Source organism: Cyclobacterium xiamenense (assembly GCF_042140265.1).
GTDB classification, from domain to species: Bacteria; Bacteroidota; Bacteroidia; order Cytophagales; family Cyclobacteriaceae; genus Cyclobacterium; species Cyclobacterium xiamenense_A.
The window spans coordinates 4,997,501-5,806,256 of record NZ_CP159481.1 but is presented as its reverse complement, the minus strand read 5'-3'; the positions used below and the strand labels follow the sequence as shown (position 1 = coordinate 5,806,256).

The 808,756-nt window shown below is 47.9% G+C and carries 678 protein-coding genes, 9 tRNA genes, 1 other RNA gene and 5 pseudogenes (1 of these 693 only partly in view); 356 read left to right on the top strand and 337 right to left on the bottom strand.

The annotated features are described in order from the left end of the window. Positions 1 to 42: 42 nt before the first annotated feature. The 4 genes from ABWH99_RS23815 to ABWH99_RS23800 are packed head-to-tail and all read right to left on the bottom strand — an operon-like array spanning position 43 to position 4,904. The gene (locus tag ABWH99_RS23815; protein WP_375584263.1) at positions 43 to 2,004 is read right to left on the bottom strand and encodes a DUF1565 domain-containing protein; all 1,962 of its coding nucleotides are present in this window, start codon (positions 2,002 to 2,004) and stop codon (positions 43 to 45) included. Positions 2,005 to 2,006: 2 nt separating this feature from the next. After that, on the bottom strand, positions 2,007 to 3,884 hold the full coding sequence (locus ABWH99_RS23810) for a hypothetical protein (RefSeq protein ID WP_375584262.1): 1,878 nt from the start codon (positions 3,882 to 3,884) through the stop codon (positions 2,007 to 2,009). A gap of 2 nt (positions 3,885 to 3,886) precedes the next feature. Beyond that, the gene (locus ABWH99_RS23805) at positions 3,887 to 4,321 is read right to left on the bottom strand and encodes a hypothetical protein (RefSeq protein WP_375584261.1); all 435 of its coding nucleotides are present in this window, start codon (positions 4,319 to 4,321) and stop codon (positions 3,887 to 3,889) included. A 55-nt stretch (positions 4,322 to 4,376) separates the two neighbouring features. Next, positions 4,377 to 4,904, bottom strand: coding sequence for a hypothetical protein (locus ABWH99_RS23800; protein WP_375584260.1), 528 nt, complete (start codon positions 4,902 to 4,904; stop codon positions 4,377 to 4,379). A 950-nt stretch (positions 4,905 to 5,854) separates the two neighbouring features. On the opposite strand from ABWH99_RS23800, the gene ABWH99_RS23795 reads away from it, so the two are divergent. Both ABWH99_RS23795 and ABWH99_RS23790 read left to right on the top strand, forming a co-directional pair. Further along, on the top strand, positions 5,855 to 7,306 hold the full coding sequence (locus ABWH99_RS23795) for an ATP-dependent endonuclease (RefSeq protein WP_375584259.1): 1,452 nt from the start codon (positions 5,855 to 5,857) through the stop codon (positions 7,304 to 7,306). Between the two features lie 17 nt (positions 7,307 to 7,323). Further along, positions 7,324 to 12,204 (top strand): DEAD/DEAH box helicase, encoded by a 4,881-nt coding sequence (locus ABWH99_RS23790; protein WP_375584258.1) that lies wholly within the window; start codon positions 7,324 to 7,326, stop codon positions 12,202 to 12,204. Between the two features lie 14 nt (positions 12,205 to 12,218). Here ABWH99_RS23790 and ABWH99_RS23785 read toward each other — a convergent pair whose 3' ends face one another. The 14 genes from ABWH99_RS23785 to ABWH99_RS23720 all read right to left on the bottom strand — a co-directional run bounded on the left by ABWH99_RS23785 (position 12,219) and on the right by ABWH99_RS23720 (position 18,932). Continuing rightward, positions 12,219 to 12,452, bottom strand: coding sequence for a hypothetical protein (locus tag ABWH99_RS23785; RefSeq protein ID WP_375584257.1), 234 nt, complete (start codon positions 12,450 to 12,452; stop codon positions 12,219 to 12,221). After that, the gene (locus tag ABWH99_RS23780) at positions 12,449 to 12,685 is read right to left on the bottom strand and encodes a hypothetical protein (protein ID WP_375584256.1); all 237 of its coding nucleotides are present in this window, start codon (positions 12,683 to 12,685) and stop codon (positions 12,449 to 12,451) included. The genes ABWH99_RS23785 and ABWH99_RS23780 overlap by 4 nt, the downstream gene beginning before the upstream one ends. Positions 12,686 to 12,687: 2 nt before the next feature. Further along, the gene (locus tag ABWH99_RS23775) at positions 12,688 to 13,080 is read right to left on the bottom strand and encodes a hypothetical protein (RefSeq protein ID WP_375584255.1); all 393 of its coding nucleotides are present in this window, start codon (positions 13,078 to 13,080) and stop codon (positions 12,688 to 12,690) included. Between the two features lie 24 nt (positions 13,081 to 13,104). Beyond that, positions 13,105 to 13,302 carry a hypothetical protein gene (locus tag ABWH99_RS23770; RefSeq protein ID WP_375584254.1) on the bottom strand — a complete coding sequence of 66 codons (198 nt, stop codon included), beginning with the start codon at positions 13,300 to 13,302 and terminating at the stop codon, positions 13,105 to 13,107. Next, complete coding sequence (locus tag ABWH99_RS23765; RefSeq protein ID WP_375584253.1) at positions 13,295 to 13,594, bottom strand: hypothetical protein; 300 nt, start codon at positions 13,592 to 13,594, stop codon at positions 13,295 to 13,297. The genes ABWH99_RS23770 and ABWH99_RS23765 overlap by 8 nt, the downstream gene beginning before the upstream one ends. Next, positions 13,587 to 13,814 (bottom strand): hypothetical protein, encoded by a 228-nt coding sequence (locus ABWH99_RS23760; protein ID WP_375584252.1) that lies wholly within the window; start codon positions 13,812 to 13,814, stop codon positions 13,587 to 13,589. The genes ABWH99_RS23765 and ABWH99_RS23760 overlap by 8 nt, the downstream gene beginning before the upstream one ends. A gap of 62 nt (positions 13,815 to 13,876) precedes the next feature. Next, on the bottom strand, positions 13,877 to 14,095 hold the full coding sequence (locus tag ABWH99_RS23755; RefSeq protein WP_375584251.1) for a hypothetical protein: 219 nt from the start codon (positions 14,093 to 14,095) through the stop codon (positions 13,877 to 13,879). Continuing rightward, a complete protein-coding gene (locus ABWH99_RS23750; protein WP_375584250.1) occupies positions 14,092 to 14,319 on the bottom strand; it encodes a hypothetical protein in 228 nt (75 codons plus the stop codon). Before ABWH99_RS23750 ends, ABWH99_RS23755 begins: the two co-directional genes overlap by 4 nt. 5 nt (positions 14,320 to 14,324) lie before the next feature. Next, on the bottom strand, positions 14,325 to 17,210 hold the full coding sequence (locus ABWH99_RS23745; protein ID WP_375584249.1) for a hypothetical protein: 2,886 nt from the start codon (positions 17,208 to 17,210) through the stop codon (positions 14,325 to 14,327). Beyond that, a complete protein-coding gene (locus tag ABWH99_RS23740; protein WP_375584248.1) occupies positions 17,210 to 17,557 on the bottom strand; it encodes a hypothetical protein in 348 nt (115 codons plus the stop codon). Before ABWH99_RS23740 ends, ABWH99_RS23745 begins: the two co-directional genes overlap by 1 nt. A gap of 8 nt (positions 17,558 to 17,565) precedes the next feature. Further along, the gene (locus ABWH99_RS23735; protein WP_375584247.1) at positions 17,566 to 17,796 is read right to left on the bottom strand and encodes a hypothetical protein; all 231 of its coding nucleotides are present in this window, start codon (positions 17,794 to 17,796) and stop codon (positions 17,566 to 17,568) included. After that, the gene (locus tag ABWH99_RS23730; protein ID WP_375584246.1) at positions 17,774 to 18,010 is read right to left on the bottom strand and encodes a hypothetical protein; all 237 of its coding nucleotides are present in this window, start codon (positions 18,008 to 18,010) and stop codon (positions 17,774 to 17,776) included. The genes ABWH99_RS23735 and ABWH99_RS23730 overlap by 23 nt, the downstream gene beginning before the upstream one ends. An 84-nt stretch (positions 18,011 to 18,094) precedes the next feature. Next, entirely contained in the window at positions 18,095 to 18,688 is a 594-nt protein-coding gene (locus ABWH99_RS23725; protein ID WP_375584245.1) for a response regulator transcription factor, read from the bottom strand. Next, the gene (locus ABWH99_RS23720; RefSeq protein WP_375584244.1) at positions 18,678 to 18,932 is read right to left on the bottom strand and encodes a hypothetical protein; all 255 of its coding nucleotides are present in this window, start codon (positions 18,930 to 18,932) and stop codon (positions 18,678 to 18,680) included. Before ABWH99_RS23720 ends, ABWH99_RS23725 begins: the two co-directional genes overlap by 11 nt. Positions 18,933 to 19,039: 107 nt before the next feature. Between ABWH99_RS23720 and ABWH99_RS23715 the strand changes: the two genes are divergently transcribed. Together ABWH99_RS23715 and ABWH99_RS23710 are read left to right on the top strand one after the other, a co-directional pair. Further along, a complete protein-coding gene (locus tag ABWH99_RS23715) occupies positions 19,040 to 19,411 on the top strand; it encodes a hypothetical protein (protein ID WP_375584243.1) in 372 nt (123 codons plus the stop codon). A 666-nt stretch (positions 19,412 to 20,077) separates the two neighbouring features. Beyond that, the gene (locus ABWH99_RS23710; RefSeq protein WP_375584242.1) at positions 20,078 to 20,917 is read left to right on the top strand and encodes an ion transporter; all 840 of its coding nucleotides are present in this window, start codon (positions 20,078 to 20,080) and stop codon (positions 20,915 to 20,917) included. Between the two features lie 295 nt (positions 20,918 to 21,212). On the opposite strand, the gene ABWH99_RS23705 is transcribed toward ABWH99_RS23710, so the two are convergent. The 4 genes from ABWH99_RS23705 to ABWH99_RS23690 all read right to left on the bottom strand — a co-directional run bounded on the left by ABWH99_RS23705 (position 21,213) and on the right by ABWH99_RS23690 (position 28,009). After that, positions 21,213 to 25,454: a malectin domain-containing carbohydrate-binding protein gene (locus tag ABWH99_RS23705; protein ID WP_375584241.1), complete on the bottom strand. Its 4,242-nt coding sequence runs from the start codon at positions 25,452 to 25,454 to the stop codon at positions 21,213 to 21,215. A gap of 390 nt (positions 25,455 to 25,844) precedes the next feature. Beyond that, positions 25,845 to 26,630, bottom strand: a complete 786-nt coding sequence (locus ABWH99_RS23700) for a hypothetical protein (protein ID WP_375584240.1) — start codon at positions 26,628 to 26,630, stop codon at positions 25,845 to 25,847. A gap of 988 nt (positions 26,631 to 27,618) precedes the next feature. Continuing rightward, on the bottom strand, positions 27,619 to 27,876 hold the full coding sequence (locus ABWH99_RS23695; protein ID WP_375586617.1) for a GIY-YIG nuclease family protein: 258 nt from the start codon (positions 27,874 to 27,876) through the stop codon (positions 27,619 to 27,621). Positions 27,877 to 27,935: 59 nt separating this feature from the next. Further along, positions 27,936 to 28,009: transfer RNA gene (locus ABWH99_RS23690), tRNA-Pro, on the bottom strand. 920 nt (positions 28,010 to 28,929) lie between these two features. Between ABWH99_RS23690 and ABWH99_RS23685 the strand changes: the two genes are divergently transcribed. The 9 genes from ABWH99_RS23685 to ABWH99_RS23645 all read left to right on the top strand — a co-directional run bounded on the left by ABWH99_RS23685 (position 28,930) and on the right by ABWH99_RS23645 (position 41,267). Beyond that, positions 28,930 to 29,003: transfer RNA gene (locus ABWH99_RS23685), tRNA-Asn, on the top strand. 425 nt (positions 29,004 to 29,428) lie between these two features. After that, complete coding sequence (locus ABWH99_RS23680; RefSeq protein WP_375584239.1) at positions 29,429 to 30,073, top strand: hypothetical protein; 645 nt, start codon at positions 29,429 to 29,431, stop codon at positions 30,071 to 30,073. 305 nt (positions 30,074 to 30,378) lie between these two features. Then, on the top strand, positions 30,379 to 30,903 hold the full coding sequence (locus ABWH99_RS23675) for a hypothetical protein (RefSeq protein WP_375584238.1): 525 nt from the start codon (positions 30,379 to 30,381) through the stop codon (positions 30,901 to 30,903). A gap of 269 nt (positions 30,904 to 31,172) precedes the next feature. Next, a complete protein-coding gene (locus ABWH99_RS23670) occupies positions 31,173 to 31,979 on the top strand; it encodes a hypothetical protein (RefSeq protein WP_375584237.1) in 807 nt (268 codons plus the stop codon). A 441-nt stretch (positions 31,980 to 32,420) separates the two neighbouring features. Next, positions 32,421 to 33,989, top strand: a complete 1,569-nt coding sequence (locus ABWH99_RS23665; protein WP_375584236.1) for an N-6 DNA methylase — start codon at positions 32,421 to 32,423, stop codon at positions 33,987 to 33,989. Further along, positions 33,973 to 35,271 (top strand): restriction endonuclease subunit S, encoded by a 1,299-nt coding sequence (locus tag ABWH99_RS23660; RefSeq protein ID WP_375584235.1) that lies wholly within the window; start codon positions 33,973 to 33,975, stop codon positions 35,269 to 35,271. Before ABWH99_RS23665 ends, ABWH99_RS23660 begins: the two co-directional genes overlap by 17 nt. Continuing rightward, a complete protein-coding gene (locus ABWH99_RS23655; protein ID WP_375584234.1) occupies positions 35,268 to 36,686 on the top strand; it encodes an AAA family ATPase in 1,419 nt (472 codons plus the stop codon). Before ABWH99_RS23660 ends, ABWH99_RS23655 begins: the two co-directional genes overlap by 4 nt. A gap of 10 nt (positions 36,687 to 36,696) precedes the next feature. Beyond that, positions 36,697 to 38,055: a Fic family protein gene (locus tag ABWH99_RS23650; RefSeq protein WP_375584233.1), complete on the top strand. Its 1,359-nt coding sequence runs from the start codon at positions 36,697 to 36,699 to the stop codon at positions 38,053 to 38,055. Continuing rightward, complete coding sequence (locus ABWH99_RS23645; RefSeq protein ID WP_375584232.1) at positions 38,052 to 41,267, top strand: type I restriction endonuclease subunit R; 3,216 nt, start codon at positions 38,052 to 38,054, stop codon at positions 41,265 to 41,267. The genes ABWH99_RS23650 and ABWH99_RS23645 overlap by 4 nt, the downstream gene beginning before the upstream one ends. Positions 41,268 to 41,620: 353 nt before the next feature. Here the strand turns inward: ABWH99_RS23645 and ABWH99_RS23640 are convergent, their stop codons facing one another. The 9 genes from ABWH99_RS23640 to ABWH99_RS23600 form a co-directional block, all read right to left on the bottom strand. After that, positions 41,621 to 43,204 carry an IS66 family transposase gene (locus ABWH99_RS23640; protein ID WP_375582540.1) on the bottom strand — a complete coding sequence of 528 codons (1,584 nt, stop codon included), beginning with the start codon at positions 43,202 to 43,204 and terminating at the stop codon, positions 41,621 to 41,623. Between the two features lie 74 nt (positions 43,205 to 43,278). Further along, positions 43,279 to 43,626 carry an IS66 family insertion sequence element accessory protein TnpB gene (tnpB, locus tag ABWH99_RS23635; protein ID WP_375582539.1) on the bottom strand — a complete coding sequence of 116 codons (348 nt, stop codon included), beginning with the start codon at positions 43,624 to 43,626 and terminating at the stop codon, positions 43,279 to 43,281. A gap of 2 nt (positions 43,627 to 43,628) precedes the next feature. After that, on the bottom strand, positions 43,629 to 43,925 hold the full coding sequence (locus ABWH99_RS23630; RefSeq protein WP_375582538.1) for a hypothetical protein: 297 nt from the start codon (positions 43,923 to 43,925) through the stop codon (positions 43,629 to 43,631). Positions 43,926 to 43,980: 55 nt separating this feature from the next. Continuing rightward, on the bottom strand, positions 43,981 to 44,604 hold the full coding sequence (locus ABWH99_RS23625; protein ID WP_375584231.1) for a tetratricopeptide repeat protein: 624 nt from the start codon (positions 44,602 to 44,604) through the stop codon (positions 43,981 to 43,983). Continuing rightward, positions 44,592 to 45,935, bottom strand: a complete 1,344-nt coding sequence (locus tag ABWH99_RS23620; RefSeq protein WP_375584230.1) for a tetratricopeptide repeat protein — start codon at positions 45,933 to 45,935, stop codon at positions 44,592 to 44,594. The genes ABWH99_RS23625 and ABWH99_RS23620 overlap by 13 nt, the downstream gene beginning before the upstream one ends. Beyond that, complete coding sequence (locus ABWH99_RS23615) at positions 45,920 to 48,118, bottom strand: urea transporter (RefSeq protein ID WP_375584229.1); 2,199 nt, start codon at positions 48,116 to 48,118, stop codon at positions 45,920 to 45,922. The genes ABWH99_RS23620 and ABWH99_RS23615 overlap by 16 nt, the downstream gene beginning before the upstream one ends. Positions 48,119 to 48,128: 10 nt before the next feature. Then, positions 48,129 to 49,487: an alanine racemase gene (locus ABWH99_RS23610; RefSeq protein WP_375584228.1), complete on the bottom strand. Its 1,359-nt coding sequence runs from the start codon at positions 49,485 to 49,487 to the stop codon at positions 48,129 to 48,131. A gap of 19 nt (positions 49,488 to 49,506) precedes the next feature. Beyond that, positions 49,507 to 50,553 (bottom strand): ATP-grasp domain-containing protein, encoded by a 1,047-nt coding sequence (locus ABWH99_RS23605; RefSeq protein ID WP_375584227.1) that lies wholly within the window; start codon positions 50,551 to 50,553, stop codon positions 49,507 to 49,509. Next, positions 50,540 to 50,797 (bottom strand): HPr-rel-A system PqqD family peptide chaperone, encoded by a 258-nt coding sequence (locus ABWH99_RS23600; RefSeq protein ID WP_375584226.1) that lies wholly within the window; start codon positions 50,795 to 50,797, stop codon positions 50,540 to 50,542. Before ABWH99_RS23600 ends, ABWH99_RS23605 begins: the two co-directional genes overlap by 14 nt. A gap of 1,390 nt (positions 50,798 to 52,187) precedes the next feature. On the opposite strand from ABWH99_RS23600, the gene atpD reads away from it, so the two are divergent. The 11 genes from atpD to ABWH99_RS23545 all read left to right on the top strand — a co-directional run bounded on the left by atpD (position 52,188) and on the right by ABWH99_RS23545 (position 63,522). Next, positions 52,188 to 53,651, top strand: coding sequence for a F0F1 ATP synthase subunit beta (gene atpD, locus ABWH99_RS23595; protein WP_375584225.1), 1,464 nt, complete (start codon positions 52,188 to 52,190; stop codon positions 53,649 to 53,651). Positions 53,652 to 53,653: 2 nt separating this feature from the next. Further along, positions 53,654 to 54,046 (top strand): F0F1 ATP synthase subunit epsilon, encoded by a 393-nt coding sequence (locus ABWH99_RS23590; RefSeq protein WP_375584224.1) that lies wholly within the window; start codon positions 53,654 to 53,656, stop codon positions 54,044 to 54,046. Further along, complete coding sequence (locus tag ABWH99_RS23585; RefSeq protein ID WP_375584223.1) at positions 54,039 to 54,356, top strand: AtpZ/AtpI family protein; 318 nt, start codon at positions 54,039 to 54,041, stop codon at positions 54,354 to 54,356. The genes ABWH99_RS23590 and ABWH99_RS23585 overlap by 8 nt, the downstream gene beginning before the upstream one ends. Further along, positions 54,349 to 54,675 (top strand): ATP synthase subunit I, encoded by a 327-nt coding sequence (locus tag ABWH99_RS23580; RefSeq protein WP_375584222.1) that lies wholly within the window; start codon positions 54,349 to 54,351, stop codon positions 54,673 to 54,675. Before ABWH99_RS23585 ends, ABWH99_RS23580 begins: the two co-directional genes overlap by 8 nt. Continuing rightward, complete coding sequence (locus tag ABWH99_RS23575; protein WP_375584221.1) at positions 54,665 to 55,381, top strand: F0F1 ATP synthase subunit A; 717 nt, start codon at positions 54,665 to 54,667, stop codon at positions 55,379 to 55,381. The genes ABWH99_RS23580 and ABWH99_RS23575 overlap by 11 nt, the downstream gene beginning before the upstream one ends. Further along, a complete protein-coding gene (locus ABWH99_RS23570; RefSeq protein WP_375584220.1) occupies positions 55,374 to 55,643 on the top strand; it encodes a F0F1 ATP synthase subunit C in 270 nt (89 codons plus the stop codon). Before ABWH99_RS23575 ends, ABWH99_RS23570 begins: the two co-directional genes overlap by 8 nt. A gap of 4 nt (positions 55,644 to 55,647) precedes the next feature. Continuing rightward, on the top strand, positions 55,648 to 56,391 hold the full coding sequence (locus ABWH99_RS23565) for a F0F1 ATP synthase subunit B (RefSeq protein ID WP_375584219.1): 744 nt from the start codon (positions 55,648 to 55,650) through the stop codon (positions 56,389 to 56,391). Positions 56,392 to 56,417: 26 nt separating this feature from the next. Next, a complete protein-coding gene (locus ABWH99_RS23560) occupies positions 56,418 to 58,034 on the top strand; it encodes an alternate F1F0 ATPase, F1 subunit alpha (protein ID WP_375584218.1) in 1,617 nt (538 codons plus the stop codon). 14 nt (positions 58,035 to 58,048) lie between these two features. After that, entirely contained in the window at positions 58,049 to 60,601 is a 2,553-nt protein-coding gene (locus ABWH99_RS23555) for a cation-translocating P-type ATPase (protein WP_375584217.1), read from the top strand. Next, positions 60,598 to 61,488 carry a F0F1 ATP synthase subunit gamma gene (locus tag ABWH99_RS23550; protein ID WP_375584216.1) on the top strand — a complete coding sequence of 297 codons (891 nt, stop codon included), beginning with the start codon at positions 60,598 to 60,600 and terminating at the stop codon, positions 61,486 to 61,488. Before ABWH99_RS23555 ends, ABWH99_RS23550 begins: the two co-directional genes overlap by 4 nt. A 450-nt stretch (positions 61,489 to 61,938) precedes the next feature. After that, complete coding sequence (locus ABWH99_RS23545; RefSeq protein WP_375584215.1) at positions 61,939 to 63,522, top strand: fibronectin type III domain-containing protein; 1,584 nt, start codon at positions 61,939 to 61,941, stop codon at positions 63,520 to 63,522. 414 nt (positions 63,523 to 63,936) lie between these two features. Here the strand turns inward: ABWH99_RS23545 and ABWH99_RS23540 are convergent, their stop codons facing one another. From ABWH99_RS23540 to ABWH99_RS23510, 7 genes are all read right to left on the bottom strand, one after another. Continuing rightward, positions 63,937 to 64,650, bottom strand: a complete 714-nt coding sequence (locus ABWH99_RS23540; protein ID WP_375584214.1) for a LytR/AlgR family response regulator transcription factor — start codon at positions 64,648 to 64,650, stop codon at positions 63,937 to 63,939. Further along, positions 64,647 to 65,687: a sensor histidine kinase gene (locus ABWH99_RS23535; protein WP_375584213.1), complete on the bottom strand. Its 1,041-nt coding sequence runs from the start codon at positions 65,685 to 65,687 to the stop codon at positions 64,647 to 64,649. The genes ABWH99_RS23540 and ABWH99_RS23535 overlap by 4 nt, the downstream gene beginning before the upstream one ends. Before the next feature lie 151 nt (positions 65,688 to 65,838). Next, entirely contained in the window at positions 65,839 to 66,426 is a 588-nt protein-coding gene (locus ABWH99_RS23530; protein ID WP_375584212.1) for a hypothetical protein, read from the bottom strand. Positions 66,427 to 66,686: 260 nt separating this feature from the next. Next, complete coding sequence (locus tag ABWH99_RS23525; RefSeq protein WP_375584211.1) at positions 66,687 to 68,675, bottom strand: FG-GAP repeat domain-containing protein; 1,989 nt, start codon at positions 68,673 to 68,675, stop codon at positions 66,687 to 66,689. A gap of 58 nt (positions 68,676 to 68,733) precedes the next feature. Further along, positions 68,734 to 69,486, bottom strand: coding sequence for an SDR family oxidoreductase (locus ABWH99_RS23520; RefSeq protein ID WP_375584210.1), 753 nt, complete (start codon positions 69,484 to 69,486; stop codon positions 68,734 to 68,736). Then, positions 69,483 to 70,448 (bottom strand): D-erythronate dehydrogenase, encoded by a 966-nt coding sequence (gene denD / locus ABWH99_RS23515; protein ID WP_375584209.1) that lies wholly within the window; start codon positions 70,446 to 70,448, stop codon positions 69,483 to 69,485. The genes ABWH99_RS23520 and denD overlap by 4 nt, the downstream gene beginning before the upstream one ends. A 19-nt stretch (positions 70,449 to 70,467) precedes the next feature. After that, positions 70,468 to 71,829: a GntP family permease gene (locus tag ABWH99_RS23510; protein WP_375584208.1), complete on the bottom strand. Its 1,362-nt coding sequence runs from the start codon at positions 71,827 to 71,829 to the stop codon at positions 70,468 to 70,470. Positions 71,830 to 72,082: 253 nt separating this feature from the next. Here ABWH99_RS23510 and ABWH99_RS23505 point away from each other — a divergent pair, with 253 nt between their 5' ends. From ABWH99_RS23505 to ABWH99_RS23480, 6 genes are all read left to right on the top strand, one after another. Then, entirely contained in the window at positions 72,083 to 73,174 is a 1,092-nt protein-coding gene (locus ABWH99_RS23505) for a lytic transglycosylase domain-containing protein (RefSeq protein ID WP_375584207.1), read from the top strand. A 47-nt stretch (positions 73,175 to 73,221) separates the two neighbouring features. After that, positions 73,222 to 74,880 (top strand): hypothetical protein, encoded by a 1,659-nt coding sequence (locus ABWH99_RS23500; RefSeq protein WP_375584206.1) that lies wholly within the window; start codon positions 73,222 to 73,224, stop codon positions 74,878 to 74,880. A 120-nt stretch (positions 74,881 to 75,000) separates the two neighbouring features. After that, positions 75,001 to 77,850 carry an excinuclease ABC subunit UvrA gene (gene uvrA, locus ABWH99_RS23495; RefSeq protein ID WP_375584205.1) on the top strand — a complete coding sequence of 950 codons (2,850 nt, stop codon included), beginning with the start codon at positions 75,001 to 75,003 and terminating at the stop codon, positions 77,848 to 77,850. 150 nt (positions 77,851 to 78,000) lie between these two features. Beyond that, positions 78,001 to 79,539 carry a hypothetical protein gene (locus ABWH99_RS23490; protein ID WP_375584204.1) on the top strand — a complete coding sequence of 513 codons (1,539 nt, stop codon included), beginning with the start codon at positions 78,001 to 78,003 and terminating at the stop codon, positions 79,537 to 79,539. Between the two features lie 95 nt (positions 79,540 to 79,634). After that, positions 79,635 to 82,511: a TonB-dependent receptor domain-containing protein gene (locus ABWH99_RS23485; RefSeq protein ID WP_375584203.1), complete on the top strand. Its 2,877-nt coding sequence runs from the start codon at positions 79,635 to 79,637 to the stop codon at positions 82,509 to 82,511. Between the two features lie 110 nt (positions 82,512 to 82,621). After that, the gene (locus ABWH99_RS23480) at positions 82,622 to 83,380 is read left to right on the top strand and encodes a hypothetical protein (protein WP_375584202.1); all 759 of its coding nucleotides are present in this window, start codon (positions 82,622 to 82,624) and stop codon (positions 83,378 to 83,380) included. Positions 83,381 to 83,724: 344 nt separating this feature from the next. Here the strand turns inward: ABWH99_RS23480 and ABWH99_RS23475 are convergent, their stop codons facing one another. From ABWH99_RS23475 to ABWH99_RS23450, 6 genes are all read right to left on the bottom strand, one after another. Beyond that, entirely contained in the window at positions 83,725 to 85,167 is a 1,443-nt protein-coding gene (locus ABWH99_RS23475) for a peptidylprolyl isomerase (RefSeq protein WP_375584201.1), read from the bottom strand. Beyond that, complete coding sequence (locus tag ABWH99_RS23470; RefSeq protein ID WP_375584200.1) at positions 85,145 to 86,041, bottom strand: peptidyl-prolyl cis-trans isomerase; 897 nt, start codon at positions 86,039 to 86,041, stop codon at positions 85,145 to 85,147. The genes ABWH99_RS23475 and ABWH99_RS23470 overlap by 23 nt, the downstream gene beginning before the upstream one ends. After that, positions 86,004 to 88,007 (bottom strand): peptidylprolyl isomerase, encoded by a 2,004-nt coding sequence (locus ABWH99_RS23465; protein ID WP_375584199.1) that lies wholly within the window; start codon positions 88,005 to 88,007, stop codon positions 86,004 to 86,006. Before ABWH99_RS23465 ends, ABWH99_RS23470 begins: the two co-directional genes overlap by 38 nt. 89 nt (positions 88,008 to 88,096) lie before the next feature. Beyond that, positions 88,097 to 88,513 carry an ATP-binding protein gene (locus ABWH99_RS23460; protein ID WP_375584198.1) on the bottom strand — a complete coding sequence of 139 codons (417 nt, stop codon included), beginning with the start codon at positions 88,511 to 88,513 and terminating at the stop codon, positions 88,097 to 88,099. Then, complete coding sequence (locus ABWH99_RS23455; protein WP_375584197.1) at positions 88,503 to 88,847, bottom strand: STAS domain-containing protein; 345 nt, start codon at positions 88,845 to 88,847, stop codon at positions 88,503 to 88,505. The genes ABWH99_RS23460 and ABWH99_RS23455 overlap by 11 nt, the downstream gene beginning before the upstream one ends. Before the next feature lie 31 nt (positions 88,848 to 88,878). Next, positions 88,879 to 90,951: a GAF domain-containing SpoIIE family protein phosphatase gene (locus ABWH99_RS23450; protein ID WP_375584196.1), complete on the bottom strand. Its 2,073-nt coding sequence runs from the start codon at positions 90,949 to 90,951 to the stop codon at positions 88,879 to 88,881. A 168-nt stretch (positions 90,952 to 91,119) separates the two neighbouring features. Between ABWH99_RS23450 and ABWH99_RS23445 the strand changes: the two genes are divergently transcribed. Continuing rightward, on the top strand, positions 91,120 to 92,943 hold the full coding sequence (locus ABWH99_RS23445) for a glycoside hydrolase family 9 protein (RefSeq protein WP_375584195.1): 1,824 nt from the start codon (positions 91,120 to 91,122) through the stop codon (positions 92,941 to 92,943). 20 nt (positions 92,944 to 92,963) lie between these two features. On the opposite strand, the gene ABWH99_RS23440 is transcribed toward ABWH99_RS23445, so the two are convergent. Then, positions 92,964 to 93,710 carry a hypothetical protein gene (locus ABWH99_RS23440; protein WP_375584194.1) on the bottom strand — a complete coding sequence of 249 codons (747 nt, stop codon included), beginning with the start codon at positions 93,708 to 93,710 and terminating at the stop codon, positions 92,964 to 92,966. Between the two features lie 130 nt (positions 93,711 to 93,840). Here ABWH99_RS23440 and ABWH99_RS23435 point away from each other — a divergent pair, with 130 nt between their 5' ends. Then, on the top strand, positions 93,841 to 94,509 hold the full coding sequence (locus tag ABWH99_RS23435) for a YdcF family protein (RefSeq protein WP_375584193.1): 669 nt from the start codon (positions 93,841 to 93,843) through the stop codon (positions 94,507 to 94,509). 3 nt (positions 94,510 to 94,512) lie between these two features. Here ABWH99_RS23435 and ABWH99_RS23430 read toward each other — a convergent pair whose 3' ends face one another. Both ABWH99_RS23430 and ABWH99_RS23425 read right to left on the bottom strand, forming a co-directional pair. Further along, on the bottom strand, positions 94,513 to 95,814 hold the full coding sequence (locus tag ABWH99_RS23430) for a cryptochrome/photolyase family protein (protein WP_375584192.1): 1,302 nt from the start codon (positions 95,812 to 95,814) through the stop codon (positions 94,513 to 94,515). Positions 95,815 to 95,845: 31 nt separating this feature from the next. Next, complete coding sequence (locus tag ABWH99_RS23425; protein WP_375584191.1) at positions 95,846 to 100,453, bottom strand: translocation/assembly module TamB domain-containing protein; 4,608 nt, start codon at positions 100,451 to 100,453, stop codon at positions 95,846 to 95,848. Between the two features lie 10 nt (positions 100,454 to 100,463). Between ABWH99_RS23425 and tsaD the strand changes: the two genes are divergently transcribed. The 5 genes and pseudogenes from tsaD to rpsA all read left to right on the top strand — a co-directional run bounded on the left by tsaD (position 100,464) and on the right by rpsA (position 105,198). Then, a complete protein-coding gene (tsaD, locus tag ABWH99_RS23420) occupies positions 100,464 to 101,480 on the top strand; it encodes a tRNA (adenosine(37)-N6)-threonylcarbamoyltransferase complex transferase subunit TsaD (RefSeq protein WP_375584190.1) in 1,017 nt (338 codons plus the stop codon). Continuing rightward, complete coding sequence (gene smpB / locus ABWH99_RS23415) at positions 101,473 to 101,937, top strand: SsrA-binding protein SmpB (protein ID WP_375584189.1); 465 nt, start codon at positions 101,473 to 101,475, stop codon at positions 101,935 to 101,937. Before tsaD ends, smpB begins: the two co-directional genes overlap by 8 nt. Next, positions 101,903 to 102,718 (top strand): NlpC/P60 family protein, encoded by an 816-nt coding sequence (locus ABWH99_RS23410; protein WP_375584188.1) that lies wholly within the window; start codon positions 101,903 to 101,905, stop codon positions 102,716 to 102,718. The genes smpB and ABWH99_RS23410 overlap by 35 nt, the downstream gene beginning before the upstream one ends. An 8-nt stretch (positions 102,719 to 102,726) precedes the next feature. Continuing rightward, a complete protein-coding gene (locus ABWH99_RS23405; RefSeq protein WP_375584187.1) occupies positions 102,727 to 103,236 on the top strand; it encodes an HNH endonuclease in 510 nt (169 codons plus the stop codon). A gap of 179 nt (positions 103,237 to 103,415) precedes the next feature. After that, positions 103,416 to 105,198 (top strand): annotated as a pseudogene (rpsA, locus tag ABWH99_RS23400) (30S ribosomal protein S1). A gap of 192 nt (positions 105,199 to 105,390) precedes the next feature. On the opposite strand, the gene ABWH99_RS23395 reads toward rpsA, so the two are convergent. Then, positions 105,391 to 105,461, bottom strand: a tRNA-Cys gene (locus ABWH99_RS23395). A 370-nt stretch (positions 105,462 to 105,831) separates the two neighbouring features. Between ABWH99_RS23395 and ABWH99_RS23390 the strand changes: the two genes are divergently transcribed. The 23 genes from ABWH99_RS23390 to ABWH99_RS23280 all read left to right on the top strand — a co-directional run bounded on the left by ABWH99_RS23390 (position 105,832) and on the right by ABWH99_RS23280 (position 134,017). After that, on the top strand, positions 105,832 to 107,100 hold the full coding sequence (locus ABWH99_RS23390; protein WP_375584186.1) for a c-type cytochrome: 1,269 nt from the start codon (positions 105,832 to 105,834) through the stop codon (positions 107,098 to 107,100). Positions 107,101 to 107,132: 32 nt separating this feature from the next. Next, entirely contained in the window at positions 107,133 to 110,231 is a 3,099-nt protein-coding gene (locus ABWH99_RS23385; protein WP_375584185.1) for a TAT-variant-translocated molybdopterin oxidoreductase, read from the top strand. A gap of 17 nt (positions 110,232 to 110,248) precedes the next feature. Beyond that, positions 110,249 to 111,613: an NrfD/PsrC family molybdoenzyme membrane anchor subunit gene (gene nrfD, locus ABWH99_RS23380; RefSeq protein ID WP_375584184.1), complete on the top strand. Its 1,365-nt coding sequence runs from the start codon at positions 110,249 to 110,251 to the stop codon at positions 111,611 to 111,613. A gap of 2 nt (positions 111,614 to 111,615) precedes the next feature. After that, positions 111,616 to 112,146 (top strand): DUF3341 domain-containing protein, encoded by a 531-nt coding sequence (locus tag ABWH99_RS23375; protein WP_375584183.1) that lies wholly within the window; start codon positions 111,616 to 111,618, stop codon positions 112,144 to 112,146. A 14-nt stretch (positions 112,147 to 112,160) separates the two neighbouring features. Beyond that, complete coding sequence (locus ABWH99_RS23370) at positions 112,161 to 112,787, top strand: c-type cytochrome (RefSeq protein WP_375584182.1); 627 nt, start codon at positions 112,161 to 112,163, stop codon at positions 112,785 to 112,787. After that, complete coding sequence (locus tag ABWH99_RS23365) at positions 112,787 to 114,073, top strand: quinol:cytochrome C oxidoreductase (RefSeq protein WP_375584181.1); 1,287 nt, start codon at positions 112,787 to 112,789, stop codon at positions 114,071 to 114,073. The genes ABWH99_RS23370 and ABWH99_RS23365 overlap by 1 nt, the downstream gene beginning before the upstream one ends. A 25-nt stretch (positions 114,074 to 114,098) precedes the next feature. Then, positions 114,099 to 115,130 (top strand): cytochrome c oxidase subunit II, encoded by a 1,032-nt coding sequence (locus ABWH99_RS23360; RefSeq protein WP_375584180.1) that lies wholly within the window; start codon positions 114,099 to 114,101, stop codon positions 115,128 to 115,130. A 25-nt stretch (positions 115,131 to 115,155) separates the two neighbouring features. After that, a complete protein-coding gene (locus ABWH99_RS23355; protein ID WP_375584179.1) occupies positions 115,156 to 117,045 on the top strand; it encodes a cbb3-type cytochrome c oxidase subunit I in 1,890 nt (629 codons plus the stop codon). Further along, positions 117,026 to 118,126 carry a heme A synthase gene (locus tag ABWH99_RS23350; protein WP_375584178.1) on the top strand — a complete coding sequence of 367 codons (1,101 nt, stop codon included), beginning with the start codon at positions 117,026 to 117,028 and terminating at the stop codon, positions 118,124 to 118,126. Before ABWH99_RS23355 ends, ABWH99_RS23350 begins: the two co-directional genes overlap by 20 nt. Next, complete coding sequence (gene cyoE / locus ABWH99_RS23345) at positions 118,123 to 119,025, top strand: heme o synthase (protein ID WP_375584177.1); 903 nt, start codon at positions 118,123 to 118,125, stop codon at positions 119,023 to 119,025. Before ABWH99_RS23350 ends, cyoE begins: the two co-directional genes overlap by 4 nt. Positions 119,026 to 119,030: 5 nt before the next feature. Then, positions 119,031 to 119,612 (top strand): heme-copper oxidase subunit III, encoded by a 582-nt coding sequence (locus ABWH99_RS23340; protein ID WP_375584176.1) that lies wholly within the window; start codon positions 119,031 to 119,033, stop codon positions 119,610 to 119,612. Positions 119,613 to 119,634: 22 nt separating this feature from the next. After that, entirely contained in the window at positions 119,635 to 120,405 is a 771-nt protein-coding gene (locus tag ABWH99_RS23335; protein WP_375584175.1) for a cytochrome c oxidase subunit 3, read from the top strand. Between the two features lie 23 nt (positions 120,406 to 120,428). Then, entirely contained in the window at positions 120,429 to 120,755 is a 327-nt protein-coding gene (locus tag ABWH99_RS23330; protein ID WP_092172201.1) for a cytochrome C oxidase subunit IV family protein, read from the top strand. A 74-nt stretch (positions 120,756 to 120,829) separates the two neighbouring features. Continuing rightward, positions 120,830 to 121,501, top strand: a complete 672-nt coding sequence (locus tag ABWH99_RS23325) for an SCO family protein (RefSeq protein ID WP_375584174.1) — start codon at positions 120,830 to 120,832, stop codon at positions 121,499 to 121,501. Next, a complete protein-coding gene (locus tag ABWH99_RS23320; protein WP_375584173.1) occupies positions 121,491 to 122,042 on the top strand; it encodes a DUF420 domain-containing protein in 552 nt (183 codons plus the stop codon). The genes ABWH99_RS23325 and ABWH99_RS23320 overlap by 11 nt, the downstream gene beginning before the upstream one ends. Positions 122,043 to 122,097: 55 nt before the next feature. Beyond that, entirely contained in the window at positions 122,098 to 122,358 is a 261-nt protein-coding gene (locus ABWH99_RS23315) for a hypothetical protein (RefSeq protein ID WP_375584172.1), read from the top strand. Between the two features lie 110 nt (positions 122,359 to 122,468). Beyond that, on the top strand, positions 122,469 to 126,179 hold the full coding sequence (locus ABWH99_RS23310) for a PAS domain-containing sensor histidine kinase (RefSeq protein WP_375584171.1): 3,711 nt from the start codon (positions 122,469 to 122,471) through the stop codon (positions 126,177 to 126,179). A gap of 164 nt (positions 126,180 to 126,343) precedes the next feature. After that, complete coding sequence (locus ABWH99_RS23305) at positions 126,344 to 129,712, top strand: hypothetical protein (protein WP_375584170.1); 3,369 nt, start codon at positions 126,344 to 126,346, stop codon at positions 129,710 to 129,712. A gap of 76 nt (positions 129,713 to 129,788) precedes the next feature. Next, the gene (locus ABWH99_RS23300; protein WP_375584169.1) at positions 129,789 to 130,493 is read left to right on the top strand and encodes an SDR family oxidoreductase; all 705 of its coding nucleotides are present in this window, start codon (positions 129,789 to 129,791) and stop codon (positions 130,491 to 130,493) included. Between the two features lie 2 nt (positions 130,494 to 130,495). Next, complete coding sequence (gene ispG / locus ABWH99_RS23295) at positions 130,496 to 132,490, top strand: (E)-4-hydroxy-3-methylbut-2-enyl-diphosphate synthase (protein WP_375584168.1); 1,995 nt, start codon at positions 130,496 to 130,498, stop codon at positions 132,488 to 132,490. Between the two features lie 20 nt (positions 132,491 to 132,510). Next, the gene (locus tag ABWH99_RS23290) at positions 132,511 to 132,699 is read left to right on the top strand and encodes a DUF6728 family protein (protein WP_092172224.1); all 189 of its coding nucleotides are present in this window, start codon (positions 132,511 to 132,513) and stop codon (positions 132,697 to 132,699) included. A gap of 2 nt (positions 132,700 to 132,701) precedes the next feature. After that, complete coding sequence (locus ABWH99_RS23285) at positions 132,702 to 133,049, top strand: MmcQ/YjbR family DNA-binding protein (RefSeq protein WP_375584167.1); 348 nt, start codon at positions 132,702 to 132,704, stop codon at positions 133,047 to 133,049. Continuing rightward, entirely contained in the window at positions 133,049 to 134,017 is a 969-nt protein-coding gene (locus ABWH99_RS23280; protein WP_375584166.1) for an ABC transporter ATP-binding protein, read from the top strand. Before ABWH99_RS23285 ends, ABWH99_RS23280 begins: the two co-directional genes overlap by 1 nt. Positions 134,018 to 134,024: 7 nt before the next feature. Here the strand turns inward: ABWH99_RS23280 and ABWH99_RS23275 are convergent, their stop codons facing one another. Further along, complete coding sequence (locus ABWH99_RS23275) at positions 134,025 to 134,522, bottom strand: peptidylprolyl isomerase (RefSeq protein WP_375584165.1); 498 nt, start codon at positions 134,520 to 134,522, stop codon at positions 134,025 to 134,027. A 156-nt stretch (positions 134,523 to 134,678) separates the two neighbouring features. Between ABWH99_RS23275 and rhaM the strand changes: the two genes are divergently transcribed. From rhaM to ABWH99_RS23220, 11 genes are all read left to right on the top strand, one after another. Next, positions 134,679 to 134,993, top strand: a complete 315-nt coding sequence (gene rhaM, locus ABWH99_RS23270) for an L-rhamnose mutarotase (RefSeq protein ID WP_375584164.1) — start codon at positions 134,679 to 134,681, stop codon at positions 134,991 to 134,993. 15 nt (positions 134,994 to 135,008) lie between these two features. Continuing rightward, on the top strand, positions 135,009 to 137,819 hold the full coding sequence (locus ABWH99_RS23265) for a glycosyl hydrolase (RefSeq protein ID WP_375584163.1): 2,811 nt from the start codon (positions 135,009 to 135,011) through the stop codon (positions 137,817 to 137,819). Between the two features lie 140 nt (positions 137,820 to 137,959). Then, positions 137,960 to 139,009 carry a GntR family transcriptional regulator gene (locus ABWH99_RS23260; RefSeq protein ID WP_375584162.1) on the top strand — a complete coding sequence of 350 codons (1,050 nt, stop codon included), beginning with the start codon at positions 137,960 to 137,962 and terminating at the stop codon, positions 139,007 to 139,009. A 156-nt stretch (positions 139,010 to 139,165) separates the two neighbouring features. Next, a complete protein-coding gene (locus ABWH99_RS23255) occupies positions 139,166 to 140,554 on the top strand; it encodes a purine-cytosine permease family protein (RefSeq protein ID WP_375584161.1) in 1,389 nt (462 codons plus the stop codon). Beyond that, positions 140,551 to 140,742, top strand: a complete 192-nt coding sequence (locus ABWH99_RS23250; protein ID WP_375584160.1) for a hypothetical protein — start codon at positions 140,551 to 140,553, stop codon at positions 140,740 to 140,742. Before ABWH99_RS23255 ends, ABWH99_RS23250 begins: the two co-directional genes overlap by 4 nt. Positions 140,743 to 140,894: 152 nt before the next feature. Continuing rightward, complete coding sequence (locus tag ABWH99_RS23245; protein WP_375584159.1) at positions 140,895 to 144,836, top strand: hypothetical protein; 3,942 nt, start codon at positions 140,895 to 140,897, stop codon at positions 144,834 to 144,836. Positions 144,837 to 145,093: 257 nt separating this feature from the next. Then, a complete protein-coding gene (locus ABWH99_RS23240) occupies positions 145,094 to 145,696 on the top strand; it encodes an RNA polymerase sigma factor (protein WP_375584158.1) in 603 nt (200 codons plus the stop codon). Beyond that, positions 145,671 to 145,904 carry a hypothetical protein gene (locus ABWH99_RS23235; RefSeq protein WP_375584157.1) on the top strand — a complete coding sequence of 78 codons (234 nt, stop codon included), beginning with the start codon at positions 145,671 to 145,673 and terminating at the stop codon, positions 145,902 to 145,904. Before ABWH99_RS23240 ends, ABWH99_RS23235 begins: the two co-directional genes overlap by 26 nt. A 125-nt stretch (positions 145,905 to 146,029) precedes the next feature. Beyond that, the gene (nth, locus tag ABWH99_RS23230; protein ID WP_375584156.1) at positions 146,030 to 146,719 is read left to right on the top strand and encodes an endonuclease III; all 690 of its coding nucleotides are present in this window, start codon (positions 146,030 to 146,032) and stop codon (positions 146,717 to 146,719) included. A gap of 1 nt (position 146,720) precedes the next feature. Further along, positions 146,721 to 148,523, top strand: a complete 1,803-nt coding sequence (gene asnB / locus ABWH99_RS23225; RefSeq protein ID WP_375584155.1) for an asparagine synthase (glutamine-hydrolyzing) — start codon at positions 146,721 to 146,723, stop codon at positions 148,521 to 148,523. Then, positions 148,520 to 149,764, top strand: coding sequence for a glycosyltransferase family 4 protein (locus ABWH99_RS23220; RefSeq protein ID WP_375584154.1), 1,245 nt, complete (start codon positions 148,520 to 148,522; stop codon positions 149,762 to 149,764). The genes asnB and ABWH99_RS23220 overlap by 4 nt, the downstream gene beginning before the upstream one ends. Here ABWH99_RS23220 and ABWH99_RS23215 read toward each other — a convergent pair. Continuing rightward, entirely contained in the window at positions 149,713 to 150,582 is an 870-nt protein-coding gene (locus ABWH99_RS23215; RefSeq protein WP_375584153.1) for a gliding motility lipoprotein GldB, read from the bottom strand. The two genes, ABWH99_RS23220 and ABWH99_RS23215, sit on opposite strands and share 52 nt — an antisense overlap. 386 nt (positions 150,583 to 150,968) lie before the next feature. Here ABWH99_RS23215 and ABWH99_RS23210 point away from each other — a divergent pair, with 386 nt between their 5' ends. From ABWH99_RS23210 to ABWH99_RS23155, 12 genes are all read left to right on the top strand, one after another. Continuing rightward, positions 150,969 to 152,327: a fasciclin domain-containing protein gene (locus ABWH99_RS23210; protein WP_375584152.1), complete on the top strand. Its 1,359-nt coding sequence runs from the start codon at positions 150,969 to 150,971 to the stop codon at positions 152,325 to 152,327. A 344-nt stretch (positions 152,328 to 152,671) separates the two neighbouring features. Continuing rightward, positions 152,672 to 155,236 (top strand): SLBB domain-containing protein, encoded by a 2,565-nt coding sequence (locus ABWH99_RS23205; protein ID WP_375584151.1) that lies wholly within the window; start codon positions 152,672 to 152,674, stop codon positions 155,234 to 155,236. Further along, positions 155,236 to 156,315, top strand: coding sequence for an exopolysaccharide biosynthesis protein (locus ABWH99_RS23200; protein WP_375584150.1), 1,080 nt, complete (start codon positions 155,236 to 155,238; stop codon positions 156,313 to 156,315). The genes ABWH99_RS23205 and ABWH99_RS23200 overlap by 1 nt, the downstream gene beginning before the upstream one ends. Before the next feature lie 15 nt (positions 156,316 to 156,330). Next, positions 156,331 to 157,647 (top strand): oligosaccharide flippase family protein, encoded by a 1,317-nt coding sequence (locus ABWH99_RS23195; RefSeq protein ID WP_375584149.1) that lies wholly within the window; start codon positions 156,331 to 156,333, stop codon positions 157,645 to 157,647. Beyond that, positions 157,616 to 158,521, top strand: a complete 906-nt coding sequence (locus tag ABWH99_RS23190) for a glycosyltransferase family 2 protein (protein ID WP_375584148.1) — start codon at positions 157,616 to 157,618, stop codon at positions 158,519 to 158,521. Before ABWH99_RS23195 ends, ABWH99_RS23190 begins: the two co-directional genes overlap by 32 nt. Next, positions 158,518 to 159,363 (top strand): hypothetical protein, encoded by an 846-nt coding sequence (locus ABWH99_RS23185; protein ID WP_375584147.1) that lies wholly within the window; start codon positions 158,518 to 158,520, stop codon positions 159,361 to 159,363. Before ABWH99_RS23190 ends, ABWH99_RS23185 begins: the two co-directional genes overlap by 4 nt. Then, positions 159,348 to 159,932: a hypothetical protein gene (locus tag ABWH99_RS23180; RefSeq protein WP_375584146.1), complete on the top strand. Its 585-nt coding sequence runs from the start codon at positions 159,348 to 159,350 to the stop codon at positions 159,930 to 159,932. The genes ABWH99_RS23185 and ABWH99_RS23180 overlap by 16 nt, the downstream gene beginning before the upstream one ends. Next, positions 159,932 to 161,068, top strand: a complete 1,137-nt coding sequence (locus ABWH99_RS23175) for a glycosyltransferase family 4 protein (protein ID WP_375584145.1) — start codon at positions 159,932 to 159,934, stop codon at positions 161,066 to 161,068. The genes ABWH99_RS23180 and ABWH99_RS23175 overlap by 1 nt, the downstream gene beginning before the upstream one ends. Next, positions 161,058 to 161,768, top strand: a complete 711-nt coding sequence (locus tag ABWH99_RS23170; RefSeq protein WP_375584144.1) for an acyltransferase — start codon at positions 161,058 to 161,060, stop codon at positions 161,766 to 161,768. The genes ABWH99_RS23175 and ABWH99_RS23170 overlap by 11 nt, the downstream gene beginning before the upstream one ends. Further along, positions 161,765 to 162,529, top strand: coding sequence for a class I SAM-dependent methyltransferase (locus ABWH99_RS23165; protein ID WP_375584143.1), 765 nt, complete (start codon positions 161,765 to 161,767; stop codon positions 162,527 to 162,529). The genes ABWH99_RS23170 and ABWH99_RS23165 overlap by 4 nt, the downstream gene beginning before the upstream one ends. 198 nt (positions 162,530 to 162,727) lie before the next feature. Continuing rightward, a complete protein-coding gene (locus ABWH99_RS23160; RefSeq protein WP_375584142.1) occupies positions 162,728 to 163,684 on the top strand; it encodes a glycosyltransferase family 4 protein in 957 nt (318 codons plus the stop codon). A 20-nt stretch (positions 163,685 to 163,704) separates the two neighbouring features. Beyond that, positions 163,705 to 164,862 carry a DUF1972 domain-containing protein gene (locus tag ABWH99_RS23155; RefSeq protein WP_375584141.1) on the top strand — a complete coding sequence of 386 codons (1,158 nt, stop codon included), beginning with the start codon at positions 163,705 to 163,707 and terminating at the stop codon, positions 164,860 to 164,862. A gap of 12 nt (positions 164,863 to 164,874) precedes the next feature. Here the strand turns inward: ABWH99_RS23155 and ABWH99_RS23150 are convergent, their stop codons facing one another. Continuing rightward, positions 164,875 to 165,567 carry a methyltransferase domain-containing protein gene (locus ABWH99_RS23150; protein WP_375584140.1) on the bottom strand — a complete coding sequence of 231 codons (693 nt, stop codon included), beginning with the start codon at positions 165,565 to 165,567 and terminating at the stop codon, positions 164,875 to 164,877. Positions 165,568 to 166,003: 436 nt separating this feature from the next. On the opposite strand from ABWH99_RS23150, the gene ABWH99_RS23145 reads away from it, so the two are divergent. Both ABWH99_RS23145 and ABWH99_RS23140 read left to right on the top strand, forming a co-directional pair. After that, on the top strand, positions 166,004 to 167,203 hold the full coding sequence (locus ABWH99_RS23145) for an exopolysaccharide biosynthesis polyprenyl glycosylphosphotransferase (protein ID WP_375584139.1): 1,200 nt from the start codon (positions 166,004 to 166,006) through the stop codon (positions 167,201 to 167,203). Beyond that, a complete protein-coding gene (locus ABWH99_RS23140; RefSeq protein ID WP_375584138.1) occupies positions 167,203 to 168,126 on the top strand; it encodes a class I SAM-dependent methyltransferase in 924 nt (307 codons plus the stop codon). The genes ABWH99_RS23145 and ABWH99_RS23140 overlap by 1 nt, the downstream gene beginning before the upstream one ends. 12 nt (positions 168,127 to 168,138) lie before the next feature. Here ABWH99_RS23140 and ABWH99_RS23135 read toward each other — a convergent pair whose 3' ends face one another. After that, positions 168,139 to 169,050 (bottom strand): universal stress protein, encoded by a 912-nt coding sequence (locus ABWH99_RS23135; RefSeq protein WP_375584137.1) that lies wholly within the window; start codon positions 169,048 to 169,050, stop codon positions 168,139 to 168,141. Positions 169,051 to 169,214: 164 nt separating this feature from the next. On the opposite strand from ABWH99_RS23135, the gene ABWH99_RS23130 reads away from it, so the two are divergent. Next, positions 169,215 to 169,766 carry a 2'-5' RNA ligase family protein gene (locus ABWH99_RS23130; RefSeq protein ID WP_375584136.1) on the top strand — a complete coding sequence of 184 codons (552 nt, stop codon included), beginning with the start codon at positions 169,215 to 169,217 and terminating at the stop codon, positions 169,764 to 169,766. 105 nt (positions 169,767 to 169,871) lie between these two features. Here ABWH99_RS23130 and ABWH99_RS23125 read toward each other — a convergent pair whose 3' ends face one another. Beyond that, positions 169,872 to 170,366, bottom strand: a complete 495-nt coding sequence (locus ABWH99_RS23125; RefSeq protein WP_375584135.1) for a DUF6702 family protein — start codon at positions 170,364 to 170,366, stop codon at positions 169,872 to 169,874. Positions 170,367 to 170,454: 88 nt separating this feature from the next. Here ABWH99_RS23125 and ABWH99_RS23120 point away from each other — a divergent pair, with 88 nt between their 5' ends. Next, positions 170,455 to 171,036, top strand: coding sequence for a HupE/UreJ family protein (locus ABWH99_RS23120; RefSeq protein WP_375584134.1), 582 nt, complete (start codon positions 170,455 to 170,457; stop codon positions 171,034 to 171,036). 114 nt (positions 171,037 to 171,150) lie between these two features. Continuing rightward, a pseudogene (locus ABWH99_RS23115) lies at positions 171,151 to 173,471 on the top strand (M1 family metallopeptidase). 422 nt (positions 173,472 to 173,893) lie between these two features. On the opposite strand, the gene ABWH99_RS23110 reads toward ABWH99_RS23115, so the two are convergent. After that, positions 173,894 to 175,126 carry an ammonium transporter gene (locus ABWH99_RS23110; protein WP_375584133.1) on the bottom strand — a complete coding sequence of 411 codons (1,233 nt, stop codon included), beginning with the start codon at positions 175,124 to 175,126 and terminating at the stop codon, positions 173,894 to 173,896. Between the two features lie 57 nt (positions 175,127 to 175,183). Then, positions 175,184 to 175,522, bottom strand: a complete 339-nt coding sequence (locus tag ABWH99_RS23105; RefSeq protein ID WP_375584132.1) for a P-II family nitrogen regulator — start codon at positions 175,520 to 175,522, stop codon at positions 175,184 to 175,186. Positions 175,523 to 175,902: 380 nt separating this feature from the next. On the opposite strand from ABWH99_RS23105, the gene ABWH99_RS23100 reads away from it, so the two are divergent. Both ABWH99_RS23100 and ABWH99_RS23095 read left to right on the top strand, forming a co-directional pair. Further along, a complete protein-coding gene (locus ABWH99_RS23100) occupies positions 175,903 to 176,802 on the top strand; it encodes an NDP-sugar synthase (protein ID WP_375584131.1) in 900 nt (299 codons plus the stop codon). 154 nt (positions 176,803 to 176,956) lie between these two features. After that, entirely contained in the window at positions 176,957 to 177,373 is a 417-nt protein-coding gene (locus tag ABWH99_RS23095; protein ID WP_375584130.1) for a DoxX family protein, read from the top strand. Here ABWH99_RS23095 and recF read toward each other — a convergent pair. Further along, complete coding sequence (gene recF, locus ABWH99_RS23090; protein ID WP_375584129.1) at positions 177,370 to 178,482, bottom strand: DNA replication/repair protein RecF; 1,113 nt, start codon at positions 178,480 to 178,482, stop codon at positions 177,370 to 177,372. The genes ABWH99_RS23095 and recF overlap by 4 nt on opposite strands. 104 nt (positions 178,483 to 178,586) lie before the next feature. Here recF and pdhA point away from each other — a divergent pair, with 104 nt between their 5' ends. After that, entirely contained in the window at positions 178,587 to 179,609 is a 1,023-nt protein-coding gene (gene pdhA / locus ABWH99_RS23085) for a pyruvate dehydrogenase (acetyl-transferring) E1 component subunit alpha (RefSeq protein ID WP_375584128.1), read from the top strand. A 23-nt stretch (positions 179,610 to 179,632) separates the two neighbouring features. After that, positions 179,633 to 180,136, top strand: coding sequence for a cyanoglobin (locus tag ABWH99_RS23080; RefSeq protein WP_375584127.1), 504 nt, complete (start codon positions 179,633 to 179,635; stop codon positions 180,134 to 180,136). A 21-nt stretch (positions 180,137 to 180,157) separates the two neighbouring features. Here the strand turns inward: ABWH99_RS23080 and ABWH99_RS23075 are convergent, their stop codons facing one another. Next, a complete protein-coding gene (locus ABWH99_RS23075) occupies positions 180,158 to 182,509 on the bottom strand; it encodes an alpha-L-fucosidase (protein ID WP_375584126.1) in 2,352 nt (783 codons plus the stop codon). 203 nt (positions 182,510 to 182,712) lie between these two features. On the opposite strand from ABWH99_RS23075, the gene ABWH99_RS23070 reads away from it, so the two are divergent. From ABWH99_RS23070 to ABWH99_RS23045, 6 genes are all read left to right on the top strand, one after another. Beyond that, on the top strand, positions 182,713 to 184,338 hold the full coding sequence (locus ABWH99_RS23070; protein ID WP_375584125.1) for a tetratricopeptide repeat protein: 1,626 nt from the start codon (positions 182,713 to 182,715) through the stop codon (positions 184,336 to 184,338). A gap of 192 nt (positions 184,339 to 184,530) precedes the next feature. After that, positions 184,531 to 185,619: a phytase gene (locus ABWH99_RS23065; RefSeq protein ID WP_375584124.1), complete on the top strand. Its 1,089-nt coding sequence runs from the start codon at positions 184,531 to 184,533 to the stop codon at positions 185,617 to 185,619. Between the two features lie 6 nt (positions 185,620 to 185,625). Then, positions 185,626 to 188,394 (top strand): TonB-dependent receptor, encoded by a 2,769-nt coding sequence (locus tag ABWH99_RS23060; protein WP_375584123.1) that lies wholly within the window; start codon positions 185,626 to 185,628, stop codon positions 188,392 to 188,394. Between the two features lie 169 nt (positions 188,395 to 188,563). Beyond that, a complete protein-coding gene (locus ABWH99_RS23055; RefSeq protein ID WP_375584122.1) occupies positions 188,564 to 190,321 on the top strand; it encodes a metallophosphoesterase in 1,758 nt (585 codons plus the stop codon). A 494-nt stretch (positions 190,322 to 190,815) separates the two neighbouring features. Continuing rightward, complete coding sequence (locus ABWH99_RS23050) at positions 190,816 to 193,896, top strand: SusC/RagA family TonB-linked outer membrane protein (protein WP_375584121.1); 3,081 nt, start codon at positions 190,816 to 190,818, stop codon at positions 193,894 to 193,896. Between the two features lie 40 nt (positions 193,897 to 193,936). Beyond that, positions 193,937 to 195,682 (top strand): RagB/SusD family nutrient uptake outer membrane protein, encoded by a 1,746-nt coding sequence (locus ABWH99_RS23045; protein ID WP_375584120.1) that lies wholly within the window; start codon positions 193,937 to 193,939, stop codon positions 195,680 to 195,682. Positions 195,683 to 195,990: 308 nt separating this feature from the next. Here ABWH99_RS23045 and ABWH99_RS23040 read toward each other — a convergent pair whose 3' ends face one another. From ABWH99_RS23040 to ABWH99_RS23015, 6 genes are all read right to left on the bottom strand, one after another. Further along, on the bottom strand, positions 195,991 to 196,542 hold the full coding sequence (locus ABWH99_RS23040; protein WP_375584119.1) for a hypothetical protein: 552 nt from the start codon (positions 196,540 to 196,542) through the stop codon (positions 195,991 to 195,993). A gap of 3 nt (positions 196,543 to 196,545) precedes the next feature. After that, positions 196,546 to 196,791: a hypothetical protein gene (locus tag ABWH99_RS23035; protein WP_375584118.1), complete on the bottom strand. Its 246-nt coding sequence runs from the start codon at positions 196,789 to 196,791 to the stop codon at positions 196,546 to 196,548. 121 nt (positions 196,792 to 196,912) lie between these two features. Next, positions 196,913 to 197,161, bottom strand: coding sequence for a hypothetical protein (locus ABWH99_RS23030; protein WP_375584117.1), 249 nt, complete (start codon positions 197,159 to 197,161; stop codon positions 196,913 to 196,915). A 214-nt stretch (positions 197,162 to 197,375) separates the two neighbouring features. Then, the gene (locus tag ABWH99_RS23025) at positions 197,376 to 198,680 is read right to left on the bottom strand and encodes a DUF3526 domain-containing protein (protein ID WP_375584116.1); all 1,305 of its coding nucleotides are present in this window, start codon (positions 198,678 to 198,680) and stop codon (positions 197,376 to 197,378) included. Continuing rightward, positions 198,677 to 200,080, bottom strand: coding sequence for a DUF3526 domain-containing protein (locus ABWH99_RS23020; protein WP_375584115.1), 1,404 nt, complete (start codon positions 200,078 to 200,080; stop codon positions 198,677 to 198,679). Before ABWH99_RS23020 ends, ABWH99_RS23025 begins: the two co-directional genes overlap by 4 nt. A gap of 93 nt (positions 200,081 to 200,173) precedes the next feature. Then, complete coding sequence (locus ABWH99_RS23015) at positions 200,174 to 200,872, bottom strand: ABC transporter ATP-binding protein (RefSeq protein ID WP_375584114.1); 699 nt, start codon at positions 200,870 to 200,872, stop codon at positions 200,174 to 200,176. Between the two features lie 687 nt (positions 200,873 to 201,559). On the opposite strand from ABWH99_RS23015, the gene ABWH99_RS23010 reads away from it, so the two are divergent. Continuing rightward, positions 201,560 to 202,768 (top strand): YncE family protein, encoded by a 1,209-nt coding sequence (locus ABWH99_RS23010; protein ID WP_375584113.1) that lies wholly within the window; start codon positions 201,560 to 201,562, stop codon positions 202,766 to 202,768. Between the two features lie 331 nt (positions 202,769 to 203,099). On the opposite strand, the gene ABWH99_RS23005 is transcribed toward ABWH99_RS23010, so the two are convergent. Next, a complete protein-coding gene (locus tag ABWH99_RS23005) occupies positions 203,100 to 203,570 on the bottom strand; it encodes a DUF4625 domain-containing protein (protein ID WP_375584112.1) in 471 nt (156 codons plus the stop codon). An 18-nt stretch (positions 203,571 to 203,588) separates the two neighbouring features. Continuing rightward, positions 203,589 to 205,832, bottom strand: a complete 2,244-nt coding sequence (locus ABWH99_RS23000) for a TonB-dependent receptor (RefSeq protein WP_375584111.1) — start codon at positions 205,830 to 205,832, stop codon at positions 203,589 to 203,591. A gap of 217 nt (positions 205,833 to 206,049) precedes the next feature. Between ABWH99_RS23000 and ABWH99_RS22995 the strand changes: the two genes are divergently transcribed. After that, positions 206,050 to 206,433, top strand: a complete 384-nt coding sequence (locus ABWH99_RS22995) for a Fur family transcriptional regulator (protein WP_375584110.1) — start codon at positions 206,050 to 206,052, stop codon at positions 206,431 to 206,433. Between the two features lie 58 nt (positions 206,434 to 206,491). Next, positions 206,492 to 207,232 (top strand): DUF4625 domain-containing protein, encoded by a 741-nt coding sequence (locus ABWH99_RS22990; protein ID WP_375584109.1) that lies wholly within the window; start codon positions 206,492 to 206,494, stop codon positions 207,230 to 207,232. Positions 207,233 to 207,668: 436 nt separating this feature from the next. On the opposite strand, the gene ABWH99_RS22985 is transcribed toward ABWH99_RS22990, so the two are convergent. From ABWH99_RS22985 to ABWH99_RS22970, 4 genes are all read right to left on the bottom strand, one after another. Further along, positions 207,669 to 208,103 carry a DUF3299 domain-containing protein gene (locus ABWH99_RS22985; RefSeq protein ID WP_375584108.1) on the bottom strand — a complete coding sequence of 145 codons (435 nt, stop codon included), beginning with the start codon at positions 208,101 to 208,103 and terminating at the stop codon, positions 207,669 to 207,671. Next, positions 208,096 to 209,298, bottom strand: coding sequence for an ABC transporter permease (locus ABWH99_RS22980; protein WP_375584107.1), 1,203 nt, complete (start codon positions 209,296 to 209,298; stop codon positions 208,096 to 208,098). Before ABWH99_RS22980 ends, ABWH99_RS22985 begins: the two co-directional genes overlap by 8 nt. Positions 209,299 to 209,471: 173 nt before the next feature. Next, the gene (locus ABWH99_RS22975; RefSeq protein ID WP_375584106.1) at positions 209,472 to 209,924 is read right to left on the bottom strand and encodes an ATP-binding cassette domain-containing protein; all 453 of its coding nucleotides are present in this window, start codon (positions 209,922 to 209,924) and stop codon (positions 209,472 to 209,474) included. A 19-nt stretch (positions 209,925 to 209,943) separates the two neighbouring features. After that, positions 209,944 to 210,126 (bottom strand): ATP-binding cassette domain-containing protein, encoded by a 183-nt coding sequence (locus ABWH99_RS22970; RefSeq protein ID WP_375584105.1) that lies wholly within the window; start codon positions 210,124 to 210,126, stop codon positions 209,944 to 209,946. A gap of 114 nt (positions 210,127 to 210,240) precedes the next feature. Here ABWH99_RS22970 and ABWH99_RS22965 point away from each other — a divergent pair, with 114 nt between their 5' ends. The 10 genes from ABWH99_RS22965 to ABWH99_RS22920 all read left to right on the top strand — a co-directional run bounded on the left by ABWH99_RS22965 (position 210,241) and on the right by ABWH99_RS22920 (position 220,516). Continuing rightward, positions 210,241 to 210,732 carry a MerC domain-containing protein gene (locus ABWH99_RS22965; RefSeq protein ID WP_375584104.1) on the top strand — a complete coding sequence of 164 codons (492 nt, stop codon included), beginning with the start codon at positions 210,241 to 210,243 and terminating at the stop codon, positions 210,730 to 210,732. Next, the gene (locus tag ABWH99_RS22960; protein WP_375584103.1) at positions 210,722 to 211,915 is read left to right on the top strand and encodes a GTP-binding protein; all 1,194 of its coding nucleotides are present in this window, start codon (positions 210,722 to 210,724) and stop codon (positions 211,913 to 211,915) included. The genes ABWH99_RS22965 and ABWH99_RS22960 overlap by 11 nt, the downstream gene beginning before the upstream one ends. 72 nt (positions 211,916 to 211,987) lie before the next feature. Next, complete coding sequence (locus ABWH99_RS22955) at positions 211,988 to 212,953, top strand: CobW family GTP-binding protein (RefSeq protein ID WP_375584102.1); 966 nt, start codon at positions 211,988 to 211,990, stop codon at positions 212,951 to 212,953. Positions 212,954 to 213,426: 473 nt separating this feature from the next. Continuing rightward, positions 213,427 to 215,208, top strand: coding sequence for a tetratricopeptide repeat protein (locus tag ABWH99_RS22950; RefSeq protein WP_375584101.1), 1,782 nt, complete (start codon positions 213,427 to 213,429; stop codon positions 215,206 to 215,208). Positions 215,209 to 215,214: 6 nt separating this feature from the next. After that, positions 215,215 to 216,441, top strand: a complete 1,227-nt coding sequence (locus ABWH99_RS22945) for an MFS transporter (protein ID WP_375584100.1) — start codon at positions 215,215 to 215,217, stop codon at positions 216,439 to 216,441. Between the two features lie 100 nt (positions 216,442 to 216,541). After that, positions 216,542 to 217,162, top strand: a complete 621-nt coding sequence (locus ABWH99_RS22940; protein ID WP_375584099.1) for a CatB-related O-acetyltransferase — start codon at positions 216,542 to 216,544, stop codon at positions 217,160 to 217,162. Between the two features lie 225 nt (positions 217,163 to 217,387). Next, the gene (locus tag ABWH99_RS22935; RefSeq protein ID WP_375584098.1) at positions 217,388 to 217,603 is read left to right on the top strand and encodes a hypothetical protein; all 216 of its coding nucleotides are present in this window, start codon (positions 217,388 to 217,390) and stop codon (positions 217,601 to 217,603) included. A gap of 140 nt (positions 217,604 to 217,743) precedes the next feature. Beyond that, entirely contained in the window at positions 217,744 to 218,304 is a 561-nt protein-coding gene (locus ABWH99_RS22930) for a hypothetical protein (RefSeq protein ID WP_375584097.1), read from the top strand. A gap of 103 nt (positions 218,305 to 218,407) precedes the next feature. Beyond that, complete coding sequence (locus ABWH99_RS22925) at positions 218,408 to 219,562, top strand: serine hydrolase domain-containing protein (RefSeq protein ID WP_375584096.1); 1,155 nt, start codon at positions 218,408 to 218,410, stop codon at positions 219,560 to 219,562. A gap of 87 nt (positions 219,563 to 219,649) precedes the next feature. Beyond that, complete coding sequence (locus ABWH99_RS22920; RefSeq protein ID WP_375584095.1) at positions 219,650 to 220,516, top strand: SDR family oxidoreductase; 867 nt, start codon at positions 219,650 to 219,652, stop codon at positions 220,514 to 220,516. 101 nt (positions 220,517 to 220,617) lie between these two features. Here the strand turns inward: ABWH99_RS22920 and ABWH99_RS22915 are convergent, their stop codons facing one another. Continuing rightward, positions 220,618 to 222,483, bottom strand: coding sequence for a metallophosphoesterase (locus ABWH99_RS22915; RefSeq protein ID WP_375584094.1), 1,866 nt, complete (start codon positions 222,481 to 222,483; stop codon positions 220,618 to 220,620). A 12-nt stretch (positions 222,484 to 222,495) separates the two neighbouring features. After that, on the bottom strand, positions 222,496 to 223,578 hold the full coding sequence (locus tag ABWH99_RS22910) for a phosphatidylinositol-specific phospholipase C1-like protein (protein ID WP_375584093.1): 1,083 nt from the start codon (positions 223,576 to 223,578) through the stop codon (positions 222,496 to 222,498). A 597-nt stretch (positions 223,579 to 224,175) separates the two neighbouring features. Between ABWH99_RS22910 and ABWH99_RS22905 the strand changes: the two genes are divergently transcribed. Further along, complete coding sequence (locus ABWH99_RS22905; RefSeq protein WP_375584092.1) at positions 224,176 to 224,652, top strand: c-type cytochrome; 477 nt, start codon at positions 224,176 to 224,178, stop codon at positions 224,650 to 224,652. A gap of 690 nt (positions 224,653 to 225,342) precedes the next feature. Here the strand turns inward: ABWH99_RS22905 and ABWH99_RS22900 are convergent. From ABWH99_RS22900 to ABWH99_RS22890, 3 genes are all read right to left on the bottom strand, one after another. Then, complete coding sequence (locus ABWH99_RS22900; RefSeq protein ID WP_375584091.1) at positions 225,343 to 227,217, bottom strand: serine hydrolase domain-containing protein; 1,875 nt, start codon at positions 227,215 to 227,217, stop codon at positions 225,343 to 225,345. Between the two features lie 594 nt (positions 227,218 to 227,811). Continuing rightward, on the bottom strand, positions 227,812 to 228,072 hold the full coding sequence (locus ABWH99_RS22895; protein WP_375584090.1) for a GIY-YIG nuclease family protein: 261 nt from the start codon (positions 228,070 to 228,072) through the stop codon (positions 227,812 to 227,814). Positions 228,073 to 228,113: 41 nt separating this feature from the next. Beyond that, positions 228,114 to 228,186 (bottom strand) — tRNA-Met (locus ABWH99_RS22890). A 759-nt stretch (positions 228,187 to 228,945) separates the two neighbouring features. Between ABWH99_RS22890 and era the strand changes: the two genes are divergently transcribed. Genes era through ABWH99_RS22875 form a run of 3 tightly spaced genes read left to right on the top strand, consistent with a single transcriptional unit; the run spans position 228,946 to position 231,698 of the window. After that, a complete protein-coding gene (gene era, locus ABWH99_RS22885) occupies positions 228,946 to 229,836 on the top strand; it encodes a GTPase Era (protein WP_375584089.1) in 891 nt (296 codons plus the stop codon). Positions 229,837 to 229,847: 11 nt separating this feature from the next. Next, a complete protein-coding gene (gene der, locus ABWH99_RS22880) occupies positions 229,848 to 231,161 on the top strand; it encodes a ribosome biogenesis GTPase Der (RefSeq protein ID WP_375584088.1) in 1,314 nt (437 codons plus the stop codon). Positions 231,162 to 231,164: 3 nt separating this feature from the next. Next, on the top strand, positions 231,165 to 231,698 hold the full coding sequence (locus ABWH99_RS22875) for a hypothetical protein (protein WP_375584087.1): 534 nt from the start codon (positions 231,165 to 231,167) through the stop codon (positions 231,696 to 231,698). A 76-nt stretch (positions 231,699 to 231,774) separates the two neighbouring features. Here ABWH99_RS22875 and rsmG read toward each other — a convergent pair whose 3' ends face one another. Genes rsmG through ABWH99_RS22860 form a run of 3 tightly spaced genes read right to left on the bottom strand, consistent with a single transcriptional unit; the run spans position 231,775 to position 234,155 of the window. After that, positions 231,775 to 232,422, bottom strand: a complete 648-nt coding sequence (rsmG, locus tag ABWH99_RS22870; RefSeq protein WP_375584086.1) for a 16S rRNA (guanine(527)-N(7))-methyltransferase RsmG — start codon at positions 232,420 to 232,422, stop codon at positions 231,775 to 231,777. A gap of 3 nt (positions 232,423 to 232,425) precedes the next feature. Continuing rightward, positions 232,426 to 233,037 (bottom strand): RNA polymerase sigma factor, encoded by a 612-nt coding sequence (locus ABWH99_RS22865; RefSeq protein WP_375584085.1) that lies wholly within the window; start codon positions 233,035 to 233,037, stop codon positions 232,426 to 232,428. Next, a complete protein-coding gene (locus ABWH99_RS22860; RefSeq protein WP_375584084.1) occupies positions 233,028 to 234,155 on the bottom strand; it encodes a glycosyltransferase in 1,128 nt (375 codons plus the stop codon). Before ABWH99_RS22860 ends, ABWH99_RS22865 begins: the two co-directional genes overlap by 10 nt. A 122-nt stretch (positions 234,156 to 234,277) precedes the next feature. Between ABWH99_RS22860 and tgt the strand changes: the two genes are divergently transcribed. From tgt to ABWH99_RS22845, 3 genes are read left to right on the top strand one after another with little or no spacing between them, the layout of a single operon-like run. Continuing rightward, positions 234,278 to 235,408, top strand: coding sequence for a tRNA guanosine(34) transglycosylase Tgt (gene tgt / locus ABWH99_RS22855; protein ID WP_375584083.1), 1,131 nt, complete (start codon positions 234,278 to 234,280; stop codon positions 235,406 to 235,408). A gap of 53 nt (positions 235,409 to 235,461) precedes the next feature. Beyond that, positions 235,462 to 236,535: an LptF/LptG family permease gene (locus tag ABWH99_RS22850; protein WP_375584082.1), complete on the top strand. Its 1,074-nt coding sequence runs from the start codon at positions 235,462 to 235,464 to the stop codon at positions 236,533 to 236,535. Between the two features lies 1 nt (position 236,536). Beyond that, positions 236,537 to 237,454 (top strand): DMT family transporter, encoded by a 918-nt coding sequence (locus tag ABWH99_RS22845; RefSeq protein ID WP_375584081.1) that lies wholly within the window; start codon positions 236,537 to 236,539, stop codon positions 237,452 to 237,454. A 1-nt stretch (position 237,455) separates the two neighbouring features. Here the strand turns inward: ABWH99_RS22845 and ispE are convergent, their stop codons facing one another. Next, entirely contained in the window at positions 237,456 to 238,265 is an 810-nt protein-coding gene (gene ispE, locus ABWH99_RS22840) for a 4-(cytidine 5'-diphospho)-2-C-methyl-D-erythritol kinase (protein ID WP_375584080.1), read from the bottom strand. Positions 238,266 to 238,813: 548 nt separating this feature from the next. Between ispE and ilvD the strand changes: the two are divergent. From ilvD to leuB, 9 genes and pseudogenes are all read left to right on the top strand, one after another. After that, positions 238,814 to 240,495: pseudogene (ilvD, locus tag ABWH99_RS22835) on the top strand (dihydroxy-acid dehydratase). Between the two features lie 5 nt (positions 240,496 to 240,500). Beyond that, positions 240,501 to 242,195: a biosynthetic-type acetolactate synthase large subunit gene (gene ilvB / locus ABWH99_RS22830; RefSeq protein ID WP_375584079.1), complete on the top strand. Its 1,695-nt coding sequence runs from the start codon at positions 240,501 to 240,503 to the stop codon at positions 242,193 to 242,195. 5 nt (positions 242,196 to 242,200) lie between these two features. Then, positions 242,201 to 242,701, top strand: a complete 501-nt coding sequence (ilvN, locus tag ABWH99_RS22825; protein ID WP_375584078.1) for an acetolactate synthase small subunit — start codon at positions 242,201 to 242,203, stop codon at positions 242,699 to 242,701. Between the two features lie 30 nt (positions 242,702 to 242,731). After that, positions 242,732 to 243,775 carry a ketol-acid reductoisomerase gene (gene ilvC / locus ABWH99_RS22820; RefSeq protein WP_375584077.1) on the top strand — a complete coding sequence of 348 codons (1,044 nt, stop codon included), beginning with the start codon at positions 242,732 to 242,734 and terminating at the stop codon, positions 243,773 to 243,775. An 8-nt stretch (positions 243,776 to 243,783) separates the two neighbouring features. Further along, positions 243,784 to 245,283, top strand: a complete 1,500-nt coding sequence (locus tag ABWH99_RS22815; RefSeq protein WP_375584076.1) for a 2-isopropylmalate synthase — start codon at positions 243,784 to 243,786, stop codon at positions 245,281 to 245,283. A gap of 22 nt (positions 245,284 to 245,305) precedes the next feature. Next, a complete protein-coding gene (leuC, locus tag ABWH99_RS22810; protein ID WP_375584075.1) occupies positions 245,306 to 246,727 on the top strand; it encodes a 3-isopropylmalate dehydratase large subunit in 1,422 nt (473 codons plus the stop codon). A gap of 3 nt (positions 246,728 to 246,730) precedes the next feature. Continuing rightward, on the top strand, positions 246,731 to 247,321 hold the full coding sequence (gene leuD, locus ABWH99_RS22805; protein ID WP_375584074.1) for a 3-isopropylmalate dehydratase small subunit: 591 nt from the start codon (positions 246,731 to 246,733) through the stop codon (positions 247,319 to 247,321). 51 nt (positions 247,322 to 247,372) lie between these two features. Further along, positions 247,373 to 248,962 carry an alpha-isopropylmalate synthase regulatory domain-containing protein gene (locus tag ABWH99_RS22800; RefSeq protein WP_375584073.1) on the top strand — a complete coding sequence of 530 codons (1,590 nt, stop codon included), beginning with the start codon at positions 247,373 to 247,375 and terminating at the stop codon, positions 248,960 to 248,962. Beyond that, positions 248,931 to 250,001 (top strand): 3-isopropylmalate dehydrogenase, encoded by a 1,071-nt coding sequence (leuB, locus tag ABWH99_RS22795; RefSeq protein ID WP_375584072.1) that lies wholly within the window; start codon positions 248,931 to 248,933, stop codon positions 249,999 to 250,001. The genes ABWH99_RS22800 and leuB overlap by 32 nt, the downstream gene beginning before the upstream one ends. Positions 250,002 to 250,066: 65 nt before the next feature. On the opposite strand, the gene ABWH99_RS22790 is transcribed toward leuB, so the two are convergent. The 8 genes from ABWH99_RS22790 to ABWH99_RS22755 form a co-directional block, all read right to left on the bottom strand. Continuing rightward, positions 250,067 to 250,885, bottom strand: coding sequence for an enoyl-ACP reductase (locus ABWH99_RS22790; RefSeq protein WP_375584071.1), 819 nt, complete (start codon positions 250,883 to 250,885; stop codon positions 250,067 to 250,069). A gap of 101 nt (positions 250,886 to 250,986) precedes the next feature. After that, the gene (gene recN, locus ABWH99_RS22785) at positions 250,987 to 252,639 is read right to left on the bottom strand and encodes a DNA repair protein RecN (RefSeq protein ID WP_375584070.1); all 1,653 of its coding nucleotides are present in this window, start codon (positions 252,637 to 252,639) and stop codon (positions 250,987 to 250,989) included. Between the two features lie 47 nt (positions 252,640 to 252,686). After that, positions 252,687 to 253,598 carry a DUF4835 family protein gene (locus ABWH99_RS22780; RefSeq protein WP_375584069.1) on the bottom strand — a complete coding sequence of 304 codons (912 nt, stop codon included), beginning with the start codon at positions 253,596 to 253,598 and terminating at the stop codon, positions 252,687 to 252,689. 28 nt (positions 253,599 to 253,626) lie between these two features. Then, a complete protein-coding gene (gene coaBC, locus ABWH99_RS22775) occupies positions 253,627 to 254,859 on the bottom strand; it encodes a bifunctional phosphopantothenoylcysteine decarboxylase/phosphopantothenate--cysteine ligase CoaBC (RefSeq protein ID WP_375584068.1) in 1,233 nt (410 codons plus the stop codon). 1 nt (position 254,860) lies between these two features. Then, the gene (locus ABWH99_RS22770; protein ID WP_375584067.1) at positions 254,861 to 255,175 is read right to left on the bottom strand and encodes a DNA-directed RNA polymerase subunit omega; all 315 of its coding nucleotides are present in this window, start codon (positions 255,173 to 255,175) and stop codon (positions 254,861 to 254,863) included. 12 nt (positions 255,176 to 255,187) lie between these two features. Further along, on the bottom strand, positions 255,188 to 256,114 hold the full coding sequence (locus ABWH99_RS22765; protein ID WP_375584066.1) for an outer membrane protein assembly factor BamD: 927 nt from the start codon (positions 256,112 to 256,114) through the stop codon (positions 255,188 to 255,190). Positions 256,115 to 256,179: 65 nt separating this feature from the next. After that, a complete protein-coding gene (locus tag ABWH99_RS22760; RefSeq protein WP_375584065.1) occupies positions 256,180 to 256,893 on the bottom strand; it encodes a T9SS type A sorting domain-containing protein in 714 nt (237 codons plus the stop codon). Positions 256,894 to 257,090: 197 nt separating this feature from the next. After that, positions 257,091 to 258,704: an OstA-like protein gene (locus ABWH99_RS22755; RefSeq protein WP_375584064.1), complete on the bottom strand. Its 1,614-nt coding sequence runs from the start codon at positions 258,702 to 258,704 to the stop codon at positions 257,091 to 257,093. 49 nt (positions 258,705 to 258,753) lie between these two features. On the opposite strand from ABWH99_RS22755, the gene tilS reads away from it, so the two are divergent. From tilS to ABWH99_RS22730, 5 genes are all read left to right on the top strand, one after another. After that, the gene (tilS, locus tag ABWH99_RS22750; protein ID WP_375584063.1) at positions 258,754 to 260,076 is read left to right on the top strand and encodes a tRNA lysidine(34) synthetase TilS; all 1,323 of its coding nucleotides are present in this window, start codon (positions 258,754 to 258,756) and stop codon (positions 260,074 to 260,076) included. Continuing rightward, positions 260,076 to 260,591 carry a Crp/Fnr family transcriptional regulator gene (locus tag ABWH99_RS22745; RefSeq protein WP_375586616.1) on the top strand — a complete coding sequence of 172 codons (516 nt, stop codon included), beginning with the start codon at positions 260,076 to 260,078 and terminating at the stop codon, positions 260,589 to 260,591. The genes tilS and ABWH99_RS22745 overlap by 1 nt, the downstream gene beginning before the upstream one ends. A gap of 85 nt (positions 260,592 to 260,676) precedes the next feature. Beyond that, positions 260,677 to 261,615, top strand: a complete 939-nt coding sequence (gene mdh / locus ABWH99_RS22740; protein ID WP_375584062.1) for a malate dehydrogenase — start codon at positions 260,677 to 260,679, stop codon at positions 261,613 to 261,615. A gap of 87 nt (positions 261,616 to 261,702) precedes the next feature. After that, positions 261,703 to 264,432, top strand: a complete 2,730-nt coding sequence (locus ABWH99_RS22735) for a hypothetical protein (RefSeq protein WP_375584061.1) — start codon at positions 261,703 to 261,705, stop codon at positions 264,430 to 264,432. A 10-nt stretch (positions 264,433 to 264,442) separates the two neighbouring features. Then, positions 264,443 to 266,146 carry a mechanosensitive ion channel family protein gene (locus ABWH99_RS22730; RefSeq protein WP_375584060.1) on the top strand — a complete coding sequence of 568 codons (1,704 nt, stop codon included), beginning with the start codon at positions 264,443 to 264,445 and terminating at the stop codon, positions 266,144 to 266,146. Here the strand turns inward: ABWH99_RS22730 and ABWH99_RS22725 are convergent. Further along, a complete protein-coding gene (locus ABWH99_RS22725; RefSeq protein ID WP_375584059.1) occupies positions 266,143 to 266,904 on the bottom strand; it encodes a DeoR/GlpR family DNA-binding transcription regulator in 762 nt (253 codons plus the stop codon). The two genes, ABWH99_RS22730 and ABWH99_RS22725, sit on opposite strands and share 4 nt — an antisense overlap. A 94-nt stretch (positions 266,905 to 266,998) precedes the next feature. On the opposite strand from ABWH99_RS22725, the gene ABWH99_RS22720 reads away from it, so the two are divergent. Genes ABWH99_RS22720 through ABWH99_RS22710 form a run of 3 tightly spaced genes read left to right on the top strand, consistent with a single transcriptional unit; the run spans position 266,999 to position 270,831 of the window. After that, positions 266,999 to 268,573 (top strand): FAD-dependent oxidoreductase, encoded by a 1,575-nt coding sequence (locus tag ABWH99_RS22720; protein WP_375584058.1) that lies wholly within the window; start codon positions 266,999 to 267,001, stop codon positions 268,571 to 268,573. 4 nt (positions 268,574 to 268,577) lie between these two features. Beyond that, entirely contained in the window at positions 268,578 to 270,080 is a 1,503-nt protein-coding gene (gene glpK, locus ABWH99_RS22715) for a glycerol kinase GlpK (protein WP_375584057.1), read from the top strand. 4 nt (positions 270,081 to 270,084) lie between these two features. Further along, the gene (locus ABWH99_RS22710; protein ID WP_375584056.1) at positions 270,085 to 270,831 is read left to right on the top strand and encodes an MIP/aquaporin family protein; all 747 of its coding nucleotides are present in this window, start codon (positions 270,085 to 270,087) and stop codon (positions 270,829 to 270,831) included. A gap of 8 nt (positions 270,832 to 270,839) precedes the next feature. Here ABWH99_RS22710 and rodA read toward each other — a convergent pair whose 3' ends face one another. From rodA to ABWH99_RS22635, 15 genes are all read right to left on the bottom strand, one after another. Further along, positions 270,840 to 272,114 carry a rod shape-determining protein RodA gene (gene rodA, locus ABWH99_RS22705; RefSeq protein WP_375584055.1) on the bottom strand — a complete coding sequence of 425 codons (1,275 nt, stop codon included), beginning with the start codon at positions 272,112 to 272,114 and terminating at the stop codon, positions 270,840 to 270,842. Further along, the gene (locus ABWH99_RS22700) at positions 272,115 to 273,917 is read right to left on the bottom strand and encodes a penicillin-binding transpeptidase domain-containing protein (RefSeq protein WP_375584054.1); all 1,803 of its coding nucleotides are present in this window, start codon (positions 273,915 to 273,917) and stop codon (positions 272,115 to 272,117) included. Then, entirely contained in the window at positions 273,918 to 274,439 is a 522-nt protein-coding gene (gene mreD / locus ABWH99_RS22695) for a rod shape-determining protein MreD (protein ID WP_375584053.1), read from the bottom strand. Beyond that, the gene (mreC, locus tag ABWH99_RS22690) at positions 274,436 to 275,269 is read right to left on the bottom strand and encodes a rod shape-determining protein MreC (RefSeq protein WP_375584052.1); all 834 of its coding nucleotides are present in this window, start codon (positions 275,267 to 275,269) and stop codon (positions 274,436 to 274,438) included. Before mreC ends, mreD begins: the two co-directional genes overlap by 4 nt. A gap of 7 nt (positions 275,270 to 275,276) precedes the next feature. Then, a complete protein-coding gene (locus ABWH99_RS22685; protein ID WP_092172517.1) occupies positions 275,277 to 276,305 on the bottom strand; it encodes a rod shape-determining protein in 1,029 nt (342 codons plus the stop codon). A 231-nt stretch (positions 276,306 to 276,536) separates the two neighbouring features. Continuing rightward, positions 276,537 to 278,063, bottom strand: coding sequence for a bifunctional phosphoribosylaminoimidazolecarboxamide formyltransferase/IMP cyclohydrolase (gene purH / locus ABWH99_RS22680; protein ID WP_375584051.1), 1,527 nt, complete (start codon positions 278,061 to 278,063; stop codon positions 276,537 to 276,539). 132 nt (positions 278,064 to 278,195) lie between these two features. Continuing rightward, the gene (gene purN, locus ABWH99_RS22675; RefSeq protein WP_375584050.1) at positions 278,196 to 278,753 is read right to left on the bottom strand and encodes a phosphoribosylglycinamide formyltransferase; all 558 of its coding nucleotides are present in this window, start codon (positions 278,751 to 278,753) and stop codon (positions 278,196 to 278,198) included. Between the two features lie 81 nt (positions 278,754 to 278,834). After that, the gene (locus ABWH99_RS22670) at positions 278,835 to 279,776 is read right to left on the bottom strand and encodes a glycosylase (protein WP_375584049.1); all 942 of its coding nucleotides are present in this window, start codon (positions 279,774 to 279,776) and stop codon (positions 278,835 to 278,837) included. 29 nt (positions 279,777 to 279,805) lie between these two features. Then, positions 279,806 to 280,678 carry a geranylgeranylglycerol-phosphate geranylgeranyltransferase gene (locus tag ABWH99_RS22665; RefSeq protein ID WP_375584048.1) on the bottom strand — a complete coding sequence of 291 codons (873 nt, stop codon included), beginning with the start codon at positions 280,676 to 280,678 and terminating at the stop codon, positions 279,806 to 279,808. 99 nt (positions 280,679 to 280,777) lie between these two features. Beyond that, positions 280,778 to 281,554: a Rossmann-like and DUF2520 domain-containing protein gene (locus ABWH99_RS22660; RefSeq protein ID WP_375584047.1), complete on the bottom strand. Its 777-nt coding sequence runs from the start codon at positions 281,552 to 281,554 to the stop codon at positions 280,778 to 280,780. A gap of 267 nt (positions 281,555 to 281,821) precedes the next feature. Continuing rightward, positions 281,822 to 284,350, bottom strand: coding sequence for a cytochrome c biogenesis protein CcsA (ccsA, locus tag ABWH99_RS22655; RefSeq protein ID WP_375584046.1), 2,529 nt, complete (start codon positions 284,348 to 284,350; stop codon positions 281,822 to 281,824). 40 nt (positions 284,351 to 284,390) lie between these two features. After that, entirely contained in the window at positions 284,391 to 284,807 is a 417-nt protein-coding gene (locus ABWH99_RS22650; RefSeq protein WP_375584045.1) for a cytochrome c maturation protein CcmE, read from the bottom strand. Between the two features lie 3 nt (positions 284,808 to 284,810). After that, positions 284,811 to 285,053 carry a CcmD family protein gene (locus ABWH99_RS22645; protein ID WP_375584044.1) on the bottom strand — a complete coding sequence of 81 codons (243 nt, stop codon included), beginning with the start codon at positions 285,051 to 285,053 and terminating at the stop codon, positions 284,811 to 284,813. A gap of 1 nt (position 285,054) precedes the next feature. Beyond that, positions 285,055 to 285,729 (bottom strand): cytochrome c biogenesis protein CcsA, encoded by a 675-nt coding sequence (gene ccsA, locus ABWH99_RS22640; protein WP_375584043.1) that lies wholly within the window; start codon positions 285,727 to 285,729, stop codon positions 285,055 to 285,057. A 238-nt stretch (positions 285,730 to 285,967) separates the two neighbouring features. Continuing rightward, a complete protein-coding gene (locus ABWH99_RS22635) occupies positions 285,968 to 286,633 on the bottom strand; it encodes a heme exporter protein CcmB (protein WP_375584042.1) in 666 nt (221 codons plus the stop codon). A gap of 182 nt (positions 286,634 to 286,815) precedes the next feature. On the opposite strand from ABWH99_RS22635, the gene ABWH99_RS22630 reads away from it, so the two are divergent. Beyond that, on the top strand, positions 286,816 to 287,859 hold the full coding sequence (locus tag ABWH99_RS22630) for a dihydrodipicolinate synthase family protein (protein WP_375584041.1): 1,044 nt from the start codon (positions 286,816 to 286,818) through the stop codon (positions 287,857 to 287,859). Between the two features lie 31 nt (positions 287,860 to 287,890). Here the strand turns inward: ABWH99_RS22630 and serS are convergent, their stop codons facing one another. Continuing rightward, positions 287,891 to 289,168: a serine--tRNA ligase gene (serS, locus tag ABWH99_RS22625; RefSeq protein WP_375584040.1), complete on the bottom strand. Its 1,278-nt coding sequence runs from the start codon at positions 289,166 to 289,168 to the stop codon at positions 287,891 to 287,893. A 160-nt stretch (positions 289,169 to 289,328) separates the two neighbouring features. On the opposite strand from serS, the gene ABWH99_RS22620 reads away from it, so the two are divergent. The 13 genes from ABWH99_RS22620 to ABWH99_RS22560 all read left to right on the top strand — a co-directional run bounded on the left by ABWH99_RS22620 (position 289,329) and on the right by ABWH99_RS22560 (position 304,591). Beyond that, positions 289,329 to 290,204, top strand: coding sequence for a PIG-L deacetylase family protein (locus tag ABWH99_RS22620; protein ID WP_375584039.1), 876 nt, complete (start codon positions 289,329 to 289,331; stop codon positions 290,202 to 290,204). Positions 290,205 to 290,244: 40 nt separating this feature from the next. After that, positions 290,245 to 291,003 (top strand): SDR family NAD(P)-dependent oxidoreductase, encoded by a 759-nt coding sequence (locus ABWH99_RS22615; RefSeq protein WP_375584038.1) that lies wholly within the window; start codon positions 290,245 to 290,247, stop codon positions 291,001 to 291,003. 26 nt (positions 291,004 to 291,029) lie between these two features. Further along, entirely contained in the window at positions 291,030 to 291,884 is an 855-nt protein-coding gene (locus tag ABWH99_RS22610) for a fumarylacetoacetate hydrolase family protein (RefSeq protein WP_375584037.1), read from the top strand. A 414-nt stretch (positions 291,885 to 292,298) separates the two neighbouring features. Continuing rightward, positions 292,299 to 293,459: a sialidase family protein gene (locus tag ABWH99_RS22605; RefSeq protein ID WP_375584036.1), complete on the top strand. Its 1,161-nt coding sequence runs from the start codon at positions 292,299 to 292,301 to the stop codon at positions 293,457 to 293,459. A 140-nt stretch (positions 293,460 to 293,599) separates the two neighbouring features. Further along, entirely contained in the window at positions 293,600 to 294,517 is a 918-nt protein-coding gene (locus ABWH99_RS22600; RefSeq protein ID WP_375584035.1) for a succinylglutamate desuccinylase/aspartoacylase family protein, read from the top strand. Next, positions 294,504 to 295,328 (top strand): SDR family NAD(P)-dependent oxidoreductase, encoded by an 825-nt coding sequence (locus ABWH99_RS22595; protein WP_375584034.1) that lies wholly within the window; start codon positions 294,504 to 294,506, stop codon positions 295,326 to 295,328. Before ABWH99_RS22600 ends, ABWH99_RS22595 begins: the two co-directional genes overlap by 14 nt. Beyond that, a complete protein-coding gene (locus ABWH99_RS22590; protein ID WP_375584033.1) occupies positions 295,325 to 296,431 on the top strand; it encodes a pyridoxal-phosphate dependent enzyme in 1,107 nt (368 codons plus the stop codon). The genes ABWH99_RS22595 and ABWH99_RS22590 overlap by 4 nt, the downstream gene beginning before the upstream one ends. Positions 296,432 to 296,440: 9 nt before the next feature. Continuing rightward, a complete protein-coding gene (locus tag ABWH99_RS22585; RefSeq protein WP_375584032.1) occupies positions 296,441 to 297,367 on the top strand; it encodes a dihydrodipicolinate synthase family protein in 927 nt (308 codons plus the stop codon). Further along, positions 297,364 to 298,023, top strand: a complete 660-nt coding sequence (locus ABWH99_RS22580; protein ID WP_375584031.1) for an RraA family protein — start codon at positions 297,364 to 297,366, stop codon at positions 298,021 to 298,023. Before ABWH99_RS22585 ends, ABWH99_RS22580 begins: the two co-directional genes overlap by 4 nt. Before the next feature lie 253 nt (positions 298,024 to 298,276). Then, positions 298,277 to 298,654, top strand: a complete 378-nt coding sequence (locus ABWH99_RS22575; protein ID WP_375584030.1) for a RidA family protein — start codon at positions 298,277 to 298,279, stop codon at positions 298,652 to 298,654. Continuing rightward, positions 298,644 to 300,998: a M81 family metallopeptidase gene (locus ABWH99_RS22570; RefSeq protein ID WP_375584029.1), complete on the top strand. Its 2,355-nt coding sequence runs from the start codon at positions 298,644 to 298,646 to the stop codon at positions 300,996 to 300,998. Before ABWH99_RS22575 ends, ABWH99_RS22570 begins: the two co-directional genes overlap by 11 nt. Then, positions 300,999 to 302,036 carry a Gfo/Idh/MocA family protein gene (locus tag ABWH99_RS22565; RefSeq protein WP_375584028.1) on the top strand — a complete coding sequence of 346 codons (1,038 nt, stop codon included), beginning with the start codon at positions 300,999 to 301,001 and terminating at the stop codon, positions 302,034 to 302,036. Further along, a complete protein-coding gene (locus ABWH99_RS22560) occupies positions 302,033 to 304,591 on the top strand; it encodes a sodium/solute symporter (RefSeq protein ID WP_375584027.1) in 2,559 nt (852 codons plus the stop codon). Before ABWH99_RS22565 ends, ABWH99_RS22560 begins: the two co-directional genes overlap by 4 nt. A 3-nt stretch (positions 304,592 to 304,594) precedes the next feature. Here ABWH99_RS22560 and ABWH99_RS22555 read toward each other — a convergent pair whose 3' ends face one another. After that, entirely contained in the window at positions 304,595 to 307,120 is a 2,526-nt protein-coding gene (locus ABWH99_RS22555) for a mechanosensitive ion channel family protein (RefSeq protein WP_375584026.1), read from the bottom strand. Positions 307,121 to 307,386: 266 nt separating this feature from the next. On the opposite strand from ABWH99_RS22555, the gene ABWH99_RS22550 reads away from it, so the two are divergent. The 3 genes from ABWH99_RS22550 (at position 307,387) to ABWH99_RS22540 (ending at position 312,523) form a co-directional block, all read left to right on the top strand. Next, positions 307,387 to 308,868: a Do family serine endopeptidase gene (locus ABWH99_RS22550; protein WP_375584025.1), complete on the top strand. Its 1,482-nt coding sequence runs from the start codon at positions 307,387 to 307,389 to the stop codon at positions 308,866 to 308,868. A 1,111-nt stretch (positions 308,869 to 309,979) separates the two neighbouring features. After that, complete coding sequence (locus ABWH99_RS22545) at positions 309,980 to 310,303, top strand: hypothetical protein (RefSeq protein WP_375584024.1); 324 nt, start codon at positions 309,980 to 309,982, stop codon at positions 310,301 to 310,303. A gap of 120 nt (positions 310,304 to 310,423) precedes the next feature. Beyond that, positions 310,424 to 312,523: an FG-GAP repeat domain-containing protein gene (locus ABWH99_RS22540; protein WP_375584023.1), complete on the top strand. Its 2,100-nt coding sequence runs from the start codon at positions 310,424 to 310,426 to the stop codon at positions 312,521 to 312,523. On the opposite strand, the gene ABWH99_RS22535 is transcribed toward ABWH99_RS22540, so the two are convergent. From ABWH99_RS22535 to ABWH99_RS22525, 3 genes are all read right to left on the bottom strand, one after another. Then, positions 312,520 to 312,708 (bottom strand): GIY-YIG nuclease family protein, encoded by a 189-nt coding sequence (locus ABWH99_RS22535; RefSeq protein WP_375584022.1) that lies wholly within the window; start codon positions 312,706 to 312,708, stop codon positions 312,520 to 312,522. The genes ABWH99_RS22540 and ABWH99_RS22535 overlap by 4 nt on opposite strands. A gap of 32 nt (positions 312,709 to 312,740) precedes the next feature. Continuing rightward, positions 312,741 to 312,815: transfer RNA gene (locus ABWH99_RS22530), tRNA-Val, on the bottom strand. 546 nt (positions 312,816 to 313,361) lie between these two features. Next, positions 313,362 to 315,194 carry a TonB-dependent receptor plug domain-containing protein gene (locus ABWH99_RS22525; protein WP_375584021.1) on the bottom strand — a complete coding sequence of 611 codons (1,833 nt, stop codon included), beginning with the start codon at positions 315,192 to 315,194 and terminating at the stop codon, positions 313,362 to 313,364. 253 nt (positions 315,195 to 315,447) lie between these two features. Here ABWH99_RS22525 and ABWH99_RS22520 point away from each other — a divergent pair, with 253 nt between their 5' ends. Continuing rightward, the gene (locus ABWH99_RS22520) at positions 315,448 to 317,400 is read left to right on the top strand and encodes a M1 family metallopeptidase (protein ID WP_375584020.1); all 1,953 of its coding nucleotides are present in this window, start codon (positions 315,448 to 315,450) and stop codon (positions 317,398 to 317,400) included. Between the two features lie 55 nt (positions 317,401 to 317,455). On the opposite strand, the gene ABWH99_RS22515 is transcribed toward ABWH99_RS22520, so the two are convergent. Both ABWH99_RS22515 and ABWH99_RS22510 read right to left on the bottom strand, forming a co-directional pair. Continuing rightward, positions 317,456 to 317,911 (bottom strand): VOC family protein, encoded by a 456-nt coding sequence (locus ABWH99_RS22515; protein WP_375584019.1) that lies wholly within the window; start codon positions 317,909 to 317,911, stop codon positions 317,456 to 317,458. 88 nt (positions 317,912 to 317,999) lie between these two features. Continuing rightward, positions 318,000 to 319,631: a S41 family peptidase gene (locus ABWH99_RS22510; RefSeq protein WP_375584018.1), complete on the bottom strand. Its 1,632-nt coding sequence runs from the start codon at positions 319,629 to 319,631 to the stop codon at positions 318,000 to 318,002. A gap of 177 nt (positions 319,632 to 319,808) precedes the next feature. Here ABWH99_RS22510 and ABWH99_RS22505 point away from each other — a divergent pair, with 177 nt between their 5' ends. Genes ABWH99_RS22505 through ABWH99_RS22490 form a run of 4 tightly spaced genes read left to right on the top strand, consistent with a single transcriptional unit; the run spans position 319,809 to position 322,349 of the window. Then, the gene (locus tag ABWH99_RS22505; RefSeq protein ID WP_375584017.1) at positions 319,809 to 320,567 is read left to right on the top strand and encodes a hemerythrin domain-containing protein; all 759 of its coding nucleotides are present in this window, start codon (positions 319,809 to 319,811) and stop codon (positions 320,565 to 320,567) included. After that, on the top strand, positions 320,567 to 320,980 hold the full coding sequence (gene ruvX / locus ABWH99_RS22500; RefSeq protein WP_375584016.1) for a Holliday junction resolvase RuvX: 414 nt from the start codon (positions 320,567 to 320,569) through the stop codon (positions 320,978 to 320,980). Before ABWH99_RS22505 ends, ruvX begins: the two co-directional genes overlap by 1 nt. Next, complete coding sequence (def, locus tag ABWH99_RS22495) at positions 320,977 to 321,528, top strand: peptide deformylase (protein WP_375584015.1); 552 nt, start codon at positions 320,977 to 320,979, stop codon at positions 321,526 to 321,528. Before ruvX ends, def begins: the two co-directional genes overlap by 4 nt. A gap of 29 nt (positions 321,529 to 321,557) precedes the next feature. Beyond that, positions 321,558 to 322,349: an amidohydrolase gene (locus ABWH99_RS22490; RefSeq protein WP_375584014.1), complete on the top strand. Its 792-nt coding sequence runs from the start codon at positions 321,558 to 321,560 to the stop codon at positions 322,347 to 322,349. Here the strand turns inward: ABWH99_RS22490 and ABWH99_RS22485 are convergent. Both ABWH99_RS22485 and ABWH99_RS22480 read right to left on the bottom strand, forming a co-directional pair. Beyond that, on the bottom strand, positions 322,346 to 322,813 hold the full coding sequence (locus ABWH99_RS22485; RefSeq protein ID WP_375584013.1) for a T9SS type A sorting domain-containing protein: 468 nt from the start codon (positions 322,811 to 322,813) through the stop codon (positions 322,346 to 322,348). The genes ABWH99_RS22490 and ABWH99_RS22485 overlap by 4 nt on opposite strands. Then, positions 322,734 to 324,482: an FG-GAP repeat domain-containing protein gene (locus ABWH99_RS22480; protein WP_375584012.1), complete on the bottom strand. Its 1,749-nt coding sequence runs from the start codon at positions 324,480 to 324,482 to the stop codon at positions 322,734 to 322,736. The genes ABWH99_RS22485 and ABWH99_RS22480 overlap by 80 nt, the downstream gene beginning before the upstream one ends. A gap of 183 nt (positions 324,483 to 324,665) precedes the next feature. Between ABWH99_RS22480 and murF the strand changes: the two genes are divergently transcribed. Beyond that, positions 324,666 to 325,958 (top strand): UDP-N-acetylmuramoyl-tripeptide--D-alanyl-D-alanine ligase, encoded by a 1,293-nt coding sequence (gene murF / locus ABWH99_RS22475; RefSeq protein ID WP_375584011.1) that lies wholly within the window; start codon positions 324,666 to 324,668, stop codon positions 325,956 to 325,958. A gap of 267 nt (positions 325,959 to 326,225) precedes the next feature. Here murF and lpdA read toward each other — a convergent pair whose 3' ends face one another. From lpdA to ABWH99_RS22440, 7 genes are all read right to left on the bottom strand, one after another. Next, positions 326,226 to 327,623, bottom strand: a complete 1,398-nt coding sequence (lpdA, locus tag ABWH99_RS22470; RefSeq protein WP_375584010.1) for a dihydrolipoyl dehydrogenase — start codon at positions 327,621 to 327,623, stop codon at positions 326,226 to 326,228. Positions 327,624 to 327,691: 68 nt separating this feature from the next. Continuing rightward, positions 327,692 to 329,242 (bottom strand): 2-oxoglutarate dehydrogenase complex dihydrolipoyllysine-residue succinyltransferase, encoded by a 1,551-nt coding sequence (gene odhB / locus ABWH99_RS22465; RefSeq protein WP_375584009.1) that lies wholly within the window; start codon positions 329,240 to 329,242, stop codon positions 327,692 to 327,694. 88 nt (positions 329,243 to 329,330) lie between these two features. Beyond that, complete coding sequence (locus tag ABWH99_RS22460; RefSeq protein ID WP_375584008.1) at positions 329,331 to 332,123, bottom strand: 2-oxoglutarate dehydrogenase E1 component; 2,793 nt, start codon at positions 332,121 to 332,123, stop codon at positions 329,331 to 329,333. 291 nt (positions 332,124 to 332,414) lie between these two features. Continuing rightward, positions 332,415 to 333,230: an epimerase gene (locus tag ABWH99_RS22455; protein ID WP_375584007.1), complete on the bottom strand. Its 816-nt coding sequence runs from the start codon at positions 333,228 to 333,230 to the stop codon at positions 332,415 to 332,417. A gap of 127 nt (positions 333,231 to 333,357) precedes the next feature. Beyond that, positions 333,358 to 333,981 carry a sterol desaturase family protein gene (locus ABWH99_RS22450; protein ID WP_375584006.1) on the bottom strand — a complete coding sequence of 208 codons (624 nt, stop codon included), beginning with the start codon at positions 333,979 to 333,981 and terminating at the stop codon, positions 333,358 to 333,360. A 152-nt stretch (positions 333,982 to 334,133) separates the two neighbouring features. After that, positions 334,134 to 335,273 carry an N-acetyl-alpha-D-glucosaminyl L-malate synthase BshA gene (gene bshA / locus ABWH99_RS22445; protein ID WP_375584005.1) on the bottom strand — a complete coding sequence of 380 codons (1,140 nt, stop codon included), beginning with the start codon at positions 335,271 to 335,273 and terminating at the stop codon, positions 334,134 to 334,136. 64 nt (positions 335,274 to 335,337) lie between these two features. Beyond that, a complete protein-coding gene (locus ABWH99_RS22440) occupies positions 335,338 to 338,304 on the bottom strand; it encodes a glycoside hydrolase family 3 N-terminal domain-containing protein (RefSeq protein ID WP_375584004.1) in 2,967 nt (988 codons plus the stop codon). A gap of 251 nt (positions 338,305 to 338,555) precedes the next feature. Here ABWH99_RS22440 and ABWH99_RS22435 point away from each other — a divergent pair, with 251 nt between their 5' ends. The 4 genes and pseudogenes from ABWH99_RS22435 to ABWH99_RS22420 all read left to right on the top strand — a co-directional run bounded on the left by ABWH99_RS22435 (position 338,556) and on the right by ABWH99_RS22420 (position 342,566). Next, positions 338,556 to 338,972 (top strand): hypothetical protein, encoded by a 417-nt coding sequence (locus ABWH99_RS22435; protein ID WP_375584003.1) that lies wholly within the window; start codon positions 338,556 to 338,558, stop codon positions 338,970 to 338,972. Next, positions 338,969 to 340,815: pseudogene (gene mutL / locus ABWH99_RS22430) on the top strand (DNA mismatch repair endonuclease MutL). Before ABWH99_RS22435 ends, mutL begins: the two are co-directional and overlap by 4 nt. A 19-nt stretch (positions 340,816 to 340,834) precedes the next feature. Beyond that, entirely contained in the window at positions 340,835 to 341,626 is a 792-nt protein-coding gene (locus tag ABWH99_RS22425) for a rhomboid family intramembrane serine protease (protein ID WP_375584002.1), read from the top strand. A gap of 7 nt (positions 341,627 to 341,633) precedes the next feature. Then, positions 341,634 to 342,566 carry a rhomboid family intramembrane serine protease gene (locus ABWH99_RS22420; protein WP_375584001.1) on the top strand — a complete coding sequence of 311 codons (933 nt, stop codon included), beginning with the start codon at positions 341,634 to 341,636 and terminating at the stop codon, positions 342,564 to 342,566. Positions 342,567 to 342,577: 11 nt separating this feature from the next. Here ABWH99_RS22420 and ABWH99_RS22415 read toward each other — a convergent pair whose 3' ends face one another. The 3 genes from ABWH99_RS22415 to ABWH99_RS22405 all read right to left on the bottom strand — a co-directional run bounded on the left by ABWH99_RS22415 (position 342,578) and on the right by ABWH99_RS22405 (position 345,842). Further along, a complete protein-coding gene (locus ABWH99_RS22415; protein WP_375584000.1) occupies positions 342,578 to 343,195 on the bottom strand; it encodes a TetR/AcrR family transcriptional regulator in 618 nt (205 codons plus the stop codon). Positions 343,196 to 343,264: 69 nt separating this feature from the next. Then, the gene (rlmN, locus tag ABWH99_RS22410; RefSeq protein WP_375583999.1) at positions 343,265 to 344,314 is read right to left on the bottom strand and encodes a 23S rRNA (adenine(2503)-C(2))-methyltransferase RlmN; all 1,050 of its coding nucleotides are present in this window, start codon (positions 344,312 to 344,314) and stop codon (positions 343,265 to 343,267) included. Positions 344,315 to 344,390: 76 nt separating this feature from the next. After that, positions 344,391 to 345,842 (bottom strand): sulfatase, encoded by a 1,452-nt coding sequence (locus tag ABWH99_RS22405; RefSeq protein ID WP_375583998.1) that lies wholly within the window; start codon positions 345,840 to 345,842, stop codon positions 344,391 to 344,393. 238 nt (positions 345,843 to 346,080) lie between these two features. Between ABWH99_RS22405 and clpB the strand changes: the two genes are divergently transcribed. Then, the gene (gene clpB, locus ABWH99_RS22400; protein ID WP_375583997.1) at positions 346,081 to 348,696 is read left to right on the top strand and encodes an ATP-dependent chaperone ClpB; all 2,616 of its coding nucleotides are present in this window, start codon (positions 346,081 to 346,083) and stop codon (positions 348,694 to 348,696) included. A 148-nt stretch (positions 348,697 to 348,844) separates the two neighbouring features. Then, entirely contained in the window at positions 348,845 to 349,759 is a 915-nt protein-coding gene (locus ABWH99_RS22395; protein ID WP_375583996.1) for a glutaminase, read from the top strand. Here ABWH99_RS22395 and ABWH99_RS22390 read toward each other — a convergent pair. The 12 genes from ABWH99_RS22390 to ABWH99_RS22335 form a co-directional block, all read right to left on the bottom strand. Further along, on the bottom strand, positions 349,756 to 350,703 hold the full coding sequence (locus tag ABWH99_RS22390) for a sugar phosphate isomerase/epimerase family protein (protein WP_375583995.1): 948 nt from the start codon (positions 350,701 to 350,703) through the stop codon (positions 349,756 to 349,758). The two genes, ABWH99_RS22395 and ABWH99_RS22390, sit on opposite strands and share 4 nt — an antisense overlap. 27 nt (positions 350,704 to 350,730) lie before the next feature. Continuing rightward, positions 350,731 to 352,227: a DUF1501 domain-containing protein gene (locus ABWH99_RS22385; protein ID WP_375583994.1), complete on the bottom strand. Its 1,497-nt coding sequence runs from the start codon at positions 352,225 to 352,227 to the stop codon at positions 350,731 to 350,733. Position 352,228: 1 nt separating this feature from the next. Next, on the bottom strand, positions 352,229 to 354,964 hold the full coding sequence (locus ABWH99_RS22380; RefSeq protein WP_375583993.1) for a PSD1 and planctomycete cytochrome C domain-containing protein: 2,736 nt from the start codon (positions 354,962 to 354,964) through the stop codon (positions 352,229 to 352,231). Positions 354,965 to 355,881: 917 nt separating this feature from the next. After that, positions 355,882 to 356,415 carry a DUF1003 domain-containing protein gene (locus ABWH99_RS22375; protein WP_375583992.1) on the bottom strand — a complete coding sequence of 178 codons (534 nt, stop codon included), beginning with the start codon at positions 356,413 to 356,415 and terminating at the stop codon, positions 355,882 to 355,884. Positions 356,416 to 356,653: 238 nt separating this feature from the next. Continuing rightward, positions 356,654 to 358,981 carry a carbohydrate-binding protein gene (locus tag ABWH99_RS22370; RefSeq protein ID WP_375583991.1) on the bottom strand — a complete coding sequence of 776 codons (2,328 nt, stop codon included), beginning with the start codon at positions 358,979 to 358,981 and terminating at the stop codon, positions 356,654 to 356,656. 804 nt (positions 358,982 to 359,785) lie between these two features. Continuing rightward, positions 359,786 to 360,214 (bottom strand): DUF1801 domain-containing protein, encoded by a 429-nt coding sequence (locus ABWH99_RS22365; RefSeq protein ID WP_375583990.1) that lies wholly within the window; start codon positions 360,212 to 360,214, stop codon positions 359,786 to 359,788. A gap of 204 nt (positions 360,215 to 360,418) precedes the next feature. Then, complete coding sequence (locus ABWH99_RS22360; protein WP_375583989.1) at positions 360,419 to 361,075, bottom strand: periplasmic heavy metal sensor; 657 nt, start codon at positions 361,073 to 361,075, stop codon at positions 360,419 to 360,421. Positions 361,076 to 361,092: 17 nt separating this feature from the next. Beyond that, the gene (locus tag ABWH99_RS22355) at positions 361,093 to 361,422 is read right to left on the bottom strand and encodes a hypothetical protein (protein WP_375583988.1); all 330 of its coding nucleotides are present in this window, start codon (positions 361,420 to 361,422) and stop codon (positions 361,093 to 361,095) included. Next, complete coding sequence (locus ABWH99_RS22350; protein WP_375583987.1) at positions 361,406 to 361,900, bottom strand: RNA polymerase sigma factor; 495 nt, start codon at positions 361,898 to 361,900, stop codon at positions 361,406 to 361,408. The genes ABWH99_RS22355 and ABWH99_RS22350 overlap by 17 nt, the downstream gene beginning before the upstream one ends. 122 nt (positions 361,901 to 362,022) lie before the next feature. Continuing rightward, positions 362,023 to 362,175, bottom strand: a complete 153-nt coding sequence (locus ABWH99_RS22345) for a hypothetical protein (RefSeq protein ID WP_375583986.1) — start codon at positions 362,173 to 362,175, stop codon at positions 362,023 to 362,025. Positions 362,176 to 362,314: 139 nt separating this feature from the next. Then, entirely contained in the window at positions 362,315 to 362,443 is a 129-nt protein-coding gene (locus tag ABWH99_RS22340; RefSeq protein WP_375583985.1) for a hypothetical protein, read from the bottom strand. Between the two features lie 77 nt (positions 362,444 to 362,520). Further along, positions 362,521 to 363,009, bottom strand: a complete 489-nt coding sequence (locus tag ABWH99_RS22335) for an alcohol dehydrogenase catalytic domain-containing protein (protein ID WP_375583984.1) — start codon at positions 363,007 to 363,009, stop codon at positions 362,521 to 362,523. A 244-nt stretch (positions 363,010 to 363,253) separates the two neighbouring features. Between ABWH99_RS22335 and ABWH99_RS22330 the strand changes: the two genes are divergently transcribed. The 11 genes from ABWH99_RS22330 (at position 363,254) to ABWH99_RS22280 (ending at position 372,768) form a co-directional block, all read left to right on the top strand. Further along, positions 363,254 to 363,922 (top strand): DUF3784 domain-containing protein, encoded by a 669-nt coding sequence (locus ABWH99_RS22330; RefSeq protein ID WP_375583983.1) that lies wholly within the window; start codon positions 363,254 to 363,256, stop codon positions 363,920 to 363,922. 569 nt (positions 363,923 to 364,491) lie between these two features. Beyond that, positions 364,492 to 365,025, top strand: coding sequence for a Crp/Fnr family transcriptional regulator (locus ABWH99_RS22325; protein WP_375583982.1), 534 nt, complete (start codon positions 364,492 to 364,494; stop codon positions 365,023 to 365,025). An 88-nt stretch (positions 365,026 to 365,113) separates the two neighbouring features. Continuing rightward, positions 365,114 to 365,749: a hypothetical protein gene (locus ABWH99_RS22320; RefSeq protein WP_375583981.1), complete on the top strand. Its 636-nt coding sequence runs from the start codon at positions 365,114 to 365,116 to the stop codon at positions 365,747 to 365,749. A gap of 6 nt (positions 365,750 to 365,755) precedes the next feature. After that, entirely contained in the window at positions 365,756 to 366,181 is a 426-nt protein-coding gene (locus tag ABWH99_RS22315; RefSeq protein ID WP_375583980.1) for a hypothetical protein, read from the top strand. 123 nt (positions 366,182 to 366,304) lie between these two features. Then, positions 366,305 to 367,336 carry an alpha/beta fold hydrolase gene (locus ABWH99_RS22310; protein WP_375583979.1) on the top strand — a complete coding sequence of 344 codons (1,032 nt, stop codon included), beginning with the start codon at positions 366,305 to 366,307 and terminating at the stop codon, positions 367,334 to 367,336. A 299-nt stretch (positions 367,337 to 367,635) separates the two neighbouring features. Next, complete coding sequence (locus ABWH99_RS22305) at positions 367,636 to 367,971, top strand: hypothetical protein (protein WP_375583978.1); 336 nt, start codon at positions 367,636 to 367,638, stop codon at positions 367,969 to 367,971. Positions 367,972 to 368,200: 229 nt separating this feature from the next. After that, positions 368,201 to 368,782 (top strand): Crp/Fnr family transcriptional regulator, encoded by a 582-nt coding sequence (locus ABWH99_RS22300; RefSeq protein ID WP_375583977.1) that lies wholly within the window; start codon positions 368,201 to 368,203, stop codon positions 368,780 to 368,782. 84 nt (positions 368,783 to 368,866) lie between these two features. Beyond that, positions 368,867 to 369,481 carry a hypothetical protein gene (locus ABWH99_RS22295; protein ID WP_375583976.1) on the top strand — a complete coding sequence of 205 codons (615 nt, stop codon included), beginning with the start codon at positions 368,867 to 368,869 and terminating at the stop codon, positions 369,479 to 369,481. Positions 369,482 to 369,498: 17 nt separating this feature from the next. After that, a complete protein-coding gene (locus tag ABWH99_RS22290) occupies positions 369,499 to 369,639 on the top strand; it encodes a hypothetical protein (RefSeq protein ID WP_375583975.1) in 141 nt (46 codons plus the stop codon). Between the two features lie 953 nt (positions 369,640 to 370,592). Beyond that, positions 370,593 to 370,982 (top strand): hypothetical protein, encoded by a 390-nt coding sequence (locus ABWH99_RS22285; protein WP_375583974.1) that lies wholly within the window; start codon positions 370,593 to 370,595, stop codon positions 370,980 to 370,982. Positions 370,983 to 371,199: 217 nt separating this feature from the next. Next, the gene (locus tag ABWH99_RS22280; RefSeq protein WP_375583973.1) at positions 371,200 to 372,768 is read left to right on the top strand and encodes an alpha-L-arabinofuranosidase C-terminal domain-containing protein; all 1,569 of its coding nucleotides are present in this window, start codon (positions 371,200 to 371,202) and stop codon (positions 372,766 to 372,768) included. Between the two features lie 217 nt (positions 372,769 to 372,985). On the opposite strand, the gene ABWH99_RS22275 is transcribed toward ABWH99_RS22280, so the two are convergent. The 12 genes from ABWH99_RS22275 to ABWH99_RS22220 form a co-directional block, all read right to left on the bottom strand. Then, positions 372,986 to 375,121, bottom strand: coding sequence for a PQQ-binding-like beta-propeller repeat protein (locus tag ABWH99_RS22275; protein WP_375583972.1), 2,136 nt, complete (start codon positions 375,119 to 375,121; stop codon positions 372,986 to 372,988). A gap of 291 nt (positions 375,122 to 375,412) precedes the next feature. Then, positions 375,413 to 378,649 (bottom strand): PAS domain S-box protein, encoded by a 3,237-nt coding sequence (locus ABWH99_RS22270; RefSeq protein ID WP_375583971.1) that lies wholly within the window; start codon positions 378,647 to 378,649, stop codon positions 375,413 to 375,415. Beyond that, complete coding sequence (locus tag ABWH99_RS22265; protein WP_375583970.1) at positions 378,574 to 379,044, bottom strand: hypothetical protein; 471 nt, start codon at positions 379,042 to 379,044, stop codon at positions 378,574 to 378,576. Before ABWH99_RS22265 ends, ABWH99_RS22270 begins: the two co-directional genes overlap by 76 nt. Then, the gene (locus ABWH99_RS22260; RefSeq protein WP_375583969.1) at positions 379,026 to 380,120 is read right to left on the bottom strand and encodes an FIST signal transduction protein; all 1,095 of its coding nucleotides are present in this window, start codon (positions 380,118 to 380,120) and stop codon (positions 379,026 to 379,028) included. The genes ABWH99_RS22265 and ABWH99_RS22260 overlap by 19 nt, the downstream gene beginning before the upstream one ends. Positions 380,121 to 381,045: 925 nt before the next feature. Further along, entirely contained in the window at positions 381,046 to 381,699 is a 654-nt protein-coding gene (locus ABWH99_RS22255) for a DUF2490 domain-containing protein (protein WP_375583968.1), read from the bottom strand. Positions 381,700 to 381,918: 219 nt separating this feature from the next. Next, positions 381,919 to 383,547 (bottom strand): potassium channel family protein, encoded by a 1,629-nt coding sequence (locus ABWH99_RS22250; RefSeq protein ID WP_375583967.1) that lies wholly within the window; start codon positions 383,545 to 383,547, stop codon positions 381,919 to 381,921. A 150-nt stretch (positions 383,548 to 383,697) separates the two neighbouring features. Further along, positions 383,698 to 384,270 carry a gluconate 2-dehydrogenase subunit 3 family protein gene (locus ABWH99_RS22245; RefSeq protein ID WP_375583966.1) on the bottom strand — a complete coding sequence of 191 codons (573 nt, stop codon included), beginning with the start codon at positions 384,268 to 384,270 and terminating at the stop codon, positions 383,698 to 383,700. A gap of 10 nt (positions 384,271 to 384,280) precedes the next feature. After that, positions 384,281 to 385,969 (bottom strand): GMC oxidoreductase, encoded by a 1,689-nt coding sequence (locus ABWH99_RS22240; RefSeq protein WP_375583965.1) that lies wholly within the window; start codon positions 385,967 to 385,969, stop codon positions 384,281 to 384,283. Positions 385,970 to 386,138: 169 nt separating this feature from the next. After that, positions 386,139 to 387,227, bottom strand: a complete 1,089-nt coding sequence (locus ABWH99_RS22235) for a PepSY-associated TM helix domain-containing protein (RefSeq protein ID WP_375583964.1) — start codon at positions 387,225 to 387,227, stop codon at positions 386,139 to 386,141. 84 nt (positions 387,228 to 387,311) lie between these two features. Then, positions 387,312 to 388,313 carry a DUF1080 domain-containing protein gene (locus ABWH99_RS22230; protein WP_375583963.1) on the bottom strand — a complete coding sequence of 334 codons (1,002 nt, stop codon included), beginning with the start codon at positions 388,311 to 388,313 and terminating at the stop codon, positions 387,312 to 387,314. 144 nt (positions 388,314 to 388,457) lie between these two features. Further along, positions 388,458 to 388,943 (bottom strand): nuclear transport factor 2 family protein, encoded by a 486-nt coding sequence (locus tag ABWH99_RS22225; RefSeq protein WP_375583962.1) that lies wholly within the window; start codon positions 388,941 to 388,943, stop codon positions 388,458 to 388,460. A 91-nt stretch (positions 388,944 to 389,034) separates the two neighbouring features. Next, complete coding sequence (locus ABWH99_RS22220) at positions 389,035 to 389,676, bottom strand: helix-turn-helix domain-containing protein (protein WP_375583961.1); 642 nt, start codon at positions 389,674 to 389,676, stop codon at positions 389,035 to 389,037. A 320-nt stretch (positions 389,677 to 389,996) separates the two neighbouring features. On the opposite strand from ABWH99_RS22220, the gene ABWH99_RS22215 reads away from it, so the two are divergent. Next, positions 389,997 to 390,608 (top strand): DUF2911 domain-containing protein, encoded by a 612-nt coding sequence (locus ABWH99_RS22215; RefSeq protein WP_375583960.1) that lies wholly within the window; start codon positions 389,997 to 389,999, stop codon positions 390,606 to 390,608. A gap of 323 nt (positions 390,609 to 390,931) precedes the next feature. Here ABWH99_RS22215 and ABWH99_RS22210 read toward each other — a convergent pair whose 3' ends face one another. From ABWH99_RS22210 to ABWH99_RS22155, 12 genes are all read right to left on the bottom strand, one after another. Then, positions 390,932 to 391,687, bottom strand: coding sequence for a DUF5995 family protein (locus tag ABWH99_RS22210; RefSeq protein ID WP_375583959.1), 756 nt, complete (start codon positions 391,685 to 391,687; stop codon positions 390,932 to 390,934). Between the two features lie 230 nt (positions 391,688 to 391,917). After that, entirely contained in the window at positions 391,918 to 393,117 is a 1,200-nt protein-coding gene (locus ABWH99_RS22205) for a Gfo/Idh/MocA family protein (RefSeq protein WP_375583958.1), read from the bottom strand. A gap of 83 nt (positions 393,118 to 393,200) precedes the next feature. Beyond that, positions 393,201 to 393,485 (bottom strand): hypothetical protein, encoded by a 285-nt coding sequence (locus ABWH99_RS22200; RefSeq protein ID WP_375583957.1) that lies wholly within the window; start codon positions 393,483 to 393,485, stop codon positions 393,201 to 393,203. A gap of 19 nt (positions 393,486 to 393,504) precedes the next feature. Beyond that, positions 393,505 to 394,941: a pectate lyase gene (locus ABWH99_RS22195; protein WP_375583956.1), complete on the bottom strand. Its 1,437-nt coding sequence runs from the start codon at positions 394,939 to 394,941 to the stop codon at positions 393,505 to 393,507. 369 nt (positions 394,942 to 395,310) lie between these two features. Beyond that, a complete protein-coding gene (locus tag ABWH99_RS22190) occupies positions 395,311 to 396,099 on the bottom strand; it encodes a sulfatase-like hydrolase/transferase (protein ID WP_375583955.1) in 789 nt (262 codons plus the stop codon). After that, positions 396,062 to 396,877, bottom strand: coding sequence for a sulfatase-like hydrolase/transferase (locus ABWH99_RS22185; protein ID WP_375583954.1), 816 nt, complete (start codon positions 396,875 to 396,877; stop codon positions 396,062 to 396,064). Before ABWH99_RS22185 ends, ABWH99_RS22190 begins: the two co-directional genes overlap by 38 nt. 194 nt (positions 396,878 to 397,071) lie before the next feature. Continuing rightward, entirely contained in the window at positions 397,072 to 398,343 is a 1,272-nt protein-coding gene (locus tag ABWH99_RS22180; protein WP_375583953.1) for a hypothetical protein, read from the bottom strand. 302 nt (positions 398,344 to 398,645) lie between these two features. Further along, complete coding sequence (locus tag ABWH99_RS22175) at positions 398,646 to 399,218, bottom strand: cupin domain-containing protein (protein ID WP_375583952.1); 573 nt, start codon at positions 399,216 to 399,218, stop codon at positions 398,646 to 398,648. 145 nt (positions 399,219 to 399,363) lie between these two features. Further along, positions 399,364 to 401,823: a PAS domain S-box protein gene (locus ABWH99_RS22170; protein ID WP_375583951.1), complete on the bottom strand. Its 2,460-nt coding sequence runs from the start codon at positions 401,821 to 401,823 to the stop codon at positions 399,364 to 399,366. 452 nt (positions 401,824 to 402,275) lie between these two features. Beyond that, positions 402,276 to 403,748 (bottom strand): sodium-dependent transporter, encoded by a 1,473-nt coding sequence (locus tag ABWH99_RS22165; RefSeq protein ID WP_375583950.1) that lies wholly within the window; start codon positions 403,746 to 403,748, stop codon positions 402,276 to 402,278. A 378-nt stretch (positions 403,749 to 404,126) separates the two neighbouring features. After that, a complete protein-coding gene (locus tag ABWH99_RS22160) occupies positions 404,127 to 404,705 on the bottom strand; it encodes a hypothetical protein (protein ID WP_375583949.1) in 579 nt (192 codons plus the stop codon). A 93-nt stretch (positions 404,706 to 404,798) separates the two neighbouring features. Next, positions 404,799 to 405,362, bottom strand: coding sequence for a Crp/Fnr family transcriptional regulator (locus ABWH99_RS22155; protein ID WP_375583948.1), 564 nt, complete (start codon positions 405,360 to 405,362; stop codon positions 404,799 to 404,801). Positions 405,363 to 406,868: 1,506 nt separating this feature from the next. Between ABWH99_RS22155 and ABWH99_RS22150 the strand changes: the two genes are divergently transcribed. After that, positions 406,869 to 407,960 carry a glycosyl hydrolase gene (locus ABWH99_RS22150; protein WP_375583947.1) on the top strand — a complete coding sequence of 364 codons (1,092 nt, stop codon included), beginning with the start codon at positions 406,869 to 406,871 and terminating at the stop codon, positions 407,958 to 407,960. A gap of 140 nt (positions 407,961 to 408,100) precedes the next feature. Here the strand turns inward: ABWH99_RS22150 and ABWH99_RS22145 are convergent, their stop codons facing one another. The 18 genes from ABWH99_RS22145 to ABWH99_RS22060 all read right to left on the bottom strand — a co-directional run bounded on the left by ABWH99_RS22145 (position 408,101) and on the right by ABWH99_RS22060 (position 429,269). Beyond that, positions 408,101 to 408,637 (bottom strand): HD domain-containing protein, encoded by a 537-nt coding sequence (locus tag ABWH99_RS22145; protein ID WP_375583946.1) that lies wholly within the window; start codon positions 408,635 to 408,637, stop codon positions 408,101 to 408,103. A 202-nt stretch (positions 408,638 to 408,839) separates the two neighbouring features. Further along, positions 408,840 to 409,271: a DUF1761 domain-containing protein gene (locus tag ABWH99_RS22140; RefSeq protein WP_375583945.1), complete on the bottom strand. Its 432-nt coding sequence runs from the start codon at positions 409,269 to 409,271 to the stop codon at positions 408,840 to 408,842. 489 nt (positions 409,272 to 409,760) lie between these two features. Further along, positions 409,761 to 410,882, bottom strand: a complete 1,122-nt coding sequence (locus tag ABWH99_RS22135; RefSeq protein WP_375583944.1) for an ABC transporter transmembrane domain-containing protein — start codon at positions 410,880 to 410,882, stop codon at positions 409,761 to 409,763. 7 nt (positions 410,883 to 410,889) lie between these two features. After that, entirely contained in the window at positions 410,890 to 411,960 is a 1,071-nt protein-coding gene (locus ABWH99_RS22130; RefSeq protein WP_375583943.1) for a hypothetical protein, read from the bottom strand. A gap of 13 nt (positions 411,961 to 411,973) precedes the next feature. Continuing rightward, the gene (locus ABWH99_RS22125) at positions 411,974 to 412,777 is read right to left on the bottom strand and encodes a DUF2490 domain-containing protein (RefSeq protein ID WP_375583942.1); all 804 of its coding nucleotides are present in this window, start codon (positions 412,775 to 412,777) and stop codon (positions 411,974 to 411,976) included. A gap of 1,056 nt (positions 412,778 to 413,833) precedes the next feature. Further along, positions 413,834 to 414,415: an aspartyl/asparaginyl beta-hydroxylase domain-containing protein gene (locus tag ABWH99_RS22120; RefSeq protein WP_375583941.1), complete on the bottom strand. Its 582-nt coding sequence runs from the start codon at positions 414,413 to 414,415 to the stop codon at positions 413,834 to 413,836. Positions 414,416 to 414,674: 259 nt separating this feature from the next. Beyond that, positions 414,675 to 414,962 (bottom strand): anthrone oxygenase family protein, encoded by a 288-nt coding sequence (locus ABWH99_RS22115; RefSeq protein WP_375583940.1) that lies wholly within the window; start codon positions 414,960 to 414,962, stop codon positions 414,675 to 414,677. A 103-nt stretch (positions 414,963 to 415,065) separates the two neighbouring features. Continuing rightward, positions 415,066 to 418,074 (bottom strand): DEAD/DEAH box helicase, encoded by a 3,009-nt coding sequence (locus tag ABWH99_RS22110; RefSeq protein ID WP_375583939.1) that lies wholly within the window; start codon positions 418,072 to 418,074, stop codon positions 415,066 to 415,068. Between the two features lie 639 nt (positions 418,075 to 418,713). Next, positions 418,714 to 419,139, bottom strand: a complete 426-nt coding sequence (locus ABWH99_RS22105; protein WP_375583938.1) for a hypothetical protein — start codon at positions 419,137 to 419,139, stop codon at positions 418,714 to 418,716. A gap of 59 nt (positions 419,140 to 419,198) precedes the next feature. Continuing rightward, positions 419,199 to 419,741, bottom strand: coding sequence for an NAD-dependent epimerase/dehydratase family protein (locus ABWH99_RS22100; protein ID WP_375583937.1), 543 nt, complete (start codon positions 419,739 to 419,741; stop codon positions 419,199 to 419,201). A gap of 361 nt (positions 419,742 to 420,102) precedes the next feature. Then, on the bottom strand, positions 420,103 to 420,513 hold the full coding sequence (locus tag ABWH99_RS22095) for a hypothetical protein (protein WP_375583936.1): 411 nt from the start codon (positions 420,511 to 420,513) through the stop codon (positions 420,103 to 420,105). After that, positions 420,476 to 421,411 (bottom strand): hypothetical protein, encoded by a 936-nt coding sequence (locus ABWH99_RS22090; RefSeq protein WP_375583935.1) that lies wholly within the window; start codon positions 421,409 to 421,411, stop codon positions 420,476 to 420,478. Before ABWH99_RS22090 ends, ABWH99_RS22095 begins: the two co-directional genes overlap by 38 nt. Before the next feature lie 93 nt (positions 421,412 to 421,504). Further along, positions 421,505 to 422,302 carry a polysaccharide deacetylase family protein gene (locus ABWH99_RS22085; RefSeq protein ID WP_375583934.1) on the bottom strand — a complete coding sequence of 266 codons (798 nt, stop codon included), beginning with the start codon at positions 422,300 to 422,302 and terminating at the stop codon, positions 421,505 to 421,507. A gap of 18 nt (positions 422,303 to 422,320) precedes the next feature. Continuing rightward, the gene (locus tag ABWH99_RS22080) at positions 422,321 to 422,893 is read right to left on the bottom strand and encodes a gluconate 2-dehydrogenase subunit 3 family protein (RefSeq protein WP_375583933.1); all 573 of its coding nucleotides are present in this window, start codon (positions 422,891 to 422,893) and stop codon (positions 422,321 to 422,323) included. Positions 422,894 to 422,905: 12 nt separating this feature from the next. Continuing rightward, on the bottom strand, positions 422,906 to 424,594 hold the full coding sequence (locus tag ABWH99_RS22075; protein WP_375583932.1) for a GMC oxidoreductase: 1,689 nt from the start codon (positions 424,592 to 424,594) through the stop codon (positions 422,906 to 422,908). Positions 424,595 to 424,604: 10 nt separating this feature from the next. Next, positions 424,605 to 426,839: an alpha/beta fold hydrolase gene (locus ABWH99_RS22070; protein ID WP_375583931.1), complete on the bottom strand. Its 2,235-nt coding sequence runs from the start codon at positions 426,837 to 426,839 to the stop codon at positions 424,605 to 424,607. 323 nt (positions 426,840 to 427,162) lie between these two features. Further along, positions 427,163 to 428,167 carry an alpha/beta fold hydrolase gene (locus tag ABWH99_RS22065; protein ID WP_375583930.1) on the bottom strand — a complete coding sequence of 335 codons (1,005 nt, stop codon included), beginning with the start codon at positions 428,165 to 428,167 and terminating at the stop codon, positions 427,163 to 427,165. 166 nt (positions 428,168 to 428,333) lie between these two features. Beyond that, positions 428,334 to 429,269 (bottom strand): alpha/beta hydrolase, encoded by a 936-nt coding sequence (locus tag ABWH99_RS22060; RefSeq protein ID WP_375583929.1) that lies wholly within the window; start codon positions 429,267 to 429,269, stop codon positions 428,334 to 428,336. A gap of 719 nt (positions 429,270 to 429,988) precedes the next feature. Here ABWH99_RS22060 and tnpB (ABWH99_RS22055) point away from each other — a divergent pair. Both tnpB (ABWH99_RS22055) and ABWH99_RS22050 read left to right on the top strand, forming a co-directional pair. Next, complete coding sequence (gene tnpB, locus ABWH99_RS22055; RefSeq protein ID WP_375582539.1) at positions 429,989 to 430,336, top strand: IS66 family insertion sequence element accessory protein TnpB; 348 nt, start codon at positions 429,989 to 429,991, stop codon at positions 430,334 to 430,336. A gap of 74 nt (positions 430,337 to 430,410) precedes the next feature. Next, entirely contained in the window at positions 430,411 to 432,000 is a 1,590-nt protein-coding gene (locus ABWH99_RS22050) for an IS66 family transposase (RefSeq protein WP_375583928.1), read from the top strand. A 210-nt stretch (positions 432,001 to 432,210) separates the two neighbouring features. Here ABWH99_RS22050 and ABWH99_RS22045 read toward each other — a convergent pair whose 3' ends face one another. The 14 genes from ABWH99_RS22045 to ABWH99_RS21980 form a co-directional block, all read right to left on the bottom strand. Continuing rightward, complete coding sequence (locus tag ABWH99_RS22045) at positions 432,211 to 432,639, bottom strand: VOC family protein (protein ID WP_375583927.1); 429 nt, start codon at positions 432,637 to 432,639, stop codon at positions 432,211 to 432,213. 191 nt (positions 432,640 to 432,830) lie between these two features. Beyond that, entirely contained in the window at positions 432,831 to 434,072 is a 1,242-nt protein-coding gene (locus ABWH99_RS22040) for a pentapeptide repeat-containing protein (protein WP_375583926.1), read from the bottom strand. Positions 434,073 to 434,271: 199 nt separating this feature from the next. After that, positions 434,272 to 435,054 carry a hypothetical protein gene (locus ABWH99_RS22035; protein WP_375583925.1) on the bottom strand — a complete coding sequence of 261 codons (783 nt, stop codon included), beginning with the start codon at positions 435,052 to 435,054 and terminating at the stop codon, positions 434,272 to 434,274. After that, positions 435,051 to 435,437, bottom strand: a complete 387-nt coding sequence (locus ABWH99_RS22030; RefSeq protein ID WP_375583924.1) for a hypothetical protein — start codon at positions 435,435 to 435,437, stop codon at positions 435,051 to 435,053. The genes ABWH99_RS22035 and ABWH99_RS22030 overlap by 4 nt, the downstream gene beginning before the upstream one ends. Before the next feature lie 114 nt (positions 435,438 to 435,551). Further along, positions 435,552 to 437,150, bottom strand: a complete 1,599-nt coding sequence (locus tag ABWH99_RS22025) for a DUF2326 domain-containing protein (protein ID WP_375583923.1) — start codon at positions 437,148 to 437,150, stop codon at positions 435,552 to 435,554. Continuing rightward, positions 437,134 to 437,367 carry an ABC-three component system middle component 7 gene (locus tag ABWH99_RS22020; protein WP_375583922.1) on the bottom strand — a complete coding sequence of 78 codons (234 nt, stop codon included), beginning with the start codon at positions 437,365 to 437,367 and terminating at the stop codon, positions 437,134 to 437,136. The genes ABWH99_RS22025 and ABWH99_RS22020 overlap by 17 nt, the downstream gene beginning before the upstream one ends. Beyond that, positions 437,364 to 438,128, bottom strand: coding sequence for an ABC-three component system protein (locus ABWH99_RS22015; RefSeq protein ID WP_375583921.1), 765 nt, complete (start codon positions 438,126 to 438,128; stop codon positions 437,364 to 437,366). The genes ABWH99_RS22020 and ABWH99_RS22015 overlap by 4 nt, the downstream gene beginning before the upstream one ends. 91 nt (positions 438,129 to 438,219) lie before the next feature. Continuing rightward, a complete protein-coding gene (locus ABWH99_RS22010; protein WP_375583224.1) occupies positions 438,220 to 439,359 on the bottom strand; it encodes an FAD-dependent monooxygenase in 1,140 nt (379 codons plus the stop codon). Positions 439,360 to 440,067: 708 nt separating this feature from the next. Then, positions 440,068 to 441,396, bottom strand: coding sequence for a hypothetical protein (locus tag ABWH99_RS22005; protein ID WP_375583920.1), 1,329 nt, complete (start codon positions 441,394 to 441,396; stop codon positions 440,068 to 440,070). A gap of 190 nt (positions 441,397 to 441,586) precedes the next feature. Further along, the gene (locus ABWH99_RS22000) at positions 441,587 to 441,874 is read right to left on the bottom strand and encodes a hypothetical protein (RefSeq protein WP_375583919.1); all 288 of its coding nucleotides are present in this window, start codon (positions 441,872 to 441,874) and stop codon (positions 441,587 to 441,589) included. Positions 441,875 to 442,171: 297 nt separating this feature from the next. Then, entirely contained in the window at positions 442,172 to 442,762 is a 591-nt protein-coding gene (locus ABWH99_RS21995; protein WP_375583918.1) for a hypothetical protein, read from the bottom strand. A 133-nt stretch (positions 442,763 to 442,895) separates the two neighbouring features. Next, positions 442,896 to 443,750 carry a tyrosine-type recombinase/integrase gene (locus ABWH99_RS21990; protein WP_375583917.1) on the bottom strand — a complete coding sequence of 285 codons (855 nt, stop codon included), beginning with the start codon at positions 443,748 to 443,750 and terminating at the stop codon, positions 442,896 to 442,898. Between the two features lie 51 nt (positions 443,751 to 443,801). Then, on the bottom strand, positions 443,802 to 444,002 hold the full coding sequence (locus ABWH99_RS21985) for a hypothetical protein (protein ID WP_375583916.1): 201 nt from the start codon (positions 444,000 to 444,002) through the stop codon (positions 443,802 to 443,804). A gap of 177 nt (positions 444,003 to 444,179) precedes the next feature. After that, positions 444,180 to 444,311 carry a hypothetical protein gene (locus ABWH99_RS21980; RefSeq protein ID WP_375583915.1) on the bottom strand — a complete coding sequence of 44 codons (132 nt, stop codon included), beginning with the start codon at positions 444,309 to 444,311 and terminating at the stop codon, positions 444,180 to 444,182. 140 nt (positions 444,312 to 444,451) lie between these two features. On the opposite strand from ABWH99_RS21980, the gene ABWH99_RS21975 reads away from it, so the two are divergent. Then, entirely contained in the window at positions 444,452 to 445,711 is a 1,260-nt protein-coding gene (locus ABWH99_RS21975) for an agmatine/peptidylarginine deiminase (RefSeq protein WP_375583914.1), read from the top strand. Positions 445,712 to 446,602: 891 nt separating this feature from the next. Here ABWH99_RS21975 and ABWH99_RS21970 read toward each other — a convergent pair. Genes ABWH99_RS21970 through ABWH99_RS21960 form a run of 3 tightly spaced genes read right to left on the bottom strand, consistent with a single transcriptional unit; the run spans position 446,603 to position 448,060 of the window. Then, complete coding sequence (locus tag ABWH99_RS21970; RefSeq protein WP_375583913.1) at positions 446,603 to 446,971, bottom strand: copper resistance protein NlpE N-terminal domain-containing protein; 369 nt, start codon at positions 446,969 to 446,971, stop codon at positions 446,603 to 446,605. Further along, the gene (locus tag ABWH99_RS21965) at positions 446,964 to 447,095 is read right to left on the bottom strand and encodes a hypothetical protein (protein WP_375583912.1); all 132 of its coding nucleotides are present in this window, start codon (positions 447,093 to 447,095) and stop codon (positions 446,964 to 446,966) included. The genes ABWH99_RS21970 and ABWH99_RS21965 overlap by 8 nt, the downstream gene beginning before the upstream one ends. Next, the gene (locus tag ABWH99_RS21960; RefSeq protein ID WP_375583911.1) at positions 447,092 to 448,060 is read right to left on the bottom strand and encodes an NAD-dependent epimerase/dehydratase family protein; all 969 of its coding nucleotides are present in this window, start codon (positions 448,058 to 448,060) and stop codon (positions 447,092 to 447,094) included. Before ABWH99_RS21960 ends, ABWH99_RS21965 begins: the two co-directional genes overlap by 4 nt. 121 nt (positions 448,061 to 448,181) lie before the next feature. On the opposite strand from ABWH99_RS21960, the gene kbl reads away from it, so the two are divergent. Continuing rightward, positions 448,182 to 449,378 (top strand): glycine C-acetyltransferase, encoded by a 1,197-nt coding sequence (kbl, locus tag ABWH99_RS21955; protein WP_375583910.1) that lies wholly within the window; start codon positions 448,182 to 448,184, stop codon positions 449,376 to 449,378. Positions 449,379 to 449,479: 101 nt separating this feature from the next. Here the strand turns inward: kbl and ABWH99_RS21950 are convergent, their stop codons facing one another. The 3 genes from ABWH99_RS21950 to folP form a co-directional block, all read right to left on the bottom strand. Next, the gene (locus ABWH99_RS21950) at positions 449,480 to 450,451 is read right to left on the bottom strand and encodes a metallophosphoesterase family protein (protein ID WP_375583909.1); all 972 of its coding nucleotides are present in this window, start codon (positions 450,449 to 450,451) and stop codon (positions 449,480 to 449,482) included. Between the two features lie 121 nt (positions 450,452 to 450,572). Next, positions 450,573 to 451,439: a diadenylate cyclase CdaA gene (cdaA, locus tag ABWH99_RS21945; protein ID WP_375583908.1), complete on the bottom strand. Its 867-nt coding sequence runs from the start codon at positions 451,437 to 451,439 to the stop codon at positions 450,573 to 450,575. Beyond that, on the bottom strand, positions 451,436 to 452,320 hold the full coding sequence (folP, locus tag ABWH99_RS21940) for a dihydropteroate synthase (RefSeq protein ID WP_375583907.1): 885 nt from the start codon (positions 452,318 to 452,320) through the stop codon (positions 451,436 to 451,438). Before folP ends, cdaA begins: the two co-directional genes overlap by 4 nt. Positions 452,321 to 452,335: 15 nt before the next feature. On the opposite strand from folP, the gene ABWH99_RS21935 reads away from it, so the two are divergent. From ABWH99_RS21935 to ABWH99_RS21925, 3 genes are read left to right on the top strand one after another with little or no spacing between them, the layout of a single operon-like run. Continuing rightward, a complete protein-coding gene (locus ABWH99_RS21935; RefSeq protein ID WP_375583906.1) occupies positions 452,336 to 452,884 on the top strand; it encodes a DUF1599 domain-containing protein in 549 nt (182 codons plus the stop codon). Further along, a complete protein-coding gene (locus tag ABWH99_RS21930; protein ID WP_375583905.1) occupies positions 452,874 to 453,980 on the top strand; it encodes a BT_3928 family protein in 1,107 nt (368 codons plus the stop codon). The genes ABWH99_RS21935 and ABWH99_RS21930 overlap by 11 nt, the downstream gene beginning before the upstream one ends. After that, positions 453,977 to 454,513, top strand: a complete 537-nt coding sequence (locus ABWH99_RS21925) for a shikimate kinase (RefSeq protein ID WP_375583904.1) — start codon at positions 453,977 to 453,979, stop codon at positions 454,511 to 454,513. The genes ABWH99_RS21930 and ABWH99_RS21925 overlap by 4 nt, the downstream gene beginning before the upstream one ends. Here ABWH99_RS21925 and ABWH99_RS21920 read toward each other — a convergent pair. Further along, complete coding sequence (locus ABWH99_RS21920) at positions 454,496 to 455,971, bottom strand: OmpP1/FadL family transporter (RefSeq protein ID WP_375583903.1); 1,476 nt, start codon at positions 455,969 to 455,971, stop codon at positions 454,496 to 454,498. The genes ABWH99_RS21925 and ABWH99_RS21920 overlap by 18 nt on opposite strands. A 252-nt stretch (positions 455,972 to 456,223) precedes the next feature. Beyond that, positions 456,224 to 457,603 (bottom strand): hypothetical protein, encoded by a 1,380-nt coding sequence (locus ABWH99_RS21915; protein WP_375583902.1) that lies wholly within the window; start codon positions 457,601 to 457,603, stop codon positions 456,224 to 456,226. Positions 457,604 to 457,734: 131 nt separating this feature from the next. Here ABWH99_RS21915 and proS point away from each other — a divergent pair, with 131 nt between their 5' ends. The 3 genes from proS to floA all read left to right on the top strand — a co-directional run bounded on the left by proS (position 457,735) and on the right by floA (position 460,814). Further along, positions 457,735 to 459,213: a proline--tRNA ligase gene (gene proS, locus ABWH99_RS21910; protein WP_375583901.1), complete on the top strand. Its 1,479-nt coding sequence runs from the start codon at positions 457,735 to 457,737 to the stop codon at positions 459,211 to 459,213. Between the two features lie 128 nt (positions 459,214 to 459,341). Next, a complete protein-coding gene (locus tag ABWH99_RS21905) occupies positions 459,342 to 459,803 on the top strand; it encodes an NfeD family protein (RefSeq protein WP_375583900.1) in 462 nt (153 codons plus the stop codon). A 3-nt stretch (positions 459,804 to 459,806) separates the two neighbouring features. Continuing rightward, the gene (floA, locus tag ABWH99_RS21900; protein ID WP_375583899.1) at positions 459,807 to 460,814 is read left to right on the top strand and encodes a flotillin-like protein FloA; all 1,008 of its coding nucleotides are present in this window, start codon (positions 459,807 to 459,809) and stop codon (positions 460,812 to 460,814) included. Between the two features lie 18 nt (positions 460,815 to 460,832). Here the strand turns inward: floA and ABWH99_RS21895 are convergent, their stop codons facing one another. Both ABWH99_RS21895 and hemA read right to left on the bottom strand, forming a co-directional pair. Beyond that, positions 460,833 to 462,416: a WG repeat-containing protein gene (locus ABWH99_RS21895; protein ID WP_375583898.1), complete on the bottom strand. Its 1,584-nt coding sequence runs from the start codon at positions 462,414 to 462,416 to the stop codon at positions 460,833 to 460,835. 115 nt (positions 462,417 to 462,531) lie between these two features. Further along, positions 462,532 to 463,806, bottom strand: a complete 1,275-nt coding sequence (hemA, locus tag ABWH99_RS21890) for a glutamyl-tRNA reductase (RefSeq protein ID WP_375583897.1) — start codon at positions 463,804 to 463,806, stop codon at positions 462,532 to 462,534. A 183-nt stretch (positions 463,807 to 463,989) separates the two neighbouring features. On the opposite strand from hemA, the gene ABWH99_RS21885 reads away from it, so the two are divergent. From ABWH99_RS21885 to ABWH99_RS21875, 3 genes are all read left to right on the top strand, one after another. After that, entirely contained in the window at positions 463,990 to 464,703 is a 714-nt protein-coding gene (locus ABWH99_RS21885; protein WP_375583896.1) for a ComEA family DNA-binding protein, read from the top strand. Between the two features lie 55 nt (positions 464,704 to 464,758). Continuing rightward, a complete protein-coding gene (locus tag ABWH99_RS21880; protein ID WP_375583895.1) occupies positions 464,759 to 465,235 on the top strand; it encodes a type I restriction enzyme HsdR N-terminal domain-containing protein in 477 nt (158 codons plus the stop codon). A 101-nt stretch (positions 465,236 to 465,336) separates the two neighbouring features. Further along, positions 465,337 to 466,050, top strand: coding sequence for a Crp/Fnr family transcriptional regulator (locus ABWH99_RS21875; protein WP_375583894.1), 714 nt, complete (start codon positions 465,337 to 465,339; stop codon positions 466,048 to 466,050). An 11-nt stretch (positions 466,051 to 466,061) separates the two neighbouring features. On the opposite strand, the gene ABWH99_RS21870 is transcribed toward ABWH99_RS21875, so the two are convergent. The 4 genes from ABWH99_RS21870 to ABWH99_RS21855 form a co-directional block, all read right to left on the bottom strand. Beyond that, the gene (locus ABWH99_RS21870; RefSeq protein WP_375583893.1) at positions 466,062 to 466,751 is read right to left on the bottom strand and encodes a DUF1080 domain-containing protein; all 690 of its coding nucleotides are present in this window, start codon (positions 466,749 to 466,751) and stop codon (positions 466,062 to 466,064) included. Positions 466,752 to 466,848: 97 nt separating this feature from the next. Continuing rightward, a complete protein-coding gene (locus tag ABWH99_RS21865; protein ID WP_375583892.1) occupies positions 466,849 to 467,565 on the bottom strand; it encodes a gluconate 2-dehydrogenase subunit 3 family protein in 717 nt (238 codons plus the stop codon). 3 nt (positions 467,566 to 467,568) lie between these two features. Next, positions 467,569 to 469,308 (bottom strand): GMC oxidoreductase, encoded by a 1,740-nt coding sequence (locus tag ABWH99_RS21860; protein WP_375583891.1) that lies wholly within the window; start codon positions 469,306 to 469,308, stop codon positions 467,569 to 467,571. Positions 469,309 to 469,430: 122 nt separating this feature from the next. Next, entirely contained in the window at positions 469,431 to 470,105 is a 675-nt protein-coding gene (locus ABWH99_RS21855) for an arylesterase (protein WP_375583890.1), read from the bottom strand. Positions 470,106 to 470,209: 104 nt separating this feature from the next. Here ABWH99_RS21855 and ABWH99_RS21850 point away from each other — a divergent pair, with 104 nt between their 5' ends. From ABWH99_RS21850 to ABWH99_RS21810, 9 genes are all read left to right on the top strand, one after another. After that, the gene (locus ABWH99_RS21850; protein WP_375583889.1) at positions 470,210 to 470,887 is read left to right on the top strand and encodes an ABC transporter ATP-binding protein; all 678 of its coding nucleotides are present in this window, start codon (positions 470,210 to 470,212) and stop codon (positions 470,885 to 470,887) included. After that, the gene (locus tag ABWH99_RS21845) at positions 470,880 to 472,997 is read left to right on the top strand and encodes an ABC transporter permease (protein ID WP_375583888.1); all 2,118 of its coding nucleotides are present in this window, start codon (positions 470,880 to 470,882) and stop codon (positions 472,995 to 472,997) included. Before ABWH99_RS21850 ends, ABWH99_RS21845 begins: the two co-directional genes overlap by 8 nt. Beyond that, positions 472,966 to 473,397 (top strand): FtsX-like permease family protein, encoded by a 432-nt coding sequence (locus tag ABWH99_RS21840; protein WP_375583887.1) that lies wholly within the window; start codon positions 472,966 to 472,968, stop codon positions 473,395 to 473,397. The genes ABWH99_RS21845 and ABWH99_RS21840 overlap by 32 nt, the downstream gene beginning before the upstream one ends. A gap of 117 nt (positions 473,398 to 473,514) precedes the next feature. Beyond that, positions 473,515 to 473,964: a MarR family winged helix-turn-helix transcriptional regulator gene (locus ABWH99_RS21835; protein WP_375583886.1), complete on the top strand. Its 450-nt coding sequence runs from the start codon at positions 473,515 to 473,517 to the stop codon at positions 473,962 to 473,964. Positions 473,965 to 474,047: 83 nt separating this feature from the next. After that, positions 474,048 to 474,575, top strand: coding sequence for a YceI family protein (locus ABWH99_RS21830; RefSeq protein ID WP_375583885.1), 528 nt, complete (start codon positions 474,048 to 474,050; stop codon positions 474,573 to 474,575). Between the two features lie 50 nt (positions 474,576 to 474,625). Next, positions 474,626 to 475,585 (top strand): ring-cleaving dioxygenase, encoded by a 960-nt coding sequence (locus ABWH99_RS21825; RefSeq protein WP_375583884.1) that lies wholly within the window; start codon positions 474,626 to 474,628, stop codon positions 475,583 to 475,585. Then, complete coding sequence (locus ABWH99_RS21820) at positions 475,573 to 476,184, top strand: alpha/beta hydrolase (protein ID WP_375583883.1); 612 nt, start codon at positions 475,573 to 475,575, stop codon at positions 476,182 to 476,184. The genes ABWH99_RS21825 and ABWH99_RS21820 overlap by 13 nt, the downstream gene beginning before the upstream one ends. A 90-nt stretch (positions 476,185 to 476,274) precedes the next feature. Continuing rightward, a complete protein-coding gene (locus ABWH99_RS21815; RefSeq protein ID WP_375583882.1) occupies positions 476,275 to 476,991 on the top strand; it encodes an SIMPL domain-containing protein in 717 nt (238 codons plus the stop codon). Positions 476,992 to 477,159: 168 nt separating this feature from the next. Continuing rightward, complete coding sequence (locus ABWH99_RS21810; protein WP_375583881.1) at positions 477,160 to 477,843, top strand: DUF2461 domain-containing protein; 684 nt, start codon at positions 477,160 to 477,162, stop codon at positions 477,841 to 477,843. Here the strand turns inward: ABWH99_RS21810 and ABWH99_RS21805 are convergent. From ABWH99_RS21805 to ald, 3 genes are all read right to left on the bottom strand, one after another. Further along, positions 477,840 to 478,655 carry a Cof-type HAD-IIB family hydrolase gene (locus tag ABWH99_RS21805; protein WP_375583880.1) on the bottom strand — a complete coding sequence of 272 codons (816 nt, stop codon included), beginning with the start codon at positions 478,653 to 478,655 and terminating at the stop codon, positions 477,840 to 477,842. The genes ABWH99_RS21810 and ABWH99_RS21805 overlap by 4 nt on opposite strands. A gap of 36 nt (positions 478,656 to 478,691) precedes the next feature. Then, positions 478,692 to 480,041 carry an oxygen-independent coproporphyrinogen III oxidase gene (gene hemN, locus ABWH99_RS21800; protein WP_375583879.1) on the bottom strand — a complete coding sequence of 450 codons (1,350 nt, stop codon included), beginning with the start codon at positions 480,039 to 480,041 and terminating at the stop codon, positions 478,692 to 478,694. A 117-nt stretch (positions 480,042 to 480,158) separates the two neighbouring features. Next, positions 480,159 to 481,280: an alanine dehydrogenase gene (gene ald, locus ABWH99_RS21795; protein ID WP_375583878.1), complete on the bottom strand. Its 1,122-nt coding sequence runs from the start codon at positions 481,278 to 481,280 to the stop codon at positions 480,159 to 480,161. A gap of 367 nt (positions 481,281 to 481,647) precedes the next feature. On the opposite strand from ald, the gene ABWH99_RS21790 reads away from it, so the two are divergent. After that, the gene (locus tag ABWH99_RS21790) at positions 481,648 to 484,062 is read left to right on the top strand and encodes a thiamine pyrophosphate-dependent enzyme (protein ID WP_375586615.1); all 2,415 of its coding nucleotides are present in this window, start codon (positions 481,648 to 481,650) and stop codon (positions 484,060 to 484,062) included. Between the two features lie 39 nt (positions 484,063 to 484,101). On the opposite strand, the gene ABWH99_RS21785 is transcribed toward ABWH99_RS21790, so the two are convergent. Next, positions 484,102 to 484,773, bottom strand: coding sequence for a hypothetical protein (locus ABWH99_RS21785; RefSeq protein WP_375583877.1), 672 nt, complete (start codon positions 484,771 to 484,773; stop codon positions 484,102 to 484,104). A gap of 76 nt (positions 484,774 to 484,849) precedes the next feature. Between ABWH99_RS21785 and ABWH99_RS21780 the strand changes: the two genes are divergently transcribed. Then, on the top strand, positions 484,850 to 485,842 hold the full coding sequence (locus tag ABWH99_RS21780; protein ID WP_375583876.1) for an acyl transferase: 993 nt from the start codon (positions 484,850 to 484,852) through the stop codon (positions 485,840 to 485,842). Positions 485,843 to 486,027: 185 nt separating this feature from the next. On the opposite strand, the gene ABWH99_RS21775 is transcribed toward ABWH99_RS21780, so the two are convergent. Both ABWH99_RS21775 and rnpB read right to left on the bottom strand, forming a co-directional pair. Beyond that, complete coding sequence (locus tag ABWH99_RS21775) at positions 486,028 to 487,185, bottom strand: sigma-54-dependent transcriptional regulator (RefSeq protein WP_375583875.1); 1,158 nt, start codon at positions 487,183 to 487,185, stop codon at positions 486,028 to 486,030. A 22-nt stretch (positions 487,186 to 487,207) separates the two neighbouring features. Beyond that, positions 487,208 to 487,611: RNase P RNA component class A (gene rnpB / locus ABWH99_RS21770), an RNA gene on the bottom strand. A 494-nt stretch (positions 487,612 to 488,105) separates the two neighbouring features. On the opposite strand from rnpB, the gene ABWH99_RS21765 reads away from it, so the two are divergent. The 3 genes from ABWH99_RS21765 to ABWH99_RS21755 all read left to right on the top strand — a co-directional run bounded on the left by ABWH99_RS21765 (position 488,106) and on the right by ABWH99_RS21755 (position 499,911). After that, entirely contained in the window at positions 488,106 to 488,678 is a 573-nt protein-coding gene (locus tag ABWH99_RS21765; RefSeq protein WP_375583874.1) for a DUF3109 family protein, read from the top strand. 396 nt (positions 488,679 to 489,074) lie between these two features. Beyond that, positions 489,075 to 498,764 carry a gliding motility-associated C-terminal domain-containing protein gene (locus tag ABWH99_RS21760; protein WP_375583873.1) on the top strand — a complete coding sequence of 3,230 codons (9,690 nt, stop codon included), beginning with the start codon at positions 489,075 to 489,077 and terminating at the stop codon, positions 498,762 to 498,764. Positions 498,765 to 498,819: 55 nt separating this feature from the next. Beyond that, complete coding sequence (locus ABWH99_RS21755) at positions 498,820 to 499,911, top strand: type IX secretion system membrane protein PorP/SprF (RefSeq protein WP_375583872.1); 1,092 nt, start codon at positions 498,820 to 498,822, stop codon at positions 499,909 to 499,911. Here the strand turns inward: ABWH99_RS21755 and murA are convergent. The 4 genes from murA to ABWH99_RS21735 all read right to left on the bottom strand — a co-directional run bounded on the left by murA (position 499,851) and on the right by ABWH99_RS21735 (position 505,100). After that, a complete protein-coding gene (gene murA / locus ABWH99_RS21750) occupies positions 499,851 to 501,158 on the bottom strand; it encodes a UDP-N-acetylglucosamine 1-carboxyvinyltransferase (RefSeq protein ID WP_375583871.1) in 1,308 nt (435 codons plus the stop codon). The genes ABWH99_RS21755 and murA overlap by 61 nt on opposite strands. Continuing rightward, the gene (locus ABWH99_RS21745; protein WP_375583870.1) at positions 501,158 to 501,835 is read right to left on the bottom strand and encodes a DUF4290 domain-containing protein; all 678 of its coding nucleotides are present in this window, start codon (positions 501,833 to 501,835) and stop codon (positions 501,158 to 501,160) included. Before ABWH99_RS21745 ends, murA begins: the two co-directional genes overlap by 1 nt. A gap of 94 nt (positions 501,836 to 501,929) precedes the next feature. Next, positions 501,930 to 504,173, bottom strand: coding sequence for an ATP-dependent helicase (locus tag ABWH99_RS21740; protein WP_375583869.1), 2,244 nt, complete (start codon positions 504,171 to 504,173; stop codon positions 501,930 to 501,932). Positions 504,174 to 504,245: 72 nt separating this feature from the next. Next, on the bottom strand, positions 504,246 to 505,100 hold the full coding sequence (locus tag ABWH99_RS21735) for a lysophospholipid acyltransferase family protein (RefSeq protein ID WP_375583868.1): 855 nt from the start codon (positions 505,098 to 505,100) through the stop codon (positions 504,246 to 504,248). Positions 505,101 to 505,213: 113 nt separating this feature from the next. On the opposite strand from ABWH99_RS21735, the gene ABWH99_RS21730 reads away from it, so the two are divergent. From ABWH99_RS21730 to nadD, 4 genes are read left to right on the top strand one after another with little or no spacing between them, the layout of a single operon-like run. Continuing rightward, a complete protein-coding gene (locus ABWH99_RS21730; protein ID WP_375583867.1) occupies positions 505,214 to 505,804 on the top strand; it encodes a sigma-70 family RNA polymerase sigma factor in 591 nt (196 codons plus the stop codon). Positions 505,805 to 505,821: 17 nt separating this feature from the next. Then, positions 505,822 to 506,103 carry an anti-sigma factor gene (locus tag ABWH99_RS21725; protein ID WP_375583866.1) on the top strand — a complete coding sequence of 94 codons (282 nt, stop codon included), beginning with the start codon at positions 505,822 to 505,824 and terminating at the stop codon, positions 506,101 to 506,103. Positions 506,104 to 506,108: 5 nt separating this feature from the next. Continuing rightward, positions 506,109 to 506,681: a guanylate kinase gene (gene gmk / locus ABWH99_RS21720; protein ID WP_375583865.1), complete on the top strand. Its 573-nt coding sequence runs from the start codon at positions 506,109 to 506,111 to the stop codon at positions 506,679 to 506,681. Positions 506,682 to 506,686: 5 nt separating this feature from the next. Further along, positions 506,687 to 507,253, top strand: a complete 567-nt coding sequence (nadD, locus tag ABWH99_RS21715; RefSeq protein ID WP_375583864.1) for a nicotinate (nicotinamide) nucleotide adenylyltransferase — start codon at positions 506,687 to 506,689, stop codon at positions 507,251 to 507,253. A gap of 3 nt (positions 507,254 to 507,256) precedes the next feature. Here the strand turns inward: nadD and ABWH99_RS21710 are convergent, their stop codons facing one another. The 7 genes and pseudogenes from ABWH99_RS21710 to pyrH form a co-directional block, all read right to left on the bottom strand. Continuing rightward, on the bottom strand, positions 507,257 to 508,645 hold the full coding sequence (locus ABWH99_RS21710; protein WP_375583863.1) for a vanadium-dependent haloperoxidase: 1,389 nt from the start codon (positions 508,643 to 508,645) through the stop codon (positions 507,257 to 507,259). Between the two features lie 33 nt (positions 508,646 to 508,678). Then, positions 508,679 to 510,052 carry a vanadium-dependent haloperoxidase gene (locus tag ABWH99_RS21705; protein WP_375583862.1) on the bottom strand — a complete coding sequence of 458 codons (1,374 nt, stop codon included), beginning with the start codon at positions 510,050 to 510,052 and terminating at the stop codon, positions 508,679 to 508,681. A 3-nt stretch (positions 510,053 to 510,055) separates the two neighbouring features. Beyond that, positions 510,056 to 513,394, bottom strand: a complete 3,339-nt coding sequence (locus ABWH99_RS21700; RefSeq protein ID WP_375583861.1) for a VCBS repeat-containing protein — start codon at positions 513,392 to 513,394, stop codon at positions 510,056 to 510,058. Between the two features lie 165 nt (positions 513,395 to 513,559). Continuing rightward, positions 513,560 to 515,419 (bottom strand): RagB/SusD family nutrient uptake outer membrane protein, encoded by a 1,860-nt coding sequence (locus ABWH99_RS21695; RefSeq protein ID WP_375586614.1) that lies wholly within the window; start codon positions 515,417 to 515,419, stop codon positions 513,560 to 513,562. Between the two features lie 20 nt (positions 515,420 to 515,439). Continuing rightward, positions 515,440 to 518,617: pseudogene (locus ABWH99_RS21690) on the bottom strand (SusC/RagA family TonB-linked outer membrane protein). Positions 518,618 to 519,188: 571 nt separating this feature from the next. Next, the gene (gene frr / locus ABWH99_RS21685) at positions 519,189 to 519,749 is read right to left on the bottom strand and encodes a ribosome recycling factor (RefSeq protein WP_375583860.1); all 561 of its coding nucleotides are present in this window, start codon (positions 519,747 to 519,749) and stop codon (positions 519,189 to 519,191) included. Positions 519,750 to 519,755: 6 nt separating this feature from the next. Continuing rightward, entirely contained in the window at positions 519,756 to 520,469 is a 714-nt protein-coding gene (gene pyrH, locus ABWH99_RS21680; RefSeq protein ID WP_092174253.1) for a UMP kinase, read from the bottom strand. Positions 520,470 to 520,973: 504 nt separating this feature from the next. Here pyrH and ABWH99_RS21675 point away from each other — a divergent pair. The 58 genes from ABWH99_RS21675 (at position 520,974) to ABWH99_RS21390 (ending at position 564,924) form a co-directional block, all read left to right on the top strand. Then, positions 520,974 to 523,397 carry a M1 family aminopeptidase gene (locus ABWH99_RS21675; RefSeq protein ID WP_375583859.1) on the top strand — a complete coding sequence of 808 codons (2,424 nt, stop codon included), beginning with the start codon at positions 520,974 to 520,976 and terminating at the stop codon, positions 523,395 to 523,397. Beyond that, on the top strand, positions 523,309 to 523,587 hold the full coding sequence (locus tag ABWH99_RS21670; RefSeq protein ID WP_375583858.1) for a hypothetical protein: 279 nt from the start codon (positions 523,309 to 523,311) through the stop codon (positions 523,585 to 523,587). Before ABWH99_RS21675 ends, ABWH99_RS21670 begins: the two co-directional genes overlap by 89 nt. 158 nt (positions 523,588 to 523,745) lie before the next feature. Further along, positions 523,746 to 523,829, top strand: a tRNA-Tyr gene (locus ABWH99_RS21665). Positions 523,830 to 524,000: 171 nt separating this feature from the next. Continuing rightward, positions 524,001 to 524,073 (top strand) — tRNA-Gly (locus ABWH99_RS21660). A gap of 37 nt (positions 524,074 to 524,110) precedes the next feature. Further along, positions 524,111 to 524,182, top strand: a tRNA-Thr gene (locus tag ABWH99_RS21655). Between the two features lie 59 nt (positions 524,183 to 524,241). Continuing rightward, on the top strand, positions 524,242 to 525,429 hold the full coding sequence (gene tuf, locus ABWH99_RS21650) for an elongation factor Tu (protein WP_375583857.1): 1,188 nt from the start codon (positions 524,242 to 524,244) through the stop codon (positions 525,427 to 525,429). Between the two features lie 113 nt (positions 525,430 to 525,542). Further along, a tRNA-Trp gene (locus ABWH99_RS21645) sits at positions 525,543 to 525,613 on the top strand. 129 nt (positions 525,614 to 525,742) lie between these two features. Continuing rightward, complete coding sequence (gene secE / locus ABWH99_RS21640) at positions 525,743 to 525,931, top strand: preprotein translocase subunit SecE (protein WP_092174262.1); 189 nt, start codon at positions 525,743 to 525,745, stop codon at positions 525,929 to 525,931. A gap of 18 nt (positions 525,932 to 525,949) precedes the next feature. After that, positions 525,950 to 526,507, top strand: coding sequence for a transcription termination/antitermination protein NusG (gene nusG / locus ABWH99_RS21635; protein ID WP_092174265.1), 558 nt, complete (start codon positions 525,950 to 525,952; stop codon positions 526,505 to 526,507). A 3-nt stretch (positions 526,508 to 526,510) separates the two neighbouring features. Then, positions 526,511 to 526,954: a 50S ribosomal protein L11 gene (gene rplK / locus ABWH99_RS21630; protein WP_375583856.1), complete on the top strand. Its 444-nt coding sequence runs from the start codon at positions 526,511 to 526,513 to the stop codon at positions 526,952 to 526,954. Positions 526,955 to 526,964: 10 nt separating this feature from the next. Next, positions 526,965 to 527,663: a 50S ribosomal protein L1 gene (rplA, locus tag ABWH99_RS21625; RefSeq protein ID WP_375583855.1), complete on the top strand. Its 699-nt coding sequence runs from the start codon at positions 526,965 to 526,967 to the stop codon at positions 527,661 to 527,663. 2 nt (positions 527,664 to 527,665) lie between these two features. After that, on the top strand, positions 527,666 to 528,205 hold the full coding sequence (rplJ, locus tag ABWH99_RS21620) for a 50S ribosomal protein L10 (RefSeq protein WP_375583854.1): 540 nt from the start codon (positions 527,666 to 527,668) through the stop codon (positions 528,203 to 528,205). A gap of 48 nt (positions 528,206 to 528,253) precedes the next feature. Continuing rightward, positions 528,254 to 528,634 carry a 50S ribosomal protein L7/L12 gene (gene rplL / locus ABWH99_RS21615; RefSeq protein ID WP_092174277.1) on the top strand — a complete coding sequence of 127 codons (381 nt, stop codon included), beginning with the start codon at positions 528,254 to 528,256 and terminating at the stop codon, positions 528,632 to 528,634. A gap of 157 nt (positions 528,635 to 528,791) precedes the next feature. After that, positions 528,792 to 532,667: a DNA-directed RNA polymerase subunit beta gene (gene rpoB, locus ABWH99_RS21610; protein ID WP_375583853.1), complete on the top strand. Its 3,876-nt coding sequence runs from the start codon at positions 528,792 to 528,794 to the stop codon at positions 532,665 to 532,667. 48 nt (positions 532,668 to 532,715) lie between these two features. After that, positions 532,716 to 537,026 (top strand): DNA-directed RNA polymerase subunit beta', encoded by a 4,311-nt coding sequence (gene rpoC, locus ABWH99_RS21605; RefSeq protein ID WP_375583852.1) that lies wholly within the window; start codon positions 532,716 to 532,718, stop codon positions 537,024 to 537,026. A 75-nt stretch (positions 537,027 to 537,101) separates the two neighbouring features. Continuing rightward, positions 537,102 to 537,431, top strand: coding sequence for a DUF3467 domain-containing protein (locus ABWH99_RS21600; protein ID WP_375583851.1), 330 nt, complete (start codon positions 537,102 to 537,104; stop codon positions 537,429 to 537,431). A gap of 160 nt (positions 537,432 to 537,591) precedes the next feature. Next, positions 537,592 to 537,975 carry a 30S ribosomal protein S12 gene (rpsL, locus tag ABWH99_RS21595; protein WP_375583850.1) on the top strand — a complete coding sequence of 128 codons (384 nt, stop codon included), beginning with the start codon at positions 537,592 to 537,594 and terminating at the stop codon, positions 537,973 to 537,975. 20 nt (positions 537,976 to 537,995) lie between these two features. Further along, on the top strand, positions 537,996 to 538,463 hold the full coding sequence (gene rpsG / locus ABWH99_RS21590; RefSeq protein WP_092174287.1) for a 30S ribosomal protein S7: 468 nt from the start codon (positions 537,996 to 537,998) through the stop codon (positions 538,461 to 538,463). A 48-nt stretch (positions 538,464 to 538,511) separates the two neighbouring features. Next, a complete protein-coding gene (gene fusA / locus ABWH99_RS21585; protein WP_375583849.1) occupies positions 538,512 to 540,617 on the top strand; it encodes an elongation factor G in 2,106 nt (701 codons plus the stop codon). An 11-nt stretch (positions 540,618 to 540,628) separates the two neighbouring features. Further along, complete coding sequence (gene rpsJ, locus ABWH99_RS21580) at positions 540,629 to 540,934, top strand: 30S ribosomal protein S10 (protein ID WP_014020620.1); 306 nt, start codon at positions 540,629 to 540,631, stop codon at positions 540,932 to 540,934. Between the two features lie 245 nt (positions 540,935 to 541,179). After that, a complete protein-coding gene (gene rplC / locus ABWH99_RS21575) occupies positions 541,180 to 541,812 on the top strand; it encodes a 50S ribosomal protein L3 (RefSeq protein ID WP_375583848.1) in 633 nt (210 codons plus the stop codon). 4 nt (positions 541,813 to 541,816) lie between these two features. Beyond that, the gene (rplD, locus tag ABWH99_RS21570; RefSeq protein ID WP_375583847.1) at positions 541,817 to 542,446 is read left to right on the top strand and encodes a 50S ribosomal protein L4; all 630 of its coding nucleotides are present in this window, start codon (positions 541,817 to 541,819) and stop codon (positions 542,444 to 542,446) included. Positions 542,447 to 542,450: 4 nt separating this feature from the next. Continuing rightward, positions 542,451 to 542,738 (top strand): 50S ribosomal protein L23, encoded by a 288-nt coding sequence (rplW, locus tag ABWH99_RS21565; RefSeq protein WP_375583846.1) that lies wholly within the window; start codon positions 542,451 to 542,453, stop codon positions 542,736 to 542,738. Between the two features lie 13 nt (positions 542,739 to 542,751). Further along, the gene (gene rplB / locus ABWH99_RS21560) at positions 542,752 to 543,576 is read left to right on the top strand and encodes a 50S ribosomal protein L2 (RefSeq protein WP_375583845.1); all 825 of its coding nucleotides are present in this window, start codon (positions 542,752 to 542,754) and stop codon (positions 543,574 to 543,576) included. 1 nt (position 543,577) lies between these two features. After that, on the top strand, positions 543,578 to 543,856 hold the full coding sequence (rpsS, locus tag ABWH99_RS21555; protein WP_009034213.1) for a 30S ribosomal protein S19: 279 nt from the start codon (positions 543,578 to 543,580) through the stop codon (positions 543,854 to 543,856). A gap of 2 nt (positions 543,857 to 543,858) precedes the next feature. After that, positions 543,859 to 544,248, top strand: a complete 390-nt coding sequence (rplV, locus tag ABWH99_RS21550; protein ID WP_375583844.1) for a 50S ribosomal protein L22 — start codon at positions 543,859 to 543,861, stop codon at positions 544,246 to 544,248. Between the two features lie 3 nt (positions 544,249 to 544,251). Then, positions 544,252 to 544,992 (top strand): 30S ribosomal protein S3, encoded by a 741-nt coding sequence (gene rpsC / locus ABWH99_RS21545; protein WP_375583843.1) that lies wholly within the window; start codon positions 544,252 to 544,254, stop codon positions 544,990 to 544,992. Positions 544,993 to 545,012: 20 nt separating this feature from the next. Next, positions 545,013 to 545,435, top strand: a complete 423-nt coding sequence (rplP, locus tag ABWH99_RS21540) for a 50S ribosomal protein L16 (RefSeq protein ID WP_092174308.1) — start codon at positions 545,013 to 545,015, stop codon at positions 545,433 to 545,435. Positions 545,436 to 545,439: 4 nt separating this feature from the next. Further along, complete coding sequence (gene rpmC, locus ABWH99_RS21535) at positions 545,440 to 545,634, top strand: 50S ribosomal protein L29 (protein ID WP_092174894.1); 195 nt, start codon at positions 545,440 to 545,442, stop codon at positions 545,632 to 545,634. Between the two features lie 8 nt (positions 545,635 to 545,642). Next, a complete protein-coding gene (gene rpsQ / locus ABWH99_RS21530; RefSeq protein ID WP_375583842.1) occupies positions 545,643 to 545,906 on the top strand; it encodes a 30S ribosomal protein S17 in 264 nt (87 codons plus the stop codon). A gap of 3 nt (positions 545,907 to 545,909) precedes the next feature. After that, positions 545,910 to 546,278 (top strand): 50S ribosomal protein L14, encoded by a 369-nt coding sequence (rplN, locus tag ABWH99_RS21525; protein ID WP_092174314.1) that lies wholly within the window; start codon positions 545,910 to 545,912, stop codon positions 546,276 to 546,278. Positions 546,279 to 546,280: 2 nt separating this feature from the next. Then, the gene (rplX, locus tag ABWH99_RS21520) at positions 546,281 to 546,625 is read left to right on the top strand and encodes a 50S ribosomal protein L24 (protein WP_154855863.1); all 345 of its coding nucleotides are present in this window, start codon (positions 546,281 to 546,283) and stop codon (positions 546,623 to 546,625) included. Next, entirely contained in the window at positions 546,618 to 547,178 is a 561-nt protein-coding gene (gene rplE / locus ABWH99_RS21515) for a 50S ribosomal protein L5 (RefSeq protein ID WP_375583841.1), read from the top strand. The genes rplX and rplE overlap by 8 nt, the downstream gene beginning before the upstream one ends. 2 nt (positions 547,179 to 547,180) lie before the next feature. Further along, positions 547,181 to 547,450 (top strand): 30S ribosomal protein S14, encoded by a 270-nt coding sequence (gene rpsN, locus ABWH99_RS21510; RefSeq protein WP_375583840.1) that lies wholly within the window; start codon positions 547,181 to 547,183, stop codon positions 547,448 to 547,450. 83 nt (positions 547,451 to 547,533) lie between these two features. Further along, entirely contained in the window at positions 547,534 to 547,929 is a 396-nt protein-coding gene (gene rpsH / locus ABWH99_RS21505; protein WP_375583839.1) for a 30S ribosomal protein S8, read from the top strand. Between the two features lie 10 nt (positions 547,930 to 547,939). Further along, the gene (gene rplF, locus ABWH99_RS21500) at positions 547,940 to 548,497 is read left to right on the top strand and encodes a 50S ribosomal protein L6 (protein WP_092174323.1); all 558 of its coding nucleotides are present in this window, start codon (positions 547,940 to 547,942) and stop codon (positions 548,495 to 548,497) included. A 7-nt stretch (positions 548,498 to 548,504) separates the two neighbouring features. After that, a complete protein-coding gene (gene rplR / locus ABWH99_RS21495) occupies positions 548,505 to 548,855 on the top strand; it encodes a 50S ribosomal protein L18 (RefSeq protein WP_375583838.1) in 351 nt (116 codons plus the stop codon). A 5-nt stretch (positions 548,856 to 548,860) separates the two neighbouring features. Next, on the top strand, positions 548,861 to 549,379 hold the full coding sequence (gene rpsE, locus ABWH99_RS21490; protein ID WP_375583837.1) for a 30S ribosomal protein S5: 519 nt from the start codon (positions 548,861 to 548,863) through the stop codon (positions 549,377 to 549,379). A gap of 4 nt (positions 549,380 to 549,383) precedes the next feature. Next, complete coding sequence (rpmD, locus tag ABWH99_RS21485; protein ID WP_375583836.1) at positions 549,384 to 549,563, top strand: 50S ribosomal protein L30; 180 nt, start codon at positions 549,384 to 549,386, stop codon at positions 549,561 to 549,563. 53 nt (positions 549,564 to 549,616) lie between these two features. Next, positions 549,617 to 550,063 (top strand): 50S ribosomal protein L15, encoded by a 447-nt coding sequence (gene rplO / locus ABWH99_RS21480; RefSeq protein WP_375583835.1) that lies wholly within the window; start codon positions 549,617 to 549,619, stop codon positions 550,061 to 550,063. A gap of 3 nt (positions 550,064 to 550,066) precedes the next feature. Then, the gene (gene secY / locus ABWH99_RS21475) at positions 550,067 to 551,386 is read left to right on the top strand and encodes a preprotein translocase subunit SecY (protein WP_375583834.1); all 1,320 of its coding nucleotides are present in this window, start codon (positions 550,067 to 550,069) and stop codon (positions 551,384 to 551,386) included. A gap of 2 nt (positions 551,387 to 551,388) precedes the next feature. After that, complete coding sequence (gene map / locus ABWH99_RS21470) at positions 551,389 to 552,162, top strand: type I methionyl aminopeptidase (protein WP_375583833.1); 774 nt, start codon at positions 551,389 to 551,391, stop codon at positions 552,160 to 552,162. 2 nt (positions 552,163 to 552,164) lie between these two features. Further along, entirely contained in the window at positions 552,165 to 552,383 is a 219-nt protein-coding gene (gene infA, locus ABWH99_RS21465; protein WP_073095415.1) for a translation initiation factor IF-1, read from the top strand. 56 nt (positions 552,384 to 552,439) lie between these two features. Beyond that, positions 552,440 to 552,556 (top strand): 50S ribosomal protein L36, encoded by a 117-nt coding sequence (gene rpmJ / locus ABWH99_RS21460; RefSeq protein WP_092174341.1) that lies wholly within the window; start codon positions 552,440 to 552,442, stop codon positions 552,554 to 552,556. Positions 552,557 to 552,561: 5 nt separating this feature from the next. Further along, positions 552,562 to 552,939: a 30S ribosomal protein S13 gene (gene rpsM / locus ABWH99_RS21455; RefSeq protein WP_375583832.1), complete on the top strand. Its 378-nt coding sequence runs from the start codon at positions 552,562 to 552,564 to the stop codon at positions 552,937 to 552,939. 15 nt (positions 552,940 to 552,954) lie between these two features. Further along, positions 552,955 to 553,353: a 30S ribosomal protein S11 gene (gene rpsK / locus ABWH99_RS21450; protein ID WP_375583831.1), complete on the top strand. Its 399-nt coding sequence runs from the start codon at positions 552,955 to 552,957 to the stop codon at positions 553,351 to 553,353. A 17-nt stretch (positions 553,354 to 553,370) separates the two neighbouring features. After that, positions 553,371 to 553,976 (top strand): 30S ribosomal protein S4, encoded by a 606-nt coding sequence (rpsD, locus tag ABWH99_RS21445; protein ID WP_375583830.1) that lies wholly within the window; start codon positions 553,371 to 553,373, stop codon positions 553,974 to 553,976. 32 nt (positions 553,977 to 554,008) lie between these two features. Next, on the top strand, positions 554,009 to 554,998 hold the full coding sequence (locus tag ABWH99_RS21440; protein WP_375583829.1) for a DNA-directed RNA polymerase subunit alpha: 990 nt from the start codon (positions 554,009 to 554,011) through the stop codon (positions 554,996 to 554,998). A gap of 6 nt (positions 554,999 to 555,004) precedes the next feature. Continuing rightward, on the top strand, positions 555,005 to 555,637 hold the full coding sequence (gene rplQ, locus ABWH99_RS21435; RefSeq protein ID WP_375583828.1) for a 50S ribosomal protein L17: 633 nt from the start codon (positions 555,005 to 555,007) through the stop codon (positions 555,635 to 555,637). A gap of 126 nt (positions 555,638 to 555,763) precedes the next feature. After that, positions 555,764 to 556,855: a glutamine-hydrolyzing carbamoyl-phosphate synthase small subunit gene (carA, locus tag ABWH99_RS21430; RefSeq protein WP_375583827.1), complete on the top strand. Its 1,092-nt coding sequence runs from the start codon at positions 555,764 to 555,766 to the stop codon at positions 556,853 to 556,855. Between the two features lie 20 nt (positions 556,856 to 556,875). Next, positions 556,876 to 558,153 carry a phosphopyruvate hydratase gene (gene eno, locus ABWH99_RS21425; RefSeq protein ID WP_375583826.1) on the top strand — a complete coding sequence of 426 codons (1,278 nt, stop codon included), beginning with the start codon at positions 556,876 to 556,878 and terminating at the stop codon, positions 558,151 to 558,153. A gap of 202 nt (positions 558,154 to 558,355) precedes the next feature. Beyond that, positions 558,356 to 559,585: a carboxypeptidase-like regulatory domain-containing protein gene (locus ABWH99_RS21420; RefSeq protein WP_375583825.1), complete on the top strand. Its 1,230-nt coding sequence runs from the start codon at positions 558,356 to 558,358 to the stop codon at positions 559,583 to 559,585. A gap of 66 nt (positions 559,586 to 559,651) precedes the next feature. Further along, positions 559,652 to 559,939, top strand: a complete 288-nt coding sequence (locus ABWH99_RS21415; RefSeq protein ID WP_375583824.1) for a septum formation initiator family protein — start codon at positions 559,652 to 559,654, stop codon at positions 559,937 to 559,939. Then, positions 559,920 to 560,498, top strand: coding sequence for a hypothetical protein (locus ABWH99_RS21410; RefSeq protein ID WP_375583823.1), 579 nt, complete (start codon positions 559,920 to 559,922; stop codon positions 560,496 to 560,498). The genes ABWH99_RS21415 and ABWH99_RS21410 overlap by 20 nt, the downstream gene beginning before the upstream one ends. Positions 560,499 to 560,511: 13 nt before the next feature. Continuing rightward, positions 560,512 to 561,348: a serine O-acetyltransferase gene (locus ABWH99_RS21405; protein WP_375583822.1), complete on the top strand. Its 837-nt coding sequence runs from the start codon at positions 560,512 to 560,514 to the stop codon at positions 561,346 to 561,348. Between the two features lie 11 nt (positions 561,349 to 561,359). Next, on the top strand, positions 561,360 to 562,238 hold the full coding sequence (gene cysM, locus ABWH99_RS21400) for a cysteine synthase CysM (RefSeq protein ID WP_375583821.1): 879 nt from the start codon (positions 561,360 to 561,362) through the stop codon (positions 562,236 to 562,238). A gap of 251 nt (positions 562,239 to 562,489) precedes the next feature. Continuing rightward, the gene (locus ABWH99_RS21395) at positions 562,490 to 563,704 is read left to right on the top strand and encodes a hypothetical protein (RefSeq protein WP_375583820.1); all 1,215 of its coding nucleotides are present in this window, start codon (positions 562,490 to 562,492) and stop codon (positions 563,702 to 563,704) included. A 191-nt stretch (positions 563,705 to 563,895) separates the two neighbouring features. Next, positions 563,896 to 564,924 (top strand): sugar phosphate isomerase/epimerase family protein, encoded by a 1,029-nt coding sequence (locus ABWH99_RS21390; RefSeq protein ID WP_375583819.1) that lies wholly within the window; start codon positions 563,896 to 563,898, stop codon positions 564,922 to 564,924. A gap of 61 nt (positions 564,925 to 564,985) precedes the next feature. On the opposite strand, the gene ABWH99_RS21385 is transcribed toward ABWH99_RS21390, so the two are convergent. From ABWH99_RS21385 to ABWH99_RS21370, 4 genes are all read right to left on the bottom strand, one after another. Beyond that, positions 564,986 to 565,714 carry a ThuA domain-containing protein gene (locus ABWH99_RS21385; RefSeq protein WP_375583818.1) on the bottom strand — a complete coding sequence of 243 codons (729 nt, stop codon included), beginning with the start codon at positions 565,712 to 565,714 and terminating at the stop codon, positions 564,986 to 564,988. A 261-nt stretch (positions 565,715 to 565,975) separates the two neighbouring features. After that, entirely contained in the window at positions 565,976 to 567,700 is a 1,725-nt protein-coding gene (lysS, locus tag ABWH99_RS21380; protein WP_375583817.1) for a lysine--tRNA ligase, read from the bottom strand. A gap of 14 nt (positions 567,701 to 567,714) precedes the next feature. Further along, the gene (locus tag ABWH99_RS21375) at positions 567,715 to 567,882 is read right to left on the bottom strand and encodes a proline dehydrogenase family protein (RefSeq protein WP_375583816.1); all 168 of its coding nucleotides are present in this window, start codon (positions 567,880 to 567,882) and stop codon (positions 567,715 to 567,717) included. Beyond that, positions 567,815 to 568,918, bottom strand: a complete 1,104-nt coding sequence (locus tag ABWH99_RS21370; protein WP_375583815.1) for a proline dehydrogenase family protein — start codon at positions 568,916 to 568,918, stop codon at positions 567,815 to 567,817. Before ABWH99_RS21370 ends, ABWH99_RS21375 begins: the two co-directional genes overlap by 68 nt. 136 nt (positions 568,919 to 569,054) lie before the next feature. On the opposite strand from ABWH99_RS21370, the gene ABWH99_RS21365 reads away from it, so the two are divergent. The 9 genes from ABWH99_RS21365 (at position 569,055) to ABWH99_RS21325 (ending at position 579,247) form a co-directional block, all read left to right on the top strand. Continuing rightward, positions 569,055 to 569,498 (top strand): hypothetical protein, encoded by a 444-nt coding sequence (locus ABWH99_RS21365; RefSeq protein WP_375583814.1) that lies wholly within the window; start codon positions 569,055 to 569,057, stop codon positions 569,496 to 569,498. Continuing rightward, the gene (locus ABWH99_RS21360) at positions 569,495 to 570,910 is read left to right on the top strand and encodes a hypothetical protein (protein ID WP_375583813.1); all 1,416 of its coding nucleotides are present in this window, start codon (positions 569,495 to 569,497) and stop codon (positions 570,908 to 570,910) included. Before ABWH99_RS21365 ends, ABWH99_RS21360 begins: the two co-directional genes overlap by 4 nt. Positions 570,911 to 571,481: 571 nt before the next feature. Next, positions 571,482 to 572,588 carry a chorismate mutase gene (locus ABWH99_RS21355; protein WP_375583812.1) on the top strand — a complete coding sequence of 369 codons (1,107 nt, stop codon included), beginning with the start codon at positions 571,482 to 571,484 and terminating at the stop codon, positions 572,586 to 572,588. A 159-nt stretch (positions 572,589 to 572,747) separates the two neighbouring features. Continuing rightward, positions 572,748 to 573,785, top strand: a complete 1,038-nt coding sequence (gene aroB, locus ABWH99_RS21350) for a 3-dehydroquinate synthase (protein WP_375583811.1) — start codon at positions 572,748 to 572,750, stop codon at positions 573,783 to 573,785. 43 nt (positions 573,786 to 573,828) lie between these two features. Next, the gene (locus tag ABWH99_RS21345; RefSeq protein WP_375583810.1) at positions 573,829 to 575,055 is read left to right on the top strand and encodes a 3-phosphoshikimate 1-carboxyvinyltransferase; all 1,227 of its coding nucleotides are present in this window, start codon (positions 573,829 to 573,831) and stop codon (positions 575,053 to 575,055) included. A gap of 82 nt (positions 575,056 to 575,137) precedes the next feature. Beyond that, entirely contained in the window at positions 575,138 to 575,971 is an 834-nt protein-coding gene (locus ABWH99_RS21340; RefSeq protein WP_375583809.1) for a prephenate dehydratase, read from the top strand. Next, a complete protein-coding gene (locus ABWH99_RS21335; RefSeq protein ID WP_375583808.1) occupies positions 575,968 to 577,122 on the top strand; it encodes a pyridoxal phosphate-dependent aminotransferase in 1,155 nt (384 codons plus the stop codon). The genes ABWH99_RS21340 and ABWH99_RS21335 overlap by 4 nt, the downstream gene beginning before the upstream one ends. Before the next feature lies 1 nt (position 577,123). Beyond that, positions 577,124 to 577,972: a prephenate dehydrogenase gene (locus ABWH99_RS21330; protein WP_375583807.1), complete on the top strand. Its 849-nt coding sequence runs from the start codon at positions 577,124 to 577,126 to the stop codon at positions 577,970 to 577,972. Between the two features lie 60 nt (positions 577,973 to 578,032). Beyond that, positions 578,033 to 579,247, top strand: a complete 1,215-nt coding sequence (locus ABWH99_RS21325; RefSeq protein WP_375583806.1) for an arginine deiminase family protein — start codon at positions 578,033 to 578,035, stop codon at positions 579,245 to 579,247. 503 nt (positions 579,248 to 579,750) lie between these two features. On the opposite strand, the gene ABWH99_RS21320 is transcribed toward ABWH99_RS21325, so the two are convergent. Beyond that, the gene (locus ABWH99_RS21320; RefSeq protein WP_375583805.1) at positions 579,751 to 582,516 is read right to left on the bottom strand and encodes a putative LPS assembly protein LptD; all 2,766 of its coding nucleotides are present in this window, start codon (positions 582,514 to 582,516) and stop codon (positions 579,751 to 579,753) included. Positions 582,517 to 582,579: 63 nt separating this feature from the next. Between ABWH99_RS21320 and ABWH99_RS21315 the strand changes: the two genes are divergently transcribed. Together ABWH99_RS21315 and ABWH99_RS21310 are read left to right on the top strand one after the other, a co-directional pair. Then, positions 582,580 to 583,380: an N-acetylmuramoyl-L-alanine amidase gene (locus ABWH99_RS21315; RefSeq protein ID WP_375583804.1), complete on the top strand. Its 801-nt coding sequence runs from the start codon at positions 582,580 to 582,582 to the stop codon at positions 583,378 to 583,380. A gap of 115 nt (positions 583,381 to 583,495) precedes the next feature. Beyond that, positions 583,496 to 584,344, top strand: a complete 849-nt coding sequence (locus ABWH99_RS21310; protein WP_375583803.1) for a transglutaminase-like domain-containing protein — start codon at positions 583,496 to 583,498, stop codon at positions 584,342 to 584,344. Here ABWH99_RS21310 and ABWH99_RS21305 read toward each other — a convergent pair. Both ABWH99_RS21305 and ABWH99_RS21300 read right to left on the bottom strand, forming a co-directional pair. Next, on the bottom strand, positions 584,341 to 584,898 hold the full coding sequence (locus tag ABWH99_RS21305) for a redoxin family protein (protein ID WP_375583802.1): 558 nt from the start codon (positions 584,896 to 584,898) through the stop codon (positions 584,341 to 584,343). The two genes, ABWH99_RS21310 and ABWH99_RS21305, sit on opposite strands and share 4 nt — an antisense overlap. Positions 584,899 to 584,958: 60 nt before the next feature. Further along, the gene (locus tag ABWH99_RS21300; RefSeq protein ID WP_375583801.1) at positions 584,959 to 585,588 is read right to left on the bottom strand and encodes a 4'-phosphopantetheinyl transferase family protein; all 630 of its coding nucleotides are present in this window, start codon (positions 585,586 to 585,588) and stop codon (positions 584,959 to 584,961) included. 43 nt (positions 585,589 to 585,631) lie between these two features. On the opposite strand from ABWH99_RS21300, the gene ABWH99_RS21295 reads away from it, so the two are divergent. From ABWH99_RS21295 to ABWH99_RS21280, 4 genes are read left to right on the top strand one after another with little or no spacing between them, the layout of a single operon-like run. Further along, positions 585,632 to 586,546: a WD40 repeat domain-containing protein gene (locus tag ABWH99_RS21295; protein ID WP_375583800.1), complete on the top strand. Its 915-nt coding sequence runs from the start codon at positions 585,632 to 585,634 to the stop codon at positions 586,544 to 586,546. 38 nt (positions 586,547 to 586,584) lie between these two features. Next, positions 586,585 to 587,424: a DivIVA domain-containing protein gene (locus ABWH99_RS21290; protein WP_375583799.1), complete on the top strand. Its 840-nt coding sequence runs from the start codon at positions 586,585 to 586,587 to the stop codon at positions 587,422 to 587,424. Further along, positions 587,424 to 587,789 carry a dihydroneopterin aldolase gene (gene folB, locus ABWH99_RS21285; RefSeq protein ID WP_375583798.1) on the top strand — a complete coding sequence of 122 codons (366 nt, stop codon included), beginning with the start codon at positions 587,424 to 587,426 and terminating at the stop codon, positions 587,787 to 587,789. Before ABWH99_RS21290 ends, folB begins: the two co-directional genes overlap by 1 nt. A gap of 11 nt (positions 587,790 to 587,800) precedes the next feature. Beyond that, on the top strand, positions 587,801 to 588,262 hold the full coding sequence (locus tag ABWH99_RS21280; RefSeq protein ID WP_375583797.1) for a DUF4268 domain-containing protein: 462 nt from the start codon (positions 587,801 to 587,803) through the stop codon (positions 588,260 to 588,262). A gap of 31 nt (positions 588,263 to 588,293) precedes the next feature. Here ABWH99_RS21280 and ABWH99_RS21275 read toward each other — a convergent pair whose 3' ends face one another. Next, on the bottom strand, positions 588,294 to 588,608 hold the full coding sequence (locus ABWH99_RS21275) for a HesB/IscA family protein (RefSeq protein WP_375586613.1): 315 nt from the start codon (positions 588,606 to 588,608) through the stop codon (positions 588,294 to 588,296). A 110-nt stretch (positions 588,609 to 588,718) separates the two neighbouring features. Here ABWH99_RS21275 and ABWH99_RS21270 point away from each other — a divergent pair, with 110 nt between their 5' ends. The 6 genes from ABWH99_RS21270 to ABWH99_RS21245 all read left to right on the top strand — a co-directional run bounded on the left by ABWH99_RS21270 (position 588,719) and on the right by ABWH99_RS21245 (position 592,784). Then, positions 588,719 to 589,240, top strand: a complete 522-nt coding sequence (locus tag ABWH99_RS21270; RefSeq protein WP_375583796.1) for a hypothetical protein — start codon at positions 588,719 to 588,721, stop codon at positions 589,238 to 589,240. Positions 589,241 to 589,266: 26 nt separating this feature from the next. Then, positions 589,267 to 589,683, top strand: a complete 417-nt coding sequence (locus tag ABWH99_RS21265) for a YkvA family protein (protein ID WP_375583795.1) — start codon at positions 589,267 to 589,269, stop codon at positions 589,681 to 589,683. Then, a complete protein-coding gene (locus tag ABWH99_RS21260) occupies positions 589,680 to 590,402 on the top strand; it encodes an oxidoreductase (protein ID WP_375583794.1) in 723 nt (240 codons plus the stop codon). Before ABWH99_RS21265 ends, ABWH99_RS21260 begins: the two co-directional genes overlap by 4 nt. Continuing rightward, positions 590,399 to 590,851: a D-aminoacyl-tRNA deacylase gene (gene dtd, locus ABWH99_RS21255; protein WP_375583793.1), complete on the top strand. Its 453-nt coding sequence runs from the start codon at positions 590,399 to 590,401 to the stop codon at positions 590,849 to 590,851. The genes ABWH99_RS21260 and dtd overlap by 4 nt, the downstream gene beginning before the upstream one ends. A 62-nt stretch (positions 590,852 to 590,913) precedes the next feature. Further along, positions 590,914 to 592,449 carry an ATP-binding cassette domain-containing protein gene (locus tag ABWH99_RS21250; RefSeq protein WP_375583792.1) on the top strand — a complete coding sequence of 512 codons (1,536 nt, stop codon included), beginning with the start codon at positions 590,914 to 590,916 and terminating at the stop codon, positions 592,447 to 592,449. Between the two features lie 5 nt (positions 592,450 to 592,454). Then, positions 592,455 to 592,784 carry a nucleotide pyrophosphohydrolase gene (locus ABWH99_RS21245; protein WP_375583791.1) on the top strand — a complete coding sequence of 110 codons (330 nt, stop codon included), beginning with the start codon at positions 592,455 to 592,457 and terminating at the stop codon, positions 592,782 to 592,784. Positions 592,785 to 592,857: 73 nt separating this feature from the next. Here the strand turns inward: ABWH99_RS21245 and ABWH99_RS21240 are convergent, their stop codons facing one another. Together ABWH99_RS21240 and ABWH99_RS21235 are read right to left on the bottom strand one after the other, a co-directional pair. After that, the gene (locus ABWH99_RS21240) at positions 592,858 to 597,426 is read right to left on the bottom strand and encodes a malectin domain-containing carbohydrate-binding protein (RefSeq protein WP_375583790.1); all 4,569 of its coding nucleotides are present in this window, start codon (positions 597,424 to 597,426) and stop codon (positions 592,858 to 592,860) included. Positions 597,427 to 597,934: 508 nt separating this feature from the next. Next, entirely contained in the window at positions 597,935 to 598,735 is an 801-nt protein-coding gene (locus ABWH99_RS21235; RefSeq protein WP_375583789.1) for an MOSC domain-containing protein, read from the bottom strand. 195 nt (positions 598,736 to 598,930) lie between these two features. Here ABWH99_RS21235 and dnaK point away from each other — a divergent pair, with 195 nt between their 5' ends. Both dnaK and ABWH99_RS21225 read left to right on the top strand, forming a co-directional pair. Beyond that, entirely contained in the window at positions 598,931 to 600,862 is a 1,932-nt protein-coding gene (gene dnaK / locus ABWH99_RS21230) for a molecular chaperone DnaK (protein ID WP_375583788.1), read from the top strand. Between the two features lie 111 nt (positions 600,863 to 600,973). After that, positions 600,974 to 601,348: a co-chaperone GroES gene (locus tag ABWH99_RS21225; RefSeq protein ID WP_375583787.1), complete on the top strand. Its 375-nt coding sequence runs from the start codon at positions 600,974 to 600,976 to the stop codon at positions 601,346 to 601,348. A 102-nt stretch (positions 601,349 to 601,450) separates the two neighbouring features. Here ABWH99_RS21225 and ABWH99_RS21220 read toward each other — a convergent pair whose 3' ends face one another. The 3 genes from ABWH99_RS21220 to ABWH99_RS21210 all read right to left on the bottom strand — a co-directional run bounded on the left by ABWH99_RS21220 (position 601,451) and on the right by ABWH99_RS21210 (position 604,660). After that, complete coding sequence (locus tag ABWH99_RS21220; RefSeq protein ID WP_375583786.1) at positions 601,451 to 601,750, bottom strand: hypothetical protein; 300 nt, start codon at positions 601,748 to 601,750, stop codon at positions 601,451 to 601,453. A gap of 307 nt (positions 601,751 to 602,057) precedes the next feature. Beyond that, on the bottom strand, positions 602,058 to 603,224 hold the full coding sequence (locus ABWH99_RS21215; RefSeq protein ID WP_375583785.1) for a porin: 1,167 nt from the start codon (positions 603,222 to 603,224) through the stop codon (positions 602,058 to 602,060). 125 nt (positions 603,225 to 603,349) lie between these two features. Next, entirely contained in the window at positions 603,350 to 604,660 is a 1,311-nt protein-coding gene (locus ABWH99_RS21210) for an ammonium transporter (RefSeq protein WP_375583784.1), read from the bottom strand. A 1,128-nt stretch (positions 604,661 to 605,788) separates the two neighbouring features. On the opposite strand from ABWH99_RS21210, the gene ABWH99_RS21205 reads away from it, so the two are divergent. Further along, positions 605,789 to 606,550, top strand: coding sequence for a DUF6733 family protein (locus tag ABWH99_RS21205; RefSeq protein WP_375583783.1), 762 nt, complete (start codon positions 605,789 to 605,791; stop codon positions 606,548 to 606,550). 146 nt (positions 606,551 to 606,696) lie between these two features. Here ABWH99_RS21205 and hemB read toward each other — a convergent pair whose 3' ends face one another. The 3 genes from hemB to rocD form a co-directional block, all read right to left on the bottom strand. Next, positions 606,697 to 607,665 carry a porphobilinogen synthase gene (gene hemB, locus ABWH99_RS21200; RefSeq protein WP_375583782.1) on the bottom strand — a complete coding sequence of 323 codons (969 nt, stop codon included), beginning with the start codon at positions 607,663 to 607,665 and terminating at the stop codon, positions 606,697 to 606,699. A 65-nt stretch (positions 607,666 to 607,730) separates the two neighbouring features. Continuing rightward, positions 607,731 to 608,387, bottom strand: a complete 657-nt coding sequence (locus ABWH99_RS21195; RefSeq protein ID WP_375583781.1) for an HAD family hydrolase — start codon at positions 608,385 to 608,387, stop codon at positions 607,731 to 607,733. Then, positions 608,387 to 609,673: an ornithine--oxo-acid transaminase gene (gene rocD, locus ABWH99_RS21190; RefSeq protein ID WP_375583780.1), complete on the bottom strand. Its 1,287-nt coding sequence runs from the start codon at positions 609,671 to 609,673 to the stop codon at positions 608,387 to 608,389. The genes ABWH99_RS21195 and rocD overlap by 1 nt, the downstream gene beginning before the upstream one ends. A gap of 209 nt (positions 609,674 to 609,882) precedes the next feature. On the opposite strand from rocD, the gene rpmB reads away from it, so the two are divergent. The 4 genes from rpmB (at position 609,883) to ftsY (ending at position 611,579) form a co-directional block, all read left to right on the top strand. Next, the gene (gene rpmB / locus ABWH99_RS21185) at positions 609,883 to 610,125 is read left to right on the top strand and encodes a 50S ribosomal protein L28 (RefSeq protein ID WP_375583779.1); all 243 of its coding nucleotides are present in this window, start codon (positions 609,883 to 609,885) and stop codon (positions 610,123 to 610,125) included. Between the two features lie 37 nt (positions 610,126 to 610,162). After that, positions 610,163 to 610,345 (top strand): 50S ribosomal protein L33, encoded by a 183-nt coding sequence (gene rpmG, locus ABWH99_RS21180; RefSeq protein ID WP_092174477.1) that lies wholly within the window; start codon positions 610,163 to 610,165, stop codon positions 610,343 to 610,345. 34 nt (positions 610,346 to 610,379) lie between these two features. Further along, positions 610,380 to 610,532, top strand: a complete 153-nt coding sequence (locus tag ABWH99_RS21175; RefSeq protein ID WP_073095466.1) for a DUF4295 domain-containing protein — start codon at positions 610,380 to 610,382, stop codon at positions 610,530 to 610,532. Positions 610,533 to 610,622: 90 nt separating this feature from the next. Next, positions 610,623 to 611,579 (top strand): signal recognition particle-docking protein FtsY, encoded by a 957-nt coding sequence (ftsY, locus tag ABWH99_RS21170; RefSeq protein WP_375586612.1) that lies wholly within the window; start codon positions 610,623 to 610,625, stop codon positions 611,577 to 611,579. 275 nt (positions 611,580 to 611,854) lie between these two features. Here ftsY and ABWH99_RS21165 read toward each other — a convergent pair whose 3' ends face one another. The 3 genes from ABWH99_RS21165 to ABWH99_RS21155 all read right to left on the bottom strand — a co-directional run bounded on the left by ABWH99_RS21165 (position 611,855) and on the right by ABWH99_RS21155 (position 615,966). Further along, the gene (locus ABWH99_RS21165; protein ID WP_375583778.1) at positions 611,855 to 613,420 is read right to left on the bottom strand and encodes a SulP family inorganic anion transporter; all 1,566 of its coding nucleotides are present in this window, start codon (positions 613,418 to 613,420) and stop codon (positions 611,855 to 611,857) included. Positions 613,421 to 613,755: 335 nt separating this feature from the next. Further along, a complete protein-coding gene (gene purB / locus ABWH99_RS21160) occupies positions 613,756 to 615,099 on the bottom strand; it encodes an adenylosuccinate lyase (protein WP_375583777.1) in 1,344 nt (447 codons plus the stop codon). A 132-nt stretch (positions 615,100 to 615,231) separates the two neighbouring features. Continuing rightward, positions 615,232 to 615,966 carry a DUF4397 domain-containing protein gene (locus ABWH99_RS21155; protein WP_375583776.1) on the bottom strand — a complete coding sequence of 245 codons (735 nt, stop codon included), beginning with the start codon at positions 615,964 to 615,966 and terminating at the stop codon, positions 615,232 to 615,234. Between the two features lie 203 nt (positions 615,967 to 616,169). On the opposite strand from ABWH99_RS21155, the gene ABWH99_RS21150 reads away from it, so the two are divergent. Continuing rightward, positions 616,170 to 617,270, top strand: coding sequence for a 2Fe-2S iron-sulfur cluster-binding protein (locus ABWH99_RS21150; protein ID WP_375586611.1), 1,101 nt, complete (start codon positions 616,170 to 616,172; stop codon positions 617,268 to 617,270). Next, positions 617,270 to 617,776 (top strand): hypothetical protein, encoded by a 507-nt coding sequence (locus ABWH99_RS21145; RefSeq protein WP_375583775.1) that lies wholly within the window; start codon positions 617,270 to 617,272, stop codon positions 617,774 to 617,776. The genes ABWH99_RS21150 and ABWH99_RS21145 overlap by 1 nt, the downstream gene beginning before the upstream one ends. Before the next feature lie 25 nt (positions 617,777 to 617,801). Here ABWH99_RS21145 and ABWH99_RS21140 read toward each other — a convergent pair whose 3' ends face one another. The 9 genes from ABWH99_RS21140 to ABWH99_RS21100 form a co-directional block, all read right to left on the bottom strand. Next, positions 617,802 to 618,719 carry a DUF4097 family beta strand repeat-containing protein gene (locus ABWH99_RS21140; protein ID WP_375583774.1) on the bottom strand — a complete coding sequence of 306 codons (918 nt, stop codon included), beginning with the start codon at positions 618,717 to 618,719 and terminating at the stop codon, positions 617,802 to 617,804. An 18-nt stretch (positions 618,720 to 618,737) separates the two neighbouring features. Then, a complete protein-coding gene (locus ABWH99_RS21135) occupies positions 618,738 to 619,763 on the bottom strand; it encodes a hypothetical protein (protein WP_375583773.1) in 1,026 nt (341 codons plus the stop codon). A gap of 12 nt (positions 619,764 to 619,775) precedes the next feature. Next, positions 619,776 to 620,537, bottom strand: coding sequence for a hypothetical protein (locus ABWH99_RS21130; RefSeq protein ID WP_375583772.1), 762 nt, complete (start codon positions 620,535 to 620,537; stop codon positions 619,776 to 619,778). Continuing rightward, positions 620,527 to 621,093: an RNA polymerase sigma factor gene (locus ABWH99_RS21125; RefSeq protein WP_375583771.1), complete on the bottom strand. Its 567-nt coding sequence runs from the start codon at positions 621,091 to 621,093 to the stop codon at positions 620,527 to 620,529. The genes ABWH99_RS21130 and ABWH99_RS21125 overlap by 11 nt, the downstream gene beginning before the upstream one ends. Before the next feature lie 127 nt (positions 621,094 to 621,220). Beyond that, positions 621,221 to 621,421 (bottom strand): hypothetical protein, encoded by a 201-nt coding sequence (locus tag ABWH99_RS21120; protein ID WP_375583770.1) that lies wholly within the window; start codon positions 621,419 to 621,421, stop codon positions 621,221 to 621,223. Then, a complete protein-coding gene (locus ABWH99_RS21115; RefSeq protein WP_375583769.1) occupies positions 621,411 to 621,767 on the bottom strand; it encodes a hypothetical protein in 357 nt (118 codons plus the stop codon). The genes ABWH99_RS21120 and ABWH99_RS21115 overlap by 11 nt, the downstream gene beginning before the upstream one ends. Further along, positions 621,764 to 623,224, bottom strand: coding sequence for an MBL fold metallo-hydrolase RNA specificity domain-containing protein (locus ABWH99_RS21110; protein ID WP_375583768.1), 1,461 nt, complete (start codon positions 623,222 to 623,224; stop codon positions 621,764 to 621,766). The genes ABWH99_RS21115 and ABWH99_RS21110 overlap by 4 nt, the downstream gene beginning before the upstream one ends. Before the next feature lie 56 nt (positions 623,225 to 623,280). Beyond that, the gene (locus tag ABWH99_RS21105) at positions 623,281 to 625,176 is read right to left on the bottom strand and encodes a PspC domain-containing protein (RefSeq protein ID WP_375583767.1); all 1,896 of its coding nucleotides are present in this window, start codon (positions 625,174 to 625,176) and stop codon (positions 623,281 to 623,283) included. 49 nt (positions 625,177 to 625,225) lie between these two features. Next, positions 625,226 to 625,564, bottom strand: a complete 339-nt coding sequence (locus tag ABWH99_RS21100; protein WP_375583766.1) for a PadR family transcriptional regulator — start codon at positions 625,562 to 625,564, stop codon at positions 625,226 to 625,228. Positions 625,565 to 625,962: 398 nt separating this feature from the next. On the opposite strand from ABWH99_RS21100, the gene ABWH99_RS21095 reads away from it, so the two are divergent. Both ABWH99_RS21095 and ABWH99_RS21090 read left to right on the top strand, forming a co-directional pair. Then, positions 625,963 to 627,078: a PorV/PorQ family protein gene (locus ABWH99_RS21095; protein WP_375583765.1), complete on the top strand. Its 1,116-nt coding sequence runs from the start codon at positions 625,963 to 625,965 to the stop codon at positions 627,076 to 627,078. Continuing rightward, complete coding sequence (locus ABWH99_RS21090) at positions 627,041 to 632,113, top strand: C25 family cysteine peptidase (RefSeq protein WP_375583764.1); 5,073 nt, start codon at positions 627,041 to 627,043, stop codon at positions 632,111 to 632,113. The genes ABWH99_RS21095 and ABWH99_RS21090 overlap by 38 nt, the downstream gene beginning before the upstream one ends. Here the strand turns inward: ABWH99_RS21090 and ABWH99_RS21085 are convergent. Next, complete coding sequence (locus ABWH99_RS21085) at positions 632,102 to 633,649, bottom strand: hypothetical protein (protein ID WP_375583763.1); 1,548 nt, start codon at positions 633,647 to 633,649, stop codon at positions 632,102 to 632,104. The genes ABWH99_RS21090 and ABWH99_RS21085 overlap by 12 nt on opposite strands. Before the next feature lie 210 nt (positions 633,650 to 633,859). On the opposite strand from ABWH99_RS21085, the gene ABWH99_RS21080 reads away from it, so the two are divergent. Together ABWH99_RS21080 and ABWH99_RS21075 are read left to right on the top strand one after the other, a co-directional pair. Next, the gene (locus ABWH99_RS21080) at positions 633,860 to 635,533 is read left to right on the top strand and encodes an Ig-like domain-containing protein (RefSeq protein ID WP_375583762.1); all 1,674 of its coding nucleotides are present in this window, start codon (positions 633,860 to 633,862) and stop codon (positions 635,531 to 635,533) included. A 108-nt stretch (positions 635,534 to 635,641) separates the two neighbouring features. Then, positions 635,642 to 636,565 (top strand): sugar phosphate isomerase/epimerase family protein, encoded by a 924-nt coding sequence (locus ABWH99_RS21075; protein ID WP_375583761.1) that lies wholly within the window; start codon positions 635,642 to 635,644, stop codon positions 636,563 to 636,565. A 64-nt stretch (positions 636,566 to 636,629) separates the two neighbouring features. Here ABWH99_RS21075 and ABWH99_RS21070 read toward each other — a convergent pair whose 3' ends face one another. The 5 genes from ABWH99_RS21070 to ABWH99_RS21050 form a co-directional block, all read right to left on the bottom strand. Continuing rightward, positions 636,630 to 638,102 (bottom strand): DUF6600 domain-containing protein, encoded by a 1,473-nt coding sequence (locus ABWH99_RS21070; protein ID WP_375583760.1) that lies wholly within the window; start codon positions 638,100 to 638,102, stop codon positions 636,630 to 636,632. A 165-nt stretch (positions 638,103 to 638,267) separates the two neighbouring features. Then, entirely contained in the window at positions 638,268 to 638,435 is a 168-nt protein-coding gene (locus tag ABWH99_RS21065; protein WP_375583759.1) for a Lacal_2735 family protein, read from the bottom strand. Positions 638,436 to 638,482: 47 nt separating this feature from the next. Continuing rightward, positions 638,483 to 640,066, bottom strand: a complete 1,584-nt coding sequence (locus tag ABWH99_RS21060) for a toxin-antitoxin system YwqK family antitoxin (protein WP_375583758.1) — start codon at positions 640,064 to 640,066, stop codon at positions 638,483 to 638,485. Between the two features lie 167 nt (positions 640,067 to 640,233). Then, complete coding sequence (locus ABWH99_RS21055; RefSeq protein WP_375583757.1) at positions 640,234 to 640,797, bottom strand: hypothetical protein; 564 nt, start codon at positions 640,795 to 640,797, stop codon at positions 640,234 to 640,236. A gap of 13 nt (positions 640,798 to 640,810) precedes the next feature. Then, positions 640,811 to 641,809 carry a 3-oxoacyl-ACP synthase III family protein gene (locus ABWH99_RS21050; protein WP_375583756.1) on the bottom strand — a complete coding sequence of 333 codons (999 nt, stop codon included), beginning with the start codon at positions 641,807 to 641,809 and terminating at the stop codon, positions 640,811 to 640,813. A 453-nt stretch (positions 641,810 to 642,262) separates the two neighbouring features. On the opposite strand from ABWH99_RS21050, the gene ABWH99_RS21045 reads away from it, so the two are divergent. Continuing rightward, entirely contained in the window at positions 642,263 to 644,845 is a 2,583-nt protein-coding gene (locus ABWH99_RS21045) for a malectin domain-containing carbohydrate-binding protein (protein WP_375583755.1), read from the top strand. A 208-nt stretch (positions 644,846 to 645,053) separates the two neighbouring features. On the opposite strand, the gene ABWH99_RS21040 is transcribed toward ABWH99_RS21045, so the two are convergent. The 13 genes from ABWH99_RS21040 to ABWH99_RS20980 form a co-directional block, all read right to left on the bottom strand. After that, positions 645,054 to 645,899 (bottom strand): polysaccharide deacetylase family protein, encoded by an 846-nt coding sequence (locus ABWH99_RS21040; RefSeq protein WP_375583754.1) that lies wholly within the window; start codon positions 645,897 to 645,899, stop codon positions 645,054 to 645,056. Positions 645,900 to 646,301: 402 nt separating this feature from the next. Further along, positions 646,302 to 646,736 (bottom strand): glycosyltransferase, encoded by a 435-nt coding sequence (locus tag ABWH99_RS21035; protein WP_375583753.1) that lies wholly within the window; start codon positions 646,734 to 646,736, stop codon positions 646,302 to 646,304. 39 nt (positions 646,737 to 646,775) lie between these two features. Continuing rightward, entirely contained in the window at positions 646,776 to 647,264 is a 489-nt protein-coding gene (pssD, locus tag ABWH99_RS21030) for a PssD/Cps14F family polysaccharide biosynthesis glycosyltransferase (protein WP_375583752.1), read from the bottom strand. Positions 647,265 to 647,320: 56 nt separating this feature from the next. Continuing rightward, positions 647,321 to 648,337, bottom strand: a complete 1,017-nt coding sequence (locus ABWH99_RS21025) for a glycosyltransferase family 4 protein (protein ID WP_375583751.1) — start codon at positions 648,335 to 648,337, stop codon at positions 647,321 to 647,323. A 12-nt stretch (positions 648,338 to 648,349) separates the two neighbouring features. Next, positions 648,350 to 649,447 carry a glycosyltransferase gene (locus ABWH99_RS21020; protein WP_375583750.1) on the bottom strand — a complete coding sequence of 366 codons (1,098 nt, stop codon included), beginning with the start codon at positions 649,445 to 649,447 and terminating at the stop codon, positions 648,350 to 648,352. 32 nt (positions 649,448 to 649,479) lie between these two features. Next, entirely contained in the window at positions 649,480 to 650,505 is a 1,026-nt protein-coding gene (locus ABWH99_RS21015) for a glycosyltransferase family 2 protein (protein WP_375583749.1), read from the bottom strand. Further along, entirely contained in the window at positions 650,502 to 651,785 is a 1,284-nt protein-coding gene (locus ABWH99_RS21010; RefSeq protein WP_375583748.1) for a hypothetical protein, read from the bottom strand. The genes ABWH99_RS21015 and ABWH99_RS21010 overlap by 4 nt, the downstream gene beginning before the upstream one ends. Next, positions 651,782 to 653,185: an oligosaccharide flippase family protein gene (locus tag ABWH99_RS21005; RefSeq protein WP_375583747.1), complete on the bottom strand. Its 1,404-nt coding sequence runs from the start codon at positions 653,183 to 653,185 to the stop codon at positions 651,782 to 651,784. Before ABWH99_RS21005 ends, ABWH99_RS21010 begins: the two co-directional genes overlap by 4 nt. Beyond that, positions 653,182 to 654,087 carry a beta-1,6-N-acetylglucosaminyltransferase gene (locus ABWH99_RS21000; RefSeq protein ID WP_375583746.1) on the bottom strand — a complete coding sequence of 302 codons (906 nt, stop codon included), beginning with the start codon at positions 654,085 to 654,087 and terminating at the stop codon, positions 653,182 to 653,184. The genes ABWH99_RS21005 and ABWH99_RS21000 overlap by 4 nt, the downstream gene beginning before the upstream one ends. 33 nt (positions 654,088 to 654,120) lie before the next feature. Then, on the bottom strand, positions 654,121 to 656,619 hold the full coding sequence (locus ABWH99_RS20995) for a GumC family protein (protein ID WP_375583745.1): 2,499 nt from the start codon (positions 656,617 to 656,619) through the stop codon (positions 654,121 to 654,123). Between the two features lie 491 nt (positions 656,620 to 657,110). Further along, positions 657,111 to 658,013 (bottom strand): MBL fold metallo-hydrolase, encoded by a 903-nt coding sequence (locus tag ABWH99_RS20990; RefSeq protein ID WP_375583744.1) that lies wholly within the window; start codon positions 658,011 to 658,013, stop codon positions 657,111 to 657,113. Beyond that, positions 658,013 to 658,711 (bottom strand): SOS response-associated peptidase, encoded by a 699-nt coding sequence (locus ABWH99_RS20985; RefSeq protein WP_375583743.1) that lies wholly within the window; start codon positions 658,709 to 658,711, stop codon positions 658,013 to 658,015. Before ABWH99_RS20985 ends, ABWH99_RS20990 begins: the two co-directional genes overlap by 1 nt. 35 nt (positions 658,712 to 658,746) lie before the next feature. Further along, positions 658,747 to 659,715 (bottom strand): YheT family hydrolase, encoded by a 969-nt coding sequence (locus tag ABWH99_RS20980; protein ID WP_375583742.1) that lies wholly within the window; start codon positions 659,713 to 659,715, stop codon positions 658,747 to 658,749. Between the two features lie 122 nt (positions 659,716 to 659,837). Here ABWH99_RS20980 and ABWH99_RS20975 point away from each other — a divergent pair, with 122 nt between their 5' ends. Next, a complete protein-coding gene (locus ABWH99_RS20975; protein ID WP_375583741.1) occupies positions 659,838 to 661,493 on the top strand; it encodes a pyruvate dehydrogenase complex dihydrolipoamide acetyltransferase in 1,656 nt (551 codons plus the stop codon). A 90-nt stretch (positions 661,494 to 661,583) separates the two neighbouring features. Further along, positions 661,584 to 662,126 carry an ATP-dependent protease subunit HslV gene (gene hslV, locus ABWH99_RS20970; protein WP_375583740.1) on the top strand — a complete coding sequence of 181 codons (543 nt, stop codon included), beginning with the start codon at positions 661,584 to 661,586 and terminating at the stop codon, positions 662,124 to 662,126. A gap of 40 nt (positions 662,127 to 662,166) precedes the next feature. On the opposite strand, the gene ABWH99_RS20965 is transcribed toward hslV, so the two are convergent. Beyond that, positions 662,167 to 662,463 carry a Dabb family protein gene (locus tag ABWH99_RS20965; RefSeq protein WP_375583739.1) on the bottom strand — a complete coding sequence of 99 codons (297 nt, stop codon included), beginning with the start codon at positions 662,461 to 662,463 and terminating at the stop codon, positions 662,167 to 662,169. A 161-nt stretch (positions 662,464 to 662,624) separates the two neighbouring features. On the opposite strand from ABWH99_RS20965, the gene ABWH99_RS20960 reads away from it, so the two are divergent. After that, the gene (locus tag ABWH99_RS20960) at positions 662,625 to 663,605 is read left to right on the top strand and encodes an aldo/keto reductase (protein WP_375583738.1); all 981 of its coding nucleotides are present in this window, start codon (positions 662,625 to 662,627) and stop codon (positions 663,603 to 663,605) included. 161 nt (positions 663,606 to 663,766) lie between these two features. On the opposite strand, the gene ABWH99_RS20955 is transcribed toward ABWH99_RS20960, so the two are convergent. Then, entirely contained in the window at positions 663,767 to 664,111 is a 345-nt protein-coding gene (locus ABWH99_RS20955) for a single-stranded DNA-binding protein (RefSeq protein WP_375583737.1), read from the bottom strand. Positions 664,112 to 664,356: 245 nt separating this feature from the next. Here ABWH99_RS20955 and ABWH99_RS20950 point away from each other — a divergent pair, with 245 nt between their 5' ends. Then, a complete protein-coding gene (locus tag ABWH99_RS20950; RefSeq protein WP_375583736.1) occupies positions 664,357 to 664,713 on the top strand; it encodes a hypothetical protein in 357 nt (118 codons plus the stop codon). Here the strand turns inward: ABWH99_RS20950 and ABWH99_RS20945 are convergent. Beyond that, positions 664,703 to 666,490: a glycoside hydrolase family 15 protein gene (locus ABWH99_RS20945; RefSeq protein WP_375583735.1), complete on the bottom strand. Its 1,788-nt coding sequence runs from the start codon at positions 666,488 to 666,490 to the stop codon at positions 664,703 to 664,705. The two genes, ABWH99_RS20950 and ABWH99_RS20945, sit on opposite strands and share 11 nt — an antisense overlap. 121 nt (positions 666,491 to 666,611) lie before the next feature. Then, positions 666,612 to 667,118 carry a UpxY family transcription antiterminator gene (locus tag ABWH99_RS20940; protein WP_375583734.1) on the bottom strand — a complete coding sequence of 169 codons (507 nt, stop codon included), beginning with the start codon at positions 667,116 to 667,118 and terminating at the stop codon, positions 666,612 to 666,614. Between the two features lie 381 nt (positions 667,119 to 667,499). Here ABWH99_RS20940 and ABWH99_RS20935 point away from each other — a divergent pair, with 381 nt between their 5' ends. The 17 genes from ABWH99_RS20935 to ABWH99_RS20855 all read left to right on the top strand — a co-directional run bounded on the left by ABWH99_RS20935 (position 667,500) and on the right by ABWH99_RS20855 (position 685,292). Next, positions 667,500 to 667,628 carry a sugar phosphate nucleotidyltransferase gene (locus tag ABWH99_RS20935; protein WP_375583733.1) on the top strand — a complete coding sequence of 43 codons (129 nt, stop codon included), beginning with the start codon at positions 667,500 to 667,502 and terminating at the stop codon, positions 667,626 to 667,628. Further along, complete coding sequence (locus ABWH99_RS20930; protein ID WP_375583732.1) at positions 667,622 to 668,494, top strand: mannose-1-phosphate guanylyltransferase; 873 nt, start codon at positions 667,622 to 667,624, stop codon at positions 668,492 to 668,494. Before ABWH99_RS20935 ends, ABWH99_RS20930 begins: the two co-directional genes overlap by 7 nt. Positions 668,495 to 668,501: 7 nt before the next feature. Next, positions 668,502 to 669,452: a GDP-L-fucose synthase family protein gene (locus ABWH99_RS20925; RefSeq protein WP_375583731.1), complete on the top strand. Its 951-nt coding sequence runs from the start codon at positions 668,502 to 668,504 to the stop codon at positions 669,450 to 669,452. Between the two features lie 445 nt (positions 669,453 to 669,897). Beyond that, entirely contained in the window at positions 669,898 to 671,037 is a 1,140-nt protein-coding gene (gene gmd, locus ABWH99_RS20920; RefSeq protein ID WP_375583730.1) for a GDP-mannose 4,6-dehydratase, read from the top strand. 434 nt (positions 671,038 to 671,471) lie between these two features. Further along, positions 671,472 to 674,081 (top strand): SLBB domain-containing protein, encoded by a 2,610-nt coding sequence (locus ABWH99_RS20915; protein WP_375583729.1) that lies wholly within the window; start codon positions 671,472 to 671,474, stop codon positions 674,079 to 674,081. A 20-nt stretch (positions 674,082 to 674,101) separates the two neighbouring features. After that, the gene (locus tag ABWH99_RS20910) at positions 674,102 to 675,214 is read left to right on the top strand and encodes a GNVR domain-containing protein (RefSeq protein WP_375583728.1); all 1,113 of its coding nucleotides are present in this window, start codon (positions 674,102 to 674,104) and stop codon (positions 675,212 to 675,214) included. Positions 675,215 to 675,538: 324 nt separating this feature from the next. Then, positions 675,539 to 676,804, top strand: coding sequence for a UDP-N-acetylglucosamine 1-carboxyvinyltransferase (locus tag ABWH99_RS20905; protein WP_375583727.1), 1,266 nt, complete (start codon positions 675,539 to 675,541; stop codon positions 676,802 to 676,804). Positions 676,805 to 676,926: 122 nt separating this feature from the next. Continuing rightward, positions 676,927 to 677,337, top strand: coding sequence for a serine O-acetyltransferase (locus tag ABWH99_RS20900; protein ID WP_375583726.1), 411 nt, complete (start codon positions 676,927 to 676,929; stop codon positions 677,335 to 677,337). Next, on the top strand, positions 677,334 to 677,921 hold the full coding sequence (locus ABWH99_RS20895; RefSeq protein WP_375583725.1) for an oligosaccharide flippase family protein: 588 nt from the start codon (positions 677,334 to 677,336) through the stop codon (positions 677,919 to 677,921). The genes ABWH99_RS20900 and ABWH99_RS20895 overlap by 4 nt, the downstream gene beginning before the upstream one ends. Then, positions 677,875 to 678,621, top strand: a complete 747-nt coding sequence (locus tag ABWH99_RS20890) for a polysaccharide biosynthesis C-terminal domain-containing protein (protein WP_375583724.1) — start codon at positions 677,875 to 677,877, stop codon at positions 678,619 to 678,621. The genes ABWH99_RS20895 and ABWH99_RS20890 overlap by 47 nt, the downstream gene beginning before the upstream one ends. Next, a complete protein-coding gene (murB, locus tag ABWH99_RS20885; RefSeq protein ID WP_375583723.1) occupies positions 678,622 to 679,479 on the top strand; it encodes a UDP-N-acetylmuramate dehydrogenase in 858 nt (285 codons plus the stop codon). Positions 679,480 to 679,484: 5 nt separating this feature from the next. Further along, positions 679,485 to 680,444, top strand: coding sequence for a glycosyltransferase family 2 protein (locus ABWH99_RS20880; protein ID WP_375583722.1), 960 nt, complete (start codon positions 679,485 to 679,487; stop codon positions 680,442 to 680,444). Next, positions 680,441 to 681,742, top strand: a complete 1,302-nt coding sequence (locus tag ABWH99_RS20875) for a hypothetical protein (protein ID WP_375583721.1) — start codon at positions 680,441 to 680,443, stop codon at positions 681,740 to 681,742. The genes ABWH99_RS20880 and ABWH99_RS20875 overlap by 4 nt, the downstream gene beginning before the upstream one ends. Beyond that, on the top strand, positions 681,693 to 682,526 hold the full coding sequence (locus ABWH99_RS20870; protein ID WP_375583720.1) for a glycosyltransferase family 2 protein: 834 nt from the start codon (positions 681,693 to 681,695) through the stop codon (positions 682,524 to 682,526). Before ABWH99_RS20875 ends, ABWH99_RS20870 begins: the two co-directional genes overlap by 50 nt. Further along, entirely contained in the window at positions 682,516 to 683,724 is a 1,209-nt protein-coding gene (locus ABWH99_RS20865) for a hypothetical protein (protein ID WP_375583719.1), read from the top strand. The genes ABWH99_RS20870 and ABWH99_RS20865 overlap by 11 nt, the downstream gene beginning before the upstream one ends. After that, on the top strand, positions 683,721 to 684,563 hold the full coding sequence (locus ABWH99_RS20860) for a glycosyltransferase family 2 protein (protein ID WP_375583718.1): 843 nt from the start codon (positions 683,721 to 683,723) through the stop codon (positions 684,561 to 684,563). The genes ABWH99_RS20865 and ABWH99_RS20860 overlap by 4 nt, the downstream gene beginning before the upstream one ends. A 6-nt stretch (positions 684,564 to 684,569) precedes the next feature. After that, positions 684,570 to 685,292: a WecB/TagA/CpsF family glycosyltransferase gene (locus ABWH99_RS20855; RefSeq protein WP_375583717.1), complete on the top strand. Its 723-nt coding sequence runs from the start codon at positions 684,570 to 684,572 to the stop codon at positions 685,290 to 685,292. Positions 685,293 to 685,370: 78 nt separating this feature from the next. On the opposite strand, the gene ABWH99_RS20850 is transcribed toward ABWH99_RS20855, so the two are convergent. The 6 genes from ABWH99_RS20850 to ABWH99_RS20825 all read right to left on the bottom strand — a co-directional run bounded on the left by ABWH99_RS20850 (position 685,371) and on the right by ABWH99_RS20825 (position 693,038). Beyond that, positions 685,371 to 686,633, bottom strand: a complete 1,263-nt coding sequence (locus ABWH99_RS20850; protein WP_375583716.1) for a metallophosphoesterase — start codon at positions 686,631 to 686,633, stop codon at positions 685,371 to 685,373. 82 nt (positions 686,634 to 686,715) lie between these two features. Beyond that, entirely contained in the window at positions 686,716 to 687,582 is an 867-nt protein-coding gene (locus ABWH99_RS20845; protein WP_375583715.1) for a transglutaminase N-terminal domain-containing protein, read from the bottom strand. Positions 687,583 to 687,643: 61 nt separating this feature from the next. Next, positions 687,644 to 688,384 (bottom strand): peptidase, encoded by a 741-nt coding sequence (locus ABWH99_RS20840; RefSeq protein ID WP_375583714.1) that lies wholly within the window; start codon positions 688,382 to 688,384, stop codon positions 687,644 to 687,646. Beyond that, positions 688,381 to 689,361 (bottom strand): alpha-E domain-containing protein, encoded by a 981-nt coding sequence (locus tag ABWH99_RS20835; RefSeq protein ID WP_375583713.1) that lies wholly within the window; start codon positions 689,359 to 689,361, stop codon positions 688,381 to 688,383. The genes ABWH99_RS20840 and ABWH99_RS20835 overlap by 4 nt, the downstream gene beginning before the upstream one ends. 15 nt (positions 689,362 to 689,376) lie before the next feature. Beyond that, entirely contained in the window at positions 689,377 to 690,804 is a 1,428-nt protein-coding gene (locus tag ABWH99_RS20830) for a circularly permuted type 2 ATP-grasp protein (protein ID WP_375583712.1), read from the bottom strand. Positions 690,805 to 690,971: 167 nt separating this feature from the next. After that, positions 690,972 to 693,038 (bottom strand): S9 family peptidase, encoded by a 2,067-nt coding sequence (locus ABWH99_RS20825; RefSeq protein WP_375583711.1) that lies wholly within the window; start codon positions 693,036 to 693,038, stop codon positions 690,972 to 690,974. A 126-nt stretch (positions 693,039 to 693,164) separates the two neighbouring features. Between ABWH99_RS20825 and mscL the strand changes: the two genes are divergently transcribed. Beyond that, complete coding sequence (mscL, locus tag ABWH99_RS20820) at positions 693,165 to 693,581, top strand: large-conductance mechanosensitive channel protein MscL (RefSeq protein ID WP_375583710.1); 417 nt, start codon at positions 693,165 to 693,167, stop codon at positions 693,579 to 693,581. A gap of 46 nt (positions 693,582 to 693,627) precedes the next feature. Here mscL and ABWH99_RS20815 read toward each other — a convergent pair whose 3' ends face one another. The 3 genes from ABWH99_RS20815 to ABWH99_RS20805 all read right to left on the bottom strand — a co-directional run bounded on the left by ABWH99_RS20815 (position 693,628) and on the right by ABWH99_RS20805 (position 698,102). Then, positions 693,628 to 695,733 carry a ComEA family DNA-binding protein gene (locus tag ABWH99_RS20815; RefSeq protein ID WP_375583709.1) on the bottom strand — a complete coding sequence of 702 codons (2,106 nt, stop codon included), beginning with the start codon at positions 695,731 to 695,733 and terminating at the stop codon, positions 693,628 to 693,630. Beyond that, positions 695,730 to 696,563, bottom strand: coding sequence for a hypothetical protein (locus ABWH99_RS20810; protein ID WP_375583708.1), 834 nt, complete (start codon positions 696,561 to 696,563; stop codon positions 695,730 to 695,732). Before ABWH99_RS20810 ends, ABWH99_RS20815 begins: the two co-directional genes overlap by 4 nt. 81 nt (positions 696,564 to 696,644) lie before the next feature. Beyond that, positions 696,645 to 698,102, bottom strand: a complete 1,458-nt coding sequence (locus tag ABWH99_RS20805; protein WP_375583707.1) for a BamA/TamA family outer membrane protein — start codon at positions 698,100 to 698,102, stop codon at positions 696,645 to 696,647. A gap of 76 nt (positions 698,103 to 698,178) precedes the next feature. Between ABWH99_RS20805 and yidD the strand changes: the two genes are divergently transcribed. Further along, a complete protein-coding gene (gene yidD, locus ABWH99_RS20800) occupies positions 698,179 to 698,400 on the top strand; it encodes a membrane protein insertion efficiency factor YidD (protein WP_375583706.1) in 222 nt (73 codons plus the stop codon). Positions 698,401 to 698,408: 8 nt separating this feature from the next. On the opposite strand, the gene ABWH99_RS20795 is transcribed toward yidD, so the two are convergent. The 5 genes from ABWH99_RS20795 to ABWH99_RS20775 are packed head-to-tail and all read right to left on the bottom strand — an operon-like array spanning position 698,409 to position 703,687. Continuing rightward, on the bottom strand, positions 698,409 to 699,509 hold the full coding sequence (locus ABWH99_RS20795) for a prolipoprotein diacylglyceryl transferase (RefSeq protein ID WP_375583705.1): 1,101 nt from the start codon (positions 699,507 to 699,509) through the stop codon (positions 698,409 to 698,411). Positions 699,510 to 699,538: 29 nt separating this feature from the next. Then, positions 699,539 to 701,395 (bottom strand): NAD(+) synthase, encoded by a 1,857-nt coding sequence (gene nadE / locus ABWH99_RS20790; RefSeq protein ID WP_375583704.1) that lies wholly within the window; start codon positions 701,393 to 701,395, stop codon positions 699,539 to 699,541. Between the two features lie 36 nt (positions 701,396 to 701,431). Then, on the bottom strand, positions 701,432 to 702,175 hold the full coding sequence (gene rnc / locus ABWH99_RS20785; RefSeq protein ID WP_375583703.1) for a ribonuclease III: 744 nt from the start codon (positions 702,173 to 702,175) through the stop codon (positions 701,432 to 701,434). A 2-nt stretch (positions 702,176 to 702,177) separates the two neighbouring features. Next, positions 702,178 to 703,431 (bottom strand): beta-ketoacyl-ACP synthase II, encoded by a 1,254-nt coding sequence (gene fabF / locus ABWH99_RS20780; protein ID WP_375583702.1) that lies wholly within the window; start codon positions 703,429 to 703,431, stop codon positions 702,178 to 702,180. A gap of 19 nt (positions 703,432 to 703,450) precedes the next feature. Then, positions 703,451 to 703,687 (bottom strand): acyl carrier protein, encoded by a 237-nt coding sequence (locus tag ABWH99_RS20775; protein ID WP_010855324.1) that lies wholly within the window; start codon positions 703,685 to 703,687, stop codon positions 703,451 to 703,453. Between the two features lie 148 nt (positions 703,688 to 703,835). Between ABWH99_RS20775 and ABWH99_RS20770 the strand changes: the two genes are divergently transcribed. Then, on the top strand, positions 703,836 to 704,264 hold the full coding sequence (locus ABWH99_RS20770) for an IPExxxVDY family protein (RefSeq protein ID WP_375583701.1): 429 nt from the start codon (positions 703,836 to 703,838) through the stop codon (positions 704,262 to 704,264). Between the two features lie 12 nt (positions 704,265 to 704,276). Further along, the gene (pyk, locus tag ABWH99_RS20765) at positions 704,277 to 705,707 is read left to right on the top strand and encodes a pyruvate kinase (protein ID WP_375583700.1); all 1,431 of its coding nucleotides are present in this window, start codon (positions 704,277 to 704,279) and stop codon (positions 705,705 to 705,707) included. Between the two features lie 98 nt (positions 705,708 to 705,805). Here the strand turns inward: pyk and ABWH99_RS20760 are convergent, their stop codons facing one another. Genes ABWH99_RS20760 through ABWH99_RS20740 form a run of 5 tightly spaced genes read right to left on the bottom strand, consistent with a single transcriptional unit; the run spans position 705,806 to position 709,542 of the window. Then, positions 705,806 to 707,371, bottom strand: a complete 1,566-nt coding sequence (locus tag ABWH99_RS20760) for an NFACT RNA binding domain-containing protein (RefSeq protein ID WP_375583699.1) — start codon at positions 707,369 to 707,371, stop codon at positions 705,806 to 705,808. A gap of 1 nt (position 707,372) precedes the next feature. Beyond that, the gene (locus ABWH99_RS20755; protein WP_375583698.1) at positions 707,373 to 708,134 is read right to left on the bottom strand and encodes an MBL fold metallo-hydrolase; all 762 of its coding nucleotides are present in this window, start codon (positions 708,132 to 708,134) and stop codon (positions 707,373 to 707,375) included. After that, positions 708,131 to 708,409: a hypothetical protein gene (locus tag ABWH99_RS20750; RefSeq protein WP_375583697.1), complete on the bottom strand. Its 279-nt coding sequence runs from the start codon at positions 708,407 to 708,409 to the stop codon at positions 708,131 to 708,133. Before ABWH99_RS20750 ends, ABWH99_RS20755 begins: the two co-directional genes overlap by 4 nt. A gap of 1 nt (position 708,410) precedes the next feature. Further along, positions 708,411 to 708,791: a response regulator gene (locus ABWH99_RS20745; protein WP_375583696.1), complete on the bottom strand. Its 381-nt coding sequence runs from the start codon at positions 708,789 to 708,791 to the stop codon at positions 708,411 to 708,413. Next, positions 708,784 to 709,542 (bottom strand): response regulator, encoded by a 759-nt coding sequence (locus ABWH99_RS20740; protein WP_375583695.1) that lies wholly within the window; start codon positions 709,540 to 709,542, stop codon positions 708,784 to 708,786. Before ABWH99_RS20740 ends, ABWH99_RS20745 begins: the two co-directional genes overlap by 8 nt. Positions 709,543 to 709,589: 47 nt before the next feature. On the opposite strand from ABWH99_RS20740, the gene miaA reads away from it, so the two are divergent. Beyond that, positions 709,590 to 710,522, top strand: a complete 933-nt coding sequence (gene miaA, locus ABWH99_RS20735; RefSeq protein ID WP_375583694.1) for a tRNA (adenosine(37)-N6)-dimethylallyltransferase MiaA — start codon at positions 709,590 to 709,592, stop codon at positions 710,520 to 710,522. On the opposite strand, the gene ABWH99_RS20730 is transcribed toward miaA, so the two are convergent. The 5 genes from ABWH99_RS20730 to ABWH99_RS20710 form a co-directional block, all read right to left on the bottom strand. Continuing rightward, positions 710,494 to 710,844 carry a hypothetical protein gene (locus ABWH99_RS20730; RefSeq protein ID WP_375583693.1) on the bottom strand — a complete coding sequence of 117 codons (351 nt, stop codon included), beginning with the start codon at positions 710,842 to 710,844 and terminating at the stop codon, positions 710,494 to 710,496. The two genes, miaA and ABWH99_RS20730, sit on opposite strands and share 29 nt — an antisense overlap. 1 nt (position 710,845) lies before the next feature. Next, positions 710,846 to 711,820, bottom strand: coding sequence for a 6-phosphofructokinase (gene pfkA, locus ABWH99_RS20725; RefSeq protein WP_375583692.1), 975 nt, complete (start codon positions 711,818 to 711,820; stop codon positions 710,846 to 710,848). A gap of 161 nt (positions 711,821 to 711,981) precedes the next feature. Next, positions 711,982 to 713,790 carry a translational GTPase TypA gene (typA, locus tag ABWH99_RS20720; protein WP_375583691.1) on the bottom strand — a complete coding sequence of 603 codons (1,809 nt, stop codon included), beginning with the start codon at positions 713,788 to 713,790 and terminating at the stop codon, positions 711,982 to 711,984. Positions 713,791 to 713,908: 118 nt separating this feature from the next. Beyond that, complete coding sequence (locus tag ABWH99_RS20715; protein WP_375583690.1) at positions 713,909 to 714,355, bottom strand: hypothetical protein; 447 nt, start codon at positions 714,353 to 714,355, stop codon at positions 713,909 to 713,911. A 112-nt stretch (positions 714,356 to 714,467) separates the two neighbouring features. Next, complete coding sequence (locus tag ABWH99_RS20710; protein WP_375583689.1) at positions 714,468 to 716,621, bottom strand: TIM-barrel domain-containing protein; 2,154 nt, start codon at positions 716,619 to 716,621, stop codon at positions 714,468 to 714,470. A 117-nt stretch (positions 716,622 to 716,738) separates the two neighbouring features. On the opposite strand from ABWH99_RS20710, the gene ABWH99_RS20705 reads away from it, so the two are divergent. Then, a complete protein-coding gene (locus ABWH99_RS20705; protein WP_375583688.1) occupies positions 716,739 to 718,121 on the top strand; it encodes a DUF3748 domain-containing protein in 1,383 nt (460 codons plus the stop codon). Between the two features lies 1 nt (position 718,122). Here ABWH99_RS20705 and ABWH99_RS20700 read toward each other — a convergent pair whose 3' ends face one another. From ABWH99_RS20700 to ABWH99_RS20685, 4 genes are all read right to left on the bottom strand, one after another. After that, entirely contained in the window at positions 718,123 to 718,578 is a 456-nt protein-coding gene (locus ABWH99_RS20700; protein ID WP_375583687.1) for a hypothetical protein, read from the bottom strand. A gap of 3 nt (positions 718,579 to 718,581) precedes the next feature. Continuing rightward, positions 718,582 to 719,811 carry a sulfite oxidase gene (locus ABWH99_RS20695; RefSeq protein WP_375583686.1) on the bottom strand — a complete coding sequence of 410 codons (1,230 nt, stop codon included), beginning with the start codon at positions 719,809 to 719,811 and terminating at the stop codon, positions 718,582 to 718,584. Positions 719,812 to 719,886: 75 nt separating this feature from the next. Then, positions 719,887 to 720,588: an ABC transporter ATP-binding protein gene (locus tag ABWH99_RS20690; RefSeq protein ID WP_375583685.1), complete on the bottom strand. Its 702-nt coding sequence runs from the start codon at positions 720,586 to 720,588 to the stop codon at positions 719,887 to 719,889. Continuing rightward, positions 720,585 to 722,072 (bottom strand): DUF5687 family protein, encoded by a 1,488-nt coding sequence (locus ABWH99_RS20685; protein ID WP_375583684.1) that lies wholly within the window; start codon positions 722,070 to 722,072, stop codon positions 720,585 to 720,587. The genes ABWH99_RS20690 and ABWH99_RS20685 overlap by 4 nt, the downstream gene beginning before the upstream one ends. A gap of 135 nt (positions 722,073 to 722,207) precedes the next feature. Here ABWH99_RS20685 and ABWH99_RS20680 point away from each other — a divergent pair, with 135 nt between their 5' ends. The 3 genes from ABWH99_RS20680 to ABWH99_RS20670 all read left to right on the top strand — a co-directional run bounded on the left by ABWH99_RS20680 (position 722,208) and on the right by ABWH99_RS20670 (position 724,940). Further along, a complete protein-coding gene (locus ABWH99_RS20680; RefSeq protein ID WP_375583683.1) occupies positions 722,208 to 723,068 on the top strand; it encodes a GNAT family N-acetyltransferase in 861 nt (286 codons plus the stop codon). Positions 723,069 to 723,216: 148 nt separating this feature from the next. Next, the gene (locus ABWH99_RS20675) at positions 723,217 to 724,362 is read left to right on the top strand and encodes a DNA polymerase III subunit gamma/tau (protein ID WP_375583682.1); all 1,146 of its coding nucleotides are present in this window, start codon (positions 723,217 to 723,219) and stop codon (positions 724,360 to 724,362) included. A gap of 113 nt (positions 724,363 to 724,475) precedes the next feature. Continuing rightward, positions 724,476 to 724,940, top strand: coding sequence for a hypothetical protein (locus tag ABWH99_RS20670; RefSeq protein WP_375583681.1), 465 nt, complete (start codon positions 724,476 to 724,478; stop codon positions 724,938 to 724,940). Here the strand turns inward: ABWH99_RS20670 and ABWH99_RS20665 are convergent. From ABWH99_RS20665 to ABWH99_RS20650, 4 genes are read right to left on the bottom strand one after another with little or no spacing between them, the layout of a single operon-like run. Next, complete coding sequence (locus tag ABWH99_RS20665) at positions 724,937 to 725,920, bottom strand: DUF3078 domain-containing protein (protein ID WP_375583680.1); 984 nt, start codon at positions 725,918 to 725,920, stop codon at positions 724,937 to 724,939. The genes ABWH99_RS20670 and ABWH99_RS20665 overlap by 4 nt on opposite strands. A gap of 45 nt (positions 725,921 to 725,965) precedes the next feature. Next, on the bottom strand, positions 725,966 to 727,534 hold the full coding sequence (locus ABWH99_RS20660; protein WP_375583679.1) for a LysM peptidoglycan-binding domain-containing protein: 1,569 nt from the start codon (positions 727,532 to 727,534) through the stop codon (positions 725,966 to 725,968). A 7-nt stretch (positions 727,535 to 727,541) separates the two neighbouring features. Continuing rightward, a complete protein-coding gene (locus ABWH99_RS20655) occupies positions 727,542 to 728,180 on the bottom strand; it encodes an O-methyltransferase (protein ID WP_375583678.1) in 639 nt (212 codons plus the stop codon). Continuing rightward, positions 728,177 to 729,412, bottom strand: coding sequence for a M16 family metallopeptidase (locus tag ABWH99_RS20650; RefSeq protein WP_375583677.1), 1,236 nt, complete (start codon positions 729,410 to 729,412; stop codon positions 728,177 to 728,179). The genes ABWH99_RS20655 and ABWH99_RS20650 overlap by 4 nt, the downstream gene beginning before the upstream one ends. 593 nt (positions 729,413 to 730,005) lie before the next feature. Here ABWH99_RS20650 and ABWH99_RS20645 point away from each other — a divergent pair. Further along, positions 730,006 to 730,218: a hypothetical protein gene (locus ABWH99_RS20645; protein WP_375583676.1), complete on the top strand. Its 213-nt coding sequence runs from the start codon at positions 730,006 to 730,008 to the stop codon at positions 730,216 to 730,218. 314 nt (positions 730,219 to 730,532) lie between these two features. Here the strand turns inward: ABWH99_RS20645 and ABWH99_RS20640 are convergent, their stop codons facing one another. After that, entirely contained in the window at positions 730,533 to 731,177 is a 645-nt protein-coding gene (locus ABWH99_RS20640; RefSeq protein ID WP_375583675.1) for an ureidoglycolate lyase, read from the bottom strand. Between the two features lie 435 nt (positions 731,178 to 731,612). On the opposite strand from ABWH99_RS20640, the gene ABWH99_RS20635 reads away from it, so the two are divergent. Next, positions 731,613 to 732,332 (top strand): phosphatase PAP2 family protein, encoded by a 720-nt coding sequence (locus ABWH99_RS20635; RefSeq protein ID WP_375583674.1) that lies wholly within the window; start codon positions 731,613 to 731,615, stop codon positions 732,330 to 732,332. On the opposite strand, the gene ABWH99_RS20630 is transcribed toward ABWH99_RS20635, so the two are convergent. After that, positions 732,329 to 733,903 (bottom strand): ArnT family glycosyltransferase, encoded by a 1,575-nt coding sequence (locus ABWH99_RS20630; RefSeq protein WP_375583673.1) that lies wholly within the window; start codon positions 733,901 to 733,903, stop codon positions 732,329 to 732,331. The two genes, ABWH99_RS20635 and ABWH99_RS20630, sit on opposite strands and share 4 nt — an antisense overlap. 247 nt (positions 733,904 to 734,150) lie before the next feature. Here ABWH99_RS20630 and ABWH99_RS20625 point away from each other — a divergent pair, with 247 nt between their 5' ends. Next, positions 734,151 to 734,753, top strand: a complete 603-nt coding sequence (locus ABWH99_RS20625; RefSeq protein WP_375583672.1) for a superoxide dismutase family protein — start codon at positions 734,151 to 734,153, stop codon at positions 734,751 to 734,753. Between the two features lie 349 nt (positions 734,754 to 735,102). Here ABWH99_RS20625 and ABWH99_RS20620 read toward each other — a convergent pair whose 3' ends face one another. The 4 genes from ABWH99_RS20620 to ABWH99_RS20605 all read right to left on the bottom strand — a co-directional run bounded on the left by ABWH99_RS20620 (position 735,103) and on the right by ABWH99_RS20605 (position 741,173). Further along, the gene (locus ABWH99_RS20620) at positions 735,103 to 736,842 is read right to left on the bottom strand and encodes a SulP family inorganic anion transporter (protein ID WP_375583671.1); all 1,740 of its coding nucleotides are present in this window, start codon (positions 736,840 to 736,842) and stop codon (positions 735,103 to 735,105) included. Between the two features lie 126 nt (positions 736,843 to 736,968). Further along, complete coding sequence (locus ABWH99_RS20615) at positions 736,969 to 738,501, bottom strand: Ppx/GppA phosphatase family protein (RefSeq protein ID WP_375583670.1); 1,533 nt, start codon at positions 738,499 to 738,501, stop codon at positions 736,969 to 736,971. Between the two features lie 9 nt (positions 738,502 to 738,510). Next, positions 738,511 to 739,239, bottom strand: coding sequence for a succinate dehydrogenase/fumarate reductase iron-sulfur subunit (locus ABWH99_RS20610; RefSeq protein ID WP_154859493.1), 729 nt, complete (start codon positions 739,237 to 739,239; stop codon positions 738,511 to 738,513). Further along, complete coding sequence (locus ABWH99_RS20605; protein ID WP_375583669.1) at positions 739,239 to 741,173, bottom strand: fumarate reductase/succinate dehydrogenase flavoprotein subunit; 1,935 nt, start codon at positions 741,171 to 741,173, stop codon at positions 739,239 to 739,241. The genes ABWH99_RS20610 and ABWH99_RS20605 overlap by 1 nt, the downstream gene beginning before the upstream one ends. Positions 741,174 to 741,512: 339 nt before the next feature. On the opposite strand from ABWH99_RS20605, the gene ABWH99_RS20600 reads away from it, so the two are divergent. Next, positions 741,513 to 742,388, top strand: coding sequence for a sterol desaturase family protein (locus tag ABWH99_RS20600; RefSeq protein WP_375586610.1), 876 nt, complete (start codon positions 741,513 to 741,515; stop codon positions 742,386 to 742,388). Positions 742,389 to 742,822: 434 nt separating this feature from the next. Here ABWH99_RS20600 and ABWH99_RS20595 read toward each other — a convergent pair whose 3' ends face one another. From ABWH99_RS20595 to ABWH99_RS20585, 3 genes are all read right to left on the bottom strand, one after another. Then, a complete protein-coding gene (locus ABWH99_RS20595) occupies positions 742,823 to 743,875 on the bottom strand; it encodes a DUF3500 domain-containing protein (RefSeq protein ID WP_375583668.1) in 1,053 nt (350 codons plus the stop codon). 44 nt (positions 743,876 to 743,919) lie between these two features. Next, a complete protein-coding gene (locus tag ABWH99_RS20590; RefSeq protein WP_375583667.1) occupies positions 743,920 to 745,095 on the bottom strand; it encodes an FG-GAP repeat domain-containing protein in 1,176 nt (391 codons plus the stop codon). Between the two features lie 79 nt (positions 745,096 to 745,174). Beyond that, on the bottom strand, positions 745,175 to 745,840 hold the full coding sequence (locus ABWH99_RS20585; protein ID WP_375583666.1) for an SDR family oxidoreductase: 666 nt from the start codon (positions 745,838 to 745,840) through the stop codon (positions 745,175 to 745,177). A gap of 871 nt (positions 745,841 to 746,711) precedes the next feature. On the opposite strand from ABWH99_RS20585, the gene ABWH99_RS20580 reads away from it, so the two are divergent. From ABWH99_RS20580 to ABWH99_RS20570, 3 genes are all read left to right on the top strand, one after another. Beyond that, entirely contained in the window at positions 746,712 to 747,626 is a 915-nt protein-coding gene (locus ABWH99_RS20580) for a helix-turn-helix domain-containing protein (RefSeq protein WP_375583665.1), read from the top strand. Positions 747,627 to 748,181: 555 nt separating this feature from the next. Then, complete coding sequence (locus ABWH99_RS20575; RefSeq protein WP_375583664.1) at positions 748,182 to 756,854, top strand: MBG domain-containing protein; 8,673 nt, start codon at positions 748,182 to 748,184, stop codon at positions 756,852 to 756,854. Between the two features lie 253 nt (positions 756,855 to 757,107). Continuing rightward, positions 757,108 to 758,055: a type IX secretion system membrane protein PorP/SprF gene (locus ABWH99_RS20570; RefSeq protein ID WP_154859499.1), complete on the top strand. Its 948-nt coding sequence runs from the start codon at positions 757,108 to 757,110 to the stop codon at positions 758,053 to 758,055. A gap of 329 nt (positions 758,056 to 758,384) precedes the next feature. Here the strand turns inward: ABWH99_RS20570 and ABWH99_RS20565 are convergent, their stop codons facing one another. After that, positions 758,385 to 758,537, bottom strand: coding sequence for a hypothetical protein (locus ABWH99_RS20565; RefSeq protein ID WP_375583663.1), 153 nt, complete (start codon positions 758,535 to 758,537; stop codon positions 758,385 to 758,387). Positions 758,538 to 758,810: 273 nt separating this feature from the next. On the opposite strand from ABWH99_RS20565, the gene ABWH99_RS20560 reads away from it, so the two are divergent. The 3 genes from ABWH99_RS20560 to ABWH99_RS20550 all read left to right on the top strand — a co-directional run bounded on the left by ABWH99_RS20560 (position 758,811) and on the right by ABWH99_RS20550 (position 760,813). Next, positions 758,811 to 759,053, top strand: coding sequence for a type II toxin-antitoxin system HicA family toxin (locus ABWH99_RS20560; protein ID WP_154858846.1), 243 nt, complete (start codon positions 758,811 to 758,813; stop codon positions 759,051 to 759,053). A gap of 132 nt (positions 759,054 to 759,185) precedes the next feature. After that, complete coding sequence (locus tag ABWH99_RS20555) at positions 759,186 to 759,527, top strand: type II toxin-antitoxin system HicB family antitoxin (protein WP_154858843.1); 342 nt, start codon at positions 759,186 to 759,188, stop codon at positions 759,525 to 759,527. Positions 759,528 to 759,976: 449 nt separating this feature from the next. Further along, positions 759,977 to 760,813, top strand: coding sequence for an RHS repeat domain-containing protein (locus tag ABWH99_RS20550; protein ID WP_375583662.1), 837 nt, complete (start codon positions 759,977 to 759,979; stop codon positions 760,811 to 760,813). Positions 760,814 to 760,966: 153 nt separating this feature from the next. On the opposite strand, the gene ABWH99_RS20545 is transcribed toward ABWH99_RS20550, so the two are convergent. Continuing rightward, entirely contained in the window at positions 760,967 to 761,167 is a 201-nt protein-coding gene (locus ABWH99_RS20545; RefSeq protein ID WP_375586621.1) for a hypothetical protein, read from the bottom strand. Between the two features lie 199 nt (positions 761,168 to 761,366). On the opposite strand from ABWH99_RS20545, the gene ABWH99_RS20540 reads away from it, so the two are divergent. Next, positions 761,367 to 761,588 carry an addiction module protein gene (locus ABWH99_RS20540; protein WP_154858835.1) on the top strand — a complete coding sequence of 74 codons (222 nt, stop codon included), beginning with the start codon at positions 761,367 to 761,369 and terminating at the stop codon, positions 761,586 to 761,588. After that, positions 761,585 to 761,887, top strand: coding sequence for a type II toxin-antitoxin system RelE/ParE family toxin (locus ABWH99_RS20535; RefSeq protein WP_375583661.1), 303 nt, complete (start codon positions 761,585 to 761,587; stop codon positions 761,885 to 761,887). The genes ABWH99_RS20540 and ABWH99_RS20535 overlap by 4 nt, the downstream gene beginning before the upstream one ends. A 229-nt stretch (positions 761,888 to 762,116) precedes the next feature. On the opposite strand, the gene ABWH99_RS20530 is transcribed toward ABWH99_RS20535, so the two are convergent. Both ABWH99_RS20530 and ABWH99_RS20525 read right to left on the bottom strand, forming a co-directional pair. Beyond that, complete coding sequence (locus ABWH99_RS20530) at positions 762,117 to 762,296, bottom strand: type II toxin-antitoxin system RelE/ParE family toxin (RefSeq protein WP_375586609.1); 180 nt, start codon at positions 762,294 to 762,296, stop codon at positions 762,117 to 762,119. A 347-nt stretch (positions 762,297 to 762,643) separates the two neighbouring features. Continuing rightward, positions 762,644 to 763,489: a purine-nucleoside phosphorylase gene (locus ABWH99_RS20525; protein WP_375583660.1), complete on the bottom strand. Its 846-nt coding sequence runs from the start codon at positions 763,487 to 763,489 to the stop codon at positions 762,644 to 762,646. Positions 763,490 to 763,607: 118 nt separating this feature from the next. On the opposite strand from ABWH99_RS20525, the gene ABWH99_RS20520 reads away from it, so the two are divergent. Continuing rightward, the gene (locus tag ABWH99_RS20520) at positions 763,608 to 764,132 is read left to right on the top strand and encodes an NADPH-dependent FMN reductase (RefSeq protein ID WP_154858830.1); all 525 of its coding nucleotides are present in this window, start codon (positions 763,608 to 763,610) and stop codon (positions 764,130 to 764,132) included. A gap of 2 nt (positions 764,133 to 764,134) precedes the next feature. Here ABWH99_RS20520 and ftsZ read toward each other — a convergent pair whose 3' ends face one another. From ftsZ to ABWH99_RS20450, 14 genes are all read right to left on the bottom strand, one after another. Beyond that, the gene (gene ftsZ / locus ABWH99_RS20515) at positions 764,135 to 765,745 is read right to left on the bottom strand and encodes a cell division protein FtsZ (RefSeq protein ID WP_375583659.1); all 1,611 of its coding nucleotides are present in this window, start codon (positions 765,743 to 765,745) and stop codon (positions 764,135 to 764,137) included. Positions 765,746 to 765,791: 46 nt separating this feature from the next. Next, positions 765,792 to 767,108, bottom strand: a complete 1,317-nt coding sequence (ftsA, locus tag ABWH99_RS20510; RefSeq protein WP_375583658.1) for a cell division protein FtsA — start codon at positions 767,106 to 767,108, stop codon at positions 765,792 to 765,794. An 11-nt stretch (positions 767,109 to 767,119) separates the two neighbouring features. Next, positions 767,120 to 767,872 (bottom strand): cell division protein FtsQ/DivIB, encoded by a 753-nt coding sequence (locus ABWH99_RS20505; RefSeq protein WP_375583657.1) that lies wholly within the window; start codon positions 767,870 to 767,872, stop codon positions 767,120 to 767,122. A gap of 1 nt (position 767,873) precedes the next feature. Continuing rightward, the gene (gene murC / locus ABWH99_RS20500) at positions 767,874 to 769,277 is read right to left on the bottom strand and encodes a UDP-N-acetylmuramate--L-alanine ligase (RefSeq protein ID WP_154858822.1); all 1,404 of its coding nucleotides are present in this window, start codon (positions 769,275 to 769,277) and stop codon (positions 767,874 to 767,876) included. Further along, positions 769,274 to 770,386 (bottom strand): undecaprenyldiphospho-muramoylpentapeptide beta-N-acetylglucosaminyltransferase, encoded by a 1,113-nt coding sequence (gene murG / locus ABWH99_RS20495; RefSeq protein ID WP_375583656.1) that lies wholly within the window; start codon positions 770,384 to 770,386, stop codon positions 769,274 to 769,276. Before murG ends, murC begins: the two co-directional genes overlap by 4 nt. Before the next feature lie 4 nt (positions 770,387 to 770,390). Then, positions 770,391 to 771,560 carry an FtsW/RodA/SpoVE family cell cycle protein gene (locus tag ABWH99_RS20490; protein WP_154858820.1) on the bottom strand — a complete coding sequence of 390 codons (1,170 nt, stop codon included), beginning with the start codon at positions 771,558 to 771,560 and terminating at the stop codon, positions 770,391 to 770,393. After that, positions 771,547 to 772,908, bottom strand: coding sequence for a UDP-N-acetylmuramoyl-L-alanine--D-glutamate ligase (gene murD, locus ABWH99_RS20485; RefSeq protein ID WP_375583655.1), 1,362 nt, complete (start codon positions 772,906 to 772,908; stop codon positions 771,547 to 771,549). The genes ABWH99_RS20490 and murD overlap by 14 nt, the downstream gene beginning before the upstream one ends. Further along, positions 772,909 to 774,120 (bottom strand): phospho-N-acetylmuramoyl-pentapeptide-transferase, encoded by a 1,212-nt coding sequence (gene mraY, locus ABWH99_RS20480; protein WP_154858816.1) that lies wholly within the window; start codon positions 774,118 to 774,120, stop codon positions 772,909 to 772,911. Between the two features lie 4 nt (positions 774,121 to 774,124). Next, the gene (locus ABWH99_RS20475) at positions 774,125 to 775,591 is read right to left on the bottom strand and encodes a UDP-N-acetylmuramoyl-L-alanyl-D-glutamate--2,6-diaminopimelate ligase (RefSeq protein ID WP_375583654.1); all 1,467 of its coding nucleotides are present in this window, start codon (positions 775,589 to 775,591) and stop codon (positions 774,125 to 774,127) included. Then, positions 775,588 to 777,696, bottom strand: a complete 2,109-nt coding sequence (locus tag ABWH99_RS20470) for a penicillin-binding protein (RefSeq protein WP_375583653.1) — start codon at positions 777,694 to 777,696, stop codon at positions 775,588 to 775,590. Before ABWH99_RS20470 ends, ABWH99_RS20475 begins: the two co-directional genes overlap by 4 nt. Beyond that, positions 777,693 to 778,073 carry an FtsL-like putative cell division protein gene (locus ABWH99_RS20465; protein ID WP_154858809.1) on the bottom strand — a complete coding sequence of 127 codons (381 nt, stop codon included), beginning with the start codon at positions 778,071 to 778,073 and terminating at the stop codon, positions 777,693 to 777,695. Before ABWH99_RS20465 ends, ABWH99_RS20470 begins: the two co-directional genes overlap by 4 nt. After that, on the bottom strand, positions 778,070 to 778,981 hold the full coding sequence (gene rsmH / locus ABWH99_RS20460; RefSeq protein ID WP_375583652.1) for a 16S rRNA (cytosine(1402)-N(4))-methyltransferase RsmH: 912 nt from the start codon (positions 778,979 to 778,981) through the stop codon (positions 778,070 to 778,072). The genes ABWH99_RS20465 and rsmH overlap by 4 nt, the downstream gene beginning before the upstream one ends. Then, positions 778,974 to 779,423: a division/cell wall cluster transcriptional repressor MraZ gene (gene mraZ / locus ABWH99_RS20455; protein ID WP_154858805.1), complete on the bottom strand. Its 450-nt coding sequence runs from the start codon at positions 779,421 to 779,423 to the stop codon at positions 778,974 to 778,976. Before mraZ ends, rsmH begins: the two co-directional genes overlap by 8 nt. A gap of 319 nt (positions 779,424 to 779,742) precedes the next feature. Beyond that, positions 779,743 to 780,717, bottom strand: a complete 975-nt coding sequence (locus ABWH99_RS20450) for a polyprenyl synthetase family protein (protein WP_154858803.1) — start codon at positions 780,715 to 780,717, stop codon at positions 779,743 to 779,745. Between the two features lie 119 nt (positions 780,718 to 780,836). Between ABWH99_RS20450 and ABWH99_RS20445 the strand changes: the two genes are divergently transcribed. Further along, a complete protein-coding gene (locus tag ABWH99_RS20445) occupies positions 780,837 to 782,531 on the top strand; it encodes a 1-acyl-sn-glycerol-3-phosphate acyltransferase (protein WP_375583651.1) in 1,695 nt (564 codons plus the stop codon). Then, positions 782,503 to 783,567: an NAD(P)H-dependent glycerol-3-phosphate dehydrogenase gene (locus ABWH99_RS20440; RefSeq protein ID WP_375583650.1), complete on the top strand. Its 1,065-nt coding sequence runs from the start codon at positions 782,503 to 782,505 to the stop codon at positions 783,565 to 783,567. The genes ABWH99_RS20445 and ABWH99_RS20440 overlap by 29 nt, the downstream gene beginning before the upstream one ends. On the opposite strand, the gene ABWH99_RS20435 is transcribed toward ABWH99_RS20440, so the two are convergent. From ABWH99_RS20435 to ABWH99_RS20425, 3 genes are all read right to left on the bottom strand, one after another. Continuing rightward, a complete protein-coding gene (locus tag ABWH99_RS20435; protein WP_375583649.1) occupies positions 783,562 to 784,353 on the bottom strand; it encodes a phytanoyl-CoA dioxygenase family protein in 792 nt (263 codons plus the stop codon). The genes ABWH99_RS20440 and ABWH99_RS20435 overlap by 6 nt on opposite strands. A gap of 159 nt (positions 784,354 to 784,512) precedes the next feature. Next, positions 784,513 to 785,742: a M48 family metallopeptidase gene (locus ABWH99_RS20430; protein WP_375583648.1), complete on the bottom strand. Its 1,230-nt coding sequence runs from the start codon at positions 785,740 to 785,742 to the stop codon at positions 784,513 to 784,515. Between the two features lie 12 nt (positions 785,743 to 785,754). Further along, on the bottom strand, positions 785,755 to 786,789 hold the full coding sequence (locus ABWH99_RS20425) for a type IX secretion system membrane protein PorP/SprF (RefSeq protein ID WP_375586608.1): 1,035 nt from the start codon (positions 786,787 to 786,789) through the stop codon (positions 785,755 to 785,757). Positions 786,790 to 786,884: 95 nt separating this feature from the next. On the opposite strand from ABWH99_RS20425, the gene ABWH99_RS20420 reads away from it, so the two are divergent. From ABWH99_RS20420 to ABWH99_RS20410, 3 genes are all read left to right on the top strand, one after another. After that, on the top strand, positions 786,885 to 792,062 hold the full coding sequence (locus tag ABWH99_RS20420) for a gliding motility-associated C-terminal domain-containing protein (protein WP_375583647.1): 5,178 nt from the start codon (positions 786,885 to 786,887) through the stop codon (positions 792,060 to 792,062). 3 nt (positions 792,063 to 792,065) lie between these two features. Next, entirely contained in the window at positions 792,066 to 792,818 is a 753-nt protein-coding gene (gene yaaA / locus ABWH99_RS20415) for a peroxide stress protein YaaA (protein ID WP_375583646.1), read from the top strand. A gap of 192 nt (positions 792,819 to 793,010) precedes the next feature. Further along, positions 793,011 to 795,593 carry a hypothetical protein gene (locus tag ABWH99_RS20410; protein WP_375583645.1) on the top strand — a complete coding sequence of 861 codons (2,583 nt, stop codon included), beginning with the start codon at positions 793,011 to 793,013 and terminating at the stop codon, positions 795,591 to 795,593. Here ABWH99_RS20410 and ABWH99_RS20405 read toward each other — a convergent pair. Beyond that, positions 795,580 to 796,113 carry a DinB family protein gene (locus ABWH99_RS20405; protein ID WP_375583644.1) on the bottom strand — a complete coding sequence of 178 codons (534 nt, stop codon included), beginning with the start codon at positions 796,111 to 796,113 and terminating at the stop codon, positions 795,580 to 795,582. The two genes, ABWH99_RS20410 and ABWH99_RS20405, sit on opposite strands and share 14 nt — an antisense overlap. A gap of 96 nt (positions 796,114 to 796,209) precedes the next feature. Here ABWH99_RS20405 and ABWH99_RS20400 point away from each other — a divergent pair, with 96 nt between their 5' ends. The 3 genes from ABWH99_RS20400 to wecB all read left to right on the top strand — a co-directional run bounded on the left by ABWH99_RS20400 (position 796,210) and on the right by wecB (position 799,635). Next, on the top strand, positions 796,210 to 796,827 hold the full coding sequence (locus ABWH99_RS20400) for a class I SAM-dependent methyltransferase (RefSeq protein ID WP_375583643.1): 618 nt from the start codon (positions 796,210 to 796,212) through the stop codon (positions 796,825 to 796,827). 13 nt (positions 796,828 to 796,840) lie between these two features. Then, positions 796,841 to 798,427, top strand: a complete 1,587-nt coding sequence (locus ABWH99_RS20395; RefSeq protein ID WP_375583642.1) for an amidase — start codon at positions 796,841 to 796,843, stop codon at positions 798,425 to 798,427. A gap of 101 nt (positions 798,428 to 798,528) precedes the next feature. Beyond that, the gene (gene wecB / locus ABWH99_RS20390; RefSeq protein ID WP_375583641.1) at positions 798,529 to 799,635 is read left to right on the top strand and encodes a non-hydrolyzing UDP-N-acetylglucosamine 2-epimerase; all 1,107 of its coding nucleotides are present in this window, start codon (positions 798,529 to 798,531) and stop codon (positions 799,633 to 799,635) included. A gap of 42 nt (positions 799,636 to 799,677) precedes the next feature. On the opposite strand, the gene ABWH99_RS20385 is transcribed toward wecB, so the two are convergent. After that, positions 799,678 to 800,439, bottom strand: coding sequence for a class I SAM-dependent methyltransferase (locus ABWH99_RS20385; protein WP_375583640.1), 762 nt, complete (start codon positions 800,437 to 800,439; stop codon positions 799,678 to 799,680). 216 nt (positions 800,440 to 800,655) lie between these two features. Here ABWH99_RS20385 and ABWH99_RS20380 point away from each other — a divergent pair, with 216 nt between their 5' ends. Genes ABWH99_RS20380 through ABWH99_RS20370 form a run of 3 tightly spaced genes read left to right on the top strand, consistent with a single transcriptional unit; the run spans position 800,656 to position 804,827 of the window. Further along, entirely contained in the window at positions 800,656 to 801,990 is a 1,335-nt protein-coding gene (locus ABWH99_RS20380) for an efflux RND transporter periplasmic adaptor subunit (protein ID WP_375583639.1), read from the top strand. Positions 801,991 to 802,033: 43 nt separating this feature from the next. Then, entirely contained in the window at positions 802,034 to 803,344 is a 1,311-nt protein-coding gene (locus tag ABWH99_RS20375; RefSeq protein ID WP_375583638.1) for an ABC transporter permease, read from the top strand. Continuing rightward, the gene (locus tag ABWH99_RS20370; protein WP_375583637.1) at positions 803,337 to 804,827 is read left to right on the top strand and encodes a TolC family protein; all 1,491 of its coding nucleotides are present in this window, start codon (positions 803,337 to 803,339) and stop codon (positions 804,825 to 804,827) included. The genes ABWH99_RS20375 and ABWH99_RS20370 overlap by 8 nt, the downstream gene beginning before the upstream one ends. A gap of 4 nt (positions 804,828 to 804,831) precedes the next feature. On the opposite strand, the gene ABWH99_RS20365 is transcribed toward ABWH99_RS20370, so the two are convergent. Both ABWH99_RS20365 and asnS read right to left on the bottom strand, forming a co-directional pair. Beyond that, complete coding sequence (locus tag ABWH99_RS20365) at positions 804,832 to 805,284, bottom strand: hypothetical protein (protein ID WP_375583636.1); 453 nt, start codon at positions 805,282 to 805,284, stop codon at positions 804,832 to 804,834. A gap of 362 nt (positions 805,285 to 805,646) precedes the next feature. Next, positions 805,647 to 807,209 carry an asparagine--tRNA ligase gene (gene asnS, locus ABWH99_RS20360; protein ID WP_375583635.1) on the bottom strand — a complete coding sequence of 521 codons (1,563 nt, stop codon included), beginning with the start codon at positions 807,207 to 807,209 and terminating at the stop codon, positions 805,647 to 805,649. Between the two features lie 128 nt (positions 807,210 to 807,337). Here asnS and rpoN point away from each other — a divergent pair, with 128 nt between their 5' ends. Beyond that, positions 807,338 to 808,756, top strand: partial view of an RNA polymerase factor sigma-54 gene (rpoN, locus tag ABWH99_RS20355; RefSeq protein ID WP_375583634.1) — the 5' portion only. 36 nt of this gene lie beyond the right edge of the window; 1,419 of the gene's 1,455 nt are visible here — the first part of the coding sequence; its start codon is at positions 807,338 to 807,340; its stop codon lies beyond the right edge, outside the window.

Below are 808,756 nucleotides of genomic sequence, written 5' to 3'. Positions count from 1 at the left end.
CTAGCCGAAATAAATGAGAATTATTGAATAGCCCCGACCCTGCTACGGAGCGGTTTCCACAAAGCGAAAGCCCCGTACGTAATTCACCGGATAGCCCGGCCCCGGGAAGTCGCCCACGCGGAAGAGCAGCACCGATTCGCTGGGATCCAGGATGACCTCCCCGGTGGCGTTCTCCACCTGGTCCCAGTCTTCGTACACCCCATCCAGTGAGAAGGCCTTGGGAACAGCGGTATCGTTCACAAAGAACACCGTGTCCGAGGGATCGTAGGGATCGGTCGTGCTGTTTGGATCAAAGCCGTAGTCTGTACGCCAGGCGGCCAGGTTGATCATATTGTCAAAGTTATTGGTCAGGTGTGCATTGATGGGGTTCGCATCGGCAGCGTCGATTTGGTTATTGTCGATCGTGCCGAAGTCAAAGGGTGCATCTCCGGCAAACACGCCGAGCACCCGCGCCTCGTACACGAGCTGCCCCGGAAGTGCTTTCAGGGTATTGAACTGCACGTCTATATTCCGAATCCGCCGGGTGGTGCTGACGCCCTGGGTGGTATCGTCTGCAAAACGGAATAGCACGTCGCAATCCTCGGCAATATTGTACCGGTACACCACCCCGTCATTGTTGTGGATGTAGTAGCCATACCCGCACTTCCTGGCGATGTTGTACCGGGTAATGTGCCAACGGCAGTTGTCATCGGTGTAGAATCCGCAGGTATCGTACCTGGGCGTACCGCCGATGCCGTCGATATTGCCCCGGCAGTCGTAGGCGATGTTGAATTCACAAATGACGTTGGTATCCGGGTTGGCAAAATTCCCAAAGGAGTAAAAGGCCGCTGCATCGCTGACCGTCCAGCCACATTTCTCCGCATAGTTGCGGGCTACGTAGCAGTTATTGCCCCGATAGGATACCCCGTTATTGCCGACCTGGAAAAAGAAATTGCCATCGATCAGGGCGTTGTGTTCGGTATTGTTGATATGCACGCCGTTTTGCTGCCCGGATCCGCTCTGTCCCAATCCTGGGATGGACGCAATACGAACAAAACTGCTACCGGTCACCGTCAGTCCCTCGCTGGCATCGCGGTTATTTACGCCGTGGTTGTTCGTATCGTACATGTAGCCATCGATCCAGCTGACATTTTCGGAGACGAAGGTTTTGAGTCCATCGATCCCCGCCAGGCGGGAAACGCAACCGGTAAAGCTGGCATGATGCGAAAACTCGAGAAAGATATTGTGCCTCGAACCTCCCTCAAAGATCAGGTTGTGAAAGGCATGGTACTCCGAACTCTCCAGGTGCAGCGCATGCTCATCCAGGCTGATGGCGATGTCCAGGGAATTTGGATCCGTGGTACTGTAGAAGTACACCGTATCCGTACCGGCTTCGTAGCACCAGTCGCCCTGGGCCGTCAGGCAGTTGATGTGGTTTTGCACAAAATAGCCGTTGCCCACTACGTAGTTGCTATCAAATCCGGCCACCGATAGAGTGGAGCTGGTCTGCCCCGTGATGGTGGCGCGGTCGATGGTCCACTTGCGTTTCTTACTGACCAGCTCGCCTCCCACAAAATTCGGGGCGGCTGCCAGGTTTGTATTGTCCGTAATGGAGGCATTTCCCGAAGCGGCATCGATGGGATAGTATTCGGCTACTTCCGATTTGGGCCAGCGAGCCAGGGGCTGATTGGTCCGGGCTACGGCTAAGACATTTACCTGGTCAAACAAGCCGTTTTGATACGACCAGATATTGCCTCCCTCGTCCGTCCAGGAGCCGGCCGGATCTACAAAGGCCGAGATGATCGGATCCGTTCCGATGCCGTAAGCCGCCCAGGTATAAGGGCTGCCCGCGCTACCGTCTTTGCCGCTGATGTGCAGGGCACTGTAGGTATAGCCTCGCGCCAGGTAGATGGTATCCCCCGGACTGGCTTCCAGGATGGCCTTTGCTATCGTAGCAAAGGGCTGCGCCTTGGAGCCTGTAAAGGTATCGTTACCGGAAGAAGGATTGACGTAGTATTCGTCCATGGTTACGCGTTCGTGCTCAGGATTCGGTTATTGGTGCCGTTTTCGCAGGCAGCCATGATCACAGCTTTGCCGTCTATGTACGTCCAGCCCATGGCCACGATGGTATTGGCCGTGGGTGCGGGGATCAGATCCTTGGTGCTTAGGTCTTTGGTACGGATGATGTATCCGGAGGCGCCAAACAGGTACAGCCAGTCGCCGATCACCGCCATTCCCTTCAGGTCGTTGCCAGAGGCATCCGCATCCAGCCGCCCTTCCCAGGTATCTCCCTGGTCACCGGAAACCACGATATGCGGCTTCAATCCGGTACCGGATCGCATCAAGACCAGGTGATTGTTAAAAAAACAACATCGGGTGAAAAATTCATTCGGGCTAACCGGTTTCGCCGTGAACGTTTCTGCCCCGTCTGTGCTTAGTTGGAATCGGTTGGTGCCGTTATTTGACACCATAAACACCAGTCCATTCGCGGCGGCGATGTCTTCCATGGCATTCGTCCCGTCCGTGGTAGCCATGGTCCAGCTCGCCCCATCGTCTTCCGACCAGGCGGCGACGTTGCCCGAGCCATCACCGGTACGCGCGCACAAGGCCCAGCGGCCCGCTGCTATGTAGACGATCCCCGTGATCTCGATGCTGGCTGGCAGCGTGATCGTATCGAAGCTGCCGCCCCCGTTGGTGGAGCGCCGGACATTATCCGGACCCCCGCCGCGGCCGCCTAGAATGATCGTTCCATGCGGTGCCACGTCCAGGGCATAATAGCTCAGAGAGCTGGTATCGCCACCCAAGAAAAATACCCGACCGTCCAGGCTGACGTGCAGTCGGTCATTACCCACATTGGAATTGCAGGCATAGAATACCCCGTTTCGCCCGACGATCCGGCGGATACTTCCATTAAAGGTATCCGCCGTCGCTGCCAAGGTGGTAAGAAAGCCCGGAGTCAGTGCTCCGCCCCTGGGATTGGCCTGCTCGTAGGCAAAGTGATCCCCGCTGCTGATGAACTTGGCCGAGTTCTCCGTGGGTTCCTCGTCCGTCTTGACGTACAAGGCCCCGGTCTGGGCATTTACGCCCAGTTGATTGCCATTAATGCCCGATCCCTGGATAGCCGTGTTGGGGAGTTTCTCCGCTTCCTCCGTGATGGAGCTAAGCTTGGTGACGATCTCCGCCGGGGTGTCCGGAGATCCTTGAAGGCTATCAATGAAATCTTGTTCCGATCCAGAATTTCCTTCATTGAGCCAGACCTGGTAAGCAGATAGTCCCTCATCGCCGGCATTGCCCTGATCACCTTTGTCTCCTTTTATGTCCAGAAGAAAGTCGGATTCCGATCCGGTGTTTCCCGCATTAAGCCAAACCTGATATGCAGATAGTCCGTCATCACCTGCATCTCCCTTTTCCCCTTTGTCTCCTTTAATATCCAGGAGAAAGTCCGATTCCGATCCAGTGTTTCCCGCATTAAGCCAAACCTGATAGGCAGATAATCCGTCATCACCAGCATCTCCCTGATCCCCATTGTCTCCTTTAATATCCAGGAGAAAGTCCGCCTCCGATCCAGAATTTCCTTCATTAAGCCATACCTGATAAGCGGATAGGCCGTCATCCCCGGCATCTCCCTGATCCCCTTTGTCTCCTTTCAGGCTATTGATAAAGTCCTGTTCGGTACCGCTATTGCCCAGGTCCAGCCAGGCCTGGTAGGCGGATGGGCCGGGATCGCCCGTATCCCCTTTGTCGCCTTTATCCCCTTTGGGCAGCGGGGAGTCTTTGTTCCATTTATTGAGGATGATGTCGTTAAACATGGCCGCGATCAGCTGTGGATCGATGCTGTTTTCCTCCGTTTTGCTGCCGATCGCATTGGCTTTGGCTACTAATTGACTATCACTAAACGCTGTCATGGCTAGGTAAATGGTGGTGTAAACTGCGGTGAAAAGATGCCCGTGCCTGTCCAATCCACGATCCGAAAGGGATAGGCCCAGAACCGGTGCGTAAACTGTATGTTCTTTTGCGTCAGGCTGTGGTCTTCTATAAAGCGGACCGGATGGTCCACCGAGCCGATAAGGATGGGCGGCTGTCCGTCGTTAAAGTCCAGGCGCACGATCACCGGATCCTGCACCAGGCGCCGCTCCTGAATCCAGGCGCGAAAGGTAGCCGTAAAGCTGCGCCCGGCTTTGCTGTACTCCTCGGCAATGGTCAGGCTGGGCGGCTTGCTGATCGGCAGCTCCTGCCAGGCCGCCGTCACTGCCAGGCCCCCGCTGGGGCTGTAGACCAGGCGCGTAACTTCCGAAAGGGAGGCGTAGCGTACGCGGCAGATATGGTTGATGGAGCGGATCATTGGCGGTTCGTGGTTTTTTCCCTGATTTCCCCGATTTTACGAAATAGTTTTTGGGTCAATTTACCAGGATGTTTTGCATGCCCGATTCGATTTTCTCGTGCCGATAATAGGCCTTTTTGCACAGGCTGCGGCAACGTACCTGCAGCAGGCGCAGCCCTTCCCGGTATTCCCTTTTCTTCAGGGTCTCGTTATCCTGTAGTAAGTTGGTCAGCTTTCGACTCACAATGAAGGACTCGATGATATCCTTCTGCATCATGCCCAGCTTGCGGCCCTTCAGGTAGAAGCGGTCAAAGTCGATATGAAAGAATACTTCTAACAGATCATTGATCCGGAGCCCGTCTTCCCGGGAAAAATACAGGTAGTAGTTGGGGGCATTTTTGAGGCCGTCCGATTTGGGCAGCAGCAGGCGCAGCGCCTGGGGATCCGCTTCCGGCTTGGTATGCGTATAGCGCACAAAGCTGCAGATGGCTTTGCCCAGGTCCGAGCTACGGTCGATACGATAGCGGCCCCTGGCATCCAGGGGGAAGAGGTACCGGAAATATTCCCGGAGCAGGTCTTTGGTGACGATCAACTGAATATCCATGTTGTTTTTTTCTTCAATTTAATGAATTCGCACATTCATCGCAACTATATCGCATAGTGAGAATGTATACTCGGACACTTTTCCCCTCAAAAAGTTTTGTAACTCTTTTTCCATGATTCCCAAGAATCGTGTAACTCTGTAACTTTGTATTTTTCATCCGGTAATCCCGTAAAAATCAACTTATTAAAAAGTTACTTTTCGGATATTCGGAACTGTGCCGGAGGCTTCCGGATTTTGTAACCCCAGCAGGGCAGGGGAGTGGTTACAAAACTGTTTGTAACCGAGCTGCTTTCGCTACGAAAAAAAATAGGGATTCGTAACTTACGTAACCGGCTGATTTATATACATTTTGAGGCGTATTATCGTAGAATTTCTTTCTTCGTTACAGAGTTACAAAAATTTCGTGTAACTTATGATTTAATGGATGCAGGAAAGAAGGCGTAAAGAGCCGGCCCGGAATGGCCAGGGGCGGAAGAAAAGGCAGCGGCGTCCCTCCCGGCCCGGATCAGCAGCGGTATTGTGGCAGTGTAGCTGCTGAATAGTAGCAGCAGTCAAGCAGGAGCTGAGCGGGCACTGGCCGGGAGAGACAGGGTTTAGGAGTACGATTGGATGGGGAACAAAAGAGTAGGTAAACAAGCATGTAACCAGCAACAAGATAAAGTGATTCTATCACGTGGAAACAAACAGGAGGAAGGGAATCTAGTAACAGCTTGATAAGAAATCTCTTCTTTTATTCTCTTAATAAATACTTATTTATTGCAGAATAAGGCACAATTCATTTGGTAAATGTAAGATTATTTCGATTTTTAGATTAAAGTCGAAAATAATAATATTTGGGATTTTGTTGATTAGACTTTAAAAATCAATATTGCTTAGGTCGATATCTATGATAACCCACCATTTTATGGTATAGAAAAACAGTTCCCTCGGGGTAATATTAGAAAAAAAATATGGCTGACATAAGAAAGACTCTCATTTCAAAATTTAAACCACAGAATGCCTACGGTAATTTTGGAGCATTTATCAAAAAAATTAGTATAAACGGCTTTAGGGGAATGGATAAACTCGATTTTGAAATTGAATTTCCTATTACCGCAATAAGCGGTACAAATGGTTCGGGGAAAAGTACTATAGGACAAATTGCGGCATGTGGATATCGAAAGCCCGCAACTGATAGAATTTATAAACGCCATTATGTTAAAGACTTCTTTCCAAAATCTGTTCATCTAGACCCAACTCCATTCACAGATAGTGCTAATATCATTTTCAACTATGCAACGAATACGCAACAAAGCCAAACCCTAACAATAGCGAGAAAAAATGTTGAATGGTCAGGCTATAAAAGACAACCTGAGAGACATTCCTTTTATGTAGGCTTTGCTGCATACATCCCAAAAATTGAGAGGAGAGGAATCAGTATCTATAATTCAAAGCATTTAGTCCTAACCAAAATCAGAGAAGTAGATGATTCCATTAAACAAAAAGTTGCCCGTATTTTAAACTCGTATTACGATAAAATTTACTTTCAAGGTATTTCTGCCAAAGAAAAATCTAATGAAATTGGGGTAGTTTCTAGATATGGATACTCATATTCTGAAAATAACATGGGCTTTGGCGAGGGCCGACTCCTATACGTCGTTGATTTATTAGAAAATGAGCCTGATAATAGTCTTTTTATCCTTGAGGAACCTGAAACGTCTTTGCATGGAGATGCCCAATATCAATTTGTCAAGTATCTAATGGACGTGGTTAGTAGGAAGGGTCATCAAATTATTTTTTCTACCCATAGTTCAACAATGCTTGAAGCTCTTCCTCCTGAGGGCAGAAAATTTTTAATTCGAGACAAAAATGGAGTTAAAATCTTGAACCGGATAAGTGCATACCGTGCACGTTCGATACTAGCTAATGGATTTGAGAAGGCTATATCAATTTGTGTCGAGGATGTTTTTGCAAAATCTCTGCTTTCTGAAATAATCCGTACGAACTCCGATTTAGAATTGAAGTCGATTCAAATTGCACCAATTGGAGATAAGTTAGCTGTAGCTACAATGGTGAAGCAAATGAATGCTATGGGTATCCGCACTATAGGAATAAGGGACGCAGATGTGGGAAAAGACGATTCGAAGATGTTATACTCTTTTCCGGGATCACTTCCTCCGGAAAAAGAAGTTTTTTTAGACAAACAAGTTATAGTTGATTTAAATAATAAATATAGTTTTGATGTAGAAGAGATATTTAAGCTGACACCAGATTTAAACCATCATGATTATTCGAAAGAGCTAGCCAAAGAAGCATCTACTACAAAAGAAATTATTGAGATAGATGGAATTAGATCCTATTTAGAAAGCAGATCAAATGGTTATTTTGATGACCTAATTAAATCTATTAAAGATAATTTATAATAAAGTATCTCGGAAAAATGACCTTCCAAAAAATACTAGATAAATACAGAAAAATTGCTTTTTCGGAAAGAGACAAGGGCGAACGATTTGAGCGGTTGATGCAGGCCTATTTAAAAACAGATCCGAAATATGCCTTCAAGTTCAAAAATGTGTGGATGTGGAATGAGTTTCCAGGAAAGATCGAACTCGGTGGCGGGGATACAGGGATTGACCTGGTTGCTCTGACCCATGAAGGTGATTATTGGGCGATTCAGTGTAAATGTTTTCAGGAAAGCGCAATCATCGACAAACCTGCAGTTGACAGCTTTTTGTCCACATCCAGCCGGGAATTTAAAAATGAACAGCTCCAGACCACCCGGTTTGCTCAACGGCTTTGGATTTCCACCACGAATAGGTGGGGAAGTAACGCCGAACAGGCCATTCGAAACCAAAATCCTCCCGTGGCCAGAATCAATTTATTTGATTTGGTTGAATCACCCGTCGATTGGGAAAAACTCGAAAGCGGAGTACACGGGGAAGCTGCCCGGACACCCAAAAAAACACTTCGCCCGCATCAAAAGGAAGCGCTGGAAAAGGCACACGAGCATTTTAAAACGCATGACCGGGGTAAACTCATCATGGCCTGTGGTACAGGTAAGACCTTCAACGCGCTTCGAATTGCCGAAAAAGAAACAGACGGAAGAGGTTTAATTCTCTTTCTTGTTCCCTCTATCGCCCTACTCGGACAAACGCTGCGTGAGTGGAGTGCTGACGCGAATGAACCGATTAATCCTATCGCTATATGCTCAGACCCTGACATCACCCGGCAACGAACCAGAAAGGACGATTCGGATTCGTTCAGTGTTGTGGACCTGGCATTTCCTGCCTCTACCGACTCCAGCTATATCCTAAACCAATTTGAGCAAATACGACAATCGGGGAAACCGGGTATGACCGTTGTTTTCTCTACCTACCAATCCATTGAAGTGATTGCACGAGCCCAGAAAGTATTGCTTAAAAACGGGTTCCCTGAATTTGATCTTATCATTTGCGATGAGGCACACCGGACTACCGGGGTATCCCTGGCAGGGGAAGATGAATCGGCATTTACGAGGGTACATGATGCCGATTTTATCAAGGCAAAGAGACGCTTGTATATGACCGCCACCCCTCGGCTTTACGACGACAATACCAAAAGCAAAGCCGCCCAGGCAGAAGCCATTTTATGCTCCATGGATGATTCGGCCTTGTATGGGGAAGAAATATATCGGATTGGGTTTGGTGAAGCCGTAGAAAGGGGCTTGCTGACTGATTATAAGGTACTGATCCTTACACTGAATGATAAGGATGTCCCGCCTGCTGTTCAGCGCATGATTGCCGACAAGGAAACGGAAATCACCACGGATGACGCATCCAAACTGATCGGTTGCATCAATGCGCTCAGCAAACAATTTTTGGGTGATGATGGCAGTACCCGGGAAGCGGATCCGGAACCTATGAAACGTGCAGTTGCTTTCTGTGCCAATATTGCCACTTCTAAAAAAATCACGGCTACCTACAATACCGCCACAGATGCCTACTTAGGTTCGTTACCTGCCGATAAAAAGGAAAAAATGGTAAGCGTAGCCTCCAAACACATGGATGGTACCATGGCCGCCCCGGAGCGGGACCAAATGCTCGCCTGGCTTAAAGAAGACACCGAAGCTAATGAATGCCGCATCATTACCAATGTACGGGTGCTCAGTGAAGGGGTGGATGTACCCGGATTGGATTCTGTATTGTTTCTTTCTGCAAGAAACTCCCAGGTGGATGTCGTACAATCGGTTGGACGCGTGATGCGCAGGGCTCCCGGGAAAAAATACGGGTACATTGTCATTCCTGTAGTAGTTCCTGCAGATGTGGAAGCCGACAAAGCACTGGATGACAACGAACGGTACAAGGTGGTTTGGACCGTGCTGAATGCACTTCGCGCGCATGATGATCGATTCAATGCGACGGTAAACAAGCTTGAACTTAACAAGAAGAAACCCAACAATATCCTGGTCGGACGGCCTGAATATTCCTTTGATGAAGAGGGAAATCCGTTTGCGTGGAATGAAGACGAAGAATCCATAGCGTCCTCGAAAGACATCAACCGGCAAATGGCCTTGCAATTTGAGCAATTGCAATCGGTGGTCTTTGCCCGCATGGTCCAGAAAGTGGGGGACCGCAGGTATTGGGAGCAGTGGGCTAAAGATGTGGCGATTATTGCCGACCGCCAAATCGAGCGTATCAAATACCTGATTGAAACAAAGACCGACCAACGCAAAGCCTTTGATAATTTCCTGGCCGGATTGCAGAAAAATATCAATCCGAGTATTTCAGAACCACAGGCCATTGATATGCTTGCCCAGCATATCATTACCAAACCGATTTTTGAAGCCTTGTTTGAGGGCTATTCCTTTGTAAAAAGCAATGCCGTTTCCACTGCCATGCAAAGAATGTTGGATTCCTTAGAAGGGAAATCCGTAGCTGAAGAATCTGAAACCCTGCAAAAGTTCTACGAATCGGTACGCAAACGGGCAGAGGGCATCGATAATGCCGAAGGCAAACAGCGCATCATCATTGAACTGTACGATAAGTTTTTTAAAACCGCTTTCCCGAAAATGGTGGAGCAATTGGGCATAGTTTATACGCCTGTGGAAGTGGTGGATTTCATTATCCACTCGGTAAATGATGTTTTGAAGAAGGAATTTGATAGAAGTATTTCCGATGAAAACATTCATGTACTCGACCCTTTTACCGGAACGGGAACCTTTATTACCCGATTGCTGCAAAGCGGATTGATAAATCAAAAAGACCTAGCCCGCAAATACCAACAGGAATTGCACGCGAATGAAATTGTACTACTGGCGTATTATATAGCCGCTGTAAATATTGAAAATGCCTATCATGACCAATTGGCCGAAGAATCGGAATACGAACCTTTTGAAGGTATCGTTTTGACAGACACGTTCCAATTGGGTGAAACAGACGAAAGCCAAAAGCTTTTCTCCGAGATGTTTCCAAAAAACTCGGCACGGGTAGAACGCCAAAAGAAAGCTCCGTTGCGCGTGATTATGGGCAATCCCCCTTATTCCATTGGACAAAAGTCTGCCAACGACAATGCGCAAAACCAGAAGTATGAAAATTTGGATGCACGAATTGCTGAAAGCTATGCCAAGCTATCTTCTGCCGGATTGAATAAATCGTTGTATGATGCTTACATAAAAGCATTTCGTTGGAGCACCGACCGTTTAGACCCCAAAAACGGTGGCGTTATTGCATTTGTAAGCAACGGAGCTTGGCTAGATGGAAACAGCACAGACGGCTTCCGAAAAGCCTTAGAAAACGAATTTTCCAGCATTTGGGTGTTTAATACGCGTGGGAACGCTCGAACACAAGGTGAATTAAGACGGAAAGAATCAGGAAACGTTTTTGGCAGTGGTTCTCGAACCCCCATTTCCATTACACTGTTGGTAAAAAACCCGCTTGCCCTGAGCGGAGTCGAAAGGAAAGCAACTATTCATTACCATGACATTGGAGACTACCTGAGCCGGGAAGAAAAATTGGCAATTGTGAACAAATTCAAATCGGTAGCCAATGGGACAATGAAATGGAAAACGCTCAAACCGAACGAACATGGTGATTGGCTCAATCAACGAAATGATGTGTTTGATACCTTCATTCCAATGGCTCCGGAAAAGAAGTTTGATTTAAAGGGGCAGTCGTTCTTCGTTGTGCAAGGTCCAGGAATATTGACAAGTAGAGATATTTGGGTCTATGGCTTTTCAAGAAATCAATTGGTTCAAAATGTGAGCGATCTAATCAGTTTCTATAATTCTCAGCGTAATGAGTTTGAAGCACAGCGAATCGTTAAGCCAGATTTAAAAATCGGTGATTTTATTAATTCTGACCCGACTAAAATAAGTTGGACAAGGGCATTGAAGAAGGACCTTGAAAAAAACAAGACACATATTTTTAACGAAACCGCAATAACGAAAGGTTATTACCGTCCTTTTTGTAAGCAGCAATTATACTATGAAAAGAGTTTGATTGAAAGCCCAGGGTTAAATAGAATATATTTCCCAAAGCCAAATACTGAAAACGTAATCATTTCTATACCAGGCGTTGGTAGTACGAAAGACTTTACCACCATTATTTCAAATTCTCCAACGGATTATCAGGTGCAATTCAATAATCAATGCTTCCCACTTTACTATTATGAAGAACGGGAAAAGAAAAGTCCCAGCTTATTTGATGCCACAGGAGAAAGTGAATATATCCGCAGGGATGGTGTTTCGGATTTTATTTTGGAGCGAGCAAAAAAGATCTATGGAAAAAACGTAGACAAGGAAGATATTTTCTACTATGTCTATGGCATATTGCACAGCCCGGATTACCGCAATGCCTTTGCCAATGATTTAAAGAAGATGCTGCCCCGTATTCCCCTTGTGGAAGATGTTCGGGATTTCTGGAAATTCAGTAAAGCCGGCCGGGCATTGGCCGACTTGCATATCAATTATGAAAATGTACCGCCTTATGACGGTGTAGAAGTTTCGGGAGATGGCTCAGGCTTTTTCAGGGTGGAAAAAATGCGGTTTCCCAAAAAAGGCCAAAAGGATACCATCCTTTACAATAGCAAGATTATCGTTTCCAACATCCCGGAGAAAGCTTATGACTATGTGGTCAATGGGAAATCTGCTATTGAGTGGATCATGGAACGCTACCAGGTAAAAATCGACAAAGCCAGCGGCATCAAAAACGATCCCAACGATTGGTCAGACGAAGTCGGCAATCCACGCTATATCCTGGATCTGCTTCTCAGCATTATTAATGTGAGCATGCAGACCGTGGAGATTGTGGAAGGGCTGCCGAAATTAGCATTTGAGAGCAATTAACCAAAGGTACAAGGTTACAGATTTTTTTTGTCGATTTTGCAGTTGGAAGCGAAGAAGCCCAACCAAAAGATATCGCTGGGTGTGATCAGGTGCTCTTTGGGCTCGATTTTGACCAGGGAGAATCCCTCGTGGTGTTGGATATCGCCGAGCCGATAGGTGCGCTGGCTGTGCTTCTCGTCAAATTCGCATTGCTTTCGGATCTGTTCCGCGGTCTCCCGGTTGGTGCAGATAGTGAAGTAGTTTTTCATGGTTTTTTTTGCGGTGGTGGTGGATTGCGCATTCTGGGAATATTGCCTTCTACCCGATCCGGTGGGAATTGGGGCCGATCGGGTCCGGGATCTGCTTCGGTTTCTTTCATCCGGTGTTGGAAGCGGGGAGAAAGGATCAGCAGTTCGATTTCCTTTAGCTCCAGGGGAGAGCAGGCGTTGAGAAACTGCTCAACGCCTACCTCCAGGGTGTAGACTTTATTGATTTTCGGCATAGCTATTTCTGGTTAAGGGATTTGGTCAGAATCGCATATGCGTAGCCCTTGCGCTCTCCGTGGCTGAATAGTTCGCCTTTGGTCGCAAGGAGTACCGAGATCGACTTTCCCTCTTCGGAAAACTGTTCGAGGAAAGCATGCGTCCAGGAACTGGCATTCAGACAGAAACCTTTGTCTTTTACTCTAAAGGGAATACCAAAATGACGACTGCTGTACTTGATCAGGTACCAGTCTTCCGGACGCTCCGGATCACGGGCCAGGTCCACGCGGGTATCTTTGGTAAGGCCCAGCTCTTCTGCAGCGGTTTTGGATAGGTTGATCAGCCCTGTTTTGGAAAACAGGATGGTGGGCTTGCCACGCTTTGCTTGTTTTAGGGGAATAAATTCTAAGTTCATGATTCGATGGGTTTTGGTGAATAGTTACTTGGTGCGGCGGCGGATCTGATGCCAGAGCCAGCCTTCGCGGATTTCGGGGGCGATGCCTTCCGGTGGATCGTTGCGAGCGATCTCCCGTACCAGGTACAGGATGGTGGAGAGTAGCACGCAGGTGGCCAGCAGGCAAAACAGCCAGAGGTACACGTAGAAAAAGGAGGGGGTATAGGCTACCTGCTCAGTCATGGCTCCTCCTTTTTCTGATAATCAGCTCGGCCTCGAGGGAGCGGAAGTCTACCGGTCCCAGGCCGGGAAAATGGAACCATTCGTAGGCGCGACCCGGAGCCCCGGCCGCATCCTCAAACTGGATCAGCAGCCGGTCGCCGTCCCGGCTGATCACCTCTGCAGCTGGCACCAGAGCCCTGATCCGGGCCGATGTGCAGGAGCTGGTGCAGGTGCCCAGCAGCAGCAGGATGCAAAAGAGTGAAAAGAAGGCATTGACCAGGCAGCCGTTGTAGGTGTTTCCGTACTTAGTCATTGCGCACCTCCTTTACCGGGATCATGACCAGTCGGCCCAGTTCGTATACTTCTACCTTCAGCATTCCTGCTTCGGGCATGTAGGTTTTGGTAAGGACATTCACCGGCTTGCAGCGGGGGAAGGTGCTTTCCCGAATGGATTTGATCTCTTCGATTAGCTCCTTTTGCAGCTTCCTGGGATTGCGGGTAAGGCTCCGGTCCAGGCTTTCGAAATCGTGCATCGATCCACTCGTGGTACTTGTTCTTAGGTGATACCTTGTAGGAATACTGGATAAAATACAGGTCAGTCACGGTGCCCCTCCTTTCCGTTTAGGTACTGTTCCAGGCGGATGTCCACCAGGGCTTCCATTTGCCGGGAGCTGTCCAGGCAGCTTTTTCGCAGGGACCAGAGCTTGGGCAGCTTTTTGGCTTTCGCTTCTTTCGTGAGCTCGAAGAAGCGGCGTTGTTCCTCGCGCATGTCTTTGACAGCGATCAGGAAACTGAGATCTACGGTTACGTTCATGATGTTTCAGCAATGTTTTCGTGTTCTTGAATAAATAATTTCCCTTTCTTGATCATCCGCAGCAGCCAGACTTTGTCGGTGCGCTCGGATACCACCCGGGTGATCAGCCCGGAGCTTCCCTCCAGGACCTGGAAATAGACCAGGCCCATTTTGCGGGATTTCTTTTGCTTGTCCATGAAGTCTTCCAGGGACATAGCGGGTCGGAGTTTGAGTAGAATTTCCATATCCATCAGAAGTTTGAAAAGGCGTCGGTTTGCCCACCGGGTACCAGCTTCTCGTTGCCGGGTGTGGTGGGAATCTTTTCTTCGCTTGCAGGCGGAGCAGGGGCCTGCGTAGTACGGATGTAGATCATCTCTACGGAGGTCGGATGGCCGTCCTCCTGGATCTTGCGGATGATGCGGCCGGAGCTGTTTTTGAATTCCTCCGGATCGAGCTCGTAGCCGTAGTACCGTGCCCAGGCGCGCAGGGCTTTGGTGAATTTCTGGGAGGTCCACTTGGTATTGGTACTGCGGATAAAGTCCTCCATGGCGTATTTTTTGACCACGTCGGCATTCATCCGGTCGCTGAAGTAGGTATCCGCCCATTCGTGGAAGGCCGTGCCCATTTCGCTGAGTAAATTGCGCTTCTCGACGTTTTCCATGGGTGGATCGATCTTGCCGTGGTTCAGGTAAAACCGGCAGCACTGGATCATGAAGTTGTAGAAGTCGTTCCAGTCGTCCTCGGTATAGTCCGGCCCCAGGATGTTCTTGCCGAACTCCTCCCGGGGATTGCGGCTCTCCCGGAAGTAGCCGTCTTTGTTTTCGTGGTAGTAGTCCGAAAAGACACAGTACAGCACCCGCCGCAGCACGGAACTGTCGATATTGCGCAGGGGGAAATTGGAGCTGAAGGCAAACTTGGGCGACTCCTCGTAGGGGATTTCGTAGGACTTGTTGTTTTTGGGATTCACGATCATATTGCCCGTGATATCGGAGAAAAACACGTCGAACTTCAGGTACTGATTGGCATCGTCCACCAGGATGTAGTCCGTGTGGATGGTCACCCGGTCGTACATGTGCGGGTTTTCGGTCATCTTGGGATCCCTTCCCCGGAGCGTGACCGACTTCATAAACCGGCTGACCGCGCCCATGGCGATGGACTTGCCCGATCCCCCGTGGCTTTCGCCCTCGTCACTGATCCGGTGGTCCATGGTCCAGATGGCCCAGGGCCGGGAAGGGTCCTTGTACCGGTGCAGCAGGTAGCCCAGGACGTAGATCTTATTGACCAGCTGGTGCATCTGCTCCCGGATCTCCTCTGCAGAGAGGTTGGCCCCGGCGATATCGAACAGGTGCTTTTTCTTGTAGGCCGCCTGCTCCTCCGGGCTGAGGGCGTCCAGGTTGTCCTCGAGCTCCGTGCGCCAGTGGGTGCGGCTGGTATTGATGAGGAAGTTCAGGAAGATATTGTCCTTTTTCAGGATATCGATGTGCCAGTCGCCATCCTCGTTTTTGCTGATCTGGAAATGAGGCTCCTGCTCCTGGTACCGGTGCTTGATCACCTCGTCCTCCCAGACATAGCGCTTGATCTCCCCCAGCTTGTGCACCCGAATGCCGGACTTGCTGACTTCCACGGTTTTGTTTTCGAAAAAGAAAAACTGCCGGTCCCGGTCGAAGTCCGAAAAGTCCACCTCCGTCATGGGCAGGTTGGACATGGAGGCTTCCTTGAGCTGGGTGCTGCGAAAGAATACATCCCGCAGGTCTTCGTCCACGTATTGCTCTTCCAGGAAGCGGTGCACGTGGGTTTTGACCTCGTTTACCTCAATCTCCCGGACGATGTTGTCTTTGATCTGGATGTAGATAAAACCCTGCTTTTCGTTTTTGTTCTGCAGGCGGTAGAAGCCGTTTTTGGTGAGGAAATTGTAAAGGCGGGTGTTCTTTACTTCAAACTTCGATCGCCAGTTGCCGGCCTTGTCTTCGTAGTAAATCTCATCCCAAAAGCGGTACGGCAGGGCCGTTTTGACCAGCTGCTTGAAATCGTAGTAGGTATGGTACTTCAGGTAGTCGCGTACGTCCTTGGAGGGATTGCCCCGTTTGTCCGGACGCTCCCGCAGCTCGGCCGGTAGTACGATGTTGTACAGGTCCAGGTGCTCCATGGCCAGGCGATGCGCTTCCCTCAGGCCGGTATGATCGATGTCCGGCATGTTCATCACCTTGTCTGCCAGCTTTGCCAGAGTCTTGAATTGCCTGTCGGAGAGCTTGGCCGTTTCGCTATTGGGCCAAACTACCTGGTAACCGATCATGGCCAGGTTCATGCCGTCCGACCCGCCGCTGCAGTAGACGATCTCAGGCAGTTTCTTTTTCTTTTTGGAGCGGACCTCGCCGGTCTCCTCATCGATGTCCTCCCCTTCCTGCAGGGATTCGAAAGCCAGGTGGCACTCCGCCAGGCCGTGCAAAAAATCCTTGTCACGCTTGCCGTAGTACATAAAGCGCCGGCCTTTATCCGGACTGAGGGGCTGGTAGATCTTCTTGAAAGAGCCTTCGTCCCACATAAAAATCGGGTACCGGTCGGTGGCCGCGATGGTGATTACCTTCCGGTTTTTCACAATCGAATAGCTCAGCAGGGAATGAAAGCGGTAGCGCGTGAAGATCCGCTCGATTTTCTCCCAATCGATTTGTTTTTGCCCCTGTTCGTCCTTTTTGTAGGGGATGGCCTTTTCCGCGAGGACGGTGGTCACATCCAGTTCCGTGAATCCCTCCCGTACCTCAAAGTACCATTCCCCCTCGTTCTCTTCGGGCCGGGCCTCCCGGGTGCTGATCTCCGGCTTCAGGATCTCCGGTGGCTCTTGTCCCTGGATGCCGTATCGGGAGGCCAGCAGCTCCAGGGCTTCCTTGAAGTCCAGTCCCTCCTCCTCCATGGCTACCAGGATGCCATTCTTTGGCTTCTGATCCCCGCCAAAGTCGGTCACCACCCAGTTGCCATCCGTGAGCTGCTTCAGCGTGGCAGAGGCGGTCTTTTCGCTGGCGCGCAGCTTGAACTTGGCGCCCTTGCGCTGCAGGGCTTTCTCTGCCTGGGGGTAGTAGTGCAGGATGATCTTGAGACCGCCATCGGTCCCGTCGAGTATCTTTTGCTGTTCGATGTACATTAAAAAAGCGTGAGTTCTTGCTGAAAACCGAGTTTAAGGAGTTGCCGGACGTAGTACCGGTCCGGCGGGGGGATCTCGTTCACCGAGCTGTAGGGCGTATGGATGCATCGCCTTTCCGTCTCGATGCGGTAGCCCATGCCGCGCAGCCTGCGGATAAGGTAGTACCGGCGTTGGTACATTCTATGCCGCCTACTGGCTGCGGTCATACTGGCGGGGAAAGAGTCCCCATTCCTCCCCGGCAGCGTCACGTACGCGGATGTACGCTCCTTTGCCCCGGTAGACGATCGGAAGGGCTTTGCCCTGGAGGTACTTTTCGAAATGGTCTGAGGTACAGGGGATGTTTTCATGGCGGACTTTAGGACTGATTTTCACTTTCTCGTAGGGCATGTTGCAGGACTTTGATTTTGACTTGATAGCGGTCCACTGCTTTGTGCAGCAGGTCGATTTCGTTTTCCAATTGTTCCAGCCTGGCGGGCTCTGCTCCCTGCTGGCGCAGGTGCACGAGTTGCTGCTGGCTTTCGCGAAGTTCCTGCCGGGCAAAGTCCAGCAGTTCCTCGTAGTCTCTAAGCGCGATTCGTGGGCTCATAGTCAAGGGCTTTATAGAGTTCGTCGGTTGGGATCTTTTGATCCATCACTTCGTACAGGTTGGTGCGGATGGCGATTTCCCTCCGGATCCAGTTGTGGGCATGCAGCCGGTTGGCCGGCTCGAAGATGCCCTTCAGTCCCTGGGCCTGTTCGGTCCAGTACTTCTTTTTGATCCGGGCGATGTTGTGGTCGAGTAGGAGTTTGAATGGGTTCATGGGGTAGTGTTTAAATTCCGGAACCGGTACCGGGCCGGTTCCGGAGGGTTGTCGCACAAACGAGGAATGAACTTTCCGGTAATGTCATATCAGGTTCTTTTCGAAAGCGAAGCGAACCAGTTCGGCTTTATTTTTATAGCCAGTTTTTTCTCTGAGGTTTTTCATGTAGACACCGACGGTGAGCACGGATATGCCCAGGGTGTCTGCGATCTCTTTGTCCAGCATTCCCTCGGGAATGAGTTTGAGCACGTCGATCTCCCGGCGGGTAAGAATGCCGTGGGGGGCGGCCAGCAATTCGCAGAGCCGCCCTTCGTACGGGCAGGATCCGCGCAGACTGCAGTCCACGTATTCGGTATCCTGCAGCCGTCCTTCGATCATATCGGGTTGATTGTCCAGCGCCGAGTACCGGCACTTGATGTACTGGACCATCATTTCCTCTTCGGTCACAAAATCAGCGTCCACCAGGGCCTGTACTGCCGCGGGGTGCTTTTGCATGTCATCGAGAATCGATTCTTTGAGCCAGGAAGGCCATTCAGCCGGAGGGAGCATTTGGGATTGCACGATTGCGAAAACGTTTTCGCCTTTTGCGAAGAATTCGACGTTTTGATCGACGATTCCAGCGGGTAATTTTCCCGAGACACAGGTCTTCATTTTTGAGATGAAAGCTTTATTTCTCATTTAGAATTGAATTTTGTCGCGTTTTTATCTCGTTAAGCGATTGCTGATAGTTTTCAATCACATCCAGCGCAGCCTGATGCACTTCCAGGTTATAGCGGTGTTCTTTTTCAGAAAAGAAGTAGGTAATGGTCCTTTTTGATACGTTTACCCGCTTTTCTATCTGGGAGAAGTAGCCGTAGGGCATCTTCTTTTTTAGCTTTTTCAACTCCTTTTTGGATAGCATACTGGTTTTTTGGTATTGCATGTTTTCTTAAAGTGCTATAACTATGCGGTAAATATGCGACATAATAGATAGTAATGCAATATTTTTCATCTCAAAATGAGAAAAAAATAATCCCCAACTTTGTTTATATGCAAAATCACAGGGGAGAAATACTCAGAAAAAAGCTAGACGAGTATGCCAAGGAGCATGCGGTCAGCATACTGGCGATTGCGAAGAAGGCTTCCTATCACCCATCCAGTGCCTACAGGCATTTTGAAAAGGATGACCTGAGCTTTGACATTATCCACAAATACGGCCGTGCAATAGGCCACGATTTTTCGAAGGAGTTTCCGGAGATGTTGACCGAATACGGGTTTTCACTAGAGGAGAAGGAAATCTATAGCAGTAGTGACCTGGCGAAATGCATCAAAGAGAAGGAGTTGTGGCAGAAGAAATACATTGAGTTATTGGAAGAGCACAACAAGCTTTTGCTGGGGAAACTCGATCAAAAAAACGGGTAATGTTCTACGAACGATATTTATCAATCTGAAAAACAGATAGTTACATGAAAAAATGTAGTACCGCTCCTGGTACAATTTTTGGCAAAATCGGCCAATACGTCGCGCAAACGGGGATTTTTGTTTCACAAAAATTCCAAACGCTATGCCTATACAGGTTATTAAGGCTACTTTTGGAAGTAGCGTTTCTCCTTTTTTTACCCTGGAATAGGAGGTCCTTCGCGCGCCGTAGCATGAGTATTGACGGAGTCAATGCTGAAAGACATGCTCCTGCTTACCCTCAGGTAATTATCAACTCAAAAAAGGCTACGATTTCTCCGAAGATTTTCTGGTCGGTAGAATTCTCTTTTTTCCAACACAAGCAAGTGACCTGGCATTGACCGGTACAGGGAGTTTCAGGGATTACATTGATTTGCTACTCCGTTTGTGTCGGATCCGACTTGCGGATTAAACGGATCCGTGCAGCGCTAGTTTCTCTTTGGGAGCAGATGACCGGACCAGACCTTCGCTTCTTTTGTTCCCGCCGAAAAACCGGTTTCTTGAAGCGAATCGGATGGATTTTTTCAATCAAAGCGCGGTGAGGGTTATATCGGATCGTTGATTTTGTAGAAAGTTGTCGCAAAATGCTTACTTTTCCCTTTGTTCAACGAATGTAAAAAAGGAAAAGCTATGAAAAGGCGTGTATACAAACTGTTGTCAGTTTCGAAGACTACCGGTGACCTAAGTTGGTACGTTGACGCATTCCTTGTTACGCTTATTCTACTAAATGTGGCAGCGGTAATTTTAGTCTCCATGGAGCCTATCCGGGTAAAGTTCAGAATGTATTTTTTGCTATTTGAATATTTCTCGATAGTCGTATTTACGATCGAGTACCTGCTCCGTATTTGGACGGCAAACCTGAATCCCCGCTACCAAAGGCCGATTATAGGGAATATCAACTATGCGCTTACCCCGCTTGCGATCTTTGATCTTCTGGCTGTTCTTCCATTTTTTCTTCCATTCTTTGGAATGGATTTACGTTTGTTACGATTTCTCAGAGTCTTTCGGATTTTTCGATTACTTAAAATTACACGGTACTTAGCAGCACTTGATCTGATCAATCGAGTCATAGTCAAGAAAAAGGAAGAATTTGTCGTTTCTTTTATTCTCACGGGTTTTCTTTTGATCGTTGCCTCTACCTTTATGTATTATGTGGAGAACAATGCGCAGCCGGACAAATTCTCCAGTATCCCGGAAACCATGTGGTGGGGTGTCATCACGTTGACTTCCGTAGGGTACGGAGATGTGTACCCAATTACTCCGTTGGGGCGGTTATTAGGTGGCATCATCGCCATCATCGGAATCGGTCTTTTTGCGTTGCCGGCAGGGATCTTTGCTGCGGGGTTTTCCAATGAAATAGCGCAAGTGAAGCAAAATAGCAGGACCTGCCCCAGCTGTGGACAAGCCATCGAAAAAAATTCGGATCAGGGATCAAAGCCGGGAATCGGTCGCGGCACAAACTACGAATAACGGATGTTGGATGGGCATTCAATGTCTTCGAATAAAGTTGCTGATCGGTCCGTTACAGCAATTATCTGCCTGATCAAAAAAAGGAACTCCCCGTAAATGGGAACGATTTTTCCCAGGATACCTGGAAGGAAAACCGGAGGCAATTGCCCGGAAACCTGCCCCCCGGAGCTACATTAGCGTAGGACTGTGTTTTTGCACGGTCGATTTCAAATTCGAATCGAGCCAGTTGCATACTTGCACAAAGGGAGGGGGCTTTCACCCCCTGCCTTATCCATGGAGTTTCATTTTCGCGTACTTAGTGAATGATTACGCGCACCACTCTGGATGCTTCCTTTTCACTCTCCATTCTTAAGTAGTAGGTGCCTGCACCTAAGCGGTATCCTGAAAGGTCAAACTTCAGGTGGTACCTGCCCTGTTCCAGATTTAGTCTGTCCAGGTGAGTAGAAACTCCCAGAGAATTGACCAGCGAAAATTGCCAAACCCCGGGCACTGTTGGTTCAAATTCCAGATTGAGCTCCCCTCTGGCTGGGTTTGGATACAGCTTACTGTCATTTATCGCGTCGTTGCTTTTTGGCGCTTTGAATACCTGCGGTTGGGCCCATTGGGATTCCGTAGCCATCCTGGCCGCCGAAGCAAGGGTGCCCTGCCGGTAGACCACGATGCCCGAGAGTTTGGCCCGGTCTTTTACCGAAATCATCTCAAGACTAAGGTATCCGTCCACTACTTGCACATCGGAAAGTCGTTGTTGATAGGCTCGGTTAGCCCCTCCGGAGATTTTGTACAGGTCAATGATGTCGCTTAGGGGTTCGTTTTCCAATTGGTACCGGAAGAGCCGGGCATTTTCCCGGTTCCAATGAATTTCTGCAAAATGAAGTTCCACTGTATACAATCCCTTTGCAGGCACCTTGATTTCGTAGGAAAAGTCTCCGTTTCGTTCAGACTGATACACCGTGTCCCGTTCGGTATTTGAAATGGGGGAAGTAGTAGAATAAATGCTACCCGTTGGATGGATCCGGTTAGCGTGCCACTGTTCCGCACCCAATTGTAAGGAATGCCCACCGGCGTTGATCCGGGATACCACGGTCAGCGGATGGACCGTAATGCTGAAGTCGGTATAGCCGGCCAACCCTTCCTGATCGGTCACTTTGAGGGCTACCCTGTAACTACCGGGCGATGGAAAGACTCCATTGATTTCACCGGTATCTTGATCCAGGCTTACGGATTCGGGGAGCCCTTCTGCATAATACTGGAGGATCGTTCCATCCGTCGGAGCATGTGCGTCCACCTGATAGCTCCATTTTTCCCCTTCAAACAGGGTCAGGTCTTCCGGTTGTGTAATTACCGGGGCCTTGGTATCCGGCGGAACCATTGCCAGGCGTAATCCGGCGAGTTTCGCCTCATTCACTTTGGGGACAAACTCCAAATCCAATGCCCCGTCTAAGATTTCAAAGGTCCCTCCTTGCTGCATGTAGGCACGATTTGGTTCTCCGATAAGCTTGATCAAATCGATATTTTCCAGTTTTTCCTGCCCGTTTTCCATCCGTACGTCAAATACCCTTTCTCCTTCTTTTTCCCAAAAGATTTCTGAAAAGTGAAGCTCCAGAAAATACCGTCCGGCTTTTGGAACCGGGATGCGGTAGCTGAATTCTCCATACCGCTCGGAATGGTGCAACTCGTCCCTTTCGGTGGCGCTTATGGGCTTGGATGCATCTGTATACGTTTTCCCGCCCTGGTAATACCGATCGGAGAGCCATTCCTCGCCCAGGTAGTAAAGCGCATCGCCTCCCGCATTGATCCGAATTTCTCGGGGAGTTTCCGTTTGAGCTTGTTTGAAAAGGGCAATACCCGAAATTTTAGCCCGGTCCTTCCGGCTAATCAGTTCCAGACTCAGGTGACCGTCGTTTACCTGAAGGTTTTCGATCCGTATCAGGCTGGCCTTTTTTAAACCGGTATCTTTGACCAAATCGATATTCGTTCGAAATGGGTTGTTTTCTACGTTGAGGTCAAACAAGCGTGCCCCGGATCGCTCCCAGTAAATTTCCGCAAAATGCAGTTCGAGCGTATAGGGTCCCGGTCCCGGGACTGGAATTTCATAGCTGAAAATACCGTTTCGTTCGCTTTGGTACACCGCATCGTTGTTAGTATTGGAAATGGGAACCCGGTTGCGGTAGGTGTTTCCGCCAGAAAAATGGGTATCGGCCAGCCATATGTCTTGTCCATACCGAATCGTGGGCCCTCCGGCATTGATCCGGAAGATAGTTTCCGGGGGCGTGGGCTCGTTTGATATGTCCGGAATTTGTGCAAGTCGGTAGACGTTTTCATCTTGGAATGCCGTGAAAGAACCTCCTGCCAGCAGATTTCCTCTCGAATAGATCGTCATCGTCTGAATTTCACCAGAAAATCGGTAGGCCATTTTGAAGGTAGGGTCCACACTTCCGTCTGGCATTAAACGGGTCAGTATGTTCGGTGGAGCGTATTTTCCCAGGGCCAGTAGAACCTTTCCGTCCGGTTGCAGCGTGAGGGGACCTAAGCGTTGACTGGCAGGTACTCCGGACTTAAACCCCGGGTCAAGCGAGCCGTCCGCGTTTAGGCGGACCAGAATGGATTCGGTGCCGGTGGTCCCGTCTAAGCCTGCCAGCAAGATTCTGCCGTCGTTTCGCACCAGGAGCCTTTCGGGACGAATGTGCAGCTGTTCGCTGGCCCTAAAGGAGGCATCCAGGCTGCCATCCGGATTCAGACGAGCGAGCCCATTGACCGGACTTCCGTTGACCGAAGTGAACGTTCCGGCCAGCACAACTTTGTTTCCGGGTGCCATTGCCATCGCAACAATTGCTCCATTAAATCCAGTCCCAATAGCTAAAGAGGGGTCTTTAGAGCCATCGTTGTTTAGCCGGATCAAACCAGGGACCGGTTCGCCGTTAAAAAACCGGGCAGCGACAAGCACCTTTCCGTCCTTTTGCCTAACCGCAGGGAGGCTGGCTCCGGCGCTGAATCCGGTTCCTGTATGAAATCCACTATCCGGCCTGCCGTCAGCAAGCAAGCGAATAATTCCTCCGGCGGCCGATTGATCGTAAGCGATGAAATTTCCTACGAGGAGGATTTTGCCATCTTCCTGGGGAAGGAGCGTGAGGCTTGGTTGGTAAAACGAAAAGTCCAGGCCCTCCCCCGCATCAAAGGTGTTATCCAATCGGCCATCGGGATGTATGCGGGCAAGGCCATTGGCCGTGCTGCCGTTATACTGACTGAATTCTCCGGCAACCAGGAGCTTTCCATCCGGCTGAAAGGTCAGGGAATGAACCTCCCGGTTAAATTCCGGCAGGGGATTATAGCTTCGGTCCAAGGATCCGTCTTTCAAAAAACGAAAAATAACGGTTTGTTCGTTCCTGATTCCGCTTACCAGTAACCGGCCATCCGTCTGAACCGCCAGCAGGGTCCCCAAAGATTGCAATTCTTCCGCAGGAATATCTTTCGGATAGGTAAAACTCCCGTCTTGCCTGCCATCCGGTAATAGGCGTTGTAGTTGCCGCACCATGCTGCCATAAGGGCTTCTTGACGTATAGACCAAGTCGTCTTCATCTTCACCTTTCACAAAATAATGCGGGCGCAGGTCGCTAAAGCCGATTTCTTCGTCCGGGGAATAAAAGGATTCGTCTACCGCGCCACTTGGAAGCAAGCGCAATTGCGACACCATTCCTCGTAGGCTTTTCTGCATCAACCCGCTCAGCCAGATTTTTCCATTTTCTTCCAAAAGAATGGAGTATACGTCGAATTTATGCTGTATCGTTCCGTAGTCAGGATCTGAGTATTCTTGTCCAAAGGGCGCTGGTAGTTGAAAACTTGTATCCAGGGATCCATCCGGAAGCAGACGAAAAAAATCATTCCCGGAATTTACCAGGATCTTTCCGTCTTCTTGCAGGGCAAAAAAGCGGGTCCCGTTTTCCGAAATACCCTGCGCGTCAAACGAAGTATCCCGGGATCCATCCGTGTGCAGGCGAATCAGGGAAGGAACCGGCTCATCCTGGTAGGTGGTAAACCGACCGCATACCAGTAGTTTACCATCGGATTGCAGCAGAATCATTACTACCTCCCGATCAAACCCCGAACCGGTAGAAAAGGATAGGTCCCTGCTGCCATCCGGATTCAAGCGGATCAGGCCACGGGCTTCGCTGTTATTGTAGGTATCAAACCTCCCGCCAACCAGCAATTTGCTATCTGCCTGGACCTGTATGGATCTGACGTCAAAATCCTCTCCTCCCGTCGTTTGAAAGCCCGATCCTGTTTGGAAGGTTGGGTCTGCCAGCCCATCGGGCAGCAAGCGGATTAGTCCACGGGCAGGCTTTCCGTTGTAGGAAGCAAAATTACCAGCTACCAGGTGTTTGCCATCCTCCACCGGCTGAATATCGGTCAGGGAGCCACTAAAGCCCGTTCCGGCTGCTCTTTCCATGTAGTGAAAGGAAGGGTCAATTGGTAGGTCCTGGGCAAGCAGGGGAAAACCGGCGAAAAACAGGACAAGAAACAAATGCAGGGTAGTTTTCATGGTGCTTAGGGGTCAACGAAAATGAACTTCGGGAGCGGTTTTTCTGCAAAGGGAGGAAGGATCCGATTTTTTCGGGTTCCCCTTTGCAATGCGTGTTCCGTAGACGGGGAACGTTCCAACGACCCTCAGCCTGGAGCGGCAAGCAATGGTTCCTGGTCATACTTGGGTTTTCTGACGAATTGCCGCTCAAACCTATACCTGTACCGTTTAAAACTAAACAATAAAATCGAGTTAAAAAAAATGATTTTTGTCACGGCAAAAGAGCGTTTTACCACTCGAATAAGCAAAAAGAGAGGGGTCAAAAATGGATGTAGCTGGGGCCAAGGCATTCCCGGGAAAGTAGGGCTGTTTCCATGGATCTTTTTTATCCGGAGAAAAGGGCCCGATTCGCTATTGAAGCAATCGGATAAAGTGGTACAATCCGTGCAGGTGGTCGATGTGGTCGGGGGCGGTATTTCCGGCAAAGGCCAGAATTTTGAGTTTTCCTTCCGCTGATTCGCTTACTTGCTGCATGCCTAGCGGACCTTCTTTCAGAACAGGCTTGCGCGAGATACCCGAAGCCGCCAATAGATAATCTGCGCTTTCGGTAGTGCTTACGAAGGTACCGGGAAAAATACTGCTATGGGTGAATACAAAGGCTTTTTTTCCGGATACCGCATCGGTCGCCAGTTTTTCAAAGGCGGCCAGATCTTCCTCTTGGATGCGACCGCCCATGGAAAGCGGTGTGCGGGCCGGAATGTAACCGGCATGAAGACCGTCCAATAGGAGAACGCCATCGATGATGTCGTAGTTGCTTGTTTTTAGAATGGCCCGAATGGCACCGTACCCAGCACTAAAGCCGGAAAGGTACAGTTTGCGAATGCCTGGCGATAGGTGCTGCCGGACTGCCTGAAGCAGGGAGTCAAAACGTCCCGCTTCGATCAGCGGTGTTCCGTAGGCACTTGAACCGTTTCCCAGGTTTACCGCCACGGCTGCCCAACCTTCGTTTTCTGCCAGCGCATGGGCTACGACGTTTTCGCTTCCATGAAAATGAATGAGCAGATTGACCGAATCCAGGGCAGGATCTTTCTGTGTCAAAAGCAGGGGGTCTTTGTCGAAAATACCCGTCAGGGGGACTCTATTCCCATCAAAGCCCGAACCATCCACCCGCTCGTGTGGGCGGATGTGTTCTTCCATCGGGGAAGGGTTTTGGGAAAGCAAACCGGTTGGTTTGTTGGTTTTACAGGCCAAACAGAGGGTTAGCCCGAGAAGCAAGAGGGATCGATGCATGGTCGTTGTTGCTGTACATGTCCCGGCAAAATAGCGAATAAACCCACCCGCTTTGCAAAGCAGGTGGGTTTTATTCAAGGGATTTGCAGGGTTCTATTTTATTTTGCCCCTGTAGTCTTTCTGATATTTCTTTAACAGTAGTCGGGTTAATACCGATACCATGCTGGCCTGTAGGATGCACAAATAAAATTCAAGTTGTGAATAATCAAACGTGCCGAATGGCATCAGCCACATAAACAACAGCGACATCCAAACAATATCAAAAGGAAGGCTGAATAGTATTTTCGTTATCGCGCTCATTGTTCATTTAGTTTACCTAAAACAATCTCCCAAAAGTTCGGCCTGCCCACAATGAACGGGTGCCGAGATAGGAACTTTACTTTGTCTAATCCATGTAGTCCTTTTGGTATCTTTTTAGAAAGAACTTGATGCTAAATTCCAGACAAACTGCAAGTACAATGCTACCATAGAATCCAAATTGAGTGATTCTGAACGTACCAAAAGGCATGAGCCACATGAACAAAATGCTCATTGAAACTATTCCAACCCAATGTTTTGACAAAAACTTCAACATTTTTTTCAAGTTGTTTAAGTTAGCGGAAACAGGAATGTTAGCTCAATTCTGTCTGGCTCTCCTTTGAAAGCTAGACCACTTGCCGGTAGCACGTTCCAGACACAAAACAGTTGAAAGCTGTTTCAAAAATTTGTTACCAGCCTTGATTTCGGGTAATTTTTTCCCCAATACCGCCCGGAAGCAACTACGAAAGTATCAAAACTCACCAAATCGCTCTATGATACAATCGAATTCAGTTTTAGGATAGCGCGACGGATCTATTATTTGGTGGGTTGCCCTGACTTGGGTCAGGTTCCGCTCTATTTAAACCGACGACGCGGGTCAGGATACGCTACCGGAATCGTCTGGCCTGTCGGACGTGTCAATTCGTTGTAAATCCCGCCTGCTGCCCATGTTTTTTATCTGTTTTTCTTTGGCTACTGCCGCTAGCCGATCGGCAACTTTTTCCAAATGGATCAGTACCCAAGGTATACCTGCTTTGGTGGACTTGTTCCGGCCGGAGTTATGACGCTGAAGGCGCGATTCAAGGTCCTGGGTCTGGCCTACGGCTAAGCGGTTTAGGCAAGGGGAATATAGTATTTATACAAAGAAATTCAAAAAAAAAGCCAGGCTGGAATCCCAGCCTGGCCTAACTCTCGTCGGGGTGGCGGGATTTGAACCCACGACCCCTTGCACCCCATGCAAGTACGCTACCGGACTGCGCTACACCCCGAGATTTATTAATTACTAATCACTATTTCAATTTAGTCAGGGTTTTGAACCCACGACCCTCCCGACCTCAGTCGGGATACGCTACCGGACTGCGCTACACCCCAAGATCTATTAATTACTATTCATTATTTCAAACTAGTCAGGGATTTGAACCCAGGACCCTCCCGACCTCAATCGGGATACGCTACCGGACTGCGCTACACCCCGAGATCTATTAATTACTAGTCATTATTTCAAACTAGTCAGGGATTTGAATCCACGACCCTCCCGACCTCAGTCGGGATACGCTACCGGACTGCGCTACACCCCGAGATTTATTAATTATTATTCATTATTTCAATCTAGTCAGGGATTTGTAACCACGACCCTCCCGACCTCAGTCGGGATACGCTACCGGACTGCGCTACACCCCGAGATTTATTAATTACTATTCATTATTTCAAACTAGTCAGGGATTCGAACCCAAGACCCTCCCGACCTCAGTCGGGATACGCTACCGGACTGCGCTACACCCCGAGATCTATTAATTACTAATCACTTTCACTCGTCAGGATTAGCAGCCCGGAACCTCCTGGAATTCGGAACGGGCTACTTATCCGCACAATACCCCCGACAGCCGAACGGAAACGTTTCCGAACAGCCGTCACCATTCGTTCTCCTAATGGAAGGGCAAATTTATACTTTTTTCATGTAAAAAAAAGGGCATGCTTAAAAAATCCTGCGAAAGACACTTGGGGTGCAAAGCCGAACAAAAAACAGAAACGAAACGCTCCCCTTTTGTAAATTAACTCGCTGATACTGAAAGCTAAGTTTGGGTTGGCGGAAAATTCACGAAAAATCCGTGCACCCATATTTGGAAAAAAATAAGTAAGCTGTTATGTTTGCGTCTCGTTTATGGAAAAGCCCTAAAACGACAACTATTCCTCCTTAGCTCAGTTGGTTAGAGCATCTGACTGTTAATCAGAGGGTCCTTGGTTCGAGCCCAAGAGGAGGAGCAGAAGCAACTGATAGTCAATAAGTTAGGTAAAATGTTGGCCAAAATGTTGTACGGGTAAATGATTGATTTTTTTATTACCTGCCTTCATTTTAAAAGCTAAAGAGAGCTACAGATTAAATTCTGTGGCTTTTTTTTTGCCTTGCCCCGCATTCAATCAAGCCATGAAAGTCCTAGGAGTTAAGAACGGGATAATATACTCTGGAATAGTATTGCCACCCATTTACTTGAAGCCGGAATAGATTTGATGAACATTCAAGTGGTGAACGGGAATTCTCCCGCCTAAGCCAAGGAAAAAATGCATAAGTGCCAACATATTCTTTCAAAAGCATAAAAAACCTGGTAGATTGGAGTACAGTTGAATGGCAAATAATGCGTTCTGGGCGCTTCTGGAACTCACTAAATATGAAAAGGTAGATAATAGATATGCTGAACATTCCTTTATACCGTGGAGATAGTGACAAATATTCAACTCGTAATTTAAGAACTACTGCCCCTCATGGGTATTTAATGACAAATCTCAACAAAGGCGGAGAAGGCCGAATAATTGACGAAAAACCACTTATTGATTTAATTAATCGTCATGTTGATGAAGGCTGGAATACTACTCACTTCTTATCATTTTCAGAAGATGAAAATACAGCATTTAGATTTGGCATGCATACCCAGCTAAATCAAGTGATCGAGAAACGGCAGAATTATGTGGAGGTATCTTGGGATAATGGCTGGGAATTTGTGATAACTAGAATTAACACCATCAATTTGGAAGCGAAGGAATTATCACCTGGTGTTTATGAAGGGAAATATAAAACAACCAACCCTCTCTACGCGAAAGTATTACCAATCAGCAGGTTAATAATTATCGATGTAGCTAAATTCCTTCTTGGCTTAACTGGATTTGATAAATCAAAGCTAAACTCATCAACCGACAAAGAATGGCTTATTCTTCCAGCGAATCCTATAAAATTCGTAAATCGAATAGAATATTCTTCTATATTGGATGGGGGATGTATTGATGAAATAAGGTTTTATGCCAGTATCGAGAACGTCCTAAACACTAGCTATGAATGAATTGGGTTTTATCAGTCAGAAAATTAAGGTGATACTTGGAAACTCAACCACTATTTGTAAATTTATTAGTTGTAGTGGCTGTGTGCAGATGTCTAGCATAGTGCTTTCTAAGTTCCACTCATCACAGCCTCTGCGTTGGGACACATAAATTACCACCATGCCAGAGTTTAAACCGTATGAAAGATCCATAGAAGCAAATTGGCTAATAGCTCAAATTAACCTTTTAATTCGTTCAGCCAAGAAATTTTCAGATTCAAGCTTAGTTATTTATGCAGCCCTTGAAACTCGAAACCTATTTGAACGACTTGAGTTCGAAACTTTTAGCAATTGCAGCTATTGGAACAGATACAGAGAAATTCTTGAATGGAATTAAAGGCAAAGCTGGAATCCAGCAGATGAACAAGAAATATAAAATACTGAAATATCGTTATCAATCATTCTCAAGTGCCGCTACTAAAGCGATTTTTGATGGCGGAACTCTCAACAAGTTTGACTATAAGAAATCGGAACAATACTGCACTGAGCTTTCGAATTATATTCATACGTATTCGCGAATGCCTGAAGACATGATATTCGGTAGTGACTTCATTAATTCGGGAATTGAACTTGTAGAAGACTGTGTAAAATACCTAATGACGGAGTTTTTTGAAACTATAGATGGCGGTTTAACATATGGAGTATTCGACTTTAACTCCCTTACGCCATCAGTGAGGCAAGAATTTGAAAACTGGCTGAACGGGGTTGATGATAATGAAGAAGGATTATTGAATCGGCTGATGGAGATTAATAACAGAGAAAACGGAGGTGTAAAAACCAGAATATCCTTTTAACGAAAAGTAAACGCCCCCTAGCATTGTGTATGGGCGCATGTGCGGACTGGGGAATTTACCAGCTTCGGTGGAACTCGGGGGTGATCCTACATATGAGATTCTTTTGTGACTTCTGGCAGGCTCAGTTCACAGGAGTTTTTATCTTTTGAATGCAGTGCTACTTGGATACCTTGGAAGTACCTGTAGATTTGACTATTATGCGCCTTTTAGCCAGTGGCGGGCACACGGCACCATACACGGACGTAGGAAAAAAATTTAAAAAAAACTAAATGACCCTGATAATTTCATGGATCGGAGTTGATAGAAAAAAAGATTATAAGGAGATCTCATCTATCTACATCGCCTCCGACAGCAGATATTCCTGGGGGAGCGCAAAAAAGTTTGACCAAGGAATAAAAGTTTTCGGTTCATCCAAATTTCCAGAAATTTTTGGGTTTTGTGGAGATGTATTGTTCCCCTCAATTATTCTCGGACAAATCATTCCACAAATTGATAATGGAATTTTATTTGGACCAAATGATGGGGCTGGAACAAAAAATCAAAGGGTATTTAACTATATCAGGTCTTCTTTGGATACATACCCAAAAGAATATTTGGTCAATGATGGTTTTACAATCCTTCATGCAACACGTGTAAATAAAGAATTCAATCTCTTTAAGACTACTTTTGGAAAAGAAAAAATTTTGAAAAATAAAGAGATTCAATTGCCAAAAATATCAACAACGATCTTCACTGGAGGATCAGGGGAGAAAGAATTCAATAGTCACTGGGAAGAGTGGAATAACCCCATGCACAACAATTACGGAACGAGTAGAGCAGTTTACCATTGTTTGTCTAAAACTCTTAAAGAAATTAAAGACCCTAGAACAGGTGGATTGCCCCAAATAGTTGGGCTGTATAAAGTAGGAAATATGAGGCTATTCGGAGTTGTTGAATATGAGAAAAAGTATGTTTATGGGAAAGAGCTTACCGAGAACATTTATTCAAAGAGTATCGAATGGAGAAACGGAAATTTTGAGAGAACGAGTCCAGAAAATTTAAAAAGATTAAAAGGTGCGCAGCAACAACCTATATAAAAAATCAAACTCTAGGTTGTCTCTAAAGTGTTTATTTTCAATTATTGGGAGATGACGATGATGGGTAATTTAATGATTATCTGCTGAATACTCAAGAGTTCATTGTGGTGTAATTCAGATAGCACATCCACAACTAAGTGGAAGGTCCCGGGGCAGATCCGGGCTTTTTTTAAGAAAAGTGCAACAAAATTTTAAAAATACGGGGCGGACCGTAAAATCGGAAATATTCCTTCTTTGTGGCCATATTTATTAGGGGGCTGTAGAGTAAAAACTACGAAAAGCCTCCCAGTTAATACCCCAGAGCGAATTACAACAGGCGAACAGTCCATTTGCTTGCCTTACCGCAAATAGTTGATTTTTCGCTAGCAAAAAAGCTTTTTTTTGTCCACACTTTACTAAAATGTTGGTAGTTTAGAAACGAATTAATGGAAACGACAATAAATGGCTAAAAACGCAAACAATAAAAAGACGAAATCAATAGAAGAAACACTTTGGGATTCAGCTAATAAACTAAGAGGGTCCGTAGAATCTTCGGAATACAAACATGTAGTCCTCGGGCTGATCTTCCTAAAGTTTGCCAGCGACAAGTTTGAAGAACGCAGAAAAGAACTCATCGATGAAGGGAAAGAAAAGTACCTAGAGATTAAAGAGTTCTACAATATGAAAAACGTCTTCTTTCTGCCGGAAGAATCCCGTTGGTCGTTTATTATTAAAAATGCCAAGCAAAGCGATATAGCCCTGAAAATTGATACGGCACTGCATACGGTGGAGAAGAATAATCCTGCCTTGAAAGGTGCTTTGCCGGACAATTACTTTTCCCGGCTTAATCTCGATTCCAGTAAACTGGCAGCCCTACTCGATACCATTAATAATATCGATACCATCAAAGATAAACAAACCGATATTGTAGGTAGAGTGTATGAATACTTCCTCAGCAAGTTCGCCCTGGCGGAAGGCAAAGGCAAAGGTGAATTCTATACCCCCAAAAGCATTGTGAACCTGATTGCCGAAATGATAGAACCCTACAAGGGGGTGATCTATGATCCGGCCTGTGGTTCCGGGGGTATGTTTGTGCAATCTGTTAAATTCATAGAAAGCCACCACGGCAACAAAAAAGAAGTTTCTATTTACGGCCAGGAATATACGGCTACCACCTACAAGCTGGCAAAGATGAACCTGGCTATCCGCGGTATTTCCGCCAATCTCGGTGATATCCCCGCCAATACCTTTTCCCGGGACCAGCATCCGGATTTAAAAGCTGATTTTATTATGGCCAACCCCCCTTTTAACCAGAAGGACTGGCGGGCAGCCGATGAGCTGACGGATGATCCCCGCTGGAATGGCTATGAGGTACCACCCAAGAGCAACGCCAATTACGCCTGGATACTCAACATGGTGTCAAAACTTTCTGAAAATGGTGTCGCCGGGTTTATCCTGGCCAATGGGGCATTATCAGGGGGCGGCGAAGAATACAAAATTCGGAAAAAACTGATTGAAAATGACATGGTAGAGGCAATAGTGATTTTGCCGCAGAATATGTTCTATACCACCAATATCAGCGTAACCTTATGGATCCTGAACAAGAACAAAAAGCAGCGCACACTGAAATTGCCCGACACCACCAGAAAATATCGTGACCGACAGCAGGAGATTTTATTTCTCGATTTACGGGAAATCGGAGTGCCCTTTGAGAAAAAATTTACGGCCTTTAGTGAACACCAGATCAAAGACATCGCCACAACCTACCACAGTTGGCAGCAGGAGGAGAGCGGATATGAAAACCAACCAGAATACTGTTATTCAGCCACATTAGAGGAGGTAAGGGCAAAGGATTATTCCCTGGTACCAAGCAAATACATTGAATTTGTAAACCGGGACGAGTACCTGGATTTTGATAAAAAAATGGCAGCTCTTCAAGGAGAGTTCTCCGAGTTATTGAAACAAGAAGAACAATCCAAAAAAGAATTGTTGAAAGTATTTAAAGAGCTGGGCTATGCAATCGAATTATAGAAGAATTGGCGATTACATAGACCTGGTCGATGAACGCAACAAAGATCTCTCCATTGATTTGTTACTTGGGTTGAGCATTTCAAAGGAGTTTATTCCGTCTGTTGCAAACATAGTTGGTACCAATATGGCCAACTATAAAATTATCCGGAAAGGCCAATTCGCCTGCAGTATCATGCAGGTACGAAGAGATAAGAAAATTCCGGTTGCGCTATTGGAAGACCATGAAATCGGTATTATTTCCCAAGCCTATCCTATTTTTAAAATTAAAGATGAATCCGAACTTCTTCCACAATATCTTATGATGTGGTTTTCCCGACCAGAGTTTGATAGGGAGGCGTGTTTTTATGCGGTGGGTGGAGTACGTGGTAGTTTGGAATGGGAAGATTTTTGCAATATGAAACTCCCTGTCCCGTCGATTGAAAAGCAGCGCGAAATGGTTGCCGAGTACAACACGGTAGTGAACCGTATCAAACTTAGCGAACAGCTTAACCAAAAACTGGAAGAAACGGCACAGGCGATTTATCGACGTTGGTTTGTTGAGTTCGAGTTTCCCATCTCCAAGGAACAGGCCGCAGAAATGGGTAAGCTGGAACTGGAAGGCAAACCCTATAAGTCTTCCGGTGGGAAGATGGCTTGGAATGAAGAGTTGGGGATGGAAGTTCCGGAGGGGTGGATAGTTTACAATCTTGGTGACAAATGTTCAAAAATTGGAAGTGGTTCAACTCCTAGAGGAGGTAGGGAAAGTTATAGGGAATCAGGTATTTCACTAATTAGAAGCATGAATATTCATGATTATAATTTTGAAGCTAAAGAATTGGCTTTTATTAGCTCTAAACAAGCTGCAAAACTTAAAAATGTTGAAGTGCTAGAAAATGATATCCTTTTCAATATTACCGGCGCGTCAGTGGCAAGATGTACAAAAGTGCCAACAAATGTTTTACCTGCAAGAGTGAATCAACATGTTGCAATAATCCGAACAAGAGATTTATGTTATTCAAATTATTTGATGAGTACTCTTTGTTCTGAAGAAAATAAGAGACGGCTTATTGGAATTAGTGATTCTGGATCAACGAGAGAAGCAATCACAAAAGATGACCTAGAGAAATTCAAAATTCCATTTCCTGATAAGACTGTCTGTATAGATTTTGATAATATTTTTAATAGCTTGTTTAAGCACAGAGAATCATTAACTAATGAATCTCAAGCATTAAGTATTTTTAATATGCTGCTTCTTTCAAAGATGACAAAAGCAGAGCTGGAAAAAGAAAGGGAGGTGATATGATAAAGTCAATTAATATATCAAACTACAAGTTGTTCCCACCCAACGAAATCTTTACGATTGATACCTTCAATATTCCTGATGGAAGGACAAATGGCTCTGGGCTCAGTATTTTTGTAGGTGAAAACGGTTGTGGAAAATCTACTTTGCTGGATGCGTTAACTTTGCCATATGTTTCTTTTAAGGCAGATTCATTTTCAATTAATGACATGAATGACCCAAAGAATGATTGTGAAATTGAGATTTTAACAAGTAAAGAATTCAATTATAAGTCCACTATCAAAGGTGAGTATAAAGGAAAAGGATTTTCCTTCAAAGGGGGGGTAAGAAAACAAGGGTCGAAGCAATTTCTTTCGTCTACAGCAGTTACGGATCAAAAGTTTATTAAAGCTGATGGTGAAACGAAACCTAAAGATAATTCTCCAGATTTAAGGCTGTCTGTTAGTAATCCGTGGGCCGGTCCAAGATTTAACGAAATTGAGTATTTAATACTAGATAGAAACAGGGTGTTCCAAACCAAAAAAGGAACATTTAATGAGACTAGATTCGATAAAATCATGGAGAACTTTAATTTTCAGTATCTCCAGAAAGATGACAATCCTTTTGACTGTAATGAAGGCATCAAAAATGTGAAAGAATTTACGAGCAAGGGGGTAGCTGAAGGTCTGACTGAGGCGGTAAATAAATTCTCGGAAATAAGTGACAATCAACTTAAATTGAAATTAATTGATAATTGGAAGCCGTTTACGAATGCATTTTTTGGAGCTGAAAGGGATAATTTGCAGACCATCCCATTGAATCAGCTTGGTTCCGGATACGAAATGATCTTTTCACTTTTATATTCCTATTACTTAACTAAGAAAGAGAATAAGAAATTAATTGTCTTAATTGATGAGCCAGAATTGCATCTACATCCAAAGCTTCAATCCGACTTTATTGATTTGTTACTTGAATTTTCAAGGGATGCCCAAATTGTTCTGACTACTCACTCGCCATTATTTGTTAAACAGGCGATGGTAAATGAGCAGGTTCTTGTTAAAGTTCTAACCAAGAATGATGTTTCAGTTCAGGTTGCTGCTCCTGAAACATCAGTTCTTGAATATACTTCTGCCAATGAAGTGAACTATGTAGCCTTTGGCCTTCCTACAGAAGAATACCATAATGAACTGTATGAGCATCTTTTTAAGAAATATGCAAGTTCTAACAAAATTAAACCATTTGATATAGAGTACTTTCAAAATAAGAAGGGGGAGACCAAAGAGCATCCTTGGTTAGGTTATCCAAATGAAGTTTCTATTCATACTTTTTTACGCAACCAAATACACCATAGAGCTGAGAATGGTCCTCCTGAAATCGGGAAATTGGAGCTATCGATTAAAAAAATGAGAGAGTTTATCCTTGAAGAGACTTTGAACTAAGTAATTTAGCATGCCCGAAACTAATCGCATAGAATTTAAAACCGAACTTACCAAAGACCTGGATCTGGAAAAAGAAGTGGTGGCCTTTCTGAATTACCGGGAAGGAGGTTTGATCTATATTGGCATCGATAAAACGGGAAAGGTATTGGGTATTTCGGATACCGATGGGGATGCCCTGAAAATCAAAGACCGCATCAAGAATAATATTGCTCCATCTGCCATGGGTTTATTTGACGTGGTGGCAGAAGAAAGTGAAGACAAGGAGATCCTCAAAGTCATAGTCGCCAGCGGTAGTGAAAAACCCTATTTCAAAAAGAAATACGGTATGACCGAAAAAGGCTGCTATATCAGGATTGGTACAGCAGCAGAGCCCATGCCCCAGGCCATGATCGATAAACTCTTTGCTTCACGCACCCGCAACTCTATCGGTAAGATTAAAGCCCACCGGCAAGATCTAAGCTTTGAGCAGTTGCGCATCTACTATGAGGAGAGAAAAAAGCCGCTCAACAAGCAGTTTAAAAAGAACCTGGAACTGCTCACCGAAGATGGCTCGATCAACTATGCCGGTTATTTACTGGCAGATGAAAACAATTTATCCATCAAGATAGCCAAATACAGCGGTGAAAACCGGGTGGACCTGATAGAAAACAACGAATATGGCTACTGTTCGCTGATCAAGGCCACTAAAAGTGTACTCGACAAAATTGAGCTGGAAAACCGTACCGCTGCCACCATCACGGCTAAAGAACGAAAAGAACAGCGGCTATGGAATGCCATTGCTTTACGAGAAGCCATCATCAATGCCTTTGTCCACAACGATTACACCCGGGAAATTCCACCAAAATTTGAGATTTTTGCGGACCGGATTGAAATCACCTCTGCAGGCTCGCTACCGGAAGGTTTGAGCCGGGAAGAGTTCTTTGAAGGGTATTCTATCCCCCGCAATAAAGAGCTGATGCGCATTTATAAAGATTTGGAAATGGTGGAGCAATTGGGTTCAGGCATTCCACGGATTTTGGAGACATACGGAAAAGAGTGTTTTCACTTTTCTGAAAACTTTTTGCGAATGGTTTTCCCATGCCGGTCCGGGATGCGGGTTCCTGCGGGAAAGCCCCCCCAAGACACCCTCCAAGATACCCCCCAGGTCACCCCCCAGGTCGAAGGATTACTGGCAGTAATGGATAAAGACCTATCAAGGGTTGAAATTCAGGAAAAACTGGGATTATCTGATAAAAAGAACTTTAAAGAAAACTATTTGTCTCCGGCACTTGAAGATGAACTAATCGAAATGACTATACCGGAAAAGCCCAGCAGCAGACATCAAAAATACCGGTTAACCCAAAAAGGAAAAGCACTATTGAGCCAATGAAATTTACGGAGGAAAAACTAGAACAGGTATTTATTGAACTGCTAAGCCAGCAGGATATTCCCCATGTGCACGGATCAACAGTTAAACGTAGTCCAGATGAAGTGCTCATTGAAGAGGATCTAAAAACCTTTCTGTTTTCAAAGTATGAAAAAGAAAAACTCACCGAAAATGAAGCCGATCAAATTGTCCGCCAGCTAAAAAGCTATCCGGCTTCCGATTTGTACGAGAGCAACAAAGTGATCATGAAGTTACTTTCGGACGGATTTATCCTAAAGCGTGAAGACCGTTCTCAAAAAGACCTCTATATCCAGCTCATCGATTATAGCGGATTGGCGGCTTTCAGAAATCCTGATGCTGAGCAACTACCCTATATAATAGGGGCAGATCCTGAACCGTATAGTAATGCACACAACATTTACAAGTTCGTCAATCAATTTGAAATCGTTGGATTTGAAAAACGCATACCGGACGGTATTCTGTATATCAATGGACTGCCGCTTGTGGTTTTTGAATTCAAAACGGCTATTCGTGAGAATTGTACCATTTATGATGCCTATATTCAGCTTACAACCCGATACAAAAGAGATATTCCTGAACTATTTAAATACAATGCTTTTTGCGTCATCAGTGATGGCGTAAACAGCAAAGCAGGCTCGTTTTTCGCTCCTTACGAATTTTTCTATGCCTGGCGTAAAATTGAAGGCATGGCAAAGGAAGTGGATGGAATTGATTCCATGTATACCTTGGTTCAGGGTATGTTTGACAAAAATCGCCTGAGAGACATCATTCGAAATTTTATCTATCTGCCCGATTCATCCAAAAAGGATGAAAAGATACTTTGCAGGTATCCGCAATACTATGGAGCAAACAAGCTCTTTCAAAGCATCATTGAACACCAAAAACCGGAAGGTGACGGAAAAGGAGGAACTTATTTTGGGGCTACCGGTTGCGGAAAGAGTTTTACCATGCTCTTTTTGACCCGTCTTTTGATGCGCAGCAAATTATTTTCCAGCCCTACCATCGTTTTAATTACAGACCGGACCGATTTAGACGATCAACTGGCAGGACAATTCACCAACGCTAAAGAGTACATTGGGGATAACAATGTCATCAGTGTAGAAAGCAGAGCGGAATTGCGTGAAAGATTACAGGGCATACAAAGTGGTGGTGTTTACCTTACAACCATTCACAAATTCACTGAAGATACGGAACTACTTACCGATCGATCTAATGTCATTTGCATATCGGATGAAGCCCACAGAAGCCAAACCAACCTTGACCAGAAAGTAAAAACCACGTCAAAAGGGGTTTCAAAGACCTATGGTTTTGCCAAATACCTTCACGATTCTTTGCCTAATGCTACTTATGTTGGTTTTACCGGAACTCCGGTTGACGCAACGCTGGATGTGTTCGGGGAAATTGTTGATGCCTATACCATGACCGAATCTGTAAAAGATGAAATTACGGTTCGCATCGTCTATGAAGGCAGAGCGGCTAAAGTAATATTGAATAACAGTGAACTGCAAAGAATTGAGGAGTATTACAACCAATGCGCCGAAGCAGGAACCAATGACTACCAGATAGAAGAAAGTAAAAAAGCCGTCACCAACATGAATGTGATATTGGGCGATCCGGACAGGTTAAAAGCATTGGCAGAAGATTTTGTAAAGCACTATGAAACCAGGGTAAATGAAGGCGCAACCGTAAAAGGCAAAGCCATGTTTGTTTGCAGTAGCCGCCCGATTGCATATGGATTTTATAAAAATGTTATCGCTTTGCGTCCTGAATGGGCAGAAATAATGGCAGCAGAACCGGGGTCTGAACTTACCGAAAAGGAAAAACGCGAAATCAAGCCGATGGAGCGCATTAAGATGGTAATGACCCGAGGCAAGGATGACTTGGAAGCCATGTATAATTTACTCGGCACAAAAGAATACCGCAAGGAACTGGACCGCCAATTCAAGAACGCCAAATCAAATTTCAAAATAGCCATTGTGGTGGATATGTGGCTTACTGGCTTTGACGTTCCCTTCCTGGACACCATATACATAGATAAGCCCATTCAACGGCATAACCTGATACAGACGATTTCGCGAGTAAACCGAAAGTTTGAAGGGAAAGAAAAAGGTCTGGTCGTAGATTACATCGGCATCAAAAAGCAAATGAACATGGCCCTTGCCCACTACAACAAAGCTGATAGCCAAAATTTTGAAGATATTGAACAGTCAGTAGTGGTTGTAAAAGACCATTTAGACCTTTTAGCCAAAATTTTTCACAAGTTTGAAAGTAGCAAGTATTTTAAAGGAAGTCCGGTAGAGCAATTAAATACGCTGAACATGGCTGCTGAATTTGTTCAGGTGACACAAGATTTGGAAAAACGATTTATGTTTCTTGTAAAGCGGATGAAAGCAGCATATGACATCTGCGCTGGTAGCGACAAATTGAATCAGGCGGAAAGAGATTGGATCCATTTTTACCTGGCCGTTCGCTCCATCGTTTTCAAACTAACAAAAGGTACAGCACCCGATACCGCTCAAATGAACGCTAAAGTGCGAGAAATGATCAAAGAAGCATTAAGCAGTGATGGGGTGGAGGAAATTTTCAAACTGAATGATGATAAAAATGCTGAAACTAATATTTTTGATGATGATTATTTAGCTAAGATTGAAAAAATCAAACTACCTAACACCAAAATCAAACTTCTCCAACAGCTACTTGCGAAAGCCATTGAAGACTTTAAAAAGGTGAACCGCATTCAGGGCATTGACTTCTCCAAGAAAATGCAAAGTCTTGTGGAGAAGTACAACGAACGAAAAGAAGGTGACGTGCTGAGAAGTGAAGTACTCGAAGACTTCACAGATGAAATCATTGATCTTTACCATGCCTTAAAAAAGGAAAAAGAATCCTTCAACGACCTCGGAATTGATTTTGAAGAAAAGGCGTTTTACGATATCCTTAAGGCCTTAACTGTCAAGTATGACTTCATCTACCCTAACGACAAATTGATCCATTTGGCTCAGCATGTAAAGGAGGTTGTTGATGACAAAGCCAAGTACACCGACTGGAGTAAAAGAAGTGATATTAAAGCGGAGTTGAAAGCTGACTTAATCATTTTATTGGCTGAAAATGACTACCCCCCAATAGATAGGGATGAGGTTTATAAGGAAATTTTTGAACAAGCAGAGAACTTTAAAAAATACCAACAGTCGTAAAAACCAAACACGGTTCCGCACCATTCAATACCTAACATCGCAAAGCTTGGGAGATCACCTTTACCTTGGATTGGTTCGAGCCCAAGAGGAGGAGCTTTATACAGCCTCATTTCGTAAGAAATGAGGCTTTTTGTTTTTGATGCCCGTTATTTTTCTGATTGTACCTTTGATAAGCCAAAGGAATTCCAAAATAGGCTACAGCTGTTGGCAGCATTCCCAAAACCCCATTCATTTTTACGCGGTTTAGAAAAAGAAGCCGGGTACCTTACCTCCGAGCTAACACAGCTATTTGAGCAAGGCTAAGCCTTCCTTTGCGGAAGAATCGTAAGCAAACGGCCAACCCCCTATTAAAATTAGCTGGGATTCCCTTGATGATTTTTCCACCTGTGGGGCAGCAGGTCGGAGAACTTGCCGTCATAGGTGGGGTTGTTGAGTTTTCGCAGCACGTCGAGCAGCCAGTCATGGGGATTTACCTCGTGCTTTTTGCAAGTCGCGAACAGGGAGTAGATCATTGCGGCGTTCTGAGCAGTGGCGTGGGTACCAGCGAACAGGTAGTTTTTCCGTCCCAGGGCAATCGGTCTGATGGCGTTTTCAATAAGGTTGTTGTCAATCTGAAGTTGTCCGTGGAGGGTGTATAGCTTCATGCTGTCCATGAGCGGAAGTGCATAGGCGATTGCCCTTCCTATCGGTGAGGAAGGGAGTACCTTGGGATACTCGGCGAGCATCCAGTCGTGGATTTCCCGCAGTATGGGTTGGGATTCCTCCACCCGTTTTTTGACGATGAGGTTTTCGGGAAGGGGCGGTTCGGCTTCCCTGATCTGTTTTTCTACTGCATACAGTTTGGCAATCGTCCCCACCGCCCAAGAAGCCCTATCTCTGTCATAAACTGCTGCCTCGTCGAACTTGCGGCGGATATGAGCCATACAATAATAGTGCTTTATGCCTTTGTTGCGGGCAAAAAGACTATGGTAAACCTCATAGGCATCTGTCTGGACCACGCCCTTGTAATTGGCCAATATCTCCTCTGGGCCGGATTTGTTCCTGGCGGTCCGGTAGTCAAAGAATACCAACCCGTCCACGGGGGCATGATAGGCCCACACGAAACCCCTATGGGAGGAACCCTTCACGCCTCCGTTTTCGAGTACCTGCATCCGGGTTTCGTCTGCCTGTAGATAGAGATTGGCCAGGGTTTCGCGCTTGAGTGCGTTGTAGATTGGGGTGATTGCTTTACAGGCTGCATTGGTGTTGTCGATGAGCGTGGAGGCGGGGATTTCGAGCCCTATTCGCCTGAACATCTGCTGCTGCCTGTACAGGGGAAGGTGATCCACGAATTTGGAGGTAAGCAGGTGGGCCAGAACCGATTCATCGAAGAGTCCCCTGTTTACGGTCCTGGAAGGGATTGGGGCGATCAGCACTCCCTTTTTGCCGGTTTGCGAAGGGTCAATGAGGGCCCATTTCCTGCGAACGGTCCTGCGCACTTTAAAACTGGCGGGTACCATCACCAACACCTCGCTGGTTTCTTCTCCGATGATTTTGTATCCTTCCAGGTTTTGGTTGGGGTCTATGATATCGATTTCCCGCTCCAGGCTTTCGGGAAACACCATGCGGGGACCTCGGGCTGCGGCTTTCCTACGCTTGCGTGCCTGTATGTCCTGCTCCAGGTTCGCCTTTTCCACCTCGGCGGCAGTAAGCTCCTCGGAGGCTTGAACATCGGCTTCCCCGGCACCCAAGGGGAAGAGGCCCAGCTGCCCGTTGCCCGAACCGCTCACCCGGTTGTCGGATTTTGAGGAGGAGAAGTGCCTGCGCCGCAGTTCGGCTGCGTCCAGTAGGGCTAACTTAAGTTTGAGTTCCGTTTCCAGTAGCATGCGCCTGCTTTCGGCCAACTGTTTTTGGCTTTCCAGGTAGAGCGCTTTATAGTCCGGTACGGCTGTATTCATAGTATAAAAATAAATATAAAAAGTGACTTTAAATCATTTAAAGGCCACTTTTTTACAATATTTTTCACTTTTTTTTAAGTGAAAATATTCCTTTCGTACCGCTTTCTGAGTTGTACGGAAGCAAGCTTCACGCCCTGCAAAACCAGGGTCAGCTCCCTGGCGGAAACCAGTGTTTTGCTGTTTTTAGGACGCTCGAACGTACCCGACTCCAGACGCTTGATGTACATGGCGTAGCCGTCTCCGTCCCACTGGAGCAAACGCATTTGGTTGCCGCGTTTGCCTATAAAAATAAACACGTCACCCGAAAGGGGATCAAGTCCCAGATTGTTTTGGACAAGGCCGGCAAGGGAGTAAATTCCGCAGCGCATGTCGGCAGGCTTGTGGTATAGAAAATAGCGTACCGAAGAGGAAAGGGAAAGCATGCTTACGATATCAGCGCTCTGAGCCAGGCGGTATCCGGAAGGCGCTGAAAGGAAAGCCTGGTCCCGTTGGGAAAGTTCAATACCGCAACAGGCTCAGGTTCGGGATCGCTAACACGCAACTCGGTAAAACCTGTGTCCACATTCTTTTCCTGCCCAAACTTCTTGGACCAGTACCGGAAAGTGGCGTACTTGACTGAGGATTGCTTGCAGAACAGACCGACGGAAATACCACTGGCCTTCCACTCTTCATAAAGGGAATGATAATAATCCCTGGGGGAAATAGTTTGTAAATCTTTCATGCAGGCAAAGGTCTCGAACCCCTGCCAGAAAAAATAGATGGGGGTGGGCGTTCGCTTACGAAGAATCTCCTGGATTATAAAGTAAAACTTTTTGGAAAAGGACGATCGCTTCCCGGCTTTTTTGCAATTGGAGTTTGTTCCATGCCAGCAACAAAAGCCCATCGTAATCAAAGGGATAAAGATTGACCACCTTTTCAAGATACGGATCGGCCTTATCAAAATTTCCCCGATTGTAATAAATCAAACCAAGGCGGTAATTTACCAAGGAGTTTTGTGGATCAATTTGCAGGATCTTTTGGTAGGTTTCTTCTACTTCGGTCCACAAACCTTGGACTGAAAGGGGAAGAACCAATCCCAGTTTGGGCTCCACCGCATAGGGTTTTAAACTTACTGCCTTTCGATAAAATTCGATCGATTCATTTAAGCGGGATGCTTGATAGTGCAGCCAGCCCAGCCGAAGATTTATTTCGTAGGAATCTGCCCGGTAATTGTCTTGAAGAACCTGAATAGCTCCCATAAAATCCCCTGAATTCTCCAAGGAATAGCTTTTTTGGAACGCCTGTTCCAGATTTTCCTGGGCTGAAAGGACTCCAAGAAATCCCACAAAGAAGATTCCGACTAGAAATATCCTTCGGAAAGTGGAAAAAGCAATCGGTGATTGTATTGTTAAAACTTCCATGACAATATAGCAGTTAGGGATTGTTGTTGATAGGTTTGTTGGTTTTGTTCTTCAGAGATAGAAAAAGACCGGAAACGGCTGCTAGTGGAAAAATGCGTGAAATCTAGCGTCAGTTTCCAGTTGGATTGGGGAAGTAACATCAGCCTCCCTCCCCAACGTTGATCGATTTGATCCAATCGGTTAAATACGACTACACCTTGCTTGGTTACGTAATTTTCGAGCGAACCAATTGTCCCATATCCTTCGACCCAAAGAAAATCGGTCAATTTCGTTCCTATTTCCTGATTGAAAATCAAGCGATTCGTAGACGGATTTTCTCCAAATCTCTGGCTTTGAAAACTAAGTGCCGAGTAGGTATACAAATTCAAATTCCCCATCGGAAAAAGGGTGAGTTGAAGGTCCGACTGCACCTGCCTGCCTCCGTTGATTTCGCCCAAATAAAGTGTAGCCCCGACATCTAAAAGCTGAAGATTTTTTGAAATCCCTACAAAAGCCATCCAGTCAAATTCTTGTAGCCTTTCGATCTGAATTTGAGTTTGGGGTCCATTCCCAATCGATTGAATACGGGGTGAATCATAGGAAATAAACAGCCATTGCCCTCCAAAAGAAAGATGGAATCCTTTTCCTAAATAATAATTTGCAGAAGCCACATATTGCCAACTGGAGGATTTATTATCCGGTAACTGAAAAGAAAGCCCCTCCTCTTGATAGTGATAAAACTGGGTGGCCTGTAAAAAGCTTAGGCCTTGATATAAACTCCATCGCGGAGTTGCCTGAAAATCCAATCCCCAAAAGCCATAATGGTGGAATCGGGGTACGAACTGGTAGCCACCGGCCCCTTGGTCTAGCGGCTCGTTAAAGTCCTCGATCACCTTGTCATCCGGCAAAGCGGTGTAATTGTAAGCCAAATCCAATCCTTGGAGACCGGTTAGTCTTTCGGTTTGCGTACTTTTTTTTAATTCAGCAGAAAACCCTTGAGCCAACAAACGGGCCTGGGCTTTCCTGCCGGACCAGAGATAGGCATAATAGAGATATTCCTCCACATATTCCTCTTCCCGGCTTACCTCTCTTGCTTTTTCGAAATGGAAGGCTGCCTCTTGATAATTCTGACGTTCAAAAAAAGCGATACCCAAGCGAACCCGGAGATAATAGAAGTCCATCCCTTGATTAAGCGCATCTTTCCCCACCCGAATTACCCCCTCCCAGTCATTGGCTAGATAAAGGGAATAGGTTTCCGAATCAACCCAGGTAAGGCTTCGCTTTTCCTGGGCATGAATTCCCCCAAGAAATCCGAGAAAAATCACTATCACTATCGTCACTCGCTTTCGCATACCGCCTTTATTTTTTGGGTACCTCTTTCAAACACAAAGGAATGCAGTCCCCCTCCATTGATGACAAATTCGAATCCGGAACTTTCCACCGTGTTTCCAAAAGAAGATTTCCGGATACTGCCTTTTAGGGAAAGGGGCTTATTGGAAAATCCGCGGTTATGTTCCGGGTAATGCAATTCGTATTCGGCACGTAAATACTCATGGAACGGTGCCAAAAAGTCTTGAAGAAAGATTCTTCTCGGATTGAAGATTTGATTGATAGGAAAGGTGTCGCGCAATATCAAGCCAGGAGTAAACCCAAAGCTGATTTTATAGGCCGATAGGTAAAATAGGTACAAGAGGGATTTTCTCTTGCCTTCAAAATGTGTGAAGTGGAGCATCAAATCGTCTACCTTGAAGTAGGCCTTCGAATCCGTTTTTTCACAATAGAGGTACTTATTCAGGAAATAATCCCGTCTGACTTCCCAGACTTCCATATTTTCAATGGTTTTAAGCCGAATCGTCTCTCCAACTACAAATGAAAAAGCCTTTTTCATTTCAGGCTGAGGAGTCAGAGAAGATACGAAAGCATCTTTTGGCGGATTGGAAATTGATTGAAGCGATTCCTTTCCTTTATACCGAATCAATACATCAGAAATGGGGTAATCCAAGGTGTTCGAACCGATGTACGGGCTTGCTTGAAGCTGAAAATGCAAATGCGGATAGGGTGAATTGCCGGAATTTCCACATTTTCCCAGCACCTGTCCTTTTTCCACCGGGTCTCCAGGCTTGACTGGGATGGAATTTTTTTTCAGGTGGGAAAGCTTGGAATACAAAAACTCCCCATGTTTGATAATAACCGTATTTCCCCAATTGTCCTCCAGGTTTCGGGTACCAATGACATTGTCTTCCACCTCATTGACCACTTTTTCAACCACTCCTTTGGCAGGGGCTAAAATGTTTTTATCGAAACAAAAATAGTCCAATGGATAATCTCCTTCATTTCGATAGGTCCGGCCTTTTTCGTCCTTTAGTTCGAAATCCCAGGCATGCCGCCAATCGTCTTTATGGGTATACGCTCCATTGTGGCCCTGGGTCACGGTCCACTCTCCAAAAAACGGGAGATAGATCGGAATGGTACTGCTTTGTCCAAACCTTCTCATGAAATTGGTAAAGCTGTACAGGTTTTTCTCCGGAGTATTTTGCTGCCAAAAAATGGTACTCAATCCAGCGCGATTATCTACCCTAAATTTCAATGCGTACAGGGTAATGAGCGTTACTACATTGAATGGGAAAGCATGCACGGGCAAGTAAAAGGAGTCCAAAATCTGCTGAAGCGAAACCGTCATCAGGACAGCTAACGGTATCAGCAGGAAAAGTTGTAAGTAACTGTTTCGACTTGGAATAATAAAGAACCCACCCAAAGCAATGGCCGTCAATACATAGTTGAATCCAAAATAGCTGAAGCTGATTTCAGAAAAGGGAATCCCCAAAACCAAATAAAACAGGTAGGCGATATAAAATCCGAGCAAAGAAAGGGTGAAGGCAATTCTTGAATAAATCAAAAGGCCAACAGCAGCCACCATGCCAGCGAGCAAGGTTTGCTGGAAAAAAATCGCTCCCAACGAAAGAAAATAGGAGCGCATCGAATCTGGGATCGCTAAATATTGCACCCACTCATAAAAGGCAATCAGGGGCTTCCCTCCAAGCGTATAGAGTTCATTCAAAATATAAACGCCTCTTTCGCTGAGGCCCAGGTCTGCAAACTGCCTGGCCGACAAACGAAACATCCAAAAAATAAGGATAAAGGGAAGGCTTAGAAAAGGAAGACCATATTTCCCCAATACTCCTTCCAGCGTCACCGAAAGCAAGACAGATAGTATTCCGGAGAGAAAAATCAAAAAGAAAAGGATGCCACTGGGTTCAAAATAAATCCCGAAGCCGACGCCCACCAGCAAGGCATTGAAACCATAAAATCCCTTGCGGATCAAACTGTCCTCAAAACCTAAGATTTTTGCCGTTATGAGGGCCGAGCAAACGGCTACTAAACCTGAAAGGCCAACAAATACATCGATGAAAGTAACCAGTAATAAAGCAATGCCAAACCCCTTATTATCAGAGAAAAAGACCTGCGCGTAGCTGTTGGACAAAGCTATTCCAAGCCACTCGAGCTGCTTGATACCCTGTTTGACTTTCCAAGCCATATCGAATTAATTACAAATCAAATTCTTGTAAATGATTTGGAATGAGCTCTTGGGAATTGAGCGTTTCCAAATTTTCTCTTTTTCGAATTACATGAGGCTTCCCCTCCCCATCCAATAGAATAACCGTTGGTCGGAAAGTGATAAACTGCATCCACTGGGTCATATTATAGGCTCCAACTCGTCGGACCACAAATCGATCTCCTTTATTTAGCAATGGAAACATCATATTGGAGCGGATTACATCAATATTCATACATAGCGGACCAAAAATGGTTGTATCCTCCGATTGGTCAGACACCGGGGCCACTGGTCGGATATCGTGATCATACCAAAAGGAAGTAAAGAGCAGATTGACCCCTGCATCGAGAATTGTGGCACGCCTTCCATCCGATAACCTCTTCGTTGCCAATACTGTCCCCGCCAAATATCCTGCATCGTCAATCAACGCCCTGCCCGTTTCCAAAATCAGCATGGGCAAATGATCCGGTTGGATATCGGAAGTCATCAACGCCGAAGTGATAGCCTCTGCAAAATCATCAAAGGAAGGAGCCGTATCCGTTCCGGGATAATAGGCTCCTTTCAGGGTGTTTTTGGAAGCAAACCCTCCTCCCATGTCGATGTACTGGAGCACATGGCCGTATTTTCGCTCAAGTTTCACCGCCAAGCTGGCTAATTTGGTTGCAGCGATGCGATAGGCATCTGTGCTAAGCATGTACGTACCGATATGTGTATGAAGGCCCACTAAATCCAGGCTTTGGCTGGTCATGATTCTATTGAGTGCGTCCCATGCCTCTCCATTTTCAAAATTAAATCCAAATCGATCCCAAAGCGGGTAGATTCCGGTATCTAAATTTACCCGTATGGCAACCTTGGGTCTTTCTTCCATTTCCTTACTGAGATGAATCAACGCATACAATTCATCAAAATGGTCGATGTGAATCAGGGATTGATGTTGAGTGGCTATTTTAAGGTCATCGGTGGATTTATCCGGCCCATTGAATAAAATCAATTCACCGGGTACACCGTTGGCAAGGGCCTTTTGATACTCAAAACCAGATACTACTTCCGCCCAAGCACCTTCCTGATGGAAAATATTGCAGATCGCATTCAGGTAATTGGTTTTATAAGACCAGGAAAACTGAACCTTCGGATAGCGGGAGCTAAATGCACGGTGGGCTTCCCGATACGTTTTCCGGATCGTTTGTTCTGAAAGAATAAATAAAGGTGACCCAAATTTCTTCAACAGGGATTCAATGGAAACTCCATCGATATGACTCAAGGGTTCCAGCCGCCTTGGCATGCCATATTTACTCGGAAGCCCTGCATTTATCCGTTGGATAATGGGCCGTTCAAAAGTTAGCTTGTTCATTGTCTTCGGGTAAAATAGTTTAGAGTTCTCCGACAGTGGAGAACTTTTCAAATGCCTTCAAATCGCAAATCATATCGTAGGAATAGCGGATAAATAGCCTTCCTACCGCATATTCGTCAAACGGCTTTACTTCCTGCCCTAAGGCCAAAAGGACCAAAGCCTCCGGTAAATTTTGACCTGATGCCACCGCCAGGTATACCCAAGCCGGTAATCGCGGATTAATTTCAATGAGGTAAAGTTCCTGCTTAGCTGTCCGGATCAATTCCAGCTCCATTCCTCCTCTCCATTGCGTTTGGGAAATCACCCGGTTCGTTAATTCCAACATGGCCGAATCCTGCAGGGTAATGCCACCCCATGCTTTTCCTTTGTCAGTGATGTAGGTCTTTCGCATCGGTACGGCCCCAATGGTATTTCCTTTCCCATCTCCCATGGCCACGACATTGACTTCCGTACCTCTGATGAATTCTTGTATTACAATGGGGAGCCCCCATTTAGAAGCGATTTTGTTGAAATAAATGGCTACCTGCTCCCGGTCGTACGCCATATGTGCGTCATAAAATTTCCCTTTGACTACTACCGGGTAGGTAAACTTTTCTTCAATCTCTCTCCAATCCTGGAGACTTAAAATAGGCTCACTGTAAGGGACTTTTACCCCATATTTTTTTCCAAATTCCGGCAAATTCGATTTATGTCTTTCTTCAAATTGCTGGAGAGTCGGTAAAAAAGTACGAATCCCCATTTCCATAAGCGTTCGCTCGGATTTCATGACGGTAAATAACTCCGAGTCAAAATTGGGGATTAAAACTCCGATATTTTCTCGCTCATGAATATACCTGATCCGGTCCAAAAAAGGCTCTGCACCATCGGAAGGGTAAGGAACCTTATAGGTTTTATCTAACAAATCATGCATGTAAATCCCGGGCTCCAAATTTTCATACGCAAGGCCTACAATGCGGACATCGAGTGAATTAGAATCCTTTAATCCCCGAATGACGGGAATCCCCGGACCCGGACTGTCGATATTATTCAATCCAGAGAGTGCTACGGTGACTTTAATCTTCTCCATCCTGTTCGATTAGATTCATTTGTTTGAGAGTCGCCACAAAATCATAGTAGTAGCGTTCAAAACTCTCCGGATCAACCTCATATTTTTCGGTAAGGCGCTGAAATATCGCCGGAAAATCTTTTCCCGCTTGGATCAATTGAACAATCTCCAGCCCCGTAGCATTGAGTGAAAAGGAGTCTCCTGTCCCGGCATCAAAGACAAATCCGGACTCACTAATAGCAATATTGTGTTTGAGTTTGGCCATGATTTCTTGGGTTTATCTCATTGAAAGTCCCAGGAAAATAAAGGAATTAAACCAGAAATTACTATGATAAATATCACACAGACGCTTCAAACCCCAGTCTGAATGCCCTTGGTTTTGAATGTATTGGTTTGGTGGAGCCTAAGCCCAGAAAATTAATTCTTTGGAACGGATATATCCCTGAATTGATTGGTCCCTTTGCCTCGGTTTATTTTAAATCAGGTTACATTTTTCTTTGGTTTCCCTACAACCAATAGACTTTGAAAACCTTAAAACGCTTTATGTGCCTTGCTTGGGTTGCAACTCTTGTTTATCCGTAGCTGAACTATATTTTTATCAGTAAGAAATACAATGGGTTGAAAAAATTTCGTACAACCAACGAAAAAATTCTTGCCTTGAATCTGCTACGTTCGATTGGGCAACAAGTTAAGCCCTGTTAAGTTAGCGCCAATGAAAAAAGGAAAATGTAGATCCGTTGGCAAAGTCTATAAATCCAGGAGCGATAACAGATATTCCGGTTCGTGAAGGACCATCGACATGAATATGCTGTCGGGAAGATGTGTGAGATCTTTGAAGTACAAAGGAGAGACTATTAATAGTTTAAACAGATAGCCCTCGCAAAGAGAACTGGAAAAGAGGTACTTGAAAACAACCATTCTTGAGCTGCGCGGGGGATTCCAGTTCCACCCGAGCAGTCCCACGTTGAAATAGGAACTCAAAGACCGTGGAAACAGTATGCCTGTCAGGAATTCACAAATCTGCTACGATACCACAAAGTCCTTCAACGCATGAGCTGAAAGGGAAACTGCTGGGATAATGTGGTGGCAGAAACCTTCTTCAAGATTCCCAAATCACAATTAATTTACCAGCTCCCTGAACTTCAGTTTTATCAAGCCAGATTCGAAATCCTTGGGTTCATTGAGATCTGGTTCACCAAGAAAAGAAAACATCCCTATTTGAATTACCTTATCCCTGAACGATTCGAAAAATCAAATCAATCAAAAGCACCTTAATCCATTGTCCAGTTTTTTGTAGCAAGTTTAACGCAAATTCACTAACTTCCTTGAGAGTTTTGTCGGCAATATTGAAAAAATACACTAATACTACCAAAATCTGATCGTAGTTATCAGGTTGCTAAAGGCCGACACATTTGGCTTGAATAGTTATATCCCTTCGGCGCTTAATGTAGGGGAACCTCTTAACGGTTATCATTTTCCATCTCAACACGAAAGATTTACGAGTGTTAGCTGGATTAAAAGAGGGTTTGCAATGCGCTTGTCCTGAATCAATCGTGAAGCGATTTCATCAGGCAGTAGAAAAGCGATTGCCAATTTAGAGGTTAGAATGTGCAAATAAATCCACATTGAATACCAGTAAAGAATAAAGCGCTAAAATGATCAATTCTTTTAAATCAACTACCGGAAAAATAGCAAGCATTCGCGGAAGCGTAGTTGATATTTGGTTTAAATCCCAATTACCGGCCATCAATACCCTACTGATAACCGGAAAAGACAAGCAAATTAAAATGGAGGTTTATACGCAGCTGGACGCGCATCATGTTCGAGCTATTGCAATGACCCCTACACAAGGATTAGCCCGGGGTATGGAAGTGATCTCGGAAGGCGATCAACTTTCCGTTCCTATAGGGGAACATATTCTTGGACGCATGTTTGATGTATTCGGCAATACCATCGATCAGGGAGCGCCCTTAAAAAACCAGAAACGGAAGTCTATTCATCAATCGCCTCCTTCGCTGTCCAAAAGATCCACGAAATCTGACATCTTCATTACCGGAATTAAAGCCATAGATGTACTGATACCCCTGGAGCGTGGAGGAAAAGCGGGTTTATTTGGTGGAGCCGGTGTTGGTAAAACAATATTGCTCACAGAGATGATTCACAATATGGTAGGCCATGACAAGGGGGTCAGTATGTTCTGTGGGATTGGAGAACGTTGCCGGGAAGGGCAGGAACTCTATCACGAGATGAAAGATGCGGGGGTATTGGACCATATGGTTTTGATGTTTGGGCAGATGAATGAACCTCCTGGCGCACGCTTTCGGGTAGGACATGCAGCATTGACGATGGCAGAATATTTTAGAGACGAAGAACACAGGGATGTCCTTTTACTTATTGACAATATTTTTCGCTTTATTCAAGCCGGCATGGAGGTTTCCGGATTAATGGGCCAAATGCCCTCCCGTTTGGGCTATCAGCCCACCCTGGAGACGGAGTTATCAAAGCTTGAAGAGCGTATTGCCAACACGGATGTTGGGGCCATTACTTCCATTCAGGCAGTATATGTTCCTGCGGATGATTTAACTGACCCGGCAGCAGTTCATACCTTTTCTCACCTGTCGGCATCGATTGTACTTTCGAGAAAGAAAGCCAGTGAAGGGCTCTATCCTGCCATTGATCTGCTACAGTCGAATTCAAAAATGGCTACGCCGGGAATAATCGGCAAAAGGCATTACGAATTGGCACAGGAAATACGGCAGACGTTGGCTCAATATGAGGAATTGAAAGACATTATTGCGATGCTGGGCCTTGAGCAATTATCAACTCAGGATCATCGCATCGTAAATCGCGCCAGACGTTTGGAACGGTTTCTTACACAACCTTTTTACGCCACTGAACAATTCAGTGGGATTAAAGGGAAAGAAGTAAGTTTAAATGATGCACTCGACGGTTGCGAACGTATTCTTTCTGATGAGTTGAAAGAAATCCCAGAACGCGCTTTTTACATGATTGGAACCATTGATGAGGCTTTAAAAAAGATTCCTTCCAAAGAAAAAAAGGGTATTGAGGATGAAAAAAAGAGCACTTCCGAAAACGAAGAAGTAGATACCACCACATGACCATGCATCTTAAAATATTGCTCCCTTTTCGTGTGCTTGTTGACATTCAGCATGTCAGGCGAATCGTCATGGAAACAAGTGAAGGTTCATTCGGGCTTTTGCCTCAGAGACTAGATTGTGTAGCTGCCTTGGTTCCGGGAATTTTTACCTATGAAACAGATCGTGAACATTATATTGCCATTGATGAAGGAGTGATGATAAAAGCAGGAGAAGAGGTATTGGTGTCCGTGCGTAATGCCATTCGTGGATCAAGTCTGGAGGACCTGAATCAATCCGTAGAAAAGGAGTTTAAACGCCTCGATGAGAATGAAAAAGAAATCCGAAGTTCAATGGTAAAGATGGAGAGTGGCTTCATTATGAGCCTTGATAAACTAAGAGAAGATCATCATGGTTGACACAGATAAGGGCAGGATAAATGATTTAAGCCGTCGGGTTGGAGACAAAGCCCGGAGAAAAATAAAAGCAAAACGAGAAGGACACCGTAGTGTATTGTCCGGCCTTGGAATGTTTGGACTAATTGGCTGGTCAATTGTTGTCCCAACACTTGCAGGTGCAGCAATGGGTCTATGGCTAGACCGGCGATACCCCCAAACCTTCTCCTGGACCCTAAGCTTGTTGATTGCGGGTTTGCTTATTGGTTGCCTGCTTGCCTGGCAATGGGTAGAAAATGAACATAACGATATAAACGAAGAAGAAAATGAATGAAACCCTTTTTATGAGCGTATCGCTACTTACCGGAGTCGTTATAGGTAGTATTTTCTTTGGAGGACTTTGGCTCACTGTAAAAAAAGGAATGTCATCAAAAGCACCCGCTCTGTGGTTTTTAGGAAGCTTTATCTTACGAATGGGAACCGCAATTGGGGGCTTTTACCTGATTTTACAAGGAGGGGATTGGCTTAGTGGTCTTATTTGTTTGGCCGGATTTATTGCTACCAGATTTATAGTAATTCGCCTTTCCCGGGCTTATGATGAAAAAGTAAAATTGGTGAATAAAGAAGTAAAGGAAACGGTTCATGAAGCTTAGCCCTGATCAAACTATTTTTTGGGAATATGGCTTTCTTTCCCTTAACCTGACCATTGTTACTACATGGGGGATAATGTTGCTATTGGTCATTTCGTCCATACTTATCACCAGAAAGTTAAAAACGGAAATACGAATTTCGCGCTGGCAATGCTTTCTGGAAATATTAGTTACCGGCATCAATCAACAAATTAAAGAAGTAGGATTAAAGCAGCCGGAACTTTATATTGGATTCATTGGTACCCTTTTCTTATTTGTAGCCATGGCCAATCTATTGATCATTTTCCCCTGGTACGAGCCGCCTACGGGATCTCTTTCTACCACCGCAGCGCTAGCCATCTCGGTGCTTTTTGCTGTGCCTTTTTTTGGAATCGAGGAGAATGGTTTTTTGGGATATTTAAAGTCATACATTAAGCCAACTTTTATCATGTTGCCGTTTAACATTATTGGCGAAATTTCCCGAACGCTCGCCCTGACGATCCGCCTTTTTGGTAATATCATGAGTGGGGGATTGATTGTAGCTGTTTTACTAAGTATTGCTCCCTTTATATTTCCTGTAGTGATGACTGTTTTGGGACTTTTAACGGGAATGGTACAAGCCTATATTTTCAGTATTTTGGCCACCGTTTATATCGCTGCTGCTATGAAAGAGAGTCAACGAAAATCAAAAAAAACAATAAATCCACAAAAGGAGGTAAAAAATGGATAGTATAACGACAATTGCAATAACTTCAATAATAATGGCCGGATTTACCACAGGAATTGGATGTTTGCTTCCTGCTTTAAGCGAAGGGAAGGCTGTGGCTGCCGCTTTAGGGTCAATCGCACAGCAACCTGATGCATCTCCAACAATTACCAGAACCTTATTTGTAGGTTTAGCCATGATCGAATCCACGGCCATTTATTGTTTCGTGGTATCGATGATTCTCATTTTTGCCAATCCATTTTGGAATTACATTACAGCAATATAATCGCATGGAAGTCAATTGGTTTACGGTTGTTGCGCAGATCATTAATTTTTTCATTCTAGTATGGCTACTCAAAAGGTTTCTTTATAGGCCTATTTTGAATGCCATCGATGAAAGAGAAGGTAAAATCGCAGCGCAATTGAAGGATGCGGAAATGAAAAAAACCGAGGCAAAAAAGGAGCAGGAAGATTTTCAGCAAAAGAATGTCACGTTCGATCTGGAAAAGAGAGAACGAACAGATAAGATGATTTTAGAGACGAAAGAGGAACGCCAAAAACTGTTGGATCAGGCACGTAAGGATGCTAAGGCTTTGGCTAAACAGCTGGAAAAATCCGCAAGAGAAAAACAACTTGACCAACAATTGGAGCTCAATAAAAAAATCAGGGAAGAGGTTTTTGCCGTTTCTCGTAAAGCACTTTCGGATCTTGCATCAGTGAGCTTTGAAGAACAGTTGATACAGGTCTTTATCAAACGGCTGAAAGCACTGAAGGAAAAAGAATTGAAACAATTAAAGGCAGCTTTTAAAGATACGTCTGATGCAATGTTCGTAAGGAGCGCCGTGGCTTTGCCTAAAAAGCAACAATATGAGCTCAAAAAAGCAATTGATACGATATTAGATGCAGATACTGCTTTGATATTTGAGGAATCCCCTGCATTGATTGGTGGGATTGAATTGAGCACGAAAGAATACAAACTGGCTTGGAGCATTTCGGAATACCTCAGTGCCTTCGAAAATGAGGTTGCTAAATAACGCTCTAAATAGGAAGAAAATCGCCAATGGAGGTAAATAAAATTAATCATACTGCCCCTGATGTTTTTACTCAATTACTTAAGGCCCGGGAAAAGTATACTTTCCCATTTGAGCCTCGGGAAGTAGGTTATATAACAAGCGTTTCTGCCGGTATTGTGAAAGTTTCTGGTCTACCATCTGTAGGCTTTGAAGAACTGTTAAAGTTTTCGGGAGACCTGTATGGCATTGCCTATAACATTGATGAAGACGAAATAGGGGTGATCTTACTTGGAGATGACTCCATGCTCAATGTCGGAGATGAAGTAGAGCGAACGGAGCGTGTGATGGATATTCCGGTAGGCCAAACATTGATTGGCAGAATCCTCAATCCACTAGGTCAGGCAGTGGATGGGGAAGGTGCCATTCCGCACGAGCATAGGTTGCCTATAGAGCGTACAGCAGCAGCCATTATGGACCGTTCTCAAGTGTCTGTACCCCTACAAACGGGGCTTAAAGTTATAGATGCCTTGATTCCCATAGGTCGGGGACAGCGGGAATTGATTCTGGGAGACAGACAAACAGGCAAAACGGCTATTGCCATAGATACCATCATCAATCAGGCCGACAAAAATGTGATTTGCGTGTATTGCGCAATTGGTCAGCGGGCTTCCACTATAGCCAAGCTTATTGCCAATCTCAAAGAAAAAGGAGCCATGGCATATACTGTGGTGGTGGTTACGGAAGGAAATGACCCTCCGGGATTGAAATACATTGCGCCCTACGCTGCAACCAGTATCGCAGAATATTTCATGGAGCAGGGTAGTGATGTGCTCATTGTTTATGATGATCTCACCCACCATGCAAGAGCTTACCGGGAACTGTCCTTGTTATTGAGAAGACCACCGGGACGGGAAGCCTTCCCGGGAGATATTTTTTATATCCATTCCAGGTTGCTGGAACGGTCTACACATCTAAGTGAGGAACTGGGTGGAGGGTCTTTGACTGCATTGCCGATCATTGAAACTGAAGCGCAAAACATCTCTGCTTATATTCCTACGAATCTGATTTCTATCACCGATGGTCAGATTTACCTGTCACCTAAACTTTTTGAACTAGGTATTCTACCCGCAGTGGATGTTGGTAAATCCGTTTCTCGTGTTGGCGGCAAAGCACAGTTGCCGGGTTATCGTTCTGTAACAGGGAACCTGAAGCTTGCCTATGCCCAGTTTGAAGAGTTAGAAAACTATTCCCGCTTTGGTACCCGATTGGATGAAGAGACCAAAAAAACCATAGCACATGGAAAAAGAATCCGCAATTGGCTGGTACAGGAAAGGCTGCAACCCCTGTCTGTCGTAGAACAAATAGTGGTACTGTTGGCATTGACCAAAGGGTATTTTGATACCATCCCACTTGAAAAGACGCGTGATGCTGAAGCTGCATTGCAGAAGGCCAGTGATGAGCTTGACGCTGACATTATCCAACGCTTGTTTTCAAAAGGCAAACTGTCTGATGAAGACCAGGAGACCATTTTAGGCCTGGCAAAAATAGCGCTTAGTCCATTTGGAGCCGATAAAGAAGAAAGTAAAACGGGAGAAAAGGCAACCTCAAATCCTGTTAATGGCGAAAATCATAATCCTCCGGAGAATCCTGCTTCGGTGGACTAAACTACTTATTGACGATGCGCATAGACAATTTCAATATTCAAGGTTTAACAAGTGCGCAGGTCAATACCGCAAGAGAGAAATTTGGACAGAACACACTAAACTATAAAAAAGAAAACAGCGTTTTAGATGCCCTAATAAAATTGGCAAAAGAGCCAATGATTATCTTATTATTGGTGGCCTCTCTTATCTATTTTGTAAGTGGTAAAACAGGGGATGGAACCTTTCTTGTGTCTGCCATTATAATTGTTTCTATCATTTCCCTATTCCAGGATTCAAGAAGCCGAAACGCTTTACAAAAATTAAAAACGTTAACACAACCCAATTGTAAAGTAATTCGGGACGGAAATCTCGAAGAAATAAAAAGCGAAAGCTTAGTAGTTGGAGATAGTTTGGTGGTGGAAGAAGGAACTTCAATTGCAGCCGATGGACGCATTGTTCATTCCAATGATTTCTCTGTCAATGAATCCATTCTTACCGGAGAATCTTTATCGGTATTAAAAGACAAAGAAAAAGAAGATAACCTGGTCTTTAAAGGTACTACTGTTGAAAGTGGTTTGGCTATTGTGACCATTACTAATATTGGCAACGATACCAAACTAGGGAAAATAGGCAAAAGTCTTGAAAGCATTAAAGAAGAAAAGACGCCCTTAGAGCTTCAAATTAACAGTTTTGTAAAAAAACTGGTGATAGCTGGCGCCCTGGTGTTCCTTGTGGTTTGGGCCATCAATTATTTTCATTCATACGATTTACTGGACAGTTTGCTCAAGGCACTCACCCTAGCCATGAGCATTTTGCCGGAAGAAGTGCCTATGGCGTTTAGCGCTTTTATGGCCATTGGCGCCTGGCGTTTAATGAAAATGGGGATTGTGGTAAAGCAGATGAAAACCGTGGAAACTTTAGGTAGCGCCACCGTACTATGTACCGATAAAACAGGAACCATTACCGAAAATAAAATGAGTCTGGCCAGACTTTTTGTGCCCTCAGGCCAGAAGATTTCCAACCCTGAAGACGATTTGACAGCCGGGGAAAGACAGCTCATAACCGTAGCCATGTGGGCAAGTGAGCCTATTCCTTTTGATCCAATGGAAGTGGCCTTACACGATACGTATATCAAATTAAATAAAGAAGATGCACGCCAGGATTTCAAAATGGCTCACGAGTACCCCCTGGATGGAGAGCCGCCTATGATGACCCATATTTTTGAAAATGGCAAGGGTAAAAGAATTGTTGCTGCTAAAGGAGCCCCTGAAGCATTGATGAATGTTTGCCATCTCACAAAAGAGGAAAGGCAACAAATTGAGCAAGCCATACAAACCATTACCAGTGAAGGGTATAGGGTTTTAGGTGTAGGCGAAAGTGATTTTGAGGGAAGCTCCTTTCCCGAAACACAGCAAGAGATTCCTTTTACATTCAAAGGGATAGTGGCCTTTTACGACCCACCAAAGAAGAACATCAATAAAGTATTAGAAGACTTTTACGAAGCAGGTATAGCTGTAAAAATTATTACTGGTGACAATGCTTCAACAACCACTGCTATTGCCCGGCAAATCGCTTTTAAAGGGTATGAGCAAAGTGTGTCGGGAGATGAATTGATGAAACTTTCAGATGATGAATTGAAAGAAAAAGTAGTCCAAACGAACATTTTTACAAGAATGTTTCCGGAAGCTAAATTGAGGATAATAACCGCATTAAAGGCAAAAGGCCAAATAGTGGCCATGACAGGCGATGGCGTAAATGATGGGCCTGCTTTGAAAGCTGCCCATATCGGTATTGCTATGGGTAAAAAGGGAACAGAAATAGCCAAACAAGCCGCTTCACTCATTTTGGTAGAAGATGATCTATCCAAAATGGTAGACGCCGTGGCCATGGGCAGGAAAATATATGCCAATCTCAAAAAAGCCATTCAATATATTATATCCATTCATATACCGATTATTCTTACCGTTTTTATTCCATTGGCCTTAGGCTGGGTTTATCCAAATATTTTTTCACCCGTTCACATTATTTTTTTAGAACTAGTCATGGGACCGACCTGCTCTATCATTTTTGAAAATGAGCCAATGGAGAAAAACACCATGACGCAAAAGCCAAGACCATTTTCGACAACTTTTTTCAAGGGGAAAGAATTAACGACAAGTGCCATACAGGGGTTAATCATTACTGCAGGGACTTTATCAATCTACCAATATTCTATTTATCAGTCATATGATGAGGCCCTTACGCGAACAATGGTGTTTATTGTTTTAATAGCTGCCAATATATTTCTAACCCTTGTAAACCGTTCTTTTTATTATTCTATACTCACTACCATGAAGTACAAAAACAATTTGATTTTACTCATCATCGGCATAACAATTACCATTACAGCACTCTTGTTATTTGTTCCGCTATTAACTGCATTTTTTGGATTCGCCCAGGTTAATGCAACACAGTTGTTTACGGGTATAGGGGTAGGTTTCGTATCCGTTATTTGGTTTGAATTGGTAAAAATCAGAACCAGGAGAATAGGGAATAGCAACAGGCCTGTTTTTGGCAAGAGTGTGGCTGTAATGGATGAATTGCGATGAAAACACTAGCCTATTTACAGCAAAAGCTCCGAAGTGCAGAGGATTTGAAAGCTGTGGTGCGAACCATGAAGGCAATGGCTGCTTCCAATATTGGACAATATGAATTGGCAGTCAGTTCCCTTGGCGAATACAATAGAACGGTCGGTTTAGGTATTCTTGCCTATTTCAGAGAAAAACCGCCAATTGTTTTAAGGAACAAGGCGATTGTAGGAAGTAAAAAGGAGCCAAGGTATTGTGCAATAGTTTTTGGATCCGATCAGGGGCTGGTTGGACAGTTTAATGACGCCATTGCAGGTTTTATGGCAGCTTATTTTTCGGATTTACCAGGTAAAAAGGAGGTATGGGCTGTAGGTGAGCGTTTGGGGTCGAAATTGCTTGACCTGGGATATCCTCCGACCAAGCGCTTTGTCCTGCCGGCTGCCGTGGAGGCGATCACTCCCCTTGTAAGTCAAATCCTAGTGAAAAGTGAGGAAAATATCGATAATGGACGATTCAATGGGGTCTACGTTTTTCATAACCAGCCAAAAATTGGCGTAGGGTACAGCCAGATAGCAGAAAAATTATTGCCCCTGGATGAACAGTGGAAACAGCGTTTTTTAAGCCTGGAATGGCCAACAAGTTATCTCCCTCAGGTAGCCGGAGGGATGAAAGATACGCTTTTAGCACTCATTCACGAATACCTTTTTTCTTCCCTGTTCAAAGCCTGCGCAGCATCTCTGGCCAGTGAGAATGCCAGTAGGTTGATAGCCATGCAACGTGCAGAAAAAAATATTGAAGAGCTTTTGGAAAACCTGCACCATGACTACCACCAGCTGAGGCAGGGTTTAATCGATGAAGAATTGTTTGATGTTATTTCCGGTTTCGAAGCACTAAAAAAAGGGCGGTAGCTTGTATTTCATACAGAAAAAGAAATAGCTGAAAATTGGGGAATTTGCTCATTTTTTTGGGGCCTCGGAGGTTCGACGAATCCGAATTCGGACCCAAGTCGGTGTTCCCTGTCCGAGTTAAGGAAAATTATCCGGTTTTTTTAGCTTTCTGTTCGATAACAGAGGCTGGGCTCGCTTAGCGATCGAGCATTCGTATACGCCGTGGCCCTGCTTTCTTTCGCTATGGCGAATCCTTTTCGGGCGGCCCAAAGAATACAAGAAATAGATCCGATCCGCCTAACAATCGCCCCCCGGGTAGGCCGAACCCGGAAGAATTGGCTTTTTTTAAGCCCTGTTTACTTGCTTTTCTCACGAAAATAGTACCTTGGGATGCGCATGGCAATTCCCGGCTGGGAATAGTGTCAGCGCGTTGTCGTTGTTCCAAACCAAAACGTAATTCGTACATTGAAAATGGCGTTCAAATCAGTTTTATTCGCTTTGTTTGCAAGTGCTTGCTTTCCCTCCCTGGCCCAGACCCTGGAGATCAAACCCTACCTGCAAGATGTAGAGCCAAATTCTGCCATCGTCATGTGGCAGACCTCCGACGGGGAGGAAAGTACGGTAGAATGGGGCACCAGTCCCGAATTGGGTGAAAGCGCTACGGGTACTTCTGAAGCGATCAATTTTGACGATACGCGGGTTCATACCGTCAAGATCACAGGTTTGGAACGGTTTACCGAATATTATTACCGGGTTCGTACCGGGAATGCTCGTTCGGATATTTTTCAATTTAAAACACCTCCTTTTTCCAGCGACGCCAAGGATTTTAAGCTCGTTGCCATGAGCGATATGCAGTACGACCACAACCAACCCGATAAATTTAGCGAAGTGGTGAACGAAGGGGTGATCGCCTATCTTGAAAAAGAGTTTGGCGGATCCCTTCCGGATAACCTGGCAATGGTGTTGATTCCGGGAGATTTGGTGGAAAATGGTGCGAAGTTTTATCAGTGGAAAGACCACTTTTTTAATCCGGCAGCACAATTATTCGCGCAGGTGCCGGTATATCCCGTTCCCGGCAACCACGAGCGTAATTCTGTTTACTACTTTAAATATTTTAGTTTGCCTGAGAATGGTACGCCTGCCTATTCCGAACATTGGTGGTACAAGGATTACGGCAATACCCGGGTGATCGGTTTGGACTCAAACGATGGGTACAGGGATTTGCGGGAACAACTGGATTGGTTGAAAGAGCTGTTGGCCGACACGGAAAAGGACGATAAAATCGACTTTGTTTTTGCGCAGTTGCATCACCCGTTTAAGTCCGAACTTTGGATTCCAGGCGAAGAGGACTTTACCGGGCGAATCGTCAAGGAATTGGAACAATTTTCTACGAAAACAGGAAAGCCCAGCATTCACTTTTTTGGACACACGCACGGATATTCCCGGGGACAATCCAGGGATCACAAACACCTCTGGATCAATGTGGCCTCCGCAGGAGGGGCCATCGACAACTGGGGCGAATTTGAAGGGAGGGATTACGATGAGTTTACCGTTACGCAAGACGAGTACGGATTTGTCATGGTGTCCATAGACGGCGATAGAAGCGATCCAAAATTCACCATCCAACGAATCAGCCGCGGCAATACCCTGGAGCATCGGGAAAATGAATTGAGAGATAGCATTACGGTATGGAGAAAGGAACGAAAACCGAATACCCCCGAAGCGATTTCCCCCGCCGGATCAGCGGTTTCGATCCGAGGAGCTGTTCTGAAAGCCGGTCCATTCACCAGCAAGTATACGGGCACCTTTCACGCCGCTTCCCATTGGCAGCTGTCAAGATCACCGGGATTTGAAAAATTGGACTATGAGAGCTGGCAGCAATACCAAAACTGGTACTACAAAGAAAACCGACAAAAGGACGACGACTTAACGGATGAAAAAACGGAGCGCCTGGCTCCCGATACAAAATACTATTGGCGGGTTCGTTACCGCGACCAAAACCTGAATTGGAGCGATTGGTCAGCCGTTAGTACCTTTCAAACCGGGGATAAATGACCCATACTCCGGCTATCCCCATGAAATGACTGCCTTGCAGGCGATTTTTGAAGAATGCGTCCTACAGGGCTGCCGTGCTTAGCGGTGTGCAACGATGCCGAAAAGGATAACCTCAGGTGCATGGATGCAGCGAAAGAATCGCCTTATTCTCGCGGTGCCTGAGATTTCAAAGGTGTGGAAAGGACCGGGATAAGCTTGTATCCTGGCAAAAATGGTATAAAAAGGAGGCCGGGAGGACCATTTTTACGAGCAGACCGAACGAAGGGGCTGAATTGACCGTCTATTTACACTGCCGATTCATACCTTCTGTGCCCTAGCCTACCCCTAACGGTGCTTTTTGCATGCATTCCCGGTTTGTGGTTGCCTGGTTTCGGATAATTTTTTATGTGTCCAGCCAAGGGGTATCTCCATTTTTCAATTCCCGCTACGCATCCATTTTTCCACTTCTTCCCGGTAGGACTCCCCGATCGAAAACTCCTGATCCCCCAGAAAAAGGCTGTTTTTACGGACGGCGGTAATTTCTGACAGCGCCACGGAATAGGATTTATGGATGCGTATAAATTTGCCGGGAGGTAAGATCCTTTCGAGTTCCTTGAAACTCATCCGTACCACCAACGGTTGTTCCTGGCTTTTGAGATGAAACTTGATGTAATCCCCATATCCTTTCATCCAGACAATATCGTCAAACCGGATTTTCAGCTGGCTGTAATCCACCTGGGCAAAGAAATGGTCGGGGGACTTTCCGGGACTATCGGCCGGTTTTGAAGTTTTCAGCTCGTGGCGTTCTTTCGCCCGATTACAGGCCTTGATAAACCGCTCCAGGGGCACAGGTTTTACCAGGTAATCCACCACATCCAGGTCAAAACTATCCACAGCGTACTGGCTATAGGCGGTAATGAAAATAACCATCGGTTTCTTTTGCAAGCTGGAGATAAACTGAAACCCCGTGAGCCCGGGCATTTGAATATCGGTAAATATCAGGTCGACGGGCTGTTTGCGTAGCGCTTCCATGGCCTCAAAGGCATTGCTGCAGGTAGCCAGCAAATGTAGGAAGGGAACCTTGCTGATATTGTCCTTTAACAGCTCAAGGCCCAGGGGTTCGTCATCTATGGCAATGCAGGTGATCATGGTGTAAAGGTTAATTGTAAGTGGACGGTAAACCATCCATCGCTTTTATCAATAGTAAGGCGATGTTTGCTACCATAGAGCAGCTCCAACCGTCGGCTTACATTGGATAGGTCTATCCCTGAAATGGTATCCATGGTCTCATTTTCTTTGCTGTATTTGTTTTTTACCCTGAATTGAAGTTGCCCCTCTTTGGCGCTAAGGGAAATGTAAATGGTTGGGTCGGGAATCATTCCGGTGCCATGCTTCAGGGCATTTTCCACAAAAGGAATGAGGAGCATGGGTTCGATGCGATGCCAGTTTTCCGCGGCTTGTACCTCTGTCACCAGTTGTAACCGGCTTCCGATCCGTTGTTTTTGAAGGTCAATATAGCTACTCAAATATTCTAACTCCTTTGTTAACGGTACTTTTTCCTCATCCGTCTCGAAAAACATGTAGCGCATCAGCGATGAAAGTTTTATCAACGAGGGTTCCAGCGCATCGCTTTTCATGCGTGCCAATGCCACCATCGTATTCAGGATATTCAGTATAAAATGCGGACTGATTTGAGAGCGGAGAAAGGCCAGTTCGGTCTTCAGGTTTTCTTGCTGTCTTTCACTGTCCAGGCGATCCGAGCGAATCTTGTCGGATACGGATTTAAAGGCGATGCCTGCCATCAGAATGAATACAAAGGGAACCGCATTGAAAAGCGCGGACCGGTAAAAGGAAAAATGCAGGTCGGGCAGAAGGATCTCAAAGAGCAGGCGGTGGAAGAACAGGATGCCAGCAAATAGCAGCAGTTGGACCCCAAGGTAGCCCGTAAATTTCCGTTGGTACAGAAGGCGGGGAATCAGGAGCCGGGTGTTTGCATAAAAGAGCAGGACCCAAAAGATATTGGTAAGGCTGTTTAGGTACAAAAAGTTTTCAGCCCGTGCGGATTGTGGTCCCCTGCCTCCGTAACCTTGCTCCACGAGAAAAGGCAACAAGAAAAAAATGGACCAGGTCAGTACGTGCAGAAAGGGAGCCTGGTATTTTTGAAACGAAGTCGAAAGGTTAGGCATATGGAACATATAGTAGAGGTACCAATATACAAAATGGTAGACGAACACGGTTTTGCAACCGCTGTCGAAGTGATCACAAAAAAAAGAAACCGGTTGGTATCCGGTTTCCAATGCTGCGTAAGAAATTCGCCAGTGAAGGGGAAGGGAGCCATTAGCTCACTTCGATGTATTGGGAATAGGTCGTTTTCCCGTCCGCTACGCGAATCGTATAACTGTCTTTCACCGCCTTTTCAAAGTTGAAGACTTTGTCAATGCTGCCGTCTACGTTTTCCGATGTGCGGAATACCTCGGCATTTTGGCTATTGGTGATCGTAATGTCCACCTTTTTCAGGTCTTCTGAAGAAAGGGCAAAGAACACGGTGGCGCCATCCACCCGAAAAACCGAGGGAGAGGATTTTTCTTCTTTCCGGAGGATTTCTATCCGGTCCTCAACCAATTTCAAGGTGTACACCTGGCTTGCCTTGGGGTTGTCCACCCGAAAGAAATACGTACCATCGGCTAATTGTTCCAGGTTAAACTTTTTTGCGTAGCTTCCTTCGTAGGCATCTGTGAAAAACAAGGTGTTCGCAGATTGATCGGTGATGGAAATGGTGGTCCCCTGTAGCTGGGAATGTAATTGAACGAAGAGATTTTTTCCCTCCTCCGAAATCACCAGGTCTGGACGGGGTGCAGGGGTCATGCTCGTAAGGGATACGAGGAACAAAACGGCTATTGCGGCACTTTTCATTAGATTTTTCATGATTTTTCGTTTTTTTGCCCGTCAGATGACGGGCGGTTCTTGAATTATTTTCATGACAAACCTAAGGAAAAGGAATGGCCTTCATCCCGGAAGGAGATCAACCCGAAAAAGTTTGCGATGAACCCGGAAAATCTTGCGGTGAAAGTTTTTGTGAATGTGTAGCGAATAGCAATCCGTAGTTTTTTCACCAGGCAAAACCGCATCCTTTCAACCGAATTTGTCCGCAATCAGGCCGGAAAATAAAAAAGATCCCTACCTCTTTACCGCGGCAGATGGTAAAAATGTCCGTCTTCGCCGCCTGCCAACACCTCCCAAACGCCGTCACCGTTCCAATCCACAAAGGTGGGGCTGGTGGTGTGTCCGGCCAGCATTTGGTCCGTAAACGGGGCATGGTATCGAAAGACCACCCTGTCCGGGCGTTGGCCGATATTTTCAAACAGGGACACGTTCAGGCTGTTAACCAGTAGGTCCATATCGCCGTCCTTGTCCCAGTCCACAAAGCTGATTTTGCGCCGACCGCTCCTGCCGGCCACTCCGGTATTTAGTCGAAGCGGCCCGGTTGCGGCCTCTTCCACTTCGTTTTTGCTGGTTAATGCGCTGGCATTTTCTCCAAAAAAGATACGTTTTCCAGGAAGTAAAACGGTTTCATCGTCTTTGCGGGTGCCCCGATACCAGGCCAGGTAGCCTTCATGATCCAGCATCACCAGATCCATGATGCCGTCTTCGTCCCAGTCGATGGCATAAGGAGTGGTTCGCCATTGGCTGACCAATTCCCCGGCCGCTGGCTTCCACCAGTTCCAGCTTGGGTAGGGTGGCGCCTGATTTCCCCAAGCTACCCGCACCGGTTGGGGGCCTTGTAGTTCCGTACCGGTATTCCGGATCCATTCCACCTTTCCCCAAATGGAATTGAATACGATATCCTGATGTCCGTCTCCGTCCCAATCCGCCACGGAGAGGGTGGTATAGCCCCATTTGGCTTCGGCGGGCCCCTGTATGGAACCCTTGTCCCCTGCTTGTATGCGAATCGGGTCGCCGTCGATTTCCAATAATTCCGGTTCGGCCCAGCTGGGCGTGGGGCCGCCGCTCAGATTTTCTATGAAGGCAATGTACCCGGCCGAATTGCCAGCAATGAGGTCATCGTCTCCATCGGAGTCCCAGTCTACGCTTACCGGCGTTACCAGTGCGCCAAATTTTAAGTGATCCGCTTGCTGCCGGAAATACCTGGGGGCTGTAAATTGGGGCATGCCGTCCCGCATTTTCCCGGTATGCTGCACCCAGGCGACGCGTCCGTCTTCATCGCCTACAATCAGGTCCACCTGTCCGTCCCGATCCCAATCAACGGCCACCGGGATGATCATTTCCAGATCCATTTTGATTAGACCTGCCTCATTTTCCAAAAATTGGCCTTCCCTGAATACGGGCTGTTCCCGGCTGCCCACGTTTTCGAAATAAGTCATCCGGTCCAGGAATTCCCCGCAGATCAAATCCAGGTCTCCATCGCCGTCAAAATCGGCCATATTTGGGGACGGGGCCCCGTATACGTCGATTTCCTTTCCATCGGCCTGCAGCCGGCCGCGGTTACGGTATTCCCCGTTCGTATGTTCCAGTAGGTACACGTATCCGTGCAGGGGGCCATTCACCCAGGTGCCGGTACTATCGTAGGCATTGTCCCAGCCATAATCCGACCAGTCGTCCATGCCCACCAGGATATCCAAATCGCCGTCTCCCTCGTAATCGACCATTTTCCATTGATTAAATCGAGGATTTTTTCCCAGATCTTTGGTGAGCTCTTCGATTGGAAATAAGGCTTCGGGTTTAGAGTCCAGGCTTTTCCGGAAATCCTTCAGTTCGGCGCCGGGGACGGTCACCTTGGGTTCACCCGGCCCGAAGTGGGAAACCTGAACCTTGGGGATAGCGTCTCCCAGGCGTACGGGAGGTTCAAACCGGGGAAAGGCTTCTCCACTGCTGTTTTCGAAAAAGTAAAGGCCATTAAAGGGCTTGTCCGGACAGGAAACCAGTAAATCCATATCTCCGTCCCCATCGTAGTCCATGGGCAGCGGCCAGGCCCATAGCCCCACTCCCAGGTAGGAACTGGCCTCGGGCCGATTGTAATTGACACGGGTAAATTCGGGTTCGTTTTTGGCCGTTTCGGCAGCTTTTTTCTGGCAACTTGTTCCAAGCAGCAGGCCGGAAACAAGGAGCAACGAAGCAGTTTTCAGGTAATTTGGCATGTCAGAGAAGTTTTTCATAAACGGGTTGGGAGGTACGGGTTCCTGGTGAATTACCCGGCATTGGCAAAAAAGGCCATCAGCCCCTACCCATATAGGGCATGCCGTTAGCCATGAGGGTGATCCAGGGTATGTTGGTGTCCAGCGGCAATCCGGCCATGTACACGACCGCGCGTCCCACCTCGTCCAGGTCCATGGTGGGTTCCGCCTTGTGCGAGCCGTCTGCCTGCAAAATACCTTCTTCGATTTTTTTGGTCATGGCACTTTTGGCATTTCCAATATCGATTTGGCCGCAGACAATGCCGTGGGCCCGTCCATCCAGGTTGCTGGAACGGGTAAGGCCGGTTACTGCATGTTTGCTTGCCGTGTAGGCTGCAGACAGCGGCCGGGGTACATGGGCCGAGATGGAGCCGTTGTTGATGATCCGCCCTCCTTTTGGTTGCTGTTTTTTCATCAGTCGAAAAGCTTCCTGGGTGCAAAGAAAGGCCCCGGTAAGGTTGGTGTCGATCACGCGTTTCCAATCGGCAAAGGCCAGGTCTTCCAGGGGCACGGCGGGGGCATTTACACCAGCGTTGTTAAACAAAAGGTCCAGGCGACCAAATTTTTTCTCCACCTGGATAAAAAGCTGCCGGATTGCGGCAGGGTCGGTAATATCCGCAGGAGCCACCAGGTGTGCGTTGCCGTTGCAAGCAGCTGCTGTTTCCTCCAGCTTTTCCTGGTTTCTGCCGGTGAGGATCAGCGTCCAGTTTGCGTTGGCAAGCGCCCGGGCCACGGAGCGGCCGATTCCCGAACCGGCACCGGTGATCAATGCGGTTTTGATAGTGTGATTCATGCTACGGTAAGTTGGATATTCTCTTCCCGAATGTAGTTTCGGATAATTTCTTCTACGTCCCGGTCTGCGGTAAAGCCAAGGTCAGTTGCTTTTCGGGTGTTAAAGTGGGGAGGCCAGGTCAACACGATGCTTTGAAGGAAGGCATCCGGCCGATAGCTGATGCGTTGGGTCACCCTGGGGCCGGCCACCCTTTCCAGGCAGTCGATCATGTGTTGTACCGATACGGTTAGTCCGGGCAGGTTAATGGTCCGATCCTCTCCGATTAGTTCGGGAGACAGGTTGGCTGCATGGAGAAAGTTCTTAACGACTTGTTTGGGAGATAGAATCCAGAATTCCGAGCTTGGGTCCACGGGATAGCTGGCCGGCTGTCCATTCAAGGGTTCGCGGATGATGCCACTCAAAAACGAGGAAGTAGCAGCATTGGGCTTACCGGGCCGCACGGTGATGGTGGGCAACCGGAGGCATCGGGCGTCCACAAATCCCCTGCGGCTGTAATCGTTCATTAGGAGGTCCACTATGGCTTTTTGGGTACCATAGGAGCTTCTGGGTTTTGGGGCGGTGTCCTCAGTGATTACTTGCTGCATGTCACCTCCAAAGATGCCACAGGAGCTGGCAAAGACGATGCGGGGGCGGTGGCCCAGTGCCCGGCATTTTTCCAACAGGTGCAGTGAACCGTTCAGGTTGACCTGCATGCCCAGGTCAAAATTTTTCTCTGCCTCTCCGCTTACCACGGCAGCGAGGTGAAAGATCAGGTCGGGCTTTTTATCGAGCAATGCATCTACCTGGGAGGGATCGCCAAAATCGCCCTGTATACAGTCAAATTGGGGGTTATTTGTCAGTTTTTCGGGGAAATGGCGGTCAAACAAGGTCAGGCTACTACCTGGATCAGGATGTTGTTGGCGGTATTCTATCGCCAGGCGGCTTCCGATAAAGCCGCCTCCGCCGATAATCAGTACATGCATGCGTTGATGGTTTTTTTGATTAAATTAAAGGTACTATCCAAGACAGTAGCCACACCTGCAGCATCCCTGCCAGGGAAATCATGGCCAGCAAAAAGGTCCAGGTTTTAAGGGCTTCTTTTTCTGTCAGTCCGCTCATACGGGCTACCACCCAAAAGGCACTGTCGTTCATCCAAGATACGAAAAGGGAGCCAAACCCCATAGCCATGAGCAGATAAACCGGGTGGTAGGGCAATTCAGAGCCGTTGCCGATCAAGGCCGAGACAATGGCCGCACTGGAAATCATCGCCACCGTGCCCGATCCCTGGGCTGTTTTTAACACCGCGGCAATCAGCCAGGCCAGAGGGATGTAATGGAGCTGCAGTTTTTCCGAGCTCAGACGAATGGCTTCACCGATCCCCGTATGCCCAATCATGGCCCCATACGCCCCACCGGCGCTCGTAATCAAAATAATCAGGCCGCCAATTTCGAGCGGTTTACCGATTTTCTCCCAAAGTGCTCTTGAATTCAACTCCCGGGTGATGGCCCACAGGTACAGGGCGGTGCCTGTTCCCGCTGCCATGGCCAGGTTTTTATTTCCAAGGAAGCTCAGCCATTCCGGTACCGAGCCGGTCAGGGCCTGGACCAGCGAAGCGGCGCCGATCAGCGTGATGGGCAACAAAATCGGAAGCAGGGACAGTCCCAGGGACAATTCCCTACCGCCAGGCAGGACGGGCGCTGGCGCAATCCGCAGCGGAATGCGATAGGAGCGGTTCAGTTTTTTTCCCACGATTAGCACCACAAAGGCAGGGAGGACCCCCAGCAGCAGACCGGCACTGATAACCAAGCCCAGATCCAGGCCCATCGTTTCTGCCATGATCAATGGTCCGGGGGTAGGGGGTACGATGCTGTGGGTGATTGCTGCTCCTCCCCCGATAGCGGTGACATACAACACGTAATCTTTGCCGGTTTTTGCGGCAAGGGTGATTCCCAATGGTATCAATAGAAAAAATACCGTGTCCAGGAAGACCGGGATAGATAAAATGAACCCAGCCAGCATCAGGGCAAGCGCGGCCTGTTTTTCTCCAAGCCTTTTTAGGAGTTGGCTCACAATCTGGGAAGCGGCTCCACTTTCCATCATGGCTGTTCCGATGACCGCGGCGAGGGCAATGACCCAGGCAATTTTCCCTGCCATGGCGCCCAATTCGGTCATGGGTAGTTCGATGGCGGCAATCAATCCTTGATCCCGGACCAGATTCGGACTGATTAATCCCACAAAAACGGCCGCGATGACCAGGGCAATGAAGGGATGAAAGCGCCATCGGGAAATGAGCTGCGCTACCAGAAGGACGCTAAGCACTAGCACCAGAAACGACCAGTAGGGGGATGAAATCAAGGTGTCCATTCTTTAAATAAGGGAAAAAAAATGAAATAATCCGGCGTTTTTCTCAAAAGTCGAAATTTTTCTATTAATTAAAAAAAATTCCATCGATCCGCGCTTGCTTTCGTTGGAACCATTACTTTCCTTTACGGAGAAGAAAAAAAGGCGAGCCATTTTTTTCAAAACGTTAACAGACGGCGTAATTGAAAGAGGAAGAGACGAAAACTCCCGCTTTTCAGAGGAGGGTAAGCGAGACAGCACATCGGTCAACTAAAAAATGGGGACCGCATCCCTTGGATGGCTGGGACCTGAGGCGGCCCATCGCTCCTGGCCTGAGAAAGCAGCGGGCGGTCGGATTCCTTCGGCGAACGCCTGGGCAGCACGAATTCTTTTTACCGCAACCGATTGGCACCTTCAAATTACCAGACCAGTGAACACCAAACACATTTCGTATTTGTACCTGCTTCTGCTAGTGCAGTTTGTATTGATTGGCTATTTGTGGTTTAGAGGAAGGGATAGCGGAGCCACTTCCAACCCAACCGATACTACGGCCCGCGTTCAGGAGGCACATTCGGCCGGGTTGCAACGAGTTCGGATTTTTGAACTGCCCGAATCTCCCGAATTTGCCGGTGAAAGCGTACCCATGGAGGATCCGGAAGTTTACGAACGCTACGAGCGGGAGATCTATGTCAACGCCTATTGGGAATCCAATACCTTACTAATGATGAAGAGGGCGGGGAAATTTTTCCCTTTCATCGAGCAGACGCTTAAAGAAAACGGTATCCCGGACGATTTCAAGTTTGTAGCATTGATCGAATCGGGCCTGATGAACGTAACTTCGCCTGCCGGAGCTAAAGGTTTCTGGCAATTCATGAAAGGCACAGCCGGGGATTTCGGACTGGAAGTCAGCCGGGATGTGGACGAACGGTACCATTTTGAAAAATCCACGCTAGCCGCCTGTAAATACCTGCGTGCCTCCTACGGGAAGTTTGGGAACTGGACCAGTGTAGCAGCGAGCTATAATATGGGGATTGCCGGCATCACGCGCCGAAAGAACCAGCAATTGAGTCCGGATTACTACGATTTGTACCTGAACGAAGAGACGAGCCGCTACCTTTTTCGGGCATTGGCGTTGAAAGAGATCTTCGAAAACCCTGGCAAGTACGGATTTGAACTTCAGCGTGACGATCTTTACGAGATACCACCCTTACGGGAGATTGAGGTGACGGAGAGCATTTCCAACCTGGCCGAGTGGGCGAAAGAACACAAAAGTACCTACAAGGAAGTGAAGACCTACAACCCCTGGCTGATCAGTCGGCAATTGAATGTGCGGAGGGGCAGGAGCTATGTAATTAAACTCCCGGTTTAAGAATTGGATCCATTTTTATCAGTATCTTGAGCAACAAATAATTTCTCATGAAAAAGACGCTGATACCGATCCTTGTACTGGTGAGCAGTATGATCGCCCTCCTTATTGCCTTACCTTTTTTTATCAATCAGTACCTGAATCGGCATGCGGAGCGCATCGTCTCCAACATGATTACCCGGACCAACGATTTTGCCGGACACGAGGTGGCTTTTGGAGACATTCATTTGGATTATGATTACCGAGGAACCTACCTGAAAATGGATTCCGTGGACATCCGTCCCGGTCAGGACCTGGATGCGGAGAACAAAATCAGGTTTCATCTGCGCTTTGACGAGGCCAGTTTTACAGGTTTTCGCTGGATAGATTTTTTGTTTTACAACAGCATCCAACTGGACTCTGCGTATATCGAAAATGCTGTTTTGGAGACGCGGACCCCGGACCTGGAGGAAATGCAAGCCAGTCAGAAGCCCTCGGCCACCGGAAAAGGAAAGGACTACCGGGTTATCGGGCTAAACCACCTTCGTGTAAATAAAGTCTCCTTTGAGAACCGCGATGGAAAAACGGATTCGGTACGCCTGTCCCTAACCGATTTGTTTGTTTTTGCCGATGGTTTTCGCTTTAGCAAAGAGGACAAGGAAAATCCCGATGCGCTTTTTTTGGTAGAGAGCATCGAAGGATACATGGCCGGTGCGCAGGTACACATCAATGATTACCTGAATGTCGTCGAAGCCCGCGATCTGTCCTTCAATACCCGGGATCAGCGACTAATTGTCGAGGAAATCTCGTTTCGAAATAAGCTAAGGAAATACGCCTATGTCAACCGTTTTGAAAAGGAAACCAATTGGATGGAGCTTACCAACGCCCGCATGCAACTGGATGGAATGGATTTTCACGCCTATTTCCGAGAGGGAAGGATTGCTGCCGATACCCTGCTCCTGGAGGGGCCGGAGCTAGACATCTTTCGGGACAAGCGAAAAGTGGAGGACACCAGCAAACGACCCAAAATGATCCATGAAATCCTGGAAGAACTCCCGCGAGAGCTACATTTGCCAACCATTGCGTTTTCAGACATTCGGATTACCTACGAAGAACGGCCAGAAACCAACGCCACCACTTCCGGAAAAATCTTTTTTGATCGGGTGGAAGGAGAAATCAGCGGGTTTAGTTCGATGGGCGCCACGTCTGCCCAAACCGACACACTTCGGGTAAGCGCAAGGGGCAGGCTAATGGGACAGGGCCAGATAGACCTGCGCGCGGATCACCTGATCAACGACGGTAAGGGTACTTTTTTCTTGAAGGGAAGCATAGGTACAATGAATCTGCCGGTGCTCAATGACATGATCATGCCGGCCACACGCATTGCCTTGAAAAGCGGTAGGTTAAATGACCTCGCTTTTGATATCCGGGCAAACGATCTGGAGGGAACCGGACAGGTTATCGCCAAATACGAGGATTTGGAAATTGAGATTTTGGATAAGAATTACAAACGAAATCAAAATATTTTTCGTAGAATTGGCGCTTTTCTTGCGAATAAGCTGGTCATTCCCACGCAAAATCCCAAAAAATCAGGCGAGCTCAGCAAGGGAGAGGTGTATTTTGAGCGGGAAAAGCACAAGTTTATATTTCACTACTGGTGGAATCTGGTACTAAGCGGGCTTAAATCCACCGTTACGGGACAAACGGAACAGGAAATGCGGGAAAAGTAAGTCGCCCGGGCGGGCGAAACCTTCCGGTGATTTTTTGGGTTAATCAGAGTAAATGAAGGCCTTTCTCATTCGATTCCTTAATTTTGTACATTCATTCAAATTATCGCGCAAGTCGTTCGTATGTCAGCAGAAAAAACACCGTCGCAGGATTACATTGAGATTTTTGGCGCCCGGGAACACAACCTGAAAAATCTGGACCTGACCATTCCAAGAAACAAATTAGTGGTGATTACCGGGTTGAGTGGAAGTGGAAAAAGCTCCCTGGCGTTCGATACCATCTATGCGGAAGGACAGCGCCGGTACATGGAAAGTTTTTCGGCCTACGCACGCTCCTTCCTGGGTGGGATGGAGCGCCCCGATGTGGATAAAATCAACGGCTTATCTCCTGTCATATCGATTGAACAAAAAACCACCTCGAAAAATCCCCGCTCTACTGTTGGCACCGTTACCGAGATTTACGATTTTATGCGTTTGTTGTACGCCAGATCAGCGGAAGCTTTTTCCTACCTGTCAGGTGATAAAATGGTGCGGCAAACCGAGGATCAAATCATCGAACAGATCTTTCAGTCATTTTCAGAAAAGCGGCTGTCCATACTGGCACCGGTGGTGAAAGGTAGAAAAGGGCATTACCGGGAATTGTTTGAGCAGATTCGTAAAATGGGCTATTCCCGCGTACGTATCGACGGGGAGGTTCAAGAGCTGCAGCCAAAGATGCAGGTCGACCGGTACAAGATCCACGATATAGAAATTGTGGTGGACCGGGTAGTGGCGGCAGAGAGCGACCGGTACCGCATCACCCAATCGCTGAAAACGGCATTGCAACACGGGAAAGGGATCGTCATGCTGCTGGACGAGTCAAATAAAATTCACCATTTCTCCAAGTACCTGATGGACCCGCAAACCGGCCTCAGCTACGATGAACCGGCACCCAACTCCTTTTCTTTTAACAGTCCCTATGGAGCCTGTCCCACTTGCAACGGTCTGGGCACAATCGAGGAAATCACCCGGGACAACGTCATCCCCGATCCCTCATTGAGTATCAGCCGGGGCGGTATTGCCCCGCTTGGGGAATACCGGGATATTTGGATCTTCAAAAAAATCGAGGCCATTCTTAAGCGGTACAAGGGAAGTCTCGCCACACCCATTGCCAAACTGGAGGACAAGGTGGTGGAGATCCTGCTTTATGGAGATAAGCAGGAAGTTGCGGTGGATTCCGTAAAATACCCGGGCACCAAGTGGACCACTACCTTTGAAGGCATTCTCAACTTTTTGCAGAAGCAGCAGGAAGGTGGTACCGACAAGATGCAGAAATGGATCAGTGATTTCACCAGTTCCCGTACCTGCCCCGATTGCGAGGGCTACCGGCTGAAGAAAGAGGCACTGCATTTTAAAATCGCCGGCAAGCACATTGGTGAATTGGCCCAGATGGACATCCGGACGCTTGGCGATTGGTTTGCTACCATTGAGGACCGGATGACCGAGCGACAGAAGGTGATCGGGGCGGAAGTTTTGAAAGAAATCCGAAAGCGTATTGGCTTTCTACTGGATATAGGGCTGGATTACCTGTCCTTAAACCGGCCCTTACGCACCCTTTCTGGTGGAGAGGCCCAGCGGATCCGCCTTGCCACGCAGATTGGTACGCAGTTGGTAGGCGTACTTTACATTCTGGACGAACCCAGCATAGGCTTGCACCAACGAGACAATGTGAAACTAACCCGCGCCTTGAAGGATTTGCGGGATTTGGGAAATTCGGTAATCGTGGTAGAGCATGACCGTGACATGATGTTGGAAGCCGATTATGTGCTGGACATTGGTCCCGGTGCCGGTCGGCACGGTGGGCATATCGTGGCCAGTGGCAGCCCGGAACAACTTCTTCGGGCAGACAGCCTGACTGCCAGGTATCTGAATGGAGAACTGCGTATAGCGGTGCCCGACAAACGTCGGAGCGGATCCGGAAAGAAGTTGACGCTCACCGGAGCCAGCGGGAATAATTTGAAGGAAGTCAAGCTGGAGATCCCCCTGGGTACCATGGTTTGTGTGACAGGCGTTTCCGGATCCGGAAAAAGTTCGCTGATCCACGAAACGCTGTATCCTTTACTGAATCGGCAATTTTACAACTCCCGAAAGGAGCCACTTCCCTACAAGCAAATCAAAGGGCTGGAACATTTGGACAAAGTGATCGAGGTGGACCAGTCACCGATCGGCAGGACCCCCCGCTCCAACCCGGCTACCTATACCGGTGTTTTCACCGATATCCGGGCCCTCTTCACGGAATTGCCGGAGGCAAAAATCAGGGGCTACAAACCGGGTCGGTTTTCGTTTAATGTCAAAGGCGGTCGCTGTGAAGATTGCGAGGGCGGAGGCATGAAGCTGATCGAAATGGATTTTCTTCCCGACGTGCACATTCCCTGTGAAACCTGTAAGGGCAAACGGTACAACCGGGAAACGCTTGAGGTTCGCTTCAAGGGTAAATCCATTGCCGATGTCCTGGACATGACCGTGGAACAAGCGGTAGCCTTTTTTCAGAACCAGCCGAGGATTCTACGCAAGATCAAAACCCTGCACGAGGTGGGACTGGACTACATTACGCTGGGGCAACATGCCACCACCCTGTCTGGAGGAGAGGCACAGCGGGTGAAATTGGCCACCGAACTATCCAAAAAAGATACGGGAAAGACCTTTTACATTCTCGATGAGCCGACCACAGGCTTGCATTTTCAAGACATCGGACATTTGCTCGAAGTACTTCAAAAATTGGTAGACAAGGGTAATACGGTCCTGGTCATCGAACACAACATGGACGTGATCAAAGTAGCGGACCACATCGTGGACTTGGGTCCGGAAGGGGGACAGAAAGGAGGAGAAATTCTGTTCAGCGGTACACCCGAAAAGATGTGCACCATCAGAGGAAGCTATACCGCTCGGTTTTTAAAAGAAGAATTGTCTCGAAAAGTGGATTTAGAGGTATGACGAGCACTTTTTAGAATTAATATTAATTTAAAATTAAATTTCGAAATTTAATTTTAAAATTTCATAATTCCATTTTTTTATCGGCTACGATTTATTCAGTCAAATTTGCAGGAGTAAACAACCTGACTTACTAAATCAAACGCCTAAATTATGAAATCTATTCGTAAAGGGATGATCTCACTTCTACTCGCAGCCGGCTTGTTAGTGTCTTGCGGAGAAGAAGAGACCCCCAACAATTTCGTTACTATTTCTGGAATTCCTGCCACGGCAGTGATTCAAGCCGGTGAAACGGTAGGCCCCGTGACGGCTTCCGTAAGTGCACCGGACGGCCTGGCTTCTCTTCTCATTCGCAGGGACGGCAGTACCATCGAGACCGCTAACTTCAACGGCGAAACATCGGCCAGCCACCAGTTTTCCTACACCTCTACGGAAGCCGATGCCAACAGCAATATCGTATTTGAATTCGTGGCTACGGATAGCAACGGGGACAGCCAAACGGTCACCCACGTACTGACCGTGGGTGAGGTGCCTACCGTGATCCGAGTGCCGGATAACATCACCGCGGACCAGATCTGGGAAACGGGAAAAACCTATGTGCTGGGTGGGCGAATTACCGTTACCAGTGGAACCGAGCTGACCATTCAGCCCGGAGTAATAGTAAAAGGTGAAGCCGGATCGGGTGCCAATGCTACGGCCCTGGTTATTGCTCGGGGAGCAACCATCAACGCAGTTGGAACACCTACGCAGCCAATCATTTTTACTTCCGTTGCCGATGAAATCGAGCCGGGAATGGTTGCCAGTCCAAACCTGGATCCCAATATTAATGGCCTTTGGGGTGGCTTGTTGATTTTAGGGAATGCCCCCGCATCACTCGCCGGTAATGTTGGCGAAGTACAGATTGAAGGGATACCGCCATCCGATACCAACGGACGATACGGAGGCAACGACATGGATGACAATTCCGGTATGCTCAAGTGGGTTTCCATTCGGCATGGCGGTTCAAATATTGGTGAGGGCAATGAAATCAACGGTTTGACGCTGGGTGGTGTGGGATCCCTCACTGAAATCGAAAACATCGAAGTAGTTGGTAACGAGGACGACGGGATCGAATGGTTCGGCGGTTCGGTAAATGTAAAAAACGCAATTATCTGGAGTGGTGGAGACGATGCGTTGGATACCGATCAGGCCTGGTCCGGAACCTTGGACAATTTTATTGTGGTTTGCGGTCCCAATACCGATCACGCATTGGAGATTGATGGTCCGGAAGGTTCATTAACTGGTGCGCATACCTTCAGGAATGGAACGATCGTCGGTAGTGATGCTGCTGAAATGGGCGATTTCCGAGACGGTGCCCGAGGGACTTTCGAAAATATTTACTTCAGGGGCTTCCCTGATCCTGCGAATGAAGATACGGAAGGAAGGGGCGATTTGTCGCTAAGTGGCGAGGTGGATTCCGATGGAAATCCAATAGGGAATAAATCATTGGAAAATTTTACTAATGGAATCTTAGTATTTTCAAACCTGGAAGCCACCTTACCTGAAGGCGTGGCGCTTGAAACAGTATTCCGCAGTGGAACTCATGTGCATGCCACCGAAGTGGCTCATGGAGCAAACACGGTAGGGGCGGACAAGACCGCATTCGAGGGTTGGTCCTGGGCAGCTGCTTCCGGCGCATTGGATGACTTATAATACCTCCACTTTGTGATTTTTTTGAAAGGGATGGATCTACCATCCCTTTCCCTACTTTTTTAGCTAAACTCGCTGTATTCAAAACATATAAATCAATGAAAATAGTACGAACAAGCTGGTTTTTTCTGGGACTGGCACTCATGTCAACCCTGGCCCTGGCGCAAAACGGCACGGTGCGGGGAACCATTTACGACGAAGGAACCGGTGAACCTTTATTTGGTGTGGCGGTTGCCGTGGTTGGAACACAAATTGGCGCCGTTACGGATTTTGATGGCGATTTTGAACTTCAGTTGAGCCCGGGGACCTATACCCTGCAGGCTTCGTTCATATCGTACAATACCCTTAGCATGGAAGGAATTGTTGTCAGGGCCGACGCCGTGACCGTCTTGGATAACCTGAAATTGACCGAATACACCTCCGACCTGGAGACCGTGACCATTTCTGCGGAAGCCATTCGCACCACCGAGGCAGCCTTGATGACCGTGAAACGCAACGCGCCCCAGCTCGTGGATGGAATTTCCTCCGCTGCCTTTCGTCAGATAGGTGATGGAGACGCTGCCTCCGCGATCAAGCGCGTGACCGGTGTATCCATCGAAGGAGGAAAGTACGTGTACATCCGCGGATTGGGAGACCGCTATACCAAGACGGTACTAAATGGCGTAGATATTCCCGGATTGGATCCGGACCGAAACACCATTCAGATGGACATCTTTCCGACCACTATCATTGATAACATCATTGTGTCCAAGTCCTTCACCAGTAACCTTCCGGCAGATTTTACCGGGGGAGTGGTGGATATTGAGACCAAGGATTTTCCGGAAGAAAAGACCATTCGGGTATCCTTAACTGGCGGGTACAATCCCTCGATGCATTTTAACCGGGATTTCCTACGGGCGGGCACGAGCGGTACCGATTTTCTGGGGTTCGACAACGGATACCGGGACATCCCGACCAAGGGACTCACCGATATCCCACAATTCGCTGAGGTGGTCGGCAATCCTTCTGGAGAGAGAGGACAACTGTACCAGCGCATCCTACGGGATTTTAACCCTGAATTTGGCGGAAGAAGGGATCCAAATGCCATGAATATGGGGCTGGGCTTTTCGATTGGCAATCAGCTGTCGGTTGCTGGCAATACCCTGGGCTATAATCTGGCGCTTACCTACAAAAACAGCTCGGAGTTCTTTCAAGATGCCGAGTACAACCTGTTTGGCAAGCCCAGGGAGTCCAGCGAGACAGAGCTAGAGGCGCTGGAGCGGTCAAGAGGTAGTTTCGGGGTCAACAACGTGCTGCTGGGCGGACTCTTCGGACTGGCTTACAAGACCGATTTTTCCAAGTACAAACTGAATTTGATTCGCTTGCAAAACGGGGAATCCAAGGTGGGGGTTTTTGATTTTGAAAATTCAAACCTGGGGGCCCTATTCGAGGCAGATCAATACAACATTGAATACAGCGAGCGATCGCTGACGAACCTGATGCTTTCCGGGGCGCACTTTTTGAAAAACGGCGCCTGGGAGGTCAATTGGAAGGTTTCACCCACTCTGTCTACCATTGACGATCCGGACGTTCGGATACTGCGTTTTCGACGCCCCAATCAGACCATCTCTTCGGAAGTAGGGCTGCCCCAACGTATTTGGCGCTCGTTGGACGAACAAAATCTGGTCGGAAAGCTGGATTTGACCAATAACCACCAACTATTCGGAAAAACTGCAAAATTCAAGTTTGGGTCTTCCTATGTCTACAAGGAACGTGATTTTTTAATCGAAGATTTTCAGTTTTCCACCGGTACCAGCACTTTTAGCGGAGATCCCAACGAAGTCCTGAGGGAGGAAAATCTATTTTCTGAATCCAATCGAAATGGTGTTCGTTACAGCCCCCTGTTTATTCCCAATAACCCCAATAGTTTTCAGGCAAATATGCGTAACCTCGGTGTATATATGCACAGCGAATTTACGGTAGTCGATCAGCTAAGGGCCATAGTCGGACTTCGTGCCGAAAAATACGAGCAGTTTTACACGGGATCCAATCAGACCCAAACGATCGTGTTTGATAACGAGCGGGTGCTGGATGACATGGATTTATTTCCGACCATCAACCTGATCAACGGGATCAGGGAAAACCAAAATATCCGTTTTTCTTTTTCCCGTACCATCGCCAGACCTTCGTTCAAGGAAATGTCCTTTGCGGAAATTCTGGATCCCATTACGGGACGGACCTTCGTTGGAGGCCTGTTTGAAGAAACCACCAATGGAGGTGCCGAAGTACTCTGGGACGGGCAATTGCAAGCCACCCGAATCAATAATTTTGATTTGCGATGGGAAAAATTCCTTCCGGCAGGACAGCTGCTTTCCCTAAGTGCTTTTTATAAAACCTTTAACAAGCCCATTGAGATGGTACAATTTTTGTCGGACCCCGGAGCCTTTCAGCCGAGAAACGTAGGAAACGGTACCGTGGCCGGTGTGGAGCTGGAACTGAGAAAATCCCTTTCGTTTCTTGCTCCCAAACTGGAAAACCTGTTTTTCACCTTTAACGGCACCCTTACCGAATCCTCTATTCAGATGTCTGCCTCTGAGTTACGATCCCGACAGCTGACCGCACGGGAAGGAGAGGAGATCGGTACAAGGCGTGATATGGCGGGGCAGGCACCCTATATCATCAATTCGGGCATTGCGTACAACGATTTTGTTTCCGGTCTGGAAGCAGGGGTATTTTACAACGTGCAGGGTTCTACCTTGAATTACATCGGGTTTGGAAACCGCACCGATACCTATACCGTACCATTCCATGCCGTCAATCTGAGCATCAACAAGACCCTGGGCCAGCAGGAACGAATAAGGGCCGGTTTAGTGGTTCAAAACCTATTGAACCAAACCCGACAGGAAGTGTTCCGCTCTTACCAGGCAGAAGATCAGATTTTCACCCGTCTGAATCCGGGGACCTTGATTAATTTTAGTTTTTCCTATTCGCTCTGATAGGGAAGTCTTCCGACAAAAAGATATCCTTTCCAAACAGAAAGGATATTTTTTTTGTTTCTATGTTAAGATAATGTTAACTTTTGGTAACATTGATTTAATCTGGAAGCATGCGTGGGATCTTTATTTGGGTTGGGTTGTTTTGTATCCCCTGGCTGGTAGCCACAGGGAAAGGAGAGTGCGCTACGCCTGGGAGTACCGAACCACCTGCGAAGAGGCAATCACTCGTTCAGGCCTGGTTAGCCGAAAGCGATCCCTTTGCTACGCTGTATGTGAAATTAGAGAAGGACTTTGAGCGCTTCGGTCAATCGGAGCGAATGGTGCGGTCGATCTTTTACCGGTCGCATCAGCACCTGTTTCATACGTACAGGCAATACACCCTCGACTGGGACGTATTGACCGAGGGTGCTTACGATTGTGTCAGCGGTTCCCTTATTTTGGCAGGCCTGCTTGACCATTTTTCCTTTAGTTACGAAATCATCGAAACTTCTTACCACGTGTTTTTGCAGGTAGCAATAGGCGATAAGCAACTTTTGTTGGAAGTAACCGACCCTCGCAGCGGATACATGGGCGATTCGGTCCGACGGAAAGCCTACCTGAATGATTATCTTGGGGAAAACGGATCGAAGAGCTTATGGCGAGAAATAAATGGTGAGGGTCCCTCCGCAGGCCCGGATATTTACCAGAAAATCAGCTTACACAACTTACTCGGTTTGCAGTATTTTAATCAGGCGATTCGGTATTTTAACGAGGGAAATCCCCTGGCGGCCTATCAATTTGCTGAGACGGCCCTGAAGTACCACCGTTCGGGCCGGATTAGGGAGTTTAGCCATTTTTTAAAGCAGAAGCTACTGCTCGCTTCCAAATAGGCGATAGGGTTTGCCGTTTGCGGGCCTGATCAATTTAAAGCCGGGTCCCCTGGATTGGGTCCCCCGGTAGAAAAGTGCATGCCGTGTGCGAACGTGCACGGCTGCTTTGTTACAGGTTTCTTATTTTTCCGCCGTTTTTTACCCGCATTTTGGCTTGCGCATGCGCAAGCAATCGCAGCTCCGGCTGGGTTGCCCGGGTGCTTGTCGGGAAAGGAAAGCAGGCAAGTCTCGTGCAGCGAGTAGGGAAGGTGCCTTTTGGCAGTCTTTTTTTCGCCTCGCGGGAACGGCGGCCCGTCGCCGCAGGCCCTTTTGGCATTCGGATCGGATTTCGAGTACTCAGCGCACTAGTCTTTCAATACTTCACAGCGATCGTATTGCGGGTCGATGTCAATAAAAACCTCTTCTTTGGCCAGAACAAACCAATTGGAAAGGATTTCTTCTTCTTTTTTTCTTTTGGCGGCCGCTTTTAATTTTTCGTAATCGTCTGAAAGGTTGGCCCGGTGTGCTGGGAATCGCTCCTTGTAATACAGTAGCCGTACTCCCGGCTCGGATCTCCTGGTACGTGGATCTACGTCGTCGTAACGAATAGGTTGGGTAATGGTACCGACCTCCATGCTATCCAATGTAAAATACAGTACCGGATCCTCCAGGGTTCGCAGTGTCAGGCGGTTGGATCCATTGCCAGGATCCGTAAAAAAACCGCCGTTATCCGACGTTTCCCTATCGTCCGAATTTTCCTTAGCCGCTTTTGCAAAGGATATTTTTTCATCTACGATTTGCTGACGAAGGCTGTCCAGAAAGCGTTCTGCCTGTTGAATATCGCTTTCGGAAGGTGTGGGAATACGCAAGATGTGGCGGGTGTTAAAGGTATTTCCCCTTCTTTCCAGCAATTGTATCATGTGAAATCCAAACATGGTTTCCACGGGATCACTGATTTCTCCGGGTTTTAACGCATAGGCCGTTGCCTCGTATTCTGGTGCAAGTTCCCCACGCTTGAAGAAACCCAGATCCCCCCCTTGTGCGGCAGACATGGGGTCTTCGGAATATTGGCCGGCCATGCTGGCAAAATCGGCATCTCCATCCAATATTCGTTTTTTTATCGATAGAAGCTGCTCGACCACTTTTTCCTTTTCCGATTGGCTAACTTCCGGTTTTTTTACGATCTGTCCTACCGAGACTTCCGCGGAGAAAAAAGGGAGGGAATCGCTTGGGATGGATCCGAAAAAGGTACGAACATCGTTCGGAGAAACCTCCAGACCCTCGGTAATGACGCCCCGCATTTTGCCTACCACCAGTTGCTCCTTGACGGCATCTTGAATTTCACTTTTCAGTTGGTCTCCGGTTTTCCCATAAGCTTCGATTAACGTCTCTTCATCTCCGCCAAATTGCTGCAGTACCATGTTGAATCGTTGGTCGGTTTGGATGATCACTTCCGCCTCAGATACTACGACCGAGTCAATTTCTGATTTGGCCATCATTAGTTTGTTGATCAACAGCGACTCAAAAACCTGACATCGGGAGGGGGCTTCCATACCTTGTTGGTATTGGGAAACGGCTTCCAGATAGGCTTTCTGTAGGTCAGACTCCAAGATGATGTAATTGTCCACTTTGGCAATGATTTTATCCAAAACCTGTCCGCTGGGCTTCTCTTTTTCTTCTGTGGGTGCTTCGTTGCTCGCAAGGGTATTCTCGGCATCCTGTGCCCAGCTGAATTGGTTGAAAACGAGTCCGGCTAGCACCAATACGGGCAATTTTTTGGACCAGTTATTCATAAATGGTAAATTCATTATTTTCAAGTGCATGGTTGTAAATATCTCTTTTTAATTTTTCGGCTAACTCCACCCTTCGTTTGTTAACGATTATCTTTGATATTTCGTCTTTGACAAATTCAAGGGGGGGTACCTGGTCTTGCAGGCGGTACTCCAGTATTTTAAAATAATAGGAGTAGGTTTCGTCCTCCACATGGATCAATTGCTCGTTTTGAAGCAATTGTACTTGATTGCTGTTTTGAGTAAGGGGAGTATTGATAATAATGTCATCAAAGCCAATCCAGGTTGAATCCTCCATGAAGTAATTGTTTGCATAACGAATAGCAAAGTCTTTTAGTTCTTCTTTCTGGTCTTCCTGTTCGCTGTTGAGCAGGCGCTCCAGTTGTCTTTTTTGCGGCAGGGATTTTTCAAGTTTAATGAAGTTCGTCCGGACGATGATTTCCTTTAAGGCGAAGTTTTGTTTGTTTGCCTCGTAGTAGGTTTCGATTTCCTCCGGGCGCACCACCCGGTCCAGACCAGCTTCCACTACGTTTTTTTCGTATTCGTAAGCAATCAGCGCATACCGGTAATCCAGTAATTTTCGATTGATCTCTGCTTCATTAAAGGAGAGATTCTTTCGTGCCTCTCGGATGATCAGTTGTTTTTTAACCCAGCTTTGCACGTATCGGTTTACCAATTCGGCCGAATCAAGATCCGAGGCCATTTCCTTGCTGATATGGTCGATGTCTTCCAGGTACAAATTGGCGGTACCCACACTGGCCACTACGGGGTTTTCCGGATCTTCTTCCTCGGTTTTGATACGGAAAAAGTCACAGGAAGAAAACAGAAGCAGGCTGATAAGTGCCAGCACTAGTTTACTGCGCCAGTGACTGGTATAATTCCTCTTTTTCATCCTCATTGATTTGGATGGTATACGTTTCTTTTAGCGAAGCGAGAAGTTTTTTTTCCAGAAATTGCTGGTAATCCTGAATAAGCCTTCCCCTTGTTTCATCGAATGTTTTTGGTTGGGCAGGGATTTTTTCACCGGTGACCAGCAGTACCGTTCGCCCGTTCTCTGTAATCGCATGGAACGATTGCTTTGGGGAAAGGTTCCGTAGAACCGATTTTCTGGAGGGTTCAAACAGGCCTTGCTCGTGACTGAACTTCAGCGGATCTTCCAGAAGAAACCGGTTCTTTACTTCTTCTTCCAAGCCGTCCCGATACGTTTGCATGGAAAGCCAGCTTTTAACTGCCGACAAATCCGTACCGGCATCGGCTGTCAAAATTAGTGCCGGGATGCGTTCTTCCCAGAGATAGTTTTCCTGGTTTTGCCGAAAATATTCACGTTGTCCCGTGCTATCCTTCAGCGCTTTTTCCCATACTTCTTCATTCATCAATTCAAACAGCAGCATTCCATTCCGGTATTCCTCAAGAAGATGCCGGTAGTCGGCATTGGTGGCATACACCTGAGCTTCTTCCCAGGTAGCCAGTTGGTTTTCCAGAAAGGCGCGGTACCAGTTGTCAAAAGAACCCGTATCCACACTTGCTTCTGTGGAGAAATGCGATTCCAAAAAGCGGGAATACGTTTGCGTGGTCGCCTGCTTTCCGTCCGATTCAAGCAGCCATGCCTGCTTCCATGGTGCCGCGTTCAGAGAGCGGACTAACTCCCGCAGGGTTTTTCCCTGATGTTCGCTAAATGCGTCGGAAATTTTCTGCAACAAGGCTTCGTTTTCACGCACACGCAGAAGGGACTTTTGCCGGGCGATTACCTGGCTTGAAATCATATTGGAATGGCTGTTCCGTAAAATTCTGGACTTTATCGTGGGCATCATTTCCTCGAAAGGAGGCACTCCCCGGCGACCCTCCAGGCGCAAGAGGTGGTACCCGTAGGTTGTTTTTACAGGTGGAGAAAAGTCTCCCTTTTCCTCCAGCCCAAAGGCGGCCTGCTCAAACTCCGGTACCAGCGAGCCTACACCAAACCACGGCACCAAACCCTTATTGGATTTACTGCCTGCGTCCTCGGAGTAGGTACGAATTAGTTCGGGCCATACTTCCGGATTTTCCTGGACTTTTTGATAAAGTTCCGCGATTTTTCGTCGACTAAGGGATTCGCTATCCGGATGATCGCCTGCATTTCGGATCAACAGGTGGGAGACTTGCACCTGACCGGGATTGGGTCTGCGCGCATCCAGACGGATAATGTGGCAGCCAAAATCGGAAAGGACGGGTTCCGAAATCTCTCCAACGGAAAGCGAAAAGGCAGCTTCTTCAAAAGGAAGAACCATCTGAAGTGCCGTAAAATACCCTAAATTTCCTTCATTACTCTTTACAGAGGGATCCTCAGAGTGCTGCAGGGCCAGACGGGCAAAGTCTGCCCCACTTTCTGCTTCTGCCTTGATCTTTTCGGCCATCCGAATGACCGCAATCGAATCTTCTGCGCTCGCGTTAGGGGGAAATTGAAGAAGAATGTGGCTGGCTTTTACAATTTCATGCATGCGGTCGTACACTTTTCGGATTTCCCCTTCCTGCAGGTCGTTTGCCACCAAATAGGGTTTGACCAGCTCTTCCTTAAAGGAACGAAACTCGGTTTGAAACTCGGAGAGGGTATCCAGTCCGAGATTCAGCGCGTGCGCAACTTTTAATTTGTAATCAATGAACAGGTCTAAATTTTCCTCAAATTCCACCCGATTGATAGGGGCATCCTGCCCTTGCCGGCTTTTTTTTAAAACGTACAGGAATTCTTCCCGATCCGAGTCCCTTCCATCAATCTTTACCAGGTAGTCGGATGACTGCTGATTTGCACGGTAGGTGTCAGGAAGCTGGACCGCATTGACAGAAAACATTCCCCAAAAAAGGAAGCATGCATGCGTTACATTCATAGAATAACCGGTACTTTCCAGGCTGCAATGTTACGAATTTTACCCCAAAACTTCGGTGGAATTCAGGGATAAGTGAGGGGATTTAACATTTATTTGGATTTCAGCTTTTTGATTAGCCGACAGGTATTGAAGGATGGGTCCGTTTCAAACTCGATTTTATCCATGATTTTTCGGACAAGCAGCAATCCCAACCCTCCTTTTCGTTTTTCTTTCACCACGGCATTGATTTCGGGAGATTTGTATTCGATAATGTTGAACGCTTTTCCCGAATCCTTGATTTCAAAAATAATCCGGTCGCTATGGACGTGAATGGTAAGCAGGATGTAATTTTTGGGATTGCACTGGTGAGAATGGATAATGAGGTTCGCACAGACCTCTTCTACTGCCAAAATCAATTGATTCTCGCTGATGGCATTGAGTTGGGCCGGCACCAGGACTTCTGAGATAAATGCCCGAAGCTCAGCGAGGCGACTCTTTTCGCAGTATAGCTTTAATTCATGCCTCATAAAGTGCTTGTTCGGCTTCCTTCTGTGTGTGCCTGATTCGGATGAGTTGGTCCAGACCTAAAATATGGAAGACATTCAGTACCTTCTCGTTCAATCCAAAAATAACGAAGGTCACGTTCTTTTCTTGAAAATCCTCCAGGTAGGACATGAACACCCCCAGTCCCGCAGAGGAGATGTAGTCCAATTCTCTGCCATCGACCAGAATTTTTTTAACGTTTTCGGAAATGGCTTGCTGGATTACTTCGTCCAGTTCTACCGAATTACTGGCATCCACTTCCCCGTTCAATCCGATGACCAAATGGTCTCGATCCGCCGCCTTGTTGATTGATAACATACCTCGTTATACGCGTTACAATGGATTAAGTTTATGCATGAAACTTGATAGCCAACAACGAATAATCGTCGTCGGGCAGGGTTTCTTTCCCCACAAAGGAGTAGACCGCAGCAATGATTTCGGTGCGGATTTCGCGGGCCGACAATGCATGACAGCGGTCCAATAGCTGGCGCAGGTTGTCGTAACCGAACTCCTGCCCTTTTTCGTTTTTGGCTTCTACGATCCCATCGGTATAGAGTACCATGACGTCTCCGGGACGATAGGATAGTTTTCCTTCTTCTATGTATTGTTCAAAACTCAGGTTCCGAACGATTCCCAATCCCATTCCCTTGATTGCTAGAAAGTGGGATTTTCCGGTTTCTTTTGAATAAAACAACGTGGGACAATGTCCCGCACGTGCAAAGTGAATTTCTTTTTCCCGGGTGTTGACCGTGTAATACGTAGTGGTGATGAAATTGTTTTTTTCCAGGCAGCGGCTCAATGCACTATTCGCTTTGGTAAGGAAGTCTTTGGGTCCCAGGTTGAGCTGTACCAGGCTGTGAAATACTCCTTTCATTTGGGACATATTGAAAGCAGCAGAAGTTCCTTTTCCAGACACATCGCCGATAATCAGGGCGAAATTATCCGGGTCAAAGCGATACGTTTCGTAATAGTCGCCTCCGACTTCATCTGCAGCCGCAGAAAAGCCGTCAATCTCAAAACAGGCATTGTGGTGCAATTCCGATGGCAGCAGGCTTTGTTGCACACGCTGGGCAATTTTCAGTTCTTCGCGGTACCGTTCGTTTTTAATGGCTTCGTTGAGCAGACGGTAATTTTCGATGGAAATGGACGTTTGCCCCACAAAGGTGGAGATGATATTAATCATTTCCTTGTTGAAACCGTCTTTCACTTCTTTCAGTAAAAAGAGGTCCCCTAGCACGTTCTTATTGGCCCGGATGGGAATAATCAGCACCGATTGATAGACTTCGTGCGGAATCCTCCCGTGTATGTACTCGATTTTGGTGTTCGTTTGCCCCTTCAGATAGCCGGAAAATGGCTCTGTTTTTCTCAGCAGGTCCATGAGCTCCTGCCGCTCGCCGTTGCTGATGAATTTCTGGTGCAGCACCCGCGCTGGCAGCCCTTCCACTTGCTGCGCGTGCATTTCCAGCCAGGCGGCATCCACATAGGCTGCGCTCATGCTGCTGTCCATCAGGATGTCCAGTACCTGTTCTTCGTTTTCGCCGGGCTGTATGGATTGGCTTAGCCGTTGAAAGCTGATGGCCTCCGTTAGTTTTTGCTCAAATACGGAGGAGGTGGGAAGATTAAACAGCGTTACGAGAAAGCTGAAAACCGCATATATCAGGACGAAGGCAAATATCCCTAATAAAAATAGATTTTCGCTAAGATTGATAAAATGGATGTTCTTCTGATTGTAGGAAACCATCTGCACCAAAAGGTAGGCGGTACAGGTGATGATGACGAATAGAAAAAGCAGGGACTTCCATTTTTCACGAAATGTCAGGTAGGGAATCCACTTTAAGTTTACGGAAAGAATGACCCCATAGATGATGAGGAAAATCAAACCAAACATAAAGCCATAGTTAAAACTCTCCTGATTGATCAATACGAAAAACATGCTGATCAGCAGAATCACTTCGTACGCCTGCCACTGCTGCACCACCGCTTTGCTCTTCTGGTACAGGATGAGGTGTTTCCAGAGCAGCGCAGTGGAGATCAGAAAAACCGAGGTCAGCGCAAAGTTCACGTGGTAGAAAAAGTTTCGCAGCAAGGGGTCTTCGGACAGGCGACTACCGGCAAGAAGGTAGTAGAAGTAGACGATCAGAAACGAAACAGCCGTCGCAATCAATCCGGTAGAGGCAGCCCGCCAAATCAGGTTCAGGAAATTGCTGTGCTCCTTTTTATTGATGGTATCGTTGAAATAAATGTATAGGAGGATAAAAAAAATGATTTCCAGAATCCAGGTGATTTCCTGGGAAATATCCCCCTCCATTTGGTTGATTTCACCAAAAAGCCGAACCAGGTCTACAAATAGCAAGGCCAGCCATGACAGGATGGCCAGCATGATATAGATTTTTCCCCGTTGTATGTTGGGTAGTTTTACCATAGAAAATCATACAATAATAAAAATAGAATATCAAAATTCATTGATCCCTTCAAAAAAGTATCGGGGAAGTAAGATTTAAACGTACCCCGGGGTGAGCCATATTTTTTTTTTGAGTGCCTTGACCGGCCTTTCGCGTGAGATTCGGGAGAGAATTTCTAAATTCGAATCATGAAAAATCAATTTGTGAAAAAGCTGCCTGGAATATCGTTTTATTGGCTAATCGTTCTGCTTCTCGCATGGGGGAGGCCATGCAATGCACAAAAGTCCGTGCATATACGAGTAAACCAACTCGGATACCTTGCATCCGATGTAAAGGAGGCCCTGGTGTTCAGCCCGGGACCCCTGCGGGAAAAGCTGCAACTACGACGTGCGCAGGACTCCAGTTTGGTCCTGGAAGAAAGGCCCTTGCGCATTAAAGCGGATACCTGGGGTACTTTTGATTACTATTACAGCTTTGATTTTTCTTCCGTGAAGCAACCCGGAAGCTATTTCCTGCAAACCAAAAGCACCGGTGTCAAAACTCCTGCATTCCTTATCGGACCGCAAGCCTATGCCGGACAGCAGGAAACGTTGCTGGAGTTCATGCGCCAGCAGCGCTGCGGCTACAACCCGACCTTGGACATGGTATGTCACGAGAAGGACGGTCGGAGTTTTTACGGCCCCATGCCAGACAGCACCTATGTGGATCTGAGCGGGGGATGGCACGATGCCGGGGATCAGCTCAAGTACCTGATTACCGGAAGTTACGCTACGGCACACCTGCTGATGGCCTTCGAACTGTATCCGGACCGGTTTGCTGACGCCTACAATGCGCTAGGCCAACCCGGTGGCAACGGCATTCCCGATGTATTGGATGAGGCCAAATGGGGACTGGATTGGATCCATAAAATGCATCCTGCTCCCGATGTCTTGTTTCATCAGGTAGCAGACGACCGGGACCACCGGGGGTTTAAAATCCCGAACCAGGATAATTCGGACTACGGCTGGGGAGCCAATAGCTATCGTGCGGCCTATGCGGCTACCGGAACATCCCAGGGGTTGGGCAAGTACAAAAGTAAAGCGACAGGATTGGCCAACCTGGCGGGACGAAGTGCGGCCGCCATGGCCCTCGCCGCGCGAATCTGGGAGGAGCACCTGCAAGACAGTATTTATGCCGCGAAATGCAGAAAGGCGGCCCTTTCCCTCTATGCGCTTGGTAGAAAAAAGGAAGGTTACCAGCAGGGAAATTCGTTCGGTGCACCCTACCGATACAACGAGGAGACCTGGGCGGACGACATGGAGTGGGCGGCAGCCGAACTCTATGCCATGACCAAAGTTCCCGACTACCTGAACCAGGCCAGGGAATACGCTTTGAAGAGCAGCAACCGGGATGCCTGGACGGTTCGGGATACGGCCGCCCATTACCAGTTGTATCCGTTTATCAATATGGGGCATTATGCGCTACACAGGCACGTGGATAAAGAATTTAAAGCGACGTTGGAAGGCTATTACCGGGAGGGAATTGTTTACACACTGAACCGGGCCATGCAAAATCCGTTTCACATCGGGGTGCCGTTCATCTGGTGTTCGAATAATCTGTTGAGCAGCCTGATTGCGCAGATAATCCTTTACGAAAAGATGAGTGGAGACGACCAATTCAGGCCCTTTCTGGCGGCCCAACGGGACTGGCTGTTTGGAAGAAACCCCTGGGGTACCTCCATGTTTACAGGAATGCCTGCCTCCGGTGAATACCCCGAGGACGTGCACACCAGCGTGTACGTGATGCTGGGGCTACAAGTCCCCGGAGGCCTGGTGGATGGACCGATTTACCGAAGTATCCACGACAGTCTCCTGGGGCTTACCCTAACTAATCCGGATGAATTTGCAGCTCTCCAAAACCGGCACATAGTTTATCAGGACGATGTGGGTGACTATAGCACCAACGAACCCACCATGGACGGTACCGCCGGTGCCGTTTTGATGATGGCACATTTTGGGCTGCCGGTCAAATGAGTCGGCAAGGAGGCAGCGACTTACCGAATCGCTTTTCGCATAAAGCGTAGCTGCACGTCGATTTCCTCCCAGGAAAAAGGTAGCCTGGGTTGCGAGTGGGCCAGAGCATCCCGTAGCTTGCCAATATTCCGAACCATGGCATCGTACTGTTCCCGGCTGGCCCCGGGCATTAATTTTTTGTAGCGCTTGTCTTTTGAAAAAATACTGCCCAGATCCGCCAGTTGCAGGCACTGAATCAGGTCGATTTCTTCATTTCGACTTTTCTTGAGTTGATACAAGGCTTCGGCGGAAGCCAGTCGTTCGGCGGATAGACTCTGTTGCCATCCCGGCACCTCGGATTTTACCCGATCCCTAAGAAAGGTTTCCCACACGCTGATATAGCCAATGACTACCAGCCGCATAGGGATTTTATCCAAATCGCTTCGGGTAACGATATGGGAAATTTTTCCCGCTGTTTCGATAAAAAAACGCCTACGGTCCAGCAGCCTTTCAAATGCACGGATAAGGGGGGTATGCTCGTGCAGTAGGTCTTCTGCGCCTATAGGACTGGGGGAGGAGTCGCCGCTGTCAAATTTTCGAAGTCCCCCGGGCATTTGAACCAGGACCGTTTGAAAATTTCGCCTGGCCATTTCTTCCCGGAAGCTAGTTGCGGGAAAGGGATGAGTTTTTTCAGCAATGCAGAGCACCGGTACGTACCGGTCAAAGAGATCAAACAAGGGCAGATGATTTGCGGGGGATACCTCTTTTTTGGGCGCTTCGTTTGGCATGTTTGGGATAATTTCTTTCCTGACGGTTGAATTTAACCATTCCCGCCGGTATATTGAGCATCGATCGTTTTCGCGCAGGGAAGATGCTACGAAAACTGGAAAGCAGGGTACGAAAATTTTCTCAAAAAGTATGATTACAGGAAAGCAACCCCCGGTTACGGAAGAAGTCAGGGAATTGGCGAGGAGCTTATGGAATTACCACCGACTTGGTCACTCCGTACAGAAAAGCGATGCAATTCTGGTGCTCGGTAGCCACGACCCACGTGTAGCCGAACGGGGTGCAGCACTTTGGTTGGATCGCAAGGCACCCTTGCTGATTTTTTCCGGAGGACTCGGTAATTTTACGGCCGGGGTCTGGGAAGAACCGGAAGCAGTCCTATTCGGACGGATTGCCCGAAGGATGGGCGTGCCCGAAGATGCCATGCTGCTTGAGAGTCGGTCTACCAATTCGGGGGAAAATATCCGGTTCACCCGGGACTTGCTGAGAGACAAAGGGTTGGATCCGGAATCATTTACCATTGTCCAGAAACCGTACATGGAGCGAAGGGCTTATGCGACCTTTAAAAAAAATTGGCCCGAGAAGGCTGTGCAGGTGACCAGTCCGCAAATCTCCTTTGAGCAGTATCCCACGGAATCCATTTCCATGGAAGTAATCATCCAATCCATGGTGGGCGACTTGCAACGCATCCGTGAGTATCCGAAAAAGGGATTTCAGATACATCAGGACATTCCGAAGCCCGTGTGGGTAGCTTTTGAGCGTTTGGTGGCCTTGGGCTTCGACCAGCACCTGATCCGCTGAGGCTTATTTATCCAATGCTTCTTTAAACACGGCAAGTGCGCGCTCTCTGGCCATCTTGTGGTCCACAATGGGTTTGGGATAACGATCGGTTCCGTATTCCGGCACCCAATGTTTCACGTATCGGAGGTCCTTATCGAACTTTTCCAGTTGGGAAGCAGGGTTGAATATCCGGAAATAGGGTTGCGCATCGGTACCGGTACCTGCCGCCCATTGCCAGCCGCCGTTGTTGGAGGATAACTCGTAGTCGAGTAATTTCTTTGCAAAATAGGCTTCTCCCCAGCGCCAATCAATGAGCAAGTGCTTGGTCAAAAAACTGGCCGTGACCATGCGTACCCGGTTATGCATGTAGCCGGTGGCATTTAGCTCCCTCATGCCTGCATCCACCAGTGGATAACCCGTTTTCCCCTCGCACCAGCTGGAAAAATCTTTCTCGTTGTTTCTCCAACGGATGCGGTCGTAGGCCGGTTTAAAGGCCTGGTCCACCACCTGTGGGTTGTGGTAAAGGATCATCATGTAAAACTCCCGCCAAATCAGTTCTGTAAGGAAGGTATCGTTCAATGAGGCTGCTTCCTGCGCTAGCTTACGGATGCTAATGGTACCGAACCGCAGGTGGATGCCCAGCCGGCTGGTACCTGACTTCGCCGGAAAATTGCGGGTTTGGTCGTAGTTTCGGATCAGCTTGTGGTCTACTTCAGGTCGGGGTAAGCTGATTTCCGAAGCTTCAAAGCCAATATCGCTTAATTTGGGTAGGGGTAATGGTTTGGTTTCGAAAAGCGATTTTTTTCTTCCATCGAGCTTTACAGAGGTAATTTTTGCTTCTTCGAATTTTTGCAACCAGCGTTTGCTGTAAGGAGTAAAGACCTTGTAAAAATCACCTTTGTCCGTGGTGATTTCATCCTTTTCAAAAATGACCTGGTCTTTGAAATCGTAGAAGTCAATGCCTTCCTTCTGTAAATAGTCTGCTACTTCTGCGTCCCTCTTTTTGGCGTAGGGTTCGTAATCCCGGTTGGTATACACGTTCTGAATGCGGTATTCCTTCGTCAATGAGCGAAAAACATCCAGCGGCTTGCCATGCCGGACCAGCAGGGAACTGTGATAGGCGGCCAGTTCCTCCCGCAATCGGGAAACCTGTTGGTGGATGAAGGTTACCCGCGCATCCCGCCTGTCGTCCAGCCGGTCCAGGATCTCCGTATCGAATATAAATAGGGGCAACACTTGTTTTTCTTGTTGGTGGGCATAGTACAGCCCCATGTTATCGTCCAGTCTCAGGTCTCTTCGAAACCAAAAAAGCGTGATTTTTTCCATAAAAGAATAAGTCGGGAGGGTGGGAAAATGTTTAGGGCCTTTCGGGCAGATCCGTATCCAGGATGCGGATACCGGAAGGATCTACCTCTGGGTCGGGGCGGAACAATTCGGGAGCCACTTCGTCAAGATCGATGGTAAAATCCCCTCTGAGGTATTCGTCAGAATCGCTAATCGGAAGATCCCTGCGACGGCTGAAGTTCTGAAAGAGCTCCTTTAACGAGCTAAAGAGAAGGTTTTGGGAGACCGATACTCCGTAGGTGTTGGGCGCCCGGTTATTGATATTGAGGGCCGTTAGCGTGTTGAAATTGTTTCTGTTATACACCCGCACGCGATACCGCCCGTCTTCGGTGAGCAGGTATTCCGCTTGCCAATCTCCGGCGATGGTATTCAAATCGGCATTTCCCTGCAGATCGGTAAAGCCACCATCCCGGGTCACCCGAAGGCGTCCATCAAAGAATGTGTATGCCACTCGCAGCTGAAACGTTTCGAGCGCCGTTTCGTCCAGACCGATCAGATCAAAATCGATTTCCAGGTTTTCATCCACCTGAGCAATGAGGTTGTTCAGTTGGGAAGAGATCAATTGGCTGAGGTTGGAGAAGCCTATCCCGGCTCCGCTGAATTGGCCTTCGGGAGAAAAGCGACGCAACATGATGAGGGAAAAAACCTGTCGGTTTTTTTCCTGTTCGTCGTTTGCTATCCTATTTCGGAATGCCGAAATGGTCGTTTGCAATTCACTGTCTTCCGGAAATTCAGAAAAGTCAAAATCAAAGCCAATATCGGGGGAAAGCAGCGGTCCTTCCAGATCCATGATTACCTGTACCGGAAAGCGCCGTTTCAACTGGTTGCTTTCAAACTGGGTTTGGCTGGTATTGGTTTGCAGGGAGGCCAGTGAGACATTTTCCTCGTAGATTGCTGAAATGTCCATTACACCTTCGTAAGGGTCTCCGTACCAGTTGATCATGCCCCCGGGTTCTATCAGAAATTTTTTATTGATCACGTTGTACAGGGAAAAGTTATACACCGCGTCTACTATTTCAAAGTTACCTGCCATGTTGAAGTTTCCCTGTGTATCGATGGTTAAGTTGAGGATCCCCCGGCCCCGGCCCTGTATGTTTTCTTCCGTTTTTGGGTCGATCTGAATCTCTACGTAGGCATCGGGCGTAATATCCAGATTCAGATTCATGCGCAGGTTATTCAGGGTCAATTTGTCTACGCTTTCTTCAAAGCTCACCGACCGTGCGGTATCTCGGACGTTGATGATGTTGATGAAATCTTCCTGGCTTTCTCCGTCGGATCCTCCGATGGGAATGTATACCCGTGTATTGGGTTGGGAGGTGGCATTCGCAGTTAGCTCCAGGTTATTGGCGGCCCCAAACACGTTGATGTCCCCGGAGGCATAGGCCATGCCGAAGAAAAGGTCGTTATCGGCCGCACTGGTATTCATTACCTGAAAATTGGTAAAGGCGGCGTTGAGGTCCAGGATAAAATTATCAAAATTATCGTGGGTAATGCCCCCCCGGAGCCGTGCGGTATTGTTGTTGACATCCCGGAGCTCCAGCCCCCGAAAGCTAATGTCGTTTGGCTCAAAAATCACGTTTCCATCTACCCGGTACGTCGTATTGAGGTAATTGAACCGGAAGGTGGCTCCCTCCAGTTTCCCCAGGCCCTCAACGATTGGCCGGGTGAGGCTGCCGCCTACCTGCAGGTTGCCGGTCAGGTCGCCGTCGATCTGGCTGAGAAAGTCGGAAATAAAGGGTTCGATGACTGAAAGGTTGGCTTGCTCAAAACGGGCGTCCAGTGCCATGTCCTTCGTTTCAGAAGCAAGGTTTCCGTTCAGTTCGATCACTTTTTTCCCTGCCCGGTAGTTTTGGAGAGAAAGGTTGATGGCTTCGTCAGCGAAAAAGGCAGTGGCTTCTATTTCCCCTACCAGAAAATCATTTATTCGGATACCTGCTATTTCCAGGTTTCCCTGCATGCCTTTCTTGTTCCAACCCTCAGCCAGCTCAATCCGTCCGTTCGCAGTGCCCGCATATTCCCGCAGCCCGAAGGAATTCAGAAAGTCGAGGCTCAGTTCATGAATGGCGATTTCCAGTGGATCTCCCGGATCTGAATTGATTTTTCCCTCTCCGGAAATGTATTGATTTTCATGAAAAATCTTGAGATTTTCAACCTGCGTTTCTCCGCTGCCGATGGTGATGCGATTTCCCGGTTCGAATTGCCAATAATCCTCCAATAACTTAATTTCAGAAGGCGCAAATTCGATCTGGGTCTGATTCCTGGATAGGTTGATAGCCGCCGAAATATCTGCATAACTATTTGTGAGCAGCTGATCCATGTAGAAGGTCAGGTTAAGCCGTGACTGATCCCATATGGTTTCCAGTGAAAGGTTGTGAAAATTAAACCCGGAGTTTAACTGGATTTCTTTGGACATCAGGTAAAAAGAAGCGAGCACTTCTTCACTGTCTTTGTACTTGGAGGTATTGAGATCGATGTCGGTGTTGAGAAAGTAATGGCTGTTGTAATAGATGGTATCTATGCCGGTGTAGAAATTAAACACGGTATTGCGTTCGGTTTGGTAAAATGCGCCCTCCACCTGGGTATTGCTCGAAATAAACAGGCGCGGATCGATCAGGTTAAGGATGGGGTTTGGATCCCGAAGGTCCAGCGTCAGATCGATGTGGTAGGGGTCTCCGGTTTGCATCTGGGATGGGCGGGGTGCTGTGTAGTCGTTCGTAAGAATGGCGTAGTAGTCCTCCCACAAGCGCTGCAGGTCCTGGCCCAATTGCTGCACTTTAAAATTCCCGCTGATTCCGGCCACCAATAGATCCGAATTCAGGGAGATGACCCGGGAATCCTCTGTAAATAAAGATTGGAATAAAAAGTAATCCAGGAAGAGATCCCGGCCATCGTAGCTTATCAGCACATCCCGGAATCGGGTTACTCCTTCGATGGTATCCCAGTGAATCCCTTTCGTATCCAATTCGAAATTACCACTCAAAAAAATATCATTCTCGGTGAGTTGTATGGGGCCGAGAAAGGCCGTATCCAGCCGCAGCCTGAGGTTGGCGGAATCTTTGTTGTTACGCAAATCAAGGGTTCCGTCTACGTCCATCACCAGATTGGGGTCGTTCACACGAAGGCTTCCTTGAAACAGGTCTTTCCCGTAGGTAGCTTTGGTTTCGATCTGGGTGTATTCGTAGCGATTGATGCCGATTTTGCTGATGCGGGCATCCAGTTCGATAAGTGCGGTGTTTACGGTTAGTCCCGTTCCCTTCAGGTCTCCTTTAAAACTAACTTTTTGAAAATTCTCGGGTTCCTCGGTCAGGATCCCCAAATCCACTTCCCGGGCTTCCAATTGCCCCTCGTAGGTAGGTACACCGGCTTCGTCACGGTAATTGAGTTGCCCTCTCAGCACACCGATTTCTGTCCGGAAATCTCCTTTGGCCACAAAGTCAGTCAGGTAGCCATCGAAATCCGAATCAAACCGGATCGTTCCGAATTTATCCAGTTCCCTGCGGGCATCTGTACTGATGTAGGGGTAAAGGTCTTCCGGGAGTAAAACGGAATTTGAAAGGGATAGGTCAAAAAAAGTCTCCGCAACTTGCGGGAGCCCTTCAATGTTGAATTTGCCAAAGAGTGCGCTACGTTCGCCGAAACGAAGCAGGAGTTGTTCCGAGAAAATGGAGCTTACCTTTCCGATAATTTCTCCGCTAAGGTACACCCGATCGTCAACGGGGGGGATATTGTCCGAAAAATAGCCCAGGTCGCGTATGTCCAGAACTGTTTCATCCAACTGGGCAAGTAAGTCTACTTTTCGGTTAAAGTCTCTTAGATCGGCCACGGTTTCGTAATCCATGCGCAGGTAATTTTTGATCACCGTCTCGTTGGATTTCAAGTAGAGGTATTTAAACTCCATCCCGGTACTGGAATAGGTGAAATCGGTTCGCAGCTGCTGAAAGACCATGCCAGAGTTCGCTTCCACGCCCTTCATGTAGCGCAGGTCAAATCCCAGGGTGTCGCGGCGCACGTAAAAATCTTCTGCCTTGGCTACGAGGTCCCGAAACGCTAAATTCGCATAATCAAAGCGGATATCCATTTCTGGCTGGGTATAATCAATGATGTCCAGCGAGGTCTGATCGAAGGAAATGGAGGACACAAGAAAGGTAGACCCCTGGGGTTTTTGCTCTTTTGATTTTGTAAAAAAAGACGTTCGAAGGCGCTCGAGAAACACTGAAATATTCAATCCTTCTCCATCCGGGTGGGTAAGGAGCCGGACATTTCCGTTTCTCAGGTTTATTTCGTCCAGCCCGGGCTGTTCCTTGTCCAGCAGTCCCCGAAGCGAAAAATCAATATAAACTTCGTCCAGATTGGCCATTAGGCTGTCCTGAAGGTCATAGATCCGTACATCTCGAAGGCTGACGGCATCCCACCAGCGAATATTCACCCGGCCAATATCGGTCTGGTACCCCGTATTTTCCGAGACCCGCTGGGTAACCAACCCTACGAGGTAGGTTTGGATGACCGGAATTTGAAGGAGAAGTGTGAGGAAAAGCAAGGAGAACAGCAGGTAGCGCAGGCCCAGCGAGACTCTCCTGAGGGCTTTCAGTAAAATTTCCTTAACTTTCGGTTTATTTTCCAACAGACGCAAAATGAGTTGTACTATATTGGCAATCGAATCCTCCTGTGATGAAACGTCGGCAGCGGTGATTTCTGATGGCAAAATACTTAATAATATTGTGGCCACGCAATCGGTGCATGAGAAATATGGGGGGGTGGTGCCCGAATTGGCCTCCCGGGCTCATCAGCAGCACCTGATACCGGTGGTCACGGAGGCGCTTTCTTCAGCAGGACGGTCTAAAAAAGACCTGAACGCCGTGGCCTTTACCCGAGGCCCGGGTCTGATGGGAGCACTGTTGGTTGGAGGATCTTTTGCGAAGGCATTTGCGTATGCACTGAACGTCCCGCTGATCGATGTAAACCACATGGAAGCCCATGTCTTGGCGCACTTTATAGAATCCCCCTCACCCGTGTTTCCTTTCCTGTGTCTGACGGTTAGTGGAGGCCATACGCAGCTGGTGCTTGTCAAGAGCCACCTGAACATGGAAATACTCGGTGAAACGTTGGACGATGCAGTAGGAGAAGCCTTCGATAAGATTGCCAAAATACTGGGATTGCCTTATCCGGGCGGGCCCCAGCTGGACCGGCTGGCCGAAAAAGGGGACCCGGGAGCTTTTACTTTTCCCCTTTCCGATATGAAGGGCCTGGCTTTTTCCTTCAGTGGGATCAAGACTGCCGTTTTGTATTTTCTGAAAGAAAACCTTCGAAAAGAGCCGGACTTCATCCGCAATCACCTGGAAGACCTCTGCGCCTCTGTGCAGCATACCCTCATCAAAATGTTGATGCAGAAGTTGGTTAAGGCCAGTCAGGAACTGGGGATACGGGAAGTGGCCATTGCCGGCGGGGTGTCGGCAAACTCCGGCCTGCGCCGTGCGTTAAAGGAAGCAGCGCTCGAAAACAACTGGCAGGTTTATCTTCCAAAACTGGAATACTGCACCGACAATGCTGCCATGGTGGCCATGGCGGCACATTACAAGTACCTGGAAGGAAGGTTTTGTGCGCTGGATATCAGTCCGCTGGCAAAAATGAAAATTGGATACCATGGCTAAGAAACATACGTTCGACAAGATCATCAATATTAAAAATAAGAAAGCAAGCTACGAGTTTGAGTTTCTGGATACGTACAAGGCCGGCCTGGTACTGCGGGGTTCGGAAATCAAATCGATCCGCGAGGGAAAGGTTTCCCTGACGGAGGCCTATTGTTATTTCAAGGGGGAGGAGCTGTATATCAAGCAAATGCACATCGCTCCCTATACCCTTGCCACGCATTATACCCACGATCCGGTACGTGAGCGCAAACTTCTCTTGCAGAAGCAGGAGCTTCGGAAGCTCCAGAATAAGTTTTCTGAAAAGGGCCTTTCTATCGTACCGGTACGGATCTATATCAATGATCGGGGCCTTGCCAAAATGGAGATCGCCCTGGCAAAAGGAAAGAAATTACACGATAAGCGGCAATCTATTAAAGAAAAAGATGCAAAAAGGGACCTCCAACGAATGGCTTTCTGAAGCGGGTTTTGGAATTTGCCGAATGCCCGCACTTCCGCTGTACCGGGAGCCGGTACCCGGTTCCGGGATGAGTTCCCAGCTGCTTTTTGGGGAACGCTACCGTATTGTCCGCCGAACCATCGAGGGGGATTGGCTATTTTCGATCGGGGAAAACCAGGCAGGCTCCGGGTGGATGCTGGCCTCCCAGCACCATGGATTGGAAGAATCGGAGTACGAGCAGTTGGGGCAGATGGCCCTGCACGTTACCTCTAGTCCTGTTAGCCAGGTTATTTGGGAAAAGATGCCGTTGTACTTGCTCCCTGGGAGCCAGCTCCATGCGGACCGCAACGAGCTTTTCGACTGGGCTGCCTCTTTTTCGTTTACTGGGGAAAGCAGGCCTTTTTCGGAAAATGTTACCCGAAAGCAACTTGTCACCATTGCCACCACCTTTTTACATGCGCCTTATCTTTCGGGAGGGAGGAGTCTTTTTGGTCTGTTTGACGGCAGTTGGTTGCAGTTGGTTTTTAAGATCGGTGGGTATCGGGTACCGAATTACCTGTCCGAATGGTTGACCGCCGGGGAGGAGGTGGGCTTGTCCGGCATACAGGCAGGGGATGTGGTGATTTTTGGCAACGAACAGGGGATTCCTGTCCAAGCGGGTCTCTACGCAGGGCAGGGGCAATTGCTCCGGATCGACGGAAAAGTCCGTCTCCTGGATTTTGACCCAGAGAATTGGCGGAAAGCCAAAAACAAATCTCGTTATGCTCAGGTTCTTCATGTTAAAAATCTCATGAAAAAATGAAGGAGCGAATGGAAAAAAAGGTACTGGTGCTGAATCTGGATCATACGCCCGTTGGCATTGTCAACGTGCAAAAAGCACTGGTACTGACGTTTCTGGAAAAAGCGACTTCATTGGTGCATTTTGACTATCTGGAAATTCGAACCGTGGACCGCGTTTTTCCCTACCCTGCGGTCATTCGTCTGTACGAATACAAAAATATCCCGTACAAAGGAGTGATGTTGAATCGAAACAACCTTTTTAAGCGGGACAAGCATACCTGTCAGTATTGTGGGGCGGATAAGCGTCTGACCTTGGATCACGTGGTTCCCCGCTCGAAGGGAGGAAAGAGCAGTTGGAAAAACCTGGTGACGGCCTGCCACCGCTGTAATACGCTGAAGGGCGACAAAACACCCGAGCAGGCAGGCATGATGTTACGTACCCTGCCTTTCCGTCCCACGCTTTCCTATTTTTTGGCAGAATATGCCGAAAGGCATGCGGCCGAGTGGTTGCCGTTTTTGGAGGTAAAGCCGGTGGGCTAATTTTGGGGTTCATGTAGAAAGAACTTGATTTTTTGTAGGTTAGCCGTTTCTATTGGTAAAATAATTCGTAAATTTGCAATCCGTTCGAGTGAACGGTTCTCCTTTTGAGGGGAAATCCGAAATAAAACCTCAGCCAGATGACCCTAAGGCTGTTGAAAATCAGGGTTGTATTTATTAATATGTCAAATCAAGAAGAGTTTAATTGGGAAAAATTCGAAACCAAAGGTTTTGGAGAAGGCTATACCAAGGCGGAGAGAGCCGAGATGGAAAAGCTGTACGACAAGACCCTTACTGAGATCACCGAAAAGGAAGTCATTACCGGGACGGTAGTGGGGATCAATGATAAGGACGTGATCATCAATATTGGTTTTAAATCAGACGGGCTGGTGCCTTTGAATGAATTCCGTGACCTTGAAGACCTTAAAATCGGAGACGAGGTGGAGTTGTTTATCGAGGAGCAGGAGAATTCGCTGGGGCAGTTGGTCCTATCCCGCAAGAAGGCAAAAATGGTCAAAGCCTGGCAGACCATCGAAGAGGCATTGGAAGAAGACAATGTGATCGAAGGTTTGGTGAAGCGCCGAACCAAAGGTGGACTGATTGTGGATATCTATGGGGTGGAGGCTTTCCTTCCGGGATCGCAAATTGATGTGAAACCTATCCGCGATTTTGATATCTACGTGGGTAAGAAGATGGAAGTAAAAGTGGTGAAAATCAACCATGCCAACGATAACGTGGTGGTTTCTCACAAAGTGTTGATTGAAAAAGACCTGGAAAAGCAGAAAGCCGAAATTCTGAACAACCTGGAAAAAGGACAGGTACTCGAAGGCGTAATCAAAAACATGACCAATTTCGGTGTATTTATCGATTTGGGAGGTGTAGACGGGTTGCTCCACATTACCGATATTTCCTGGGGCCGCATCAATCATCCCGAAGAAGTGCTTAACCTGGATGATAAGGTGCAGATCGTGGTACTGGACTTTGACGACGATAAGAAGCGAATTTCCCTGGGCATGAAGCAATTGACGCCACATCCATGGGATTCCCTTTCTGCCAGTCTGGAAGTTGGATCCAAGGTGAAAGGCAAAATCGTTAACGTGGCCGATTATGGAGCGTTCCTTGAGTTGGCTCCTGGTGTGGAAGGCCTGATTCACGTATCCGAAATGTCCTGGTCGCAACACCTGAGAAATCCTGCCGACTTTGTGAAAGTAGGGGACGAGATCGATGCCGTGGTATTGACCATGGATAAGGAGGAGCGCAAGATGTCTTTGGGCATCAAGCAGCTGACCGAAGATCCGTGGACCAAAAGCAGAAATGGGCGAGAAATACGCCATCGGTACCAAGCACAAAGGGATCGTACGAAACCTTACCAATTTCGGTCTTTTCCTCGAACTGGAAGAGGGAATCGATGGTCTGGTGCACGTATCGGATCTATCCTGGACCAAGAAAATCAAGCACCCCTCCGAATTCGTGAAGGTGGGCGATGAATTGGACGTGATCGTATTGGAGTTGGACCTGGACAGCCGCAGACTGGCTCTTGGCCACAAGCAGTTGGAGGAAAACCCCTGGGATACGTTTGAGAGTGTGTTTCCAATCGGATCAACCCATAAGTGCTCCATCATCTCTAAAAACGATAAGGGCGCTGTTCTGGAGTTGCCCTACGGGCTCGAAGGATTTGCGACCGCCAAAAATCTCGAGAAAGAAGATGGTACGCAGGCGGAAGCGGGTGAAAGCCTGGATTTCCGGGTTACCGAGTTTTCCAAAGACGACAAGCGGATCGTACTTTCTCACACGGCTACCTTCAAAGAGGAGGCAATGCCAAAAGCTTCGCCGAAAAAGGCCACTACGGGAGCCAAGAAAAAGACGGGCGGATCCGACAGCGGTGCCGGAGCAGAAAAATCCACATTGGGGGATTTGGATGCCCTGTCTGCATTGAAGGAAAAGATGGATCAGTCCAAAAAGTAATTTGGCAAACGATCGCTATAAAAAAGCGCTTTCCGGTAACGGTTAGCGTTTTTTTTTGCTACAACGCTTCGGGTGGAAGGGGAATGGTACCGCCCTTCCTGGCAAGCTTTCGCCCCTGCCAGCCTGTAGGAGGGGTCAACAAATCCCGTGAAAGGGAAACAAAAAAAGCATCCCGTTTGGGGATGCTTGGGGAGGTCGAGAGCGGATTCGAACCGCTGTACAAGGTTTTGCAGACCTCTGCCTAGCCACTCGGCCACTCGACCCGGTTTTTTTATCGAAGCGCAAATTTAGGGATTAATTACTCCCCATTCAAATGCACCAGGCAAAAAATATTATTTTCAATGAAAGCCTCTTTTTTTTACGAATATTTTGATCGAGAACACCTCTTTGACTCCGGGGGTAATTATATTTTGCAAATTACGTGCAAATACCCTTATTTATATTAATTCTAAATTAAATGCTTGGCGAAAACCTATTTTATAATACGTTGAAATACAAAGTATTACAATCATTTTACAATTTTAAACCAATCAGATATCCCGCTTCACGGCAAGTTTGAAAAATAGAAGTTGGGTAGTACATTTGTGGGGAATTTGAATTGCAGTGAGATAATCTGAAAAAGTATACATAACTATGTCGATCAAACGCTCATTATTAGGGGTTTCCTTTCGCGTACTCCACCTGATGGTCCTTCTCTTCCTCTTTACGGGGCTGAGGGGGTATGCGGTGAACCCTGAAGTACCGGATAGCGAGGATGCTATTTCCGCGGGTCAGTCTATATTCAACGCCAATTGTAAGACCTGTCACCGGCTGGATCAGAAATTAATCGGTCCCGCCTTGCGAGGCGTTACCGAACGAAGGGAATTGGACTGGGTCAAACGGTTTATACTTAATTCCCAGGCAGTGATCCAAAGCGGGGACGCCACGGCGGTTGCACTCTACAAAGAATACAACAATGCAGTGATGCCTGCGCATAACTTTTTGAGCGATGAGGATTTGATGAATCTTCTGGCCTATATCGAATACGGTGATAAACCCGATCCCGCAGCGGCCGCTGGCGCCGCAGCCGGAGGGGCCGTGGCGGGTGGCGGTTCCGGAGGGGGCATTCCCAGCGAATACCTGACCATCATTCTCGTCGTACTGGTGATCGTCCTGATTCTGGTGCTGGTGGTGCTTGGCCTGATCGTGTCGGTACTTACCAAATACATGAACAACAGCGACAAGCTGGACGCAGACGACAAAGAGTTTATCAACCAAAAAACCGATTATCTTTCCATATTAAAGAGTGATGGGTTTATCGTGATTGTGACCACCATCGTATTGGCTTTTGTGGTTAAAACGGCGGTGGATGGATTGTATACGATTGGCGTACAGCAGGGATACGCTCCTTCCCAACCCATAGCCTATTCACACGAACTCCATGCGGGTCAGTACGAAATTCCCTGCCAATATTGTCACACAGGCGTGGAAATCGGCAAGTCTGCCAACATTCCCTCCGCCAATATTTGTATGAACTGCCACATGCACATTCAGAATGTGGGTGGAAAAGAAGGTATTTCTCCGGAAATTGCCAAGATTTACGCGGCAGTAGATAACGATCAGCCCATTGAGTGGGTGCGGGTGCACAACCTGCCCGATTTGGCTTATTTTAATCACTCCCAACACGTGGCAGTTGGTGGGGTGGAATGTCAAACCTGCCACGGTCCCATTGAGGAAATGGAGGTGGTGTACCAACACAGTGCCCTCACCATGGGCTGGTGCATCGATTGTCACCGCAATACGGAGATAACGACGCAAGGCAACGAATATTACGATAAACTCGTGCAGTTGCATTCCGAATCAAAAGATGCCTTGAAGGTCAAGGACATTGGTGGCCTGGAATGCGCAAAGTGTCACTATTAAATCTTTACGAACATTCTTTTCTTTAATCTACAATGAAAGAAAATAAAAAGACCTATTGGAAAGGCTTAGAACAGTTGACAAACGACCCCGAGTTTGTAAAACATGCCGATCAGGAATTTCCGGGTTTTACTTCCAAAAGCGGACAAGCTGAGGACAGCGGGTCTTCCCGAAGGGATTTTTTGAAAATGATGGGATTCAGCGTGGCGGCAGCCTCCCTGGCAGCTTGCGAAGCACCGGTGAGAAAAGCCATTCCCTACGTGAACAAGCCGGTCGATGTTAACCCTTCCGTTCCCAATTACTATGCTTCTACCTTTGCCAATGGTGGTGATTATGCGTCCATTGTAGTAAAAACCAGAGAAGGGCGTCCCATAAAAATTGATGGCAATACGTTGTCTCCCATTACGGGAGGAGGTACAAATGCCATCGTGGAGGCCTCGGTTCTTTCCTTGTACGACAAGGCCAGACTGACCGGTCCGCAAATAAGCGGGCAAGCGGTCGAATGGAGTGCATTGGATGCCGAATTGGGTGGCAAGCTGGCGGCAGCCGGATCCATCAAAATTGTAGCCAATACGATCCTCTCTCCAAGCACAGAGCGGGCGATTGATCGGTTCGCAGAACGCTATGGCAACGTGGAAGTGATCACCTACGATCCGATTTCCAATTACGGTATAACGAGAGCCAGTGAAACCTATTACGGCTCGAAAATTTTGCCTTCCTACCACTTTGATCGGGCGAAGGTCATCGTAAGTTTCGGTGCGGACTTTTTGGGTAGCTGGATTTCTCCCATCGAATTTGCCCGGCAATACAGCAAAGGCAGAAAAATATCGAAAGATAAACCGGAAATGTCGCGGCATTTTCAATTTGAATCCAATTTATCCCTTACCGGAGCAAATGCCGATTACCGCACACCGATTAGCCCCTCCCAAAGCGGTTTAGCCGTATTGGCCCTGTACAATTTACTTGCCAAAAAGGCCGGGTCCGCAAGTGCAGGAAGTGCATCGCTAGAGTTGCCCTACCTGGCGAAAGCGGCCGATGAACTTTGGGCCAATCGGGGCAACACCCTGGTTGTTTCCGGATCCAACGATCCGAACGTGCAGGTGATTATCCATGCCATCAACGAATTATTGGGTAATACCGGTACAACCGTTGATTTTCAACATCCGGTTTATTTCCGAAAAGGGGACGATCAGCGCATGAATCAACTCATTACCGAGTTGAATGCCGGTCGCGTTGGTGCGGTTATTTTTTACAATTGCAATCCCGTATACGATTTCGGTGGCGGACAAGCGCTGGCCGAGGGAATTGCCAAGGCGAAGGTGTCCGTTTCCACGGCTGAAGTGAAAAACGAAACAGCGGCATTGGTGCAGTATCTGGCACCCGATCACCACTACCTGGAATCCTGGAACGATTACCTTCCAAAGAAAGGCATGTATAGCCTGGCTCAGCCAACCATCTCTCCCTTGTTTGCTACCCGGCAAGCCCCCGAAAGCTTTTTGAAATGGGCAGGGGATTCGACCCCTTATTACGATTTCATCCGCGAGGCATGGCAAGCAGTGCACGAAGGGTTGGAAGACGGTTCTGATTTTCAGACATTCTGGGACAAATGCCTGCACGATGGTGTGTATCAGGCCCCGGAGCAGGAAGGCAGTGAAGAAGCGGCGATAGTTGCTGTAGGGGACATTGCGGCAGCAGCGGCGGCCATAAGCAAGAGCTATCAGGCGCAAGGTTCCGGATCCGAATTGGCGGTATACGTTAAAACCGGCATTGGTTCCGGTGCATTTGCCAATAACCCCTGGTTGCAGGAAATGCCGGATCCGATTTCCAAAGCAACATGGGACAATTACCTGACTGTTTCCCAAAAGTGGGCCAATGAAAATGGCTTACAGATGAAAGAGGGAGCTACGCAGTTGGCGCAAGTTTCGGCCAACGGTATTTCATTTACGGTACCGGTATTGGTGCAACCCGGACAGGCGGATGGAACATTCGGACTGGCACTCGGCTACGGACGAACCGCTGCAGGAAGAGTGGCCGACGGACTGGGTGTAAATGCCTACGCGCTGCTAAACAGCAGCAAGGGGTATGTGGATTACGATCTAACGGAGGGTGTGAGTGTGAGTCTTAGCGGAGAAGCTTACCGAATCGCTCAGACACAGACGCATCAGACCTATATGGGTCGGGATTTTGTGATACAAGAAGCGACCTTGGGAGAATACAAAGAGGATGCAAGCGCCGGAAGGTACCATCCGGAAATCTACAAGGACGGGGAGTTTCTGAAGCCGAGCAAGATCTCACTTTGGTCCGGACATAAATACAGCCAACACCACTGGGGACTTGCTATTGACATGAATTCCTGTATCGGATGTGCCGCTTGTACGGTGGCTTGTCAGGTAGAAAACAACGTAGCAGTCGTTGGGAAGCAGGAAGTGCTCAATCGACGGGAAATGGCTTGGATCCGTATTGATCGGTATTACAGCTCGCCCGAAGCGGCCAGTTCAAACAAGGAACTGGAACAAGCCGCCGACAATCCGGAAGTAACCTTCCAGCCCATGATGTGTCAGCATTGCAACAACGCGCCTTGCGAGACGGTATGTCCGGTTGTGGCGACGACGCACAGCTCTGAGGGCTTGAATCAAATGACCTATAATCGTTGCATTGGTACACGCTATTGCGCGAATAACTGTCCCTATAAAGTGAGAAGGTTCAACTGGTTCAAGTACCACGACAACAAGGATTTTGCAGGTGTGAATACGGCCCAAAACGATGATCTGGGAAAAATGGTTTTGAATCCGGACGTTACGGTGAGAGCCAGAGGAGTGATGGAAAAGTGCTCCATGTGTGTGCAACGAATCCAGGCTGGTAAATTGACTGCCAAACGTGAAAACCGGAAGATCAAGGACGGAGATATCAATGTGGCTTGTGCGGTGGCTTGTCCTACAGAAGCATTGGTTTTTGGTGACATGAACGATCCGGAATCAAAGGTATCCCGCATGCTGAAGATTGAGGAGAATTCAACGGAGGCCATCAAAGAGGTCAATGAAGAGCGGGCCTACCACGTATTGGAAGAAATCAATGTGAGCCCGAACGTGTGGTATTTTACCAAGATCAGAAACAAGGACAAAAACGAAGCTTAAAAATAAAACGATAAACTATGCAGGTTACTTCACCCGTACGCGATCCGCTGGTCACCGGCGGTAAGACATACAAGGACGTTACCAATGATATTGCCAGGCAGGTCGAAGGAAAGCCCACCGTAGGTTGGTTGCTTGGATTGGCGGTGTCTTTAGGTGCGCTTTTAATAGGCAGCTTGGCCCTGGTAGCTACCCTTTGGGAAGGCATTGGCATGTGGGGGCTTAACAAGACCGTTGGCTGGGCCTGGGACATCACCAACTTTGTTTGGTGGGTGGGTATCGGCCACGCAGGGACCCTTATTTCTGCGGTTTTGCTCTTGTTCAGACAGAAATGGAGGACATCAATCAATAGGGCGGCAGAAGCCATGACCATTTTTGCGGTTATCTGTGCGGCGCTGTTTCCACTGATCCACATGGGGAGGCCCTGGATAGGCGCCATTTGGGCCTTGCCACTTCCCAATACCTATGGATCCTTATGGGTAAACTTCAATTCTCCCCTGCTTTGGGACGTGTTTGCGATTTCTACCTATTTTTCTGTTTCACTGGTTTTCTGGTACATCGGGTTGATTCCGGATTTTGCCACGATCAGGGACCGGGCTACGGGCCTGCGTAAGACGATCTATGGAGCCTTGAGTTTTGGATGGGACGGGGCGGCCAGTACCTGGATGCGGTACGAAAGTGTCTCTCTGATCCTGGCCGGTTTGGCAACCCCTCTGGTGCTTTCGGTACATACGATTGTATCCTTTGACTTTGCCACCTCGGTCATTCCCGGATGGCACACGACCATTTTCCCTCCGTATTTTGTGGCGGGAGCGATTTTTTCAGGATTTGCCATGGTACTCACCCTGATGATTGTTACCCGTAAAGTATTCAAATTGGAGGATTACATTACCATTGGCCACATCGAATTGATGAATATTGTCATCATCATTACCGGGTCCATTGTGGGTATTGCCTACATCACGGAATTCTTTATCGCCTGGTATTCTGGCGTGGCTGCCGAACAGTATGCGTTTGTAAACAGGATGTTTGGCCCTTATTGGTGGGCGTACTGGTCCATGATGACCTGTAATGTGATTTCTCCGCAGCTTTTCTGGTTCAAAAAGATCCGGACTTCCATTGTGGCCACATTTATCCTTTCCCTGGTTGTGAATATTGGGATGTGGTTTGAGCGTTTTGTGATCATCGTCACCTCGCTGCACCGCGATTTCCTTCCTTCATCCTGGGTCATGTTTTATCCAACGATTACCGACGTAGGGGTTTACCTGTTTACGTTCGGGTTCTTTTTTACTGCGTTTTTATTGTTTGCCAAGTTTTTCCCGGTGATCAACATGGCGGAGGTAAAGTCAGTCTTGAAATCTTCATCTGAAAAAAAACTTAACTAATCATGGAAAGAGACAAGCATTTTATTCTAGGGGTCTTTGATGATGAAGACATTCTGCTGAATGCCGTAAAAGAGGTGCGTGCAACCGGAATCCGGATTCACGAAGTTTTTTCTCCCTATCCGGTACATGGACTGGATGAAGAGTTGGGGTACCGAAGAAGCCGGCTTCCCATAGCCGCTTTCTTGTTTGGGCTATTGGGTACAACGCTGGCGCTTACCATGCAGTTTTACATGATGAAATTTGATTGGCCCATGATCATCGGTGGGAAGGATCACGCGGCCTTTCCTGATTTTATTCCTGTTACCTTTGAGCTAACCGTATTGCTTGCAGCGTTTGGAATGGTGGGGGTATTCATGATCAGCAGTAACCTTAAGCCCTGGGGTCAGCCACGTATCTTTGACCTGAGAAGTACCGATGATAAGCATATCATGGCCATCGATATCGCCACCAATGCTTCCGTAGATTTGGAAAAAATCAAGGATGCCCTGAAGAATTTCGGGGCTACGGAGGTGAATAGTAAAAGTTTTGACTAAGTAATCGCTATCAAATGAAACGAGTAACATCCATATATAGCCTGGCAGTGCTTGGTATCGCACTTGGAATGGTTTCCTGTAGTGCGGAAGGAGACTATCCGGGTACAGAATACGCTCCTCAAATGTACCATTCCGTTCCTTACGAGCCGTTGAGTCAGATTCGGAATGAAGAAGAGGGCATGTGGCTTTCTAACCGAGAGGACGAAAAGGGTGAGTTTTACAACAGTAACCCGAATAATCCTCATGCCATGAATATGCGTAAGCCGGTCCCAAATACCGTACCGAGGAATCCGCAGGGAATGCTTCCCTATCGATTACGGGTGGCCGATCTGGAAGGCGCTGCGTTGGTAGAAAATCCCATTGAATTTAACGATCAGGTGCTAGCCGAAGGAAAAGAATTGTACGTGCAGTATTGTTCTGCCTGCCATGGCACCGGAGGAGAAGGTGACGGAAAAGTTGGAGAAGTGATCGGAGGTGTTGCCAATTTGAAAGGAGGAGCCTATATCAATCTACCGGAAGGGCATATTTTTCACGTGATTACACACGGCAAAGGTAGGATGGGTGCACATGGTTCGCAGATTACTGCTGACAGAAGGTGGAAGATCGTACACTATGTTAAACAAGAAATTCAGAAGCAATAATGGCACAGGCAAACAACTATAATTTGGATCAGAAATTTGATTTTACCGATTCGGTAAAGAAAGTAATTTTCATTCTGGGTGGCATTGGTGCCGTGCTACTGGCGATCGGGATTCTTTCCGCAGCCCTCGGAGGTGGCCACGGAGGGGGCGAAGGGGAAGGACATGCGTTTCACTGGACGCAGCGTCTCTTTGCCAATCTATGGATCAATAATGTGTATTTTACAGGAATAGCCATTATTGGCGTTTTTTTCTTTGCCATTCAATATGCGGCACAAGCAGGCTGGTCGGCAGCCCTCCTTCGTATAATGATTTCTTTCGGGTATTGGTTGCCGATCGCGGCTGTTCTAATGTTAGCCACCTTTTTTATAGCCAACCACGACCTGTTCCATTGGACGCACAGCTATGTTTTTGACAAGGCCGACCCGGCATACGACCGCATTATTGATGGAAAAGGAAGTTTCTTTTACTGGCCGATGGCAAAAGGTAGCTTTCCCATCTTTTACATTGTGCGCATGGTGCTGTTTTTTGGTTTCTGGGTGTTTTTCTTTAATAAATTGAGGTCCTTGTCTTACGAGGAAGACCTGCAGGGCGGTACTTCGTATTGGTATACCATTCGAAAATGGTCCGCCATCTTCTTGGTTTTCTTTGCAGTTTCTTCCTCCATCAGCGCCTGGGATTGGGTCATGTCGATTGACACCCACTGGTTCTCTACCTTGTTTGGTTGGTATGTTTTTGCCTCTTGGTTCGTTGCAGGCTTGTCCGCCATAACACTGGTCACTATCTTCCTGAAGGACCAGGGATACTTGGAAATGGTCAACCAAAACCACATTCATGACCTGGGTAAATTCGTCTTCGCATTTTCAATCTTCTGGACCTATATCTGGTTTTCTCAGTTTCTATTGATTTACTACGCGAATATACCGGAGGAGTCCGTGTACTTTATTGAAAGGCTTTCCAGCGACGTGTATGGACCGTATATATTTGTAAACATTGTGTTAAACTTTGCTTTACCCTTTCTTGTTCTTATGACAAGAGATGCTAAACGGCACAACATCTTCTTGAAACTGGTGTGTACGCTTATCCTACTTGGACATTGGATTGATTTCTTTCTGATGGTTCAGCCGGGAACACTCGGACATAACGGCGGTCTTGGGCTGATGGAGTTGGGAATGTTGCTGGTGTATGGTTCTGCCTTCGCTTTCGTGGCGCTGACGAATCTTTCCAAGCACAACCTGATCGCCAAAAACCATCCCATGCTGGAAGAAAGTTATCATCATCACATTTAATTACATTCCGAAACAGTTATAAATTATGTACGGACTTCTTATTTCAATCGGTGTATTACTTCTGATCCTGGTCATCTGGATGGTCTACAGGATTCAGACCCTGATTTCGGTAGCCAAGGGTTCCGATAAGAAAATAGCGACTACTAGCAATAAGGTGAATGCAGCGCTCTTTATGGTTTTTCTCATTGGAGCGGGGGGGCTGATGTTTTGGTATTCTATCAAGGAATTTGAAAACTACCAATTGCCTATTGGCTCCGAACACGGTATTGTAACGGATCGGTTGTTTTGGATCACCATGGCCGTTACCGGCTTCATCTTTATTCTTACCCATATTCTGCTGTTTTGGTTTAGTTATCACTACCAATACAAAGAAAATAAGCGGGCCTCCTATTATCCGGATAATAACAAATTGGAGATTATCTGGACCTTGGTGCCGGCAGTGGTGTTGGCCATCCTGGTTATTTCCGGTTGGAAAGCTTGGTCAGATATCACCGGTCCCGCACCGGAAGATGCTCACGTAGTGGAGATCATGGGGTATCAGTTTGCCTGGGATATTCGTTACCCCGGGGCTGACAACCAGCTGGGGGACTATGATTATCGGTTGACTACGGCGATGAATTCCAGGGGTATTGATTTTACCGATAAGAATTCCTTCGACGACTTTCCTGCGCAAAATGTGGTAATCCCTAAAGGCGAGCCTGTTTTGTTCAAGATACGGGCGCGAGATGTGTTACATTCGGTTTTTGCACCTCATATGCGGTTAAAAATGGACGCCGTTCCCGGGATGCCGACGCGTTTTTGGTTCGTTCCGAATAAAACAACCGCCGAAATGCGGGCAGAGTTAGGTGACGAAGAGTTTGAGTACGAGATCGCTTGTACGGAGGTTTGCGGCAGTGGTCATTTTTCGATGAGGAAAACAATCACCGTCGTCGAGCCGGACGAATACCGCAAGTGGATGGCCGAGCAGAAGCCATTTATAAAAAGCAACCCAGAGCTGGTTGCAGATCTCCCAGCTGATTTGAAGGAGTTGGCGGATATTTACATTAACGAAGAATAATACACATTGATAAACTACGTATAACATGGCAGTAGCAAACGTTTCAGCGCATGATGTCTCACATCATGACCATCATGACCATGAGCACAAAGATAACTTCATCACGAAGTACATATTTTCCACTGACCATAAAATGATTGCCAAGCAATACCTGATTTCAGGGATGTTTTGGGCGTTCATTGGAGGGTTTTTGTCGGTGCTATTCAGGTTGCAATTAGGTTTCCCTGAGATGGACCTTTCCTTTTTACGCCCGCTTTTGGGCGGATGGATTGATGCCAGTGGAAAATTAGACCCAAACTTTTACCTGGCATTGGTCACCATGCACGGTACAATCATGGTGTTCTTCGTGTTAACGGCCGGTTTGAGCGGTACGTTTTCCAACTTCCTTATTCCTTTGCAAATAGGAGCGAGGGATATGGCGTCAGGGTTCATGAATATGCTTTCCTACTGGTTTTTCTTTATTTCGGGGGTAATCATGTTTGCATCCCTTTTCCTTGAGAAAGGGCCTGCTGCAGGAGGTTGGGTGGTTTATCCGCCTTTGTCTGCACTGGAGCAGGCAATCCCGGGATCGGGTTTGGGAATGACACTTTGGCTGATCGCGATGACGTTCTTTATTGCTTCTTCCTTGCTAGGGGGGATCAATTATATCACTACGGTAATTAATTTACGAACAAAGGGAATGTCTTTCTCTCGATTGCCGCTTACCATTTGGGCGTTTTTCCTTACTGCGGTGATCGGCCTGCTTTCGTTTCCGGTACTTTTCTCCGCTGCATTGCTATTGGTATTCGACCGAAGTTTTGGGACGAGTTTTTACTTGTCTGACATCTACATTGGTGGTGAAGCTTTGCCCAACACGGGTGGTAGTGCCGTTTTGTACCAGCACTTGTTTTGGTTCCTAGGGCATCCTGAAGTGTATATCGTGCTTTTGCCGGCTTTGGGAATTACCTCAGAGATTATTGCTACCAATTCCAGAAAGCCGATATTTGGTTACAAGGCCATGATTATCTCCATGCTGGGAATCACGATCCTTTCGTTTGTCGTTTGGGCGCACCACATGTTCGTTTCGGGACTGAACCCATTTTTGGGTTCCATCTTCATGTTCCTTACCTTAATTATTGCCGTCCCATCGGCAGTAAAGGTATTTAATTACCTGACCACATTATGGAGAGGAAATCTCCGGTTTACACCGGGTATGTTGTTTTCCATCGGACTGGTTTCCTTCTTTATATCGGGTGGTCTTACGGGTATTTTCCTAGGGAACTCGGCTATTGATATCCAGTTACACGATACGTACTTTGTGGTGGCGCACTTTCACCTCGTGATGGGGTCCGCATCCTTCTTTGGGATGATGGCGGGTATCTACCATTGGTTCCCTAAAATGTTTGGGCGGATGATGGACGAAAAACTAGGCCACGTGCATTTTTGGTTGACTTTCGTGGGGGTTTACATGGTATTCTTCCCCATGCACTACATTGGTATCGCTGGTTTTCCAAGGAGGTACTATAGCTGGACAAACTACTCGTTTTCGGACATGTATACGGACTTGAATATGTTTGTGTCGATTGCTGCGATTGTGACCTTCGGTGCGCAGATGATATTTGTTTTCAACTTCTTCTACAGCATGTATAGAGGTAGAAAGGCAAGCGCCAACCCTTGGCAATCGAATACCTTGGAATGGACCACACCGATCCATCCAGGTCATGGAAACTGGCCCGGGGAAATCCCGGCGGTTTACAGATGGCCGTATGATTATAGCAAGCCGGGGGCCAAGGATGATTTCATTCCACAAACCGTTCCTCTCTCTGCTACTCCTGAGTCAAACCTTCCCCACGAAAACAAGCTGGTGCAGTTAGAGAAGGAGATTATGGCCGAGGAGGGTGACGTTTTGGTAGCCGATGAATCAAAAGAATCGTAAACGAATACGCAGCTTCCGTCGCATCAGTTTGACAACGACGGTTGCTGTTTTCTTTCTTATTTTGGTCGGAGGTATTGTGCGGAGTACCGGGGCTGGAATGGGTTGTCCTGATTGGCCGACTTGTTTTGGTCGTTGGGTGCCCCCCACTTCCGAGGACCAGTTGCCTGAAGATTATGCCTCAATTTATGTTGATCAACGGGTAGCTAAGAACGAGCGGTTTGTGGCCTTGTTGTCAGGGCTGGGCTTTACCACCCTTGCCAGGCAAATTGATGAAGACGAGTCCATCCTCACTTATGAACCGTTTAATGCCACTAAGACCTGGATCGAGTACATCAATCGGGTAATCGGCGTGGTTATCGGCTTCTTGATCGTCCTTACCTTTCTTCATTCCCTTCGGCTACGAAAAATTGATTTTACACTAACGCTCCTTTCTTTTCTGTCCCTGGTCCTGGTTGTCTTTCAAGGGTGGCTGGGATCCATTGTGGTTTCAACAAACCTGTTGCAATGGATGATCAGTGTACATATGATCGTAGCGCTGTTATTGGTATGCTTGCTTTTGTACATTTACCATCGATCAGGGAGCTTGGTCGCGGATGGTGATTTTAGCAATGAAAGTTCGGTGGATCCGGGTGAACGTGTCCGGGTGCGCATTTGGCTTGGCGTAGGAATTCTGTTGATGTTTGTCCAGGTGGTTTTGGGAACGCAAGTGCGGGAACAAATCGATCTAATTGCCTCGCAGTTGGAATACCAAAATCGTTCTCTGTGGATTTCGCAGTTAGGCCTCAGCTTTTATGTGCACCGATCTTTCTCGCTGGTATTGATTGGCATGCACGCCTATCTGCTCTTTCGAATGGTTCGTTTGGGCACTTGGGATAGAGGGCTGGTAGGCCGGTTTAAGTGGCTGGTGGGTTTGATGTTCACGGTGGTGGTTTCAGGGGTGGTAATGGCCTACTTGGGCATTCCCGCGTTTGTTCAACCCCTGCATCTATTGCTGGGGTCTCTGATTATAGGATTTCAATATTACCTTTGGCTGGAAATGGGTGTGGTATCCACCCAACCTAAAAAGAATGTTTTGGTATGAGTACATTAGATGTATCGGAAAAATTGGTAATTGATGCCTGGAGGGTTCGCTTTCGGGCCTATATGGATCTGCTAAAGGTACGGCTGTCAGCACTCGTGACTTTTTCTGCAGTGTTCGGGTTTATATTGGGTCATTCCGGGCAGGTATTTTCCTGGACTACTTTTGTTGGGCTGATCGCCGGTGGGTTTTTGATAAGCGGCGCATCTGGTGCTGCCAATGAGATCATGGAGCGGGAATACGATAAATTGATGAAGCGAACGCAGAATCGTCCGCTTCCGCTTCAGCTAATTTCTGTTAGGGAAGCATATTGGTTCACTATACTCGCGGCGGTGGTAGGAATACTGTTGTTGGCTTATTTTACCAATTGGCTCACGACAGGTCTGGGTGTTTTGAGCATGATATTGTATGTATTTGTCTACACTCCCTTAAAGAGGGTAGGACCTATTGCGGTGCTGGTAGGCGCAGTGCCTGGAGCCATGCCACCTCTATTGGGCTGGACTGCGGCCACGGGCGGTATTTCTTACGAAGCGCTTATCATATTTGGAATACAGTTTATCTGGCAATTTCCACATTTTTGGGCCATTGCCTGGGTGAGCGATGAGGATTACAAAAAAGCAGGCTTTAAATTGCTGCCTTCGGGTGGACAAAAGGACCTGAATACGGCCATTCAGATCATGGTATATACCTTGTTTTTGCTTCCACTGGGGTTGTTGCCTACCTATTTTGGTTTTACTGGCTTAAACTCCGGGATTGTTGCGACGATCTGTGGGGTGTTGTTTTTGGCCCAAACGTTTTCCCTAATGAGGGATTGTTCGCGAAAATCTGCATTGAAGATCATGTTTGGTTCCTTTCTGTATTTACCAATCGTACAAATCGCTTATTTATTGGATAAAATTTAGTAAAGATGGAAGAGAAATTAGCGTTTGTAGAAGGTGCGGAGCAGCCATTATCCATGCATCCCAAGAAATTTGCCTTGTGGCTTTTTATTGTAAGTGTGGTAATGGTATTTGCAGGAATGACTAGTGCTTACATTGTGCGTCAGTCGGAGGGCAATTGGCTGGAGTTTGATCTACCGGATGTGTTTTGGTACAATTCAGGAATCATTGTGCTTAGTAGCTTGAGCATTCATTGGTCCTATCTGGCGGCGAAGAGGGACGATTTCAACTCGCTAAAACTTGGATTAATCGTTACCACCTTGCTGGGACTTTCGTTTTTAGTAGGGCAATGGTACAGTTGGATCGCGCTAGTGGAGCAGGATGTTTATTTTGTAGGGAATCCGGCGGGCTCGTTCATGTATGTTTTTACAGGTTTGCATGGATTACATTTGGTCAGTGGTGTGATTTTTCTAATTATTGTATTAATTTCGTCACTAGGAAATAAGATCCATTCCCAAAACATGCCCCAGATGGAAATGTGCGTGACGTATTGGCACTTTCTGGGAGGGTTGTGGTTGTATCTGTTTATGTTTTTGCTTCTAAATCATTAAAATTTAAGTTAATTTATAGATTATGTCTTCGACTGCTATTGAAATCCAATCCAAAAGAGGCGTATGGGGTGGAGGAAACGAGCCGCTGAAAGCAAGCTATGGCAAGCTGATGATGTGGTTTTTCCTTTTGTCCGATATTTTTACCTTCACTGCGTTTCTGATTACCTACGGGGCAATTCGGGTGAGTTATCCTGCCTATGAGGGCGAGGTCGCCGATTTTGTGAGTTCCAACGAATACTGGCCCATACCGGAGATGATATTCGATGCGATCCCCTTCGTACATGGGGGGCATTTTCCGCTGGTTTTCGTCGGTTTGATGACTTTCATCTTGATCCTTAGCTCGGTTACGATGGTGTTGGCGGTAGAAGCCGGTCATCGGAACGATAAAAAGGATGTGGTGAAATGGATGCTTTGGACCTTGCTCGGTGGAATGACATTTCTTAGCTGTCAGGCCTGGGAATGGACGCACTTTATTCACGGGACCGACGAGGGAGCCATGCTTACGTACGTAACCTCACTTGGCAATGTAGTCAACGAGACGGTGTATGGGGCGAACCTGCTGGTCAATGAGTACGGACCTGCACCGTTCGCACAGTTGTTTTTCTTTATCACCGGGTTTCATGGTTTTCACGTAACGATCGGCGTATTTCTTTTGTTTCTTGCTTTTTATCAGGCAGCGGTTGGCGTGTACGAAGAGCGTGGGCATTATGAAATGATTGAAAAAATCGGTCTGTACTGGCATTTTGTGGACCTTGTCTGGGTGTTTGTATTTACCTTTTTCTACTTGATTTAGAACATTAATCGTATCGTTGAATTATGGCACAAGAAAGTAAAAACGGGTTGGAAGTCATCCCAAGAGACTCGGCAAAGATTAAGAAAATATGGATGACGGCGCTTATCCTTTTGGTAGTGACTGCCGTGGAATTTTTGCTGGCATTTACCATGGAACGCGGAATGTTGTTATACATCATTTTCATCGTGTTGACCATCGTGAAGGCCAAATACATCATGATGGAGTTCATGCACTTGGGTGAGGAGGCTAAACCGCTATTTTATTCCATCATTGTTCCGCTTATCTTTTTGATTTGGTTGATAATTGCCCTTTTCAAGGAAGGTTCGGACATCTTTTTGATGCGTTGGTAAGTACCGGATAAAAAATGTAAATCAATGAATGGTTGAAGTGGAATCTTCAACCATTTTTTTTGTTATGAAACTATATGAAAATGTTACGCTTTCTTCAGGTTTTGGTGCTGATCTGTGTGTTGATGATCCCTGTGCTTATAATTCTTTTTTTCAGGGGATTTACTTCCAATGAATATACCATACCTATCTTGTACGAGCAAGGTGTAGAAGACCCGTACCAGCAATGCGATTACGGGGGAAGTACCGAGCAGCACTATATCCCGGATTTTTTGTTGGTGGATCAATATAACCGGGAAATAGGACGGGAGGAAATGAAGGGAAAAGTTACCATCGTTGATTTTTTCTTTACAAGTTGCCCCAGTATCTGTCCTGTAATGTCTTCGGAGATGGAGCGGGTGCAAGACGCCTTTCGAGGCGAAAAGCAGGTGCAGTTGTTTTCCGTGAGCATTGACCCTACCTACGACACGCCCCAAATCCTCGCTGAGTATGCGGAAAGGCACCGTGCGGAAAAGGACAAATGGTTTTTCCTTACCGGGGACAAAGACCGTATTTACGAGTTGGCCAGGTGCGGTTTTGTACTTCCCACCATCGATGGAGCGTCGGTACCGGAGGATTTTATCCATAGCGATAAATTTGTTTTGGTAGACGAGCTGGGCAGAATTAGGGGGTATTACAGCGGTACGGAAAGAGAAAGTGTGGATCAATTGATACTTGAAACCAAAATCTTGTTATACAATGGAGAATAAAATTGAAATAGAGCGCAATGAAAAATCCATGCTGGGCTGGATTACCCTGATCTCCGTGCTGGTACCGCTCGTGGTGGCTGTGCTGCTTTTTATGCCTTCCAAGATGGATACGGGTCTGGCCTGGGTCTACTTTTTACCACATTTGAATGCCGTGATAAATTCCGCAGCTACCGTGGCATTGGTGCTTGGCGTAGTGTTTATCAAGCAAGGCAGGATTGCCTGGCACAAGGCCTCCATGACAACGGCTTTTGTGCTGGGAGCACTGTTTTTGGTTAGTTATGTGCTCTACCATGCGTCAGCGGAGAGTACATCGTTTGGCGGAGAGGGTTGGATCCGAGGCCTGTATTATTTTCTCCTGATCACGCATATCATTTTGGCAGCGGTGGCGCTTTTTCCAATCCTGTGGGCCTATTATTACGGATATACCGGGCAATATACCCGACACCGGAAGGTGGTGAAATATGCGTTTCCGATTTGGCTGTACGTAACGGTGACCGGGGTCATCGTTTACTGGATGATTAGCCCCTATTACCTGCATTGAGGTGTTTGATGTAGAGGCGAGAACTTTGTTAGGCTAGATACTGTTTGTTACATAGATGAAAAATTCTGTAAAATACCTGATAGCAGGGCTGGTACTTGTGGTGCTAAGTTTCCAGCAACTTGCAGCGCAGTGTGCCATGTGCCGTGCGACCATCGAAAATAACGTAAGCAACGGCGATACCACCGTGGGCGCCGGATTAAATGTGGGGATCCTGTATCTGTTCCTGGCGCCCTACCTACTGCTGTCCATTATTGGGTATTTTTGGTATAAAAAAGCAAAGCGCAAGAAAAGCCTATCCTTTCGTTCCTACCGGTAGATTTTTAGTAGGTATCTCGCCCCGGTTTTCTTGTTCCACGTTCCATTTTTAGCAAAGTTAGAACGGATTTTGCTTGGTAGCTTCTAGCTTGATAGATTGCCCCTACGACAATGCTAAAGAAAAGAAGACTCATACTCATCGTATCCATTCTCATGCTAGGGATGGTGTTATCGGTAAACTTTTTTATTGGAAACGACCGTGGGCAAGCAGTAGAAGCATATCTCAGCCATCTGGAGCATAAAATGGCCGAAGTGGATGCGGATTTCGACGAGGATTTTATTGAAATCCTGATGATCAACCGCCCCGATCAGACGCCTTCGTTTCGCTCCCTGAATATTGCCAGCCGACACCCTTTCTATCTTTTTTCCAGCGAAGGAGCATTGCAGTATTGGTCGGATGTGGAGATGGTGCCAGGTCTCGAAAGTCTTTCCCTATCCAGGAGGTACCAATTATTGGAAAACGATCGAGGGGTTTATTTCACAAAACTGAGAAGGTTGGACCGGAACGATTCTGAGTTTTGGTTGCTTCAGGTCTATCCGCTTGTGAGCAAGATAGGTATAGAAAACGACTACCTCATCAACGGGTTTAACGAAGATGTTTTTGGAAACGACCGATTTGTCTTATCCAATGCACCCAAAGAAGGTTTCGAGGATGTCAGCTTGGGGACGGAATACCTTTTTTCCGTTTTTTACCGGGTAGGATATGCTCCGGTGGGGCAATCCTTTAACCATACCTTGCTGGTTTTCTTCTTTTCGCTACTCGGACTGGTCCTGATCTTAGGGGGGGATTTTGTACATACCCTTTGGAACAGAGGGAGACGATTCCAGGCGACCGTGTATACATTTTTGATAGTTTCTTGTATCCGGTTATTGATGCTTTTGTTTGGTTTTCCCAATGATTTTTTTCAGGTTGGGATCTTCGACCCGAGCCTTTATGCCTCCTCCCAGATCAATCCCAGCCTGGGCGATTTGTTGCTTAACGTTTTGTGTTACCTGGTGGTGTCGAGCATGGTCATTGCGATTTTTGGAAGCAAGCGACTGCTGATTCGCTTTATTCAATTTAGAAAAAGCTACGGATACGGAATCCAATTGGCCGCTGCTTTTCTGCTGTCGACGGTTTTGATGTTTTTGTTTTACTTTCTTTACCTAAACATTGTCGAAAATGCGCAATGGAACCTGAACATTGCCTCGATTCCAACCTTCGATTACCTGAAAGCAATCAGTCTGCTGGTTGTGTTTTTGGGTGGGGCAGCCTATTTGTTGTTTTCGATTATTGGCTTGAACATGGTGCTTTACAAGCGAACGGATCAGGTTGTTTACCCGCTTAAAGTACTGTTGTTGATCTCACTACCCCTGGTCCTACTACTGTTTTTTGTCGACTTTGTATGGATGCTGGTGTTTTTGTCACACCTGGTATTGCTGGTCGGGATTGTCACTTTTAAATTATATAACAAGCTATTTAAACTGGAATTCAATACCTTTTTGACTTTCTTTTTTGCCTGCCTGGTAGGCGCGGTTATCACTGGCGCAGCTTCTTATCAACACAATCGTAGCGAAGTAATCCGCTCCAAAGAGAAATTTGCCAATCGGATCATGCTGGATAGGGACGTAATGGGGGAGTTTTTGTTGGAGGAGATCATTGATCGCATTCAAGGAGACCTATTCATTATCAATCGATTGGCAGACCCGCTCTTGTCTAAAGAACCCATTGAAAGAAAACTACGAAAAATTTACCTTTCCGGGTATTTTGATCAGTACAGCCAGGACATTTCAATATATAACCCATCGGGCAAATTGATCCTGGGCGGTAAAGACAGGCAGAGCCTGGACGAATACAAGCGAAAGTACATGAATAGCGATTATGCCACTCAGGTGTACAACCTTTATCATGTCAAAACCACCGAAACAAATACAGGAAACAGACTGGTGGCATTCATTAAGCTCCAAAAAGAACAGAATCTCCTGGCTACCATCGTGATTGAACTGAATCAGCAGCGTCTGGAGTCTGGAAAAGCGTTTCCAAAACTTTTGGTGGACAATCAATATGCGTCAAATTACATACAGGCTGATTTTGATTTTGCGATTTTTGAGTCGGGTGATTTGGAATACAGCTCAGGCGTTTACAGTTACCGTAGCCCGGCGATACAGGAAATTCTAAGCGATCCGGTATTGATGACCACGGGCGTTATTCAGGACGGCCATCATCATCTTGGATTTCCTTTCGGCGAAAAGCTGATCGTTGTAACGTCTCCGCAATACCCGGAGAATTATGTTTTGGGGGATATCGCGTTTTTCTTTGTCAGCTACCTGGTTTTTACCTTGTTTTCCATCTTGGTCTTTTTGGCGCTGACGGGGGTGAATCGCCTGCGGTTCAATTATGCCACCAAACTGCAACTGTACCTGAATTTCGCCTTTTTCTTTCCCATGTTGATCATCAGCATCATAGCCGTGGGCTTTTTGAGCCATTCCTACATGATGGACCTGCACCGTCAGTATTTTCAAAAAGCCGATATCATTCGCGAAAATCTTAACCGCAATTTAGGGGGAAATCAATTCAGTGGGATGAATACCGATGACATCAACAACGAACTCTATGCGCTTTCCAATGCTACGGACGCGGACATCAATGTATACCTACCCGACGGACTGCTGCTGGCCACCAATCAGCCGGCGATTTTCGACAAGAAAATCCTGACAAACTACCTGCATCCCCGGGCCTATGCCTCGATCATCGAATCCCGGGAAAATCGCCTTTTGCAGCCCGAGCGGGTCGGAAACATGGAATTTAAAACGGTTTATCTCGCCTTGAAGAACGGTGAAAGCCAACAGCTACAGGCGATCATCGCTATTCCCTTTTTTGAAGCAGAGGAAGAATTGAATGCAATGATAACGGAGGTGTTCAGCAACATTCTCGTGATATTTGTGGTGATGTTCCTGATATTTTTGGTCATTTCCTATTTTGTCTCTACCCACCTGACCCATCCCTTTAAGTTGCTAACACAAAAGCTGAAAAACACCAATCTGGAGAACAACGAATACATGGTATGGCCCTCCAGGGACGAGATAGGCATGCTTGTCAACGAGTACAACAACATGTTGTTCAAACTAGAGGCCAGCAAAAAAGTACTGGCCTCCAACGAAAAGGAGTCTGCCTGGCGGGAAATGGCCAAGCAGGTGGCACACGAAATTAAGAATCCGCTTACCCCAATGAAACTGACCTTGCAGCACCTGCTGCGGCTGAAAGCAGAAAATAAGCTGGATCAGGCCGACGCGCTGGAAAGGCCCATTTTGTCCATCATTCATCAGGTGGATACGCTCAGCGACATTGCCAGCTCTTTTTCCACCTTTGCGAAAATGCCGCTCCCCAAAAATCAGGAACTTGATTTTCGTGCAGTGGTCAACGAATGCGTTTCCCTCTTTTCCAACCGGGAAGATGTAGAACTGAATTTTGAAGATGCCACAGCGGAAGGCAGTTCCGCCAGGATCATGGGTGATGAGAAGCTTTATGGGCGGGTCATCTCCAACCTCATCATTAACGGTATCCAAGCCGTTCCCGAAGGGACAAAACCACGCATTTCGATTCGGCTCAGTTGCCAAGAGGAAGGCACGATACAATTGGCGATTCGGGACAATGGCAAGGGAATCGACGAAGAGTTGAAAGCGAAAGTTTTCTTGCCTAACTTCAGTACCAAAACAGAGGGTTCTGGATTGGGCCTGGCGATTGCAAAGCGTGGTGTAGAGACAGCTGGAGGGAAAATATGGTTTCGTACCACAAAGGGTTCAGGGACTGTGTTTTACCTTGTTTTCCCGCTTATTGGATAGCTTCGTTATTTATACCGGGGAATTTCTTACTTTAGTGGCCGGTAATAGTCAGCGTTATGTGGTTGGTGAAGTATTTTTTAACCGTTTTGACAGCTTTTTCGGGCTTGGCAGCTTTGGCTCAATCCCAGCCTGCCAGCTGCCGATGGGAAAAAATACCAGATGATTTGCTGGAATTGTTGCTGGACTCCCTGAGTATCCGGCCGTCTACCCTTCAGGTTTTTGATCCCTCGGGCGAAGCCATCCCTTTTACTTACACGCTAACTACCGGTAAAATTTCCTTTCAAGAGCCGAGCGATGGCTTGCCTGACTCGGTACGCATTTGCTACGAAGCCTGGCCATTTTCGTTCCACCAGGCCTACAGAAATCGTTCCCTGGAAAGAGATTACGATTCCCTGGCTTTCTTCCGGGATAAGCCTGAGAAAAAAAAGCCCATCATGGATTTTAGGGAGGAGGTGTTTACCTCCAGCAAACTCAATCAGTCCGGCAACCTGACCCGGGGAATTTCTTTTGGAAATACTCAGAATGTCTTTGTTAATTCAGCCCTAAATCTCCAGATGGACGGAGAACTGGCGGATAATTTGCAGATTCGCGCCAGTATCACGGATCAGAACGTACCGTTTCAGCCGGAAGGAAACACCCAACAGATCCAGGATTTTGATAACGTGCTGATCACGCTTTATAACGAACAGTTCAAACTGTCCGGAGGAGATGTGGTGCTACAGCAGCGAAAATCTGAATTTTTGCGCTATTACAAAAATGTTCAGGGGCTGCAGTTTTCCAGGGAATACGCGCTCAATGAAAATTGGAACGCATCCACGCGGATAGGGGCGGCCATCGCAAAAGGAAAATTTGCATCCCAGATGTTGGAGGTCTTGGAGGGGGTCAGTGGTCCCTACCGCATTCAGGGACCGGAAGGCGAGCGCTTCGTCATCATCATGGCCAACTCCGAAAAAGTTTTTCTGGATGGCAAGCAACTCCGGCGCGGTTTTAACAATGACTATACCATTGATTACAACCAGGGAGAAATCACCTTTACTCCCGATGTGCTGATCACCCAGTATTCCCGGGTGCGGGTGGATTTCGAATATGCCGAAAGAAATTTTTCCAGATCCATTCTTACGGGCAGTCATCAGCAGGAAAATGAAAACGTCCTGATTTATCTCAATTATTATCGGGAACAGGACGACCCCAATCGCCCGCTTTTTACGGAACTGTCAGACGCAGACAAGAACCTGTTGGCCGCTGTGGGCGACGATATCGCCGCAGCTTCTTCTCCCGGAATTGATAGCATTGCTTTCGACCCAAACCGAATTTTGTACAAAAAGGTAGTGGAGGTCTCGGAAGTAGGAGAAGAGGTGGCGTATTATGCCTACAGTACCGATCCGGAGGAGGCATTTTATGCAATTAACTTTACCGAGACCGGGCCGGGAGGCGGCCACTACCGAAGGCAGCAACAACTGGCCAATGGTGTGGTGTACGTGTTTGTACCTCCGGTCAATGGCCAGCCTCAGGGCAATTATTCCATTCGCACGCCGCTGCCCGCCCCGAACAAGCGACAAATGATCACCGGAGGCACTGCGATTCGCATAGGAGCCCATGAAACGGTTTTTTCTGAACTGGCCCTTTCAAACCGGGATGAAAACCGCTTTTCCCAGCTGGACAACGAGGACAACACGGGTTTTGCGATAAAAGCGGGGATCCTTTCTGAAGGCCGGATCCTTTCTGCCCTCAATGGGTACCGATTTGATGGACAGACTACCGTGGAGTACAACTCCACCCATTTTTCTTTCATCGATCGGCTCCGGTACATTGAATTTGACCGGGACTGGGGGCTGCCCATGGGAGAAACGCTTTCGGATGCATCCGAAAAACTCTTTCAGGCAAAAGTAGCCCTGACCAAGGACCCACAAAACCAGGTAAGTTACACCCTGGATCTCAGGGAGCGTGCCGGACAACTCTCCGGAGTACAACAGAATGCCCAGGTTAACCAGCATTTCGGGAAACGCTGGCTGCTATCCAACGAGCTTTTTCATTTGCGCAGTCAGGTCCAATCGTTTCATTCGGACTGGTTGCGGTACCAGGGAGAACTAAAATACCGGTCCCGCTACCTGGTGCCGGCATACCGGTTCAGCGTGGACCGAAATAAGGTCACGAACCCGCAAAATGAACAGGTGATCCGAACCGCAATGAATTTTGAGGAACACCAGGTATCCCTGCATACCAACGATAGCCTGGCCTATCAAGCCTTTGCCAATATCAGTTTCCGGGAGGATCAGGCCGTGGCAAATGGAACCCTGGTTCCGGATACCAAGGCCTTTGTAAGTACCTATGGGCTGCGGGGAACCTTTGGTCCGCATTCAATCAAGGCCTCTTTTACGTACCGGGAGTTGCATTTTTTGCGTCAGCGCGAAATGGAGGAGACCACGGTCATGGGCAAATTGGACTACCGGAGTTCCGTTTTGGAAAACAATCTGACCAATGAGTTTACCTATGCCCTCGGCAATGGCCGGGAATTGCGTCGGGAGTTTGTCTTTCTCCCGGTCCCCACCGGTGAGGGGACGCATACCTGGCGAGACGATAATGAAGATGACGTACAACAATTAAACGAGTTTTACCTGGCCATCAATCCGGAGGAAAAAAATTACATCAAAGTATTCGTACCCACCGATGAATACGTTCAAGCTTATTCCACGCTTTTTAACTACCGCTTGCATGCAAAATTCCCTGTGGACTGGAAGGAAGGCGGGGGGCTGAAGAAATGGCTTTCCCGGTTTTCCAATCAGACCAATTGGAATGTGGAAAAAAAAATCACCTCTTCCGATTTCTTCCAACGGATCAGCCCCTTGCTGAGCAATGCCAACGATACCTCCCTGCTTTCCATCCGGCAATCCTTTCGCTCTTCGCTTTTTTTTAACCGAGCGTCTTCGGTTTATGGGCTGGATATTTCGTTTTTCAACACCCACCAAAAGCAGCTACTAACCGGCGGCTTCGAAGACTTTTCCCGGGACGATTGGCGCCTTAATGCCCGGTATTCGCTGAATTCCCGGTGGAACATGTTGTTTTACTGGAACCGGGGATGGAGAAATTCAGCCTCGGATTTTCTCGAAAATCGCGATTTCACTATCCGGGAGCATACTTTTGGACCCGAATTCACCCTGCAGCCATCTCCTACCTTACGGGCAACCCTGAAATACCGAATGACAGGAAAGCAAAATCTCGCCAATCTTGAATTTCACGAACGGGCGCAGCTCCAGGAAGCGACCTTTAGTCTGCGTATGGCCAAAGCCAGCCAAACCACGCTAAATGCACAGATAGCATATACGTATATTGATTACAACGGAAAGGTAAATAGTCCGGTGGGCTACGAAATGTTGCAAGCCCTCACACCTGGTAACAATACCTCCTGGACGGTAAATTGGCTCCAAAAAATTGGCGAAGGCCTACAACTGAACCTGATTTACGAAGGTCGGAATTCCCAAGGCCTGGATCGCTTGGTACATACGGGGCGCATGCAAGTTTCAGCATTGTTCTGATTAGGCATAGCCCGGGAAAAAATGTAACTTTGTGCCGATTATTTGGTTGTTGTACTAATAATTAAAACACAAAGGAATGGCAAAGAGCATTTTGGTTACGGGAGGTACCAAAGGAATTGGGAAAGCGATCCTTCTCCGATTTGCCCGGGAAGGGTTTGATGTGTTCAGCTGTAGCAGAAACGACAATGAATTGAAATTGCTGCAGGAGGAAATTGAGGGGCGATACCCGGAGGTCAAGGTAGGGGTCATGCAGGCCGATTTATCCCGAAAAGAGGAGGTCAAGACCTTTGCGGCCTTTGTAAAAAAAACGACCATTCCCGATGTTTTGGTCAATAATACGGGTATTTTTATTCCAGGGAGTCTACACGAGGAACCAGAGGGGAATTTCGAAAAAACGATGCACACGAATCTTTTCAGTACGTACTACCTCACTCGTGCATTTACGGATGGTTTTATCGAACGAAAAAGCGGACATATTTTTTCCATCGGGAGCATTGCAGGCCTTACCGCATACGCCAATGGGGGAAGTTATGCAGTGTCCAAATGGGCGATGCTCGGATTTACCAAATGTCTGCGTCAGGAATTAATGCCGCATGGAATACGGGTGACCTCCGTGCTGCCCGGAGCGACCTATACCGCAAGTTGGGAAGGGGTGGATTTGCCCGAGGAGCGCTTTATGAAAGCGACCGATGTGGCAGAAACCGTTTGGGCTGCCTATAACCTTTCACCCCATTCTGTTGTTGAAGAAATAGTAATCCGGCCACAATTAGGTGATATATAACTATGGAACCAAAAACCATCGAAGAAAAGATCCGCTATTGCAATAGCCTTACCGATTATTCAAGACGAAAGACCCTCCCGGTACGGGTGGGTGATTTGATCATTGGAGGCGATAATCCCATTGTCGTGCAATCAATGACCACCGTAGATACCATGGATACGCAAGGATCCATCGACCAGGCCATCCGAATGATCGAAAGTGGCTGTCAACTGGTTCGGATCACTGCGCCCAGTATCAAGGAGGCTGAAAATCTACGCGCAATCAAAGAGGGATTGCGAGCGAGGGGATACCGTACGCCCCTCGTAGCAGACATTCACTTCACACCAAATGCGGCCGAAGTCGCAGCCCAAATTGTGGAAAAGGTTCGGGTAAACCCGGGGAATTACGCTGACAAAAAGAAATTTGAAGTTCTGGAGTATACCGATGCCTCCTACCTGGCGGAGTTGGAGCGAATCCGGGAGCGATTTCTACCCTTGGTAAAAATCTGTAAAGCGAACGGTACCGCCATGCGAATCGGAACCAACCACGGATCCCTATCCGACCGCATAATGAGTCGCTATGGAGACACTCCCCTTGGGATGGTGGAGTCAGCGCTTGAATTCCTGCGTATTTGTGAAGACGAGAATTTTCACGATATCGTCATTTCCATGAAGTCTTCCAACACACAGGTGATGGTCCAGGCCTATCGGCTGCTTGTGAAAAAGCTAGACGAAGGTGGATTCAAGCCCTACCCCTTGCATTTGGGAGTCACGGAAGCAGGAGATGGAGAGGACGGACGAGTGAAGTCCGCCGTTGGCATCGGAGCCCTGCTGGAAGACGGATTGGGAGATACCGTCCGTGTGTCCCTGACTGAAGATCCTGAATTCGAGTCTCCGGTCGTTAAAACACTTATTGACCGGTACCTGGAGCGCCCGGAAAAATCAGGAATTCCAGCTATGGATGCCTACCCGCTGGACCCTTTTAGCTATACCAAAAGAAAAACCATAGAGGTGGGTAATTTTGGTGGAGGAAACGTGCCACGAGTGCTGACAGATATCTCCCGGCTGGAGCAGCTGGAGCCAAAAGAACTGAAGGGCACAGGTCACTTTTATTTGCCTGAACCGGATAAATGGAAAATGAACGACCAGGGATGCGATTATTTGTATTCAGGCCGTACCCCCGTCCCTTTTATGCTTCCCAATGGGGTGAAGGAGATTGTCGATCACGAGGTATGGATGCGGCATCCGGACAAAAAAAATACCTATCCGGCGATTTCGCTGAAGGTCCTGATTGAAAACAGGGAGCTGCATTCGGAGGTAAATTTTCTTTTTCTTGCTTGCGAAGAAGTAGCGGAAGCGGTGCCACTGCTCACCAATGCCCTTCCGGTCGTGATCGTATTGAGCACCGATAAGGTCCACCAAATGCAAGCGTTGAGGCGGGCCTTTGTAACGCTCATCCAGGCAGGCATTGATCTTCCAGCGGTGCCGAAAGTCACCTATTCGGAAAAAGATACCGATAAAACCATGCTGTTTGCCTCCACAGATGTGGGTGGTTTGTTAATCGATGGTTTGGGCGATGGTATATTGATCGGTCTGGATCGACTGAAGCTGGATCAACGGAAGGAACTGCTGGACCAGGTTAAATTGCATAATTCGGTCAGTTTTGGTGTGCTTCAGGCTGCCCGAACGCGGATGTCAAAAACCGAGTACATTTCCTGCCCTTCCTGCGGGCGCACCTTATTTGACCTACAAGAAACGACAGCCATGATCCGAAAGCGTACGGATCACCTGAAGGGGGTGAAAATTGGCATCATGGGCTGCATAGTCAACGGTCCTGGCGAAATGGCAGATGCCGATTATGGCTATGTGGGATCGGGCAAGGGTAAAATTACCTTGTACAAAGGGAAAGAGGTTGTCAAACGTTCCGTGCCCTCGGAAAGGGCCGTGGATGAATTGATAGAAATCATCCGACAGGACGGGCAATGGATAGAGCCTGAGGTCAACGAATACCATCATTAACGACGTAAATCAAGAACAGCATGTCCAATAAATTAAAGGAGTTCTTTCAGGTAGGAGAAGTTGGAAATTATTTTATTCGGGTTTTCCAAAAACCAGATCCGACCAAAAAAAGTAATTTCAACTTGCGTATGATGCACGGCATCAACAAGATTTCCATTCTTGTGTTCCTGGCCGCCCTTATCTTCTGGATCATCAAACGTATCGTTTAGCAGTGAAAATTGACCTCTTTAGGGACTACTGTTTGAATAAAAAAGGCGCGTCGGAATCCACGCCTTTTGGTGAAGATACGCTTTGTTTTCTGGTGGCCGGGAAAATTTTTGCAATCATCGATATCGAGCGCTTTGAAAGCGTAAACCTAAAATGCAATCCGGAAAGAGCGGTGCTATTGCGCGAGCAACACCCCGGCATCCAGCCTGGCTACCACATGAACAAGAAGCATTGGAACACCGTTTCTTTCGACGGGTCCATAAGCGATTCCTTGATTTTGGAATTGGTAGATCACTCCTACGACCTGGTTTGTGCCGGCCTACCAAAAAAGGTAAAAGAGCAGTTACGTTGATGGGATTTTTGAGTATCAGGGGATTGGAGAAAGTGTACCCGGGGGATATGGTTGCCCTGAACGGTCTATCTCTGGAGATTCAAAAAAGCGAGCGATGGGCGGTCATCGGCTCCAGTGGAAGCGGCAAAAGTACCTTGCTCCGACTCATCGCTGGACTGGAAACTCAGGACGCGGGAGAGGTTCTGTTAAAGGGCGAAAAAATAAAAAACGCCAGTGAAAAACTCGTGGCCGGATACGATGCGATCCAACTGGTTCGGCAAGACAATGGCCTTTACCCTCACTCTACCGTTGCCGAGAACATCCGCCGTCCGCTCTTGCAATACGACAAAGACTATGCTGCCGAGCGATTGGAAAGTCTACTTTCCCTCTTTGGGCTGGATCATAAGCGAGATGCCTATCCCCGGCAACTATCGGGAGGAGAACAACAGAAGGTAGCCATCGCCCGGGCGCTAAGTCTGGAGCCGGAAGTACTTTTGCTGGACGAACCGTTTAATTCGTTGGACAGTTTGCAGAAACGGGGTTTACTGGACGAACTTGATCTGATTTTCCGTGAATTGGAGCTCACGCTGCTCATGGTTACACACGATATTCAGGAGGCCATGTTGCTTACGGATCGCCTTTGTGTCGTCTCCCCCGGGGGCAAACTCGTCGCTCAGGGAAAGATCCCGGAAATTCATCAACATACGCAGTCCGCCTACGTTGCGGGCTTCTTTGGGCCATTGAATGCGGTACCCGGTAGGGAAGGGTACTACCTCCGGCCTATGGACATCAAGGTACAGGAGGAAGCCGGCAAGGTTACCGGGAAAGTGCTGATCAACCGGTATTTTCCGGAGCACGATCTGCTCACCGTTGCGGTGGCGAAAACAGCCCAGCCCTGGCAGGTAGTGAGCCCACGGCGGGGACTTTCCCGGGGCGAAACCATTCAGTTGACCTGGGAAGATGCTTGCATGCTGCATTTGCCCCAGTAAGATACACTCAGGGCATGAACCCCTCTTCTTTTTCCTTATCCGTAGCTTCCCTGACCTCGAATACCTCACCATCAAAGTGAAGGTTCATTCCTGTGAGGGGGTGGTTAAAGTCCAATAACAACTCCTCCCCGAGATCCTTTACTATTTTTGCCTGCATGGGATACCCTTCTTCGTCTACCAGTGGAAGAAAATTGCCTTCCTGCAGCATTTCTTCCTGAAATCCCCTTTCCTGATTGAATTGCGCTTTGGGTACGGACACGACGAGTTCGTCATCGGCTTCTCCGTATGCTTCGGCTACTTCCAAAACAAATTGAAAGCGATCGCCTTTGGTTTTTTCCCTGAGTTTTTTCTCAAAAGCCTCCGGCAGGCCGCTGTTACCGTAAAGGAAGTAAAAGGGATCTGACTCGTCACGTACTTCTACACTAAAGGGCAGATCCTCAGAAGCTTCGTTTGTGACTTTTAGTTCGTAGGTAAGGCCTACGACCATGTTTTCGTTGATTTTCATAGGTTTTGTTTATGCGGGCAAAGGTAGGGCATAACCATTGAAATTAAAATCTCCTCCCAGGCTCAACCGGAAGGCACAGGTAAGTTTTTCCAAAAGTTTTCCTTATTTTCACACGTAACTCTGGCATTAGGCCAGGAAACCGAATGAAATTAGCACATGAAACAGGTTGCGTTCACGATGAAGCTTCTGCCCGGAAACGAAGCAGAATACGAAAAAAGGCACCGGGAGATCTGGCCGGAATTGGCAGCGCTCCTTCGGGAAGCCGGGATCGCCGAGTACCACATTTTTTTGGATGAATCCAGCGGAACCCTATTTGCTTTTCAAAACCTACAGGACGATAGCACCGGAACCGACCATCTTCCGGAGACAGCTATCATGAAAAAGTGGTGGGCATACATGGCAGACCTTATGGAGACCCATGCGGATCACTCTCCAAAAGTGGTGCCGCTTCGCAACGTTTTTTCCCTATAATACGAAAGACTGCCTATGAACAATCGATACCTTCCGTATTCATCCATACTACTTCTCTTCATTTTCCTCCTGGGCCCGGTTGCTTGCAAGCAGGAGGGATCCACCCTGCAAACGAAGGTAAGGGCCGGGGAGTGGCCCGAAGAGACCCGAACGTCCAAACCCTGGACGCGCTGGTGGTGGATGGGGAGTGCCGTGGACAAGCAAAACCTGAGTCGATTGCTGAAAGCCTATGAGGAGGCAGGGCTCGGTGGGCTGGAGATAGCGCCCATTTACGGTGCGAAAGGCTTTGAGGACCGGTTTTTATCCTATCTTTCTCCGGAATGGCTGGAGATGTTGCGGTATACGGTGGCAACGGCCGACAGTCTGGATTTGGGCATTGACCTGACACAAGGCACCGGCTGGCCTTTTGGTGGCCCCATGGTGGGTCCGGAAATGGCCGCCCAGCGGATGGTAATGCAAGTCCACAGCTATTCCGAAGGCATGGGCTTGGATCGTCCGATTGTGTTGGAAGATACCCGTGCGGCACGCTTTGCCTACGAGCTGCACACCGTAATGGCCTACCAAAACAACCAATCCCCCATAAATCTGACCGATCAAATCGACGACTCCGGGCAACTTTCCTGGGATGCCCCGGGGACCTGGACAGTGATAGCGGTATTCCAGGCGCAAACGGGGCAAATGGTGAAACGCGCGGCGCCGGGTGGGCAGGGCTTTACCCTGGACCACTATTCCCAGGAGTCCGTAGGAAACTACCTTTCCTATTTTGAATCGGCATTTGGTGAGGATTTTCCCGGCATCCGGGCATTCTACAACGATAGCTTTGAGGTGTATGGGGCGGATTTTACACGGGATTTCTTTCGGTATTTTCTGGAGAAGCGCGGGTATGACCTGAGGGATTACCTGCCCGAATTGCTGGCAGAAGAACCGGGTGAGCATAGCAAACGCATAAAATCCGATTACCGGGAGACCATCGGTGACATGCTCTTGGAAAACTTTACCGGTCAATGGACCGATTGGGCCAATCAACGGGGAAAAATAACGAAAAACCAGGCGCATGGTTCGCCGGGGAATCTACTGGATCTTTACGCTCGCGTAGACATTCCGGAAGGAGAAACCTTTGGTTCCAGTTATTTCCCTATTCCGGGTATCCGCAGGGACAGTGCGGATATCCGAAACGTGGACCCCGATCCCATCATGCTGAAGTTTGCCTCCTCGGCGGCACACCTAAAAGGAAAAAACCTAGTTTCTACCGAAACTTTTACCTGGCTGGGAGAGCATTTTAAGTCCGCTTTTTCCCAGGCAAAACCCGAATTGGAACAGGCCTTTCTGGCAGGAATCAACCACATGTTTTACCATGGAGTCACCTATTCCCCACAAGAAGTAGAATTTCCCGGATGGCTGTTTTACGCTTCGCTGAACCTGACTACCCATAACAGTCTCTGGCCGCATTTTAGGGGCTTCAATGCTTATATTCAGCGGGTACAGTCGGTATTGCAATCCGGCATACCGGATAACGACCTGCTTGTGTACTGGCCGGTGTACGACATATGGGCAGATCCGGAGGGGATATCCAAAATGCTCACCGTTCACGGTATCGATGAGTGGCTGCATCCCACGCCCTTTTACAAGGGCTCCTCCCTGTTGATGGAACAAGGATTTAGTTTGGATTTTGTTTCAGACGCCTTGATCCAGGAGTTGCAGGTTTCGGAGGGCCAGCTGTCCGCTGCGAATGGGGCCTATACGGCAAAGGTATTGGTTGTGCCGCGACTCAGTTACCTGCCGCTTGCTACCATGGAACGACTCCTTTCGCTTGCAAAGGCGGGCGCCACGGTAGTTTTTCAGGAGCAGCCGTCGGATGTGCCGGGATTTAAGAACCATGCCGAAAGAAGGGACGCGCTGGAGCGGATCTGGGACGGTCTTTCCTTCGAACCCGCTGCCTCCGCCCAGGTCGCGGCTGTGGGAGAAGGTCAGGTCATTCTTTCCGGAGACTTGCTTCAGGGCATGAAAATCGCGGGGTTAGCGCGTGAAACCCTGGTGGATCAGGGGCTTCGGTTTATCCGAAGAAATGTGGCCGGTGAGCGGTATTATTACCTGGTCAATCACACAGCAGAAACCATCGCTACCCCTATTCCCCTCAACCAGGAAGGGGAGGCAGCCGTATTGATGGCGCCCGAGCAGGGCATGGTGGGATTGGCGGAAAGTACGAGAGAAGGAGGAAAATTGGCCGTTAGGGTTCACATGGAGCCAGGCGAATCGCTGATTGTTCACGTGCTGCGGAACAAGGGTTCCGGCATTCCAGCCTGGCATTACCGCGTTTCCGACCCCGAAATAAGAACCTTGCAAGGGCCCTGGAGACTTACCTTCCAGCAAGGAGGTCCGAGCCTTCCCCAGGCCAGGGAATTGGAGAAAGCCATCCCCTGGACGGATCTGCCGGATGCATCCAGCCAGCATTTTTCCGGGCAGGCACGGTACGAAACCACGCTGGACCTCCGCCTGGAGCCGGGGGCTCGGTACGAGCTCTCTCTGGGTAAGGTATTGGAAAGTGCCCGGGTATTGGTCAACGGGCAGGAAGCGGGGATTGCGTTTGGCATCCCATTTCGGTTGGATATAGGAGACTTCTTAAAAGACGGAACGAATGAAATCACCGTGGAGGTTGCAAATTTAATGGCCAATCACATTCGTTACCTGGATAAACAAGGCGTAGCCTGGCGAAATTACCACGAAATCAATTTTGTGAACATTGATTACAGGCCCTTTGACGCCTCCTCCTGGGAGGTGATGCCTTCCGGACTAGCGGGTCCGGTTACCCTACGGATCCACCATTGATAAAATTATTTACGGATTGCTTCGCCAAATTTAATTAATTGGAACGAGTTGCATGTTTTGTGGAATATTTAACTAAATTTAAAGAGCACTTCGATGGAAAAGTGCGTTGGACAGTAGCTGCTTAAAATAACCTGAATCCCATGATTGAAGTAAAGACCCTCATCCGCCTTGATGAAAATTCGCGAATCCCCAAATACCAGCAGATTGTCAATTCAATAATTGAAGACATCGAAAGTAGTCAATTGGTGGTGGGGGATAAAATCCCTTCCATCAATGAAATCAGCGAAGAACATTACCTCTCCCGGGATACCGTGGAAAAGGCGTACAATCAGCTTAAAGAAAAAAAGATTATCCTCTCGGTTAAAGGAAAGGGGTATTACGTAGCTAAAAATATTTCCACGTCAAAGGTGCGTGTGCTGTTTTTACTGAATAAACTCAGCAATTACAAGCTAAAGACCTACAATTCCTTTGTCGACGGCATGGGGGCCGATGCCCAGATCGATCTGACGATCTACCATTGCGATCCCAAACTACTGATCAATATCCTCAATGAAAATATGGGGGCATACGATTATTACGTACTCATGCCTCATTTCAAGGACGATCAACACAGCCACTACAATCTCGATCAGGAGGTGATGACCTGCCTGAAAAAATTTCCCTCAGATAAGTTGTTGATCATGGATAATCAGGTGCCTCAATTGGGTGAGCAGGTAGCCGCTATTTATCAGGATTTTAAGAACGACATATACAACGCGTTGTGTGAAGGCATCTTTCAGTTGCAGCATTACGAAAAGCTCATGCTCGTCTATCCGCACGACACGGTGTATCCCTATCCAAGAGAGATTCTCAAGGGTTTTAAGAAATTCTGTCAGGATTTTGATTTTGATTTTGAAATTCTGGAAACAGTATACCCCGAAATGGAATTACGCGCCAAAGATGCCTACATTGTTATCGAGGAAAACGACCTGGTGAATCTGGTGAAGCAGGTTCGGGAACAAAGTTATGAACTCGGCAAGGAGATCGGAATCATTTCTTACAACGATACTCCTCTAAAAGAACTTTTGGGCATTACGGTGATATCTACGGATTTTAAGCTCATGGGGGAAACTGCCGCCTACATGATACGAAAAAACAAAAAAGAATCTGTCAAAAACGTCTTCAAATTTATCAATCGTGGCTCGGTATAAGACGGGCTCGGTTTTTTGGGTCGGGTCAGTCCCCTCCCTTAGGCCTGCCTGCTAACAGCGTAGGGAATCAGCGTTTTTTAATAGGTTATATCTATCAACGTCTAATCACCATTGCAGGGAGTAGGTTGCTCCCAACTGCCTGAGGAATCGATCACTATGGAAAGAAATAAAAGTCTGGTAGCCCGCTTAAACTCAGTAAATGAATACGAGCAGCAGGCGATTCCTGCAAATAAATTGAAGGGCTGGAAGAGTTTTTTGGGAACCTACGCTGGCGAACACACGGCAGGGACCGAGTTTGTGATTGGCCCCTTGTTCGTTGCCCACGGAGCAAGCGCCATCGACCTGGTCACTGGCCTGATTTTTGGAAACATCCTGGCAGTACTTAGTTGGGCCTTTTTGACGGCAAAAATAGCAGTAAAGACCCGCGTCACCTTGTATTATTTATTGGAACAGATCGCCGGGAAACGATTTACCCTCATTTATAACCTGATAAATGCCGGACTTTTCTGTTTTTTGGCCGGGTCCATGATTGCTGTGGCGGCGACCGCGGTGGGCATTCCCTTTGATATGGCCATGCCACAACTCACGGACATTTACCCTAACAACCTGGGCTGGGTGCTTACCGTGTTTACGGTTGGCACGATTACCACCATCATCGCCATGTTTGGTTTCGAGCAGGTATCCAAATTTGCCATGGTTGCTGCCCCCTGGATGATCATGGTATTTATCGCTGCTGCGTTGGCCGTTTTGCCACGTTTGGGAGTGACAGACCTGGGTTCGTTTTGGTCGGTGGCGGAAAGTACCATTTGGACCGGCGTACCGCTGGAAGGACAGAGTAAGTTTGGCTTCTGGCATATCTTGTTTTTTGCCTGGTTTTGTAACATGGCCATGCATATAGGGATGGCGGATCTTTCGTTATTGCGTTATGCAAAAAAATGGCAGTACGGGTTTTCGTCGGCCACGGGGGTATTTCTGGGCCATTTTATTGCCTGGATAGCTTCTGGCATTTTGTATTCACTGTTTTTGATTGAATCGGAAGGAAGCCTCACCTTTGCCCCGGGTCCAATCGCTTACAGTGCCGTAGGAGTAGCAGGGGCCATTTGCGTGGTGGTAGCTGGCTGGACCACGGCCAACCCCACGCTGTACCGGGCAGGTCTTGCCATCCAATCCATTAATCCGCAATGGAAAACATGGAAGGTGACCTTGTTTGTGGGCTTGTTTACCACGATCGCCGCCTGTTTTCCAGCCCTGGTAATGATGCTGCTGGAATTCGTCGCCCTGTACGGGCTGATCCTGATGCCGATAGGAGCCGTCATTTTTATTGATGTGTACCTGTTGGAAAGAATGGGTCTCAAATCAAACTACGCTGCGGTAAGTGGAAGTAGCCTCAATGGCTCCGTGGCCGTTACCTGGTTAGTTACCCTTGCATTTTGCTTGCTTCTAAATCTGGTAGTGGGAATAGAAATCTTCTTCCTCGGATTGCCGGGTTGGTTTGTAGCCGTATTGGTGTATGTATTGGCCAGTAAAATCAATCAAAGAAAATGAAAAAGCTCCTCTTAAAAATCCTTTCGTTCGTTGGTCTGGCATTGACCATTGTTCCGGCTATCCTGGTTTTTTCAGGCGATATGGAATCCGATACCTGCAAACAGTTGATGTTTCTGGGAACCGTCGTTTGGTTTCTAACGGCTCCTTTCTGGATGAACGAAGGGAAGTCGGCTCCCGAAGATGCATAAGGGTTTGGCATGTAAATCCGGATTCTCAAAATTTTTAATGGTCCTGAATACCGATTTGTTTCTTTTGTTTGGATAGATTCCATTTGTAAAATTTTTATTGTAAGTCCTTTTCATTAAATTGGTCCTCCACCGAGAAAAAGGGTCTCCTAACCATGAAATTCAAGGACTTACGCATTTGGATGTTGATTTTTGGTGGCATGCTGCTACTTGGCGCCTACCTTTACCAGCATTCCAAAACCAATCAAAAACAGCTGGAAACCCAGGGAATCAAGGCCGTGCATTTGGCCAGGCAGAATTTTGTGGAGGCTTTTTACAATTACCACGTACAGTTAGAGGGCTATTTCAAACGAAACTTCTACAACTGGGCAGGGGGCGAGGCAGAAGGTGCCGCCTCCCGCATGGTGCAGTTGATCGATCGTAACCCTAAATTCGGAATCAAGGAAATCAAATCCCTTGAAATGGACCCTTCGCATGACCGTTCGGTACTGCATCACGAGGGAATTTCCCTGACAAAGAAGGACTCCGTGTTTCTGATTGGTGTTAAGGGTTTTCGCTTTTACCTCGACGAACGAACCAGGCAGGGAGCCCTTCCCGAATTGGACGATAGCCTTCTGGTCCGAAGCCTTCGGGAAAATTTGGGTGTTCGACTCAGGCAGGAATCAGCGGGTGCAAGGGCATTCGAAGTAGACCACGTGCTGCCGGTGCATGCACTCATGGAGAATAACCTGCAAAGTCTGTTTTTTGACCGGATGTTTGTATTGGATAGTGCCGGAACGGCTATTTACCCACGAGATGTCGCGGGATTGGCAGTCATCCCGCTGGATTCCCTCGGTGGCCGTCGGTCAGCGGGCGAGGAAAAGCTCAGCATACAACTCTCAGGCAGCGAATACCAGGGATTTCTGTCGCCGGCGATCATTGGAAATAAAGTCTTTTACCTGCTTGGCATCAAAGAGAAAGCCCAATTCGACCGGGTTGCACTTCGGATTGATTTTAAACTTCTGAGTACCTTTCTGACCTTATTGCTTCTTGTTTTCGTTTCCATTCCCATCATTAGTGTTTTCAACCTTGGAGATGGGGATGTGTTGACAAAAAAGCGGGTGATGGGATTGGGACTTTCCTTGATTCTGGTGATGCTCATCCTTGGATTTTTCTCCTTTTCCCTCGTGCAAAACTACCGGAGTAGCTCGCCAGCGAACACCTACGTTCGGGATTTAAAGCATGCCTTTTCTGATGAAATCAACGGTTTGATTGTAAATTTGGACCGCTTTAGCAAAGAACTCCGGACGCATAGCGACGATAACCGTTGGGCAGATTCCCTGAACCCGGACAAAAATGTCAACGAATTTCTGGAGTTTAACGGGTCGGGACACATCCTGAACATGCTGATACCCGATGCGCTAGACGGAACGATTGAGTTTGGCGATTTTCCATTTATCTCCATTGCGAACAGGGATTACGTACGTGAGCGCCCCCGTGAGCCGGGTAAACATTTTATTAGTGCCCATTTCTCCAAATCGACGGGTAATCTGGAGGGAGTGATCAGTAAAAGTCAGGGTGAACACGGGTATGCGCTAACCTTTCGTTTGGATTCACTGGCACCCAAAATCAGCAGGAATCAGCGCTTTTTTGTTTTCAAGCCGGATGGAAAAGTACTGTTGAAAAGTGAGAAGGTCAACATTCCCATCAACTACCTGCAAGAGGGGATTGGAAAGGAAAAATGGGATGAGATAAAAACACTCATTGTGAATAATCACCACGCTGGCGAAGAGCAGGTGTGGAAAACGCCCATCTATGTGAACGGCTACGAGTACGAGGCATTGCTAAGCCGGATCCCTTCCGGCCAATTTGTCTCAGAAAACTGGCTATTGTACCTGGAGAATAAAAACCTGCAGCATGCCCTTCATTCTTTGTCCTCCCTGGAAGCCTTTACTGTTTTTATTCCCTACGTATTGGTGTTGGCGATGTTGGCATTGCTCGTTCTGCTTACAAGTAAATCAAGTATTTACCTCGCCTATACTCCCTTTTCCTTCGAGTGGTACAGTCCTTCTCCTACCAAACGGAGCAAGTTTCTCTGGCTGAACGGAATATTATTTTTGGATCTCCTGCTCTTCGTTGCAGTGTACTTGTTTCTGCCATTGAGTATTTTTAAAATTTTCCTCTGGTCCGCTCTTTTTGCCATTCAATCCGGTACCTGTAATTTTCTATTGCTTTCCAGCTCGTCAAAAGACCGTCACTTGACAAATACCACCGCCTTTTCCATTGTTTCGGTGGGTTTATGGCTCCTGGTCTCCATCCTATTGCTCCAATTGTCCTGGGTGCAATCGGCCTATGCACCCTTGCTGCTCACCTCGTTTTTTTTGGTAGTACTGGGCCTTCTGCAATTCGCATGCCTTCGGCTGGCCCGGGTACGGGACCTTCCTTCGCTTGCGCCGGGAAGTTGGAAGGGACCTGTCAGGCTTCAGCGGATTCACCAGCGCATGAGTGATTTTTGGAATCGGCTTACCGGGGTCCATGTCGATAAGCGGGTATATGCACTGAATTTTCTCCTGTGGCTACTGATTATTGGGTTTTTGCCAGGTTATTTTATCCACCGACAGATTTTTAACCAGGAACGATTCATCTGGAACGTCGTGGAACAGGAAGAACCCTACCTGCGCGGCCAGCCATTGGAATCCAACGAGGCCTATCTGGAGTTGATCAAAATACACGAAGAATTCAGACGAACCAACTTTGGTAGGTTTTCAAACCACGAAGACGAACTGATTCGCAATTTTGTTGCCCCTCCGCAAGACGTAATGGTGCAGGCCTTCAATATGCCGCCCAACTTTAGCTTAAAGGAATTCTTTTCAGAGCAGAGTTTTTGGGAAATAGTGAAGGGGAATGTGCCGGTATTGCTTGCTCTGGCTGTGGTATTGATCTGGTTGTTTCAGATGATTATGCGTCTTGGAAATAAAATTTACCTCATCGATTACCATTTTACCCACGGCATGGTGCTACTACCGCAACGGTCCCGCAAACAGCAGCGAAGCTTTCTTATTGGCGTGGATGCCGCGCAGAACAGAAACTGGATAGCCAGACAATTTGACCTTTCTGCGCACCAGATGTTGCGGGTAGACGCCCTTTCGGCCTTGGTAGACATGCCCGAGCCGGACCCTACTCACGAGGCGATTGTGTTTGAAAACATACACTGTCTGGACGGCGCAGACCGCTTACTTGAGAGCATGCAGGCGTTCCTGATGGCGTACGGGGATAAAAAGCAATTTCTTTTCGTCACCTCTGGTAAGCCATTGCAAGAGATCGTACAGCCCAATACCTCCCAGTCGAAGCGCCTGCTTATCACGGAGATTTTCTCAGAGTTTCTCTTCCAGTACGTGCCTTTGGATTTTAAGAGTGAGTCGGTCACCCTTCCTTTTTCGGGGCAGGAATGGGAGTCCCTGGACAAAATTCAGCGGGAGGCACTGAAAATGCAGGTCGGAAGCCTGCTATTTAATGACAAACGAACACAAGAGCTGGCAGCCGAAATCGCTTGCAGTCCGCATTCGACGGTGATTGCAACGCTCATTACCGAGGAGTTGGCCAGAGATCCCCTGGATCAGCCGCTCTCTCAGGAGCGGTATGAAAAATGCATCCTGTCCATTCAGCGTTACAATAAGGCGTATTTTATGAATATCTGGGCCGAATTGAGCCTGAAAGAACGAAAGATGGTCTACAACTACGCCAGAGAAGGTTTCATTAATTTCTTTAATAAGGAAACCATGACTGCCTTGATACAAAAGGGGATTATCAAAATGAATGCGGAGCAAGATCGGCTGGTATTGTTTTCCAGCAGTTTTCGAAATTTCGTCTGTCTTTTTGTTAGCGATGCCGATGTGGAACGATTCAAGCAAGACGAGCGGAAATCGGGTAACGCCAAGATGATCCAGGCAGCGGTTTTTAGCTTTGTGTTGATTTCCATCGCTCTGATCAGCTTTTACGACCCCACCATCCTAAACGAGACTTCCGCATACATCAGCGGGGTACTGGGACTGGTAGGTACCCTGTACAGCCTGCTCGCCAAAGGATTTACCAAGGCTCCGGAAATGGACGCACCCTAGTTTTCCTTTCAATTTGGTATTGTTCTTGTTAGCATTCGATGGAAGTGTAACGAACACCGTATTGTATTTGGCGATAAATTTAACAAAAAGCATATTATTCTGAACTGTTTGGGGTAGGGTACTATTTGTTACAAAAAAATACAAAATTGGTTGCGTTATTTTACCCGATTCAATACATTTGACAACGCGATTTGTTTTTATTGACCTTAAATGCCACAATATGGGATAAATCTCTACGTTATTTAAACATCAGTTTTATGAGTAAAAGGGTAGGACCTAGAGACAGTGAGTTAATCTCACAATACAGGAATGGAAGTGAAATCGCCTTCGAGAAGTTGGTCGACAAGTACAAGACCAAGGTATACACGACCATTTTGATGATAGTGAAGGAGCAGGGGGTAGCGGAAGATTTATTACAGGATGTATTCGTAAAAGTCGTACAGACACTCAACTCTGATCGGTATAACGAAGAGGGAAAGTTCCAACCCTGGATCATGCGCATCGCGCACAATTTGGCGATTGACCATTTCAGAAAGTCGAAGCGACATCCGCTGGTGGTCATGGAAGACGGATCAAATGTATTCAATACCCTGCACTTTGCGGAGGAAAACGTAGAGGAGATCAAAGTGAAAGACGAGACCTATGCGTTGGTCAGGCAGTTGATTGAGGAGCTTCCGGAAAGTCAAAAGCAGGTATTGATCATGCGGCACTACATGGATCTGAGTTTCCAGGAAATCGCGGAGCAAACCGGCGTGAGTATCAACACGGCCCTGGGTCGCATGCGTTATGCCTTGATCAATTTAAGGAAGAAACTTAAACAAATAAATATCGCCTATGACCAAATCTTTTACCCAAAGTGATCTGATAAGGTACCTTTATCAGGAAATGACGGAGGAGGAAAGTGAGCAAGTCGGACAAGCCCTGCGGCACCAACCATTTTTGATGCAGGAGTACATGGACTTGTTGGACACCCTCGAAAACTTGAATCACCTCTTGTTGGAGCCCTCCGAAAGTATAGTAAACGCCATTAAGAAAAAGGCCCGGTCCGAAGGACTGGAAAAAGTGTAACACCAGCTAACGAATTTATTTTCCTACTCTCGAATTCCGGGGGTAGGATTTTTTATTTCTGTGGTTTCATTCAAAAAGATGTAGTAGTTTCGGGACCAGTGAAATCACCTCGAAAGACAGCGAATATGTTAAAAAAAGAAAGGTATCGGGCCTTTGTTGCTCATTTCACCGAAAACATGCCCGTGGCGGAAACGGAGCTCCATTACGAGACGCCTTACCAACTGCTGCTGGCAGTAGTTTTAAGTGCCCAGTGTACCGACAAGCGGATCAACCTGGTGACCCCGGCCCTTTTTCGGGATTTCCCCACGCCGGCACACCTGGCGGCGAGTAGTTTTGAGGAATTGTTTCCCTACCTGCGCTCGGTTTCCTATCCCAATAATAAGACCCGGCATTTGCTGGGATTGGGAAAAATGCTCCAGGAGGAATTCAATGGCGAGGTACCCGAAACGGTCGCTGACTTGGTGAAGTTGCCGGGAGTGGGCAGAAAGACCGCCAACGTTATCACCAGCGTCATTTGGAATCAACCCAATATGGCGGTTGATACCCACGTATTTAGGGTGTCCAAACGACTCGGTTTGGTGCCGCAAAATGCCAAAACGCCGCTGGAAGTGGAAAAGCACCTGATCCGGCACCTGCCCAGTGAGGTGGTTCATAAAGCGCATCATTGGTTGATACTTCATGGCCGGTATACCTGTGTCGCGAGGAACCCCAAATGCAGTGCCTGCAGCATCACGGCGATTTGCCGATATTACGAAAGACACGGGGCTTCGTTGGACGTAGGCAAAGCTTCCGTTTCCAAACCGCTAAAAAAATGACATGTGTGGCGTACACCTGCTGCTGACGTATCCCCGGAGGGAGGAGGACGCGATAAATGCCATGACACAGGCTTGTCGGCACCGGGGTCCGGATCATTCTGCCTGGCTGGAAGTGAGGCCAGGAGTTTACCTGGGAGCGAATCGGCTAAAGACCCTGGACCTTCGAGACAGGGCCAATCCACCCCTGGTACACCCGAAAACCCAGACCTATTTGTCCTGGAACGGTTTTATCTACAATTACCAGGACCTTAAGAATGAATTGCTGCAAGAAGGGGTGCGCTTTGAAAGCGCTTCTGACGGAGAAGTCTTGCTGCAGTGGCTGGTTCACAAGGGAACGGCTGGCATTGCGCGGATACAGGGAATGTATGCGTTTGCCTTTGTCGATGGAGAAAAGAATCGAGTCACGGTGGGTCGAGACCCACACGGAGTAAAATCCCTCTACTTTGCACAAGAGAGCGGGCGATTGGTTTGCTCTTCTGAAGTCAGCTGTTTGATGCGGTCTGGCCTGATTTCGGCCAGCCTGGATCAATCGCAGCTGCTCAGCTATGCGTACCTACGTCACCCCTTTCCTTCCCATTCGCTACTGAGTGGAGTGCAGGAACTGCAGCCTGGAGAATTGCGGTCCTGGGACCTTTATGGAACATTCATCGAGTCGACTCAGATTCCATTCCAGCCTACAGGACCCTGCAGCCGGGTAATTACCAATGAAAACGTTGAAGAATTGCTTTCAGATGCCGTGCTCCGGCAGGTTCATGCGGATGTGCCGGCGGGGTTGATCTTAAGTGGAGGGGCGGATAGCTCTCTCGTATACCATCTTTGGAAAAAACATGGAGCAGGAGCTGTACCCACCTTTACCGTCGGATTTCAGCGGCCTTACCGACGGGCATTCCCCGATGCTGATGTTGCCGCAAGCCTGGTCCGGGACCAACGTGCATTTCATCAGGAAATAACCATTTCTCCGGAATGGTTTTTGGAAACATGGCCCGCCTATATCCGGGATTTGGATGTGCCGGTCGGAGATGCCGCGAGCTACCTTAGCTGGGCCCTGGCGAAAAAAGCCCGGGATACGGTGAAAATCCTCCTGAGTGGAGCGGGAGCCGATGAGTTGTTTGCCGGATACAACCGACATTCGGCCTACAAAAAGTACCTGGCGCATCCGGTCTTCTGGAAACGAGTGGCTTCGGTAGGCAAACAGATTCCGCTGGGCGGACGGCGGGTTCGACATTTTTTGTCAGGAATCCATTCCGACCCGGTCCGGACCTTTATGAATTTTGCGGCGCTTTATCCCCTGCCGGATGGGTTGGCGGAAAAGCTCAAAACTTTGTACCCGAGGGGAGGGGATCCGTTTTCCAATGCTTTGGAATGGGATAGGCAGGTGTATTTGGTGCATGATTTGCTTAAAATTCAGGACAACGCCTGCATGGCACATGGGATCGAAGGCAGGGTACCCTTTCTGGATTGGCAGGTTGTAGACGCGAGTCGCCGCTCGGGTGAAGCAACTAGCGGGAATTTACCCCCCAAATACTGGATCAAATTCCTTTTGAGAAAGGAAGGACTACGGATCCAAGCCGGGCGAAAAAAGTTTGGCTTTGGCATGCCTTTGAAAGAGTGGCTTCGGAGCCATACCGAATTTCGGAACAGGGTTTCTTCCTCCGTAATCCATTTTGGCCAGCGGTTTGGACAGGTTTTGCCCGAAGAATGGGCTACGCTCACCCGTCATCCTGAAAAATTCCTGGATAGTCACTATTTGCTTCTTTACAATCTATTCCTATTGAACGACTGGATTGAAGAAAACCAGCTATGAAGCTTTGCTACATTCATCAGTACTACCTTACGCCCGACCAAGGGGGAGCAATTCGCTCCTACCATCTGGCGCAGGGCCTGGCCGCTTCCGGGGTAGAAGTCACGGTGATCACGGCCCACAACCAGCCCGGTTACGAAAAACGATGGGATGGGAAGGTACGGGTTCACCTTCTTCCTGTACCGTACGACAACAATTTTTCCGGCATTCGGCGTCTTCGAGCGTTTTACGCCTTTGTGAGAGCTGCAAAAAAACTAATTGGCAGCTTGCCCCTACCCGATTTGTTCTACATTACCTCTACCCCGCTTTCCACAGGACTCATTGGTACCTGGGCCAGGCGAAAATGGGGCATCCCTTTTATTTTCGAAGTTCGGGATCTTTGGCCCAAAGCACCCATTGAAATAAAACAAATACGGAATTCCTTGGTGCAAAAGGTGTTGTACGAGATGGAAGCAAGCATCTATCGGAAGGCTTGGAAAATTGTAGCCCTTTCTCCAGGAATACGAGATTCCATCCAAGGCCTGGTTCCCGAAAAAACGGTAACGCTGATTCCGAATTTTTCCGATCTGGATTTTTTTGGCATTCAGCCAAAACAGCATTCGAACCGGCGTTTTGACCGACAGCCACTGACGGTGTTGTATACCGGGGCAATCGGAGAAGTGAATGGCCTGCTTCGTTACCTGGATTTGGCGGAAGCCGCAAAAAAAAGGGGGAAGAATTGGGTATTTCAACTCATGGGCAAAGGGAAATGGTGCTCCGTGCTCAAAGAGGAGGCGGAGAGAAGAAAATTGAATCGGGTAGTATTCATCTCCTTCGGAAATAAAGTAGAGGTTAGGGAGCGAATGAGCGCCGCGGACATTGCCTATATTTCCTTTTTGCGGCTACCGGTTCTGGAAGATAGCAGTCCCAATAAATTTTTCGATGCTTTGGCAATGGGAATGCCGGTGCTCGTAAATTTTGGTGGTTGGATCAAGGATTTGGTGATTCACCACGAAATCGGCTGGTACCAGGAGGAGGAGCAGATCGAATCCTTGTTGCAGGCATTGGAGATGCTGGAACAGCGGCCGGATTTGTTGGGAATCATGGGTAAAAATGCAAGGATACTGGCCGAAAAGGCCTTTTCAAAAGACAAGGCCATCGCCACCCTGTTGGAAACGATAGAATTTCAGATAAAAAGGGGTGCCGAGAGTCCCTACCGGGGCTTGTATCCGGATCGTTTAAAAATCTCCCGAGCGTCTTCCTGATTCATCAATTCCCGAAGGCTTAGGTCATTATTCATACGGAAGTCGTCCACGATATTCCATCCCAGCCACCGGCCGATTCTCCCGGGTGCATCCGGACTAATGACATCCGTAAAAGGAGCCTCACCGACATACCGTCTGATTTCAAAGGCATTGGTTTCGTATAGCAATTCGTTTTCGATAAAATGTCCCCAAATCATTTCTTCGTTGGCATAGCTTCCGAAAATTTCCTCTTTTTCGTAGCCGATGATGTATTCGTCCGGAGTACAGGGAAGTATCGATTTGGTGAAATGATATGCTTTGCCGTAAAAAATCATTTCGGCCAGTAGCGTGCGATCTCCCAAATCGGTGCGGTTAAATCGGGAGGAAATCGCTGTAACAATCGTGGGAATCAGGTGTTCCTCCGTGTACCTCTTTACAATGTATTGTGGCAGTTCTACCGGCTGAAAGCGATGGTCTGCGGGGAGAAAATAGTCCAGGCCAATGACGATCAGGTCTTCTTCCACAATAAGGTCGGTGCCGAAACCGGTGACAAATGTGTACACGTCGGGTACCTTGAACTCCGGAAAATGAAAAAGAATGCCCCGAAATGCATCTTCCAGAGATGTCTCAATCCCGGCAATGTCGTCAAAATGAAGGGATACTTCCTCGTACAATTCCAGCATGCCGCTATCGCGATGAATGGCAAGTAGCTCCTCTTTGAGTTGTGTTTGGTTTTCAAACCCCATGTAACCGAACATGGCAGAAGAAAACCCAGGGTAATTCTCAAGGGTTTCCCCTAGTTTTTCCTCTGTTAGATCCTCAAAAAACAGTTTTTCCATGCGTTGAAGGGTTACATCAACCGGAATTTCCCGGTAAGAATCCGGGAGCGTACACGGTTCATTCGAATTTCGGCAGCTGAAGACGATAAGGAATACCCATCCGATGGATGTAGCGCGAGATAGTAATTTCATGACTACAAAGATAAAATTTTGAGCCAAAGCATGTGGATTTTCCTTCAACCAGGTCATTATTTTCGTGTGGGTATGGCAATCAGCCGTTAATGAAAGCACGTAGCCATCCGTTGTTCTTGTCTATACACTAAATTTTATCTATAATCTAAATCCTTTCGTTGACAAAAATTCACTTTTTATTTTTAAATACTAAACTATCCGATAGGTTAGTTGTTTACAAGCTGTTTAACGTTTAAACTAAACCAATATTTATTATGGAACTACACTTAAAGAATGCACGAAAATTAATGAGCCTGCTCGTTGCGGCTATGGTCTTATTTTCGTTCGGTTGCTCAGACGACGAACCCGCTCCCATGCCACCGGAGCCGGAGGATATTATTGATGTGGCTTCTGGGAATGTTCAGTTTTCTACACTGGTAGCGGCCATACAGCGGGCAGACTTGGTTGACGCACTTAGCGCTGCCGGTCCGTTCACCGTTTTCGCGCCTACCAATCAGGCATTCATCGATGCGGGAATTACGGACATCAATGCGGTTCCCGTTGATCAACTTACAGATATACTCTTGTATCACGTGGTCGACGGCAGAGTGATGTCCAATCAGGTAGCGACCGGAGAAGTACCCACCCTGCTGGAAGGATTCAACCTGGATGTGATGGTCAATGGAGACGTAATCACGATCAACGATGGAATTACAGTTGTCACGGAAGATATTGATGCGGCGAACGGCGTCATTCACGTGATCGACGGCGTACTCATGCCTGAAGAAGAGACCAATACAATCGCAGACATTGTTATGGGCAACAGCGATTTCTCCACCCTACTTGCAGCTGTTTTGGGTGCAGATTTGGACGAAGCCTTGCTGGAGCAGGGGCCGTTCACCGTTTTTGCACCGACCGATGCTGCATTCGAAGCCTACCTAACCGATAATGGATTAACCGCCGAGCAATTGCTTCAATCGCCTGACCTGGCGGACATTTTAAGCTACCATGTGGTACAGGGCGAGGTTCCAGCCTCAGCGGTCGCCGCTGGAGGTGTACCCACCCTTGCAGGACCTTCTTTTTACGTGAGCATTGACCCTGACGGTGAGGTATGGATCAATGGAAATACCAAAGTGGTGGATACAGACATCATGGCTGACAATGGTATCATTCACGTAATAGATTACGTGATCACTCCGCCCACACAATCCATTGCTGAAATTGCCGTAGGATTCACGCAGGCTGCAACTCCAGAGTTTACTCAATTGGTAGGTGCGCTGACGAGAGCCAATCTGGTCGATGCAGTGAGCGGTGGAGCAGACGATAACCTGACAGTTTTCGCACCTACCGACGCAGCGTTTGAGGCCCTATATACTACGCTGGAAGTGGATGGATACGAGGATATTCCGCTAGAGACCTTGACCTCCGTACTTACATACCATGTAGTACCGGCAAGAGCATTTTCTCAGGATTTACGAGAAGGAGCAAATCTGCCCACATTGCTTACGGGAGAAGAGTTAACCGTAAATCTGGCCGATCTTGAGATCAATAGTTCCGGACTGGTTCCTTCTCTGCTTAACGTGCATGCGACGAACGGGGTCATACACGTCATAGACGAAGTATTGGTACCATAAATTGGATATTGGGTTTTTTGTGAGAAAACAGGCGCCAAATTGGCGCCTGTTTTTTTTTATCCGGAATTTCGCGGCCAATCCTGTGAGGGGAAGGATTCCGCGTTTCTCCTCTCAGGAAAAGTGGCAGCATGCATTTTCTCTCCTGCTTTAATCGGCAAACACCCGCTTCAAAAAGAAAGGAATACGTATCTTTACGCTCGCTTTACGGATTATTTTGAATCCAAGCCGGAATACCCCGACGTTGTACGTCTGTGGGTAACCTGGCGAAGCTGTGTATCCACGATAATATTACCCGCATGAGTTGTTTTAGGCATCTAAATCCGCACCGAATATTTTTTATTGGAATGATCCTTTTGCTACCGTTCCTGCTGCAGGCGCAATCGTTGCAGGATATCTCTTCCCTGGACGTGGATGATTTGTCGGATCAACAACTTCAGGTATTGATGAATCGGGCCATGGAGGCGGGACTTTCGGAAGCAGAGTTGCTACAAATGGCGCAGATAAGGGGGGTGCCGGCTTCTGAAATAGAAAAATTGAAAGAAAGGTTGGAGGGGATGGTTTTTGGTTTGTCGGGTACCAATCGTGCCGGAGCCAGTATCTCAAAAAGAGAACCACGCAGGCAGCTCGACTTCAACGAAATTACCCGAGGGATCCTACCAGCCCCGGGAGAGGCAGGAGAAGTCGAGGTGGAAGAACAGGCTATATTTGGAATGGACCTTTTTTACAGTAAAAACAGGCGGTTGACCTTTGAGCCTAGTGTAAATATGGCTACCCCAAGGACGTACATCCTGGGGCCTGGAGACGAAGTGTACATTGATATTTATGGGCAATCGGAGCGATACTACGAAGCAGCGGTAAGCCCGGAAGGGCAATTAATTCTGGAAAATATCGGGCCCATTTCCGTTTCAGGATTGACGCTGGAGGAAGCCACGAACGTGATCAGGAACAGGCTTTCCACGTTTTATACCGGACTTAAAGGAAATCGACCCACGACTTTTTTACAGCTAAACCTGGGAAATGTCCGAACCATCAAGGTACATCTGGTCGGAGAAGTCCGGCTGCCCGGCACCTTTACCCTCAGTGCCTTCAGCTCAGTGTTCAATGCATTGTATGCTGCCGGAGGACCCAACGAAAACGGTAGCATGAGGCAGGTGCGGTTGATCCGCGAGGGCAATGAAATTGCAGAAATCGATATTTATGATTTTCTGACCAAAGGAGATCCCAGTATGAACGACATGCTGAAGGATCAGGACATGATATTGGTGCCTCCCTACCTGGGAAGGGTTACCGTGGAGGGTGCTGTCAAACGACCGAAAATATTTGAAGTGAAAGACGGAGAGACCTTTGCAGATGTACTGTCCTTTGCTGGTGGATTTACCGATCAGGCATTCAGGGATCGGGTGAATGTCGAACGGATTACCGAAAAACAAAAAGCGGTTTCGGATATTTACAACGATCAGTTTCACATGTTTTTGGTTAAGGGAGGCGATCGCTACCAGGTGGGGGAGGTATTGGACCGTTATACAAACCGGATTCAAATCAAAGGAGCTGTTTATCGGCCGGGCAATTATGCCTACCAGGAAGGGTTGACCCTGACACAATTGTTGGAAAAGGCAGAAGGACTTCGGGGAGAAGCATATGCCAAGCGGGTACAAATTTTGCGTACAAACGAAGATCTGAGCACTCGCATGCTGCAGGTAAACCTCGAGGAAATCCGGAGTGGCAGGGAAGCGGATGTACCGCTTAAGCGGGAAGACCTGGTGCGTGTTCCCTCTATCTACGAGCTCCGGGAAGAACAATATGTAAAAATTGCCGGAGAAGTAGTTCGTCCGGGTACCTATCCCTACTCCGAGGAGATGACTCCACAAGACCTTATCTTACTGGCAGGCGGCTTGAAGGAAGCAGCATCCGAAGCCAGTGTGGAACTCGCCAGACGGGCCTCCGATATTGCAGGGAGAGAGTTTTCACAAATCATCCCCATCCCGATAACCCGGGATTTGAGTGTGTCCGAAGCACCCATTGAATTGCTGCCCTTCGATCAGCTGACTGTGCGAAGAAAAACCAATTTCGGCCTAGAGCGAATGGCCAGTATCGAAGGGCAGGTGAATTCCCCGGGAACCTTCGCCATTCGGCATGCCGAAGAGAGAATCTCAGACCTGGTCGATCGTGCCGGAGGTCTGACGGCTTTTGCCTATGCCAAAGGCGCACGGCTAATCCGTCGAACCGAATTCTACAAAACCGAATCGGAAGACATGCGTAACGAACGAAGCCTGCTTAACATTTTGGAGCGGATCAATCGGGAAGAACTGGACCCGACAGAATCGCAGCAGGAATTAATTGATCGCATAACTGAGTACCTCTTTGAAAACACAGATTCCGTGGGTACGGACCTGGAAGATCGAGTGATTCAAGCCAGGGAAAACCTGCTGAATGAAATTTCGGAATCCAGGCAAAACGTTGCCCCAATAAAAATCAAGGAAACCGAAGCAATTGCCATTGATTTGGAAGCCATCCTGGCTAATCCGGGTTCCAAGTACGATTTGATCGTTGAGGAAGGAGATATTCTGAGCATTCCGAGGCAATTGCAAACCGTACGTCTTCGAGGAGACGTGATCTACCCCACCACCGTCAGGCATGAAGATTTTCGGACCATGTCTTACTACATCAATCGGGCGGGTGGCTTCGCGATGCGGGCGAAAAAGGGCAGCACCTACGTGGTCTACGCGAATGGGAAAGTGGCGAGAACAAGAAAATTTATTCTTTTTAATGTCTATCCAAAGGTAGAAGCTGGTTCGGAGATCATCGTACCGACCAAGGGCCCAAAGGTACCCATTCGCCCGGGTGATTTGGTGGGAATTACTACCGGGCTGGCTACCCTGGCTTTGGTAATCACTCAACTCTTCAATTGATGCGACAGCAAAACCGACATATTCTGGACGACAAAATAACTTTCGGAGAACTCGTTGAACGGTTGTACCAATGGCTTTTCGTCTTTCTTCGAAAATGGAGGTTCCTGGCTGCAATGGTACTGGCAGGCGCCGTGTTGGGTGGGACCGTATCGCTGCTAAGAAAACCGGTATACCACGCGGATACTACCTTTGTACTCGAACAGTCCGACATGGGGGGCTTGGGAAATATTTCAGGGATTGCCTCGATGTTGGGGCTCAACCTGGGATCCCTCGGTTCCGAAAGTGGCTTGTTTAAAGGAGACAATATTCTGGAATTGTACCGATCCGACGCGATGCTTTCTCAGACATTGCTGGCGCCGTTTGACCCATCAGACGAGAGTCAATTGCTGGTGGAACGGTACATTCGCTTCCATGAACTGGAAGAGAAATGGCAACGAAAGGTAGATTTCGCCTCTCTTGATTTCGGCCTTCCAAGGGAAAGGTTTTCCGTACAGCAGGACAGTGTACTTCGGGAAATAGTAAAGGAAATTCGCAAAGAGAATTTGCTGGTAGATAAGCCCGATCGAAAGCTAAACATCATCAAAGTTACCGTCGCCTCCAAGGACGCCGAATTTGCGAAGGGATTTAACGAACGGCTGGTTGAAACAGTCAATGATTTTTATCTGCGAACCAAAACCAAAAAGACCGCCGAAAATCTATCCGTACTGCAGCAGCAGGCGGATAGTGTGCGTGGTGTTTTGGATGAAAAAATCCAGCAACTGGCACGTTTTCAGGATAAAAACCCCAACCCCAACCCCTTGCTACAGGAGGGCATGGTGGCCTCGAGAAGCTTGCAAATAGACATACAAGCATCCGGAGCCGTTTACGAGGAAATTGTGACCAATCTTGAAATTGCAAAAATCAACCACCGGAACAATACGCCACTAATACAGATCATCGATAGACCACGGTACCCGCTCGAGCGATCCGAAATAAAGCCAACAACCGGGATACTAATCGGAGCGTTTGTTTTTTTTCTTCTCGGATTGGCATTCGTGTACCTGCAGACCTTGTTTCGTCGACATTTGAAGCAGGAGTAGCCTGTCCGGTCTGCCATGCGTGAAATGATCCAGCGATTGCCCTTTTTTAAGTTATTGCAGCATAAGTCCGTCAGGAATTTTGGTTTTCTTTTCCTGATCCAATCCTCCAATATCCTTATTTCACTGCTGGCCATGCCTGTACTTATCCGCGCCATTGGTGTGGCCGAGTTTGGCTTGGTAAACCTCTCCTTTTCGGTTATTTTGGCCTTCAATGTGCTGGTAAGTTACGGGTACAACCTGAGCGGCCCGAGAAGCATTGCCCTTAGCAAAGCCGATTCGCAGCAAGCAAGCGAGGCTTTTTCCGAAGTGATCGGAAGCAAATGCCTGCTTGCGTTACTTGCACTGGCCGCCATTTTTGTTCTCGGACTGGGTTTCGGTTTTTTTCGAGACTACTGGGTTATTTTGGCTTGGTCCTCGCTATTGGTGTTGAGTGAAGCGACCACTACCGTTTGGTTTTTTCAAGGAAAGGAAAGTCTTCACTGGGCATCCCTGGCAAATGTTTTCGCCAAGCTAATGTATCTTGGGTTGATACTTGGATTGGTAACTGACCCATCGCAAAGCTATCTGGCAAACTTTTTTCTAGGTGGCACGGCCTTTCTTGCAAATAGTGGCCTGCTGCTGTACATTCATTTTGCTTTGAAAATCCGCTTTCAGTGGCCAAGATTTGCTGTGATTTGGCAATCCTGGAAAGACAATGTATTGCTGTTTTTTTCTGGGATGACCGCACATCTCGCCGTCAATGGCGGGGTGATTGTCTTAAGCTTTTTCGCCACAGCGGAAGTATTAGGTCTGTACGGGATGGCGGAGCGGGTAGCAATGGTATTGCGCATTGCGCCTACCCTGATCACCCAGGCAGCCTATCCGCGGGCCAGCATTCTTTTCTATTCCGATACCAACGGTTTTTATGCCTTCGTATCCAAGGTCCAATGGGCCTCCTTGGTATTGGGCGCCGGAGTCAGTACGTTGGTTTATGTTTTCGCCTCCGGGATCATTCAGTTGGTGGCAGGAGACAATTTGGAGGGTGCAGTCCTCATTTTAAAGATTCTTGCTTTTTTACCCTTTTTTGCCGGACTTAACATTGGCAATATGCTGATCATTCTCGTAACCGACCGGAAGAAGATTTTATTTCACTCCACCTGGGGGTTTGGACTGTACATGCTGGCCGCATCCGTTGTGTTAACCAGCTATTTTGGAAGTCCGGGATTGGCGGTTGCCCTGCTGTCTACCGAACTGGTGGTGTACCTGTTTACCTCGTTCTTGTTGTGGAAAAGCCAACCGCAGATTTTAACCAATTATTACCGTGGACTCTTCCGTCGCCATCGTACTTCTTAATTGGAATGGCTGGGCCTATACCCGGCCTTGTTTGGAATCAATACGGCGTTCCGGCTTTGCCTTGGAACACGTCATTGTGGTGGATAACGGCTCGGAAGACGGATCAGCGGACGAAATTCAGCGGAATTTTCCACGTGTTCAGCTTATCCGCAAATCCGTCAATACGGGGTTTACCGGGGGCAACAATACGGGGATACGGGCTGCCCGGGCGCAAGGGTACGCCTATGTCATGCTTTTAAATAACGATACCGAAGTGAGCCCGGGGTTTTGGAAACCACTCTGGGCGGAAATAAACAGGCATCCCGAGGTGGGAGCGGTTCAGCCCTTGATTTACTATCTTCACAATAAAACCCTTGTCTGGAATGCAGGCGGCAAATACCTGTCCTGGCTGGGGATTTCCCAAACTGTCCGAAGTGTATCGGAGTGGAAACCTTATTCGACGGACTGGATCACGGGTTGCGCTTTCCTGGTTCGGACTTCCTTGCTGGAAAAAGTTGGGTTGTTAGACGAGCGATATTTTGCCTATTTTGAAGACGTGGATTGGTCGCTCAGGATTAGAAAACAGGGGTATGAGTTGAAAGTGATTCCGGAATCGGTTATTTTCCATGAGGCCGGTGCCGCTTCCAAAACCAAACAAGCCGGAAAGGAGGGGTTCCTGGACCCCAGGATTCATTACCTGAACGTTCGCAACCAGTTGTTTCACTTGAGGAAATACGGAAGGGATCCAAAAAGTTGGTTGTCCTGGCCGTTCCACCTGATAAAATTTGTCTTTTTTATGGGGTATTTCAGCCTGAGAGGCAGGAAGGCGAAGCGAAATGCCGTGCTCAGCGGCATAGTGGATGGAGTACGATTTCCAATAAACGAAACGAAATGATTGGTGCGATCCTGTTTTTTTTGGTTCTTATCTACGTGTCAGTCCTGGTAGTAGTCACTGTCAAAAAGGTAGTATTTCAGGGGAAGTGGGAGTTTATCATCGTCTTTATGATCCTGTATCTGCCTTTTTACATTGCGATACTGAGCATCGTATATCAGGCCACGGGATCCGAGATCGTGGTGGTATTTTTTCAATTTCTGAAAGAACTGCTGCTGCTTCTTTCATTGCTGGCCTTTTTCCTGTACCAGAGAGATTTTTGGAACTATCCATTTCGCTTAAATTCGGTAGACCTGGTGCTGCTGACATTCTTTGGCCTGGCTACGCTTTATGTTTTTTTGCCCCTCGGAGAAGCCCTGTTTGTGAATAAGTTGCTATACTTAAAAAACACCTTGTTGATTGGTGCATTTTACTTTCTCGGGCGAAATACCCGGTTGGCAGCTGATCAATTGGACCGGATATTCGGTTTTGTCATGCTCATCGCTGTGGGTGCGTTTGGCTTAAATTGCCTGGAAACAGTAATGGGGGTGCATTTTCAACAATGGACCGGTTATGCCCTGTTTAATTTTGCGGTCAACGGGATTGAGCCTTCCGGTAACTATGGGCTTTCCTGGACCTTTGAAACCCAGACTACCGGTATGCGCCTGGCTTCGTTTTTCTCCGACCCACTGGAAATGGCAAGTTCCAGTTTGCTGGCTTTTGCGACGGGCTTGATCTGGTTTCTGACCAAAAAAAGGGAAGAAAGCCTGTTTTACCTGATTGTAATGCTGGCGGCGATCGGCAGCCTCTTTTTTCTGCCTCACGAGCGGCTTTTGGTGCTTTCTTTGTCATGCTGTTCTTTATAGCTTTGGTTTTCAGACTATACCGTCTGTTGCTTCTGGGGCTTGCCCTGCTGATTGGGTTTACCGGCTACGTATTGTATTTTGCTTCCGAGGAATTTTATTTCTTTGTGTACGATACCCTCACCTTCCAAAATGCCTCCAGTGTGGGCCATTTGGTGGAGTGGTTTCTGGCCCTGGATGCCATGGTTGCAAATCCGGAAGGTATCGGCCTCGCCATGAGTGGGAATACTGGCAGCGTCGAGGACGATGTGCGGGTAGGGGGTGAAAACCAGTTTTTGATCTACGGGGTGCAATTGGGTGTTTTCGGAATGCTTCTGTACATCGCGGCATTGGGCCTTGGTATCTTTAAATCCCTTCAGGTGTTCAGGTACACAGAAAATGTCTCCGAAGCTCGGGTCGCATTTGTGGCTGCCAGTACCAAATTTGGCTTGTTGCTTCCCTTGTTTACCGCAAATGCCGAACTTTATGCCTACGTATCGCTGGTATCCTGGTGGGCGATTGGCTACAGTCTTTCGGTGTACAACCGTCTAATGCCTTCCATTAAAACTTCTTCCCATCTTTCTGCTCCTTGATGAAACGCAGGCCCGCACGAATACTGGTGGATGTTTTTTACCTCCACCTCGCTCAGACCGGAATAAAAACCTACATCGATAGCCTGCTTGCACAAGTTGCTGCCTATGAGGGTACCGAATTTCAATTCGTGGTCTATCCCTCTCCGCAGAAAATCAGAAAAAGTACCTTTTTTAAAGGCAAGACACCCCGGTGGAAAAATTGGTTGTTTCAGGGTTGGTATTTTCTGCATAAAATGTGGCTGCTTCCCCTGAAAAGTATTCGGTGTGGGTCCGATCTTGTCTTTTGTCCGGATATCCTTCCCCCGCTTTGGTCAGTAGGGAAGCGGGTGGTGGTGATACACGATGCGTTTTTCTGGGAAAGCCCGGAGCACTATCACCCGTTGTGGCGGAAAATTTACCTGGGGTATTTGGCTGTTGGAATTTGGAGCGGTGCACGGATACTTACCGTCAGCGAGTACGCTAAAAATCGCATTCAGATCTTTCTGAAAACATCCCATCCCATAACGGCCATCCCCACCGGCATGGATGCCCTTTCCGGGCGGCAGGAATCAACCGCCGAATTTTCTCCGGTCGCTTACCCGTATTTTCTGCATGTGGGTGTGATGGAGCACCGAAAAAATCTCGTGACCCTGGTACAGGCATTTTCGGTGTTCGTAGAAAATTACGGTGAAAAATTTAGGTTGGTATTGGTCGGAGAGCGTGGACCAAGGCCTACGTTGGATGCCTACGACGATGTCGTTCGGGAAATCACGCGTCTCGGCCTGGAGGAACAAGTGATTTTGCCCGGCTATCTGCACAAGGAGGAGTTGAACAAGTATTTCCGTTTTGCGCTGGGCTATGTGTTTCCATCCAAAAATGAAGGGTTTGGGTTACCGGTTCTGGAAGCATTTTCCTTTGATGTACCGGTCATCGTTGGGCCTCAGGGTGCGTTAAAGGAGGTCGGAGGGGACGGGGTGCTGTGCTGCGATTCCTACGCGCCAGAAGCCTTTGCAGCAGCCATGGGGCGGTTGGCAAGCGAACCGGATCTGAGGTTGAGTTTGGTATCCGCAGGCCGCAATCGGCTGCGGGCGTATAGCGGCGAAAAGTTTTTTCTATCTTTGCAGTCATATTTTAACAGACTTTTGCATGGCGACTAGGTTGGGAAAGCTGATCACGAAGATTTCCGGGATGGATTTTTCAGACCGCTTTGGTCCCGGTTGGGACCGCTTGTCTGCGTTTTCGGTGTTGGCTAGAATGGTGATCTGGTGGCTCCGTGGTTTGGGGCTTCGGTGGCGGATAAAATCGGCCCGGGGAATGCTGCTGATTGGCAAAGGAGTTACCGTCCGGCAGGCGGGTTATTTTCGTGTGGGAAGTAATTTTGTGGCACAGGATCATTGCGAGATCAATTGCCTTTCCAACAAAGGAATCGTCTTTGGTGATAAAGTGACCGTGGGTAGTTTTGCGCTGATTCGGCCGACCAATCTGTATGGGGGAACACCCGGTGAGGGCCTGCGCGTTGGAAATAATTCCAGCATTGGACCGTTTGCATATATTGGTTGTTCCGGGTACATAGAAATCGGCGATAATGTCATGATATCCCCTCGGGTCAGTATTTATTCCGAAAACCATGTCTTCGAATCCATGGATCAGCCCATGATCGAGCAGGGGGTGCGGCGCTCGTTCGTCAAGATTGAGGACGATTGCTGGATTGCTTCGCATGCGGTGATATTGGCGGGAGTTACGGTGGGGAAAGGATCCGTGGTGGCAGCAGGGAGTATCGTGACGAAAAATGTCCCTCCCTACAGCGTGGTGGGAGGAAATCCGGCCAGGATTCTTAAACGCAGAAATAAGGAATGAAATCCGAATCGTCTAAACACTGGAAGGAATGGGGAAAAAACGACCCCTACTATGGGGTATTGTCGGAGGAGAAATTTCGCATGAAACACCTTTCCGAACGGGTGTTAGAGGAATTTTTTGATACCGGAGCGGCTTTCGCCGAACAAAGCAGGAATAGGATCCAGAAGAAGTTTGGTCTGGACATCGCCGATGGAAGCATCCTGGACTTTGGCTGTGGCGTGGGAAGGCTGGCTATACCTTTTGCCCGTATGACGGGTAAGGAAGTATGGGGGCTGGATATTTCCGAAGACATTATTGCCCGGGCGAAGGCCCACGCAAGGGCACTGGCAATGGATCACCTACGTTTTGCGACTTACAACGGGGATAGTCTTGAGGGCATTCCTGAATTTGATTTTGTCAATTCGTACATTGTATTTCAACACATCGAACCCAGGCAAGGCATGCACCTGTTGCGGGAACTGCTGGACCATACCCGTACCGGGGGTATTTTTCAGGTGCAGGTTACCTATGGACATTGCCTGCCGAAGTCTGTATATGCTCATTTTTACCTCAGGACCCATTTTCCGCTCTATAATTTTTTGTATTCTTCCCTGAAGCACCGCAGGTTTTGCCGGGAGCCCGTCATGCAAATGAACCATTATGCTCCGGAGAAATTATTTGCCTTATTTGCCGGCTATTCCGATGAGGTACAGGTGGAATTCACCAATCACGGAGGTCACCTGGGTGCTTTTTATCTACTGAGAAAAAACCAATCCCCCTAACTCCCAGTCCATGATCTTAGAAAACTCGAGGGTAATGATGCTTCACGGTTCGTCAGATTTATACGGTGCGAGCAAAATATTTTTACTGACTGCCGGCATATTAAAAAATAGCGGTGCCGAACTGGTGGTGGTTTTGTCTGAGGAGGGTCCATTGGCCACTGAGCTCAAGAAGAAGGGGTACGGGTCGTATTCATCAAGTTGGGCATTATCCGGAGAAAGTATTTCAATGCCGGTGGGCTGTTCAATCGGGCAAAGGTCCTGTTTTCGGCATATAGGAGGCTGGCTGCGTTGGCGGAGGAAATGAGCATTACCCATATTTATTCCAATACCGCCGCCGTTTGGGTAGGGGCGCTTCTCGCCCGAAAGAAGGGATATTTCCATATATGGCACCTGCACGAGATCATTGGTAATCCTGCCTGGTTTTCCAGGCTCATGGGAAGAATCGTCCAGCATGCTGCGGATAAAGTTATCGTGGTTTCCGGAGCGGTGCAAGCGCACTGGGGAAAGTACATTGACAAGAATAAACTCCATTTGGTGTATAATGGGATAGATTATAATCCGTATCTTTACGTCAGGGATGATTTGAGAGAATCGATGGCTATTCCACAAGAGGCCTGCGTGATTGGGATGGTGGGAAGAGTCAATAACTGGAAAGGGCAATCATACTTTCTCGCTATTTCGGAAGAATTAGATAAAAAGTTTTTAAATTTACATTTTGTTTTGGTAGGAGATGCGTTTCCAGGCGAAGAATACCTGTACGAAGGGTTAGAGCAAAAGATATTGGAAAAGGAGTATAGACATAGGATACACAATCTGGGGTTTAAAAAGGATATTTCTCCGGCGCTTGCTACCATGGATATTTTTATTCTCCCCTCCATTTTACCGGATCCCTTTCCGACGGTGGTTCTTGAAGCGATGGCGGCAGCAAAACCGGTAGTGGCGACGGGCCATGGTGGAGCGTTGGAAATGATTACCCATGGAACGACAGGCTTTCATATTCCCTGGGACGATGCCAAAAGCGCTGCAGAAATCGTCGGAAAACTGATTGAGGATAAAAACCAAATTAAAACAATAGGGTTAAATGCAAGGAATCGTGTTTTGAAAAATTTTTCATTGCCGGCGTACGGCAAAAAGATAGTGGAAATTTTTTCTTGATTTTAGTAAATAAAAGCAGTATGTCAAAAAACAGCAAGCCGTTGCATGTGGCGATTGTAGGAACAAGGGGATATCCCTATGTATACGGAGGATACGAGACGTTTGTAAAAGAGATGGGCGAGCGACTGGTCCAACGGGGAGTAGCAGTGACGGTCTATTGCCACGCCCCTCTATTTGAGGAAAAGCCCAAAAAAGTAAACGGAATCAATTTGGTTTACATGCCTTGTGTGGAAACCAAATCCCTGAGTCAGCTGACCAATTCCCTCTTGTCCATGATTCACGTTTGCTTTTCAAAAGTAGACGTGGTCTTTGTCGTCAATAGTGCCAACGGTCCGTTCGGTATCCTTACCAAAATCTTCGGAAAGCCCTCTGCCATCAACGTTGATGGGCTGGAGTGGCTTCGGCCAAAGTGGAAAGGGCTGGGAGCCCGGTACTACTTGTTTGCTTCCCGACTGGCTACCAAACTGTACGATCAGTTGATTACTGATTCCGACGAAATGGAGAAAATCTACCTGGAAAAATTCAACGCACCCTCCAAAATGATTGCTTACGGCGCCAATCCCCGGGTATCTTCCGATAGCACGATGATCGAAACCTGGGGGTTGCAGAAGGAATCCTATTTTTTGATTGTGGGGCGCCTGATTCCGGATAACAATGCGGACTTGATCGTGGACGGTTTTGTTCGGTCCGCTTCCAAGCGAAAGCTGGTCATCGTGGGGGACGTACCCTACCACGATCGGTTTGCTCAGAAAATGAAAAGCATTCCGGACAAGCGCCTGGTATTTACGGGCTATGTCCGAGACCAGGAACAATTGGCCGCCTTGTACCACAACTGTTATGCGTATTTCCACGGGCACGAGTACGGAGGTACCAATCCTGCCATGCTCAAGGCATTGGGCTACGGTTGTGCGATTCTGGCGATGGACACCCGGTTCAATCAGGAAATGCTACAAAAAGGAAAATACGGCTGGTATTTTGATAAAAATACCGAATCGGTGGTTCGGATTATCGATCAGGCAGAGGGATCTCCCGAAAAGATGGAGTCCCTGCGGAACCGCTCCCGGGAAGGTTTAACGCCAAAGTACAATTGGGATGCGGTCACTGACGAATACGAAATGCTATTTAAAGCGCTGTGTAAAAGGAAGCTGAAAGAAAATTTGGTTGAAATCAACTACTAGTAATTAGCCCGGTTAAGCCGGGTTATTTTTTTTTCCAAGGGTGTGAAAAACGAAAGATTTGTTTAAACCCAGCACTTTTTCGAAATCGATTCCGGATCCCGGAAAAAGCTTTTTCATTTCTTCCAGGGAAAGCAGACGGATTTCATCCAGATAGCCTTTGGCAAATGCAGGATCCCATCGCTGCATGCGACTGAATTTGGTTCGGGTCAGTATAAAGAAGGCCAGGGAAGGCGGGAAGAATTGGAAGAAGGGAAGGGCATAGTGGGGTTCGAGAAAAAAATACTTGTTTGGGGTTTGCACAAAAAAATTTTTACCCACCCGTCGAATTTCCTGCGCCATTTTTTGCTGATTTTGGAAGGTATATAGGTGCTCAATCACTGAATTTGAAAACACCAGGTCGAAGGATTGGTCGCCGAATTGTGAGAGGTCCGTAGCCGTTCCAGCCAGGCTCTGTACCTGAGGCAGATTTGTGGTTTCTTTTTCGAGATTTAATAAGGTGATGCTGATTCGTTCCGGCTGAATAAAATTGTGGTTTGACCAGAAGCTTTCCGTTCCGCCCACGTCCAGGATCTTTATTTTTTCCTGATTGCCAAATGTTTCCCGAAAACACGTTTCAAAAAACCGAAATCGGCGTTGCCTGAATCTTCCACCGATTGATTTTGGCTCGTCAGAGGGAGCAAAAAGTCGTTTTATTTTTTGTTTCATTGGTTTAATTTCCAACGGATGCGTCCGGACCTGGTCCTGACAACCGGGGAAGTCAGGCCATTCGTATTTCCCCCGGGATCCATGGTTGAATCGTAATTAATTCCTAATTTTACGACAAAGTTGTGTACTTTGAAGTGAATATCAAAAAATTGGCTACAGATAATTCGATGGATCAAGTATCGAGTAAACGGGAATTGGCGGATCTGGCCAGGTGGATTGGATTTTCGGCGGGTGTACCTACTTCTTTTTGTTTGAGACGAATTCATGGCAAAACGTTTTAATACGTATTTTCCGGTTTTATTTATAGCGGCAGAGCTGACGTTCCTATGGCTCGTACTTTTCCTGTGGGTGTTTTTTTTTCGCCGTAAGTACCGAACTCGGTTCGTTTTCCTTCCTCCCGGAGTTTGGTCTTTTTGGCCTGGTCTGGTTAGGGGTTTTGCTGGTTAGAAAAGACTACGCGATCGGCCGTACTACCCTTTACTGGGATACCCTCAATCAGTTTTTTCTTTCGTTTGCCTGGGGACTCCTTTTTTTCTTGTTGCTGCGGGAACAGCTACCGGCGGGCGTTGGGAAAGCCGTTGGCGTGTATGTCTATCCGCTGAGCCTTTCCTTTTTGGCGTTTTTCAGAGTATCTGTACACGCTGCCCTCCGGCGCTATCGTAGAAGTGGACGAAATTATCTGAAGGCAGTTATTCTGGGAAAAGATGATCTGAGTGTCAGACTGGCTCAAACCTTGCAAAGCAACAAGGCCCTGGGGATAAAATTTCTTGGATTTTACGATCGGGATCCGCAGGGAAAAGGAAGTCTTGGAGATATCTCCGGGTTTTTCTTACCGCATGCATTGGACCAGATCGACCTGGTATACCTTAGCCCGGAGATTTCCCCCCAGCTGGTAGGAAAAGTCGTCGCACATGCGGACGAGAACCACCTGCAAGTTAAAATTATTCCCGGCCCGCATTTGCAGTGGAAAAAGGAAATGTCCTTTAGCAGGTACGGGTCCTTTTTGGTAATCAACCTAAATGAAATACCCTTGGATCGCTCGTTCAATCGGGTATTCAAGCGTGGGTTTGATTTGATTTTTTCGGGATTGGTATTGGTGTGTATCTTAAGCTGGCTCATTCCAGTGGTAGCCGCTTTAATCAAATGGGAATCCAAAGGCTCGGTTTTTTTTCTTCAAAAGCGAACCGGGCTGAATAATCGGGTGTTTACTTGCATTAAATTTCGCACGATGCGTGAAAATCCCTGGGCAGATACCCTTCAGGCCACCAGAGACGATCCACGCGTAACCCGGGTGGGAAGGTTTTTGCGGCGCTTTTCCCTGGACGAACTGCCGCAGTTTTTTAATGTGTTAAGGGGAGATATGTCTGTGGTAGGACCCAGGCCCCATACGGTTCCGATGAATCAGGAGTTTAAAAAGCAGTTGAACAGTTATGACAACCGGCATCGGATCAAGCCGGGAATCACCGGACTGGCACAGGTATTGGGGTACCGGGGGGAAATATCCCATTTATGGCAGATTCGGTCCAGGGTCAGGCTGGATCATTTTTACATACGCCATTGGTCCTTCTTTTTGGATTTACGCATTGTTTACAAGACCATGGGAACATTAGTTGCCCGGAGAGACGAAATCTATTGATGGATACATTTAATTGCCTGATTTGCTATCACGAAAAGCAGGGCCCGGTTTATGAGGTTAAGGAAATGATGTTCGGTACGGGGGAACGGTTTTCCTATACCCAATGTCCTCGGTGTGGCACGATACAGCAGCTTTCTCCACCGGCCCATATGGGGCGCTATTATCCGGTAGCATATTATTCCTTTAGCAGGTTGCACCTCTCCACGTTGCCGGTGCGCTGGATGAAAAATTTTCGATTTTTTTTATACCGTACCCTGGGTCTTTCGCTATTTCGGCCCGTTTACGGAAATTGGCTGAAACAACTTCAAGCGGGAAAAAACGACCGGATCGCCGATATAGGGTGTGGAAGCGGGCAACTGCTTTACGAGATGCATGCCTGCGGATACCATCATCTATCGGGATTTGACCCCTTTCTGGAGGATTCCGTTCGGGTTGCCCGGGGGCTGGATTTGTTTAAAATGGACTTGTACCAGATAAAGGAGGCGTTTGATGTGATCATGGTGCATCATGCATTTGAACACATGAAGGATCCCGATTCCGCCTTTGCGCAACTCGCCGGACTCTTGCGCCCGGCTGGAAGGCTGCTGATTCGCACACCGATTTCCGAAGGGGAAGCCTGGACCCTGTTTCGGGAATACTGGGTGCAATTGGATGCGCCCAGGCACTATTTTATTCCCAGCGTCGGCGCAATGACACTCCTGGCCCGGAGACACGGGCTGGAGCTCTTTCGTACCGAATTTGACAGCACTTCTTTCCAATTTTGGGCGAGTCGTCGGTATCAGGAAGGAAAATCGTTGTCGGGAATTGATCCCGCCCAACTTCCCCCAGCAGAACAAATGCAAGCGGACGAAAGAAAAGCAAGGAGCTTAAATAAGGTGGGAAAAGGCGACCAGGCTGCCTTTTACTTCCGGAAACCGGGATAGCGTTCGTTCGGTTTACAACCGAAATAATGCTTCGAAAAAGCTCATGTTCTCCCCTTCGTCTTTCATGACCAGCATGGGGATTTCTTGGTTAATGTTAACCAATTTCTCTGCCACGCTCCCCAGCAAAACCGCGGCGGATTTGGTCCTTCCCCGGCTGCCAATAATCAGGAGATCCGTTCCGGTATTCCGGGCATGCTGCATGATGTTATCCGCTTCGTCTTTGCTATGCCGCAGGATGAATTCGCAGGGAAAGTCAGGCAGTTTGTTTTCCGTCAAAAACGCCTGGTAGTCTTTTTTTGCGTTTTCTAACATGATTGCGGAAAATTGCTCAAACGATTTCCCGGTCTTGCTGTAGCCACGCGGAACCTCGTACAGGTGGCAACATCCAATGGCAGCTCCGGTCTGCGTGGCTATCGCGGTGGCCAGTTGGATGCTCACCAGGGAGTGTCGGGAAAAGTCGATGGGCAACAGAATTTCCTGGAAAGAATTTCCGGTATAGTCAGAAGGAAGTAGCAATACAGGGTGCGGATATTTTTGGGATAGGTTGTTGACCAGTGAATCGGAGGGAGATTTTTCTTTCTTTCTCCCCATTACCAGCAAATCGATGTCCTTGATCTTGCCCCATCGCAGCATGGTTTCCTGTGCATTTCCTTCTTTGACAATGATTTCATAAGGTATGTCCAGGGCAGGATGTACCTTTTCCAATTCGTGTTCGATTTCGGAAGCAATGGTCTCATCCATGGGAGCGATTAAATCCGGATAGGACTGGCTTACTTCTTCGGGTAAAATCAGGTTTTTTGCCACATGGACAAAATAAACTTTCTCCATCCCAAAGATCGGTGCAAGCGATTTGATCTGATTGATCAGGATCTCATCCATGGGTGAGAGGTCCAAACCTACCATTGCTTTTTTGAATTGACTCATTGGTATTTCCCTTTATTGGTCGACTATCTGATACGTGAACGAGACTTAAAAGTAGGAATTTAACCGTTTGGGTGCTTCATTTCACCTTTTTTTTATTCAAATTTCGTAAAATAGAGGATTACCGGCAGCTGAGCCGGTAATCGATCCGTTGAGAAGATTACAGCATGCCAAAGTCAATTCGGAAATATTTTATTGCCATCGTTCCAGAGGATCCGTTGCGGGAGGAAATAACCGCCTTGAAACAAGCGGTGTACGATCAGTTTGGGTTCAAGTATGCCCTGAAGTCGCCTCCCCACATTACCTTGAAAATGCCATTTCCCTACAACGAGAACAAAGAACAGTACCTTGCCGCAAAGCTGGAGCAGTTTTTTGCCGAGGAAAGTCCTTTCTCATTGTCATTGGCCGGCATTGGCCATTTTGGCAGGCGGGTAGCGTATCTACGGGTGCATCACTCACCGGATTTGCCAGCATTGCAGGAGCGGCTGGTCCGGTACGGAAAACGGCAGTTGGGCCAACAAATTGAACTAAGTGATTTGAATTACCAACCGCACCTTACCGTTGCTTTTAGGGATATAAAAAAGAACCAATTTGATGAGCTGATGCATTTCTTGCGAGCGAGGTTTGAAAAACAACGAATGGATGTTGGGAAAATCACGCTGCTAAAGAAATGCGACAGCCTATGGAAGGAAAAGGTTTACTTTCCATTGAAAGCGTAGAACGTACGCTCAGGGCAGGACTATCACACGCAGTGGGAGATAACTTTCAGACGGCTTCTTTTCAATGGATGATTTTGTAGGTCCTGGGACACCTGGCGTAAGCCCCTATTCGTCCAATAGGAGTACCCCCTCTGTTTTTCCTTTTCGGGTTAGCAGGCTTTTTGGCTTTCGGTTTTTGTAAAAATTGACAATGTTTTGTTGTTCCGGAAAATCATCGATCAGCAGGGAATTGTAGATTGTCACCTCCTTCGGCGACGGAATTTGTTCCGATTCCAGGTAAAACCAGGCGGCATCGGCTTCCACCTCGTGCCCCAGGTAATGAAGGCGAAGGGTATCCCCATCGATGAATAGGCGATTGTGCCGAAGCAGGTAACGGGCTGTCATGCTATCAAGCAGTGCGGGGTCCTCGGGGGATAGAAAGTTTACCGCTGTTTTGTTGGCGTTGGAAAGGGCGACTTCCAGATCGTCCCAAAATATTTTTTGAGCGATTTCAATCCTCTGATTCCCTTCGTTGTACACCATGTCCGTAAGGCTGATGTAAAAGGGGTGCAGCAGGGACCAAAAAATCAGGAGAAAAGGTAGGGAGATGCTTCCAGGCATTTATAGATCGGATTTTTGTTTTATCTGTGAAATATGCATTAATATTACGACAAAATTTCCACATCAAAAGTAATAAATCGCCCGTTGTATGAACCAATTTCAGTTGTATTTTAATCTTGGAATCCAACACATTCTTGATCTGAAGGGTTTTGATCACATTCTTTTTGTCATTGTACTCGCGGTCATCTACCTGATGCGTGATTGGGGGAAAATAGTAATTCTTGTCACCGCGTTTACGATTGGGCATTCCCTTACACTGGCCTTGGCTACCCTTCAGCTGGTCCGTATCAATACGGATCTGGTGGAATTTTTGATCCCGGTGACCATTGCCATTACGGCTTTTGCCAACCTACTCAAACCTCGTCCCTCCAGCGGAAGAGGAGTGCAGATTAATTATGTATTTGCCTTGTTTTTCGGATTGATTCACGGGTTGGGTTTTTCCAACTACCTGCGTTCCCTGTTGGGAAGGGAGCAATCCATTTTTCAGCCCTTGCTGGCGTTTAACCTGGGGTTGGAAGCGGGACAGTTGGTAATCGTGGTCTTGTTCCTGATCCTTTCATCCCTGGTGGTAGGAATATTCGGAGTCAACCGTAAGGAGTGGGTGCTGGTCGTTTCCTCGGTGGTACTAGGAATGGCGATCATGATGCTGTTGGAAAGCACGTATTGGTAAAAAAGATGGATTTTTAGCTAACATAAGCGAAAACAATGGGGTTATTTGAGTAAATTACCGTCTTAAGTTAACTTTTGGGTTACGTATATTCCCAAATAAAAAGAAACCGTATTTATGAAACGAATTTTCTTCTCATTTCTGGTAGGAATGGCCCTTCAGTTGGCCGGCTTTGCCCAGGTAGATGAACAGCGGCACGGCAATCGCTTCGAACAGTTGGGTACCATGCTTCGTTCTCCGAACGTTTATCGAACGGCCTCCGGTGCTCCCGGCCACGAGTATTGGCAGCAAAAAGCGGATTACGAAATCGAGGTTGAGTTGAATGACGCCAATCAATCTATTCGGGGGAAGGAAAAGGTGACTTATTACAACCAATCTCCTGATCCACTGGCGTACTTGTGGGTGCAATTGGACCAAAATCAACGCGCCAGTGATTCCGAGACGCCCAAAATGAGCAGCAGTAGTATCCAACCTAAAATGGGCCTAAGCGACCTGCAGGGAATTCTATGGCACAACCAGGATTTGGGGTTAAAAATCTATTCAGTTACCGATGATGCAGGAAACGAAATCCCTGCCACCATTAACCATACGATGATGCGTTTGGATCTCTCGGAGCCTTTGCTTCCGGGAGAAAGTGTGTCTTTTCACATAGACTGGAGTTTTTCGATTCACGATCGCATGAGTTTTATCGGTGGAAGGCCCGGCTACGAGTATTTTGAAGGCGATGGAAACTACCTGTATACCATGGCAGAATGGTTTCCCCGCATGGCGGTTTATTCCGATTTTGAAGGTTGGCAAAACAAGCAGTTTGCAGGAAGAGGCGAGTTTGCACTGGTCTTTGGCGATTACAAGGTGGCCATTACCGTACCGGCCGATCATATGGTCGGTGCTACGGGTGTCCTGCAAAATCCAGAGGAGGTGCTGAGTGCTACCGAAATGGAGCGATGGGAGCTGGCTAAAAAAACCTTTGACGCTCCGGTCATTATCCGTACGCAATCCGAAGCAGAAAAACTGGAGAAGGGCAAGGCCACTACGACCAAAACCTGGGTCTATCAGGCAGAAAATGTGCGGGATTTTGCGTGGACTTCCTCTCGAAAGTTTATTTGGGACGCTATGGCCGTGTCTCTGGGAGGCAAAGAGGTTATGGCCATGTCCTATTATGCCAAAGAGGCAAATCCGCTTTGGGAGCAATACTCTACCCGTGTCGTGGCGCATACCCTGAAGTCTTACTCTGCCCGAACCTTTGACTATCCGTACCCGGTAGCCATTTCCGTGGAAGCGACCAATGGCATGGAGTACCCCATGATCTGCTTTAACTATGGCCGACCCGATACGGACGGCACCTACTCAGCCGCCATTAAGTACGGAATGATCTCCGTGATCATTCACGAAGTTGGACATAACTTTTTCCCGATGATCGTTAATTCAGACGAGCGGCAATGGACCTGGATGGACGAGGGTTTGAATACGTTTCTACAATTTTTAGCAGAGCAGGAGTGGGAGCGCGAATATCCGTCGCGAAGAGGACCTGCTCATAAAATTGCCCCCTACATGCGGAGCGAAAAGCACCTGCTCGAACCCATCATGACCAATTCCGAGAACATTATCCAGTTTGGGCCCAATGCCTATGCCAAACCCGCAACCGCTTTAAACATCCTGCGGGAAACCATCATGGGAAGGGAATTATTCGATTTTGCATTTAAAACCTATGCCCAGCGCTGGATGTTCAAACACCCCACCCCGGACGATTTGTTTCGAACCCTGGAGGATGCATCGGCGGTGGATTTGGATTGGTTTTGGAGGGGCTGGTTTTTTGGGACTGAGCCGGTGGACATCGCCATACAGGATGTGACCTGGTACAAAATCGATAGTAAAAAGCCCGCTGAAGTGAAAGCCGATGAGCGGGAGGCCTACGAACGTGAAGAAACCTACATTTCCCGGCTGCGCAATGCCAAGGATATCCCGCAAACGGTGGTCGAAAGGGATCCGAAAGCGGCCGATTTTTACAATAGCTACGACCGATTCCGTGTGGGCCCGGATGACGAGACGGCCTATCGGGAATTTCTTTCCAGCCTAAGCCCGGAGGAGCGGGCCATGCTGGAAAGTGGCTTGAATTTCTACGAAATCAATTTTGAGAATGTCGGAGGACTGGTCATGCCGATCATTCTTGAATTTCACTACGAGGATGGCACTTCTGAGATCGAACGCATTCCCGCGCAGCTTGGCGCCTGGATGAATACCAGGTAACCAAGGTCTTCGCGAAAGAAAAAGTGGTAAAACAGATTGTGCTTGACCCTTATCGGGAAACAGCAGATATTGACGAAAGCAATAATTACTGGCCCAGGCAGTTTTTGCCCTCAAAGTTTGAATTATTCAAACAACAACTACCCGCGAGAGGCACTTCTTCAGGGCCTAATCCCATGAAAAAGAAAAAATAATTAGGTATTTTTCCTGGTACTAGCAAAGGTACGTTCTCGCCTACCGGCAGGGGACGTACTTTTTTTTATGATAAGGATCGACCTCCTGCGAGAAGAAGGACCTGCTTATGGAAATTCAGGTGCCTTTTTAGGCGCTCAGGGTGGGGCCTTTTTTTGCTCGGCGATAACTTTTTCCTGTAAGCGGAGCAGATGTCCCGGAGCTATTCCGGGCCCAGATGGCTGAGTAGCTGCACCAGCCCCGTCAAGACCGAATGGTCCATGCACCTAAGGGTACGGTCTGTTTTAGGAAAAAAGCCGGAAGCGCATACATCTCCTTTCAGCCAAAAGCCTGGCCGTGCTGAGCAAAGGGGCAAAAAAAAAGAGGCAGGAATCGTTCCTGCCTCTTTTCATTCTAAAATTAAAGCTGTAGTCAATAAGTTCTTTTATTCTTTTGTTGCGAAATCGGGATACGCATGCATGCCGTGTTCGTTGATATCGAGTCCTTCCACTTCTTCCCGCTCGTCCACTCGGATACCCGTGGTCTTTTTCAAAATAAAGAATACCAGGAAACTGAAAGCGACACAAAAAGCACCTATGGAAGCGATGCCGATTAGTTGCGAGACAATTTGAGCCCCTCCGGCCAGGTCGCCGAAGATGCCTACGGCCAAGGTGCCCCATATGCCGCACACCAGATGGACGGAGATGGCACCCACCGGGTCGTCGATTTTGATTTTATCGAAGAAGACCACACCGAACACGACCAGCGCGCCTCCAATAAAACCAATGATAACCGATTCCGTGGGAGTCATTAGGTCTGCCCCGGCAGTGATACTTACTAGCCCGGCCAAAATTCCGTTGAGGACCATGGTAATATCATAGGCCTTAAATTTCAGGTAGGAAGCAAGCAATGCTCCAAAAGCTCCGGCGGCTGCCGCCAGGGCGGTGGTCACAAAAACCAGGGAAACGGCGCCCGGATCGGCCGAAAGGACCGAGCCTCCGTTGAAACCAAACCAGCCGAACCATAATAGGAACACGCCAAATGTTGCCAAAGGAATGTTGTGGCCGGGGATGGCATTCGTTTTGCCGTCTTTGTACTTTCCGATTCGTGGACCGAGCAGGTAAGCACCAATGACCGCACCCCATCCACCGACGGAATGCACGATTGTAGATCCGGCGAAATCATAGAACGGCGTAGACATTGCGTCCAAAAACCCTCCGCCCCATTTCCACATGCCGATGATAGGGTAGCATATACCTACATACAACAGCGAAAAGAAAATAAACGGGCCGAGTTTGATTCGTTCGGCCACAGCTCCAGAAACGATGGTCGCAGCCGTGGCAGCGAACATGGCCTGGAAAATAAAATCAGTGAAAAAAGTATACCCTTCGCTATAGGCTGAAGTGTCCCAGCCCTCGGGAAGGCTTAATCCCAGACCGGAGAGACCAAACACGCCGCCCGAAAAGGCATCACCGGGATACATCAGGTTGAATCCAATAAATGCGTAGGTAATCAGCCCGATCGCGGGAATGATTGTATTTTTAAAGAGGATGTTGACGGTATTTTTCGCCCGGGTAAGTCCGGCTTCCAGGGCAGCAAATCCCAGGTGCATGATAAACACCAAAATGGTGGCCACCATGATCCAGAGGTTGTTAACGGTAAATAATTCCTGATTCATTTTTTGAAGTTTTATAAGTTGGATGATAATATGGTTAGCGATTCGCCCTACTGCTCCTTACAAGGCAGCCTCTCCCGTGTCGTCATTTCTGATTCGAAATGCTTTCCCGACGTCATAGACAAAGATTTTACCATCCCCTACTTCGCCGGTTCTTCCTTCACGGAGAATACAGCTGATTACATCCTCTTCCAACTCATCGGGAACAACGATTTCTAGTTTTGTTCGCGGGATGAACGTGGGCTCATAGGCTACCCCCCGATACGTTTGGGTACGGGCGTGTTGCAGTCCCATTCCCTTGACCTCGTAGAAGGTCAGAAACTTCACACCAAGTCCGGACAGGCATTGGTGGATTTCATCAAATTTCGAAGTCCTAATTAATGCTTCAATTTTTTTCATTTTTTCAACAGGGTTAATGTTTTGTTGATGAATCTATGATTAAAAATTTTGTTTTTTACAAAATTAAAAATCAAAACCGATTTCGCAATTAAATCTAAGCAAAAAATGTAAAAAAAGTCAAAAATGGGAGTAAATGGGACGCTAAATGAATGAAAATGCAGAAATATAGTTGACAATACCTATTAATATACCCACTATGATCAAAAAAAATGTCAAAAATGAAATCGATAGGTTTTCAAAAGATCGTAGCTTGCGCCTGCTTTTTTGACAGGGCGATGTAAAAAAACGGGAGATACGTCCACGTAAAAGCGCAAAAAAAGTACCTTTGGGGAATTAAACTTTTCCTGTTGCAGGAATTCACGAGCTACTTTGAATCAACAATGCGTGCACCAACACTTTTAATTTTAGCGGCTGGCATGGGCAGCCGGTACGGGGGAGACAAACAGATTGATGGTTTCGGTCCGAATCAGGAGACGATTTTAGAGTATTCCGTTTATGATGCGATCCGGTCGGGTTTCGGTAAAGTCGTGTTTATCGTCAGAGCGGAAATCTTGGAAGAGGCAAAGGCCATTTTTATTCCCAAGTTTGGAGAAAAAATCGCGGTGGATTTTGTCATCCAATCATTGGATAGCATGGTGCCCGAAGCCTACCTTGACCCTGCGCGGAAAAAGCCCTATGGGACAGCTCATGCGCTTCTGTGTGCCAGGGAGGTGATCAAGGAACCCTTCGCAGTAATCAATGCCGATGATTTTTATGGCGAAGAAGCGTTTCGGATGCTTGCCCGATTTTTGGGATCAGCGGTGGGTCCACAGCTACACTGCATGGTGGGCTACGCGATCAAAAACGTATTGTCTCCCTATGGAACAGTAAGCCGGGGCGTTTGTGAATCCACCTCTGAGGGCTTCTTGACGGGTATGATCGAGCGTACCGCCATTGCGCGCAATGAGGAAGGTATTTTTCACGACGACGGCAAAGAGAAAATCCAAATCCCCCCGGACAATCCCGTATCCATGAATTGCTGGGGCTTTCATCCGGCAGTTTTTGCGCAAACGGAAAAGTTATGGTCTTCCTTTCTGGCGGAAAACCAGGGAAACTTGAAGTCTGAATTTTATATTCCAAAGGTGGTGAATTCGCTGATCGAGGAGGGCATTGCGCAGATAAAGATCCTTGAGGGGGGTAAAATATGGTTTGGAGTGACCTACAGTGAGGATCGGGACTACGTGGTGGCTGCACTCAAGAAATTGCATGCGGAGGGTGTCTACCCAGAAAAGTTATGGTAAAAACCTGGGGACGGGAGGCAGTTCCTTGCTCGTAAACAAAAAATACGGTCAAAACAGGCAGAAAGTAAAATAAAGAGTTGTAAAAATTCTGTCGTAATGAAAGATTTTTACGTAACTTTATTTCGCTAGTACGCCATTTAACCTCCCTGAGCCAATGAAACGAATTGTTTTTTCCCATTTTCCGGTGGCCGCAGATCTTGCGTTGCTTTTCTTACGGGCCGGCACTGCCGTGATGTTGCTCACACACGGTTGGTCCAAGATTACCAACTTCAGTGATCGGCTGAATAGTTTTGCGGATCCGATTGGCCTGGGACCAGCCGTATCGCTGCAACTGGTCATTTTTGCCGAGTTTTTTTGTGCCATCTTTCTGGTGCTGGGATTCATGAGCCGTATTTTCTTGATCCCATTGATCATCAACATGGCGGTGATTGCTTTTGTGGTGCATGGTGACGACCCCTTCGGTCAGCAGGAAAAGGCCTTGATGTACCTTCTGGTATTTGTGGTGTTGATGTTTACCGGGCCGGGGAAGTTTTCGTTGGACGGGCAAATTCTAAAAAGACGCCGGTACTAGCCGATTTGCCGATTCGAAATGGTTCCCGATTCGATGGTAAAAAACGTGGCGGCCGCCTGAATGGTTTGTAGGATTTCTTTGGATCGTTCCGGCCGGGCATCGGTGATAAAGAGCTGTCCGAATTCTTTTTTAGCAACCCGTGCCATGAGGTGGAAAATCCGTTGATCATCAAGTTTGTCAAAGATATCGTCCAATAGTAAAATCGGTTTGGTGCCTTTGATCGCATTGAAAATAAAGAATTGCGCCAGTTTCAAACTGATCAGAAAGGATTTCTTTTGCCCTTGTGACCCGAATTTTTTGATCGGATGGCCATTCAACTGAAACACAAAGTCATCTTTATGGATGCCCCTGCTTGTCCGTCTCAGGCTCAGGTCTTGTTCCAGCGAGGATTCGAAATTGCTGGCAAAATCCGCTTCGCTAACCTGACTTTTGTAGGCGATATCCACGGTTTCCAGCTGTCCGGCTATCGCTGCATAATGATCCAGAAAATAGGGCCGAAACGCTTCCAGAAAGTTTTTTCGAAGGGCATGAATCTCGATGGAAAGTTGAACCAACTGGTGGTTATAAGGACTTAGTTGTAGCCGATCCAATCGTTTTTCTTCGGCCAACCGTTTCAACAGGCTGTTTCGTTGTTTCAGGTAATGTTGGTAGCGGATCAGCAGCTGCAGGTAGTGGCTGTCCGTCTGGCAAATCATGCCGTCAAAGAACTTTCGGCGCTCTTCGCTCCCTCCGGTGATGATCTGCGTATCGTCCGGCGCGATCATCACCAATGGGAGCAAGCCGATGTGCTCGCTCAGGCGATGGTAGGGTTTTCCGTTTACTTCCAGCCGCTTTTTTTTGTTACTTTCAACGATACAGCTTACGTCGAGGATTTTATCTTCTCGTTCAAAGGCGCCCTTCAATGTAAAAAAACTGCTCTCGTGTCGGATATGGTGGCTATCCAGGGATAAAAAGGCACTTTTCGTCAGACAAAGGTAGTGGATGGCATCCAGTAGATTGGTTTTTCCCGCTCCGTTTTTCCCGAAAAAACAATTGACTTCCGAATTGAATTCCAATTGTTCCCGTTCGTAATTCTTAAATTGGATCAGTTCTAAGTTTTTCAGGTACATGAAGGATTCAACGGATGTTTTTTACTATTTTCGCAAATGGTCTCAAAATTGCATTGATTTCACTATATTTGGGGCCTAAGTTAGCATATTTTATAGAATACGGTATGGCAAAAAAGAGTTCAACTACGAGTAAATCCAAAGCAAAATACTCCAAAGAAACCTACACTTATTGGTTTGAAAGCATGTTGCTCATGAGGCGTTTCGAGGAGAAAGCCGGGCAATTATACGGGCAGCAGAAAATCCGTGGGTTTTGTCACCTTTACATTGGTCAGGAAGCCTGTGCCTCAGGAGCCATCACAGCGCTCGAAAAGGACGACAAATGGATCACTGCCTACCGCTGTCATGCACAGCCCCTGGGACTGGGAACGGATCCCGGTGCGGTGATGGCCGAGCTATTTGGGAAAGAAACAGGAACTACCAAAGGCAAAGGTGGTTCCATGCACATATTTGATAAATCGAAAAATTTTGCCGGCGGTCATGCCATCGTTGGAGCACAGATTCCCATGGGATTGGGAATTGCCTTCGCCGAAAAGTACAAGGGCACGAAAAATGTTTGCATTTGTTACATGGGAGACGGTGCCGTACGGCAGGGAGCATTCCACGAGGCATTGAATCTTGCCATGTTGTTCAAATCTCCCGTGATTTTTGTGATCGAAAACAACGGCTATGCGATGGGTACCTCGGTGAGGCGTTCTTCTAATGTGGACGAATTGTACACGCTGGGTGAATCTTACGACATTCCCTCGTTTCCAGTGGATGCGATGAATGTGGAGGAAGTACACGAAGCGGTGAAAGAAGCGGCCGACCGTGCCAGAAAGGGCGATGGTCCGACCTTGTTGGAATTCCGTACGTATCGGTACAAAGGGCACTCCATGTCCGATCCCCAGAAATACCGTACAAAAGAAGAAGTGGAGGAGTACAAGCAGCGTGATCCGGTGGAGCAGGTGAAAGCCACCATCCTTGACAATAAAATTCTATCGGAGGACGAAATCAAAGAAATCGAAGCCAAGGTGAAGAAGCAGGTGGCCGATGCGGTTAAATTTGCCGAAGAATCCCCCTGGCCAAAAGGAGAAGATGCATTCAAGGACGTGTACGTCGAAGATGATTATCCATTCGTTCGGGACTAAAGGTTCTGAATTTAGCAATTGTCATGGCCACCTGCGCGAGCAGGTGGCTTTTTCTTTGTCCGGAGGACAGGACACCGGGCACCACGCAGCTTGTACATTTCTTCGCTCGGACCGGTGTTTTTTTGTACCTTTACCCCATGTCAGCGCCGCTTTCCGTTTATTCCGTACTGGGTGAAGAAAAAATCCAGCAACTCGTGGACTATTTTTACGAGGAGGTGGAGGGTACGCCCGAGCTGAGAAAATTGTATCCAAAAGATCTGGAACCTGCCCGGCAGCGCCTGTTTTGGTTTTTGCTTCATGTCTTCGGTGGGCCCCCCACCTATTTGGAGAAAAGGGGGCATCCCATGCTGCGTAGGAGGCACTTTCAATGGGTCATCGATGCAGCAATGCGCGATCGCTGGCTGGGATGCATGGGCAAGGCCATGAAGCGGCTTTCTCTCCCCCCTGAAATCCAGGACCCCATGGCTCGTTATTTCGACAATGCCGCCCATCATCTGGTAAACCGGCATCCGACGGAAAACGGCTGAGTGGCCGCCTGAGCCGCCTGCTTAAAAATCCGGACCATAAACGGCAAAACGCCTCAGTTCCAACGGTGATTCCTCTCCCGACAATTGCAGTCTGAGTCGGTCGGTACTCACTGGATCGAAGGAGTGGATGCGTTTTCGTCCGACCGTTTCGCCCCTCGCAAGATGCTGCCACCGCCCCGCTACCCAGGCTTCCAGTACGTACTGTTGGATGTGCTGTCCCTTTTGGAGGGCTTCTTCCAATTCCAGGAGGTGGACTGGTCTGGGATCGGGCAAGGTTAGGATTAGCTCGGAGGAGGGCTGGGCGCTGGAAGAAGTCACTGCAAGCGGATTGGCGAACCTGCGTTGGATGGAATTGCCGAAAGTTTTCAGGAGTTTTACCTCTGCCTCTGGAATAAGGCCGCTGCTGTCGGGAGTCATGTTTACCAGTAAACTGGCCCCCCTTCCGATTGTCTCCAGATAGGCCTTCATCAGATAGGTGGAATCTTTTAGGGTAGGGTCCGAACCGGGTTTCCAGAACCAAGTGGAGCGAGTGTGGAGGTTGGCTTCCGCTGGAATGTAGCCGGCATTTTGCGGACCTACCCATTTTTCCAGTCCTTCTCCGGGTTTTACCACATTTTCCAAAGGGTAGGGTGCCCAGCCTTGCTCGCTTCCCGACCAGCGTACATCTGGTTTGGTACCCCCCATGATGACCGCATTGGGTTGCAAATGCCGGACCATTGCCTGAATGGCATCGCCATAGGCAGTACCCATCGGAATCCCGGTATCCGGGTTCGTTACGTCCCAGCCGAACGGATCGTAGGCCCCGTCAAACCAGAGGTAGGAAATTTCCCCATACCCGGTCAGCAGTTCGCGCAATTGCTCCAGGAAAACGGGGAAATACCGGTGTACATCGCCCCGTATCACCCGTTCTCCCTGAGGGTCCGGGCTACTGGTACAGCCAAAATGGGTATCGCCCCCCGAAAGGTACAATCCTACCTTCATCCCATATTTTCGGCAGGCATCCACAAATTCGCCGACTACATCACTGGCACCGTCTTGCCAGGGGCTGTTTTTCACCGAGTAGTCCGTAGTTTGTGTGGGCCAGAGGCAAAAGCCATTGTGGTGTTTGGCCGTGAGAACGATATGCCTGGCACCAAAGGATTGGGCTGTCTTTACCCATTGTTCGGCGTCCAGCCGGGTCGGACGGAAGCGGGCAGCCTCCGGTACCGACATCATGTCTGCATTGGCATAGGTGGCGAGACCAAAATGAATAAAGGCACCCAGTTGCCTTTCCTGATACGCCAATTGCCGGGGAGTAGGTAAGAGCTGAGGACCTTGGGAAAGAGAGTCGATACCTTTCGTTGGTTTTTCCGGCGCCAGCAAAACCGGCAGCCAGTTGGCCTGGGGGTCCGGAGGGTCCACTTCCGCAGGGCGGATTTCATCGAAAAAATGCGTGAACAATTGATGGGGCGTACCGGGAAAGATGGCTCGCTGCAAATCGCCTGCAGTAGTCTGGTCGCTACCCGTATAATAGAGAATGGTCTGTCCCTGGAAGTAACACAGTTCCACGTCGGAGGCATTGCTTTCCGAAACGGAGGGGTCGATCAAGGGAATATTTTTATGATCTGGATTAAAGGTTACAAACGGTCTTTCATCGGGAGCGTCCTCCCAATGGATCAGGTCGCGGGAGCGGGTAATGTGCGTTTCGTAACCGGGTTTCAGGGATTTCAGATACAGCGTGTAGTACCAGTCGTTTTCGTAGTACAGGGCGGGGCCACCCACGTACTTCTCTTTGCCGTAGACTGCATTCGGAATTTCCTGCCAGTGTCTCAGATCCTCGGACCGCAGGTAACGAAAGGTAAAGGGCGTCCACTGAGGGTCGTTGGTTTCGCAGAGGAGGATGAAGTCGTCCTTTCCGCGGCAGACGGCCGTGTTAAAAAAATATTCTTCTGGATTGGCCCGAAGGATGGTTTCAGGTTTGGTCCATTCCTTCAGGTCGGCCGAACTGGTGACGACGATTTCCGTGATTTTCCGCCAGGGTTTGTTTTTTCCGTAATAGCCGGCAAAGACGTACACCCGGTCCCCCCAGGTAAGCACGGTTCCAAAGGCATGGTTTTTCAGGGGTACAGAAACGATTTCGTTGGTGGCGAGGTCCCGGATGCGTATTTCGTCTTCCTGAAAGAAATCTCCCGGTTTGGCCCCCGGGATGTCCCAGAATCGTTGGTTGTTTTCCAGTAGGTACAGCTTTTCTGCAAACACGAAGGGGGAGGTTTCCACGAGTGGGGAACCCAGCCTCCCTTGCTTTTGGATGGGGTTTTTCCAGGTGGTTTGCGCCATCAGTGCTTGGCAAAAAAGAAAAAAGACGAGGAAGGCGATGCGTTGGAACGAAGGCATGGTACGTATGATGCAATTGTAAGGTCTACGGTGATAGCGCACCAATATACAACATTTGCTGTTTTTATCAGTGAAATAGAAATGCAAGATTCCGGTGACAAATACGGCCCATTTTCATCTCGCTTTTTAGTGTAAGCGCTCAAGGTTACAAAAAGATAAAACCTGCGTCATATTCACTTTACAAGGCCGTAGTACCTTTAAAGATGCTTTGGTTTGTAAACGTTTGTTGTCTCGTCGCATTTATCATCCCATTTGGAGGAGCGTTTGGACAGAATCCCACCGATGTTTTGGATCGTTTACAACGGCTCTCCGAGACCAACCCGAGACAAGCCTATCGGGAGCTATCGGGTTTCCTGAGGCAAAATCCAGGCCTTGGGTTAGCCGACCAAGCGGAAGCCGCGTTTTTGGAGGGGCAACTTTTAATGGAATTTGGTATTTACAATCAGGCAACAACGAAGTTTTACGAGGCGGAAGAACATTTCAAAAACATGGGCTGCACCGCTTGTCTGGCGGATGTCTACAACCAAATCGGGAAGCTGTATTACAAAACAAAACGTATTACAGACGCGCTGGAGCGGCATAAAGCCGCACTCCATTTATACGAGGATGTTCAGGATACTCAGGGAATGGCCCGGTCCAAAGGACTGATCGGATCGATGTACGAGAAGTTGGGTGATTACGTGCAGGCGTTGGTTTATCAAAATCAAGCCATTGAGTTGATTCGAGGAAGCGGTGATTCGACTGATTTGAGCATTCTCTTCGAAAACGTTGGGAGCATCTACGAGGATCTGGAAAAATACGATTCGGCCGAGCGCTATTTCCAGTTGGCTTATACGCTAAACATTGCCATGGGCACTAAGTTGAACATGCCGGGGAATATCAATAACCTGGGGGATACGCGAAGAAAAACCAATCGAGCCGGGGAATCACTTTCGTACTACGAAGAAGCAATCCAGATAAGTAAGGAGCTTGGAAACAACTATTTGGAACGAAGTGCTACGGAGGACCTGGGTAAGGCGTATGCGGCACTGGGGGATTTTGAGAAGGCATATGAACAGGCGGCCAAAGCCCGGAAATTGAGTGAAACGATTTTTTCCGAAGAAGCCGCGCGGCAACTGGCCACACAGGAGTTTCATTATGAAATCAAGGAAAAACAGCAAGAAATAGCCCATTTGAAGGGTGTTCATGTTTTCGAAACCCGAATTCGCTGGCTATTATTGATGCTAATTTTGACGTTATTGGGACTTGGATGGGGTTTAATCTCCCGGCAGCGACTGAAAATTCGGGCAACCAAAAGTACTGTAAAAAAGCAAGAGGAACTCCTGGAAATCAACCAACGCTTGATTCAGACCGAGAAGGAAAACATCAATCTTCTGGAGGCAAGAATGGCTGCTGAGGTAGTGGCTCAGCAGAAGGCGCTTTCTGCCCAAACCCTTCATGTCATCGAAAAAAATGAAATGCTGAAAGAAATCCAATCGAAATTGAAGGCGGCCCTGGAGCACGATCCCCAGGACCAACGAAAGAAACTTCGAAATCTCGTGAAGCAAATCGACGCGAACCTGGGACAGGACAGGGATTGGGAAAGCTTTAAGCATACCTTCGAATCGGTGCATGAGGATTTCTTAAAAAACCTCACTCGCCGGAACCCATCGCTGACCACGGGAGATGTGAAACTTGCCTGCCTGATGAAGATGAATTTGAGCAGCAGGGAAATCGCCGCAACCCTGGGAATCTCCATGGAAAGCCTGCGAATTTCCAGGTACCGGCTCCGAAAGCGTTTGCAGCTTTTGGAGGGAAAGGACTTACAACATTACCTTCACTGTTTATGATTCAAGATTTCTTAATCTTAGGATAATACTTTTTAATAATCAGTAAATCAATACATTATCGTCTTTTTTTCGAAAACTGTTTCGGTTTTGTTAACGGTTTCAGCTGGCTAGCTGCGCTGCATTCTTAACCGTTAATTTCCTTTTTAAACCGCCATTTTTCCGAATCTTGTAAGGTCAGAAAATCAATAAACTATGCTTAAAAAACAGACGGGTTTTGTCTCATTTTTTGTTTTATCGGTACTCATCGCTTGCAACGAGACTATAAAGAAATCCGATGAATCTGCGGAACCTACTACCGAAATCATCCAACCGCTATACGTGAGTGACCCGGTCATTCACGATACTGACGATCCCGCTATCTGGATCAATTCCTCAAATCCGGATCAAAGTCTTATCATCGGTACGGATAAAGACTCCATTGGCGCCCTGTACGTGTTTGATTTACGGGGAAAAGTCATCGATAGCCTGGTCAGGCGCGGTATCCAACGTCCCAATAATGTAGACGTGGGCTATGGTTTGCCGATGGGTGCGGATACCGTGGATTTTGCCGTCACAGGCGAACGCTTGACTTCACGTATTCGCTTTTACTCCCTACCCGACATGCAGGAAATCAACTCCGGTGGGCTGGAGGTCTATGAGGGAGAAACTGGCGAAGAATTCCGCGATCTGATGGGAATCGCCGTGTACCAAAGCCCCAAATCCGGAAAAACCTATGTCATCGCAGGCCGGAAAAACGGACCGTCCGATGGTACGTACCTCTGGCAATACGAAGTGAAGGGAACTGATGACGGTTTATCGCTTGAGCTCGTGCGAAAATTCGGGAATTTTTCTGGAAAGAAAGAAATCGAAGCCATTGCGGTGGATCAGGAGTTGGGCTATATCTATTATTCCGATGAGGGTGCAGGAGTGAGAAAGTACCATACCGAACCGGAGATGGGAAATGAGGAGTTGGCCCTTTTTGCTACCGAAGGATTTTCGGATGATCACGAAGGAATTTCCATTTACAAATCCTCCGCTACCGAGGGCTATTTGCTGGTATCCGACCAGGGAGCCAATCTCTTTCACGCATTCCCGCGAGAGGGAAGCGTTAAAGGGCCACACGATCATCCCCTACTGGCCAAGATCCCATTGAGTACCCTTTCCAGTGATGGCAACGAAGTCACGGCAGTAAACCTGGGAGGAGATTTTTCAAAAGGACTGTTTGTCGCCATGTCGGATGACAAAACCTTCCAGATTTATTCCTGGGAACAACTCGAAAAGTACATTAACCTACAACAATAAGCAATCATGAAAAAACATCTACGTTTATTTTCTTCCTTGGCGCTGGTTATCCTGCTGGCAGGAAATGCATGGGCACAAGGAGTCCTGAAAGGACGAGTGATCGATGCCGAGAATCTTTCGCTGCCCGGTGCCAATGTGGTATTGATCGGGACCAATTATGGCACCATCACCGATCAAAAAGGGGATTTCTCCATAGCAAACTTGCCCGAGGGCTTATACGAAGTGAGGGTTTCCTACCTCGGGTATGGACAACTTTCCAAGCCTGTTGAAATTCAGGCCGGTGCAACAAGTGTATTAAATTTTGGCATGGACGAAGAAGCGCTTCAAGCAGCTGAATTCATTGTCTTCGGTGACCGACTCAAGGGGCAGGCCAAGGCGCTAAATCAGCAAAAAAACAATGCCAACATTACCAATATTGTATCCTCCGATCAGATCGGACGCTTTCCTGATGCCAACGTTGGAGATGCGCTCAAGCGTATTCCGGGTATCACCATGCAAAACGATCAGGGAGAGGCACGAAATATTATCATTCGCGGGATGGCCCCGCAGCTAAACTCCGTAACATTAAATGGGGAACGTATCCCGTCTGCAGAAGGCGACAACCGAAATATTCAAATGGACTTGATACCCTCGGATATGATTCAGACGATCGAAGTAAATAAGGCGGTATTGCCCAACATGGATGCAGATGCTATCGGAGGTTCGGTAAATTTGGTTACGCGCCAGGCTCCAAACAGTTTACGGATTTCCGGAACAGCGGCAAGTGGTGTCAATTTGCTTTCCAACAAACCAATTTGGACTGGAGGGGTAATCTTGGGCAACCGATTTTTGAACGATAAGCTGGGGGTTATTTTTTCTGGTTCGTACAACAACCACAACTTCGGATCAGACAATGTGGAAGCGGTTTGGTACGATTCCGACAACGGGGTCGTATTGGAAGAGTTTGATATCCGCGAATACCGCGTACAGCGTGTGAGACGATCCGCCACTCTGGCGTTGGATTATGCGTTATCTCCCAATCATACGCTATTTCTTTCCGGGATGTACAATCACCGGGACGACTGGGAAAACCGATTCAGAATGCGGGTAAGCCGCCTGGATGACGCCTTTGATGACGGAGATTTTACCCAAATCAGCGCAGATGTATACCAGACGGTCGGTCGCGTAGAATTCCAAACCAAAGGCGGATTGGATAACGATAGAATTAAGGCAACGCGTTTGGAAGATCAACGGGTGTATAACATCACCGGCGGTGGCAAACACCTTTTTAACAGGCTTCAGATGGACTGGAACCTAACTTATGCCAAGGCTTCTGAGGAGCGGCCTAACGAACGGTATGCTTCCTACAGGTCTTCTGGCCAAGATGTACGCGTTGATCTAAGCAACCCCAGATTCCCATTAGCCATTCTAAGCAATCCGGCAGAAAACCTTAATATAGGATTCAACGGGCTGTCCGAACAATATAGCTATACTTTCGATCAAGACGTAAATGGACGTTTGGATTTTAAATTACCCTATTCCGACAAAGGTATTCTGCAGTTTGGATTTCGGTACCGAGGCAAGGTAAAAGAGCGGGATAACAATTTCTACGAATACGAACCGCTCGATGAGGAAGGATTTGGAGCTACTTTGGGAGAGGTTCCCAATTCAAATTATTCCAACCCGAATTACCTGGCCGGCTCTCAATACGCTGTTGGGCGATTTATGGATCCTGGATTCTTGGGAAGCCTGGACCTGACCAACGCAGGACTGTTTGACGAATCTGATGTTTTGGAAGAATATGCTCCGGGAAATTACAATGCTACCGAAAACATCACGGGAGCTTACCTAATGGCCGACCATCAGTTTAGTACCAAGCTTTCTGCGATTGCGGGTTTACGAATGGAGCACACGGCCATTGATTATACCGGAAACATTTTCGATATCGACAACGAGACCATTTCCTCCGTTTCAGGGGACCAAAGTTATACCAATTTTCTCCCCGGTATCCATTTCAAATATGACCCTACCGCCAGTACCGTGTTGCGGTTTGCCTGGACGAATACAATTGCCCGACCAAATTATTTTGACCTGGTACCCTATGCCGCCTTTAGTATCGAAGACGAGGAACTGGAACGAGGAAATCCCAATCTCAAAGCAGCAACCTCCATGAACATCGATCTGATGGCGGAACACTATTATGACAGGGTGGGTCTCTTTTCTTTCGGAGGCTTTTATAAGGATATTGATAACTTCGTGTACACCATTACTACGCAGGGCTTCACCGATCCGCTGTTTGGCGAGGACCTGCAATACTCTAGACCAGAAAACGGAGGCACTGCATTGGTATACGGATTGGAAACATCCTTTCAGCGCCAGTTTTTCAAGAATTTTGGCGTGTACCTGAATTATACCTTCACTCAATCCGCTACGACAGGTATCGAGGACCGGGAAAACGAAGATCTCCAACTACCCGGAACAGCCGAGCACATGTTTAATGCCTCGCTTTCGTACGAAAACGAGCGCCTCGTGGTTCGTCTTTCGGTAAACTATGCATCCGACTACCTGGATGAATTGGGTGGGGAAGGTTTTGAAGATAGGTTTTATGATAGGCAGACGTTTCTGGATGCCAATGCCTCTTATGCGATCACACCTAAGTGGCGAATCTTTGCCGAGGGCAATAATCTTACCAACCAACCCCTCCGGTACTATCAGGGCATACGGGCACGTACCATGCAGGCGGAGTATTACAATGCCCGATTTAATTTCGGATTGAAGTTTGACTTGTTTGAATAAGTGAACATTGGATCCAAATGAGAGGGGCCGCCCAGTCAAGAAGGGCGGCCTTTTTTCTGGATGCTCGCCTTTTTGCCACCCGCCAAATCATAAAACCAGTGAGGGTATTCATTTTTTCTTTATCTTCAGGGAACTCGAAAGCGAGAAACCCGTGCCAAGAATCACACCAATGAAAAATCTCCTTTATTTCGTATTTGTTTTTCTTTGTTTTACGAGCGCAACCGCCCAGGAAATCAGGTGGGAAAGGTGGTTTTGGCCAAATAGGGGGCTGCCTCGAAATGCCAATAGCCCCCTATTTCAAGACTCTCTTAGCCTGCGGCCGTTACAGCTGTTTCACGAACCTCAGGTTTTTCCCCTGGTGAACCAACCGGTCAGTGGGGTATATAAAATTGAGTTAACCGATGTTCTACCTACGGAGCAGCCCTGGATCCTCGAGTTTTGGTTGCTTAATCACGTCGATCAGCCCATCGGTTTTGAAATGTTTTTGGACCAGCGCCCTCTTCTCGCCAATTGGAACAAAAAATGGTTGTTGCCCGGTCGCGAGGAGCCCCAGGGGTTTTGGGACAAGTACTTTACGCACCTCGTTTTGGCGACTGGGGAAAATGATCTGAAGATCTACGAAAATGGAAACCTACTCTTTCAAGGAGAAAAAGCCAGGGGTCAATCCTTATTGCTACGGTCCTACTTACAGAAAGAGCCCTATATGGAGATGGACCACTGGGTAAAACACCTGTCAATTTTCTCCGGTCAGATGCCTGAAAACTGGGCACGCGAGCGATTTGCACAGCACCAGTTCTGGAAAAGAGAAGGCGTTCGAGTCCCCGGTAAATTTCATTTCCTTGCGGAACCCTACCTCTACGTGCCCGGTCAAAACCAAATGCAAATCACTTTTGAATTGGATCGAAAAGCAGCGGTGAAATTGTTCCTTGGTGAAGCCATCGGTTCATTGGAGCCCATCGAGCTATCCCCCGAACAGGAGAATCGCTACCATGTGCAATTGAAGGATCTGAAACCCAATACTCCGTATTTTTACGAGATCCAGGCAGCCGATGATAAAGGAAACGTCCTGAAAAGTGGACCGTTGACGTTTCGAACGGCTCCGGAGAAGGACTCTCCGATTCTGGTTGGATTGGTGTCCGACACCGAATCCCGCCCCCAAATCAACGAGCAAATTGGCCTGCAGCTTTGGGAGGAACGGGTAGACGCGGTGGTGCATCTGGGGGACATGACCGATGGAGGTAACAAACCGGAGAAATGGCAATGGACCCAGGAATTTTTTCCAGGCACCTCTGCGCTCTTCTCGAGAATTCCGAACATCCCGGCAGCAGGAAATGGGGAAGGTGACCTTTTCTGGTATACCGCCTATCATCCGCAAGCGAATGCGTTGGGCTGTTACAGCACCGAATACGGGCCGGCGACATTTTTTGTACTCAACTCCAACCAACCCGATGAACTCAAAAAAGGAGGTGCCCAATACGAATGGCTGAAAGAGGAACTTTCCCGTTCGAATAGCCCCTGGAAATTTGTAATGATGCACCATGCTCCCTATTCCATGGATGAGGATGACTACGGGAATACCTGGCAAGGAAAGGGAACGTACGGGGATAGGCGTTTTCAGCCGCTCTTGAGGTTGTTGGAGGATTTTGAGGTAGATATGGTGTTTTTTGGGCATTTACATACCTACATGCGCAGCTTTCCGCTTTACCTGGATCAAGTAGATGTTGAGCGGGGAATTACCTACGTACAGGTAGGTGGAATGGGGGGTAATCTGGAAGATTTTGCGCCGAATCGGGTGCCGTTTTCTGCTAAAACCTTCCGTGGGTTTCATTACGGTACCCTTGCCATCACCGACGGTAGGCTCGAACTTCGCATGCATGCAGCAGATGGAAAATTGGTTGATCTGCTTGAAATCCAAAAGCGCAATTAACGGGAAATCTTGATTAGCTTTCCCCCTCCCTGGCGATTTATTCCACTGTCTCAAAAAAGATAAAAACGCCGCATGTTTTACTACCTGTATACCGCCAACTTTATCCACAGGTAATTGGTGTTTTATCCGGCGGTGAAACCGTTCCCAACCAGATCAAATGATGGTGGATCATGCACGCTGAAGGGCTAGATTACCCTGGCTGGAATAGGTATTCCCAGACGTTACCTTTTTCCTTCATTCGGGCCGACCCGAAGGTCGAACGCACCTGATGTTACCATTTTAATATAACGGTAAGTTGATCATTTTTTTACGTTTCGATTATACTTCTCAGCCTACTATTAAGTTTTTTTTAATTCGTATTTCTGGAGGCTAATCCATGCCCTATCGAATCATTGTTTGGCCTACTTTTGCCGCTGGGTTACAAAACTACTGACGCCCACTACCTTTCAGTACAGCTAGATAACAGTCTATTAATCAACCAACACCAACGTTTTATGAACCAACGATTACACGTATCAAAACTTCGCTATGCCGCCGCATGTGCTATCCTCTGGGCGGGTGTAGCTAGCAACTCCGTCCCACTCAATGCAGCAGCTTTAGGGACCGAAATCGACGCAAACAGTTCCAAAGTTGACCCGGAAATGCTGTTCCAGTCAATTAGCGGAACGGTGACTGACGAAACCGGTATGCCATTACCGGGAGCCACCATTTTGGTAAAAGGTGGCACTACCGGAACAGTAACGGATCTGGATGGGCAGTTTTCCCTGGATGTACCCGAGGACGCTATTCTCCAGGTTTCCTATGTGGGCTACCTGCAAAAGGAAGTTGCCGTGAAGGGGCAATCCACCCTGGCGATTCAATTGGAGCCAGACCTCACCCAGCTGGAAGAATTGGTGGTGGTGGGTTACGGAACGCAAAAGCGCTCGGATGTGACCGGTGCCATTGGATCCGTGAAAAGTGAGGACTTCAACCGGGGAGTGATTACCAATCCGGTGGATTTGTTGCAAGGAAAAATTGCAGGAGTAAACATCACCTCGACCAGCGGTGAGCCGGGAGCCAATCAAAATGTGATCATCCGCGGGATAGGAAGTTTGCGCTCTGGTACCCAACCCTTGTACGTATTGGATGGTTTTCTTCTTGACAATACGGATACCGGCATTGCTTCCAATCCACTAAACTTCTTAAACCCCAATGACATTGAAAGCATCGATGTATTAAAGGACGCAAGTGCCACCGCCCTGTACGGTTCCCGGGCGTCGAACGGGGTTGTGGTTATCACGACCAAGAAAGGAAAATCCGGATCCTCGCAAGTCAACCTTTCTGCCGCTACTGCCTGGTCGTCCATGGCCCGGCAAATCGATGTCTTCGGAGCGGATGAGTTTCGTCGACAGGTGCAAGCCGTAGGGGGTGCCCTGGAGGATTTCGGAGGAAATACCAATTGGCAGGATGAACTGACCCAGGTGGGGCTTTCGCAGGACTACAACCTGTCCATGAGTGGAGCCAATACCGAGCGGTTCTCTTATTTTGCTTCGTTGGGCTACCAGAAGCAGGAGGGTATTTTAAAGAACAGTGAGCTCACGCGGTATTCGGGCAAGCTAAACATGAACCAAAAGGCTTTTGAGGGCAGGCTGCTCGTAGACTATAACCTCACCGCCTCGTTTACGGAAAACCTCCGACCTGCGATCGGTTCCATCTCCAGCGACATGTTGTATCTGAACCCCACCATCCCGGCGTTTACCAATGGAGAACCTACGCTATTGAATACCAACGCCCTCAACCCCCTGAAGCGAAACGAGCTTTATAGTGATGACGCGGCAAACAACCGAATCTTGGGTACGGTATCTCCTTCCTTCGAGTTCATTGATGGACTCACCTATAAGTTGAACCTGGGAGTGGATTATTCCAATACGGCCCGATACATTCAATACCGGCCATTTACCGAGGTTGTTAACGAATCCAATGTCTCGGATGGGACGCTGGATGAGTTGATTACTGCCAACACGAATAGTTTAGTAGAAAATACGCTTACCTACCAATGGAACAACTACGAGCACAATTTCACCGTATTGGTCGGACATTCCTACCAGACCTTTTTAGATGAATTTAGAAGGACTTCTTCCCGAGGCTTTGCTGCAAACAACATTGACCCCCGGTATCAGGATCATAATAGCACCAGCGAGTTTCCGACAACGGTCAATTCTTCCGCGACCGAAAATGAATTGCAATCCTTTTTTGGCCGGGTAAATTATACCTTTGCTGAAAAGTACTTGTTTACGGCAACCTTCCGTGCGGACGGCTCTTCCAAATTCGGGGATAATAACAAATACGGCTACTTCCCTTCCTTCGCCCTCGGCTGGAATCTGAGCAAGGAAGATTTCATGGCTAACTCGGGTTTTGATAACCTGAAACTCCGCACAAGCTGGGGCCAAACGGGTAATCAGGAGATTCCTTCCAAAATCACCAAAGCAAGTTTCTCAGAGGACCGATTAGCTACCGGCGCAGGTAGCCTCAATACGTACCCAATAGATACCGACGGCACCACACTGGACAGCTATCCCTATGGTATTGTTTTTACCCGATTGGCTAACCCGAATCTACAATGGGAGGTGTCTACGCAATTTGATATTGGGTTTGATTTTGGCTTTCTCGACAACCGCCTGACAGGTGCGGTGGATTATTTCAACAAGGTGTCCTCCAACATTCTGCTGGAAGTCGTTCCCGCCGATCCGATTCAGCCTACCTCCACATTTTGGGACAATATCGACAACATGGAAATCGTCAACAGCGGCGTCGAGTTAGCTTTAAATTACAGCAGCCTGCCCAGAAAGGACTTTTCCTTCGACATAGGGGGTAACGTCACCTTTATTCAAAACGAAGTCCGGGACTCACCCTATTCGGTATTGACCACCGGAGCAGCTCAAGGAGCCGGTCAGACAGGGGCTACCATCAACGGCTATATCAATAATCAGGCTATTGGCGCATTTTACATGCTGCAGTTTGACGGGATTGGCGAGGACGGGTTGAACCGATTTGTGGACACGAATGGAGACGGTGAAATCCTGGACAATGATCGGGTGGTCGTAGGAAGCGCAATTCCAAGAATTATCTATGGGTTCAACACCAGTCTTCGCTACCGGAATTTTGACCTGGGTTTGAATTTTAACGGAGCAGCTGGAAATAAGATTTACAACCATACAACCATGTCGCTCTTTACCAAAGCCCAACTTTCACGGTCAAATAATACAACGGAATTTGCGGTACAGTATCCGGAAGAGTCTTTCAACAACTCAAATACTGTATCTACGCGGTTCCTGGAAAACGGTGCTTTCTTCCGGTTAAACAATGCCACCCTGGGCTACAATGTGCGTCCAAATCTCCTGGGCGTTGGCAATGCTTTCCAGGCCATCCGGCTATCCCTAACCGGCCAAAATCTGTTTGTGATTACGGATTACTCTGGATTTGATCCGGAGGTAAATACGGGGGCGACCACCGCTGGAATACAAACCTTCGGTATTGACCGATTTACCTATCCCAGGGCCAGGACATTTATGGTGAACCTCAATCTAACCTTTTGAAACCCCTAAACAGGTAAAAAATCTTAAAAACAAGCATTAGATGAAAACGATACGTTTAAAAATTCTAGTACCAACTGCAGCTTTTTTGCTAACCTTTCTAAGCTGCACCAATCTGGATGAACAAATCCTTGATGAATCCCTGACCGGCACCGGACAGGCAGAGATTGTCAGCGGCTCTATCGCTCCGGTGTACGGCATGCTTCGGCAGGTATGGCTGCATACCACCAATTTTGGTCTTCAGGAAGTTGCCTCAGACGAGGGGATTCTGCCCTATCGGGGCGGAAGAGACTGGTTCGATGGCGGGAAATTCATTGCTGTTCACCAGCACCTGATGACTCCCGGAAACAGTCTGGTGGGCGACGCCTGGACCTTTATCACGCTGACGCTGGCCAGAGCAGTGGCGGCCGAAGAACAATTGCGCCTGGAGGTCGAAAATGGTAACAGCAGTGCGCAAAACCCACTGTACGAAATGATCGCCATGAAGGCCTATTTGAACATGCTCGCGATGGACAATTGGGGTCTGGTATTCCGAAAGGATGCATCCGATCAGCAATCGGTAATCCTTCGAACACAAGAGGCGGTGGACTATCTCGAGTCAGAACTCCTGTCCGTGGTGAATGTAATCAGCAGCAACAGCGGCCCCGGCCGGATGAATAAGTTTGCCGTCGAGGCATTGTTGGCTCGCTTGTACCTGAATGCGGCCGTGTACCGCGATCCGTACGGTACGCCGGATTTTAGGTCAGAAGACATGGATAAAGTCATCCAATACACCAGCAACATCATCGATGGGCCCTTCTCGCTATCGCCGGAATATTTTGCCCTGTTCAACGACGATAACAATACCAACCCGGAGATAATTTTCTCACTGGATCAGCGCGGTGTCCTGCAAACGGAACATAGCCGGTGGCAATATTGGTCGATTTCCGGAGACCAGATACCCAGACCGGAATTTCCCAATACTCGCGGAACCGATGCAGTGGCCGCTACACCGGATTTCATCATGAGCTGGTACGATGCCTATGGAAACGTGGACCCGGCCGAAGCAGACGCACGCTTCTTTCAGGAAAACACCCTAATACCAGAAAACCTTCGCGACCTGACCGGCGTGAACCCCACGAATGATGCCGATCATTATTACTGCGTGGAGGCGACAGATTTTCAGATCGATCGGGGAATACTTCGAGGAATCATCTGGGGTCCCCGCAAGGACGAGAGCGGCAATATCATCACCTGTGATGATGGAAAAGTACGCATCTATCCGGTGATTAACCGGAGAAGTACGGGGGCAGACATTCGCTACGTGGACCATACCTTCCAGGTTGATTTTACCAACGAAGGTAGCCTTCACAATACTGGCCACCGCTTCTCCAAATACCAATTCAGCCGAACAGCCCCCAATTGTTGCAGCAATAGCAGCGTGGACATTGTATTGATTCGATTGGGTGAAATCTACCTGATGCGTGCCGAGGCACAATTGCGCAAGGGAGACAATGCCGCCGCTCTCGCCGATGTGAATACCTTGCGAACTTCCAGAAATGCCCGCCCTGCTCAGAAACCTGCTCCCCTGAGCGCGATTGATCTGGATATCCTCTTCCGGGAGTCGGGCTTTGAACTTTATTGGGAAGGGCTTCGACGGGTCTATCAGATCCGGTATGGAAAATACGAGGACAGCTGGACGGAAAAAACCGACAGCGACCCGAACAAACGCCTGTTTCCCATCCCCCAACGCGCCATTGACGGAGCTTCCAATGAAGAAGGATTCCTGGTTCAAAACCCGGGGTATTGATCGCATTTCGGTTTGATAGCTAGCAAAAGCCGGTGGGGGATTCCTCACCGGCTTTTTTCGTTTTACCTCGGCTATCATCATTCTTGAGAAAAGGTGTGAACTTGATTGGTACAATCACGTATTGTAGGTTTTGTATCTCCGCTATTTTAGACTCTGGGATTGGTTTGCCAGTTGAATTCCAGGCTTCCGTGGTTGTGGTTGTTTAAGGAGGGTATTTTTAGGTGGGTGATTTGCCGGTTTACCTAAAGTCGGCTCGAGAAGCTGTTTACCTCGAACACGTGATACCTATGTTGGCTGCTTTTTTGTTATCATCTCTCAATACGTATATGATTCTTATCGCTTTTCGCTGTCGATTCAACAAACTCTAACGCTATATTTTTAAATGTATACCGATCGCCCGCTGCCTTTGGAGCATCTTGAAGAAATTTAAACTCACTGTCAAAGCGCGGTCTTACCTGAATGGGACCACTCCCACTAGGCAGAGATGTATTCACAAGATAGACCAAAGCTCCTTCCCTGGTTTTTTTGTCAAAACCAATTTTTCGTTGGCTTTCAACCATTAATGTACTGGTGCTATCTATTGGCACCATCACTGCCTTTGTTCCTCCCGCATTTTCAATGGCTTCTATTTCTATAATCGCTTCGCGATTATGATGACAGTATATTTTACCATTATCAAGCCAACCCAAGACCCAGCGCTTAAAAGCAAAATGGCCCAGAGCATTACCTGCCTGCGTGACCATTATGCCGAAGGTTCCTACTGATTTAAGGTAGTTCTCTCCTTCAAAATCATATGGGTCGGGTAAACCAAAGGTATGCCCTGTTTCGTGGGCAAGCCAAAGTCCACTCCAGTAGTTCAAATCCTAACCGGAAGTGATTCCTACGGATATACTTGCTCCCGGAGCTTTTATATGCCAACGGGAATCTAGCGATTTAAATACAGGTCCCATCGCCATAGCTTCCGCTTTGGTATTTGACATGACTAATACAATATCGGTTTTTCTGAAGTCAATCCCATCCTTTGCCGAATCAACAGCCTCTTGGGTAAAATCCAGGTAGGGCTCAAATTCATAGATTGTACTCCCATAATGAGTGGAGGCTTTGCTCAATCACAGCCATTTATGATATGGAACCAAGTTTAATTCCAAACGAATGTAGAAACCTCGTATAAAAACTCGCGCGCTATGGGATTTATTACTGAAAAAAGGCGATCTGTACTTTTTCAGGAGGCTACATCATCAAAGTCTGAAAAAAAATATCGGTCGGCGTAACCTGTCCTTTGTAGGGAGTTAATCCTTTTACCTCCGGAAAACCGAGCGCAATAGCACCCTCCACTACTCTTGGCAGTTTACAATTCTGCTTTTCAATTTGGCCTTGTTCTGCCGCAAAATTGGATTTGATACCATTCGTGCAGCTTGAAAAATAAAAGATGATAAAAATTAAATATATCGGTGGCTTATTCACGTGTTTATTTTCCATGCGCGATTCCAGGTCTTTTCTTTTGATATTGTGATTGGCCGATCTCAAAACTGTTTCGGATGACTGATCTTTACACGATCGGAGACTGTTTGTTGATTGTACTTTCTAATGAGCTACTTCGCGAGAAAGTAACTTTTCTGTATTCTGAGCCAGTAAGTAAAAGAGCGGGATCAAAGCAACACACAGGACCGGTGCAATGTGAAGTTTGAGTTTTTCATTCCAGGGCGCTTCTGGTTTCCAGAAAAACCCTCGCATCAACGACCCTGCCTTCCCACTCCTGGTAGAAAATCTGGTAATGAAGTTGTTCTGCTTTTTGGGTGATTTGATTTTTGAATCGCTGATAAGCATCAAAATCCGTGCCTGCGAGGTGGCTGAAACGATGGTGGAAGTAAGAGACCGGATTGATAGGAAACCAAGCCCTCGAACAGGATACTTTCTCGGACTGGATAGCATCGAGCTTTCGGGTTACCTCACTGAGATACTTCCGGTATGCCATCCTGTAGATTTCTTGCAAGGCTCTTTCTGTTCGGAGGCTATCCGGAAGGCTTTGTTCTAGCTCGGGAATTGCCTCTAAAACTTGCTTTTTGGTAGGTTCAAATTCTCGTTCAAAGATTTCTGTTCTACCTGTCCGTTTGGCATCGATCATTTCCAAAGAAAGGGTATTGGGAAACTGTAGAGCAACTGCCTGTTGCACTGCACCGGGGATAATCAGGGCAAAAAGTATCCAAGCCAAAAAGAAAATCATTGCTTGTCCTGTTTGATAAAGGTTCAATTCGGAAAGGAGAAACAGTATAATCAACCAGAATATCAGATAAAGCATGGCCCAAAGGCCAAAAACGGCCAAATCTGAGATCGAAGCTTGCATTCCTCCCATCATCCAGCCGATTACAAGCAGCAGACCAAGCAGGATGAAAAAGAAACTTGCAAAAGCCGAAAATCGCTGGATTTTCCATATTCTTTCGTTCCCCAGGGTACCGATGAGTTTGTGCAATTGCACCTCCCGCTCAAAGCTCCCAATCCGCATGGCACAGGCAATGAGTACCAAGGGGAGGAGGTAAATCCACATTAGGCCAAAATCCAGACTTCCCAGAGAAATCCGTTCTGGGTTGCTGATTTCCGGTGCCAGATCGTGGTCGTAGGGTGTGCTGAACACCGATACTCGTTTAAAAAAGGGGAAAGACTCTGCCTGACCGATGGAAAATACCATCATCGGACTGGGATTCAAACTCACCAAAGGCTGCAAATAAGTCAGGTAGGCGTAATAGGGAGTCTGGATATTTATCCAGGGGCGGTCTTCAGGACCCGCCTTACCCGCTTGATACAACCCTAAAGCTACCGCTATCTGAGTTTCTGACTCAGTCTCAAGACGCTCCATGATTTCCTTTTGATGGGAATAAACCTGCTTTCCCTTGAATAAGCCATAAACAGAGGCGAGAAAAAACACCAAGATGATGCTTTTTTGAAAAGGGGAAGAGAGAATACTTTTCCACTCCCATCGGATTGCTTGATTCAGCTTCATAGCGCAGAGATTTTTGGTTGTGTCTTTGCTAGTCCGATTCCGAGTAGTCCTATCCAAGCCAGCAGTAGCAAAATGGAAGGAGTCTGCTGCCAGACGAGGGAGAGGAAAGGCGGTTCGGCATATTGAAAGTCTGAGATGGAGTTGAAAAATTCCTGATCCTCCTTGTATCCCCAGTTCCCTGTTAAGGAGCCTCCATAAGCGTGTCTTTCATTGAGGGTGCGGATTAAAACCCTTCGGTACGTTTCGGCTTCTTGTAAAAAATCCACCTGATGATAGTTATCTGTGCCGGAGGCCGCCATACTCAGGCTTTGGAGATTCCCGAAGGGATTGGGAAGGGAGGCCCACTGAACGAGACTTTTTTGCTTTTGCATTTGTTGATAGAGTTCGCCGAAATGCTTGTCCCATACCCGATTTCCAAACTCCTCATCTGCCTGCATCAGTAGTCCGTCAAAATTGATGGGGAGCATTTCCTTTGAGCTGACACCATAAGCTCGGAGCACACTGTCCTCCAATGATTTCAACGCCTCTTCTTCAGGATTATGCCCGTCCAAAAGAGCACTTCGGTCTTCCTTCATACTTGCTGAAAACTCCACCCGATCCGGTAATGGGTAGAGGATTGCCGCTACTGAGTAGGTAACTTTTGGGTAAAAAATAACCCAAACAATCCAGATCCCTAGTAGCCAGGAAAGGGCGGTATAGGATTTATCAGTTTGTGAACTCAGCCAGAGGGCCAAGGCGATAACAATCCAGTAAAACATGCCATATCCAACTGCCAATAACACGGCTCTTCCGAGAAGGGGAGTCGATATTCCCAATAAACCCAATTGAATTCCCAGAGTGAGCAGAATGAATAGCATCCCAGGCACCCACAGACTCCAAAGCTTTCCAAAAAGAATCTTAGAATAAGAGGCCCCTTGCACCAACAGAATCCTGACCCGATCAGCATCCCGCTCACCTCTTACTGACTGGAAGGCAAAAAGCAACAGTAAAATGGGCAGGATGATTTGTAGGATCAGAGCGGGTCGGAGTTTGCCAAATCGGGAAAGCATATCGCCTTGAGCGGAATCGCTCTGAACCAGTTCATTTTGCCGATGGCCTTCCAGAAAGAGCGTGCGCCCCACGTAGCCGTTTACCCCTTCGTCAAAGGCCGTGAATGCGTGATTTTTTTTAAAAACATAGGTTCCGTAATGAGCTGCTGAGTGAGGATTGTTGGGCCCCATGGACTCCCATTGTTGGCGTAGGTGGGCTTTTGCCTCCCCCTCAAGGGTGGAAATAACCCGATATTCCTCAAGACCCGCCCAAGCCGTGAATACAAGTGCACCCAGCAGCACCAAAAGGGCGCCTGGCATTCCGGACGTGCGGAGCAAATTTTTCCATTCGGTAAGTAGGATTGATTTCATATGATTATAATTTTTTCTTAAAGGCCAAATGGTATCTCGCTTGGTAAATACTCATACCAGCTTGTATCGCTTTTGACCGGCTGGATTTCATGGCTATTCGACTACTCCTTGATAAATAAGCTCCAGGTCATTGGCAGTGACCTCACTGGCTTTTACGATTTTCTTTAGCGCTCCATTTTTGATAATCCCAACCCGGTCGGCGGTTTCCTTTACCCGAAAAAGATCATGCGATACCATCAAAACAGCTGCCCCATGCGCTGCCACTTTTCGCAGCAACCGTGACAATTCCGCACTGGAAAGCGGATCCAGGCCACTGGCTGGCTCGTCCAAAAGGAGAAGTCTGGCTTTTTTTGAGTAAGCAATGGCTATCCCGACCTTCTGACGCATACCCTTAGAGTATGTGGATACGGCGGAGTTATGGGCATTTTCCTGCAGACCAGCCTCTAGAAGCAGGTTGGTTAGTTGGTCTTGGGAATAGGCTAAACCCGCCAATTGTGAGAAATAAGCTAAGTTTTCTTTGCCGGATAGGTGTGGATAGAGCTGCACATTTTCAGGGATAAAAGCTAGACGCTTACGTACCTCCATCAGGTTTTTGCTGACATCAAATCCATCGACCAGAATGGTTCCTTTATCGGCCTTTTCAAATCCGAGGATGAGGTTTATTGTGGTGGTTTTGCCTGCTCCATTGGGACCAAGTAAGGCAAAGACCTCACCATCCGGCACGATAAGTGAAAGCCGATCAACGGCCGTATGCTGTTTGAAATTTTTCGTTACCTCTTGAATTTTAAGCATAAGAGAATGGATAAGGGAAGAATTGCAATAAAGTTGCAAAAAAAAAATCAGATAAAAAATTTTTTCAAGCCCAAAATTGCAACTTTATTGCACGAATTGTTTCAAAATTTTTTGGTAACACTCCGGTATGTTGCTCAGCTGGAAGAGATCAGGTGCTCCCAGAAAAGAAAACTCTCCGCAGAACAGGCAAGACTGTAGGCTGACTGCTCCTGCGTCATACCTCCCCAAAACCTGCTAGTCACCGGCGCGACAGGATGCGGTAAACGTGTTTTGGCCTGCGCCTTGGTACTACAGGCGTCCCTGTATGACTATAAAACAAGCTACATCAACATGAATCGGTATTGAAAAAATAACCCCGGCCAAACTGGACGGAGCCTACGCCAAACTGCTCAACCAGATTGAGAGGATCCACTCTCAGTCCAAACGCCCATCTGTATTCGGCTTAATAACTTGGTGGGGTGTTTAAATTTTTCACCAGAATCTAATTAGCGTTGATGAAACCTATAACCCTGGTTTGACAGGGCAATAGCGGGTGCATCCCCAAACGATTCCTTCCCTCCCCGCAACCACCCAAGGAGTTTCATTCCTTGAAATTTCATCCTTTCTAACACCAAAAAGCTCCCCACCAGAAATAGGAATTTTGAAATGTACTATTTATGTTTGCAACATAATTGCATAAAAGAAATCATGAAAAAGAACCTATCCAAAAAACTCCTTTTTCCCGTTGCTATCTTGGCATTGGCCTCCTGTAACAACGATGACGAAGTTTTGCCACTTCCATTAGAAAACGAATTCGAATACATCCGGATTTTGGTCAATGACGAATTGACAAACGAGGTGTCACTGGTAGACCCTGTGGAACTCAGCACAGAGTCCTTTCAAGCCCTCTTTCCCAAATCAACCGTGTATGGCACTGAAGCAGGCCGATACGGTGCCTTGGTGCACAGGGCCAACAACCGCGTCCAATTTTTCGATAGCGGTTTTGAATCCCACGGTGACCATGCCGATGTGATGGGCGCGCCGGGTTTCGCTACTTTGATCGGTGAGAGCAATCTTCCTACACACTTCAAAAGCAAGGGAAATGAAGTCCTGACCTTCAATGACGGAGATGGTACGTTGAGCTCTGCCAAAGAATCTGATATGCATACTTCGGGAGCCAAGATGAAGACAATCAATACCGGAAACACCGCCCACCATGGTGCCATGGCAAAATTTGACAACGGCTCCTATGCTATTACCGAGAAAGACGGCTCCGTTGCTGGGGCACTCCCGGAAAGAGTAAAAATAATCGACGCTTTAGGCACAACACTTTTTGCCTCCACGATACAAACCAAAGGAATCCACGGCAATGCCAGCGATGGCAGGGTAGCCCTGTTCGGGTCTAGGGACGGAGTTTTGATGGTGGAGTCTACCGGTGTGCAATCGCTGATTCCTCATCCAGCCAATTTCGGTACAGCTTGGCTTGGCTCAATTTATGAAACGAATATAGCAAACAAATTCGTGGGCTATACAGGCTCAATGGGAGCCTATCTGATAGACGTGGCGACCAAGGCAGTGACTCCTATCATAGAAAGCTCAGACCTGATCCAGATTAAAATTGACTATGCTGGTAATAATCTAGTTGCGCTGTTTCACAGCGGCGAAGTGAGCATCTACGACCTGATAACAAACACAATGACCAAAAACGGCACTATATTAGAAAATGTAGCCAAAGACGAAATCCAAAAGCCCCAGATTGAAGCCACAAGCAGATACCTCTACATCACGCAGCCTAAGGCAGGCGAAGTGTGGAAGGTAAGCATCAACGACTTCACCAAGATAGATAAGATTGAAGTTTCCAGCACGCCGTATCGAATGGCGATTTTGGGTTTGGAGACGGATGAAGGCCACGACTAACGTTCCAAAGGCAAGAAGATAATGGCATAAAATCCGTTTTTATTCTTCGCCCTTCTTAAAGAAAAAGGAATACAACCTATCTTTATATGTTGTATTCCTTTTCTCATTTTTTTTATGATAAAACGCAATAGTAGCTGCTATACCTGGCAAATAGTTCTCAATTAACCTATAGCTGCTTGTCTATAATAAAAAAATAGGAAGTCTGATTTCTTCAGCCGTTCATAAATTCAAACTAAAGTCAAAAATATTTCTTTATTTGATTCTAACTGGTTCGGTCAAAGTTTTCTTTTTCAATCAATACGGTCAATAACTATTTCGTTAGGCATTTATCTTATTGAATCTTAATACTTAATCCCTTTAACGTCTGCCATCCCTCATGGTCGGTTAACCGGATCATAAAATGATAATCCCCGGGATCAATATCCTCCGGAATATCGATTTCAGCTGTACCCACAAACGTTGTTAGTCCTTCAGGAATAGAAAATGTCTGAATCAATAGGAGGGGGTTCACTGGACTTTTTTTAGGGTCTTGATTGCTACAGTCGTTCACTTCTGTGCTGTGGGTGTGGTGATCAAAATTATGATGGATGTCCAGACTAAAGCTTCCCAGCTCCTTGTTGTCTGAAAAATAGGCCTTAAACTCCGCGGTAGTTCCCCGCTGGAATACACTGCATTGCAAAGGAAATGAATCATCCATTACGGTTATTTCGGGATACTCGGTATCGATCAGTGGGTTATCGACGTCTCTGCAAGAGAGTGGAAGAATGGCTAGTAACAGGATTGGAAATATCCAATTTTTCATAAGGATGTTGTGATTTTTTTAGAATTCAAGACTGAATGCGAGGGTTATATTCCGCCCTGCCTCGGGCAAATTGATCAGGCGATAGAAACTGGTATGGTTCAGGTAATGAGTATTGAAAAGATTCTGAACCTGTAGGTCAGTCTGGATTTGCTGACCGAATAAGGTGACGGCAGCCCCTGCCCGTAGATTCAAAACCTGAGATCCTGGAGTGACTTTCTCGGGCGGCACGATATTTTCCTGTCTGGCAGTAGCTCTTAAATCTATGGCGAAATAGGGATTACTAAAATAACTTTCCGCCAAGGGCTTGTACGTAGCATTGATAATCCCTGATGGAGGTGGTGAAAAAGGCAACGTAAAACCTTGTTTGTCGCCGGACATCTGCTCGTTGTATACGTATTCCCCCAGCAATTCGAAGCTCAGCTTCTCATTCAGTTGATACATCGCGCTCAGTTCGGCACCATACCGGAATACCTCAGCCTGGGTATAATTAAACACTTGATTACCGGCGCCATAAAGAAGATCCATTTCTGCGGTAGGATTGAGATAAATATAATTGGAGAAATAATTTACAAAGGGGCTAAACGAGAGCAACCACTTTTCATTGATCAACTCGGCTCCAAAATCCAGCTGAAGGGAGCGCTCTGGATCCAGGTATGCATTACCCCGCTCGTACCGGAAGTAGTGATAATTCACCCCATTTGCCGCCAGCTCCTTTGCAATGGGCATGCGGAAACTGGTCCCCAAATTCGCTTTGAATGCCAGGTCTCCCGGCGTATAGTTTACGCCGACTGACCAGACCAGGCTGTTGAATTCACGCTGAAATTTTTCTGCCCTGAAAAGGTAATCATCTGCAGTAGCCCGGGAGGCATTTTCTACACTGGGAAACCAATCCTGGTGTTCCTCCACCCGAATTTGGCTGTGATCATAGCGCAGGGCAGCCATTACTTGCCATAATGGAGTGAGTTTGAACTTATCAATCACAAAAAATCCATAGCTGTATTGCTCAAATGCGGGGATCAAGAATCCCCACCCGCCAATATCATTGTGCTGGTATTCCAGACTTGCTCCCAATGCCAGTTCATGCCGGTCCAGAAAAAGCTCATTTTTTAGGTTGGCAGAAAACACCTCTTTATCAAATGCACGCTCCAGATCAGCCGGAAAAGTCATTTCGGTGGGATAGATCGCCGGCATATAGCCATGGTTGACATACTGGCTCCATTCTTTTCTGTCATTACGCTGATAGCCCAGATCCAATTGTGTAAAACTCTTCCCGGAAGCGTAACTGGATTTATTGATCACTTTGGTATGTGCCACCTCCTGAAACGGCAGGAGCATGTCCCGGCTGGAACGGTCATGAAGCTCGGTATCAACTTGCCTTGGCTCGAGTCCGTGCGCATTTGCGAAAAAACCTGCTTTCGTACTGACTCGACTCATTCCTAAGGTGTTGCGGAAATTTTTACCCAGAAATCCTACCCGGGTTGAAAAATCAAGTTCTTGACCGGCAGAATTCCTGACTTGTCCCTCATGTAGTGCCACGCCAAAATCATACACAAAAACAGAGTCGGTAGGGACTCTAAAATCTCCATAATCCGCTACAGTTAGCCTGCCTTCGGCAAACCAGTTGTTTTTTCTGTAAAATACATTGGCCGAGCCCCCCAACCAAGCATTGTTTGATCGGGCACCTAGCTCGATCGAGCCTCCGAGACCATCTTCCGCCGGAGCCAGCTTTTCCCGGATATCGATCACTCCGCCTATTGCATCAGACCCATACTTGAACGAGACTGGGCCTTTGATAATTTTGATTTGGTCTGCAGCAAATTGATCCACTTCGAGACCATGATCAGCGCCCCACTGCTGTCCTTCGTGTTTGATACCATTTTCCACTACCATGACCTGGTTGAATCCCAGTCCACGGATTAAAGGTTTGGAGGCCCCTGAACCGATTCCGATGATGCTGACTCCAGGAATTCGCTCCAATGATTTCATTAAACTTCCACCTCTATTCTCTCGAATGAAATCCTGTCTGACCAATTCCATACTGTTAGGTTCCTCCCGCCGTATCATCTCGGCCTGATCTACGACTACGACTTCTTCCAGTTCCTGAGTCTCCGGCAACGTATCAGATTGGAAATGATTTTGAATCACATAAGCACTAAAATTGTTACTAGGAGCAATCTCCTGCAACGCCATTCGTACCGGATGAATGGCAATTACTATTCCGGGTAAATTTAAAGTAGAAAGAAGAAGTACAACTTGGATCATTGAACAATAAATGCAATTATATTGCAAATATAGAATGAAATCATCCTGATACAAAGTTGCATAATAAAAAGTATGCGAATTAATACAACTCCTTTATCTATGATGCAGATCGGCATTTTTTGTTTGGAAGCCAAGGATTAGTTAAAATCAATTGCAACATGTTTGCAAAGGCAATTTTTTTTTAGATATTTGCAATATCGTTGCAAGATGATTGGTCATGCGAAAGACACTAGCCAGAGCAAAAATTCTGAAAGTAATCAGGTCAGCCACACATCCCATGAACTACTCCGAAATAAAAAATAGGGTTGGAGATACCTGCAACAGGGTTACGATTTATCGCATGCTACTCAGGCTCGAAAAGGAAAGCTTAATATATCGCTTTCCAGATTTTAATGGGGATTTTAGGTACGCTATCTGTACTGACTCGGGGCAAATCTCTACAAACAATCATTTTCAATGTCTGGAATGCAACACCGTATACAATCTCAAACCAGAAAATGTAGCGATTCAAATACCAGATGATTATTTGGCCTCCACGGTACATATTTTGGCGGCGGGTGTATGTTCCGAATGCAGGGCATTTAATGAAAAAAACAACTAAATTCAACTTTATACACCACAAACAGTACAAAACAATGAATAAACTGAAACACGCTTTGTTGATTCCAATTTTGGGATTGGCTCTTTTTTCCTGCCAAGAGGACCCGGAGCTTGCCGCACCTGTAATCTCGGGCTTTATGTTTGGTGAGGGCAGTACGCATGGTACAGACGCCACCGCTTACAGAGGCTCCGACTTGCACTTGGAAGCCGAGATCATGGCGGATGCGATGGTAAGCTCCATTATATTGACGATCCATGGGCACGACCTGGAAGTAGGCGATGGAGAAGAGGAATGGGATTTTTCCAGAACCTACACGGATAGTAAATATCTGGTCAGAAATCCTAGTTTTCATGAGCACGTCGATATTCCGGCTAATGCTCCTACAGGAGAATACCATTTAACCTTGGAAGTTATTGACGAAGCTGGTAACCGGTCAGAGGTAGAAGGGCATTTAGAAGTACTGTCTCCAATAGCTGTAAGCGGATTTGAAATGGACGAAGATGTGGCTAGAGGTGATGACTTTCATGTAGAATTCATGATCAATGCGATCCATGGCATTCATCAAATCACGGTAGATGTCCATGCCCATGGCTTGACCCCTGGAGATGGAGAGGTGGAGTGGGACTTTGAACAGGTCTACGAGGAAGGGTATCATGGAATGAGCGAAGTTGAATTCCACGAACACATTGATGTACCTGCGACCGCTCCTGCTGGCGAATACCATGTCATGTTTATTATTGAAGACGAGGAAGGAAATCTACATGAATTTGATTCGCATATTGACGTGAATGCTATGTAGTATTTAGATATGTAACAGAAAAGCCAGACTGTTGAATTTCCGTCTGGCTTTTTTTGTGTGCGTTTATGGCAACCAAAGCAACCAAACAGACGGTGAAAGTCCACTGTGGGGGTTTGTAGTTGCCACCAAAGGAGTCCATCTTGAGGTGCTATTTGAAGATTGAATACCGTCAGCCCAGGAGAATTGTGGCAAATCTTCGCCTCGACGAGCAGGAAGCGAATTGGATAGCACCAATGGGATAAATGGGAGGGGGCTACTGCAGGAGGCAAAGTGAATCTAGTACACGGACATCGAAGTGGAGACCCTGCGGGAACATCCAGTGAACGTGGGTTGCCGTACCACATGAGATCTGATGTACCTCGGACCGAAATATCATCGGAAGAAGCTATTGTATAGAGAAGCTATCGGTTTTCGTCTTCCAAAAGGAAATCGTACCTCAGGGATAAACCCGCGCATTTTCCAAGATATAATTACACTGATAAAAATCCACGGCATTAAGTTTGAGCTTGCCCCTGAATGTCAATACTTCATCCATCTTAAAACGTGGGTGATCTTTCGGGACTTTAAGTTCGATAATCGACTCAGGCCCGGCACCTCCACAGAAGAAACAAGCCGCAAATGGATTGGCAGAGAGGACATATATATCATTGCTAGCATCTATTTCCAACAAATATCCTTTAATAATCACCTCTTTATTATTCAAATCCAAAACGGTAGGACCGAAGTTTGGAAAATAGTAATAGGCATCTAACTCCTTACTGTATCTGTCCGTAAAGGTAACATCTGAGAGTGTCTCCCAGGTGATTCTGGTTTGAGAAAAAGTTCCAAAGGAAAGTAGGAGTAATAACGAAAATAAGCTAATGCTACGCATCAGAAAGACTTTTGGAAATATCGATTTTATAAACTGAAATGGCTGGGATCATAGTTGCAAAGAAGCCGATAAGGAGTGTGATCAACATCAAAATTCCTTCTTCCCAGATCATCCCCACTTCAAAAAAGTCATAATGATACGCTGATTTAAGCAGTAAGGATATCAAGAATAAGCAAAGTCTGCTAAGTATAAGGCCGGTTAGAAAGCCGGTAATAGCGATCACCATGCCTTCTTGAAAAATCATACCCAGCAATTGTCGTCTGGATGCCCCGTAGGTCCTGAGCAATGCCATCTCGTATGTCCGTTCTCGCAGACTCAAATACAAACTAATAAACACGCTTATACCCGAAACAAGGATAACGATCATTGCTACAATATTCATGGTCGTCGTAGCGACTCCCATCAAAGAAAAAAGTTTGTTTAGTTCATAATTTGGAAGGGCCGCCTGCATCGTTGCGTTTTCATTGACCATTCGGGGAAGCTGTACCAAGCCAAGTGGGTTTTTGAATTTCACCAATAGTGCGGTGATCTCCCGGTCTTCTGTATCGGAGTGGTTTTCCCCTTCTCCATGCTCATGTTCATGTGCTTCCTCATGTTCGTGACCGGGCCCTTCTTCATGCTCATGGTCAATACTTTCAGGGGTTTGCGCTTCCTGTCCGTGGTCATGATCATGATGCTCTTCATGTGAATGCGCAGTGCTATCCTTTTTATTGCTATGGTGTTCATCTTCATCATGGGCATGATGGTCGTGAATATCCCAGACACTTTGAAGATTGGTCAAAATCAGCTGATCTACGACCGATCCTGAGGCCTCAAATATCCCTGTCACCAGGTAATCCTGTCCCTCGTGCACATGTCCGCCTTCAGTCAATCCATGGGAACCCTGAAATTTATCTCCCAGCTTCAATCCGGTCTGCTTCGCTACTGCTGATCCTATCGTTACTTCCATGGACTGGGACCAAAGACTGCCCGCTGCCAATTTCATAGAATAATTTTCAGGGTATCGTTGATTCGTACCCACGATCCGAAAGCCACTGTAGGAATCGCCGTAGGACAGCGGAATCCCGTAGTCGATCAGCCGGTTTCTCAGGAGAGAGTTTGCTTCTTCCAGCTTAATATTGCCTGTAGGCACGTCCACCTGAAAAACAGCGGATAGAATCAATTGCAGAGGACTGCCTTTTGCTCCCACTACCATATCAATGCCCCGTACGTTTCAAACTCATCTGCTCCTTCAGGTGTCGTTCAGTTTGTATTATTATAGAAATCAGACCTACACCCAGAGATAGCAAAAGCAAGCTCAAGCCCGTGGGTAGAGGTTTAGCAGTCACGTTTTTGATACCAAGTTTAAAGATATTCATTGTTGTCTAATTACCGGTGTTTTAAAGAATCTTCCCTAACCAGGGTTATCGTGTTGGTAAATTCGGATTTCAACCGCTGATCATGCGTGATGATGATCAGGCTGGAGTTTGTACTTCTGGTTTGGCTTTTGAGCAGTTTTACCACCCGATAGCAATTCGTGTCATCCAAAGCCGATGTGGGTTCATCTGCCAGAATCAAACGGGGCCGGTTAATTACCGCCAATGCAATAGCCGCACGCTGCTGCTCACCCTGGGAAAGGTACCGGGGATTTTCTTTCATTTTTGAAAGCAATCCCAGGCTATTTAAGGTCGATTTGATTCGTTCGTAATCTTGGCTATTGCCTCCCAGATATTGAATCAGCTGCAGATTTTTCTCCAAAGAAAGCGACTGTATAAAATGTGGACGCTGAAATACCATCCCTACATGAGATCCTCGGAATCTATCCAGTTTCTTGCCCCTCAAATCCGAAATAGCGGTTCCTTCAATCGTGATTCGTCCTGTTTTCAGGCCTCAGGAGACCTGCCATGAGATGTAGCAGGGTGGTTTTTCCGACTCCCGACTCTCCGAGAACAAGTAAGTCGGATCCTGCCGATAAACCGATATCGGGAAACTTAAAATGATTTGCCTGATTATATGTAAAACTTACTGATTGGGTAATAAGCATTTCGCTATTGTGTTAAAATACTGGAGGACGACTCACTTTTTTAAATGCAATAATGTTGCAAACATAGAAACCACAATGTATATTTGCAACATAATTGCATAATAAACTCGATAAATGAAAGCCTTTTTTATTGACTCTCAACTAGATTTTGCTGGATTCATGGCCTCTTTGGTTTGCGCCATACATTGCATGGCTTTGCCTTTTCTGGTCGGTTTTCTTCCTATTCTGGGGTTGGGATTTCTAGCCAATCCGAGGGTAGAGTACACGATTATCGTTCTAAGTTTTTTGCTGGCTTTTTTGGCGCTATCCCATGGTTTTGCGAAACACCACCAAAAACTATTACCCCTGATCCTGATCGCCTCTGGCTTCATTATTATCGTTCTAGGGTTGATTTGGGGGCACGGGCACGCTGATGCATTTATAGAAACTGCCGGTCCGATTGCACTAAATCGGATAAAAAATGAGCACAGCGCAATCGAACATCTTATCACACCGATCGGTGCGATCGTTGTGTCTCTTGGGCATTATGCCAATTGGCAATATATAAAAAAAACAAAATCAGGCTGCATGATCCCGAAATTCAAAAATAATTACGATGAAAGATAAAATCCCTGTTACTGTTTTAAGCGGCTTTTTAGGAGCTGGTAAAACCACCCTGTTAAACACTGTTTTACAAAATAGACAGGGCTATAAAGTTGCCGTCATTGTCAACGACATGAGCGAGGTCAACGTGGATTCAAAACTGGTTCAGAATGAAATCAGACTTTCGCGCACCGAGGAAAAACTCATCGAGATGTCCAATGGCTGCATCTGCTGCACGTTGCGGGAGGATCTGATCCAGGAAGTACAAAAGCTAGCGAAACAACAGAAATTTGACTACCTCCTCATAGAGAGCACTGGAATCTCCGAACCCATCCCTGTGGCTCAGACCTTTTCCTTTGAAACAGGAGACAGTCTTGTTGATCTCTGCCATATCAGCAGATTAGATACCATGGTGACTGTCGTAGACGCTTATAATTTCTTTGCCGATTTTGGTTCAGCAGACACCATTTTGGACCGGGACATGACGGATGATCCTGCGGATGCCCGATCCATTGTCAACCTGCTAACTGATCAGATTGAATTTGCCAACGTCATTGTACTCAACAAGATCGACCAGGTTTCGGATGAAAGGATCAAGCTATTAGAAGGTTTTCTCATCAAACTGAACCCCGAAGCAAAAATTATCAAGACTTCCTATGGACAAGTGCCAATAGAGGAAATCATGAACACCGGGCTGTTTGACTACGACAAGGCCGAGCAATCTGCCGGCTGGCTCAAGGAACTGAATAAAGAACATGTGCCCGAAACGGAGGAATACGGGATCAGTAGCTTTGTATTCAGAAATCGGCGTCCCTTTCATCCAGGAAGATTCTGGCATTATATCAGGAATTCCTGGCCTAGTAATGTGGTTCGGAGCAAGGGATTATTTTGGCTGGCTTCACGCCCTCATCATGCATTGCTCTGGAGTCAGGCGGGAGGATCTCTCAAGGCTGAACCCTTTGGCACCTGGTGGGCAGCGTACTCAGAGAAGGAGAGGCAAAGAAATCCTGGCTTCGTAGAGAATAAATCCCTGATTATGGAAAAGTGGAATCCGACCTATGGAGACAGAATGAATGAACTGGTGATCATAGGACAGGATCTGGATGAAGAGGCCATAAGCAAAGAACTCAATGCATGCCTGGTCCAGGACGACGATTCAAAACATTTTTCCCTTTCGAAACAATTGAATGATGAGTGGCCATTGTGAAACCACTGTAAAACGATTTCTCAAAGCCTACCGCTCTGATGTAGCTGTAGGCCTTTTGATTTTCTTAGTTACATGTCCGAACTCCAGTTTCCTAAAAAAATAAACGTCTATCTGCTCACCGGGTTTTTGGGAGCCGGGAAAACGACGGTATTAAATTGTCTCTTGGAAGCCAAAAAGCAGGAGGAAAACATCATTATTGAAAATGAATTTGGCAAAGTGTCCATCGATGCCCACCTGGTCAAAAAAGAATTCTGTCCAGTATTCGAAATGAATAACGGATGCATCTGCTGCAGTCTGGACAATGAACTGGTGGATGTGCTGGCGGATGTCCTGAATGCAGAAGCCCGGCCGGATAACCTCTTTATTGAGGCCTCGGGTGTAGCTGATCCCGGTGGTATCGCCGCACTGTTCCGAAATCAAGAAGTAGCTAGTTTTTTTAGGTTAGAGAAGGTTTTATGTGTGGTAGATCCGTCGGTTCTGGAAGACTGGATCGTAGAGATACCCGAAGTGAGCCGTCAACTGGCAGCAGCGGATCTCATTATCATCAATAAAAAATCTTTGGTTTCCCCATCTTACCTGTCCAAGGTCGCCCAACTAGTACGGCATATCAACTCTTTTGCAGAAATACTACTTACCGATCATGGTAAAATCTCCGATGCCGTCCTATCCAATAACAAAAGCCAATGGTATCCGGCGAAGCCAATTCTGCAACAGGAGATCGGAAGTCCTCATCCCCTTAAAAGTTTGCTTCTGGAAGTAGAGCATCCCATAGACCGGGAGATGTTGCTGAACCAATTGACGCTAACACTTTTCTTGAGTTACCATCAACTTTACCGCGTGAAAGGATTGATCTGGGAATCAGAAAATGATAGTCCCTATGTGGTCCAAACGCATGGCCGTCAGGTTCACATTACTCGATTTGAGGGTGAACCTCCGCTCTCCTACTCAAAATCTCAATTGATTTTTATAGGGAAAGAACTGGAACGGAAATCGTTGGATCGGATGATTAAAAGATCCATAATTGTCAAGAAATCCTGAGTAAAAATTGCTCCAAGCGTACTCCTTCCTATTTTACCTGGTAAGATGAAACAATCTCATTTCGTTTACAGTAACATCTAATTTGGCACTACGTTAATTGTAGGAATCCAGCGACCCGAACAAACGCCTGTTTCCCATCCCCCAACGCGCCATTGACGGAGCTTCCAATGAAGAAGGATTCCTGGTTCAAAACCCGGGGTATTGATCGCATTTCGGTTTGATAGCTAGCAAAAGCCGGTGGGGGATTCCTCACCGGCTTTTTTCCATCAGCCTTTTTCTAACCGACTCACCACCCACTCCTTGGAAAAGCGGCGATCCTCCGCTTATTCCTTTGAAATGATGGCCTGCTTTTTTCTCCACTGTTGTAATTAGCGGGGTAAGAGTATTCCCATTTATCGGGGAAGTCTTATCTTAGTGCTGGTATTTGGACAAGTTTTATTTGCCAAAACTTGTTTCGGTGGAACAAAAAATTGATGAATCAGCGCTCCATAGCCGTACTTCCCTTTGACAACCTTAGCCCAGACCCGGAAAACGAATACTTTTCCGACGGCATGGCCGAGGAAATTATCTATGCCCTCAGCAAAATCAACGGACTGAAAGTAATCGCCCGTACTTCTTCTTTTGCATTCAAGGGGCAAAAAGAGGATGTACGAATCATTGGAAACAAACTGGGCGTCGCGACGGTCATCGAAGGGAGCATCCGAAAATCCGGAGATCGTGTGCGGATTGCGGTGCAACTGATCAGAACGGACAACGGATTTCAAATCTGGTCCGAAACCTTTGACCGTACGTTGAAGGATATTTTCGAACTGCAGGATGAAATCAGCATCCTGGTAGCAGATCGAATGCGGGAAAATTTTGGACACATGGAGATCAGGGACAGCCTGGTTTCTACCAAAACCAGCAACCCGGAGGCATACGATCTTTTTCTGAAAGCAAGCCATCACTTCAAGCGAAAGGATCTTGTCGATGTGAAAGAAGCCTTGGTTTTGTTCACCAGGGCCACGGAGCTGGACCCCAATTTCACAGAGGCATATGCCTATATCGGTGAAACCTATCTACACCATGCGGGCTTCAATCTGATCTCTGCAAAAGAAGGCTTTCAAAAATCACGGGAATATGCCCAGAAAGCCCTGGCGATCCACCCAAACGACATGCGCGCGCACAAGGTTATGGCCTACGTACACCTCTTTCACGACTGGAATTGGGAGGCAGCCATTCAATCCTATAACGAGGCGGTAGCCGCGGGATTGAGCAATGAGATCGATTTTATTACCAACTATTACATTTTTATCCAGAAGGATTACGATCTGGCCATTGCCGTCGCCAAAGAAAATCAATCCCGGGATCCCCTCCACATCATTAGCTACTGGTGGCTGGGACTCTGCTATTACCTGTCCGGAAGGTTTGAGGATGCCCTGCCGGCTTTTGAAGAAAGCCTTCGCATCGAGCCCAATTTCAGCGAGGCCCTTCGCTGGAAAGGGTTGGTATTGGGGTATCTGGGGAGGTTTGAAGAAGCCTTTGAGACCCTTGACAAGGCGATCGCATTGACGAACGGGGAAGGCTTGGTCAAGCTGGATGTGATGACGGTAAAAGTACTCAGTGGAGAGATTGATGGGGTGCTTGAGGAATTGGAAAACAGTCACTACATTGATCCCTGCGATCCAGCGGCCTTGTACAGCCTGATGAATCGACCCGATGAAGCCATTCATTTTCTTCAAAAAGGCCTGGAGGAAAAATCAAGTATGATGGTCAGCCTGAAATATTGGTGGGTTTGGGACAATATCAGAGAGGACGAGCGCTTTCAGGAGATTTACCGTCAGATGAATTTTCAGGATCATAAGGCCCATCGACAGCATCCCTCCAATCAACAACTCGTCATCACCCAATCCAGTCAAATGGGGGAAGAAGAATGCGCGCATTTCCTTCAATCCCTGCGAGAAAACATGACCCTGGAGGAAGTGGTAACGGATACCAACCTTACGCTTCGCTCTTTGGCTGAGCAGATAGCGCTGCATCCCAACAAGCTTTCCTGGCTAATCAACATGAAGCTGGGCCAAAACTTCAACGATTTTGTTAACTCCCATCGCCTAAAAGTATTTCAAACCAAAGCCCTGGAGACTAAAAACGCCCACATCACCTTGCTGGGATTGGCTTATGAAAGTGGATTCACCTCCAAATCCGTTTTCAATGAGTTTTTTAAAAAATCCACGGGGTTAACGCCCAAAGCCTGGGTAAAAACCCATCGAAACTGAGTTTTCATGGCCAAAAAGGAAGCTTTTTCTTCGTACCAATCCTTTGTCATTCTGGGAATAGCGGGCCTACTTTTTACCGTCGTGCTGGATTACATGTTGCTTCCTGCCTTGAGCAGCACTTTACTCGACCAACTCCACCTCAGTACACAGGAATTTGGTCTGATTGCCTCTGCCTACGCAGTCAGTGCCGGAATTTCTGCCCTCCTCGCCTCCGGGTATGCCGATCGATTTGACCGAAAATCCATTCTTTTAGTTTTTTATACCGGGTTTTTGCTGGGGATCTTGCTTTGCGCTTTGGCACCTGGCTTTTCCGCACTTCTGGTAGCCAGAGTCATTACAGGTGCCTTCGGAGGGGTGATGGCTTCGATTTGCTACGCAATGGTGGCCGATTTGTTTTCCCTTGCCCAACGGGGGCGGGCCGTGGGATGGATTCAAATGGCTTTTGCTGCCAGTCTGGTGATTGGCCTTCCTTTGTCCCTGTTCATTGCAAGTTCTTTTTCCTGGCAAATGGCGTATGGAATGATAGCCGGCATAGGAGTTTTTGCACTTTTACTAGTCGTCTTTCTCATTCGCCCGCTGGAAAATTCCTCGCCCGAATCGTCCTCTCCCTGGAATCACCTTTTTTCGAACCTTAAAAATCCCTCCTATTGGACAGTATATGGCGCCAACACATTGATCGTGGGTGGAGATGTGATTTTTATGACTTTCAATGCCGCCTTTCTCACCAATAATCTGGGAATAGCTGACAGTCAACTGCCCTATGTGTACGGTGCAATCGGCCTCACCAGCCTGTTAGCAGCACCGGCCCTGGGGAAACTAGCCGATCGATTTGGAAAATGGCCCGTATTCGTTTCGGGTACGCTAATCGCCATAGCTGCAGTAGCGGTTTATACCTGGGGAGGCATTCAAACCTTCGAATGGGTACTCGGTATCCACGTGGGATTATTTTTGGGAGTGAATGCCCGCATGGTTGCTGCCACGGCATTAGCTACGGCAGTTCCCAGAACGTCCGACCGCGGAGCTTTTCTGGCGATAGATGCTTCCATTCAGCAATTGGCAGGAGGCTTAGCAGCAGCGATTGCAGGCTGGATTACTTTTCAGGCGTTGGATGGACGACTCCTCCATTATCCCCAGATCGGTACGTTGATCGTAGTTTTGATGCTTTTATCTACGGGGATGATCTTTTTGGTGAATGCCCGGGTTGAAGCCAACCCTTATTCGGAATCGGATTGACCGAATAAATGTGTCTACCAAAACGTCCGAAATCATACACCCGGACGATTTGTCCGTTGGTATCCGCGACTTTTGATTTCTACTAAATAAAGATCAAATCATGAGCGGACCAGATAAAGACCAGGCCTTCCCTTTAGCAGCCTATGAGCGCCTTTGCTTTTTAAAGAATGTGATCAAGAATCCTCAAATCCACGTAGGCGACTATACCTATTACCATGACTTCGAGGATGTTCACCATTTTGAAAAAAATGTCAAATACCTCTTTGATTTCGTGGGGGACCGATTGATTATCGGTAAGTTTTGCATGATTGCCTCGGATGTGACCTTCATTATGAACGGAGCCAATCACCTTTCTAAATCGATTTCCTCCTTTCCTTTTGCTATTTTCGGAAAAGGATGGGAAAAAGCCATGGAAGGGAAAAGCTACCCTAATAAGGGAGATACAAGGATCGGGAATGACGTGTGGATAGGCTTTGGAGCCACCATCATGCCAGGAGTCCAAATCGGAGACGGCGCCATCCTTGCCAGTAAGTCGGTAGTCACCAAAGACGTCGATCCCTATACCGTGGTGGGAGGCAACCCAGCCCGGGAAATAAAAAAGCGTTTTTCTCCGGAAAGAATTGAACAGCTCCTGGCGTTGAAATGGTGGGATTGGCCAATCGAGCGAATCACCCAGCATGTACAGCAGTTGACCGGAGAGCAAGTCGATTCGCTTCTTTGATGGGCGTGAATCTACTGCCTCCTGGCTCAATCGGCCGTAGGGATCCACTCTCCTATGGGCATATCTTTCGGTACCCCTACTCCAATTGCCTGTTTTTTAAATCCCTCTTTACTTCAACGTTCGGGATTTCACCAAGACGTCCCGAATCATAAATCAAGACGACTGGCGGCTTGCTCCGGCCTACCTTTGTCCCACTCATTTATCAAAAACACAACTCATTCAACAATGAAAAACAAAGCAATTACACTGGGAACAGGTATTGGTGTTGCCATCGGCACCTTACTCGGAGTGGCCATCGGTACGGCCATCGGAATCACGGCACTCGGATTATTGGGAGTGGACCTTGATAATCAAATCACTTTCTGGATCAGTACGGGCATGGCCGTAGGTGGAGGAATCGGCCTCGTTAACTTCATGCTCAAATCTTCCGGGGAGGAGTAATTCATGATCAAATCGGCAAAGGTCCGGCATTTCATCGAAACGTCCCAAATCATCATTTAGGACGACCGACCGTTTCCTATCGCCCAACTTTGTCCCATCAACTTAAAACCAAAACAAGTCAAACGTAAACAACAAAAAAAATGAAAAAGCTAATCTTCACCTTCATTATCGCCCTGATTGCCGTCTTGAACATTCAGGCACAAACGGAAAAGCCCATCCGCAAAGGCTTCACTGCCGGAGCTTTCGTGGGGGTAGGCGCATTGCACTTCACCGAAGGCATGAGCGAAAAAGCCACGCGAGGAGGAATATCCCTCCCCAACCTGAAAATGGGTTGGTTTGTATCCCCCAGAACAGCCATTTATGTGAATACAGTCGGACAAATCTACGAGTCCGAGGGAGTGGATAGGAGCTTTGAAGGCATCGTTCCCTCCATCCAATTCTGGGCTACCGACAAATGGTGGCTCAGTGGCGGGTACGGAGCTTCGTTGGATACCCGTGCCCTGTATGAGTCGAAAAGCCAGTCCCGAAAATCAGACTGGGGAAAAGGGGTTTTGCTCGCCACTGGATATGAGCTGCTGCAGCGCGAAAGATGGGCCCTGGATCTTCAAACCCGGCTCTATATGGCTCGGGTGAGCCGCGATGAGGGCGGAAACCTGGATGGAACCAATTTCTCGATCGGAGTGGGCATTTCGCTTTTCTAAAATCAGCGATAATCCCAATGCCCCGGAAACCAGTAGGGGATAGCCATGGTGTTTTCCTGGCTTGCCCCCTGCCGGGTTTCTTCAACCAAATAATTCATTAGTAATGAAATCCCGAAACCTTTATTTACTCATTCCAGTCATGTTTGTTTTCCAATTCCTCGCTACCCAGGGCCTTCCCAAAATGGAACGAAAGCTCGATCGTCTTTTTCAAAAGACGATGAACAAGCAGCTACTAAAACAGGGCGTCTTTCGCCTTGAATCCAAAACACTGGATTTTGAAAAAAGTTGGGCCTTTGGGCAATTTAAGAACGGTCAAAAGGTAGTTGCCGAGAGTCCTTTTCACACAGCCAGCCTGGGAAAGACCTTCACCGCAGTGGTCATTGCCTTATTGGTGGAGGAAGGAAAAATCGAGTTTGATTCCCCCATGCACCATTTTCTTCCGGATACTCTAACCCAGGGACTTCATATTTGGGAAGGAAAAGATTGGACGAAGGAAATAACCCTTGCCCATCTTTTGCAACACCGCTCCGGGCTTTCGGATTACTTCGAAGACCGGCCCAGTATCGGAGAGAACATGCTGAAAGAGATCCTTCACAACCGAGACAAGTTTTGGTCTCCCAAAGAAATTCTGGACTTCTACACGGCGGGGTTCCAAGCGCGTTTTGCTCCTGGAACGGACTATCACTACACAGATACCGAATACGTCTTGCTGGGATTGATCATCGAAGAATTGGAGAAAAAGCCGCTCCATGAGGTGTTCGAAGAAAGGATTTTTACCCCGCTAGGCTTGGCCAGTACCTCCATGCACCTGAGATCTGCACCGCGGAAAAAACCAGTCGGTCCCATGACCGAGATTTACTTTGATGATCTGGAGGTGTCTCAAATGAGCAGTCTTTCCAGTGATTGGGCAGGCGGCGGTCTCCAAAGCACTACCCAGGATATTTCAACCTTTCTAAAAGCGCTAGTCGAGGGACGAATGATCCAAAAAGAAAGTTTGGAAGCCATGCAGGACTGGACTCCGGCCGGCAAAGGGGTGTACTATGGGTATGGCTTGATGCAATGGAGGCTAAATGAATTGTTCCCACTGTTGCCCAACCTTACCCTCGTCGGACACTCCGGATTCACCGGCTCATTTATGTACTACTGCCCTGAATTGAACGTTTACCTGACCGGAACTTTTAATCAGTCGGCATTTCAAAACGGCGCCATAAAATTTCTGATCGACGTGCTACGGCATATGCGGGACACCAAGGTGTGAAACCAATGGCTGTCGCCCGTTAGCAGGTAGGAGCGTACTCGATTTGCATCCAAAAAAGGCCTATTTGTCCAAAAAATCAAGAAGAATATGACCGGTAAAATCATTCTCGCAGGAGCCAGCGGATACCTGGGAGGGTTTATTGCGAAAGAACTTAAACGGCAGGGTAGGCCCCTCTCGGCTTTTGGGCGGAATGCGCAAAAACTTCGGCAATTAGGGCTGGAGGAAAAGGAAATAGAGCGGGTGGAAGTCACCAATTCTACCACGTTTCCCCGTCTGAAAGGCCCCATTGACGCCGTGATATCGACGGTAGGCATTACCCGACAAAAGGATGGCCTCAGCTACATGGACGTAGATTATCAGGCGAATATCCATCTTCTGGACTTTGCCCTCAGGCATCGTGCACGGAAATTTATCTACCTATCCGTTCTTCATGGGGATCAAATGCGCAAGCTGAAAATCACGGAAGCCAAGGAGCGATTCGTAGATGTGCTAAAAGCCTCGGGGATGAATTATACCATCGTCCGGCCCAATGGATTCTATTCAGACATGAAGGATTTTCTTGCGATGGCCCGATCGGGTAGGATTTTTCTATTTGGGGATGGTGAACACAAACTCAATCCCATTCACGGTCTCGACCTCGCACGCGTAGTGGTCGATCTAATTGACTCCAATCAGCAAGAAGTGGAGGTAGGTGGCCCCGATATTCTTACTCAAAATGAAATCGCTGCCCTCGCGCTACAGGCAATGCACAAAGAGGGAAGTATCATCCATTTGCCCGATTGGCTGCGAAAATCGGCCATCGGGATTCTTCGTGCCTGTACGGCTTCGCGTATCTATGGACCGATCGAGTTTTTTCTCACCATGGCGGCAAAGGACAACATAGCGCCCCGGTATGGGATACATCGGTTAGAGACCTTTTTCAGAGAAGAAAGCGATCGGATAGAGGAGAAGTAGGTGCTGCCGGTTCGCTCCCGGCACCGTCCAGCATTGTTTTAGGAATCCGATTTAGGATTGAGAATATTTCAAAATCAGTTCCTCCATTGCGGTTTGTAACTTCATCGTTGCGGCGTGGTTTCCAAACTGCTTGGTTTTTTTTCAAACCGCCTGATCTCCTCCTGTCGCAGATCGATTAAAAAATGATCTGAGGGTAAGGAATGATACAGCTGTTTGAAAATACTAAAAAACCGAACCAATTGGGCATCCAGAACCTGACTTTCCGACAATGGCTTATGCAGCAATTTTAAAAAAAAGCTTTCGTAAAAACGTAGCCTTACCGCGGGAATCAGGTTTTTCCCCAACTCATCTCCATTTTTTAGTAAATAGAAGTCCTCAATCAGCTTTCCCTGGAAATCATCCGGTCGCTCTGTTTGGTTTGTTTCTTCCAGTTTTTTCATCAAAAAATTTTCGCCGTCTTCGGAACCCATGCCCGCCCAGCGTTCCAAATCCATTTGGCTGAGTTCCTGCAATACAGCCGCCAGGTTTTCCGGCCAATCGGTTGGGATAAATCGGGATTCGGTCAGTTGTAGCAGGTGGTTTCGTGTATAGTCCAGGTAGTCTCTGGCGTCCAAAATACGTGGATTCCAGCGTTTGGGATCGTCGGTCTGTAGTAGCCATTGCTGCTCCACGCGGTACAGGTCAAAAAACTCATCCATGCGATCCACCGTTTCGAGTTGAATCGTAGAAATCTCCATGGTTTCCGGCTCCGGAAGGGTCAGGATTTTGTAGGCAGGGGGAAAGGCCGCCAAAGAAGGTACTTGTACATTATAGAGCGTTTTACCGCTTACAGCCTCTTTGAACATCCCGGTATCGTTGATGTGCATGTGTCCGGCAAAATGAATGCGTATGCCCGCTTTGGCATATTCGCTGCTGGTTTCCCGGGAAGGGACTCTGGCCAGCTGGAATTTTTTTTCGCCAAATAGTGATTTCATGGCATCCGAGGCGGAATCGTGGAAATCCACCAAGGGATAGTGGCTAAAGGAAATCAGCGTTTTTCCCCGTTTTTCGGCTTCCAGGACGACTTTCTCGATCCATTTCAACTGGTGGCGTTTCGCCGTTACCGCCTGGTTAAAACCCACGGATGAGCCACTCCAATCCTCTCCCGAAGGTGCATACACATTGCCATCCAGTGCCAAAAGCCAAACTCCGGCTACCGGTTCGACCACATAGCTGGCATCCGGCAATAGCCTTTGCGAGTTTTCGGCCCGGTACAGCCGCTGATCCAGTCGGGAATTTTCCAAGGCCCGGCGAAAGTCATAGCCGTCTACATCCAATTCCTGAAAGGGATGTGCCCAAAAAATGTCCTCCGCGGCCGGGAAAAAGCCAAAATCAGCCAAGGCCCGGGTAATCTCTTCGTATCCCCAATAATTGATCTGACTTGAAACCGCCACTTCCTCGGATGGAAAAAAATCAGCATCCCCCGCAAGGGCCTGTTCGGAGCCATCGCCTGCCAGAAAATCCTTTTTTCCCCCCGTTCCCCCAAACGGTTTTACCGGATCGTGGTTTCCGGTAGTCAAAAAAAATCGCATCCGGTATTTCCTGGCATAGCTATTCAATATTCCTTGCAAAGCCAGCACGTTCATGGGCTGTCCGTCGTCGGTAAAGTCACCCGGGAGGACCACCAGTTGTATGCCTTTGTGCCGCAGGTCCTCCAGGGCCTGTATAAAGGCAAAGTAGTTTTCATTGAAGAGCCGCGTGGAGTTCAATTGGCTTTTCATGCTGCGAATGGTGGCGTATTTGCCCGTTTTGGGATTAAATATCCCCTTGAATTCCGGAGAATGAAGGGGGGCATAGACATCTTGCAAATGGATGTCGGAAAGAAAGGCAAGTTCAATTTGCTGCGCTTGCGCTTGCAGGTTGGAATGGTAGCCCATCAGCAGACATGCGCCAGTCAACACGAGAAGAGGAAAAGCCTTTGCGGTCAATTTGGGTGAAAATTAAGGAGTTTGAATTAAAATGGGATTTGGCCTTTCAAAGAGCTCTCCTTCAAAACGGACGCGATAGCTGGAAGGGAAATAGGTCGAGGGCTGATAGTAATCCGTAGAAAGTACCTGTGCGCCGGAAGCCTTGGCATGTTCAAATTTGGTGTAATCTTCCGTGCGCGCTTCGCGCGTATCCGAATCCGCACGAGTTCGGATCATGTAGCCCTTTCGGACCAATTCCTGAATGTAGGCTTTGTTTTGGATGGGGTCGTTGATGATTCGAAAACCGGCCGTGGGATTTCCTTCCTTTTTATTCACAAAAAGTACAGCTCCTTTCAAATCAGGCTTGGCACTCAGGTAGCGATCAATTTTCTCTTCATTTTCATCCAATACAAAAAGAAACCGCCCCCTGACATCGTCCACCAAGGGCCAGTTGCCCGCCAAAACAGCTGTTTCCAGATTTGTAAATTCCCCGCGGACCAAATCGGGAGTGATGAGGTGTTTCGTTCCCAAATGGGTGCGGATTTCTAAATCGATGCTATCCAGCGCGGCTGCGGTAAACGGTAGCGTCTGCTGCGTACCGGGAATATTGCCGTCTTTTGCATTGATTAAAACAAAGACGGGTGTGTGTCCGGGATGCGCTTCGCTCCAAGCTTTTAGCGCTTTCAATGCATCTGCGAATAGCAGGTAATGGGACTGAATATCCAAATCCTGCACGTGAAAAAGTTTTAATCCGGGTTTAAGCAAGGATTTTGCGGAGTCAAAGTCCGAAAGACTCGCTCCCGTGGCCTGAATAATTTCCAAGCCCCTGGGATTAGCATACCGTCCGCCCAGGGGATCGTGAAACACGTCCAGCTCAAGATTTCGCAATCCCAAGTCCAATTGGGCCTCTAGGGGAATGTGGGCATACTCCAGGCTTTTTGACGAAGCCGGGTTGATACCTGCCAGGTATTCCAAAATTTCCGGTGCCATGGCACTTTTGTAGCTATTGTGACTGCCGATGACCTGTATCTCATTTAGTTTGAGACCTTGGGCCGGCAGAAGTAGGGGGACGAGCAGGGATAAAGCCGTCAGGAGGATTGAATATGCTTGTTTCATTGGATTGCTTTTAAATCTCAATTTGCTTTTTTTTCGTTACAAATCTCGAAGAATAAGATCACTTTTTTGTTACGATTTTATTAGGAATCAACGAAGTGACAATTAAGGCCACGACCTACGTTGGTTACGTTTTTTTAGCGGATGACGAGGATGGTTGTCATGTTGCCGCTTTTGAATAACCAAGGCAGCCGGTCATTGAATCCTGCCAGCTCCAAAAATGACCTGATGTCCTGGAACATTAAGGACAAAGGGTATTGTAAACTTGGATTTACGCAGAGAGGGGAAACCGGATCCTGTTAATTCAATACTTCAGCAGGTGCCACTGCTCCAAAAGCTCTTTTTTACCAAAATTAATTGAAGGAATGGGTAAAAGCCTTACGTCCGATTTCAGGACGGAGGAAGCGGGAATGCGCATCCCCAATTTCCAGAAACTGGTGAACATTGCTGCTTCAGGTGGTGATCTGCCATTGCTAACGTAACTTCCTGAGAAAAGTCAATGACTGGTCTGATGTAAATCATTATTTTTCTTGAGCATAGAACGTATCTTCATTGCCAGCAATCATTTGAGAATCAAATCTTTTATTAAAACAATCGTGTATGTTTCAGTTGAAGAAAAAGACTACCTTAAGTACTTCGGCGCATTCGTTCATGCTGTTAATGATGGTGTATGGCGGACTACTTATAGGTAGTTGTACCACACAGGAGCGGGGTTTTGCATTACCGGAGGGCGATCGTGAACTAGGAAAGGCGACCTATACGAGATTGGCCTGTAATGCCTGCCACAGTATTTCCGGAGTTGACTGGGAGGGAGAAAATGATGGTCTCAGAATACCCCTCGGTGGTGAAGTCAGCAGTCAGAAATCCTACGGAGAGTTAGTCACTTCGGTCATCAACCCTTCCCACAAAATCGCGTGGACATACAAAGAAAACGCCCGTACCGAAGAAGGGCTTTCCAAGATGAAGAATTACAACGAGCTGATGACGGTTCAGGAACTCATTGATCTGGTCGCTTTTCTTCAATCGGAATACAAGGTGACTGCACCGGCGACCGACTACCATCCCTATCTGTATTGATTGAAACCGTGCCGGGTATAATGAGGAACCAACTTCGTTACGGTATCTGGCACGGCTGAGGACAAAGCGAGAGCTTTGGGCCCGGCTGAAGGGAGGCAGAAGCCTTCCTGCCGCAGGCAGGGATATTCACCTTACCGAGAGGACCGAGCGTAAGGAAATCTTCCATTGGAAGATTTTAGCGAAGGGCCGGTTTGCAGGGTGGGCTGGATGTCGGGAACACCTTAGAGAAGTCAGCCGACTTGTGCCCCGCTAACGGTAGGTCATAATAGTCACCGGGAACGAGCTGTAAGAGCTACAGAGGTCTCACTGGGTAACGAAGCCCGACCGGATTAATAGTAGGAGGGGGACCGAACGCTGGATCCGTCCAAATTCGATGGAGAGCACCTTTCTGGTGTAGCCATAAGTCTACACTATTCCGTTAATTCATCCAAATCTACACCAGTATAAACAACCCCAAATCCTTGAATTGCTAATTACAAGTTGGTTTTCACCACTGTTTTTGCCCATCCTACCGAGTATTAGGGAAATGGGTCCGGTCAGAAATAAGCTGATTATAGCGCTTCCGACCCTGTTGTCTATACGATGCTGATGGTATTCGAATCATTGTGTTAGCACCAACTTTCAGCGGTACGCGATGTACCTGATTTTAGAAACAAGAACCTTGATTGCCTTTGTTTACTCCTGTGAGGACTAAAATAGCCATGATCTGAATGGCACTATATCAAATGTCAGTAAATAGCCGCAAATGGCAGCGAAAACCAGATTTAGCCCAAGAATATAAATTTTTAGTAATCCCGAACGACACCTTCTGATATTATTAACGCTTACAAGCATCGCAAGGACTGAAAACAGACCAAAAAGCAGGGTTAACGTGAATATAGCGATAGATGTTGGGGTTATTTTTCCGACAGTATCTAAAAATTTCAATATTTCCGGCGGAGAAGAATCCGCAGGAGGTACTATAAAAGCGATCACCAAAGCTGCGGTCAATAGTGAAAAAAAAGCAGTGCTCATCAATTGGATAGCAGGTTGAAAGGTTACTTCACTTCTTATTAAATATTTCAAAATGAGTCTTATCAGCAAAACCAACGGCAGGGAAAGAATCGTGAGCATGCAAAACACAGCTAAGGCTAGGCTGCCCCATACTGAAATTGCAGAGACCCTTTTCAGGTTGCCAGAAGATTTTCCGTTTTGTAAGATGGAATTTCCTTGCCAGTTTTCCCCCACAAAGAACCAGTTTTTATATCCCTCTTCATCGGTATAATAAATATGGTTCGCTCCATCCTCATAAAGCCTGTACCTTTTTGAATGGGTTAGCGCCGTGTAAAATAATTCGCCATCTTCTTCACCAATCCAGCTAGTGGTTAGGATCGGATTCAAAAAAGCGCCTATCTTACCCGTATTGCTTGGCGTGTTTAGAGACCTGTAATACCCTGCAATGGTTTCTTTTTTTGACGGTTTACCTTCCTCCGGCAGCCAGGTATTTTCGGAATCCACAATGAAATTTTGTAGGGCTGTTATCACAGGATTCAACGGAGGCAGTTCCGTATTGGACGCAACAAAAAAAGCCCGGTCCAACTCAGGAATAACGATCATATAAGAACCAAAACTCGGTTGTTCCCCCGAATGCCCTATCAATTTAATACCTTTGAAACGATCCGACCAAAGTCCCAACCCATATCCGATTTCATACCGCGATTTCCCAGACAGCGTTGACTGGGCGGTGGTCATTCGGTTCATTGAAGCAGGGGAAAGAATTGTGATACCATCGACGGTTCCTTGATTAAGCAGTAAACGAAGGTACTTAGACATGTCATGGCTATTGGTGAACATCCCTCCGGACGGCACGTCAACAATCAAGCGATAAGGAACATTATCTGCTATGGCGATGGCTAACCTGTCTTTACCAACCGCCGATGCCGGATCAAGGGAGGAATCGTACATGTTCAACGGATCCAAAATTTCATTTTTAATGAATTCCTCATACGAACTACCTGATATTTTTTCTAACAGATATCCGGCTACAGTAGGTCCGGTATTTTGGTAAGAAAAGTATTGCCCGGGAGGGTAATTGCACACTCTTGAGCCTGGAAAATCATTGGCTTGCTCAAAAATTGACAGGCTTTGCCGGTCGGCAGCGAACTGGGAGAACAGTACATCCGACCATCCTGTGGTATGTTCCAATAAATGAACTACTTTAAGAGGATGTGTTTCTTCCCAGGGGTTTTCAAACGAAATTTCGGGGGCAATATCCTTAAGTTTGTCATCCAAGCTTATTTCTCCTCGTTCTACGAGCTTCATGATGCCGATGCTGGTAAAGCTTTTGGTAATGGACGACACACAGAAAATGGATGTGTTGTCGATACCTTGATGCCCCCCTTTCTTTCTCCCAAAACTTTCCTGATATAACACACTGTCGCTGGAAACAATTACCACCTGAAGGCCTTCGATTTCATTCGCTTTCCGCAAAGAATCCAGAGTCATCGAAATTTGCTGCTTATGCAGTTTCTGTCCAAAAGCGTTTAACGTAAAAAACAATGCTAAAATGAAAATGACCTTATTCATCGTTGATTTTGGGCTACCGGTAGCCTCCGTTGATATAAGTGATTAGTGGCCTATTTAAGCACCTAATGTAGTAAATAACGACCAAATAGAAGGTCCCCGAGAATTAGTGTAAGGAGGCGACCTTTGAGCAGTGCGGTTTTACAGACGGTATCCGGCATATCCGGGGTACATACCCCTATACGATCGTTTCTGTTCGATAGCTGGATTTGCCTGCAGTGTCAGTGCTACACAAGAGCAAGCGTTGCGTAGGCTTAGGGGAGCCTGATTTGTTTTCCCCAGATCGTTTAGTTGTTGCTTGATCAGATCCTTGGCGCTTCGTTAATAAATTTACCCTTTTTGTCGATAAAGGCAACAAGCCGGTCTTTTTGCCCCCGAACGATCGTAGGATATGCATGCTCATGTTGGCATTCCCATCAGTGATTTAAATCGAAGCAGGGAATAGGTCAGGCTAGCAAAAAAAGCGTATTCGGGAAAGGTGGCCCATGCTGCCCCTTCCTTGGATTAGATACGCTACGGATGGTACGGCTGTGTTGGCGGCTCGTTTAGGGTTAGGAGGTATACGTGTGGATCTGGACGGGAAACAGGCGAACCGTATCAAGGGGTTTCTTTGGGAATAAGACTGCGAATAAATTCTCTACCCGCTCCTGTTTTGAGATATTTTTCTCTATTCATGGCTTCCTTTTTGGATTCAAATTCCTCAGTATGTATGACTTTCCAAGGGCGAAATTTAATCGTCCACCCCTTTTTGCCCAGTTCATTATGGGAGATCAGTCGTTTTTCCAGATCAGAAGTAAATCCGATATAGATTTTATTAAATTTTTCACTGTGGAGGACATAAACAGTAAACGTAACCATAAAAATAACAAAAAAGGCACTGTTTCCAGTGCCTTCCTAAGTAGCGGGAGCAGGACTCGAACCTGCGACCTTTGGGTTATGAGCCCAACGAGCTACCAACTGCTCCATCCCGCGATATATTTTTAATTTAAAATTTCAATTTTAGGGACTCGAACCTGCGTCCGCCGCGGCGGATATGAGCCCAACGATCCGCCGCGTCGGATCCATCCCGCAATATATTTTTAATTCAAAATTTCAATTTTAGGGACTCGAACCTGCGTCCGCTGCGGCGGATATGAGCCCAACGATCCGCCGCGGCGGATCCATCCCGCGATATATTTTTAATTTAAAATTTCAATTTTAGGGACTCGAACCTGCGTCCGCCGCGGCGGATATGAGCCCAACGATCCGCCGCGTCGGATCCATCCCGCAATATATTTTTAATTCAAAATTTCAATTTTAAGGATTTGAACCTGTGTCCGCCGCGGCGGATATAAGCCCAACGATCTGCCTGGGCGGATCCATCCTGCAAAATATTTTTAATTCAAAATTTCAATTTTGAGGATTTGAACCTGTGTCCGCCGCGGCGGATATAAGCCCAACGATCTGCCTGGGCGGATCCATCCTGCAAAATATTTTTAATTCAAAATTTCAATTTTGAGGATTATACTTCCGAGGGTCGGAATAAGCATTTTGCCTGTGAGGGCCGGTACAGGTCGAACCCCTTGCTGCGATCGACTTATCCGACTGTATATCTTGAATCAAAATTAGTTATAACCGCTTTTCGGTATTTTATACGGCATCAAAGGTTTTTTATCCCCCTGTCCGTTATTGTGATACAAAGGTAAGGACATATTCTCAAAAATCAAGTACCTTTGTAAAAAAAATGCGTCCATGCCCGAAAGCGAACACAAAGCAGGTTTTGTCAATATCATAGGAAAACCCAATGTGGGAAAATCTACCCTGATGAATGCCCTGTTGGGTGAAAAACTCTCGATCATATCCTCCAAAGCCCAGACCACGCGCCATCGGATTTTGGGAATCATGAACGAACCGGACTACCAAATTGTCTTTTCAGATACGCCCGGCATGCTCAAACCCAAGTACGAGCTGCACAAAAGCATGATGAGCTTTGTGAACTTATCGCTGGAGGATGCCGATGTGATTGTGTTCGTGACGGATTTGTTTGAAGACGATGCGGATATTGAGGAAATCATTGAAAAAATGAATGCCTCCGGTGTGCCGGTGCTTCTGCTCATCAATAAGATAGACCTGAACAAGGACGACAAATTAGAGGAAGTAACCCGATATTGGCAGGACCGCATTCAGGCCGTGGAAACCATCCCGGTTTCTGCGCTGGAAAATTTTAATTTGCAGAAGGTATTGAAGGAAATCCTGGACCGAATGCCGGTACATCCGCCCTTTTACGACAAGGAGGAACTGAGCGATCGTCCGGAGCGTTTCTTTGCTTCCGAAATCATCCGGGAAAAAATCTTTACCCACTACAAAAAAGAGATTCCCTACAGTACCGAGGTGCGGGTGGAGGAATTTGAGGAAACGGAGCAACTCATACGCATGCGGGCACTCATCTACGTGGAGCGTCCGAGTCAGAAGGGAATCCTCATCGGCGATAAGGGAAAGGCCCTGAAGCGGGTAGGTACCCTCGCCCGGCAGGAAATGGAGAAATTTTTCGGCAAGAAGGTCTTTCTGGAAACCTACGTAAAGGTGGAGGAAAACTGGCGTAAAAATAAGAATAAACTAAGAAAATTTGGTTACGACCAATAAAACAGCACATTATGGCTAATATTGTAGCAATTGTAGGGAGACCTAACGTGGGGAAGTCCACGCTTTTTAACCGGCTCATTGAGGAGCGAAAAGCCATCGAAGATAATCTTAGTGGAGTAACCCGGGACCGGCATTATGGACATGCACAGTGGGGAGGCAGGTTTTTTTCCGTGATCGATACCGGAGGGTACGTGACCGGATCGGATGAGATTTTCGAAAAAGAAATCAGAAAACAAGTGCGTCTGGCCATTGAAGAAGCCTCAGTGATTTTATTTGTGGTAGATTGCCTGGACGGGCTGACCGATCTGGACACCGAATTTGCGAAGGAGCTCAGGGGCACCGACAAGCCCTTATTCATGGTCGCGAACAAGGCAGATAACCTGGATAAAATGCTAATGGCCAATGAATTTTATGCATTGGGTCTCGGAGAAGAAAAGATTTTCCCCATCTCTTCGGCCAGCGGAAGCGGAATAGGAGACCTGTTGGACGAGGTGATCCAAAAGTTTCCGGACGAAGGTGAGGAAGACCCTGACGAGGGTGTTCCGAAACTATCCATTTTGGGGAGGCCCAATGTTGGAAAATCGTCCTTTCTCAACGCGCTGATTGGCAAAGAACGGTCCATTGTCACGGACGAAGCGGGCACTACCCGGGATGCGATCCACACCCGGTATCAACTCTATGGAAAGGATTACATCCTGACCGACACCGCCGGTATTCGTAAGAAAGCCAAGGTAAAAGAAGACATCGAGTTCTATTCCGTCATGCGTTCCCTGCGTACGCTGGAAGATTCTGACGTGGTCATTGTCATGGTGGATGCGACCCGGGGACTCGAAGCTCAGGATGTCAACCTGATTTCGCTGGCGATTAAAAACAACAAGGGGATCATGATCATGGTAAACAAATGGGATTTGATCGAAAAAGACCATAAAACCATGCAAACGTTTAAAGACGACATGACCCAAAAATTGGGGGAAAACAAATGGATTCCGATCATCTTTATCTCGGCGTTGACCAAGCAGCGGATCTTTCAGGCCATGGAACTGGCGATGAAAGTGTACGAAAACAAGCACCGAAAAGTCCCGACCTCCAAGTTAAACGAACGGTTGCTGCCTGAAATCGAAAAATATCCACCCCCTGCGAACAAGGGGAAATACATCAAAATCAAATACATTACCCAGTTGCCGACCAAGAATCCGGTGTTCGCCTTTTTCTGTAACTTGCCCCAATACATCAAATCTCCCTACACCCGATTTCTGGAAAACAGGCTGCGGGAAAACTTTGATTTTGAAGGGGTGCCCGTTAAAATCACCTACAAAAAGAAATAAGTTATGAATCGTCAGTGGTTAGTTGCATGGGTAGGATTGGTCCTGTTGGTTGCCTGTGAATCGGCGGAGGAAGCACCGGAACAGCCCCGATTATCCGGCGGCGTGTGGAATCTGGAAGCAGCCAGCGTGCAGGCTTCGGGCAGCGCCATGCTGCCGGGTTCCCCGATAGCAATTCCCGTATCCCTCACCGGAACCGGCGAGCAGTACCAAATGAGCGTAACATTCGCAGAGGATCCCCAATCGGTGGAAGCGACGGGCGGCTTTGTTTTTTCGGTAGAAGTAAGTACTGCCGGCCTTCCCCTCCGGACCGAGCGGTTTCCCATACAGGGCAGCGATCGCTTTACCGGAAATTGGGAGCTAAGGGATGGACAGCTGCGGATGCAGGATTTGGACGACTCCTTTGTGATGGAGGTGCTCGAATTTACCGACAACCGGCTGCGGGTTGCCACGGTGCCGGATGTATCGGATTTTGAGGAGTTTGACCTGGAGGGCGTCACGGTTGGGGAAGCCCGCGCAGAGTTCCTGCTGACGCGTTAGCATTCCCTTGTCATTGGTTTTTTTTCGGAACAACGATCCGTAGAGGTGGGCGCACTTCGATTCTTCCGGATCCGGCCTACCGTTTACCGGTATAGGGTATATAAACCACCTTTTTTGTAGAAAAAAACGGTTCGGTGAAGTAATCATCCAGAAAAAAGGAGACGTAACTCAGGTTCAGGGCTTCCAATTCTTCGTCCACCTCGCCCCCTTTCAGGTAAAATACACCGTTTTGAAAATCCTTGTGCAAGTCTTCCTTCCGAAATTTGCGCTGAACCCAGGGATAAAATTTTTCCATCCGGGTGACTGCCCTGCTGACGATAAAGTGATACGTACGGGTTAGGTTTTCCGCACGTACTTGCTGGGCTTCTATGTTTTTTAGGCCCAGTTGACGAACCACGTCTTTGACCACGGATATTTTCTTCCCGATGGAATCGACCAGGTGGAAGTGCGCGTCTGGAAACAAGATGGCCAGGGGGATCCCGGGGAAACCTCCTCCGGTGCCGATGTCCAGCACCTTGCTGCCGCCGGGAAACGCAATTACCCGGGCAATCCCGAGAGAATGCAAGACATGATGCAGGTAAAAATGCTCCATGTCCTTTCTGCTGATCACATTGATCTTGCTGTTCCAGTCCTGATAAAGGCCTCCAAGGCGTGCAAACTGCTCGATCTGAACGGGGCTAAGGTTTGGAAAATAAGACTGAATCAGGGTAGGGTTGGCGTCCATGGTTCAGATGTGCTCGTTTTTGCCCTGAGCGATTTCAAAAAGTAACTCCCTGGAGCGGTGTAGTTGGGCTTTCACGGTGCCCAGAGGTTTTCCCAGCTCTTCTGCAATTTCATCATAGGAGAGTTCATCAAAATACCGTAGTTTGACCAACTTGCGGTATTTGGCAGGTAGTTTGGAAACAAAAATCCGCACCATCTCTTTCCGTTGACTTTTGATGTATTCGTCCTGGGGATTGTTTTCGTCGTCTTCGATATCAATGGTCACCGAATTACCGCCATCGTCCGTCATGGTGTTGTTCAGGCTCATGGTTTTGAGTTTCTTTTTCCGGATAAAATCGATGGTATTGTTGGTCGCAATGCGAAAGAGCCAGGTACTGAAGGTATAGTCTTTTTTGAATTTATGCAAATTTCGAAATGCCTTCGCAAAGGCCTCCATGGTGAGGTCCTCTGCATCATCCGCATCGCGGATCATCTTGAGAATCATGAAATAAACGGCTTTTTTATAACGCTTCATCAGTGAGGCATAGGCCTGCTGGTCTTTCTCCCTGACCGCTTTGTCGATCAGTTCGAAATCCTCTAACGCTTTGTCCGAAAAACCTCTTTCGTTTATTTCCATTTAACCGTTCTTGACAGGTACCCTTGCATACCCAGTATCCAAAAATATACCATATACATGAGATCGAAAAACAGGGTCCAAGCCACTTTTCCCCGGCCTTCCAATTTTTTTTTGGCTTCACTGATGATCAGATACTGAATCATCGCTCTTGCCAAAACTAACCCCAATACCAAGGCAATTGGTTCCCAGTCGGTGCTAACAAAAAGGAGTCCGGCTCCCGTAGCCCAAAATACCAAATGACTTAACGTATACAGTCCCAGTTTTAGTTTATCCTTTGCCTGATAATATTTCCCCGCGTGGAAATGCCGCTTTTTTTGAATAAAATATTCCCGGAAGCTTGTTTTTGGCTGGGACACGGTGATGCTCTCCGGGTGGGCCACCACGGCGGTGTTGGCAGCCGTGGCATGACGGTTGACAAAGAGGTCATCGTCCCCCCCTTCTATGTGCCAGAGGGATTTAAACGCCTTCTTTTCCAGGAAGAAATCTTTTCGGTAGCAAAGGTTTCTGCCCACACCCATGAAGGGCGATTTCCAGTACCCAAAAGAAAAATAATAGATGGCAGTCATCAAGGTTTCAAACTGAATGACCTTGTTCAACAAGCCGGGTAAGGCCAGGTAGGAGCCGTGTCCCAGCGCGAAGGTTTTGCCCTCGTTACGTACCGGGGCTGACATGCGTTTGATCCAGTTGGGGGACACCGGCCGGCAATCGGCGTCGGTAAGTAAAACGGTGTCGTGTTTAGAAACTTTGATACCCAGTGTGAGCGCGTACTTTTTGGCTGTCAGGTGGGCAGGTGTGTAGCGGATATGCACCACCCGGAGTCCGGAATACTGACGGGAATACGCGTTCAACAGGGCTTCGGAGGCATCTGTAGAGCGGTCATTCACCACCACCACTTCAAATGTGGGGTATTGCTGTTGCATCAGCAGCGGAATCAGGTCCTTTAGATGGTCGGCTTCGTTTCGTGCTGCGATTACGATGGATACACCACTGGTATTCTGGTCCTGGGTACGCGCACTCCGGTTGGTATAAAAAAAAGCAAACCTTCCAAAGACAACCAGTAAATAGGTGAATTGAACTCCGGCAGCTAAAAAAAAGAGTCCCCATAAAATCATTTCCATAGCATTGCGCTTTGAAGGCAGCGTAAGATTAAATCAAAAATTTCGTTTCTTTTGTAGAAATGCACCTATTTTTGTGCGCAAATATACGGAGTAAAAGGGGGATTTTTCAACGAATGCCAGGAATGAAATTTAAACTTCAAGCGAAGGATCAGGCCAGCAAAGCCAGGGCGGGTGTACTACTGACAGACCACGGGGAAATCGAAACGCCGATATTTATGCCCGTGGGGACGGCGGGGACCGTAAAAGCAGTGCATCAGCGGGAGCTTACCTACGATGTGAAGGCACAAATAATTCTAGGCAACACCTACCATTTGTACCTTCGCCCCGGTCTAGAGGTCTTGGAGGCCGCCGGGGGATTGCATAAATTCATGGGATGGTCCGCGCCCATTCTGACCGATAGTGGCGGGTATCAGGTTTTTTCTTTGGCCGAAAGCCGGAAAATATCCGAAGAGGGTGTGGTCTTTCAGTCCCACATAGACGGTTCCAGGCACCATTTTAGCCCGGAATCGGTGATGGACATTCAGCGTAGTATCGGTGCGGATATCGTGATGGCCTTTGATGAATGCACGCCCTATCCCTGTGAGCGAAGCTACGCCAAGACTTCCATGGAGCTGACCCATCGCTGGTTGAAACGCTGCATCCAGCGTTTTGATGCCACCGAAGGAAAGTACGGATACCGGCAAGCGCTGTTTCCGATCGTGCAGGGGAGTACGTACAAAGACCTTCGACAGGAGGCTGCTCGTTTTGTAGCCGATCAGGAGAGAGAAGGCAACGCCATTGGGGGTTTGTCGGTCGGAGAACCTGCCGAATTGATGTACGAAATGACGGATCTGGTCACCGACCTCTTGCCAGCCGACAAACCGAGGTACCTCATGGGCGTGGGAACACCGGCCAATATCCTGGAAGGTATCGCGCTGGGGATCGACATGTTCGATTGCGTGATGCCCACCCGGAATGCGAGAAACGGTATGTTGTTTACCTCGGAGGGCATCGTCAATATCCGGAATGAAAAATGGAAAATGGATTTTTCTCCGCTGGATTCGGGATTTCAGTCGTATGTGAGTAATTTCTACAGCAAAAGTTACCTGCGCCACCTGACCCTCAGCAAAGAAATGCTGGCGGCTCAAATTGCGAGTATTCATAATTTATCCTTTTACCTTTGGCTTACCGGTCAGGCAAAAGAGCGGATTAAGGCAGGAGACTTTTTCTCCTGGAAAAAGCAAATGGTTGAAAAAGTAAGCCGGAGGTTGTAAACCGTGCCGGAGATTATCCGTCTGTATTGGAATGGCATAAACGACCCCTTGGTATGAAATTACTGGACAAGCTGATCATTCGGGATTTTCTCAAAACGTACCTGTTTGTAGTTTTGATGTTGATCCTGATCGTATTGGTGCTGGATTTTACGGAAAAAAACGACACCTATATCCGGAATAAGGTTCCTACCAAGGAGGTACTCCAGTACATGTTGAACTACGGGTTGTACCTCAACAACCTGCTCACGCCGATTACGGTCTTTATTTCGGTCATTTTCATTACCTCGAAAATGGCGGGAAGAACGGAGATTATTGCGATCTTGAGCAGTGGCGTTAGCTTTGTCCGCATGTTGGTTCCGTTTCTGGTCTCTGCCTGTCTCATTGCTCTGGTTAGTTTTTTTCTTAACGGTTGGGTCTTACCGGTGGCCACGGCCGGGGTCTCGGAATTTAAAGTCGAATACCTGGACAAGCAATACCAATCCAACCAACAAAACATCCATATCAAAGTGGCTCCAGATGTGTATGCCTACATTTCAAGGTATTATACCTCGGTCAATACCGGGCACGATTTTACACTGGAACAGATCGATTCGGGCAAGCTGGTGTCCAAGTTTTCGGCGGATCGCATCGTCTGGGATACGGCAAAAAATGCCTGGAGTGCGCGAAACTGGAAGTTGCGCGAACTGCGAGAGATGAAGGAGGAGTGGTCTACCGGGGAAGAACTGGATACCACCCTGTCCATCACCCCTAAGGATTTTGATCTGCCACTCAACCATCACGAGACGCTTACGCTTCCCCAACTCACTGAGCAAATTCAAATTTTGGAAGAAAGGGGCGCAGACAATATCAGTTTTTACCGCATCGAAAAATACGTGCGCTTCATGTCTCCCTTTGCGGCCATTTTGCTTACGTTTATCGGGGTGATCGTATCAGCCAAAAAGACCCGGGGAGGTTCCGGGTTCAAGATCGCTCTGGGATTTCTTTTGGCCTTTGTCTACATCATTCTGTTCCTGCTTTCCCGCACGTTTGCAGAGGCAGGTACGGCCTACCCGGTAATGGCGGTTTGGATACCAAATATTGTTTTTGGGCTTACGGGATTGGTGCTTTACAAAACCGTTCCCAGGTAAGATGGAGCAACAACTGGTTAAAGATTATCTCTGGCTTCACCTGGTGGTTTTCCTTTGGGGCTTCACCGCAGTCCTTGGCCTGCTCATTAGCCTCCCACCGGTAGAAATGGTAGCCTACCGAACGCTATTGGCAGGGATTGGGCTGGGAATTTTTATTCGTCTCAAAGGAAGGGGCTTGGGGGTGCCGTTGCAGGACCTTGCTCGGTTTATCGGAACAGGGGCGCTGATTGGTATTCATTGGATCCTTTTCTTTTGGGCGGCCCAGGTGTCTACCGTCTCGGTTTGTCTGGCCGGCATGGCTACCTGCTCCTTTTGGACCGCCCTGATTGAGCCCCTGGCAAACAGGCAACCGGTAAAATGGTACGAGTTGGTTCTGGGATTGCTGGTCATTGTCGGCTTGGTTGTGATTTTTAAATTCGAAGGGGGATATTGGCTGGGCCTGAGCCTGGCGCTGATTTCTGCGGTAGTAGGCGCCGTTTTTACGGTGATTAACGCGAAACTCACCCGCACCCGCAGTTCGTACATCATCACCTTTTACGAGATGGGTGGCGCGTTCCTGGCTTCCGTTTGTTTTTTGCCCGTTTATGCGGGGGTTGTTTCGGAAGTGGGGATCACATGGCTGCCGACTGGCTGGGATTGGTTTTGGCTCTTGGTACTATCGCAGGTATGTACGGTGGCGGCGTTTACCCTTTCGGTTGAGCTGATGAAGCGACTATCGGCATTTTCGATCAATCTGACCATCAACATGGAGCCAGTGTACGGCATATTGCTAGCTGTGCTGGTGTTTGGGGAACAGGAAAAAATGGCCGGGGAATTTTACCTGGGAACGGGCATCATCCTGGCCTCGGTAGCCATGTATCCCCTCATTCACTATGCCCTGAAGAAAAGAAGCATACGTCAATTGCGCCGTATTCAGTAGTTTAGGAAAGCTGCTGGGAGAAGGTGAAATAGCCGGAGGGAAAATTTAGCTTTTTCGGTTCTTCGGCAAAAAGGCCGATCACTGCGGACCCGGAACCGGACATGGCGGCGTACCAGGCACCTGCTGCGTAAAGCTGCGCTTTGATGGCGGCGATTTCCGGATATTTTGAAAAAATGCTGATTTCAAAATCATTGATCAGGTCCTGTTTCCAGGAAGCAGGATCGACCAAAACCTCCGGCAGTTTTTTTGCGGTCGGCGCCGGACGTACGCCCGCATAGGCTTCTGCCGTACCGATATGAATGGCCGGATGGACCAAAAACAACCAATTGCCCGCCAGGCTTAGTTTGACTTCTTCGAGGATTTCTCCCCTACCCCGGGCGAGTTGTGGCTTGTTTCGAATAAAAAAGGGACAATCGCTGCCCAATTTTCCCGCGTAATTCGCTAGTGTTTGATCGCTTATGTTTAAATCGAATATTTTGTTCAGCGCGGCAAGTGCAAAGGCGGCATCGGAGGAGCCGCCTCCGAGCCCCGCCCCGATGGGAATGTGTTTGTGCAAATGAAAAGCGACCGGAGAAACCTCGTGAAAATCTGCTGCGAGCATGCGGTAGGCCTTTACGATCAGGTTGTCTGCTTCGTTTCCAGGGATAGCGTTTCCGCTGCTGGCAAAAGTGAACGAGCGGGAGGGGATCATCTCCAGGGCATCGGTAAGGGGGATGGGGTACAGGCAACTCTCAATTTCATGAAATCCATCGCTCCTTTTTCCCAGGATGCGAAGGCCCAGATTGATTTTTGCGTTTGGAAAAGTAATCATGTCAGCGTGCGTTTGGTGTCAAAAGTAAAAGAAAGCGCTGAAATAGTTCCTATACCATTCCAAATTAACCTGCGGACGATTGAGCCGTCACTGGCCTCAGGTAAGGTCAGGACGTTGAGAGAGGGTGTTTTTGGCAAAAAAATTTAAGAATAATTTGTATCAGAATAATATTTTGAAATTTTTTCCATTGTTAAAATATAGAAAATTAAATTTCTCATTTAATGTAATAATAAACTATAATTTCTACTTTTATTTCAATCGCATAATTTTGTTGTTTTGTTCAAATTAAAAAAAGAAATAAAATATTGTAAGTATGGAATAAGGGTTTTAATATTGCATTATAATATACATGTCAATAGGAGAAAAAAGCCCTTTCGGGAGTAAAAATATGTTTATACGGGTTAGCGTCGTCGTCCTTATCGTCATTATCATCTAGTACAGGATGAAGTGCTAATCTATTTATACGATAGAAAAATTCAATAAAGTGCTTCATTTGAGTGAAGCACTTTTTTTTATAAGCCAGTTCTTAATAAAATCGATACAAAAGAATGAGTGATTCGAAAAAACACAGTTGGGAGGTAAGCGATAACCAGGAAAATCCTGCTTCCATGGCCATGTTGTACGCCACAGGTCTTACAGATGAGAAAATGAAGCAGCCGTTTGTGGGTGTGGCTAGCTGTGGATACGAAAGCAATCCCTGCAACATGCATCTGAACGATTTTGCCAGAGCCATTAAGGCCTCTACTGTGGAAGCGAAACTCACGGGAATGGTTTTTAACACCATAGGTATCAGCGACGGTATATCCATGGGCACCTCGGGCATGCGGTACAGCCTGCCTTCCAGGGAAATCATCGCTGATTCCATTGAATCCTTCATTTTGGGCCATGCTTTTGATGGAGTTATTGCCGTAGCCGGTTGCGACAAAAACATGCCCGGAGCAGTTATGGGCATGTTGCGGGTCAACCGACCCAGCATCATGGTGTACGGGGGAACGATTCGTTCGGGCAAGTACAAAGGGGAAAAGCTAAACATTGTTTCGGCATTTGAAGCCTATGGAAAGCGTATTAAGAATGAAATTAATGACGAGGATTACATGGGCGTCATTAAAAATGCCTGTCCGGGTGCCGGTGCCTGCGGTGGGATGTATACTGCAAACACCATGTCCTCGGCCATTGAGGCGATGGGTTTGTCGCTCCCTTACAGCGCTTCCAACCCGGCTACTTCTCCGGAAAAGGCAGCGGAATGTGAGGCCGCCGGAGCATACATCGCGAACCTGCTGGCCATGGACCTCAAGCCAAAAGACATACTAACAAGGAAAAGCATGGAAAATGCCGTAAGGGTGGTGGTTGCTCTGGCGGGTAGTACCAATGCGGTACTTCATTTGTTGGCCATCGCCCGCACAGCTGGCATTGATTTTGGACTGGAAGATCTGAAGCAAATCAATGCAACTACGCCAGTGCTGGGGGATTTCAAACCCAGTGGCAAGTACATGATGGAAGACCTGCATGAACAAGGTGGGCTCCCGGCATTTATGAAATACATGCTGAATAACGGAATGCTTCATGGGGATTGCATGACGGTCACCGGAAAGACCGTCGCGGAAAATCTCGCCAATGTCACTCCCGTGAAGGCGGAACGCGGAAATGTCATCCATCCCCTGGAGATCCCATCAAAGCAACGGGGCATTTGTGTATTTTGAGAGGGAATCTTGCACCGGAAGGGTCCGTTGCAAAAATCTCGGGCAAGGAAGGGATTTCGTTTACCGGACCTGCGAAAGTGTTTAATTCCGAGCAGGAGGCCAACGATGCCATGAAAAACCAGGAAATTCAGAAGGGAGATGTGGTCGTGATCCGTTACGTAGGTCCCAAAGGAGGGCCGGGTATGCCGGAGATGCTAAAACCCACCTCGATCATCATCGGCTCAGGCATGGGTGCGGATGTAGCCTTGATAACGGATGGCCGCTTTTCCGGAGGCACTCACGGTTTTGTGGTTGGTCACGTCACGCCAGAGGCATATATGGGCGGTCCCATAGGCTTGCTGCAAAATGGGGACGTGGTCACGATCAATGCCGAAACCCTGGAAATCAGTTGCAACGTGTCGGAAGAGACCTTTGCAGAGCGAAAGAAAACCTGGGTAAACAAAGACTTGAGCCATTTACAGGGTACCTTGAAAAAATATTCGCAGTTAGTTTCCACTGCATCCGAAGGATGCGTGACAGATAAAAGTTAACCACTATGAATGATTCACAAATGAGAGGGGCTGAAATTGTCATCAAATCGCTGGTGGCAGAGAATGCCAGATACATTTTTGGCTACCCCGGAGGCGCCATCATGCCTGTTTACGATGCCCTCTACGACTACATGGATCGCATACAGCACATTCTAACCCGGCACGAGCAGGGAGCAATTCATGCTGCCCAGGGCTATGCTCGGGTTTCCGGCCAGGTTGGCGTCTGTATGGCTACCTCCGGACCGGGCGCTACGAATTTGATTACCGGTCTGGCAGATGCCCTCATCGACAGCACACCGCTCGTGTGCATCACCGGACAAGTAGCTTCCCACCTGTTGGGCACCGATGCTTTCCAGGAAACGGATGTGGTGGGTATTTCCATGCCCGGCACCAAATGGAACATTCAGGTTCGCAGGGTGGAAGACATTGCTCCTGCCATTGCCAAGGGATTTCATATCGCCCGGTCGGGAAGACCGGGTCCGGTTTTGATTGACATCACCAAGGATGCCCAGACCAGTCTTGGGGAATTCAACTACGTGCCTTGTTTGAACATCCGTTCGTACCGACCCTATCCCAAAGTGGAAGATGCGATCATAGAAAAGGCTGCGAACCTGATCAATCAGGCCAGGAAGCCCTACGTTCTATTTGGTCAGGGAGTTATCCTGGGTAAGGCCGAACAGGCGCTGCAAGCATTCCTCGATAAATCCGGAATACCTGCGGCTTGTACCCTTCTGGGCACCGGAGCCCTTTCGGAGGAACACCCGAATTTCGTTGGAAAATTAGGCATGCACGGCAATTACGGACCGAACTTACTTACGAATCAGTGTGACGTATTGATTGCTGTTGGGATGCGTTTTGACGACCGGGTTACCGGGGATGTGAAGCGGTATGCCAAGCAAGCGAAGGTAATTCACCTGGAATTGGATCCGGCGGAAATCGATAAGACGGTGAAGAGTGAAGTAGCCGTTGTAGGCGACTGCAGGATCAGCCTGGAAAAGCTTACAGAAAAGGTGGCGAAGAAAACCCATCCCGAATGGATTCAGGAATTCCGTGAACTGGAGGCCGAAGAGAAGCGGGTGGTTGTGGGGAACGATCTTTCACCGACCAAGGTAGGTTTGACCATGGGCGAAGTGATTCGCCATATCAACGAATTCAAGGCGGACGATGCAATCCTGGTAACCGATGTGGGGCAACACCAAATGGTGGCCTGGAGGTATTTTGAATACAAGACCACCCGTACCCAGGTCACCTCCGGAGGACTCGGTACGATGGGATTTGCACTTCCGGCTGCCCTAGGAGCCCAGCTTCACGATTACAACCGGCAGGTTATTTGCGTGGTGGGCGACGGAGGTATCCAAATGACCTTTCAGGAATTGGGCACCATCATGCAAACCAAAGCGCCGGTAAAAGTGGTGTTGTTGAACAACAATTTCCTGGGAATGGTACGGCAATGGCAGCAATTGTTTTTTGACAAACGCTATTCTTTTACCGAGTTGGACAATCCGGACTTTATGAAGATCGCCGAAGCCTACAACTTCAAAGTACAAAAAGTAGACGAGCGATCGGATTTACGTCAGGCAGTAGCCGAGATGTTTGTACACGACGGCCCCTATTTTCTGGAGGTAGTCGTAGAAAAAGAGGACAACGTTTTCCCAATGATCGCCTCGGGAAGCTCAGTAGAAGAAGTTAGACTTAGTTGATTCAGATGCATAAAAAATATACAATTTCTGTTTTTACGGAAAATTTTATTGGCATTCTCAGCCGGATCACCCTGATATTTACCCGTAGAGGGATCAATATTGATGGATTTACGGCATCTGAGAGCCGGGAAGAGGGTATCTATCGGATTACGATCGTAGTGAATACCAGCCAGGAACAAATCATTCAGCTGACCAAACAGATTGAGAAAATCATCGACGTGATCAAAGCATTTTATTACCTGGATGAGGAGATGGTTTTTCAGGAAATTGCCTTGTACAAAATCCCCATTGACAGCATCGATTCCGGGCTGGAAAAGGTCATCCGGCAACATAATGCCCGGATTATTTCCGCCGAGAAAGATTTTGTGGTCATTGAAATGACCGGGCATAAAGAAGAGACACAGGAGCTGTTGGAAGTATTGAAAGACTTTAATGTGTTGGAATTTGTGCGTTCGGGAAGAGTTGCGGTAGCGAAACCCATGGAAACGATTGACAAGTATTTGTAACTAATTTAAATTAAATTTTACTCTATAATTATGAAACTGAAGTTCGGTACAGTTGAAGAAAATGTCGTAACAAGAGAAGAATTTCCTCTTGAAAAAGCCAAAGAAGTACTAAAAAACGAAGTAATAGCCGTGCTTGGATACGGTGTACAGGGACCTGGCCAAGCCCTAAACCTCAAAGACAACGGTTTCAACGTGATCGTTGGACAGCGTAAGGGTTCTAAAACCTGGGACAAAGCCGTTGCCGATGGCTGGGTTCCCGGAGAGACTTTGTTTGAATTGGAGGAAGCCTGCGAAAAAGGTACGATTCTTCAGTTTTTGCTTTCCGATGCGGGTCAGATTGCCTTGTGGCCCACGGTAAAGAAACACCTGACCCCTGGGAAGGCCCTGTATTTCTCCCATGGTTTTGGGATTACCTATAAAGATCAGACGGGCATCATTCCTCCAAAAGACGTAGACGTAATATTGGTAGCTCCCAAAGGCTCCGGAACTTCGTTGCGCAGGATGTTTGTTGAGGGTAGAGGGTTGAATTCTTCCTTTGCGATCTATCAGGACGCAACCGGCAATGCCCGCGATCGTGTGGTGGCATTGGGCATCGGGGTAGGATCCGGATATTTGTTTGAGACGGATTTTTACAAAGAAGTAACCTCAGACCTTACCGGAGAGCGCGGAACCCTGATGGGTGCCATTCAAGGGATCTTTGCTGCCCAGTACGAGGTGCTGCGGGCCAACGGGCATTCTCCCTCTGAGGCATTCAACGAAACGGTGGAAGAACTTACCCAAAGTTTAATGCCGCTGGTCGCGGAAAATGGCATGGATTGGATGTACGCCAATTGTTCCACAACGGCCCAGCGAGGAGCCCTGGATTGGTGGAAACCCTTTCGGGACGCGACCAAACCTGTTTTTGAAGAACTGTACAACAGTGTAAAAACCGGAAAAGAGGCGGCCAAATCGATCGAATCGAATAGCAAGTCGGATTACCGGGTAAAACTGGAGGAAGAACTAAAAGAACTTAGGGATTCAGAAATGTGGCAAGCGGGTGCTACGGTACGCAAGTTGCGCCCGGAAAATAATTAAATAAACCTATGTCAGAAAAGCTTTGGATATTTGATACCACCTTACGAGATGGGGAACAGGTGCCGGGATGTCAACTCGATACCAGGGAAAAAATTGTCGTAGCCAAGGCTTTGGAGGCATTGGGCGTAGATATTCTCGAGGCTGGATTTCCCATATCCAGCCCCGGGGATTTCAACTCCGTAGTAGAAATATCCAAGGCGGTATCGGAACCCACCATTTGCGCCCTTTCGAGGGCGGTTGAAAAGGACATAGAGGTAGCCGCTCAGGCTCTTCGCTACGCCAAAAAAGGCCGAATTCACACAGGTATTGGCGTATCCGGATACCACATCGAACATAAGCTCCGAAGCACACCGGAAGCAGTTTTGGAAAAGGCTGTCAAGGCGGTGAAATTTGCACGGAATCTGGTGGAGGAAGTGGAATTCTATGCGGAAGATGCGGGTAGAGCGAACCCCGAATTCCTGGTACGCGTACTGGAGGCAGTCATCAAAGCCGGAGCTCGCGTGGTAAACATTCCGGATACCACCGGATACTGCCTTCCCGAGCAATATGGAAAAATCATTCGACACCTGAAAGAAAATGTTCCGAACATCGATCAGGCCATCATTGCAACCCATTGTCACAACGATCTTGGCCTGGCAACGGCCAATAGCCTCTCTGGAGTCATGAACGGCGCCAGACAAGTGGAGGTAACGATGAATGGAATTGGGGAACGGGCCGGAAATACCTCCCTGGAAGAGGTAGTTATGGCGATCAAGAGCCACCAGGAAATACCCGTCTACACGGATATCAATACGAAGAAAATTTACGAAACCAGCCGGATTATATCCAAGTTAATGAACATGCCGATACAGCCAAACAAGGCCATCGTCGGTAGAAATGCGTTTGCGCATTCCAGCGGTATTCATCAGGATGGCGTGCTGAAAAACAGGGAAAATTACGAAATCATCGATCCCAAGGATGTAGGGGTAGAGGAGTCGTCGATCGTGCTTACCGCAAGGAGCGGTAGAGCCGCCCTGAAACATCACCTGAAATTGCTCGGATTCGAATTCGACAAAGAGAAGTTGGACGAGATATACGAAGATTTTCTGGTGCTGGCGGATTCCAAACGGGACATCGGTAGAAAGGACCTGCTTTCTTTGTTGGGTGAACATCTGGAGCATTCCCCTTTTATCGGGTTGGAAGAGATTTCCTACCAGGGCAAGGAGGGAGAAGAGGCGCAGGCCGAGGTGATCCTGAATATTGGCGATGAACGTAAGACGGGCAGGTCAAAAGGTAACGGTCCCGTGGACGCGGTTATCAAATCCATCAAGCAGTTGATTTCCCAGGACGTGATTCTGGATGAATTTCTTATTCAGGCCATTACCAAGGGCAGCGATGATATCTGTAAAGTACACATGCGTCTGATGCACGAAGGCAAGCCCTACCATGGTTTCGGTTCAGAAACGGACATTGTGTTGGCTTCTGCAAAGGCCTTTTTAGATGCTTTGAATAAATTACCCGTCAACTAATCTTGACAAAAACGTAACCATAATGGAGAAAAGAACATTATTTGATAAGATTTGGGACGCTCATGTGATCAAATCTATCCCAGGTGGTCCGGATGTATTTTTCATCGATAAGCATTTTATCCATGAAGTCACCAGTCCGGTCGCATTTCTAAACCTCGAGAAAAGGGGGGTCAAGGTCATGTTTCCCGAGCGAACGGTGGCCACTCCGGATCATAACGTGCCCACCATCGATCAGGACAAGACCATCAAGGATCAGCTTTCCCGGATGCAGGTGGAAAAACTGAGAGAGAATTGCAAAAAACACGGAATAGAATTGCATGACCTCGGTTCCGACCATCACGGAATTGTCCACGTAATCGGGCCCGAGTTGGGCATTACCCAGCCAGGGATGACCATCGTTTGCGGAGATAGCCATACCTCTACCCACGGGGCCTTCGGTACGATTGCTTTCGGGATAGGTACCTCTGAAGTGGAGATGGTCCTGGCTACGCAGTGCATCATGCAGGCAAAGCCGAAGAAAATGCGCATTACGGTGGATGGAGAACTCGGCCCGGGGGTATCTTCCAAGGACATTATCCTGTACATCATCGCCCAGATTTCTGCCAGTGGCGGGACGGGGTATTTTATCGAATATGCTGGAAGTGCCATACGTTCCCTGAGCATGGAAGCCCGCATGACGATTTGCAACATGAGCATCGAGATGGGAGCCCGCGGGGGATTGATCGCGCCCGACGAAACCACCTTTGCCTATCTTAAAGGAAAGGATTTTGCACCCAAAGGAGAGGCCTGGGATCAGGCGGTAGCTCATTGGAAAACCCTCAAAACCGACGATGGGGCAGAATTTGACCTGGAGTATCGGTACAATGCCGTGGACATCGAACCCATGATTACCTATGGGACCAATCCGGGCATGGGCGTTAAGGTGAAGGATAGCATTCCTACCACCGATGGTATGAAGGACAGCGTTAAGAAATCCTACCTTAAGTCACTGGAATATATGGGATTCAACCCCGGAGAGCCAATGAAGGGGAAAAAGATTGATTACGTTTTTGTCGGTAGCTGTACCAATGGCCGTATCGAAGACCTTCGTACGGTTGCCAACTTCGTTAAAGGCAAGAAAAAGGCGGATAACATCACCGCTTGGATTGTGCCGGGTTCCAGAGAAGTCGAAAAAAAGGCCATCGAAGAGGGGCTGGTACAGATACTGGAAGAGGCGGGCTTTAAGCTCCGACAACCGGGATGTTCGGCCTGTTTGGCGATGAACGACGACAAGATACCTTCCGGCAAATACGCCGTGTCTACTTCCAACCGTAATTTTGAAGGCAGGCAAGGTCCCGGAAGCCGGACCTTATTGGCTTCTCCGCTTACGGTGGCAGCGGTAGCAATTACAGGGGAGATTACCGATCCCCGGGACCTAATTGAGGAATTAGCATTAGAAAAATAAGACATGGCATACGATAAATTTGATATATTGACCAGTAGAGTGGTTCCGCTCTCTTCCGAAAATGTGGATACGGACCAGATCATACCGGCCAGGTTTCTGAAAGCAACCGAAAGAAAAGGATTCGGGGACAACCTGTTTCGCGATTGGCGATACGATAGCGAAGGGAATCCCAAACCCGATTTTGTGCTGAACGATCCTACCTATGAAGGAAAGATTCTCCTGGCCGGAAAGAATTTTGGTTCGGGTTCCAGCCGGGAACACGCGGTGTGGGCCATTTACGATTACGGATTTCGCTGCGTTGTTTCCAGTTTCTTTGCAGATATCTTTAAAAACAACTGCCTGAATATTGGGGTACTACCGGTGACCATATCGCCGGAGTTTGCCGAAGAGTTGTTTGCAGCAGTGGAGGCAGATCCTACCACCGAAGTGGAGGTAGATATCAACAAGCAGACGATCACACTTTTAGCAACGGGCAAGTCAGAAAGCTTTGACATCAATTCCTACAAAAAGCAAAACATGAAGAATGGATTTGATGACATCGATTATTTGTTGAACCTAAAGGAGGAGATACAGGTATTTGAGAACGGACGGTAGGAAACCAAAGGCTCCTGGGAAACCAAGGAAGTATTGATTAATGGACTGGGTATGAGTAGAGAAAAGAAAATAGAAATCATGGACACCACCCTTCGGGATGGTGAGCAAACTTCTGGTGTGTCCTTCCTCCCTTCGGAAAAGTTGCAGATTGCGAAACTTTTGCTTGAGGAGTTGCGGGTGGACCGCATCGAAGTGGCCTCGGCCCGGGTATCGGAAGGGGAGTTGGAGGGCGTTAAAAAAATAACGCACTGGGCCTCCGAAAAGGGGTTTTTGGATCAGGTAGAGGTATTGGGTTTCGTGGATACTCCCAAATCTGTGGATTGGATGGTGGATGCCGGAGCCAAGGTACTGAACCTGCTTACCAAGGGCTCACTCAATCACCTCACTCATCAACTGAAAAAAACGCCTGAAGTTCATTTCGAGGAAATTGCCGACTGCATTCATTACGCTTCGGAAAAGGGGATAGAAGTAAACGTGTACCTGGAAGATTGGAGCAATGGGATGCGAAATTCCAGAGAATATGCCATGTCCATGATCCGATTTCTCTCGGAATTACCTGTGAGACGTATCATGTTGCCGGATACCCTTGGGCTGTTGTGCCCCGAGGAGGTGCAGACCTTTTTGGGCGTGATTTGCACCGAATTTCCGGACACCCATTTTGATTTTCACGCGCACAATGACTACGATTTATCCGTGGCCAATGTGCTAACCGCGGTGAACTCGGGAGCCAGAGGTATACATACAACCGTGAATGGTTTGGGCGAACGGGCCGGCAATGCACCCCTCGAATCCGTGGTAGCGGTGATTCAGGACTTTACCGATTTTGGATTAAACGTACAGGAGACCAAAATCTATCGCATAAGTAAATTAATCGAACAGTTTTCGGGACTAAGGATACCGGCTAATAAACCGGTGGTGGGTGAAAACGTATTTACCCAGACCGCAGGTGTTCATGCGGATGGGGATAACAAAAAGAACCTGTACTACAGTGATTTGCTACCCGAGCGGTTTGGCAGAACGCGGAAGTACGCGCTCGGAAAGACCTCGGGGAAGGCCAATATCCTAAAAAATCTCGTGGAGCTTGGGATATCGCTTGAGCCGGAGGAATTGGCGAAGGTGACCCAAAAAATCATCGAACTGGGTGACAAGAAAGAACGCGTCACAACGGAAGACCTGCCCTATATCATATCCGACGTGCTCCAAAACAACTCCATACATCGGGACATCGTCATCGACGGGTACCACATGGTTCATTCCAAGGGGCTGAAGCCCTCGGTACAGCTTCGGGTCAAGATTTTCGACGAGTTTTACGAGCAGAACGCCTCCGGGGACGGGCAATACGATTCCTTCATGAAGGCGCTGAAGAAGATTTACAAATCCCTGAACAAAGAGCTGCCCAAATTGACGGATTTTCAAATCAGTATTCCTCCCGGTGGAAAAACGGATGCTTTTGTCGAATGTGTGATTACCTGGGACCTGGAGGGAAGGATTTTTAAGACCAAAGGTTTGGATAGTGACCAAACGATTGCCGCGATGAAAGCGACCGAAAAAATGTTAAATATCATCGAACAAATTAAAAACAGTAACAAAACAGAAAAGAAGAATCCCTATGGAAATGAATATAGCCCTATTGCCTGGTGACGGTATCGGACCTGAAGTAATCGCACAGGCAGTAAAAGTAGTCCACGCAATCGGGAAAAAATTTGGACATACGATCACTTTTAAAGAGGCAATTACGGGAGCCGCGGCGATAGATGCCGTGGGTCATCCCTATCCGGAAGAGACGCATCAAGTTTGCCTGCAATCGGATGCCGTCCTCTTTGGAGCCATAGGAGATCCGCGATTTGACAACGATCCAAGTGCAAAGGTCCGACCAGAGCAGGGCTTGTTGGAGATGAGAAAGCGCTTGGGTTTGTTTTCCAACGTACGCCCTACTTTCACCTTTCCTTCCCTGGTCCACAAATCACCCCTGAAGCGGGAACGCATAGAAGGAACGGATTTGGTCTTCCTTCGGGAGCTTACCGGAGGAATCTATTTTGGAGAGCCAAGAGGCAGAAACGAGCAGGGCACCAAGGCATTTGATACCTGTGTCTATTCGGTAGAAGAGATCGAACGACTGGCCCGAATGGGGTTCGAGTTCGCTCAGAAACGCCGAAAGCTACTTACTTGTGTGGATAAGGCCAATGTGCTGGCTACGTCCAGATTATGGAGAGAGACGGTACAGCGACTGGCGCCCGAGTATCCCGACGTTACCGTTGAATACGAATTTGTGGATGCCGTGGCCATGCGACTGATTCAGTGGCCAAAGGCCTATGACGTTCTGATCACGGAAAATCTGTTTGGAGACATTTTAACCGATGAAGCCTCGGTGATCAGTGGGTCCATGGGCCTGATGCCCTCGGCCTCGCTGGGTGAAAATACCAAGTTATTTGAGCCCATTCACGGTTCCTATCCCCAGGCCGCGGGCAAGGATATAGCCAATCCCCTGGCGACGGTGCTTTCGGCAGCCATGATGTTTGAATATGCATTTGAACTATTGGATGAAGCAAAAGCCATATCCGACGCCGTGAATCTCTCCCTGGAAAAAGGAGTCGTTACCGAAGACCTGGCCGAGGGCGAGGTGTCCTACAAGACATCGGAGGTAGGAGATTGGCTAGCGGAACAGATTTCGAACGCCTAAGGTAAAAATTCGACCAGCGTAAAAAAGCCGCCCTTCGTCAGTGTAGAAGGGCGGCTTTTTTTAAGTCATTTTTTCGACATGAAAATATCTATTAGCTCTTGCGTAATGCCGCTCGAGGAATACCCTCCGTCGTGGAAAAGGTTTTGCATGGTCACCATGCGTGTGAAGTCCGAAAACAGAGTGACGATGTATTCGGCACAGGACGCAGCGGATGCATTTCCCAAAGGGGAAGCAATGTCTGCAAAATCATAGAAATCGTTGAATCCACCGATTCCTGAACCAGCGGTCGTTTTTGTCGGTGACTGGGAAATGGTATTGACACGGACTTTTTTTAGTTTTCCGTACCTCAATCCGTAGTTCCTGGCGATGCTTTCCAGAATGGCTTTGGCCTCGGACATATCGGAATAAAAAGGGAAGGCACGCTGAGCGGCGATATAACTAAGACCTACTACAGAGGCCCATTCGTTCAAAATATCTTTTTTCTCCGCTACCTGTAACATTTTGTGAAAGGAGATCGCCGACACGTCGTAGGATTTCTGAACCCATTCGTAGTTCAGGTCTCCGTAGGGTTTGCCTTTTCTTACGTTGGGTGACATTCCGATAGAATGCAAAAGGAAATCAAAATTCCCTCCCAAAAACTCTTTGGCCTCGTCGTAGAGTTTTTCGATATCCTCTACAGACGTGGCATCGGCAGGGATAATGATGGTTTCGCAATGTTCGGCTAGTTCTTTGATCGCGCCCATCCGCATGGCGATGGGGGCATTGGTAAGTACGAATTTCGCTCCCTGCTCTTTGGCTTTAAGCGCCGCTTGCCAGGCGATTGAATTTTCATCCAGGGCTCCGGTAATAATTCCTTTTTTTCCTTTTAGTAAGTTCTCAGGCATATTTTAGTTTTAATTTTCTTTCTTGGAATAAATAATGTTTTACAAATTTAACGCTTTCTAGTGTAAACTTTTTGATTTTTGAAAACAACGATCGAATTGGTTTATTTACCAAGCAATTCCCTCGCGTTTTCGTAGGCAGTAGTGGATGGATTGGACCCGGAAATCATTTTGGCGATTTCAAGAAGACGTTCTTCCTCGTCCAATAACTTGATCTTGCTCACCGTTTTTTTGGCGCTGTTGTCCTTGAATACGAAATAGTGTTTTTCACCTTTCGCAGCTACCTGAGGCAAATGGCTGATACAGATTACCTGGTGCTTTTCTGCGATTTTTTGCATCATGCGCACCATTTGAAGGGCCACTTCTCCGGAAATGCCGGTGTCAATCTCATCAAAGACAAGCGTCGGCAGGGCCATTTTATCGGCCATGACGTATTTAATGGCAAACATCAGGCGTGAAAACTCCCCCCCGGACGCGACCTGCCCGATGGGTTGTGTGGCAATGCCCTTGTTTGCCGAGAATAGTATGTCAATTTCGTCGATACCGGATTCATTGGCGGGGACTTCTTTTCGATGGATTTCGATTCGGGCATTTTCCATCCCAAGTTGAGCCAATAATGCCTGAATCTCCCCACTAAAGTTGTCGAAAATCGCCATGCGTTTTTTTGAAAGGTGCTGGCCTGCCTGCATGAGGGCGATTCTGGCTGCTTCCAGTTCGGCTTTTTGGAGATCGAGTGCTTCTTCCAGATGATCGGCCCGAAACACTTTGTCCGCAAGCCTGGCGGTCAATTCGACTAACGCTGTATCCGTATGTACCCCGTGTTTTTTCTGTAGTTGGTAGATAGTACTCAGCCGCTCCCGGATCCATTCGGATCGTTCCAGATCCACATCCATCCGTTGTTCCTCGGTCGATAGGCTTTCCACAACGTCCTTCAACTCAATCAAAAGGCTGGTAAATCGTTGATTCAGTTCCTCGAATTCCTTTCCAAATCTGCTGAGAAACTGAAAATGCGGTTTTGCAGCACCCAGCATTTGCAGCGCACCCATTTCTTCGTGATCAAGAAATCCCAGGGCTTCCATGGCCTGTGATTTTATTTCTTCGGCGTGATTGAGTATTTCTTCTTCTGATTCAAGCCGGGCTTGTTCCCCTTCTTCCAGGTTGAGCGTGGATAGTTCTTCCAGTTGAAATTGGTTATAGTCGGATTCCTGTTGCAGGCTCAGCATCTCCTTCTCCAAGTCGTGCACTTTTTTTTTCAAGTCCTGGAATTGCTTGTAGCGTTCCTTGAAAACCGTTCGCTCGGCTTGGGTAGCAGCAAAGGCATCTATCAGCGACAATTGGTACACGGAGGCCCCCAACAGCAGGTTTTCGTGTTGCGAATGGATATCCATCAGGGTTTTTCCCAATTCTTTCAACACGTCCAGCTTCACGGGCGTGTCGTTTATAAACGCCCGCGACTTACCCGAAGGAGCGATTTCTCTGCGAATGATGCAGGTAGGGTCGTAATCCAGTTCTTCCCGATCAAAAAAAGCCTTTAAGCCGTAATTCTCTACAGCCACGACCCCTTCGATGATGCACTTTTTGCTTTCATCAAACAGGGCTTTTGTATCCGCGCGATTACCTAGCAATAAGCCTACGGCTCCCAGCATGATGGATTTACCCGCACCCGTTTCTCCGGTAATCATGTTCAGACCCGCGCAAGGATGCATCTCCAGTTGTTCTATCAAAGCATAATTCGTTATGCTAAGGTTGGTTAACATGCTGTTTTGATTTCGTTTAGGGAGTCAAAATTAACCAAAATTGAGGATTATCCTTTTAAAATATCATTGTATTTTCGAGCGTTGTTGGGATCCACTTTCAACAATACCTCGACGGCTTGCTCTTTGATCGTATCGGGGGCAGATTTTAATAGTTTACTGATTTCGTCTGATTTTGCATCCATAAAGCTGATGGTCAGGATGCTATTGGGTTGAACCCCATTGGCTTCCTGCACCTTGTTTAGTGCCTGAAGGATATTTTCAAACCCTTCGTCGGGTTTGGAAGTCAATAAGTCGAGCCCCTTTCGGTGATAGAGGTAGTAGGCATCCCTAACCGGTACCATTACCTGAGAGTTGTACAATTCGTTGGCCAGCCAGTAGCGGTTTCGTTTATCGGATGGGTTTTGGTTCCAGCCAGATCTGGAGGATTGCTGGGCATTTGCGACGATGTTGTTGGCAATTTCGAAATACGGATCGCCTCCCCGAGGCGCAAAGGAGTCGTAGTCCAAGCCGATGGCAATGTAGGCGTAATAGGCGAGAAGCGAGGTAATGTTGTTCAGGAAGGAAAACTGATTGAATTCAAGTGGCTGCGATTCTACGTATTCAAAGGTCCAGTTTCGATCGGCAAAGTTTAGCAGCAGGCTTTCGTAGTTGGATCCATAAACCGGTCGCACGGTCTGGATCTGAACAGTTGCGGAAAAAAGGCCTACCTGCGGCATGTCATTGATGGTAATCAGCAAGTTTCCCTTGATGCGTTCTTCAGGTTTAAATTCATCGTCGGTCCAGGTTCGGCCGTTTAAAAACTGCTCGAAGGAGGACTTCATTTGTTCAAAGATGTCTCGGTCCTGGGTTCTTGCGCGCTCACTGTTAATGGTGACGGTGAAGTTTAGTTGCTGGCTGAGGCTTGTCAGGGGTAACCATACCATTGCCAGAAATCCGAAAAATACCAGGTTGCGTGTCATCGGTTAAGGCTTTATTGTGTCTAGGCGTTTAAACGGTTTTCTCCACTTTCGGTTTTGCTCCGAGTAGCATTTCTACTTTATCCAGAATGATCGATGCCAGTTCCTCTTTTTTAAGGACGGGTGTTTTTTCACTTTTTTCGGTGGTACTGAAAAAGGTGACCTGGTTGGTATCTTTCTGAAATCCAGCTTCCGGATCGATCAGGGAGTTTAAAACAATGAAATCAAAGTTTTTTGACACCAGTTTATGCTCGGCACTTCCGGAGCCTTCATCCGTTTCCAACGCAAAGCCCACATGTATTTGCTTGCTGGTCTTTTTCTCGCCCAGGGTACGGGCGATATCGGGATTTTTGACGAGCGATACGCTCAGGTTTGTTTCTTTTTTTTTGATCTTTTCTACCGATGGTTTCGCTGGTCTGTAATCAGCGACGGCAGCAGTAAAGACGGCCACATCGCATGTGGGGTGTGCTTCCTCACTGGCTTCGTACATTTCCAATGCAGAAATAACGGGAATTACCCGAACGGAAGGGTGACTGGGACGCAGGTTCGTTGGGCCCAGTACCAAGGTCACCTGGGCTCCTCTGGCTGCGGCCTTGTCAGCAAGTGCGATCCCCATCTTTCCGCTGGAATGGTTACTGATGTAGCGCACGGGATCGATGGCTTCCCGGGTAGGACCGGCAGTGATCAGTATTCTTTTTTCAACTAGTAAGGAGGAGGGAGAAAGCAGGTGTTGGATCTGCGCCAGTATTTCTTCCGGTTCTGGCATACGGCCCTGTCCACTCAGACCACTTGCCAGTTCTCCGCTGGCAGCCTCCATCACGTGTGCGCCCTGCATTGCCAGGGTGCTTAGATTGTCACGAACGGCGGGATGCCGGTACATGTCAAGGTCCATGGCAGGCGCTACCAACACCGGGCAGGTACAGGACAAATAGGTGCACAAGAGAAGATTATCGCTTTGCCCCGTCACCAGTTTACTAAGGGTATTGGCCGATAGGGGCGCGATTACTACTAAATCGGCCCAGTTTCCCAGTTCCACATGGTTGTTCCATACACCGGAGTGTGTATCAAAAAAATCCCGGTACACGGGTTTTTTTGACAGGGTAGCCAAGGTGAGTGGGGTAATGAAGTCGAGGGCAGAAGCGGTCACAATGACCTGCACTTCTGCCCCCTCTTTGACAAGCAATCGAATCAGGTGTGCTGCCTTGTAGGCAGCAATTCCTCCGGTTACCCCGAGTAAGATACGTTTGCCGGAAAGTGATGGCATGTTACGATTCCGTCTCCTCTTCCGGATACCTGAACATCACCTTGTCTTCCATAAATTCTTCCATTGCCAGGGTGCTGGGCTTGGGCATCCGCTCGTAAAATTTGGAAATTTCAATCTGCTCTTTGTTTTCGAACACTTCCTCCAGGTTGTCTACCGTGGAAGCAAATTCGGATAGCTTGGTGTTCAATTCCTCTTTCATAGACGAGGAAATTTGCTTTGCCCGCTGCGAGATCACAAATATGGATTCGTAAAGATTGCCTGATTTTTCGGCCACTTTGTCCAGATCTCTGGTAACTATTGATGGATTAACCGCCATGATTGGTATGTGTTAGTTTTCTGTGTTTCGTAATGCTTCCGTTGCTGCCTGGTTTCTTTCTTCTTCCTCGCGTAGCTTCCGTGCCTCCGCCGACCGGGCTTCGTATTGTTCCTTCAAGCGGTAGTGCGCCTCTAACTCGGTTGTGGTTTCGCTCTTGATGTTTTCCACTTTCTTCCCGTAGCTACTGTCCGGGTATTTCTGACTAAAGTCTTGAGCAAAGTCGATGGATTGTTTCAGACGTTCCTCTTTTTTGTCAAATACACTCCGTTCTGCATAGGCAGCACTGACTTCTACCAGCTTGAACGCCAATTCTTCGTTGTATTCACTGTCTGGAAAAGACTTTGCGAAATTTTGAAAGTTGATGATACATGCCCGGTAAAATTCTCCCGGAAAAAGGCCTTCCGTAAGTCGGTAATACATTTTAGATTCTTCAAATGCTTTTTCCTCAAACCTTTTCTGAAGATCATCTATCATGGATATGGCGCGTTCGTAAGAATCGGATTCCGGGTACCGGTTCATAAATAACTGAATGGCATTCACTGCCTCCCGGGAACTTCTTTGATCCAGGTTGTAATCCGGGGAATCCAGGTATAGGGAATATGCATGCATGAAAAGAGCCTCTTCGGCCATGGGAGAACGGTTGTAAGTATCAAAAAAGGTTTTGAAATAGCCGGCAGATTCGATGTAGCGTTTGGTACGAAAATGGGCGTATGCATAGTTGAATTCCGCCAATTCTGCCTTACCGCTACCTTTGATGACCGGAAGGACCCGATCGTAGAGTATGATTGCTTTGTTGTATTCGCCCTGATCGTAGTACCGGTTAGCCGCCTCGTACAACTCGTCCCAATTGGTACTCTTTTCTAACTTGTAAAATTCACCGCAGCCGGAAAGAAGGAGCGCCAGTAGAAATACAAGAACGTATGGTGTTGATTTTATCATGTAGCCTGCAAATATAAGGGATTAATAATTGGTTTTCAAGGGCACATCCTGTACCAGGGACAACCTTACCTCTTAACGTATAGTTTTTCGGTGACAATATTCTTATTGTCGACAATCAAGGTGTAAAAATAGGTGCCGGGATTCAGGTCCGTCACCGGAATCACCAAGGTCTCCTGACCCGGATCCAACGTGAAGTCATATATCGGGTTTCCAATAAAGCTGTTGATTACCACACGCACACTGGCTGCCGGATTTTTGATTTTGTAATCCAACTGCGCCGACCGCACACTGGGGTTCGGGTAGATGCTTCCCATGTCCACGTCTTGATGGCTTACTTCTTCAGAGGGATTTTCTCCAATCACATTGTACACACTTTCGATAATGAAGGCATCTCGGGTCGAGTTGCTGTTAAAAAAATGCAGATCGAATGTGCCCTTAGTGGGAATGATTCCCAATTCAAATTCAATGTACAAATCCGTATACACTTCTCCAGGATTCAAGGTAAGTTTGATTTGGGAAAGGTCTTTCCTCGGATCGTAACAATTGTCCCCCAGGCAAACCTGAATGTTTTGAGAAGAACCGATATTTCCTCGCAAATACCTCAGGTAATACACCGATTTTTCCTGGGACTCGTTTAGAAGAATGAGCGATTTCCGCTGTGTAGTATTCACTTTTCCATTGAACTCCACTTTATCACTGAGCACGCGCACTTGCCTTGCTTCAGCATACTGCTGAAAACACAGGGTCAACGTGAGAAATAGTGATAGCAAGAGTTTCATGTAAAGTTCAATTCAATAGAATACCGTTTTTTCTTTTCATTACTAGTACATACGTATAAAAATACTTAATTGGTTCCACATTTTACGCACAAAGGGGTTAAAAAATGTTAACCTTCATGAAATTTTTCTTCGGAGCAACCGTTACAAAATGGGTTTTAAACTACCCGTATTTCAAAAAATTGTCATTTAACAGATAATTAATTGAAATTATCTATACGTTTTTGTAGTTCGTCCTCGTCGGGCAAGGGCAAGGTTACATCCGGTTCGTCGAAGTAACTGTAGAGGTTTCGCTCTCTTTTTTTGGGTGTTCTCCAGTCATCAATGCTTTGCCTGTTTGGTCTTTCGTCAGATCGCCAGGTAAATCCTTTCAACTGCTTCTGGTCCACTTCGATCAAATGGGGAGGCGTAAACGAGGCCTCGGGTTTGATGGAATGGCTAATTCGTGAAACGGCTCCTTCCTGAAATTCCATGATGATGCGACCACAAAGCAAGGTGTTCAGACCCTTAAAGGTGGTGTCATTTTCCAACGCGAAATACAGGGATTCTCCATTTCCTTCCACGTCTAGTAACTCGATGTCCCCTTCTGAAAAATAGGCGGTCATTTTTCTGCCCTTGATTTGATTGAAATTAGCTACGGTATCCCGGGTAATGGCAAAGGCATTGTCAATCAGCAGGGCCTGATCGATTTCCTCGTTTGCCAGTAGAAAGCGGATGCTGTCGGCCGTGATTTGGCTTTTGTTGTTCCACAAGATGGGATCTGAAAACAGGTAAACCGTGGAGTCTGCATAGGTGTAGGCCATGGAATCGGCCCTGCCAGCAAGCGTTGACTTGATCATTCGCATGTCCGGAAAGGCCAGCATGTATCGGTCCTCCGGTATTTCGCTGTCCTGGGTAATGAGGGTGTCGGCAATCATGAATAAGGTGTCTGCCTCAAAATATTTCCGAACCAGGGCCCGACCGTATACTTTCGAATATTGCCGCCCCTCCCAGTACTTTCCTTCCTCACCAAACACTTCTACGTTCTGCTCCTTGTTGAAGATGCTTACATTTTCCCTGGCCTCAAAGTATTCGGCTTTTTCGTCGTAATAGAGAATTTCTCCGTAAACGATGCTGTTTTCGGATTCTACGTTGCCGTCATAAAATCGGAAGATTTTATTTTCGGTATCGTAGTAACTTCCTCGTTGAGCATTCAATTTGTCTCCCTCTTTGGATACGATGTTGGTCAGTTTTTCTGTTTCAGCGATTTTGGTAACTGTGTAGTAGTAGAGCACCTTTGATTTCATCGTGTAGTCGGGATTCTCCAACACCACCTTATCCACAAAGGTGATTTTTTCATCCCGGGTTTCATAGACGCCCCGCTTGCTTGTCAGAGTATTGGTGCTGTCTTTAACCAGTCCATTGTTGTAATAGTTGGCCACCCCGGTTTCCCGGTTGTAATCCAAAAAATCGGTGTAAAGAGTCGTCCCTTCGTTGACCAAAATCACATTCGTTCGTAGTTTGGCCAATTGGGTTTCTCCATCGTACTCGGCGTAACGGCTGGTGACGGTAACCGAGTCTTCCTCGTTGTCGATTTTGACATTTCCGAAAAGCTTGGCCAGGTTTTCCTGTCCGTAAAAATGCGCCGAGTCGCAATAAATAAGGGAATTTTTGTGCTTCATGATCACGTTGTCCAGAAGTCGGTCGAAGCCCTTTCCTCCCTGCAGTGCGTCGGCTTGCAGGATTTCGAGCCGGCTCTGTTCGGTTTGGCTATGGGCCGGGAGCCAGCCCAGTAAGAAGCAAATGCCCAGTAAAAATAGTTTGATTTGTGTCATTCGCATGTATTTCCGGTTCAAAATTAATATAAAATGGTATTTTTGGGTTATGCTCAGCCGATTTATCCAACATGTACGGGAAAATAACATTTTAGATGCCCGAGAAAGGTATCTTTTGGCTGTCAGCGGAGGAGTAGACAGCGTGGCCCTGACGCATCTGATGCACCGGGCTGGCTTTACGTTTGAGTTGCTTCATTGTAACTTTCACCTGCGTGGGCAAGAAAGCGAGGCAGATTGCTTTTTTGTGAAAACGCTGGCAGACCGCTTGGGACATGGCGTCCATGTACGGGATTTCGCACCGGAAGAATACATGCAACAGCAGGGAGTATCTCTTCAAATGGCAGCGAGGGAGTTGCGGTACCAGTGGTTTTCCCGAATCAACGAGGAGCTACAAACGAATGGGGTGGTCTTGGCTCATCATGCGGACGACCAGCTCGAAACCATCCTGCTGAACCTCCTGCGGGGCACCGGAATCGAGGGACTGTACGGCATGTCTGAGCGAAGGGACTACCTTCTTCGTCCGTTACTGCCCTTCAAGCGGGCGGAAATCCTGGCCTTTTTGCGGGAACATCGGCTGGATTGGCGGGAAGACAGCAGCAACCAGCAGACCGTCTACAAGCGAAATTACCTGCGTCATGAATTGATCCCTGTACTGGAAGACCGGGACTCCCATGCGCCCGAGGCGATGCGGCAAAGTTTCGAGCGGGTAAAGGATACAGGAAAGGCTTTTTTTTACTTTTTCGAGCAGTGGCGTACGGAAAACGTATTGCAGGAAGCTTCCTTTGAATACCTGCCTTTTTCCAGCCTAGAGCCTGTCCCGGGAAAGGCATCGCTCCTTTTTTACTGGCTGAGAAGCAGGGGATTTACGTACCAACATGTCGTGGAAATACTGCAAGCCATGGAAAAAAAGGTCTCCGGAAAACGTTTTTTTTCTGGTGAATGGGTGCTAAACATAGACAGAGATAAATTAATTTTAGGGAAAGAATGTGGCGACCCGGAGCCCACCCACCTGGAGCAGCATGCCCTGTCGTTTCGTGCGGGTGAGCGTGGCAGCTACGAAATCATCCGGCTGAAAGGGGGCTGGCAGCTGGATCGTTCGGCTGAAAACGCCTTGCTGGACGGGGAATTACTCGAATTTCCCCTCCTTTTGAGAAATTGGGAACAAGGAGATCGGTTTAGGCCCCTCGGCATGCGGAAATTTAAAAAGGTAAGCGACTTTCTCATTGATTTGAAAGTACCCCTGATTATGAAAGATCGGGTAAAAGTGCTATGTTCTGGGGGAGAAATCGCCTGGGTGGTTGGGTATCGAATAGATGACCGATTCAAAGTGACGCATGCAACACGAGAGGTGGTGTATTTTAAAAAAAGATGATGATGAATCCGTTTAAAAAGAAATACAGTGCAAAGGAACTGAAGCAGTTTGCGTTTTTGGAAAAAGCCAGGTTTTTTCAGGACTTGAGCTACGAAGAGATGTCCCGTTTTTTACCAGCCATTCACCAACGAAAATACGAGCGGGATGAAGTGGTTTTCTTCCGCAACGATCCCAGTCAGGCCTTGTATATTCTGGAAAAGGGAGAAGTTACTCTGAACATTGACATTCGAGGCAGTTTTGAAACCATCATCAAACTCAACGAAGGCGACCCTTTTGGGGAGAACTCCATGTTAGCCGATTCCAAACGGATATACACCGCGATCGTAAGTACCGAGGAAGCCATTTTGTGGGTGATTCCAAACTACGCCATTCTTGATATTTTTAGAAACAACCAAAAAATAAAGGCGAAGATGATGACAGCGCTCGCCACCTTCTACAACCAAACGAACCAGCAATTATTCTCCTCCTACAAAAACTCCTACGGGTTTTTTAACCTGGGGCAGATGTTTGAATAATTCGGGATATTCCTTCCTATAAAGCGCATTCTTTAATATCTTAGCGCAAATTTTGAAAAATTACAATCTAAACCGATTATAACATATGACAAAAGTAACCGTAGTCGGAGCCGGAAATGTAGGTGCGACCTGTGCAGATGTTTTGGCTTACCGAGAAATAGCCGAGGAAATTGTTTTGGTCGACATCAAAGAAGGCGTGGCCGAAGGGAAAGCGTTGGATATCTGGCAAAAAGCACCGATCAATGTGTACGATAGCCGTACCATTGGAAGTACCAATGATTACTCGAAAACGGCAGGTTCTGACGTAGTGGTCATCACCTCTGGTTTGCCGAGAAAGCCAGGCATGACCCGTGACGATCTGATCGAAACCAACGCCGGTATTGTAAAAATGGTTACCGAAAACGTCATTCAGCATTCCCCCGACGCCATCATCATCATCGTTTCCAATCCCCTGGACGTCATGACCTACCAGGCGCATATCACCTCCAAAAAGCCAAAAACACAGGTGATGGGCATGGCAGGTATCCTTGATACGGCCAGGTATCGGGCTTTTCTGGCGGAGGAGCTCAATGTGTCTCCAAAAGAAATTCAGGCAATCCTCATGGGTGGACATGGAGACACGATGGTGCCGCTCCCGCGTTACACCACGGTAGCAGGTATCCCGGTGACGGAACTGATTGCGCAAGATAAATTGGATGCCATCATTGAACGTACCAAGTTTGGCGGAGGTGAGTTGGTAAAGTTAATGGGTACTTCAGCATGGTACGCGCCGGGTGCTGCAGCAGCACAAATGGTGGAATCCATCGTAAAGAATCAAAAACGTGTTTTCCCGGTTTGTATCAAGCTGGACGGAGAATACGGGATCGACGACTGCTACCTGGGTGTGCCGGTGATTTTGGGCAAAAATGGGATTGAAAAAGTCATTGAACTGGACCTGAACAACGAAGAAAAAGCCCTTTTAGAGGTTTCTCGAACACATGTGAAAGAAGTGATGGCGGTTCTTGATAAATTATCCGCAAACTGATCCCTTTTCTTTGTGAATTTTTGAAATCCCAACTTTCACGCGTTGGGATTTTTTTGTTGCTTTGGGTAAAGTGTAACCGTTGACGCCGTGAGCCAAGTTAAAAACCTGCTGGTAATGGTACTGATCCTGGTGTTGGGAGCAGCCGCGTTTCTAATGCTGAAAACCGGCTATTTCGACGATCAATGGGAGGGTACCGAAATGATTCCCCCGAATGCGGTTTTCGTCTTTGAGACAGAAGATCCCGTAGGTTTCTGGAATTCCCTGGTGCAGCAACCTGTCTGGGAGAAACTGCATCGGTTTGCCGGTTTGCAGCAGCTAGAATCCCAATTGGTTTTTTTGGATAACAGCACCGGAAACCAAGGCAAGCTTCACCAGTTTTTAAAAGGACAGCGTTTTCGACTCTCGCTCCATCCGCTGGGTAAGGAATCGTTCGGTTTCCTGGTCGCTGTCGCCTTTAAAAACAGGGAATTTGTTCCGTTTATTAAGAACCTGGAAAAGAAATTTGAAAATCAGGGAGGGGAGGTCAGAAAACGAAGCTACAGCGGGATTTCCCTGGTTGAGATCTCCCTGGAAAACGGTGAAAAGCGATTTACCTATGCCCTCTATGACAACGTATTGCTGGGCAGTTACCATTCCTTCTTAGTGGAAGACGCGATTCGCTATGCGCAGTCCGAAGGTCTGAAGAACTTCAAGGAGACCTTTCCATACCTTTTTGCAGGGGAGTCTGCATTGCCCCCGGAGGGACTGGTGCACGTTTCCGGTGCCAACTTTGCCGATTATGTGCAGGAATTGACGCAGGGCAGTACCAATAAACTCGTGGAAGACCTTCGTGCCGCGGATTTTTCAGCAAACCTCGTTCCCATTCTTTCCGATGCGGCTATCACGTTTCGGGGGGATTTTTTTGTCAATGGAAAGGTACAGCAATTGACTAGCGGAACGGCTGTCTCGGAGGCGGAGCTGGGGCAGATGCATTCCTTGATCAGTAACCGTGCGATGCTCGTCAGTAGCTATTGGATGCCGGATCTGAACGGGTTTGACAGCATACCCAACGCTTCTTTTTCACCTAAACCAGTTATCCAGGCAGAAATAGAAAACAGTTTGGAAATGCAGGTTTTTCGTAGCAAACTGAGTGGAACTGCCGCTTTGGTTATCGAGGAGGGATTATTGGAGACTTCGCCAAAACAACTACTCATTCTCGGCACAAATGACGCCAACCGATTGCTGGAAAGCCTAAATGCGTTTGCACTTTCGATCAATCAAAACGATTCCGCATCCGTTTTTAAAGATTATTACCGCGGTACGGAAATAGTCATGCTGGATCTTGAGGAATTTCCAGCACATCTATTTAGTGGACAGTTCACCGGGTTTACAAAGAGTTATTTCGCCGCGATCCATGGGAAATTGGTGCTGGGCAATAGCTTACGCACCATGAGGAACCTACTGGATGACCTGTACCAGGACAACACCTGGGGAAAATCGATCCGAGCGCAGCATCGGCTGCAGCCTCCCGCGCAAACCCCCGTTCACTTTCTTCTGAACAACGAGCGTTTTTTTCCAGCGTTGACGCGTTCCAGTCAGCCATCCTGGAGGGCCTTGTTTCAAAAATATGCAGAAGTCTTTGGTTCCTTCGACGGGTTGCGGGTTTCGTTTCAGGAAGACGGAAAAGTTACAGTAGACATAACCGTGGACCTGAATGAAAAAGTGGCAAACCGGTCGTTGACGCTCGTCGAAAGTAGAAGTACGGTTTTTGATACCCCACTGCTATACGGGCCTATTGGTCTACAGAATTTCAACGACCGAAGTACTGATTTTTTGGTTCAGGATGAGGATTTCTTTGTTCATTTGCTCACAAATGAAGGGGAATCGGTATTCATGCAGCGCATTCCTGGAAAAATAATCTCCGATGTGTTCCAAATTGATTTTTACGAAAACGAAAAACTACAGTTGGTGTTTGCGACCAGGAATCTGGTGTACGCGTTGGACCGATACGGCAACCTGCTTCCAGGTTTCCCTATCCATTTCAAGGAAGGGGTAGATATTGCTCACTTAAATGTCCTGGATTACGACAATAACAGGGATTACCGATACTTTGTCGCCGACCGGGAGGGGAACCTCTACCTGTATTCAAAAAATGGGATACTGTTGGACGAATGGGATCCGAAGGAAACCAGCGGGGGAGGCTTGGCGAGCCGACCAGCCCATCACCGGGTACCCGGACTCGGAGATTTTATGGTAGCCCTTCATGCGAATGGAAGCCTGGGCCTGTACAGCCGTCGGGGTGAATCAAAGACAGGCGGTCCGATCATGCTCGGAGAACGTATTTCCACTTCCTACGGTATCGAAGAAGGGCTGTCGACAGGGCAGACCCGATTGGTGACGATAAACGATGCCGGAGAAGTACTAAAAGTGAATTTTAAAGGTGAACTTACGTATAGAAATCAATTGATGCGGCCCGATCGGGATACCCGGTTTTCCCTGGTAAACGATCAGAACCGGTCGGAATATCTCTGGGTGGTCAAGGAATACAATCAATTAAAAGTGCTTTCAGCGGACGAAAGGCTTTTGTTTGAGTTGAACATACTTTCGGAAGAATTGGACTACAGGTATTTTTCCTTTGGTCCGGAAAATAAGATTTTTGTGGTGTTGGATAGGGTGCAGGATTTTGCATATTTGTACCATCCCGATGGAACACTGATTAATCAAAAACCTCTGAATGTCAGCGGAGACGTATGGGTGGAGTTTTCCGGTAGCACCAATGAATACAGCCTGGTGACCGTTTATATGAATCGGCTGAACGAATACAAAATACCTTTATGAATCGGTTAAGATGATGACTACTTCAATGAAACGAATCAAACAATCCGGCAGGTACGGCATGTTTCTCACACTCCTTCTATGGACTGGGATTACGGGCGCCCAGACCGAAGTGGATTACCTTTCCGATACAACGGATACCAATAATTTCAGTACCCCCTATCACAGCACCTATACATTCTTTTACCACCTGAACGAAGGTCACTACGACCCGGATATTTCGGCCGGAGCGTTGAACATGGCTGGCAGCGAAGGGCAGAATGCCTCCGCTTTGGCCGTTATGCTCAAGCAGATTTTTGATGGAAACGGGGTGTACGTGCACATGAACGAAATTCCAAATGCACCCAATTACCGCGATACGGTTCGAAATGGCCAACAGATTTACGTTTTTGATGAGATCATTCTTCCTTCGGTCTATTTGGAAAAAGTAGGAAATCAATGGAAGTTTTCTTCGAATACCGTACAAAACATCAAGGCGCTGCACCAGGAAACCTATCCCTATGGAACGGATAAGCTGCTGACGCTTCTGCCCAAGCTGGGGAGTCAGGTTTACTTCGGCCTCCACCTTTGGCAGTTATTTGGACTTTTTTTTCTGATTTTGTTGGTTTTTGCAAGCCACCGGTTGTTTACCTTTCTGGTAGATAGGGGGCTGTACTATGTCTTGGTTAGATCGGGCTACCGTACCATCGCAAAGAAATACCTGCTACCGGTAGCGAGAATCGTAAGTATTTACCTGATCGTCCTGTTGCTTGCCATATTTATCCGGGTGCTGCAGTTGCCCATTTCCATTGTCTCCTGGGTGACGATTTTTCTGAATGCGGTGAAGCCGCTCATTGTCACCATTATCTTTTACAAATTGGTGGACGTCTTTTCAGGCTACATGGAACGGTTGGCCGATAAGACTACCTCCACGCTGGATGACCAGCTGGTGCCTCTTGTACGAAAAACGCTGAAAGCCTTCGTGATCATTGTCGGCTCCCTGTTCGTCCTCAAATACGGCTTAAGGATCGACATCGTCCCGTTTTTGACCGGCCTTTCGATTGGTGGGCTGGCCTTTGCGCTGGCGGCACAGGACACCATCAAAAACTTTTTCGGTTCTGTCATGATTTTTATTGACAAGCCTTTTCAGGTGGGGGACTGGATCACGAGCGGTGACGTAGATGGCACGGTGGAAGAGGTCGGATTTCGGTCCACCCGTGTACGTACCTTCAGAAATTCACTCATGTACATTCCAAATGGTAAAATCGCAGACGCCACGGTAGACAACCACGGACTTCGAAAGTACCGCCGTTTTTACAGTACCCTTACCATTACCTACGATACTCCACCGGAGTTGATTGAGGTGTTTGTAGAAGGCTTGCGCCGGATTGTACAAAACCATCCCAAAACGCGTAAGGATTATTACAACATTTACCTTAATAACCTTTCAGCGTATAGTCTGGATATCATGTTTTACGTTTTTTTTGAGGTACCCTCCTGGCCCGAGGAGCTAAAGGCACGAGAGGACCTGATTCTGGCGGCGATTCGGCTAGCGAATAGGCTGGAAGTGCGTTTTGCCTTTCCTACCCAAACGCTTCACATGGAAACCTTCCCTGAGAAGCAAGGCTTTACTCCCGTATACGAAGGGGATCGGGCCGGCTACCAGAAAAAGCTGGAGCAGTTTATCAAGTCCGAAACCAGAGGGGAGAGTCGCCCTCCGGAGAAAACAGCCCATTAGACCAGTAAGACCTCTACTCCCTTGTCTTCCAATACCTGCACGTAATGGCTGGGAAGTGCCCGGTCGACGATAATGGTATCGATGTCTTCCAGTGCTGCGATTTTTCCGAAGCTTTTTTTTCCAAACTTGCTGCTGTCCGCAAGTACGATGGTTTTTTGTACGGATTGTATCATCACATGATTCAGGTGGGCTTCCATCATGTTTGAGGTGGTCAGACCAAATTCGGGGTCGATGCCATCCACACTGATGAAGAGTTTGCTACAAGCAAAATCTTCAATCATGGAGGCAGCATAATGGCCGACAACCGAGCTGCTGCTTTTTCGTACCACGCCGCCCAATTGCACAATCTCCACTTCCGGAAAATCCAGCAGTGCCATGCTGACATTCATGGCTCCGGTGAGTACGGTTAAGGGCAGATCCCGTGGAAGTGCCCGGGCAAAAGCCAGCACGGTGGTACCCGACCCGACGATGATGGCATCTTTTTCGTTTACCAGAGTACTCGCTTTTCGAGCGATAGCCCGTTTCTGCTCCACCTGAACCAATTGCTTTTCGTTCACCGGTTTATCGTTGACATAGGGGGCCACTGGTGTGGCACTCCCGTGGGAGCGGTAGAGCAAACCTTTGTCTTCGAGTAATTTAAGGTCCTTTCGAACCGTTACCATGGTCACGTTCATTTCCCTGCTTAGCGCCGCCACACTTACATAGCCGGCTTGTTCCAGCTTGTCCAGGATAAACTTATGTCGTTCTGCAATTACCATCGCTGCATTTTTTTCACTAAAGATAATAAAAATAATTTCTTTTTGTTTCTTTTTGTTTCCTTTTATTGTACTTTAGTGCAGTAAACAGGATTAAATGAAAAGAAAAGAGAATCTACTCCGGGTAGAAAAGACGGAAAAATCGGGAGATAGTTGGGATCTGGTGGTGATCGGAGGAGGCGCATCGGGACTGGGGGTGGCATTGGACGCGCTGTCCAGGGGCTTACAGGTCTTGCTTTTAGAGAAAGCTGATTTTGCCAAGGGAACTTCCAGTAGAAGCACCAAGTTGGTGCACGGCGGGGTACGTTACCTGGCTCAGGGAGAGGTTGGATTGGTGTTTGAGGCGTTGAAAGAACGGGGAAGGCTGTTAAAGAATGCTCCGCACCTTACGGTCAATCAGCCTTTTATCATTCCCTTGTATACCATCTTCGATCGATTAAAATACAGTATTGGCTTGAAGATTTACGATTGGATGGCCGGCGGGCTGCGTCTGGGAAAATCTCGTTTTATCTCCCCGGAGGAGACGTACCGGCGCTTGCCCAAAATCCGCAGGGAAAATCTCCGCGGAGGCATTGTCTACCATGATGGGCAATTTGACGATGCCCGCCTGGCGCTGATGGTAGCCCGAACCTGCGACGACATGGGTGGCTGCATGCTCAACTATACCAAAGTAAACGAGCTGAGCAAGGACGCCTCCGGAAGGATCAATGGTCTCGTATTTCGGGACGTGGTGGGTAAGAATAATTATAAGGTACGGGCAAAAACCGTGGTGAATGCCACTGGCGTATTTGCCGATAAAATTCTTCAGATGGATCGACCCGATGCTCAGAAGATGATCCAACCCAGTCAGGGTGTTCACCTGGTATTGGATGGTTCGTTTCTTGGCGGAAGCGATGCGTTAATGATACCAGAGACGTCCGACGGCCGCGTACTTTTTGCAGTTCCCTGGCAGGGAAAACTCGTAGTAGGGACTACGGATACCTTGCGGAAAAAACCAAAAATGGAACCCCAACCCTTATCGTCGGAGATTACCTTTATACTTGAGACCGCCGGTCAATACCTGAAAAAGGCGCCTCGTAGGGAAGATGTGCTTTCGGTATTCGCCGGTTTAAGGCCGTTGGCTGCACCAAAGGAGGGCAGTACCAAGACCAAGGAAATATCCCGAAGCCATAAGGTAATTGTCTCCGATAGCCAGTTGGTTACCATTACGGGAGGTAAATGGACGACGTTCAGGAAAATGGGCGAAGATACCGTGGACGTGCACTACAGGATACATGGAATCAAGGCGGTGGAAAGCACCTCCGCAGGAAAGCACCTGCACGGGTACCTGGAACACCCTGAGGAAGGGCCTTTACACCTGTATGGAGCGGATGCCGCCACCATTCGGGCGTTACAGCAATCCAATCCCGAATGGGCCCAACCGATCCATCCGGATTACCCCTACACGGGAGCGGAAGTGGTATGGTCGGTACGGGAGGAGATGGCCATAAAGGTGGAAGATTTTCTTTCCAGGCGGTGCAGAATTTTATTACTGGATGCAAAAGCTGCTTTGCACATGGCTCCCCGTGTGGCTGCCCTTATGGCAGCTGAACTTGGAAAAGATGAGGAGTGGATCATGTCAGAACTCGAAGAATTTTATAAATTAGCCAAGAAATATTTAATTCAGACATAACCCCATGGACCAAAATAACCAGTATTTAATGGCATTGGATCAAGGCACAACCAGTTCCAGAGCCATCATTTTTGATAAAAAGGGGCAACCGGTTGCCTCTGCTCAAAAGGATTTCGAACAGCTGTTTCCCCAATCGGGTTGGGTAGAACACGACCCCAGGGAGATCTGGACTTCTCAGGCTTCCGTAGCTACCGAGGCGATTACCCGCGCAAATATCAGCGCTCATCAGTTGGCTGGAATCGGGATCACCAACCAACGAGAGACCACAATTTTGTGGGATCGGGAATCGGGAGAACCGATTTTCAATGCCATTGTCTGGCAGGATCGCCGTACCGCGGCTTATTGCAATTCCCTCAAAGAAGAGGGGCATTCGGAAATGGTGCGGGATAAAACCGGTTTGATCATTGATGCCTACTTTTCGGGAACCAAAATCAAATGGATATTGGATCATGTAGAAGGGGCGAGAGCACGTGCCGAGAAAGGTGAGATTTGCTTCGGAACAGTGGACAGTTGGCTGGTTTGGAAAATGACGGGGGGAAAGGCCCACATCACGGATATCACCAATGCCAGTAGGACGATGATTTTTAATATTCATGATAAAACCTGGGACGAAGAATTGCTGGCCTTGCTGGACATTCCCAAGGCCATTTTGCCCGAGGTAAAATCTAGCAGTGAAGTGTACGGTACCACCTCTGGTGACTTGCTGTCGGCGCGGATTCCGATTGCCGGGATTGCGGGTGACCAGCAGGCAGCCTTGTTTGGACAGTTATGTACCGAACCCGGGATGGCCAAAACCACGTATGGTACCGGATGTTTTTTAGTAATGAATACCGGCGAAAAACCGGTAAAATCCAACAATCAATTGCTTACCACCATCGCCTGGCAGGTGGGAGATCGGGTGCAATACGCGCTGGAGGGAAGTGTCTTCATCGGAGGTGCCGCCATTCAATGGCTTCGTGACGGAATATCTGTTATAAGCGATGCCAGGGAAAGTGAGAAATTGGCCAACAGTCTTCCCGATAATGGTGGCGTGTATTTTGTCCCGGCGCTCACCGGTCTTGGAGCACCTTACTGGGATCAGGATGCCAGGGGTTCTTTTTTCGGCATCACCCGTGGGACGGGTCGTGCGCATCTGGTCCGGGCGGGCTTGGAGGCCATTGCCTACCAGGTATACGATGTATTGAAAGCCATGGAAAAGGATGCCGGGGAAGCTACGAAGGAGATGCGAGTCGATGGAGGCGCGAGTGCCAATGATTTTTTGATGCAATTTCAAGCCGATCTTACCCAATGTGCCATCAAACGGCCTGAAATCATTGAAACAACCGCTTTGGGAGCAGCCTACCTTGCCGGATTGGCTGTCGGCTATTGGAAGGACCTGGATGAAATCAAGACGCTTTGGACGGCGGATGAGTCCTTCAGCCCCAAGGAAAACAAGGAAGCGATGGAGAAAAACCTGGAATACTGGCACAAAGCCGTAACTAGAACCCTAAATTGGCTAACTGACTAATCGAATGAACGTATTTGCAGCAGAATTTGTCGGCACTTCCCTCTTGCTTGCCATGGGCTCGGGCGTAGTCGCCAATGTGGTCCTAAATAAAACGAAGGGTTTTAATTCGGGATGGATTGTCATCACCACTGCCTGGGCATTGGGGGTCTTTATCGGGGTAGTAGTGGCCGGACCCTACAGTGGGGCACACCTTAATCCCGCGGTCAGTATAGGTTTGGCAATCGCTGGAGATTTTGACTGGGCGCTGGTGCCCAAGTACGTCCTTGCCCAAGTCTTAGGGGCCATGTTTGGCTCTGGAATTGCCTGGCTGGTCTACAAGGATCACTTTGACGCGACGGATGACCCGGAGCTGAAATTTGCGCCATTTGGTACGGTACCCGCGATTCGGAACCTATCTTCCAATTTACTATCCGAGATGGTCGGTACTTCGGTTTTGATTATCGTGATTCTTTATTCCACCGGACCGGTTTTGGAAGACGGCCAAAATACTCCCATTGGCTTGGGTTCGCTTGGAGCACTGCCGGTGGCGTTTTTGGTCTGGGTGATCGGCCTTTCTCTGGGAGGTACCACCGGTTATGCCATCAACCCGGCCAGAGATTTGGGTCCCAGAATCATGCACCAACTGTTACCCATAAAAGGCAAGGGCCCTTCGGATTGGGCATATAGTTGGGTACCGATCGTCGGCCCGATTCTGGGGGCAGCGGTGGCCGCTGGAATTTACCTGCTCCTGGGTGTCGGGGGCATGGTATAAATCCCGCGTTAATAGCTCCTTCCCAAAATTTGGATGCGGTGCGAGTCCAGTTTGACGAAAATAAATAAAAGCAAGGTAAACGACCAGAGGGACGAACCGCCATAACTGAAAAATGGCAAGGGAATGCCAACTACCGGAAACAAGCCGATGGTCATGGCAATGTTAATGGCAAAATGAAAAAAAAGCAGGCTCACCACGCAGTAGCCGTAAATTCGGGAAAAGCGTGTTTTTTGTCGCTCGGCGAGGAAAATCAGCCTGAGCAACAAGGTGACAAATAGGGCAATCATCACCAGGCTCCCGATCCATCCAAACTCCTCTCCCAGCGTACAAAAGATAAAGTCGGTGTGTTGTTCCGGTACAAAGTCGAATTTGGTCTGGGTGCCTTCCAGATAGCCTTTCCCCAGAAGGCCTCCCGAGCCAATTGCAATTTTGGACTGGGTGACGTTCCAGCCTACGCCCAGTGGGTCTACGTCCGGATCAAAAAGGACCATGATCCGGTTTTGCTGGTGTGGGGGTAGTTTTTCTACCACCTTGTCCAGGCTATAGGAATAGCCCACCATGATCAGTCCGAGAAAGAATATTCCCAGTAAGTTTTTCCATGTTTTTTTACTGGCCACTACCAATAAAACAATCAGCACACCCAATCCTGAAAACAGGTACCAGGTATTTGCCACGGCGAGCGTAAGAACGGAAAGCGCAATCAGGCTTAGGGAAAATACGTAGTACTTCTGGGGCATCCCCTCTCTGTATAGCATGATAAAAAAAGCACTGTAGACCATGGCCGTACCGGTATCCGGCTGAAGCATGATAAACGAAACAGGAAGCATCACGATACCTACTGCCTTCAGTTGATAACTCAGTTTGCTCAGGTCGAAAGTGGGATTTTCCATGAGTTTTGCCAGTGCCAATGCAGTAGCAAATTTTGCAAATTCGGCGGGTTGAAGGCGGAATGCACCCAACTCAAACCAGGCTCGTTGTCCGTTGATCTCCTTTCCGATAAAAGGAGTTAGGAACAAGATGATTACAAAAAAAAGGTACAGTACCAAACTCAGGTTTTGAAAAAGCCGGTAATCTGCAACCATGATCAAAACGATCAGCAGAATCGCCGTTCCAATCCATACCAGCTGTTTCCCCGAATTGATGGAAAAGTCAAAGATGGATGTTGCATTTTGCTCATCGTAGACGGCCGCATAGATATTCAGCCAGCCCAGTAGAACCAGTGCAAAATACAATCCGATGGTTACCCAATCGATCCTGTGGAAATATGTGTCTTTCTGTCTCAATTAATAAATAAAATCTCCGGCCAAAACGTATTCTTCCAGCTGGGGCCGGCGAATCTCACCGGTCAGGTATTTTTCAATCAACAGGCTGGCCGTACTGGCGGCAGCCCGGCCACCCCACCCCGCATTTTCTACGTACACCGCGATGGCTATTTTTGGATCTTCTTTGGGCGCAAAGGCGATAAAGACCGAGTGGTCTTCTCCTGCCGGGTTTTGCGCCGTTCCCGTCTTACCGGCAATGGCGAGGTCTTTCATGATGGCCCGGGAAGCAGTCCCCGACAAGGCTGCCTCCATGGCATCCTGAATCAAATCGAAATGCACCGAATCGATTCCCGTATACAGCTTGGTTTTGAATTTTTCAGGAATACGCGAAGGATCGCCACCGATGGATTTTATCAAATGGGGGGTGTAATAATACCCCTTATTAGCAAAAATTGCGGCGAGATTGGCCATTTGTAGGGGGGTAACCAGTATTTCCCCCTGACCAATGGAAAGCGAGTAAATGGTGGAATACTTCCATCGCCCTTCTCCGTAAATGCGGTCATACAGCTGGCTGGAGGGGACGGAGCCTCCTTTTTCTCCATGGATATCGATGCCCAGCCGGTCACCTAACCCAAATTTCCGAACGGATTCCCGCCATTGATCCAGACCAATTTGGGTGTCTTTGTAGGTGTTCGAGCTAACTTCCCGGTTGATGATCTGGCGGAAGGCCTGGTGGTAATAGGGATTGCAGGAGTTACGTATGGCGCCAAAAAGGTTAACGGGGCTGGCATGGTCGTGGCAATTTACCAGGGCCTTGTTGCAGGCGAAGGTTGTGTTGGGTGTAAGAATGCCTTCCTGCAAGCCAATCAATGATTGAACAATTTTAAATATTGATCCCGGGGGGTACATGGCCATGATAGGCCGATTAAAGAGGGGCTTTTCTGGATCCAGGCTGAGGGATTGGTAGTTCTGCCCAAACTTTGCCCCGGTGAGGATGTTGGGATCGTACACGGGGGCCGAGATCATGGTCAGGATTTCCCCCGAATTCGGCTCAATCGCCACTATGGATCCGCGTTTTCCTTCCATCAGCTTTTCCCCATAGACCTGTAGGTCCAGGTCCAGAGTGGATTGTAGGTTTTCTCCCGGAAGGGAGAGCGTATCCAGATCCCCGTTTTTAAAGGCGCCCTTCTCGATTCCCCGCACGTTTACCAGCTTGTATTTAGCCCCTTTCTTTCCCCGTAACTCGGGCTCGTAGTAGGATTCGATACCGCTTAGGCCCACGTAGTCCCCCTGAGAATAATACCCCGAACTATCACGACTCAGTTGCGAAGCATTGATCTCTCCGATGTACCCAAGTGCACCGGAGGCGGCCGATTGAGGGTAGGAGCGGACGGACCGCGTCATGACAAAAAGCCCCTTGTAATCGATTAGAAAATCTTGAATTCCGGCAAATTCCTCCTTGGAGATTTGCTTGATCAGTGGAGAGGGTTTTACCCAGGAATAGCTTCTTGCCGCGTTGAAATTGGTGACCAACAGGTCTTTTTCCACACCGAAAAGCTCACAAAACCTGGCCGTATCTTCCAGGTGAAACTCCCTGGGGATTACCATCAGGTCAAAAACCGGGTCGTTGAAAACCAGCAGCGAATTGTTCCGGTCGTAAACCAATCCCCGGTAGGGATGATCCACCACCCGTTGGATGGCGTTTTTTTCCGCCTTCCTCAGGTAACTGTCATCCGTAACCTGAATTAAGAATAGCTTTCCCAACAACACAAATGCTATCAAGCCAATGCTGACAGCGACCACCAACGACCTACCTGTATACATTTAAATCACCCTTTCTTTTCTATAAAATATTGCTTGCACGATGCTTCCAAGAATAAACGTGAATGCAGTGCTACTCACTACCCGTATAACGAGCGGCAGGTATACTTCTGTTCCTAAACTGTCGATATAAAAAAACAATCCGTGATGAACCAGCAGCAAAGGCAGGCAATAAAACAAAAACCAACCGAATCCCATGTTTAGCAAGGTGGGTGGGACATTGTCATCGTAGCCTCCGGTGGGGGTGTTTACTTTGATCCAGGAGTTCCGGATAAAGCCCAGGAGAACGCCGCTGGCAGCGTGCATGCCAAGGCTGTCGTAAAACAGATCAATCAGCAGTCCCATAAAAAAGCCAATCAGCATGAGTGGTATGGTCGGTAATTCGTGGGGAAGACTGAGTATGAAAAATACATAAAGAAAACAAAAGGCATAGCCAAACAAAACCAAATCCTTAAGTATAAAAACCTGGATCAGGAAGTAAACGATAAAGCTACCGCTGTATTTTAAAAGTGCACCTGAGCTCATGGTCCTGGGGTCCTGTTTTCTATCTCCAAACTATCCAATTCCTCCCGAAGATCATTTTCCACCAAATAGACATAATTTAACCGGCTGTAATCGGCACTTAAACGTAAGGTTATATCCAGATAATTTCCCTCAACCCCAGGCTTAACCTCCTTTACTTTTCCTATGGATATTCCTTCCGGAAAAACGGCATTGTATCCCGAGGTCACAATTTCCTGTCCGGGAACGACTTCGACATGCCTTGGCACGTATAGCAATTTGGCTTCATCCGATTTCAGGCCGTCCCACTTAGTGGATCCGATGACCTCGGTCGCCTTGATTTTGGAAGAGATTAGCAGGTCGGTATGTAGAACCGAAATAACGGAAGAAAAATGTGTACTTGTTCCCTTCACTCGCCCAATGACCCCTTGCTCGTTAAATACCCCCATCCCCTCCTTGACTCCATCGACGGTTCCCTTATTCAAGGTTAGGTAATTTTGGCTAAGGTGAATGGAGTTATTGATCACCCTGGCCGACCAGAATTCAAAGGAATTCGCCAGGGTACTGTCCAGACTAAAAGCTACCGAATCCCGAACCGGGGTTAGTTGATGCAGGCGGTTGAGCAGCGAAGCATTTTTTTCTGCCAAAGATTGATTGACGGTATAGAGCGAAAAATAAGACATAAAGTTGGTTTTTACCGCCAGTAGGTTTCCGGTCAACTTATTGCTGCTATTGAAAAAAACGGCTCCCTGTGGTGAATTATGTGTGAATACGATCCCTACGGCCAACATCTCCAGGACTAGAAAAAGAATAAGTGCCCTCAGTCGGTATAAAAATAATATGATTTGTTGCATTCTGCTTTTACGTCATGAGTACGGTTCTAAAATTATTGATATTTTTCAGCGCATTTCCGGTGCCTCGAACCACCGCGCGCAGTGGATCTTCGGCAATGTGTATAGGCAATTTGGTTTTTTGATGCAATCGGCGGTCCAGCCCTTTTAGCAACGCGCCTCCTCCTGTCAGGTGAATGCCGTTGTCGTAAATGTCCGCTGAGAGTTCCGGAGGGGCAATCTCCAACGCCTTCAAAACCGCTTCCTCAATTTTCGAAACCGATTTGTCCAGGGCAAAGGCGATTTCAGAATACGAAACTTTGATGACTTTGGGAATACCGGTCATCAAATCCCTGCCTCGGATTTCGTAATCCTCCGGTGCATCGTCCAATTCTGTGAGGGCAGAACCAATGGCAATCTTGACCTTTTCTGCCGACCGTTCTCCAATCAGCAGGTTGTGTTGCCTCCGCATGTAGTCCAGAATGTCTTTGGTAAACGTATCCCCTGCCACCCGGATGGATTGATCGGCTACGATGCCTGACAAGGCAATTAAGGCAATTTCGGTGGTGCCTCCTCCGATGTCTACGATCATGGACCCCATTGGTTTTTCGATGTCTATTCCGATTCCAATCGCAGCTGCAATGGGTTCGTAAATCATGTAGACTTCTTTTCCTCCTGCATGTTCGGCCGAGTCCCTTACGGCTCTTTTTTCTACTTCGGTAATACCGGATGGGATACAGATCACCATTCGATGCGATTGGGGAAACATGCCCTTGTTGTGGCCCGGAATCATCTTAATAAGGCCCCGGATCATCTGTTCGGCTGCGTAAAAATCGGCGATTACTCCATCTTTCAGCGGACGGATGGTTTTGATATTTTCGTGCGTTTTTTCGTGCATGTTCATGGCCTCCCGACCTACCGCAAGTACTTTGTTATTGGTCTTGTCGATCGCAATAATCGAGGGCTCGTCCACCACGATTTTCTCTTTATGAATGATCAGTGTATTGGCTGTGCCCAAATCAATGGCAATGTCACTGGAAAAAAAGTCAAATAATCCCATCTTGGTCCTTTCTAAATTAAATGATTATTGGTTCTTTAAAGTTAGCATATTTCAGCCCTTTAAAAGAACGGGAGCCCACAAAAATAGTACCTTATTTCGGATTTATTCCGTTAAGCATTCCTCTATATTTGGGTTTGTTCCGTCGAAATCAGAAAAATCCGGGAAGGATTACTCCCTGCCCGGATTTTTCTCCGGCTTGGATCGCAGCTCGCTATTGCATGAACGGGTACCTCAATGCTTGAAGTGACGGATTCCTGTCATCACCATGCTCATGCCGTGCGCATCGCAGTAATCAATGCTCTCTTTGTCTTTAATGGAGCCTCCGGGTTGTACCACTGCACGAATGCCGGCTTGATCGGCTATTTCCACGCAATCCGGAAAAGGAAAGAAAGCATCGGAGGCCATCACCGCCCCGTTAAGATCGAACCCAAATTCCCGTGCCTTTTCGATGGCTTGTTTCAGGGCGTCTACACGGCTGGTTTGGCCCACTCCACTGGAGAACAATTGATCTTTATTGCTCAGTACGATGGTATTGGATTTGGTATGTTTGCAAATTTTTAATGAAAATACCAGGGCATCCATTTCATCGGCCGTCGGAACTTTTTTTGTGGCTACCTCAAAATCAGCCCTGCTCTCCGTTTTAAGGTCCTTGTCCTGCTGCACAAAGCCATTCAAAAGCGTTTTGACCTGATGGGTACCGGTAAGATTGATTTTCTGCTTGAGCAGAATGCGGTTTTTCTTTCCCTTCAAAAGTTTGAGAGCTGCATCGTCAAACTCCGGCGCTATCAACACCTCAAAAAACAGCCCGTGCATTGCCTCGGCTGCCGGAAGATCAACGGTCTGATTCGTAATCAGTACTCCTCCAAAAGCAGAAACGGTGTCCGCTGCAAAGGCCTTCTCGTATGCTTCCTTTACCGATTTCCCCAATGCTACCCCGCAGGCGTTCGTATGCTTGAGAATGGCAAATGCAATTTCATCCGGGAATTCTTCAATCAGCGCTACAGCCGCATCCACATCCACCAGATTGTTGTAGGATAACTCCTTGCCATTTAATTGGTCGAATAAATCACCCAAATCGCCGAAAAAATGAGCACTTTGGTGGGGATTTTCTCCGTAACGAAGTTGCTTTGCCTTGTTTTCACTGATTTTCAACGAAGGGATTTTTTCCTCTCGGTTGAAATAGTTAAAAATCTGGGTATCGTAATGGGAGGAGACCTGAAAAGCCCGGGCTGCAAAATAGCGGCGATCTTGTACCGAAAGGCTGCAATTCTGGGAACGGAGTCTCTCTTCCAATTCTCCATACTGATCCCGGGAGGCGATGATGGTTACGTCCTGAAAATTCTTTGCTGCCGCCCGGATCAAGGCAATTCCGCCGATGTCGATTTTTTCAATGGTTGCCTCTTCCGAGGCGCCCGATGCTACCGTTTCTTCAAACGGGTACAAATCCACGATGACCAAGTCAATCGGTGGAATGGCGTATGCTGCAGCTTGTTCCACATCTTCTTCGTTTCCCCTTCGGTGTAGGATTCCTCCAAAAACTTTCGGGTGAAGGGTTTTTACCCTCCCTCCAAAAATTGAGGGATAGCCGGTTAGCTCTTCTACAGGGATAACTTCGGCCCCCTGCGCTTCTATAAATTTTTGCGTACCTCCGGTAGAGTAAATTTTCACACCTTGCTCTTTGAGCAGGGCAATAATGGGCTCAAGGTTATCTTTATAAAAAACAGATAGCAGTGCAGATTGTATTTTTTTTTCAGCCATTGGTATGTGTAATTTTTTCTTTTCCGAAACCTGCAATAGATCCATCGTTTTACCTGCAATAATTCGGAAAATTCATCGGTAAGAAAAGGTGTTCGATTCGATTGAGAGGGCAAAGTTAGGAAAATCAGGGCATTAAATCAGGCTTTCGATCACATTTGGGTAGTATTTGTGTTCGAGTTCGTGGACTTTTTCGGCAATTTGCTCCGGACTGTCCCCTTCAGCAATTGGAACGGCCGCCTGAAAAACGATTTTCCCTTCGTCGTAATTCTCATTCACCAGATGAATGGTGATTCCGGTTTCGTGCTCTCCCGCTTCCTTCACTGCTCGATGAACATTCATCCCATACATCCCTTTACCGCCATACCCGGGAAGCAGCGCGGGATGGATGTTGACGATTTCCCCCCGGAATTCACGGATCAGTTCCCGGGGTATTTTGAGCAAAAATCCGGCGAGGACCAGCAAGTCCACTTGTCGGAGGCGTAATAGTTCTAGCAGCCCTCCATTCTCCATTTCTTTTTTTGAAAATACAGCGGTAGGTACGTCAAACAATTTCGCTCGTTCCAATGCGTAGGCATCTTTTTTATTGGAAGCGAGCAGGACGATCCTTGCCTTGGGGGATTGTTGGAAATACTCCATGATTTTTTGGGCATTGGTCCCACTTCCAGAGGCAAGAATGGCGATGTTTTTCAAGGCGAGCAGCAGTTTTGGTTGGGCTACAAAAATACAAAGGAAATCGAAAGACGTTTCGGATATTCAGGAAAAAACGGGCGATCACTCCGATGGGAAATGTACCACCACCTCGGGGTGCATGGTATAAAACCGAAATCGCTCGCCATCATGGACCAAAATACCGCTGGATTTATTGTCTCTCGTGATGGGGTTTTGTTCGTACTTGGTCCAATGAATCAGATCGCTGGAAACGGCGACATTCATGGTCCAGTCACTCCAGTCTTCCAGGGAGGTGCCGTGGTAATAGGCATAGTAGTAATCCTGGTATTTAATAATCTGGTTTACTGCCAATCCATACTGATCGTAGGTCTCGGGTCCCATGCGGATTACCGGATCGTCCTGAACGTTCGTCCAGACCTCGCGATCGGTGGAAGTGGCCAGCCAAATGCCTTGGTCGTTTCGTTCGTAAAACAGGTACCAAATGCCATCTTCTACCCAAACGCTGGGCGTCCCATAGGGACCTTCGCTCAAGGGGCTCCCATCGGTTTTTCGGATATCCAGGCTGCCCTGATTTTCCCAGTGGATTTTATCGGTAGAAGTCAGCATTTTCGCTATGTCATTCTTTCCCTCGGCAAACATATAATACGTTTCTCCCTCCTTCCAGACCATCATGTCTTCCACCCAGCTTTCTTCGAAAACGGGGTTGGCATCGGATCGCTCCCAATGAAAACCATCTTCCGAAAAGGCATAGCCCAGTTTGAGGAAGGTACCCGGATCGTATCCGTCAAAGCCTGTGTACCAAAGGTGATATCCGTCCGCTTCCTTTAGGATAAACCCCCTTTCCCGTATCTTTCGGTCCCAGGTATCTTCTCCCGTACCTCGGAATACAGGGTTTTCCTCCAGTGGAGAAAAAGAGATGATTTCTTTGGGGAATGGTTTGTTGTCTGCACGATCGGTATCCGAGGTGCCGCCAGATTCAGAGCGGCAGGCAAAAGAAAACGACCAAATAATCAGCAATGCTAATGGTATCCGTACTTGTTTCATCCCTCAATATACGGTAATGTGCCAAAAAACTAAAGAAAGCTCATGCTGAGAATACCGGTTAGCATCAAAATTTTTGAAAACCTACTCAATTCTGTAAAGTGAGACCGGCGGTCTGCCTGGTAGATTTTAAACATAAACAGAAAGAAAAACAGGCTCAGCATCCCAAAATAAAAGAATAGCAGAGGTTCGTTGAGCCGAAAGGTCACGACGAGTATGGCTGCTACGAACAAGAAAGCAATAACAAAGATAACCTGTTTCGTTTTTCGGAAACCCAACACGATGGGGAGCGTCCGGCAGCCGTGTTTTCGGTCCCCGTTTCGGTCTTCGATATCTTTCAGGATTTCGCGGATTAGATTGATAAAAAAGGCGAAGAGGGCATAGGTAAGGATCAGCAGCTCCGATTTTTGGTAGTACAGGCCTACAATCCAAATGGCCAGGCCTGTGAGCGAAGCAACGGTCAGGTTGCCGATAAAGGGAAGACGCTTGAGTGAATTGCTGTACAGCCAAAGCAAAAAAGCGGCGATAAAGGTAATGGCGCCAATTCTTGGATGTACCAGCACGCCTAGTAAAATTCCCGCGAGGTTCATCAGGCTGTGGAGAATCATGACCATTCTCCGCTTCATCCCTTTCCCGATGACCACCGCTTTGGGACGGTTTACATAATCGATTTTCACATCGTAGTAGTCGTTGATCATGTAGCCGGAGGCGGTTAAAATAACCGTGGAGGCGACCAATAAGTAGAGGTGATAGTCCAAAAGGACGGGTAGCCCCGACGCGGTGGTTTCAATCAGAAAAAAGGCGGTCATGACCTGGGCAAACGCCACCATTAGCAGGTTTCCCGGGCGAATAATCTTCACAAAGGCACTAAACGTAAAGACTGGCGATGCCTTCATTTTCTTCATGGTACAAAATAACGACAAAAGGACCAACGAGGACACTATTTCCCTGGAAAAAATCCATTTCATTTGCAGTTTTAAAAAATGACTGCCTGTGATGGGAATTCAGTGGCTATCAATGATGTTCTGCGAGATCAGCTGGTAGATTTCGGCTACTTTTTCGTTGGGAGACAGGTACTGAAGGTGGTTTTCCAGGGTGTCAAAATCGCCCCGTACGGCAGGCCCGGTTTGAGCTGCCTTTGCGCCCATCTGAAGACTCTTGTTGATTTGTTCCACCACCAGAGGTTTCAGCATGTCAAAACTCAGTCCCTGGTTCTTTATCAGCGATTCTGCCAATAGCAACATGTGATTGGTAAAATTTGAAGCAAAAACGGCGGCGACGTGGATGGACCGACGCTTGGCAGAGGCCACCTCGTAGTAGGGAGAAGAAAGGCTTTTGCAGACGTCTTTCAGCATTTTTAGGGTTTTTGTCCCATCGCCTTCCAGCAAAAACGGCACCTCCTCAAAATCAATTTCTCTTCCCTTACTCAAACTCTGCAAAGGGTACAGGATGCCGGTGTGATCCGCCGAACTGTAGCCCAAAATATCCAGCGGAAGCGTTCCGCTGGTATGTAACAGGGTACTCCCCTCTGGAAGTAGTACGGCTTCGGCGATGGAGGCAACCGCCGTATCGCTTACCGCGAGAATGTAAAGGCTTGCATCGCTTTCCGTAAAATCCAGACTGTCGCAAGCCTCGGTGCCGTAAAGCCTGGAGGCGAGTTGCTCGGCGGCTCCAAGGTTTCTCCCGTAGACCTCGGTAAGGATGTGCCCGGCGTTTTCCAGAGCAGCAGAGAGGTGGTAGGCGACGTTGCCGGTACCGATCATTGCAATCTTGTATTTCATCGGTTCATAATTTGCTTTTCAAAAGCCCCATGGTATCGTGTCAATTTTCTGTTTTCATGGGCATCTTGCAACAACCAACACTGGCTACACTCAAGCCTGTGGAATCTCCCAGGCTTCCCCTGTACTATTGCGGCAGCCGTCCCTATGTCGCTATCCCCATACCGCACTGTGCCAGGCGGGGGCGATTGCCTACCCGCAAACATAAAAAAATAACCCCCAAAATGCATTGGGGGCATGAATAATCTCAAAAGAAATGCAATAGGACGTCTATTCCATCCCCTTCTTTTTCATTTTCTGAAATTCGTCGAACCGGCGGAAAATGGCAACTGAGAATCCAATAAGCATCACGATGGTACCCAACCACAGCACATTGATCATTGGCTTGACTGCTGCCTTCATGACAACGTAATCCTTTTGGTAGGTATCTACCTTAAAAACAAATTTGTTTTCTTCTGGCACGATGTTTTCCACCTCTACCCGAATGCCGAGATCGTTGTCGATATCAGGAATTTTTCCCACCTGATTTCCACGAATCAGGAATACGGGCGCCAATTTTTTCTCCACGTCGTAATCCAGTATGGTAAGATTGGCCTTTACTGCTACGTCCCCTTCTTCCAAAGGCAAGCCGTCCAGCTCATTCACCACTTCTGCTCCTTCAAAGCGGGTGACAAAATCGTTGATAAAAAACTGCTCGCCTGGCGCGGCTTTGACCAGGTCGCCTTCCTTCCATTCTGGTTCTTCGTAGTCGTTAATTGCGGATACGTGGGTGTAGAGGTCCCGTGTAAGGTATCTTTTCGAGTCCGGCGAGGAAATCAGGCCCATGGTGGGATTCGGCTGGGACATGGGGAATAAGGTGAACTTCAGTTCGTCGTCCTGGTAGTACTCTACCTTAAAATAAGAGTTTTCCTGAAGCACCAAAGTCACGGTGTCTCCTTTTTGGTGATACAGTTGATTATTTACCCGAATGTCCCTGAGCGCCACCGATTGGTTGATCTCACCGGTGGCTTCGAGGGCATCTGCTTTCACGTAGCCGGGGATGCCTACTACTTTCTTGTACCGGCCTCGGTAGATGACTTCGTATTCTTTCATCTGAAGAGGCTTGTTGATCCAGAGCAGAACATTTTCTTTGTTCAACTCATCCTCCCAGTCCTTTTTATAGGTCAATCCGGACATGTTGATGGAAATGGTATCCGAGTAGCCGGAAGAAAACATCACTCCAATCAACACCATGCCCAGTCCAATGTGGGCAAGGGAGCCGCCAGATAGTTTGAACGTTTTCTTTCTCACAAGTTTGATTAAAATGGTGCTGTTGGCTACGATGGTAAAGGCTCCTGCCAAAACGATGACGATATAGGTGATATCGTATACTTTTCCAATGGTGACGATCAGGGCGGCAAGGACCATGGAGACGATGTACGGCATGACCAGGGCATTTTTCAAATCCTGCTTATCCATTTTATTCCACCAAAAAAACTGCCCGATACCGGTGAGTAGGGCCAATGCCACCGCAAACCAGAGTTGAAATTTGGTGTAAAAACCAATTTGATCTGCTGGTGGAGCCAGATTGGAAAGCCCGCCAAAGCTTTCGACCAGGGCGTTGTAAACAGGTATGGACGTTGGTACGATCACCTGAAATGCCATCAATCCCAAGGTGGTAGCACCAATAAATATCCAAAACTCCCGGGAGTAGACAGAGGCCTCTTTCTCTGAAGTAGGAATGTTTTTCCACTCCCTGATTGCAAGAAACATCGCTACCGCTAAAAAGAAGAGCATGTATATCAATAGTTGCCCGGAGAGTCCCAAATCAGTAAAGGAATGCACCGAAGAGTCGCCCAGCACCCCGCTGCGGACCAAAAACGTGGCGTACAATACCAGAATAAACGAGCTGATCACCAGCACCATTGAGGTCTTTAATGCAGTCGAACTCTTTTTGAAGGTGATCATGGTGTGGATGGCCGCGACCATGATAAGCCAGGGCACGTACACCGCATTCTCGACAGGATCCCAGTTCCAGTAGCCACCGAAATTAAGTGTGACATAGGCCCAGTAGGCACCCATAATGATCCCCATTCCCAGAATCATCGCAGAGAATATGGCCCAGGGTAGGGCAGGACGGATCCACTCGGAGTATTTTTTTAACCCGAGGCCGGCCATGAGGAAGGCAAAGGGGATTAGGGTAGAAGCATACCCTAGGAAGAGCGTTGGAGGGTGGATAACCATCCAGATGTTTTGCAACAGCGGATTTAGTCCCGTACCGTCTTCGGGAACGAACTCGGGATTGATCTGAAAAATGGGCGCTTCGGACACGTCACGCAGCAGCATAAACGGAGAACTCCCGATTTTCAGGTCACCAATGACCACTCCCAGAATCATGGAAACCAGAAATGCCTGAACCAGCATAAACACCAGCATTACAGGCCCTTCCCAAAACCTATTCGTATGAATCACAACCAGGCCCAGCACTACGTTCCAGAAAATCCAAAGGATAAACGCACCCTCCTGGCCTTCCCAGAAACTCGAGATCATGTAATGCACCGGCAATCCCCGGGAAGAATGGGAATATGCGTAAAAATATTCGAAACGGTGGTTGTATATGATTTCAAAAAGGGAAAACGCAATGGCCACCGATGCAATTCCGTGGATATAAAAAGTAATTCTGCTAAAATTTCGCCAGGATGTTTTTTCCAACTCGCTCGCACGAGTGTAGTAATAATAGGATACAGCCGAAACCAATGCGCTGACAAAAGCCAGGATCACCATGAAATGGCCGAGGTTACCCATAAAGGTATTCATCATGTGTTACGTAATTTTAAAGGTGTGCGAAATTCCGGCGCTCTCAGGAGGAAGCGGTTTTGACATCCGTCTCCTGGTATTTTGAAGGGCATTTCATGAGAATTTTATCCGCGACAAACATTTCCTCGCTCTTGTAGGTACCAATCACGACCACTTGTTCGGATCGGATAAAATCCGCCGGAACCGGCTCGTTGTAGTACACTTGCTGTTCCGTGCCGTCATTGTCAACCATGATAAAAGTAAAAGAGGTTTTGTCCTGGCCGACTTCGATGCCTACTACTTCCCCATTCTGGTCTTTTTTCAATTCTCCTACCACGTGGATGGCTTCGGTATTGCCGTTCACTGCCATTGTTTTGGCCGTAGAAAAACTTTCGTAAGTACTGGCATCTCCGATGGAGGTAATGATGATGATAATGGCCAGCCCAATGATTCCAAGCCCGATAATATGTCCTCTTTTCATGGTCTATTTATTAAATCTTTTCTCCAGCCCGCTGATCTTACGATCGGTCTGTATGACATAAACCAGAATTCCCCCCAAAACAATTCCAATTATGGTCACTAAAACATATATTTTTCCATTCGAACGCATTCCGTCTGCCATTTGAACGGAGGAATTACTGTAATCTTCCTCGGTGATGCCTATTTTGTCCTGCGCTTTCAGGCTGATGCTTGCCAGTAAAAGCATTGCAACGATGTATTTTTTCATGTTATTGATTGATCAAATTGTCCTCTAATTTTCGTTCCAGGCGCCGGTAACGGACGCGAAGGGTGCTGATCCAGGTTCCCAATAGTGTCCAGCCGATAATGGCCGGGTAAAATACCGTTCGTAGCTTGCTATCCATGTCATACGCATTGAAGCCGGGATTTCCACCGTTTCCAGGGTGGAGACTGTCGGTCAGACGGGGCAGGATAAAAATCAGCGGAATAAAAGCGGCAAACGCGAAAATACTGTAAACGGCACTGATTCTCGCCCGTTGGTATACGTCCGTCAACGAATTGCGTAAGACCAGGTAGGCAAAGTACATGAGCAAGCCGATGGCAGAGGCATTTAATTTTGGATCATTGGTCCAATAGTCCCCCCAGGTAAACTTCGCCCAGATCATACCGGTACTAATCCCTACCACCCCGAAAAGTATGGCCGTGTTTGTAAATTCCACTGCCAGATCATCGTACATCAAATCTCCGGTACGAAGGTATTTGACCCCGTAATACACCGAAACGATCAGCATCAGCAGCATACCGAACCACATGGTTACATGAAAAAAAAGTGCGCGAATGGTTTCGTTTAGAATGGGAAGTCGGGGTACTTCTATAAGCAGGCCCGCTACGATGGTGTACGCCAGTAAGAGTATAGCCAGAATTTTCCACCAATAAGTTTTCATAGGAGATCAATTTTTTCGCACCATTACCTTTTCCCGATAACTTCTCTTCGGAACGACTACCCCGGAGTAAAACGGGGATTTTCGAAAGGAATCGATACCGGAAAAAGGCGATTGTTACCTGGTATAACCGCAGGTAAAATTAAAGGTTTATACGTGATTTATTCACATTTGTCTGGTTTATTTGCTCATCGGTCAAAGGACCCGGGGGAGCTGCCCCGTATCTTCGGCGAAAGGTAGGCTAACTTCTCCAAAGGTATGGGAAAAGAATGTAGGAGGAAGCGGCAACAATCGCGTTGATGGCGAGCAGGGTTAGGATTTTGTCCAGGTTAATTTCCCGGTCCAAACCGTCGATGGCATTTTTTGAAACCTGAATGGCCATCAGCAAAATAGGAAGTAAAACAGGAAAGCTCAAAATAGCCATAAGGGTACCGTTATTGCTAGCTTTTGAAGCGATAGCGGATACCATGGTAAGGGAAGCCGAGAATCCCAGGGCGCCCAGAAGCAGGTTAAGCAAAAAAAGAGGCCGGTCAGCTACGGGGTCGCCAAATACCAATCCAAACACCAGGTAGCCGAGCAGGGCCAACACCAGGGTGAGAAGGGTGTTGTAGATGGTTTTGGAGAGGATAATAGATTCCGGAGAAGCAAGCATGTAGTAGTATAATTGCCTGCCCTGGTGCTCCTGGACGAAGCTTTTTGCGACCGCGTTTACCGAGGAAAAGAGCATAATGATCCAATACAGTGCATTCCAGACAGGAACTGCGAGGTTCCCTTTTCCTGCTCCCATACTAAGATAGGTGATGAAAATCGCACTGACCACGTACAAGAGGATGCCATTGATGGCGTATTTTTGACGCCATTCCAGGACCAACTCTTTTCTTATCAATAGGGCAATTTCCTTCCACATACCCTGCAAATATAGGGATAGCCTGAGATTCTTTCGGGCAGATAGTCGAATAATTTACCCTGAACCCGGCCCGGATTAGCCCAAATTTTGAAAAAAAAGTACCTTAGGTACATCGCAGATATTTCTGCATCCTTTTCCGGCTGATTTGGAAGGGACCCTACGTCAAACCTAAGCTAATTGATATGAACGATATGCAGATTACTACAGGACTTGTTCAACGAAGAAGATTTTTAAAGCACCTGATCCTGGGTGTGGCCGCAGGCGCAACGCCCCTGCCCCGGCTGCATGCCCGGGCTGCAACCACCGATACATCGGAAGAAAAGGCCTTTGTCCCGGTAATGCTGACTCCATATAAAAAGGACAAATCCATCGATTACAAGGGATTGGAAGCCTTGACCGACCATTACCTGCAATCGGGTGCAAAAGGCATGTTCGCCAATTGCCTGAGCAGTGAAATGTATGAATTGAGCCCGCAAGAACGCCTGAAGGTCACGGAAACAGTGGTAAAGCGTGTGAATGGAAGATTTCCTGTGGTGGCCACGGGATCTTTTGGTAGCAATGCTGCGGAAAAGGCGGATTTTTCGAAGCGCCTGGCGGATACCGGAGTGGACGCAATTATTTTGATTACCTCTCATTTTGCAGAAGCTTCCGAATCGGACGATACGATGATTCGCCGCTTGGAAGAATACCTCAAACATACGGAATCCCTGGCGCTTGGGACCTACGAGTGTCCCAGGCCCTACAAACGGATCCTTTCCGGAAAGGTATTAACGTTTCTTTTGGAGACGGATCGCTTGGTGTACCACAAAGACACCACGGAAGATATCGATGCCATTCGTGAAAAATTACGGCTATCCCGGGGTAGCGGACTGGATCTGTACAACGCCCACATGGGAAGCGCGGTGGCCTCCCTTCGTGAAGGGGCTGCAGGTTTGTCTCCGATTGCAGGGAATTATTATCCCGAAGTTATCGCCTGGATCTGTCAACACGCCGCCGATTCGGAACGAAAACGAGAGGTCGATTGGCTTCAGGAGAAGGTTCGGGAGATGGAGACGCGGATCACTGCAAATTACCAGCTATCTTCCCGCTATTACTTAAGGAAATCGGGTTTGCCGATGGAGTTGACCAGCCGCGGCGCCAACCAACCCCTTACTTCCGAGCAACGGCTCGTTGTTGATCGGGCATATGCGGAAGTTCAGGAATGGAAAGACCAGCTGGGGATGTAATGCGCGGCAGTGGGATGACCTCCATTGGGGATCAGCGAATCCATTCAAAGCCCAGGTAGGGCACCAGCACCTGTGGCATGCGTATACCCTGATCGCTTTGGTTGTTTTCGAGGAGGGCTGCGACAATTCGGGGCAATGCCAGGGCGCTTCCATTGAGCGTATGGGCCAATACGGTTTTCTTATCCTGATTTTTAAAGCGAAGCTTTAAGCGATTGGATTGGTACGTTTCAAAATTACTCACCGAACTCACCTCCAACCAGCGTTCCTGGGCCGCTGAGAAAACCTCCATGTCATAGGTAAGGGCAGACGTGAACCCCATGTCTCCTCCGCAGAGGCGAAGCACGCGGTAGGGCAGCTCCAATTTTTGCAGGAGCCCCTGCACGTGCAGGCTCATCTCCTCCAGGCTCTGATAGGAATGGTCGGGATGAGTGATTTGAACAATTTCTACTTTGTCAAATTGATGCAGCCGGTTAAGGCCCCGCACGTGTGCGCCCCAGTTTCCGGCCTCTCTCCTGAAACAAGGGGTGTACCCTGCGTTCTTTTTCGGTAAATCACTTTCACTTAGTACCTCGTTGCGGTACATATTGGTGATGGGTACTTCGGCCGTGGGGATGAGGTAAAGCCCGTCCGAGGCAGCCAGATACATCTGTCCTTCCTTGTCCGGCAGTTGACCGGTGGCATAGCCACTTTCTTCGTTGATGAGGATGGGGGGTTGTACCTCCCGGTACCCGGCTTTTTCCGCTTCATCCAGGAAAAAATTTACCAAAGCCCGTTGCAATTTGGCCCCTTTGCCTTTGTAGACCGGGAACCCGGCTCCGGTAATCTTTACCCCCAACTCAAAATCCACGATGTCGTATTTTTTGATCAAATCCCAATGGGGGATTTTTTGATTACCAGTTAATTCGGGAATGATCCCCTTCTGCAAAACTACTTCGTTGTCCTCGGCGGATATTCCAGCAGGAACAGAGGGATGGGGAACGTTAGGAATCGTGTAAAGCAGACGAATGAGCGCTTCCTCACAGGCGGCGTAGTCTTCTTCCAGCGTTTTTACCTTGGATTTGATGGCTGCTGTCCGGCGTTTGGTGGCCTCGGCTTCTTCTTTTTTACCTTCTTTCATCAATTGCCCGATTTGCCTGGCCATGGCGTTTGCTTCCGCCTGCAGGCCATCCCGCTCTACCTGGGTTTGTTTCCGTTTATCGTCCAGTTTTAGCACTTCCTGAAGTAAAGATTCCGGTTCTGGAAGGTTTCGTTTTTTCAATCCTTCACAGGCACGGTCGAAATTTTCTCTGATTTCATTTACCTGAAGCATGGTATGGGGCTTTTTTCGTAGAAATTTTTAGGCTGCAAAGATAAGGAATAAGTTCCGGGCATGGGGTATATTCCGGATATTTTGGAATCCCTGATTGGCAAAATTGTGCGAATTGACTATCTTCAACCTTTATCTTTTATTTAACCCATTATTTTATCCCATGAAATTTACTGTTTTTGCGTTAGCCGTTCTTCTGGCATCGGTTGCCGGGGTTCAGGCCCAGGAAGACCCCCTTCGGATCATTATGATCGGTGCTCACCCCGACGATTGCGACATTAAGGGCGGTGGCACAGCCTCCTTGTTTGTATCCATGGGGCACAAGGTCAAATTTGTTTCGGTGACCAACGGCGATGCCGGGCACATGGAAGAAGGGGGAGGCATGCTCGCGAAAAGGCGTATCGCTGAAACCCAGGAAGTAGCCCGGCGGCTGGGTGTGGCTTACGATGTGTTGGACAACCACGATGGCGAATTGCTTCCCACGCTTGAGATCCGGCTTCAGATCATCCGTAAAATTCGCGAATGGGATGCCGATATCGTGATCGCCCCCCGGCCAAACGATTACCACCCCGACCACCGGTACACCGGCGTGTTGGTGCAGGATGCAGCCTATATGGTCGGCGTACCAAACGTGGCTCCCGATACGCCCCCCCTACGAAAAAACCCCGTGTTCTTATACTTTCAGGATCATTTTCAAAAGCCCAACCCCTTTGAACCACACGTAGCCGTTGACATCACCCAGGTAATCGATAAAAAAATTGAGGGCATGGACGCCCATGTATCTCAGTTTTACGAATGGCTGCCCTGGATTGGGGGCTATGCGGACGAAGTGCCTGAGGGGAAAGAAGCGCGAAAAGAATGGCTCAAGGGAAAGCGGTTTGGAAGCATAACACCTGCGGTCAGAAGTAACCTGGAAAAGTGGTACGGGCCTGCCCGGGCGCAGCAGGTACGGTATGCGGAAGCCTTCGAGGTATGTGAATACGGCTCACAGCCAACCGAGGAGGACCTCAAGCGGCTATTTCCCATGCTTGGGAAATAGGATTTTAATTCATCCGTAACTAGATAATTGAAAATACTTTATGAAAGAAAAAACGATCGTTGTCACCGGTGGAGCCAGTGGCATTGGACTTGCTATCGTTAGAAAATTTGCCGGGGCAGGAGCCAAGGTGTACCTGGTAGATTTCAATGAGGTAAACGGGCAAAAGGTAACTCGGGAATTACAGAAAGAAGGGTTGCGGGTCGAATTCCGGCAGGCCGATGTATCGGCAGGAGCAGCGGTGCAACAGGTGATGGATAGCATTCCCGGGAACATCGATGTTTTGATAAACAATGCCGGTATTTCCCATATTGGAAACCTTGAAAGCACGGAAGAAGCAGACCTGGATCGCTTGTATGCCGTAAATATAAAGGGAGTGTTTCATTGCTCTAAGGCAGTCATCGGGCGGATGAAATCCCAGGGCGGAGGTGTCATTATCAACATGGCTTCGGTATCTGCAACCATGGGTATACCCGACCGGTTTGCCTATTCCATGTCCAAAGGAGCCGTGCTTAACATGACCTTGACCATTGCCCGGGATTATGTAAAAGACAATATCCGGTGCAACGCCATTTCGCCTGCACGTATTCATACGCCCTTTGTGGACGATTACCTGGCCAAAACCTACCCCGGAAAGGAAAAGGAGGTTTTCGATCAGCTGGCAGCCACACAACCGGTGGGAAGAATGGGCAGCCCGGAAGAAGTGGCCAGCATGGCCTTTTTCCTTGCATCCGATGAAGCTGCTTTTTTGACCGGGGCGGATTACCTGGTAGACGGCGGCTTTTGTAAATTAAAAATGTAACCAATACTATAAAACTAAGATAACACATGAAACTGATTCGTTTTGGAAAAGCGGGGAATGAAAAACCCGGAATTGTTACTGACTCGGGAAAAATGTTGGATTGCTCGGCCTTTGGAGCCGATTGGACCGCTGATTTTTTGGGTGATCCGAGTCGCATGGAGGCCCTTCAGCAGTGGCTCGCATCCAACGCCGCTTCCTGCCCCGAGATCGCTTCTTCAGAGCGGCTGGGGTCACCGGTGCCCTATCCCTCAAAAATTATGTGCGTGGGATTGAATTATTCCCTGCATGCCAAAGAGAGTGGGATGGAAGTTCCCAAGCAGCCGGTTTTGTTTATGAAAGCTACCTCCGCGCTGACCGGCCCTTTTGACCCTATCAAGCTTCCTAAAAATTCCAAAGCCACCGATTGGGAAGTGGAGCTGGCCATCGTTATCGGAAAGAAGGCGAGTTACGTTTCAGAGGAAAATGCCATGGAGCACGTATTTGGATACGTGCTGCACAACGATGTCAGCGAGCGGGATTTTCAGCTACATCACGGTGGGCAATGGGTAAAAGGTAAGAGCTGCGATACGTTCGCTCCCGTAGGCCCGTACCTGGTAAGCAAGGATGAAATCGAGGACCCCCACCGATTGCGCCTCTGGCTAAAGGTAAATGGAGAGATCATGCAGGACAGCACGACTTCTGATCTCGTGTTCAATGTACCGCAACTGGTAAGTTACATTAGCCAATACATGAGTCTGCTCCCTGGCGATATCATCAGCACCGGAACGCCCGCAGGAGTGGGAATGGGCCTGAAGCCACCGAGATATTTGAAGGCCGGTGACGAAGTAGAATTGGGTATAGACGGTCTGGGTGTTTCCCGGCAACGCGTGGAAGCACCATAAGGCAGGACGGAGGTACCGCCACGCTTACAGAAGAGAGGGCAATTTGGGTATTGCCTTCTCTTCTTTATTCGTCTACACTGTCAAAGTAAACTTTTAGGTGCACGCTCATTTTTTCTCGAAAGGTGGAGGGGGTACCTACTTTGAGATCCTGTAGTAAATCCCGGTGAGAAACGGCATTCCTAACGGCCGTTTTTCCGATGATTTGCCCGCTGTGAACCAAGTTAAAAATCGGGTACAACATCTTTTGAAAGCGGAGCAGGGTTTGGTTACCGGATAATTTTTTTTAACCTTATATTACAACAATTTGGTGCTTTGAGGCCATATGGCTGCCAAACGAACAGAATTGGCCAAAAAGATCCTACTGCTGCTTCGTAAAGTGCCTTTACGTGAGTTTTATACCAAGCCATCCAACCTATGAAAACGAAAAAACGTGCATTTACCGTAGAAATTCTTTTGCTGATTGCCCTGGCGATACAGGCCTGTGGAGGTGGAGATTCCAGGCAGGAAAGCCAGGCCTCTGTATCGGAAAGACACATTGAGCGGAAATTAGTGTTGCATCCAGGTGAAGATAATCCCCGAAATAGCGAGGGCGACTTCATTGCGTTAAAAGACGGTCGCATTCTGTTTGTGTATTCCCATTACTATGGAGAATCTTCTAGCGACCATGCCACCGCCTTTCTTGCGGGCAGGTATTCCTCCGATCAGGGTGAGACCTGGACCACCGAGGACGAGGAGATCATTCCCAACGAAGGAGGAATGAACGTCATGTCGGTTTCTTTGCTGCGCCTCCAAAATGGGGATATAGCGCTTTTCTACCTACGAAAGAACGACACCGATGACTGCATTCCGATGATGCGAATCTCCAAGGACGAGGCAAAAAGCTGGTCAGCGCCCATTTCTTGCATCACGGACAAAGAGGGGTATTTCGTTTTAAATAACGATCGGGTGATACAGCTGGCGGACGGAAGGTTACTGCTTTCCGTAGCCAGGCACGCCGGACCAGGAATGGAATGGAGCGGCAAGGGAGACATCTTTGCCTATTACTCAGACGATAATGGGCAAACCTGGCAAAGCAGTGAAGAGGTTCCCAATCCGGAAGGTATTGTACTCCAGGAGCCCGGTGTGGTGGAATTGAAAGATGGATCCATTTTGATGGTGATCCGTTCCGACGCGGGCGTACAATGCTATTCCTATTCCCGGGACCGGGGAAAAAGCTGGTCCCAGGTAGAAAAGAGTACCCTGGTGTCTCCTGTATCGCCAGCCACGATTGAACGAATTCCCAGCACCGGAGACCTTTTGGCGGTTTGGAACAATAACCTTTCGGAAGATCCCGATCGGGCAAAGCTCCGAACCCCGTTAAACGCAGCCATTTCCCGAGACGAGGGCAAAACATGGGAAAACGTAAAAACGCTGGAGGATGATCCGGATGGATGGTATTGTTACATCGCCATGGAGTTTGTCGGGGAGGAAGTGATGCTGGGGTATTGTGCGGGAAACCGGCCCGCTGGAACAGGTCTGTCGGTGACAAACCTAAGTAAAGTAAGGGTTGATTGGTTGTACAAAAACGATTACTAGCAATGAGTAGATTGTTTCGATTTTATCCAGTCTATTCATTCGACTTCCTGTTCTCGAAAAAATTGAGCGAAACCTAGCTGGAAAATGACCTCATAATCAAAGTGAACGTCAATAGTTTGATTCATTTACTGGTTTAATTCATGTCGGAGTTATTTCCTAAGTACACGCTACGTAGTCCAAAAGACGGTCCGAAGGGACTGATAATCGCTGGGATCCACGGAGACGAGTACGAACCCATACTGGCAGTGATGCAACTCCTCCAGACGCTGAAATCACGCCTGCTGCGCGGGTGCCTGACCTTGGTGCCCGTAGCAAACAAAAGCGCCTATCTCGCTGGGCGCCGGGTCGGGGAAGATGGGCTGGACCTGGCACGGACCTGTCCGGGAAACCAAGCAGGCAGCATTACCGAAGCGGTAGCTTACCAGCTCAGCAATCAGATAAGGGAATCGGATTTTTTGATTGATATGCATACTGGGGGCACCCTTTTCGATATTTTTCCCTTGTCCGGATACATGATCCATTCCAATCCTCGGGTGTTGGAAATGCAGCGTTCGATGGCCGCGGCCTTTAATCTGCCCGTTATTTGGGGGACCAGTCCTGATTTGCAAGGTAGAACCTTGTCTATAGCCCGAGACGCGGAGATTCCTGCCATATATACAGAATTCAGAGGCGGAGGATTTCGTCCGGAAGGAATCGGACGCCTGGTAGCCGGCTGCGAACATGTGCTGTCGTACTTTGAAATGCTGGGCGAAGAAGAAAGGTCAGCCAACATTTCCCTGAAAATCGAAGACAAAGAGCCTGGAAGCGGGCAGCTGCAACGGATGTATCCGGCCCCTGGAGCCGGTGTATTTGTACCTCAGGTTGGATTGGGCGCAGAGGTTCGAAGGTACGATCCGATCGGAGAAATCTGGGATTACAGTGGAAAGGTTACCAATCAAGTGTTGGCAGAAAAGGACGGCACGGTATTTTTGTTGCGCGCGATTCCCCGAGTCGAAAAAGGGGAAGCGCTGGCCGGGATATTACCCAATTCAAAAGTGACTAGCAATGGAAGGGATTGATAAACAGGAGGGTCGGGTGGTCATCGTCACCGGTGCATCCAGAGGAATCGGAAAAGCGATCGCCAGGCAATTTGTTGAAAATGGCGATCGTGTGGTGATGGTAGCGGATGATGTGGAGGAGCTACGCGGCGCTGTGGCCACCTTCGATTCGGAAGCAACCGTTCTGACATTGTCCGGTGATTTGGCCGATGGGGGCTTCCTCCAGCAGATTGTGGACCATACCCTATCCAAATGGGGAAGGGTGGACATTTTAATAAACAATGCGGCTTGGCGCACGCTGGAAACCTTGCGGACCATTTCCCTGGATACTTGGGAAAAAACCATTCGGGTTTGCCTCACCGCGCCTGTTTTTTTGAGCAAATTGGTGGCCGCCAGCATGGAAAGCAGGCTGTACCCAGGGGTGATAGTGAACATCAGCAGCATCATGGCGGAAAGGGCCGGAGGCACCAGCCCAGCCTACGTGGCGTCGAAGGGGGCCTTGCTGAGCATGACCTATGAAATGGCTGCTTTGTACGGCCCCTCGGGAATAAGGGTGGTTGCGGTATGCCCGGGAAATGTTCGTACAGCCATGAGTACAGATTTTACGGATGGTGTGGGGAAGAACATCAGTCAGAGGCTGGTGCAGGATATGGAAAACCTGACACCGCTCAAGCGAAGCGCAACCCCGCAAGAGATTGCAAACGGCGTGTTTTGGTTGTGCTCGTCAGAGGCCTCGTTTGTCACCGGTACTTCCATTGAGATGGATGGAGGGTTTAGTCACAATTTCAACAGTTATACCAATAAAAAATCACAATTTCCGAACGAGTTTTGAAAGGAATCTGGAAATACCAAAAATGGATGGATTTGCCGGGAGGTCTTCTTCCCTTTAGCCTGGGAGAGGGAGCTACCCCGCTGATACAGACAAAGAACATGGGTCCGAGTCAGGGTAGGAGTCAATTGTACTTAAAACTGGAGACAGCCAATCCCTCCGGATCGTACAAAGACCGATTCGCAGCTTTTGCCATTGCTGACTTGCTTCGAAAAAAAAGCAAACGCTGCCTGGCTACTTCCAGTGGAAATACCGGCGCAGCGCTTGCCGCTTACGCTGCTGCCGCCGGGCTCCCATGCTATATTGTGCTGGTTGAAGGAGCGCCAGAAGGTAAATTGGCCCAGATGCAAGCCCACGGAGCCCATCTGGTGACCGTGAAGGGTTTTGGGATCAACAAGGAGATTAGCGAAAGCATATTTGCGAAACTAGCCCTGCTGGCCTCCCATTACCAGACACAGATTCAGGTTAGCGCCTTCAGGTACAGTCCGGTAGGAATGCAAGGGGTGCAAACCATAGGATTTGAACTGGCAGAAGACCTGCCCGAGGCAGATCATGTGTTTGTACCCGCAGGTGGAGGAGGTCTCGCCCTGGCAATTTGCAGGGGATATCAGCTATGGAAGCACAGGCAACCTGAATTTAAGCTCCCAAAAATCCATTGCGTGCAGCCGGAGGGCAACAATACCATTGCCGGAAATTTACGGGCGGGTTTGGAACATGCCCAGGCCGTGGAAAATGCCTTTACCCGCGTAAGTGGACTGCAAGTGGCCAATGTAATCGACGGAGACAAAACCTTGCAGGCCTGCCGGCTTTCTGGGGGAAACGGATACCTGGTCTCTGATGAGGAGGTATTTGATGCACAGCAAATACTGGCAAAGCGGGAGGGCGTTTTTGCGGAACCGGCCGGGGCAGTCGCAGTGGCGGGGTGGAAAAAATCCGTGGAATTCGGCGAAGTGTCCCCGGATGAAAAAGCAGTTTGCATCGTTACAGGCAACGGCTTTAAAGATCCGCCTTCTATAGCAGGAATGATCGCCAAGAATCCCCTCCATTTTTTGGAGGACGTAGGTGAATTAGAAATTTATTTTAATAGCAACGAACCGAATCAGTAAGAAACAACGATGAATGAACGACTTAAAGGGGTATGGCCGGCGCTATTAACCCCCATGAATGAAGCAGGTAGGCCAGACATTGCTCAGTTGGAAAAATGGCTTGATTTACTCATCACGCAAGGCATGGATGGACTTTATTTGCTTGGATCTACCGGACAGGGATTCCTATTAGGAGAGACCGAAAGAAAGAAGGTTACGGAAGTAGCTAGCGCAGTGAGCGGAGGGAGGGTACCGTTGATCGTACAGGTCGGTTCCATGACTACCGCCGAATCGGTTCGCCTGGCCCGGCACGCGGCAAGCTGCGGGGTAGACGGGATTTCCTCTGTGGCACCGGTGTACTACAGTTCTTCTGATGGGAGTTCCGCCATGGCTTTGAAGCACTACGAATCGATTGCAAGTGCCACCGATCTGCCATTTTTTCCTTACCAATTGGGAACAAGCGGTTTTTCTGATGGATTGGTGGGATTTATTGATAAATTGCTTCAACTTCCCACTATGGCAGGCATGAAGTTGACCACCAATAATCTGCTGGAAATTAGTACCATCTCGTACAGTTCCCGGGGAAAGCTGACACTTTTCAGTGGGGCGGACGAGCTCATGTGCCATGCAGCCCTTTGCGGGACCTCCGGGGCGATTGGTTCTTTTTATAACGTATTTGGGCCCGAGTGCCGGTTTGTGCGCAATTCTTTCCTGGAAGGAAATGTAGCTCTGGCGACGGACTTTATGTTGATTTTTCAGGAAATGATCGCGGAGGTCTTGCCAAACGTCTGGACGTTTTTTCGGCAGGCCATCCTAATGCGGTATGGGGTGGATATCGGTTCGGCAATTCCACCGGTGGGCAACACCAATCGTCCCTGGAAGGAAGAAAAAGTGGCCGCCCTGTTGCAGCGGGTAATCGATGCGGCGAAAATCAATGAAACGAAAAAAACAAAATGAAGGAAGCAAACTACTCTCTGAAGGAAATTGAAGAACACCTATACGTAGCAGTTATTTCGGATGCTCTGGACGCCCTGGGATACCCCAATCAGTCGCCTGAGGGGGATTTTTCCATTCAGGTTGGGAAATCCCGACTAGCAGGCAGGTGTAAGACCACGCTTTGGTCGGACATGTACCACAAAGACCCAAACCCTTACGAGCTAGAGTTGAAGGCTGTGGACGATTGCATGCCCGGCGACATTTTCATCGCGGCGGCTGCAGGCTCCACCCGGTCCGGGATCTGGGGAGAATTGCTTTCCACGGCGGCAAAGAATCGGGGATGCGTTGGTGCCCTTGTAGACGGTTGCATCCGGGACATTGCAAAAATCCGGGACATGGGTTTCACCGTTTTTGCAAAAGGCAAACGGGTATACGATAGCCAAAATCGCCAACGTGTTGTCGGCATCGATGTTCCCGTCGAAATAGGCGGTGTACGTTTTTGTTCCGGGGATTTGGTGGTATGTGACGAAGATGGAGTGGTAGTGGTACCACAAAAAGTAGAAAGACTGGTGCTGAGCAATGCCATGCAAAAGGTACATGCCGAAAATGTCAGTAGAGAGGCGATAAAGAAAGGGATGAAAGCCACAGAGGTTTATAAAAAATATGGTATTCTCTAACCGGAACACTCGTCTTCGGCAAAAAACGGGGGTTATTTTGAGTAGGTTATGAAATAGGGTACGAAGAAAACGTCACACAGTATAACGGTTGCATGCGTCCTGTTAGGATTCCCTGGCTGCGGAAAGGCGGGCATTTGACCAATTAAGACAGATATAAACAGATGAAATCAAGCATGACGCAAGCGACCCATGGAGGGACGATTATCATACATGCGAAGATTCCATGTGGCAAATGAAAGCTAATTATGAACCTATGAAAAAAGAAGTTATTTCAGGGGAAGGAGTTCCTCAAAGCACCTTGCCATTTTCGCCGGCGTTGAAGGTCCATCAGCTGGTTTTTGTTTCAGGACAGGCCTCCGTGGATGAACAAGGAAAAATCGTCTCAGACAATTTTGAAGGAGAAGTACGCCGGTCTTTCGAAAATGCCCGAAAGATTCTTGCCGCGGCGGGGCTTGACTTTAGCCACGTAGTGCAGGTGAGAAACTACGTTGCCAGACAGGAGGATCTCGCAACCTTTAACCAACTTTACACCGACTATTTTCAACCGCCCTACCCGGCCCGAACAACCTTAATTGGCTGTCTGGGTACTTTGTTGAAGTTTGAAGTAGATTTGATCGCGTATGCAGAATAAACGTCCAAAGCGGATCGGTCTTTTGGGTATTTACCACGAGTCCAATACCTTTCTGGAAAAGCAGACTACACGGGAGGATTTCGAAAACGGACACCTTCTCTATGGAGCGGCACTTTTGGATGAGTACCGGGATGCCTATCACGAGATCGGGGGCATGCTGGAGGTAATGGATAGCGAGCCAGATTTTGAAATCGTGCCACTCTTTTATGCAGAAGCTACCCCGGGAGGAAGTTTGTCTGCTGATGTTACTGATTTTCTTTTGGCAGAGGTGAAACATCTGCTGACCGGGGCGCTCCCGCTAGACGGCTTATTGGTGGTGCCGCATGGTGCCGCGGTCAGCGAGGCGTACTCCGATTTTGATGGATATTGGCTACGCCTGACCAGGGAAATCCTAGGACCCCGGCTACCCATCATGGGGACCATTGATCCACATTGCAACCTCAGCTACGAGATGGTGGCCGCGGTGAATGCCCTCGTGGCCTATAAAACCAATCCACACGTGGATCAGCGAGCCGTGGGAAGGGAAGCAGCCAGCTTATTGATAGGTACATTAAACGGCCGATTATCGCCAAAAATGCACGCCCTTCAATGTCGGTTTGCCATCAGCATAGAAATGCAGCATACTGCATCCAGTCCCTGCCAGGAATTGTACCAGGTGGCCGAAGAAATAGCCAAACAGTCAGCCATCCTTTCTACCAGTATTGTCTTGGGCTTTCCTTATGCAGATGTGCCGGAAATGGGCACCAGTTTTATCGTTATCGCTGATAGGGTAGACCATGCTGCGAGAGCCGGCTTGCATAAGCTGAACGAGTATGCCCTGGAAAACCACCGGAAGTTTTCCGGAAAAAAAATGGATCTGGATGCGTTGCCCGAGGCCATGCGGCAGGCACAAAAACCCCTGCTGCTTTTGGATATGGGGGATAATGTGGGTGGAGGCGGCCCCGGAGACAGTACGTTCTTACTGGAATTATTGGAGGCAAGCCCGGATGCCAACGGCTTTATGTGTATATGCGACCCGGAAGCGGTCGCGACGATTCGGGATAGTCCGGGTTCCGGGTTCATTTCGCTCACCATCGGGGGCAAGACGGACCGACTTCACGGGAAACCGCAGAAAATGGCCGTCAAATTATTGGCCATGGTGGATGGGAAGTTCAGCGAAAAAGAACCCAGGCATGGCGGGCAGGTACATTTCACGATGGGCGAAACGGCTATTGTCAGAACCCGGGGGGGAAACACCCTAATGCTGACATCCTTGCGGACAGTTCCGTTTAGTTTACAACAGTTGGTGCATTTTGGAATAGACCCGGCACAGTTTGAGATTTTAGTAGCAAAGGGAGTACAGGCTCCCCTGGCCGCGTACCAGCCAGTCTGTAAAAGCGTCATTCGCGTCAATACGCCTGGGGTCACTTGCGCAGACATGCGTCAATTTGTGTATCACAACCGGAGACATCCCTTGTTTCCACTGGATGCGCTTTCGTTTCCCGAGGGACGCGGAGCAGGTTTGCCAGAGCCGGCCCAGGTGAAACCTGAATTGCTCCACAATTGGGAATATTATACAGAAGGGCCGGTGGTCGGTGGCGAAGGAAGCGTGTATTTTACCGATCTGCTTGGAAAGCATATTTTAAAGTACGAAAAGGGTTCGGTTTCACATTGGGCCGACGGGAACCGTCCCAATGGTCAGGCCATCCTTCCCGGAGGGGACCATTTGGTCTGTGATAGCGGTTCCGGCCGCGTGGTCCGCTACGCGGCAGACGGAAAACGTATAGGTGCGGTTTCCCCGGAAAGGATCGATGGGGAAAGGGTACGTTGTCCGAACGACATTTCGCTGGATTCTGCCAAAGGTTTTTATTTTTCGGATTCAGTACGCGAAGTGGGCAGGGTGTATTTCGTGGGATGGGACGGTTCGGCTCACTGTGTCGCAAAAGATCTGGATTATCCAAATGGGCTCTTTTTTCTGCGAGAATCGCAGCTATTGTGGGTTGCAGAAAGCTATAAAAATCGCATTTTGAAATTTGACTTGAAACTCCCTGCGGATCATCCAGATTATCGGCAGGTTTTTGCATCCCTACCCTACCATCCTACCAATCGGCTGACCGGAAATCTCCCGGATGGATTGGCCATGGATGCCGAGGAGCGCCTCTGGGTTGCGCATTATGGCATGCAGGCCATTCAGGTCCTTTCACGAGAAGGGAAATTGCTGGCAACCTACGATTCAGGAATCCCTTTGACCAGTAATCTTTGTTTTGTGGATGAAGAGGTTTGGATCACGGGTGGCTTTTCCGAACCGGGTCCGGGAAGCCTGACGAAACTAAGCGTAGGTATGAAGGGATACCCTATTGATTGAATGGAAAAGCAGGAGCAAAGGTTATCCGTCGGAATCATCGGTGCTGGAAATTTCAGTACCCGACACATTGAAGTCATACATCGGGTTCCCCAGCTACGGTTGGTAGCTATCTGCCGGAGAGATCCTCTGGCGCTGCATCAACTGGTGAAACGGTACAAGGTGCAAGGAACCAACGATTATACCCAACTTCTGGAAAATCCCGCTATCCACGCTGTGTTGATTGCTACTCCCCATCACCTCCATGCGGAAATCGCCGTTGCTGCTGCCAAAGCGGGAAAACACATTCTTTTGGAAAAACCGATGGCGACGTGCTGGAAGGATTGTGAAGCCATATACAACGCCTGTAAAGAAAATCGGGTTAAGTTGATGCTCGCTCAGTTGGGGCAATTCACACCGGCGTTTCTGGCGGCAAAGCGTTTTTTGCACTCCGGTGAGCTGGGAACCATTCGTGCAGCCCAGGCCATTTCCGCCTCTTTTTGGAAGCATGCCGACCGGAAGGATTGGCACTTGCGGAAGGAATTCGGAGGAGGCTACCTTTTTACCGTGGCGGTTCACCAGTTGGATGCGCTCTGTGCCCTGCTCCCCTCGAAAATTCGGCGTGTGTTTGCCATGCTTGGCAATGGGCTGCATGGGGACGCAGTGGACGATAATGGCATTCTTTCCATGGAATGCACCGACGGCCTACACGCATCGCTGCATTTTTCCGGATTCAGGGATGGTGTGAATCGGATTGAGACCCTTTTATATGGCGATAACGGCATGCTTAAGATTAGCTTCTCTGAGGGTGCATTTTTCGGGAAAGATCAAAAATGGCAATTATTGCCGGATTCTTACGCTTCGAACTGGATGGATCAGGCGTTGGTCTCCGAGTGGAAGGCCTTTGCTAACGGCATTGAGAAGGATGCCGTATTGCCGGTACCGGGCGAGCACGGCTTGTACCTGATGCAGGTACTTTTTGCGGCCCAGGCGTCTGCGGCCAGTGGAAAAGAGATTTTCGTAACCCCAGGTAAAACCATCAAACCTAAACAAGCACCATGAAGACGACACCGATAGTAAGGGTTTTTGGCCTGCTTTTTCTTATGTTCTCCGTCAGCCCTTTACTTGCCAAGGAGATTAACTGGAGAAATTTTCCCCCGATTCCAGATCAGGAGGGCTTTGCCGGCATGTTTGCGGGAGTAAGCGACGATCGGCTTATTGTAGCGGGAGGGGCCAACTTTCCCGAAAAGAGGCCTTGGGAAGGCGGGCAAAAGGTTTGGTACGACCACATTTATGTTTTAGACGCAGTGGATGGTGTGTGGCAAAAGTCCGGTAAAAAACTACCACAGCCCCTTGCTTATGGGGTCTCGGTAACGTATCAGGATAAAGTCTGGATCATTGGTGGAAACGACGCAAGAGGTCATTCAAGCCAGGTGCTGACCTTATCGTATGAGGAAGGGGAAATTCGGATCGATACCCACTACCCGCACCTACCGGTGTCTCTTGCCAATATGGCCGGGGCGGTAGTAGAAGGGGTGCTATACATCCAAGGCGGACAGGAAAGTCCCGATGGGCTGGCAAGGCAGGAATTTTTTGCTTTGAACCTGAACGATGAGCGGTCAGAGATGAAGTGGACCCAAGGGGCTGTATTTCCGGGGACCGGACGAATTCAGTCTGTGGCTGCCGCGCATGAAGGAAGTTTTTACGTGTTCAGCGGCTTTCACCTGAAGGCCCTTGAAGCGGGCGGCACGACCCGGGAATTACTTCGGGATGCCTATCGGTTCCTGCCCGGAGATCGATTGGGTGAGGGAACCTGGGAGCGACTGAAAGACCTGCCCAGGGGCGTTGCGGCGGCCCCTTCTCCGGCATTCAGCCTGGGTACTTCCCATATACTAATCTCCGGGGGGCTGGACGAAAAAACGATCCTGCATACCGATCCGGAGACGCATCCTGGTTTTTTAGATGAAATGTTGGCCTACAACAGCCGGGCGGGTGAATGGGTAGAGATGGGTGCGATGCCGGAAGGGATTTCCCGGGTGACCGCCCCTACGGCGTATTGGAAGGGATACTGGATCGTACCTAACGGAGAAAAAGGTCCGGGTGTCCGATCTCCGGCAGTCTTGGGGTTACAAACCCAAAACCAATTCGGATGGGCCAACTGGACTTCTCTATGCGTGTATCTTTGTTGCATGTTGGGAATCGGATTTTACTTTTCCAAAACAGATAAGTCCACGGCCCAGTTTTTTCTTGCCGGAGGTCGGATTCCTTGGTGGGCAGCCGGTTTAAGTATTTACGGCACCCAGTTAAGCGCGATCACATTTATGGCGATTCCGGTCATCGTGTATGCAACCGATTGGAGATTAGCGCTGGGTTCTTTTATGATATTTGCCATCGTGCCAATCATCATTCGGTTTTACCTTCCCTTTTTTCGTCGGCTGCGTATCACGACGGCCTATCAATACCTGGAATTACGTTTCAACCTAAACGTACGTTTGTTGGGCAGTTTGACCTTTATTTGTTTGCAGTTAGCCAGAATGGGGGTGGTCGTATTCCTTCCTGCGATTGCCATTTCCTCGGTGAGCGGCATGAACATCTACGTATGCATTGCCATCATGGGCGTGTTTAGCACTGCCTACACGGTGCTGGGAGGAATGGAGGCGGTCATCTGGACAGATGTGGTGCAGGTGGTCGTGCTTTTAGGGGGAGCGCTATTTTCATTATTTTTGGCCATTGGGCAAATCGAAGGGGGGCTGGCTCAGGTAATACAAGTAGGAATGGAGCATCAGAAATTCACCCTCGTGGAGTGGTCCTGGGATCATACCCAGTTGGTTTTTTGGGTCGCAGTGATCGGGTTTTTCTTCCTAAACCTGATTTCCTATACCTCCGACCAGGTCGTCATACAGCGGTACCTTACCGTGAAAAGCGAAGCCGAGGCTGCCAAAAGCTTATGGACCAATGGTATTTTGACCCTGCCGGGAATTTTGCTGTTTTTCGGGTTGGGTACGGTGTTGTATGTGTACTACCTCAGCAATCCACAGAAAATCGGGAGTACGAACCCGGAAGAGTTGCTTCCTTATTTTATTGTGGCAGAGCTTCCAGCGGGTCTCGCTGGATTAGTAATCGCGGGTATATTTGCGGCGAGTATGTCTTCCTTGGACAGTAGCATGAATAGCATTGCCACGGCCTACATCACGGATGTCCACTCCTTTTTCAATCCCGATTCGAACGATCGTCAACGCCTCCACCTGGCAAAAATTATAACGGTACTCATGGGCTTGTTCGGAACGCTTGCCGCCATGTGGATCGCCTCGTCGGAGGTTGGTTTCATTTTTGATTTATTCCAAAAGCTCCTCGGAATGATCGGTGGCAGCCTGGCAGGGGTGTTTGTGTTGGCCATTTTTACACAGCGGGCAAACGCTACCGGGGCGATTTCAGGTACGCTTTGCGGGGCAGGGATTACCTTTCTGGTCAGCCGATTTACCGATGTAAACGGCTACCTGTATGGTGCAATTGGTGTAATTAGTTGTTTCGCTATTGGCTATGTCGTCAGTCTTCTTTTCCCAAGGGGAACGCGTCAGCCGCGAGGCTATACGTATCGGAGCCTTGTAAAAAAGTAAGGTTTACTCTAATTGATCTCCGCCGGGATCTTTCTTTCCCTTCGGACTTTTTAGGTGCACATCGCGCTGGGGGAAGGGGATCTCAATGTTTTCCCGGGCGAAGGCCTGGTAGATATCCCTGAGGACATTGTTTTTTACCTGCAGCCACTGGTCAAAATTAGCGACCCAAAATAGAACGCGGAATTCAACCGCACTGTCCCCAAAATTATGGACCAGCACATTCGGCACCGGAAAGGAAAGGATTCCATCCCGGACGATTACTTTTTCGATGATAGCGTGCACCTTTTCCAGATCCGAGCCATAGGCCACACCGACTAGTATTTCCACCCGTCGGCTTTTATCGGACAGGGTCCAATTTACCAGGTGTTGGGACAAAAGATCTCCATTTGGAATAATTACTTCCGAACCGTCGTAAGCCTGCAGGGTGCTCGACCGGATACCAACTTCCTTCACAATTCCCGACCGCGACCCGACTTCGATCACATCACCTATTTGTATGGGTCGTTCGAAAGCAAGAATGATTCCGGAAACCAGGTTATTCACAATGGTTTGCAAGCCAAAACCAACACCAACACTGAGCGCACCCAACACGATGGCCAACTTGTCCAGGGTTAATCCGGAAGCGGTGACAGCCAGAAAAAAGCCCAATGTAAGGACGGCAAGCCGGATCAGGAGGATAGAGGACCCCAGCCTTTTGTTTCGCTGCTGCAGGCTGTGACTATCCCGGATGGAGGCAAAGTAGGCAATATTCTTGGCCAAAACCGATGAAATCCAAATTAAAAGGAAAAAAATAAGGATACTACCAAAGGTAAATTTTGTGTTTCCAATGGTTCGTGTTTCCTGAAGGAAGTCAAACATCACATTCGCCAGTGCCTGATTTAGGGAGAAATTGACCAGAAGCAGGTACAGCCACATGAGTAGGGCCAGGAAAGAGAAAATCTTTTTCAACCGAACGTAAATAGCCTGATAGTTCAGGAAATTGGCATAATCCTTTTGATTTTCCTTACTCAGTTCGGATTGCAAGTAAATGGCTTCCATGAGCACCAGAACGAACACGTATAGGGAGATGCCCTGCATGGTGCTCAGGGCAGAGGCAATTCCTAGCAATTTACCCAGGCTAAACCTTCCGAAGATGTGACAGCCTACCGAGAGAAGTTGCATACCTATAAAGAAATAAACCAAATAAGGTAAATTCACCGGAAACAGCTTCGGCTTTTCGTTGATTCGTTTCAACAAGCGATACCCGATACCTATTCCCAAAAGGGAAAATCCGATGAGGTACCATTTCTCCTGATGGGCGAGCTGGGTGATTAAATTACTGGCCCCGAAAACAAAGAAAGAAACCACCATCAGGTACCAAAGAAACATGGATTGGCGGTCCAATACGATTTGAATCAAGAAAGTAGTAACCAGGATACTGCCGAATAAAAAAATTAGAATCAGTAGGTAAGGAGGAAAGGAAAACAAGTACGGGCCAATGGCAAATAGAATCAGTGCTGTTCCCAAAAAGGGAGAGTACCGCAGGTATTTGCTTCTGTCGAGAATGAGGTTAGAAAAATCTTTGGTCCGGTAAATCTTTGCTATCATGTTTCGGGTGCCCAAATACACCGATAGAAAAACGATCGCCAGCAGGATTAGCCAACCGTTTCTTGTTTCCAGGTAGTGCCGGAGTATGACCCGGTTGAGTATCCATGTTTCCCTGATTACCTGCGAAAATGGTTTTTCTGAGTTGGCTGCGTGGCTTTGCCAGATGTAAGGGCTATCTCGTTTCAACAAGTCGCGCCTAAAATTTGACTGCCGCAACCGCAGGGATTCAAGTAATTCATCCAGTTGGATTTGAACGCCCGAAAGTCTGGTTTGAATACGTAAGCCGGCCATTCGTTTGGTTCCGTAGAGACTGTCAACGGAGCTAAATTTTTGTTGCAGGATATTTTTCTGCTTGAGGTATTCCTCCGGACCGTCGGTCACCAGCAGGGATTTTTCCTGATCGAGAAACTCCTGAATACGGGTCAATTTCTTTCCAAACTCGATGAAGTCGATTGCCTTTTCATCGATCTGCTCTTGCCATTTGTTTACCTGCTGATCGTAGCCGATGATAAGGTTTTCCAGTTCATTCAGGAGACGTAAGTTCACTGTGCTTTGTTCAGCGAGCGACTGTTCCTGAATCCGTTGCAGCACCAACTCGATGACCGGTATTTGGTTTTGCATGAACATCGTGTCCGGGATCTTCGTCAACCCTGACTTAATTTCTTGCGTGGCGTTAAGAAATTGTTGGTTTTGTTGGATGCGTTGTTCGATACTTATTGGCTTTTGTGCCAGGGAGTCCGCCAAGTTGACAGTGTCGGTAGCTATTTTTGGAAGAATATCGAAGAGGCGACTACTGTTCTGCGCTTTAGCAGGGAGTGTAAACGCGGTAACGAGTAGCCAGAGCCTGGCAAACAGGAAAAAAGGTTTGCCTTTTTTTGCAACCAGCGTGCGTATCCGCAGGGGAATGGTCCGACTCATTTCAAGAACTGAATGCGAAATCAAGGGGATTCGTTTATTTTTCAAATAAATTTACTGGAAATTTGTTAGATCGAGAGATTTAATTTGATAAGTTTTTTGTTTCCATCATGCAGGGTACTTGTACTGCTGCCGCGGAAAGAAGGTTTTCTACCCGTTAGGTACAAAATATTGGGGATTCGGTGTTAATTGCTGTTAAAATCAAGTGTTTCTTACGATATGGCACTGTTTTGGAAGCAACTTATTCCGCATATTGTCGTGTATAATTGAGTAATCTAAAAGAAAGGTATACAATGAATAGAAAACAGTTTTTCCTGGGAATGGTCCTTGCCTCACTGATTGGGGGAATGGTAGCCATACTGGGTGTGAGTTTGTTGCAAAACAATCAAGATTCATCCACAAATTTCGCAGAGAAGCAAAACACAAGTCTTGTGAACTGGCTGGCAGACGATCGTTTCGTCGTGCCGGAGGGCATTAATTTTGTCGCTTCGGCAGAGCAGGTAACTCCGGCCGTCGTTCACGTAAGGAGTACCGTCACCATGGGGAGTCGTGAAAGTGGAGTGGACCCATTGGAGGAATTCTTTGGTTTCCGTCCCCCAAGAGGGGAAGCCCCTCCGAGAGAAGGAAGGAGCTCCGGATCAGGTGCCATTATTTCGAAAGATGGATACATAGTCACCAATAATCACGTGATAGAAAATGCATCCAAGGTAGACGTTACGCTGGAAGACAACCGGAGGTTTACGGCTAGAATCATCGGGACTGACCCAACTACGGATCTGGCATTATTGAAAATTGAGGCGAATAACCTTCCTTTTATTCCCTTCGGTGATTCGGATCAGGCGAAAATTGGACAGTGGGTACTGGCCGTAGGAAATCCCTATGAGCTTAATTCTACTGTAACTGCCGGAATTATCAGCGCCAAGTCAAGAAATATCGGTATCCTTCGGGACGAAAGTAATCTTCAGGTCGAGTCCTTTATTCAAACGGATGCCGCAGTAAATCCTGGAAACTCCGGAGGACCTTTGGTAAACCTGAATGGGGAGATCATTGGTATCAATACGGCCATTGCATCCAGAACAGGCGGATTCAGCGGCTACTCTTTTGCGGTTCCCAGTTCCATAGCAAGAAAAGTAATGGATGATTTGCTGGAGTTTGGAGCCGTTCAAAGAGGCTTGCTCGGCGTCATCATCATGGATGTAAATGCAGATTTGGAAGGATTCATTGGTGAAGACGTGGGTGTAAATCGCGGCGTGTACATCAGAGAAGTCAATGAAGGCAGTGGGGGAGAAGATGCAGGACTTCAAAAGGGGGACATTATCATTGGAGTGGATGGTTTCGATACATTTACTACCTCTGCTCTGCAGGAGCGAGTCGCCAGAAAGAGACCTGGAGACCAGGTAGAAGTGAAATTCCTACGTGACGGCAAAGAAATGACCACGACCGCCACCCTGAAAAACGTATCCGGTGATACCAAAGTAGTCATCAAAGAACTGCCTAAAACCAGTGAATTTGAAGGAGTGATCTTTGAGGACTTGAGTGCCGGTGTAAAAGAACGACTTGAGTTGGAAGGCGGGGCATCCATTTCCGTCATTGACAACGAAATTTGGAAAGAAGCCGGTGTCAGGGAAGGATTCATCATCACCAAAATTGGTCGGGTAAAAATCCTGAATGGGGAAGATGTGATCAAAGCACTTAAAACCTATAAAGGCGAAGAGGTGACCATTTTGGGTGTTTATCCCAACGGACAACGATCCTACTACGATTTGAACTTGTAATGTTCGGAATAAAAAAGTAAAAAAAGACCGCTCTTTTCCAACGAGCGGTCTTTTTTTATGCCCGCCGTGCATGGTAACCTGCCAGGTGGTGAAAGTCTCCTGTGATTGGTTGTAGTCGACAACTTACTAGCCACGAGCAAGAGCGGTCCTCGTAAGGTGGAATCTGAGGGCTGCCTGTCGCGGGTAATGAGGCTTGTGGCGAAGCTCCGCTTCGGGGAACACGAACAAAAAATGCCGTAATCGATGGGATAAGACCCCAAACCAAGTCAACGTCCAAAGAGTACGCGAACATCGGGATGTAACTGTGGCAGGGACATGGCGTGAAAATGGGCTGCCTTACTACGGGAGGCCTACTGGATCTGTGGAAACGGCCTACGAGACCGGAAGTAAAGCTTGCCAGGAAACGTCAGTCGAAATGGTAGTAAACGATACAACTCATTTGGGTAAGGGCTGGAGGTTACTACCTGAGCTGTGGACGAAGGGTGCTGTACGAATGGAAGAAAGCAAAAAATTTCGGAGAAATAGATCTCCCAGAAGTGATCTACCGCACGATCGAGGACCGACGGATCGTACCTTTCCTGGTTTAGAAATGCCTGCAAGACGTTGGTTACCAGCTAGTAATCCATTGCTCTGGGCATCCCCCATGGCGAACCGCTACGTCCATTTTTGAGCAACTTTATGCTCGACGGGCTGGACCGGGAGCTGCAACGGAGGGGCACAGGTTCATGCTCCATACCGATGAAATGGTAGCTTTGTGTAGACACAAAGGAAGTGCAGAGCGAGTAATGAAGTCGTTTATCCACGTTAAAGGGGAAAATTGTTTCTGAAAATGAATAGGGCTAAAAAACCAGAGATCCCCGGTATCCAAGGCAAAGTTGTCTGGGCACTCCTTTTATGAAGTAAAAAGGGAAGGTAGATGGGGTCCACCTAAAAAGTGTATCGAAGATAAGGGCCAAACCAAATGAACGGACATCCCGCAGCAATGGCTGGGCAAATGACTACAGGAGGGAAGCCCTCCGCCAGTGTCACCGGTTGGATAACCTCCTTCAAACTGGCTGACATGCGTAATTTGTTGTTCAAGATTGACGAATAGTACCGGATACGGATAAGGATGATAACATGGAAACAATGGAAAAGGATACGGACCAGTCCGACTAATCTTACCAAATCTGGAGTCAAGAAATCCAAAGCAGGGGACTGGGTAAAGACAAGAAAGGGCTACTGGCCCACTACCGGTAGTTTTTTACGCAGCATCACCATTACCTCGGCCAGCCTTACACAGGCATTCCTGAGGGATTGGTATCGAAAGGTTGGGTTTACGATTAAAGGAATGACCTGTACCCTGCGGTACGCAGGCCGGGCTGAGCGCAAAGGTTGGAGGTACAATCCTTATCGTTCTATTCGATTACATGCAGACAGAATGGATGCGCAATAAACCTACCATCCCTGCACCATGCAACCCAAATGAGGTGCAGGGGTTGGTTGGTCCTGCATTGTGGCAGCCGGATAAAAACGATATATTTAAGCCCGTAAAAAAATTGATAGATGTTTCGTCATGATACAAAGGAAAAAGGATTACGTTTTCGTTTTGAGTTTGTTTTTACTTGTTTCTTGCAGCAGCGAAGGCGACAAAAACGATGAGCGCATGTACGGAGACAATTTACTTCACAAGCTCGCGTACAACAACCCAGGCTTGGTCGTAGATTTGGATGCGGGATTCAAAGCAGTTCCGATGCCCATGGACTTTGATGGCGATGGAGACCTCGATTTGCTAATTTCAGAATCAGCTAGCTATACGGAATCCGGAATCTTCTATTTCGAAAACCTATCGGGAAATGTACCCTTACCTTTGTTTAGAAGAAGAATGAAAGTCTCCTTTGAACGAAGGAGGTTGGGGGATGATGGGGCGAGGTTTCAGGTATCGGATGTTCAGGGTCGTATGCACGTGTTGACACCAGACAGGGTAAGGGAAAAATTGTTACTATATAAAGATGTTCCTGAAAATGTATTCTGGGACGAAAATGAAGTGATTCTTCCCGAAGAAGGGTACGATTATTTACACAATTGCAAGTCTGAATGGAAGCTTATCGATTTTGACGGCGATGGGGTGCACGATTTGGTAGCGGTGGCTACCGGGGATAGGCCTAGATCGTACCGCGGAAAGGTAGCCAAATTAGCGGAGAAGATTGAATACGTGACCGATGGAGAAAATCACGTTTTATTTTTGAAAAACAATGGAACCGACGATACGCCGGTTTACGACGTTCCGAAGCGATTATTGAAATCGGATGGTTCCTCATTGGCGGAAGGCCTTTCCCTCAAGCCTATGTTTGCAGATTTTGACAACGATGGGGACTACGATTTTTTGAGCATTGGGAAAAATCAAGAGAGTTTTGAAGTTGAATGGAACGATGATTTTCTGATTTATTTTGAAAACACCGGTTCGCCGACAAATCACGAATTTTCTTCCGGTAAGGTGCTGACCATTGATAAACTTCCCATACAGTTTGAATCCAGGGCTACCATGCATCTGGTGGCAGTAGATTGGGATAAGGATGGGTATACAGATATCCTTGCGGGAGATGAAGACGGTAAAATATCCTATCTCAGGCATACCGGAAAATTCAATCAGGGGTTACCTCAATTTGAGGCACCAGTTTTTTTCCAGCAGGAAGCCAAATACGTAGATTTTGGAGCCCTGGCGGCACCCAGGGTTTTTGATTGGGATGGAGATGGTCTGGATGACATTATCAGTGGAAATGGAGTAGGGCACATTGGGTTTATCAAAAATCGCGGAGGCAAAACACCTTCCTGGGATGCCCCTGAATTGTTGGAAGTAGGAGGGAAGCCAATTCGGTTGATTCAAAACGAAGCACTGCCCAACACAGAGCCACCTATTTGGGGATATACGACCATCGACGTAGGCTATTGGGATGAAGATGATTTACCGGATATACTGGCAAACGAGCACAATGGGAACGTCGTTTTTTTTAAAAATATTGGCACCAGGACGTCTCCTGCGCTTGATTTTCCAAAGCCACTACCGGTCATGTGGGAAGGCGACCCCCTGCGTCCCGCATGGGTGCCGGGAGTCGCCAATGACAGCGAGCTTCTGGCACCCTGGAGAACTTCTCCGTTTATCATGGATGTGAATGAAGATGGCTTGAATGATTTGGTGATGCTGGATCATGAGGGATACCTGGCCGCATACCCCCGTAAGAAAGTGGAGGGGCAGTTGGTGCTAGCACATCCACAAAGAAACTTTATCTATCCCGATGGACGTGCAATACTTCTTAATCAGCGACAAGGGTCCAGTAGTGGGCGATTGAAAATTACGTTTCATGATTGGGATGGCGACGGTCTGGAAGACTTGATCGTCTCCTCCAAACCAGCAGTGGACTGGATGAAAAACAAAGGGAAGAAGGATGGGAAAATCGTGTTGGAGTACATGGGACGGGTGCTTTCTCAAACGTTGATGGGGCATACCGATGGTCCGGTGGCGTCGGATTTCAACAACGACGGAGTCCCTGATTTACTGGTAGGAACAGAAACCGGTCAATTTTATTACTGGCAGCGATCTGGCTACGATATCACTACTACCATGACCTCTGTTGGAAGACAGCAGCCCGCTAATTACTCCTACTTTAAGCGTTAGCAGTGTTTTGGTCTTCGGAGGAAATTTGTTGGAGGAAAATAGAAAACCAAAAGGGGCAACATCTCCCTGTAGCTTCTTTGCTTTATCTTGTGTTTTCGAATTCGCTCGGAGAGTTTTTCGCAAGAATGTCCGATGTAATACCGGTCACTTGACTCGGAGAAGAGAATGTAGAAGAAGCAGGGCATAATAAAAAAAAGCCTCCGGAAGAGGCTAATCGTGGGAGTTGAGGGATTCGAACCCCCGACCCTCTGCTTGTAAGGCAGATGCTCTGAACCAACTGAGCTAAACTCCCAATAAATCAATCTGTCAATTGTGTTCAAGGTTTTTAACCCCCTAACCTTCCGATGGTAATCGGAATGCTCTGAACCAACTGAGCTAAACTCCCAATAAATCAATCTGTCAATTGTGTCCAAGGTTTTAACCCCCGGCTCTTCCGATGGTAATCGGAATGCTCTGAACCAACTGAGCTAAACTCCCAATAAATCAATCTGTCAATTGTGTTCAAGGTTTTAACCCCCGACCCTTCCGATGGTAATCGGAATGCTCTGAACCAACTGAGCTAAACTCCCAATAAATCAATCTGTCAATTGTGTTCAAGGTTTTTAACCCCCGACCCTTCCGATGGTAATCGGAATGCGCTGAACCAACTGAGCGAAACTCCCCGTTTGTCAATTTATAAAGCAGTGTCGCACATTAATTACGCCCGCCTTTTTCCATTTGTTTTCGGTACAGCCCGCGCTTTTGCGGGAAAACCGTTCCGCACTTAGTCGGATGGGAATGCAAATGTAGGATTAATTTTTTTTGTTACAAATTCTATCTGGCATTTTTTTCAATTGGTTTATTTCCCACCGAAATTCACGGTCAGACCTCCGCGGGCCCATCTGCCCGGCATCTGCACGGTACCTGCCTCAATATAGTCTGTGTTGCTGAGGTTGGATACTTCTGTGAAGAAGCCTACGTCTTTTAGTCGGTTGAAGTCAAGTCGGATGTCCAGGAGAAAGTAGGGATCAAGCTTCATTCGTTCAATATAACGACTTTTTGCCGTCAATTCGAGCTTATCTTTGTATGAGAGTTGTATACCCCCGATGAGTTGGTGACGGAGAGCATTCAGTGAATAGCGGGTTTCCTGCCCCTCCTGTTCTACCAGATTGGCATCAATGAAGTGATAGCTTACGGAAACTTCTTCCATTTTTAGGACGGAATTGGAGGAAGAAAATGTGTAAATCAGGCCAAGTTCCAGCCCTTGAAAATCGACTTCGTTAAAATTCTGCGGCTGCCAGGGGCTGTCGGCATCCGGCCTGGCCCATTCAATCAGGTTACTGGTGCTCCTCTTGAAGTATACCAGTTCTGCATTCAGGCCTTCTTTGAAAACCTTAACTCCACCCTCATAGCTCAGGGCCTTTTCTGGCTGAAGGTTTTCATTGCCTATGTTGGTGGGGCCGGAGTAATACAGGTCGGTATAGGTAGGGATCCGGAAACTGCTGCCAACGTTTGCGTATGTGCGCAACCAGGGACGCAGTTGGTAACCAATTTCGGCGCCTGGGAAATGCTTCCACCCGTACTCGGAATAGTAATTTGAATACATTCCGGCTCGTAGGTCACCCTTTTCCCCAACGATTATGCGGTGTTCCAGAAATGCACCCAAAAGCCTGCGGTCCCGTTTTCCAAGATTATTGCTATCGATCTGCTCTTTTCTGCCTTCTACCCCCATACCGAGCGTACCAATGGGAAGTTTCCGACGCGCATTGACCTCCAGAGCCACCACGTCAGTGCTGTGCTGGTTTTGGAAGAATTCCGGTTCGTACCTGCGCAATCGAAATTCGTCCTGATTTTGCCTCCAATAGGCCCGCGTTTGAATATACAATTGATCCTGTTCAAATGTATGGCTTAAGGCCGCCAGGGTGGTCTGTATGCTTTCCCATTGATCGGGGAAGGAGCTGGAATAAAACCCATTGGCTCCAAAATCCCGGTTGGCAAAGGCCACCATTGCTTTCAGTTCTTGAGAAGGGGTCAGCGCCAGGCCACTTTCGTAGAAAAGATTGGTAACCTTGTAGTCGGAATTGTACCAGTGCCCGTTACTTGCGTCATGCGAAACGGCCAGGTTTTGTTTAAAATTTCCCAAAGGCAGACCCAATTGGAACGTTCCTCCACGCATACCGAAGTCGCCGCCGTAGATGCCCGCGTGAAGTTCATAGGTCTCCGGAAGTTCGGTAATAACGTTAATTGCGCCTGCATAGGCATTTTGCCCAAATATCCTGGATGCGGGGCCTTTTAGCACATCTATCCGCTGTATGCCTGCCAGGGGAACTGGAATATTTACCATGTGATGGCCCGTTTGTGGATCGGATAGTTTGATCCCGTTGACCAGCATGAGCGTTTGCTCAAAAGATCCGCCGCGAATGCCGATATCTGCCTGAACGCCTGCCACACCCCGTTGGCGAACGTCTACCCCGGGGGTGAACGAAAGAATTTCCTGGAGGCTTCTTGCGGGGCTGGTCTCGAGGGCTTTTCGGTGTATGACCTGAATATTTCGGGAGCTTTTGGAAAAGGGGATTTCCATTCGGTTTTCCTTAATGGTGACCTCATCCAGGGTGAACGAGAGACTGTCTTCCTGTCCCAGTAAGGGCAAGGTATATCCAATAAATACTACGGTCAAAATGAAATACTTCATGGCTAGTTTCTGGTTAGGTCGATCAAAGTACCTCCCAAAAAATCAAAAAACCAAGTCCGAAAAATAGAGGCATTCATTTTCATAGCGGGAACATCGGTAACAAAGGTGAGGATAGGCGAAATTTTTTCTTATTTTTCCCTTTAATCTTAGATGAAAAGTCGTTTTTGTCTCCATACGAGCACTCGATGCTTCTTGAGGTGTTGATTTCTTATTATTTGGTAATTTCTGTTAAATTAGCAGAAAAGAAAACAATATGACTTCTACTAGTTTCCGCAAATGGATGGCAGTGGTACTGCTATTTTCGGTAAGCTGGGCTACAGCACAGGTGACCGAAAACAATCAGGATGATTTTAATGAGTTTATGTACAAGCGGGGCTCGGCTTACCGATCTGCTTCTGGTACTCCAGGGCCCGATTATTGGCAAAACCGGGCGGATTATTCGCTGCAGGTTCGCCTGGATGAAGAGAAACATGTACTGGCCGGGACGGTGCAAATTTCCTACACCAACAACAGCCCCGAGCCGTTGCCGTTCATTTGGATACATCTCGAGCAAAATCGATTTACTCCGGATTCGAGAGGAACGCTCACCACTCCCATTTCGGGAAACCGCTATTCGGGAGATACCGACGGTGGCTACACGATTCGGAATGTGCAGGCCCAGCTTAGCAAGCGCGGCAGTACTCCCAATTCACGTTACCTGATCAACGATACCCGCATGCAGGTTTTTTTTAGTGAACCCATTCCCGCAAAGGGAGGTGAAGCCAGCGTTTCTATGGATTTTGAATTCAAAATACCCGAGAAAGGGATGGACCGCATGGGACGCTTGTCGGTGGAGGACGGGACCATTTATGCATTGGCACAATGGTATCCTCGCGTTGCGGTATTTGACGATGTGGTCGGATGGAATATTGAGCCCTATCTGGGCGCGGGCGAGTTTTACCTGGAATACGGCAACTTCGACTACAAGGTGACCGTTCCTTATGACCATATTGTAGTGGGTTCGGGAGCCCTTCAAAATCCAAAAGAAGTTCTCAACAAGGAATTGCAGGAGCGAATGGAGCTGGCAGCCAGCAGTGATACCACGGTTTATTTGGTTCGGCCCGATGAGGTCTTGCACCCTGAACTGACCCGACCAAAACAAGAAGGTTCCCTGACGTGGCACTTCCGTATAGAAAATGCCAGAGACGTGGCCTTCGCTACGTCCAGAGCGTTTATTTGGGATGCGGCGGCGATACGGCTTCCCAGCGGGACCCTGGCCATGGCTCAAAGCGTTTACCCGAAAGAAAGCGACGGACCCGAAGCCTGGGGTCGGTCTACCGAATACAGCAAAGCCTCCATTGAGCACTATTCTCAAAAATGGTACGAATACCCCTACCCTGTGGCGGTAAATGTAGCCGCCGACATCAACGGCATGGAGTACCCTGGACTCAACTTTTGCAGTTATAGGAGCAGGGAAGGATCCCTATGGGGAGTCACGGACCACGAATTTGGGCACAATTGGTTCCCGATGATCGTTGGGACAAACGAGCGAAGGTATGCCTGGATGGATGAAGGTTTCAATACGTTCATTAACCACTACAGTTCTGAAGCGTTTAACAATGGCGAGTACGGGTCCAATTTGAATCAAACGCGTAGGTATCTCAATTGGCTAACCAGCGAGGACCGGGAAGGGATAGATACCTATCCGGATGTAGCCAATACGGCAAACCTGGGTATGATCGCTTACATGAAACCTGCCATGGGACTGCTGGTATTGCGGGAATACATCTTGGGTGAGGAGAGATTTGACAATGCATTTACTGCGTACATCGATGCCTGGGCCTACAAGCATCCCCAGCCAAGTGATTTTTTCAATCGGATGGAAAATGTGGCGGGGGAGAACCTGTCCTGGTTTTGGAAATCCTGGTTTTATGGAACAGGAAATATTGACCTGGCGATTGAACGCGTGGTCACTTATGGAAACGATCAGGTGATTATTCTGGCAAATAAGGGGGAGGTACCTATGCCCGTCAAGCTAGGGCTTACCTACGAGGATGGTTCTCAGGAATCACTAATGCTTCCTGTAGAAATTTGGCAGCGGGGAGACCGATGGAATTATCGGCACTCCGGGACGAAAAAATTGACGCGGGTGGAAATTGACCCTGATAAAATACTCCCGGACGTCAATATTGCCAATGACTCATGGCCGACGAATATCTACAAATAATCAACTGCAGGTAAAAAAGGCTGGATCGATTTTTCGGTCCAGCCTCTTTTTTCTCTCAGTATTCATCGTTGATTTCAATCCAATATCCGTTCGGATCCTGAATGTAAATTTGGCGAATGCCATCCGGGCGGATATTTATTTTGCCCTTGTTATCGACCGCATCTTCAAAAGGGATGTTGTAACGGGCAAGTTTCTCGATGAATTCCTCCAAATTTTCTACACTAAAGCAAAGGTGGTTGGTTTTATCAATTACGGGCTCCTTCCAGGGTTTTTCCCGCTCAATCAGGTGCATGGAAAGACCATATCCAATGGCGTACCAGGCGTGAAGGCCGTCTTTAAACGGTTCGTCAATCGGGGTTAACCCAACCACTTCTTCGTAAAATTGACTGCTCTCTTTCAGGTCTTTCGCATAGACAGCAAAATGGTTGATCTTGGTTTGGCTGAAGGCATTCATGGAAAATAAGGTAAAAGCTAGAATAATAAAATACGTTGGATTGCTTTTTTGAGGCATGGATAGTTTGGGTTTTGTTGGTGCCAAATCTAAGAAATAAAAAAAAGCCAGAAAGAATGTTTCTGGCTTTTTTAGGAGCGATTGCCCGTTATTCGTCAAAAAATGCCAGATTGTCGGCATTATCCAGCAGCTTCACTGCCTGCTGATAGATTTCATTGATATTGTTGATGACTTTGTAAAATGCATTGTCGTCATAGATATTTCTTGCCATGTGGGCTTTCAGGAGTGTTTTCAAATACACTTTTGATTTATTAAAATCCTTGGCATTGAATTCAACATCGTATTTCTCCCCGGTCTTGACCAGGGAATTCAGCATGGCGTCGGAAACCTCAAAGTCCCTGTAAAACTCGTCGAACGACATCTCTTCAAATTTACGTTTATTATCGTCCAGGTAATCCAGAATGAACTCTCTCCAGGACTCGGAACTGAAGAGGCGATTCACATAGGAACTGGTCATGCTGGTGTCCAAGGGGACAAAGTAATCCGGCATGATTCCACCGCCGCCATAGACAGTGCGTCCCTTTACCGTTTCGTATTTCAGGCTGTCATTGAAATTAATGCTATCGGCGCTAAAAAACTCCCCGTGCTCCAAACGATTGTAGTAATCCATCGCATAATCCTCCTCGTCTTCACCATAGGGTTTTTGGATGGACCGTCCGGAGGGGGTAAAGTAACGCGCAATGGTCAGCCTCAACTCTGCGCCGTCCGATAAATCGATGGGCATCTGTACCAACCCTTTACCAAACGACCGCCTGCCCACAATCAGCCCCCGGTCGTTGTCCTGCAATGCGCCCGCTACAATTTCAGAGGCAGATGCGCTGCCTTCGTTTACCAACACGACCACCGAACCTTCTTCAAAGGATCCCGGTCTAACGGCCCTAGCTTTTTGATTGTATCGTTTAAGTTTTCCTTCCTGGGATACAATGACCGCATTGTCCTTTAAAATTTCATCGGCGATATTGATTGCCGCACCCATGTATCCTCCCGGATTTCCCTGCAAATCCAGGATCAAACGGTCCATTCCTTCGGCCTTCAGTTTTTGAAGTGCCAGTCGAAACTCCTCGTGCGTGTTGGCCGCGAAACGGGTAATCTTAATGTATCCGGTTTCTTCGTCAATCATATAGGAAGCGTTGACGCTATACTGAGGAATTTTATCCCGGATGATCTTGTATTCCAGTAGATCCTCTTCGTTTTTTCGTTTGATACCGACGACTACCTGGCTTCCTTTGGGTCCTCTGAGCAGGTCAAAAACATCCCGATTGGTAACACCGGTGCCCGCTACCGTTTCCCCATCTACTTTAATGATTTGATCTCCGGGAAGGAGACCGATTTTTTCGGAAGGCCCGCCCGTCAGGGGGGATACCACGTAGATGGTATCTCGTAAGATGCCGAATTCGATACCAATTCCATCAAATTCACCCTCTAACTGAGACTTGGCGAGTGCAGCATCTTCCGCGGGAATATAGCTCGAATGAGGGTCCAGTTTGCCAAGCATCTTCTCAATGCCGTACTCCACCAATTCATTGGTGTCCACACTATCCACGTAGTCTCTGTTTATGTAGGTGATGATTTCCTGCAACTTGTAAATAGCCGATTTTAAATCGTTTCTGTCTGTCTTGGGCTCTGCAAAGGTAGCACCTATCCAGATTCCGGCAGAGATCCCCAGTGCCAGGAAAATGGGCAATCGAATCTGTGCTTTGGTGTTCTTCTCTATACTCACGTCGTTTCGGTTTACTATTTCTTCAGGCGAAGCCTTGTATCTTTCAAGGTACTCTTTTTTAATCAAATATACAATTAAACATGTATCGGGACTGATTCGTTTAAATAAACGCAATAAAATTCAAATCGATGTCGGAACATCCCGTTTTTTACGTTAATTTATTTTAATTTTACAGCCATGCACTCCCTCGAAAATAGTCGTAAAAAATCCATTGCGGACCTGGTCAACGAGAACCACGTCCTTGCGGGGGTATTGCATTTTTTTGGTATCAGTTTTTTTCAGCACGAGAATCATTCCCTGGAAGAGGCCTGCAACGCCCACAGGGTCAATCCCGCTCAGGTGATCGCGGCGCTGGAGGATTGGGCAGCGCGAAAGGAACCTACCCGGGAAGAATTGTTTCTCCATCCCATAGAATTGGTCGTGGGCTACCTGAAGAAAAAGCATCGGTATTTTGTCCGGCAAGCGCTACCATTTTTATCCAGCATGGTAGAGGGCATTGATCTTGGTCCGAAGCACAAAAGTCTTATGACGGACATGCGGTTGATGTTCCCGCTTTTTGTGGATGATTTTATTCACCACATCCATGAGGAAGAAGACACACTTTTTGAAAGAATCCGCCTTTTGCAGGAAATCGATGCCGCGGTTTTGCCGCTTTCCGAAGCGATTCGGGTGTTTTCGCTTCCGGCTATCGCCAAGATGGCGGCTGATCACGAAGCTCACGATGACGAAATGGAGGGGATACGGAAATTGACCAACGACTACCGGATTCCTGCCTCGGCAACCGTGTCCATGAAAGTTCTTTTTCACGAGCTTCAGCAGCTGGAACGAGAATTGGTCATCCACGCAAAAATCGAAAACGATTTGCTTTTCCCAAAGGCCGTCGAATTGGAAAAAGAAGTAAAGCGCAAACTCACCGTACAAATAAAAAGTAATTGATGGGCAGGATACTGGCCATAGACCTGGGGTCAAAGCGAACCGGACTGGCTGTAACCGATCCCCTGGGCATGCTGGCCAATCCCTTGGAAACTATCCCCACGCATAATTTGTTGGAATACCTGAAATTATATTTGGAGAAAGAAGCCGTTACGACAATTGTGCTTGGTTTTCCCAAGTCCATGGACGGAAGTGCTACCCAAATGACCCAGCCTGTGCTGAACCTGGAGAAAAAGTTGAAGCGATTGTTCCCAGACCGTTCCGTTGTGCTGGTGGACGAGCGGTTTACTTCCAAAATGGCCATGCGAACCATGATCGAAATGGGAAGCAGTAAAAAAGACAGAAGAGAAAAAGCGGGTAACCTGGATAAAATCAGTGCCGCTATTATTTTACAAACTTACCTGGAGAAAAAATGATATACCCCATCGTAGCGTATGGAAACCCTATTTTGAAAAAGGAGTCAGAAGAAATTCGGGAGGGAGAGGACGTGAAAGGGTTGATCCGAGACATGTTCGAGACCATGGGGTTGGCGAACGGCGTCGGACTGGCCGCACCGCAGATCAACAAAGGCATTCGCTTGTTTGTCATTGATAGCAGCCTGATGCTGGAAGAAGGTGACGAAGAAAAAGGGGTAAGAAAGGCCTTCCTCAACCCGATTATCTTGGATGAATACGGAGATAAATTTGAATTTGAGGAGGGTTGCCTGAGTATCCCCGATGTACGTGCGGAAATTACCCGGCCGGAAAAACTGACCATTGAGTATTTTGACGAAGACTGGAACCTGAAGGAAGAGGAATTTTCGGGGTTGACTGCCCGCGTGATCCAACATGAATACGATCATTTGGAAGGTATTCTTTTTGTCGATTACCTGAAGGGACTTAAAAAGCGGATGGTAAAGGGTAAATTGCTGGATATCAGCAAGGGCAAAGTACCGACGGATTACCGCATGGTCTATCCCGGTTAATACCTGTTTAATTGTAGTTGGTAAGCCCTATGGAAAACATCCGTGTAGCATTGGTTCAAACAGCTCTCTACTGGGAAGACGTGGCTGCCAACCTGGCCATGTTCGAGGAAAAGCTTTGGAAAATGGAAGAAAAGGCGGACATTCTGGTGCTACCAGAGATGTTTACCACTGGATTTACGATGAATGCGGTCAGCCAGGCCGAGCCCATGAACCTTCATAGTACCCGCTGGATGAAGCAAATGGCCGCACAATTGGACACCGTGGTCACCGGAAGCCTGATTATCAAAGCGGACAACAACTATTACAACCGCATGCTTTGGGTAGAACCGGGAGGGAAGGTAAGTCATTACGACAAGCGGCACCTCTTTCGAATGGCCGACGAAGACCACCATTATTCCATGGGCCAATCAAACACCATTTTTTCTGTCAAAGGGTGGAAAATTCGTCCCCAGATTTGCTACGATCTCCGATTTCCTGTTTGGTCACGCAACCGCTCGACGGAGGATGGAGTAATGGATTACGACCTGATTTTTTACGTGGCTTCCTGGCCTGCGCCACGCGTACAGGCTTGGGATACATTGCTTAAGGCCAGAGCGGTGGAAAACCTTGCGTATTCAATAGGGGTCAACCGTATTGGAACGGATGGAAATGGGGTGCATTATTGCGGCCATACGGCAGCCTACGATTTCAAAGGGAATTGCATCGCAAGCGCTGGAGAGCAAGAAGGAGTCGTCTACGTAGACCTGAATGCCTCGTCCCTTCGTGAATACCGAACGAAATTCCCTGCCTGGAAGGATGCAGACAGGTTTTCTCTATCCTAGGGACCTAACCAAAGTTTTTTATACAAGGGTTGCTGGTTTGGTGCCTGAAATTCAAGGAAGTACAATCCCGGAGAATATCCCCAAAGGTTGAGTTCGTTTTGCTCGTTTTCTCGTAAGGGTAGTTGGGATGTAAGCAATCGTCCGTTGCTGTCATACACCGAAAGGCGTACTTCGGCTTGGTTTACCACAATTTGGACGTGATGGTCCTGGCTGGGGTTTGGAAATATTAGCGCCTTTAAAGTTACAGAAGTCTCCCCGTTCGGATTAGGTATCCTTTCCAGGTACTCGAGCCCTCCCGCACGATTACCAATAATCAAATCGGGTTTTTCGCCCAAAAGGGAGGGAACCAGGCCGATCCAGGTATTTCTACCGAATCGGGTTTGATCAAAGATCCTGTTTTCCAGTTGAACCGAAACCGGGAGGACATTCCCCGCTCCCAAAATGTCTTCCGAAGAATACAACACACCTCGCTGGTCGATGGCCGTTAGGTAGGGCTTGGGTCCTGATTTCACTGCCACCGTGAGATTTCGACTCACGGGATTGTCTACAAAACCCAAAAACTCCCGCTCCAGGAGTCTGAGTTCCGGTGCCCCATCCAGTGTCAATGAAAATAGTACCAGTTCTCCAGTCTGCCGAGCCAATGCCAGGTAGTTCTCTCTGGAATCGTGGAAAAGATAAACCTGGTCCATTCCCCGCAAGACAAAGTCGGGTACGGTAATCGAAAACCTTTCTTCGGGTGTATCGAGTTTTCGAAAGCCAGATTTGTTTTTCCGGAATCTGCCCGGTATACACATCGCCGGTAATCACATGGTAGGTTTCATTACCTGCGGAAGTAAACCGCTGGTAGGAAGGCTCCAGCAGCTCGAGCTCCGACAGACGAAGGTAATCCTCGCTTACCAGTTGGATTTGGTTGTTCTCCCATTGCAATTCGTAAACCCGGCCCTGAACTCCTTTTGAGTCCCGGATATTTGCGCCCACAAAAAGACTGCCCTGCAAGCGGTTGCCCAGGAAATAGGGACGGGAATTTTCACCAAAGTCTACCATTTGTTCCTGTAAATAACCCGTGGTTTCGACGGTTCCGGAAAGGCCCGGTTGTAACAAATACATGCTCCTTGAAAAATCCGAACCGGTATTGATAATCGGTTCGGAGGAATGACTGGATACCAACAGGTCCTCTTCCAAAACGAACGCACTGTGAAAAATAGGAAACTCAGGTAAAGGCCCGAAACCAGGAAGTGAGGTGGTGAATTCCTCAAAGACAGGTTCCGTGTCCGAACCCTCGTTTGGCAGGAAATAAAGTACGCTGCACTGGTCTTGTCCGATCAGCAAGTCCCTTGTTCCATCGTTATCAAAATCCCGGTACAAGAGCGTATGCCCTCCCGAATGCAGGGTACGAAGCAAATCGGGTGTGGGTTCCCGATCAGCGATGGGCTGACCTGCGCAGGTAATGCCAAAACTGATGGATCCACAATCGCAAAATTCGAACCTTCCCCAGCGGGCAACCGCAGCGGCGAAACCGTCGACCGAAGGCTGTCCGGTGCGTTCTATGCTGGTGTTTTTAAAGAATTCCAGGTAGTCTCCCGTTGCAAAATTAAAGGTGAGGATGTCCAGGTCGCCGTCGCCGTCGAGATCCTCGATCAGCGGTACATCCAGGATATTGGCCGTGAGATTGGAGCCATTTTCCAGACGAAGAAAATCGCTTTCGACGACCCATTCCGGAAATTGATCAGCGCTTACTCCTTCATTTCGATAGGCTTTGATCCCAAAGGGGGAGCCTGTAAACAGGTCTTTTTTTCCATCGCCATTGAAGTCCGCCAATAGCAGAAATCCATTGACATCGTCTGGGAAATAGTACGCGGCTCCGGGGAAGTAGCGGTAGCCGTTTTCCCGGTGCTCGTAGGCATGGATACGCCCCGCATTTATGTCCCAGATAATCAGTTCTTCGCGCCCGTCTCCGTTCAGGTCGAACGCTTGTACCTGTGCGGCATTGATTCCGCCAGCAAATGGCATGGGTATTTCCTGTCCGGAAACGGTTACCGTAGGTGTGTCTCCGGTCAATCGAAACAGGTCCTGGGCGGGGGTCCTTAAGACCAGGAAAAACGAAAGAAAAAGGATCAGGTTGAATTGCCTCATCGGGGAATTAGGATTTGCAGGCTGTAGCCTGAGAGATTTTGGGTGAAATTAATGGTTTACCACTCATTCTAATAGTTATTTTTATTCTTTAACGTTAAAAGTTGAAATCGGATATGTTACTTTTGCTGCGAAAGCGGTGAGAACAGGCGTAATTTTAGTCATTCAAGAATAACCGACCTGAGAATGGAAACGATCAGTAAATTATACGAATACTTTCGGTCAGCCAACGGTGTCTGTACAGATACCCGTAAACTTCAAAAAGGCGCCTTGTTTTTCGCACTGAAGGGTCCCAATTTTGATGGGAATAGTTATGCGGCAAAAGCATTGGACCTGGGCGCCTTCCGGGTCATCGTCGACGATCCGGAGGTGGTAAATGGGGATGGTTATTTTTTGGTAGACGATGTGCTAAAGACCTTGCAGGATTTAGCCCGGTACCATCGGAAACAGTTTGCCGGGCCGGTCATCGCACTCACCGGTTCGAATGGGAAAACAACCACCAAGGAGCTGATGCAACAGGTGCTGTCCAGAAAATACCGGGTGCACGCCACCGAGGGGAACCTAAATAATCATATTGGCGTGCCGCTTACCTTATTGGGTATCTCCGCCGATACGGAAATGGTCATCGTCGAAATGGGTGCCAATAAGCAGGGGGACATTGCGGAACTGTGCGCCATAGCTTTGCCCACCCACGGTTTGATTACCAATATTGGGAAGGCACACCTGGAGGGCATGGGGGGACCGGAAGGGGTGCTGAAGACCAAGACCGAGCTTTTCCAGTTTTTATTGGAAGCAAACGGCAAGGTTTTTATCAATACCCGGCAATCGGTTTTCTCCCAAATGATCCGCCGATTTGAAGATCCGGTTTTGTTTCCAGGCGAGTCCGATTTTTGTTCTATTTCCTTTTGCGGTGCCGATCCCTTTGTGGTCTTCAGCCTGGGTACCGATCCCCACCGCTACACCTCGGGATTAGTCGGTTCGTATAATTTCGATAACCTGGCTGCGGCCATTTGTGTAGGCGTTTTTTTCGGCGTGCCTGCGAGCGAAGCGGCTGCTGCTGCGGCAGCTTACACCCCTTCCAACATGCGTTCCCAGATTGTGGAAAAAAGAAGCAACTGGATATTGCTGGACGCGTATAATGCGAACCCTTCCAGCATGGAGGAAGCCTTGCATACCTTTGGAAACCTGGACAAGCGGCCCCACAAGATGGTAATCATCGGAGACATGTTGGAACTGGGTCCCCATGCGGTGGAAGAACACCAGAAATTGGGGGAACGGTTACAGGAAATGTCCTTGGAAAAAGTCTGCCTGACGGGCGACCTGGTTCGCCATGCCCTGCCAAAGGTACCCAAAGCACTGTACTTTCCGGATCCCTTTTCGTTAAGGAATTGGTTAAGCGACTCCGCGCTGGAAAACCATCAGATTTTGATCAAAGGAAGCCGCGGCATGCGGCTGGAAACACTCCTGGATTTTATATAGCTCGCGGAAAGTATACGGAGCCTTCTACCTACGTTTTTGGCGGGATTGCATTCTGCACGTTGTTTCCGCGAATAACGCCCATACATCGGGACTCGGGGTTTGCAATGTTGCAGACCGTTCCCAAGGTGTCCTGCCTTGCCATTATAATTATAATTTCGGTTTCTATTCGAAATTCAGGCGGACCTCCCGTTGTCAGAAGGGCCTGGAAGCAAAAAAGCTCCTGCATACCATGCAGGAGCTTCGAATAAGGGGCTTACAAAGAAGCTGTCAGACGTGCAATGCCCGGTTATCTGTAGCTGCCAGACATGCTTCGCGGAATACCTCTGTGTAGGTAGGATGCGCGTGTGACATGCGCGCGATATCCTCTGCCGATGCGCGGTATTCCATGGCCACAACGGCTTCTGCTATCATATCGGCTGTACGGGGTCCGATCATGTGTACCCCCAGGATTTCATCCGTTTCTGCATCTGCGAGTACTTTTACGACGCCGTCCACATCTCCACTAGCCCGGGCTCTCCCGGATGCCATGAACGGAAATTTGCCCGTCTTGTATTTTTTACCGCTCTCTTTCAACTGTTCTTCGGTATACCCTACCGAGGCTACTTCCGGCCAGGTATAGACCACACCGGGGATGAGCAGGTAGTTGATGTGTGGTTTCTGACCGGCAATTTGTTCGGCGACAAACACGCCTTCCTCTTCTGCTTTATGGGCAAGCATGGCACCTTTGACCACATCGCCGATGGCGTAGATGGAGGGCGTAGATGTTTTTAGCTGATCGTCTACTTCTACCTGACCCTTGTCGTTTACCTTTACACCGGCTGCTTCCACGTTCAGGCCCTCGGTGTAAGGTTTTCTTCCGATAGAAACCAATGCATAGTCACCCTTGAGCGATATCGTTTCCTCTTTTGGGTTCAGGGCCGTTACCGTTACTTCCTTCCCTTTTCGTTCCACGCCGGTTACCTTGTGTTTGAGGTAAAACTCCATGCCTAATTTTTTCAAGGATTTCTGGAGTTCTTTACCCATGGTTCGATCCATCGTAGGAATGATGCTATCGAGGTATTCCACGACGGATACCTTGGCACCTAGCCTTGCGTACACCGATCCGAGTTCCAACCCGATAACCCCTCCGCCAATAATGATCAAATGCTTGGGAACTTCCTTCAGCTCAAGCGCTTCGGTAGAGGTGATGATTCGTTCCTTATCCAGGGTGATAAAAGGTAAGCTTCCCGGTTTGGATCCGGTAGCGATCAGTATGTGCTTCCCGGAAAGCTCCTCGGTTTTTTTATCTTTCTTCGTGACGAGTACGGTATTTTTATCCTTGAAAGAACCCAGTCCCTGAATCACGTCGATTTTGTTTTTTTTCATCAGGTATTGAATCCCGTCCACATTTTGCTTCACTACCTCCCGCTTTCGCTGGATCATTTGCTTGAAATTGACTTTCAGATCCTTGAGGTCAATGCCGTGGTTTTTAAAACTGTGGGCCGCATTGTGGTAATGTTCGGAGGAATCCAGCAAGGCCTTGGAGGGGATGCAGCCTACATTCAGGCAGGTACCTCCCAGGGTGTCGTATTTTTCTATGATGGCAGTTTTCAAGCCGAGTTGAGCGGCCCGGATGGCGGCAACGTAGCCACCGGGTCCCGAACCGATTACGATTAAATCATACATGCGTGATCGTGGTTTAAAGTCCCTGCCCGCGCAGTGCCCGTGCAGGATGTGAAAAAAACGTTAAATACCTAGCAATAAGCGAGCGGGATCTCCAGCAATTCCTTGACGCGTACAAGAAAGCTCACCGATTCCCTGCCATCGATGATGCGGTGGTCGTAGGACAGTGCGAGGTACATCATGGGAAGGATTTTTACTTCTCCGTTTACCGCCATTGGCCGCTCGACGATATTGTGCATGCCCAGAATAGCGGCCTGGGGTGCATTAATGATCGGGGTAGACATCATGGAACCAAAAATCCCGCCGTTCGTAAGGGTGAAGGTTCCGCCAGTCATTTCATCGATGGTCAATTTACCCTCCCGGGCTTTGATAGCCAGTCGTACGACTTCTTTTTCGATTTCGGCGAAAGAAAGCTGTTCGGCATTTCGGATGACAGGCACAACCAATCCTTTTGGAGAGGATACAGCGATGGATACGTCGCAGAAGTCGTGGTAGACGATTTCGTTCCCATCTATCTGCGCATTGACTGCCGGCCACTCTTGCAGGGCGATACAAGCTGCCTTGGTAAAAAACGACATGAAACCGAGGTTCACCTCGTACCGCTCCTTGAACTTGTCTTTGTATTGTTTGCGCAAATCCATGATGGGTTTCATGTTGACTTCATTGAAGGTGGTCAGCATGGCTGTTTCGTTCTTTACAGCAACCAATCTCCTGGAAATGGTTTTTCGCAGGGAAGTCATTTTCTCTCGTCGACTATTCCGCATACCGGATTTTTGGGGCGCTTCTGGCTGTTCTGCCTGTTTGCTCTTGTCGGTAGTGGCGGGTTTGGTGGCGGCAGCTGCCGGCTTGGATGCCTCCGCTTTAAGCGCGTCTTCCTTCGTGATACGTCCGTCTTTCCCGGTACCCGTTACAGCATTCGAGTCGATCCCTTTTTCCGAAAGAATTTTAGCCGCGGCTGGAGATGCATGTCCGGAGGCATAGGTTTCCTTACCCGTATTGTTCGTCGCCTTACCTTCCGACGTCTCGGAGGCCGCGGGCGTATGCGATTCTTCCGTAGGTGCGCCGTCTGTTTCTTCTATTCTACAGATTAGTCCACCGATTTCCAGGGTATCCCCTTCCTGGGCCACATGCCTCAGAATACCAGAGGACTCTGCGGGTAGCTCGAAAGTTGCCTTGTCGGAGTCTACTTCAGCAATGATATCGTCTAGTGCTACATAGTCTCCGTCTTCCTTAAGCCAGGTAGCCAGGGTTACCTCGGTGATGGATTCGCCCACGGTAGGCACGTGCATTTCTTTGACTTCCCCGGTTTGCTTTGGGCTTTCCGCAGGGGGTTCGGAGGGAGCCGTATTTTCCGTTGCCGGTGCATTGGACGGGGCGTCTTCGCTTGCATCCGGGTCAATTTCACAAATGACCGCACCGATTTCCAGACTGTCTCCTTCATCGGCTTTGGTATGCAGGATTCCAGCTGCTTCTGCCGTTAGTTCAAAGGTGGCTTTATCGGATTCCAGTTCACACAGGACCTCGTCCATTTCAACAAAATCGCCATCATTTTTAAACCATTGACCTATGGTAACTTCGGTGATGGATTCGCCCACGGCAGGCACTTTGATTGTTATACTCATCGGTTATTTGATTTTTACCGGATATCGCAGAGGTTCCGGGTAGCCTTTATCTCAATAAATGTTATACACTGACAATGAAAAGGGGAAATTAAGAATTAATTTTTAAAGCTTTTTCCAAAATTTGCTTTTGTTCTTCCAGGTGGACCTTGTGGTAGCCGGTAGCCGGGGAAGCACTTGCCTTCCGGGCGATGACATCCATGGGCAGCTCTTTGAATAAGTTTCTCACGATAAACGCCCAATACCCCATGTTTTCCGGCTCTTCCTGAACCCATACCGTCTCGGTGTCTTTCCCATAGGACTGAATGGCTGCCAACAACTGCTTTTTGGGCAAAGGATGAAGTTGTTCCAGGCGGATGATCGCTACGTCCTTGATTTTTTCTTTCTCCCGCATCTCGGTCAAATCGTAGTACACCTTTCCGGAACAAAGAACCACTCGCTTCACTTTTTTGGGATCCATCTGCTCGTCCAGCAACATCTCACGAAAATTTCCTTTGGTAAATTCCTCGATGGGAGACATCACTTTGGGATGGCGCAGCAAGGATTTCGGCGACATGACAATGCATGGTTTTCGAAAATTCCACGTCATCTGCCGTCGTAGCAAATGGAAGAAGTTGGAGGGCTCGGTAACGTTTGCCACAATGACATTGTATTCTGCCGCTAGCTGCAAAAATCGCTCGGGGCGGGCGTTGGAATGCTCGGGTCCCTGCCCTTCGTAGCCGTGCGGTAGCAGCATCACCAGTCCATTCATTTTTTGCCATTTCGACTCACCGGAGGTTATAAATTGGTCGATCATGGTTTGCGCTCCGTTGGCAAAGTCCCCAAACTGCGCTTCCCATATGGTCAGCGCATTGGGGTTGGCCATAGCGTAGCCGTATTCAAATCCAAGTACTGCATATTCCGACAGAAGCGAATTGTAAATGTAGAATTTCCCCTTGCTGTCTTTCAACTCCTGCAGAGAATTATAGGGGGTGTTGGTGGTAGCATCGTGCACCACCGCATGCCGGTGGGAAAACGTTCCCCGTTGACAGTCTTGTCCGGTAATCCGGACCGTTTTTCCGTCCAGTAGCAGCGAACCGTAGGCCAATAGTTCCGCAGCGGCCCAATTCAATGTCCTGGATTGGAAAAACATCTCCCTGCGCTGCTTCAACTGTGCTTCTATTTGCTTGATCGGTTTAAACCCTTTTGGCAATACGGTGAGTGCTTCGGCTACCTTCTCGATGTGTCCGGAAGGGATGGCAGTCTCCGGAGATTTTTCGAAATCCTCGGGTTTTGCTCGTTCCAGCGCTTTCCACGCTTTTTCGAAAGGAGAAAAGGTGTAGGGTAAAGGTTTTTCCTTCACCATATTCAGGCGATCTTGAAGCAATTGACGAAACTCTTTGTCCATCTGTTTGGCCAGTTTGGCGTCCACCTGCCCCCGTTCCAGGAGTGTTTTATTGTAAATTTCCCGGGGATTGGGGTGTTTGGAAATGAGGTTGTATAATTCCGGCTGCGTAAACTTCGGTTCGTCCGATTCGTTATGACCGTGCCGACGGTAACAGACCATGTCTACGAAGATATCCTTGTTGAATTTTTGACGGAATTCGACCGCAAGTTTGGCGGCATACACCACTGCCTCTGGGTCGTCTCCGTTTACATGGATTACCGGTGCATCAATGATTTTTGCCACGTCGGTACAATAGATCGAACTTCGCGCATCGTCGAAATCGGTGGTAAAACCCACCTGATTGTTGATGACAAAATGAATGGTTCCTCCGGTGTAGTAGCCCTTGAGATTGGCCATTTGGGTGACTTCGTATACGATTCCTTGTCCCGCGACCGCTGCGTCTCCGTGGATCAGGATAGGAATCATTTTATCTTCATCGCCCTGGTAGTGGTCGTCTATCTTTGCCCGCACAAATCCTTCTACTACCGGATTCACTGCTTCCAGATGGGAGGGGTTGGGGGCTAATTTTAAAATCATCAACTTGCCGTTTTTGGCAGGGACTTCGGAAGAAAAACCCATGTGGTATTTCACATCTCCGTCACCCATGGTCAGATCCGGCTTTGCCGTACCTTCAAACTCGGAAAAAATCTGTTCGTAGGTTTTACCCATGATGTTGGCCAGCACGTTTAAACGCCCCCGATGCGCCATCCCGATCATCACCTCTTCAACGCCCAGGTCCGAAGCCTTGTTGATCAACGCATCCAAAAAAGGAATGGTACTTTCGCCGCCTTCCAGTGAAAATCGCTTTTGCCCCAGGTATTTGGTATGCAAGAAGTTTTCAAAAACAACGGCTTCGTTGAGCTTGGATAAAATGCGTTTTTTGTCTTCCAGGGGAGGATTAAACTCCAGCGCTTCCTTTTCCACCTTGATCCGAAACCAATCCAGCATTTCGGGGTCTCGTATGGAGAGGTACTCAAAGCCCATGGCTCCCTCGTAAATGGTTTTCAGGGACTCGATGATTTTGGATAGCTTGGCATCACCGATTCCGATTTCATTTCCGGCTTGAAAGGTGGTGTCCAGGTCATTTTTATCCAGCCCGAAATCTTCCAGGTCCAACAGCGCTTTGCGGTCCCGACGTTCCCGAACGGGGTTGGTCTTCGATCGTAAGTGGGCCCGGGATCGGTAGGCATGGATCAACGCCCGCACTTTAATTTCTTTGGGCAGCTGCTCCATGTCCATGATGGTGCCTTTGGTTGCGAGGTTGCCGTTAACAGGCGTAGTGCTTGCCACTTCGGCTCCTCCGCTCTCGTCTTCGCCGTATTTGTTGATGGCAAATTCAAAGCCGTCAAAGAATGCTTTCCAACTGCCGTCAATGGAATCCGGGTCTTTTCGGTAGTCCTCGTACAACTCGTCTATGTAGGCTACGTGGGCATTGGAGATATAAGAATATTTATCCATGGGTTGTGTTGTTCAGATTCCAAAATTAAGGCATTAAGTTATTTAATAAAAACCGCATATGCGGTTTTACAAATAATTCTGATAATCAGCATCTTTATTTTTCGAGTACCGCATAAAAGTTGGTATTTTACAAAAAATAGATGGATTATTATTGTCATTCGTTTTTGAGGAAACTATATTCTGAAAAGCCTGCTGATTCGGTTTTTCTTTTTTTAATTTTTTTTGTACCCGCCCGGATTTGGCACGAACCCGGGTGAAAATCTTTCCAGCCGCTGTCTAGCATGGGACCGATTATACCTTATAGGTAAAGGCCAAGGGGTCTGGAAAATCAAAAGAAAAACCGGTTCTTAGCCATTTTTCGCAGGATATCTCTTTCCACATCTGCTGAGGGGGCTCCTCGTAGCTCGCCGGCGGGGGAAAACCCATGTCCCGCGCATTTTTTTCAAAAATGGCTCGTTTTTCCGGATGCTCCGGACTAACAATGTTATACGTTTCGTTCCAAAGGTTTTGCGAAATGATCCAGTGGATGGCACGAACGGCATCCGTCCGATGAATGTAGTTTACCGGCGGGTGTCCGGGCACGTTTTCCTTGCCGGAAAAATACCTCCCCGGTATCCGGTCGTCTCCCAGTAATCCACCAAACCGTACTACCGTTAGCTCATAGGATTTGTCTTTCCATAGCAATTGTTCGGCATTCCAAAGCGCGGGATTTCCAGTGGTGTCGGCGGTTAATGAATCCGTTTCACGGGCCACCTGGTTTTTACTGGGGTAGACAGAGGTGGCACTTACGTAGATTACTTTTTGCAAACCGTATCGCTCGATCGCTTCCCGTAAAAAATGAATCTGACGGGGATGGTAGGCGTCGGAATGCCTGCGACGTCCCGGAGGAATATTGATGTATAAGAGGTCGGTATCGAACAGATGTGCGGGTACCTCGGTAGCCGGCAGCGGATCCAAGAGCAGGCACTCTGCTACCATACCCTCTTGCTCCAGACGTTTCTGTTTTTCGGGACTTGTCGTAGTGCCTTTGACCACATGTCCTTTTCCTTGCAGAAAAGAGGCCAATGGCAGACCCAACCATCCCAGGCCAATAAGGCTAATACGCATGCTTGGTTTTGATCAAATGAATGTTTTTCCGTCAGATGACCAATCCTGGAAAATGTGCTCCGGACCGGTTTCATTAGTTTATTTAGATCGGGCCTCCCGTACCGGACAGGGAGCAAAAACCGACGAATTATTTTTTAGGAGCGGTACCGAATACATAGTCCCAAAGGGGCGTACTTACTCCGAATGCCACGTCCGGATCTTTGTAATGATGAATGGCGTGGTTCACCCAAAGGATTTTAAGAAAATTTTTCGGTGGCTGGTAGGCGTGTACGGTATAGTGCACACCCAGGTACAAGGCATAGCCCAGTAGAAATCCAGGCAAGAAAAACAATGCCGAATCTCCCATGATAAAGTCGAACAAAAAATACAGGATTACGGCATAAAGCCCCGAGATAAACGGGGGCATGGCCAGCCGGTCTTTGTCTTTTGGATAGTCGTGGTGCACGCCATGTACGGAATACTGCAGTTTATCCTTGATGTGCGAGTCGGGTTCCATGTGGTAAAGATACCGGTGCATGAGATACTCCACAAAGGTGAAGACCAGAAAACCACCGAGAAACAAGCCGGTTCCTTTCCAAAAAGATATCGGTGTCGACAAAATTCCGAAATACAGAGAATAGGTGCCTACACCCAGAAACATGGCTATAGGTATACTGATGTGGGTTCTACTAAGTTTTTCCAAAACTGGGTTGGCAAACATTTTGGCAGAACCGCTATTATCCGGCCGATCCAATCTTCCAATTTTTTTCATTCGTTTTGTAGCTTTATTATCGATACATGCTCCTCAATTTTTATGCCTAAGGTAGGCATTATTGCGTTGAGTTAAATAATTTTTTGGTTATTAAACGTCGGGTAGGTCGATGCTGTTCTCTTTCTGGCAGAAAAGAAACTTGATTTTACTCATCAATTTTGAGGGTGCAAACATTTTTCTATGGTTTTTAAGTAGAATGCTTCGTACAGCGGCAATACGGCCGATACGTCAAATTTCTTGGCCCGGGCCAAAGCATTTTTTTTGAACTCGGGTAGGTTTTTGTCGTTCAGGATAAACAATGCCTTTTCGGTCATTTCTTCAATATTCCCCACCTCACACAAGAAACCAGTTTCGCCATTGATATTTAATTCCGGTATGCCGCCCACATTGCTGGTCAGCAAGGGTACTTCACAGGCCATGGCTTCCAGTGCTGCCAGACCGAAGCTTTCTTTTTCGGAGGGCATGAGAAAGAGATCGGCTACCGACAGTACCTCCTCCACCGCTTCCAGTTTGCCCAAAAACCGAATGTCTTCACAAGTTCCTAATTGCCGGCAAAGCCGCTCCATTTTGTCTCGTTCCGGACCGTCTCCTACCAGTAATAGCTTCGCAGGTATTGCTTTTCTAACTTCAAAGAAAACGCGAATGACATCATCCACTCGCTTTACCTTTCGGAAATTTGAGGTATGTACCAGGAGTTTTTCGTCGTTCGGGCAAATGGCACGCTTGAAATGCTCCTTTTTTTGTTTTTTGAAACGGTTCAGGTCGATGAAATTGGGGATAACCTCAATGTGATTATCCACATCGAAGTGCAGCAGGGTGTCCTTTTTCAGGTCTGCTGAGACCGCAGTCACACCATCGGATTCGTTGATACTGAAAGTGACTACCGGCTCGTAACTCGGGTCTTTTCCCACCAGCGTGATGTCGGTACCGTGGAGTGTGGTCACGACAGGTATGCTAATCCCCTGCCTTTTGAGGATTTGTTTGGCCATGTACGCGGCCGAGGCGTGAGGGATCGCATAGTGTACGTGCAGTAGATCCAGTTGCTCGTATTTGACTACGTTCACCATTTTGCTGGCTAGCGCCAATTCGTAAGGTGCATGCTCAAATAGCGGGTAGCTTTTGATATCCACTTCGTGGTAGTAGAGGTTTTCGCTAAAAAAATCCAGTCTGGTAGGTTGGCTGTAGGTGATAAAATGAATTTGATGGCCTTTAGCGGATAAAGCTTTCCCAAGCTCAGTTGCCACCACGCCACTTCCACCAAAGGTGGGGTAACAGACGATCCCGATTTTCATTTTATTTGGTTTGGTTGAAAGCTATTTGCATGCCATGGTAAACACCTGTACCGTGTCATTTTGTTCATTTTCCTGCCAAAAGGAACTCATTTTTTATGGATTGATAGATAATATCTTGAATATCTGAACGAATGTTTTCCCTCAGCAGCCGATTGTTGCCTGCATCGGGATGCACCCGGTTCGATAGAAATACGTAAATCAACTGGTGCTCCGGGTCGGCCCATGCGGCGGTTCCGGTAAAACCCGTATGGCCAAAGGTACTATGGGATGCCAGATTGCCGGTGGGCCCTTTGTCTTTTTCCGGATCCGGTTTGTCCCAGCCCAGTGCCCGCCTGCTGCGGAAGGATTGTTGACTGGTGAAACGGTCAATTGTTTGCCGGTCGAGCAATTGCAGCGCGCCGTATTGTCCTCCCTGAAGCATCATTTGCATGAGTTTCGCGAGGTCATTGGCTGTCCCAAAAAGTCCGGCATGTCCTGCCACTCCGCCGTACAGGGCGGCGCCCGGGTCATGAACGAAGCCATGTACCAGCGTTTTTCGAAAACTTCGGTCGTCTTCGGTAGGAGCGATTTCGGTGGGGGTGAATTTTTCCAGCGGCAGGTAGCCAAATCGGTACATTCCCAACGGATGGTAGAATTGTTGTTCCAGAAACTCGTTCATCGGTTGGTTTACCCGGCTTTCGATCAGGCGATGCAAAAGATACATTCCCACGTCAGAGTAGCGGTAACTATACCTGCTGCTATTGCTACGCCGGTACCGAAGGTCGGAGGCGAGTGTCCACTTCCACACGCTGTCTGGAAGGGCCTGGTGCGCATATACGCCCTCCGCTACGGGGACCGTATACGGCCCTTTCTTTTCCCTACTGTAGTACTCCGGTTTCCATTCGGTGCCCTCCAGTGTGTTCGTAAAATGGGGTATGTAAGGAACCAAGCCCGCTTCGTGGGTTAGGATATCCCGGATTCGCAGAGGTCCCTTGTTGGTGCCTTCCAGTTCGGGGAGATAGGCTTGCAAGGGTTTGTCCAAATCCAGTAACCCCCTGCTTTCCAAAAACATGATGGCTTGGGTCGTCGCCAATACCTTGGTCAGGGAGGCCAGATCGTACATGGTCTTATCGGTAACTTCCACCGATCCCTGGTAATCCAGGTGTCCGTAGGATTTTTCGAAAACGACTGATCCGTTTTTGGCAACCAGAACCGTGCCACCGGGAGTGGCCCGCGTAGCGATGGCTTTTTCCATCAGGTCATCAATTTTAAGCAATTCCCGGCTATCCATTTGTTGGGCCTCGGGGGTACTGTACGCCAGTCGATTCAGTGTCGGGGTTTCGATGCCATGCCCCTGATTCCAGGCTTGGGCTACGCTTACCGGCAGCTTCCCGCTGCCCGGCCTTCCCCCAAAAATGACCTGAGGTACCAGGCTTTCTGTAAACTCATTTTCCTCAAAAGCCAAAATCAGGTTTTTCTGTGCCGTAAAATTCCGCGCTGCATAGGCATTGCCGAAAACTACCGTAATCACTTTATGAGAGGCCTGTAAACGGGTAATGAATTCGATTTCTTCCGATTTCAAGCCAAAGTTTCTTCGCGGATTGGAACTCATTCCCATCACGCCCACCACAATGGTGTTGTAGTCTTTCAGATTTTCCTCCAACACCGCAAAATTTGCCCGGCTACTGTTCCCCCGAAGCGTATAATGGGTAAATTCTGAATATTTGTCGAGGAATTTTTTAAAGGTTCTGCCCCCGTTTCCCAAGGTGAGGGAGGCCATTCGGTCCATGTCCAGGTGCCGTACAGGAATGGCCTCCTCTTCGTTGTTTACCACCGTTAGGGAGGAAGCGTATAATTGTTCGATCAGCGCCTTGGTGCCGAAATTACTCAGTCGCTCGACAAGGCGATGTGTATTGACCTGCTGCTTTCGATGCAGGCCTGCCCAGTATTTTGCGTTCAATATTTTTCGTACACGGGCGTCAATTTCTGCTTCGGTTATCTTTCCATCGGCTACCGCCTCTTTGATTAAGGCTTTCGATCGTGGAACATCCTCGGCATACAACAGCACATCGTTTCCGGCAAGTAATGCTTTGAGGTCCACCTCCCCCGGTCTGTACAGGTTGCTAACGCCTTTCATGTTGAGTGCATCGGTAAAGACCAGGCCTTGAAAATTCATTTCCCCTTTCAGCAGGTCGGTGACCACTTTTGTTGACAAAGTGGTGGGTAGGTTTGCCTCACTCCCCAGACTGGGGACGTGCAGGTGGGCCACCATAATACTCATCAGCCCTTCGCTGATCAGTTCCCGGTACGGATACAGGTCGATGTCCATGATTCGCTCCTTGCTGTTGCGAATCACAGGGGTCGTGTAATGGGAGTCCGCGTTGGTGTCTCCGTGACCCGGAAAATGCTTGGCATTTGCCATGACCCCATGATCCTGCATTCCCTTCATATAGGCCAGGGATTTTCTGCTTACCAGTTGCTTTTGTTCGCCAAACGACCGGTATCCGATGACCGGATTTTCCGGATTGGAATTTACGTCGACTACGGGAGCAAAGTTAATGTGCATGCCCATTTCTTTAAACTGCCGGGCGATTTCCTTTCCCATCTGATAGACCAGCGCATCGTTTGTGGCTGCGCCAAGGGTCATTTGCTTGGGGAACTGCAGGACGCTATCCAACCGCATGCCCAGTCCCCATTCCGCATCCATGGCGATAAAAAGAGGGGTCTTGGCCAGGGATTGGTAGTAATTGGTCAGTTGCGCCTGTCGTACGGGGCCTCCCTGGAAAAATATAAGTCCGCCTAAATTTTCTTGTTGAATCAGCTGCGAAATCTCCTCTTTGTGCGCAGGACCTTGATTGGAATACGCCGCCACCATGAACAATTGTCCCAACCGTTCGTTGAAGGAAAGGGAGTTAAAAACGCTGTCTACCCAGGCCTTCTGCTGAACCGCATTTTCACCGAGCAAGGGATCGGAGTCACCAACAGAAGGGTATCCGCCAACTGTTCCCGAAAGGAGGATACAAAAAAGTAATACGTAAACTTTTTGACACATGGCTGTGTTAAAATTTTATTGGTAGTAATTTAAGAATAACTTTGCAATCAACACCATGCTGAAGCGTTCAAACATACGTATTTTCCGTGCATCTACCTATACAAAAAGTGATGAACAGAGTATATGTTATTCAAAAAACAATAGTTGAATAATTTAGGTTTCGGAATAGGTAAGGTTTTCCCTCCCACCGAAAGCAAAAGTTGCCTGTAGGCTTTTCTTTCCCTGGGTCTTTGCAGTCAAATTCTACGATCATGAAGTTTCCATCCATATTTAGGGTCAATCAACCAAGAAAATTTCAAATCAATCCACGACACTACGATCCGGTAAAAGAAGAGATTCATCAGCGTACGGAAAATATCAAGCGAGAGTTAGCGGCCAAGGGCCTGCTTGAGACCGAAGACCGGCAGGAGCTGGAGCGGCGTTATTCTCATGGTTCGAGTATTCGGGGTGCATTCACCAGCGGAAGTCCCATTAAAAAGCAACCCTCCACGGTCATGCAAAGTGCCGGTATGATGCGCATGATCATTTTTGTTTTGCTTGTGGCCGGATTTGGTGGGTACTTGTACATTGGACCCGATTTCTTTTATTATCTGTTGTACCTGGGAGCCTCCGTGGCCTTGTTGATCGGTTTGTTTAGATTAAAACCTTCGAAAAAGAAAGCTACATGAACGACCTGATTCAGTTGTTGCCGGATGCTATCGCCAACCAGATCGCTGCTGGCGAAGTGGTGCAGCGTCCGGCTTCTGCGCTGAAGGAATTATTGGAAAACGCCATTGATGCCAAAGCCAGCACGATCTCGGTGGTGGTGAAGGACGGTGGCAAATCCCTGATTCAGGTTGTGGATGATGGTATGGGGATGTCCATTACGGATGCACGTATGTGCTTCGAGCGCCATGCTACTTCGAAAATCAGGAAATCAGACGACTTGTTTGCGATCCGGACCCACGGGTTTCGGGGGAAGCGATGGCATCTATCGCGGCTGTGGCTCAGGTGGAAATGAAAACCAAACGCAGCGAAGACGAGCTGGGGACTGCCATTGTGATTGAAGGATCCTCGGTAAAAAAGCAGGAGCCGGTCGTTTTTCGGGAAGGGACCTCGATTGCAGTAAAAAACCTTTTTTTCAATGTGCCGGCCCGTCGTAATTTTCTAAAATCGAATGCAGTGGAAACGCGCCATTTGGTCGAAGAGTTTCAACGAGTGGCACTGGCTTACCCGGGGGTGGCGTTTACGTTTCACCAAAACGACATGGAGTTGTTTAATCTGGTCTCTGGTAAACTTAGCAAACGAATTGTGGGGATATTTGGCAAACAATACCGAAATCAGCTGATTGTTTGCCAGGAAGAATCGCCACACATTTCCATACAGGGGTACATTGGGAAACCAGAACAGGCAAAAAGGACCCGTGGAGAACAGTATTTTTTTGTCAATAACCGCTTCATTAAAAGCAATTACTTGCACCACGCAGTAATGAATGCCTTTGAAGCACTGATTGCCAGCGATCAACACCCCTTTTACGTGTTGTTTTTGACGATCGATCCCAAACACATCGATATCAACGTGCACCCGACCAAAACCGAAATTAAATTTGACGACGAACGAACCATTTACGGGGTGGTTCGTTCGGCAGTGAAGCAAGCCCTGGGCGCACACCATGTGGTGCCCATGATTGATTTCAGCCAGGACGTAAACATCGCCGATACCTGGGAAAAGGACGGAGCAAAACGTCAGGAACTTCGCAACGAAAACGACTACCGGACCTATCGGGGGCCTAGTCTTTTGAACAAAGGCGTCAAGGGTTGGGAGCAATTATTCCAACAGAACCCGGAAGACCTGGCTCTGCAGGCTGATGCGGGAAAGGAAGCCCCCGACGAGGGGAGCTTGTTGACCTTTCCCAGCAGAGCGAACCAACGGGAAGGTGAACGGCCCCTGCCCGGATCGTTACCGGTGGGCGCAGGCAAAACGTTTCAGGTGGAGCAGTCCTACATCGTTGCACAGACCTCCTCAGGCTTGCTTATTTTTGATCAACAGGCCGCTCACCAACGTATCCTGTACGAACGATACCTCCGTCAGTTGGAACAGTCCGGCGGTGCCTCGCAGCAATGCCTGTTTCCCCAAACCATTCATTTGAGTCCTGCGGACTTTGCTTTGGTGATGGATTTGAAAGAGGAATTGAACGATTTAGGGTTTCAACTTACGGTATTTGGCCAGCATTCGATCTTGATCAACGGGGTCCCCGCAGACGTGTCCATCGCCAATGAAAAAGTGTTGGTGGAGGAGCTGTTGGAGCAGTTCAAGCATTTCAAACAAGAACTTTCCCTGGGAAGAAAAGAAAATCTTGCAAGATCGTTGGCAAAAAAAACGTCAATCAAGAAAGGGGATCCGTTAAACCATCAGGAAATGGAGAACCTGGCCGGTCAATTGTTTGCCTGCCAAAACCCGAATTACAATCCGGAGGGTATCAAAACCTTTGTTAAATTAGATGTGAGTAAAATAGAGCAATTTTTCCATTGATGAATTAAAACCGAATCCTATGTTTAGAGCCCTTACCCCCATCGTGAAGAACTTGCTATTGATCACCGTGGGGATGCACGTAGTGGTATCTTTTTTTATGCCGCAACTAAAAAATCTCTTTGCACTTTATTACGTGGAAAGCCGGTTTTTCATGCCTTTTCAATTTGTCACCTACATGTTCATGCACGCCGATTTCTGGCATTTGTTCAGCAACATGTTTGGATTGTTTATTTTTGGGCCCCTGCTGGAGCAATTCATGGGCCCCAAAAAAATCCTGATCCTATGGATGGTCTGTGGGATCGGTTCCGGCGTCCTTTATTCGGGATACAATGCGTACAAAATGGGAAGTCTCAACGACCGCATCGAAGCATTCACAGCCAATCCCGACCCGGAATCCTTCAACCGTTTCGTTTCAGATAACCGGCATTTGTTCAACCCGGTCATCTATGAATTTGTGGACGAGTACAGCCGAAACCCAGGGAATCAGGAACTGGAATCTCGGGCCAAGCGCACCATGCTTGACGTCCGGGACCGGCAGGCCAATATTCCTATGGTGGGTGCCTCCGGCGCTTTGTTTGGAATTCTCATTGCCTTTGGCATGCTTTTTCCAAATACCCAGTTATTTTTGCTATTTCCACCCATGCCAGTAAAAGCAAAATACCTCGTGTTGTTTTATGGACTATACACGGTTTATAATATATTTGTATCGAATCCCACGGATAATGTAGCTCATTTTGCGCACCTTTCCGGCTTGGCGATCGGTGCGGTATTGATTACCTATTGGAAGAAGGACAGAAGAAATTTCTATTAACGACATCATGTACGGAGGATTTTGGTATCATATCAGGCATGCCTTTGACCATAAAGACAATGGTCTCTACAAAATTATCGCCATCAATCTGATTGCCTTTTTGGTACTGATGGTGTTGCGGGTATTTCTTACCATCGGGGGAGCAGAGGATCTATACCGTTCCATCGTCTCTTTTTTTATGATGCCTGCCTCTTTGCCCAGATTTGTGACACAGCCCTGGACCTTGCTCACGTACATGTTTTTCCATGAAGGGTTTTTCCATATCCTATTCAACCTGTTGTTTTTGTATTGGTTTGGGTTGTTGGTACAGGAGTACCTGGGCAGCAGGAAGCTGGTAAACTTGTACATTCTGGGAGGTATTGCGGGAGGACTGCTGTACATGGTCCTGTACAATATCGCGCCCTACTTTAGTGATCGGGTGGACGGAGCCCTGATGCTCGGGGCCAGCGCCGGGGTGTATGCCATCGTGGTGGCTGCCGCCACGCTCCGCCCGGATACTCAATTTCACCTGCTGCTTCTTGGACCGGTAAAAATAAAATACATCGCTATTTTCTACGTGTTGATCGCATTTGCCAATTCCGCCGGATCGAATGCCGGTGGAGAGTTGGCCCACCTGGGCGGAGCAGCCCTTGGGTACCTGTATATCTTGCAACTTCAGAAGGGGGTGGATTTGGGTAAGCCCGTGCAGGCGGTTGGCCTGTTTTTTGAAAAATTGTTTTCACAAAAGCCGAAGGTGAAGGTGACCTATCGAAGGGGGAGCGAGAATGTAAGAACCAAAACCAAGGGGGGCACGGTGCCCAATACCTCGGCCAGTGCCGGCAGTAAGAGTACGCAGGAAGAAATCGACCGAATTCTGGACAAGATTGCAGAAAAAGGGTACGATAACCTGAGTAAGGAAGAAAAACGTAAACTATTTGATTTTAGCAACAAGGACGCCTGACCCGTGTCGGTTCACCGCTCGTATCCCAGTATTTTTTTGTATTGCGTCAGACCCTGATCGGTCAAAAAAGGCAGAACCATGGAAAAAACCAGCTTGCTATAGTATTGGTAGTGAAAAGAGTCCTGGCCAAATATGACCTGATTGTGAATGGGCCAATAATCGGAAAGCATGGTCATCTGATTGGCCAGGTTTTCGAAACTCCCCGGAAAATTCTCATTTTTGAAGATGTTTTCCTGACTCATTTTATGGAAAAGATGGATCAGTTGTGCCTTTCGTAGAGAAATGAGTTCAAAGTACCGGTCTTTTATGGCTTCGTGCCGGTTGATGATGGTTCCCAGGTCCATGAAGAAAAAGCGGTACTTTACCTGAATCCGGTAAGAAGCCAGGGTACTGGAATACAACTTCTCCAGGGAACCGCCGGTTTGATCAATCTCTGCTGCGGCTGCATCCGATTCGTTGCACAAGCGGTAAAAAATCCGGACGATCAAATCATCAAAATCCCGCACATCCCGGTACAAATCCGAAGGCCTGATTTGCAGTCGGTCTATCAATCGATCGAGATCTGTGCCGTGATAGCCTTGCTCGTTCAAAACAGGCAGCGATTTTTCTATGATGGCGGGAAGGTTCATTAATTCGCTTTATTTCGTATTTCAAAGTTAGAAAAAAGTAACTCATATCCTAATTATCCCTTTTGCAAATTACAAGTCAATTTTATTCGCCAGTTGCCCACAAGCCGCATCGATGTCCTGGCCCCGGGATTTTCGAACCTTGGCGATGATTCCGGATTCCTCCAATATCCGCAGATACATGCTTACCTTCTCTGGCGCAGCCTGTCGGAATTCCCCCTCATCGATGGGGTTATACTGAATGATATTCACTTTTGAGGGAATTTTTTTACAAAATTTCACCAATGCCCTCGCGTGGGTTTCGTCGTCATTGATCCCTTCCCAAATTACGTATTCAAAGGTCACTTTACGCTTGGTTTTGGAATACCAATAGGCCAATGCATCGGCAAGTTCTTCGACCGTGTTGTGCTCGTTGATGGGCATCAGTCGGGTCCGGGTTTCGTTGATCGCCGAATGCAGGGAAAGTGCCAGATTGAACCGAACCCCGTCATCGGCCAGCTTTCGAATCATTTTCGCAATGCCCACCGTCGAAAGAGTGATTCGCCTGGGCGAAATCCCCAGGCCCTCGGGAGCGCATATTCGCTCGATGGCAGCCAGTACATTTTGGTAGTTGAGTAAGGGCTCTCCCATTCCCATAAATACAATATTGGTCAGGGGCCGGTCAAAATACAACCGGGCCTCTTCCTGAATCGCCACTACCTGGTCATAAATCTCATCCGGATTCAGGTTACGCATTCGTTTCAACCGTGCCGTAGCACAGAAATTGCAGTCCAGGCTACAGCCTACCTGGGAAGAGACACAGGCAGTGATTCGTTTGGACGTGGGGATCAACACCGACTCCACAATTTGATTGTCGAACAACTTTACGGCATTTTTGATGGTTCCGTCGGTGCTGCGTTGCAGCTGATCCACCCGAATGTGGTTAATGGTGAAATTTTCTTTTAGATGTTCGCGGGTTGCCTTCGATAAATTGGTCATGTCATCGAAGTTTTTGAGGGATTTGTTCCACAACCACTCGTATACCTGTTTGGCCCGAAATTTCTTTTCACCTACTGTCTCAAAATACGTCTCCAATTCCGGAAGGCTTAATTTTCGAATGTCTTGCTTGTCTTGTTCCTGCATTTTTCAGTTTTTTCGGGAATGTAGTGAACAAAGCTTCCCTGTATCTTGGTTCCTGCATGGTGGCCCCTCTGCGCATCTATTTTGTTTCGTCGAATTGCCGGCGTTGTGGGAGCAGCGCTCCGGTTTCTTTCAGGTGCTGCATGAGCACCTGCTGCAGGGATTCTGCTTTATCGGGATGGCTCGTTGCCAGGTTTTTCGTCTCTCCGGGATCGGTTTCCAGGTTGTAGAGTTCGCTGGTCCCTGTCTCGTAAAAATGGATCAATTTCCAATTGTCTTTCCGAAGGGCAGATCCGGGTTTCCAGGCGCTGCCATGGTAATGAGGGTAATGCCAAAACAGTTCCTCCCGCTCAATTTGATCGTTGTAGCGGATCAATGGACTCAAATCCTTCCCATCACCTGCATCGTGTGGAATCTGGGCCAGGCTAAGGAGGGTGGGAAACACATCCATGCTAACGACCGGTGTCTCCGATACGCTGCCTTTTCGGGAAATACCCGGGCCCTGAACGATGAAGGGTACCCGGATGCCACCCTCGTAGCACCAGCCTTTGCCTGCCCGAAGCGGACCGTTGGCAGTGGGTGCTCCTTCCGTAAATAAGGTAGAAAGGCCTCCGTTATCGCTGGTGAAGACCACCCAGGTATTCTCAGAAACCCCAGTCTCCTCCAAAGCCCGAAGCAGCCTGCCCACATTTTCGTCCATGGCCGCTACCATGGAAGCATAGGCCGCATTGTCCTGAATCAGCTTGGTTTGGCCCGTTCCCTCTTGCCGGTAGGCTTGCTGCCCGGCTTCGGTTTCCAAATTTTCTTTTTTACGAAGGAAGTAGTCGTATTTGGTTGGCGCAGCCTGTATCGGCGTATGTACCGAGTAAAAGGACAGGTAAAGAAAAAACGGCTCCCCGCCCTGTTGCTGTATAAAGCGAATACTCTCCGATGTGAGCCGTTCGGTGAGGTACTCTCCGTCGGGTCCATCTTCCAATCGGGGATTCCCATACGGGGAGTAGTATCCATTTGCTTGGCCTTCTCTTAATTGGGGGGCGCCTACGCTCCACCCGCCGATATTTTGGTCAAACCCCTGGTATTCGGGCCAGTAGCGGGATTCTTCTCCCAGGTGCCACTTGCCCACAAAATAGGTTCGGTAACCGTTTTCTTTAAATTTTTCTGCAAGTGTGGTTTCCTCCAGCGGAAGTTCATGGCTAATTTCCGGAGTGGCCAGGGGCCAGGTTTCTTTGTTCCGACTAAAACCCGGGATCCAATCCGTAATCTGTACCCGATTGGGATGTTTTCCGGTCATTAGCGCGGCGCGGGTTGGGCTGCATACCGGATGCGCCGAATAGGCCTGAGAAAACCGCAGACCATTGGCAGCCATGCGATCGATGTTGGGGGTTTCGTAAAACGTCTCCGGGTAGTTGGCCCCGATATCCGCCCAGCCCAAATCGTCTACCAAAATCACGATTACGTTGGGTTTGGTTGGGTCTTTTTTCACACAGGAAAAAAAGAAAAGCAGGAAGGATACCGGTAGAAGGAGTTTCATGATGCCAAAACAGAACGATGGTACCCTGCAAAGATAGACAAATGCAAGAATACATGTGAATGGTCCCGCCGTATTTTCCCGACACGACGAAAGAGACGACTGCCAAAACGTCTGTAAAATAGCCAAAACCTGTTCGAAACCGGACATTTTTTCAGGGTTTTCTTCGAAAATCGGTTTGGTTGCATATTTGATCCCATCTGTAAAACAGGAAAAGAAAGTAACCAAAACCCGGAACACCATGGATTTTAAACAATTTACCATCAAGTCTCAGGAAGCCATACAAAAGGCCCTGGAGCTTTGCACGGCTGGACAGCAGCAATTGATCGAGCCTGCCCATTTGCTCAAGGGAATCATGCAGGAAGACAGCAACGTTACCGATTTTCTATTCAAAAAATTGGGCGTCAACAGTGGATTGGTTATGCAGAAGTTGGACGAACTAATCGGGCAGTTTCCCAAAGTGAGTGGACAACAACCGTACTTATCCAATGCCACCAATCAGGTGCTGGAAAAAGCCAAAGGATACCTGAAGACCTTTGGTGACGAGTACGTTGCGGTGGAGCACCTGGTGCTAGGTGTACTCGCCGGTACGGATAAGACGGCCCAACTCTTAAAGGATCAGGGCCTGAACGAAAAGAATCTCATCGAAGCCATTAAGGAACTAAGAAAAGGAAATAAAGTGACAGATCAGAACGCAGAATCAAAATACAGATCCTTGGAGCGGTACTCTAAGAATCTGAATGAACTTGCCAAAAAAGGCAAAATTGACCCGGTAATCGGCCGGGATGAGGAAATCAGGCGGGTGCTGCAAATACTTGCTCGCCGGACCAAAAACAATCCCATCCTCCTGGGAGAACCGGGCGTGGGGAAAACGGCCATCGTAGAAGGATTGGCGCAGCGCATCGTGAGCGGGGACGTGCCGGAAAACCTCAAGAGTAAAATTCTTATTTCCCTGGACATGGGATTACTCGTGGCAGGTGCCAAGTACAAGGGAGAGTTTGAAGAACGACTAAAGGCCGTCATCAAGGAAGTTACCGATTCGGAAGGGGAGATCATCTTGTTTATTGATGAGATTCACACGCTGATCGGAGCAGGCGGTGGCGGAGAAGGCGCCATGGATGCGGCCAATCTGCTAAAACCTGCGTTGGCCAGGGGAGAGTTGCATGCCATCGGGGCGACCACCCTCAAAGAGTATCAAAAATACATTGAAAAGGACAAAGCGCTCGAGCGCCGTTTCCAGCAGGTCATTGTCGATGAACCGGATGCCATGGATGCTATCTCCATCTTACGGGGTATCAAAGACAAGTACGAACTGCACCACGGGGTCCGGATAAAGGATGATGCCGTCATTGCGGCAGTGGAGCTTTCGCAGCGGTACATTTCCGATAGGTACCTTCCCGACAAGGCCATTGACCTCATGGACGAAGCGGCCGCCAAATTAAGAATGGAAATCGATTCCTTACCTCAGGAGTTGGACGAACTCAATCGCAGAATCATGCAATTGGAGATCGAACGGGAAGCCATCCGACGGGAAAAGAATAAGGATAAGGAGGCAGTCCTGAGTAAAGAACTGGCAGAACTTTCCGAAAAAAGACAGGGTATCAAGGCCAAGTGGGAAAGTGAAAAAGCGGTCATCCAGGGCATACAGCGCGAGAAGGAAAACATCGATAAATTCAAACTGGAAGCCGAACAGGCAGAACGTGCCGGAGATTTTGGTAAGGTGGCGGAGATCCGCTACGGAAAAATCGGCGAAAGCGAGAAGAAACTGGAGTCCTTTCAGCAGCAGCTAAAGGAGATGCAGGAGGGCTCGCCCTTGCTGAAGGAAGAGGTGGACCACGAAGACATCGCGGCGGTGGTCAGTAAATGGACGGGTATTCCCCTTTCCAAGATGATACAAAGTGAGCGCGAAAAGCTACTTCACCTGGAAGAGGAGTTGGGTAAGCGTGTGGCAGGACAGCGGGAAGCAATCGTAGCCCTTTCGGATGCCGTTCGACGCAGTCGGGCAGGCCTGCAGGACCCAAAACGCCCTATCGGTTCATTCATTTTCCTGGGTACCACCGGTGTGGGGAAAACCGAACTTGCGAAAGCGCTGGCCGAATACCTGTTTAGCGACGAAAACGCCATGGTCCGCATCGATATGTCGGAATACCAGGAACGGCATGCCGTGAGTCGCCTGGTGGGAGCACCTCCCGGATACGTAGGTTACGACGAGGGAGGTCAATTGACGGAAGCGGTTCGGCGAAAGCCCTACTCCGTGGTATTGCTGGATGAGATCGAAAAAGCCCATCCCGATGTGTTCAATATCCTGCTACAGGTACTGGACGATGGCCGGCTGACGGATAACAAAGGCAGGGTGGCCAATTTCAAAAACACGATCATCATCATGACGACCAATATAGGGTCTACTCTGATACAGGAACGCTTCGAAAACATGGAAGCATGGAACAAAGAACAGGTCATGGAACAGACCAAAGAAGAGGTTTTCAACTTGCTGAAAAAATCGGTACGGCCGGAATTTCTCAACCGAATCGATGAAACCATCATGTTTGAACCCCTTACCAAAGAAATCCTGCGAAAAATCGTGGATATCCAATGGAAAGAAGTACAAAAACGACTGGCGGAAGCTGGAATCGAATTGGAAGCCACACAGGAAGTGCTGGATTACCTGGGTGAGGTAGGTTTTGATCCCCAATACGGGGCCCGGCCACTAAAACGTACCATGCAACGCCTCGTTTTAAACGAGCTCTCCAAGCAAATTCTGAGCGGGTACATCAAAAACGACAGCGCCGTATTGGTGGACCTGGATGCAGACAAGCAGGTGTATTTCAAAAATGTGGACGAAGTAGGCGTGGAGTAACCCATAGAGGACGCCATGGGGGTAAGTACAGCGAGCAGCTGGCCGAGCATTTGGTCAGCTGCTTTTTTTATGCCCCGAAAGCGAGCTTCTTCCGAAAAATTCCCTGGGGTATGAAGTCAAAACGACTCGCGGTTGGTACCTTGTGGGCATGGATTACCAGCAATTAGTTGAGGAAGTATACCGGGAGGTCAACGAGCTGAATTTACGGGGCAAGGTAGCCGACTACATTCCCGAATTAGCAAAGGTATCGGGGGACCGGTTTGGCATGGCCCTGATCACGCTGAAAGGGGAGGTTTACGGAATTGGCGACTATCAGGAGCCCTTTTCCATTCAGAGTATTTCCAAGGTATTCACCTTGACAATGGTTTTTCATGTTTTTCGGAGCAAACTATGGTCCCGCGTCAACGTGGAACCAAGCGGCAACCCCTTCAATTCCATTGCACAATTGGAGTACGAAAAGGGTATCCCCCGTAACCCCTTTTTGAATGCCGGAGCCTTGGTGATCACCGATGCCCTGACGAGCAAATTTGACGAGCCGGTCCGTTGCATTCGCGAGTTTATTGACGAGCTGGCAGGGCAGCATTGCGTACGTATAAACGAGGAAGTGATGCGTTCCGAACTGCGGCATGCGGAGCGGAATACGGCCATGGCCTATTTTTTAAAGGCCTACCAAAACTTTGACAACGACATACAGGAAGTGATCCGCACCTACGTTTCTCAGTGTTCCATCGAGATGAGCTGCGAGGAACTGGCCAAAGCGTTTTCCTACCTTGCCAACGACGGGTATTCCCTGTTTGCAAAAAGGGAAATCCTAAACGAAAGCCAATCCCGCCGGGTCAATGCCCTGATGCTTACTTGCGGCTTCTACGACGAATCCGGAGAGTTTGCTTTTCGTGTGGGCCTGCCCGGAAAAAGCGGCGTGGGAGGCGGGGTGGCTGCGGTACTACCGGGAAAATTCAGCATTGCCGTCTGGTCTCCTGAGTTAAACGAAAAGGGGAATTCGGTAAAGGCGATCAAGGCACTCGAGCTCCTCACAGACAAACTGAAGGTTTCGCTGTTTTAGACCAGGTTGACAGTTCGCCACATGGCTTTTGATGTGGCGGCCAGCGCCGGTTCATTGTCCATGGCGTTTAGTTTTGCATTGAACGGTTCCGCACGTACCGGGCCATCGTAGCCAATATTAACGAGGGCCTGCATAAAGCCCTTCAGGTCGATCAAACCACTGTCTCCGGGGAGTTGGCGTTCACCGTCGATTTGTTCGATGATGCTTCTTCCGGCGGTGGCGTCGTTAAGGTCGCAGGTCACGATTTGATCATTGGTTAGTTTTTCCAGATCGGCGACGCTTTCGCTGGAGGTGTACCAGTGAAAACTATCCAACTGTACCCCAACATTTGGACGCCCGATGTCTTCAATGAGGTCCTGAACCTCTTTCAGTGTCCCTACAAAAGGGTATCGGTTGATAATTTTTAGGTTTTTTGTACCTACGTACTCGAAACCCAGCTTCAGCCCTTCTTCTCCGAGTATTTGGGCAGCGCGGCCGAGGCGCTGACTGTGTTGCTTCAGGTTTTCCAGGTAAGGCAATTCGTTGTGGCTAGGCATGATCCAGGTATTCACCCGGCTGACTCCCGCCTCCCGCAGCCGAACGGCTATTTTGGGTAATTCTTTAATCCCGGCATCGTAGGTAGCCTTGTCTTTGCGGAAATCCACGGGCAGTCCGGCCGAATCCCAAGTCAGTTGCTGCGCTGCCTTTCTGGCCAAAAACGCATCCAACTGGCCCGGTGACATTTCCATTAGCTGTGAGGGAACGGGCAGGATGGCTTCAAATTTATGCGCCACGGCTTTGTCAATCATTTCTTCCTGATTGATTTGTACCCCGATGGCGTAGGGGTTCAGGCTTATACGGAATTTACGTTGGCGAAAATCCGGAGCCGCCTGGCTCAGGTAGGGAGCAGCCGCCAATCCCAGGCCGAGGGCCCCACCGCGCTGAATAAATGTTCTTCGGTTCATTGGATGTTTGCTAATAGTTGTAACAAATTAGGATAGGATTTCCCGGATGACATGGCCTTCCACATCCGTTAGACGGAAAGGCCGGCCCTGAAAGTCAAAGGTAAACTGCTCGTGGTCAAATCCCAAAAGTTGCAGGATGGTTGCGTGAATATCGTGTACGGAGACAGTGTCTTCTACTCCGGAAAACCCAAATCCATCCGTGAGCCCGTGTGCCGCCCCTTTCTTAATGCCGCCTCCAGCCATCCACATGGTGAAGGCATCGACGTGGTGATCCCTGCCCTTGTAACTCTGGGTTTTCCCTTCCCGGTTTTCCTGCATGGGCGTGCGGCCAAACTCGCCTCCCCATACCACCAGCGTTTGGTCCAGCAAGCCTCGCTGCTTCAAATCGGTCAGCAGGGCGGTGATGGGGCGGTCGATTTCCCGGCACTTGTCTTTCATGCCCAGATCGATGGCGGTACTCTCACCGGTGCCGTGTGCATCCCAGCCCCAATCGTAAAGCTGCACAAACCGAACCCCTTTTTCGACCATCTTGCGTGCAAGCAGGCAGTTGTTGGCAAAAGACTCCTTTCCCGGCTGGGTGCCGTAGAGTTGGTGGATGTATTCCGGTTCTTCGTTGATATTCATTACCTCCGGCACCTCGATTTGCATGCGAAAAGCCATTTCATACTGGTTGATTCTGGCAAGAATTTCCGGATCGGCGTAGGTCTGGAAGTCGACCTCGTTGATCCCGTTGATGGCGTCAAGCATTTTTCGTTTTAGGCTTCGGGACATGCCTTTCGGATCTTCAATGTACAAAACCGGATCTCCTTGCGAGCGGCACTGTACCCCTTGATAGACGGAAGGTAGAAAACCACTTCCCCAGACGCTTTTTCCAGCATCGGGTGTTTTGCCCCCCGAGGTAAGAACCACAAATCCTGGCAGGTTTTGGTTTTCAGACCCCAGTCCGTAGGTTACCCAGGAACCGATGCTCGGCCTGCCCAGGCGGGGGCTACCCGTTTGCATAAACAGTTGGGCAGGCCCATGATTGAACTGATCGGTATGAACCGCTTTCAGGAAGGCCACTTCGTCCACTACCTGCTTGAAGTGGGGCAGGTAATCGGACACCCAGTTGCCCGACTCGCCGCACTGCTCAAAGTTGGCCTGTGGACCCAGTAAATTGGGCCGGCCACGGATAAAGGCAAACTTCCTCCCTTGCAGCAGGGATTCCGGACACTCCTTGTTGTGTAGCCGTGCCAGTTCGGGTTTGTAATCAAACATTTCCAACTGAGAAGGGGCACCCGCCATGTGCAGGTAGATCACCGATTGTACCTTTGGGGTAAAGGGAGGCGCTGTGGCAGAAAGGGGGTTGAGATCCCGCTCGGATAGTTGCATGCGCCGGGGTTCCGGGGCCTGGCAGCCGCCGATAAGCGATCCCAACGCCAGCCCACCCATGCCGCTTACACAGCTTTGGATGAAATGCCTGCGGGTTTGGGTCTGCAATTCTCTTTCCAGTTTCTCTGCCAGTAATTTTTTGATAATGTCCATGTCAGGATTTGGTTAGGAATTCATCCAGATTCAATAGTGCGTTAGCCACCACCGCCAGTGCCGCCAGTTCCGGGTCTTTCTCAGCTTTTGGGGCGAACTGTAGCCAGTCCTCCATGGCTTGCGAATCCTGCGCAAAATCTTCCTCCGCAAACTGCTGCAATTCCCGCAGGTAGCGGTGTTTCTCTGCACTGATGGGCTGCAGCAGGAGTTTTTCATAGGCCCAGGAGATGGGGTCTTCATCCCCTGACTGCTGCATGCGCAGCGCCAGTTGGTAGGAGGCTTCTTGATATACCGGGTCGTTTAAGGTCACCAGGGCCTGCAAAGGTGTATTCGTTACTGTTCGGTCGATGGTGCATACCTCCCGGCTTCCTGCATCAAAACTGATAAAGGACGGGTAGGGGCTGGTGCGCTTTAAAAAGGTGTATACGGCCCGTCGGTACCGATCTTCGCCCTCGCTGGTTTTCCAGGATTCTCCGTTGTAGACGGTCTGCCAGACATTGTCGGGCTGTGGAGGCATGACGGGTTTGCCGTACATCTTGTTGCTCAGAAGACCTGTTGCTGCGAGTGCCTGATCCCGGATCTGTTCTGCACTGAGTCGGAATCTCGGTCCCCGGGCGTACCATTGGTTATTTGGGTCCTTCTGGTGCAGCAAGGCAGAAGAGATGGAAGACTGTCGGTAGGTACCGGATAGCACCAGGTCTTTGATAAACGGTTTCAATTTCCAGTCATGGTCTTCCATCAGCCGAACCGCCATCCAGTCCAGTAGTTCCTGGTGGCTTGGAGGATCGGATTGGGTACCCATGTCTTCCAAGGTGCTTACCAGTCCCCGTCCAAATAATTGCGCCCATATTCGGTTGGCAAGGGTGCGTGCCGTAAGGGGGTTTTCTTTGCTGGTTAGCCAATAGGCCAGACCCAGGCGGTTTTTCGGCCATGCGGGATCCCAGCTGTTGAGCACGGTCGGTACATTTGGTGCCACTTCCTCGCCTTTGAGCATCCAATTGCCCCGTTCGAATACATGGCTTGTCCGCTTCATGTAATCCGGGTTTTCGATCATAATCGGAACGGAAGGGGTATTCGTATTAAGAAGTGCCAGGAAATCCCGGTCCGTTTCTGCGTGACCGGGTTGGTTTTTTCCGGGTAATTCCGGGAAAAAAGCCAGCCAGTTGATGGCCGATGTGGTTTGCTGGGGACCAAGCCGCCGGTTTTCCATGTGAAAATACAGGTCTACTTTTTCGCTAACCTCTTTGATGGGAAAGCGTCGGATAACCCTACCTTCCGTTTTATCCAGGGTGAACCGGGCAAGAATTTCTCCCTGGGGCCCGTCCCTACGAATGGTCAGCAGGTTTCCTTCGTTGGCAGTCCAATAGTTTAGGTAGATGTAGGGCGATCCGCCCGTGTAAATTCCCCGAAAATAACAGGAGCCCTGGTCCCAGAGTCCCAGCCATTTGGTATCTATCAATTCCCCGTTTTCGAAATCCTCTGCCAAATGTGCATGATACTTGGGCTCTTGGTAATGCAGGATGGCCGCTATTTCTTTTTCCAGTCCCTTGCTACCATGACGGGAAGCCCAGTCCTTTATCGCTTCGACCCGGATACTGTCTTCGTCGGTGTAGAATTTTAATTTGGGCTCCTCTCCGTGGGTGTCTTCATCCCGGCTATTATTGAAGAAGGCCATAAGCTGGAAGTAGTTTTCATGGGTAAACGGATCGTAGGGGTGGCTGTGGCATTGCACACAGGCGATGGTGGTACTTTGCCATACGTCAAAAGTCGTGTTGACCCGGTCGAGCACAGCGGCGACCCGAAACTCCTCGTCCTGCGTGCCTCCCTCGTCATTGTTCATCGTATTGCGATGAAAGGCAGTGGCCGTTAGCTGGTCAAGGTCCGGATCGGGCAATAAATCTCCGGCAAGCTGTTCTACCGTAAATTGATCAAAGGGCATGTCGGCATTTAGGGCTTTGATGACCCAGTCGCGGTAGGCCCATATTTCCCGGCTGACGTCCCGTTCGTAGCCCTTGGTATCGGCGTAGCGTGCCAGGTCCAGCCACCAGGAAGCCCACTTTTCTCCATACGCCGGGCTTTCCAATAGGGCATCCACCAGCTCCTCGTAGCTAAGTTCGTTGGATTTCCACCGGTTTACAAGTTCCCCGGAGGGCGGAAGCCCGGTAAGGTCCAGACTCAATCGGCGAAGGAGCACTAGCTTATCCGCTTCGGGAGAAGGCGCCAACTCCTGTCGGGTCAATCCCCTGGCAATAAACCGGTCGATGTCGTTTTGCAGAAAGGCGGGTGCGGACTCGGTGAAAAGGCCTGCCTGTACAGGCGTTTCGGGAGGTGTCGGTTTTGTCGGGGTTTCGTAGGCCCAGTGTTTGCCCCAGGGTGCCCCCTGTGCGACCCAGGCGGTGAGGATTTCGATTTCCTCATCGGAAAGGGGGGCTTTCTGATAAGGCATGCGTATTTCCGGATCGTCTGCCGTAAGGCGCTTGATAAATTCGCTGGCACTGGCGTCGCCGGGGATGATGGCCGGATGTCCGGACTCGGTGACGGACAGGGCTTCCTCTTCAAAAAGCAGGCTGAAGCCCCCGTTTTTTTTCACGCCTCCGTGGCAGGAAATGCAGTGTTGGTTCAGGATGGGTTTTACCTGTGTACTAAAGTCAATTTCCTTTTCCTGAGTCAGGGAATAGAAAAGCACCCCTGCGAACAGGATACTGGTCGTTCCAATAAGAAAGCCGCGCTTTTTCATGGGTTTTCAAGCAGAAATTCAACGCTGAAAATTAGCCAGAAAAGCCTGTAATCGCAAGGTGTTGCGATAGGTCTACGGAGATTTACAGGTTTTTTGGTAGGATGGACCTTCGGGAGGTAGCGAATTTCCGCATTCTCTGATACACTCGTCATGGAAAATCAAATTCAGATGGCATGAAATATGAAAAATTGCTTGGTTTGTGTCAATAATCCAGCACGATTTGATTCATTATTGAAATTTGTTGATCGCTTTTGCCCGGTGCGTGGTGCCGGATAGGTCGTCTCTCGCTCTCTGTATACGGGCTTCGGCCGGTTTTGATTGGGGGATTACTCGTGAGGGGAGCTGCCTCTAAGGCCCGGTAGTTAAACGTATCCCTGATTTTTTGATTGATCCGGTTGGGCCAGCGTATAAATCTGCCAACAATACTGGAAATTCCTGGAGGCTTTTGTCGGTCAGTTGCCGGATCTCATTTCGGACCGGTTTGAAAAGAAGGGGTAGGCACTACTGCCGCAGTACCTGAGTCCGACATTGGTTAATTGCCGCTGAATGTCACTGAGATTATTTTGACTCTGTCGACAGTATTCAGGATTATTGCCTTCAGATTCCTGTTATTTTCGTTCAGGCAATTTTTTTAGCAGGGTGACCGCAGCAGTATAGGTGCTCGTTAGTTGATTTTAAAGCAAGTAGGAACAAATTTCTTCGGAGAATACCGATTTTTTTGCTGTCGGGCACAGAAGCCCGGTAAAGTTTTTGGTTTGGTTCTAATCTTCTCATAGAGACATTTGACCACAGTAGGTACCCCTTGGGTAGGGCAGGTTTATCGGGTAGTTTTGCAGCCTGAAAAGAAATCGAAGAAAACGCCACCTTATTGGAAAATGGAATTTATAGTTAAGCAACCACCTGGTGAACACCGCTTATTACCGACGTTTTTTTTCGATTTTTTTTAAAAGTTCCAACTGTGCAGCCTGACTATCCATTAATGATTGTATTTGTTCTTCAATGATAAGGTCAATTTTCTGATTTAGTGCGTTTATCTCTAACTCTGCCTTTAGATTAATAAGGTAGTCGTTCTCTGCCCGTTTTCTATCTTTTTCTTCTTGCCGGTTTTGACTCATCATGATTACAGGGGCTTGTAAGGCAGCAATACAAGAGAGAATAAGGTTCATCAATATGAAGGGGTAGGGGTCAAAGATGCTCTGTACCGGAGACAGGCTGTTAAAAAGTATCCAAGCCGCCAGAAGTAGAAAGAACGAGATGATAAACGACCAGCTGCCCCCAAACTTTGCCACATTATCGGAGATGCTCTCCCCTTTTGTTAGCATTTCCTTTGGAGGGTTCAGCAAGTTGGTAGTGATCAGTTTTTCATCTTCGATGGCTTTTTTCACGATGTCCTGAAGCTTCTTGATTTGAGCCGTTTTCGCTGTGAGTAGGTTGTCGATTTCTTTTTCCATGTTCGTTTTTTTTTGAATTTACGGTAGTGGTTGTTTCAATGCATCTCAAAATTTTTGCTTGCTGACAGGTAAGACAAGAGGGGCAGGGTTGCCAGCAGCTGTTTTCTACCAAAGATAGTGTTTCTAGCAAAGAGTTTCAGAGCATGGCGGCAGGAAATAAGCTTTCGTTTTCTGACCGGAAAACTGAACCGAAGGGTGGTATTCTTCCGCCGTGCGGCACACCTATCCGTCGCTAAATCTATTTCACGCGAAAAAGACTTTGGGCACCGACATATCGGCCCTCGATAACCATCAGGTAGTATCCTGGAAGTACACCGCTTATGTCCAATTGGGTAACAGATTGCCTGACTTCCCGAGACATGATTTTCTCACCATCGAGCGTGTAGATGTGTACGTGATCTACTTCCTCAGGCTGCAAAGCCCCAATGGAGACGCTTAGCGTTCCGGAAGCCGCAGGGTTAGGGAAAATGACAAATTCTTTGGCTGAGCTTTTCGATGGGCTTACCGTCTTTGTCTTTTCGAAAGAAAAGCTATCCACATCGAAAAGGTATCCCGAAGCAGCACCCTTAAAAACCAGGAAGAGGGTCTGATCGCCCAGGAAGACGGTTCCGTCGCTGTAGCTTTCCGGTTCGGTCACCATGATGTCGAAGGGCGCAAATTTTCTCCACCCACCGGTAGTGGAAATTTCAGCCCTTGCGATAAGGGTACCGCTTGGGCTACCGGTCCTGAATTCGATGGTACCACCGGCGGTATTGCTGGAAGCGATGATCTGCCCGGTCAGCGGGCCTCGACCGAAAGCCACCTGATCAAACCGGATGTAGTCTCCGTCGTTGATATAGCCAACGGCTTTGCCCAGGTTGCTGGGCTGTATTCCACGTTGACCGGAAAAATCCAGGGCCTGAATACCGGCATACGGATCAAATGAAGTGGACGGCTCCTGAACGGTTATCGTGCAAACTGCGAAAACCGAACCGTCGCTAAAACTCGTAGCGGTGACCGTGACTTCCCCCGGTGCAGTCGCAGTGAATTCTCCCGTAATGTAGTCGACGCTTGTACCATCGCTTGCGGTAAAGGCAACAAATTGATTCGTAGTGTTCGTCGGAGAAAAAAGGACTTCGAGGTCGATGGTTTCACCGACCGTCAAGGGCTGGGAGGGACAATTCATAAAGCTCAACTCCTCCACTATCACGTCAGCGCTTTCAAAAGAAAAGCTATCCACATCGAGCAGGTATTCCGAAGCAGCACCCTTAAAAACCAGGAAGAGGGTTTGATCGCCCAGGAAGACGGTTCCGTCGCTGTAGCTTTCCGGTTCGGTCACCATGATGTCGAAGGGCGCAAATTTTCTCCACCCACCGGTAGTGGAAATTTCAGCCCTAGCGATAAGGGTACCGCTTGGGCTACCGGTCCTGAATTCGATGGTACCACCGGCGGTATTGCTGGAAGCGATGATCTGCCCGGTCAGCGGGCCTCGACCGAAAGCCACCTGATCAAACCGGATGTAGTCTCCGTCGTTGATATAGCCAACGGCTTTGCCCAGGTTGCTGGGCTGTATTCCACGTTGACCGGAAAAATCCAGGGCCTGAATACCGGCATACGGATCAAATGAAGTGGACGGCTCCTGAACGGTTATCGTGCAAACTGCGAAAACCGAACCGTCGCTAAAACTCGTAGCGGTGACCGTGACTTCCCCCGGTGCAGTCGCAGTGAATTCTCCCGTAATGTAGTCGACGCTTGTACCATCGCTTGCGGTAAAGGCAACAAATTGATTCGTAGTGTTCGTCGGAGAAAAAAGGACTTCGAGGTCGATGGTTTCACCGACCGTCAAGGGCTGGGAGGGACAATTCATAAAGCTCAACTCCTCCACTATCACGTCGGCGCTTTCGAAAGAAAAGCTATCCACATCGAGCAGGTATCCCGAAGCAGCACCCTTAAAAACCAGGAAGAGGGTTTGATCGCCCAGGAAGAAGGTTCCGTCGCTGTAGCTTTCCGGTTCGGTCACCATGATGTCAAAGGGCGCAAATTTTCTCCACCCACCGGTAGTGGAAATTTCAGCCCTAGCGATAAGGGTACCGCTTGGGCTACCGGTCCTGAATTCGATGGTACCACCGGCGGTATTGCTGGAAGCGATGATCTGTCCGGTCAGCGGGCCTCGACCGAAAGCCACCTGATCAAACCGGATGTAGTCTCCGTCGTTGATATACCCGACGGCTTTGCCCAGGTTGCTGGGCTGTATTCCACGTTGACCGGAAAAATCCACGGCCTGAATACCGGCATACGGATCAAATGAAGTGAATGCCTCCTGAATCATGGGTTTGGAAGCTTCAGGTTCGGCTTTGAAAGGCGCAGACCGATTCCAATCGGAAGCTGTTTCTGTGAAACGTAAATCGTGCGCCGTCTCACCATTCGTTATCAATGTGCTAAAAAAATCACCGGCATTTGGTGTTCGACTTTCTATCTCACCCGGTATGTCGGAATTAAATCTAAAGGGGTCATGCGGTATGCCCTTTACGTTACCCGATACCACAAGCAATAGAATGTGTAATTGGAGAAGTACGGCTTTTCGCATTTTTAAACTATTTAAATTGCGATTAATAGTAATTAATTTGTTTTTCATCCAAATATAAGGCAAAATAGTCGAAGAAAAAAGAGGGTTTTTTCTTGGACATTTTTCAAATTCGGAAGCTGGGTAACGCCATCCAGCAAAGGAAGCGTTCGTGCTGTCTCTTTCTCAATACATCCCGCCTTACCCCAGCATTCACTGTTTTTCCACCTGCCAGGCATAATTACCAGCACCCTCATGCCTGACTACTGATATTTCTGAGCGCCAAAGGTTTCGGCAAAGTGCCGATGTTAGGGAAGGTGGATTCAGGGTAGTTGTTTTCTACGGCACCTTCCGTTGGTTTCAGCGTGAACAAGATTGTGTATAGCTTTATTGACCAAACCGGTCGTTACGAATTGATAGCAGAATGGAGTAGATTGCGGATCCATGAACGGTAGGCGGCAGTGTCCGAACCGATGCTCGCGTAAAACAGGTCTGAAAATTGCCCAACCCTTGCGGCTAATCCACCACTTTCGCCAGCTGCCACCAGGCTGACCAAACCGTGCATGGATTATCAGTCATCGTTGCTAAGCTCCTTGTTGATCGCGAAAACCCAGCCCGCGGATGTGACCGTCGCTTTCCGGGGGTATATAACCGGCTTCTCCCCTTGCCTCAGAACAAATGGACTGCGATCGTCTAAATGAACCAGAAGTGAAGAAGACTACGGTCAGTTGAGTGATTTATCAGGCTGTGAAGGAGGGGTACCGACCTGAATGGGTGTATCGGCCTGTGTTTTGCAACGTACAGAAAGAAACCAGCTTGCATTCACTCTCAAATCCCCAATGTCAGTTGGTCTTTGACCTTGTGGTACCGTAAAGCCGCTTTGATGCATTCTTTAAGCTCCAGTACCGGAATTGGTTGGTTCAACCGAAACACAATGGCCCGGTTATCCTCGTATTGGAAGGTATCGTTAAATACCAGTCGAAAGGTGTCCACCAGACGGCTTGTGCATTGAAAATACAGCGCATAGTGTTCCGGTGCTTTTGCTTTCCAATCCATTCGGATGGTACTGCCATTTTTTGTCAGGAAGCTTGGTTCTCCCCATTTTAACGTCTCTTCAAGTTGGTCTACCCCTTCGGTTTCTTCGGCTGTTTCGATAACCAATTTCCGTAAAAAAGTCATTTTATCCCGAACGGCCTCGGGATATCGGGCGAATCGCTCCTTTACCTTAGGGTTTGTTTTCCGCGCTAGCTTTCCCATGGGCTGTTTTTTGGTTGCTGGAGGGTAGACGTAAAACTGCCTATTGAATGGCTTTTTTTTTGTAACCCTTTCAATGCCGTTAATCGGTTCCGTTCGGTTCAGCGGTTGGAACGCGTTGCCGGTCAACGATCATCAGTGTAAAGGTAGCGAATAAATCACATTTTTACCCGGTTATTACTCAGGGAAGAATGGGGGTTGATTGGTTTATTGCTTCAAGGTAATAACCACGACCCCGTTTCTCCCTTTCTCTCCGTATTTTTTAAGTGCAGCTGGTCCTTTTAGGACCGAAACGCTTTCGATAGAATCCGGATGTATGGCATCCAGATTTTCGACTATTTTTTCTTTTCCATCTTCGAACAGGAGAAAGAGTGGGTTATCCTTGCCTGTATTGCTATCCACGATGCGGATGGATTGGTTTTTATTGGCGGTTTGGTTGGAACCGTATCCGATTACGTTTATGGCTCCTTCCCGCGACCTGGCCTTATCCAGCTCCTGCTGTTGCGCCTCGTTTAGTTCATTTTTAATGGCCACGAGTGTGGAAAGCTGCAGTTTTTTCAGTTGATTTTCCAGGGCCAGTACCCGGTCCATTTGCTTTTCAACTGCACCCATATTGACTTTGGTGTTTTCCATCAGGGCTTTTAACTCGGAGGTCGCTTCTTCCAGGTCCCACTTAAGGGTGCTGAATTCGCCTGCATTTTTGCTATGGATTTCCTTTATTTTCTTGGCCTGTTGATCGGTGAGATCAATTTTATCGCGATGGCTCATGACCAGCTCTGCCGCATACAGGTGATTTTGAAACAAGTCCTGGGCATGCGAGAAATTACCCAGTAGGAGCAGAAGCAATACGAATACGGTTTTCATAGGATACATTGGTTGCGTTAAAATTCAGTTAAAAGGGATGCGGTAGGAGATTCCCAGATATCCATGGAAGTGGTCGTTGTCACGACAATGATTGGATCCTGTTCCTCGTTCTTTTCCAGGGAAATAACCAATACATCCTGGACAAGCGTGATTTCCTCCCTGCTGTTTTCTATATAGAAAAAACCGATAAGAATGGAAGCTGCTATCCCTAAAATGGCCAGCTTGCTTTTTTTTATTCCTTTGCGTGGTTCTGGAAATTCCGGAATCGGTAGCTGTTGCTCCTGCCTTTTGTAGGAGGCGAAGAAGTCTTCCAGCACGGCATCCGTAAATTCATTGGCTTTCTTCATGTTCTCGTTGTTTTAGTATCAAACACTTTAGCTTTTTCTTTCCGCGATCGTAATGGGTACGGGCTGTTCCCAGGCTGACCTGCATGATACGGGCTGCTTTTTCCAGGCTAAGGCCATGGTAGAAAACCAACAGTAGTACCTCCTTTTGTCTCTCGGGAAGCAATTGTATAAGTGCTTCGTGAGAAACCTGCTCCTGCTGTTCTGCTGCTTGGTCTTCTATTTCAATGATCTCCGGTAGCGAATTTTCAGCGGGGTGTTTTCGCATCCATTCCAGGGAGGTGTATCGGATGACAGAGAATAACCAGGTTTTTGCTGCCGATTGGTGGTGGAAAGTTGCCTTCCCTTCCAGTATTTTGAGGTAAACATGTTGCAGAACATCACCGGCCATTTCCCCGTCAAAGCCGCAGCATTGCCTTGCCCATAGAAACGCATCCTTATGGAGGGATTTTACGAGTGTTTCAAGTTGGCTTCTTGTCATGGTTGCCTATTGGTGTCATTTTGGAGCCGGTCATATGACCCAAAGGGAGAAATATGCTGAAAAATAGGCGAATTTTTTTTACCGATTAGGCAATCGCATGCCAGGATCGGGGTTTTTAGCGATTATTCAGCATTTCCCGGCCTGACCACCACTTTCCCCTGATGCTTCCCTACTCCGAAATAGGCAATAAGTCTTGGAATATTTTCGAATGGATAGGGCCCGTCCACCTGCATCTTTATTCTCTTCTGACTGACCAGACCCAGAAAATAACCCACCTGTTTATTGGGTTTTAAGCTCAGGATGTGTCGTTTTTTTACGGAAAACAGGTTCCGTATTTTACCAAGAGGAGCAGTTGCATCAAACTGCCTGGTTTGCCGCCGATTGATAGGTACCTCCCCTACGGCCGCAGCGCCCTTACGTAAGACCAGGGGTATAGCGGTATTGGTTAGTCTTGCAATCCAGGAGTAGCGCGCAGGTATCCCCTGTTTTGGTGAAATTGGTTTTTTTGAAATCGATGAGATGATCAAACCCGATTGACTTCATGCGTTCAAGTTTTTTTTCGGAATCAACTCCAGTAACCACACAATCTTCCAGCCTGGCCCCTTGAACAGCCAGGTTGCCTACTCCTCCGACTCCGCCATTGATTCGGATTTTCTTTCCCTTGTTAATTTTCCCAGGTCCTGGAGCCCTTGCGCGGCAAGACCCAATGCATGGGGAATTTCCCTGGCTTCTTCGAAAGAAAGGCCGACCGGTTTTTTTAGCAGGGCATTTGCATCAACGGAGACGTATTTTGCTAAGGTTCCAAAGCCATGCTCCGAAATATCCCCGAACACAGTCCCTCCAGCCGTAAATGTTGTCACACCTGATGCGACAGATTGCATAATTCCAGCCAATTCCATTCCGGGAATTTCCACTTTGGGTAAAAGCCAGTCAAAAAGCGGTCGGTACAGGTAGGGTTTGCCTCGTACCGGGCTCCAATCGGAATTGTTGATGGCCGTAGCTATTACCCGAACCAATACCTGGCCCGCTCTGGGTGCCGGGGTAGGTACGGTTGTGATTTCAAGCGCTTCTTTTGGCGATCCGTGTTTCACAAACCGGGCTGCTTTCATCGTGTCGGAATTCTCTGCGCGGCTCAACATTACAAGTAACTATACATATCCGCAATCCACCTAAAAGTATTTTTGTTTTTTTCAGTTCCTTTTGTATTTTTAAAGGTGCTTGTTTTTCAAGGTCTTAGGTCCTCTTGAAAACAGCTAGCAGAGACCAGACAACAAAAAAATATTCATATGATCTATGTACTGATTGGGATGAGTTTGTTTTTCATTTCCATCGCGTTTATTGTCACGGAAAAAAATGCGCGATACCTTTCTTTCGGGGTACAATACGATGAGCGAAGAGGATAGGAAAAAAGTAGACATCCAGGCGTATGTACCGTACTTCCGAAACTTTCATCTTTTTCTTGGCATATCGTTTTTGATAGGTGGGATCGCTCTGTACTTTTTTGTCAGCGAAAATGCAGGCGGTGTGTTTTTAGCGTTTTATCCGATCATCGCTTATATCTATTTCACCGCCACAAGTTCCCGCTTTTCAAAAGGACAAAGCAAAAAATGGAATAAAGTTGCGGTAGGTATCCTGGGAGCAAGCCTACTCCTTGTTATGGGGCTGTTGGCTGCTGGGTTTAAAGAAAACAAACTAGTCGTGGATTCAACAAGCGTCTCTTTCAACGGAAGTTACGGGGAGAAGCTGGGGATCGAAGAAATTCAAACGGTCCGATTGGTAAACCAATTGCCCCCTATTGCTTTGAAGAAAAATGGCTTTGCTCTCGGAACCATCAATAAAGGGTATTTTGGGACCAAAGATGGAGAAACAGTGAAACTGATACTTAATTCGGATAACAAGCCGATTATACTGGTAACAAAAACCAACGGAAAAAAAATATATTATTCGGCAAAAGATCAATCGAACGTAGAAATCGTGGAGGAGATGAAGCAAAAACTACCCACCCTTTCGTACGAAAAATAGCCCGTGATCGGCCCCATTTCACGGCTTGCTGTTCGTAGAAAGTCAGGGGGCTTTTGCATGGGAACAGGATGCTTGTATCAGGGTCTCTTCATGAAAATCAGGGAAGGCCCTCCTTCCATCCACCAACTACGCTTGGGCTATACATACATACAGGGTCTGAGGGGAGGGATCGGACCGGTCGATTTCGCTGAAATAAAATCCCGATCAAAAATCAAATGGCCGTGAAGGACTTCCCGGGAGTTGGCTTTTTCCTGAGCTTGATTTTGTAGTCCATGAGGTGAAATGCCCGAAACATCAACTGTCCCTTTCCCTTCGGAACCGTTTCACGGAGGTCAAGGTAAGGCGTTTTTGCCGGGATTTATCCCCTAAAGAAATTCAGGTGGAATGCTTACTTGAGGAAGCGCTGACTATCCTTTGGGGTTGGAAACGGTAATTTGCCCGAATCGGCATGCAGTCCCTATATGGAGGAATTACGAACGAAGGCAAAGCGGTAATCCGCTCAAAACAAACCAAACGGAACGATGGAAGGAGTTGCTATAATTAAAAATTGGCTGAAAAACGTTGCTTTTTTGAACGAAGAAGATTGTTCCTTCTTTGAAGCGCAGGTACGGGTAAAACGCTACGATGCCAAAGACTTTTTTTTAACGGAGGGGAAAATCTGTCAGGAAATCGGGTTTGTCAATCGAGGCTGTTTCAGAACCTATTACCTCTTGGACGGGAAGGAAATCAACACGCATTTTACCTTTGAAAATGAATTTGTCACAGATTACGATAGCTCCCTGCACGGAAAACCGAGTCGCTATTTCATTCAGGCATTGGAAGCGGCTGAGATCGTCACCTTCCACGTGAGTGCCCTGCAGCACGCGTACGATCAGTCCCAAAACTGGGAGCGCTTTGGGCGATTGATGGCAGAAAAGTCCTACAGCTTGACTACCCAGCGGGTGGAGAGCTTTTTATTTTTGGACGGGAAGCAACGGTACCTCCAGCTACTAAAAAATCAACCACATATTTTCAACCGAATTCCCTTGTACCATATTGCTTCTTATCTAGGCCTGGAACGTGAGAGCTTGAGCCGTTTGCGAAAAAAAGTTTCAGACGGATGAGGATTGTAACATGTATCAATTTTTTCGTCCACTTACCTTTGGAAGTTTGCAGTGAATGAGGACATGTTTCACCAAAAACTGTAAAAAAATGAAAAAGGCACTCCTTTTTATGGGAGCGATTCTGACAATGCTAGCGGCAAATTGCGGCGCCCCAAAACAGGTAGTCGTACCGCTAAACGACTCCATCCACCTGGACGATCATGCGTGCACCCTTATGTGGAACGGCATTAGCAAAGCGTATCGCAGCGAAAATGACGCATGGAAACGGGTCGAACCGTATGATTACCGGTTTAATGTGGTACGAAAGCGGTACGAGGGTCTGTGGAAATCGGTAAGAACAAGATACCGTATTCACCCCGAATACGACGACAAAGCCGGAGACAGAAACCAGACAATGAACGTTGAAATAATGTACGGGGAACCTGTTGATGGGAAGGTGCATGCCAGGATCAATTCATCGCTTGGAAGCGGCAGCGGGACACCTGATCCAACGTTTCGAAACGCTGTGCCATCATTGCCTGTACCGAATCCAAAAAAAGGAATACTTTACACGAAGTTAAAGATTCCGCAGCAAAACAAGTACGAAGCGGGGCTGCTCACCGAAACGGTTGAACTCATCCATGAAAAGAACGGTCGGGAGATACCGTTTATGACAAACGAAGAATCCGCTTATATCTTTAGCAAAAGCAAGCTTGATCAGGCACCCATCATCGTTAACCACTAAAAAGTCATGACCACAGAAGCCAAAAAAATAAGTGGGTACATATTACTTTCTGTTCCTACCATCGTGTACGGGGGGTATTTTCTACTCACTGTTCTAAGCGGACAACAAGCGCAATTGGACCTGACCGAGTTTCAAAAATCAATGTTTCGGGCCGGCCACGCCCATGCCGGAGTATTGGTAATCTTTTCGCTATTGGTGCAGTTTCTGGCAGATCAGGCTACCTTATCGACGGTTTGGAAATGGATTGCCCGCCTGTCGTTTCCGGTCTCCGCGATAGCCATTAGTATGGGGTTTTTTGCTGCGGCCATCGGCAGGCGACTAACCGAACCGAACGAACTGATTTTTATTTTGTACATTGGTGTTGCTCTATTGACCTTGGGGACAGTGTCCCTGGGCTTCGGCCTGATTCGGCAGAGAAAGCGAACCGACTAAGTCCAAAATGGTAGCCAATTTTGCAACACCGTGTTTCCTTCGGTGTAGGGCAAATCACAGAGATATGTCTTACCGGTGAAGGTATAATGCACACGTAACACAACTCCACGAAATAGAAAAAAGATGAGACCCTTGCTGCTAATTGTATCGATTGCACTTGCCTGCCAAACACAAAACAAAGAAGACCGGCAAAAAACAAGCATGGACCGTGCGGAACCTGTACAGGAGAAACTATTCATCGAATTAGGCGGTGAAGAACAATATGTGGAAATGACAGGAAGTTCAAGTGATTTACCGGTTTTGCTTTTTCTGCACGGAGGTCCCGGCTGGCCGCAAACACCCCATTTGCGGTATTTCAATGCCGACCTGGCTAGGGATATGATCGTAGTTTCCTGGGATCAGGCGGGCTGCGGCCAATCCTACCTGCGCAACCCCAACCCTGAAAAACTCAGTACGGAAAGCCTCATCAACGATGCGCACGAACTGACCCAATACCTTAAGGAGAGATTTTCTACCGAAAAAATATTCCTCCTGGGATTTTCGTACGGAAGCGTGATTGGACTACAGCTAGCTGAGAAGTATCCGGGTGATTACCATGCGTATATCGGTGTTTCCCAGATAATCAATACGCAGGATAATTGGGATCGGTCCATGCAATGGATAAAAGAACAAGCAGTATCTCGAGAGGATACCGCTGCCCTCCGCCAGATAAAACGAATTGAGGAGAGGGATCCCTCGGTATGTAAAACGGATCAGCAATGCTTCATGAGTAAGTACGAGTTATTGGTGAAATACAATGGAACGATTTACAAAGAGGAGATAGCAAATGAAATTGCGAAGGCAGAAAGTTATTATCCCGACTACAAGGAATACGATTGGTTTGAGGCATACAATTATACCTCGTCTCGGTTAGGAGGGAAGCAGTTTTACACCGACCTGTCTTCCATCCAATCCCTGGATATTCCGGTGTATTTCATGGCCGGCAGGCACGACTGGAACCTGCCGGGCAGCGTAGCAGAAGCTTATCTGGAGACTTTGACAGCTGAGGAAAAAGCCTTTATCTGGTTTGAGAATTCGGGGCACGAGCCACCTGAAGAGGAACCGGAAGAATTTAATCGAATCATCAGTGAAATAGTCAAAGAAAAAAGCAGTTAAGCCCTCCGGTTTTGCAATGGCAATCGATACGGGTTTGATTTGCGTTAGTACATTGCCTACCACAGGCAGACGGAATAATCGAGCAGCTTAGCTGCCATGGATTTCTACACCATCCGAGCAAGCAGGCAATGCAAACATGACCTGTTTTTGCCTCCTTTTCCATTCCCTCTGCCGGGCGTTGACTCGGTGCTAGCAAAAGAAATTGCGTTATTCAATTCGGGGGGAGAGCCTAGCGGCTGGCACGCTACCTGTTTGAAGGGTCGCTGTTGAACAACGAGATCAAACGCCCGGATGGGCCAATGTGGCAGTTTTGGCTCCAGCTAACCGGGAAAGTGCCGGTACTCCTGGCTGTTGCGAAAAAAGCCAACCAAAATCAGGCGAAAGGAGTGAGGGTGGTTGAAGGCACGAACGAGGTCTGGGAACAGTGCCGAAGAAATGCTATGCAGGAAACGGTTGTATCGGGTTACAAGGGCCTGGGCGTTGATTCCTGGGACGCGAACGCCGATTCATGGAACGTAAATCAGAAGGTCGGGAAAACCAGGTGTGAGCAGCGAAGCCTGAACCCAAACAAGCTTTTCTACGTTTGTGCAGGAGCATTATCGGAGCAATTAGGATCGGAGGAAGGCGCTTTTTAGCTGGCCAATCGAATCCGGAATGATCATTTATGGACTCAGTTGAGCGCATGGGTTGGACGGCAGTGATGACCTGTATTCGTAATTTTCCGTAGAACGGTAGGAAAAGTAGCGGTTATCGGAAGATGCATAAGACCGATGGTCAGGAAACCCCCATACCAGCGATCGCTCCCCACAGGATCGCTATGGATGGAGACCTTATTTCACATGTGACACACTAGTTTGACAAGAAATGGAAGACGTACTGTTTGACTTTATCGGTAAATACATCGCCTTGACGGAGGAAGAGAAAATGGCCCTGATCGATTTGGACCTTTTTCGCTCGGCGAAAAAGGGTACGATTTTATTGAAAGAAGGACAACTTTCTAAAAAAGGGTATTTTGTGCTGAAGGGTTGTATCCGGACGTTTTACACGATAGATGGAGAGGAAAAGACCACGGCATTTTTTACTGAAATGGAAGGGTTGACCCCTCCCTGTGTGCTGGACGGCAAGCCCTCCACCTACGCGGTTACCTGCGTGGAGGACACGATTTTTACCGTTTCCGATCCCAGTATGGAAACCGAAATATTTCAAAAATTCCCCGAGTTCGAAACGATGTGCCGGGTTTTATCCGAAGAATTGCTGGTGAAACAGCAAGTGGACTTCGACACCTTTAAAACCTCCTCACCGGAGCAACGATACCTCGATCTCCTGGAAAAACGACCCGATTTGATCCAACGGGTTCCCCAGTACCAGTTGGCTAGTTTTCTGGGGATTCAGCCGCAATCCTTGAGTCGATTGCGGGCAAGAGTTGTCGAAAAAAACAAACATTGAGCCCCCTTTCTTAACTTAAGTGAAGGAGTTTGGGCGGTCCGCTCGCCTATTTTTGTCCAATCGATTTACCTAAATGGAGAGGACATGCAAACGAATAAACTGTGGCTGGGCCTGGTCGTCCTGATGACGATTCATTTGACCGGGAATGCCCAAACTACCGAAAAAGAAAGGCGCTATTTTGTGGGAAGTACCTTCGCGCTGCTTGGGAATTTTGCTCAGACCAATGCGCCCGATTTTGCGCAACTTAACCTTGGCTTCCGGCTGACATCAAAGGACGTGTTATCCCTGGAGCTAAAAACCTGGAAATATGCCTGGCCATTAGGGATTCCTGTAACCAACAGCGCCTACGGAGACCCCGACACCGCCTTTCCCGGATACATCCGGGAATACGGAATGGCCCTGGTGTACCAACGGTTTTGGTGGAAAGGCCTGTATGTCGGGGTCCATCTCATGAGCGCCCGACAACACTTCTTTGACGAAGAAGGGCAGCAAATCGGCAAGGGCTTCCAATTGTTCACCACTTATCGCCTGGGCTATCAGATCAAGCTCTTTGACAATCGGTTTTTTATCGAACCGTCTATTGCGATTACCCACCGCCCCTTTCATACAAAAATGCCGGATGGATTCAGGCGGCAGGACGAGCAATGGTCCAAGTTTCTATTTGGCGAACCCGGATTGCATTTTGGATTTAATTTTTAGAGAATGAAAACCGTTGTATGCAACTTGCACGGGTTCCGGACGTACTTCCATTGAAACACCCAGGCAATCCCACCGGCGGAACCAACGAACTCCTGATACCGGTGAGGGCGTCGGTGGTAAATCCTGCCGATGGAAACCTGTGCTACCGGGTCAGGTAATCGCGTACATGGATCGTTTTGGGAATCCTGCGATTTTATGTCCGTTCGGGTCGAAGTAGCGATTGGAACAGGGGCTGACGCGGTACTGAAAATGAAGAGATTTCCTGATTTCGAGCCGTAGATTCGATTGAATTAAGAAAGTCTTTCCCGTTAAATGGCATTTCGACGGCTACTACGGCCGGTATGGCCTAAAGATAGCCGAACATCGTCTCCTATGAAGGGGAGCCAATCGATCCATGGCACACAGGCGCTACGCAAATCGGCGGCAGGAGCATTCCCTACCCCTACCCAGCAATCAAAAGGAGGCTGCCCAGAAACGAAATCGGTAGACGAATAACACCAAGTAGAAGAGTTGGTAAAACAAATTGTGGAAGCCTTTGCGGGGATTCTCACTTCGGTTCCCTACCGCCCTAAGCAAACCATCCACCCGCCCAACGCTACGAGCAAGTATCCTTTTTATCCCGAGGTCCGGCATTCTCCGGCCGTATGATTTTAAAGAGGGTAAGTACGACAGGGCTCACTTTGCCATGCACTACGGAATGGTGGGTGCAGTCGACAACCTACTCCGGAAGGAGAAAGGCATCTACGGTATTGAAACCCTGGAAGAAAGGGAGGTTCCATGCATGGATTAGGAGGGGATGGCGTCTTTTTTGGCAAAAAATTTCTGCTTTGGAGCGGTTGGCGAGGAAGGTTTCTCAAGAGCTTTACCTGGTTTTGGTGAAACGATTGGATGGGGTGTTATTTCTATCGGCCAGGGAACGCTAGGACCATTTGCTGAACCGTGGCGCCCGAATCACTCAAGCCGTTAGTCTCGGACACACCGCCTCTTACCCGGGCATCACGCAGGAGACCTTACGTAGCATTCGGCATTCGAGCTGATTTTTTGACATGAGTCAAATGCTGATACAAGTTGTTTGTTTACTTTTGTGTGTACGCTTACCAAACGAGAAGACATGGCAATTACTACGAAAAATCTGTTACTGCTGGATGGAATAGGGGCCTTGATTACCGCCACCCTGCTGAGCCAGGTAGTCGCCCGGTACGAGCCGCTATTTGGGATGCCGAAATCGATCGTTTACCTGCTTTCGGTCGTCGCGTTGGGCTTTGCGGTATTTTCACTGAGCAGCCATTTACTTGTAAAACACCGTTTGAGTCGGTATCTCGGAGTCATTATTTGGGCGAATATCTCCTATTGTTTGGCAACCGCTGCATTGCTCTTCGTTTACCGAGAGCAACTAAGTGGCTTAGGGATCACGTATTTCGTTGCTGAGATTATCGTTATTTTGCTCCTGGTGTATCTGGAGTACCAAAAAGGGATAGCGGATATTCGCGGTACCTCCTAGGATTGGCGGGAATACACAGATAGCCGTATGCCGCGGCTGGGATATTCCATACTCATGTGGCGTTTCGTGTGTTTTTGAAAAAAGCCACCGTTTCTTTTCTGCTCCGGTGGCCTGATTTTGACAATTCTGGATTTTTTAGTAGCTTCCTAACATGGCAGGTGAGCGGCCTGCCAAACGTTCAACCTATTTTGTAGGTTGCCCAGGACCCTTATCAAACATGAATATCAACCGAAGAACCTTTATTAAATCCGCTACGATCGCCGGAGCCGGATTAGCAACCCATCCGGATTTGTCCGCCAGATCCGTTGTCGTTAAGGCAAAACAGGGAATAGAAATTGATCCCGCACCCCTGTTTGCCCTATCCCCCTATTTGTACATGCAATTCATGGAACCCCTGGGCCGCACGGACGGGTCGGTAGAGGCCGCGTGGGATTTTAACGAACAGGCCTGGAGAGAGGACGTGGTGGAAGCTACCCGAGACCTGGCACCGAGTATGGTACGGTTCGGTGGTATATTCAGTTCGTATTACCGCTGGCGAGAGGGAGTCGGCAAGCGAAGTAGCCGCACCCCCATGCAAAATTTACTCTGGGGAGGGTACGAATCAAACCAGGTGGGTACTGCAGAGTTTGTTGACTTTTGCAGACAGGTAAGAGCCGACCCGCTCATGTGTGTAAATTTCGAATCAGAAGGTAATCCCGGATGGTCGATTGACGGTATGGGCAGCGACCGGCGGGGCACCGCCCGGGAAGCTGCCGAATGGGTGGACTATTGCAACAATCCGGACAACGCGCTGCGAAAGGCGCATGGCATCGACGACCCCCTACGAATCCCTTTCTGGCAAATCGGTAACGAAACCTCCTATGCCAAAGAACGTTTTCATCGGGATATTGCCGTTCGGAAGACGATTGCGTTTAGCAAGGAGATGCTTCGGGCGGATCCGTCGATTAAATTGATCGGATGGGGCGGTTTGCAACGTTGGGGTGACGGAGAAGAAACCTTTTGGGCCAAAGATATGATCGAACGGGCCGGAGAGCACCTGGATTACGTGGCGTTTCACCACATGTTTAACCCCTACCGCAGGGAGCAAGACCATCCCTTGAAAGGAATAGATTACCGGAAAGATCCAGCCCGAACCTGGGACTACCTGATGAATGCCTGTGCGTTTCACGAGAAAAAGGTACTGTCCATGCGGGAACAGGTAGAGCCCTACCAAATGCCCATGGCCCTGACCGAGTGTCACTACAGCTTCCCGGGGAGGAATCGAAACGAGGTGATGTCCACCTGGGCTACCGGTGTTTCCTATGCCCGCATCGCAAATTTACACGAACGTCACGGGGACCTGCTCAAGATTGCAACCCTGGCCGATTTCTGTGGCACCCGTTGGCAAGTCAACGCCCTGATGATTCCCATTCCCAGATCTTATGGAGAAGCGTTCCTGATGCCCGTAGCGAAAGTGATGAAACTCTACCGAAAGTACAGCGGTACGGACTATTGCGAAACCACACAAACCCCAGCCTATCTGGACGTTACAGCGAGTAGAAAAGGGAACACATTATTTGTTCACGTAGTCAATACCCATCGATCTTCACCCGTTAAAACCAACTTATCGCTAAAGGGAGCAACGATAGTCTCGATCAAGGTGCACGAGATGGCAGCCGATCCGGAGTTCGAAGTAATCGCCCGGGAGCCCGATCCACTTCAAATACAAACAAAGGCGGCACCTGTTGATGGGACCTGGACCTTTCCGGCTGCCTCGGTATCGGCAGTAGAGATCCGCATACAGTAGCCCGGTGGCAGTAAGCCTGGGTTTCAAAAGCAAACGGCACGTTAGGACACTCCGAATCTGAAATCGAACCGATGATTCGCCGCGAACCGACCCGAAGTTAGCAACGCGTGGGCAATTGTCTACTCATGGAATGGATCCCTGGAAAAAGGCAGTTCGCTGCCCGCCGGTAAAATAAGGCTGCCCCAGCCTTGATCCGGGGGATGGGAAAGCAGCCTGGTCAGGGGAGTGCAAAGGCGACGTATTGGTCTCCAACGGGGGTATTGAACCGTCCGCCTCCGCAGGCGAGTACAATGAATTGCTTTCCATTAACCGAATAGCTACTTGGTGTAGCAAAAGCAGCTGCAGGCAAACCTGTTTCCCAAAGCAATTCCCCGGTGTTGGTATCGAAAGCCCGTAACTTTCCGTCTCGGGTAGCTGCGATAAACAATAGCTCGCTTGCGGTAACCAAAGGCCCGCCAAAACTCTCGGTGCCAGCCGGGGAATTTCTCTGATCAATCCCTTCAGGGTTATCTCCGAAGGGTACCTGCCAGCGGAAATCGCCGGAGTTCATGTCGATTGCAGACAGGGTACCCCATGGCGGTCGTACCGCGGGATAGCCCCGATCATCTAAAAACTTCATGTAACGGTTGACCACATAAGCAGGAAGTTCGGGACTGTTTTCCTGGGTTGCCAGTCCGGGTTCTTGAGAAGCCTCGTTCATCTGTGCTTCTGTTAGCAGGTAGTTGATGAGTGCTTCCTTTTCTCCCCCAGCCAGTCCTGGAAAGGCCGGCATCATTCCTTTTCCGGCTTGAAGGACGTCCGTAATTTCGTTCGCCGTTTTGCGCTCGCTCAATCCGCGAAGTGAGGGGTAGCCGCTTTGAGGATGACCGTTCCGGTCGGTGCCGTGGCAAGGTGCACAATTGAGTGTGTACAGCCGCTGCCCGGTCCCCATGGCGTCCAGGATTTCGGGCGCGGTACTCGGACCGATCCCCATGTATCGGGCCATTTCGTTACTGTTGAGATACAGGATGCCTTCCGTGTCGGCTGCTGCTCCTCCCCAGATCGCACCGCCACTCAAACCGGGAAAGACCGGCATGCCTTTTTCGTTCAGAGGGGTAAAGGGTCCCTGGTAGCCGGAGTTTCCGAGTATTTCCAGGAGTTCGTCCCGATTGTTGGCTGCTGGATTGATCAGGGAATCGAATAGCACTTGCCGAGCGAAGGGAGGTGGTCGGCTGGGGATTGGCTGGGTAGGCCAGGCCTGTTCGCCGGGAATCGTGGAAGGCGGCACGGCTACCTCTTCTATTTCAAAAAGGGGTACGCCTGTCTCCCGGTCAAACAAGAAAACGTAGCCGTGTTTGGTAACCTGGGCCACGGCATCAATTTTTCTTCCTGCGTGTTGCACGGTAATCAGATTGGGAGGAGCTGGCAAATCCATGTCCAGGATGTCGTGGTGGACCAATTGGTAATGCCAGATGCGTTTGCCGGTACGAGCCTCCAACGCCAGCAGGGTATTGGCAAACAAATTGGTACCGGGCCGGTCACCCCCGTAAAAATCCGGTGCAGCAGAGCCGGTAGGTACGTACAAAATGCCGCGTTCCCGATCTACGGCCATGCCTGCCCAATTATTGGCGCCGCCAATTCCCTTGTTTTTATACACATCGGCTGGCCATGTTTCGTACCCGTATTCTCCCGGATGCGGAATGGTATGGAATACCCATACCAGGGCGCCTGTCCGCACGTCAAAGGCCTGAATGTGTCCAGCTGCTGCCTGGTGGTCTTCCGCTACCCGCAGCGGCATGACGATCAGGTCTTCAAAGATCGTCCCGGGTGTGTTGGATAGGACCATCTTGTCCCGGGCAGCCGGGCCAAGGCCGGTTTTCAGGCTTACCTTACCGGCCGTTCCAAAACCCGGAATTGGCTTACCCGTCTGCGCATCCACTGCATGAAGCCATTCTCCCCGGGTAAAGAGTATTCGCTCGTCGCTGCCTGCCTTCCAGTAGCTTAGGCCTCTGCAGGCGCTAAAGGCCTCTTTTTCTGTAGGTTCGTGCTTCCAGATTTCCTGCCCGGTGGCGGCATCCAGGGCAAAGGGGCGTAGGGAAGCACTCATCCCGTATAATACGCCTTCGACAATCAGCGGATTGGTCTGCATGTGCCCACTATCTCCTGTCGCATAGCTCCAGGCCACCTGCAGTTGTCCAATGTTATCCGGGCTGATTTGGGTCAGGGGAGAATAGTGATTTCGGTTGGGGCCACCCAGGTATTCGGCCCAGTCCTGATCTCCGGGACGGGGCGTGCAGTGAATGGTTCCAAGCAGGAAGAGAACGAGCAAAGGTGCCTGAAACCGGAGAATCGATAGGAGCATACGTTGGATCATGTGTATGGTTTTTACAGTCCCGTCAACAAGTGGGTGGCCGGATTACCTACGAATATGCTGAAATATCCGGAAATAATGAAATTTTGTATTTTGATTGGAGCCTGAGCTTCGCGGCCCGGGCATGAACAGGTCTCGTTTGCGCAGGAAGTATCAGGGAGTGGTTCCACGCGTCTTCCCTTGACTGCTGCGAAAAAGCCCCGGCCCCCTTCACCACAGGATTTTGTGAGCTACCCGTCCCAATTTGGACAGGGTAGAAATACTCGGGACACAGGCTGATTGACCGGGCCTTCGCTACGGTTTCGGTAATGCTGCTGCTACTTGTTGTAAGGTAGCGATGATGTACCGCACCTTGTTTCTGAATTCCTCCTCGTTGTCGCTGCGGACGACGTAGTCTTCCACCTCTCGAACGGTGTTTTTGATGGAATCTACCCCAAATTGGTCAATGCTTGGCTTGACTTTATGGGCGGATTTTTGAATGCTTTGCCAATCTCCCCGCTCCAGAGCTTGCTGCATTTCCTGTGTGATTTCCTCGGATAGGGAGACAAACAGTTCGCACATTTTTTGAATAAATTGTTCACTTCCCCTGCTAATTTCGTCCAATTGGGAAAGATCGTAGAGGGGTTTGGCCGGCTTTTTCGCGGACACAAGGCTTTCTTCACTTTCCATACCTTCCGGTTCAGGGGTTGGGTCTGCTGCTGTGCTTTGCCGTAATACCAGCTCGATTTTTCTGAAAAAGTCTTGCTCGTCGTAGGGTTTGGTGATAAAGTCATTCATCCCGGTACGGAGGTACAAGTCGATGTCGTGTCGGAAGGCATTGGCGGTAAGGGCCAGGATTGGCGTGTTCACTTTCAGTTGATCCCGAATGTAGGCGGTGGCCTCTACTCCGTCCATCACGGGCATTTGGATATCCATTAAAATTAGGTCGAAGGTTTCGTTTTTCACATGTTCAATGGCTACTTTTCCATTTTCGGCCTCGGTCGTCTGGAACCCCATAAAATCCAGGCTTTGTATGGCGATAAAGCGGTTCATTTCATTGTCTTCGACCAACAGCGCTTTGCGCCCCAGAAAGGCGCCTGGCTTGGCTTCCTTGTTTTGGGACACCAAGCTAGCGGGGTCACCGATTGGCAGCGTGAGGACAAAGGAAAATTGAGTGCCTTCGTTTTTCCTGCTTTTCACCTGCAGTTCACTACCCATGAGTCGAACCAGGTCGTGTGAAATGGCCATTCCCAACCCCGTTCCTTCAAACTTGCGGTTGGAGGTGTTTTGCTCCTGTGAAAACTTATCAAATATCTTTCGAACGAAGTCATCGGACATGCCAATACCCGTATCGGCCGTTTCGAACAGCAAGGTTTGGCTGGTAGCGGTTTCCTCCAAAACCTGTATCCGCAGTTCAATCTGTCCCTTTTCCGTAAATTTTATGGCATTTCCCAAAAGGTTGATGAGTACCTGCCGTAGGCGAACTTCGTCCCCGATTAATACGGGACGTACCGCTGGGCTCACCTTCAGAGAAAAGTCCAGGCATTTGTCTTTGGCCTGCGAAAAGAGGATGGAATGCACGTTTTGTGCCATAGCAGCCGGACTGAATTCGGCTTGAATTATCTCCAAATCCCCCGATTCGATTTTTGCGACGTCCAGGATATTGTTCAGGATGGTAAGCAGGTGCTTGGCGGAGGTTTGTGCCTGCAGTACGTAGCCGAGCTGTTTTGGGCTGAGGTTTTCGGAAGTTAGCTGCCGTATCATCCCGATGATTACGTTGAGAGGTGTACGGATTTCGTGGCTCATGTTGGCCAAAAAAAGCTCCTTCGCTTTGGCAGCGGACTCCGCAAAGGATTTTGCTTTGGCCAATTCCTGTTCCAATTGCTTCTGATCGGTGATATCCAGGTGTACGGCAATGCTTCCAATGAGCTGTTCCTGGTCGTTGTAATTGGGTGCCCAGCTAACGAACCACCATTTGGGTTCCCCGGTTTTGTTTTTTATTTCTACCTCAAAACTCGTAGTGATCCCTTGTTCGCTTTCCCGGTTTTTCTGGTTGAATCGACCTTGTTGGCCTGCTGGATAAAAGAGGTTGGTAGCCAGCCGCCCCTTCAGCTCGTCTAATGCGTAGCCTGACATCTGGCAAAAACTTTGGTTGGCGTAAATGACCTGATCCGATAGGTCTACCTCTAATAAGCCCAGGTTCATATTGGCGATCAGGTTTCTGAATTTTTCTTCCTGAACCTGTAGCTGAATGCCCCATTTTTTCCGGTTGCGGATATTGATCAGCATTTGCCCGAAGAGGTAGAGTAGCTTTTGCTCTTTTTCGCTGTATTGGTGGTGCTTTTTTACAGAATCAAAACCCACAAAGCCCACCAATTCCTCGCCGTCCAGCATGGGGATGGCGATGAGGCTTTTGATATTTTGTGGTTCGAGCAGGGATTTCAGGCCGCCGTCCTTATCGTCGTCAAGGTCCTCTATCCGTGGGACATAAAAGGCTTCGTTTCTCTGGTGGGCTTCCACCCAGTTTGGAAGCAAAGAGACGGGTATCTGCTGCAAATTGTTTATCTCTGGATTTATTCCATCCGCACACCATTCGTAGGTGTTTGAGGTAGTTCCATTTTTAAAGTCATAGTCGAAAATATACGCCCGGTCCGCGGACACAAAATGACCCATTTTTTCCAGGGATTGCTGGATGGTGGTGCCCAAATGCGTCAGGTCGAGGTTGATGTAAGTGGTAGCAATATCAATCAGGACTTCTTGCAGGCGAAGTTCCTGTTGCAGGTATTCCTGGGCCTGGTACTGTTGGGTGCGGTCCATCATTACTCCATCCAGGCGTATGGGTTTTTTTTCCGCATCGAAAATTAGTTTCCCTTTGTTCCGAATCCATTTGGTCTTGCCAGATGGTGTTAGAATCCGGTACCGTACCGAATAGGACCCACTGGCCGACAGTTCTTTGGGTATTTCTGTAACCACCCCCCGATCCTCTGGATAGATCAGTTTTTCCCAACAACTGATGTCTGCGATCCACTCGCTCGGGGCAATCTCGTACAAGCTTTCAACGGAGGGCGATATGAAGATGACCTGGTTTTCCGGTAATTTAACCGACCAGACCACATCGCTCATCTCGTTAAAGATGCTCGCCAATTTTTGGTTCGACTCCTTGAGTGCCTTCTCTTGTTTTTTTCGTTCGCTGATATCCCGGGAGATGGCTACAATAAACCTTTTGTCGCGGATGCGGGTTGTTGTTGCGGTGACTTCTACGGGAGTAGTTTCCCCGGTTTTTTGATGGACATTGACGCCCTCCAGGATCATTTTGCCCCCGGTTTCCAACTCCTGTACGTGGCGTTTCCAATTTTGCTCGTTCGCAAAGACCAGCTCAAAATCCTCCACGCGGTAGCGCTGTGCCTGTTGTTTTTCGATCCCCAGGCGTTCCGCCGCCACTTTGTTGATGTAGTAAAGTTTGCCGCTTTCCTCGGCTATTTGTATCGCATCTGAAGAATTGTCAAAGAGTTCCTGTAACAGCCGCAGACGTTGTCCTCTTTTGCCTGACAAAGGTCCCGGCCCAATTGGAAAGCAACACGCCCAAGCTCCCGCTGCATGTCCCTGCCGAGCGCCTGCTTTCGTAGCAAAATCAAACAACCGTATCGATCGAGGGGGATTGCGTACCAGTGGATGTCGTCCAGCACCTTGGAAACGGGTTGTTGAGAAGGGAGGTCTACCCCGGCCAGGAGTTGTTTCGCTTGTTCCAGCCAGTTTTTATGCTTGAGCATCGCTTGAGGCTGTACCCGTACCAACGCATCTTCCTGAAAAATTGCTGCCGCAAAACAGTTCAATTTGCGCAGGTACAGGGTCAATATCCTGCCCAGGCTATCTTCAATTTCGCCCTGAATTCGCTGATTTAAAGCGATTTCCAGGAGGACCTGAATGTTTAATTTTTCTTTTTCCATCGTGCCACAACTACCGTTTTATTAAACAATTCCAGGGAGGCACTGCCAATATTGGCGATTTCACCAATACTTAGCGCACCGTTCATGGGATGGTTTTGGTTGAGAAAAGTGAGTTCTTTTTGAAAGTCAGCTTGCATGAACAGTACCCGGGAAATGCAGTCAAAACAAACCTGATTTCCTTCGGCTTTTTGCTCAATTCCGGCGCCTGCTACTGCCTCCCGGGCACCTTTTAGCAGGGACTTCAGATCACCGTGCATGATGCGGATGTATTCCCCTTCGGGCACCTCGTCGACGACATGGAGCATGCCTTCTTCGGTCGCATAGGGATCCCTGACTATCATTTCGTCGTCGAGGCGTACCAGACCGAGTGGATAGGAGCGCGCAATGTCAAAAAAGTTTTCCGGGCTAAACCGTTGCTGGGAGTGGGCTTCGACCAGTTCCTTGTAGGTATCAAAAGCAGGTTTCCAGTTAAGACTGACAATGGTGTTTCCTTTGGTTTGAGTCACTTTGATCGGGTCACTGATCGTTTGCCACCCATGGGCGACTCCTAACTGTATGGTTTCATCCATGAGCCCGATAACGGCACCTTGCTCGATCACTTGTTGGTTGGAAAGGATGCAAGGAAAGGATTTGAAGGCCAGGGAACCCGCGCCGCCCCCCAGGTACGTGACAAAAGGACCGAAGACATCGTAAAGCGCGTGTAGAAATGCTTCTTTCTCCGACCAAAATGCGTTGACAAAACAAAAAATACTCTTCGCTTCACCCGGTTGTTTTTCCAGCCAGCGGGAGAGTTTTTCGGTAGAAACGGTCCCCTGAGGTGATTCGAAACAAGCCACCTGTAAGCGCTCTTCCAGTGGCACAAGGGCAAAGCCGGTGCGGTACCGTTTTCCATCTCCGATGATTTCGGGGAAAACGCCTCCAATCAGCGGTTTCTCATTTAAGGCAAGGATCTCCTCCAGGGTTGCCTTTTCGGGGTAATTATCAGCCGCAACAAAAAGTAAATAGGAGGCAATGCTCGGGTCTCGCTGTCCCTGAATCAGCGCCGATTTAAGCTGCTCCTGTGTTGGAATATACATGCCAGTTTATTCGATTTGGTTGTATCCACTGCTACCAAAGTAATTATTCCAGAATGCCTGCATTCAGATTTTTACATTACAAGAAAAGGAATTTCTTTCAGCTTTTTAAAAAACTATAGATAATAATTTATATGCGAGCGGTTTATCGGTAGATTTTATAAAATTTTTTGGTTGGAGCGGTCATCTATTGGACCTGTTTCCTACGAAGCGTAGGCTTCGGGTGATTTCCAAAGCCGTCGAAGACCCCAGCCCTGCGCTGCGCCGGGCGATACGCTTTGCCTTATCCAGGTAATCCAGACGGCAGCCAATCAACTTCCTACCTGGCTTTTTCGTTATTTTCGCGCATTTTGCTCCTTGTCTGAATCAGTGGTACCAAGAATTGGGTCGACATGGTTGATGAACTATTTCCCCCCTTTCCACGGCTGGGTTGCCTTTTTTGGTGACCGGTTCCCAGCTCGGGGAAAATTTTGGATCGGTGTCTCGTTGGCCGTACCTTAATTGGCTACTCCTTTTCGGTAACAAGGCAGGTCTGTGGCCCGGCGGAAATCCCCATACCCGCGTTTCACGTTTCTCGCGAACCCATCGGGGGAAATTCTGTAAAAAGCGTTTGACGATTTAGACGAACCTACTTGACGCTACCGGCCTGGGATGGGCGCTGGCTGTCGGTTCGTTTGTCCGACACCTTTCGTTTTCCGGGAAACAGATCCTACCGGCACTCGGGAAAAACGTATTGCCTACTTGTTCCACTCGAGGAACGCCCGCATCAAAAATCGTTGCTAGTACGCGTTCCGGTACGGGGAGCCTTTGTGCCTCCGATAGGGGAGATTATCAGCGCAGGTTAGTGCGTCTGCGATCGCCTTACAAGCCCCTATTTTTTTGTGCCCAGGGAACTGTTGGAATGGTGTCCGGCCGGTTCTGATCGGCTTCAAAAACTAACAAAAGCAATTAGGTTGAGTTGATTTCTGGACCGATTGGAAGTTCGTTGATTCATGAAGCCAATTTCGGTCCGAAGGTATTTTGAAAGGCGATACCCTAATCCGCCATACAATCGATTTCTGTCAAAAACGGGTTGCGTTGTCGTGACAAACAGCTCGTTGTAGGTGGAAAGGTAGAGGGTGTGATCCAGGAGTTGGCTGCGATTGAGGGCCAGGGTAATGCCCAAGAAATAGCGCAGCCGAAGCCTGGTATCGTCTTGAAAAAAACGTTGCTCAAAACGGTACCGGTGTTGGAAGGAAACGCGTCCGGTGGTTTGTCGGGTGATGAATTGCTGGTAGATGCGATGCTCGTTAAAATGGGTCTTGGCATCGGTATCGCCCAGGTAAGGTTCACTGTAAATGAAGCCGTATCCGAACAGAAGATTGTTGTTATTTTCACTCAGGTTGTACCCGATCCCCGTCCGGAGAAGCAACTGTTCGGTATCTCCGATCGCATTGAAATTCCGGTATTGAACCTCGTGGTGCCAATTCCATTTGTCAGAAATCTTTTTGTTGCCAAAGTAAATCATCCAGTTTCCTACCTCACTTGTTTGCGCCAGCAAGGAAACCGGTAGTAGGAACAGCAGGGAAAGAATACGTTTCATGGTATCGTTCGTTTGGAATCGGGGCATTTTTTTTACCGCAAGGTACCGAATGGGTGGAGGACCCGGAGGCTCAGGGGGTAGCTTTTTAGGTCCTCCCCGGAAAGTTGCCAACAGGTAATTTCGTTTTCAGGTTTTCCTGCGTAGGGTTGAGTCAGGTCAGCAGTGCAATTCAGACTCATAAAGTCTTTTTACACTATCAAAATCGATACAGTAAGCATTTTAGTTCCCAAATGCTTCTTCAAATTTTCGGATACTTTCGTCGGTTCCCGCCACAATGACGTAATCCTCCTGTTCGAATAGAAAGGTGCCGGGATCGATGGTTGAAATCTTTTTACCATCCCGGATCACGGCAAGAACGGTGCAGCCTGTCTCCGCCCGCACATTGCTTTTCGCCAGGGTGGTCCCGGTTAGCTTACCTACAGGTATCCGAAGGAGATTAATTTGTTTGTCCGCCGCGAGCGAGGTTTCGTCTTCAAAAATACTGGAGGCGAGCATACGGCCGCTCACGGTAGCGAGGGATTGCACGTAGTCTGCGCCGGCACTGTATAATTTCCTGACGTTTTCCATATTGTTTGCACGCACGATGATGTGTATTTTGCTATTCATGCTGCGAGCGAGCAGGCTGGCAAACAATGCCACCGTATCGTCCTGAATGGTAATGATCAGGGCAGAAGCTTTGTCGATTCCAGCATTCCGGAGGGTTTCCGCTTTCCGGACATCTCCTACAATGTGAACCCCCTGTTTTTCGCGAATGTCGATAACCGTTACCGATACATTTTTGGCTTTCAAGGCACCAAAGGCAGCTCGTCCCGACAATCCGTATCCCAAGATTAATACCTTGTTTTGTGCAAAACGCCGTATCCTTGTTTCTGCCTTTTTATTCAGATTGGCCAGTTCCTCCCGATCCCCTGCAACCAGTAACCGGGTCTTTGCCGTCAATATCAGGTTACTGGGTACCGGGCTTTGAAAGGTTCCGTTTTGCCATGCTCCGATGATATTGGTGTGCAAATTGTCCAGTAAATTGGCCTCGCCAACGGATTTGTCGCAAAGTTCACTGCCTTCCTCAATATCCATTTCGATCAATTCAACCGCTGCATCAATTTCCACACTGTCATTGATGGATATTGCCGGAACCTGAGCAGCCAGGCTTTTTCCAATGAGTTGCCTGGGAGAAATGGTGCTATCTGCGCCGGCGAGTTTATGATAGTTTTCCATTTCCTCATCTTCGAGCACGGCGATTGTTTTCACTTCCTTACTCAGATTTCTGGTCGAAAAAAGAATGCTAATGTTTTTTTCTGTGCCCGAATTAACTACCACTGTTCTTGCTTCTCTGACGTTGGCCGATTCCAACACGGATTCCAACTCCGGATTGCCGGTCATCACGTTTACCCCGGATAGAAAAAGGTCCGTTGCCGCCTGCTTTTTTGGTTCAATGATGACGTAGTCCAGGTTGCGAGAGGTCAATTCTTTTACCAATACTTCGGCGTGGGTGGAGTACGAACAAATAATTACGTGATCTGTTTTGCTAACGCTTGTTGGCGGAGATTTTTCGATGGCATTTTGAAGGAATGGAAGAAAAAAAACGGGGAAGGCCACGAAGACAAACACCACTCCGGTAAGGTTCATGATCAGCACAAAGTAATTCATGAAGTCACTTTGCCAGGGAGAAAATCCTCCGTAACCACTGGTGGTGAGGGATTCTACAACCACCTGCAGGCCTTGGGGAAAGGTGACCTCCCGGCTTTCAAAAACCGCCATGGACCATACAAAAATCTTTGCATAAAGTATGATTATTCCCGCTACAACAAGTACCGCAAAAAGAATTCTTCGTTTTAGGTTATTTTGCATGGAAGTCCATTTGATCGCTAAGTTATTTAAAAAAAAGTTTTGGAGGAAAGAGGTGGATCGAAATGAAAGAGCTAACCCGTATCCTTGAGCGGTCCAATTTCCCTGCAGCGAAACACAGCCATGCCAAAGGGAACCTGCCGGTCAAAGCAATCAGCCGATAGAGGAAGTGGGCCCGAACCAGGCCGGAACCCCTTTTTCATACGGAACGCAGCCGTCGTAGCCCCCGGGTGAGGGATTGTAGCGCAGTGCCTGGGTAACCCCGATTTCCGAGGTAAAGTACCCCAGCAGGGTCAGTTGCTTCATCAGCGAAAAAAAATGGGGAGCTGCTCCTGGCTTGGTTTGCCTGGCTTCCCAATCGAGTCGGGTCAGGAGCTCCGTCTTTTGCTGGAAATCGAGGGATAGGAAATCCCCTCCCTGCGTTTCCCTGGCCAGTAGATCAATTGCCTTCAATCCCTGACGGAAGATCTCTTGCTCCCGGTTCCCGTAGCAATCGAGCACCATTTTGGCCATGAAATGTCCGATTTCCACAGCTTTGGCTCCGGGAGATTGGTCTGATTCGGGCAAAATGGTTTCGCCAACTTCGTCCATCAGCATGAGTTCCCGGCCCGTAAAGGCAAGAGCCTGGGTTTTCTCCGAGTGGCAGCCGGACAAGAACAGCTCGGCGCCGACCACCGTACCGCCCACCAAAAGGGCCGTTTGTTTTAATGCCAATCGTCGATCCATTGCCTGGGGATTAAAGGTTTCCGTTTTTGAACTGTTCTGCCGCATAGTCAGCGGCGCGGGCCGATAAGGCCATGTAAAGAACAGATGGACTCTGGTTGCCGGTGCTGCTCATGCAGGCACCATCGGTCACAAAGACGTTTTTGCATGCGTGCAATTGATTGTGCCCGTTCAGCATGGAGCTGGCGGGGTCCTTTCCCATGCGTACGCCACCCATCTCGTGAATGTCCAGACCGGGATTTTGCTTATTGTCCACGTGTTCGATGTTTTTGCATCCCAGGGCTTCCATCATCTTCCGCGACTCTTCGTGGAAATCCTGAATCATCCACTCGTCGTTTTCATCGTAACTGATATCCGTGACCAATTGGGGAATGCCCCAGGGGTCTTTCTTGTCCCTGCTGAGGCTGACCCGGTTGCTGGCTTTGGGCAGGGTTTCGCCCTGCATGTACATGTAGACCCGCCAGGGACCCGGTTCGCTCATGCGGTGTTTGAAGGCAACCCCCAATTGGGGTTCGCTGGTAGGTACGCTGACACGCTTTGGGCGGAAGGCCCCCATGAAGGTCATGTAGCCACCCAGAAAGGTAGCGTTTCGTTCACCGAAGTTTTTAAAATTTGGCATGATTGGGCCGGAGGGAACCCGTCCATCTACGTACCGATCGTCGAAGCCATCGATCGTAGCCCAGGTACTGGGTCGGTAATTGTGAAAGCAGATGTATTTTCCAAGTGTCCCGCTGTCGTTGCCCAATCCATTGGGGAAGCGCGCAGAGGTGGAGTTCAGCAATATCAGGTTGGTGTTCAATGCCGAGGCATTCACAAAGATCAGACGAGCATCGATGATTTCCTCTTTTTTACTTCGAGCATCGATGATCTTTACGCCGGTCGCTCGTTGAGATTTTTCCTCGTAGACGATGGAATGCACGACAGCATGGGGGCGGATGGTCAGATTGCCCGTTTTCTGTGCCCAGGGAAGGGTGGAAGAAACCGAGCTAAAATAGCCGCCAAGGGGGCAGCCCCGCACGCAGAGATTTCTGCATTGACACTTCCCACGGCCCTGTTCCAGGTGAATGGCCTCGGGCTCGCTCAAATGGGCCCAGCGCCCTGCGACCATCTTTCGGTCGGGGAACTTTTCCGAAAGGATTTTTTGCATGTGCTGCTCCACACAGTTTAGAGGAAAGGGAGGAAGGTAGTCGCCGTCGGGCATGGATGCCACTCCATCGGAGCCTCCGCAGATCCCTGAAAATTTTTCCACGTGGGAGTACCAGGGAGCGATGTCCTCGTAACCAATGGGCCAGGAAATACCGTAGCCAAACCGTTCCGGAGCCTTGAATTCGTTATCGCTCCAGCGATTGCTGGCCCGCCCCCAGGTAAGGGATTTTCCTCCGACCTGATAGCCTCGGATCCAATCAAAAGGTTTCTTTTGGACATAGGGGTGCTCCTCGTCTTTGATGAAGAAGTGTGCCGAACCCTCGTCAAAAAGCCAGGCTTTGGAGGAGATGGGATTCGCATCCGAGTAATCTTTAGTGACCATGCCACGGTGCTCCAATTCCCAGGGATGTTTGGAAGCGGTGGGGTAGTCTTTGATGTGCTCGATATTTCGTCCCCGCTCCAGGACCAGCGTTTTTAAACCTTTCTCGCACAATTCCTTGGCCGACCAGCCACCAGAAATACCCGAACCGATGACAATTGCGTCAAATGTAGCCATTGCTGTTGAGGTAGTTAACGTTAACCGAAATAGATACCATTTTGCTTGTAATTTACAAAATGGAAGAGAAATACTCCCTAAAAAGAAGAAAAAAGAGGAAGGGAGTTAGCCTCGTTTACTTGTTGAGCGCCCGACAAGCGGACCGGAAATCCATGGAACGGGAGCCAGGTCATTTTCTTTTTCCTTTATCCAACCAGATAAGCAGTCCGGTGATGGGAAGGGATGCGGCGATCAATGCCGCTATACATACGAGGATCCTTCCCGGCAGCCCCAAAATACTTCCAAAATGAATTTCGTACACCATGCCGTTAATCGCATTGAAAGTTGAGATTTCGCTGGACAGACCGTTGCGGAATACGCCCTCAATTCTTTCTCCGCTGTATTGGTCGTGGTAGTAGTGATTGATGGCGGTCAGTCCTTTGCCGGGGTCAATAACAGAGAGGTGGATGGGGTCTTCCTCGCCATGCGGGACACCTATTCGTACTTCCGAATTGGGAAAGGTGTTCCGGTAGTCGGCAATCAATTGGTCGAGGATTCCATCGTTTTCTACGGGCCTCGCCGGAACCTGGGATCGAGGGATCTCCCATTCGATGTTATTTTCTCCACTGAGCAGCTTAATGGTTTCTTTTACAGGGGAAAAACCCCAATAAATCCCCGTAATAAGAGCGAAAATAAGGACCCATGAAACATAAAATCCCAGTACGGAATGCAGGTCGTAGTTTCGTTTTTTTGCACTCGCGGTTGCTTTCAGGAAAAACGTATCTCTGCTTGGTCGGCCCTTTGCGGGCCACCAAATGATCAGGCCGGATACCACTAGTGGGATCGCCAGCAAGGTTACCCAATGAACGATTTCCCTGCCCAATTCGCCCAAAAGCAAATTGCGGTGGAGTTTTTTCAAATAATTGATCCAGCCCTTGTTCATGTCCTGTAAATGGATCAATTCGGCCGAATAGGGGTTTAGCTGCGCCAGATAGTAGGTACCGGGTGCATAGAGCAAGACCTCGATACTACTTTCACGGTTGCGGTAGAGAGCCGTCCGGAAATCTCCTTCGGGAAAGGTTTTTTCGAGGCTTTGCCGTATGTCGGATATGGAAATCATGGGCCGGTCCCGAGCTTCCACGGTTTGGTGATAAGCCAGGCGACTGTATTCCGGCTCCCAGGTATAGAGCGCCCCGGAAAGGGCAATGACAAAAAAGAGCAAGCCAGTTCCCAGGCCTAGAATCAGGTGTAAGCGCAAGAGAATTTTTCTGACGTACATGCGAAAATAGGGGATATTCTGAACGCTACCTGCTTTCTATCCGGTGCCTGCTTCTGCGCATGTACAGGATAAAGCAGGCTGCGCTTATTTCTCAATAGGCGTCAAAACAATGTTTCGGTAGCTCACTTTTCCATGATCTCCCTGCAGGAATACCGGCCCGGCAGCCAATACGTTGGCGCTCATGGCTCCGCCGGTGGGTCCCCATGCGGGTTCGTTGTCGATGATTTTCTTTCCGTTCAGGACCACGGTAACGTGTCGATCTACCAGGGTAATGTCCATGGACTGCCATTCGCCTGCCGGTTTTTCGGCAGCCTGGCTAGGGGTGATCCGACTGTATAAGGCACCCATATTGTGGGAGTCCAGCGGTTTTCCATAGGAATCCACTACCTGAATTTCGTAAATACCCCGCAGGTACACGCCACTATTGTTTCCTTCCGGTACATTCACCTCTAGTTTTAGGTTGAAATCTTCGAATTCCTGTTTCGTGCGAATATTGCCATAGGAGACGTGTTCTCCGTTTTCAGGCTGTACGGGGTCGTTTAGCAGCACGCCGTTTTTTGCCGAAAAGCCATTGGCCTGATTGGGGTTCATCAATACCCAGCCGCTCAGGTCGGTGCCATTAAATAAGGAGACCGGTTTTCCGTACTGGAGGTTCGACAAATCGGGTTTGTCCGGCATGGGTGGCATGCGTTTGCCGGTAAAATGAGATTGGTACTCCCCGGCCCGGCTGGGTCCGGTCATGGTTCCTTTCAGGGAATCTCCGGTTTTCTCCACGCGAAGCGTATGGGTAAGTGTATGGCTTCGATCTTCACTTTTCCGGGAGCTGCTGGTCCGGGTGACCACCAGGGTATTTTCATCGGCCAGGTAGACATGCGCCACGGGCAGCACACTTCCCCCGATCCACAGCAGTTCGGCATCGAGGTACCCTTTTTCCTCACTCACATGTAGCCATCCGACTCCACCGCCTTCGATTTCCAGGCCCCACATCCCGAGAAAGGGATTGTCTCGTGGAGTTTCGGCGAAAGACGTTGCAAAGCAGCAGAGGACGATAATCAGGACAGCGATCGGTGAAAATAGCTTTTTCATGGCGTGGGGTAGGAGGTTTTTCTGGATTATGAGAGACTTTTATCTATTCGACTCGAATGTACAAAAAAATATTTACTTACCTCGGCTCTTTGTGCCGGGAACCGGTGGTGCACAGCATCTACTTTGGCTTTCGCCGGCCGAATTTCAATGATCATAGCTAATCACCTCGTTCAAAATCCAGCATTTGTTTTTCAATATCCAAACATGTACAAACCTCGCTGTTCCAGTCCATTTGTCCTCCTTTCCCGCTTCGCGCAGGAAGAAGTGGTGAATTCCGGTCTGCAGGACAGCGTACAGTTCCCCTGAATCATAAAGAGGAAATACATCCAGACTCTCAGCATCAATTCTCCGGATTGGTTTTTTTGCTTCCGTTGAACAAATGTATTCCCGGGTGTTTTTCAGGAAGCGTTCCCGATCCTGGAACCCACTTTGGTCGTGGTAGAAGCGTAAATCCGATGCGATATGATTTTCAAAATAGTCTATGTCGCAGCGATTAAATCCGCGTTCAAAAAATATGCTGTCTTGCCTTTTGAGTTCCAGGAAAAGCGGATCGTTTTTATCCAATTGGGCATGTGCAGGCACTGCGGCCAAAAGAGAGGCCAGGGCCATTACAAACAGGTAGGTTTTCATTTTTTACTTGCAAGATGGCACCGACATCGCTGGTTTCACCCGAAATCAACCCGCCAATCTCCCGCCGGTATGCCGTCAGTATTTCACCCGCTCAAATTAGATGGAAGCCCAGGTGAAAAAAAAGTTTGCCTTTTCTGTCGATCTCCACGGTGTTTCTAAGAACGATCCCCACGTTTGCCAGCACCAACAGCACCATGACCAGCAGCATGAAATTACCTCCGAGATAAAGCCATTTTTTTGTAAACGCAGCCAGCATAAACAGGATGGTCGAACCAATTGTCCAAACGATCTGAATGGTCAGGATTTGCCTGGCGCTAGAGCCCCACTGTTTTTTTACCGCCATGATAAGCAGGGGAATGAGGATATTTCCTGGCGGAAGTAGCGTAAAGGGCAGGGCAGACATTGACAATAGCTTGAGCAAGGAGGCGGAGGGCGGCGTTGCCGATAGGGGTTTGAGGAGTAGCTCCTCATCCCTTAGGTCTAAGGCGTTGGCCAGGAGTTTTCGTGTTTGACCGCTCGGTTCTGTACCGGACTCGATACGCTGAATCGTTCTGACGGAAATACCGGAAGCTTCCGAAAGTTCTTCCTGTATTAAGTTGCGTTGTTCCCGAATGTGTTTCAGTTTTGACATGGCATTCCTGGTCGGCCTTTTCCGTCTGCGCCTGTCCTTAAGCCCGTGCAAACGGCTATCGTGCAATTGGATATTCCCTGCACCGGATCCAAAAATACCCATGGTTTCGGTTTTTCCCGAGCCTTACCGAAGTTTTTTTACCGGGATCTCCGTTTCAGGGAGCTTGGAAAAACGGGCGTACCCTTTCGGTAGCGAAAAAAGATCTAGTGCTGTCGTTCTAAAAAAAACGGGCCTGGTATAAAACTAGTGGCTCCCGATTTTCCTTGCTTTCAACCGGAACGTTTCCGGGGGCTTTCGTAAGTTTACATGCGATCGGGTACAGGCACCTACCGTCCCTCCCTGAAAAATCTCAAATTGAAAGGACTGGATTTACGGAAGCCTTTCGTATCTTTCCTTCTTAAACGCTCAAAAAACCAAATTGTATGAAAACGTCAACACCACTTTATTTTCCGGCAGTGCTTAGTCTGTTGCTGGTTTTTTCTGTCTTTTTTCAGGCACAGGCCCAGCTGATGGCTCCTGCCCCCAGCCCTGCGGCAGCAGTATCCCAGCAAGTGGGCTTTACAAAGATCAGCATTGAGTATTCCTCGCCTGCAGTCAAGGGTAGAACCGTATTTGGTGGCCTGGTGCCTTATGGGGTTCCCTGGCGCGCAGGTGCCAATGCGCCTACGACCATCGAATTCAGCACAGCGGTTGCTATTTCGGGAAAAAACATCGCTCCTGGTAAATATTCCGTATTTATTACTCCCCAGGCATCGGGCGAATGGACCATTCATCTGAATAGCAAGGGAAATGCCATTTATGCGTACATGCAGGGGGATACTGTGGATGCAGCAGCATTGGCAAAAGACGATGCCGTAGCCATCAAAGTAGCCCCGATGATGAGTGGAGAAAGCCAGGAAAGACTTTCTTACAGCATATCGGCAGAAGACAACAAGGTGGCCAAAGTAATGGTTGGCTGGGACAAGGTGCGGCTTGCCTTCATGGTAGATACACAGGTAGACCAGAAAATGGACGGCTTCAAGGCTGCATTTTAAAGGCAATACGGTCGTCGGGCGCATTCCGGGCTTTCTTTCACAGAAAACCGGCTCGCAAACGACCAGCATTTGCAAAAATTGAAAAAGAGGCAAGCCGTGCAGGCCTGCCTCTTTTTCGTTTACCTTCACCCGGTGGCACCCCGTTTTTCAAGCATGGGAAGCCGGTTCTACTGAACTGAGGCGCTAAAGGAAGCAAAACTCAGGCAATCCCTACCCGTAGAAGTGCTGCATCGCACCTGGTCTGTAAAGAAAACGGCTCCGGCATGGGGTGATAGGATGGAGCCGAGACAGGTCTGGCGCTGGGCGACGGCGGCTGCGTCCGGTCAATCTTCTCTGAGTTTGGAAATAACGATGCCAACTTCTTTCGTTTCGAAGGCCCGGATCAGTAAAAGAAATAGAGCAATTGCCAGCGATTTGGGCGACCGGATCAGTTTGCTAAGGAGGACCACTATCCGGTCGATTTTTTGTATTGCCCCCGCTCTTTCCTCTTCGGGCAGGGACCAGAGGCGTTTGGCCGCTCGCCAGGATTGGGTGCGCGCCTTACGCATGCTAAAATTGATGATCCGCTCGTCTTTGTTTTTACCCATCAGGTCGAGTACAAACATCAGGGGTGATACCCGGCTAAGCCGGTCCTGTAACTCGTTCGTTATTTGAAAAAGAATGTCGTTCACTTTGTGGAAATCGTGCTCAATATCCTGGATGTCCCGACCTTCCATAACCTGGGCAGCGGCAACGGCAAGGTCCAGGTTGATGTGTGCATTCATACCCAAAAGGATGTGTTGAACAATGGTTAGCGGCTTATCGACCTGAGAAAAGGCATAGGCCCAGGCGCCGCTCACTTCCCGGTTATTTTTATAGTCCTGGTAGGCGTTCAGGTACAATTGGGCAAATGCCACATCAAATTTTTCCAGCAGTTCATTGTCTTTGAAATGGCCCAGGTTTATTTCCGAGGCAATTTCATCCGTCGTTCGCCGGTAAACGTAGGCAAACAAGCCGATCCTGCTATTGTTCGAAATACTCTCGTCGATGATTTGATCCAGCGCCTCCAGGACGCCTTGAATGGAGTGGGGGTTGGGCATGGTGTTTCATGTATGGGTGCGCTAACAGAAGCAGGCAGGCTTCATCGCCTCGCCCGTTTCGGTGAAAATAGTGGATTTTACGGCCTTTTGCTCACAAGAAGATGAAATTTTTTCAGAAGTACTTCCTTGCGTGCCCCTATGGAAGCCCGGCGGACAGAAAGGATTGGCCCTGCGGGTTGGTATGGAAAACCGATGGGGGATTGGCCCGCCGATCTCTTGCGGGAGCTGGTCTATTCCAGCGTAATGGTACGGCCTTCTTCCGCGGATTGATAGGCCGCATAGATGACATTCACGCAGTCCACGGCCAAGTCAATGCCTGCAAGTGGCTCCCGCCCTTCTCGGATTGCTTGTATGAAATCCGCAATCTCGGTAGAAAATCCCCGAAACCAATCTTCGTCACAGCTGGGTCGGTTCCATCCCGCCTTGGTCTCCAGTTTTTCGGTGAAATTCTCGCTTGCAAAGGTTGCCGGATCTACCGCGTAAGTTTCGATCACATCGTTTGCTGTCATGTTGGCTTTGATGACCCCGTCGGTCATGTAAGCCGTAACCCGGGTGTTGAGACCACCCAGTCCCACGTCACTGACGAGTACCGAGGCTCGGGACCCGTCATCAAACCGGATCACCACATTGGCCCAGTTTTCTACATCCGTCGGGTCGGAGCTTATCCACTGGTGTGCCTGTACTTTTCTTGCCTGTTCGGAGGCCTCCGAGTGGATCAGGTCTGCTGTATCTGCCATCACCGAAACCGGGAGTATGCGTTTCCCTCTGCGGTGCTCGCCTTCCCACTGCTTGAGGTAGAGGCAGGCACCCACCGCGTGTGCGCCCATTCGAAGCAAGGCCCCTCCGCCCATGGATTTCCATTCTTTGGAAAACACGGAATTTGAGCCAGAGTGGTTTTCTTCCGCCCGAAGCTCAAGAATGGATCCCCGGGAGGCCGCGATCAAGCGACGCATTTTAACGATAGGCGGCGCATATACCCAATTTTCGGCATAGCAAAAGATCACTTTGTTTGCCCGTACGGCCTTCCGTACCGCTTCTGCATTGTTGCGCGCGCCTGCCCTCATTTTCGCACGGGGAACGTGTAGCCCGATGGGTTCAGGGTCTCCTGGCTCGCCAAAATATCCGGTCAGGGGTTTTTCCATGATGAGGTGCTTTCCGGCTTCTGCAGCTTTGATGGCGATCTCGTGATGGGATGCGGGAGGCGTACAAATGTCAATGATGTCGATGTCTTCCCGCGCCAGTAGTTGATGGAGGTCGGTCGTTGCAAAGGAAAGGCCCGCCTCACGGGCAAATGCGGAGGCACTTTCTTCTGTCAGGGAACAAACGCCCCTGACTTCCACCAGTCCGGGCGGCAAGTTCCGGTAATTTGCCAGATGCATCCTGGCCCCGTAGCGGGCACCGACCATCCCTATTCCCAATGTTTTTTTCATTCTCTGGTCAGGTGTTTTTAGTAAGTTTTTGTCTTGATGTCCCCGGAGGTCGTTTTTGACCTTGTGTAACGATCGTCCGGAGGTTACGAAGCTAGCAGAATTTTGATGGATTTAAAAGTACCGGCCCAGTCCAGGTACCTACCGAAATCCGGGTTACCACCCGATACCGAAGCCGAAAGAAAGCCCGGCGCCGGGTTTACGGGCTTTTTCAAGGCCCGGTAGGGATTTCTTTCCTGAGGATTTCCCCTGCCGCTGTCTTCTGAACTCAGCAAACCTGAGCAGTAGCCCCTACTGAATTGGGACAAGGACCTAACCGGATCGCCCCCTCGGCCCCGTATGTTAAGCTTATGCCGCTCTTTCGCTATCATGCATTCTTCCAAAACAAACCTAATTGGTCGTTTTCATGACTCTTTCTAATTGACGGTTCAATTCGAGAAATTCACACAGCGTGGCTACATTTTTATTAAAAACGCTACTGCTAATGCGATCCATGGTCAGGTATTGGCCATTCCAGCGTTCTCCTCGTGGCATGTTCTTCTTAAATCGATCGTTTTTTGTGATCCAGGCTCCGGATTCCTCTTGTTCCTCGAGTACGCGCACCACATCCCCGGAGATATCCGCAATTCGTCGCATCAATGCTTCTTTTGAGTCCACGTACTGTTCTGCTTTACGCAGGGCCTCGTGACCCATTTCAAGGGCTTTTTCATACCGAAGAGTGCTTTTCTCAAGCGGTACCTGCAAGTCTGTCTGATAGGCATATCCGGTTCGGCGCTCGGGGTGCAGATCTTCCAGCTTTTCTACACGAATTCGGGGTCTATCGTAATAGAGCGCTTTGTTTGTGCCGAGTTCTACAAAGCGCGCCCACATTCCGTTTTCCATCCTGACCTCTCGAAGCCATCGCAAGGCATCGGGGATGGGTTCGAGTAATGTTTCGTTTCCGAGGATGAGGTACAAATCGATCAGGGTATTGATGTTCTTAACGGTAACAGAGGGACATACTGCTGGTGGCTCGAAGGTGCGCGCCCAGGCCGGTTGAAGAAACTCATTGTATTGTTGCGCCCAACCGGGTTGGGGCGGCGGTAATTGGGAGATCATCAGAAACCGGGCAGCCTTGCGCAGGCTTTGTTCAATGGTCTCGTCTTCAGGGTAATACCGGTAGGCCTCCAGCATGACACGGATGCAATCGTTAATCCCCCCATCATTGAAGGTGGCGTAATCGTGGTAATTTCCTTGCTCGGGGTACTTGTGCGGCCAGCCCCCGTTTCCGAGTTGGGTTTTCTGCATCATCTGTAAGGCTTTTTGGGTAGCCGCAGTCAATACAGGATCAACCAGCAGCTGATCCAGCGCCATCAAAAAGCTAACTGCCGATTGGCTTTGATCATCATCGAAACTCACTACTTCGTTGTCCAGGTTATTGAAATCGATGGTATGGTCCCAACCGCCATGTTTGTTTTGCCCCCGAATCAACGCATCTGCGGCCTCTTTGGCGAATGCCAATGCCTGCCTGTCGGAAGTGACCTGATAGGCACGCAAAAAGGATTGCCCTACGGCGGGAGTACCGGGAGGCTGCACCTCTATGGTGTGTGGATCTGCTGGACTCTCTCCCCACCGCATGCTTAAGTCGGGAGTGACGTAGTACACATAGCCTCCTTCGGTATTCAGGGAATGAAAAAACGCCAATCCTTTTTTCAGTGCCACATGGGTCCGGTCTACCAAGTCGTTTTGCCCGGATACGGGCGGTTGGGCATGCGCAGAAATCGGACATACGGCTGGCAGCATGCCAAAAGCGATCGCAAAAATCAGTAATCTCCTCCGGAAGAACATCTTTTTATGGGTTTATTGTTGAAAACAAATTGCAACGATTTTGCGGGTATAAACTACGCAAATCCGGTCAAAATGCCAGTATTCGCGCGGATTTTTACAGGCTTCCGGTACCAGAACGATCGTTCTGATACCCCGGGGGCAGGTGGCAGACGCGGTTGGTTTGAAAAGCGAACGGCTTTACCAATGCGCCCGAAGCAGCTGTACTACGGGTTTTGAATGCAGGCAACCGCTGCCGAATCCATGCAACTGATGAGGAAGAACCCCGGGCATCAAACGCGTTCACCGGGGGACGGTGGATGGTTCGGGGTGCAACGAGAAAGCCTGTTTGTACGCAGGGAATGGCCGAAGGGAGGCGTCAAAAGAAAAAAATCAAAATGACGTAAACGCGTTTCGCTTTACATTTCCCGCTTCGTCAACCGAGTAGCCTTCCGGGCTTCCGCCGTTCCAGATCATTTCTGGTAACATTTCCCGGAGTACCTTTCGGTGTGCTTCTACGACCGCTGCCTGTTCCTGTTTGTAGGCAATATTATCCCATTCATTCGGATCCTGTGCGTGGTCGTAGAGTTCTTCCAGGTTGATTTCCGGATAGTAGATGTACCGGTACCGCATGCTTCTCACGGCATGGCCGGTTACTCCCCCGGGTTTGGGATTGGGAAACTTGTAGCTGGAGATAACCGGATCTGTCGCTACATGGGGGTCATTGAGTTGGGGCACCAGACTATGCCCATCCAGGTGGGGAGGTTGCTCAAATCCCGTCAGTTCCACCAGGGTAGGGTACAGGTCCATAAGGCTCACGGGTTGGTCACATCGGCTGCCTGCCTGCGTCATGCCCGGCACGGAGATAAGCAAGGGTACCCGCGTGGACCGTTCCCAAAGGGTAAATTTTTCTATGTTGTCTTTTTCTCCCATGTGCATGCCGTGGTCGGACCATAGCACCACGATGGTGTTATCGGCATACTTCGATTGTTCGAGGGCATCCAGCAATCGTCCCACCATGGCATCGGAAAAGGTAATCGACGCAGCGTAGGACTGGATGATTTTTTCCCATTGCTTGTTTTCAAGCACCCATTCCATGATATACCGACGACCATGGTCAAATGCGTCTTCCAGGTCGTCCTTTTTACGTACCGGAAGCACGATGTCTTCCAACGGATACATGTCGAAGGTATTCTTGGGGTACTTCCCAGGGATCGTGGGGTTTCCACATGCCCGCAGCCAGGAAAAAGGGTTTGTCGTGGATTTGCCGGAGTTGATAGCTCGCCCAATCTGCAATGTGGTAGTCCGCCATTTTTTCATCTTCTACGGGGATGGCGCCCCAGGTCCACCAGCCATCTGCCCCGCCACCGGGGCGGTTTTCGTTGTCTACATCTTCCGGATAAATGACTTCCTTGGGGGCCCGGATTTGGAAAGGGTGGGAGATGTAGGGGCTGGGGTAATAAAAATCCCAATTGGCTGGCTCTACCTGGCTGGTGGGAGACCAGGGAGGTGCCTGACTGTGGTAGATTTTGCCTGCGCCAAGCGTTTTGTACCCATTTTTTTGAAAAAATTGCTCCAGTGTGAGGACTCCTTTAAGCGCCTCGAAATCCCGCCACTTTGGACCGTCCCCCCAATACACGTTTTCAGCCCCCGAACGTGCATGGTGTACGCCGGTGAGTATGGCGGCACGTGTGGGTGCACAGGCCGGTGCAGGGGTGTGGGCATTGGTAAACACCATGGAAGCGGCCGCCAGCCGATCGATGTTTGGCGTATGGATTTTCATGCCCGCGTTTCCGGCCAGGAACCCAGCCCAGTCGTTCATATCGTCTACTGCGATAAATAGGATGTTTGGCTTTGATGCGGCCGTTTCCTGCGGTTCCGTACAACTCTGAATTAGCAGGGCCGGTGTGACCAAAAGCAGAAGGAGGGTGGGGGATAAGAGACTCATCGGGTGCTTCATGGATCTGTTACTGTATAGGTGAATATAGGGTAAAAAATGGAAGGGTGCAAACGTCAAAAAACCCCAATCCTGTACCTGACAAAGGATTGGGGTTTGCTGCTGCATACAGCAGGTACACCTGGTCAGAGAAAAGAAAGCGAGCGTCGAAATGGCCGGAGACCGGAAAGATGGGTAGCAAGCGGCAAACCTTTTCTTTAGTCCATGATCCGTTCATTATCAATCACGGTCAGTATGCAGGAAAAGGTCAGGTCAGGATCTCCCCGGTGCGAAAGACTTTGGTAGATGGGAAATACGGTACGCGTTACCCTTTTTCGTGCCAGGATTCGCCCTTGATACTTGACCGTAATGGGTCGGTTCAGATCCAACATGTCGTCATTTAGGAACAATTCCAGTTTGCGGCTATAATTGGACAGGATATTGATTTCGTTTCCATCGGTGTTGTATTCCACACGGATTTCCCCACCTGTTTCAATGAGTTCCTCGGGTACACCCAACCAATAAAAATAGCGGTGATGCCGATCGTCCTGCTTCCATACGATCTTTTTTGGAATGGGATTTCGTTGGTGGTTTGCCATCCAGGGCAAGGCCACCGCATCTTCCAGTTTCATCCAGTGACCCAATCCTTCGTGAAGGATAACCTGATGGATGTAGGAGCCCGGCGCTTGTGCTTCCAGGCTATCGAGTAGCAATTTCCACTCCCGAGCTTTGGCGTTCCGCTCGTACGCATCGTCGAGTGCGCCCATGTGAAGTGCGAAGGGTACGTGTTTAAGGCCCAGGGGAGACGTTTCATTGGGATGCCCTGCCATCATGGCAGCCGCTGCCCAACGATCGGCCATGCGTGGGGCCAATTGGTATACGCCATCGCCGCCTGCAGAATAGCCCAGCAGGTACACCTTATTGGGATTGACCCCTTCCAAGGCTCCGGACAATTGAATCAAACGCGTAAAAAAGTCGTCGACGTGCGCTTCGTGCCAGAGGTTCCAGGTATTGGTGGGGGCCCGTGGAGCCAAATACATGCCTTCCAGTCCCTTCATTGTTTGATCGTACAAGTGTTTTTGGTTCTCGTATTGCCGGTCATTTACCTCGGGCCGGGTATTGCCTCCCCCGTGTAGGGAAATATACAAGCTCCTGCCATCGACGGGGGCATCCCCGAATACCTGGTAATAAAATGGCATGTTCAACCCGGCATGTTGTAATTCACGGGCATCCCATTGCGTTCGGAATTCCGAGATCAATTGTAGCTGATGGTCGCGAAAAAGCAGGTCGATTGACTGTTCCGCTTCTATTTCTGATAATGCATTCCTTGCAAAATCCAGACGTTCCAGCGGTTCCCGGGCTGAAATCGGCGTTGACAACCACTGTTCCAGCTCTTGTACGGTGTCAGCGTTGATGGCTTTTTTTGGGCTGCATCCGACCCATGCCGTCGGTATCAGCCATCCAAGTAGTAGGTAAACGTTTATTTTCATCGGTTTAGGTTTGTTCCGTAATGGGCACATGCCTGTCGTACTATGAGGGACTCTGGTTTAGGTGGTAGGCCGAGCTTCCAAGTGAAGGGCGGTTTGTTTACGAGGATCATTTTTTCCCTATGCAGGTATACGTGCGAGATAAGCTAGGAAAAAAAATTGTATTCTCATTCATTTATCGATTCGAACTTCCTGCCGTGTACTTTTCCACGCAGGAAATGAAGAAAGGTCCAGAGGTTCCTGTTTCCCAGCAAGCGAATCGGGCGTATGAAAAGCGCCCCGCTGCCTGGCGGGAGCACGGGGCCTTAGTGGCGGGTCAGTCTCTGTATAAGTTGCGCTTTGTCCGGAAATCGATCGAGGAGTACTTTTTCGGAGGCGAGTTCAAAATCAGCGAAGTTAAAGCCAGGTGCCACCGTGCACCCGACCAGCGAATAGCTGTTTGGCTCGATCACTTCTGCGGCAAACCAATGGCCTCCCGGAACAACAAACTGGGGCACCTCGCCTTTTTCGAGGGCGCGTCCAATTCGGTGAATCGAATGCTGCCCGGTTTCGGATAACAGATGAAGGTGTAGGGGAGAACCGTCGTAAAAATGCCAGATTTCGTCCTGCCTAATCCGGTGAAAAGCCGAAAAGTCGGCGGAAGTTAATAGGAAATAGATACATGTGGAATGGTTTCGTTTGCCAACGAAGTCCGAGCCCAGTGCGGATTCGGGAATTTCCCCGACACTTCGGTAGGTTTCCCGAAAAAAGCCTCCTTCCGGATGCGGTATCAAGCCGAGTTGTTGCACGAGTTTTTTGATGGTTTGCATGGTTTTTTTTGGATGGATACCGATAATCGACGGCTTCTGCTCAATTAAGGTACCGGAATTTATCTTCATCGTAGGGTATCATCCCCTGCTTGCCGCCTGGCGGGTCACACAGCGGTTGATGGTTATTATTCCGTCGAATCATTTGTGATAGCCTTCTTCAGGGCGATTGGGCGCAGCAAAAGCCGCCTGGAAAGATAGGACTAATGGATTGCGCTTACTTTATTCGTTCTGTTTTTTTTACAATCTCGTAAATCAAATCATCCATTTCCTTGGCAGATTTGCTAAGGGCTTTGGTGAGCTCCCTGATTTCCGATTCTTCGATGATTAAGTCGGTTTCGAAAAGGGAACAAAGCCCCAATATGTTTGACAGCGGACGCCGAAGTTCATGCGATTGTATCCAGGCGATGGATCGTAAATTTTCATTCTGTTGGATAATTGTTTCCTGGTTCTTTTTCAATTGCGTTACATCTTGCAGAATGACGATCGTCATCTTCCGGTCCCCATCTTGGAAGGTGTTCAGGCTACCGTTAAAGATCCGTTCTTCGCCGGATTTGGTTCGGGCAGGTATGAACCGTCCCATTTGGGCAAGCTTTGCTCCGGATTGTCGGTACCTTTCCGCAAAGGCATGATGGCTGGTATGGAGTCGATCCGGAATCAGCATTTCGATCGATTGGCCGGTGATTTCGGCTGGAGTGTAACGAAAGACAGTTGTAAAATCTTCGTTTACGAATTCTATCCGGTCTTGATCGTTTACAATCAGCAAGGGGTGAGGGATGGATTCGATTATTTTTTGAAGGCGATGTTCGTTGCTCTCGATCTTCAATTGAGCGTTTCTAATCTCGGTAATGTCAGAAAAAGCCACCAATACGTTTTTCAATTGACCGGTTTCGGCATCGAAGACGGGTTCGCTATTCACCAGAATCCACGCAAAATCGACCGGCGATTTTTGAATACCCATGATGTAGTTCCGGACGGCCTTTCCCGTCCGTGCGGTGACCGTTACCGGATGGTATTCGGGATTGATGAATTGCCCTTGCTCATTTCGGGCATTCCAGCGACTATCTTGCGCACTTTTCCCCAGGAGCTGTGATTTTGAAAGTCCCAAGATTCGGGCCGCGGCCTCGTTGCAGTCGACGATCGGATTCGTATCTTTGGCGGCATGCAATACAATGCCTTCCGACAGTAAATCGACCATTAGTCGGTATTTTTGTTCGCTTTCCTGCAATTTTGTTTGCCCCTGACGGGCCTCCGTCAGGTCTTTTGATACAATGGACACGCCAATCACCTGCTGCTCTGGAGTTCGAACGGCATTCATCGTCAATTCCCAAAATTTGCCGCTCGCCCAGTCTTCCAACTTTTGGGTCCTGCCGCTCATGGCTTGTTCAAGGTAATGGGCATGGCTTTGTCGATCGGAAAGGTAGGGGTAGTCCAGCGCAGAATCTCCTATGGCCGGTTCCCGCCCGAAAATCTCTACGTACTGGTTTTTTCCGGCTTGATTGATAAAGCGAAATACGAATTTTGTATCGATGAAGCTAACCCCTTCACCGGTGCTTTCATAGATCGCCCGCAGCAATTCCTCTTGGTCAAGAATTTTTCGCTCCGCTTCGACCATTTCGGTAACGTTTCGTATCAGGACAATGTACCGGTCGTCTTCCAGGTTATTCAACCGCCCCTGGTAATGTTTTTTCTTACCTTGGAATTCCATCGAATAGGTTACTTCCGAGACTTCCCCATGGCTACGAAGTTGATCCAAAGCGGCGGACAGCTTGTTTGCAACATCGACCGGTAGCGATTCGGCGTAGTGTCGATTTAAAAACCGGTCGGGGGAAGTATACAGTTCGTTAGCGTCTGCTTTATAGTCTACGATCCATCCTGCCCGGTCCAGGACGAAAAGCATGTCGGGTATGCTTTTCAATAAGCCTTTTCTGTAAATCTCGGCCTCTTTCTTTTTGGTTATGTCCCGAATTTGAACGACCATCTCCGGTTCTTCGCTAAGTAGGGGGTAGAAATTCATTTGGTACCAACAGCCACGAACGGTAATTTCTTTGGATGCCGTTTCCTTTTTTTCTATCAATTTCCAAATCGTTCGGATCTTCTCCCAATCGTTACTACCATCGAATACATCCCTAAAGTTGGCTCCGGTCTGAAGTGCTGTGCCGAATAAGCTCCTGTAGGATGCACCGGCAGCTTGATTAAATGAAATCACCTGAAACGAATCACCAATTAGGATGAAGGCATCCGCACTTCCGTCGAAAATACTTCGAAACCGCAGCTCCGCCTGCAGGAGTTGATTGGTCGCCTGCATGGCTTCCGTGCAGTCATACCCGACGCCGAGTATCCCTTCGGGTACTCCATCCACGTTGGAAAAGGACGAAAAAGCCCAGTTTGTCCAATAGAAGTTTCCTTGCTCGTCTTCGGGCTTTCGAAGTCTAACGTTTACTTCCAGCCCTGGCTGGGCCAGACATTTCCCGGCGGCCTCGATGGCCAGCGGTACATCGGGATCGTGCACGGTAATTGCAAATGGCAGCCCGATAAAGTCCTTGGCGATAAACGAAAACCGTTCACGAAAGACTTCATTTACGTAGGTGTAATTGCCTTCCAAATCCGTCATGACCACCGAGAATAATCGAGAGGTAGCTAAATAATCGGGGATTCGGTTGTTATAGGAAAACATTGATTTTTCCATTAGGTATCTGTACTTTATTGGATGCCTCCAGTTAAAAAATTGACTTTTATCCAAAAATTTTTCATCGATAGTTTCAAAAATAGAAAAAAATTATTCATCAAATAAATAAAAGTACCGTATTTTCAGAGATTGTGATTTGTGACGCAGGTTAAGGGTTTTTTCCGGCAGTCAGTTAAAACGGCGTAACGGTCCCCACGGCCTTCCTGCTTTGAGAAATCGAAGCGCTGCGGATTAAAAACTGTTTCCCCGAAAATCCGCGATGGGCATTGGGTGGGATCGAGGCCTAATGTGCCTCCTGTTTTCCGAGGAGCTTTTGATCTTTCGTCCCAATGATGCCAGGGGATATGGCGAGGCCCGAACTCATTGGGTCTGCGCTCCTTTCTGTCGGGAGAAAAGTGGGTACTGCTATACGGATTTTTCAACGTACTCCAATGGGGGAATTAGTATTCGATCAGGCCCAATTTAAACAAAACCTTAAGGGATTCGGCACCGAGTAGCAGCAGCATCAACAGGGGAATAATCCACAAAAACGTTATTCGTAGCAGCGACTTGATCGAGCGACTCGGGGAATATCCCCCCACGGTGATTTCCTCAAAGAGCTTTTCGAGGGTCCAGGTACTCCGAATAAAAACAGACAAAAGAAAGGCCCCCACCAGCAGGCAAAAGGTGCCAAAAAAATCCAAAATAAAGTTAAAATACCCCATGGTCACTGTATCGCTCTGTTTATCTCCGTATCCTAAAAAATTTGTAAAAAAGGCGGGAGAATCCGGGTTAAAGGATAGAATGGCGGGTAGACTGATCAGGAAAATACCTGTCCCAAGTAGCAGGGAATAGTTTCTCCGACGGATTTCGTTTTCCCCGGAGAGATAGTTTACCGCTGGTTCCAGCATAGAAATGGTGGACGTGACGATGGCCAGGTTAAACAAGGTAAAGAAACCCACTCCGATAATTCTTCCCCAGGGTTCACCAAACCCGTAAAAGGTGTCGACCAGGTTGATAAATACCAGGCTGGGGTTGAGGCCGACCTGACTGGAGCTGGAAAAAAGGGGGATAATCAGCAATCCAGCCAATAGCGCCACCAGGGTATCGCTGTGTACGATGTAATGGGAATTGGAAACTACCCGGGTGTTTTTGTCGATATGCGTCCCATAAGTGACCATGGAACAAGCACCCAGCGACAGGCTAAAAAAGGATTGCCCCAATGCCTCAATGATGCCGACCCTGCCATTGCTATCCATGGCAAACAGTGCGGATAAATCGAAGGTAAAGTTGGTGTAATTCACCCGGTCTCCGGCGACAAAGGGCAAGGCCAGGATCAGGCATACCATCATGAGTACCAACAGCGGGATAAAGCGTGTGCTCACCCATTCGATCCCCTGTTTGATATTGTTGGCTACAATGATCACAGTTGCTCCCATAAAGATCCCTGAAAAGAGCAATACCTTGTACGGGGAGCTCACAAAACTTCCGAACAGGCCGCCTACTCCTGCGACGGAGGGACTGTTTTTGGCCAGGGCTGCTTCCACGGAACCGGTGATTTCCTGGTACTGAAAAAGGTACAGGTACAAGTAGTATAAGGACCATCCCGCCACCACGATGTAAAAGGACAAGATAAAGCAGCAAGTGATCAGGCCAAAAAGGCCGGCAAAACCCCACTTTCTCCCCCCAATGCTGCGGAAGGCTGCCACGGCATCGCGTTGGCTGTTTTTGCCAAGGGCCGTTTCCCCGATCATTAATGGGACGCCAAGGATAAAGGTAAACAGAACGAATACCAGAATAAAAGCCAGCCCTCCGTAGTTGAATACCCGGGCAGGGAAAAGGACCAGGTTAGCGATGCCCACGGCGGCACCGACCGAGGCAAGAATGTGTCCGGTATTGCTGAATTTGCCGGGCAACAGTGCAAGTTTGCGCATGCAAGGGAAGGGTTAGGTGGTTAGTGGTTTGCCAGGTGCTGGTTTGAACCCACTTTCTCAAAGGGGTCGGTTTTTTTCCAGAAAACCAGGCAGCTTCCGTATCAAATTTATTCAAAAATTTGATACGGAAGCTTTCGTCCGATTAATTTTTAATCCCCGAGCAATAAATCCGCGGCATGGGGAGCAAAATCGGTACCGCCTGGGAAATCCATATCGCGATAGCACCGGTAGCCTTGCCGCGTCTGATGGTACGGGCCCGCCACGAACAAGGCAAGCCCCCATTGTATTCCGCAGCGGTTTTTTCAGAGTAAGCGTCCTTTTTCCCAAGAGCATTCTTGGGGCTCGTATGTGTACGGCACATTGTGTCCATTTGCGGAATTAAAAACGAAGGCCAAAGTTTAGAATTCCTACGTAGACCGCCCGTTCCCCGTCGGCCTCAGCTATCGGGTGCGGATTGCTTTTTGCTGCGACGTAGTAAAAACCATGCTGGACGCTCAGGTACGGATGGAATCTTGCGTTTGCTCGTTTTTCCGGTTTCATCAAGTCCCATCGATACCCCGTCAACAGCCCAACCTCATAATCCCAACTGGTATAATTGTTTCCGTTCACGGCATTGTTTCGGTTAAAGCCCGGACCAAATGCATTGTAAAATTCCAGATGCAGACCCTTCCAGACATATTGTCTGTATCCAAAGGTCAGGGCATAATTCGCAAAATCTCCTTCTTGTTTCCTGAATTCAAAAGGTCGGATGTGATACCCGACGAATACATCTCCGGCCAGGTCTTTTTTTCGCCAGGTTTCGTAAGTTACCTGTCCTTTGTACATGTTTCCTGGAAAAACTGGCCAAAGTACGTTAATTTCTACGCCCCATTTTTTTGGAAGAGGGGCATCCACCTGGGCATGCAGCTGGAAAGAAAAGGCAATCAAAAACACCCCGAATGTCACTAATTTTTTCATGGTTCTACGATTTAGACAGTGAATAATGGGACCAAATTCGGGCCCGGAAAAAATAGAAACATTGACCAAAGTCAATAACGCACACTTGTCTGGCTATTTTCTCGCGCGTATCCGGCTGAGTGTTTCGGGCTTTACTCCCAGGTAGGAGGCAAGCATGTATTGCGGCACCTCTTGCAACAGTTTGGAGTTTCGGTGTATCAGTTCCTGGTAGCGGTTTTCCGGACTGTCGTGTAAAAAGGAGTCAAGCCGTCGGGCAACGGTCAGGTACAGGTTTTCGGCGATAAACCGGCCAAGGCGTTCCATGTTTTTATGCTTGTCGTAGAGCGCCAGCAAGTCTGCTTTTCTTACTTTGTATACGACTGTGGGTTTTAAGGATTCAATAAAATGCTCAGAGGGCCTACCCGTCAGGAAGCTGCGGTAATTGGTCACGAAGTCACCCGGAAAAAAAAATGCCGTAATCTTTTCTTCCCCTTCCCGAACATAGAAAAAGCGGTAGATGCCTTCGCCAATAAATGCGATGTAGTCGCAGACTTCCCCCTGCCGCAACAGAAAGGTCTTTTTTTCATGGGTCTCTTTTTTTAGACAGGCGGCAAAGTCTCCCCATTCTTCATCGGATAGCCGTAAAAAACGATTGAAATAGGCTCTGATTTGATCCATTTTTTACAAGATAAGAATTCACCTACAAAGGCTTGTGTTGATCACGGCGGTTTTTTTTGAGTTTTTTGGTAGCGTACCCACCGTTTATTTCCAAGGATCGGTGTCAGAAAGGGGAAGCTGCATCTATTTCGGTGATGTCGCGATTCTCGTCTCTCAGTTGATAGTGCGCGCCTATGCCTACAGCCGAAGGGTTTGGAAAGGCGGCTCTCAGTGAGTATCAGGACAGCCTTCTTTGGTCTAGGAGCCGATATGTTCCGCAGGCCGGGTGTTTGATTACAACCTCATTTGTACCTATGCGGGGGAGCGTAAAACCCATGGACCTACCCTTTTAGTATTTCCTGGTCCATTGTCCGTACTTGTACCGAAAAACCATGTATTCCTGGTGAATGGGACTAACTGCCGTTGGGCTTGTAAAACTAGCTTTCGGTTAAAAATTTTCTGTGGATCTTCGTGACCCGGTCCGGATCATTACACGTAAAGCGGGTCACCACTTTCCCGCTTACCGGATTTGGGCGAGTTCTCTCGCTTGTAGTGCAGCTGCACCAATCCATCTGGAAGGCTTTTTGATTTTACAAGCTGGTGCCGATGTTTGGTTCTATCGGCGTTAAAAAGCCGGGTGCTGCTCCCCATTATCAGGGGTGCAACGTAAATAATGAATGAATCAAGTCCTCTTTTACTCGTTCGTTGACCAGTTCAGCCGCCCGTCGCTGAGCAGTTTCTTATGGGTCATAATGCATGCCCACCGTTGTTCTCCTCTTTTTTTATTTCTGGTTTCATCAGCGCTGGTTGGAAGGTATGGTACATGGGTTTTCGAGGCCTACTCTCGGCATGTTTTAAGGTAGGCCGGCGCTTTTGGGAACACATCATCAGCTCGGCAGCGATGTGAGTGCAAGCGATTTCGGGCCAGTTACCAGGGGCGATTGGACGTTTCGAGTGATTCTATTGTGAGCAGCAGCTGCCTTTGGGAGAGCTCTTCGGCGAAATTTCCGGTACCCACTAGTGCTCCGTACCTACCTTGCATTCCTATCGGCACCAGCTACCTGCAACTGCGCCCGTATTTGGGGGAGGACGGATAGTGTTTTTTCAACCAGGTCAATTCTTTTCGGGAAGGAAACATTTGAGATTTGGTGAGGGATAGAACCCGATCGTACGTTGGTAGGACTTAACCTTCCTTTGGAAAGGAATAGCAATAGACGGGATTTTCAAGGTTCATTATGGCCTGTTTCTGACGGGTAGGGAGATGCCGTGGGCGGGTATTTCCTTTCGGCGAACCCAGCTAATGGCAAGGGCCCAACTTGCAGGACTGCAAACCATAACGTCGATTTTGGTTTTTCGCAGCTCAATCGTCGACCCGTAGGAGCTTTTCGTCGGCAATGGCAATGTCTGGTAGAGGAATAGTTCCCCCTCGGAATTCTTTCCCCAGGCCGTTCTTTATTCGAACAGTTGCCGCTGGTTTGACCGGGAAGGAATTTTCATTACTATTGCTTAAGCATTTAATTGAAAAAAATGGACAGATCCAAACCGAATCGGACCGCGGGCAAAATACCCCTCCTCGTTTTATTCGTAATACTCCTTATCCAACAACCAATCGCGTCTCTGGCGCAAAAAACAGGTGCTTATCAGCCGCCGGTCAATCCGAATGCCTCTACCGAAGCCAAAGAACTGCTGAAATTGCTTTACGACTATTCCGGTACCTACCTGCTATCCGGACAGCACAACTACATCGGTGACGAATCGAAGCATAGCGAAGAGACGGAAGAAATTTCCGGTGAATACCCGGTCGTTTGGGGCAGTGACTTTGGCTTTGCCGACTCCACCAATGCGAAGGACGCCGTCTCCCACCGGTATGCCCTTGTAGCGGAAGTAAAAAAGCGGTTCGAAGCCGGCAATATCATCACGCTCATGTGGCATGCCTGTCGCCCTACCGATGAAGAACCTTGTACCTGGAAAGGAAGTGTACAGAACGAACTTTCAGAAGACGAATGGAACGATCTGATCCAGCCCGGCACGCGTACCTATCAAAATTGGGCCAATCAGGTAGATGAAATCGCCGTCTATTTGAAGCAACTGGAACTAGCCGGCATTCCGGTGCTTTGGCGCCCCTACCATGAAATGAACGGAGACTGGTTTTGGTGGGGGCAAAAGCCCGGAGAAAAGGGGTACCGGCAACTCTGGAAAAACCTGTACCATCGACTTACCGATTACCGCCAACTTACCAACTTGATATGGGTTTGGAATGCCAATGCGACCTTACCCCGAGAGAACATGGCTTACGATCTGTATTACCCGGGCAATGACTACGTCGATGTATTGGCTACGGATATTTACGGGGGCAATTACAAAAAGTCGGATCACGACCAGCTATTGAAACTGGGCAACGGCAAACCCATTGCCATGGGAGAAGTGGGGGCTTTTCCCAGTGCGGAAGTATTCGAAGAACAGCCCTATTGGGTATGGTTCATGGCTTGGTCCAATTCCAATTACCATCGAAACCCTGTAGAAAAAGTGCAGGAAATGTATCGTTTGGGGCGGGTTTTGGGGTTAAAAGATTTCAAGGAAATGGAAAAAGAAGGCAATTCTCCAAAACAAGGAAAGTAAACGTGAAAAAAATCCTCATTGGTGCCAAACAGCCAAGGGGCTTAAAGCGCCTGGTTTCGGTACAAACTTGATGTATCTGTGACCTCGCATGGGGTCAACCACCCGGTACTTACGAGGCTACGCTGGTGGGGTAGTTGTCTTTATTCAGCGTATTTTTGGTACGCAGCCATTTTACTCCGCAAGCGGTTGTTCAGGTATGCATGCGTGTTAACCAATAGCTCATCAATCAGGGCTGCTTCCTTCAGGTAATGGTTAATTTTATCTTTTTTCCAGTATTTTGGTGGTTCTTGAAGGTTGGTTATACGATCAGCCAGCTTTACCATGGCGACTTCTTTCTCCAGCTCTTTGATTCGATGCAAACTGTCCGTCATTTGGTCGATTTTCGATCCCAGGCGCTCATTTTTTGTAAGTGCCTGAACACCCAAAGCCACCTTTTCCCCAAAATTTTCGCTTAATTCAGCAATGTTGGTTTCGGTATCTTCCAGGGTATCGTGCAGTAAAGCCATTTGCAAGGCATGGTTTAATTCAAAATTAGCTTCCACGGTAAAAGCGAGCAATATCTCCATTGCAACATTCGAAATGTGCAACAGGTAGTTTGCATTTGTCCCGGGTACTTTCTGATTTTTGTGTTTTTCCGCGGCAAATTTTATTGCTTTTTGATACAGTTCTTGTGTCATCGCATGTGGGTTTCTTTGCCTATACCGGTAAGCTGTAAGGGCAGACACCGATACGGTACCGGACGTTCGCGTGGCGGGCAATTCGCCAACTTTCCTTGCAACAGGGTTGGGAGCTACTTGCCTTTTCACGCAGCATGCTCATTGCCTGTTTTTGTTTCCCTCGCCTGCCGGTGACCTATCCCTGAAAATGACCCGGCTCGGCCTACTTCCAAAACTGAAGAAGCATCCCAAAGATCAAAAATAGGGTCAGCTGGTACCCACCCTGTATAAGAAAGCGGGCCCATTTCATTTTGTTGTTTTCATTTGTCCACATGACGGCACCCGCCAGCGTCGGGATGACAAATGCCGCCCATATCCATAGCGCCCTTTCCATGCCGCTCGCGCGGGAGGTGTCTGCGATCAAATGCGCCAGCACAAGGACTTGAAACAGCGTGAGTACGAATTGGACCAGGTACAAGGGACCCGCATTTCGTTGCATTTGTTTTCTTTCATCCAGGCTCAAAGCATCGGCGCCGATGATTTGCAACCACTTTTTACCAAAGAGCGGGCCGTACCATATTGCCCCTATGATCATGGAGAGAATCCCGCCCGCAACAATTGCGAAATAATTCACTGAAATAGCCGCTGTTTCCATACGTACCTGGTTTTAAGATTTTTATGTACAAAATGTACTGTTTTCCATCATCAATTCCTATTGGTTTCGGTACTTTTTTCGCTCGCGGCTGCCGGAATTCTACCCTTGCCGTTTGTATACAGCATCCCTGGTGGCGCAACCAATTGTTTATTGAAATGCTGTCCTTCGCTCTTGGCAATCTGCGGTTAGCGGGTTGAAATGAACGGGGTTCTTCTCCCCGTATGCCAGAAGATCAATTGGCAAAAGCTTGGTGCAAGCTGCTTTTTGCGACCTGCCCGCGAATGAAACCGGGCAGGCCAAATGCCAGGGTAAACGGTGCCCCTGCAAAATTCGTTGCTAAACGCAGATCTTGAATCGATTGGCTCCATCCGTTTGGTGCAACAGTCGGGAAAGGATAAAAGGCCGAGCTATGCTGAAGCCCTTCAAAATGCTAAACTGACTTTTTAAATGATCCTGAAATGTCCCAATACCAAGGAGCCCCATGCTGGACTAATTTTGTACTTTTGGGCCAAATTCAAGAAAAACCAACTTCTGGTCTGTCTCAAAATATTCTGTTTTTGTTGACTCTGCTCCTTGTTTTGCTTCCTTGTCGGCCTTGGATTTTTCGGAATAGGTAAGGGGTGTTTTTTTCTTGATCAGCACTTCTATTTTTCTCAACGAAATCATCCCTTTTGCGATGATTGAAGGTGTTTTTGAAATACTTCTAATCGCGGGAGCCATCGCACCTATTACAAGCAGGAAAGCTAGCAATTGACCAGGACTTTCTTTGGTATCTGGTGCAAAGGAAATGGCAGAGAGTAATGAGAAAGTAAGCAAAGGACCTAAAATGGCTACCCAAGCCAACCTGGAATTTTCCCAGAATTGATATTTGAGATTTGCAGTAAGAGACTGCTGGCTTTTTTCTTGAAAAGTCGTGCTTATTGCGGTTCTATCGGATTTTGTAAAATCTCGATTTTGCTTAGAAAAAGTCTCCGTAACGTACTTTAAAACCAGGCTTTTTTTATTCCTCTTCGATAGGGTCCAGGGAATCTGTTTTGAATCAAGAAAGAAGGCCATTGGACTCACAATTAATATAGTGGCCACAATTGTCAAGGTCCAGTATGGGTTTAAATAAACTAATAAACCCAAACCTGTCAATAGGAACAAGGCATCTTTTAGTCCTCTATGAAAGCCATTGCAAAGCATATTTCGAACGGATAATTGATCCCCTGAATATCTCAGAAGGTATTTACCAAAACCATTCTTTTTGTAGTATTCTGAGGTCCATTGAAGCTGTCTTCGAAATAGCCTTTGCATCAGATGAAAATTGAACTTCTCCGCCTTAGTTCGTATAAGTTGCCTCTCCCAGAAATGTAGAAAAAACTTCAGCAGGATGACCAAGCCCAGAATCCAAAAGAATTGGTGTAGCGAGCCAACTCCTAGCCCGAAGTCGGCAAGTAATTCTGATTTGCTTATTGAATTTTGATACATCAGGTCGAAGAACCACCCGGTCATTAGACTGAGAAAAAAGGTGCTGACTGCTCCCATCCAACCTATCAATAGAATAACCGAAAGGCGACCCCAATGGGAGAACCAGTGCCTTTTGAGGGTTTTATTTGATATCCAGTCCATAGTGATTTTAGGCAGATAGGAGCTGATTAGGTCTGAGATATGCCGGGAATTCACCCATACTCAGCTGCTCCAGGTTCAAAATTGGTAGATAGCTGTGATCATTGTTCTCATCCAGGCATTCTCTTACCTCCTGAACCAAAAGTGGGCTAGCTGTAAATAACCCTGCCAGAGCAGTTGCTTGGATACCCCATGAATTCAACGTATAGAATCCATTAACTGCAGATAGACTATCTCCCGCTGAGAAAACGACTTGATGTACCGAACGCATAAATTTGGAATTTTTCAAAAGCATCTTGGTCTCGCGCTGAAGTATGCCGTCCGCTATTTCAATAACCACATAGTCTGGTCTTTTTTTCAATACATCCCGAAGGAGAGATTCGTAAAGATTTAATAGTTTTTCCTCAGAAACCAGATAGGTGGAAGGGTAACCATACCTGGAAAAATCTATTGCTTCACAGGCTCCGAGATCGAAGACTAAATTGGCATCCTTTGGATATGCGGTTCCAGTCAGCTTTATGTAAGCTGCTGTATGCCCCTTTTTTACAAGTCCATTTATTAGAAACGCCGCTGTAGTTGTTTTTCCACTGTCCATAGAAGAACCAAGAGAAAGCACCACTTTTGTTCTTTTTGCCAGATCGCCGGTAAAGGGAATGAGCTTCTGCTCCTTTCGTGAAATGGTATTTGCTATCTGTCCTCTTTCATCTGTGTAAAGGCCAACAAGTTCCACTTTGGTGGGCCCTATCTCGTCAAGTCTCTGATGCATAGATTTTACCTGTCCGATCACTCCAGCCCCTCCGAGCATGTGGAATTCACCTTTTAGATCGTCAGGGATATACCCTTCGAATTGATTGGTAGCATATCTATTTCCAAAAGCCCCCATGACCAAATCGCCCGGGATCAGCGTTGCGCTTCTGGACACTGTCTGGATCATTTTGTTTTTACCAATTTCGGTCACCATAAAAAGGCCCACATCACCTGCTTTTAAAGTGAAGTTTTGCTCTAATTCATCGATTGTAATTAATTCCATAGGTCTAATTCCATGACAGACCATTCCTATTTTGACTCGAGATTTCATCATTGTTTATGTTTGGTTAAAAGTTTATAGGTAGAAAATTTTCATTATGCTTGCCTTTTAGCTGGTAGCTGACCGACATTCCAATCACATGGTAATTGTTAAATGGGCGCTGAATTCGTCCGGTATTTGGGTTTAGGACATTGATTTTATCTGTTGGTGAGAATCCAAGGTTGAACTCATGTTGATTCATGTAATAGAGCGATAATCGGATCGGGTCACCTATCTTGAAATTGAAATTTGCCAGAATCCTGCCACGATGAAATCCGTTTGCAGGCTTCCTTGCTATTTCTTCTCCTTCATCGTTGAAATACCGAATATTTCCTCCACCCATATTGTAAAATAGGCCGTAGCTTAAAGAAGGAGCCACTCTGAGAAAATTTAGCCTTTTGCGAAGACCCAGGCGGCTGGATAGGATTACACGGTGGTCGAATCGGTACTCTTCCTGGCTATGGGTTTCAAATTGAATTCCACTCCGAAGAATTAATTTTCTGTTCAGCTTTTTCCTGTAGATGGCGTTGATGAAAAGCCTGTTGGTAGTGCGATTGGAGGAAGGAATGCTCAGCCAGGCGGTACCTACCCGAGTACTCCAGGTAGAATTAATTCGGTAGGCCAGACGAATTTGGTACCAGTTGAAATTATTCCTAATCTCATTCGTGATCTCTGTCGAACGAAGATATGCCACTCTGGCGTCTAAGTTGTCCGTAAGCGGCATTCCAAGGCTGAAGGTGTTCCAAACTCTGGTCTTCTCTTGCGCCTGTAATGGATTAGCCAAGAAAATGGCCAGTACTAGGAGACTGGTTTTTACATACGAGGTGGACATATTCTTATTTTTTATGCCTCTTTGTCGCAATATGAAATAGGATTGTAACCAGCCTTCCAAAAAAAAGTATGTTTTATTTCTTTATTTGCAGTAGCGTCCTAAATAAAAAGTATGCTCTTTGCCTCAAAAAATATAATACATCTCACGGGTAGTAATAAACTGTTTCTCAGATTGATAATAGGATTGAAATTCTAAATTTAAGAAGCTGGTATAGTCAAGGGAAATCAAGAAGCAGACACCAAATAATAAAATGGAAAACGAGTGCGGTGGGTTGACGCAGCAGCGGGGGGCGCGTTGGCAATGCGGGTGGAAGCTTTCTCCGCACATTCTGGCTCAAAAACTCTCGTTTTTGCCCTGTCTTGACTTTTTGGTTCTTTTGGGTCAAGCCAAAAGAACAATAAAAAGGCATCAAGATGGTGAAAAGAAGATGGAGTAGTGCCAGAAAAGGTTGAAGAAAAAAGCGATAAAAACCAATGGTGAAATAAGAATCGAAATTTAAGTTCAACCTGCCAAAAGGCGGGAGACAGGGTTTCCTCTCATCCTAAAATTAACCATGACTTCGGAAGCCGAGCGACGGTTGGTGAGCTTGTCGAACCAAGTCAAGGTAATTTTGGACTACTGGTGTGATTGCGGATAACCATATGTTTTGTTTGCCTATTTGCATCAGTAAAGTTTTAAAAATCAACTGAATTCCTGCTATCAACCTCATTCTGTCATGATCTTTGAAGCATAAAAAATAATCCGGTAAGTTTCCCTACCGGATTATTTTCCATCCGTTGATTTCTTAATTTCATTCCAGATCTATAGACAGTGAGTCTTCGATCCGATTCCGAGTTCGTTTCCAAAAATACCTACACGAATGTAAACAGGAAAAGCAATTGGCCATGCATATCCCGGCAAGCAAACAGAATTTGATGTGGGAATACATGTGAAAGGTGTCGAACCTCAAGGGATTCTTGAAGTCGACACCAAATTAAGCGGTATGGTTAGTCACAGAATCGCCATTAACCATGAGGAGCAATACTCAAAGGTATTGATCAAAGGCTTGAAATAAACCTAGCAAGCGGCCGAGTAAGCTCTAAATACTTCATCCTCAAGTTCGGCAGGTAGCATGTCAAAAATCACGTGAATGCGATCCTGATCTCCATCATTGCGGGCTTCGTGCACCTCATTGTTATCAAACCACCAAAGTTCACCCTCCTGCATTCGTACCTCTTCATCCCCTGTTTTCATCCATGACCCGAGGCTTGATTTTAGGACTAAATGATAGCGATTTCGAACCCGATAGTATTCACCTCGATCGATATGTGGGTAAACCTGTTTTCCAGCTGGCAAACAAACGATCTTTGCCCTTCCCAAAATTTCATTTCTTTCCTTCGCAAAGTCCTTTAGAAATTCCACAAATAAAGGATATTGTTTGCTAGCGCTTGTCCATCGGCTTTCGTGTACATCTCGACGCTTTCTATCCCCGATAGCCGATTTTCTTAGACCTCTTAAAGGAATGGCAAGTGCTTCACGCTGAACCATAATTTTGTCCTGTCGACCAGTCGATCCGGCCCAGGCATTTTCTATGGAATCTATTTGATCCAGAAATGGCTGGGTTGAGATATTCTTTTTGATACGTTTAAAGTTTTCCATGGTAATCATTCGATTAAATTGAAAATGACATTTGTGACTCTATGTCGCACAAGGCAGCCCGATTGTAACCACTTGTCTAGAAAAAAAATGCCTTTTTTCGGACGTTCTCCGAAACCCCGGCATGTTCGACCCAAAAGCGATTGTCCCACTTTTTATTCAACTCCAAAACTGGAAAATCCACCGCATGATCCCAAACCGTATCTTTTCTTGATTTAATACGAAGTTGTGCAACGGGTACCCATGTTAGCGGGTCGTTGTTTTACCTATTCGGCAGTAACAGATACAGAGTTAGCAGGATCGATGAAAGTAAAGATGAAACAGTCTTGACATTATTCCAGAAAGTCCAACGATTTACAAATAACATCCTGAAAGTTTCAAGTTGTTTTCCACTTGTATTGAGAACGTTAAGCCTTTCCAATTGATTAGTCAAAGGCACATGGATGCCAGCCGTAATGCCAATCACTAAAATGTAGGTAAAAAATCCTGCAATGAGTAACCACCGATTTGAATCACCAACTTGTGTAAAGTAAATAACAATAAGGGGCATTCAGGGACATTAGCGTTGATAGCGTTTAAAGCCTTTTTCTGTGGGATGCATTCGTCCTGCATTTCTGTGATTGAATACCAGGATTGAACCCGGTCCGGTTACATCAAGTGAGGGGTTCGTAGCTTTCAAACAAGCTTTTCTGATAGACCCCTCCCTTGATTTTATTCATCAGCTCCCGAATAAATTCGTAATGCTTGACGTATTGGTTGGGGATGGCTATTCTGGCAATATTTTTTGATTGCAGGAGTTGCATTTTGATTTTATCTGATGCGATTCTTTTTTTGTTCTTGTAATGTTCTATTCCATTTATTTCAAATACTACTTTTGGGATCCTGCCCTGAAAAATTACGCCGTCAAATTCTTTCTTATTTAAATCTGGGTTGTCAAATTCTTCCGGAAAGAGCGCTATCACTTTTACATTTCTTTCAAAACGACTTTCCTGCAAGGTGCAATAATGGCTCATCGTTTTATAAAATTCGTCTTCAAATTTTGAGTCATTCGAAAATCCGATCGTAAACCGGTTTGCTGTACTTTGTCTGACTGGCGCCATTCCCCTCTTCTGTACGTAATCAATCAGTGCATACAAATCATCATCTTTTCTGGACAGGATGTCTATGGCTTTTTTGTCGGCTACGACCACTAAATTTTCCTTTGCTCGGGTGACGGCAACATTTATCAACTGGCTGTTATTTTTTATCCATTCGTAGGTTCTGGCAGAGGTGTTTCTTGACAGAGAGGTGGAAATGATGATGGTTTTGTTTTCCTGTCCCTGTATTTTGTGAATCGTACCACAACTTACAGATTCATCGATTTCCTGATTTGCTTTTGCCGTTTTCAGGTAGTAATTCAATACCGCTTCCTGGTTACGAAACGGGGTGACGATGAAGGTATCCGTTAAATTATTTTCAGCTATGTACCTTAGGATTTCCTGTGCTTCTTCAATATTGGCATTCCTATCCTTTTGGTTTACATTGGACACGGCTATCAGTTGCAGGTTACCATTGGCTTGAATCTTCGAAAGGTTTAGCCGGTTCTCATAAAAGCGCATGTTGGAATAATTGATGATGTCCCGTCCACACCGATAGTGATAACTCAGCAAAATGTCTCTGGAAATGTTATCAATACCTTTATAGAGGGTGAGAATCGAATTGTTATAGTAATCGTAGGTCTTATCTATTCCAAATTGGCTTCTCAGGCGCTGGTTTCTGCTTTCTTCGAAAACAATTATTGGTTTGAGCTGATTGGTATCGCCTATCAAAACCATGTTTTCACATTTTGAAATAGGAATGAGACTGGTGGCGACATCACATTGTCCCGCTTCATCCATCACCATTAAATCAAATTTATATTTTCTTCCCAGCTTGCGGCTTGAGATATTGGTAGTGAGGATGATGGGAAACACTTTGGTGAGCTTTTCCAGGTTGTGATCGTCGCCAATCCATTTGTTAAATTCCTTAACCTGTTCCTTTGGTTCTTCCAGGTCCAGGATTGCTTTCAAATCGGCGTATTCCCTGCTCTTCAAGCGCTTGACATACGACAGCGATTCGAAGTAGAAAAATTGTAACAACTGCGGGTTATCCCTGATCACTTCGTAGAGGTCGTCCAGATCATCATTGCTGGTTTCGGGAAGATTTTTTAGTTTTTCTTCAATGGCCTGTTTTTCTTTTTCCAGCAGGTGATTTTTTCCTTTTGCCAACAAGCTGCTGACGAAAGAAAGATTTTGTACCTGTTCTATTCGGGTCTCATGATTGGTTATCTTCTCAAGCAATCGTCTGTTTTTCTCCCTGGACTTTTCTTTAAGATTAAATAACATGTCTTCCTTTGGTACATCTTTGGTTTCAAATTCGTACCGTTCTTTAATGACCTTCAGCGCCTCTGCCACCCGTTGATTGTTGCCAAGCCTCAGTATGGGCAGCTGGATTTCCTTGTTTCGGTAGTTGCCCAGATATAATTTTTCTTTGATTCCATCTATCGGGACATTGTTATTTGACGAAATCAAAAGGGTTTTTTTATTGGTAAGACAGTTTACAATAATATTTAAGATGGTTTGTGTTTTCCCTGTACCCGGAGGCCCCTGTACGTAGGTGATGGGATATTTCAACGCATTGTAAATGGTCTGAATCTGATCAATGTTGATGTTTTTGTCATACAATACCAGGTGCGGTTCTCTTCGGTTTTTCCTGTCCAGCAAGGATAAATTTTGAAAGAATGCCTTCATGGGAACCTTCAGTCCCTGTTGTGAATAGTCGGCATGTATCTGGTCGTAAATTCCTGCAATATCGATTTGCACATAGCCCAAAACAACCACTTCCGGCCTGGTGTTGGGCAATTCACCCGTTTGGAAATTGTTGCGTAAAATCTCCAGTGCGGCGTTACTGTCCTTTTTGTAAACGGCCTCAAAATCCTCGGGGCTCATGTCCGAGTAATAAGACAGGGAGTGCTTTACATCTTTGATATAAAAATTGGGATTGAATGCTGTTTTTGTGCCCAGGTGGAGGGTTTTTTTCACGGGATCAAGCTGCAGTTTTCGGTAGGCAACAACGAATTTTCCTTTTGAAGGCAAGTCAATAGAGAACTCGCTTATCGCCAGCTCGTAGTCATGATACTTCTTGTAATCATTATGGTAGATGTCTTTTATGATCTGCTGTAGTTGTCTGCCTGTCAGCGGATAGGGGCTTTTGGAGGCCAGCTCGGTTAGATCCACTCCCGGGATCAAATGTGCGCTGTACAAAAACGGATCCTTATTGGCCTTGTAGCATTCCAGCAGGTAGTTCAACACGTTATTTTCGTACCGATCAAATTGGTAGACCTGTAATTTTTCATCTTCATCCAGCTTTTTGATCAGGTTTTCCGATACATCGTAGTGCGAGAATTTCAGAATCTCGGCGGTCTGTATGCTTGAAAGAAATATTTTGGCATCCCATATGGGATCATCTTTGGTCACATTAAACAGGTTGGCCCTGAGTTCACCCTTTTCGTTAATATCTAAAATGCTTATCCAAAAGGGTGTGATCTCTCCCTGCTGATTTTTGTAGGTAATGCTCAGGTATTTTCCTTCCCGAATGGCTTTGCCAATCAGGAATAGGATTTTTTTATCAATCAGTTGCTGCATGTCCTTGCTAATTCAGGCTATAAACCTCCCTATTGTCTTTTTTACAATCGGTTGTATCCTGGCAATGCGATGCTTTCAGCGATAATCAGCCTCCGGGCAAGAGGGCATTTGCCCGGGAAAGGCATCAATCGCCTCTGCTCCAGGCTTTACTGCCAGAGCCTTAAAACTAACGATTTTCACATTCATCGGGAAGTCCTCACCTCATTAAAAAAATCCTGGTGCCTGTTTGATCGGGTGTAGGGGTAGGTTTTTTTGTTCCCACTCTCCTCAGTACCGAAAGACTTTTTGATCCCAAGAAATTCAGGTCAGGAGTTCGATCGGATCCGGTATCCTTTCCGTAGATCAGGAAAGGGATCGGTATTCGCAGGAATGGCATTTGAGTAGGGTTCCGGGACAAGGTCAAACCGGTAACTTCACCGGGCTACACGGGGCAATAAGCCCGGGATTTTCCACCGGAAACACCGCCATCCGTGGTAGCAATTTTCTTGGCGATTTCCACAAAAAATTTCGGAAAAAACCCAGGCGTAGAACACCCTGCCCAGGATACCGTCCATGACACCGATACCGGTGAGGCTGAGGAGGTGTTTTTTGGCGTTTGTAAAACAAGGGTACTGCGGGCGGACGATGCAGCGCGAACGACTATGCCTGGTTATCTGGTTGCAACGCCTGTTCAACTGACCGGGCCATATCCAAAACTGATTTTTTAAGCGGTATTGGGTCCCAATCAAAGGTTGCTTCCGTATCGCTGATGTCTACCGTAGGATGTTTGCCTACGCTGGTTAGCAATGCTTTTACTTCTGGATCAAAAAGGGCTATGAGTTTTAACATGAAAAGCGGAGCTTTTTTTGTGCTTGCTTTTTTGTATCCATTTTCCTTTAAGATGGAGGCGATTTCCAGAAAATGCGTGGTTTGTTTTCTTGCCGCAATAAAGCGTTTTCCATTGATGTCCTTTTTGGTAAGTGCTTGCACGTGCAATTTAGCGACGTCTCGAACGTCGATCATGGGGAAGGACAGGTCGGGTACCATAGACATCTTTCCACCGATCATTTGAGCGACCATGCCCATGCTGGTGCCATCCAGATTATGGGTAAGGGATGGCCCCGTTATTCCTCCCGGATTGATAACTACCAGTTCAATGGAATGATCTCCTTTCTGGGAACGAAAGAAGTCCCAGGCCGCTTTTCTGCCATGGTCTTGCTTATGGCATAGGTGCTGAGATTTTTGTCAGATAAATCCGTCCAGTCTTTTGGTGAAAACTGGCCCGTGTACATATGTGAGCTCATGGCTGCAGTGGAGGAGGTGACCACTACCCGTTTTACCTTCGCTTTCTGGGCTGCTCGTAACGCCCGTAGCGTTCCTTCTCTCGCCGGCTTGATGAATTCCTTTTCATCCTTGGTTTGCTTAAAATAAAATGGGGAGGCCACGTGTAGTACGTAGGTACAATCGCGCATTGCCTCTTCCCAGCCCTCGTCTTTGGAGAGGTCCAGCGTGCAAAACTCCAGTTGATTTTTTGGGTCAATAAATTTCGCAATGCCTTCCCTCACTTCCACTTCTTTTAGTGGGTTTCTAACAGAGCCTTTTACCTGGTAGCCTTGCCTGAGCAATTCCAGGGCACAATGTTGCCCTACAAAACCGGATATTCCCGTTACGAGTACTTTATTTTTCATGGTTTTTGTTTTTAGAAGGGGTGATGCACTGCCTCATGTCCAGGTATACGGCTTGTACTCCTCCAGCGTTTTTATCCGTTTTTTGAAACATGGAAAGGTCCGAAGGTATTTATGATGAATCTGGCTGGATAGTATTTACCCCACCAAGTATGGGGCTGGGGATTGTAACAGGCTGTAAATGTAGGTTTTTATTCTGAGTATTGCTATTTTGTTCCTGATCTGGAAAGTCTGCGGAAACCAGGCCGATGGATACCATAATTCTGCTTCGATTGAGTCGGCCCGCTTCTTGACAAACCTTTGCAGATCTCATTTTTCACCACATGTCCAACTGGCTACAGCTACTACCAGCATATCGTCAATTTTACATGCTTTCTGATACGGATTGGTTCCAAATACCAGTAGGCAGGGTCTTTTGTGTGTATGCTTCAAAAGTAGTGGCGCTGCGGCCCAGTACTCTTTTCACATCCTCAGACACCACTTGATTATCAGGGTTACCAAGTACCTCTTTAAACAAATAGCCGAAGAGCCATACATAGGAATCCGGTAATCCGGCTGCCGTCATTCCTGCTTTGAATTCTTCAATAGATAGGGGGATGTATTGGATATCTCTTCCAATGGCTTTTTCCATTATTTTTACCACCTGCTCAAAGGTTTGCTTTTTAGGGCCTGTCACGGTGATGGTTTCACCGTTGTACGTATCGTCTACCAATACTTTTGTCACTACTTCTGCAATGTCATCTGCATCCACAAAAGGGATCGCTGCCTCCGGCATAGGCAATGCCACCTGTCCTGCCAGCACGAAATCCAAGACTTTTCAATAAGCGAATCGCAGTATAAATGGTAATGAAATTAATTGTGGGTATGATGAAAACTACAGGAAAGATATTCACCCCGTTTAGACCCATAGCGATAATTTTAGCTGACAATGCGGACATTAAAATCGCTAAGAACACGATATAAATTGTCCCATAGATTAAACCTTGTAAAGTCTTTTTTAGAAACAGCAATCCTGACACAAAGCAAGTCGGTAACAATAGTCCTAAGTCGAAACCTTGGACAATTAGTGTGGTATAATGCTGTAGTTCGCGTGGGTAAATTGTTCCGTCTACCAACGGTGGAATTATAATGTTTAGCCATAATACAGCTATTAAAACCGAATTTACAATAAGGAACCAACCAACCCAGTTGTAAGGGATGCTAACTACTGAGGTCTTCAATCGTTTTATTTGAAATAGGTCACTAACGCTTAGATAAAGCCCGAAAAACGATAAACCAAGAAGGGAGACATAAATAAGGAACAGGATATTATACATTCCCATTGCCGTATAGAAGAGATATGTCACAAAGAAATAGCCTATCGTTCCTGCTAATAAAAACAAAGCTTCAGGTCTGGCTCTTGAAATACCAATAAGAGATAAAATAAGCAGCGGTAAAGCAATGAAAAGAGTGATAAAATCTTGAGCTATCCCCTGTATCGCTACATCTGAAGACATGTGGCCATATATTCCTATTCCGTATATTTCAACTGTTTGACCACGAATTGATTCGTATTGAAAGCTGCCCTGACCAAAATCGGAAAGAATTCCGAATCCTGTTGCAATAAGCGAGAATAGTGCTATCAAAACGCCTATAGCAAAGAGATATTTTCGGTTATTACTTTTCACTCTCATTTTTTTACGATTCGTCTACATGACGCACAACGGTGAGTGTATCCGCAGTGCGACCACTCAGGGAGCATTATCGCACCTACAGTGTTGGGCGTTTTAATTTCTACCAATCTGTTTCACAATTTCACCCGTTGGTTGTATGGACAAATTGTCCATCTTAACTAAGCGTTTTAGTAAATTGTCAAGATAATCGCCGTGAACAGGTCCCCAACCTTCTTCATCCAATCCATGAAGGTTCAGAATCAGCCAACCTCCGTCTGTTGCCAGGAACTTATTGATTTCCTCTTCGACATAGTCATCGCAAAAATCAGGACCATGCCCCCAACACCCTAAACGCAGCGGTTGCTCTTTGACCGGAATGGCATTCACCATAGAATCTTTCAGAACCAACCAGCCTCCGGTTCGTATAGCAGACACTTTGGTCAGTGCAAAGTCTTCCAGTTCAGGCGTGGATGCATTGTAGGCGAAGTTATAAACGGCACCGTCAGAAGTGTATCCACCAAGGTTATTTTCAAAATAGTCAAGGCATTTTTCGATATTTTCCTTGGCTTTTTCAATGGGGATTTCAGTAAGGTTTAGGTGTTCCCATGTATGAGGCATAATTTCATGTCCCCGTTCTTTTAGCTTGTTCCAATCATTGAAGTCGCCTAACAGGTTTTGAGGAATCCATTGAAACTCAGTGTTGAAGCTTTTTAGATGCCCTGTGGCAATGACATTCAAACAAGCCTTCAAGCCGTAGTTTTCATGAATCTCTGCAATTCGGTAAAAGGATTTTTTGAACCCATCGTCAAAGCTCAGCGTCAGGTAATGCGTCTTTTTAATAGTAGTGAATGATGCCATGCTCAACGCCAGTCCTCCTAATGCAGATGCCTGAATAAATCTTCTCCTTTCCATTTTTATTTGTTAATAATGCTAGCCTATAGCTGATGTTGGTCCGAACCATGCTGTTTGGCCTTTTTCCAGCGGTACACAACCATCGTAACCCCCTGGAACCGGATCATATCTTAAAGCCTGGGTAACACCAATTTCAGAGGTAAAATAACCCAGCAATGTAAGTTGTTTCATCAGAGAAAAAAAATGTGAATGTCCATCCTGGCCTGCTTCGGTAGCTTCACGGTCGAGCGGAATCAATATATCGGTTCTTTGTTGGGAAGTAAGCGCTACAAAATCCTTCGCGTGCGCTTTTTGCGACAGCTCATCAATTTTCTTTAATCCATCCATGAACATAGTCCTTTCAGCATCGGAATAGCAATCGGAGATCATTTTTGCCATAAACATTCCTATTCCTGCAGATTTTGCCCCCGGGGATTTTTCCGATTCTGGTAAAATGGTCTCTCCAATTTCATCCATTAGCGCAATAGCCTTCGAATCAACGATTTTGTATTCCTCCCGACCTGAAGTGCAGCCCGATAAAAACAGTTCAGACCCGGCAACGGACGTTCCTAACAAAAAGGCAGTATGCTTTATTGCTTTTCTTCTGTCCATTCGTAAAACAGCTTATAAACTTCCATTAGTATATTGTTCAGCCGCATAATTGGCCGCACGTGCAGTCAGCGCCATGTATAAAATTGATGGACTCTGATTGCCTGTACTTGTCATGCAGGCACCATCTGTGACAAAGACATTTTTGCAGTGGTGCAACTGATTGTACTGATTAAGCATGGAGGTATTGGGGTCTTTGCCCATGCGTACTCCGCCCATTTCGTGGATGTCCAGCCCCGGATTTTGCTTATTGTCTCTAAGCTCTATGTTATTACATCCTACTACCTCCATCATTTTTTTCGATTCCTCATGAAAATCCTGAATCATCAATTCGTCATTTTCATCGTAACCGATATCCATGACCAATTGGGGAATGCCCCAAGGATCCTTTTTGTCCTTACTTAGAAAAACCTGATTGCTTTCCTTGGGCAGTGTTTCACCTTGCATGTACATGTATACCCTCCAAGGACCGGGCTCACTTAGTCTGTGCTTGAAATCAATTCCAAGTTGGGGTTCTGATGTTGGCACACTGGTTCGTTTAGGCCGAAAGGCACCCATAAATGTCATATAACCTCCCAAGAATTTTGCATTGCGTTTTTCAAAGTTTTTAAAATTAGGCATTATAGGACCTGACGGAACCTTCCCATCGATGTAGATATCATCAAAACCATCAATGGTAGCCCAGGCACTTGGCCGATAATTGTGGAAGCATATATATTTTCCCAGGACACCGCTGTCATTTCCCAAGCCATTTGGAAAGCGATTTGACCTGGAGTTCAGTAGAATAAGATTGGTGTTTAATGCCGAGGCATTTACGAAAATAATCCTGGCCTCGATTAGTTGTACCTCTTTGGTAATGGTATCGATGATCTGAACACCCTTAGCTTTTTGAGATAAGTGATCATATACGATAGATTCTACAACGGTGTTTGGTCTTATGGTTAGGTTTCCTGTTTTCTTTGCCCAGGGCAATGTAGAAGATACCGAACTAAAGTATCCACCCAGTGGACAACCTCTTACACAGAGGTTCCTACATTGGCATTTGCCCCGGCCCTGTTGAAGATGGATATCCTCCGGTTCACTCAAATGTGCCCATCGGCCAGCTACCATTTTCCGGTCTGGGAAATGTTTGCTCAACGTTTTTTGCATATGTTGTTCCACACAATTCAACGGGAAGGGCGGCAGGTAATCTCCATCCGGCATGGAATCCACACCATCTGCGCCCCCACATACACCAGCAAACTTTTCAACATAGGAATACCAGTTGGCGATATCATCATAGCCAATTGGCCAAGGAATCCCGTATCCAAATCGTTCAGGGGCCTTGAATTCATTATCACTCCAGCGGTTGCTGGCTCGACCCCAGGTAAGTGATCTGCCACCAACCTGATAACCACGAATCCAGTCAAAGGGCTTTTTTTGAATATAGGGGTGCTCTTCATCCTTGATAAAAAAATGTGCCGATCCCTCATCAAACAGCCATGCCTTCGAGGAAATCGGGTTGGCATCTGTATAGTCCTTCGGCATTACTCCCCGGTGTTCCAGTTCCCATGGGTGCTTGGTAGCAGTGGGATAATCTTTGATATGCTGAATATCCCGACCTCGCTCCAGGACTACTGTCTTTAGGCCTTTTTCACATAATTCTTTGGCAGCCCAGCCTCCGGAAATTCCCGAGCCAATTACTATCGCGTCATAGTTAGTCATCAATTTATGTTTATTCTGATTTTGGTTTATTTAGCCAATCAATAAGTGCTGCACTGAATGCCTCCGGTTCCTCTAACTGTGGTGTATGGCCGCTCTTTTCGAAAATGATCAACTTAAAGTCCGGAATGCTCTCATAGGAAGGGCTCCAAAGCGTGTAGGGAATCACATAATCATACTTTCCTAAACCTACAAACACGGGAACGCTTATCGGTACAGGTGGATCAAACATATGGTAATCAAGGAACACACGGGTGAAAATGTGCTGTGTCACTTCGGAATGTACCGTCATATCTTTCCAGAGCCAGCCTGCATCGTATTCCGGATCGTACCAATACTGGGGAGCCATATTGTTGTACCTCGCAACCGCTTCTTTTTGTCCCGTCAGCCGATCGAATTCTTTTGTCTGCCCCCAGTTTTTTTCCTGAAGTGCTTTCCGTTTTGGGGAGGCGGTTTCCCAAATGGCTGCAGCCTTTTCTTGATAGGTAGCATTACCCCATTCGGCAGGTGAGCCTATCACAATGAGTCCGGACACTTTATCTCCATGTTTTTTGACATACTCTGTAGCCATGGTGCCATGTATGCTGTGTCCCATGATCAATGGCTTCTCAAGGCCAACGGCCGCCCGTATCTGTTCGATATCTTCAACAATGGTCTCAATGGTAACCTGGTTTAGATCTTCTTTGGCATACCCCTTGGCAAACCATTTCATATCCACGAAGTACATTTTCAAATGCTGCCTTAGCGTATCTGAAAAGGTTCGGGGATAATAAATCGAGGAACCAATCACCAAACAGGGAATCCCTTCGCCTTCGATCGTGTATTCCAATGTGCTTCCATCGATCGCTATGCTTCCAGCGTTCAGTGCTTTACGTTCGCTTTTGGCAAGTATTTCAAAATGGCTATTGTCTGCCATGGTTCTAACCACCAAAGATGGCGGCAAATCTCCCAAGGCCTTACATTCGTTCTCCATGTCTTTGAAAAGTGCCCTGGCGACCTCTTTGTTGCCTTCAAATAAATTATTCCGTTCTTCAGGGTCCTGCCTGATGTTGAATAGTAAGGTATCATGAGGCGCTACCGCTTGCCGCCATGTACTTGCCTCATTTCCCCCATAAGGTTTTTTGATTTTCCAGTCTCCTTTTCGGTACCCCTCTAAGACGTCCCGATTAAAAAACAGAAAAGAATCGCCATCCCTTTTTCCCCTTCCTGACAAAACCCGGGATAGATCCTTTCCATCCAGGGTAAGGTTATTGGGCAGTGTTGCACCTGTTAATTTCGCAATGGTTGGAAACCAGTCCATCTGGGTAGCCAGGCCATCATGTACCGAGCCCTCTGGAATATGGCCCTTCCACATAGCGACTGTTGGTACTCTCATGCCTCCTTCAAAGGTGTAATTCTTCCCTTCCCTTAATGGTCCGGCAGAACCTCCCAGTTCTTTCATCGCCAGCCATGGGCCATTATCACTTGAAAAAATGATTAATGTATTCTCCAGCAGATTTTCCGATTCTAATTTATTCAGGACCTGTCCGACACTCCAATCCAATTCCTGAACGGCATCTCCGTAAAGTCCCCTCTTTGAGCTGCCTATGAATTCATCTGAGGCATAAATTGGGACATGAGGCATATTGTGCGAGAGATACAAAAAGAAAGGCTGGTTTTTGTTTTGTTCAATAAACCGAATGGCTTCATCGGTATAGGTTTTCGTGATCAAGCGCTGATCTACTTCATGGGATTTTACATCGTTTCCTTGCATGTAGACGGCACTTGCCAAGTCATTGCTATACGGCATGCCAAAAAAATAATCAAACCCTTGCTGAAGAGGCAAATAGCGTTCCCTGTGCCCCAAATGCCATTTGCCGATTACCGCTGACTTATATCCCTTTTGTTTCAATAATTCCGCAATTGTTATTTCTTCCTCGGGCATACCGGTGAAGCTTTCGGGGAAAAAAACATCATTTATCCCCATTCTTTGTGGGTACCTACCTGTCAGTAAGGATGCCCGAGAGGGGCTACAGAGAGGAGAAGCAGAATAAAAATCCAGAAATTTGATCCCCTCAATTGCCAATCGGTCAATATGAGGAGTATTAATATCTTTGGAACCAAAGCTGCCGATATCACCGTATCCCAAATCGTCTGCAAAAATATAAACAATATTAGGAAGTCGTTTTTCGACACGTTGCTGGGCTACTGCCGAAATTGCAATGACTAAAAATAACGCACCTGATAGTTGAATGCTGATTTTTTTCATTCCATTTTAGTATTACGCCCAACGGGTTGCAGCTACCCGAACGTGGCGATTTAAAAGTACTTCACTGTCGACCAAGCAGAAACTTTGGTACCTGCCTGCCGGTAGGCAGGTTTAACCACTGAACTGCCACTTTTGGGTAGGTGCTGTGTGTGCCTGAAATGGTGAATATAATTTAAAAAGTTGACCGTTCCAATAGGTGAAATGCCTGTCCCGATCTTTTATCGGGAAGACCCGTACGCCGGGTGGTCGTACCTCCGAAAGATAAATCTGAGCGCCTCAACCTGAGCCAGATGGCTCAGGTCGGGCTACTCGATTGTAGCTCGTTACTCCATTTTTACTTCTCCCGATAGCTTTAGGATTTCATTACAAATGATATCTGCATTTTCCTTTTGGCTGAATATGGTAATGTGACCCCCTTCTAAAAAAAACGCCTTACCATTGGTTGAAAGACTTGCTACTTCTTCCTGCATTCTTCTTCTTTCTGTTTTAATTTCTTCTGGATTTAAACCCATATCAAGAAGTGCCTTTTCGTTCAAATTGGTTCCTGCAAACACCCTTATCGGAACGGAACCAAAGTCGCTTATCGTCCCAGATATTTCCACCAACCCAGGGTACCATTTTTCCTCTTTAAGATATCCCCAAAGATATTTTCCACTAAGCGTATAATCATGGTAACGCTCAGTTACTTCCTCGGGTAAACCAGGGGCCCAAAGTATCGGACCAAGGATTCGATCAAACATACCCAGAATGCCCAGGTCTCCCGAAACTGCTCCTATATAATATAGTGTATTCAGGAATTTTGGTTCAGGAGGCATATTTAGCCTTTCGCTCTCATTGGGATGGGGAGCGTCCAAAAAAACCAATCCCACTACATCGTCTGGATAGAGTTCTGTAAATACGCGGATATAATGACCGCCGTATGAATGACCAGCCATAATATAAGGAGGTGATATCCCTGCCTTTTCCAACAGGTTATGCAATTCTCTTGCGATCGTTTCCGGGTCTCTAGGAGTATCGCTCACATCACTATATCCAATACCTGCTCGGTCATAACGAACAACCTGCATGCTGTCCTTCAGTCCTTCACCCAACCAATAATAGTATTCGGTCGGAGCTCCTGCCCCGGATTCAATTACTAAGGTTGGCTTGTTGCTTTTTGATCCAATACTATTAATGTGTAAGCTAAAACCACCAATATCCATGAGTTCACCAGGAGGTTGGGGTTTTGGTGCAAAAAGACGAAAGATTAGTCCAGCAAAAATGATAATTGCTACTAGCAATCCGATTGACTTGAGGATCCCTTTACATATTTTTAATAGGACTTTCATTAATCATAAATATTTTTTCTTGTATGAAAGACAACCGTCTCGTGTAGGAGCAGTAGCGGATTTTTACTCACAAACTTTCGGTTTTGCGCTAACCTTTGTTTTATGTTTACACGCTTCTTTTATCGCTTTAACCGCTATTACTTTTAAACATTGTTAGCATACGCTTTTATTTCCCATAAATAAATCTTAAACCATTCGTGAATCCCACTCCAAAAATGGTGCGATGAGTTTCATTTTCAATAACCTCTGATTCAAGTTTTAAATTTAATATATTTTTCTTTTTCAAGAATTTAACGAATTCTTCCTGATAGTCATTTATTCTTACATCAAATTCTCCTGAAGCCATATATAGTTTTATTGGTTTATTGAAACTTAAACTTTTATTTGAAGCTTGATTGACTAATAATTTTTCTTTATACCACAGAGAAGGTCCCAAAAGTAGATACCTGTTAAAAAGGTGTGGTTTGTCTAAAAAAGTATAGGAACCAAAGAGTCCTCCATAAGAGTGGCCATAAATAGCTCTATCTCCTTTTTTAGTTCTAAATTCTTCTTCAATAAATGGGAAAAGTTCAAATTCGAGGAAATCACTAAATTTTGGTGCACCACCTGTTGGGTCAACATTTTTATTTCCCATTCTCAAGTGCTTATCCTCTACCGGTGTTAAATCTCTGCTTCTTAACCTGTAAAAGTTCTTGTAATCCGTATTGTAAGCAATTCCCACAACCAAGATTTCTGGAATTAGTTTATCTTTAATAAGTCTTTGTACTATATAGCTGACACCTCCGAAATTTGTTTCTGCATCAATTACATATAGAACAGGATAATTATTCTCTTTTTTCTCAAAATATTCTTTGGGATAAGAAATTTTTATTTGATATTTCTGATTGTTGAATTTTGAGGTCAATTCTTTAATGTCAGTATTTGCAATAGTAACCTGAGAAGTGCTTTTCAAACTGTCAGCCAATCGAATTTGAGTTTTAAGTTCGTTTATTTTATTTCTTAAACTATCATTTTCAATTTTCAGATTTGATTTGAATTCATTCGCTTTATTACAAGCAGTTAATAGTATAAATACAGTAAGTAGGTAGAAATATTTTTTCATTCTCTAAATGTATACTAACGTGATTCAGCTTGGAGACGGCGGCCTTCCTAAGACGTTCGCTTCCAGCTTACACCTATCTTTTTAAAGATAATGATTTTCATGTTTAATCGAAACAGCCCGCCTGCCTGCGGTAGGCAGGCTGGATGCAAGGTGATATGTGTGCCTCGAATGGTGAATATAGGTCAAAAAGTGGACCGTTCCAACGGGTGAAACGCCCGTGCCGATTTCTCGGCATCCCTTATGCGCGGGAGTTCCCGATAACTATCGGGACAGGCTGTGTCCCGAAGCATTAGCAAGTCGCATTGCCTGTCCCGCTGATGCGGGAGTGGTTTGCCGTGAGAGGGCCGAACGTTAAGAAAATGTAAGCGAACGCCCACCCCCATCTATTTTTTCTGGCAGGGGTTCGAGACCTTTGCCTGCATGAAAGATTTACAAACTATTTCCCCCAGGGATTATTATCATTCCCTTTATGAAGAGTGGAAGGCCAGTGGTATTTCCGTCGGTCTGTTCTGCAAGTAATCCTCAGTCAAGTACGCCACTTTCCGGTACTGGTCCAAGAAGTTTGGGCAGGAAAAGAATGTGGACACAGGTTTTACCGAGTTGCGTGTTAGCGATCCCGAACCTGAGCCTGTTGCGGTATTGAACTTTCCCAACGGGACCAGGCTTTCCTTTCAGCGCCTTCCGGATACCGCCTGGCTCAGAGCGCTGATATCGTAAGCATGCTTTCCCTTTCCTCTTCGGTACGCTATTTTCTATACCACAAGCCTGCCGACATGCGCTGCGGAATTTACTCCCTTGCCGGCCTTGTCCAAAACAATCTGGGACTTGATCCCCTTTCGGGTGACGTGTTTATTTTTATAGGCAAACGCGGCAACCAAATGCGTTTGCTCCAGTGGGACGGAGACGGCTACGCCATGTACATCAAGCGTCTGGAGTCGGGTACGTTCGAGCGTCCTAAAAACAGCAAAACACTGGTTTCCGCCAGGGAGCTGACCCTGGTTTTGCAGGGCGTGAAGCTTGCTTCCGTACAACTCAGAAAGCGGTACGAAAGGAATATTTTCACTTAAAAAAAAGTGAAAAATATTGTAAAAAAGTGGCCTTTAAATGATTTAAAGTCACTTTTTATATTTATTTTTATACTATGAATACAGCCGTACCGGACTATAAAGCGCTCTACCTGGAAAGCCAAAAACAGTTGGCCGAAAGCAGGCGCATGCTACTGGAAACGGAACTCAAACTTAAGTTAGCCCTACTGGACGCAGCCGAACTGCGGCGCAGGCACTTCTCCTCCTCAAAATCCGACAACCGGGTGAGCGGTTCGGGCAACGGGCAGCTGGGCCTCTTCCCCTTGGGTGCCGGGGAAGCCGATGTTCAAGCCTCCGAGGAGCTTACTGCCGCCGAGGTGGAAAAGGCGAACCTGGAGCAGGACATACAGGCACGCAAGCGTAGGAAAGCCGCAGCCCGAGGTCCCCGCATGGTGTTTCCCGAAAGCCTGGAGCGGGAAATCGATATCATAGACCCCAACCAAAACCTGGAAGGATACAAAATCATCGGAGAAGAAACCAGCGAGGTGTTGGTGATGGTACCCGCCAGTTTTAAAGTGCGCAGGACCGTTCGCAGGAAATGGGCCCTCATTGACCCTTCGCAAACCGGCAAAAAGGGAGTGCTGATCGCCCCAATCCCTTCCAGGACCGTAAACAGGGGACTCTTCGATGAATCGGTTCTGGCCCACCTGCTTACCTCCAAATTCGTGGATCACCTTCCCCTGTACAGGCAGCAGCAGATGTTCAGGCGAATAGGGCTCGAAATCCCCGCCTCCACGCTCATCGACAACACCAATGCAGCCTGTAAAGCAATCACCCCAATCTACAACGCACTCAAGCGCGAAACCCTGGCCAATCTCTATCTACAGGCAGACGAAACCCGGATGCAGGTACTCGAAAACGGAGGCGTGAAGGGTTCCTCCCATAGGGGTTTCGTGTGGGCCTATCATGCCCCCGTGGACGGGTTGGTATTCTTTGACTACCGGACCGCCAGGAACAAATCCGGCCCAGAGGAGATATTGGCCAATTACAAGGGCGTGGTCCAGACAGATGCCTATGAGGTTTACCATAGTCTTTTTGCCCGCAACAAAGGCATAAAGCACTATTATTGTATGGCTCATATCCGCCGCAAGTTCGACGAGGCAGCAGTTTATGACAGAGATAGGGCTTCTTGGGCGGTGGGGACGATTGCCAAACTGTATGCAGTAGAAAAACAGATCAGGGAAGCCGAACCGCCCCTTCCCGAAAACCTCATCGTCAAAAAACGGGTGGAGGAATCCCAACCCATACTGCGGGAACTCCACGACTGGATGCTCGCCGAGTATCCCAAGGTACTCCCTTCCTCACCGATAGGAAGGGCAATCGCCTATGCACTTCCGCTCATGGACAGCATGAAGCTATACACCCTCCACGGACAACTTCAGATTGACAACAACCTTATTGAAAACGCCATCAGACCGATTGCCCTGGGACGGAAAAACTACCTGTTCGCTGGTACCCACGCCACTGCTCAGAATGCCGCAATGATCTACTCCCTGTTCGCGACTTGCAAAAAGCACGAGGTAAATCCCCATGACTGGCTGCTCGACGTGCTGCGAAAACTCAACAACCCCACCTATGACGGCAAGTTCTCCGACCTGCTGCCCCACAGATGGAAAAATCATCAAGGGAATCCCAGAAAATTTTAATAGGGGGTTGGCCGTTTGCTTACAAAAAATGACCCCTTTGAGTCATTTTAGCGAAGGGCCGGATTGCAGGGCCGGTAGAGCCAGTCCCGATTTTTCGGGAAGACCCGTACGCTTGGTGGTGTGAGAGCCTCCACCTGAGCCATTTGGCTCAGGTGGAGGCTACTCGATTGGCAGTAGTTATTTTTATTTTTAATGGTTACTTGTCGTTAATTATTCAGTAAGCACAAATTGCCATGAAATTCCATATTTGTCTTGACACCATCCGAATTTCTTACCAAATCCGTAGTCTCCTTCACCTTTGTAATCGTCTAAAGGAACCATTACTTGACCACCATTTGAAGAAAGTTTCTCGAAAAGTGTTTGTATCAAATCATCAGAATTGTCACTTATAAAAATTGAAACGGCATGTGAAAATGTCCAAGCATGATTATAATTACTTTCAGATACCATATAATCAGTTCCATTTAATGTAAATACTCCATATTTGATAAGCTCCGGTGTTCCACCGGCTTCTCCTTCTCTGTATTTTGTTATGCTTTTAATTTCAGAATTCGGAAAGATGGAAGTGTAAAATCTTATTGCTTTCTCACCCTTTCCGCATTGGTCGCCTACAAATGTTAGAAATGTCGTTGTGGTCATTTTTTCAATTTTAATAATGGTTATTTTCGGTTTTGTCTAATTACTGCCAACGGTTTGCATATGGTTTGTGGCGGTTTCGAGGCACTTTTCAGTCTATCAAAACCAATACTGGATAGGAGGCGAAAAGTTTGCTCGTAGCCATTCACTCGCCATTAGCTATATGCATTGTTATGTGCTGTATTTTTCATTTTCTACACTGGTAATTCTGTGTCTATTAATTTGATGTTTTTTGTGTTGCAATTAGTCAATTTTGCTTTGTAAGGAATAGTATTATTTCCTGTTCCAAAGTCACATTTGGTCAGTGTAGTGTCCTCAAAATCGCAGTTAGTCAAATTGACACCCCAGAATCTACATTCGTCCAACTTACTTTTCTTATAATTGCATAATATCAATGTAGCATACCAGAAATTACAAACCAATAATTCGCTGTCTTCAAAATTACAGCTCTTCAATAAGCTTTCTTTGAACTCACATGTTTTTATCCTAGTGTCCTTAAATGAGCAGTTTTCCATGGTGCTTTTATTTAAATCGCATTTATTATTTATTCTGCTACCGTGAAAATCGCATTCCAGAAAGACTCCTCCTCTAAAACCACAATTTATTATATCTGTGCAGGCAATATAGCAGTCTTTAAATTCTCCACCCAAATAACAATCAGTAAATGACACATTCATGAAATTGCACTTTGCTGTCTTGCCTGTAAAACTGCAATGATATAATTTGGCATTTATAAAATTACAATCGGTAGAAGATCCTTCATAGAAATAGCATGTTGCCAATGTGGCTTCCTCAAATCTGCAATTTTTTAATAGAGCATCACGAAAATCGCAATCTGAAAAATCTCCTTTAAAAAAATTACAATCTTCTAATACACAGTTTTCAAAGTTTACTTTGTGCATTTCAATTCTTGGAAGGCTTAGATACTTTAAAACACTAAACGATAAATCATAAGAGTACTTTTTATAAACATTATTTTTCCCGTTGTAGTTAAGGAATAAATAATTAATCAGCGTTTGAATTACAACAGGGCATTTATTTGGACTAATGTAAAGACTTGCAGAGTTCTCCCTTAAATAACTACAAAACAAATTATGTACAATTCGTGTATAGCTTTTATTTTCTATGGCAATTTGGTGTAAAACATGAATACCCCCTAAAACAACAGTAGAATTGCTATTGCTTAAATGTCCTACTGCATTGTTAAAACGATTTTCAATATTACCCTTTTCTATTGCATGTACTTGTTTTGCCACATAATACAAAGCAATCAATGCACCAAGCCCGCCAATGGTTGAAAGAATAACTCTAAATAATTCACCTCGTGGATTGTCCTTTGCAAAAAAGTAACTTAAATCCGAAAAATGGGCTACAAGAAAGTATATCAGTGCAAATCCAACTATGCTTGTAGAAATATATATAATCTTTAACCTCATATTTCTTGTAGTCGGATTTTAATTAGTTCTATCATTTTATAGGTCGCAGATTATGGCACATAACGTTTTGCAGCTACCCGAAGGTCGCGATTTCGAAGCACTTCACTGTCAACCAAGCACAAACTTTGATAGAAGCACATAGCTTGATTTAACCACTGAACCGCCACTTTTTGGTAGGTGCTGTTGGCAGCTGGTGTTTTCATACTATGTAACCTATCCATTCGCCATCTAAGTTAAATTGATTGAAACCCTTTGAATTATTTGAAATAATATAGCTTATCTGCTGATTCGAATTAAAGTCGAACACCACATATCCCTTGTCAATTGCAACAGCATAATATATAGCTTCATTATTGAAGTCATAAAGGATTAGAACTTTGTCATTAGCCTTGATTGCATATAGAATAGGATTGGCATTTAAGTCGTAAATATAAAATCCGTCAAATGAAGGATTTAGTTTTGGGTTTATTCTTGAGTTGTATTTTGGGTTAATTGTCGAGTTGTATTTTGGGTTAATTGTCGAGTTGTATTTTGGGTTAATTGTCGAGTTGTATTTTGGATTAATTGTCGAGTTGTATTTCGGATTAATTGTCGAGTTGTATTTCGGATTAATTGTCGAGTTGTATTTCGGATTAATTGTCGAGTTATATTTTGGGTTAATTGTCGAGTTGTATTTTGGATTAATTGATGAATTGTATTTTGGATTTTTAAAACTTGCTCTAACAGTTGCTGTATCTTTTTTTACCAAGTCAATTAAAATAATAGTTTCTGTTTCTCCATCAATGAGTGAAAAGAATATTCTATAATCATCAACTTTGTGAACAAATACATTATTTAAGGAAATCTCGTATTTGCTCTGAATAGAATTTACATCAGTTATATTACTAAGCTCGTCAATGAAGCTCAACAATTTTTGTTGGAAAGCCAAATCAGAGTACCCATTTAGTTTCGTTTTGAATGCTTCTGTTGCTAAAACTTTCATTTCTTTAATTTTTTTAATTCGGCTCTTATATCTATGAGCTCTGTCAATTGTTTGCCTTCTTTTATATCCTTTTTATATCGTTCTGTAATTTCAGGCAAGCACTGATTTATAATGTATGCCTTACAGTAATCGTCATCAAGAAATCTTAAGATATTCTTTTCGTGCAGATAAATAAAGCGATTATAGAGATACAGCAAAACGGCATATGCACATAATAACCAAAAAGTTGTTGTTTTATAAAAGGTAAACCATTCCAATTTTCCATTAATTGTAATTTCCGTTATAAAACCACTACAAAGTATTCCCGATAGTAAAACAGACAATATAAATATTCCCGTTCTCACTTCAGGTAAATCTCTAATGTAGTTTAATATTTTACTCATTAATTCAACTGTTTATGATTAGTCTGGTTGTCCTTTACACTTGCTGCCAACGGCCCCGCTATGAAACGTGTCCCGAAGGGCATGTTTTATAGCGATTGTTGGCTGCTGGGCTTTTTATCGCCAGTCACGGTTGAAAAGTTTTCTTGTCTCGGATAGATGAAGTGTGCACTTATTTGTCAGAACTTTCTGTGACTCGTCCGAAAACTTATTTATGCCATCAAGCGCGATGAATATTTGTTTATCAAAATTTTGGTACTGGTCAATTATCCGATCAATTGCCCTATCTTCTATATTCTTGAATAACACTGAATCGTGAATTAACAAGGGCAAGTCAGTCAAACTCAATATTGCCAAGTCAAATTCGATTAAGTCGGCAAAGGATTTACCCGTTCCAGTATTTGAAGAATGGTCAAAGCTGTATCTCTTACGTTTGAGTGAGATACGCGGGATTTTTTTCTTTTCAGAATGAATTTCTTTATTGATCCTGATCAACTCATTATTGATCTGGACCTCTATATCTAAAAGTATGTTGTTTATTGTTTCGTCCAGGTTTAGATTCAACGCTTTGACATCTTCAGCTACAGTTTCTCTTTGTTCGTAAAACTTGTTCGACTCTTTAAGTTTATTGGCTTGAATAGTCAAGTCATATATCTTCTCAACTATGAAATTAGGTCTTTGGACATTCGATAATAGTTGGTCGATTTTTTGATTAATTAAGGAAATCTGCAGCTTAAATTCCTCATTTTCCGAGTTTAGTATCTCCTTGGTGGCCTCAAGTTCTCTTTGTAAGATTTTAGCAATGTTGTTGTGAAATGTTTCTATTTCGTTGATTTTATCTTCATTCGGATTTTCGAAAAACTGAGATAATCTGTTAAAATACTTACTCTTTACTCTTTTTGAAGAAAGGTTAATTTCTAATCTTCTCATTTTATTTTGAACGGATGACTGAGCGTCTAATAACCTTTGCTTTTCTGTTTTTAGATCAATAATCTCCTTGTTCGAAAGTTCTTCAATATTTAAAGTGAATTTTAACAGATTGTTTTGAATTTCCTCAACTTCATTATTTAACCTTTCGATTTCTTTTTCATTCCTCAAATAGTCTGTCTTCGTTATTTTAGGAACGATGTTCTTTTTGACCATTCCAGCCAATATCTTTTTTGACTCTTCTTGGCTTTTTATCTCGTTAGCAGTAACAGCAATCTCATTGTATAGGCCGAATAGTTTTATGATATTTTCTATTGAAATACTTTCTGCCTCCTTAATTGAATTTTGTATTGGTTTATCTACATTGTAATTATCCTTTCCCCAAATTCTCGAATATGGATTTATAGCCGCCCGAAAGGAGGATTCAATTCTGAGGTTATAATGGTTCTTTAGCTGATTCGTAAATGAGTTGGTACTTATTTCGCTCGTAATGTTGTATTCACTATCGCAAATACCTACTGTGCCACTTGTGCTTGTAGAGCGCTGGTAGTAATATGAAGTCTCGTTAAATTCAAATCTGAACATAAAAGTTAAGTCGCCCAACTGGTTAATTGCTCCAGAATCCTTTTCAAGAAATGAGTTACCTCCAAGTACAAAGTCAATTATCATGAGTAGTGTTGATTTCCCAATCGAATTTGTAGAGTAATCATCACCAAGGACGGTGTTAAGGCCTTCCTTAAACTGTAAGGTCTTCTCGATAAAATGATCGCACTTAATTTCTTTTAGCATACTTAATGGTTTCTGTTTTAAAATCCACCTCTATCATGTCTAAAGCATAAAGAACATCAAGCGACAATATGAATTCATCTGCATTGTTGAATTTATTCTTGGTCTTGGAGTATAGTTCATGGATGTTCATATAAGAATCACTCTGTACTTCCAATATGGATAACATTTTGTAAATGATGGAATCTTTGATTCTGATATGTTTATTTGGATAAATCATTCGAACACTTCACAATTTTGAATAAAGTATGAGATTAAGACTTCCGCCGCCTCATTTGTTTCTTGACTGGTTCTTTTTGATAACCAATTGACCATAGCGTCAAAAATTGCTTTTTGATTAAGGTCCTTATTCTGCTTGCATAGAAGGAGATAATGGGTTCTTACTTGGGAAGAAATAGTCTCTGTTGTCAGTGGAGTAACCTTGTCAATATCAATAAACTTTGATTTAACTATATGGTAGTAGTCCTGTACGTTTCTGTGGATTTTTGTAAGAACAGTTATGGTATCATCCACCTTCGTATCAATTGCTTTAGAGTCATATTTCAATATATCTTCTTTTTCAAGGTCAATTTCATCATTTGAAAGAATATCTATTATTTCGAACATCTCATTTTCAACCTTCGTGTCGCCCCATAGTGATTTTTCAGCCGTTCTCCTCAATAGTGTTTTCTTTATTGCGACAAGGTTTTGGTACTCTTCTACAGTTCTTGGTTTATCGAATTTTGTATGGCATATATCACAAAGACAAATTAGATTTTTCAAATCGTTAGGGTCGGTACTTAACCTCTCTTGGTCTTTTAACAATTCCTTTTCTTCTGGCTTAGGGTTAAGTGGATAAATATGGGCAATCTCGTAATTCTTTCTATTCTGGTCGTTTTTTTCATACATGAGGGTGTTAGGGCATAATGGGCACATTCCTTCAACCTCTGAATAAAGTATCAGATTGTCATTTTCCGTGAATTTTTTCCTATCGTTACTCATTCAGTCGTCTTGTTTTGCCTTGCAGCCAACGTTCCCGCTATGAAACGTGTCCCGAAGGGCATGTTTTTATAGCGATTGTTGGCATTAGTTTTCATTTGTCAATAGCATACAGTTTGTTCATTTGCGAGTTTATTACACTATCAGGAGTCATTTTCATCAGTAGTTTCATAATTGGTTGTCCAATTGTACTATGCGCCATTTTTCCAAATTGCCAGGAGGTATTGACAACGTAATCTACTTTTTCTCTCCTTTTTAGCTGGAACTCTTCAAATGCTCCTTGTACGTTTTGTGGTGATTTAGACAAATATTTACTGATGTAAAAAGCATCCTCAATACCCTGACAAGCTCCTTGTCCCATGTTAGGAGTAGTAGCATGAGCGGCATCACCTATAAGACACATTTTAGACTGGTACCAATCAGGAAGTCTCTTTAAGTCATGAAGTATTGCCTGATGAATATTCGTTGATTCAGTATTGGCGATAAGTTCATTTATAATGGGAGAGAAGCTCTCAAAAAGTTTTGTGATAAATTTTTTTCGATCCAGTCCATCTACTTTTTTCAGATGCTCAACATTTGCGACTGCAAACCAATAGACTTCCTCTTTCGCGATTTGAGAAAAACCAAACCGGATTTGTTTGCCCCATGCTTCTTGTCCCAGGCTTTTTAAAGAATCTGGTAGGTTCATTTTAGATATACCTCTCCAGCAAACTTGCCCTGAATTACGTAATGGTGAATTAGGGAAAAGTGCTTTTCTAACTGATGAGTCAATTCCGTCAGCTCCCAATAATATATCGACTGAGTCTTCGCCATCTTCAAATTGCAGATTTATTGAATCTGAACTAAAGCTGTGGTGGATGTATTTTTTATTGAGATGAACCTCATTTGATTTCAGCACTTCGTTGTAAAGAATTTTTTGCAACCTGGCACGATGTATAGCAATTGTCCTGTTTCCATCCTCATCCTGTACTACCTCACTTTTGATTTTTTTAATAGGAATTAGCTGATTATTGGTGATTTCCATTTTATTCAGCTCGATTCCCTGTTTCTGTATCTCCCCTTTTAAACCAAGCCAATCCAAAACCTTAATTGCATTCGGTTGAAGCCAAATGCCAGCCCCAATTTCATTGAGTTCAACAGCTTGCTCGTAAACAACTGATGTGATTCCTGATTTACGAAGTGCCAACGCAGCTGTAAGCCCTGTAATTCCTCCACCGATAATTCCTATTTTCATACGTTCTACAATTAATGCCAACGTCCTGGGCTTGTGGGCGGCGGGCAATTCCGGAGCCCTTTTCTTCCCAGATTTCAAAAACTTCCTTAAATGTACTAAAATAATATTTTACTCGTGAACTGCCTGCTGCACCCAAGCTTGGGTTACAGGACGGGCGTATACGTGCAGTTTTTCCCGGTGGTACCGGTCAAATTTTCAGAACCTGAATGGCCTCACTGTACTACCTGGACCGGATCTTTTCATTCAGTTCGAAACCCTTTCGGTTCCCTGGATGGCCGCCCCCCGGTGGATCAACACTTTCAGGGTTGTTCCGGCAGCTTCCCCATAGCGTCCAGTCCCTCCGATCTTCCTCTTTAAAGTCTTTTCCTTCCGGAGCCCTACCGCCCGGTCTTGCGCCTCCCCTGTACAGGACTGTGAGCTCCCGTAACTGGGACAAGACCCCTTCGGAAATCCCACACGTTGTCAGAAAAGGCACGCCTTCAGTCCTGAGTTTTACGCAGGCCACCTTCGGAAACCGAAAAAGTCCCTTGCCTTAGATGCCGGAAAAAACCCTATCCGGTCATTCGTGAACTTCCTAGCTATCGTGGACTTCCTTCCTAAGGCTTACCAATTTCCCTTACTTCACTTGCCTGTCCTGTAACGGTTTGTGTATGGTGCGTATCCCGCAGGGTATGCACTATACACTTTGTTATGCTGTGTTTTTTTTATTTATGATAATGATTTAGAGACTAAGTTTGATAAATCTACACCTAAATTAAAATGTCGGTCTTGGGCATCTTTCCAATCTTCCGATAAACTCATTATAGCTATTTGATTAATATCCTTATCATTGCTTAAATGACTGAATTCTCGCTTAAATAGTTCAACATATGTATTTCGGTCAGGAATCAAAATCATTTCAGAATCTGGTAAATTATTATGATCGTTCATGAAAATTGGACAATAGAGGATAGTATTCAGAATTCCACTGTTGCTATTCATTGAGTTCCTAACTTCTTCAAAATCCTTATAAAACTCTTGATTACTTGCGGCCATTAATAAAAACCAAGATACATGATGCTCAAAAGTGAAGTCATTTGATATTTGTAATTTTCTGATTATTCCTAAAGCTACATCCAAGACATATCTCTGAGCACTAATATTACCATCGAATAGAAAGAAAGTCAACGTCAAGTAAAACGGCACAAAGTCTTGGATGAAAATATCATAATCGTAATTCAAACCTGGGAGATATTCAATCTTATCAAAGGTTTCAGTTTTTTGAGCTTCAATCAACAGGTTTTTAAAATCAGTATCGCGTAAAGTATCTTTAAAATTGTAATGTAAGATTCCTAGATTGATGAACTCAGAGCAAATACTCGCATAATAGCTTTCGTAACTCAAATAGGGCAATGATTTATTGAGATATGATCTGTGAATAAACTTCACATACTGTTCTATAAACGAAATGTCTCGCGAACCAATATCTGCATAAGCTTGACCTGTCCGGTACGATTCGTTTTCTTGTATTAATTGCTCTAATTCTGTGAGAAATCTATCAAAAACAATTTCTGTCTTTATATTTTCATAATTATTGATATGCCTTATCAAATACGGAAGGTCAATATGATTATGAATTCTTCGGTGTTGTGAGATGATTTTTAAAATCAGATTTTCAGTTTGTCCGTTGTTGACTCTGAATAGGTCGTAATTATACTTTCCAAAAAGCCCCAAAAGATCATTATACTTTTCAGAGTTTTCAGCTCCGTCAATTATTATATGAAAAAAGAAGAGAGGCTTTTCGAATACTTTACTCTCCTTCCCGAAAATTTTAGTTGGATTATTGGCAATGGAATTATTACTAGTGCTTTCAATCTCGAAAATGAAAAGAGGGAATCTATCTCCTTGCTCATTAAACCAAGCGATATCAATTGCTTGACTTCCAAATGAATTTTCACTCATTGGGTATTCACTATCTGAATGATAACGCAGAATCTTTCCTAAACCAATAAGGAAATCAAATAATGTAAGGCTAGTATCGGTAGTGTGTTGACCCATTCATTTTTCTTTAATACAGCATAACGTCCGGGGCTTGTGGGCGGCGGGCAATTCCGGAGCCCTTTTCTTCCCAGATTTCAAAAACTTCCTTAAATGTACTAAAATAATATTTTACTCGTGAACTGCCTGCTGCACCCAAGCTTGGGTTACAGGACGGGCGTTTCCGTGCAGTTTTTCCCGGTGGTACCGGTCAAATTTTCAGAACCTGAATGGCCTCACTGTACGACCTGGACCGGATCTTTTCATTCAGTTCGAAACCCTTTCGGTTCCCTGGATGGCCGCCCCCCGGTGGATCAACACTTTCAGGGTTTTTCCGGCAGCTTCCCCATAGCGTCCAGTCCCTCCAATCTTCCTCTTTAAAGTCTTTTCCTTCCGGAGCCCTACCGCCCGGTCTTGCGCCTCCCCTGTACAGGACTGTGAGCTCCCGTAATTGGGACAAGACCCCTTCGGAAATCCCACACATTGTCTGAAAAGGCACGCCTTCAGTCCTGAATTTTACGCAGGCCACCTTCGGAAACCGAAAAAGTCCCTTGCCTTGGATGCCGGAAAAAACCCCATCCGGTCCTTCGTGAACTTCCTAGCTATCGTGGACTTCCTTCCGAAGGCTTACCAATTTCCCTTACTTCACTTGCCTGTCCTGTAACGGTCTCGGCTAAGAAACGTAGGGCTTTCGAAGTTATTCACTGTCCACCGAAAACAAAGTTTGCTAAATGAACAAATAGTTCTGAAAGCACTGTCTGCCCTATGTTTTCTTAGCCATTGTTGGCGGTAGTATTTATTTTCCAAATTCAAGGTTTTCTCTTGCCACGATTTGCCATCTTTTCTGCCTGTGTTTATAAAAACGTTTTGCAAAGGCAGTAATGAATCCTGTCAAAAATCCACCATAAATCTCAATGGAATCTTCGTAATAAATAGAATCTTTTCCGATGGCTTTAATACGCACATCATGATTCCAAACTTTCGCACTCTTATCCCATTCTTTTGTTGAAATTTGGTAGTTAGATGAATCAATTTTAACAATGCTCAAATAATGAATTCCACCAAATGGGATAAACCCAAAAACGCTCATTTTAGCTCCGTAAGTGCGTCCTTCCTGCCATTTTTTGGGGAAACCTTCATCATCAACAGATTTGAACTTAATCATACCTTTAGCGACAAATTGAAGCAGTTCAGGTGTTTGTACATTCTGCCAAGCTCTTCCAACTTCAATAGGTATAGTGCTTGATACAGTTAGTCTACGACCTTTAACAGTATCACCCTTATACTCAATGTAAATCTTTTCTATTTCATCAGTTGGTGTATTTTGTGATAGTACTTGCTCCATAATTAAAGTTGAAAAAGCTAGAAGTAGTGTTAGCTGTCTCATAAAGTCCAATCTTTTCATATTACCGCCAACTTGTATATATACCTGACCGGGTCAGGGTTATCTGTCCGTCTTGTGTTGGATAACCCTGATAAAATTACTTCTCTGTCCGGGTTTAATAGTACTACTCATTTCGTTAAAGATCATCAAATGGGGACTTTATTTGTTGCAGGGAGCGGGTGCTCACGTGCGTATAAATCTCCGTCGTCTTGCTGCTCTTGTGACCCAATAGTTCCTGAATGTACCGCAAATCTGTACCGTTCTCCAATAAATGGGTCGCATAGGAATGGCGAAGCCAATGGAGCGTAACGGGCTTGTTGAGCTTAACCTTACCCAAGGCTTGTTTCAATACACTCTCCAAGCTCCTGTCACTATACTTTCTCCCTTTTACCTTGCCTTCAAATAGGTAAACCTCCGGTTTATTTTCACGGTAGTACTGCCTCAGTAAAAGTACCATTTTTTCCGAAAGTGGCACAACCCTGTCTTTCCTGCCTTTGGACTGCCTGATGATCAATAATCCCCTCCTGGCATCGACATCTGCGAATTTCAATGCCAACAGTTCACTTCGTCTTAATCCGCAGGCGTAAATCAATGACAACATGGCCTTGTGTTTGATGTTGTCATGTGCTTCCAAAATCCTTTTCACCTCTTCCTTACTCAGCACATTGGGAAGCAGCATGGGCTTTTTTGGCCGTTTGATAATTTCCGGATCCAGTTTTTTTTGTACCAAAGTGCCAAAATATAGTTTCAAGGCATTGATAACCTGGGATTGGTAGGATGCTGAATACTTCCTTCTGATGATAAAATCCCTGTTGAACAATTCCAAGTCTTCATTGGTAACGGCCACTGGCTCTTTATTTCCCATGAACCGGAAAAACAAAGCCATGGCTTCCGTGTAGGTTTTGACCGTAGAATCTGCATACCTGCGGTTTCGCATCCAGTCCCTGAGCTTAGCTACTTCTGCCTGAATCGCAGGCTCAAGGATAGGCAATTCGGCAAATTTATCGGGGGGTTTTACTTTTCGCAAGCAGGAATAATCCAGCTAAACTTTCCCCCGGAAAAATCGAATCAACTCGTCCAATTGATCCTCCCGATACGGAACCCACCAGGTCTTGTGTTTTTTGGACCAGCCACATTCCGGGTAGGTTTTTACCAGCTCCTTTAGCCCAAAATCATAGGGGAACTCCAGGCAGATTACCGGCAATCCCTCGAAAACATCGTTTTTTAACACAATGGCTTTCATTTGATAAAAAAATTGATACGAACAAGATAGTGGATTTTATAATCGAAAAAAACAGAAACCCGCCGAATTACCACGGCCGCTTGGTACAGCCCGCCCAGCCTGATTCGCCTCGCCCTCCGGCAAGAAGCCGGAAACGCAGGTATACTACCCGAATCCCGGGACGTCTACGGACGATTTTTATTGGCGCCAGGCTCCTGCCCCCTTCCAAGCCAGGCTTTTCCAGCACTGCCAAGCGAACACCCGGAATACCTCCCGGTCTCCCAATACCGGTGATCCTGGATTCACCCCTGCACCCGCTTGTCTCTTCATTGGCACCTGCAGTATTTCCGCCGGGTTTCATAAAATTCAGGTTTTATTCAGAATCTTGTTGTATTTTGCCCGAATAAATTTGATCGGTAAGGCCGATTTTTCAACGATGTATAAAAAACGCTTTCAACCGGTGGCCTGATATGAATGTCATGGCCGGATTGACGGGGATGCACGGATTGCGTCGCTGTCTGTTGGCAGGATGGTCCTGTCTCGTATTTTTCCTCACTGCCTGCACGCAGGACGTTCAGGAAAACCCTCCCGCGGGGCCCCTCGCGGAATTTGATCCGCAGGAAAGCACCTTTATCTGTTGGAACCCTCAATTTCAGGAGATTTCGCTCAAACTGATTCAGGAGATCGCCAAAGACGATCGGGTCACGCTGTTCTACAACCAACGGAATCACCGCCCCGAAAACCTGGAAGCGCTCTTAGCGGCGCGGAAGGTCAACCGGAAAAATGTCAGCCTTGCCCCTTTTGAATTGGAAAAGGACAATATCTGGATCAGGGATTACGGACCGATACTCGTGGAAGACAGAGCGGGCCAGGAGGAATTGGTTGTGTTTCAGTATCCCCACGAGGAAAATCGGGAATACAATCTGTTCAGCGAACAGTATGCCACCAAAATGAGGATTCCGTTCCTGAAAAGTAAGCTCTTTAGCGCCGGAGGCGGCCGGGAGATCAATGGGCGGGGAACCATTATTTTGATTGAAGGGCACGAGAAATACATCAACCCGGGCCTTAGCCTGGAAGAAATTGAAGCGGAGTACAAGCAAAGGCTGCATCAAACGAACGTCATTTGGCTAAAAAAGGGCCTGCCGCAAGACGATCTGTTTGATAACGGACCCGTTATTGACAATATTTACGGCAATGGGGTGAATTGGCACGTAGATGAGTTTTGCCGGTTTGCCGACGCCCAAACCATCCTGCTGGCCCAGGTGGATCCGGCGGATCTTTCCCTGGACCCCTTTTACCAGGTGGTGCACGACCGCCTGGAAGAAAGCTATCGGATCCTGAAAAATGCCCGGGATCAGGATGGAAATCCGTTTACCATCATCCGGGTACCACAGGCGCCGATCATTTTTGATCAGGGGCACTACAACGGTCAGCCGATTTACTACACGCCCGTCACCAGTTATCTAAACTTTGTACTGACCAATAACCTGGTCGTCCTGCCTGCCTACCGCACAGCGGGTGATCCCGATTTTATCCGGCAAAAGGACGAGCAGGCCCAAAAGGTGTTTCAGCAGGTTTTTAAAACCAGAAAAGTGGTCACCATCGAAGCCACCGAGCTTAACTACAGTGGCGGGGGGCTCCACTGCATCACCATGCATCAGTCCAAAGTAAAAAAGCGATCCAAACTCCGGATGAAAATTGACCACACACTCAGGCGGTGGAAGGGGTAAACCGGGATCTTGAAGCCTAGACAAGTGGCTGTTTGACTGAATGAATGGGAGTATCGATCCCATCAAGTAGCTGTCGCAGCTTTTTCGGCTTCGCGGACTAATTGTAGACTTGTTGGAAATCTTCGAAACCTGCTGCTGGGACAGCCCCGGCTTTTCCGCAAGGTCTTTTTGTTTCGTGTCCAGGCCCAGATGCTCGTAAACGGCCCATTCGCTATTGATCCAATCGGTGCGAATGGATAGCATTGGGTTAAAGATCGTGTTAACAGCAATCGTCTTCCATTCATTTTGAAGATCGGCCAGGAAAAAAGACCTGCTCTTTTTAAGAGGACTACCGGATCGTTGCTTTTCCAAAATGCGGGTCCTCCAAAATTTGGAGAATTTTTTGTTTCCAAACCCAAGGCAACTTTGTCTTCAATCAGAACGAACCTGGATGTAGGAAGGATCTGGTAGGCTTGAATGGCGAATACGGTATCAACGGCGGATGCTATGCTAACGCAAATGCCACCGAAGCTGTCTCCGGAATAGATTGTATATGGAATTTTTTTCGACGTGCCGAATTCCTCGTGTATCGTTTTGATCCATTGATGAAAATAATCTCCCACTTCCGGTAGGGCGGTTTAAAAAAAACACCTGTTCAGGCTTGTCCCGCCAGGCCTTTTCCCACCCATTCGGCAATGGATACCGGGTCTTCCTCTGTCTTCCTTTCTAATTTTTTGGTAGATAAAAAATCTGGGTGGCATCTAACAGACCAGGTAGCGAACAAACCAGCCAAAATCGCCGACGGAAAACGGTAGTGCAAGGCACCTTAAAGATTTTCCCGATTTGCCTCCCAGCTTTTGTCCTTCTTGGACGATCGGCACTGCCCGGACCGGTAAGCGCAGAAACGGACACCTATTGCTTCACCAATTCGAGGGTATAGGTCCCTTCCGGGGAGATAATATTCTCGTTTGTATCGAGCGCGTGGAGCATTCCCTCTTTGTCCTGCAGGAAGCTTTTCAGGGGAGCCCCCGAATCGTCCAGCAGGCGGATGGCCATGGCGCCGGGATCGTTTTCCAGTCCGTAGACCACCTCGTATATTCCCGAACGGACGTACTCCCGGTCCCCGTCTTTGGTGCCCTGGTAGGTCTCGGTGAGTTCGTAGCCACGTTCCCGTTTATTGGGACTGTTTTCCAGCCGGAGTACGATCCGGATTCCCTCGCAGTCCGCACAAGGAAGCAATCCCTGGTACTGCATCCAGGTGGAGAAGGTCTCGTCAAGCACCAGTTCCTCCCGGTCTGCTGTGCCTTTCTTGTTCGGCTCCCTCGTACCGCTTTTCTTCGGTGGGCGCATCGCAAGAAAAAAGGACCGCCAGCACGAGTAGGCTAATCAATCGTTGCTTTTTCATCGTTTTTTTGGGTTTGTAGCGGCGTGTAGTTTCGGTAGTTCCTGCAAGATGTTCCGGATCATTGCCGGCATATCGTAATCTGGACACCATTTCCAGTCCCGCCGGGCTTCCCGGTCGTCTATGGACCGGGGCCAGCCAGCCGCGATGGCTTGCCGGTAATCCGGCTGGTAAGTTATGCGAAATTCCGGAAAATACGGAAGGATTGCCCGATACAATTCTTCCGGGGTAAAGCTCATCGCCGCCAGGTTGTAGCTGGACCGGACGCGAATGGATTCCTTGGGGGCCTGCATGAGCATGCAGGTCGCCTTGATGGCATCGGGCATGTACATCATGGGCAGACGGGTGTCTTTCGCTAAAAAGCAATGAAAATCCTTAGCCGCCAGGGCGGCGTGGAAAATAGCAACTGCGTAGTCGGTGGTTCCGCCTCCAGGCAGGGCCTTGTAGCCAATCAGACCGGGAAAACGCAGGCTGCGCACGTCTACGCCATATTGCTGGTGGTAGTAGGCGCACCAGCGTTCGCCGGCTAATTTGGCGATGCCATACGCGGTAACGGGTTCTTTGCTGGCACCTTGTGGGGTTTGCGCCTTTGGGCTGTTGGGACCAAAAACGGCAATACTCGAGGGCCAGAAGACTTTGTCCAGCTTGCATTCCCGGGCCAGTTCCAGTACGTGCAGCAAGCTGTCCATGTTCAGATGCCAGGCTGCCTGGGGATGGGCTTCGGCTCGGGCGGAAAGAACGGCCGCCAGGTGATAGACCTGGGTGACCTGTTCTTTTTTGATCAGGCTGCGCAGCGCTTCCGCGTCCATGACGTCCAGTACGACAAAGCGGCAATGGGGAAACTTTGCCTGCGCTTCCGGCTGTATATCGCTGGCGACGACGCACTCCGGTCCGTACAACTCGGTTAATCTCTGTGTCAACTCCGTCCCAAGCTGCCCTGCAGCTCCGGTTACCAATACCTTCTCCATTTGGATTTATTTTGATTTGCGCGATTCAAACAGGCAATTTCAGAATTTTTATACAATCGGCTGTCATTTTCCCTCAAAAATAGTAAATTCATCGGTTAGAAACCCTCAAAACAAAAATCACATGTTTGGCAGCATTCAGACGCAATTGCAGGAAGAATTGCAACAACTCAAGGATTCAGGACTTTACAAAACCGAGCGAATCATCCGGTCCCCGCAGGGTCCGGAAATAGCGCTTGCCGACGGCAGCCGGGTGCTGAACTTCTGCGCAAACAATTACCTGGGACTATCCAGCCACCCAAAGGTAATCGAAGCGGCCAAAGCAGCCATCGATACTCACGGCTTTGGGTTGTCCTCGGTTCGCTTTATCTGCGGTACCCAGGATATCCATCAAACATTGGAGCAAAAAATATCGGAATTTTTGGGCACGGAAGAGACTATTTTGTATGCCGCGGCATCTGATGCCAACGGTGGGGTATTTGAGCCCCTTTTGGGGCCGGAGGATGCCATTCTCTCGGACGTACTGAATCATGCCTCCATCATCGATGGCGTACGCCTTTGCAAGGCCATGCGCTTTCGCTACCGTCACAACGACATGGAAGACCTGGAAACCCAACTACAGGCAGCCAGCGAAAAAGGGGCCCGGCACAAACTGATCGTCACCGACGGGGTGTTCTCCATGGACGGCACCGTTGCGCAGCTGGACAAAATCGTGGCTCTGGCCGAAAAATACCAGGCCCTGGTGATGTCCGATGAATGCCATTCCACCGGATTTATGGGGAAAACGGGTAGGGGCGTGCACGAGTTAAAAGGCGTGATGGGTAAGGTAGACATCATCACCGGTACCCTCGGTAAGGCGCTGGGAGGGGCCTCGGGAGGATTTACCTCCGGCAGAAAGGAAATCATCGATCTCCTGCGGCAAAAATCCCGGCCCTACTTGTTTTCCAATACCCTGGCGCCGGCCATTGTGGGAGCCTCCATCGCCGTATTTGACCTGTTGTCTGAAACTACGGAACTGCGGGATCGGCTGGAAGCCAACACGCGCTTTTTCCGGCAAGGAATCCAGGACGCGGGCTTTAAGATAAAGGAAGGGATGCATCCCATCGTCCCCATCATGCTCTACGAGGCCCCTCTGGCCCAGCAGATGGCGGAGCGCCTGTTGGAGCGGGGCATCTACGTAATCGGCTTTTACTACCCCGTGGTACCCAAAGGGGAGGCGCGCATTCGCGTACAACTATCGGCCGCACACGAAAGGCAACACCTGGAAAAAGCCATTGCGGCCTTTACCGAGGTAGGAAGGGAATTGGGCCTGATTGGGTAAGGGTTTTTTTGGGGTATTCCTATCCAAAAGCGTGCATCGAGCCAGGAAGGGGAAGGTACAAACGCACCGGGAGCGTCTTGGCTTCGAAAGGGATCCGGTGCTTATTCAACGTCAAATTCCAGATACCGTTTGGTAATTTGGGGCTTGACTACCTCCTTCAGATGCTCGGGATAGCCCAATTCCCAGGGAGAAGGTCCGACGTATTCGGAATACTTCCCGGCAATTTTTATGTAGCCCTCGGTAGAAATTTCCACCAGGGTAAACAGCGGGTCTTTATAGGGAGCGGTATACTTGATCCAGCGGTAGTCCTGGTCCACCGCTTCGCTGTACCGGATGTGAGCGTATTCCTCTCCCAGCCATTTGTAGGACATGGAATTGATGGTGATGTACCATATACCACCGATCATTTCTGCCTGGTCGTGGTGGGTGTGTCCGTTAAAACAGGCGATGATCTTCGATCCGGGATTTTCCCGGTTGTGTGCTTCAAACAGTGCCCGTATTTCTGCATCGTTTTCAATGGAATACCGCTCGCCGGGGTTTCCGGGATCCGTGCCAATTCCCTGGTGCGAGAAGATGACGATGGGCATCTCGGCAGCCGCCAACTGTTCCTTCAGCCACTGGATTTGTACGGGTCCGATGTAGGAACGGTATCCCTTTTGGTCCGGATATTTTTTGTCGTTACCGTCGAGAACAAGGAAAAGGAAGCCCTTTTGCGTAAAGGAATAATACGAATTGTCCATGCCTCGGTAGGCGATGGCCTCCTGTAGCGTGGTTCCTCCGTCCATTTCGTGATTGCCGATCACGTGGTATTTTGGACCCGGAAAGCGTTTCCAATGCTCGTAGTAGGGGACGTATTTTTCCTCAGGAATCAGGAAATCTCCCAGTTCGATGATGAAATCGGGCCTGGCGATGAGCATGCTGTCGATAAAAGCTCCGATGCGTTTTTCGGAATCGTGCATGGTAGGAAGGTGTACATCGCTGCACATGCCTATCCGTACCGACTGGTACTGCGGCGTTGGTTGGCAATGGGCGAACAACCAAATGAGGAGCATGCTTGCAAGAGAGAGGCGCATAGGTAGAGCGGTTATTAAAAGAGTACCGGCCAATCGCTAGAATGGACTAATAAAAAAATAACAAAGGTACCCTGCTCCGTACGCGTGTCTGTTTTTGGATTCCGATCATGCGAGCGCCCGGCTATACTTCCGTAGGTTTTTTAAAATCCCTGGGCTTATCCGTTTGGCTAATGGGCTCAAATTTCTCTTCGATCTCCTCTCCGGTCAGGTAACGGTTGATTAATTCCCGTACCTCCTGAAAGGAAAGGTTGTGCAAAATTTTCCCGTTTTTGGCCAGAGACACCTGACCGGTTTCCTCCGAGACGATTAAAATCAGCGCGTCGGTTGTCTCCGACATGCCGATAGCCGCGCGGTGGCGGAGCCCAAATTGCGCCGGAACTTCCCGTTCGGTTACGGGAAGAATGCATCGGGCAGCCTTTACCCGCCCGTTGAAAATGATTACCCCGCCGTCATGCAGGGGAGAATACTTATTAAAAATGGACACCAGCAGGCGTTTGGACACCAGGGCATCGATAAGGTCCCCGCTTTCCGCGTAGAATTTTAATTCCGAATTTCGGGAAAGTACAATGAGGGCCCCGGTGCTGCTTCCGGAGAGGGTTTTGGAGGCCTCGATGATGGGAGTGACATTGAATGCCTGACTTTCTCTTTTTCGCCAGAAAAGAATTTCCTGCCAGAGGTTTTCGTTTGAAAAAATAGAAGACTTGCCGACGATCAGCAAAAATTTCCGAATTTCCTGTTGAAAAAGGATGATGGCGGCGAGCACACCTACCCCCATAAACTGCCCCAGAATGATGGTCAGGAGTTCCATTTGGGCCGCACTGACCACCAGGTACACCAGGTAAATGGACAAAAACCCTAAAAATATCTTGATGGCTACGCTTCCCCGCATCAACTTGTACACCTGGTAGATCAGGATACTGACCAGGGTGATGTCAATGAGATTGACCAGGGAAACGTCCAAAAAGCCTATTTTAAAGAGTAAGTTCAATCGATCAGTTGTTTATAGAGTAGTAGTGTTTCATTTGCTTCTTTTACATCGTGTACCCGGAGGATACGCGCACCCTGAATAAGTGCAGCCATATGCAGCGCGGTACTGCCGTTAAGCGCCTCTTCGGGGCTGCATTTCAATACCTTGTAAATCATTGATTTACGCGACAAACCTATCAAAAGTGGCAATTGTAAGGTTTTAAAAAGTGGTAAATTGCGCAGTAACCGATAATTTTGCTCCGGGTTTTTAGAAAAACCCAGACCTATATCTACAATAACATCTTTTATGCCAGCTTCGTAGCAAGCGCGAATTTTATCGGAAAAATATTCCAACAGTTCCTTTTCCAGATCCTCGTACTGCGTTTGCTGCTGCATGGTTTGAGGGCTCCCTTTCATGTGCATGCAAATATAAGGGGTGCCCAATGCTCCCACCGTTTCGTGCATGCAGGGATCCATCGCCCCTCCTGAGATGTCATTTACCAGATCCGCTCCCGCCGCAACAGCTTCTTTGGCTACCCGGTGCCGAAACGTATCAATGGAAACCAGCGTGTCCGGAAACCGTTCCTTTATATCAGTGATAACGGAAATGACCCTTTTTAGTTCGGTTTCTTCCGGTACAAAATCAGCGCCCGGGCGGGTACTGTATCCACCGATATCCAAAATGCGGGCGCCCTGAGCGATCATGGCCTCGGCTTTGTCCAGTACTTCTTTTTTCAGGGGCCTGGTTCGGCTGCCTTGAAAAAACGAATCCGGGGTAGTATTGATGATTCCCATGATCCAGGGACTGTCCAGGGTGAAGAGCTTTCCTTTTATTTGAAGTGTTATTTTTGGGGGAAATAAAGTATCTTCGGGCTTACTACCCGAATGTAGATTTTCTAACATAAAAACACCAGAGCTTTGGAAACGCAAACTGCAAGCGAATATAATGAAGTTATTGGCCTTTGTAAAGAACTTTTTAAGAAGAAAACGCAGGATTACGGAACGGCCTGGAGGATTTTACGGCTTCCTTCACTGACCGACCAGATTTTTATCAAAGCCCAGCGCATTCGGTCCATTCAGGAAAAAGGTACGCAAAAAGTCACCGACTCCATCAAAGATGAGTTCGTAGGCATCATCAATTACTGCCTCATTGCGCTGATTCAGCTGGAATTAAGGGAGGACCCACGTATGGAGATCGATTTTACGGAATTGGAGCCCTTGTACGACCGATGGGTGCGTGCCACACAGGAGCTGCTTGCCAATAAAAACCACGACTACGACGAGGCCTGGCGAAGCATGCGGGTGGCGTCGATGACAGACATCATCCTGATGAAGCTGTTACGCGTCAAGCAAATCGAAGACCATCAGGGAAAAACCCTGGTATCTGAGGGTGTGGCTGCCAATTACCAGGACATGCTCAATTACGCCGTTTTTTGTATGATAAAATTGAATCAGCATGATCGTTAAATTTCTTCTTGGTTCTGCCCGGTTATTGGTGGGCGGGCTCTTTGTATTTTCGGGCCTGATCAAGGTCAATGATCCCGTCGGTACCTCCATCAAGATGCAGGAGTATTTCGATGTGTTTGCCACCGATATTTCTCCCGTATTTGCGCACCTCAAAGCCCTCTCCTTGCCGATTGCTGTTTTTCTGGTAGTGATCGAAGTAGCTTTGGGCGTGATGGTGCTTACCGGCTGGAGAATCAAGACGGGTGTCTACCTACTGTTGGGAATGATCCTGTTTTTTACCTTTCTCACTTTTTATTCGGCCTATTTTGACAAGGTAACGGATTGTGGCTGTTTTGGCGACGCCATCAAGCTGACCCCCTGGGAGTCCTTTTACAAAGACCTGGTGCTACTCGCCCTTATTTTGTTGCTGATCGCCTTCAGAGGGCGACTTCCGGAGGGCCGCTTTTTTCTGGGAAAATGGATAACGCTCGGCTCCCTCCTGGCATCCCTGGTACTCGCCGTGCTGGCCATCCGAAATCTGCCGTTTATTGATTTCAGGGCATTTAAAGAAGGAGTATCTATCCCGGAAGCCATGCAGCCTTCTGCCAATCTGGAGTACCGCTACCTGATGCGGAAAGATGGAAAAACCGTCACCTTCGATCGGTATCCGGACGATGAGAGCTATGAATTTGTTGAAATGCAGTTGAAAAACCCCGAAGCCCTGCCGAAGATTTCGGACTTTGCCATCTGGAACGATGCCGGGGACCACACGGAAGAAATGCTCACGGGAAAAAAGGTCCTGTTGCTATCGCATCAGATCTCCAAAATAGACCTTTCGCTACCACAAATGGAGCGAATCAGCTCGCTGATCAACACCTTTCAAGGGACGGAGGTGCAGGTGGTACTGGTGGCAGCTTCCTCGGAGGAAGCGATGGAAACGTTCCTGAGCGAGCACGGGCTGAAACTGGGGTATTACATGGCCGACGCGACCGTCGTAAAGACCATCATCCGGTCCAATCCCGGAATCGTTTTTTTGCAAGAGGGTCGGGTACTGGGCAAATTTCATTACCGAAATACGCCGGATCCTGAGGCGGCAAAAGGCCTTTTTGCACCATGATGGATCCTAGAAAGATCGTTCTGGTCGGCATGCCTGGAAGCGGTAAATCGACTCTGGGTCGAGCGTTGGCGGACAAACTCCGTTTTTCCTTCTACGACCTGGACGACCTGATCGAGGAGAAAGAAGGAAAAAATATTGCCCGCATCTTTGCGGAAAAGGGGGAGGGTTACTTCCGAAAGCTGGAGTCGGCGGTGCTTGAGGAACGGCTTTCCGGAACAGAAGCTTTCGTGTTGGCTACCGGTGGCGGAGCCCCTTGCTACCACGAAAATATGCAGCGGATCAACCGCGAAGGGGTGTCTGTGTTTTTAGATGTCCCGCTAAACCACATTTTAGAGCGGCTGACGGGTACACAGTTGGCAATCAGGCCGCTGTTTTCGGGGATGGACACTTCCGAGATCATCCTGAAACTTAAAAACATGTACGTGGAGCGATGCCCGTTTTATGAAATGGCAAAAATAAAGCTCAGGGGAGAAGATATCTCCCCTGAGCTGCTCATTTCCTACTGGATGCCCTTGTTAAAATCGAAACCCTAGGGTCAGCATCCCGGTGATTCGATTGTTTTCCGTAGTAGCCAGATCGGATCCCGGATAGGAGGTGTAAAAGCTGTTAAACTGACTGTTGACCAGACTGAAATCGACGCTAAAGGAGGGGAGTTTCAGCCCGATGCCACCTGATATCTGGGTGGTGCTTCGGTCAAGTCCCCCGGTTTCCCCAAAGGGATCGCCAAAGAACGCATAGCCTGCGCGCAGGCGAAATTTTTGTACCCGGTACTCGCCCCCAACGCTGTAGTTTATAGCTTGGGAATAGATGCGACGGATTTCGCTATTGTCCTGCCCGGTATTAAATACGTTGGAACGTAGATTGGCGGTGCTGTAGTCCAGATAATTAACGTCGCCGGAGATAAACCCGTTCTTACCGAAGAAATAGGTCAGGCCTGCCCCCAGCTGCATGGGTGTACGAAGGTTGTAGCTGCTGATAAAGATATCCGTTTCTGCATCCGATTCGGCAATGGTTCCAAATTCAGGATCCTCGTAAGGAGGGGAGAAGTCAGCGAACAAGTCCGCGTCGTATTCCTCATTGAGCTGATTCCAGGTGGGTGACTTGAAGTTTAAGCCCAGATTTAGCTGGTCTACCGGCTTGTATATAAGTCCTACACCCAGGTTGATTCCGGAACCTTCCAGAAAGAGATTTTCCTGCAGGGAGCTGAAAAGCGTTGTCTGCTGGCCACCGTCGTCAAAAAACTCTTCGTTATAGGTTTTTGTGGAACGATACAGGATGCTATTGATTCCCAACGAGGCACCCAAAAAGAGTTTGTTTTTGTAATTTCCTCCGTACGAGAAGCTGATCTGGGTGAGATTTCCTTCGGTCTCGACCTGTTCGGACTTTTCCAGTGCGTTGCTTGCATTGGGAACAAAGCCGTATCCTCCTCCGTCTACCGGATTGATCAGGAACGCGTCAAAGAACAAGCCGTCTGTTCCCGTGGGTACGCCTTGTTCGTTATATAGGTCTACGTAGTAGTCCAGCATGGAACCCTGCTCGCGTTGATTCGAGAAATAGCCGAAATCCTGGTTGTAACTTGACTGGCGGTTTAAGCTTATGCCAAAGGAACCTCCCCGCCAGTCGCCTATTTCCAAGGGACCCTTGGCCCGGCTGATCACCGCGCCCAGATTGGGTAAAGAAAAATTGGTCCTGTTGTAGCCTTGAAGCTGATTTCTGAAAAAAGTATCCGAGGTCCAGTCACCATAGGCAGCAGAAATGCTGAATTCCGAGTTCTGGAAAAATCCCAAGCCGGCAGGATTCCCATGCACGTTGCTGATGTCTCCACCGAGAGAGGTCTGCGTGCCTCCCAGTGCCGTGATGCGAGCGGAACCCGTTTGTCCATACTGGCTAAACCTCAATGCGTCCTCCACATAGCCACTCTGCGCTTTCAGCTGCTGAGAATGAAAGATCAGCAGGAGTGCCGCAGTAACGATCAATTTTAATCCTTTCATGTCAACTAAACTAGTTTTGATGAAGCGTTCCATATTCTACACGGATATTTCCGTACGCTTCAGGGGTTTTCAAAATAAGAAATACTCACTATCCGAAACGGAAATCGTCAAATTAAGTTGAAATATACGTACCGTTGGAGTAGAAGTTTAGCTTATTGTGTGCAGGTATTCGTGAATTCAGCAAGTTTGGTCCCTTGCCGAGAAAGAAAGAGGATAAAAAAGGATTGCTGGTGTGGAGAAAAAAAGAGGGAATTAATTCCCTCTTCTACTGCCTCCGACGCTACCCCCTCTGGATGCACCGCCTCCATAGCTGCTCCTGCTGGGAGCACTGTAGGAAGAGGAAGATCTGGATGGAGCAGAATACGTGCTCCTGCTCGGGGAGGTAGATCGTTGTCGATAACTTGGTGTGGTCGTCCGCGTGGAACGGCTTCGATTATACGAAGGAGACGCACTGCGATTGGTACTTCGTGGAGCCGTGTAGGTAGATCGGTTGCTACTCCTTGAGTTGTAGCTGCGCGAATTGCTGTTCGAAGGCGCTACCGAACGGTTGTACGAATTGTTGCTCCTTGGCGCGTTATAACTACTACGGGTAGACGTACTGCCTGCACGGTTCATGGCCGGAGAATTAATGGTTCGTCGGGAAGGTGCTGCCGAAGCTGCGTTGTAGTAATCGTTTTGCGAACGGGAGAACGAGTTATTCGTGGCCGCGGTTCGATTTCTGTTGACGGCACTGCTGCTCATGGCTTCCCTGCGAGCGGCTGCTCTGGATGCGCCCGGTTGCGCAATGCTTCTGGATGAACGACTTGCGCTATTTGCCAGCGAGGAAGACCTGCCGGGTCGTGCGCCCTGAACGATCTGCCGTCGGTTGCCTTCGTTTCCTCCGGGTAGGACGATGATGGGAGAGTAGATCGGTCTGCCCCACATGCCTCCACCGTAAAATCCGGCAAGACCGGGTCGGAATCCGAATCCAGGTCCCCAGAAGGGATCATAAAATCCAAAGCCTGGCCGCATGAAAGGACTTCCCCATCCAAAGCCACCCATGCCAAATCCCATGCCGATGCTGAGATTAAATCCGGGTCGGAATCCAAAACCTGGACCCCAGAAGGGATCATAGAATCCCATACCGCCAAATCCCGGACCCCAGAAGGGATCGTAGAATCCACCCATTCCCATCATCGGGAACATTCCCATTCCCATCATGGGACTCATGAAGAAATTATTGGTGACTCCACCGGTATTTCCGTTTGTTCCCCGGAAATTATCGTATGCGTTGATATTGGGCTGTCCCTGTGGCAGGTCGCCGTTGGTCTGAGAATCGTCAAAATACACGGTTCCTTCCTCTTCGGCCGGGGCGGTGGAGCGTTGGTATTTTGCGATGTATTCGGGATTGACATTTTTGGCGGAAAAATTATCCGCCTCTCTATCAAAAGAGCGTATGTCTTCTATTTCCTTGAAATTATCAGGATTGTTGTTTTTCACGGCGAACTCAGTGGCGATACGCGCATCTGAAGCCATAAAATACAGGTTGTCGATTTCTTCGCCGCCTCTGCTTGCATTGTAGCTGGTGCTACAAGAAGCCAAGCCCAAAATCGCCAGTGCACCTACGGTCCGAATTGGATTGAAATGAATCATGGGTTTCTCAGTTTATTACTCTCTACTATATACGGGAACATAGCGGGAGGGTTATCATTTTTTAAATTATATTTGCCTGAAATCAAGAATCGAAATATAGCGAGTTTTTTTATTACAACAAAGAAATACTAATGAGCAAAGGATTACCGAAACGAAGTGAGGATTACTCCCTCTGGTACAATGAATTGGTGAAACGAGCAGACCTGGCCGAAAATAGTGCCGTGAGGGGCTGTATGGTGATCAAACCCTATGGATTTAGCATATGGGAGAAAATGCAAGCCGAACTGGACCGGATGTTTAAAAAGACAGGTCACTCCAATGCCTACTTCCCACTGTTTATTCCCAAGTCCTACTTATCCCGCGAGGCCAGTCACGTAGAGGGTTTTGCCAAGGAGTGTGCCGTGGTCACGCATTATCGGTTAAAGGCGGATCCTTCGGGAAAGGGAGTCATCGTAGACCCGGAGGCAGCGTTGGAGGAAGAGTTGATTGTTCGGCCCACTTCGGAAACCGTGATTTGGAGCACCTACAAAAACTGGATACAGTCCTACCGGGACCTGCCCCTGCTCATCAACCAATGGGCCAACGTGGTGCGTTGGGAAATGCGGACCCGCCTTTTTTTAAGGACCTCTGAGTTCCTGTGGCAAGAGGGGCACACGGCGCACGAGACCAAAAAGGAAGCCGAGGAGGAGACGCTTCGCATGATGAATGTGTACGCCACCTTTGCCGAAAACTTCATGGCCCTGCCGGTGATCAAGGGCAAAAAGTCGGAAAGTGAGAAATTTGCCGGTGCTGAGGCCACCTATTGTATAGAGGCGATGATGCAGGACGGGAAAGCCTTGCAGGCGGGGACCTCACATTTTCTGGGGCAAAATTTTGCAAAAGCCTTTGATGTAAAGTTTGCCACCCGGGAAGGGGGGCTGGAACATGTCTGGGGCACATCCTGGGGGGTAAGTACCCGCTTGATGGGTGCGTTGATCATGGCGCATTCTGACGATCAGGGCTTGGTGCTTCCGCCAAAATTGGCGCCGATACAGGTGGTGATCATCCCCATCTTCAAGCGGGCGGAAGAACTGGAGGCCATTCGAACCAAAGCCAACGAAATCATGGAATCCCTGGAAGACCTTGGGATTTCGGTGAAATTTGACGACCGGGATACCCATAAGCCGGGGTGGAAATTTGCCGAATACGAACTCAAAGGCGTGCCGGTACGCCTGGGTATCGGCCCCCGCGATTTATCCAATAATACCGTAGAAATGGCTCGTCGGGATACGCTCAGCAAATCCGTGGTGGACCTGGATCAACACCTTGCAGCTACCATAAAGGCAACCTTAGCGGATATACAGGAAACAATCTACCGCAAGGCCCTCGCTTTTACGCAGGAGAAAACCACCGCAGTGGATTCCTGGGAGGAATTTGTGGAGGTACTGGAGCAAAAAGGCGGATTTATCGCTGCCCATTGGGACGGTACGCCGGAAACCGAAGAACGCATCAAGGAGCAGACAAAAGCGACAATCCGCTGCATCCCGCTGGACCAGGTGTCCGAAGCGGGCAATTGCATCTATAGCGGAAAACCTTCCACGGGAAGGGTGCTTTTCGCTCGGGCCTATTAGTGACCACTCAAAAAATAGTAGGACCGGGAACCCGGATGAATTGGCCCTCGGCCTTTCAATTGTTCCGATTTCTTGTAAATTTACAAAAGTCTGGTAGCGACCGGACTTGGAACCAACAAAATCGACAAATGGCCTGGTTAATCGTAGGAAGTCTCATCCTCTTTGGGGCACTTCTGGTACTCCTGGAAGTGGTGTTTGTTCCCGGAACCACCCTGGTGGGTGGGCTGGGTCTCCTTTTTACCGGGGCCGGGGTGTATTACGCCTTCCAAAGTTTTTCACCGGAAGTCGGGTACAGCGTGTTGGCCCTGAGCCTGCTGATAAACCTGGGTTTTCTTGTGTATGGGTTTAAGTCCGGGGTGTGGAACCGATTTGCTCTGAAAGATACCCTGCAAAACCGCACTTACGACGACCGTCTCTCCGGATTGGCCGTCGGTCAGGCCGGGCAAACCATTTCGGATTGCAAACCTTATGGAAAAGTTGAAATCGGAGAGAAAATGTACGAAGCCAAATCCGAAGGGGGATTTATCGCCGCTGGAACCAAGGTGACCGTACGCAAAATTGCTAACAATACACTTATCATAAAACCGTAAATCATGGACATTTCTAATTCGGCGTTTATTCTGATCGCGGCATTTGCCGGCCTGATCCTCCTCTTTGTTTTCTTGTATTTTGTACCAGTCAATCTCTGGATTACTGCCATCTTTTCCAATGTCAAGGTGGGCTTGTTGGAATTGGTCGGGATGCGGATCCGAAAGGTGCCTCCCGGTGTGATTGTCAACTCCCTCATCACGGCCACCAAGGCCGGGTTAAACCTGACCACCAACGACCTGGAAACCCACTACCTGGCAGGAGGAAACGTCCCCAACGTAATTCGTGCATTGATTTCTGCCGACAAGGCAAACATCACCTTGTCTTTCAAGCAGGCGACGGCGATTGATCTGGCCGGAAGAGACGTGTTCGAGGCCGTGCAGATTTCCGTGAACCCAAAAGTGATCAACACGCCCAGCGTGGCTGCAGTGGCTGCCGATGGCATTCAGCTGATTGCCAAAGCCCGGGTCACCGTTCGAGCGAACATCGCCCAACTCGTAGGAGGGGCAGGGGAGGAGACCATCCTGGCTCGGGTTGGAGAGGGGATCGTCACTTCCATCGGTTCCGCTAAAAATCATAAAAGCGTGCTGGAAAATCCCGATAAAATCTCCAAATTGGTTTTGGAGCGAGGGTTGGATGCGGGGACGGCCTTCGAAATTCTCTCGATAGACATTGCGGACATTGATGTGGGATCAAATATCGGCGCCAAGCTGCAGATCGATCAGGCCACCGCTGATCTTAAGGTAGCCGAGGCCCGCGCGGAAGAGCGTAGAGCCATGGCCGTAGCCCTGGAGCAGGAAATGAAAGCCAGGAATGTAGAAATGAAAGCGAAAGTTACCGAAGCGGAAGCCGAAATCCCAAAGGCGATTTCCGAAGCCTTCCGTTCAGGGAATCTTGGGATCATGGATTATTACAAAATGGAGAACGTAAAATCGGATACCAGCATGCGGGATTCCATCGCCAATTCGGACGAAACCAAATCCGGAGGATCAAAGGGTAGCGACAAAAAATAACTCAACACAACGGGAGCTTTAGGCTCCCGTTGCTTTTCGCCTTCTTTTTTTCTTTTTACCCCCATCCGCTTCATCGAGATCGGCCTCGTCCGTCTCGCTTTTCGCCAGGATCTTCTGGTTGTCTTTGTCAAATAGAATGCGGCTGTAATACAAGGGCAGAACAAAATCTCCGTCTTCCCGCATGATACCGTAGTTACTTTCTTTACGAATCAAAATTCGGTTGGGACCTTCCGGGCGTATTTCGTCAAATTGGGGGCTGCAAATCAGTTGGCCATCCGGGCGGGCCAATCCAAGAAGTCCGTTTTTTTCCAGCAGGTAATACCCGTCCTGAGTCCTGCTGATACGGTCGCAGGTCTCCAGAAGTCTTTCGCCGTTACGGCCGATCAGGTGCCGATCTTCACCTTCGGCTACGATTGCAATTCCTTGCGAAAAGGAACCCGCAGCATCATAGGTACAGGGGACGATCAAGGCGTTTGCACGATCGATGTACCCCCATTTTCCATCCAACTTCACGGCGGCCATGCCTTCCGAAAACGGCCGTACCTCATCGTATTGGGCATCGATTACGGTGTTTCCGGCGGCGTCTACGTATCCGTAGCGCCCGCCTATCCGAGCTCCATACAAACCCTGGTTTCCGGGCAGAAGTTGCCTGGCTACGCTCGTGGGACGTACTTCCCACTTGCCCTCCGGATTGAGCAGACCCGTGGTGGCGTCCCGGAAATGTACGTTGTAATACGCATCAATTTTCCGAACCGAATCCATGCCCACGATGTCCAAAAGAATACCGTCTTTCTTCATGATTCTGCGGAGTTTTCCATGGATGTATTCCACCATTACTCCCTCTTCGATGCTGATCCGGTGAAAGCTATTGTACCGGATGTCTGCATCTGTGGAAAGGGCATTGATCAACAGGTATTCCCGGTTGTTTTTAGCAAAGAAATGGTTCTCTTCCAGATGGCTGATTTCGTCAATAATGGGCTCCAGAATGTACGAGCCCTCCCGGTTGATCAATCCGTAGCCCGTGGCTTCCCGGGCCAGAATCACGTCCGGGGCCGGGTCGGTCAGGGCGAGAAATCTTCGTTCGGGCATTTGGGACAATGGCAGGGCAAACGACCCGTCGGCATGCTGCGCAATCACCTGCCCGTTTTTTGCAATTCGCGCATTTGCGAAGGAACCGATGGACTCCGTGGTCCGTTTACCCCGGTCATAGACGTAGTAGTCTGTACCCTTTCTTGCGAGAAGGTGGGTATAAAAGGTCGTGATTTCGTCGTACTCACTCTCCAGCACCTGTTCCCCGTATTCGTGGAAAGCGCCAAAGGTGTCTCCATTTTTGATAACAATCCAGGGTTCCAGGTATTGGTAGAGGCGAGCGCTATCGATCCGGACAAAGGAATTGTACTCGGGGTCCAGGAATGACAAATCGTTCTCCCAGACATTGATCCGAAGGGAATTTCCCAGCAGGAAAATGTTCCCGGAAGAAATCTTTTTTTCAAGGTTAAAATCGCTATCGAAGACTTCCCAGGTTTGTGCACGACTTTCCGGAAAAGGAGACAGCCAAAGGACAGCGAAAAGCAGGAAACAGATCGGGTAGTTTTTTTTCATGCGAGACACGTTTGGGGTGAAAGTAAAAATAAACCGGCGCATTTTCAATAAAAAAGATCATTGGGAACGAAGCCAAAAAGAAATCCTTACAGTACCTGACTACAGCGGTAAACGGTTATTCCTGCTTTTTCTCCTCCTGCTTTTCCAGATCGAACAGGTCGTTGATGATGCCGATCATCTCCTCTGCCTGATCTCGCTTGCAGGCCGCTTTTAATTGCACCACGGGCACTTTGAGGATTTTTTGCATCATGCTCCTGGTGATTTTATCAATGATTTCGAATTGGGTATCCGAGGTATTTTTCAGGTACCTTTCCAACTCTTCCTTTCGGATTTGCTCCAGGGTGTTTTTCAATTTATTGATGGTGGGAGATACCATCATTTCTTTTTTCCAGTCGTAAAATTCGCGAATGCTTTCTTCAATGATTCCCTCTACCAAGGGGATGGCTGCGGTGCGTTTGCTAAGCGTCTCACTGGCTTTGCTACGAATATTGTCCACGTTGTATAACAGTACCCCTGGGATATCTTCCAGCGCGGTGTCGATGCTCCGCGGTACGGATAAGTCTACGAACAGTTTGTAACTCTTTATTTCAAAATTACTTACCAGGCCCTTGGTAATAAAGGGTTCGGATTTCATAACCGAGGAGATGATTACGTCCGCATCCTTCATCGCTTCGAAACAGCCCTCGAACGGGAGCGCATCAAAACCGTATTCCCCGGCAAGGGCTTCCGCCTTGGCAAAGGTTCGGTTCGAAATCGTGACCTGCGCATCTTTCAGGTAGACCAGGTTTTTGGCTACATCCTCTCCGATTTCACCCAGGCCAATGAGTAGTACCCGGGGTTGGTGCGTGTTGGAGGTTAGTTCTTCTATCAATTCTACGGCAGCATAGGAGACCGAGGCTGCCCCGTCCCTGAAGGCCGTTTCCTGTACCACTCGCTTGTTGGTAAAGAAAATGGTGTGCATGAGCCGGTGCAGGAAGGGACCTGCCATCTCCATATCGGCAGAAGCCTGGTACGCTCGCTTGACCTGATTGGAAATTTGCATGTCTCCGATTACCTGCGCTTCCAAGCCCATAGCTACCCGGAATAGGTGCTCGATGGCGTCTTTGTCATTGGGAAACAAGTCAAAATATTCCAGGTAGGAAATGGTATCGAGCAGGCCTTTTTCAAGACCCACCAATTTGATGATTTCCGTCGAAAGGTCCAGCTCGTGGCTGTAATAGATTTCCGTACGATTACAGGTCGAAAGTATCAACGTATCGGTGAGGCTAAAAAAGTCTTTTAATTTCCCCAGCAGCGAACGCACGGCAGGCTCATCCAACGAAACCAATTCCCTGATTTCTACAGGGGCGTTTTTGTAAGACAGACTTAAAGCTTTGAACGTTGACTGCATGGTACGATACTTTCGGCTACAAATTTATTACAGAAAACGGATGAAAGGAATAAATTCAGTGAAGGGAAACTAATTTATAACTCTTCTAAATAAATTTTTTCTCCATCTCCTATCATGCAATAATGCGAAATTTTGGAATATAATTCCAATAGTATTAATTTATCAAGTCAATAGACACCACCAATGGCAGATAAGTTGTTTTATTTCCTCAAATCGTATCTGGGGTTTACCCGAAAAGAATCCCGGGGATTCGTGTTTGTGATTCCACTGCTGTTGGTCTTGCATGCAGTTCCCCAGTTGATTTCGGAGTACCTGCGATCGACCGAGCAAAAAAAATACCGGCAATACCTGGAGATGGCCGAAGCAACGCCGGAGATTTCCTTGCAGCCCACGGCCGGATCGGATCCCTCGCCCCATCCGCCGCCGTTTCAGGAGGCAGGAAATGACAAGCCAACGCAAAAAAAGGCGACTCAACTTTCCCGACCGGAAACACCCTCCCTGAATACGGTGCCTTTCCCGGAAGCCGGCTCCGTTGAACTCCAAATGGTATCGGGCGTGGGTCCGGTGCTATCTGCCCGTATTGAGGCTTTTCGAGAAAAACTGGGCGGATTTCATTCGCCGGAGCAACTGCTTGAAGTGTATGGGGTAGATGCCGAGCTGGCTCAGAAGATCTATGAGGTGTTTCCGTTTCAGGCAAAGATAATGCGGACCCTCGCGATCAATGAGGCAGCGGTCGGTGAGCTGGCCAATCATCCCTATATTGGGTACGGAGAAGCGAAGGTAATGGTGGCCTATCGGCAGCAACACGGTGCTTATAGCAGTGCTGCAGACCTGCTACAAATCAAAATTTTCACGCCGGAATGGGTGGACCGTATCGCCCCCTACCTGAGTTTCTAGCAGGCATGGTTAAATAGGACTTGGGCGGACGGTTTTTTTCTCGCAACTTTGCAACATGTCGGAAAAGCTAGCGTATTGGACCGAACAAAAACTAAACCTGCCTTCGTTTAATTTTCGGATACGAGAGGAGGAAAATGGGAAAGTTTCTATTTTTGATCCGCTGAGAAGAAAATACCTGGTACTGACGCCGGAGGAGTGGGTTCGGATGCACCTGGTCCATTATTTAACTGCTTATTTGGATTATCCGAAAAGCTTGATTTCTCTGGAACGAGGCCTTCGCTACCATGGCCTGCAAAAACGGTTCGACATTCTCGTCAGGGACCGGGCGGGGTCGGCTTTTTTATTGATCGAATGCAAGGCGCCGGAAATCCCGCTGACCCAAAAAGTGGTGGAACAAGTCAGTATGTACAATCAGAAGATTCAGGCATCCTTTTTAGGAATCAGCAATGGCAACACGCATATCTGCATGCAGCGGGATGCGGTTTCGGGAAAATATCGTCAAATCAATCGTTTCCCTGATTTTGTAAGTTAGCTTTCCACACTCTCTTCCAAAAATAATGGTTGTTCAGTGACTTTAGTCATGTAATTTAGTAAATTTACGCTGTAAGTTTCGAGTGAATTTGACAATGTAGCATGAGCAATCCGGTAAAAAATACGCCCTGTGAATTGTGCTTGAGTAGAAAGTTTTCCATGTTTTCAGAGTTGGGAGAAGCTCACTTGTGCAACGTTTCTGATAGCAAGAACCTTATCTCCCACAAAAAAGGTCAGATACTTTACTACGAAAACACGAAACCCCTGGGAGTTTTCTGTGTCAGCAGTGGGGTGGTTAAGATTTTTAAGACCGCCTCCAATGGAAAAGAACAAATCATCCGTCTGGCCAAAAAGGGGGATTTTGTGGGCTACACTTCCCTGATTGGAGAGGAGGCGTACTCGACTACCGCAACAATCGTGGAGGATGCCAAAATCTGTTTTGTGCCGAAGGAAGTGTTTCTGAAGGTTTTGGGAGAAGACAATAACTTTCACCGACGCCTTACCCAGGCCCTTTGCCACGACATGGGGGTGATGGAAAGCAAGTTGACCGACGCCACACAGAAATCCATTCGCGAGCGCCTGGCCCTGGCGCTGTTAAAACTCGGGGATAGCTACGGGGTAGACGGAGGGGGAAACCAGCGATTGGACATTACGCTTACCCGCGAAGAAATTGCTGGGATCGTGGGTACGGCCACCGAAACAGTCATACGCCTGTTGTCGGAATTCAAAAAAGACGGATTGATCGATCTTCAAGGGAAAAAGATCCTGCTGCTGGATCGAAAAGGGCTGGCGCGTTTGTCGGATTTTTACGGATAACACCCGCCGGTTCATTCGGAAAGGCCGTTGATTTTTTCCAGGACTAATTTTCGAAATTCCACTTCCGCTCCTTCCGCCTGAACCGCTATTTGCCCCCGGCTGGCGGTGGCGCCGTAGCCGTCATTGACCAGGTCGCCATTTACCCATACCCGTACCCGGTCTTTGTAGCATTCGATGACCATCTCGTTCCAGTCACCCGGGGGATTTTCGGAGCCATCGGTCAGGTTCAGAATGCGCCGGTTTTTTCCTTCCGTAATGCCCCAGGCTTCTTTTGGCCCCCTTCGTTCCACCATGTTGTCTACCTCGATGTTTTCCACGATACACCAGAAATCGCCTGCATTCTCGTGCATCATTTGTACTTCGATGGATTTGGGAAACATGCCGTACAGGGACCTTGGTGTGGAGGCGTGGACCAGTATCCCGCAGTTACCCGTTTCGCCCGGAAAGCGGTACTCTGCGGTAATCCGGTAATTTTCATGGATAGCATCGGTAATCAGGTGTCCCTGAGGGGTCCCCAGGCTTACCAACATGCCTTCCCGAACCAGAAAAGACGGCCCGATCGTTGGGTTTTTGTCTTTTTCGGGCACGTCGGCGTGCCAGCCGCTCAGGTCTTTTCCATTGAATAAGGGCACTTCCTGGGCCATGCTCGCTGAGACAAGCAAAAAAACGGCGATCGTATTCAACCAGAAAAAAGACTTCATGGGCATTGTGGGTTCGTGTAGGAAAATAGGACAAGGCCGGAAATGGCTGCGGTGCGCAATTTCCGGCGCTTGAGTGAAAGGAACTGGACAGGGACCGTTACCCGATCAGATTGCCCTCATCGTCCCATTGGGCGATGGTACCCCGGGTTGAAATGTCCAGGTAAACGTCTTTGTACTTGGGATCATTTTGAAGACCGTGTTTGGCCAAAACTTCTTCCGGTACGCCGTCCCAGGCATTGGGCCGGTTGCCCACGTAGCCCAGGTCTTTGAACCCCTCTTCGCTGGTAAAGAAGCCGGTCGCAGTCAGGTTGCGCAGCATGTTGAAAAACCGGACACCACCCTCGTTTTCGGGTTTGGCTTTATCCGGCCAGGCAATCTCGTCGATGACCTGAAGGCGTTGGCCTTCGTCGATTTCAAGGAATTTTGCACCAAACATTTCGTCGGAAAGGTGGTCCAGCCATAGAAGTCCTCCCCGCATGGGGGTTTGGTACGTGGGGATATCCTTCATCATAAATTCAATGAAATCCGGAACGCCGGCTTGCGTGGCGCTGCCGGAGGTATCGTCGGCGGGAATGATGATGTCTACCAGAATATCCAATTTTCTCCGTTCTTCTTCCGTAAAAAAAGTCTGGGATTTTAGGTTTTCGTTGTAAAGGATTTCTTCGGGAGTTCGCCCATAACTTCCAAATTCACCGATGCTGGGATTGTGCGGAATTTCCGTGGATTCGGGCGCTTCGGGGCCACAGCCGGTAAAGAGGAAGCCCGAAGCCAGGGACCCTGTAAATAACAGTTTTAAATTTTCTCTTCTGTTCATGGCTTATATGTTTTGCTTTGCTAATTGATCGATGATGTATTCGGAGGTCCTCCAGGAGAGGGCCAGAATGGTCCAGGTGGGGTTTTTGTCAGCTTGTGATACAAAAGGTCCGCCATCGACCACAAATAAATTCTTGCAGTCGTGTGCCTGGGAATACTTGTTGAGGACGGAGGTCTCCGGATTGTCGCCCATGCGCGTCGTTCCTACTTCGTGGATGATCCGTCCCGGCTTGTGCAGGCCGTACTGCTGCTCGGCTCCTGGTTTGGATCCCAGGATAATGGCTCCCATGCTGCCGAGTATTTCCTCAAAGGTATCGTGCATGTGCTTTGCTTGCTTGAGCTCCTGATCGGTCCACTTGTAATGAAATTTCAACACGGGAATTCCGTATTTGTCAACGACCTGATTGTCAATTTCACAATAGTTGCTGTACTGTGGGATGCTTTCTCCCCTGCCCGACATGCCCACGGTGCTGCCATAAAACCGACGAATGTCTTTCTTCAGACCTTCACCGTACCCACCATTCGGGCTTGGGTTACCAAATTCATCTTTCACGTATTTTCGCATGGTATCCATTCCTCCGCCAAAGCCGTAAGAGGGCATGCCCATACCGCCCCAGTACTCGATATGGTAGCCTCGGGCGAAATCCAGGTTTTTTTCGTTGAGCCACCAGGGCGTATAAACGTGCATGCCACCTACACCGTCTTCGTTGTAGCGCTCACGATCCATCATGTCGGGAAGAATACCCATACGGTCGGCGCCGGTGGAGTCGTGCAGGTAGTGCCCCACTTGTCCGGAACTGTTTCCCAACCCATCGGGATGCGTTTGGGACTTGGAATTTAGCATGATTCGGGCGGATTCGCAGGCAGAGGCTCCGAGCACCACCACCCGGGCATGTAGGGTATACTCCTGCATATCCAGCTTGCTGATGTACCGTACGCCGGTCGCTTCGCCCCGGTCGTTGGTCACTACTTTTCGGACCATGGCCATGGTGTATAAGTCCACCTGCCCCTTTTTCATGGCGGGTTTTACCAGACAGGTTCCGGAAGAAAAATCCGCATAAACCTGACAGGCCCGGTTACATTGGCTGCAGAAAAAACAGGTGCCCCGATCATTGTTTACGGGCCGGGTGAGAATGGATAGCCGGGAGGGAATAACCGGAATGCCTACCTTGTCGGCTCCCTTTTTGATATGCAATTCGTGCAAGCGTGGCTTGGGTGGAGGAAGGAAAAAGCCGTCCGGCTCGTTGCGAATCCCCTCTTTGGATCCGAAAACACCGATCAGACGGTCTACCTTGTCGTAATAGGGCGCAACGTCTTCGTAGCCTATCGGCCAGTTGTCACCCATTCCATCCAGGTCTTTTCGTTTGAAATCCAAAGGGCCAAACCGAAGGGATATTCTTCCCCAGTGGTTGGTCCTACCGCCCAGCATTCGCGAGCGAAACCAATCAAATTCACTGTCATCACCCCGGGTATAGGGCTCACCTTCGATGTCCCAGCCGCCAATGGCCGCATCAAAATCGCCAAAGGGTCGCACGGTACCGGCACCCCTTCGAGGAGATTCCCAGGGAGGTCGGAGTTGTGTCCGGTGCTCCTCTTTGGCAGGGTCAAAATCGGCACCTGCCTCCACTACTGCTACTTTTAACCCGGCTTCGGCCAGGATTTTTGACGCCATGCCACCTCCTGCACCAGACCCTACGATGACTACATCGTACGCATCTCCGGCAGTTTGTATATGTACACTCATATAATTGTCCTTTGTTTAAAATTTTTCAAAAAGTAAGATAATTTTCTTAAAATAAAAAACGAATTGCTGTTCTCCCACAGAATACCCGAGCGGCCGGCTTCGGGTCGTTCGGAAACGCGTACTTACAGCAGTGGTTCCAGATACTCCCAAACGGTTTCGGCTACGAGTTGGTGCCCCTCCTCGGTGGGATGAATTCCATCCGGCAGGTTTAACTCGGGGTCTCCGGCAACTCCTTCCAGAAGAAATGGAATCAGCACTACACCGGTGGCTGCCGAGATTTCGGTATACATGTTTTGGAAACCCGCCGAGTAGTCGGGGCCCATATTGGGGGGGATTTGCATGCCGGCCAAGACCAGGCTCGTTTCGGGGTATTTTTCCCGCACTTGAGAAATGATGGCTTTCAGATTTTTTCGGGTCTCCTCCAGGGAAATGCCTCGCAGCCCGTCGTTTCCTCCCAGCTCCAGTACAAATACCTCGGGGGCTTCCTCCAGAAACCAATCCAGACGACTTAACCCACTGGCAGTGGTCTCCCCACTTAAGCCGGCATTGATGACCCGGTAATCCATTCCCAAACTGTCGATTCGATCTTGAATCAATGCAGGGAATGCATCCTCCTCGTCGATTCCGTACCCGGCGGTCAGGCTATTTCCAAAAAACAAGATCGTTTTTACAGGCGTTTTGTCCCGGGGCTTGGCTTCTGTCTTGCCCGGTTCCTGTTTTTCCTGTGGTTTTTGGCTACAAGATGGTACCAGGTACAGGAGTAAAGCAGCTAACACGATCAGATGGATGCTTCTCATGAAAATAAGATTTGTCAAGAAATTAGCGTTCATTTATCAAAAATACTAAACTTAATTCACTATTGTTTTTGTTACCAAGCGATAAGTATTTTTATTTGAAACATATGAATGTATTGAAAGTTGAAAATCTAACCAAAAAATACCGCAGTGGCAATCGGGAGCTCACCGTTTTGGATCAGGTGAATTTCGAGGTGGCATTGGGGGCAACCTTATCCATCGTGGGCCCCTCCGGAAGTGGGAAAACCACCCTTTTGGGACTCTGTGCAGGACTGGATGTAGCGACTTCCGGCTCGGTCATTCTGGATGGGCAGGCATTGGAAACACTGACAGAGGACCAACGGGCGGGTGTACGGAACGAGCGGGTTGGTTTTATCTTTCAAAATTTCCAACTCCTGCAAACCCTCACAGCGCTTGAAAACGTAATGGTCCCCCTGGAATTAAAAAAACGCAAGAATGCCCGGGAAAAAGCCATGGAACTGTTACGAAAAGTGGGCCTGGAGGATCGCGTGACCCATTACCCCAACCAACTTTCCGGAGGCGAGCAACAACGCGTGTCCATCGCCCGGGCTTTTGCCAACGAACCAAAGATTTTGTTTGCGGATGAGCCTACCGGAAACCTGGATACCGAAACCGGAGAAATGGTTGAAAATTTGATTTTTAAATTGAACGAAGAAGAAGGCACCACATTGATCTTGGTTACCCACGATCTGGAGTTGGCTGCCCGAACCCACCAATCCATTCACATCAAGGGAGGTAAACTACAGGAGGCGATCGATGGTTGATTGGAAATGGTCGCTGTTAATGGCCAAACGTGATTTGCGAAAAACAGGTGGAAGACTCGTACTTTTCGTGTCGGCGATCGTGACCGGTATCGCCGCATTGGTAGCCGTCACTTCGTTCGGTGATAACCTGAGCAAAGACATAGACGAGCAAGCCAAAGAATTGCTTGGGGCGGATTTGTCCCTACGGAAAAACCAGCCCATCGAGTTTCCCGACATCGAAGACCGTGCAGCAAAACGGGCGCTGGAAGTAAACTTTGCTTCCATGGTGTATTTTCCAGCAGTAGGCGAAAGCAGGCTTACCCAGGTTCGGGCACTGGAAGGAGATTTCCCATTTTATGGGCAACTGGAGACCTTGCCGGTCGCCGGCGATCGGGATTTTCGCAAAGGAGGCCGGCGCGCCCTGGTGGAAAAAACCCTGCTTGCGCAGTTTGGTGTAGGCGTGGGAGATACAATCAAGGTTGGAAATGTCAGCCTGGAAATCGTCGGCTCCCTGCAGAAAGTTCCCGGGCAAAACGGCATTACTGCCACCGTGGCCCCTGCGGTCTACATTCCCATGGACCAATTGGAAGCTTCCGGCCTCGTACAATACGGAAGTCGGGTCAATTACGTGCATTATTTTCAATTCGCGGAGGAATTTGACCTGGAAGCCCTCATAGCCGAAAAAGAAGAAACCTGGGAAGAGGATAAAGTAAGGTTGGAAACGGTGCAGTCCCAGAAGGAGTCTACCGGTAGGTCGTTTCAAAACTTATCAAACTTCCTGGTGCTGGTAGCCTTTATCGCGGTATTGCTCGGATGCGTGGGCGTGGGGAGCGCGATCAATGTGTTTGTGAAGGAGAAACTTCCCTCGGTCGCAGTCCTACGTTGCCTGGGGGTGCGCGCGAAAGAAATCGTGTTTGTCTACCTGGTGCAGATTTTTATCATGGGCTTCATTGGCTCCCTTCTGGGCGCCGCCGCTGGAGCCTTTTTACAGTTTTTGCTCCCACTGGTGTTCAGTGACTTCCTGCCCGTGGAAGTGACGGTACAGATTTCCTGGAGGGCCGTGGCCATGGGGACGCTCACCGGTGTGCTGATATCGGTGTTGTTTGCCTTGATTCCGCTACTGAAAGTCCGGAAGGTTTCTCCCATGATGACCTTGCGGCCGGACGAGGCCACGGCCGGCTTTGGAAAAGATCCCCTGCGTTGGATGGTATTGGTAGCGATCTTGCTTTTTATTTTCGGATTTAGCTACTACCTGCTGGGAGAATGGGACCAAATGTTTTGGTTTACCGGCTTTGTCCTCTTTTCCTTTGGATCCCTATGGCTGTTGGCAGTGGGGATAATGAAAGCAATCCGTACGTTTTTGCCCATTTCCCTGAACTACCCGGTTCGGCAGGCTTTGTCTAACTTGTACCGACCCAATAACCAAACCGTGTCGCTGTTGGCCACCATCGGTTTGGGAACTGCCATGATCGGAACGCTCTTTTTTATTCAGGACCAGCTTCTTGACGAGGTGCGCTTCGCGGATAAAGAAGATCAGCCCAACATGCTGTTCTTTGACATTCAAACCCACCAGGTAAACAGTATGAAAGCGGTGCTCGTAGCCGAAGGATTGCCCATCCTGCAGCACGTACCGATCGTGACCATGGGGGTAGCGGAAGTAAATGGCCTGACCAAACAAGACAATGAGGAGCTGGCAGAAGAAGATCAAAGATCCAGTTCCATGTATAACCGGGAATTCCGCGTCACCTACCGGGATACACTGATCGCCACGGAAGAACTGGCCGCCGGAAAGTTACTGCCCTTTGGCGAAAGCGATAGTATTTTTGTGTCCATGGAAGAGGGGTATGCCGAGAGAAACAACATTTCCCTCGGGGATGAGGTCGTATTCAATGTGCAGGGCAGACCGCTGACCACCTATGTTGGAAGCTTCCGAAAAGTGAATTTCCGGCGGGTATCCACCAATTTTCTGGTGGTATTCCCAGACAAGGTATTGGAAAACGCCCCTAAATTTCACGTGTTGATCACCCGTACCGACAACGATCAGGAATCCGCCAGCCTGCAAAACCTCATCGTGCGCCAATTTCCAAACGTTCTCAGTAGTGAATCTGAGCATGATCGTGGAAACCCTTGAAGAGATCCTGGGTAAAATTAGCTTTGTCATTCAATTCATGGCTTTGTTTAGTATCCTTACTGGCGTGCTGGTGCTCATCAGTTCGCTTTTGATCAGTAAATTTCAGCGTATACGGGAAAATATCCTGCTGCGCACCATCGGTGCCAGCCGCTCCACCCTGCTGAAAATCAATACGCTGGAATACTTGTTCCTGGGCGGATTGGCTGCCGGAGGAGGGATTGTGCTGTCCGTGCTGGCGGCATTTCTACTGAGTCGGTACCTGTTCGAGATTTCCTTTCGCATGGAATGGGCGCCCTTGGCCCTGGTATTCGCACTAATCACTCTCCTTACCGTGATTTTAGGCTGGGTGAATAGCACGAGTATTTTAAAGGCCAAAACCATGGATATTTTGCGCAGCTAGGAAAGAGTTGCCGGGGATCCACCGGCCAGGCTCGGGAAAAAAATTAAAAAAAAGTACTACCAATTGAAACTTTTCATGCGCTATTAATGTATATACATTAAATACAAACGAGACTAAATGAAAATCGAAGACGAGATCAGGCAAAAATCCTTCAATGACGTGTACAACAAGGCGGTGGTCAATCTTTTGTACACGCACAGTTACCTGGTCACCCGTCAGAGTAAACTATTCAGGCCCTTTGATGTGTCTCCTGAGCAATACAACGTGCTGCGGATTCTCCGTGGGCAGCACCCCAAGCCTATAACGGTATCCTCCATACAGGAACGAATGCTTAATAAAATGAGCAATGCCTCCCGTCTCGTGGAGAAATTAAAGAACAAGCACATGGTACAGCGAACGGAATGTGCCGAAGACCGGCGACAGGTGGATATCACCATTACGGAAAAGGGTCTGGCCGTTTTGGAGGAACTGGAAGGAGAAGTGAAAAAATTCAACAAGAACACCCTTCATCTGACAGAAAAGGAAGTGGAAACACTCAACGAACTCCTTGACAAATTGCGTGGCTGAAAAAAATTTACCCATATGTATGTATATACATTTAATGTATTAATATATAAATTAATTCAAACAAAAACGTAAACTGTAAAAAAATGAGTAAAGCAAAATGGATCATCGATCCCACCCATTCTGAGGTAGCCTTTAAGGTGAAGCACCTCGTTATTTCCACCGTTACCGGTTATTTTCGTGAATTCAGCGGAGAGGCGGAAAGTGATTCGGATGATTTCTCCGCCGCATCCATTGGTTTTTCGGCTACCGTAGATAGCATTGATACCCATCAGAAAGACCGGGACGCCCATTTGAAGTCCGCCGACTTTTTTGATGCGGCAAACCATCCGCAACTTACTTTCAGCAACGGAAAATTGGAACACAAGGGGGAGGAATGGGTCCTGAACGGTGACCTGACGATACGGGGGACGACGCAGCCGGTTGCCCTGAAAGCGGAGTTTGGAGGCATCGCTCAGGACCCGTATGGGCAGACAAAGGCTGGTTTTGAGCTGGAGGGCAAGCTGTCCAGAAAAGCCTTTGGGTTGACCTGGTCGGCAGTTACTGAAGCCGGCAGCGTGGTCGTCGGGGACGAAGTGAAAATCTTTGCCAGCATTCAGTTGGTGAAACAATAATCCCATCCGGGCTCCCGAATGCCGGGAGCCCGGAATAAAACTCAGGAATTATGAATCAAGGAATAGCTGGCATTCACCACGTCACTGCGATCGCCTCGGATCCGCAGCGCAACGTAGATTTTTATACCCGCGTACTGGGGTTAAGGTTGGTGAAGAAAACCATTAATTTCGATGCGCCGGACGTGTACCATTTTTATTTCGGGGACGAAACGGGAAGCCCCGGTACGATTCTTACCTTTTTCCCGTTTAAGGGAGCAACAAAAGGGAAAAGAGGGTTAGGAGAATTAACGTTCACGGCCTTTTCCATTCCCCGGGGATCCATTCCGTTTTGGCGAAAGCGATTAACCGATCTGGGGATTCCTGTCTCGGATACCCTGCAGCGATTTGGAGAAGAACTCATTCGCTTCACTGATCCCGACGGCATAGGCATTGAGCTGGTCACGGTTTCGGCGGATACGCGTACCGGCTGGAGCGGTGCAAGCGTACCTGCGGAGTACGCCGTCCGCGGCATCGCAGGGGTTACGCTGAACCTTCGTGAACTAGCGCCCACTGCCGCATTGCTGACACAGGTGTTGAATTATCGGTTTGAGCAGGCGTTTTCTGAAAAACGTAGCCGGTATGTAGTCGATGGGAATCCAGGTGAATTCGTTGACCTGGTCCTGCAGGATCCACCGGAACGCTCCCTACAGGGTGCGGGATCTGTCCATCACATTGCCTTTCGTACCGGTTCCGAGGAGCAGCAAATGCAACTACAGCGAATGCTGCGGAAAGTTGGGATACCTGTCACCGACGTGAAAGACCGGAGTTACTTTAAATCGATTTATTTTCGGGAGCCTGGTGGGGTGCTTTTCGAGATCGCCACTGATGCTCCAGGTTTTGCAACAGACGAGTCGCTGGAGACTATGGGGACGCAGCTGATGTTGCCGGATTGGGCCGAGTCCCAGCGAGAAGTGATTCAACGCAAGTTGCCGACCATTCGGGTAAACTATCAAGAACCATGGATCAACTAATACAGACTGGTAAGGACCTGCGCCTGGCAGCCGGAGTCGGCATCGTTTTGCATGGGCGAGGAGGGACCGCGTCCGGCATGAAGGGACTTTTGCCGGCTTTGGACCTGCCGGAGTTTGCCTTCCTCATTCCCCAGGCTCCGGGTAATTCCTGGTATCCCTTTGGGTTTATGGTCGAGGAGTCGAAGAACGAGCCGTTCCTGCGGCAGTCCCTGGAAAGGGTGCATACCTTGGTGGCTTCCGTTCTGGCTCAGGGCCTCTCGTCCTCTCAGATTTACTTTATCGGTTTCTCTCAGGGGGCCTGCCTTGCCCTGGAGTACGTTGCCAGGCATCCGCGTGTCTACGGCGGCGTATGTGCATTTACTGGTGGGTTGATTGGAAAGCAACTTCCAGAGGAGAAATACCGAGGGGATCTGGCAGGTACGCCTGTATTTATTGGCGCGAGTGAACGGGATTTCCATGTGCCCATGACCCGCATTCGGTTGTCGGGCGAGCGCCTGACTCGCATGGGTGCCGAGGTAAAGATTCTTGGCTACAATGACGGGCAGCACACGATTCGGCCAGAAGAGATCCTCGCAGCCAGGGAATTCGTATTTCGGTAGGTTTCTGAAAGTTCTGGCCCGGGATTTGAAGGAACATTTTTTGATCCTCCCCGTTCATGGGGAATAATGTTCACAAAAAATGCCGTCTGTATGAAAACTCCCCTTTTGTTTTTTTCGCTTGCTTTATTCGGTACCCTGTTTCATGGATTTTCCCAGGAGCTACCGCAGATTTCCGTAGTGGGACAAAGTGAAATCCAGGTGATGCCGGACCAGGCCATGTTGACCGTCACGCTTCGTGCGAAGGCCATGGAAACCGTGACAGCAACTGCCGAATTGAACAAAAAAGCGAAGGAAGTAACCATGGCACTGGAAAATTCCGGGCTGAGTGGCTACGAGTTGACCGCCGAAAACTATTACGTAAATGTACATCGGGTTTACGTCAAAGGGAGTTCCAGAGATAGTGGTTACGTGGCCAGTCAAACCCTGAAGGTTCTCGTTCGTGATACCGGAGACAAGTTGCTTTCCATCGTTCAGACCTTGCATGGGGCTACTGATTTGGGTTTTCAGTTGTCCTACCAGCTATCCGCGGAGAAAAAGAAGCGCTACGCAGAGGAATTGGTAAGACTGGCCATCGCGGATGCGCGCAGGAAGGCAGAAGCGATCGCTGGCGCGCTTGATATCGAGGATATTTTTGTGCACCGGGTCACGTATCAGGGGGGAGAATCCTTTGAACCGGTGCTCTACCGGGCCAAAGGGATGCGAATGGAATCCGACGAGGCCGCTGTTCCTCCTACCCTGCAACCGGGCGAACAGACCCTGTCCGAACGGGTACAGATCGTCTATACCTTTACGCAAAAGGCTCCGTAACATGATACCTGATTTTCCAGGCAGTGGCTGAGGGAGCTCGGCTCGGAAAAATCCCCCTTATGGATCAGCCCGGAAAAAAAAATCCAGTATTTTTTCTCCAGAAATAAGCGAGGCTGTGTACCTTTCGCCGGATTGATAACATTTGGCTTTAGACTCTGTTTTAATGGTATGAATGGGCGCGTAATTTTGAATTTTCTCAAAGAATTGGCAGCAAATAATTCGAAAGAGTGGATGGATGCTCACCGGAGTCTTTTTGCTCAGGCGAAAGAGTTATTGGAAGGCGATGCGGCAATGATTTTGGCCGGGCTGAGTGCCCATCGGCCGGAGTTTGCCAGTTTACGACCCAAGGATTGCCTTTTTCGTCAAAACCGGGACATTCGTTTTTCCCCGAACAAGTTGCCTTATAAAACCAATATGTCTGCCTACTTCGCTATCGGAGGGAAAAAATCAGAGGGTCCGGGGTATTACCTGCACCTGGAACCGGGCAAAAGTTTTCTGGCCGGGGGTATTTGGATGCCCGAATCGGACACCCTGAAAAAAATCCGGCAGGAAATCGATTATTCCGGGCAAGACCTGGAAGGCATTTTGAGGTCCCCATTGTTTTTCGAATGTTTTGGTGAAATGGAAGGAGACCAGTTGAAAACCTCTCCCAAGGACTACCCAAAAGAGCATCCATACATTCATTACCTGCGGTACAAGAGTTTTATTGTATCCAAACCGTTGGATGACAAGGCGGTCGATTCCGGGCAGTATGTTTCCCTGGCTTTGGAAGCATTTGATATCATGAGACCCTTTATCGATTTTTTGGATCGGGCGGTAGCAACATCTGACGACGAGGGATACCTGCTTTAGAGCAGGTATTTTTCTATGGCGATGGCGACGCCGTCTTGCTTGTTGCTGGCGGTGGTCTCCCGGGCAACTGCTTTAACCTCATCGATCGCATTTCCTACAGCCACTCCCAGGCCCACGGAAGCAAGTAACTCAATGTCGTTGTAGTTGTCCCCAAAGGCGATCACTTCTTCCATTTTAATTCCCAGATTGGTCAGCACATCCTCTAGGCCGGTGGCCTTTGAAATGGGTTTGGAGGCTATTTCCAGGTAGGTATTCTTGGATCGGTACAGGTGCAGCACCGAAGATAGGCGTTCCTGCAATTGCTCGTACAGTGTCTGGATTTCGTTCTCCGGGCCCATGCACATCACCTTATGCGCTCCGCATCCGTTCTTCGCCCAGGAGGAGAAGACGGCGGCGTTTTCAAGCAGGGTGGCTTGTACTTTTGTGGCTCGTTCCTCTTTTTCCGTCCAGGCGTCCCTTTTGGGAGCGTACCAGGAATTTCCCGAATACAGGCTCAGATGGATATTGGTAGATTGAGCGAGCAGGGCGATTTGCTGGCAAATCTCCACCGGTATCCACACCGAACGAATGGGATGCTGTTTTGCGGAGTAAGTCGGGAGTACATAGCCCCCGTTGTAACAAATAAGCGGATCATTTTCCCTTCCAAGGTCTTTCAACAAATGGATCATGGCGGAGGGCATTCTGGAGGAAGCTAAAATAACCGGTACCTCGGCAGGCAAGCGGGCAAAAGCGCGCCGCGTTCTGGGGGATAGTTCCCGGTTTTTGTCGAGCAAGGTGCCATCAATGTCGGTACAAATCGCTTTTAGGGGCATCAAAAAGAATTTTTTTGAAAAAGCGAATATAGGGAATCAAATGGCTTTACTAAAGACAGCGCCGGACTTTTTGTCCGAAGCCATGTAGGGATCGAATGCCATACAAATGTTCCTGACAAACGGTTTTCCTGCCTCGAGTACGTGGACTCCCTGCTGATTGAAAGCAATAAGTCCATCTGCTTCAAATTCCAGGAGTTTTTCGATCAGCTCTCCCGATAGTTCGTCCAGATTGATCCAGGAAGCGTGTAAGTTGCAAATAAGGTTAAGGATGATGGATTTTACTTTCAGATTTTCCTCCGTTTGAACATGACCTTTGATCAGCGGAGATTCCCCCATCAGGATACGATTTTTGTAGGTTTCGACGGATTTTTCGTTCTGTCCGTAGGCGTAGTAGATGTCGCTGATTGCGCTGCACCCCATGCCCAGCAGCAATTTCGATGGGGAGGTGGTATATCCCATAAAGTTTCGGTGGAGGGTTTTTTCTTTCTTTGCCCGTAGCAGCGGATCTCCGGGCAGCGCGAAATGATCCATGCCGATTTCTTCATAGCCCATTTCTTCCAACCAGCTTTTGCCTTGTTCGTACAGGGCCCGTTTTTCTTCATGGGTTGGCAGGTGTGCCTCAAACGATTTTTGGCCGGGAAAAGCCGAGGGCAGGTGCGCATAGCTGTAAAAAGCGATTCGGTCCGGCTGCAGTTCCTGCACCTTTGCAAAGGTATCTTTCAGGCTGTCCAGCGTTTGATGCGGCAGCCCGTAGATAAGGTCGAAATTAACCGAGGTATAGCCCAACGCACGGCTACTTTCCGTAACCTGCTTTACGTTTTCAAAGGGTTGAATCCGGTGAATGGTTTGCTGGACCTGGGGGTCGAAATCCTGTATGCCAAAACTAACCCGTGTAAACCCATGGTCAGCCAGGGTTGCCAGGTGTGCTTCCGTGGTATTGTTGGGATGGCCTTCAAAGCTGAAGGAGGGGCTTTCTACCAGGGTAGAAGTACCTTTGATGTGTTTTAACAATATGTCCAGAGAGGTGGGAGTAAAAAAAGTAGGCGTTCCACCTCCCAGATGGATGCCAGCCAATTTGGGTTTTTCCTTCAACCAGTCACGGTACATGTTCCATTCCTTCATTAGGGAAGAGATATAGGGCATTTCTACCTTATGGTTTTTGGTAATTCGCTTGTTGCAGCCGCAATAGGTGCAAAGGCTTTCGCAATACGGCAGGTGTATGTACAAGCTGATTCCTTCGTTCTCTCCAAATTCCGAATACGCCTGCTGAAAAAGTCCCTTCCATTGCACAGGGTTGAGAGAATTGTTCCAATGCGGCACCGCGGGGTATGAGGTATATCTAGGAGCCGGTACATTGTATTTTTGAATCAGTGAGGTGTCTGCCATAACCGTAAGCTGCTTGTTTCAGTAGCCAAATTACGGAAAGCCCAGGCTCAAAAAGTATGACGGTTACGGTTCAAAAACCTGATAGTGATCAGGTTTTTGAACCGGGTTTCCTGCCCATTAATGCTGGTTCAGGTAGTAACTTACGGGCACGTAAGGCAGGTCAAAGGTTTGTGCTACTGCCTGGTATACTACGTCTCCTTTGACAATGTTTAAGCCGGACCCAAGTTCGGGATAATGCAAGCAAGACTCTTGCCAGCCGTTTTTTGCAAGAGCGAGTGCATAGGGAAGGGTGGCATTGGTCAAGGCCAGTGTGGAGGTATAGGGGACCGCACCCGGCATATTCGCTACGCAATAGTGGAGCACACCGTCGATGGTGTAGGTTGGATTTTCATGGGTGGTGGGCTGGCAGGTTTCGATACAGCCGCCCTGATCAACGGCCACATCCACCATCACTGTACCCGGGAGCATTTCCCGCAGCATGTCGCGGGTGATGAGGTGTGGCGCTTTGGCACCGGGAATCAACACCGCTCCAATGATCAGGTCAGTCGATCCGATAAGTTTCCGGATATTGTATTCGTTGGACATCATGGTTTTTACATTCTTTGGCATGACATCCGAGAGATACCGCATCCGGGGCAGGGAAACATCCATGATGATGACATCTGCTCCTAATCCTGCTGCCATCCAGGCAGCCTGGGTACCCACGATCCCGCCACCCAATATCAGTACCTTAGCAGGTAGCGTCCCGGGTACACCGCCGAGCAGGATGCCTCTGCCACCCAGTGGTTTTTCCAGGTAATTGGCGCCTTTCTGCACCGCCATCCTTCCAGCCACCTCAGACATGGGTACCAAAAGCGGGAGGGTTCGGTCCGGTTTTTCTACGGTTTCGTACGCCAGACATACAGCCTTGCTTTGAATCATCGCGCGGGTAAGCGGTTCGTTCGAAGCAAAGTGAAAATAGGTGAAGAGCAGCTGGTTTTCCTTGATAAGCCCGTACTCGGGTGCGATGGGTTCTTTTACCTTCAGGACCATATCACCGGCCTCGTAGGTAGATTCGATGGTAGGCAGGATTTTCGCACCGGCCTGTTCGTACGCTTCATCGGTAAACCCACTACCGACTCCGGCATGCTGCTGCACGAAGACTTCGTGTCCTTCTTTGACAAACTCCTTGGCTCCAGCAGGGGTGAGGGCTACCCGGTTTTCGTTATTTTTGATTTCTTTAGGGACGGCAATGCGCATAATCTAAGGTGTTAGGTTAAAGTCAGAGACAAATATAAACAGCCCTTTTGCCCAAGGGTAGCATCCGGTGAAAAAATCCCCGGTTTTTTTGATTACTGCATACGTCTTCGCTGCTCCGGGGTTTTGGTAGCTCCATATAGGAAACTACCAGCGAATTTATATTTACCCATCTTGGCGTGAAATACCGATTATTTTATCAGCGTATTCAGAATAATATTTTTTAATATGAAAATTAAGTCGCAATAAACGATATAAAATTTGTTTTAATCGATTTTATATCCGCTTATACATTGGGATAACTCTAAAATTTGTGTATTTTTGAGCTTGTTGGCAAACCCATGTATTGAAAACAGTTTGAGTGAAAAATATGGAATCCCTATCCACATTGACTGAAGAAAAAACAGCGACTTTGGACAAGCAGCGTATATTGGCAGATTATAAACTGGTGATGATCAGCAGGCATGCTTCGCTGACGGTGCGGAAGGAAGTATTCATGGGGAAGGCAAAATTTGGCATCTACGGGGATGGAAAGGAACTGGCCCAGGTAGCCATGGCGAGGTATTTTGAGCCCGGGGATTTTAGATCCGGTTATTACCGCGATCAGACCATGATGTTTGCCATGGGGGAGCTCGGCTTGCAGGAATATTTTGCCCAGTTGTATGCGCATACCGACATTGACGCGGAACCGGCGAGTGGCGGACGTCTGATGAATGGGCATTTCGCTACCCGCTCGTTGAATCCGGACGGTACCTGGAAGAACCTGATGGAAATCAAAAATTCCACCGCGGATATTTCGCCTACGGCTGCTCAAATGCCAAAGCTTTTGGGTCTGGCCTACGCATCCAAACTGTATCGGGAGAATCCAGATCTCCACGGCATGAAAACCTTTTCCAATAAGGGAAACGAAGTGGCTTGGGGTACCATTGGTAACGCTTCCACCGCTGAAGGAATGTTTTTAGAGACATTTAATGCAGGAGGGGTGCTGCAGGTACCCATGGTGATATCTGTGTGGGACGACGATTACGGAATTTCGGTAACCAATGAGTATCAGGTGACCAAAGCAAGCATTTCCAAGGCATTGAAAGGCTTTCGGCGCAACACGCACGAAAAAGGCTACGAGGTACTGGTAGTAAAGGGTTGGGATTACGAGGCATTGGTGAGGGCCTATGGAAAGGCAGCAAAATTAGCCAGAGAATCCCACATTCCGGTATTGGTGCACGTGATAGAAATGACCCAGCCTCAGGGACATTCCACCTCTGGCTCGCACGAGCGGTACAAAAGCAAGGAGCGTCTTGAGTGGGAAGCAGCCTTTGATTGCGTCGTGAAATTCAAAGAGTATATCCTGACCAACCGGATTGCTACCAAGCAAGAACTGGATCGCATCGATGAGTCCGCCAAACAGCTAGTAAAGGAGAATAAAGACAAGGCCTGGAAAGCATTTACCAGCACCATAAAAAAAGAATTAGACGAAGCGGTAGGCCATATTCGTGAACTGGCGACGCATTGTGCATGCAAGGAGGAATTAAACCAGCTGGCACAGGACCTGCTGCAAACACTGAACCCTATCCGCATGGATGTGATCGGTACCGTCAGAAAGGCCCTGCTTTTGGTGCGGAATGAACCGCAGGAGATCAAATCCAACCTCCAGGACTGGTACAAATTGCAGCAAAAGTTAAACAAGGAACGGTATTCCAGTCATCAATACAGTGAATCTGGCGAAAATGCCAGGTCCATTGCCTCCCAACCTCCCATTTACGATCCGGATGCTGCCATGGTGGATGGAAGAGAGATTTTAAAGGCCTGTTTCGACGCGATGCTAAGCCGGGATCCCAGGGTATTCGCTATCGGAGAGGACGTTGGTTTGATCGGTGACGTGAATCAGGCATTTGCAGGCCTTCAGGCCAAACACGGAGAGCTGCGGGTGACGGATACCGGTATACGGGAAGTAAGCATCATTGGACAAGGAATCGGTACCGCCCTGAGAGGCCTGCGACCGATTACCGAAATTCAGTACCTGGATTACCTGATCTATGCTTTGATGACCCTTTCGGACGACCTGGCCTGCCTGCATTACCGGACAAAAGGTGGACAAAAGGCACCACTTATCATTCGAACCCGCGGCCACAGGTTAGAAGGGGTATGGCATTCCGGGTCTCCTATTGGTATGATACTGAACAGCCTGAGAGGTATTCTGGTCTGTGTTCCCCGCAACATGACCCAGGCAGCCGGGATGTACAACACACTTTTAGAAGCGGATGAACCCGCCTTGCTGATCGAAGTGCTGAACGGCTACCGCCTCAAAGAAAAAATGCCCGCAAATATTGGGGAATTTAAAGTCGCGCTAGGGGTCCCCGAGATTTTGAGGGAAGGGGAAGACCTGACCATCGTCACTTACGGCGCGATGTGCAGGATCGTGATGAGCGCTGCCCGACAGCTGGAGGAAATTGGGATCTCCGTGGAAGTGATTGACGTTCAAACCCTGATTCCCTTCGATTTGCAAGGAGTTATTTCCCGCTCGATTCAAAAAACCAATCGGGTCATATTTGCCGACGAAGACGTGCCGGGTGGAGCTTCCGCATTCATGATGCAACAGGTCATTGAAGAACAAAACGCCTATTTTTTCCTGGACTCCAAGCCGATCACCCTATCGGCGAGGGAACATCGGCCGGCCTATTCGTCCGACGGAGATTATTTCTCAAAACCGAGTGTGGACGATGTGGTGGACAGCGTATACCAGCTCATGCAAGAGGCCTATCCAAAGAAATTTCCCCCCATCTATTAAAAGAGGCCGTGATTTGCGGTCTAAGGGAGTAGTTGTAAGCTACCGTTCTATTTGTGAAAGGGTAAAATCGGGACTGCTGACTACATTGCTTCGGTTGAGCGCTCGGTCCTGGATCTGAATTTCCAAACGGATGGTATCCGTACGAAAAATATTATTCCAGCCCAGGGATAGCATGGCATAGCGTATTTGTCCTTCGATGGAGCGGGGTCGTTCTTCTTCAAGCATTCGCGGAAACCGCCCGTCAAAGGTGGTAAAAAACGGAGGAGCGGACCAGTCGAATTCGGTATAATTTCCTCCGCGCTTGATAAAAAAATCAACAAATATGTTGTAATGATCCGGATTTTCAGACACCCACAACGTGTCCTGTATTTCTACGTTGTTGATCAAAGGGAAAATCACCCAGTCCCGGTTGTTGAAATCCGGGGCATCGTCGGGTCGGTTGCTGTAAGTGATGAAATTCCCATTCTCGTCCGTAAGGTAGTTCAATTCGTTGAATGGCGGAAAGATATCGCGGGCATTCAATCCAAGGTCACCTTCGGCATCCTGGAATTGGATCGAAACAATCAGGGAATCTGCTCCGGGCGTTTGGACAAACTCCATACCGTTGAATTCGATCCTGGGGACCGTCGGGAAATCTTCCGGAGGGGAAATACAGCCCGTACCTGCGGCGAAGATGAAGAGAAGGAAGCGAATGTTGTTTTTTAACTTCATGGGTAATCCGTAAGTTTACATGTCCGGCAGCAGGGTGTAAAAATGATTAAATTTTGGGTTTTACCATAAAATAACGATGAATTATTTTAAAAGTTTTAGCGAAAAAATAATTTCCGGGGAAATCCAGGATTTCGAAACCCTTGCGCTGGAGTTGTTTCGTTTTCAGTCACGAAACAATCCGGTGTATCGCCGGTACCTTCAGGCCAGAAACCTTCAAAGTGACCGTATCTACCGCCTGGAAGACATTCCTTTTTTACCGATTTCGTTTTTCAAAACAGAAAAAGTAATCTCCGGACCTGAAGCGGCTTTCCAGCACCAATACACGAGTAGCGGTACTACCGGTATGCAGAGCAGTCGGCATTACATCTGGTCAAAGGAGTTTTACCTGGCGCATAGCCTTCGCTTGTTTGAGTCGAACTACGGTTCGCTGCAGAACTTCCACGTGCTTGCACTGCTACCTTCCTATCTGGAGCGAGAGGGAAGTTCACTGGTTGATATGGCGGCCTATTTTATTGAAAAGAGCGGGTCGGAACATTCGGGATTTTACCTCAACGATTACGAATCATTAAATCGGCGGCTCCTTGCGTTGAAAAAAAGCGACAAAAAAATCCTGCTTTTGGGGGTAACCTTTGCCCTGCTCGATCTGGCAGAACGGTACCGGTACAGTGGATTTGAGCGGTTGATTGTCATGGAGACGGGCGGTATGAAGGGAAGGCGCAGAGAGATGATTCGTGAAGAGGTGCACGATGTATTGACCCATGCATTCGGGGTAGACCGGATTCATTCGGAGTACGGGATGACAGAACTCCTTTCGCAAGCCTATTCCAATGGCGAAGGTGTCTTCAGGGAATCTTGGAGCATGCGGGTATTTATTCGGGATAGCTACGACCCCTTTTCCTGGGTAAACGCGACCTCCGGTGCCATCAATGTCATCGATCTGGCAAATTTTCATTCCTGTGCTTTTCTGGAAACAGAAGACCTGGGTAGAAAAAATGCGGACGGAAGCTTCACCGTGCTGGGACGAATGGATAACAGTGAGATACGGGGCTGCAATTTATTGATCAATTAATTTTGTATTTCAGGACTTATTCCACATATTTGGCCATAATTCCTAATAAGATGAAAGCAGCGTTGATTATTTTACTTGCAGGAGTAGTTTTGGTAATGTCCTCTTGTGCATCCAGTAAGCCTTGTCCGGCCTATGCCCGGACTTCTGATGTAGAAGTGAACGGTTGATACACGGGTCGCCAGGACTTAGTAATTCGCATATTTTTTTATGTCTTCGGCGGAGATCTTTTTTCCGCCCAGAATTACCAGCCGTTCGATGACGTTTCGAAGTTCCCGGATATTTCCTGTCCATGGAAATTCCTGAAGTTTTTTCAGGGCAGCCGTATCGATATCCTTTTTGGCGGTACCGTACTCGGCAGCGATCTCTGTCAGAAACTTATCGACCAGGAGTGGAATGTCTTCGCACCGATCGCGAAGGGGAGGAACTTGGATGAGAATGACGCTTATCCGGTGGTACAGGTCTTCTCTGAAAGTATTTTCTGCTATTTCCTTTTTTAAATCTTTGTTAGTGGCTGCCAATACCCGCACGTCTACCTTAATTTCTTTGTCTCCACCGACCCGGCTTACCTTGTGTTCCTGTAATGCACGCAATACTTTTGCTTGGGCAGAAAGACTCATGTCTCCGATTTCATCCAAAAACAAGGTGCCTCCATGGGCCTGTTCAAATTTTCCCTGACGTTGTTTCATGGCAGAGGTAAAGGCACCTTTTTCGTGGCCAAAAAGTTCACTCTCGATGAGTTCTGCCGGAATTGCGGCACAATTGACTGCGATGAATGGGGCGGAGGACCGGCTACTTTTTTGATGAATCCAATGAGCCACTAGTTCTTTTCCCGTACCATTAGGACCCGTAATCAGTACCCTGGCATCCGTTGGTGCAACTTTTTCTATGGTTTCCTTCACCACATTAATGGCCTGCGATTCGCCCACCATGTCCAGTTTTTTGGAGAGTTTTTTCTTCAGTACCGTTGTCTCCTGTACCAGGTGCTTTTTATCCAGCGCATTTCTTACCGTAAGTAGTAGTCGGTTAAGGTCTGGAGGTTTGGGAATAAAATCAAAGGCACCTTTTTTGGTGGCTTCTACCGCGGTTTCTATGGTGCCATGGGCGGATATCATGATGAACTGCGGCTGTTTTTGCATCTCGGCAGTCTTCGTCAATACCTCGATTCCGTCCATTTTTGGCATTTTGATATCGCACAATACCAGATCAAATTCCTCGTTTTGGATCATTTCCAGCCCCTTTGCTCCATCCTGGGCTTCAAAGATTTCGTATTTTTCATACTCCAGAATTTCTTTTAACGTAGACCGGATGACTTTCTCGTCGTCAATAATCAAAATCTTCGGCATATATCGTCGGTTTTTTTTCGTAAAAATGCGCAGGCCTGTAAGCCGGGTTCTGTACTTTTTTCAAAGTGTTTGTCATTTATCTAGCCTTTTCTTCACAGAAAAGGTCAAACGACCTACCCACTCCGGTTTCCCGGGGAACGGGATTGGACGAGCAGCCCTTGGACCGGAGCCTATTTGGTCTTTCAACCCATAAGGTTTGCCATGCGATGACGGTCACCCGTCACCCGGTGGGCTCTTACTCCACCATTTCACCCTTATCCCGGTACCGATTTCCGGTTTGGGGACGGTATATTTTCTGTGGCACTATCTGTTACCCGCTCGTTTCTTAGCGGGCACCTTCCCGTTAGGAAGTATGGCGCTCTGCGTTGCCCGGACTTTCCTCTTCTTCCTACCAAAGCGGGAAGCAGCGACAAACCGGCCTGCACCTTGCAAAAATAATCGAAATAAAGACATTTATCTCTATCGCCAACGCTTTTCTTGACAGAAGGCGATGCGGTTTCGTGCCTGACTGGGTGGCCTCCTTCGAAGGGAACCCCAAATCCCATGCGGCAGGCTACCGGCAAGTTGATCAGCGAGCTGCCGGTCTGTTTACATTCCGGGTCTACCGGCGGTAGTGTGCAGGGAAATGACATCCCAGGGTACCAAAAAAAACGCTCCTGAAAAAGTCTGGCAAAAGGATCGGGGTATCTCCTGCAGGGGCTTTCCAGGAAAGGACAGGGGATAGTGAAAAAAACTTCAAACAATTTTATCCGATCGCTGTTTGGTATATTGTAAGGCTTTTACGAGCTTTTCTTCATAGTGCTGGGTTATGCCGCCTCCATTGGAGGCGGCATTTTTATTTTGCCGCAGAAATTTTGAGCCGGACAGGGCTGCCGTTTTTTTCCGCTTTTGAAATTGGTATCTTTGTAAAAAAAACAACCATGATTATTGTTGGAAACGCAGTCATCAGTGACGATATAAAGGATCATTTTTTTGTGTGTGACCTGGAGGCATGTAAAGGAGCCTGTTGTGTGGAAGGCGATGCCGGGGCTCCGCTGACAGACGAAGAGACAGAGATTCTGGAAAAAGAAATGCCGTCCATCGCACCCTTTCTAACAGAAGAAGGAAGGAGAGCAATTGCGGAGAAGGGTGCCTGGGTTGTTGATCAGGAGAACGAAAAGGGGACCACTACGGTGGGCAAAAATGGTGCCTGCGCTTACGCCATTCGTGATCAGAAGGGCGTATTGAAATGTGGAATCGAGCAGGCCTGGAGCGAAGGTACGTCCAATTTCAGAAAGCCAATCAGTTGTCATTTGTACCCCATTCGAATCACCAAATACGACGCCTATGACGCCTTGAACTACGATAGGTGGCACATTTGCGATCCTGCCTGTCGGCTGGGAAAATCCCTCGGTGTCCCCCTGTACCAGTTTTTGAAAGAAGCGCTGCTTCGCAAGTACGGAGAGGCTTGGTACGCCGAACTTTTGGAACGAATCGCTGCTTCAGAAAAATAATTTCCTTCAAAATCTTTCCAAAGAAAGGCACCGACTTGCCGTTTTCACTGATTTTTTTGTCGTTGCTCGCACCATAAAAGCGGCTGCTAAGTTCTATCCGGATTTCCTCCTTATTCCGCTGACTATCAGCTTTTATATTTTTTTTACAACTTCTTTGTTGCTATCAAATTATTCTATTTATTACTTAAAGTAATCATATTTTACAATGTATATTTTAATATATGTAAAATGATTATTATTTATTATCAAAAAATAAAATACTTTTTAGGTAAAGTAAACAACAATTTATACGGAATAAAAGTGATGCAGAATGGTAACAGGATCCGAGATGGTTTTGCGGCTCACGAAAGCCAGACCATGGATTTACGGAGGCCTGCCTAACGCGAGGTATTTCCTATGATTATCCGTACCCCACATAGCGCTGTTTGGTTCCTTTTGGGCCTGGTTTGGCTTTCAGGAATCACCGAGGCTGGGGCTGCTCCGATCATCCGGGACGTTTTTCAATTTTCGGAATGCGAAAAAATGGCGTCCATCCGGGTTCGAAACGGAGTGGCGCCGTATACCTATGTCTGGAGTTATGGGGGTAACGTAATCCAGACCGATGTGGATTTAGGGGAAAGCGAAATGAGTACCATTGAGCAGGCCCAGGGTGGGGATTATACGCTGAACGTAACCGATAGTGATGGAAACACCTACACCGAAGTTATTAATTTTTCGGGGAGTACGAACTTTATCCTAAACATTCTGTACGAAGAAAATCAGGAGTGCGAGGGTGAAACCTTCGGTCAGGTTTATGGAACCATTGAAAATGGAATTGCGCCATTTACGGTGAATTTTTTTGATGAAAATCAAGTAATCGTATTGACCACTGTTTTGAATGGAAGAAACCTGGACCTAAACGGAGTCCCCGCCGGAGAGTACCTGGTAGAAGTGATTGATGCGTCCGGTTGCAAGGAATTGACCAATGTCACCATCGATGAAGTGGATCCGCTCCAGTTAGCGCCTGCGTCGGGGACCGGCACGGTGCCGGAAACCTGTATTGCTAACGGAGGGATTCGTTTTGACGTTTCGGATTACTTCGGTGACGTGACTTTCCGAATCCGAAGAGCCAACGGAACCTATGAAACTGCCTGGCTTCCTGCCGTTTCTGGCGAGATACGCTACGATCAGCTGGCTGCTGGCGATTATGTTCTTGAAATCAGAGATGATTTCCGCCTGGAGGATTGTCCGGAAGAACTGGTTTTCACCGTTGCAAACGAGCAACTCCTGGACGTGGCCGTCAGTGCTTCTCCCATTGGTTGCTTTGGGGCTTCCGATGGCATGATCCATTTGGAAGCCGAACGTGTATTTATGGGCTTTGCCTTTCCTCCCAACCAACTTACCGTGGATATTCTGGATGCGGCCAACCAGCCCGTTCGCACAAACGAGGTGGTGTCGATCGGCGCGCTTACGGGGGAAGCTGAATTTTCAGGTTTTCCTGCCGGAACGTATACGGTTATCGTGCGGCACGGGGGGGTCGACTATCCCGAGTGTACGCTTAGCTATGGGGTGACCATTGACGCGCCGGCAACGCCATTGACTGCCACCGTGAGTAGTACACCGGAAATTTGCTTTGGTGAACAAAACGGAACCGCCACCGTGAATCGTTCCGGAGGCTGGGGGGGATACAGCTATTTGTGGAGCAACGGCCAAACCGGGCGAACAGCAACGGGTCTTGCACCGGGGACTTACTCGGTGAGGGTATCCGACAGCAGGGGTTGTTTCGTGGATCTACCCGTGACAGTCGATGGTCCAACGGAGGCGATAAGCGGGACCATTGCATTGATTTCAGGGCTCACCTGTGTGGGTGCCAACGATGGTTCAGCCCGACTCTCCGATGTACAAGGGGGCTGGGGGAATTACACCATGGAATGGAGCAATGGAGAGACCGGGCCGGAAGCCACGCAGCTTCCGGCAGGCACTAATTCGGTGGTTGTTCGCGATGAGGAGGGCTGTGAAAGTATATTTTACGTAGATGTGCCCGTTCCCGATGCACCGGAAGTCACCTATTCCCTTACCGAACCAGGCTGTTTTGGGGCATCGGATGGAAGTATTCGCGTGCAAATCAACGAGGGCTCAATTACGTTTCACGTCACAATCGACGGAATTACCCAGACGGGAAACGACCTCCTCTTTGACGGTCTTCCTGCCGACCAGTACGAAGTGCGGATCAGCTATTCGGGTGCTTGTTCGATTACCGATTTTGTTACGATTGGACAGCCCGATGCGTTGCGGATCGAGGAGGATGCGTTGTTGATCACACCGGTAAGTTGCGCGGGTTCTGGTGACGGATCGATCGTGGGACTGGAAGTATCCGGGGGAACCGGTACGTACCTGTACCAATGGCAACAGGAAATAAGCGGGACTTTTGAAAACCTTCCCGGAGAAAACGGTCTCTCCCTGGTAAACCTGTCCGGTGGCCGTTACCGGTTGCAGGTGAGCGATGCAAATTCCTGTACGGTTTTCCAGGATTTTGAGGTGGACGAGCCGGCACCTCTTCAGACGGGCCCACCCGTGATTGAAGATGTGCGTTGTTTCGGGGGAAATGACGGACGGATATCCTTTCCTGTGAGTGGCGGTACCGCTCCGTATACCTATTCCCTGAATGGAGGAGCCCCGCAGTTAACGTCCGGTCCGGTGATTGAAGTTACGGGACTGGCAGCGGGAACAAATCATTTTATTAGCCTGAGCGACGCCCGGGGCTGTGTGGTTCCAAACATTAATTTTGCCATCGCATCCCCTCCATTGATTCAGGTTTCTAACGTGTCGATTCTGGCAGAAACCTGCTTTGGACAGGGCAACGGATCCATTTCGCTGGACGTTGCTGGCGGATCGGGTAGTTTTTCCTTCGAATGGCGGCGTACATCCAATCCAGCTACAGTTATTTCAACGACCGAGGATCTGGCCAATCAAGGTCCGGGGGAGTACCGGTTGAGCATTATTGATCTTGCCAATCCGGCCTGTGTCCTTTCGGAAACATTTACCATTCCGCCCACTCCGGCCTTACAATTGGCCCTGGACGGAGCTCCCATCGATGTGGCCTGTTTTGGGGAAAGTACGGGGTCCATCGACGTGTCGGTACAGGGCGGAACAGGCGCGTATAGCTTTTCCTGGACGGGCCCCAACGGGTATATCTCCGATCAACAAAACCCCACCGGGTTGGCAGCAGGCCTTTACCGGGTTCGGGTGACGGACGAAAATGGCTGTTGGGAGGAATTGACCGATATATTGATACGCGAACCGGCCTCTGCATTGGCGATAAACCTTTTGACTCAAGTAGCTCCTTCCTGTCATGATTCCGAGGATGGGCGCATAGAAATTCAGGTAGGAGGCGGAATGCCCGGATACCTGATATCCTGGGAAAAGGAAATTTCTCCCGGTGTGTTTGTTCCCCATTCGGGGTCCTCCGCTACCCTCTCCGGGATCGGTGCGGGAACGTACCGGGCCCTGGTAACGGACAACAATTCCTGCGTGAGTAGCCTGACGGTTGACTTACAGGCTCCGCCTCCCTTGGATGTTCAATTGATCGAGCGAAGGGATGTTTCCTGTTATGGACGAAACGATGGCCGGATCACATTGGAAGTAACCGGAGGGACGGGTGTGTATTTCTTTGATTGGGACCATGGGTTTATCAATCAAAACCCTACGAATCTCGGTGAAGGCACGTATGCTGTGACGGTGAGCGACGCCAACGGCTGTAGTTTCCGATTAGAGAATATATCCATCACTCAGCCCGATGAGTTGGCGATTGATCTGCTACGTGTGGACGAACCCAGTTGTGGATTGTCCGATGGTGCGATTGAAGTTGCATTCAGTGGGGGCGGTCCACACCCTGCCACCAGCCGTTGGGTGGAATCCGCTACCGAAACCCTGGTAGCAGAAAATGTCAACCAGGTGGATGGGCTTTCCCCTGGATTTTACCGGGTAGAGTACGGTACGGGAGCGGGATGTATCGTGAGCCGCACCGTTCTTGTACCGGGCCCCTCCAGCCCACTTCAGTTGGTAACCAATTCGCAGGATGCAGCCTGTCCGGGAGAAAGTGGGATCCTTTTCCTTTCCGCTACCGGTGGGGTGCCGGGATACAGTTTTTATGTGAGAAACGGAGGGGTCTGGGAAGAGGCATCGAGTGCCATTATAGCGGGACTGCCGGTGGGCGACTACGACGTACGGGTGACCGATGCATCGGGTTGCGAGGATATCGCAACCATCACGATCGATGCGCCCAATCCACCGGTAATAGACGCGGAAATTACCCGGCAGGTTTCCTGTTACGGAGCAGACGACGGAGCCATTGCGTTTACGCTCTCTGGTGGTACCGGAGGGTATTCCCTTCAATGGTACCGAAGAACCGCTCTGGGTGGCAAAAGCCCGGTTTCCACGGCGAGTTTGGATCAACTGATTGCAGGAACCTATTTCATGGAGTTGGTATATGCCGGTGGCTGTACCATCAGTTCTCCGGATTACGAAATCACCAGTCCGTCACCCATTGTCCATACCGTGGATCTGGACCAGCCCGTATGTGCGGAGGACCTGGGTCTTTTTTCCATTACCTTTTCCGGGGGAAACCCGGGAAAAGAATTGACGCTTTCCGGAGACAATGGTTTCTTTCAGTCGTATGGGGATGAACTATCCGGTACTTACACCTTTGCCAACCTGGCCGCGGGCACCTATTCCTGGCGTCTGACGGACCCATCCTGCCCGGTGGTCGAGGGTGGCTTTACGATTTATCCGGTGATTCAACCCTCGTTCACTACCAGTTTCCAGGATATTTCCTGTTTTGGGGCGGGGGACGGTTTGCTGGAAATTGAAAATCCACAGGTTCAATCGGGAAGAACCTTCTCCGTGTGGGTGAACGGGGTCAACCAAGGAAACCAAACGTCTTTTTTTAACTTGTTACCGGGAGCCTATCAGGTTTGGATCCAGGATAGTCAGGGCTGTCAATCCGGAGTTGAACTGGTCGAATTGATGCAGCCGGACCGGCCGCTAGCCCTGGACCAGGTGGAAATATTACCGGTTACCTGCCATGGTGAGGCTTCAGGTAGCCTACGTTTTACTTTTTCTGGAGGAAGACCGGATTATCGGGCCGTACTGATACCGGAAAGTGGTTCCGCTCAAACAATGTCCGCCCTTTCTGCGGAGACTGCCTACGAATTTGCTGGTCTTGCTGCTGGGGATTATACGCTGGAGGTACGAGACCGGGACGATAATTGCATCGTTTCCGGAACGTATACCGTGCAGGAACCCGCTGTATTGACAGCCGACCTGGAAGCCGGCCTGGTACTTTGCGCGGGGGGAACGACGTATCTGGAGCTTTCGGTGACGGGAGGCTCCTTGCCCCACGTAGTTACCTGGGAAACATTTGATACCGGTACCAATAGCTGGGAAACGCTTCCCAGTACGGGGTATACCGTTACCGGCATACCGGCAGGAACTTATCGGTACACGGTGACCGATGCCCTTTCCTGCGTGGAACTCAGCGAAACGGTAGTCATTGCGGATGCTGCGCCAATCAATCTTTCATACGATGCGGGAGACATTGGTTGCTATGGGGCTACCACGGGGGTAACACTTTCCGCAAGTGCACCTGGCAAAGACAGCTTTACGTTTTTTGTGAATGGAGCTCAGATTTTTGGAAATACGTTTACGGCGCAGGCAGGTACCTATGCGGTATACGCCCGCGATAATATTGACGGTTGCCTCTCCGAGGTAGCCTTTATCAGCGTGGATCAGCCGGCGGCACCGCTCTCGGTGGTGGAGTACTCCTGGCAAGACCTGAGCTGTTTCGAGGCAGCAGACGGTAGCATGACCCTGACGTTGACCGGAGGAACCGCTCCTTACACCATTGAGTTTAACGGGTCTACGTATACTGCCAACGAAAACGAGATACTTAGGTTTGATGGGCTAATTGCCGATACCGCGTACCTGCCCCTGGTAAGGGATGCCAATGGGTGTACGGTGGATTTGCCTCCGCGGACGCTGCAGCAGCCCTTGCCGCTACAAGCTGCGGTCACGGCGCCTGCCATAGCCTGTTTCGGAGGGCTAACATCGATTGAGCTTCAGCTCACCGGAGGAACCACGCCCTACGCCATTTCATGGGAATTCGCTACCGATGGAAGCGATTTCACGCCCATGCCTTCCTGGGAAAACCAGCGCTTGCTATTGGATGTCGGTCCGGGGCATTACCGATATTCCATTGCCGATGGTACCTGTGCTGAGCTATCGGGTACAGTAGTGCTGGAGGCACCCTCGCCCGTGGTGCTTGAGGCCGCTAGTTCTCCTGTCGCTTGTTTTGGTGGTACCGGGGGTAGGGTGGAATTATCGCCTTCCGGCGGCACCGGGTCCGGTTACCGACTATTTTTCAACGGAGCCGAAATTCAAGGGACTACCGTGGAAGGGTTGCGCGCGGGCACCTACACGGCCTTTGCGATGAACGGCAGCTGTCGCTCGGAAGATATTTCCATTCAGGTGACCCAGCCGGCGGCACCGCTCAGTGGAACGGTAGCTTATCCGGAAAACCTTTCTTGTCCAGGCGATGCGGGCACTGTTACCCTGCAGGTAAGTGGTGGAACGGCTCCATACACGGCGATTTTTAACGGACAGACCTATGCCGTTTCTGTACCTGGAGAGCAGTTGTTTCCCGGAGTAGTTGCCGGCAGTTATTCGATTCAACTAAGCGACGCAGCGGGTTGTACCTGGGAAACCAGCATTGTAGTAGAAGAGCCCGAGGCATTGGAAATCGTTCTTGAAAACAGAGCCAACGTAAGCTGCTTTAATGGAGAAGATGGCTCGCTTACGGTTTTGGCCTCCGGGGGGACGGGAACCTTTCAGTACCTGTGGAAAGATGCCACTGGTCAGCAGATCGGTACGGGTCGTCACCTGACCAACTTGGCGGCGGGAGTGTATGAAGTTGAAGTCCGAGATGAAAACGGCTGTACCCTGGTGGAAGAATACGTAATTGATGCACCGGACCCGGTAAGTTTTACCTTCCAGGTACAGGATGTCACCTGTTCCGGCTCACAAAATGGACAAATCAGCGCGGAAGGATTTGGTGGTAGTGCTGGCTACCATTTGGTGGTCAACGGCATCCACATGCCAGGAATGCTGGCCTCTGGACTTATTGCTGGTAGCTATCTGGTCATGGTTGTGGATCAAGCCAGCTGTGCCTCTCCTGTTCAGGAGGTTACCGTCAATGAGCCGCTTCCCCTTCAGATGGAAATAGTGGCACTGGATGTGACCTGCAACGCGGCCAACGATGGGGCTGCGGAGGTTCGCATACAAGGGGGTACAGCGCCCTACAGTTTTCGCTGGTCCGATGGCAACAGCCTTTCTTCCAGGACCGGTATGGCTCCTGGTAACTACGAAGTGATCGTCACCGATGCAAATGGCTGTACCATCCGCGATCGCGTACGTATTCAGCAGCCAGAAGCACTAGTAGTGGGGGCATCCATCCAGTCGGTAAGTTGTTATGCTGGAAATGACGGGGAAATTCAACTGGACATTAGCGGCGGCTCGGGGACGTTTCAGGTGGTTTGGGAAGAAGTTGGCTCTGGAATCCAAATTGCCGAGGGCATGCGTGTGACTGGCCTGGAAGCGGGCCGGTACCGTGCACGGGTACAAGATGAAAATGGCTGTAGTGTACAAGCTGAATACGAAATAACAGAGCCGAATACTCCATTGACGGTAATGCCTCTGGTGACGGACATTCGCTGTTTTGGAGAGGAAACGGGTAGCATCAGTCTGGTAGTCTCGGGAGGAACCGCACCCTATGCATTCCGCTGGTCATCTGGAGAAAACACCAGCCTGGTGTCTGGCAAGCCGGCAGGTACCTATCAGGTACAGGTTTCGGATGCGAGGGGCTGCCTCTGGGTAGAGGATATCATCATTGACGAGCCGGACCCGGTAGCCGTTCAGGCAGCTATTGCTGACGTTTCTTGCTTCCTCGGGACTGACGGAGCCATTGAGTTAACGATCACGGGAGGAAGTGGCGAGCCCCGGGTACAATGGAGCAATGGAATGACTGGTGCCTCCATTTCCGGACTACGGGCCGGCACGTATACGGCTTTCATTATCGATGGACAATCCTGTTTTGACAGCCATACCTTTCAGGTAAATCAGCCGGAGGAAGCCTTACGGGTGGAAGGGATCGGATCTTTTGAATTGTGTGGGTTGAACGACGCCATGAGCCTGGAGCTGCAGGTTTCGGGGGGTACCGCTCCGTATACCTATTTCTGGTCCCATGGGGCTACAGCAAAAGACATTTTTGATCTGCAACCGGGCGGCTATGAGGTAACCGTTACCGACGCCAAGGGCTGCTCGGTTACGGAAACCTTTGAGGTACCTTCTCCCACCCTGCCCATGGACCTGTCCATCAGTGGTAAACTCGGAATATGTACCAGTGAGGAACGAGGAGAAGCCGCTGTTACCGTCAGTGGAGGTATGGCTCCCTATACTTTTTTGTGGTCCAATGGTGCGACCACTTCTGGAGTAGAGAACCTGGGCCCCGGCAGCTATTTTGTGGACGTGACCGATGCCAACGGCTGTACCGTTCGCGAAAGCGTAGAAATCATCCGGTCCCGAAACCTTCAGGTCAGTCTGGAAGATATCCAGAGTATTTCCTGCTTTGGTGCAAATGACGGATCCATCCGTATCAGTATTTCGGAAGATAGCGGTCCTTACCGCTTGACATGGAGCAACGGGGTAGAAGATCAGTTGACATTGTCTGGTCTGGGCCCCGGAGTTTACACGGCCTCGATCACGGATGAAGCCGGCTGTGTTACCTCTGTGGCTTATCAGATCAGACAACCAGAAATTTTGGCAGTCTTCGAAACGATTCAGGACGTAACCTGCTTCGGAGAGGCAAACGGTAGTCTGTTGTTGGACGTGCGGGGCGGAACCGCTCCCTATTCCTATCAGTGGTCGAACGGAGCTAGCAGCAAGGATCTGCGAAATTTGGGCCCCGGCACCTATACGGTTCTGGTAACCGACCGGATGGGATGTTCCACCGGGGGGACTTTTACGGTTGCCGAACCTGCACCCCTTCAGGTGGAGGTCGATCAGACAGACACCCTTTCCTGTCACGGAGATAGCAACGGATTCATCAACCTAGCCATTTCCGGAGGTGTTCAACCCTACCGAATCACCTGGGCCGATGCTCCGGAACTGGGTACCCGAAATAGAAATGGTCTGGAAGCCGGGACCTACACCGTATTGGTGAGCGATGCCAATAATTGTTCGCAGGTAACCCGTGTGGAAATCGCGCAACCGCCAGCACTTGAGGTTCGGTTGTTTACACGAATCGACGTGGACTGTGAGCAGGAATTGCTCACGGGAGAGGCTTGGATAGAAATTACCGGAGGTAGCGGCGACGTGTTTGACATCGCCTGGAATACCGGGGATCGCAACGTATTGGAAACCCAGTTTTTTGAGGATGGAGTAATCGAGGTACGTGTCCGCGACGAAAATGGCTGCTCGGTAGAAGTATCCGAAGTAGTGACCATGCCACTTGCTTTTTCCAACGCGTCGTTTGTATATACGGTACTTTCCACGGGAGTGGAAGGAGAAATTCTGGTCAATGATCCGGTTCAATTCAGGGATCAGACCCTGGGAAATGTTTTCACCTGGGACTGGGATTTCGGTGATGGAACCAAGAGTAACGAGCAGCACCCGATTCATGCCTATACCCGGCCAGGCACCTATACCATCCGGCTCACCACCTTCGATGTGCTGGGCTGCGTATCGGAGACCGAGCAAACCGTGGAGGTGGTTTCTTCCTATCGTATTTTGATTCCCAATGCGTTCTCCCCCAATGGAGACGGATTGAACGACCGATTTGTACCCAAATTGCGGGGAATAGATGATTTTGAAATGCACGTTTTCAATAAATGGGGGGAATTGGTGTACTCTTCGTTCAGTCAGGAAGATGCAGGATGGGATGGAACACTTAACGGCAAATTAAGCCCCAATGGTAATTATGTGTACAAGATAATTTTTACTGCTGTCGATGGCGAAACCGGGTCGCGTACGGGGGTATTTACATTGATTTACTAATGCAATGCGCAAAAGGAGTCAACATGCGGGAAGGATGATGTAACCAAGAGGAACCATGAAAAAACGACATACCCTACTAATTTTTCTATTGAGCTGGAATTTTGCTCTGGCACAGGACATGCAGTATTCCCAGTTTTATGCAGCGCCTTTGTACTTGAATCCGGCCTTTGCCGGTTCTACCGAATTGACCCGTATGGGAGCCAATTACCGAAACCAATGGCCGGGATTGGACCATTCGTTTGTTTCCTATTCGGCGTACATCGACCATTACATGTTTGACATCAACTCGGGAGTTGGCTTAATCGTCAATTCTACCCGTGAAAGTCAGTCCCGACTCAGTACCAACGAGGTAGGCATGGCCTATTCCTACAAGGTTCAACTGGGACTGGACACCTACCTACGGTTTGGCGGGCAGGCGAGCTTCATTACCCGCGATGCTTATTTTGGGGACCTGGTCTTCGGCTCTCAGTTGGACATTGATCGTGGCTACGTGGACGATTTCAGTGGGGAATTGATGGCGGCAGATTACAAGCATAGTTTCGTGGATTATAATTTTGGCATGGTGTTTCACACCCAAATGATGTGGTTCGGCCTATCCGGGCACCATTTATCGGAGCCAAATACCTCCTTTGTGGACGGAAACATCAGTAAGTTGCCGATGAAGCTTTCAGCCCATGGAGGGATCAAATTTAGCCTGGGCGAGGGAATGATCAATAACTACTACAGCAATACGCGGCAGGAGCGTTCCGCATTTTTTGCCTTCAATTACAAGCACCAAGACCCCTTCAACCAATTGGATTTGGGGGCGCAATTGTTCGTCGAACCGCTGATTCTGGGCGTTTGGTACCGTGGTTTTCCGGTGAAATACAATTTGCCCAACAATGAATCTATTGTCGGATTGCTCGGTGTGGCCTTGAGTAATGGCATTGATATCGGCTACAGTTTTGATTTTACGGCATCCAAGCTTAGCCTGGGGAGTTCCGCCGGGGCACATGAATTTTCTATCCGGTACTCCTTTTTATACGGAGACCCCAAAGACCGGAACAAGAAGCGAACGCTGATTCCTTGTTTCCGGTTTTCAGTGGATCAATCAAACCGCACGATATCTGCGCCGAGGGCATTTAGGCGCTGGTCGATGTACTGGTAGCCTCGATCGATCTGCTCTACATTATCGATAACGGAGGTTCCGTCCGATGACAGCGCAGCGATGAGCAAGGCCACTCCGGCACGGATGTCGGGAGAAGTCATCCGGATGGCTTTCAGTGGATATTTTCGGGCGAGGCCGATTACGGTGGCCCGGTGTGGATCACATAATATGATTTGCGCACCCATATCGATCAATTTGTCGACAAAAAACAGCCGGCTTTCAAACATTTTCTGATGAATAAGGACGGTTCCCTTGGCTTGCGTGGCCACTACGAGCACGATGCTCAACAGGTCAGGGGTAAAGCCGGGCCAAATGGCATCCGACACCGTAAGGATGGAACCGTCGATAAAGGTCTCGATTTCGTACAGCTTTTGGGAAGGGATATAAATATCATCGCCTCTGATTTCGAGCTTTATTCCCAATCGCTGAAAGGTCTCCGGTATTAGCCCCAGCTTGTATACCCGGGCATCTTTGATGGTGATCTCGGATTGTGTCATGGCGGCCAACCCTATAAATGAGCCGATTTCAATCATATCGGGCAGCAGCGTATGGCTGGTGCCTTTCAAGTTTTCGACGCCTTCGATGTGTAGCAGATTGGATCCGATACCAGTAATCTTACCGCCCATGCGATTGATCATCAGGCAGAGTTGCTGTATGTAGGGTTCACAGGCAGCATTGTAGATGGTAGTTTTTCCCTGGGCCATGGAAGCGGCCATGATGATATTGGCCGTACCGGTGACTGAAGCCTCGTCCAAAAGCATGTAGCTACCCCTGAGTTTGCTTCCGTCTATTTTGTATATGCCTTTTTTGCCATCGTAATGAAATCGCGCTCCCAGTTTTTGGAATCCGGTAAAGTGCGTATCCATTCGTCTCCTGCCAATTTTATCCCCACCTGGCTTTGCTATTCGGCCTTTACCAAACCGGGCAAGCAAGGGACCCAGGAGCATGACCGATCCACGCAGGCTGGACGCTTTTTCAAGGTATTCCTCCGTATCTAAATACCCAAGTTTGATGTTCTTGGCAATGAAGGAATAGCTTTCGGGCCCTTTTTTTTCCACCCGCACGCCGATATCGGAAAGCAATTCGATCAGTTTATTGACATCCCGGATTGCGGGTATTTTGTGAACGAGAACCTCTTCCGAGGTGAGTAATACAGCACAAAGAATTTGGAGTGCCTCGTTTTTTGCACCCTGAGGGATGATTTCTCCGCTGAGTTGCGCCCCTCCTTTTACCCGGAATGAACCCATTAATTCCTTCTTTTTTTGCTATTGGAGCCGCTGTTTCTTCGTTTTCCCCCGGTATAATTTCTTCTCCCGCCCGCACTGGTAGAAGTAGGCTGCGGTGTTGCCACATTCGTTTTAAAATCCCTGCGCATGCTGGTTTCAAACAGGCCGTTCTCTTTTACCTTTTCCAGATCAATATGAAGCCGGCCCTTGGATAGGGTTTTGATATCGTCAATGATGATGGCGTCGTCAAAATTTTCGCGGTTCCAGGTGGAATGAAAACTACGCATCAACTGGCCAATGTAGATCAGGGCAGCTTCTTGCTCGTCGTCATCTTCGATTTCGATGGCTTTCTCAATAAGTTTCTCGATATTTCTTCCGTAGTGCTTGAATCGGACTTCGCCTTCCGGATAGCCGATAGGCTGCGGTTTTTTCCCAAGCAGCTCTTTTGGAGGCATGGGAAAGGGCCCGTTCACTTCCAACTCGAAGTCAGACATGATGTACATATCGTCCCAAAGCTTCTGATCACTTTCGGTTTTCAATTGGGGATTAAGCTGTTTCATCAATTCCACCAGGGCAAAAGCGTATTCCGTACGTTTTTCTTCTTCAGGAACCGTCTTGATGTAATCCACTAATTTTTGGATGTTTTTTCCGTATTCTTTCAAAATAACTTTGTTTTTAGGCTTTTCATTGTGGGTCATGATACCTGCATTTAAGTTTCCTGAACTTTTGACAATATACTAAAAAATAGGTTATGGTCAGTCTGTCATGCGCTGGGTATCGTTCTTCCCTTGTCTATTCCATGATGCGAAGTTTTGCAAAGCTAAGTAATAAAGTTTTATCTCCAAAATGCTCGAAGTGAATACGTGCTTTTCGGTTTGCTCCTTCGGTCTCTATCGCGGCAACTTTTCCGAAGCCAAATTTAGGGTGCTCTACCCGCATGCCCGCTGTCAGGTTGTTGGTATTGGAAGGTTTGAAGTCGGGACTTGGGGTATGTAATTTTGCGGTGTTCGTCCGCATGGCTGGTTTTTTCAGCCCAACAAATCCCTGGCTGCCCTCCCTATCCCGGAAACTGCTGGAAAGGCTGGTACTGATTTTCTTGTTAACCCGTATAAAGGTTGGATCAATTTCTTCCAGAAACCGGCTGGGTTCGCAATTGAGCAGTCTGCCGTAGCGGTAACGGGTCAGCGCATAACTCAGGAATAGACGCTCCATGGCCCGGGTGGTGGCCACGTAAAAAAGCCGCCTTTCTTCTTCCAGGTCTTCCCTGCTTTGCATCATCATTTGGGAGGGAAAGAGGTCCTCCTCCATTCCCACTACAAATACGTACTTAAATTCGAGCCCTTTGGAGGAGTGAATGGTCATCAGGGTTACGGTATCCTGATTCTCCTTGTTCTGATCCTCATCCGTCAGCAAAGCAATTTCTTGCAGGAATGCACCCAGGGATTTGTCCTCGTTTTCCGGATTGTCTACGTACTCTTTGATGGCATTGAGTAATTCCTGCACGTTTTCGTAGCGATTTAGCCCTTCAATGGTCTTGTCTTCATAGAGATCTCGCAGCAATCCGGATTGTTTCGCGATGCCGCTGGCGGTCTCAAAGGCGTCTTTTCGTTCGGCTTCAATTTTGAAGCTGCGAATCATCGTGCAGAAATCTCCAACCGTATTGGCGGCCCTTCCGGTCAAAAAGCTGCTGCTGTTGGAAATGACTTCCCACAGTGGAATGTCGTGCTCGTAAGCGGCAATCATCATTTTTTCCACACTGGTGGCGCCAATGCCTCGTTTGGGATAATTGATGATCCGCTTGAACGCTTCTTCGTCTTCTTGATTGACCACGTACCGGAGATAGCCCATCAGGTCTTTGATTTCTCGTCGCTGATAAAAGGAGAGGCCGCCGACTATCCGGTAAGAAATACCCAATTTCCGAAGTGCTTCCTCCATGGAACGCGACTGGGAATTGGTGCGGTAGAGGATGGCGAAATCACTGTTTCGCAGTTTTTTGTTGTTTTTTTCCTCGAAAATAGTCGTCGCAACCATTCGGCCCTCTTCGTTATCAGAAGCGGCTTTCATCAGTTCGATCAGGTCTCCGTTGGCATTTTGCGTCCAGACGTTTTTCTGTAGCTGGGATTTATTTTTTGCGATGATGGAGTTAGCGATCTCCACGATATTTTTTGTCGAGCGGTAATTTTGCTCCAGCTTTACCACGAAAAGGTCGGGATAGTCTTTTTCAAAGTTCAGAATGTTTTGAATATCGGCGCCCCGGAATGCATAAATGCTCTGAGCATCGTCGCCCACCACACAAATGTTTTGATGGACGGCCGCAAGTTTTTTGGTGATCAGGTACTGGGAGAGGTTGGTATCCTGAAACTCGTCTACCATCACGTAGCGAAAGCGTTGCTGGTATTTGTTCAGCACATCGGGATGGTCACGAAACAGTACGTTCGTGTTGAAGAGCAGGTCGTCAAAATCCATGGCACCTGCGCGGAATAACCTGTTTTGGTAGTTTTTATAGATTTCTCCCACCCGCGGCTTCATGGCTGCCTCGTCGTCAGCTTTGATAAAAGGGTCACTCAGGTAGGTTTCCCAAGAGATGAGTCTGTTTTTGGCTCCGGAAATTCGGGACAGGACCGTATTGGCCTTGTAGACCTTGTCGTCCAGTTTCATTTCCTTCACGATGGACCGTAGCAAGGACTTGCTGTCATCGGTATCGTAGATGGTAAAGTTACTTGGGTAACCAAGCTTTTGTGCTTCCACCCGAAGAATCTTTGCGAAAACAGAGTGAAACGTACCCATCCAGGTATTTCGTGCATCCAGGCCGATGAGTTTTTCTATCCGGTGCTTCATCTCACTTGCTGCCTTATTGGTAAAAGTCAGGGAAAGAATCTGAAAAGGATCCACCTGTCGGGCATGAATCAGGTGAGCAATCCTATACGTCAATACCCTGGTCTTGCCGGAGCCGGCTCCGGCAATGATCATTACCGGACCCTCCGTTCGTTCTACTGCTTCGCGCTGCGGGGGGTTGAGGCTTGCTAGGTAATCCATAAGGGAGGTTCAATTTACTTTATCGGAGAGATTGTTTTTCGCCGCTTCAAAGTTACCATTTCTTTTTCTATGTTACACGTTTGCATTTGTTTGCTTTTTCCAGCGATTATGCGACCAGAGGTACAGTGCCGGCTGTTCGCGTATATTTTCTTCCAGCAGGCTGATGAATGCATCGGTAATGGAATGAGGCGGGTGATCCGAATAAGGAGGGGAGCTGAGCAGCCGGTAGTCAAACTCGTAATAACCACGGCGGGGCTTGCTGGTATGGGCGTAAATGACGGTTAGATTGAATCTCTTCGCCAGTTTTTCGCCCCCTTCAAAAAAAGTGGTCTCTCGATTCATGAAGGATCGCTTGTAGCGGATTTCGGCGCAGGAAGGTCGTTGGTCGGCCGCCAGAACAATGAGCCGGGCTTCGTTACGTTTTTTCAGAAACACCCGCTGAAACATTTTTTTCTCGGTCAGTGCTGCGCCCATCCTCCCGCGAATTTTTTGCATCAGGTCTTCGAAAAATGGCTGGTTTACACGGGTGTATACGGTTTCGCACTTTTCCTGAACTTCGGAGGAAACCGAAAGCAGGTGCCCCTCCCAATTGAAGAAATGCCCACACATTCCTATGATGATTTCCCCCTCGCCTACCTTATCAAAGATGACGGAAGGATTCTTGGAAAGGAATCGACGGGTCAATTCTTTCTTGCTAATGGTGAGCAGTTTGATGGTTTCTGCCAGGGAATCGGTAAAATTCCGATAAAAATCCCGTTCTATCGAGCGCCGTTCACGCTTGCTTTTCTCTGGAAAGGCGTTCTTCAGGTTTTCTCGCACGACTTTTTTTCGGTACCCTAGCAAGTAGTAAGCGAGCAAGTAGAGCAGATCAGAAAAAATAAACAGGACCGGCAACGGCAATCTGGAAAAGAGGCGAATCAGGAGCATGCGGAATTTCAGCGAGGTTTAGCCAGGTAATGAAAAGTCAAAATAATGAAATAATGATGACTTTCTTGGTTTAAATTAGTTATAAATAAAGTCAATTTGTAATTTTATGTTCTATGTCCGAAGTGCAGCGAAAAAAATATTCCGATAAAGAAAAGACCAGCATCTTTGATCATGAGTTCATGCCCCACATTGATTCCATGTACAACTTTGCCTATCGATTGACCTTTGATGAGGACGATGCAAAAGATTTGGTACAGGATACTTACCTGAAGGCGTATAGGTTTATCAATTCTTTTGAAAAAGGGACCAATGCGAAAGCCTGGTTATTCCGAATTTTAAAAAATAGTTTTATCAACGAGTACCGGAAAAAGAGCAAGCAACCTTCAAAGGTAGATTATCAAGAAGTTGAAACTTATTATAACTCGGATAACGTTGACTATACAATGACCTCAGATTTGAGGGTGGATGCAGTCAAAGACATGCTCGGAGACGAAATCTCCAATGCGCTCAACAGCCTTGCCGTAGATTTCAGAACAGTGATTATCCTCTGCGATCTTGAAGGATTTACCTATGAAGAAATGGCTAAAATACTGGATATTCCCATTGGTACGGTTCGTTCCAGACTTCACCGAGCCAGAAACCTATTAAAGGATAAATTGCGGTCCTATGCTGAAAATATGGGCTACGATACGGAGGAAGAATAATCGAAAAATAAGTTGACATGGACAAAAATCTAAACAAATCCAGCGAATCCGGTGAACGAAAACTGAACTGCAGTGACGAAAGCAAATGCTTTGAGCTATTGGAGAGCATACTGGATGGGGAGGAAACGTCAAGTTCGAAGGAGATTTTAGATCAAAAACTCGCCAAATGCCAGCCCTGTTTTGAGCATTACCACCTGGAAAAGGTCATCAGGGAAATTTTGAAAAACAAATGTACCAAACACATGGTGCCGGCTGAATTAGCCAATAGCATTCGGCAAAAGATTCAAGAGATCAAATAAATTTTATGGCGCAGGGAAAAGCAATTATTTTTTCAGCCCCCTCCGGTTCGGGAAAAACGACCATCGTAAAGCACCTCTTGCAGCAAATGCCTCAACTTGGGTTCTCCATATCCGCCTGTACCCGGGACAAGCGGGGAAGGGATGAGGTCAATGGGAAGGATTACTATTTCCTTTCACCCGAGGAATTTCGAGAGAAAATTAATCAGGATGCCTTCATCGAATGGGAAGAAGTATACGAGGGTAATTTTTACGGTACCCTCAAAGAGGAGATTCAACGTATCTGGGACCAGGGAAAACACGTGATTTTTGATGTGGATGTAAAAGGTGGGCTGAATTTAAAAAATTATTTCAAGGAAAACGCGCTAGCAATCTTTGTTAAAGTCCCCACCATGGAGGATCTGGCCGAAAGGCTTCGGAGCCGGGGGACGGAATCGGACGAAAGTCTTTCCAGAAGAATTTACAAAGCCAAATTTGAAATGGGTTTCGAAAACCGGTTCGATGTGACCTTGGTCAATAAAGATTTACAGGTTTCTTTCAGGGAAGCCGAAAAACTAGTCGGGGATTTTATCGGTAAATAATAGGTTTGAAAGTAGGATTATTTTTTGGCTCGTTTAATCCCATCCATGTGGGGCACCTGATCATTGCGGATATCCTTCAGGATCAAACCGATCTGGAGGAGGTGTGGTTTGTGGTATCCCCACAAAACCCTCACAAATCCAGCCGTTCGTTGCTCCACGAATTTGATCGGTTGCGGATGGTAGAACTGGCTACGGCGGATCACTTTGGGTTTAAAGTATTGGACGTGGAATTTCACATGCCAAGGCCGAGCTATACGATCGACACCTTGACCTACCTTTCGGAGAAATACCCGCAGCACGATTTTTCGTTGATTCTTGGTGGGGACAACCTCACGCACTTTCACCGATGGAAAAATAGCGAGCAAATCCTCAACCATTACGGGTTGTATGTATATCCGCGTCCGGGCAAGAACAAGGCAATCGAGCACGAAGCGGTCCGCTACGTAGAGGCTCCTTTGCTGGATATATCGGCTACCTTTATTCGAAAAACGCTGCAAAAAGGGGGATCGGTCAGATACCTTTTGCACCCCCATGTATTGGATTATATCCGGGACAAGAAATTTTTTACCTGAATCCTACCGACGGGGCGCCTTTTCGGCGAGGGAAATTTTCCGGGTCCGGATCCGCCCTTCGATCCATGACGCGATGGCTCTTCCCTGATCGACGCCGTTGGTGATTGCAGGCAGGTAATGAATGCCTCCGTAAAAGCGACTGATCGCCGCTTCCTCTGCTGCTTCCCGGAACGAATTAAATTCACGTGTGCCCAATCCATACTTCACTTCGGTGGAGTCGAGAAAATAAAAGGGTTCTCCCAACAATCCGGTTAACGCTTCAGATGCTGCCGTAGAAATCACACTGTGCCCACTGGTATATTCCGGAAAGGGAGGCGTCTGAAGCAGTGGGGTCCATTCCTCATCCATGTAGCGATTGATATAGGTTTCGGGTCGGATAAGTACACTCCGGTATTTTTCATCCCAGCAGGAGATAAAAGCGTCAAAGAGGTAGATGGACGTGACGCACATCGCTTCGGCCGTTTGCCTCCAGTTCAGGCCCTTTGCTTTGGACGCGATCCCAGTGATTCCCATCCAGTGGCCGCCGGGCGTAATTTTTTTTTCCGCATACATCACGTGTCCTTTAACATTCATTTTATAGGGATTGCAATCCCAGAAATAGGCAATTTCCTCCTGGTAGTCGTTCAACTGATTGCCGGCGTCCATGACCTCTTTCGCGTCTTGAAAAAAACGGCTATCAGGTACGGTGTCGAAAGCCGGTGGTGGTTCCGGTAAAAACTGACTTGCTGAATCCAAGAAAAACGTCCGGATCTTGTTCCAGTGTGGCTCAATGCCCTCCATGTAGGCGGGAGGGGTGGGCCTCCAACTACCCAGGTCGTCGCGAATGGTGTATTTTTCAAAGGATCGACTTTCGTGGTAGTTGTCTGCGGAGGCATAGGCCAGGATTTGCTCCGCAACGGACTCGCCCAATTCTACAGCCCTGGTAAATTCAGCAGCGGGCATCCCTGCATCTTTTAATTTCTCAAAAAGCGCATCCCTGCGATCGATCAAGTCCTGTTCGGAAAAAACCAGTTTGGATGCGACCTTATAATAGGCAGCCAGTGCCGCCAAATGGTAATTCACGGGTTCCCCTGTTGTAGCTTCCGAAACGCGCAGTGGCTCGGAATCCTTCAACTGGCCCATCAGGGATACATAGGTCCCAGGCTCGGCCAAAACGGCCACCTCATAGGCAGCAATGGCCGGATAGCTGTAAATACGGCTTGCCACGGGTGGTGAAAATATGTCGTGTACCATGACCTCCGTTAGCTGTTCGTTGGCATCCACCAAGAAAAAATTATCCTGGAGTAGCTCTTTATAGGATTCATCGGGAGTACACGATATCCAGGTAAGCATGCTGGCAAGAAGGCCTATCCATAGCCCGTGCTGATTTCGTTTTATTCTAGGTACTATCATGTTTTTTGAAGTAGCCGGTGTATGAAAATGAATTTACTCGTTTTGCTGAACTGCCTGCCCTTGTCCCCGGTGTGCGTCTCGTCGATTCAGGATCCAGTGGCCCACTTTTTTTCCCTGATCCTGCCCCCGGGTGATTGCATCCATGAAATGAATACCGCCGTACAATCGCGAAATACTCGCCTCCTCAGATGCCTGCATAAACGAGCTGAATTCTCTGATTCCCAAGCCGTACTTTTCCTCAACGGTATCCAGGTAAGAAAAGCCTTCGCCAAAGAAATGAGTTAGAATCACCGCAGAGGTGGTAGAAATCGTGGAGTGCCCGCTAAGGTATTCCGGAAAAGGAGGTGTTTGAAGCAAGGGCTTGTAGGTCGGATCCACATATTTACGGATGGCCGTTTCGGGACGAATGCGGTCGCTTCTGTACTTTTCATCCCAACAGCTGATAAAGCCATCCATCAAACCCAGAGCGACAAAGGTGTTGATTTCCATGGACTCCTCAAACGATAATTCTGCCTTTTGGCAGGCGATGTCTGTGATACCCATCCAATGCCCCCCGGGAGATATTTGTTTGATACCCACCATCAGGTGGCCGGTTTCTTCCAGGGCGAAGGGATTGCAATCCCAGAACGCGGCTATCTCCCGTTTCTCACGGTCCAAATCTAATTGGTATACCTCCTGCATCAGGGCATAAAACTCCGAATCGGGATCCTCGGAAAAAGGTACCGGCGGATCGGGCTTAAACTGATCCGCAGTTTCAATCAAAAAGGGACGGACCGTATTAAAATACGGTTCCACCGGTGGGAAATACCCGGGAGGCGTGGGGTACCATTTCCCTTCCCCGGTGCTGGGTTGGTAGCGCGGATAGTTACTAATCTCTCTGTACTTGTCGGCTTTGGCATAATTCAGAATCTGCTGACTGATGTGCTCGCCGTAGGTTTTTGCCTGAGCGATTTCCTGTGAATCGTAGCCCCAGGTTTTGCAGGAGTCGGAAAAGGACTCTTCGAAGGCTTGCATTTCCGAACCGGAGGGTTGCAGGGCCGCAGCGGTGTGCACCATAGCGAATAGCGCGCTCATGGGGATGGATGGGCTGTTCCCTGCGGGACGGGAGAGGGAATCCAGTCCATTTAAAAGTCCGGAAAGAGAGGGGTACCTGGCATTTCCTGAGGCAATCACCTCGTATCCGGCAAGGCAGGCATAGGCATAAAATCTCCCGGCCAGGGGAGGATTGGTAATGTCATGTACCATCAGGTCGGTCATTTTTTCTGTTGCCCAACCGATGGCTTTGGCAGGCACCGGCTTCTTTTCAACGGTAGCCTGGCAAGAAAGTAAAAGCCCGGCAAGTGCCCAGACCAGTAACGTTCCTTTATGCCGATAACTGCCTAAAAAAGGTATCCCTGTAAATTCCATGCTTTAGTAAATTTTCTCGTGCTGTAGTTGGTAGGCAACCAGGGGCTGCCGGTTAATGCCCACAAGAAGGAGGCCATCCAGCCACTGCATGCCGCGTACATCCCCATTGATGTGCAAGCCGGAGTTTCGTTGCGGTAGGTAGGAAAAGTTTCCCTGTCCATCTCCCAACAGTACCGTGCCATAATTTGCGTCGTACTTACCAAAACGCAATCTGGCCCGTTCTATGTTCCCCCCCAGAACAAAATCCAGGTGACCATCCCCGTTTAAATCCTCACTAACTACGGAGAAGACCGGAGAAAACTGAGCTTCTGCAGGCAAGTTCGCGCGGGCAAAGCCGCCGTCTTTTTGATTGATAAACAAACTCGTTTCCAACGTGTTTGCGCGTAGGTAGCCCAGGTCTTCCAACTCCGATTTTGAGAATATGTTTTCTAGTTTTGCTTCCGCGTAGCTGGCGTAATCGGTGAAGCGCGTGCGCATACTGGATATCTGATCCAACAGTTCGTCCCGGGTCAGGTAGGGGTAGGGTTCTCCCTCAATGTATAAACTGAGAATTGGATCAACGGCCCCGTTGTCATCAAAATCCTTGAAGTACATTTCTGCAGGCTGCTCGTCGCTGGCTTTGGCCTGGCTATTCAGGCCTAAGTTACCGGCCAGCAGATCCGGAAGGCCATCTCCATTCACATCGGTTACGTGTAAGGTATTCCACCATCCCGATTGCGGCTCGTCAAAGAATGTGTCGGTGGCGGATTGCAGGGTTTTTCCGGCTTGCTCGAAAACAGAAACCGGCATCCATTCGCCGACAACAATCAACTCCTTCTTGCCATCCCCGTTTAGGTCCGCCCAGTTTGCATCGGTCACCAGCCCCAGGCTGGAGAATTCGGGGTACCAGTCCTTGGTTTTATCCACCATTTTTCCCCCGCCCTCATTGATCAGCAGGTAGCTTGGAGGGGTTTCCGGATACCGGCCCGGAATCACCCTGCTTCCCACAAAAAGGTCGGGGAGACCGTCCCCATTGAGATCCTCGGAGGCGATCGCAGCCGTACTGCTACGCATTTCCGGCAATAAATCCGGGTCCCTGGTAAAGGTACCGGTACCGTCGTTCACGTACAGCCGATCTTGAAGCAAGGGATCCTGTGGCAGGAGTGAGCCGTACCCACCGCTTGCTACATACAAGTCAGGTAGTCCGTCTCCGGTAAAATCCGCCATCAAGGCGTCCGTATCCTGAAATTCTTTGTCTGATTCAAAATCGCTCGAGTACTGCAGCCGAAAGCTGCCATTTGCTTGTTGAACGTAGAGTTTTCCCGCCTGACCACTTTCCCCGCCGATGTACAGGTCCTTTTTTCCATCACCCGTAACATCTCCGCTGCACAGCACCGGACCGGCAAAGGAAATTGGGTTAACCATCAGGGGTTGCCGTTTAAAATCATTGATTGTATTTTCCGGAGACCGGTGGTCGATTGGCGGCGTTACTTCCACAAAAAGCGCCGGCGGTACGTCGGGGGCAGGACTTTTTTGCGATGCGTTTTTCTGGACCAAAGTCAATGTTTGGTTGCTGGAAACATCCGTTAGCTTTTCGGAAAGCCCTCCTGGCCAGCTGACTCGAAGGGAGTCAATTTTCCTCACCTCGCCCAATCCAAAATGAAGGGTAGGGGATACGCTCGACTGGTACCCACGGCTTGGCATTTGTTCGATCATCTGGAGCCGCCCCTGGTGATAAAGGGTGACTTTTGCACCGATCCCCTGATTGTTGCCTGGATTTCCCTGAAGCTTTACACGAAGAAAATGGCGATCGCTGGACAAAGAATCTGCGTTATTTTGGTAAATAAAGGCAGGCTGGTTGATATTATTGACGATCAGATCCAGGTCGCCATCGTTATCCAGGTCCGCATAGGCTGCTCCGTTGCTATTGGCCTGGTGATGGACTCCCCAGTCTTCGGATTTCTTTTCAAAAAACAGTCCGTCTTTGTTTTTGAAAAGGTAATTGGTCAGGTTGGAGGAGGGCATGCGTTGTACCAATTCAAGTATGTTTTCCCGTCGCAGTCCGTTTTGGTTGTTTTTTAGGTAGTCCGCCATGAATTTCAAAAAGTCCTGATTGGTATAGTCCCGAAAATACCCATTGGTCACGTAAAGGTCTTTGTTCCCGTCATTATCAAAATCTGCCAGCAATGCAGCCCAGCTCCAATCCGTATTGGATACGCCCGCTAACTGACCCACTTCGCTAAACAAGCCGTTTCCATGATTTAGGTGAAGCATGTTCCGCATGTATTGGTGGTGGAACCCAACGTTTAGGTTGTATTCAAACTTCTCGTAGTTATCCGGTGCCATCAATAGTTTTTGGCGTTTGTTGTCTTCCGGTAGCATGTCGAGGGTAAAGATATCGGGGTATCCGTCGTTGTTGACATCTGCGATATCATTGCCCATGGAAAAATGAGAGGTATGGCCAAGCGCTTCTCCGATTGCATCCGTAAACGTACCGTCTCCGTTGTTCAGGTAGAGGTAATCCGGCACGGTGTAATCGTTACTGATGTAGATGTCCATCCATCCGTCGTCGTTCAGGTCCGAAATCCCGGCACCCAGGCCGTAGGAGAGCGCCACGCGCAGTATTCCCGCTTCAGCGGTGACTTCCGTGAAGGTGTCCCCATCGTTTCTGAAGAGTTGGGGCCCTGCGGGATCGGTGGTTTTGAGGATGTCCGCCGTACTGGCCTCGTCCAGCACGGGAAGCGATTTCGGATTGTGATTGAGAAGGAAAAGATCCAGATCGCCATCATTGTCGTAATCGAAAAAGCTGGCTTGGGTACTGGTGGCCTCACTGTCTATACCGTAGGAAGCTGCCATTTCCCTAAACACCGGGATTCCCTCGGAATTGGGACCCTGGTTGATGTACAATTCATTTTTCCGTTTTTCGGGAGGCAAACTTCCGGAATAACACACGTAAATATCCAATCTGCCGTCTCCATTTACATCGGCCATACTAACTCCCGTTTTCCAGGGTCCGGGACGAGTCTGTACGCCGGCCGTCTGCGTAACGTCTGCGAATTCCATGTCGCCTCGGTTCAGGTATAGCCGGTTTTCCACCATGTTTGCAGAAAAATACAAATCATCGAGACCGTCTCCGTTGAGGTCTCCGACAGCTACGCCACCACCATTGTAGAAATATTCATACATCAGTATGTTCGTGTTCAATCCTTCGGTGAGCGTATTCTCAAACTTTACCAGGGTTTTTTCAGCGGGTAAACGGGTAAATTGCTTTAGCGGAACCGTATTTTGCGTTTCCACCTGGCAGGAGATAAAAACCAGAATGGCTCCGAGAAAGGGGATTTTATTGAGGAAATAATTGTACATACGGATGAATGAGTCTTCCTACAAATATAGAAATAAATGCGGAGCATTCCGGGAAATTGTTCCCCGGATAGGTGCGTGAGATGCAAGGGTAAGGACCGAAAACAAAAAAAGGCGATCCGAAGATCGCCTTTTACTAATTTACTAATAGGGGAACAACAGAAGCTGTTAATCTCCGTAACCCGGATTCTGAATCAGGTTTCCGTTACGCTGCATCTCATCAAAGCTGATGGGCATCCAATACATTTTATCCAGCCAGAGGCGGTTTTCTTTTCCGGGGTCAATTTCGATGACCTCATAGGAATAATCGTAGAATTCCGGATCGTAGCGGTAGATGGAGAGTTCTTTGCCCGGCTTGAGGGTACCGACAATGCTGATACCGTCGGCTTGTCTTCCCAGGGTTTCCGGTGCAATCATCCAACGACGTGCATCGTAATACCGCTGCTCCTCATGGACCATTTCCACCCGTTTTTCGTTAATAAATGCATTCCATAGGTCTTCTCCGGATGCATCGGTAGCAGGTAAGCCCGCGCGGAAACGGATTTTATTCAACCAGTTCCTGGCTTCTTCGTCGTTTCCGAGGGCAATGTTCGCTTCTACGTAGTTAAACACCACCTCGGTGAAGCGGATATGCGGCCAGGGAATTTCCTGCCAGGTATTCTGGTCGACGAAATTCGGGTCTGGCTCGATGAATTTCCGCAGGTAATACCCGGTGTAGCTTCCGTTCCAGTCTTCGATGGGGCTGTTTCGGGTATCCAGACCAAAGTGGGTTACTTTTTCGCCCTGCGCGTTTACTACTTCGTAGGTACCGGTTTGGATTTGTCCCAGCGGATCGCGGGCCTGATTGGCTGGAGAGCGTGGTTTCCAGGGGGCACCTTCGTACAGGAAGGTGGCGTAGAAACGGGCTTCCCGATCTTCGTAGGGAGCGCTGGCATGTTCCTCGTTATCCCAGTCAAATTCGGTACCATCCATCATCTGGTAGTCATCGATCAGAAGCTGTATCGGGGTGTTTCCAGCCCAGTTGTTGTATCCATTGGGCCCGTTGTGTAACCCATGGCGTCCTCCCCATTCCGGCTTTTGAGACAGGAAGTACCTCCCAAAAATCATCTCGGCTTCCCCACCATTTCTGGAAAGGGAATTGTTCATGTAGGTTTGGATGGCTTCTTCGTGAGGAAGGGGAGCGCTCAGGTCCAGCATGTTGCCGCTGGCTTTGTCCAGTACTACTTTGGCAGCATCAAGAGCTCTCTGGTAGCGTTCGGTTTGGCTGCCAGACGTAAATCCGATCAACTCCTTATTTTGATAGCCGGCGATTACGTCTGAATTAGCAGAGGCAGTTGCCATATCGTGCAAGTCCGAAGCCGCATAAATCAACACCCTGGATTTCAGCGCCAGGGCAGCGATTTCGTTGGCTCTGCCCCGGATGGGGTTATGATCGCTTAGCAAATCGGCCGCACGATCCAAATCAGCCACGATGAAATCCACTACTTCCTGAAAGGTGTTTCGGGGAAGTTCGTAGGTTTCCTCGTCCAACGTAAATGGACGGTCTGCCAATGGAATAGCACCGAAGTTGCGAAGCAATTGGTGGTGGAAGTAGGCCCGCATAAAGGTCGCTTCGCCCAACAGTCGGTCCACGATCCCTCCGGTATTTGGAAACTGCGGGTCGCTCAGGTTCGCAATGGCAATATTGGTAGCCCGCAAGCTGTTGTACATGTTTGGCCAGTTCCGGGTACCGTCAATCCAGCCTGGATTTTGAGGGTTCGACCGGGCTTCGGTAACGGTATTGATATTTCTACCCGGGTGGGTAAAGATGGCTTCGTCCGTCAGGGAAGACAAGGCCTGCTCATTGAATCCGCCTTGCTGTAACCCGCTGTACAGGTCGGTTACGAAAGCCTCTGCAAGTCCCGCATCGCGCCAAACGGCGGATTCGGACACTTCTCCCAATGGTTGTGTATTCAGAAATTCTTCGTCACAAGAAGTAGAGAGCAAAGAAATCGCCAGACCCAACCCTAAATATTTTATATTTTTCATCATATTCAATGTTTATGGATTTAGAATGTTACGGATAATCCCGCATTGATTACCCTGGCTTGCGGATAGTACTGTCCGGTAGCACTATCGGATTCCGGGTCGTATACGTCCAACTTGTCCCAGGTGAGAAGGTTGAGTCCGTTGGCATAAAATCGAAGGTTGCTGATACCAAATCGCTCACCGACTTGCTGCGGTACAGTGTATCCGATTTCCAGGTTTTTCAAACGAATGTAATCGGAACTTCTAAACCAGAAGTCGTTTCCGCTGGAGTAATACTGATCGCTACGATTAGCGATTCGAGGATACTCGGAGCTTTCGTTATCAATGGTCCATCGGTTTTCATAGAATTCCAACAGGTAGTTGCCGATGTTTCCGGATTCGCCCAAACTAACCAAAGCAATGGCCCCGGCAGCCCCTTGAAACAATACGGACATATCCCAGTTTCGGAAGCTCGCGTTCATATTGACACCTCCCTGAAAACGGGGGATGTTGTTTCGGTCCAAACGAACCCTGTCAAGCGGGGTAATGGCGCCGTCTCCATCGTAGTCTTTAAAACGCATGTCGCCTGGTCGCAATTGATTGGTGATATCCGTGTAATCCAAGGTCTCAGCATCGATCGCAGCCTGATTTGGGAATACGCCGTCATACAGGTAAACCGGGGCAGGGGTATTCATGGGCTTGCCGGTAGAACGCTGCCAGTCTGGTGCTCCCGGAGGCTCGTCCCAGAACAGGATCTTATTGTACGCATAGCCGCCATTCGCACTGACGCTATAGGATAGATCACCTTTCTGGCCTCGGTAGCCGATATTAAAGTCAAAACCCTGGTTTTCTACCTCTCCTATGTTTTCCGCAGGAAGCAAGGAAGAAAGTCCGCTGGATTGTGGAACGGAAGCATTTTTTCTCCAAAGGATATTGGTTCGCTTGTTGTAAAAGTAATCCAGTTCGAAGAAGATTTTACCTTGTAGCAATTGGCCTTCCACACCGATGTTGGAGTTATTGGCCACCTCCCAGGTAATCGCCGTGTTCGGTACCCGGGTCTCAAACAAGGTTTTCGCCTCTGTATTTTCTAAAATCTGGCTGCGGAAACCATACGTAGACAAGAATTGGTATTCCTGAAGGGATCCACCAAAGAAAATCTGGTCGTTACCCATTTGGCCCCAGGAGCCTCGTAGCTTGAAGAAGTCCATAACGGGAATGTTGTTTTTCCAGAAACTTTCTTCGGATACTACCCATCCGGCCATCACACCGGGGAAGAAACCGAATCGGGTAGGTTCAGGGAAAATGTAGGATCCGTCGTAGCGCCACAAAAATTCAAACAAGTACTTTTCCTGATAGTTGTAGGCAACCCGACCAAAATAGTTGAGACGGGCTCGTTCGAAAGCGCCTCCACCGTTGCTCTTTCTCCGCATCACCGCCGGCAAACATCTGATCGATGGCAGGAGAGATGAAGAATCTACGGTAGGCAAAGAAGTCATCCCCTTCTACCGTCTCCTGGTTAACACCTGCCAGCGCGCTGATGCCGTGGTCACCGATTTGTTTTTCGTAACTGAAAACCCCTCCCAAAAGGATGTTTAACTGGTTGATATTCGTTTGCCGCAGGCGGGGCTCGGCAGGACCGCGCTCACTGGGAACCAGCACAGGCGTAACGCCATCTGCTTCAAAACCGCTGCCTCGCTGGTACAGAATCCAGGGAGTTTCCCATCGTTTGATGAATCGGCTCAGGTTATCCACAGAGGCAGTTCCTTGAAATTTCAGCCCTTCTACTCCCGGGATCTTGATATTTAACGCTCCATTCGTTTGGAAGTAGTTTCGGGTATCCCGGTCGTATCCGGTTGCATTGGTGGTAATTACCACCGGGTTTTCGCCGTTTTCGATGTCTGGTCCGGGTCTGCCATCCGGCCAGAAAGCCGGCTCGTGTGGCTTGCCTCGCATCTGCATGCGGAAAATGGCACCTGCTCCCCGGGTAGGGAAGAAGCGGTATTCCTGACGGGCCAATACACCCAACTGTAAATCTACGTAATCGTTGATTTTTGCATCCAGATTGATCCGCATGTCGTACTGCTTGTAACCGGTGGCGGAATTCTTGTAGTAGGCGTCTTGGTTTTGATACCCAAGGGAAGCCATGTACCGAAGGTTTTCAGAACCGCCGTTCAACTGCAGGTTGTGTCGCACTTGAGGCGACCATGTTTTAAGCGTCTCTCCGTACCAGTCGGTATTGGGATAATTCCAGGGATCTGTACCAGCTCGGTGCAAAGCCAACGCTTCCGGACTGAAAGGAGCGGTTCGTACCTGTCCGTCGGGACGGGTGTAGCTTCCTGTAGACCGGTAGGCATCTGTGGCAGATCGCCACTCGCTCACGGGCAATTCGTATACGCTCAGGTCATTCAGCATCTCTCCGTACTGGGCAGCATCTGCCAGGTCGGGAATCACCGTAGGCTGAGCGAATCCCTGATTGAACTGATAGGTCAACTCAGGTTTGCCTTCTTTACCTCTTTTGGTGGTAACCAGGATAACACCGTTGGCTGCCCGGGCTCCATAAATCGCAGCAGAGGCGTCCTTCAATACCGAAATGGTTTCGATGTCGTTGGGATTCAGTCGCTCGATACCCCCCGCTCTGGCGGGTATTCCGTCGATTACAATCAGCGCATCGTTGTTACCGAGGGTGTTTGATCCGCGGATTCGAATTCCAGAGCCGTCATAGCCCGGTTCGCCACTGCGGTTAACCGCGATTACCCCTGCCATTCGACCGGCAATGGAGTTGGTCAGGTTCATCGCAGGCGATTTCACCAATTCGGCGCCCTTTACAGTCGCTACAGAGCCCGTAATGGTTTCTTTCTTCTGCTCACCGTAACCCACCACGACTACCTCGCTTAGCGCCTGCATGTCTGGGCTAAGGGTAATGTCAATGGTGCTCTGGTTTCCAACCACAATTTCCTGGCTGTTGAATCCAACAAAAGAAAAAACCAGGGTCTCGTCTCCGGATTGTAAGGCCACCCGGTAATTGCCGTCGATATCGGTCACCGCTCCGCGAGTGGTGCCCTTTACCAAGACCGAAACCCCCGGCAGGGGCAGGTCGTCTTCCGCGGAAATGACCGTACCGGTCACCTCTCTTGACTGCGCATGTACTGTCAAGCTGCTTGCCAATAGCAATGCCAAACCTAACAGAAACAGTTTTGTTTTAGGTAAATAGTTTTGCATGAATAAAAGAAATAGGTTAATGATGATTGAAGTTATTGTTAAAATAACACTTTAAATTTCACGGTATTTTTTGGCTTATGCAATAGCTCCTGTGGTGTATGCAAAAAGGGCTATTCGTTTGTTTTTAATAGAATGGTGTTTCCCATGAATTATTTGAATAATCATTGCTGAACAATTATCACTTTGGAAAAAAATACCTTAAAAATTAACAGTTAGCACAGGATGTGTTTTTTTAGTTTTTATAAAAAAAAGTTTGATTGTCTCCAGATCGAGGAAGATTCTTCAAATGCGAAGAGGAGATCATACCAATGGCCTCGTTGCAGGCAGAGAAATGATCTTGGTCTACAGCAGGAGACGAGTGGGTGAAAGCGGGAAGAAAATTGTCACAGATCGCTTGCATCCTGCAGGTTAAAAAGTGTGCGGTAGGGAAAGCGCTTGCGGGAGATCGATTTTTTTATCCCCGGGAAAAATTCCTATATTTGTTTCGTAAGGTTTAATACAGGAAAGAATAGTCGGCTGCTAGCTGCCTGTTCTTTATTTTTTTATCCCCCCCTGTGACTGTAAGCGGGCCTCAAACTTTCATGATCTCGGCTTCTTTCTTTTCAAAGAGCCCGTCAATCTTGGCGGCATAGGTATCGGTATATTTTTGAACCGTATCTTCGGCCCGCTTTACTTCGTCTTCGGAAGCACCTTCTTTTAACAGTTTTTTCAATGCGTCATTGGTGTCTTTCCGAACGGTTCGGATGCTTATTTTGCCGTTTTCGCACTCATTTTTCACCTGCTTGACCAGGTTTTTTCTTCTTTCCTCTGTAAGCGGTGGAATGGTTAGCAGTACCATTTCCCCATTATTCTGGGGATTCAGGCCAAGATCAGAATTGATGATGGCTTTTTCGACTTCCGGAATAAGCGTTTTCTCCCATGGCTTGATAGCCAGGGTACGGGCATCGGGAGTGGTAATGGACGCCACCTGTTGAATGGGAGTAGGCGTACCGTAATAAGCCACCATTATTCCGTCCAGAAAATTGGGCATCGCCTTACCCGCCCTGATTTTGACAAGTTCTGCGGCCGTATGCTGAACTGCCTTTTCCATCAGTGATTTCGCTTCCTCTAAATACATTTGGATCTCTTCCATTGGATTTTATTGGTTTGATGTGATCAACGTTCCTACTTCCTCTCCCTGAATCAAATGCAACAGGTTATCGGTCCTGTTCATATCAAAAACAATGATGGGAAGGTTATTTTCCTGACATAGGGTGAAAGCGGTCATGTCCATGACATTGAGATTTTTTTCGTAGACCTCCTGAAAAGTGATGCGTGCGTACCGGGTGGCGTTTTTATCTTTTTCGGGGTCCGCGGAATATACCCCATCCACGCGGGTACCTTTAAGTACTACCTCTGCTTCGATCTCGATCGCACGTAGGCTTGCGGTCGAATCGGTCGTAAAATACGGATTACCGATACCCGCCCCAAATATCACGATCCTTCCCTTTTCAAGGTGTCGGATTGCCCGCCGACGAATAAAGGGCTCGCAGACACTTTCTACCTTGATGCCTGACATCAGTCGGGTATACATGCCGTTTTGCTCGAGCGAACTCTGAAGAGCCATGGCGTTGATAAGGGTGGCCAGCATTCCCATGTAGTCTCCCTGAACCCTGTCAATTCCCACTTTTCCAGCCTGAACTCCCCTGAAAATATTACCCCCACCGATAACGATCGCCACTTCCACGCCCATGTCGTGTACATTCTTGATCTGCGTAGCATATTCCTGCAGGCGTTTGGAGTCAATACCGTAGCTGTTTTCACCCATCAGGGCTTCCCCGCTAAGCTTTAGGAGGATTCGTTTGTATTTCATGTTGGAATGTTTTTGAATGGAAAACGGTTCAGGCCTTGATTGGATTCCGACCAAATATTATTTATTTATAGCCCGACAAATATAAATCCTTGTTTTTAGAATACTAAATCTTATTCCTAAAAATGGGTCCCGATGGCATTTTTTTTCTGTTGCTTTCTTCAGTCCAAGGAAAGCTGGAATTGGCATCTCTTCCAATGTATTTGATCCGGTAGAAGGTCCAGTCCATGTCCTCGAGGCTACCTGCGTCCCCTTAATTCTCCAACTAGTTGCACAGGGCATATGTCAGGAAAATACCGGTATAAGCGGCTTTCGCTAATGAGCAACTGCTATTTTCGGCACCCGATGCGCTTTTCTACCCTATAAGTAGTGGTTTGTTTAGTTAAAGTTCTGTCCTTTCCTTACTTTTAACCCCAGCGTATTGCCGACGTGCTGGTACGCCCGTTTGGCAGGTGGTAAACCGGTCCAATCGACAGGTGTTTTTTTGATCATAGAAACTACGTATCCATGCATCTACTTAAGAGCCGATCGCTTTGCTACCTGGGGGTACTTTGTTGCCTGCTCTCTTGCAAGCCGGCGGCACAAACGCTCCAGAAAGCAGCCCCGCAGCCGCAGCTCCTCCGGGCAGATACTGCGTTGGCACTACAGGGGGAGCGCACGCAACGCATTCGCGAGCAGGAGCAGGCGCTACAGGGGTATAAGGGCAGTGCAGCCCGTCGGTTTGACCTGCTAAACACCGAACTTTGGCTGGCATTCGATTATGCCAGAAAAGAGGTGTTGGGTGACGCGCTGCTAACAGTGACTCCGTATTTTTATAAGCAGAACACCCTGGTGCTGGAGGCGGCGGATTTTGAAATACATGAGGCATTCATGCGGCAGGCATCCGGGCAGGTTCCGCTTGCATTTACCTACGATCAGCAAAAGCTGACGCTGGTGTTGCCCAGGACATTTACCAAGGAGGACACCCTACAAGTGGGGATTCGTTATACCGCTTTTCCAGAAAAAGGGTCTTCGGAAAGTAGTGCAGCCTTTACGGACACCAAAGGACTTTATTTCATCAACGCTGATTCCAGCGATTCCGAAAAACCGGTGCAAATCTGGACACAGGGAGAAACGGCTTTTACTTCCAAATGGTACCCGACGATCGATCATCCAAACGAGCGGCAAACCCATGATTTTCACCTTCGGGTACCGGAAGGCTATCTCAGTCTCAGCAATGGAAAACTACTGAGTAGTCAGCATCACGAGGACGGTACCCGAACGGATCACTGGCGCATGGACATTGCCCATGCCCCCTACCTATCGGCGGTGGTGGTCGGTGATTTTGCGGCCGTTGACGGAGGTACAGTCGATGGGGTACCGCTTCGCTTTTTTGTAGAACCGAAATACCAAGGCGGGGCCAGGAAAGTGTTTGCCCATACCGGCGAAATGATGCGTTTTTTCTCGGACCTACTCGAGCTGCCCTTTCCCTGGCAAAAATACGACCAGGTGGTGGTGCGCGATTTTGTTTCCGGAGCCATGGAAAACACGACCTTGTCGGTGTTCATGGAAGCGCTGCAGCTTAATGAACGGGAAGCCCTGGATAGCGAATGGGATTACATCATTGCCCACGAGTTGTTTCATCAATGGTTTGGTAACTACGTGACCACCGAGTCCTGGGCCCACCTTACCTTAAATGAAGCATTTGCGGATTACTCCGAATACCTGTGGATGGAATACAAAGAAGGAATCGATCCCGCCGACATGCACCATTTTAACGCCATGGAGCAATACCTGGAAGAGGCAGAAGAAAAGCAGGAACCGCTGATTCGCTACCAATATGCGGACAGCGAGGACTTGTTTGACAACCATACCTATGCGAAAGGAGGGCGGGTGTTGCACATGCTTAGAAGGTTTTTGGGCGATGAGGCTTTTTTTCAGGGATTGCACCGTTACCTAACCGAAAATGCATTAGGTAGTGTGGAAATGCACCAGCTGCGACTCGCTATTGAATCCGTGTCGGGCCTGGATTTGCAATGGTTTTTTAATCAATGGTTTCTTTCTCCCGGCCATCCGGAGTTGGTCATACGCTGGGACTACTCGGAGGAGGACAACGTATTGCTAAGCCTTGAGCAGCGGCAGGATTTGGAGAAAACACCTTTATTCAAGCTCCCTTTTACCGTCAGTATCTATAAAGGGGGGACACGGATCGAAAAAGAGTTTGTCCTGGATCAGGCGTACCAGCAATTTGCCCTTGAAAACGGACCGGGGACCGACCTGATTCTCTTTGATGAGCACCAAGTGATACTCGCTCAACGGCAACAATACAGGGGCAGGGAGCTTTTGGAAAAACAATTTGCTCATGCCCGATCCGGTCTGTCCAGGGTAGAAGCGCTCGACAGCCTTACCGCAGCTGCAGGCAATGGGTTGGATACATGGCTTTTGCTTGAATCGGCGCTTCGGGATTCGTTCTGGGTAGTACGGGAGCTTGCTTTGCACCGAATGCTTTCGATGGACGCCGGCAGTTATCCAGACCTTTCCGTGGAAAATGCCATTTTGGATCTTGCAGAAAACGATCCAAACAACGCCGTAAGGTCCGTGGCGCTGGAGGTATTGGCAGGTGCTGACCCCGTGAAATTCCGTCCGTTGTTTTACCGCCTGATCAACGATTCCTCCTACCAGGTAGCCGGTGCCGCATTAACCGCCTTTATGGATATGGAGGGAGAGGAAGTCCGTAAAAGAGAACTGTTTGAGCGGCTTCGATCGGAGGAAAACATTCGAAATGATCGCTCCCTTGGCAGATTACCTCACAGAGACCCCGGACATAGAAGGAGCCGAATGGATGCACGAAAAACTGCAGGTATTGAATGGGGAGGCGCTTTACTACTTTATCGGGTATTATGGAGATTTTTTTGCGAGCCGGGAGGACGTAGATCCGGAGAAGGCGATTGACCGTCTGGTGGCGCTGGGTAGGGAGCATCCACAGAATTATATACGGTTGGCGGCATTCCAGTCCCTCTTTGGATTCATTGATCAAGAGGGAGTACTGAAAGAAGCGAAATCCCTCTTGGCAACCGAGGGGGATGCAATGGTTCGTCGCTACCAGGAATATTATCTGGAACCCTACCAGAATGAGGAGTAAAATACTGATGGTGAATAAGATACTTCTGCTTAGGTAAAAAACCGAAGATTTTTTTTTATAATATTTTGAATGTTTAGTAAAAGGGTATAATTTTGCCATCCGTTACGACAACAAAGTGGGTCCGTGGAGGATAGAAACGTATATATTTGTTGTTTTTTGGGGGAATACCAAAGCGGCCAACTGGGACGGACTGTAAATCCGTTGACTTATGTCTTCACAGGTTCGAATCCTGTTTCCCCACGAGCGCTTGTTCACGTTTGCTCTTTGAGTAAATTCGGAATGGTTAAGCGATTCGAGCTATTCTTTTCTTAATAATAGCTTGATATTTTTGGATTCTAAAAATAAAATAGGGAATTTGGACGCCTCTAACAGGGAAACGCGGTTCAGCGAACTATTTGTATGAAAGAATACAAGCGGGAGTAGCTCAGTTGGTAGAGCGGCAGCCTTCCAAGCTGCAGGTCGCGGGTTCGAGCCTCGTCTCCCGCTCTATGCTTTGTATAGGGCATAACACTGGATGTAAAAAGCCGACGTAGCTCAGGGGTAGAGTGCTTCCTTGGTAAGGAAGAGGTCACGGGTTCAAATCCCGTCGTTGGCTCTGAACATTTCAAACAATTAAAAAAATTTAATCTTTAACTAAACAGAGGATTTTCACGCATGGCAAAAGCAACCTTTGACCGTTCCAAACCACACGTAAACATCGGTACGATTGGTCACGTCGATCATGGTAAGACTACTTTGACTGCTGCCATTACCACTGTATTGGCCAGAAAGGGTCTTTCTGAATTAAGAGACTTTGCTTCCATCGATAACGCGCCGGAAGAAAAGGAAAGAGGTATTACGATTAATACCTCACACGTAGAGTATCAAACGGAGTCGCGGCACTACGCCCACGTTGACTGTCCCGGTCACGCTGACTACGTTAAAAACATGGTTACCGGTGCTGCCCAGATGGACGGTGCAATTCTTGTAGTTGCTGCGACCGACGGCCCAATGCCTCAAACCAGAGAGCACATTCTACTTGCGCGGCAGGTAGGTGTTCCGGCTTTGGTGGTTTTCATGAACAAAGTAGATTTGGTAGATGATCCCGAATTACTTGAGCTTGTAGAGATGGAAGTAAGAGAATTGCTTTCTTTCTATGAATTTGATGGAGATAACATTCCGGTAATTGCGGGTTCCGCCCTTGGTGCCCTGAATGGAGATGCCAAATGGGAAGAAACCGTTATGGAGTTGATGAACGCGGTGGACGAACACATTCCGCTTCCGGAACGAGCCATTGACAAAGACTTCCTGATGCCCGTGGAAGACGTATTCTCCATCACAGGTAGGGGTACTGTAGCGACCGGTCGAATCGAGCGCGGAGTTGTCAATTCTGGCGAAGCCGTAGATATCATCGGTATGGGTGCAGAAGGATTGAAGTCTACCGTAACGGGTGTAGAAATGTTCCGTAAGATCCTGGATCGTGGTGAAGCAGGCGACAACGTTGGTTTGTTGCTGAGAGGTATTGAAAAGAGTCAGATCAAGCGAGGCATGATTATTTGTAAGCCTGGATCCGTTACTCCGCATGCCCACTTTAAGGCAGAAGTGTACGTTCTTTCTAAGGAAGAAGGTGGACGCCACACTCCATTCTTTAACAAGTACCGTCCTCAGTTCTACTTGAGAACCACGGATGTGACTGGTGAAATCAAGCTACCTGAAAATGTAGAGATGGTGATGCCAGGTGACAACGTGACCATTGAAGTAACCTTGATCAACCCAGTAGCACTTGAAAAAGGGTTGCGATTTGCGATCAGGGAAGGTGGTAGAACCGTAGGTGCCGGTCAGGTAACTGAAATTTTGGACTAAGCTTGATTAGCTGAACATTGTATAAATGCGATCCTGACATTACTCGGGATCGCATTTGTTTCTTTGGCCTTTAATCACTACTTTTGCGTTCCTTATTCGAAGGTCGCAAAAAAACGGGCGTAGTTCAATGGCAGAATAGCGGTCTCCAAAACCGTTGATGGGAGTTCGAATCTCTCCGCCCGTGCATAAAATGTAAGCAAAACCCTCGTTGAAAGACGTTGAAAAAAGGGTTTTTCGGTACATGTTTTGAATAGGGACCATCTCCCGGAAACGGAGCACTGGCACTGGTTCTTTGTTAACCAATTTTAGACGAATGAATGTTAAAAATTTTGTAGTTGAGTCGATTGATGAGATGAAGAACAAGGTCACCTGGCCGAAGTACGCATCGCTTCAGAACAGTGCCGTGTTGGTGCTGGTGGCTTCCTTGATTTTCGCGTTGGTCATCGGGCTAATTGACCTGACCTTCGAAAATATCATGACATGGTTTTATGATTTATTCTAAAGAACATTAAAAAACGGGATGGCAGATCACAAATGGTACGTGCTCAGGGTAGTGGCGGGACAAGAGAAAAAGGCAAAGACTTATCTTGACAATGAAATTGCCCGACAGAAACTCGAGGAATTTATTCCGGAAGTTTTGATACCTTCTGAGAAAGTATATGAGATGCGCAACGGTAAAAAGCGGGTTCGGGAACGTAATTTCTTTCCTGGATACGTTTTGGTCAATGCGGACCTCAGTCATGGAGAAGCCAATCACGTAATAACGAGCATACCGGGAGTTATCGGTTTTTTAGGGTCAAACCAAGGGGGGGCTTCCAAAACCCCCGAGCCATTACGTCAATCAGAGATTAACCGGATCTTGGGTCGGGTTGAAGAGATTGATGAGTTTGCAGAAAAACTAGATACACCATTTATAGTTGGAGAGACCGTAAAAGTAATGGACGGTCCCTTCAGTGGTTTCTCGGGTGTAATAGAGGAGGTGTTTGAAGACAAGAAAAAGCTTAATGTTATGGTTAAGATTTTCGGTCGAAATACCCCCGTAGAGTTAAACTTTATACAAGTAGAAAAACAAGATTAGGAAATGGCTAAAGAAATCTCTGGTTATCTGAAACTACAAGTGAAAGGTGGCCAGGCAAACCCATCTCCTCCAGTTGGTCCGGCCCTTGGTTCAAAAGGGTTGAACATCATGGAGTTCTGCAAGCAGTTTAATGCCAGGACTCAGGATAAAATGGGCCAGGTTCTTCCTGTACTTGTGACGATTTATTCGGACAAGTCCTTTGATTTTGTGGTAAAAACTCCGCCGGCAGCAATTATGTTGTTGGAGGCAGCGAAATTAAAGAGCGGTTCTGCTGAACCCAACAGGAAAAAGGTAGGCGCAGTGTCCTGGGATCAGGTGAAAGAAATCGCAGAAGTGAAAATGCCCGATTTGAATGCTTTTGAAGTAGAGTCTGCCATGAGAATGGTCGCCGGTACCGCACGAAGCATGGGCATCACAGTTTCAGGAAAAGCTCCTTGGGAGGAATAATACGTAAAAAATGGCTAAGTTAACAAAAAAGAAAAAAGAAGCTCTTTCTAAATACGACCCTAGCCAACAGTATTCCCTGGCAGAGGCTTCGTCTCTAGTAAAGGAAATTACAACTACCAAGTTTGACTCTTCCATAGACCTGGATATTCGTTTGGGAGTAGATCCGCGAAAGGCCGACCAAATGGTCAGAGGCGTTGTGGCGCTACCCCACGGTACGGGCAAGGAATTGAAGGTTTTGGTGCTATGTAGTCCTGACAAAGAGGAGGAAGCCAAAGAGGCTGGAGCAGATTATGTTGGTTTAGACGAGTACATTGCGAAGATCGAGGGGGGATGGACAGACATTGATGTCATCATCACCACTCCAAATGTAATGGCGAAAGTAGGTAGATTGGGTAGGGTTCTGGGTCCGAGAGGACTGATGCCCAACCCAAAATCCGGTACCGTGACCCTGGATGTAGGGAAAGCGGTAAAAGAAGTGAAAGCTGGTAAAATTGATTTCAAGGTGGATAAGTTTGGGATCATTCACGCAAGTGTGGGAAAAGTTTCCTTTAGTCCTGAGAAAATTCAGGAAAACGCGCGTGAATTGATTTTGACGATATCTAAATTGAAGCCGTCTGCTGCAAAAGGCACTTATTTTAGAAGTATTCATTTATCAAGCACCATGTCTCCGGGTATCGTGATCGATAAAAGTAGTATTCAAGGTATATAATTATGACGAGAGAAGATAAAAAAACCATAATTGAAGAACTTACCGACAAACTGAAGACTACTCCGCATTTTTACATTGCCGATGCTTCGGGATTCAGTGTAGCGCAGGTAAACAGCTTTAGGAAAGTGTGCTTCGACAAAGGGTTGGAATACCGGGTGTACAAAAATACGCTCATAAAAAAGGCTCTTGAAAACCTTGAAGCGGACTACACCGAATTTGCTGAGCAAACACTGAAAGGGTTTTCCGGCATTCTGTTTTCTCAGGAAGTGGGAAATCTACCTGCAAAGGTAATCCTGGACTTCCGAAAGAAACTGGGCGCAAAGGAAAAGCGGCCGGTGTTCAAGGGAGCCTCTATCGACGGAGACCAGTTCCTTGGGGAAGCCAATCTGGAAGTACTCTCCAAACTGAAATCCAAAGAGGAATTGGTTGGTGAAGTCATCAGCTTGCTGCAGTCTCCAGCTACCAATGTGGTATCCGCGCTTCAAAGCGGTAAAAATATTCTTGCCGGTCTGGTAAAAACCCTGGCCGAAAAAGAAGCTTAATTCAATCATTCAAATTAGTAAAAACAATCAATTTAAATAGTTAATAAAATGGCAGATCTTAAAGCATTCGCTGAGCAGTTAGTTAATTTGACTGTAAAAGAGGTAAATGAGTTGGCCGCAATTTTAAAAGATGAATATGGTATCGAACCCGCTGCTGCTGCCGCTACTGTAGTAGCTGGAGGTGGAGCCGCTGGCGAAGGTGCTGCTGAAGAAGAAAAAACTTCTTTTGATGTTGTCTTAAAAGCTGCAGGTGGACAAAAATTGGCAGTCGTTAAACTTGTAAAAGAATTGACAGGTTTGGGGCTAAAAGAAGCCAAAGAAGTCGTAGACAGTGCTCCTAAAGCTGTAAAAGAAGGAGTCAGCAAAGAAGAAGCCGAAGCGCTTAAAAAGCAACTTGAGGAAGCCGGAGCTGAAGTCGAGCTTAAATAACATTGAATAACCAACTCCGATTGGATTTGGTTTACCGGTAACAGACCTGACTTATCAGTCAGGTCTTTTCCTGTTTATGGACATCAATTTAATTGCACTTTTTTAAGTGTAAATTGTCCTTTGTTTATAAAAACTTTCACTAAAATTATATACTGCCTTGGCTATCCAGAATCAAACCGAAAGGAAAAGTTTCTCATCCATAAAGGTAGTCAAAGACTATCCGGATTTCTTAGATATTCAACTTCAGTCCTTTAAGGATTTCTTCCAGTTGGATACTCCTGCAGAGAAAAGAAGGCAGGATGGTCTATTCAAGGTTTTTTCTGAAAATTTCCCGATCAGCGATTCCCGGGAAAATTTCACCCTTGAATTCATCGACTATACCGTAGATCCCCCAAAATACAATGTTTCCGAGAGCATCGACCGAGGACTTACGTACTCCGTACCCCTGAAAGCCAAATTGCGGTTGCTTTGTTCCGACGAAGACAACGAGGACTTCGAAACGATTGAGCAGGAGGTATTCCTTGGTAACCTTCCCTACATGACCGAGAAGGGTTCCTTCGTCATCAATGGTGCGGAGAGGGTCATTGTTTCCCAACTTCACCGATCTCCGGGCGTCTTCTTCGCCCAAAGTAAGCACACCAACGGTACGAAGCTGTACTCCGCCCGGATCATTCCTTTCAAAGGGTCCTGGATCGAATTTGCTACCGATATCAACAACGTGATGTATGCCTACATCGACCGGAAAAAGAAATTCCCGGTCACTACCCTGTTGCGAGCGATCGGTTATGGATCGGATAAGCAAATTTTGGATTTGTTTGGCCTCTCGGAAGAGGTGGAATCCAACAAGTCGACCTTGAAGAAAATTATTGGCAGAAAATTAGCTGCCCGTGTGTTGCGCACCTGGGTGGAAGATTTTGTGGACGAGGATACCGGAGAAGTGGTATCCATCGACCGAAACGAGGTGCTGCTGGAAAGGGATAGTATCCTGACCGACGAGGACATTGATTTGATTCTGGAATCCGGTGCCAAAAGTGTGATCCTTCATCGGGAAGATGTAAACATCGCGGATTACTCGATCATTTACAATACCCTGCAGAAGGATAATTCCAACTCTGAGAAGGAGGCGGTAGAAGTCATTTACCGGCAACTCCGAAATACCGAAGCCCCGGATGAAGCCACCGCAAGAGAGGTGATTCACGGGTTGTTCTTTTCTGACAAGCGGTACGATTTGGGAGAAGTGGGTCGGTACCGAATTAACAAGAAGCTCGGGCTCAACATCGATGCTGATAAAATCGTTTTGACGACCGAAGACATCATTTCCATTGTAAAGTACCTCATCGGCTTGATCAATTCAAAAGCGGTCGTAGACGATATTGATCACTTGAGCAATCGTCGCGTACGGACGGTAGGCGAGCAGCTTTACAGTCAATTTGGCGTGGGACTGGCACGAATGGCACGGACCATCCGTGAGCGGATGAATGTGAGAGACAACGAAGATTTCAAACCGGTTGACCTGATTAATGCCAGGACTTTGTCTTCGGTGATTAATTCCTTTTTCGGAACCAACCAGCTGAGCCAATTCATGGATCAGACCAATCCCCTGGCGGAACTTACTCACAAGCGCAGGCTGTCTGCACTTGGTCCGGGTGGACTTTCCAGGGAACGTGCAGGATTTGAGGTTCGTGACGTACACTATACCCATTACGGGCGTTTGTGTACCATTGAGACTCCCGAAGGTCCGAATATTGGGTTGATTTCTTCCCTCTGCGTGCATGCAAAGGTGAACAGCATGGGCTTCCTCGAAACACCTTACCGAAAAGTGAGTGAGGGGAAGGTGAGCATGAACGTGGAAGACATCGTATTCCTCACGGCAGAAGAAGAAGATGACAACAACATCGCTCAGGCCAATGCGCCGCTGGATGAGAAAGGGAATTTTGTAAACGATAAGGTGAAGGCAAGGTTTGAAGGTGACTTCCCGGTGCTGGAACCCAAAGAGATTTCCTACATGGACGTGGCCCCGAACCAGATTGTCTCGGTGGCGGCTTCGTTGATTCCGTTCCTGGAGCATGACGATGCCAACCGGGCACTCATGGGCTCGAACATGCAACGCCAGGCAGTGCCCTTGCTGAAGGCGGAAGCGCCAATCGTTGGAACGGGATTGGAAGGCAAAGCAGCGATCGATTCGCGCTCCCTGATTCTGGCAGAAGCGGATGGCGTAGTGGATTACGTGGACGCAGAAAAAATCGTATTGAAATACGAATTGTCCAGCGACGAACTGCTGGTCAATTTTAGTGACGAATACAAAACATACGACCTGATCAAGTTCAGAAGGACCAATCAGGATACCACCATCAACCTGACCCCAATCGTCTTGAAAGGACAGAAAGTAGTGAAAGGGCAGGTGCTGGTAGAGGGGTACTCCACGAACAAAGGAGAACTTGCGTTGGGTAAAAACCTGCTGGTAGCGTACATGCCCTGGCAAGGATACAACTTCGAAGATGCCATCGTGATTTCCGAACGGGTTGTGAGGGAGGACATCTTTACATCCATCCACATCGAAGAGTTTCAATTGGAAGTTCGGGACACCAAGCGGGGGGAGGAAGAACTTACCTCTGAAATTCCCAACGTATCTGAAGATGCGGTCAAAAACCTGGACGAGAACGGAATCATCCGGGTGGGATCGGAGATCAAAGAGGGCGATATCATTATTGGAAAGATTACACCCAAGGGCGAAACAGACCCCACTCCTGAGGAGAAGTTGCTACGGGCGATCTTTGGTGACAAGGCAGGCGATGTAAAAGACGCTTCCCTGAAAGCCTCTCCATCCCTGAATGGGGTGGTCATTGAGACCAAGCTATTTTCCCGACCGAAGAAAGACAAGGATCTCCGGGCCAGGGCCAAAGCCGAGGTGGAGCGTCTGAAGCAAAAGTATAGCAAAGACCTGTTGGCCGTGCGCGCCAAGATGATCGAGAAACTCGTTCAAATACTGGAAGGAAAAGTTTCGAACGGAGTGCGCCATAAATTTGGTGATGAAATCATCAGCAAAGGAGTGAAGTTTAATTACCAAAATATCGAAAACAACTTATTTCCCGCAAAAAACCCCTACAGGGACGAAAGCAATTACAACGTAGCGGAGGAAGTTAACCTGATATCCGATATTATTTTGGACGATTGGACTGACGATGCCCATACAAACCTGCTGGTTCAGCAATTAGTGAAGAACTACACCAATACGCGGAACGAGATTTCTGGCATTTTCAAGCGGGACAAGTTTACGCTGGAGGTGGGCGACGAGTTGCCTGCAGGCATCGTTCAGTTGGCCAAGGTATACGTCGCGAAGAAGCGCAAGCTGAAAGTGGGTGATAAAATGGCCGGAAGGCACGGAAATAAAGGTATTGTGGCCCGTATTGTACGAGACGAAGACATGCCTTTCCTGGAAGATGGATCCCCGATGGACATCGTGTTGAATCCCCTTGGTGTGCCCTCGCGAATGAATATCGGTCAGATCTTTGAGACCGTTCTGGCCTGGGCTGGCAGGAAGCTGGGGAAAACCTATGCTACGCCGATCTTTGATGGAGCGACCACCGAAGAAGTAGCCGCGGAACTTGAAAAAGCAGGTCTGCCATCCTTTGGAAGAACCTACCTCTATGATGGACTGACGGGTAAGAAGTTTGACCAACCGGTGACCGTAGGAATTTCCTACATGTTGAAGTTGGGTCACCTTGTGGACGACAAGATGCATGCACGGTCAATTGGTCCGTATTCGTTGATTACCCAGCAACCTTTGGGTGGAAAGGCCCAATTTGGTGGTCAGCGGTTTGGAGAAATGGAAGTATGGGCGTTGGAGGCTTTCGGTGCCTCACACGTATTGCGAGAGATCCTGACGGTGAAATCAGATGATGTCATCGGGCGGGCCAAAGCCTATGAATCCATTGTAAAGGGTGAGAATTTGCCAAAAGCAAACATTCCGGAGTCGTTCAATGTACTGGTGCACGAACTTCGGGGACTTGCTTTGGAAATTACGCTTGACTAACTTAGAAACCATTAGGCCTTTCGGGGCCTTCAACTACACACAAAAACTATGGCGTTCAGAAAAAATAAGAAACTAAACAACGACTTTTCCAGAGTCACCATAAGTTTGGCTTCACCGGAGTCCATTTTGGACAGTTCGCATGGGGAAGTTACGCAGCCGGAAACCATCAACTACCGGACGTACAAGCCGGAGATGGGCGGCTTGTTCTGCGAGCGGATATTTGGTCCCGTGAAAGACTGGGAATGTCATTGTGGTAAATACAAGCGCATACGATACAAGGGCATTATTTGTGACCGTTGTGGGGTGGAAGTGACAGAAAAGAAGGTACGTAGGGAGCGGATGGGACACATCGAACTGGTGGTTCCGGTGGCCCATATCTGGTACTTCAAGTCCTTGCCCAATAAGATTGGTTACCTGTTGGGCTTGCCTACAAAAAAATTGGATCAAATCGTTTATTACGAACGGTACGTGGTGATACAGGCCGGAGCGAAAGCTGACGACGGCTTGCAGTACCTGGATTTCCTGACAGAAGACGAGTACCTGGATATCATGGACAAGCTTCCCAAGGAAAACCAAATGCTGGACGATGACGATCCGAACAAATTCATCGCCAAAATGGGTGCCGAGGCATTGGAGATGCTCCTTGCCCGGTTGGATTTGGATGATTTGTCCTACAGCCTGCGGCATCAGGCGGCAACCGATACGTCTCAGCAGCGGAAGGCTGAAGCCCTGAAGCGACTGAAGGTAGTAGAAGCCTTTCGGGATGCGCGAACCAGAATCGAAAACCGGCCCGAGTGGATGGTTGTCCGGATGGTACCCGTGATCCCTCCCGAACTTCGTCCCCTGGTTCCCCTGGATGGTGGTCGTTTTGCCACATCGGATTTGAACGACCTTTATCGCCGTGTAATCATACGAAACAATCGTCTGAAGCGATTGATCGACATAAAAGCACCGGAAGTAATTCTTAGAAACGAAAAAAGGATGCTTCAGGAGGCGGTGGATTCCCTGTTTGACAATTCAAGAAAGGTGAATGCCGTGCGTTCGGATGGCAACCGGGCCTTGAAATCCCTTTCCGATATGTTGAAAGGAAAACAAGGACGTTTCCGCCAGAACCTGCTCGGTAAGCGAGTGGATTACTCCGGTCGTTCGGTCATTGTGGTAGGACCCGAATTGAAATTGCATGAATGCGGGCTTCCGAAAAACATGGCAGCCGAGCTTTTCAAGCCGTTCATCATTCGAAAACTTATTGAAAGAGGCATTGTCAAGACGGTAAAGTCGGCAAAGAAAATCGTAGACAGGAAAGATCCGGTGGTATGGGACATCCTTGAAAACGTATTGAAAGGACATCCGGTATTGCTGAACCGCGCACCGACCCTGCATCGATTGGGGATTCAGGCCTTTCAACCAAAGTTGATTGAAGGGAAAGCCATTCAATTGCATCCCTTGGTATGTACTGCTTTCAATGCGGATTTTGATGGGGATCAGATGGCGGTTCACGTTCCTCTGGGACACGAAGCGATTCTGGAGGCCTCTACCTTAATGCTCTCCTCGCATAACATCCTAAACCCGGCAAACGGGGCGCCCATCACCGTACCCTCCCAGGACATGGTCCTTGGATTGTATTACGTTACGAAAGGGATGAAGTCCACGGAAGCGCATCCGGTGGAAGGAGAAGGCATGACGTTTTACGGGCAGGAGGAAGTGCTGATCGCATTGAATGAAGGGGCGATTTCCAAGCATGCCCACGTAAAATGCAAAGTAAAAGTAAGAAACGAAGATGGATCCCTGTCCGAGAAAATAGTCGATACGGTAGCAGGTCGTCTGATCTTCAATCAGTTTGTTCCCGAGCAGGTTGGTTTTGTCAACGAATTGTTGACCAAAAAGAAGCTGCAGCAGATCATCGCTGAGGTGGTGAAGATTTGTGGTATTGCACGCTCGGCGCAGTTTCTGGACGATATCAAGCACCTGGGCTTCCAGATGGCCTATCAGGGAGGACTTTCCATGGGACTGGACGACGTGATCATCCCGGAAGACAAAGAGCCGCTGATTGAAAAAGCGAAAAGTGAAGTGGATCAGGTGTGGAACAACTACCTGATGGGATTGATCACCGATAACGAGCGGTACAATCAGGTAATTGATATATGGACGCGAACCAACTCCAATCTGACCAATATTCTGATGCGTCAGATGGAGGAGGATAACCAGGGATTCAATGCCATTTATATGATGATGCACTCCGGCGCCCGGGGTTCCCGAGAGCAGATTCGTCAGTTGGGAGGCATGAGAGGCTTGATGGCCAAGCCACAGAAAAACCTGCAGGGGTCTGTGGGGGAAATCATTGAAAATCCGATCCTGTCCAACTTTAAGGAAGGACTAGATGTATTGGAATACTTTATTTCTACGCACGGAGCGAGAAAGGGTCTTGCTGATACCGCACTAAAAACGGCCGATGCCGGGTACCTCACCCGACGATTGGTAGACGTGGCGCAAGACATGATTATTTCCGAAGAAGATTGTGGTACCCTCAGAGGGCTGGTTGTACAAGCCCTCAAGGACAACGACGAAATTGTGGAGCCGCTGTCTGAGCGGGTTGTGGGCCGAATAGCCGTACACGATGTGGTCGATCCGATTACCGACGAAGTAATCGTCGAATCCGGCGAGGAAATCACAGACGTGGTGGCCAAAGCCATCGATGAATCTGCGGTGGAAGAAATCGAAATCCGTTCGGTCCTTACCTGCGAAACTCGTAGAGGGGTGTGTTCCAAGTGCTACGGCCGAAACCTGGCCACCGGCAAACAAGTGCAGGTAGGTGAGTCCGTAGGGGTGATCGCGGCCCAGTCCATCGGGGAACCAGGTACACAGTTGACATTGCGAACCTTCCACGTGGGTGGAACCGCTTCGAACATTTCGGTAGAGGCCAGCATCAATTCCAAATTTGATGGTGTGGTGGAATTTGAGGAAGAATTGCGTTGGATCAAGACCACCAATAAAGATGGGGAGGAAGTTTCCATCGTAATGGGCAGGTCTGGAGAGATCAAGGTAAACGACGCCAAGTCAGGAAAAACACTGGTTTCCAACCATGTTCCTTACGGAGCCATTCTGAACGTGACGGACGGTCAAAAGATTGCCAAAGGCGCATCCTTGTGCACATGGGATCCCTACAATGCAGTTATCTTGTCGGAGTTTGACGGCAAAGTAGATTTTGAAGCAATCATTGAGGGAATTACCTATAAGGAAGTGGCCGATGATCAGACCGGATACCGGGAGAAAGTAATCATCGATACCAAAGACAAGACGAAAAACCCTGCCGTGGTAGTGGAACAGGGAGAACAGTCCAAGTCCTACAACATTCCTGTCGGAGCCCACCTTTCGGTAGAAAAGGGCGAAGAGGTGAAGGCCGGTCAGATCCTGGTCAAGATTCCCCGTTCTGTGGGTAAAACCCGAGACATTACCGGTGGTTTGCCTCGCGTGACGGAGCTATTCGAGGCGAGAAACCCTTCTAACCCAGCAGTGGTTTCCGAGATTGATGGTGTGGTTATTTACGGAGGTATCAAACGAGGTAACCGGGAGATATTCATTGAATCCAGAGATGGGGTGAAGAAGCGCTACATGGTTTCCCTCTCCAAGCATATTTTGGTTCAGGAAAACGACTTTATCCGAGCGGGTGAACCCCTGTCGGATGGGGCCATTACTCCCAACGATATCTTGTCTATCAAGGGTCCAACGGCCGTGCAAGAGTATCTGGTCAATGAAATCCAGGAAGTATACCGGCTGCAAGGCGTAAAAATCAATGACAAGCACATCGAAGTGATCGTCAGCCAGATGATGCAGAAAGTTGAAATTCTGGATGCCGGTGACACGGGATTTTTGCAAAACCAGATTGTGGACAAATGGGCATTCCGGGAAGAAAACGACATGATTCTAGACAAGAAAGTCGTCATGGACGCCGGTGATTCTGCCACGTTAAAACCGGGGATGATCATCACGGCTAGGAGGCTACGAGACGAAAATTCCAGCCTGAAGCGGAAGGACATGAAACTGGTTCAGGTGCGCGACGCGCAGACCGCAGTATCACAGCCTACGTTGCAGGGAATTACGGCTTCCTCCCTGGGTACCGAGAGCTTCATCTCTGCAGCCTCTTTCCAGGAGACCACCAAGGTATTGAGTGAAGCAGCGATTCGCGGCAAGCGGGACGAATTGTTGGGATTAAAGGAAAACGTAATCGTAGGTCACTTGATTCCTGCCGGAACAGGTCAACGCAAGTTTAATAAGTTGATCGTGGGATCGAAAGAAGAATACGAACTCTTGACTGCTGAGAGAGAAAACAGCAGTAAAAAGGTTCGGGAAACCATTAAATAAGAACATAGTTTATATTAAAAGGGTCTGCGCTACGCGGCAGGCCCTTTTTTATTCAAACACCGGTAACTGAAACGTATGGAAGACGATCGCATACCAGATAACGAGCAGCAACAACAGATCAACGTGGAATTAAGCGACGAAGTGGCTGAGGGGATTTATTCCAACCTGGCCATGATCGCACATTCCAACTCCGAGTTTGTCGTAGACTTTATCCGCTTGATGCCCGGAATTCCGAAGGCCAAGGTAAAGGCCCGGATCATCATGACACCGGACCATGCCAAGCGCTTGTTGCTGGCGTTAAAAGACAACATTGAAAAGTACGAAAAAGCTTTCGGGAAAATCGAAGGTGGGGGCGACGCTCCGCGGTTTCCGTTGAATTTTGGAGGCACATTGGGAGAAGCCTGATGCATTTTCCCTGTTTCTGGCAGGTTGGATGAGGGAACAAAAAGCGGGCCTCGGGGGAGGCTAAATTATAACTCCTTAATTTTGTTTGTTTTATTGATTTGTTTACCTTTGCAATCCGAAATTTATAAGTTTAAAAGCAGAATAATTAATTTATCTATTAATGCCTACTATACAACAGTTAGTTAGAAAAGGTAGAACCACTCTTGAGAGTAAGTCCAAGTCAAGAGCCTTGGATGCCTGTCCTCAAAGAAGGGGTGTGTGCACCAGGGTGTACACGACCACGCCAAAAAAGCCTAATTCTGCCATGAGAAAGGTAGCCCGGGTTCGGTTGACCAATGGAAAAGAGGTCAATGCGTACATTCCAGGGGAAGGCCACAATCTACAGGAACACTCCATCGTGTTGATTCGCGGTGGAAGGGTGAAGGATTTGCCAGGAGTACGTTACCACATCATTCGTGGTGCCCTGGATACTGCCGGTGTGAAGGACCGAAAGCAGGGACGTTCCAAGTATGGAGCGAAGCGTCCAAAGGCCCCAAAAAAGTAATTATTTAATCAGCGAATAAAATGAGAAAAGCGAAACCAAAAAAGAGGTATATTCTTCCTGACCCCAAATTCAATGACACGTTGGTCACCAGGTTTGTCAATTGTTTGATGGTAGATGGTAAGAAAAGTATTGCCTACCGGATCTTCTACGATGCCATAGAAAAGGTAGAGGAAAAAGTAGGTGAGAATGGTCTTGAGGTTTGGAAAAAAGCGCTTAACAATATAACTCCGGCCGTAGAGGTGAAGAGTCGTAGGGTTGGGGGTGCAACTTTCCAGGTACCTTTGGAAGTAAGGCCAGAGCGGAAAATTTCCCTGGGTATCAAGTGGATGATCACCTTTGCCAGAAAAAGGGGCGAGAAGACCATGATGGATAGATTGGCAGGAGAGATCATCTCAGCATCTAAAGGTGAAGGGGCCGCAGTGAAGAAAAAAGACGATACGCACAGAATGGCGGAGGCCAATAAAGCATTCTCGCATTTTAGATTTTAATTAATAATGGCAAAGAAAGACTTAAAATATTTAAGAAATATTGGTATCATGGCACACATCGACGCCGGAAAGACGACCACTTCCGAGCGTATTTTGTATTACACCGGCTTGTCTCACAAAATCGGTGAAGTACACGATGGAGCAGCTACCATGGACTGGATGGAGCAGGAGCAGGAAAGAGGGATTACCATTACCTCTGCGGCGACTACTACCAAGTGGAAGTACCCCACCATCCAGGGAGTTGCCAACGAAGACACCCGAGATTATCAGATCAATCTGATCGATACTCCCGGCCACGTGGATTTTACGGTAGAAGTAGAACGATCGCTGCGGGTATTGGATGGTGCGGTGGCTTTATTCTGTGCCGTATCCGGTGTGGAGCCACAGTCTGAAACCGTATGGCGACAGGCGGATAAATACCACGTGCCGAGAATTTGTTTTGTCAACAAAATGGATCGGGCAGGTGCAGACTTTTTTAACGCGGTAACTGAGATCAAAGAGAAGCTAGGTGCCAATCCGGTGCCACTTCAAATCCCGATAGGGGCAGAAGATACGTTTAAAGGCGTAGTAGACCTGATCACCAATCAGGCGGTGGTCTGGAACGAAGAAGACCAAGGTATGACCTACAAGGTGATCGATATACCCGATGACCTTAAGGATACCGTTGCCGAATACCGGCAAAGCCTTGTAGAGCAGGTGGCTTCCTACGACGAGGCCCTTATGGAAAAGTTCTTTGAGGATGAAAATTCCATTACCAAAGAAGAGATGATGGCGGCCATCCGAAAGGCCGTAATTAACATGGATTTTTCTCCCGTGCTTTGCGGGTCTGCTTTTAAAAATAAGGGAGTACAGGCCTTACTGGATGCGGTCATTGCCTACCTGCCTTGTCCACTGGATTTGCCTCCGGTAAAAGGCACCAATCCTGATACCGAAGAGCCGGTACTGAGACACCCGGACAGCGATGACCACTTTGCAGCGCTGGCTTTCAAAATTGCGACGGACCCATTTGTAGGTCGTCTGGCCTTTATGCGGGTGTACTCCGGTAAGTTAGAAGCAGGTTCGTACGTGTTTAATACGCGTACCGACAAGAAAGAACGTATTTCCCGACTGCTCCAAATGCATTCCAACAAGCAAAATCCAATTGATCGGGTTGAAGCGGGTGATATTTGCGCAGGCGTTGGATTTAAGGACATCAAAACCGGTGATACGTTGTGCGATGAAAAACACAAAGTGGTGCTTGAAGAGATGACTTTTCCCGAGCCGGTAATTGGGTACGCCATTGAGGCCAAGACACAGGCCGATGTGGATAAACTGGGAATGGCCATTTCCAAACTGGTAGAGGAAGATCCTACCCTGCATGTGAATACCGATCACGAAACCGGTCAGGTGATTTTGCGCGGCATGGGCGAACTTCACCTGGAGATTATTATCGATCGCTTGAGAAGGGAGTTTAAGGTAGAGATCAACCAGGGGGCACCTCAGGTGGCTTACAAAGAAGCGTTGTTTGCCAGCGTTGAGCACAAGGAAGTGTACAAGAAGCAAACCGGCGGTAAGGGTAAATTTGCGGATATTGTCTTTGAAATCGGGCCACGAGAGCCAGAGCCAGAGACCAACGAAATAAAGCCCGGCTTAGATTTTGTGAATGGTATCGTAGGTGGTGTGATTCCGAAAGAATTTATACCTGCGATTCAAAAGGGATTTGCGGAAGCGATGAAAAATGGACCCCTGGCCGGATACCCCATTGAGTCCATGAAGGTAAGGCTATTTCACGGTTCGTTCCACGACGTCGATTCGGATTCCCTTTCCTTTGAGATGGCCGCGAGAATCGGTTTCAAGGAGGCAGCAAAGAAATGTAAGCCCCAATTATTGGAGCCGATCATGGCAGTAGAGGTAGTTTCTCCGGATGAGTATACAGGACCCGTTACCGGTGATCTTAACCGTAGAAGAGGTCTGATGAAGGGAATGGATACAAAGGGAGCGGCGACGGTAATCAAAGCGTCCGTGCCTTTATCCGAGCTGTTTGGGTATGTAACTGATTTAAGGACCATATCCTCCGGCCGGGCATCCGCTTCCCTCACATTTTCTCACTACGATCCTGTACCAACCAATATTGCTGAAGGCATCATAGCCAAAGTAAAAGGAGAGAAGGCTTAAATCAATCGAAAATGAATCAGAAAATCAGAATAAAATTAAAGTCATACGATCACAGTCTGGTGGATAAGTCATCAGAGAAGATTGTGAAAGCTGTAAAATCCACCGGTGCCGTAGTAGTGGGTCCAATTCCGCTACCCACGAAGAAGGAAAAGTTCACCGTGTTGAAGTCTCCCCATGTCAACAAGAAGGCCCGCGAGCAATTTCAGCTTTGCACCTACAAGCGACTTGTAGATATTTACTCCAACAGTTCCAAAACCGTGGATGCCTTAATGAAAATTGAGCTTCCCAGTGGGGTAGATGTAGAGATCAAGGTTTAACCGGATCGGAAATGAGCCGATAAAAGCCCGTGCCAGTATAGGTACGGGCTTTTTAGGTTTCTACTCATTGGCCCGCTGCTTCACAGGGAAAATATTCTCCTGCATATCGCTCTGTGGCTAGCTAATTGTTTGAAAATATTCAGGTTGCGGTTTGTAACCTGAAATTAAATTACTAACTTTGCAATCCTTTAAAAGGGCACAGGTGTGTAAATGCTTGTGTATCATCGTATATTATATATCCAAAGATGTCTGGAATTATAGGTAAGAAAATCGGAATGACTAGTATTTTTAGTGCCGATGGACGTAATGTCGCATGCACGTTAATAGAAGCTGGTCCTTGCGTAGTGACGCAAGTAAAAAATGTAGAAACAGACGGGTACAACGCTGTACAATTGGCATATGGGGAGCGTAAGGAAAAGAATACGCCCAAGCCATTGATTGGTCATTTCAAAAAGGCCGGCACCACGCCAAAGCAGAAAGTTGTTGAATTCAGGGATTTCAGAGTGGAATTCGAAGGACAGGTTGACATGGGAAAAACCGTGATCTCTGATCAGGTATTTGTTGAGGGAGATTTTGTGGATGCCATAGGAACTTCCAAAGGGAAGGGATTTCAAGGCGTAGTAAAGCGACACGGCTTCGGTGGTGTGGGTGGAGCTACACACGGACAACACAACCGGCAACGTCATCCAGGCTCTATCGGTGCCTGTTCTTGGCCCTCTAGGGTTTTTAAGGGCATGCGAATGGCCGGGAGAACCGGAGGTAACAGGGTCAAAGTGCTTAATTTACGGGTACTAAAAATTTATCCTGAAAAGAACCTGCTATTAGTGAGCGGGTCCATTCCGGGAGCCAAAAATTCTTTTGTGATTCTAGAGAAGTAAGAAGATGGAATTAGCAATATTAAAACAAACCGGTGAAGATTCCGGAAGGAAAATCACGCTCTCTGAGGATATTTTTGCTCTGGAGCCGAACGATCATGCGATTTACCTGGATGTCAAGCAATACCTGGCAAACAAAAGACAGGGGACGCACAAATCAAAGGAGAGAGCGGAGATTTCCGGTTCGACCAAGAAAATCAAGAAGCAAAAAGGTACAGGGGGTGCCCGTGCCGGTTCTATCAAATCTCCTGTTTTCAGGGGCGGCGGTAGAGTGTTTGGTCCCAAACCCAGGGATTATTCCTTCAAATTGAATAAAAAGTTAAAGCAGGTCGCCAGAAAATCGGCACTTTCCTACAAAGCAAAGGATAACGAGTTGTTGGTGTTGGAGGACCTGGTTTTTGATACGCCACGTACTAAGGATTACGTCAGTCTACTTACCAACCTATCCCTATTGGGAAAGAAGACGCTTTTGGTAGTGGCCGAAAACAATAAGAACCTGTACCTCTCGTCCAGGAATTTGCAGAAAACCAAAGTCAGAATGGTGGACGAATTGAACACCTATGAACTGTTGGATGCGGATAGTTTGGTGCTTTGTGAAGGTGCAGTAAGTAAATTAGAAACCCTTTTATCGAAGTAAAATCATGGATATATTAAAAAGACCTTTGATTACGGAAAAGATCTCTGCCATGAACGAACGTGGGGTCTATGGTTTTGTAGTCGAAAAAACGGCAAAAAAGCCTCAGATCAAAGCCGCCGTTGAGAAAATGTACGGGGTGAAGGTAGTCGGTGTGCGTACCATGCGGTACGCCGCCAAGAAAAAGACCAGGTACACAAAGTCGAAGATTGTGTCCGGCTATACCAACACGTTCAAAAAAGCAATGGTACAGGTAGCAGAAGGTGAAATCATTGATTTTTACGGAGAAATTTAATTGAATCAAAGCAATGGCAGTTAAGAAATTAAAACCTGTAACCCCCGGTACCCGATTTAGAGTAGCTCCTTCTTTCGATGAGATTACGAAATCTACACCGGAGAAGAGTCTTCTCGCTCCTCTGAAGAAGTCTGGTGGCAGGAACCATACCGGTAAAATGACCTCCAGATACATTGGGGGGGGACATAAGAGAAAATTGAGAGTGGTTGACTTCAAGCGAACGAAAGAGGGCGTGCCTGCTGTCGTAAAAAGCATTGAGTACGATCCGAATCGAACCGCCCGAATCGCCTTATTGTACTACAAAGACGGAGCGAAGGCGTACATGCTTGCGCCCGAAGGCCTCGAAGTAGGACAAACCGTCTTGTGTGGGGATAAGGCAGCACCGGAAGTAGGCAATACGCTGTTTTTAAAAGATATTCCCTTGGGTACGATCATACACAACATCGAACTTAAGCCTGGAAAAGGTGGGGCGATGGCGCGTAGCGCAGGTGGCTATGCTCAATTGTTGGCCAGGGAAGGAAAGTACGTGACAGTAAAACTTCCATCGGGCGAAATGCGCATGGTACTGGGTACGTGCAAGGCGACGATTGGAACCGTTTCCAACGGCGATCACATGAATGTGGTACTTGGAAAAGCAGGTCGCAAAAGGTGGTTGGGAAGAAGACCGAGAACCAGAGGTGTGGCCATGAACCCGGTAGATCACCCAATGGGTGGTGGGGAAGGCCGTTCTTCCGGAGGTCATCCTCGGTCCAGAACCGGTTTGTTGGCGAAGGGGAAAAAGACCCGGTCTCGCAAGAAGTATTCCAATAAATTTATCATAAGCAGAAGATCTAAATAAGATGGCACGTTCGTTAAAAAAAGGCCCGTATATAGAGCACCATTTGGCAAAGAAGGTGGACGTCATGAACGAGTCCGGAAAGAAGTCGGTGATCAAGACCTGGTCCAGGCGGTCCATGATATCTCCGGATTTTGTTGGGCATACCTTTGCAGTGCATAATGGAAATAAATTTATTCCGGTTTTTGTCACCGACAACATGGTAGGACACAAGCTTGGGGAATTTGCACCTACGCGGAATTTCCGTGGACACATTGCCAAAAAAGACAAAGGAAAGAGATAATCATGGAAGCAATAGCAAAACTAAAAAATGTTCCAACCTCTCCGAGGAAAATGCGTTTGGTTGCAGATCTGGTAAGAGGTAAGAAAGTAGGTCAGGCCCTAAGTATCCTGAAATTTACGCCGAACCATGGTGCCATCAGGCTGGAGAAGCTGTTGTTGTCCGCAATCGCAAACTGGCAGGCAAAAAATCCGGACGAAAAGCTGGAAGATGCGGAGCTTTATGTAAAGACGATTGCAGTGGATAGCGGCAGGATGTTGAAGAGGTTACGACCTGCACCCCAGGGAAGAGCCCATCGAATCCGCAAAAGATCAAATCATGTAACGTTAGTAGTAGACTCCTTCGAAGGAGGCGTTACCGCTGAAAGTGTTGAATCAAATGAAAATGAAGACTAGAATATGGGACAAAAAGTTAACCCAATTGGTTTAAGGCTTGGTATCATTAAGGGGTGGGACTCTAACTGGTATGGTGGACGTGATTTCGCCGAGAAGCTTTACGAAGACCAGAATATCAGAAATTACGTATTCGCCAGGATACCCAAGGGAGGCATTTCCAAGGTTATCATTGAGCGTACCCTCAAGCGAATCACCTTAACCATTCAGACGGCACGTCCGGGAGTGGTAATCGGTAAGGGGGGTTCCGAGGTCGATAAATTGAGAGAAGAGCTCAAAAAGCTAACCAATAAGGATGTTCAGATAAATATCTTCGAGATCAAGCGTCCCGAATTGGATGCCAAGTTGGTGGGAGAGTCGATCGCCCAACAATTGGAGGCGCGAATTTCTTTCCGAAGGGCGATGAAACAATCCATTGCGGCCACCATGCGCGTCGGCGCAGAAGGCATCAAGGTGAAGTTGTCCGGAAGATTGGGCGGAGCGGAGATGGCCAGGTCTGAGATGTACAAGGAGGGTAGAATTCCCCTGCATACGATCCGTGCCGATGTGGATTATGCCATTTCTGAGGCGCAGACGGTCTATGGCAAAATCGGTATTAAAGTATGGATCTTCAAGGGTGAGGTGTACGGAAAACGAGATCTTTCACCAAATCTGAGCTCCGGTAGCGACGCCAAGGGCAATGCACCAGCAGGAAACAGACGAAGGAGAGAGGGTGGTGGACCCAAGCGGAGAAAAAGAAACAACTAAACATCTTTAACTGAGCGATCATGTTACAGCCAAGAAGAACGAAATTTAGAAAAATGCATAAAGGGAGGATCAAGGGGATTGCCCAACGAGGCCATACACTGGCGTTTGGCAACTTCGGCATCAAATCCCTTGAGCCTGGATGGATCACTTCGAGACAAATAGAAGCTGCCCGTATTGCGATGACGCGAGCCATGAAGCGGGAAGGACAGGTTTGGATCCGGATTTTTCCAGATAAGCCCATCACTAAAAAGCCTGCAGAGGTACGAATGGGTAAAGGTAAAGGAGCACCGGAATATTGGGTCGCGGTGATTAAGCCGGGGACAATCCTTTTTGAAGCAACAGGGGTTTCGGTGGAAGTGGCGCAGGAAGCACTGCGACTAGCCCAACAGAAACTGCCTGTAAGCACAAAATTTGTCGTACGTAGAGATTACGCTGGATCATAAGAAGATGAAAAATTCCGAAATCAATGCTCTAACGGAGAGCGAAATCACAGAGCGCATTGCCGCAGAAAAGGAGAACCTGACAAAATTACGTTTTGCTCATGCGATTTCTCCGATAGAGAATCCAAATAGAATCAGAGAATCAAGACGTTTGGTTGCGAGGTTACATACTTTTTTACGAGCCAAACAACTAGCTAAATAAGACACACAATGGCTACAATAGAAAGAAACCTTCGTAAGGAAAGAATCGGTAAGGTGGTTAGCAACAAGATGGACAAGTCCATCACCGTAGCTGTGGAGAGGAGAGTAAAGCATCCCATTTACGGCAAGTTTGTTGGGAAGACCACCAAATTCACGGCTCATGACGAAAACAATGACTGTAACCCGGGCGACCTGGTTAGAATCAGTGAAACGCGTCCGCTGAGTAAAAATAAGCGTTGGAGATTGGTAGAAATAATTGAAAGGGCATTATAAATCATGATACAGCAGGAATCCAGATTAAGTGTAGCGGACAATTCAGGCGCCAAAGAGGTGCTCGTCATTCGCGTATTGGGCGGTACCAAAAGACGGTATGCCTCTATTGGAGACAAGGTTGTGGTCACCGTGAAATCGGCCCTCTCATCCAGTAATATGAAAAAAGGTACCGTTTCAAAAGCGGTAATTGTACGGACACGCAAAGAAGTCCGGAGAAAAGACGGGTCGTATATCCGGTTTGAAGACAATGCTGCCGTACTTCTCAACAATAACGATGAACCCCGCGGGACCCGTATTTTTGGTCCTGTAGCAAGGGAACTCAGAGAGAAGCAGTTTATGAAAATTGTATCTTTGGCCCCCGAAGTATTGTAAACATGGAAAGAAAATTCAATAAGCAACCAAAATTGCACATCAAATCCGGAGATACTGTATTGATTATCGCTGGAGATGAAAAAGGCAAAAAAGGTAAAATCCTTTCTGTCGATCAGGCCAAAAGAAGGGCCATAGTGGAAGGAATGAATATGGTAACCAAGCATATCAAGCCAACTGCCACTACGCCACAGGGCGGTATCGAAAAGAAAGAAGCCCCCATTCACATCAGTAACCTGAAGCTGGTAGACCCCAAGACGGGAGACGCCACGCGGATCGGGAGAAAACGAAATGAGGACGGAAAATTAGTAAGGTACTCTAAGAAAACCGGGGAGGTGATCAATGGCTAAACCTAGATTAAAAGAAAAATTTGACAACGAAATCACCGCCGAACTGAAGGAAAAGTTTCAGTTTAAAAGCGTGATGCAGGTACCTAAACTTACCAAAATAGTTTTGAACAAAGGTATCGGAGCTGCGGTAGCAGACAAAAAACTCGTGGATCAGGGCGTGGAAGAGTTGTCCTTGATCACCGGTCAGCGAGCCGTTGCGACCAAGGCAAAGAACTCCATTTCTAATTTCAAATTGAGAGATGGCATGCCTATCGGAGCAAAAGTTACCTTGAGGGGCGACCGTATGTACGAATTTCTTGACAGATTGGTCAGCATTGCACTACCGAGGGTTCGGGATTTTAAGGGTATCTCAGACAAAGGGTTCGACGGTCGGGGAAATTATACCCTGGGCGTGACCGAACAAATTATTTTTCCAGAGATCAGTATCGAAAAGGTAAATCGGATTTCCGGAATGGACATCACGCTGGTTACCAGTACCAATAGTGATGAAGAGGCCTACGCCTTGTTGAAGTCTCTGGGAATGCCTTTCGTAAACAAAAATAAAGTAGAATAACCATGGCAAGAGAATCAATCAAAGCCCGCGAGAGAAAAAGAGAACGATTGGTGGATAAATACGCCAAAAAGCGTGCGGAACTCAAAGCGGCAGGTGATTATGAAGCATTGGACAAGCTTCCTAAAAATGCCTCTCCAGTAAGACTTCATAATCGGTGTAAACTTACAGGCCGGCCCAAAGGGTACATGAGAAAATTCGGTATCAATCGGGTGACTTTCAGAGAAATGGCTTCAGCGGGGAAAATCCCGGGTGTAACCAAGTCTAGCTGGTAAAAATTATATAATAGTTTTTATTCTAAATTTCATTGTGTAACTTTGCAGGCCCGTTCGGGTTTTGCAGTTAGACTAATACAAATATGACTGATCCAATAGCTGATTATCTCACCAGGTTGAGGAATGCCATCAAGGCCTCTCACCGGATAGTAGAAATACCTGCTTCTAACATTAAAAAAGAACTTACCAAGGTTCTTTTTGATAAGGGGTACATTCAAAACTATAAATTCGTGGAAGAAGGACCTCAGGGTACCATCAAGATTGCTTTGAAATACAATCCGCAAACCAAGGAGAACGCCATCGTGAGCCTTTCCCGAGTTAGCAAGCCAGGCTTAAGAAAATATGTGAGTAAAGATTCCCTTCCCAGAGTAATAAATGGTTTGGGAATCGCTGTTTTATCCACCTCCAAGGGGGTGATGACGGACAAGGAAGCCCGTGTGGAAGGCATCGGTGGAGAGGTCCTTTGTTATGTATATTAATTCGTAGATTATGTCTAGAATAGGTAAAAAACCAATAAATATACCGGCGGGTGTGACTGTAGACGTTTCTGAGCACAATCAGGTAACTGTTAAAGGTCCCAAAGGTACACTGGTACAGGAGGTAAATCCTGATATATCGGTAAAGGTGGAAGACAATCAGGTGGTTTTTGAACGACCCACGGATTCGAAGCGTCACAAATCATTGCATGGACTCTATCGTTCCCTGGTGAACAACATGGTTACGGGAGTGAATGAAGGGTACAAGAAGGAATTGGAATTGGTAGGTGTAGGGTACAAGGCCACCAATCAGGGGCAAGTTATCGAACTTTCTCTGGGATATTCCCACAACATTTTTTTAATGGTTCCTCAGGAAATAGCTGTCAAAACAGAAACTCCCAAAGGTAAAAATCCGCTGATCACACTGGAAGGGATCGACAAAGAATTGATCGGACAGGTGGCTGCGAAAATCAAATCCTTACGGAAAGTCGAGCCTTTCAAAGGTAAGGGTGTACGATTTGTTGGTGAGTATATTAGACGTAAAGCTGGTAAAACTGCCGCTAAAAAATAATTAGAAGATGGCTTTCAAGAAAAAAATTAGAAGACTGAGAATTAAAAAAGGTATCCGAAGAAAAATTTCTGGTACCGATGCCAGGCCCAGGCTTTCTGTGTTTAAAAGCAATACGGGTATCTACGCACAACTGATCGACGACCTTAAAGGTCAAACGCTTGCGGCTGCATCTTCCAAGGAATTTGGCGCTAGTAAAAACGTCAACGTTACGGTCTCGAAAGAAGTTGGTAAGAAGCTGGCTGAAAAAGCGGTTGCCAATGGCCTAAATGAGGTTGTTTTTGACCGAAGCGGATACCTGTACCATGGAAATGTAAAAGCTTTGGCCGAAGGAGCCAGAGAAGGAGGCCTTAAATTTTAATCATTATGTCCCAAATAAGCAAAAAACCCATTCGGGCTACAGATACAGAATTAAGCGAAAAAGTCGTCGCTATCAACCGGGTTGCGAAAGAGGTCAAAGGGGGACGAAGGTTTTCCTTTTCCGCGATCGTTGTGGTTGGAGACGGCAAAGGCGTGGTAGGATACGGCCTTGGTAAGGCCAATGAGGTAACCGATGCCATCACCAAAGGAATTGAAGATGCCAAAAAGAACCTCATAAAGGTACCCTTGTTGAAAGGCACCATCCCTCATGAGCAGCTGGGCAAATATGGAGGGGGATTGGTTTTGGTAAAACCAGCCGCTCCAGGTACCGGTGTGCTGGCGGGTGGCGCGATGCGTGCGGTTTTGGAAAGTGCGGGTTATACCGACATTCTGGCCAAATCCAAGGGATCCTCCAATCCCCATAACGTGGTGAAAGCCACTATTGATGCGTTGGTTCACCTCCGTGATGCCATCGCAGTTTCTCAGCAGAGAAGAGTAAAATTATCGAAAGTATTTAATGGGTAATCACATGGCGAAGGTTCAAATCACTCAGATCAGAAGCATCATCAAGCGGCCGAAAAACCAGAAAGCGACCATCGCAGCACTTGGTTTGGGGAAAATCAATAAGACCGTGGAGAAAGAGAATACCCCACAGCTGCAGGGAATGATCAAAAAAGTCAGCCATTTAGTGAAGGTACAGGACGTTTAAGGAGACATCCTTTCCGCTTCCTACGCGTTACACCATTCGAAAATTTAATCAAAATGAAATTACATACATTAAAACCTGCGGAAGGCTCCGTAAAGTCTAGAAAAAGGATCGGTAGAGGTCAGGGTTCCGGCAGAGGGGGTACATCGACGAGGGGTCATAAAGGCGCCAAGTCCCGGTCCGGTTATTCGTCCAAGTTGGGTTTTGAGGGTGGTCAGATGCCCTTGCAGCGAAGGATTCCCAAGTTTGGCTTTACGAACCACAACCGTGTGGCCTACCAAGCCATCAACCTGGATACCCTGCAACGACTCGCGAGCGACCTGGGCGTGGACACCATCGATTTTGATTTGTTGCACCAAAATGGACTTGTTTCCAAGAAAGATCTTGTAAAAGTCCTCGGAAGAGGCGAACTTACTTCCAAAATCAATGTAAGTGCGCACAATTTCTCCGCTTCAGCCGTTGCGGCTATTGAAAAGGCCGGAGGATCTGTAAATAAGATTTAATTCATGAAAAAGTTTATTACAACAGTAAAGAACATCTTTTCGATTGAGGACCTTCGAATTAGAATCTTGAATACGGTAGGCTTGCTTATCGTGTTCAGAGTCGGCTCGTTTGTGGTCCTGCCGGGTGTGGATCCAAGTCGTCTTGGAGAAGCTGCGTCTGGTATTTTCGGATTGATCGATACCTTCCTGGGTGGTTCTTTCAGCAGGGCTTCCATATTCGGTCTGGGGATAATGCCCTATATATCTGCATCAATTGTATTGCAATTGCTGACTGTTGGGGTACCTTATTTTCAGAAACTTCAAAAGGAGGGGGAATCCGGTAGAAAACGGATCAATCAGATAACCCGTGTGCTAACCATTCTGATCACGTTTGCTCAGGGAATTGGTTACATTACGGCTACTATTCCTGACGAGGCGATCGTTGTGGATAGCAAGATTCTGTTTATGGTTTCCAGCCTTATTTTGCTTACCGCCGGTACCATGTTTTGCATGTGGATTGGCGAAAAGATCACTGAAAAAGGCATCGGCAACGGTATATCCATGCTGATCATGATTGGTATCATCTCCGCACTGCCGGGGGCGATCATCTCGGAAAGCTTGTCCAAAGGCGGTGGCGGGATCCTGTTACTCATCCTGGAAGCAGTAGTTCTTTTCTTTGTTGTAGTCGGCGTCGTTGCACTAACCGAGGCGGTTCGACGGATTCCGGTACAATATGCCAAACAGGTCGTGGGCGGCAAGGTGTACGGAGGACAGCGTCAATACATCCCGATAAAAGTCAATGCATCGGGAGTTATGCCCATTATCTTCGCACAATCCCTGATGTTCTTACCTGCCTTGATCGCTCAGATTTGGGCAGATACAAGCGATATCGCTTCCTACATTGGTACTACGTTCAGTGACTTCACTTCCTGGCAGTACAACCTGGTCTTTGCGGTAATGATTATCCTGTTTACTTTCTTCTACACAGCGATCACGGTGAATCCGGAGCAGATTGCGGAAGACATGAAGCGAAACGGTGGATTTGTTCCGGGGATCAAACCGGGCGCACCAACGTCAGAATTCATTGATAACATCATATCCAGGATTACTTTGCCAGGTTCCATTTTATTGGCCCTGGTGGCCATTATGCCGGCATTTGCTATTATTGCAGGGGTCAGTGGTGAATTTGCGCAGTTTTACGGAGGAACCTCTTTGCTGATCATGGTGGGGGTGATTCTTGATACCTTGCGTCAAATTGAAAGTTATTTGCTAATGAGGCATTACGAAGGGATGATGAAGAGTGGAAACATGAAGAACGATCCTTCCAGTTTCGCTGTGGCTTAGCAATGATACAGTTCAAAAGCGAGGAGGAAATTGAGATCATTAAACAAAGCGCGCAGATCCTGGGAAAAGCCCATGGTGAAGTAGCGAAATATGTAAAAGAAGGGGTAAAGACCGCTTTTTTAGACAAGATAGCTGAGGAATTTATACGGGATAATGGAGGTGTTCCTTCTTTTAAAGGATACAACGGATTTCCTTCTTCCCTGTGTATTTCGGTGAACGAAGTAGTCGTTCATGGTTTTCCTGGCCAATATCAATTGAAAGATGGCGATATAATCTCGATAGATTGTGGAGTCTTTCACCAAGGTTTTCATAGCGATTCCGCTTATACTTACCCTGTTGGTGAAGTCTCTCCTAAAGTTAATGCGCTCCTAAAGGCGACCGAAGAATCTCTCTATTTGGGAATAGAAAATGCTGTTTTTGGCAAGCGTGTAGGCGATATTGGTCATGCAATCCAGAAATTCGTCGAAGCGAAGGGATACACCGTGGTTCGGGAATTGGTTGGGCATGGATTGGGGCGACAGCTTCATGAGGCCCCAGAGGTACCGAATTGGGGTAAGCGTGGTAGCGGGGCGAAACTGCAACGTGGAATGGTAATTGCCATTGAACCCATGGTCAACATGGGCACCCGCAATGTGGTGCAGGAGCGGGACGGATGGACCATTCGCACGGCAGACAGGAGGCCTTCTGCCCATTTCGAGCACACGGTTGCCATATTTGAGGACCGGACGGAAGTATTGACCACGCATCGTTATATAGAAGAGAATTTTAAACGTTAATTATGGCTAAACAGGCATCTATAGAACAAGACGGCACCATCGTTGAAGCGTTGTCTAACGCGATGTTCAAAGTTGAATTGGAAAATGGGCATCAATTGATTGCACATATCTCCGGTAAAATGCGTATGAACTACATCAAGATATTGCCCGGTGATAAGGTGAAGTTGGAAATGTCCCCTTATGACCTTTCCAAAGGCCGGATTGTTTACCGGTATAAATAGCCCTAGAGAGGGCTTGTCTCGATCAACAGTATACTGAAAAGAAAACAAGTATTGATATGAAAGTTAAAGCATCTGTTAAGAAAAGAAGCGTTGACTGTAAAGTAATCCGGAGAAAAGGAAAGCTTTATGTGATCAACAAAAAGAATCCGAAATTTAAACAAAGACAAGGTTAACAACTATGGCTAGAATTGCAGGTGTCGACATACCCGACAATAAACGTGGTGAAATAGGCCTTACCTATATTTTCGGTATTGGGCGCAGTACCGCCAGGGCCATCCTGACGAAGGCCGGTATTTCTTTAGATAAGAAGGCTGGCGAATGGGACGATGATGAGTCAACGACCATCCGTAACATCATAGCCGAGGAATACAAGACGGAAGGTGTACTTAAATCCGAAGTACAGTTGAGTATCAAAAGGTTGATGGATATCGGTTGTTACAGGGGCTTGCGTCACCGGAAAGGTTTGCCTGTGCGCGGACAAAAGACCAAGAACAACGCCAGGACCAGAAAAGGTAAGAGGAAAACTGTTGCCAATAAGAAGAAAGCGACTAAATAAATCCTGACATAGATTATGGCTCAGAAAAGAAACGAAAAGACCAAAGCTAAAAAGCGGGTTGTTAAAGTAGAAGCGGTGGGACAAGCCCATATCAAGGCTTCCTTTAATAATATCATCATTTCCATCACGAATACTTCAGGTCAGGTGATATCCTGGGCATCTGCAGGTAAGATGGGATTCAGAGGATCCAAAAAGAACACTCCGTATGCAGCGCAGATGGCTGCGCAGAATTGCGGTCAGGTTGCGTACGATCTCGGACTACGGAAGATAGAAGTTTTCGTCAAAGGTCCGGGTGCGGGAAGGGAATCTGCTATCAGAACCTTGCAGAATGTAGGCTTGGATGTGACCACCATTACGGATGTTACTCCGCTGCCGCACAACGGATGCCGCCCTCCTAAACGCAGAAGAGTTTAATTTAAAGAAAGATACGCATGGCTAGATATAGAGGTCCAAAAGCAAAGATTGCCAGAAAGTTTGGCGAGCCCATCGAAGGGCATAGCAAAGTGCTTCAAAAGAAAAATTATCCTCCCGGTATGCATGGGAGGGGGAGACGAAAGAAGCAGTCCGAATTTGCCATCCAACTTATGGAGAAGCAAAAAGCCAAGTACATTTACGGTGTATTGGAGAGGCAGTTTGCGCGCATGTTTAACATCGCTTCCCGAAAAAAAGGGGTAACGGGTGAAAATCTGTTGCAGCTTCTGGAAGCGCGTCTTGATAATACCGTGTTTCGGCTGGGAATCTCTCCCACGCGAAGAGGCGCCCGGCAGTTGGTTTCTCACAAGCACATCCTTGTCAATGGTGAAGTGGTGAATATTCCCTCTTTCCTCTTGAAACCAGGTGATGTGGTTGCTGTCAGAGAAAAATCGAAATCGCTGGAGGCGATCACCGAAAGTCTTAGAGGTCGAGGTACCACCCGGTACAGCTGGTTGGAATGGGACAATGGGTCCCTGAGCGGAAAGTTTGTGAGTGTTCCATTGCGGGAGGACATCCCCGAGAACATCAAAGAGCAGCTGATCGTAGAATTGTACTCTAAGTAATCATTTACATTCCTATAAAAAGAATTAAAGATATGTCCATATTAGCATTTCAAATGCCAGAGAAAGTGGTAATGGAAAAAGCAGACGATTTTCATGGTCTGTTTACCTTCAAGCCACTTGAAAAAGGATACGGGGTAACCATAGGTAATGCCCTTCGAAGGATTCTTTTGTCTTCATTAGAGGGATACGCGATCACTGCTGTAAAACTGCCCGGTGTGGTGCATGAATTCTCCAGTATTGAAGGAGTGGTTGAAGACGTTACAGATATCATTCTTAATCTTAAGCAGGTTCGTTTTAAGAAAATTCACGAAGCAATCGATAACAAGATTACCGTGGAGGTCAAAAACCAAGAGGTATTTACTGCTGGCGATATCGCTAAATTCACCACATCTTTCGAGGTATTGAATCCTGATTTGGTCATATGCCACCTGGACGACTCCAAAAGTCTGGAAATAGAACTCACCATCGACAAGGGCCGGGGATACCTGCCTGCCGAAGAGTCCAAACCCAAGGAGCAAATCTACGGTACGATCTCCGTGGATGCGATATTTACGCCCATAAAGAACGTAAAGTACAGGATTGAAAACACCCGTGTGGAGCAAAAAACGGACTACGAACAATTGATCATGGAGGTCAGTACCGACGGTTCGATCCACCCCGAAAAGGCCTTGCAGGAATCGGCCAAGATACTGATCCAACACTTCATGTTATTTTCTGATCAGACCATGGTGATCGATGCTCCCGGAAGCGGAGCGATTGAGCCCATCGATGAGGAATACCTGCATATGCGAAAGTTGCTGAAAACTTCCCTCAGCGATTTGGATTTGTCGGTCAGGGCCTACAACTGCCTCAAAGCTGCCGATGTAAAAACACTCGGTGATTTGGCCAAACTTGAGATTTCTGACATGATGAAGTTTAGAAATTTCGGTAAAAAATCATTGGCGGAATTGGAGCAGTTGATCCAGGAAAAAGGCCTGACCTTTGGCATGGATCTGTCTAAGTATAAACTTGATGAAGAATAATTAAACATGAGACACGGTAAGAAATTTAACCATCTGGGTAGAACCGCCTCGCATAGAAAGGCCATGCTATCAAATATGGCAAAGTCTCTCTTGGAACACAAGCGGATCAGTACCACCCTTGCCAAAGCCAAGGAGCTGAGGAAATACATAGAGCCCCTTATTACCAAAGCAAAAGAAGACTCTACCCACAATCGCAGGGTGGCTTTTGGTTACCTGAAAAATAAAGAAGCCATTAAGCTGTTATTTGGAGAGGTCGTAGAGAAGGTAGGAAATCGTCCGGGTGGCTACACCCGTATTATCAAAACGGGATACAGGCTTGGCGATAACGCCGAGATGTGTATCATCGAGTTGGTAGACTTTAACGAATTGATGTTGAAGGAAGAACAGCCCGTGAAGAAAGCCGGAAGAAGAAGAAGCAGAAGAGGGTCAGGAAAAGGCAATGAATCTGCCGGTACCGGCGTTGCAACTGCGGAAACCACAGAGGCGTCAGAGAGTAAATCCACCGAGGCCGAAGTCGTTGAAGAAGTTTCCTCTGAAACTCCGGAATCGGAAACACCCGAAGCGGCGGCTTCTGATGAGCCGAAGGCCGGTGAAGAAGAGGATAGCGGTGACAAAGAGGATGACAAAAAGTCTGAGTAAGTTATGTCCCCATTGCATGAATAAAATCAGGGATTGGCCGTTTGGTTCAATCCCTTTTTTATATCCTTTTTCTTGAAAGCTTTCTACTACTTAGAAATTTCTTAAATTTGCCTATCAAAAATTGACATGAATAAGAAAAAAGCCACCCTTCTTTTAGCAGATGGAACAGTATTCACCGGAAGCCTGGTGGGTAGCCATGGAACCAATGGTGGAGAAATCTGCTTCAATACCGGAATGACGGGATACCAGGAAATCTATACCGACCCTTCCTACACCGGGCAAATTATTGTCAACACCACCCCTCATATCGGAAATTACGGCGTCATTGACGAGGACCAGCAGTCGGATCGGCCCTTGATTGCCGGGATCGTGGTCAACGATTTTTCCGAGATCTACAGTCGCCTGGACGCGACAGAATCCCTCCAGGACTACCTGGAGCGACATGGAATCACCGGTATAGCCGATGTAGATACCCGCAAATTGGTGCGCCACATTCGCTCCAAAGGAGCCATGAATGCAATCATTAGTTCTGAGTTTGACAACCTGGAAAAGTTGAAATCGGAGTTGGCCAAGGTCCCGGATATGAACGGTCTGGAGTTATCTTCCACCGTTTCTACCAGTGACCCTTATTTTTACGGAGATGAAAATGCTCCGATCAAAGTGGCCTGTGTGGATTACGGAATAAAAAGAAACATTTTGCGCTGCCTGGCCGATAGGGGAGTGTACTGCAAGGTATTCCCGGCAAAGACTTCCTTTGCAGACATGGAAGCCTGGAATCCCGACGCCTATTTCCTCTCCAACGGACCGGGAGATCCAGCGGTCATGGAATATGCGGTGGCTACCACCAAAGAAATTCTGGAGCAGGGCAAACCACTTTTTGGAATTTGTCTGGGACACCAGATCCTTGCCAGGGCCTGCAATGTTTCTACCTATAAAATGCACCACGGCCACCGGGGACTGAATCACCCCATCAAAAACTTACTTACCGGAAAGAGCGAAATCACCTCTCAGAATCATGGTTTTGTGGTGACTCGTGAAGATATCGACCAAAACGATCAGCTTGAAATTACCCATTTGCATCTAAATGACGGCACGGTAGCAGGAATCAAACTGAAGAACAAGCCGGCTTTTTCCGTGCAATACCACCCGGAGAGTGCTCCGGGGCCGCATGATTCCAGGTACCTATTTGAACAATTTATTTCCCTTATACAGAACTAAATCATTAACCTTACTTTGTTATGACATTGATACAATCCATTCACGCAAGACAGATTTTAGATTCCAGGGGCAACCCCACGGTAGAAGTAGATGTATTTACCGAAAATGGAGCCTTCGGAAGGGCTGCGGTTCCCAGCGGTGCCTCTACCGGTGTGCACGAGGCAGTAGAGTTACGAGACGGGGACAAAAGCGTTTACATGGGAAAGGGCGTGCTGAAAGCGGTAGCCAATGTAAATGACCTGATTGCTCCGGAATTGGTCGGTTTTGATATTTTTGAGCAAAATCAGATTGACCAGCTTATGATTAGCCTGGACGGTACCAAGAACAAGTCCAAACTGGGAGCCAATGCCATCCTTGGAGTATCGCTCGCCGTTGCCAAAGCCGCGGCCATGGAATCGGGGCAGCCCCTTTATCGATACATTGGTGGAGTAAATGCCAATACACTTCCCGTTCCAATGATGAACATTCTGAATGGAGGCTCCCATGCCGATAACGGGATTGATTTTCAGGAATTCATGGTGATGCCTGCGGGAGCAGCCTCGTTTTCCGAATCGTTGCGTATGGGAGCACAGATTTTTCATGAGCTGAAAGCCGTACTAAAATCAAAAGGCCTTTCTACCAATGTAGGAGACGAAGGGGGATTTGCGCCGGATTTAAAAAATAACGTAGAAGCCATTGAGGTGGTGCTGCAAGCCATAGAAAAAGCCGGTTTCCGACCCGGAGAAGATGTGTTTATAGCCATGGACCCGGCCTCCTCTGAGTTTTATGACGAAGAGCGGGGATTGTATGTGTTCAAAAAGTCTACCGGAGACGAACTTACCTCCGAACAGATGGTCAACTACTGGACCGAATGGGTAAACAACTATCCCATCAAGTCCATCGAAGATGGCATGCAGGAAGATGACTGGAAAGGTTGGAAAATGATGACCGAAGCGGTTGGCGACAAAATTCAAATTGTGGGGGACGATTTATTTGTGACCAATGTGGAGCGTTTGCAGAAGGGAATTGACGCACACGTGGCGAACGCCCTGCTGGTAAAAGTAAACCAAATCGGTTCACTAACCGAAACCATCAATGCGGTAGATTTGTGCCACCGCAATAAATACAAATCAGTCATGTCACACAGGTCTGGTGAGACAGAGGATGCTACTATAGCGGATTTGGCAGTAGCGTTGAATACCGGCCAAATCAAAACGGGATCTGCTTCCCGTTCCGATCGCATGGCCAAATACAACCAGCTGCTAAGAATTGAAGAACAACTTGGTGACTCAGCGTATTTCCCAGGATTGAAATTTTAACACTTCACTCCCTCTTGGTACCTACGGTTAAGCGGTTACCAAATCTGTAAAAAAAACCTTTTATGCCCCGGGGCGTGAAAGGTTTTTTTAATGAAACGGGTTGTATTTTTCAATGTCGTACTCGAAGGTACCATTACTTCTAATTTGGTATTTGGATAAAATGGTAGGTTTTTGATTTCCAATTACTTAGGTTTATCGGGTCATGGAGGCAATGAAACTGACCGTGTTTATTTTGTTCGGGCTATTTATCGGAGCATCACCCAGCGCCTTTCCGCTGATGGCCCAAGACATTACCCTAAAAGGAAGAGTGGTGGATCGGGAGTCGAAGGCGCCTCTTTCCTACGTTACCGTATTTGTCAATAATACGTCAACGGGCACGGTAGCCAATGAAAATGGATTATTTGAACTGAAAATGGCAGCCGGGAGGCATGAATTGGTTTTGTCGTTAATGGGTTATGAAAACCTGGTTTTTGCGAATGATTTTTCAGGTGATCTTCCGCATTTTGTATTTCAGATGACCCCAAAACCAATCGACCTGAGCGAGTGGCAGGTGGATGGAGAAAGAAGCCAGGAGTGGTACGATAATTTTCGAATTTTTGAATCCTATTTTTTGGGCAATAGCAGGTTTGCCTTGGGCTGCGATATTATCAATCCGGAAGTTTTGGTGATTGACTTTGCGCAATCCGTATTAAAAGTTCACAGCACGGATTTTCTAATCATTGAAAATCACCAACTGGGGTATCGTATTAGCTATCTGTTGACTTCCTTTGAGCTGGACACTGCCAAAAGAAAATTCCACTATCTCGGCTATCCCAGGTATACGGAAATGGAAGGCGGGAAAATGAAAAAACGTCGGTGGGAAAAAAACAGATCTTCCGCTTACCTGGGTTCCTGGCTGCATTTCAAGCGGAGTCTCAGAGATCGCACCACCAATAAATCGGGATTTGAAGTCAAAAAAATAGAGCAGGTTCCGAATCCGGATCGACCTTCGGAAAAGGTAATTTCAGAGGCGAGGCAGCAACTGGACGCGACAAAAGATTCGGAGTTTGGCATTTTCAGGGATTCTCTTTCGGCGATAGTAAAGAAAGAATCACTGCCGAAAATGATTCCTAAAGTAGGTTCGGTGCTTTTGAACGAAGAAGATTACAGTAAAGTAGTAGATGGCGAAGTACTATTGGAGTTTGCGGATTATTTGGAAGTCACCTATGTCGCGGGAAAAGTCGGCAGGGAATTCGCTCGTTTGTTTGTGCCGGGGCAAGCCCCAAAGCCCCCTTATCCGATTTCCACGATGAGCCAACTATCCCCTGTAGTGATCTACCCTACGGGATTGGAGTCCGATCCACTTTCCGTCTTTCTAGAAGGGTATTGGAGCTGGCAGCGAATGGGGGATGCGTTACCCATTGACTATAAATTTACGGAAGAAACTAATTAACCAATTAGCTGTTTTTGGAAGGATGGCATTTGTTTTCCTATATTTGGAGAAACATAAAGGGAGACAATGGCGAAATACCTTAAGTACACCAAAAACTTCTACTTCGTTTTTACCGTTTTATTCATTATCTGGATGGTTTTTATTGACAGCAATGACATCATCAGCCATTTTAAACTCCGTTCCAAACTGAACGATTTGGAAAACCAAAAGGAATTTTACCGGGAGCGGAAAGAGAAGATAAAGGCGGAACGAGAGGAATTGCTGAGCAATTACGAGCTGTTGGAGAAATTTGCGCGGGAGCGCTATTTGATGAAACGGAAAACGGAAGACCTTTATGTTATTGTGGAAGAATAAATGCCTGCGCGCCTGGAGTGTTTTTTGGCTGTTTCTTTTTTTTATGGGCACCTTGCCGACAGCCACGGCCCAACGGGTCATCTATCCGGAAGATAATCCACCATTAAAGGAACGCGTCTATTTCGGGGGGAATTTCAGCCTTCAATTTGGTTCGGTGACTTTTGTGGATATTTCCCCATTGGCCGGTGTCATGGTGACGGATAAGTATTCCGCAGGCCTTGGAGCTACCTATCAGTATATAAACAACCGGTTTGTTCAAAACGCAGATGCGCACATTTACGGAGGCAGGATATTCAATCGATACAATGTGCTCCCCCGGTTCTTTTTGCATGCCGAGTACGAAGCACTAAATGTAGAAGTAATCAACCCGATTCCAAATACGAACGAATTTGTGATTTCACGTGATTGGGTCCCTGGTTTGTTTGGTGGAGCGGGTTATTTTACTCCCTTTGGGGAGCGCGGCGGCATTAACTTTATGCTGCTCTACAACTTTTCTTACGACAATAGAAGATCTCCGTATAGTGAACCATACGTGATCAGAGTGGGTTTTGTATGGTAAAGCTACGAAAAGCATGGATTCATTTATAGATCGCTTGCACCAGGCTCACAATCACTGTCCGGAATGTCCTTCACCAAAAGTCATCAATCGTTTTTTTGACGAGGTTCTTGGTTTGCTTTTTCCCGAGCATGCCCACGAAATTTACCGTGAACGTGATAAGCTCGAAACAAAGTTTTTTGATTTAAGGGTGCAACTGCGGAAAATTCTGAAAAACAACAAGTCGCTCCACAAAGGCGATGGAGAAAAGCTGGCTGATGCTTTTTTTGATCGCTTGGAGCAGGAGGTATTCGAGCGCGTAAACGAAGATCTGCAGGCGATGTTTGAAGGGGATCCTGCCGCCAAATCCAAGACGGAAATCATCCGTTGTTATCCGGGATTCTATGCCATTGCCGCTTACCGGATCGCTCACCTGTTGCACAGCCTGGGTATTGGTTTGATACCAAGAATGATCACCGAATACGCACATAGCAAAACTGGTGTAGACATTCATCCGGGCGCGAAGATTGGTAGGTATTTTTGCATCGACCATGCAACAGGGATCGTGATCGGCGAAACCACCCGTGTTGGAGACCGGGTAAAAATCTACCAGGGCGTCACCCTTGGTGCGTTGAGCGTAAACAAGGAAGATGCCGATAAGAAACGACACCCGACGATAGAAGACGATGTGGTCATTTATGCCGGGGCCACCATCCTCGGAGGCGATACCGTTGTCGGGCAGGGAAGCGTGGTCGGTGGCAACGTGTGGTTAACCAAGAGCATTCCGGCCAAAAGTAAAATTTATTACCAAACCAAAATTTACGACGGCTCTTCCAATCTCACAGATTTTTATGTATTGAAAAGTGACGCGTGATTCTCCAGCCTATGAAGTTATTTGAGTTGATTGGGAACACTCCCTTAATCGATCTACAAACGATTCCTGAAAACCCGCGGGTAAAAATTCGTTGCAAACTGGAAGGTCAAAACCCGGGAGGCTCCGTAAAGGATCGCGCTGCCTATCAAATGATTCGTGCCGCACTCGACCGTGGCGATATTCGTAAAGGTTCCCGGCTTGTCGAAGCTACCTCAGGCAATACCGGTATTGCTTTGGCGATGGTCGCCAATCTCCTGGGAGTGGAGATGACCCTTGTCATGCCCGATAATTCGACCAAAGAACGTATCCTATCCATGGAGGCCTACGGAGCCCGGGTGATTTTAACGCCCGCCGAAAAAACCATCGAGTATTCCCGAACCCTGGCGGAGGAAATGGCCCGATCAGAAGGGTATTTTATGTTGAATCAGTTTTCCAATCCCGACAACTATCGCGCACATTACCAAACCACCGGACCGGAAATCTACCGGGATACAGCGGGCAAGGTTACCCATTTTGTTTCAGCCATGGGGACCACCGGTACGATTATGGGCGTATCGAGGTACTTAAAAGAGCAGAATCCTGACATTCAGATCGTCGGTACCCAACCCACAGACGGATCCAGCATTCCCGGTATCCGCAGGTGGTCCCCGGAGTTTCTTCCCCAGATATTTGAACCGCAACGGGTGGATCAGGTGATTGACGTGAGTCAGGAACAGGCCACGACCATGACCCGACGCATGGCCCGCGAGGAGGGTATCCTGGCAGGGATGAGTAGTGGGGGAGCGCTTCATGCAGCAATGGAGCTTGCCAAAACACTTGAGGAGGGATTGATCGTGTGCATTACCTGCGATCGAGGCGATCGCTACTTAAGCTCGGATCTTTTTGGCTGATGATTGAAATCCCACCTGTCTGCGCAACAGTACCTGAGGTTGGCTTGCAGATGGATCGGTCCTTCCGTCAATGATTGGGAGTAGGTACCCAGCTCGGAAATCTGCTGCCCGTCCAACACCATTTCTGTTCAAAAATTACCCAAAGAAAAAATCTGGCGCAGAAATGGTAGATCCTTCCGATCGGCAGGCAAAACGACCCCCAAAGTAGTAATCCCTTTTGCAAGGCGTATAAAACCCGTATATTTCCCATCATGATAGATTATTCCGCACTAAAGAACGCATGCCGCGAGAATTCGGATTTCACCGCTCGAATCATTGATAAGTTTCTGATCCATTACGCGGCAGATAAGGATAAACTTGGAAAACAAGCCGACCAGCAGCTCGGTGCATACCGGCATATTTCTGCGGGTATGGATAAAAGTTGGGTAGACTTGCTCAAATCCCAGTATATCATACATCGGGTGATGAAAGCAGAGGGGCTTATTCATAAGTACCTGAATCATGCCGCCATTTCCAGAATGCCCGAGGAGGACAGGGAATGGTTGCGAAGACAGGCAGAAACTCCCTGGAAATTTAGCTTTTCGCGAATTCTCGACAGTCCCGAAACGGATTTTTATTCCATGGAGGACCTTTTTTCGGGAGAGCAATACTTACTTTACTCGACGGGGATGCGTCGGATTTTGGCCCAACAGGATACAATGGAAACCTGGTTCAATCTGATTGGGTACAACGGTGCCTGCTGGCAAACCTTTGGACCTCTGGCCGGTTTTCGGAGTTTTTCTGCAGACGACTTTTTCTTCTTTGCGACAGAACTATATCCAACCATTGCTTCGGAAGAGGAATTGCTAGCGAACGTTGCGAAAAATCCGGTACCCTACATGATGTTGTTTGCAAGGTCCAATTATCCACTGACCGTTCACGAGGGGGAAGTATTGGAATTGATTATTTCAGAATTGGAAGATCAGGAAGTACCGTTGACTGCAATGGAAAAGGATTTTTTAATGGATCAGGTGGAATCCGTATACCGGATACGTCTCAAAGATTGGGCGGGAAAGCCGCATTTCGCGGCAGCTTACTATGACAGCGAAGAACGTTTGTTACAGGTTACGGCCATGACACAGCGGGGGTATGGGGTGTTGGCGGAAGCTCTTCGAAAGCACCGACTGCCTGTCGAAGAAGTTGCAGATATTTACGTGCGGCCAGCCATGCTTACCGTCACGGAAGAACTATTGAAAAGGGAGATTGAACTGATGCCGTATGAGCTGCTGTTCGAGGAGGAAGACCCCGAGGAGAATGAAGATTTGGAGAAGCTCAATGCATTTATTGGATTGGCCCTACCCGATTTGAATGCCGGAAAAGAGCCCGATGTGGAACGTCTTGCGGAACAGGTAGGGCTGGACCTGGAGGCAAACAGGGATGCTATCGAACAAGTCTTTGCGGAGTTTCACAAAAAGCGAAATAAATAAGCAAAGCTTTTCTTCTTTGGTTTGTCCGGCGGGACAAAAGAGCGGTAATAGTTGGACTGCGGGACGACACCCGGGCGCGTATCGGAAGGACCCGTTGGAATGATTCGCTTTCCGTATTTTGCAGATCGTTGATAAAATGATTTCTTTTTTCATTTTTAGCAACTAACTTTCCCATGAAAAAAACAAGACCCATGAATAACAGAAGATCGTTTATAATCAAATCGACGCTGGGGATGATAGGAGTAGGCCTGTCTCCTTCCTGGCTTCAGAGTGCGCCGTCCATCCTGCGGAACTACAACAAACCAAATTCAAAAATAAACGGAGTACAGATCGGTTGTATTACCTACTCATTTCGGTCGATGCCGGACCAAAGTGCTGAAGCGACGCTCAACTATGTCACTGAATGCGGAATCAATGCCATTGAGTTGATGGGCGGACCAGCAGAGAGTTTTGCGGGAATGCCGGAGTCAACGGTTGACAGGAGGAAATTGGGCCAACTATTGGGCAAGCAACGTAGGGGAGAATCGTTGAGCGTCGATGAACGCAAGGAATTGGTGGAATTGCAAAGGGAATCCGAAGCACATGGGAAGCTGGTTGCAGACTGGCGGTCCAACACGGATTTTAAGGCTTTTGAGAAGTTAAAGAAAATGTATAAAGAGGCCGGTGTCAGCATTTATGCCTTTAAACCTTCCGCTTTTGGAAGGGGCAATTCCGACCTGGAGATCGCCTATGGAATGAAAGCGGCCAAGGCGCTGGGAGCTTCCCATGTGACGCTGGAACACCCCTCCAACGATGCCCATACGCAAAAGTTGGGAAAAATGGGAGAAACCCACCGCATGGCTGTCGGGTACCATGGCCACGAACAGCAAACGTTTGATTTTTGGGACACCGCTTTGGCACAAAGCCCCGCCAACGGGTTAAATTTTGATGCGGGTCATTACATCGCCGCCGGGCACACCGATATCATGGATTTACTAAAAAAACACCACAAGCGAATCCTCAGCATGCATACCAAGGACCGTCAAACTCCCGCTAATGGGAAAGGAAACCTGCCCTGGGGGGAAGGGGATACGCCGATACAGGATATTTTGCATCTGATTCGGGACGAGAAGTATCGTTTTCCTGCAACCATCGAACTGGAATATCCCGTTCCCGATGGATCCGATGCCGTGAAAGAAGTGCAGAAATGCCTGGAATACTGCAGAGGACTATTGGGATAGTGGATGATGGGCTTCTGCCTGAACAGTGCTGCCGACGGGCCTTCGTTTTAGCAGGCAAGGATTAGTCTCTTCTCCTCATTGCTTTTCCGGACGCCCAAAAAATACTTTGAGCCAGGAGTTTTCGGTACATGGGATGAGCGAATGCATCCGGTCCATGGCCCGGTTGGATGTACACCGACCGGGTTTTTTTGGCCGGCTGTTGGGTCCATGCCAAAATGGGCATGCTTTGCGGATGCGGGGTTGAAAGCAGCGGGTCAACGGCCGCTGAAATCCACACATTTCCGTATATTTCGTCAAAAAGTTTGAAATCCTCCAATCCCTCGAGCAGGCCATTCCGGTTGTTTTCCACGTGTACTTTCACCGCGACGTCGTGTTTGTAGATGGATTGAAGGGAGGGATTCCCTCCATTCTCTACATAACGCCCGCCCAGGACGTTTTTGTAAAAATCCCACTCCTGGTACGAAACAAGCGCGTGGTGCAAAAAAACCAGTCCTGTACCCTTTTGGACCAGTTTTTCAAACCCTGCTTTTTCTTCGGGCGAAATTTCCTGGATCATGTCATAAAATACGAGCACGTCGAATTTGCCGTGGTGCTTTGCTAAAAAGTATTCCCGTGCTTCGGGGTGGGGCTTTTCGGTATACCGAATACCCGGCAGGGCATCCATCATTTCGAAAAAAGCAGGACGGTCAAAATCGTGTCCCCCTGTCAGCACGAGTACAGATAAATCTTGTGCACGGGCGGTGTGCGTCAGAAGAAAGAACAGCCACAATATCCAATAAGTTGTTGTCATTTGCATCGGAATTCATCTAAAAATAAGAAGAAACCAACGGAAAGAAAAATTTCAGAACGGGCAGGTGCGGTACGCAGAAAACCAAGTCCTGTCAGTCTAAATCCGGTCTTCGGTTGGTACTTTGGAGCAATGGGGGTGTTTCGCCAGGTTTTTGGGAGCCGGCAACTGAGTTTCCTACGCTCCCCCCTTTTTGTACTTGTCCGATAAGCAGAGGTAAAGTCAAAAAGCCCGAAGGTTTTTTTTCTTCGGGCTCGCAATGGATCAATGAGAATTGATCCATTTCTCCACTTCGTCCTTGCTGGGGTTGGGCACGTTTAGTTTCAATTTTTTTCGTTTGCCACAGACATCGTTAAACAACTTGCTTGGGTTTTGGGCCCGGAGTTGCTCCAGCGTATGAATGTTCAATTCCCGTACCACTGGAATCAACGCCGCCGGGATGCCCACCTGCATGAACTCCTCGTCCGTAGCTATCTTTACTCGCTTTTCGGGTTTCATTTGTGGAAAAAACAATACCTCCTGAATGGTACTCTTATTGGTAAGGAGCATGCATAGCCGGTCTATTCCAATCCCCAGACCAGAAGTAGGCGGCATACCGTACTCCAATGCCCGTAGAAAATCCTCATCCATGGCCATGGCTTCGTCGTCACCACGTTCAGCCAGTTTGAGTTGTTCTTCGAATCGCTCCCGCTGGTCAATGGGATCATTCAGCTCGGTATAGGCATTGGCGATTTCCTTTCCATTGACAAAAAGTTCAAAGCGTTCCACCAAGCCTGGTTTGTCGCGGTGCTTTTTAGCCAGGGGAGTCATTTCGATTGGGTAGTCGGTGATGTAGGTGGGCTGGATCAGGTGGTCCTCTACTTTTTCGCCGAAAATTTCATCAATTAATTTCCCCTTACCCATGCTTCCGTCCACCTCTATCTCCAGTTCCGCACAGACCGTTCTCAAGTCCGGTTCTTCCATGGTGCTCACATCAATTCCCGTGTATTCCTGAATGGCTTCAAACATGGACAGGCGTTTGTAAGGGCCTGCAAATTCGATGGTATGTTCTCCAACCTTTGCCTGGGTGCTGCCCAATACGCTAGAGGCAATGTGTCCAAGCAGCTCTTCGACCATTTCCATCATCCATACGTAATCCTTGTAGGCCACGTAAATTTCCATGGAGGTAAACTCTGGATTGTGGGTTCGGTCCATGCCCTCATTACGAAACATTTTTCCTATTTCGTACACCCCTTCAAACCCCCCAACGATCAACCGTTTGAGGTAGAGTTCGTTGGCAATTCGCAAAAATAGGGGGATGTCCAGTGCGTTATGGTGTGTGTCAAAGGGCTTGGCAGCAGCGCCTCCATGCACCTGTTGGAGAATGGGGGTTTCTACTTCCAGCCAGCCATGGTCGTCGAAATACCTTCGCATGGAAGAGATTACCTTGGAACGGGTAACGAAGGTTGATTTCACCTCTGGATTGACGATCAGGTCCACGTACCGCTGCCGGTATCGCAGTTCCGGATCGGTGAAGCCATCGTATACATTGCCCTCATCGTCTCTTTTAACGATGGGAAGGGGCTTTACGGACTTGGACAACAAGGTGAATTCCTGAACATGAAGCGATATTTCGCCGGTTTGCGTGGTGAAGATAAATCCTTTGAGGCCAATAAAATCGCCGATGCCCAACAGTTTCTTGAAAACGGTATTGTACAGGGTTTTGTCCTCGTCCGGGCAGATATCGTCTCTCCGCACATAAATTTGAAGCCGCCCGTAACTATCCTGAATTTCCGCAAAACTGGCCGAACCCATGATGCGGCGGCTCATGAGCCTTCCCGCTATGCTGATGTTCTTGTAGTCGTTTTTCCGATTTTCGTAGTTTTTATGGATATCCGCCGAGGTGGCATTGATGGGGTAAGAAAGGGCAGGGTAGGGATCGATACCTAGCTGTAGTAAGGCCTCTCTGTCTTTCCTTCGTTCTATCTCCTGTTCGTTCAGTAATTGCATGTGTATACCGATGATTATGCTATTGTTGGAAATTTAGGCAGGTGTTTTCTCCTGCGTAGTTCTTGATTGATGCGTTGTAGTTCCGTACTGGCCTGTCCGGACACGCCTGTGTTTTCATCCACTCGGCGAGCAAGATAAGGAAGTACCTCTTTTACAGGGCCGTAGGGCAGGTATTTGACCACGTTGTATCCGGCTTTGGCCAGATTGAAAGAAGATGGGGTCACTCATGCCGTACAGTTGCGAGAAGAATACCCGCTCGTCCGAACGTGAGAGTCCGTGAAGGTCCAATAGTTCGGCCAGTAGGGCATTGCTCCATTCGTTATGCGAACCACTGACCAGTGAAACCCGCTGCTTGTTATTGACGCAGAACAGCAGTGCCTCGTTATAGGCTTCGTCCGTGGCCTCTTTGCTGGCATGAATGGGATCACTTAGCCCCCTTGCCTCGGCATGTGCCCGTTCTTTTTCCAAGTAGGCACCACGGACTAATTTTGCACCCAGAAAATAGCCATTAGCTACTGCGTCGTGGCGGGCGTCTTTGAGTCGACGCAACATGTCTTTGCGGTACATCTGAAAGGTATTGAATACCACGGCTTTTTCGCTATTGTACTGACGCATGGCTTTCCGGACCCACTCATCTATAATTTCCTGAAACCAACTTTCCTCCCCATCTATCAGCAGCCGCACGTTTCGCTCAGCGGCACGGCGGCACAATGCCATGAACCGTTCCTCAGCCCTTTCAAAAGATGCTGTTTCGCCTTCCGATAGCTGCTGCTTCGCCTGAACCTTTTGCAGTAATTTCGTATCCGCAATGGCGGAGACTTTGAAAACGGCAAAGGCCAGGTGAGGGTTCTTTTCTGCTTCCTGAAGGGTTCGTTCGATTTCTTCGGCTGCGGCGACGAAACCCGCTTCCTCTTTTTTGGCTTCTACCGAATAATCCAGAATGGACTTTACGCCAAATGCATCCAGCATTTCGATCACAGGTCGGCAGGCGGCAATGGTTTCTCCTCCGCAAAAGTGGCGAAAAACGTTTTGTCTCACGAAGCCCGCTACCGGCAAGCCCATAGCAAATGCCATTTTACTCAGCCAAATTCCTGATTTAACCAGAAGGGGGTAATGCATCAAGCGAAACAAGGTCTTCGTTTTTTGCAAGTCCTCGTCCGAAAGGTGCGCAAAGGCAATTTCCAGATTATCGAAAGAAAAGTCAGGTTTTTTTTTCATTTACAGGGGGCAAAGATACCAAAAAAACAGGAAGGATCAGCGGTTAGTCTTTTCAAATTAACCGAATGCAAGGAGCCGGCTTCTTTTATTTTTCCCAATAATTCGTAAATTTATACAGGCTCACGCAATACACGGTATGGATGCTGTTTTTAAAAAGCTACAATTTAAATCCCAGAAAAAAGTACTGATCATGGCAGCCCCGGATTCATTTAAAGTCCCGATGGAGGCGATGGCAGCGCATACGCAAATTTGCGAACACCCGAAAGAAGGGGAGAAATTTGATTTTGCCCTGATTTTTGGAGAAACCAGGGCAGACATGGAATCCCGTGCCCGGGCCGTGCTTCCCCTGCTGGAAGCCGACGCGGTGTTTTGGATTGCCTATCCAAAAAAGAGTTCTAAAAACTACCGCGCTGATTACGACCGGGATAGTGGCTGGGAGCTCCTGGGAGAATGGGGTATGGAACCGGTCAGACAGGTAGCCATCGACGGAGACTGGTCCGCCCTGCGGTTTCGGAAGGTAGAAAATATTCCGAAACTAACCCGAAAGTTTGGAATGCTCACCGAAAAGCAGAAGCCTTGAAAAAAGCAAGGCATTGCCCCATGCGTGCAGAGACTGCCGCTGTCTTGACGACCGTTTTATCCGGATGGCTATTTTTCTCTGCAGCGGTACCGATCAGCCTATCGGGTGTTGCGCTGGCACAATCGGCGCCTGATCGTTCGGTGATTTCCGCAGCCGATTTGGATTTTTTAACAAAAATGACAATGGACGTGCTGGAGCATGCCAGGATATATCCCAACCAGGTTGTGTCGGAGGAGTTTGGTCCAAACAGAACCGGTGGTACCCTCGTCCGGCCCGGAGGAAGAAATGCGTATCCCTCTTTTTGGATTCGGGATTATGCCATGGCTCTTGAAACGGGCATGATTACCCTCGAAGAACAAAAGCACATGCTTTTCCTTACCGCCGCCAATCAGGCAGATCAGACCTGGATAACCTCAGGAGGCAGTTTGATCCCCATGGGGTCCATCCCGGACCATATCCGCATCGATGACGGCTTACCCATTTATTTTCCCGGAACCTACAGCTATGAATTGCAGGGCACCAGGGAATGGGGTAGCCTGCCGCCTTTTGGGGATGCGTTTTTTTTCATTCACATGGCCCACCAGTTGGTTGCTTCCGGAGCTGCGGTGGCAATACTCAGCGAGTCGGTCAAGGGCATAACACTGATTGATCGGCTGCGAATGGCTTTTCACGTGTCCCCGTCCCGACAGGAAAATCAGCTGGTTTTTTGTACGGAGCAATTCCGGGGGGTCGATTTCGGTTTCCGCGATGCCATTCAGTTAACGGGAGACTTGCTGTATCCGTCGATCTTAAAATTCCGCGCGGCCAATCAACTAGCAGAACTACTCGACCTACTGGGAGATCAAAAAGGGAGCAGGTATTACGAACGGATTGCGGAACAGATTCAGGAGGCTGTCCCCGAAGTGTTTGGAGATTCCAGTGGCTTATTAAAAGCAGCGACCGGAAGTAGCAATCAGCCGGACGTCTGGGGGACGGCCCTGGCGGTATACGAAGGAGTCTTGCAGGGAGAAGTCCGGGAAACTGCCTGCCTTACCCTGGGAAGAGCCTACCTGGACGGTACCTTGAGCTATCGGGGCAATATCCGACACGTACTTACCATTCATGATTTTGATGCCGATAGGGTCTGGGAGCGTTCGATGGCTCCCAAAAACCGCTACCAAAACGGGGCTTATTGGGGCACACCGGTTGGCTGGGTGGCGCATGCCGTGTATCAGGTCAATCCGGAAGCCGCCCGGAAGCTGGTCCGCGAATACATCGCCGAGTTGCTAGAAAATGATTTCCGGAAAGGGGCAGACTTTGGTGCCCCCTATGAATGCTTTGCAGCCGACGGCTACACACAAAATCCGGTGTACCTTACCTCCGTTGCCAGTCCCTTGGCCGTCTTTATTAAAATGATCAATCCGGAGAAATAGGGGACATGAGGTAGGTTTGCAGGGTAGCATGTTTTCAGCTGATGACGCATAATTCATCAACTTTAGAGATAAATTGCGAATGGAGCCATGAAAGAAAGTGTAGTATTACCAAGCTATCACTTGGGAAGTGATAGGGATGGATCGGGAAGATTGTGTATCATCTTTGACAATTTCCTACCTATGCGAAGTCCGAGTGGAGGCGTTCCCTCATTGCCGCAAAGCACTGGCTGAGATAAACCTGGGGGTATCAATACGATCATTAGCTATGATGTTTACCGGCTATCGTGCTAGTAACCGAGTCCGGTAGTTTTGAAGCTTCTGTAGAAGCGGAGCAGAAAATTGAAATTTTTTGGGCAAAAAAAAGAATAACTATTTGATTTTTACTAGGGGAAAGTTTACATTTGACGCATGAAAAAATTCGCAGCTACCTATTTTAGCTTCTTTTACTTTTACTTTCGTCCCTACGGCCGAATCGGAGCTGCGTATTGTCTTGAAAAAAACTAACAAAAGATAAACAAACAGGAAGCCCGATTCGAGAGAGTCGGGCTTTTTTATTTAACCTCAAATCAAAATGGAAAATCACTTACAAACGAAAGACTGGGGCTTGGGCCTGGACAGGGAGCACCTCATCATCGCCGGACCTTGTAGTGCGGAAACCCCCGAGCAAATCGAAAAGGTTTGCCTGGACATGAAAGAAGCCAATGTTGTTCCAGACGTATTTCGCGCGGGTATTTGGAAACCCAGAACCCGACCCGGTAGTTTCGAAGGAATCGGAGAGGACGGACTGAAATGGATGGAAATCGTACGGCACCATCTGAACATCCCCATTACCACAGAGGTAGGGAATACCGCACACGTTGAATCTGCGCTGAAGCACGGTGTCGATATACTTTGGATAGGCGCCCGGACCACTGTGAACCCCTTTGCTGTGCAGGAAATCGCCGATGCACTGAAAGGCGTGGACATTCCCGTGATGGTAAAAAACCCCATGAATCCAGATCTGGAGCTTTGGAGAGGAGCCCTGGAGCGCTTGCAAGCGGTTGGCGTAAACAAATTGGCTGCCATCCACCGGGGATTCAGCGATGCCTATGACAAAAAGTTTCGAAACAAGCCCAATTGGTCCATGCCGATCCATTTAAAAAGACTTTGGAAAGGCATGCAAGTGATCAATGATCCGAGTCACATCGTAGGAAACAGAACAGGCATTCTGGAAACTGCACAGCGGGCAATTAACTTTGGTTTGGATGGTTTGATGATCGAGACCCATCACGATCCCGACGACGCCTGGAGCGATGCCAAGCAGCAGGTTACCCCCCGGCAGTTGCGGGATATCCTGGATCAGATTGATTTCAAGCACACGCTTCAGACCGAGCATCCCTCCGAAAAACTCCAGGATCTGAGAAATGCCGTAGACCATTTGGATGATCAATTAATGGATTTGTTGGCCGAACGCTTTTCCATCATCGATCAGATCGGAGCACACAAACGGGAACACAATCTAACTGTTTTTCAGGCGGATCGCTGGAAGCACGTGATGGATTCCCGGACCCAGAAGGGCATGGAGAAAAACCTTAGCGAGAAGTTCATGAAGGAATTGCTTTATTGCATTCACGAAGAATCCGTAAAACGACAAGAGAAAAAACTCAGAGAAGGATTGCCTTCAGGAAAGTCTGTTTAACGGTTAAACCCGTTTTATTCAAAAGAAAAGAGAGACCGGTAGCTACCGGTGGCAGCAAGCAAATGCCGGTCGGGAAGCACTTGTTGGTTTTAATACCTGCCCGCTACTTTTCCGTGAATAAAACGGGTTTAATTTTTACCTTTACCAAAAAAACCAACCTTGGACACACTACTCTTTTCTTCTGATATTTTACAGGATCTTCCCCGCTATCTGAACACGAAAAAATATTCGAAATTGGGGTTGCTTATGGACAGTAAAACCATCAACCATTGTTACCCCATCGTTTCAGCAGCGCTTCCAGAGCATTCCATGCATGCTTTTGAAGCCGGGGAGGTACATAAAAATCTGGATACCTGCCGGGACATCTGGCAATGGATGACGGATGCTAATTTTGACAGAAAAACTCTCCTACTCAATTTGGGAGGAGGAGTAACCGGAGATATGGGAGGCTTTTGTGCCAGTACCTACAAGCGAGGCATTCGTTTTGTTAACGTTCCAACCACGCTCCTTTCTCAGGTGGACGCCAGTGTGGGGGGCAAATTAGGGATAGATTTCAATGGGTTTAAAAACCACATCGGAGTTTTCAATCAGCCAGAGGGCGTGTTGATTAGCGATGAGTTCCTACAGACACTACCGGAAGCGGAATTGCGGTCAGGCTATGCAGAAGTGCTTAAACACGGATTGATCCGGAATGAGAATTATTTTTACAGTTTAAAGACCGAAAATTGGCAAAGCCAGCAGTGGAAGGATATCATCGCTGTTTCGGTGGGTATCAAACGGGAAGTCGTCGACAAAGATCCAAAAGAAGATGGATTGAGAAAGATTCTTAATTTTGGACATACCATCGGTCATGCGATCGAATCCCATTACCTGGATACCCCCTACCATTTGCTGCACGGTGAAGCCATCGCAATCGGAATGATAACCGAAGCCTATTTGTCCCATAAGTTTCTACGGATGCCTGCCACGGATCTGGATATCATCCAGCAAAAATTGCTGGCCGTTTTCGGAAAAATCACTATCGCAGATACCGATTTCCATGCGATCATCAGGCGTTGTTTCCAGGACAAGAAAAATGATGGAGAGGTCTTGAACTTTTCCTTGTTGAAACGGATCGGTTCTTGCGACTTCAATATTGTCGTTGGTAAAGAAGCCGTGATCGAATCGCTTGAGTACTACAACAGTTTGGCCGACTAACTTGCGGCTTGCCAATAACCATTCAAAAGACTGCATTTGCACCATGAATACCATCGAATTACCGGTAAAAAATAGGTTTGGAAGCGTTCGGATTCCTCTTCCTTCGTCCAAGAGCGAAAGCAATCGGGTACTCATCATTGATGCGCTGACCTCCGGGCAAAACCAGCTTTCCAATCTGGCCGAGGCCAGGGATACCCAGACGATGATTCGACTGCTTCGGGAGGATCCGGAGGTGTACGATGTAATGGATGCCGGGACTACCATGCGTTTTCTGACGGCCTATGCCGCATTGAACAACAAGAAAAAAGTCCTGACGGGTACCCCTCGAATGTGTGAACGACCGATTGGGATCCTGGTGGACGCCTTACGAGAAATCGGCGCAGACATCGATTACCTTTCACAGGAAGGATATCCGCCCTTGCAAATCAATGGATTTGAGGGACAAAAGTCGGCAGACATACACATCCGGGGAGATGTAAGTAGCCAGTACATTTCGGCCTTGCTGATGAATGCCCCCCTGCTACCGCAGGGCCTGACGCTAACCCTGACTGGAAAAGTCGGTTCCGTCACCTATATTACCATGACGCTGGAACTAATGAAGGCGTTTGGTGTCAGGTCGCTATTTGAAGGAAATCGCATTCAGATCGCCCCGCAGCCCTACCGGCCGACTTCTTTTTCCGTCGAAAGTGATTGGTCCGGAGCCAGTTATTGGTTTAGTCTCCTGGCTGCCGCGGATTCCGGGGAACTATTTTTAGAAGGATTGAAATCGGATAGTCTGCAGGGAGATGCTCGCATTGTAGAAATTATGACCCGGTTGGGCATAAAAAGCACCTTTGAGCCGGGGGGGGTACGCCTGCAAAAAACTGCAGTGCTTGGGTTGCCTGCATTTGATTTTACACATTGTCCCGATCTGGCCCAGACGGTAGCGGTAACTTGCGCCCTGACAGGTCAAACCTCCGAGTTTAGCGGTCTGGAAAGTCTGCGGATCAAAGAAACGGACCGCATTTATGCCCTGCAGCAAGAACTTGCGAAAATCGGAGCTAAAATGGAGGAGCGGAAAAGCGGTGTATTTACCCTGCTCCCTGCAAGCCGTTTTCCGGAAAAGGTGGAAATTGACACCTACGATGATCACCGGATGGCCATGGCGTTCATGCCCCTGGTAACGCGGACACAGCTGCGCATACTGGATCCTTCGGTGGTGAATAAATCCTACCCCAGCTTTTGGAAGCATTGTGAATTATTGGGGCTAAAGGCGGTGCAAGGGGTATAGGGTAAACGGGGCCCACGCGCGAAAGGAATAGGTGCCGCAAGAGCCTGGGGGACCGCAATGAACGAAAAATAACGAAATGGTTTTGAAAAAAAAGTTGAAAATAGCCATTCAGGGAGTACTGGGCTCTTTCCATCACCAGGTGGCCCAGCAATACTTTGGGGCGGATATCGAACCCGTTGGCTACCACACCTTTGAGGAGGTGGCGAAAAGTGTGGAAAACGGGACGGTCGATTACGCCGTGATGGCGATCGAAAACTCAATTGCCGGGGCCATCTTGCCCAATTACGATATCATCGACCGACATGATTTGCACGTGACGGACGAGCATTACCTGCCCATCTCTCACAACCTGATGGCACTTCCCGGGCAACAGCTGACCGACATTCGTGAGGCCAGGTCACATCCCATGGCGCTACTGCAGTGCAAACGGTTTTTTTCCCAGCATCCGACTATACGAACGGTGGATGATGTGGACACGGCGTATGTGGCAAAAATTATTGCGGAGCAGGAAATAAAAGGATTGGCGGCCGTAGCCAGCAGCAAAGCTGCCGAATACTACGGATTGGAAATACTGGCAAAAGACATACAGACAGTGGCCAATAACTTTACCCGGTTCATTATCCTGCAGAAGGACGAGCCTGTACGAAAAGCCTCTCCGTCCAAAGCCAGCCTGAAGATTACCATACGTAACGAAAAAGGGGCCCTGGCAAAATTACTCACATTGATGAGTGCCTATGACCTGGATTTGACCAAGATTCAATCCATTCCCGTGATGAGTAAACCCTGGGAGTATACCTTTTTTATTGATACCCTGATTGCCGATGAATCCAAATTTGAGGAGGCATTGAAGCTTATTGAGCAGAAGTACGGAATGGTTAAACTATTGGGCGCCTATCAAAGCAGAAGAAAAGGATGAAAGGATATTCAAACCGGTTGGGAGAAGTTCAGGAATATTACTTCTCTAAAAAACTCAAAGAAGTTCAGCAATTACGGGAAGCCGGACGACCTATTATCAATATGGGGATCGGAAGTCCCGATTTGCCGCCCGATCCACGGGTGACCGAGGCCCTCAAAAGGACTGCCGATCTCCCGAATGCACATGGGTACCAATCGTATCAGGGGATTCCTCGGCTGCGGGAGGCCATGGCGGATTTTTATGTCAGAAATTACGGAGTCTCTCTTGATCCGCAATCCGAGATCTTGCCCCTGATGGGCTCCAAGGAAGGCATCATGCACATTTCCATGGCCTTTTTGAACGAAGGTGACGAAGTGTTGATACCCAATCCGGGATACCCCACCTATACCTCGGTGACCCGGTTGCTCAATGCGCATCCGGTGTACTTTGACCTATTGGAAGGTACGCAGTGGGAGCCCGATTGGGAAGCGTTGGAAAACAGGGACCTTTCCCGGGTAAAGCTGATGTGGGTAAACTACCCCCACATGCCGACGGGTGCTCCCGGAAGCAAGGAACTCTTTGGAAAACTACTGAATTTTGTACGTAGAAACGATATTCTGCTGGTTCACGATAACCCGTATAGTTTCATACTGAACGAACAGCCCAGGAGCATCCTGGAGTTGCCCGAGGCGAAAAATCAGGCACTTGAATTGAATTCCTTGAGCAAAACATTCAACATCCCGGGCTGGAGAGTCGGTATGGTGGCGGGCAGACAGGATTACCTGCAGGCCGTTTTGCGGGTAAAGAGCAACATGGATTCCGGCATGTTTTTGGGGATCCAAGAGGGCGCCATTTGCGCGCTGAACCTGGATACATCCTGGACTACGTCCATCAATGATATTTACAAATCCCGCAAATCCCTGGTTTTGGAAATGGCCGAAAGGCTGGGGTTGCAGGTAGCCGAGGAGGGTGCCGGAATGTTCGTGTGGGCGAAAGTGCCTCCTGGCAAAAAGGCCTTAAATTTGGTAGACCGGCTGTTGTACGAAAAGGATATTTTCATCACACCGGGAGAAATCTTCGGAAGCAGGGGAGAAGCACACGTTCGTTTTTCGCTTTGTGTAGACGAACAAAAGATAAAAGAAGCATTGAATAGGTTGGTAAATTACGACTAGTATGAAAAAAGTACACATCATAGGGTTGGGATTATTGGGTGGATCTTTCGCGCTCGCCCTGAAAAAATTCCGGCCAGACTGGGAATTGACCGGTTTTGATAAAAACCCACTTCATCTGGAAACCGCGCTTCAGTTGGGCTTGGTTGGTAGAGCATGCGAGCGGCCGGATAGGGACACCTCGCTGGTGGTGTTGGCTACACCCGTTGATAGTTTGTATGACTTGCTGGATCAAACGCTGGCGCAGGTAGGGCCAGATACCCTGGTAATGGATTTTGGTTCTACGAAGGAGCAGCTTTGCCGACAAATGGTAGACCATCCCAAACGAGCGCAATACCTGGCAGTCCACCCCATTGCAGGAACGGAAAACTCCGGGCCAAAGGCTGCCGATGAGATGCTTTTTGATGGCAAGGTCTTGATTCTGTGTGAAATGGAAAAAACGGATGTACATCTCAAAGGGTTGGCCTACGAGGTTTTTGAAGCGCTCAACATGAAGCTTCGGTTCATGGATCCCGCCGATCATGACCTGCACCTGGCCTTTGTCTCCCACCTCTCACACGTATCTTCTTTCGTGCTCGGCAAGACAGTATTGGACAAGACCCGGGACGAAAAAAATATCTTTGACATGGCCGGTAGCGGTTTTGCTTCCACGGTACGTCTGGCCAAAAGTTCTCCTGAGATGTGGGCACCGATTTTTTTTGAAAACAAAAAAAACGTATTGGAAGCCCTGGATAGCTACCTGGAGCACCTGTCCCACTTCCGTAATCTCCTGGCAAAAGGGGATGCCGAGGGCTTGTACCGGGAGATGGCTGAAGCCAATAAAATCAGGGATATTTTGGATTTAAGGGATTGATTTCGGCGAAAGCTTTTTCGTTAGCTATCAGTATGGTAATTTTTTTGTAGATTTAATCCTATGCACTTGATGATTGATTCAGAATACGAAACCCTGCGGGAGGTTTTGGTACACCGGCCAGGAAAAGAGATTGACCGTCTTACGCCTTATAACAAAAAATTGCTTTTGTTTGAAGATGTTCCCTACCTGGAGGAGATGCAACGGGAACACGATGTGTTTACCGGTTTGATCCAGGATAGTTGTGGGGCGAGGGTGTATTTTTTCGAGCATTTGCTCGCAGAGATTTTGACCGACAGCCAGCTGTTACGGCAGCTGATGCAGGAGGCATTGTCCGCATCCCGACTCGATCACCTTACGGAGGATTTGCTCGGCGTCTTATCAATTTCGGACTGTGTGGAGGCCTTGATTGCGGGGATAAAAGTTCATGAAGTGCGAGGGAAGTTGAGTAGTCGGTCCCTGGCGGACCTTCTAGACGTGGCTTTTTTGATCCCCCCCTGTCCCAACCTGTACTTTCAACGAGATACTGCCGCTATAGTACCCGGAGGAATGCTTTTTTCAGCCATGCGTCTGGCGGAACGGCAACGAGAGGCGAATATGGTGCGGTTGATTTTTGAAAATCATCCCCTTTTCAGGGACCGGGTTAAGAAATGTTACCCGCCCGTCAGCCATAACAATCCCGCTTCATTGGAAGGGGGCGATGTAATCATACTGAATGAAAAAGCAGTGGCCATTGGATTTTCCGAACGTACGGAAGAGAAAGCAATCTATCACGTGGCGAAATCGCTGATTACCTCCGGTAGTGTCGAGAGGGTCTATGAGGTGCATCTGCCGAAGAAGCGCAATTTCATGCACCTGGATACCGTGTTTACCATTTTGGATGAAAGCAAGGTGCTCACCTATCCGGATGCGATCCATTCGGTGCAGAAGATTTCGCTGTATACGCGAAAGGAAGATGGGGGTACCGAGGTGCATATCAAACGACAGCACGTAAAGGAGCAACTGCGGGAAATCTTGAAGCGGGAGATACCCGGGCTGGAGATCATCGGAACGGATAAAGTAAACCAGGAGTATGCGCTGCGCGAACAGTGGTTTGACGGGGCCAACGTGTTTACCATCGCGCCGGGAAAGGTGATTTCCTACAACCGAAACAAACACACCAACCGCGCCCTTCGAGAACTTGGGGTGGAGGTACTGGAAATGCCTTCTTCCGAATTGTCCAGAGGACTGGGCGGACCCCGGTGCATGAGCATGCCCATCAGTAGAAATTCAGCCTGACAATAAAGACACCCGGGCCGGTCTTGGGTTTCTCCTTGCGTTCCATCGGGATTAGTTTCGCCGCAGTATTTCTCGCGGAGCCTGTATGCCTATCCAGGCAATTTACTTGCTAATCTGAGTTCGATTATCCAATTGGATGGGTTAAGAGCGCTGTTTTTTTTCGAAGGCATATGCATAATCCCCTTAAAACGATAAGCTTATAAGCTGATTTGGATGCTAGATAAGGTGTATGGCATGTAAACCAAAAAAGAATGGGGGAAAGAGCCAATCCCGACACAGTCGGGAGGTTTTTTTTCGCGACCGTCCCGTTCCCGGGAGCACCAAGATTAATAGGTTTGAGTCATTCTACCATTGTACCTTTTTATGAAAGGACAGCTAGAATAATTGATGCTGCTTTAAAATCGAACTCAGGTTTGGTAACTACTTGTTCGACTGGCAGATCAACGCCAGAGCGGTGAATCGGTAGGTTTTTATCAAAGAGCAGCGAGGGCTGATCGGACCGTTTAGAAGCTATCAAAGAAGGACCGCCGTCTGGACACTTTTAGGTCGCGTAGGATATTGGATTTTACGCGTATATCGATATTGTAGGACGTGAACCGGCCAAACGGAACCCAGTTCACGTTCATTTGCCAGCAATGGAGGTCTCGGGCGATGCCGATCATGGTCTGGGTGATTCGGGCGGCCGCCACGTCATAGCCAGAATTGAAGTTGATTTTCCATTTATCGGAAAGGCTCAGGTCTCCGGAAACATTTATTGCTTGGGTAATATTTGTAGTCCCTGAAGGTGCTTTATTATAGCTGAGGTTGTAGCTAAAGTTCATGTTCCAGGGGATGGACCAGTCGATGTATTGACTAGGGTCATTGGCAATGCGGTTTATTTCGTTTTCGACAAAATCATTCATTTGCCCCCCTTGGTTTAGAAATTCATTGGTGAGTTCGTCCCGAACCTCAGCGGGCGATTGTTCCGTTTTGCTGGGGTTGATGCTTCCACTCATATTCAGAGATGCGCGACGGATCGTTCCAAGGCCCTGTCCACGTTTCCATGCAAATTCATTTACCCGTCGAATGACCTGCTGTTCTCCATTGGTAAAGGTCTGGGTGGCATAGGGATCAAAGTTTGCGCTGAGGTTTACCGATAGTCTTTTGTCAAACAGGGAGGTCCGTGTATTGAAATTAACCGGTGCCAGGTTAAAGGAATCAACCGCGAAGTTATAACTGGTGGAAACGTTTAAGGTCTGAAGTATGGGTACTTTTTTTGTTTCGGCCTCTGCTGTATCACTTTCCGTACGTACTTTGGCTTCTACCACGTTCCGGATATTGATGCTCAGTGACTTGGCTTCCCCCATAGGGGCGCCACCGTAGATAAAGCCCTGATACCGGGAAAGGCGTTGAATCCGCCCATCGCTATTGGTCTGAACTTCCTGGTAATAGCCAAAGCGCGGGTCGGAAAAATCCGGAGTGCTTGTAAAGCCAAAGGTGGGTTGCATGTGATGCCTGATGGCTTCAATTTTCGACCCTTTTTTAAAGGTATAAAAACCATAGATATTCGTGGCCAGGTTGAAGGAAGAATTATAATAATTGATCCGGTTAAATCCATTTTCCAGAATCCTGTCCAGACGCTCTTCAGCTGGGTTATAGTAGTAGTTGATCCGATCCAGATACCAGATTTCGGTAAAGTTCATGGAGGCGGTTCCGGTAAAAAAGCGGAACAGGCTAAAATTGGAGGAGATGGGAAGTGTGTGCCTAAAACCGTTGTTGGCTTCACGTAGCAGCTGAGGTAAATTCGCGAAGGTAAAAGGAAGCACATCCGGTGCCGAGGGTTGTCCAAGCTCTTCTATTTGCTGCTGAAGATCCGGGTCTACGCCTAATTCTGGAGTAATGCGATTGTTAATCGAGTTTTGCGCGTTGAAATTCCAGGCGATGTTCAGTGTTTTTAGTGGTTCGAAACGGATGTTGCGAAAGGGATTTTGCCTATTCATGTTTACCGCCACGTCGGGCAACAGCAGGTTTACTTCGTCGGTTACCTGATTTTGCGAATGCCGGAGGTTTGCCGACATGCTAAAGGGGGTGCCCGTGAAGGTTTTACTGTAGGAAATATTGGAGGAAAAGTCCGATTGTTGATTCTGTTGAAAATTTCCCGGATTTAGAATGTTGTCGTTGTAGGATTTGGTGCCAAAATTGGCCGCTGCAGAAAAGCGGGAATTACCTCGGGTTTCCGGGTTGTGGTTCCATCGAAACCAGAAAGCATCGTATTCCAGGGGTTGCTCGGCGGTTTCCGGACTCTGAAATTTTTGGTAGTCGATATTCAGTCCTCCTTTGAATCGGTAGCGTTTGTTGTAAACGGATGCTGTTTTCAATCCGTAGCCTCCTTTGGAGAAAATCTCGCCGGTTACCCGGGTGTGTATGTAGTCGTTGAACGCAAAATAGTATCCGAAGTCCCGAAGAAAGAAGCCGCGTCGTTGTTCTTCACCGTAGGAAGGGAAAATGATGCCGGAGGTTTTTTCTTCCGGTGTATCGGGAATGACTCCAAAAGGAAGTCCCAATGGAGTGGGTATATTATTGAAGTACAAGTTAAACGGCCCGGAGATTACGTGTTTCCCGCGTACGGACTTGATTTTAGAAGAGGAAATATGCCAGTGCGGCTCTACCAAATCGCAGGTGGTATAGAAGCCTTTGTTAAGGTAAACCGATCCATCTGTCGTTTTTTTTACTATTTCTCCCCGCAGTAGTCCCTCGTCCTGTTGGGTCACCACATCCGAAATGAGGGCTTTTTGGGTTTCAAAGTTGTACCGCATGTGCCGGCGAATTTCGTAGATGCTATTCCCTTCCTTGAATACGGGCGTACCTTGCACCACCCCTGTACTATCCTCCAGGCCGGAAGCATACAGTTCTGAGTTTTCCCAATCGATGATGATATAGTCAGCATCCAGTCGGATATTGCCGTATTCAAACCAAGCGCCCTTGTACAGAAACACCTTATTCTGCATGAAATCCGAGATAATGCTGTCTTCGGCGTAGTAATTAATGGTGGTGCTGATGTCTCCGATTTCTTGTTGTACGGCAGAGTCTAACTCCTCCGGACTAATCTGCAGGATGCTATCGGGAAGACTTGGGAGTATTTCCGGATCCTGAACGGGTGTAATCAATGTGTCCGGTGCGGTAAGCTCCCGCTCGGCCTCCCTGCTTTTGTCGGTTTCCTGTCCAAACACTGTGGGCCCAAAAAGCGTAAATGTACATAGGGAAAGAAAAGCGCGGGTAAGATAATGCACCGATTATTTCTGTTTGCTTTAAAAATTTCTAAATTTTGCGTAAAGTTAAGGTTATTAACGTTTATGAAACGAACCAGGTTGAAAAATATTCTTTTAATTTCGCTGCTCTCCCTAGCCTTCGTTTTTTCGGCTTTTATTCCTGCTGGGGAGAAAAAAATGGAGTTTAAGCTACGCCGGATTGTAATCGATGCAGGGCACGGAGGGAAAGATCCCGGAACGATCGGGGCTACCTCCCGAGAGAAGGACGTGGTGCTCGCGCTGGCACTTAAAGTGGGAGGCTACGTGGAGGAATTACTCCCGGAAGTGGAAGTTATTTACACCCGAACCACCGATAAATTTATCGAGCTAAAAGAGCGGGCCAATATCGCAAACCGAAACCGTGCCGATTTGTTTATTTCCATTCATTGCAACGCGACGTCTTCTCCCCGGGTTCATGGAACAGAAACCTTTGTGATGGGAAATAAGAACTTCGATGCCAACTTTGAAATCGTAAAACGAGAGAATGCCGTGATCTTGCTGGAAGACGATTACCAGGAAAACTACGAGGGTTTTGACCCGCAGTCTCCGGAATCGTACATGATGTTTAACCTCATGCAAAAAGCCTATTTCTCCAATAGCTTGTCCCTGGCTGAAAAGATTGAAACCGATTTTTCTACCCGTGTCAACAGGCATTCCAGAGGCGTGAAGCAAGCTCCTTTTTATGTATTGTGGACCACCAGCATGCCCAGTGTATTGGTAGAAGCGGGCTTTCTTTCCAATAGCAGCGAAGAACGGTATCTGACCAGCAAAACGGGTCAGACCTACGTGGCTTCGGGAATTTTCCGGGCGATCAAGGCCTACAAAGAGGAAATTGAATCAATTTAGCGGGTGATAGCCGCAATTTCCGTAGACCAAAGGATCTGATCGGAGTTTTCCTACCTGGAATTTTCCGATAAATTTGGTAAATTTAAACGGGTGTATTACTACAGAAACTTACCTCATGGACAGTCACTTGACAGATAGAGAATTAGATGCCCTCGTTTCCTTGTTGGATGATACCGACCAGGAAATCAAAGCACATGTGCGCGGGAAAATTATCTCTCTGGGCAACGAGGTCATCCCTTTTCTGGAAAATAAGTGGGAGAGTTCTTTCAATCCCGAGGTGCAAAAGGAGATCGAGGAACTGGTGCATGAGTTGCAGATAAACCTACTGCACCAGCGTCTGGAAAACTGGAAAAAATCCGAAGAAAGAGAATTGTTGGAAGGGCTTTGGATCATAAACACCTACCTCTATCCTGAATTGGAATATGAGCAGTTAAATGCGATCATGCAGCAAATTTATTTTCAGGTATGGACGAATTATAAAAACGAGCTTTCCGTTTACGATAAGATCAAGTTGATCAACAATGTCTTGTTTAACGACCTGAAGTTTTCGGCCAATACAAAGAATTTTCATAGTCCGGGAAACAGCATGATAAAGACCGTTTTGGAGACAAAAAAGGGCAATCCGATTAGTCTCTGTTCGGTGTACCTGTTGGTGGCGAGAAAGCTTGGGCTCCCCATTTATGGAGTTAATCTACCAAATTTATTCGTACTGACTTATAAATCAGGGAAATTCAATTTTTATATCAATGCATTTAACAAGGGGCTGATTTTTACCCGACAGGACATAAATAATTACCTGGAACATCTCAAGATGGATCCTCAACCTGCGTTTTTTGAACCCTGCGAGACCATTGATATCGTGCAACGCATGTTACGAAATCTGGTATTTGCATTTGACAAAATCGGGGAAGTTGACAAAAGCAGGGAGATCAAAGGACTTTTGGAGATACTGGAAAGAGATTAGTGGATGGGACGAATGGTGCACCCCACTGCCCGCGTTGCCGCCGGTCCGGGTCTTCTTCTGTCAAGGATGTCTTGAATGGCATTGTTCAGGTACGGAACCGAGACACTTTCTGCCGATTGGGCATTATTATCAATGGCGCCCTGGTAGACAATGGAATAGCCGGTAGGACCGGAGGAAATTACGACAGCTTCAGGGATTTTTTTGGCTCCACACATTCGGGTAAATGTCTGATCTGGGTCCATAAGAAAGGGGATGCCTGCTTGCCGGGCCCAATGTAGCTGTTGCATCTGCGCCTGGTTTTCCGTTTCCATCCAAGCGTGTGGATTGACAAGCGCAAACGCCAGGTCTTCGTTTCCATATTTTTGGTGGAGGGCCAAAATCCTGTCTTCGTATAGTTTTGCGAAGGGACAATTCATGCTGGTAAACACAAAGACCATGGTTTTTGCAGCACCCTGTTTGGACGTAGAAATCCGCTGGCCAGTGAAGGCATCTACCAACTCCAAATTGGTTATTTTCTGTCCGTAGGCGACAAATGCCCAGAGAAAAAAAACCATAAAACACCCACCATAGCGCATGGTACAAGCTGTCTGATTCGCTAACAAAGATAGAAAAAATCACCAGACCGTGTAGGTAAGGATCACATCATTTTCCGAAATGACTTGTACAGTATAGTGGTGATCTGCAAAATCGGTACCGTATATCCTTCCTTTGATAACGCGATCGGTCGAAGTGAAGGGTTGTAACAAAATGTTTTTACGCAGACTGATTCCCTTCCTCCCCTGGCATTTGAAAATACTTTCCTTGACCGACCAGGCCAGAGAATACAGAAAGGGGTCGTTTCCCAGAAAATCCATTTCTTCGGGGTCCAGGTATTTTGGGCCCAGTGGTACCGTTTTCTCGCGGACCCGCTCCAAATCGATTCCCACCGGCATTTCTTTGTGGTATACTGCCGCTGCCAGGTCTCCGTGGTGGGTGAGTGATACAAAACCGACACCGTCCATCGCATGGGATTTTCCATGGGAATCCTTGTAAAATCCGGGATAGGGGAGTTGAATGCATTCCAGGGCGGCTTTAATAGCCAGCCGCGCACCCTTCCATTCCATTCGTTTCTTTGGATGGCTGATCGTCGCCAGAGAAAGTTTCTCACGAAAGCTTAAAAAGTCTATGGGGAGGTGGTTGGATTCGTGAATATTGTTTATGGCAAAAGCAGATAAAGGGTTTATTTTTTCTATTTTTGTTTGCATGGTTACTCAAAATGAGCTGGGTGATACTAGTAAGTTGCAATATATGGTAAAAATTCAAGTAAATAAACTGAACACCTTACGCGGCCACAACCATTCGATTTATGCACTTTCGGGCGGAGTCGCTCCCCACTACTTTTATACCGGCTCAGGGGATGGCATGGTGGTAGCCTGGGACCTTCGCCAACCCAAAGACGGGCTTTTACTTGCAAAACTTCCCAATTCCGTGTATGCGCTTACGGTGGATAGAAAAAGAAACCTGCTGTTTATTGGTCAGAATTTTGAAGGGATACATGCGATCGATCTGGATAGCAAAAGAGAGGTTTGGTCACTCAAAACCACTTCCAATGCGATTTTTGATGTAAAGGTGATCGATGACCTCCTCCTTGTGGCCACCGGTGACGGGGTACTGGTGGTGGTAAACATCGAGGAAAGATCCCTGGTCAGACATTTGAAAATCAGCGAAAAATCCCTGCGGGTTCTGTCCGTAGACCCCTATCGGAAGCAATTTAGCGTCGGTGCGAGTGATAATCAGGTAAAGGTTTTCACCTGGCAGGATTGGAAGCCGGTAGCACGACTCGCCGGGCACAGCAATTCGGTGTTCGCGCTCGGGTACTCCCCGGATGGCAAAACCTTGGTCAGCGGTGGGCGAGATGCTTTGTTGAAATTTTGGGATACTGCGGATTTTAGCCAGCAGTCCAGTGTAGCTGCTCACATGTACGCGATCAATTACCTCTCCTTTCGGCAAGACGGTAGGTTTTTTGTAACTTGTAGCATGGACAAATCAATCAAGCTATGGGATACCTCCGAATTCAGGTTGCTAAAAGTAATTGATAAAGCAAGGCATGCGGGCCACGGGACCTCAATCAATAAAATTATCTGGACTGCCTACAAGGATCAGGTGGTCGCCATCAGCGATGACCGTACCGTATCGGTCTGGGACATTCACGTTTCCGATTGAGCGCTGCTTGTTATTCACCGGATTTAACCACACAATAAATGAAAATTACACCCTTGGATATTCGCCAAAAGACCTTTGAAAAAAACTTCAGGGGTTATGACAAAGAGGAAGTCACGGCGTTTTTGGGCTACCTGGCCCAGGAATGGGAAAAACTGGTAGACGAAAAAAATGCTCTTAAAGCGAAGTACGAACAGGCCGAGAAAGAGGCTTCGAAACTTCGGGAAGTCGAACAATCGCTCTTTAAAACCCTCAAAACGGCCGAGGATACCGGAGCCAGTATCATCGAGCAGGCCAATAAAACGGCTGAACTCATCCTCAAAGAGGCCCAGATGAATGCGGACGCTTTGCATGCGGAGTCAAAGACGAAGGCGCGAAATCTCGTAGATCGCGCTGAAAATCAGGCCAAAACAATCATAGAGGACCTGAAAGAAGACGTGCAGCTATTGGTGGATAATTACGAGAAATTGCAGGCACAGCGGGACTATTTATTAAAAAACCTAAAAAAGACAGCAAACGAGACCCTGGAAAACGTAAAAACGGTTCAGGAAGGATTTTCCGAAATTGATGCCGGAGCACATTCCCGAATGGTCAAAGATTTGCAACGCAAAGACTCTTTTTTTGCTTCCCTGAGCAGAGACTCTAAAATGCCGCTACCTCAGGAACCGGACGAAACAGCGCCCAGTGACACCACCTATACCTGGCAACAGCCTCTGGCTACCGAGGACTCGCCGGGTATGCAACCTGACACTGGAGCGGATGAAGAGCCATCCGATGCGTCTGATTTTCAGGACAAGGATCCAGACAATGCGGGAGAAAAAAAGCAGGAAGAAAATCCCGGGAAAAAGCAATCCGGATCCTTTTTTGATCAATTTGACTGATGGGAAAGGTATCCTTGGAAGGTATTGAATTCCATGCATATCATGGCGTTTTTTCGGAAGAAAAGAAATTGGGTAATCGCTTTACCGTTGATGTGCACGTGCATACCGACTTTCGGCAGGCTATGCTGCATGACGACCTGAAAAAAACGGTAGATTATTACAAATTGTATCAGATCGCAAAGGGGCACATGCAGGTCCCCGTCAAATTATTGGAGCACCTGGCTCACCTGATGATTCAAGACATAATTAATGCCTATCCAGACACCTCCCATATTTGTGTTGTCATAAAAAAACACAACCCAGCGATCGGCGGCGTGGTAAACTACTCGGTAGTCGAAGTTAACTACCCCGAAGATTATAGCTGAAACGGAGCCCCATGTATACCAGGCATCAAACAAGTAAACTAACACAGGAGTTTTGGACGGTGTTCGGTGCGTACATGAAGCCCGTTCCTTCGGCCGACGGAAGCCGGGTGAATTGGCAGAACTACCGCACGGGGATTCGGCATTTATTTTTTCGAATTAATGCGGACAGTACCGGGGTGTCCATTTCCATAGTAATCCGGCATCCGGATCCGGTGATTGGAGCATTGTATTACGAACAATTGCAGGCGCTTCGAAGGTTGTTGGAAAAAGAACTGGATGAATGCTGGACCTGGAGGGCGGAGCGGTCAGAAGAAACCGGTGCTTCCGTCTATTCTGTAAGTAAAGAACTGAAGGGAGTCAACGTCCTTAATCGGGAGCATTGGCATCGGATCATTTCCTTTTTAAAGCCGCGAATAATTGCTCTCGACCTATTTTGGTCGAAGGCAAGGTTCGGTTTTGAGGGATTGATTTGACCCGAATAAAAAAGCAGGCGCCTGGCTCGGTTCAGGCATCGTGCCGCTTTGGAATAGTAGGATTGGTGAAAACAAAACCTCGGGCTTCGTTACTTTCGTAGAAATCGACCTGCATTCCCATCAGAAACATGACGTGCTTCTTTTCAATCAATACCCTTAGCCCTTGTATCTCGAATTGTTGGTCTCCCTCTTTGGGCTGGTCAAACCCCAATGCATAGGAGACTCCCCCACATCCCCCGCCTTTGACACCGATCCGCAGCGCGTAGTTCTTGGGAATGTTTTTGGTGTTGATAATGTTTCTAATTTCCTCCAGCGCTCTGGAGGTAATATTGACAGGTAGCTGCATGTACAAAAAAGGCCCGGTGGTGAAGAATGGTTCAAAATTAGGAGAGAAAAGCCTATTGGCATAGCATAAATTGACATTATTTTGGATATTGTGAGTCAAATGCATTTTCGATGGAATACCTGACACAACTTTTAAGCATCGTCCTTCCTGCCGGCCTGGTAATCTATGGGATGTTTATTATTACGGTATCATTTTTGAAGAAGGAAAAGGAGATGAAATGGGTGGATATAAAAACAAAAAATACCGAACTGCTAGTCCCCCTTCGATTACAGGCTGCGGAACGACTTTGCTTGCTGTTAGAGCGGATTTCTCCGAACAATCTGATCCGAAGGATCAATGAACCCGGTTTTACTTCCGGGGAACTGCACAGCAGGTTGATCGAAGAAATCAGGAACGAATTCAATCACAATCTTTCGCAGCAGGTCTATTTTTCCGACGATACATGGGCGGCCGTACGTTCATCTGTTGAACAGACGCTATCCCTCATCAACCAATCCTACCAACAGATGGATGGAAACGAGCGAAGCCTGGACCTGGCAAAAAAGATTTTTCAACTATCGTTGGAACAGGAACAAGACATTGTCGTCCTCGCACTAAAGAAAATAAAAGATGAAGTCCGGATATATTTCTGAGTCCCGAACCAAGTGTTGCAGAAGCCATGAATAAATACAACGAAGAACAGAACATCTTTGAAAAGGCAAAAGCCATCTACCTGAACCGGGCCATGCACATAGCGGCTACAGAGGAGAGATTACGTGCGTTGCTGGTAAAGGCAAGTTTAAAATGGAAGGAGCTTTCCCAAAATCCCACCTTTGCCCAGGTAAGATATCAACTGGAAGTGTTTATTCGAATGATTCGAGCACACGTCAACAAGCAATACGCGGGCCTTTCCAATCGATCCCTTGGATTGCTTGTGCTTGGCTTGTTTTACTTTGCACTGCCAACAGATTTTGTTCCGGACTTTATTCCTTTTGTAGGGTACGTGGATGATATTACGGTATTGCTGGCTATTTTCAAAAGCCTTCAGTCCGACATCGAGCGGTTTCTGGAATGGGAAAAAGAACGGCAGGTATGAGTAAGGTAGCAATGGTAGCGGGCTCGTCTGGACTGGTGGGCATGCAATTACTTCACCAGTTGTTCCAAAACCCGGAATACGATTGGGTTATTTCCTTTGGCAGGCGTGAGCTCGCCTTAAAGCATGCCAAACTGGTACAGGTAACAGTAGACTTTAACCGGCTGGAAGCGTTGAATCTGCTGGAATCCATTCGCGCGCAAAATACAGGAGGCCAATTTCAGTCGCTTCTTAAACGTCTGGAAAGCGGAGAGGTAGCTCTTTCTGCCTTTTGCTCCCTTGGAACCACCATAAAAAATGCAGGATCAAAGGAAAAATTCTTTCAGATCGATCACGATTTCGTTATTGGATTCGCACGCATGGCCCTTGGTTTTGGTGCAAAACGTTTTTTTTATGTAAGCGCGCTCGGAGCCGATGCCGAATCTGCGGTCTTTTACAACAAGGTAAAAGGAACGGTAGAAAATGATCTGAAGCGAATGGATTTCACCTATCTTGGCATCTTTCAACCCTCTCTTCTCCTGGGGGAGCGAAACGAACATCGTCTCGGTGAAGAAGTAGGAAAAGTTTTGATGAAAGGCCTTACCTATTTGGGAATGTTTAAGAAATACAAGCCAATTTCCGGGTCGCAGGTTGCCAGGGCCATGCTTGTAAAAGATCAGGAAACTCATCTTTCCGGAAACGAAACCATTCCCTCGGCCGAAATGCACAAGATAAGCGCATGATTGCAGTTATTCAGCGAGTTTCCCAAGCGGCCGTAACCATTTCGAAGCGAGAAACGGCATCGATTGGATCGGGATTGATGGTATTGCTGGGGATAGAAGAAGCCGACAAGATGGAAGACTTGTCCTGGATTAGCCGAAAAATCGTTCAAATGCGGATTTTTTCCGACGATGCCGGCGTGATGAACAAAAGCCTACTGGATATCGGTGGGGAGTTGCTACTCATCAGTCAGTTTACCCTCCATGCCAGTACAAAGAAAGGAAACAGGCCCTCCTACATCAAAGCTGCGTCGCCGGATTTGGCCATTCCGCTCTACGAAGCCTGTATTGACGAACTTACGCAGCAACTCGGCAGGTCCATAAAGACAGGTGTTTTCGGTGCCAACATGCAGGTATCGCTGATAAATGACGGTCCGGTAACCATTATCATCGATTCCAAAAACAAGGTATAGACCGAAAAAGGTGCGAAGGAATCCTTGCGCTCCGATGAATCAATAAAACCCCCACAGATGTGATGGAGAAAAAACCGACCACTACCGCAAGATTTACTGGAGATTTTTTGCGGATTGAGCAGGCGACGGTAAGACATTCGGGAAAGATACGTTTTGAGCAACTGGATTTCAGGATCGCGAACGGGGAGTCCTGGGCAATCCTGGGTGGTTCAGGAAAGGATCGGACCGCATTTTTGGAAACGCTATTGGGGCGCACATCCCTTGTTGGCGGGCGGATTTCATGGCCCTTCGCTGAGAGCTACCAGAAAATTAAGCGCCAACAGGGCCAGGTCAATAGCTTCCGGGATTTGATTGCTTTTGTGTCCCAGAAATACACTTTTCGAAACAAATCCGGTCAGCAAAATTTTTATTATCAGCAACGGTTTAACAGTTCGGAATCGGAGGATTCAGAAACGGTAGGTGCGTACCTCGCCCAGGTGGAACCCAAGGGGGGTGGCAGCTGGACCCTGGATCGGGTGATCGACCTTTTCAGCCTCGGGGAGTTACGGGATAAGTCGCTAATCAAATTATCCAACGGGGAAACCAGGAGGTTGGCGTTGGCCACCGCCTTACTTAAAAACCCCCGCTTGTTTCTGATGGATATGCCGCTGACGGGTTTGGATGTGCAGACCCGGCAACTGTTTGATCACCTACTGGACGCTATCATTCAATCTGGGATACAGGTGGTCATGACGAGTACCGTTGATGAAATCCCGGCGTCCATCTCCTGTTACGGGTGGCTGGAAAAGGGAAGGCTGGAAGTAGTCACCAATAGAAAACGACTTTTGGCACGGGAAGAGGCCTTGCGCATGCAGAGGGGGACCGCTTTTGCCGGGTTTGATGGACTATTAAAAAACGTATTTTCCGGTTCAGGGATAAAAAGGGTGGTAGCGATGCGGGAAGTATCTGTGGGGTACGAAGGTAAGCTGCTTTTGGACCGGATCAGTTGGGACGTAGGACCGGGAGAGCAGTGGTTGATTCGTGGACACAATGGAGCGGGAAAGTCTACCCTCATTAGCTTAGTTTTGGGAGAGAATCCGCAAGCCTATGCCAACGATATCGTACTATTTGACCGGCGGCGTGGTACAGGGGAGAGCATTTGGGATGTCAAAAAACCGACCGGCTTTGTGTCACCCGAATTGGGTCGCTATTTTCCGATGAACCAAACCTGTAAAAAGGTGGTCTTGTCCGGGTTATTCGACACCATGGGTCTGTTTAGAAAAATTGATGAGACCCAGGAAAGGCTGGCAGATCTCTGGTTGGCTGCATTGCAATTAGATCATCTGGCCGCTAAAAATTTTCATCGGGTCAGTTTGGAAGAACAGCGGTTTTGCCTGTTAGCCCGAGCCATGATCAAATGTCCCCAATTGTTGGTATTGGATGAAGCCTCACAGGGGATGGACGAGACGCAGCGGGTACGATTTCGGCAAATGATTTCTTATTTTTTAAAGGAAACCGGGATGTCCCTGATATTTGTGAGTCATTACGCTTCCGACATTCCGGAGAGCGTTGACCGGATTATAGAATTGAATCAAGGAAAAATTACCTACCAGACCTAAAGCAAATGACACTAGCAGAAGCACAAAACAAAGTCGATGCCTGGATTAATTCCACGGGCGTCAGGTATTTTAATGAACTTACGAATATGGCCATATTGACGGAAGAAGTGGGGGAAGTGGCACGTATCATGGCCAGGAAATACGGCGAACAATCGTTTAAAGAAAGCGAACGAGACAAGGATCTTGGCGACGAAATGGCCGACGTACTGTGGGTACTTATTTGCCTGGCGAATCAGACCGGAGTGGATCTGACACAGGCATTGGAGAAAAACTTTGAGAAAAAAACGCTTCGGGACAAAGACCGACACCGGTCCAATAAGAAGTTAAACCCCTGATCATCTGGAAAATAGTCAAAAAAAAGGCTGGACAAATTCATTGTCCAGCCTTTTTTGTTGAAAGGAAAGCCGGCTATTGAACGATAAGTTTAATCTTCTTGATCCAACTTCCTCCGTCCGTAACGGTCACTACATAGACCCCGGACTGCATACCAGCCAACGGCAGGGTATAGGTGCCATAGCCGTCGGAAGCAGCTTTCGGATCGATGCTTTTCACCAACGCACCGGAAGTACTTTGAATGTAGATTTCGCGAACGTTTACATCCTGCCCAATGGATAAGGTGGTTTGGTAGGAGGCCGGGTTGGGGTACACGTTGGTGACGGCTGTTTGTGCAATTCCGGCTTCCTGTGTTGGCAGCATGTTTTCACTAGTCGCCAGCCGAAGATTTGAGGACCAGGAACTTCCATCCGGAATCACGGCAATACCTGCCACCGTAGCGTTGTTACTGGTTGCATTCATGGATATATTGAGAATCCCGTCCCCCACTTTTATCGAAGTAAAGGTCAGGGTGGTCGGATTATTCCCGTTTTCACTGAAGATATCGAAATTCGATTTGACCCGGTTGCCTTCGATGGAGATATCAAAAACCCGATTGCCTGCCTTCGCTGCGGGTCCGAAGGAACCGAACCAGAGTTCATTGTGGTAGGTAACAACCGTATAGGTACCGTTTTCTACCGGGATGCTGTATTCCAGGTTGCGCCCGTACCTTTCCGTAAGAAAAATTTCGGATCCATTGACCGTGAAGTTTGCGTTTACATTCGATGGATTGAAGAAGTTGGTTTTTCTATCTCCCGTATGTAGCTGCCCGTTGTAGGATTTGTCGTCGAAGGTTCCGGCATTCAGGAAGATGGGCTCCTGTGTGCTTTTCGGAGGACTCGTGGGTGAGACTGCCTTTCCGACGTACAACCCAGAGATACTCACGTCACCGCTACTCGCAGAAAGGAATAGATCCAGAAATCCATCGGTAACTACAATATTTTCGAATGAAAAACTGGTGGGCAGGTTTCCGCTTTCGGAAAAGATATCAAAGTTATCTTTCTTCAGTTCACCCTCAATGGAAATGTCAAAAACCCTATTTCCAGTGGCGGCTTTCGGCCCGAAAGAACCAAACCATAATTCGTTGTGGTAGGTCTTTACCAGATAAGTGCCATTCTCTACGGGTATGCGAATGTTCATGTTCCGGGCATATCGTTCCGTCTGGTACAAGGGCTCCCCTGGAATTGTGTAATTGAAGTTAGGGGAGAAATTACCGAAATAGGATGTTTTGTAGTCCGACACAAACAGCTTGCCTTCGTAACTGATATCGTCACGACTACCGGCATTTATCATCAGGTAGTCTTGATAAACGGGCCCATCCGCAGAACCAGGGCCTGCAACCAGGTCGGAGGGTATGCTGATGGGTGTTTCGCTTACGATGATTCCCGAAACAGATGCGTTATTTACAGAGGCATTAAAGTTAATAGTTAAAACCCCATCGGTCACGGTTATACCTTCGAAGGCGAGTACCAGGGGTTGATTTCCGTTTTCTTTGTAAAAATCCAGATCATCTTTCACCTTGTTGTTTTCGATAGAAATATCAAAAAGACGCATTCCTTCCTGGGCAGGGGGGCCCTGCTGACCAAACCACACTTCATTGTGTAGGGTATACACGTAATACGTGCCATTTGGAACCGGTATTGAATAGGAAAGATTCTGTGCATGCCGCTCGGTTTGGAACAAGGGATGCGTACTCGCGGATATTTCGGTAAACGTCCTGGACGTGCTGAAAAAGTTGTTGCCTGCATTCTCCCCTGTAAAAGCTAATCCATTCCAAATCGTCGCATCAGTTGTGCCTGCATTTAGGAAATAGGAAGTGGAGGAACTTTTCGGGTCTGCGGTAGCTGGAGCAACAGAAAAGCTCAAGTTGGAGGAAGTCGCTTGTTGGCCGTTGTCAGCAATTGCCACAGCAGATAGATTGAACGTTCCCTGCGGGACGTTTTCCCAGGCAAATTGGTAAGGCGAATTGGTTGCCGTTCCCAGCTTGGTGGAGCCGTTGTAAAAATCCACCTGCGAAATGGATGCATTTTCTACGGAAGCGTTCGCCTGTAGGAGTATCGTTTCCCCCGCTTTCGCGGTTAGCCCGGTTTCCGGATTTACCAGACTTACTGTGGGCTTGAAAAGGGCTTGCTCAATAACTCCACTGCCTGTTTTCAGTAGCAACAGCGAGCGATAAGGTGGGATGACTTGAGTCGCTGAAAGCATTTCATTAAGAAGGCCCACAAAACCTCCGGACGTGGAAAAACTTCGTTCCAATCGGGTGGGGTTTTTCTCAAAGAGTACCTTTTCCTCTGGACGTACGACGGAGGCTTCTACTTCGTATAATTCGAAATTATCTATCCACAGTGTGCCGGTTTCACCGGTGCCTACTTCCATGATCAGGCGCGAGGTTTCCACATCTGCCAGGGATTGAATCAACACTTCATTTTCCCCTCTTTGCCAGGATATTCCTACATTATGTCTCTGCGACAGTTCGTACCAGGGCGAACTTGATTGTCGTAAGTAGAAGGAAACAGGGATGTCTTTGTCGGCAATAGCGCTAAACTTCAGCAAGTAATAGCTACCTTTTTTAAGCGAGCCTGAGTTGATGGTGGTACGACTTGTACCGCTGGTACTTATCTTTAAGGAGCCGCCATCCAATTTCCCATTGTCCCATGATTTGGAGCAATCCGAACAGCTTATATAATCCGCGTTTCTGTCAAACGAGCCATTCGAATAGCGGTTGCCATCTACCTGCTTGGTGACGGTGTATAGATCCTCTACTTGCGTACCGGTTTTGGAGTTCCAATCTTTATTGTAGGCACGCTGCCAGCCCTTTAAATCAAAAAATTTGTTCGTTTCATTACTCGAATTTACATTGTATCGAATCCTGAACCTGTAATTGTCTGAAAATGGAGCCGAATACTGGTTATTGTTGAAATTCGCCAATTCCCCCACGTCGTTGAACAAGGTATAGATGTATACAAAATTTTGGGAGGCGTCCTTTGCGAGCAGTTTGTTGTTTTCAATGGTTGTGTTCGTAAGGGGATTTCCCATTAGGTCATTCCGAAGAAAGATCAGGTTGTCAGAGTCGTAAACCGTATTGTTTATGACACGGATGTTATTGGTATTGTGAAGATAGATGCCCTTTGAAGTGATGTGTGCGATGGTGTTTCCTGACACCTCTACATCCGTCACATTGTCATCCAGGTAAATACCTTCCGCCTGGGGCTTATCCACGAAGTTTCGGATACGCGTACCTTCGCGAACGCCGACCCCATTGATAATGATGTTGTTGGTGATTTTTCTGTTTCTGTAGTTGTCGAATTTACTCTGAAAGGAGTAGATTCCACCTCCATCATTCTTTGTGTAGCAGAAACCATCGATAAAATTATAATTGACCTGGGTGTCGTGCCCTCCAAACCGAATACCGATATACCCACTTTTTTTAATCTCGTTGTATTCGATCCGGTTGTTGTTTCCGGTAGAAAAGATGGCAAGGCCTGCCCCATCACCGCTTCTGGCGTGTCCCGGAAACATGTACGTATGCTGAACGCGATTTCCACGAATGACGGCATCGTGGGAAATCTTAAGATTCATCCCCACGTTGTTGGCATAGTCCACTTCGGAGTTTTCGATCAGCAGGTTCGATACCCCTGCGAAAAATAATCCATCTTCTCCGGAAACATGGATTTTGCAATTGGTTACTTTGATATCGTTGCCACCCTCAAACTGAAAAGCATTTCGGTTAGCACCTCTGAAATGTAAATTTTCAAAAACGATGTGGCTTGCCCGCCCTGTCTTTTCTACGATAAAGTCCAACGTACTTGCTTCCACCCGGGCCGTACCGGGGCTGGAACCAAAGTACACGCGCATTTTTCTGGTAGAGGGATTGTAGTACCACTCACCGTAGCGGTCCAGTGTGTTCGGATGGTTCTGAATAAAGTATCCGTATCCGGCCTGGGGCTCGTAGCGAGTTTCCGGATTGGATGCATAGTTCAACGTGTTTCCTGCGTGAGAGGTGATGGTGTGCCTGTCGGTGATCCAAAAAACTTTCCTCATCACGACCTCTCCACCCGTCCAATTGGGGCTGGAGGATAATTGATAGTCGGTAATCGAACGATTCCCGGAGTTTTCTTCGTAGGTTAAGTATCCCCTGTTAGCGGTATTTGAATTTGGAAACCGGCCCATCTCCTGGGGTGTATCGTTGATGGTTACCATATTTATTGGCTTGCCGGGTAGGCGATTGTCCGAGGCTTCATAGACACCGCTACCAACGGATTGCCAGTTTGAAAGCCGTACGAAGGTGGTCAGGATCGGGTCCGGGCCTGAACCGTAAGCACCGAAAGTAATGGGTGCGCCCGATTGTCCAGAACGGTTCAATTGGATAGTGCCGTAAAAAGTGTCTCCTCGACGAAAGAAAACCTTATCTCCCGGGCTAAGACTGGACATAATGGAATTCAGTTTGTTGATGGATTTCCATGGGGTGGCCGCGTTCTGAGCCTGGGAAAAGCTCCTGGAATCATCTCCAATTTCACTGGAGAAATAATAATTGGCCGCATGGAGATGCAATCCGGCCAACATGAACGTGCAACACAGGATTAATCGGTATAAAACTGTATTCATGTAGATATAGGTTTAGTTGGTGTTTGTGTATATCAGGTTTTACTTTTTTACATACAAATCCCGTCAATTCTCCGCTATGGAAAAATGCGTAAGATTATCAGTCAGTTTGAAATAACCCATCAAACCCCATCAAAAATCTCCCCTACGATAATGTGATTATTTACTGCTTGACTACTGCTGAATTATGTGTAGTCATTTGGGCAATCAAGTTGGTTTATTTCAGCGTCAAGCATTTAAATTTCGTGCCAAAGGTAAGAATTGTTTTTTAACGAACCCCTCTTTCCCTTTTAACAACGGTATTTCCAGATAACCGAAAACACATGGAAATTGTTTCGTACCTATTTTTCAGCGCCTAATATTAATAAAAATGTATTTAAAATACTACGACCAGCTCCCTAAAATTTATCAACGGCAACGTTCTAGTAAAGAATTAGCAAAAGGGGTGCACCGGTTTTTGGAAATTTCACCCTCACTGTGTATACAATCTACACAGTACTTGCGGAAGGTATTAACACAAACGAATGGTGTCGCCCAAGGCGATGTAGCCTTCCTCCAGGGCGATCCCATTTTGCCCAAAAAACACGTTACCTCCCTTTTTCCTGTATTTGGATAGGGTATAAAGGGGCTCACTCCCTTTTGTTCCTTCGTCCTGGTCCACGGTGGTCATGACACATCTCCCGCAGGGTTTGGTGATTTTGAACGGTACAGCGCCAATATGAAATTCGTCCCAGGCGTCTTCGACGTAGGCGGGCCCTCCGGAAAACACTAAATTTGGCCGAAAGCGATTCATGGGCACGGGAGTAGCCAGTCGTTTATTCAAATCATTCAGAGAAGATTGCCCAATAAGCAAGAACGGCATGCTGTCGGCAAATCCCACGTGTTCCCCGTTAACCTGGTATTTCTTTTTAAGCCAGCGTTTGTGGTCGGAACTTATTTTCGTTAGTCTGCAGGAAACACGAAGCATGTCTGAAAACCATTCGTCTGCGGTCGGGTCTACAAGCAAGGCATCGATTTGGTCCTCCCAGATTTGTACTTTTTGCAATCGACCCGAATCTCCCGAAAGGGGAATACGAAGTCCGGCATCGGCTTGCTGTTTGTGACTGATATGTAGGGATTCCTCCTGTAGACTGACCTGAAGCAGGGCCATTTGGGGAAGGTTTCGCTGACTCATAAAGTTTCCCTCCTGGTCTACCAACATCCACTGACGGTCGTATTGAAGCCCGGAGGATAGGACCTTACTTCCCGAGAGCGCGATACCGCCGAGAGATTTTATCGGATAAATATAAAGTCCGGACAGGGTTCTTTTCATGCATAAGAATGGGTTAAGGCGTAGCAAAACACCGGATCAGCGGGTGAAAATTACTAATAAAAGCTGACAAACCGCATCTGAAAACTGTCACAAATTATGACAATGTGGCATTAATTCCGGCATTCATCTACTTGGCACATTGGTTGTTGTTCTTGTTTTCGTAGAACAAATGAAAACGATAAAATAAATATAATTATGGGAAAAATTATTGGTATAGACTTGGGTACGACCAACTCTTGCGTCGCAGTAATGGAAGGTAGTGAGCCCGTGGTCATTCAAAACAGTGAAGGTAGAAGGACCACTCCTTCTATCGTGGCATTCTTGGACAACGGAAATGGAGAGAGAAAAGTAGGGGATCCTGCCAAACGGCAGGCCATTACAAACCCGTCAAATACCATTTCTTCTGTAAAACGATTTATGGGAAAAAAATTCTCCGAAATCTCAGAAGAGCGGAAGCATGCTTCTTACAAGGTGGACCAGGGTCCCAACGATACCGTTGCCATAAAAATTGGCGACCGTTCCTATACGCCACAGGAGCTTTCTGCGATGATTCTTCAGAAGATGAAGTCCACCGCAGAAGATTTCCTGGGACAGGAGGTGACCGAAGCGGTAATTACCGTGCCAGCCTATTTCAATGACTCGGAACGGCAGGCGACGAAAGAAGCAGGACAGATAGCAGGCCTCGATGTGAAACGAATCATCAACGAACCTACCGCAGCTGCGTTGGCGTATGGCCTGGATAAGAAAAACCAGGACATGAAGATCGCCGTGTACGATCTGGGTGGAGGTACGTTTGATATATCCGTCCTGGAATTGGGAGACGGGGTATTTGAAGTGAAATCGACCAATGGAGATGTGCACCTGGGTGGAGACGATTTCGATCAGGTAATCATCAATTGGCTGGCAGACGAGTTCAAGGCGGAGGAAGAAATAGATCTACGCAAAGATCCCATGGCGCTGCAGCGTTTGAAAGAAGCCGCTGAAAAAGCGAAAATAGAACTTTCCAGCTCTTCAAGCACGGAGATCAATCTCCCATACATCACTGCCACGCAGTCTGGTCCAAAGCACTTGGTTCGGAATCTTTCGCGTGCGAAATTCGAACAACTTTCCGATGATCTGGTAAGACGCTCCATGGATCCGGTACGAAAGGCGATCAAGGACGCGGGCCTTTCTCCCTCCGACATCGACGAAGTAATCCTGGTCGGTGGTTCCACCCGAATCCCTAAGATTCAAGAAGAGGTGGAAAAGTATTTCGGGAAGAAGCCGTCAAAAGGGGTAAATCCGGATGAGGTAGTAGCCATTGGTGCAGCGATTCAGGGAGGCGTGTTAACGGGTGAAGTAAAAGATGTTTTGCTCTTGGATGTCACGCCACTGTCCCTGGGAATTGAGACCATGGGTGGTGTGTTCACCAAACTGATTGAATCCAATACGACCATTCCTACCAAAAAGTCCGAGGTATTCTCAACAGCAGCTGATAACCAGCCCGCAGTGGACATCCATGTGCTTCAGGGAGAACGATCCATGGCCAAGGACAACCGAGCCATCGGAAGGTTTCAACTGACGGACATCCCTCCAGCGCCACGGGGAGTGCCTCAAATTGAGGTAACCTTTGATATCGATGCCAACGGCATTCTAAATGTATCGGCAAAAGACAAGGGTACCGGTAAGGAGCAGAAAATCAAAATTGAAGCGTCCTCTGGTTTATCTCAAGAGGAGATCGACCGAATGAAGAAGGAGGCAAAAGCCAATGCGGCCACAGATAAGGCTGAAAAAGAGAAAATCGATAAGATAAATCAGGCAGATAGCCTGATCTTCCAAACGGAGAAACAGTTGAAGGAGTTTGGCGACAAGCTCTCCGATGGCAACAAGGCTGCGGTAAACGAAGCGTTGGAAAAGCTGAAATCGGCTCACCAAAGTCAGGATATGGCAGCCATTGATTCAGGAATGGAAGCGTTGAACACGGCATGGACTGCCGCGTCTCAAGAGATGTACAACGCTTCTCAGGGCGCGGAAGGGGGCGCTTCTCAGGGCGGTTCGACCGGCGCCGGATCTGCAACGGATGCTTCTTCGGGAGATGGCGTATCTGATGTAGACTACGAAGAAGTAAACGAAGAAGATAAAAAGTAAGCTGCCTTCATCAGTTACTGACAATGAACATAATGGCGTCTTCACGAAGTGGAGATGCCATTATTTTTAATCTGAACAGCAGTATTTAGTTTTGGCTAACAACAATCCAATATGCAACTGACCTCTGAAAATAAATTAAAAAAACTCATCATTGTGGGAGACCGCCTGTTGATCAAATTAAAAAAGCCGGATCAAAAAACCTCGAGTGGGTTATACCTGCCACCTGGGGTTCGGGAAAAGGAAAAAGTACAGCAAGGCTATATCATTAAAGCAGGGCCTGGATACCCCATTCCGTTGCCCGTGGAAGAAGATGAGCCCTGGAAGGACCATGGCGAAAATGTAAAATACATTCCGCTGCAAGCGAAGGAAGGGGATTTGGCTGTTTTCCTTATGAACGGTGCTTTCGAGGTCATTTATGAAGGCGAAAAGTATTACATCGTTCCGCAAAATGCAATTTTGATGCTGGAGCGAGAGGAAGATTTATGAAAATCAGGTCAATAGTGCCATAAAAAAAAAGCGCGCGAAAAACCACTAAAGGTTTTTCGCGCGCTTTTTTTGCTTGCTGAGGCATGGTCACCTTCCGGTATATTACTCGTTTTCCCAAGCCTTGCGATTTTTTGCTTTCGGCCCCGTAATTCGCTCCCGTTTTCTCAAATTTGTTGCCGCTTCCGTTTTTTTCACATTCTTTACCCGGTGTTTTTCGTTTTTGTAGGCAGGTCCTTTACTGTCTGCTGCCTCCATATTTACCAGCAAGACACCATTCCTGGCTTGCTGTTTCCATGGTTTATAGTTTTTTGCGGCAGGCCCTTTGAGATCCTCGTGGGATTGGGCATGTGATACATTTAATGTAAGAAAAAGTGCAGCTAACAACAATGTGAACCTGATCATCGTACTGTTTCGTTAAGTTTATAATGATTCCTTATTTACCTATACGTATTCCGTAGTAGAGGTTGTGTTTTTTCAGGTTAAAATGAACGTAATTAATTAAAAAATAAAATTATATACTGACAAAACTAAATTAACGATAAAAAATTAGTTTATTATCAAACCGAAATTGTCAAAAAATGCAGAAAGTCCAACTTGGAAGGGTCGTTTTTGAAGCGGTTTTGAAATCATCACTGTAAAAACACAAAAAACCGCAGTTTTTTTGAAACACTGCGGTTTTTTGGCAATTTTTAAGAAAAAAAACAGAAATTTAGAACGAAAAGACGGCCGCGAGGAGAAAAGAGGTCAGATTACTGGCGTTTTCATAGTTATTGTTCAAAAAGAAGTTTTCCGACATGGAGTCAAAGCGCACCTCTGGAATCAGGGTAAGGTTGTTCATTACCTTTGCATTTCCAGAAAGTGTAAAAGCAAAGACATTTCCGTCACCTAGGTTATTAAGACCGACTACGCCTTCCAAACCATCGTTGAATACGCTAAAGTATTCACCTCGAGCACCCAACGAAAACACTTCGGATGTAGCAAATTGAAGGTAGCCGGCGACACCATAGAATCCGTAGCCATCCCCGGTAGCGTCCTGAATGGTATTTCCATTAAGGACTTGTCCGGCGGATGTGGTGTTATAGGTGGCATTCAATCCCGCATAAATCGATTCAGATAGGTCATACCCCGTGGTAAGGTCTATTTGGAAGGTATTTCCTTTAGACGCATTGCCAAATGAGGAGACGGTGTTCATATCAAGTCGTCCGTCCTGGTCTCCATACAGTACATTCAAGTAGGTACCCCCTGCATCGGTTGTGTAGGCCAATTGACCGCCAAGGGTATAGGATCCGATATTATTAAATTCGGTAACATCTGTCGGGTTCATTAGTGATGCCATCAGCGACCAGTTATCGGAGAGCTGAAAGTCTGCTTTTAATCCGGTATGGGAAAATGGACCGTACGAAAACATATAGGATGTTGAGTAATTGAAATTACCCGTGGGAGAAATAACCTCGTATCCCAGATAGGTATTAAAGTTCCCGATAGTGAACGTCACGACATCGCTTGCGTTCCAATATACGTACAACTGATTTACTACCTGAGAGCTTCCGGCTTCGAAGGCAGCGTATAACGGAGATCCGGATACGGCATCTTCTCCTCTGGGTCCGAAGACCAGATCTGCCACAAACCCTATTTTTTCACCTTCGTAAGCCGCTATGATGTTGGCCATACCTATTGAAAAACCCGGTAGGTTAGCGAAGGAAGTGGCAGGTGACTGATATTCGTCTCCTTTGTTCGGAGCATTAATGTTTGTTCTGAAATAGGCATCAACAGATCCTGAGAGAGTTACCTTTGGTGTTTCGCTCGCTTCCTGTGCGTTGACGAGGGTCAGCGTTGAAAAAAGAACGAATAGTACTAGCAGTTGGAACTTTTTCATTTTATTTTTAAGAGTTAGTTGACAATAAGTTGACTGATGAAGAACCCCTGCCCACGTACAAAGAGGCTTCAATTTCTTTCGTGGGCGGGGTTCTGTTTTTTATTCTCTAGGGGGTATTTTGCTTTTTATTCGTCGTATACGATCGTGTATCCGCGAATTCCGTGTTCGTGACTATCCAAGCCGGATCGCTCGTGTTCCTCGGAGACGCGTATGCCGATCGTTATTTTTAGGACATAAAAGATGACAAGGGCCGATAGAAAGGCGACCCCGCCGCAAATGAGCACACCAATTAATTGCGTTAAAAATGTGTGGTCCGGATTGTTTGAAAATAACCCCACGGCCAGCGTGCCCCACACGCCGCAGGTAAGGTGGACGGAAACGGCTCCAACAACGTCATCTAATTTTAGCTTATCGAGGAATACAGCAGAAAGTACTACCAAAATCCCTGCGATAAATCCGATTAGCAGAGCGAATATTGGACTGATGACATCTGCTCCCGCCGTAATTCCCACCAATCCTGCGAGGATACCGTTCAGTACCATGCCCAGGTCTAGCCGCTTGAAAGTTAGATAGGCCGTTAAGAATCCGCCCAAACCGCCGGCACAAGCACCCAATGAGGTGGTTACCAAGACCAGTGACACCAATCCTGGATCCGCTGAAAGCACGGAGCCTCCGTTGAATCCAAACCAACCTAACCACAACAAGAAAACGCCTATTACAGCTAGAGGCACACTTGAACCGGGTTTTTCGATGGTTTTGCCATTGACATACTTACCGATTCGTGGTCCTACCATGATGACACCTGCCAATGCTCCCCAGCCACCTACAGAATGCACGAGGGTGGAACCCGCGAAATCATAAAACCCCATCGCGTCAAGAGCGCCGCCGCCCCACTTCCAACTACCAATGAGTGGATATACCATTCCAACAAAAATTACCGTAAAAACTAAATATGCCCAGAGTTTGACTCGTTCGGCGATGGCTCCGGATACAATGGTAGCTGCAGTAGCTGCAAACATGGCTTGGAACAAAAAGTCTGTCCAATACGTGTATCCGGCGTCGGCATATGCTGCACTGATGTCCGCATCCGCTGGATTAAACCAGAACATCGTCCAACCAGCACCGTCAAACCCAAACCAGCCGGGTACCTCGAACCCCGGGTACATCAGAAAGAAACCGATCAGCGCATACGATACGATACCGATAATCGGAGTGACGGTATTTTTAAAAAGAATATTAACCGTGTTTTTGGCCTGACCAAATCCGGCTTCTACACCGGCAAATCCTAAATGCATAATAAAGACCAATGCTGTTGCCAACATCATCCAGACATTGTTGGTAGTCAATAAGTTTTGGGTGATCGCACTACCGTAATCCATTCCCTCAGCAACCGCAGCCGCGTTAACCTGAGTTAAAATTGGGAAAATACCTTCCATAGAATCCATAATTTATAGAGTGAACAATAACTTGCGCCATTTTAGGTACGAATGGCTCCATATGAATACGTAATATGGTTTAATTTGTAACCAAAAACAATTGGATATATGCGGATATTCCGTATCATAGATTAAAAAAAGACTTTAAACAATAATATATATGCTAAAATGATAAATATTGGTTAAAAAACGATCGTTCAACAAAACCGATTGAAATTCTAAAATAGTACCAAAAACAACCCTTTTTTTCTATAAAATATATTAATGAAAAATAAAATATGTTTTATGTCAAAAGGAGGGCGCCTACGAATAATCTACAGATGGTTTGGATGGAAATGATGATGTAAGTTTTTTTAGAAAAAATATTTTTTCGATTTTGATAAAAAAATTTTTTTTCATTAGTGTTATTTTAAAAAATAGCTCCTTTTCATTCATATTTCGCAACTCAAAGCGTGCTGGCTGATTTTCGCAAGGAAGAGTGATCCATCAAAAATCAGCTTCTTAGCGAAGTAGGTATCGCGACTTTTTATATTTTTTTTCAAAAGGTTCGGTTGGTAGGATGCTTCCGAGGGATGCCTTGTCTGGCATGTTGCTTCGGCGAAGCTTCATCCTCTCTGGCTAAAGCGATGTCTGAGATAGACGATCCCTGGTGTCCGACGTTGGGTAGGAAGAACTCGTTTGAAAGGAAAGGTGCTCATCTTCCCGGATAATTCAATCCATTCCGATCGGTAGTAGATACGGTTTCATTTTTGACTTGTAGCTTCCGGAGATACTTCAATATGTATTACACTAGTGTTAAAACGAACAGAAATCAAGTAACTAAATAATTTTGATTAACTAGTAAAATAAAAAATTAAATACTAAAAAATGGTTTTTTTTTTCTGGAAAGGCTACATTTTTTCACATAATTATTCCGTTTGTATACTTTGTGTAAAGGTAATAAAATGACTAAAAAAATTAAAAAAGACGAATTAAAGGTCATTTCAAGTGAAAAAAATAGCAAAAAATGATTTTTTTTGCAAAATTGATCATTATAAAATAATTTTTTCTCATCGTATAACCCTGGTTATTTCAAAAAATAATTTTGTTTTACCAACATTTTAAAAATTAACCTTAATTATCAAAATTATGAGAAAAATTAACAATCCAACTTTAATGAAAGGCATTCTATCGCTTTCATTGTTTATAATCATGGCAGTAGGTACTGCAAACGCTCAGAGCGAAACGTCAGATAAGTTTGATTTCACAATCACTGTCAATTCTGACCAATTTTTTGGTTTCTATCCGTTTTTTGCCGGATCTTATGCGGTTAGTGAAACCTCCGCATTTACATTTTATGGTATTTTGTGGTCCGGTGGTACCGGCGGTGTACAGGGATCCGGCGGGGGCTGGGGTAACTGGACCGAGTTTGGTGTCGGGATGAACTTCGATGTAGCAGATGGTCTGAGCGTGAACCCGCAGATTGGTGTTACCGGTGGTAACTTGCTATCTTCAGGGACAGCAGGGCCAAGCATTTTCGGCGACGGTATCGTTCCCAACCTAACGATTGGTTTGGATAAGGCAAAAACCGAAGGAGAAATCTACTTTGGTCTGTATTCTCCGCTTCGAGACGAAGCGCCTAGTGGGGGAACAACCCTGGCATACATTCACTATTGGACGAACTTCGGTGTGAAAGCTTCTGATTTCTTCTCATTGGGCCTTCACTACGAGCACCTGATCAATTCCGGCGGGTCAAACGTATCCGAGTCAACAGATGTATACCAGTGGTTTGGTCCGTACATTCAGTTTGCAGATCCGAATGGAAAAGCATTCGCAAGACTATCTGCGGGCGGAGACCTGGTGGAAGGAAACGACTCGTTTTTCAAGGTAACTACCGGTCTTAGTTTCTAAGCCTGTGTCACCATCAAAAAAAGGAGTCCGCCTAGCGGGCTCCTTTTTTTGTTTGCCCTAGTTCCAGCAGGCAGAAGCCTTGGTGCATGAATGTATGCTTGCTAACTGGGGCTTCCTTCTGTTTTGGGATACAGCATGCGGACGTATTAGAGTCCGATTTGAGCCGCTTCTTTGGCAAAATAGGTCAAGATGATTTTAGCTCCAGCTCGTTTGATGCTGAGCAGGGATTCGAGCATGGCTCGCTCTCCGTCCAGCCAGCCGTTTGCCGCAGAGGCCTTAATCATGGCGTATTCGCCGCTGACATTGTACGCAGCGATGGGGAGTGGAAATTGCTGGTGAAGAAGCTGAATGATGTCCAGGTAGGCCAGTGCGGGTTTTACCATAAGGAAATCTGCCCCCTCCTCCAGGTCCAATTGACCTTCGATCAGGGCTTCCCGGCTGTTGGCCGGATCCATCTGGTAGGTTTTTTTATCACCAGATTTGGGAGCGGAATCAAGAGCGTCGCGAAAAGGATTGTAAAAAGCGCTTGCGTACTTGGCTGTATACGACATGATCGAGACTTCTTTGTAGCCGTTTTCGTCCAGCAGTTTCCGAAGATAGCCTACCCGTCCATCCATCATGTCCGACGGACCAATGATGTCCGCACCTGCCTTTGCCTGGGCCAGAGTCATTTTTCCCAGAATTTCCAGCGTTTCGTCGTTGAGGATGCGTCCATTTTCGACCAGTCCATCGTGTCCGTCGGAATTGTAAGGGTCCATGGCCACGTCGGTCATCACGCAGGCTTGCGGAAAGTTTTGCTTGATGGTCCGCAGAGCCTTCAGGTAGAACGTATCTTCCCGGTAGCTTTCGGTGGCGAAGCGATCCTTTTTTTCTTCCGGATACGCTGGGAAAATGTCAAAAGCCGATATTCCAAGCTGTAAGCAGGAATCAATTTCTTCCAACATCAAATCAAGCGAATACCTGTAAATCCCTGGCATGGAATCTACCGGTACTTTTTGATTGATCCCGTCGATCAGGAACAGGGGGAATATGAAGTCGCTGACGGCTAATCTGGTTTCCTCTACCAATGATCGAATGGCTGCGGATTTTCGGTTTCGGCGTGGTCGTCTAAGCATCACGGATTGTTTTCTGGGTGGGTAAATTGTGGCAAAGAGTACAAGGTGGAAGATCGGGATTTTTCTCAGGACAGCAGTTTTGATACCGTTTCGGGATCAATGTCACGGTAATCACGTATGTAATGGTCGCAGGGAGGCAAATCTTCTTTGGCATGGGAAGAAAGTACACCCACCACGCGCATACCGGCATTTCGAGCCGCGGATACCCCGGAATGAGAATCCTCAAATACCAGGCAATGGGCCGGGTCCACTTCCAGTAGTCGAGACGAACGAAGGTACACTTCCGGATCCGGCTTGTGTTTGCTCACATTTTCGCTCGCCAGCACCGATTCCATACTGGGTCCAAACCCCAAACTATTCATGATCAAATCCAGGTTTGCCCGCGGGGCAGAAGTAGCGACCCCGGTTCGGTATCCTGCTTTTTTCAATGCATGGAGAAAAGGCAGGAATTGGGGTAAGGTTTCTACCTTATCTGCATAGATTTCACGAAACAAACCTTCTTTCTCGTTTTCCAGTTCAGCGAATTCATTTCCGAAGATCTCCCGACCCAGGAAATGGGCAAAAATATACTTATTGCTTTTCCCATACATGTGCCGGGCAAACTCTTCCTCGGTAGGATTTAGGCCCCGTTTGCCAAAAAACACCCGAAACGCTTCCGAATGAAACGGATTGGTATGGCAGATGACCCCGTCCATATCGAAAATGATGGCTTGCTTTTTCATCAGGTTTTCTTTTTGGGAAGTGACAAAATGGTTTTTTCGATAATGTCGCAGCAACTGTGCAACTCTTCCAGGTTCATTACGAGCGGGGGTGCAAAACGGATGATGTTCCCATGGGTAGGTTTGGCCAGCAGTCCGTTTTCCTTTAAGGCCACGCAAATATCCCAGGCAGTGCTGCTGTCCGGGCTGTCATTGATCACGACGGCATTTAGCAGGCCTCTTCCCCTAACCAGGCGAACCCAATCCGATTTTTCAGCGAGCAATTCCATGCGTTTTCGAAATACCTTTCCCAGGGAACGGGCATTTTGAGACAATTTTTCATCCCGGATCACTTCTAGTGCCGTCATGGCAATTTTGGCGCCTAATGGATTGCCACCAAAGGTGGAGCCGTGTTGTCCCGGGTGAATCACCTCCATGATAGCATCGTTGGCCAACACGGCAGAAACCGGAAAAAACCCGCCGGAAAGCGCTTTGCCCAGAATCAACACATCAGGGTTCACGTAGGTTTCCTGTTTTTCGCAATGTCCCTGACAGGTGCAATTGCCACACACAGCCAGTAACGAACCGGTTCTGCCAATTCCGGTTTGGATTTCGTCGGCCAGTAAGAGTACCTCCCGTTCCTGACAGATTTTTTTTGCCTGCATCAGGTAGTCTTCGTCTGGAGTGTTGACGCCTGCTTCCCCTTGAATGGGTTCGATCAGGAAGGCCACCGTTTCCGGATTAGCCAACAGGGCGGCTTGAAGTGCCGGAAGGTCGTTGTAAGGAACCCGTATAAAACCCGGCGTGTAGGGCCCGAAATGATCCCGGGCGTTTTTATCACTGGAAAAGGAGATAACCGTGGTGGTTCGTCCATGGAAGTTGTCCTCCGCAACGATAATTTTTGCCTGTTGCTCGGCTACTCCCTTTTTCTCATAGCCCCATTTACGGGCTATTTTTATGGCGGTTTCCACAGCTTCAACCCCGGTATTCATGGGGAGTACCTTATCGAAACCGAAGTAATCGGTAATGTATTTTTCGTAGGGTCCCAGCACATCGTTGTAAAAGGCCCTTGACGTAAGGGTCAGGGTGCTTGCCTGCTCTATGAGGGCTTCTTTTATACGAGGGTGGCAATGGCCCTGGTTGACCGCCGAGTAGGCAGATAGGAAGTCAAAATACTTTTTTCCTTCTACGTCCCATAGGTAGACCCCCTCGCCCCTGCTTAGCACAACCGGTAAGGGATGGTAGTTATGGGCGCCGTAGCGGTGTTCCATTTGTATGGCTTCTTCACTTGAACGGATCTCCTGCATCATGGATTTCTTTGTTTACGCGTTTCATGCGGAATATTTCTTCCCGATGGGGCAAATATAAGAAAAGCGATCCGGAATCAGGAGGCTATACCAAAAAGTTGGCAGGCAGGGATTTATTAAATATTTATGAGTGCTGCTTTTGTTATTTAATGAAATCTTCCGATATTTGCAAACCCAATTGAAAAAGTAAAACAACACGGATACAAGATATCATGGCAAAAATTTGTGACATAACTGGTAAAAGACCTCAGGTTGGAAATAACGTATCACACGCCAATAATAAAACCAAGCGTAAATTTTACCCTAACCTGCACAAGAAGAGCTTTTACATCCCGGAAGAAGATGCCTGGATTACGTTGAAAGTATCCTCTTCTGCCCTAAGGACGATTAATAAAAAAGGGATCAGTGCGGTGCTAAAAGAGGCGCAGAAAAAAGGAGATATCGTTATTAAGTAAAGGTAGTCCTTCCAACCACACTAAATCATACGAAGCAATGGCTAAGAAAGGTAATAGAGTTCAGGTGATCCTGGAATGTACGGAACACAAACAGAGTGGAATGCCCGGCACTTCCCGGTACATCACTACCAAAAACAGGAAAAACACAACCGAGCGCCTGGAATTGAAAAAATTCAATCCCATCCTGAAAAAGGTAACGGTGCATAAGGAAATCAAATAATAACGCTCCCCAGGGAGGTAAATCCAAACGAATTATGGCGAAGAAAGTAGTAGCAACACTGAAAAAAGAAGGTGGTGTCTCGTATGCCAAAGTAATCAAAGCCGTCCGGTCAGAGAAGACTGGAGCGTATACCTTCAAAGAAGAAATGGTTCCCAGTCCCATGGTACAGGAAACCCTGAAAAAATAAGGATAATCCCAGCTTTCAAGCATGGATACATCCCTTTCGGTTCCAATCGAAAGGGATTTTTGCGTATATTCGGACGATAGAAACGTACTTATGGGAATATTTGGTTTTTTTTCTAAAGAAAAAAAAGAAAGCCTGGACAAAGGGCTGGAAAAGTCCAGCGAGAATCTTTTTTCAAAATTGGGCAAGGCCATTGTGGGCAAGTCCAAAGTGGATGAGGACATCCTGGATGAATTGGAAGAGATTCTCATTACTTCCGATGTAGGCGTGGTAACCACGATCAAGATAATTCAGCGGATTGAAGCCCGGGTAGCCCGGGATAAGTACGTAACGACTTCCGAGCTGGATGTGCTGCTGCGGGAAGAAGTGGCCGGTTTATTGGAGGAGAACAATACACAGGATCTGGAGAACTTTGATCTTCCAGAAGGTGAGCGACCTTACGTGATCATGGTTGTAGGTGTCAACGGAGTGGGAAAAACGACCACAATCGGAAAGCTGGCGCATCAGTTCAAGCAGGCGGGTAAGTCGGTGGTGTTGGGAGCGGCCGATACCTTCCGGGCCGCAGCAGTGGATCAACTGATCCTTTGGGGGGAGCGGGTGGACGTGCCGGTCATTTCTCACGGAATGAATACCGATCCTGCTTCCGTAGCTTTCGACACCGTAAAAAAAGCAGTGGAAATGAAAGCCGATGTGGTAATCGTGGACACCGCAGGCCGTTTGCACACGAAAATAAACCTGATGAATGAACTGACGAAAATCAAACGGGTGATGCAAAAATTCATACCAGAGGCTCCGCACGAAATTCTACTGGTTTTGGACGGCTCTACGGGACAAAATGCATTTATTCAAGCCAAAGAGTTTACAAAAGCTACCGAGATCAGCGCATTGGCCATTACAAAGCTGGACGGGACTGCCAAGGGAGGGGTGGTGATCGGTATTTCTGATCAATTCAAAATCCCGGTAAAGTACATCGGGGTGGGAGAAAAGATGACCGATTTACAAGTGTTCGACCGTAGGGAGTTTGTGGATTCACTCTTTAGGAAAAAGTAAGTTGTTCCAATTTGCACCGTCTCTGAGTATACTCGGGAGCAAGGGGCATCCTCGCCCTGGTGGTTAAAAATGTAGCGTCCATCTACTCCGAGTCCACTTGTTTTTGCACTTTTTGGTCGCCTGGCTCCCGGTTCAGTAGTGCCTCTTTAAACGTTACGAAAAGGTTCTTTGTTTGCATCCAGGCTAACGCTCCCCTTGGGTTGTTGTGGAACCATTCCAATCCCTTTCAGGCATTACACGGAGAAAATGCCTTGTCATCGGCTTCATTGCTTGCATCAGTTCAATACAGACGCATTTTCATCGTTATCAACATTGATGACTTCTACCGTAATATTCCTGTCCCTGGCATTGGTTTGAAAATCCCGGATGACTTCGATCACATCGTAGTCGATGATTTTCGAATTGCTGCCATCGATGATCACCTTTTTGTTGTCGCCCACATGTTTGAGGGTTTTTATCAGAGACCCTTTGTTTAGGAAACTTACCTCTTCTGCAAGGATAATGTGTACGGTGCTTTCGTCGGCTTCTCGGGAATCTTTGAAGAAGTGCGAATTTTTATAATTTCTCATCAGGATGTACACGATGCCGACGATCATGCCCATACCGATGCCTTTCAGCAAGTCAAAGAAGATAATCCCCAAAATTGTAATCAAAAATGGTAAAAACTGATCCCAGCCCAATTTGAACATGGATTTGAATAAGGATACTTTGGCAAGCTTGTACCCGATAACCAGCAATATGGCTGCTAAACTGGCCAAGGGAATTAAATTCAGAAGATTTGGGATAATCAGTACGCTAAGTAACAACAAGACGCCATGAAACACCGCCGACATTTTTGATTTGGCGCCAGAATTGATATTTGCAGAACTCCGGACAATAACAGCGGTAATGGGCATACCCCCCACCAAACCATTCAGTAGGTTTCCCGCTCCCTGGGCCAAAAGCTCCCGGTTGGGAGGTGAGATCCGCTTGTGGGGATCGATTTTATCTGCTGCCTCCAAGCTTAGCAGGGTTTCCAAACTGGCAATGATGGCAATGGTGATAGCAATTACCCAGACGTCCGGGTTTCCGAGTCCGGAAAAATCCGGAAAAAACAAGTGCTCCCTCAGACTGGAAAAACCAGTAATCTCCGGAAGGGTTACTTTGTCTTCAGAGTCAATGTACAAGCCCGGAACTACGTATTTAAAAAACTTATTCACCCCCACACTAAGTAAAACGGCCAAAAGCGGGCCGGGAATGAATTGAAGGAAGCGATGCTGTTTGATTGCTGGCTTCTCCCAAAAAATTAAAATAAGCAAGGATACCGCCGCAATGATTACAGCGCCGTATTCGATGGAATTCTGAAGCGACTGTAGGGCAGTGACTGCCTGGAAATCGTTTACAAGTGGTATAAAATCCTCCACCAATTCGCTGGAATTGGTGCCAAAGACAAATGGCAGCTGTTTGATTATCAGGATTATTCCGATCCCAGCCAGCATGCCCTTGATTACCGATGTCGGGAAATAGTACCCAATTACCCCAGCCTTGATGATACCGAGAACCAACTGAATGCCTCCAGCGATCACCAGTGCTGTGAGAAAAAGATCGTAGGCTTGCAGGTCTTCAATCGCATTCAGTACAATCACTGTCAATCCGGCAGCAGGTCCCGAAACTGCGGTGTGTGAACCGGAAAGAAAGCCCACGACAATACCTCCGACAATTCCCGCAATCACTCCGGAAAAAAGTGGTGCGCCCGAAGAAAGCGCTATCCCCAGGCACAAAGGAAGCGCTACCAAAAACACCACCAGACCGGCCGGTAAATCTGAGCCTAGATTCGAAAAAAGTCCATGTTTACTTGACATAATGTACGGGTTACTTCTCTGAAATGGGGTATGGGCTATTGGCATTTTTGCCATTTTGTACGTTTCCTCGCCCATCCGGTGGCCTTTGGCGGAAACGTCCCGATACAAACTCAAAATTATGATTATGGTTTACATAAGCAAATTTTATGCAAAAGGGTTCAATAAGGCAACTATTTCGAGAAGATTTTTACCAAAAGGCCGGGGGAAATTACCGCAGCCCTCGGTATTTTAAAAAAGGGGAGGGGTACAGCTCTCCGGAAGGGTACAAAAATCCGATTCAACGAAAAAAATAGTATATTTGCAGGCGGGAGACTCGTACACCATCTTATTCACGCTTACCGGCCCGTGTAGGTGAAGGGACTAATCGCTTTTAGTTCGTTTTTAATATCCTCAGATACCTCTAATCCGTCGATAAACGTTCCGATACGTTGCTCGGTAATGGCCTGATTCGTTCGGGTGAGTGCTTTCAAGGCTTCGTAGGGCTTTGGGTATCCCTCTCTTCGTAAGATGGTCTGGATGGCCTCTGCCACCACTGCCCAATTATCCTCCAGGTCCTTGTTGATAGCAGAGGTATTTAATTCAAGTTTATCCAGCCCTTTTTCCAAAGATAGAAAGGCAATAAGCATGTGGGCCAGAGGAACCCCCAGCACCCTGAGTACGGTACTGTCCGTAAGATCACGCTGTAGTCGACTAATGGGTAATTTTCCCGACAGGTGTTCCAACAAGGCATTGGCAATGCCCAGGTTGCCTTCGGCATTTTCAAAATCAATCGGGTTTACCTTGTGAGGCATCGCAGAGGAGCCTACTTCACCGGATCTGATCTTTTGTTTAAAATAATTCATGGCGATGTATTGCCAGGTGTCTCGGCTAAAATCTATCAGAATCGTGTTGATTCGTTTGAGGCCGTCCATATGGGCTGCCAGGTGGTCGTAATGCTCTATTTGGGTAGTAGGAAAGCTCCGTTTCAGGCCTAACCGGGTCGATACAAATTCATCGGCAAACTGTTTCCAGTCAATATGTGGATAGGCCACGTAGTGGGCATTCAAATTTCCAGTAGCTCCGCCAAATTTTCCCGCATACGGAACCCCCTGCAGGAGGGTCACCTGCTCCGTTAAACGCTGAACAAAAACCTGTAGTTCTTTTCCGAGACGGGTAGGAGAGGCGGGCTGCCCGTGTGTTTTCGCGAGCATGGGTACCGCTTCCCATTCTTCGGCTCGTTGTTGAATTTTTTTCTGCACGTTTTCCAGCGCAGGGAGAAGGATGGCACGACAGCCATCCCGGTACATCAGGGGTATCGCGGTGTTGTTGATATCCTGAGAGGTGAGGCCGAAATGAATGAATTCCGAAACCTGCGCCAATCCCATTTCCGCAAACCTTTCCTTTAAAAAATACTCCACAGCCTTTACATCGTGATTGGTGGTTTTTTCAATATCTTTGATTGCCTGTGCATCTTGTTCATTAAAGTTTTTTTCGATCTGCCGGATAGCGGGAAAGGCGCCTTTGTCTACTTGCGCGAGTTGGGGCAGAGGGAGCTCACATAGGGCAATAAAATACTCTATTTCGACAGCAATCCGGTAGCGAATAAGGGCAAACTCAGAAAAATAAGCCATCAAAGGGCTCGTTTTGGAGGCGTACCTTCCGTCAATAGAGGAAATAGCAGTGAGTGGGGAAAGAATCATAGGTTTCGTTCGTCCGTCTAATGGAGTTGCAAAATTAAACGATATTTGTCAAAAGGCGAACCACCTGCCTTATTATTGTTTAAATAAAAAAGCCCCCGTTTGAATGGGGGCTTTCGGTATCCGATAGGCTGGTTAATAGTTGGGGTAGTTTCGGACCAATTGCAGCCGAAGACCTTGCTCCGACTCCCCGGCCGCTTGTTTTTCGCCACGGACGATCAATGTGTAGATCCGGCCTTCTCTAAGGTTTACATCGTTCAGCCGGGCCCATTCTTCGCTTCCGTCGGTGGCCATGAGGGCCAGGTCCCTTTCTCCCGCCGGTACATTGATAAAGTCCGTGATTTCCATGAACCCCTGGTTGGAAAAGAGGGGCTGAGCCAGGTCCGATTGGTAGATAGCAACCTCGGGGCTATCCGAAGAAAGGTGTACCAGGCGAATCAAGGCGTTGCCAGATACGGGCAAATCCAAACTGTCTTCTGCAAACAAGGTTTTGATTTGCCCCCCATCTTCGGTCATGAAAAAGGTATAGGCTTTTTCTACCTCCAGGTTTACGGCGGTATCCAGTAGTGATTGATCCGTGGTGGGGTCCTGAAACGAAAAATCTCTCCTACCGGTATAAAAATACCAGTAGTCGATGTACTGGCCGAAATCAAAATGCCTTCGATCGTAAATCCGATCGTCCACGGTGATCTTGATTTCCTGATCCACCTTTGTTCCATTAAAAAAAGAAACATAGGCGGTCGGGGTGTTTTCCAGGGATTCATCTTCCATATTCAGGCATGAGAAGCATTGTGCCAGCACGAGTACCGTGGCCATTCCTTTCCAAAGCGTATTTAACTTTTTCAGATACATTATTGATTGGGATGTCATACAATAGTTTGGTTGAGTCATTTGTTCCCTTTACGTGAAAAGTTCCGAAAGTGCGACTAATTCGTCTAAAAAAAATAATTCCCGGTTAGAACCATAACGGCGTTGACCGGGTTAGGATAATGATGGTATTTTCCGATCCCGTTGCGGCGGCATCGGACCGTTGGGTTTATGCAGAAAAACCGTTCATTTTATCTACAATAGCGATGTTGTTTAATCTATTCAAAAAAAACAAAGAAGAGGCAGACACCAAAGAAGATGCCTATCTCACCTTGCGCATACGGGAGACCGTTCGCGAAACTGCCGATACGCTTACAGTATATTTTGAGCAGCCCGAACCTTTTTTGGACTACAAACCAGGGCAGTTTCTGACCCTGATTCTGGAGTTGAACGGAAAGCAGGAACGCCGTTCCTACAGCCTTTGTACCTCTCCTTTTGTAGACCCTTTTCCAGGAATCACGGTAAAACGCCTTGAAGGGGGACTGGTTTCCAATCACATCAACGATCAGTTTTTTCCGGGCAAGCGCGTAACCGTCATGAAGCCGTTGGGTAATTTTGTTTCGGATTACCACTCGAAAAATCGGCGGATATACGGCATGATCGCCGGAGGAAGTGGCATCACTCCTATCATGGGAATCATCAAGACCATCTTGGTAAACGAGCCCCTTTCCATAGTCCATTTGTTGTATTGCAGCCGTTCTCAGGACAGTATCATTTTCAATGAGGCGATTAAAGGTCTTCAGGAGAGTAATCCGGGAAAATTGATCGTGGCGCATCAATTGTCTCAGCCTAAGGAGGGCTGGGAAGGAGCTTGTGGCAGGTTAGACAAAGGCAAAGTGGCGGCATATTTTGCGGAACAGCTTCAGGATCCGGGTTTGGAATCGCGTTTTTTTATCTGCGGACCTGAGGGGATGATGCGTAGTTCTCAGGATGCCCTGGCCGAACTGGGGGTTCCTGCGGAGGCCATTCGAACGGAGAGTTTTTATCTGGAAAAAGAGCAAACAGTGGCCGAAGAGGACACGAAGGACCTGGTAAGCAGACTTGTGACGGTGGTATTGGAGGGAGAGGAGCATGCTTTTGACGTGGTACCTGGCAAGACGATCCTCGAAGCAGGCCTTGACGAGGGCCTGGACATGCCGTATTCGTGCCAGAGCGGCTTGTGTACCGCGTGTCGGGGTCGGTTGATTGCCGGTAAGGTGACGATGGACGAAGATGCCGGTTTGAGCGAAAAGGAAATTGCCGAAGGATTTATTCTTTGTTGCTCCTCCAAACCTGCGGATTCCGAAGTAAAAGTCCGGATCGAGTGATGGACAGGGAGGAACAACTCATCCAATTGAAAAAAGATTTTAGGCTGCTTGAGCGAAACGTGCTGTTACTGATCGCCGTACCACTTTCTTTTTTTGCTTTTGCGTACCTATATTCCAGCAGCGATACCCTTTCTTTTGATCTTCCGGTATTGCCTCAAGCACTCAATTACCTGGGGCTGTCTTTGGTCGGGCTGCTTTTGGTAATGCAGCAATTTGGATTTGAGGGACGAATAAAGGTGGTAAAAAAGAGTAATTCAGACCTGCACCAGCGGGTAAAAAGCTACGCACGCGCCACGTTTCTTAGGTACTGGCAATTGTTTTGGGTGGGCATTATCAGCGCATTGGGGTTGTTTTTTTATGATAATCCTGGATTTACCGTTGGATATGCCCTGACGCTGGTTTTTGTATCTCTGGGCAAACCCACCCCGCATCGCATTGTGACTGTATTGCAGTTAAAAAAGGCCGATAAAGACCTGGTCTATCAAATCAATAAGCGGGATGAATGACAGACCAGGTCATGAGTCAAATTGATTAAATCGGTACAATCGCGATGTTTCCCGAGTTGATTTTTCCTTTTATCGTGGGGAAATCTCCGTTTCGTATGTGGAGGGATCCCGGCTGTGCCTGACTGGCTACCCGAATGTTTCCACTTCCTGCCTGAAGTTCAAAGTTATAGACGGTCAGGTCGCTCGTCGTGCGCACGTTTATATTGCCAGATGAGCCTGAGAAATAGGTCTCTCTTCCCAATCCCGCCTGATCGGCGTGAATGTTACCTGACGTTATTTCCAATTTTCCCAACTCCACAATCTGTTTTAGCCGCATATTGCCGGATGTCAGGCGAGCGTTGAGTACTCCATCCACGGAAGAAGCATGTAGCTGCCCGCTCGTTGCCGTGAAGGATAGGTTTCCGTCAATTTGGTGAAGGGTGGCATTGCCAGAGGTCAGGAGGCAGGTGACGTCTCCGTGTATGGATTCCAATCGAATGGTACCCGAAGACCCCTTTGCCCAGACCTCGCCGCTTATTTCCCGTGCCTGGATTTGACCGGACCCCACGCGCAGCCGCGTGTGTTCGGCACGTACGCCGGCCACCGATAAGGAGCCCGATCCGTTTACAAAATCGAGTTCAATGGAGGCGGGTCCTTTCAGACGGATGAATTTTTTTTGATGACCGTATTCTCTAGGCGGCTCGTAAGCGATCTTCAATGTATTTCCCACCGTAACCATTAGCAGGGTTTTGTCGCTATTTTCATTACTGCCCAGAAAGGCTTCCAATTGGATGGTTTCCAGATCCTCCTGTCCCTGGTAGGAAACCTCGATTGACCCGGCGTTCAGTTCCAGCTTTTGAATGCCGGAGAAGGTTTTCTGAATCAAATCCTGTGAATATACAGCCTGGCTGCAGCACAGTAGCAACAAAAGATAAACGAATCGAGTATGGGTATTTGATGTCATGGGGGATAGGTTTTTGGTTTAAAATACGATTCCGAAACTCATGGGATTTAGCTCAGGGCTGAGGGATTGGTGAAACAGAGGGTTGAAATCATACGTGGTAAAGAAGGTAATGCTCTTGAAGCCGATCTCTCCCCGGATACCGTACCGGAAATTATTCAGGTAACTTCCTGCGGGTTCTTTTTCTTTTTTCCTCCCTGATCCATCGAGTTCCCGATAAACGAATTTGCTGCGTCCCCCGAGGCGATAGCCGGCATATGGACCTACACCGATACGAAGTCCGTTTCTTCCGGAATCGTTGATCTTCCCAAAGTCCACTTTGAACAGGGTCAATGCGTTCAGATAGGAAGCAGAGACTTTACTCTTAAAGCCATTTACGTCGGTCCGGTTGATGAATTGAATGCCATTTTCCGATCCAAGTACCTGGTACCGGGGATTATCCAGTTTGAAATTGTACCAGCTTACTCCGAGACCAAAATCCCAGTAGGCACCTTTGCTGAGTCGCTGGCTGGCCATCCAATGGAAGCCCACGTTCCAGCTGCCCCATCCCTTGGGTCCATACGCTGCTCCAGCTCCGGGAATGGTGCCCGATTCAAAGTAGCTGTTGATACCGATATCGGTATTAAAATAGGTCCGGAAGGAGGGGTCTTTCTCCGCTTTTGGGCTCGTTTCTACCTTCACTTTCGTTTTACTACCGGTTTCGTCCACAATTAGTTTGTACCTGCCAATTGTGACCTCTGTTTCTCCAACATCTTCATAAATGCTTACGATTTCTTTGGTGCCCTCTTTCTGTCGGATTTCGATGACCGTTAGTTCCCCTTTGTGGTTGGTTTCGGGAATGTTTAGCTCTCGAATAATCTGGTTGATATCCATGTTCTTTAACCGGTCAAAGTCATCGGGATTATCAATCACGAATACCATCTTTCCGGATTTCCCAAATTCCACAATGATGCTATCGTTCACCGGTCTGTGATCGGGAAGGACCGGGTTGCCAAAGGCCAATTCGACCAATGCCATGAGGAACATGGCGAGTAGGTATTTTTTCATTTTTCTTCGGTTTTATTTTGTCGTCTTTCGTTCTGTTTTTTTGGTGGTGAGGGAAGCGAAAAGTGTGTTTTTTGCATCCTGCAAGTCGCCAAATCCTTCGTCTACCCTGGAAATAAATCCACCTATTTTGGTTTCCAATTCCTCCACTAGTTTTTCTTTTTCAGGCTGTAGGGCATATCCTCTGGAAACGATACGTACCGTATACGTTTCCGTAGCCTCTGGACCTGAATCGTTTGTCAAGGAAGGGGGCTGTTTCACCAGCAGCTCTTCCGCTGCCACTTTCGGGGCGCTGATCGCCTCCAGTCGTGTCCGAACGCTTGCTTTCGGCACCTCGGGAATGAAAGATTCCTTTTTCGGAAAGCTTTTAGTCTCTTCCACCACCGGCTTGCTGGCCGCGGCGCTTCCATCGGCAGCTGCTAGTTGTTTTGATTGTTCTTGTTCCGGAGCTGTTTTCTGTCCTTTTCCCATTGGGACGGCCTTTGAAGCTTCGATTTCCCCGGGTAGAACAGGGGGAAGAACCTGCGGAAAGGGTGCCTCTTCAGCGGTCATTTTCTGGGGCGTATCGGGGAGCCCCGTCAGGAAATAAAATATCCAGGTAAGTCCTAAAAGGAGCAGCAGCCCCGCGGCCCATTTGATCCATATTGGAAGCGCACGCTTTTTTCGCTGATCCAGTCGGTCCGAAAGCTGCTCCCAAACCTTTTCGTCAGGACGGATGCGATGGCCTGCCAGGGCATCCCGAAAAAGGATATCCTGATTTTTTTTCTTATCTCCCATTTTTTACTGTTTTGGTACCATTGATGCTGAGTTTCTGTTGCAGCATGGCGCGGGCCCTGCTCAACTGTGATTTGGACGTGTTTTCGGATATGCCCAGCATTTTACATATCTCCTGGTGGCTGTAACCCTCAATGGCAAACAGGTTAAAAACCGTTCGGTAACCTACCGGCAGCGAGGCGACGAGTTGCAACAACTCTTCTACTTCCAGTACGTTTACGTTTGGGGCAGCGGTAAATTCCCTTTCGGAGTCATCCAGGTTCACTTCCATCGACAGTCTTTTATTTTTCCGTAGCGTTTGTAGGGCCTGCGTGACCATCACACGCCTCATCCAACCCTCGAAACTGCCTTCTTTTTTGTATTGGGAAAGGTTGTCGAAAATTTTCATGAAGCCCTCTACCAATACATCTTGTGCCAAATCCATATCTTTTATGTACCGCATGCACAGCGAAAGAAAGCTTCCGGAGTAGCGCTCGTACAGTAGCCGTTGGGATTTTCGATTCCCTTTTAGGCAACCCTCGATTAACTCTTCTTCCCTAATGCTATTTTTGGCGGACATGCGTGATGGCTTACATTGAGATAGATGCGGTCTTCGGGAAAAAGGTTGCATCGAGGAGTAAAAATAAATAAAAAAGCATCCCTTTGTCAGGGTACCGGACGAGGAGTTGAAACTAAAGCAGTCAGGATTAGTAACTTGCCATGTAGTCAATGGTGATTTGGGTAGTTTTCCAGGCGTTTCTTTTTACGGTCACCGGGTGAACGTAGCTATCCAGATCGAATACGTTGGCAAAGTAGCCTTTTTCTTCGACCGTAAAGAGCGAATAGCTTCCAGGCGGAAGGCGTACTTCAAAGAACCCGGATTCATCCGTTTGAATTTCAGCAACCAAAGTAGTTTTCGATATCGCCAAAAAGGTAGTCCCCCAAACTGGCTTCGTTTAAATGCGTGAGTTTGTGGATCCGCACCGTACGTTGGACGGGTTTCTTTTTGGGGGGATGCGTGGCCGGTTCCCCGGATACGTTGGCCTGTGGCATTCGGTTGCCCTCCACCCAAAACACCTGTCCCCGTATGCCTTGTCCGGTAGTGGAGGGCGATGTTTCGATCGGCTTGTTTTTTGCACCGGGGGCTTCCTCTTCCACGGGTGCCCCGTCAATTTGCCGGGTGGATTTACAGGAAATCACCAAAGAGGAGACCAGCAAGGCAAACGCAAGAAATACTAGAGATCGTGTAGTCATGGATGTTTTTTTAGATTCCCCTGGTTCCAACGAATATACCCTCGAAAATTACTTTTCATATGCCGGTGAACAATTTCGAAAGATTCCATGTATTGCGGGCAAATCGTATGCCATCCATATGTTTCTTTCAAAATCCCGGCTAGTTTTTCGCTGGCTTCTTTTTCTCCATGTACCAAAAACGTGAATTTTGGTTTTGAGATAAAATTTTCACACCAGCTAACCAATTCTGTTTGGTCCGCGTGGGCGGAGAGCCCGTCGATGAAGTGAATCGAAGCCTTTACCGGTACGTCTATTCCATAAATGCGGCAGGTTTCTTCTCCATCCAGGATTTTCCGTCCCCGTGTACCTTCAGGTTGGTACCCGACAAACAGTACACTATCGTTTTCATTGGGAAGGCGGTGATAAAGGTGGTGCAGGATTCGTCCTCCGGTAGCCATACCGCTGGCCGAAATGATGATGGCGTCTCCCCTGATGTGGTTAAGGCTCATGGACGCCTCTTGATCCCTGTAATAGTGGAGATTGGGATGCAGGAATGGGTTGGCACCGCGTTCCTCAAGAGAGGGGCCGAGGTGGTGGTAGTGTACAAACTTTTTGTAGAGTTCCGTAACATTGATGGCCATGGGGCTGTCCACGTAAATTGGGATATTGGGGATCAAGCCTTTTTCCTGTAATCGGTGCAGGTAAAATAAAATCATTTGCGTTCTTCCTACAGCAAAGGAGGGGATAAGAGACACTCCTCCCCGCTGATAGGTTTCTCGAATGACTTTACCCAGGCGTTTGTCAATATCGCTGGATTCGTTGACGCGGTCTCCATAGGTAGATTCCAAAAAAAGTACATCCGCAAAGGGGATATCCGCCGGCGGATTAAGAATGGGGTCACGGTACCGCCCCAAATCGCCCGAAAACACGAGCTTTTTTTCCTGATTCTCACCTTGTATTTTCAGTTTGAGGATTGCTGCGCCGAGAATGTGCCCGGCGTTGTAGGCGGTAAGCAGGACGCGGTCGTGAATGACAACTTCCTCCTCGAAAGATATAGGCTTTAACAAGGGGAATACCTTTTCGGCATCTTCTTGAGTAAATAGTGGCAAGGGCTTCTGATGCTTGGAATACCCTTTTTGGGCAGCAAATTTGGCTTCCTCCTCCTGAAGTTTACCGGCGTCCAGTAAAAGGATCTTTACCAGTTCCAGCGAGGCTTCGGTAAGGTAGATCGGACCGGAAAAACCTTCTTTAATCAGTTTGGGTAAGTAGCCCGAATGATCGATATGTGCGTGGGTCAGCACAATGGCATCAATTTTAGCCGGATCGGTAGGAAAAGTTTCCCAATTCCGTAAACGCAATTCCTTCAGTCCTTGAAAAAGGCCGCAATCGATCAATAGACGAAACCTGTCTATTTCCAAAAGAAATCGGGAGCCGGTGACCGTCCCGGCTCCACCCATAAATTTCACCCTTATATCCATGTAATCTGCCTATTTTCCGCGGTTGAAGTTAGCGAAAACCGGGGAAAGACCCTCATTTATTTCATAAAATAGCGGTCTTTAAACTGAGCCCGGGACGCACTATCGGCGGGAGATTGGTTGTGGTCATTGATGCAATTCAGACAGAGCAATCCTTCCTCGTTAAAAACCCAATGGTGGCTGCCGGAAATATCCCTGTTTTTGTATCCGTCCCGAGCCAGGGTATTTCTCAGTAAGGGTAGTAGGCTCCGATCCATGACAAAAGGTTGGTTGTAAGGCAGGTACATTCTTTGGTCCAACTGTTGCATGCGAAACCTGGTCCCATCAGGGAAATTGAGTATTTTCCCAAATACCATCACAGAATCGGTCAATTGTACCGTGTAATCCACCGAGGAGGCATTTTGTAAGGCATCTTCGTAGGTAGACCCTTTGGAGGAAAACGATTGGTTCAAGAGGATTTTGTCGGTGGCATGCCCTCTCAGTTCCAGGTTTACCAATCCCCAATCGTTGGTATCAAGTAGGGAATCCTCCGCTCGCAAGACCAGGGTACCCGAGGGGATGTCCAGCTCTTGCTCCAGGGCATGCGTGGCGTCCACCTTGAATTGGCTGATAATTTTTGGAACCTGAAACGCGACCAGTAAAATGCATGCCAACCAGATACCAAACAAGACCAGGCCAAACCGACCATCTATTAGGTTTCGTTTGATCAGCACGCTTATCCCCAGAATAACCAGCACGATACTCGGGATAAGTACCAGTATGGACGCAGCGATAGCCAGCCAGATAGGTAGTAATTCTACCAGCGAGTCAATGGGGAAGCCATCCAATACGTACGTCCATCCTTCATTGGAGAGGATGTCGGTATAGATCCCCAGAAAGGCCAAGGGTAAGACCAGAATAAGCATGCCTGCGAAGAAGATGGCAAGGCCAAAGATCACCCGTACCATTTCCACGAGAAATCGGCCAAAGGGGCCAAGGGCTTTTCCAATACCGTTTATCACCATTCCCAGGAAGCGAAAGGGTGCCAGTATCAGTTTCTTTACGGTAGAATCCTCTCGGGTACTTTCCGCCGAAAGGTTTTGTTTGATGGTAGTCTCAATATTACTGAGGGTAATGGCTCCTCCTTTCATTTCTATCCGCTCGGTGATGGATTTGGCGACGGGCGTAATGATCCAAAGGATCAGGTACAACACAAACCCCGACCCTCCCGCAAAAATCAATCCCACGAAAGCCAACCGCATCCAGATAACATCCAGATTGAAATAGGCTGCGAGGCCGCTCCCCACGCCACCTAATACTCGGTCATCCGGGTTTCGGTAGAGTTTTTTAATGTGCTTGTCTTCCGGTTTTTCATAGGACACCGGCAATATGATCCACAATAACGCATAGGCGATCAGCGTCCACCAGCCAAGAGCCATTGAGATGCCAAGACCATCGGAGAAGAAAGGAAGGGGGAATGTCCGGAAATCAAGCCCACCGCTAAATACCAGCAAAATGGTTATCAGCCGGGTCCAGAGAGGGTCGATGGAAAAGTAATTGGCAAAGCCTGCACAGACGCCACCCAGGATTTTTGCATTGGCTAGGCGGGTTAGTTTTTTATAGGCTTTTCCGGATTTTTGCTCCGGTGGCGTAATGTACTTGTAAAAATCGTTTTCGCCCTCATCCGATTTTTCCTCACCCAGATCGAGCGCAGAGGCCTGAAAATCTGCGATGGTACCCATCTTTTCAATCAGGGCACTTACGTTTTCAGCAGTGATCACCTGTTTGTTGTTTTTTAAGTTACTCAGGAATATTTCGGCAATCCGGTTTTCAATGTCCGAGATGATTTCCTGATTGTCCTCATACAGGGAAAAGTGCTGGTTGATCGCATCCAGGTAGTTTTTCAAAGAAGTGTAGCCATCCTCTTCAATATGAAACAGGATTCCGCTGATATTTATACTGATGGTTTTTTTCATGACTTCTTGTACTAAGATTAAGAAATAATTGGCAATATCCCGAATGCGATTAGGGGTTTTTTGGTTTTGATCGTAATTGGTTGACCGTGGAATTCAACTCCTCCCAGGTGGTTTGTAGTTCGTTTAGAAAGGTGTGTCCTTTCTCGGTCATCGAATAATATTTTCGGGGGGGACCGGCATCGGGTTCTACTTTTTCGGAGGTAACCAATCCATTATTTTTCCATTGCTGCAACAAGGGGTATAAGGTGCCTTCGATTGCAATTACCTGGGCGCTTTTTAGTTCGTCAATCAAGTCTGAAGTATAGACTCTTCCACGTGAGATAATATGCAGCACACAGAATGCTACGATTCCTTTTCGCATTTGTATTTGGGTGTCTGAAGCGTTCATCGTTTTCTTATTAATAGCCATTCGCCGGGACGGCTCTTCCGGTGAGCGGGTCCGGCTTGTAAGAATTATATGAAAAATAATACCAAATTATTCGCGCATCTCCGGTGGTGCCAGGTTTCCTCTATAGGCAAGGGAATTCAGGCGGCTGATTGGGTTGTAAACTGCTGTTTATTAGCTGTTAAGAACAAAATTTAAGGGCTAAGGTGCAGGAAAAGTTTTTTTACTTTTATTTCCCAGTTAAGACCGATGTCAAAATCCGCGCGAAATAAACGTGACTTCGAACAGTTTACTGTTCGGTTATGGACATTACATGACCGCTTGGGCTGAATTTTTCCATTTGCTGCGCATTTCGATTGATTTTTTCTTTTTACTTTGCAAGGGATTTATTATTTAATCTTATGATTTCCAGGGCTTATTTTTGCGTGTTGGTAGGACTGGTGCTGTGTTTTTCCGCAAAGGCTCAGGGGATAGCACCTAAGTATTCCAATGAATTTTTAACCATTGGGATCGGTGCCAGGGCCCTTGGGATGGGCGGCGCGCAGGTAGCTGCGGTGAAGGATGTAACGGCAGCTTTTTGGAATCCGGCGGGTCTTTTGGGGGTAGCTCACGAGCATGAGTTTTCCTTGATGCATGCCGAATATTTTGCCGGGGTAGCATCGTACGATTACGCCGCGTATACCACCAATATTCAGGAGGATAATCAGGTAGCCGTATCGGTTATTCGATTTGGGGTGGACGATATTCCAGATACCCGTTTTCTGTACGATGCAAACGGTGCATTGAACTACAATAATATTCAATATTTCAATGCTGCCGATTATGCATTGATTTTAAGCTATGCCCGGGACCTGAGCGATCATTTTAAGATGGGGGTGAATACCAAGATTATCCATCGAAATGTCGGGAAGTTTGCAAAATCCTGGGGTTTTGGACTTGATTTTGGTGCCATTTACCTGGTGGATGGCTGGAGGTTTGGATTTATGGCCAGAGATGTGACGACTACATTTAACGCCTGGTCCCATAATGCCGCAATGGTCCGGGATATCTATGCGCAAACCCAGAACGAAATACCCGTTAACAGCATCGAACTTACCCTGCCCAAGGCCATTTTCAGCCTGGCAAAACGTTTTGAAATAGGTACAGACCTTGGTTTACTGACTGTTTTGGATCTGGATTTTTCCTTTGACGGTCAACGCAATGCTCTTTACGGAAGCAGCCTGTTCAATGTAGATCCTCGATTCGGCCTGGAGTTGGCCTACAAAGAAACTGCCTACCTTCGAATGGGGGCAGGAAACCTACAGCGGCTGAAAAACTTTGATGGATCTTCGTATACTTCGTTTAAACCAGGTTTTGGCTTAGGGTTCCGACTGAGCGAAAAGGTATTGGTCGATTATGCGCTTACGGATATTGGAAGTATTTCGGAGACTCCCTATTCCCATGTCTTTAGTGTAAAGGTTTCGTTGAATCCATTAAAAAATGACTTCAGAATATATGGTGGCTGGGAAAACGAGTAAGTTCCTGAGCAAAGGATGCAGCTTGCTTTTGCTCCTGTTCTCCCTAAGCGGTCAACTCCTTGGGCAGGACAATCAATGGATTGATTTTGAAGGGGAATATTACAAAATCCCCACCGCTTCCGACGGGCTATTCCGATTGAGTTATACCAGTTTCGCTGCCTCTGGTATTCCGGTAGCATCCATTGACCCCAGAGCGATACGTGTTTTTCACAGGGGAAAGGAAGTGGCCGTACACGTTTCGGGAGAAGAAGACGGTTCTTTTGATCAGGGAGATTACCTGGAGTTTATTGGAAAACGAAACAATGCCAGTTTGGATCGGGAACTGTACGAAGATCCCGACTGGATTCCAAATCCCTATTACAATACCCACAACGATACCACGGCCTTTTTTTTAACGATTACTCCGGGAGCGCAGGGGAAAAGGATGCGTGTGATCCCATTCCGGTCGGATAGGGAAGAAGTGGCTAGCTTTGAGAAAACCGATCTTTCCTTTTTTGTGGAACAGTATTCCATGGGAAGGGAATATTTTCCCGGGGTCCGCTTATCGGTGTACGATGAGGGGCAGGGATGGACCTCTTCAATCCTGTCCCGGGGGCTCAGCAGGTCCATCCGGCACGCTGGACTGGTAAACCTTTCGGATTCTTCGTTACCCCAGCTGGTAATAAGTCTTGTGGGGCGTTCGGGTACGCCACACCTTACCTCCATCCACGTTGGCCCTTCTGAAAATGCGCTTAGAAGCCTTGGCAATTATGCGTTCAACGACTACGAGATCCTTCGGATTGAAGAAGAATTAATGGTTTCAGACATTTCGCCACAGGGAGACCTGGTCGTACGAATTACCTCTTTGGGAGACAACAATGCCGTTGACAATATTTCCATAAATTATTCCAGAATCACCTATCGCTCGAGCGGCGGGGAAGGGGATTTTGAGACGGAGGTACTCCTGGCAGACGATGGAGGAGGGAAGGTAGTCTTTTCTGGACTCAGCGACTCCTATCTGGCCTTTGACACAGAAGACCCGGACAATCCATTGAAATTGGAAACACAGCGTAATGGGAACCGGCTCGAATTCCCGGCAGGTATTCCCGGAAAGCCGTCCGCCCTGTTTGTTCAAAATCAGCGTCTGATCAAGGAAATTAATGTGATGAAGCGCGTACGGTTCAGGAATTTATTGGCACAACAAGCGAATTACCTGATAATTTCCCATGAGTTACTTCGTCGACCCGCTTCCAATTACGGAGATCCGGTAGGCGCCTACGCTTCGTACCGAGCCACACCGGACGGAGGGGGTTTTGATACCCTGACGGTCAACGTACAGGAGTTGTACGATCAATTTTCCTATGGAGAAAAATCACCCCTCGGTATTCGAAATTTTTTGAAATTGTACCAGGCCCGACACCAGCCGGAATACCTCTTGCTGGTAGGAAGGGCGTACGGTATGATCAATACCCGCAGGCAAGCTGGGGTGACTTATTTCTACCGAACCAATCCCGATTTATTCGATTTTCAGGAGTTAGTCCCGTCTTTTGGTTACCCTTATTCCGATAACCGCTATGCCGTCGGCCTGGATCCGGGAGCCCCGATGGAGCAACGTATCAGCGTTGGACGCATCCCCGCAAGGACGCCGGACGATGTAGGTGCATATCTCGACAAGATCAAAGAGAAAGATGCGTTGGGAGTTACCGAGCCCTGGCAAAAAGACTTGATCCATCTCAGTGGGGGTAGGTCAGCGTTTGAATTAGAACGATTTTTTAATTTCCTGAATGGGTTTAAAGCGGTGGCGGAGGACATTTATTTAGGGGGAAATGTGGCCACCGTGCGCAAGCGATCCAATGCGACCACAGAACTCATCAACATATCGGAGCAGATCAATGAAGGAGTGGGTCTCGTTACCTTTTTTGGACACGCGGCACCTTCCACGACGGATATCGATATCGGATTTGCGAGTGTGAATGAAATGGGCTACCGCAACAAAGGCAAATATCCGGTGTTGCTGCTAAACGGTTGTGATGCCGGAAATGCGTATGGGGATGCGTACACCTTTGGAGAGGACTGGATCGTTACGCCGGATAGGGGAGCGTCCAATTTTCTTGCTCACGCCGATATTGGCATTGATGTTTACTTAAGGCGGTACAGCGAATCTTTTTATGCAAAGGCCTTTGCGGACTCTTCCCTGATTCACCAAAGTCTGGGTAAGGTGAAAATTGAGTCCGAAAAGTTGCTTTATTCTCGGTATGGGAGCTCTGAGGTCAACCAATCCCATGCAAACCAAATCATTCTATTGGGCGATCCTGCCGCCCGCATGTTTCCGGCAAATAAGCCCGACTATGCGATTTACCCAAACGAGGTGCAGCTTCAGGGACTCGATGGAGAGCCGTTGAATTCCTTGTCGGATTCCCTGGAACTCTCCCTCGTGGTTCGAAATCTGGGGATCGTGCTGCGGGATTCGGTAACGATCGATATCGAACGCCAACTGCCGGACGGCAGCCTGATTCGACTCGATACCCGGATGCTCAGTCCGGTTTTCAGAAAGGATAGTCTTTTCATTACCATACCCAACACAGGGATTAATTCTTTTGGAGACAATCTTTTCACGATTGCCCTGAATAAGGGGCGCGAACCTGATGAAATGACTTTTGCAAATAATTCGGTATCGGTCTCCTTCTTTGTGCCATTGAGCGGGACCTTAAATTTGTTTCCCCTGGAGTATGGGATCGTTAGCGAACGCGCGGTTGAAATGGTCGCACAGATACCCGGGCTTATCCGTGAACAACGAAATTTGGTGATTCAATTGGATACGGCGGCTGATTTCTCAAGTCCCAGAAGAAAAGAAGTTCGGGTGACTACCGACAACCTGGCCCGGTGGGAAGTGGACTTGTTCTCCGACCTTCCGCTAGTGGATTCTCTGACATTTTATTGGCGAACCCGGTTCCTGGAGCCCCGGGAGGGTGAAAATGCCAGCTGGAACGGCAGTAGTTTCTCGTTTATTCGAAATGGTCCCGAGGGATGGACGCAGCGTCGACTCCCTCAGTTTGCCGACAATCAAATGGAAAGAATTCGTCTGGATTTAGCCAAAAGAGAATGGCGGTTTCAGGAAACCGCACTCAATATCGATGTATTTACCTTTGGTTCGGAAGCAGAGGGATACAGCGTGGAAAACACGCAGATCATGCTCAATGGAGTCTCTTATATTTTGGATACGTTCAATCGTTTTTGTCCAAATGGCTCCCTGGGACTCATGGCCTTTGACCACCAGACGCTGGAGCCCTATTTGCCGGTTCCACTGGTCACCGTTGACGTATTGGATCCCAGATCCTGCGGCAGGGTACCCCAGGTAATCCAAAGTATTCGAAATGCATCCATTCTAGGGGAAGGGCAGACCATGCTTTTGGATTTCGTAGATGGCATGAATCCGAAGGATTACGTGATCATTTTTTCGGTCGGCAATGTCACCTTTTCTGACTGGCCGGATGCTGCCTATTTAAAATTAAAGGAACTGGGAGCCAATGAGGCCACACTGCGGAATTTAGAAACAGGAGACCCCTACATTTTATTTGGGCGAAAGGGGATGAATCCAGGGGAAGCGATCGAAGTGGTACCGGATACCGGCGCCGAATTACCGCGGGCATCACAGGTCCTTGATTTTGAAACCGATATTACAGGGTATTTTCCCTCCGGAAGAATCGTGTCTCCACAAATAGGTCCTGCATCCAATTGGGTAGATTTCTTCAATGAGATCAACGACCAAGCACTGTTTCCATCAGTGGCGAGCCGTTTGGATGTGGTGGGAGTCACAGTGGAGGGTGGGGAGGTGCCCCTGCGAACAAATATACAGGAACAACAATTGGATCTTTCATCATTTAGTGCTGCGGATTATCCATTCCTGAGGTTAAGGTATTCTCTGGATGGTCTGGAGGAAAATTCCCTACCCCAATTGGCCAAATGGCAAGTGAACTATACCGGCGTTCCAGAAGGGGTGTTGGTGTTTAAGGACAATCGAACCGAATCGGTTCTCCAAGAAGGGGAAGAAGACGAGTTGGCCTTCGAATTTGTAAACATATCTGAGCACTCCTTTGCCGATTCCATTACGGTAGAATACACGTATCAAAGTCAGGAACGCCGGAGCATCGAGCGAGGAAGCCTGAAAATTGCACCCGTGCAGGCTGGCTCAACCGTGGCCTTTACCTTGCCCTTTGATTCCAAAGGCCGGCCCGGAAACAATTCCCTGAACGTTTTTGTCAATCCCCGAATTTTTCCCGAACAGTTGTACAGAAACAATGTGTTGGACCTGCCTGATTTTTTCAAGGTGCAAGGAGACGATTTAAACCCGGTGCTGGATGTCAGTTTTGACGGGAGATACATCATGAATGGCGATATTGTGTCCCCAAACGTGATCATTGCCGCGCTGGTAAAGGATGAAAATAAAATTGCACTAAAAAAGGACACGGTGGGAATGGAATTGCTGTTGCGAAGGCCCTGTGAAACCTGTGATTTTGAGAAAATTTCCTTTAGTGATCCCAGGGTGAAGTGGTTCGAGGCCACCGAAAACGCAGACTTTAAAATTGAATTTCAGCCAGGACCTCTGGAGGATGGGCAGTACGCCTTACGTATCAATGCCATGGACGCCTCTGGCAATGTAGCGGGAACAGTACCCTATGAAGTCAATTTTGAAGTGATCAACGAAAGCCAGATCACCCACTTTTACCCCTACCCCAACCCGTTTAGTAACCGCGTCCGCTTTGTGTTTACGCTTACCGGGGCTGAGATTCCTGACGAGATCAAAATCCAAATCATGACCGTTAGTGGGAAAGTGGTGAAGGAGATTTTTCAAGAGGAGTTGGGTCCGGTACACATTGGGAACAATCTTTCCGCCTATGCCTGGGACGGCAAAGATGAATTTGGCGATCAGCTGGCCAATGGAGTCTACATTTACCGGGTATTGGTCAGAAAAGATGGCCAGTTTATGGAACTTCGGGATAGTGCAGGAGATAAGGCGTTTAAAAAGGGATATGGGAAAATGTATTTACTTCGCTAAGGCCTCATCGCCATACAATATCAGCGCCTCGTTGTCAATAAGCGCTTGAATCGATGGGTTTTCGGCTACTTTTTTCCAGAAGGGGGTTGGTTGGAAAAGAACAATTACCGCAGTTCCCTGCATCAGGGAAAGTAGCGATGCCTGTCGTTCCTGCCACCTTGCAGCAGGATCTATTGGTTCATTTTTACCGTTGACGAAAGCATGGGTGGGGTCCAAACGAATTACCGCTCTGTCTCTATAGGAAAGCATGAGTTTTTCGGGGTAGTCGGTTCGAATCGCTACCCGTTTTCCTTCCAATAGCTTCAAGATATCCGTCCTAAGCTCACTGTTATGAAAGGAGCGGGCTTCAAATAAAGAGGCGACGTTTCCACGCTGCCATAGCAGCAGGTGGCCGACACCCGTGTGACCAGTCACAAGCAGCGCTAGCACCAGTAGTGTTTTTGGTCGGTTTATCCGAAGTAAAAATAGCCAGAGAGACCAAGAGACGGCCAATAGATACGGAAAAAGGGTGCGAAAATTGATTTCCCGAAAGCCAGCCCACTGCTGAAACGCAAGAAAAAACAGGGAATACGTGGTGCCAAAAAGTAGCAGCGCATACCGTTTGTTGCCGATTTTGTTTTTGTGACCAATTAGAAATAGTAGAAGAAAAGCCAACCAAACCACTCCCAACACAAAGGCAAGCAGTCGGGGGATGTAGTGACTAAGGGTATCGGAAATCACCAGTCCGATGCTTACTTGCATCCAGGTTGAAAGATTCTCGTAAAGCAATGCCACCGCTTCGAGCGCACTTCGTTCGGAAAGCGGAGATGCCGCCAGATGGTACCTTAGAATGTTTTCCGGGACGATCCATTGGTAAACCAGCCAGGAGAGTAGCGTGGTACCGGCGATCAAAAACCAGCCTTTTTTTCGTTCAATACAGCCCCAAATTAATAGAAGGGGGAGTAAAAACAAGGCATTTAGTTTCACCCACACCATCACGGCAGACAAGCTTCCCAGGGCCGGTAGGTAGTAATTTTCTTCTTTGTCTCCCCAAATGAATAAGTACAACCAGGCGACTAGCAGTAGGTAAAACAGACTGTCAGCATGTGCACTTCCGATTACCCGAAAGGACCACCAGGACATGGAGCTGATACCAAAGGAGAGGAAAATCAACGAAAAATGATTTCCCGACCTGCGGGCGATTTTTACGAGTAACCAAAATAATCCCCCGATTGCCAGGATACTCAGGAGCAGGATTCTGTCGATCAGTGGAAGGAGTGTAAGGGGGGGTAGGGTGAGAAGAAAGGGATAAAATGGAGACAATGAGGAAAGGAGGTCGGAATGGCCTTCGCTGAGTTTTACATAACTCAAGGTGTCCGGACTCAGATAGGGGCCGAATTTGATATAGCTGATGGCAGATAGAAGAAGCAGGGACCCCAAGAGGACTTTTAGGACCGATACGTAATGGCGATCCCGGTTTGCATCCGGGGACAATTTTTCGTTTTCTGGCTTCGCCATGTTGCTTCTCAGGATAGACCGCTGTCCGTAACTGGACATTCAGTATTCTAATTTATACAATTTAATTATAAACTTTCAGTAAAAATTAGTAATTTTATACTTCAAAACAAGTAAAAACTGTATAATAATTCTGTGATCGACAATTTCTTTAATGAGAAATTCAGTTATTTGTATAGATTGGTAGCAGGGAAGTGAATGCATAAAATAATGGTCAATTCGGTCAAGCCAAAAACTTTTTTTTGTTGGCGAATGCTCTTTTATCTGAACGCATTTGCCTGGGCGATTGCTGCCTTTTTGGTGACTACCGGGCCTGTTCTCTCTCAAAGTCACGGGGGAGCCTCTCGAATCTACACCGATTTTAGCGGTTTTTGGACCTCCGCGGTGGGTGCCATCAATCCCGTTCAACCGGATGACTCGCACCATTTGCTGGGATTTACCTGGCAGGGAACGGTTTATTCCACGGGGGTGAACGATGCCCAAATGACCTTGCAAGGTGTCTCCTATTCTCCGCAGGTGTACCAGGCATTTCCCGTGCGAAACGTAGTGGCGAAAAGTTCGGGAACCTATATTGGTTTAGGCCAGCTATACGATGGGGTAGACGATGCCATTTCCAGCCCCGCTCCTTTTCCTATCCCCCCAAATCTCGCGGGATTCCTTACAGACGGTCTTCAGGGTTTGGATTACGGTACCGGGGTGGCCAATGTTGCCGCAGGGAATGTCATTTTTGACTTTTCAGGGATTATCGACCCCTTGCAAATCGGCGATGGGATTCCGGACATCCTGGTAACTCAGTTTGCAAATCCAAGTGGTACGCTGGACGAAATATTTCTTACCGATGAACTCGGCAATCAGGTGGGTAATTCCCTGACCATTAACCACAACGGGATCGCTGTATTGGGACAATGGATCGCCGATTTTTACGAATTGCACGGAAACTCAGCGGCTTTTATCAATGAATCAAGAGATTTGCGTTTGTGGGTTGCCGACCTGGAGTCTTTTGGTATCACTCTGGGCAATTACGAAAGTGTAAGGAGTCTACGGTATCGGCTGAATGGGAGCAGTGATCTTGCTTTTGCGGCCTACAAGGTCGGGGTATTTGACATCGTTGCGGCCAATAACGACGAAGGGGTCACCAGGATGGAGGAGCCTCTTGTCTTGAATGTTTTGGAAAACGACCTGCCAGAAGGTCTTTTGGACCCAGCCTTCCTGACCATTCTGGCCCAGCCGGCTAATGGCACGGTGTCCGTCGACACCAACACCGGCAGCATTTCCTATACACCCAATCCGGAGTTTTTTGGCTGGGATCAGTTTACCTACGAGATTTGTGGAGCCGGTGGCCTGCAATGCGATGAGGCCCTCGTGACCATAGAAGTAGAGCAAATATTCCTGCCCGTTGTGTTGTCGAGTTTTTCCGGTACGGTATTGGCAGGAAAAGGGGTTGCCCTACATTGGACAACTTCTTCTGAAAAAGACGCTTCCCATTTCCAGATCCAGTCTTCCACTGACGGTAAAAACTGGGTTGTACAAGGAAAGGTACAAGGAGCCGGTGCTGCCACGACTACCACCACCTACCGACATTTTTTGCCGCTTTCAGTAAATGAGCGCCTTTTTTTCCGGCTGAAGCAGGTGGATCGCAATGGAAACTCCAGCTATTCGGAGGTTTGGGCGGCAAATTTTGAGCAAAGTGGAAACAGGCGGTTACGGGTGTATCCCAATCCCTCTGATCGGGAGCTTTGGTTGGATGGGGGAGTTTCGTGTGGGGAAGGAATACGTGTATTTGACCTATTTGGCCGTGAGAAAACGGATTGGGTGAGGCATACTACCCCTTCTCCCTGCCTGAACCGCTTGGAAATTGATCGGTTGCCACGGGGAATATACATAGGTAGGATGGGGCAAGACGTTTTTCGGTTTGAAAAGAATTGATAGAGCGAAGCGCTGAAGGGCTGAAATGGCATTTTTTTTTGTAGATTTATCTGCCTTTCCGGCGCCTTTCCGATCAAGTAATCATTCCGTGTACGAATAAATAAACGCATGAAGACCAACAGAAGAAACGCAGTAAAAAGTATGGGCCTGGGTGCCCTGGCCGCGCTTGCTCCGGCCCCCGCCTTTTCCCGTTCCCCAAAAGAATCTACTTTTAGTTTTTGTCTAAACACCAGTACCATCCGCGGTCAGCAGCCGGGGCTGCTGCGGTACATAGAAATTGCGGCAGCAGCCGGATACGATGGCATCGAGGTGTGGGTAGATGACGTAAAGAAGTTTCTTTCAGCCGGGCACAGCACGACCGAATTACACGATATCGTCAGGCAGCATGGGCTTCGTGTGGAAAACGCCATTGGTTTTGCTCCCTGGATGGCATCAGACGAAGCCAAAAGTAAGGCTGGCTTCCTGCAAATGGAGGAAGAAATGAACATGCTCGCCGAAATAGGTTGCAGTAGGGTGGCTGCCCCGGGCATCGGTGCGGAGGCCCCCGTCGATTTGATGGCAGCTGGAAGAAAGTACAAGGCCTTGCTGGACCTGGGTCGAAAGACCGGCGTGATGCCCCAGCTTGAGTTCTGGGGAGCCTTTGCCCCCTTTCATCATTTGGGCCAGATTTTAATGGTAGCGGCCGTGGCCAATGATCCGGATGCACGCCTGCTTCCGGACGTGTACCACTTGTATAGGGGTGGCTCCGGTTTCGATGGTTTGAAGCTCATCCATGGGCAAGCTATCGAGATATTTCATATAAACGACTATCCCGACTCCATTCCACGAGAAAAACAGCAGGACAAGGACCGGGTTTATCCAGGAGATGGGGTGGCCCCGTTGTCGCAAATACTGGGTGATCTGAGAGAGATGGGTGGCAACAAGGTGCTTTCTTTGGAGCTTTTTAACCCCACTTATTGGGCACAGGATCCCTTGGAAGTGGCAAAAACCGGGCTTGCAAAAATGAAAAATGCCGTCAAGGCAGTTTCCTGAGGATTATATGTAGTCTTAGCACAAAAAAAGGCGGGTTCAAACCGCCTTTTTTGCTAGTAATCGTTTAGTTTCCTCCTCTTCGGGAGCGCTGACTAGAAGCTGCAGGAGCACTGCGTTGGCTTCTTTGTGTGGTAGGAGCCACCCTGCGCGCTGTCCCGCTACTACCTCTGTTTTGATAGGTTCGGGTAGGACGGGTAGCCGGTGCGCTTCGAAGCGTTCTATTCTGGCTAGCCGGCGCCGAACGCCTCATTTGGGTGGTGTTATTTCCAGGTTTGGCTGCCCGAACCTGGCCTTGTGCCGGGCGGCTTCGTTGTACCGTCGGTGTGGAAGATCTGGTGTTCCGTTGTAACGTAGACGGCTGCCTGCTGGCGTTTACCCGTGGTTGAGAAGGGGCGGATCTGACCGAGGACTGGGCAGGTGCGCTACTCCGTGGAGCGACGGTCGTGGTCCTGGACCGGGCATAGGGTTGGGACCGTTCCGCTGCAGGTGCCTCCCTACGATACGGGCTAACGGCTCGGTTGGTATACGTGGTGCCCCTGCGCGTGCTGTTATCGGACCCAATTCTTGCGGGAGCTATCGCCGGATTGGTCCGGGCTGATCGGCTATCCCGAATATTCCCGTTTTTGAGCGTTTCGGATCTCAGGGAATTTCCCGGGGCCGCTTCTGGAAGTACGGCTCTTCTCTCCGATTGGATGCGTTCCGCATTTCTGGCCCGGTACTCGTCGGCGGGGATATAGTTTCTCGGTCTAGCCTGAACCTGTCTGCCATTACTTCGAGCCTGATCAGGCTGTATTTGAGGCCTGTACAGCTGTATGCTGTTTTGGCTGACGGCAGTCCTCCCGGGTCTTCGTCCTTCTCTTACTTGAAATACCGGTACGTCTCGTCGGGTTACCTGCTGCAGTTCCCGTCTGCTTGGTCCGGCTATGTAATTCCTATTATTGTATACGTAGGTATTGTTGATTACCGTCGTCTGTTGGTAGATCACGTTGACGTTTCTACCCGGTAAGTAATAGCGGAAGAGGTTTCGGCTCAGCAGACGTCGTCTTGGGACGAATACCCAATGGTTGTACACAGGAAATCGGAACGAGGTGTAAAAGCTAACCCGTGGACCCAGTGGAAACCACCCGTAATAACCGCTGCCGGTTCGCCAATTAACCCAGGCAGGTCCCCATTCGTAGCCAGGAATCCAGGCCCAGCCGTAGAGGTCGCTAAAAAACCACCTGCCATAGTGGAAGGGAGCCCATCCCCAATCGTAATGCGATACCCAGGTGTTGCCATAGGTAGACATGACCCAGTGTCCGTTGGTGCGGTAGGGTTGAAAGCCTCTTTCGGCATAGGGAATCCATACGAATCCGTAATGAGGATCTTCTATCCAATCTCCATAAGGACTAAGCTCTTCATAGAAAACCTGAAAGGACACGGCAAATGGGGAAGCCTGACTTGCTTTGGTTCCGGCAAGCAAAAACAGCAACACAGTCACGATGACAAATCCTACAACTTGCCCTGGTAGCGATGAATTGATTCTGAACGTTTTCATGGCGCATAACAATTTGTTGTTAGAATGTTATACGGCAATAAGCGTACCATGTTTCGCTCGTTGGATCAATACAAAATAATATTTTGAATATTACGCTTTTTACGCTGGAAAAATAACTATAAAAAGAAAAAAAATATCAAAAAAAAAGCTGGTAAAACCAGCTGATTATTTTTTAAGCGCGTCGATTTTCTTGGCGACTTCTTCGGCTTGCGCCATCAAGTCATCTGCCAACGCTCTGTTTTGGTGGGAGGCTTTGTGTGCTTTTTCCATCAGGCTTTTGTAGGTTTCCTGCAATTTTTCTACTTCTGTTTTCTTCTTGAATAAACCAAACATGTCTTTCTTTTTCTTAGAAAACAGTCATCGGGGCAGTTTGTTTGGATTTAGTTAAAATCCTGAAATAAATCGCTTTCCTCTGGCAGACTTTCCGGCACTACTTCGTCTGCTTTGAAGGTGATGATGTCCTCCAGATTGCCCGATCGGGTAAAATATTTCCAGGCTCCTTCTTTCTTTCCATCCACCATCTGCCCTTCAGACGCTAGTTTTCCGTTGTCGTGGTAGTATTTCCAGGTGCCTTCTGCCTTCCCCGACTTGTAATTACCTTCCGATTCTTTTTGTTCATTGATATAGTAAGTCAGTCGGGTACCGTTGCCGTCGGTCAATGTCCCGGCGTCCAGTGTTTTGGTACCTTCGTAGTTATTGTATTCGCTGACGTTCATCAGTCTGCCAAACTCCCAGGTTTCCTCCTGTGTGAGTTGTTTGTTGTCGTAAAACAGGCCCCACATACCATCTTCTTTCCCCAGGAGGTAGCTTCCCACCGACTTCAACTGCCCACCGTCGTAGTAATAAAACCACTGTCCCGTCTCGTTTCCAAGTTGGTAGCTGCCCTCTGCAATTAAAATACCTATTTTGTTAAAGTACTTCCAAAGTCCGGATTTGAGATCGTTTTTGTATTCACCGATGGAATAGAGTTTTCCTTCCGGATAGTAACTTTTCCACACGCCTGTGCGAAAGCCATTTTCGTATTGTCCCCGTACGGAGGGATTGCCGTTACTGTGGTTTTCTACGTAGTCACCTACGGGTACTCCCAGGTCGTACGTAACCTTTTTGGATAGGGATTTGTCCGGGAAAAACTCCTCCCACATGCCTACCGGAATGTTGCTTTCGTATTTTTCAATACGTGCGACCCGTCTGTTTTCGTAATAGTAGGTCCAAGTACCGGTCTTATTGCCAGATTCGTCAAAATTTTTCTCGGATTCTTTGATGCTTGTATCCGGAAAGAAACTCACCCATTCGCCTACTTTCTTGCCCGCATCATAGGTACCTTGTTCCTGGATTCGCCCGGAGGGAGAATACCGCTTGAATTCTCCGTGCGGTTGGTTGTTTTGGTAGGAGGTTTCGACAACCAACTCCCCAAATGGAGCATATTCTTTATACGCCCCGTCTTTCACGCCTTCCTTGTATTGGATTTCCACTGCCTTTTCTCCGTTCTCGTAGTAAAAAATCCAGGTGCCCGAACGCTTGCCGGCGGTATAGTTACCTTCCGTCTTTACCTGCCTTGGGTTGGAAAATCCAGACGCACCTTGGTTGCCATAGTATTCCTTGTAGGGGCCGATCAATACGCTGTCCTGATAAACGGCTTGTTTGATCAGCGCCCCTCCCAGGTCAAATTCCTGGTAGGCGCCGTTGAGACGGTTATCTTTGTATTCGGCTACGATTCGCTTCTGGCGATTGGAAAAATAACTGATCCACTGCCCGTCTTTTACTCCCTTGTCGAAGGTGCCTTGCTGGATCAGGGTTTGGGTTTTTGGGTTAATGAACTTCCAGAGGCCGTCCATTTTATTGTTCACCATGACCCCGTTACCCATGAGTGTGGAGTCCTTGTTGTACAGGTTGACCATTTGACCTTGTCCAAAAGCAAACTCCATAAAAAAGACAGTGGCGAGACAGGCAAACAGGTATTTCATGAGCGATTTCAATCGATTTATAAAGGTCTTACGGATTGGGCCCGTTCTTGGTTCCAATTTACGGCATATAGTTAAAAAACTTTATTTAGTTTGGAAAAACTTTCATGTTTTTTGTTTTTTTATCGTTAAAACCAATTATTACCTGTTTTTGATTGCTATGTTAGGGCTTACTCCCGCAGCAGGGAATACAACTGCCTGATCTCCAGAACCAATTCGGGTACCAGTCGCTCCGGCTCTCTTATCGGCAGGGATTTGATCAGCTGAAGGTGAGAATAGTGGAGCAGGTGGTTTGGCAGGTTTTGTGTATCAAAGGGTTCAACATGCTGCTCGTCAATGATTTTTTGGTAATTCCATCGATCGGCTTTGCACAGGTAAAAGCGGCTTTGCGCTAATTTTTCCAATCCGGGGGTTTGAAGAAATGGATGCATCCGGCCAAAATAGAGTTGCAGGAAAAGACCTCTTCCCCACCAATGCAGTACCCGGATATTCAGACCTGATTCCTTGTTAAAATCCCGTATTATATCCAAAACCTGATAGGGACATTGCTGCAATTCGTTTCCCTTGCTGATTTTCATCCCTTTCTGATCCGGATGTATCTCGTTCAGATCTACCAAGCCTACTTGATTGCCTACCTCGGAAAAAAGGGTTACAAAAAGGCTTTTGGCGGCGCTGATTTTTTCGAAGAGTTCCCGTTCCCGGGTAATGGAAAGCAATGAGGCGAAGCTGTACATGGGATAGAATTTTTTACCAGCGAATGAGCGCCGAAGCCCAGGTAAACCCACTGCCAAATGCAGCCAGGCAAATCAAGTCTCCCGGATGAATTTTTTCCTGCATCAAGGCTTCCGAAATCGCTATAGGAATGGTCGCCGCGGTGGTATTGCCATAATGGGTGATATTGTTGTAGACCTGCCGGTCTTCCAGCCCAAGTTTTGCCTGTATGTATTGGCTGATGCGGAGGTTGGCTTGATGCGGAATAAGGAGGTCCAGGTCTGCTGGTACGTTTCCATTGGCGTGCAAAGCTTCCCGAATAACTTCATCAAACCGAACGATGGCATGCTTGAAAACGGCATTGCCATTCATGAATAAGTTGAACGAGCCCGAGTCGATTAATTCCTTCGAAATACGTATTTCCCGACTGCTCCCCGGGTCTTTGACGTACAGTTCCTCTGCAAAGTCCCCGTCCGCATGCAGGTGGGTTGAAAGGATACCTCGATCAGTTCCATCGGTGGCTTCCAGGACGACGGCGCCGGCTCCGTCTGCAAAAATCACCGCAGAGGAGCGACCTTCGTCACTCTTATCCAGTGCAGAGGATTGGATTTCTGCCCCTACGACCAAAATTCTCCGGTACATACCTGTTTTGATATATTGGTCGGCAATTGATAGCGCGTAGATAAAACCCGAGCAGGCATTTCGTATATCCAGAGCACCGATTCCCTGCAGACCAAGTTCCCGCTGCAGCAGTACGCCGTTTCCAGGAATAAAATAATCCGGAGTGATGGTCGCGAATACGATAAAATCAATGGCCTTGGCTGTCAATCCGGCGTTTTTAATGGCCATTTCGGATGCTTCTTTTGCCATGCTGGTGACCGTTTCCTTTCCGGGAGTAAACCACCTTCGCTCCCGGATGCCTGTGCGTTCGACGATCCATGCGTCATTGGTATTCATCATGCGGGAAAGGTCTTCATTGGTTACCACTCGTTCGGGGAGGTAGTGTCCGGCGCCGGTAATTCGGGAATACTTCATGGTTTGGAAAGACAGATTTTTTGTTGGCAAGTAGGGCAAATAAAATGTAAAAATCAATTTTGGCATTGAATATGCCCCCGACCGGCAGGCGAGCGGCTTGATTCACCCAAATTCAGCGGAGCCAGATTAAAAAAAAAATTCTTTTCGAAATATATCTGGCAGTGGGCTCATCCCATCTGTTTTTCGACGCTCCTCCTGAAATAAATGCATTTCGATCGTTTTTTCCATTTCCGACCCGGAAGCTTTTTATAATAACGTTCTGAAAAGAATGTGGATGTGTTTTGTTTTTTAAAATTAAATACTGTTTATTTTAATAAATACCTATTTATTCAGAAAAATATATTGCTGTATTCAAAATACAGTTTATATTATTTGTATTGTTTAAATACAATAATCGGTTTATGAATTTCTTTTTTTTACCAATGTATGGAAACAGCGCTAATCACAAGTAAAATGAAACAGATTGTTGAAACCCGCATGAGAGCTGGGTCGCGGCCGCTCGAAGGGCTCAAAAAAAGAGCAGCTTATGTAGTTTTTCTCGCTTACTTCGTTGGGATCAATGGGTTGATTGCCAGGGAATTTAATTGGAATACCCTCAGGCCTTCCGCACCGGTTCCCCTTCAGGAACCGGTGCCGTCCAATCGACTGGGAGAACAACTATGGGGCACAGGACACGAGAGTGGCTCCCAAAGGGATTGGTTGCTAAATGGAGGAGGAGGAGAATTTAACAGCAACAGGGGCAACAGTTTCGTGAGTACCGAGGTGGCAAGAACGGGAAAATACGCATTAAAAATGTCCATAAATACCACGAATGGGGGTGGACATGCCACAAGAAACTACCGCTGGAAAGAAATATCCGAACACAAGGATTTAATTTTTACCCAATATTTTTACTTTCCGAATCGGATCGATTTTGACCGTAATAACGACTGGTTTAATTTAATTCAAACAAAAGGTGTCAAGTTCGCTCCTGGAGGCCCGGGAACCGGCCCGGACCAGATCAATTTACCCCATTTCGTGCTTGGGTTGGAGGTTCGCGGAGGCGCGGGTAGTGGAGGTGCAAATTACCTAAGCCTCGCCGATCTCCAAAAGTTTTGGGGAAACAACAGTCCCGATGTTGTTTGGAAAGCCCCTGAGGGCATCGATTTACCCGTCAGGAAGTGGGTGAAAATCCAAGTGCGAATCATTCAGGACAGAGGAGATAAGGGCAGGGTGCTCGTTTGGCAGGACGATGAACTGGTCATCGATACAGGGTTTCGCAATACCCTAAAACCAGAAGTAGACGTAAACATGTTTAGCATCAATGCCTACGCAGACACAACCTATCCCCATGTAACAAATATTTTTCTGGACGACTTGTCAATCAATCTGCCCGGAGTACCGGAAGTTGAACAAAAATCAGCACCCATCGAGGCCCCGGGCGTCGTCATCGTTTCTCCGAAGAATGAAACATCTCTTAAGTCTGGTGATGAAGTGACCATTGAGACAAAAGTCTCTACCGATCCGCGCGTGGACGTCTCAAAAGTGGAGTTTTTCAGCAATGATGAATGGCTAGGTGCCTCCGATGCAGCTCCTTACCATTTCACCTTGTTGACGCTCGATGAAGGCAATTACCGGCTTAGAGCAAAAATATGGGATACGGAAGGGAATATCTCAAATTCGGAAGAGGTACTCCTGCAGGTCGCAGCAAATGAGGCAGTGGAAACCTCCGAAAAGGTAGCCCTCACGGAGGAACAACAGGCGCCGTCTCCGGAAGGATCAGGCATTCACTACAGTTTCGGAACCAATGAGCCCGTTATTTTTAAAAATACCTACTTTGCATCGGACCCTGGATCCTCATTTTTTTCGGGGACTTCTTATACTTTTCGCAACCCGGGTGCAAGCGATATACCGTTGTACAAACAAGAAAGAAATTCCCCGGACCTGCGGATAGAAATACCCGTAAAAAATGGGCGGTACACTGTCGTTACCCATCACCACGAACTTTGGTTTGGAAAAAGAGGGCCTGCTGCGAGACCTGGAAGACGGGTTTTTTCCATTCGTATGGAAGGCCGCACGGTAAAGGATGCCTTGGACCTGTACCGGGAAAGCAACAACTCTCCCCTGCAATTGACGTTTCCCGACATTGAGGTGAGAGATGGAGTTTTGAGCCTCCGCATGATTGCCAGCGCTAACCGGGCCACCCTTTCGGGTATCTCGATTATACCACAGGAGAGTGCCGTTTCGAAGGCTGCACCCGCTCAACAACCCTTTCAGTTGTCCCTGAATACGGGTTCCTCAAGATCTACGGTACTGGGAGATACGGAGTTTTTGGGGGAGATTGGGGCGTTTGACTTTTTTAATTCGCGGACTACGTACCAGCAAACCACAGCCAGTACAGTAGAATTGTTTCAAACCGAACGGCATGGGCCTGACCTCAGGTATCGAATCCCGGTACCCAACGGTACCTACCTGGTTAAAACGTACCACAACGAACTATGGTACGGGAAAGCCGGTCCGTCGGCAGGACCTGGACGAAGGGTATTTAGCATTTCTTTGGAAGGGAGACTGGTGAAACCTAATCTGGATCTGTTTTTGGAAAGTAACAATCGGCCACTGGAGCTCGCTTTCGAAGAAGTGGTGGTTCAGGATGGCCTGTTGGAGCTTGAGATGGTAGCCTCGGCTAACCGGGCGACGATTTCGGGTATTTTGATTTATGGCGGCAAAGCCTCCGCTGCCAACTACCTAAGGCTTCAAACAAACCAGCTTCCGGTGGTGGATGAAAACGTGGACACTCCGACTGGAGCCCGCCTATCCTTGTATCCCAATCCAGCGGTAGATCGAATTTTCGTGGAAGGAGGGAGTACTGGTTTTCAGCGATTTCTAATTCACGATACGCTGGGGAATCTCTTGTTTCAATACGATGCCGAAAATCTGCAGAGAGAGGGCGACGGGTACCTGCTCTCGCTGCCGGGAATTAAGGAAGGAGTGTACCTAATCACTGCCGTAAAGCAGGATCATTCGGTTGAGCGCTTGCGTTTCCTCGTGGCTTCCTGAATCGGTGCCAATTTCTCCAAAGGTACTTCCTATCGACACCTATTCGGGAAACGAGCGCAGGTTGGGAGGAGTACTTCTGTATGCTACGTATCGCCCATGGGGATTTCTGGGAATCGAAGCGTGCGGGAAATCAAGCGCCTCCTTCCGGGTATGGCTCGCGAGGTTGCCAAAAAAGGCTAGTTGACGGAAATCGGTTATTCCTGTACTGCTACAGACTGCCAAGGACCGTTTGAATTCCGGATGATTTCACAATGAGTTCGTTGATATCTGAGGTATCGTTGGGATCCAATCTCCGGAGAAGAAATGGGTCAGAGTGGGTGGAATTATATCCCGGCTTTACTGTCAATGCGCATGCATAGCCGGCGTCCCTGGCAAACACGACCTCCCGTTTTGTGTAGCTGCCATTGGGATAAGCAATTGCGTTGATTGGGCGTTTAAGCTTTTTTTCAAGGGCACGTTTTGATTCCGAAATCTCCCACTCGGATTCTTCGTCCTCGCAGCGACTCAGAATGGGGTGGGATACGGTATGGGATTGAAAAGAAACAAATGGACTCATCTCTTCGATCTGCGCCATGGAAAGTGCTTGTTTTACGGGGTATTCCTTTTCCAGCTCAAAACCTTTGGATCGAAGGAATGCGATTCGGTCTTTATTTGGGATTTCCTTTAAATGCCGGATCGTTTGCCTATCCAATCCCTCCCGGAACCAATAGTGACGGCCCGTATCGATAATCCCGGAACAAATGAAGATGGTCGCCGGAACCTTGTACTTTTTTAGTACGGGAAGCAGTGCATAATTTCCGGCATGTCCATCGTCAAACGTGACGACCATGGCTTTTTTTGGGAGATGGCTGCTATCCTTTCTTTGGATGGCTTCAACCAGCATGTCCAAAGAGATGAAATTATAATTTTTTGAGAGGTAGGCAAACGAAGTCTCGGCGGTTTGGAAATCCATTTCGTGAAAAACCAATACCGTCACCTTATTTCGTTGAAAAACCTCCCGAAATAAAACGGGTAGCCCGGAATACCGCAACAAAGCAAAAATTATTTTCTTCATTGGTGCTAAAAAGATCTTTGAGTGAACAGAAAGGCCGGGTAGCTGCGTACCCACCATCCTGTAATATAATAAATGGATCGGTATATTTCATCGGTTGACGGCGAATCGCAAAGGCAGCACTTTTTCTTTGCCAAGGAAACTACTGTCCGCAATCGGAATTTTTGACACCCGAACGCTGCGTTCGGGAGTTTGCGGCTAACGCTCGACCCTATCGGCTACCCAAACGACTTTCTCAGGTGTAGTCGTTTGGGGTCCCAAGGGACAGGAAAAGTAGTCCTAAAAGGTAAGTGCTCCGCTCACTGATAGACTCCGGTTTACCTTTTCCTATAGAATTTTGGATAATTTCTCATGTTTTTTTAAAGCGTTTCCATGTACTGATCGAGAAAGTTAATAATATTTTGTTTACTTGAGACAAAAGGTTTCGGTTTCGAACGAGTCGATCTGCACCAGCAGATCCGCAAGATCATCGGTTTCCCGCCAGGCAAGGAGGTAGTTTTCTTTTTCAAATTCCTCCAGGATTTCAAGTTGGTGTTCATCCACCACCTCACCGTATTTTGGCATGCGCGGAATGGCAATGATTTTTTTTCCCATCTTCAGGCCCTTCAGCAAGGAGCCTGATCCTGCATGGGAGATAATGATTCGGGCCTCTTGATACAGCAAATCGAGCTCCTCTACCGGAACAAAGGGTTTGTAGTCAAGATGCTCGGAGGGGAATTCTGTGAAGCCACTTTGAACGATGACTTTTTCACGAATCTTTCCTTCCTTACAAAGTGCATCGATGGCGATCAGCGGGCGTGTGAATTGCGTGGGAAATGTTCCCAATAGTACGAGTATCATTTTGGGTAAATTAAAGGGTTAATGAATGAATAACCAAGTTCAGTAAATACCGCCCAGGTAAATGGCTTTTTTGTAAAACTTTTGCGGTACTGGCCATTGAATAATAAATTTATCTGCAAATGGGTAAATCAAATCAGCGGAAGCCGCTCTGGACTTTATTCGAGCGTATGACAATATCCACACAATCTTTGCTCCCAGGGCTTTTCCTATCAAGCACATAGGGATTGCGGTATGGCTGCCGGTCGTAATGATCGCTTTTGGGCGATGGTGCAGGAGAATTTTTACTGTCAGGTAGAAATTGACTAACAGGTGAAAGAAAAAGGAGAGACTTCGTTTCTTCCCTTTGGGTCGTCCCTTTAGAAATTTCATGTTTAGGTGCTTCGCATAAGGCAAAGTAGAGGGGGCCTCTTCTGTCACGACAAGGTAGTCAAACTTAACAAACCAATCTTTTAATTCCATGATTTGTGCCAGATGTCCTCCATTGGAGCATATCAGAATGAGCTTTTTCTTTTTTTCTGGGTTTTCCATTTTCGTACGAAAATTTTATTTTCACTTAAATTTTAGGAATTTTTGCTTTTTTTCAATTAGGATACGGCCTTTGCAGTGGTTTTAGCCGGGCCGTTTACGGATTCTACGTTTACTGCTTCTAGGTAATATTTTGCCACCTCTTCGGCGATTGCCAGGTGCTGGTATTTTTTGTTTTGAAGAAAGGCCTGCCGAATATTTCCTCGCTTTTCCTGCAGGCATTCGATTACCAAACGGGCCAGCTCATCGGCATCATGGGAAGTAGCTACCTGGCAATTGGGAACTCCGGCGACGATTTCTCTGACATCTCCCACCGGAACGGCCACCACCGGTAGGTTGCAACAAAGTGCTTCTTTTACTACTTGAGGTGATCCCTCGGTTTTCGATGTAAGAAGGAGACAATCGGCGTTACTTAGTAAACTGCGAACGTCTGATCGGCTTAACTGGTCAATACAGGCAACTCGTATTTCAAACCCCACTTGTTCCCGAATGCGGGAAATGACTTCGCAAAACAAAGGATAGTTTTTTACCTCACGTCTGGGACTGCTTGGAAACACTATTAATTTCGACTCGTCGGAAGAATTCCTCCGGGCCTCTGGTTTGAAAAATTCTGCATCTACCCCGCAGGTAACGACGGCCACTTGTGGATTATGAGGGAGGACCAAGTTTTTCATTGCCTGATTTTGAACAAAGATCTGATCGGCTTTCGAAAGAATCTTCTTTGTCAGCCAAACTTGCCAGGCATTGTTTTTTCGCCGTTGAATATCGCTTCCGTGCAGGGTGAGGAATACCTTCGCTTTTGGTTTGTAAAAAAGCAGGAAGAGGCCAGACAATCCGTAGTGGACGTGTATGATGTCATAAGATGCAGATCGGATACGCTTGGGGATGGAGACGAGCGATTTAAGGTATTCCTTTTTTCCTTGATGCACAGAATCGATCAATGCGACTTCAGCCGAAAGCGGCAGGATGTTTACCAAATCCTGAATTTGCTCCTGGATGAAAATTCCGTCTACCGGATGCTCCCTGGTGGGGTACATATTGGTTACAAAGAGCGAGTTTATTTTCTTGTTCTGCATGGCATGATGTAGTTAACCGATCTGAAATGAGGCTTTCTTTACTTCAGCAATGTTCTCCAGATAGGGACGGAGGTTTGTCAAGGCGATGTTTTGCCAGGAATGCTCGCTGCAAACCTGCCGGATAATTTTCGAGTCAAACCGGTTCAGGTTTTGCAGCAGCTTGCCGAGCCCTTCGGCGACTCCCTCTTCTGTATCCGAAATCAGTACGCCGCAGGTATCGGAAACGATTTTGGCATTTTCTTCTGTGGCCGTCGCCAATACCGGCAATCCTGAGAGTAAGTATTCGTAGGTTTTGGTAGGAGGCTGATGCGTATAGTACGGTGTGATCGGGACAAAAGAGATTCCAACGGTTGCCTTTTCAAAATAGGTATGCAAAGAATCATTATGAACGTATCCGGTCGTTTGGACCAGGTTTTCCAGGCCCTTTGACTGGATGTATTCCTCAATTTCCGCACGTTCGTTTCCGGGTCCGTCGCCAACTATCGTACAAGAAATTCTAGGAAGAGAGGTTCCTTCGTAGCTGCTGATGAAGCGGTGCAAGCCGCGGATAAACGTTAGTAAATTTCTGTTTTCCAACGTGCCTACATAGAGCAAATGCAATGCATCGAAGGTTTTATCTTCCGTACAGAACCGCTCTCCCCCAAGCGGAAGAAAATGGTAGGTTTTGAACCCCAGTCTTTTGGCCAGTCCATGGCTCAAAATGGAGCGGTGCGGGAACCGATTGCTCTCCCATTTCAAAAGACTGTCTTTCCAGAAATTGGTAAATGAATTGTCGGTATCGGTCGCCGTTCGTATGTCCACGTTAAAGGCTTGCTGCGGATTTTGCAGCAGGAGATACGAACAGCCGGGGAAATAGACCAAGAAAACCAGGTCGTAGGTTCCCGTCCGTATTTCCTTATTGATTTCTCGCAGGAAGCGGAAAAACCGCGAGGCTTTATTCCCCTTTCTGCTCAGGTACCTGGTTCGAATGCCTTCTCCCTTGATTTTGGGAAGGCCAAAATCCCAACTCAGGTGATGAATTCGAAAATCATTTCTCAGATAGATCCCAAACTTATAGGGGTCGATATGGTATCCGTATTGGGATTTGGTAACAATAAGCAAATTTTTCATTTTTGGATGCTGTTTGCTGTTTTTCGGATGGATTAAAAACGCCGGTATTTTATCAGACACCGGATGAGTAATTTGCCGCATTGGTACAGGTCTGCCGGAGAAAACCTATTGATCTCTCTCAGGTAATTGATAAAGACCGGCAGCCCTACCTGGGATGATTTTTTGCTGACAAAAAAGAAGATGATTCCCAGAATCTCGGAAAAGGCTTCCGGCTCGTAAATCTTTTCGATTTCGTTTCGTTTCTGCAGGAAAATAAGCCAATCGACCGCTTCTTTATAGGAAGAATAGGTAGGGAAAAGTTGGGTGGACCCAATTCTTCGGTGCACCCTGAGCTGTGCTTCGGTGGGAGCAATGCCTAGTTCTTGCAGCGATTTCGTGTAAATAATTTTATGGATCGCAAAACTTTTTTCCTCCGCGCCGGAAAAGCTTTTCATGATACTGGAGTCCGAGTCCCGATAGAAGTACAAAGATTCCGGAATATTGGCAACAGGGAATTTACGGCATGCTTCCCAATAGAAATCGTAGTCTTCGGCTACGGCAAGTTGGCAGTCAAAGGACAATCCCGCTTTTTTGATTCGAGCCAATCGGTACATGGCAGTGGCATTCCAAATGGCAGGTTTAAACAGCAAAAGTGCTTTGATGGAGGCATGATCGGTGGGAGATTTTGATACCTCCGATTTTTTCTCGTCAAAGCGGGTCAACCAGCTTCCACAAATAACAACCTCTGGGTGCCGATCAAAGAAAGCCAACTGTTTTTCAAACCTATCGGGAGAGATCAGGTCGTCACAGTCCATCCAGGCGAGAAATTCTCCCCGGGCTTCTTCCAAGCCCCTGTTGCGGGTAAAAGAAATCCCTCTGTTGCGGTCATTGCGAAGTACCCGTATGCGGTGATCGGAAAACTGCTGAATGATTGTGGCAGAACCATCGGTAGATCCATCATCGATAATAATCAATTCAAAATCGGCAAAGTGCTGTTGAAGCACACTGTCTACGGCCTCTCGCAGGTGCTTTTCGCCGTTGTACACGGGCATGACTACAGATAACGCAGGTGTCTTCATTCGTTAATAACCGTATCTTTCTTTGCCTGAGATATATTCCGAGGTATGCCGGCGGCTGCTGCCGAATTTCGGATCAAGTTTCTGATCATGAGCCGTTTCTTTTCTTCCATGCTAGCGCGGTGATAGATGTAGAGCGCAAAGATCGTGGCGATCAGGTAATGATAATGGTAGACCGAATACCAGGTAAAACTGGTAAACAATAAGTACCACAAGTAATACTTGGCATAAACAAATTTTTCCGGAAGGGCTAGGGTAAAGCTCTTGTACCACATCAGGCCAAAGCCCACGATGGCAAAAATTCCGAACATGGCGTAAACGGCGATAATCCCCACATCGGAGAGAAAATACTCCTGTGTGTGGCTCAGCCGTTCCATAAATTTTCCATACCGTGAAATGCCCCAATTCGGCGCACCGTTGCCAAATACCTGGCTGAGGACATTTGGAGAAAAGTCCGTAAGAAAGTATTCCCCCGCCTGAACACGGATGTAGTCTTTTCCTAGCTTGGCATCTCGCTGCTGTACGTCTATTACGCCCTGTACCATGGGGAGGTCCGAATTGACCAACACCAGGATGCCTCCGGCAAATGTGCCCAGAATCAAAGCTTTTTTAACAAAAGACTGACGCTTAAAGAAATGGTAAAAATAAATCAAAAATACGCCGGCAATGAATTGTCTGGTGACTTGCATGATGGGGATAATTAATCCCAGCAGGGCAAATCCCAGGTAAAACCACCGGTATTTTACAGCCTGCGTAATTTTAGTTAATGAGATAAAAATTGCTAATAGAAAGATCCCCGCCCCGGGGAAGACGATTCGGATGGTGCCGCGTTGCTCGGTAAACTCGTCTCCTGAAATGGGTTTGCCAAAAAGCACCGTGTGGGCATTGGCGTATTGGTAGAAATAAAGCAGCACATACAGGAGACCATAAGCCAGTACTATCTTTTCCAGGCTTCGAATGGGAATCTTTAGGTGAAGCAGTAGGAAAAACAAGGGCCATAACAGGTACTGAGAGGTTTCCAATAAGCTGTCTCTAATCCCCTGACCCCATGAAATATAGGCCATTACCATCGAAAAAATAATGGACAGGGAAATCAGTTGTACCGGAAGTACGAAACCGCCTGTTCTGTCAAACATGTAGGGTACAGCCAGTAAAACTGATCCCATTACGGCAGCAAATTCCAGGTAGTTGACGATTTTGGCCGGTATGAATTTTGCATCGAAAAAATTCAAACTGATGGCTACCAGGAGGACGAGGGCGAGGAGGTGAAGATGGGCTTTCATGTGGATTTAGCTACTGTGTAGTTTTTGAAAAAATACATACTGGTGAGAAGTATGGCTCCCGAAGCCATTAGTAGCTTGTAGCCCACATGCAGATCGCTCGCTACATAATAGGAAACTACAAAAAGTACTGCTGCGGAAAACCACATTAACCCACGGTCTTCAATGGCAAAATGAAGGGTTTTTCCAAACACGTGCCAGAGGTAAATCTGAAAAAAGGCGAAGGAAAAAACCATACCGGAAGCCAGTCCCAATGCTCCGTATTGACTGCTAAAGTAAAGGATAGGAGTGGAGAACAGAGAATTCACAATGCCCAACCGAAGAATCTTTTTTTCGTTGTTTGTCGCGCCAAAAATGGTCCCGATCAAACTGTCTACCGAAGTGAGGAATAAGTACCATACTTGCAGCTGGCAGACCAATATAGCCGGGAGGTAGCTTTCCGGGAAGACCAATCCCAAAAGTTCCCTGGCAAAAAGGGTAAAGAGAAAGCACAAGAGCATGCCCAACAGCATGTAATATTTAAAACCGACGCTCACGTAGGTTTTAAATTTGGCTTTGTTGGAAACCCAAAGTGCCGATAGGTTAGGGAATATCGCAACCAAACCAAAATCAAGGACAAATGAAATCGGGCCGGTAAGCCTTTCGGACAGATTGAAATAGCCAATTTCCTCCCGGGTAGAATTGATATCCAGAAAGTTGTTGGTGAATTTTGTGTACGGCAGCATGACCAATACGAGTGCAAGGTACGGCCAGCTTTCTTTGAGTAGGGAATAGGAGGAGGAAAAAAAACCTTTCATTTTTCCTAGAATCAGGCCTTGCTTGTGCAGCACAACATGGAACACCAGGTTTTTCAGGAGATTCAATCCCAGAAATGAGTAGAATAGAAAAGTGACGCTCATGGTCGCCGCCGGTAATAGAAAAATCCATAAAAACCAAAGAATGCTGAAGCTGAGGTTGATGACCGAAGGAGGTAACATTTTCTGATGGCCAAGAAACGCGGTTTCAAACAGCTTACCAAAACAGGAAATGAGCGCGAATAGAAAGACAAAGAGTAGTTCTTCGGCCTGGAGAGTACCCAGGAAATAGTTGTATATCAAATAACATCCACCGAGTACCAGCAGCGCCAGGGTTCGAAGAATTGCGCCATTGTAGATCAAGTCTTTGGATCGATGAGGATCCCGGGCTATTGATCGGATGACGATGTTTCGGATACCCAAATCACCGATGGTAAGAAGTAAGGTTCCCTGGGCAATCATAAAGGTGTACAGTCCGTAGTCGTCCGGGTGCAGGATTTTGGTTATTTTCAGCACCGTCAATAAACTCACCAATTGTGACAGTATACTGCCCATTGTGAGGTACGAAAAGTTCTGAAAAACTTTATTTTGAAAAATTTTTTTGATCACGATTCGATGGGGTTGGACGCGTTCCTTTGAGTTAATTTTGCTCTGACCAGCTTCACCAAATCGCTGGAGGTCGGGTAATCAAATCTCCTTGCAAATAATTGGGGCGATTCCAATAGCCTGGGAAGGTCTGATTTGTCCAAGGTAGCAGGGCTGTTTCCATTTCGGTACTCCCAAATCACCAGGGTAAGGGTGCTTCCGACGATTGCCGTTTTGTAGGGCGAATTCATCAAAACGGTTTGAAAGAGTATTTCCTCGGCACATTTGGTATATCGGAGACGTTTGAGAATTACCGGGTTCTTTTCGATGGTGTCGAGTACGAATCGGACGCAATCCCTGGTCAGGGACCACCAGGTTGACCCACCGTATAGTTTCGGAAAAGAAACAAAGGGTTTTCGTCTGATGCCAAAAAAACGTTGAATATTTAACGCCGTATGAATGAAGAAAGCACCCATACGGGTTTTTCGGTCAAAGGTGTCGTACAGGTTAAAGTAGTTCAGCCGATTCAGCCCTCCTTCTGCCCAACGAGCGGTAGGTAGGGGGAAATGTTCGATGAACTGTTTTCCGTTGTTGCGTACGAAAAACTCCTTTATTTCCTGGCTTCTTTTTATGGGAAGGTCCTGACCGCTCATGGTATGGATATAGCCGACTTGGGGATCTTTCAATGCCTCCTTCGCCAGGTAGATAATGGCCTTTAGTAAATTGAGCCCTCCCCAATTGACGGTGTATTTACGGCTGATCAGTCGGACGTTTTTTCGTTCAGAGAGCGCTCTCAGCTGCGCTTCGGTTACCACACTTTTCTTATCAATGTGTACAAAGAACAAAAAGTCATCATCCAGAAGGTCCATGTAATCGGCCAAATGATGTAAGTTTTTATAGGCTAGAAACAATACCGCGTGTTTCATTTGTCGTAAAAAAAAATGGTAAAAATGATTTTCTTAGATTTTAGCTGTTTTCCTGGTATAGTAGTCTCCGTACCCATATCCATAGCTATGTTCAGATTTGGCGTCGTTTAGTATCAAAACGGGATTCTTGAACTTGCCCTGATCGGCAATATCATTGATAAGCTTCAGGTGGTTGGGTTTGGTATAGTAGTACCGAACTACATAGGCCAATAGGTCTGCATACGGGGACAATGCGTACGCGTCTGCCACCAGCCCTATAGGGGCACTATCCACCAGGATATGGTCAAAACTGCTCCGTAATTCCGCAAATAGCTCTTCTAACCGAGGGCTATTCATCAGTTGAACGGGATTTTCAGGTAGTTTCCCCGCACTTACCAGAAAAATGTTGGCGTTATCGTCGGAGAGTGTGAGAATGTCTCGAGCGGTATAACGCTCGTCGGATAGGTATTCGCTGATACCGGGCTTATCGGGTTGTATCCCCAGTTGCTGAAACACAGAGGGCTTTCGAAGGTCAAATTCCAGTATAACGACTTTTTTACCGGATAACCCAATGGTCCGGGCCAGGTTGATGCTGAAAAATGTTTTCCCTTCTCCGCCGATGCTGGAGGTAGTTAGAATCACTTGATTTGATTTTCTCATGGACGCAAATTTCATATTGGTCCAGATCATGTTTACTTGTTCACCGATTACCGATCGTCGACTTAATTTATTCAGGTACAGATTTTTCTTTTTTCCGTGCGAGATTTCTCCCATGATAGGTACCCGACTGATTGCCTCTACTTCGTTTTTCTGACCGATTTTCCCAAAGAAATAATTGTTGAGATAGATGAGTCCGAATGGGACACCCATGCCCAGGAGCAGGGCGAATGCCATGATCAATTTTTTTAACGGCTTGGCGGGATAAATACCCGCCATGGGCGGATCAATTATCCGTGCGTTGGATACCGAAGTAGCGGCCAGGGAGAGAACGGATTCTTCCCGCTTTCGCATCAGGTATTGATAATTTTCCTGTTTGGTAGCCTGTTGGCGGGTAATGGCCAAAAGCTCCCGCTCTATTTGTGGAACCCGGTTTGCCCGATCTTCGATTCTCATGGAGTTTTCTTCCAAACTTTTTTTAGCGACCTGAATACTCCTTTTATTGCTCTGAATATTTTCCAACAGGTCGGACTTCAGACCGTACAATTGTTCGTCGAGGTTTTTCACCAACGGATTGTCTGCCGTGGTGCCATTCAGGAGTCGCTGCCGGTCCCGCTGCAGTTCGTTGTATTTTTTCACCAAATCCGATAGGGTCGCATCGTCGATTAAGAGCGATCCCTGCACCATTTTTGAGGGGTTATTTGGATCGCTAAGGTTTTCTTCCAGATTATTTAGAACCTCGATGCTGATTTCGTATTCGGAAAGTTTTTGCTTGGCGTTGCTCGAGTTTTCCAAATACAACTGCGATTCGGCGCTCAAGTCAGAGATGGCATTTTCGTTTTTATACGTTTCTACGGCCTGTTCTATCTCCGCCAGCTCAGCCGTAAGTTTGGCCATTTGTTCGTCGATGAATGTCAAGGTATTGGCTGCTGTAGAATTGACGTTTTTCAGCGCCTCACTGTTATAGGTCTCTACCAATCTTGCCAATAGTTGCTCTCCTTTTTCCGGAACGGAAGTCAGCAAGGATAGCGAAACGATGGTAGATAGTTTATTGGTAGGTTCGGCCTCGATGTCTTCGCTGTAGGCGAAGGCCAGTTCACGCATGTCATTGAAGGAGAAAAATAGCGTTTTTGGAAAAGCGCCTACCCGATTCTCTTTCAGCTGGATGGAGAAATCACCGTAAAAATTGGATAAATTGTCACCAAACTGGTGTTGGCTGCTATGCCCCTCCTCCGTTTCCAAACGAAAGGAGGTCTCGTCAAGTAGTTCCAGGCGGATTAGTCCTGGTGCTATTTTTGGACGTTCGGTGAGCCTGGTGTAAGCGATCGTCACCGGAATCTCCTCTCCAAAAAGTTCCCGATACCTTCTGAATCCATTCTCCTCAAAAAAGGTATTGTAGAGGTTCATGTTTTCCAGAACCTTCCGGATCAGGGAGACGGAGGTCAATACCTCTACTTCATTCTCTATGATATTGGTTGTTTGATAACCGTCCAGATCGTCCAGTACCGCATTGGTAGAAAACCCTCGTTTCGCTTCCTCTCCCGAGTTGATCATCAGCGTAGCGGTAATTTCGTATTGATCCGGCGTGTAGTAGATATAAGTCAGTGCAGCACCGCTAAAGGCGATAACACCCAGTAAAAAGAAGTACCAAAGCCTCAGGTATTTCTGAAAATAAAACCCGATAGGAACGGAACTTGAATTCCTTTCATCAATTTCCTGGGTAAACAAATCCTTGATTTCCATGGCTGTAAGTAAAAGAATAATGGTTAAAAACTGCTTTTGCGTGCTCTTCCAAATACACAACTTCGCCCCGTCAATCACATGGATGTGATTGACTCTGAACCCGTTCCAATTGGTAATGATTTGCTGTTTATTGGAACGCCTGTCGCTGTTCAAAAAGCATATTTAAATATTTTAGCAATAGCTAGAAATAATTAAATATTGTTTGCTGTACGGTATTAAGCCCCGTTTTAGCCGTTTAATTTATATACGTATTTTTTATGTATTTAAAATACATTTTTACAAATTTAAAACAATAAAAATAATTTTAAAGAATACTGGCCAATTTTTTTTTCTGATAAACGTCATGGTTTCTTCTCTGGAAATAGTCCTGTAGAAAAAATTGAGCACATGGGGATCTACCGATTCTATTTTTAGTTCCTTTCTAGTCCATCTATTTACCATATATATACCATAAAGTTTATAGGGTAATTATTTTTTAAAATTATATTTGGTATAATCTAGTTAGAAAAAAATATATAAGCAACAACAAATATTTCGGATGGTTACGAAGTTTTACGCTAAAAAGAAAACTAAATGGGTATTTAATATGTAAAAACAATATAATTGATCATTAATAGTACAAAATGAAGAAAATAATTAATATATTATATTTTCCCTGATTCTTTTAATTTCCAATACCGGAGCAGGCCACTTACCGACATCCAGCTCGGGTTGGCAAGCTCGTAACGTTCTCTAAGGGACCTATCGACCCCCTGGTTTGCCAGTTGTTGTTCCGTGTAAGCCATAAATTTTTCGGTAATCACTTCGGGCGCCGTGCCGGCGTCGAATTCGATTTTCATCCATGCGGCCCAGTCCTCCATTGTTTTCTCCAGCGCCTGAAAGTGTTTGCCAATCGCCGTAACCGAACCGTAATGGGTTAAATACAAAGTCTCGGGCGCAAGTGCCCGTATTTTGGCGATGGAGGCTTTCCAATGTTCCAGATGAATATCGGGCGGAGGGCAGGGAGGAACCACCGGGCCACCCTGGATTGCCACCCCGGCCACGTCTCCTGTAAACACGTTATGGTCCAGTTTCCAGGCCACGTGATGGATGGCATGGCCGGGCGTGTGTACAGGGACGAAAGTCATGTTTCCAAAAAATATCGCCTCCATGTCCCTGGTTGGAACGAGTTGCTCCGGGTCTATGGGTTTCATGGTACCCCAAAGCTGTAGCATGTTATCTTTACCGTAGATTCGGGCGGCTGATTGCCAGAGCTTTTCCGGGTTTTCCAGATGAGGAAGCCCTAATGGGTGCACATAGATGCGGGCACCTGCCTCGGCGAACTTCCATGCCGCACCGGCATGGTCGAAGTGAATATGGGTAAGGAGCACTGCATCGATATCTCCGGGACGGAGATCGTGGGACTGGAGTTGCTCCACCAGTTGGAGCCAGGTACTTTCCGGTCCGGTTTCTACCAGCAGGCGGTGCTCATGATCCGATACCAAAAAACTGGCAATGGTGTGGGCCTCCTTCTGAAAATGGAGGTCCAGGCTTTGTATGGTATACATTATCCAAATAGGGTGTAGTTTCCAAATTGGTCCATGGGCAGCGTCTTTCGAATGACGTAAGGATTGTCGTTGGCAACCTGATTGACCATGGGGGAGACCGTATAGGTCATCATTTCTTTTTCGGGGTAGGGCCGGAGCATGTCGAGCAGGACATTTTCGGGCGTGTGCGGGTCCAGCCATTTTGCTTCCAGATCCGGAGGAAGTATGACCGGCATCCGGTCGTGAACCTCTGCGGTGAGCGAATTCGGCGTGGTGGTTAAAATTAAAAAGGTATGCGCGGTATCCCCGTTTTCAGTTTCGAACTGTTCCCAAATTCCGGCAAAGGCAAATAATTCTTCTCCGTGGAGGACGAATCGATAGGGCACCTTGGTTTTCTTTCCAATTTTCTTCCATTCGTAAAAGCCGTCGGCAGGGACCAGGCAACGGTTTTTTCTGAAAGATGATTTAAAGCTTAGTTTCTCCGCAATGGTTTCCGACCGGGCGTTGATAAGCTTGTTTGCAACCGGCTTATTCTTTGAAAATGCGGGGGTGACTCCCCAATAAAAATGGGAAAATCCCTGGGGACTGTCGCCAGTGATTACCGGGACTACCTGAGAGGGGGCAATGTTGTACCTGGGGACAAAATCTTCCAGCATTTCCGAAGCGAATCTGTTTTCAAGCGCTGTTTTTGATTTGGTTAAAGAGTATCTACCACACATAAAGGTTTTTTTTTGCTCGAGCGAATAACCTGGAGTTAAAGATAATTTTCAGATTGAATAAATTCAAGTGCCTTGATTTCGGACCAATACCGTTCACGAATTGTTCGCGGACTGAACCCCACATGGCCGCCATGGGAAGGAAATTCCATGCGCACCTGGCCTCGGGTTTCTGTTCCCTTGTCTGGATAACACTTCGCACTCAAAAAAGGGTCATTTCGGGCGTTTAGTACAAGGGCAGGATGGCGAATACCGGACAAAAACTGCAGGGACGAACACTTTTTGTAGTAGTCTGCCGCATGCTCAAATCCGTGCAAAGGTGCGGTAAAAGCGTCGTCAAAAGCACGGAGCGTTTGAATTTTATCGAGGCGGATTTCACTGGCAATTTCCGGGAAGTGCAACGCTTTTTGACGAATTTTTTGCTTTAGGGAACGCAGGAAGCGAAAAGCGTACAATTTGTTGGCAGGCTGATCGATTCGGTCACTTGAGCCGGCCAAATCAAGGGGCACCGATAGGGCGACTGCTTTTTTTATTTTTTGGTGACCGGGCCAATGGGCTTCTCCCAGGTATTTTAGAGTCAGATTGCCACCCAGGCTAAAACCGATCAGCGAAATCGATCGATAGCCAGGCTGGGCATGGACTACCACTTGCTCCAAGTCTGAAGTGGCTCCGGAATGATAGAAATATGGCTTTCGATTCATGTCCCCGCTGCATCCCCTGAAATTCCAGTTAAGTACGTCGTAACCCATCGAGAAAAAAGCATCGGCCATCCCGCTCATGTAGGGGCGGCGGCTATTGCCCTCCAGTCCGTGACTGATAATGATCAATTCGGGACTTCCCCGTCTAAGCCAATCCAAATCCAGAAAGTCCCCATCTGTAGTGGTAATGCGTTCTCTTTCAAACGCTAAGGGGATGTTTTTTCTAAAAAGTGCTGGAAAGATGGTTTGGAGGTGGCCATTAAATAAAAAACGGTTCGGATTGTATGGAGACTCTTTTGGGACTGACATTCAGCGTATAGGGCATTCCGTAAAGATTTCTTTACGTGAAAATACTATTATTAAATTTGAATAAACATCTTTTAAGAACTATTTTTGGATTGCTGAAAACAAGAATTCGAATAATATAACTTATGGCCGAAATAATACGAATGCCCAAAATGAGCGACACCATGGAAGAAGGGGTGATCGCGCAATGGTTAAAAAAGGTAGGAGACGAGGTTAAACCCGGTGATATTCTGGCAGAGGTGGAGACAGATAAAGCGACGATGGAACTGGAATCCTACGACGAAGGCGTACTGCTTCATATCGGGGTGGCCGAAAAAGATGCGGTTCCGGTGAATGGGGTCATTGCTGTATTGGGCGAGAAAGGCGAAAATATAGACGAACTGCTGAAGGAAATTCAGTCCGACGGAACCGGAGAAGCGTCCAAGGAAGAGGAAAAGGAGGATGCACCGAAGGCAGAGGCAAAAGCGGCTGAAACCAAAAAAGATTCACCGAGCGAAAAAATTGACACATCCTCCATCAATGCTACGGTGATCACCATGCCCAAGATGAGCGATACCATGCAGGAGGGCACCATTGCGAGTTGGCTGAAAAAAGTCGGTGACGAGGTAAAATCCGGGGATGTATTAGCAGAAGTTGAAACCGATAAGGCGACCATGGAACTGGAATCCTACGACGACGGGACCTTGTTATACATCGGGGTGGACGAAGGGGATTCAGTGGAAGTAAACGGGGTCATTGCGATAATCGGTGAAAAAGGTGCCGATTTCGAAACGTTGTTGAAAGCCCATGCGCAGGAGTCTTCCTCGGAATCTTCCCAGGAAAACGAGGCGCCGAAGGAGGAAAAAGCCGAAGAATCGACCGCTGTCCTCCCGGAGTCCGAGGAGAGACCAGCCGCTGGAAAGTCCGATTCCGGATCCAACGGCAGGATCAAGGCTTCTCCGCTCGCGAAGAAAATGGCTCGTGAAAAAGGCATTGATATCAGCTTGCTGAAAGGATCGGGTGATGGCGGAAGAATTATAAAAAAAGACGTCGAAAATTACACCCCGTCGAAAGCTGCTGCTGTACCGGAGTCCGGCAGTGCCCCGGCTGGCATTGGGCAGGAGTCTTTCCGGGAAGAAAAGGTGTCTCAGATGAGAAAAGTGATCGCCAAGCGACTTGCTGAGAGCAAGTTTACAGCGCCTCATTTTTACCTCACCATGGAAATCAACATGGATAAAGCCATTGAGGCCAGGAAGAGTATGAACGAAGTCGCTCCGGTCAAGATTTCCTTTAACGATATGGTTATCAAGGCGGTAGCCGCTTCACTCAAACAACATCCCAAGGTGAATTCCGCCTGGCTTGGGGATAAAATTCGCTACAACGATCACGTTCATATCGGCATGGCTGTAGCCGTAGAAGAAGGCTTGCTGGTGCCGGTTATTCGATTTGCTGACAGTAAATCCCTTTCTCAAATTTCTCAGGAAGCCAAAACGCTGGCTGGTAAAGCCAAGAACAAAGAACTCCAGCCCAAAGATTGGGAAGGAAATACCTTTACAGTTTCTAATTTGGGGATGTTTGGCATCGATGAATTCACGGCCATTATCAATCCGCCAGACGCATGCATCTTAGCGATCGGGGGTATTCGGCAAACACCTATTGTCAAGGATGGAGCGATCGTGGCGGGTAATTTAATGAAAGTAACCCTTTCCTGCGATCACCGGGTAGTGGACGGAGCCATTGGCTCTGCCTTTCTACAGACGATCAAGAATTTGCTGGAAGATCCAGTCAGGTTACTTATTTGAGGAATGGTATAAAAAAATCTCCAAAAAGTCCTAGTAATAGGGCTTTTTGTTTTTAAATAGAAGGGGTATACAGCGTAGAAAACCAAAGATATGGAACGATTAAAGTCTACCACGGTGGTAGCCATCCGACACGAAGGACAGGTGGCCATTGGAGCGGATGGGCAGGCCACATTGGGAAATACCATCGCCAAAAGTAGCGTGAACAAAATTCGGAAATTACAAGGAGGCAAGATCGTTACCGGTTTTGCAGGTTCCACAGCGGATGCGTTCACGCTTTTGGAAAAATTTGAAGAGAAGTTGGGGGCCTACAGCAACAATATGAAACGGGCTGCTGTGGAGTTGGCCAAAGAGTGGCGCACGGACCGTATGCTAAGCAAGCTGGAAGCAATGATGATTGTGGCCGACGCCACGGATATCCTCATTCTTTCCGGAACCGGTGATGTCATAGAGCCGGACTTGGGCATTGCCACCATTGGATCCGGAAGCATGTACGCACAGGCTGCCGCGAGGGCATTAAAGAAATACGCAGCACAGTTGAGCGCGGAGGAAATGGTACGAGAGAGCCTGAGCATTGCGGCTGATATTTGCATTTATACCAACCACAACCTGGTCATTGAAAGGGTAACTTCCTGAGGGTGGCTGCCCCGCTCCCAATAATGGAACGCGGCACTGCCTATATTTCAAAGTCGTATACTTTCACGTTTGACCACTTGTCCTTGTGGTCTTCCACGAATTTCAAATGTACAGGGTCGGTTTGATAGCGGTCATGTGCCTCCAAAGAATCGAAAAACACGGTTAGGGAGAGGTGGAAACTATGATCCACGACTTCCCGGTGGGCCGTACCGGCAGGCTTTCCGATGGAATAGCGGTTGACGCTTTCGGTAGTCGCGATAGCGACACATCCTTCCCGTACGGCTTGCAGGTCTTTATCGGGACGGTGTAACCAGAAAAACACTTGATGGACGATCATGCTGAGTTGGGTTTTTTGAAACGTTTTGAATGGAATTCATGGGCGAAGGCCAAAGGAAGCGTTTGCGGTCATAAAGGTTCTTCTTGCAAGCATCCGTCGTTTTGGCTTTTGGCAATCAATACATGCGGTAATCATATACGAGTTAAAGGTAAGGTCAAATTATGAATTACAGAAAATTAGGAAAGACAAATTTTACTATTTCAGAAGTTTCACTGGGCACCTGGCAAGTTGGCGGAGGGTGGGGAGGATCCTTTGACACGCAGGCAGCTTATGGCATTATCCACGAGGCCATTGACCAGGGCGTTAATTTTATAGACACAGCGGACGTGTACGACGCTGGGTTGAGTGAAGCAGCTGTGGGAAAGGTTGTGAGGGAGCGAAGGGAAGAGGTGTACATCGCGACCAAGTGTGGTCGCCAAATACAACCACACCTGGCCGAAAGGTATACACCGCAGGTATTGCGGAAGTATGTGGAAGCAAGTTTAAAAAATCTGGGAGTAGAAACCATTGATTTGATTCAGTTGCATTGCCCGCCGAGCCCCGTCTACCAGCGACCCGAGATCTTCGGTCTTTTTGAACAGTTGCGAGAGGAAGGAAAGATTCGCCACATGGGGGTAAGCGTGGAAAAAGTGGACGAGGCCTTGCAGGCGTTGCAGTTTTCCAACGTGGCGTCCGTACAGATCATCTTCAACATGTTTCGGCAAAAGCCAGCAGACGTTTTTTTTCAGAAGGCGAAAACCAGCGACTGTGGGGTAATTGTCCGGGTCCCGCTGGCTAGCGGGCTTTTGGCGGGGACTATCTCCAAGGAGACTACCTTTCACCCCGAAGATCACCGGCATTTTAATAGAACGGGGGAAGCCTTCGATAAGGGGGAGACCTTTTCCGGCATTCCGCTGGATAAGGGGATTGAGGCCGTAGCAGAACTCCACGAGTTGCTGGGGGCTGATTTGGCGGCAAAGGCCATTCGCTGGGTACTCATGTTCGACGCCGTTTCAACGGTCATACCCGGAGCTTCCAGGGTGGAGCAGGTTCGTACCAACGTGAAAGCGGCCGACCTGCCTCCCTTTTCGCCAAAAGAGATGGACGCGGTAGCCGAGTTGTACAGTCGGTATTTTAAGAAAGAGATTCACCCACAATGGTAACGATGCCGTGAGAGACCGGCTGGAAGGAAAGGTCTGTAATCCGGTTCAGACAATCCCCCGATGCGCCTGTGGGATCTATAGGACCGGTGGGGCCACCCTTGCCCCACCGGTAGCTATCAAAAAATAGATCCAAAAAAGTCGAGTGAAAAAAGTGCTTGGATTTAGGGCTTGACTTTTTCGCCCATAAGCAGGACGTCGTTTACCTGCACTTCTGTAATGTATTTTTTGTTTCCGGCAGTGTCCTCGTAGGACCGACTGACGAGTTTTCCCTGGATGCAGATTTCTGAGCCTTTGTCCGTGTACTTGTGAATGATTTCGGCAGGCCTCCCGAATGCTACCAGATTGTGCCAGTAGGTTTCCTCTATTTTTTCTCCTTTGTTGTTTTTGTAGGATTCATTGGTCGCCAGGTTGAGCCGAACCATGGGCGTGTTTCCATTGACGGTTTTGAAGTCTGCTTTTGCTCCCAGTCTTCCGATTAGCTGAACTTTGTTTTTGATCGCATTCATGATGTATGAGGTTTTAGTTAGAAATGATTTTTTTCCGAATTGGAACGATACAAAGTTGCGGGACTGGGGTTGCTTTAGTCGGTTTTTTTTCGTTTAAAACCGTTTGTAAGCGTTTGTAAACGTTTAAAAATGGTTAGCGATTGGGAATAAATCACATTTTATACGTATATTTTATCCGATTTATCCACTCAAATTGGATTTGTATGGCGGTACGTCCTAAAAAATGTCTAAGTTGTGGTAAACCAGTGGCGGGTAGGATTGACAAAAAGTTTTGCGATGATTATTGCAGGAACACCTACAACAATCAAATGAAATCGGGCAGCAATAACCTGATACGTAACATCAACAATGCCTTAAAAAAGAACAGAAATATTCTGGCCGCTATCCTTCCCGACTCGGAGGACACTGCGAAAATATCCCGGGAAAAATTACTGGAGCAAGGCTTTATTTTTAAATACCGCACCCATACCTATACCAATAAGAAAGGAAACGTATACGGGTATTGTTACGATTACGGCTACCTGCGACTAGAGCAGGATTGGATCCTGGTCGTGAGAAACAAAGAGGAGCAGCGGGAAAAGCTCGGTTCTTTTAAACAATGAAATTGGGTTTATCAAGTTTTTTGTCGATTCGATAAGCAGCGTTCAATAACCCCACATGGCTGTAGGTTTGAGGAAAGTTTCCCCACTGGCTGCCGGTGTGCTGGTCCACGTCTTCCGAAAACAATTTGAGATGATTGCAATAATTGCTTAGGGTTTCAAACCCCTCCATGGCTTCGTCCAACCGGTTTACACAGGCAAGCGCTTCAATGTACCAAAAGGCACAGATCAGAAACGTAGTTTCGGGCTCGCCGAAATCGTCCTGGTGTTTGTAGCGGTAAAACAAAAAATCTTTCGCCAGGAGGTCTTCTTCGAGGGCCTTTAGGTGGTTATTTGCGCTTTCGATATCCTCTCCAAAATAGCCCATGGTAATCATTTGCAGGGTGCTGGCATCCATATTCTTTGTGCCAATGGCCTGTGCGTAGGCTTTTCTCTCAGGGATATAGCAGGCCTCAATTTTGCGAATCGCCTTGTTTTTGAGTTCGACCGCTTTGTTTTTCATCTCGTGATCCGCTAGCCGCTCTGCGATCTTGATGGCTGCACAAGCCCCCGCCCAATGGAAAAGAAAGGTGTAGCAATGTTCCTGTTTCAAGTTGCGGAACTCCCACAGACCAGCATCTTTTTCGTCCATGGTTTCTTCTATTTTATTCAATAGGTTGTGGATGAAGGGTTTGGAGTGACTCTTTTCTGATTCGATGAATCGCTTATCGGCATACAATGGCAAAAGTGTTACCAATACCTGTCCGTACAAGTCATTCTGTACGTGTGTATGCGCCTGGTTGCCAAAGCGAACCGGCTTGTTTCCCATATACCCGTCCAGGTCCGCTACCAGTTCGGGTAATTTGGATGAACCCGTGATGGCATAAAGCGGCTGATAGCGGCCTTTTTCGTCGGTAGGCAGGTTTTGGATAAACTCAAAATAGCGTTCCAATTCTTCGAAGTGACCTAAATGATTAAAAACGTTGAGGGTATAGTAGGCATCTCTCATCCAACAATACCGGTAATCCCAGTTTCGGGTAGACCCGGGTGACTCGGGCAGGCTGGACGTAGAGGCAGCGATGATGCCTCCCGTATCTTCGTACTGGTGAATTTTCAGAACCAGTGCGGAACGGACAACCAGCCGTTGGAAAAAGTTGGGAATACTGGTGGATTTCACCCAGTTTCTCCAGTACTGGCAGGTGGCATTCAGGAATTTTTCGATGGTGCTTTCGATGGGAGCCTCCAGCGGTTTGCCATAGGTAAGTACCAAATACACCGTGCGCTGCAGCCGAAACTCCTGTTCTTCCATGATGTAGGTAATGGAACAATTGGTGGTCAGACGGACGTGCTGATCTCTTCCACTGAATTCAATGTGGTTGCTTCCCGGAATCGGCCGTAGTTTGCGTTGCCCGTAATCCGATACCGGCACACAGTTGATTTTAATTTTTGGTTCACCCCGCAATGGTTCGATCTTTCTCACCAGCATCGAGGGTTTAAAGTACCGGTCGTAGTTGTAAAATCGGGGAGCAAAATCCGTGACTTTGTAGGATTCTCCTGCGGATGTTTCTATGTAAGTCTCGAGAATATTCGTGTTTTCCATGTAGGATTGCCGGGAAGTGAACCCTCCATTTTGGGGCAAAACCGTAAATTCTCCCCCTTTTTCCTTATCCAACATACTTCCAAATAGAAAGTCGCTATCAAAGCGGGGCATGCAAAGCCAACTGATGTTGGTGTTTTTTTCAATGTGTGCGATAAAACTGCAGTTACCTATCAGGCCGGTTCCGTATGTGTGTTTTTCCATGGGAGCGCTCGTTTCGTATAAAAAAGGGACCTGTTGCACGTTCTATAAAAAAAGTAACAAACAGGTGATTGGTTTAGCGAAGTTATTAAAATCAGGGCTGAATGATAATGAATTTGCGTTTTTATTCGCGGATCACCTTCAAAAATTTTCTTGGCACTTTCACCAACATGCTCTGGTTGATACTCGGAATGCGAATAATGAAATAGTCCTGATTGGATTTTTGGATGCATTCCCCGGTGACTCCCTGGAGCGGCCCGCCTAAAATATGAACCATTTCTCCCTGTTCGATCGCTCCGGTATCGACCTCTATGGCTACCCCGGTCTCGATCACTCGTTGGATCGCATCAATCTCGTCTTGATGCACGACGGCGTGTTCTCCCGAAAAATTAATAAACTTTACTGCGCCACTTACTTGAAGGGATTCCCAAAGCCGGTCCTTGCTGGTGTAAACAAACAAATAGCCGTTGAATAAAGGTTTTTGCACCTTCTTTTTGCGATCGCTCCATTGCCGGATTTCTTCTATAATTGGGAGGTATACATGGATGTTTTTTTCTTCTAATCGTTTGGCCACTTGTTTTTCTGCACGAGGCGCAGTATACATGACGTACCAGCACAACTTTTCAGTCATAGTTCTAACGTTAATGGACGAATTTACCGAATTATTTGGGTATGCTTCAAGTAATGGTGTCGAAAATTTGCCTGGATTTTCCGAAGCTAACCCCATTTATTATTTTTAAACACATTAATATGTGGTTTAAAAATATAATAATGTAATTTATATAAATTTTTTTCATTTGATTTTTTTATTTACTTTTGATGCGGTATTCGGTGCCTGATGAGGTGCCGGGTATACGTTGGACTTGATCACTTTTCGTACAGTCCATCACTTTTACTGGTACAGCTAAACGGTTTAAATGCGTACCCGAACCTATTTTAGAGAATAACGATTTTGTAAGCACCGGCCCGCAAGCAGGATGCCGGTAGGTGAATTATAGCAAACAACAAATGCATGAAAATCATCAATGTGGTATTGTCCGGTGGAGTAGGGAGCAGGCTATGGCCACTCTCCAGAAAAAGTAAACCCAAGCAGTACCTGCCCATTTTTGACGGGCAGTCCCTTTTGAAAAAACAGTGCTGAGAAATGCATCGGTCTGTGATCAGGTGATGGTAGTCGGAGGTGTGGACAACTACCAGTTTTCCAGACAAATTCTGAAAGAAAAAAACAATGATTTTTTGGAATTGGTAGAAGCAACCCCCCGAAACACCGCTGCCGCCATTGCGTTTGCCGCTTTTTCACTACCACCGGATTCCGTGATGCTGGTTACGCCATCGGATCACTTAATCGGGGATCAGCCGAGGTACGAAGCTGCCCTGTCAAAAGCGGTAAGCCTTGCCCGGGAAGGATTTTTGGTTACGTTTGGCTTGAAGCCCTCCCGGCCGGATACTGGATTCGGTTACATCGAACACGCGGGAAACGAGGTGATAAGCTTTCGCGAAAAGCCCGATGCGGAAACGGCACAGGGGTTTTTGGAGAAGGGTAGTTTTTTATGGAATAGTGGCATGTTTTGTTTTTCTGCAGGCACTTACCTGGAAGAGCTTCGGCAATATGAACCGGTGGTGTTTGAAAAGTCTCAGGAAGCGTACAAGTCGGCGAAAGATGGTTTTTTGCCTCTGGAGTTGAGCCTTGAGATTCCTTCCATCAGTGTGGATTATGCCGTGATGGAAAAATCCGAAAAAATAAAAGTGGTACCTTCCGATTTTTCCTGGTCAGATATGGGATCATTCGAGGCGCTGTTTGAATATTTTCCGGAAAGTAGCAAGGAGCGGCACGGCAAGAATCTGGTACTTGGTGCAGGAGCCAAACACGTTGAATTCCTCGGTTTGGACGACGTTATTTTGGTGGAAACGCCGGATGCCATCCTGGTATTGAACCGGGCGAAGGCACAGGATGTTAAAAAGATTTATGAGAAATTGGAAAAGGAAAATCCAGGATTAGTAAACTGATACGTAGATGCACAAGCATAGCAAAATATACATTGCAGGACACAGAGGTATGGTAGGTGCTGCCATTTGGCGGAATCTGGAACGGAAAGGCTACCAGCATTTGATTGGGTTAAGCAGAAAGGAATTGGATTTGAAAAATCAAGCCGACGTGAGTCGCTTTTTTGAGCAGGAAAAGCCTGCGGTGGTGATCGATGCTGCCGCCAAGGTGGGAGGTATTTTGGCGAATAATAACCACCCCTATCCTTTTTTGATGGACAATTTGATTATTCAAAACAACCTGATCGAGTCCTCTCTGAATGCCGGTGTAGAAAAGTTTATTTTTCTCGGGAGTTCCTGCATTTATCCCAAACTGGCCGAACAGCCGCTTCGGGAAGAAGCGTTGTTGACCGGATCCCTTGAACCCACCAATCAATGGTACGCCCTGGCAAAAATCGCCGGTGTAAAAGCCTGCGAGGCCATCAGAAAGCAATACCAAAAAGACTACGTTAGCTTGATGCCAACGAACCTATACGGGCCGTTTGATAATTTTGATCTGGAGACTTCCCATGTACTGCCGGCCATGATTCGAAAATTTCACGAAGCAAAGGAGGCCGGCAATCAGGCAGTAAAACTTTGGGGCTCGGGTGCACCGCTACGGGAGTTTTTGCACGTAGACGACATGGCAGAGGCCGTGTGTTTTGCCATGGAAAATACCTTTGACGAAAACCTCTACAACGTGGGTACCGGGGAAGACTTGACCATCCGTTCCCTGGCGGAACTGGTGCAGAAAATTACGGGACATCAGGGGGAGATTATCTGGGACAGTACTAAGCCAGACGGGACGCCAAGAAAATTGATGGACGTTTCCAGAATGACTCAGGCCGGATGGAAAGCGAAAATCGGTTTGGAAGAGGGAATCACCTCTACCTACCAATGGTTTCTGGCGAATAAAGAGTCCTTTAAAGAAGTAAAGATGTAAGGCAGGAAGTCCAACCGATAACGCGCCACCTTGGAGTGCTTTTAATTTGGCTGGCTACCCGACAGGAAAACGCAAACGGAATTTCCCACAGGTGTTCCCAGGGATAGTCACGATGGATTTCTGACATCGGCTGAGCTGCCCGGGTATACGCGGTCAATGAAACGCAGGTCGGACGGTGGGGGTGGAAAAAAGCGTTTCCGCTCATCGGCACGAGTTACATGCTTCCCTCCGGTGGGATACGCCCGAACGGGAGGAGTTAGCAACCCAAAATAACGAAAGAATGGAGGTGGCCAGTGGTGGTCAGGTCTGGTACCGGCAAGGGGGATAGGGTATTCTGCTAACCGGTATTGGGAAGCATTTGAAACGGGTATTAAAAAAAAAGAATTAAACGACAACTTAGAGCTACACGGTGTTGATTTAGGTGTAGCTCTGCGACACATCAATCATGAAAACAGCATTAATTACAGGAATTACCGGTCAGGACGGAGCCTACCTCGCCGAGTTACTACTTTCCAAAGGCTACACCGTACATGGAATCAAGCGTAGAGCTTCCCTTTTTAATACGGATAGGATTGACCACTTGTATCAGGATCCCCACGATGACAATAAGCGGTTGTTTTTGCACTACGGGGACCTTACCGATTCGATGAACCTGACTCGGATCATTCAGGAAACCAAGCCGGATGAAATTTACAACCTGGCGGCCATGAGCCATGTGAAGGTAAGTTTTGATACTCCCGAATACACTGCCAACGCCGACGGCATCGGTACGCTTCGGATTTTGGAAGCGGTGCGGCTGCTGGGAATGGAAAAAACCACGAAGATTTACCAGGCATCCACCTCCGAATTGTATGGCCTGGTGCAAGCGGTACCTCAATCTGAGTCCACGCCTTTTTACCCGCGATCTCCCTATGCCGTGGCCAAACTGTACGGCTATTGGATCACGGTAAACTACCGTGAAGCCTATGGCATGTATGCTTGTAACGGAATCTTATTCAACCACGAATCTCCGCTGAGAGGGGAGACCTTTGTTACCCGGAAAATCACCCGTGCGGTGGCGAAGATCGCATTGGGCCTTCAGCGTGACCTGTTTATGGGAAACCTGGACGCGAAACGAGATTGGGGACATGCCAAGGATTACGTAGATGCCATGTGGCGCATTTTGCAGCAGGACGAGCCGGAAGATTACGTCATTGCTACAGGGGTGACGACCAAGGTGAGGGATTTTATCAAAATGGCCTTTGAAGAGGTAGGCTTTACTCTGGACTTTGAGGGAGAAGGGATAAACGAAAAAGGTATCCTCGCGGATATCGACAAGGAAAAAGCCTTTGATGTGCTTGGAACCTCTCATTTTAAAGTAAAAAAGGGAGATGTACTTGTCAAGATTGATCCCGCGTATTTCCGACCGACCGAGGTAGATTTGCTTATTGGCGACCCAACGAAAGCGATGACCAAACTCGGTTGGAAACCAAAGTACGATCTTAAGATGCTGGTAGAGGACATGATTCTGTCGGACGTTAATTTATTCAAGCGTGACATCCATTTGTTAAAAGGAGGACACAAGGTGCTGAACCAGGCGGAGTAATGGCTGTCATTCTTTACGGATACCGGGGAGGAAAGGTGTTTTCCTCCCTTTTTTTGTTTTCCCTCTTCAGGCTCCTTCCGTAATTTAGCCTTTTCAATTGCATTGTTTTGCTTCCTGCCAGATTAAAAAGTCTTAAAAACGGGTGAAGGATCGGTTAATGTGCATAATTGACTAATTAAAAACGCACTTTCCCGCGTTCATTTTTTCCGGGAGTATTGAGCTGAAAAAGTGGAAAACCGCACCGTCTTGTTTTCCTTCATTTTTTCACAAACAAAGTTCCTATTGTGTTATTACGAATGGAATCATTACCTTTGTGCCGATATTTATCTGATAAAAAAAGTGATTTTTTTTCGTTTTACTCCGTTATATAATGTGACTGAGGGAGCGAAGCTCTGTCATTAATTATTTCTCTTTTACCAAAGAAAACCTTTAGGATGCGCATAAAAGGCCCTTACCGAATAAAATTTCTGCTGGTTTTATTTTTCATTCCCATTTATTATTCTGTAACAGCTCAATCCCTTCAGGATATTCAAAAGCTGCGGGCAGACGATCTCTCCGATGTGCAAATTGAACAATTGATTAAGCGAGCGGAGGCTTCCGGAATGAACGAGCAGCAACTTATAGCAGTGGCCAGGGAAAGAGGCTTACCGATGAGTGAGATTTCCAAATTACAACGGCGGATCTCATCGCTGCGCAGTGGGGGAGGGGCCGCTGCCACATCCACGCCTAACGGGAGTAGTCAAACGAGGCAAATCGCAGGGGGCGAAGTAGATAGTATTTTTGAGGGGCTGGAACCGCAAGACCCTTTCGCCAATTTGACACCCAGACAGAAACAGATTTTCGGATATACCCTTTTTTACAACAAAGAGCTCAATTTTAATCCCAGTCTAAACATTCCTACTCCTCCAAGTTACATTATAGGTGGAGGAGACCAATTATTGATTGATGTATATGGTGCCTCCCAACAGTCCTATGAACTGGTGGTTAATCCGGAAGGAAACATTTTTATACCGAACATCGGTCCCATCCAAGTGGGAGGAGCGAGTGTAGCGGCGGCGAGTGCTCGAATTAAAACTGCACTGTTACAGATTTATTCAGGCCTGGCGGGAACGGATCCAAATACGTTCATGGAACTTCGCCTGGGAAATATTCGGACGGTATCCGTGGCACTGGTGGGCGAATTGAATCGTCCGGGAAATTACAAATTGCCTTCTTTTGCCTCTCCGTTTAATGCGCTTTTTGCTGCCGGGGGGCCCAACGAAAACGGCTCGTTTCGACACATTCAGTTGTATAGAGACAATCAACTATTCATTGAGATCGATATCTACGATTTTCTGGTCAAAGGCGAGCTAACTACAACGAGCACTCTTCGAGACAACGATGTAATTATTGTTCCTCCCGTCAGAAATCGAGTGGAGGTCGTGGGACCCGTGCGTCGGGAGGGATTATTTGAAGTCAAACCTGGAGAGAATTTATCAGATCTTATTGGCTACGCAGGTGGTTTTAAGGCGGATGCATACAAGGAACGGATCACCCTAACCCGCGTTACGGAGACAGAAAGGAAAGTGGTGGATGTTGACGCAGAGAATTTTGAGGATTTTGTGCCCCAGGACGGAGATAGCTACAGGGTGGGTCAGATACGTGATCGATTTGTAAACAGAGTGCAGATTTCGGGTGCGTTGATGCGGCCAGGAACGTTTTCGTTGCATGCTGGCATGACGGTTCGGGAACTCATAGAAAAAGCACAGGGCCTAAGGGAAGATGCCTTTTTAAACCGTGCAACCTTATACCGGATGCAAGCAGATTTTTCGCTTGAAATAATTCCGTTGAATCTCGAGGAAATAATAAACGGAGAAGGGAAGGATGTGGAATTGCAGCGGGAGGACGTTCTCTACATAGCAAGTATTTACGATATTCGGGAGGAATACTTTGTGAAAATTTCCGGGGAGGTAAATAACCCGGGATCATTTCCATTTGGTGAGAACATGACAGTGGCAGATTTGGTGCTTCGATCCGGAGGTTTCAAGGAATCTGCCAGTGCCTCTCAAATAGAAATAGCCAGAAGAGTGAAAAGTGATCAAGAGGGTAAGCTCGCAGAGATTATCCTGATTGACGTCGACAGGGACTTAAAATTAGATGGAGAAAGCGCGCAATTAAGATTACGGCCTTTTGACCACGTAATTGTGCGAAGAAGCCCTGGATTTCAGCGGGAAAAATTGGTGAGGGTGGAAGGCGAGGTGAACTATCCGGGAGAGTATGCCATTTCCAGGGCGAACGAACGAATTTCGGACCTGTTGAATAGGGCTGGAGGGATTAACCAGTTTGCATACATCAAGGGAGCGACCTTAATCAGAAGGAACGAATTCTACGACGCTCCCAGCGAAAGAGATATTGAAACCAAAAACCTAAGCTCTGTTAGAAGAAACATTTTACGCAGTAATTCGGGCCGTTCGGAATTTGATGAAATCTTATTGGAAAACATCAACGAGGAGGTGGAGGAAAAAGACGTTGAACAAACTGACGTCGACGGTAATTTGATTTCGGATGATTTTAGAAAAAAGACCCTCGAATCCTTCGTTAAACGGGATTCTGTTCAGATTGAAATTAAGACGATGGAAATGGTTGGAATTGATCTTGCTGCGATTTTGCAAAATCCAGGAGGACCGAATGATCTGATTCTTCAGGAAGGCGATGTGCTATCCATACCGAAAGAGCTCCAAACCGTTCGTATGCGCGGGGAAGTATTGTACCCAACCTCTGCGAGGTATCGTGAAAAATCCAGTTTTAAGGATTACATTTCAAGAGCAGGTGGATTTACTAGCAGGTCGCACAGGGGGCGATCCTACGTGGTGTATGCAAATGGAGATGTAGAACGAACAAAAAAGTTTTTATTCATCAATGTTTATCCTTCCATGGAACCGGGAGCCGAAATCATTGTTCCAAAGAAGCCTGAACGTCAGCCGATCAGTGTACAAGGTTGGGTTGGCCTGGCGACCAGCCTGGCGACGTTGGTGATTTTAATTGATCGATTGGGTACAAATTAACCAATTTTTCACCTGTGGAAATGAAAGAAACGAATAGGGCGAGTAGTAGATCGAACGATGAAATCGATATTTTGGCATTAGCCAAAACCGTTTGGAGACAGCGGAAAAAGGTTTTATCCATCGTCATAGGCTTTGTTTTGTTAGGTTTGTTTATCGCTATTTTCTCTCCAAAAGACTTTACTGCGTCCTCTACTTTTGTCCCACAAACGGCCGATTCAAATAAGGCAGCCGGTTCGTTGGGGGGATTGGCATCGTTAGCCGGCATTAATTTGGGTGCGATGGGGGGCGGTGCCGAGATACCGCCCACACTTTACCCAAAAATTGTTTCTTCTGTAACGTTTAGAAAAGCATTATTAGCGGCTGAATTCAACGTAGAAGGAGTAGATGAACCGGTTTCTTACCGGGAATATTTCGAGGAAATCCATTCTCCTGGACTTTTGGCATGGCTGAAAAAATATACGGTTGGTTTGCCCGGGGTCATTGTGAAAGCATTGCGAGCAAAGCCAGATACTACTGTCGTGCAAAGTGAACAGGGTTTGATTCGGGTCTCTCAAGAAGAATTCGAGCATTTTAAGAGGTTAGAGAACCAACTATCCGTCGTTCCAAACGACAAAGAGGGCTTTGTTACGCTTTCCTTTGTGCTTCCGGAACCGCTGATGGCTGCTCAGATGTCTCGATTTGCTCAACAATTACTGCAGCAGGAAGTCATAGCCTATAAGATTTCGAACGCCAGGGAGCAATTAAAATTTACCGAAGAACGCTATTTGGAGAAAAAGAAAGAGTTTGAAGAAGTACAGGCCAAACTGGCGAATTTCAAGGATAGAAACCAAAATATTGCTTCCGCTACGGTGCAAAATCAATTGCAGCGCCTGGAGGCAGATTACAACTTTTCATTTAATATTTATAACGAATTAGCGAAACAGCTAGAGCAGGCCAGGCTGCAGGTTGCCAAGGATACCCCCATTTTTTCTGTAATTCAGCCGGTCACGGTGCCAACCGAGAAGTCAGGACCGAAACGCCTGCTAATATTGATAATCTTTACCTTTTTGGGCATTGTTCTCGGATTGGGATATATCTTCGGATCCGAGTTTTTGAGGAGCATGAAAGAACAGTGGGAGAGTTTCGAGGGATAAGGGACCATTACGCGCAACCGTACGGTACCTAGCCATTGCCGGATCATTTATATGGAACAAACAAATACGTTCGTGCAACTTTACGAGAGCGTATATACCCTAGAGAATCTTCGAAGGGGCGTCTGTAGGGCAAATCATTGCTACTATTTCCCAAGGGAAGTGGGTTTTCTAACGGGCAATTTGAGAGAAGTTGGTATACTCGCTGTTCCACGAAAACCGGGGGATAAAGAAATGGTTGGAAATAATTATTGATTCACTTTTCGTCAGGAAAAAACTCGGTAATCTAAGAAGGCGTTAGCTTGGTTTAAAATAGAAAGACATTTTATGGGTAATCATCTTACATCGGATATACGTTCGCTCAAAGTTTCTAGAAGTAGGCTTGCAGGCACCGTGAAGCTCAGCGGGGCCAAAAATAGCGCATTGCGGCTTCTGGCCGCCTCCATATTAACTGATGGCGAGATTCGCTTGTCTAACTTCCCTAACGGTTTATTGGATATTCAGGTGCATTTGGAAATGTTGGAGGTCTTGGGAAAGAGCTACGTTTGTGAGGGTGACCGGGTAGTTATCCGGCAGGAGGGCATGCTTGCAACTGAGCTAGCCTGGCACAAACGATCCATACGAAATACGCTGTTAATTTTGGGAGCGCTCACCAGCCGGTACGGAGAAGGTAGGGTTCCGTTACCGGGTGGTTGCAAGCTAGGAGAACGAAAGTACGATATTCACGTGATGCTCTTGGAGCGGCTTGGAGCAAAAGTATGGGAGGAAGGCGATTTTTTATGTGCCCGTGCAGGTAGCGAGGGTGTTTTACAGGGGAACGATATCTTTTTACCCATTCGGTCTACCGGGGCCACTGAAAATGCTATTTTATGTGGTGTTTTGGCAAGAGGACGTACTACGATCTGGAATCCACATATTCGTCCTGAAATATTGGATTTGATTCAGATGCTGAATAAAATGGGGGCCACTATCACTGTCTTTGGGCAGAAATGTATCCTTGTCGAAGGAAAACAAGAATTGAGAGGTGTAGAACACGAGGTGATTCCAGACAATATGGAGGCACTCACCTGGGCTATCGGTTCTGTAATTACCGACGGAGACGTGGAAATTCTCAATTTTCCCAAAAATCACCTGGATGTACCTTTGGTATTTCTCAAGGAAAGTGGCATGAAATTATACGAAGGAAAGGATTCGGTAATTGTGAAGGGAGGGACGCCCTATCCCCTGGAAATCAGCACCGGCCCTTATCCGGGAATTAATTCCGATATGCAGCCACTATTGGCCGTTTACGGAGCGATGTGTAATGGGGTGTCCAAGATCGTTGACCTTCGATTTCCGGGAAGGTATGCCTATGCAAAAGAATTGGGAAAAATGGGCGTAGATTTTGATATACAGGGAGACCTGCTGGTCATCCATGGTGGAAAACCACTCACCGGGGCTCAGGTAGAGGCGCTTGATTTGAGAGCCGGAATAGCTTTGTTACTAGCGGGGTTAACTGCTGAAGGCGAAACAATCATTGAAAATTCCTGGCAGATCCATAGGGGATACGAGAATTTGCAGGTTAAACTTCAGGAATTGGGTATAAAAATTTAGTTACTTCCTTTGTCATTGTGCGTTCAATAGTCAACGTTTTCAAAAAAGATAGGAGCGCGTCTGCCTCTTTTCTGTATGATTTTTTTTTGAATCCAAGGTACCGGGTTTTATTAAATTACCGAATGGGTGTATACATCAAACGAAGCAAGATCCCATTCAGGGGTGTGATGGGTAATTTCCTCCGGTACCGAATGCTCGTAAAATGGAACTGTGACATTTCGTATTCATCCAAAATAGGAAGAAATTTACATCTGCCTCATCCAATTGGTATTGTCATTGGAGAGGGGGCGGTCATCCACGATGATGTGACGATTTTTCAAAATGTGACCTTGGGGAGTCATGGGAAAAGTGGTGAAAAATTAACCTACCCCACGATAGAAAGAGGAGCAACGATCTATGCCGGTGCAATTATCATAGGAGGCGTGTCAATAGGAGAAGGAGCGGTGATTGGAGCCAATTCGGTAGTGAATATCGACGTGCCACCATTTTCCGTCGCGGTAGGCATTCCGGGAAGAATCGTTTCGCCTAAATGAAAGGATTCCTGAGTGATGTTTTTCGGGTAGGGGTCTCGAAACTAATAATCATCGTATCTGGGTTTGCCACATCTATCGTTGTGGCAAGGGTATTGGGTCCGGAGAAAAATGGAATCATTACTTCGCTGTTGGTTTATCCCACAATTTTTATGACGGTCGGTTCCCTCGGCGTCCGGCAATCCGTCACCTTTCTTTTGGGCAAAGAAAAGTATTCGGAGCGAAGTTTAAAAGAAGCCATATTCCAAATCTGGATTTTGACGTCCATTGTTTCGACAATCCTATGTTTTTCTTTGATTTACTTTTTTAGTAGGACCCATAAGGATCTTTCCTTGATCGTGCTTGCCGTTGCCCCCATTACTTTCAGTTTATTCAATACCTACTGTTCGGGTATTTATTTAGGAAAAAATAAAATCAGCGAATTCAATGCGATCAATTGGATTCCAGCTGCGGTAACAACGGTCATGTCATTTTTATTTCTCGTGATTTTTAAATCAGGTATCGATGGGTACCTGATTTCTGTTTTTAGGGCAATCCATCATGTTTTTCATCTTGTTTTTCAGGGTGGAGTTTCCAGCATTTTTTAGTTTAAAGATAAATGCCGGGATTCTCAAAGACTTAACTACATTGGGAGTGGTTTATGCAGTATCCCTCCTTGTCATTAATTTGAACTATCAACTCGATATCGTAATCTTGGAGCATTTGAGTTCGGATTTTGAGATTGGCATCTATTCCAGAGGAGCAAACATTGTACAATATCTATGGCAAATTCCCATGCTGTTTAGTACGATTGTTTTTGCGAGGAGTAGTATTTCAAAAAATAGTTTCGCTTTTTCATTAAAAGTTGCTCAATTATTACGGATATCCTTGCTGGTTATCGGTGCGCTTTCCTTGGTGTTGCTGGTGCTATCGGATTGGATTATTCTTGGGATGTATGGTTCGGCATTTGCTGAAAGTGCTCCGGTTCTGAGGTTTCTCTTGCCTGGAGTATTGATTTTAACCCTCTTTAAAGTGATGAACATGGACCTGGCCGGTAGGGGAAGACCCTGGGTTTCGATGAAGGCGATGGTTCCGGCATTAGCTGTAAACATTCTACTAAATATATTGCTCGTTCCCGACTACGGTGCACAAGGTGCCGCCTTTGCCTCGACGGTTAGTTATTCTGTAGCCGGGATATTGTTCCTTTGGTTTTACAATAGGGAAGTTCAAATCGGGATGAAGGAAATATTGAGAATAAGGGAGACGGATTTTGATCCGTTTCGAGCGATGTTAAAAAGATTCAAATAAATGAAAGTTTTCGAGAATTTTGACTTAACGAATTACAATTCCTTCAAGATTTATTCAAGATGCAAGCGGGCGTTTTTTCCTGATTCAGAAGGAGATATCCAATATCTTTTTTCTAATAAAAAGAACTACATCCTGCTGGGATCGGGTCACAATGTCATTCTGTCTAAATCGTTTTATGACGATGATTTCATTGTTTTCAATGGAAATTTTTCGCAAATCGAATTGGCAGGAGAGCGAGATATCATCGAGGCGCAGGCGGGAGCAACCATGTACCACTTGAGTCTCTTTGCCAGGGATCAAGGCTTGACTGGGCTGGAAATTTTCTTCGATATCCCCAGCTCCTTGGGTGGCGCCGTGGTAATGAATGCTGGGGCAAGTGGTGAGGAAATCAAGGACGTTTTGCTAAAGGTAAAATACTTGGATTTGGAGACAATGGAAGTCGACGAAATCAATAAGGAAGAGATTGGTTTTCAATACCGAAATAGTTTTTTCCAAAGAAATACAGATAAAATTATTTTGAAGGCGTCATTAAAGCTTGAAAAAGGGGATAAGCATAAGATTCAATCGAAAATGGATCTTATTAAAGAACAACGGTGGAAAAAGCAACCCAGGGATCTACCCAACGCTGGAAGTGTATTCAAGAGGCCCAAAGGATTCTACGTGGGTGCAATGATTGATGAACTAAAGTTGAAAGGAATGACAAGAGGAGGAGCGAAAATCTCTGAAAAACATGGAGGATTTATCGTGAATTATGACAATGCCACTGGAAACGATATCCTCGAGTTAATTGCAGAGATTAAGCGCAGAGTCAGCGAAAGATTTGGCGTTGATTTAGAGGTAGAGCAAAGAATCATTTAAGATCGATGTTGGTTAGCGTTATTTCTGTATTTTACAACAGAGAAAAATTTGTCGATTTTTCGGTAACTAGTTTGATTAAACAAAGCTACCAGAACCTCGAGATCGTTTTGTGTGACGATGGATCCTCTGACGATACGCTGTCGGAATTGAAAAAGTTTGAAGCATCGGACCCCAGGGTTAGGGTCCTGCATCACGCCAATAGTGGGTTTACAAATTCCATTCGTAGGGCAGTAGATGCATCGAACGGAGAGCTCGTTGCGATTCACGGTTCCGGAGATCTATCACATCCCGAACGAATCCAAAAGCAAGTAGAATTTTTAGCTCAGAACCCGTCCGTTGGGGTGGTTGGCTGTCTCTTTGAACGGGAAGACTTGATTCTTCGTCGAAAGGAAGTTGTCGGACGGCAAAAAGGAGGCGACGTGCTCAATAACATTTGCGTAAGTCATGGAGAAGTAATGTTCAGGAGGGAGATTTACGATGCGGTTGGTGGGTACAGACCATTTTTTCATTTCTCGCAGGACAGAGATTTGTGGCTACGAATGTCTCTCCTATCCAAGATAGACTTTATTCCCGAAGTATTGTATACGGCGTATACACGAAGTGACGGTGTCACAGGTAGCGCATATAATAGAGCGATACAATTGTATTTTGCTGAGATTTCGAAACAGATGTATGAAATGAGGTTGAGAAATGGCTGGGACTTTATCGATAAGTTTGGGAGCAATGCCTGGGTGTTTAAACGTAGATCCAAGCGTCTGGGAAAGGAATTGATTAAGCACGCACTCTGGGCGTTCAGACAAGGTAAGGCAACGGAATCTTTCAAAATAATTGAAATGGCGAAAGGAGAGTCAAACTCAGCTTTCATTCAATTCTTAGCTTTTCTGATTCTTTTTTTAGGGAAATTTGACCAAGGCCCCGCCTATTTATCCCGGATCCTAAACTTGAAAAGGAGGTTTATCAAATGAATCGATTGATAATCCGCAGGGAAAGAGTAGAGGTTTTGTTTGTTTTAACGCTTTTATTTTTCGCCATATACCTTCCCCCTATTAGACTTTTAAAGATTTCTCCGGAATATTTGTTGATCATTGGTTTTATGGCCTGGCTTTTTATCCGCCTAAAAACCCTACGCTATGCAGTCACAACCAGAGGGATCTTTGTGTTTTTTTTAGTGTTTTCTCTTATCGTATATTATTTATTTTTGAGAGAGTATCTGAGTTCAGGAGTGAAAGATATTGGTTTTCAGCAATTGTATTGGGTTAAGCAGTTGAGGTTTTTGATCAATATACTCCTGATTTCGCTTCCTTTTTCGTTAATTTTCTATCGGCGTAATTGGTCGGTCGATAGGCTGCTGGAAGCGTTTGTCGTACTGGGAATTATTCAATCGATTTTTGCAGTCCTAATGCTCGCCCTACCTGGCCTGAAGCAATACATCACCGAACAATTCCTGGATTTACAGTTTATGTTTGATCAAAAGGGCGAATTGTTACTTTTCAGAATATACGGGCTTTCGTCCGAGTACCTATTTACCTATCCCATTTTTCAAGGCATGGTTTTAATGATAATATTTACCATGGTAGCTCGGGGTGTTTACAGGTATATTTGGTTTGTTCCCATAATCCTGATTAGTATCGTGTTTAATGCAAGAATTGGTCTGGTTGCTCTTCCAATTATTCTTTTCGTTTATTTTATTTTTACGTTACGAAAATCGGATGCGTCGGTTAGTTTTTCGAAATTTATTAAGATTTCTTTGTCTATACTGGTAGCTGTTTTATTGTTGGTTGTAAGTATTTCATTATTTATTGATCCCGAGATCTTTACTTACATGGTTTTACGAGGCTTGGAATCGAATGCTAGTGGGGCGAATCACTGGGATAACCTATTTCAACGCATGATCGTTCTTCCGGATAGTTTACAGGGAATAGTCTTTGGCGAAGGGCGCTACCTTTACGGGAATGTCTATGACGTTCAGTCAGATATTGGGTACATAAACGACTTGCTGTTTGGAGGCTTATTTTACATCATTGTCTATTTTTCCTTACTCTTGTATTTGCTTTTCAATAAGTTCAGTCATTTTTCAAGAATCCAAAAGGTATTATTTGCATCCATATTCTTATACATCATGGTTTGTAACTACAAGGGCCCATTGCTAGTGAACAATGGATTTTTGAGGGCTGTACTTATCGTTTTATTCCTTCACCATTTAAATAGTAGAGATGAATCAGAATCCGCTGATTTCTATAATAACCGTCTGTTACAACAGTGAAAAGTATATCGATGATGCATTTTCATCTATTTTGAACCAAACCTACAGCAAATTTGAGTACATTTTAATAGATGGATCGTCGACGGATGGGACAGTGTCGAAAGCCAAGGCCTTCAAAAAAGTGCTGAAGCAAGAGTTTACGATCGTTTCAGAAAAAGACCAAGGCATTTACGATGCCATGAACAAAGGCATTAAGCTGGCGAAAGGGGACTTGATTTGTATTTTGAATAGCGATGATTTTTTTGTTCCCGAATCTCTTCAGCGGTATGTAGACTGTTTTCGGTCCAACAATTGCGCGGATAATTTAATCATCGTTGGAGATGCAAATAGAGTTGATAACAAGGGGGAAATCAGGTATTTGCGTAAAAATAACCTTTCGATACTTCAGCAACAAATAGAATTCACCATGCCCTTGGTTCACCCTGCTTTTTGTGTACATCGCCACGTATACGGAGAATTGGTTGGACTTTTTGACGTGACGGTTAAATTGATCGCGGATTATGATTTTACTTACAAAGCCTACAAATCGGGCAAAGTGGTTTTTGCATTTGCCAACGCAGTGACAGTAAACATGAGAGAGGGCGGTGTGTCCGATGTTTTCGATCTCGGGTTGATATGGGACAGAGCAGCGGCTAGATTTACAGTAAGAAAACACCATCAAAACGCAGCAAAAAATTTCCTTTTGTGCAGCAGGTTTTACCTGGAGGAAGTTGTGCGGCAGTTTCTTAAAAAATACTTCAGAAAAACCAGGTTGTTGAAAACTAACCGTAAGCATGATACATAAATTAAGATTTTTGATTCCCGATGCTCTTAAGCAGCGCCTCCTGTATCCGGGGTACTTTTGGTCATTCATTCAATCGAAATTCGAAAAAGCTTTTTCCGGGGGTACAGAAATCATTAGTGCGGGTTACAAGAACGAGTTTGGGGGATATTTCAATTTGCCGATCGGCAATGCCTCAGGAGATGTGTTGTTTCATGGCTCCGATCAAGACGCTTGTTCATGGCCACCTAAAGGAGCATTGGCAATATGCTTGAGCGAGCACGGAAAAAAGGATGCAAGAACCATAGCTTTTTCGCATGCCTGGAATTGGCAACAAGGCGCTTTTTTAAGGTGGTATTCGGACGATTTGATTTGCTTTAATGACTTCGATGGCGACAAAGGCACCTACTGCTTCAAGATTATTGACAAGCTAGGAAGTGTGGTCAGGCAAGTTGATTACCCCCTCGGTGCAGTTGACTCTTCCGGAAATGTCGGAGTATCCTATTCCTTCGAGAGGCTGGCAATTCTTCGAAAGGATTATGGCTATTTTGCCAAAGATTTATCAAATGAGAAGGAAATTCTCACGGACCCGATCGCCTTTCGGCTGGTTGATCTTCAGTCCGGAGATTCGTTTCAAAGCATTTTTTTCGATGAATTACGGAAGTTGTTTGGGATTCATCCGGAAAACGATAAAGTCAATCATTTTGAATTCAGTCCTGATGGGAAAAAAGTGGCCTATTTATACAGGTATTGGGTGGATCAAGTGAAGATAACAAAAATGATGGTTTTTGATCTTGAAAAAAAGTCACATACAGTGATCGGAGACGAAAGGTTTTATTCTCATTTCTGTTGGATGGATAATGAACAAATCCTAGTATTTGGCCAATTGGAAAGAGAAAATAAGTTTTTTATTATTGACTGCCGCACCAGCAGAAAATTTGTACCCGATTTTTTTGTTCCTCCTCATGACTCCCATCCTTCGAAAAAGACCGGAAGGTTAGTTGTTTTTGATAGTTATCCAAGTTTTTTTAGAAAGTCAAATGTACTGGTCGTCAATCGTGAGAAGGGAACCAGCATGTCCATTGGCAAGAGCGTACACCATCCCACGTTTCGGGGAGTGAATAGGGTGGATCATCACCCCAGGCTTAGCGAGGATGAACAGCGGGTGTATATTGACGTTCCTCAAGGCAGAGAGCGTAAGTTTGGCGTGATTCATTTATGAGAGTTTCGATCGTACTGGCCTGTAGGGATAATCGGGGGAGTCTGAAAGCAACCGTAGCATCCGTTTTGAGGCAGAGTTATGCGGATTTTGAGCTGATTATTGTAGACGATGGTTCCAAAATTCCAATTAGTGGTAGTTTTTCCGGTATTTCAGACCAGCGAATAAAGGTATTCAGAATCGAGGGTCAGGGACTGGGGGCGGCCCTGAACTACGGTATTTCGAAGAGTACGGGAGAATACATTGCCCGTATAGATGACGACGATTTGATGGACCCTTACAGGATTCAGAAGCAGTTGAATTTTTTGGACAATAACAAGCGAACGGTATGTGTAGGTACTCAATTGTGGTTTAAATCGGGCAATCGGTATAAAGCGCTGAGGAAATTCCCAGTAAAAAACGATGCGATTTTGGACGATTTGTTGCAGCTAAAATTCAGTATAGCCCATTGCGCGGTAATGTATAGGAGAAGTGCCTTCGATGCTGCAGGAGGGTACCGGGTGAAGGGAGGCGGCCAAGACCTGGATTTGTTTCTTCAATTCACCAAAGTTGGCGAGCTCGCTAATCTGGATGAATACCTAACCTATTATAACCTTTCTCTGGGGGGATTATCCGTTCGGGCGCCAAAGAACAAATACAAAGCCTATTTATTTGCGTTGAATTCAATCGCAAATGATCCTTTGTTTAAACCTCGTCGGAGTGAAATTTCAGGAACAATAAATATCCTTTTATCGAAATTAAGTTCGAAATCAAATTACTTATTTGCTGCGAAGCGTTTTTTTTTGATATGGGGAGTTTGGTTGTTTGGAAAGAACATGGATGAAAATCTCAACGTACAATAGCTTATAATGGAATTTTTTGACTATACGATTAAAGAAGAACTTCCTTCGCGTTTAAACGGGGGAAAAACGATCATCAATACGCTCAACCCTCATTCTTTTTGCATTGCCAAGAAGGATCCACTGTTTAAGAAATCACTTGTAAGCGCTGATTATTTAATACCAGATGGGGTGGGAATAGTTTTGGCAGTAAAAATACTATTTGGAAAGAAAATCAGAAAGGTATCCGGTTCTGATCTTCACGCACATATTTTGGATGTGGCCAACCGCTATTCCCTGAGAGTCTTTTATCTGGGCGCTTCGGAAAACACCTTATTAAAAATTAAGGAGAAGGTAAATCTATCCCATCCAAACATAAAGGTAGGATGGTTTAGCCCACCCTACAAAAATGAGTTTGATCCCGATGACAATCGTTTGATGCGCGAAAAAATAAACGATTTTAATGCGGATGTACTATTTGTTGGAATGACAGCGCCGAAACAGGAAAAGTGGATTTATGAAAACATTCAGGACCTCCACGTGGTCTTTGCTTCAGGAATAGGGGCGGTATTCGATTTCTATGCCGGCACTGTAAAAAGACCATCTCAGTTTTGGATAAGAATGGGGTTGGAGTGGTTGCCGAGACTTTTTAGAGAACCTAAGCGCTTGTGGAAAAGAAACTTCCACTCGACCCCTGAGTTTTTATTTGATATTGTTAAGGAGAAAATCAGCCCTATATCTCGTTTTAACTAGCTGCGTGTAACTTGTTGCGTGGCTTTGACACATCTTGCCTGGAGATAAAATGACCCACACTTTTTTGATGTCTGTATGTTAGACCGCTCCTCTCTTTCCCCTTCGTAGCTCGATTACCGTTATTTCCGGCCAGATGCCTACCCGTCCCGAAAAGGCATGAAAGCCAAAGCCTCGGTTGACATAGAGGTATTTGCCCGCTTCTTCTGCCAATCCTGCCCAATTGGGGTACCGGTATTGGGCGGGACTCCAGCGAAACAGGGGGGTCTCTATCCCAAACTGCATGCCATGCGTATGACCACTCAAGGTCAGGTGAATGTTTTTTGGATGCTTTTTCACCTGCTCGTCCCAATGGGATGGGTCGTGTGAAAGCAATATTTTAAATTCTCCGTCGGCCACTCCTGCCAGTGATTTTTCCAGATCCCCTCTGGATTGAAATCCCACTCCCCAATTTTCCACTCCCAAAAGCCTAATCTGCTGCCCGTCTTTTTCCAAGACGCGATTTTCGTCCAGCAATAAATCGTAGCCCAGTATTTTGTGCTGCTGTTTTAGTCGTTCGAAATTTGCCCGCTTTGCTTCCGGGCTGGGCCAGGAGGAATAGTCCCCGTAATCGTGGTTTCCAAGTATGGAATATTGCCCGAAAGGCGCCCGGATCTTCGAAAAGGCTTCCATCATGGGTTCGATCTCATCCGCCTTGTGGTTGACGAGGTCCCCGGTAAATACGAACAGATCCGAGTTGTGCGAGGCAGCAAGCTCGGCTCCCTTTTTTACGGCTTCCATGTCGGTAAAACTCCCGGCGTGTATGTCCGATAGCTGAGTAATGGTAAAACCATCAAAAGCCTCCGGCAAATCGGAAAAATAGATGGTTTTACGAATGGTTCTAAAATCGTATTTGCCCTTGAATACCCCGTAAACAAAACCTGTGAATGGGATCACTGCAGCGGCAAATGCAAGTTGGCTAATAAACTTTCTCCGCCCGGGGTAAACTCCCGCAGTATCCGAAGAAAGACCTGCAGAAAAGTAGGACCAGGTGGCACTTAATCCCCGGAAAATATCCTCCCCAAACAAAAACACAATGATTGTAAGCTGGGTTACCGTGACGATAATAAATAGATTAAGTGTTTGCTGAGAGGTGGTAGATATTCGTCCCTCTTGCATGATACGAAAAAATGCCAGTCCAATCCACAGACTGATTCCCCCGGATATCAGCCAATAAACGATTTTTCCTTTGGTGAGCCAGGATACCGGTAGCAAGGTTTTTACTCCCTGGTAGACGTACCAGTTCAAAAAAAACAGAAAGGCCAGTACGATGAAAATGATTACGATGCCACCCACTTTTGTCATGGTTTTTAGTAATGTTACCCTAATTAATCGCAAACAGAATAAAAAGGTTTGTTATTCGGGCAAAAAAGCAGAAATAAGGCGATCAGTTTCCTCCCAAGGCCTCGATATGAACGGTTGCCTGTAGGGAAGGTTCCTGAAGCTGATCTCCTCCAAAACTCCCGTGGACCGGTAGGGTGTTTTGCGGTAGAAAGCTACAAGCCAGGGGAATGTAGTGCTCGTCGGTCATCAATCCCAGACTGGGATCCAGTCCAACCCAGCCGGCTCCCGGCAAATAGGTTTCCACCCAGGCATGTAGTTCGTGTCCTTCTTCCAATTCCGGGTTAAAGGCATACCCGCTGACGAATCGTGCCGCCAACCCCAGATGACGGAGCATTTCGATCAGCATCCAGGACAGATCCCTGCAAGATCCCTTGCCGGCAGCGAAGGTATAATCCGCTTCCCATAGATTTTCTTCCTCGCGTAGGATGTGTTGCCAATCGGCATGGATGGAGGCATTGAGTCCGGTCAGGAAACCAATGGGATCCCGGGAGGTCAATTTTGACAAGCCGTATTTTTTCAACAAGGAACTTCCACTGTGCCCCAAATAGGCCTGAAGTACAGGAGCCTCCGCTTCCTGATAGGAAAAGGGCGTTTCGGATTCCGGATCCAGCCGATCAATAAACCATTGGTCCACCAAAAATAAAAAAGGGTTAAACGGTGTATGAACGGATTCGAAGGAGGTGCGAATGTGTAGTGATTCGGTTTCTTTTGAAAACCATACCTGAAAAAAGGGGTTCCCCTCCAGGCTGTACCTTTCGTTTATTCCGGCAGGTTCCGGTTGGATATGCAGCCTGAAATCGTAAATTTCGAGGTAGTTGCGTTGCAGGGGCCGCAGAAAAATTCGGTGCGGGTTTAAACCGACGAGCTGATGGTAATGGTAATGAGTATCGTGTTGAATTTTTAGACGCATGGTGTATTCGTAAATTGGTGAGGAAAACCCGGGCATCTCAGGAATTCAAATCGGATGGAATCTACTCGCTTTCTTCCATTTCTTCGTGAAAAAAGGCTTTTTTCAACACATCTGCCGGTAGTTTATGGATAGCCTTCTTTAGCGAATTGTTCCAGAATTCGGAGAGATGGTTTAATTCGTGCTGTTCAAAGCGATTTTCGATAACGTGGAAACTGTCGTTTTCAAGAATGACTGTATCAATGGGGTAGTCAACATCGTTAGCGCTGATTCGGGTAGCGTCAAAAGCCAGAAAGGCACTCTTTAGGGCAAAATAAAGTGGCTCCTCGTATTTTAGCGACCTACGCAGCACGGGATTTCCAAACCCCGTATTGCCAATGATGACGAAGGGTGTTCCCTGCCGGATTTCAATCCAGTTTCCCTGGGGATAGAGCAGGTACAACTTGGGTTCTTTGTCTTCTTCCAGCTGTCCGCCGATGATCGAATAGAGGTTGAATGAAAAGCCAGATTTTTCCAGAGAGTCCATGTCTTCCTCGGCAACCCGCTTGACTTGATCGGCAAAACCATTCACCGCCTTGTACAATTTGTCGAAAGAATCGTCTTCCTTCTCGATGAGTTCTCCAAAGTAGGTAATGGCCTTGTCCCGGACCGAACGAAGGCCGGAAGTCATTATAAAGAAGGAGTGTCTTTTTTTGTTGACCGTATATAATTTCTTCGAGGTGGTGGTTTCGTTGCCCGAAGTGATTCTGGTGTCTGATAAACCAACGATTCCGTGCTTCGTCTTAATTCCAATACAAAATGTCATCCTTGCTCCATGGTTTGGCTTACAAAGTTATCTTTTATTTGGAAATAATTATCGTTTATCTGATTGGATATATGATTGATTTTTACCTGAAGGTGTTCCAGGTATTCGTGGAGTCCGGTGGCAATGATATCGTTGACATCGTCAAATTCCAATTTGGACCGAAGTTCCCCCATGGATTTTTCGGCCCGATTGGAGAATCCGGAGCCGTTGGTTCCGGAGATTTTGAATAGGCTCTGTTCGGCTTCACGAAGGCAGAAAAATACGGAACGAGGGAAGTACTGGTTTAGCACCAAAAACTCCACGACTCCGGAGGGGTCAATGGTGCCATAGAGCCTGCGATAGGTGTTAAAGGCAGTGACCGATTTCAACAGGGCCATCCAATGAAGAAAGTCTAATGGAGAACCCACCTCTTTGGGGGAAGGGAGGAGGATGTGGTATTTAACATCCAAAATGCGTGAGGTCTTGTCTGCTCGCTCCAGGTATTGTCCGAGTTGGCGAAAATACCAGCCCTCGGTGCGTGCGACGGTACTATCGGCAATCCCATAAAGCAATAATATTTGGGATTTGACTGATTCAAAAAAATCCCTTGGGTCCTCCTTTTTCCAAAGTTTACTTTCGGAACCGCGTTTTACGAAGTGATAGGTTTCGTTCAGTTTTTCCCAGGTTTCCTTGGTCAGGTTTTCCCGGATCATGCGGGCATTTTCACGGGCTTTGCTTACGGATGATATCAGGGAGTTGGGATTGTCTGCATCGAAAGCCAGGAAAAAAATTACTTCCTGCATGTCGTAGTTTTTATTTTTTTCCTGGTAAAGATCCTTATCTCCTGTAGCTACAATCAAGGGTTCCCACTGTTCTTTTAAATCCCCGGGAAGATCCAGCATGAGATTGAAGTTTACGTCAATAAAACGGGCGTAGTTCTCTGCCCTTTCGAGGTACCGGCCCAGCCAGTAAATGGAATTCGCTACTCTACTTAACATAGTCGTTGTTCTTGGTTAATACAATACCCAGGTGTCTTTGCTACCCCCGCCTTGCGAGCTATTGACGACCAGCGATCCTTTTTTTAGTGCCACCCGGGTAAGGGCACCAGGAATCACTTCGATCTCTTTGCCGTACAAAACGTAAGGTCTTAAATCTACATGCCTTCCTTCAATGGACTTATTGTCAATGATTGAGGGAACCGTCGAAAGCGATAGCGTAGGTTGAGCGATGTAGTTGGTAGGGTTGTCCTGAATTAGTTTTCGGAAACGTTCGTGTTCGTTGGAATCGCTTTTGGGCCCAATCAGCATGCCATATCCTCCGGCAGCATTGGTTTCCTTGACGACCAGATCCGCAATATTTTCCAGTACAAATTGCCTGTCTTCCTCCTCCCGGCAGAGGTAAGTAGGAACGTTTTTTAAAATTGGTTCCTCGTTTAGGTAGTACCGAATGATCCTGGGTACATACGCATAGACGGCTTTGTCATCGGCGACGCCGGTTCCGGGCGCATTGGCCAACGCTATATTGCCTGCTTTATAGGCTTCAAACAGTCCAGGGATGCCCAGCATGGATTCCGGATTGAAAGCCAATGGGTCGAGAAATGTGTCATCGATTCGCCGGTAAAGTACGTCAATTTGCTCGAGGCCTTTGGTGGTCTGCATGTACACTTTTTTGTTTTCCACCAGTAGATCCATTCCCGATACCAATTCTACCCCCATCTGTTGGGCCAGGTAGGAATGCTCAAAGTAGGCAGAGTTGTACACTCCGGGTGTCAGCACGCCAATTACAGGTTTTGGTTTTTCGGATAAAAACTGCAGCATGTCCAATAGTTTGGTGCTGTAGTCCGACACCGGGCGTACTCCAAGGCTGTTGAAAAGCTCCGGGAATGCACGTTTAATGATTTCCCTGCTTTCCAGCATGTAGGACACGCCCGAAGGACAGCGCAGGTTATCTTCCAAAACGTAAAAATGTCCATCTTTATCCCGGACCAGATCGGTACCGGTAATGTGGCACCAAATGCCTTTAGGAGGCGTGAGGCCCTCGCAGGGTTTTAAATAATCTTTACTCCCCAAAATGAGTTCTTTGGGGATCACCTCGTCTGCAAAAATTTTTTGTTCGTTGTAAATATCCTGAAGGAATAGATTCAAAGCATCGATCCGTTGTTTGAGTCCCTCTTCTAGTACCTTCCATTCGTTTCCTGGAATGATCCGGGGGATGATATCGAGGTGTAAGATTTTTTCCTGGCCTTCTTTATCGTGGTATACATTGAATGTCATGCCCATGGCCATTTGTGCTTTGTCAGCCGAATACTGAAGGTGGCTCAATTTTTTTGCCGAAATGCTTTGAATGTAATCGCCAAACCGACTGTAATGGGGTCGGAGTTCCTGTTCACTCTGGTACATTTCATCGTAAAAGCCTTGGGGGTTGTTGTGGATTACCTTCATTTTTATGGATTGATGGTGCGGTAATTTTTTCGGTTTTGGAGATAAATTGATTAATAATGTACTCAATGATTAGCATAATTGCAATTACTTCTCCCTATTCGGTTAAAATTATTACGAATTCCCTCCTTTTTTTGATCAAAACAGCAAATAATGCTCCTTTCGCATTCTTACTGGTTTTTTTCAGCCAACCATAGCAAGAAGGCATATTCCATGGCCAGTTCCTTCAATGCATTGAAGCGGCCACTTGCTCCCCCATGGCCTGCTTCCATATTGGTGTGGAGCAACAAGAGCGAATCGTTGCTGCGTAGGGCCCGAAGTTTTGCAACCCACTTGGTAGGTTCCCAGTACTGCACCTGGCTGTCGTGGAGACCCGATGTCACCAATAGGTGGGGATAGTCTTGTTCTTTCACGTTGTCATAGGGAGAATACGATCGGATGTAATCGTAATAGATCTTGTCCTTCGGGTTTCCCCATTCGTCAAACTCCCCGGTAGTCAAGGGGATGCTTTCATCCAACATGGTGGTAAGCACGTCCACAAACGGGACTGCAGCTACGGCACCAAAGAATAGGTCGGGTCGCTGGTTGATTACGGCACCGATAAGCAATCCTCCGGCACTTCCACCCATGGCAAACAGCTTTTTGGGGTGAGCGTATTTTTCCCGAATCAGTAGCTCCCCGCAGGCGATAAAGTCGGTAAAGGTGTTTTTCTTCTTCAACATTTTCCCGTCCTCGTACCAATACCTGCCCATTTCCTGCCCGCCACGCACATGGGCAATGGCAAACACAAATCCCCTGTCTAAAAGGCTCAGCCTACTCGAACTAAAGTAGGGGTCCGTACTCAATCCATAGGCTCCGTATCCGTACAATAGCAAGGGATTTTTTCCTGTTTGGGTAAACAATTCTTTTTTATACACCAGTGAAATGGGGATTTCCTGTCCATCGTTGGCAGGGGCCCAAATACGCTCGGATTGATACGCCTCGGGATCGTGTCCTCCCACCACCTCTTGTTGTTTCATGAGTGTTTTTTCCCGACTATCCATGTGGTAGTCATAGATAGAAGAGGGCGTGGTCAGGGAGTTATACCCAAAGCGGAGAATTTCCGTGTAGTACTCGGGATTGGTTCCAAGCCATACCGAGTAGGCAGGGTCCTGCATGCGGATGTTGTGTTTCCCCCCTCCATCCCAGGTACGGATCTCGAGTCGGGTCAGTCCATTGAATCGATTAGCAATGACCAGGTGGTGTTTAAAAACATCAAATTCTTCCAACAAGACGTTTTCACGTGTTGGAACCAGTTCCTTCCAATGTGTCTTTTCCGGATTGGAGACCGGCGCCGTGACCAATTTGAAGTTGGTAGCCCCGTCTGCATTTGTCAGAATAACGAACCGATCCTCGTGGTGCTCCACTTCGTATTCGAGATCTTTTTCCCTCGACTGAATGACTGTCCAGGCTCCGTCTGGCTGATCGGCAGCCAGGTACCTGAATTCCGAAGAGATGGTGCTCTGACAAGCAAGGAAGAGGAATTTCCCTGATTTGGACTTTTGGACACGAACGGTAAATTTCTCGTCTTTTTCCTCGAAGATCAGTGTGTCTTCGGTTTGGCTTTGGCCCAAAACATGCTTGTATACCTTGTTTGACCGCAAGGTCTGTGGGTCCTGCTGGGCGTAAAAGAGGGTTTTATTGTCATTTGCCCATACCATATTGCCGGTCACCAGGCTGATCTTCTCATCCAGATCCGTTCCGGAACTCAAGTCTTTAAAAAAAATGGTGTAGATTCTTCGTCCGACGGCATCAGCAGCGTAGGCCAGCAGCTGAGCATTTTCAGAAACCGCCATCGCATTTACCTGCAGGTATTCTTTTCCCTCTGCTAACGCGTTGACATTTAAAATCACCTGCTCTTTTGCCGTTAAGGTCCCTTTTTTTCGGCAGTAGATCGGATATTCCTTTCCCGCTTCAAAACGCCGGTAATAGTAGTACCCGTTCTTAAAATAAGGGACGCTGGTATCATCGTCCTTTATCCGGTTTTTCATCTCCTGAAACAGGGATTCCTGTAACGGTTGCGTAGGTGCCAGGCAGTGAGTTTTGAAGGCATTTTCCGCTTTCAGGTAGGCCTGTACTTCCGGATTTTCCCGCTCGTTCATCCAATAATAATTGTCGATGCGGGAATCCGAATGAAATTCGATGCTTTTCGGTACAATCGCAGCTACAGGGGCTTCCATGGAAGAAGGTGTTTTCATTTTCTGGAATTTTGTTTTCTTATTTTGTTTGCTTCCGGCTAATAAACTATCCGGATAAATACATATATTGCCAGGCTTTGTTGCTTTCGTTTCCTTCTCTATGTAACACATTTAACTGACAAAAGTATGGGATTGATTAAAGAATTCAAGGATTTTGCTGTAAGGGGCAATGTGGTCGACCTGGCAGTGGCGGTTATCCTGGGTGGCGCCTTTGGCAAGGTGGTGTCGTCGTTTGTAAACGATATTTTAATGCCTCCGCTTGGATTGCTACTTGGGGGGGTAGACTTTAAGGATTTCAGGGTAGTGCTCAAAGAGGGCTATGTTGATCCGGCAGGTACAGAAATAGCCCCGGTAGCGATCAATTATGGAAACTTTATCCAATTTGTTGTTGATTTTACGCTAGTAGCGCTGGCGGTTTTTATGATCGTTAAGCTGATCAATAATTTGAAGAAAAAAGAAGCGGCTGCACCTACACCACCACCACCTACGGTTAACAAAACCGAAGTTCTTTTGGAGGAAATTCGAGATCTCTTGAAAAAATAGCGGAGCGGCCGTTCGAGTCATTTGGGCGGCTTTGCTTTTCCCTGGCTCATCGATGAAGCCGATACCTCAGTTGAATGGTGGTTTCGGTGACTTCGCTGCCCGGGATTTCCTGAAGGCCGGATCCGATTCCCTCCCGATTGGAGTAGCTGGTTTTTGCCCAGCGTATCCAACCGGTCAAATGCCGGCTGATCTCGTACGATGCCAGCAAATAATACCGCATGCCTTGTCCGTAGAAACTGGGCACAGAGAATGCCCAAAGCACGTTTTTCTCAAAGAGAAACTGCCGGTTTTCAAAATCGTCGGTATCAAAGAGAGAAATCCGTCCACTAAAGGTAAACCGGTTTATTTCTCCGGACAGGTCCTGAGAAATCGCGTATCCCCTGGTGGTACGACCGTTAATTGAAAAAGAGCTCTGCTGGATTCGGGTCTTGGCTTGCCAGCCCGAAGTTGGTTGGTACGCAAGGTTCCAGGCGAAATTACGGCGTGTTCCCTCCATCAGAAGATAGTGATTGGCTGATTGTTCCTCGGATAACAGGTTTCTGCTTTTCCGCTCTTCCCTGTATTGAAGGAAGACAATCAGCGATTTATTGGGGGTATAGGTAAAACGACTCAGCCACTCGCTGCCAGCGGAAGGTGCATAGGCCCGAAACCGCAGCCAGGGAAAGGAGAAATGGTCGTAATAGGCAGACCAGTTTATTTTTCTGGAGGGTTTATAGTTTATTCCCATGTAAACCCCCGCTTCATTAATTGGTCGCGAGCCTTCGGAGAAAGCATTACCATAAAAAGAATGAAAGTTTCGTTCGAAATTTCGCCATGCCAGGGAAAAATCAACCTTTCGGCTCAAGCTGCTCATGATCCCCAATACCGACCCGGTGCCGCCACTTCTGGAGAGTGCGGTTTCGCCAAATAGGTAGTGGTTGGCGAAATTGTACGAAAAATACAGGCTGCCGATTGCATTTTGGTCGCCCCTGAATTCAAATTGATTGTAGATTCGGAACCGTGGCAGCAGGGGTCGGCTGTACCGGGTATACAAAAAATTGGCTCCTGCCTGCAGGCCGTTTTTTGGGTTTTTGTAATGAATGTTGCCGCCAATATTTTTCTCCCTTGCCCGGGCTTTTTTTTGAATTTCGCTTTCCGTACGGTGGTATCCCGAAAGCACCAGGGAAGACAAGTAACTATCCGATACCTCGAGGCTGTCTTGCGACAGTTGTACCGTTGCATTTCTTGGTGTATACGAATACATGGCGGTCCAGGCAAGGTTGCCGCTTGTAACCGTAGCAGCAGCTCCTCTGAAAAAGCCGGTTTCCAAAACCGAGGTATACGGGCGAAGCCCTAGTGAGCTTCTTCTCACGGTGGCGATGGTTTCTGCCCCTTTGCCCACGGAAAATCCGGCCCCAAATACAAGCCCTTGTCCAAATTGCAGCTGATAATCCCCCAGGGTGAGGGTCTTGAGCGCCCCTTTGTTGTACAGGGTGTAATGAAGCGACAAGAAATCCATTCCATACCGTCTGCTTCCCGGATCCCAGCTAAAGGGTTCGCCGGCGTCCTTCTCGGCGGTCAGACCTACGCTAAAGTCACCCGGTTGCTGCAGCCGTAGCCGGACATAGGCATCGTTTGGATCGCCCAGGTAGCGGCTGCTCAGCCTGCCATCGGAGAGCGTATCCGGAGGGCTAAACCCTTTTCGGGTCTGCCAGATTCTGCGGTGCCGTAGAATGATGTAGGCATTTTCTGCGTGTGAAAGTCGCTTTAACCCCGGTGGTCTTACCGGGACCGGATCGGGTTCCAAAAGAACAAAAGGCAGTATCTTTTCAATGGTTGGCAAATCCCATTCCGGTATGGCTTGTAATTCGTAGATTGACAGCAGCGGACCAAATTGGTCCCGGTAGCGGATAAATGATTCGACTTGTAAAGGCGTTAGGATCAAAAGGGACCGAAGCTGTTCGGCAGTGGCATGATGCAGATTCAATGGCTGGAGGTGTACTTGTAGCAGGGTTTCGTACAGGTCTTCGTAGTCTATGTCTTCCTCCTGAAAGGCAAAGCGCTCTTCCATAAAGGCTTCGATATCCAGTTCTCCCTTACCGGGTGTTTGGGCGCTGAGCGACGACACTCCCCAGAGCAGATAGATTGCCTGGATAAAGGCAAGGGGCTTCACGGGGCGGACAGGTTGTAGTTAAACGAGAAGTGGTGCGTGAATCCCAGAAGGAAGTTGCGACTCATGGCGTAGTCGATCTGATACCTGCGGGGTTTGAAACCGATACCAAAAAACAAATTATTGGGCCGGGCATTGATACCGGTTCGTACCCATAGCTTTTGCTGAAAACTGTAGGCAACTCCTGCCTTGAATTGCGCGGGACTGAGTAGTTCCTTTTCGGATTCGAAATTGACCAGTAGGTTTTCGGAAGGCCGGTAGGAGATACCGGCTTTCACGGTAGTGGGAAGGTAGTCGCCACTCGTCTTGCTGATCGCAGCCCGGTTAAGGTTGTACACATGGGCACCGAAAAACAGTCCCGGAATCAACTCAGCTACACCTCCCAGTTCTACGACTGGACGGGCACTTCTTCCAAAACCCTCAATATTGGTCTGAAAATAGCTGATTTTCATGCCCAAACTTGCTAATCCCAACTGGTTGGCAATACCCAGGCCGATTTGCTGCTGGTTAAACAGTTTTCCTCCAAAATTAGACACCCCAATACCCAAGGTTCCGATCGCAGGGGTGGGGATTACCAGACCGGCGGAGACCGTGGTCAGCTCGTTTAATCCCAACCGATGATCGTAGCCAGCGATGGCCTGTATGGCTTCCCCGGCCTTGCCAAGCGCGCCGATATTGTTAAAAACCGCCCAGGGATCGCTCATCGTCACGCTGGCATTTCCCAAGCCCATGCTGAGGGCCCCCTTTGGAAAATGATCCATGCTGTTTTGCGAAAGGGCTTTCCAGGTGATCAGGAAAGAAAAAAGGAATGCTATCAAAATCCATTTCACCATGTGGATAAAAGTTGGGAGAAACACCAATTGACAAAGGAATATAATGCAAAAAAATGTAATTTAAAAACAAAAAAATCAATTTTATAAGGGAGCGCGAACGTTGATGAAAAAGTTGCTGGTTCCGGCGTTGTTGAAGGAATATTCGAAACGAAAGACCGTATCATAAATACCGATAAGGTCCAGGCCCAAGCCGTATCCGGAAAGGTACCGATTGGTCAATCGGGCGTTTTCAGGAATTCGGTTGGCATCCCTGACGAAACCCTGGTCAAAATTTGCACTCAGGTATAGCTGGAAAGGGATCACCGAAAATTCTTCAATGGGCATAAAATCCGAGATATCGAAGGCGATATTCAGCAATTCGTACCGAAGGCTGTTTTTATGGACGATGGTCTGCTGCCCTTCGATCACATTCACCTCATAGCCGCGAATAAAATCCGGTCGGTATCCGATTCCTCTCACCAGGGTATAGGGTTGCTGCCGGCTAAAAAAGGCGGAGCCGGAAATTCCGGTAGCGAAATGAAATTTCCTCCCCAACCGGGTATAGGTGCTGGCTAGCAGGGAAAACTCGGTTTCTCCAATATCGTCTCCCGAAAAAAGACCATATTGTGTCAGGCTGAGGTCCAGCAGGGTGCCTTCCGTCGCGTAGGCTACGTTGTCGCGATTGTCGTGGCGGTACCGGTAGGTAGCCATAAAATACTTCAGCCGCTGACTGCCGTGGGGAAAATAGTTTGGATTTTGCTCGAGCACGTCCTCATGAATCCGCGTGTTGTGGAAGCCTGCCGTCAGGTAGTGGATGTTGTAGAAGCTACCCCGAAAACTGTAGGTAAGGAAGGCGTTGAGCGTTTTCCGCAGCACATCTTCCGCCTCATTTCTGTAAAACAACTGCTTGTTTTCGACGGATCGGATGGGGATGTTTTTGTTGGTAAAATAGTTGAATTTGGCAGCCAAACCATGGAGTTGGTTTTTGTCAAAGTATGGAATGCTGTAGTTTAGGTCAATGGCTTGGGTGAATCCCAATTGCCCGATGACGCGTAACTTTTCGTTCCTTCCGCCCACGTTGTTGTGGTCCAGCTTGACGCCGTAGTTGACGCGGGAAAAATCCCTGCCCTGGTTGATCCACCATTCGGAAAAATTTCGGTCGGCCAGGTTAAAAATCAGGCTTGGTAAAATGTACCACCTTTCTTTCAATGAGACGAGTAATTCTACCTGTTCCTCTGCAACAAACAAGGGAGTCAACGTGGCGGTGGTAAATAATTGTAGGTTATAGATCTTTTTTTCGTCTGCCAGCAGCAATTCCACGAATTCCTCCCACTCGTAGGTAACACCCGTTTCGATGTCCATTTCCCTTAAAATGATATTTCGTCGGGTTTTCTCGTTTCCAACCACAAAGATATTATTGACCGTTACCCTTTTGGGTGGGTTGATTTTTCCGGAAGGATCGTCTTCCGGGACCTGTTGTGCCGTCAGGGGTTGATGCAACAGGCAGCAGGCAGTGCAGCAACACAGAAAATGGAAGAAAAATGAAAAACGGTAGGACAAAACAACCGGGGTTTTTGTAAAGCTTTTCAGAACTTAAATTACTAATTTTAACTTGTTAGAAGTAAATACGATACTTGTGAATAAAATAGCTAAGAAAATCGCCATTTTTCCTATTTTGATCTACCAATACGCCCTATCTCCGCTGTTCCCAAGATCTTGTCGGTATTATCCTACCTGCAGCCAGTATGCCAAAGAGGCGATTTTGAAACACGGTATTTTCAAAGGAGCCTGGCTTGGGATCAAGAGGATTGGTCGTTGTCACCCCTGGGGAGGCCAGGGCCACGATCCGGTACCCTGACTGCTTTCCTATTGAGCAGTCGATTTTTTCGATTTTAGAGAAAAGAGGATCAGCCCGATACCGGCCAGTACCAGGGGAACGCTTAGGGCTTGCCCCATATTAAAAGCCAGGTTGTCCTCGAAATCTACTTGGTTTTCCTTGAAAAATTCCCATACAAAGCGCATTCCAAATACGGACACAAGAAATAGTCCGAGCAGCAGCCCTTCCGGGATCCCGGATTTGTAACGTTTCCACCCCAAGTAGAGGAATACGAAAATCAGGAAATAGGTAAGGGCTTCGTAGATTTGGGTCGGGTGCTTCGCAATGCCGAAGGTTTTTACCACGGCGAGGTAATGGTCCCCCTGTTCGGTAACCTCCATGTTTAAAGGGGTTTCGGGGTCCTCTGCCATGTATTTTTTTGAACTACTAAAGCGGGTGAGGGCATATTTCACATCTCTTTCCAAAACGGACACAAGGTTGCTTTCGTCGAAGCCGCCCTTACTGATCCGGATGTCGATGTTTACCGGTACTTTTCCATTCCCTTGCAGCTCTCCCTGACGATTTTCCGGTTTGTAGGCCGAAATGGATTCGATGGGTAGGTTCATCGTGCTCAATATTTCTTCCGTATCCCGGGCGAATACGAAACCACTATCATTTCCAGTGGCCTTTCCACCAATTTCAGAGTTCATCAGGTTACCGATCCGAATCAGCGCTCCCGTAAGTGCAACGACGATCACGATCCGATCCACTACCCATAAATACGACTGTCCCGGTGTTTTTTTTGCATAGAGCCAGAGGGCAAATAGAATTCCGATGGCGGCACCGTGGCTGGCGAGTCCACCTTCCCAAACTTTTAGGATGTCTATGGGATTACTCAGGTAGCGTGCAGGCTCGTAAAACAATACGTGACCCAGTCGGGCCCCCAAAATAGTCGCTATCACCATGTATATGGTCAGCCGATCCACGAGTTGCTCGTCCTGGCCTTCTTCCCTGAAAAAGTGTATCATGATTTGCTGGGAAATAATAAATCCCAACGCAAAAAGCAGACTATACCACCTCAGTCGGTCAAATCCCGAAAAAACGGCGGGGTTTGGGCTCCAAACCACGTAATACAAAATGCTATTGATCATTGTTTTTGTTTTTTTGCTATCGCCAAGAATTAATCCAACAAGTTTTCCATTTCTTCAAGCTCTTTTCGGTAGCCTCCCGATAGAATCGGGAAACGGTACCAGGTTTTGGGATCAACGTTGAATTCATCCAGGTGAAAGGAGGGGGCCAACCGCTCTCTTTTCCATTGGTTTCTGGACCATAAGCTGAAGAATTTGGCAATGTACCTTTTTAATACAGACGATTCAAGAGAAAGTTCTTCTTTCAGAATTAGGTAAGTATCTACCGGAGAACGCCGGTCCCGGATGGCCTGCCGTTCGATCGCAGTAAGGATCGGGTAAGGCATCAGGTCGTCTTCATCCGTCTGCCGGGATTCCAACGGACGTAGTTCGGCCGTGGGCTGCAGGGCATTCACTGCCTGTAATCCCGAATACCCCAGTTTGTTTTCGGCCCATCGCAGCCACTGTAAAATAAAGTCCTTCGGCACCGCGGCGATCGGAGAAATGCTTCCACTCGTGTCCCCATCCATCGTCGCGTAGCCCACATCGCCTTCGCTACGATTGGAGGTGCTCAGCAGCAGGGCTTGGTTGATATTTGCCAACATCCAAATAATCGGGGAGCGCGCCCGGGCTTGAATGTTTTGCAAGGCGATGTCGTCTTGCTCCCATTCCAGGGACCTTCCCAGTGCCGTTTCAATTTTTGCCGTATATCCCGCAACCTCTTCGTCGATGGACCAATGATAAAAGTTTGCACCGATGCTTTCTGCCAGATTTTTTGCACTATTCAGTGTTTCTGGCGAGGAATTGCGGGTACTTTGGTAAGCAGTGGTCAACAGTTTGTTGACGATATCCGGAAGGCTACTTTTTGGATCGATGTCTTCGCTTCGATGGATTTTTCTCAGAAACAGCGCTGTACCCAGACAATTGATGCCCCGTTTTACCATTTCAGCCACCAAAACAGCAATGGTGGAGGAATCTGCCCCGCCGCTCAGCGAAAGAACAAAACCCTTGCTTCGGCTTTTTCTCAGGTAATCAAACAATGCCAGGGAGACTGCTGCCGTAAACTCCTCGTTTTTGTCATGCCTGCTCTCGTACACGGGCAGGTCCGGGGTTTTTTCCGGGGAGAATGGAATCCGTAGCAATTGAAAATCCTGAAAAGACAATAAAGGGTTCTTGATAACTATCTTGCCTTCGGATGCAAAAAGGATTTCTCCGTCAAAAATCATTCTACCGCTCTCGTTGCCGAGCAGGTTGACGTAAAAATAAGCGGCGTCCAGGGATTTGGAGCTCTCCCTAACCAGTATTTCGCGCTGCTCGCTTTTACCCATGGCAAAATGACTGGCACTGGGGTTGAATATCAGGTCAACCTTCCGGTCCCTGAGGCGGTATCCCGGTCGTTGGGATCCTCTCCAGGCATCTTCGCATATCTCGAAACCATAGCGAATGCCCTTTTTTTCGAACACCTGATCGCCAAACGGAACAGAGCTGCCGTCAACATCGAAATGGGTGAGTTCACCCGCCTTCCAGGGCGTAAACCAGCGACATTCGTAATGAACCCCGTCTATGGCAAGAAATTGCTTGGGAACAAATCCCAGGATTTTCTCGTCCTCCAGTATTGCCATACAGTTGTAAAGCGTTTCCTTTATGCGACATGGCAATCCCAGGCATACGGTGATGTCTTTTGTCAGGTGCAGGATTTTCCGAAGGTAGGCAAGGGCTTTCTTTGGATACCAATAGCTCAAAAAAAGATCCTCACTCCCATAGCCCGTGATGCTCAGCTCAGGAAAACACAGTACATCGACTTGTACTTCTTTTGCTTTTTGGATGGCCTGTGCGATGGTATCGAAGTTTCCCTCCCAATCCAATGGGGTTTGATTCAGGGTGGCACCGGCAATGTTTACATGAGGCATACGGTAATAATTCTATTCCCTGCGGGGCGTGCGTGATTAAAGGATAAGTTGTAGCTTTTCACAGGCGAGTTTGGCGGCTTCCTGTTCTGCTTTTTTCTTGGTCGAACCCTTGCCTTCGGAAAAGGAGGTTCCACCAATGGTCAGTTCCACCGTAAATTCTTTAAACCGTTGGGTACCCGCTACTGACTTTAACACGAAATCGACCTCCTTGTTGTCTTTTTGAGACCATTCGATGATTTTACTTTTGAAATTCGTGGTGGTGGTGATGATATTCTCCAGGTCAAAGAATGGGGTGATCAGCCGTTTGAAAATAAATCGACGGCAAAAATAATATCCCCGGTCCAAATATATGGCTCCGATCAGTGCCTCAAGGGTATCCCCGTAGAGGGATTTGAACGAATAAGGGACTTTCCCATCCATTTCAGTTTCGACGATCTTGGCCAGACCGATTTTTTGTCCCACCTGATTCAAGGACTCCCTGTTTACGATCCGGGAGCGCGTTTCGGTGAGGAAACCCTCGTCCCGGTAAGGGAATTTCTGAAATAAATATTCCGCGACCACGGTGCCCAGAACCGCGTCACCCAGGTATTCGAGGCGTTCGTTGCTGATTTTCACTCCGGATTTTACTTCCTTGGAAGCGGAGACATGCCGGAAGGCTAGCCGGTAAAGCGATAAGTTTAAAGGCCTGCTACCCACCATATTCTTTATAGCGGAAGCAAGCCTTTTATCTTTCTTATCGTACGTTAGCTCCTGAATTCGGAGCAACCGAAGTATTTTCAAATTTATTCCTGGATTTTTTTGAAAATGATCGAACAATTATGTCCGCCAAATCCAAATGTGTTACTCAGCGCGATCGTTACTTCTCGTTCCTGGGCCTGATTGAAGGTAAGGTTTAATTTTGCATCCACCTCCTCATCGTCGGTAAAATGATTGATGGTGGGTGGGATTAGGTTATATTTCATGGCCATGATGCAGGCGATGGCTTCTACAGCCCCGGCGGCACCCAACAGATGCCCTGTCATGGACTTGGTGCTGCTGATATTCAGTTGATAAGCGTGGTCTCCAAAGATCTTTTGGATGGCTTTTACTTCGCTTAAGTCGCCCAGAGGCGTAGAAGTGCCGTGTACGTTGATGTAATCCACTGCCTCGGCAGCTATACCGGCATCCTCAAGGGCAAATTTCATCACGTTGGCAGCACCGCGGCCTTCCGGATGCGGAGCCGTGATGTGATAGGCATCCCCGGTCATGCCCCCTCCGATAAGTTCGGCGTAGATGGTGGCCCCACGTGCCTTCGCGTGCGCGTATTCCTCAAGTACCAGCGCGCCGGCACCTTCTCCCAAAACAAATCCATCGCGGTCCTTGTCAAAAGGACGGGAGGCGGTAGCAGGGTCGTCGTTGCGCTGAGAGAGCGCTTTCAAAGCATTGAAACCGCCCACACCCGCTTCCGTGACAGCCGCCTCGGACCCACCGGAGATGAAAATGTCTGCTTTTCCAAGGCGAATGTAGTTGAATGCATCGATCAACGCATTGGTAGCAGAGGCGCAAGCCGAGACCGTCGCAAAATTGGGACCCTGAAAACCATATTTTATGGAAATAAATCCAGCGGCTATATCAGCGATCATTTTTGGAATAAAGAAAGGATTAAAGCGAGGCGTTCCATCCCCATTGACAAAATCCGTTACTTCATCCTGGAAGGTTTTCAACCCGCCAATGCCAGATCCCCAAATCACCCCGGCGCGGGAAAGATCGATTCGATCCAGGTCTATCCCCGAATCGTTCATCGCTTCTTCTACCGCCACCATGGCGTACTGCGTGTAGGGATCGATTTTTCTTGCTTCTTTTCTGTCTAGAAATTGCGCGATGTCAAGGTTTTTTACCTCGCAGGCAAATTGGGTTTTGAATTTTGAGGCATCAAAACGGGTAATAGGTGCAGCACCACTCACACCCGTTGACAGGCCCTTCCAGAACTCCGGAACGGTATTGCCAATGGGCGTAAGGGCACCTAAACCTGTTACTACAACTCTTCTTAAATTCATAAATGATTTTAAGTATGGGTTATTTTACGTTAGCTTCCAAATAGCTAACCGCCTGGCCAACCGTACCGATCTGTTCAGCCTGGTCATCCGGAATGGAAATGTTGAATTCTTTTTCAAATTCCATGATAAGCTCTACGGTATCAAGAGAATCGGCCCCAAGGTCATTGGTAAAGCTCGCTTCGGGAGTAACTTCGGATTCTTCGACGCCTAACTTATCAACGATAATGGCTTTTACTTTTTGTGCAATTTCAGACATTTTGTGATCAGTTTAGTTTAAACACTCCGCAAAGAAAATTATTTAAAACCTTAATGTCAAAAAAAAAGACAAACTAAATTAAGAACTTTCTTTCAGGGATAGAAGTTGAAATAAAATTTTTAACTTTGTTTTTTTAAATTCTTCCTGAATGAAGAAAAGTAAGCTTCATGTTGAAAACTCGTTTGATTTTGATCTTTTAGGCCTTATAGCCCCTTTGAAGGACTATAAAATGGCTTGGTTGATCAATCAATCATTAGGGATTAATTTAAAAAAAACCGCGGATTATCAAATGGAATTTCTCCGGCAACCGGACCTGATTATTTCTCAATTTATACTGGAAAAAGAACATGGATACATACAATTGCTGAGAAACAAGTCGTATCCCGTCGGCGGACACGCTCGTTACCTGGTGCCCGAACTCCGGAGCATGGATTACTTTTTACTCTGCCAGGACTTCACCTTTGAAGTGGATTTAAATATGTATATTGACGGCCTTTCCGGGGTGCGCGGAATACAGAGCATCGTAAAAATTGATATCAACAAGTTAAAATCAAAAGAAAACCTGTTAACATATTAACTATAACTAGAAATGAGAGTACCGATTTTTAATAAAACCAAAATATTAGCTACCATTGGACCTGCCAGCAATACCAAAGAGATCATTACCGAGTTGGTGATGGTGGGAGCAGATATTTTTCGGTTAAACTTCTCCCATGGCGATCACAGCATTCATGCGGAAGTGGTGAAAACGATCCGCGAGCTGAATTCTGAGATGCGTTTTAACATCGGCATTTTGCAAGACCTTCAGGGGCCTAAAATCCGGGTGGGGGAAGTTGAAAACAATGGGGTGCTCATCAAACAAGGAGACCCGATCACCATAACCAACGAGCCGGTGATGGGAAATGCATCGCTGGTCAGCACCGTTTACCAAAATCTACCCAACGATGTTGTACAGGGGGACCGCATTTTGATTGACGACGGCAACCTGGAGCTGGTGGTTTTGAAAACAGACGGAAAAAATGTTGATTGTACGGTCGTCCATGGAGGTATTTTAAAATCCAGAAAGGGCATTAACTTGCCAAATACCAAAATTAGCGCACCTTCCCTGACCGAAAAAGACCTTGTTGACCTGGAATTTGGTCTGGAGAATGAAGTTGACTGGATTGCTCTTTCCTTTGTCCGTACGGCGGACGATATTTTGGACCTTCGGGAACGAATCAGCAGCGCCGGGAAAAGCTGTAAGATTGTAGCAAAAATTGAAAAGCCGGAAGCCCTGGAAAACATCGACGCCATCATTCAAGCCACCGATGCCATCATGGTGGCAAGAGGCGATCTGGGAGTAGAGGTGCCGATGGAAATTGTTCCCCTCTGGCAAAAACGAATGGTGGAGAAATGCAAGCTGGCTTGCAAACCGGTGATTATCGCTACCCAAATGATGGAAAGCATGATCGTAAATCCTCGCCCTACCCGCGCCGAAACCAATGACGTGGCCAGTGCGGTTCTAGACGGTGCGGATGCTGTCATGTTATCCGCAGAGACTGCCTCAGGAAAATTTCCCATAGCTGCAGTCAAAGCCATGAGTAGCATCATCGATCACATCGAAGTCAACGCTGACATTTACCACAATTTGTACAAAATACCCGAGGATACGGATAGCTATTTGAGCAATAACCTGTTGCTGATGGCCAGCAGGCTTTCCAGAAATGTGAAAGCGAAGGCGATCGTGGGTATTACCACCTCCGGATTCACGGCATTTCGTCTCTCTTCCCATCGCCCCTCGGCCGGTATTTTTGTATTTACCCGAAACAAGAAGCTACTGACGCAGCTAAGTCTGGTGTGGGGTGTTCGGGCCTACTACTACGACAATAACGAGTCGACCGATGCTACCTTCCATGACATTCAGGAAAAGCTGAAAGAAGAAAACCATGTCAGTGAGGGGGACATTATTATCAATACGGCCAGCATGCCACTCAGAGCCAAGGGAAGGACCAATATGATGAAAATACACGTCGTCGACTGACACAGCCCCACGGAGTACCGCAAGCGTTTCCAGTGTATTGGCAAAAAAACAAAAACCGTTTTGGGGAAACCTGAAACGGTTTTTTACGTGTACCCTACTCAGAGCGATTCAGGACCTTCCGGAGGCACCATGACGACCTTTTCCTTGTCGACCGTCACCGCACCCGGAGCAGAGCCCTTGACTTTTCGCACGTACTTGCAAGGGGTGTACATTACCGCTGCCAGACCGGACGTTTTGCTTTTGGAATAGTAAGCTGCCAACGAAGCCGCACGCTCCAGCACGGGAGCGGGTACCGGGGTTCCGGATTGATTCTTGATCACAACATGCGAACCGGACACGTCTTTCGCGTGCAGCCACAGGTCGTCTTTCCATACGTACCTCCGTAGCAATTCGTCGTTCGACCGGGCGGATTTACCTACCCACACCTCAAAGCCCAGTATTTCGAAACGCTTGAAGGGCAATTGCTCCGATTTGGTACGATCCACGCTGTGATCCTCGGATTTGATATACGCCTTTAGTGAGCGAAAATCCTGCACCATTCCAAGATCTTCGGCTTCCTGTTCCAGACTCACCAGGAGCGCTTCCTTTCGGGCCAGGTTTTGACGTACCTGTTCGAATTCAATTTTTTTGTTTTTACTTTTTCTATACAGGTTTTCTGCCTGCTTTTGCGGCGTCTGGCCGCGTTTCAAGCGGACCTCTATCATTTTATCGGCGTAAAAATCAAATAGTTTGATCTTTTCAGCACCGGCTGGAATTTGATGCAGGTTGGCCATTATGATATCCGCCAGTTGGCTTGGAGAGGCCTCTGCTTCCATCAATGCCAACTTCTCCCGGGTCTTACGGATGTAGTTTTCGGTTTTTTTTCGCTGTTCTGCCATGCCACGCAGCAAGCGATTTTTTTCCTGCTCAAATGCCTGGCGTACCACCGCTTTCTGGTAGTACCTATTGGCTGCCTCAATGGGATCTGTGGTCGTTTCCAGGGCTTGCTCACAGGGCAATAAGGTGAGCTTGTAGTGCTCTTCCTCCTGGTAGATTGAAAAGAGTGGGCTGTCCAGTAAATCCAGCAGCTCACCGATCAGGCGAAAGCGGGTTTCTAATCCAGCGGAAAGGTAGCCCCGGGCTTTGAGCCAGGCCCTGGGTAGTTTACCAAGCGTTGGTAGAAACTGAGAGGCATTTCCGTCGAGGGAAACAAACCGGTCCCAGTCCAGCGAGAGGGGTTTTTCCAGTTCCGAAACGTAGAGTTGCCGGTCTTCTGCCAGTTCTTTTCGAAATAGTCGAATCGGTCGCTCCTGCAGGGAAGGATAGAGGAGTATATTGGACCGGCTCCCGTGCATTTTGAAGAGCAGTAGCATGCCGGAGTCCAGTTCGAGGTAAAAGGCTCTTTCGAAAGCGAGCAGACGAGTCCGACGGACTTTTCGACCGAGTAGTTCCGGAAACAGGTCCACGTTATTTTTTTTACTTCTCCGAAAATCATTCGGGAAACTCAGACAAGGAGTTGTTGGAAGGAGGAGGGCACGAATAAAAAACGGAGGGCCATTTTCGGGTCTGAATTCCAGGATCAATTCATCCTTGTTTTGGGAGAAACAGGCATGCAACGTGGAGTCCGAGAGGATCTTGTCCAGTGCCGGGCATAGAAAGCGAAAAAAATGGTAGTTGAGGTGCATGTCAGGGATGTATTGTTAACCCGTCGTAGGCAAGGTTCACGTTATCGGGTAAGCCTTGCTGCACCCGTTGGTGCATGCCCATTCGGTGACTTACGTGCGTCAGGTAAGCGGTTTCGGGCTCGATTTTTTTGATAAAGGAAAGGGCCTCATCCAAGGTAAAGTGCGAGATATGGGGCTGGATTTGCAGGGCATTGATCACCAGCGTCTTTGTGCCTTTGATTTTTTCAATTTCTTCCGGAGCGATGTAGTTGGCATCCGTAATATAGGTGAAGTCGTCTATTCTAAAGCCCAATACCGGGAGTTTGTGATGCATCACCTGTATGGGGATAAAAGGGATTCCCAATACCTCAAACGGCAGGTTCCCGATCTCGTTGATAAGCACCCGTGGGACGCCGGGATACTTGTTTTTGGCAAATACGTACGAGAATTCTGTTTTTATTTGGTTGAGGACCTGTGGGGTTCCGAAGAGGGGGATATCGGTTTGTTGACTGAAATTAAATGGCCGAATATCGTCGAGGCCAGCCGTGTGATCTTTGTGTTCGTGGGTGAAGACTACTGCATCCAGCCGGGAAACATCCTCTCGAAGCATTTGCATGCGAAAATCCGGCCCGGTGTCAATGACAATACTTTTGCCGTCTTTTTCCAGGTGTAAGGAAGTTCGCAGGCGCTTGTCACGAAAATCCAAAGATTGGCAGACCTCACAATTGCAACCGATGACGGGGACCCCCTGGGATGTTCCGGTTCCTAAAAATGTGATCTTCAAAGTTTGAGTTCGGTTTGTTTGAGTTCGGTAAGAAAATCCTGTTGTTTTTGGTTGGTAAAGGATTTGGGGTTGAAATCCAGGGTTTTCAAAATATCGATCAATGCATTAATCTTACCTTCCAGCGTAAAATACTTGTTGATAATCACGATTTTTGTTTCTTTCAGTATGCAATAACCGGATTTGAAATTCCCTTTTTCGTACCGGAGGTGGTATTCCGAAGCGGCAAAAATATCTTCCAGCTTATCCAAATAGCCTTTGGTATATTTGATAGGCATTTTAGTTGTCGATGTGCTTTTTTACTGTGGCAAGTAGCAGGTCATAATCGAGTGGTTTTTGCACATAGTCGTTCAGTCCTGCTTTTTTAAAATCGTCCAAGGTGTAATTTTTATAATTTCCGGTGATGGCAACGATGGGTATCTTGGATTTTTGAGGGTCTTTCAACTGCCGTATCGCTTTGGTACAGGCGATTCCATCCATCACCGGCATGTTGATGTCCATTAGAATCAGATCAAAATTCTCCCTGCCCAATTTGTCTAACACCTGTTGACCATTTTTGACTGCGGTAATGTGGAAGTTCTCAAACAACAACACGTTTTTGGTCAAATTGATAATCACGGAGCTGTCTTCTGCTACCAATACTCTTTTGGGTTCATTCATATTTCGAAAAGATTTTGTCGCTTTCAATTATCTGTTGGTAGGTTTTTAAACCCGATTCCAAATACGCCATATCTGTTTTTATATTTTCCAGATTGGACTGTTTGATTTTTTTTTCAAATCCTGCCGTGGCCCTATAGATGGCAAGCACCCCCAAAGTACCTGAATTTCCTTTTAAAATGTGAAGTTTTTCTCCAATTTCATCAAATTTTTTTAATTCCGCCAAAATTTTTATCTCTTCGGTCAGGTTTTTCGCTTCTTCCAGAAAGTCAAAATAAACGGCCTTGATGTTTTCGATACTGTGGTATTTGAGGAGTTGCCGGATCACAGTTTCGTTCAGGTCCACATGCTCTCCGGAATCCTCCCCATCCACGGCCGAACTGCCCAGGCCGGGCTGCAAATGAAAATGGATGGTTTCCAGCAGGTCTTTGGGTTTTACCGGTTTGGCAATGAAATCGTCAAAGCCCGTTGATAAAAAATAATCCCGATCGCCTTGATTGGAATAAGCGGAAATGGCAATTACCGGAATATCGGCGATGTCTTCCTCCCGAATAATTTTCAAGCAGGAAATACCGTCCAATTTAGGCATCTGGATATCCATTAACACAATATCGTAGTGGTTGCGCTTCAATAGGTCGATCGCTTCCAGGCCATCCGAAGCCGAATCAAAAAAATAGTTGTGTCCAATTACATTTTCGAAAACCCTTCGATTGAGTGCGTTATCGTCTACGATCAGGACTTTTTTGTTTTTCATGAGTGAAATTCCTTAACTTAGGGATTCTAGTTCAGGTTCGATAAATAGTGACCCCCTCTAATCAAATACTTTTAGTCATCGCTGGTCCAACTGCAGTAGGAAAAACTGATTTGTGCATAAATTTAGCCAAAAAATTTAATACTGCGATAATTTCCGCTGATAGTAGACAATTTTTTCGGGAAATGGATATAGGAACGGCCAAACCTGGGAAGGAAGCATTGGCACAGGCAACACACTATTTCATTGGGAATAAGTCGATTCACGAACCCTACAATGTCCGGGACTTTGAGCAGGAGGCCATCGACCTGATGGAGGATTTGTTTCAGAAGCATTCGCTGTTAATTCTTACGGGAGGTTCTGGCTTGTACCTGGACGCGGTGGTTCACGGTTTGGACGAAATACCAGACATTGATCCGGAAATAAGAGATACGCTCATCCGCGAGTTCAGGGAGTTTGGGTTACCTTACCTGCAGGAGAAACTGGGACGTTTGGACCCGGTCTACCACCAGCAAGTCGATCTACAAAACCCGCACCGACTCGTCCGGGCACTCTCAGTATGCCTGGGAACGGGGAGGCCGTTTAGTGACTTCCGGAGAAAAAAGCAGGTGTCCCGCTTTTTTCACCCCATTAAAATAGCCTTGAACCGGGAAAGACAGGAGCTGTACGAAAGGATCGATCGGCGTATGGATGAAATGATCGAGAGTGGGCTTTTTGAAGAAGCAAAAAGACTGTACCCCTACCGTGAAGTAAATGCGCTCCAAACGGTGGGCTACAAAGAAGTGTTTGGTTTTTTTGACGGACGTTACGATAGGATAGAGGCTGTGCGGCTATTAAAAAGAAATTCCAGGAGGTACGCCAAGCGTCAGCTTACCTGGTTTCGAAAAGACCCGGACTACCAATGGTTTCATCCGGATGCAGTGGAACACATGCTGGACTGGATCGACGCTCGTATCAAAGCGGGTGATGGCCAAAAAGGCTAGCAACGAAAGAGTAGGGTTTGGTGCGTAGCAGGTGGTTGTATTCGTAGCGGGTCCTTTTTGCGCGAGCCACTAACTCCCCGAACTCCCTCCTCTCCATCTTTTCGGCAGCCGCATTGGCGGAACGAAGGCGTTTTTCCAGGGATTCCAGTCCCTCCCTCACAAGTGTTTCAGGCGGTGTCATGCCAGGTTCTTGAACCTGCAAAGCGAGCGAATGCAGATCCGTGTTAAATGATCTTTTTTTTTGCCGCAGGTTTTGCTGGACCAGCAAGACAAATAAAAATACAAATCCACCCAAGGTGATGAAAATCGGTACGAAGCCCATGCTAAATACTTAACAGTTCCTGAAGCCGGAGGTATTCCTCCTTGAGGGGCTTGCTTTTGGTTATGCATTCTTCAAAAGGGGTATATACCACCTGATCGTTGATAATGCCAGCCATGCAGTTGGATTGTCCGTTGATCAAGCCTTCAACCGCTGCCATGCCGCTTCTGCTACCCAATATGCGGTCCTTGGCCGTTGGACTGCCCCCGCGTTGGATGTGCCCCAATGTAGTCACTTTAAATTCCTTGTCCTCTCCCTTAAATTCCGACTTCACCCGTTCCATGATATCAGCGGCGCCACCTTCCTCGTCGCCTTCCGCTACGACCACGATGCTGGAAGTTTTGGATTTTCGAAGCCCTTTGAGGGATTTCACCACGTCATGAATGGTCGTAGTGGTTTCCGGTACCATGACCAATTCGGCACCCCCTCCAATACCGCATTCAATGGCAATGTATCCACTATCCCTTCCCATTACTTCCACAAAGAAGATCCGGTCGTGGGCGGCCGCTGTATCCCGAATTTTGTCAATGGCCTCCAGAGCGGTATTTACTGCGGTATCGAACCCAATGGTATAGTCCGTGCCGTAAATGTCGTTATCAATCGTCCCGGGGCAACCGACCGTTGGGATGCCAAATTCTTCGTAAAATATCTTGGCTCCCGTAAACGTTCCGTCTCCGCCAATGGCGACCAGCCCCTCAATACCGTGCTTACTGAGCTCCTCAAAAGCTTTTTTTCTCCCTTCTTTGGTTCTGAATTCCTCGCTCCGGGCTGATTTCAAAATGGTGCCCCCTCGTTGCAAAATATTGCTTACCGATTGGGATTGCATTTTCTTTATGTGTCCGTTGATCATCCCGTCATAGCCATACTTGATGCTGTATACATCCAATTGATGGTATATTCCTGTTCTCACTACGGCCCGTACACAGGCGTTCATTCCTGGCGAATCTCCTCCTGAGGTAAAAACTGCAATTTTTTTCATAGGTACATTTCCATTTTTTTGGTGAGTCTGGGATCAACTTTCGGCACCGGTTTACTGGCGCAACCCGATTGGCTCAGGCTGTAAAAATACAGAAATATGCCCAATCCCTTCGCATCAGACAAAAAAAGGATGGAAAAAATCCATCCTTTCGTTTTCCTGCCTTAGGCATTTTGCATCTTCGCGGCCCGATTGCGTTCGTTTTCGTCCAGGTAGATTTTTCGCATCCGTATGCTTTTCGGTGTGATTTCCAAATACTCGTCCTTTTGGATGTATTCCATGGCCTCTTCCAACGAAAATTTTCTTGCGGGTGCAATTTTTGTATTATCGTCAGAGCCGGATGCCCTCATATTGGTCAGTTTCTTTCCCTTCTGCACATTGACGACAATATCGTTGTCCCGGGAATGCTCTCCAATAACCTGTCCCGTGTACAATTCTTCGCCAGGGTCTACAAAGAAAAATCCCCTGTCTTGTAGTTTGTCGATGGCATAGGCCGTGCAAGGCCCTCCTTCCATCGATATCAAGGACCCGTTTATCCTTCCTGGAATCGGTCCTTTAAAAGGCTCGTAGGCCGAGAATCGGTGATTCATGATGGCTTCCCCTTGCGTGGCTGTCAATACATTGTTTCGTAAGCCGATCAGCCCCCTGGACGGGATTTTAAACTCAAGGTGCTGCAGGTCTCCTTTGGGCTCCATGACCAATAACTCTCCCTTGCGTTGGGTGGCCAATTCGATCACCTTGCCCGCTGATGTTTCCGGAACATCCACGAACAGGGTTTCAATGGGCTCGTTTTTTACACCATCGATCGTTTTGTAAATCACCTGGGGTTGCCCTACCTGCAATTCGTAGCCCTCTCTGCGCATGGTTTCGATCAAGACCGACAAGTGCAAAATACCTCTCCCGTAGACCAGAAATTTATCTTCGCTATCGGTTGGTTCCACGCGCAGGGCGAGGTTTTTTTCCGTTTCTTTGATCAACCTGTCACGAAGGTGCCTTGACGTCACAAACTTACCCTCTTTCCCGAAAAAGGGAGAGTTGTTGATGGTAAACAGCATGTTCATGGTAGGTTCATCGATAGAAATCCGTGGCAATGGCTCCGGTGTTTCCAAATCTGCCAGCGTATCACCAATTTCAAATCCTTCAATGCCTGTAATGGCACATATATCTCCCGTTTGTACTTCAGTTGTTTTTACTTTGCCCAGGCCCTCAAATACGTGGACTTCTTTTACTTTGACACGCTTGGTACTTCCGTCCGCCTTGCAAAGCGCATACTGCTGTCCTTCCTTGATCAATCCTCTTTTTACCCTTCCGATGGCGATTCGGCCGACGAAACTGGAGTAATCCAGGGAGGTAATCTGCATTTGGGTGGTACCTTCCTCGATTTTTGGCTCAGGAATGTATTTGACAATGGCGTCTAACAGTGGAAGGATGGAATCGGTAGGGTTTTTCCAATCGGGACCCATCCAGTTGTTTTTTGCCGAGCCATATAGCGTGTGAAATTCCAATTGTTCCTCTGTCGCATCCAGGTTAAACATTAAGTCGAATACCGCTTCATGTACCTCATCCGGACGACAGTTTTCTTTGTCTACTTTGTTAACCACCACGATGGGCGTAAGCCCCAGCTCCAGGGCTTTTCCCAAAACAAATCGGGTCTGGGGCATCGGCCCTTCGAAGGCGTCGACCAGAAGGATTACCCCGTCGGCCATCTTCAGGACCCGCTCCACTTCCCCGCCAAAATCGGCGTGACCGGGGGTGTCAATGATGTTAATCTTGATATCTTTGTACCGCACGGAAACGTTTTTGGAAAGTATGGTGATCCCTCTTTCCCGTTCCAGGTCGTTGTTGTCCAGAATCAGATCATCAAACTGTTGATTTTCCCTGAAAATTTTTGAGACATGAATGATTTTGTCCACCAGGGTCGTCTTTCCATGGTCAACGTGTGCGATGATCGCAATATTACGGATACTCTGCATGTGAATGTAAATTAAGGTGCAAAAGTACAAATAATATTTTGAAAAAGGTGGGTTTGTTTCGATAGATAATGATTTGTTAACCACTACTAGCCAGTGGTACAGGCGAATCTTCCATACCCTACCTCAACTCAAACGGTCGGCTTTTAAATACCACGTGGGTTCCAGGGTAGGAAACATCCAGGCTGTTCTCGGCCGTTACCAGGATCCTGGTTGGGCGGTAAAGGGTCGTGACTTCAAAGGATGCCTTTCCCCGGTTTCTGAAAATACCGGTATTATTGATCATTTCTCCCAGTTTCTGAATACCCTCGTCGGGGGTATCGATCCACACCAGGTAAAATTGCTTTGGAGGGCTCAACCGCTCGGGAAGTGCCAGTTGCGAGACGCTCAGGTAGAGCGTGTACGTTCCTTCCTTCGTTTTGGAAACCTTCGCCTCCGGATACGCAGCGGGAACTACCCGGGAAACCGGGAAGGTTATTTTCGTGGCGCAGGCAGTAAAGGCTGCGAGTACCAGTGGGAATAGGAAGGTTTTCCAGTGTGTAGTTGGGTAGGAGCATGTGGGTCTCAAACATCAAATGATTCGTTAAAAAAGGAATTTAGCTACCTTATCAACAAGGGTAGGTGGAAATTCGTTACAGAATCCGGGCATTTTTATCCATGTGGGCCCTGGACTGCCGGCATCAATTTCCTGAACTCATGAATTTCCAGCGAACGTTTCCAATCGTGTTGGGTTTTCCTGCGGGAGCTGCCGAAACGGTGCCTCTCCAGTTTCCCTGCCCGTCTTTTTCCACCTTAAATTCTCTCCAGGTATAGGCTCCTTTTTCGAAATCGAAGGAGTAGCCATCGTCGTCGTAGTACCAATAGGTAGCGGCTTCCCTACCGTAGTGCCGTATTTCCAGATCTACACGCTCATCCGGCCCGGGAGCATGCAGCCTGGGTTCCATCAGCGGAATGAGGCTGCCTTCCCGTACAAATACCGGGATTTGGTCCGGACCTGCCGGCACCTCGATGATTTCTCCGTTACCCACATAACGCCCATCGTAGAAATCGTACCAGTTTCCTTTCGGAAGCAGGACGGTACGGGAAGTTTCACCGGCAAAAAAGGGAGCAACCAAAAGCGAAGGACCGGCCATGTACTGATCTTTTATTTCACGTTTTATGGCCTCTTCGTAAGGATTGGATTCCAGGTCCAGTGGACCGGGGGTGGCATCCGTTGCCCCTAAATCGTGAAAGCCAGGCTCCAGATTCATTCCCCTAAACGGCGGTATTCCTTCAAAATGGTAGTGCGCGAAGCTGGTATACCAATAGGGAATCATCTGCATACGTAGTAATGCCATGGCTTTGACCTGCTCGGCTACTTCGGGGTAGGTCCAGGGTTTCGTCCCACTGGCCCAGGCATTGATCATGGCCATGGGGGAAAAAACAACCGTTTGAAACCGCCGTAGCCACTCCTCTGCGGTTTCGGAGGCTCTTGCTTCGGGCGTCCAAAGCAGGCCGGAATAGCCGCTGTTGATCAATGCGGTGATAAAGTCCCGGTGATTGTAGTAATCGTTGTAAAGAACGTAGGGGAAGGATACGCCTCCGCCGTTAGATGCCCTCACCAATCCCCAGGTGCGGCGGTTCTGCTGTCGGAAGAGGTCTGCGCTTTGGTTTTGCACAAGAAGCCCATAGGTTTGACGCAACTGTTCTGCGGCAAGTCCGGAGGGAAAGGTGGCCACGTCGGGCCAAAGCCATCGGTCGTATCCGTCAACTTCGTCAATTTTGTATCCGCTGACCCCGATATCCAGGTGTTCGCGGCGAAAATATTCCCAGTACAGCTCCTGTGCACGGTCCATGCTCAGGTCAGGGACCGCCCCGGCCCATACCGTATGGCTTCCATAGTACGGTTGGAGACGATTGTACAACGGGGCATCCGGTGAGACATAGGGGTTTATCCAAAGGTTGATACCCACGCCTTTTTCTTTCAGGGTTTGGGCGAGTTCCGCAGGATTGGGAAAGCGTATCGGGTCCCAGGAAAAGGTGTTGGGGTAGGATTTGCTTTGCCAGCCTGGCTCCAATCCGACAAAATCCAGAGGGAAACCTCTCTCTTCAAAGGCATTAACTTCCTGGATTACTTCCTCCTGGCTGTACAAGCGGTGTACCCGCTGGGTAAAACCCAGGCCCCAGCGAGGAGGTAGGGGGCCGCCGCCGTTGAATAAATTAAACCGCTGGACGGCTTCCAGGGGAGTAGGCCCGGCAAATACATACACGGTAACCCCAGCAGCCGGTACCAATACCTCTACCGCATCGGAATAAGGACTTGCGGTCCATGTAGCGTCCGTATTTCGGTCCCGTGCTTCCGGTGGGTCGTCGCTGTCCAGTCGAGAGGCGGATCCTGCGTAAATATCGAGGTAGCGGGCCGAGTTCACGAATACGCCATATCCCCGATCCGAAACATAGAAAGGTACGGGCGCATGTGTTCTGCCGTTATCTGTTCCTCCGTAATGGTCTACATGTAGTCGAAGTATCCGTCCTCGTTGGTGCACCGTTTTGAAATTTAAGCCAAAGCCAAAAATCTGTTCACCCCGCTCCAGTGGAAAACGCAAGTAGGTGTTTCCGTCTTGCTGAATTCCGGTGATTTCCGCCTGGTTTAAAGGGAATACTTCGGCTCCCAGTTTTTCCAGCGCAGCGAGTTTGGTTGCCGGTTTTGCGGCAGACCACAGGTCGTAAGCCTCGGGCAGGCCGCTGCTGCCTTTCCACACTCCCGGAGCAATGGGTTCCCACTGGATTTCCTGAGATAAGGTGGGTGTGCTGAAATAAAAAAGAAAAAGCAGGGCGACTGTTAGGCGGATCATGGCAGGGGGTTAACGTTGAGCAGGGAAAAATGGTGAAAAATTTCGGTTTATGAAACACCTTTGCTTTGGGTAGTACGAATTCCGATGCCTTTCGTATATTGGTAATCGTTGTTTTCGATGCGTATGATTTCAAGTTTGTTAAAAGCATACCCCTTCCCGGCACTTTTCCTATTGGTTTGCATGCATGCCCGAGCCCAACAAGAATGGGCGATCCGGCAGCTAACCCAGGAGCCCTACAATCACGAATTGGATCATAACCAGAATTTTTCACCGGATGATCAATGGATTGCCTACGATACCCGACCCGATCCATCCGGCATCGCCCTCAACCAACGCATAGAAAAAGTAAACGTGGGTAGCGGGCAAATCCAATGCCTGTACCAGGTACCGGAAGCAACGCCTTATGGCCCGGGAATGGGCGCCGTCAGCTACCATCCCCGGGAAAACAAAGTGGTATTCATTCATGGGCTACCCGGTGCCGATTCCCTGAGGCCGTATGCGGGACACAGAAGGTTGGGGAAGATTGTTGATGAAAGCGGGTCCTATTGGATGGATAGCCGGGACGTGACGGAACCGTTTACTCCCGGTGCCTTGCGGGGAGGTACGCACCGACATCATTGGAGCGGGGATGGAAACTGGGTGGGATTTACGTACAATGACGCGATCATGGTGGACCTGGAGAACCGGTCGGGGAGGGTGCACGATCTGCGTACCCTAGGGGTAGCCAAGCGGCTCGGCCCGCCGGTTCGAGTGGATCCGGGTGAGCCTGGAGAAAATATCCAGGGAACCTGGTTTTCCGTGGTGTTGGTGGAAGTGGTTCCGGATCCCGAGCCGGGAAGCGAAGCCATAAGCCGTGCGTACAGTGATTGGTGGGTAGGAGCCTCCGGATACCTCAAACAGGACGGCGCCCGGCAGCGTGCCATGGCATTTTTAGGGGACCTACGAGGCGGCGATGGAAAGAAGCTCACCGAAGTATTCGTCGTGGATATCCCGGAATCCATCGAGGAACCCGGGGAGAAGGGTCCCCTGGAAGGCACCCCTGAAAAAATGCCCGCCCCACCGAAAGGCGTACAAGTGCGGCGATTGACCTATACCGAGGGAAGGAAATATCCTGGAGTAGCAAGCAGCCCGAGGCATTGGGTGAGTTCGTCCATGGATGGAGCCTATGTAAGTTACCTGGCTAAGGATGACGCGGGGGTTGTTCAGATTTTTGTTGTCCCGACCATTGGAGGAGACGCTGTACAGGTAACCCGTCACCACAGTTCGGTACAGAGCATGGTGCGCTGGCATCCGACCCGAAGGGAGTTTGTTTATGTATGCGAGGACGGACTTTTTTTAGGAAAACTGGACAGCGCTGGAAATCCGGGAGTGCCAACAAAGATCAGCCCCTCGTACGGCACTGCGCCTTTTTCCCCAGTTTATTCCCGTGATGGCAATCGAATCGCTTTCAATCGTTACCTAGACGGGTACATTCAGGTATTTCTGGCGGATCGCCCCTGAGTCAGTCCTTCAATTCGTACCAGTCAATGTCCGTAAGCGGAGGCCTTCTTCCGGATTTCACCGGGGCATAATTTTCTGCAAGATAGTCCAGGATGGCTGCCTCCTGCTCACCCAAATCCCACAAGTTTTGGGTTCGTTGCATCCAGCGAATCATTTGTTGCCAGCCTTCCCGATCGGCCCGGTTTTGGGTGACCAGTTTTGCCGAATGGCAGGCGGTGCAATGAGCGATGACCAAATGTACCCCTTCGGCTGCAATGAAACCGGTCGGTACATGGACACCATTTTTGATGTCGCCATCTATGCCCGTCATGGGAAGAGGTGCATCCGCTTCTCGTATTTCCCCATCTTCAAGGACCGGGCTTGTTTCGGATTGAAAGTAAACCCCCAGGCCTGCCAGTACCAAAACCAATAGGCCGGCACCGATCAAAAGGCGTAGGTTGCTAGGAAGGTGTTGCATGGTTTAGGTGATTTTGACCGCGATTCGGTGACAGGCATTGTTCAAATATCCTTTTGGGTTCCAGCCCGGAGTAAGCATGGGCTGACTGATGCCCTCGGTATCGGTCGCCCTGGCCCATACTTCGTAATAACCCTTTTTAGGAAAAGAGATATCGGCTTCAAAATGTTGCCAGGCAAAGCGGTTCACTGGGTCTTGGAGGCGGCAAGGCTGCCAGGTGGCACCAAAATCAATGGAGTAATCCACCGATCGGACCAGGCTTGCGCCCGCCCAGGCATGACCTCTGATTGCCAATCGTTGGTCCGGACGAAGCATTGCTCCCGATTTTGGATAGGTAATCAGGGATTTGACGGGCATGTTTTCGATGATGCACATGGCTTCTCCAGGTACCTCTGTTCCGGGCTGAACCGGTTCACAGGGGACCGAATAGGAGGGGGCGGCCATCTTTTCCCCATCATGAACCTTGTCCCTCACGGCTAGCCGGTGAATCCATTTACCCGATACCGAAGCAGGGTAGCCGGATGCGATCAGGCGAAGCGGATGCCCGTGGGCGATGGGAATGTCGGCCCCGTTCATGGCGAATGCCAGGAGGGTTTGGTCCTCCATGGCCTTCGAAAGGGGGATGCCGCGCGAGATCGGGTTTTTGGCGGGGTCTCTGCTCAGGTGGCTGTCTTTGCCATAATATCCTATGTATACCGCATCGTCTTTGATCCCCACATCCCGGAGCACATCCCTCAGCCGGATACCCGTCCATTCTGCGCAAGATACGGCACCTACGGTCCACTGGTTGCCCTCCGCGGGTGGGTAGTACTCGCTTCGACCGTTCCCCCCACATTCCAGGACCAACTGGTACGTATGGGCCGGAAATTGTGTTTTCAATTCCTTAAGGCTGTAGGTTTTTTGTTGGGCGACGGACTCGCCGTTTATGGTCAATGTCCAGGCCTCGGGACTTACCTCTTCTGGAATGATTCCGTTGTTCCGGACAAACATTTTGTCAGCAGGGGTCACCGCATCGTCGAGCAAATGGGCCTGCGCTTCGATATTCCAGGGTTGATCGTTTAACACACGCATGTCCTTGTGCTTGCCAAAAAGTTTCTGTGGATCTTGGTCTTGAAGGACAGCGAGCGGCAGGTATCCTTTGGGAAGAGCATAGACGATATCCAACCCTGCCCAGGCCGCCAGGGAACCAAGTCCGGTATTTTTGATAAATTTTCTTCTCGTGACAGGTTTTTTCATGAATCCCTTTTTTTGAGCAAATTAAGCCATTTTTAAAGTTTATTCAACCGTGCCGGACGTAATTTACGCATCGTTTCACGATTGCACGTCGAAGTAGGTATTGAGTTCTTCTTTCATTCGAGTTCTGTCCTGCAGGTCTTTTATTACCCGGCCTTTTTCGAGCAGCACGATTCGTTCGCAAATATCCGTTACGTGATTCAAGTCGTGGCTGGAGACGATGAAGGTGACCCGCTGTTCGGCTTTTTCCTTTAGGAGTAGCCGCTTAAGCCGGATTTGAGAACTGGGGTCGAGATTTTCAAAGGGTTCGTCTAAAAGCACGGCTTCCGGTTGCCCCATCAGTGCTGCGGCGATTCCGACTTTTTTGATGTTGCCCTTGGAGAGGTCTCGGATGTATTTATTAGTACCGAGTATTTCGCCGTTGAAAAATTCGGTAAATTTATCCAGGTGATGCTGTAAGGCTACTTCCGATAGCCCATAAATTTTTTTAAGCGTGGAGAAGTATTCTTCGGGGCTGAGGTACGAAAGCAGCATGTTTTCGTCGAGGTATGCACCAATTTTTGATTTCCACTGTTCGCTTCTGCTGACGTCTTCTCCATCTACGTAAACCGCCCCTTGGGAGGCCCGTACCAGGTCAAGTACTACCCGAAAGAATGTGGTTTTTCCGGCACCATTGTTTCCCACCAGACCAAAGCACTGTCCCTTTGGGATTTGTAGATTGGGTATATCCAGTGCGGTGGTGGTTCCGTATATTTTCTTCAACCCGTCGATTTGTATCATAATTCCTGTCGAAATGCGGCGGCTATATCGTATTTCATTTGAATCACCTTTTCAGCCATTAGGGAAGAAATTTTTGGGAAGACCCCCAGGCCAATCAGGCCGGCAATCCCAAGGGCCATCAGCCCAATATAGTCGTCAAACCAGTACGAAAATGGTAGAAATATGGCGTATGGCGCAACCAGCAAGGGGAGAATGATCAGCAACTGCGAAATGCCCATTCCTTCGTAATTAAAGATAGCACCTTTGTTAAGGTCCATGGGTTTGGGTTTCCAAAGTGCCAGATAAATCACCAGGTGCATGGTGACGCCCAGGTTGAATAGGAAAGTTGCCAAGTGAATAAAAAGCACGTGCCAGCCAAAATACACATAGGGCATGGATAGTATGAAGCACAGCAGCGAAATACCTGCAAATAGCAGGTACTTTCCACGGACCAGGGCGCGTAACCCGTTCTGCTGATGGGCGTAAAAATCAAATGCAGGAGAATTCCAGCTTAGAAAAAGCTGTCCGTATTGAATCATAAAAATTCCGGTGATGAAGGTGCCTACAAAAATAAAGGCACTGTTGAATCCGGATTCCACCTGATACGCGGGATGGCTATAGAAAACGAGCCCGTATAAAAGAAAAACCAGGCATAATGTCAGGTAGGTCCGACTTTTCTTATGCCGCAGGATGAGCTTCCATTCCAAATTTGCGACTTCCCCTGCCAGACCAAATTTTGATAGAAAACCCAGATCCCGGTTTGCAAATGCTACGTGTTCTCCATCACTGAGTTCTTCCAGGTATGCGTTTTGACGGTAGAAAGCAAAACACAAGAAGTAACTCAAAATCAATACGGTAAGCAGGAGAAAAACAGGTACCGGACTTGCCAGTGCAAACGTAAACACCGGTTCGAAAAAGGCTCCGAGGTCGACAAGCGAAAAATAGCTGGAGATGATGCTAAGAAACAGCGCACCCGAAATGACCAATATGCCGGTAAGGCTGTCCTCGAAGCGCTGTTTGAACCAGAGAATAAACCAATGAATGGACCAACTGGTAAGTACTACCGCCAGCAGCCAGGTCAATGCGGGCAGGGTTCCGTATGCCGGCAAAATCTCCCGCACCGCAAAGGGACCGAACAGGAGTAAGGAAATGCTGTTTAAGGGGGATAGAAAACTGCTTGCTAGCAGGATATGGATGATTCGGGATTTTGCTATCGGAAGGTGAAGAAAGCGCTCCAAGCTGACCACAGGTAGTTGCTGAATAAAATACCGGTAGATCAGTTCCAACAAATAGAAATAAAGCAGGCAACTGTTGATGCCGTACACGGCATCCGAAATCCCCATCAGCTCCCTCACCAACCGATTCAGTACCAGGCCAAAGAGGAACAAATATGCGAGAAAGAACGACCCCAAGATGAAGACAAGGATTCCGATCAATACACTTCTCGAAAACGAACTACTCCTTATCCATTTTAGTAGTTGCAGGCGCATAAGGGTAATCAGCATATACGGTTTGGGTTTATTGGCAGCATTGCCGGCTACGACTCGTTTGATTGTCTAAAATAGAAAAAAATTACCAAGAGCCGTCAAAAATTTCGGGTTTAGTGGTAACTAGTGGATCTTTAGAAGCAAATAGAAACAATGAACACGGAGCTTTACCTACGGAAAATGCAGGCAGAGGACCTTGACCGGGCGATGGCCCTCAAAAATGCAGAAGGCTGGAATCAGACAAAAAAGGATTGGTTGCTATTTCTGAACGGGCGGCCGGAATTTTGCCTGGTGGCCGTCGCCGGAGACAAACCGGTGGGTACCGTTACGGCAATTGCCTATCAGCAACGGCTTGCATGGATTGGGATGATGCTAGTGGACCGGGATTACCGAAGAAACGGTATCAGCAGAAAGCTGATGGCCGAGATCATAGACCGGTTATCAGGTGTAGAGACGATCAAACTAGACGCTACACCGGAAGGTCAGTTGGTGTACGAGCGAATGGGGTTCATAAAGGAATATACCCTTTTACGATACGTACGTATGCCTGCAGCATCGGAGCAGTCCACGGTCAACCAGGAGGAGGTTTTTTCGCTGAGTCGGGAGCAACTGCCTGCCCTGAGTAAGTTCGATGCAGCGGTATTCGGGGCGGAACGGGAGCAGCTGCTCCGGTACTTGGTCCATGAGTTTCCGGAGGGAGCATTTGTGTGTAGAACGGGCAAACATGTCAACGGTTTTGTGATTTGCAGGGAGGGAAGTAAGTACCTGCAGGTAGGTCCGCTCGTGGCGGAGACGGATGAGACGGCAAAAAAGCTGGTTAGCCGCGTACTTCGGCAGTTTTCCGATCGCCCCTTGGTTTTGGATGTGGCAGACGATAAGCTAGCATTTAGGAATTGGCTCAACGCACAGGGCTTCGAACGGCGCCGACCGCTGATACGGATGTATTACCGGAGGAATGGCCGGGTAGGAATGCCCGAAAAATACTACTTGATTGCTGGCCCTGAACTGGGCTAGCCATTGGGCCAGATGCGCTGGCTGAAAAAGAAGCGTGCCGGCAACGCCTTCATTTTAATGGATTTATTTTGAAAGGGTTAGCAAAAATGCGCTGCTAAAAACCAGGTCGGACCGGATGTAAGTTGGATTAATTTTATAACTTGCGGTAATGGAAAATTTTGTTGTTTCTGCCAGAAAATACAGACCTTCGGACTTCAAGAGTGTGGTGGGGCAAAGTCACATTACGACGACGCTGAAAAATGCCATTAAGAACGACCACCTGGCTCAGGCTTTTCTTTTTTGCGGTCCCAGGGGAGTTGGAAAAACGACCTGTGCCAGGATTCTGGCTAAAACCATCAATTGCGAAAACCGTCTGGAAAGCGGGGAAGCATGCAATGCCTGCAGTTCCTGTGAAGCATTTAACTCCAACAGTTCGTTTAACGTGCACGAGTTGGATGCTGCATCAAATAATACGGTGGAGGAGATTCGCAGCCTGGTAGAACAGGTGCGGTACGTGCCGCAAAGGGGCAAGTACAAGATTTACATCATTGATGAGGTACACATGCTTACCACGCAGGCATTCAATGCATTTTTGAAAACCCTGGAGGAGCCACCTAAGCATGCCATCTTTATCCTGGCAACTACGGAAAAACATAAAATTATTCCTACCATTCTTTCCCGATGCCAGATATTTGATTTTAACCGGATTCAGATCCCGGACATCAGCCAGCACCTGGAGTACATTTCGAAAAAAGAAGACATTGATTACGAAGAAGAAGCGCTACGCCTAATCGCTACCAAGGCGGACGGTGCGCTTCGAGATGCGCTTTCCATTTTTGACCTGATCGTCACGTACTCTGCCGGGAAAAAGGTTACCTATCAGGAAACCATCAATAACCTGCACATCCTCGATTACGATTATTATTTTCGGGTGACGGATGCGCTGTTGGAAGAAAGTATTTCCAAAGCCTTGCTGATCTTTGATGAGATCCTTAAAAAGGGCTTTGATGGACATAATTTTTTGGTGGGATTGAGTGAGCATTTCAGGGAGTTGATGGTTTGCAAAGACCCCGATACTGCACAGCTGCTTCAGGTTTCGGAATCGGCCAAAAAGCGATACAAAGAGCAATCGGTACAGGCCTCCCTTTCTTTTTTGTTGTCCGCACTGACAATTTGCAATCAGGCGGACATGTCCTACAAGACCAGTAAAAACCAGCGTCTGCACGTAGAATTGGTATTGATGAAGCTTGCAAAACTTCCCCACGCCATCAATCTTGCCAGCCTTGCAGAGGATCCTTCAAAAAAAAAAGCGTAACGACTGAAAACACTATCGCCTCGGATCCAAAGCCCCTACCGGCCGGACAGGAAGGAGGGACACGCTTTTCTGGGCTAAAGAAGTCCATCCCGATTCCTTCCAGCCTTGGGCAGGTGAAGCGACAACTAAAAGACCGTCCCCTTCCACAGGTAACGGAGGAAAAACGATCGGAGCCAACCGTTTCGGTGGAAACCCCGGTTAACCCCAATCGATCAATTACCGGGGAGGAGGTGCAGGGGGTTTTGGAAGAAGTGAAACGGGCATTTAAGGAGGGACATAAAAACATGGAGATGGCACTCCTGCAACAGCCCTTTGAGGTTCGGGAACAACAGATTGTATTTCTCATTCACGGAGGGCTGCAGGAGGACCTTTTTCCCAAACTCAAGCCGGAATTGACCGGTATTTTTCGCAACAAACTGCAGCACCCCGAGGTCGAGGTAAATTTTGAAGTCAAAGCCGAGGCACTGGATCCGGTTAAAAGCCTGTACACCTCGCGTGAAAAACTGGGGTATTTATTAGAAAAGTCACCCGCACTCAAGGAACTAAAAAACCGGTTTGGCCTGGAAACAGACTTTTAGAAATCGACTCCGATTCCAAAATTGATGAGGTTTTGAAGTTGTATCGCTCGGGTTGAGGTACCGTCGTCCTGTTCAATAAATACGCTCTCGTCGTAAATGATGATCGTCTCAATGCGTGTGGTAATGTATTTGTTGACCTTAAGGCTTACGATAGAATTGAAATTGACGACGGTATTGCCCAGTTTTTCGTAGTTCGAGAAAAGATTGAGGTCCGTTTTCCAACGCACGTTTTCCATTAACTGAACGTCTGCGGACGAACCGAAGGATACACCCGCTTCCGCCCGTACGTTTTCGCCGGGTAACACCCCAAAAGCGCCCGCCCTGCTTAGGGAATCATCCAGTACGATGGTAAAACGACCGGTAAACGGGGACAGGATAAACGATAGTTTTCCCTTATTCTCCAGAGATGTCTGGTAGTTCAGACCGGTGGAGGATTGCACATACCCGGGACTGAGGAAGTCTGAAATTCGATTTCGGCTGTCTCTCTCGGCTCCCGAGGGCCGGAAATACCGGTGCCCCGCCAAAAGCTGCGTTCGTGCATCGATTTGGGTGGACAGGTAAATCTTGTCGCTCAACTGACGCCCGTACTTACTGGTGAAAATGAAGTTATCGTTGGTCTTGCGGGTAGGAAAGGCACGTCCGGACTGCCGATTGATCCCGTAGTTTACGGACAACTTCGTGTCCCAAATGATGTTGTCTTTTTTATAATTAGCAAAAAGCTGCAGACCAGTGGTGAAGGCAAAGGAACTGGCACCACCGGCGGACCAATTGCTCAAACTTACCTGTTGCATGCTCAGGTTGTAATTCCCTCCTTTTTCCCAGTAAACGGGGGGCGCTTCGGTCGTGAATATGAGTGAATCACCTAGCATGACCAAGGTATCTCCCCCGATGATGACGGTGTCTGCGCGGGACAGATCCTGACTGTAGCCGGTACGGGCGGCAAAAAGCATCAACAAAATCATTAAAATCCGATACGGCATGGCATTTTTTCAGATAAAGGGCAAATATACGGTCATTTGCTTTATTTATTTTCTGATCTCGATTTTTTGTCCGACGGAAAGGAGGTTGTTGCTACCGATTTCGTTCCAGGATTTCAACTCCTCTACCGTTACCCCGTATTTTCTGGAGATGGCGTAAAGTGTATCTCCCGGCTGCACCGTGTGTACCTGTACCGAAGCGGCGGGGCTGGGTACCGTCTCGGTAGATCGGATATTTTCCGGTGAGGTTTCCGGTTTGGGTTTCGTAGGAGCGGCTGATTTTACCACTCCCGCACTACGCGGCCTTGCCGGGGCGAGTTTTACACGGGCAATCGGCTCGTTGCGTTTGTAGTAGCTTCGCAGACGCAGGACCATTCCGGGAAGCAGTTGTTCGTCTCGGTACACCCGGTTTTTCGCCATGAGCGAATGCTGCCGGATGCCGTACAATTGGGAGATCTCCCAGAGCGTTTCGCCCGGCTGGACGATGTGCTCCTCCGGTTCTCCTTTGCTTTTTTTGCGTTGGGTATAATAATACTTGCCGGCCTGCACGGGATCGGAGGCCTTTAAGTCATTGGATCGCCTCAGTTTTCGTACGCTGATTCCGGCCTGGGCGGCCAATTGGTTTTGGTTGCTACTGTTTGCCAAAATTCCCCGGATTCCGTTGATCCTTATTTCCCTGGGCTGCCGGGCGTTGGAAAGATTTCCGGTAATTTGTGGGAAGCCGCGCGCATTTTCTCTTCCGGAGGAGAGGCCATCGGAAATGGCTTGAGGCGCGTTGGTGGCGATCAGTGGGCGGCTGGGTACGATTCCGTTGAGAATGTACGTCACCACGTAGGTACGGTCACCGGGAATTTTGCCCTTGCTTGCCCAGGTATTGTATTCCCTGAGATGGGTTTCGCTGACTCCCAGGGTTTTTGCCAGTGTCTTCAGGTCAGTGGGGCCGTCTACCGGATATTCGTGCAGATAATCGCCATTGCTGACAACCTGGCCCAACCGGGGTTCGAATGCAATTTTATGGGCCAGGAATTTTTTCAGGTACCAGTAGGTGTCCCGGTCCAGCTCCATGCTTCGTTCGCCCTTATGCCTGCCCTTGTAATACTTGTTTGCGCCTCCAAGACCCATTTGGTAGGATACCAGAGTAATGGCCCAGTTGTCAAGGTACCGCTGGTGTTTTTTTAGGTAGCGGGCCGCACCCCGGGTAGCGGATACGATGTTTTTCCGTTCGTCCACATCCTGGTCCACCCGCAGGAACACCTCCTCTGCCGTAGCCTGTTTGAATTGCCAGAATCCGACCGCATTGGAAGTGGAGACTGCATCAGCGATCAAACTACTTTCCTGAATGACCAGAAATTTAAAGTCATCCGGCACCCCTTCTTCCCGCAGCACGCGTTCGACGATGGGGAGGTAGAGGTTTACCCGGTCCAATTTCGTTTGAAAATGGGAAGGACTTCGGTATTGGGCATTGACCTCTTCTTGAATATCTCGCTGCAAGCCGGCATCCAGGCGAAGCGTCATGTTGGCAAATTGAATGGTTCGGGGCACCTGCGGAACCTGGCTCATGGCGGCATTCAGCCAGCAAAAGGTAAAAAATAAACCAACGAAACTTGTTTTCATCATGATAGAATCAGCGCTTTCGTGCAAGGGTAATGCCGTCCCGAATAGGTAATACAACGTTTTCCACCCGGGGGTCTTCCTTCACTTTTTTGTTAAAAGCCAAAATTGCGGCGGTATCTTTGTCCAATTTTTTTCGGTTTTTGGCGAGAACTTTTCCTGACCAGAGTACATTGTCCGCAACTAACAGACCTCCCGGAAGCAGCCTTTCAACGATCCGGTCGTAGTAGTGGGTATAGTTTTGTTTATCTGCGTCAATAAAAACAAAATCAAAACGATCGGTAGACTCGGAAAGTAGATCGAGTGCATGTCCCAGCCGGTAATCGATCTTCTCTTCGAGCCCCGATTGCCTAAAGAAGCCACGGACCATTTTTTCCAATTCCTGGTTTTTATCCAGGGTAAGGATGGTTCCTCCTTCCGGAAGGCCCCGGGCCATACAGATGGTGGCATAGCCGGTAAAGGTACCGATTTCCAACAGGTGTTTTGCGCCGGTCATCTTTACGAGCATCTCCAGGAATTTCCCCTGCAGCGGCCCGGAAAGCATGCGCGGTTTCAGTACTTTCAGGTGCGTCTCCCGGGAAATATGTGCCAGTAAGTCGTCTTCCGGACTGCTGTGATCCACACAATAGCCCCATAATTCTTCAGGTATCATTGTGGTTTCGGTAAATAGGTAAGAAAGCTGAATTGCGCATCATCATACACCTCATTCGCTAGTTCCTGCAGTTCCTCGGCTGTGCTGGACCGGATCGTTTTGAAAATAGCTTCCAATGATTCAATGCGGCCCTTGTCCAGCAAGCTCTTTCCATATACCAACATCAGTCCGGAGTAATTTTCTTCGGCCATGGCCATTTGCCCGATGGTTTGTTCCTTTCCCATATGCAGTTGCAGGGTTCCCAGTTTTTTTTCACGAATTTTTCGGATTTCCCTCAGGACGATCCTTCGCGCTTTGGCTCCGGCTTTTTCTTCGGTTCCGTAAAAAATCCCAATGTATCCGGTGTCGGTAAAGGGCTGGTAGACCGATTCAATGCTGTAGGCCAGTCCGTGTTTTTCTCTCAGCGCCATGTTTAATCGGGAATTCATACTGGGCCCGCCCAAGATGTTATTGAGCAGGTACAATTTAAACCGCCGTTCGTCCTGGAGCGCCAATGCAGGTTTTCCCAAGGCACAGTGCGCCTGCGTAATTTCTTTGTATTGAATCGTGGTTCGTGGGGAATAGCCGTTTACGGACTTTCGCTGTCTTTTGCGGCTTGCCGGGGGCACGGCACTAAGCAAGGGAACCAGCGTGCGGAGGGCTTTTTTAAAGCTGATGTTGCCCACTACCGAACAAACGATACGGGAGGTATCCAGGTGTTGGTCCACAAAGGTCAGAAAATCCTCCTGGGTAAACTGACTTACGGTGGCTTCGGTTCCCAGAATGTTGTATCCCAGCGAATGCCCCGGGAATAACAAATCGTCGAACTCGTCCTGTATGGCGTCGTCCGGCGAGTCCCGGTACATGGCCATCTCCTCCAGGATCACCTGCCTTTCCTTCTCAATCTGTTTCGGTGGAAAGGTGCTGTTAAACGTGATGTCACATAGCAATTCCGCTGCCTTCGTCCAATGCTGCTGCAAAACACTGGCATAAAAGCAAATTTTCTCCTTCGTGGTGTACGCATTCAATTCCCCGCCTACGGAATCCAGTCGATTGATGATGTGAAACGCTTTCCGTTTTTTTGTCCCTTTGAAGGCCATGTGTTCCCAAAAATGTGCCAGTCCCTCCTGTTCTTCTCGTTCGTCCCTGCTTCCAATATCCAGGATAAACCCACAGTGCACCAATCGGGTACTGCTTACTTCCTGATGTACAATTCTGATGCCGTTTGCTAATTCCTTAATCTGGTATCCCATGCGATGTTTTCCTGAACACAAAAATAACAGCAAATTTTGGGAAAGAAATCAGAAATGAAAAAAATGGCCCCCGGGTGTGTTTCGACCGGAGTGCTCCGGGCAAAACGATACGATTTTGGACGAGAAAGGTGATTTCCCTGCCTGCTGTAAAAATGGTGGATCAGGATTAATCGAAAGGAGCCGCCGGTATTCAGTAACATCTCCGCCACTTAGTGGTGGATGATTTTCAGGTGCTGCACCTTACCGGCACAATGAATCTCGAGAATCAAAACCCCACTGGGTAGCCATCGGGTCCATTTGCTTAGTTCGATCGGTGTCACCTCCCATTCGGATTTTATCGCCGAAAATCTCGATGAAGGGTTCCGGCTAAAAAAAATAATTTTTTTTTGAATTATTTTTTTGGAGCGAAATACAGTTTCTTTAAACTGACATACATTATTTATTTTCTATAATGAAACTGCATTTAATGACTTGATTTTCAATCAATTTTCTGGTTTGGTAATTCTGTTTTTATCGCCGACATTCGTGAAGTAAAGGGGGGTAATTTCGGAAAACAGCCCTTTTTTCTTTCAAATTTTTAATTCTATCACGTCATGAAAAATCAAACAAAATTAGTGTTGGCCAATCTGTTTGCAATGGTATCGGTAGTGGTAATCGTATCGGTATGCGCACTGTTAAACGTAGATTGGAGCCTGGGTTCCGGAGCGTTGCTTCCGCAACTAGCGTTGGTGTTGGTCCCTCAATCGGGGTTTGTTTTTTTTCTTTGGAAAGCCCATCATTCGACCGACCACCAAGCGGTCGCCTGAAGGAAATGAATCAATAGTTGGTGCAAATACCGCCCAGCCTTCTTCAGCCAGGCTGAGGAATCCGGGCGGTATTTTTTTTGGTCGGAAAGCGCAAAGGCTCATCGAATCGGATTGGGCCGCTGATGCATCAAAAATAAAGGTGCTCCTACCTTGGTCCTGAGCCGAATGACAACGGGCTTGCCTAGGATCGACCGGTCTCAATAGGAACAAAAGGTGGCAGTGCGGTACTGGCAATGTACCTCGATGCATCTTTTGCGTATAGCGGACGGGCAGACCAGAGGCTACCGGCTGCGTTAAACCTGCTGGATCGGCAATTACTGAATGGGTATCCGCAGTAAAACGCCGAACTCATTTGGGAAATGAATGCTTACCCGGGCATGGATCGCTCCCTGTTCGTCGTAAAACACGGCTTTTTGTTCCAGTGGAACGATCGCTTCGTGCCAGACGTTCGGATGAATGTACAGCCCCATTCCTCCTTCCACTTTGAAAGCAACAAAGTTTTCCGGGCGTACATCGTCTCCAGGCAGCGCCAATGCCGTGATAAAAGGCTTGCCATCCAGGGGAAAAAACAGTTGCCCTCCATCCGGGTGATAGTTGGCATGCCAGAGCAATACTTCTTTTGGCTGCTCGAGGGACAGAGGGTCCGCTTTTTCCGGCGGTTTGCTCCAGCCAAACAGGTATTCGGAACCTACCGCATGGTTTTTTCCTTTGAAGCAATCTCCTTCCCAAAAAAACTCAAAATCGCCCGAGACCGTACCTGCTTCGTCTCCGGTACCTTCGTCTACTTTTCTCCATCCGGAGGCTGGCCACCGAACGATTTCGATGGGGTAGTTGCGGTACCTGTCTTTGCTGACCAGTTTACCAAATCCCTTCAGGGATTCTTCAGTAGCCAATACCAGGGGTACATCTACCTGCCCGGTGCCGGGAGGGATTTGGGGATTTTGGTAATCAATTTTCATAGGTTTATTCGTTATTTTTCAGCAGTCTCAACTTGTCCCCTACCCTAGGCCGGGATAGCCTGCCCCGATCATCATCGGGAGAATCTGGACACGATATCCCTCCCGCCATGTATTGCTTGCGTCAGGCTCGCTATCCTGAAACAAAGGAGTTTGGTTGGTAAGATACCCTCGACATCACTAAAATTAGAGAAATTGCCTGGAAATACGGCCCCTGCAGGAGAGATTTATTTGGCAATCCAGGTTGATTAGCAGGTATCCATTAGTTTTTCCAGACTTCGATGCTGCAAGATAGTACCTACACCTACGTTCGGAAGTGAATGAGACGGTAGCAATGGATAGAAGGTTAACGGTTTGATTATTTTCCGGTAACCTGTATGGAAGTTCAATTTGCTACCTTTCTTGGGTAAAGCAATCAATGATTTATTTGGATCGAGCATGAAAGTTATTCCCTGGCGCAAGTGCCGGCAATCCCTCCCACGCGTTTTTTTTACCGGATACGTTTTTTTGTTAGTACTCCTCCCGGTTGTTTTGCTTGGAAAGGAAAAGGGCTACTGGGAATTGTGGATCAATCGCCAACACACAGACATCCTGGATATTTTTTTCAAGAGCGTTACAAATCTGGGAGACGGTTTGGTCGCTGTATTTCTAGTCGGCGGCTTTTTATGGGTTCGGTATGCCGATGCCTTGTTTCTGACGATTGGTTTTTTGCTCCATGCTTTTTTGGTTCATTTCTTTAAAAAGGTTTGTTTTCCAGGAACGCTGCGACCGGTGGCCTACTTCGAAGGTGAGCCCTTGTACCGCATCGAAGGGATGCGCAATGCCCTCTACCATACCTTTCCTTCGGGACATACGGCCAGTATTTTTTTATTCGTAACCAGTTTGTTGTTGATTCGACCTGCTGGAAAGCAGTGGCAGGTCTTTTGGTTGGCGATAGGGGTGCTTGTGGGCTTCAGTCGGGTGTACCTGCTACAGCATTTTATTTGGGATGTGTATGCAGGTTCGCTACTTGGTATTTTCTCCGCCTATGTCGGGTATTTACTTCTGCATTCTTTACCCCACCGTTCCTGGTGGGAGGGACGATTGGAGCTACAGATAGGCCGTTTGCGGATTCCCGGAGAGATCAAGTTCCGAAAGTCAAACATGTCAAAGCCTTAGGGATGTATTTCCAAAACGACAGTGATGGGTGGTTCAAACAGATCTTTTTGGGCATGCACTATGTGGTAGGGGATGTCTAGCCGGTCAAACTCCGGGAGGTATTTTTTTCTGGTAAGTACAAAACCCGAATGCGGAACACGGTTTTGTTCTTCGATGTTCTCGACTTTTTTTTGAAGATAAAAGGAAAAGGCCGGATTGTATATCTGATAATAATACAGTTCGGCCTGGCGCAGGGTTTGTAGCGGGGCATTCAATACCGGATTGAATCGATCCAGCGAAGGAGCAGAAAAATAAAAAAAGGTAACAGCAACCAGGTAGAAGGAGATTCCTATTGTTGCGATGATTGCTTCATTTTTTCTACGAAAAATCAGGATCAGGGCAAGTACACCGATAGAGACAATTCCGAGCACCAGTAGGGGGAATGCGGCTTCTGTAAAGTGACGTAGTTCTTCGATGGACCAAAACAGGATGTAAGGAAGCAGGGTTAGCAGGGACAAAGTAAGCAGGGAGACATATCCGAAAACGCGAACCGGAGTATGGTTTTTCATTCGAATAAATCGGTTGATCAAGAACCCCATCAGAATCGCTAAAAATGGGTAAGCCGGTACAGTGTAGTTCGGAAGTTTGGTTGCGGAAACTGAAAAGAAAAGCACGACGACCACTGCTGCGCAGGCCGAAAAGAGTAATAAGTCATTTTTTGGCTCGAGCAGTAAGCGAAGTTTTCGAAGCCGAAAAACCAACAGTGGGGAAAATGGTAGCATTCCCACGAATACATAAGCCCAGGTTAGCCAGGGACCGCCCCCGTGCCCTTCCATGGGGGCGGAAAACCGGCTTATATTGTGCTTCATAAAAAATTCCGAAATCCATTGGCCCTCGGATTGTATACCGACGAGCACGTACCAGGGCAGTACCATACTTAAAAATAATACCAATCCTGGAATATTGAGTAGGGTGCCGATTTGTCGAAGCGGGTTATCTTGACGAATAAGGAGAAAGAGACCCATCGTGCCCACAACCAGAACAATAGCTACCGGCCCTTTACTTAGTACAGCCAATCCTAAACTTGAGTAGGCAGCGAGTAGAAGAAGACGCGACTTTTTATCGCTTTTGACAAACGTAAAAAAGCAAAACAGAGAGAAGGTTAGAAAAAACAAAAAGAATGGATCCGGAACGGCCATGTGAAACTGTATGGCCCAATGGGGACTGCAGCACAACACAAAAGCGACCCAAAAACCCAGGCGCTTGTTGGTATGGTATCGGGTAAATCCATACACCAGCCAAATCAGGCCAAATCCAAGAAGTGCGGGGAAGAATCGCGCCGCAAAGGGATTGATTCCAAACCAGGAATAAGCCAGGGCAAATGCATAGTAGTGCAGAGGTGGTTTGGCGTACCTCGGTTCCCCGTTAAATGTGGGTAAGATCCATTCGTCTTGTTGCCACATCTCGATTGCCGCCGTGGCATTTTTTGCCTCATCCAGTGCGTAAATACTGAAACCGCCAATATTGGCAAAATGGATCAGCAATGAACCAAGCACCAGGCACCATAGCCATTTGGATTCGTAACTCTTCATGTTTTGTTCGTTGGGCGAATATAGCTAAAAACCAAAAGTGGGGTCAGAAAGGGACCGTTAAAAAATCATTAAGGTTGGCTGGCGCAGTTCCATTCGGCTTGCGAGTCACGATACGGGCCTTCCGCGGGGGGAGGTAACGCATCCCTGGTTTGCACCAAGATTTTGATGGATTTTGGTTTTCGACCAGATTGGCACATTTTTTTCTGTACATAACCCGTCGAATGAGTGTTAATCAAAAAGAATTGTGATGATGAATCGATTGAATAATTATTTATTAGTACTAGGTCTTACCACGTTTGCTTTCGCCTGCGGGACTGGAAACAATACCTCAGAAGAAGGGACAAGCGCGGATCAGGAAATGACAACCAACGAGCCGGAAGCTTCGGCCATGGAAACCAGTTCCGCAGTAGCGGTTTTGTCCGGTGCCAGCGGAGCCAATGTCACCGGGACAGCTACCTTTACCGCCCTTGATAACGGAAAGGTACGTTTGGTGATGGATGTAGAAAACCTGAGTGCCGGAGAACATGCCTTGCACCTGCATGAAAATGGCGATTGCAGCGCAGCTGATGCCACGTCTGCTGGCGGTCACTGGAATCCTACCGATGACCCGCACGGCGAACGAGGCGAAGGAGAGCACCATAGTGGCGACATCGATAATATGGTCGTTGGAGAAGATGGGGTAGGTAGCCTCGAGATGGAAGTCGAGGGATGGAGCATCGGTGACGGTTCCCGTTCGGACATCGTCAACAAAGCCGTGATTATCCATGCCGGAGCAGATGACTTCACCTCTCAGCCATCCGGTGCCGCCGGAGCAAGAGTCGCTTGCGGTGTCATACAGGCGGGCAGTTAAGCAACAATGCCAGTTGCATAAAATGACCGGCCTGCATCGAAGAGAGCCGTTCGCTTTACCTGGCAGCAGGAAAGTCCGGACGCTCCTCTGGTAGTTAGGCCGTTTGGGTCCCGGTGGAACGTCCACCGGGATTTTTTGTTTATGCGGATAAGGTGCCGCTTTGGTTACCGAAAGCAGGCGACCGTTTATGGGTATCCGAGTGTATGTAGCGGTCTATTCCGGGTTAAAAACGGACTCCGCCTGAAGGAAAAAAAGAGAGGTTGGGGATTTTTCCCCAACCTCTCGACCCATGAGCTGCTTTTCTAAAGCGACCGATCCTTTCATCGGCATCTGTATGTGCGTCCGCTCGTTATTTTTTTTCTACATTGCTTTGCAGGGCATAGGCTGCCAGCTGTTCCATGCGTGTATCGTCCAAGGATTTTTCGAAGTAAGCCGTGGCCGAATGATCGTCGATAAACATGTGGTCGGCACCAATGAATTCGATGAGGCGCCACTTATCCAGCACGTCTCGAATCGGCCCTTTGGTACCGGTAATGGCTACGTCAATCCCTTCGGCCCGCCAATCCATGATCCAATCGTGTAGCGCGTGCGCCCCGGTACTGTCCATGCTGGTGACACTTTCCATATTGAAGACGATCATTTTGGTTGGCTGTTTTCTTTCTGTCAGCCATTGATTCATTTTATCCCGTATGTACTCCACATTGGCAAAGTAAATGGGTCCGTCGATGCGAACGATCAGCAACTTATCGTTGACTTCAAGATTGGCAAACCTCCGGACATTCCGGTAAATTTTGGTTCCCGGTACCCGTCCCAAACGGGCCATATGGGGTCTGGATGCCCGGTAGATCACAACCAGCAGGGATAGAACCATTCCCGCGATAATGCCGGTTTCGATGCCCAGGGTAAGCGTGATCAAAAAGGTGGCGATCAGCATGGAGAAGTCCGTTTTATCTTTTTTCCAAAGGTTTAGCGGTTCTTTGAAGTCGATCAACCCCGCGACGGCCACCAAAACTACTGCAGCCAGAATGGCACTCGGCAGGTAGTAAAACAGGCCGGTAAAAAACAAAAGCGTCAAAAGAATCAATCCGGCACTTATGATGGAAGCCAGAGTGGTTTTGGCCCCCGCCTGGTTGTTGACCGCCGTTCGCGAGAATCCCCCCGTTACCGGGTAGCCCCGGAAAAATGCGGCGCCAAAATTGGCTATGCCCAGGGCCATGAGCTCCTGATTGGCATCCAGCCGGTAGTTTTTATGCTTGGCCTGAATGGTTTTGGCTACAGCAAAGCTTTCCGCAAAGCCAACCAGAGAAATCGTGAGTGCGATCGGCAGCAGCGTGGCCCAGCCGCTGATATCAAAAGAGGGAAGGGAGAAACCAGGTAATCCACTTGGGACATCTCCTACAATTTTAACGCCCTTTTCCGTCAAACCGAAACCCCATACCAGGACAATCCCTGCTACTACTGCCAGCAAGGGGGCTGGAAGAGAGGGATGAATCTTTTTACCAAATTTGATGATTAGAATCCCCATCAGTCCGATGCCAAAGGTAAGCCAGTGCAGGTCTCCGATGTTTTGATAGATCGCCACGATCATTTCCTGAATGTGTTCACTGTTCGGAAGATTGATCTTAAAGAGGTGTTTGATCTGGCTTAATCCGATGATGATGGCCGCTGCAGAGGTAAACCCGTTGATCACCGGGTGGGAGAGAAAGTTCACCACGAAGCCCAGGCGCAAGGCCCCCATCGAAAATTGGACCAACCCTACCAGAAAAGCCAGGGTCAGCGCGTACAACAGGTACTCTTCGGGAGAGGCGGGTCCCAAACTGCTGATACCTGCTGCAGTCAATAGGGAAACCATGGCCACGGGACCTACCGCCAGCTGCCGGGAACTTCCGAAGATGGCGTATAAAATGAGTGGGATGGTGACCGCATAAAGGCCATGAATGGGTTCCAGGCCGGCCAACATGGCATAGGCCATTCCCTGGGGAATCAGCATGATCCCCACGGTAATACCGGCTGACAAATCTCCCTTCAAATACGTTTTGTCGTAGTGGGGCAGCCATTGTAGGAAGGGTAAGTATTTTTTGAAGTCCATTGGTGTCTGATTTTGAACGTTACTCGGATCTCAGGACCAGGGTCGGTCTGACAAATCCTACGAACCACAAATTTGGCCGCTTTCATCGGTTAAAAAAGTGATTTTTATCACAGGGGAAAGCAGTAGTTAGCCCATCGTCAGGCGAATGTCTTTTTTCAGGAAGTGGCTGAGTGTATCCGAAAAGCGCCGGGCTTCCCATAGTTCCAGTGCGATGTTCTCTTCCGCAAATACTTTGATTTCGATGGCTGACCGGCCGGGAAGGCAGTAGACCGTCTGTACCCATTGATTTTTGGTTTTATCCAGGCCGATGGCGATGCGCAAAATACCCGCCAATAATCGAACTTGATTTCGTTGCGCCGGCGAGAGCCGCTTGAATTTTTTGTGCTTTTTCCGGGGTCCTTTTTTTCGATGGTAGCGCGCCAAATGTCCCAGTACCAACACCTCTTCATTGGTAAAACCCCGCAGTTGGCTGTGGTCAATGATGTAGCGCGAATGTTTGTGGTAATCCTGAAATTTCACGTAGAGGCCTACATCGTATATCAAGGCGGCGTGATACAGCAGGCTTCGCTCCGGATCTCCTGCCCCGTGAAGCGATTTGAGTTGATCAAACAATTGGAGGGCCAGGCCGGACACGTGTTTTTTGGCGTCCAGTTCGGTCTCGTAGCGATTGGCCAGCCAGATGCAACTCTTTTCCCGCAGGTTTTTCCCCTGGGTTTCGCTACCGATTTGCAGCTTGTGTTTTTCGATGTAGTGCAGAATCATTCCGTCGCGTAAGGAAGCATCGGAGATCGTTATTCGATCGGCTCCGGCCAATTGCAGCAGTTCTACGAGCAGCAGGGCTCCCAGATGGATGGCATCGGATCGGTTGGGGCTGATTCCGGGGATGGCCGCGCGGGTATCGGGATTGGCTCGGATCAATTTGTTTCGGAGTTGGATGAGATCGTCCAGGTGAATTTCTTCGGCGTTCACACGTTCGGGGTCCGGATTTTCCGTTTTTTCAAGACAGGCTTCTGCCAGGGAGCGGATGGTTCCGGAGGTGCCAATCACCCGGTCGAATCCGGATTCGCGGACGGTTTCCATCAGCTTGGATGCGGCTTGTCGAATGTGCCCCTGCAGGTCCTGCTGTGCTTCTTCGGTCAGTGGTCCCGAATGCCCGACCTTGTCAAGGAGCCGAAGCACGCCGAGTTTCATGGAGTTACCGAAATAAACCCGGTGTTGGTCCCCCACAACGGCTTCTGTACTGCCACCCCCAATATCCAGCACCAGTACTTTTTCTTTTTTGATGGCGATGGCCTGCCTCACCGCCAGAAAAATCAAGCGTGCTTCTTCTTTTCCGGAAATCAATCGAGGCGAGATGCCGGCTTCCCGGATCAGGCGGTCTAAAAATTCCCGGCCGTTTTTGGCTTCCCGACTCGCGCTGGTGGCGCTGACAATGATATCATCGACGCCGTATTGATCGGCGAGTTGGACGTACTTTTTTACCGTTTCCACGCCGCGCTCCAGCGCTTCGGGGCTCAGTTCGTTGTTGGCAAATACGCCCAGGCCCAATTTAACCATGCTTTTTTCCTGCATGAGGATGTCAAACCGGTTTCCTTCCTGAACTTTCACAAGGATCATGTGAATGCTGTTGGTGCCGATATCGATTGCAGCCAGGTTCATCTCGTCAGGCTATTTCCAAAATTCCCGGTTCATCAGGGCGATGTGGGCGATCGAAATGCCCTGGGGGCACTCCACTTCGCAAGCCCCGGTATTGCTACAGGCCCCAAAACCAAGTGCATCCATCGTTTCTACCATGGTTTCGATACGCTTTTTGTGTTCCATTTTTCCCTGAGGCAGCTGGTACAAATGGCTGATTTTTGCGGCAGTAAATAATGCGGCGCTGCTGTTTTTGCAGGAGGCCACGCAGGCGCCACAGCCGATGCAGGAGGCCGCATCAAAAGCCTGTTCTACGGCCTCGCTGCTGATCCGCGTTTGGTTGGCTTCCGGTGCCTGTCCGGTGCTTACAGAAATGTATCCCCCGGAGCTAATGATTTTATCCAGGGCCTTCCGGTCGACGCTGAGGTCCTTTCTGATGGGAAACGCGGCCGCCCGAAAAGGTTCCACATAAATCGTCTCCCCTTCGCTGAAAGAACGCATGTGAAGTTGGCAGGTGCTGGTTTGGTCCAGTGGCCCGTGTGCCCGCCCGTTAATAAAGAGGCTGCATTGCCCGCATATGCCCTCCCGGCAATCGTGATCGAAGGAAATGGGCGATTCTCCCCGAAGCACCAGTGACTCGTTCAGTTGATCCAGCATTTCCAGAAAGGAGGTGTCCGGAGAAATGTCCTTCACCTCGTAATCCACCATTTTTCCTTTTTCACGGGAATTTGCTTGTCTCCAGATTTTTAGTTTGAATTCCATTACTTGTAGCTTCTTTCGGTAGGTTCGGTGTACGCAAATTTCAGCGGTTCTTTGATAAGCACCGGAGTTTTTTCCCCCCGGTTCCAGCAAGAAATAAAGGCGTAGTCCCGATCGTTTCTTTTTGCCTCCCCATCGCTTGTCTGGTATTCTTCCCTGAAATGAGCACCGCAGGACTCTTCCCGGCTCAGGGCATCCACACACATCAATTCCCCGATTTCCAGGTAGTCGGCTACCCGGCCGGCTTTTTCCAGTTCCTCGTTGATACCGTTTACTGTTTGCGGAATCTTTAACTCCTGGTAAAATGCTTCCCGAAGCACACGGATGGCCTCTATCGCCGCGATCAGCCCTTTTTCGTTTCTGGACAGGCCACATTTGTCGTAGAGAATTTTACCCAGCTCCCGGTGAAAATGATCCACGGTCTTGCTTCCGTTTATCTGAATTAGCTCGGTAAGTTTGGTCCTGACTTCCTTTTCACATTGCTCAAATGCCTGCGATTGGGTGTCTGTCTGCGTGCCTTTTCCGAGGAGGGCCAGGTAATGCGGCAGGGTTTGGGGAAGGATGTAGTAGCCGTCCACACAGGCCTGGAGCAGGGAATTGGCTCCCAGCCGGTTGGCTCCGTGGTCCGAGAAATTGGCCTCTCCAATGACAAACAGGCCCGAGATATTGGAGCTGAGCTCGTAGTCCACCCACAAGCCTCCCATGGAAAAATGAGCGGCCGGGGAGATCATCATGGGCTGTTGGTAGGCGTTGATGCCGGTGATCTTTTCGTACATGGAAAAGAGGTTGCCGTATTTCTTTGCAATGGCTGCTTTTCCCTGGCTGGCGATGGCGTCCTTGAAATCTAGGTAGACGGCATTCTTCAAGGGTCCCACGCCGTGTCCGGCATCGATCCGCTCCTTGGCGGCCCGGGAGGCAATGTCCCTGGGGGCAAGGTTGCCGTAGGAGGGGTACTTCCGTTCCAGGTAGTAGTCGCGTTCCTCTTCCGGAATGGCGCCGGGAGGGCGGGTATCATTTTTTGTCAATGGTGTCCAGATTCTGCCGTCGTTTCGCAGCGATTCCGACATGAGGGTGAGCTTGGACTGGTGGCTTCCGGACTGAGGCAGGCAGGTAGGGTGTATCTGTGTCCAACTGGGGCAGGAAGCCCAGGCTCCCCGCTTGTGCGCCCGCCAAATAGCGGATCCATTGCATCCCATCGCGAGGGTCGATAAGTAATAAATCTTCCCAAACCCTCCCGAGGCCAGCACCACCGCATGGGCCCCGTGCCGGCTGATTTCGCCGGTATCCAGGTTGCGCACCACAATGCCCTTCGCCACGCCGTTTTCGGTGACCAGATCCAGCATCTCGTGCCGGGTATATGCAGTGACCCTTCCCAGGTGCACCTGCCGCATGAGTGCCTGGTAAGCACCCAGGAGCAACTGCTGTCCGGTTTGTCCCCGGGCGTAGAAGGTGCGACTCACCTGCACCCCCCCAAAGGAGCGGTTGTTGAGGTACCCGCTGTACTCCCTGGCAAAGGGAACGCCCTGCGCAACCGCCTGATCGATAAGGGAAGCCGAGCATTCGGCCAACCGGTAGACATTGGCCTCCCTGGCTCGAAAATCGCCCCCTTTGAGGGTGTCGTAAAACATGCGGAAAACGCTGTCCCCGTCGTTTTTGTAATTTTTCATGGCATTTACCCCTCCTTGTGCAGCCACCGAATGGGCTCGCCTGGGCGAGTCTTGAAAACAAAACGTGGTCACCCTGTACCCTTGCTCGGCCAGTGAAGCAGCGGCAGAAGCACCCGAAAGACCCGTTCCCACGACGACGATGTGGTAGTTTTTCCGGTTATTGGGGCCGATTAGCCGGGCCTTGTCTTTGAAATGGGACCATTTTTCGGTCAAATTACCTTCAGGTATCTTGGCAAAAGGTGTGGTGGCTGTGTCGGTGGTGTAATACATGAAAGGCGTTTTTGCTGTTGCAATCGCTTAATAGTAAGAAATTATTCCCAATGTTCCCAATGAATGACTCAGGTAATTGGCCTCTTTTTCGACCAAATGTAACCCTTGTCACCAACCGGTCAAATCGCCTGACTTATCTTTAACCATCAAAACAGCAAGAACCGGTTTTTGGTTATTTTGAGTAAAACCTATTTGGTTTTTATTGGGTTTAGTTATCTGGAAAGAGGAGACTTGTGTGGGTCTCCTCTTTTTACGCTAGGGATTTCCTTCCCAGACCGAACGGTTCGGTGTTTTGGGCGAAGCATTTGGGAAAACCCCACGCAAATTGGAAAAATAGACATGGAAAAATACGGTAAAATCATCATCGATGCCTATTATGGGTACTTCAATTACCTGGTGGACGAAATCATGTATCCCTCCTGGACCAATTATTTTTGGTGGCTGGTGGGGCTCTCGCTAGCGGTTTGGTTGCTGGAACTGCTGTTTCCCTGGCGAAAAGACCAACCGGCACTGCGGAAGGATTTCTGGTTGGATGGATTTTACATGTTTTTTAACTTTTTTCTATTCTCCCTGATCGCCTACAATGCCATCTCCAATGTAGCCGTTGAGGCCTTTAACGATTTTCTGGGCCTGTTTGGTATTACCAACCTGGTAGCCCTGGAGGTGAGCTCCTGGCCAAGATGGGCACAGTTTGCCTTGCTGTTTGTGGTGGCCGATTTTATTCAGTGGAACGTCCATCGCCTGCTGCACCGCGTGCCGGCGCTATGGGAGTTTCATAAGGTACACCATTCCGTCGAGCAAATGGGATTTGCCGCGCACCTGCGCTTTCATTGGATGGAGACCATTGTGTACAAGAGCGCTCAATACATTCCCCTGGCCATGATTGGTTTTGGATTAACGGATTTCTTTCTGGTTCACATTTTCGCTACCGCCATCGGCCATTTGAATCACGCCAATCTACGCATTACCTACGGACCGCTAAAATACCTGCTGAACAATCCCATTATGCATATTTGGCACCATGCCAAAACGCTGCCAAAGGGATCCTATGGCGTGAATTACGGACTCACCCTAAGTATTTGGGATTACCTCTTCGGTACCGCCTACATTCCTCACGAGGGCAGGGACATACCCCTGGGCTTCGATGGGGTGGAAAAATTCCCAAAGACCTTTTGGGAACAGGTAACCTACCCCTTGCGGAAAAAAAGCACCTGATACCTGCGCTGCGTGAAACGTGTGCCTTTCCATGAAAAGGCGGGTTGACTGCAGTCGTTTCCTTTCTTTCTTCTAACCGCCTACCTACGATCCCCGGCAGATCTGCACAGCAGGATTCATTCGGATCGAAGAAACCGCTTTCAGTAGCTCCCTTGTACCTTGCTGGATTTGGCGATCCCGGGAAACGCAGGCCACCCGGGGCATGGCGTATTTCCCCCGACCATCGCCCAGACCGTCTGCGGGTGTGAAAAAAAGACAATCCGCATGATCCCGCCGATGCCTCCCGGAAGACCGCTGCCACCGGATCCCCTTGATATCGGCAGGCGATGGGGTGCCGATTCGCCCGGTGCAAGCGGTTTTTTGGTAGAATACGGCCTGTTTCCCACGGCAGGCGCCCGGCCCGATGGTTCGGGGCGGTCAGGAATCAGCGACCCTTATTGCCCCTGCTTTGCCAGCGCATTGGGCAGGTGTTCCCGTTGGTAATGGCTTCTCAGTGCATCGCCTTGCCCAAAATCGTTTTGCAGGTCACGGACCACGGTGTGCACGTGGTTGGCATTGTTTTGAACGTTGTCGTACTCGATCAGCAGGTCTGCTCCCTGTATGCGGTAGTAATGCGGTTCTCCAACAGCATTGGTTTCGCTGCCAGCCCAGGCAAAGGTAAGGTCTTCCCAACCCTGTTTGTGTATCCGTTCGAGCAGGATGTCCCGATAGGTAGCCGTGTATCGCGAAAGGTAAGTCATCAGCAGGGATTGCAGCAGGTGCTGCTGATTTTCATTCAGTGAGCCATAGGCAATCCCTTTTGGGTCCAATAGAGCCGCCTCCCGGTCGTTGGATGTGATGATATCCACCGGGGCTTTTTCCGAGAATTTTGCCTGTTTTCGTTGGGTTTCGTCCAGGGCATGCAGCAGGGCAAATCCCTGATCGGTTTCTTCGGCCAGGACCTGTTGGTTCATAAAAGGCCCGGAGAGGACGAGGGCAGGGTTCGAGCCCATAAAAGAAGGGGTGGCCGACACAATGGTTTGGTTTCGCGAGGAAAAATTCAGTGATAGGTGATGGCCTTCGAGCCGCCAACCCCATTCGTTTTCACCACCGGGCGTTCCAAAAATGCTAAAATAATAGTTTAAGGGATCCCGGTACCTGTCGTTTGCCGGTCGGTTTTCCACGTCCCGCAACACGTTTTCCAATTCGAAAATGGCCTCCGTGCGTTTCACGCCCGGTTCACCCAAAGAGGCACGCATCAGGTCGAGGGCGGCGGCTTTTTGCTGCGCCGTCATGTGGTGAAACGTAAGCCCGTTTCGTTGGCGAGGTACAAAATGCCAGTCGAAGCGCTCACGGTGGTCAAAGGGAAAGCAGGCCTGCCTTTTGGCATCGGCATCCAGACTTTCGATAAAGGCATTGGCCGCCGGAGCCAGGTCCTGCGCAAAACTGATGCCCAGCTGCAGCAGGCAGGCAAAGAGGAAGCAGCAGGTCATTCGTATACGATTCATGGGAGGAGGGTTTGGTTACATGGGTGGGAAAAGCGCTTGCTTATTCAGTTGTTGTTGTTCCAGTAGACAACCAGGTTTTGGGTGGACCTTCCGGAGGCGATGATGTCGGGTTTGCCATCGCCGTTCAGATCGGCTATTTTCAGGTCTTCGCAGGCCATGCCGTTTTTGTCGATCCAATGTGCTTGCCAGGAGTTGTCCGGGAGTTGTTGGTAGAGTTGGATGCCGATCTCGCCTGCCTCGTTTGGTTCTCTCCAGCCAATGACGATTTGATCGCTTCCCTGGCCCAGTACATCGGCAGCGGCCAGTCCATGCCCTTGATTCATGGCCTCGGTGAGGACCTGTCGGTCCAGGTTTTCGTTGGTAAAGCCGGCGGCTGTGGGAAGGTAAACCGATAAGGTAGGGCCATGAAAAGGTTCCACGCCTGTCAGGAATTGCCTGCCGGCCTTATTCTTTCCCACCCTGATTTCTCCGAATCCCTGCCCGCTTACCAGCCAGTCCCCGTTGGGATGTGCTTTCCAGGTGCCGTTTGCGTAGTGAAAGGCCTTCACGCCCTCTTTGCCTCCGATGTACAAGGATTCTGTTGCATTGCCTTCCGGGACGATTTCCAGGTTGTGGGTAAGGTGCATGGATTGGTCGATGACCCAATGCCTCCAGTCCCGACCCGCTGCATCCTGCATTTCGTAGCCGATTACCTTTACTCCTGCTCCTGTGCCTCCGGAATTTCCCCGGCCGTGCAACGGCAGCATCACCAAATGAAATAGCGTGTCGTTTGCTTGTATCCAGCGCATGCGGTGGACGGTGGGCTCATGGTGCAGGCGTACCGGCTCCCATTTTTGGGTAGGATCGTCGGGGCGTATCAGGTAATGCACCGAACCGGACTGCGTATCGTCGGAGGTTTCGCCGGGATTCCATTGGGCGCCTACGGCCACTTCTACCTTCCCGTCCCCGTTAATGTCTCTGGCCGCGATGCATACGTTGTCATAGGGGGTGAGGTTTTCCACCATCACAAATCGTTTCCAGTCCCCGTTTCGGTACCAGACAAATTCCGTCTTATCAGCCAGCAGAATATCGGGTTTTCCGTCTCCGTCCACATCGCCGATTCCGAGTCCATATCCGATTTTAACCCGTTCGTCCAGTACCTGTCGGTCGAAGGAAGGGGAGGGGTTGGGCGCGGAGCCCAACAAGGCGGGTAGCAGCAAAAAAGACAGCCAGTGTATCATGGTATTTGGTTTGGGTTGATGTACTCAATAAATTTAACCAAAAAAAACGATACCGGGCAACTATTCTACCAAGATAGCGCTAGATTACAGGCTGTCCGGATGTCAGGAAGAGCCGGATGGCTTCCGGAATGGCTACCTTTCCGCCGAGAATTTCGAAGACCTGAGGGCTGCTGAGGGAATCGTCCAGCATGTGCACCAAAACGGCTGCCAGGTCTTCCCGGGAAATTTCCCCCTTTTCGTTAAAGATCGAAGAAACCTTAATTTTTCCCGTGTACGGCCCGTCGGTAAGTCTTCCCGGACGAACGATGGCATGGGGAAGGCTGCTGGCCTTCAGGTGCTCGTCGGCTTCTTTTTTGGCGAGCAAGTAGTGTTGCATGGATTCGTCGGCCTTTTCCGCATTTTCCACCCCTCTGGAGCTCAACATCACGAATTTTTTCACCGATTGCTCCAGGGCCAGGTTTGTGCTTTTGATGGCGCCGATTTTATCGACAAGGGTGGTTTTATCCTTTCCCGTTTTGGCGCCCGAACCTGCTGCAAAGATCACTTTATCGATGCCATCGAATGCCTGGCTGAAGTCCTTTTCCAAATCTCCCAGCACCGTTTTGACTCCCCATTCCTCGAAATAGGACTGTTGGTCCCGATTCCGAATCATGGCCACCGGATTGTAGGCACTATGTGCCGCCATGCGTTTTACCAGCAAGCGTCCGGTTTTTCCATTGGCTCCAATTATTAGTACGTTTTCCATAGGTATACTTTTTTTCATCCATCCAGTCCAACAATTGTTCCGAAGTCTTCCGGGGGAATGCTTTTGGGGTTACCGATGAGCCCAATATTCCAAATCAAATGCCATCGGTGCAAAGTTTACCTTCGGTCGTTTCCTGCTAAGCGAAATATAGAATACCACTTTGCAACCACCAGATAAAAAAATGTCTATCGGTATCCCTTAACCAGGAATAGCGATTGTTTCGTATGGCCAGAGACCTTGCGCCACTATTTCAACCTTGTTTCTACTGAATAGCCACCTAATCAAAAATAACTAACTACGTAGGCAAACTGTAACTCCACGGATACTAGCTCAGGAAAATAAGTGGTATTCGATGGTTTGATGGCGATCGATTACTGGTAACTCCGCCTCTTTCCATTTGCAAAGAAGGAGGGATAGAGGGGGGTAGTTGCAACCTACACCCAGATGGGACCTATTTTCTCGGAATTTTCAGTTTTTTAATTAACAGCAAGGATCATTTTATTTACATAAGTTGGATAATTTCCCAGGAATCGAGGTCAGAGAACAATCATGAGTTATTTTTACTAGTGATAAATACTAGTAGTACTAGTGATAAATACTAGGCTTATCGCCATTTTTCCTGGTTGTACGGTATCGCTTAAAAGCTTTTTTCGGCTTGGCGATCGTCCTTAAACTAGCAGACGAGGTCTGAATGTAGAGGGTACGGCGTCCAATGCATGCGGCCTACCAGTGACAGCGTGCAAGACAAAGAAAGTGGCTTTGTCAGCCGATAATTCGGGTCTTCGTTGCACGTCCGCCGGGTGTGGATATGGATCAAGTAGAGAAGAAAAATTACATGGTTTATCATTATAACAACGCTTAAGCAGTCATTATGCAAAAATTATACCGTATCGAATCAGTAGAGAAACTTCATGATTTTTTTCAGATTGGTGGCCCTAAAAATCCGTTAATTTCAATCATTTCGAACATGGAAATAGCTGGTTTTAGTGCTGATGAAGATGCTTTTTCCTGTGACCTTTATGTAATTGCCTTAAAAGAAAATTTAAAAAGTTCCTGCGTTTATGGCCGTTCTGTATACGATTTTGATGATGGGACGATGATTTTTACGGCGCCCGGGCAAATTGTATCCGGTCCCATGCAAATAGAGGATGACTTACGGGGCTTTACCCTGTGCTTTCATCCCGATCTGATCCGAGCTTCTCATTTGTCCAGCACAATTGATACCTACGATTTTTTTTCGTACAAGGTCAACGAAGCCTTGCATTTAAGTGAGGGGGAAAAGGGGAAGATAAAAGGATTTGTGGCGAATATCAAAGAAGAAATTGAGCGGGCTTCTGATGATTTGGCTCTTGAACTGGCCGTCGGAAACTTAGAATTGATTTTGAACTATTCCAGAAGATTTCAGGCGCGCCAATTTTCTACAAGGGCTGCGCAGTATTCCTGTATTTTGCGTGATTTTGAGACGTATTTAACGGATTATTTTCAAACTGATCAACAGTTGGTCTATGGTATTCCTACGTTAGAGATGTGTGGGAAAGCAATGAACATGTCGGGTAAGTACCTGAGCAGTTTACTGAAATTTGAGACTGGAAAAGGCCTGGTTGATCACATACACGACTTTGTTGTAGAGAGGGGGAAGAATCATTTGGTAAACTCCGACCAATCGGTTGGGGAAGTGGCGTACCTTCTCGGTTTTAACTATCATCAACACTTTAGCTACTTGTTCAAAAGGAAGACAGGCACCAGCCCAAAGGAATTTAGAATGCAGTACGGTCAAGCCAGCTAGTGAAGAAAAAAGAGGTAGCAAAGGTCCTGGTTGCTGTTACTTTTTGATAAACCAATCCCAGGTCGAGCATGTAACGAAGTTCGGAGATTGTCTGCGTTGGTAAAGTCCATTTCTATGTCCGGGTCTTCGTGCCGGCCCCAATAGGGGGTGGACGGACCGAAGGTGTGGTCCACAGGTTTTCTTCCACTTATTCGGGTATTAACTCCAGAACACGCAGGCTTTTTTTTGGTCCATTCGGTCCTTTTCTGAAACGACAGCAAAACGGATGAATGTTTCAAAAAAATACAAGGGGGCGATGGCTCAACGATGGCAGGCTGAAAGGATTCACTGCCACTATCCACTCCCTGTAAGGGAGAGAAAATCGGTAAAATCCGTTCGAAGTACGCTATTTTTTTTGTTTATAATCAAGATATATAAGTTTAATGTACAGAAAGCGTATCGGTCAAATTTATTAAAAGTTCTGCTATTTTTATAAATAGATCAAATTACCCACCAATAGTTTTGTGAAAACTAAAATTCTACATCTGTCTGGAACGGACATTTTCACAAAATACTATGGTAAATCAGAATTGGAAATCAGTTTTTGCAAGCCTCATTATCTATCTCGGTCTGTATGTGACACCTGGCCTGGCCTCAGCTGATACGGCTACTCCATCCTCTGTGGGCGATACCGACAATTTCATCACCGTTTGGGACTTGAGTAAGCAGGGCAATTATACTGCAGAACTTCGATTTGGCACCTCGAATTCAGGAGGTTCCATTTCCTACAACTGGCAGGAGCTTCCAACGGGTGCCAGTGGAACCGGGACGTTTGAAGCAGGAAGAAACGTATTGAGAAAAATTCAAAATTTACCTGCAAATGCCAGAATTCGTCTGGAAATAGAACCGACACATCTGGAAAGATTCTATATGAGATCAGGTAGTTTTGAGGAGGGGTTAGTGGATGTGGAGCAATGGGGCACGGCTTCCTGGACCCGAATGAGGGATGCGTTTTTTGGTTGTGAGAATTTGATCATTACTGCCACGGATACTCCTGATTTATCAAGGGTGACCAGTTTAGTTGAAATGTTTAGGGATTGTAAAATTCTGAATGGCCCTTCAAATATCAACGAGTGGAACACTTCGAACGTGACCGATATGTCAAGGATGTTCGAAGGGGCATTTACATTTAATCAGGATATAAGCAATTGGGACGTGGGGAATGTAACTAATATGTTTAATATGTTTTACGAAGCTTATGCTTTTGATCAAGATATAAGTTCATGGAATACCTCCAACGTGACCAATATGACTTTTATGTTCAGAGAGGCAACTTCCTTCAATCAGGATATCAGTTCATGGAACACCGCCAATGTGTCCTTTATGGCGTACATGTTCTTTAGCGCTGCTTCTTTCAATCAGAATCTGGGCAGCTGGACGCTGAATTTAGGTGTGAATCTGTCCAACATGCTGGATGATTCCGGATTGGACTGCGCCAATTACAGTGCGACCCTGATAGGCTGGGCTGAGAATAATACGGATGTCGTGGACATAACACTGGGCGCAAATGGACTGAGCTATGGGACCAATGCAGCCGCTGCAAGAACGACCCTGACTACGAATCGAATATGGTCAATCTTGGGAGATACGGCCGGTACGGAGGCTTGTGAGTTGGCTCCGTCCCTGGCTGATACGGATTATTTTGTGACTATTTGGGATTTGAGTAAAGAGGGAGGGTCAGATGGACAGATCGCTTTTCAAACAAATAATTCATCTGGATCGGTTAATTATCGCTGGGAGCAGCTTCCTAGCGGTGAAACTGGAAGCGGTTCATTTGATACTGGATCGGGAATAAATGGTGTAAGAAGAAGTATATCCGATTTACCGACTGAGGGAAAAATCCGCTTGGAAATAGAACCGACAAACTTGGAAAGATTCTTCTTTCTAACGACTAGAAATACCAATAGCAGATTAGTACAAGTAACACAATGGGGTACTGTTTCCTGGTCTAGCATGAAAAATGCATTTTTTGGTTGTGATAATTTGATGATAACAGCATCAGATACTCCTGATTTATCAGGTGTGACAGATATGACAAGAATGTTTAAAAATGCTAAACTGCTGAATGGCCCTAGCAATATCAACACCTGGAACACCGATAATGTGAGTAATATGTCAAGCTTGTTTGAAGGGGCAGAGGCATTTAATCAGGATATCGGTAATTGGAATACTCTCAATGTGGCCGATATGAGTTATATGTTTTCAGGTGCTACCGCATTTAATCAAGATATTGGCCAATGGAATACCGAAAAGGTGTACACGATGTACGAAATGTTCCGAGGGGCTGCGGTCTTCAATCAGGATATCAGTTCATGGAATGTAGGGAATGTAGAGGATATGTATCGAATGTTTTCTGGCGCTACCTCTTTTAATCAAGGTATTGGTTCCTGGAATACTGAAAAGGTGACAGATATGAGTTCGCTGTTTAATGGAGCAACTTCCTTTAATCAGGATATCAGTTCCTGGAATACCGCTAATGTAAGCGATATGTCGAGTATGTTCGAAGGTGCATCTGCCTTCAATCAGAATTTGGGTACCTGGTCGCTGAATTCAGAGGTGGATCTAAGCAATATGCTGGATGATTCCGGATTGGACTGCGCCAATTACAGTGCGACCCTGATAGGCTGGGCTGAGAATAATTCGGAGGTTGTGGACAAAACACTGGGCGCAAATGGCCTGAGCTATGGGACCAATGCAGCGGTTGCAAGAACGACCCTGACTACGACTCGAATATGGTCAATCTTGGGAGATACGGCCGGTACGGAGGCTTGTGGAGAACAGACGCAGCCTAATACCGACAATTTCATCACCATTTGGGACTTGAGTAAAGAGGGAATTTTAAGTGATCAAATTTTCTTTTCTACTTCCAATCCAACAGGGCCCATTGCCTACAGCTGGCAGGTGCTTCCTGATGGGGAGACGGGATCGGGGACATTTGAAGCAGGTTCAGAGGCACTGAGAACAATTCAAGATTTACCTGCAAATGCCAAAATCCGTTTGGAAATAGCCCCTACCCATCTGGAAAGATTTTATGTATCGAGCAGTAGTGCGAATGGATTAGTGGATGTGGAGCAATGGGGTACGGCTTCCTGGACTAGTATGGAAAATGCCTTTAATGCATCGCAAAATTTTGACATTACCGCTACCGATATGCCTGATTTATCTCAGGTATCCAGTTTAAGTCAAATGTTTAGTTATTGTAAAATTCTAAATGGCCCTGCTACTATCAAGGATTGGAATACCGGGAATGTGACCAATATGTCAAACATGTTCGAAGGAGCGGAGGCATTTAATCAGGATATTAGCGGATGGAATACTTCCAATGTGACTTCCATGTCGAGTATGTTTGATGGAGCGGTTGCATTTAACCAGCCAATCGGTTCATGGAATACCGCTAATGTGACCGACATGTTGTCTATGTTTCAAGGGGCCACTGCTTTTAGTCAGGATTTAAGCAATTGGAATACTGGAAAAGTGACCAGTATGTCGAATATGTTCCGAAGAGCCAGTGCCTTTAACAGCGACATCAGCAATTGGAATACTGGAAACGTGACCAGTATGCCGAATATGTTTCGAGATGCCACAGCTTTCAATCAGGATATTAGCGGGTGGAATACTGAAAACGTGACCAGTATGTCGAATATGTTTCGAGATGCCACAGCTTTCAATCAGGATATTAGCGGGTGGAATACTGAAAAAGTGGAGTCTATGAGCAGTTTATTTCGAAATGCTGCTGCTTTCAATCAGGATATTAGCGGATGGAATACTGAAAAAGTGGAATCGATGTGGAGTATGTTTTCAGGAGCTACTGTATTTAATCAGGATATCAGTTCCTGGAATACCGCTAATGTAAGCGATATGTCGAGTATGTTTGATGGAGCGGTTGCATTTAACCAGCCAATCGGTTCATGGAACACCGATAATGTGAGCAATATGTCAAGCTTGTTTGAAGGGGCAGAGGCATTTAATCAGGATATCAGTTCCTGGAATACCGCTAATGTAAGCGATATGTCGAGTATGTTCGAAGGTGCATCTGCCTTCAATCAGAATCTGGGCAGCTGGTCGCTGAATTCAGAGGTGGATCTAAGCAATATGCTGGATGATTCCGAATTGGACTGCGCCAATTACAGTGCGACCCTGATAGGCTGGGCTGAGAATAATTCGGAGGTTGTGGACAAAACACTGGGCGCAAATGGCCTGAGCTATGGGACCAATGCAGCGGTTGCAAGAACGACCCTGACTACGACTCGAATATGGTCAATCTTGGGAGATACGGCCGGTACGGAGGCTTGTGGAGAACAGAGTTTTACTACGACAGCATATTGTAGTGGCGGGTCTACATTCACGGACGAATCAGGCTCATTTTCAGATGGAAGTGTTGATGGAAATTACATAAATAATCAATCATGTTCCTGGCTTATTGAGCCATCCGGCACGGATAATTTTATTATAGAACTTTCTTTCTCTGCATTTGAATTAGAAAATTGCTGTGACTATGTCAGGATTTATGATGGCACGAGCGATGAAGCCCCTTTATTAGGTGAATTTAACGGCACGGATTTACCTGACGCTGTAAGAAGTACAGGTCGTTCCATGTACGTCACTTTCAGTACTGATGGAAGTATTGTCTATGATGGTTTTGCAGCATCTTACCAGAAAATACCGCTACCTACCGTTACCACTACAGCGATTACTACTTTCGACAATGAATCAGCATCTCTTGGGGGTGAGTTCGCTGGAGTTGAAGATGCATTGGTTACCGAACGCGGTTTTGTTTATTCGACGACCACAAACCCTACTACAGAAGATGGCGTCTTGCAAGCAGGTTCTGGAATTGGTTCATTTTCAGAGAATTTGACAGGATTAACGTTGAATACAACGTATTATGTGAAGGCATATGCAATAGCCTCAGGTATCACGGTATATGGGGAAGAACAGAGTTTTACTACGACAGCATATTGTAGTGGCGGGTCTACATTCACGGACGAATCAGGCTCATTTTCAGATGGAAGTGTTGATGGAAATTACATAAATAATCAATCATGTTCTTGGCTTATTGAGCCGACCAATACAAATCCTTTTAATATAGAACTATCATTCTCTGAATTTGAGTTGCAAACATGCTGTGACTATGTCAGGATTTATGATGGCACGAGCGATGAAGCCCCTTTATTAGGTGAATTTAACGGCACGGATTTACCTGACGCTGTAAGAAGTACAGGTCGTTCCATGTACGTCACTTTCAGTACTGATGGAAGTGTTGTCTATGATGGTTTTGCAGCATCATACGAACTAGTCCCTGCGAATATTTCTGTCCTTACGGTAGAAAATATAGCCGATCAGACGTATATGGGCTCTGCCCTTGAACCATCAGTTGTAGTAAAAGACGGCGAAACTACCTTGGAACTGGATACAGATTACACGCTTAGCTACGAAAACAACACAGATGTAGGTATTGCTATGATTACCATTACCGGTAGCGGAAATTACACTGGAGAGAAAGAGGTGACCTTTAATGTTATTAAAGCCAAGGTGACGATCACGGCAGATAACAAGCAAAAGACCTTTGGCGAAGAAAATCCGGAGCTAACCTTTACCTACGATGGTTTGGTGAATGGGGACACGAAGATTGATACCGAACCAAGCATCACCACGACTGCGACGGCTGCATCAGCAGCAGGCGATTATCCGATCACCTTGACAGGTGGAGCAGACGACAATTACGAGATTGAGCTGGTAAACGGCACCCTGACGGTTGGTAAAGCCAAGGTTACGGTCACGGCTGATAACAAGAGCAAGATCTATGGGGAGGAAAACCCGAGTTTGACCTTTACCTATGATGGTTTGGTGAATGGGGATACGAAGGTGGCCACCGAACCAAGCATCGCTACGACTGCCACTGCTTCTTCAGCAGCGGGCGATTATCCGATCAGTTTGACGGGTGGAGCAGACGATAACTACGAGATTGAGTTGAAGAACGGTATGCTGACGGTTGGTAAAGCCAAGGTAACGATCACGGCTGATAACAAGAGCAAGATCTATGGGGAGGAAAACCCGAGTTTGACCTTTACCTATGATGGTTTGGTGAATGGGGATACGAAGGTGGCCACCGAACCAAGCATCGCTACGACTGCCACTGCTGCTTCAGCAGCGGGAGAGTACCCGATCACCTTGACAGGCGGAGCAGATGACAATTATGAGATTGAGCTTGTAAACGGCACGCTGACAGTTGGTAAGGCGAAGGTCACGATTACCGCTGACGATAAGAGCAAGACGTATGGGGATGAAAATCCTGAATTGACCTTCACATACAGTGGTCTGACAAACGGGGACACGAAGATAGCTACCGAACCAAGTATCACCACGACTGCCACTGCTGCATCAGCTGCAGGGGAGTATGCGATCACTCTCGCAGGTGGTGAAGACGACTATTACGAGATTGAATTGAAGAATGGTACGCTGACAGTTGGTAAGGCGAAGGTCACGATTACCGCTGACGATAAGAGCAAGACCTATGGGGAGGAAAATCTTGAATTGACCTTCACATACAGTGGTCTGACAAACGGGGACACGAAGATAGCTACCGAACCAAGTATCACCACGACTGCCACTGCTGCATCAGCTGCAGGGGAGTATGCGATCACTCTCGCAGGCGGTGAAGACGACAATTACGAGATTGAATTGAAGAATGGTACGTTGACAGTTGGTAAGGCCAAGGTCACGATTACCGCTGACGATACGGGCAAGACCTATGGGGAGGAAAATCCGGAGTTGACCTTCACATACAGTGGTCTGACAAACGGGGACACGCAGGTGACAACCGAACCTACGTTAAGTACCTTTGCTACTGCTACTTCAGCAGTGGGCGATTATCCGATCAGTTTGACGGGTGGAGCAGACGACAATTACGAGATTGAATTGAAGAATGGTACGCTGACAGTTGGTAAGGCGAAGGTCACGATTACCGCTGACGATAAGAGCAAGACCTATGGGGAGGAAAATCCGGAGTTGACCTTCACATACAGTGGACTGACAAACGGGGATACGAAGATCGAGGTTGAACCAAGTATCACCACGACTGCCACTGCTGCTTCAGCAGCGGCTGAGTATCCGATTACCTTGACGGGTGGAGCGGACGACAATTACGAGATTGAGCTGGTAAATGGCACGCTGACGGTTGGCAAGGCGAAGGTGACGATCACGGCAGATAACAAGAGCAACACCTACGGGGATGAAAACCCTGAGTTGACCTTCAGTTACGAAGGCTTGGTCAACGGAGATACAAAGGTGGCCACCGAACCAAGCATTGCTACGACCGCCACTGCTGCTTCAGCAGCGGGCGATTATCCGATCGAACTGACGGGTGGAGCAGACGATAACTACGAGATTGAATTGAAGAATGGCACGCTGACGGTTGGTAAGGCGAAGGTGAGGATCACGGCAGATAACAAGAGCAAGACTTACGGGGAGGAAAACCCGAGTTTGACCTTTAGGTACGAAGGCCTGGTGAACGGGGACACGCAGGTGGCTACCGAACCAAGTATCGTTACGACTGCCACTGCTGCTTCAACAGCCGGCGATTATCCGATCGAACTGACGGGTGGAGCAGATGACAATTACGAGATTGACCTGGTAAATGGCACGCTAACAATTGGTAAGGCCAATTTGACGATCACTGCTGACGATACGGGCAAGATCTATGGGGAGGAAAACCCGAGTTTGACCTTTACCTACGATGGTTTGGTGAATGGGGATACGAAGGTGGCCACCGAACCAAGTATCGCTACGACCGCCACTGCTGCTTCAGCAGCGGGAGATTATCCGATCGAACTGACGGGTGGAGCAGACGATAACTACGAGATTGAATTGAAGAATGGCACGCTGACGGTTGGTAAGGCGAAGGTGAGGATCACGGCAGATAACAAGAGCAAGACTTACGGGGAGGAAAACCCGAGTTTGACCTTTAGGTACGAAGGCCTGGTGAACGGGGACACGCAGGTGGCTACCGAACCAAGCATCGCTACGACCGCGACAGCCAGCTCGAATGTGGGAATCTATGCAATTAGGCTGACAGGTGGAGAGGATCAAAACTATTTGATTACTTTGGCAGGAGCTGAATTGGAGATCAACCCTGCTGTACTGCAGGTGAAAGCGGAAAATAAGATCAAAATTTTTGGACAGGATGATCCTGTACTTACGTACACGGTAACTGGCCTGGTGAGCAAGGATGAGGCTCCTGAAATTCTGAAAGGAGACCTGGCAAGGGAGGCCGGGGAAGTACCGGGGAGGTATGCAATCAGGCAGGGAACGTTGACAGCGAATGCGAACTACCTGGTATCCTTTTCCGCTGGTAGCTTGCTAATTGAAGCCGCAAAGATCCTTGTAGCTGCTGAACTGGGGCCGATTGAGACAGCCTGGGGCCAGGAACCTGCTTTACCTTCGAAGGTGACTGTTCTGACCCGGGATGGGCAGTTGTTTGAGGTGGACGTTCGTTGGGATACCCAAGCAGTAAATATTTTCGGAAGGGGTACCTACGGCCTCCGAGGCACCTTCGATCTACCAGAGGGGATAACAAATCCGGATGAAACGATTGGTTCTGTAGCGGTTAACGTGGCGGCAAAACCCGGTCCATTGGATGTAACGTTGAGCAATAGGGAATTTGCCGGTGACGAAACCAATTTCTTTATAAATATTGGCTCCTTTGCTATTCAAGATCCAATCGATCCCATCCACAAGGTTGAACTCTTCGGTCCGGGCTATGACAATCCGTACTTCGAGATTAACGAGAACAGTCTGTTCTGGAGTAGTTCAGCTCGTGCCGAGGGCAAGACAGTCTTCACGATTATCGTACGGGTGACGGATCGTGACGGAAATACGCTGGACAAGTTCTTTGAGATCATTCGTACCCGTCCTACCGTAGATTCGATAGATGTTTACGATACCTTCACACCGAATAATGACGGGCCAAATGACCGCTGGGGAGTGCCCGGTATTCGTTTCTTCCAGGGAGCGCGGGTTCACGTGTTTGACAGGAGTGGAACCCGGGTATTCTACACCGAGGATCCGGATGTTCGCTGGGATGGAACGTACAGGGGAAAAGAGCTTCCTACGGGCGCGTATACCTGGGTATTGGAGGTGCCTGAGACGGGAGAGAAACGGATGGGTATCCTAAACCTCTTCAGAAAATAAGTTGAGATCAGGTGTCAAAGACGAGACGAACTAAAAAAGATGGAGTAGTGGGTTCGGTAATTCCGCCCCGCTCCATACTTGTTTTTATCAATCGTATAAAGAGCACTGGGATCAAATGGACCCTGCCCGGAGTTCGGCATGCATGACGGGTATGTTACCTACTGTAACGATAGAAAGCATCGGAGCCGCCTGCTGGTAAGCAGGGATTTTCCCGATCAATCGGGATGATCGATTAAAAACAAATAACAAACAAATGAAAAGGACACTATTATTGACGCTAAGTTTACTAATCAGTACGTTGGGCTGGTCTCAATCCCAGAAGTACATTAGTCAGTTTTCACATTTTCAAAGTTACTTCAATGCGGGGCTTACGGGTTATGAAGGCAGCACGGTGCGAAGCTTTGTGCGGAATCAATGGTCCGGCATTGAAGGCTCCCCGAAAACCTATTTTCTTAGTTTCGAGCTCGATTTCGGGGAGTTGGGTGGTTCCTCAGATGGCGATCTCCTGGGCAAAAACGCGATGTCTGTAAATCTGCTGCAGGATACCTATGGGGCCTTCCGAGAAACCGAATTGCTTTTAGGCTATGCCTCACGTATCCGACTGAGCAGTTCACACAACCTTCGTTTGGGTGTTGGCTTGAGTTATCAGCAGATTCGCCTGGACGGGGCCTTACTAAACCCCGAACAACGGGACGACCCAACGTTGGGCCAGTACATGGGCTCCTTTACGAATATGGCCGTAAGGGATTTCAACATGGGTTTGGCATTGACCCATCGAAAGTATTACCTGAGCTATGGAGTACACCGGGTGAATGGGGGTAGGCTAACTTCCGGGGACGCGTTTATGGATTCCTATCCGGCAGCTCAGGTAGTGCAAGCTGGTTTTCGTGATCAAGCGGGGCCGAATATATCGGTAATCGTAAACGGCATGTATCGGCTGCAGCGGGATCTACCCAGGCAACTAGATCTCAATATGAAGGTGTTGCTACAGGACCGGGTATGGGTGGGACTCGGGCACCGAGTGAACGACGCGAGCCATCTCCAGTTTGGGGTAATAGCCAATGGCCTACGGTTGGGGTACATTTATGAATTTCCATTGTCGCAGGGCTATCGTTTACCGGGGAGGATCCATGAGTTTACGGCTGTTTTGCAGTTGTTCGGCCAGCGAAATGAGGGCCGGGAGATGCCGACTATTTGGTAGAGCCCGCGAAAAATAGGTAAGGCAATAGGAAAGATGGCACCGCCTGCTCTTAGTCATAGCTTCATTTTTAGGTCGCAACGTTACCAATATCAGGGTAGTCGAAAACAGGCCAGGTTCTAACGATCCTATCGGTAACATACTGTCCGACAGGGTTGATAAAGGGACCCTCACAAGACTCTTGTCTTGCAATGATGTTGGGAGTAACATCCGTTATAAATACCTGGATTTATTTGCCAACTGCCCGCTAAGATCCGAGCAATTACCGGTAATGCAAGTGTGCTCTAGTGCAAATAGGCGAAATAAAAGCCCGGCCAGTCCGGGTTTTTGCTTTAAAGAGCCGCGACATTTTCCTGAAAGAAATCCTTAAACTTTTTGTTGGTGAGCATGGTGTCGATGAGCCTGAATACGGTGCTACGGTCGTCCTCGTCCAGTTGGTTAATGAGCTTGATGCGCTCAAATTCCGGTTTATCCTCCAGTGTCACTTCGCCGGGCAGCTTCCCTTCTTAGTTCAGGATCTGATCTACGGTCATATCAAAAAGCCTGGCCAGTAGCTTTGGTACGATTACGATTAATATAAGATCAGGGAACAAATTAAAGATAGTAAGCAGTTTTGCCGAGTACAATAATTTGAGTTACCCATGTAGGTACAAACATATGGGCTTTGAAGAATTGAGAGAGCTGATAAAGAATCAAAACTTGTTCGATTCTATTCAAATTACTTGGAAAACGCAACTAAATACAGTTACTTTGAGTTTATGTCTAAGAAGGAAAAACTGGTCGCCAGGTTTTTGGGCATGCCATCCGACTTTCATTATGAGGAGATGGTGAAACTGCTTGGATACTTTGGTTTTGAGGAAGTAAAGAAAGGTAAGACCTCCGGTTCGAGGGTGAAATTCGAGAACGGTGAAGGGGTTCCTGTCATGCTCCACAAGCCCCATCCAAGCGGGATTATGAAGCAATACCAAATGAAACAGGTCAGAGAATTATTGGAGTTATGAAATTGAGCCTGCACGGGGCAGTCGGGCATGACGCAAACGGCACACGGAGGGATGATTATAATGGTGAGATTCCTCGTCCGACTGGTGTCATCCGGGCGGGCATATGTCCTTTAAAAAGCAAATTAAAATCATATGAAATATCTGGAATACAAAGGTTATACGGGCAGCATTGAGTATAGTCCCCAGGATAGTCTGCTCTATGGAAAAGTGTTGGGAATCAGGGGGCTGATCTCCTACGAAGGAGAGACAGGAAAACATCTGGAAGAGGATTTTAGAGAAGCCGTTGATGCTTATCTGGCTGATTGTAAGGAAGGCGGAAAACCCCCTGAGAAGCCGTTTAAAGGAAGTTTCAATGTGAGGATACCGCCATCGTTGCACCAACGGGCTGCATTGCTGGCCATGGAGGCCAAGACCTCCCTGAACAACTTTGTGGCCGAAGCGATTCGGTATAGGGTCGACAAAGAACCTGCCTGATTATTTTTTTACAGGAAAGGGATCCGTTCCGAAAAGACACTCGACGTAAGGGAAACTGTCACAGGTTAAGCGGCGTTCCTCATCGTCATCCGGCAAAAAGCCACGCCAGCCCTCAGGTAAGCTTCGTAGCTCAGCCCACCTGCCGTCCTTCGGGTCTTCGCTGTGCTCCGAGGCTGTCATGTCTTTTGTGCTCCCTCTTCTTTCTCATGGCTGTCCCCGTGTCTCCGTGCAGATGCTTTCCGCCACGGCGGATCGCTTCGCCAGTCACTGCCGGGATCTACCCACCGCTTAAACCGCCCCACTCCCTTGCTTTTTGCCCATACCCGCCTAATTCAAGGCTTTCTTTTTTCAACCGAAAAAAACTATCTTTATGGTTGTCCAATGGGGCGAAACGTTCTTTTTAAATGTTGTGAGGAGGTTGGAAAAGCTCAGGAAATTGTTGTGCAGAGGTGTACCGATACCTTTACAACGGGAACGAGATCATAAGGGACCTTAATCTGGAAATATACGACTTCAAATCAAGGTTTTACGATCCTGCAATTGGGCGGTTTATAAGCATAGACGTGCTGGCCGACCACCCAAGGCAGATTGGGATGTCCCCATACCAGTTCAGTTGGAACAATCCGATCAAGTACAATGATCCAGATGGTAAATGTCCCAGCTGCTGGCCTATGCTTTACGCCGCATATCAAGGGATGAAAGCAAAATATTCAGGTATTTTAAGTCAAGCCAATGCTCCATCACAAAGATTGATTTCGGGAACGTCTGGTAATACCCCTTCAAATATCGGGATGAATGAAACCACGAGGTCAGCCATTAAGATTGCAGGGGTTGCTTCCGATATCAATGCAGTGACCGAAGTCGGAAAAACCTTTGCAAAGGAAGCAACAATGGATGTGGGAAATGTTCTTGATAAAGGTGGAGAGGCAGTATCAGATCTAGGAATCTTGCTTGCGATACCGACAGAAGGGGCTTCTATGGTTCTTGTACCTATTGGTGAAGGAGCTTCCATACTTGGTATATCCATGAAGGCGGGAGTTCATTTGAGCAACGGAAATGTCCCAGGGGCAGTCCAAGAAGGTGTTAACCTCGCTGTAGGTGCAATTACTAATTCGGCTGCAGTTGCAGCAATTCAGCAATCTAAAAAAGTAGGATTGATAAATAACCCCATTCAGGAATATACTCAAAAATCTGCCTTAGGTGTTGTTGAAAGTGGGGTTAATAAAACTAGCGGGTTAATCAATGAAAATGTTCAAAGAGGAGATGAAGAAGAAAAAAGACGATAATGAATTTTTATTAGCAGGCAGGATGAATTTTATTGGCCTACTTATAGTATTACTAATGATATTATTATACTATCTTTTTGGGTAGTTTTCTTTAAGAACAATTTAAACTCTTTAGTAAGTTATATTAAAAAAGCCCCGATTAAGGGGCTTTTTCTATTTAGCGAAAGCCTGTTTGGTTTTAAAATTTTGGATGTAAGTATCAATGACGTTTAATAAAACGCTTTTGGTATCTGCATCCATTTTTTGTATGTCGTTTATACGATCCACCGTTTCTTTGTCGTAAGAAGCGTTTTCACCTTCCCCGATTAAAAAATCCACCGTTACGCCAAAAGCCCTGGCCATCTTAGCTACCATCTCGATAGAGGGCAGGTTTTCGTTACGCCCATACTTGCCGATCATCTCCCTGGAAGCGGCGATCCGCTGCGCTAATGAAATGCAGCTGCCGTCACTCAGGGATCAGGACGACGGTGTGGAAATGCCATCTTTTCGTACAGCAGAAACTTAACTGAACAAAAAAACCATTAACTTTAAAGAACAGATAAAACTGATCAAAATGGATATCCAAACTATCAAAGTCGACCTTATCCACTGGCTCACGGAGCTACAGGATCCGAAAATACTGGAACAGCTTCAGGCTCTCAAACACCTTCAGGAGGGAGGGTTAAGCGATGCCCACAAGGCGTTGTTGGATGAGCGTATAGCTTCCTATGAAAAAGATCCCGGCAATGCGTTGGACTGGGATGAAATAATGAAAGAGATTGAAAAGGATTTATGACCTACAGGATTAAGCTGCTCCCGGAAGTTCGTTTCGACATTAAGGAAATAATGGAATGGTACAATGAAGAAAGGCCTGGATTAGGTAAAGCGTTTTATTTGGCATTGAAATCAAGGCTTGATTCTATCCGGAGGTATCCAATGCATTGTCAGGTTAGCTATAGGGATCTGAGAAGCATTTTGTTGGACAGGTTCCCCTACCAGGTACATTACAAAATAGAGGAAACGGACGGATTGATTGTTGTTTTTGCGATCACGCATACCAGCAGGGATCCCGAGGTCTGGAAAAGCAAGAGGTGATACCATACGGATTGGTATGAAAACCTCAAGATCCAACTGCATTCTTTTGTGATAGCCACTTCGAAAAGTAAATTCAGCATATCGATAAAGTTGACAGGTTAGCGGCGTTCCTCATCGTCATCCGGCAAAAAGCCACGCCAGCCCTCAGGTAAGCTTCGTAGCTCAGCTGTAATAGCTCCGATATTATCTGACAGTTGGCTAAATTTAGTCCGCGTTTTCTTAAGGGATATCACTCCCAAAATGATTGTAAGGTAAGATAAATATCCTTTCTGTGGCCCAGATCGATCACATCCACCAGCAGGACACTGTCCTGTATCTCGTAGATGATTCGGTAATCGGCCATACGGACACGGTAGCCGTCCCTGCCTTTTAACTTCTTGCAGCCTTTTGGGCGAGGGTCATTTCCCAGATCCAGTGCTATGGATTTGAGGGTGAATCAATGCGGTTTGGCTTGACTGGCGTATTTCCGGCACCTGCTGCCTCGTCGAACGGTGTTTCTCTTCACCCAGGGCCGCATCTTCGATCCCGCGAAAGGCCTGTTCGACCTGGTTATGCGCCGATTTGTCCTGTTAGCCTCCGGACCGGATCGTTCCCGATCTTACCCACCTCCCGCATCCTATTTCGGTCCGTATGCCTGCCCATGCTGTTTGGAGTACCCGGTGCTAGCGATGGTGTATACGAATAAGTTCTCAGGAAAAGCACTTTCAGTTTTTTTCCTTGCCATGGAGGCAAGGGTCCGGGATGCGGGAAGAAGCGTCAGGAAGGGTACAGGCGATTCAGCAGACCGGATAGTATTTTACGCATCGCGGGTTCGGCGCTTGCAGCAGCTCGCAGCACATCGGCAATGCTGATTTTTTGGATATTTCCCGGCGTACCGAGATCGGTAATGGCCGAAAGGGCTGCCACTTTCATGCCGCAATGAACCGCTACCTGCACCTCTGGCACGGTGCTCATTCCGACCGCGTCTGCACCGAGGATTCGGAGGTAGCGGTACTCGGCCGGGGTCTCCAGATTGGGTCCCTGCACGCCTGCATAGGTACCCCGGTGCAGCCGGATTCCATCCGTTTGTGCGATCTCCAGGGCCCATTCAATGAATCGGGGACAGTAGGGAGCACTCATGTCTGGAAACCGGTCTCCAAATTCGTCCAGGTTGGGCCCACGAAGCGGGTTTTCCGGAAAGAGGTCAATGTGGTCGTCAATGAGGAGCAGGTCGCCCACGTTTTGCGCCGGATGTAATCCCCCGGAAGCATTGGAAATCAGCAGGTTTTTCACGCCCAATTTGTTCATGACCCGAATCGGAAAGGTCACCTCTTTCATGGAATAGCCCTCGTAATAGTGAAACCGTCCTTTCATCGCAAGGACCGGGTGTTTGCCCCATTTTCCCAGGACCAGTTTTCCGAGATGGGATTCCACCGTAGAAACGGGAAAAAAGGGAATGTCGCCATAGGGGATTTCCCGCACCGGCTCGATGTCCCGTAGGAGGCTGCCCAGTCCGGTACCCAGAATGATTCCGGTTTCGGGAGGAGTTTTTAGAAAAGGCGCGAGGTAATTCACCGCATGGGTGATTTTTTCAGCATAGGGAATGGAGGGTTCGTTGCGCATGGGGAAGAAAGGGTACAGTGAGGCCGGAAGGCAATGGATTCCGGTTAAAACCAAATATAAGGAAAGGGAAACTTTATGGGGTACTTGTTTGTATTTATGTAGTTAGAAATTATTCTTCATGATCAAGATCATCGTAAGCACGAATCGTAAAAATGCGGTATCGGCCAAAATGGCCGGGTTGTATCAGCAGATATTGGATCAAAACGGAGCAGAAAGTGAAATCATTCACCTGACTGACCTTCCGGATGACTTTGTGTTTACTGCCCTGTACGAAAATAACGGGAAAAATAGCGCCTACAACGCCATCCACAACCGCGTAAAAAGCGGGCACAAGTTTGTATTTATTGTGCCGGAATACAACGGGTCTTTCCCCGGTATTTTAAAGTCATTTATTGACGGAATGACCTATCCAAATAGTTTTCGTTCAAAGAAATGTGCCCTGGTTGGCATTTCCTCAGGTATCGGCGGTGCCAGCATAGCGCTGAGTCACCTGACCGATATATTTAATTACCTGGGAATGCATGTACTGGCCAATAAGATTAAACTCGCCAAGATCGAGGAAAACATGGTTGACGGGCACCTTTCCAATAAGCTATACATCAGCCTCTTGCACGAGCAGGCGAGGGCGCTGATCGATTTTTAGGCTCAGTCCACGTTATCGTGAAGAAACCGGTTGTTGCTGATGATCTCGTTGTCATCGTTTAGGTTAAATTTGGAAAGATTCCGCTCCGAACTGTGCTGTACTTCGTGGAGTTTGATGTTTTTCCGTTGGTACGCCGGTATTTCCAGTTTTTCTTTAAACTCCTCCGGCGTCTGGTTCACCGAGCGCATTTGGCGCAGTTTTTCGAACCGGTCGTGCGCCCGCTTCATTGCCTTTTCCTTTATTTGCTCGAAGTAGTCGTTTTGATACATGTTGGGCTCTTCCTTTTCCCTGGGCGCGGCTTCCTCCGGCCGGTCGAATAAGGTCAGTACTTTTTTTGCTTCCGGAGCAGGGGCTCGTGCGACGAATTCGAAATCGTTCCTCTCCTCCTCTTTCTGACTGGTTGCGCTTGGCGTCACCGGGTTGTTTTTCCTTTCCGCAGGGGCTTCCTGAGGAGTGCCGGACGCATTTCTGGAGGCATCCGGGGAAGGTTGTGGAGGTTGTTTGACAGAAAAGGTCACGGTTTGTCCCGGATTGCTTTCGTCTTCCTCCACCTTTGAGGTTTTCCCCGACTCCAAATGGATCACTTTTTTGCTTTCCTCCGCTTCTTTTTTCCTGGTTTCGGCAAAGGTTTTGTCTGCAAGGGAGTCGGTTTGAAAGCCGGTGGCAATGACCGTTACCCGGATGGCCTTTTTCAGATCGGGATCGATGCCCTGACCGAAGATGACGTCTGCCATGTCTCCCGCCCGGTCTTGAATGAATTCGGTGATCTCCACCAACTCGTCCATGGATAGCTCTTCGTCTTCCCCCGACATGATGGAAAGGAGTATTTTTTCGGCGCCTTTGATGTCCACGTTGTTGAGCAGGGGAGAAGAAATGGCTTTCTCGGCAGCTTTGATGGCACGGCCTTCCCCTTCTTCCATAGCCGAACCCATGACGGCTGCTCCCGCGTCCTTCATGACGGTTTTGACGTCCTCGAAGTCCACGTTGACATCCTGGGTTTCGGTAATGATCTCGGCGATGGACTTGGCAGCGGTACTCAGGATATTGTCAGCCTTGCCAAATGCCTGGCGTATGGGTAGGTTGCCGTAGATATCCCGAAGTTTATCGTTGAGGATGACCAATACGGTATCGCAGTTTTCCCGCAGGGCTTCGATTCCGGCCTGTGCGGAAAAGGTTTTTTTCCTTCCCTCAAATACGAAAGGTGCGGTGACAATGCCCACGGTAAGGATGTCCATGTCTTTCGCGATTTTTGCAATGACGGGAGCTGCCCCGGTGCCGGTGCCTCCGCCCATTCCGGCGGTGATAAATACCATTTTGGTAGTGTCTTCCAGGAGTTTTCGGATTTCCTCTTTGCTCTCAAGTGCGGCATTTTTTCCTTTTTCGGGGTTGGCACCCGCACCCAGCCCTTCGGTGAGGTGCGCTCCGATCTGCAATTTCAGCGGTACCGGGCTGCTTTTCAACGCCTGTGAGTCGGTGTTGACCACCACAAACTCTACGTCTTTGATCCCTTGGTTGAACATGTGGTTCACGGCATTGGAACCTCCGCCTCCGACACCGATGACCTTTATGATCGATCGGTGATTTTTTTGAATATCGAATTCATAATCTCTCATGATCTATGCTATTTTTTTGGCTATGTGTGATGCTGGGCGAAACCGCTCAGTAGTTTTCGTTATCGTCGCCGATATCATCGGTGATGAAATTTTTCAGTTTTTTGGTAATGGATCCAAATATGTCCCGGCCTACCTGCTCGGATCGGTAGGCTTTTCTGGCCGCCGGATTGCGTACGGTTTCCTTGAGGCGGTAGGTATCCTCGCGGTCATCCAACGCCTTGAATCCGGCCAGTACCAGGCCCACGGTCGTAGCGTACATGGGACTCTTTACATCGTCAATTTTAGATTTACCCAGGTGCTCGTTGGGATAGCCGATGCGGGTATCCAGCCCGGTAAGGTATTCAAACAAGGGGCCCACTCCATGCAGCAGGGAGCCGCCACCCGTCAGTACAATTCCGCCGGCCAGCTTTTTGTACACCCCACTGGTGGCGATTTCGGATTGGACCATTTCGATGATTTCTTCCATGCGGGCCTGAATGATGGAGGCCAGGTTTTTTACGGAAATCTCTTTGGGCGGCCGGTTGCGCAGGCCCGGAATCGAAACAATCTCGTTTGGATTGGCTTCTTCGGCGATGGCCTTGCCAAACTTGGTTTTCAACAACTCCGCCTGATGGTGCATGACCATGCACCCTTCCTTGATATCGGCCGTGATGATATTGCCTCCAAACGGAATTACCGCGGTATGCCTAATGATGTTTTCGTAAAAAATGGCCACATCCGTGGTGCCTCCACCGATGTCTACCAGGCAGACGCCTGCTTCCTTGTCCAGGTCGCTCAGCACCGAAAGGGAGCTGGCCAGGGGTTCCAGGATGAGGGCTTTGGATTGAAGATTGGCCCGCTTCACGCAGCGGTCGATGTTGTTGATCGCCGCCGACTGGGCGGTAATGATGTGAAAATCTGCTTCCAGACGTGCGCCGGACATGCCCACCGGATCCCGAATGCCCTCTTCGTAGTCTACGGTGTAGTCCTGCGGCATGACGTGAATGATGCTGTTGCCGGGTGGAACCACGATGTTTTCCATGTCATTGGCCAGACGGCGAACGTCTTCCACGGTGATTTCGTCGTCCTTGGGGTTGCGGATGATCACGCCATGATGAATCGCACTTCGGATGTGCTGTCCGGCGATGCCGACGATCACCTCTCCGATGTCTACGTTGGACATTTCAGAGGCCTCGTTGACCGCTTTGGTGATCGCGTTGACGGTTTTATCGATATTGGTGACGATGCCACGGATTACTCCGTCGGATACGGCTTTGCCCATACCCAATACCTCTAGCTTTCCGTATTCGTTCTTCCGACCGATAATCGCACAGATTTTCGTGGTACCTATATCCAGTCCTACAATGAGTTTTTCGTTTTCCATAGCGCTAACAGTTATTCACAAATGATTTGATCCTTGTATTTTACATTTACCCGTTCGTACCTATTCCATCCTTTTTCCGGAAGGATTTTCTTGTAGTAGGTTTTGATTTTTCTAAACTTGATGTCGATGTTTTCGGGTTTCCCAAACTCAATGACCTGCTTCCCCACCTGTTGGTACAGATCGATGTCTCCATTGTCCCGCAGCTCCAGCGAGCTGATTTGTGCCGCCCAGAAGGGGTCTTCGTTGATAAATTGGATCAGGTCCAGCAATGCGGGTTCCGATGCGGACAAATCTTCCAGCTTCAGTAAAGCTTCTGCCCGTCTTCCGGTCATTATCAGCACCCGACTGGTGTAATTGGACGAGGTGGGTAGGATTTTCCCCGTGCTGCTGATGTAGCCATCCGCTGCCATGGGACGGACAATCCGTGCCATTGGGACATGCTGGCTTACACGAATCCGTATCGTTCCTTTCAAATCACGATAAACCTCGGCCTTCTTCACGAAGGGGTGCGCTTCTACCTTTTTTTCCAGCGCATTGATGGAAATATCCTCTAGCGTTCCCTGCTTTTCCAATTCGGGAAAGGCATTGGTCAGGAGGCCGACGAGCTCTTTTTCTTCCACAAAGTAGACGTCGCTGACCCCCTCTACGTGGATTTCCAGGCCGGATAGCGTTCGTGATGCCGCCTTCTTCTCGACAAAAGCAATGAATCCCGATACTACCAGGCCAGCCAATACCATAAGGACGATTTTTTTAACCTGTCTCATGTTAACTCCTTTCATCCGCTATCCATTTTGCTATAGGTTCCACCAAACGATCAATATCGCCCGCCCCGATGGTCACCAGTACTTCCGGTGGCCGTTGCTGCAGGTAGGGCAGGAGGGCTTCTTTTTCCAATACTCTTTTCACCGGGCTGCTGATTGCCGGCAGCAACATGGCCGCTGTCACCCCCGCTATGGGTAATTCCCTGGCGGGATAGATGTCCAAAAGCAATACCTCGTCCGCAAGGGACAGGCTTTCCGAAAACCCGGCAGCGAAATCCCGGGTTCGGGTAAATAGGTGGGGCTGAAAGACAGCCGTCAGTTTTTTAGTAGGGTACATGGCCTTTACCGAACGCAAAAAGGAACGGATCTCTTCCGGATGATGGGCGTAATCATCGATATAGGTGATCCTTTCTCCGGAATGAATGAACTCAAACCTTCTTTTAACTCCCCGATAGCTGGCAATTCCTTCTCTAATTGCGTTTTCGGAAAGGCCAAAATACCGGGCAGCTGCGATGGCTGCCAGGGCGTTTTCGATGTTATGAAAACCGGGTACGTGAAGGTTTAGGTCGTCGATTCGTTCGGTTTCGGCACAGTAATCAAAGGAGAATGTGACGGTACCTGCCTGAATGTTCGCTGCCCGTATGTTACCGGAGTCCAGGCCGTAGGTACGGACCGGAACGCTTCCGTAGGCCTTGTCCTTGATTTTCTCGTAGGCCCGGTGCTGAATGAATAGTTGGCCGCTGGGATTGGTCAGGCGAATGAAGGCAAGGAATCCCTCCAGAAAGTGGTCGGGGTCGCCGTAGATATCCAGGTGGTCGGGGTCGATGCTGGTGACGATGCTTACATTCGGATGCAGTTGCAGGAAGGAACGGTCGAATTCATCCGCCTCCACTACCACCAGGGGAGCTTCCTTGCTTCCTTCGTCGTGAAGGATCAGGTTGCTTTGGTAATTCTGGGTAAGGCCGCCCAAAAAGGCTGCCGTATTGTGTCCGGCGTTTTTCAGCAAATGGGCGATCATCGAGGAAGTCGTCGTTTTGCCGTGGGTGCCTGCGACGGCCAGGGTTTCCATGGACTTGGTAATCAAGCCCAACACCGCGGAACGTTTCATCAGGGTGTACCCCTGATCGGTGAAATAGCGAAAAAGCGCGCTGCTTTGGGGAACAGCGGGCGTCCAGATCACCAGGGTTTGTTTCCTGTCCGTTTGCAGGAAGGCAGCGGGTATCTGATCGGGGTCATCCCGATAGCTGATGTCCATCCCTTCGCTTTCCAGGGTCGCTGTAAGGGGAGAAGGGGTTTTGTCGTAGCCAAAAACAGGTACCCCGATGTGTGCAAACCAGCGGGCAATGGCACTCATGCCAATACCTCCAATACCGAGAAAATAGACGCTATGTAGGTTTTTTACGTTCATTGTATCAGATTTTCCATGACGCCGACGATTTCCACCGCAGCGTTTGGTTTCGATAGTTTTTTGATGGCCTGCGAAAGAGATCGCTGTTTTTCGGGGTCCTGAAGCAAGGCATGTACCATGGACTCCAGCTCCCGAACCGCCATCGAATCCTCCAGCAGCAATGCACCTCCCTGAGTTACTACGGCCCTGGCATTTTTGGTCTGGTGGTCTTCCGCCACGTTTGGCGAAGGAACAAAAATCACCGGTTTGCCAACCAGGCTCAGTTCCGAAACCGAAAGTGCTCCCGATCTGGAAATGACCAGGTCAGCGGCCGCATAAGCCAGGTCCATCTCCTTGATGAATTCCTGGGCATGAATGTGAGTCAACCCGGAGTCCTGAACCTGCTGTTGGATCTTCTGGAAATAGTACGAGCCGGTTTGCCACAAAACCTGGTATCCCTTCGCTTCGAATCCCTGCATGCTTTCCAGCATTGCTTCGTTGAGTGTGCGCGCGCCCAAACTTCCCCCAATAGACAAGATCACGGGCTTGTCTGGCTGTAGGCCAAAGTGTTTTCCTGCGGCTTCTTTTTTGCCGGTTACATCCAAGATGTCTTTGCGTACCGGGTTGCCGGTATAGTGTATTTTTTGTTTGGGAAAATAGCGCTCCATTTGCGGATAGGCCACGCAGATTGCCCGGGCGTTTTTTGCCAGCAAGCGATTCGTCAGACCGGCATAGCTGTTTTGCTCCTGTATCAGCGTAGGAAGTCCCTTTCGTTGGGCGGCAAAAAGTACCGGGCCACTGGCATAGCCACCCACGCCCACCACCAGGTGAGGCTGGAAATTTTTGATTAGTTTTCGGGCTTTTTGGAGGCTGTCCAATACCTTAAACGGAAAGCTGAGGTTCTCCAGCGTAAACCGGCGTTGCAGGCCGGCGATCCGCAATCCCTCGATCGGGTACCCGGCTTCCGGAACTTTCTGCATTTCCATCTTTCCTTCGGCACCGACAAACAACACTTCGCTTTCCGGAAACCGCTCGTTCCAGGCCTTCGCAATGGCTATGGCCGGATAGATATGGCCTCCGGTGCCCCCTCCACTGATAATGATTCGATATGTCTCTCCGTTCTTTTTCAACCGATTATGCAACGTTTACCAGGTTTTTGACCGATTTTTCTTCTCCCACGAAGGCATCTTCGTGGTCTCCCCTGCTCACACTCAGGATGATGCCCAGGGAAATTCCCGTAAAAATCAACGATGTTCCGCCCATGCTGACCATGGGCAAGGGCAAGCCGGTAATCGGGACCAATCCCACGGCTACTCCCATATTGATCATGGCCTGTATCACCAGGGAAAAACTCAGGCCTGCCGATAGCAAGCCGCCGAAAGGCCGGGTAGAAATGGCGACTACCCGCATGCCGCGGTACAGCAGCGCCAGGTACAGAAACAGTACAAAACCTCCGCCTACCATGCCGTATTCTTCCACGATGATGGCGTAAATGAAATCCGAATAAGGATGTGGTAAAATGTTTCGTTGCTCGCTTTTCCCAGGTCCTTTGCCGGTGATTCCACCGGTGGCAATGGCTATGTAGGAGTGTTTGGCCTGAAAGGGTACTTCGCCGGGATCCTCGTTCATGAATTTTTCGATCCGGGAAAAGAAAACACCGCCTCGTTGTCCCATCAGTATGGCCGTGGACAACACGAGCGCCCCCACCATGCCGACGACCAGGAGGTATTTAAGGGGCACCCTGCCGATAAACATCAGCAACAGGCAGGTAGACAAAAGCATGACGGCGGTGGACATATTGGCCAGGGCAATGAGCAGGCAAATGATCCCGATCCAGATAATGATCGGGATAAAGGTGCCTTTTATATCTGCAATTTTTCGTTGCCTCTTTGCCAGCATCCCCGCTACGGCAGCAATCAGTGCCAATTTGGCCAGATCGGAAGGCTGGAAAGCCTGGTTGATGATGGGAATGGTCAGCCACCGGTTGGCCTCGTTGATGGTCGCACCAAAAGCATAGGTGATCAATAACAACGGCACACTGATCCATAAGGCAAAGAGACTCAGTTTGGAAAAATACTTGTAGGGAATGGTGTGCACTCCCCACATAACCACAAGGCTGCTCAGGATCAGCGCACTGTGCTTGAACAGGTAGATCTCCGTATTGCCACCCATTTTTCGGTAGGCGAGGGAGCCGGTAGCCGAATAGACGGCCAGAATGCTGATCATGGACAGCAACAGCACGATACCCCAGATAATGGGGTCTCCTTTAAGGTTCTCTTCCAGCCAAACTTTAACTTTCGCCATTTTCAATTGCTGTTTTTAGTTGCTTCACGGCCTCCTTGAATTGGTTGCCACGGTCCTCGTAGTTTTTGAACAAATCAAAGCTTGCACAAGCCGGAGACAGTAGGACCAGGGCCCCGGGACTTCCCTTTTCCAGTGCCCAGCGAAGGGCCTGATGGATGTCCTGGGTTTCCAAAATCTCCGGTATTTTTCCGCCAAAGGCCGATTTGAGCTTTTCGTTGTCCCGGCCCAGGCAGATCAGTACCTGTACCCGTCCTTGCACCAGCGTATCGAGCTGGGAATAATCATTTCCTTTATCCACCCCGCCCGCAATCCAAATGAGCGGGGAATCGTAGGCTTCCAGCGCAAATGCCGTTGCATCCACGTTGGTGCCTTTGCTATCGTTTACAAATTGAATGCCGTTGATTGCTGCCACCCACTCCATTCGGTGTGCCGCATTCACAAAAGTCCGGAGAGCCGGGCCCAGCGTAGTTGCCGGCACCCCCGCTGTGGTGGCCGCCAGAACGGCCGCCAGGGAATTGGCCAGATTGTGTGTTCCCTTTAGGGCCATGTCTTCAATCGGCCAGGACCATTCTCCCGCATCGGTTGTTACCCGCAGGTTTCCTGCAGCCACATGGGCCCTGCGTGCAGGACTGGCCTCCAAACCGTAGGGCAGTGCTGCGGGCTGACTTTTCTTGTGGGCCAGCGCCAAGCGAATGTTTGCGTCGGAATCGTAGTATATGAAATGGTCTTCCGGTTGCATGGCATTCGTCAGCTGTACTTTGGTGGCCGCATAGAGCGAAAGGTCGTTGTTATACCGATCCAGGTGATCGGGGGTTATGTTGAGCAACACGGCGATGCGTGGGCGGAATTTCACCAGGCCCTCAATCTGAAAACTACTTACTTCCAGTACCCACCAGTCCCGGTCGCCTTCGCAGAGCTGTAGCGCCCAGCTTTGGCCCACGTTGCCCGCCAACCCTACCTCCAGCCCTGCCGCTTGTAGCAGGTGATGGATCAGCAGGGTGGTGGTGGTTTTTCCATTGGTCCCGGTAATGGCTATAACCTTTCCCTGCGAATAGCCGAAGGCGAATTCCAGTTCGTCTACCACCGGAATGCCGGCGGCTTTGAGCTTCACAACGATGGGGTGGACATAGGGGATTCCCGGGCTTTTGACCACCGTATCGGCAGCCAAAAGCTCCGCAATGGTATGGGTTCCTTCTTCAAACCCAATACCTCGCTTCTTGAAAACGGCTTTCTTCTCCGCAGCGATTGCTCCGGCATCGGACACAAAAACCCGATGCCCCTGCTTTTGGGCAAGAAGCGCGGCTCCAAAACCGCTTTCTCCGGATCCTATCACGACCGTCTTCTTCATTTATCGCAGTTTAAGTGTAGCCAATGCCAGTATGGCAAACAAGATTCCAAGTATCCAGAATCGCACCGTAATTTTTGCTTCGGGGATGTTCTTTTTCTGGTAATGGTGATGCAGCGGCGACATGAGAAAGACGCGCTTTCCCTCCCCGTATTTCCGCCGGGTATATTTGAAATAGCTCACCTGAATGATCACGGAGAGCAATTCGATCAGGAAAATGCCGCAGAGCACGGGCAGCAGGAGCTCCTTTCGAAGGGTGAGGGACAATACCGCAATGACTCCCCCGATCATCAGACTGCCGGTGTCGCCCATGAACACCTGGGCGGGGTAGGAATTGTACCAAAGGAATCCCACGCAGGCACCGACAAAGGCAGCACAGAAGATTACCAATTCGCCGGAATTTGGGATAAAGAGGACGTTTAGGTATTGGGAAAAGATCGCATTGCCGCTGATGTAGGCGTAAATAGCAATCGTAAGCCCGATGATGGCCGAGGTGCCGGCCGCCAACCCGTCTATGCCGTCGGTGATGTTCGCGCCGTTGGAAACAGCCGTCACCACAAAGATCACGAGTAGTACGTACAACACGGGGGTGAAATTTTCCCCCAGGAACCCAAAAATCACGTCGTAGTTCAATTCGTTGTTTTTCAGGAAGGGAATGGTGGTTTTCATGGATTTCACATCCTGGAAGGCCGGTGTTGCGACCACACCTTCGGCGATGGAGACCGTATCTTGAAACTCACGAATGACCACGTCCTCGTGAAAGTACAGGGTCACGCCCACGATAATCCCGATCGTTACCTGCCCGATGATCTTAAACCAGCCGGCCAGTCCTTCTTTGTTTTTCCGGAATACCTTGATGTAGTCGTCCAAAAAGCCAATGCCCCCCAGCCAAAGGGTTGTTACCAGTAGCAGAATGATGTAGATGTTGTAGATATTGGCAAACAGGAGCGTGGGTAGCACGATGGCTGCCATGATCATCAATCCACCCATGGTCGGGGTTCCTTTTTTTTCCAATTGGCCCTGCAGACCCAATTCCCGGACGGTTTCCCCGATTGACTTTTTTCGGATCCAATCAATGATTCCTTTACCCAGGGTAATGGTAATCAGCAGAGAAAACAAGGCTGCCATACCTGCACGGAAAGAAATGTAGCGAAACACCCCTGCACCGGGGAAATCGTAGGTTTGGTCGATATAGTCAAAAATATGGTACAGCATTCGGTTATTCTTTGTGTAACATTTCTAAAAATTCCTTTACCACTTTTTTATCGTCAAAGGGGTGTTTGACTCCTTGTATTTCCTGATAGGTTTCGTGCCCTTTACCCGCAATCAGCAAGATGTCGCCTTTTTTGGCCAGGCTGCAGGCGGTTTTGATGGCCGACCGTCGGTCAGCCAGGCTGAGCGTCTTTTTCTGGTCGACCGGATTTATACCGGCTTCCATCTCCCGAATGATTTCCATCGGGTCTTCGTCCCGGGGGTTGTCTGAGGTAAAAATGACCCGATCGCTCAGGTTGCAGGCAATTTTGGCCATCAGGGGCCGCTTGCTCCGGTCCCGGTTTCCTCCGCAGCCTACCAGGGTGACCAGGGTTTCCCCGCCGGTTCGTAGTTTTTGTATGGTTTTGAGTACATTCTCCAGGGCATCCGGGGTATGTGCGTAATCGATAATGGCAGTAATACCTCCGTACACGACCTGATCAAAGCGGCCAATGGCTCCCTTTAATTTCGATAGTTGGCGCAGCACTTCCTCCTCTTCTTCGTCCAGCAAGAGAGCGACCCCGAGCACTCCCAGCAGGTTGTAGGCGTTGAATTCACCAATCAGCCGGAACCAAACCTGTTTGCCCTCGAAATCGAGTTCGAGTCCGTGCAGGGAGTTGGCCAGTATTTTTGCTTTAAAATCCGCGGGGTATTTCAAGCCGAAGGTAAAAGGCCTGGCCCGGCAGTTTTGGAGCATGACGCGACCTCGTTTGTCGTCCGCATTGATCAGCGCAAAGCCGTCTTTCGGAAGTTCGTCAAATAGCTTTTTCTTTGCTTTGATGTACGAATCAAAGGTGCCGTGATAGTCCAGGTGGTCGTGCGAAATGTTTGTAAACAAGGCGCCCGCAAATTTCAGTCCGGCCGTGCGTTCCTGAACGATGGCATGCGAACTGGCTTCCATGAAACAATGGGTACAACCATTTTCCAGCATTTTCACGAGCAACTCGTTGATCGCCACTACGTCGGGCGTGGTGTGGCTGGCAGCAAGCACCTGATCTTTGATTCGATTTTCTACCGTGGATAGCAGTCCGGTGGCATACCCCAATTCGGAAAACAACTGGTGCAACAGCGTAACGGTTGTAGTTTTTCCATTCGTGCCGGTCACGGCCACCAGCGTGATTTTTTCGGAGGGATTCCCGTAAAAATTTGCCGCCATGAGTCCGAGAGACCTGGCGGCGTTGATTACCTGCACGTAAGTAATCCCCTCCCTGAGCTTTTCGGGGAGGTGTTCGCAGACGATGGCCGATGCCCCTTTGTCCAGCGCATTGTCGATAAAGGCATGCCCGTCCACCTGGGTGCCCGGTATGGCTACGAATACAGCTCCCTCCCGAACCGCTCTGCTGTCAAATGCGATGCTGGCAATAGGTACATCCATGGAGCCTTTCGTAGATACCAAAGAAACCTTGTAGACGATATCTTTTAATGGTTTGCTCAACGTAAGTTTAGTTTAATGATCTGGTCCCTGTTGATCCGGCTGCCCGCGGGCAGGGATTGGGAGCTAACCCGTCCCTTGCCTGCATGCTGTACCCGAAGTCCCTTGTTTTCAAGGACATACAGCGCATCCCGAAGAGTCATGCCGGTCACGTTCGGAACGACCGGTTTTTCCACCGCATTGCTGACCCATTGGATCGACCGATTCGAAACCTTGGAAGTCACCCAGGTTTCGTTCCCGGAATAGTGATTGGAGATACCCATGCTGTTGCATATCATCTGCAATTCCTCCACTTTTCCTGCCCGGATATAGGGAAATTCACTTCGGTCTATTTCGGGTATTTTCCGGGGTGTTTCGCTGCTTACCTGTACGCTCATGTCCTGAGCGTACAATTTGTCTGCGATTTCCCGGAATACCGGGGCCGATATATCTCCGCCGTAGGCATTGAATCCCTTGGGACTATCGATCACCACAATGGCGCTGTATTTAGGACGTTCCGCGGGAAAATAGCCGACGAAGGAAGTGTAGTATGTTTGGGTGTACCTTCCGTTTTCTAATTTTTGCGCAGTGCCGGTCTTCCCGGCAATCCCGTAGGTCGCCGTTTTGATGTTTTTTGCCGTTCCGTTATCCACCACACCTTTCAGGAGGCTTTGGAGTTGTGCAATGGTTTTTTGGGAGGCGATGTTTTTTTGAACGATCTTTGTTCGAAAGCGGGCTTCTATTACGTTGCCTTTGGATATTTGCTGCACGATCAAGGGTTGCACCAGGGAGCCTCCATTGGCCACTGCATTGTACAGGGCAAGGGTCTGCAAGGGAGTAATTTTCAGTTCGTACCCAATGGACATCCAGGGGAGGGTGGTTCCGTACCAGTTTTTATCCTCCGGGTTTTTAAAATAGGGCAATCCTTCCCCTTTGATTTGAAAGCCCAGGGGCTGGTCCAGCCTGACCCGGGAGATGTATTCCATAAATCGGTGGGGCTGGTGACCAAAATGGTCGTTGACCATTTTCGATATGCCCACATTGGAGGATTTTTCAAAGACTTCCCGAACGGTTAGCTTCCCATATCCTCCGTTTTTCGCATCCCGCATAAAGCGGTCGTAAAACTTAAAACGACCATTGCCGGTGTCAATGGTGTCGGTTAAATTGATTTTGCCTTCTTCCAAAAGAGCCATCATGGACAGCAGCTTAAAGGTAGATCCCGGTTCGGTAAGTCCCTGTTCGCCTACCGCGTAATTGTAATATTCGCCGTATCCGTACCCGTTTTTGTTTTTTTGCAGGTTAGCGATTGCCTTTATGTGGCCCGTGGCCACTTCCATCACAATCACGGAACCGTAGGCGGCGTCCTTGTTCATGAGTTGCCGGAGCAGGGCCGATTCAGCCAGGTCTTGAATGTTTACATCCAGGGTCGTGACGATGTCGTAGCCGTCCGTGGGTTTGATGTCTTCGGCGTCGTGCAGGGGTTTCCAACTCCCGCCGGCAATTTTCTGAAACATCGCTTCTCCATTTTTTCCCTCCAGGTAGTCGTTAAAACTGTATTCTAGGCCTACTCCGTACTGGTCTTCGTTTAGAAATCCGACGGTTCTTCCAGCCAGGTTTTTGAACGGCCGGTAGCGCTTGTCGATTTTTTCGAACAAAACACCTCCACCCATTCTGCCTTCCCGGAAAATGGGCCAGGTCATCATCTTCAGTTTGTCCTGATAGCCGATTTGCTTTCGGTTGAGAATCAGGTATTTCTTGCCATCGTTTCGGGCATCCAGGATCATGCGCTTGTAGCTCGCTGCCGATCGATCCCGGTAAAAGTCCGAAAGCAACGTTGCCAATGAATCCACCTTTGCTTTGAGTTGGGCTCCGGAGACGATGGAGGGATCCATCGCTACCCGGTAAAAGGGCAGGCTGGTCGCAAGGAGACTTCCATCCGCGCTGTAGATATTGCCACGGGTGGCCTTTACCGGCCGGTATTGCAAATGAATGTCCTCGGAGAGCTGGCGCCATTTGTCGCCCTCGACCAGCTGGATGGTACCTATTCTGTAAAAAATAGCACCGGCGATTACAGTGACTGCCAGAAAGGCCAGCCGAACCCGGAGCAATATGGATTTTTTAATGTTCACTTCTCTAACACGATTCGTTGTGGCGGTTCTTCTATTTCAACCAATCCCAGCGGTTGGATTTTTTTGGCAACTTCGGATTGCTTGCTGGAAAACATGTATTCCGCTTCCAATGTGGTGACGTCCGCACGGAGGTCTTCCACTTCCTGCTGGGTCCGTTCAATTTTTCGAATGGTATTCTCCGCCTGGTGATTGCTCCAGATGTAGAGCATGGCCAGAAAGGCTGCATATAAAAAAGGGGGCACCAGTTTTACCGGTACTTGCTCACCCAGCAGTCCGCTGATATCCAACTTTTGCTCGATAAACGCAAATGGATTCAGCCAGGACTTTTTTGTCTTGCCAAGGGGCTTGATTGGTTTTCTGAAACTGTTTTTACTCATGGCTGTATTTTTTCGGCGATGCGTAATCGGGCGCTTCGAGCCCGTTTGTTTCTTTCGATTTCTTCCGGATCAGCAACGATGGCTTTTCTACTTACCGGCTCCAGGGGTCGAATCGGGTTTCCATAGAAGTCTTTTTCAAGTTCCCCATACAGTTTTCCCTTGGTCATGATGTTTTTTACCAAGCGATCTTCCAGGGAATGGTAACTCATGATTACCAAACGCCCGCCGGGTTTTAACAGGTCAATGCTTTGGAGCAGCATTTCCTCCAGGGCCACCATTTCCTGGTTTACTTCGATTCGGAGCGCCTGGTACACCTGCGCGGCATATTTTGCGTATTTTCCGCGGGGAGCGTGGTGGTCGAGCAAGCGTTTGAATTCGGCACTTCCCTCGAAAGGACTGTTTGCCCGGAAGGACACGATTGCCCGGGCCAATGTTTTCGCGTTTTTTACTTCTCCATAGGTTCCGAGTAGTCGCTGCAGCTCAATTTCCGTGTAGGAGTTCAGGACCCCTGCTGCCGTGAGCTCCCCGGATCGGCTCATTCGCATGTCGAGCGGGCCTTCGAAGCGCGTCGAAAAACCTCGCGAGGGTTCGTCGATCTGGTGGGAGGAAATCCCCAAATCGGCCAATATGCCGTCTACTTGTTCCACCCCGTAGAGCTTCAAATAGCGCCGTACGTCCCGGAAGTTTGCCGGTATAAAAGTGAAGCGTGGATCCTCGGGTGCATTTTTTTCGGCGTCGGGATCCTGGTCAAAGGCATACAAATGCCCGTTTTCCAACCGGTTGAGGAGCTCCCTGGCATGGCCACCTCCTCCATAGGTCAGGTCTACATAAATCCCATTGGGATCGATAGCCAATCCGGAAAGGCAGGCCTCACGCATAACGGGGATATGGTATACCGGATCAGACATGCTTTCCTAAAAATTTTCTGTTCAATGCTTTATACACTTGCTCTTCTTTGGCAGCGAATTCCTCGTGAAGGTCAGGATTCCAGATTTCTATCTTGGTCCCGATCCCGATGAGCACGGCATCTTTCTCCAGCTGCGCGTGGCGAAGCATGTTTTTGGGAAGCAGAAACCTTCCCGCACTATCCAGTTCCACCGGCGATTCCCGCCGGAAAAAAGACCGTTTGAAAATCCGTACCTCCTCGTCGGTATCATCCAGACTGGCCAGTTTGCTGTGGTCTTTACGGACCTCCATCATGGGAATCAACTCAAGGCAGGGTTCCAGACCTTTGCGCAGCATCATCTCCTGACCCAAGGATTCAGGAAGGGATGCCTTCATCTTAGAAGGTAAAACCAACCTGCCCTTGGCATCCAGTTTACACTCAAATTCACCGGTGAAAGATGCCATGTCTGTACTTCCTGATTCGTGAATACAAAAGTAGTAAATAGCCAAACACTTTATACCACTTTGCCCCACTTTTTACCACATCGCTATAAAAGTATCCAAAACAAACTACAAAGACAATATTTTTAGTAAAAAATTATACGGGTATCCCTGAGGTACAAACGGTTATAAATCAGTAGTTAAAAGGGTTCAAAGGGGGATGATTTCCCGTTCAGAGCCTTTTTTTTGCTGATGGGATAAAGGTAATTGCGACTCGGGAAAGGGCGTATAAAACGAAGGTGGGAGAAAATCCCAAAGGATGTACAAAAAAATAGAAAGCTGCTTATTTTTTTCGTGCGATGGTGTAAGTCACCAGGGATGAAAGGGAGGATTTGTAGGGAGATTCGGGAAAATCTGCCAAAATGGCCAGCGCTTCCTGGTAAAAGTCGTTCATGATTTTTTGGGAGTACTCCAATCCTCCCGAGGCTTTAACAAAATCAATGACCTCCGTGACTATTTTTTTGTTTTCGCTGCCATTACGGATTTTGTAAATGATCTTTTTCCGTTCCACCCAGGAGGATTGATTGAGGGCATAGATCAGTGGAAGGGTCATCTTCTTTTCCTTGATGTCTATACCGACCGGTTTGCCGACCACGTCTTCGCCGTAGTCAAACAGGTCGTCTTTGATTTGGAAGGCCATCCCCACTTTTTCACCAAATAGCCTCATTTTTTCAATGGTTTCCGCCGTGGCATTGGCCGTTGCGGCTCCGACGGCACAGCAGGAAGAGATCAGGCTGGCGGTCTTTTGGCGGATGATGGTATAGTAGACCTCTTCGGTAATGTTGAGCGTACGGGCTTTTGAGATTTGCAATAGCTCTCCTTCGCTCATTTCCCGAACGGCATTGGAAACGATTTTTAGCAGGTCAAAATCATCGTTTTCCACGCTGAGCAGCAAGCCTCTGGATAGCAGGTAATCCCCCACCAAAACGGCAATTTTGTTTTTCCAGAGGGCATTGATCGAAAAAAATCCCCTGCGGTAGTTGGCATCATCGACCACGTCATCGTGCACCAGGGTGGCGGTATGAAGCAGCTCAATCAATGCTGCGCCCCGATAGGAAGCTTCGGTGATGCCACCGCTCAGGCCTGAACTCAGAAAGACAAACATCGGACGCATTTGTTTGCCTTTTCTCCGAACGATGTATTGGGTGATGTGGTCAAGCAATTTGACCTTACTCTGCATGAAGGAGCGGAATTTTTTCTCAAAGTCAGCCATTTCGCTGGCTATGGGGGCTTGTATCTGCTGTAAATCCTGCTTCATTTGTGTTTTGGATGGTGCAATATTACAACCTATTCCACCATTGACAAAACCGCCCAAATGATTATTCTGTTTAATGAATTTTATTTTTGGTTATCTTTGAGCAAACAAAAGACATTCCCTTGGCCGACGACTACATCAAGCATCAATACGACCCTATTTTGCCGGAAAAAGACGAATGGCCCGTGGTGAGGCTGAGTAAGGGGAGAAAAGCGTTCATTCAACAAGTAGTAGCGTCCAGCAGTGAAAAAATCAAAAGCCTGACCGGAAATCAGGTGCCTGCACTCAAGGAAGAACTGGAACTTACCCTGTACCGGGAGCGAATGCGGATCAAGCAGAATCCCTGGCTGGTGGATCCCGATGACGAGGCTTCCTTTTGGTCCGGTGTGAAATCCTCCCTCTTATCCGTGGGTGTGGACCAGAAACTTACCGAGGACGAAAAAAAGGAGCGGTACCTGGCAATTTTAACGGGCATTACACAGCGGTATTCAGAGGAGATTGCCAGTAATTTTAAGCACAGCCATTACAAGATGACCCGTAGGATTGTCACCTTTGGTTTTTCGCGATTGTTGAATACTGCACGGGTAAAGGGGTTTCGATCTGTTTTTAGCAATCAGTACAGCCTGCAGGACAAAATCCAGATTATCGGCGAGACGGATCAACTACGCGATCTTGCTTCCAAAGGTACCATCGTTATGGTTCCAACCCATTTTAGCAACCTGGACAGCATTTTGATCGGCTGGACCATCAGTACCCTTGGCCTTCCCCCCTTTATCTACGGAGCAGGCCTCAATTTATTCAACATCCAGATTTTTGCCTACTTTATGAATGCCCTAGGCGCTTACAAAGTGGATCGGCGAAAGAAAAATCAGATCTACCTGGAAACGTTAAAGACCTATTCCAGGGAAGCCATCCAGTTTGGCTGTCACAGTTTGTTTTTCCCGGGCGGTACACGCTCCAGAAGTGGAAACATCGAATCGAAATTAAAACTGGGTTTGCTGAGCACCGCCATCGAAGCCCAGCGGGCAAATTTTCAAAACAACACTGAAAACCCAGGAAAGGTCTTTATCGTGCCGGTGACCATTAACTACCATTTTGTTCTGGAGGCGCCGGGATTGATCCGGGATTACCTGAACCATACCGGTCAGGAGCGGTATTACAGCGAATCGGATGAGTTTTCTACCTCGTATCGAATATCAAAGTTTCTGGTTAAGTTCTTTACCAAGGGCTCGGACATCTCCGTTTCGATCGGGCGGGCCATGGATATTCTTGGCAACTACGTGGACGAAAACGGCAACAGCCGGGATCAGCACGGCAGGCCGATCGACTGTAGGGATTACTTTGTAAGCAATGGCAAAGTGACCGTAGATTTGCAGCGGGAGGAGGAATATACCAAAAAATTGGGTACCCGTATCGTGGAGGAATTTCATAAAATCAACCGGGTATTTAGCAGCCACCTGGTCGCATTTACCGCCTTTCGGCTGATCAAACGGGCCAATAGCAAGTTGGATTTGTTCAGCTTGCTGCGGGTGCCGGAGGAGGACATTTTTCTCTCGTACGAAACCTTTAAAGACGCCTGTGCGCAAGTGTTGGAGGGGATCCGCCAGCTGCGGGCAGAGGGGAAATTACACATGGCCCCACACCTGGAAATGCAGTTGGAGGATATCATCCGGCACGGACTGGATAACGTAGGGATGTATCATGCGAAAAGACCGCTGATTCGGAACGAGCAGGGGCATATCGTGACAGAGGATATCAGTTTATTGTACTATTACCATAACCGACTGGATGGATACGAATTGGACAAAATCATTTAAAACCCGGCCCATAGGGGTAATCGGTATGGGTAGTTTTGGGGCAGCCATTTCGAATTTGCTGGCCGAAAAAAATGAGGTTTTGGTGTATGCCCGGGACGAAGCGGTAGTGCAGGCCATCAACGAAACACATCGGGTCAAAAACAGGCAATTGGCGAGTAAAATTCGTGCCACCAGCGATCCCGAACTGCTGTGCGAAGCTTGTGAAGTGATGTTTCCGATGATACCCTCCTCTGCTTTTCGTGAGGTGATGGTCCAATTTGCTCCGTTTCTTCATCCCTATCATTTTTTAATTCACGGAACCAAGGGCTTGTCCTTAAATTTGCCGGAGGGAAAAAATCTGGAAAACGTCAGCTACCTGAAGCGAGAAAACATCTGCACCATGAGTGAGGTAATTTTGCAGGAAACCGTGGTGGAACGAATTGGCTGCCTGGCAGGACCCAATCTGGCAACGGAACTGCTGGACCACCAGCCAGGCGCCACGGTGGTGGCCAGCCGGTACGAAGAGGTGGTCCGAGAGGGGCAGCGCCTGCTTCGTTCGGATAATTTTCAGGTATATGGTAATTCGGATATTGTCGGGGTAGAGCTTTCCGGCGTCTTGAAAAACATCATCGCCATTGCATCCGGGGCATTGTCCGGGCTGGGATTGGGGGACAATGCCAAAGGCTTGCTGGTCTCCCGCGGCATGGTCGAATTGATTCATTTGGGTAAAGCCATGGGGGGGCGTACCCAATCCTTCTTGGGTCTCGCCGGGATTGGAGACCTGGTCACTACCTGTAATTCTACCTTGTCCCGAAACTACACGCTGGGCTACCGCCTCGCGGCCGGGGAGAAGCTACCGGATATCGTCGGCGATATGGAAGAGGTGGCCGAAGGTATCAACACCGTGAAGCTGGTAAAGCGCTACCTGGAATCTACCAACATGCGGGCGCCCATCACCGAAAATTTATACAAGGTTCTTTTTGAAAATTTTAAGGTAGAAACGGCTCTTCAATACCTGATGAAGTACCCTAGTTACACCGATATTGATTTTTTATGAGTGTTCCGGAATTCCGAGCATTTGCAGGGCAGCCGGGCTGATTCGGTTTCGGGTGGCCTCCCGGAAATACTGACCTTGGTTGATTTGCTGTACCTGGTCCCTCCGACAAAAATAGCTGTGTATCGCTCGCCGAGGCGCGGAGGTACGGTTGGTAGTGCCTCCATGCCAGGTATGGGAGTTAAATATCACCACCGAACCTGCCGGCGCCTGGATGATGACTTCGTCCGGGTGCGTATCCATGGGGTTTTCCATTTCATCCTGGGGTAATTTGGATTTCAGATGCGTTCCCGGAACCACCCGCGTGGCACCATTTTCCGCACGAAAGTCGTCCAGTAGCCAGATGGAGTTGCAGACTTTGAAATCGTCGCTTTTCACAGCTTCCGGCCAATCCGCATGCAATTTTTGCAAGCCGGCGCCCGGGAGGGCGGCCCGAAAATTAAGGGATGAAAGTTTGAAGGAATTTCCCAGGACAAAAGAAATCGCAGCGAGTACGTTGGGTTGGGTATAGAAGATGTCGAATTCTGGTCCTTTGTTCACCAGGTCACCCAGACGGACGGAACCGGGATCTTTGGGATGCCGTATATTCGGAGATTCTTCCAGTTCTTTCCCCGCGCGGTCTCCTTCCTCTTGCAGCAATTCCTCGATTTTATTCCGAAGGATTTCTACCGTCTCGTCCGAAAGGAGTTTTCCCAGATTGAGGTATCCCTGGGTGCGAAGAAAATCTTTTTCCGTGTCGGTGAGAAGTTCTGTGTGTACGCCTAGTTGCGAAAGAGGGTCCTGTATCATCGTAATCTCGTTTTTTTAATGCCGCATCCGGTTTCTGCCGTAGGTGCCACGGTTGGGTCGCGTTCGCTGGAAAGAAAGGAAGCGATGGTTGATCCCCTGGCTTTTTTAGGGGGCTTTTGGTGATTAAAGATACAGCCTGCAGGTGAAAAAACAAGCAGCTCACTCCAATCTTTTAAGCCTGCTGAGCAGCGGAGGGTGCGAGTAGTTTACCATTACAAATAGCGGGTGCGGGTTGATATCAGCGAGGTTATTTACGGAAAGGGTCTTTAGTGCCTCCGCAAGGGGTTTGCCGGCATAGGTGGTTTTGGCAAAGGCATCGGCTTCAAATTCGTGTTTTCGGCTAAAGTAATTGGTGACCATTCCCAGAACCAGCGATATGGGGGAAAAAAGCATGGTAAACCCGATGATATTCAGGTGGATGGATAATTGATTACCATTCAGTGCAAAGCTGATTTGTTCATTGAAAACGAAGAGGGAAAGGATGTAGAGAATGATTCCCGTTTGCAGGATCCCTGTGATTACGCCAAATGTTATGTGGCCTTTCTTGTAGTGGCCAATTTCGTGAGCCAAAACGGCTACCAGCTCGTCCGGAGGATGCTGCTCCAGCAGGGTGTCGAACAGCACCACTTTTTTGCGTTTACCAAATCCTGAAAAAAAGGCATTGGCTTTGGTGGAGCGTTTACTTCCGTCCATGACGAACACATTTTCCAGGGAAAAACCTACCGATTGGGCGTAAGCGAAAATGGTGCGTTTCAAATCTCCCTTTTCAAGTGGGGTCAGTTTATTGAATAGGGGAAGAATCAATCCGGAATAAAATTGATTGACCAAAACAATAAAAAGGGCCGAAATAATCCAGAATATCCACCAGAAGTCGGGGCCGATTTCCAGTATCAGCCAGAGCAAAACAAGAAGCAAGCCGCCGCCAACGAGGATGGAAAGCAAGTAGCCCTTGACCTTGTCGCCAAAAAAGGTCCGAACCGTGGAAGTGTTGAACCCGTAATCCGCTTCAATTTTGAAGGTATGGTAGTAGTCGAAGGGAAGGGAGAGCAGATCGGAACCAATAAACAAAACCCCAAAATAAATGACCGACAAGGCGAGGGGTGAGGGGCCAAATTGCCGCAGCCATTCGTCCAGCCATCCGAAAAAACCGAAACCGATGAAGAGCAAGGTAATAACAAATGTAAAACTACCCGAAAGCAGGCCGAAATTGTAGTTGGCTCTTTGGTAACGTTTACTTTGCTGCAACTTACCTTCTTCCAGGTATTGCTCGAGTGTTTCCGGAACGCGACCCGTTTTCCGGGAAACATTGAGGAAACTGACCGTTTTTTCGAAGATAAAAGTGAGGGTGACTACCCCCATTAAGAAATACTTGATAAGTTCCTGATCCATGCTATCCGCGTATCAAAATTTGGGACAGGGTAAAATAGTGTCTCGTTTTCGGGGGGCTCCGGGATTGCTGGGAGGGAAAATGTAGGAAATACTGATTTCATGCGCTCCCCCGGATTGAATTCCCAATTGAGAAACGGTATAGTCAAAACTATAACCGATGTTTAACCCAGAGGGTAGGTTAAAACCCGCCATTAGCACCAGGGCGTCCCGGTTGCTTTGGTTTTCCACCGGTTTGTAGGGAAGTCCCCGATACCAAAGTCCGAATACGATGGGTTCGAGGTAGACATAGGCGCCTACATCCAATTGTTCAAAAGGCCCCTGTCGCTTGTAATTGATGGTAGGCGTAAAATACCGTTGGCGGTACGTATGGGTAAAATCTCTTTTGGGAGCTCCTCTTCCCAGAGAGATACGGTACCCGGTATGAATGGAATATTTGATGGGAAGTCTGCTGATTCCCTCTTCAATAAAACTCTGATTGGGTTGGTTTACATGGTGAGTAGAAAGGCCAAACCAAAAATCTTCGGTGAAGACCAGACCGCCAAATGATAAAGAAAGGAGGTTCACGGGTTCGCCAAATCCCTGCAGGTCGTTTCCCGGAAGCAATGGGCCAAAGGGATCCGTGGGGTTGATTTGGTTGGCAAAAACCAGATTTTCGTAAAAACCTATATCCCGTCGCATGTAACTTGCCTGGAACCCCGGCCGTACATAGAGGTTATCGGCGAGTCTGAGCTCGTAGGAAAGCATTCCGGATACATGGGTGGATTGCAGGCCTGCCGCTCCTTCCGTGTCGTTGGTGACCAAAAAGCCAACGCCCGTATTGTATTCCTCGAGAAAGGTATCCCCATACGCAGAGAACGTTGAAAATGTGGCATCCAACCCCGGCCATTGATTCCGGTAATTAACGCCAACCCGGGTGGCCAATTCCGAGCCCGCAAAGGCAGGGTTCAGATAGAGTGGTGCCGCATAATATTGACTGTATTGCGGATCCTGACCGAAGCAAGTACCTGCGATGCACATTGCGGACAGGGTTAAAAAAACTGAATTTATTTGTGACTGAAACAAAGATTTATTCGTTTATTGGATACCAGACAGTTTATAAACGTTTTGCTGCTTTCCAGTGTATATAAAGCAGCGTGTAAATTATGAAATCTAACTATTTTAACACCATAATTGATTTTATTTTTAAAGCAATATTTTTATTTATTGGTCTTTGCACTCCTTTTTTGGCTTTTTCTCAAGGTTTTAACGAAAATGAATGGATATTCGGCTATTGTGAGGGAGGAGAAAATAACTACCTGTCTTTCGGCAAGGATCAGCGGGCAGAGGTAGCTACCCTTCCCGGATCGATCACCCTTGGCAACGCCAATTCGGCCATGGCCATTGACCCGATTACCGGGGAGATTCTTTTTTATACCGACGGTGCCCTGGTCTACAATTACCTGAATCAGGCGATGCAGGGCGTGGTAGGGGAGCTTGGAGGCATAGAAACGGCCCGGCAATCCGTGGCTATCGCTTCGCTGAACTACGATCCCCAAGCCGGTGGATCCAGGGAATTCTACATTTTCTACATTAGCCCCGGAGGGGATTTGGAATACAGTCTGGTAGACATGAACGATCCGGGCGGGGCTCCGGCCAATCAACCCCCGGCCGGTGCGGTCGCTGCAGGAGGGACCATCGGCGCGGCAGCAGGACCGATCCTGGTAGTGAAATCCGGTGTTTCGTCCAATTTTCTCCTAAGCATAGAAAACGGGCAATTGGTGTCCAGACGGCTGGAGGCAGCGGCCGGGCAGTTCACCGAAACGGCTACAGCGGCATTGACCGAGGACCCGCATACGATGGTTTACGACGAGGCGTCTGGAATCCTCTACCTGATTCCCGAGACAGCCGGTGCGGATATCATAAGCGTGCCCTTCGATACTTCGACCGGGCTATTCGGTGTCCCTGCTTCGGTACCGGATACCGGAGGAGCGGAAACTATCGAAGGTCTGACCGTATCCCCGGATGGGGATTTTTTGTATTTTTCCAGAGGCGATGAATTGATTCGGTATTTTCTGGGGGACCCGGAGGATGCCGCTCCCGAACTGGACTCTTTGCAAATCCCCGGAGATGAGCCGGTGACTCTTCCGCTTACCAACGACATTCATCGAATTTATTCCCTGAAAAACGGGCCGGACGGGCAGCTGTATTACATCTACGAAGAGGTGGAAGGCGGTCCGCAGTACGTAGGAAGGGTGACCAATCCCGACGAATGGTCCCAGGCAGCAGTGGTCATTGAAGAATTGCCTTTTGGCGGAACGGATTTTTGTGGGACCGTATTTCCGCAGTTTGCGCCGAATGTAAACCTTGATCCCGTGGCGGATTTTACCTGGGAACCGGAAATGCCCTGCATGAACAATCCGCTTCAACTTACCAGTACCATTAATCCGCAGAATTACCAGCCCGTAAGTTTTGAGTGGGAAATACTCCCGCCTCTCACTGATGAAGAAGGAAACGAAATCGAAATGGATCTAAATGCCGAACACTTGCTGCTGCCTCAGGACGCTACCTCTCAGCAGCAAGTGACGGTAAGCCTTACGGTAACCTACCCCAACGGTGAAACCAACAATGTGACAAAAAGCATTACGTTTACGGAGAATAATCTGACCGTACAGTTCAGCCCCTCGGATACCACGCTTTGCGATCCATCCTGCCTGGACCTGATGCCGCTGGTGCAGGCCCAGAGCGGACAACAGGGAGGCCAGGGCGGTGGCCAGCCGGGAGGGCAGCCTGGTTTTGGTCAGCAACCCGGCGGTGGCCTGGGCGGCATACCGGGATTGGGGCAACAACCGGGTGGTGGCATACCCGGGTTGGGACAACAGCCAGGCGGAGGTCAGGGGCAGGCGCAGCAAAATTTTGAATACTTTTGGTCCAACAAGCGGGAAGAAGGCTGGGGCCCCGAGGCGCCAAACGAAATATGCCGTCCGGGAACCTACTGGGTACTGGTCCGTGAGCAGGGATCCTCCTGCTATGCCTACGCCAGCATTCGGGTAAACATGTGGGATGTGCAGGACCAGACCAATAATATCTGGTATTTTGGCGACGGGGCAGGGCTGGACTTTAACCCCGACCCGGACGATCCGGACGCGCCCACCCCGAGACCCATCGAATCCCCGCATCCGCAAAACATTCCGGCCGGGGTGACGACGGTTTCGGATCAGGCCGGTCAGGTGCTATTTTATACCGATGGGCAGACCGTTTGGGACCTGAACGGCAATCCCATGCAGAACGGCGAAAATATTGGCGGAGACAACCTTTCGACGGGTAGTGTCCTGGCCATCCCGGTGGCATCGGACGAAACCCTCTATTACCTATTCACCACCCAGCAGGGTGCGGGGGGCGAAAACGAAGTGAGGTTTTCACTGGTAGATATCAAAGGAGACAACCCGGATGGCATTGGTAATGTCATCACCAAGGATAATTTTTTGTTTAGTCCCGGTACCGAGCATTCCGCGGCGTTTAACTCCGGAGACACCACCTGGGTTGCTTTTCACGAAAGAGGCACCGATGCATTTCGTTTGTATCCCGTTTCCTCAGAGGGGATCGGGCAGCCGGTATTCAACTCGGTCGGAGGGGAACATGATTTTGGCGATGGCATTGGCACCTTGAAGTTTTCTTCGGATGGGAGTAAAGTGGCCGTTGCCTATACCGAAGGCGGTACGAATTGGGTAGAGGTATTTGATTTTGATCAAAGTACGGGAGAGATGACATCGTATGCAACACTCGACCTGGGCAGCGATGGGGAGGTGTACGGGTTGGAACTATCGTCGGATGCCACCCGCCTTTTCGTTTCCTACCGAAATGGGGGTCCCGGCGTGGAGGAATTTTTTATTCAGGCAGCAGAAGAAACGGATGAAACCGACCCGGAAAACCCTGTGACAACCAGCTGCCCGGAATGCTTTGAAACGGCCACGGAACAGGAAGCCATCGAACAATGCATTCTGGACAGCCGGGCGGCAGTTTCCGGGACCGCCGGATTGGATCTGGGAGCGGTGCAAATCGGTCCCGATGGGCAGATATACGTAGCGGTGGTGGGATCCAATCAAATCGGACAAATTCAAATCGGATCGGGCTGCAATCCGTCCACATTCAACCAGGATGCCGTAGAGCCCATGCCCGGGACCACGAATCTTGGTTTGCCCGCATTCGTACAGAATTCCGGTAGTAGTATTCCGGAACCAAGTCTGAACGGTCCGGATCGGCTTTGCCTGTCTGACGAAGAGGGGGCTGTGGGTTTGTTTGAAGGTGGGGGAGAACCCGATATTGACACCTATAATTGGACGATTTTTAACGCAGACGGAGAAGTGGTCGATGAATTTCTCAACGGGGGTGAGGAATTTCAGGATCTGGAGTATGCATTTGACACGGTGGGTGTATTTACAGTACAGTTGGAAGTAGATCGATGCGGAACCCCCTGGGAAGAAGTGTTTTCCATGGAGGTAGAAGTTATCGCCTCTCCCGAAATCATTCTTCCTTCAGATGTGTCTTTGTGCGGTGCTTCCGTAACTCTGGTTGCCGTAGACCCGGAAGATCCCCGGCTAGGGGAGTACGAATTTATTTGGGAGAATGCCGCGGGAGAGATCGTCGGAAACACCAATGAATTGGAGGTAACCGAAGAGAGTATTTACACGGTTACCGTCGCCTACGCTCTGCCCGACGGCGCGGATCAAGAATTGTTCGAAACCTGTCCGGTGAGTCAGGACGTGTTTGTAGGCCCCCCCTTTGAATTCGAATTGGAGCAATCAGCAGATGAGGTTTGTTTTGGAGAGCTCGTAAGTTTCAATCCGGACACTCCTGTTTCCGGCTTGTGGTCGATCCGAGCCAGCCCCGACGGAGCCTACAGTATTTTAGGTGAAACGCAAGTGCTGGAGTTGAATACCGGTGAATTGGATGGGCCTGGCGTATTTGAGTTGTTGTTCCAAACGCAGGATCCGCTGGACAGTACTTGTGCGGTCGAGCGGACCATTCCCCTGACGGTAAACCCACTTCCGGATTTTGCGATACAGGCGATATCTCCGTCGCAAAGTTGTGAAATCGGAGACGGGACCATTCAGCTGGATGCCGGCTCCGGGCTGGACAGTCTGTTGGTCCAACCCACCGGGGAAGTCTTCTTCGATTTGCAGGCAGGAGAGGAAGTGGTACTTTCCGGGTTGGCCCCCGGGAGGTACACGTTTACCGGGTATTCCGGGGCCTGCCCTCAGTCACAGGTTGCAGTGGTTGAAAATGCGAATCCTCCGGCGGATGTATTGTTTTCCATACGTGCGGAGCCGGAAACCTGCGTGGGTGAGGGTTTCGAAGAGGGGGCCATTGTTATCGCCTTTAGTCAGGGACCGGCTTCGGGCAGGTATAGCCTGTTGAATTTGGGTACCGGCGAAGCGGTAGAGGCGGATTTCACCAATCAGGACAGTATTGCAGTAAATTTACCCCAGGGAGAATACCTGGTAGAGGTGTCGGATACCGGAGGATGTGTGGTGCCGGACCCCGAGGTATACCGCATCGAAACAGGAACCGACGTGGAAGTCACTTTGAGTAGCCCCGGTCTTTGTGGAGGCGTAAGGGAAACCGAAATCCTCGCCGAGGCGGACTTTTCCCTGGTTGAGACGATCGAGTGGTACTATACGGTAGGAGCCGGTAGCAACCTGATAGCGGGAGCTTCCGACTCGGTAGTGCAGGTAGATCAACCTGGAACCTATGAAATCAGGTTGTTAAATGCCGCGGGCTGTGTTTTAGGATCCGAAAGCATCGAAATACCTTTTTCCGACGCCAGCCCACCGCAGTTGGAAGATAGCTACGAGATATGTCGGGCCACCAACGATCTGGTTTCCCTGAATGCGGGGAGTTGGGCCAGCTACGAATGGTATCGGGACGGCGTGCTTGTCAGCGAGGAAGCAGTGTATGCACCTGACGCGGAGGGAAATTACGAATTACGGGTTCAGGATGAAGCGGGCTGTGCTTTCGAGGTTGCATTTTCAGTAAATGAAATTTGTGAGGTAGCCATCCGTTTTCCCAACGCCATGCGACCAGGGGACCCTTCGCGTGACTTTTTGATCTACACGCAGGGTGAAATTGATTCGCTAATGGTGTATATTTACAACCGGTGGGGCGAATTGGTGTATTTTTGCGAAGAGGTAAACGTGTCCGAAAATATTTCGGTTTGTAGGTGGGACGGTATGGTGAACGGAACGAAAGTACCCGTAGGAACCTATCCGGTGGTTGTAAGGTTTACCAACGAGGAACAAATGATTCGAAAAACAATACGAAACGCAATAGTAGTAATTGATTGACACATGATAGTAGTAATTTCACCGGCCAAAACATTGGACTACAGTACTACCGAGGTGCCGCTGGCCACGCAGCCTCTATTCCAGAAGGAGACGCAGGAACTGGTGGGGATTATGAAAAAGAAATCCAGCAAGGCCCTTCAACAGCTAATGGGTATAAGTGAAAACCTGGCCAGGCTTAACGAAGAACGGTACCAGCAGTTTGAGGAAGAATACACCTCTGAAAATGCAAAACAGGCCTTGCTCGCATTTAAGGGAGACGTGTACACCCACATTGATGTGGAATCCTTTTCCGAAGCTGATTTTGCATTCGCGCAGGAGCATCTGCGGATCCTGTCTGGCTTGTACGGATTGTTACGTCCCATGGACCTTATCCAGCCTTACCGATTGGAGATGGGGATTAATTTAAAAAATAAAAAAGGCAAGAATTTGTATGGCTTTTGGGGAGAGAAAATTGCAGCCGCTTTGAATGAAGCAGCAGCAGGGCAGCCTATCATCAACCTGGCTTCAAAAGAGTATTTTAAGGCGGTGGACGTAAAGGCCTTGCAATCGACCGTCATTCATCCGATCTTCCTAGAATTCAAAAACGGCTCGTACAAGAACATTGGAATTTTCTCGAAACAAGCCAGGGGAATGATGACTGATTTTATCGTGAGGAACAGACTAGCCGATCCCGAACAACTAAAGACGTTCAATCAGGGGGGCTACGAGTACGCTGAAAATAAGAGTACTGCTGATGAATGGGTTTTTATCCGGTAACAAGGTTCCTTTCATTCAGTTAGTTTCCGAAAGCCGGTCGATTTGGTAACGAATCGGGCGGGACTGTCGGTAGTGTAACAAAACGTATCTATTAATCATTTATACCATTTGCAGGTGTCGGCTCGTCAGGTAGTATCTTTTTTGCCATTCTTGGTGGTTTTATTGGTTGCTTTTTCTGCAGAAAGCCACCGAATGTCCGGTTTTTTCACTGAACCTCAATTACAGGGTCCGGAAGGGGTTTGCCTGAATGGAGGATTTGCCTATGCGGACTTTTCCGCGGGCGGGGATCCGGGTACGGATCGCTACATCTGGAGCATCACCGATGCCAGCGGTTTTGAGGTTTTTTACGAATCTGGCGGAGCCGCGTCCCAGGACATTTCGTTTCCATTTACCGCTACCGGCGTCTTTACCGTCAGTCTACGCGTGATTCGGGGGAGTGACCAGAATTACTACCAGGCTTCTCAATCCGTTACGGTGGAGCGAGGGCCTTCCTTTGTTTTGCCTACGGATGTGGTGTTTTGTGGGAATGACCCGGTCACCCTACAGGCGCTGGAAGCGACGGATGCCAATAGCGGTCGCTACACGATCGAATGGCTCAACCCTGCCAATACCGTGTTGGGAACCGGAAATACCTACATAGCGACCGAGCCGGGACGGTATTTTGCAAAAGTAACGTCCATAGCTTGCGAGGCAGTTGCCACTACATTTGTTGGTCCCTCCATTTCCGTTTCCGTACAGGCATCGTCTTCCGTAGCCTGCCTGGGAAGTACAGTCAATTACCGGCCGGATGCACCTTACCTGGCCGCTTGGTTTTACCAAAAGGAAGGCGCTTCCGACCGTACTTTCCTTGAAAACGCATTTGAACTGGCTCTGAATACCGATGATCTGGAAGGATTGGGCAATTATACTATTTTTTTTAGTGTGGAGGATGCAGAGAGACCTGGATGTAACGTGGAGCAATCCTTTGACCTGGAGGTTCGGGACGCTCCGGAGTTTACCCTCACCAAACGAAATGACGCCGAAAGTTGTGAATCGCCCACGGGTATTTTTGAAATTGAGGCAATTACTCCCCTGACTTCCGTGCAAATTTCAGGCGGACAGGCACAGACCATCAACCAAATCGCGCAGGGAGAAGTGCGTACCGTTACCGCTCTTGAGCCAGGCGTGTACACGGTGACGGCCAGATTGGGAGATTGTCAGCTAAGCCGTTCCATCAGCATCGAAAACGAAAATCCAGGCCAGGGAATCGACTTCGAAGTAACCTCGACACCATCCGTTTGTACCGCCTCGGGGGTGCAGCGAGGTGTTTTAACCTTGGATTTCAAAGGACTATCGGTGTCGGGGTCGTATCGAATCGCCGGAGCGAACGGACAACTTTTTCAAGGAGGGTTCCAAAACCAAACTCAAGTAGAAGTAGAAGTGCCCACGGGAACGTATACGGTGGGCGTGAGTGATGAAAGTGGATGCAGTGCGACCCGGTCACAGACCTATCAAATGACAGGCGCGCAGCAGGTTAACTTCTCTGTTCCGGCAAACCTCACCGTTTGCCAGCAATATACCTTGGTTCCCGAATCCAACCAATCCCTGCAATTCCGGATGGTAGCTCCGGATGGTAGCGAAATTACTTCTCAAGGAGGCGGGTTTTTGCTTGATCAGACCGGTACCTACCGCCTCACGGGAAGCCCGGCAGATCCCGCTGTGGTCTTATGTCCCAGAACCAGGGCAATTGAGGTGGTAGTAAATGAACCCGTTCAGTACGATTATACCCAGCGCACCATCAACTGCTTCGGAAATCAGATTTTTGGTGTCGAACTTTTTGGAGAAAACCCCAATCAATACATCATCCGGTGGATGCGGGAAGACCGAACGATCCTGGGAAGAGAGTTGGAGTTTTTTCCTCCTTCTACGGGAAATTTCCTTCTCGAGGTGCAGCCCAGGGGAAGTAGTGCCTGTCCGGTGTCCCCTGTACGTTTTGAGGTAGTGATTCCGGAAAACGATGCCCTGGCATCCGTGACGGGTTCGCCCATCTGTGGAGAGGGGTCCGTTTCGCTTTTACAGGCAGAAGTAAGCGGCTCCGCCGTTGAAAAAGTTGAGTGGTACAAAATTGAGGAAAGTGGGGACAATACCTGGCTTTTTGACTTTGATGATCAACTGGAAATCGAAGTGGATGAGCCAGGGACCTATGAAGTAGTATTGCGAAACGAGATTAACTGCAGGTTATTTGGTGCGGCATACGAGGTGGTGGAAATTGTTCCTGCCGCGATAGATTTAGCTGACTCTTACTCCATCTGCAGTGCGGAAAACAGGCGTCCAACATTAAATCCAGGTACGTTTGAAACCTACCAATGGTACCTGGAAGACAGTCTGCTGAGCGAAGCGAGTAGCTATATGCCGCAAGCGCCCGGAGCGTATACACTGGAAGTGGTAGATGAAACCGGATGTGCTCAGGAGCACTCATTTCAGGTGGACGAAGATTGTGTGATACTTGTTCGTTATCCAAATGCCCTGATCCCAGGCGATTCGCAGCGCCAATTCAGAGTTTTTGCTGCTTCGGAAATAGATTGGATCGAGGTATTTATCTACACCCGTACCGGAGAGTTGATTTTTTATTGCGAAGGCAGCGGCGGACAAGCAAGCCCTGCCTGTTCCTGGGATGGTTTGATAAATGGACGGGAAGCCATGGATGGCACCTATTCCCTGATTGTAAACTACAGGAGTAGCGAACTGGGTCTGGAGAAATCGGAAAAGCGAGCCCTAACCGTTATTGGAAATTGATGTAGTCCGGCGGTTGAATGTTTTGCAATCTGAGATAAACGATCAGTTGGGCGCGGTGATGCGTCACATGGTCAGCAAGCAGCAAAAGAAATTGCCTTCTGGTTCGGCTAAACTTCCCATACGAGGCAGTTTCGTCCAGTTTGTCCGGATCGAATCCCTCGATTAGCTGTTTTGTCCGGTCAAATTCCCGAGCCACTTCATGAATCAGTTGGGCCTTGTTTTTACCCTGTTCCCGAAAATCCTCCCAGCGTATAGCTGCTTCGCTTCCCCCAAATTTGCTGAAGGCATGCCAGTCGATGATGACGGCGATGTGCATGAGCTGTTCGGCAAAACTCTTACCCTCCGGGTAAGGCGGTTGGAAATAGTTTTCCTCGGGCATCGCTTCGGCGACGGCAAGCAGGTAGGCTTTGGATTGGTCCCAGCGTACCAAAAAATCACGCAGGAATGGGTTTTCCTGACCCAAGCCCTTAGGGCAGGTTAGAGAGAGTAGGAATAGGACAAGAATCACAGACTTTTCCATTTTTATTGGTAACTTTTGATGCGAAAGAATATTTCCCGGCTATAGCCGTCGAGGCGTATTCGAAGGTAAGAAATAGAAACCATTCAGGAGGAATACATGAAAACATTTTGGAACGAACGGTATAAAGCTACAGATTATATTTACGGAGAGAAACCCAATGCATTTTTTGCCTCAAAAATAGCTTCCCTTAAACCAGGTAAGCTATTGCTGCCGGCGGAAGGAGAGGGTAGGAATGCTGTGTTTGCGGCTAGCCTTGGCTGGGAGGTGTGGGCCTTTGATTTTAGCGAAGAGGGAAAGAAAAAAGCGGATCGGCTCGCCGAAAAAAATCAGGTCTCTATCCACTATGAGGTGAGCGATACGAGTGACGTGATTTACGATGCCGATTCCTTTGATTTGATGGGTTTATTTTTTGCCCATTTTCCCGAAAACGTACGTGCTACCTTTCACCGCAAATTGGCATCTTTTGTAAGACCGGGAGGCAAATTGTTGATTGAAGGCTTTCGAAAGGAACACCTAATGTTCAGTCGCCTGAATCCAAAAGCGGGCGGACCTAAAGACGAACGCATGCTATTTTCCCTCGATATGCTACGCGAGGATTTCCCCGATTTCGAATGGGAACAATTGGAAGCGGTCACTGATCACCTGGAGGAAGGTGACTTTCACCAGGGGGAGTCCGCCTTGGTTCGTGCCGTGGGCAACAAACGTAAACAATAAAACCAATCACATCATGAGCCTGGCTAAACTAAAAATATTGGGAAAATTGGCACTGCTATCCGTCCTTGCGATAGGCGTTGCGTGCAATGCATCCAATAATCGGGACAGCGCAGTGGGGGATTTCCCTTACGAAGAATGGGAAATCGGGGATTTTCAGGATGCCTACGCTGCGGGGTCTTTGACCGTGAGAGCGGTGGTCGAGGCGTACCTGTCCAGAATTGAGGCCTTGGACCAATCCGGCCCGGAATTAAATTCGGTATTGCAGGTCAATCCCGATGCGCTAACCCTGGCCGATTCCCTGGACCGGCTTTTGGCCTCCGGAAAAGCAGAAGGACCCTTGTTTGGGATCCCGGTACTACTGAAGGACAACCTGGATACGCACGATGCAATGGCCACCACGGCGGGTTCACGGGCACTGGCCGGATCCAAGCCAACGAAAGACAGTTTTGTAGCAAAGAAACTAAGGGAGTCGGGTGCGGTGATTCTGGGAAAAGCCAATTTAAGCGAGTGGGCCAATTTTCGGGGACAACTATCCAGCAGCGGATGGAGCGGGATTGGCGGGCAAACCAAAAACCCCTACATTTTGGATAGAAATCCCTGTGGGTCCAGTTCCGGCTCCGCGGTTGCCGTTTCGGCGAATTTATGCGTGCTGGCGATCGGGACAGAAACCAATGGATCCATCGTTTGTCCCGCGCATGCCAATGGGATTGTGGGCATCAAACCTACCGTGGGTCTGGTGAGTCGGTCTGGCGTGATACCCATTTCCTACACACAAGATACTCCCGGGCCAATGGCGAGGACTCTAAAGGACGCCGCATTGGCACTGGAAAGTCTGGTGGGTGTCGATCCGGAAGATGCAAAAACGCTGGCCAGTGCCGGTAATTACCAACGGGATTACCTACAGTTTCTGAAAGCGGACGGATTGAAAGGGAAACGAATCGGCTGGTTTAAAGGGCCTTCGGGAAGGAATTTCAAGGTGGATCAATTGATGGAAGAGGCAGTGGCCTTTATGGAGCGCCAGGGTGCGGGAATTATTCCCATTGACCAGGTCGAACCTTCAGGTACTGGCACCCATTCGCTGCAAGTAATGCTTTACGAGTACAAAGAGGGCTTGAATGCCTATTTTTCTTCGCTGGGCCCCGATGCTCCGATCAAGAATCTGGAAGAACTGATCGCCTTTAATGCAGGAGATAGCATCGAACTGCGACACTATAACCAGTTTTATTTGGAAGAGGCGCAGAAAAAAGGAGGGCTGGAGGAAGCAGCGTATCGGGAAGCTCTGTCAGCCATGCTCCGAATGAGCAGAGAAGAGGGCATCGACAAGGTGCTGAAGGAAAATCAGCTGCAGGCCATCGTCGCGCCTACCGGAAGCCCGGCCTGGAAGACCGACCCCATCAACGGCGACTCGTTTCAGTTGGGTAGTTCTTCCCCGGCAGCACACGCAGGTTACCCCAACATTTCCCTGCCTATGGGATTTGTGAATGGGTTGCCCGTGGGAATCTCCATCTTCGGGACGGCCTGGTCTGAGCCTGTTCTGCTAGAAATAGCTTACGGATTCGAACAAGGTACCAATCACCGCAAGGCTCCGGAATTTAGGTAGGTGGAAACTGGAAATATTCGATTCGATCGGACCATAGCCTGACCGGTTTTCTCCGGGTATCCGGTTTATTTTGCTAACTTGGGAAATTAAATTTTTGATTCATGGTACGCATAGATTTGATCGCGGGTGCGAGACCCAATTTTATGAAGATTTCCCCTATCATTGACGCGATTCGGGAGGCGTCCGATGCGGGCAAGGGCATCATTGATTTTCGGCTGATTCATACCGGACAGCATTACGACAAAAACATGTCGGGTAGTTTTTTTGAGCAATTGGGAATTCCGGCGCCGGATGTGAACCTGGGTGCCGGAGGTGGCAGTCAGGCCGAGCAGACGGCAGCCATCATGATTGGGTACGAAAAATTACTCATGGAAAAAAACAAACCCGATCTTTGTCTGGTGGTAGGGGACGTCACTTCGACCATGGCCTGTGCCATCACGGCGCAAAAGCTGCATGTAAAAGTGGCGCATGTAGAGGCAGGTATCCGTTCGGGAGACTGGACCATGCCCGAAGAAATCAATCGAATGGTGACCGACAGCATTACCAATTATTTTTTCACTACGTCTAAGGTGGCCAATGCCAATCTGAAAAATTCGGGCGTTGGAGAGGAACGCATTTTTTTTGTTGGCAATACCATGATCGATACCTTACTCAAACATCGCCCGCGTTTTCAACGACCGGAGGTGTGGAATCGGTTGGGCCTGGAAGAGGGGAAGTACCTGGTCATGACATTACACCGGCCAGCCAATGTAGATCAGGAGGAAAAGCTCAGGGAATTGATCCAAAAAATCGTGGACCATACATTGGATTTGCCGCTCGTCTTCCCGGTGCATCCGCGAACAAAAAAGATGCTACAGCATATCGGCATCGGACACGAGCGCCTTCACATGATAGATCCACTCGGCTACCTGGAATTCAATTACCTGGTAGAGCGGTCCAAGGCAGTGGTGACCGATTCAGGGGGAATTACCGAAGAAACTACCGTAATGGGCATTCCCTGCATGACTCTCCGGGACAATACCGAGAGACCAGAAACCATTACAGAGGGTACGAATGAGCTGATCGGAACCGATCCCAAAGCCATCCCTCCGGCCATGGAAAAACTGTTTTCCGGAAACTGGAAACAGGGGCAGGTACCTGAACGGTGGGATGGAAAGACGGCCAGCCGCATTGTTGCGATTCTATTGGAAAAACTGGCCCTGCGATAATCGCCGCCTGGCTTTCCGAAAGTGTCCGTGGCGGGGGATTGTTTAGCTTTTCCTGGCTAAATATATCAGCTCCTTTTCCGGGAGCGCATGCTTTTTAATCAGGGAGGGATCCAGGGTTTGGACAAATGGGATTTCCGTTACAGTCAACCCGGAAGTGCTCAGCCGGGCCGCATAGTCGGTTCCATATTTTCGTACATGGTCTCGCTGGCCGAAAACACGCTCCCTTTCGGAAGGATCCGTGAGGGTGGGATCTTCGATGGTTTTTTCCATATCGTATACCGGAGACTGAACGATTCCCCATCCACCGGGTTTCAGTACCCGATTGATTTCCTTGCAGGCTTCGATGTCGTTTTCCACGTGTTCCAGCACATGATTGGAAAACACCACGTCGAAGCTATTATCGGGGAACGGGATCTGGTGGATGTCCATTTTGATTGTGGCAAGGGGGGATTCCAAATCACCGGTAATGTATTCCAGATTGTCCAGCGCTTCAAAACGTCCCAAAAAGCACAATTCCGGTGCTATGTGAAGTACTTTCAGCGGATTTTTGAAAAAATCAGTTTCCTGTTTGAGAAACAACCACATGAGCCGGTGCCGCTCCAATCCCAGGCAATTGGGGCAGAGGGCGTTGTCCCTGCCCACTCTACCATAGGGTAAAAACTTTCGGAAACTCCGTTCGCATATGGGGCAGTGGACGGCATTTCCACGGTAAAATACCGCCGCCAATCGTAAAAAAAAATGGCTGAAAAGCTGCAAGTACCTTCGCGGAACGTATCGAATCGTCCAACTGATTAGAGATTTCATGCGACAAATATAGCCAATGAAACGGAACCCTATACGTTTCTATGGATTTTAGAGACACGAGGTTGTTTGGCAGGAATGCTACCCGCGATCATCAAAAAAGGTCTACGAACGAAATAGGTTTAAAATTACATTTTATGTTAATGGACAAATAAAAGGCTCATTGGGAAGGACTTGATGGATGAAAAAGCTACCTTTGAGTCAGTAAAAGACAGGAAAATGAAAAAGAATTTAATTTACGTAGCGATTGGAAGTGTGGTCGTGATCGGCGCGCTTTACTTCTTTTTTGCTTCGGGTAGTGCCGGGGTAGAGAACGATATTCTTGCCAGCGTCAAGAAAGGCGAGTTTCGGGTGGAAATCACTACAACCGGCGAATTGGAGGCCTTGCGTTCGGTGCAGGTCTTCGGTCCGGCAGAGGCCAGGCGATTCAGAATCGGGAATTTCACCATTGACAAGATGGTGGATGAAGGTACGGTCGTAAAAAAGGGAGATTTTATCTGCTCGATTGACAAAACAGAATTGTTTGGACGTCTGGAGGACCGGCGGCTGGATCTGGAACAAACCCGGGCCCAATACGAGCAAATCCAATTGGATACCTCACTGAACTTACGGGTAGAACGAGACAATATTCTCAATCAGGAGTACATCGTACAGGAGCAGGAGCTGATACTCGAGCAATCCCAGTTTGAGCCGCCAGCGATCATCAAACAGAACGAGTACAACGTAGAAAAAGCCAAAAGAGAGCTTGATCAGGCCCGAGAGCGGTACCGCATTAAGAGTCTTCAGGAAAAGGCCAGAATGATGGAAATTGCCGCAAAGCTTCGGGAAGATGAATTGGAAGTGAATCAAATGGTAGAAGTGCTTGATAAATTTGTCGTAACTGCCCCGCAGGATGGCATGGTGATCTACGTGGATTACAGAGGCAATAAGGTGAAGGAAGGCTCACAGATTACCTCCTGGAACCCGGTTGTCGCGACTTTGCCCGACCTTACCACCATGCAGAGCATTACTTACGTCAATGAAGTGGACATTCGGAGGGTAAGAGTAGGTCAGCAGGTGGAACTGGGAATGGATGCTTTTCCGGATAAAAAATACACCGGAGAGGTAACCAAAGTGGCAAATGTCGGACAACAACGGCCAAACTCTGACGCAAAAGTGTTTGAAGTAATGGTTATTGTCAACGAGAGTGATCCCATGCTAAGACCGTCCATGACTTCGAGCAATACCATTATCGCTGACCAGTTGGACGACGTCTTGTACGTGCCCCTGGAAGCTGTAAACGTAGAAAACGACAGCATCAATTATGTTTACATGCGAAATGGCGTCAAACAGGAAGTACTTCTGGGGATGACAAATGCCAACGACGTGGTCATTGAAAAAGGGCTGAATGCCGGAGACTATGTCTACTTGAATACACCCAATTGGGGAAGTAATCTTACCGTTAATTTATTGGAAGAGCTAAACGGCAAACGAAATCGGGATAAACAGGAGGAGGAAGAACCTGTGGCGGAAGCCTCATCGGCTGGCAGAAGGTCTTCTATGCCCTCTCCGTGACCCGTAACTGCAGTGAATACGAATTCCTTATCCTATCAAACCTATGATTAACGAAAGGCTTATCGCCAATTTTTACATTGCCTTTGAGGCAGTGCTAGCCAATAAGGTACGTTCCTTGCTGACCGCCCTGGGTATCATTTTCGGGGTAGCGGCAGTCATCGCCATGCTGGCCATTGGTACCGGAGCCCAGCAGGAAATCATGGAACAGATCAAACTGGTAGGGGTAAACAACATTGTGGTCGTACCGGTAGTAGAGCAGGTAGAGGAGCAAGTGGACGAGAATAGCAGCTTGGAAAAAGAACGCAATAAGTTTTCTCCCGGCCTAAAAATACAGGATGCAGAGTCAATTCGCGAGATCATCCCTGGCATTAGTAAAATCAGCCCGGAAATTGTGTTGGATACCTATATAGTAAAAAGCGGGGTCCGTAGGTCCGCAAAACTCGTGGGCGTAACTCCCGCCTATTTTGACGTGCTGGATTTCAAGCTAAGGGAGGGCAGAATGTTTAGTGAGAAAAATCTCGTCAAAGGGGACCCGGTTTGTATCATTGGCCGAAACGTGGCGGCTCGTTTTTTTCCAAACGAAAGCCCGATTGGGGAAAAAATTAAAAGCGGCAACCAATGGCTGGAAGTAGTGGGAATTTTAGAAGAGCGGATCGTGTCTGAGTCAAGTATATCCAAGTTGGGGATACGAGACTTCAATATGGATGTTTACGTTCCCATTCAAACCATGCTTATCCGCTATAAAAACCGGGACCTGGTTACCGAATCAAGACTGAACGACAGCAACAGCGGATCCAGTAATTACCACCAGCTGGATAAGATGGTTATTCAAGTTTCCGACAGCGAATTATTGAACCCCACCGCCGAGGTATTGGCGAAAATGCTCGAGCGACGGCATTTCAACGTAGTGGATTTTGAGATTACCATACCCGAGCTTTTACTTAAACAGCAACAGCGGACCCAAAACATCTTCAATATTGTACTGGGAGCCATTGCCGGGATTTCCTTGCTGGTCGGAGGTATTGGAATCATGAACATCATGTTGGCCTCCGTGATGGAAAGAATAAAAGAAATTGGCCTAAGACTTTCGTTAGGAGCAAAAAAGAACGATATTGTGAATCAGTTTCTATTTGAATCCATAATGATCAGTGTTTCGGGCGGGCTGATTGGCGTGATTCTCGGGATAATTCTGGCGCATTTGGTGTCTACCTTTGCAGAATTTCCTACGGTCATTACCATGAGCTCCATCGTATTGTCATTTGGAGTGGCCGCCACGGTTGGGTTGGTGTTTGGAATTACCCCGGCCAAGCGAGCAGCCAGTCAGGATCCGATAACCTCTTTACGCTATGAATAAACTATTTCTACCTACCCTGATCGTTGTGTTTTTAGCGATCATTTTTTCTGTCCAATCCCAGCAGGTCGTTTCCTATACGTTGGAGGAGATCATCTTACGGGCCAAACAACAGTCTCCTGCTGCCCTGAATGCAGATACGCGCAGGGAAAATAGGTACTGGAGCTATCGGCTTTACCAATCCAATTTTAATCCACAGTTGCGCCTGGAGGGTACCTTGCCGCAATACTCCCAGGCTTTCAATAACGTGACCCAGCCGGACGGTACCATCGAATTCCGGGAAGTACGACAAAATTTGGTGGATTTGGAATTGGGACTACGCCAGGTGATTGGGCCTACCGGCGGTATCATTTCGGTGAATAGTTCGACGAACCGTTTCGATAATTTTCTGGCATCGGATTCCGAAAACCAGACACGCTGGAGTGGCGTTCCGGTAAACATTCGCCTGTCCCAGCCCATTTTTGCCTTTAACCCCTTCAAGTGGGACCGAAAGATCGAACCCATTCGTTACGAAGAAAGCAAGCGAGAGTTTGTGGAAGAGATGGAACAGATCAGCGAGCGGGTAACCCAGATGTTTTTTGATTTTTTAGTGGCCCAGGTAAACCTGGATATTGCTACGAAGAACCTGCAAAACTCCGAAGCGATTTTAAAGATCGAACAGGGTCGATACAATATCGGTACCACCTACGAAGATAAACTGCTACAGGTCGAACTGCAGGTGTTGGAAGCCCGGCAGGATGTGGCACAGGCCCGTTTGGATATGGAAGCCTCCTCCCTTCGCTTGAAATCGTACATCGGCCTGAACGAAAATACCACCTTAAACCTCAAGCTACCAGATGAAATTCCGGAATTTGAAGTGAAGGTGGAAGAAGCGATAGAATATGCGTTTCAAAATCGATCCGATGCCATTAGTTTCGAAAGGCAGCGATTGGAAGCGGAGGCAGACGTAGCGCAGGCGCGGGGACAACGCTTTCAGATGAACCTGAATGCCAGCTATGGGTACAACAAGGCAGCCCTGATGTGGGGAGATATCTACACGAACCCCAATACACAGGCGCTTGTTAATCTGAGCATTGGTGTGCCTATTTTGGATTGGGGTCGGAACAAAGCCCGTATGAGCATGGCAAAGGCCAATCAAAAACTTACGGAATTTGAAATAGAGCAGGAAATCATCAACTTCGAGCAGGAAATATTCACCAGGGTTCGGAATTTCATCATGCTCAAAGACCGACTGGAGATTACCAAGACCTCCGATCTGGTAGCGGATAAACGATACGAAATATCATTTCGCAGGTACCAGAGTGGAAATGTGTCCATTACCGACCTGGGAATCGCCCAACGGGAGAAGGACGAGAACAGACGGAGATACGTGGAATCCCTCCGCGATTATTGGACTGCGTATTTTGAGTTAAGAAGGCTGACGCTCTATGACTTCCAAAACCGTGAGCTTTTGTACACGCCGGAAATGTCTTTTCAGGAAGAGTGATTTGTCAGTGGGGAAAGGGACGGGTAATCCGTTCGGTAATGTAGGCCTTGTACGAATTGCCCAGGCAGTAAATGGCGGCACCAAAAAGCAGGGCAATGTGAAAAAGACCGTTGTTGTAGATTCCAAAAATGGAATTTAACGCAGAGAGAAAGGAATCCGTTCGAAGAATATGGCCCCGCACCCATTCGATGGAAAATACCACCCGGATGAAAATTGACAAGATGGCAAGTGTTCCACCCACCAGGCCGATCAACGGTTTTTTGTAATGAATCAGAAGTCCAAAAGCCGCGAAGGTTTCGATCCCAGCGAGTAAAATGGCCCAAAAGAGGCTGTACTCTAACGCACCGATCAGTTTTAGCTTGGTAAAGCCACCAAACAGCAGCAAACAGGCCAAAGAAATGCGGATGACATGACCACCAATTCCTTCAATTTTTAGGTATTTTAAAAACGTTTCCACTTTCTAATATAAGAATTAAACCGAACTATTACCTAAACTCAAGCAATTAAACTTCAACCGCATTTTTAAATGAGAACCTGCTGGATGTATCGTGAATTTGTAGGGGCCGTTTAATCCTTCGACTTACTGATTTCTCTACCCACAGGAGCAAATGGGCAGGTCTTTTTTTCTCCTCGTCTTGTACCAACCTTCGTAAATTGTCGGGCCCTGCAGCCTATGGTTTCCAACCGGGTTTTTTGGATTGATTTCTACGCGTATTTTCCGATTGTTTCCGTAATGCGGCGATTGGCGAAACGGAAAGAAACCCAAACAAGCGCGATACGTGTACGGGTTGAGCGTTTCTGTCCCTGAAGCCATTGCCTTCATTCGAATAAATGGTGGTAACGGAAGGCGGCTTCAGTAAGACCTTTTTTATTCAAAACTCGGCGTTGCCGGGTGTTCTTGGGAAAGGAATGACATCCCGTATATTTCCCATCCCCGTAACGAATTGAACCAATCGTTCGAAACCCCAATCCAAAGCCCGAATGTGGGGCGGTGCCGAATTTTCGGGTGTCCAGGTACCACCACATCTCCTCCTGGCTAATATCCAGTTCCTGCATTCGCTCGGTAAGCTTATCCAGCCTTTCCTCCCGTTGAGAACCACCGATGATTTCCCCAATACCTGGGAACAAAATATCCATGGCAGCGACCGTTTTCCCATCGTCATTTTGCTTCATGTAAAACGATTTGATCGCTTTGGGGTAGTCGGTAATGATTACCGGTTTTTTAAAATGCTTTTCGACCAGGTACCTTTCGTGCTCGGATTGCAGGTCTGTGCCCCATTCGTCTATGGGGAAGGTGAATTTTTTCTTCTTATTGGGTTTGGAGTTTCGGAGGATTTCCAATGCCTCGGTGTAACTAATTCGTTCGAAAGTATTTTTCGTGACAAATTCGAGGCGTTCGATAAGGCCGAGTTCGCTGCGTTGTTCAGCCTTTTTGTTTTTTTCTTCTTCGGCTGCCCGTTGGTCAAGAAAGGCCAGGTCTTCCGGGCAATTTTCCAGTGCGAAGCCGATGATGTACTGCAGGAATTCTTCGGCCAGGTCCTGGTTGTCCTCCGCATCGTAAAAGGCCATTTCCGGCTCAATCATCCAAAATTCCGCAAGATGCCGGGTGGTGTTGGAGTTTTCAGCACGAAAGGTGGGCCCAAATGTATATATTTCAGAAAGGGCCAAAGCTGCAAGTTCCCCCTCTAACTGACCAGAAACGGTGAGGTTGGTTGCCCGCTCAAAGAAGTCTTCTTTGAAATTGATGGCATCGTTTTCGTCCCTGGGTGGATTTTTTAGATCCAGTGTAGTGACCTGAAAGGTTTCACCTGCCCCTTCGGCATCCGAGGCGGTAATGATCGGGGAGTGCAGGTAGAAAAAGCCCTTTTGGTGAAAATACTGGTGGACAGCGAACGCCAAATGGTGGCGAATGCGAAAAATAGCCCCAAACGTATTGGTTCGAACCCGCAAATGGGCGTTTTCCCGCAAAAACTCCAGCGAATGTTTTTTTGGCTGTATGGGGTATTTGTCCGGGTCGGCTTCTCCCAGGATTTCCACCCGATCCGCCAGGATTTCCGATTGTTGTCCGCTGCCTTGGGAGTCGACTACCGTCCCGGTTATTTTAAGGCAAGCGCCTGTATTTGCTTTCTTTAGTGTTTCTTCATCAATTTTTTCCGGATCGGCTACAATCTGGTAATTTTTTATGCTGGAGCCATCGTTCAGGGCGATGAAGGTGACGTGTTTGTTGCTGCGTCGGGTTCTGACCCAGCCCATTACCGTTACTGTTTCGTCTGTGAACGTATTTTCCAGTAAATGTTTGATTTTTATTCGCTTGTTAAATGACATGGTTCCTTTTTCTCTTGAAGTGACTGCCTGCGCAGCCTGCGTGTAAAGTGAATGCAAAAAAACGATATAATACGCTTTTTATCAAAATTTTGATCTTATTTCCTAAATTTGAAAAATGAAAGCAGGGGTTTGGCGGTCGAACCCTTGATGTATACCTACCTAACCATTATCAGGTAATAGAATATATGCAAAAACTGAATTTAAATCAGATCTTATCCCAAAAGTTATCTCCTCAGCAGATACAGTTTATCAAGCTTTTACAGGTGCCTACAGCGGAGTTGGAAGCAAGGATTGAGGAGGAATTGGAGGTCAATCCTGCGCTTGAGGAGGGAAAGGAGTCCGATTCGGACATTCAGGCAGATGAATTTGCGGAAGCAACGGATAGTGCGGAAGTAAAAGAGGACAAAGACATCAATATTGACGAGTATTTGAACGAAGAATACGGCGGGTACAAAATGCAGGGCGATGGAAATTATTCCGGAGAAGAAGAGGAACGGGAAATGCCGATCTCAAGTCATTCTACGCTTCACGAGCAGCTGCTTTCCCAACTTAATTTCCTGAAGTTGGACGAGCAGCAGCGGCTGATAGGGAAACAACTGATCGGAAGTATCGAAAACGATGGCTACATCCGCAGAAGTTTGGAAGCCATCATCAACGACTTGGCTTTCAGTCAAAATGTGGAAACCGACCTGGACGAGGTAGAAGAGATTTTACTTAAAATCCAGGGATTTGATCCTCCGGGAATTGCCGCCAGAAACCTTCAGGAATGCCTGATAATCCAGCTTGAAAGAAGAGACGATCCGAATGAGCCGCTGCTCGAGAAAGCCATTTTTGTCGTGCAGCATTGCTTCGAGGAATTTACAAAAAAGCATTACGAGAAGATCCTTAAAAAAGCAGGAATCACAGAGGAGGAGCTTAAGGAAGTCATTCATTTGATCACCCGGCTAAACCCAAAACCCGGGGGCATTTCCGATGGAATGGTGCGCAACCACTACGTGATTCCCGATTTTATTTTGAACAATACCAACGGTAAATTTGAAATTGTATTGAATTCAAAGAACGCGCCGGAACTTAAAGTATCCAGGTCATACTCTGAAATGTTTAGTGCGTATGATAAGAGCGATAAAAAAGACAAGAAGCTCAAGGAGACGGTTACCTTTGTTAAGCAAAAACTGGATTCGGCAAAATGGTTCATCGATGCAATCAAGCAGCGACAGCATACCTTGATGAAAACCATGCAGGCAATTCTTGATTACCAACATGATTTTTTTATTGACGGAGACGAGACCAAACTTCGTCCGATGATATTAAAAGATATTGCCGAAAAAATCGACATGGATATTTCGACGGTCTCGCGAGTGGCAAACAGCAAATCCATACAGACCGAATTTGGGGTATTCCCGTTGAAGTATTTCTTCTCGGAAGGAATCGCTACCGATGGAGGAGAAGATGTTAGTAACCGGGAGGTAAAAAGTGTCCTCAACAAACTGGTGGAAGAGGAAGACAAAAAGAAACCCCTTTCTGATGACAAATTGGTTAAATTGCTCAATCAGAAAGGATACAATATCGCCCGAAGGACTGTAGCCAAGTACAGGGAACAACTG

Bases quoted from the DNA above. Each gene is read 5' to 3' on its own strand.
- ABWH99_RS20855 (WP_375583717.1), top strand. From the start codon at position 684,570: ATGGAATTTTTTGACTATACGATTAAAGAAGAACTTCCTTCGCGTTTA.
- ABWH99_RS21815 (WP_375583882.1), top strand. From the start codon at position 476,275: ATGAAAACTCCCCTTTTGTTTTTTTCGCTTGCTTTATTCGGTACCCTG.
- ABWH99_RS21915 (WP_375583902.1), bottom strand. From the start codon at position 457,603: ATGATTCATTTCAATCCAATTCGGACCGTAGGTGCACTGGCGATTTTG.
- ABWH99_RS22005 (WP_375583920.1), bottom strand. From the start codon at position 441,396: ATGGGTCAACACACTACCGATACTAGCCTTACATTATTTGATTTCCTT.
- ABWH99_RS22025 (WP_375583923.1), bottom strand. From the start codon at position 437,150: ATGCTAAAAGAAATTAAGTGCGATCATTTTATCGAGAAGACCTTACAG.
- ABWH99_RS22755 (WP_375584064.1), bottom strand. From the start codon at position 258,704: ATGACACAAATCAAACTATTTTTACTGGGCATTTGCTTCTTACTGGGC.
- ABWH99_RS21835 (WP_375583886.1), top strand. From the start codon at position 473,515: ATGAAAATCGAAGACGAGATCAGGCAAAAATCCTTCAATGACGTGTAC.
- ABWH99_RS22130 (WP_375583943.1), bottom strand. From the start codon at position 411,960: ATGATGAAATCTCGAGTCAAAATAGGAATGGTCTGTCATGGAATTAGA.
- ABWH99_RS20505 (WP_375583657.1), bottom strand. From the start codon at position 767,872: ATGAGACAGGTTAAAAAAATCGTCCTTATGGTATTGGCTGGCCTGGTA.
- ABWH99_RS22205 (WP_375583958.1), bottom strand. From the start codon at position 393,117: ATGAAAAAAACATTGGGAATAGGGATGGTCGGTGCCCGCTACGGGGCC.
- ABWH99_RS22845 (WP_375584081.1), top strand. From the start codon at position 236,537: ATGGAGCAACAACTGGTTAAAGATTATCTCTGGCTTCACCTGGTGGTT.
- rplD (WP_375583847.1), top strand. From the start codon at position 541,817: ATGGAATTAGCAATATTAAAACAAACCGGTGAAGATTCCGGAAGGAAA.
- ABWH99_RS22605 (WP_375584036.1), top strand. From the start codon at position 292,299: ATGAAAACGAAAAAACGTGCATTTACCGTAGAAATTCTTTTGCTGATT.
- ABWH99_RS21415 (WP_375583824.1), top strand. From the start codon at position 559,652: ATGGCGAAATACCTTAAGTACACCAAAAACTTCTACTTCGTTTTTACC.
- ABWH99_RS20660 (WP_375583679.1), bottom strand. From the start codon at position 727,534: ATGATGAAAACAAGTTTCGTTGGTTTATTTTTTACCTTTTGCTGGCTG.
- clpB (WP_375583997.1), top strand. From the start codon at position 346,081: ATGGATTTTAAACAATTTACCATCAAGTCTCAGGAAGCCATACAAAAG.
- ABWH99_RS21130 (WP_375583772.1), bottom strand. From the start codon at position 620,537: ATGGGAGATAAGAAAAAAAATCAGGATATCCTTTTTCGGGATGCCCTG.
- ABWH99_RS22030 (WP_375583924.1), bottom strand. From the start codon at position 435,437: ATGAGTAAAATATTAAACTACATTAGAGATTTACCTGAAGTGAGAACG.
- ABWH99_RS22250 (WP_375583967.1), bottom strand. From the start codon at position 383,547: ATGCAAAATAACCTAAAACGAAGAATTCTTTTTGCGGTACTTGTTGTA.
- ftsY (WP_375586612.1), top strand. From the start codon at position 610,623: ATGGGAATATTTGGTTTTTTTTCTAAAGAAAAAAAAGAAAGCCTGGAC.
- ABWH99_RS23195 (WP_375584149.1), top strand. From the start codon at position 156,331: ATGCGTGAAATGATCCAGCGATTGCCCTTTTTTAAGTTATTGCAGCAT.
- ABWH99_RS21825 (WP_375583884.1), top strand. From the start codon at position 474,626: ATGAATCAAGGAATAGCTGGCATTCACCACGTCACTGCGATCGCCTCG.
- ABWH99_RS23800 (WP_375584260.1), bottom strand. From the start codon at position 4,904: ATGGATATTCAGTTGATCGTCACCAAAGACCTGCTCCGGGAATATTTC.
- ABWH99_RS23570 (WP_375584220.1), top strand. From the start codon at position 55,374: ATGGATAGTATAACGACAATTGCAATAACTTCAATAATAATGGCCGGA.
- rplE (WP_375583841.1), top strand. From the start codon at position 546,618: ATGGCTAAACCTAGATTAAAAGAAAAATTTGACAACGAAATCACCGCC.
- ABWH99_RS22140 (WP_375583945.1), bottom strand. From the start codon at position 409,271: ATGGAAACAGCGGCTATTTCAGTGAATTATTTCGCAATTGTTGCGGGC.
- fusA (WP_375583849.1), top strand. From the start codon at position 538,512: ATGGCACACATCGACGCCGGAAAGACGACCACTTCCGAGCGTATTTTG.
- ABWH99_RS23740 (WP_375584248.1), bottom strand. From the start codon at position 17,557: ATGAAAACATCCCCTGTACCTCAGACCATTTCGAAAAGTACCTCCAGG.
- ABWH99_RS22405 (WP_375583998.1), bottom strand. From the start codon at position 345,842: ATGAAACTCCTTCTACCGGTATCCTTCCTGCTTTTCTTTTTTTCCTGT.
- ABWH99_RS23700 (WP_375584240.1), bottom strand. From the start codon at position 26,630: ATGGAAGAACACATCCGCCCACACGAGCGGGTGGATGGTTCGGGCTTT.
- ABWH99_RS21325 (WP_375583806.1), top strand. From the start codon at position 578,033: ATGCACTTGATGATTGATTCAGAATACGAAACCCTGCGGGAGGTTTTG.
- ABWH99_RS22730 (WP_375584060.1), top strand. From the start codon at position 264,443: ATGATGACTACTTCAATGAAACGAATCAAACAATCCGGCAGGTACGGC.
- ABWH99_RS22565 (WP_375584028.1), top strand. From the start codon at position 300,999: ATGGAAAAGCAGGAGCAAAGGTTATCCGTCGGAATCATCGGTGCTGGA.
- ABWH99_RS20915 (WP_375583729.1), top strand. From the start codon at position 671,472: ATGCGCATAAAAGGCCCTTACCGAATAAAATTTCTGCTGGTTTTATTT.
- ABWH99_RS23480 (WP_375584202.1), top strand. From the start codon at position 82,622: ATGCGTGGGATCTTTATTTGGGTTGGGTTGTTTTGTATCCCCTGGCTG.
- ABWH99_RS23715 (WP_375584243.1), top strand. From the start codon at position 19,040: ATGCAAAATCACAGGGGAGAAATACTCAGAAAAAAGCTAGACGAGTAT.
- ABWH99_RS20860 (WP_375583718.1), top strand. From the start codon at position 683,721: ATGAGAGTTTCGATCGTACTGGCCTGTAGGGATAATCGGGGGAGTCTG.
- rpmD (WP_375583836.1), top strand. From the start codon at position 549,384: ATGGCGAAGGTTCAAATCACTCAGATCAGAAGCATCATCAAGCGGCCG.
- ABWH99_RS23545 (WP_375584215.1), top strand. From the start codon at position 61,939: ATGGCGTTCAAATCAGTTTTATTCGCTTTGTTTGCAAGTGCTTGCTTT.
- ABWH99_RS23680 (WP_375584239.1), top strand. From the start codon at position 29,429: ATGCTGAACATTCCTTTATACCGTGGAGATAGTGACAAATATTCAACT.
- ABWH99_RS20450 (WP_154858803.1), bottom strand. From the start codon at position 780,717: ATGAAGCAGGATTTACAGCAGATACAAGCCCCCATAGCCAGCGAAATG.
- ABWH99_RS20655 (WP_375583678.1), bottom strand. From the start codon at position 728,180: ATGATACCTGAAGAATTATGGGGCTATTGTGTGGATCACAGCAGTCCG.
- ABWH99_RS23490 (WP_375584204.1), top strand. From the start codon at position 78,001: ATGAAATCTATTCGTAAAGGGATGATCTCACTTCTACTCGCAGCCGGC.
- dtd (WP_375583793.1), top strand. From the start codon at position 590,399: ATGATTGCAGTTATTCAGCGAGTTTCCCAAGCGGCCGTAACCATTTCG.
- ABWH99_RS22185 (WP_375583954.1), bottom strand. From the start codon at position 396,877: ATGAAGCACCCGATGAGTCTCTTATCCCCCACCCTCCTTCTGCTTTTG.
- nusG (WP_092174265.1), top strand. From the start codon at position 525,950: ATGGCAGATCACAAATGGTACGTGCTCAGGGTAGTGGCGGGACAAGAG.
- ABWH99_RS20870 (WP_375583720.1), top strand. From the start codon at position 681,693: ATGAATCAGAATCCGCTGATTTCTATAATAACCGTCTGTTACAACAGT.
- ABWH99_RS22350 (WP_375583987.1), bottom strand. From the start codon at position 361,900: ATGACAAGAAGCCAACTTGAAACACTCGTAAAATCCCTCCATAAGGAT.
- ABWH99_RS22255 (WP_375583968.1), bottom strand. From the start codon at position 381,699: ATGAAACGTATTCTTTCCCTGCTGTTCCTACTACCGGTTTCCTTGCTG.
- rsmG (WP_375584086.1), bottom strand. From the start codon at position 232,422: ATGGACGCCAACCCTACCCTGATTCAGTCTTATTTTCCAAACCTTAGC.
- rplP (WP_092174308.1), top strand. From the start codon at position 545,013: ATGTTACAGCCAAGAAGAACGAAATTTAGAAAAATGCATAAAGGGAGG.
- ABWH99_RS21070 (WP_375583760.1), bottom strand. From the start codon at position 638,102: ATGAAAACGTTCAGAATCAATTCATCGCTACCAGGGCAAGTTGTAGGA.
- ABWH99_RS23340 (WP_375584176.1), top strand. From the start codon at position 119,031: ATGGAAGAGAAATTAGCGTTTGTAGAAGGTGCGGAGCAGCCATTATCC.
- ABWH99_RS20940 (WP_375583734.1), bottom strand. From the start codon at position 667,118: ATGACTGAAAAGTTGTGCTGGTACGTCATGTATACTGCGCCTCGTGCA.
- ABWH99_RS21405 (WP_375583822.1), top strand. From the start codon at position 560,512: ATGGATTCATTTATAGATCGCTTGCACCAGGCTCACAATCACTGTCCG.
- ABWH99_RS21330 (WP_375583807.1), top strand. From the start codon at position 577,124: ATGAAAAAAGTACACATCATAGGGTTGGGATTATTGGGTGGATCTTTC.
- mraZ (WP_154858805.1), bottom strand. From the start codon at position 779,423: ATGGCATCTTTCACCGGTGAATTTGAGTGTAAACTGGATGCCAAGGGC.
- ABWH99_RS23250 (WP_375584160.1), top strand. From the start codon at position 140,551: ATGAAAAAGCTCCTCTTAAAAATCCTTTCGTTCGTTGGTCTGGCATTG.
- ABWH99_RS21875 (WP_375583894.1), top strand. From the start codon at position 465,337: ATGAGCAATCCGGTAAAAAATACGCCCTGTGAATTGTGCTTGAGTAGA.
- rplX (WP_154855863.1), top strand. From the start codon at position 546,281: ATGGAAAGAAAATTCAATAAGCAACCAAAATTGCACATCAAATCCGGA.
- ABWH99_RS22115 (WP_375583940.1), bottom strand. From the start codon at position 414,962: ATGCCCCTTATTGTTATTTACTTTACACAAGTTGGTGATTCAAATCGG.
- ABWH99_RS22900 (WP_375584091.1), bottom strand. From the start codon at position 227,217: ATGAATAAGGTCATTTTCATTTTAGCATTGTTTTTTACGTTAAACGCT.
- ABWH99_RS23360 (WP_375584180.1), top strand. From the start codon at position 114,099: ATGTACGGACTTCTTATTTCAATCGGTGTATTACTTCTGATCCTGGTC.
- ABWH99_RS21095 (WP_375583765.1), top strand. From the start codon at position 625,963: ATGATTTCCAGGGCTTATTTTTGCGTGTTGGTAGGACTGGTGCTGTGT.
- ABWH99_RS20395 (WP_375583642.1), top strand. From the start codon at position 796,841: ATGAGCCTGGCTAAACTAAAAATATTGGGAAAATTGGCACTGCTATCC.
- ABWH99_RS23665 (WP_375584236.1), top strand. From the start codon at position 32,421: ATGGCTAAAAACGCAAACAATAAAAAGACGAAATCAATAGAAGAAACA.
- ABWH99_RS22765 (WP_375584066.1), bottom strand. From the start codon at position 256,114: ATGATAAAATCAACACCATACGTTCTTGTATTTCTACTGGCGCTCCTT.
- ABWH99_RS21995 (WP_375583918.1), bottom strand. From the start codon at position 442,762: ATGAGACAGCTAACACTACTTCTAGCTTTTTCAACTTTAATTATGGAG.
- ABWH99_RS20570 (WP_154859499.1), top strand. From the start codon at position 757,108: ATGAAAAGGACACTATTATTGACGCTAAGTTTACTAATCAGTACGTTG.
- leuD (WP_375584074.1), top strand. From the start codon at position 246,731: ATGGCATACGATAAATTTGATATATTGACCAGTAGAGTGGTTCCGCTC.
- ABWH99_RS21440 (WP_375583829.1), top strand. From the start codon at position 554,009: ATGTCCATATTAGCATTTCAAATGCCAGAGAAAGTGGTAATGGAAAAA.
- rplQ (WP_375583828.1), top strand. From the start codon at position 555,005: ATGAGACACGGTAAGAAATTTAACCATCTGGGTAGAACCGCCTCGCAT.
- ABWH99_RS21245 (WP_375583791.1), top strand. From the start codon at position 592,455: ATGACACTAGCAGAAGCACAAAACAAAGTCGATGCCTGGATTAATTCC.
- ABWH99_RS22070 (WP_375583931.1), bottom strand. From the start codon at position 426,839: ATGAAAAAAATCAGCATTCAACTATCAGGTGCGTTATTTTTAGTCATT.
- odhB (WP_375584009.1), bottom strand. From the start codon at position 329,242: ATGAGTATAACAATCAAAGTGCCTGCCGTGGGCGAATCCATCACCGAA.
- ABWH99_RS22375 (WP_375583992.1), bottom strand. From the start codon at position 356,415: ATGGAAAAAGAAATCGACAACCTACTCACAGCGAAAACGGCTCAAATC.
- ABWH99_RS20690 (WP_375583685.1), bottom strand. From the start codon at position 720,588: ATGATACAAATCGACGGGTTGAAGAAAATATACGGAACCACCACCGCA.
- rpsS (WP_009034213.1), top strand. From the start codon at position 543,578: ATGGCACGTTCGTTAAAAAAAGGCCCGTATATAGAGCACCATTTGGCA.
- ABWH99_RS23765 (WP_375584253.1), bottom strand. From the start codon at position 13,594: ATGACTAAGTACGGAAACACCTACAACGGCTGCCTGGTCAATGCCTTC.
- hslV (WP_375583740.1), top strand. From the start codon at position 661,584: ATGGAACGATTAAAGTCTACCACGGTGGTAGCCATCCGACACGAAGGA.
- ABWH99_RS21115 (WP_375583769.1), bottom strand. From the start codon at position 621,767: ATGACTACACGATCTCTAGTATTTCTTGCGTTTGCCTTGCTGGTCTCC.
- mdh (WP_375584062.1), top strand. From the start codon at position 260,677: ATGACAAAAGTAACCGTAGTCGGAGCCGGAAATGTAGGTGCGACCTGT.
- ABWH99_RS23120 (WP_375584134.1), top strand. From the start codon at position 170,455: ATGAACCAATTTCAGTTGTATTTTAATCTTGGAATCCAACACATTCTT.
- ABWH99_RS20905 (WP_375583727.1), top strand. From the start codon at position 675,539: ATGGGTAATCATCTTACATCGGATATACGTTCGCTCAAAGTTTCTAGA.
- ABWH99_RS21790 (WP_375586615.1), top strand. From the start codon at position 481,648: ATGGAATCCCTATCCACATTGACTGAAGAAAAAACAGCGACTTTGGAC.
- ABWH99_RS22710 (WP_375584056.1), top strand. From the start codon at position 270,085: ATGAACGTATTTGCAGCAGAATTTGTCGGCACTTCCCTCTTGCTTGCC.
- ABWH99_RS22940 (WP_375584099.1), top strand. From the start codon at position 216,542: ATGAGCGGACCAGATAAAGACCAGGCCTTCCCTTTAGCAGCCTATGAG.
- ABWH99_RS23805 (WP_375584261.1), bottom strand. From the start codon at position 4,321: ATGATCCGCTCCATCAACCATATCTGCCGCGTACGCTACGCCTCCCTT.
- ABWH99_RS21235 (WP_375583789.1), bottom strand. From the start codon at position 598,735: ATGAAAAGAACCCTGTCCGGACTTTATATTTATCCGATAAAATCTCTC.
- ABWH99_RS20590 (WP_375583667.1), bottom strand. From the start codon at position 745,095: ATGATACACTGGCTGTCTTTTTTGCTGCTACCCGCCTTGTTGGGCTCC.
- ABWH99_RS21300 (WP_375583801.1), bottom strand. From the start codon at position 585,588: ATGCAAACAAAAATAGAAAAAATAAACCCTTTATCTGCTTTTGCCATA.
- ABWH99_RS21035 (WP_375583753.1), bottom strand. From the start codon at position 646,736: ATGATACTCGTACTATTGGGAACATTTCCCACGCAATTCACACGCCCG.
- ABWH99_RS23290 (WP_092172224.1), top strand. From the start codon at position 132,511: ATGTCCAATAAATTAAAGGAGTTCTTTCAGGTAGGAGAAGTTGGAAAT.
- ABWH99_RS22355 (WP_375583988.1), bottom strand. From the start codon at position 361,422: ATGAAGAAAGCCAATGAATTTACGGATGCCGTGCTGGAAGACTTCTTC.
- ABWH99_RS22045 (WP_375583927.1), bottom strand. From the start codon at position 432,639: ATGACCACAACGACATTTCTAACATTTGTAGGCGACCAATGCGGAAAG.
- ABWH99_RS21175 (WP_073095466.1), top strand. From the start codon at position 610,380: ATGGCGAAGAAAGTAGTAGCAACACTGAAAAAAGAAGGTGGTGTCTCG.
- ABWH99_RS21265 (WP_375583795.1), top strand. From the start codon at position 589,267: ATGAATAAATACAACGAAGAACAGAACATCTTTGAAAAGGCAAAAGCC.
- ABWH99_RS23455 (WP_375584197.1), bottom strand. From the start codon at position 88,847: ATGTTATCAATCAACAAGGCGGCGGATCGAGACCATTTGGTCATCGGA.
- ftsA (WP_375583658.1), bottom strand. From the start codon at position 767,108: ATGGAAAACGAAAAACTCATTGTAGGACTGGATATAGGTACCACGAAA.
- ABWH99_RS21700 (WP_375583861.1), bottom strand. From the start codon at position 513,394: ATGTACAATTATTTCCTCAATAAAATCCCCTTTCTCGGAGCCATTCTG.
- ABWH99_RS23070 (WP_375584125.1), top strand. From the start codon at position 182,713: ATGCTTTGGTTTGTAAACGTTTGTTGTCTCGTCGCATTTATCATCCCA.
- ABWH99_RS23030 (WP_375584117.1), bottom strand. From the start codon at position 197,161: ATGGAAAATAAACACGTGAATAAGCCACCGATATATTTAATTTTTATC.
- ABWH99_RS23750 (WP_375584250.1), bottom strand. From the start codon at position 14,319: ATGGAAATTCTACTCAAACTCCGACCCGCTATGTCCCTGGAAGACTTC.
- ABWH99_RS22080 (WP_375583933.1), bottom strand. From the start codon at position 422,893: ATGGACAGAAGAAAAGCAATAAAGCATACTGCCTTTTTGTTAGGAACG.
- ABWH99_RS23265 (WP_375584163.1), top strand. From the start codon at position 135,009: ATGAACAATCGATACCTTCCGTATTCATCCATACTACTTCTCTTCATT.
- ABWH99_RS22330 (WP_375583983.1), top strand. From the start codon at position 363,254: ATGCGCGATACCTTTCTTTCGGGGTACAATACGATGAGCGAAGAGGAT.
- ABWH99_RS22720 (WP_375584058.1), top strand. From the start codon at position 266,999: ATGAAAAGAAAAGAGAATCTACTCCGGGTAGAAAAGACGGAAAAATCG.
- ABWH99_RS20695 (WP_375583686.1), bottom strand. From the start codon at position 719,811: ATGAAAAAACCTGTCACGAGAAGAAAATTTATCAAAAATACCGGACTT.
- ABWH99_RS22100 (WP_375583937.1), bottom strand. From the start codon at position 419,741: ATGAAAAATAAAGTACTCGTAACGGGAATATCCGGTTTTGTAGGGCAA.
- ABWH99_RS21335 (WP_375583808.1), top strand. From the start codon at position 575,968: ATGAAAGGATATTCAAACCGGTTGGGAGAAGTTCAGGAATATTACTTC.
- ABWH99_RS21600 (WP_375583851.1), top strand. From the start codon at position 537,102: ATGGAAGACGATCGCATACCAGATAACGAGCAGCAACAACAGATCAAC.
- gmk (WP_375583865.1), top strand. From the start codon at position 506,109: ATGGCGCAGGGAAAAGCAATTATTTTTTCAGCCCCCTCCGGTTCGGGA.
- ABWH99_RS22550 (WP_375584025.1), top strand. From the start codon at position 307,387: ATGAATAGAAAACAGTTTTTCCTGGGAATGGTCCTTGCCTCACTGATT.
- ABWH99_RS21135 (WP_375583773.1), bottom strand. From the start codon at position 619,763: ATGAAAAAATACCTACTCGCCATGTTCCTCATGGCATTGGTCGAATTG.
- ABWH99_RS20575 (WP_375583664.1), top strand. From the start codon at position 748,182: ATGGTAAATCAGAATTGGAAATCAGTTTTTGCAAGCCTCATTATCTAT.
- ABWH99_RS20375 (WP_375583638.1), top strand. From the start codon at position 802,034: ATGATTAACGAAAGGCTTATCGCCAATTTTTACATTGCCTTTGAGGCA.
- ABWH99_RS22090 (WP_375583935.1), bottom strand. From the start codon at position 421,411: ATGAGAGTGAAAAGTAATAACCGAAAATATCTCTTTGCTATAGGCGTT.
- ABWH99_RS23500 (WP_375584206.1), top strand. From the start codon at position 73,222: ATGAAAAAGACGCTGATACCGATCCTTGTACTGGTGAGCAGTATGATC.
- ABWH99_RS23065 (WP_375584124.1), top strand. From the start codon at position 184,531: ATGCTTAAAAAACAGACGGGTTTTGTCTCATTTTTTGTTTTATCGGTA.
- ABWH99_RS20385 (WP_375583640.1), bottom strand. From the start codon at position 800,439: ATGAAATCTCTAATCAGTTGGACGATTCGATACGTTCCGCGAAGGTAC.
- rsmH (WP_375583652.1), bottom strand. From the start codon at position 778,981: ATGTCTGATCCGGTATACCATATCCCCGTTATGCGTGAGGCCTGCCTT.
- hemB (WP_375583782.1), bottom strand. From the start codon at position 607,665: ATGCTTAGACGACCACGCCGAAACCGAAAATCCGCAGCCATTCGATCA.
- ABWH99_RS20910 (WP_375583728.1), top strand. From the start codon at position 674,102: ATGAAAGAAACGAATAGGGCGAGTAGTAGATCGAACGATGAAATCGAT.
- ABWH99_RS21725 (WP_375583866.1), top strand. From the start codon at position 505,822: ATGGACAAAAATCTAAACAAATCCAGCGAATCCGGTGAACGAAAACTG.
- ABWH99_RS22170 (WP_375583951.1), bottom strand. From the start codon at position 401,823: ATGTTTTCCTATAACAACCGAATCCCCGATTATTTAGCTACCTCTCGA.
- murD (WP_375583655.1), bottom strand. From the start codon at position 772,908: ATGAAGAAGACGGTCGTGATAGGATCCGGAGAAAGCGGTTTTGGAGCC.
- ABWH99_RS23375 (WP_375584183.1), top strand. From the start codon at position 111,616: ATGGAAAGAGACAAGCATTTTATTCTAGGGGTCTTTGATGATGAAGAC.
- ABWH99_RS22910 (WP_375584093.1), bottom strand. From the start codon at position 223,578: ATGAAACAAGCATATTCAATCCTCCTGACGGCTTTATCCCTGCTCGTC.
- ABWH99_RS21090 (WP_375583764.1), top strand. From the start codon at position 627,041: ATGACTTCAGAATATATGGTGGCTGGGAAAACGAGTAAGTTCCTGAGC.
- ABWH99_RS20625 (WP_375583672.1), top strand. From the start codon at position 734,151: ATGATGAATCGATTGAATAATTATTTATTAGTACTAGGTCTTACCACG.
- ABWH99_RS21880 (WP_375583895.1), top strand. From the start codon at position 464,759: ATGTCGGAAAAGCTAGCGTATTGGACCGAACAAAAACTAAACCTGCCT.
- ABWH99_RS23525 (WP_375584211.1), bottom strand. From the start codon at position 68,675: ATGAAAAACTTCTCTGACATGCCAAATTACCTGAAAACTGCTTCGTTG.
- ABWH99_RS21755 (WP_375583872.1), top strand. From the start codon at position 498,820: ATGAAAAAACGACATACCCTACTAATTTTTCTATTGAGCTGGAATTTT.
- ABWH99_RS23240 (WP_375584158.1), top strand. From the start codon at position 145,094: ATGAGTAAAAGGGTAGGACCTAGAGACAGTGAGTTAATCTCACAATAC.
- ABWH99_RS23810 (WP_375584262.1), bottom strand. From the start codon at position 3,884: ATGACAGCGTTTAGTGATAGTCAATTAGTAGCCAAAGCCAATGCGATC.
- ABWH99_RS21295 (WP_375583800.1), top strand. From the start codon at position 585,632: ATGGTAAAAATTCAAGTAAATAAACTGAACACCTTACGCGGCCACAAC.
- ABWH99_RS22685 (WP_092172517.1), bottom strand. From the start codon at position 276,305: ATGGGATTATTTGACTTTTTTTCCAGTGACATTGCCATTGATTTGGGC.
- ABWH99_RS22505 (WP_375584017.1), top strand. From the start codon at position 319,809: ATGCACTCCCTCGAAAATAGTCGTAAAAAATCCATTGCGGACCTGGTC.
- ABWH99_RS21085 (WP_375583763.1), bottom strand. From the start codon at position 633,649: ATGTCCAGTTACGGACAGCGGTCTATCCTGAGAAGCAACATGGCGAAG.
- ABWH99_RS23095 (WP_375584130.1), top strand. From the start codon at position 176,957: ATGAAACGAATTGTTTTTTCCCATTTTCCGGTGGCCGCAGATCTTGCG.
- ABWH99_RS21305 (WP_375583802.1), bottom strand. From the start codon at position 584,898: ATGGTTTTTTTTCTCTGGGCATTTGTCGCCTACGGACAGAAAATAACC.
- dnaK (WP_375583788.1), top strand. From the start codon at position 598,931: ATGGGAAAAATTATTGGTATAGACTTGGGTACGACCAACTCTTGCGTC.
- ABWH99_RS22125 (WP_375583942.1), bottom strand. From the start codon at position 412,777: ATGTCCACCTCGTATGTAAAAACCAGTCTCCTAGTACTGGCCATTTTC.
- ABWH99_RS22545 (WP_375584024.1), top strand. From the start codon at position 309,980: ATGATAACATGGAAACAATGGAAAAGGATACGGACCAGTCCGACTAAT.
- ABWH99_RS20990 (WP_375583744.1), bottom strand. From the start codon at position 658,013: ATGTATACCATACAAAGCCTGGACCTCCATTTTCAGAAGGAGGCCCAC.
- ABWH99_RS20710 (WP_375583689.1), bottom strand. From the start codon at position 716,621: ATGATCCGCCTAACAGTCGCCCTGCTTTTTCTTTTTTATTTCAGCACA.
- ABWH99_RS23075 (WP_375584126.1), bottom strand. From the start codon at position 182,509: ATGCCTTCGTTCCAACGCATCGCCTTCCTCGTCTTTTTTCTTTTTTGC.
- ABWH99_RS21950 (WP_375583909.1), bottom strand. From the start codon at position 450,451: ATGCGCCTCTCTCTTGCAAGCATGCTCCTCATTTGGTTGTTCGCCCAT.
- ABWH99_RS21420 (WP_375583825.1), top strand. From the start codon at position 558,356: ATGGAGGCAATGAAACTGACCGTGTTTATTTTGTTCGGGCTATTTATC.
- ABWH99_RS20830 (WP_375583712.1), bottom strand. From the start codon at position 690,804: ATGAAGGTAATCCACAACAACCCCCAAGGCTTTTACGATGAAATGTAC.
- ABWH99_RS23140 (WP_375584138.1), top strand. From the start codon at position 167,203: ATGGATACATTTAATTGCCTGATTTGCTATCACGAAAAGCAGGGCCCG.
- tsaD (WP_375584190.1), top strand. From the start codon at position 100,464: ATGAGTTGTACTATATTGGCAATCGAATCCTCCTGTGATGAAACGTCG.
- ABWH99_RS20875 (WP_375583721.1), top strand. From the start codon at position 680,441: ATGAATCGATTGATAATCCGCAGGGAAAGAGTAGAGGTTTTGTTTGTT.
- ABWH99_RS22970 (WP_375584105.1), bottom strand. From the start codon at position 210,126: ATGCTTATTACCCAATCAGTAAGTTTTACATATAATCAGGCAAATCAT.
- rpoC (WP_375583852.1), top strand. From the start codon at position 532,716: ATGGCGTTCAGAAAAAATAAGAAACTAAACAACGACTTTTCCAGAGTC.
- ABWH99_RS21195 (WP_375583781.1), bottom strand. From the start codon at position 608,387: ATGAAAAAGCAAGCCATCATTTTCGATATGGACGGGGTCATCTGCCAT.
- ABWH99_RS22630 (WP_375584041.1), top strand. From the start codon at position 286,816: ATGAACGATATGCAGATTACTACAGGACTTGTTCAACGAAGAAGATTT.
- ABWH99_RS21870 (WP_375583893.1), bottom strand. From the start codon at position 466,751: ATGAAGTCTTTTTTCTGGTTGAATACGATCGCCGTTTTTTTGCTTGTC.
- ABWH99_RS23645 (WP_375584232.1), top strand. From the start codon at position 38,052: ATGAAATTTACGGAGGAAAAACTAGAACAGGTATTTATTGAACTGCTA.
- rpsG (WP_092174287.1), top strand. From the start codon at position 537,996: ATGAGAAAAGCGAAACCAAAAAAGAGGTATATTCTTCCTGACCCCAAA.
- ABWH99_RS21240 (WP_375583790.1), bottom strand. From the start codon at position 597,426: ATGAATACAGTTTTATACCGATTAATCCTGTGTTGCACGTTCATGTTG.
- ABWH99_RS22340 (WP_375583985.1), bottom strand. From the start codon at position 362,443: ATGAAGTCAATCGGGTTTGATCATCTCATCGATTTCAAAAAAACCAAT.
- ABWH99_RS20665 (WP_375583680.1), bottom strand. From the start codon at position 725,920: ATGCCGTATCGGATTTTAATGATTTTGTTGATGCTTTTTGCCGCCCGT.
- ccsA (WP_375584043.1), bottom strand. From the start codon at position 285,729: ATGAAAACTTATTGGTGGAAAATTCTGGCTATACTCTTACTGGCGTAC.
- rlmN (WP_375583999.1), bottom strand. From the start codon at position 344,314: ATGCAGGAACAAGACAAGCAAGACATTCGAAAATTAAGCCTTCCGGAA.
- ABWH99_RS23015 (WP_375584114.1), bottom strand. From the start codon at position 200,872: ATGCTTAAAATTCAAGAGGTAACGAAAAATTTCAAACAGCATACGGCC.
- tuf (WP_375583857.1), top strand. From the start codon at position 524,242: ATGGCAAAAGCAACCTTTGACCGTTCCAAACCACACGTAAACATCGGT.
- ABWH99_RS22035 (WP_375583925.1), bottom strand. From the start codon at position 435,054: ATGAAAGTTTTAGCAACAGAAGCATTCAAAACGAAACTAAATGGGTAC.
- ftsZ (WP_375583659.1), bottom strand. From the start codon at position 765,745: ATGAGAGATTATGAATTCGATATTCAAAAAAATCACCGATCGATCATA.
- ABWH99_RS21000 (WP_375583746.1), bottom strand. From the start codon at position 654,087: ATGAAACACGCGGTATTGTTTCTAGCCTATAAAAACTTACATCATTTG.
- ABWH99_RS20740 (WP_375583695.1), bottom strand. From the start codon at position 709,542: ATGAAAAACAAAAAAGTCCTGATCGTAGACGATAACGCACTCAATCGA.
- ald (WP_375583878.1), bottom strand. From the start codon at position 481,280: ATGCGCATTGCCGTCCCTAAAGAAATCAAAAATAACGAAAACCGGGTA.
- ruvX (WP_375584016.1), top strand. From the start codon at position 320,567: ATGGGCAGGATACTGGCCATAGACCTGGGGTCAAAGCGAACCGGACTG.
- ABWH99_RS21820 (WP_375583883.1), top strand. From the start codon at position 475,573: ATGGATCAACTAATACAGACTGGTAAGGACCTGCGCCTGGCAGCCGGA.
- ABWH99_RS23615 (WP_375584229.1), bottom strand. From the start codon at position 48,118: ATGGCTTGGAAAGTCAAACAGGGTATCAAGCAGCTCGAGTGGCTTGGA.
- ABWH99_RS23105 (WP_375584132.1), bottom strand. From the start codon at position 175,522: ATGAAAAAAATTGAAGCATTAATTAGGACTTCGAAATTTGATGAAATC.
- ABWH99_RS23050 (WP_375584121.1), top strand. From the start codon at position 190,816: ATGAACCAACGATTACACGTATCAAAACTTCGCTATGCCGCCGCATGT.
- ABWH99_RS23010 (WP_375584113.1), top strand. From the start codon at position 201,560: ATGAAAAAGAACCTATCCAAAAAACTCCTTTTTCCCGTTGCTATCTTG.
- kbl (WP_375583910.1), top strand. From the start codon at position 448,182: ATGTTTGGCAGCATTCAGACGCAATTGCAGGAAGAATTGCAACAACTC.
- ABWH99_RS20640 (WP_375583675.1), bottom strand. From the start codon at position 731,177: ATGAAAATTGATTACCAAAATCCCCAAATCCCTCCCGGCACCGGGCAG.
- ABWH99_RS22660 (WP_375584047.1), bottom strand. From the start codon at position 281,554: ATGAAATACAAGATTGCAATGATCGGTACCGGCAACGTCGCCTACCAC.
- ABWH99_RS23005 (WP_375584112.1), bottom strand. From the start codon at position 203,570: ATGAAAAATTGGATATTTCCAATCCTGTTACTAGCCATTCTTCCACTC.
- ABWH99_RS21310 (WP_375583803.1), top strand. From the start codon at position 583,496: ATGGACAGTCACTTGACAGATAGAGAATTAGATGCCCTCGTTTCCTTG.
- rpsN (WP_375583840.1), top strand. From the start codon at position 547,181: ATGGCAAGAGAATCAATCAAAGCCCGCGAGAGAAAAAGAGAACGATTG.
- murB (WP_375583723.1), top strand. From the start codon at position 678,622: ATGAAAGTTTTCGAGAATTTTGACTTAACGAATTACAATTCCTTCAAG.
- ilvB (WP_375584079.1), top strand. From the start codon at position 240,501: ATGAATGATTCACAAATGAGAGGGGCTGAAATTGTCATCAAATCGCTG.
- ABWH99_RS23540 (WP_375584214.1), bottom strand. From the start codon at position 64,650: ATGATCACCTGCATTGCCATAGATGACGAACCCCTGGGCCTTGAGCTG.
- ABWH99_RS20435 (WP_375583649.1), bottom strand. From the start codon at position 784,353: ATGATACAGGACCCTCTTTCGCAACTAGGCGTACACACAGAACTTCTC.
- ABWH99_RS20925 (WP_375583731.1), top strand. From the start codon at position 668,502: ATGCACAAGCATAGCAAAATATACATTGCAGGACACAGAGGTATGGTA.
- ABWH99_RS23815 (WP_375584263.1), bottom strand. From the start codon at position 2,004: ATGGACGAATACTACGTCAATCCTTCTTCCGGTAACGATACCTTTACA.
- ABWH99_RS23315 (WP_375584172.1), top strand. From the start codon at position 122,098: ATGAAAAATTCTGTAAAATACCTGATAGCAGGGCTGGTACTTGTGGTG.
- ABWH99_RS23775 (WP_375584255.1), bottom strand. From the start codon at position 13,080: ATGAACTTAGAATTTATTCCCCTAAAACAAGCAAAGCGTGGCAAGCCC.
- ABWH99_RS22095 (WP_375583936.1), bottom strand. From the start codon at position 420,513: ATGCCGGAGGCAGCGATCCCTTTTGTGGATGCAGATGACATTGCAGAA.
- ABWH99_RS23505 (WP_375584207.1), top strand. From the start codon at position 72,083: ATGGGGACCGCATCCCTTGGATGGCTGGGACCTGAGGCGGCCCATCGC.
- ABWH99_RS23465 (WP_375584199.1), bottom strand. From the start codon at position 88,007: ATGAATGTAACGCATGCATGCTTCCTTTTTTGGGGAATGTTTTCTGTC.
- ABWH99_RS23475 (WP_375584201.1), bottom strand. From the start codon at position 85,167: ATGAATTTACCATTTATGAATAACTGGTCCAAAAAATTGCCCGTATTG.
- ABWH99_RS23655 (WP_375584234.1), top strand. From the start codon at position 35,268: ATGATAAAGTCAATTAATATATCAAACTACAAGTTGTTCCCACCCAAC.
- ABWH99_RS22315 (WP_375583980.1), top strand. From the start codon at position 365,756: ATGACCACAGAAGCCAAAAAAATAAGTGGGTACATATTACTTTCTGTT.
- ABWH99_RS23210 (WP_375584152.1), top strand. From the start codon at position 150,969: ATGGAACTACACTTAAAGAATGCACGAAAATTAATGAGCCTGCTCGTT.
- nrfD (WP_375584184.1), top strand. From the start codon at position 110,249: ATGCAGGTTACTTCACCCGTACGCGATCCGCTGGTCACCGGCGGTAAG.
- ABWH99_RS22010 (WP_375583224.1), bottom strand. From the start codon at position 439,359: ATGAAAATAGGAATTATCGGTGGAGGAATTACAGGGCTTACAGCTGCG.
- lpdA (WP_375584010.1), bottom strand. From the start codon at position 327,623: ATGTATGATTTAATCGTAATCGGTTCGGGACCCGGTGGCTACGTTGCC.
- rpmG (WP_092174477.1), top strand. From the start codon at position 610,163: ATGGCTAAGAAAGGTAATAGAGTTCAGGTGATCCTGGAATGTACGGAA.
- ABWH99_RS20560 (WP_154858846.1), top strand. From the start codon at position 758,811: ATGTCTAAGAAGGAAAAACTGGTCGCCAGGTTTTTGGGCATGCCATCC.
- ABWH99_RS23610 (WP_375584228.1), bottom strand. From the start codon at position 49,487: ATGAACAAGCTAACTTTTGAACGGCCCATTATCCAACGGATAAATGCA.
- ABWH99_RS21225 (WP_375583787.1), top strand. From the start codon at position 600,974: ATGCAACTGACCTCTGAAAATAAATTAAAAAAACTCATCATTGTGGGA.
- ABWH99_RS23215 (WP_375584153.1), bottom strand. From the start codon at position 150,582: ATGGAAAAACTGTTTTTTGAGGATCTAACAGAGGAAAAACTAGGGGAA.
- ABWH99_RS23165 (WP_375584143.1), top strand. From the start codon at position 161,765: ATGAAATCCGAATCGTCTAAACACTGGAAGGAATGGGGAAAAAACGAC.
- ABWH99_RS22595 (WP_375584034.1), top strand. From the start codon at position 294,504: ATGGAAGGGATTGATAAACAGGAGGGTCGGGTGGTCATCGTCACCGGT.
- ABWH99_RS22725 (WP_375584059.1), bottom strand. From the start codon at position 266,904: ATGGTAATTGCAGAACGACATAAGTTTATCCTGGACAAGCTGGAACAA.
- gmd (WP_375583730.1), top strand. From the start codon at position 669,898: ATGAAAACAGCATTAATTACAGGAATTACCGGTCAGGACGGAGCCTAC.
- floA (WP_375583899.1), top strand. From the start codon at position 459,807: ATGGACATTTCTAATTCGGCGTTTATTCTGATCGCGGCATTTGCCGGC.
- rpsQ (WP_375583842.1), top strand. From the start codon at position 545,643: ATGGCTACAATAGAAAGAAACCTTCGTAAGGAAAGAATCGGTAAGGTG.
- ABWH99_RS20675 (WP_375583682.1), top strand. From the start codon at position 723,217: ATGGAAAATTTTGTTGTTTCTGCCAGAAAATACAGACCTTCGGACTTC.
- rplK (WP_375583856.1), top strand. From the start codon at position 526,511: ATGGCTAAAGAAATCTCTGGTTATCTGAAACTACAAGTGAAAGGTGGC.
- ABWH99_RS22920 (WP_375584095.1), top strand. From the start codon at position 219,650: ATGACCGGTAAAATCATTCTCGCAGGAGCCAGCGGATACCTGGGAGGG.
- hemN (WP_375583879.1), bottom strand. From the start codon at position 480,041: ATGGCAGACACCTCACTGATTCAAAAATACAATGTACCGGCTCCTAGA.
- ABWH99_RS20700 (WP_375583687.1), bottom strand. From the start codon at position 718,578: ATGCAACACCTTCCTAGCAACCTACGCCTTTTGATCGGTGCCGGCCTA.
- ABWH99_RS23660 (WP_375584235.1), top strand. From the start codon at position 33,973: ATGCAATCGAATTATAGAAGAATTGGCGATTACATAGACCTGGTCGAT.
- yaaA (WP_375583646.1), top strand. From the start codon at position 792,066: ATGATAGTAGTAATTTCACCGGCCAAAACATTGGACTACAGTACTACC.
- ABWH99_RS22575 (WP_375584030.1), top strand. From the start codon at position 298,277: ATGAAAAAAGAAGTTATTTCAGGGGAAGGAGTTCCTCAAAGCACCTTG.
- ABWH99_RS21250 (WP_375583792.1), top strand. From the start codon at position 590,914: ATGGAGAAAAAACCGACCACTACCGCAAGATTTACTGGAGATTTTTTG.
- ABWH99_RS22960 (WP_375584103.1), top strand. From the start codon at position 210,722: ATGAAAGATAAAATCCCTGTTACTGTTTTAAGCGGCTTTTTAGGAGCT.
- ABWH99_RS21275 (WP_375586613.1), bottom strand. From the start codon at position 588,608: ATGCAGCTACCTGTCAATATTACCTCCAGAGCGCTGGAGGAAATTAGA.
- murC (WP_154858822.1), bottom strand. From the start codon at position 769,277: ATGAACGTAAAAAACCTACATAGCGTCTATTTTCTCGGTATTGGAGGT.
- ABWH99_RS21280 (WP_375583797.1), top strand. From the start codon at position 587,801: ATGTATACCAGGCATCAAACAAGTAAACTAACACAGGAGTTTTGGACG.
- ABWH99_RS22210 (WP_375583959.1), bottom strand. From the start codon at position 391,687: ATGCCCAACCCCCACTCCATTCAAGGCGTCCTGGAGGCGCTGGATCAA.
- ABWH99_RS22305 (WP_375583978.1), top strand. From the start codon at position 367,636: ATGTGGCAGTTTTGGCTCCAGCTAACCGGGAAAGTGCCGGTACTCCTG.
- ABWH99_RS22670 (WP_375584049.1), bottom strand. From the start codon at position 279,776: ATGAAACAAGTACGGATACCATTAGCATTGCTGATTATTTGGTCGTTT.
- ABWH99_RS20770 (WP_375583701.1), top strand. From the start codon at position 703,836: ATGAAGAAAAGTAAGCTTCATGTTGAAAACTCGTTTGATTTTGATCTT.
- pfkA (WP_375583692.1), bottom strand. From the start codon at position 711,820: ATGAAAAAAATTGCAGTTTTTACCTCAGGAGGAGATTCGCCAGGAATG.
- mreC (WP_375584052.1), bottom strand. From the start codon at position 275,269: ATGCAACAAATCATATTATTTTTATACCGACTGAGGGCACTTATTCTT.
- ABWH99_RS20845 (WP_375583715.1), bottom strand. From the start codon at position 687,582: ATGCGTCTAAAAATTCAACACGATACTCATTACCATTACCATCAGCTC.
- ABWH99_RS23310 (WP_375584171.1), top strand. From the start codon at position 122,469: ATGCTAAAGAAAAGAAGACTCATACTCATCGTATCCATTCTCATGCTA.
- rplA (WP_375583855.1), top strand. From the start codon at position 526,965: ATGGCTAAGTTAACAAAAAAGAAAAAAGAAGCTCTTTCTAAATACGAC.
- ABWH99_RS21210 (WP_375583784.1), bottom strand. From the start codon at position 604,660: ATGGAAGGTATTTTCCCAATTTTAACTCAGGTTAACGCGGCTGCGGTT.
- ABWH99_RS20880 (WP_375583722.1), top strand. From the start codon at position 679,485: ATGTTGGTTAGCGTTATTTCTGTATTTTACAACAGAGAAAAATTTGTC.
- rplV (WP_375583844.1), top strand. From the start codon at position 543,859: ATGGAAGCAATAGCAAAACTAAAAAATGTTCCAACCTCTCCGAGGAAA.
- ABWH99_RS21985 (WP_375583916.1), bottom strand. From the start codon at position 444,002: ATGAAAGCCATTGTGTTAAAAAACGATGTTTTCGAGGGATTGCCGGTA.
- folP (WP_375583907.1), bottom strand. From the start codon at position 452,320: ATGTTAGAAAATCTACATTCGGGTAGTAAGCCCGAAGATACTTTATTT.
- ABWH99_RS23055 (WP_375584122.1), top strand. From the start codon at position 188,564: ATGAAAAATCTCCTTTATTTCGTATTTGTTTTTCTTTGTTTTACGAGC.
- ABWH99_RS22235 (WP_375583964.1), bottom strand. From the start codon at position 387,227: ATGTACGTCAGAAAAATTCTCTTGCGCTTACACCTGATTCTAGGCCTG.
- ABWH99_RS22160 (WP_375583949.1), bottom strand. From the start codon at position 404,705: ATGAAAAAATTAGTGACATTCGGGGTGTTTTTGATTGCCTTTTCTTTC.
- ABWH99_RS21805 (WP_375583880.1), bottom strand. From the start codon at position 478,655: ATGCCCCTAAAAGCGATTTGTACCGACATTGATGGCACCTTGCTCGAC.
- ABWH99_RS21980 (WP_375583915.1), bottom strand. From the start codon at position 444,311: ATGAAGAGACAAGCGGGTGCAGGGGTGAATCCAGGATCACCGGTATTG.
- ABWH99_RS23640 (WP_375582540.1), bottom strand. From the start codon at position 43,204: ATGAATACAGCCGTACCGGACTATAAAGCGCTCTACCTGGAAAGCCAA.
- ABWH99_RS21345 (WP_375583810.1), top strand. From the start codon at position 573,829: ATGAATACCATCGAATTACCGGTAAAAAATAGGTTTGGAAGCGTTCGG.
- ABWH99_RS22060 (WP_375583929.1), bottom strand. From the start codon at position 429,269: ATGAAAAAATATTTCTACCTACTTACTGTATTTATACTATTAACTGCT.
- ABWH99_RS22780 (WP_375584069.1), bottom strand. From the start codon at position 253,598: ATGACACGCAACCTGGTATTTTTCGGATTTCTGGCAATGGTATGGTTA.
- ABWH99_RS20520 (WP_154858830.1), top strand. From the start codon at position 763,608: ATGATCAAGATCATCGTAAGCACGAATCGTAAAAATGCGGTATCGGCC.
- rpsC (WP_375583843.1), top strand. From the start codon at position 544,252: ATGGGACAAAAAGTTAACCCAATTGGTTTAAGGCTTGGTATCATTAAG.
- ABWH99_RS23330 (WP_092172201.1), top strand. From the start codon at position 120,429: ATGGCACAAGAAAGTAAAAACGGGTTGGAAGTCATCCCAAGAGACTCG.
- ABWH99_RS21885 (WP_375583896.1), top strand. From the start codon at position 463,990: ATGGCAGATAAGTTGTTTTATTTCCTCAAATCGTATCTGGGGTTTACC.
- ABWH99_RS22215 (WP_375583960.1), top strand. From the start codon at position 389,997: ATGAAAACGTCAACACCACTTTATTTTCCGGCAGTGCTTAGTCTGTTG.
- ABWH99_RS23670 (WP_375584237.1), top strand. From the start codon at position 31,173: ATGACCCTGATAATTTCATGGATCGGAGTTGATAGAAAAAAAGATTAT.
- ABWH99_RS22230 (WP_375583963.1), bottom strand. From the start codon at position 388,313: ATGAAAAAGCTATTTTCACCGATCGCTGTCCTGATTATCGTCCTCTGC.
- ABWH99_RS20945 (WP_375583735.1), bottom strand. From the start codon at position 666,490: ATGGAAAAACACACATACGGAACCGGCCTGATAGGTAACTGCAGTTTT.
- ABWH99_RS20760 (WP_375583699.1), bottom strand. From the start codon at position 707,371: ATGCACCTCAACTACCATTTTTTTCGCTTTCTATGCCCGGCACTGGAC.
- ABWH99_RS21965 (WP_375583912.1), bottom strand. From the start codon at position 447,095: ATGAAAAAGCAACGATTGATTAGCCTACTCGTGCTGGCGGTCCTTTTT.
- eno (WP_375583826.1), top strand. From the start codon at position 556,876: ATGACATTGATACAATCCATTCACGCAAGACAGATTTTAGATTCCAGG.
- ABWH99_RS22930 (WP_375584097.1), top strand. From the start codon at position 217,744: ATGAAAAAGCTAATCTTCACCTTCATTATCGCCCTGATTGCCGTCTTG.
- ABWH99_RS22180 (WP_375583953.1), bottom strand. From the start codon at position 398,343: ATGAAAATAAACGTTTACCTACTACTTGGATGGCTGATACCGACGGCA.
- ABWH99_RS22105 (WP_375583938.1), bottom strand. From the start codon at position 419,139: ATGGGCATGGTCGCTCAAATGATCGGTGGAAAGATGTCTATGGTACCC.
- ABWH99_RS23025 (WP_375584116.1), bottom strand. From the start codon at position 198,680: ATGAAGCTGAATCAAGCAATCCGATGGGAGTGGAAAAGTATTCTCTCT.
- murF (WP_375584011.1), top strand. From the start codon at position 324,666: ATGGAAACGATCAGTAAATTATACGAATACTTTCGGTCAGCCAACGGT.
- pyk (WP_375583700.1), top strand. From the start codon at position 704,277: ATGAGAGTACCGATTTTTAATAAAACCAAAATATTAGCTACCATTGGA.
- glpK (WP_375584057.1), top strand. From the start codon at position 268,578: ATGGACCAAAATAACCAGTATTTAATGGCATTGGATCAAGGCACAACC.
- ABWH99_RS22860 (WP_375584084.1), bottom strand. From the start codon at position 234,155: ATGGAAATGATTTTATGGGGACTCTTTTTTTTAGCTGCCGGAGTTCAA.
- ABWH99_RS20680 (WP_375583683.1), top strand. From the start codon at position 722,208: ATGAACACGGAGCTTTACCTACGGAAAATGCAGGCAGAGGACCTTGAC.
- ABWH99_RS23280 (WP_375584166.1), top strand. From the start codon at position 133,049: ATGGGATTTTTGAGTATCAGGGGATTGGAGAAAGTGTACCCGGGGGAT.
- ABWH99_RS23760 (WP_375584252.1), bottom strand. From the start codon at position 13,814: ATGCACGATTTCGAAAGCCTGGACCGGAGCCTTACCCGCAATCCCAGG.
- ABWH99_RS23100 (WP_375584131.1), top strand. From the start codon at position 175,903: ATGCGTGCACCAACACTTTTAATTTTAGCGGCTGGCATGGGCAGCCGG.
- infA (WP_073095415.1), top strand. From the start codon at position 552,165: ATGGCTAAACAGGCATCTATAGAACAAGACGGCACCATCGTTGAAGCG.
- ABWH99_RS22450 (WP_375584006.1), bottom strand. From the start codon at position 333,981: ATGAAAAAAATTGGAAGATTGGATCGGCCGGATAATAGCGGTTCTGCC.
- rplO (WP_375583835.1), top strand. From the start codon at position 549,617: ATGAAATTACATACATTAAAACCTGCGGAAGGCTCCGTAAAGTCTAGA.
- ABWH99_RS23445 (WP_375584195.1), top strand. From the start codon at position 91,120: ATGAAAAATCAATTTGTGAAAAAGCTGCCTGGAATATCGTTTTATTGG.
- ABWH99_RS20730 (WP_375583693.1), bottom strand. From the start codon at position 710,844: ATGGGCTTCGTACCGATTTTCATCACCTTGGGTGGATTTGTATTTTTA.
- ABWH99_RS23390 (WP_375584186.1), top strand. From the start codon at position 105,832: ATGTCGATCAAACGCTCATTATTAGGGGTTTCCTTTCGCGTACTCCAC.
- ABWH99_RS23220 (WP_375584154.1), top strand. From the start codon at position 148,520: ATGAAGCTTTGCTACATTCATCAGTACTACCTTACGCCCGACCAAGGG.
- ABWH99_RS23150 (WP_375584140.1), bottom strand. From the start codon at position 165,567: ATGAAACAAAAAATAAAACGACTTTTTGCTCCCTCTGACGAGCCAAAA.
- ABWH99_RS21100 (WP_375583766.1), bottom strand. From the start codon at position 625,564: ATGAACGCTTCAGACACCCAAATACAAATGCGAAAAGGAATCGTAGCA.
- purB (WP_375583777.1), bottom strand. From the start codon at position 615,099: ATGATTCTTTCCCCACTCACTGCTATTTCCTCTATTGACGGAAGGTAC.
- ABWH99_RS20895 (WP_375583725.1), top strand. From the start codon at position 677,334: ATGAAAGGATTCCTGAGTGATGTTTTTCGGGTAGGGGTCTCGAAACTA.
- ABWH99_RS21930 (WP_375583905.1), top strand. From the start codon at position 452,874: ATGATCGTTAAATTTCTTCTTGGTTCTGCCCGGTTATTGGTGGGCGGG.
- ABWH99_RS20890 (WP_375583724.1), top strand. From the start codon at position 677,875: ATGTTTTTCATCTTGTTTTTCAGGGTGGAGTTTCCAGCATTTTTTAGT.
- ABWH99_RS20525 (WP_375583660.1), bottom strand. From the start codon at position 763,489: ATGCGCAACGAACCCTCCATTCCCTATGCTGAAAAAATCACCCATGCG.
- frr (WP_375583860.1), bottom strand. From the start codon at position 519,749: ATGGAAGAGATCCAAATGTATTTAGAGGAAGCGAAATCACTGATGGAA.
- typA (WP_375583691.1), bottom strand. From the start codon at position 713,790: ATGCAGAGTATCCGTAATATTGCGATCATCGCACACGTTGACCATGGA.
- pssD (WP_375583752.1), bottom strand. From the start codon at position 647,264: ATGGAAAACCCAGAAAAAAAGAAAAAGCTCATTCTGATATGCTCCAAT.
- ABWH99_RS20605 (WP_375583669.1), bottom strand. From the start codon at position 741,173: ATGTATTACACCACCGACACAGCCACCACACCTTTTGCCAAGATACCT.
- ABWH99_RS22965 (WP_375584104.1), top strand. From the start codon at position 210,241: ATGAAAGCCTTTTTTATTGACTCTCAACTAGATTTTGCTGGATTCATG.
- ABWH99_RS22415 (WP_375584000.1), bottom strand. From the start codon at position 343,195: ATGAACCTTCCCGCCATCATAGAAAAATCGCTGCCTGTTTTGAACGAG.
- rplW (WP_375583846.1), top strand. From the start codon at position 542,451: ATGGATATATTAAAAAGACCTTTGATTACGGAAAAGATCTCTGCCATG.
- ABWH99_RS22385 (WP_375583994.1), bottom strand. From the start codon at position 352,227: ATGGACATTATCAAAAAATTACTGGCAGAGAAACTGGAAAGAGAATTG.
- ABWH99_RS23130 (WP_375584136.1), top strand. From the start codon at position 169,215: ATGCCAAAGTCAATTCGGAAATATTTTATTGCCATCGTTCCAGAGGAT.
- ABWH99_RS23235 (WP_375584157.1), top strand. From the start codon at position 145,671: ATGACCAAATCTTTTACCCAAAGTGATCTGATAAGGTACCTTTATCAG.
- ABWH99_RS20900 (WP_375583726.1), top strand. From the start codon at position 676,927: ATGGGTGTATACATCAAACGAAGCAAGATCCCATTCAGGGGTGTGATG.
- ABWH99_RS23470 (WP_375584200.1), bottom strand. From the start codon at position 86,041: ATGAAAAAGAGGAATTATACCAGTCACTGGCGCAGTAAACTAGTGCTG.
- recF (WP_375584129.1), bottom strand. From the start codon at position 178,482: ATGTACCTGAAAAACTTAGAACTGATCCAATTTAAGAATTACGAACGG.
- ABWH99_RS20630 (WP_375583673.1), bottom strand. From the start codon at position 733,903: ATGAAGAGTTACGAATCCAAATGGCTATGGTGCCTGGTGCTTGGTTCA.
- ABWH99_RS21065 (WP_375583759.1), bottom strand. From the start codon at position 638,435: ATGTTTGGTTTATTCAAGAAGAAAACAGAAGTAGAAAAATTGCAGGAA.
- ABWH99_RS23630 (WP_375582538.1), bottom strand. From the start codon at position 43,925: ATGAAAGATTTACAAACTATTTCCCCCAGGGATTATTATCATTCCCTT.
- uvrA (WP_375584205.1), top strand. From the start codon at position 75,001: ATGTCAGCAGAAAAAACACCGTCGCAGGATTACATTGAGATTTTTGGC.
- ABWH99_RS23730 (WP_375584246.1), bottom strand. From the start codon at position 18,010: ATGAACCCATTCAAACTCCTACTCGACCACAACATCGCCCGGATCAAA.
- ABWH99_RS21260 (WP_375583794.1), top strand. From the start codon at position 589,680: ATGAGTAAGGTAGCAATGGTAGCGGGCTCGTCTGGACTGGTGGGCATG.
- ABWH99_RS22425 (WP_375584002.1), top strand. From the start codon at position 340,835: ATGTTTAGAGCCCTTACCCCCATCGTGAAGAACTTGCTATTGATCACC.
- ABWH99_RS20840 (WP_375583714.1), bottom strand. From the start codon at position 688,384: ATGACATTTTGTATTGGAATTAAGACGAAGCACGGAATCGTTGGTTTA.
- ABWH99_RS23325 (WP_375584174.1), top strand. From the start codon at position 120,830: ATGAAAATGTTACGCTTTCTTCAGGTTTTGGTGCTGATCTGTGTGTTG.
- ABWH99_RS22220 (WP_375583961.1), bottom strand. From the start codon at position 389,676: ATGGGTATTTTTGGATCCGGTGCAGGGAATATCCAATTGCACGATAGC.
- ABWH99_RS22945 (WP_375584100.1), top strand. From the start codon at position 215,215: ATGGCCAAAAAGGAAGCTTTTTCTTCGTACCAATCCTTTGTCATTCTG.
- map (WP_375583833.1), top strand. From the start codon at position 551,389: ATGATACAGTTCAAAAGCGAGGAGGAAATTGAGATCATTAAACAAAGC.
- ABWH99_RS23080 (WP_375584127.1), top strand. From the start codon at position 179,633: ATGGCCACCTGCGCGAGCAGGTGGCTTTTTCTTTGTCCGGAGGACAGG.
- ABWH99_RS20405 (WP_375583644.1), bottom strand. From the start codon at position 796,113: ATGGAAAAGTCTGTGATTCTTGTCCTATTCCTACTCTCTCTAACCTGC.
- ABWH99_RS21205 (WP_375583783.1), top strand. From the start codon at position 605,789: ATGAGAAAAATTAACAATCCAACTTTAATGAAAGGCATTCTATCGCTT.
- ABWH99_RS21675 (WP_375583859.1), top strand. From the start codon at position 520,974: ATGCATCTACTTAAGAGCCGATCGCTTTGCTACCTGGGGGTACTTTGT.
- rocD (WP_375583780.1), bottom strand. From the start codon at position 609,673: ATGATGCAGGAGATCCGTTCAAGTGAAGAAGCCATACAAATGGAACAC.
- ABWH99_RS20955 (WP_375583737.1), bottom strand. From the start codon at position 664,111: ATGAATGCGATCAAAAACAAAGTTCAGCTAATCGGAAGACTGGGAGCA.
- ABWH99_RS20430 (WP_375583648.1), bottom strand. From the start codon at position 785,742: ATGGATCAGGAACTTATCAAGTATTTCTTAATGGGGGTAGTCACCCTC.
- ABWH99_RS22225 (WP_375583962.1), bottom strand. From the start codon at position 388,943: ATGAAAACCTACCTGTTTGTAATGGCCCTGGCCTCTCTTTTGGCCGCA.
- ABWH99_RS23110 (WP_375584133.1), bottom strand. From the start codon at position 175,126: ATGAATCAGGAATTATTTACCGTTAACAACCTCTGGATCATGGTGGCC.
- ABWH99_RS21905 (WP_375583900.1), top strand. From the start codon at position 459,342: ATGGCCTGGTTAATCGTAGGAAGTCTCATCCTCTTTGGGGCACTTCTG.
- ABWH99_RS20370 (WP_375583637.1), top strand. From the start codon at position 803,337: ATGAATAAACTATTTCTACCTACCCTGATCGTTGTGTTTTTAGCGATC.
- ABWH99_RS22615 (WP_375584038.1), top strand. From the start codon at position 290,245: ATGAAAGAAAAAACGATCGTTGTCACCGGTGGAGCCAGTGGCATTGGA.
- rplN (WP_092174314.1), top strand. From the start codon at position 545,910: ATGATACAGCAGGAATCCAGATTAAGTGTAGCGGACAATTCAGGCGCC.
- ABWH99_RS20965 (WP_375583739.1), bottom strand. From the start codon at position 662,463: ATGATCGTCCATCAAGTGTTTTTCTGGTTACACCGTCCCGATAAAGAC.
- tnpB (WP_375582539.1), bottom strand. From the start codon at position 43,626: ATGCTTTCCCTTTCCTCTTCGGTACGCTATTTTCTATACCACAAGCCT.
- ABWH99_RS21385 (WP_375583818.1), bottom strand. From the start codon at position 565,714: ATGACAACAACTTATTGGATATTGTGGCTGTTCTTTCTTCTGACGCAC.
- ABWH99_RS23175 (WP_375584145.1), top strand. From the start codon at position 159,932: ATGAAACGCAGGCCCGCACGAATACTGGTGGATGTTTTTTACCTCCAC.
- ABWH99_RS20600 (WP_375586610.1), top strand. From the start codon at position 741,513: ATGGAAAAATACGGTAAAATCATCATCGATGCCTATTATGGGTACTTC.
- mreD (WP_375584053.1), bottom strand. From the start codon at position 274,439: ATGAGCTCAGGTGCACTTTTAAAATACAGCGGTAGCTTTATCGTTTAC.
- ABWH99_RS21780 (WP_375583876.1), top strand. From the start codon at position 484,850: ATGAATTATTTTAAAAGTTTTAGCGAAAAAATAATTTCCGGGGAAATC.
- ABWH99_RS23580 (WP_375584222.1), top strand. From the start codon at position 54,349: ATGAATGAAACCCTTTTTATGAGCGTATCGCTACTTACCGGAGTCGTT.
- ABWH99_RS20490 (WP_154858820.1), bottom strand. From the start codon at position 771,560: ATGGCGAAAGTTAAAGTTTGGCTGGAAGAGAACCTTAAAGGAGACCCC.
- tgt (WP_375584083.1), top strand. From the start codon at position 234,278: ATGAAATTTAAACTTCAAGCGAAGGATCAGGCCAGCAAAGCCAGGGCG.
- ABWH99_RS21045 (WP_375583755.1), top strand. From the start codon at position 642,263: ATGAAACAGATTGTTGAAACCCGCATGAGAGCTGGGTCGCGGCCGCTC.
- ABWH99_RS22360 (WP_375583989.1), bottom strand. From the start codon at position 361,075: ATGAAAACCGTATTCGTATTGCTTCTGCTCCTACTGGGTAATTTCTCG.
- ABWH99_RS22085 (WP_375583934.1), bottom strand. From the start codon at position 422,302: ATGGAAAGGAGAAGATTTATTCAGGCATCTGCATTAGGAGGACTGGCG.
- ABWH99_RS23530 (WP_375584212.1), bottom strand. From the start codon at position 66,426: ATGAAAAATCTAATGAAAAGTGCCGCAATAGCCGTTTTGTTCCTCGTA.
- ABWH99_RS22245 (WP_375583966.1), bottom strand. From the start codon at position 384,270: ATGGATCGACGATTGGCATTAAAACAAACGGCCCTTTTGGTGGGCGGT.
- murA (WP_375583871.1), bottom strand. From the start codon at position 501,158: ATGGGTTCATTCCGGGTAAAAGGAGGGGCGCAACTCAGCGGAGAAATC.
- ABWH99_RS21785 (WP_375583877.1), bottom strand. From the start codon at position 484,773: ATGAAGTTAAAAAACAACATTCGCTTCCTTCTCTTCATCTTCGCCGCA.
- ABWH99_RS22620 (WP_375584039.1), top strand. From the start codon at position 289,329: ATGAAATTTACTGTTTTTGCGTTAGCCGTTCTTCTGGCATCGGTTGCC.
- ABWH99_RS23205 (WP_375584151.1), top strand. From the start codon at position 152,672: ATGATCCTTTTGCTACCGTTCCTGCTGCAGGCGCAATCGTTGCAGGAT.
- ABWH99_RS21290 (WP_375583799.1), top strand. From the start codon at position 586,585: ATGAAAATTACACCCTTGGATATTCGCCAAAAGACCTTTGAAAAAAAC.
- ABWH99_RS23600 (WP_375584226.1), bottom strand. From the start codon at position 50,797: ATGGCCAAACTCAAACACAATATTGCTATTAGTGAGTCCGGATTTGTC.
- ABWH99_RS20650 (WP_375583677.1), bottom strand. From the start codon at position 729,412: ATGGGATACCAGATTAAGGAATTAGCAAACGGCATCAGAATTGTACAT.
- asnB (WP_375584155.1), top strand. From the start codon at position 146,721: ATGTGTGGCGTACACCTGCTGCTGACGTATCCCCGGAGGGAGGAGGAC.
- ABWH99_RS23370 (WP_375584182.1), top strand. From the start codon at position 112,161: ATGAAACGAGTAACATCCATATATAGCCTGGCAGTGCTTGGTATCGCA.
- ilvN (WP_375584078.1), top strand. From the start codon at position 242,201: ATGCATAAAAAATATACAATTTCTGTTTTTACGGAAAATTTTATTGGC.
- pdhA (WP_375584128.1), top strand. From the start codon at position 178,587: ATGGCAAAAAAGAGTTCAACTACGAGTAAATCCAAAGCAAAATACTCC.
- ABWH99_RS23245 (WP_375584159.1), top strand. From the start codon at position 140,895: ATGAAATTCAAGGACTTACGCATTTGGATGTTGATTTTTGGTGGCATG.
- smpB (WP_375584189.1), top strand. From the start codon at position 101,473: ATGGCTAAGAAACATACGTTCGACAAGATCATCAATATTAAAAATAAG.
- ABWH99_RS21390 (WP_375583819.1), top strand. From the start codon at position 563,896: ATGAATAACAGAAGATCGTTTATAATCAAATCGACGCTGGGGATGATA.
- ABWH99_RS23405 (WP_375584187.1), top strand. From the start codon at position 102,727: ATGGAAAAAAAGGTACTGGTGCTGAATCTGGATCATACGCCCGTTGGC.
- ABWH99_RS22310 (WP_375583979.1), top strand. From the start codon at position 366,305: ATGAGACCCTTGCTGCTAATTGTATCGATTGCACTTGCCTGCCAAACA.
- ABWH99_RS20400 (WP_375583643.1), top strand. From the start codon at position 796,210: ATGAAAACATTTTGGAACGAACGGTATAAAGCTACAGATTATATTTAC.
- ABWH99_RS22200 (WP_375583957.1), bottom strand. From the start codon at position 393,485: ATGATAGCGAAAGAGCGGCATAAGCTTAACATACGGGGCCGAGGGGGC.
- ABWH99_RS22150 (WP_375583947.1), top strand. From the start codon at position 406,869: ATGGACAGATCCAAACCGAATCGGACCGCGGGCAAAATACCCCTCCTC.
- ABWH99_RS22320 (WP_375583981.1), top strand. From the start codon at position 365,114: ATGAAAAAGGCACTCCTTTTTATGGGAGCGATTCTGACAATGCTAGCG.
- mscL (WP_375583710.1), top strand. From the start codon at position 693,165: ATGGGATTGATTAAAGAATTCAAGGATTTTGCTGTAAGGGGCAATGTG.
- ABWH99_RS21270 (WP_375583796.1), top strand. From the start codon at position 588,719: ATGGAATACCTGACACAACTTTTAAGCATCGTCCTTCCTGCCGGCCTG.
- ABWH99_RS22540 (WP_375584023.1), top strand. From the start codon at position 310,424: ATGATACAAAGGAAAAAGGATTACGTTTTCGTTTTGAGTTTGTTTTTA.
- ABWH99_RS20825 (WP_375583711.1), bottom strand. From the start codon at position 693,038: ATGAAAACACCTTCTTCCATGGAAGCCCCTGTAGCTGCGATTGTACCG.
- ABWH99_RS20835 (WP_375583713.1), bottom strand. From the start codon at position 689,361: ATGTTAAGTAGAGTAGCGAATTCCATTTACTGGCTGGGCCGGTACCTC.
- ABWH99_RS22240 (WP_375583965.1), bottom strand. From the start codon at position 385,969: ATGGCTACATTTGACGCAATTGTCATCGGTTCGGGTATTTCTGGTGGC.
- ABWH99_RS20935 (WP_375583733.1), top strand. From the start codon at position 667,500: ATGAAAATCATCAATGTGGTATTGTCCGGTGGAGTAGGGAGCAGGCTA.
- rpsH (WP_375583839.1), top strand. From the start codon at position 547,534: ATGACTGATCCAATAGCTGATTATCTCACCAGGTTGAGGAATGCCATC.
- ABWH99_RS23440 (WP_375584194.1), bottom strand. From the start codon at position 93,710: ATGCCAAACGAAGCGCCCAAAAAAGAGGTATCCCCCGCAAATCATCTG.
- ABWH99_RS22745 (WP_375586616.1), top strand. From the start codon at position 260,076: ATGATGAATCCGTTTAAAAAGAAATACAGTGCAAAGGAACTGAAGCAG.
- secE (WP_092174262.1), top strand. From the start codon at position 525,743: ATGAATGTTAAAAATTTTGTAGTTGAGTCGATTGATGAGATGAAGAAC.
- ABWH99_RS23605 (WP_375584227.1), bottom strand. From the start codon at position 50,553: ATGGAGAAGATTAAAGTCACCGTAGCACTCTCTGGATTGAATAATATC.
- bshA (WP_375584005.1), bottom strand. From the start codon at position 335,273: ATGAAAATCGGGATCGTCTGTTACCCCACCTTTGGTGGAAGTGGCGTG.
- ABWH99_RS21855 (WP_375583890.1), bottom strand. From the start codon at position 470,105: ATGAGAAGCATCCATCTGATCGTGTTAGCTGCTTTACTCCTGTACCTG.
- ABWH99_RS21075 (WP_375583761.1), top strand. From the start codon at position 635,642: ATGAAGACCAACAGAAGAAACGCAGTAAAAAGTATGGGCCTGGGTGCC.
- hemA (WP_375583897.1), bottom strand. From the start codon at position 463,806: ATGCAGTCAACGTTCAAAGCTTTAAGTCTGTCTTACAAAAACGCCCCT.
- ABWH99_RS23535 (WP_375584213.1), bottom strand. From the start codon at position 65,687: ATGCCTAACCTTTCGACTTCGTTTCAAAAATACCAGGCTCCCTTTCTG.
- ABWH99_RS20745 (WP_375583696.1), bottom strand. From the start codon at position 708,791: ATGAATGAACCCAAAAGAGTATTGGTAGCAGAAGACAGCTCCGTGATT.
- cyoE (WP_375584177.1), top strand. From the start codon at position 118,123: ATGAGTACATTAGATGTATCGGAAAAATTGGTAATTGATGCCTGGAGG.
- ABWH99_RS23705 (WP_375584241.1), bottom strand. From the start codon at position 25,454: ATGAAAACTACCCTGCATTTGTTTCTTGTCCTGTTTTTCGCCGGTTTT.
- ABWH99_RS20545 (WP_375586621.1), bottom strand. From the start codon at position 761,167: ATGGTAGCTAAGATGGCCAGGGCTTTTGGCGTAACGGTGGATTTTTTA.
- ABWH99_RS23000 (WP_375584111.1), bottom strand. From the start codon at position 205,832: ATGATCCAAGTTGTACTTCTTCTTTCTACTTTAAATTTACCCGGAATA.
- ABWH99_RS20610 (WP_154859493.1), bottom strand. From the start codon at position 739,239: ATGGAATTCAAACTAAAAATCTGGAGACAAGCAAATTCCCGTGAAAAA.
- ABWH99_RS22515 (WP_375584019.1), bottom strand. From the start codon at position 317,911: ATGCCTCAAAAAAGCAATCCAACGTATTTTATTATTCTAGCTTTTACC.
- ispG (WP_375584168.1), top strand. From the start codon at position 130,496: ATGGAACCAAAAACCATCGAAGAAAAGATCCGCTATTGCAATAGCCTT.
- ABWH99_RS22610 (WP_375584037.1), top strand. From the start codon at position 291,030: ATGAAACTGATTCGTTTTGGAAAAGCGGGGAATGAAAAACCCGGAATT.
- ABWH99_RS22300 (WP_375583977.1), top strand. From the start codon at position 368,201: ATGGAAGACGTACTGTTTGACTTTATCGGTAAATACATCGCCTTGACG.
- recN (WP_375584070.1), bottom strand. From the start codon at position 252,639: ATGTTAACCAACCTTAGCATAACGAATTATGCTTTGATAGAACAACTG.
- ABWH99_RS22905 (WP_375584092.1), top strand. From the start codon at position 224,176: ATGTTTCAGTTGAAGAAAAAGACTACCTTAAGTACTTCGGCGCATTCG.
- ABWH99_RS23020 (WP_375584115.1), bottom strand. From the start codon at position 200,080: ATGAAATCAATCCTACTTACCGAATGGAAAAATTTGCTCCGCACGTCC.
- ABWH99_RS20975 (WP_375583741.1), top strand. From the start codon at position 659,838: ATGGCCGAAATAATACGAATGCCCAAAATGAGCGACACCATGGAAGAA.
- ABWH99_RS21370 (WP_375583815.1), bottom strand. From the start codon at position 568,918: ATGAAAAAAAAACCTGACTTTTCTTTCGATAATCTGGAAATTGCCTTT.
- ABWH99_RS22560 (WP_375584027.1), top strand. From the start codon at position 302,033: ATGAAGACGACACCGATAGTAAGGGTTTTTGGCCTGCTTTTTCTTATG.
- ABWH99_RS23620 (WP_375584230.1), bottom strand. From the start codon at position 45,935: ATGCGAAAGCGAGTGACGATAGTGATAGTGATTTTTCTCGGATTTCTT.
- ABWH99_RS22155 (WP_375583948.1), bottom strand. From the start codon at position 405,362: ATGGATCAAATCAGAGCCTATTTCAATCGTTTTTTACGGCTATCCGAT.
- ABWH99_RS21410 (WP_375583823.1), top strand. From the start codon at position 559,920: ATGTTATTGTGGAAGAATAAATGCCTGCGCGCCTGGAGTGTTTTTTGG.
- ABWH99_RS21765 (WP_375583874.1), top strand. From the start codon at position 488,106: ATGATTATTGTTGGAAACGCAGTCATCAGTGACGATATAAAGGATCAT.
- ABWH99_RS22570 (WP_375584029.1), top strand. From the start codon at position 298,644: ATGCAGAATAAACGTCCAAAGCGGATCGGTCTTTTGGGTATTTACCAC.
- ABWH99_RS23450 (WP_375584196.1), bottom strand. From the start codon at position 90,951: ATGGTAAAACTACCCAACATACAACGGGGAAAAATCTATATCATGCTG.
- ABWH99_RS20540 (WP_154858835.1), top strand. From the start codon at position 761,367: ATGGATATCCAAACTATCAAAGTCGACCTTATCCACTGGCTCACGGAG.
- ABWH99_RS21975 (WP_375583914.1), top strand. From the start codon at position 444,452: ATGAATGTCATGGCCGGATTGACGGGGATGCACGGATTGCGTCGCTGT.
- ABWH99_RS21395 (WP_375583820.1), top strand. From the start codon at position 562,490: ATGATAGATTATTCCGCACTAAAGAACGCATGCCGCGAGAATTCGGAT.
- ABWH99_RS22280 (WP_375583973.1), top strand. From the start codon at position 371,200: ATGAATATCAACCGAAGAACCTTTATTAAATCCGCTACGATCGCCGGA.
- ABWH99_RS23300 (WP_375584169.1), top strand. From the start codon at position 129,789: ATGGCAAAGAGCATTTTGGTTACGGGAGGTACCAAAGGAATTGGGAAA.
- ABWH99_RS20960 (WP_375583738.1), top strand. From the start codon at position 662,625: ATGAATTACAGAAAATTAGGAAAGACAAATTTTACTATTTCAGAAGTT.
- ABWH99_RS22980 (WP_375584107.1), bottom strand. From the start codon at position 209,298: ATGGTAGTGGGAGCAAAAGGCAGTCCTCTGCAATTGATTCTATCCGCT.
- ABWH99_RS23125 (WP_375584135.1), bottom strand. From the start codon at position 170,366: ATGCCTGGAAGCATCTCCCTACCTTTTCTCCTGATTTTTTGGTCCCTG.
- ABWH99_RS22065 (WP_375583930.1), bottom strand. From the start codon at position 428,167: ATGAAAGTCCTATTAAAAATATGTAAAGGGATCCTCAAGTCAATCGGA.
- ABWH99_RS22460 (WP_375584008.1), bottom strand. From the start codon at position 332,123: ATGGATAAATATTCTTATATCTCCAATGCCCACGTAGCCTACATAGAC.
- nth (WP_375584156.1), top strand. From the start codon at position 146,030: ATGTTAAAAAAAGAAAGGTATCGGGCCTTTGTTGCTCATTTCACCGAA.
- ABWH99_RS23060 (WP_375584123.1), top strand. From the start codon at position 185,626: ATGAAAAAACATCTACGTTTATTTTCTTCCTTGGCGCTGGTTATCCTG.
- ABWH99_RS23790 (WP_375584258.1), top strand. From the start codon at position 7,324: ATGACCTTCCAAAAAATACTAGATAAATACAGAAAAATTGCTTTTTCG.
- ABWH99_RS23255 (WP_375584161.1), top strand. From the start codon at position 139,166: ATGGAAAGAAATAAAAGTCTGGTAGCCCGCTTAAACTCAGTAAATGAA.
- cysM (WP_375583821.1), top strand. From the start codon at position 561,360: ATGAAGTTATTTGAGTTGATTGGGAACACTCCCTTAATCGATCTACAA.
- ABWH99_RS21850 (WP_375583889.1), top strand. From the start codon at position 470,210: ATGAATGTATTGAAAGTTGAAAATCTAACCAAAAAATACCGCAGTGGC.
- ABWH99_RS21060 (WP_375583758.1), bottom strand. From the start codon at position 640,066: ATGAAATACCTGTTTGCCTGTCTCGCCACTGTCTTTTTTATGGAGTTT.
- ABWH99_RS22120 (WP_375583941.1), bottom strand. From the start codon at position 414,415: ATGGAAAACTTTAAACGTATCAAAAAGAATATCTCAACCCAGCCATTT.
- ABWH99_RS22865 (WP_375584085.1), bottom strand. From the start codon at position 233,037: ATGGAAATAAACGAAAGAGGTTTTTCGGACAAAGCGTTAGAGGATTTC.
- ABWH99_RS23520 (WP_375584210.1), bottom strand. From the start codon at position 69,486: ATGAATCACACTATCAAAACCGCATTGATCACCGGTGCCGGTTCGGGA.
- mraY (WP_154858816.1), bottom strand. From the start codon at position 774,120: ATGCTGTACCATATTTTTGACTATATCGACCAAACCTACGATTTCCCC.
- ABWH99_RS21830 (WP_375583885.1), top strand. From the start codon at position 474,048: ATGAGTAAAGCAAAATGGATCATCGATCCCACCCATTCTGAGGTAGCC.
- ABWH99_RS23170 (WP_375584144.1), top strand. From the start codon at position 161,058: ATGGCGACTAGGTTGGGAAAGCTGATCACGAAGATTTCCGGGATGGAT.
- secY (WP_375583834.1), top strand. From the start codon at position 550,067: ATGAAAAAGTTTATTACAACAGTAAAGAACATCTTTTCGATTGAGGAC.
- ABWH99_RS20535 (WP_375583661.1), top strand. From the start codon at position 761,585: ATGACCTACAGGATTAAGCTGCTCCCGGAAGTTCGTTTCGACATTAAG.
- tilS (WP_375584063.1), top strand. From the start codon at position 258,754: ATGCTCAGCCGATTTATCCAACATGTACGGGAAAATAACATTTTAGAT.
- ABWH99_RS21865 (WP_375583892.1), bottom strand. From the start codon at position 467,565: ATGAACAGAAGAGAAAATTTAAAACTGTTATTTACAGGGTCCCTGGCT.
- fabF (WP_375583702.1), bottom strand. From the start codon at position 703,431: ATGAATTTAAGAAGAGTTGTAGTAACAGGTTTAGGTGCCCTTACGCCC.
- ABWH99_RS21920 (WP_375583903.1), bottom strand. From the start codon at position 455,971: ATGAAAGGATTAAAATTGATCGTTACTGCGGCACTCCTGCTGATCTTT.
- rplR (WP_375583838.1), top strand. From the start codon at position 548,505: ATGGCTTTCAAGAAAAAAATTAGAAGACTGAGAATTAAAAAAGGTATC.
- ABWH99_RS21775 (WP_375583875.1), bottom strand. From the start codon at position 487,185: ATGCCGAAGATTTTGATTATTGACGACGAGAAAGTCATCCGGTCTACG.
- ABWH99_RS22455 (WP_375584007.1), bottom strand. From the start codon at position 333,230: ATGCGTATTAGCCTTATTGGCCTGGGATGGTTGGGTCTGCCATTGGCC.
- ABWH99_RS20440 (WP_375583650.1), top strand. From the start codon at position 782,503: ATGGATACGAATTGGACAAAATCATTTAAAACCCGGCCCATAGGGGTA.
- ABWH99_RS21080 (WP_375583762.1), top strand. From the start codon at position 633,860: ATGCTCTTTTATCTGAACGCATTTGCCTGGGCGATTGCTGCCTTTTTG.
- ABWH99_RS20465 (WP_154858809.1), bottom strand. From the start codon at position 778,073: ATGAGTAAAAACAGTTTCAGAAAACCAATCAAGCCCCTTGGCAAGACA.
- ABWH99_RS23410 (WP_375584188.1), top strand. From the start codon at position 101,903: ATGCAAAAAGGGACCTCCAACGAATGGCTTTCTGAAGCGGGTTTTGGA.
- ABWH99_RS23045 (WP_375584120.1), top strand. From the start codon at position 193,937: ATGAAAACGATACGTTTAAAAATTCTAGTACCAACTGCAGCTTTTTTG.
- ABWH99_RS22285 (WP_375583974.1), top strand. From the start codon at position 370,593: ATGGCAATTACTACGAAAAATCTGTTACTGCTGGATGGAATAGGGGCC.
- ABWH99_RS21365 (WP_375583814.1), top strand. From the start codon at position 569,055: ATGGATGCTGTTTTTAAAAAGCTACAATTTAAATCCCAGAAAAAAGTA.
- ABWH99_RS23785 (WP_375584257.1), bottom strand. From the start codon at position 12,452: ATGAAAAACTACTTCACTATCTGCACCAACCGGGAGACCGCGGAACAG.
- ABWH99_RS20620 (WP_375583671.1), bottom strand. From the start codon at position 736,842: ATGGACTTCAAAAAATACTTACCCTTCCTACAATGGCTGCCCCACTAC.
- ABWH99_RS20810 (WP_375583708.1), bottom strand. From the start codon at position 696,563: ATGGTGAAATGGATTTTGATAGCATTCCTTTTTTCTTTCCTGATCACC.
- ABWH99_RS23780 (WP_375584256.1), bottom strand. From the start codon at position 12,685: ATGCCGAAAATCAATAAAGTCTACACCCTGGAGGTAGGCGTTGAGCAG.
- ABWH99_RS23185 (WP_375584147.1), top strand. From the start codon at position 158,518: ATGATTGGTGCGATCCTGTTTTTTTTGGTTCTTATCTACGTGTCAGTC.
- ABWH99_RS21895 (WP_375583898.1), bottom strand. From the start codon at position 462,416: ATGAAAAAAAACTACCCGATCTGTTTCCTGCTTTTCGCTGTCCTTTGG.
- ABWH99_RS22380 (WP_375583993.1), bottom strand. From the start codon at position 354,964: ATGAAAAAGCGCGGCTTTCTTATTGGAACGACCAGTATCCTGTTCGCA.
- ABWH99_RS23180 (WP_375584146.1), top strand. From the start codon at position 159,348: ATGCTGTTCTTTATAGCTTTGGTTTTCAGACTATACCGTCTGTTGCTT.
- ABWH99_RS20555 (WP_154858843.1), top strand. From the start codon at position 759,186: ATGAAATATCTGGAATACAAAGGTTATACGGGCAGCATTGAGTATAGT.
- rpsD (WP_375583830.1), top strand. From the start codon at position 553,371: ATGGCTAGATATAGAGGTCCAAAAGCAAAGATTGCCAGAAAGTTTGGC.
- era (WP_375584089.1), top strand. From the start codon at position 228,946: ATGCCCGAAAGCGAACACAAAGCAGGTTTTGTCAATATCATAGGAAAA.
- ABWH99_RS23365 (WP_375584181.1), top strand. From the start codon at position 112,787: ATGGCACAGGCAAACAACTATAATTTGGATCAGAAATTTGATTTTACC.
- ABWH99_RS23795 (WP_375584259.1), top strand. From the start codon at position 5,855: ATGGCTGACATAAGAAAGACTCTCATTTCAAAATTTAAACCACAGAAT.
- ABWH99_RS20685 (WP_375583684.1), bottom strand. From the start codon at position 722,072: ATGCTGATTACCCTTATGCGCCTGCAACTACTAAAATGGATAAGGAGT.
- ABWH99_RS20705 (WP_375583688.1), top strand. From the start codon at position 716,739: ATGCGTATGATTTCAAGTTTGTTAAAAGCATACCCCTTCCCGGCACTT.
- ABWH99_RS22995 (WP_375584110.1), top strand. From the start codon at position 206,050: ATGCGAAAGACACTAGCCAGAGCAAAAATTCTGAAAGTAATCAGGTCA.
- ABWH99_RS22365 (WP_375583990.1), bottom strand. From the start codon at position 360,214: ATGGGAAAGCTAGCGCGGAAAACAAACCCTAAGGTAAAGGAGCGATTC.
- ABWH99_RS22490 (WP_375584014.1), top strand. From the start codon at position 321,558: ATGGAAAACATCCGTGTAGCATTGGTTCAAACAGCTCTCTACTGGGAA.
- ABWH99_RS22145 (WP_375583946.1), bottom strand. From the start codon at position 408,637: ATGACACAAGAACTGTATCAAAAAGCAATAAAATTTGCCGCGGAAAAA.
- ABWH99_RS21040 (WP_375583754.1), bottom strand. From the start codon at position 645,899: ATGAAGAAAATAATTTTTGCTTTGTTGCGGTATTCCGGGCTACCCGTT.
- ABWH99_RS22265 (WP_375583970.1), bottom strand. From the start codon at position 379,044: ATGGAAAAAGAAAAATTAAACATTCAGGTCCTCCTGGAAATCGCTTTA.
- ABWH99_RS23725 (WP_375584245.1), bottom strand. From the start codon at position 18,688: ATGAGAAATAAAGCTTTCATCTCAAAAATGAAGACCTGTGTCTCGGGA.
- ABWH99_RS22950 (WP_375584101.1), top strand. From the start codon at position 213,427: ATGAATCAGCGCTCCATAGCCGTACTTCCCTTTGACAACCTTAGCCCA.
- ABWH99_RS23720 (WP_375584244.1), bottom strand. From the start codon at position 18,932: ATGCAATACCAAAAAACCAGTATGCTATCCAAAAAGGAGTTGAAAAAG.
- rhaM (WP_375584164.1), top strand. From the start codon at position 134,679: ATGAAACAGGTTGCGTTCACGATGAAGCTTCTGCCCGGAAACGAAGCA.
- ABWH99_RS21145 (WP_375583775.1), top strand. From the start codon at position 617,270: ATGGACAGGGAGGAACAACTCATCCAATTGAAAAAAGATTTTAGGCTG.
- ABWH99_RS20410 (WP_375583645.1), top strand. From the start codon at position 793,011: ATGTCCGGTTTTTTCACTGAACCTCAATTACAGGGTCCGGAAGGGGTT.
- rpmJ (WP_092174341.1), top strand. From the start codon at position 552,440: ATGAAAGTTAAAGCATCTGTTAAGAAAAGAAGCGTTGACTGTAAAGTA.
- ABWH99_RS23575 (WP_375584221.1), top strand. From the start codon at position 54,665: ATGAAGCTTAGCCCTGATCAAACTATTTTTTGGGAATATGGCTTTCTT.
- ABWH99_RS22895 (WP_375584090.1), bottom strand. From the start codon at position 228,072: ATGGTTACGTTTACTGTTTATGTCCTCCACAGTGAAAAATTTAATAAA.
- ABWH99_RS20775 (WP_010855324.1), bottom strand. From the start codon at position 703,687: ATGTCTGAAATTGCACAAAAAGTAAAAGCCATTATCGTTGATAAGTTA.
- ABWH99_RS22955 (WP_375584102.1), top strand. From the start codon at position 211,988: ATGTCCGAACTCCAGTTTCCTAAAAAAATAAACGTCTATCTGCTCACC.
- ABWH99_RS21315 (WP_375583804.1), top strand. From the start codon at position 582,580: ATGAAACGAACCAGGTTGAAAAATATTCTTTTAATTTCGCTGCTCTCC.
- ABWH99_RS22645 (WP_375584044.1), bottom strand. From the start codon at position 285,053: ATGAAAAAATACATCGTTGCAATGCTTTTACTGGCAAGCATCAGCCTG.
- ABWH99_RS22020 (WP_375583922.1), bottom strand. From the start codon at position 437,367: ATGATTTATCCAAATAAACATATCAGAATCAAAGATTCCATCATTTAC.
- ABWH99_RS22435 (WP_375584003.1), top strand. From the start codon at position 338,556: ATGAAGTTTCCATCCATATTTAGGGTCAATCAACCAAGAAAATTTCAA.
- ABWH99_RS21730 (WP_375583867.1), top strand. From the start codon at position 505,214: ATGTCCGAAGTGCAGCGAAAAAAATATTCCGATAAAGAAAAGACCAGC.
- ABWH99_RS22260 (WP_375583969.1), bottom strand. From the start codon at position 380,120: ATGTATATTCCAACACAGGAGCAGCTTAAATCGGCGCTGATTCAGGGA.
- ABWH99_RS22700 (WP_375584054.1), bottom strand. From the start codon at position 273,917: ATGTATACAGGTAGGTCGTTGGTGGTCGCTGTCAGCATTGGCTTGATA.
- ABWH99_RS22600 (WP_375584035.1), top strand. From the start codon at position 293,600: ATGTCGGAGTTATTTCCTAAGTACACGCTACGTAGTCCAAAAGACGGT.
- ABWH99_RS22295 (WP_375583976.1), top strand. From the start codon at position 368,867: ATGCAAACGAATAAACTGTGGCTGGGCCTGGTCGTCCTGATGACGATT.
- ABWH99_RS23320 (WP_375584173.1), top strand. From the start codon at position 121,491: ATGGAGAATAAAATTGAAATAGAGCGCAATGAAAAATCCATGCTGGGC.
- ABWH99_RS20865 (WP_375583719.1), top strand. From the start codon at position 682,516: ATGATACATAAATTAAGATTTTTGATTCCCGATGCTCTTAAGCAGCGC.
- ABWH99_RS22275 (WP_375583972.1), bottom strand. From the start codon at position 375,121: ATGATCCAACGTATGCTCCTATCGATTCTCCGGTTTCAGGCACCTTTG.
- ABWH99_RS23710 (WP_375584242.1), top strand. From the start codon at position 20,078: ATGAAAAGGCGTGTATACAAACTGTTGTCAGTTTCGAAGACTACCGGT.
- ABWH99_RS23555 (WP_375584217.1), top strand. From the start codon at position 58,049: ATGCGCATAGACAATTTCAATATTCAAGGTTTAACAAGTGCGCAGGTC.
- ABWH99_RS22480 (WP_375584012.1), bottom strand. From the start codon at position 324,482: ATGAGGCAATTCAACCTGATCCTTTTTCTTTCGTTTTTCCTGGTCTTA.
- wecB (WP_375583641.1), top strand. From the start codon at position 798,529: ATGGTACGCATAGATTTGATCGCGGGTGCGAGACCCAATTTTATGAAG.
- ABWH99_RS22110 (WP_375583939.1), bottom strand. From the start codon at position 418,074: ATGCAGCAACTGATTGATAAAAAAATCCTATTCCTGATTGGCAAAGCC.
- ABWH99_RS22165 (WP_375583950.1), bottom strand. From the start codon at position 403,748: ATGCGCAAACTTGCACTGTTGCCCGGCAAATTCAGCAATACCGGACAC.
- ABWH99_RS21925 (WP_375583904.1), top strand. From the start codon at position 453,977: ATGATGGATCCTAGAAAGATCGTTCTGGTCGGCATGCCTGGAAGCGGT.
- ABWH99_RS22075 (WP_375583932.1), bottom strand. From the start codon at position 424,594: ATGACTAACTATGACGCGATAGTAATTGGCTCGGGAATTTCCGGAGGC.
- rpsK (WP_375583831.1), top strand. From the start codon at position 552,955: ATGGCTCAGAAAAGAAACGAAAAGACCAAAGCTAAAAAGCGGGTTGTT.
- ABWH99_RS21845 (WP_375583888.1), top strand. From the start codon at position 470,880: ATGGTTGATTGGAAATGGTCGCTGTTAATGGCCAAACGTGATTTGCGA.
- ABWH99_RS20980 (WP_375583742.1), bottom strand. From the start codon at position 659,715: ATGTCAGTCCCAAAAGAGTCTCCATACAATCCGAACCGTTTTTTATTT.
- ABWH99_RS20420 (WP_375583647.1), top strand. From the start codon at position 786,885: ATGAAATCTAACTATTTTAACACCATAATTGATTTTATTTTTAAAGCA.
- rplF (WP_092174323.1), top strand. From the start codon at position 547,940: ATGTCTAGAATAGGTAAAAAACCAATAAATATACCGGCGGGTGTGACT.
- rpsL (WP_375583850.1), top strand. From the start codon at position 537,592: ATGCCTACTATACAACAGTTAGTTAGAAAAGGTAGAACCACTCTTGAG.
- ABWH99_RS23260 (WP_375584162.1), top strand. From the start codon at position 137,960: ATGATTGAAGTAAAGACCCTCATCCGCCTTGATGAAAATTCGCGAATC.
- ABWH99_RS21960 (WP_375583911.1), bottom strand. From the start codon at position 448,060: ATGGAGAAGGTATTGGTAACCGGAGCTGCAGGGCAGCTTGGGACGGAG.
- ABWH99_RS21220 (WP_375583786.1), bottom strand. From the start codon at position 601,750: ATGATCAGGTTCACATTGTTGTTAGCTGCACTTTTTCTTACATTAAAT.
- ABWH99_RS21105 (WP_375583767.1), bottom strand. From the start codon at position 625,176: ATGAAAAAAACCATCAGTATAAATATCAGCGGAATCCTGTTTCATATT.
- ABWH99_RS21125 (WP_375583771.1), bottom strand. From the start codon at position 621,093: ATGTCCGCCAAAAATAGCATTAGGGAAGAAGAGTTAATCGAGGGTTGC.
- ABWH99_RS22390 (WP_375583995.1), bottom strand. From the start codon at position 350,703: ATGAACCGAAGAACATTTATTCAGCGCGGTGGGGCCCTCGGCCTGGGA.
- ccsA (WP_375584046.1), bottom strand. From the start codon at position 284,350: ATGATGAATACCTTTATGGGTAACCTCGGCCATTTCATGGTGATCCTG.
- ABWH99_RS21140 (WP_375583774.1), bottom strand. From the start codon at position 618,719: ATGACATCAAATACCCATACTCGATTCGTTTATCTTTTGTTGCTACTG.
- ispE (WP_375584080.1), bottom strand. From the start codon at position 238,265: ATGATTACTTTTCCAAACGCAAAAATCAATCTGGGCCTTCGCATCCTG.
- ABWH99_RS21055 (WP_375583757.1), bottom strand. From the start codon at position 640,797: ATGTACAGCTTCGCCTCATTGCTTTCCATTACCCGGGAACGGGAACTC.
- ABWH99_RS21355 (WP_375583812.1), top strand. From the start codon at position 571,482: ATGGAAAATCACTTACAAACGAAAGACTGGGGCTTGGGCCTGGACAGG.
- ABWH99_RS22370 (WP_375583991.1), bottom strand. From the start codon at position 358,981: ATGCGAAAAGCCGTACTTCTCCAATTACACATTCTATTGCTTGTGGTA.
- def (WP_375584015.1), top strand. From the start codon at position 320,977: ATGATATACCCCATCGTAGCGTATGGAAACCCTATTTTGAAAAAGGAG.
- ABWH99_RS23335 (WP_375584175.1), top strand. From the start codon at position 119,635: ATGTCTTCGACTGCTATTGAAATCCAATCCAAAAGAGGCGTATGGGGT.
- ABWH99_RS22050 (WP_375583928.1), top strand. From the start codon at position 430,411: ATGAATACAGCCGTACCGGACTATAAAGCGCTCTACCTGGAAAGCCAA.
- rpmC (WP_092174894.1), top strand. From the start codon at position 545,440: ATGAAAAATTCCGAAATCAATGCTCTAACGGAGAGCGAAATCACAGAG.
- ABWH99_RS21735 (WP_375583868.1), bottom strand. From the start codon at position 505,100: ATGCTCCTGATTCGCCTCTTTTCCAGATTGCCGTTGCCGGTCCTGTTT.
- rplB (WP_375583845.1), top strand. From the start codon at position 542,752: ATGGCAGTTAAGAAATTAAAACCTGTAACCCCCGGTACCCGATTTAGA.
- ABWH99_RS22635 (WP_375584042.1), bottom strand. From the start codon at position 286,633: ATGTGGAAGGAAATTGCCCTATTGATAAGAAAAGAGTTGGTCCTGGAA.
- ABWH99_RS23560 (WP_375584218.1), top strand. From the start codon at position 56,418: ATGGAGGTAAATAAAATTAATCATACTGCCCCTGATGTTTTTACTCAA.
- ABWH99_RS20795 (WP_375583705.1), bottom strand. From the start codon at position 699,509: ATGATCAATAGCATTTTGTATTACGTGGTTTGGAGCCCAAACCCCGCC.
- ABWH99_RS21705 (WP_375583862.1), bottom strand. From the start codon at position 510,052: ATGGAATTTACAGGGATACCTTTTTTAGGCAGTTATCGGCATAAAGGA.
- ABWH99_RS23135 (WP_375584137.1), bottom strand. From the start codon at position 169,050: ATGAGTCAATTCAAAAAAGCAATGGTAGGTTTGGACCTCTCACCCATG.
- folB (WP_375583798.1), top strand. From the start codon at position 587,424: ATGGGAAAGGTATCCTTGGAAGGTATTGAATTCCATGCATATCATGGC.
- ABWH99_RS22440 (WP_375584004.1), bottom strand. From the start codon at position 338,304: ATGTGTCAAAAAGTTTACGTATTACTTTTTTGTATCCTCCTTTCGGGA.
- ABWH99_RS21745 (WP_375583870.1), bottom strand. From the start codon at position 501,835: ATGACCCACAATGAAAAGCCTAAAAACAAAGTTATTTTGAAAGAATAC.
- ABWH99_RS23355 (WP_375584179.1), top strand. From the start codon at position 115,156: ATGGCAGTAGCAAACGTTTCAGCGCATGATGTCTCACATCATGACCAT.
- ABWH99_RS23200 (WP_375584150.1), top strand. From the start codon at position 155,236: ATGCGACAGCAAAACCGACATATTCTGGACGACAAAATAACTTTCGGA.
- rplL (WP_092174277.1), top strand. From the start codon at position 528,254: ATGGCAGATCTTAAAGCATTCGCTGAGCAGTTAGTTAATTTGACTGTA.
- ABWH99_RS23585 (WP_375584223.1), top strand. From the start codon at position 54,039: ATGGTTGACACAGATAAGGGCAGGATAAATGATTTAAGCCGTCGGGTT.
- ABWH99_RS23350 (WP_375584178.1), top strand. From the start codon at position 117,026: ATGAATCAAAAGAATCGTAAACGAATACGCAGCTTCCGTCGCATCAGT.
- coaBC (WP_375584068.1), bottom strand. From the start codon at position 254,859: ATGCCATCACTTTCCGGCAAACGTATCTTACTCGGGGTAACCGGAGGA.
- ABWH99_RS22770 (WP_375584067.1), bottom strand. From the start codon at position 255,175: ATGGCGGTTAATCCATCAATAGTTACCAGAGATCTGGACAAAGTGGCC.
- ABWH99_RS23275 (WP_375584165.1), bottom strand. From the start codon at position 134,522: ATGAAAATCAACGAAAACATGGTCGTAGGCCTTACCTACGAACTAAAA.
- ABWH99_RS23435 (WP_375584193.1), top strand. From the start codon at position 93,841: ATGATTACAGGAAAGCAACCCCCGGTTACGGAAGAAGTCAGGGAATTG.
- rpsE (WP_375583837.1), top strand. From the start codon at position 548,861: ATGTCCCAAATAAGCAAAAAACCCATTCGGGCTACAGATACAGAATTA.
- leuB (WP_375584072.1), top strand. From the start codon at position 248,931: ATGGAAATGAATATAGCCCTATTGCCTGGTGACGGTATCGGACCTGAA.
- ABWH99_RS23430 (WP_375584192.1), bottom strand. From the start codon at position 95,814: ATGGAAAAAATCACGCTTTTTTGGTTTCGAAGAGACCTGAGACTGGAC.
- lysS (WP_375583817.1), bottom strand. From the start codon at position 567,700: ATGCAATTACTGAACGAACAGGAGATAGAACGAAGGAAAGACAGAGAG.
- ABWH99_RS22420 (WP_375584001.1), top strand. From the start codon at position 341,634: ATGTACGGAGGATTTTGGTATCATATCAGGCATGCCTTTGACCATAAA.
- ABWH99_RS20585 (WP_375583666.1), bottom strand. From the start codon at position 745,840: ATGGAAAACGTACTAATAATTGGAGCCAATGGAAAAACCGGACGCTTG.
- ABWH99_RS23590 (WP_375584224.1), top strand. From the start codon at position 53,654: ATGCATCTTAAAATATTGCTCCCTTTTCGTGTGCTTGTTGACATTCAG.
- ABWH99_RS23510 (WP_375584208.1), bottom strand. From the start codon at position 71,829: ATGGACACCTTGATTTCATCCCCCTACTGGTCGTTTCTGGTGCTAGTG.
- serS (WP_375584040.1), bottom strand. From the start codon at position 289,168: ATGCTTCAGGTAAATGAAATCAGAGAAAATTTCGACCGTGCCTGTGAA.
- ABWH99_RS22790 (WP_375584071.1), bottom strand. From the start codon at position 250,885: ATGCCTGAGAACTTACTAAAAGGAAAAAAAGGAATTATTACCGGAGCC.
- ABWH99_RS21015 (WP_375583749.1), bottom strand. From the start codon at position 650,505: ATGAAGACACCTGCGTTATCTGTAGTCATGCCCGTGTACAACGGCGAA.
- ABWH99_RS22925 (WP_375584096.1), top strand. From the start codon at position 218,408: ATGAAATCCCGAAACCTTTATTTACTCATTCCAGTCATGTTTGTTTTC.
- ilvC (WP_375584077.1), top strand. From the start codon at position 242,732: ATGAAACTGAAGTTCGGTACAGTTGAAGAAAATGTCGTAACAAGAGAA.
- ABWH99_RS21215 (WP_375583785.1), bottom strand. From the start codon at position 603,224: ATGAAAAAGTTCCAACTGCTAGTACTATTCGTTCTTTTTTCAACGCTG.
- ABWH99_RS20635 (WP_375583674.1), top strand. From the start codon at position 731,613: ATGAAAGTTATTCCCTGGCGCAAGTGCCGGCAATCCCTCCCACGCGTT.
- ABWH99_RS22580 (WP_375584031.1), top strand. From the start codon at position 297,364: ATGAAGGAAGCAAACTACTCTCTGAAGGAAATTGAAGAACACCTATAC.
- ABWH99_RS22040 (WP_375583926.1), bottom strand. From the start codon at position 434,072: ATGAGGTTAAAGATTATATATATTTCTACAAGCATAGTTGGATTTGCA.
- ABWH99_RS23155 (WP_375584141.1), top strand. From the start codon at position 163,705: ATGTCAAAAAACAGCAAGCCGTTGCATGTGGCGATTGTAGGAACAAGG.
- ABWH99_RS22985 (WP_375584108.1), bottom strand. From the start codon at position 208,103: ATGCGTAGCATTAGCTTATTTTCGTTATTACTCCTACTTTCCTTTGGA.
- ABWH99_RS20645 (WP_375583676.1), top strand. From the start codon at position 730,006: ATGAAAAATCAAACAAAATTAGTGTTGGCCAATCTGTTTGCAATGGTA.
- ABWH99_RS22525 (WP_375584021.1), bottom strand. From the start codon at position 315,194: ATGAAGTATTTCATTTTGACCGTAGTATTTATTGGATATACCTTGCCC.
- ABWH99_RS20615 (WP_375583670.1), bottom strand. From the start codon at position 738,501: ATGAACCTGGCTGCAATCGATATCGGCACCAACAGCATTCACATGATC.
- rpsJ (WP_014020620.1), top strand. From the start codon at position 540,629: ATGAATCAGAAAATCAGAATAAAATTAAAGTCATACGATCACAGTCTG.
- ABWH99_RS20595 (WP_375583668.1), bottom strand. From the start codon at position 743,875: ATGAATCGTATACGAATGACCTGCTGCTTCCTCTTTGCCTGCCTGCTG.
- ABWH99_RS23625 (WP_375584231.1), bottom strand. From the start codon at position 44,604: ATGGAAGTTTTAACAATACAATCACCGATTGCTTTTTCCACTTTCCGA.
- carA (WP_375583827.1), top strand. From the start codon at position 555,764: ATGAATAAGAAAAAAGCCACCCTTCTTTTAGCAGATGGAACAGTATTC.
- ABWH99_RS23650 (WP_375584233.1), top strand. From the start codon at position 36,697: ATGCCCGAAACTAATCGCATAGAATTTAAAACCGAACTTACCAAAGAC.
- ABWH99_RS23460 (WP_375584198.1), bottom strand. From the start codon at position 88,513: ATGAGGCATGAATTAAAGCTATACTGCGAAAAGAGTCGCCTCGCTGAG.
- ABWH99_RS21050 (WP_375583756.1), bottom strand. From the start codon at position 641,809: ATGAAGTATTCCCGAATTACCGGCGCCGGACACTACCTCCCCGAACGA.
- ABWH99_RS20580 (WP_375583665.1), top strand. From the start codon at position 746,712: ATGCAAAAATTATACCGTATCGAATCAGTAGAGAAACTTCATGATTTT.
- ABWH99_RS20750 (WP_375583697.1), bottom strand. From the start codon at position 708,409: ATGCCTATCAAATATACCAAAGGCTATTTGGATAAGCTGGAAGATATT.
- ABWH99_RS22935 (WP_375584098.1), top strand. From the start codon at position 217,388: ATGAAAAACAAAGCAATTACACTGGGAACAGGTATTGGTGTTGCCATC.
- ABWH99_RS21810 (WP_375583881.1), top strand. From the start codon at position 477,160: ATGAATGGGCGCGTAATTTTGAATTTTCTCAAAGAATTGGCAGCAAAT.
- ABWH99_RS22335 (WP_375583984.1), bottom strand. From the start codon at position 363,009: ATGAAAGCAGCCCGGTTTGTGAAACACGGATCGCCAAAAGAAGCGCTT.
- ABWH99_RS21710 (WP_375583863.1), bottom strand. From the start codon at position 508,645: ATGATAGTACCTAGAATAAAACGAAATCAGCACGGGCTATGGATAGGC.
- ABWH99_RS22015 (WP_375583921.1), bottom strand. From the start codon at position 438,128: ATGAGTAACGATAGGAAAAAATTCACGGAAAATGACAATCTGATACTT.
- pyrH (WP_092174253.1), bottom strand. From the start codon at position 520,469: ATGAAATACAAACGAATCCTCCTAAAGCTTAGCGGGGAAGCCCTGATG.
- ABWH99_RS23735 (WP_375584247.1), bottom strand. From the start codon at position 17,796: ATGAGCCCACGAATCGCGCTTAGAGACTACGAGGAACTGCTGGACTTT.
- ABWH99_RS21740 (WP_375583869.1), bottom strand. From the start codon at position 504,173: ATGGATTACCTAGCAAGCCTCAACCCCCCGCAGCGCGAAGCAGTAGAA.
- ABWH99_RS21150 (WP_375586611.1), top strand. From the start codon at position 616,170: ATGTTGTTTAATCTATTCAAAAAAAACAAAGAAGAGGCAGACACCAAA.
- denD (WP_375584209.1), bottom strand. From the start codon at position 70,448: ATGCATGTACTGATTATCGGCGGAGGCGGCTTTATCGGAAGCCGCCTG.
- ABWH99_RS22175 (WP_375583952.1), bottom strand. From the start codon at position 399,218: ATGAAGATAAATTCCGGTACCTTAATTGAGCAGAAGCCGTCGATTATC.
- ABWH99_RS22135 (WP_375583944.1), bottom strand. From the start codon at position 410,882: ATGGACTGGATATCAAATAAAACCCTCAAAAGGCACTGGTTCTCCCAT.
- ABWH99_RS22585 (WP_375584032.1), top strand. From the start codon at position 296,441: ATGAATGAACGACTTAAAGGGGTATGGCCGGCGCTATTAACCCCCATG.
- ABWH99_RS21020 (WP_375583750.1), bottom strand. From the start codon at position 649,447: ATGAAAAATTTGCTTATTGTTACCAAATCCCAATACGGATACCATATC.
- rplC (WP_375583848.1), top strand. From the start codon at position 541,180: ATGTCTGGAATTATAGGTAAGAAAATCGGAATGACTAGTATTTTTAGT.
- tnpB (WP_375582539.1), top strand. From the start codon at position 429,989: ATGCTTTCCCTTTCCTCTTCGGTACGCTATTTTCTATACCACAAGCCT.
- ABWH99_RS22290 (WP_375583975.1), top strand. From the start codon at position 369,499: ATGCAACTTGCACGGGTTCCGGACGTACTTCCATTGAAACACCCAGGC.
- ABWH99_RS22850 (WP_375584082.1), top strand. From the start codon at position 235,462: ATGAAATTACTGGACAAGCTGATCATTCGGGATTTTCTCAAAACGTAC.
- ABWH99_RS20380 (WP_375583639.1), top strand. From the start codon at position 800,656: ATGAAAAAGAATTTAATTTACGTAGCGATTGGAAGTGTGGTCGTGATC.
- ABWH99_RS23385 (WP_375584185.1), top strand. From the start codon at position 107,133: ATGAAAGAAAATAAAAAGACCTATTGGAAAGGCTTAGAACAGTTGACA.
- ABWH99_RS22395 (WP_375583996.1), top strand. From the start codon at position 348,845: ATGGATTACCAGCAATTAGTTGAGGAAGTATACCGGGAGGTCAACGAG.
- atpD (WP_375584225.1), top strand. From the start codon at position 52,188: ATGATCAATTCTTTTAAATCAACTACCGGAAAAATAGCAAGCATTCGC.
- ABWH99_RS23565 (WP_375584219.1), top strand. From the start codon at position 55,648: ATGGAAGTCAATTGGTTTACGGTTGTTGCGCAGATCATTAATTTTTTC.
- ABWH99_RS22875 (WP_375584087.1), top strand. From the start codon at position 231,165: ATGAATCGTCAGTGGTTAGTTGCATGGGTAGGATTGGTCCTGTTGGTT.
- nadE (WP_375583704.1), bottom strand. From the start codon at position 701,395: ATGCCTCATGTAAACATTGCCGGTGCCACCCTGAATCAAACCCCATTG.
- ABWH99_RS22520 (WP_375584020.1), top strand. From the start codon at position 315,448: ATGACTTCTACTAGTTTCCGCAAATGGATGGCAGTGGTACTGCTATTT.
- ABWH99_RS22195 (WP_375583956.1), bottom strand. From the start codon at position 394,941: ATGTTCTTCCGGAGGAGATTACTGATTTTTGCGATCGCTTTTGGCATG.
- purH (WP_375584051.1), bottom strand. From the start codon at position 278,063: ATGGCTGAAAAAAAAATACAATCTGCACTGCTATCTGTTTTTTATAAA.
- ABWH99_RS20850 (WP_375583716.1), bottom strand. From the start codon at position 686,633: ATGACAAAAGTGGGTGGCATCGTAATCATTTTCATCGTACTGGCCTTT.
- ABWH99_RS21010 (WP_375583748.1), bottom strand. From the start codon at position 651,785: ATGAAAGCCCATCTTCACCTCCTCGCCCTCGTCCTCCTGGTAGCCATC.
- ABWH99_RS21025 (WP_375583751.1), bottom strand. From the start codon at position 648,337: ATGCAGAACAAGAAAATAAACTCGCTCTTTGTAACCAATATGTACCCC.
- ABWH99_RS23485 (WP_375584203.1), top strand. From the start codon at position 79,635: ATGAAAATAGTACGAACAAGCTGGTTTTTTCTGGGACTGGCACTCATG.
- ABWH99_RS22815 (WP_375584076.1), top strand. From the start codon at position 243,784: ATGTCAGAAAAGCTTTGGATATTTGATACCACCTTACGAGATGGGGAA.
- der (WP_375584088.1), top strand. From the start codon at position 229,848: ATGGCTAATATTGTAGCAATTGTAGGGAGACCTAACGTGGGGAAGTCC.
- ABWH99_RS21695 (WP_375586614.1), bottom strand. From the start codon at position 515,419: ATGAAAAATATAAAATATTTAGGGTTGGGTCTGGCGATTTCTTTGCTC.
- ABWH99_RS21110 (WP_375583768.1), bottom strand. From the start codon at position 623,224: ATGGATATAAGGGTGAAATTTATGGGTGGAGCCGGGACGGTCACCGGC.
- rpmB (WP_375583779.1), top strand. From the start codon at position 609,883: ATGGCAAAAATTTGTGACATAACTGGTAAAAGACCTCAGGTTGGAAAT.
- rpsM (WP_375583832.1), top strand. From the start codon at position 552,562: ATGGCTAGAATTGCAGGTGTCGACATACCCGACAATAAACGTGGTGAA.
- ABWH99_RS21165 (WP_375583778.1), bottom strand. From the start codon at position 613,420: ATGTCAAGTAAACATGGACTTTTTTCGAATCTAGGCTCAGATTTACCG.
- ABWH99_RS22760 (WP_375584065.1), bottom strand. From the start codon at position 256,893: ATGAAACTCTTGCTATCACTATTTCTCACGTTGACCCTGTGTTTTCAG.
- ABWH99_RS22650 (WP_375584045.1), bottom strand. From the start codon at position 284,807: ATGAAAAGAGGACATATTATCGGGCTTGGAATCATTGGGCTGGCCATT.
- ABWH99_RS22535 (WP_375584022.1), bottom strand. From the start codon at position 312,708: ATGCCCTGCTTCTTCTACATTCTCTTCTCCGAGTCAAGTGACCGGTAT.
- leuC (WP_375584075.1), top strand. From the start codon at position 245,306: ATGGAGAAAAGAACATTATTTGATAAGATTTGGGACGCTCATGTGATC.
- ABWH99_RS23745 (WP_375584249.1), bottom strand. From the start codon at position 17,210: ATGTACATCGAACAGCAAAAGATACTCGACGGGACCGATGGCGGTCTC.
- rplJ (WP_375583854.1), top strand. From the start codon at position 527,666: ATGACGAGAGAAGATAAAAAAACCATAATTGAAGAACTTACCGACAAA.
- ABWH99_RS20985 (WP_375583743.1), bottom strand. From the start codon at position 658,711: ATGTGTGGTAGATACTCTTTAACCAAATCAAAAACAGCGCTTGAAAAC.
- ABWH99_RS22190 (WP_375583955.1), bottom strand. From the start codon at position 396,099: ATGTATCCGTTGGAAGACATCGTGCTTCCGGTACGTAAAAAGGACGAC.
- ABWH99_RS21155 (WP_375583776.1), bottom strand. From the start codon at position 615,966: ATGACATCCCAATCAATAATGTATCTGAAAAAGTTAAATACGCTTTGG.
- ABWH99_RS22665 (WP_375584048.1), bottom strand. From the start codon at position 280,678: ATGAAGAAAATGAAGGCATCGCCAGTCTTTACGTTTAGTGCCTTTGTG.
- ABWH99_RS22800 (WP_375584073.1), top strand. From the start codon at position 247,373: ATGAGTAGAGAAAAGAAAATAGAAATCATGGACACCACCCTTCGGGAT.
- ABWH99_RS23550 (WP_375584216.1), top strand. From the start codon at position 60,598: ATGAAAACACTAGCCTATTTACAGCAAAAGCTCCGAAGTGCAGAGGAT.
- ABWH99_RS23755 (WP_375584251.1), bottom strand. From the start codon at position 14,095: ATGAACGTAACCGTAGATCTCAGTTTCCTGATCGCTGTCAAAGACATG.
- ABWH99_RS21860 (WP_375583891.1), bottom strand. From the start codon at position 469,308: ATGAGTGTACATATACAAACTGCCGGAGATGCGTACGATGTAGTCATC.
- proS (WP_375583901.1), top strand. From the start codon at position 457,735: ATGAGCAAAGGATTACCGAAACGAAGTGAGGATTACTCCCTCTGGTAC.
- ABWH99_RS23770 (WP_375584254.1), bottom strand. From the start codon at position 13,302: ATGACTGAGCAGGTAGCCTATACCCCCTCCTTTTTCTACGTGTACCTC.
- ABWH99_RS21760 (WP_375583873.1), top strand. From the start codon at position 489,075: ATGATTATCCGTACCCCACATAGCGCTGTTTGGTTCCTTTTGGGCCTG.